This window comes from Staphylococcus sp. SB1-57, from assembly GCF_017086425.1.
Classification (GTDB): domain Bacteria; phylum Bacillota; class Bacilli; order Staphylococcales; family Staphylococcaceae; genus Staphylococcus; species Staphylococcus warneri_A.
In genome coordinates this window covers 1,268,770-2,191,515 of record NZ_CP070964.1, presented here as the reverse complement: position 1 = coordinate 2,191,515, position 922,746 = coordinate 1,268,770, and the positions used below count along the sequence as shown (strand labels likewise).

Genomic DNA, 922,746 nt, shown 5'->3' with positions numbered 1-922,746 from the left:
CCTGATAAGCGTGAGGTCGGTGGTTCGAGTCCACTTAGGCCCACCATTCATTTATTTGTACATTGAAAACTAGATAAGTAAGTAAAATAGATTTTACCAAGCAAAACCGAGTGAATTAGAGTTTTAAAGCTTGAATTCATAAGAAATAATCGCTAGTGTTCGAAAGAACACTCACAAGATTAATAACGCGTTTCCTGTAGGATGGAAACATAGATTAAGTTATTAAGGGCGCACGGTGGATGCCTTGGCACTAGAAGCCGATGAAGGACGTTACTAACGACGATATGCTTTGGGGAGCTGTAAGTAAGCGTTGATCCAGAGATTTCCGAATGGGGAAACCCAGCATGAGTTATGTCATGTTATCGATATGTGAATACATAGCATATCAGAAGGCAGACCCGGAGAACTGAAACATCTTAGTACCCGGAGGAAGAGAAAGAAAAATCGATTCCCTGAGTAGCGGCGAGCGAAACGGGAAGAGCCCAAACCAACAAGCTTGCTTGTTGGGGTTGTAGGACACTCTATACGGAGTTACAAAAGTATATATTAGACGAATCATCTGGAAAGTTGAATCAAAGAAGGTAATAATCCTGTAGTCGAAAATATATACTCTCTTGAGTGGATCCTGAGTACGACGGAGCACGTGAAATTCCGTCGGAATCTGGGAGGACCATCTCCTAAGGCTAAATACTCTCTAGTGACCGATAGTGAACCAGTACCGTGAGGGAAAGGTGAAAAGTACCCCGGAAGGGGAGTGAAAGAGAACTTGAAACCGTGTGCTTACAAGTAGTCAGAGCCCGTTAATGGGTGATGGCGTGCCTTTTGTAGAATGAACCGGCGAGTTACGATTTGATGCAAGGTTAAGCAGCTAATGTGGAGCCGTAGCGAAAGCGAGTCTGAATAGGGCGTTTAGTATTTGGTCGTAGACCCGAAACCAGGTGATCTACCCTTGGTCAGGTTGAAGTTCAGGTAACACTGAATGGAGGACCGAACCGACTTACGTTGAAAAGTGAGCGGATGAACTGAGGGTAGCGGAGAAATTCCAATCGAACTTGGAGATAGCTGGTTCTCTCCGAAATAGCTTTAGGGCTAGCCTCAAGTGATGATTATTGGAGGTAGAGCACTGTTTGGACGAGGGGCCCTTCTCGGGTTACCGAATTCAGACAAACTCCGAATGCCAATCAATTTAACTTGGGAGTCAGAACATGGGTGATAAGGTCCGTGTTCGAAAGGGAAACAGCCCAGACCACCAGCTAAGGTCCCAAAATATATGTTAAGTGGAAAAGGATGTGGCGTTGCCCAGACAACTAGGATGTTGGCTTAGAAGCAGCCATCATTTAAAGAGTGCGTAATAGCTCACTAGTCGAGTGACACTGCGCCGAAAATGTACCGGGGCTAAACATATTACCGAAGCTGTGGATTGTCCGTAGGACAATGGTAGGAGAGCGTTCTAAGGGCGTCGAAGCATGATCGCAAGGACATGTGGAGCGCTTAGAAGTGAGAATGCCGGTGTGAGTAGCGAAAGACGGGTGAGAATCCCGTCCACCGATTGACTAAGGTTTCCAGAGGAAGGCTCGTCCGCTCTGGGTTAGTCGGGTCCTAAGCTGAGGCCGACAGGCGTAGGCGATGGATAACAGGTTGATATTCCTGTACCACCTAGTATCGTTTTAATCGATGGGGGGACGCAGTAGGATAGGCGAAGCGTGCTATTGGATTGCACGTCCAAGCAGTAAGACTGAGTGTTAGGCAAATCCGGCACTCATAAGGTCAAGCTGTGATGGGGAGAGGAAATTGTTTCCTCGAGTCGTTGATTTCACACTGCCAAGAAAAGCCTCTAGATAGATAACAGGTGCCCGTACCGCAAACCGACACAGGTAGTCAAGATGAGAATTCTAAGGTGAGCGAGCGAACTCTCGTTAAGGAACTCGGCAAAATGACCCCGTAACTTCGGGAGAAGGGGTGCTCTTTAGGGTTAACGCCCAGAAGAGCCGCAGTGAATAGGCCCAAGCGACTGTTTATCAAAAACACAGGTCTCTGCTAAACCGTAAGGTGATGTATAGGGGCTGACGCCTGCCCGGTGCTGGAAGGTTAAGAGGAGTAGTTAGCTTCTGCGAAGCTACGAATCGAAGCCCCAGTAAACGGCGGCCGTAACTATAACGGTCCTAAGGTAGCGAAATTCCTTGTCGGGTAAGTTCCGACCCGCACGAAAGGCGTAACGATTTGGGCACTGTCTCAACGAGAGACTCGGTGAAATCATAGTACCTGTGAAGATGCAGGTTACCCGCGACAGGACGGAAAGACCCCGTGGAGCTTTACTGTAGCCTGATATTGAAATTCGGCACAGCTTGTACAGGATAGGTAGGAGCCTTTGAAACGTGAGCGCTAGCTTACGTGGAGGCATTGGTGGGATACTACCCTAGCTGTGTTGGCTTTCTAACCCGCACCACTTATCGTGGTGGGAGACAGTGTCAGGTGGGCAGTTTGACTGGGGCGGTCGCCTCCTAAAAGGTAACGGAGGCGCTCAAAGGTTCCCTCAGAATGGTTGGAAATCATTCATAGAGTGTAAAGGCATAAGGGAGCTTGACTGCGAGACTTACAAGTCGAGCAGGGTCGAAAGACGGACTTAGTGATCCGGTGGTTCCGCATGGAAGGGCCATCGCTCAACGGATAAAAGCTACCCCGGGGATAACAGGCTTATCTCCCCCAAGAGTTCACATCGACGGGGAGGTTTGGCACCTCGATGTCGGCTCATCGCATCCTGGGGCTGTAGTCGGTCCCAAGGGTTGGGCTGTTCGCCCATTAAAGCGGTACGCGAGCTGGGTTCAGAACGTCGTGAGACAGTTCGGTCCCTATCCGTCGTGGGCGTAGGAAATTTGAGAGGAGCTGTCCTTAGTACGAGAGGACCGGGATGGACATACCTCTGGTGTACCAGTTGTCGTGCCAACGGCATAGCTGGGTAGCTATGTATGGACGGGATAAGTGCTGAAAGCATCTAAGCATGAAGCCCCCCTCAAGATGAGATTTCCCAACTTCGGTTATAAGATCCCTCAAAGATGATGAGGTTAATAGGTTCGAGGTGGAAGCGTGGTGACACGTGGAGCTGACGAATACTAATCGATCGAAGACTTAATCAAAATTTATGTTTTGCGACGCAAAATCATTTTACTTACTATCTAGTTTTGAATGTATAATACATTCCATTTGTCTGGTGACAATGGCAAGGAGGTCACACCTGTTCCCATGCCGAACACAGAAGTTAAGCTCCTTAGCGCCGATGGTAGTCGGACTAACGTTCCGCTAGAGTAGGACGTTGCCAGGCAATACCTATATTTGGCCGTGAGGTCATTTTTTTGTGAGGTATATACGATAAAAATTATTTATAAAAAGTTGTTGACTTTCGAGTTAATAAAGCGTATAATTAATTCTTGTCGGTAAAAGAAATGAACATTGAAAACTGAATGACAATATGTCAACGTTAATTCCAATAATGTAACGAAAGTTACAACAATTAATTTAGTTTTATGAGCTAATCAAACATCATAATTTTTATGGAGAGTTTGATCCTGGCTCAGGATGAACGCTGGCGGCGTGCCTAATACATGCAAGTCGAGCGAACAGATAAGGAGCTTGCTCCTTTGACGTTAGCGGCGGACGGGTGAGTAACACGTGGATAACCTACCTATAAGACTGGGATAACTTCGGGAAACCGGAGCTAATACCGGATAACATATTGAACCGCATGGTTCAATAGTGAAAGGCGGCTTTGCTGTCACTTATAGATGGATCCGCGCCGTATTAGCTAGTTGGTAAGGTAACGGCTTACCAAGGCAACGATACGTAGCCGACCTGAGAGGGTGATCGGCCACACTGGAACTGAGACACGGTCCAGACTCCTACGGGAGGCAGCAGTAGGGAATCTTCCGCAATGGGCGAAAGCCTGACGGAGCAACGCCGCGTGAGTGATGAAGGTCTTCGGATCGTAAAACTCTGTTATCAGGGAAGAACAAATGTGTAAGTAACTGTGCACATCTTGACGGTACCTGATCAGAAAGCCACGGCTAACTACGTGCCAGCAGCCGCGGTAATACGTAGGTGGCAAGCGTTATCCGGAATTATTGGGCGTAAAGCGCGCGTAGGCGGTTTTTTAAGTCTGATGTGAAAGCCCACGGCTCAACCGTGGAGGGTCATTGGAAACTGGAAAACTTGAGTGCAGAAGAGGAAAGTGGAATTCCATGTGTAGCGGTGAAATGCGCAGAGATATGGAGGAACACCAGTGGCGAAGGCGACTTTCTGGTCTGTAACTGACGCTGATGTGCGAAAGCGTGGGGATCAAACAGGATTAGATACCCTGGTAGTCCACGCCGTAAACGATGAGTGCTAAGTGTTAGGGGGTTTCCGCCCCTTAGTGCTGCAGCTAACGCATTAAGCACTCCGCCTGGGGAGTACGACCGCAAGGTTGAAACTCAAAGGAATTGACGGGGACCCGCACAAGCGGTGGAGCATGTGGTTTAATTCGAAGCAACGCGAAGAACCTTACCAAATCTTGACATCCTTTGACCGCTCTAGAGATAGAGTTTTCCCCTTCGGGGGACAAAGTGACAGGTGGTGCATGGTTGTCGTCAGCTCGTGTCGTGAGATGTTGGGTTAAGTCCCGCAACGAGCGCAACCCTTAAGCTTAGTTGCCATCATTAAGTTGGGCACTCTAAGTTGACTGCCGGTGACAAACCGGAGGAAGGTGGGGATGACGTCAAATCATCATGCCCCTTATGATTTGGGCTACACACGTGCTACAATGGACAATACAAAGGGCAGCTAAACCGCGAGGTCAAGCAAATCCCATAAAGTTGTTCTCAGTTCGGATTGTAGTCTGCAACTCGACTACATGAAGCTGGAATCGCTAGTAATCGTAGATCAGCATGCTACGGTGAATACGTTCCCGGGTCTTGTACACACCGCCCGTCACACCACGAGAGTTTGTAACACCCGAAGCCGGTGGAGTAACCATTTATGGAGCTAGCCGTCGAAGGTGGGACAAATGATTGGGGTGAAGTCGTAACAAGGTAGCCGTATCGGAAGGTGCGGCTGGATCACCTCCTTTCTAAGGATATATTCGGAACATCTTCGTAGAAGATGAAGGAATAACATTGACATATTGTATTCAGTTTTGAATGTTTATACAACATTCAACATATCTTCTTTTTCAAAGAAAGCGATTCGCAGACAATGCGTTGAGTTACTTTAAAGCGAAGTTTACTAGAGTAAATGGGTATTTAAAGTAATGATAACAAAGCAGTATGCAAACGCTTGACTGGAAATAGAACTTGTACATTGAAAACTAGATAAGTAAGTAAAATAGATTTTACCAAGCAAAACCGAGTGAATTAGAGTTTTAAAGCTTGAATTCATAAGAAATAATCGCTAGTGTTCGAAAGAACACTCACAAGATTAATAACGCGTTTCCTGTAGGATGGAAACATAGATTAAGTTATTAAGGGCGCACGGTGGATGCCTTGGCACTAGAAGCCGATGAAGGACGTTACTAACGACGATATGCTTTGGGGAGCTGTAAGTAAGCGTTGATCCAGAGATTTCCGAATGGGGAAACCCAGCATGAGTTATGTCATGTTATCGATATGTGAATACATAGCATATCAGAAGGCAGACCCGGAGAACTGAAACATCTTAGTACCCGGAGGAAGAGAAAGAAAAATCGATTCCCTGAGTAGCGGCGAGCGAAACGGGAAGAGCCCAAACCAACAAGCTTGCTTGTTGGGGTTGTAGGACACTCTATACGGAGTTACAAAAGTATATATTAGACGAATCATCTGGAAAGTTGAATCAAAGAAGGTAATAATCCTGTAGTCGAAAATATATACTCTCTTGAGTGGATCCTGAGTACGACGGAGCACGTGAAATTCCGTCGGAATCTGGGAGGACCATCTCCTAAGGCTAAATACTCTCTAGTGACCGATAGTGAACCAGTACCGTGAGGGAAAGGTGAAAAGTACCCCGGAAGGGGAGTGAAAGAGAACTTGAAACCGTGTGCTTACAAGTAGTCAGAGCCCGTTAATGGGTGATGGCGTGCCTTTTGTAGAATGAACCGGCGAGTTACGATTTGATGCAAGGTTAAGCAGCTAATGTGGAGCCGTAGCGAAAGCGAGTCTGAATAGGGCGTTTAGTATTTGGTCGTAGACCCGAAACCAGGTGATCTACCCTTGGTCAGGTTGAAGTTCAGGTAACACTGAATGGAGGACCGAACCGACTTACGTTGAAAAGTGAGCGGATGAACTGAGGGTAGCGGAGAAATTCCAATCGAACTTGGAGATAGCTGGTTCTCTCCGAAATAGCTTTAGGGCTAGCCTCAAGTGATGATTATTGGAGGTAGAGCACTGTTTGGACGAGGGGCCCTTCTCGGGTTACCGAATTCAGACAAACTCCGAATGCCAATCAATTTAACTTGGGAGTCAGAACATGGGTGATAAGGTCCGTGTTCGAAAGGGAAACAGCCCAGACCACCAGCTAAGGTCCCAAAATATATGTTAAGTGGAAAAGGATGTGGCGTTGCCCAGACAACTAGGATGTTGGCTTAGAAGCAGCCATCATTTAAAGAGTGCGTAATAGCTCACTAGTCGAGTGACACTGCGCCGAAAATGTACCGGGGCTAAACATATTACCGAAGCTGTGGATTGTCCGTAGGACAATGGTAGGAGAGCGTTCTAAGGGCGTCGAAGCATGATCGCAAGGACATGTGGAGCGCTTAGAAGTGAGAATGCCGGTGTGAGTAGCGAAAGACGGGTGAGAATCCCGTCCACCGATTGACTAAGGTTTCCAGAGGAAGGCTCGTCCGCTCTGGGTTAGTCGGGTCCTAAGCTGAGGCCGACAGGCGTAGGCGATGGATAACAGGTTGATATTCCTGTACCACCTAGTATCGTTTTAATCGATGGGGGGACGCAGTAGGATAGGCGAAGCGTGCTATTGGATTGCACGTCCAAGCAGTAAGACTGAGTGTTAGGCAAATCCGGCACTCATAAGGTCAAGCTGTGATGGGGAGAGGAAATTGTTTCCTCGAGTCGTTGATTTCACACTGCCAAGAAAAGCCTCTAGATAGATAACAGGTGCCCGTACCGCAAACCGACACAGGTAGTCAAGATGAGAATTCTAAGGTGAGCGAGCGAACTCTCGTTAAGGAACTCGGCAAAATGACCCCGTAACTTCGGGAGAAGGGGTGCTCTTTAGGGTTAACGCCCAGAAGAGCCGCAGTGAATAGGCCCAAGCGACTGTTTATCAAAAACACAGGTCTCTGCTAAACCGTAAGGTGATGTATAGGGGCTGACGCCTGCCCGGTGCTGGAAGGTTAAGAGGAGTAGTTAGCTTCTGCGAAGCTACGAATCGAAGCCCCAGTAAACGGCGGCCGTAACTATAACGGTCCTAAGGTAGCGAAATTCCTTGTCGGGTAAGTTCCGACCCGCACGAAAGGCGTAACGATTTGGGCACTGTCTCAACGAGAGACTCGGTGAAATCATAGTACCTGTGAAGATGCAGGTTACCCGCGACAGGACGGAAAGACCCCGTGGAGCTTTACTGTAGCCTGATATTGAAATTCGGCACAGCTTGTACAGGATAGGTAGGAGCCTTTGAAACGTGAGCGCTAGCTTACGTGGAGGCATTGGTGGGATACTACCCTAGCTGTGTTGGCTTTCTAACCCGCACCACTTATCGTGGTGGGAGACAGTGTCAGGTGGGCAGTTTGACTGGGGCGGTCGCCTCCTAAAAGGTAACGGAGGCGCTCAAAGGTTCCCTCAGAATGGTTGGAAATCATTCATAGAGTGTAAAGGCATAAGGGAGCTTGACTGCGAGACTTACAAGTCGAGCAGGGTCGAAAGACGGACTTAGTGATCCGGTGGTTCCGCATGGAAGGGCCATCGCTCAACGGATAAAAGCTACCCCGGGGATAACAGGCTTATCTCCCCCAAGAGTTCACATCGACGGGGAGGTTTGGCACCTCGATGTCGGCTCATCGCATCCTGGGGCTGTAGTCGGTCCCAAGGGTTGGGCTGTTCGCCCATTAAAGCGGTACGCGAGCTGGGTTCAGAACGTCGTGAGACAGTTCGGTCCCTATCCGTCGTGGGCGTAGGAAATTTGAGAGGAGCTGTCCTTAGTACGAGAGGACCGGGATGGACATACCTCTGGTGTACCAGTTGTCGTGCCAACGGCATAGCTGGGTAGCTATGTATGGACGGGATAAGTGCTGAAAGCATCTAAGCATGAAGCCCCCCTCAAGATGAGATTTCCCAACTTCGGTTATAAGATCCCTCAAAGATGATGAGGTTAATAGGTTCGAGGTGGAAGCGTGGTGACACGTGGAGCTGACGAATACTAATCGATCGAAGACTTAATCAAAATTTATGTTTTGCGACGCAAAATCATTTTACTTACTATCTAGTTTTGAATGTATAATACATTCCATTTGTCTGGTGACAATGGCAAGGAGGTCACACCTGTTCCCATGCCGAACACAGAAGTTAAGCTCCTTAGCGCCGATGGTAGTCGGACTAACGTTCCGCTAGAGTAGGACGTTGCCAGGCAAATAATAGGATGCGATGAGCCGCATTGAGACCGTAAGGTCTCTTTTTTTATGCCCAAAAAAGAAAGTCAACGCAGAGCAAATGCGTTTAGACGATGAATTGAAGAATGAGCGCAACGAGCTTAGTCGAGCTAAGTGAGTAAGGGAGAGATGAAAATGAAGAAGTATAAGCGCATTTCTCTCAAGTTGAAAAAGCTCCTTAGCGCCGAAGGTAGCAGACTAACGTTCTAAAGCAAAACAGTGATTGAAAATCACATGTTTTACTTACTTAATAGCATGAGCTATTAAGAACAATAGCCCATGCCAGGCAAATATAATTGAGACCGCAAGGTCTCTTTTTTTATGCCCAAAAATAAAAAGAGTCAGTTTATCCATTTCTCTTTAATTATATCCCTCAAGTTAATTATGAATACAATAGACTAACGTCAATTGCATAAGTAACACTAACTTTTTCAAAAGAAAAAGAAGTGTTACTTTATAATTAACGTATTGATGAGTGTTTCTGTATGGGAAGTTAATTGGTTTTTAGGAATACCACCGAAACCTATAATGAATTTTGGAGTTGAACTTGTATTTTCTTCAAATTCATAGGGGTGTAATTTCAGTGAATGCTTTTTAGCGCGTTGTAAACATTCTTCCATATTTAATCCGTTTAAAACAGTTAGAGTAAAATGCATACCTGTAAGTGCACCGTCAACTTTCAACTGATTTTCGTATGGTGACAAAGCATTTAAAATAAATTGCAACTTTTCTTTATAAATTTTTCTCATTTTATTTAAATGACGTTCAAAACTACCACTACTCATAAATTGTGCAATCATTCTTTGGATATGAACTGGAGCTGTATTGGCTTCTTTATAATGATAATGATGATATTGTTCTAACAATTTCGGTGGTAATACAATATATGCAATTCTGCAACTTGGATAAATAGATTTAGAAAAGGTACTAAGATAAATGACTTTATCCTGTGAATCAAGACTCTGTAATGCAGGGATAGGTTTACCAAAATATCTAAATTCTGAATCATAATCATCTTCGATAATGTATCTATTATCTTGTTGTTGAGCCCAGTTGATGAGTTGGGTTCTTTTCTTTAGATTCATAACATGGCCAGTAGGAAACTGGTGTGAAGGTGTGATATAAATTATGTTATGATCCGATGATAAAATAGGATGAGTTTGTATACCATTTTTCTCGACTGGGACTTGTAAATAGTTGAATTTCTTTTTATCTAATACTTGTTTAATCGGAGGATAACTAGGTTTTTCTATAGCAAATGACGCATCTTCGAGTATATCAGTTAACATATTTAATAATTGTTCTGTTGAAGATCCTATTATGATTTGATCTGGATGAGATGTTACTCCTCTACTGCTGAATAAATAATGCGCAATTTGTTGTCTTAATTCAAATTCACCTTGATTATTTCCTCTTTGTAATAGTTCAAACTGATTATCTTCAAATACATCTTTTGCATATTTTCTAAATAAATGTGAGGGAAAATATTCTGCGTCGATTTCTGATAAGTTAAAAGAATAAGCATAATGTTCTTTATCTTCATCCAAATTTTCATTATTGTTGTATGTAGTTGTGGGCACAACATATTGTTTGGGTAGTACAGGTAATGATTCGATATCGGAGACGTAATAACCTGATCGTGGTTTAGAGTATATAAACCCTTCATCCAATAACAATTGATAGGCGTGTTCAATAGTTGTTTGGCTTAAAGATAAATGCTCACTTAATTGACGTTTTGAAGGGAATCTGTCATTTGACTGATATTGACCTTCTATAATTTGCTTTTTCAACTTTTCGTATAAATCAATATACAGTGATTGTTTCTCTTTCACTCATCTGACCTCCTTTATAATAAATAAATTGAACCTTTTTAAATATCAGTTTATCCTTTACAATTAATTTAATCAAGAAGTAAAGGGGTAGAATTTATGTCTAAAATAGTTGGATCTGAAAGAGTTAAACGAGGAATGGCTGAAATGCAAAAAGGCGGCGTTATTATGGATGTTGTCAATGCGGAACAAGCTAAAATTGCAGAAGAAGCTGGTGCTGTTGCAGTTATGGCATTAGAACGAGTACCTTCTGATATTAGAGCAGCTGGTGGTGTTGCACGTAGTGCTAACCCTAAAATTGTTGAAGAAGTTATGAATGCTGTATCTATTCCAGTTATGGCTAAAGCACGAATTGGTCATATTACAGAAGCTCGTGTATTAGAAGCAATGGGTGTGGATTATATTGATGAATCAGAAGTACTAACACCTGCTGATGAAGAATATCATTTGCGTAAAGATCAATTCACAGTACCTTTTGTATGTGGTTGTCGTAATTTAGGTGAAGCTGCTCGTCGTATCGGCGAAGGGGCTGCTATGTTAAGAACTAAAGGAGAACCGGGTACGGGCAATATTGTCGAAGCAGTAAGACATATGAGAAGAGTTAATGCTGAAGTGAGTCGATTGACTGTTATGAATGATGATGAAATTATGACATTTGCTAAAGATATCGGAGCACCATATGAAGTTTTAAAACAAATCAAAGATAATGGTAGATTACCAGTTGTTAACTTTGCTGCAGGTGGCGTTGCAACACCTCAAGATGCTGCTTTAATGATGGAACTAGGTGCAGATGGTGTATTTGTTGGATCAGGTATTTTCAAATCTGAGGATCCAGAAAAATTCGCTAAAGCGATTGTTCAAGCTACGACACACTATCAAGATTATGAGCTAATTGGTAAATTAGCTGCCGAATTAGGAACTGCTATGAAAGGCTTAGACATTAACCAAATTTCATTAGAAGAACGTATGCAAGAGCGTGGTTGGTAATATATGAAAATAGGTGTATTAGCGCTTCAAGGTGCAGTTCGTGAACATATTCGTCATATAGAATTGAGTGGTCATGAAGGTATCGCAATTAAAAAAGTAGAACAATTAGATGATATCGATGGTTTAATCTTACCTGGTGGTGAATCAACAACATTAAGAAGGTTAATGGATTTATATGGTTTTAAAGAAAAGCTTCAGCAATCAGATTTACCTATGTTTGGTACTTGTGCTGGTTTAATCGTACTAGCTAGTGATGTTGAAGGTGAGGAAGGCTATTTAAATAAATTGGATATTACAGTTCAACGTAATTCATTTGGTAGACAAGTAGATAGCTTTGAATCAGAATTAGACATTAAAGGTATCGCTACGGATATAGAAGGTGTTTTTATTAGAGCACCTCATATTGCGAAAGTAGCTGACCATGTTGAAATATTAAGTGAAATTGGCGATAAAATCGTTGCTGTTAAGCAAGATAAATATTTAGGGGTATCATTCCATCCTGAATTAACAGATGATTATCGTGTAACGGACTATTTTATTAACCATATGATTCAAAAATAAAAATAAGGCAATGTATGATTGAGTTTAAATACCCAATCATACATTGCCTTTGTTCATTAAATGAAGAATCCAGCAATTGCTGCTGAAATAAATGATACTAATGTCGCACCGAATAATAATTTTAATCCGAATCTTGCAACAACGTCACCTTTTTTATCATTTAATGATTTAATAGCACCAGAAATAATACCAATAGAGCTAAAGTTAGCAAATGATACTAAGAATACTGAAGTAACACCTTTAGCATGTTCTGAAATGCCATTTAACTTACCTAATGCCTGCATTGCAACGAATTCATTTGATAGTAATTTAGTTGCCATAACAGAACCTGATTGAACCGCATCGTTCCATGGTACACCTGCTAAGAATGCAAATGGAGCAAAAACAAATCCAATTAAAGTTTGGAAATCCCATTTGATTGCACCACCTGAAAGTAAACTGAAAGCACCGCTTACTAAACCATTAAGTAACGCGATGATTGCGATGTATCCAATTAACATCGCGCCTACGATGACTGCCACTTTAAATCCATCTAAAATATACTCCCCAAGCATTTCAAAGAAAGATTGATTTTTAGTTTCACTTTCGGCAACTAATAATTTATCATCTTCTTCATTAACTTTATAAGGATTAATAATTGAAGCGATAATGAAACCACCAAATAAGTTTAATACAACGGCTGTTACGACGTATTTCGGTTCAATTAATGTGAAATAAGCACCAATAATTGAAGCAGATACAGTAGACATTGCAGATGCAGTTAATGTATACAAACGTTGTTTAGGTATATAAGGAAGTTGTTGTTTTAAAGAAATAAATACTTCAGATTGACCTAAAATTGCTGCTGCTACTGCATTGTATGATTCCAAACGTCCCATACCATTGATTTTTGAAATCAGGAAACCTAACACATTAATTATAAATGGTAAAATTTTAGTGTATTGTAAGATACCGATTAATGCTGAAATAAATACAATTGGTAATAAAACGTTAAAGAAAAATGGTGGATTTTTAGGATCTACATATTTAAAACCACCGAAAACGAAGTTAACGCCTTCTGCTGCTTTAGATAGTAAATAACCAAAACCATTAGCAATACCACCAATGACTGTAATACCAATATTTGTTTTTAATAAAATGAAGGCGAAAATTAATTGAATTACTAATAATAATCCAACATATTGCCAACGAATATTCTTTCTATCTGAACTAAATAAGTACGCGAGTGCTAAAAAGAAAATAATTCCAATAATCCCTATGAGAATGTGCATGTTTTTTCATTCCTTTAATTTATTCTATTGTCTATCATACAATAAAAAATAAGCGCTAACATCATAAAATTTAAAAATTTAAAATCAAATTAATTGAAAATGGTCAAAGTTGGTCATATAATATAGTCAAAGAAGGTCAAAAAGAGGTGATAATCATGCATAATATGTCCGACATCATAGAACAGTACATTAAACATTTATTTGAAGAAACCAATGAAGATGTGGTGGAAATTCAAAGAGCAAATATTGCTCAACGTTTTGACTGCGTCCCTTCTCAATTAAACTATGTGATTAAAACGAGATTTACAAATGAGCATGGTTACGAAATAGAAAGTAAACGTGGTGGTGGTGGTTACATCCGAATCACGAAAATTGAAAACAAAGATGAAACAGGTTATATTAATCATTTACTTCAATTAATAGGTCCTTCAATATCCCAACAACAAGCACTTTATTTAATAGATGGCTTGTTAGATAAGGGACTTGTAAATGAAAGAGAAGCAAAAATGATTATTGCTGCTATTGATCGAGAAACGTTAAAAATGGATATTGTATCTCGAGATATTATTAGAGCAAATATTCTTAAAAGAATTTTACCTGTCATAAATTACTACTAGAAGAATTGAGGTGTTGCTTTTTGCTTTGTGAAAATTGCCATTTAAATGAAGCTGAAGTTAAATTAACAGTTAAAAGTAAAGATGGTGTGCAAGAAAAATGGGTATGTAGTACTTGTGCGCAAGGTGATAACCCATGGACGCACCAAGAGCAATCATCCTATCATCATCAAGATGATATAGAAGAAGCATTTGTTGTAAAGCAAATATTACAACATTTAGCGACTAAACATGGTATTAATTTTCAAGAAATGGCATTTCAGGAAGAAAAAAGATGTCCAACTTGTCATATGACGTTAAAAGACATCGCACATGTAGGCAAATTTGGTTGTTCCAATTGCTATGCAACATTCAAGGATGACATCTTAGACATAGTAAGACGTGTGCAAGGCGGTCAGTATGAACATGTTGGAAAAGTGCCTCAATCTTCTTATCATAAGCTTGCGCTTAAAAAGAAAATCGAAGAGAAGAAACAATTTTTACAACAATTAATAGATGAACAAGATTTTGAACAGGAAGCCATTGTTCGAGACGAAATTAAATCGCTACGTGATGAGAGCGAGGTGCAACAGGATGAGTGACTTAGAACCTAACATTAGTGAGTGGATGAAAACGACTAAAGAAGCACCAGTGGTCATTTCTTCAAGAATTCGCTTAGCAAGAAATCTTGAAAATCATGTTCATCCACTCATGTTTCCGACAGAACAAGATGGATTTAGAGTAATAAATGAAGTGCAAGATGCATTACCCAACATGACTTTGAAAAGACTAGACATGATGGACCAACAAAATAAAATGAAATTAGTAGCTAAACATTTAGTGAGTCCAGAGTTGATTAAACAACCAGCATCGGCCGTTCTATTAAATGATGATGAATCAATCAGTGTCATGATTAATGAAGAAGATCATATTAGAATTCAAGCGCTAGGTACAGATTTATCTCTAGAAAGATTGTATAAAGAAGCGTCGACGTTAGATGATGAAATCGATCAACAACTCGATATCAGTTATGATGAACATCTAGGTTATTTAACAACATGTCCTACTAATATAGGAACTGGTATGAGAGCAAGTGTGATGTTGCATTTGCCAGGTCTTTCTATCATGAAAAGAATGTCAGGTATAGCACAAACAATCAATCGATTTGGTTTTACCATTCGAGGAATATACGGTGAAGGGTCACAAGTTTATGGCCACATTTACCAGGTTTCAAACCAATTAACATTGGGGAAAACAGAAGAAGAAATCATAGAGAATTTAACAGAAGTAATCAATCAAATTATAAATGAAGAACTTCAAATTCGATCAAGATTAGATAAACATAAACATTTAGAAACGTTAGATAGAGTTTATCGTTCATTAGGAATACTGCAAAATAGCAGGCTTATCACTATGGAAGAAGCATCTTATCGATTGAGTGAAGTTAAATTAGGCATAGATTTAAATTATATCAAACTAGATAATTTTAAATTCAATGAACTGATGGTAGGAATTCAAACACCATTTTTATTTGATGAAGAGGATGAAACACCAGTCAATGAAAAGAGAGCGAATGTTTTAAGAGAACATATAAAATAGGAGGTAACAAATCATATGCTATTTGGTAGATTAACTGAACGTGCACAAAGAGTATTGGCTCATGCACAAGAAGAAGCAATTCGATTGAACCATTCAAATATTGGAACAGAACATCTTTTATTAGGTCTAATGAAAGAACCTGAAGGTATCGCAGCAAAAGTATTAGAAAGTTTTAATATTACAGAGGATAAAGTTATTGAAGAAGTTGAGAAACTAATTGGTCATGGTCAAGCACCTATGGCAACATTACACTATACACCTAGAGCTAAAAAAGTGATTGAATTATCAATGGATGAAGCACGTAAGCTACATCATAACTTTGTTGGAACAGAACATATTTTACTTGGCTTAATCCGGGAAAATGAAGGTGTAGCAGCACGTGTATTTGCTAACCTTGATTTAAATATCACAAAGGCACGTGCACAAGTGGTTAAAGCATTAGGAAGTCCAGAAATGAGTAATAAAAACGCTCAAGCAAATAAATCTAATAACACACCAACATTAGATGGTTTAGCACGTGATTTAACAATTATTGCTAAAGATGGCACATTAGATCCAGTTGTGGGTCGAGACAAAGAAATTACTCGAGTTATAGAAGTACTTAGTCGTCGTACTAAAAATAATCCTGTATTAATTGGTGAGCCAGGTGTAGGTAAAACAGCAATTGCGGAAGGATTAGCTCAAGCAATAGTGAACAATGAAGTGCCCGAAACACTAAAAAACAAACGTGTCATGTCACTAGATATGGGTACGGTTGTAGCTGGTACAAAATACCGTGGTGAATTTGAAGAACGATTGAAAAAAGTAATGGAAGAAATTCATCAGGCTGGTAATGTGATTCTATTTATTGACGAATTGCATACATTAGTAGGTGCAGGTGGCGCTGAAGGTGCTATAGATGCTTCAAATATCCTCAAACCGGCATTAGCTCGTGGCGAATTACAATGTATTGGTGCCACAACGTTAGACGAATATCGTAAAAACATTGAAAAAGATGCCGCTTTAGAGCGTCGTTTCCAACCTATTCAAGTTGATGAGCCTACAGTTGAAGACACTGTATCAATCTTAAAAGGACTTCGTGATCGTTATGAAGCACATCACCGTATCAATATTTCAGATGAAGCTTTAGAAGCGGCTGCTAAATTAAGTCATCGTTATGTATCAGATCGTTTCTTACCAGACAAAGCGATTGATCTAATTGACGAAGCAAGTTCAAAAGTAAGATTGAAGAGTCATACAACACCTAATAATTTAAAAGAAATTGAACAACAAATTGAAAAAGTAAAAAATGAAAAAGATGCAGCTGTCCATGCACAAGAATTTGAAAATGCAGCTAACCTAAGAGATAAACAAACAAAATTAGAAAAACAATACGAAGAAGCTAAAAATGAATGGAAAAACTCACAAGATGGGGTGAGTACATCATTATCAGAAGAAGATATTGCTGAAGTTATTGCGGGTTGGACAGGTATCCCATTAACTAGAATTAATGAGACAGAATCAGACCGTTTACTAAATCTAGAAGATACACTACATCATAGAGTTATTGGTCAAAAAGATGCCGTTACATCCATCAGTAAAGCTGTTAGACGAGCAAGAGCAGGCTTGAAAGACCCTAAACGTCCAATTGGTAGCTTTATATTCTTAGGGCCTACAGGTGTAGGTAAAACTGAATTAGCCCGTGCTTTAGCAGAGTCAATGTTTGGTGAAGATGATGCTATGATTAGGGTTGATATGAGTGAGTTTATGGAAAAACATGCTGTCAGTCGTTTAGTCGGAGCCCCTCCAGGCTATATTGGACATGATGATGGCGGTCAATTAACTGAAAAAGTAAGACGTAAACCATATTCAGTTATCCTATTTGATGAAATTGAAAAAGCACATCCAGATGTATTTAATATACTTTTACAAGTTTTAGATGATGGTCATTTAACTGATACTAAAGGACGTCAAGTTGATTTCCGAAATACAGTTATCATTATGACATCCAATGTTGGTGCACAAGAATTACAAGACCAACGTTTTGCTGGTTTTGGTGGTGCAGATGATGGTCAAGACTATGAATCTATACGTAAAACAATGATGAAAGAGCTTAAAAATGCTTTCCGTCCTGAGTTCTTAAACCGTGTGGATGATATTATTGTCTTCCATAAATTATCTAAAGATGAACTTAAAGAAATCGTCACTATGATGGTGAATAAATTAACATTGCGTTTATCAGAACAAAATATTAATATCAAAGTTACTGAAAAAGCCAAAGAAAAAATTGCTGAAGAAGGTTATGACCCAGAATATGGCGCAAGACCATTGATTCGTGCAATTCAAAAAACAGTTGAAGATAATCTAAGTGAATTAATCTTAGATGGAAATCAATTGGAAGGTAAAGAAGTAACAGTGGACCATGATGGTGAAGCATTTAAATATGATATTCAAGATAGAAAAGTAGATAAGGCTTCTACTGAAGCGTAAACAATTATAGACTCTATTATGCTATAAGAGGTGGGAACTGAAGTATTCCCACCTCTTTATTTATATTCCGATAACACTATTATTCTAATATTTCCAATGATTACTAAATTGAGTTGTGACATAATAGAAATCAATGCTAGTGATATATAATTGTCTTTATTGATAATTGTAGAAAAGCATTAATTAATAAAAATTAAAATTTACATATTATTACGAAAAAATGACTTTATCGAATTGAATTATGAATACTTTTAAAAAATTAATTAAAGCATTAACATTTAATTTGTCATTATGAAAGTGTCAGTTTAAAATAGATTTGTTCTTAAATATAACGGAGGTGCGAAATTGGCCAAGAAAAAGATAATATTCGAATGTATGGCATGTGGCTATCAATCTCCAAAATGGATGGGAAAGTGTCCTAATTGTGGTGCATGGAACCAGATGGAAGAAATAGTAGAAAAAGCAGCCAACCCTAAACATGGTGTTAAATCTAAAGAAGCAGCAGGAAAAGTACAAACATTAGATAGTATCAAAAATGAATCAACACCACGTATTCTTACAGAATCTAAAGAATTTAACCGTGTACTTGGTGGAGGGATTGTCAATGGATCATTAGTGTTAATAGGCGGAGATCCAGGAATTGGGAAATCCACGTTACTTCTACAAATTTGTGCCTCACTCTCACAATCTAAAAATGTTTTATATATAACAGGTGAGGAATCAATTAACCAAACCAAATTACGTGCAGATCGTTTAGAAGAAGATTCAAGTCAATTACAAGTATTAGCTGAAACAGATTTAGAAGTCATCTATCAAACAGTTAAAGACATTAATCCGGACTTACTAGTCGTCGACTCTATCCAAACGATATACCATCCAGAAATCAGTTCTGCACCAGGGTCTGTGTCACAAGTTAGAGAAAGTACGCAAAGTTTAATGAATATAGCTAAACAAATGAATATAGCTACATTTATTGTTGGACATGTTACAAAAGAAGGTCAAATTGCTGGACCAAGATTACTTGAACATATGGTGGATACTGTATTGTACTTCGAAGGTGATGAACATCATGCTTATCGAATACTAAGAGCAGTTAAAAACCGTTTTGGTTCGACAAATGAGATGGGAATATTTGAAATGAAACAGAGTGGTCTTAAGGGTGTTCTGAACCCTTCAGAGATGTTTTTAGAAGAACGTTCAACTAACGTGCCAGGTTCAACAATTGTTTCAACTATGGAAGGTACAAGACCACTACTTATTGAAGTACAGGCGCTTGTAACACCGACTACATTTAATAATCCACGTCGTATGGCTACTGGTATCGATCACAATCGTTTAAGCCTATTAATGGCAGTTTTAGAGAAAAAAGAAAATTATCTACTACAACAACAAGATGCTTATATTAAGGTTGCTGGTGGCGTAAAATTAACTGAACCTGCAGTTGATTTAAGTATCATCGTCGCTACAGCTTCAAGCTTTAAAGATAAAGCTGTAGACGGCTTAGACTGCTTTATTGGTGAGGTAGGTCTAACAGGAGAAGTAAGGCGGGTTGCTAGAATAGAACAACGTGTGCAAGAAGCGGCTAAATTAGGGTTTAAGAGAGTTATTATTCCACAAACTAATATTGGTGGTTGGACTTTCCCTGAAGGTATTAAAGTAGTAGGCGTTTCATCAGTACACGAAGCATTAAAATACGCATTTAATTCATAAATGATTTGAAAGAGAGGGGGTAAAAAATGAACCCATTAAGATTAATGGTTGTAGCTATTTATATGATTATTGGTGCGACTTTAGGAATCATTATTATTCCAGAAGTTGTGAACGATTTAGGATTTAACCAATTTCCAATTTTGACGAATCATTATATTGACGGACTCATTGGGATTATTGTATTTTTTATTATTTTTGGTTTCTTTATCAAACAAATTACATTTGCTTTTAAAGAGTTAGAACATACAATCATGAAGCGTAGTGCTGTAGAAATATTATTTGCTACAATTGGCTTAATTATTGGACTACTAATCTCTGTAATGATTTCATTTATTTTAGAATTAATAGGGAATTCAGTTTTAAATCATTTTATTCCAATTATTATTACAATGATTTTATGTTATTTTGGCTTTCAATTTGGCTTAAAAAAGAGAGACGAAATGCTTATGTTTTTGCCAGAAAACATCTCACGTTCAATGTCTCAACATTCATTTAAAGCAATCCCTAAAATCATCGACACAAGTGCCATTATTGACGGGAGAGTTATAGATATTATGAAATGTGGATTTATGGACGGAGAGGTACTTATTCCACAAGGTGTGATTAATGAACTACAAGTCATCGCTGATGCTAATGATAGTGTTAAACGAGAAAAAGGACAAAGAGGTTTAGATAAACTGAATCAAATATATGATTTAGAATATCCCACACGTGTAATACACCCAACAAAATCACATAGTGATATAGATACTTTGTTGATTAAATTAGCAAAACAGTATCATGCACATATTATTACAACAGATTTCAATCTTAATAAAGTTTGTCACGTACATGGAATAAGTGCGTTAAATGTTAATGATTTATCTGAAGCGATTAAACCCAATGTACACCAAGGAGACCATTTAAATATCTTACTTACTAAGATGGGGAAAGAGCCAGGTCAAGGAGTTGGTTATTTAGACGATGGTACTATGGTTGTTGTTGATAATGCTAAGAAATTGATAGGACAACATGTTGATTTAGAAGTTATTAGTTTATTACAAACATCATCAGGACGTATTGTCTTTGCTAAAAACTTAAATGAAATAACGGAAGAATGATTATTGTATATGGAAAATCAGTTTCATGTGAAACGAGTTGAAAACCTAGTAGTATGAATACACGAAAAATGAAGGCTAGTAACTTATCAAAGTAGCGTAGAAGTGCTACAATTGTTTCTGACACAATTTGTATTATCAATGATTCATGTTTGACAGATAGACATTATATTTATCATAAAAACTAAATCATAGATAAACATTCGTTACATATTCAATAAGGAAAGTTGAATGAATATTGTTACAATATATAAATATCGATAATTAAAAACTACAGGAGTGGATAAAATGAGTGAACGCGTAAGAGTAAGATACGCACCAAGTCCAACAGGATACTTGCATATCGGTAATGCACGTACTGCCTTATTTAACTATTTATTTGCTAAGCACTATGGTGGCGATTTTGTAGTGCGTATTGAAGATACTGATAGTAAACGTAATTTAGAGGATGGCGAATCTTCACAATTCGATAACTTAAAATGGTTAGGATTAGAATGGGACGAATCAGTTGATAAAGATAAAGGTTATGGACCATATCGTCAATCTGAACGTGCAGATATCTATAACCCACTTATTAAGCAATTATTAGATGAAGATAAAGCTTATAAATGTTATATGACTGAAGAAGAATTGGAAGCAGAACGTGAAGCGCAAATTGCACGTGGAGAAATGCCAAGATACGGTGGTCAACATGCTCACTTAACAGAAGAGCAACGTCAACAATTCGAAGCGGAAGGTCGTCAACCATCAATTAGATTCCGTGTACCTAAAGATAAAACATATACTTTTAATGATATGGTTAAAGGTGAAATTTCATTTGATTCAAATAATATGGGTGACTGGGTTATCGTGAAAAAAGATGGTGTGCCAACATATAACTTTGCCGTAGCCATAGATGATCATTACATGGAAATCAGTGATGTTATACGTGGTGATGACCATGTTTCAAATACGCCTAAACAATTAATGATTTATGAAGCATTTGGATGGGAAGCACCTAGATTTGCTCATATGTCACTTATTGTTAATGAAGAACGTAAGAAACTAAGTAAACGTGATGGACAAATTTTACAATTCATCGAGCAATATCGTGATTTAGGTTATTTACCAGAAGCGTTATTTAACTTTATTACATTATTAGGTTGGTCACCTGAAGGTGAAGAAGAAATTTATTCTAAAGAAGAATTCATTAAAATCTTTGACGAAAAACGATTATCTAAATCACCTGCATTCTTTGATAAACAAAAATTAGCATGGGTTAATAACCAATATATGAAACAAAAAGATACTGAAACAGTATTTGAATTAGCACTACCACATTTAATTAAAGCTAACTTAATCCCAGAAAACCCTTCTGAAGAAGATTTAGATTGGGGACGTAAACTTGTTGCTTTATATCAAAAAGAAATGAGTTATGCTGGTGAAATCGTTCCACTTTCAGAAATGTTCTTCAATGACATGCCTGAATTTGGTGAAGAGGAAAAAGAAGTAATCAATGGCGAACAAGTGCCAGAACTAATGACACACTTATATGGCAAATTAGAAGCACTTGAACCATTCGAAGCAGCGGAAATTAAAAAAACGATTAAAGAAGTACAAAAAGAAACTGGTATTAAAGGTAAACAATTGTTTATGCCAATTCGTGTTGCGGTTACAGGACAAATGCATGGTCCTGAATTACCGAATACAATTGAAGTGCTTGGTAAAGATAAAATATTATCACGTTTGAAAGAATATATCTAAGCATATTGATAAAATCAAAAAAGTTGAAATTCACACTTGAAAAATTATAATTTAACACATAATATTGAATGTAATAAGTGAATTAAAACAAAGGATTAGTAATTAAATAGTACATGATGCAGAGAGTGTGCGGTGGCTGCGAGCACAACATGGAAATTAATGAATGCACCTTTGCTAGTTAAATTATATATGGATTAAATGAGAGTAAATTTATGTGATATAATACATTGAATTGATGTATATACAAAGATTTACTGAACGAAGAGTGGAACCGTGCTTATGCGCCTCTAACCCAAAAGTTAGAGGTGCATTTTTTATTTTATTCAAATATACAAATTAAAGAACTAATATTAGTTGTAAAGCTAAGGGGGAGAATGTTTTGTTAAGAAGAATGAGAGACGATATAAAAATGGTGTTTGAACAGGATCCAGCGGCACGCTCAACTATTGAAGTTGTTACAACATATGCAGGATTACATGCGGTATGGAGTCATTTGATTGCGCATAAATTATATAATAATCAGCGTTATGTAGCTGCCAGAGCTATTTCACAAATATCAAGATTTTTTACAGGTATTGAAATTCATCCTGGAGCTAAAATTGGTAAACGTTTATTTATCGACCATGGTATGGGCGTAGTGATTGGTGAAACGTGCACGATTGGGGATAATGTAACGATATATCAAGGTGTAACTTTAGGTGGGACTGGTAAAGAAAAAGGTAAAAGACATCCAGATATCGGGGATAATGTCCTTATCGCAGCTGGGTCAAAGGTTTTAGGCAATATTCAAATTAGTTCTAACGTAAATATAGGTGCGAATTCAGTAGTGTTACAATCAGTACCAAGTTATTCTACAGTTGTAGGTATACCTGGCCATATTGTAAAACAAGATGGTAAACGTATTGGTAAAACATTCGATCATCGTAATTTACCTGATCCATTATTTGAACAAATTAAACACTTAGAAAGACAACTTGAAAAAACAAGAAACGGAGAGATTCAAGATGATTACATTATATAATACGTTAACACGTCAAAAAGAAACATTTGAACCAATAGAACCAGGTAAAGTTAAAATGTATGTTTGTGGTCCAACCGTGTATAACTATATTCATATTGGGAATGCTAGACCGGCGATAAATTATGACGTTGTGCGTAGATATTTTGAATATAAAGGTTATGAAGTGGTATATGTATCCAACTTTACAGATGTCGACGACAAATTAATCAAACGTTCAAAAGAATTAAACGAAAGTGTTCCTGAAATTGCAGATAAATATATTAAGGCATTCTATGAGGACGTAGGTGCACTGAATGTTAAAAAAGCAACATCAAATCCAAGAGTTATGAATCATATGGATGAGATTATTGATTTCATCAAAAAATTAGTGGATGAAGGATATGCTTATGAAAGTAATGGCGATGTCTATTTCAGAACTCGTCAATTTAAAGACTATGGTAAATTAAGTCACCAATCAATTGATGATTTAAAAGTAGGTGCACGTATTGAAGCTGGCGATCAGAAGGAAGATGCACTTGATTTCACTTTATGGAAAAAGGCTAAGCCAGGTGAAATTAGTTGGGAAAGTCCATTTGGAGAAGGTCGTCCAGGTTGGCATATAGAATGTTCAGTTATGGCATTTCATGAACTAGGCCCAACTATTGATATTCATGCAGGTGGATCAGATTTACAATTTCCTCACCATGAAAATGAAATTGCACAATCTGAAGCACATAACCATGCACCATTTGCTAACTATTGGATGCATAATGGCTTTATCAATATTGATAATGAAAAAATGAGTAAGTCATTAGGTAACTTTATTTTAGTACATGATATTATCAAAGAAATTGACCCAGATGTATTAAGATTCTTTATGATTAGTGTTCATTATCGTAGCCCAATCAACTATAATTTAGAACTTGTGAGCGCTGCTAAAAGTGGGCTTGAACGTATTAGAAATAGTTACCAACTTATCGAAGAAAGAGAAGCTATCGCGACAGATATAGATAATCAGGAAGAATATATCAATCAAATTGATCAAATTTTAGAAAACTTTGAAACAGTAATGGATGACGACTTTAACACTGCTAATGCAGTAACAGCATGGTATGATTTGGCTAAATCAGCGAATCGATATGTTTTAGAAAACGTAACATCTACAAACGTAATTGCTAAATTTAAAGAAGTATATCAAATATTCAGTGATGTCTTAGGAGTCCCGCTAAAAGGAAACCAACAAGATGATCTATTGGACGAAGAAATTGAAAAATTGATAGAAGAGCGAAATGAAGCTCGCAAAAATAAAGACTTCGCACGTGCTGATGAAATTAGAGATCATTTAAAAGAACAAAATATTATTTTAGAAGATACACCTCAAGGTGTTAGATTTAAACGTGGATAATATGAATATTAAATTACTGAACCCGTTAACATTAGCCTATATGGGAGATGCCGTTTTAGATCAACATGTTCGAGAATATATCGTACTCAAATTACGAAGTAAACCCAATCGATTACATCAAATGTCTAAGTTATATGTGTCAGCGAAAAGCCAAGCACAGACACTTGAAACACTTATTGGTGAGGCATGGTTTACTGAAGAAGAAATGGATATATTAAAAAGAGGGCGCAATGCCAAAAGTTATACTAAAGCTAAAAATACAGACGTTCAAACGTATCGTAAAAGTTCTGCATTAGAAGCGGTAATTGGCTTTTTGTATCTAGAACATAGAGAAGAACGATTGAAAGCATTACTAAATAAAATCATAGAAATAGTTAACGAGAGGTCGTGAGTACGTGGAAGATATAGTCATTGTTGGTAGACATGCAGTAAAGGAAGCCATTATTTCAAGTCATTCTATAAATAAAATTTTGATTCAAGACGGTATAAAAAAACAACAAATTAACGATATTTTAAAAAATGCAAAAGATCAAAAACTAATAGTACAAACAGTACCAAAATCCAAATTAGATTTCTTATCAACTGCACCTCATCAGGGTGTAGCAGCATTAGTAGCACCATATGAATATGCAGATTTTGATCAATTTTTAAAGCAACAAAAAGAAAAAGATGGTTTATCTACGGTTATCATACTAGATGGATTAGAAGATCCTCATAATCTCGGATCAATCTTAAGAACGGCTGACGCATCAGGTGTTGATGGCGTGATTATTCCTAAACGTCGTTCTGTTTCATTAACTCAAACGGTTGCTAAAGCATCTACAGGTGCAATTCAACATGTGCCAGTGATTAGAGTAACAAACTTAGCCAAAACCATTGATGAATTAAAAAGCAACGGTTTTTGGGTCGCTGGTACAGAAGCGAATAACGCAACAGATTATAGAGACTTAGAAGCTGATATGTCATTAGCAATTGTAATTGGTAGTGAAGGGCAAGGTATGAGTAGATTAGTAAGTGATAAATGTGATTTTTATATTAAAATTCCTATGGTCGGTCATGTGAATAGTTTAAATGCATCTGTTGCTGCTAGTTTAATGATGTATGAGGTATTCCGTAAAAGACACTCGAACGGAAATAAATAATGAAAGAACGTTATTTAATAATTGATGGGTATAACATGATTGGCCAATCACCAACGTTAAGTAAAATTGCCAAGGAAAACTTAGAAGAGGCGAGAGAACAACTCATTGATGCGATTGCAAACTATAATGCTGTTATTGCCGATGAAATTGTTTGTGTCTTTGATGCTTACGAACAATCCGGCATAGAAAGAGAATATATGTACCATGGCGTGAAAACACTATTTACTAAAGAAAAGGAAACGGCAGATAGTTTTATTGAACGATATGTGTATGAATTATACGATAAACATACAACGCATATTACAGTTGTGACGAGTGATATGAGCGAACAACATGCTATTTTTGGTTCAGGCGCTTATCGCGTATCTTCAAGAGAAATGTGGAGAGATTTGAGAGAAAATCAAATAACGGTGAGTAAATCCCTCGAAGATATTACAGAAACAAAGCCAAGAACTCGAATTCCGCTATCAGAAGACATACTTGCAGAATTTGAAAAAATACGAAGAGGAAACCACAAAAAAGACTGATTTTGCAACATTGTTATTTAGAAAGTGTTTCATATAAAATAGCCTTAAAATTTTGAAAGGCAACTATGGTATGACACAAAAGAATAACAACATAAAACAGCAATCAGTATTATTATCAAAGTCACAAAAAATAGATTTAGAATTAAAAGCTATCCTTCAACAATTCAATTCTTTTATTGTGGGTAGAATTAATTACATTTCTCAAAATGATTTTGAAAAAGACGACCTCTATCAAGAAGTACTCATCAAACTATATCTAGCACTTAAACGCCAATAGTTTCAATATGATGATTCGTTTATAAAATATATATCGCGCCTCATCAAACCAGTGAAATGTGATTACTATCGACGGTATTATACTCAACAAAAGCGGTTTACGAATGTAGTGAATGATGCTGTGGTTGAATATCAAACGAATTTGCCTGACCATGATCGAGTTGAAAAAGAAATCTTAACATGTGAAGCAATCAAACTATTAAATGATGCGTGTGAGAAATTAACTAAACAAGAACGAGAAGTATTTGAGTTATATAGTAAAGGTTATAAACCAAAAGAAATTGTACGTTTACTAAATATAAAAGACAAAGTAGTTTACAATGCGATACAACGTTGTAAAATGAAAATAAGACATCATTTAGAATATAGATTAAAATAATAGTGTAGTGTGACGACAATCTGTTCCCACTAATACTTACTGTGATAGTCATATATCAGTTTGACATTCGTATTTAGATTTATGTATAGTAGACTGGTATATTAATGAGTAAAGGTGAATGAAAGTGAAAAAAGTACCCTTGAATTGTGAAGAGTGTGGCAATAGAAATTATCATGTACCCAAAAAAGAAGGTTCAGCAGAACGATTGACCCTTAAGAAATACTGTTCAAGATGCAATGCTCATACAGTACATAAAGAATCAAAATAAACAATAATCAAATGTTTAATGGCTATTGTTAAAGATTTGGAGGTTTTATTAGTGGCTAAAAAAGAAAGCTTTTTTCAAGGTGTAAAATCAGAAATGGAAAAGACAAGTTGGCCAACTAAAGAAGAATTGTTTAAATATACTGTTATAGTAGTATCAACAGTAATATTCTTCTTAGTCTTTTTCTATGCCTTAGATTTAGGAATTACAGCATTGAAAAATTTATTAATAGGTTAGGAGTGGCGACATGTCTGAAGAAGTAGGCGCAAAGCGTTGGTATGCAGTGCATACATACTCAGGATATGAAAATAAAGTTAAAAAGAATCTTGAAAAAAGAGTAGAATCAATGAATATGACAGAACAAATCTTTAGAGTTGTCATACCTGAAGAAGAAGAAACACAAGTTAAAGATGGTAAAGCAAAAAAACTTGTGAAGAAAACATTCCCTGGTTATGTGCTAGTTGAACTTGTAATGACAGATGAGTCATGGTACGTAGTAAGAAATACACCAGGTGTGACTGGATTTGTCGGTTCAGCTGGAGCTGGTTCAAAACCTAACCCATTACTACCAGAAGAAGTTCGCTTTATTCTTAAACAAATGGGATTAAAAGAAAAAACAATCGATGTCGAGTTAGATGTTGGAGAACAAGTACGCATTAAATCTGGACCATTCGCAAACCAAGTTGGAGAAGTTCAAGAGATTGAAGCGGAAAAATTCAAATTAACTGTTTTAGTTGACATGTTTGGACGTGAAACACCAGTAGAAGTAGAATTTGATCAAATCGAAAAATTATAGTGAGATGCTTTAACGTTTTTAAATGTAAAAGTTGAAATTTTACTATTGCTTTTTGAAATAAAAAAGTGTTAAAATAATGTGGTCGCGCTTTTAGAGCGTTCATTTCGTCACGAAATGTTAAGAGTGGGAGGGCAAAACTGAGCCCTGTGACCACATCACGATATCAAGGAGGTGCACATCGTGGCTAAAAAAGTAGAAAAAGTAGTTAAATTACAAATTCCTGCAGGTAAAGCAAACCCAGCACCACCAGTTGGTCCAGCATTAGGTCAAGCAGGTGTGAATATTATGGGATTCTGTAAAGAGTTCAATGCACGTACTCAAGAACAAGCAGGTTTAATCATTCCGGTAGAAATTAGTGTATATGAAGACCGTTCATTTACATTCATTACAAAAACTCCACCGGCTCCAGTACTACTTAAAAAAGCAGCTGGCGTTGAAAAAGGTTCAGGCGAACCTAACAAAAACAAAGTTGCTTCAGTAACTAAAGATCAAGTACGTGAAATTGCTAACAGCAAAATGCAAGACTTAAATGCTGCTGACGAAGAAGCAGCTATGCGTATTATCGAAGGTACTGCTCGTAGTATGGGAATCACTGTAGAATAATAAGCAATCAAATTTAATTTGAAATGAACTGATTTAGACGATAAAAGCAGGTAACAGAATAGGTAAACAATCCATATTGTCTATGACATCTTATTACACTTTGGTCTCTGTGGCTAATTTGATTAAGACACTATCTGTTATCTGCTCTTAACTTGTGGCTAACACAAGTAAATGTGGGAGGAAATTCCGCTAAAACCACTAAAGGAGGAACAATAAATGGCTAAAAAAGGTAAAAAGTATCAAGAAGCAGCTAATAAAGTTGACCGTACTCAATACTATAGTGTTGAAGAAGCAATCAAATTAGCTAAAGAAACAAGCATTGCTAACTTTGACGCATCAGTTGAAGTTGCATTCCGTTTAGGAATTGATACACGTAAAAATGACCAACAAATCCGTGGTGCAGTTGTACTACCAAACGGAACTGGTAAATCACAACGTGTATTAGTATTCGCAAAAGGTGACAAAATCACTGAAGCTGAAGAAGCAGGCGCAGATTACGTAGGTGAATCTGATTACGTACAAAAAATCCAACAAGGTTGGTTCGACTTTGACGTAGTAGTTGCTACTCCAGACATGATGGGCGAAGTTGGTAAACTTGGTCGTGTATTAGGACCTAAAGGTTTAATGCCAAACCCTAAAACTGGTACTGTAACTATGGATGTTAAAAAAGCTGTTGAAGAAATCAAAGCTGGTAAAGTTGAATACCGTGCTGAAAAAGCTGGTATCGTACATGCTTCTATCGGTAAAGTTTCATTTAGCGATGAAAAATTAGTTGAAAACTTCAAAGCCTTACAAGATGTATTAGCAAAAGCTAAACCATCTTCATCTAAAGGTACTTACTTCAAATCTGTTGCTGTTACAACAACAATGGGTCCTGGAGTTAAAGTTGATACTGCTTCATTCAAACTATAATTTAAATATATTTAAATTACATCAAGCCTAGGACAATGAATGTTCTAGGCTTGATTTTTGAAAGAGAAAATTGACGATTTTTATAAACGTTGTATTTTAATTGTATTTAAGTAAACAATATGCAGTCAGCATCTGAGTTATTCGATTTCAAAATATAATTGGATCCTGATCATATTGGCTTGACTAAGGGATCAAACATATCAGAATTACTCAGAGAAACGTTAAGTATTAAAATGCAAAGGAATAGGAACGCCTGAGCAAAAGCTCATGCATAAGAAACTCTAAGCATTAAAATGCAAAGAGTTTCTAAAAATATATTGACATATTACAATTAAACGGTTATATTAATTATTGTGATTATTTTACCTAAGACAGTAGGAGTTATTTGATAACTTAAAAACCGATCCTGCCGAGGCTAAAATTGACTTGAACGTGACCATTAAACTTTCAAGCACTTTTTGCCGTGGGTAGAAAGTGCTTTTTTTATTAATCTTAAAAAAAGCACCGAAAAATACTAAATGGAGGTGTCTGAATGTCTGCTATCATTGAAGCTAAAAAACAATTAGTTGATACTATTGCTGATCAACTTAAAAACTCAGTTTCAACAGTGATCGTTGACTACCGTGGATTAACAGTAGCTGAAGTTACTGAATTACGTAAACAATTACGTGAAGCTGGTGTTGAGTATAAAGTATACAAAAACACAATGGTACGTCGCGCAGCTGAAAAAGCTGGAATCGAAGGCTTAGATGAATTCTTAACAGGTCCAACTGCTATTGCAACTTCAACTGAAGATGTTGTAGCTCCAGCAAAAGTTATTGCAGGATTTGCTAAAGAACATGAAGCTTTAGAAGTTAAATCAGGCGTTATGGAAGGAAATGTTATTTCAGCAGAAGAAGTTAAAACTGTTGGTTCATTACCTTCACACGACGGTCTTGTATCTATGCTTTTATCTGTATTACAAGCTCCAGTACGCAACTTCGCTTATGCGGTTAAAGCTGTTGGAGAACAAAAAGAAGAAAGCGCTGAATAATTGCGCATAAAAAATTAAAAATAACGGAGGAATTATAAAATGGCTAATCAAGAACAAATCATTGAAGCAATTAAAGAAATGTCAGTTTTAGAATTAAACGATTTAGTAAAAGCAATTGAAGAAGAATTTGGTGTAACTGCAGCAGCTCCAGTAGCAGCAGCAGGTGCAGCTGGCGGCGGAGAAGCAGCAGCTGAAAAAACTGAATTTGATGTTGAATTAACTTCAGCTGGATCTTCAAAAATCAAAGTTGTTAAAGCTGTTAAAGAAGCAACTGGCTTAGGATTAAAAGATGCTAAAGAATTAGTAGACGGAGCTCCTAAAGTAATCAAAGAAGCTATGCCTAAAGAAGACGCTGAAAAACTTAAAGAACAATTAGAAGAAGTTGGAGCTACTGTAGAATTAAAATAGTTCTAGTTTCCTAACTAAATAATATGGTTATCGATTTTGAATCGTAGCCACATTCTTTGAGAAGTTAAAAACCCCGTTATCGCGATAACGGGGTTTTTAATTCATTTATAGCTAAATTTATAATGATAGGAATGCAAAAGACTAATAGAGGTGAAGACATGAGTCATTACTACGACGAAAATCCGGATGTAAAAAGTGATGAAAAGCATATTACTTATGAATGTTATCAACATTCTATTAATTTAATAACAGATAATGGTGTATTTTCTAGAGATAAAGTAGATTTTGGATCAGATTTACTAATCCAATCATTCTTGAAGGCAAATCCTCCTGGACCAAGTAAAACGATTGCAGATGTAGGTTGTGGATATGGGCCGATTGGGTTGATGATCGCCAAAGTATCACCGCACCACCAGATTACAATGTTAGACGTCAATCGTAGAGCATTAGAATTAGCTAAAAAGAATAAAAAGAAAAATCATATTGAAAATGCGGATATTTTTGAAAGTGATGGTATGACTCAGGTTGATGATAACCAATTTGATTTTGTATTAACAAATCCGCCAATCAGAGCGGGTAAAGCTGTCGTTCATCGTATTTTTGAAGAAGCGTATCAAAAACTGAAAAGCAATGGCGAATTATATGTTGTTATTCAAAAAAAGCAAGGTATGCCTTCGGCTAAAAAGAAAATGGATGAATTATTTAACAATGTGGAAGTTGTGAATAAAAGTAAAGGATACTATATATTGAAAAGCGTAAAAGCTTGATTTAAAAGTATTATTCTGATATAGTTATAAAATGTAAAAATTTATGTTCAATAAGTGTGTACTTTTACGCAAAAACAAATAAGTAAATCAAGATAAATATAGAATAGAAAATGGTGTCATCTGAAGTGTTGCCGTTTTCTTTTTGTCTTTAAATCTTGTGATACTCTTTGTTTTATTAGTAAAAGCAACCCACACAATTTTTGAGGGGTGAATCTGTTTGGCAGGTCAAGTTGTCCAATATGGAAGACATCGTAAACGTAGAAACTACGCGAGAATTTCAGAAGTATTAGAATTACCGAACTTAATAGAAATTCAAACAAAATCTTACGATTGGTTCCTTAAAGAAGGTTTATTAGAAATGTTTAGAGACATTTCTCCGATTGAAGATTTCACAGGAAACCTATCTTTAGAATTTGTAGATTATAGATTAGGTGAACCAAAATACGACTTAGAAGAATCAAAAAACCGTGACGCTACTTATGCTGCACCTCTTCGTGTAAAAGTACGTCTTATTATTAAAGAAACTGGCGAAGTGAAAGAGCAAGAAGTATTTATGGGTGATTTCCCATTAATGACTGATACAGGTACCTTTGTTATTAATGGTGCAGAACGTGTTATCGTATCACAATTAGTACGTTCACCATCCGTATATTTCAATGAAAAAATTGATAAAAACGGACGTGAGAACTACGATGCAACTATTATTCCTAACCGTGGTGCATGGTTAGAATATGAAACTGATGCTAAAGATGTAGTTTATGTACGTATTGATAGAACTCGTAAATTACCATTAACTGTATTATTAAGAGCATTAGGTTTTTCTAGTGACCAAGAAATCGTTGATTTACTTGGCGACAGTGAATACCTACGCAATACACTTGAAAAAGATGGTACTGAAAATACTGAACAAGCATTATTAGAAATTTATGAGCGTTTACGCCCTGGCGAACCACCAACAGTTGAAAATGCTAAAAGTTTATTATATTCACGTTTCTTCGATCCAAAACGTTATGACTTAGCAAGCGTTGGTCGTTATAAAGCAAATAAAAAACTTCACTTAAAACACCGTTTATTCAATCAAAAATTAGCAGAACCAATTGTTAATAGTGAAACAGGTGAAATAGTTGTTGAAGAAGGAACAGTCCTTGATCGTCGTAAGTTAGACGAAATCATGGATGTATTAGAAGCAAATGCTAATAGTGAAGTGTTCGAGTTAGAAGGAACAGTTATTGATGAACCAGTTGAAATTCAATCAATTAAAGTATATGTTCCAAATGATGATGAAGGTCGTACAACTACAGTAATTGGTAATGCTTTACCAGATTCTGAAGTTAAATGTATTACACCAGCTGATATTATTGCTTCAATGAGTTATTTCTTTAACTTATTAAGTGGTATTGGTTATACAGACGATATTGATCATTTAGGTAATCGTCGTTTACGTTCAGTAGGCGAACTATTACAAAACCAATTCCGTATTGGTTTATCAAGAATGGAACGTGTGGTACGTGAAAGAATGTCTATTCAAGACACTGACTCAATCACACCACAACAATTAATCAATATCCGTCCCGTTATTGCATCAATTAAAGAATTCTTTGGTAGTTCTCAATTATCACAATTCATGGACCAAGCTAACCCATTAGCAGAGTTGACACATAAACGTCGTCTATCTGCTTTAGGACCTGGTGGTTTAACACGTGAACGTGCTCAAATGGAAGTGCGTGACGTACACTATTCACACTATGGTCGTATGTGTCCGATTGAAACACCAGAGGGTCCAAACATTGGATTAATCAACTCATTGTCTAGTTATGCACGTGTAAACGAATTTGGTTTCATTGAAACACCATACCGTAAAGTGGATTTAGACACTAATGCGATAACAGACCAAATCGATTATTTAACTGCTGACGAAGAAGATAGTTATGTTGTTGCCCAAGCGAACTCACGTTTAGATGAAAACGGACGTTTCTTAGACGATGAAGTAGTTTGTCGTTTCCGTGGTAATAACACAGTGATGGCTAAAGAAAAAATGGATTACATGGACGTTTCACCTAAGCAGGTTGTTTCAGCCGCTACAGCTTGTATTCCATTCTTAGAAAACGATGACTCTAACCGTGCATTGATGGGTGCGAACATGCAACGTCAAGCAGTACCATTGATGAACCCTGAAGCGCCATTCGTTGGTACAGGTATGGAGCATGTTGCTGCGCGTGACTCAGGTGCAGCTATTACAGCTAACCACAGAGGTCGTGTAGAGCATGTTGAATCTAATGAAATCTTAGTACGTCGTTTAGTAGAACAAGATGGTCAAGAGTATGAAGGTGAATTAGATCGCTATCCATTAGCGAAATTCAAACGTTCAAACTCAGGTACTTGTTACAACCAACGCCCAATTGTTGCTACAGGTGACATTGTTGAATACAACGAAATTTTAGCCGACGGTCCTTCAATGGAATTAGGTGAAATGGCATTAGGCCGTAACGTAGTTGTAGGATTCATGACATGGGATGGTTATAACTACGAGGATGCTGTAATCATGAGTGAACGTCTAGTTAAAGATGACGTATACACTTCTATCCATATTGAAGAATATGAATCAGAAGCACGTGATACTAAACTAGGACCTGAAGAAATCACTCGTGACATTCCTAACGTTTCCGAAAGTGCACTTAAAAACCTAGACGAACGTGGTATTGTGTATGTCGGTGCTGAAGTTAAAGATGGAGACATCTTAGTAGGTAAAGTAACGCCTAAAGGTGTTACAGAGCTTACAGCCGAAGAAAGATTATTACATGCCATCTTTGGTGAAAAAGCACGTGAAGTACGTGATACATCATTACGCGTACCACATGGTGCTGGCGGTATTGTTCTAGATGTTAAAGTCTTCAATCGTGAAGAAGGAGACGACACATTATCACCAGGTGTTAACCAATTAGTACGTGTTTATATCGTTCAAAAACGTAAAATTCACGTCGGAGATAAAATGTGTGGTCGTCATGGTAACAAAGGTGTCATCTCAAAAATCGTTCCAGAAGAAGATATGCCATATTTACCAGATGGACGTCCAATTGACATCATGTTAAACCCACTAGGTGTACCATCACGTATGAACATCGGACAAGTTCTTGAATTACATTTAGGTATGGCTGCTAAAAACTTAGGTATCCATGTTGCATCTCCAGTATTCGATGGTGCTAATGATGATGACGTATGGTCAACTATCGAAGAAGCTGGTATGGCACGTGACGGTAAAACTGTATTATACGATGGTCGTACTGGTGAACCATTCGACAACCGTATTTCAGTTGGTGTTATGTACATGCTTAAACTTGCACACATGGTTGACGATAAATTACATGCGCGTTCAACTGGTCCATACTCATTAGTAACGCAACAACCACTAGGTGGTAAAGCACAATTTGGTGGTCAACGTTTCGGTGAGATGGAGGTATGGGCACTTGAAGCATATGGTGCTGCATACACATTACAAGAAATCTTGACTTATAAATCAGATGATACAGTAGGTCGTGTTAAAACATACGAATCTATTGTTAAAGGCGAAAATATCTCTAGACCAAGTGTTCCTGAATCATTCCGAGTATTGATGAAAGAATTACAAAGTTTAGGATTAGACGTTAAAGTGATGGATGAGCAAGATAACGAAATCGAAATGGCAGACATTGAAGATGAAGATGTAACAGAACGCAAAGTAGATTTACAACAAAAAGATGCGCCAGAATCACAAAAAGAAATTACTGATTAATATGCACTTAAGATAATTAGAATGATAGAGGTAGAGCGATTTTAAATGTCGCTCATACCTTTCTCAAATTCTATATACTATAAATGTAAATCAATCAAATAGCACAGCTAATCTAAATTGAAGGAGGTAGGCTCCTTGATTGATGTAAATAATTTCCATTATATGAAAATAGGATTAGCTTCACCTGAAAAGATTCGTTCATGGTCTTATGGTGAAGTTAAAAAGCCTGAAACAATTAACTATCGTACGTTAAAACCTGAAAAAGATGGTCTTTTCTGTGAAAGAATATTTGGACCAACTAAAGACTGGGAATGTAGTTGCGGTAAATACAAACGTGTACGCTACAAAGGCATGGTTTGTGATAGATGTGGTGTTGAAGTAACGAAGTCTAAAGTACGTCGTGAAAGAATGGGACACATCGAATTAGCAGCACCAGTATCACACATTTGGTATTTCAAAGGTATTCCAAGCCGTATGGGACTTTTATTAGATATGTCTCCAAGAGCATTGGAAGAAGTTATTTACTTTGCTTCTTATGTTGTTGTTGATCCAGGTCCAACAGGTTTAGAAAAGAAAACTTTATTATCAGAAGCAGAATTCAGAGATTATTATGATAAATATCCAGGTCAATTTGTAGCTAAAATGGGTGCTGAAGGTATCAGAGACTTATTATCTGAAATTGACTTAGATGAAGAACTAAAAATCTTACGCGATGAATTAGAATCTGCAACAGGACAAAGACTTACTCGTGCTATTAAACGTTTAGAAGTTGTTGAATCATTCCGTAACTCTGGTAATGATCCAGCATGGATGATTTTAGATGTACTTCCTATCATTCCACCTGAAATCCGTCCAATGGTTCAATTAGACGGTGGACGTTTTGCTACAAGTGACTTAAACGATTTATATAGACGTGTTATTAACCGTAATAACCGTTTGAAACGTTTATTAGATCTTGGTGCACCTGGAATCATTGTTCAAAACGAAAAACGTATGTTACAAGAAGCTGTTGATGCTTTAATCGATAATGGTCGTCGTGGCCGTCCTGTAACTGGACCAGGTAACCGTCCATTAAAATCATTGTCACATATGTTAAAAGGTAAACAAGGTCGTTTCCGTCAAAACTTACTTGGTAAACGTGTTGACTATTCAGGTCGTTCCGTTATCGCAGTAGGACCAAGTCTGAAAATGTACCAATGTGGATTACCGAAAGAAATGGCGCTTGAACTATTTAAACCTTTCGTTATGAAAGAATTAGTTCAACGTGAAATTGCAACAAATATCAAAAATTCTAAAAGTAAAATTGAACGTATGGATGACGAAGTGTGGGATGTTTTAGAAGAAGTTATCGTAGAACACCCAGTACTACTTAACCGTGCGCCTACGCTTCATAGACTAGGTATCCAAGCATTTGAACCAACTTTAGTAGAAGGTCGTGCCATCCGTTTACATCCACTTGTTACTACAGCATATAATGCTGACTTTGATGGTGACCAAATGGCGGTTCACGTTCCATTATCTAAAGAAGCTCAAGCCGAAGCACGTATGTTAATGTTAGCTGCTCAAAATATCTTAAACCCTAAAGATGGTAAACCAGTAGTTACACCATCTCAGGATATGGTATTAGGTAACTACTACTTAACACTTGAACGTACAGACGCAGTTAATACTGGTACTATCTATAATGATACAAACGAAGTATTAAAAGCTTATGCAAATGGATATGTTCACTTACACACTAGAATTGGTGTTCATGCAAGTTCATTCAATAATCCAACATTCACTGAGGAACAAAATAAGAAAATCTTAGCTACTTCAGTAGGTAAGATTATCTTTAATGAAATCATTCCTGATTCATTTGCTTATATTAATGAGCCAACTCAAACTAACCTAGAGGGTACAACACCAGATAAATACTTTGTTGACCCAACAGAATTAGGTGAAGGCGGATTAAAAGAATTCTTTGAAACTAAAGAATTAATTGAACCATTCAATAAAAAATTCTTAGGTAATATCATTGCTGAAGTATTTAATAGATTCAGTATTACTGATACATCTATGATGCTTGACCGTATGAAAGACTTAGGATTCAAATTCTCATCTAAAGCAGGTATAACTGTTGGTGTATCTGATATCGTGGTATTACCAGATAAAAAAGATATTCTAGATGAACATGAAAAATTAGTTGAACGCGTGACTAAACAATTCAATCGTGGTTTAATCACTGAAGAAGAAAGATACAACGCTGTCGTTGAAATTTGGACAGATGCTAAAGATCAAATTCAAGGTGAATTAATGCAATCACTTGAAAAAACAAACCCAATCTTCATGATGAGTGACTCTGGTGCCCGTGGTAACGCATCTAACTTTACTCAGTTAGCTGGTATGCGTGGATTAATGGCTGCTCCATCAGGAAAAATTATTGAATTACCAATCACTTCATCATTCCGTGAAGGTTTAACAGTATTAGAGTACTTCATCTCTACTCACGGTGCGCGTAAAGGTCTTGCCGATACAGCACTTAAAACAGCTGACTCAGGTTACCTTACTCGTCGTCTTGTTGACGTTGCGCAAGATGTTATTGTGCGTGAAGAAGATTGTGGTACTGACCGTGGCTTACTTGTTTCTGACATCAAAGAAGGTACAGAAATGATTGAACCATTCATTGAACGTATTGAAGGACGTTATTCAAAAGAAACAATTCGTCATCCTGAGACAGATGAAGTTATTATTCGTCCAGACGAATTAATCACTGCGGAAATCGCTAAGAAAATTACTGATGCTGGTATCGAACAAATGTATATCCGTTCAGCATTCACTTGTAATACACGTCATGGTGTATGTGAAAAATGTTATGGTAAAAACCTTGCAACAGGTGAAAAAGTTGAAGTTGGTGAAGCAGTTGGTACAATCGCTGCCCAATCAATCGGTGAACCAGGTACACAGCTTACAATGCGTACCTTCCATACAGGTGGGGTAGCCGGAAGCGATATCACTCAAGGTCTTCCACGTATCCAAGAGATCTTTGAAGCCCGTAACCCTAAAGGTCAAGCGGTAATCACTGAAATCGAAGGTGTAGTAGAAGATATTAAATTAGCGAAAGACCGTCAACAAGAAATTGTTGTTAAAGGCGAAAATGAAACTAGATCTTATCTAGCTTCAGGTACTTCTAGACTTAAAGTTGAAGTAGGACAATCAGTTGAACGTGGTGAAGTATTAACAGAAGGTTCAATCGAGCCGAAAAACTACTTATCCGTTGCTGGTTTAAATGCTACAGAAAGCTACTTATTAAAAGAAGTACAAAAAGTTTACCGTATGCAAGGTGTTGAAATTGATGATAAACACGTTGAGGTTATGGTTAGACAAATGTTACGTAAAGTACGTATCATCGAAGCAGGAGATACTAAGTTATTACCTGGTTCATTAGTTGATATTCACAACTTTACTGATGCTAACAGAGATGCATTTAAAGAACGTAAACGCCCTGCAACTGCTAAACCAGTATTGCTTGGTATTACAAAAGCTTCTCTTGAAACAGAAAGCTTCTTATCTGCAGCTTCATTCCAAGAAACAACTCGTGTTCTTACTGATGCAGCAATTAAAGGTAAACGCGATGACTTACTTGGTCTTAAAGAAAATGTTATTATTGGTAAACTTATTCCAGCTGGTACAGGTATGAGACGTTATAGTGACGTTCAATACGATAAAAATGTAGCGCCAGTTGCTAGTTCTGAAGAAGAAGTAGAAGTTACTGAATAATTGATATAATGATCAAGAGGTTAGACTTAATTCTAGCCTCTTGATTCTTATTTATTTCATAAAAACACGAATAATTATTGACTATTGTACTGTAACAATGTTAATATATTATAGGTTGATGCAAGCAGAACTTTGGAGGATATTGAACATGTCTAATGAAAAAGTTGCACGCTTTAACAAACAACAATATGTAGTTGGTCTGAAGGAAACGCTCAAAGCGTTGAATAAAGATCAAGTTACATCATTGATTATTGCTCGAGACGTAGAAGTTCATCTAATGACTCGCGTGTTAAGCCAAATCAATCAAAAAAATATACCATATACACTTTTCTCATCTAAGAAAGAATTAGGAGAATATGTAGGTATCAATGTAAATGCAACAATCGTTGCTATATTGAATGAGAATTAGTAAGTGTCTGCTTACTAAATTTTATTTAACCTTAAAATGAACCACCTGGATGTGTGGGATTAAAAAATGAAGAGAGGAGGACATATTCAATGCCAACTATTAACCAATTAGTACGTAAACCAAGACAAAGCAAATCAAAAAAATCTGATTCACCAGCTTTAAACAGAGGTTTTAACAGTAAGAAGAAACAATTCACTGAATTGAATTCTCCACAAAAACGTGGCGTATGTACTCGTGTGGGTACTATGACACCTAAAAAACCTAACTCAGCGTTACGTAAATATGCACGTGTGCGTTTATCAAACAATATTGAAATCAACGCATACATTCCTGGTATCGGCCATAACTTACAAGAACACAGTGTTGTACTTGTACGTGGTGGACGTGTAAAAGACTTACCTGGTGTGCGTTACCATATTGTACGTGGTGCACTTGATACTTCAGGTGTAGACGGACGTAGACAAGGTCGTTCATTATACGGAACTAAAAAACCTAAAAATTAATTTTTAAGATTACGTAAATTTTAAAAATAATTAATCACAATATACTATAATAGGAAGGGAGGATTTACATTATGCCTCGTAAAGGATCAGTACCTAAAAGAGACGTATTACCAGATCCAATTCATAACTCAAAATTAGTTACAAAATTAATTAACAAAATTATGTTAGATGGTAAACGCGGAACAGCTCAAAGAATTCTTTATTCAGCATTCGACCTAGTTGAAGAACGTAGTGGTCGTCAAGCTATTGAAGTATTCGAAGAAGCAATTGAAAACATTATGCCAGTATTAGAAGTTAAAGCTCGTCGTGTGGGTGGTTCAAACTACCAAGTACCTGTTGAGGTACGCCCAGAACGTCGTTCTACTTTAGGATTACGTTGGTTAGTTAACTATGCGCGTCTTCGTGGTGAAAAAACTATGGAAGAACGTTTAGCTAACGAAATCTTAGATGCAGCAAATAATACAGGTGGTGCAGTTAAGAAACGTGAGGACACTCACAAAATGGCTGAAGCTAACAAAGCATTTGCTCACTACCGTTGGTAAGATTAAAGCTTTTACCCTGAGCGTGTTCCGTATCATTGGTTTACCAATAATGGCTCATGCTTAGGGCATCGCCATATCTAAAGTACTTATTCAGTAATAACTGGAAGGAGAAAAAATACATGGCAAGAGAATTTTCTTTGAAAAATACTCGTAATATCGGTATCATGGCTCACATTGATGCTGGTAAAACTACTACGACAGAACGTATTCTTTATTACACAGGTCGTATCCACAAAATTGGTGAAACACACGAAGGTGCTTCACAAATGGACTGGATGGAACAAGAGCAAGACCGTGGTATTACTATCACATCTGCAGCAACAACTGCAGCTTGGGACGGACACCGTGTAAATATCATCGATACACCAGGACACGTAGACTTCACAGTTGAGGTTGAACGTTCATTACGTGTACTTGACGGTGCGGTTACAGTACTTGATGCTCAATCAGGTGTTGAACCACAAACTGAAACAGTTTGGCGTCAGGCTACAACATACGGCGTACCACGTATCGTTTTCATCAACAAAATGGATAAATTAGGTGCAAACTTTGAATACTCTGTAAGCACATTACATGATCGTTTACAAGCGAATGCTGCACCTATCCAATTACCTATCGGTGCTGAAGATGAATTTGAAGCTATCATTGACTTAGTTGAAATGAAATGCTTCAAATACACTAATGACTTAGGTACAGAAATTGATGAAATTGAAATTCCTGAAGATCACAAAGAAAGAGCTGAAGAAGCTCGTTCAACATTAATTGAAGCAGTAGCTGAAACTAATGATGAATTAATGGAAAAATATCTTGGTGACGAAGAAATTTCAGTAGAAGAATTAAAAAATGCAATCCGTCAAGCTACAACTGACGTAGAATTCTACCCAGTTCTTTGCGGTACTGCATTCAAAAACAAAGGTGTTCAATTAATGCTTAACGCTGTAATTGATTACCTACCATCTCCTTTAGATGTTAAACCAATCGTTGGTCACCATGCTAATGATCCTGAAGAAGAAGTAATTGCTAAACCAGACGATTCAGCTGAATTCGCTGCATTAGCATTCAAAGTTATGACTGACCCTTATGTTGGTAAATTAACTTTCTTCCGTGTTTACTCAGGTACTTTAAGCTCAGGTTCTTACGTGAAGAACTCATCTAAAGACAAACGTGAACGTGTAGGTCGTTTATTACAAATGCACGCTAACTCACGTCAAGAGATTGACACTGTTTACTCAGGCGATATCGCTGCTGCGGTAGGACTTAAAGAAACAGGTACTGGTGATACTTTATGTGGAGAGAAAAATGACATTATCTTGGAATCAATGGAATTCCCAGAGCCAGTTATCCACTTATCAGTTGAACCAAAATCTAAAGCTGACCAAGATAAAATGACTCAAGCTTTAGTTAAATTACAAGAAGAAGATCCAACTTTCCATGCACATACTGACGAAGAAACTGGACAAGTTATCATCGGTGGTATGGGTGAGTTACACTTAGACATCTTAGTTGACCGTATGAAGAAAGAATTTAACGTTGAATGTAATGTTGGTGCGCCAATGGTTTCATATCGTGAAACATTCAAGCAAGCTGCACAAGTTCAAGGTAAATTCTCTCGTCAATCTGGTGGTCGTGGTCAATACGGTGATGTTCACATTGAATTCACACCTAACGAAACAGGTGGCGGTTTCGAATTCGAAAACGCTATCGTCGGTGGTGTAGTTCCTCGTGAATACATTCCATCAGTTGAAGCTGGTCTTAAAGATGCAATGGAAAACGGTGTATTAGCTGGTTATCCATTAATTGATGTTAAAGCTAAATTATTTGATGGTTCATACCATGATGTCGATTCATCTGAAATGGCCTTCAAAATTGCTGCATCATTAGCACTTAAAGAAGCTGCTAAAAAATGTGATCCAGTTATCTTAGAACCAATGATGAAAGTAACAATCGAAATGCCTGAAGAATACATGGGTGATATCATGGGTGACGTAACTGCTCGTCGTGGACGTGTAGATGGTATGGAACCTCGTGGTAATGCACAAGTTGTAAATGCTTATGTACCACTTTCAGAAATGTTCGGTTATGCAACATCATTACGTTCAAACACTCAAGGTCGCGGTACTTACACTATGTACTTTGACCACTATGCAGAAGTTCCAAAATCAATTTCTGAAGAAATCATTAAGAAAAATAAAGGCGAATAATATAACTTGTCTTTACTAGCTATGCTAGGTTAAAATACAGGTTGAGCTTAGTTATAGGCTAATCGCTTTTATGAATTGATTTTTGTGGGTAAATGCATTATAAAGGAAATATGAATTAAGTAGTATTTCTTTTAGACACAACTTAATCAAACATCTTCTCATGATGGTGAGAAACTATCATGAGAGATAAATTTGAAAATAACTTTTATTAAGAATAGGAGAGATTTAATAATGGCAAAAGAAAAATTTGATCGCTCAAAAGAACATGCCAATATTGGTACTATCGGTCACGTTGACCATGGTAAAACAACATTAACAGCTGCTATCGCAACTGTATTAGCTAAGAACGGTGACACTGTTGCACAATCATACGACATGATTGACAACGCACCAGAAGAAAAAGAACGTGGTATTACAATCAATACTGCACACATCGAATATCAAACTGACAAACGTCACTATGCTCACGTTGACTGCCCAGGACACGCTGACTATGTTAAAAACATGATCACTGGTGCTGCGCAAATGGACGGCGGTATCTTAGTTGTATCTGCAGCTGATGGTCCAATGCCACAAACTCGTGAACACATTCTTTTATCACGTAACGTTGGTGTACCAGCTTTAGTTGTATTCTTAAACAAAGTTGATATGGTAGACGACGAAGAATTATTAGAATTAGTAGAAATGGAAGTTCGTGACTTATTATCTGAATACGACTTCCCAGGTGACGACGTACCTGTAATCGCTGGTTCAGCATTAAAAGCTTTAGAAGGCGACGAAAAATACGAAGAAAAAATCTTAGAATTAATGCAAGCAGTTGATGACTACATCCCAACTCCAGAACGTGATTCTGACAAACCATTCATGATGCCAGTTGAGGACGTATTCTCAATCACTGGTCGTGGTACTGTTGCTACAGGCCGTGTTGAACGTGGTCAAATCAAAGTTGGTGAAGAAGTTGAAATCATCGGTTTACATGACACTTCTAAAACAACTGTTACTGGTGTAGAAATGTTCCGTAAGTTATTAGACTACGCTGAAGCTGGTGACAACATCGGTGCTTTATTACGTGGTGTTGCTCGTGAAGACGTACAACGTGGTCAAGTATTAGCTGCTCCTGGTTCAATTACACCACATACAAAATTCAAAGCGGAAGTTTACGTTTTATCTAAAGACGAAGGTGGACGTCACACTCCATTCTTCAGTAACTACCGCCCACAATTCTATTTCCGTACTACTGACGTAACTGGCGTTGTTCAATTACCAGAAGGTACTGAAATGGTTATGCCTGGTGACAACGTTGAAATGACAGTAGAATTAATCGCTCCTATCGCGATTGAAGACGGTACTCGTTTCTCAATCCGTGAAGGTGGACGTACTGTAGGATCAGGCGTTGTAACTGAAATCCACGAATAATTTTATTATTCGATTTATATAAAGACCCCATTATGGGGTCTTTTTTTATTTCTATAAATACATAACTTTACCGGCGATTTATCAACAAAAAATCCACTTATTACCCTAAATAAAAGGTAATAAGTGGATTATTTATTAGTTGGACTTTGAAAATTCACAAGACCATATTTTTACAATACATTTTCAAGTTCTAAAATTTTTAAAAATTCACTGGCAGCATATTTAAATGATGATTCATCGATATCGAAATAAGGATTATGATGAGGTGCAGTAATATTTTTATCTTGATTGCCACATCCTGTTAAGAAAAATGCGCCTGGTCTGACTTTTAAATAGTGAGAGAAGTCTTCTCCAATCATCATCAAATCAGATTCATTAAAACGTAAATGCATATCATTTGCTGCTTGTTTAACAACTTCATATGCTTGTTGGTGATTATGAAGTGGTAAATAACCTTTAATGTAATTAAAGTCATAAGTGATATCATTAGCTACCGCTAAACCTTGTAATAATTTTTCCATCTTAGTTTTGATATGGTTTTGTAAATTAGTGTCAAAGGTACGTACTGTTCCTTTGCAAAACGCACTATCTGGTATCACGCTATCTGAAGAACCTGCTTGAACCATACCAAATGTTAACACCGCTTGTTTTACTGGATCGATGGTACGAGATACAATCTTCTGAGCGCTTAAAATAAATTCAGCCATGATGACGATTGGATCAATAGTTTCTTGTGGTTTAGCACCATGACCACCTTTACCTTGTATCGTGATACTAAATTCGTCAGGTGAGGCCATAATTGGTCCTGGACGAGAATAAATAGTACCTGTTGGATAACCACTCCATAGATGTGTACCGTAGATCTTATCGACGTCTTGTAAACATCCATCATTGATCATTTCTTGTGAACCACCGGGCATAATTTCTTCACCGTATTGGAAGATGAAAACAACATTACCTTTTAATAGATGACGATGTTCATTTATGATTTCTGCAACGCCTAATAATATGGCTGTATGTCCATCATGACCACACGCATGCATACACCCATCATTTTTAGATTTATAAGGTACATCGTTTAATTCTTGAACAGGTAGTGCGTCAAAGTCAGCCCTAAATGCAATGGTTGGGCCGTCAACTTTTCCTTTAAAAGTAGCTTTAATTCCATTACGACCTACTGGCGTTTGAATGTCACATGACAATTGGCTAAGTTGGTTAACGATATAGTCATGTGTTTGCTTTTCTTCAAAAGAAAGTTCAGGATATTGATGTAAATAACGACGTAATTGAATCATTCTTTTTTCTTTTTTACTAGCCAATTGAAACCAATCAAACAAAACTATCACTTCTTCCGTATTATTATGATAATTAGTATATCATTATCTAATAAGACAAAATAGTTCAAAATGAATATTTATTGTTAAAAATACAATAAGTGATAAGGCTTTCATGAAAGGCGAAATTAAGGTATTATAAAGATAAATAGAGATACAAGGGGGATATGGTTGTGGTTCAATCATTACATGATTTTTTAAATGAAAATATAAACTACTTGAAAGAGAATGGATTGTATAATGAAATCGATTCAATTGAAGGTGCAAACGGTCCAGAAATTAAAATTGATGGTAAAACGTACGTTAACTTATCATCAAATAACTATTTGGGATTAGCAACAAATGAAGATTTAAAAGAAGCTGCTAAAGCTGCCATTGATTCACATGGTGTTGGTGCAGGGGCTGTACGTTCGATAAATGGTACATTAGATTTACATGACGAATTAGAAGAAACATTAGCGAAATTTAAAGGCACAGAGGCAGCAATTGCTTATCAATCTGGTTTCAATTGTAATATGGCTGCGATTTCAGCAGTAATGAATAAAAACGATGCTATTCTTTCTGATGAACTAAATCATGCTTCTATTATAGATGGTTGTCGTTTATCTAAAGCTAAAATCATTCGTGTTAATCACTCAGATATGGATGATTTAAGAGCTAAAGCTAAAGAAGCAGTGGAATCTGGTCAATATAACAAAGTGATGTATATTACTGATGGCGTATTTAGTATGGATGGCGATGTTGCTAAACTACCAGAAATTGTTAAAATCGCAGAAGAATTTGGCTTATTAACTTACGTTGATGATGCACATGGGTCTGGTGTAATGGGCAAAGGTGCTGGTACAGTTAAACACTTTGGTTTACAAGATAAAATCGATTTCCAAATTGGTACATTATCTAAAGCAATTGGTGTTGTAGGTGGTTATGTAGCGGGTACTAAAGAACTTATTGATTGGTTAAAGGCACAATCTCGTCCATTCTTGTTCTCAACTTCATTAGCACCTGGAGATACTAAAGCCATCACAGAAGCAGTTAAAAAATTAATGGCTTCTACTGAGTTACATGATCAATTATGGGAAAATGCACAATATCTTAAAGATGGCTTAGCTAAGCTAGGATTTAACACTGGCGAGTCTGAGACACCAATTACACCTGTGATTATTGGTGATGAAAAAGATACTCAAGCATTCAGTAAACGCCTTAAAGAAGAAGGTATTTATGTTAAGTCTATCGTCTTCCCTACAGTGCCAAAAGGTACAGGTAGAGTTAGAAATATGCCTACTGCAGCACATACAAAAGAAATGTTAGATAAAGCTATAGAAGCATATGAAAAAGTTGGTAAAGAACTTAACATTATTTAATAGATTTATTCAACAAATCAAGCACTCGTATATTGCGGGTGCTTTTAAATTTAGTGGAGTGGAAGCAATGGATGAAATTCGACAACTTACATATGATGATGAAACACAATTTCTAAAATATATTAATGAATGGTACGAAAATGAAGAGAAAATTGTTCCTGGTAATACAGATTTAAAAAAATATACATCTTTTAAAGAAATGGTAGATCATATTAATAAGTCAAAGCCTAGAGAAGATTGGGTGGAAACAAGTACATCGTTTTACTTTAAAGATAATGTTATTGTAGGCGCGGTTAATATTCGCTATCAGCTGAATGAATCATTAACGCGAATAGGTGGACATGTAGGGTATGGTGTGGCACAATCACAACGTGGTAAAGGCTATGCAAAAGAAATGCTAGGTTATGCTTTAGATATATTAAAAACAAAACAAATTAAATATGTATTAATGACATGTAATCCTAAGAATTTTAGCTCTCAAAAAGTAATCAAGTATTATGGCGGCTATGAAATAGAACCCTATATCAAAAAGAATGGATCACCTGTTAAACGATACCATATTCCAATTAATTAATCATATGCACAAAAAAACATTCCCCTAAATAGGAGAATGTGTGTCGTCAAAAGTTAAATTAAATAGTTTTGTTTAAATAAACAAAATCGCAGAGATGGTAAAGACACTTGTCTAACTATCTCTTTATTTATGTTTTTAAGAATAGCATGAATATGCGTACAAGACAATATAAACTTTAAATTACCGACATTTTTAATTAAAATATCGGGTAAAGATGACTATAGATGTATGAAAATACGATAATGATGAAATACGGAGGATGTAAATATGTTGTATTTAACTGAAAAAGACCAACAACAATTACTCAATATGCGTGAAGTGATAGATGAAGTAGCAGAATCACTCAAAGCCTTTTCTGAAGGCGAAACTGAAACCCCTTTACGATATTCTATTCCATTCAATGAAGATAATAGATATTTAGTCATGCCTGCGCTATCAGATGCTTTGAAAATTGTCGGTTTAAAGACAGTGACTTTTGCACCTAAAAATCCGGAAAAAGGTAAGTCGACCATTAGTGGCTCAGTTATTTTAAGTGATTATGAAACTGGCGAAACTTTGTCTGTTTTAGACGGTGGGTATTTGACTAAAATTAGAACAGGTGCCATATCTGGTGTTGCCACAAAATATTTATCTAGAGAAAATGCAAATACTTTATGTGTGATTGGTGCCGGCGAACAAGCTGAAGGACTAATTGCGGCTGTTTTAGCAGTCAGAAATATTAATACGATTCACTTTGCTAGTAGAACGATAGAGAAAGCAGAAAGATTAGCAAAACAAACTAAAGATTTATATGATGTTAATGTTGAAGTATTTGAAGATGCAAATCAGGCTATTGAAGGGACAGATATCGTTGTCACTGCTACTAATTCATCAACTCCGGTTTTCGATAGAACATTAGATCCTGGTGTTCATTTGAATGCGGTAGGTTCTTTTAAACCTGATATGCAAGAGTTACCAACAGAATCTATGATGGTTGCGAATAAAATTGTCGTAGAATCAACAGAAGCAGCAATGGAAGAAACAGGAGATTTAAAAATTCCCGAACAAGAAGGCGTATTAACGCAAGATATGTTACACGCAGAGCTCGGGGATATTGTGGCAGGTCGTAAACAAGGTAGAACAGATGAGAAAGAAGTCACGCTATTTAAATCAGTGGGACTAGCAATTGTAGATATTGTCGTAGCTAATTACTTTTATAAAAAAACACAGAAATAAAAGAAATCAGGCTAGGACATAAATATATTTCAAGTTATATTCATATTTAGGCAGTAGTTGACTTACACATGCGTATTGACTCATGTGTTCAAATTAAGCTTTAGAGGTATACATGAACTAAAGTTCATGCATAAAACCGTCTAAGTAATAAATTACAAAGATGGTCTAATGTACTAAGCTTTTTCATTTCAAGTCAACCTTGCCGTGAGGACGGGCCCCAAACATAGAGAGTTTCGAAAAGAAAATCTACAGACAATGCAAGTTGGGGATGGACAACGATAAAGAAATACTTTTTCTTTAGAAATTAGTATTTCTTATGCATGAGTTTCACTCATGTATTCCTATTTTAAAGTACACATTAGCTGTGGCTAATGCGTAAGAGGTTGAGACATAAAGTTATTGTGCTTCTGGGAAACCGATTAACGGCGTCCCAAAAGCAGGATTATCGGCAGAAGGGACCCAACATAGAGAAATTGGTATTCCAATTTCTGAAAATAATGCAAGTTGGGCAAACGTTCACGATTCGACAAAATTTGGAAAACAATTCAAATGAACAAACTCAACTATTGAGTTTGTAAGAACTACTAACCTATGAATAAGGAAGTAGTTCTTTATCATCGCTCGGTTCTGCTCAAATCCTAAACGCTTTTGTCCAGACCTCTTTATTATTTCTATCCCACTCCCATTATCTTTACTTTCGATTTAATAAGGTCTGCGTTTATAATTATGGATGAATGACTTTATATTAATCATTAAAAAGACAATAAATATAATTAAAGATCCACCGGCTAATGCCAGAGGTAGCCATTCGTCTTTACTTAATATCGTACGTATATCTGAAATGATAAATAACATAAATATTATACTAGTAATTATTACGGTTGTTTGTTTTGATTTGTATGTTTGCAACGGCTTTTGATTATTCATAATATCATCCTCATTCAATAAAAATGTGACTAAGTAAGACTATCCGCAGTATCCTCGCAGACAAACAGCAGACTTATCATTTAAAATAGATAAATGTGAAATCGCTTATCTTCTTTATAACATCGATTAATAGTACTTTCAATATAAGGAACGCTTATTTATTGATAATCTTTAGGGTTGACTGCAATCACATTTGGAATGGTCTTCTTATACTCATGTATGTCTTCGTGATGATCTGTGATTAAAGCAGTAATTTTATGAATAGGACATACTTGGTAAAAAGCAATTTTATTCAATTTAGAACTGTCTGTAAGCATATACACTTCTTTAGATTGATTTACCATTTGGCGTTTAGCGTCTACAAATTCTTCACTATAGTGAGTTACACCTTTGATCGCATCTATAGCAGGAGTAGCTAAAAAAGCCTTCATCGAGTTAAATGATTGTAGTGTTTGTGTCGTAATTAAACCATTTAGTACATAGTTGTTATGATATAGTGTGCCGCCAGTCACGATGACTTTATGGTTAGAAGAACGAAGTATCGAAGCGATATGGATATCATTTGTAATGATGGTTAAATGTTGCTTATGCAGTAAAGCTTTAGCAAATAATAATGTGGTTGAACCTGAGTCGATAATAAGTGTGTCTCCATCTTCAACGAACTCAGCAGCTTTGTATCCAATACCTAGCTTTTCGTAATAATATTCTGTCTGTCTTTCATCGAAATTCAGCTCACTATATACATTTTCATTATTTAACACCACACCACCATGTGTACGTCTAATTTGGTTATATTGCTCGAGTTTAACAAGATCGCGACGAATTGTGGCATCATGTACATTAAATTCTTTAGCTAATGTGTGAACTGAGGCAGTTTTGTATTTAGTTAAATAGGATATAATTTTTTGTTCTCTTTCGGCAGGTAACATATTCACCGTCTCCATCTAGTAGTTTTGTTCAAATTATATAAATAATCCATGATTTATGTATGTTTATTATAGTATATCAAATACATAATAAAGGCTGTAGATGAAAGTATGACAATGAAATGACCATCTTATACTTAGCCTACAGCCTTTATATTATTGAGTTTTATTCTGTTTCACCGTATTGTTGGCTTTTCGGCATTTTAATGAAGTAAGTTAAAATTGTACTAATAAAGTATAATATACCTAAAATCCAAATTACGCCTAAGTCACCAAACGGTTCTAAGAAAATTCTTACGATCATTGGGCCTACGAACACTGGTAAACCAGCACCTAAGTTTAAAATTGAAAGGGTAGCACCTTTATCTTTTTTCACTAATGAAGGAATTAAAGCAGTTAAAGGTACATATGCTGCGATAAAGATACCCCAAGCAACACCAACAATTGTAAGTAAAATGATATTTCCGTGTGACCAGATAGGTACATAGCCCATTAATAGACATGAGATACCACTACCGATACCACCGAAAATCATAACAGTATTACGCCAACCAATTTTATCTCCGATAATACCCCAAATAAGGTTAAAGACGATATTTCCGAAGAAAATAGCTGACCAAACAGCTAACCATTTAGAAGTCGGGATGCCGTATGATTCTAAGTAAAGTGGTAAGAAGATTGGGAAAGCAAATTGTGCAGTAGTATTAATGACACGTACAATACCACCTACTAATACTTTTGGTTCTTCAACAACGATTGTGAATCCTTTTAACATTTCAGCTAATTTTGCTTTGGCATTACTTTTATCAGTAGGTAATTTATCTTTATTCAAGACGATTGCTAAGAATCCACCTAAAACTACCCAGAATAATGAGCTCCATAATGTTCCGATATGACCTAAGTATTTAATAGCAAAGATAGAGTAAAATGCACCTAGCACATTTAATCCACCAGTAAATACAAGCCAGAACCAACCTACAGCTGCGCCTAACGTACGTTGTTCAGAACGATATGAAATCCAAACTAAGAATGAATAAGCGAATAAAGGATAACCTAAACCTCTTAATGCATAAGCAGGATACATAATTGCTAAATTCTCAGAAGGTAGTGCAATACCAACAAAGAATATTGTTCCAATAATGTACAATACTAAACCGATAAACATCGTACGTTTACCGCCTAATGCTTCAGCTAAAACACCACTGAACCAACTTGCAATTGCAACCGTAATACCATAGCACCCAAATAACCAACTTACTTCATTTGAGCTAAAGCCATTATGTTGCAAATAGGGGCTTAGCCAACCAATTTCTAGGCCGTCTCCCATCATAAATATTAATATCCCAATGTAACCCCATACGATTTGTTTGGGCATACCTAAAAACGTTGTCTTATTCATCATTATGTTATCTCCCCTTAGATATCATGGTTTATGACCAGTGATATCTTAAATATGTTTTTTTCCAACCTTTATGTGCTGCAGTATCATCCATCGCCTTTTTAAGATCCTCTGTACTATGGATATCATAGTATTCATCAGGGATTAATTTTTTAAGGGCTTGTTGATACTCTTCATTTTCGAATGAAGCAATGAGTTGTTCAAATTCGTGTTTTGTACTTCTTGAACTACCTGAAAGTGTTAAACCTTTTTCTAATACGTCACGTGTATTAATACCAACTAAGTCTTCAGTAACACCCATTAAAACGATTTGTCCTTGTCTATCAATTAAATCGATTGCTTGGTTGATTGCAGATTCAGAGAATTTACCACCACAACATTCAAATACAGTATGAACGCCTTTATGACTGTTGAAATCATAATCAAATACAAGATGTGTTGTCGCAAAGTTTTCGAATGATTGAAGTTTTTCTTCAATAGCGCCGAAAACAATTAAATTTTCTTTTTCAATGCCATATATATAATGAAGTGCAGTTGCTGCTAAATAACCAACCGGGCCGTCGCCGAATACTGCAACTTGTGGAGAAGATTTAGTAGTAATCTCTTTAAGTTGATTGATTGGGAATAATGATACTGAACATAATTCAGCTAATAAAGCGACGTCTTCATCTAATGTGTCTGGAATTTTCACGATGTTATCTCCAGGTACAACCATTCTATCTTGGCAAATACCATCATAGCCGCTACCCATAAATACGGCATTTTCATCATAATTATCTAATAAATCTGTTTCTTCGAAGTCACCAGCTCTTAAGCGAGAAGGGATATTCGGAACGATAACTACTTTATCTCCTTTTTGATAATCAGGATGTTTAGAATCTTCAATAGTACCGATACCTTCATGGAATAATGCCATAGGCAATTTTTTGTCTAATGCTTCTTTACGTCTATTACCTGTGTAATATCTTAAATCAGCATGACAAACACTTGCTTTAGAAGGATTAACAATAACATCACCATCTCTAAACTCATGATTAATTGTTGTATATTCAAATTCGCCAGGTTGAATTAGGCGATAAGCTTTTGACTCGATGCTCATTTTTGTTCATCTCCCTTTAATACTTGTTCACTTTTATTTATGTAAACAATAGTAAACGCTTACAATCGCCTGTGTCAATGATTTTTTATATAAAAATGTTCATTTTAGTTCTTTTTGAACTTTTATGATTGATTTATTGTTCATTTATGCGTATTATTTAGGAAAACGCTTACTTAAAAGAGATGTAGATAAAGTATGGGGGTATAACAATGAGTTATAGCATTGGAGTAGATTACGGAACAGGCTCAGGAAGAGCTTTTTTAGTTGATACAACAAATGGAAAAATAATAGATAAATATATAAAACCATATACACATGGCACAATTGAAAAGAATTTAAATGGTGTTAAGTTACCACATAGCTTCTCACTTCAAAATGGAAATGATTATATGGAAGTTTTAGAAGAGGGCGTTCCATATTTAATTGAATCTTCAGGTGTTAACCCAGAAGAAATTGTAGGTATTGGCATTGATTTTACTTCTTCTACAGTTATGTTTACAGATGAACATTTAGAACCAATTCATAATTTACCAGGATTTGAAAATAATCCTCATGCATATGTAAAATTATGGAAACATCATGGTGCTCAAGCTGAAGCAGATCAACTTTTCCAAACTGCATTAGATAATAAGAGTAGATGGTTAGGCTACTATGGATTTAATGTAAGTAGTGAGTGGATGATTCCTAAAATTATGGAAGTAATGAATAAGGCACCAGAAGTTTTAGAACAAACCGCTAATATCATGGAAGCTGGAGATTGGATTGTTAATAAATTAACAGGACAAAATGTTCGCTCTAATTGTGGTTTAGGCTTTAAATCATTTTGGGAAGAAAATGAAGGATTCCACTATGATTTGTTTGATAAAGTAGATGATCAATTATCAAATGTTGTACGTGAAAAAGTGGATGCACCAATTTTTAAAATAGGCGAAACAGTTGGCCAAATTTCTGCAGAGATGGCTGAGAAATTGGGTCTTTCAACACATACTAAAGTAAGTCCGTTTATTATAGATGCACATTCAAGTTTATTAGGAATTGGTTCACAACAAGATAAGCAAATGACGATGGTAATAGGAACAAGTACATGTCATCTTATGTTAAATGAACAACAACATCAAGTGCCTGGTATTTCAGGTTCTGTTAAGGGTGCTATTATTCCAGAATTATATGCATATGAAGCAGGACAATCAGCAGTAGGTGATCTTTTTGAATATATTGCAAACCAATCACCGAAAGCTTATGTAGATGAAGCGAATGAAAGAGACATTTCAATTTTTGAATTATTAAATGAGAAAGTAAAGGACCAAATGCCAGGTGAGAGTGGTCTAATTGTTTTAGATTGGCACAATGGTAACCGAAGTGTGTTAAGTGATAGTAACCTAAAAGGTTGTGTGTTTGGTATGTCGCTACAAACAACACATGAAGAGCTTTACCGTGCATATTTAGAAGCTACAGCATTCGGTACTAAAATGATTATGCAACAATACCAAAGTTGGAATATGGATGTTGAAGATGTATTTGCATGTGGTGGTATTCCTAAGAAAAATCCACTAATGATGGACATTTATGCAAATGTACTAAATAAAAAAGTAACAATAATAGATAGCGAATATGCACCTACTATTGGGGCAGCAATCCTTGGCTCAGTTTGTGGTGGCGCACATCAAACTTTAAATGAAGCGATTAAGTCTATGAAAGAACCTGTTTTATATGAAGTAACGCCAGATCCTGAAAAAGTGAAACGTTATAAGAAACTATTTAGCGCTTATAAAGAATTACATGATATTCATGGTTATAAAAAAGCGAGAATCATGCGTAATGTTGGTAAGTTAATGGAAACATAAAAATTTATGTTGGCACTTAGTGAATTGACAGAAGTTAGATTCACTAAGTGTTTTTAGTATCAATGAGTTTATTTATGAAGTTAGAAGTATTAGGCTTAAATAAAGGAGCTGAATGAAATGAATATAATGTTAACAGGTGCTACAGGAAATTTAGGTCATCATATTACTAACCAAGCCATTGAGCATGGTATTGACCGATTTTATATAGGGGTAAGAAATTTAGATAAAGTTCCAGAACAATGGAGAGATAATGTTTCTGTAAGGCAATTGGATTATTTTGATGAAAAAAGTATGGTTACAGCATTTGAAGATATTGATACAGTTATTTTTATACCAAGTATCATACATCCATCTATTAAAAGAATTCCAGAAGTAGAAAATCTAATTAGTGCAGCAAAGCAAAGTGGCGTTAGTCATATTATTTATATTGGATATTATGCAGATCAACATAATAATCCTTTCCATATGAGTCCTTATTTTGGATATGCTGAACGTCTTCTTGCTTCAAGTGGTATTGATTATACATATGTCAGAATGGCAATGTATATGGACCCATTGAAACCGTATCTTCCAGAATTAATGGACATGCATAAGTTGATATATCCAGTAGGTGAAGGTCGAATTAATTATATTACTAGACGTGATATAGCTAGAGGTATTATTGCTATCATAGAGAATCCTGATACATGGGGAGAACGTTACTTATTATCAGGATATAGTTATGATATGTATGAGCTTGCAGATATTTTATCAGATGTATCTCAAACAGAAATTAAATATGAACCTGTTTCATTAGAGACGTTTGCAAATATGTATGATGAACCAAAAGGATTTGGAGCACTTCTAGCATCTATGTATGAAGCAGGCGCAAGGGGATTACTGGATCAACATTCTAACGATTTTGAAAACTTAGTTAACGACAAGCCACAAACATTTAAAGACTTTCTAATGGAATAAAGATTGTAATAAGAAGGTCATGAGACATGCAATACTGTCTCATGACCTTCTTTATATTATGCAGATTTTTTACGTGAATATAATAAAGTGATGCCAGTTATCGCTACTAATAGTGCGATTACATCAGAATGATTGCTACCTCCTGTATTAGGAAGAATAGCTAAATTGTCATGAGTCGATTGTTGAGAACGTTCTCCATTATACATGTTTTGTATATGTTTAGTGTTAGATGTTACGATATCTAAATTTGATTGAGAATATGATGTTGCGCTTCTTAGATAAGTAGATTTTGTATTAAATATATTAGTTTTGATTTGGTCATCACTTTGATTTGATGTTTCACTGCGCTTTTTATTTAATGACTTAGCATGATGATGCGTATTGTTTTGAGTCGCTATTGATATTTTATTGCTAGGGCTTGGTTGGTAGGCATCGATATGACTAACCGTTCTGTTTGAAGGTTTGCCTGAGTGGTTTCTTTGATGTGATGAGATTGTCGCTACATTATTTCCAGGGTAATAAGTCGTTTTAATGTCTTTTGTTTTTGGAAGTGGAACGACTTTGTCACTATGTTTATTATTTTGAGGCAGTTGACCATTGATGATTCTTTCAGGTTTGTTGGTATCATATTTAGATAAATCAGCATTTTTAATGTATTGAGCAACTACTTCATCTAAAGAAACACCTTCTTCTCGTTTGCCTCCGAACATGTCATAACCATCACCTTTATTAGCTGTGAAATCATTCGTTGCTACATAATATGTTTTATTGGGGTCTAATTTTTCGAATTTACCAGTATCATGATTAATGATTTGTATATCTGTAACTCTATCGCCTGACTTTTTATCCATATCGAACCCAATGCGAATAGACTTAGATACTTGTAAGAAGCCACCATTTGCCGTCAACTGTGGTTTGCCATTTTTTGATTCTGTAGGTGCACTTAAACTATGTTCAAAAGCTTTTTTTACGTCAGAGCCTTTTACTTTAATTTGAGAGATTAAGTTTCCGAAAGGTAAAACAGTAATAATGTCATTTTGAGTTACTTTACCTTTATCGATAGACGCTCTAATGCCACCACCATTCGTAATAGCAAAATCAGGTCGATGGCTAAACTTCTTAGAAGCATAATCCTCCATTGCATCGGTAATTAAATTACCTAAATTTGTTTCTTGTGTACGGGCAACATTACGTTCACCATTAAGTTTCACTTTGTTATTAGGAATAATGACTGTTGATGTCGCTTTTAAGAAGTCATCATTCGCTTTGTTTACTTGTTTTTCAATTTTAGTGTCAGGCTGAATGTTTTTTGTATCAGCAACGTTAATTAAATCAGCTTTAAGATTTTTCGTTTGATTATCCTCTCTATTAAATCGGATGCGTCCCACATTTTCTAATGCTGTTCCCGTTTGAGCTAATACATTTTTATCGTATGATTTACCATTTTTAATGACAGTATGAGAGTGACCATCTAACACGATGATAGATTGTTTAAATGATTTATCTTTCGATAATTGTTCAGTCAAATAATCGCCACGCCATTCTTTTTTAGTATTAGGATCTACACCTAAATGAGATAAAATGACAAAAACATCTACTTGATCTTTAATGTCATTCATAGCACGTTTCACACTTGTCAGTGGATCTTTAAATTCAACACCTTTTACAGCCGATGGTGAAGTCTTAGTTTTAGTTTCTGGAGTGGTCACTCCGACGATACCATATCGAATTCCATTTTTATTGATTATTGTTGATGGTTCGAAGTCACTTTTGCCATTTTTATAAACATTTGAAGTAATCATCGGAAAGTTTAGCTGCTTTTTTAATTTAAGTAATTGGTCATATCCAAAATCAAATTCATGATTGCCTAGAGTCATGGCATCATAACTGGCACTATTCATAGCCTTTGCCATTTCTTCACCTTTAGAATTATTAGACACAGGTAAGCCTTGGAAAGCATCACCAGAATCTAATAATAAATCGGGATTTTCTTTATCTTTAAGGCCTTTAACTTTAGGCATACCAATGACTTTTCCATCGTCTTCAACAAAACGACCATGGATATCGTTTGTATGTAAAATTTTATGTTCATTTTTGTTAGTACTTTTTGTTTTCGAGCTATCATTATTTTTAGCTTTTTCTTGTGTTTGTGTAGAAGTTACATATAGTTGCTTGTTCTGATCAGCCTGCTGTTGATGATTTTTATCATTGTTACTTTGATTTTTAGTTGAAGATTGCTGTTCTTTTAACTGTTGCTTTGGTGTATTTGAATTCTTGTTAATATTAACTACTGGTTCCTTGGTATTTGAATTTGGTTGTTCGTGTTGTGTATTTAAATGATAAGAAGTTGTGTTTGTAGCATTTTTATTTACTAAATCATTTCTATTGTTGCCATTACTTTGAGTATTTGTATCATCTACTTTGTTTTGATGTTTCGCTCGTTCCTCTTTATGTAAAGAAATATTTTGCGAATTATCATTGTTATTATTTGAAGACGTATGAATAGTTTTATCTTCAGGTAACGACGTCGTAGTATCGTCTTTTGAAAGTTGCTGTTCTATGTGGGCTCTTGGCGTTGAATCTTGACTACTTGTATTTATTTGTTGAGTTGTTGTGGCATTGCTCTTTTGAATTTCACTTTGATTTTCAGCTGCTTGTATAGGATGATTTATAAAACCTAAACAAATCAACATGATTAATATGAATGAAAAAAATAGACGCTTCATATTGGCCTCCTTAATAATCAAAAATATAACAAGTCAATTTTAGCATATAAATTTTAAATAAAAATATTCTATAAACATAATTTACTGTAATTTTAAGGTTTATTAATATTTGATTAACGTGTATGTCATTGTGAGTAATAAATATAGAATTTCCTCTAAATATTGATTTAATAACAAAAAATAGAAAATTTAAATTTGTACTCACTATATATACAAGAAAGCGCTTTTATATTATAATATAGATGTAAATCGAGAATTTGTTCACACGAGAAAGACAACGAATTTTCTATAAACACAAGGGGAGATTTATAATGAAAAAAATTATGATAACAGGTGCTTTAGGACAAATAGGTACAGAATTAGTAGTTAAATGTAGAGAAATTTATGGAACAGATAATGTACTAGCTACGGATATTAGAGAACCAGAAGCGGATTCACCAGTTAATGATGGGCCTTTTGAAATTTTAGATGTAACAGATCGTGATAAAATGTTTGAATTAGTTAAGGATTTTGAAGCTGATACGTTAATGCACATGGCTGCTTTATTATCAGCTACAGCAGAGAAGAACCCTATGTTTGCTTGGGATTTAAATATGGGTGGATTAATGAATGCTTTAAAAACAGCGCGTACATACGACTTACATTTCTTCACACCAAGTTCAATTGGTGCATTTGGAGATTCAACACCTAAAGTCAATACGCCACAAGTCACAATTCAACAACCTACAACAATGTATGGTGTTAACAAGGTTGCCGGAGAATTATTATGTCAATATTACTTTACGAAATTTGGCGTAGACACACGCAGTGTAAGATTCCCAGGATTAATTTCACATATTAAAGAACCAGGCGGTGGTACTACAGATTATGCTGTAGAAATATACTTTAAAGCAGTTAGAGAAAATCATTATACAAGTTATATTGATAAAGGCACATTTATGGATATGATGTACATGGACGATGCAATTGAAGCTATTATTCAATTAATGGAAGCTGATGGTGCGAAATTAGAAACTAGAAATGGTTATAATCTAAGTGCTATGAGTATTGATCCCGAAATGGTTAAAGAAGCTATCCAAGAACATTATCCAGACTTTACATTAGACTATGATGTGGATCCTGTACGAGAAGGTATTGCTAAAAGTTGGCCAGATAGTATTGATACAAGTTGTGCACGTGGCGAATGGGGCTTCAATCCTAAATACGATTTAGAAAGTATGACTAAATTAATGTTAGATGCCATTGAAGATAAAGAAAAAGCAACAAAATAATCTACTTAATCAATTTAACGTTGTAAATATTAGTTTTACTCCTTCTAATTATTTTTACATTAGAAGGAGTAATTTTTATCTTCCAGCAGTTACTTGACTTGTAAGATAAAACCGATAGTGTTTTACTTAATATATAATACATATTAGTATTTAGTTTGAATTTTCGGAAAATTTATTGAATACTAAATATACGATTGCTATAATCTAGTATAACTATTTATATTGGTAGCAATATTAGGAGGCCGTTATCATGACAGAACAAGTTAAATTTGAGAAACGAGATACGCTAAAAGAAAAACCAGATAATTCGAATTTAGGGTTTGGTCAATACTTTACAGATTATATGTTGAGTTATGATTATGATGCTGATAAGGGTTGGCATGATTTAAAAATAGTGCCTTATGCACCATTTGAAATTTCACCAGCCGCTCAAGGTTTACATTATGGTCAAGCTGTATTTGAAGGTTTGAAAGCATATAAATATAATGATGAAGTTGTTTTATTCCGCCCAGATCAAAACTTCAAACGAATTAATAATTCTTTAGCACGTTTGGAAATGCCAGAAGTAGATGAAGAAGTGTTGTTAGAAGGTTTGAAACAATTAGTAGATGTTGAACGTGATTGGATTCCAGAAGGAGAAGGTCAATCATTATATATTCGTCCATTTGTATTTGCGACTGAAGGCATTCTTGGCGTAAGAGCATCTCATTCATATAAATTATTCATTATCTTATCACCATCAGGTGCTTATTATGGTGGTGACACACTAAAATCAACTAAAATTTATGTTGAAGATGAGTATGTACGTGCAGTACGTGGTGGTGTAGGGTTTGCTAAAGTAGCAGGTAACTATGCTGCGAGCTTATTAGCGCAAACGAATGCTAACAAATTAGGTTACGACCAAGTGCTTTGGTTAGATGGTGTTGAACAAAAGTACGTTGAAGAAGTAGGCAGTATGAATATCTTCTTTGTTGAAAACGGAAAAATCGTTACACCTGCATTAAATGGTAGTATTTTACCTGGTATAACACGTAAATCTATTATCGAATTAGCACAAGATTTAGGTTATGAAGTTGAAGAACGTCGAGTTTCTATTGACGAATTATTTGAAGCGTACGACAAAGGTGAGTTAACCGAAGTATTTGGTACTGGTACAGCAGCAGTTATTTCACCGGTAGGAACTTTGCGTTATGAAGATAGAGAAATTGTCATTAATAACAATGAACCAGGTGAAATTACGACAAAACTTTATAATGAATATACAGGTATTCAAAATGGTTCACTAGAAGATCGTCACGGTTGGCGTTTTGTAGTGCCTAGATATTAAAATATTAAATTAATGCTAGGAGCCTTTATTAAAGGTTTCTAGTTTTTTTATGAGCAATCACAATGTGCATATATGTGTTGAAGTTAAAATGTTATTCCTTTAGTTTGGATTTAGATGATTATGTTTGTTTTGAGAATTTACTCTAAAGTAACTTTCCTACATTTTTAAGAATGATTGTACTACAATAGTAAGTATTGAAAGAAAAATAAAATATGGAGTGTAGTGATATCAATGGAATGGATACTGTTTGATAAAGATGGCACGTTAATAGAGTTTGATAAGAGTTGGGAAAAAATTGGTATACGTCTGGTTGATAAATTGTTAGATACATTTCCTGTTCATGATAAAGAAGTAGCGCACAGACAATTAGGAATCATAGATGATAAAATTGTTCCAGATTCTGTGATGGGTTCAGGATCTCTAGGTGAAATGATCAAATCCTTCGATGATGTTACCAGTCAAGACACATCTGAATGGACAAGAAATACGAGTCAAGAGTTAGTGGACTCAAGAGAGCCTGAAAATCATTGGGTAGATGGTGTATACGATACGATTGTAGCTTTACGTCAAGATGGCTATAAAATAGGCATTGTAACAAGTGATACTAAAAAAGGGGTTACCCAATTTTTAGAAGCAACACAATCAAAACATTTATTCGATTTAGTTATTTCAACTGAAACACATGCTGAAGAAAAACCGAGTCCCAAAGTATTAGACCCATTATTCGAAGTCTATGATGTTAAACCAGAACATGTAGTGATTGTAGGGGATACAGCAAATGACATGAAGACTGCAATTAATGCACAATTAGGATTGAGTATTGGTGTCTTAACAGGTATTGCTAAAAAAGAAGAACTTCACGAAGCGGATGTCATCGTTGAAAGTGCGAGTGAAGTTAAACAAGTGCTTGATAAACAATAATAATCGTGATTTTTAAAATAAAAAAGCTCCCGACTTTGTCTCCACTATATATGTGGGTAAATAAAGTTGGGAGCTTAAATATTTGGTTATTGATTATCTTGGGTCAACTTGACGATACGTATCGATAACATGTGCAATTTTATCGATAATAGGATTAAGTGTGTCAGGGTCGTTATGAATATCGTATTCATTTATATTCACGCGAACAACTGGACAAGCATTAAAGTTATTAATCCAATGATCGTAACGTTCGAATAATTTTTGCCAATATTCAGGGTTGGTATCAATTTCAATGTCACGACCACGCTGCTTGATGCGTTCAATGACTTCGTCATAATCACATTCCAAATAAATAAGTACATCTGGCTTTGGAAAATAAGGTGTCATGACCATGGCATTGAATAGTTCTGAATAAGTATTAAAATCGTCTTGACTCATAGTTCCTTCTTCTTCATGCATTTTGGCAAAGATATCTACGTCTTCATATATAGAACGGTCTTGTACAAATCCACCACCATACTCAAACATACGCTTCTGTTCTTTAAAACGTTCTGCTAAAAAGTAGATTTGTAAATGAAAGCTCCAACGCTCAAAATCTTGATAGAATTTATCCAAATATGGATTATGATCTACATTTTCAAATGAGGTTTTAAAATTTAACTTATCTGCTAAAGCTTGAGTAAGGGTAGACTTACCGACACCTACTGTACCTGCAATTGTGATAATGGCATCTTGTGGTATGTTAAATGAATTCATTTTATTTATCTCCAATCATTGATTTTACCTGAGTAAGTATCTCTTGATAATCTTTGTTATTATTGACAAAATCCATATTTGACGTATTGATGTGCAATACTTGAACGTTACTATCTTTTAAAGAACTATAAAATGTATGATAATCATGTTTCAAAGCCAGTAAATAATCATCTTCGATTTGATGTTCGAAACTACGATTTCTTTTAGCAATTCTGTGTTTTAATACATCTAATTCTGCATCTAAAAAGATAATTGTATTTGGCATTGTTAAATCCTCAGTTAAAATGTCATATATACGTGAGAATTTATTGAATTCATGACTGTCTAATGTATTTTTAGCAAAGATTTTATTTTTATAAATGTGATAATCACTTACTATACCTTTATGAAGTGACTCGATATCTTTAAACTGTTTGTATCTATTACATAAAAAGAACATTTCTGTTTGGAAACTCCATTTTGAAATGTCATCATAAAAGTCAGATAAAAATGGATTTTCATCGACAATTTCTTTTTCTTCATAAAAATCTAAGGATTGACTTAATTTGTGGGCAAGAGAAGATTTTCCAACACCGATTGGACCTTCAATTGCGATAAATGGTTTATTCATATTCACTTCTCCAAATGTTAAGATAGACAGTGAGTATTGTAACACAAGTGAGGTGTCTGGACACGAATGGAAACTGATGAATATTATATGAAACTTGCAATCCAAGAAGCTAAAAAAGCCGAACTACTAGGTGAAGTTCCTATTGGTGCAATTATAGTTAAGAACGGTCATGTAATCGCAAGAGCGCATAATCTGAGAGAAACGATGCAACAACCTACGGCCCATGCTGAACATTTAGCTATTGAACGGGCAGCCAAAGTAATAGGTAGTTGGCGACTTGAAGATTGTACTTTATATGTCACGTTAGAACCTTGTGTGATGTGTGCAGGCACTATTGTCATGAGTAGAATACCATATATTAAATATGGCGCAGCAGATCTTAAAGGCGGATGTTCAGGCAGTTTAATGAATTTATTGACGCAACCGGACTTTAATCATAGAGCACAAGTAGAGAGTGGATTTTTAGAAGAACAATGTGGTGATTTACTAAGAAACTTCTTTAGAAAGTTAAGAAAAAAGAAAAAATCCGACAAACGGGCTATACTAAATCATGAATCGGATTTGTTAGAATAGTGTAGTAAGGCAAGTTATTGTCAATCCACGAATCTTTAATATAATGAATACTATATAGTATGAAACGAGGTTAACGAATGATTAAGTTAATAGCAACAGACATGGATGGTACGTTATTAAACGCAGCACACGAAATTTCAGAAGAAAATCAGCAAGCAATTCGATATGCCCAAGAACAAGGTATTACTGTAGTCATAGCGACAGGTAGAGCATTTTATGAAGCTAACACGCCAGTTGCTGAGACAGATTTGAAAGTACCTTATATTTGCTTGAATGGGGCAGAGGTTCGAGATGAAACATTCAATATAATGAGTACCTCTCATTTGAATCATGAATTAGTGCATAAAGTTACTTCAAAATTAAAAGAGGAAGATATTTATTACCAAATCTATACCAATAGAGGTATTTATACTGAAGATCCACAACGTGATTTGGATATTTATATTGATATCGCTGAGAGAGCAGGTCAAAAAGCAGATGTCGAAAAAATTAAAAATGGTATTCAAAAACGTATTAAGAATGGAACTTTAAAAGTTGTTGATAGCTACGATGCGATAGAGGACATCCCTGGTGAATTAATAATGAAAGTGTTAGCCTTCAATCCTGATTTAGGAAAAATGGATCGTGTTGGACAAGAACTTGCAACGTCACCTAACCTAGCTATATCTTCTTCTTCAAGAGGGAATTTAGAAATTACACATTCAGATGCCCAAAAAGGTATTGCGTTGGAAACAATCGCAGAACGTTTAGGTGTGAAAATGGAAAATGTAATGGCGCTTGGTGACAACTTGAATGATATGTCTATGTTAGAACGTGTTGGCTATCCTGTTGCAATGGAAAATGCCGCACCGGAAGTGAAGGCAATTGCAACATACACTACTGACACTAATGAAAATAGTGGTGTTGGTAAAGCTATAATGAAATTGATTGATCAGAAAAAATAATACAATCGACAAAGGAGATATAGATAATGAAAGGACTAGCAATTATCGGTAGTGCACAATTAGGATCTCATACGCACGCGTTATCCCAATATTTACAAGGTCAATTTGAAGAACATGATGTAGAGTTGGAAATTTTTGAATTAGCGAAAAATCCTATACATCAACTTGATTTTGCAGGGACAACACAAGCGACTGAAGAGATTAAAAATAATGTTGATTTATTACAAAGTAAGGCTATGGAAGCGGATTTCTTCATATTAGGGACACCTAATTACCACGGTTCATTTTCAGGTATTTTAAAAAACGCATTAGACCACTTGAATATGGATTACTTTAAAATGAAACCTGTTGGATTGATTGGAAATAGTGGTGGTATTGTAAGTTCTGAACCACTATCACATTTAAGAATTATCGTGAGAAGTTTATTAGGCATTGCTGTACCTACGCAAATTGCTACGCATGATAGTGATTACGCTAAATTAGATGATGGCACATTATATTTAGAAGATGATGAATTCCAGTTACGTGCTAGATTATTTGTAGATCAAATTGTATCTTTCGTAAATAATAGTCCATATGACCATTTAAAATAAAAGCACAACTAAAATAGAAAATGATTAAAATCAACTCAAACAAGTATTGAATAGATATTAAAGAGTAGTTAGAAAATATACTAATTTCTAAATATCTACATTATATAAAACTTGTTTGAGTTTTTTGTTGCTGATAAGTAAATATATGTTTTATTTATATTCATTTGAGAATTAAAGTATTTAATTCTCAAATGATATTATTGTTGTGATTTATTTAAAAAGATTATATAATGATATTCTTAAATCATTGAAGGTCATTTAATGATTTAAGTCATTATCTAACAAATTATACATAATAATTAAATGAAGTTTGATAAACAAGCATGTTTTGATAATAAGTTTAGAATATATAAAACAATAATCCTTTTGATTGTTATATTTGTCATTAAAAATATAGTGCGAATCGATTAATCATTATTTTATAGCGTAACTATATGACATATAGCTTTCAAAAGGATTATTTTTATGTAAATTTATTAATCAACTTATTTTAGTAAATGTAATGTTTCAGACATTTATTCATTAATTTTTTTAATATTTTAAGATTATGAAGTTTGTATACTTTATTAATAAAATATTATATGTTGCAAAACAATATTGCTTGTATTATATTTGTGGTAGCAACTAAAAGAATATACATGGTTGTTACATAGTATTTTGAAAAATTTTTCAAGGAGGAAGTAAATGAAGAAAAGAATGGATTTTTTACCAAACAAACTAAACAAATATTCAATTAGACGTTTTACAGTAGGGACGGCATCAATTTTAGTCGGCGCCACATTAGTATTCGGTATTGGTAATAACGAAGCGCATGCTTCTGAGAAGACAAGTACTGAAGAATCTACTCAATCTAATGAAGATATAGCCTCTCAAGATAGTGTTAAACAAAAAGGTGATGTTCAAACAAATGAACAAGCAACTAACAATAATGTCAACCCTGACCAAGTTGATGTAACAAATGAAGCAACTACTTCAGAAGAGTCAACAACGGAAGAAACACCAAAAGCTGAGACAACAAAAGAAGCGCCAACAACAGCGGAAGAACCAACAAAAGAAGAACCAGCAACAGCAGAAGCAGAAGAACCAAAAGTTGACACAACAAAAGAAGAACCAGCAACAACAGAAGAAGCACCAAAAGCTGATACAACAAAAGAAACTCCAACAACTACAGACCAAACTCCAGAATCAAACCAAACTGATTCTCAAGAAACAACTACAGAACAATCAACTCAACCAACAACTCAAACTCAAAATTCACCAGAAGCAAATACAACACAAGAATTTGATACAGTAGTAAATAATGTTCAAAATGCATCAACAACTGAAGATAAACAAGAAGCTTTAACGAATTATATTACTGATACAAACAATACAAGCAAAGAAGATGCAAAAGCACAAGTTGAAAACTTAGATTTAGATTATAAGAATCTTGATGAAACAACATTATTAAGTGTACTAGCTCAAGATTATTCAAATAAAAAAGATTCAACAACAACGTATGCTACACCACGTTCAACTACATCAACACCAAAACCTGTTAATCGTTTAGGTATTAAAAAATTAGCAGCAGTAAGACAAGGTACAAATGTAAATGATAAAGTTCATTTTTCTAATATCGATATAGCTATTGATAAAGGACATACAAATCCTCAAACAGGACAAAAAGAATTCTGGGCTACATCAAGTGATGTTTTAAAATTAAAATCGGATTATACAATTGATGATGATGTGCATGAAGGAGACCAAATGACGTTCCAATATGGAAAATACTTCCGTCCTGGTTCAGTAAGTTTACCTTCTACACAACAGAACTTATATGATGCAAATGGTGGATTAGTTGCTAAAGGTATTTACGATAGTAATACTAATTCAACTACTTATACATTTACTAACTACGTTGATCAATATAATAATATTAAAGGTAGTTTTGAACAGATTACGTTTGCTAAACGTGAAAATGCAACAACTGATAAAACGGCTTATCCAATGCAAGTCACTTTAGGTAATCAATCATATTCTAAAGATGTTATTGTGGATTATGGTAATAAAGAGAATGCACCTATCATTACAAGTACAAATTATATTGAAAATGGTACATTAGCACGTCATATGACAGCTTACATTAACCAACCCAAATCAACATTTACGAAAGAAATATTTACTACAAACCTAACGGGATTTAAATTCGATCCAACTAAAAATAACTTCAAAATCTATGAAGTAACAGATCAAAACCAATTTGTAGATAGTTTTACACCAGATACATCTAATCTTAAAGATGTAACTAGTAATTTTAAAATTAATTATAGTAATAACAACCAAACTGCAACTGTTGATTTATTAAACGGAGCAAGAAGTAGTAATAAGCAATATATTATTGAACAAGTTGCCTATCCTTTAGATACAGCAAATGATACGAATGGTAAAATTGATTACCGATTAGATACTAATGAAAAAATCTACACATGGTCAAACTCTTATTCAGTAACAGCAGGATCTTCAACAGCTAATGGTGATTTAAAGAAATATGCATTAGGTGATTATGTATGGGAAGATACGAATAAAGATGGTAAACAAGATGCTGATGAAAAAGGTATTCAAGGTGTATATGTCATTCTTAAAGATGCTAATGGCAAAGAGTTGGATCGTACTACTACAGATGCAACAGGTAAATATCAATTTAATAACTTAACAAACGGAACATATACAGTAGAATTTTCAACACCAGAAGGTTATACACCAACAACAGCAAATGCTGGTACAGATGATAGTGTTGATTCAGATGGCTTAACTACTACTGGTGTGATTAAAGACGCAGATAACTGGACGTTAGATAGTGGTTTCTATAAAACACCAAAATATAGTTTAGGTGATTATGTTTGGTTAGATACCAACAAAGACGGTAAACAAGATGATACTGAAAAAGGGATTCCTGGTGTAACTGTTACATTAAAAGACAAAGATGGTAACGTGCTTCAAACAACAACAACAGATGAAAATGGTAAATACCGTTTTGATAATTTAGATAATGGTGATTACATTGTTCATTTTGATAAACCAGCAAACTTAACACAAACTACAGTAGACTCTAGTGATGATGATAAAGATGCTGATGGGGAAGATGTACATGTAACTATTAAAGATCATGATGATTTCACAATAGACAATGGTTACTTCGAAGAAGATAGCGACTCAGACTCAGACAGTGACTCAGATTCCGACAGTGACTCCGATTCAGATAGCGATTCTGACTCAGATAGCGACTCAGATTCAGACAGCGACTCCGATTCAGACAGCGACTCAGATTCAGACAGCGATTCAGATTCAGACAGCGACTCAGACTCAGACAGTGACTCCGATTCCGACAGTGACTCAGATTCCGACAGCGATTCTGACTCAGACAGCGATTCTGACTCAGACAGTGATTCCGACTCAGATTCCGACAGCGATTCAGACTCAGACAGCGATTCCGACTCAGATAGTGACTCAGATTCCGACAGTGATTCCGATTCAGATAGCGATTCCGACTCAGACAGCGACTCCGACTCAGATAGCGACTCAGATTCAGATAGTGACTCAGACTCAGACAGCGATTCCGACTCAGATAGCGATTCTGACTCAGACAGCGACTCAGACTCAGATAGCGACTCAGATTCCGACAGCGATTCCGACTCAGACAGCGACTCTGACTCAGATAGCGACTCAGATTCAGATAGTGACTCAGACTCAGACAGCGATTCCGACTCAGATAGCGATTCTGACTCAGACAGTGATTCTGACTCAGACAGCGACTCAGATTCAGACAGCGATTCCGACTCAGACAGCGATTCTGATTCAGATAGCGACTCAGATTCAGATAGCGATTCCGACAGTGACTCAGATTCAGATAGCGATTCAGATTCAGATTCCGATAGCGACTCAGATTCAGACAGCGACTCAGATTCAGACAGCGATTCCGACTCAGACAGCGACTCAGACTCAGATAGCGATTCTGATTCCGATTCCGACAGCGACTCAGACTCAGACAGCGATTCAGATTCCGACAGTGACTCAGATTCAGACAGCGACTCAGACTCAGACAGTGACTCAGATTCCGACAGTGACTCCGATTCAGATAGCGATTCAGACTCAGATAGCAACTCAGATTCAGACAGCGATTCAGACTCAGACAGCGATTCAGACTCCGATAGCGACTCAGATTCAGACAGCGATTCAGACTCAGACAGCGATTCTGACTCAGACAGTGATTCCGACTCAGATAGTGACTCAGATTACGACAGTGATTCCGATTCCGACAGCGACTCAGACTCAGACAGTGACTCCGATTCCGACAGCGACTCAGACTCAGACAACGATGCAGATAAAGAGCATGGAGATGATGCATTACCTGAAACGGGTGATGACTCTAATCAAAACTATGCTACTTTATTCGGTTCATTATTCGCGGCATTAGGATCTTTATTCTTATTCGGTAGACGCCGTAAAAAAGATGCAAATAACAAGTAATATCCAATAAAAATACAATATTTATTAATGGTAAAAGCCAGGTTTAAAAAACCTGGTTTTTATTATTTTTATAAGTTACATAATTGTAGAAAATGTTATAATAAATATATGTTATGCAAATGGAGGTAATCATGAGAATTGAAGCAAAAATAAACAAATTATTAAGTTTTATAAAAATAGAGGATTATAAAAACGCATACGCATTTGTAAGTTTAGGAAAACCAAATGTTAAAGCGACTATTAAATTATTAAAAAAGACAAACTATATAGAGAGAGAGATTAATAAGCTATGCTTAAAGTTTAAAAAAAATCTGGTGAGTATCCTCAATGGATAAAACTCGATTTTGTTACAGGGGAAGAAAATATATCATTTAAACAAATTAAAGAAGAATTGGAAGAAACGCGTCGTAATTATGTACAATTTGGTATTGCTTTTGATCAATATTGGAACTTAGCATTTTTACCTGAAGAAATTAATATTAATGCTTTTGTAAAACCAAATAAAGAAACAGGAAATTTAGAGTTATCAGAAGATAATATTAATAATTATTTAAGAAAGTATACCAACCATAAAAAAGGTTTTACCCATGAATTTTATAACGATAAAAATGTCATTAAATTTTTCACTCAAAGTTTTATATTAGATGAAGAGGAAGTTTTTGAATTATGGCCTGAAGGTAACAGAAAAGGATTACGTAAAGTTGATAACTTATCAGATGAAATAGATAAACTAATCAACAGCAGTGTGCCTTATTTATTAAATATGCTAGGGGAAAACGGTAAGTATAATTATGGTTATTTCCCACACTTTGATAAAAAAATTAATTTTTATAATATTTTACGACATTCTTCATCTACCTATGCTTTAATAGAAGGATTAACTTATATAGATCAATCAGTCGAACCAGTAGAAAAGGCAATCGATTTCATTATTGAAAACTATATTTTAGAAAAAGATGGTAATTGTTACGTTTTTGATGATACAGAAAATAGTAATGAGATAAAATTAGGCCAAAATGCTTCATTTATTTTTGCCATTTGTGAATATCTTAAGGTGAAAAATAATGAGCGCTATCTAAAAGTGGCCCAAAAAGTAGCTAATGGTATATTAACAATGATTAATAAAGATACCTTTGAAACTACTCATGTATTAAACTATCCTGATTTATCTGTTAAAGAGAAGTTTAGAATTGTTTATTATGATGGTGAGGCAGCGTTAGCATTATTAAGATTATATCAACATGATAAAAATAATTTATGGTTAGAAACAGTTGAAAATTTATTTGAATTCTTCATTAAAAACGAGTATTGGCATTATCACGATCATTGGTTAGGATATTGTACAAATGAGTTAGTACAAATAAAACCAGAGGATAAATATATTATTTTCGGTATTAAAAATGTCAATGAAAATCTTGCTTTTATAAGAAGAAATAAATTAGCTTTTGCTACATTTTTAGAATTACTGATGGCTACTTATCGTTTGATTCAAAAAGCAAAATCTATTGGTAAACAAAATTTAATTAATGAGAATATTGATGAAGACAAATTTATAGACACTATTCATTTGAGAGCAGACTATCAGAGGATTGGCTATTTTTACCCTGAAGTAGCAATGTACTTTAAAAATCCTCAAAGAATCTTGGGATCATTTTTTGTTAAAGACCAAGGATATAGAGTCAGAATAGATGATATTGAGCACTTCCTTTCAGGGTATGTACAATACCAAAAAGCATTTAAGGATTAAAGGGTAATAAAATTCCCAAGGTACAAAATGTATCTTGGGAATTTTTATGATTATTAGAAATTATAACGTTTTAAGGAAGGTATGCCATTGTTTAATTAAATGATCTTCAGAAAATTGATTGGCAACTTGTATGCTATTTAGTGAAAATTCGTGTTGTAGTTCAGGATGATCTAATAGATATTTTACTTTTTCGTATAATGCATCTTCATCATTTTTTTCAATTAAATAGCCATTTTCGCCATTATTAATCATTTCTTTAGGACCATATTTAATATTGTAACTTATAGTAGGAACTCCGTGTGCTATTGATTCAAGCAGTGCTAAAGAAAAGCCCTCTATATTACTTGTTATAATTGACAGATAGGCATCATTAAATTCGTTTTCTAAATCTGGTAAAAAACCACGTAAAAATACATGATTCTCTAAATCTTGCTCTTTTATAAGATTTTGTAATTTAACTTTTTCCATTCCTGAACCATACATATGTAATTCTATATTTGGAAAACTATTTTTTAATTTTTTAATTAATCTGAGTTGGTGATCAAGTTGTTTTTCTGGTGAATATCTAGCTACAGAAATTAATTTGTTATGATTGATATTATTATTTGCTAATTTAATAGGATTTGTAAAACCAACAGGTATATTGTGAACAGGGATTTCTGAATTAACACGATGAGATACATCTAACTTTTGTTCATTTGTCGATGCAATTATAGCTTGGTATCTAGATAAATTGTTAAAAATTTCTTTATATACATTTTTGTAATTAGATGTAGAAACATTATTTGAATCTTTTACGTGTGTACTGTGTAAAACAGCAACTACCGGAATATTTGTTGAAGTTAAATTAAAGGCAGGTGCAGTGTATAGGTTTTTATCACTAAAGAATAAATCATTTTCTTGGAATAAAGTTTCGATAAAATAAGCTACTAACTCTTCTTCTTGATAAAAATAATGATTTTTATTATCAAAATTCAATACAATCAAATCTAACGTATCTTTGTCTGATTGAGCATGATAATATTTTTCAATTACAATTTCACCATTTGCGTTATGATATGATTCATATACCGTATTTTGGTTTCCAGTCAATAACTTAGTACAACTTAAAAAGCCTCTAACATCAAATAATTCTCTTTTAACTTTTCTTCTATTTTTATCAAAATAGTTAATGTAATCAATGTTTTTATGACTAGAATTGAAAAAATGAGCATATATAATAAAAATACCATTATTATAGACCCTTACATCGTTCGTATTTGGAACATATTCTATATCATAATTACATTGATCTTCCCAATAACTAATCCAATCAAATTGATAAGTTTCATTTAAATTCTCTACTTCTTGAAAAAAGTCATACATGTTGATAATATCGTCTTTATTTATAAATTTCTTATAATAATTATTTAAAAATCGATTCCATTTAATAAAAACACATTTAGCTGGCAATCCTGCTTTTTTAAAAAGATTAGTACGATTTATCATGGCTTTTTCAATACCTGTCAATGTACTTCCTAAATTAAAACCTACAAAATAATTCATATAAATACCTCATATTTAGTATATTTTTCATTAATTATAACATGTTTATTGCATATAAATATATTAATGCATACAACATTTCGCTTTTTTTCTAATTATTTTAAAATTCTAACCATTTATGGTAGCGCTTCCAATTACAACTATGCTACACTACTAACGAGTGTAAAAGTTCATGAAGGGGTGGGACATAATGAAGCGTTATCGCTATTTTATTATTACGATGATTGTCATTATGACAATGATTAATTATATTGATAGGGGTGCTATTTCATACGCTCAAGAGGATATTATCAAAGAATTTGGTTTTGATACGATTGCTTGGGGCTCTATTCTAGGATATTTTGGTTATGGTTATATGTTTGGTTCGCTGTTAGGGGGTATTACAGCGGATAAAAAAGGACCGAAATTTGTATGGATTGTAGCAGGAACTGCTTGGTCATTAGTAGAAATTGCTATGGCATTTGCTGGTGAATTAGGTATTGCAGTATTTGGAGGTTCTGCTTTAGCAGGATTCGGCATGTTGCGTGTCATGTTTGGTGTGGCTGAAGGGCCTATTTTTTCTACAATTAGTAAAACCAATGCCAATTGGGCTGCGCCTAAAGAAAGAGGTTTATTATCTGCATTAGGATTAATCGGTGTACCATTAGGTGCACTCATTACAGCACCCATTGTTTCAGGTTTTTTAACAATTTCTAATTGGCGTTTACTATTTATCTTGCTAGGGATATTAGGCCTGATTTGGGTAGTTGTTTGGTCTATGGTATTTACAGATTACCCTGAAGATAATAAAAGAATTTCTGAAGAAGAATTACAATCTATTCGATCTACTGAGGATAGTTTAAATGTCGAAAAGACAGTTGATACAGAACAATCTAAAGAAAAATGGTATCATTTTTTTACAAGTACAACGTTAATTTGTAATATGTTAGGTTATTTTGGTTTCCAATATGTTAACTTTCTTATTTTAACTTGGACGCCTAAATATTTACAGGATGAATATCATTTTGAAATCCATTCATTATGGTATTTAGGTATGATTCCATGGATTGGGGCAGTCTTTACAGCTTACTTCGGTGGTCAATTATCAGATTGGCTTAGAAAAAAGACAGGAAGTCTACGTATTGCGAGATCTGGACTTTCAATAGCAGGTATGATTTGCGCTGCTACATGCTTTTTAATCATTCCATTTACACATAGTATTGTAGCGGTCATGATTTTAATGATGATTGGAAACGCATTTATTTTCTTACCTAATGCCGTATATTGGGCTGTAATTATTGATACAACACCTAACAATACAGGTACATACGGAGGTATTACACATTTCTTTGTTAATACTGCAACGGTCATTGCGCCAACATTAACAGGCTATTTAGTAGCATCTTATGGCTACTCTTCAATGTTTGTATCTGCAGTGGTTGCATCATTAATTAGTATCATTGCAATGTGCTTTGTTAGACCAGGTGAAAAGAAAATGCATATGACAAAATAAAAAATGCAGTACTTCCCAAATTGATATATTTGGAAGTACTGCATTTCTTTTATTATTTTCTATATTTTAAACGCGCAAAAGCATCATGTTGATGTATGGATTCTTCGTTACGACATTCGATATCAAAGCCTTCTATCCAATCAAATTCAACTAAATCAGCTGCTATTAATCGGATTAAGTCTTCAACAAAACGTGGATTTTCATAAGCACGTTCCGTGACACGTTTTTCGTCAGGTCGTTTTAAAATTGGATAAAGTACGGAGCTTGCATTTGCCTCCATCGCATCTAAAATTTTATCTTTATAATCATCAATGACAATGTCATCTTTATTTAAATACGTTTTCACTGTAACGATACCACGTTGATTATGTGCTGAGTATTCACTGATTTCTTTTGAACATGGACATAACGTCGTAACGGCCGCTTGAATTGTTAATTCTTTGCGCGTTACTTTAGTACCTTCAATTGCTAAACCATAAGTGACATCAGCATTTCCAATGGCTTTAATTTGGGTTACCGGACTAAAGCGGTCAAAGAACCATTTGCCACTAACATCCACACCTGCTGCGTTTTGGTTCATCTTTTCTTGTAATGTTCTTAATACTTGATAGAGCGTATTAAATTCTAATTCAATACCATTATTATAATGCTTTTCAACACTTTCTAAGATACGGCTCATATTAATACCTTTTTCATCTTTATTTAAACTTGTTGAAAAGCTAAATGTACCTGCTGTTTGAAATTGATCAATCAATACAGGATAGGTTAAATTTTTAATACCTACTTCTTCTATTTCAAATAAGAAGTTTTTGTGTGTGCTTTGTAGATCAGTCATTTCATTTTTGGTAGTTGGTTTCGTACCTTCGATAGGGTCAACAGAACCAAAATGTTTCCATCGGCCTTCTCGTGTAGATAAATCAAATTCTGTCATTGTTAACCTCCATTAAGATTCGAAATGATATGTCCAAAATGGTTCGATTTCTAAAAAGCTATGAACTTGTCCATCTACTTGTGGACTTGCTAATTCTTTTAAGAAAGGGCCAGTTTGTGATGCATGTGCTTCAAAAGCTTTGATTTTAATGTCTTTATATTTAGAAATATCGTTTTGGATGTCTGGCTCGCCTAAAATATCTGGCGCATCATTACTGAATGCAACTAAAGTCAACCTTGGACGCTCATTTTTAGGCATGCGTCCAACAGTTCTTACTACAGCTTCGCCAGTTGCTTCGTGATCAGGGTGAACAGCGAATTTAGGATAGAATGAAATAATTAATGAAGGATTCGTTTCATCAATTAATTTTTTAATCATGTCATCCATTTGATCATGAGGTTCAAATTCTACTGTTTTATCTCGTAATCCCATTTTGCGTAAATCTGTAATACCAATCGCTTTAGCAGCCTCTTCTAATTCTTTTTCACGATAATCCGGTAATGATTCTCTTGTGGCAAATGGGGGGTTACCTAAATTTCTGCCCATTTGACCGAGTGTTAAACAAGCATAGGTTACAGGAATGCCTGCTTCAATATAGCTTGCAATGGTTCCCGCAGATGAGAAGGTTTCATCATCTGGATGAGGGAATATCACGAGTACATGTCTTTCATCAGTCATGATTTTGACCTCCTCTATATAGTAAATGGCTTTTCGCTAATTTCTAATGTAGCAGCCAATTGCCCTTCATAATTAAATCCTGCTATGAGACATTCGTTATCTTGGTTGACTTCGTAATGTGTTAGTCCCTGAACATAAACCCAACCGCCATCGCGAAGTTTTAAACCGATACGGTATGGATCTTTATCTCCGCCTTTTAGTTGTGCGTGTTCATAAGTCACTTGTATATTTCTTAAAAAAGTACCTGCATTAAATACACGTTCATCAAAATGGTTAGCATATGCACCATTTGTCGTCTCAACATGTAGGTAAACGGGTTTATTTTCATAAGAGGTGAGTAATTTCATCACTTCTTCATATTTGATAGGTTCCAACACGTTCACTCCTTACACCATTCAATGTGTTTATCAGTCTATTTTACTAAAAACAACGCAATAAATGTACATCTCTGCTCAATTTCTTTTATGAAATTTAAAATTATTCATATATATCAGTGTTTTAAAGTTGGCATATCACTTTAGTACTAAAAAAATGTTGTATCGTGTTATAATCCAAATGTAATTAAGGGGTTTGTTTTTATGTTGGTTGATAGCAAATTTTTGAGGTGATTAATTATGAAAATTATTAATTTAGGTTCTAAAGAATTAGCATCATTTTATGTTGCCTGTGAGTTATTTAAACAAATGGACTATAGCCCAGATAGTAAATTAGGATTAGCTACAGGAGGTACTATGACAGATGTTTATCAGAGTCTAGTTACACTATTAAAGAAAAATCAAATAGATGTCTCACAAGTGACTACGTTCAATTTAGATGAATATGTCGGTTTAGAACCTGAGCATGAACAAAGTTATCATTATTATATGGATGACATATTATTTAATCAATATCCATATTTTAATCGCCAACGGATTCATATCCCTAATGGAGACGTAGTTGATTTTGAACAAGAAGCAAGACGCTATAATCAATTAATTGAATCAGAAGGACCGATCGATATTCAATTGTTAGGTATTGGTGAAAATGGACATATCGGATTTAATGAGCCAGGAACATCATTGGAAAGTGAAACGCATGTAGTGGATTTAACTGAAAGTACAATTAAAGCAAATAGTAGATACTTTAACGATGAGTCTGAAGTACCTAAGCAAGCAATATCAATGGGCCTTCAGTCAATTATTAAAGCTAAAAGAATCATTTTATTAGCGTTTGGAGAGAAAAAGAAACAAGCAATAAATGACTTATTGAATCAACCGGTAAGCAAAGATATCCCGTCTACAATTTTAAAGACACATCCAAATGTAGAAATCTATGTAGATGACGCGGCTGCACCAGACTTAAAGAATAGCTAAGCTATTTTGAAAAATATATTTCGTTTAAAATAAAAGTGTACAGGGTAATTCATTCAATGAGATAGATAAATACAGATAAATTTGAAAGGATGAATTATAGTGGAATTACAATTAGCTATTGATTTATTAAATAAAGAAGAAGCAGCAGAATTAGCGAAAAAAGTAGAAGAATATGTTGATATTGTAGAAATTGGTACACCAATTGTGATTAACGAAGGTTTACCTGCAGTTCAACATTTAAATGGAAATATAAGCAATGCTAAAGTATTAGCAGACTTAAAAATCATGGATGCAGCAGACTATGAAGTAAGCCAAGCTGTTAAATTCGGCGCTGATGTTGTAACAATTTTAGGTGTAGCTGAAGATGCATCAATTAAAGCAGCAGTTGAAGAAGCACATAAAAATGACAAACAATTATTAGTAGATATGATTGCTGTTCAAGATTTAGAAAAACGTGCGAAAGAATTAGATGAAATGGGTGCTGACTATATTGCAGTGCACACTGGCTATGATTTACAAGCTGAAGGACAATCTCCATTAGATAGCTTACGTAAAGTTAAATCAGTAATTAAAAATTCTAAAGTCGCAGTTGCTGGTGGTATTAAACCAGATACAATTAAAGAAATTGTTGCAGAAGAACCTGACTTAGTAATTGTTGGTGGCGGTATCGCAAATGCTGATGACCCTGTTGAAGCAGCTAAACAATGTCGTGATGCTATTGAAGGTAAATAATGATGGCAACTTTTAATCATTATCAATTAATTTTAGATGAGCTAAAGGGCACTTTATCTCATGTTAAAGATGAAGAATTTGATGGATTTGCATCAGAAGTAACTGAAGCATCACGTATATTTGTTGCAGGTAAGGGGCGTTCTGGATTCGTTGCAAATAGTTTTGCAATGAGACTCAATCAATTAGGCAAGCAAGCATTTGTTATTGGCGAATCAACAACACCATCAATTCAAAAAGGTGATTTATTTATTGTGATTTCTGGTTCAGGCTCAACAGAACATCTTCGCTTATTAGCAGATAAAGCGAAATCAGTTGAAGCAGAAGTGGTATTACTAACAACTAAACTAGATTCTGCAATTGGTGAAATTGCAGACACAGTAGTTGAATTACCCGCAGGTACAAAACATGATGCCACTGGATCTGATCAACCTTTAGGTAGTTTGTTTGAACAATCATCACAAATCTTTTTAGATAGTGTAGTCATTGGATTAATGACACAATTTGACGTAGATGAAACGACAATGCAAAATAATCATGCCAATTTAGAATAAATCATAAAAAGTAACTCTCATGAAATGGGAGTTGCTTTTTTTATAGAAAAAATTATTGAAATTACTATATAATGAAAATATGTTATATGTACTTTAGAGGTGATCATCATGAATTTTGACAACTATATTTTTGACTTTGATGGAACGTTAGCGAATTCTAAGCAATGCTCTATTGAAGCAACTAAAGAAGCTTTTGCACAATTTGGGTTATCTGAACCAAGTGATGCAGATATTGTACATTATATGGGAATTCCCATTGAAAAGTCATTTATAGAAATGAGTGACCGTTTTTTAACAGAAGATGCATTAAATCAATTGTTACAATTATTTAGAGAACAATACCGTCAATTAGAAACAACATATTTATGTTCGGTAATCGGTATATCTGAAACATTAGAACAATTATTGCGAAAAAAGAAGCAGGTGTTTGTGGTTTCTAGTAAAAAAACAGATGTGTTGTTGAGAAATTTAGACCATTTAGGCCTTGGTAGATTTATTCAAGAAGCTATTGGTTCTGATAAAGTAACACGTTATAAACCAGATCCAGATGGTATCAACTATATTATTCAGAATCATCATCTTAATCCGGCACGCAGTATATACATTGGCGACGCTATACATGATATTCAAATGGCTAAAGCAGCTGGTATTAAGTCTTGTGGTGTAACTTGGGGTGCTTTTGACGCAAAGGCATTATTAAGAGAAAATCCAGATTATATTTTAAATGAAGCGGATGAAATCAATACCATACTATAAATAGATTATCTTAATGCCAGTGAAGTGTTATTACTTTGCTGGCATTTAGAATGTTAAATGTAAGTTTGAAGTTATTAAAGAAATACAAAAGGGGCAATATTTATTTTGCTTCTATATAAACTAAATCATTATTTTAAAATTATAGAATTAATATACCTAAAATAATAAATTTGTTACATAGATTATTTGAAAAGCGATTTTACGGGAAATTTTGAGAAAAAGAGAGGCAAAAAACGTCAAATTTTAGCAATGATTCCAAATTAATAAAAATAACTGAAGATGTATATATATTTAAAATAGTATTTTTGTCCAATTGATTATGAAAATGAAGCTATGGTGAAATCAAGAAACATTATTATGAAATGACACCGATATCAAATTAAAAGAAATTTTAGTTTGATAAAGTGAATGGTGGCGCTATTTAGTGAAGATAGTACAAGTTTGTTGCCTTAAAACCATTGATATCATTAATGATTGACAAATATGTTTATTTTAAACGGTTTGGATCAAAAAAGAGAGGGTAAAACTATCTATATTTAAAAAATAGATAAAAAAATAATCATTTCAAATTATTATTCGTATAACACTTAGTTAATCGTGTCGGGTTCAAATGTTAAATAAAATATTCTGCAAATTGAATAAACTTGTATTTTTGAAAAGAATTAATTTTGAATTAATTTGACATTGATATTTAACTGAGTATAATTATGTAACATATAAAAGGGAGTGTTTAAATTCATGGATTTCGAAAAAGAAAATATTAACATGGTCAACGCTCAAAAAGCGAAAAAAACCGTTGTTGCAACCGGTATTGGTAATGCCATGGAATGGTTTGACTTTGGTGTTTATGCTTATACGACTGCATACATAGGAGCGAATTTCTTTTCTCCAGTGCAAAACCCTCAAATACAACAAATCTTTACATTTGCTGCACTAGCTATAGCGTTTTTACTTAGACCTATTGGTGGAATAGTATTTGGTATTATTGGAGATAAATATGGACGTAAAGTTGTATTAACAACGACTATTATTTTAATGGCCCTTTCAACACTAACAATCGGGTTATTACCGAATTACGATACGATTGGTATATGGGCGCCTATCCTCTTACTATTGGCGCGTATATTGCAAGGTTTCTCAACTGGTGGGGAATATGCAGGTGCCATGACTTATGTGGCTGAATCGTCTCCAGATAAAAAACGTAACAGTTTAGGTAGCGGGCTTGAAATTGGTACATTATCAGGTTACATTGCAGCGTCAATTATGATTGCGTTATTAAGTTTCTTCTTAACACATGATCAAATGCAATCATGGGGTTGGAGAATTCCATTTATTTTAGGATTATTCTTAGGATTATTTGGGTTATACTTACGTCGTAAATTGGAAGAATCACCAGTTTATGAAAATGATGTAGCAACAACACCGAAACGTGATACAATCGGTTTCTTCGGTATTATTCGCTATTATTATAAAGATATCTTAGTTTGCTTTGTTGCGGTAGTATTCTTCAATGTTACAAACTATATGGTGACTGCATATTTACCAACATACTTAGGGCAAGTAGCGAAAGTAGACGAAACAACGACAAGTGTGATTATTACTTGTGTGATGGCTATTATGATTCCTTTAGCATTAGGATTTGGTAAAATGGCTGATAGAATTGGAGAGAAAAAAGTATTCTTAATAGGTACAGGTGGACTTACATTATTAAGTATTGTTGCATTTTCATTGTTAGCAACTAAATCTTTACCGTTTATTATTATTGGTGTACTTATCTTAGGTTTCTTCTTATCAACGTATGAAGCAACAATGCCTGGATCGTTACCAACAATTTTCTATACACATATTAGATATCGTACGTTATCAATCACATTCAACATCTCAGTATCAATTTTTGGTGGTACAACACCATTAGTTGCGTCATGGTTAGTTGAATCTACTGGTAATGTATTAGCGCCAGCGTACTATTTAACAGCAATTAGTGTGATTGGTTTCTTAGTCATTTTATTACTTCATGTCACTACAGCTGGTAAGTCACTTAAAGGGTCTTATCCAAACGTAGATAATGAAGAAGATAGAGCATATTATGAAGCACACCCTAAGGAAGCATTATGGTGGGTTAAAGAAAGACAAGATAAAGAAAACTTTTAATTTAATATGATGATTTTAGTTACTTATTGTTAGATACATTCTAAAGTGAAACAGAGTAAGTAATAGTCATTAAAGAAAGGCTAAAAGGTGAAATGTGTATTTCATCTTTTAGCCTTTTTATATTGCTATGAAAGAGTTACCTTCTATTGCCTATCTTTCAAATATAATCTTAGGTGAAGCGCCAATAGCATTGATATTAATTAAATTGAAAATGATTTTATTTGGATTGATGATGCATATTTCAATCACTATAGATAAAGTGGATTTTTCAGTTAATACAATCGTCCGTTGATTAGTATCTAATTTGGTACAGTAATAACTTGGTTGCATTGTTTCATTAAATACGAATTTAAGAGGTGTTGTGTCAAAATTTTTAGGAAACCAATTACCCTCTAAAACCTTAAGGAATGAACTATTTGGAGAGTAGGGATTTACATCTATAATATTGATTATTTCGAATTGAGTCATATAGTCCCTCTATCTTTCACATTATTAGTAACCATAAATGGAAGCATTCCATCTAAAATGAGTACCATCAGACACAGGTATCACATTACTGTCAGCTGATTGCGTAGTTAAACCATTATCCCATGGATTCCATATTAGAATAACACGTTGGTTATTATTTAATACAGCATTACCAGCAACAGCCATAGCATGACCAGCATGAATACCGTTTCTAGGTTCTACACTAGAACTGATTAAAGCAATACCTTTATTTTGTTTAGTTAATCTATCTACTTCATCAAACTGAGGCATTCTATTTAAGTAATTGACATTTCTACCTTGAGATTGACCATATCTCATCATTTCTTGAGGGGTTAACCCTGTGAATTGGAAGGCTTGGCCACTTAGATTTGGATGTAATGCTCTCATAATCATTTCAGCATTATAATGACCAGTGTTATAAGTAGCATTTAATAAAAATGCCATAGTATAACCTGCACACCATCCATTTTGGCCTTGAGTTTCTCTAATTTGCATATTTTTAAGGGTATTAACATATTGAGGTTGTTGATTAATAGCTGTTTGATATTTAGTAATTGGTTTTGCAATATGGCTTGTTTGGTTAAATTCATTACTATATCTTACGGCTGATTCTTTAGTAAGATTTTTATCTGATTTGGCATCTTGTCGAGGTGTTTTTAAAACTAAGTGAGGTGCTTTATCTTCACCCATTATAAAGTAACCTTTTTTACTAGTGAAGATAGTGACCTTTTGATTTTTATAGTTATTTAATGCTTTTGAAATGAAAGGGGAAACATTAATTGAATATTTTGCTTTATTAGAAGGATTAGGAGAAATTGTAACGATATATTTTACATCGCCACTTTTATTAAGGACGGGATAATAGAAGTTGCCATCACTTTGTTTATTGAGTTTGTAAATTTTGAATGGCTCACCCAATGTATAAGCACTTTTTGAAGTGTGAGATGCTTGATCTAGCAAACTGACATGTGATAGGAAATTTTTCTTTGCTAAACGGTCAACATCTTTAGGAACATCCTTATTTTCTACTTTAACTTGAGTACTATTGGATTGTGTGGTTTCTTGATTTACGTTTGAGTTTGCATGTGCTTGATTGAGAAAACTAAAGATACTCAATCCCATTAAAAACAGTAGTACCAAGGTTATGGCATTGCGACATTTGGTTATCATATAAACACTCCTTTTCTATTAATTTAAAGGTAACTCTTTCATAAATTAATATAACATTATATTTTATACTTAAATCATAAAAATCTAAAGTGATATAAGTTTATGCAAATTCGTTAATAAAATTAATAAAACTATAGAATGCTTTGCTTGACTCTTGTGTTTTTATGCTTATATGTAAATTGGATTCAATAAGAAAAGCACTATTGTTAGAATAGCTCAAAGTTTCTCTCTGAGCGCCAAAGGGGACAACTTTGGCTAACAATAGTGCTTTTGATTAATATTAAGATGAGTATTTTAGGGGTGATGGCATTTAAAGTATGCATTGGTTAGGGGACAAGCAACTTTAAAATCATCATTTTGGCCAGCTATACAATATGGAATGATTAATGTTCAATAGCAAATAATGTATCTCTTCTTTGATGTTGAAAATAACACTCATGTTCGACTGAATTGCATAGTGTCTATGTCATTTTCTAGTAGAGAGAGCAAGCGATAGATATCATTGTCATTTAAAGTTTCATCAAATTTAACTGTAATTGTTTTGAACTTTTTCGTGATGATTTCATACATAGGGACACCATTTTGTATATCTTGTTTATGAATAATCATGTTGTATTGCCTCCTTTGTCTCTCTACACTTTATATAATATCTCTCTTTTTAATAAAAAACATGAGGCTCTAGTATCAACTTTGTATCAGTCAAACATTGGAGGCAAGACTACGACTTTATGCGTAGTCCATTTTCATAATTTATAGAGACATAAAAAGCCCAAAAAGAACGTTAATGTTCTTTTTGAGCTTGAAAGTACCATTATGGTTTACACTTCAGTGACTTGTACGTCGATTTGTTCAACACGACGATTGGCACCGTGATCAACGGGTCCTACAAAATCGTTCATTTTCCAACCGTTTTTAATAGCTGAAGCAACGAAAGCTTTGGCTGCTATGACAGCTTCTTTTGGAGATTTACCGTTTGCAAGATAAGCTGTGGTAGCTGCTGCAAATGTACAACCTGCACCGTGATTGTAACTTTGTTGGAACATATCCGTTGTTAATTGATAGAATGATTGGCCATCGTAGTATAAATCATATGATTTATCTTGGTCTAGTGCTTTACCACCTTTAATAATGACATGCTTAGCCCCTTTATCAAAAATGATTTGAGCTGCTTTTTTCATGTCTTCGATAGAAGTAAGTTTACCTAGGCCAGATAATTGTCCAGCTTCAAATAGGTTAGGTGTCACGACCGTTGCTTTAGGTAATAAATATTGAATCATTGCGTCAGTATTTCCCGGGTTAAGTACTTCATCTTCCCCTTTACATACCATTACAGGATCAACAACGAAGTAGTCTGCACCAGATTGTTCATATACTTCACCAGCACGTTTGATAATTTCTTCAGTACCTAACATGCCTGTTTTTATAGCATCTGGACCAATTGAAATTGCAGTTTCAAGTTGTTTTTCAAATACATCCATAGGTAATGGTGTTACATCGTGAGACCATGTTGCTTTATCCATTGTAACGATAGCTGTTAAAGCGACCATACCATAGACATCTAACTCTTGAAATGTTTTTAAATCTGCTTGCATACCAGCACCTGCACTAGTATCTGAACCAGCTATTGTTAATACTTTTTTTAATGCCATTTGTATTCACTCCCAATGTTTTCTAATACATGTACCATCATATCACGATTCAAGTATGAGAAAAATAAAATTGTGCTATGGTAGGCTTGGTTAATTGTTTTAATTCAATTGTGTGATAGTCAATTGATGATTAACATCTATAAAAGTCATATCTTTTTTAGTAAGTAATTGTTCGTTTAATTGTATTTTAAATATTTGATTCGTGAAATAGGGTTTGATGTAGTACGCACAGTCTTTACTATCCATTACTAGTTGGTATTGTGTATAATGCGATTCTCCTGCATCGACCACTGCACCTTGAGGAATACTCACTGCGTCTAACACTTTAAAGCAATTCATTAAATTTACGCTTTCATCGTGTGATTGAGGCAAATGATGTCTTAAATAAGTTGTTCTAACAAAGCGCTCAGTAGATGTATAGCCGCCTGGTAAACCGTTAGTGCCTGCCTCACAACCCATAGAACGCACAAGAACTTTACCAACTAGTTGATTAGTTGACTTTTCAGGTGATAAAAATGCATAATTCCTTAAATTTTCAACATGCCATTCTAATTTCGGGGCATTGGTTAGTACCTTTACATGATTATCTTTAACGATAAGTAGACCATTATGTGGTTCAACTGAAACGGTATGTCCTTCACGGTCAGTGATAATAAAATGAAGTGGAGGTACAATATTTAGTGTTTCGTTTTTTTCATTCATAATATTAACTTTTTTAACTTTATGTTTTAAGTCTTGAATACTTTTAGTGAAACCTAGAACCCAAATAATAAATTCTTCAGGAGCCATATTGAAATAGCCATATCTCTTATGTTTACTGTAGGAAGCTTCACCGGTGAAATAATGATTCGAAATTGCTACGCCACATTCATTAATACCATCCCCGAATCGATAGCGGCCTACCTTTAAATTTGTTCCTACAAAGCCATAGGTCAGTTTCATTGAAGGCTCTAAATCAAATTGATACTCAAAGTTTCTAGGTACTGCAGTTGGTACTCCGTTAAATTCAAATGCAAAGTCCATCGTTCTAGCTAAATAATGATGTTGTTGTTGTGTGAAAAATGAAAATCCTGTACACATATACGTCGCTCCAAACTTAAGTCATCTTAATATGCACTATATACAAAATGAATACATTTGTAAACTTTTCTATTTATACAGTTTACATTGATGAGACAATATAATTTATAGAGATAGTTGTGTTAAAATACCATTGAGGTGAATAGGATGGAATGGTCTGAAGTATTTCACAATATAACGACAAAACATGATTTTAAAGCTATGCATGACTTTCTTGAAAAGGAATATACAACACAAGTTGTTTATCCGGATCGAGAAAATATTTATCAAGCTTTTGATTTAACACCATTTGAAAATATTAAGGTCGTGATATTAGGACAAGATCCTTATCATGGTCCTAATCAAGCACATGGTTTAGCTTTTTCAGTTCAACCAAATGCGAAATTTCCGCCTTCATTAAGAAATATGTACCAAGAATTAGAAGACGATATAGGATGTCGACGTCAGTCACCTCATTTACAAGATTGGGCAAGAGAAGGTGTCTTACTTTTGAATACGGTTTTAACAGTAAGACAAGGTGAAGCACATTCTCATAAAGACATTGGATGGGAAATATTTACAGATGAAGTGATTCGCACAATTTCAGAAGAGCGAGAAGACGTCGTCTTTATTTTATGGGGAAAACCGGCCCAACAAAAAATAAAGTTAATAGATACGTCTAAACATTTTATTATAAAATCACCACATCCAAGTCCTTTATCGGCCTATAGAGGTTTCTTTGGCTCAAAACCTTATTCTAAAGCAAACGCATATTTAGAATCTAAAGGGCAAACACCTATTCAATGGTGTGAAAGAGAGGATACAACACATGGATAAAGACAAAATTATTCAATTAATTGAGCGTGAATTAGTTCAAGCTGATGAATCATCATCACAACATGAATTTGAGAAACATATGTATGCCATACACACCATTACATCTCTGTACACAACATCATCTACGCAAAGCTTACAACATAATGATTTTACACACACAGATATTGATACACAGAATAAGTTGATGAAGACAACAAATCAGCAAAAGTCGTATGATCATGTGACACCAGAAGAAATTCAAGCAATGGGTGGAAAGGTGACGCATACAAATCATTCAAATAAAGAACAATCATCCTCAACGTTATCTAATTCTAATTTAATGACAACAGATGATGAAATTGGAAACGGTGAATCGATATTTGATTTTTAATAATAAAGGAGAACGTAAATTATGATGAAATTATTTATTATTTTAGGGGCCTTAAATACAATGATGTCAGTAGGTACTGGCGCATTTGGGGCACACGGATTAGAAGGTAAACTGTCAGACAAATACATGTCTGTTTGGGAAAAGGCAACAACGTATCAAATGTATCATGGCTTAGCATTACTTATCATCGGTGTCATTAGTGGTACAACACCTATTAATGTGAATTGGGCAGGTTGGCTCATCTTCTTCGGTATTGTATTCTTTAGTGGATCATTATATGTTTTAGCGTTAACTCAAATTCGTATTTTAGGTGCCGTTACGCCTATTGGAGGCGTTTTATTCATCGTTGGTTGGTTAATGCTTATTATTGCTACATTTAAATTCTCAGCATAATGTATGATGATTTTACAAATTGCATGTAAATTTGATAACAATAATTTAATAATTAAGTTACATGACTCACCTTTTCGGGTATATGAATATCTCGAGGTGAGTTTTTAATTATGGAAAATGACAAAAATAAACAGGTAGATAGAGGCGACCTCAAACAAAACTTATCAGAGAAGTTTGTTTGGGCGATTGCATATGGTTCGTGTATTGGTTGGGGCGCATTTATTCTTCCAGGTGACTGGATAGGACAATCAGGTCCCATTGCAGCATCCATCGGTATAGTGATCGGTGCCTTGCTTATGATTTTAATTGCAGTAAGTTATGGCGCCTTAGTAGAAAAATTCCCTGTATCAGGTGGGGCGTTTGCATTTAGTTTTTTAAGTTTCGGTAGATATGTGAGTTTCTTTTCTTCATGGTTCTTAACCTTTGGGTATGTCTGTGTCGTAGCTTTAAATGCTACCGCATTTAGTTTATTGATTAAATTCTTATTACCTAATGTATTGAATAATGGGAAATTATACACTGTTGCAGGTTGGGACGTCTACATAACAGAAATTATTATTGCGACAATATTGTTGCTTGTATTTATGTTTGTAGCTATTAGAGGTGCAAGCGTATCTGGCTCGTTACAATATTATTTCTGTGTAGCGATGGTTGTTGTAGTATTACTGATGTTCTTTGGTTCGTTCTTTGGTAATAATTTTGCTTTAGATAATTTACAACCTTTGGCTAATCCAGAACAAGGTTGGTTTATCTCAATTATTACGATTGTATCGATTGCGCCATGGGCTTATGTAGGATTTGATAATATTCCGCAGACAGCTGAAGAATTTAACTTTGCGCCTAATAAGACATTTAAATTAATCGTCTATAGTTTACTTGCAGCATCAATGACTTATGTAGTGATGTTGTTATATACAGGATGGTTAAGTACAAATCAGAAAAGTTTAAATGGACAACTATGGTTAACAGGTGCTGAAACGCAATCAGCATTTGGTTATGTTGGATTAGCCGTTTTAGCCATTGCCATTATGATGGGCATCTTTACTGGATTAAATGGTTTCTTAATGAGTGCCAGTAGACTGCTTTTCTCAATGGGACGCTCAGGCATTATGCCAAGCGTATTCAGTCGTATTCACAGTAAATACAAAACACCTTATGTGGCAATTATTTTCCTAGTAGGTGTATCATTAATTGCGCCATGGTTAGGACGTACAGCGTTAACATGGATAGTTGATATGTCATCAACAGGTGTTTCTGTTGCGTACTTTGTAACCTGTTTATCAGCTACTAAATTATTTAGTTATAATAAACAAAGTAATACGTATGCACCTATTTATAAAACATTCGGTATCATCGGTTCAGTCGTATCGTTTATCTTCTTATGTTTATTATTAATACCAGGAACTAAAGCTTCATTATCATTACCATCATACATTGCATTAGGTGTATGGTTAGTATTAGGATTAGTCTTCTTTGCGATTCGCTATCCTAAACTTAAAAAAATGGACAATGATGAATTAAGTAGATTAATTTTAAATAGAAGTGAAGACGAAGTAGAAAGTATGGTCGAAGAACCAGCAAATCATAAATCATAAAAAATAGTCATGGTGAGTGAAGAGAGAATCTCTTTATACTCACCATGACTTTTTTATTTATATTATGACTTATAATTTCTTTCTTGTTCTATCGAAGCCAGAGATAATAATTTTTGAGATTTGATCTGCAAAAAGTAAGCCCAGGGCTATTGCGCCTGCGATTAATGTCACCTCTAACATCGTATTGATGGCTTTATTGAAATGTAAAAGGACTAAGCTTTTAGTAGCATCATAGGCAAGCCCTCCAGGTACTAATGGAATGATTCCAGTAACCATAAAGATAATTGCTGGTTCTTTCTTATATCGTGCCATATAGTGGCTTAATAAGCCTAACGCAAGACTGCCAAAGAAACTAGAATATATGGTGTGTACTTGTAAACCATTATAAAAGAGAATATATATCATCCATCCACACGCACCTACAACACCACAAGAAAGATATAATTTTCTAGGAGCATCAAATATCACGCAGAAGAACAGCGATGCTAAAAAACTAAATATAAAATTTAATATCCAAAACATATAACAGCTCTCCTAGACTAAAATTAAAATTGAACTAACACCAGCACCTATACCAAAGGCAGTGACAAGTGCTTCTAATGATTTAGTGGTAAACATTAGCATATGACCACCAAATAAATCTTGAATGGCATTTGTGATTAATACTCCAGGTACAATAGGCATGACTGAAGCAATAATAATTGTTGCGAGATCGCCATGAGGTATGAGGGTATGACCGGCAACAGCTATAATGGCTATGACGACGGAACCAATAAATTCAGGAATGAATTGTGCATGTAGTTTTCTATCTAGAATTTCAACGACTAGATAACCTAGACTTCCTGCAAGTAAGGCAGTCAAAATGTCTATAAGCGAACCATCTTGCAAATATAAAAAGCTAATAGCGATCATTGCTGCTGCAAATCCCTTGAAGGGGAGACTACTATCTCGTTTAGCAACATATATTTTCTCTAATTTTTCTTTAGCTTCTTCTAATGTGATAGCACCTTTAGTGATCAAACGAGAAATTTCATTTGCTTGAGAAATCTTAATTAAATTCGTATCTCGCGCATTAATTCTGAACATGCGAGGTGTTGATTCGTTGTGCAAATGGAATTGAATTACTGTATTTGTAACAAAGCTATTGCTCTCTTGATAGCCTAATTTTTTGGCGATGCGATTCATTGTATCTTCGACTCTTGTACCTTCAGCACCAGATTCTAGTAAAATGCGCGCTGCCAACATGACAACATCTTTAATAAGACGCTCATGATCGTTTTCATTCACTACTTTTGTCATTTAATCACCAATTTTTTAAAATTTTGAAGTTAGATTTATTATAGAGGATGTATTGAGAAAAAACCATTATATAAAGTTAAGGGTGTCTTAATAAAAGGCGAAATGAAGTAAAGACTGCAAAAGTAAGAAGACGTATTATGGTTGTTTGGATATATAATGTAGAATGGTTTTATATTGAACAGTATTTGATAATTTTTAGAAAATGTAGGTTTTGTAGGTTCAATTGTCAACTTATATAAACTTATTACATCTTTTATATAAATAAACACTAAAGTTATGTTTCAAATATTTCAAAATGGTTAAAATAACATTAGTTAACTATTACAGAATATATTGGGTAGCGACAATATATTTTTTGTAGTTAACTTATACGTAGTAGTGATTAAAGTTCTCCCAAGGATACTACTCGTCAGAAGTACACTTTGCATGCAAAGTGTACTTTTTTATGCCATTAAAAAACGATGAACCCCTATTTAATAAGGATTCATCGACATCGCTTATATTTAAAATTTAAAAAATTGAGTAAAGTCTTCTGATTTTAAGATATGGCCAACATAGAAACTGCCAAATTCTCCGTAACGTGCAGTTGTTTCATCAAAACGCATTTCATAAACAATCTTTTTGAATTGTAGAATGTCATCAGAGAATAATGTGACACCCCATTCAAAATCGTCAAAACCTACAGAACCTGTGATGAATTGTTTGATTTTACCGGCATATTTACGGCCAATCATACCATGGTTATACATCAATGATTTTCTTTCTTCCATAGGTAACATGTACCAGTTATATGTTTCATTTCTACGTTTATCCATTGGATAGAAACAAATATATTCTGCATGAGGTAGTTCAGGGTATAATCTAGCTTTTACATGAGGATTTTCATAAGGGTCCTCATCAGATTTACCTGCTAAATAATTACTTAATTCGACAACAGATACATATGAGTATGTTGGAATAAAGAAATCTGCAATACGTAGCTTATTAAGCTCGTTTTCAATTGAATTGAGTTCTTTCATTTCAGGTCGTAAGAACCATAATAATAAATCTGCTTTTTGACCAGTAATATTATAAACTGCTTGATCGCCAGTACGTGTTGTTCTTGCTTCCGCTTTACTGTTCACGAAATTTTCAAATTCAGTAATCATAGTTTCACGTTCTTCTTCTGGTACTAATCTAAATGTTGCCCAATCAATTGCGTAAAATAAATGTAAACTGTACCAACCGTCTAGTGTTTCGGCTGCTTCACTCATGTTTATCGCTCCTTTAAAACTATATGTTCAATTCATACTAAATTTTATCATAAACAAATAGCTAACTACTAAGTAAATGATTACAAAAGAGTGAAATGGCATTCTATTTTAAAATGACGTATAATTAGTTTTGTAAACGTTATTATGAAATGAAATTCAAGGAGGACATTATGGCTAATCTATTAAACGTATTAGAAGACAAATTAGCAGGGAAAAATGTAAATATTGTATTACCTGAAGGGGAAGACGAACGTGTGTTAACTGCAGCAACGCAATTACAAGTGACTGACTATGTAACACCAATCGTTTTAGGTAATAAAGATAAGATTCAATCATTAGCAAAAGACAAAGGTTTAGACCTTGCCAATATAGAAGTCATCGATCCTTCAACAAGTGAATTGAAATCAGAATTGGTAGACGCATTTGTTGAACGTCGTAACGGTAAAGCGACAAAAGAACAAGCTGAAGAATTATTAGATAATGTTAATTACTTTGGAACTATGCTTGTATACACTGGTAAAGCAGCAGGATTAGTAAGTGGTGCAGCACATTCTACTGGAGATACAGTACGTCCAGCACTACAAGTCATTAAAACTAAACCAGGTGTTTCTAAAACATCAGGGATCTTCTTTATGATGAAAGGTGAAGAACAATATATCTTTGGTGATTGTGCAATTAATCCAGAATTGGATGCACAAGGATTAGCTGAAATTGCAGTAGAAAGTGCCAAATCTGCTCAAAGTTTCGGTATGGAACCAAAAGTTGCTATGTTAAGCTTTTCAACTAAAGGTTCTGCTAAATCAGACGATGTGACTAAAGTTCAAGATGCATTGAAATTAGCACAAGATAAAGTAGCTGAAGAACAATTGGATAATGTTGTCATTGATGGTGAATTCCAATTTGATGCCGCAATTGTACCAAGTGTAGCTGAGAAAAAAGCACCAGGTGCAAAAATTCAAGGAGATGCAAATGTATTCATTTTCCCTAGTTTAGAAGCGGGTAATATTGGCTACAAGATTGCACAAAGATTAGGTGGCTATGACGCTGTTGGTCCGGTTCTTCAAGGACTTAATTCTCCTGTAAATGATTTATCACGTGGATGCTCTATCGAAGATGTCTATAATTTATCAATTATTACTGCTGCACAGTCATTACAATAATGGATTTAGGTAACAAATATTTTAATGGTATTGAATGGCGATATGTAGATCATTCTAGTGGCTTAGAACCTATGCAATCATTTGCTTTTGATGATACGTTTTGCGAAAGTGTAGGCAAAGATATGTCACCTAATGTAGTGAGAACATGGGTTCACCAACACACAGTGATTTTAGGCATTCATGATTCACGATTACCATTTTTAAAGGATGGTATTGCCTTTTTAACAGATAAAAAAGGATATAATGCAATAGTACGTAATTCGGGAGGTCTAGGGGTTGTCTTAGACCAAGGTGTGCTCAATATTTCATTGATGTTCAAAGGACAGACAGAGACAACAATCGATGAGGCATTTACAGTCATGTACTTACTTATTGCTAAAATGTTTGAAGATGAAGATGTAGACATCGATACACATGAAATTGAACGTTCATACTGTCCTGGTAAATTTGATTTGAGTATTGATGGTAAGAAATTTGCCGGTATTTCACAACGACGTGTGCGTGGTGGAATCGCTGTACAGGTATATCTATGTGTCGAAGGATCTGGTTCTGAGCGTGCATTAATGATGAAAGAATTTTATGAGCATGCACTTAAAGGTGAAGCAACTAAATTCACTTATCCTGACATTGAACCCAATTGTATGGCTTCACTTGAGACGCTATTAAACCGAAAAATTTCAGTACAAGATGTCATGTTTTTACTATTGTATGCTATCAAAGATTTAGGTGGACGTTTAAATATGGATCCTATCACTGATGAAGAATGGCAACGCTATGAGGGTTATTTCGATAAGATGATTGATCGTAATGCGAAAATGATTACAAAAATGAACGAAAAGTAGTATAAATTAGATATTAAAGACAACAAAATAGTAATGACCGTCTTATTCAGACATCTTTTGTCATCATAACTATGCACTTGAGACTGGTTGCATAGTCCTAGTTTATGATGCATTTTGAATAAGGCGGTTTTTTTACGCATTCATCTCTCACGAAAGCCAAATTGTATGTATTAAACTTGCCTTATTATATATAAATCTGTGTATTCCAAGAAATATTTGTAGTATTATAGTTGAGGTGGAAAAATTTAAGAATAAATAGCAAACTGTTTATATATTATTCGAAAAATGTTTACAAAATCTTATTTAAAGGTAAATATATGCAAGATTTTGAACAAAATTATAAAATCATGTGTTTGCTATTAATGATAAACTTAATAGTACAAATAAAAGCACGGGCATTAATAATACGAAACAGATTAGTGAAGGTATATTAAAAGGTGATAATAACATGACAAAAAAAGGATACGGGGAGTCTACCGGTAAAATTATTTTGATAGGTGAACACGCAGTAACTTTTGGTCAACCTGCTATAGCTATTCCATTTAATTCCGGTAAGATTAAGGTTTTAATTGAAAGTCTTGAAAAAGGAAATTATTCAGCGATTGAAAGTGATGTTTATGATGGGCTATTGTATGATGCACCAGAGCATTTAAAGTCTATGGTAACGCGCTTTATAGATAATACAGGTGTAGAAGAGCCATTATTAGTTAAAATACAAACGAATTTGCCGCCTTCTAGAGGCTTAGGTTCAAGTGCTGCTATAGCAGTAGCATTTACTAGGGCCAGTTATGATTTCTTAGGCAAGCCGTTAAGTGACGCAGAATTAATTGAAGAGGCCAATTGGGCTGAGAAAATTGCACATGGTAAACCAAGTGGTATTGATACACAAACCATTGTCTCTAGCAAACCTGTTTGGTTCCAAAAAGGACATGCAGAAACGTTGAAAACACTACAATTAAATGGTTATATGGTTGTCATTGATACAGGTGTAAAAGGTTCTACAAAACAAGCAGTTGAAGACGTTCACCAATTATGTGAATCACCAGAATATATGAGTCATATAGAACATATCGGGGATTTAGTGTATCAAGCAAGCCAAGCAATAGAACATCACGATTTTAATCAGATTGCCCGTATTTTTAATGAATGCCAGCAAGATTTAAGAAATTTAACAGTAAGCCATGATAAAATAGAAGAGTTGTTAGAAATCGGTAAAGCACATGGTGCCATTGCAGGTAAATTAACTGGTGGCGGCCGAGGTGGTAGTATGTTATTACTTACTGAAGATTTAAAAACAGCTAAAAACATTGTAGCTGCAGTTGAAAAGGCTGGAGCAGCACATACATGGATTGAGAATTTAGGAGGTTAACCCATTGGCAAAGAGTGGTAAAGCACGCGCACATACAAATATCGCATTGATTAAATATTGGGGTAAAGCTGATGAAAAATTGATCATACCTATGAATAATAGTTTATCAGTATCATTAGATAAGTTTTATACGGAAACGAAAGTCACATTTGATAGTGATTACCCTGCTGATCAATTGATTTTAAATGGTAAAGAAGCCAATGAGAAAGAAACTAAAAAGATTCAATCATATATGGATATAGTTAGAGAGATTGCTAATACAGACTTGCATGCACGAATTGATAGTCAAAACTTTGTACCAACAGCAGCTGGTCTAGCATCATCTGCGAGTGCTTATGCAGCATTAGCAGCGGCATGTAATGAAGCGTTACAACTTGAGTTATCAGATAAAGATTTATCGCGTTTAGCACGCCGTGGTTCTGGCTCAGCTTCACGCAGTATTTTTGGTGGATTTGCAGAATGGGAAAAAGGCCATGATGATGAAACATCATATGCACACCCTATAGATGCAGATCACTGGGAAGATGAACTTTCAATGATATTTGTGGTCATTAATAATCAATCGAAAAAAGTATCAAGTCGATCTGGAATGTCATTGACACGTGATACGTCACGTTTTTATCAATATTGGTTAGATCATGTCGATGAAGACATTAAAGAGGCTAAACAAGCAATTGAAGCTAAAGACTTTAAACAACTAGGTGAAGTCATAGAAGCCAATGGTCTACGTATGCATGCAACGAATTTAGGTTCTCAACCACCGTTTACATATTTGGTTCAAGAAAGTTACGATGCGATGGCTATTGTACATGAATGTCGTAAGATGGGAGTGCCTTGTTATTTCACTATGGATGCAGGGCCTAATGTAAAAGTCCTTGTAGAAAAGAAAAATAAACAATTAGTTATCGACCAATTTTTAAAACATTTTGAAGCATCACAAATTATTGCGAGTGATATTATCGCTACAGGCGTTGAAATAATTAAGTAAGGAAATGATAGAATGATTCAGGTCAAAGCACCCGGTAAACTTTATATAGCTGGTGAATATGCAGTTACAGAACCAGGGTATAAGTCTGTCTTAATTGCACTAAACCGCTTTGTTACAGCTACTATTGAACCTTCTACACAAGTTGAAGGTACGATACACTCAAAGACATTACATCATGAACCGGTCACTTTTTATAGAGATGAGGATAGTATTGTCATTTCTGACCCTCAAGCTGCCAAACAACTAAATTATGTTGTTACAGCAATAGAGGTATTTGAGCAATATGCCAAAAGTTGTGAGATTCCGTTAAAACACTTTCATTTAACGATAGACAGTAACTTAGATGATGCGAATGGTAATAAATATGGACTTGGATCGAGTGCAGCAGTGCTAGTTTCAGTAGTTAAAGTATTGAATGAATTTTATGGACTAGAATTATCCAATCTTTATATTTATAAATTAGCTGTTATTTCAAATATGAAATTACAAAGTTTAAGTTCTTGTGGCGATATTGCAGTAAGTGTTTATAGTGGTTGGCTAGCGTATAGTACGTTTGATCATGATTGGGTGAAACAACAAATCGAAACAACATCGGTCAACACAGTGTTAGAGAAGAACTGGCCTGGTCTACATATCGAGCCATTGCAAGCACCAGAAAATATGGAAGTTCTGATCGGTTGGACTGGATCACCTGCATCCTCACCGCATTTAGTAAGCGAAGTTAAACGACTAAAAGCGGACCCGGCTTTTTATGGTGAGTTCTTAGATCATTCTCATCAATGTGTTGAATATTTAATTCATGCATTTAAGACTAACAATATTAAAGGCGTCCAAAAAATGATTCGTCAAAATCGCGCCATCATTCGTAAGATGGATGACCAAGCATCAGTTGATATTGAAACGGATAAATTAAAATCATTATGTGATATTGCTGAAAAGCATGGTGGCGCTGCTAAAACATCAGGTGCAGGTGGTGGCGATTGCGGTATCACTATTATTCATCAAAATGTAGATAAACAAAAGATTTACGATGAATGGATAGAGAATGATATCAAACCATTACAATTTAAAATCTATCACGGACAATAATGAAACAATCTTTACAATGATAATTAATGATCATCTATCTCATCTTTTAGATGGTCATTGAGTTTTTCATTTAAAAAGGTTGTTTTTTTATGTTCTAAAAGCGTGTTGGAAAAAATGACCTTGAATTTTTAAATAAAAAGAGTAAAATAATTAGAGTTAATAATTAATAGAAACGAGCGGGACAGAAGTAATGAAGAACCACTTTTCGATTATTATGTAGTGGTTCAAACGCATTAACCTTAGCTCATTTATTCTTAATAAGAATTATAGATATTATGAATATGCGTAAGAAATACTAAGGTTTTAAAGAAAAGAATGGCTTTAAAAGCCACTATTGGTAAATATGATTATATACTGGGACATTTATTCATGTTCCAGACAATTAACATGAACGTTAAAAAGTAGATTGGAAATAAAACAAATGAGCAGAAAGGTGGGAAGCAATATGAAGAATAAGTTTTTAATTTGTGATGAATGTCAGGCTGTAAATATTAAAACATTAAAAAAGAAATTAGAAAAACTTGATCCTGATGCAGAGATAGAAATTGGTTGTCAGTCATATTGTGGTCCTGGTAGACGAAAAACCTTTGCATTTGTGAATAATCGTCCGTTTGCTGCTTTGACTGAAGAAGAATTAATGGAAAAGGTTACGAAACAACTTAAAAAACCTAGAGATCCTGAAGAAGAAGAGCGACTAAGAAAGCGAAATGAAGAACGTAAACGTCGTAAAGAAGAACAAGATCGTAAATTAAAAGAAAAGCTAGCTAAGAAAAAAGCAGTTAAATAATATATGATGAATGAAGAGGTCGGGACAAAATCCTGCTTTTGGGACACTGTTAAAGCGTTTCAAATGCACAAAACTTTTGTCAGACCTCTTTTTTTGTTAATAATAAAGTAGCGATTTCCTTATGAATGATTAGATTTAAATTAGGGTAAATATTAAATATATAATCACTGAAGGAGAGATGTCTATTATGGCTAAAGAAGTCACTTTAGGTAAATCAGATGTTAAAGTTTTCCCTATTGCATTAGGTACAAATGCAGTTGGTGGACACAACTTATATCCAAATTTAGATGAGGAACAAGGAAAAGAAGTTGTAAGAAAAGCAATAGATCATGGTATTACTTTACTTGATACAGCCTATATATACGGTCCAGAGCGTTCTGAAGAATTAGTTGGAGAAGTAGTCAAAGAATATCCTAGAGAACAGGTTAAAATTGCTACCAAAGGATCTCATTATTTCGATGAAGATGATAATGTACAACAAAATAATGACCCTGAATTTATTAAACAACAAGTTGAAAACAGTTTGAAACGTCTACAAACTGACTATATAGACTTGTATTATATTCATTTCCCAGATGATAATACGCCAAAAGACAAAGCTGTCGCTGCTTTACAAGAGCTAAAAGAAGAAGGGAAAATCAAAGCAATTGGTGTATCTAACTTTACATTAGACCAATTGAAAGAGGCTAATAAAGATGGCTATGTAGATGTTGTGCAGTTAGAATATAATTTATTGCATAGAGAAAATGAAGAAGTGATGCAATATGCAGCAGAAAATCAAATTACATTTGTACCATATTTCCCATTAGCTTCTGGTATTCTAGCTGGTAAGTATGATGAAGATACAACATTTGATGATCACCGTGCGACAAGAAGAGACTTTAAACCAGAAGTGTTTAAAGATAACGTGCGTCGTGTCAATCAACTTAAAGATATCGCCGAAGCGCATCAAACTTCTATTGCTAATATCGTTTTAGCATTTTACTTAACTCGTCCTGCATTAGACGTTGTTATCCCTGGAGCTAAACGTGCAGAACAAGTGATAGAAAATATTGATGCAGCTAATGTCGAATTATCTCAAGATGAAATTAATCAAATTGATTCATTATTCCCGATTAATAAATAATATTGAAAGTGATGAAATCATTTGAGTCACTAACTTTTTTTAGAATATGCCCGTAAAGGAACTAGTACATAGTTTTTTACGGGTATTTTTTTAATGGAAAAATTATCTTTGGATAATAACAATATTTTGCTCAATACATACATAAAACTTTTATAAACGGGTAAGGAAAGATATTGAATAAATGAAAGCGTTTCAAACTGAAATGATATAGGAGGAATAATGAATGATTACGGTATTATTTGGTGGGAGTCGTCCAGAAGGCAATACTGCACAACTCACAAAATATGCTCTAGAAAATGTTGAACACCAGTGGTTAGATCTTACTAAATATCAATTGAATCCAGTAAGAGATGTGCGTCATGATAATAAAAATATTGAGACATATTCTGATGACTACGAACAACTCATACAAACTGTATTAGATAGTGATGTCGTTATCTTTGCGTCACCGGTTTATTGGTACAGTGTATCAGCTTCAATGAAAGCTTTTATTGATCATTGGTCTGAATCGATGGTAGATCCAAGATATTCAGATTTTAAAGAAGTGATGTCTAAAAAAGAATTTAGATTAATTTTAGTGGGTGGCGATTGTCCGAAAGTTAAAGCCAAGCCATGTATTGCTCAAATGAAATATACATTAGAATTTATTGGTGGCGAATTAGCAGGCTATATTGTTGGCACGGCCGAAAGACCTGGAGACATTATGAAAGACACCTACGCTTTAGAAAGAGCTAAAGAATGGAATAACAAATTTAGTCAAAGCAATTCTTAAGATTGTTTAAATAGGTAATGACTTAATACCCCCTTTACTATAACTTAATGTATCGGGGGTCTTAATATTTTATGAGTTGTTTCAACAGTAGAGGCATCATTAAAAAAACCGATTTATAAAAATGATAGATGTTTTCATAAATACTTTTAAAAAATATATAAGTACAAAACGTTTAATTCACTCTATTAAATGAATAGGATATATATGTGATATAATACATTTATTAATAACTTGGAAGTGTTAGGGGAGACATACATGTATAGAGTTAGAGAAGCAACAAGTGCCGATGCGGTAGCAATTAGAGATGTCGCAACAAAGGCTTGGTACAATACGTATTTAAATATTTATGCTGCAAGTACGATCAATGAATTATTAGCAGCTTCATATAATGAAGAACATTTGAAGAAAAGAATGCAAGAACAACTCTTTTTAGTTGCCGAAGAAGATGAAGAAATTGTTGGCTTTGCCAATTTTATTTATGGAGAAGAATTATATTTATCAGCACATTATGTACATCCTGAATCTCAACATAAAGGATATGGTACACATCTATTAGAAAAGGGATTAGAGGCATTTAAAGGCCAATACGATACAGTTTATTTGGAAGTTGATAATCAAAATGATGAAGGTATTCACTTCTATAAAGAACAAGGATTTGAAACGATTCGCTCATATCAACCTGAAATGTATGGCGAAGTTATGAATTTGGCTTTAATGAAAAAGACGTTCTAAGACGTTTGCCATCAATATATCAAAGCAAAGGTAGAGGCATTGACGAAAGTCTCTTATAAAAAGGAGGTATTACATGACACAATCATTGTATACAACGAGTAAATTAGCAGAGGAAAAAGTATTTAAAGATCCTATACATAGATATATTCACGTTAAAGATCAATTGATTTGGGATTTAGTTAAGACGAAAGAATTTCAACGATTACGTAGAATAAAGCAACTTGGTACATTATATCTTTCCTTTCATACTGCTGAACATAGTCGTTTCGGTCACTCTTTAGGTGTGTATGAAATTGTTCGACGCATGATAGATGAAACGTTTGAAGGGCGTGACGCGTGGGATAACAATGATCGTCCTCTTGCTTTATGTGCTGCATTGTTACATGATTTGGGTCATGGCCCTTTCTCTCATAGTTTTGAAAAGATTTTCAATACGGATCACGAAGCGTTTACTCAGGCGATTATTACAGGTGATACTGAAGTAAATGAAGTGCTAAGTCGTGTGTCAGATACATTTCCTCAAGAAGTGGCAGATGTGATTAATAAAACACATCACAATAAACTAGTTATTTCTATGATATCGTCTCAAATTGATGCTGATAGAATGGACTATTTACAACGCGATGCGTATTTTACTGGCGTGTCTTATGGTGCGTTTGATATGGAACGTATATTACGATTAATGCGTCCATCCAAAGACGAAGTGTTAATTAAAGAAAGCGGTATGCATGCAGTTGAAAATTTTATCATGAGTCGTTATCAAATGTATTGGCAAATTTATTTCCATCCAGTTAGTCGAGGTGGAGAAGTATTGCTTAATAATTGTTTGAAAAGAGCAAAGCAATTATATAATGAAGGTTATCAATTTAAAAAATCACCAGAAGATTTTATTCCATTCTTTGAAGGCACAATGACAATTCAACAATATGTAGATTTAGATGAAGCGGTTGTCTTATATTATCTGAAAAAATGGATTGATGAAGATGACGAGATTTTAAGTGATTTATCACGTCGTTTTATTAATCGTGATTTATTTAAATACATTCCATTTGATGGTTCGATTATTACCATCTCTGAACTTCAAGAATTGTTTGAAGCAGGTGGTATTAATCCGGATTATTATTTCGTGAGCGAATCATTTTCTGACTTGCCTTATGATTATGATAGACCGGGTTCCAATCGTAAACCAATTCATTTATTAAGACGAGATGGTACGATAAGAGAAATTAGTAATCAATCCCTAGTGATAAATAGTATTACAGGAATTAATAGAGAAGATTATAAATTGTACTACCCTAAAGAATTAGTTTTAAATATTGAAGATGACATGATTAAAGGCTCTATTATCAATCTATTAAATGAATTAAATTAATGATTTGATAGAATGTGCTAGCTCATTTAATATAGTAATCAGTTGAAAATTGTATGAGGAGGTACGATGGTGACTGAGAAAAAAGGATTTAATTTTAACATCATAAAAAATGACCCATTAGATGGCCATAAAGGTACAAATATCGGTTCAATTAGTTTAGATAATATTGCGCCTGTCTTTATAGATGTTGAGAATCAAGAAGCTTTTGTTGATATTGGTGGTATGCATGCCCGTGCCAAAGTTGAAAAAGGTGTAAAATGGATTACAGATAAATCAGAAGTAGAAGGCGAAGAAGCTAAAGAATACTGGTTATGTTGGGTTACAACTGAAAGAGGCGAAAACGGTCCTTACTATGCAGGTGTAACGGCATGTTACTTATTAGTAAACAAAAGTATTAGACGTGGATATAAGAGTATGCCAGAACACGTTAATATGATGGATAAATCAATGAAACATCAAATTATTATCGACCATATTGGTGAAGACAATAAAAAAGTATTAAAAACATTTTTACAAAATCATAATGAAGAAATGTGGAACAACTCTACAGAAGAATTGTTTAAGGCATTGGGATAAAGCCAATTGTAAATGTAAATGAATTTTATCTAAACAATTAGAGTTTTAACTTAATATTAATTTGATATTATAGGTTACTTTTCCTTATAAAAAATATAGGAAGAAGTAACCTTATTTTTATAAGGGTATTAATATTTAAAGTATTATTTTTGAAATATATTAATAAAATGTTTGAAAGTATTAACAAATTCATCAAAAAATTGTATATTTAAATTAAATAAAAAATAAGGAGGTATTATATGTCTGAACAACAAAAAGATAACAATGCGTTAGTTTTTATAATCCTTGGATGGGTCTTTTCTGGGTTATCACTAATTATACTGCCAATTATATTTGGTCCAGCAGGTGTTGTTTTTGGGGCTTTAACAATTAGTAAAGGTAAAAAAGTACATGGTATAGTTATTATCATTGCTGCAATTGTTTTTGCATTAATTGGATTTACATTAGGCTATATTATTGCTTCGCAAGCAGGTCTTTAAATTTTATAAATAATTACATAAAACTATAAATAAGCTACTCATTTCTATTTAGAAATGAGTAGCCAGTTTTTTAAAGTAGTCATTATCTATATTCAATCAAAAAGAGAATAGGGGATGGGTTTATGCAATTCAAATTAAAAGAAGAAGAACTGATTGATTTTTTAGAATTGAAATTTCCGGAATACACCTTTGTTAAAGGTAGACTTCTAGTGGGACAACATAAACAAGAAGATTTGCATGTCTATTATTTAGGGGAAGAAACGTTGGCATGTTTAACTATTGCATTTAAAACATTTGAAATTAGAGACGCTGACATTTTAGATTATGAACCGTTAAAAGAAATTCGTCTCAAAGATGGTTTGCTATTTAGGAAAATGCAAATCATTACTGACGGTGGCATACTAAAATACGGTACGTCTAAAGCGTTATTAACGGACTTCCAAAATGACAATTACAATCACTTTATTGATGGTAATAAGGAAAAAGTGATTTATAAAGATGGTACCTTTCAATAATTAATAAACGTGGATAAATCATATTTACTCATAGTTATGATGATGATAATATAAAAAAAGAAATAAATATCATTATAGAATATGAGGTAAAAAAATGAATAAATTAATATTCATGACAGCACTGATTTTCGGCATCGTATATTTCTATAAGTATCAACTTATAAAAAGTAAATATCAAAGACATATTGTTGACATAGAATCATTAGAAGATGTTATTGAGGTTAGATAGTATGAAATGAGTGGATAAGCTATTTTTGGCTTATCCGCTTTTTATATTTATTAATAAATTAAATCACCCAATACTACAAGCAATAGGGCAATTATGCTATAATATCATGTATTATTGTGTAGGATAAGGGAGTAGTAAATTGGAAAATAATGTTAAAATCCAAACGAAACAGATAATTAAACAAAATGGCGAAAAAGAGAAGTTTGATTTTACTACTGAAGGATCATGGCACAAACGTCAATCTCACATCATTAGATATACTGAACATATAGATGATGCCAACGTGAACGTAACCATTAAAATAGAAGCAGATGGCGTGAAATTGATTCGAAAAGGCGATATTAATATGAACTTTCATTTTGTAGAAGGTGCTGAAACAACTACATTTTATGATATACCTGCAGGACGTATTCCGTTAAATGTTAAAACGTTAAGTATTCTACATTTTGTTACCCCAGATGGTGGTAAACTGAAAGTACATTACGAATTATTTCAAAATGAAGAGAAAATGGGTTCATACCAATACGAAATAAATTACAAGGAGTTAGGCTAATGAACATAATAGAACAAGTCAAACAGACGCTAGTTGAAGAAATTGAAGCAAGTATTAAAAAAGCTGAATTAGCAAGTGATATTCCAGAAATTAAAATAGAGATTCCTAAAGATGTAAAAAATGGCGACTATTCAACGAATATTGCAATGGTACTTACTAAAATAGCTAAACGTAATCCACGTGAAATTGCACAAGCTATCGTGGATCATTTAGATGCTAGTAAAGCGCATGTTAAAAAGGTAGATATTGCTGGGCCAGGATTTATCAATTTTTATTTAGATAACCAATATTTAACAGATATTATTCCAGAAGCTATTCAAAAAGGCGATCAGTTCGGTAAAGCAGAAGCATCTAAAAATAAAAATATTTTACTTGAATATGTATCAGCCAATCCAACAGGAGACTTGCATATTGGTCATGCGCGTAATGCGGCAGTTGGTGATACATTAGCTAATATTTTAATAGCAGCAGGTTATCATGTGACACGTGAATATTATATTAATGATGCCGGTAATCAAATTTCAAATCTTGCACGTTCAATTGAAACACGTTTCTTTGAAGCATTAGGTGATAACAGTCATGAAATGCCAGAAGATGGCTATAATGGTAAAGATATCGTTGAAATCGGTAAAGATTTAGCGGATAAACACCCAGAAATCAAAGATTATAGTGATGACGAACGTCTGAAGACATTTAGACAACTTGGTGTTGATTATGAAATGTCTAAATTGAAGAAAGATTTATCAGACTTCAATACACATTTTGATAATTGGTTTAGTGAAACGTCTCTTTATGAAAAAGGCGAGATTAAAGAAGTATTAGCTAAAATGAATGACTTAGGTTACACATATGAAGCGGATGGTGCAACTTGGTTGCGTACATCGGATTTTAAAGATGACAAAGACAGAGTGTTAATCAAAAAAGATGGCAATTACACTTATTTCTTACCTGACATTGCTTATCATTTTGATAAAGTACAACGTGGTAATGATATTTTAATTGATTTGATGGGTGCTGACCATCACGGTTATATCAACCGTTTGAAAGCGTCTCTAGAAACATTTGGTGTAGATAGTGATCGCTTAGAAATTCAAATTATGCAAATGGTACGTCTAATGCAAAATGGCGAAGAAGTTAAAATGAGTAAACGTACAGGTAATGCTATTACATTACGTGAAATTATGGATGAAGTCGGTGTAGATGCCGCTCGTTACTTCTTAACAATGCGTAGCCCTGATACACACTTTGATTTTGATATGGAATTAGCCAAAGAACAATCACAAGATAATCCGGTTTATTATGCACAGTATGGTCATGCACGTATTTGTTCTATATTAAAACAAGCTAAAGAACAAGGCATAGAAATAAGTACGGACGTTGATTTTTCAAAAATCACTAATGACAAAGCCATTGAATTATTGAAAAAAGTAGCAGAGTTTGAACCAACAATTGAAAGTGCAGCAGACTCAAGAGCACCACACCGTATGACAAATTATATTCAAGATTTAGCGTCACATTTCCATAAATTCTATAATGCTGAAAAGGTATTAACAGATGACATTGAAAAAACAAAAGCACACATTGCGCTTGTAGAAGCAGTGAGAATTACTTTAAACAATGCATTAGCATTAGTTGGCGTATCTGCACCGGAGACAATGTAATATTAAATTTGATTAAACCCTTATAGCTCTATGGTTATAAGGGTGTTTTTATGACTATGTAAAAGGGGGATATTTTGTTACAAACAGAAGAATTATATAACATTTTATATCAAAACATGGGTCCTCAACATTGGTGGCCTGCAGACAGTAACATTGAAATGATGTTAGGAGCGATACTTGTTCAAAACACCAATTGGAGAAATGCTGATTTAGCTTTACAATCATTAAAAGAAGCAACGGATTTTAACCCGAAATATATATTAAATATGCCATTAGAAGACTTACAAATGGTGATTAAATCTAGTGGTTTCTATAAAAATAAGGCTAAAGCGATTCATGCATTGTTCTTATGGTTAGATCAACATCATTTTGATTATAATGGTATTGTTACACAATACAGGGATGATCTTAGACAAGAATTATTAAGCATACGTGGCATTGGCAGTGAAACAGCGGATGTATTAATCGTGTATATTTTTGGTGGGGTTGAGTTTATCCCAGATAGTTACACGAGACGATTATATGCCAAACTCGGATATGCGAATACAGATAGTTACGATAAATTTAAAAAAGAAATACAATTACCATCAACATTTACCAACCAAGATGCGAATGAATTCCACGCATTGTTAGATAGCTTCGGTAAAAATTACTTTAATATTAAGAATGGTACACATTATACATTTTTAGATTCTTATTTTGAATCATCTGTCAATGATTAGATGACCAAAATGTATTAGTTCTTTTATAGTAATTATGTTTTTTGATTAATTTAAAAATTGTAGTCATATTGAATGATAATTGATAAATTATATAATAGATATTGAAATAAATTTTTGTGAAAGGGGTACAAAATGTTAAGGTCTTATAAAGCGTTTTGGCAAAAGGCATTGATATTAGAGGGCAGGACACGAAGAAAAGATTTTTGGTGGCCGGTTTTAATTAACATGATTTGTTTATTATTGATTGCGATTATTGCATCGTTAATATTAGTACCACTTCAGCATGGGAAAATCATTTATGATACTGTCTTTTATATCGTGTATCTCATTTTTACAGTACCGATGTTTACAATTTCTGTAAGGCGATTTCACGATATAGGAAAAGGTAAAACGATACCCGTCATCTATTTAGTATTAACCCTTTTAAATCCGATAAATCAAATGGCAAATGACTATGGATGGTTTTCTCAACTAGAGCATTTAAATATTGTTGTCATTTTTGTATTATCTATTATGGCAATTATATTTGCCATTGGAAGTATTGTTATTTCAATTATGGCATTAGTGTATTGTGTTCAAGACAGTGAAAAAGGTACGAACCAATATGGACCAAATCCTAAAGAACACATGCATGAAGCATAAAAGTTATCAAATTAATTTCAATCTACTGCATTACAAGTTGGTTTACTTGTAGTGCAGTTTTTTTATTTTGTATGGCTTAATTTCTCATATGGGTTAAATTGACATGATATATGGGAATAGATATCATAAATGAATTGATATATGAAAAGGTACAAATACAAAGGGGATGTCTGAATGCCGAGTCAACAACGTGATTTTACACATGGCAATATATTTAAAGGATTGGTTTTATTTTCAGGCCCCATCATGTTAACCAATCTACTTCAAACCTCATTTCAAATTATAGATAGCTTATGGGTAGGGAATTTATTAGGGGCTCACGCACTGGGTGCTGTGGCGATTTCCACTACTATTTTAATAACAATACTTTCATTTATTTTAGGTTTAAATAATGCAGTTTTAACGATATTATCTCAATATTACGGTAAAAAAGACTATAAAGGTCTTAAGCAATATTTAAATGCATTTGTTGTTGTGATGACGTCAATGGCTCTATTATTTGGTGTAGTTGGATTCATATTTTCAAAACATTTACTATTATTGATTGGTACGCCCACCACTTTATTAGGACAAGCAACGACATATTTGCAGATTAGTTTTTTAGGTATTTTATTCTTATTTGGTTATAACTTTGTAAATACGGTATCGCGTGCACTCGGAGATAGTAAGACACCCATGCGTATTGTATTTTTAGCAGTAATACTTAATGCTATTTTAGCGCCATTATTTATTGGTGTTTTTCAATTAGGTATGGTTGGTGCCGCATTATCGACAGTCGTATCACAAGGCCTAGCTTTTCTGTATAGTTTATATCATTCACTTAAGCATCAACTTATTCCATTTACAGTCCCTAAACTGCCTCAAAAAGATGAAGTCATCTTAATTTTGAAATTAGGTATACCCGCAGGCTTACAGATGGCAGTGATTCAAGGTGGTAATGCTGCTATACTTAGTGTGGTTACCCAATTTGGTGGTGATACAGTAGCAGGATTTAGTGCTTCTCAAAGGTTAGACAGTTTAATTATGTTACCGGCAATGGCACTTGGAACTGCAGTGAATAGTATGGCAGGTCAGAATATTGGTGTCGGTAACTGGAAGAGAGTACGTCAAATAGCTAAAGTATCAGCATTATATAATTTCGCAATTATGATTACTATTGCCATAGTTGTAATGGTAGTTGCAGAATTTGCAATTAAGTTCTTTATACAGGATAAACAAGCTGTTGATTTTGGTACGCACTATTTACGTATTGTAGCGCTTTGTTTTCCATTTTTAGGATTGAATTTTGTATTAAATGGTATCGTAAGGGCATCTGGTGCAATGTACCAAGTATTAGTGTTAAATATTATTTCATTTTGGATACTACGGTTTCCATTAACAGGACTATTCTCAAAAATGTTTGGCCAAATAGGTATTGGTATGGGCATCGGTACAGGTTTTATCATTAGTAGTTTATTTGCATTTGCCTATTATCAATTTGGCAAATGGGACCAAAAAGTTATACTTGAAGACCATGATTAGAAAAGGTTAAAAACTAACATTAAAATATCAAATAGCATACTTGGAATATCCTATTACTATAAAAATAGTGATAGGATATTTTTATTAAAAATATTTTAAAATGATTTGAAAATCTAATGAAAAATATGTGAAATTTGATATGATAAAATGAAGTGATATACATATTAAATTAAAAATGAATGGAATGAGCAAACATGAAACGTAATTTTTGGATAATTATGATGTCATTATTGATAATTCTTGCAGGTTGCAGCCAAAATGAACAACATCAAACAGATAAAGATTTTAAAGATCAATCTACTACAGGTAAGACACCATATCATCGTATTGTTTCATTGATGCCAAGTAATACTGAAATTTTATATGAACTTGGACTAGAAAATCGTATTGTGGGTGTGTCTACCGTTGATGACTATCCTAAAAATGTTAAAAAAGGGAAAAAGCAATTTGACGCGATGAGTTTGAATAAGGAAGCCTTATTAAAGGCAAAACCTGATTTGATATTAGCGCACGAATCTCAAAAATCGTCTTCTGAAAAAGTTTTAGATGCTCTGAAAAAAGAGGGTGTGAAAGTTGTTTACGTTAAAGATGCACAATCACTTAAAGAAACATATGAGACATTTAAATCAATTGGGAAATTAACCCATCGTGAAAAGCAAGCCAATCAATTAGTAAATGAAACTAAAGATAATGTCGACAAAGTGATTCAATCCATCCCTAAACATCAAAAGCAACCAAAAGTATTTATGGAAGTATCATCTCAACCAGATATATATACTGCCGGTAAACATACATTCTTTAATGATATGTTAAAACAATTAGATGCTAAAAATAGCTTTGATGATATTGATGGTTGGAAATCAGTCAGTAAAGAAAGCATCGTCAAACACAATCCAGATATTTTAATATCTACGGAAGGAAAGTCACAGGCTGAATATGAAAAAATCATTGAAAAACGTGGTGGCTTTGATAAAACGAATGCTGTGAAACATCATCGTATTGAAACAGTTAATGGTGATGAAATATCACGCCCAGGTCCAAGAATAGACGACGGCTTAAAAGAACTAAGGGATGCTATTTATCAAAAATAATGATTTCTAAAAGTACTAGTACACATGAAGTAGATATATAATGAACGATGTCAGTTAGCTATGTCAATGTGAGACTAGTACTTTTTTGATTTAAAGTTTGTTATGATGGGCACAATAATGAAAATGTATTAGAAATGAGCGTATTATGAAAAAGATAAAGGTTATTTTAATTTGGACATTGATATTAACTGTCACTATTCTAATGAGTTTAATGTGGCAAATTGGTGACTTGTCTGATCCATTTAACCAAACAATTTTATTGAAAGTAAGACTACCTAGGGTGTTAGAAGCATTACTTACTGGAGCGACATTAACATTGGCTGGGCAAATGTTTCAGACGGTACTCAATAATCCACTTGCAGATAGTTTTACATTGGGTTTAGCCAGTGGTGCTACGTTTGGTTCAGGCTTAGCCTTATTTTTAGGACTGAGCTTTTTATGGATACCCTTCTTTTCAATAGGATTTAGCCTCATAACGCTAATCATTGTATTAAGTCTAACGATGGCGTTATCTACGGGGTACCCTGTTCGTGTATTGATTCTACTTGGATTGATGATAGGGGCATTATTTAATGCTTTATTATATATATTGATATTGATAAAACCGCAGCAATTAAATACAGTGGCGAATTATTTATTTGGCGGCTTTGCTTCTGCAGAAATTGAAAATGATATCATGATAGCCATTGTATTAGCATTGTCAGTTATAGGACTAGGATTATTATTACGTCCAATTAAATTATTGCAACTAGGAGAGTTGAAAGGGCAATCGTTAGGTTTAAATGTACAACGTATGACCTTTATGGTACTCACCATTGCCTCTATTATCACTGCTATTGTAGTAGCATATGTGGGGATTATTGGCTTCATAGGTATGATTGTGCCTCAATTGATTCGACGTTATTATTGGCGTTTTGAGCTCGGAATGCAAATGGTTTTAAATATCATCATTGGTGCAATAGTGATGGCGTTAGCTGATTTTATAGGTAGTATTGTGATTCATCCAATACAAATTCCTGCTAGTATTATAATGGCGTTATTAGGTATACCGGTATTATGTTATATTTTATTATCACAATCTAAAGTATTACGCTAATGTCATTCATTTGCTAAAATAAGAATTAATAAACGATGAAGAGGTTAAAAAGATGGATTTGAGTCATATAAAAGCAATCGTATTCGATTTAGAAGGCACATTGCTAGATAGAGTAAAATCACGTGAGAAATTTATTGAAGAACAATATGAAAGATTTCATGATTATTTTGTACATGTACAATTAGCTGATTTTAAGAATAAGTTCATTGAGTTAGATGACGATGAAGACAATGACAAGCCAGATTTATATAAAGCTATAATTAAACAATTTCATATCGATCGTTTAACCTGGAAAGATTTATTTAATGATTTTGAAATGCATTTTTATCGTTACGTATTTCCATATTATGACACGTTATATACACTAGAACGATTATCTAAAGCAGATTATCTTATTGGGGTAATTGCTAATGGTAAATCTAAAATTAAACAATTTAGACTACACTCACTAGGTATCATGCATGTCATTAATTACTTATCAACATCTGAAACTGTAGGTTTTCGTAAACCACATCCAAAGATATTTGAGGATATGATTGATCAATTAGATGTCAAAGCAGATGAAATTATGTACGTTGGAGACGATGCTTTAAACGATGTTGCACCAGCACGTGCAATGGGAATGGTAAGTGTTTGGTTCAAACAAGAAGATGCAGAAATAGAACCACTTGAAGAGGAAGTTGATTTTACCATTACCACGATTGAAGAATTATTGGATATTTTACCGAAGAATTTTAATTTAGAAGGAGAACGATCTAATGGATTTATTTACTAGAAATGATGGTACAACACTACATTACAATGCATTAGGTGAAGGATACCCAGTTGTGTTGATTCACACTGCATACGACAACTATACGGTATTTAATGATGTAGCTAAAAAGTTAGCAAAGTCATTCCAAGTGGTACTGATTGATTTAAGAGGGCATGGTTATTCTGACAAACCGAGACATATTGCATTCCAAGAATTTGCGGATGATATCATAGCATTACTAGACTTTATATATATCGACCAAGCCGCATTTATTGGACATGAAATGGCTGCCATGATTATTGCAGATTTATCAGTAAGATATCCTGGCTATGTATCTTCATTAACATTCGTCAATCCTACATCAGTTGAAGGAGAACTACCAGAAGAGCGTTTGTTTAGAAAATATGCCCATACCATTCGTAACTGGGATGATGAAAAACAATCGAAATTCTTGAATGATAAAAAATATTACAAACCACGTAAAATGAATAAGTTTTTAAAACATGTCGAAGATACAAATTCAATTTCAACTAAAGAAGAAATTCAAGCAATTGAAGATGTATTTAAATCAACAGGCATCTCCGATGTTTTTCCAAAAGTAGCGGCACCTACATTAATTATTGCAGGAGAATATGGTGAAAGAACGACAACGCTTGAAGCTAAAGAAGTTGTTGATTTAATCGAACATGGGGACTTTTTAGTATATAACACTTCAAGTTTATATCCATTTGTAGAAGAAGAACAACGATTTATAGATGATGTGACGCAATTTATTACAGAGCATTGCCCAATTAGAAAAAATCATAATTAATGATTGAGGTTTGATAGATAACTACGACTTAAGTATTAAATTTTGTAATAATTTTGTAATTATGTTGTCATATTAGTAATATTTGTAGTATACTGTGATTAAGCACAAGAAAGAGATATTGATATAAAGGAGAGAGTGCTTATGAAAAAGTTAATGGCATCATTACTTGTTTCAGGACTAGTTGTCACAGGAGTAAACGTTAATCACGTCGAAGCAGCAACTGGTAATTCAATTCAAACAGTTCAACAAATCACACAAGGTGATCAATCATTAGAAAATGTAAAATTAGGCGAATCAATGCAAAGCGTCTTAGGTAAATATAGCAGTCCTATTTATTCTTATAATGAAAATGGTTCAGAACATTACTATGAATTTAGAACAAATAAAGGTGTATTATTAGTAACAGCAGATGGTAAAAAAGATAGAGGTCATGTGACACGTGTATCTATGACTTATAATAAAGCTAACGGTCCAACATATAATGCAGTTAAACGCAGTGTAAGTCCAAATGCTTCTAGTCGCGTTCATTATAATCATGTTACTGGTAACTTTGGATATATCAAAGATAAAAATGCTAGCTATCAATTTAGTTCAAATTCACCTAAAGATAAAAATGTTAAACTATATAGAGTAGATTTAGGTAAATAATACGTCATCAATATTTTAAATATGAATAGCCGACAAACCGATGTTGAGTTACTTTTTTAAGTTTCTTACAGTGTTTGTCGGTTATTTTGTGTGTAATGATTGATGTCAAGGTTTTATCGTTATAAAGGATAATGACTCATTTTTGATATAAAATAAAAATAAGGTTGAAGAAATGGGAATTCAATTATGTTACAATGCTATATTGATAGTAAGAAAAAGTAATTAAAATGCATGTCGGAAGTAAATACGGATAGGAAATGACTGCCGTAATTGAAGTTAAGATTAACAAAGCATCTAGAAAGCGTAATTAAAGGAGCTTAACATGAGGACAAATGATAAAGTACTACTCGAAAATATAAATGACTACTTTAGTCATAAGGGAATGTCACCAAACCTTATAGATGATATTAAAGAAAAGTTTCGTATAGATATTCAAAAGTCAGAGGCAAAAGATCAAGATTACATAGAGTATAGACAGAAATCGCCAGCACAAATTATTTTAATTATACAACGTAATCTATTTGCGCTTGAACTTAATCCTATCATCTTTTTTATTATTAATTTTATATTGATTTCATATTTATATGACAAGCAATATGTGCAATTTCAAGCGATTACAGGCATTAGCTTGTTTTACAGCATAGTGATTTTTCCAATATCCATATTGATTTATCATCGAATCAATAAAAAAAATTATCTCTACAGTAATCGATATGAAATGATAGGCGGATTTATAATAGCTGCAATAGCGTTGATACTTATTATTATGCAAGGATTCCATTTCAATTGGTCGATTATACCTATATCTATGTATGGTCATCAATTTGTATTCTTTGTGGGTATTATTTTATGTATTGCAGGAATCTATTTAAAAAAATTAGAATTTACTGGGTTAGGATTGTTAGTTTGTCAAAAAACGATTGATGCGATGGTATCCAATCCAGATATCGCACAAATTTTCTCATTAGTTATATGGATTCTATTAGTGATATTAATTATTTACTGTACAATTAAATTATCAGAGAGAACAAAAAGTTAAAAAAGTTGGGAGAAGGTCTTCATTCGTTTTTCGAATGAAGGCTTTTTTCTTTAGAAAGGAGAATGATCTACACATGAGCTATAAATGATTTGGTCAACGAAATGACCCTAATGGATACCTAGTCATCCTTGCGGGGGTAACACTAAGAAATTAAAAATTTCAGAGTAACGCCCTAAGAAGTTCTAAGCAATTTCTTGCAGAAGGGGAGGAACGCCTGAGCTAAAGCTCATGCCACGCAGTAGATGACTGATATCAATGGACGTTACACTAATTGATATCTAGTCATCCTTGCGGGGGTAACACTAAGAAATTAAAAATTACAGAGTTACTCCCTAAGAAGTTCTAAGCAATTTCTTGCAGAAGGGGAGGAACGCCTGAGCTATAGCTCAGGCATAAGAAGTTCTAAGCAATTTCTTGCTAAGAACTTCTAAATATTGGCGTAAAGGTATTTTCAAATGGGTATAGTACATACTAAAGGGAGGTGCCACTATGGACAAAATTCAATTAGGCAATGGTATTGAAATTGCTTATCGTGATGTAGGGCAAGGCATTCCCATCGTATTAATTCATGGATTAGATGGCAACTTAGCAGCATTTAAACAATTATCAGAACGGTTAAGTGATCGCTATAGAGTCATAACTTATGATGTACGTGGTCATGGGAAATCATCTAGATGTGATTCTTTTGATTTAGAGGATCATATTGAAGATTTGTATATATTAATGGAGCAATTAAATATTAGCTCTGCACATATCTTAGGACATGATATGGGTGGATTAATCGGTAAAAGATTTACCGAAAAATATCCATTTAAGACAATTTCATTAACTGCAGTTGCTTCAAAAAGAGAGGATATTACTCACGGATTTACTAAATTAATGGTGGAACATCAAGATTTAGTTGCAGGTTTTAATAAATCGGAGGCAGTTCTTTTACTTTTTCCAATTTTATTTAAAGAGCAAGACAATACAATGAGATGGTTCCAAGATCAAAGAATGTATTATAGACCATCATCAGAGGAAAGTGCTATCGCTATTAGAGCGCTAATCTCTTATAATGCACAAGAACAAGAAGAACGTCCATTGGTCAACGTACCAACATTAATCATTAATGGATTTTATGATCCTTTGATTAAGGATAAAAATAATTATTGTGTAGACGATCATTTTGAAAATATTACTAAAATGGTATTTAATGACTCAGGTCATGCGCCACATATCGAAGAACCAGAAAAATTTGAGAGTGTATATACAGATTTTATTAGTTCAATTGAACAATGGATTGAAAGATAACGATTGACTCAAAAAGGGATTTTATCACACGTGCACATTGCACGAGGATAAAATCCCTTTTTATTTCAGACACGTTATATACTTTTTCAAATCTATTTATCATTAAAAAATACCTATCTTTTCAAAGATAGGTATGAGATGGTTAGATATTTACATTGAAATCTATTAAGTTGTTAGATTAACTGTTTATATCTATCTATCTCTTATCAAACATCATCACTTGAGTTGAAGCTTAGACTTCGTTTTCGTCATTAGCTTCAGTGATTCGTTTGTTAACACGTTTTAATAATTCATCGATTTTTTTACGTTGTTTAGTATTAACTAAAATTAATACTGTTCTTTCATCATGTTCATTACGTTTTTTGTCGAAATAATCTTCTTGTGATAAGTTTTTAACAGCTTTTACAACTTGTGGTTGTTTGTAGTTTAAGTGGTTAATAATATCTTTAAGATAGTATTCCTCTTCTTTGTGTTCACTAATATAAGTTAAAACTGCGAATTCCTCAAAGCTAATTGAGAATTCTTTTTTGATAATACTTTTTAATTTGTCAGCATAAGTGACCATTGCTAGTAATTCGAAGCAATCATTTATTTTTGAAATAGCCATTACTGAAACCTCCCTATTATATATACTTACATATAACTCTATAAGTGCTTTTACCCGATTTTATATATTTATATCTTTTTTTTGAAAAATACGAAGTGTCTGCCATAATTTAGTATTAAATTAATTTAAAGAATTATATTTAATGCTATATTATTTAGTTAATTATAACTAAATAAAATTAAGAAGTAAACAAATAAGTGTTTATAAAACAAATTATTGATTGTGATATATCTTTTTTTCTTAAAAATAGCATTTTTCTAATTCAAATTTATCATAGCAAATTCAAATTTTCTGTAATTTAATAAAAAAACAACTAAAAAGTAAAGTTTTTGAAATGATTATTACAAATAACTTATTTATAAACCTTTTTTAAAGATGCTGAAGGCGTAGAAACAACGTTTTCATTCAACATTAATCCTTGTGTAACATTTATATACCCATGTTGCTTAGCAGTATTGTATTTAATTTCTCGTTTTACGATTTTATTTTTTAGTTTAACGAGGACATACTTGCTTTCTACTAATGCACTTTTAGGGATACGTATATGATCAGAATAGAGTCTAACTTTGAAGTGGGTGCCGATATCATAATGTGGTTGAGTCGATATTTCAATTTGATACATGGATGTTTGCTTATTAATTTGTTTTGGAATATTTGAAATATATTTAACTTTTCCAATGAATCGATTTTTATCATTAGAATAGATTGAAATATTTTGATTTATTTTTAATAAATCTTTTTCAGATTCTGATATAGTAGCACGAATAATACGTTCTTTGCTATTGATTTGCATTATAGGCTGATTATTTTTAGAAGGAGATTTGTTTAGCATATGTATATAGCCGCTAATAGGGGTATAAGTTTGCGTATAAACTTCTGATTTATCTTTTAAGAATTGTGATTGATGAAGTGTTCTTTCTGTTAGTTGTTGCTGTTGGGAAGATGATAATTTAGGGAAGTTGTGCTGGATTTGTTTGAGAGTTAGTTGTTGCTGATCATCAAGTTGTGTTGCTTTCGATGGGTTGAAATATTCTAAAAGCGGGGAATTCTTTTTTACATAAGTATGGGGTTTAACGAATAGTCTATGGATGTAGCCATATTGTTTGTCGTAATAAAGAGTGAAAGTTTCGACAGCTTCTTGCGTGCCTATAGTAGAAAGTAAGGTTTCATGTTTAGTCTTAATTGTTTTAACTTGGTCAAGCTGATCGGGAGAATGAGAAGAACGATAAAGGTAAAAACCGAATCCTGAGGAAATAATGGTTAATAGAAGTATTAAAGAAAATATTATCGTTTTGTTTAAGTTCAATATGTTCACCTCGGTGGAGTAAGATGTGATTATTATACTACAAAAATAGAATTGTAAAAATATTAAAACAAAATATTATTTGAAATGGTGTCATAACTATTTGATAGAGTTACAGATTATGAAAAAACACGATTTAGATGATAAAAAAAGAGGTCTGGACAAAAGCGTTTAGGATTTGAGCAGAACCGAACGATGATAAAGAACTACTTCCTTATTCATAGGTTAGTAGTTCTTACAAACTCAATAGTTGAGTTTGTTCATTTGAATTGTTTTCCAAATTTTGTCGAATCGTGAGCGTTTGCCCAACTTGCATTATTTTCAGAAATTGGAATACCAATTTCTCTATGTTGGGTCCCTTCTGCCGATAATCCTGCTTTTGGGACGCCGTTAATCGGTTTCCCAAAGCACCAAACCTTTATGTCTCAACCTCAGCAATTAAAACGTTAGAATAAACGTAATAATATAATGCCTATAGCAATGCAACTTAAGCCAATACATTTTCTTAGTGTGATTCTGTTTTTGGGTGTGCCCAGTAAACCAAAGTGATCGATAATTACGCCCATTAACATTTGTCCGAGCATACCAACAATGGTAGTTAAAGCAGCGCCTAGAAATGGCATCAGTATCACATTGGAAGTAACAAAAGCCATACCTAAGATACCACCCACAAAATAAATTGATTTGATATGACCCAAATCCGGATGTGTTTGGTTGATTTTTAAGCTTCTATGGAAAATTAATGTCAAAATGAGTAATGCGATTGTACCTATCGTAAACGATACTAATGAAGCAAAGAATGATGAATGGACTTCTTTTGCTAACGCACTATTGATTGTCGTTTGGATAGGCGGCGCACATCCGAAAATAAAGCCAACGATTAACCATATATATAAATTCGAGTGAGATTGACGTAAGAGTTTGTCTTTAGGAATTTGATTCATAAGTAAAATACCTATAAGTAAAAGAACTATACCCACTGCTTTAAACAAGGTGAATGGTTGTTGGCTTGCACCAAACAAACCTAAAGTATCAATGGCAACGCCCATGATAATTTGACCAGCTACTGTAATGACAACGGTAAGTGCTGCGCCTAATCTAGGTAATAATAATAAGTTACCAGTTAAGAAACATACGCCTAATAAGCCACCTACAAACCAGTGATAATTAAAGGTTTGTTCTGTAAAGAATTGAGGTGTGAGCATATGAGGGTTAATTATTAAATTCAGAATGATTAAACATAAGGTTCCCACACCGAAAGACACTGTTGAAGCATAAAAAGATGAACGTGTGTATTGACTTAGTCTTGAGTTTACGGATGTCTGTATAGGAATTAACATACCGACAAAGATACCTAAAAAATAAAGTAAAGCCATAATTGAAGTCACTCTTTTCTCGACAGAATGAATCAATTATATCGAAAAAGACACTATTATAAAATAGTAGATGATGTATAAATCAAACGATTTATATACATCTATTCAAACAAAAAAGCCCTATACCCAATGTGATGAATATCAGAGGGTATAGGACGTCGATCAATTATTTATTTTCAAAAAAGATTTGTGTATTTTTGGATACAATATAAGCAGCATACACTTTGTGGATTGTGCCGACATTTGATTTTAAAATATCTAATTTTAATAATTGATCCATACTTTCTTTTACAACCTGTTCGGTTAGTGTGCTATCATTTTCGGGTATTTGTAACTTTATTGGTTTGTCTAAGTTACTTTTAAAAACAAGGTCTAATGTAGTTTTCATAAGCATTCTCCTATACTAATGATTGTGTTCTAATGGCTTCAACTTTATCAAATGATTCGCCAGTCAAGCGTTCGATAATCGTTGAAAATGTTTTGATTTGTTCGTCTGTTGTAGTCGGTTTTAAATTTGAAAAACGTCGTTTATGTTGGATTGCTTTACCTTCTGAATCATAAGTAATACGAGTTAAAACAACCACCAGTTGATTCACTTCATTCATTGTTGTAACCTCCTTTCACTATATATATCGAAATAAAAATTAAAAAGGGTCACAATTTAATAAATAAATTTAAGCAGATTACTTTAATGTTACTTAATCATGTTTTATCATTAAATAAGAAACTTAATAAGGAGGACGTATGAATCAAGTAGAGCCGATTAGAAGAACAGAAGATATACAAAAAATGTATAGTGTGTTGCGATCTCGTTCTCAAAGAGACTATTTATTATTTAAATTTGCTATACATACAGGAATTAAATTGTCGGAATTGTTAAATATGAGTGTTCAACGACTGAAATCAATTGAAAGTGGGAATATAAAATCAACTTGGATTGATGATGGAGAACCAACGATTCAAATTTTATTACCACCTGATTTAAGAAATGAGTTACAAGACTATATTGAATATTATCAAATTAAGGATAATGATCTTGTTTTTCAGTCAATACGGACAGGTAAAGGGCTATCACGACAACAAGCTTATCGTATTATTAACAAAGCGGCTGAAGAGTTAGACATACCACATATTGGATTAACTACATTGAGAAAAACCTTTGCATATCACGCATATCAATCGGGAATATCGATTTCAATAATCCAGAAATATTTAGGGCATCAAACAACCAATGAAACAATGAAATTTATCGGTATTAAAGATAAAATGCATAATCGTACTGTCATTGCGTTAAATCTATAATATAAAAAAGGAGGCTTTTGATGGGCTTGATATACCTAATGGTTCTACTGTTAGCCATTATGGGTTTGGTGCTATTAACTATGTCACATAGCAAATTGAATGCTTTGGCCAGTTACGTTGCACTCAGTGCCCCCATAATTACATCAATTTATTTTATCTCGAAGATACCACAAATTGTGCAACAACAATTTATAGCAGTTCAAGTGCCTTGGATGACTTCGTTAGATATTAATATTAACATGAGGCTAGACGGACTTAGTTTAATGTTTGCTTTAATTATTTCATTAATTGGTGTAGCGGTATTTTTCTATGCTACACAATACTTATCACCTCAAACGGATAACCTACCTAGATTCTTCTTTTATTTACTATTATTCATGTTCAGTATGTTAGGCATTGTACTTTCCAATAATACAATTTTAATGTATGTCTTTTGGGAATTAACTAGTGTGTCATCGTTTTTACTTATTTCATATTGGTACGATAACGGTAATAGTCAATTAGGTGCTATTCAATCGTTTATGATAACGGTATTAGGTGGATTAGCATTACTAACAGGATTTATTATGCTGTATTTGATGACAGGTACAAACACGATTACGGATATTTTAGATCAACGTCATCATTTGATTAACCATCCTTTATTTATACCAATGATGTTGATGATTTTATTAGGTGCTTTTACGAAATCAGCACAATTTCCATTTCATGTATGGTTGCCTAAAGCGATGGCAGCACCGACGCCAGTCAGTGCATATTTACATTCAGCTACTATGGTGAAAGCAGGTATTTTCTTATTATTCCGCTTCACACCTGTCTTAGGACTAAGTGATGCTTATATTTATATCGTAACTTTTGTAGGATTGATTACGATGCTATTTGGTTCATTAACCGCATTAAGACAATACGATTTAAAAGGTATTTTAGCGTATTCTACTATCAGCCAATTAGGTATGATGATGTCAATGGTAGGTATTGGTGGCGGTTATGCACAACATCCATCTGATTCATTAACAGAGTTTTATGTTTTAGTTTTATTTGCTGGTTTATTTCATTTAATGAATCACGCCATTTTTAAATGTGCTTTGTTTATGGGTGTAGGTATTATCGACCATGAAGCGGGAACAAGAGATATTCGTTATTTAAATGGCATGCGTAAGCTTTTCCCTAAAATGCATATTGCTATGTTAATCGCTGCTTTATCGATGGCAGGGGTACCATTTTTAAATGGCTTTTTAAGTAAAGAAATGTTCTTCGACGCATTAGTGAAGGCTAGTCATTTAGAGCAATTTGGCATCATGCTCACAGTAATTGTTGTCGCAATAGGTGTCATCGCAAGTATCTTTACCTTTACGTATGCACTTTACATGGTAAAAGAAACATTTTGGGGCAAATTTAATACAACTTATTTTACGAAAAAAGATATACATGAACCTTGGTTGTTTAGCATGCCTTCATTAGTATTAATGATACTTATTCCAATCATATTCTTTATTCCGAATCTTTTCGGTCAAAATATGATTTTACCGGCGCTTAGATCGGTTACAGATGCAGGCTCAAAAGTAGATGCGATAGCGCCGCATATTTCTCAATGGCATGGGGTTAATTTACCACTTATTCTAAGCGTGACTGTCATTGTTTTAGGCGTTGTGTTGGCCTTATCAATAGATTGGAAGTCATTGACACATCGTATCATTAAGCATGCGTCGATAACTAAATCGTATCAACACGTTTATCGACAATTCGAGTTATATTCTGGATACAGTATTAGAATGTTGATGAAAAATAAACTCAATCACTATATCATCATTACATTACTTATCTTTGTTGCCATCATTCTATATGGATACATTAGTGTCGGATTCCCACATGTACATCAATTACATGTGTCTCAATTCGGACCGTTAGAAGTTATTTTATCTATAGTGACATTAGTTATTGGAATTGTACTCATTTTTATTCGCCAACGTCTTACAATGGTTGTGCTTAATGGTGTTATTGGCTTTGCAGTAACATTATTCTTTATTGCAATGAAAGCACCCGATTTAGCTTTAACACAACTTGTGGTTGAGACAATTACAACTATTTTATTTATTGTAAGTTTCTCTAGATTACCAAACGTTCCAAGAAATAAGCCGAATATGAAAAAGGAAATTGTGAAAATCGTTGTGTCACTCATAACTGCAATGACTGTGGTCTCATTGATTTTTATTACACAACAAGCAGACGGTATGCCAACGATTTCTAAATTCTATGAAAATGCAGATAAATTAACAGGTGGTAAAAATATTGTTAATGCTATTTTAGGTGATTTTAGAGCATTAGATACATTGTTTGAAGGCCTTGTACTTATTATTGCAGGTCTAGGGATTTATACATTACTAACTTATAAAGATCGGAGGGGACAAGATGAAAGAGAATGATGTCGTATTACGAACGGTAACTAAAGTCGTCGTATTTATACTATTAACGTTTGGGTTCTATGTTTTCTTTGCAGGACATAATAATCCAGGCGGCGGCTTTATCGGTGGTTTGATTTTTAGTTCTGCTTTTATTCTGATGTTCCTTGCATTTGATGTTAAGCAAGTGCTTATCAGTTTACCGATCGATTTTAAACAGTTAATGATTATAGGTTCTTTAATTTCATTGGCGACAGCTATTGTCCCTACATTTTTTGGTAAACCGTTTTTATATCAAACTGAAGCCAATATCGCTTTACCCTTATTAGGTCATGTACATGTTACAACAGTCACACTCTTTGAATTAGGTGTGTTATTAGCAGTTGTGGGTGTCATAGTTACAGTGATGTTGTCGATAAGTGGGGGTAAATCATGAATCTTATATTATTATTAGTGATTGGCTTTTTAGTATTTATCGGTACGTATATGATTCTATCTATTAATTTAATTCGAATTGTCATAGGTATCTCCATTTATACCCACGCAGGTAATCTCATTATCATGAGTATGGGGCGTTATGGTGGACATATGACAGAACCATTAATAACAGGAGGTAAGGCTTATTTTGTTGATCCATTATTACAAGCCATTGTTTTAACAGCTATTGTCATTGGATTTGGTATGACTGCCTTCTTACTTGTATTAATTTATAGAACATATCGAGTAACTAAAGAAGATGAAATTAACGTATTAAGGGGTGAAGATGATGATGAGTAATTTATTGATTTTACCCATGTTACTTCCATTTCTTTGCGCTTTAATACTTGTCTTTATCAAAGATAAAAGTAAAGTATCTAAATTCTTATGTATTGGCACAATGTTGGTAACAACAGTCATTTCGTTAGCATTATTAATTTATGTGATGAATGAAAAACCAATTACTTTAGATTTCGGTGGATGGAAAGCACCATTCGGTATTCAATTTTTAGGCGATTCATTGAGTTTACTTATGGTCACTGTATCATCGTTTGTCATTACATTGATTATGGCTTATGGATTTGGTCGTGGAGAGCAACGTGTGAATCGTTTCCATCTTCCATCGTTCATACTATTTTTAGCTGTAGGAGTTATTGGCTCATTTCTAACTTCAGATTTGTTTAATCTATACGTTATGTTTGAAATTATGTTGCTTGCTTCTTTTGTGCTTGTCACATTAGGACAATCTGTTGAACAATTACGTGCAGCAATTATTTATGTCGTATTAAACATTATCGGATCTTGGTTTTTACTTTTCGCGATTGGTTTATTGTATAAAACAGTAGGAACACTTAATTTTTCTCATATTGCTTTAAGATTAAATAACATGGAAGATAATCAAACCGTGACGATGATTTCACTTATATTCTTGGTAGCATTCAGTTCGAAAGCGGCACTAGTTATCTTTATGTGGCTACCTAAAGCATATGCAGTATTAAACACAGAATTAGCCGCACTTTTTGCAGCATTAATGACGAAAGTCGGTGCATATGCATTAATCCGCTTCTTCACATTATTATTTGACTCTCATGCAGGTGTCACACATCCATTACTTATCTTCATGTCATGTCTAACAATGATTATTGGTGCTTTTGGCGTTTTAGCATACAAAGATATTAAGAAGATTGCTGCTTATCAAGTCATATTGTCGATTGGTTTTGTCATTCTTGGTTTAGGTACACATACATTTTCAGGTGTTAATGGTGCGATTTTCTATCTAGCTAACGATATTGTTGTTAAGACGTTATTATTCTTTATTGTAGGTAGCTTAGTTTATATTTCGGGTTATCGTCAGTACCATTATTTAAGTGGACTTGCTAAACGCGAACCATTCTTTGGTATAGCATTTGTTATTATGATTTTTGCGATTGGTGGGGTGCCACCATTTAGTGGTTTTCCCGGTAAAGTTTTGATTTTTAAAGGTGCCATCGAAAATGGCAACTATATTGGTCTGGGATTAATGATTGTAACCAGTCTTATTGCAATGTATAGCTTATTTAGAATCCTATTTTTAATGTACTTTGGTGACCAAGATGGCGAAGAGGTTGAATTTAAGAAAATACCTAAACATCGTAAAGGGATTCTAGGTATTCTTGTAGTAGTCATTTTATTAATGGGAATTGGAGCGCCACTAGTATTAAATGTCACTGAAAATGCGACTAAGATGAATATAGACGAGCATCAGTTCCATCAAATAGTGAATACGCATTTGAAGGAGGGAGATAATTAGATGAATCAAGTCGTTCTGAATATTGTTATCGCGTTTTTATGGGTTTTATTTCAAGATGAGGACGAATTTAAATTCACAACCTTCTTCTCTGGGTATTTAATTGGTGTGATCGTCATCTATATTTTACATCGTTTCTTTGGACAAGAGTTTTATTTGAGAAAAATATGGGTTGCCGTTAAGTTTTTAGTCGTTTACTTATATCAATTAATTACATCTAGTATTAGTACAATCAATTATATTTTGTTTAAAACGAAAGATATGAATCCTGGATTGTTAACGTATGAGACCAATTTAACTAACGATTGGGCAATTACCTTTTTAACGATTTTAATTATCATAACGCCAGGTTCAACGGTGATTCGAATATCAAAAGGAACAAATAAATTTTTAATTCATAGTATTGATGTAACGGATAAGGATAAGAAAAATTTACTACGAAATATTAAACAATATGAAGACTTAATCTTGGAGGTGACACGATGATACAAGCTATGACGCAATTTTTTATTATTGCAGCTTTGGTTATTTTTGGTATTGCATTATTGGTTTGTCTTTTGAGATTAATTAAAGGGCCGACTACTGCTGATAGAGTCGTGTCATTCGATGCGACGAGTGCCGTTGTCATGTGTATTGTTGGTGTCATGAGTGTGATTATGGGTACCGTTTCATTCCTAGATTCAATCATGTTAATAGCCATCATCTCATTTGTAAGTTCGGTGTCTATTTCTAGATTTATTGGAGGGGGGCGCGTTTTCAATGGAAACAGTAAAAGAAATCGTTAGTCTCATCTCTTCAATATTCATCTTTCTAGGTAGTGTGATTGCATTAATCAGTGCGATCGGCATCGTGAAATTCCAAGATGTATTTTTGAGAAGTCACGCTTCCACGAAAAGTGCGACGCTATCAGTATTATTAACGATTGTTGGCGTGTTAATCTATTTTGTAGTGAATACAGGATTTTTCAGTGTTAGGTTATTATTATCACTGATCTTTATTAATTTGACATCACCAGTAGGCATGCATTTAGTCGCACGTGCGGCGTATCGAAATGGTGCATACATGTATAGAAAAGATGACGTACCTAGACAGTCTTCCATATTGTTAAGTCAAAATGAATTCAACTCACCTGAAGAATTGAAAACGCGTGCTAAATTGCGTGAACAACGAAGAGAAAAATTATATTATAAAGAGAATCAAAAGCTTAATAAATAAAGGCTATGAGTAAAATAAAGCTATCGTGTATCCGTATAGAAGGATGTGCGGTAGCTTTTAATTTGTATTAGAAAAAGATGAGAGTTTAAGGTGCGATTTATTTAAGTAATACTCAAAATAGTGATAAAATATTGTACAAGGAAAATTATGAATTTAAGTAGTAAATTTATTGAAAAGGGATAAAAAGATATTTTATGTGTTTGGAACTTTAAAGTATAACTTTGGGATAACGAGTACTACGTAGTTAACAATGTATTGCATTACTTTAACATTCCAAAATCATAAAATTTGATGATACTGGTTAACTTTTCAATTCATGTTCAAATGATTGATGTATGGATAACCTAACATTGTGATAACTGAGTTGAGCCCTCCTCATAACATCTATATTAATAAAGTCAATTGTGATATAACAATCTGATAAATCTTATTATTTAAGGATTGCTTCTATATTAATTAACCTCTAGAGTACATCAATTCCTATACGTGTTACTTAATTTTCATTCCAAAACAATTCATTAAAGAGGTGAAAGTTTGGAAATATTTGAAACATTACTTATATTTATCGGCGTCGTTATTATTAGTTCTTTCGTTCATACGTTTATGCCGAAAGTACCACTAGCGTTTATTCAAATCGCTTTAGGTATGTTGTTATTTATTACTCCTATCCCTGTTGAGTTTAATTTTGATTCCGAATTATTTATGGTTGCATTAATCGCACCGCTTCTATTTGTAGAAGGCGTTAATGTCTCACGGGTGCACTTAAGAAAATATATTAAACCTGTGATGATGATGGCGTTAGGTCTAGTCATTACAACTGTCATTGGTGTAGGTTTTTTCATTCATTGGATTTGGCCTGAACTACCTACGGGTGCAGCTTTCGCGATTGCTGCTATTCTATGTCCAACTGATGCAGTAGCGGTACAAGCAATTACGAATGGTAAAGTATTACCAAAAGGAGCAATGACTATTTTAGAGGGCGAGTCATTGTTAAATGATGCGGCAGGTATCATTTCATTTAAAATTGCAGTTGGTGCATTAGTAACAGGTACATTTTCTATTATGGAATCCGTGGAACAGTTTTTAGTTGCTTCGTTAGGTGGGGCCATCGTAGGGTTACTCATTGGAATGGCTTTAGTTCGGTTTAGATTAACATTAATGCGCCGTGGTATTGAAAACATTAATATGTTTACATTTATACAGTTATTGACACCATTTGTTACATACTTAGTTGCAGAGTTATTTCATGCATCAGGTATTATCGCTGCTGTAGTGGCAGGACTCGTTCATGGATTTGAACGAGATAGAATCGCACAGACACGAACGAGATTGCAAATGAGTTATAACCATACATGGAATATTTTAGGATATGTGTTAAATGGTTTTGTTTTTTCTATATTAGGATTTTTAGTACCAGAAGTGGTAATTAACATCATTAAAACTGAACCACACAATTTACTGTTTTTAATTGTTATTACTGTACTAGTAGCATTAGCTGTTTATCTATTTAGATTCTTATGGGTTTACGTATTATATCCTTATTTCTATTTAGCTGTCAGTCCATTCCAGAAAATGATTAGCCAAGATGACGACGGTAATAATACAACGGAGAAACCACCCAAACGCAGTTTGTATGCACTTATTATGACGTTATGTGGTGTCCATGGAACGATTTCGTTAGCTATCGCATTAACGTTACCCTATTATTTAGCTGATCATCATGCATTTGATTATCGTAATGATTTGTTATTTATTGCATCAGGTATGGTGATCATCAGTTTAGTTGCGGCACAATTATTACTACCATTTGTTACTGCTAATGCGCCTGAAGTGAAAGTGGGTAGCATGAACTTCAAAGAAGCAAGAATATACATTTTGGAACATGTCATTGATTATTTAAATCAAAAATCAACTTTTGAAACCAGTTACCGTTATGGCAATGTCATTAAAGAATATCATGACAAATTAACATTCTTGAAAACGGTAGAGAAAGACGATGAAAACTCTAAAGAACTTGAAAGACTTCAAAAGATTGCGTTTAATGTGGAAACAAAAACGCTTGAACAGTTAGTAGATGACGGTAGTATCACAAATAGTATACTTGAGAACTACATGCGATATGCTGAACGTACACAGGTATATAAACAAGCATCATTAATCCGTCGTTTAATTGTATTATTTAGAGGTGCACTATTAAAACGACGCGTGAAGACAACTATTAACTCTGCTTCATCTTTAAGCGTGACAGATAACTTGTTAGAATTAGTTAAAATCAACAAAATCGTTCACTATAATGTAGTAAGACGATTAGGACAAGAAGCCAACAATGATAACAAGTTAGAGGTAGGTATGATTTGTGATGGTTACCTCATGCGTATAGATAACTTAACACCAAACAATTTCTTTAATTCTCCTAGTGAGGATACATTGACTCGTATTAAACTTAATGCATTACGTGAACAACGTCGTATTTTAAGAGAGTTAATTGAAGATGAAGAAATTACAGAAGGTACAGCTTTAAAACTTAGAGAATCAATTAATTATGATGAGATGGTTATTGTGGATAGTATGACATAATCATATTATAAATAGGAAAGCTCGTGAGGTAAGACCTCACGAGCTTTTTCCTGTATATAAAGCAGACACTCGTAAAACTCATCGGGTGAAATATAAGTTCTACGACCGACATTTATGGAGAGAATAGGCCATAAATGTTGAATCATTTGAGATTGAACCATCAGTGCATGGGTTCTATACAACCTGTTCAACAGCGTCCTATAGTGAAACCCAATTCAATCTCAATGTTATAGGGATGATTTTATAACTTTGACAGATATATGGTTTGAAAAGGGAACGTATTTCAAGCCACTTTATGATATCTTGTCAGTTTAAAACGATTTGGTAAAGGGGGATGAAATGATACCTTTACCATTGGGGAGTTAAGATAATGTATAAGCCCACTACATAAATGAGATGAGATAGACTAACACCACCATACCGTGCGTGAGAGAACGATTTTATATTTTAGGAGGATAATATAAAACTTCACGCACGATATGAGACTATTAGTTATAACATAAAGACTTAATAGGGTGGCTGAGTGTGATTCAAGTTATATCTTATTCACTCAGCCATCGGTTCTATTAAGTTGTTGCGGTAGTTACGCAAGTAGCATTATTTCATGCTACCATGTATTGTATCGATATTAGATTTCATCATTTTATAATAAGAATCACCTTTTGAGCCTTTTTTACCAATTGAATCAGTAAATACTTCTCCGTATATATCTTTATGTGTTTCTTCGGATAAGCTTTCCATCGCTTTTTTATCTACACTTGTTTCGATTAATAGATGTTTAATCTGATGCTCTTTTACAAATTGAATAGCGTGTCTCATTTGTGAAGGTGTACCTTGTTTTTCTGTGTTGATTTCCCAAATATATCCAGGCTTCACATTATATTGCTTTGCAAAGTATTTAAATGCACCTTCACTAGTAATCATGGCACGTCGTTCTTTTGGAATATCATTAAATTTGTCTTTACTTTCTTTATTAAGTTTTTCTAATTTAGATAAGTATTGATTTCCTTGATGTTTATAATCTTTTTGATTTGATGAATCATATTTGTTTAAACTATCTTGAATCGTTTTGACATACTTAATACCATTTTCAATACTTAACCATGCGTGAGGATCTAATTTATCTTTGTTACCTTCTTCTCCGTTTAGATATATAGGTTTAACATCTTTAGAAACGGCGATGACTTTTTTATCATCCATCGATTTGCCGGCTTGTTCTAATGCTTTCTTGAACCAGCCATTACCAGTTTCTAAATTTAATCCGTTATAAAATATAACATCTGCATCTGTTAACTTTTTAATATCCTTAGGTTTGACTTCATATTCATGTGGATCTTGTCCAACAGGAACAATACTATGGACGTCAACATGATCGCCACCGACATTTTTTACCATGTCATAAAGGATAGAATTAGTTGTGACAACTTTTAATTTATGACTGTCAGCTTGTTGTTTATCTCCATTAGATTGACTGCAACCAATCAAGACGATAAAAATGGCTAGCAATAAGGGAATGATTTTCTTCATTTAAATTACGCCTCTTCTCTGTTTATTTTTAAATGTTGTGATACCTAATGTGATAACGTAAATCGCAAATGTGCAAAGTACAATAGCTGCACCACTTGGTACGTTATATATGTAACTGAAATAAAGTCCGATAATTGAACTGATTACACCAATGAAGCTTGCGACTGCCATCATGCCATATAAATTCTTGCAAATAAGAAAGGCAGTTGAAGCGGGTGTGACTAGGAGTGCAACGACTAAAATAATGCCTACGGTTTGGATACTTGCAACCGTTACTAATGCAAGGAGTAGCATGACAAAATAATGTATTAGCTTAGTATTTAAACCATTCATTCTACTAAATGTGTTATCAAACGTAGAAATCATTAAAGGTCGATAGAATATAATGATGAGACTTAGTACAAATAGTCCGATGATCACGGTAGTCCAAAACGTTGTATGCGTGATGGCGAGTAAATTACCGAATAGAATATGATATAAGTCAGTCGTACTATTGATGACACTGATTAAAATGACACCTAGTGCAAGGAATGCCGTAAAGCTAATGCCTATAGCTGCATCTGGCTTTGTTTTACTCTTAGAAGTAATAAATCCGATTAACATACTTGCAATCATTCCAGTTATTAACGCGCCAATAAACATTGGTATTCCAAATAAGAATGATAATGCTACTCCTGGTAATACAGCATGACTCATCGCATCGCCCATCAGTGATAATCCTCTTAATACAATTAGGCTACCTACAGTGCCACAGACAACACCAACGATCATTGAAATGATTAGTGCTCTATTTAAAAATTGATAATTTAAAAGATGTGTGAAAAAGTCATGCATATTTAGGCACTTCCTTTCGAAGATGCATCAATGTGACTAGTCTGAGACATAAATGTGTCATTTAATAGTGTGTCATTATTCATTGCATCTTCAGCATCACCAAAATAACGAAGCGTTTGATTGAGCAACATAATACGATCGAAGTATTGAGAAGCCTTAGATAAGTCATGATGAACAATGAGAATCAACTTGCCTTGTGATTTTAATTGCCTAATTTTATTCATTATGAGTTGCTCGCTTTTATAGTCAATGCCGACAAAAGGTTCGTCGAATAAATAAAGTTGACTTTTAGACATGAGTGCGCGTGCAACAAGTACACGCTGAAGTTGACCACCACTTAATGCAGAAATCTGTTTTCGTTTTAAAGATTTTAAGTCTAAATCATCTAATAATTGATTCAATTGAATTTTGGTCTCATGTCTAGGTTGATTAAACCAACCGATGTCGCCATAACATCCTGAGAGAATCACTTTTTCCACATTGATCGGAAAATCCAAATCAATATTTGATTTTTGAGGTATGTATGTCATGTATTTCAATTGAGTATGTATCGGACGTTGATAAAGTAATTGTGTGCCAGTTGCTTGGAAATCTCCTATTAATGACTTCAGTAAAGAAGACTTTCCAGCACCATTAGGCCCCATAATACCTATCATTTCACCAGTAATAGGAATTTTAAAACCAATATCTTTTAAAATATGCTTATTACCTAAAAAAAGATTTAAATTACTAACTTCAAGCAAATATTAATACCTCCTAATTAAAAGTTTAGGTTAACCTAATTTATTTTATAATAAACCGAGAAGTTTTAACATGTCAAGTAGATTCGTGATACAATAAAGTGAATATGTGTGAGGTGAAATGATGTTAACTGAAGAAAAAGAGGATTATCTCAAGGCAATATTAACGAATGACGGTGATGTATCCTTCGTATCAAATAAAAAATTATCTCAATTTTTAAATATAAAACCACCATCAGTTAGTGAAATGGTCGGGAGATTAGAAAAGTCAGGCTATGTAGAAACAAAGCCATATAAAGGTGTTAAATTAACAGAAGAAGGTTTAAATCACACTTTAGATATTATTAAAAGACATCGGTTACTTGAATTATTTTTAATAGAAATTTTGAAATATAATTGGGAAGAAGTGCATCAAGAGGCTGAAATTTTGGAGCATAGAATTTCAGATTTATTTGTTGAACGTTTAGATAATATTTTAAATTATCCAGAAACGTGTCCGCATGGTGGTGTGATTCCTAGAGATCATCATTACAAGGAAAAATATACAAAGACAATACTAGAATTTGAACCTGCTGATGTTGTCACGATTAAACGCGTTAGAGATAAGACAGAGTTGTTAGTTTATCTTTCAAGTAAGGATATTTCTATAGGTAATGATGTTGAAATTGTATCCAAAGATGACACGAATAAAGTTGTCATTATTAAGCGCAATGATGTGATTACAATTTTAAGTTATGAAAATGCTATGAATATTTTTGCGGAAAAATAATACAATACAAACTTGAGCCCTAAACTGTATCATGTGGTGATTGAGATTAAATATCTTAACACCATATTTTTCAGAAGGGCTCAAGTTTTTTACTATTTTATTATCTTTTTTTGAAGGTAGGTTGGTCATTTAAGATTTGAACAATAGTAATTTGATTAATATGTACACGGTATATAAATTGATTGTAATCCAAATTGTGCTATAGATGACTGTAGGCACTTTACTAATATCAGTTAAGGTACTGCCGTCCCAACTTTGTTTAGGTCTTTGGAATGTCAGTCTGAAAATTGTCCAAGACGATTGAAGCACTTCACCAAGTAATACGCCTAAAGTAAAATGATAACTAGAACTAACAATTTGATGAATAACAAGTAAGTCATCGCTTTGGAATAGGAAATACAAGAGTATTGTCATAGCAATAATAATTATTATAGGTGATAATTTACGGGATGTTAAAATCAGAAAATAAATAAAAATTCCTAAGTACAGGAGTATGAAAAAGCTTGGATGATTATAAAATATTGTGATAATACCTATCCATAACATCATTGGAGGCATGATATAGCCACCTAATGTAGTGAACCATTGTCCAAGATAACTCTTAGATTGAGTAATTGCATAGCCCTGTTGTAAGGTAGCTTCTCTTTCAGACGGCCGTGTCACAATAACTAAATCTTTAGCATGACCACCGGATAATTTATTAAAAAGTACATGTCCGAATTCATGAGTTAATACTGGGATATAGTTAAGTATAATTGCAAAGTATCGATAGTAAAATTTATAGCGGTTTTGATGGACGATAATGTAGATGATACTTATGATTAATATGATATACATATTTAAATGAATATGAGTGGTTAAGAATGATTCGAATTGTGTCATATTAAGGCTCCGTAATTAAAATTAATCAATCGACTCAAAGTCACACTGATTTTGTAAGTTATTATCTATTATACGTTAATATCTAAAAATTATCCTTTAGACTTAAGGCGTAAATTGTACGAGTGATGAAGGTTTTTTGGATAATCATATCTTGATGTATGTTGATGTGTTAAAATAAGCGTACATTTTGGTGAAATTTAAAACAATGACTAGATTTGATATAACTTGATATATCAGTTGAGATGACTGATCAAGTAGGATAGGAGATTTATTTTATGACATTAAAAGGTCAGCACAAGAATAAAAAGGTTGATATATTAGGCGTGAATTTTGACCATACTACGATGTTGCAAATGGTTGAAAATATTAAAACATTTTTTATGGCACAGACGACAGATAATTTATTTATAGTTACGGCTAACCCTGAAATTGTTGACTATGCATCAGAAAATCATGACTATCAACAACTCATCAATAGTGCTGATTACGTCATCGCTGATGGTACAGGTGTCGTGAAAGCATCAAAACGATTAAAACAACCGTTACCACAAAGGATTCCAGGTATAGAATTATTAGAAGAATGTCTGAAAATGGCACATGTAAACCAACAAAAGGTTTTTATTTTAGGTTCAAAGAATGAAATTATTGAAAAGGCAGAGCAACAATTAAAAGCTAAATATCCTCGCGTGACATTTGCACATCATCATGGTTACATTAATTTAGAAGATGAAACGGTCATTAAGCGTATAGAGACATTTAATCCGGATTATATATTTGTTGGTATGGGTTATCCTAAACAAGAAAAGTGGATTGCTCACCATAGTAAAGCATTTCAACATACCGTAATGATGGGTGTTGGTGGTTCATTTGAAGTGTTTAGTGGCGCCAAAAAAAGAGCACCCAAATTCTTTAGGAAGTTAAATATAGAATGGATTTATCGTTTATTAATTGATTGGAAACGTTTAGGAAGATTAAAGAGTATCCCTAAATTTATGTTTAAAATTGCTAAACAAAAAAGACAACATTAATAATATAGACATAAGAAAAGGCAATCAATGTGTTAAGCGATTAACACATTGATTGCCTTTTTATTGGTGTTTTAAGTTGATTATTTAACGATAAATCGAGATGCATCTAAGTCTCTTCTAAATGCTTTTTGTTCATTTTTCGATTTTTTCTTGAATTCTTTCAAGAACTTTTCATAATTTGGTAAAACATCATCTAATTCGCCAAACTCTTTAAGTTTACCGCCTTCAATCCATGCGATTTTCGTACAAAATTCTTTAACTTGACGGATATTATGACTGACGAAAAAGATGGTTTTATTCGCTTCTTTAAATTCATAAATTTTATCTAAACATTTTTGAGTGAAAGTTTGGTCACCAACGGACAATGCTTCGTCAATAACTAAAATATCAGGGTTAACTGTAATGTTAATAGAGAAACCAAGTTTTGCACGCATACCACTAGAGTATTTTTTTACAGGTTGATATATGAATTCACCTAATTCACTAAATTCAATGACTTGAGGCATTAATTCTTTGATTTCTTTACGTTTGAATCCCATACATAACATTTTGAATTCAATATTTTCAACACCTGTTAATTGGCCATTTAATCCAGCATTGATTGCAATTACACTAACGTCACCTTTGCGGTCGATTTTACCTGATGTAGGGGACAGTGATCCGCCAATCATATTGCTTAATGTAGATTTCCCTGAACCGTTAATACCAACAAGACCAATCACATCTCCTTCGTGTGCTTGAAGAGAAACATCATCTAATGCGAAGAATGTTTTGTTTTTATTTTTAGGTATTAAGGCATCTTTAATACGGTCTTTATTCGTTCTATATATACGATATTCTTTAGTTACATGTTCTATATTTACCGATACGCTCATAATTAGTCCTTCCTTAATTACATTTATATAGATTATAATATACTACTCATCAGTTGTTAAATTTATTAACCTAGTGTAAAGTGAGTAGAAGATTTTGTTTAAAATTGAGTGAAAGTTAATCTAACACGATAGACTTTGTCTAATTATAGACAATCAATGATATTATTGTCATTTTAAGGTGCTTTATTATGTTTAATAACTTAAATGATTGTATAATAAGATGAGAATTTAATAAACTAATATCTTTTACTTAGTTATATAGTTTGGTATATTTTATTCAATTAAAACAAATTTACATATTAAAAAACAATGAGTTTGAGATATGAATATCATCATTTCAAAAGTATTTGTTTAACTTAATTTCTACTCATAACATGAATAGTGTGGATTGAAAGACAAATAGTTTCAAAATGATAGATTCCATCTCAACATCAATTGTATATACATTAAATGTTTGAAAGTGTGGTTTAATTCAATGTCAGCAGTAGTTACTGTATTTAAAGAACACATCAAAAACTTTTATTTAATCCAACGACTGGCACAATTCCAAATTAAAATTTCAAACCATAGTAACTATTTAGGGATGGCTTGGGAACTATTGAACCCAGCGCTACAAATTATGGTTTATTGGTTAGTGTTTGGTCTGGGAATCAGAAGTAACAATCCGGTACATGGCATTCCATTTGTATTTTGGTTACTCGTTGGTATTAGTATGTGGTTCTTTATTAACCAAGGTGTACTCGAGGGTACAAAATCTATATCCCAAAAATTTAATCAAGTCGCAAAGATGAATTTCCCATTGTCCATTATTCCAACATACATTGTAACAAGCAGATTTTATGGACATATTGGTTTACTTGCCATCATTATCGTAGCATGTATGTTTAGAGGGATTTACCCATCTATTCATATCATTCAATTATTGATTTATGTGCCGTTTGCCTTTTTATTAACGGCGTCTGTTGCTTTATTTACATCAACGTTAGGTATATTAGTGAGAGATACTCAGATGGCGATGCAGGCATTAATGAGAATATTATTCTATATGTCGCCCATTTTATGGATTCCTAAAAACCACGGTGTAAGTGGCATTGTGCACCATATTATGTTATTCAATCCAGTATACTTTATTGCTGAATCATACCGTGCGGCAATATTATTCCATCAGTGGTACTTCATTGATCACTGGAAATTAGCATTATATAATGTCATGATTGTTCTCATATTCTTTGTTTTAGGTTCTATACTTCATAAAAAATATAGAGATCACTTTGCTGATTTCTTATAAGAATATAGTGTGTCAAAAGACGTATAACAGTAGACCGACGATGTATTGTTGGTCTACTTTTTATTTTAAGGACAATGGGTTATGAGAGAATTATTTTCTATCAATCTTGGAATCGTTTATAATTTATGAATAAAGATAAATCGAAATAAAGCCGGTGAATGAAATGAGAGTTTTAATCAAAAAAATATATATGATCGTCATTGCAATATTGAATGTCCTTTTTAGAGGATTAAAAGTTAAAAATAAAGATATTGTTGTTATGATGACTTTTCCTAAAGATGTACTTCCGATTATTGAACAATTAAGTACTAAAGGATACAAATTAACTGTTATCACGACAGACAAACATGCACAGTATATTCAACATTTATCAAATGTAACTTATGTTAAAGCAGGAAATAAAAATGTTATTAAGCACATTAAATTGTTAAGTACGGCAAAAATAATTCTAATAGATACGTATTATTTAATCATGGGGGCATACCATAAAAAAGCGCAACAAACTGTTATTCAAACATGGCATGCTGCTGGTGCTTTAAAAGATTTTGGGTTAACAGATCATCAAGTGGATTTGAATAATCAAGCAATGGTGAATCAATATCAACGAGTATATTCAGCTACAGATCTATATTTAGTAGGTGGAGATGAAATGGGGCATTGTTTTAATGAATCATTTGATGCACAACCTTCACAAATGTTATGTTCTGGACTTCCTAGATTAGTTGAATATTTAAATATTGATATCAAAGAAGAACAACAGCGATTAAAAAATCAATATGGTATCCAAGGTAAATTAGCGGTCTATATGCCAACCTATAGGGAAAATCATCAAGCTAACAGACAAATTAATACGGCACGCTTTGAAAAGGCTTTGCCTGAATACACATTGCTAAGTCACTTACATCCGTCTATCAAAAATGATGAAGAATATGACCTAGATTCGACATCATTAGTTATCATGGCTGATTTAATTATTAGTGATTATAGTTCGATACCAATAGAAGCAAGTTTAATTAATAAACCAACACTCTTTTATGTGTATGACGAAAAGGAATATGAAAAGGTAAGAGGACTTAATCACTATTATTATGATATTCCTAATACGTATAAAGTGACGACGGAAGACGCACTTATTGAAAAAATTAAACAAGACGATAAGCAATTTAAGTCTTTATTTAACCATTGGCATCAATACACTACGCAAGAAACACTGAATCAAGTAACAAACTATATAGATAAGTTGGTGAAATCATGAAATTAGCGATTATAATGCCTGTATATAATGGGCAAGATACAGTACGAAGAGCGGTAACGTCGATTGATACTAAAGCTGAATTTGAAATTATTTGTGTGAATGATGGTTCGACAGATCATACTAAGCATGAATTAACCGAATTACAAAAAGAATTTCCTAATATTAAAGTCATTCATCAAGAGAATCAAGGTGCTGCTAGAAGTCGTAATGTAGGATTAGCAGCTATGGATGACGATACGGATGCATTTATGTTTTTAGATGCGGACGACCAATATTTACCAAGTCGCATAGATGCGATGATACAAACATATGAGAATCACGAGGAAACTGACATAGTAATAGGTCAAATAGGTCGCGATGTTCATGGGGAATGGAAAGTATTTCCAACGCACGAAGAAATTAAGAGAGATGAAGTTGTAACGCTCGAAAGAAGCCCAGAAATACTTCAATCTATAGGTCCTGGTGGTAAATTGTTTAGTGCAAAATTTGCTTCTTTAAGATTTGATGAAGATGTTGTATTTTGTGAAGAGCATACATTCATGGTACGTGCTTTTTCTAAAGCGCGAGATATTAATCTTATGTCAATCATCGCATATGGCTATAATGAGCGAGAAGGATCTGTGACAGATAGACGTGCAGATACGTTCTTACCATATATGGAAGATGCTATGAAAGTGCGACAACGCGTGATGGAATTATTGCTATTAATGAATGAAAAAACTTACTATAGCTATCGTATGGATAACCTTATTGTAAGTTATTTAATTCAAGCACATTTATTAAAAAATAGTGTGATTACACCTTCATTTATAGAAAGTGTGACGCAGTATATTAATTTGATGCAAGAAACACATTATTCTGGTGAGGCAATGTTTAGAATTGTAGAAGCGGTTGAGCAAGGTGGAACGCAATGGACTAAAGACCTCTATCAATCATGGAGACGTGTATTGGCAAATGTTGGTATTGGAAGACCAGGCTATATTCGATTTTTAGCACAGACTTTTTCTAAAAAATCTGCATTTTCTGGAAAGCAAAAATTAAAAAAAGTATTAAAGAAATGATGACGCTTCATCATATAAATTTGAAAGAATAACATGATGTTTTGGTGAATTAATGGTAAGCCTATACAATTTATGCTACATTAAGAATATAAATTTTTATTAAATATTTAGTTAAGGAGAATCACGTATCATGAAACGAGTAATTACTTATGGTACATATGATTTATTACATTATGGACATATTGAATTATTAAGAAGAGCACGTGAAATGGGAGACTATCTCATCGTTGCGTTATCTACTGATGAATTCAACCAAGTGAAAAATAAAAAATCATATTATGACTATAATCAACGTAAAATGATGTTAGAATCGATTCGTTATGTAGACTTAGTAATCCCTGAAGATGGTTGGGGTCAAAAAGAAATTGATGTTGAACGTTTCGATGTCGATGTTTTCGTTATGGGACATGACTGGGAAGGCGAATTTGATTTCTTAAAAGATAAATGTGAAGTGATTTATCTTAACCGAACTGAAGGTATTTCAACAACGAAAATCAAACAAGAATTATACGGAAAAGACGCTAAATAATAGCGTGTTTATAATAAAGGACAAAGCCAAGACGAGATGTCTACGCTTTGTCCTTTTATTGTTATGGTAATATAATATCTATTTTCGACGAAAAGCTTGAATAAATAGATGGATCATAATAGATAATACGATGACTAAACCTATAGCAAAGATGATAGCTATCGTAGGATGAGTTTGCCACATGCTTTTAGCAACGGTTGTCGCATGATGGAATATGGGTTTATGTACTGTAACCGAAGGTGGACCATCTTGTTTAGTGATGAATTGACGATTGTAATCTACATGTACTTTGCCGTTATCAATGACTAATTGATAGTCCTTTTTAGTGAAATCTTTAGGTAGTACGTCGTATAAATCTTGTTCAACATAATAGGTTTTACCATTTATTTGATGTTTACCTTTTGAAAGGATTTTTTCGTATTTATATTGACTAAATGAACGTTCCATTAGCGCATTGCCCATCATGTTACGTTGTTTTTCTCCACCGATATGTTTATAATCCCCAGCGCCTAATATGACTTGGTTGATTCTAAAACCGTTTCGCTTTGTAGTAATCGTATGATTATAATCTGCAGTGTCACTAGAACCAGTTTTTAATCCATCTGTTCCTGGTAAGCTCATGTCGGCACCATCCAATGAATGGTTGAATGTATAATACGTGACACCATGCGTCGTTGGTGCGAGTTGTTTGGTAAAATGTAATATTTTAGGCGTTTCATTAATCACATGTTGGTCTAAAATGGCATAGTCACGTGCTGTAGTTGTTGTGTTTTCAGTTTTTTTATATTTAGAAGGGGCAAAGCTTTTGAGACGAGCATTTTCAGCACCTGTTGGATTCACATAATGTGTATCTTTCATACCGAGTTCTTTGGCTTTTTTATTCATTAAATCTGTGAAGTCATTGACGTTACCCGATACTTGCTCGCCAAGTATCAATGCAGCGGCATTGCTAGAATTAGATACGGTAATTTGAAGCAAATCTGAAATGGTCCACTTCTGGCCCGGGTAAAGCTTAGTATTACTTAATTCGGGAAGCGTAGACATTTGATATTCGCGATCAGTTATTTTGACTTCATCATTTAATGATAGCTTTTTATCTTTAACGGCTTCTAATGTAAGATACATTGTCATAAGTTTAGTCATTGATGCCGGATACCATACCTTATCTTTATTGTATTCATAGAGTATTTGGCCGTCTTGACTCACGTTAATAGCACTTTCAGGTTGATATGCTTCAGTTACTTTACTATAACCATTATCGATTGCAACTTGAACTGGTGTAACATCACCATTCTCTGCATTAGCAAAAGGTGTTATAATATTTAATACGAAGAACATCGTTATGATGAGTATAAAGATTCTTTTCATTATTTCTTTCCTTTAACTATTATTTTCAACTAATATATTTTATCATATACATTATTTGATACATATATGTAAGATGTTGAATTTTTGATATTTTATTATAGTTGGGAAAGACTTAAATATTTGGGATGCACGGACTTTTATAGTAAGATTGAGCAAAATTTAAAATATGAATATTAATAGAAGAGGTATTATTATGAAACAAACTAACCCTTTATTCTTTTTATTTAAAAGGCTCTCTTGGCCAATTGGGTTAATCATTGCTGCGGTTATTATTACTTCTTTAGGAAGCTTGAGTGGATTATTAGTACCTCTATTTACTGGGAGATTAGTAGATAAATTCTCAGTAAGTACTATGAACTGGAATCTTGTAGCCATATTTGGAGGTATATTCTTACTTAATGCTATTTTAAGTGGTATTGGATTATATTTACTAAGTAAAATTGGTGAAAAAATGATTTATGATATCCGTTCATTATTGTGGGAACATATCATTCAATTAAAAATGCCGTTCTTTGATAAAAACGAAAGTGGTCAATTGATGAGTCGTTTAACAGACGATACAAAGGTAATTAACGAATTTATTTCTCAAAAATTACCTAATTTATTACCTTCAGCATTAACGTTAGTTGGTTCACTCGTTATGCTATTTATCATGGATTGGAAAATGACGTTGTTAACGTTTATTACTATTCCTATTTTTGTACTTATCATGATTCCATTAGGTCGTGTGATGCAGAAAATTTCAACAAGTACACAAACTGAAATTGCTAATTTTAGTGGTTTACTTGGACGTGTACTGACAGAAATGAGATTGGTTAAAGTATCCAATACAGAAAGATTAGAACTTGATAATGCGCACACTAATTTAAAAGAAATTTATCGCTTAGGTTTAAAACAAGCTAAAATTTCAGCAGTAGTACAACCTATTTCGGGTGTAGTAATGTTATTAACTATAGCTATCATCCTAGGTTTCGGCGCTTTAGAAATTGCAACAGGTGCTATCACTGCAGGTACATTAATCGCAATGATTTTCTATGTGATTCAAATGTCTATGCCGTTGGTTAATTTGTCAACATTGATAACAGATTATAAAAAAGCTGTTGGGGCAAGTCATCGTATTTATGAAATCATGCAAGAACCTATAGAACCTACAGAATCACTTGAAGATTCAAAAGATGTTGAGGTACAAGATGGTGAACTTGTATTTGATCATGTGAACTTCAAATATGACGTTAAGTCTATATTAAATGATGTGTCATTTAACATTCCTCAAGGTCAGGTTAGTGCATTTGTCGGTCCTTCAGGTTCTGGTAAAAGTACGATATTTAACTTAATTGAACGTATGTATGATATTGAAAGTGGCGACATTACGTATAATGGTACAAGTATTTTTGATATTCCATTATCTAAGTGGCGTACTAAAATCGGTTATGTTATGCAATCAAACTCTATGATGAGTGGTACGATTAGAGATAATATCTTGTACGGTGTCAATCGTTCTGTATCAGATGAAGAACTTATTAAATATGCTAAATTGGCTAATTGTCATGATTTTATTATGCAATTTGATGAGGGTTACGATACATTAGTGGGTGAACGTGGTCTTAAGCTATCCGGTGGTCAAAGACAAAGAATTGATATTGCACGTAGCTTTGTTAAAAATCCAGATATTTTGTTATTAGATGAAGCCACTGCTAACTTAGACAGTGAAAGTGAATTGAAAATTCAAGAAGCTTTAGAAACATTGATGGAAGGTCGAACTACAATTGTCATCGCACATAGACTTTCTACAATTAAAAAAGCAGGTCAAATTATCTTTATAGATAAAGGACAAGTGACTGGTAAAGGCACACATAGTGAGTTAATGACAACACATGATAAATATAAACACTTTGTAACGTCTCAAAAGCTTGCAGACTAAAATTTAATGATAAGCACATACGCTTTAAAGAGTGTGTGTGCTTTTTTTGTATAAATTAAAGATTTAATGAAAAACGTTATTTTAAGTCATTTTTACAAATGGTATAATTAAGCCAATTAGATGGGCTCTGGTTTTGGGGTGGATTTTATCCATGATATAGAGTCATATATCTATACATATGTTCCTTTTGTACAACACGTTGTTGAAAAATTAAATAAATAGGTGGGTGCCAAATGTTTTTATTGATTAATATCATTGGGTTAATTGTTTTCCTAGGTATTGCAGTGTTATTCTCGAGAGCACGAAAAGATATACAATGGAAATCAATTATTATTTTAGTCGTTTTAAACTTATTTTTAGCATGGTTCTTCATTTACTTCCCATGGGGAAAATCAGGAATTAAAGCAGCTGCAAATGGTATTTCCTGGGTAATTGAATCAGCAAATGCAGGTACAGGATTTGCGTTTAATAGTTTTGTTTCGAATAAGCAGATGGATATGGCTGTGAGCGCACTATTTCCAATTCTATTAGTAGTACCGTTATTTGATATTTTAATGTACTTTAATATTCTACCGAAATTAATTGGTGCAATTGGTTGGGTTTTAGCAAAAATTACGCGCCAACCTAAATTCGAGTCGTTCTTTGGCATTGAAATGATGTTCTTAGGTAACACAGAAGCACTCGCTGTTTCTAACGAACAATTGAAGCGCATGAATGAAATGCGAGTGTTAACTGTAGCAATGATGTCTATGAGTTCTGTGTCAGGTGCTATTGTAGGTGCTTATGTTCAAATGATTCCAGGGGAATTAGTGTTGACTGCTATTCCTTTAAATATCGTGAATGCTATTATTGTCGCGTCAATTTTGAATCCAGTAAGAGTAGAAGATAAAGAAGATATTATTTATAGTATTAAGGATCAAGATATAGAGCGTCAGCCATTCTTCTCATTCTTAGGTGATTCTGTATTAGCTGCAGGTAAATTAGTACTCATTATCATAGCATTTGTGATTAGTTTCGTAGCGTTAGCAGATTTAGCGGATCGTTTGATTAACTTGATTACAGGTGGCATTGGTCACTTGATGGGTCTTAAAGGTAGCTTTGGATTAGACCAAATTTTAGGCGTATTTATGTATCCATTTGCATTATTACTTGGTCTTCCTTGGGATGAAGCTTGGTTAGTTGCACAACAAATGGCGAAAAAAATCGTTACTAACGAATTTGTCGTAATGGGTGAAGTATCTAAGTCTATTAATACACTTTCACCTCACCATAAAGCAGTGATTTCAACATTCTTAGTGTCATTTGCTAACTTCTCAACTATTGGTATGATTATCGGTACATTAAAAGGTATCGTAGATAAGAAAACAGCAGACTTTGTTTCTAAATACGTGCCAATGATGCTGTTAGCAGGGATTTTAGTTTCATTATTAACAGCTGCATTTGTAGGATTATTCGCATGGTAAATTAAAAATTAAGGTTACACCTTCTATTGCTAGAACCTTTTCTAGCGATGGGAGGTGTTTTTTAATGAAAAAAATGACACATAATAAAAACCAAGTATAGTAAGTGAGGAGACACTTGTTATACTTGGCTTTTATGGGAAATGAATATTAATGTACTTGTAACGGTAAGGACTAGGTACAGTTACAGTACTTCGAGCAAAATTTGTTTTGTTACTATAAACAACACAAAGGAGATAACTTCTTTTGTTAAGAAGTTAACATTATTATAGCAAAGCGAAAGCTATAAGTAAATTAAAAATTCTGAAAATTTAAAAATATTTTATCCTTTTTTATGTTAAACCGTATTATTTCGTTAGAGATGATTCATTGATAAGTTGTATGAGTGGAAATGAAATTATTTCAAAAATATGAATTATTTACACAAGCAGTGTTGTAGGGGCTACATGCGTGTGCTACCATTTTGTTAATCATATAAAAAATAAATAAAGGGATGTGGTTGCTTGAATAGATTAATAAGAGATTTAATATTAGTCATTGTTGGATCGTTTATTTTTTCAGCTGGTGTTAATGCATTCATTATTTCAGGTAATTTAGGTGAAGGTGGGGTCACAGGTTTAGCCATAGTATTGTACTACGCTTTTCACTTATCGCCAGCTATTACTAACTTTGTAGTCAATGCTGTTTTAATTGCAGTAGGATATAAATTTTTAAGCAAACGTAGTATGTATTTAACCATTGTAGCAACTGTACTTATTTCAGTATTTTTAAGTTTAACAGAATCTTGGCATGTTGAAACAGGCAATGTAATTGTCAATGCAGTGTTTGGCGGAACAAGTGTCGGATTAGGTATTGGTGTTATTGTCTTAGCAGGTGGGACTACTGCTGGAACTACTATATTAGCTAGAATTGCACATAAGTATTTAGACGTGAGTACGCCTTATGCATTACTCTTCTTCGATTTAATTGTTGTAGTCATATCTTTAACTGTGATTTCACTCGATCGTGCATTAGTTACCGTCATTTCATTGTATATTGGTACGAAAGTGATGGAATTTGTAATCGAAGGTTTAAATACGAAGAAAGCGATGACAATTATTTCAAGTAAACCAGATGAAGTGGCTAAAGCCATAGATGAACAAGTAGGTCGTGGATTAACTATATTGAATGGTCACGGCTATTATACTAGAGAAGAAAAAGACGTCCTTTATGTCGTGATTACAAAAACACAAGTGTCACGTGCTAAAAAGATAATTAGAAGTATTGATAATCAAGCATTTCTAGTCATTCATGATGTGAGAGATGTATACGGAAATGGTTTCCTTATAGATGAATAAAAGATATTATTCCAAAGCTGTTTTAAGTAGCAAATTTGTTAGCTTAGAACGGCTTTTTAATGCGATAAAAAAGAGGAAATTAATGAAATTTATTAGTCAATATAAGTGAAAAATGTTATAATGGCTCCTGTGATAATGATTATCAATTACAATCATGAATTTAATAATTAATATATTTAATTACAGTTATGTTTTCGATATAGATATAGTAATTTAGAAAGTAGGGGAATTATGAGTCGTTTAAACGGTGAACAAGTAACAATAGGTTATGGAGATACGACGATTATTAATCATTTAGATGTGGAAATTCCAGATGGTAAAGTAACTTCAATCATTGGACCTAATGGTTGTGGCAAGTCTACCTTACTTAAAGCATTGTCTCGTTTATTATCTGTAAAAGATGGCACGATTAATTTAGACGGAGAGAGTATCCACACGCAATCTACGAAAGAAATTGCTAAGAAAATTGCGATTTTACCACAATCTCCTGAAGTGGCTGATGGTTTAACTGTTGGTGAATTAGTATCTTATGGCCGATTTCCTCATCAAAAAGGATTTGGGCGTTTATCTGATGAAGATAAAAAAGAAATCAATTGGGCGCTAGAAGTGACAGGTACATCTGAATTTAGACACCGTTCAATCAACGATTTAAGTGGTGGTCAAAGACAACGTGTCTGGATTGCTATGGCATTGGCTCAACGTACAGATATTATCTTTTTAGATGAACCAACAACATATTTAGATATATGTCATCAATTAGAAATTTTAGAATTAGTTCAAAAATTGAATCAAGAACAAGGTTGTACGATTATTATGGTATTACATGATATCAATCAAGCCATTCGATTCTCAGATCATCTTATTGCTATGAAAGACGGTGACATTGTAGCAAATGGTGAAACAAATGAAGTGTTGACACAAGATATTTTAGAACGTGTATTTAATATAGATGTTGTATTAAGTGAAGATCCTAGAACTGGTAAACCTTTATTAGTGACATATGATTTATGTCAAAAGGCATATTCTTCATAAACTGTGAGATGATTTAAAATATATAGAAAAGGTAAAGATATCATGTCAAAACCAAGGCAAAGTGGTTATATGAGATTTGTATCTTATTTGATAGGTGGAATGATAGTGCTAGCAATAGCACTATTTTTATCTATTTTATTTGGAGATGCGAAAATAGATATACCCATCATTATGGATGCAATTTTCAATTATAATCCTAAAAATCAACAACATAATGTGATTAGTGAGATCAGAATTCCAAGAGATTTAGGTGCCATTTTAGTAGGCATGGCATTATCGGTTGCCGGTGCGGTTATTCAAGGTGTGACTAAAAATAGTTTGGCGGATCCGAGTTTAATTGGTCTCAATTCAGGTGCGTCATTTGGCTTAGCCATAACGTATGCTTTTTATCCAGAAGCACCGTTTACATTACTAATGATTGCCGGGTTTCTCGGTTCATTGTTAGGTGGTTCGATTGTGTTAATGATTGGCCGTTCAAGAAAAGATGGTTTCAATCCTATGCGTATTATTTTAGCCGGAGCAGCTGTTAGTGCTATGTTAACGGCATTAAGCCAAGGTGTTGCGCTTATCTTTAGATTAAATCAATCTTTAACGTTTTGGAGTGCTGGTGGGGTTTCAGGAACAACATGGTCTCAAATTATTTGGACAGGTCCCATCATTATAGTGGCATTGGTAATTATTCTCACAATGAGTAGACAATTAACTATATTGAATTTAGGGGAATCTTTAGCCAAAGGTCTAGGACAAAATGTGACTATGATTCGTGTTGTCATATTAATTTTAGCAATGGTTCTAGCTGGCGTAGCAGTATCGATGGTAGGGCAAATTGCATTTGTTGGATTAATCGTCCCACATATTGTTCGATTTATAATAGGAACTGATTATTCTAAAGTATTACCTTTAACTGCCATTTTAGGTGGCATATTGATGTTAGTAGCTGATATGCTTGCTAGATATTTAGGAGATGCGCCAGTGGGTGCGATTATTTCATTTATTGGCGTTCCTTACTTTTTATACTTAGTTAAAAAAGGAGGACGCTCAATATGATAGATAGCCAATTACGACGTAAACAAATCATTACATTCGTGATATTTACTGTACTTGTTTTCTTAGCGTGTACATGGAGTATCGCTTCTGGTGAGTACAATATCCCTGTAAGTCGATTTTTCCAAATATTGACCGGGCAAGGTGATTATACAGACACATTAATTCTAGTCGATTTTAGATTACCACGTATGCTCATCACTATTCTTGCTGGGGCGGCATTAAGTATGAGTGGCGCAATTGTACAAAGTGTTACTAAAAATCCAATTGCTGAGCCAGGCATTCTAGGTATTAATGCTGGTGGTGGTTTTGCAATCGCATTATTCATCACAATTGGTCAGATTAAACCAGACAATTTTGTTTATGTTTTACCTATTATTAGCGTCATAGGCGGTGTAGCGACAGCTTTAATTATTTTTATGTTTAGTGTCAATCAAAGACATGGCGTTACACCTTCCAGTATGGTTTTAATAGGTGTAGGTATGCAGACAGCTTTATATGGTGGTTCAATAACACTCATGTCTAAATTCGACAAAGATCAATCAGAATTTATAGCAACATGGTTTGCAGGCAATATCTGGGGAGATGAATGGATATTTGTGATGGCATTTTTACCATGGATCATCATCATACTGCCATATCTATTTTATAAATCTAATGAATTGAATATTATCAATACGCATGAGCATGTAGCTAAAGGTTTAGGTGTTAAGGTCGATAAAGAACGCATGGTATTATTCTTTGTAGCAGTAGTACTATCTTCAGTAGCAGTTGCAGTAGCAGGGTCTATTTCCTTTATAGGATTGATGGGGCCACATATTGCTAAACGTATTGTAGGACCACGCCATCAGTTGTTTTTACCAATAGCAGTGCTTGTTGGTGCCTTTTTATTAGTGTTCTCAGATACATTGGGCAAGGTTATATTAGAACCTACAGGCGTACCAGCAGGTATCATCGTTGCAATTATTGGTGCACCTTACTTCCTATATCTCATGTACAAAACCAAAAATGTATAAAATATGTAAATAAAGTGGCATGTACGATACATGTCACTTTATTTTTATATATAATTGTTAACGCTTTCTTAAGTCGATGCATTATAATGAAAGTGGATAAATAAGGAGGGCTAACTATGAAAAAATTAATTAAAGATAAACAACAATTTTTAAGTGATATGCTCGAAGGTATAAAAATTGCTCATCCAGAATTAGAAGTTATCAATGACAATGTCGTTGTAAAAAAAGATAAAAAAACAACTGGTGTAACTTTAGTGTCAGGTGGTGGGAGTGGTCATGAACCAGCTCATGCAGGCTATGTTGCTCAGGGTATGTTAGATGCTGCAGTTTGTGGTGAAGTATTCACCTCTCCAACACCAGATAAAATTTTAGATGCTATAAAAGCTGTAGACACGGGTGAAGGCGTGCTTCTCATCGTTAAAAATTATGCGGGAGATGTCATGAATTTTGAAATGGCACAAGAAATGGCAGAAATGGAAGGTATTAATGCTGCTATGGTAGTAGTGAAAGATGATATTGCCGTTTCTGATGTTGAACAAAGACGTGGTGTTGCCGGAACAGTTTTCATTCATAAGTTTGCCGGATTTTTAGCCGATAAAGGTCTATCTTTAACAGAAATTCAAGCAAAAGTAGAAGAACTATTACCTACAGTTAAAAGTATTGGTATGGCATTAACACCACCTATGGTACCAACAACAGAAAAGTATGGTTTTGATATTGATGAGAATGATATTGAAATTGGTATCGGTATTCATGGTGAAAAAGGATTACATCGTCAACAAATGGAACCTATAGATCAGATAGTGACACGATTAGGTGACGCATTATTACAAGAAGTTGATAGTAAAGAAATACTTGTAATGGTAAATGGTATGGGCGGTACACCTTTATCTGAGCTTACAATTGCGACGTCTTATATCAAACAATATTTTGATGCGCATGATATCACTGTCAAATATTGGTATGTAGGTGATTACATGACGTCATTAGACATGCAAGGATTTTCAATAACAGTCGTACCCTATTCAGAAACACTTTTAAAAGCATTACTAGCGCCAACAACGAGTAGATATTTTAATATTTAATGAATAAATATACAGGATAAGGAGAATCATAATGGATATCCAAAAGATGAAACAACAGTTATTGGATTTAGAAACAACATTTAAAGAGCAAGAAGATGCATTAACTGAACTTGATAGAGCTATTGGCGATGGCGATCATGGTGTTAATATGTTAAGAGGTTTTGAAAGTTTAAAAGATAAATTAGATGACAGTACAATGCAAAGTGTTTTTAAATCGACAGGTATGTGTCTCATGTCAAATATTGGCGGTGCTTCAGGTCCGTTATATGGTTTTAGCTTTGTGAAAATGGCTGAAGTTGTTAAAGACGACATTGACCATAATAATTTAGTAGAACTTCTAGAAACATTTACAGAGGCAATTGCCAAACGTGGTAAGGTAGAACTTAATGAAAAGACCATGTATGATGTTGTTGCACGTGCAAATGAAGCGGTCAAAAAAGGTGAACAAGTTGATTTGAATCGCCTACAAAGCTTTGCAGAAGCAACTGTGGATATGGTAGCTACGAAAGGGCGTGCATCATACTTTAAAGAAGCGTCAAAGGGTTATATGGACCCAGGTGCACAAAGTATGGTTTATATATTACATGCAATAATAGGAGATGAAGCATAATGGCAACGCTTGTAATTATTAGTCATAGTGAACAAATAGCGAATGGTACAAAAGCATTGTTGCAACAAATGGCACCAGATGTAAAAGTCATTGCTAACGGTGGTATGAATGGTGATATTGGGACGTCGTTTGAGACAGTTCAACAGCTAATCAATGGTTTAGAAGATGATGCCTTGTGCTTTTATGATATAGGCTCATCCGAAATGAATATTGATATGGCTATTGATATGTATGATGGGAATTATAAAATTGTTAAAGTGGATGCACCAATTGTAGAAGGTAGTTTTACAGCTGCAGTTAAATTATCAATCGGTGGAAATTTGGCGGACGCTATAGAAGAAGTAAATCAAACAACTTTTTAAAATAAATGATATATTAAGCTTAAATTGATTTTTTGAAATGAAAGTTAAGGATATCTGTGATATGATTAATATTAAATGTACGATAAAATCTGGCTAATAGGAGGACATTGCCATGCAACATCTTATAAAGAAACATGTATTGAATGGCGAGTTTGATTTAGTAAGACAATTGATGTCCGAAACAGATTTTATGGAATTTGAAGAAGCATATATTTCAAGTGCTCATGAAGTAGAAAGTATGATGTTTTATACTTGTATTTTAGACATGATGAAAGTGGAAGAAACAGCAGAAATGCATGACTTAGCATTCTTATTGCTTGTTTATCCACTCAGTGACTATGAAGGTGCTTTACATTCTGCGTATTACCATGCAGATTCATCCATAAAACTTACTGACGGAAATGAAGTTAAAAGCTTATTACAAATGTTATTACTACATGCAATTCCAGAGCCTGTTATCTCTGATAAGAAGGCCTTCGATATTGCAAAACGTATTCTTAAATTAGATCCTACCAACAATGTGGCTCGTAATGTATTGAAAGATACAGCGAAACGTATGGATAATGTAGTTGTTGATATTAATGAACTAAATCAACATCGTAACGCACGTTAAAATGTGAATATTAATTTTATGAATAAAAGTCATTGAGATGAGTCATACCGTTTCAATGACTTTTTTATTGTGAATTTATAAATGATATTGTATTAAAATAAATGTGTTTTTAATAAATAAATTATTATAGAATTGTTAGAAAAGTATGAATTTTATATTTTGTAGATTAGTGAAAACAGTTGATATATAAGTCTAAATCGTGGATTTAGGCTTTTTTGACATACTTTGAGTTGGGTTGAAATTAAATAATAGTACGTTATAATTCAAAATATGCGAAACGAAGGAGGTAAACTTTTCATGGGGCTCAATAAAGAAGCTATAAAAATTGGTTTCGCCTATGTCGGCATCGTTGTCGGTGCAGGTTTTTCAACCGGACAAGAAGTGATGCAATTCTTTACACCTTATGGCTTATGGTCATACATAGGTGTACTCTTATCAGGTTTGATTTTAGGTTTTATTGGTAGACAAGTAGCAAAAATAGGGACAGCATTTGAAGCAACTAATCACGAATCTACATTGCAATATGTCTTTGGCGATAAATTTAGTAAGGTTTTCGATTATATTCTTGTATTCTTTTTATTTGGTATCGCCGTTACGATGATTGCGGGTGCTGGATCAGCATTCCAAGAAAGTTTTAAAGTACCCATTTGGTTAGGTGCATTAATTATGACTGTAGTTATTTATGGCACCTTACTATTAGACTTCAATAAAATAGTAAGAGCTTTAGGTATTGTGACACCATTTTTAATTGTGATGGTTGTATTAATTGCGGTGTACTATTTGTTTAATGGATCTATACCATTGAATAAAGTTAATGATACTGTCGATAAGTCAAGCGTCATTTTAGGTATTCTCAAAGGTATTCAATATGGCGGCCTTGCATTTGCGGTAGGTTTTAGTACAGTCGTAGCCATTGGTGGGGATGCATCTAAACGAAGAGTTTCAGGTGCAGGTGCGTTATTTGGTGGTATTGTTTATACTATTCTATTAGCATTAATTAACTTTGCTTTACAAGCAGAATACCCACAAATTAAAGATGCTGCTATTCCTACACTTAATTTAGCAAATGAAATCAATCCGTGGATTGGATTAGTATTAACAATTATTATGTTAGCAGTAATGTATAATACTATTTTAGGATTATGCTACTCATTTGCAGCACGTTTTACTGAACCATATAGCAAAAAGTATCATGTCTTCATCATTATTATGATGATTGCTGCCTACATTTTAAGTTTCGTAGGATTCGCTGATTTAATTAACTATTTATATAATATTATGGGTGTAGTCGGTTTAATTATAGTTGTTGCCGTACTTATCAAATATTATAAACGTAAGAGTGATGACAAAAAGCATATTGCATAATGATATGTAATTTGATGTACTTTACAATTAAATGTGATTGATTTAATCTTAAAAGCAATTCATCTTTTTAAATAGAAGATGAATTGCTTTTTTAGCGTAATTAATTAAACGATATAATTGAGCATTGATGAGAGGATTATCCGTCATGAAGGCAAAACATAAATGGTTGTTGATAACAATTGTTGTCATTTTAATAGTAGGTACTAGTATTGGTTTACTATTGAAAACACATTATGATCATGAACATCGACAACAACAAAATAAAGAAAAAGTCCAAATCAATAATAAAAACGTGAAAGTTTTACAGAATATTTCTTATGGTCAAGGTATACCTAATAGTAAACTGGATATTATTATGCCATCTGATATGAATAAAGATAGTAAGTTACCAGTCATCTTTTGGATGCATGGTGGAGGTTTTATTGCTGGCGATAAACAGTATAAAAATCCATTACTATCTAAAATAGCTGAACAAGGTTACATTGTGGTAAACGTCAATTATGCGTTAGCACCTCAATACAAGTATCCTACACCTATTGAACAAATGAACAAAGCGGTCAAATTTATTAAAACGAATGAACATGATTTGCCAATTGATTTTGATCAAGTGATTATAGGTGGCGATTCCGCTGGCGCACAATTAACCAGTCAATATGTTGCTATGCAGACAAATCAGTCATTACGTGATGAAATGAAATTTGAACCGGAATTTAAACCTTCTCAAATTAAAGCGGCGATATTCTTTGGCGGATTCTATGATATGAAGACAGTTAAATCAACAGAATTTCCTAGGATTCAATTATTTATGAGAAGTTATACAGGTACGACAAATTGGGAGAGTAATTTTAAAAACCTATCTCAAATGTCTACAATAAATCAAGTAACCAAAGATTATCCGCCTACATTTTTATCTGTAGGAGATGCGGATCCGTTTTATAGTCAGAATATAGATTTTTATAAAAAATTAAAAGAAAAAGATGTGCCAGCTGAGACATTATTTTATGATGGCTCACATCACTTACACCATCAATATCAATTCCATTTAAATAAACCAGAATCTAAAGAAAATATTAAACGGGTACTCTTATTCTTAAGTAGAAATACATCTTCTTCAGGTGTTGAACGTAATAATCAATCTAATAACAATGAAAACAATAATATGAATCAAGATGTGCAATTAGATCCATTCAGTGAATAAAACAAACCACCGTAAAACGACAATTATAGTCGTTTTACGGTGGTTTTTTATACATGATATATCGTTATCAACTTATTTCATCTAATTATATGATAAAATTCAATATGTAATTACCATAAACAATTAATTTAAAATTTTAGCCATCACGTATTCATTATAATATTTGTTGTTAATATACAGCTTATCTTTTAATTCGCCTTCAATTTGGAATCCAGCGCTCTTAAATAAGTTAACAGCACCATCATTTTCGGGTACCACTGTCGCTTCAATACGACGGATATTATGATTGAGGGACCATGCTTCTATTGCATTAATCAAAGTTTGTCCGACACCATCTTTTTGGTACAGTTTTTTAACACCTAGATATACAATCGCTTCATGGCGTGTACGTTCATATGTTTCAGTACCTACAAAACCGTATCCTACAAGTTGATCGCTACTTTCGACAACAAAAATAGCTTTAGAAGAAGAGGTAATATAATCTTCTAAGCGCTTAATCACTTCGGTAGTACTGGGTGCATACTCACCAGGATTGTAAAATGTGAATTCTGATTCATCATAAATTTTGGTAAGTAAGTCTATAAAATTGTCTACGTCTTTTATACTGATTTCACGAATAGCGTGAGGCATGAAAACACTCCTATATTCATTTAAGTTTCTGCTACTTCTATATTATAATATAAATAAGATAAGTTTGCTTTGAATCGTGTAATTGCACACGATGGAGTGTTCATTATACACAAGGGAGTTTAAAATATGAAACCAAAAGTACTTTTAGCAGGCGGCACAGGCTATATTGGGAAACATTTAAGTTCGGTAATTGAAAATGATGCTGATTTATATGTATTGTCAAAGTATCCAAAACCGGAACATGTTAATGCAACTGATATGACATGGTTACAGAGTGATATTTTTAATTATCAAGATGTCGTTGAAGCGATGAAAGAGATTGATATAGCTATTTTTTATTTAGATCCAACGAAAAATTCAGCGAAATTAACGCAAGCGACAGCGCGAGATCTTAATTTAATTGCTGCTGACAACTTTGGTAGGGCAGCGTCAGTGAATCATGTTAAAAAGTTAGTATATATTCCAGGAAGTCGAAATGATAATCAAACGATGGAACGTTTAGGCGCTTATGGTGTGCCAGTAGAGCGTACGAAATTGGAAATCAAACGTCCTCATATCAATGTAGAATTGCAGGTGTCTAAGTACGATGATGTTAGAACGGCTATGAAAATGGTTTTGCCTAAAAAGTGGACACTTGACCAAGTTGTTGAATACTTTTTTAATTGGTTAAATAAAACCAAAGGAACGATTGTTAAGACGTATCATAGTGATGACCATTATTATATATATTTAAAAAGTAAAAACAAACCATTGGCTATTTTTAAGAAAGTGTTAACAGAGGACAACCTCATCACTTTATATTTAGTTGGTGGTAAGTTAGTCAAATCCAATGCGAAAAAGCAAGGGAAATTAGAGTTTCGATTGCTAAAAAATAACGCAATTGTTTTAGTTCATCTATATGATTACATTCCTAAAATGTTTTGGCCTGTATATTATTTTGTTCAAGCACCTCTACAAGGCATCATGATGCGTGGATTTGAAGTGGATTGTCGCATCAAACATTTTCAAGGACGTGTTCAATCTGGAGAAAAAATTAAGTACACAAAATAATAAGGTGATATGAATGCAAATATTATTAGTAGAAGATGACAATACATTGTTCCAAGAACTCAAAAAAGAATTAGAACAATGGGATTTTAATGTAGTAGGTATAGATGATTTTGGAAATGTTATGGATACATTCGAAGCATTTAATCCAGAAATTGTTATTTTAGACGTGCAATTGCCAAAGTATGATGGCTTTTATTGGTGTAGAAAAATGAGACAAGTGTCTAATGTACCTATTTTATTCTTATCCTCAAGGGATAATCCGATGGATCAAGTCATGAGTATGGAGTTGGGTGCTGATGATTATATTCAAAAACCATTTTATACCAATGTTTTAATAGCTAAACTCCAGGCGGTTTATCGTAGAGTATACGAATTTGGTGTTGAAGAGAAACGTACATTGAACTGGCAAGATGCTGTAGTAGATTTATCAAAGGATAGTATACAAAAAGGTGATCAAGCTATCTTTTTATCTAAAACAGAAATGATCATTTTAGAGATGTTAGTCAATAAAAGAAATCAAATTGTCTCACGTGATACATTGATCACCGCATTGTGGGACGATGAAGCGTTTGTAAGCGATAACACATTGACTGTCAATGTCAATCGATTAAGAAAGAAACTATCTGAAATTGGTATGGATAGTGCGATAGAAACGAAAGTTGGTAAAGGGTATATGGCGCATGAATAATTTAAAGTGGTTTTGGTTATTCGTTAAATCGCGATTAAATTGGATATTATGGATTGTATTTATCAATCTAGTCATGATCGGAATTGCGTATATTGATTATGATATTGCAGCAGATAGCGTATGGTATATCGTTGTTCTGAATTTAGGTATGAGTGTATTATTCATCATTTTTACATTTTTTAAGGAATCTAGGTTATCTAAACATTTTTATAAAAATAAAGAAATAGAAGAAATTAAACATAAAGATTTAGCTGAAACGCCATTTCAACAACAAATCGTAGACTATTTATATCGAAATATAACTTCCCAGAAAGATAAGGTATTAGCGCAACAAGTACAAATTAAAAATCATGAACAAAGCATTACAGAATTTGTTCATGATATTAAAACCCCAGTAACAGCGATGAAGTTATTAATTGATCAAGAGCAAGATTCTAAACGTAAACAAGCATTATTATACGAATGGTCACGGATCAATGAAATGTTAGATAAACAATTGTATTTAACAAGGTTAGAAACTCAAAATAAAGATATGTACTTTGACTATGTCTCTTTAAAACGTATGGTTATTGATGAAATTCAGTTGACGCGTCATATTAGTCAGGCTAAAGGTATTGGATTTGAATTAAATTTTACGGATGATTTTAAAGTGTACACAGATTTAAAATGGTGTCGTATGATGATTAGACAAATATTATCTAATTCATTGAAATATAGTGAAGATAATATGATTGAAATGAATGGTAAATGCATAAATCAACATATCGTATTAGAAATAAAGGACTATGGACGTGGTATAAGTAAGAAAGATATGCCAAGGATTTTTGAAAGAGGTTATACGTCTACAGCTAATAGAAATGAAACGACGTCATCAGGCATGGGTTTGTATTTGGTTGATAGTGTTAAATCACAATTAGGGATTGAAATTAAAGTAGAGTCTAGCGTAGGAAAAGGAACTACTTTTAGCCTCATATTCCCACAACAAAATGAAGTGATTGAACGCATGTCTGAAGTGACAACATTGTCATTTTAAACATGCGTTTTGTTACACAGAATTAGCGCATTTGTTATATTCAATCGTTATAATAATATTGAATAGTTATGCGTTTCATTATATTTACAAATGATGTGGCATCAACGTTAAACAGTTGATAATCATAGGAGTGTTAAAGTGGCAATATTAGAAGTAAAACAATTAACAAAAATATATGGCAATCAATATTCACCACAAGAAGTGCTACATGATATTAATTTATCTGTTGAAAAAGGTGAATTTATCTCAATTATGGGGCCTTCTGGTTCGGGAAAAACAACATTATTGAATGTACTGAGTTCCATAGATTATGCAACGCAAGGATCGATTAAATTAAATGGGCAGCCATTAGACAAATTATCAAACAAAGCGTTATCCAATATTCGTAAAAAAGACATTGGATTTATTTTCCAAGATTATAATGTCTTACATACCTTAACGGTAAAAGAAAATATTATGCTACCGTTATCTGTAAAGAAAATAGATAAACAAGAAATGAAACAGCGCTATGAACGAATTGTTGAGGCATTAAATATTAGTGATATCAGTGATAAGTACCCAACTGAATTGTCAGGAGGACAAATCCAAAGAACGTCAGCCGCTAGAGCGTTTATTACTAACCCATCAATAATATTTGCTGATGAGCCAACAGGAGCATTAGACTCTAAAAGCACGCAAGACTTATTAAAACGACTATGCAAAATGAATGAGAAATTTGATACTACGATTATAATGGTTACTCATGACCCCGTAGCAGCTAGTTATTCAAATCGTGTGGTTATGTTAAAAGATGGAAGAATCTTTACTGAAATTTTCCAAGGTGAAGACGATAAACAAACTTTTTACAATGAAATTATTAGAACACAAAGTGTACTTGGTGGCGTGAATTATGACCTTTAAAGAAATTATTTTTAAAAACTTTCAACAAAAGTTTTCGCATTATGCCATATATTTATTTTCTTTAGTTATTAGCGTAGTACTGTATTTTAGTTTTATTACTTTAAAATATGCACATCATTTACATGGCAATCAGAATTATCCAATCATTAAAGAAGGCTCTCAAATAGGAAGTTATTTTCTATTTATCATTATTATCGTATTTATTTTGTACGCGAATCTGTTGTTTTTAAAACGGCGAGGTCGTGAATTTGCCTTATTGCAAACAATTGGTCTTTCAAGATTCAATATTTTACAAATGATTATGATTAAACAATTACTTATTTTTATTGCCACTTCTATTTTAGGAATTATCATTGGTATTTTTGGCTCTAAAATATTGTTAATGATTGTTCTAAGATTACTCGGTATTAACATTACTGTTTCAATCATTTTCAGTGTGTCTGCTATTTTACAAGCAATTTTATTGATTGTTGTGGCGTACATTTTAACTATAGGTCAAAGCTATTTTTATATTAGAAGACGTTCTATTATAGAATTAGCCTCTAATATGACCAAAAGAGAAATCAATCATAATCGTTTTACAATGGGTGAATTAATTTTAGGTGTATTAGGCGTACTCATGATTCTGACAGGTTATTATTTATCGACAACAGTTGTTCAACATTTTAATAGTATTTTTCAGCCATTTGTTATTTTGATATGTACAGTGATTGGGGCGTATTTCTTTTTTAGAAGCACTGTTTCACTAATCTTTAAAGCAATTAAGAAAGTGAGACAAGATACAGTAAGCGTCAACGATGTGATGTTTACAGCACCGATTATGTATCGTATAAAGAAAAATGCGTTTTCTTTAACTGTTATGACAATTATTTCTGCTATTACTGTATCAGTATTGTGTTTTGCAGCGATTAGTCGTGGGACGTTAACCAATGAAGTTCTATTGAATTCGCCACACGATGTGACGTTAAAAGATAAAGAAAAGGCCAATGAATTAGCATATGAATTAAACAATAAAAATATTGAGCATTTTTATAATTATAAAGAAGTTGTTTATAGTAAGTTGTTTAAAGACAAATTATTTGAAAAGGGCATTGCTAAACCATATGAAGTATCTGTAACGAGTGACAAGTATATACCTAATGTTGAAGTGTCGAAGGGTTACACAGATATTATAGTACCTGAAGGTAGAGTAAGTGATGTCATGAAATATAAGAAGCACGGTGTAACACAATTGGGGACACATCAACACTCGATCAAAGTTAAATTAAATAAAGAAATTAACCAAGTTTATTTTATGAGTGATGTTGATTTAGGAGGACCTACTTTAGTATTAAATGACAAAGATTACCAATATTTAAGAAATCATACTAAAGCTAAAAATATTGTGTCTCAATATGGATTTGATATTAAACACAAAAAGGACAGGCCAGAATTGCAAAGTGCGGTAAAAAATGTGGATAAAAATATTGAAACGAGAAGTGAAGCAGCAAGTGAAATTTCAAGTTTAACGGGTATATTACTATTCGTGACATCATTTTTAGGAATCGCGTTTTTAATTGCGGCAGGTTGTATCATATATATTAAGCAAATCGATGAAACAGAGGATGAAATAGAAAATTATTCTATATTGCGTAAATTAGGTTTCACACATCGAGATATGGCCAAAGGTTTGAAATTAAAGGTTCTATTTAACTTTTCATTACCATTAATCATTGCTTTATTACATGCATATTTTGCTTCACTGGCATTTATGTCATTGTTAGGTGCGACCAATCAATTCCCTATATTTATTGTTATGGCAGTGTACACAGCCATTTATGCTGTATTTGCCTTAACAGCTTATAATCACTCTAAAAGGACAATAAGACATTCAATTTAATATTAAATAAAAAAGGATTTCATTGTAATCACAAGATGTACAATGGAATCCTTTAAATATATGATTCGAATGATTATTGCGGGATTTGTTCACTTACAATAGTTTGTTGGTTTAAATCAATATATGAACAAGTATCAGCATTAATATCAATAGACCATTTATAAATACCAGCTTGAGCCATTTCTTCACAAAATGTAGGAAAATCAGTCTGTCCTGCTTGATGACGTGTGAGAATGTCTTTCACTTCTTCAACATGTGAAGTGTCAGCGATAGGATGGGATACTTTCACACCTTCTGCTGTAATCGTTTGACCATCGGTATTTGTATAAACAGAAGTACCATGTTGAATATTCACTTCATTACTAACCATTCCCATATCTTTAAAAGCTTTGAATAGCATTGGGAAATCGGGACCAGTATATTTTTCATGTGCTTCTTGAATTGATTTTAATGTAAATTCCATAATTATCTCCTTTAGTATAGTAATGCTAGTATAAAGTGGAATAGGAGGGATAGCAAAAATTATGGTTTATATTTGGTATATGGGAAATTGATTGAAAGACATCATTTAAAACGTTAAATTATAAAGTGGATTGGTTATTATACTCCTTTTGTGCACATTAGGAAAGTGTATGTAAAATTTTGTTTGCGTATTTGTTAAGAATTTGTAAATTGAATTGTAGTTATGTAAATTTTGTGATATTTTCAAGTAGGAACAAATCGCAATTTATTTGAATGCAATCATCATTGCTTATAACTATGATTTACATAATATTTACAAAATGAAAAAGTGAATCTCCTTTTTTCTGAAAATTGTAAATGTGTTCCTTATAATAGGTCTTATGGAGTAAAAATTTATGAATGTGATTGGCAACAATCGCTCAAATGGAGGATTTTGAATGTTTAGTAAGAAAAAAGATAAGTTCATGGTTCAGTTAGAAGAAATGGTTTTTAATCTTGATCGTGCAGCAATTGAGTTCGGTAAAATGGATTTCAATACACATTTAGATTTGAAAGCATATTCTGATAATATCAAAACTTATGAATCTCATGGTGATGAATTAATGCATCAAGTGATTACTGATTTAAATCAGACTTTTATCACACCAATTGAACGTGAAGATATCTTATCTTTATGTAATGCAATTGATGATGTGTTAGATGCTATGGAAGAAACGTCAGCAATGTTTGAAATGTATTCAATCGAATATACAGACGAATACATGGCTGAATTTGTTGAAAATATTCAAAAAGCAGTTGCAGAAATGAAACTAGCTGTAGGTTTATTAGTAGATAAAAAATTATCTCACATGCGTATTCACTCAATTAATATTAAAGAGTTTGAAACGAACTGTGACGGTATTTTAAGACAATCTATGAAACATATCTTCAACAGTGAAACAGATCCAATCACATTAATTAAAATAAAAGATATTTATCAAAGCATGGAAGAAATTGCAGATAAATGCCAAACAGTCGCAAATAATTTTGAAACTATAATCATGAAAAATAGCTAAAGGGAGTCCTCACTTATGGAATATATTTTAATCGTCACGATAGCTATAGTTATATTTTCATTAATATTTGACTTTATCAATGGTTTCCATGATACAGCCAATGCTGTAGCTACTGCCGTATCTACGAGAGCATTAACTCCAAGAACAGCCATTTTATTAGCTGCAGTTATGAACTTTATTGGTGCTTTAGCATTTACTGGAGTTGCTGGTACAATAACAAAAGATATTGTAGATCCGTTTAAATTGCAACATGGATTGGTTGTTGTTTTAGCAGCAATTATCGCTGCGATTGCATGGAATTTAATTACTTGGTTATATGGTATCCCAAGTTCGTCATCACATGCATTAATTGGATCAATCGCAGGTGCAGCTATTGCTTCAGAAGGATCATTTGGAGTATTACATTACCAAGGTTTCACTAAAATTATTATCGTGTTAATTGTATCTCCAATTATCGCTTTCTGTGTTGGTTTTATTATGTATTCAATTGTTAAAGTCGTATTTAAAAATGCTAACTTAACACGTGCTAATCGTAACTTTAGATTCCTTCAAATCTTCACAGCAGCGTTACAATCATTCTCACATGGTACAAACGATGCTCAAAAATCAATGGGGATCATTACTTTAGCTTTAATCGTTGCTAATATTCAAAACGGTTCAAACGTAGAACCAGCATTATGGGTTAAAATTGCATGTGCTACTGCTATGGGTCTTGGTACTGCAGTCGGTGGTTGGAAAATCATCAAAACTGTTGGTGGTAACATTATGAAAATCAGACCAGCAAATGGTGCTGCAGCTGACTTGTCATCTGCGTTAACTATTTTCGTAGCATCATCATTACATTTCCCACTTTCAACAACACACGTTGTATCTTCATCAATTTTAGGTGTTGGTGCTTCTAACCGTGCGAAAGGTGTTAGATGGAGTACAGCACAACGTATGTTAATTACTTGGGTAATTACATTACCTATTTCTGCAGTATTAGCAGCACTTGTTTACTTTATAATGCATTTCTTCTTAAAATAATATATATATAACATAGCGATTTAAATATTTAGGTTGAGCGTTTAAGACATACGCTCAACCTTTTTATATGGTCTATTTTTAGCTATGAAATATAGAGGCTAATGTATTTGATGATAAAACAACTTTCCTCAGTCAAGTAGTGTCTATATTATCGCTCCAGAGAATTCAGTAGAAACATAATAGATGATAATATTTATGATGAGAGTGTCATTATTAAGGTTGATAATGTTAGTTATGGAATAAGGGGGCGTTTCGTCAGGTAAATCAATGGACTTATACCAGAATAGTCGTCTTAGTATTAGATTTATGATGATGATTAATGAGGGGGACATGCCATATATAAGATCAATTTAGACAATTAAAAAACACCAACAAAGTGATATGCTTTGTTGGTGTTAAGCTATTTTTATTAAAAGTATAATTAATGATATAGCATCTCACTTTTTAGTGAATGAATGCATAACTTGATACTTCAGAAGCTGGTATTGTTCTGTAGTTTGTGTTGTAAGGTCCGTTAGTATAGTTCATTTCTGAAATTAAGATACTTCCGTCACCATTCACACGTTCAACGTATGCAACATGACCATATGGACCTGGAACGCTTTGCATAATTGCACCTACTTCAGGTGAATGGTCAACTTGGTAACCATCATTAGCTGCGCCTGTAGCCCAATATTTAGCATCTGACCAATATGTGCTAATTGGTTTACCAGCTTGAGCGCGTCGGTCAAATACGTACCATGTACATTGACCTTCAGTATATAAGTTTTGGTGGTTAAACGATGGTGATTGTGTGCTTGTATTACCTTGTGTAGCAGTTGCACCACCAGAACCAGATCCAGCGCCTGCACCAGAACCGCCATTAGGTATTTTTAAAGTTTGGTTAGGTGTGATTAAATAACCATTTAAATTATTGGCTGACATTAATTCGTTAACTGATACACCGTATTTATTTGCAATGATATTTAATGACTCACCTGATTGTACAGTGTGTGTTGAAGGTGATCCTGATTGTGAAGAAGTGTTTGAACTTGAGCTTTGAGAAGCACTTCCACCTACTGTGATGACTTGTCCAGGGAATACCATATTATTATCTAGATTATTGTTTTGTTTAATACTATCTACAGACGTATTATATTTCTGAGCGATAGTCCATAATGATTCTCCTGACTGTACTTTATGTTGAGTAGAAGCTTCGGCATCGTGATGAGAAAGTGCTGCGGCTGCGCCTGAAGCGGCAGTTACTGCAAAGGCTAACTTTTTCAAAGTGACTCCTCCTTATATTTGCTTTAATATTTTTATTTATAGAAATTAAGTTTAACGATGTATCATCGCGTTTCGTTTTTTTACTACGCTATCCATACTAACAAAAATATTAGTCTCTGTGTGGTTTGTTATTATCTTGTAATATTGTTAACAATTGAGAGTTGAAATATTTCATTTGTGGAAATGTTGATATGACAGTTATGAAGCGGCTTTTTAATTAAAAAATCCAATAATAAAGTTTTATGAATTGTAACAAAGTGTATAGTATATATAGAATTACCGACTAAGTATATCTATTTTTCATTATTATTACTTTTTTTAATTAATATATTATTGTAAAATCGTACCATTAGATAAACAAACCATAAATGAAGGAGCAGAATATATGTCACAGACTGCACAACATACAAATGAAACAAAAGATAAACATCGTTCACATGCTTATGCTAAGGTTTGGCTATTCTTCATGTATTATTGGATTATTTTTGGGATTGGTTGTTACTTTGGTCAATTTTTACCTATGGAATGGAGAAGACCCTTATCTCTTGCATTAATGGTCTTAGTATTAATTACCTTAGTGTTTCAGCGTGCACGTAAGTATGGTTTAGTTATTTCGCATATATATGCAATTATATTGGGACTTTTATCATATGCTATGTTTACAAGCTATTTGCAAAATTTAGGACCTGAAGTCTTTTATAAGAATATTATTTTAGCCATTGGTGCTTTTATTGCTTTTGGTATTGTAGGATTCTTTTTAATCAACGATGCATCAAGTATGGGAAGATATTTATTCGTTACTTTATTAGCATTAATTATTGCAAGCATTATTGGGATGTTTATTCATAATCCTATTTTCCATACTATTATTACAGTCGTAAGCTTATTATTGTTCTTGTTATATACCCTGTATGATTTTAATAGGATGAAACGAGGACAATTCTCTCCACGAGAAATGGGCTTTAATTTATTTATCAATCTATTAAATATCATTAAAGATATACTTCGATTGGCTAATCGATTTAGATAATCAAAATAGCGATTGTTCAAAAACAAAGATGTTGGCGTGAAATTAACTATGTGATGTAAAATATTTTCTTAATGTCTTTAGATAAAACATTAAGAAGTTAGCGCCGCATCTTTTTTTATTCGTAATATTTATGTTGTTTTATAACTTAATTTTTTCTAAATATATAAACAAGTATATTTTTTAAATACGTGTTATAATTGCGTTAAATTATTTTGGTTAGGTATTTAGAATGTTAATTAAGTTTGGAAGCTATACTGGGTTTATTAGAAAAGAGAGGGAGAAATATGCCGAATTCTTATTTGCGTATACTTTCTAATGTTGAATATCCGACAACTAGGTGTCAAGACGGGATCATCTTATTTTGGCCATTAGAGAGTGACATGTATGTTCAAAAATTTCGTAAACAAATGACGATTAATAACGACATCTATATCATCAACAATGCTGATGTTTTTAGTGTAAACACAAAAGGTAGAATGATCATGCTATATCTAACAAGTGATTGGTTTACAGAACAAGGTTTTTCATTTTTTGAATTCCAATATACGTCCAATCTGATTAAATCTTCTAATTTACTTAAAGACTTGATTTTACAGTTAGCACTCAAACGAATTAGTCAAGATAATCAAGAGATGCTGGATCAACTTACAAGGGAAATTGTTCAAATCATAGGTACAGAAGCAGTTGTAGATAAGGATATTGCAGTTAATCAATACAACTATACATATTATAATGATTTAAAAGAGGAATTAGAATATATCGATAATCACATTGAAACGAGATTGACGTTAAAAGATATATCAACAGATCTTTTTATATCAAAATCAAATATTTCTTCCCAATTCCATCAATTAATAGGTATGGGGTTTAAGAGATATGTAGATACTTTAAAAATTAGTAAGTCAATAGAGATGTTGCTAACCACTAGTGCCACAATTAGTCATATTAGTGACGCATTAGGTTTTAGTAATATGTCTACATTTTCTAAAATGTTCAAAGGCTATTTAGGTGTGACGCCCAATGATTATCGTAAACTTTCAAAATACGATAAGAATGTGATGTTTAAAGTGAATATTGAAACTGATCAAGATATTGAAGCTTTCAAAACATATGTTGAAGATTTAGTAGAGCAACATAATATTGAAAAATATGAAGATATCCAACTAGATATTGGTACGCCTAATAAAGTTAAACCATTTTATAGCACTATTCAAATTCAAACAATAGAAGAAATTCGATATTTATTTTTATATGACAAGTTTGAAAAATATGACTTTTCACGTACTGATGTCATTTTCTATATTGTACCAACACTCACAGAAATTTGTGATGTGATGACATATGACGACAAACGAAAAATTGCAGAGGTTATCATTGAAAAAGGGTTAAGGGTTGCTTTTAATATTGATAATTATAGAGTTATTGATCATTTAGGAATTTGTTTTAATGATGCAGTGTTAAAATTGAAAAATGCTATGAAAGTCATTCCTTATGAATATGAAGTGATTTCAGTATTCAATTTAGATGAAAAGGCAATACGTGAAATTTATAGAGATATTATTAAGTTTCAAGATTTGCATATTAATCATGTTATCGGCTTAGATATGACATGTTTGTTAGATGATCCTGTACTATTAAAAACGATAGAATCACAAATTAAGCGATTGAAATTCGAATATTTATTTATTGATAATGCCAAATTAAAAACATCCTATTTAATAGATGAAAATGAACATTTGTTATTAAAAAATGAGATTCAATTAAAGAACTTAAAGGCAATTCTGAATGAAATTGACTTTGTGAAAGAAAAGATGATTTTACTAAATGTAGAAAATCATCAATTAATTAACGATAAAGATAATGATTTAAGCAATAGTTCGCCACTTATCATTGAAACAGTATCGACTTTAAGAGAAACATTTGCTGGATTAGGTTTTAATTTATATGACCATACACACCTTTTTAATACATTACACTTATTTGATAAGAACGGTTTTAAAACAACATTTGGCTTAATATTTAATGAGTTAACTTGGCTGTTCAACCAAGAGTATGTTGATGCAAGTTACTACAAAAAAGTCGAACTCGATGACAGATATGTTTTATGTTTATTTGATTGGAGAATCATCGAAAACGAAGCTACAAATGAGAACTATGAAGATAGTCATGTGTATGTAAGTTTTGAGCAAACGCCTTCGAATAAGCGCTACTTTATATTCATAGGAAAAATAAATAGTTATAGTGGTAACCTAAATCATTTAATATCTAAAGATTTAAGGAATAAATATGACTGGACGAGTGAATTTCTAGATACTATAGATTATTACTTTAAGCCTATGGTAGAAGTGATTGAACATGATTTTACAGAAAAGTCGTTAGACATTAACCTTAGTTATAATTCCTTTTATATGATTACTATATTTAAAAATGAATCTAAAATCAAAAGGGCGTGGCACAACTCAATTTAAATTTATCGGTAATTTTGACAATAGATTAAAAACAAACAGGAAAGACAAATTTTCAGATATTTAGGATAATGTTATTATACGTTGTCTGTTTTATATTTGGGGGTGCAAGTCTTTGAACAAAGAGAAGTTAGATAAGTTATTAGAATTTTATAAACAATATAAAGCATTATCTGAATATATAGATCAAAAATATAAATTAACATTAAATGATTTAGCTGTTTTAGACTTGGCCGAAAAGAATTGCCAAGAAGAACAAATGTTAATGCAAACATTTTTGAAAATTGCAATTTCAGAATTAGAATTGAGTAGAACTAAATTATTAGTATCAATTCGTAGATTGATTGAAAAAGATAAATTAAGTAAAGTAAGATCTAAAGAAGATGAAAGAAAGATATATCTATATATGAATCAAGACAACATGAAAGAATTTAATGCTTTATTCAATGATGTTGAAGAATATTTAAACATTTAAATATCTACATATAAGTTAGTTCCTAATTTTAGGGGCTAATTTTTTTATGTTTAATGATATATCTTCTAGGTTGGTACAATAGTGAGTTCAAACGTTATCAAAGAGATAGGTTACTAGTGGTATATAAACGATGCAAAATCATGTATAATATAGAATGTTAATTATAGAGAATGAAAGCGAGATGACCATAATGGGACGTAAGTGGAATAATATTAAAGAGAAAAAGGCTCAAAAAGATAAAAATACAAGTAGAATTTATGCTAAATTTGGTAAAGAAATATATGTAGCAGCAAAATCAGGTGAACCCAATCCTGAATCTAACCAAGCCTTACGATTAGTATTAGAACGTGCCAAAACATATTCTGTGCCAAACCATATTATTGATAAAGCTATCGATAAAGCTAAAGGTGCTGGAGATGAAAACTATGACCATCTAAGATATGAAGGTTTTGGTCCTAGCGGCTCAATGTTAATCGTTGATGCACTTACAAATAATGTGAATAGAACAGCGTCTGATGTGCGTGCGGCTTTCGGTAAAAATGGTGGTAACATGGGCGTTTCAGGTTCAGTTGCTTACATGTTTGATCATACAGCTACTTTTGGTATTGAAGGTAAGTCTGCAGATGATGTACTAGAAGAGTTAATGGAACAAGATGTAGATGTTAGAGATGTGATTGATGCAGACGGCTTAACAATTGTTTATGCAGAACCAGATCAATTTGCACAAGTTCAAGATGCATTACGACAAGCAGGTGTTGAAGATTTCAAAGTAGCAGAGTTTGAAATGTTACCTCAAACAGATATTGAGTTATCACCTGAAGATCAAGAGACTTTTGAAAAATTAGTAGATGCATTAGAAGATTTAGAAGATGTTCAAAATGTATTCCATAATGTGGATTTAAAATAATGACTAACGCACAATATTGGATTGATCAACTGCAAATGACACCTCATCCGGAAGGTGGTTATTTTAAGGAAAGTATACGCCATGGTTCTACGAATTCAACAAGAGCTGCATTCAGTAGTATATATTTTCTATTAACCTCGAATGATATTTCACATTTTCATCGCATCGATGCTGATGAAGTGTGGTATTATCATGCAGGCGAATCCTTAACTATTCATATGATTATGCCTGACGGTAAATACGAAGCGGTACAATTAGGTACTAATATTGAAGCGGGAGAAGTTCTGCAGTATGTTGTGCCTAAAGGTACAATCTTCGCTTCTTCTTTTGAACATGATGAAGGATTTTGTTTAGTAGGTTGTATGTGTCAACCTGCCTTTGAATATAAGCATTTCGAATTATTTGAAGCACATGAATTATTAGCATTATATCCAGAACATCAAACATTGATAGATCAATATGCCCTAAAAGAGAAATAACTGAATTTCAGCATACCTATGAGAGCACCTTAACTCGTAGGTATGCTTTTTTATGTTAATGTTTAAATGAGTTTTAAAATATATCGTAGTGTCTATCAGTGTTTAAAAAATGATTAGAATTAAAATTAAATAAATTCATAGTAATTTAGTCGTTTTAAAGTAAAATGTCTTGATATGTAGTAGAATATAGATAAATCAATTTTACGACAGAATATAACCAGGTTCGGCATATGATGACATTACAGAACCATTTATATATAATGAGAACAAGGAGTTGGTGACTGTGAAAGTAAAATATATAGACAAACGTCACTGGCGTCGCCTGATTGAAAGAGAATACACAGAGGTTAAAGTTAATAATAATAGATTTAAGGGTATTATAGGCTTGGTCACGATGAAGAAAGTACGTGAACCTTTAGAGGTGACGGTAGTTGGTCAGAATATTATAGTCGCAGATGATAATTATAAATGGTTACAAATATTACCTGAAAAAAAGAGATATAGTTTGACCGTTATGTTTGATGATAAGGGGAATCCACTAGAATATTATTTTGATATTAATATTAAAAATATTACTCAAAAAGGAAATGCACGTACTTTAGATTTATGTTTAGACGTTTTGGTATTGCCTGATGGATCATACGAATTAGTTGATGAAGATGATTTGTTATTTGCATTACAAAATGAGCAAATTAGTCAAAAACAATATCACGAGGCATATATTATTGCGCATCAATTAATGATTGAAATTGTAGAAAATTTTGATGACATACAGAGTAAAGTGATGAAATGTTATCATAAAATTAATCAAAAATATAAGAAAAATAAACACAATCATCCATTTAAAAGTAAGAAAGTGCATCGAGTAAAATCGTCTGATAAAAAATAATGCTAATTACGCTTACATAATAAATAGAAATAACAATATTGAAGCGTTTAAAAGAAACGTTACATTCTAGGGGGACACTATGAAAATAGATGATTATCGTTTATTGATTACGTTAGACGAAACAAAAACATTAAGAAAGGCAGCGGAAATATTATATATTTCACAACCAGCTGTCACGCAACGGTTAAAAGCGATTGAAAGTGCTTTTGGAGTAGATGTTTTTATAAGAACGAAAAAACAACTTATCACAACAACCGAAGGCGCAATGATTATCGAACATGCACGTGATATGTTGAAAAGAGAACGTTTATTTTTTGATAAAATGCAGGCACATATAGGGGAAGTCAATGGAACAATCTCTATTGGTTGTTCTTCTTTGATAGGACAGACACTGCTACCTGAAGTATTAAGTTTATATAATACGCAATTTCCTAATGTTGAAATTCAAGTACAAGTAGGTTCTACAGAGCAGATTAAGGCAAATCATAGAGATTATCATGTCATGATTACAAGAGGTAATAAGGTCATGAATTTATCTAACACGCATTTGTTTAATGACGATCACTATTTTATCTATCCTAAAGATAGACGTGATGAAGTTACAAAACTACCATTTATTGAATTCCAAGCTGACCCTATTTACATTAATCAAATTAAGCAATGGTATAATGATAATTTGGAACAAGATTATCATGCGACGATTACTGTTGACCAAGTTGCTACGTGTAAAGAAATGTTGATTAGTGGTGTAGGTGTAACGATTTTACCCGAAATTATGATGAAAAACATTGATAAGAATATGTTTGAATTTGAAAAAGTGACTATCGATAATGATCCACTGATTCGTTCAACTTATATGAGTTACGATCAAAGTATGTTACAACTACCTCAAGTAGACTCGTTTGTTAATTTAATGTTGAATTTTATTCGTTAGATACAGTAGACAGATTCGCTTAATGAATAGAGGTTATTCTTATGTTTAAAGAATTGTTATATATCAAAAACTACAAGTTATTTGTTGTGAATATGTTGCTATTAGGTATGGGTATTGCAGTAACGGTACCCTACCTTGTTTTATTTGCAACGAAAGATTTAGGCATGACGACGAAACAATATGGCCTATTATTAGCTTTAGCAGCTATCAGTCAATTCACAGTTAATTCGATTATTGCTAGATTCTCTGACACACATAATATTAATAGAAAGTTCTTAATTATAACGGCATTGTTTATGGGTGCGATTAGTTTTTCTATTTACTTTTTTGTGAAAGACATTCTATTATTTATTATTCTTTACGCACTTTTTCAAGGTTTGTTTGCACCTGCAATGCCTCAACTTTATGCATCCGCTAGGGAATCAATTAATGTTTCAAGTTCACGTGAAAATGCCAAATTTGCTAATACAGTACTAAGATCAATGTTCTCGCTAGGATTTTTATTTGGGCCATTTATCGGTTCGCAATTGATTGAACTGAATGGTTATTCAGGATTATTTGGTGGTACGGTTTCTATTATTTTATTTACACTGTTATTGCAAGTCTTCTTCTATAAAAATTTAAATGTTAAGCAACCCATTTCCCAACAACAACACGTTGAAAAGGTTGCGCCAAATATGTTTAAAGATAAGACATTACTCATACCGTTTTTAGCGTTTATTTTATTACATATTGGACAATGGATGTACACAATGAATATGCCATTATTTGTTACAGATTACCTTCATGAAAAGGAAGGGCATGTGGGCTATTTGGCAAGTTTATGTGCTGGATTAGAAGTACCATTTATGGTGATTTTAGGTATCTTATCTAGGAAATTACCAACACGAACGTTACTTATATACGGCGGTATATTTGGAGGGGCATTTTACTTTAGTATTAGCTTATTTAAAAATTTCTATATGATGTTACTTGGTCAATTATTTTTAGCGTTTTTCTTAGCCATACTATTAGGTATAGGTATTAGTTATTTTCAAGATATACTACCTGATTTCCCAGGTTATGCCTCAACATTATTTGCTAATGCAATGGTGATTGGTCAACTATGTGGTAATTTATTAGGTGGTATGATGAGTGGATGGGTTGGTTTGGAAAATGTATTCTATGTTTCAGCGGGCTCACTATTCTTAGGAATTATATTAATTTTCTTAACCAAAGATCAAAAAATTACAAAATTAGATGTGGAGTAGTTTAAAATGACAGTGATATTATGGTGCTTAATTATATTAATGTTCATATTAGCATTTATAGGATTAGTTAAACCTGTGATTCCTTCCGTCTTAGTGATGTGGATAGGATTTCTAATTTATCAATTTGGATTTCAAGATGGGAAATTATCTTGGATATTTTATATATCAATGATTGTTTTAACAATATTAATCTTTTTAGCTGATTTTCTTATGAATAAATATTTTGTAGGAAAATATGGTGGCTCTAAATTCGGAGAGTATGGTGCGATTCTAGGTGTGATTATAGGGTGTTTTGTATTACCTCCATTTGGAATTGTCGTTATACCTTTCATAGTTGTTCTAGTAATCGAATTAATACAAGGTTATGATTTTAAACAAGCCATTAAAGTGGGTTGTGCTTCTATTGTTGCATTCTTAGCAAGCACGATTGCACAAGCTATCATTATGATTATTATGGTTAGTTGGTTTATGCTAGACATCTTTTTACTTAATTAGACACGAATATAAAATCGATAAAGCCCTAAATGAATGTTGAATGTCATTTAGGGCCTTATTTATTTTATGCGCTGTTTTATCAAGTTTTTATTGGACTTAAAAAATATTTAATTAAATTTCATGATGAGATAATCAATATTATCACATAATTGTATTTGCATCTTTATTGAAATAATGATGATCAATATAAAATGAAATCGGAGTAATAATGATAGAAATTATTATAAATGACCAATTACTTACATTAATAAAAGGACCGAAGGCTAAAAAAGATTGTGGTATGAAAAAGACATAAAACAACGCAACGATTAACAATGCAATCACTGCATAGGTTAAGAGCCAAACCCAATTTGAGTTGTTAAAGCACTGCAATTGAATCGTCTTAAATATCATCCAAATAAACAAGAAAATGATAAATAAGCCAATAATGACAGTGATTGGGAATGTGTATAGATAAAGATAGTTGCTATCTCCACCAATAAAAAATCCGATAAATCCTTTTAAAAAACAAAAGATACCTATTAATAATACAAAATGCTGATAGATATATTTAAATATATTCTTTACTGTTTCATTTGGGAGCTCTTTTAATTGTTTTTTAGCGTGCATTTTAGGATTGTGGTTAAAGAATTCCATAGCCAACATACCTTTATCTTCAGCGCTAATTAAATGTTTTAATATACGATTCAACATAACTTCTGAATCATGAGGATTCACACTTAAATCAGACCGAATATAGGTCATATAGTTTTCAAATATTTCTCTATCTGTATTATTTAAACGTAATGATTTTACATTATTTTCTTTAGCTAATTGAGCAGTAGACTTCATGAGTGCTTAAGCGCTCCTTTAAAATAGTTTAAGTAGTATGAAAAAAGAGAGGTTTCTCTCAATAATGTGAGCAATATACTACTTTTTTAAATCACAAATATAACTAATGTACACATTCTAACTATTGCGTAAATATATTTTACGGATATTATGCGTCATTATTAGATAGTTAATACCAATATATGTGTTAATTCACAGATATGCAAGGGTATGTCAGTATTATATTACGCTTAATCATACCATAGAAATCGGGTGATTATCATATCAAGTTTAGGAGTTAAATATGAGAAAGTTAACATTAAGTAATCAAGCAATTATTAATGAAGTAGCAATCATACATGAACATTTATTAGAAAATCAAGAAGACAATTACAAAGTTACTAAGACATCTATCGCATTACGATATGAAATGATTAATGCAAGATTGCGTCATACAAATGATACTATCTTACTTCTTGAGAATAATCAGGAGTTAAAAGGCTTTGTATGGGGTCACTATGAGTTACAAACTAAAACTGTAATCATTGAATTATTATATGTATACCCACATTTTCGTCGTCAAGGACTCGCCAAACAGCTTAAAATGGCAATAGAACAATGGGCCAAAGACATAGGCGCAGAGTCGATTCAGAGTACAATCCATATTAAAAATAAAGCGATGCTTAATTTGAATCATCAATTAGGTTATGATGATAGTCATATTAGGATGCGAAAAGATTTAATGTAGAAAAATGAATAATTTAATATTTCATGATAAAATGAATTATATTTATAACTGTTTTTAAAGGAGTTTAACATGAAAAAGTGGATTATATTGTTTTTATCTGCAACATTGACGTTGTCTGCATGTGGTAAAAGTGAGGAAAAAGCTTCTTTAGAAAAGAGTGTAGACAAACTAGAAAAAGAAAATAAATCATTGAAAGCACAAAAGAAAAAATTAAAAAAACAAAAAGAGGATTTAAAAGACCAACAGGATAAATTACAAAAAGAAGTAGATAATAGTGCCTCAAGTGCAGCAAGTAGTGCAGATTCAAGTGATGAAGATAGTGGTAACCAAAGTCAAGAGGATAATGATGCATCTAAGTCAAGCTCACAAAAAAATGATCAACAATCAACTGAAGGAAAAGATGCTAGTAAACAAACTCAAAACCAGTCATCCACACCAACTCAGTCAAAGAATAACCAAAATCAATCGAACCAAACATCTCAACAGAATGGCAGTAATAAGGCTAATACAAATCAAACTAACCAAAAGCAATCATCTTCAACACAATAGAGTATGATATGATGTAGTTACTATCATATTATTGGGCGATATTATCAGGTTTGATTAATAAAAAAATAGGGTATTTTAGTTGATAAATGTATATACTAAAGAATAAACCAATGTTATTAATATAAAATTTATCATTTTGAACAATGATGTAAAGAGGAGAGAAACGCCATGCATGAACAAGACTTTAGCATTTTAGAAGGTAAAGCATTAACATTACCTGAATTAGGTAGAGAATTAGAAAACATTACAGGTAGACAGTTAATTGATTCAACAGGAGAAATTAAACGTGTGATTGCACATTTACCAAACTTTGAATCTGAGACAGATACATTTGTAGCAACATATCGTTTGAATCATCAGAATGATTTTATCGATGCAACGTTCACTGCGCCTAAGAATCAACGTGATCATTTGAAAGAAATTCCTGTCAATATTGAATTAATTAGTTATATTACTAAAAGTTAATAATTAGAATATACAATCTAAACAATAGCGCGATATGAATCATAAACGTTTCATAGCGCGTTAATTTTATACTAAAATATAAGTGAATATGTATTTATGGAGTAATGGAGTGTTAAAAAATGGTTGTTTATATTGAGACGGAGCGTTTAAAGTTACGAGATTGGGAAGACAGTGATTTACTACCATTTCAAAAGATGAATGCCAATCCACAAGTACGAAGATATTTTCCAAGTTTATTAAGTTATCGTCGATCAGAACTTGATATGAAGAAGATGGACCAAATAATAAAAGATTATGCTATCGGCTTATTTTCCGTGGAACTTAAAGAAACGAATGAATGGCTTGGATTTATAGGATTAAATTACATTCCAGAGGATAGTGAGTATCCATTTAAAGAACTACCACTATATGAAATAGGTTGGCGCCTGATACCTGAAGTTTGGGGAAATGGTATTGCGACAGAGGGGGCCGAAGCGGTGCTCCGATTTGCTAAAGAAAAAGGTATAACTAAAGTTTATAGTTTCACCGCTGAAACAAATTTACCCTCAAGAAAAGTAATGGAAAAAATTGGGATGACGTTCCTAGATCATTTTGAATTTCCTAATCTAAGTAAATATCATCCTTTAAAAAGACATGTGAGATACGAGATTGATTTATAAAAATTTAAAACAAAACGCCAAGAAATAACTGATAGATGACCAAATTAAAGAATTAGGATTTAATGTGTCAGATATTGAATATGTCATCTTAAGCCATTTAGATGGAGATCATGCTGGAGGACTTCAATTATTAAAAGAAGCAAAGGCAATGATAGTTAGTAATGAAGAGTATCAAAAAGCCAATCAAAATCATTCACTTAGATATAATACAGCTTTATGGTAAGGGACATCTTTGCGATCATTCCATTTCAAGGCAACACATATTGGTCCCCAAAATAAATCATTTGATTTTTTTAATGACGGTGCTATTACATTAGTGCATACACCTGGGCATTCAGTAGGATTAACGAGTTTCATAATTAAATCATTGCGAAATGATGATTATATTTTATTAGCTTCAGATGTAGGATATTACCCAGGAAATTGGAGGGAACTTAGATTGCCTGGCATTTTAAGTAGTAAAAAACAAGAAAAGCGTTCACTACAATGGGTACAAAATATTGAAAAAGATAGACACTGTCTAGGTGTTTTTGCTAATCATGATCCGTGTGTAACCATCGATGAATTATCAATATAATTAAGTAGAATTATCAAACTAAAAAGTCAGTAAATACAATTTAATTAATGCATTTACTGGCTTTTAATAGTTAAGAGATTAATCATATGTACGAACGCCTAAAGGTTGATAGTTAAGTAAACCTTCTAGCAAAGCTTCTTTAGTATCAAATAGCGGTGCTAATTCACGATATTTTTCATCAATAAAACCTTCTGCAATCATATGATCGATAAGGGATTGTAACGGTTCGAAGAAACCATTAATGTTATAAACGCCAATTGGTTTTTGATGAATACCGATTTGTGCCCAACTATACATTTCAAAGAATTCTTCTAATGAACCGGCACCACCAGGCGCCATAACAAATGCATCTGCAAGTTCTGTCATTTTATTTTTACGTTCATGCATCGAATCTACAAGTATGAGTTCACTGACTTTTTGACTTGTTATTTCTCTTTCATCAAGCATTTTTGGCATAACACCAATAGCTTTACCACCATGGTCTAATACACCATCCTGAATTGCTCCCATAATGCCTACAGAGCCAGCACCAAAGACCAATTCATAGCCTTTTTCAGCCATATATTTTCCTAATTCATAGGCTTCTTTAACGTATATATCATCGTTACCTTTACTCGCACCACAATAAACTGCAATTTTCTTCATTATAATCCTCCTTTAACAAGTTTGTATTAGTAATTTAAATTGATGTTCGAAATGTTGTCTATCTTGCTTAGTAAAAGGGGGAGGACCTTTATGTCTTCCACCTTGCTTTCGTATTTGAGCATTGATATAACGTTGATCCAATAATTGTTGGATATTATCATCATTAAACAAGAATCCTTTATGATGCATCACAAATTTAACTTTATTTAGTAATAAACTTGCTAATCCATAATCTTGAGTAATCACAATATCTTCAGAAGAAGCAAGTTGTACAATTTTATAATCGACAGATTCGGGTCCATCATCGACATACACAGTTCGAACATGTTCAGGATCGATTTGTGTTGAGAAGTGACTAAAGCTACGTATAATTGTAACAAAAATGCCTGTCTCTTGCGTTAATTCTATGACTGAATTAACAACAGGACAAGCATCTCCGTCAATAATAATATGTGTCATTAATGATTAAGCCTCTTGGTCGGCTTCTTTGTTTTGTTTAACAACACTTTTAGCTGTATAATCTTTATATTTTTTGAATTCTTTTTTTCTAGCTTTTTCAGCTTCGTCACGTAGTTTATCTTCTTTTTTATGACGCTTCTCAATATTTTTTTGAAGCTTTTTGTCCATTTTCTTAGCTTCTTTGCGATTTTCTTTTTCTAACTTTTCACCTTTTTTCTCAGTTTTTTCATCGAGTTTACCAGGTGTTAAGCCAACTTTTTCTTCGTATTTTTGAGTTTTTTTCATATCTTTAATACGTTGCTTTTGGTTGTCTTCACGTAATTTGTCTTCTTCTTTATGACGTTTTTCGATATTTTTTTGAAGCTTTTTATCCATTTTTTCAGCTTCTTTACGGTTTTGCTTAGCTAATTTTTCGCCTTTTTTCTCAATGTAAGCAGGATCATTTTCTTTTGCGATTTTTTTCAATTCGCGTTTATTATCAAATTCTTGTTTCTTATCTCCAACATAGGCTTTTACGTCAGATGACTTATTAGAAATAGCAGATGTTGTTTTAGATGCAGCTCTTGATGTTGCATCAGTCGCTTTTTTTACATCAGGATGTTCTTTTATTTTTTTACGTTCTACGACTAAAGGAACGATAATAATTGGTAACACATTAATTGCTGTTTTGATGAGTTTCTTTTTGTCCATACTCGTTGCCTCCATTAATTTTACTATTTTTATCCATACCCTATGATACATGATAATAAACTAGAGATGCTAACATTATCGCATGAAATTATAGGAGAATATTTTTAGATTTTAATGAAATGAAATTATTTATGATCAACATAGGCACAAAAAAGTCATTAAGTGACGGTGTAATCACTTAATGACTAAATGTTTGTTTTAAATTCCTTTACCAATACCGAAACCAAAGTATAGGATTGCAATAATAACTACTAAGATGATTCGATAAATGGCGAATGGTACTAATTTTACTTTATTAATTAAGTGTAAGAAAGTCTTGATAGCAATGAGTCCTACGATAAATGCTGCTAAGAATCCTAATAAATAGAATGGTATGTGTGCTAAGTGAATATATTCATAATGCTTTAACAATGATAAACCACTTGCTGCAAGCATAATTGGAACAGACATAATAAATGTAAAATCAGATGCTGCTTTGTGATTCATTTTCATTAAAACACCTGTGGAAATGGTTGACCCAGAACGACTAAAACCTGGCCACATTGCAATGGCTTGCGAAATACCGATTACAAATGCTTGGAAATAGTTAATTTGATCCACTGTTTGAGGATTGGTAACTTTTTCAGAATATTTATCAGCGATAATCATATAAATAGCACCTAGGAAAAGGCCAATCATAACTGTTGGAACACTGAATAAATATTTTTCTATGACATCGTCAAATAAGAAACCTAAAATACCTGCAGGAATCATACCAACTAATACATGTAATAAGTTTAGACGTTGAGGTTTAGAACGGCGTCCTGCTGTAGCATGTTGTTCAGGTTTATGTTTACCGATATGTAATAATTCAAAGAAACGTTCTCTAAACACCCATGCTGCTGCGAAAACTGAACCTAACTGAATCACGACTTTAAAAGTAAATGCAGATTGTTCACCTAAGAACTTTGTGGATTTCAACCACATATCGTCGACAAGAATCATATGACCTGTAGAAGAAACAGGTGCAAATTCGGTAAGGCCTTCCACAATACCTAAAATAAGACCCTTGATCAATTCAAGTAATAACATATTGTACCTACTTTCATTTATAAATGTTTTTTGATTACTATAAATTCACCATATTATCATAGCACACTCATTTCAACCCATGCTACTGTTAGTAATAACACTAGACCAAAGTATGAGAAAATCAAACGTCATAATATTGTCAAATGCACTATCGTTGTGCATATAACTACTAGACTTTATTATTGAGTCTATAACGAAATTTAGGTGATTAAATTGTGAAAAAATTAATGCAACTAGTATATAAATATAAAAGATATCCAATTTTAATGCTCTTAGTATGTGCTACGTTAGCTGTAGCTGTTGTCGTACAGAATGTAGCAATAGCAGAATTCTTAAATCTTATGTTATTTAAAACGAAGCAATCGCTTAATTTTATTCTTACATTGATTATAATCGTGCTTATGTTACGCGCGACCTTAAACTTTATCAATCAATTATTAGGTAATCATCTCTCAAGTCATGTTAAACATAACTTGCGTCAACGTATGGTTCATATAGAATCAGAACGGCCAGTGGGTGAACAGATGACACTCATTACTGAAACCATCGATGGAATTTCTCCATTTTATCAAAGTTATCTACCACAAGTATTTAAATCCATCACGATTCCTATGGCAATTATCATTGCGATGTTTTGGATTCATTTGAATACAGCGCTAATTATGTTGGTAACAGCACCATTCATTCCATTGTTTTATATCATTTTCGGTTTGAAAACACGCGATGAATCTAAGGATCAAATGACTTACTTAAATCAATTTGGACAACGATTCCTTAATCTGACGCAAGGTTTAATTACGTTGAAGTTATTTAATCGTACAAAGCGTACTGAAAAACACATCTATGACGATAGCACTCAATTTAGAGATTTGACGATGAAAATATTAAAAAGCGCATTTTTATCGGGTTTGATGCTAGAGTTTATTAGTTTGTTAGGTATAGGGCTTGTTGCGTTAGAAGCAGCATTAAGTCTTGTTGTATTTCATACGATAGATTTTAAAACAGCGGCTATCGCCATTATTTTAGCGCCAGAATTTTATAATTCGATTAAAGATTTGGGTCAAGCGTTCCATACTGGGAAACAAAGTGAAGGTGCCAGTGATGTGGTATTTGAATTTTTAGATCATCCGACCAAGAAAAAGCCATCTGATTTTGTCTATCAAGAAGGTCAAATACCGTTTATTCGATTAAACAACGTTTCATTTAAATATAATACTGAAATGGGACATGGATTTGCATTGGAATCTACGCATTTAGATATTTACGAACGCGAACATATCGCTTTAGTTGGACCAAGTGGCGCTGGCAAAACGACATTATCTAAAATCATCACACGTTCATTAATACCAACCGAAGGGGAAGTGACATTTAAATATCAACATATGCGTATGGGGATATTAAGTCAGAATCCATATATTTTTACTGCATCAATTAAAGACAATATTGCGATGTTTAGTGATGTTAAGGATGAAATAATCATTGATGTATTAGAAAAAGTAAAGTTAAAAGATAAAGTAATGTCATTACGAAATGGTATCCATACGATGATAGGTGATGGCGGAGAAACATTCTCTGGTGGACAGATGAGAAGGATAGAATTATGTCGCTTGCTTGTTATGCAGCCAGATTTAGTTGTACTTGATGAACCAGCTTCTGGATTAGATATTGAAACGGAACAAGTCATCCAGAGCGTGCTTGATGATTATTTTAAAGAAACAACTCAATTAATTATAGCCCATCGAGACTCAACAATTAGAAAGGCAACCCGTCGATTATATATTCAAGATGGCTACATTATTAAAGATGATCAATTGATTTCAGTGAATAAAGAAGAAAATGGTGACGAATCATGAAATCACAAATACGATTTACAATAGATAAGGATTTAGTGATTGCAATTATAATAGGTATCATAGGAAGTTTAGTCGCCTTAGCGATGTTCTTTTTAAGTGGCTATATGGTGACACAAAGCGCATTAGGTGCACCATTATATGCGTTGATGGTATTAGTCGTTTCTGTTAAATTATTTGGTTTTTTACGTGCTATTGCTAGATATTATGAAAGACTATATTCTCATCGAACGACATTCACCATGTTGAGAAACGTCAGAGTTCAATTTTTCCGTGGTCTTGTTAAAGTAATACCAGATGTATATCGTAAGTTTAATTCGAGTGACTTAATTTCAAGAATGGTAAGTAGGGTGGAAGCACTACAAAATATTTATTTACGCGTGTATTATCCACCGATAGTGATAGGAATGACAGCCGTGATAACGATGTCTGTATACATCTTTCTATCACCAGCGCATGCAGTCTTAATTGCTATGAGTATGTTAATGACATTATGGCTCGTTCCTTTATTAAGTAGTAAGAGGGCACGAAGATTAAAACAATTGGTTAAAGTTCAACAAAGCCAATTTTTAACTCGATTCTACGATTATCGTCAAGGTTATAAAGAATTACAACGTTTTAATAAAGAAGCGTCATTTAAAAATGATGTATTAGAGCAATTGCAATCATTTGATCATTTGCAAAATAAGGAACAACGATTTTTAACAATGTATGATTATATGCTTAATATCATTGCAATGGTGTCTATATTTGGTACGTTATACTTAGGTGCGTTGCAAATTCACTCACAAACATTAGATGTGGTTTATTTAACAAGTATCGTATTAATGGTACTTACATTATTTGAACAAGCTGTCCCTATGAGTAATGTTGCATATTATAAAGCTGATACAGACCAATCATTGTATGATATTAATGAAGTGATTCAATACGACGATATAATAAAAGAGGAAGATAGCGTTGCAAATGACGAGTCAGCACCTTTATTTGAACTGAATAATGTCACATTTAAGTACGCAAATCAAGAAATACCTGTATTAAATCAAGTTTCATTTAATGTGTATCATGGTGAGAAAATAGCTATTATAGGTCCATCTGGAAGTGGTAAAAGTACGCTACTACAAGTCATGTTAGGATTATATCAAGTTCAAGAAGGTAGCGTCATTTATAGCCAGTCTGATATCTTTCGAATAGAAGATGAAGTCAAATATAATGATATTAATGCATTGTTACAGTCCCAACAATTATTTGATGGCACTATTAAGGACAATTTACTGACAAATTGTAATGAGGACGAGATACAACATGTATTAAATTCGTTAGATTTATCTCATTTATCAACAGAACAGTATATGACGATGAACGGTGAAACATTATCAGGCGGGGAAATTCAACGATTAAGTATGGCTCGCTTATTACTTAAAACAAATGCTAAGGTTTGGATGTTAGATGAGCCAACGACTGGTTTAGATATTGAACATACAACTCAAATGATGCATTTACTACTTAAAGAAGCTGAAACAATCATTGTATCTACACATGACTTACGACTATTACCTGATTTTGACAGGATCATAGTTATGATAGATGGAGAAATCAAAGAACAAGGCACTTATGAAACGTTAATTAAAAATAGAGGATATCTATATCAAATGGAGCAGTTAAATCAGTAATATAGGCATGACAATAATGTAATATAAAAATGCTCTAAAATACTGAGAAGTACTTTAGAGCATTTTTATACTTTAAAAGTGTTAAATTCTAAACTTTAACTTTAAATTACCATGACAAAAGCTTAATTAATTATCTTTAGCTTCATTAAATGCATCAATGACTTTACCTAATAATCGGTTAAGTTCATCCACTTCTTCAAGTGACAATGATGATGCAGTTGCAACTTTTTCAGAAGCGCTGCTAAGTTCGGGTCTAATTTTTTCGCTTTTATCAGTCAAGTGAATAAATACTTCACGTTGATCGACTTCGGAACGTTCACGTTTGATTAAATCAACCTGTTCCATTCTTTTTAATAGTGGGGATACTGTACCAGTATCAAGTGCTAGTTCAGTCACAACCTTCTTAACATTTACAGGCGACTCGTCCCATAAAATAGTTAATACAAGGAATTGTGGGTAAGTTAGATTGTACTTTTTAAAGACTTTGTTTGAGTAGTAGCGATTTACTTGTCTTTGAGCATTGTACAAACTAAAGCATAGTTGCTCTTTTAAATTATGTTGATCAGACATTAAAGTTCTCCTCCAGACATTCTATCCGTTTTTTTCTCTCTATTCGGATTGGAATCCGTCTATGTTGTGCGGAATATAATTCACAACACACTGTGATTCAATGTCATGCTAAAATTAAAGTATGTTTAAAGTTTAGAAGATATCTATCGTTAAATCAAGCAAAAAGATAATTTAATATTTATGTTATCATTTTTAAAAATACTTGTAATAGAAAAGGAATTTTACAATGAAAAATAATAATTTTAGAAAAATATCAATTTCTATCATAAGTGGTTTCCTAGGTAGTGGGAAAACCACGCTACTGACACATTATATTAGCGAATTATTAAAAATTGATGAGAAAATCAAAGTGATTATGAATGAATTTGGTTCATTTGATATTGATAGTCAAAATATAGACGCAAATATCGAAGTGCGATCAATCATCAATGGTTGTGTATGCTGCGACTTAAAGACAGACTTAATCACTCAAATTCAATCACTAATACAACAAGGTGATTGTAATCATATCATTATTGAGGCAACAGGAATTGCTAATCCTATAGAAATGATTACTGCATGTCAAGATCCGACTATTATCGAATATATAAATATGCCTCAAATCATTAGTTTAGTGGATGCTGAACGATTTTTAAATAGGAATGATTACACTATATCTACTCAAACACTAATGGAAGAACAACTTGAGATAAGTGATTTATTAGTCGTTAATAAAATAGATTGTATTGATTCTAAGGAATTACATAAAATCAAAGAAGAATTGGTTCAAATTAATCCCCATGCGCCCAATGTATTAACAACATATGGACAATTTGACATCAATTTATTAAGTAATCAAATCATAGATAAAACTGTCAATCATAAACACCACCATCACCATGGTATTCAAAGTATGAAATATACATTTACGAGCCCGATTGATCGCCAGTTATTTTATCAATTTATAATGCAATTACCGAAAAATGTGATGAGACTTAAAGGATATGTGCAATTTAGAGACCAACCCAATGAAACAATTGAATTTCAATTGGCTTACGGGTTGCCTGATTTTGGTCCCATCAATCAAGAATTGCCTTTAACAATAGTCATTATCGGAGAGCAAATCGACATTAATCAACTCAGAAATAAATTGGATATGTTACAATTTACTTGATTTTAAATTCAACTGCTTCTATTTAATAGAGAGCAATTAAATAATAATAAGGTCGTGATGATTATGGATAAAATAAAGATTAATCAGTACGTTGATTTTTCAAAAATGATTCAAGGGTTTTGGAGAGCAAATGAATGGCAGTATACTGATCAAGAATTGAATCGATTTATCAATCAGCTCGTTGACCGTGGCATCACTACGATGGACCATGCCGATATTTATGGGGATTATCAATGTGAATCTATATTTGGTAAAGCGCTACAGTTATCACCTAACTTACGTGATGACATTCAAGTTGTATCTAAATGTGGTATTGTCTTACCATCTAAAACTCAAACGTTTACTGATGGTCATCGCTATGATCATAGTCGTCAACATATTATTCGATCAGTTAACAATTCATTACAACGTTTGAATGTGGATTATTTAGATAGTTTATTGATTCATAGACCTTCACCATTAATGAATCCTGATGAAATAACGGATGCTTTAAAGGAACTTGTCGATGAAGGTAAAATCAAATCATTTGGGGTATCCAATTTTAACGAAACACAATATGATTTATTAAAACATAGCCTTAATCATGATAAATTGCATATTAGCATTAACCAACTAGAAGTGTCCCCATATCAAACAGACATTTTAAATAATGGTGTGATGGACAAAATGTATGAAAATCAAGTAAAAGTAATGGCTTGGAGTCCACTGGCAGGCGGTAAATTGTTTGATCCATCCGATGATAAAGCGAGACGTGTACGTACCATTATTGAACCTTTAGCACAAAAATATGATGTTGATGAAACGGCTATTATGATAGCTTGGTTGAATAGACATCCCAATGATATCATGCCGGTGCTAGGTACCCATAAAATTGAAAGAATTGATGCTGCTCTACCTGGCTTATCGATTACTTTAACTGACCAAGAGTGGTTTGATATATACACTGCAGCAATGGGGCATGACATTTTATAAATAAAATGTTAGAAAGGATTTTATTAAATGAATAATGAAGATAGACATCAGAAACAACTTAAATTTGAACGTAATTTAATTATGATTCCTTATTTAATCTTTGCGATAATCGTACTATTATGTAATATTTTTTATCCTGAGATAAAAGTAACAATGACGTTATTTGGTTTACTCTTTGCCTATAATTTAGGATTACTATTTATTGCATTCATTCGTCATTTTAAACGTACGCTTATATTAACTTTAGTATTAACAATATTAAGTGGTGCAGCATTCTTTATATTATTATATGTGTTTGGTATAAACCACGAAATTTTTGGACAAATTAAAAAATAAAATACCAATATTTAATGAAAAACTCTGTTATTTCAATGTTATAATTAATTTGAAATAACGGAGTTTTGTTTTTATCAATTTATAAATGGGAGTGTATTTGATGAATAAACGTAAAAAGGTTTCTATTATCGGTGCAGGTCAAACAGGTGCAACATTAGCTTTTATTTTAGCGAAAAATGAAAGCGCTGACATAGTGATTGTAGATCGCCCACAATCTGAAAGTGTAGTAAAAGGGAAAGCGTTAGATATTCAAGAAAGCGGACCTATTTTTAACTTTAATATTGATATTAAAGGTACTGCCGACTATTCAGAAACGAAAGACTCGGATATTGTAGTGATAACAGCAGGAATTGCTAGAAAACCTGGTATGAGTAGAGATGATTTAATACAAACGAATGAAGAAATTGTTCATTACAGTGCACAACAAATCGCAAAATATGCCCCCGACGCCATTATTATTGTATTGACTAATCCTGTTGATGCGATGACTTATTCTGCATTAGTCGCATCTGGATTCCCTAAACATAGAGTATTGGGGCAATCAGGTGTATTAGATAGTGCCAGATATAAAACATTTATCGCCAAAGAGTTAGGAATCTCTGTTGAAGATGTACAAGGTTTAGTATTGGGTGGTCATGGAGATACAATGGTGCCATTAGTCAACTCAACACAAGTCAATGGAATCCCTTTAAGTGAACTACTTGATCAGCAAGTCATTGATCAAATTATTGATAGAACACGAAAAGGTGGTGCCGAAATTGTCCAGTTATTAGGAAATGGTTCAGCATATTACGCACCTGCTGCCGCAATTTATGAGATGATTGATGCCATTTTAAAAGACAAATGTCGAGTATTGGCAGCAATTACATATCTCGAAGACGAGTATGGATACCGAGATATCTGCTTAGGAGTGCCGATTAAACTTGGACAAAATGGCGTAGAAGAAATATTAGAATTAACTTTAAGTCAAGAAGAACAAAATCAACTAGATACATCAGCGTTATCAGTCAAAAATGTTAAAGATGCACTTAAATATAGATTTGAATAATGAATTAAAGTCAAATCGTAAAACCTATCGTTCACAATAAATTGAGTGTGTCTATTTTAAATAATTTAATATTTAAAAAGTGAGAATTATATGATTTTTGTAAGTAAATCGCATAGGTAAAGCGCTTTCTTGATATAATTAGAGTGTAAGGTCAAGATAAAAAGGAGCCGGTGTCTATGTCTAAAGGGAATCAAAATTCACAGGTAGTCGATACTGAAACTACCAAAAAAGAGAAAAAGGAATATAAACCACTATGGATTATCATTAGTTTTATCGTGTTAATAGCCATATTACTTTTACCTACACCTGCAGGTTTGCCAGTGATGGCTAAAATGACTCTAGCGATACTAGCATTTGCTGTCATTATGTGGGTTACTGAAGCAGTTTCATATCCTGTTTCAGCAACGTTGATTTTAGGGTTGATTATATTATTATTAGGTTTCAGTCCTGTTCAAAATTTATCTGAGCAGCTTGGCAATCCTAAAAATGGAGATGCCATTATTAAAGGTAGTGAAATATTAGGAACAAATAATGCCTTAACACTTGCGTTTAGTGGCTTTTCTACTTCAGCGGTAGCGTTAGTTGCAGCTGCATTATTTTTAGCAGCAGCTATGCAGGAAACCAACTTACACAAACGTTTAGCATTATTAGTATTATCTGTTGTGGGGAATAAAACTAAAAATATTGTCATAGGAGCAATACTTGTTTCAATTGTTCTTGCGTCCTTTGTACCTTCTTCAACAGCTAGAGCGGGTGCAGTCGTACCAATATTATTAGGTATGATTGCAGCATTTAAAGTTTCTAAAGAGAGTAAGTTAGCGTCTTTATTAATTATTACGTCAGTTCAAGCAGTTTCTATTTGGAATATTGGTATTAAAACGGCGGCAGCACAAAATATCGTTGCGATTAATTTTATTAATCAGAATTTAGGTCATGATGTATCATGGGGTGAATGGTTCATGTACGCTGCGCCTTGGTCAGTTTTAATGTCTATCGCACTTTATTTTATTATGATCAAAGTGATGCCACCCGAACGTGAATCTATTGAAGGTGGAAAAGCGTTAATTAAAAAAGAGTTAAACCAATTAGGTCCAGTGAAACCAAGTGAATGGCGTTTAATCGTTATCTCTCTATTATTATTGGTATTTTGGTCAACTGAAAAAGTGTTACATCCAATTGATTCTGCATCAATTACATTAATTGCCTTAGGTATCATGCTCTTACCTAAAATTGGCGTTATTACCTGGAAAGGTGTAGAAAATAAGATTCCTTGGGGCACAATCATAGTATTTGGTGTCGGTATTTCATTAGGAAATGTATTATTAAAAACAGGGGCAGCACAATGGTTGAGTGACCAAACCTTTGGGTTAATGGGTCTTAAAGGATTACCGATTATTGCAACTATAGCACTTATTACTTTATTTAATATTTTAATTCACCTAGGTTTTGCAAGTGCTACAAGCTTATCATCTGCACTCATTCCTGTATTTATCTCATTAACATCAACATTACATCTTGGCGATCAATCTATCGGATTTGTTTTAATCCAACAATTTGTAATTAGCTTTGGATTCTTACTACCAGTGAGTGCACCACAAAATATGTTAGCGTATGGTACAGATACATTTACAGTTAAAGATTTCTTGAAATCTGGTATACCATTAACGATAGTCGGCTATATATTAGTCATTATATTTAGTTTAACGTATTGGAAATGGTTAGGTTTAGTATAAATAATGTAAGATAAATAGCTTGGCGGTCTAATAGATCGTCGAGCTTTTTTTATAAATGAACTAGACGTATTTTTATTACAAAGATAATCTATCATTTAAGTTAGATATTTATTTTACTAGGATAAGGGTATAAATCAAAAAAACAAGGAATGATAGGTGATTGAGCAATGAAAGTTGGCGTTATATTAAATAGAGTATTTAGAATTCATCATAATCCGTTACTAGCTTATATTTGTAATCAATTAGATACTACTGATACATGTGTATTGATTATACCTAAAGAAAAATTTGGTGATGAAGCACAATTAAAAGCATCATTTTATCATGGAACACTCAATGCTTTTATCAACACATTAAATCATTATCAAATTCAAACGAATGTAATAGATTACGATTATTTAATAGAGTTTTGTATTAACCAACAATTAGATAAAGTCGTTATGGCAAGTGATATCATGAGTTATCATCATGAATCATATGATTATCCACATCAAAATCAACGATTTCATGACGCAGGTATCCATGTTGATGCGCTTCGTGTACAACATTATTTTAGTCCACGAAAAACATTTAACAATCAAGGCGAACCATACAAAGTATTTACAAGTTTTTATAAAAAATGGCGACCATATGTTATGCAACGACATAGAGCACATTACGAATTAAGTGATATTTCAAAAATAGTCGAGCCGGCATACGCCCCAACGCAAATTAATGATAGCCATAGTGGATTAACTGAAAAAGAAGTACAACAGCAATGGCAAAGTTTCTTAAATAATGATATTCAAAATTATGAGTCAAATAGAGCGTATTTACCTGAAGTATTAACGAGTCAACTTAGTATTGCATTAGCATATGGATTGATTGATATATTGCAAGTATTTAATGATTTATTACAGGGGTATGAAAGTGACGAATCTAATTATGAAGCATTTATCAGAGAATTAATTTTTAGAGAATTCTATTATGTACTGATGACACAGTATCCAGAAACAGCCCATCAATCATTTAAAGAGAAATATCGAAACATTGATTGGGTCAATGACAAGCAACAATTTAATAAATGGAAAAACGGTGAAACAGGATATCCAATTGTAGATGCTGCTATGCAAGAACTGAATCAAACTGGATATATGCATAATCGAATGAGAATGGTGACATCCCAATTCTTAACGAAGGATTTATTGATAGATTGGCGCTGGGGAGAAACTTATTTCAAAGATAAATTAATTGATTATGATAATGCGTCGAATGTTCATGGATGGCATTGGTCCGCTTCGACTGGAACAGATGCGGTACCATATTTTAGGATGTTTAATCCTATTAAACAGAGTGAGCGATTTGATCAAAACGCATTATATATAAAACAATGGCTACCCACATTCAATAATGTAGATAGCCATCTATTACACGATACTAAAAAGTATATGCAGTTATTAAAACAACAAGGTATTGAATTGGGTATTGATTATCCTGAACCAATGGTTAATCACAGTGATAGCCGTCAACGTGTAATGTCATTGTTTAAATCATTGTGATTAAAGTCCTGTTCTTTTGTAGGTTATTTGAATTGAGTTCATTCAAAATGAAATGACACATGTACTATTTAAGCCAGAACAAGCAAACATATACAGTAACATATTCGAAAAAGGTTAAAATGTACATATATTTTAATCGTAATTTAACCCCTAGTGGGACGTCCCAATTTGGATATTTTCTTTCGAAATGAAAAGCCTGTAAAATAAACAAACCTATACCTAATGGTAAAAACATAAGACCGATACTTTTAGCATAGCTAAAACCGATATCATGTATAAAATGACCTACAACGAGTTGTAGAATAATAATGATTGCTAATAAAATGATTAGGTTTAACATCATTTTTGTAATCGAACTCCTTTTACAAATAAAATGATTGCTGATTGCATTATTACCATTAATAACACAAAGATAAATGTTTTTAGGTTAAATACACCTAGGACCTCGTAGAATATTTTTAATGGTTCATTGATTAAATATACCGTATGAAATCTTAAGAAGCGGCCCATATAAATACCCAAACCATTTAAAAACATAAGAATAATAACTAATATGCGATTAAGCCAGATGTGTTTGGTAAAATGTAGAATTTCCATAAAAATCAAGATCATGACATACATGGCTAAAAAGACGCCTAACATTAAATAAGTAAAGAATATCCATTCCTTTAAACTCAACCCTACTAAGAAATTGAATTGAAACTGATTTAAATGAATCAAGTCAGTAATCATATAGAAGGTATTAGGTACGAGTAATAAAAAGATCATGCCAAATACAACAAATAAAGGCCATTCGAATTTCTTGATAGGTTTAAATAATTTTAATAATAAGCAGAGTTCGTATGGAATATACGCTAAAAATAAATTTAACGTCATAAAATTGAAAATCTTGGTTTCAAATAAAGATATGATAAACAGAATAATAAAATATATTCTCGCTATATATCGGGGTTGCATGATTAACACTACTTTCATAACATACTTTGGTTGTCATTTGATTTAATACTTTCATCCGTTAAAATAAAATTGGACAACTGAGTTTTAATAATATCGTTCTAAGCTTTAGTAATCAACCAAAAAAGTAAAAGCAGTAAGAATTATCATTTTAAAGCACCTACATATTATATACTGGAAATAAGAAGACGTCCGGCTGTTAATTTGTTGTGAAATATATTAAAATATACTGACTTTTAACGTGTTAATATGATGAAAAGGTATGTTTGTATAGGGACCCGCATAATTTGAATAAAGATATGTAAAATACGAGAGAGGGGGACACCATTATGAGAAAACAATTATTTACACTCTACTTTAATATTTTCCTAATATTTTTAGGAATAGGACTCGTTATACCGGTGTTACCAGTTTATCTTAAAGATTTAGGATTAAAAGGTAGTGATTTAGGTATACTGGTAGCTTCATTTGCATTAGCGCAAATGATTATTTCACCATTTGGTGGTGGACTAGCTGATAAACTGGGTAAAAAATTAATTATATGTATCGGTCTTGTTTTATTTTCAATATCTGAATTTATGTTTGCAGTTGGTCACTCATTTACAATTTTGGTTATTTCTCGTGTGTTAGGTGGTTTTAGTGCAGGTATGGTTATGCCTGGTGTAACAGGACTTATTGCTGATATTTCTCCATCACAAGATAAAGCAAAGAACTTTGGTTACATGTCAGCAATCATTAATTCTGGTTTTATTCTAGGTCCTGGTTTTGGTGGATTTTTAGCAGAAGTTTCACATAGATTACCTTTCTATTTTGCAGGTGGTTTGGGAATCATTGCTTTTATTATGTCATTAATTGTAATTCACAATCCAAAGAAAATGACAACAGCAGGTTTCCCTCAATATGATCCAGAACTCTTAACTAAAATTAATTGGAAGGTGTTCTTAACACCAGTGATTTTAACATTAGTATTAGCATTCGGATTGTCTGCATTTGAAACACTTTTTTCATTATATACATCCGATAAAGCTGGTTATACGCCTAAAGATATTTCGATTGCTATCACAGGAGGCGGTATTTTTGGCGCCTTATTCCAAGTGTTTTTCTTTGATAAATTCATGAAATTTACAACTGAATTGAATTTTATTGCGTGGTCATTACTATATTCAGCAATTGTTCTAGTAATGCTTATTATTGCTCAAGGGTATTGGACAATTATGCTCATTAGCTTTATCGTCTTTATTGGTTTCGATATGATTAGACCTGCAATTACGAATTATTTTTCTAATATTGCCGGTAATCGACAAGGCTTTGCAGGAGGACTTAACTCAACATTCACAAGTATGGGGAATTTTATTGGTCCTCTCGTTGCAGGTACACTTTTTGATGTGAATATCGAATTTCCATTATATATGGCTATAGCGGTATCATTAAGTGGTATTGTTATTATATTTATTGAAAAGATGATTAGAACTCGATTAAATCGAAACGCACAATGATGATAGATACCATTCAACGTTTTTCGTTGAATGGTTTTTATATGTGTAAAATATGAAGGTTTAAAAAATCACTAATATAACGTGACAAAATCCTTTAAATTTTTAATATTGTTTTCGAACGATTTTGAATGATTGTGGTACTTTTTTACTTAAAAAAACAGTTTAATGTATTAATTTAAGATAATTATTTCGTTTTTTAATGCTTTTATGTAACAAAAATAACAACTTCAGTAATATTACTGTTACAAATATTACAATCTATTTAAATTGTGACCCACATATCTAAAATTAAAAATTATTATGTTAAGATAGACAAAAATCGATTGAGAAATGTGGGTAAGGAGATGAATTTGAAAAACTTATTATTAAGTATCTTTGCAGTGATTTTGACGATATGTTTAATAGGTCTAATATTTTTAGCTACTAACCAAAATGCATTAGCTAAAGTACATCAGACTATTTGTACATTTTCAAAAGCGAATAAAGTATCTGCATTAGAGAAAACAATTAAATTTACTGATTTTAAAACAGCGAAGGCATCAGAAAAAAATGAAGACAATCATAATGACAATCAACAAAAGACTACATATTTAAAAAAAGACAATCATAGATCTGCAGAAAATCATTTTACACCAAGAGAATGTAAAGTGATTGCATTAAATTATGCGAGCAATCATTTAAATGAAAATTATGATTTAAAACAAGTTAATTATCAAAATCAATCATCAAAGTATCAATATGTGAATCAACAAAATCAACAACAATCAAATATAGTAGTGAATGACAACGGGCAAGTAGGGGAAAATCATTCACATATGAGATAGCACGTGCTTACTAATTGGAGGCATGTGCTTTTTTGTGATTACTATATAAAGAACTAGTGTTAAAATATAGAGGATTAAGTTAAGTAATACCAGAGGTGAGAATATGGGTAAAACCAAAAAAACAAATGCAATGCGCATGTTAGATAGAGCAAAGGTAGCTTATCAAACTAACGTATTTGAAGTAACCGAAGAACACCAAACAGGTGAACAAATAGCAGCACTTGTGCATGCTAATGTTGAAGATGTCTATAAAACACTTGTATTAGAAAATGCTAACCATGATCATTTCGTGTTTGTTATACCAGTGAATGCAACGTTAGATATGAAAAAGGCTGCTCACGAAGTAGGCGAGAAAAAATTAAATTTAATGCCCTTAGATCAACTTAAACAGGTGACAGGATATATTAGAGGTGGATGTTCACCTATTGGTATGAAGCATTTATTCCCGACTGTTATTGACCAGTCAGCGCTTAAACGAGAACAGATTTATATCAGTGGTGGCCAAAGAGGTATGCAAATCATTATCGCTATCAAAGATTTGATAGCAATGACAAACGCTAAAGTGGCTTCAGTCATTCATGACTAATGCACATGCAGTTATATAATAATCAATCAAACACGGAAATACATGAACACAACTAGTCTATAAGTTGGTAGATGTATTTTCGTGTTATTTTTGTCACAAAATGAACGTTTTTGATTGTTTTTGACAATTTTTGATTGAATTTTGTAAGCGTGCTCATTATAATGGTAATTGAGATGGGGTGGTTATATTGATATCTGAAAAGCGACACGATTTAATTTTACAAGAACTTATAAAAAAGGATTTTCTGACACTCCAGGAATTAATGGATAGAACCGGTTGTAGTGCCTCTACCATTCGACGTGATTTATCTAAGTTGCAATTAGCTGGTAAATTACAACGTATTCATGGTGGTGCGACACTTAACCATAATCGAATGGTCGAACCAAGATTAACAGAGAAATTGACGCAAAATTCACGAGAAAAGAAAGAAATTGCCAAACGAGCAGCTCGACAAATTAGAGATAATGAGTGTGTTTTTTTAGATGCTGGGTCAACAACATTAGAGATGATACCTTACATAGATGCAAAAGATATTATTGTTGTAACTAATGGTTTGACACATGTTGAACAGCTACTTAAAAAAGGGATTAAAACCTTAATGTTAGGTGGTCAAGTTAAAGAAAATACATTCGCTACAGTAGGTTCGAGTGCCTTAGAAACATTAAGACGATATTGTTTTGATAAATCATTTATTGGAATGAACGGTATAGATGTAAAGTATGGTTTAACTACACCAGATGAACAAGAGGCGTTAATTAAAGATAATGCTATGCGCCTTTCTAATGAAAGCTTTGTTGTTGTAGATGAAACGAAATTTAATCAAGTGTACTTTGCTAGAGTACCTGTGCAAGATAATACTCGAATCATTACATCTAAGCAGGGGTTACAACATGTGAATGAAGCGTTTACGGCACAATATGAATTTTTAGGAGGGACAATATGATATATACAGTTACTTTTAATCCATCCATTGACTATGTCATGTTTGTAGATGACTTTAAGATAGATGGGTTGAATCGTGCTCAAGATACAAACAAATTTGCCGGTGGTAAAGGTATAAATGTTTCAAGAGTACTAAAGACTTTGGGGGTTGATTCAACAGCATTAGGATTTGCTGGTGGATTCCCAGGCGATTTTATAGCTCAAACATTAAAAGATAGTGATATTCATACAAATTTTGTACAAGTAGAAGAAGATACGCGTATCAACGTTAAGTTGAAAACAGGTCAAGAAACAGAAGTGAATGCACAAGGACCTAATGTGACGGAAGCACAATTTCAATCATTATTAAATCAAATTAAGGAAACGTCAGACAAGGATACGGTTATTGTTGCTGGTAGTGTACCAAAGAGTATTCCGAGTGATGCTTATGCGCAGATTGCTAAAATTACGCGACAAACAGGTGCTCAACTAGTTGTAGATGCTGAAAAAGATTTAGTTGAAACAGTGTTAGAATATCAGCCACTATTTATTAAACCTAATAAAGATGAATTAGAAGTGATGTTTAATACATCTGTTAAAAATGATGAAGATGTTATTAAATATGCTAAACAAATCTTAGAAAAAGGTGCACAGTCAGTCATTGTGTCATTAGGTGGAGATGGCGCAATTTATGTGGATCATCAACAAAGTATTAAAGCTGTGAATCCAACAGGTGAAGTGATTAACACGGTTGGATCAGGCGATAGTACGGTAGCAGGTATGGTAGCAGGGTTAGCTACTGGTTTATCTGTGCAAGATGCATTTAAACAAGCAGTAGCATCGGGAACTGCTACTGCGTTCGATGCAGATTTAGCAACAAAAGAGGCAATAGAAAATATCAAATCACAAGTTACGATTTCTGTACTTGATGGGGAGTGAATAATATGAGAATAACAGAATTATTAACAAAAGAAACGATAGCAATGGATTTATCTTCATCAGACAAAAATGGTGTTATCGATGAGTTAGTGCATCAACTTGACAAGGCAGGAAAATTAAGCGATGTACCATCGTTTAAAGAAGCAATTCATAATCGTGAATCTCAAAGTACAACAGGTATCGGTGAAGGTATTGCTATTCCACATGCGAAAGTTAGCGCTGTTAAATCGCCAGCGATTGCATTTGGTAAATCGAAAGCAGGCGTAGATTACCAAAGTTTGGATATGCAACCAGCACATTTATTCTTTATGATTGCTGCACCAGAAGGTGGCGCTCAAACACATTTAGATGCATTAGCAAAATTATCAGGTATTTTAATGGATGAAAATGTGCGTGAAAAATTAATTAATGCATCCTCACCAGAGGAAGTATTACAAATTATTGATGCAGCTGATGATGAAGCAACAAAAGAAGAAGAAGCAGAAGCACAACAAAATGAAGCGGATGCAACAGCTGCTTCAACAGCTGCTTCAACAGGTGTGGATGCAGAAGATAATGAACCATACGTTTTAGCTGTCACAGCATGTCCTACAGGTATCGCACATACGTATATGGCACGCGATGCTTTGAAAAAACAAGCTGAAAAAATGGGTATCAAAATCAAAGTAGAAACAAATGGTTCAAGTGGTATTAAAAACCATTTAACAGAACATGATATTGAAAAAGCATCAGGGATCATTGTAGCAGCAGATGTACATGTTGAAACAGATCGTTTTGATGGTAAAAATGTTGTCGAAGTACCTGTAGCTGACGGTATTAAACGACCAGAGGAATTAATTAATACGGCATTAGATACAAGTCGTAGACCATTTGTTGCTAGAGGTGATCGTTCTGGTAATAAGGAAGAGAATGAAGAAAAATTAAGTCCCGGAAAAGCATTTTATAAACATTTAATGAATGGTGTTTCTAATATGTTACCACTTGTTATTGCTGGTGGTATTTTAATGGCAATTGTCTTCATTATAGGACCAAACTCATTTGATCCTAAGAGTGCTGAACACAATGCATTTGCGGAGCAACTGTGGAATATTGGTAAAAATAGTGCCTTTGCATTAATCATTCCAGTATTAGCAGGTTTCATTGCTCGTAGTATTGCAGATAAACCAGGATTTGCAGCTGGTTTAGTTGGTGGAATGTTAGCCATTTCAGGTGATTCCGGGTTCATTGGTGGTATCATTGCTGGTTTCTTAGCAGGTTATTTAACTCAAGGTATTAAGTACATTACACGTAAGTTACCTCAATCATTAGAAGGTTTAAAACCAACATTGATTTATCCATTATTGTCAGTAGCAATTACAGGTTTATTAATGATTTATGTGTTTAATCCACCTGCTTCATGGTTAAATCACTTATTGTTAAATGGATTAAATGGACTTTCAGGTTCTAATATTATGTTACTTGGTTTAGTTATCGGTGCGATGATGGCAATCGATATGGGTGGACCATTTAACAAAGCTGCTTACGTTTTCGCAACAGCAGCACTTACAGAAGGTAATGCAGCACCAATTACTGCAGCAATGGTTGGAGGAATGATTCCGCCATTAGCAATTGCAACAGCAATGCTTATCTTCAGAAAGAAATTCACAAAAGAACAAAGAGGTTCAATTGTACCTAACTATGTTATGGGTGCATCATTCATTACTGAAGGTGCGATTCCATTTGCTGCAGCTGACCCAATTCGTGTAATTCCATCTATGATGATTGGTTCCGGTGTGGGTGGTGCGATTGCATTAGCATTAGGTTCAAGAATCAACGCGCCACACGGTGGTATCTTTGTAATCGCAACAACTGACTTCAGTCATATTTTACAAACATTATTAGCGTTAGTTATAGGTACTGTAGTTTCTGCCTTAATATATGGTTTCTTAAAACCAAAATTAACAGAAAATGAAATTGAAGCATCTAAAGCAATGGATGAATAATAGACTTCTAGCCCTTGTCGTTTAATCGACAAGGGCATTTATATTTTTACAAAACTAAATTTTAAATTGTATGATATGAATAAAATGAAAGGTTGTAGTAAAATAACAATCGAATCATTAGAATTAGAAAAGAAGGTATGGATATTGAAGGAATATTTACTTATAAACGGTCAGATTTATACAGAAAGTCAAAAAATAGAACAAGGTTTTATACATATTAAAGATGGCAAAATCATTGAAATTGGTTCTGCTAAAGATAGATTGAACACTTTAAGTAAAACGTATCCTACAGTAGATGTACAAGGTCATCATGTTATTCCAGGATTTATAGACATACATATCCACGGTGGTTACGGCGAAGATGCGATGGATGCCTCAATGGATGGTCTTAAACATTTATCTGAACAACTATTATCTGAAGGAACAACGTCATTTTTAGCAACAACGATGACACAATCAGATGATAGCATTCATCGAGCACTCCAAAATATTGCAGATTATTATCAAATTCAAAATAGGCATGATGCTGCAGAAATTGTAGGTATTCATCTCGAAGGGCCATTTATTTCAGAACATAAGGTGGGCGCACAACATCCTAAATATGTTCAAAGACCATCTATTGAAAAGATTAAGACATTTCAACAGACTGCCAATCAATTGATTAAAATTATTACTTTTGCACCTGAAGTTGAAGGTGCAACTGATACATTAAAAGCTTTAAATAACGACATCATATTTTCAATGGGACATACAGTAGCTACATATGATGAAGCAAATGAAGCTGTTGATAATGGTGCTAAACATATTACGCACTTATATAATGCAGCAACAGGTTTTGGACATCGAGAGCCAGGTGTTTTTGGAGCGGCATGGTTAAATCAAAACCTAAATACAGAAATTATTGTTGATGGTGTGCATTCACACCCAGCGGCTGTAGCAATGGCTTACCAAAATAAAGGTAATGAACATATGTATCTCATTACAGATGCCATGCGTGCAAAAGGAATGCCAGAAGGTGAATATGATCTAGGTGGCCAAAATGTTATTGTTAAAAATGCAGAAGCACGATTAGATTCAGGTGCATTAGCAGGTAGTATCTTAAAAATGAATGATGGTTTGCGTAACTTAATCACTTATACAGGTGCTAATATTAAAGACTTGTGGCGAGTGACAAGTTGGAACCAAGCCAAAGCCTTAGGTATCGATCAAACCAAAGGTAGTATTAAGGTTGGGAAAGATGCTGATTTAGTGATTGTTGACGATACGATTTCTGTCCTTAAAACGATTAAGAATGGTTATATTCATACATTTTAGATTTGATGAATAACTTGACTAAATAGGGGTATTAGTTTTAAATGTTATGTTGTAATTCTATAAACATAAATCAACCAAATGAAATATTTTTATGATAGAATAAAATCAATTACATTTTTTTAGGGGGTGTCGCAATGGGAAGGTCTTAGCATGTAAATATCATTTAAACCAATTCGAAAATTTTAATTACGTGTTAACCATGTGTGACACAGATAATATGGAGGTGAATCCCTAGAAATAGGGAATTAATTGGATACTTCGACCATAATTAGTTTAATTGTATTTTTTCTTTTAATTGCATTAACAACAGTATTTGTCGGATCTGAATTTGCACTTGTCAAAGTAAGATCTACGCGTATCGAACAATTAGCAGATGAAGGAAACAGTGGCGCTAAAATCGTTAAGAAAATGATTGCTAACTTGGATTACTACTTATCTGCATGCCAACTAGGTATAACAGTAACTTCATTAGGTTTAGGTTGGTTAGGTGAACCGACATTTGATAAATTACTACATCCTTTATTCGAACTAATGCATTTACCAAGCGCATTAACGACAACAGTTTCATTTGTCATTGCGTTTATTGTAGTCACATATTTACATGTCGTATTAGGTGAACTTGCTCCTAAATCATTCGCTATTCAACATACTGAGAAGATGGCGTTACTATATGCTAGACCGTTATATTACTTTGGTAATGTAATGAAACCCTTAATTTGGTTAATGAACGGTTCAGCACGCGTGATTCTTAGAGTGTTTGGTGTAGATCCGGATGCACAATCGGATGCAATGTCAGAAGAAGAAATCAAAATCATTATTAATAATAGTTATAATGGTGGCGAAATCAACCAAACTGAGCTTGCATATATGCAAAATATCTTTTCTTTTGATGAAAGACAAGCTAAGGATATTATGGTTCCCCGAACTCAAATGATTACGTTGAACGAGCCTTTTAATGTTGATGAACTATTAGAAACGATTAAGGAATACCAATTTACTCGATATCCTATTACTGAAGATGGTGATAAGGACCATGTTAAAGGATTTATAAATGTTAAAGAATTCTTAACTGAGTATGCATCTGGTAAAACAATCAAAATTGGTAACTATATACATGAATTACCGATGATTTCAGAGACAACACGTATTAGTGATGCACTTGTTAGAATGCAACGTGAACATGTTCATATCAGTTTGATTATTGATGAATATGGTGGTACAGCAGGTATTTTAACAATGGAAGATATTCTAGAAGAAATTGTCGGTGAAATCCGAGATGAATTTGACGATGACGAAGTAAACGATATCGTTAAATTAGAAGACAACAAATATCAAATTAATGGTCGTGTGTTATTAGACGACTTAAATGAACAATTTGGTATTGAATTTGAAGACTCAGAAGATATTGATACAATCGGTGGATGGCTACAATCTGAAAATACAAATCTGCAGAAAGATGATTTCGTTGATACAGAATACGATCGTTGGATTATATCAGAAATTGAAAATCACCAAATTATATGGGTTACTTTAAATTATGAATTTAATCAAGAACGCCCATCATATGAAGTGAATTCAGATGAGGAACAAACGGATTAACAATATTATCTTTGATGAAAAGACGCTTAAGCTATAATGTTTAAGCGTCTTTATTTACGTGTATTATAGTATGGTATACCTTTGCTTGCGCATTTCAACAACTAAGACATATGAAAGAGAGTGGTAGAAATGAATATTAATGATACACAATATTTAAATAATGGTTATCCTATGCCATCGATTGGCTTAGGTGTTTATAAAATAGCAGATGATGAAATGAATGAAGTGATTAATACCGCTATTGAAGCAGGTTATCGTGCATTTGATACGGCATATTTCTATGGTAACGAACAGTCCTTAGGGCAAGCGTTAAAGCAAACAAACGTTGATAGAGAAGATTTATTTATTACATCTAAATTATGGAATGATTATCAAGGATATGACAGTACGATTCAATATTTCAACCAATCTTTAGAAAATTTAGGTCTTGAATATTTAGATTTGTTTTTAATTCATTGGCCTTGTGAAGAAAATGGCTTATTTATAGAAAGTTATAAGGCACTAGAAACCCTTTATCATGAAGGTAAAGTCAAAGCCATAGGCGTTTGTAACTTTAAACAACATCATTTAGAGAAACTAATGCAAGAAACAGAAATAGTTCCTCAAATTAATCAAATAGAGTTACATCCATACTTTAATCAACAAGAATTACAAGATTATTGTGATCATCATGATATTAAAGTCACTGCATGGATGCCATTAATGAGAAATAGAGGATTATTGGACGATCCAGTTATTACGGATATAGCGAAACGCTATCAAAAGACACCAGCACAAATTGTTTTACGTTGGCATTTAGCACATAATCGCATTATTATTCCTAAATCTAAAACACCTAGTCGAATTCAAGAAAATTATAATATTTTAGATTTCAATCTTGAACTTACAGATGTAGCACAAATTGATAGTTTGAACCGAAATGATAGACAAGGTAAAGATCCAGATGAAGTCGCGATAGGTGATTTAAAATAAATAAGTTGAAGTAATGCGACACATCATAAATCATTGTATGAGTAAAAAACATTTATGTTATTTTTGAGGTCGTTTAATTTTACAAAAGTAATGATTTTCGATAAATATTGCGATAAACATTAATGGAATATTAAGATTTTGTAAATACAAAGGCTCTAAGTAGAATACACTATTAAGTAATTGATAAAATAATATTAAATCAATTACTAGAAAAGGATGTCATTGAATGAATATAAGAGTCATCATTCCTTGTTATAATGAAGGAGAAGTCGTATTAAAGACATATGAAAAACTGACTGAGATATTAAAGCAAGATAGTAGCGATAAACAATATGAATACGATTTACTATTCATAGATGATGGCAGTAAAGATTCAACTATTGATCATCTACAAAATTTAGCATTAGCCGACCACCACGTAAAATATATTTCATTTAGTAGAAACTTTGGTAAAGAGGCTGCTATGGTGGCAGGCTATCAGCATAGTGAACATTGTGACGCTGTAGTTATGATAGATGCTGATCTACAACATCCGCCAGAATTTATTCCGCAAATGGTTGAAGGATATAATGAAGGTTATGATCAAGTGATAGCAAAACGTGATCGTAAAGGAGAAAATGTCGCTAGAAAATCGATGACACGTGCTTATTATAAGTTGATAAATGCCTTTGTGGAAGATGTACAGTTTGAAGATGGCGTAGGTGACTTTAGATTAATAAGCAAGCGTGCAGTACAAGCACTGACATCTATGGATGAATATAACCGATTTTCAAAGGGATTATTTGAATGGATAGGTTATAATACGAAAGTATTCACCTATGAAAATGTAGAACGTGAAGCAGGAGAATCGAAATGGTCATTTGCCAAATTATTAAATTATGGTATTGATGGCTTAATTTCGTTTAATAATAAACCATTAAGAATGATGATTTATCTAGGTATGTTTACATTTTCACTCAGTGTACTATATCTTCTGTATCTTTTAATTAATATCATGATTTCAGGTGTAAACATTCCTGGTTACTTCACAACAATAGCTGCGATTACACTTTTAGGTGGTATTCAGTTAATGTCCATAGGAGTTATTGGTGAGTATATTGGTCGAATCTATTATGAAGTGAAAAAGCGACCTAAATATATTGTTCAGGCAACAAATATTGAACCTGAACAAACATCTGAAATATCACAGGAGTCAAATGACTCAAACAAGACACAATCTAGTAAAAATCAATCTCAACACTATCATCAAATTAGAAGATTTGATGCACATAGACATCAACCAACATATCAAGCAACACAAAATAGTGAAGAATATAAAGAACGTGTTCATTAAACAAAAAGCTTACAGGCTATGGATCAGTCCATGAGCTGTAAGCTTTTTATAATTTGATTTATCGACAACGAAAAAAAGAGGTTGAGACATAAAGTTTTTGTGCTTCTGGGAAACCGATTAACGGCGTCCCAAAAGCAAGATTATCGGCAGAAGGGACCCAACATAGAGAAATTGGTATTCCAATTTCTGCAAATAATGCAAGTTGGGCAAACGCTCACGATTCGACAAAATTTGGAAAACAATTCAAATGAACAAACTCAACTATTGTGTTTGTAAGAACTACTAACCTATGAATAAGGAAGTAGTTCTTTATCATCGTTCGGTTCTGCTCAAATCCTAAACGCTTTTGTCCGGACCTCTAAATATACGTTGCCATATGATAAATAATATGAATAGTACATAGATGATAGTAAATACATACCAAAAAGGTGTGAGTATCATCATAGCTATAAATGAGATGATAATTAATATCGTACCAATTAGCATAGGATGCTTGATTGTTTTTAAAATAGGTAGATGATTAAGTTCCGATACATTAAATGTACCTACAAATAATAATACTGCACCAATAATGAAAATAGCTGGAGCTAAGTATGGTAACGACATATAGACAGATTGTTCACTGGATATATCAGTTATAAACTGTGCTAAACTGATGACAATTACAAATATCACTGCAATGAACTTTTGGTCTTTTATCATGAAAGGGTTAATTTTTTTATTTAAATAGAGTTGTAATAATGCCCATACAATAAATAAAATCATCGTATAGATTGAAATGAAATTATATTTTGCGACTACAATTAAATCGATAATAGCATTTAATGAAATAGCTATTAGTATTGAACTAAATCGAAGTTGTTTAAATTGGTGCAAATATAAATCTATTCCTACAATGAGCAATACTACGGCAATATTAATTAATATATATAGAATCATGGTGTACTCCTATCCGTAATACTTCATTCAATTATTATATCAATTAACATAAACTTAATCATTATATAACACTCGAAATTGTTAAAGTTATATTAAATGAGTTTAAACGCCCTTCATATTACTCCATAACAAAGTGTGTAATTGAGGCAATACGTATACATTATTCATATCACTACTTGTCATGACACGATCGACTAATTGTTCATAACGTTGTAATAGCTTGGCAGTATGATTGTCGACGTCATCATCTAAATATGGATTACCAACTTGTAAATAAAACGGAATTGTTGGATAACGATGATGTATCATTTTAGCAAATTCGAAGTCATCTTCATCAAAAATAACGACTTTTAAATTAAGAGATTCAGGTACACATTGTTCAATAACGCTATCTAAAATATCCAAATTAGGTTTCATATTTGAGCTTGGTGGTTTAGGACTTATCGTTAAATCATCGATTTGTGTCATCCATGGTTGGAATTTACTGCCTTGAGTTTCTAGGGCAGTTTGAATATGATGTTCTTCAAATAAATCTACTAAATCTTGGATACCTTTGATAAGTGCTGGATTTCCACCAGAAATTGTGACGTGATTAAAATTATCGCCACCTATTTCACGCAATTTGTTATATATTTCTTCTGCAGACATTAATTGAATATCTTCCTTAGCACTACCATCCCATGTAAAGGCAGAATCACACCAACTACAGCGATAATCACAACCTGCAGTTCTAACAAACATTGTTTTTCTACCAATGACGCGTCCTTCTCCTTGAATTGTTGGTCCAAATACTTCTAATACAGGTATTTTAGCCATTATAAATCACCTTTAGGACGATATACGACATAGCTAGTAGGTGTTTCACGTAAATAAACTTGGACGCATTTTGGATGGTTTTTTTGATCTTTAAGGTATGATTGCACCATTTGATAAATAGTCTGAGCGACAATTTCTGTAGAAGGACTTTTACCTTTGAATTGAACTAAATCATTTAATAAATAATGATCGAATTGGTCATGTATCAATTTTTTTAAATCACTAAAATTCACTAAAAAACCGTTATGGTCTAATTCATCTCCAGCTATGGTAATATTTACGAAATATGTGTGCCCGTGAGTACGCATACATTTCCCAGCGTCTTCACTCGGAATGTAATGTGCTGCTGAAAAGTTAAAGTCTTTATTAAGTTCGAATTGATAGGGATGACTGACACTAGGATAAATTTGTTGAATCATCTTATTGTACTCCTTTCTTAGCAAGATATTTTTCGAGTCCACGTGATCTTAATTGGCAGGCAGGGCATTCACCACAGCCATCTCCAATAATACCGTTATAACAAGTTAGCGTATTTTCACGAATATAGTTTAATACCCCAAGATCGTCAGCAAGTTCCCATGTTTGTGCTTTATCTAACCACATTAATGGCGTGTGAATCACGAAGTCTCTGTCCATAGACAAGTTTAATGTTACGTTCATGGATTTAATGAAGCTATCACGACAGTCTGGATATCCTGAGAAGTCAGTTTCGCACACACCAGTAATAATATGTTTAGCTTTAATTTGATAAGCTAATGCACCAGCGAATGATAAGAAGAGTAAATTACGAGCAGGTACGAATGTATTTGGTATGCCATCTTCAGTATCTTCAATTTTTAAATCATGTTGTGTTAATGCATTAGGTGTCAGTTGCGATAACAACGACATATCTAATATGTGGTGTTCTACGTTTTGCTCTTGAGCAATTTTTTTTGCTACTTCAATTTCAGTATCATGTCTTTGTCCATAATTAAAGGTAACGAGAGTAACATCTTTAAAATGCTTTTTAGCATAAAACAAACATGTTGTACTATCTTGACCTCCGCTAAAGACGACAATGGCTTTGTTTTGATCTAGAGTGTGTTGCACCATAATTATTCCTCCTGTATATCATTAGTCACTGAAACCGAACATTAGGGCATAAAAAAAGCCTATCTCTATAAAAAAAGATAGACGACAGATTGTGAATACACATATAATTTTAAAGAAAGTATTAAAATGATATGTCTATTTGCAATCAGAAATTGAATTCAGTGTCTAGTTTTTTATAGAGGGTTTCGGCTAGGAACCTCTGATAAATATATATTTTGTACGCAACATAGAATAAACCAATTCATATGTAAAATCAAGTGAATTTTTGTGATAATAGTGTTAAAGACGTATAGAAGAACTAATATTAATGTAATGGAGCGTAATCATGATAGTAGTGATAGATAATAATGATTCATTTACTTATAATTTAATTAATTATTTTAAAATGGCTACCCAAGAGACGGTTAACGTCGTTGATGTAGAGGATATTAATATAGAAGAATTAAAAGAATTGAAGCCCAAAGCTATCGTTATATCACCGGGTCCTGGGAGACCTAGTGATTATCCTATTTTATTTAAGGTGATGGATGACTTTTATCAGCGCATACCTATTTTGGGGGTCTGTTTAGGATTTCAAATGATTTACCAATATTTTGGAGGAACAATTATACATAGAGATAGACCTATACATGGTCATACGACATTATTAAGACATAACGGCGAAGGTGTATTCAAAGGATTACCAGATAGCTTCAGTGTTATGCTCTATCATTCTTTGAAGGCAGATGAAAGTTGTGTTCCTAATGAATTGAAGGTTACAGCTGAAGGAGAAGATGATGTCATTATGGGATTACAGCACGATAAATATCCTATTTACGGATTGCAGTATCACCCAGAATCCATTTTAAGCGAACAAGGCCAAAACCAGATTCAAAACTTTATCGACATTGTAGGTGAAAATAGTGACTATCAAATTTAACTATCGCTATTACTTAGACGACAATCAATTCGAAACCTATCATCTTGAATTAGATCAATTGATTGAAAAAAAGGTAGCTAAACATATGGATGAAGTGGGGCATGTGATACGTTTTGCAGAATTACAACAACAACAAGGTCGTTATGTCGCGTTATATGTAACATATGAAGCGGCTCGTTATTTCAACCCACAAATGACCGTGTGCCATATAGAAGAAGATGGTGTCTTAGCAATTGCATATAGCTTTAAAGGTGCTAATCATATTAATGAATCTAAGAAATTGAATAATGCATCATATCAACCGAAACATCAATTTAAATTTATAGAATCAAATCAACAAATGAAAGAAAAAATACAAAGCATTCAACATGCAATTGTCGAAGGAGATACTTATCAAGTGAACTATACTACACGTTTGACTGATGACATCTACTTACCGATTCATCAGTTATATCGACAATTAACTACTGAGGCAAATGGTAATTACACAGCCTTATTAGATACAGATGAGATCAAAGTTGCATCTATTTCTCCTGAATTATTTTTTCAGAAAGGAATCTTTAATGGTGAAGAGAACGTGTTAGTTAGTAAACCTATGAAAGGTACCATGCCGAGAGGTGAAACCAATAAAGAAGATCAACAAAACTACCATCAACTACAACAGTCTAAGAAAGATAAAGCTGAAAATGTAATGATTGTAGATTTAATGAGAAATGACATTTCTAGAATAGCAAAGACAGGGAGTATTATTGTTTATAAATTATTCTTTATCGAAACGTATCATACGGTACACCAAATGACGAGTATGGTAACAGGAAAATTATCGTCAGATGTGACCCTTGAAATGATCTTGAATGCTATATTTCCGTGTGGTTCTATTACTGGTGCACCTAAAATAAATACTATGAAGTTAATTCATTCTTTAGAACAAGTTCCAAGACACATATATTGTGGAACAATTGGATTATTACTTCCTAACGATAAAATGATATTTAATATACCTATACGTACGATTGAATATCGACATCAACAAGCAATTTATGGTGTTGGTGCTGGGATTACGATTAACTCTAATCCAGATGATGAAGTCAAAGAATTTTATGATAAGACAAGGATACTGGAGAGATTATAATGTACTTATTTGAAACAATGAAATTAGAGAATGGTCATATTGCACGACTTACTTTTCACAAACAGAGAATGAGTCAATCTAGCAACAAATTGAATATAGCTTTTAATGAGCTAGATTGGAACCGTCTTATTCAATCGATCCAAGCTGAATATTCTGAAGGTAGCTATCGTTTGAAAGTGATGTTACAAGAAGAAGGGAATTTCGATTATTTAGTGGCGTCCCTAACATCTAAATCACATTTCACTGCGTCTTTAGTACGTGAACATGCCAATACGTCGCATCTAATGAAAATTAATAAAACCTCAAATAGAGAACATGTATCTTATGATTTAAACACTGATTTAGCACTCATATTTGATGAAAATGGCAAAATTTTAGAATTTAATATTGGTAATGTCATGTTCAAAGAAAACGATCATTATTTTACACCTCATTATAATGAAGATTTTCTATTAGGATGTATGCGACAATCCTTGATTGATGAAGGTTGTTTGCAAGAAAGAGACTATTATGTCGATGAATTAATAGAGAAATTGAAGACAAAGAAAGTGGAGGTATTTTTACTAAATAGTTTGCGAGAGGTTGCCGATGTTACAATTTACCTATAAAATTAACATGGAAGAAATGCGAAATATTAACAGACGGAGTAGATAATGACACTAATATGGATAGGATTATTAATTGTTGTAGCAGTTGTAAATAAAGTCATCGTTAATCGATTATTACAAAAGAGAGCTCAAATATTCGCACGTATCGTTGCAACAGCTACTACCATATGTGCCATTATATTAGTATATTTATTGATTAAATCACTTATGCCTTTTGTAATAGAGCGTATGGACGTATTTTATCATCATTAAAGACTTTTGAGGTGAAGGTATGAAAATATATAGTCAAGGCGACCAAGCCATCGTAATATCAATAGAGAAAAAGGTATCAAAAGATCTTACTGAAGATTTATTAGCCTTGAGATCATATTTGAATAAAAAAAATTATTCGTTCATTACAGAAATTGTACCTACTGAATCGGATATGATGATTATTTATGATGCACGAGACATGATTAAACATCATCATATACAATCCCCATTCTTATATATGAAAGCGCTCATTGAATCGATTAAGTTGGAAATAAAACATGAAAATAAAGCACAAGCGCCATTTCAAATTCCTATTGTATATGGAGATGAATATGGGCCAGACTTGGCATCATTATTAAAACATTTAAAAATTGATGAATCACAATTTAAAGCACTTCATACAGGAAGTGACTACTTTGTATCAATGATGGGATATTCCCCAGGATTTCCATATTTAACAGGAATGAATAAAAAATTATTTGTGAATCATACAAGTAAAGAAAAGAAATTTATTCCGGCAGGTTCAGTCGTCATTGAAGGCAAGAAATGTGGTATCGTTACTACTGACACTTATAATGACTGGTTGGTAATTGGGTATACACCAACACAACTTTTCTTTCCAAACAAAGATGATTTTTCACTCTTAAAATTGGGCGATAATGTACAATTTATTGCTAAAGATAAAAACGAATTGGATTTAGGAGACTTTAAAACATGTCAATCATAATAGAAAATAGCGGTTTGTTTAGTAGTTTTCATGATTTTGGGAGACACGGATATGAACATAATGGTGTGATACCATGTGGTGCACTCGATAGTTTGTCACATGAAATTGCCAATCGATTAGTAGCTAATGATAAAAATGAAGCAACACTTGAAATGACACATAAAATGCCAACGATTCGTTTTACAGAACCTACACTCATCGCATTAGCAGGTGGTAACTTTAAAGCCGAGACACAAACAATGAAGGTATTTCCATATAAGTTATATTTAATGGAAAAAGATGATGTTTTGAAGTTTAAAGAAACGAGTAGAACATCACGTGTCTATTTAGCTATCGGTGGTGGTTTTAAGTTAGATGAATGGTTAGGTTCTACATCCACAGATTTCAACGTGAAATTGGGTGGCTTTGAGGGTCGACAATTACAAAATGGTGATGAAATTGAAATGAAACGCTTATATAGTGAGCGACATCACAAACTGTTTGAAAATTTAGCTGAGTCCCGACAAACTGATTGGGGTGTAGATGGCTATGCGTTATCATTTAATTATATGTCAGACGTATTTCATGTCATTAAAAATAAAGGTTCAGAAGATTTTAAAGAAAATGCATTACAACGTTTTACATCACGTAACTATAAAGTAACTAGTAAAGCTAATAGAATGGGCATGATTTTAGAAGGTGAGAAAGTAAAAGCATATTATGAAGATATGCCTGCACATCAATCCGTTAAACGCGGTACAATCCAAGTTAAAAGAGATGGCACACCCATTATTCTATTAAATGATCACTATACATTAGGAAGTTATCCTCAGATAGGAACGATTGCAAGTTATCATTTAACTAAACTAGCTCAGAAACCAACGGGATCAAAATTAAAATTCCAATTTATAGATATTGAAACAGCGGAGAAAAATCTCGTTAAATACAGTAATTGGTTAAATCAATTATTCCATGGCATTGAATATCGTATGCAGTTAGAAATGTTGAAATAGGTACGATTAATGTAAAGTGGAAGCTCGTTCTTAAGACGGATGGCTTAATAAAAACAAATCTATATAATATATAGGTACATTATAAAAAGTATAACTTTAAACCATAGTTTATATGTTGAAAAGTGTGTTTTTACTTGATATTTAAGGTTGCTTCCTTTATATTAATATATTGAACTATGTATTTTGTTACAATATGATTACATTCATCATATTTTCTTAATAAAAAATTAACATCAACAATGCATTAGCTAGTTATTGAATCAATCTACTAGCTATTTTTAACGTCAAAATGAAATGTTTAGTGAATTTTAAAAATTATATATTGTGTTAAATCATGTAGACCAACATTGGTATGGGTTAAAATAAAAGTGGAAATAACTCGTTTTAATTCGACGCAATAAAGTAAGCAATGCGTTTATATATTAAACGTAATTATCATGTTAGAGGATAAAAGTTTACTGGCGTTGTTTTAAGATAATTACCATTGCCTAATTACGTTTAATTCGTTATTGATAAGGTTCTTGTGGTTTATTAACAATAAACGGAGGAAACAAACATGAGTTCTCACAAAAAGAAGATAAGTCTTTTTGCGTTTTTCCTGATGACCGTATTTACGATCACGCTGAAGACATATTTTTCCTATTATGTTGATTTTTCTTTAGGTGTTAAAGGATTAGTACAAAACTTAATATTACTGATGAATCCATACAGTTTAATCGCACTCGTACTAAGTGTGTTCTTATTCTTCAAAGGTAAAAAGGCTTTCTGGTTCATTTTTGTCGGAGGATTCCTATTAACATTTTTACTGTATGCTAACGTTGTATACTTTAGATTCTTCTCTGATTTTTTAACGTTTAGTACTTTAAATCAAGCAGGGAATGTAGAATCAATGGGTGGCGCATTAGGTGCTTCATTTAAATGGTACGACTTTGTGTACTTTATCGATACGATTATCTACCTGTTTATTCTAATCTTTAAACGTCAGTGGTTAAGTACAAAAGCATTTAGTAAGAAATTTGTTCCAGTTGTTATGGCTGTATCAGTTGCATTATTCTTCTTAAACTTAGCTTTTGCTGAAACTGACCGTCCAGAGTTATTAACTCGTACATTCGACCACAAATACTTAGTTAAATATTTAGGACCATTTAACTTTACAGTATATGATGGTGTGAAAACGATTGAAAACAATCAACAAAAAGCGCTAGCATCAGAAGATGATTTAACTAAAGTGCTTAATTATACAAAACAAAAACGTACTGAGCCTAACCCAGAATATTATGGGGCGGCTAAGAAAAAAAATATTATTAAAATACATTTAGAGAGTTTCCAAACTTTCTTAATTAACAAGAAGGTTAATGGTAAGGAAGTAACACCGTTCTTGAACAAACTTTCAAGTGGTAAAGAAGATTACACTTACTTCCCAAACTTCTTCCATCAAACAGGTCAAGGTAAGACATCAGATGCCGAATTAACGATGGATAATAGTATTTATGGATTACCTCAAGGTTCTGCATATTCGTTAAAAGGTGATAACACATATCAATCACTACCTGCGATTTTAGATCAAAAGCAAGGTTATACTTCAAACGTTATGCATGGTGACTATAAAACGTTCTGGAACAGAGACCAAATTTATAAACATTTTGGTATAGATAGTTTCTATGATGCAACGTATTATGATATGTCAGATGAGAACGTGGAGAACTTAGGATTAAAAGATAAAATATTCTTTAAAGATTCAGCTAATTATCAAGCTAAAATGAAGAAACCATTTTATTCACATTTAATTACATTAACTAACCATTATCCGTTCACGTTAGATGAGAAAGATGCATCAATTGATAAACCAAATACAGGTGACTCTACAGTTGACGGATATATTCAAACAGCACATTATTTAGACCAAGCTCTTGAAGAATATGTTACAGATCTTAAGAAAAAAGGTTTATATGATGATTCTGTTATCATGATTTATGGTGACCACTATGGTATCTCTGAAAACCATAACAATGCGATGGAAAAATTGTTAGGTGAAAAGATTACACCAGCGAAATTTACTGATTTAAATCGTACTGGTTTCTGGATTAAAGTTCCAGGTAAATCAGGTGGAATAAATAAAGAATACGCTGGACAAATGGATGTTATGCCAACAATATTACATTTAGTTGGTATTGATACTAAAAACTATATTATGTTTGGTACTGATTTATTCTCTAAACAACATAATGATGTCGTACCATTTAGAAATGGTGACTTTATCACTAAAGACTACAAATATGTTAATGGTAAGTTATATTCTAATAAAGATAATGAATTACTAACTAAAAAACCAAAAGACTTCGAGAAGAATCAAAAACAAGTTGAAAAAGATTTAGAAATGAATGATAGTTTATTAAATGGTGACTTATTCAGATTCTATAAAAATCCTGATTTCAAAAAAGTAGATCCATCGAAGTATGAATATAAACCAGGACCAAAAGGTAACGAAAAAAAATAATTCAATAAAACCGAATTGAGCGCTTGCTCAATTCGGTTTTTTATTATTGAAATATAAAGTAATGCATAAAAAAAGGATGGGGTTTCTATTGAACTCCCACGCCTCGTAATCGTTCTATCTGCCTTCGTTTTCAAACTTTAATTTTAGGAATAATATGGAAATTGCATATTTCAAAATGTATGATTAACCTAATGCAACGTCTAATACCATCATAATGGCAAAACCAAGCATTAAGCTTAGTGTAGCTAAATCTGTATTATTACCTGATTGAGAATCTGGAATCAGTTCTTCTACTACTACAAATATCATTGCACCTGCAGCAAAAGCAAGTGCGTAAGGTAACATTGGCGTAATAACGAGTACTGCACCAGCACCAATCATAGCAAATATAGGTTCTACAATGGCTGAAGCTTGTCCATAGTTGAAAGCTTTCCAACTAGAAGCACCTGCTGCTTTAATTGGCATAGATAAAGCTGCACCCTCAGGAATATTTTGAATACCTATACCAATCGCTAAACCAATTGCCCCTAAGAATGTGGCAGTGCCATTGCCTGATACTACGCCACCAAAGGCAACACCAATTGATAAACCTTCTGGTATATTATGCAATGTAATCGCAAGAACAAGTAATGCATTTTTACTTAGAGATGTATCAATACCTTCTTGTTGTTGATTTTCATCTTTCGCATTACGGTGTATATGCGGTATAACAAAATCTAGTCCGCGAATAAAGAATCCGCCAAATAAGAAACCAATTGCAGCTGGTAACCAAGGCATTGCTGAGTCTTTGCTAAATTCTATTGAGGGTTGTAACAGAGACCAGAAACTTGCGGCAATCATAATTCCTGCAGCAAATCCTTGCATCGAGTTCAACACTTTATCATTAACAGATTTAAAAATAAAGACAGAAGCTGCACCAAGTGCTGTTAATAACCATGTAATGATTCCTGCAATTAAAGCTTGGAAATGAGGAGGCAAATTTTCGAAGAATTCTGCCATAACTAGGTCTCCTTGTATCATTTAAGCTTAAAAAGGTGTATAATATATAGAACTGATTTAAGCTTAACAAAATTATATAGAAAATTCGATAGTAAAAGGAAGATAAGCATGGAAGCATATAAAATTGAACATTTAAATAAATCCTATGCAGATAAAGTGATATTCGATGACTTAAATTTATCTATCTCTGAACATGAAAAGATTGGTCTTGTAGGGATTAATGGTACAGGTAAGAGTACATTGCTGAAGGTCATAGGTAATATAGATGAAGACTTCACAGCAGATATCACACATCCAAATAATTATCGAATACGATATTCATCGCAAAAGCATGATCTTGATGGAGATATGACAGTGTTTGAGGCAGTACTAAGTTCTGATACACCCACATTAAAGGTGATTAAAGATTATGAACAAGCTGTGAGTCAATACGCCATCAATCAAAGCGACAAGCAATTTCAAATTATGATGGAAGCCCAAGAAATGATGGATCGTAAAGAGGCATGGGATTATAATGCTGAAATCAAGACCATACTTTCTAAATTAGGCATTAATGATACAAATAAACTAGTGAAGGCATTATCAGGTGGTCAACAAAAGCGTGTTGTTTTAGCGAAGACATTAATAGAACAACCAGATTTATTATTGTTAGACGAGCCGACAAACCATTTAGATTTTGAATCGATAAACTGGTTAATTAATTACGTAAAACAATATCCATACACTGTTTTATTTGTAACACACGACCGTTACTTTTTAAACGAAGTGTCTTCGAGAATTATTGAATTAGATAGAGGTAAGTTGAAAACATATCCTGGTAATTATGAAGACTACATAGCTATGCGTGCTGAAAATGAACAAATTGAACAGAAACAGCAACAAAAGCAAAAAGCACTATATAAGCAAGAGTTAGCTTGGATGAGAGCTGGCGCAAAAGCTAGAACGACTAAACAACAGGCACGTATTAATCGCTTTAGCGATTTAGAATCTGAAGTTAAACAACAAACGAAGCAAGATAAAGTTCAGTTGAATTTAGCTCACTCAAGACTTGGTAAACAAGTTTATGAATTAGATCATTTATCAAAAACAATCAATGACAAAGTACTATTTGAAGATATTACTGAGATCATACAAAGTGGTCAAAAAATTGGTATAGTAGGTCCGAATGGAGCAGGTAAAACAACATTATTAAATATATTGGCATCTGAGGATCAATCATTTGAAGGTCAATTAAAAGTAGGACAGACCGTTAAAGTGGCTTATTTCAAACAAACTGAAGAAACATTAGATAGAGATATTAGAGTGATTGATTATCTTCGCGAAGAAAGCGAAGTTGCTATGGAAAAAGATGGCACTTCCGTATCTGTAACACAACTGCTTGAGCGTTTTCTATTTCCAAGTTCAACTCATGGTAAGAAAGTATACAAATTATCTGGCGGTGAACAAAAACGACTATATCTCTTACGTTTATTAGTACATAAACCGAATGTATTATTATTAGACGAACCCACAAATGATTTAGATTCCGAAACACTAACTATTTTAGAAGATTATATTGATGAATTTGGCGGTTCAGTAATTACTGTTAGCCATGATAGATATTTTCTTAATAAAGTGGCACAAGAGTATTGGTATATTCATGATGGAAAAATGGAAAAAATCATCGGATCATTTGAAGATTATGAAGCCTATAAAAAAGCTCAGGATAAACAATTGGCTCTGAATAAGCAAGAAGCCAATCAAACCAAACATAAGCCACAAACTCGAAAAAAATCGGGACTATCATATAAAGAAAAGCTTGAATATGAAGCACTTCTTGAACGTATTGATCAAACAGAAACAAGGTTAGTTGAAATTGACGAAGAAATGGTAGAAGCTAGTGCAGATTATGCAAAAATCAAAGCACTGAATGAAGAAAAGGAAGAACTTGAAGCAACATATGATACTGACATCACAAGATGGAGTGAACTCGAAGAATTAAAAGAACAATAAGGGGAATTTAATCATGCAAGAAACTTTATCGCATTATTTTGGCTACGATACGTTTCGTCCAGGTCAGGAAGAAATTATTTCAAAAATTATAGACCATCGAAATGTATTAGGTGTGTTACCTACAGGTGGCGGTAAATCGATATGTTATCAAGTACCTGGATTAATGTTAGGTGGAACGACAATAGTTATTAGTCCATTAATATCTTTAATGAAAGACCAAGTAGACCAATTGAAAGCAATGGGGATTAATGCTGCTTATATAAATAGCAGTTTAACTCAGAAACAACAAAAAGAGATTGAGCAAGATTTAATTAGTGGTCATATTCAGTTCTTATATGTAGCACCTGAACGTTTTGAAAATCAATATTTTTTAAGCCAATTAAGAAAAGTAAATATACGATTAGTTGCATTTGATGAAGCACATTGTATTTCAAAATGGGGACATGATTTCAGACCAAGTTATCAAAATGTGATTCAAAAGGTTTTCACACTTCCACAAGATTTTGCAATTGTGGCATTAACAGCAACAGCAACAGCAGAAGTACAACAAGATATTATGGCCAAGTTAAATATTGACGCCAACGATGAAGTGAAGACCAGTACGAAGCGTCGAAATTTAATATTTAAAGTTAATCCAACATATCAACGTCAAAAATTTGTCGTAGACTATGTCACAGAACATAATGAAGAAGCGGGTATCATATATTGCTCGACACGTAAACAAGTTGAAGAGCTACAAGAGGTACTCGAAAGTCATAAGGTTAAATGTACTATTTATCATGCAGGCTTAACCAATAAAGAAAGAGAAGCTGCTCAAAACGATTTTCTATACGACCGTGTGAATGTCGTTATTGCGACGAATGCCTTCGGTATGGGAATAGATAAATCCAATGTCAGATTTGTTATACACTATAATATGCCGGGTGATTTAGAATCATATTATCAAGAAGCTGGACGTGCAGGTCGTGATGGTCTGAAAAGTGAGTGTATCTTATTATTCAGTGAACGTGATAGAGGACTTCACGAATATTTTATATCAGTATCTCAAGCAGATGATGATTATAAAGAGAAGATGGGCGAAAAGCTAACTAAAATGCTCCAATATACCAAAACAAAGAAGTGTCTTGAAGCAACGATTGTGCATTATTTTGAACCAAATGAAAAATTAGAAGAATGTAAACAATGTAGTAATTGTATTCAAGAGAATAAAACTTATGATATGACGAGAGAAGCTAAGATGATTATTAGCTGTGTCGCAAGAATGAGACAACAAGAAAGTTATAGCGTGATTATTCAAGTGTTACGCGGTGAAACAACAGATTACATTAAATATAATGATTACGATCAATTAACTACTCACGGTATTATGAAATCATATACCACATCTGAATTAAGTCATTTAATTGATGAACTAAGGTTCAAAGGCTTTTTAAATGAAAATGATGAAATACTTATATGTGATAAGTCAGTGAAAAAATTGTTAAATGATGATACAAAAGTATTTACTACGCCATTTAAACAAAAATCAAAAGAAAAAGTATTTATTAATACCGTAGAAGGTGTAGATAGGGCTTTATTTAGCGAATTGGTTAAAGTGAGAAAACAATTAAGTGATAAGTTAGGTATCGCACCAGTAAGTATTTTCTCTGATTACACATTAGAAGAATTTGCTAAACGAAAACCAGAATCTAAACAGGATATGATCAATATTGATGGTGTGGGGAGTTATAAATTAAAACATTATTGCCCACAATTCCTAGAAAGAATACAGTCATATAAGACAAGTATTTAAATGATAGCCGCATGCAAATAATTAAGAAATATGAACTCGATGTATGTCACATGATGAATGTGCGTTACATCGGGTTTTTTACTTTGAAAATGGTATCCATTTCATCTTTTGAAAGAAGATTATGTATGAAAATAAAAAATCCAAAGATTTAATTTGTGATTAGAATATAAAACAGGGTATAGTAGATGAAAATGTCTATTTGATTAGAGTGAATGAAGGTGAAATTGTGATTGAATTTAAAAATGTGACGAAACGCTATGGCAATCACGTTGCAGTGGATGATGTTAGTTTTAATATCAAAGAAGGAGAGTTTTTCGTATTAATAGGACCTTCAGGTTGTGGGAAAACGACAACGTTAAAAATGATAAATCGATTAATACCATTAAGTGAGGGATATATTTATTTTAAGGATAAACCAATCAGTGACTATCCTGTTTATGAAATGAGATGGGATATTGGGTATGTACTACAACAAATCGCGCTATTTCCTCATATGACGATTAAAGAAAATATAGCACAAGTGCCACAAATGAAGAAATGGAAAGATAAAGATATTGATTTAAGAGTAAATGAATTATTAGAGATGGTTGGACTGGATCCTGAGATATATAAAAATAGATTGCCAGAAGAACTATCTGGAGGACAACGACAACGAGTTGGTGTAGTACGTGCGTTAGCTGCAGACCCACCTGTCATTATTATGGATGAACCATTTAGTGCATTAGACCCAATAAGTAGAGAAAAGCTGCAAGATGATTTGATTGAGTTACAAACAAAGATTCAAAAGACCATTGTATTTGTGACACATGATATTCAAGAAGCGATGAAGTTGGGAGATCGAATTTGCTTATTGAATGAAGGACATGTCGAACAAATTGATACACCTTTAGGTTTTCAGCAACAGCCACAAAGTGATTTTGTGAAACAGTTTATGGGTAGTCATTTGCAACAATCTGAATCTAAAGTGATGCTGAAAGATTTGAATATTGAACGTCAATTGGATGAGGATGCAGCTAAGGAAAATTATCCAGAAATCAGTAATGAACAATATTTAGATGATATTTATCAAACATTCATCAAGCACGATGCTATCGTTATGATTGATGAACCTTCACAGCATAAAACATTAATTAAAAGAGAAGATATATTTAAATATTTGTCAGGCGTAAAGGGGGATAACACCCATGCATGAATTTTGGCAAACGCTAGTAGAACGTAAGGGACAGTTACACTCAACAATCATAGAACATATACAAATATCATTTATTGCTTTATTAATAGCAACAATCATTGCAGTACCACTCGGTATTTTATTAACTAAAACGAAGAAAACATCTGAAATTGTCATGAATATTGCGGCAATATTGCAAACCATTCCTTCATTAGCATTACTTGGGTTAATGATTCCATTATTTGGTATAGGACGTTTGCCAGCCATCATTGCATTAGTTGTATATGCATTATTGCCAATATTACGTAATACATATACGGGTGTGAAAGAGGTTGATCCATCACTAATAGAAGCGGCAAAGGGTATTGGTATGAAACCAATACGTCGTTTAACAAAAGTAGAATTACCTATAGCTATGCCTGTGATTATGGCAGGTATTAGAACTGCTATGGTGCTCATAATTGGTACTGCAACTTTAGCAGCATTAATTGGTGCAGGAGGCCTTGGAGATTTAATATTATTAGGTATTGATCGTAATGATGCATCATTAATTTTAATTGGTGCGATTCCAGCAGCGTTATTAGCCATATTATTTGATATTATACTAAGATTTATGGAGAAATTATCGTACAAAAAGTTATTAATTGTATTAGGAACAATGATAGTAGTTATTATGATTGCTATTATCGTCCCATTATTTGCCCAAAAAGTTGATAAAATTACACTAGCAGGTAAATTAGGTTCAGAACCATCGGTCATTACAAATATGTATAAAATTTTAATTGAGCAAGATACCGATGATACTGTTGAAGTCAAAGATGGAATGGGTAAGACTGCTTTCTTATTTAATGCACTCAAATCTGACGATATCGATGGTTATTTAGAATTTACAGGTACAGTTTTAGGAGAATTAACAAAAGAAGATTTAAAATCTAAACAAGAACCTAGAGTATATCAACAAGCAAAACAAAGTTTAGAGAAAAAATATAAAATGACAATGTTAAAGCCAATGAAATATAATAATACTTATGCATTAGCAGTTAAACGTGATTTTGCTAAGAAAAACCACATTAAAACCATTGGTGACTTATCTAAAGTAGAAGATAAATTGAAACCAGGTTTTACATTGGAATTTAATGATCGACCAGATGGATTTAAAGCTGTTAAAAAGGCTTATGGTCTAAATATTTCAAATGCCAAAACCATGGAACCTAAACTTCGCTATACTGCAGTTGAAAAAGGAGATATTAATTTAATTGATGCATATTCTACAGATGCAGAATTAAAGCAATATGACATGGTAGTATTAAAGGATGACAAGCATGTATTTCCGCCTTATCAAGGTGCACCAATGTTTAAAGAAAAATTCATCAAAGATCATCCAGAAGTGAAGAAACCACTTAATAAGTTAGCTGGTAAGATTTCAGATGAAGACATGCAAGAAATGAATTATAAAGTGACAGTAAAGAAACAAGACCCTTATCAAGTGGCTAAAGATTATTTAGAAAAAGAAGGTCTATTAAAATAAAATAATTTGATAGACATAGCCTTAATGCGTATGGAATATATTTAATTGTTCCATTCTCATTGAGGCTTTTTTGAATCTTTATATTTTATATATCACATTTGATTGGAAGATGGATTGATTTATGTAATAGTAAGTGTTTATAATTAATATTAAGTTTTTGAAATTTCTGTCAATTTGAGGGGGCAACAATTATTATGAAAAAACAACTCGAACAATTATCTGCATATCAACCTGGTTTATCACCTAGAGCACTTAAAGAAGCATATGGAATTGAGGAAGAGTTATATAAATTAGCATCCAATGAGAACTTATATGGTCCTTCTCCTAAAGCTAAAGAAGCAATATCAAACCATTTAGATGAGTTATATTATTATCCTGAAACAGGGTCACCACTACTTAGAGAGGCGATAAGTCAACATTTAGGTGTGGATGCATCTCGAATTTTATTTGGTGCAGGTTTAGATGAAGTCATTTTAATGATTTCAAGAGCAGTATTAACGCCAGGGGACAAAATCGTAACGAGTGAAGCAACATTCGGACAGTATTATCATAATGCTATTGTTGAGTCTGCTCAGGTTATTCAAGTGCCATTAAAGAATGGTGGATTTGATTTAGAAGGTATTTTAAATGAAGTTGATGACAATACTTCTCTAGTGTGGTTATGTAATCCTAATAACCCTACTGGAACATATTTTAATCATGATGACCTTAAAGGATTTTTAGAACGTGTACCAAGCCATGTGCCCGTACTCATTGATGAAGCATACTTTGAATATGTTACTGCAGACGATTATCCTGATACCTTAAAGTTACAGGAAACATTTGATAATGCATTTTTACTAAGAACTTTTTCAAAAGCATATGGATTAGCAGGATTACGTGTAGGTTATGTGGTTGCCACTAATGAAGCAATTGAAAAATGGAATATCATTAGACCCCCATTCAATGTTACACGATTATCTGAATATGCCGCAGTAGCTGCATTAGAAGATCAAGACTACTTAAAACAGATCACTGCTAAAAATGCAGAGGAACGTGCAAAATTTTATCAAATACCTCAAAGTAAACATTTCTTACCAAGTCAAACTAACTTTGTATTTGTACAAACAGATAAAAGTAAAGCACTTTATGAAGCACTCTTAAAAGTAGGCTGTATTACACGACCATTTCCTACTGGTGTAAGAATTACTGTAGGATTCCCAGAACAAAATGATAAGATGATTGACGTATTACAACAATTTAAATTTTAAAGTAATATATTAGGTGAGTTATATCTTTTGTCTGAATCGTCCTTTTGCTATACTTTAGGAATACATTACATTTGAGGAGTAGATTTAATGTCTCGTAAGAAAATTGCTATAGATATGGATGAAGTACTCGCTGATACACTCGGCGCTATCATTGATGGTGTTAATGAAAGAGCTAATTTAGGAATCACAGTAGAATCACTAAATGGACAAAAATTAAAGCATGTTATTCCAGAACATGACGGATTAGTTACTGAAATACTTAGAGAGCCAGGATTCTTTAGACATTTAAAGGTTATGCCAAACGCACAAGAAGTCGTAGAAAAGTTAAATGAACATTATGATGTTTATATAGCAACAGCTGCAATGGATGTTCCGACATCATTTCATGATAAATATGAATGGTTATTAGAACATTTTCCATTTTTAGATCCACAACATTTTGTTTTTTGTGGTCGTAAAAATATTATTAACGCGGACTATTTAATTGATGATAACCCACGTCAACTTGCTATTTTCGAAGGTGAATCTATTATGTATACTGCAGTTCATAATATGAATCATCATGATTATAAGCGTGTAAATGGTTGGAAAGATGTAGAAGCATTATTTTTAAATGATAAATAAAAATAGGAGCTAGCCCTTATCCAAAGATGATCATATGGATGAGTGGCCAAGCTCCTATTTTTTGCGAGTTAGTGCATTGTTATCATTGGTTATTATTTTGATCAGGGAAGGTGAGTAATTTGATGGCATCAGGTAACACTTCGACATTTATAGGTGTCTCTAAAGCAATTTCACCATCAATATCAATTTTCATATTAGGGTCAGTAGTTAGCTTAATTTGTTTACCTGAGACATGATCAATACCTTGTGTGATTTCATTCCAATTCATGCTATCACGCTTTTTAAAGATATCATTAAGAATGCTGAAACTTTGATCATCAAAGATAAAGGTGTTCAATTGACCATCCTGTGGAGATAAATCTGTTAAAGGAATTCTGCTGCCACCAATATTAGGTCCGTTTGCAATTAATATCATTGAGGTATTACCTGTTTTCTCTTCACCATCAATCGTTAATGTGAAGTCGAACTTGCTAGGATCCATTAATGTTTTAACAGTAGAACCAATATAGCTTAATTTACCAAAGATGTCTTTAGAACCATCTTGTACTTTTTCAGCATTTTGTACAATTAACCCTAATCCAACGAAATTAAGTGCATACATATCATTAATTTTCATTACATCATATGTTTGTATATGTGATGATAATAATTGCTGACTAGCTAATGTATGATTTGGATTTAGGTTTAATGTTTTAGTAAAGTCATTGAATGTGCCGCCGGGAATAATGCCAATAGGTAAATCTAAGTCATTCTCCATTACACCATTAATCAGTTCATTCACTGTACCATCGCCACCTAAAATAAATAACACATCTATGTCGTTGCCATACTGTCCATTTTTAATAGATTCGCAATAGCCTTTGATATCCCCTTCATTCTCACTTAATTGAATGGAAAAGTGTTTACACATAGAACTTAGAGACTTTGTCACTTCACCTAGACCTTGGTAGATATCTTTTAAGCCACTGTGTTCATGATAGAATAACACACCATGATTATATTTTTTTGTCATCGTCTATACCTACTTTCCTTAAGTTCTTGTTTAATATATTTCAATACCCACTTTTATAGGTAATCAATGAAATTTTATAGTGATTTTTATTATAAACTAAAAAAGCAGTAAGCCGAATCATTTCGACTTACTGCTTGTATTCTAATCTATTATCTAATGCCTCTCATTGCTTTCACAATTTTTGGTGAGAAGGCTAGAATGACTAATGTAATGACGATGACTGTAGTACCTAAGAAAATAAAGTAATTCGTTTGACCTAAAGGATCGATTAATTTAACTAATGTACCGTTAAATGCTTGAGCTGATGCATTAGTTAACAACCATAAACTCATCATTTGAGCATTGAATGCTTTTGGTGCTAATTTAACTGCAGCACTGTTACCAGTAGGTGATAAACACAATTCACCTACAACACAAATGATGTATGAAAGTATAACCCAGTTAACTGAGAAATGAGCACTTCCATAAATGGTACCGATTAATCCTATTAAGATATAAGAGATACCAGCCAAACCAGCACCAATCACAAATTTGATAGGTAAACTTGGTTGGCGTTTACCTAATTTTTGCCAAATTAATGAAACAACAGGTGCAAATAATAAGATGAAAAGTGGGTTAATAGATTGGAAAATCGTTTCACCGAAGTTGGTTTTCCATCCTAATAAGTTTAATTTCATATCTGAATGTTCAATACCATAAATGTTAAGTACGTTAGAACCTTGTTCTTGAATTGCCCAGAACACCATTCCCAGAATAAATAATGGAATAAAGGCTTTAACTCTTGAACGTTCTACATCTGTAACATCTTTACTTCTAATCATTATTGTAAAGTATGAAATTGGTAATACGATACCAAGTACTAAAACAGTATTACTTACTAAGTTGAAAGATAATGTATTCGTTAAGTATGTAACGATGAGTACAACAATAATAATTGCTACAATACCACTAATAATTGCTCCATATTTTTTCTTCTCAGCAGGTGATAGTGGGTTTGTTGGTGTCATACCAACACGACCTAAATTTTTACGGTTGAATAATACGTACCAAACTAAGCCTAATGCCATACCAATAGCTGCAATTAAGAATCCGCCATGGAAGTTTTTGACATTTAAGAATTGTTGCAGAATGATAGGTGAAATTAATGCACCAAAGTTAACTGACATGTAGAAGATAACGAAACCTGCATCCATTCGTGTATCATCTTTAGTATATAATCTACCAACTATATTAGATATATTGGGTTTCATCATCCCAGATCCGATAATAATAAAGAACATTGACGCAAATAAACCTACCATTGCGAATGGTAAACTTAGACAAATATGTCCAATAATGATGAGAACGGCACCAATTAATGTGGCACCTCTTGTACCTGTAATTCGGTCAGCAATCCAACCACCTGGAATACATGACATGTATATTAATGCTCCATATACTGACATGATTGACATTGCCGTTGTTTTATCGATGCCTAATCCATGATCTGCAATAGCGTAGTACATATAGAATAGTAACATCGCACGCATGCCGTAATAACTAAATCTCTCCCAAAATTCTACGAAGAATAAAACACCTAAACCTCTTGGATGTCCAAAAAACCCTGTTTGTGGTATTTCTTGAACTGCTTGTTCATGGGAATTATTTGCTTTCATATAATCATCCCAACCTTTCTGTTCCCTTAACACTAACGTTATATTGGTTTTTAAAAATTGTACTATTGAAATTAAAAAGTTGCAATAATATTCTAAAAATTATAAATAAGAAAATTCTGTCAATTCCTTCGAATTAATTATATGAAATGTTCATATAAAATTGAGACTCATTAATTTAATAAACTATAGTACTAATATATATAAAAATACGCTTTAACTTAATAAAGTGCAAGAGTTTTTTGAAAATTAAATAAAAAAACTTTAGTACAATTTGAAATTATCTTTGTAAGATGTTTTCAATGTACTAAAGTTAATTTTTAATATTCGCTAAAAGATTAGCGATTGTCTACATTTTCAGGATACATATCATGATTCATCATTCTATGTTCTGCCATTTTTTCATATTTTGAATTAGGGCGACCATAATTTGTATATGGATCGATGGAAATACCACCACGTGGAGTGAATTTACCCCATACTTCAATGTAATGAGGATCCATTAATTCAATTAAATCATTCATAATGATATTCATACAATCCTCATGGAAGTCACCATGGTTTCTAAAGCTAAATAAGTATAATTTTAAAGATTTAGATTCAACCATTTTAATGTTAGGAATGTATGAAATGTATATTGTTGCGAAATCTGGTTGTCCTGTAATAGGGCATAGTGATGTGAATTCTGGACAATTAAACTTTACAAAGTAATCTCTACCTTGGTGTTTATTATCAAATGTTTCTAAAACATCTGGTCTGTAATCAAAGTTATATGTGTTATTTTGGTTTCCTAGTAATGTTATATCTTGTAATTCATCATTTTGACGTCCTTGTGCCAAATGAATCACTCCTTATCATATGATTAATTTTGTTGTTGTTGATTTGATTCGCGACGTGCTTTTTCGAACATATAGTAACTTGCACTTATAATGACAACATATCCGATTGTTGATAATAAATCAGGTGTTTCACCAAATAATATGAAGCCGAATATTGCTGTAAATATAATTGAAGCATAAGTGAAAATAGATATATCTTTTGCTGCTGCGAAACTATAGGCTAGTGTGATTCCAATTTGGCCCACTGCAGCTGATAAACCTGCGCCGAATAAATATAATAATTGTAATTTACTCATTGGTTCAAATGTAAAGATTGAAAATGGGATAAGTACAATTACTGAGAATAGTGAAAAATAAAATACAATGGTGTAGGGTGCTTCTCTAGTACTTAAAGCACGGACACAAGTATATGCTGATGCAGCAAATATACCTGAAAGTAGTCCAATTAATGCTGGTATAAACGAAGAAGAAAATTCTGGTTTTACAATAAGTAACATACCGAGTATTGCAACGATCATTGCTGAAATTTGATATTTTCGTACTTTTTCATGTAAAAAGATAAAACATAATAATATAGTCCAGAAGGGGTTTAACTTCATTAATGTATCAGCGTCACTCAATACCATATGATCAAGTGCATATATATTAAGCAATACACCTATTAAACCGAGTGTTGACCTTGAGATAAGTAATGGTTGGCTACTTAATTTACCAAACATTGGTTGTTTATATTTAAATATGAAGAATAATGGTATGAACATTGCAACTAAATTTCTTGCTAGAGACTTTTGAAATACAGGTAAATCGCCTGATAATCTGAAGAAGACAGACATAAAACTAAAGCCTATCGCAGATATTAGTATTGCAATTATACCTTTGATTTTAGGATTCAATACTATCGCCTCATTCATAAAAGTTTAACGTTATTATAGTAGCATAAATGATGTCGATATGCATAAAAGACTTGAAAAAACAGTGGGTGAAATATATAATCATAATACGAACGTACGTTCTGTTAAGGAAGAGTCATAATCTAGTTTCAAATCATTTGTGAGAATTAAAATGATTGCATATAACTGAAAACGATTGCAGTTTAATTTTGATTCTTCATTGATTGTATCCTTTATTTTGACAGGGTTGAGCTAGAATCAAGACCTTAAGCTTAATGTATAATTTTTTATAAAAAGCAAGTAATTTTAACTGAAAAATTTTTTTATTTTTATTTGTGTAAGACTAAAGGTGTAGTGGTGCATGTTCAGAAGAAAAGACGAACATTTGACATAAAACTTTAACTTTAAATAAGTTTAGGTATTATGTATAATGAAACACAGAATATAGTATCGATATTGATAAACAGACACAATATATTGTGTCTGTAGCTGATACTAATAAATGGAATAATCTTAATTTAAATGCAAAATGACACTAGTAATTATAGAATAATCTCTCGTTTACAGTGTTTCCGCACAAAATGTTTACTTATACTATATAGATCTACATTTCTAATCAACCACAATATCTTGTGGTTCAAAATAAAATCTAATATCAAGATAAGGTCATATAGTTTTTATAAACTTTTCTTTTAGTGACTCATTTCATTCTACAACACTATATTTTGTAGGAAGCTTTCCTGTCATGATAGGAGAACTTCTTTTTTAATTGTTTAAAGATTGGTGAAAGAAGGCGATCCAATGAAAGTAGTATATTTCTCATTTTCAGGTAATGTACGCAGATTTATTAAACGTGCTGAAATCGAAAATGTAATGGAAATTACATCAGAAAATTGTACGGATCCTATTAATGAACCATATATTTTAGTTACTGGAACAATAGGCTTTGGCGAAGTACCACAACAAGTACAATCATTTCTAGATGTTAATCATTCATATCTCAGAGCGGTAGCTGCCAGTGGTAATAGAAACTGGGGTCAAAATTTTGCTAAAGCAGGGCGCTCTATTTCTGAAGACTATAATGTACCGTTGTTAATGAAGTTTGAAGTGCAAGGCACTAATAAAGACGTTATCGAATTTAAAAACAAGGTGGGTAATTTTAATGAAAACTATGGACGAGAAGAAGTACAATCACATTGAATTAAATAATGAAGTTACAAAACGAAAAGATAATGGTTTTTTTAATTTAGAAAAAGACCAAGAAGCGCTCAAAGTATATTTGGAAGAAATCCACGACAAAACGATTTATTTCGATAGCGAAATTGAACGTTTACACTATCTTGTAGACAATAACTTCTATTTCAATGTTTTTGAAAAATACAGTGATTCAGACTTAGTAGAAATCACAGAATATGCGAAGTCAATTAACTTCCAATTTGCTAGTTACATGTCTGCAAGTAAATTTTACAAAGACTATGCACTTAAAACGAATGATAAACAACAATATTTAGAAGATTATAATCAACACGTTGCCATTGTTTCAATGTACTTAGCTAATGGAGACAAAGATCAAGCTAAACAATTTATTTCAGCTATGGTAGAACAACGTTATCAACCTGCAACACCTACATTTTTAAATGCGGGTAGAGCAAGACGTGGAGAATTAGTTTCTTGCTTCTTATTAGAAGTGGATGATAGCTTGAATTCTATCAACTTTATTGATTCAACCGCGAAACAATTAAGTAAAATTGGCGGTGGCGTTGCAATTAATTTATCTAAATTACGTGCACGTGGTGAAGCAATTAAAGGTATAAAAGGTGTAGCCAAAGGTGTATTACCTGTTGCTAAGTCACTCGAAGGTGGATTTAGTTATGCAGATCAATTAGGTCAAAGACCTGGCGCAGGTGCTGTATATTTAAACATCTTCCACTATGATGTTGAAGAGTTTTTAGATACTAAAAAAGTAAATGCAGATGAAGATTTACGTTTATCAACTATCTCTACAGGCTTAATCGTGCCTTCTAAATTCTTCGACCTAGCAAAAGAAGGTAAAGACTTCTACATGTTTGCGCCACACACTGTAAAACAAGAGTATGGTGTGACTTTAGATGATATTGATTTAGAAAAATATTATGATGACATGGTTGCAAACCCTAACGTAGAGAAAAAGAAAAAAGATGCACGTGAAATGTTAAATACAATTGCTCAAACGCAATTACAATCTGGTTATCCATATTTGATGTTCAAAGATAATGCGAACAAAGTACATGCTAATTCAGATATTGGTCAAATTAAAATGAGTAATTTATGTACTGAAATTTTCCAATTACAAGAAACATCTATTATTAATGATTATGGTACAGAAGATGAAATTAAACGAGATATTTCATGTAACTTAGGTTCATTAAATATTGTGAATGTCATGGAATCCCAAAAATTTAGAGATTCGGTTCATACTGGTATGGACGCATTAACAGTTGTTAGTGATGAAGCGAATATTCAAAACGCACCTGGCGTTAAAAAAGCTAATAGTGAGTTACATTCTGTAGGACTTGGTGTAATGAATTTACATGGTTACCTAGCTAAAAATAAAATTGGTTATGAGTCAGAAGAAGCTAAAGATTTCGCTAACATCTTCTTCATGATGATGAACTATTATTCAATTGAGCGTTCAATGCAAATTGCAAAAGAACGTGGAGAAAAATATCTTGATTTTGATAAATCAGATTATGCAAATGGAAAATATTTCGAGTTCTATACTTCACAAGAATTTGAACCACAATTTGAAAAAGTACGCGAATTATTCAAAGGTTTTGAAATTCCTACAGCAGAAGATTGGAAAGCATTACAAAAAGATGTAGAGCAATACGGTCTATATCATGCTTATCGCTTAGCAATTGCACCAACACAAAGTATTTCATATGTGCAAAATGCAACAAGCTCAGTAATGCCTATCGTTGATCAAATCGAGCGACGTACTTATGGTAATGCTGAAACATTTTATCCAATGCCATTCTTATCACCTGAAACAATGTGGTATTACAAATCAGCATTTAATACAGATCAAATGAAATTAATTGATTTAGTATCAACTATTCAAACACATGTTGATCAAGGTATTTCAACTATTTTATATGTTAATTCAGAAATTTCTACACGTGAACTTTCTCGATTATATGTATATGCACATCATAAAGGTTTAAAATCTTTATATTACACACGTAATAAATTATTAAGTGTAGAAGAATGTACAAGTTGTGCAATTTAATACGATAAATAAACGTGATACATTAAATAGTAAGTATTATTATTGAAGTGGATTATAGAATATTAAGATTTAAAAAGGTTGGGACTACACGTTGACTTTAGAGAGCATATTTAGTATTTCTCAAAGTATGCAACGTAGATGTTCTAACCTTGAAATACATAACCTTAATAAGGATTTTGGTAGTTTAATTGATTATCTATGGCTATCTATCATCTTAATTAAAGGATAGGAGGATTATTATTCATGAAGGCCGTCAATTGGAATACCCAAGAAGATATGACAAATATGTTTTGGCGTCAAAATATCTCTCAAATGTGGGTAGAAACAGAATTTAAAGTATCAAAAGATATTGCAAGTTGGAAAACATTATCTGAAGCCGAAAAAAATACATTTAAAAAGGCATTAGCTGGTTTAACAGGGTTAGACACGCATCAAGCAGATGATGGAATGCCATTAATCATGCTTCACACAACTGATTTAAGAAAAAAAGCCGTTTATTCGTTTATGGCAATGATGGAACAAATTCATGCTAAAAGTTATTCTCATATTTTCACTACATTATTACCATCTAGTGAAACGAACTATTTATTAGATACTTGGGTAATTGAAGAGCCACATTTAAAATACAAATCAGACAAAATCATCGAAAACTACCATAAATTGTGGGGGAAAGAAGCCTCAATTTTTGACCAATATATTGCTAGAGTATCAAGTGTTTTCTTAGAAACATTCTTATTCTACTCTGGATTCTATTATCCGCTTTATCTAGCTGGTCAAGGTAAAATGACAACATCTGGTGAAATTATTCGTAAAATCTTATTAGATGAATCGATACATGGTGTGTTTACAGGTCTAGATGCACAAAGTTTAAGAAATGAGCTTTCTGAAAGTGAAAAACAACGTGCAGATCAAGAAATGTACAAATTGTTAAAAGAACTTTATGATAATGAAGTATCATATACGCATCTTCTATATGATGATATTGGCTTAGCTGAAGATGTGCTTAATTACGTTAAATACAACGGAAATAAAGCATTATCAAATCTTGGATTTGAACCATATTTTGAAGAACGTGAATTCAATCCAATTATTGAAAATGCTTTAGATACAACAACTAAAAACCATGATTTCTTCTCTGTAAAAGGTGATGGTTATACACTAGCTTTAAATGTTGAAGCATTACGAGATGAAGATTTCATATTTGATGATGAAAAATAAAATAGATTTAGCTCTAATTTTACTATACTTGTGTACGCACAATGAAAGTAAAATTAGGGCTTTTTTTATGTGCAATGAACTAAAAACATAAAAATAATCTAATTTATAACAATATTTATAGATAACCTATTGAAAATGACAAGGAAATTCTGTAACATTTTAATTGATAACGATTATCATTATCGTACAATCGTTACCAAGGATAACTATTCAAGGAGAAAGTGTTATGAAGTTTTTATTAAAGGGATATGTTTTACTCATCTTTCTCGTCGTGCTTACGATTCTCTCTCTATTTATCGGTGTTAGCCAAATATCAATCTCCGATATTTTCCACCTTACCGATGATCAATTAAATATCATTTTATCGAGTCGTATTCCTCGAACAGTTAGTATTCTCATATCAGGTAGTACGTTGGCAATAGCAGGTTTAATCATGCAACAAATGATGCAAAATAAATTTGTGAGTCCAACAACAGCTGGCACAATGGAGTGGGCTAAGTTGGGTATTCTTTTATCACTTATTTTATTCCCTAAAGGTCACATACTTATTAAATTAATATTTGCAGTTATTTGTAGCGTCGGTGGTACTTATTTCTTCGTGAAATTAGTACAACTGATTAGAGTGAAAGAAGTCATCTTTATACCGTTATTAGGTATTATGCTTGGAGGTATTGTTTCAAGTTTTACTACATTTATCGCATTGAGAACTAATGCAGTACAAAGTATTGGAAATTGGCTAAATGGAAATTTTGCTATTATTACAAGTGGTCGTTATGAAGTTCTATATCTAAGTATACCGTTCTTATTAATTACATATATATTTGCAAATCATTTTACGATTGCTGGTATGGGCAAAGATTTTAGCCATAACTTAGGTGTGAATTATGAAAAAATCATTAATATCGCATTGTTTATAACTGCAACAATCACTGCACTTGTAGTCGTTACTGTTGGAACATTACCATTTCTCGGACTCATTGTTCCTAATATTATTTCAATATATCGAGGGGACCATTTAAAACATGCCTTACCTCATACGATGATGTTAGGTTCTATATTTGTGCTTATTTCAGATATTGTAGGACGCTTAATTGTTTATCCTTATGAAATTAACATAGGTCTAACTATTGGTGTTTTTGGAACGATTATATTCCTTATCTTAATGATGAAAGGTAGGGAGAATTATGCTAACTAATGTTAATAAAAAGCTTTTTTTATTAGGGGTAATCACAATAATTATAGCGACTTTATACTTAATTTTAGGTATTGATTTCGAAATATTTGATTATCAAATTCAAAGTCGTTTAAGAAAATTTATCTTAATTATATTAGTAGGTGGCGCTATTGGCACGTCAGTTGTCATTTTTCAAGCGATAACAACAAATCGCTTACTAACACCTTCTATTATTGGTTTAGATTCAGTCTATTTATTCGTCAAAATATTACCTGTTTTTTTATTAGGTACTCAATCGACAATCGTTAATAACGTGTATATCAATTTTTTAATTACATTAGTGACAATGGTGTTATTTGCTTTAATTCTGTTTCAAGTTTTATTTAAAGTAGGTCATTTTTCGGTCTATTTCATTTTATTGATTGGTGTAATATTAGGCACATTTTTTAGAAGTATTACTGGTTTTATCCAATTAATTATGGATCCAGAGTCATTTTTAGCGGTTCAAAATACCATGTTTGCTAACTTTGATGCTTCTAATTCTAAACTTGTCGGATTTTCAGCTATTTTATTAATCATTTTAATAGGTATAACTATAGTGCTGATACCCTATTTAGATGTGTTATTACTAGGAAAAGCACAAGCTATCAATTTAGGTGTTAATTATGAAAATGTAACAAGATTAATGCTTATTCTTGTCGCTATTTTAGTATCTATTTCAACGGCATTAGTTGGGCCGATTACATTTTTAGGATTACTTACTGTCAATTTAGCTCATGAATTTATGAAAACTTATGAACATAAATATATTTTACCCGCTACAATATGTTTCAGTTGGATATGTTTATTTATTGCTCAATGGGTTGTTGAACATCTTTTCGAAGCTACTACAGAAGTAAGTATCATCATTGACCTCATAGGTGGAAGTTACTTTATTTACTTATTAGTTAAAGGGAGAAATGCAAATTGATCCAAATTCAAAATTTAAATAAATCAATTCAAAAGAAGTCCATATTAAAAGATATCAATGTCAATATCGAAAAGGGGAAGATTACCTCTTTGATAGGGCCTAATGGTGCAGGAAAAAGTACTTTGCTATCTGCAATTACAAAATTAATGAGTATCGATAGTGGCACAGTCAAAATTGAAGATAAAGAAATGTCTTTTTATAGGACGGATGAACTTGCTCAGAAAATTTCAATACTAAAACAAACTAATCACACAGATATGAATATTACTGTAGAGCAATTAGTGAATTTTGGCAGATTTCCTTATTGTAAGGGTCATCTTAAAAAAGAAGATAAAGAGCAAGTTAAATATGCCTTAGATTTATTACAGTTAAACGACATTAAAGATAGGAATATTAAAACTTTGTCCGGTGGTCAGCGTCAGAGAGCATATATCGCTATGACAATTGCACAAAATACTGAGTACATTTTGTTAGATGAGCCATTAAATAATTTAGATATGAAACATTCCGTTCAAATTATGCAGACATTGCGTACATTAGCACAGCAATTAGATAAAACAATCGTTATTGTATTACATGATATTAATTTTGCGTCATGTTATTCAGATCATATTATTGCATTAAAACATGGTGAATTAGTACGTGCTGGAAAAAATGAAGACGTTTTACAAACTGAGGTATTAAGAGAATTATATGAAATGGATGTCAAAGTAGAATGGGTTAATGGACAACGCATATGTCTGTATTACGATGAACAAATTCTTTCATAAAGTGAACATTTAAACCACTAAGGGAGTGATGCTTATAGTGAGTAAATAATTAATAAAGAAGAACATGTTACTCAGCCAATCGTGAAAAATTACAAAAGGAGTTACTACATAATGAAAAAATCAATTTTAGTCTTAATAATATCTTTAGTATTTATATTAGCAGCATGTGGTAATCAATCTAATAATAGTCAATCAAATTCGAAATCGAAGAAAAGTGATTCGAAAGATACTGTTAAAATAGAAAATAACTATGAAGCACAAGGAAAGGAAAAAGATGGCAGTGATGCTAAGAAGGTTAAAGAGACGGTCGAAGTTCCTAAAAACCCCAAAAATGCTGTCGTTTTAGATTATGGTGTATTAAATGATATGAAAGAAATGGGACTTTCAAGTAAAGTTAAAGCATTACCAAAAGGTGAAGGCGGAAAATCTCTACCAGATTTCTTAGAAGATTTTAAATCAGATAAATATATAAACTCTGGTAACTTAAAACAAGTTAATTTCGATAAAGTAGCTAAAGCCAAACCAGAAGTGATTTTTATTTCAGGTAGAACAGCTAATCAGAAAAATTTAGATGAATTTAAAAAAGCTGCACCAAAAGCAAAAATTGTATATATGGGTGCGGATAATAAAGATGTTATCAACTCTATGAAGGATAACACTGAAAAATTAGGTAAAATCTACGACAAGGAAGATAAAGCGAAAGATTTAACTAAACAATTAGATAAAAAAGTAGATACAATGAAAAACAAAACATCTAAATTTGATAAGAAAGTGATGTACTTATTAGTAAATGAAGGTGAGTTATCTACATTCGGCCCAGGTTCACGATTTGGTGGATTGGTATTTGATACACTAGGCTTTAAACCAGTTGATAAAGATGTAAGTAAAGGTCCGCATGGTCAAAATGTTAATAATGAATATATTAACAAAAATAATCCTGATGTGATTTTAGCTATGGATAGAGGACAGGTTGTAGCAAATAATGCAACAGCTAAGAAGACATTAAACAATAAAGTATTAAAAAATGTTAAAGCTGTAAAAGAACATAAAATTTATGAACTTGACCCTAAACTTTGGTATTTCTCATCTGGTTCAACAACTACAACAATGAAACAAATTGATGAATTAGAAAAAGTAGTAAAATAATATAAGAAAGCGCTAAAGGCATTAAATAATATGCTTTTAGCGCTTTTGCTTTATATATTAAATTTCAAAATATAGATGGTAATGAAATTTACATCTATGATTGAAGTGGGATTGACATCTGGGGCAAGATTCGACCATCATGTAATCGTTAATTGTCATCTGATGTTTACAAACACCACACATAATGGCTTGTTGGTCGAATTCATCTTCACTCCAACGTTGAATAGGGTGTGCTTCGTGTTCATTATGACATTGATAACAAGGATAGTATTTATCACAACATTTGAATTTAATAGCAATAATATCTAAAAAAGAGTGATAATGTATACATCTTGTTTCATTATCAATCATTGAACCATAGACCTTAGTCATTGAAACAAACCTCCGATATTAATCTTTATTCAGTGTCAGGATGTTCGCCAATGATTCGTACTTCAGTGTTTAATTCTACATCAAATTTATCTTTAACTGTTTGCTGCACGTAATGGATTAAATCTTCATAGTCTGTCGCAGTACCATTATCTACATTGACCATAAATCCAGCGTGTTTAGTAGAAACTTCTACACCGCCAATACGATGGCCTTGTAGATCAGAATCTTGGATTAATTTACCAGCAAAGTGACCTGGTGGTCTTTGGAAAACACTACCACATGAAGGGTACTCAAGTGGTTGCTTTGATTCACGACGTTCAGTTAAATCATCCATTTTCGCTTGTATTTCTTTTAAGTTTCCTGGTTCTAGTGTGAAAGCTGCCTCTAACACTACGAGATGTTTTTTCTGTACAATACTATTTCTATAATCTAATTCTAATTCTTGTGTTGTTAATTTAATTAAATCTCCATCTTCATTAACGCATAACGCATAATCAATACAGTCTTTAACTTCGCCACCATAAGCACCTGCATTCATGAAAACGGCGCCACCGATTGAACCAGGAATACCACATGCAAATTCTAATCCCGTAAGTGCATAATCTCTTGCAACACGTGAGACATCAATAATAGCCGCACCACTACCAGCAATAATGGCATCATCTGATACTTCGATATGTTTAAGTGATAACAAGCTTAATACGATACCTCTAATACCGCCTTCACGGATAATAATATTCGAACCGTTTCCTAGATATGTGACAGGAATATTATGTTGGTTTGCATATTTTACAATGGCTTGTACCTCTTCATTTTTAGTAGGTGATAAGTAAAAATCTGCTTTACCACCAGTTTCAGTATAAGTATATTTTTTTAGGGGTTCATCTACTTCAATAATGTCGTTTGGAATAATTTCTTGCAAACCTTTTAAAATGTCGTTTTTATTCACTATCCGTACGTCCTTTCTTTGATCAATACTAATATTTTTATTATATCAATTTTAGTTGTTATTTGCGAAATATGAAGATATTTAACGCTAAGATAATTGATTCTCGTTGTATATAATGCATAGTTCTTTTAATTATAAATATATGTTATATAATTAAAATGCATAATTCATTTAATTTTGCGTTTGGGAAATAGATATTGACTGCTACATCAATTTAATAAGCTTTCTTTTACATATTTATGTGTTATGACCATACTGTTTATAAATGTTTTCAAAAATAGTTTGTTTTTGATTTTCATATTGTCTTATCGTATCAATATGATGCAATAGTTTCTCCTTTTTAGTCGCAAATTGGTTAGCAATCTTCTTATGATGACTTAATAACTCATCAACTTTTTGATATTGCTCAAATAACGGTGTATCTAATTGAATGATATGTAAGCGAACTTCTTGCTTTAAATCTTTAAGATTATTAAACTTAGCCATCATGACTTTCTTTTTATATGAATGGTGTAAACGATAAAATCCAGCGTAATTTAATCGTTTTTCGTCTAAAGCCGTAATATCATGTAAATTATCTACGCCAATAAGTATGTCAAGGATAGGTTCTGTATCATAATTGAAATGTCGAGTTCCACCAATATGTTGCGTAAATTTAACAGGTGAATCTAGCAAATTAAATAATAACGTACGCGTTTCTTGATATAGCGTGTCGAAATAGTCATTATTTTGATATTTAATAAGAGGTTGAACATGACCGTACATGGTTTTTCTCCTTTGTGTTGAATTAATAAGGTATAAAGTCTGAGATACTATAACATAATTCATTTTCTTAATAAATACGTTTTTGTATAATGTTCAATGGTAAGGGGTGCAAATATGAAAAAAATAGTACTTATCCCAATGATATTTTTACTTATCGTTGCCTTAACAGCATGTAGTAATAAAACCGATTCAGATTTAAGTCACTTTGAAAGTAAATTAGATGAAGTTAATCAAAAACAAGACAAGCTTGAAAAAGTGATGGATGAAATCAATCTAAAAGAATTGGATCACTTAAGTAAGACAGATACAACTGATAAAAACAGAAAAGAATTTATCAAACTTCAAGATGACATAAATGAGCAATTAATACCTGCATTTAAAGATTATGAAAAATCAGCGAAACAATTACCAGCAGAAACGCACGATGTAAAAGTATTAAAAGCAAAATACCTTAAAACAGTCAAAACAAAGAAAAAATCGATATATGATGTAAAAGAATTTGTGGATTTGTGTAATGATTCAATCAAAGATAATGAAGATATTTTAGATTACACAAAGTTATTTGAAAAAAATCGTTCGCAAGTTGAAAAGAAAATCAAAAATGCTTCGAACCAAGAAGACGCAGATCAATTAACTTCAAAACTGGAAAGTAATAATAAAGATTTAAAGGAAACGGCTCAAAAACATCTAGATACATCATCAAGCAATGCTAAATCAGCGAAAAAAGCAATCAAAAATTATATTTCTCCATTAATTGAAAAACAAATTAAAGACATCAATCAAACGAATATATCAGATAAAAATGTGAATGATGCACGTAAAAATGCGATTGAGATGTACTATAGTTTACAAAATTATTATGACACTCGTATTGATACCATAGAAGTTGGTGAAAAAATTTCTAAAATTAATGTCGAAAAGTTACCAAAAGAGGGTAAAGACATAGATAGGAAAGATAAGGCATTTAATTCGGAATTAAAAAAGGTTAAACAAAAAAGCGATTAATTTTGATTAGAATTAAATAAATTAAATAACCATGGTTAACATTGCTAAGTAAAATGTGTATAATTGTACCCACTGATATAATTTTTGGGATATGAATATCACGCATATGCTCAGAAAATGTGATAAATACTTTTAGAGGTGAATAGAATGGCTATAAAGCTGAGTTCGATTGACCAGTTTGAACAAGTGTTAGAAGAAAATAAATATGTTTTTGTTTTAAAACATAGCGAAACTTGTCCAATTTCTGCAAATGCGTATGATCAGTTTAATAAATTTTTATATGAACGCGATATGGACGGTTACTATTTAATAGTACAACAGGAGCGCAAATTATCGGACTACATTGCTGAAAAGACAAATGTCAAACATGAATCACCACAGGCATTTTACTTTATAGATGGTGAAATGAAATGGAATGCGTCACACAGTGACATCAATGTTTCGTCATTAGCGCAAGCAGAAGAATAATGAATCACTAACAAATGAATAAAGAACATCAAAGTTATATTACTTCATTGATGTTCGCTCAAATGATGGAAGCCATTTTATTACGGATAGAGTAATAAGATGGCTTTTTAATTGCGATTGTAAAAAGGTAAGTTAATCGTTTATGCTTTAATTGAGAATAGTATATAATAGACCAATATTCATATTACTCATAGTTTAATAAAGATTATGATAGTGTTTATCATGAAATCATGCACATTCACATGTATAATATGTTAGTGTACAACACAAATAGATTAATGAATATGTTATAAATGTAAGATTAATAATATAAGTTAAATTGTATTGAAAGCACAATATTATATAAAAACAAGGTGGTTAAGACAATGAAAGTTTTAGTAGCCATGGACGAATTTAATGGTATTATTTCAAGCTATCAAGCAAACAGATATGTCGAAGAAGCGGTTGCTAGTCAAATTGAAAAGGCTGATATCGTTCAAGTTCCACTATTTAATGGACGACATGAATTAATGGATTCAGTCTTTTTATGGCAATCTGGGAGTAAATATCGAGTTGCGGCTCACGATGCTGACATGAATGATGTAGAAGCGATTTATGGTCAAACAGATAGCGGTATGACAATTATTGAGGGTAATTTATTTTTAAATGGTCAAAAACCAATTCAAGAAAGAACGAGTTTTGGTTTAGGTGAAATTTTAAATGCTGCGTTAGATAATGATGCCAAACACATTATTATCTCGCTTGGTGGCATCGGTAGCTTTGATGGTGGTGCAGGAATGCTTCAAGCATTAGGCGCTAAGTTCTATGATGATGAGGCAAATTTAGTTGATGTGACTAAGGGTGCGCATGTCATTAAATATATTCGACGTCTAGATTTTTCTGGTATCCATCCGAAGCTAGCTGAAGCAAATATTCAAGTGATGTCAGATTTTTCAAGTCGCTTATATGGTAAACAAAGTGAGATTATGCAAATGTATCCAATGCTAGGGATGACACAAAATGAAGCAGCAGAAATTGACAATTTAGTTTGGTACTTTAGTGAATTATTTAAAAGTGAATTACGAGTAACGATTGGTCCTATCGAACGTGGTGGTGCTGGTGGCGGAATTGCTGCAGTTTTAAATGGTTTATATCAAGCGGAAATTTTAACAAGTCATGAACTTGTAGACCAAATTACACACCTGGAAGATTTAGTTCAACAAGCAGATTTAATTATATTTGGTGAAGGTTTAAATGAACGTGACCAATTATTAGAAACGACTACATTACGTATTGCTGATTTAACAGAAAAACATCATAAGACATCTATTGCAATTTGTGCTACAGATGATAAATTTGATTTGTTTGAAGGTAAGGGCGTAACGGCTATGTTCAATACATTTATAGAAATGCCTGAATCATACACAGACTTTAAAATGGGTCTACAAATCAGACATTATACAGTTCAAGCATTAAAATTATTGAAAACACAATTCGATGTGAATAAATAATTATAGAAATGATAAAAACAACACCCCTAAGTGTATTAGACTAGACAATTAGGGGTGTTGATATATTATTGATTTGATTTTGCAACTTCTTCTGCGATACCGACCATAACTTGTACGGCCTTTGCCATAACATCGATGGAAGCATACTCAAACGGACCATGGAAATTGCCACAACCAGTAAAGATATTAGGTGTAGGTAATCCCATAAATGAGAGTTGTGATCCATCAGTACCACCACGAATAGGTTCCGTATTAGGCTCGATACCTAAACGATTAAATACTTTTGTAGGGATATCTATAATATGTTGATGTGGTTTGATCTTTTCAGCCATATTATAGTATTGGTCTTCAACGTCCACTTTGACTGGATAGTCTTCGAAGTGTGAGTTGATATCATCACGTATTTCCATGAAACGCTTTTTACGTAGATCAAATTGTTTTTTATCATGGTCTCGAATAATATATTGTAATGTAGCTTTTTCAACATTACCCTCAAAATTCATTAAATGATAAAATCCTTCATAACCCTCTGTACGTTCTGGAACTTCACTTGGCGGTAATAAACTATTAAATTGTTGGCCAAGTGAAATCGCATTAATCATCGCATTTTTAGCTGATCCAGGATGCACATTAACACCGTGACATGTCACTTTTGCTGCAGCAGCATTAAAGCTTTCAAATTGTAACTCTCCTAATTGGCTACCATCCATAGTATAAGCGAAATCAGCATTGAAACGTTCAACATCAAATTGATGAGGCCCTCTTCCAATTTCTTCGTCTGGCGTAAAGCCTACACGGATTTTACCATGTTTAATTTCTGGGTGTTGAAGTAAATAATTAAGACCTTCCATAATCTCTACTACGCCTGCTTTATCGTCAGCACCTAGCAAAGAAGTACCATCAGTAATCATTAATGTGTCACCAATGACTTGTTTAAGTTCAGGAAAGACTTTAGGATCTAGAATTCTGTCTGTCGTACCTAACTTTAGCGGGTTACCGTCATATTTTTCAATAATTTGTGGATTAACATTAGTAGCATTAAAATCAGGTGATGTATCAACATGAGCTAAGAAACCAACCGTTGGCACGTCGTATTCCACATTACTTTCTAATGTAGCAAAAAGGTAACCATTGCTATCCATATCTGTTTCAAGTCCTAATGCTTTAAGCTCACTTTCCAATAGGTTTAATAAATCCCATTGTTTTGTCGTAGATGGTGTCGTACTTGAATTTGGATCTGATTGTGTATCTATTTTGACGTATCTCGTTAATCTATCGATAATTTGTTCTTTCATGTTAGACATCCCCTTAAACTCGATTATTCATATTATAAGATTTTCTATATGATTTACCTTTAATTTTACCATAATACTGCTTGATACGTGTGTAGAGATAATAGATGATTTCTGCCACGAGGATACCAAAAGAAATCGCACCTGATATCAAGGTTACCTCTAAAAAGGTATTTACAGCACTAGTGTAATTATTTGAAACTAAAAAGCGTGTTGCCTCATACGCAGCACCACCTGGTACAAGTGGAATGATTCCAGGTACGATAAAGATAATAACAGGTCGCTTATAGCGTCTACTCATTGTATGACTGAGTAAGCCTAAAATTAAACTACCTAAAAATGTAGCGCCAACTTTTCCAAATTGCATATCAACAGTAAATTGATAAATTGTCCACGCAACTGCACCGACAAATCCACAAGCTAACAATAATCGACGAGGTGCGTTAAATATGATGGAGAAAAGGACTGTGGAAATGAAACTTATTGTGAAGTGAAATAAATAAAATAACAATATGAACAGCCTCTCTTAAAAAATTAGTAATACAATAGCAACGCCAGCACCAATTGCAAATGCAGTTAACGCTGCTTCAACTCCTCTAGACATACCTGCTAATAACTCTCCAGCTAGTAAATCTCGTATAGCATTGGTAATTAAAATACCAGGAACAAGAGGCATTACGCTCGCAATAGTAATAATGTTCTGATTTGTTGCCAATCCAAGTTTCGAACAGGCAGCAGCAATAGTGATTACTACTGCAGCAGCTACAAATTCTGAGAAAAATTTAATTTGAATATATCGTTGAACAAGGCTAAACGTTAGAAAAGCTGATCCTCCAGCAAGTATGGCGATCCAACAATCTGATGCAACGCCACCAAACATAAATAGGAAAAAACCACATGCGATCGCTGCTGCAAATAAATTCATTAAAAATGAATATTGCAACGATGCACTTCTAAGGTGGATTAATTCAGATTTTGCTTCATCGATAGTAAGTTGATTGCTAGAAATTTTACGAGATAAACTATTGGTTAATGCTATTTTTTCTAAATCAGTCGTACGTTCTCTAATACGAATTAATCTGGTACTCGTACGATCATTAAGTGAAAAGATAATAGCGGTTGAAGTTACGAAACTATATGTATCATGCAAGCCATAGCTATGCGCAATTCTATTCATGGTATCTTCAACACGATAAGTTTCAGCACCAGCTTCTAGTAAAATCCTACCAGCAATCAACACGACATCAATCACTTTATTCTCATCGATGATAGTGATTGAATCTGACATGAATAACCACCTCCTAATTAATTTAATGATATGAATAATTGAAGTTTACATCTTGAGCTAACAACTTTCAATAGAGTACGGCATATTGAAAAGATTATGTAATGAAGGAAGTAGGTGATAACACTAGTTAACATCTATATTAAATCTAATCATATTGTGACTGTGATGAATAAGAAATGTGTTTATAAAATAAAAGAGGAAGAGACATGAAAGATTCATACTTCGATAAATAAATTAACGAAATGACAAATCTTTTTGCCTCTACCTCTGATTCTGTATCCAATATTTGATTATAGTTTAATAATAGGATTGAACATGACTTTATTTCTACCTTCACTTTTAGCCACATGAACCATATCATCAGCATCCTTAAAGACGCGTCTTTGTGATTTGCGATCATCTTGTGTTAAATATCCGACACCTATAGATACTGAAAGTTTAATGACTTCCTTATTAGGTAGGTGGAAGGATGACTTCTCTACACCTTGTCGAATATTTTCGGCAAGTTTGACGCTTTGATCCAACGTATAATCATTAATCACGACAGAGAATTCTTCGCCACCATTTCTAAAAATAAGGAATTGTTTAGGGACGTAATTTTTAAGTAGTTGAGACATTTGTTTTAATACAGCATCTCCTGCTTGGTGCGTATATGTATCATTTACATCTTTAAAACCATCAATGTCAATCAGTAACAAGCCTAAGCTTTCATGATGTGTCTCAGTATATTTAGATATTTGATTCAAATGTCTATCGAATTCTTTTACATTCCCAAGACCAGTTAAATAATCATATTTATCTTCATTTTCATAGCGATTAACGAGTGAGAAGAAATGCCATATATCTACAAATGTAATTGCAGAGGCAATTGTGATAATGAATGACACAGGAATTAAAATTGCAATTTCAATCAAATCATAAATTGGACTCACTAATGCAAGTATAAATAAAATGATAATACTGATTGAATTTAATATAAGCAACGATATAATGTCATTTTGTTTTAAAAATGGGCCTACTGCACTGACAACACCCGCAATAACGACTAAAGTGATACCGTATATGATTGAGTTGTTAAAAATAAGTACGTCAACTAATGATACGACGATAGCAGAAGCCAATGTGTAAACCATGTTAGTATAACGCCCTAAGAATAATAAAGGTACAAACGTTAAATGAACTAAGTATTCTAAACGGAAGGGAATGGGATATGCTGCTAATAAAAGTGCAACAAGTGTCATTAAAACAGTGACATATCCTTTAGAAAAAACCATTCTTTTATTTTCAGAGTATTGCAGTCTGTGAAATAAATATATGCCTGCAACCATGACTGAAATATTATATATAATTGCTTCAAACATAGTTTTACCGACTCCTTTATTGACCATTAGCTATTGTAAGTGAAAACTTACAATTTGTCATTAGTTAGACTAAAAAATTTATCACATAAAATAGTGATTAATGTTAAAATGTTAACTTAAGTGATATGATGAAAAAAATAGTTTCGTCATGTGAGAGTATTAATATCGATGTAGAAATATATGAAGAATGAATGTTGTTATAAATTTGGGATGTCTTTTTTAGATTAACTCTAATTATACAGTTGATTTAATAATAAGGAAAGATGATAGCAACTGATGTTATTACGATAAAATACAAGATTGATAGAAGTCGTTATTAAAGAGGAAGATCATACAAAATAACCGACTCAAATTTAATTATTAACTATAAATATAGGAAGAAAAATGGTTGGATTTCTTAAAACTTACCCTTAATGATAGAAACTAACTTAATTTTGATGAAGGTGAACTGATGTATACATTATTACTCATTGCATTTACTATGATAGTCAGTTTAATAATAACACCCATTATTATTGCGATGTCTAAAAAATTAAATTTAGTAGATAAACCCAACTTTCGTAAGGTACATACAAAGCCGATTTCAGTCATGGGTGGCACAGTTATTTTATTCTCATTTTTAATTGGAATGTGGTTAGGTCATCCTATTGAAAGAGAAGTGAAGCCATTAGTTATCGGAGCAATTTTGATGTATGCCGTTGGTTTAATCGATGATATATTTGATCTTAAACCTTATATCAAATTAGCTGGGCAAATCGTCGCTGCTTTAGTGGTAGCATTTTATGGCATCACGATTGATTTTATTTCATTACCAATGGGTCCAACGATACATTTTGGAATTTTAAGTATTCCAATTACAGTGATTTGGATTGTGGCTATTACTAATGCTATTAATTTAATTGATGGATTAGATGGCTTAGCATCTGGTGTATCTGCGATAGCATTAATGACGATTGCATTTATCGCTATCTTACAGGCGAATATCTTTATTATTATGATTTGTTGTGTGTTAATTGGATCTTTATTAGGATTCTTATTCTATAACTCACACCCAGCTAAAATATTTCTTGGTGATAGCGGTGCTTTAATGATTGGTTTTATTATTGGATTTGTTTCATTGTTAGGTTTTAAAAACATTACATTTATTGCTTTATTTTTCCCAATCGTTATTTTAGCGGTACCATTTATTGATACTATTTTTGCAATGATTCGACGAATGAAAAAAGGGCAACATATTATGCAAGCGGATAAATCTCACTTGCACCATAAGTTGTTAGAACTAGGCTATACACATAGACAAACCGTATTACTCATATATTCCATTGCTATCTTATTCAGTCTATCTAGTATTATTCTGTATCTATCTCAACCTCTAGGTGCCTTAATGATGTTCATTTTAATTATTTTAACGATTGAACTCATTGTTGAATTCACAGGATTAATAGATGATAATTATAGACCTATCTTAAATCTCATTACTAAAAAAGGTGATCCTCCACATCCTCAACATCAATATGAAGAGGAAGATAATCACTAAATATTACAAAAGCTATCTAAGACAGAGTCTCAACTTAATCGGAATTGAGACTCTGTCTTTAGATAGCTTCTTTTTAATCTGTTGTAATATCAAAGGGTAACATTTTAATATCTTCAGTATTTAGCTCATAATTGCCAGCTGTCGTTTTATTTAAAAAGGCGATAAAATCATCATACTCAGTTTCAACGACATCAATTTGGTAGCTAACTTTGTCAGTATAGAATTGATTTCTAAGCATAAAGCTAGTAGAACCTAATTCATATTCAAATTTACCGGTTTGATCATAATTCAAGGTAACAGTGGTTGGAATAGCGGCTCTTAATTCAACACGGCCGATATCATAAATGACATCACGTACTGCACCACTATATGCTCGTATGAGTCCGCCGCCGCCTAATTTGATGCCACCAAAATAGCGTGTTACAACCACACACACATCATGTAGATCTAATTTTTTTAATATCTCCAACATAGGTACACCAGCCGTACCACTTGGTTCGCCATCGTCATTTGCTTTTTGAATATTCATTTCTGGCCCTATAGTATATGCAGAACAGTTGTGTGTTGCATCTTTATGTTGTGCTTTAATCTCATTAATGAATGCCTTTGCTTCATCTTCTGAAGCTACAGGTTTAATATGTGAAATAAAACGAGATTTATTGATCGTATTTTCAATAGTATGTTCTTCTTTAATAGTAATGATTGGTTTTGTCATTTTTTCACCTTCATCTTCGCTCTGTTTTCATACTAGTATTATACACGCTGTAAATACTTAAAATAAATTGTTTAATTAAGATTTTCTTTTTTAATAAAATATTGTATTATTACTATGAGTATAATTGAGGAGGACTACTATGAAGATTGCTGTAATGACTGATTCTACTAGCTATCTATCTCAAGATTTAATTGATAAATATGATATCCCAGTTGCACCGTTAAGTGTAACTTTTGATGATGGTGTAAGCTATACTGAAGATGTAAATGTTGATATTGACCATTTTTACAATAAAATGGCTTCTTCAGCAACGATACCTACGACTAGTCAACCGGCTGTAGGTGAATGGATTCAAAGATATGAAAAATTAAGAGAAGATGGTTACACAGATGTGATAGTTGTATTCTTATCTAGTGGAATTAGTGGGAGTTATCAATCTGGGAAGCAAGCTGGAGAATTAGTTGAAGGCATTAACGTCTATGCATTTGATAGTAAGCTTGCGGCTATGATGGAAGGTTGTTACGTATTACGTGCAATAGAAATGGTAGAACAAGGTTATAAACCAGATGATATCATAGCAGAGTTAACTGATATGAGAGAACATACAGGTGCTTATTTAATTGTAGATGACTTAAAAAATTTACAAAAAAGCGGCCGTATTACAGGCGCACAAGCTTGGGTAGGTACTTTGCTAAAAATGAAACCTGTACTTAAGTTTGATGACGGTAAAATTGTACCGGAAGAAAAAGTACGTACTAAGAAGAGAGCACTCAAAGCATTAGAAGACAAAGTCTTAAATCAAGTCAAAGATTATGATGATGTGACCATTTATGTGATTAATGGTGATAAAACTGATGATGGAAAAGCGTTATTAGAATCTGTCAAAGCGAATGCACCTTCACATTATCAAGTAGCATATTCTGAATTTGGACCAGTTATTGCCGCACACTTAGGATCTGGTGGGTTAGGTTTAGGATATACAGCACGCCAAATTAGACTTAATTAGAAGATTGAGAGGACATATGGAATTGTTAAATGACAATTCGGTATGTCTTTTTTTTATTGGAGGGAACATCAATATTACATTATGGTAAGTTAATACATTCGGAAACGAATATCACTTCGGAACAAGTGGCGCTTGTTACTAAAGGGGTCGTATTTAAAAATAACCGATGGCATTGTGTTCAATGTGAAACAGACGATGCTAAATATTTTCATCGCTATTATTCAGATTTTATAAATAAGGACATAGTATATTGTAGGAAATGTATACAACTTGGTCGTATGGATCATTTGACTGATTATAGAATCATAAAGAGTCATCAAAAGGTTACGCCATGTGAATATCATCTGGAATTTGAGCTTTCAGACCAACAAAGCTATGCCTCTCAACAAATTGTAAAAGCCATTATGGAACGAAGAAAATTATTGTTATACGCTGTTACTGGAGCTGGAAAAACTGAAATGATTTTCGAAGGCATTAAGTTTGCTAGAAATCAGGGAGACAATATTGCGATTGTATCCCCACGTGTTGACGTTGTAGTAGAAATTAGTCAACGGATTAAAAATGCATTTATTCACGAAGATATAGATGTCATACATCAAAGTAGTCAACAACAATTCGATGGACATTTTATCACTTCAACAATTCATCAACTATACCGATATAAAAATCACTTTGATACGATCATCATTGATGAAGTAGACGCATTTCCCTTATCTATGGATGACGACTTATTTAAGGTCATTCAATCATCTTCCAAACAGAACGCATGTCCTATTTATATGACAGCTACACCACCACAGAAATTATTATCAACGATAAGTAAAGATAATGTGATAAAATTGCCAGCACGATTTCACCGACAACCACTCCCCGTACCTATCTTTCAATATTTAAAGTTTAAACCCAAACAGGTTCAATTTAAATTGTTGAATTTCTTATCCAAACAAATACAGCATCAACGTTATACCTTAGTGTTTTTTAATCATATTGATCATATGATTAAAGCTTTTAAGACATATCAATCTCAAATACCTAATTTAATATATATTCACAGTGAAGATGAACAGCGCTTTGAGAAAGTGCAATCTTTAAGGACAGGCAATCATATGGTTGTTTTTACCACTACCATTCTTGAACGAGGTTTTACTATGGAAAAGTTGGATGTCGTAGTTATTGAAGCTGACCAGTTTTCTAAAGCGGCATTAATACAGATCGCAGGTCGAGTGGGTAGAAAGAAGCAAGCCCCAAACGGGAATGTGGTTTATTATCATAATGGTGTGTCGTTATCAATGATGTTAGCTAGAAAAGATATTAAAAAAATGAATCAACTTGCGAAACAAAAAGGATGGTTAGACATATAATGGAACAATGCCTACAATGTTTAAATCCGATCAATGAACAATTAACTATTATTAATTTTTATAGAAAACCTTGTGTTATATGTGAGACTTGCTTTGAAAAATGGAATCAAGTAAAGATTAATGATGCATTAAAGCGTTGTAAAAAGTGTTTGAAATTAATGACTAAAGGTGAACATATTTGTGAAGACTGTCAATTTTTGAATGAACGATTTAACATTCAATATCGATTAAAATGTAATTTTAATTATGATGGTATTATGAAAGAAACGATGCATCAATATAAATTTTTGAAAGATCATTATTTATGTAAGGTTCTTGCCGCGATCATCAATTTACCAGAAGGTAAGTTTGATTATGTAATTCCAATACCATCGCCAGATGAACGTAATATTGAAAGGACATTTAATCCAGTTGAAGAAGTATTAAAGATGAAGGGTATTGCCTATGTAAATGTACTAGGTACACAATTAAGACCGAAACAAGCAGAGTTAAATAAAATTAACCGTCTTAAAGAGACCAATCCCTTCTTTATAAGAAACAATGTTGAGTTGGATGGTAAAGAAATATTACTTGTAGATGATATTTATACAACAGGGTTAACGATTAACCGCGCAATGTGTAAATTATCTGCATTAAATGTCAGAAAATTCAATGTGTTTGCGTTTGCAAGATGAGGGTGACGTGGTAAAATATAATTAAGCATTACCAATATAAGAGGTTAAAGGAGAGATTACTATGATTAGATTTGAAATTCATGGAGATAACCTCACTATCACAGATGCAATTCGCAACTATATTGAGGAAAAAATTGGTAAGTTAGAACGTTACTTTAACAATGTACCGAATGCGGTTGCCCACGTTAAAGTTAAAACTTATTCAAATTCAACTACAAAAGTTGAAGTGACAATTCCGCTTAAAGATGTAACTTTAAGAGCAGAAGAAAGACATGATGATTTATATGCAGGTGTTGATTTAATTACTAATAAACTTGAACGTCAAGTTAGAAAGTATAAAACACGTGTAAATCGTAAGCACCGTGATCGTGGCGATCAAGAAGTATTTGTAGCAGAAGTTCAAGAAGCGCCACCAGAAGAAATTAGCGGTGCTGAAGAAAATAATGATAATGATATCGAAATTATCCGTTCTAAACAATTCAGTTTAAAACCTATGGATTCTGAAGAAGCAGTGCTACAAATGAATCTTTTAGGACATGACTTCTTTATCTTTACAGACCGTGAAACTGACGGTACTAGTATCGTTTATCGTCGTAAAGATGGTAAATATGGTCTAATTGAAACAACTGAACAATAAGGGTCAATGTGAACCTTAAATATAGGTATGAAATTAATTCAGTTTAATAATTAAATAGTGTTACATTGGGAGTGAGATGATTGTTATTCGTATATGAATACTTCATCTTGCTCCCTTTTTTAGATACGATATTGAAAAAAATTAATCATAATGATTTTAGTAAAAAGACTTAATACGAATGATGTGTGGATGTTGAATTCGTAGACGCAAGCATTATACTGTGCTAATCTTAATTGAAAATAACAGAAACGAAGTACTGTATAATAAATTTCGCAATTTATGCGAAGTTTATTTATTTGAGACGAGAAATAATACATTGTATCATGTTAGAATTAACTTGTTGACAATTCATTAGATTTATTTATGTTATCGATTGAAAAGACACAAAGGCATTTTGATTGAATTACCATGTGAAATAGCATAAAGTATGTAAGCTATGTTTGCCAATATGTTTATGTTACGGACAAAGGGAATAAAGTATACTAATGAGTATTTAAGTATGATTCTAAAGGTATAAATGGTAAGATTAATTGTTGAAAGCCAAGCAGTTTTTAGCTAAAGGAGCGAACAGAATGGGATTTTTATCAAAAATTGTTGACGGCAATAAAAAAGAAACGAAAAAATTAGGTAAGTTAGCTGATAAAGTACTCGCATTAGAGGAAGAAACAGCACTTTTAACTGATGAAGAAATTCGAAATAAAACTAAGAAATTTCAAGAAGAACTTGCTGAAATTGAAGATGTTAAAAAACAAAATGATTATTTAGATAAAATTTTACCTGAAGCGTATGCACTCGTACGTGAAGGTTCTAAACGTGTTTTTAATATGATTCCATATAAAGTACAAGTAATGGGTGGTATCGCAATTCATCATGGCGATATTGCTGAAATGAGAACAGGTGAAGGTAAAACGTTAACAGCGACAATGCCTACATATTTAAATGCGTTAGCAGGGCGAGGCGTTCACGTTATTACAGTCAATGAATATTTATCTAGCGTTCAAAGTGAAGAAATGGCAGAGCTATACGAATTTCTAGGTTTATCTGTAGGACTTAATTTAAATAGTAAAACCACAACAGAAAAACGTGAAGCATATGCACAAGATATCACATATAGCACGAATAACGAACTAGGATTCGACTATTTGAGAGATAACATGGTGAACTATGCAGAAGAGCGTGTTATGAGACCACTGCATTTTGCTATTATTGATGAGGTTGACTCTATTTTAATTGATGAAGCAAGAACACCACTTATTATTTCAGGTGAAGCAGAAAAATCTACATCTCTTTATACACAAGCTAATGTTTTCGCTAAAATGCTCAAATTAGATGATGATTATAAATATGATGAAAAGACGAAATCTGTAAACTTAACAGAACAAGGTGCAGATAAAGCTGAGCGTATGTTTAAGATTGATAATCTTTATGACGTTCAAAACGTAGAAATTATTAGTCATATTAATACAGCATTAAGAGCACATGTAACATTACAACGAGATGTTGACTACATGGTTGTTGATGGCGAAGTACTTATAGTTGACCAATTTACTGGTCGTACAATGCTGGGAAGACGTTTCTCTGAAGGTTTACACCAAGCGATTGAAGCTAAAGAAGGCGTACAAATTCAAAATGAATCTAAAACTATGGCGTCAATCACATTCCAAAACTACTTCAGAATGTACAATAAGTTGGCAGGTATGACAGGTACTGCTAAAACAGAAGAAGAAGAGTTCCGTAATATTTATAATATGACAGTAACTCAAATTCCGACTAATAAACCTGTACAACGTGTTGACAAATCTGACTTAATTTACATTAGTCAAAAAGGGAAATTCGATGCCGTTGTTGAAGATGTAGTTGAAAAGCATAAAAAAGGTCAACCTGTATTATTGGGTACAGTTGCTGTAGAAACATCTGAATATATTTCTAATTTATTAAAAAAACGTGGCGTAAGACATGATGTATTAAATGCTAAAAACCATGAACGTGAAGCGGAAATAGTCGCAAATGCTGGTCAAAAAGGATCGGTTACCATTGCGACAAACATGGCTGGTCGTGGTACGGATATCAAATTAGGTGAAGGCGTAGAAGAAATTGGTGGTTTAGCCGTTATTGGTACAGAACGTCATGAATCACGCCGAATTGATGACCAATTACGTGGTCGTTCTGGTCGTCAAGGAGACAATGGTGACAGTCGTTTCTATTTATCATTACAAGATGAATTAATGGTTCGCTTCGGTTCAGAGAGATTACAAAAAATGATGGGCCGATTAGGAATGGATGATTCTACACCAATTGAATCTAAAATGGTTTCAAGAGCAGTAGAATCAGCACAAAAACGCGTTGAAGGTAACAACTTTGATGCCCGTAAACGTATCTTAGAATATGACGAAGTACTACGTAAACAACGTGAGATTATCTATAGTGAACGTAACGAAATCATTGATAACGATGATAGTTCACAAGTTGTAGATGCCATGTTACGTTCAACATTACAACGTGGAATCAACTATCATATCAATGAAGAGGATGATAACTTAGATTACCAACCATTCATCAACTACATTAATGATGTCTTCTTACAAGAAGGCGAATTAAAAGAATCAGAAATCAAAGGCAAAGATTCAGAAGATATCTTTGAAGTAGTATGGTCTAAAATTGAAAAAGCTTATGCTAAACAAAAAGAAACGCTTGGCGATCAAATGAATGAATTCGAGAGAATGATTTTATTACGTTCTATTGACAGTCATTGGACAGATCACATTGATACAATGGATCAGTTACGTCAGGGTATCCATTTACGTTCATATGCACAACAAAACCCATTACGTGATTATCAAAATGAAGGTCACGAGTTATTTGATATGATGATGCAAAATATCGAAGAAGATACTTGTAAGTTCATATTAAAATCAGTGGTACAAGTTGAAGATGATATTGAACGTGAAAAAACAACAGATTTCGGTGAAGCAAAACATGTTTCAGCCGAAGATGGTAAAGAAAAAGTAAAACCACAACCGATTGTTAAAGGTGAAGACATCGGTCGTAATGATCCTTGTCCTTGCGGAAGTGGTAAGAAATATAAAAACTGTCATGGACAAGCATAGTTGTATGTTAATAAATATTATGTAGTTGAAGCCTGAGACAATGTTGTCTTGGGCTTTTTTAGTGTTTATTTCATTGATTGAGAAAATGAGTTAATATCGATGATTAAGTTATGAGTCTTTAACATAATTCGTATTCTTATACTGTAATTCAGGTTATATATGATAGAATATAAGCGTATAATATGATGAATGTGGTGTAGTGATATTTAAGAATTTGATAAAATAAATCATATTGAAATAAAGATCATAGATTACCAAACGAAATAGGAGAGACATTATGGAATTATCAGAAATTAAAAGAAATATAGATGCGTATAAAGACAATTTAAATCAAATTAGGGGGTCTCTTTGACTTAGAAAATAAAGAGACTAACATCCGAGAGTATGAAGAAATGATGACAGAGCCCAATTTTTGGGATGATCAAAATAGAGCCCAAGATATTATTGATAAAAATAATGCTTTAAAATCAATGGTAAATGGTTTTTATGAATTAGAAGAATCTGTGGAAGACATGTCTGCAACAGTTGAATTGTTACAAGAAGAATTTGACGAAGATATGAAGCAAGAGTTAGAAAATAATGTTGTCGAATTTAAAGCAGAGATTGATCACTTTGAATTACAATTATTATTAGATGGACCATATGATGCTAATAATGCAATTTTAGAATTACATCCTGGTGCAGGTGGTACTGAATCACAGGATTGGGTAAGTATGCTATTAAGAATGTATCAACGTTATTGCGAACAAAGCGGCTTTAAAGTTGAAACAGTTGATTACTTACCAGGTGATGAAGCGGGTGTTAAAAGTGTGACACTATTAATCAAAGGGCATAACACATATGGTTATTTAAAAGCAGAAAAAGGTGTGCATCGTTTAGTTCGAATTTCACCATTTGATTCATCTGGCCGTCGTCATACATCATTTGCTTCTTGTGATGTTATTCCTGATTTTGATAATGATGAGATTGAAATAGAAATCAATTCTGATGACATCACAGTTGATACCTTCAGAGCATCTGGTGCTGGCGGACAACATATCAATAAAACGGAATCAGCAATTAGAATTACCCACCATCCTACAGGTATTGTAGTTAATAACCAAAATGAACGTTCACAAATTAAAAACCGTGAAGCTGCAATGAAAATGTTGAAATCTAAATTGTACCAACTTAAATTAGAAGAACAAGAGCGTGAAATGGCAGAAATACGTGGTGAGCAGAAGGAAATAGGTTGGGGAAGTCAAATTAGGTCTTACGTATTCCATCCTTATTCAATGGTCAAAGATCATAGAACAAATGAGGAAACAGGTAAAGTGGATGCAGTAATGGATGGTGACATTGGTCCGTTTATTGAAGCATATTTAAGACACCAAATGGATAAATAAATGAATGAATAAATGAAGCAGAGCTTGAGATATTTAATGATCTTAAGTTCTGTCTGTTATTAGTTGAAAAGTACTGCTATTTAAATAAATAGAAGAATGTATTATTTTTTAAATTTAAAAAAAGACAGAATCTATGTAAAACATCTCTTGTAATATTACTCACGTGATAATTATGACAAAGTCAAACTAACAATGAATCACTCTGAATTAGTTGATATATATGTGTTCATGGTGATATGTATGATGATACTTGAAATGATAGTGTATAAATATTATATTACATCAATTTAACATTAAGCATTTTAAAATAATGTTGTGTTATATTAAATTCAACAAATTAGAATATACAACAAAGGAATGACATATTTAATGAAGAAGACGTTATTATTATCATTATCATCAGTAGCAGCGTGTATCGCATTCGGCAATGTTGCAGATGCTCAAGAAGAAACTGCTGTACCTAATGTGAATACATCTGAAAACATAGCATCAGTTGGAACTGAGAATGCTAGTCAATATATCGTCAAACCTGGTGACACTTTATATCAAATCGCTTTAAATCATAATATTACTTTAGAAGAATTATATAACCTTAATCCTGGGGTTACACCTTTAATTTTCCCAGGTGACATCATTATTGTTTCTCCTTATGAAACACAATATCAAGTTAATAATACAACTTATAATACAAGCAATTACTATGTTGGAGAACCAACATCAACTACAAGTCAACAATATATAGATGTTAGAAGTGAATCAACACCACAAGTATCTGCTACAACGAATCAATCCTATCGTAATGACACTGATGCTAGCTTGTATTCTGTAAGTCATTCAGGTAATTTATATAATTATGGAAACTGCACATATTATGCATTCAATCGTCGTGCAGAGTTAGGGAAACCTATTGGAAGTTTATGGGGAGATGCTGGTAGTTGGGCAGTAAATGCTAGAAATGCTGGTTTCACAGTGAATAATATTCCAGTTGCAGGTGCTGTTTTCCAATCTAACCCTGGTACAAATGGTTCAGGTGGCTATGGTCATGTAGGCGTAGTTGAGAGTGTAAACAGTAATGGTACTGTTACAGTATCTGAGATGAACTGGAACGGTGGATTTAATGTGAAATCTTACAGAACAATTACAAATCCAGGTAGCTACAACTATATTCATTAAATTTGAATACGTATTAAAGTTTGATATTGCAGTAACGTAATTGACATGATTACGTTGCTGCTTATTTTTATATTAATTCATTTGCATATAATCGATTAAGTTGAAATCAACATTAAGATATTGCTTTTAATCATGATGATGATTGGTATAATGAAACTAAGTATCATCTATGATTAAATGAGAAGGAGGTATCACGGAATGGGCATACATCAATATTATAAAAGACTCTCTGATATGGAAAAGCTTATTAGGTTGCCTGGTAAATTCAAATATTTTGAGCATAATGTTGCTGCACACTCGTTCAAAGTAACTAAAATTGCTCAATATCTTGGTACTGTTGAAGAATATAATGGAAATGTTATAGACTGGAAGAGCTTATACGAAAAAGCACTAAACCACGACTTTGCAGAGGTGTTTACAGGTGATATTAAAACGCCAGTAAAGTACGCAAGTAGAGAATTGAAAATGCTTTTTTCACAAGTTGAAGAAGAAATGGTAGAGAATTTTATTAAGGAAGAAATCCCTGAACAATATCGTGACATATACAGACAAAGGTTACAAGAAGGTAAAGATGATTCGTTAGAGGGGCAAATACTTGCTGTAGCAGATAAAATCGATTTACTTTATGAAACATTTGGTGAAATACAAAAACGTAACCCAGAACCTTTGTTTTTTGAAATATATGAAATGAGTTTAGAAACAATTATGCAATTTGATCATTTAGCTTCTGTTCATGATTTTATTGATAATGTAATTCCTGAAATGCTAACAGAAAACTTCATTCCTAGAACAGAATTACGAGAAACTACGATGACAATACTAAATAAAAGAAACAGGTGAAATAAATGATTTGGTATGCATGTGCTGCCTTTTTTCCTTGTATTTTAATTGTGCTTTTTAGTGTAGTGACTAAAAATAAATGGATTGGTACCTCTGTTACATTAATATTAATCGCAACCTCAATATATAAAGGCTTTTTTCATAGTGAATGGATTATATTTATTGATGTTGTATCGCTATTAGCGGGTTATTTAATCATAGATCAACTAGAATTCCATAAGGAGAAGAATAAAACTTGATTAATATACAACTTGATTGATAAAAAGTCTATAAGAACAAGCATAGTTTGCTAAGCTATGTTTGTTTTTTATTTATCTTATAATATAAAAATGTTAGCGAACAAATGTTTGTATTTTTTATTCGAGATTTGTTAAAATAGAAAATAAATTCAGTGCTAATATTTACGTTAACGATATCATCAAAATGATGTATGACAATAGGTTAACTAGGGAAAGTAATTAATAAATAATGTATTAAACGGTGATAATCTTTAGAATAAAATGATTTCAATAATCTTGAGTAATAAAAGTTGAGTTGTAAACAATACAGGAGGCGTATGTAGTAATGGTTGAACATTATCCATTCAAATTAAATTCAGAGTTCGATCCTCAAGGTGATCAACCTGAAGCAATAAAGAAAATTGTTAAAGGTGTTAAAGAAGGAAAGCGACATCAAACACTACTTGGTGCAACTGGAACAGGTAAAACATTTACAATGAGTAATGTTATACAACAAATAGGTAAACCAACATTGATTATTGCACATAACAAAACATTGGCTGGACAATTATATAGTGAATTCAAAGAATTCTTCCCAGAAAATAGGGTGGAATATTTCGTGAGTTACTATGATTACTATCAACCAGAAGCTTATGTACCATCGACAGATACATTTATTGAAAAAGATGCGTCTATTAATGATGAAATTGACCAATTAAGACACTCAGCAACAAGCGCTTTGTTTGAGAGAGATGATGTTATTATCATAGCGAGTGTGAGTTGTATTTATGGTTTGGGTAATCCAGAAGAATATAAAGATTTAGTTGTCAGTGTGCGTGTGGGCATGGAAATGGAACGTAGCGAATTATTAAGAAAACTAGTTGATGTGCAATATACAAGAAATGATATAGACTTTCAACGTGGTACCTTTAGAGTACGAGGCGATGTAGTCGAAATATTCCCTGCTTCTAGAGAAGAAATGTGTATTCGAGTAGAATTTTTTGGTGATGAAGTCGATCGTATTAGAGAAGTGAACTATTTAACTGGCGAAGTTATAAGAGAACGTGAACATTTTGCAATTTTCCCAGCCTCCCACTTCGTTACGCGTGAAGAAAAGATGAAAGTTGCGATTGAACGAATAGAAAAAGAATTAGAAGAACGTTTAAAAGAATTAAGAGATGAAAATAAACTTTTAGAAGCACAGAGGTTAGAACAACGAACTAATTATGATTTGGAAATGATGCGTGAGATGGGATTCTGTTCAGGTATTGAAAACTACTCCGTACATTTAACGTTAAGACCTTTAGGTTCTACGCCGTATACATTGCTTGATTACTTTGGAGATGACTGGTTAATCATGATTGATGAATCACACGTAACACTACCTCAAGTGAGAGGGATGTATAACGGTGATAGAGCACGTAAGCAAGTTTTAGTTGATCATGGATTCAGATTGCCTAGCGCGTTAGACAATAGACCATTAAAATTTGAAGAGTTTGAAGAAAAAACGAATCAATTAGTCTATGTATCTGCAACACCAGGACCTTATGAAATAGAACATACAGACGAAATGGTAGAGCAAATTATTCGACCAACTGGATTGTTAGATCCGAAAATTGATGTACGCCCTACAGAAAATCAAATTGACGACTTGTTAAGTGAAATTCAAGATAGAATTGATAAAAATGAAAGGGTACTTGTTACCACATTAACTAAAAAAATGAGTGAAGATTTAACAACATATATGAAAGAAGCAGGAATAAAAGTCAATTATCTTCATTCCGAAATCAAAACACTCGAGAGAATTGAAATCATAAGAGACTTACGTATGGGTACGTATGATGCAATTGTTGGTATTAACTTATTAAGAGAGGGGATAGATATTCCCGAAGTTTCATTAGTTGTTATCTTAGATGCAGATAAAGAAGGATTTTTACGTTCCAATCGTTCCTTAATTCAAACCATTGGGCGTGCAGCGCGTAATGATCGTGGTGAAGTTATTATGTACGCAGATAAGATTACAGATTCAATGAGATACGCCATTGATGAAACGCAAAGACGACGTGATATTCAAACGGCTCATAATGAGAAATACGGTATTACACCTAAAACCATCAATAAGAAAATTCATGATGTTATCAGTGCTACTGTCGAAAGTGATGATACAAATGAAAATAAACAAACAGAAGTACCTAAGAAAATGACGAAAAAAGAACGTCAAAAAACGATAGAAAATATAGAAAAAGAAATGAAAAAAGCAGCTAAAGATTTAGACTTTGAGAGAGCAACAGAATTAAGAGATATGTTATTCGAATTAAAATCAGAAGGGTGACATTTAAATGAGAGAACCATCCATAGTAGTGAAAGGTGCAAGAGCACATAATTTAAAAGGTGTTGATATAGAATTACCTAAAGACAAGTTGATAGTGATGACAGGACTTTCTGGTTCAGGTAAATCCTCTTTAGCTTTTGATACCATTTATGCCGAAGGTCAAAGAAGATATGTAGAATCATTAAGTGCTTATGCACGTCAATTTTTAGGTCAAATGGATAAACCGGATGTTGACACAATTGAAGGCTTATCACCAGCGATTTCAATTGATCAAAAAACAACAAGTAAGAACCCACGTTCTACAGTAGCTACAGTGACTGAAATATATGACTATATTAGGTTGTTATATGCACGTGTAGGTAAACCATACTGCCCTAATCATCACATAGAGATAGAATCGCAAACTGTTCAACAAATGGTAGATAGAATCTTAGAATTAGAAACTAGAACTAAAATTCAACTATTAGCACCAGTTATCTCGCACCGTAAAGGTAGTCATGAAAAATTGATTGAAGATATAAGTAAAAAAGGATATGTACGTTTGCGAGTTGATGGTGAGATTGTCGATGTGAATGAAGTACCAGAATTAGATAAGAATAAAAATCATACTATTGAAGTCGTTGTTGATCGATTAGTTGTTAAAGAAGGCATTGAAACAAGACTAGCTGATTCAATCGAAACAGCACTTGAACTTGCCGAAGGAAGTTTAACAGTTGATATTATCGATGGAGAAGAATTAAAATTCTCCGAAAATCACGCATGTCCAATTTGTGGATTTTCCATAGGTGAGTTAGAGCCACGTATGTTTAGTTTCAATAGTCCTTTTGGTGCGTGTCCAACTTGTGATGGTTTAGGACAACGATTAACAGTTGATATGGACTTAGTTATTCCGGATCCAAATAAGACACTTAATGAAGGTGCAATTGAACCATGGGAACCTACAAGTTCAGATTTCTATCCAACGTTATTAAAACGTGTTTGTGAAGTTTATAAAATTAATATGGATAAACCATATAAAAAACTAACTGACAGACAAAAGAATATATTAATGCACGGCTCAGGAGATAAGGAAATTGAATTTACATTTAATCAGCGATTTGGCGGTGGACAAAGAAAACGTAAAATGGTATTTGAAGGTGTAGTTAATAATATCAATCGTCGCTATCATGAATCGCCATCAGAGTATACGAGAGAGATGATGAGTCGATATATGACTGAATTACCATGTGAGACATGTCATGGACAACGTTTAAGTAAAGAAGCTCTTTCAGTTTATGTGGCAGGATTAAATATTGGTGAAGTTGTTGAATACTCAATTAAAGAAGCTTTGAATTATTATCAAAATATCGAACTTTCAGAACAAGACCAAGCGATTGCCAATCAAATTCTTAAGGAAATCATTTCTCGTCTAACATTCTTATATAATGTTGGGCTAGAATACCTGACATTAAACCGTGCATCTGGTACGTTATCTGGTGGTGAAGCGCAACGTATTCGTTTAGCGACACAAATTGGTTCTCGTCTCACTGGTGTGCTCTATGTACTTGATGAACCATCTATAGGTTTACATCAACGTGATAATGATCGCTTGATTAATACACTTAAAGAGATGAGAGATTTAGGCAATACACTTATTGTTGTAGAACATGACGATGATACTATGCGCGCAGCTGATTATTTAGTAGACGTCGGACCTGGTGCGGGTAACCATGGCGGTGAAATTGTCGCTCAAGGTACGCCTAAACAAGTAATGAAAAATAAGAATTCCCTGACAGGGCAATATTTAAGTGGTAAAAAGAAAATTGATGTGCCAGAGCACAGACGTGAAGCGACTAATAAAAAAATTAGCATCAAGGGCGCTAAAAGTAATAACTTGAAAAACGTTGATGTAGATATTCCACTCTCACTTATGACTGTAGTGACGGGTGTTTCAGGTTCTGGTAAAAGTTCATTAGTAAATGAAGTATTATATAAATCTCTTGCACAAAAAATCAATAAATCTAAAGTTAAGCCAGGAGACTATGATTCAATTAAAGGTATTGACCAATTAGATAAAATTATAGATATTGACCAATCACCAATTGGTAGAACACCACGTTCAAATCCAGCTACTTATACAGGCGTGTTTGATGATATACGTGATGTGTTTGCACAAACCAATGAAGCTAAGATTCGAGGTTATCAAAAAGGGCGTTTCAGTTTTAACGTTAAAGGCGGTCGTTGTGAAGCTTGTAAAGGTGATGGCATCATCAAAATAGAAATGCATTTCTTACCTGACGTTTACGTTCCTTGTGAAGTTTGTGATGGAAAACGTTATAACAGAGAAACGTTAGAAGTCACATATAAAGGAAAAAATATCGCTGATGTATTAGAAATGACAGCAGAAGATGCGACTCATTTCTTTGAAAATATACCTAAGATTAAACGTAAACTACAAACATTGGTAGATGTCGGATTAGGTTATGTTACTTTAGGACAACAAGCTACTACCTTATCGGGTGGTGAAGCACAACGTGTAAAACTGGCTTCTGAATTACACAAACGATCAACAGGACGTTCTATTTATATTCTTGATGAACCAACAACAGGTTTACATGTTGATGACATTAGTCGATTATTAAAAGTTTTAAACCGACTTGTCGAAAATGGTGACACAGTTGTCATTATCGAACATAATTTAGATGTTATCAAAACAGCTGATCACATTATAGATTTAGGGCCAGAAGGTGGCGATGGTGGCGGTACCATTGTTGCTACAGGAACACCTGAAGATATTGCCAATGTCGAAGGTTCATATACAGGTCAATATTTGAAAACAGTTTTAGAAAGAGATAGAAATGAGGATGAATCATAAAAGAATGATGTTATAATTTATATTAAGATGATTTCAGAGTATACTGGAATCATCTTTTTTAAATTATTTTTTCATTCAATACATATTCAAATGAAATATCAATACGGTATTACTGACGTGTAAGCAAAAAAATGTCAGAGATTTAACGGTTTTTACGTTAATCAATCATGACTATTTTCTAAACATTGAGTTAATATAACTTTTTAATATAGATAGTAGTTTGATTTTTGATATGATTAAAGAAAGTGAATTTGTAGTAACAATTCAATATAGAGGTGAACGCATGTTAACAACTGAAAGATTAGTTGAAGTATTAAATTTAGAATTAATAGCCGGTGAAGAAGGATTAAATAAACCGATTAAGAATACAGATATCTCTCGCCCTGGTTTAGAGATGGCTGGATATTTCTCACATTATGCTTCAGATCGAATTCAATTACTAGGAACGACTGAGTTATCTTTTTACAACTTATTACCGGATGACGAGCGACAAGGAAGAATGAGAAAGTTATGTCGACCAGACACTCCTGCAATTATTGTAACACGAGGCTTAGAACCACCTAATGAACTTGTTGAAGCTGCAAAAGAACTTAACACGCCACTCATTGTTGCTAAAGACGCAACGACAAGCCTTATGAGTCGTTTAACAACATTTTTAGAACATGAATTAGCAAAGACAACATCATTACATGGTGTACTTGTTGATGTTTATGGTGTGGGTGTACTCATCACAGGTGATTCAGGTATTGGTAAAAGTGAAACAGCTTTAGAACTAGTTAAAAGAGGACACAGACTTGTTGCAGATGACAACGTTGAAATTAGAGAAATTACAAAAGATGAATTAATTGGTAAACCTCCAAAACTGATTGAACATTTATTAGAGATTCGAGGTCTAGGTATTATTAATGTAATGACATTATTCGGTGCTGGTTCAATCTTAACTGAGAAGCAAATTCGCTTGAATATTAATTTGGAGAATTGGAATAAAGAAAAATTGTATGACCGTGTGGGTCTCAATGAAGAAACATTACGTATCTTAGATACAGAAATAACTAAAAAGACTATTCCAGTTAGACCTGGACGAAATGTTGCAGTGATCATTGAAGTTGCCGCAATGAACTATCGTTTAAATATCATGGGTATCAATACAGCAGAAGAATTTAGTGAACGCTTGAATGATGAAATTGTTCGTAACAGTCATAAAGGTGAGGAGTAGTTAGATGATGAATTTAACGTTAAGTTATATTGATCCTATTGCATTTCATTTGGGCCCACTACAAATAAGATGGTACGGCATTATTATTGCTTGCGGCATTTTATTAGGTTATTTTGTAGCACAAGAAGCATTAAAGAGAATAGGGTTACATAAGGATACACTTGTAGATGTTATCTTCTACTGTGCAATATTTGGTTTCATAGTGGCACGTATTTATTTCGTTATCTTCCAATGGCCCTACTACATGCAAAATCCAGGTGAAATACCAAAAATTTGGCATGGTGGTATAGCCATTCATGGTGGATTAATAGGTGGTTTTATCACTGGTATTATAGTTTGTAAAATAAAAAATTTAAATCCATTTCAAATTGGAGATATTGTTGCACCAAGTATTATTTTGGCACAAGGCATAGGACGTTGGGGTAACTTTATGAATCATGAGGCGCATGGTGGTATGGTATCTAAATCATTCTTAGAACAGTTGCACTTACCTCAATTCATTATTGATAATATGTATATTGATGGTCATTATTATCACCCAACATTTTTATATGAATCAGTGTGGGACGTTTTAGGATTTATTATTTTAGTTACAATTAGAAAACACATGAAATTAGGCGAAACATTTTTCTTATACTTAATTTGGTATTCGATCGGCCGTTTCTTTGTAGAAGGGCTTAGGACAGATAGCTTAATGTTAACAAGTCATATTAGAGTGGCTCAGTTAGTATCTGTGATTTTAATTATTATCAGTGTGGCATTAATGTTATATAGACGTTTCAAATATCAACCACCCACATACAAAAATGCTGGCCCATTAAGTTGGCCTAAGCAGAAGGTGTAATTCAAATATGAGAAAATTAAAGCCTCACCGTGGATATCAAGCCACTAATATGAATCCGTTATGGCATATTTATCGATTAGTCAAATTTCCTAAAGTATTAAGGCAAACGATTATTATCGAGATTTGTCGGTACATGCCAAACTTAAAATTCAAAAGTCATATGTATCGTCAATTATTAGGTATGGATATTGGAAATCATTCTGTATTCGCATTTAAAGTAGTACCAGATTTGTTTTATCCAGAGCTAATAACAGTTGGCAATAATAGTGTGATTGGTTATAATACTACAATATTAACGCATGAAATTTTAGTAGACGAATTTAACATTGGAAAGGTAACGATTGGCAGTCATACATTAATTGGTGCCAATGTCACTATACTTCCAGGTGTCACTATTGGAGATCATGTAAAAATTGGTGCAGGAACAGTTGTATCTAAAGATGTACCGAGTAATTCGGTCGCATTTGGAAATCCTATACAAATACAATGAATATGGAGGTGACAATCTTTGGCAGATAAAAATAATAAAATTATTTCAATGGCTTTTGATGAACCGTTTTATCGCAAAATGGCAGCTCAAAAGTGGAAGCAACAAGATTTTAAAAAAGCAGCTGATTATTATAGTAAAGTGCTAGAATTGTCACCTGAAGATTTTGATATTCAATTAAACTACGCTCAATGTTTAGTTAAACTAGGTTTTGGTAGTCGTGCAGAACATTTATTCTATGAAAATATTATTAATGATAGACACGTGGCTGATAGTTTTTATGAATTGAGTCAGTTGAACATTGAATTAAATGAACCAAACAAGGCATTCTTGTTTGGTATTAATTATGTATTAATCACAGACGATCAAGATTTTCGTGATGAATTAGAAGAAACGTTTGATGTTTCGTATTCTAATGAGCATCAAATTGAAGTAGAGGCACAACTTTTTGCTGTTCAATTATTGTTCCAATTTTTATTTTCACAAGGTCGTTTAGAACAAGCAAAATCATATATATTAAATCAAGACGAAACTATACAAAATCATCGTGTTATTAAAAATTTATTAGCGATGTGTTATTTATATTTAAGTAAATATGATATAGCTAAAGACATGTTTGAGGAACTATTAAATGAAGATAATACAGATGTGCATGCACTTTGTCATTATACGTTATTACTTTATAATACAAATGAAAAAGACAAGTATAAACGTTACTTGAATATATTAAGTAAAGTTGTACCAATGAATGATGATGAAAGCTTTAAACTAGGCATTGTATTAAGTTATTTGAAACAATATCATGCCTCACAGAAGTTACTGCTTCCACTGTATAAAAAAGGTAAATTTGCTTCGATACAAATGTTCAATGCTTTAAGTTACAATTACTATTACCTAGGAAATAAAGATGAGAGTATCCAATTTTGGAATAAACTGTTGCAAATTTCTAAAGTGGATGTAGGATTTCCACCTTGGGTTATAGAGGAAAGCAAACATGTATTTGATCAACGAATTTTACCATTATTAATGGATGATGATAGTCACTATAGATTGTATGGAATCTTCCTATTAAATCAATTGAATGGTAAAGAAATATTGATAACAGAAGATATATGGGCTGTTTTAGAAACATTAAATGATTATGAAAAATTATATTTAACATATTTAGTTCAAGGTTTAACCTTGAATAAATTGGACTTCATTCATCGTGGTATGCTAAAACTGTATCAATTCGACCAATTTCGAAATGATACATCATTATTTGTTCAATGGATAGATCAAGCTGAATCAATTATTGCTGATCAAGCAGATTTAACTGAAGTAGAAAGATATATAGGTGCGTATTTATATTTGTATTACCAACAAACAAATCAGAAGTTGACTAAGAAGCAAATTAAAGAATGGTTTGATATTAGTCATTACAAACTAGATAAAACGATAACTTATATGTTGAGCATATAAATTTATGAAATACTTATTTTGATATATAATGCGTTTAATGATTATTTAGTAGGAGGGCAAGTAAATGACTGAAGTAGATTTTGATGTAGCAATTATAGGTGCAGGCCCTGCTGGTATGACGGCTGCAGTTTATGCTTCACGTGCCAATTTAAACACAGTTATGATTGAACGTGGTATGCCAGGTGGCCAAATGGCAAATACAGAAGAGGTAGAGAATTTCCCAGGATTCGAAATGATTACTGGACCAGACTTATCTACTAAAATGTTTGAACATGCGAAAAAATTTGGTGCTACGTATCAATATGGTGATATTAAATCAATCGAAGATAAAGGCGACTATAAAGTCGTTAACTTAGGAAACAAAGAAATTACAGCACACGCAGTGATTATTTCAACTGGAGCTGAATATAAAAAAATCGGCGTACCAGGAGAACAAGAATTAGGTGGACGTGGTGTAAGTTATTGTGCTGTATGTGACGGTGCATTCTTTAAAAACAAACGTTTATTTGTTATTGGTGGCGGTGACTCAGCTGTTGAAGAAGGTACATTCTTAACAAAATTTGCTGATAAAGTTACTATTGTTCATAGAAGAGACCAATTACGTGCACAAAGTATTTTACAAGACCGTGCATTTAAAAATGATAAAATTGATTTTATTTGGAGTCATACTTTAAAAACAATCAATGACAAAGACGGCAAAGTAGGATCTGTTACTTTGGAATCAACTAAAGATGGTTCTGAAGTCACTTATGATGCAGATGGTGTATTCATTTATATCGGTATGAAACCACTAACAGCACCATTTACTGATTTAGGTATTACAAATGAAAATGGTTATATTGTAACTGAAGCAGATATGAGTACTAACGTACCAGGTATTTATGCTGCTGGTGACGTAAGAGATAAAGGGTTACGTCAAATTGTTACTGCAACAGGCGACGGTAGTATCGCAGCTCAAAGTGCAGCAGATTATATAGAAGCTATTAAAGATAAATTAGAAGCATAAATTAAATACCATTTATCACAACAGTAATTTAAGCTAGAGCAATGGGAGGATTATAATGCCAATAATCCATTTGTTGTTCTAGCTTTTTCTAAGTCTTAGGAACGTTCCTTTGTGAATTTGAGTGTGGTATGATGAAGCTATTAATGTATAAATTTCAAAATAACTGGCGGTGACCAATGAAATGATGAATTCTGAAAAAGAAATGGGAAAGAGTGAACTATTAGTAGTAACTGGTTTGTCAGGTGCTGGTAAATCTCTAGTCATTCAAAGTTTAGAAGATATAGGCTATTTTTGTGTAGATAATTTACCACCTGTATTATTGCCTAAATTTGTTGAATTAATGGAGCAAGGTAATCCTTCATTACAAAAAGTGGCAATTGCTATAGATTTAAGAGGTAAAGAATTATTTAAATCACTTGTGAAAGAAATAGATTTAATCAAAAGTAGAAATGATGTTATCGTAGATGTCATGTTTTTAGAAGCAACAACAGAAAAGTTAATTTCAAGATATAAAGAATCACGACGTGCGCATCCATTAAATGAAAAGGGACAACGTTCATTAATTGAAGCCATTAATGAAGAACGTGGACAACTTTCACAAATTAGAAGTATCGCCAATTATGTGATTGATACGAGCCAACTTAAACCTAAAGCATTAAAAGAACGCATAGTTAATTATTATGAGAATGACGATTTTGAAACATTTACGATTAATGTGACTAGCTTTGGATTTAAACATGGTATTCAAATGGATGCTGACTTAGTATTTGATGTTCGATTTTTACCCAATCCTTATTATGTAGAAGAGTTACGTCCATTAACTGGATTAAACGAAGAAGTGTATACCTATGTAATGAAATGGAGAGAAACTGAAATATTCTTTGATAAACTAACTGATTTATTAAAATTCATGATTCCAGGTTACAAGAAAGAAGGTAAATCTCAATTAGTCATAGCTATTGGATGTACTGGTGGCCAACATCGTTCAGTAGCTTTAAGTAAACGTTTAGGTGAATATCTAAATGAGGTTTTTGATTATAACGTTTATGTTCATCACAGAGATGCACATATTGAAAGTGGCGAGCACTAATGAGAAGAATGAAAGTAGTATTAATCGGCGGGGGAACTGGTTTATCAGTATTAGCAAGAGGTTTAAGAGAATTTCCAATTGATATTACCGCTATTGTAACGGTCGCAGATGATGGTGGTAGTACAGGTAAAATTCGAAATGAAATGGATATCCCAGCTCCTGGTGATATTAGAAACGTTATTGCAGCGCTTAGTGACTCGGAATCAGTGTTAACTCAATTATTTCAATATCGATTTGAAGAAAATCAAATCAGTGGACATTCATTAGGTAATTTATTAATAGCTGGTATGACCAATATTACGAATGATTTTGGACATGCAATTAAAGAATTAAGTAAAGTATTAAATATTAAAGGTAAAGTGATTCCATCAACCAATTCAAGTGTGCAATTAAATGCCATTATGGAGGATGGAGACATTGTTTACGGTGAATCTAAAATTCCTAAGATGCAAAAAAAGATAGACAAAGTCTTTTTAGAACCGGATGATGTTGAACCTATGGAAGAAGCAGTGGAAGCGTTAGAAGAAGCAGACTTAATTGTTTTAGGTCCAGGTTCGTTGTATACGAGTGTCATCTCTAACTTATGTGTGAAAGGTATATCAGAGGCATTATTAAATTCTTCTGCACCTAAACTATATGTGTCTAACGTAATGACACAGCCAGGTGAAACAGATGGTTATGATGTGAAAGAACATATTAATGCATTACATCGACAAGCAGGAAAATCATTTGTCGATTACGTCATTTGTTGTACGGATCAATTTAATGACAATGTTTTACAAAAATACAGAGAAAAGCATTCAGAACCCGTTGCTGTTAACGTTGATGAATTAAAACAGGACGGTATTAAAGTGATTACGGCATCTAATCTAGTTGAAATATCAGACGAACACTTAGTAAGACACAATACCAAAGTATTATCTACTTTGATATATGAAGTCGCACTTGAATTAATTAGTACAATTCAATTTGATCCTAACAGCAAACGTTAGCAGTAGTCATGATGAGTATATATTAGAACAAAGTTGAGTCAGTTAATTCAGTATGAAAAATAATTTAGATGAGATTTATTTAGAAAAAAGTCATTGCGAATAAATCATGTAGACAATGATAGGAAGGAATGAGTGTTCTATGAGCTTTGCATCAGATATGAAAAATGAATTAACTCGTATAGATGTAGATGAAGCTAATGCGAAAGCAGAGCTCAGTGCATTAATTCGTATGAATGGGGCACTTAGTCTGTCCAATCAACAGTTTGTGATAAACGTTCAAACTGAAAATGCCACAACTGCTAGAAGAATCTATTCGTTGATTAAGCGTATCTTTAATGTTGAAGTAGAAATATTAGTACGTAAAAAAATGAAATTGAAGAAAAATAATATATACATTTGTCGTACAAAGATGAAAGCTAGAGAGATTCTTGACGAATTAGGTATTTTAAAAGAAGGTGTATTTACACATGAAATTGATCCAGAGATGATTCAAGATGATGAAATGAAACGTAGTTACTTGCGTGGCGCATTTTTAGCAGGGGGTTCTGTAAATAACCCTGAAACATCTTCATATCATTTAGAAATTTTTTCTCAATTTGAGAATCATTCTGAAGGATTAACTAAATTGATGAATAGTTACGAATTAAATGCCAAACATCTTGAAAGAAAAAAAGGTAGTATCGTGTATTTGAAAGAAGCGGAAAAAATATCTGACTTTTTAAGTTTAATTGGTGGATATCAAGCACTGCTCAAATTTGAAGACGTCCGAATTGTACGTGATATGAGAAATTCAGTTAATCGATTAGTAAATTGTGAAACAGCAAATTTAAATAAAACTGTGAGTGCAGCTATGAAACAAGTTGAAAGTATTCAATTAATTGACCAAGAAATTGGTTTAGACAATTTGCCAGATCGTTTGCGTGAAGTCGCGAAATTAAGAGTTGAACATCAAGAAATTTCTTTAAAAGAATTAGGGGAAATGATTTCCACAGGGCCTATTTCTAAATCAGGTATGAATCATCGTTTAAGAAAATTAAACGAATTAGCAGATAAAATCCGAAACGGTGAGAAGATTGAACTATAAAAGACTCACTATCCTAGTGGAATGTAATCCGGAAAAATATATCATACTGAAGTGATAAAACTAAAAGCCATGTCTCATTGATAGAACACATTGTGTAATCATGTATTCTAAATTTGGAGATCATGGCTTTCTTCTGTTAATTTGATTCACTGCATAAGCAGTCTTTGTATTTAACATATATGAGCCCCCTCGAAGGGATGATTTTTAATTAAAATAGTGTTTGGCTCATTTTTAAAATGCTATTAAATCAGTAATTTTATCTATTTGTATTTTACATACTTTTGCCAATCATTTTCTCTATAAACTAATTAAATCATTACTCTATTTTAAGGCAGTGTTTTTATAAATCATTCATTAATTTTATTGTTTTCGTGTTTTCTTCTTCATATGATTCTTCTAATAAATTCCCATAAATCTCATAAGTGATTTTCGCAGATTTATGACCTAAACATTTAACTATAAAGTAATTAGTTGAGTAGGTATATTAACAAAGCAATTAGTTAGTAATGAGAATAACTTTAATATTCAAGAGTTACCGACTGCACGTATAGAAGTATTTAAAGAGTTATTAGTTAATACTGAGCTACCTCAAACATTACGTGATGTGATTACTATTACAGATGATGAACATGTTGAATCTATACCATCACTAACATACATTAAAGATAAGTTAGCTACTAATGGTATTGAGCTATCACTTAATGGTAGTAGCAAATACTTTTATAGACGCGAGGGACACATATATACAGAAGTATCAGACAGTGTAGTGCATGGCTCGACCTACTTAAAGAGATCTTTATTAATGAGTGTGTCACATATGAAACAACATTACTCTTAGATAAGAACAATGCGAGTGGATTGATTGATAAAGATAACCAAGACTTATCACTATATAATCAAGGCATTAAAGAAGTAAGTAACACTACAATGTATGATGGTATTTAATAAGCGATAAAAGATATACCACAAACATTTAGACGTAATGTATCTATCATAATGAACACAGAACATCATGATAAACTCATCAAAGAGTTAGCACAGATGGGATTAGGTGGACTTGCAGGTGATTTAACTAAGCTATTTAATGTATCTCACGTAGTAGTTACAGATGATGCGCAAGATATCTTTATAGGAGACTTTGGGCATGCTATATATGCTAAATATGAGCCTATTATGTACAATAAAAAGAAACAAGCATTAAGAGGCGTGTACCAATTTGCATTGAACTATGTGTTTGATATCAAAATTGTGCCAGAGTTATTACGAATCATTAATATTAAATAAATAATTTATACAATAAAATTTATTCCCCCCTACCTTTTGGGTCAAATATTATTTTTGACGGGTACCGGCGGGGGGCCTTCGTTTGCAACGGGGATAAATTTTTCATGAAAAGGGGTAACTCAGTTTATCCCTTTTTTTAATCATTTTAAGCGTCAAATCCATTGAAAAAGGTGTGATTATTTGGTCTCTGACTTCGAAAGTAATGATAAAATCACAGAAATTGAATTTTTAATGGATTATAATCCCAAAGTGATTAATAGAAAGATTAAAGCTATGAAATCACAAATAGATAGCCTATATCATTTAAATATGAGTCATGTGATTACCAATGAGAAAGATATGATGGTATTTGTATCATTGATGAGAAAGCGAAACTTCAATATAATTCAAAAACAGCACACGACAGGTTAAATTTACTCAAAAATATCATCAAGAATTATATTCAGAACGAACAACAAGATGTGATTAAATATATGTTAATCAGTGGTAAAGTAAGAAATCAAAATGTTATCGAACGCTTGAAGAAAGATATCTATCAAGTTGAGAGTCAAAAACGTAAAGAAAGACAAAATGAACGTTCAGAATTATACCAAAAGGCATTTGATGAGCATTTAGAACAAGTTAAAGAAGAATTATCTACCAATAGAAAGGTGTTAGCGATGCCATGAAGAATGATGATTACGTGATTTTATCGAAACACTTTAAAAATTATCATAAAATGATGGATTATTATCAATCGTTGAGAATGATCTATACCATCACAATTTATATCATCTTACTAGAGGTATAACTTCGGTCTTTAACGAATGTTCAATATTATATCAGCAAATTATAGAGTTATCTTGGTGGAAAGGTGAACAACTTGATGAAGTAATAGCACCAGCACTAAATTTAAGTATGAATGACTTCAATAAAGGGCGTAGAATCATTATTAAACAATTAGCAAATGAGATAGGTTGGGTATGAAAAAATATGATAAACAAAGTGTGAAAATATTTCTGAAAACTATCAACATAAAAATGATATCGATAAAGATATTGTAGTGACTAACATTGATGATTTCTTTAATATAAATCAAGATGAAGAAATAGAGAATGATCATATAGACGACACAATATACTTTAATGAACTAGATACTTTGATAGAAACAATCGCATCAGATAAAGAGTATTATGTGTACTGGTTAATTAGCGAGGGGCATTCATACGAAAATATAGGGGAAATATTTGATTTAAGTCGTGAACGCATTAGACAAATATATGATGGACTCTTAGAAAAGCTACCGTAATTGGTAGCTTTTTGTTAATTATCATTTAATATAGTTATAATGGCAAAGCCTATAATTAGTACGAGGATAATTGTTTTTAAGAATGGTATCTCACTAATGAAAAACGTCAGCATTAACAAAGTTATTGATAATGCAATACAAACTAACGAAGTGATATTGAAATCGTATTGGAGTGACCTAAAGCCTAGATAAGCAGTTAAAATTGAAAAAATAGCAGTTATTAAAGCTATTAATAAAATTATTAATGTGCCACTTAAGTAACCATCTTTACCTAAATTTCGAATATTTACATCATTACCAAACTGTTTAATAAATTCATTGGCCATTAATTTTAGAAAGATAAATGAAATAGATGTAATAATCATTGTTACCATACACCACTGAGATTTTTTAATATCTTCTATCAATACATTCATCATATACACCTCCTTAAGAATCATTTTAAATAATGGTATATAAAGATTAATTGTATTTGCCAAAGTGTTATAATTTAATTCATAAGTGTAAAAATAATTTTAAAAGGAGGGAGATAAAACGTATATACTGTTTGAGCATATAGAAGATTATGAAAATTCTAAGACCAATGTAATGTGTGTTAGTGAGAATCAAAATCTTATAACCAATATATTATCAAATTACAAAATTTATAGAATATTAGAACTAGAAAATAGAGTTATATATGAATTGGATGATAAAGATTTAATACTAATCAATACTATAAAAGATAGTTACCTAAAAAAAGAGGTAGTTTTATGAAAAAATTAAAAGAATTAGATTTATATGAGCAAAGTATTCAAAAATTAAATTTTTGTTTATATCACATAGAAAATTTAAAGAAAAAAGAAGAATTAGATTTAAATGATCAGATAATGATTAACTTATTACTGAACGTATATAAATCGGTAATGGAATATTCTATACAACGCATAAAAAAACATAATAATGTGAGTAAAAACAAAAAACCATATATTCCAAATAAAAAAGAAATGAAAAGTATCGAAACGTTTTACAATCTGCTAAATGAAAGATTTGGTGTTAATGACAATAGAGGTAGAGAAATTTTTGATTCTTTATTTTACACTGAAACATATAATGAATTCAATAAAATGCAGAATAATGAAAAACATTCAATGATAAATGTTCAATTCAAAAATATAACAAAGGGAATAGGTTACACTGAACAAAAAGGTGTGATTATTAAAGATGTGAGTATATCTGGGCATGAAGACAATGTTGATACTTTGATTATGCCGAATAGTAGGAAGATTGATTTTAGCAAAGTTAAAGACTATTCATATAAAGAAGAAATTTATTTTGAATACAATAATAGAGAAGTGTTTGAATTTTTAGATGACGTTTATCAAATGGTTAATAATTTCGTTATTGATATTAGAGAATACATAGATAAGCGTGATTTATAATTTGAATGAAAGAGAAATTCTCAGAATAAATAAGTGATAGAGCTATTTAAAGATATAATTCAAATTTATTTTTGTATAATGTTTTTCTAATGATGAGTAAATTTCAACAAAATAAGGATCAACAATTTAATGATATGCACTCCATAAAGTTAGATTTGTAGTCCAACTTTTGGGTTGCACATCACAATGCTAAGCTCTTATTTTTATACTCTTAAATCAAGATATAACTTTTCTGCATATGGTAATAATTCAGGTATATAATTTCTAGCGTAGCCTTCTATAAATCTTAAAGCTTGAGAGTCAGTTATTTCGTCATATTTAGTTACATTTTCAATTAATATTGATTTAAATTCTTCAATGTTCATATCATCAGTGTTTTTGTTATTAGACAACCTTGTAAATGCCATAAATACTTTTTCATATTCATCTAGAGGGATACCTAAGTCTAAACATAAAAGACTTATTGATTTTGTATTGTAAGGATGATGTCCTACGATTTCTGCTAGTTCTGAAACTGCTTGATATAGTAACCTTATATCATCTTTATTTTCAAACATTATTTTCACTCCTAAACTAGTAAATTAATACCTTCTTTTACTGCAACTTTAACTTGACCAACGAGGTCTTTGTCAATACCAGCATCTACTAATCCTCTATACACTGCATCAGCAACTGAGTTAGCTGGGACTTCAGATAATTTTAACAAAGGGCGTAGTTCTGAATCAATTGCGTCGAAATTTTTTGAAACAGCATTTGCTGCTTTTTGATTGCCAGTAACAGTTTTAACTGCACCTACTAATTTACCTTTATTACTTAATATACCCTTAATAGTTTTTTAGTAAGATATGTCCCGCCTACATAGGTTTGTACATTTTTTTGTTTTCATTAGTTTGTTGATTTGACTTGTTATCTTGAGATTGTTGAACATTACTATTTTGCGTTTGAACTTGTTCTTCTGCACTTGCTAAAGGGGAAATAGACGTTAATAAAACCGCACTTAAAACTAATGATCCTATACTCTTACTTAACTTCATAGCTTATCTACTCTTTTAATCAAATTTTTAATCTAGCACTTACAACTTTAGTCTATAGTAATCGTTTTAAAATTGGTGTAATTTCCCCAAGTGTCTGTTTCATATACATAAGTGTATATATAACTTTTACTTTTACTATCTTTGGAATTACTTCTGAGAAACGTCTTGTGTAAATCTGAGAATCGGTATATGTATAAATAGTACTTAATATCTGTATTGGGTAGCTATTTTATTTATATTGATATTGTGATATATGTATTATTGAGTACATTATTAATTAAATATAATAAAGGTGGTTATTGCGTGAGTATAAAAGAAATGTGGGAATATTTACTAAATAAAAAATGGGAATCTGATGAAATTTGGATGCTAATATTATACATATTCATAGCTAGTATCTTTACGACACCATTATTGGGTGTTCCTATAGGTGTTATAGCTTATTTATATTTAAGTGATGATAAATTTAATTAATGGTTTAATGATTACTAAAATGGTCATTGAAATCGTGATCCATGACACTAGTATATAGCTTACTGAACGAAATGTTCACTATGACAAATACATTTAAGATACTTACTAATTTATATATTAAAAACAAGCATAACAAAAAGCCATCATATATAGTATATGGTGGCTTAAACGTTGAATGTGAAATTAAAAATAAACATAGTATGAATAGCGTCATTTTATTATACTATGATTTAAGACTATCTGAGATTCATGAATCCCCAAATGTTGAGTAACTTTCAACATAGTTTAATTATACCATAACTTAGTAGTAGGTACTAAATTTATATGTGGTATTATGGTAAGAAAAACATGAGGTGACAGATAATGCAAAATAAATTTGAGTTGAAACATATTTTGTTTATAACCTTTATTGTTGTTCTTGCAATAATGACGTTTGTGTTCACAGTTGGTTACATTATTAGCTCTGTGGATCCTAATCATAGTATTACGGGTTATTCCATTGCCATTAGTTTTGTTGGTATATTTTCAACGTTTGGTGGTGCATTTTTAGGTGCGGCTATATCTGGGCGTTATACCATGAAAACCATTAGATTAAGTGAAAATAATAAAATTGAAATTAATAAAAAGAGAGCAAAAGCGCTAAAAAATGAGTTGTTAAAACAAACTAAAATAGCTCTTGATAATGCACGACCTTTTGATGCAGGTGGAATGTTTACATTTGAAGAAGTAATATATAGCAGAGTAAGAGATACCTATATAAATAGAATAAATATATCACTGAATAAAATAAGCGAGTTTAAAATGAGCGAAAGTTATTATTATCTAAGTGATGATGATATCACTGAACTAGATGATGTGTATGAGTTAATATCAGAATTAATATTTTGTATTGAAGATTTAAATAGTCGCCAAGATGATGGAGAAAAAGAGAAAAACCCAGATTTTCACAGAATTAAAAGTACTTACTTTGCAAATCTGAAAACTTTTTATTCAAAATATAAATAACGTTTCCCTGTTTTTTCCCCATTAAGCAAAAGAAACGCCATTAAAACAACGTTTTAATGGCTACTGAGCCCCCTCGAAGGGAATCGAACCCCTATTCTAAGAACCGGAATCTTATGTGTTATCCATTACACTACAAGGGGAAAATAGATAAAGCTTATTTCTGTACTAAACGATATAAAATCAGTACAATCAAAAATAGTTATTTCTAGTGTACAAAAGTAATTCACTTAACGTCAATTAGCAATTAAACTAAAAGAACTTTATTTTTGACCATTTTTGACTTTTAGGTTAAAATGTGAAGTAACAGTTATTACAAGGAGGAAATATAGATGAATTTAATTCCTACAGTTATCGAAACAACAAATCGTGGGGAACGTGCGTATGACATTTATTCACGATTATTAAAAGACCGTATTATTATGTTAGGTTCTCAAATTGATGATAACGTTGCTAACTCAATTGTATCTCAATTATTATTCTTACAAGCCCAAGACTCTGAAAAAGATATTTACTTATATATCAATTCACCAGGGGGAAGCGTGACTGCTGGCTTTGCTATCTATGATACAATTCAACATATCAAACCAGATGTTCAAACAATTTGTATTGGTATGGCTGCGTCAATGGGTTCATTCTTATTAGCAGCAGGTGCAAAAGGTAAACGTTATGCTTTACCAAACGCTGAAGTAATGATTCACCAACCTTTAGGTGGTGCACAAGGTCAAGCAACTGAAATCGAGATTGCTGCCAACCATATCTTAAAAACTCGTGAAAAATTAAATCGTATTTTAGCTGAAAGAACAGGTCAATCTATTGAAAAAATTCAACAAGATACTGATCGTGACAATTTCTTAACAGCTGAAGAAGCTAAAGCATACGGCTTAGTTGATGAAGTTATGGAACCAGAAGGTAAACAATAATATTTCTATTTAATTAGATATAATAATCGAAGTTCAATAAAAAGAAGTCAGGACCATCATTTAAGGTCCTGACTTCTTTTTTACTTATATAGATTTGTATGGCGTTAACTATTTTAACTTATGTCTCAATCCATTAATTGAAATAAACGACATTATGAGTCCTACAATAATAAATAGGATGGAGAGTAATATCATAATTACTGTTTGATCAAATACTAAGACACCGTTCAAAATACAGATTAAGCCTGCTATGATCATTAAAATGTATGTGAGTTTGTCATTTTGATTGTTTTCCATTGCTGTTGTACCTCTTAATTTAATTTCTGATTAAATCATCTAGTGCATTTTTAAGATTATTATACATGAAATTAAATCCTAGTGCTTCGAGTTTATTTGGTAATACCTTTTGCGTATCTAAAACAACGGTAGACATTTCACCAAGTACTAGTCTCATCGCAAAGCTTGGAACCCATGTTTCATGTGGCTTATGCATTGCACGAGCTAACGTATAACCGAATAAATTTTGACGTTCAGGTATTGGTGCAGTTAAGTTAAAAGGTCCTTTGGCTTTGTCATTACCGATTGTAAATAATATTGCACGTGTTAAATCATCAATGTGAATCCATGAATACCACTGGAAACCAGATCCTAATTTACCACCAACATAAAATTGATAAGGTAATTTCATAGTTTGTAAAGCGCCACCATCATTAGATAAGATCATTCCAAAGCGACCTAAAACGACTCTTGTTCCTAGTGCTTCGAATTGCTTAGCAAATCTTTCCCATTGATAAACAATATCTGATAAAAAGTCAAACGGTAATGTTTTAAAAAGTTCTGTATAACTATGGTGATAATTAGGAGGGTAATATCCCATAGCACTAGCATTAAATAATACTTCTGGCTTCTTTTCTCTTTTTTTAAATAATTCAAAAAGGGCCTGTGTAGATTGAATTCTGCTTAACATTAATGTTTGTTTATAGTCTTTTGTCCAACGTTGGTTGAGTGTTGCACCAGCTAGATTGATAACGATATCGATATCAGGCACTTTACTTTCCCAGCCATCTTTAGACCAATTCACATATGAAACCCGAGCATCGTTTGATTGTTCATCATGTCGAGTCAAAATAGTAATATGAGCATTTGATTTCTTAATTTCACTCACTAAATGAGAACCTACCATGCCAGTTCCACCAGTTATTAAATATTGTTTCATTATCTCACCTCAATAAAAAATTCTAACTTAGTTAATAGTTAGTAGTGATTATTATTATTCAAAATTTATCCAATTTTTAGCCAACAATATGTCAAATACTTTTTTAGATTCGTATTTAAAAAATTTTTTGTTAAGTTATAATTGATTTGTACCTTCGGAAATTAATTAAACATCTCTTAATTAGTATGAGTATACCCCATAATATACTAGCGAAGGTAAATTTTGACTCCCTTTAGTAGTGGGCCCATGCGAGCAACGTATGGGTCTTTTTTCTCTCTTTATTATTATTCTAAATGATTTTTACATCTTTTTACAGAAATAAACTTAATAAAAAATTGTGTGCATATTTATAATAGAAATAATCATTTAATTAATAAACTTTAATTTTAATGAAAAAACCAAATGAAAGTGAACAGTGCCAATAAAATGAAGGCATAATAGCAGCTATTGCTTAAAATGGGTGATTTATTTTGATGTTGATCATTAGTTATCAACATCTTTTTTATTGTAATTTTGTGGTCATCATTGGTATTAGTCTCTAAATGTTCTTCAAACAATTTTTTCATTATTATCACAAACCGTTCCTATTAAATTTATATTAAAAAAGTTTAAAATAGATGTTTCTTCTTCATTATGATGTTATCATAAATGAGATAAGATTATGTAAATAGTAATTTGCTAATCCTATTGAAATCCTAAATATAAATTTTTGATGAATAAAACATAACGACAACTTAAGATATAAATTTATTATATATGATATTCCATGTTTAAAGTGAGGGAGAATATGTCAAAGCAAGATTTTAATGAGTACGACAATCAAGGTAAAAAAGGTATGAGTGGCATCGCGAAAATAATTAGTATCATTATCGTATTATTGCTACTGGGTGGCTTAACATTTGCTATATTTTCATTTGTAGATCATTCAAAGAAAGCTAATGAACGATTAAATAATGAGACGAAGCAAGAACAAAAAGATAAAAAAGACAAAGACGACAAAGAGAAAAAAGAAAAATCATCTGACAAAAAGTCTGATGAAAAGCAAAATACACAACAACAACCATCACAACAACAGACAAGACAACAACCAACAACACAGCAACCAACAACACAGCAACAACCTTCTACTCAACAACCAAAATCACAACAGCCTAAGACACAACAAAAACCAAAAGTAGATAATAAAACTAAGGAAGCACCAACTAAAGAAAAACCAAGCAAGCAAGAGAAACCAAGCACGCAAGAAAAACCAAGTACCCAAGAAAAGCCAAGTACCCAAGAAAAGCCAAGTACTCAAGAAAAACCAAGCACACAACAAAAGCCAAGTACTCAAGAGAAACCAAGCACACAACAAAAACCAAGTACCCAAGAAAAGCCAAGTGCACAACAATCAACGCAGAATAACTCAAACAATAATACACAACGCAGTGCATCACAACAATCAAATAATAGACAAAGTTCACAAAGTCAAAATAGTTCATCTAACAATAAATCTGATGAATAAGTATTAAAAGGCCGATAAGGTATTTCGTACAATTGCGATTCGCAAGTTAATGTACTGACCTTATCGGCATTTTCTATATTTAAAAAATTATTACAGTAATGTGCATTAAAATAACCAATAAATAAACATTGTGATAATAAGGGAAATGAGCATCAATGTAGAGCAACCAATAGAACATCCACACCCCGTGTGTGTACATCCATATGTATAAATTTGGTTACTGGACTTGTTATCGTCATAGCGATTTTGATGAAAATGTTCATCATCTTTATAACGCGGGTCAGTTGGATCGATAACTTCTATTTTATTTTCGTCGTCTGTACTCAATATAAATTAAACCTTCTTTCAAAAAGAGTTGTCCTTATTTGGATTATAAATGAAAAGCACAATATTATAAAAGAATAATTGCTTTATAGTGATATGGTTAACTCGTAACATAAAGGGTAATATTATCAATGTGTAGCACAATATTTATCAACTGAGTCGTGTGCAACTAAAAGTTGATAAAAAGCTTAAAATACCTTGAATAAGTGATTTAATTCACGTAACTGTACCTAAAGTAAATGAAATCGCTTTACACAATATTTGGAAAATTTTGAGCGGATTTACTTGCATTTTAATTCGCATAATAGTACTATTGCAATTGTAAAGAGGTTAGATTTTGTCCCACGTGGGACTTCAAACGTCAATCCTCTATGATTCAAGCAATATTGACTCATCCTTTAGAAACATACAAGGAGGAAAGAGTAGTGAAAGATTTGATCGAAATTCAACAGCAACTTATTCCAGATTTGGTCGAAAAGATGTATCGTCGTTTTTCAATCTTAGCTACTATTTCTCAAAATGAGCCAGTTGGACGACGTAGTTTAAGTGAACATATGGATTTGACGGAAAGAGTTCTACGTTCTGAAACAGATTTGTTAAAAAAACAAGAACTAATCAAAGTTAAATCAACAGGAATGGAAATCACTGAAAAGGGTAAAGAGGTAATCAATCAATTAAATGATTACTTTAATCATTATTCAGATGATCATAAAATGGCTAATGCCATTAAAGAGAAGTACAACATAAAAGAAGTTCATGTTGTCCCTGGTGATTCAGACGAGAAACAATCAGTTAAAAGAGAAATGGGCAGACAGGCTGGCCAGTTATTAGAAAGTAGTTTATACGAAGACGCAATTGTGTCAGTAACTGGTGGTTCAACAATGGCTTATGTAAGTGAATCTATTCATTTATTACCATTTAATGTGTTCTTCGTACCTGCTCGTGGTGGACTTGGTGAAAATATGGTATATCAAGCCAATACGATTGCATCAAGTATGGCACAACAAGCAGGTGGTTATTACACAACATTATATGTACCTGATAACGTAAGTGAGTCTACATATAATACATTAATGTTAGAACCTTCAGTCAGTCATACATTGGATAAAATTAAACAAGCGAATGTAACGATACATGGTATTGGTGATGCGCTGAAGATGGCGCATCGACGACAGTCACATAAAGATGTGATTGATAAGCTTCAACATCACCAAGCCGTGGGTGAAGCATTTGGTTATTACCTTGATGCTCAAGGTCATATCGTCCACAAAGTAAAGACAATCGGATTACAATTAGAAGATCTTGAGTCCAAAGACTTTATCTATGCAGTAGCAGGCGGTCAATCTAAAGGTGAAGCAATTAAAGCTTACTTATCAATTGCCCCTGACAATACAGTGTTAATCACTGATGAAGCTGCGGCGAAAGTAATATTAAATTAGGAATAAAAAGTTCAAAGCTTTTTAAATATCATTATTAAAGGAGGCCATTATAATGGCAGTAAAAGTAGCAATTAATGGTTTTGGTAGAATTGGTCGTTTAGCATTTAGAAGAATTCAAGACGTAGAAGGTTTAGAAGTAGTTGCAGTAAACGACTTAACTGATGACGATATGTTAGCACACTTATTAAAATATGACACTATGCAAGGTCGCTTCACTGGTGAAGTAGAAGTTATCGACGGTGGATTCCGCGTTAACGGTAAAGAAGTTAAATCATTCGATGAACCAGATGCAAGCAAATTACCTTGGAAAGACTTAGATATCGACGTAGTATTAGAATGTACTGGTTTCTATACTGACAAAGATAAAGCACAAGCTCACGTTGATGCAGGTGCTAAAAAAGTATTAATCTCAGCTCCAGCAACTGGTGACTTAAAAACAATCGTTTACAACACTAACCACGATGAATTAGATGGTTCTGAAACAGTAGTATCAGGTGCATCATGTACTACTAACTCATTAGCTCCAGTAGCTAAAGTGTTAAGTGATGAGTTCGGTTTAGTTGAAGGTTTAATGACAACTATCCACGCATACACTGGTGACCAAAATACTCAAGATGCTCCACACAGAAAAGGCGACAAACGTCGTGCTCGTGCTGCAGCAGAAAACATCATCCCTAACTCAACTGGTGCTGCTAAAGCAATCGGTAAAGTAATTCCTGAAATCGACGGAAAATTAGACGGTGGTGCACAACGTGTTCCAGTTGCAACTGGTTCATTAACTGAATTAACAGTAGTATTAGAAAAAGACGTAACAGTTGAACAAGTTAACGAAGCAATGAAACAAGCTTCTGACGAATCATTCGGTTACACTGAAGACGAAATCGTATCTTCTGACGTAGTTGGTATGACTTACGGTTCATTATTCGATGCAACTCAAACTCGTGTAATGGCTGTTGGTGGTCGTCAATTAGTTAAAGTTGCTGCTTGGTACGACAATGAAATGTCATACACTGCTCAATTAGTACGTACTTTAAACAAATTAGCTGAGTTATCTAAATAATTAAAGCATAGTTAATTTAACTAGTGCTCTTAACTGTTAAATTTTATAATAAAGCTTATGAGTAAGCGGGGAGCACAAACGCTTCTCCGCTTATTTTTTAATATATATTTTCCTAATTAAAGGAGGAAATGAAAATGGCTAAAAAAATTGTTTCTGATTTAGAACTTAAAGACAAAACGGTATTAGTTCGTGCGGACTTCAACGTACCTTTAAAAGACGGTGAAATCACAAATGATAACCGTATTGTACAAGCATTACCAACAATCAAATACATCATCGAACAAGGTGGTAAAGTTGTCTTATTCTCACACTTAGGTAAAGTAAAAGAAGAAAGCGACAAAGAATCATTAACATTAAAACCTGTTGCAGATGACTTATCTAAAAAGTTAGATAAAGACGTAGTATTTGTACCTGAAACTCGTGGTGAAAAATTAGAATCTGCAATCAAAGATCTTAAAGCTGGCGATGTATTATTAGTACAAAATACACGTTTTGAAGATTTAGATGGTAAGAAAGAATCTAAAAATGACCCAGAATTAGGTAAATATTGGGCTTCATTAGGTGACGTATTTGTAAACGATGCATTCGGTACTGCTCACCGTGAACATGCCTCTAACGTAGGGATTTCTACTCATTTAGAAACTGCAGCTGGTTTCTTAATGGAAAAAGAAATTAAATTCATTGGCGGCGTAGTAAATGATCCACACAAACCAGTGGTAGCAATCCTTGGTGGTGCTAAAGTTTCTGATAAAATCGGCGTAATCAAAAACTTATTAAACATTGCTGATAAAATCCTTATCGGTGGTGGAATGGCTTATACATTCCTTAAAGCACAAGGTAAAGAAATTGGATTATCTTTATTAGAAGAAGACAAAATTGACTTTGCTAAAGAATTACTAGAAAGCAATGGAGACCAAATTGTATTACCTGTTGACGCTAAAGTAGCAAAAGAATTCTCAAATGATGCAGAAATCACTGAAGTATCAATTGATGATATTCCTAAAGACCAAGAAGCAATGGATGTTGGTCCTAAAACTGTTGAATTATTTAACAAAGAATTACAAGGTGCGCATACAGTAGTATGGAATGGACCTATGGGTGTATTCGAATTTAGTAACTTTGCTCAAGGTACTATCGGTGTATGTGAGTCAATCGCTAACTTAAAAGATGCCGTGACAATTATCGGTGGTGGTGATTCTGCAGCAGCAGCAATCTCACTAGGATTCGAAGATAACTTCACTCACATTTCTACTGGTGGCGGTGCATCATTAGAATACCTAGAAGGTAAAGAACTACCTGGTATTAAAGCAATCAACAATAAATAATATCTATAAAATGTTGTGTTTTTCTCAGGTATATTCGGGAAAACGAATGTTGAAAGATATATAGTATACCAATAAACATTAAAATATTAAGGAGTGTATTGAATGAGAACACCAATTATCGCAGGTAACTGGAAAATGAACAAAACAGTTCAAGAAGCTAAAGATTTCGTTAATGAATTATCAACATTACCTGATCCTAAAGAAGTTGAATCAGTAATTTGTGCACCAACAATTCAATTAGATGCATTAATCACAGCAGTTAAAGATGGTAAAGCTAAAGGCTTACAAATCGGTGCTCAAAATGCATATTTTGAAGATAATGGTGCTTTCACAGGAGAAACTTCTCCAGTAGCATTAGCTGATTTAGGCGTGAAATATGTTGTCATCGGACACTCTGAACGTCGTGACTTATTCCACGAAACAGACGAAGAAGTTAATAAAAAAGCGCACGCTATCTTCAATCACGGCATGACACCAATCATTTGTGTAGGTGAATCAGATGAAGAACGTGAAAGTGGAAAAGCTAATGAAGTTGTAGGTAACCAAGTTAAGAAAGCTGTTGAAGGTTTATCAAATGAGCAACTTAAACAAGTTGTGATTGCATATGAACCAATTTGGGCTATCGGTACTGGTAAATCATCTACATCTGAAGATGCTAATGAAATGTGTGCACATGTTCGTAAAACAATTGCAGACTTATCAAGCCAAGATGTAGCTGATGCAACTCGTATTCAATATGGTGGTAGTGTTAAACCTAACAACATCAAAGAATATATGGCTCAATCAGATATCGACGGCGCATTAGTAGGCGGCGCTTCATTAAAAGTAGAAGATTTTGAACAATTGTTAGAAGGTGCAAAATAATTATGGCAAAACAACCAACTGCCTTAATCATTTTAGATGGTTTTGCAAATCGTGAAAGTGAACACGGTAACGCTGTAAAATTAGCAAACAAACCTAATTTTGATCGTTACTACAATAAATATCCAACTACTCAAATTGAAGCTAGTGGATTAGATGTTGGTCTTCCTGAAGGCCAAATGGGTAACTCTGAAGTAGGACACATGAATATTGGTGCTGGACGTATTGTTTATCAAAGTTTAACTCGTATTAACAAATCAATCGAAGACGGAGATTTCTTCGAAAATGATGTGTTAAATAACGCAGTAAAACATGTAAAAGACAACAATTCAGCATTACATGTATTCGGTTTACTATCAGATGGCGGTGTTCACAGTCATTATAAACACTTATTTGCGATTTTAGAATTAGCTAAAAAGCAAGGTGTTGAGAAAGTATATGTACATGCATTTTTAGATGGACGTGACGTTGATCAAAAATCTGCAATTAAATATATCGAAGAAACAGAAGCTAAATTCAAAGAATTAGGTGTAGGCCAATTCGCTTCAGTATCTGGACGTTATTATGCAATGGACCGTGATAAACGTTGGGATCGTGAAGAAAAAGCTTACAACGCAATTCGTAATTTTGAAGGTCCTACATTCGCTACTGCTAAAGAAGGTGTAGAAGCGAACTATGATAAAGATTTAACAGATGAGTTTGTTGAACCATTTATCGTTGAAGGACAAAATGATGGCGTTAATGACGGAGATGCAGTTATTTTCTATAACTTCCGTCCAGACAGAGCTGCACAATTATCAGAAGTATTCACTAATAAAGCATTTGAAGGTTTCAAAGTAGAACGAGTTAATGACTTATTCTATGCTACATTTACTAAATACAACGATGACGTTGATGCTGAAGTTGTATTTGAAAAAGTAGATCTTAAAAATACAATTGGTGAAGTTGCTCAAGATAATAATCTTACACAATTACGTATTGCTGAGACTGAAAAATTCCCTCATGTTACTTACTTCATGAGTGGTGGTCGTAATGCTGAATTTGAAGGTGAACGTAGACGTTTAATCGATTCACCTAAAGTTGCAACTTACGACTTAAAACCAGAAATGAGTGCATACGAAGTAAAAGATGCCTTATTAGAAGAATTAGACAAAGGCGACTTAGATTTAATCTTGTTAAACTTTGCTAATCCAGACATGGTAGGTCACAGTGGTATGTTAGAGCCAACAATCAAAGCTATCGAAGCTGTTGATGAATGTTTAGGTGAAGTTGTAGATAAAATTATCGACATGGGTGGACATGCGATTATCACTGCAGACCATGGTAACTCTGACCAAGTCTTAACAGATGATGACCAACCAATGACTACACATACAACTAACCCAGTTCCAGTTATTGTTACAAAAGAAGGCGTAACTTTAAGAGAAACTGGTCGTTTAGGCGACTTAGCTCCAACATTATTAGATTTATTAAATGTTCAACAACCTGAAGATATGACAGGTGAATCTTTAATTAATCATTAATTTATAGAAAATATGTTTCAAATAAGGGATTAAGTTCCCTTGTTTGTTAACTTTTCGTTAACAACATGTATTATCATTTTATTAATTAAATAAATAAAGCTATAATAGCTTTAAATCATATATTTAAAGGAGAAATTAAACATGCCAATTATTACAGATGTTTACGCTCGCGAAGTCTTAGACTCACGTGGTAACCCAACAGTTGAGGTAGAAGTATTAACTGAAAGTGGCGCATTCGGCCGTGCATTAGTACCATCAGGTGCTTCTACAGGTGAACACGAAGCAGTAGAATTACGTGACGGTGACAAATCACGTTACTTAGGTAAAGGTGTTACTAAAGCTGTTGAAAACGTAAATGAAATCATCGCACCAGAAATCGTTGAAGGTGAATTCTCAGTATTAGATCAAGTATCTATCGACAAAATGATGATTCAATTAGACGGTACTTCAAATAAAGGTAAATTAGGTGCTAACGCTATTTTAGGTGTATCAATCGCCGTAGCTAGAGCAGCAGCTGACTTATTAGGTCAACCTTTATACAAATACTTAGGTGGATTTAACGGTAAACAATTACCAGTTCCAATGATGAACATCGTTAACGGTGGTTCTCACTCAGATGCACCAATCGCATTCCAAGAGTTCATGATTTTACCAGTAGGTGCTGAATCATTCAAAGAATCATTACGTTGGGGCGCTGAAATCTTCCATAACTTAAAATCAATTTTAAGTAAACGTGGATTAGAAACTGCAGTAGGTGACGAAGGTGGTTTCGCTCCTAAATTTGAAGGTACAGAAGATGCTGTAGAAACAATTATCCAAGCTATCGAAGCAGCTGGTTACAAACCAGGTGAAGAAGTATTCTTAGGATTTGACTGTGCTTCATCAGAATTCTACGAAAATGGTGTTTATGATTACACTAAATTCGAAGGTGAACATGGTGCTAAACGTAGTGCAGCTGAACAAGTTGACTACTTAGAACAATTAATCAACAAATACCCAATCATCACTATTGAAGATGGTATGGACGAAAACGACTGGGAAGGTTGGAAACAACTTACAGAACGTATCGGTGATAAAGTACAATTAGTTGGCGACGATTTATTCGTAACTAACACTGAAATCTTATCTAAAGGTATCGAACAAGGTATTGGTAACTCAATCTTAATCAAAGTTAACCAAATCGGTACTTTAACTGAAACATTCGATGCGATCGAAATGGCTCAAAAAGCTGGTTACACAGCAGTAGTTTCTCACCGTTCAGGTGAAACAGAAGATACAACAATTTCTGATATCGCTGTTGCTACAAACGCTGGTCAAATCAAAACTGGTTCATTATCAAGAACTGACCGTATCGCTAAATACAATCAATTATTACGTATTGAAGATGAATTATACGAAACTGCTAAATTTGATGGTATTAAATCATTCTACAATTTAGATAAATAAGTGTTGTTTTATATTTAAAATTATTGAGTTCACGCTAAAAGTCTAGGATGTGCATCCTAGAAACATAACCCGTTACAGAGTTGAGGCTGTAACGGGTTTTTAATATGTCATTGTAGTTGATCATTTATAAGTGCATCAATAAGTATGATTTAACTTATATATACAAACTGGTATAATAATGTAAGTATTCAATTGTAAAAGGAGAACGATAATGGCTGAAACAACAAAAAGAGAAGTCGTTACAGGTAATGTAATAGCTATCAGTTCACTTATATTTTTCATATTGTTAATCATTCATAATTTTATCGTGTTAGATGCTACAACAGTTAAAACATTGTTATCACTAGCAGGTCAAAAGACAACGACTAATTCAGTGAATCAAGTATTAAACAGTTTCAGATTTGACGGTGTCATGTATTTATTAGCATATTTATCAGGTGTCATTGCATATTGGAATCGCCATCCTTATTTATGGTGGTTTATGTTTGCAGTATATATTTCGAATGCTTTCTTTACACTCGTCAATTTATACATGGTTGTACAAGCGATACTAGATGTTAAAAGTATGATCGCCATATTACCTATTTTAATTGTAGTGATTGGTTCACTTATTTTAGCAGCATATATGTTAGTCGTATCAATTAAGCGTAAAAGTACGTTCAATCGATAGAAGATTGATAAACAATACGAATATGTGTTATAATTCGATTCGTATATAATGAATGGAGGACAATTTTTATGCATACATTTTTCGTCGTATTATTAATTATAGATTGTATTGCATTAGTGACTGTTGTATTACTCCAAGAAGGAAAAAGTAATGGACTTTCAGGTGCTATCAGTGGCGGCGCAGAACAGTTGTTTGGTAAACAAAAACAACGTGGCGTCGATTTATTCTTGCATAGATTAACAATAATTTTATCTGTAATATTCTTTTTACTTATGATTGGCATAAGTTATCTTGGTTTATAAGGTCCGACGATGTTCATGTCGGGCTTTTTTATTTATAATAAAGAGAAAATGAATGATAGAGATATTGACTAATAAAGGGAAGTCGTTTGATATAAAAATGGTTTATGAATACTTTTGGAAGAGGGATGAACATCATGCAAATTAAACTACCTAAACCTTTCTTTTTCGAAGAGGGCAAGCGTGCAGTATTGTTATTACATGGATTTACAGGTAATTCTTCAGATGTAAGACAATTAGGCCGTTTCTTACAGAAAAAGGGATATACATCTTATGCGCCACAATATGAGGGCCATGCTGCACCACCTGAAGAGATATTAAAATCAAGTCCATACGTATGGTTTAAAGATGTCTTAGATGGCTATCAATATTTAGTTGATCAAGGATATGATGAAATCGCAGTTGCGGGATTATCATTAGGTGGCGTTTTTGCTTTAAAATTAAGCTTAAACAGAGATGTTAAGGGTATTATAACTATGTGCGCTCCTATGGATGATAAGTCATCGAGCACAATTTACGACGGATTTTTAGAATATGCTAGAAATTTCAAGAAATATGAGGGTAAAGATCAAGCGACCATTGATCAAGAAATGGAACATTTCCATCCAACTGAAACACTTGAAGAATTAAGTGCTACAATGAAAGGCGTTAAAGATCAAGTAGATGAAGTGATGGACCCAATATTAGTTGTACAAGCAGAACAAGACAAAATGATTGATCCTCAATCAGCAAATTATATATATGAAACTGTAGAATCTGATGATAAAGATATTAAATGGTATGCGAACTCAGGACATGTAATTACAATCGATAAAGAAAAAGAACAAGTCTTTGAGGATATATACGCATTTTTAGAATCATTAGATTGGTCAGAATAAAAATAAACAAGATAATTAGAAAGGAGGGGCATAATGAATTTAAAACAATCCATCGAAGAAATGATTAAACAACCTGACTACGAACCCATGTCAGTATCAGATTTTCAAGATGCGTTAGGTTTAAATAGTGCCGACTCATTCAGAGATTTAATAAAGGTGCTTGTTGAACTAGAACAAACTGGTTTGATTGAACGTACGAAGACAGATAGATATCAACGAAAGCAATCTAGTAAGTCAAACTCGAAATTAGTAAGAGGAACGTTAAGTCAGAATAAAAAAGGATTTGCGTTCTTAAGACCAGAAGAAGAGGGTGTAGATGACATCTTCATCCCGCCCACAAAAATCAATAGAGCCTTAGATGGAGATACCGTCATCGTAGAAGTTCACAAAGGTAGAGGCGACTTTAAAGGCAAGACAGAAGGGGAAGTCAAATCCATCGAAAAACATTCTGTCACTCAAGTAGTAGGTACTTATAGTGAAGCGAAACATTTCGGCTTTGTCATTCCAGATGATAAACGTATTATGCAGGATATCTTTATTCCTAAGGGTCAAAGCTTAGGTGCAGTAGATGGTCATAAGGTATTAGTGCAAATCACTAAATATGCTGATGGTACAGATAACCCGGAAGGCCACATTTCAGCAATACTAGGCCATAAAAACGATCCTGGTGTAGATATTTTATCTATCATTTATCAACATGGTATTGAAATAGAATTCCCAGATAATGTACTTAAAGAAGCTGAAGATGTTCCTGATGAAATTGAGCCTTCTGAAATCGAAGGACGTCATGATTTAAGAGACGAATTAACCATTACAATTGATGGCGCAGATGCTAAAGACTTAGATGACGCCATTAGCGTTAAAAAATTAAAAAATGGTAATACGGAATTAACGGTAAGTATTGCAGATGTAAGTTATTATGTAACTGAAGATTCAGCTTTAGATAAAGAAGCTTATGACAGAGCTACAAGTGTGTACTTAGTAGACAGAGTTATTCCAATGATTCCACATAGATTAAGTAACGGTATTTGCTCATTAAATCCTGAAGTTGATCGTTTAACGTTAAGCTGTCGTATGGAAATCAATGCACGTGGTGAAGTAGTGAACCATGACATTTTTGATAGTGTCATCCATTCTAACTACAGAATGACTTATGATGCGGTTAACCAAATTATTACTGAACAAAATCCAGATGTGCGTCGTCAATATAGTGAAGTCACACCAATGCTTGACTTGGCACAAGATTTATCTAACCGTTTAGTAAATATGAGAAAACGTCGTGGTGAAATTGATTTCGACATTAACGAAGCGAAAGTGCTTGTTAATGAAGATGGTATCCCAACAGATGTACAAGTGCGTGAACGTGGTGAAGGTGAACGTTTAATTGAGTCATTCATGTTAGCGGCTAATGAAACCGTAGCTGAACACTTTAATAAACTAGAAGTACCATTTATCTATCGTGTCCACGAACAACCTAAATCAGAACGCTTGAGACAGTTCTTTGACTTTATTACGAACTTTGGCATTATGATTAAAGGGACAGGTGAAGATATTCATCCGACAACGCTTCAAAATATTCAAGAAGAAGTTGAAGGACGACCAGAACAAATGGTTATCTCAACCATGATGTTACGTTCAATGCAACAAGCGCATTATGATGATGTGAACTTAGGACACTTTGGTCTATCTGCAGAATATTACACACATTTCACATCACCTATACGTCGTTACCCAGATTTAACGGTGCACCGTTTAATTCGTAAATACCTTATTGAACATTCAATGGATAAAAAGGAACAACATAAATGGGAAGATAAACTACCAGAACTTGCTGAACACACATCTCAACGGGAACGTCGTGCGATTGAAGCAGAACGTGATACAGATGAGTTGAAGAAAGCTGAATATATGATTCAACACATTGGTGACGAATTCGAAGGTATCATTAGTTCTGTAGCTAATTTTGGTATGTTCATTGAATTACCAAATACCATTGAAGGTATGGTTCATATTTCAAATATGACTGATGATTATTATCAATTTGATGAACGCCAAATGGCATTAATTGGTGAACGCCAAGCCAAAGTTTTCCGTATCGGTGATGCTGTCAAAGTCAAAGTGACACATGTCGATGTGGACGAACGCATGATTGACTTCCAAATCGTCGGAATGCCATTACCTAAGAATGATAGAAGCCAACGACCAGCACGTGGTAAGACCATTCAAGCAAAAACACGTGGTAAATCATTAGATAAATCAAAATCTGATGATAAAGGAAATGGCAAAAATAAGCGTAAACAACGTAAAGGTAAAAATGCACGCCAACAAGATAAAAAAGGCAACACGAAGCATAAACCATTCTATAAAGATAAAAGCGTTAAGAAAAAATCACGTAAAAAGAAAAAATAAGCAGCAAAGAGGTGAGACAGAATGGCTAAGAAAAAATCACCAGGCACATTAGCTGAAAACCGTAAAGCAAGACATGATTATAATATAGAAGATACGATTGAAGCGGGGATTGTGTTACAAGGTACAGAAATTAAATCTATACGTAGAGGTAGTGCCAATCTTAAAGATAGCTATGCCCAAGTAAAACGCGGTGAAATCTATTTAAATAATATGCATATAGCACCATATGAAGAAGGTAACCGATTTAACCATGATCCATTACGATCACGTAAATTGCTCCTTCATAAAAGAGAAATTATTAAATTAGGTGACCGCACACGAGAAATTGGATATTCTATTATTCCGCTAAAATTGTACTTAAAGCATGGTCAATGCAAAGTATTATTAGGTATTGCTCGCGGTAAGAAAAAATATGACAAACGACAAGCTTTAAAAGAAAAAGCAGTCAAACGTGATATGGATCGCGCAGTAAAAGCCCGTTATTAAGCAATACTATTGCTTACACGGGCTACATTTGATATATTAATAAGTGCTTTGTTAGAAAAGTGGTCAAGTAAGAATATTATATGTTAGGTGACTTAGACATTGTTTATCAAGTTTGAGTGACAATGATAATATTATTGTTAACGGCCTGTTTGATTTCTACAAAGTACATTTTATTACGGGGACGTTTATGGATTCGACAGGGGTCCCCAGAGCTTATTAAGCGTGTCGGAGGGTTGTCTCCGTCACTAACACACTCAGTTTATAATAACTGGCAAATCAAACAATAATTTCGCAGTAGCTGCGTAATAGCACTCTGCATCGCCTAACAGCATCTCCTATGTGCTGTTAACGCGATTCAACCTAAGTAGGATATGCTAAACACTGCCGTTTGAAGTCTGTTTAGATGAAAACCAATCAAACTAGCATAATGTTGGTTGTTTATCACCTCTCATTATGCGAAACTCAATGATAAACTACACACGTAGAAAGATATGTATCAGGACCTCTGGACGCGGGTTCAAATCCCGCCGTCTCCATTATATAGCCTGCAACCCATGTGGTTGTGGGCTTTTATTGTATGTAATGTGGTTAGTAGTAAATATTCGATGAAGCTAAAATAAGGGACTTAAATATATGTATTGAGAGACGAAGTGATTATTAGGACGAATAAACAAGTAGACAAGAGAGTTTTAAGAATGAGTAGAAATGCACTCAAAGCGCTATAAATGCCGGTTATAGCTCAAATAGTATACACGTAACAGATAGTAAAGTACTGCGCAATGAGAAAGTAAAAGACTATATTCAAAGCAAGAAAGATGAGATTATAGACGATACCATTTTAACTGCGAAAGAAACACTATACTTGCTATCACGTTCAGCAGTGAGTGAGGAAACTGAAGTGAAAGAAGTTGTAGTTAAGAAAAGTTCATTTGAAAAGAACCCCGACACAGGACACATGAACCTCGTATATAACGAACATGTGGAATTAGTTGAGGTACCTATAAAAGCGAGTAGTCGTTTGAAAGCCCGTGACCTACTTGGGCGTTATCTTAGTATCTTTACTGATAAAATAGATATGAATATGGCGACACCAGTTTTTATTGATAGCATTGGTCAAGACGATGAAAAGAATGATAGTGATTTAAAAGAGTTGTAAAAATATTTAAATTAAGTAGTGAAAGAGTAAAACAGATATATGAGGAAATATTAGAAAAGCTACCGTGATTGGTAGCTTTTCTAATTTAGTATGTATTCTAATTAATTTATGTATAAATGATTCTTCATCACCATATTTGAATAGAGATTAATCTTTTTAGTATATTTCTCTTTAAAATAATATTACCTGTCATATTATTTGTATTTATTCCTTAAATTATTTTCATTTTTGTAAAAGCTCTAGTTTGATCTATTATTAATGTAATTTAAAAGAAAGATCTACAGAATAAAGAGAAATAATAAATAAGAAAATAATTACAATTTTAACAATGTTATTCCTCCTTTAATTTATATTACTTGAATATAAAATTCGGGTTAATAAGAATGTGAAAGTGTATCTTTATAATGTTTAAGTGTTGATTTTGCATTAAACTCCGACAGTAAATTTCAATTTACAAAAACTTTAATTATCCAAACTTGAATTTATTGTTTAGAATGCTATGTTGATTATGGGAATATAATTTTGTGATTGGGAGTAAATATAAAGCAAATGAATTTTAATATTGTAAATGAGTAAAATACTTGGAACATTGATAATGAGCGCTTTATTCCTTTCAACTGCGACACCTATAGCAAGTGTGCAAGATACTACCCAAAATAACGATAATACAAATATTAAGCAAATTACTGAAAAATCAAATACAGATGATAAAATATTAGATGAATTTTTTAAAAATCCAGAAAGAACTAGCCAAAAAACTATTGATAACTTACCATCTAATTTAAAAGAAGGCACATCTGAAAGAGTTGGTGGATCTTACGCTGTTAAAAAAGTCATAAAAGCTATGATTAAAAATAAAAAAGCTGTGTTTAATGGTGTAAAAGAAATCAGTCCTCGTGCCGGAAAATCATTGGAAAAAAGATGGGATAAATATGTAAATCCTGTATTGAATAATGTATTAAAACAAGAAGAAGCTACATGGGGAAATGTACAAGGACAAGTTTCGCAAGCTTTGATGGGAACCGGTATTAAAGATTCTACTGTAAGAAGCATAGGATTTTGGGTTTCTCAAGTTGGTCAAGCATTAATATAAAAAGAGTGTGATAAAATGAATAATGAAGAATTAGAAACAAGATTGTTATTAATGAAACAATCAATAGAACAATTACAAGAAGAACTAGCGCCAAACTTAAAAACTAGAGATTTAATGTTATTAAGATATATGTATTCATATAAAGAAATTAATATGTTAGATTCTTACTTGTTCCAATTGGCTACTAATAAAGAGCAAGTAACAAAAAAACAATTCAAAACAAAATTGGAAAACATTAGAGAAGTACCAGAAATTCCAATGAGACAAGTAAATGATATATTAGAGGGTTATAAAAATAGTGAGTTATATGTTGAATTAATAAATAGTATCATAAAATAAATAAAAATAGAGCAGTCTGATGACTGCTCTTCTTTTCTTACTGAATATAAAATGTATTAACGACCTTAATAAATATATAAGTAACGTATACTTTAGGAACGAACAGTCATTAATTGATTATATTAATAAATTATATTCAGAACTGTAAATTTGATATAAAGATAATGCTATTCTTTGCCCCAAATTTCTTGTGTTTTTTCAATTTTGACATTTTACACACAACTAAGCAGACAACTTAAACTTTGCTATGACAATACCTATAGCGATTTCTATAAGAATAGATAAATGTATTAATGAACTCTCGCCGTCTCCATTATATAGCCTGCAACCCATGTGGTTGTGGGCTTTTTTGATTTGATTCACAAATAGTGTATTGCACCAATCAACTTCATTTAGTTATACGCGTATTTCATGATAAAGTTTCTCAGCGTATGGCAGTAGTTCGGGAATATAGTTACGTGCATAGCCTTCAATAAATCGTAATGTTTGAGAATCTGTAAGGTCATCATATTTTTCAATATACTGAATTAATATCTTTTTAAAATCATTTATTTCCATTTCTTCTGTATTTTTACTATGTGCTAATTTTAAGAATGCTATCAGTACTTTTTGATATTCTTCGAGTGTTATACCTAAATCCAAACATAAAAGACTAATTGATTTTGTGTTGTAGGGATGATGACCTATGATTTCAGCTAGTTCTGAAATAGCTTGATAAAGTAATGTAATATCATCTTTATTTTCGAACACGATTATTCACTCCTAAATATATAGTTTTATCTAATAATTGGACTATATTTTCAGTTTAGAGTATTTCATATAGAGTTGTTGTGGATTTCTTAAGTGTCCAATTCTAATACATAAGTGTTATAAAGGGACCATTTATATTAATGGTTATGAAATATTAAAAATATCATTGAATAATTTAACTTCATCACTTTGATGACGGAACAACTAAAGTTTGTTAATGTTTTAATAAAAGAGGGTGCTAATATGGCAAAGTATTTTACTTCAATTAAATTAGGTTTGTACCTATTATTATTAATCATATTGCAACCAATTATTTTCCATTTATTAAATCTGAACCAATCTAAAATTTTTAGTGTAATAGGACATTTGATGTTTATATTGATTGGTATTTTATTAATTTATATTCATGCTCAATTTAATAAAAATAATTGAATTCGTATAGCATTGAGCTAAATAATTCATTATTATGACTTTGTTATAACGCTTATTAAAGGATGATTAGATGCTACCTCATATATTAATGTGGACTGTTACCATATTAGGAATGATATATATTGTTTATAATTTTATATTAGCTAAATCCATAATTAATATTTTCTTTGCTATTTTATTTCAATCAATTTTGTTATTCTTAATTCGTTTCTTTTGGTTAGATCATTCATTTGGCGATGCATTTATACATTCGTTTGACTTGCTTACGATTATTGTGGTTGTGGTATATGTTATATATCAATTAATGGGTGATTCATCTGAAAATTAATACTATGTATAAGAGGGGGATTTTATGAAAGATTCATTATTTTGGAAAAAATCTTTTATTCCTGTTTATTTCATAGTCGCGTTATTATCATTTATTCTGTTTAAATTTTATATCGAGACGGATAATATGGCTATTTATTTGATGGTTTTCTATTTATTTTGTTTAGGAATAGCGTCTATTATTATTAACGCCAAGCAAAATAGGTGAGCTCTTATATTGTTTATTGAATGTAATATCACATCATAATATGAAGGATGATTATTATTAGTATATATGTGGCAATAATTTTAGGATTATTATTTATATTAATATATGCAACGTTTTGGACATTTTTATATCAATTAAATTATAAGCGTATGAATAGGGGACAGAGTTTGAATAAAACGCAAATTAAAATTAATATGTTTGGACATGGTGCAATTGCATTAGTATTAGTGGTAATAGCAATATATTTATCATATTTAAAATAGAACTTATATTATTATTGAAAAGTTACCTTCAATGGTAGCTTTTTTATTGTTTTGTAGAAAATTTTTATGAAAACACATAGATAGACATATTTTAAAATCTGCAAAAGGATAGACGAATTCAACAATATGGTGCTTGTATTACTATATGGTAGACGGTATCATACAAATAGATATCAGACGATTATAAAAAGGGAAGTACTTGAATAAATGAAATACGATACAAATAAAAAGATGACTAAGTTTGCAGAACGAACATTAAAAGAATTTGCTAAAATACTCTTTTGGACATTGAAAACTAAACCATTGGAGAAAATTACTATTAATGAGTTGTGTGAGAAAGCCAACTATCCAAGAGCAACCTTTTATAATTATATTGATGATATTAATGATCTTTTAAATTATTGTTGGCAAAGAATAGCTAGTGATATGGTCGTTGACAATTATGATTCACTTACGCCAGAAAAAAGACCTTATATACTATTTGAGCGTTGTTACGACTATTTAAATGGATACAGAGATAATATTGAAAAAATTATGACACATAATACTAATGATGGCCGATTTGCTGAATCGTTAAGAAAATATATTAGGCAACAGATTTATACTATTCTAGTAAATTGTCCACCTTCTAAAAAGTATCAATTATCATATGATCAGATGTCAGAACATTATGCCAACACCATTCATATGATTTTGGACTGGAGTTTTATTCGCAAAAATCAGATGGATAAAGAAGAGGCAATGGAGGCACTACGTTATTTAATAGGTGGGATACAGTAGTTATAAATCAGTTGTTTGGTGAAATGAAGAATACCATTTAGTTGAAAAATTAGTGACAGATTCTTTCTCTCTATCAATGCGACATTGAAATATAGCATTAATACAAAGAAAATACAGAAATGAAACGAGACAAATCAAGGAGGAAGATATTTATGGTATTACAAGAAAAATATACACTAAATAACCAATTAGAAGTGCCAAAAATTGCTTTTGGAACATGGCAAATTTCTAATGAAAATGTGATATTAGCAGTGAAAGAGGCACTTGAAATAGGCTATCGTCATATTGATACTGCTATTCATTATGAAAATGAAGAAGGTGTAGGTAAGGCAATTCGTGAATCTAGTATTCCAAGAGAAGATATTTTTGTCACTACAAAGATTCCGCCAGAGGTAAAAACCTATGAAGGCGCTAAAGCTTGTATTGAGAATTCTATTGAAAGATTGGATATTGGAGTAATTGATCAAGTATTAATTCATTCGCCGAAACCTTGGAGAGAACTTCTTGTAGGTAGTCCTAAGCCATATTTTGATGAAAATCTTGCAGTATGGAAAGCAATGGAAGAAGCGGTAGAAGAAGGTAAGATTCGTTCTATTGGTGTTTCTAACTTTGAAATAGCAGACTTAGAAAATATTCTGAAGAACGGGAAGATTAAACCTGCAGTTAATCAAGTTGAAGTACATATTGGACTTACACCTAGGGATATTATGGAATACTGTGAAAAGCATGATATTTTGATTATGGCTTATTCACCTAATGCCACAGGCAAACTGATAAACGATCCGGTTGTTAAACGCGTTGCTGATAAATATGGCGTATCTGTACCACAATTATCTATTCGATATGACTTGCAAATTGGTGTTTTACCACTTCCAAGAAGTACCAATCCTGTTCATATGAAAGAAAATGCAAATCTTGATTTTGTTATCTTAGAGGAAGATATGATTACTTTAAGTAAGGTGAAAGAAAGACATAATTTGTGGTGGCGTCGGGTAAGTAAAGTAATAAGAAATATTCGAAGCTTTGGTAAAAAGTAAAAAATAAGGTGTCCTTTGAAAATGAAAGGACACCTTATTTAATATTGCATAATGTTATGTAATTTCGTTTTAAATTAGAATAGGATTGTTTTATGTTACATTACTATTATTTCGTGGTAAATATTATTAAAAGCCTATGGAGGTCATATGTATGGATTTGATAGGTAAAATAATAGCTTTTATCATGACAACGATTTCTAATTTGTTAGGATCTAGCGATTTATTCAGAGATATAAAAAGCGGTTTAAAATCATTAAAGGATTAAAGATTTATTGATAAAAAAATAGAATTAGAGTGTACGACTCAACCTGCAATGCTTAGAATTGTGGGTTATTTTTATACTATTATTTATATTTTAGAAAAATTAAAAATCCCGCTCCTAACATGTTAGGAAAGCGGGACTTGAATCATAGTTTCAATATTATATAGTTAGTTCGGATTACTATGTTTTAACCAAAGTTAATTTGAAGCGGGCATTGTGTTCTGACCACTAGATTGTGATTGTTGTGTATTCTGTCCAGTGGATTGTTGCGGTTGTTGAGATTGCGATTGTTGTTGATTTTGGCCATTAGATTGTTGTGGTTGCTGATATTGTGATTGTTGTGGTTGCTGATATTGTGATTGTTGTGGTTGCTGATATTGTGATTGTTGTTGATTTTGACCATTAGACTGTTGGGATTGACTTCCTTGTTGTGCATTTTGCCCGTTATTTTGAGTAGGTGTCTGTTTATTTTGCTTAGGCTTGCTTTGAGATGAAGATTGCTTTTTAGTTTTATCTTTCTTTTTATCCTTATCTTTTTTTGAATCTTTCTTTTCTTCGTCGTAATCTTTGATATTATCTTTCTTAGGGTCATTAGATCGCTTATTTTTAGAGTTCTCTTTGTCTTTTTTTGAGTCATTTGATTTTTTATGTTCAGTTTTTTTATGTTCATCTTTTTGTTCAGAATCTTGGTTGCCACAAGCGCCTAAAATTAAACAACTTGATAATAAAATAAAAAAGGGTTTCTTCATGTCTCAATCTCCTTCATTTATATTATTTGGCTACAATGTGTTAATAACATTGTGGTGTCATTCTAACGTATAGCGATATCAAATTTAAAGAGATATCATATCAGGGCAATATTTCAAAATATAAAAATGCCACCCCGAAAATGAGTGGCATTGATTTGGTACATATTTATCTTTTAATGTGATCACGATGTTAATATTTTATTCTGACTCTGAACTACTGTCACTAGGTGCACTTGAAGGCGCGCTATTTGATGTAACGTCATTAGATGATTTTGGTGTGTTTTCACTATTTGGTACAGCTGATTTTGACTCTTGAGGTTCACTTTCTTTCGGTGCTGAAGATGATGAATCTTCTTTAGATGGTGTTGCTTTTGACGAACTACTACTAGCGTCTTGATGACTGCCAGTGTTTGATGAAGGTGATGCAGATGATGAAGTTGAATTACCGGTATTACTTGATGAAGTGTCATCCGCTGAACCTGATGTGGCAGATGAATCACTTTCGTTGTTATTAGTATCATCATCTTTGTTATCTTTTGTAGATGTTTTAGCATCAGACAGATCTACAGTTATACTTTTAGCACTGAATAAGCTAGATGTGATTTCTAGTTTTTTATCTTTAGTATTAGCAACTTTTTCAGAAACATCGAAGACAACTTTTCCTTCAGCAGTACTGTCAGGATTAATTTGTTCTAAGAAAAATGAATTAGTGATACTTCCGTCATCACTTTGGTTAGCAGATACTGAACCAGTGGCATCTGCTTCAAATGATTTATCTCCAGATTTTAATTTAAACATTTGACTATCGATTGTTAATGCTTTGTCTCCCTTATTCTTAATTGAAACATCTGCGACAACAAATGTATCTTTCGCATTAGTAGGTGCAATTGAAGGACCAACGGCTTTAGTATTTTCAATTGATTTAACTTTAACTTCTAAATCACCGTTTTTAATGGTATCACCGATTTTATAATTTTTTGTACCGGTAGCATGATGTTTGAATCCACCATTCATACCAAAGGTTAATGCAACAATGCCAATAATAATTAAAATAAAGAAAACGAGACAACCTACACCAACCCAAATCCATGGTTTCTTAGATTTAGACTTTGCATACTTTTGCTTTTCCTGTTGTCTTTGAAACTCTTGGAATTGTTCCCATTGTTTTCTTTGCTGTTCTTCATTATAGTTTTCTTCCATTCAACATAGCTCCTTTATTTGTAATTTACATATATATTAATAATACTGTTATGACAGGGTTTTTAGTAATCACTTTTAGTTATAAAGGTTGATAACTTAAATTACTTTTTATCAATTTTAAAATGACAATAGATTGTATAGACACTAATTTGTTATATAAGACAATTTTATCTGATATATAAATAGAAACTATAAAGTTATTCGTGTAATTTTGAATTGATATAGAACAATTGGTACTATAAAGTTGAAAGAATGAAATAAATAATTTTAATGAGTTGCATTCTAACAAAAGGAGAATTGATATGACCTTTTTCATTATCTTCTTCCCAGTATTTGTGTTTATCATACTCAACCTCTTTAGCCAAAATAAGAAGGAAAAAAATAATGATTAAAATATTACTTAAGAAACTGGATAAGATTGTTGTGTTTCTATCGAAGGAGACTATCTATGAATAATCAAACAAAATATTTTCATCATGTTGAACATCGTAAATTTCAAAATAGTTCTAAGACAACATTATGGTTATCTTTAATTATCACGCTCTTTTTTACAATAGTAGAATTTGTAGGAGGGATCGTATCTAATTCGCTTGCATTGTTATCAGATTCATTTCATATGTTGAGTGATGTGCTTGCTTTAGCACTTTCCATGGTAGCAATATATTTTGCAAGTAAAGCACCTACTAAGAATTATACTTACGGTTTTATGAGATTAGAAATTATAGTGGCCTTTTTAAATGGTTTGGCTCTTATAGTAATTTCACTAGGTATTATGTATGAGGGGATTATGAGAATTATTCATCCAAGACCTGTAGAAAGTGGTCTTATGGTTGTCATAGCTATTTTAGGGTTAGTCGTTAATGTTGTTTTGACATTGATTTTAGTAGCGTCTTTAAGAAAAGAAGATAATATTAATATACAAAGCGCATTATGGCACTTTTTTGGTGATTTATTAAACTCTGTAGGTGTCATTGTAGCAGTAGTACTCATTTATTTAACGGGATGGAATATGATTGACCCGATTATTAGTCTTATTATTTCATTAATTATATTTAATGGTGGATTTAAAATTATTAAAAATGCATGGAAAGTATTAATGGAACGTGTGCCTGACGGTTTCAACACAGATATCATTATTGAAGATATGAGATCAGTAGAAGGTGTCATTGATGTTCATGAATTCCATTTATGGAGCATTACAACCAATCATAGTTCTTTAAGTGCGCATGTTGTACTTAGTGATGAATATATTAAGTCTCCATATGAAACAATAAATAAAGTTTCTAAATTACTGAAAGATAAATATGGATTAAGACATGTCACATTGCAAATAGAGAATATCCATCTCAATCATTTAGATGAAGCATATTTTAAACAATACGAAGAAGCATAGATATTAAAAATCTTTGCTCAGAATTATAAAAACATGACAATAAATGAGTAGGTGGAAATCTAATGGATAAAAATAAAGAGTTCCGCTTTTTAAAGGGAAATATGACAAATCTTTATTTGAAACTTACGAATTTATATGAAATCTTACTTAAAAATTCGTCGTGCAATGTCAATGATGAAAAAATGATTTTATTGAATGAGGTGGATCATTTATTAGTCAATCTCAGTTTTTATTGTCATATTCATGATGATTATATTAATTTAAATATTGAATTTATTGCTCCTATGAGAACGTTTTATTTATTAGCTAGGGAATGCTTAATTAGTGAAAATGTAAATATGGATGATATTCACCCATATGTATATGAAATGGAATCAGTATATGACCAAGGTATTAATATATTAAACGAAATGTTCAATGCAAAGTAATCAAATCCTCTCTTTGTATTAGAAGAAATCTTACTTAGAAACTATTTTGCATATAAAATAAATCACATTTATAAATTCTATGTATTAGATTAATTTAAAGCTGATTTTAATACAAATAGCAGTTCACAATTTTTGAAAATAAAATAAATTTAAAAGAATTTACTAAAAAGGCTTTACTTTTCTCAAAATAAGCGTATAGTTGTAATTAAGTAATCAAGTACGTGAAGTTAATTGAGAGTTATTTATAAGAATACACTCCTTTTGATTCAATGAAATTTGTTACAAATATTTAGTGCAAAAGCACGCGGAGGTATTCTATATGAATAACGGTACAGTTAAATGGTTTAATTCAGAAAAAGGTTTTGGTTTCATCGAAAGAGAAGATGGAAGCGACGTATTCGTACATTTCTCAGCAATCGCTGAAGAAGGATACAAATCATTAGAAGAAGGACAAAAAGTTGAATTCGACATCGTTGAAGGCGATCGTGGAGAACAAGCAGCTAATGTCGTAAAAATGTAATAACATTTTCAAAGCAACCGTTATGGTTGCTTTTTTAATGCCATTATTTAATTAGAATTATTTAAATATGAAAAACACTCCCAGTTCATTAATGAAATTAGGAGTGTTTAGTATAAATATAATATATAAAACAAAAAACTATCAATCAATGTTAATACTTAATAGATTTTAATTTAAAATTTTGCGTTATGCATAACATTAAGATTAAAAATTTTAGTTTGTCCACAGTTTTCGCAATACGTAGCGAAAGCTTCGATGCCGTTAGATTGATTTGCTGCTGTAGGAATAAAGAACACATCTTCTGAAAATGTAAGTTTAGGATTTGAACAGCAAACTGTACGTCTTCTTGAATTATAGAAACGTTGAATTGTTTCTAGTTCTTCCTGGCTAAATTTTGTGTCTCTCATGTTAATCACATCCTTTCCTCAGTTATGTATATGAATAAGGATTACTATCATAAAGATGTTACAACATGGTTTGCGCAAAAATAACAATTGGCTATCTATTAAAGTACAAAATTGATATTAAATAGAGTTTAATACAATTAAGTACAATTTTGTTGGATTTTGCTTAAGTGTTTGAAAAAACAGCTTAAATGTAGTTAACATCTAAGCTGAGATTTTTAAGTACGATGATTAATTTGCTTTATCACCATCTACGCGTTCTTTATTTCCTTTGTCATCTTGAGATTTAGGATTGTCTTTCTTTTTAGCACTATCCTTCACTTTTTTGACTGTATCATCATTACTACTCTTAGAGTCTTTTTTATCTTTTTGTGTTGATTTCTTTTCATCTTGTTTTGAATCATGATCACTTTGACTACATGCACCTAAAACTAAAAAACTACATAGAACCAACCAAAATAATTTTTTCATATAATCCTCCTAAGATTCTTAATTATCTTAAGTTTACTACATATTATTGTTATTTTACATCTTTTTCTTTTTTTTAAAATTGTGAATATTTTTATTAATTTGTATAAAGAAATGTAATGATAATTCAAAGTATTTTATTATAATTAAAAAAAACGCCAACGATAACTTTAATAATGACGAAAATTAAAGTTAAGTTGACGCTAACAAGAAGTAATGTTAAACACTCACAAAGTTTAACAAATTTAGATTACCATAAATATAAGCCTTTTACCACTTTATTATATTGATAATTAGAAAAGGAAAATTAAACTTCAAGTTATATATTTTATATAGTTGAATGGAACTTAAAATTACAAAAGATTTAAATTTGAAAATGATATGAGTATTAGAAAAGATGTGAAATCAAAAATATTGTGTATTGTTCAATGTGTGCTATTAAATTTTTGTTTTCTATATTTAGACAACACTTATGAATGATCAAAGATATTTAATTCTGCATTATGAGTATCAGCTGACACATATAGTAGGGGATCATGTACATGGGTAATTTGATTATGTGTGTCGATTTCAGCTAGTATTTTAAAACTTCCGTTATTTTGTGGTTCAACAATAGAAATTTCATTGTCATTTCGTTGGATTGCAAATTGTCTTTTTGAATGATTGTTAATTTTCCATTCTGCCACGTTCTTTATACCTCCTATAGAGAAATTCATTTCCAAACAAATCGAACATATATTGACTTAATGATAGATGAATTGTATTAGCCAAAACTTTTTTCAATATCAGTAAATGCTTTTGTTGTCATTTTGATATCGTTGATTTGGTTATCTTCAATTTGACCATCAATATAACCGTGTTCAATTAGAACTTTTAAATTTTCAACAAAGTCATCGTAATTTCGATCACAAAAATAATCATCTTGAGTCGTTATAGAATCCTTAAAATGATTGGCTTCTTGTTCAGTTTGTCCATCATTAGAACGTTCCATGTATAATTTATAAAATTTTGCGATGGTATATTTTTGTTCTTTAGTTAGTTCGTCCATATTATTTTCCTCCCCAATATTACACTAAATATCTTTTACCCTATATTTTCAACTTACAAAACGAATTACGCATTCAATTACTGACAAAATTATGACTCTTTTGCTTTTTTGACACCATCTTGAACGGCATTCGCAAATTTATAGAACGTTTTTGTATAATTATCAGGATTAGAACGAACTTTTCTACTTAGCTTATGATTTTTGAAAAACTGTTCTCTTTGTTTTGTGGTTAATTCTAATTGCACACCTGAGTCATTTTCATTCTCATTGACAAAGTTTTTAGACGATTTGGCATCAATCTCATTTGGGCTTTCTTTAACAGTAAATCCTTTATGTCGAAGTGATTTGGCTATAGATTTGGCCATTTTTTTATCTTTACCACCAACAAAAACGATAGGGTCATCCCCTGAAAAACCATGTATTGAAACAGTTTGCTCAGCAGTTTTTAACATTTGATGTAATTTAGGTTCATCATAATTCGTAGATGTAATGTGAAGTTGATCATTATTTTTCTTACGTAACCCTTCAAATGAATAGAAATCATAGTGACCTACATTAGAAATACGGCGCGCAAGTTCTGTTGTCCCTGGTTCAATACCGCCACCATGTATGGCAGTGACTAAAATATCGTGATGTTTACGCTCTTTTGTGACAATTCTCCAGTCCTTATGCTCTTTGGTATTTGTTTTAAGTTCTTGAAAATTATTGTATCGATCTAAATTCGATTGATTCATGTTTTTTCGTGTATTATAAAATATTAAAGCCACAATCAAGATTGCGATGACTATTAATATGATTGATAAATAGTACAATTTATTATAAAGACTCGTGTTCCTTTTCATACTCTCTCCTTAATAATCAATTTTTGATTTATAAATCATATCAATTTTTTAATACGTTTAACAAGTAATTTGACTACAACTACATATTAATTATATTAATTAAAATATTTCTCAAAACCTAAAAATACGAAATAATAATAACTTCAATTATATCAAGGCGTCCACTATAAGATTCTTTTTATTTAGTTAATGTAAAATAACGCTAAATATTAACAATTTCTTAATGTTAACGTGGTAATATGTAGTTAAAGGGATGTGATGATATGGATAAAGAATTAATAAGACGATATTTAAATGACGATGGTTTCAAAGCAGTTGCGGTAGTATTTGGGAATAAACGTGTCATTTTAGAAAACGATATCCACGTTGATTATGAACATGAGGTCATTATTTATCCTATGAAGAATTGCACAAGAATTATTCCATTTGGGGCGATATCTTATCTTGATTTATTAGAAAAAAATGACCAGTTTGTTAATTATTTTAAAGAAGTCTAATCGCATGAAAAAAACGCCTTACTCATCATTTGTAAAATGACTTAAATAGAGTAGGGCGTTTTAATATGTTTTCACTAATTTTAAATGGTATTCGTCTGTAAAGTTATCTTTAAGTGCATAAGGTGAAATGATATACATACCGTGGTCGGTTACTGCATTTTGTCTTACACCTTCTTTATAGGCTTGGTAGATAATTTTTGTGCAGTAAGTGAAATGTTTACTTTTAAGATTTAATGTTACTAAATATCTATGATCAGTATTTTCGTAGTTATCTTTAGTCCATTGAGCAGCTTTTATACCGGCACCAGGCTTAGCGCAACGATATATTTTAATCCAGTCATCTTTACCTTCACCAAATCTTGATTTAAATGATTCAAATGATTCAGTGATAGGTTTGTCACCAGGGCCTTCAATTTGCAATACGGTATCATGATCAATGGCAATGCTTGAATGACCAAAAAAGCCGAATAAGACAGGACCTTTAGTTATAATGATATCTCCAGGTTGCAGTTGGAAGTCTTGTTTTGATTTGGACATAGAAGTATCTTCGGCATTAGCAATATTGCTATGCAAAGGTGATAAGGTCAAGCATATATTGAGGATTATAGTAAAAATTAATATGTATACGAACTTTTTATACAATGATTAAAGGCTCCTTTATAAATGTAAAATACATAAAAATTAATATAGTATTAAAATAAAACGTTCAGCTACAAGGCAACTGAACGTATTTTTTCAGGACTAGAGTCCGAATAACAATGTATAAATCAACATTGCTAATCCAAAAATGAAGAATACAATGGTGAAACCAAGATAAGATTCCTTCTTAGATTCTTTTTTAGTTTTAAGCATGATAGCTAGAATGATTGCGCCAGCTATGATAAATATAACTGAAAGCCAAAAGAGAATTGTAAAATGCAAGCTCATTTTTTAACCTCCTATCTCTTTAAAGAAAATCATAAAAAATTGGATAAATGTAATACAGTGTAAGAATAATATTAATAAAGAAAAGAACTTCACTTAATAAGTCCTTAATGGTAATAGCAATAGTAAAGCTAATCATCATAATCAAACCGCATACAATTAATCCAGGCACTAACCATAAGGTTTCGTCTAGGTTTGTATTATAAGTAATAATCACATTAAAAATAATAAGTAATATCGTTAAAATGATATTGATTGCATGTAAAATGTATCGTTTCATAGGTGCTTCACCTCTGGAAAATGCATCTTTGATTTTAAAACTCTTATTCTTATCATATCATTAATTGAGATTTGGTAAATATAGAAATGATATAACTATCGATTAAATGTGAATAAAAAATGAGAAATTAATTGAAGAAATATTAAAAATTAATAAAAAATGTGCAAAATTGAATTTTGCACATTTACAATCTCGAGTTTTCTGATAAGATTAAATACAAATCAGCTATAGATTAAGATAAGGGGGTATGTGATATGACATTTTATGATTTTATTATAGGTTTTATTAATGATGATACACCATTTGGAAGTTTAGCTAACTATATTAATAAAGATCACAAATTCCCAAAAGATGAGAAAAATAAGTATGTTATTCGATCGTATGTGTTATCTAATTATAAGGACCCTCAACTTATTGAAAGCACCAATAGAGCGATTAGTTTATATCAACTAACTTAAGTAATACCAATTTTGTTGGTTTAAAGCATGCCAAACGTCTTTCGTTTTAAAATTAATATCATTATTTTTGATACTAAACGGCTTTATGATGTCGTTATCTAACCAGGTGTTAATGAGCTCATTTGGTACGCCGTCTAATAACATATCACTCTTACTAACAATAAAACATTCCCAATCAAGTGATACATTTTGCGGGTTCACATAATTGTAATCATGAGACTCCATTTTATTTAACACTCCTTTAACAAATGTAAATCTAGTGTTAAGTTATACCCTTTTTATGGTTAGCCAAACCCTATTAAACAGTTAATTTATCAATAAATTGTTGATTTACTAACGGCTTTAGTAGTGATTTAATGGTATTAGATAAACAACTCGTTGTAATCGAATGAATTGTGAATAGTAGTTTAGTAGAGGTGTGAAAATTGACAAAGATTTTATATTTAATGAGACATGGTCAAACAGTTTTTAATTTAAAAGGTAAAATTCAAGGGGCAAGTGATTCCCCCTTAACAGACCGTGGAATTGAACAAGCTCAAGCCGCTGCTCGTTATTTTAAGAATAATAAGATTGAATTTGATGACTTATTTACATCTTCTCAGGAAAGAGCGTGTGATACACTTGAGAATGCTGTACCTAACCATCAACAAAAATATGTTCGGTTAAAAGGTTTAAAAGAATGGCATTTTGGTGTATTTGAGGGAGAGAGTATTGAATTACTTAAGAAAATCAAACAGCCTAAAACGCTTTATGGAGATTATGTAGTTCCTTTCGGTGGAGAGTCACGTTTACAAGTAGAACAACGTATGACAGATACGCTAACTGATATTATGGAACATCATAGTGGTAAAACAACGTTAGCTGTAAGTCACGGTAGCACTATAGGACTTTTCATTAGAAAGTGCTTGGGTTATGAAGAGGGCAGTTCGTATGACATAGGAAATTGTCATATTTTAAAATTTGAATATCAAGATGGACAATTTAATTTTATTGAATTGATCGATCCTACTATATAAAAATAAGCTCGACGTTGCAATTTTGGCAATGTTGAGCTTTAAATGTATCTTATAGCGTGAATCTGTTTTAAATATTTAAATGAATAGTGTGTGCATTGTTCATTTATACTTTTTAATCAAACGCAAATATTAGCTATTTCTCAAATCATAAGATAACCAATGTTCATCAAAGTATTCGTCACCAATTTTACTAGCATTTTTCTCAAAACCAAGATTTTCAAATCCTAGAGAACTAAAAAATACTTTAGCACTGATGTTACTAGAAGTAACGGATGTAAGTATCGTTTCTAAGTTCTTTTGATCCGCATAATGAATAATATAATTGATTAATTCTCTGTTAATTACTTCGTCATTATCTTTTACAAAGTTATTTAAGATGATTGCTTTGTGTTGTTTGCCTACATATTTACTTTGTCTCAATGTTGCAGTTGCAACTAGAACATCATCTTCAAAAGCACCAAAAACATTGATATGACTAGTTTCTGAAGATAAAATTTTTGTCAAAGCATCGTCGGATACGTGATCCAAATAATAGCGATCCCATGAATATGTGTGGTGTTCCCCTGATAAAAGTGTTTTATATGATGCTAAATCATCTAGGGTTAATGTACGTATGTTGTTCATAGTGACCTCCTGATTCAAAGGGTTGATTAATTTGAAGTGGCTAATTAATTACATAATAAAATATTTAATAAAAACTTTCAATAATAATTTAAAAACAGCCAAAAACACTTTTAATAACTTTGATAAAATAATTATTTAATTACTTGTTTGCATATATTATATATTCAGTATACCAAAATTATTGGTAGGATGGGGGAAATTACTTAAAGAGTTAATATAAAAATAGGCACGTTCAACTAAGAACGTGCCTTTCGTATTCAATCTTTTAAACGCTATTTTTATTTAGTCTTCTACTTTAACATTTAAATTAACATCGATATTACCGCGTGTTGCTTTAGAATATGGGCAAAAGTCATGTGCGTCTTGAAGATATTTTTCTGCATCTTCTTGAGATAATACATTCTTCACTTTTGCATCAATATCTACGCTTAATTTTGGACTTTCAGCGTCTGGATCATCTTCTAATCTTACTGTAAGAGTTACTTCTGGTTCTGCATCACGTACTTTGTTTTGTTTTAAGATTAAATCAAAAGCACCATTAAAGCATGATGCATAACCTGCAGCAAATAGTTGCTCAGGATTTGTTGCTTTACCATCTGCTTGTTGAGGTGGTAATACATCTACATTTATCGCATTATCATCAGTTTGAACGTGTCCTTTACGTCCACCAACGTTTGTTGCTTTAGTTTCATATTGAACTGCCATATATGATTACCTCCTATATTTTGTATATATTATTTTTATACCCGCAAATATTTATCTCAATCATATATAAATCTTTTTCTAAGATGTACTAAGCAATCGCGCTTTATGGCGGTTTGATATGATTTGGTTTAAAATAATAAAAAATAAATGATGTATTGAATGAAATGAGGGATTGATATGAGCAAGGTAGATATAGCCGTAACGATTGCGCCTGAAGATGCAACAATAAGTGATTTGTTTAAAGATTTAGAGTTCTATCAAGATAGTATTGATATTATTGAATTAAGGATAGATCAATGGACTGATGTTACAGGAGTTAAACAAGTTATCAATGAGTTAAAGGAATTGCCATTTGAATTTAAAGTATTAATCACATATAGATCTAATTCCCAAGGAGGTAAGGGTCATGTGAATGAAATGGAATATCAAAATGTGATTCAAAAGCTTATTAATGAATCAGGATATGAGATGTTAGACATTGAATGGGATGACAAAAAAGATAAAAATACTTATTTATCATTCATAAATAAGGCACATCAAAAAGGCATTCAAGTGGTACTATCACATCATAATTTTAATGAAACACCGTCATTAGAAGAATTAAAATTCACTTATTATAAAATGCATCAATTTGAAGCAGACTATTTAAAAGTGGCTGTCATGCCAAATGACGAAAAAGATGTATTACATCTATTAGAAGCGGTCAAAGACTCTGCTGATGCTTTAAATCAACATATTATTGGCATAGCAATGTCTGATATTGGCATAGTTAGTCGCACGGCACAGGGCGTATTTGGTGGTACTGTATCCTATGGTTGCTTAAATGAACCGCAAGCTCCAGGACAAATTCACATAGAAGAATTGAAAAAACAAATAGATTTCTATAATAAGTAAGTAGACAATTTGAACAAAGCCTAAATATATTTTATAATTGATAAAGATTATCAATGAACGAAGAAGGAGCGATATGATTGGAACTACAAGATGCAATATCAAATAGAAGAAGCGTCAAGAAGTTTAAACACGATATGACTATCGATGATAATGCTTTATATGAAGCTATAGAAAAAGCTACCGATGCTCCTAACCATGGTATGAGAGAACCTTGGCGAGTTGTACATGTTGCTAAAGATAGATTAGGAAATATGAGTGAAGATATTACACGCTTTGCTTTCCCAGATAGTCCTGAAAAGCGAGCAGATCATTATGATAAAGTGACGAAATTAGGCGGTATGTTGTTGTTGATTATGAAAGCTGATCCAAGACAACGTCAAAATAGAGAAAATTACTTTGCATTCGGTGCATTTGCCCAAAATTTAATGTTATTACTTTATGAAGCGGGTATCGGTACATGTTGGAAATCGCCTGCATATATTTTTGAACCTAAAATACGTAAAGCATTAAATATTGAAGATGATGAAATTTTAGCAGGATTCTTATATCTTACCGATTTAGAAGAACCAATGACAAAAGCTAAACGTAAGAATAGAGATTTAATCTCAGAGTATTAAAGTGATTATATAGAGCTATAATCAAATAAGGTCGAGACCATAACTAAGTCATAAACCATAAAGTGGTTACTTATGATACTTAATTAGTGTCTCGACCATTTTTGTATATTATTTATTGAATGTTTCGTCTAAGAATGATTCTACTTGTTCAGGTGATTTAGCGTTTGCTGAGTGTAAATGAGCTAACTTTTCACCATTTTTAAATACTAAAATACTTGGAATACCCATAACATCATTTTCAGCAGTTACATCTTCTAATTCATCACGATTAACAGTATACCATTCATAATCTTTATATTTTTCAACGATAGGGTCTATCCACATATCCATTGCTTTACAATCAGGGCACCAGCCTGCTTCGAATTTGACGATGACAGGTTGATCGTTTTGGACAGTGTTGTTAAATTGTTCAGTTGTTTTAATACTTTCCATTTATAAAAGCTCCTTTGAAAAAGTTTAGTAAATTTATTATAACGGATGGAAATACTTAAATAAAAAAATAAGCTTAAAAAGTAGAGCGTTTTCTAAAATAACATGATATATTGGATTTAAGAGATAAAGGAGGCAAATCGATGATTAAATTTTACCAATATGCTAATTGTACAACTTGCAAAAAAGCAGCTAAATTTTTAGATGAATACGGTGTAAGTTATGAACCTATTGATATCGTTCAACATACACCTACGAAAAATGAATTTAAAGAAATAGTAGATAAAACTGGTGTAGATACTAAAAAATTATTTAATACGCACGGTGCCAAATATCGTGAATTAGATTTAAAAAATAAATTAAATGACTTATCAGACGAAGAACGTTTTGAATTACTTGCTTCAGATGGCATGTTAGTGAAACGTCCGTTAGCTATATTAGGTGATAAGATTACATTAGGCTTTAAAGAAGAAGAATATAAAAATACTTGGTTATAAAAGTAGATTGTTTCAAATTATAAAAAGTGAACTTTCATTTTAATAAAGTTATAAAAATAGCAATTTACATTTTTAAACCCGAATATTTTAAGGTTTAAAATTTTTAGATAATAGTTGATTGATAATTGCGGGTATGGCATCATTAAAATGTACTTAAAATTAGGAGGGGATTTATCGTGGCAGTACCAAACGAATTTAAATACTCTAAAGAACACGAATGGGTTAAAGTTGAAGGAAATGTAGCGACAATTGGTATTACTGAATATGCTCAAAATGAGTTAGGTGATATCGTATTCGTTGAATTACCTGAAACTGATGATGAATTAAACGAAGGCGACACTTTCGGTAGTGTTGAATCTGTAAAAACTGTATCTGAATTATATGCACCAATTACTGGTAAAGTAGTTGAAGTTAATGAAGAATTAGAAGATAGTCCTGAATTTGTAAACGAATCACCATATGAAAAAGCATGGATGGTTAAAGTAGAAATTAGCGACGAAAGCCAAATTGACGAATTATTATCAGCAGATCAATATTCAGAAATGATTGGCGAATAATATTAGTAAACTCCTCGATCTCGTATCAAGGAGTTTTTTTAGTGTTTTTTAAATCTTTAGATTTTGAAAACACTTATGCCATTGCGAAAGCAAAGGCGACCCGAATGCAAGGAATATATATAAGCAAGAGTACATACAATTTGATGAACTTAGATTAAAAAACATTTATGACATTTGTAAAAATGATATTAACAGTGTAATAAAATGGTTAATTCATTTTAAGTTTTTGCAGTATATGTTTTATAAGCAGAATCCTCGTGGAAATGAATAGTGATAGTTAATTTTCGATTTTTAAAGGGTGAATACTTATGACTATTGTGAACAAAGTAATCATTGTTGAAGGTAAATCTGATAAAAAAAGAGTGCAGCAAGTCATCGCAGAACCGGTAAGTATTATCTGTACGCATGGTACTATGAGTATAGATAAGATCGATGATATGATAGAATCACTTTATGGTAAACAAGTTTTCGTCTTAGCTGATTCAGATGACGAAGGGGATCGAATTAGAAAATGGTTCAAACGATATTTAAGTGAGTCTGAACATATTTTTGTAGATAAAACATTTTGCGAAGTGGCAAACTGTCCTAAAAATTATTTAGCACATGTACTTACCAAACATGGATTTAATTGCAAGAAAGAGAAATCCCTTATACCTAATTTAAAAACTGAAAGGTTAGTTTTAGTGAATGAGTAAATCTATAGAAATAGACGATGTGACAGAAAATTTTGGAGAAGAAAAACATCTTATTTTCGGGTATACGCCAACATGTGGGACGTGTAAAGTGTCTGAAAGAATGTTGGATATAGCAAATGAAATCTTGAAACTCCCCGTTAAGAAAATCGATATGAACTTTCATCCGAAATTTAGTGAAACACATCAAATTATGTCAGTACCAGTATTAATGTTAATGAATAAGGATAAAGAAGTGAAAAGGTTGTATGCATTTAGGTCTGTTCCTTATTTGTTAGAAAATTTAAAATAATTATTGACGAATCTCTACCGTGATGGTAGGATTAAATAAAATTAAATCATGCAAACACTCTTATCGAGAGAGGTGGAGGGATGTGCCCTACGAAGCCCGGCAACCGTCTTATATAGAAATGGTGCCAATTCACATAAAGGTAAACTTTAGAAGATGAGAGAAAGATATTTTAAAATGCTTTCTCAAACAGTCTAAAGTTTTGAGGAAGCATTTTTTAATTTGTATTAGTTATAAACAAGGAGGCATTAACGTGATTGAGTTAAAACAAATCGTGAAACGATATCATACGAAAAATAAAGACGTACTCGCTGTAGATCACGTTGATTTAAACATTCAATCCGGTTCCATTTTTGGGGTGATTGGTTTTTCTGGAGCAGGTAAGAGTACTTTAATTAGAATGTTTAATAATTTAGAAGCACCCACTTCTGGAGAAGTTATTATTGATGGAGATAATATAAGTCAATTATCGAAGTCAGATTTACGTAAGAAACGCCAAAAAGTAAGTATGATTTTCCAACATTTTAATTTACTATGGTCGAGAACAGTTCTTAAAAATATTACATTCCCACTAGAAATTGCAGGCTTATGTAGAGGAGAAGCTAAACGTAAGGCCAATGAATTAATAGAACTTGTAGGGTTGAAAGGTCGAGAAAATGCATATCCATCTGAGTTGTCTGGTGGACAAAAACAAAGAGTGGGTATTGCTAGAGCATTAGCCAATGATCCGACAGTATTGCTTTGTGATGAAGCAACGAGTGCACTTGATCCTCAAACTACAGATGAAATATTAGACTTATTATTAAAAATACGTGAGCAACAAAATTTAACAATCGTGTTAATCACGCATGAAATGCAAGTCATTCGCCGAATATGTGATGAAGTTGCAGTTATGGAAAACGGACGAGTGATAGAACGAGGTCAAGTAAGCCAGGTATTTGAAAATCCACAACACGAGGTAACACGACGATTTGTAAAAGATGATTTAAATGAGGATTTTGAAGAGTCATTAGATGCATTAGAACCATTAGATAACAATGCATACATAGTTCGATTAAACTTTAACGGTGAAAATACAACTCAACCGATTATATCGTACATTACGAAAACACATCAGATTGAAGTCAACATTTTGGAAGCTGACATTAAGAATACAAGAAATGGTACGTTAGGATTTTTAGTCGTCCATATGCCTTTTATAAGTTCTGAAAATTTTGAAGATTTCAAAAATAATCTTCATGAGAAACATGTGAATGTGGAGGTGTTAAGACATGGGTAAGTCAGTTGGAGAAATACTCCAAGAAATGATTACAATGCCAAACGTCCAATGGCCAGAAGTTTGGCAAGCCATTGTTGAAACACTTTATATGACTGTTGTATCAACAATATTTGCTTTTATATTTGGATTGATTTTAGGTGTTTTATTATTTTTATCAGCTAAGAGTCATTCGAAAGTTGCAAGAATTTTTTATTCAATTGTTTCATTTATAGTGAACTTATTTAGAGCGATACCGTTCATCATTTTAATCCTTTTATTAATACCATTTACAAGTGTTGTATTAGGTACAATAAGTGGTCCAACAGGTGCATTGCCTGCCTTAATCATAGGTGCAGCGCCATTCTATGCTAGATTAGTAGAAATTGCTTTCAAAGAAATAGATAAAGGGGTAATTGAAGCAGCATGGTCTATGGGTGCTAATACTTGGACTGTAGTAAGAAAAGTATTACTACCTGAAGCAATGCCGGCGTTAGTATCAGGCTTGACAGTAACAGCAATTGCATTAGTAGGATCTACAGCAATTGCCGGCGTTATTGGTGCGGGTGGTTTAGGTAACTTAGCATACTTAACTGGTTTCACTCGAAATCAAAATGACGTTATTTTAGTTTCAACAGTTTTCATCTTAATTATTGTATTCATCATCCAATTTATTGGTGATTGGGTTACAAATAAAATTGATAAACGCTAAAGAAAAGGGGATAAATCAATGAAGAAAATTTTAGGTATTTTATTATTACTATCTTTAACCGTAGCATTAGCAGCATGTGGAGGTAAGGATGATGACAAGACGATTAAAGTCGGAGCTTCACCTGCACCACACGCAGAAATTCTAGAAAAAGCCAAACCATTATTAGAGAAAAAAGGTTATAAATTAGATATTCAAACAATCAATGACTATACAACGCCTAACAAATTATTAGATAAAGGTGAATTAGATGCCAACTTCTTCCAACACACACCTTACTTAAAAACTGAAAGTAAAGAAAAAGGATACAAAATTGAGTCAGCTGGTGACGTAGAATTAGAACCAATGGCAGTTTACTCTAAAAAATACAAAAGTTTAAAAGATTTACCTAAAGGCGCAACAGTATACGTATCTAACAACCCTGCAGAACAAGGTCGTTTCCTTAAATTCTTCGTGGATGAAGGATTAATTAAAATTAAAAAAGGTGTTAAAATTGAAGATGCAAAATTCAGTGACATCACTGAAAATAAAAAAGATATCAAATTTAATAACAAACAATCAGCAGAATTCTTGCCTAAAATCTATCAAAAACAAGATGCAGATGCAGTGATTATTAACTCAAACTATGCTATTGATCAAAAATTAAATCCTAAAAAAGATTCAATCGCATATGAAAAAGCTAAAGATAATCCATATGCTAACTTAATCGCAGTTAAAGATGGACATAAAGATGATAAGAAAATTAAAGAATTAATGAAAGTTTTACGTTCAAAAGAAATTAAAGACTACATTAATAAAAAATATGATGGTGCCGTTGTGCCAGCAGAATAATGATTGAAACAGTAAAATCCTCAAGACGAAAATGCTTGAGGATTTTTGTATATTTAAATGTTGATTCAATCCATAGTTATCCAATAGCTCATTTTAATATGTTATAAAATAACAATATTAATGAAGCAATGAGTAGAAGTACAGAAGGTAACATGGAATTATGATTAGGCTTAGTGAATTGATTTTTAATAATTAAAATTAAAGATATTAATATTAATAAAGTTGCTAATAAATGAATGATCAATACTAACATTAAACCACTCCTTTCTTGCAAGCATAACATAATGAAAAAGGCATTATTTTCATAATAAACACTCAATTAATATAAATTTTTTGATAATAAATGTTTATATAGTACGAATAGTGGTATAAATTAATCATAATAACTTACAAAATAAATTCTAGGAGGAATTCATCATGGCTGAAGATAAATTCGAACAAGCAAAAGGTAATGTAAAAGAAACTGTAGGTAACGTAACTGATAATGAAAACCTTGAAAAAGAAGGTAAAGAAGATAAAGCTTCTGGTAAAGTTAAAGAAGCAGTAAATAACGTTATCGACAAAGTAAAAGGTAACAAAGAATAATTATTAAATAATCAAAAGGCTCTCATACACCAAAGTGTTTGAGAGCCTTTCTTTTTATATTTGTTCTTCATTTTTAGCAGTTATTTGTCCTAAGACATAGCTAACGATAAAGCCAATAATTAAAGTGACAATTGAAATGATCCATGTCAAAGCGGAATGAGGTAAACCTGGATAAACGGCAAATATAGATCCAATAACGAAGCCTATAATTAATGCAAATGTCATGGTTGTATGATGATGTAACAAGTATTGGATTAATTTACTTGAAACTAAGAATCCAGTTAGGATACCTAAACCTACAATTAAAAGTATGGGTAAAGCGTTGAAATTAAATTTAACTAATTCAGATATAGCAAACATTACAGTACCATAAGCACCAAATATAAGTAACATAAATGAACCAGAGATTCCTGGTAAGAGCATTGCACTAGAAGCGCATATACCTGCAATATAATATTTAATAATAAGACTAGTAGATAAAGATAATGTTTCTCCTGTGTGCTTGTCTCCACCATTAAGTAAAGTCATAATCACTAATATTGCGATGCCAACCAAAACTACAATGTAATGCTTTGCTTTGAAAGTAGATTTAAAACGTGACACTTTAAGAAGGTAAGGAATGATACCGATGATTAAACCAGTAAAAAAGAACATCGTTGGAATTTCATGTGTACTAAGTAAATAGTTAAATAGATTACTTAATATACCGATTGCTAAAAGCATTCCTATTATAATAGGTAATAAAAATTTCAAACTAGGCCAAAATCTTCTAGAAAATAAGCCACTGATGGAACTAATAAAACCATCATAAATGCCAAGTAAAAGTGCTATAGTACCACCACTAACACCAGGTACTAAATCACTCGTACCCATACCAAAACCTTTTAATACATTAATCCATTTAAAGTTTTTCATTAATGTCTCCTTTCTTAACCCTAAAAGGTTAAAGTGTATAATAACATAATTCATTGGTTTGGGTTAAATAAAACAACTATTTGTCTAAAAATGTCTATTGAGAAAGATGCATATTTCGTTATCATTTGAAATAACTAAAAACAATAGATGAAAATCGTTTTTTGAAAAGAATAACTCTAATTTACGGTTTTAAAAAGTTTATATTCTCCTGTAAGTACGTTATAATGAACAGGATTGAAAATTCCAAAGGCTTTTTGACTACAGATTAAAATTATTATAAACTAGTTAAGAAAACTTTATATTTTATGGAGGGAATATAAATGTCATCAACATTAGAAATTAAAGACCTACACGTGTCTATTGACGATAAAGAAATTTTAAAAGGTGTTAATTTAACAATTAATACTGGGGAAATTCATGCCATTATGGGACCAAATGGTACTGGTAAATCAACGTTATCATCTGCAATTATGGGTCATCCAAGCTATGAGGTAACACAAGGTGAAGTGTTACTTGATGGTGTTAACATTTTAGAATTAGAAGTTGATGAAAGAGCTAAAGCAGGATTATTCTTAGCAATGCAATATCCTTCTGAAATTACAGGTGTTACTAACGCTGATTTCATGCGTTCAGCAATCAATGCTAAACGTGAAGAAGGACAAGGAATCAACTTAATGCAATTTATTAAAAAATTGGATAAAGAAATGGATTTCTTAGATATTGACCAAGATATGGCACAACGTTATCTAAATGAAGGTTTCTCAGGCGGAGAGAAAAAACGTAATGAAATCCTACAATTGATGATGTTAGAACCTAAATTTGCAATTTTAGATGAAATTGACTCAGGTTTAGATATCGATGCGTTAAAAGTAGTATCTAAAGGTATTAATCAAATGCGTGGAGAAGATTTCGGTGCATTAATGATTACTCACTATCAACGTTTATTAAATTATATTACACCAGACAAAGTACATGTTATGTATGGAGGTAAAGTAGTTAAATCTGGTGGACCAGAGTTAGCGAAACGCCTTGAAGAAGAAGGTTACGAATGGGTTAAAGAAGAATTTGGTGCAGCTGAATAATCGATATTGATACATCGATTGTAAGCTCGTTGAGATGTTCGTATAAATGATGAAACTGAACATTGACTTATTAATACTATTTCATCAAGTGGGAGGATAAGAGTTATGACAACTGAAACTTTGAACATTTCTGAAGAACAACTTGTTGATTATTCAAAAGCGCACAATGAACCTTCTTGGATGACAGAATTACGTAAAAAAGCGTTGAAATTAACAGAAACTTTAGAAATGCCAAAACCTGATAAAACAAAATTAAGAAAATGGGACTTTGATAGTTTTAAACAACATCACACTGAAGGTAGTGTATATCAAAGTTTAGAAGAATTACCTGAATCAGTTAAGAAGATTATCGATGTTGAAAATACTGAAAACTTAGTTATTCAACATAATAATGATTTAGCGTATACACAAGTTTCTGAACAAGCTAAAAATGATGGTGTCATTATTGAAGGTTTATCAGAAGCACTTGTTAATCATAGTGATTTAGTTCAAAAATATTATATGACAGATGCTGTAAATGTTGATGAACATCGTTTAACGGCTTTACACACTGCTTTAGTGAATGGTGGCGTATTCGTATACGTACCTAAGAATGTAGTCGTTGAGCATCCGGTACAATATGTTGTGTTACATGATGATGAAAGTACAAGTTTTTATAATCATGTCATCATAGTTACTGAGCAAAGTGCAGAAGTAACTTATGTCGAAAACTATTTATCAAATGCAAGCGGTGAAGGAAATCAAATTAATATCGTTTCTGAAGTTATCGCAGGTGCAAATTCTAATATCACATATGGTTCAGTAGACTATTTAGATAAAGGATTTACTGGACATATTATTAGAAGAGGTACTACTGAAGCGGATGCATCAATTAATTGGGCTTTAGGATTAATGAATGAAGGAAGCCAAATTATTGATAATACAACTAACTTAATGGGTGATCGTTCAACAAGTGAACTTAAATCAGTTGTAGTCGGTACTGGCGATCAAAAAATCAATTTAACTTCTAAAATTGTCCAATATGGTAAAGAGACAGATGGCTATATCTTAAAACATGGTGTAATGAAAGAAAATGCATCTTCTGTATTTAACGGTATTGGCTACATCAAACATGGTGGTACTAAATCAATTGCTAACCAAGAATCACGTGTATTAATGCTTTCTGAAAATGCACGAGGAGATGCTAACCCAATTTTATTAATTGATGAAGATGATGTAGAAGCAGGACACGCAGCATCTGTAGGTCGTGTAGATCCAGAACAACTATACTACTTAATGAGCCGTGGTATTTCTAGAAGAGAAGCTGAACGCTTAGTTATCCATGGATTCTTAGACCCAGTTGTTAGAGAATTGCCAATTGAAGACGTAAAACGTCAATTAAGAGAAGTTATTGAGCTTAAAGTATCTAAGTAAACATACAAATAAGAGATTTTTAATTAAAGAAAGGTCGTGAATAAAGTGGCCGAACAATCATTTGACGTTAATGAAGTTATTAAAGATTTTCCAATTTTAGAGCAACAAGTTAATGGCAAACGTTTAGCTTATCTTGATTCAACTGCGACAAGCCAAACACCAGTTCAAGTATTAAATGTATTAGATGATTATTATAAGCGCTATAACTCTAATGTACACAGAGGTGTTCATACATTAGGTTCGTTAGCTACAGATGGATATGAAAGTGCTCGTGAAACAGTAAGACGTTTCATTAATGCAAAATATTTTGAGGAAATCATCTTTACACGAGGTACAACAGCGTCTATTAACATTGTTGCGCATAGCTATGGTGATGCTCATGTTGAAGAAGGTGATGAAATTGTAGTTACTGAAATGGAGCATCACGCTAATATCGTGCCATGGCAACAACTTGCCAAACGTAAAAAGGCATCATTAAAGTTCATCCCAATGACTGATCAAGGTGAACTCAATATCGATGACATTAAAGCAACAATTAATGATAAAACTAAGATTGTTGCTATCGCGCATGTTTCTAATGTATTAGGGACAATTAATGATGTAAAAACGATAGCAGAAATTGCACACCAATATGGTGCTATCATTAGTGTTGATGGTGCACAAGCAGCGCCACATATGGCATTAGATATGCAAGATATTGATGCAGACTTTTATAGTTTTAGTGGTCATAAAATGTTAGGACCTACAGGTATCGGTGTGTTATATGGTAAGCGCGATCTACTTAAAGACATGGAACCTGTTGAATTTGGTGGCGATATGATTGATTTTGTAAGTAAGTATGATGCTACGTGGGCAGACTTACCAACTAAATTCGAAGCAGGAACACCTTTAATTGCACAAGCAATTGGTTTAGCCGAAGCCATACGTTACATTGAAAAATTAGGATTCGAAGCTATCCATCAACATGAAAAAGAATTAACAGAGTATGCATACGAACAACTATCAGAAATTGAAGGTTTAGACATTTATGGCCCGCCTAAAGATAGACGTGCAGGTGTCATTACATTTAATTTAGCTGATATTCATCCGCATGATGTTGCAACTGCTGTTGATACAGAAGGTGTTGCGGTAAGAGCAGGACACCATTGTGCGCAACCATTAATGAAATGGTTAGGCGTTTCTTCAACTGCCAGAGCAAGCTTTTATGTATACAATAATAAGCAAGACATCGACCAATTTGTATATGCATTGAAACAAACGAAGGAGTTTTTCTCTTATGAATTTTAATAATTTAGATCAACTTTATCGATCTGTAATTATGGATCATTATAAAAATCCTAGAAACAAGGACGTATTAGACAATGGCTCGATGACTGTTGATATGAATAATCCAACATGTGGTGACCGTATTCGACTTACCTTTGATATAGAAGATGGCGTTATTAATGATGCTAAATTTGAAGGTGAAGGTTGTTCAATCTCTATGTCTAGTGCTTCAATGATGACTGAAGCGGTAAAAGGTCATACATTAGCTGAAGCAATGCAAATGAGTCAAGAATTCACGAAAATGATGCTAGGTGAAGACTACGAAATTACTGAAGAAATGGGAGACATTGAAGCATTACAAGGTGTTTCTCAATTCCCTGCACGTATTAAGTGTGCCACTTTAGCTTGGAAAGCGCTCGAAAAAGGGACAGTTGAAAAAGAAGGTAAATCAGAAGGAACTACAGAAGAATAAAACTGGAGATGTTTCTATCTGACATAACGGGTAAACATAAACTAGATAATGAATATTATCATTCATGTTGGCTTTTTACTTTCCTTAATCGTTGTTATAATATGATAACAATTTAATACTTGTAATTAAAAATCTCGCACATGACGTTTAAATATATATAAGGAGTGATTGAAATGGCTAAAAAAGCACCTGATGTTGGGGATTACAAATATGGTTTCCACGACGAAGATGTTTCCATTTTCAGATCAGAACGAGGTCTAACTGAAAATATAGTTAGAGAAATTTCAAAAATGAAAGATGAACCTGAATGGATGCTTGATTTCCGTTTGAAAGCTTTAAAATTATTCTATAAAATGCCAATGCCTCAATGGGGTGGCGACTTATCAGAATTAGACTTTGATGACATTACTTACTACGTAAAACCATCAGAACATACTGAACGTTCATGGGATGAAGTACCTGAAGAAATCAAACGTACATTTGATAAATTAGGTATTCCTGAAGCTGAACAAAAATATTTAGCAGGTGTATCTGCTCAATATGAATCCGAAGTTGTTTATCACAACATGGAAAAAGAATTAGAAGAAAAAGGTATCATCTTCAAAGACACTGATAGTGCATTACGTGAAAACGAAGATTTATTCCGTGAGTATTTTGCAACAGTTATTCCAGCAGCTGACAACAAATTCGCGGCATTAAATTCAGCTGTTTGGTCAGGTGGATCATTTATTTACGTACCTAAAAACGTTAAATTAGATACACCATTGCAAGCTTATTTCCGTATTAACTCTGAAAACATGGGACAATTTGAACGTACATTAATCATTGCTGATGAAGGTGCTTCAGTAAACTATGTAGAAGGTTGTACTGCACCTGTTTATACAACAAGCTCTCTACACTCAGCAGTAGTTGAAATTATTGTTCATAAAGATGCACACGTACGTTATACTACAATTCAAAACTGGGCAAATAATGTTTATAACTTAGTTACTAAACGTACATTTGTTCATGAGAATGGTAATATGGAATGGGTTGACGGTAACTTAGGTTCTAAATTGACGATGAAATACCCTAACTGTGTATTACTTGGTGAAGGTGCAAAAGGTAGCACATTATCAATTGCATTTGCAGGTAAAGGACAAGTTCAAGACGCAGGTGCAAAAATGATTCATAAAGCACCAAATACGTCTTCTACTATTGTTTCTAAATCAATTTCTAAAAATGGTGGTAAAGTTATCTATCGTGGTATTGTTCATTTTGGACGAAAAGCGAAAGGTGCGCGTTCAAATATCGAATGTGACACATTAATTTTAGATAATGAATCAACTTCAGATACAATTCCATATAATGAGGTATTTAACGATAATATTTCATTAGAACACGAAGCTAAAGTTTCTAAAGTATCAGAAGAACAATTATTCTATTTAATGAGTCGTGGTATCTCTGAAGAAGAAGCGACTGAAATGATTGTTATGGGCTTCATTGAACCATTTACAAAAGAATTACCAATGGAATATGCGGTAGAAATGAATAGATTAATCAAATTCGAAATGGAAGGATCTATTGGTTAATTGTAACTTATAGATGAACATCGTTTGATATAATTTGAGATATCAATCTCAGTCATTGCTAGCCAATGGATTTTATGATCCGTTGGCTAGTTTTTTTATTTGGGTATTTCAAGTAAAATACTTTATAAGTTCACGCTATGGACTGAATAGTTTAAAAAACTTATTCAAGGGAATGTTTTAATTATTATTAAAGAAAATTTGTATGAATAAGGAGTATGCCTCATGATTATAGCTATCATATTCTTATTAATCGTATCATTCTATTTATCACTTAGTGAAACAGCGTTAACGGCAGCAAATAAAAGTAAATTTCAGACTGAAGCGAAAAATGGTGATAAAAGGTCACAAAAACTTTCCCAATTATTAGATAAACCAAGTGAGTTTATAACAACTATATTAATCATAAAAAATATAAGTAATATTATATTGCCAGTGTTTGGTACCATTCTTGCTATAAAAATGCAATTTAATGTATTAGCTGTGCTAGTCATCATGATTATATTCATTGTATTAGTATCTGAAGTGATACCCAAAGCAATCGCAGCAGCAAATCCTGATAAAACATCACGTATTGTTTATCCAATCATTCGCACATTAGTTATTATTCTTAAGCCAATTACAAAATTGTTGAATACTATAACAAGTAAAATTAGTAAATCATTATCAAAAGATAGAGCTGATGATAATCAGTATACTAAAGAAGAAATACGTACAATGTTGATTGTGGCAGGACGTGAAGGTGCATTTAATGAGACAGAACAAAATCGATTAAAAGGTGTATTAGATTTCGAAAACCTTAAAATAAAAGATGTAGATACAACTCCGCGTATTAATGTTGTAGCATTTCCAAAAGATATTTCATTTGATGAAGCATATGACACCGTTATGAAAGAACCATATACCCGTTATCCAATTTATGATGAAGATATAGATCATGTCATAGGTGTATTCCATTCTAAATATCTGTTAGCATGGAGTAAGAAAAAATACGAATCAATAACTAATTTCTCATCAGAACCATTATTCGTAAATGAACATAATAGGGCTGAATGGGTACTTAGAAAAATGACGATATCTAGAAAACATTTAGCAATCGTACTAGACGAATTTGGTGGAACAGATGCAATCGTGTCACATGAAGATTTAATTGAAGAGCTGCTAGGAATGGAAATTGAAGATGAATTAGATAAAGAAGAAGAAGAAAAATTAGAAAATCAAACCTATCTCAATAAAACGAAGCGTAACAAATAGAAAAGGTGAGTAATATGTGGAATGACAATAAGTTAACACGTCTATTAGGCATTCAATATCCAATTATTCAAGCAGGTATGGCCGGCAGTACTACTGCATCTTTAGTTGCTACTGTCAGCGAAAAAGGTGGACTTGGTACAATAGGAGCTGGATATTTTAGTATCGATCAGTTGGAAAGTGAAATTAAAGCAGTTAAAGAAAAGACCACTCAACCTTTTGGGGTCAATTTATTTGTACCTCATCAAAATGCTACAGCAAATCCACAACAGGTCGAACATATGAATGCATGGTTAAAACCGTATAGGAGAGCTTTTCATTTAGAGGAACCAGTGATTAACATAGATGAAACTCAAAAATTTAAAGAAGCTATAAATATGATTATTAAGTATAATGTACCAATCTGTAGTTTTACATTCGGTATTCCTGATGCATTAACTATTGAAAAGTTAAAAGAACATCAAGTGATATTAATTGGTACAGCAACAACAGTAGAAGAAGCTATAGAAAATGAAAAAGCAGGAATAGATATTGTTGTAGCTCAAGGAAGTGAAGCAGGTGGACATAGAGGGTCATTTTTACAAATTAGTCATAATGTAGAACCAATGGTTGGCACAATGTCTTTAGTACCTCAAGTGGTCGATCATGTATCTATACCTGTTGTCGCAGCTGGTGGTATTATGGATGAAAGAGGTTTACTTGCCAGTCTAATGTTAGGAGCACTAGGTGTGCAAATGGGAACTGCATTCTTAACTTCTCATGAAAGTGGAGCAAACGAGTTACTTAAAGACACTATATTAAAAAGTAAAGAGACTGATACAGTGGTCACTAATGTTTTTAGTGGTAAAAATGCTCGTGGCATTAATAATCAATTCGTTAAAGAAATGAGCGAATATCAAGGAGTTATACCAGATTACCCGATTCAAAACCAGTTAACTACTCAAATTAGAAAGGCTGCAGTACAACAAGGTGATAGTGAACTAACTCATATATGGAGTGGTCAATCACCAAGATTAGCTGAAAAGCAAAATGCAGCAAACTTAATAGAACGTATGGTCAGTCGTATCAGTGATATGTCCAATTTATAATTGTTAAATCAAACGCTCTCTTAAATAATTAAGGGAGCGTTTTTATTATTTGATGCATTATCTGTAGGTGCCTATAGATTAATAAGAATCTGTGAATTTGAAATAGATAAAGTGAATCGTCGTTTTATTATGTGGTATCATTAATTTGGTGATATAAATGATAAATATAGGTCTAACTGGTTGGGGAGATCATGATACATTATATGAAGATCTAGCTAGAAAATCAGATAAATTAAAAACATATGCAAGTCATTTTCCTATTGTAGAACTTGATGCATCATACTATGCGATTCAACCAGAACGAAATATCAAGAAGTGGATAAGTGAGACACCAGAAAGGTTTCAATTTGTAGTTAAAATACATCAAGCTTTGACACTACATGCAGATTTTAGAGATTTTTCAGATACACGCCAAGAACTATTTGATGCATTTAAAGAAATGTTGGCACCATTACAAGAAAGTCATAAACTAGCTATGGTACTGGTACAATTTCCACCATGGTTTGATTGTTCTAGTCAAAATATCAAGTATATTTTATATGTTAAACAACAACTGCAAGACTATCCAATGTGTGTTGAATTCAGACATCAGTCTTGGTTTAATGATCAATTTAAAGAGGAAACATTGTCCTTTTTAACTGAACATCAAATTATTCATGCAGTTGTAGATGAACCACAAGTCAAAGATGCAAGTATCCCACTTGTAAATAGAATAACCAGTGATATCGCTTTTGTTAGATATCATGGACGAAACGTACATGGTTGGACAAAAAAAGATATGACAGATCAAGAATGGCGAGATGTAAGATATTTATACAATTATAATGAAACAGAATTACTGGATTTAGCACAAAAAGTTAAAATTTTAGAACAAAAAGCTAAACAAGTATACGTTGTTTTTAATAATAATTCTGGTGGTCATGCAGCTCAAAATGCTAAAACATATCAAAATATTCTCGGTATTGACTATGAAGGACTAGCACCACAACAACTAAAATTATTCTAAGAGGCGAAAGTAAATGTTATTAACGATTTTATTATTAATTATCATTGGTGGATTGTCAGCGATTATAGGTTCAATAGTAGGTATTGGCGGAGGCATCATTATTGTACCTACATTAGTCTATCTTGGAGTCGATCATAGTATATTACATGGTATTACGACTCAAATCGCAATAGGGACATCGTCTGTCATTCTCATTGTGACTGGGTTGTCATCCTCATTAGGCTATTTAAAGACGAAACAAGTTGATATAAAAAATGGCTCTATTTTCTTATTTGGATTATTACCAGGGTCATTAATTGGGTCTTTTTTAAGTCAATATTTAACATTAAAGTCATTTAATCTCTATTTTGGGATATTTATGATTTTTGTAGCCATATTGTTAATGGTAAGACATAAAATTAAACCATTTAAAATATTTAATAAACCTCAATACGAAAAAACATATATAGATGCAGAAGGTAAGACATATCATTATAGCGTACCACCATTCGTTGCTTTTGTTGCTACTTTATTGATCGGTATTCTTACAGGATTGTTTGGTATTGGTGGAGGTGCATTAATGACGCCGTTAATGTTAATTGTATTTAGATTTCCACCGCATGTAGCAGTTGGAACAAGTATGATGATGATTTTCTTTTCAAGTGTGATGAGTTCAATTGGACATATCATACAAGGTCATGTAGCTTGGGATTATTCAATTGTTCTTATTATTTCTAGTTATATAGGCGCTAAAATTGGTGTTAAAGTCAATCATTCGATTAAGTCTGACACAGTCGTCATGTTGTTACGTACTGTAATGTTGCTAATAGGTGCATATTTAATTATTAAATCTATTATTTAAAAGTTAAAAGTACATATAATCTATTCGTTTTAACGATACATGTTACATTATATATGACCTTATAAAATCATTTTAAAAAGGGGGAAGTATTTTGAAGTTAACTATATACCATACTAATGATATTCATAGTCATCTCAACGAATATGCACGTATTCAATCATATATGACAGAACATCGCTCAAAACTTCAACATCCCTCACTATATTTGGATATAGGTGATCATGTTGATTTATCAGCACCGATTACACAAGCAACCCTAGGAAAGAAAAATATAGAATTATTAAATGAAGCTAAATGTGATATTGCAACAATAGGTAATAACGAAGGTATGACAATTTCGCATGAGGCATTACAAAATTTATATACAAATGCACAATTTGAAGTGATTTGTGCTAACGTATTTGATGAAGAGGGACGTCTGCCTAACCGTATAGCATCATCATATATAAAAGAAATAGATGGTGTACGTATATTATTTGTAGCGGCAACAGCACCATTTACACCATTTTATAGAGCTTTGGATTGGATTGTTACAAATCCACTCGAATCCATCAAAGATGAAATTAAAGCAAACGATGGACAATATGATGTACTAATTGTAATGAGTCATGTAGGTGTATTTTTTGATGAAAAATTATGCCAAGAAATTCCGGAAATTGATTTAATTCTTGGTAGTCATACACATCACCATTTTGATCATGGCCAAATGAATAATGGAGTCTTAATGGCAGCAGCTGGGAAGTATGGACATTACTTAGGAGAAGTGAACTTAACAATTGAAAATAAAAGCATAACTCGGAAGACTGCGTGCTTACATCCGTTAGAAACGTTACCAGAAGTTCAAACCAACTTTGATGAGGAAGGAAAGGCGATGATGCGTACGCCAGTTGTGAATCACCCGCTTAAGTTAGATAATAAAACAGATGTAATCACAAAAACGTCGTATTTATTAGCAGAAAGTGTCTATGAATTCACAAATGCAGATTGTACAATTATAAATGCAGGTTTAATTGTAAAAGGCATTGAAGCGGATGAAATAACGGAATTTGATATTCATCGCATGTTACCTCATCCCATCAATGTTGTAAGAGTAAAATTGACAGGCGAAGAACTTAAAGAAGTCATTGTTAAAAGTCAAAAGCAAGAGTATATGCACGAACATGCTCAAGGCCTTGGATTCCGTGGAGATATTTTTGGGGGATATATTTTATATCGATTAGGTTTTATTGAATCAGAGGGACGTTATTTTATAGATGGAAAAGAAATACAAAATGATGAACATTATATTTTAGGAACAGTAGATATGTATACATTTGGTAGATATTTCCCATCGTTGAAAGGACTTCCAACAGAATATATAATGCCCGAATTTTTACGAGATATATTTAAACAAAAGTTACTGGAATTTTAAAATAACAATAGATTAGATTTTAATTTACTGTTAATTTCGTTATAATAATAAAGAGAGAGATTAAACAGGAGGGTATGCGTTGTTATGGCTACAAAAAATGAGGAAATACTACGAAAACCAGATTGGTTGAAAATAAAGCTAAACACGAACGAAAACTATACTGGCCTTAAGAAAATGATGCGCGAAAAGAATTTACACACTGTTTGCGAAGAAGCAAAGTGTCCAAATATACATGAGTGTTGGGGAGAAAGACGTACAGCTACATTTATGATTTTAGGAGCTGTATGTACACGTGCTTGTCGTTTCTGTGCCGTTAAAACTGGTTTGCCTAATGAATTAGATTTAAATGAACCAGAACGTGTTGCAGAATCAGTAGAATTAATGAACTTAAAACATGTTGTTATTACTGCTGTAGCTCGTGATGATTTACGTGATGCGGGTTCAAATGTTTATGCTGAAACAGTAAGAAAAGTTAGAGCAAGAAACCCATTCACTACAATCGAGATTTTACCGTCAGACATGGGTGGTGACTACGACGCGTTAGAAACTTTAATGGCATCTAAACCAGATATCTTAAACCACAATATCGAAACAGTTCGTCGTCTAACACCTAGAGTTCGTGCTCGTGCAACATATGATCGTACGTTAGAATTCTTACGTCGTTCTAAAGAATTACAACCAGATATTCCTACAAAATCAAGTTTAATGGTTGGCTTAGGGGAAACAATGGAAGAAATTTATGAAACAATGGATGATTTACGTGCTAATGATGTAGATATTTTAACTATAGGCCAATATTTACAACCATCACGTAAACATTTAAAAGTTGAGAAATATTACACACCATTAGAATTTGGTAAAATGAGAAAAGTAGCAATGGAAAAAGGATTTAAGCATTGTCAAGCAGGACCATTAGTACGTAGTTCTTATCATGCAGACGAACAAGTTAATGAAGCTGCAAAAGAAAGACAACGTCAAGGTGAAGAACAATTAAATAGCTAATCATAGTAATGACATTCATTAAATGAAGTTGAATGTTTTGATAGAACCACTTTCTTTATGAGAATAAATGAAGTGGTTCTTGTTTTTTAGATTATTTATGTAGTATACGAAAGTGAGTAAAATTGTATATTAAAGGCTAAAATTGTTAAAATAGAGACATAATCATTCGAAAAGTGGATTAGGTGAAAAAATGATAAAAGTAGAACAACAATATTTTGAATTAATAGAAGATTATAGAGCATGTTTCGATGAAGAAATATTTGCCAACAGATATTCAGATATATTAGATAAATATGATTATGTCGTAGGAGACTTTGGATACGATCAATTACGTTTAAAAGGATTCTATAAAGATACAAACAAAAAAGCTGAAATCAGTAAACGCTTCTCAAGTATTCAGGACTACTTATTAGAATATTGTAATTTTGGGTGTCCTTATTTTGTAGTAAAGCATTTATCTAAAAATGAAGTGAAACAACAAATAGATGATCCAGCAATTATAGATCAAGAAGATAAATTGCATGATGTTAAAATACAACCTACAATCCAAGATACTGAAAAATAAAACAATAAATTAACAATATTCAATAAAAGTAAATCTCCCTCTGTAAACGCTAGCGTAAACAGAGGGAGATTTACTTTTATTGAATAACCTCATTTAGATATTCAATGATTTCATCGCCTTCTTCAGCTGATACCCCAAGAATATGAGCGATATAACCTTCCTCTTCAATATCATCTGAACCTATGATACCAAATTTATTAGTTTGCATATTTAAGACAAGTGTTTTTCCATAATGACGATCTGTTTGTACTAACATTAAGTCGTATCGACTATGTTCTCCAACAAAGCCAACGAATTGAACTTGGCTTTGTTCTTCATCATCATATAAATACATATCAATCATTTTTATGACCCCTTTAATACGAAATTTACTAAAGTTAGTATAACGACAAATGAAGTGTACTGCAAAGTTGTGATATGATTAAGATAATAAGAGGTGACTAAGGAATGTATTTTGTAGATAAAGATAAACTATCAGAAAAACTAAATTACTTACAACAATTAACAAATGATTATGAAACAAATAAAACAAATCAATATGCATTTGAAAGAATTGCACAAATGTTAATCGAATCTTCAGTCGATATTGGCAATATGATTATTGATGGATTCATTTTAAGAGATCCAGGTAATTATAAAGATGTTATCGATATTTTAGAATTGGAAAACGTCATTTCAAAAGAGACACAAGAGCATATTAATCAAACTGTTGATGTTAGAAAGCAATTTGCACACAACTACATTCAACTAGATACTAAGGAAATTGAACCGTTATTTGACCATGCATTACCATATTATAAACAATTTATTAATGAGGTTGTGCAATTTCTAAATAATGAAAATGTTCCAATTACTGCATTTGGTAAAGGAGAGAATTAAGCGTGAAGCATTACAAGGCATATTTAATTGATTTAGATGGAACGATGTATAAAGGTACGGATGAAATTGATGGTGCAAGTCAATTTATTGATTATTTAAATCAACATCAAATTCCTCATTTATATGTAACAAACAACTCAACAAAAACACCTGAACAGGTCGCAGCAAAACTACATGAAATGAACATTGATGCATCAGCTAATGAAGTGGTTACATCTGCATTAGCAACTGCAGATTATATCTCAGAAAAATCACCAGGTGCTTCTGTTTATATGTTAGGTGGAGAAGGTCTACATACTGCGCTTACTGAAGCTGGACTTGAAGTTAAAGATGATGAAAATGTAGATTATGTGGTCATAGGTTTAGATGAAAATGTAACGTATGAAAAACTTGCGATTGCAACACTAGCAGTCAGAAACGGTGCAACATTTATTTCAACAAATCCAGATGTCTCAATACCAAAAGAGCGTGGTTTTTTACCTGGTAATGGAGCGATAACAAGTGTTGTGACAGTATCTACTGGGGTTCAACCACAATTTATCGGTAAACCGGAAACAATCATTATGGAAAAATCATTAGATATACTACAACTTGATAAACAAGATGTGGCAATGGTTGGAGATTTATATGATACTGATATTATGTCAGGCATTAATGTTGGTATTGATACGATACATGTACAAACAGGTGTAACAACATTTGAAGAAATTCAAACAAAAGATGTACCACCAACGCATTCATTCAAAGATTTAAATGAAGCCATTACCGAATTAGAAAAATAAATTTATGAAGGTGAGAGGAGATTGTAAATTGAATAAAATTATTGTAACACGTCAAATCCCTCAAAAATTCATATCACAATTAGAAGACATCGCAGAGGTAGTCGTTTGGAATGAGTCTTTGATACCCATGCCTAGAGATAAATTTTTAGCGGAAGTACAAGATGCTATAGCATGTTTTATCACATTAAGTGAAACAATAGACGAAACATGTCTTGCAAATGCATCACATCTAAAAGTAATCGCAAACATGGCAGTAGGATATGATAATATTGACGTTAATATAGCTAAACAAAAAGGTATCATAGTTACTAACACACCGGAAGTACTTACCGAGACAACTGCTGAATTAGGTTTTACTTTAATGTTGGCAACTGCACGTCGAATTGTTGAAGCAGAAAAATATGTTCAAGATGGTCAGTGGAAGAGTTGGGGACCATATTTATTGTCAGGAAAAGATGTCTATGGATCAACAATTGGTATATTCGGAATGGGTGACATTGGAAAAGCATTTGCCAAACGATTAAAAGGGTTCGACACTAACATTCTTTATCATAATCGTTCCAGACATGAAGATGCAGAACGTGATTACAACGCGTCATTTGTATCATTTGAAGAACTATTAGAGAACAGTGATTTTGTTGTTTGTACTGCGCCCTTGACGGACGAAACTAAATACAAATTCAATGCCGAAGCTTTTGCAAAGATGAAAACAGATGCCATTTTTATCAATATCGGTAGAGGTGCAATTGTGAACGAAAATGATTTAGTACATGCATTGAATACTGGACAAATTTTGGCATGTGGACTAGATGTGTTGGAGCAAGAGCCGATTGATGTAGAGCACCCACTACTTAAAATGCCTAATGTAGTGATTGTTCCTCATATAGGAAGTGCCTCAGAATATACGCGAGATCGTATGGTGCAATTGTGTGTTGATAATATTAAAGCAGTTCTTAATAATGAACCAGCCATAACACCTGTATCAAGTTAAATAATATATAAAAGCTTGTTTACTTAGATAGAAAAGTAAACAAGCTTTTTGATTGAATAATGGCTAATCTAACAATTTTGTTATATGATCTGTAATTGTTTAATTCACGCTTAAGATTTAGAATAATAATATTCACTAAATAAATACTCATGCATAAGATAGATATCAAGACATTGGATTAAGCAGATAGTGGTTTTAATGTTTAAAATTTGTTTTGAATTTCACTCGAAGAATGAGTATAATGAATTATAAAAATAAAATATAAATTATTAATTATATATCGGATTTGTTTAAAGAGACTATGAATCATTTATAGCTTTAAATAAAGATATTTAAATTTTAGGAGAGGTGCCAAATGAAGTCCAAAGGTAAGGAACCTACGAATAAGTATTACCTAGCAATGAAACCGTACCTTTTAACATTGTTATATTTAGCAATATTTATAGCACTATATTTAATTTATGGAAGCGGAGATACACAGAATAACTTCATTTATAATGAATTTTAATGAGGGAGAAAACTATGACAGATATTATTAATATTCTCAGTCAATTGAGTAAAGAACAACCAGACGCAATTGCAGTAAGACATACGACTGAAGAAATCACTTATAAAGAACTAGATGAATTTTCTAGTAAGCTTGCACATCAACTTCAAGGTAGTCAACAACCTATGATTTTATTTGGACATATGTCGCCATTTATGATTGTAGGAATGATTGGTGCAATTAAAGCAGGATGTGGATATGTACCTATCGATACGTCAGTGCCAGAAGAACGTGTGAAGATGATTATCGATAAAGTACAACCTGAATATATCTTTAATACTACTGATTACACTTTGGAACAACAAAGCGCTCAAGTTATCACAATTGAAAACGTTGAGAATTCACAAGACCCTGTAATATTTGATAGCCAAATGAAGGCTAATGATGTTGTATATACAATCTTCACATCAGGTTCTACAGGAGAACCTAAAGGTGTACAAATTGAATATGCAAGTTTAGTTGAATTTGCGGAATGGATGGATTCATTGAATCAATCTGGGAATGGTCAAGAGTGGTTAAATCAAGCACCGTTTTCATTTGATTTATCTGTAATGGCTATTTATCCATGTTTAGTTTCAGGAGGTACATTAAACTTAGTTGATAAAGATATGATTAATAAACCTAAATTATTAAATGATATGTTACAAGCGACACCAATTAATATTTGGGTTTCTACACCATCATTTATTGAAATGTGTTTATTATTACCGACTTTAAATGAAGAACAATATGGTAGCTTGAATCACTTCTTCTTCTGCGGAGAAATTTTAGGACATAGAACTGCTAAAGCGTTAGTAGATCGATTCCCTAATGGTACGATTTATAATACGTATGGACCTACAGAAGCGACAGTTGCAGTGACTAGTATACAAATTACACCAGAGGTACTAGAACAATATAATCCACTTCCAGTAGGTGTTTCTAGACCAGGTACTAAATTGACGACAACTGAAGATGGTGAATTAGTTATTCAAGGTCAAAGCGTCAGTGTTGGATATTTGAAAAACGAAGAAAAAACAGCTGCTGTGTTTAATTTTGAAGATAGAGTAAGAACTTATCATACAGGTGATAAAGCTAAAGAAGAAAACGGCTTATGGTTTATACAAGGTCGAATCGACTTCCAAATTAAATTAAATGGTTATCGTATGGAATTAGAAGAAATAGAGTCGCAATTACGTGATTCTGACTTAATACGCGAAGCCATAGTAGTACCAGTATATAAAAATGATAAAGTCATTCATTTGATTGGTGCGGTCGTATCAACACAAGAAGTTGAAGATGACAGACAAATGACTAAAGCTATTAAAGACGAACTGAAATCACGCTTACCAGAGTACATGATTCCGAGAAAGTTTGTTTGGATGGAGCAATTACCATTAACATCTAATGGTAAACTTGATCGTAAAAAGATTGCTGAGGTAGTTAACGGATGATACCTTATGGCACATTTACATTCTTCTTAATATCATTTATTGTACTTATTCCTGTTATAATTCTTGGCTTTTTAGGTAAGCGAAGCTATATATATAACGGTATTAGTACGGCATTTATGATTGTATTTATCTTTTCTTCAGATAAGCACAATTTATTTGGACAAAAGTACTTAAGCGTACAGTTAATAAGTTTTATCATATATATCATTTGGCAAGTTGCCTTAATCATGTTTTATTATAAATCTAGACAGAAAAATAACACATTTGCCAAATTTGTAACTATCATGATTCTGTCTATATTACCTTTAGCATTAGTTAAAGTGTTACAAAGTACTTGGCTAGGTGGTCACCAAATTCATTTCCATGAAAGCAAATTAATTGAATTTGTAGGATTCCTTGGAATATCTTATGTGACATTCAAAAGTGTTCAATTGATTATGGAAATACGTGATGGGTCTATTAAAGAAATTAAAGTAGGGAAATTAATCCAATTTATATCATTCTTCCCAACTATTTCTTCTGGACCAATTGACAGATATAAACGATTTGTTAAAGATGATAAAAAGGTTCCATCTGGTGGAGAATACAGAGAATTAGTGTTAAAAGCGATCCACATGATTATGATAGGCTTTTTATATAAATATATTATTGCCTATTTCATTCAAGTATATGCGATAAATCCATTACAAATGAATTTACATGGATTCACACATATGTGGTTATATATGTATGCATATAGTTTTTATCTATTCTTTGACTTTGCAGGTTATAGTTTATTTGCTATAGCGCTTAGTTATTTATACGGAATTAAAACACCACCTAACTTTAATAAACCATTCCAATCTAAAAATATTAAAGATTTCTGGAATAGATGGCATATGACATTATCATTCTGGTTTAGAGATTGTATATATATGAGATCTTTATTCTATATGTCTCGTAAAAAGATGTTTAAGAGCCAATTAGCAATGTCAAATATTGCATTCTTCCTTAACTTCTTTATTATGGGGATTTGGCACGGTTTAGAAGTTTACTATATTGTATACGGTTTATACCATGCAGCATTATTTATAGGTTATGGTTATTATGAAAAATGGAGAAAAAAACATCCACCACGTTGGCAAAATAAATGGACTACAGCATTAAGTGTAGTGATTACTTTCCATTTTGTTGCGTTTGGCTTTTTAATTTTCTCAGGTAAATTTATTTAATAAAGGAGTAATTAATTATGGAATTTAGAGATCAAGTATTAGATTTATTAGCAGAGGTCGCAGAAAATGATATCGTCAAAGAGAATCCTGATGTAGAAATTTTCGAAGAAGGTATCATTGATTCTTTCCAAACTGTAGGTTTATTATTAGAAATTCAAAATAAATTAGATATCGAAGTATCAATTATGGACTTTGACCGTGATGAGTGGGCTACACCAAATAAAATTGTGGAAGCATTAGAAGAACTACGATGAAATTAAAACCTTTTTTACCAATTCTAATTAGCGGCGTTATTTTCATCATATTTGTCCTGTTACCAGCGCAATTGTTTACAGGATTGATAACTGATAAAACGCTTGCTAATAATAGAATTTCATTAACAGATCAAGTATTAAAAGGCACGCTCATTCAAAATCAACTTTATAAATCAGATAAATACTATCCAATTTATGGTTCTAGTGAATTAGGTAAAGATGATCCATTCAATCCAGCAATTGCCTTGAATAAGCATCACTCAGACAAAAATGTATTTTTATTAGGTACTGGTGGATCAACGGATTTGATTAATGCGGTGGAACTTGCGTCTCAATATGATAATTTAAAAGGTAAAAAATTAACTTTTATTATCTCTCCCCAATGGTTTACGAATCATGGATTAACTAACCAAAACTTTGACGCACGTATGTCACAAACCCAAATTAACCAAATGTTTAATCAAAAGGATATGCCAGAAGATTTGAAACAACGTTTCGCTAAACGTTTGTTACAATTCCCTCATGTCCATAATAAGGATTATTTAAAACAAGTTGCGAAAGATCCGAATAATGTATCTGGAAATTACATTTCAGCATTTAAAGAGAATCAATTAATTAAGATTGAAGCAATTAAATCATTATTCTCTTTCACTAAACCACCATTGTCTCATGTTGATCCTGCCACAGATGAAAAAGCATCATGGAGTCAAATGAGAAATAAAGCAGAAGAAATTGGTAAAGATAATACAAAATCTAATCAATATCATATTAGAGATCCATATTGGAAATTAATTAAAGGAAATAAACGTAAAGTTAAGCGTGATTATGAATTTAACGTTAATTCTCCTGAGTTCCAAGACTTAAAATTACTCGTTCAAACAATGAATAAAGCTGGTGCAGATGTACAGTATGTAAGCATTCCTTCGAATGGTAAATGGTATGATCATATTGGTATTGATAGTGATAGACGTCAAGCAGTCTATAAAAAAATTCATTCTACTGTCGTTGGTAATGGCGGTAAAATATATGATATGACAGATAAAGACTATGAAAAATATGTGATTAGTGATGCCGTTCATATAGGATGGAAAGGTTGGGTCTACGTTGACCAACAAATTGCTAAACATATGAATGATGACAAACAACCTAAAGTAGATCATAAAGATAAACAAAAGCATCAAGAAGATAACAAATAATAATAAACGCCTTTCAAGTATCAATGATGATAAACATCATCATATAAAGCTTGAAAGGCGTTTTTTTTAGAATATGGTTTGAGTGATAAAGTAACTTAGGATCGATAAACAAATAGATACAATAATAATAACGAGTAAGGGTTTTAAAGCTCTAGATTTTAAATCTTTAAAAGAAACATTTAATCCAAGTGCTACCATCGCCATTAGTAAAAAGATATTGGTCATGATTTCTAGTACTTTTAATAAAGCAGGTGGAAGTGAAATATATGTATTAATTAAAGCCATTGCAATAAAGCCAATTAAAAAATAAGGGAAATCGATACGATGTGATTGTTCACTGTCTTTATTTTTATATTTAACACATAATATAAAAATGATAATCACAGGTATTAATAAAAATACACGTCCTAATTTAGCTAATAATGCAATTTTTAATGAATCAATGCCTGCATAATTACCTGCTAATACAACCTGTGCAATTTCGTGCAAACTGGTTCCTGACCATATACCAAAATGAATAGGTGACATTTGAAGAATTGAATAGATTAATGTATAAAATAATGAAAAGACAGTGCCGACTAATGCGATAATACCAACACTGATTGCTATATCTTTATCTCTAGACTTTATGACAGGTGCAATAGCCGCAATAGCTGCCGCCCCACAAATACCAGTCCCCACACCTAATAGAGTTGTTATTGACGTATCTGTTTTAAACAAACGACTTAAGGCATATGTCATAACAATGCTAAAAATGATAATACAGGCATCCATCAATAATAGTGGACCGCTACGTCCTAAAATTTCATCGATATTCAACTTGAGACCGTAAAAGACGATAGCGATTTTCAATAGTCGCTTAGAAGAAAATGTAATACCAACTTTGTATTGTTCAGGATATCCTTTGAAGTGACGATATAAAATTGCAATAAGTATCGCAATAGATAGTCCACCGACATGGTTAAGTATAGGTAATTTAGATAATGCCAGACTAAACATTGCAATACCAAATGTAAATAACATACCTATGAAAAAATATTTATGCTTGAGTTGAATCATGTGACGTTCCTCCTATAAGAGAAAGTTTAGCATTGTACTGTTATAACGTTAAATAAATATTTGATATAGTATACATAACAAAAGTGATATGATGAATATATATATTTTATTAAGGGGAATATCCATGGATCCATATAAAGTATTAATAGAAGTAGTAAAAACAGCAAATTTTACAAAAGCAGCTGCGCATCTGTACACATCACAGCCATCAATAAGTCGTGATATCAAACGACTTGAAACTAAGTATAATGTTAAAATTTTTGAATTTACTAGGCCATCGATTCGTTTAACATCAGATGGTGAGAAGATTTTAAAATATGCACTGCAACGAGAAAATATAGAGCGGGAACTTTGGCAAAATTTAAAAAATGATAAGAAAGATGTAGCGGGTGTACTATCTATAGGTAGTAGTTATACGTATGGTGAGCAATATTTATCACAAAAATTAATAGAAATTGCCAACCAATATCCAGAATTACATGTAAATGCATATTTAACTAATTCAGATACGGTCTTAGATAACGTTAAACATAATGTTGTAGACATTGGAATTGTAGAGAGAGAAATCCAAGATAATACCATTGATTTAGCATGTATATCGCAAGATGAAATGGTCTTAATTTACAATCAAAAAGTAGGCTTTGATGCGAAACAAATATGTTTTGTTCGAGAACAAGGGTCAGGTACAAGAATTTACCAAGAAATCGGTTTAACTAACTTATCATTACATCCATATTTAGTGGAAATTAATAGTAATCAAGTAATCGTTGATATGGTGAAGGCTGGTAAAGGATTTACAGTTATATCTAAATCTGTATTAGATGAAGAACATAATAATATATTAGCTGCTATCAAGTTAGACGTCTTTCGAAATTTTTATCTCATAAAGCATAAAGATAAATATCTAGATGTTAATTTGAAAGCTATTATTGAATTATTTCAATGCTGTTATGAAGATTAAACGTTACATTGAAATTAACGGAAATTGTAAACAAACAAAAAACACCCATCAATGGATTAATCGTCCAGAGATGGGATAAAACGAAATCAATTATTTTAAATTATATCTTTATATTACACTAACGAAAAACATTAGAATACTTGTTCAACTTCGATAACGCCAGGTACTTCTTCGTGTAACGCACGTTCAATACCAGCTTTTAATGTTATTGTTGAGCTTGGGCAAGTACCACAAGCACCATGTAATTGTAATTTTACGATGCCGTCTTCAACATCAACTAACGTACAGTCGCCACCATCACGTAATAAAAATGGACGTAAACGTTCAATTACTTCAGCTACTTGATCAAACATTGTCGCATTCTCAGTAGGCATGAGATATGTCTCCTTTCAAGTAAATTATTTCATTATCATTATTAGTACATTATAATAGATTAAGTAAGAAAAATCTATAAATCAAAACGAGGGATTTCAATGACTAAAGTGAGTGTTGTTGTTTATGGGGCAGATGTAGTATGTGCAAGTTGTGTGAATGCACCGACATCAAAAGATACATTTGATTGGTTACAACCATTGTTAAAACGAAAATTTCCACACCATCATTTTGAGTTTACTTATATTGATATTGAAAAGGATACCGAAAATCTAACAGATCACGATCAACAATTTATTGAACGTATTCAAGAAGATGAGTTGTTTTATCCTTTGATTACAATGAATGATGAATATGTAGCAGATGGTTATATTCAAACTAAGCAGATTACGCAGTTTGTAGATCAAAAATTTTAAAAACAGAAAGTTAATATAGAGTATTAAAAATAGGGGCAGTGAAACCAATTAAAATGATTTCATTGCCCCTTTTATTTATTTTAACCGTTATGATATTTATATAACCAAAGGACACCTGATTTTAAGATAGAAGCGAGACGTCCGGTAACAGTTCGATCCATAATATAAGCAAATCCTTGTTTATCACCTAGAGAGCCTAAGAAACCTTGAACTTTAAGTTCTGGCATTTTTTCAGGTAATGGTTCGTTATTCCATTGCTTTTTCATTACGTCAGCGATTTGTTCGCCTTGTAATTCAGCTAATTGAGCACTAGGCGCATGTGGTAAGTCTGCACAGTCACCTACAACGTAAACATTTGGATAAGTAGGAATTTGGTGATACTGGTTTAAAATGACACGGCCGTTGTTATTAATATCTATAGGTAAATTTCTAACTACTTCAACTGGTTGTATACCAGCCGTCCAAACGACTAAATCGACATCTTCAGGAACACCATTATTATATATCTTTCCTGGTTCGACTTTATCGATGACTGAGTTGGGTACTACAGTAACATCGTGTTTAGAGAACCATTTTGAAATATAATTACTAAGTTTTTCTGGGAAATTGCGTAAAATTCGTGGACCACGATCATATAATAATATTTCTAAATCTGCACGACTTTCACGTAATTCACTAGCTAATTCAATGCCACTCAGTCCAGCACCAACGATAGCAACTTTAGCGCCTTTAGGTAGTTCACTAATACTATGAAAAGTATCGCGTGCCTTCGAAAGGGTTTGAATACTATGTGTATGTGTATCTGCACCAGGTACATTATGATACTTATCTTCGCAACCTAAACCAATGACTAGCTCATCATAATCTATTTTTGAATTACCTACAGAGATGATTTGCTCATCTAAATTAATATCATTGATTTCCCCATAAACTGTATTGATATTTGCATCATTTGGAAAAGACATACGTACATCTTTATCTGATTTTGTACCAGCAGCTAATGCATAAAATTCTGGTTTTAAACCATGGAATGGCATACGGTCAATTAAAGTCAACCTATATCCTTCTGGTAACGCATTAGGCAATATACGAGCCATGATGCGCATATTACCGTAACCCCCGCCTAATAAAACAATGTTTTTCATTTTAGTATACCCCTTTATCCTAAAAAATCATGTTATAAATAAGAGCATTAATATTGATATTGCCCTTTAGACTAATGTCATATTGAGCATTTTTGCCCAAAAAAATGATGGAAATGAACAAAAATTTAACCATCTTATCTTATATGACTATGTATTTATATGATTATTATATCGGTTTTTCAAATTGACTACAAATATATATCGAATTAAATTAAATATATTGTTTTATTAGTAATTTTTTCTATTTCCGACATTTTAAGCTCAATAATAGTCATAATAACGTGTGGTTTGTTATAATATTATAACTATTATAATAGAGAGGGTGTCGTATGTTTCCGTTAGTTGAATTCTGCATTTCCAATATGGCTAAGGGTGGAGATGTGGTTTATGAAAAGTTAGAAAATGATCCTGATGTAGATGTTTTAGAATATGGATGCTTACAAAATTGTGGTATATGCTCCAACGGCTTGTATGCACTGGTTGATGGTGATATTGTTGAAGGAGATACACCGGACGATTTGTTAAATAATATATATAAACATATAGAAGAAAATGATTTTACGAATTTATTATAGGAGGTTATGACAATGCAAACAGTTATTTTAACTGAAGCGGCAGCTTATGAAGTAAAAGACATGTTAGAAAGTAATGATATGCCTGATGGTTATCTTAAAATCAAAGTCAATGGTGGTGGATGCACAGGATTGACTTATGGTATGTCAGCAGAAGCTGAACCAGGTGAAAACGATGAAGTATTAGAATTCTTCGGTTTGAAAGTATTGGTAGATAAACATGATGCCCCAGTATTAAACGGGACAACAATTGATTTCAAACAATCACTAATGGGTGGTGGCTTCCAAATCGATAATCCAAATGCCATTGCTTCATGTGGCTGCGGTAGTTCATTTAGAACTGCTAAGGTTGCAGGTAATCCAGAAGATTGCTAGGCGAGATGACGGTTTTAATTTAATAAATTAAATTTTTCACAATGTGGACTATTGTCACTTGAAAATATTGTGTAAAAGCTATAGAATTAAACTTGGATTAAATATTGTCTTTTCTGTGAACTTCACGAGATATAGCTTAAAGAAAAAAGACGTAATAATTACTGTGTTGACGTGGTTATAATGCAAGGCTTAATTAAAAAGGTCGTGTATTTTTAAGTATGTTACACTGGAGTTAAAATATTATGAAAGCTTAGGTGAAAACAATGGCTCAAGAACGTAAAAAAGTATTAGTTTTAGGTGCGGGTTATGCAGGTTTACAAACTGTTACTAAATTACAAAAAGAACTTTCTGCAGAAGAAGCGGAAATCACTCTAATTAACAAAAATGATTATCATTACGAAGCAACTTGGTTACATGAAGCTTCAGCAGGTACAATCAATTATGAAGATTTATTATACCCAGTTGAAAGTGTATTGAAAAAAGACAAAGTTAACTTCGTAACTGCAGAAGTTACTAAAATCGACCGCAATGCTAAAAAAGTAGAAACTGACAAAGGCATCTATGATTTTGATATCTTAGTTGTAGCATTAGGATTTGTGAGTGAAACATTTGGTATTGACGGAATGAAAGATCACGCTTTCCAAATTGAAAATGTTTTAACTACGCGTCAATTATCTCGTCATATCGAAGATAAATTCGCTAATTATGCAGCTTCTAAAGAGAAAGACGACAAAGATTTATCTATCTTAGTTGGTGGTGCTGGATTCACTGGTATCGAATTCTTAGGTGAATTAACTGATCGAATTCCTGAATTATGTAGCAAATATGGTATTGACCAAAACAAAGTGAAAATCACTTGTGTTGAAGCAGCACCTAAAATGTTACCAATGTTCTCAGATGACTTAGTTAACCATGCTGTAAACTACTTAGAAAACCGTGGCGTAGAATTTAAAATTGCTACACCAATCGTTGCTTGTAACGAAAAAGGTTTCGTAGTAGAAGTAAATGGTGAAAAACAACAATTAGAAGCAGGTACATCAGTATGGACTGCAGGTGTACGTGGTAGCCACTTAATGGAAGAATCATTTGAAGGTGTTAAACGTGGCCGTATTGTGACTAATCAAGACCTTACAATTGCAGGTCATGATGATATCTTTGTTATCGGTGATGTTTCTGCATTCATCCCAGCAGGTGAAGAACGTCCATTACCAACAACAGCTCAAATCGCAATGCAACAAGGTGAACATGTTGCTAAAAACATCAAACATATCTTAAATGGCGAAGCTAAAGAAGAATTTGAATATGTTGATCGTGGTACAGTATGTTCATTAGGATCTCATGACGGTGTAGGTATTGTTTACGGTAAAGATATTACTGGTAAAAAAGCTGCATTCATGAAGAAAGTTATCGACACTCGTGCTGTATTCAAAATCGGTGGCGTAGGTCTTGCATTCAAAAAAGGTAAATTCTAACTTTTTATGATATATGAAGCCTCCTTACTTAAAAGTTTGGAGGCTTTTTTGTATGCTTAAATATAAATAAGATCATTTACAACTATTGAAAGAGTAACTTTAAAAATAACTACTTATCATAATAGTTGATTTAAATTAAATATCAAAAGGAGGCTGTATGATGAATATCCAAATTAATTCTACTAATCTAGATGACATACATACATTAATTATTGGTATTCCTGAACATATGAATCAATTAAATGATATCGTGTATCACGAACAATCATTAATGAATGATTTAAAAGTTTTAAAGAAAAATCATATTATACAAGGTGCAACTGGAAAGATAACGACATCAATGATTTATATTCAACAACAACCTAAACGTCTTATAACTGTTGGATTAGGAAATATTAAAGAATTAACTTATGCGGATTATTTAATCATTTGGGGAAATGTGTTTCAGTTTTTAAAACAAGAACATATCACAGAAGCAGAATTGTTACTAAACTCATTTTTAAGTCCACATATTGAAGACGATGTAGTGACTAAAACGCTAGGTTTGCAAAGTGAACAAGCTATTTATCAGTTTGACAATTATAAATCTGATAAGCGTGCACCTTATCAACCTGATTTACACGTAAATGTTGACTGTGACCTTGAGAAAATTGAAACTAAAATACAAGAAGGTAAAACGGTAGGTGAATCAATTAATTTAGCGCGTGAATTAAGTCAAATTCCCCCTAATCTATTAACACCTCAATATTTTGCTGAGCTTGTCGTACAACACTTTAAAGATTCATCTGTAGAAGTAGATATTAAAGATGGTCAGAAAATACAATCAGAAGGATTTGGATTGATACATGCGGTAGGAAAAGGCTCTATCCATGAACCTAGAGTGATTACGATGCAATATGATGGTAGTCGTACTGATGAGAAGCCAATTGTCCTAGTTGGAAAAGGTATTACCTATGACTCAGGTGGCTACAGTATTAAAAGTAAAATAGGAATGCAAACGATGAAATTTGATATGTGTGGCGCTGCAAATGTTGTTGCCATGATTGAGGTTGCTCATCAATTAGCGTTACCAATTAATATTATAGGTATCATAGCTTCTGCTGAAAATATGATTAATGACAAGGCAATGAAACCAGATGACGTTTATACCGCATTAAGTGGTGAAACAGTTGAAGTACTCAATACAGATGCTGAAGGTCGTTTAGTATTAGGTGATGCTGTTGCATATGCAACTCAATTTCAACCTCAAGTTATTTTAGATTTTGCTACATTAACAGGTGCTGCAATTGTGGCTCTAGGTGAAGATAAGGCTGCCGCGTTTGAAACTAATGCCAGTGAGCAATTAAAAGCGATTTTAAGTATCTCTAAAACCGTTGATGAACAAGTGTTTGAATTACCTATTACAAAAACAGAAAGACAGTTAATTAAAAATAGTGATGTCGCAGACTTAGTCAATCACACAAATGGACAAGGGAAAGCTTTATTTGCCGCTTCATTTATCAGTCATTTTAGTGGCTCAGTACCTCATCTGCACTTTGATATAGCTGGTCCAGCAACGATAAATAAACCATCACATAAAGGTCCGAAAGGTCCAACAGGATATATGATTCCAACGATTGTTGAATGGTTAAAATCATTATAGTTATTTAAGGAAGCGCCTTAGCGCTTCCTTTTATATTTTTTGAAAGGGTTATTTAAACTAGATTTCAATTTCGTATTGACTTTATAAAATTGAGTTGCTATGATATTATCCATAAATACTTTAGTTCGATAGAGTAGTAAAGGATGGTTTTGCGTATGATTAATGCAGTAGTGATTGCTGTTATTTTAATGATTATTTTATGTTTATGTAGGTTGAACGTTGTGATTAGTTTATTCATTAGTGCTTTAGTAGGTGGTATGCTATCTGGCATGAGCCTTGAAAAAGTCATTAACATATTTGGTAAGAATATTGTTGATGGGGCCGAAGTAGCACTGAGTTATGCGTTATTAGGTGGCTTTGCCGCTTTAATTTCCTATAGTGGTATTACTGATTACTTAGTTGGTAAAATTATTAAAGCCATTCACTCTGAAAACAGTCGACTTTCAAGAATCAGAGTGAAAGTGATTATAATTGTTGCACTTTTAGCAATGAGTATTATGAGTCAGAACTTAATACCTGTACATATTGCGTTTATTCCAATAGTAATTCCGCCATTATTAAGTTTATTCAATGATTTAAATATGGATAGACGCTTGATTGGTTTAGTTATTGGATTTGGATTATGTTGGCCGTATGTGTTATTACCGTATGGTTTTGGTCAAATATTCCAACAAATTATTCAAAGTGGGTTCCAAAAAGCGCACCATCCTATCGAATTTAATATGATTTGGAAAGCGATGCTTATTCCTTCAATGGGCTATATTGTAGGCTTAATTTTAGGACTTATCGTCTATCGTAAGCCTAGAAAATATGAAGAGAGAAATATTAATGATAGAGCAACAGTTACAGAACTAAAACCATATATTTTAGTTGTGACTGTGATTGCCATTTTAGCAACATTTATTGTTCAAACATTAACAGAATCAATGATTTTTGGTGCTTTAGCAGGTGTACTTGTCTTCTTTGTATCACGTGCATATAGTTGGTATGAATTAGATGAGCAATTTGTAGATGGTATTAAAATCATGGCATATATTGGTGTGGTTATTTTAACTGCCAATGGCTTTGCTGGTGTTATGAACGCAACTGGTGATATTGATAATTTGGTTAAAAGTTTAACTAGTATTACTGGAGACCACAAATTAATTAGTATAGTAGTGATGTATATTATCGGATTGATCGTGACGTTAGGTATAGGTTCTTCATTTGCAACAATACCAATTATCGCTTCATTGTTTATTCCATTTGGTGCATCTATTGGTTTAGATACAATGGCATTAATAGCGTTAATCGGTACAGCAAGTGCGTTAGGTGATTCTGGATCACCTGCAAGTGATTCTACATTAGGGCCTACAGCAGGATTAAATATGGACGGTCAACATGATCATATTAGAGATACTTGTATTCCAAACTTTTTATTCTATAATATCCCATTAATTATTTTTGGTACGATTGGGGCCATGGTATTATAGTATAAAAAGAGGAGTGTTAGGTTGACCAATTTATTAGAAACATTTGAAATGAATGTTGAAATTGAAGAAGAAGGTAAAGTTGTCATTTCAATGCCTGTAACAGATAAAGTGAAACAACCGTTTGGTTATCTACATGGTGGCGCAAGTTTAGCATTAGGTGAAACTGCATGCTCATTAGGTGCAGCAAACTTAATTGATACGTCTAAATATATTCCATTAGGTTTAGAGATGAATGCTAATCATATTCATTCAGTTAAAGAAGGTAAAGTGATTGCGATTGCTACTATTATTCATCAAGGCAAATCAACACAGGTATGGCATATTGAAATTAAAGATGACAATAATCAATTAATTAGTATAATGCGAGGAACAATGGCTATTAAGCCATTGAAATAAATAAAAGCTACCGTTTCGTTGTGAAGCGGTAGCTTTTATTATGTTATGATGCGAGTTGTTTTTGTAGGCGAATAAACGCTTGGTATATTCTTTCGGATGCTTCTCTGCCTCCCATAATGTTTCTACCAAAAGGTCCTAGTTCTAAATCAGCTAAACCTCCAGCTACAAATAAATGTGGTAGCCATTCTAGTTCATGCGTAATGTCTGGGAAACCACATTGTGCGATAGGGGCATTGAAATGTAAAACTAAATCTTGAATCATAGGTTGTGACATGACAGTATTTTCAAATCCTGTAGCCAATAAGATATGATCATAATACATCTTGCCATTTGAAGTAATGATATGATGATTTTTAATATCTTCAATCTCATTTTTATGAATGATTAAACGACCTTGGCTCATTTTTTTCTTTAAGCGCAGATATAACTCATGAGGCATCGATCCTTTATGACGTTCTGTTTGAATAATACGCATTCTTTCTTCAGAAGATTCGATATTTAGGAATGCATTCATATTTTTGGGACCTAACCATCCTGGATCCGCGTCAAAGTCATGAATTTCAATATCTTTATTAAGCCATAAATGTACTGTTTTACTGTCATCATTATTGACTAATTTTAGGGCTAAATGTGCAGCAGATATACCACTACCTACAACATGAGATGTTTGTTTTTCTTTAATTTGTGATTCTTCTTCATCAAAAATATGTTGAATATCTGGTTGATCATGATACATAGCTGGGATATAGGCACGATGATTGCAACCGTGTGCAATGATTAAATACTGTGTTGACAATATTCGACCATCATTTAATTCTAATTGCCATTGTTGATGATTATCTCGATGTATATGCCTTACGGCTCCTTGTATATGACTTTCATTCAAACGATATTGATGGATGAGTTCATGTGTATGATGCATGAACATATCGCGTTGAGGACGCTTATATGGCCCATAAGTAGCCCCTGTATACTGATTTAATTTAGCGTATTGTTTTAAATGAAATGGTTTTGGATGTATATGGTGTACAAAAGGTGATCTTAAAAAAGGCATACTAATACGATGTGTATAACTATTAAATTGTTCACATAATGTACGATAGGGATCAATGATTGTTAAATCCTTAGCGTCTAAACCAGCTTGTCTTAATTTTAAAGCTATGGTTGTTCCTTGAATGCCACCACCAATAATTGTCCATTGCATACTATCAACTCTTTCTTATTTTTTATAAAACGTAATTGTTTCGATTTGTAAAATTGTAGCATATTTGTGACATGAATACAATTTTTATATTGAAAGGATGAATCACGCTTATAATGTAAACTTTTATTTTAATTAAGTTTACATTATACTAAGTTAAGTCAATGACTTTATATGGTGAGTGATTACTTTTTAAGAAGAGGAGGATTTCTGATGACATTATCAGAACGAATTTTAAACAATGAGCATTTTTCTAAAGAAGCGTGGATGCATATATTTGAAGATGAACATATCGATACATTGGATTTATTACATGAAGCGTATAACATTAGAAAGCATTATTATGGTAAACGTGTAAAATTAAATATGATATTAAATGCTAAAAGTGGTATTTGTCCTGAAGATTGTGGCTATTGTGGTCAATCTAGAGAAATGAAGCAAAAACAGAGATATAGTTTAGTTGATAAAGAACAGATTAAAGATGGTGCCAATGTAGCACGAGAACATCAAATTGGAACGTATTGTATTGTGATGAGTGGCCGTGGTCCAAGTGATAAAGAGGTTGCACATATTTGCGATACAGTTGAGGAAATTAAAAGTATTCATCCTCAATTAAGAATTTGTGCGTGCCTAGGATTAACAAATGAAAAACAAGCTGCAAGGTTAAAAAAAGCAGGTGTCGATCGTTATAATCATAATATTAATACCAGTGCACGATACCATGATAATGTAGTGACTACACATACGTATAAAGATCGTGTTAATACAGTTGAGATTATGAAACAACATCATATATCACCTTGTTCAGGTGTAATATGTGGTATGGGAGAATCAAATGAGGATATCATTGATATGGCATTAGCATTAAAAAAGATTGATGCTGATAGTATACCTATTAATTTTTTACACCCGATTAAAGGTACTAAATTTGGAGATATGGATGAGTTAAATCCAATAAAGTGTTTACGAATTATTGCGATGTTTAGATTAATTAATCCTACTAAAGAAATAAGAATAGCAGGTGGACGAGAAGTGAATTTAAGATCATTACAACCTTTAGCATTACAAGCTGCTAATTCAATATTTGTTGGAGATTATTTAATTACTGGTGGACAGCCTAATCAAATGGATTACGAGATGTTAGAGGATTTAGGATTTGAAATTGATGTTGTTAATAACGACACCCATTAAAATTATTTGCAATTCAAATATGTCATATTAATATAAAACAGCCAAACGGTTGATGTATAACATCCCGATTGGCTGTTTATTTCTATAATTTTTTATCTTTTAAATCGTCTTTGATTTCATCTTGTTTAGTATTTTTACTGTAGGGTGTTTTAATATTATAGGCTGCTTTCATAATCATATGGCTTGAAAGTGGACCAGTGATTAGTACAAATATGATGCCTATAATTAACTGCATATTTGTATAACCATCTTTAACAATAAAGTATAAAAAGGCCCCAAATAATAAACTCATAGCACCTAAAGTAGACGCTTTTCCTGCAGCATGTGCACGTGAATAAACGTCTTCAAGCCTCAATAAACCAATAGCTGCTACCGCACTAATAAGTGCACCAATCATAATTAAGATAATTGAAATACTAATGATGATGGTTTCGATCATGTTCAATCACCTTACCTTTATCCATGAATTTTGAAAATACAGCTGTGCCTAAAAAGGCTAAAATACCTACTAGTAGGATAACAACAATCATATATTTGATATCCATTAAAATACTAAAAAGGGCAATAACTGCCATCAATTGTAATCCCATTGCATCTAATGCAACAACTCTGTCGGCTAGAGATGGGCCTAAAATAACTCTAACTAACATTGCTAACATAGATAATACGACAATGACTAAAGCAATAATTATTAATGTTTTGGTAATCATTATTGTTCGCCCACCTCTCTAACTACTTTTTCAAGTGAAGATTTAATACCTTCAGTTTCTTCTTCAGTAGTACTAAAGTTAATGGCATGGATATAAATTTTTGTACGATCATCACTAATTCCAAGGACGACAGTACCTGGCGTTAGTGTGATCAGGTTAGACAGTAACACGATTTGCCAATCCGTCTTCAAGTCTGTGTGATAGACAAAGAACCCAGGTTTATTTGAAATATGTGGTTTTAAAATAATTTTCAACACATCTAAATTCGCTTTAATTAATTCTAGTAAGAAAATGAAAACTAATTTAATCATTCTATAAATACGTATGAGATAAAATTTACCTGGCATCACACGGTGGAGTAGGTAAACTAAAATGAGACCAAATAGATAGCCTAATACAAAGTTATTAAGTGTATAACTATCAGAGATAAGTAACCATATGATTGAGACTAATAAATTAATAACAATTTGGACTGCCATTATGATTTACCCCCCAATACGCTATTGATGTAAACAGTTGGATCGTAGAATGTTGTTGCGCCTTCTTTAATAATAGGGTATAGCACATCTGCTGATAAACCGAATATCACAGTAATAACCACAGCTACGATAGATACGGTAGTCATACCTAATGTATTAGCTTTATTTGTGACGTCATATCCTTTAGGTTCTCCGAAGAATCCTTTTAAGAAAATTCTTATGACTGAGTATAAAACAACTAAACTTGATAATAAGACAACGATACCAGTGATATAGAAGCCTTTTTCAAATGTAGCTTTCACAATATATAGCTTTCCGTAAAAACCACTTAAAGGTGGGATTCCGGCTAAACTTAATGCAGCAATGAAGAATGTCCAACCTAGCACTGGGTATTGTTTAATTAAACCACCAAATAAACGTAAATCGGTAGTTTTAGTGATTTTATACATGACCCCGATGAGTAAGAATAGAGATGCTTTTACTAACATATCATGGATAGTGTAATAAATAGCACCTATCATACCTGCTTCATTCATCATAGCTACGCCAACCAATATAACGCCAACAGCAATCATAATATTGTATAGAATGATTTTCTTTGTATCATAGTATGCTATTGCACCAACGCAACCGAATATAATCGTCATGATAGCTAGGAATAAAATGACATAGTGAGAAAAACTTACTGTATTGTTAAAGAACAAGCTTAAAGTTCTAGCAATTGCATAGACGCCGACCTTTGTTAATAACGCACCGAAGAATGCAATAATAGCGAAAGGTGGCGCATAATAAGCGCCTGGTAGCCAAACATACATAGGGAAGACACCAGCTTTTGTAGCAAAGACAAATATAAATAATATAAATACAATGTTTACTAAGCCACTTTCATGTGCTGATAAATCATTCAAACGTTGACTAATATGCGCTAAGTTTAAAGTGCCCACGACAGAGTATAGAATCGCTACACCCATGACAAAGAATGATGATGATACAACATTGACTAATATATACTTAATCGTTTCTTGTAATTGAATCTTTGTCGTACCAATAACTAATAAACAGTAGGATGACATTAAGAATACTTCGAAGAATACGAATAAGTTGAAAATATCACCTGTTGTAAATGCACCGATGATACCAATAAGCATAAACATAATAGAGAAATAATAATAAAACGTTTCTCTTTCAACACCAATAGATTGATAAGAATATAATATGATGAGTGCAGTAATGATAATACTCGTAATAATCAATAATGCACTAAAAATATCTAATACAAAAACGATACTATAGGGTGCTTTCCATGAACCTAATTCTAATTTAATAGGTCCATCTTGTAAGACATTTTTTAAATTAAGTATTGCAATTATTAATGTAATGATTGTACCTACTAATGCGACATAACGTTTGATATGCGGTCTTTTTCCAATGAAGACGAGTAATATTGCCGTCAGAATTGGTACAACTAAAGTAAGAGCTAACATATTACTCTCTGACATCTTCTGGAACTCCTTTCATACTTTCAACGTTATCTGTACCAAGTTCTTTATAAGTTCTAAATGCTAAAACTAAAAAGAAAGCAGTAGTAGCAAAAGCGATAACGATGGCTGTTAATATAAGTGCTTGTGGGATTGGATCAACATAACTTTGCGTGCCTTTTTCATAAATAGGTGCTTTGCCATGTTTTAATCCGCCCATTGTTATTAAAAATAAATTTGCTGCGTGTGTTAGTAGCGTAGTCCCCATAATGATCCGTATCAAACTCTTAGACAAAACGAGATAGACGCTAATTGCTGTGAGGATACCACTAACAAATATCATAATAATTTCCACTATTCGTTCTCTCCAATCGATAAAATAATAGTCATTACAGTTCCAACTACGGCACATAAGACACCGAAATCAAAGAATACAGCGGTAGTCATATGCATGGGCGCTAGCAATGGAATAGGTATGTCAAATGTGACATGTGTAAAAAAGTTGTTGGACATGAACCAACTTGCCATTGGAGTACCAACGCAAAATAATAATCCGATACCAATTAATATTTTAAAATCAATTGGAAAAATACGTCTCATTGTCTTTATATCAAATGCAATGGCAATAACAACCAAAGCGCTTGAGAATAATAAACCTCCAACGAAACCGCCACCTGGTGTATAGTGACCTGCTAGAAATAGTGAAAAGCCGAACATCATAACCATGAAGAAAATGATGACTGCTGTATATTGGAACATTAAATCATTTTTCTGTCTGTTCATGACGTTTCACCTCACTTGTTTCTGAACGATGTTGATGTTTCATACGTAATTTAATCATTGTATAAATACCTAAACCTGCGATACCTAATACGGATGATTCGAATAAAGTATCCATGCCACGGAAATCTACTAAAATAACATTAACCATATTTTTACCTGAAGCAAGATCGTAAACATGATCTTGATAATAATGAGTGATTGATTCGAAGTGTCTATTGCCATACGCAATTAATCCTAAAATCGTCACAACAAGACCGACACCAACCGAAATTAAAGCATTTATGACTTTAAATGATCGTGTTTCGTTGTAACGGTTAAGATTAGGTAAGAAATAGAAACATAGTAAAAATAATGCGGTAGAAATGGATTCTACAACAAATTGTGTTAATGCTAAGTCAGGTGCTTTAAAGAATATAAACAACACTGAAACAGAATAACCGACAGCGCTTAACATAATAATGCTAAATAAACGAGATTTAGCAAAGACAATTAAGAACGAAGCAATGACAAGTAAAACAATGATGCCTACTTCAAATATTCTAATGCGACTGACATCTTTGAAATTAATTGTGAATGGAACGCTTAATAAAATTACTGTAGTTAATAAAATTAATAAACCGAAGATAATCACGAGATTATTTCGAGAAGATTCAGTGACATAGCTATTTGTCATATTTTTAGAATACGTTGGCATTATTTTACCAGTTCGATCGTACCAGTAATTAAGTGTAAGTTGGTTAGGTTGTGACTGTAATAATTTAATCCAATAAGCAAACGTTATGATGAGTAAAATACCAATGATGTAGATACCAATAGTTGTAATAAATGCCGGTGTTATACCGTGGAATAAGTGAAACTCGGCACTTACTTGAGTTGTTTGACTCATTGATGTTGTCGCTGGTTCAATAATCGATTGTGTCAATACTCCAGGGAATAGACCAAATATAATAACTAATATAGCTAATATTGATGGTGAAATAAGCATTAATATAGATGCTTCATGAGCTCGTTGTGGTAATTGATTAGGTTTATATTCTCCAAAGAATATATGCATAATAAATTTAATTGAATAGACAAAAGTAAAAATACTTCCGACAATGGCAAGTATTGGGAAGATGAGGCCTAATGTATTTAGACTCATCACATGCGCGTGTGTTAATTCAATGACGGATTCTAAGAATTTCTCTTTAGATAAAAAGCCATTAAAAGGTGGGACGCCTGCCATACTTAATGAAGTAATAACAGTAATCGTGAACGATATAGGCATAATAGTTAATAAACCACCTAATTTCTTAATATCACGCGTTCCGGTACTATGGTCGACTGCACCAGTTATCATGAATAACGCACCTTTAAACGTAGCATGATTAATTAAATGAAATGCAGCTGCAGTAAAGGCAGCTATATAAAGTTGACTATCTTGACCTTCAAAATGATAGTTAACTGCACCCATACCTAACATAGACATGATCATTCCGAGTTGTGACACAGTTGAAAAGGCTAGTATACCTTTTAAATCTTGTTGTTTTGTTGCATTTAAAGATGCCCAAAATAAAGTGATTAATCCAACTAGTGTAACTGTCCAAATCCAGCCTTGTGATACAGCAAAAATGGGCGTCATTCTTGCAATTAAATATAAACCAGCTTTAACCATTGTTGCCGAATGTAAATAGGCACTAACAGGTGTTGGTGCTTCCATTGCATCTGGTAACCATATGTAAAAAGGTACTTGAGCTGATTTAGTAAATGCACCAATTAAAATAAATATCATAGCCAGGATAAAGAAAGGACTGTTTTGTATTTCTGCAACGTGTTGAATAATATAATGTAAACTAAATGAATCTGACGCTACAGAAAGTAAAATGATGCCACCTAAAAGGCTAAGTCCTCCAAAAACTGTGATGATTAAAGATTTTTGAGCCCCATAAATGGAAGCCTGTTTCTCTCTCCAAAATGATATAAGTAAAAAACTTGAGAACGAAGTTAACTCCCAGAATAAGTATAAAATAATAAGGTTATCTGAAAGAACAACGCCTAACATTGCACCCATGAAAAGTAATAAATAACAGTAAAAATTCCCTAATTGTTCTGATTGGCTTAAATAACCAATGGAGTATAAGACAACTAAACTGCCGACACCAGTAATCAGTAAGCTGAATAACAACCCTAATCCATCAACATAAAGGTTGAAATTCATACCGATATGTGGCATCCACTTAAAAGTTTTCATTACGGTATTACCTGACGAAGTAGTCGTAATAAAGGATAAGAAATATATAAATAAGACGACGGGGACAGGTAATACAAACCAACCTATGTGAATTCTTTTGAAGAAGCGATATAGGATTGGAATAATGAGTGCAAATATTAACGGTAATAGAACCGCAATATGTAACAAACTCATTAAATTGTCCTCCTTTAAAAATGTTTATGATATTCATTATACATGAATCATATCATTCTGAAAAACGTCTGAACGCTTGAAATTACTGAATTTCTATCCACTGTTAAATAAGAAGAAACACGTCAATTTTTAATGAAAATTTTGTTTGTATTGAATAGTATAATCAGCTTTAAGTTGTTCTAAATTTTGTAATGAACGCTTTGCATGTGCGTCATTTTTTTCTTTTAATTGTGACTCTAAATTTGAAATAGCTTGTTGAAGAGAATCTTCATATGACATTTTTTCGACATTAAAGTCACGTAATTGTGAACGCTTAGCATATCTTTTTTCATAATGGCTTAATGCTTTACGTTCATGGAAAAATACACCTGTCGATTCATTAGGATTGTGTAAATCACCTTGTTTAGGATGTTTGATCACTTGTTCAACTTGAACTAAAACGTCGTCACCAGTATCTTCTTTAATTGAAACACCGTAGCTTCCTGTCTTATGAGAAAATCGATATAACATGCTATATTACTTCCTTTCAAATGTGTTAATATATACGTATATCATAACATGAATGGAGAATTTTAATGACGAACTATCCTCAGTTAAATAAAGAGATACAAGAAGATGAAATTAAAGTTGTAATGCATACTAATAAAGGAGACATGACATTTAAGTTATTCCCTAATATTGCACCTAAAACAGTTGAAAACTTTGTTACACATGCTAAAAATGGTTACTATGATGGGGTAACTTTCCACCGCGTAATCAATGATTTTATGGTACAAGGCGGCGACCCGACTGCAACTGGAATGGGTGGCGAAAGCATTTATGGTGGTGCATTCGAAGATGAGTTTTCGTTAGAAGCGTTTAATTTATATGGTGCATTATCTATGGCTAATGCTGGTCCGAATACAAACGGTTCACAATTTTTTATCGTTCAAATGAAAGAAGTACCACAAAATATGCTAAGTCAATTAGCTGATGGTGGTTGGCCAGAACCAATCGTTAAAGCGTATGGTGAAAATGGAGGTACGCCTTGGTTAGATCAAAAACATACTGTATTTGGTCAAATGGTTGAAGGTGAAACAACATTAGAAGACATTGCGAATACGAAAGTAGGACCTCAAGATAAACCTGTACATGATGTAGTTATCGAATCTATCGATGTTACTGAATAAGGTGACTGTTTGTATTTAACGATTCGTAAACATGATTTTAGGATAATTTCAATTTAAAAAAGATTAGAAACTTCACGCTCAAGTAAAGTCATACTTTGAACGTGAAGTTTTTTAATGTTATATAACATAGAGGGGCACAACATTTTTATCAGACATTTTATTATTATCATTATGGGAATGAATAAAGTTCCATAGGATCTATTTCAAAATAATTCAAAAAATTCAACGTTATAGTTAGTCCCTTAATTTGTTTTATGCTATGATAATAGTGTTAAGAAAAACGAAATAAGGGGTTATCAAGTTGAATAATCACTACAAAGAAGGTCAACATATTAAGGTACGTGTGACTGGTATTCAACCGTATGGCGCATTTGTTGAGGCCCCTGACCATACTGAAGGACTTATCCATATTTCTGAAATCATGGATGATTATGTCCATAACTTGAAGAAATTTCTATCTGAAGGACAAGTCGTCAAAGCTAAGATTTTATCAATTGATGAAGAAGGTAAACTCAACTTGTCTTTAAAAGATAATGATTACTTTAAAAATTATGAACGTAAAAAAGAAAAACAGTCGGTGCTAGATGAAATAAAAGAAACAGAAAAGTATGGGTTTCAAACACTTGAAGAACGCTTACCGGTCTGGATCAAACGGTCTAAACGTACTATACGTCAAGATTAAAGTGACGTAATTATATTCGTTATATTTATACTAAGAATATAGGGATGATATAAACGATAGTATCTATTTTGTGATGGATATTATCGTTTTTATTTTGAGAAAGTTGAACAAGTATAGCTTCAGTCTCTAAAGAGCCCTTTGATTGTTTGATGATGATTCATATAAAAAATCTATAAGCAAATAAATAGAGCATAAAATCTTTTCATGTTATAGTCTCCATTATTATTAATCTGGAGGTAGAGTTATGAATAGTAAATATAATTCATTATTTGAAAGTGTGACATTGCCAAATGGCGTTGAATTAAAAAATAAGTTCGTTTTAGCGCCTTTAACACACATTTCATCTAATGACGATGGCACAATTTCAGATGTTGAATTAACATATATTGAAAAGCGTGCGAAAGATGTCGGATTAGCGATTAATGCAGCGAGTAATGTGAACGATCTTGGTAAGGCATTTCCTGGACAGCCTTCAGTAGCTCACGATGCAGACATAGAAGGTCTTAAAAAACTTGCACAAGCGATGAAGAAAAATGGTGCTAAAGCATTAGTTCAAATTCATCATGGTGGGGCTCAAGCATTACCTGAATTGACGCCCGATGGTGATGTAGCTGCTCCAAGCCCAATTTCATTAAAAAGTTTCGGCCAAAAACAAGAACACGATGCAAGAGAAATGACATCAGAAGAAATTGAACAAACGATTAAAGATTTCGGTGAAGCAACACGACGTGTTATACAGGCTGGATTTGATGGTGTTGAAATTCATGGAGCTAACCATTATTTAATCCACCAATTTGTTTCACCTTACTACAATAGAAGAAACGATATATGGGCTGAGAATTTGAAATTCCCAATGGCTGTCATTGATGAAGTGCTTAAAGCGAAAAAAGATTATGCATCTGATGATTTCATTGTCGGATATCGTTTGTCACCAGAAGAAGCGGAATCACCAGGTATTACAATGGATATTACTGAAGAATTAGTTAATGCAATTACTAAAAAAGACATAGATTATATTCATGTATCAATTATGGATATTTATTCTAAAACACGTGATGGACAGTATGAAGGACAAAATAGATTAGAACTTATTCATAAATGGATTAATGGACGTATGCCATTAATCGGTATTGGATCAGTATTTACTGCTGATGATGCTTTAAATGCAGTTGAAGATGTTGGCGTAGAATTAGTAGCTTTAGGACGTGAGATTCTACTTGATTATGATTTTGTAGGGAAAATTAAAGAAGGTAGAGAATCTGAAATTATAAGCTATTTTGATCCAGAACGTGAAGATAATCATGAATTACCACCTAAATTATGGCAACAATTTAATAATGGTTTTTATCCTTTACCTAGAAAAGATCAATAATATATTTAAAGCAATATATTTAAAGCTAGAAAAGATCATTTACCAATGATTATTTCTAGCTTTTTTTATACACTTTTATAGAATTTTTGGTATATTGTAAAATCAATAAAAGGTGTCACTATAAGGTTTTAGAAACAATAAAAGATATATTATGACGAATTTTTAAACTTTTACTTGTACAACATAGCGGGCATGTGTCATTATATTTGTAAGGGCTTTCAAAATATAAAAATTTAAGTAATACATGTTGTAATAAGAGATAGAAAAATTACAACTTTAATAAAATGAGACTATTTAGAAATATATTAATGTAATCTGTTTGAGAGCCACTGGAAATCAGTTATGATATTTGTAACTAGCTTTAGTATTTATTAAACAAAGGGGAGATATTATGACTAAGTCAGAACAAATTATTGAATTAACAAATCACTATGGAGCACATAACTATGTACCGCTTCCAATCGTCATTGCCGAAGCAGAAGGTGTATGGGTAACTGATCCGGAAGGTAATAAATATATGGATATGCTATCTGCATATTCAGCAGTAAACCAAGGGCATAGACATCCTAAAATTATTCAGGCACTTAAAGATCAAGCAGAGAAAGTAACATTAGTATCACGTGCTTTCCACAGTGATAATTTAGGTGAATGGTACAAGAAAATTTGTGAATTATCAGGTAAAGATAAAGCATTACCAATGAATACTGGTGCAGAAGCTGTTGAAACAGCATTAAAAGCAGCACGACGTTGGGCTTATGATGTGAAAGGTATTGAACCAAATAAAGCAGAAATCATTGCATTCAATGGTAACTTCCATGGTCGTACAATGGCACCCGTGTCATTATCGTCTGAAGCAGAATATCAAAGAGGATATGGTCCATTATTAGATGGTTTCCGTAAAATTGATTTTGGTGACGTAGAAAAATTAAAAGCAGCAATCACTGATAATACTGCAGCAATTTTAGTAGAGCCTATTCAAGGCGAAGCTGGTATCAATGTGCCACCAGAAGGTTATTTAAAAGCAATCAGAGAATTATGTGATGAGCATAATATCTTATTTATAGCAGACGAAATCCAAGCTGGGTTAGGCCGTTCAGGTAAGCTATTTGCCACAGACTGGGATAATGTTAAACCAGATGTATACATTTTAGGTAAAGCGCTTGGCGGTGGCGTACTGCCAATTTCCGTTGTCTTAGCTGATAAAGAAGTTTTAGATGTATTTACACCAGGTTCACATGGTTCTACATTTGGCGGTAATCCATTAGCTTGTGCCGTGTCACTAGCTGCTTTAGATGTCATTGTAGATGAAGACTTACCTGGCCGTTCATTAGAATTAGGTGAATACTTCAAATCTGAATTACAAAAAATCGAACATCCTTCAATTAAAGAAGTACGTGGCCGTGGCTTATTCATCGGAATTGAATTAACTGAGAATGCAAGACCATACTGTGAATCATTAAAAGAATTAGGTTTATTATGTAAAGAGACACATGATACAGTTATTCGATTTGCACCACCACTTGTTATTACTAAAGAAGAATTAGACCTTGCAATTGAAAAAATTAAACAAGTTTTTAAATAAGTTCAAAAAGTTGTAACAATCATTTTGCAACCCCTTTAAAAAGGATAAAGTTGTGTTACAATAATAAATGAAAGCGAAATCATTAGTTAAAAAGAGGCGAAAAGGATCATGACTGAGAATAATAATTTAGTGACTTCTACTCAAGGAATTATTAAAGAAGCTTTGCATAAATTGGGCTTTGATGATGGTATGTACGATCTAATCAAAGAACCACTAAGATTTTTACAAGTACGTATTCCAGTGCGTATGGATGATGGTACAGTTCAAACATTCACTGGTTATCGTGCACAGCATAATGATGCAGTAGGTCCAACTAAAGGGGGAGTGCGTTTCCACCCAGATGTTGACGAAGAAGAAGTTAAAGCATTATCAATGTGGATGACATTAAAATGCGGCATTGTTAATTTACCATACGGCGGTGGTAAAGGTGGTATCGTGTGTGACCCTCGTCAAATGAGTATTCATGAAGTTGAACGTTTATCTCGTGGGTATGTTAGAGCGATTTCACAATTCGTAGGACCAAACAAAGATATTCCAGCACCAGACGTATTCACTAACTCACAAATCATGGCTTGGATGATGGATGAATACAGTGCACTAGATAAATTCAATTCTCCAGGATTTATCACTGGTAAACCTATTGTACTTGGTGGATCACAAGGACGTGACCGTTCAACTGCACTAGGCGTTGTTATTGCAATTGAACAAGCAGCTAAACGTAAAGGCATGGATCTTAAAGATGCTAAAGTGGTTATCCAAGGTTTTGGTAACGCAGGTAGTTTCTTAGCTAAATTCTTATATGATTTAGGTGCGAAAGTAGTTGGTATTTCAGATGCTTACGGTGCTTTACATGACCCTAACGGTTTAGATATTGACTATTTATTAGACAGAAGAGATAGCTTCGGAACTGTAACAAACTTATTTGAAGAGACAATCTCAAATAAAGAATTATTCGAATTAGACTGTGATATCTTAGTTCCAGCAGCGATTTCAAACCAAATTACTGAAGAAAATGCTAATGATATTAAAGCAAGTATCGTGGTTGAAGCTGCAAACGGACCAACTACACCTGAAGCGACACGTATTTTAACTGAACGTGGCATCTTATTAGTACCAGATGTTTTAGCTAGTGCAGGTGGTGTAACAGTTTCATACTTCGAATGGGTTCAAAACAATCAAGGTTACTATTGGACTGAAGAAGAAGTTAATGAAAAATTACGCGAAAAATTAATTACTGCTTTCGATACAATTTATGAATTATCACAAAACAGAAAGATCGATATGCGTTTAGCAGCCTATATTGTTGGTATCAAACGTACAGCAGAAGCAGCTAGATATCGTGGATGGGCATAACAGCCTTTATTAATATCGGTTAAACCTACTTTCATATAAAATAAAAACATTCACTCAGAAATTGTTGAGTGAATGTTTTTTGTTTAATTTAAATCATTTTTAACTTGTTGCAAGACTTTTAAAATAGTTTCACTGTCTTCAATATTTAGATAATGAATCATTGGTTTGGCATTTGGATAGGGCACAACCAATTCACAATCATTCAATATTTCTGACGAAGAAGGTGTCGTTTTAATCAATAATCGGTTATCGTATAATCCACCAACTACACATTTATCATAGTATATGATATATTCTCCCATCATTTTACGAGTCGTAATATGATCTTCATTCATGTATTGCATAAATCGATTGAGTATATTTTCAGATGTTGCCATGTTTTCACAACCCTTAAGTTAAAAGTATGAATCTAACGTTAGTATACACAATGATTTATAAGTATTGCTATTTTTGGTTTAAATTTTTGTATTTATCTGCATAGTTGGTAAATACACCATCAATGCCATAGTCATTCAAACGTTGCATATCTGCTTCTTCATTAACAGTAAATGGATGTATTAGGAATCCTAAATCTTTTAAATGCTTAGTATTTTTTTCATTTAAATCTGTATATTCAGGCCCTACACCAACTGCATAAGACTTAATACGTTTTAAATCTGCTTCACTTTGGAAAGGTAACTCGCCTTTATCTAATAAACGAATTAAAGGAATATTAGGATTTAATTGTTTCATTTTTTGTAGACTAGGTTCAGAAAAAGATTGAACAATGACATGACCATTTTTAAGTGATTGATCAGTCAACATACCATGTTTGTTTAAACTTTGAATTAATTGATTTTCCATACCTGGATAAACATCAGGAGATTTTGTTTCGATATAATAATTAGCGTTTTTACCGTAACGACTTAAAATTTCATCCAAAGTAGGGACCTTTGCATTGTTATATTCTGATTTAGCAAGGTCAGGATGTTGTTTGTTAAACCAACTACCAGCATCGAGTTTCTTTAACTCTGCTAATGTATAATCTTCAACTCGTCCATGTCCATTAGTAGTACGATCAACGGTTTCATCATGCATGGCAACGAGATGACCATCTTTCGTTCTTTGTAAATCAATTTCTATGTATGACGCTCCTAATTCTTTATGACTTTTATCATAGGCATTAAATGTATGCTCAGGAGCATAACCACTTGCACCTCTATGAGCAATTGTCGTGTGAGCTTCACCAGTTAAATTTTTCTGCCATTGCGAATGACTTTGATTAGTATGATTAGATGTTTGAGTTTGTGTTTGATTTTCAGTTGAATCTGATGTTTGTGTTGATTGACCATCTCCGCTTGCAAGTGCTGGTGTACTGACACTTAGCATAGATAAAGTGATTATTGCAACTCCAACAGATACCCATTTATTTAATTTCAAAGTAATAACATCCTTTCAATTTGAGTGTTACTACTATCATGGCAATATTTTTAAATATGAGAAATAGAATTTACTGAATAATTAAACAACTATAAAGAACTTAATATTCATTTCAAAATATATTAATAATTAACAAACCATTTACATTGTTGAAGTTTTAAAAATATTGAGTAGTTATGCTTTATGATATGCATTTATCTTAATGTGAAATACGTTTATATTTATCTGCATAGTTGGTGAAGACACCGTCGACACCATAACGATTTAATCGTTTCATATCAGCACTTTTATCTACAGTAAAAGGATGTACGATAAAACCTAAATCTTTTAAATGAACAGTGTTAGATTCATTTAAGTCAGTATATTCTGGACTAATGCCTGTTGCGTATTTGCGAATATATTTTAAGTCTTTATCTGTCATTTGTTGTAATTGGTGTTTTTTTAATAATCTAACTAACGGAATAGACTTATTTTGATGATGGATTTTTAACAGACTATCTTCAGAAAAGGATTGAATCATAACATGACCATTTTTTAAAGAGGTTTTATTTAATAAATCATGTTTTTGAAGTGTTTGTAAAAGTTGATCTTCCATACCTGGATAAACATTAGGTGATTTTGTTTCGATGTAATAATTTGCATGTTTACCATATCTTGACAGTATTTCATCTAAGGTTGGTACTTTGGCATTTTGATATTCTGGTTTAGCCTTTTCAGGATGTAATTGATTAAACCATTCACCAGCGTTTAGTTCTTTAATTTGTGCTAGCGTTAAATCTTTGATTTTGCCATGACCATTAGTAGTTCGATCAACTGAATCATCATGCATCGCTATGAGTTGGCCGTCTTTTGTTCTTTGTAAATCAATCTCTATGTATGAGGCGCCAATATCATGATGACTTTTATCATAGGCATTAAGTGTATGTTCAGGCGCATAACCACTCGCGCCTCTATGTGCAATTGTTACAAATGTTTCTTGTGTGGGATTGGTATGCCATTTTGAATGTTGACTGGCTTTGTTATTGAACTGTTCAGATTTAACACGAGTGTTTTGGAAGTAAGTATAAATAAACAGACCAATGAAAGACAAAAATATAAAAAATAATAAAAATAAAGTAGTTTTGGGATGTTTAAACATAGATTGCCCTTTCTAATAATTTTTGAATACTTGATTATTATACTATAAGTTGACAGGCAATATAATTATAATTTAAAACAGTTGTTTTAGGTTTTATGTTGGAAGAGGAGAGGATTGGAGAGAAAAACAAGGAGAGACAATTTGTCTCTCCTTGCTAAATATATTATGAATTTATTAATTGTTGTGCAACTGATAATTGGTGTTTAACAGCATCTTGACCTGTTGAACCATAACTTTTACGACGTTTTAAACAATTTTCAGGCTTTAAAAAGTCATAAATATCAGCTTCGATACTTTCATGATGTGATTGATAATCTTCTAAAGGTACATCAAGTAAATAAATACCTTTATTAATACAATCTAAGACGATTTTTCCAACAATTTCATGTGCTGTTCTAAATGGAACGTTCTTACTTACTAGATAATCTGCTAATTCAGTAGCATTTGAAAAATCTTTAGTAACTGTTTCATTTAAACGGTTGGTATTTACCGTCATAGTATCTAGCATACCTTCAAATATTTTTAATGAACCTTTAATGGTATGAATCGCATCAAATAAGCCTTCTTTATCTTCTTGCATATCCTTGTTATAAGCTAATGGTAATCCTTTGAGTGTTACTAACATACTCATTAAATGTCCTGTGGTACGTCCAACTTTACCTCTAATCAATTCAGCCATATCAGGATTTTTCTTTTGAGGCATGATGGATGACCCTGTAGAAAAGGCATCAGATAAAGTAATGAATTTAGCTTCATCTGTAGACCAAAAGATAATTTCTTCAGAAAATCTTGATAAATGAACCATAGTTAATGAGATATTATGCAAAGTTTCAACAATATAGTCACGGTCACTTACTGCGTCCAAACTATTTTCATAAACTGCACTAAAATTGAGTAATTCTTGTGTTTCATGACGATCAATAGGATGTGTTGTCCCACTTAATGCTGCTGCACCAAGAGGGGAGATATCGATTCTTTTCATACTATCTTGGAAACGTGATTTATCACGTTCTAACATCCAAAAGTAAGTCATAATGTGATGTGCAAATGAAATAGGCTGTGCACGTTGCAAGTGCGTATAACCTGGCATAATCGTATCGACATGTTGGTTAGCAATTGTCAGTATTGTTTGTTGTAATGATTTAATTAATTCAATAATGCCACTTACTTCTTCTTTAGTATATAAATGCATATCTGTAGCTACTTGGTCATTTCTACTTCTTCCTGTGTGAAGTTTACCCCCAGCTTCACCAACACGTTGAATCAGTTCATGTTCAATATTTAAATGAATATCTTCTAATGACGCTTTGAATTCGATTTTATTTTGATGTACGTCTTTTTGTATTGCTTTTAGCCCTTCGATAATTGTATGGGCTTCATCTTGACTAATAATATTTTGATTAGCGAGCATTGTAGCATGTGCAATACTGCCTTGTACATCTTGATCGATTAGATTTTGATCGAAATCAATTGAAGCATTAAATTCATCAACCCATTCTTCTGGTTGTGCTTCAAATCTGCCTCCCCAAGCTTTATTACTCATTACTATAGCCTCCATGTAACATAGCATTGACTTGTGTTGGTAAACCATAAATATCGATAAATCCTACTGCAGCTTCTTGATTAAAGGCATCTTCTTTAGTATAAGTCGCAAGTTTTTCATCATATAGTGTATATGGTGATTTTCTGCCGTTTACAATCGCATTGCCTTTGAATAATTTAACTCTTACGTCACCTTCAACATATTGTTGTGTACTGTCTATAAATTGTTTAAGGCTATCAGTCAATGGTGAGAACCATAAACCATTGTACACTTGTTCAGAAAATTGCTTTTCAATGACTGGTTTGAAGTGTGCCACGTCTTTAGTAAGCGTAATTGTTTCTAATGCTTTATGTGCTTTTAAGATGACTTCCGCACCTGGTGTTTCATAGATTTCTCTTGATTTAATACCTACTAATCTATTTTCAACATGGTCAATTCTACCAATACCATGTTTACCAGCTAATTCATTTAAATAAAGGATTAAGTCATCTAAATTGTAATCTTTACCATCAACTTGAACAGGTACACCATTTTTAAATGAAAGGATAATTTCATCAGCTTCATCAGGTGTATCTTCTAATGCATTCGTTAAATCGAAGGCATCTTCAGGGGGAGCAGCATATGGATCTTCTAAAATACCGCATTCGTTAGCTCTACCCCATAAATTTTGATCGATGGAATAAGGTGAATCATAGTTAATAGAAACTGGAATATTATGTTTGATAGCATAATCAATTTCTTCTTCACGACTCCATGCCCATTCTCTTACTGGTGCAAATGCTTTTAAGTTAGGATTAAGGGCTTTAATAGCAACTTCGAAACGTACTTGGTCATTACCTTTACCTGTACATCCGTGAGCAATACCTACTGAATTTGTTTTTTCAGCAATTTCAACTAACTTTTTAGAGATTAGGGGACGAGATAATGCTGATACTAATGGATATGCATTTTCATACATTAAATTCCCTTTAATAGCATAGCTAACATAATCATCACTAAATTCTTTTGTTGCATCAATGATGTGACATTCTACAGCACCCATTTTTAATGCTTTGTCATGAACAAGGTCTAAATCTTTACCTTCTCCTACATCTAAACAACAAGCGACTACATCGTATCCTTTGTCAATTAACCATTGTACTGCAACGCTTGTATCTAATCCTCCGGAATATGCTAAAACGATTTTCTCTTTCATATTTACACCTCAAATTATTTTCAGAATTTTAATATAAATTCATCATAGCAAATTCTTGATGAAAAATAAACCATAAAACTACATAAATATACATTTTAGGTATAACTTTTTAGAACCGAAATACATGTAATGGTTGATTTGTAGGTATTTTGATTAATTAATAATTTTTAGAAAATTGTATAAAGGGAGGGTGGTGTTTTGATGATTTAAGAAGATGACACTGAAAATTCACTTTTTGAATATAAAATAGAGACTTGTGAATTGAATAGCATATACAAACTTAGTAGAATTAAAGTAGTAAAACTTAGGAGGCTTTTTAGATGACTCATATTCAATTAGATTATGGTAAGACTTTAGAATTTTTTGGAGAACATGAATTAGAACAACAAAAAGATATCGTGAAGACATTACACAAAACGATACATGAAGGAACTGGTGCAGGAAATGATTTCTTGGGTTGGGTAGACCTTCCTGTTGATTATGATAAAGAAGAGTTTTCAAGAATTGTAGAAGCTTCTAAACGTATTAAAGCAAATTCTGACGTGTTAGTTGTTATTGGTATTGGTGGTTCATACCTTGGTGCACGTGCTGCTATTGAAATGCTAACATCTTCATTCAGAACAAATAATGACTATCCTGAAATTGTGTTTGTAGGTAATCATTTATCTTCAAGCTATACAAAAGAGTTAGTAGATTATTTAGCTGACAAAGATTTTTCTGTAAATGTTATTTCTAAATCTGGTACAACTACAGAACCAGCAGTTGCATTCCGTTTATTCAAACAATTAGTTGAGAATAAATATGGTAAAGAAGAAGCTAAAAAACGTATCTTTGCTACAACTGATAAGCAAAAAGGTGCATTGAAACAATTAGCTACGAATGAAGGCTATGAAACATTTGTAGTACCTGATGATGTTGGTGGTCGCTATTCAGTTTTAACTGCTGTAGGTTTATTACCAATCGCAGCTGCAGGTATTAATATTGAAGCAATGATGATTGGTGCAGCAAAAGCACGTAAAGAATTATCTTCTGACAAATTAGAAGAAAATATTGCTTATCAATATGCAACAATCCGTAACCTTCTGTATAGCAAAGGTTATACAACTGAAATGCTTATTAACTATGAACCTTCAATGCAATATTTCAATGAATGGTGGAAACAATTATTCGGTGAATCAGAAGGTAAAGACTTTAAAGGTATTTATCCTTCAAGTGCTAACTACACAACTGATTTACATTCATTAGGACAATACGTACAAGAAGGTCGTCGTTTCTTATTTGAAACAGTTGTAAAAGTGAATCATCCAAAACATGATCTTACTATTGAAGAAGATAGTGACGATTTAGATGGATTAAATTATCTTGCTGGTAAAACAATTGATGAAGTTAATACAAAAGCGTTTGAAGGTACATTATTAGCACATACTGATGGTGGCGTTCCAAATATCGTTGTTAACATTCCACAATTAGATGAAGAAACATTTGGTTATGTCGTTTACTTCTTCGAACTTTCTTGTGCTATGAGCGGCTATCAATTAGGTGTCAATCCATTCAATCAACCTGGTGTAGAAGCATATAAACAAAATATGTTTGCTTTACTTGGTAAACCAGGATTTGAAGATATGAAGAAAGACCTTGAAGCAAGATTATAAGGTATCAATTGCAAAGCAAACATGATTAATTTTAAATATTAAAATATAATTGAAATCATACCGATGGAACATATTAAGTTTCATCGGTATTTATATTGATATTGAGAATAATCTAGGTCTTAAGATGTATTTATTAAATTCAAAAAAGATAGTTGTTTCAAAAAGCTATAATTACAACTATAATAAATATAGTAATGTTTACCGAAGAAAGGATTTGGGATTTTGTCGTTTGAACAGTTAGAAGAGTGGTTTGATTTATTTCGGCAATTTGGATATATTCCAGGTTTTGTGCTCATTTATTTTCGTGCGATTATTCCAATATTACCACTAACGTTATATGTCATATTAATAATGCATACATATGGTGCAATCGTAGGTATTATCATTTGTTGGCTAGGTATTGTTTCCGGTACTTTTACTATGTTTTTAATATTCAAGCGATTAGTCAACACAAATAAGATGAAGCAATTTAAAACTAAGCGATCTGTACAACGATTAATTAGTTTTATTGATAGACAAGGTTTAATACCATTATTTATATTATTATGCTTTCCATTTACACCAAATACCTTGATTAATGTCGTAGCAAGCCTTTCACATATTAAGACAAAGTATTATTTTATTGTACTAACTTTATCTAAATTGATTTCTATCACTGTATTAGGGATAATGGGACGAGAAGTAACGACTATTTTCACTAATCCGATAAGAGCAATTGTGACTATACTTTTTTTCATCATACTTTGGTTTATCAGTAAAAGAGTAGAAAAGCATTTTATGGGCTCTACTAAGGAGTGAAAAAGTGAAAACTGTTATTAAATATTTGATTTCCTTAATATTTGCGATTATTATTGTACTGTTCATCCAAACATTCCTAATTAGAGGAGCTATTGTCACAGATGACAATATGTCACCTACTTTAGTTAAAGGTGATAGATTAATTGTTAATAAAATAAAAGTGACATTCAATTTATTGGATACTGGTGATATTATTATGTACAACATTGACGGACATACGCATTTTGGTAGGATTATAGGCGAACCAGGTCAATCTATTGAAATAAGAAATAATAAAATTTATCGTGATGATAGAGAAGTTAAAGATAAATTTGCGAAAAATAGACAATTAAAAAACTTTTCATTAAGAGATATGAAATATTCTGATGGCGATATCATTTCCCCTAAACATTATTTTGTGTTAAATGATAATGATCATAATCAATCAGACTCTAGACGCTATGGTTTAATTGATAAAAAGAATATTATTGGAGATATAAGTATTAAATATTATCCGTTTGAAGCATTTACGACAGATTTTAAATGAATATAAGAGGTGTCTAATTTGAAAAAAGAAATTATGGAGTGGGTTATTGCCATAGTAGTGGCAGTAGCACTGGTTTGGTTTATTAAAGATTTTGTTGGTCAACCGTATACAATTAAAGGTGATTCAATGGACCCAACATTAAAAGACGGTGAACGTGTAGTTGTAAATATTATGGGATATAAAATAGGTGATGTGAAAAAAGGGAATGTCATCGTTTTCCATGCTAACAAGAAAGATGACTACGTAAAACGTGTGATTGGGGTACCTGGTGATAAAGTACAATATAAAAAAGACCAATTATACATTAATGGTAAGAAACAAGACGAACCATATTTAAATTATAATGAGAAGCGTAAGCAAGTTGAATATATTACAGGTACTTTCCAAGTGAAAGATTTAGCTAATGCAAATTCTAAATCTAATGTTATACCTAAAGATAAATACTTAGTTCTAGGTGATAATCGTGAAGTAAGTAAAGATAGTCGTTCTTTCGGCTTAATCGATAAAGATCAAATTGTTGGTAAAGTATCATTCAGATTCTGGCCATTAAATGAATTTAAATTTAACTTTAATCCAGATAATACTAAAAATTAATATGATTTGAAGCGGTAGATGTTGTGATGACGTCTACCGCTTTTTTGTTTTACATATCTTGCCGGGGAGCAGGGACCCAAACATAGAGAATTTCAAAAAGAAATTCTACAAACAATGAAAGCTATGGTTACGACGAAATCTCAATATTAATTTAAATTAAAGGATCACCCTAGCTAAAGCTAGTGCGCATAAAGTCATACTTTTGCAAAGCAAATTAGTATGACTTACCTAATAGTGAAAGCTATTAGGAACAATAATTTATAAAAATGTAGTGTTAAGAAATATACATATAATATTGAGTGACTTGGCAGTAGTTGACTGAACTAAAATCAATATTCTATTAATCTTAGTTCTAGTCAACCTTGTAGAGGAGTGGGGCCCCAGATATAGAGAATTTCAAAAAGAAATTCTACAAGCAATGCAAGTTGGGGTTACGACGAAATCTCAATATTAATTTTAGAGATTTCTTTACCACTCCCGTGTTAAAATGTTGTCAAAGGAGTGAAGGCTGTAATGGAATTAAATGCATATATAGGTAGAGCTGGGACTGGTAAATCCACAGCGATGGTTAACGAAATTAAAGATAAAATGAAACGTGACCCACTTGGAGATCCAATTATTTTAATCGCTCCAACACAAAGTACATTTCAATTTGAACAAGCATTTGTCAATGACGAAGCATTGAATGGTAGCTTAAGAACCGAAGTACTTCACTTTGAAAGATTAAGTCATAGAGTATTCCAAGAAGTTGGAGGCTTTACGGAACAGCGACTTTCTAAGGCTGCGACAGAAATGATGATTTATCATCTAGTACAACAATATCAAGATGATATGAAATTATATCGTTCGCAAGCTAAATATTTTGGATTTAGTGAAAAGTTAGCAGAGCAGATTCAAGATTTTAAAAAGTACTCTGTTTTACCAGAACATATAGATGAATTTTTAAATACACATCATGTTCAAACAAGAACAAAACATAAATTAGAAGATATTTCTTTAATATTTAAGCAATTTGAATCGAGAATGCACGGACAATTTATTACAGTAGAGGACTCATTACGTCAATTTATCAAACAAATGGATCAATCTGAGTGGTTGAAACGGTCAGAAATATACATAGATGGCTTCCACAACTTTTCAACATTAGAATATGAAATGATACAAGCATTGGTAAAGCATGCTAAGAAGGTAACAGTATTACTCACTACTGATGGCAATCAAGATGCTTTCAGTTTATTTAGAAAACCCTCAGAAGTACTTACTCATCTCGAAGATATAGCACAAAATTTGCATATTCAATTAAATAAAAATATCTTTACAGATATTTATCGCTTTGAAAATAATGACTTAAAATCATTGGAGTCACAATTTGATGCATTACAAATCACGCCACAGAAATCAGAGGGATTTATCGATATCTTCGAATCATCAAGTATGAGAGAAGAAATAAATGAAATCGCACGTCAAATACTTAAAGACACACGTGATAATCAATTACGTTTTCAAGACATTGCGATCCTCTATAGAGATGCGTCTTATGCGGATTTATTTGAATCTATATTACCTTTATATCAAATTCCATTTAATATCGATACAAAGCGTTCAATGACACATCATCCTATTATGGAAATGATTCGTTCATTAATCGAAGTCATACAATCTAATTGGCATATCAATGCAATGATGCGTTTGTTAAAAACAAATGTACTCACAGACCAATTTAAAAATAGCACCCATCTTATAGATTTATTGGAAAACTTTGCGATAGAACGAGGAATATATGGCAAAAAATGGTTAGATGATGAGATATTTAATATTGAAAACTTTAGAAAAATGGGACGTAAAGAACATCAACTGACTCAAGAAGAAAGAGACACATTCGAACAGGTAGTTAAATTAAAAACAGATGTCATCGATAAAATTTTATACTTTGAACAAGCCATGAATGAAGGCGAAACAGTACGTGATTTTGCGACGGCATTTTATGAGAGTATGGAGTATTTTGAATTGCCGAATCATTTGATGACTGAGAGAGATATGCTAGATAATGATGGCTATCATGAACAAGCTGAAGAAATTGATCAAATTTGGAACGGATTAATACAAATTTTAGATGACCTAGTGACCGTCTTTGAGACCGAAAATATGTCATTATCCCGTTTCTTGGAAGTGTTTGATATAGGATTAGAACAATTAGAATTTGTTATGATTCCACAAACACTAGATCAAGTAAGTATTGGTACCATGGATTTAGCAAAAGTAGATAATAAAAAGCATATCTTCCTAGTAGGTATGAATGATGGTTCAATGCCACAACCCATTTCTTCCTCTAGTTTAATTAGTGACGATGAAAAGAAATTATTTGAAGAAAATGCCCAAATTGAATTAAGCCCTACGTCAGATATTCTACAAATGGATGAAGCATTTGTGTGTTATATCGCGATGAGCCGTGCAACATCTAAAGTGACATTTTCATATAGTTTAATGGGGGCATCTGGTGATGAAAAAGAAATGAGTCCATTTTTAGCTCAAATTAAAGATATTTATCAAGACTTGAATGCGATAAATATCCATCAGATGCATCAAGCGCAACCTATGTCGTTAATTGAACATGTACATCAGACTAAAATTAATTTGTTTGAATCACTTAGAGCGTGGTTAGACGAAGAAATTGTAGCAGATACATGGATAGATGCATTCCAAGTTATGAGAGATGACGAGCATTTAAATAAGGACCTAGATTACTTAATTACGTCTTTAACTTATGATAATGAGACAACACAACTTAGTGAAACACTGGCGCAAGACTTATATGGTAAAACAATCAATGCAAGTGTATCGAGATTCGAAGGATATCAACAATGTCCATTTAAACACTACGCTTCACATGGCTTACGACTCAATGAACGTACAAAATATGAATTACAGAACTTTGATTTAGGTGATATCTTCCATTCTGTATTGAAATACATTTCAGATCGGATCAATGGCGATTTTAAACATTTAGATCAAAAGAAAATCAAGTCATTAACTACTGAAGCATTAGAAACTATTCTACCTAAAGTGCAATTTAATTTACTGAATTCATCTGCATATTACCGCTACTTATCACGAAGAATAGGTGCCATTGTTGAGACGACACTCAATGCATTAAAATATCAAGGCGATTATACAAAATTCAAACCACAACAATTTGAAACAGGTTTCCGTAAAAAGCCTAAATCTGATGATGAGTTAATTGCACAATCATTAACAACTAAACAAGGTGTACCCATTAATATCAGAGGTCAAATTGACCGTATTGATACGTATACTAAAGACAATCAAAGCTATGTTAATATTATCGATTATAAATCGTCAGAAAGTAGTGCTACGCTTGATTTAACGAAAGTGTATTATGGCTTACAAATGCAAATGATGACATATATGGATATTGTGCTTCAAAATCAAGATAGATTAGGATTAACAGATATAGTTAAACCAGGCGGATTACTATATTTCCATGTTCACGAGCCAAGATTAAAATTGAAAAACTGGTCGGAAATTGATCAAGACAAAATAGAAAAAGACTATATTAAATCATTTAAAATGAGTGGATTAGTTAATAGTGATGAAGATGTTTTAGATGCATTAGATATTCGATTAGAACCTAAGTTTAAATCCGATATAGTACCAGTTGGTTTAACGGCTAAAGGTGCTATTAGTAAAGCTGGTAGTCAAGTTGCGGATGAAAAAACCATTTATAAATTTATAGAACATAATAAAAATAACTTTATTGATACAGCAACACATATTATGGATGGTCACACAGAAGTATCACCACTTAAATATAAACAAACATTGCCGTGCCAATTTTGTAGTTATCAATCAGTATGTCATGTGGATGGTATGATTGATAGTAAACGATATCGCACAGTTGATGAATCGATTAATCCAAAAGAAGTAATACAACAAATGGAAGAAAATGGAGGTGAAGATGAATGATACCTACAAAACCTAAAGATGTTATTTGGACAGATGCACAATGGCGTAGTATTTATGCAAAAGGTCAAGATACGTTAGTAGCGGCTGCTGCAGGATCAGGAAAGACAGCTGTTCTTGTAGAGAGAATTATTCAACGAATTTTAAGAGATGAAATTGATGTTGACCGTTTATTAGTTGTAACATTTACGAATTTAAGTGCTAGAGAGATGAAGCATCGTGTGGATCAACGTATTCAACAGGCATCCATAGAAGATCCCAATAACGAACATTTAAAAAATCAACGTATCAAAATACATCAAGCACAAATATCCACATTGCATAGCTTTTGTTTAAAACTAATTCAACAACATTATGATGTATTAGATATCGATCCGAATTTTAGAACGAGTAGTGAAGCGGAAAATATTTTACTTTTAGAACAAACGATCGATGAGGTTTTAGAACAACACTATGATAAGTTAAATCCTGATTTCATTGATTTAACAGAGCAATTATCCAATGATCGTAGCGATACACAATTTAGAAACATAATTAAACAGTTATATTTCTTTAGTATTGCTAATCCTGATCCATTCCAATGGTTAAATCAACTCTCTGCACCATACGATGATGAAAGACAGCAAGATGATTTATTAAAATTATTAAACGATTTAGCAATGATTTTTATTAATGCTGGTCATGAGTCACTTGAAAAAAGTTATGAATTATTTTCAATGATGGAAGGTGTTGAGAAACAATTAGAAGTTATTGAACAAGAACGTCGATTTATACGTGATTTATATCATAACGATCAATTACAGGTTGATGTACTTGTTCATCATCAATTTGTAAGTCGATTCCCAAGTATTAGCGCTAAAATAAAAGAAGAAAATGCGATGATGCTCGACGCTCTAGAAGATGCAAAAGCCTCATATGATAAATATAAAGACCTGATTAATAAAGTAAAAAACGATTATTTTTCAAGAACTCCAGAAGATTTAAAACGCGATATGCAATTACTTGCACCGCGTGTGCGCTATCTTTCAGAAATTGTGAAAGATGTCATCCATGATTTTAGTAAGCTTAAGCGAAGTCGAAATGTATTAGATTTTGCAGATTACGAACATTTTGCACTTCAAATTTTAACCAATGAAGATGGTACACCTTCAGCCATCGCTGACATGTATCGTCAACATTTTTCTGAAATTTTAGTGGATGAGTATCAAGACACGAACCGTGTACAAGAGAAAATCTTATCTTGTATTAAAACGGGAGATGAGTCGAATGGTAATTTATTCATGGTTGGTGACGTAAAGCAATCCATTTATAAATTTAGACAAGCAGATCCTAGCTTATTTATTGAAAAATATAATCGATTTAATGTGGATGGACAGAATGCAGGAATGCGTATTGATTTATCGCAAAATTTCCGTTCACGTAAAGAAGTATTATCTACTACTAATTATTTATTTAGGCATATGATGGATGAAGCAGTAGGTGAAATCACTTACGATGATGCTGCACAATTGTATTATGGCGCACCATTTGATGAAGTAGATCATAATGTAGAATTACGTACATTAGTAGAAGCTAGCTCCGAAAATAGTAAATTAACGGGTACTGAGCAAGAAGCCAATTATATCGTTGAACAAGTAAAAGATATTTTAGAACATCGAAAAGTCTATGATATGAAAACAAATACGTATCGACCAGCGACGTATAAAGATATCGTTATTCTAGAACGAAGTTATGGCCAAGCACGTAATTTACAACAAGCATTTAAAGATAATGATATCCCTTTCCATGTCAATAGTAGGGAAGGATATTTTGAACAAACAGAAGTACGTTTAATATTATCGTTTCTTCGCACAGTTGATAATCCATTACAAGATATTTATTTAGTCGGGTTAATGCGTTCAGTGATTTATCAATTTACAGAAGATGAATTAGCTAATATTCGCGTATTTAGTCCGAATGATGATTATTTTTATCAATCGATTCAACAATATATAAAAAATGATATGGCTAATAAAAAATTAGTAACTAAGTTAAAACGATTTTTAGCTGATATTCAACATTATCAAGATTATAGTCAACGTTACCCTGTCTATCAATTAATTGATAAATTCTATAACGACCATTATGTGATTCAATATTTTAGTGGACTCATAGGTGGCAGAGGACGTCGTGCAAATCTTTATGGCTTGTTTAATAAAGCAATTGAATTTGAGAATTCAAGTTTCCGAGGATTATACCAATTCATTAGATTTATCGATGAGTTGATTGATAGAGGTAAGGATTTCGGTGAAGAAAATATCGTAGGTCCGAATGATAATGTGGTTAGAATGATGACCATTCATAGTAGTAAAGGATTGGAATTCCCATTTGTCATTTATTCAGGACTATCTAAACGATTTAATAAAAATGATCTGAGTAGACAAGTTGTATTGAATCAGAAATATGGTTTGGGTATGGATTATTTCGATGTTAATGAAGATATTGCGTATCCTTCATTATCTTCAGTTGCTTACAAGGCAATTAACGAGAAGGAAATGATTTCTGAGGAAATGCGTTTAATTTACGTTGCATTAACACGTGCCAAAGAGCAGTTAATTCTAATAGGAAGAGTAAAAGATGAAAAAGAGTTGGGCAAATTAGAAAGGTTACCAATTTCAGGAAATCATCTTGCTGTTAATGAACGTTTAACTGCATCAACACCATTTACTATGATTTATAGTATTTTAGCTAAATATCAATCTTCAAGTATTACGAATGATCAAAAGTTTGAATCAGACATTGAACAATTAGATAGCAATGTTAAACCGAGAGTGAATTTATATGTAGATAACTTCGAAGATATTTCTACAGAGACCGTAGTTTCAGAAAGTGAAATAAGAACTGTGGAAGATATTGAACGTTATCAAAGCGGTAATGATGACATCAAAGCTAAAATTAAAGAAAAACTTACATTTGAATATCCATATCAAAAGGATATTGAAAAACCATCAAAGCAGTCTGTATCTGAATTGAAGCGTCAATTAGAAACAGAGGAAAGTGGTACAAATTATGATCGAGTGCGTCAATACCGTATTGGTGTATCAACATACGAAAGACCTAAGTTTTTAAGTCAACAAGGTAAACGTAAGGCGAATGAAGTAGGAACATTGATGCACACAGTCATGCAGCACTTGCCATTTAAAAAAGATAGATTAACTGAAACCGAGTTAGACGAATATATAGATCTTTTAGTTGAAAGAAATATTATCGAATCAGACGCTAAAGAGGATATAAGATTTAATGAGATTATGACATTTATACAAAGTGATTTATACATGAATATTGCATGTGCTGATCGCGTTTTCCGAGAACTGCCATTTGTAGTCAATCAAGCTAGAGTGGATCAGTTAGAGTTAGTTGATGAAGGTGTATCGATTATTCAAGGTATGATTGACTTGATTTATGTGAGTGAAGGTCAATATTACTTTGTAGATTATAAGACAGATGCCTTTAATCGTCGAAGAGGATTAACAGATGAAGAAATTGGACAACAATTGAAAGATAAATATCAAATTCAGATGAAATATTATCGCAACACATTAGAAACGATTCTTCAAACCAAAGTTAAAGGTTATCTATATTTCTTTAAATTTGGCATGTTAGAAATTGATAACCATGAATGATTTAAGACTATCCAAATGCAATATCATCATTAATCTGTAGAAACTTTCTTAATTTTCTTACTTATATATTTGTTATTTCGTGGTCATTATAGTTATAATATGTATTAAGATATAGATGAGGAGTTGATTATGAATGAAATTTTTATCATTCAAGCATAATGACAGAACTTCATACGGTGTTAAAGTTAAACGTGAAGATGCTGTTTGGGATTTAACATTAGTATTTGCTGATTTTGCGGAAAGTGATTTTCATCCAAAAACATTATTAGCAGGGTTACAACAAAACCAAACGTTAGATTTCCAAGAACAAGTACGTAAAGCAGTTGTTGCTGCAGAAGATAGCGGTAAAGCTGAAGATTATAAAATTTCATTTAATGATATTGAGTTTTTACCTCCAGTTACACCACCGAATAACGTTATTGCTTTCGGTCGTAACTATGAAGACCATGCGAGTGAATTGAACCATGAAGTACAACGTTTATACGTATTTACTAAAGCTGCGTCATCATTAACAGGTGATAGTGCCACAATTCCTAATCATAAAGATATTACAGATCAATTAGACTATGAAGGTGAATTAGGTATTGTCATTGGTAAGTCTGGAGAAAAAATCCCTAAAGCGCTAGCATTAGACTATGTTTATGGTTATACAATTATTAATGATATTACAGACCGTAATGCACAAAATAATCATGACCAAGCATTTTTATCTAAAAGTTTAACTGGCGGTTGCCCAATGGGACCATATATCGTTACGAAGGATGAACTTCCTACTCCTGAAAATGTTAACATTGTAACTAAAGTTAATAATGAAATCCGTCAAGATGGTAATTCTGGTGAAATGATTTTAAAAATTGACGAGTTAATTGAAGAAATTTCTAAATACGTTGCTTTACATCCAGGAGACATTATTGCTACTGGTACACCAGCTGGAGTGGGGGCAGGTATGCAACCACCTCAATTTTTACAACCAGGCGACGAAGTAAAAGTAACAATTGATAATATCGGTACTTTAACAACATATATTTCAAAATAATTGATGGAATTGTATAATGTTAAATAACAAAGTAGCTATCTTGAAGGTATTAAACTTCAATGATAGCTACTACTTTTATGTTATGATAATTAAAGTAAATAAATTAGTGGGGGGACATTGTCTTGTTACATGTTCATATTTTAAGTTGGGTATTAGCAATCATTTTATTTTTTGCAACATACTTAAATATTTCAAAAGTACAAGGAGCATCACCATATTTTAAACCTTTACAAATATTGCTAAGATTATTTATGGTATTGGCGCTTATTTCTGGATTCTGGGAATTAATTAAAGAATTCGCAGCAGCAAGCCAAGGTGAAGGTGGCAATCATATGTTACTTACATTGAAAATGCTTTGTGGCTTAGGCGTATTAGCATTGATGGAAGTTTCAATTGCTAAGAGAAAGAAACATGAAAATAGTGATAAATTATTCTGGATGACGATTGCATTAATTATCGTAACTATCGCAATCGGTATTATTCTTCCATGGGGACCAATCAGTAAGATGTTCGGTTTAGGATAATAAGTCATAAACCATGTTTATGTAAAATATAGGAGGTTGAGACATAAAGTTTTTGGGCTTTTGTCTCGACCTCTTTTACTTTTTTATTGTGCTTTGTAACCAATTATATTGATTAAATCTTTAGGATGACTATATGGTGGTGCATAGGCAACTTCAAATTCTGTTAATTGGTCAACTGTCATATTATTTTGCATCGCCATTGATAAAACATCAATTCGTTTATCCACGCCTTCTTGACCTACTGCAGCTGCCCGTATGATTACTCTTGTTTCTTTATCATAATAAACTCTTAAATGTAAGGGAGTATTTCCTGGGTAATAACCTGCATGTGCACCTTGCTTCGTTTCAACCATTTTATAATTAAATTGAGATAACTCATCAGGTTTGACGCCAACACTAGCAAATGTATAATTAAAGAATTTTACAATATTTGCACCAAGATAGCCTTTAAATTTAATATTGCTTTTCCCTGTAAGGTGTTCAGCAATTATACTGGCAGCACGATGGGCGCCCCAAGCGAGAGGTACATTAGCTTTTAAGTCTACATGTCTATAATGGGATGTGATGACATCGCCTAATGCATAGATATTATGGATATTAGTTTGGAAATAATCATTAACTGGTATAAAGCCCTTGTCATCAATTTGGATATTAGATGACTTAATAAATTCAGAATTAGGTTTTGTACCAATACCTTCAATGATGATATCAAATTGTTCTTTTTTACCAGATTTGAATGAGACTTCATGACCATTGATATCAGTAATTTCTTCATTTAAACGATACTCAATTTGTTTTTCTTCTAGTTCATCAAAGATAGGTTGATTCATATCTTGATCCATTAATTTATTGACTTGTTCGGAGCGATGAATGAGCGTGATATCTAACCCACGTTGATATAAATTTTCAAGTACTTCAAGCGAAATATAGCCGGCACCTACAACAAGTGCTTTATGAACGTTATGAGTATCAATATAGTCATTAATCGCATCAGTATCTTCTAAATTCCTTAAAGTAAAGGCCATATCAGTATTAAAGTTAAGTCGATTGGCACTGCAACCAGGACTAAGGATTAAGTAATCATAGGATTCTTCAAATGTTTCGTCAGTTGTTCTATTTTTTACAGTAACAGTTTGACGCGTATCATTAATAGCTATGACTTCATGATATGTTTTTACATTAATATGCTTTTTGTCATAAAAGGCTTCAGGTGTATACGCTAAAACTTTTTCTCTTTCAGTGATTGTATCGCTTAAATAATATGGTAAAGCACAATTTGCAAAGCTCATATCTCTATCTTTTTCAAATACAGTAATCTCACTACTTTGATCTAAACGTCTAATTTGGCTTGCACAAGTTGCACCACCTGCAACAGCACCTACTACAACAATTTTACTCATTTGACAACCTCCCTATATCATAAAAATTCTGAGATAGGACTATGTGACCTTCTCAGATTGATTTAACATCCTGATCTATGAATAATATCGGATATTTAAATTAAAGAAGTCATTTAAATATCTACCAATACCATCATCGTTGTTACTAAATGTAGTTTCATCAGCTATATCCTTTAGTTCTTGTAAACCATTATCCATAGCAATACCATGTTGTGCATATTTAATCATTTCAATATCATTATCTTCGTCACCGAAAGCAATAATATGTTGTGGATCAATATTTAAAAACTGTCTGACTTGTTCAATACCACGCGCTTTATTAATACCACGTTTAACGATTTCTATCACTGGGAAAGGTGCGCCCCAACGACGATGTTCTATATTTTCAGCATAAAAATGAGTCAATTTATCTTTTATTTCTGGGATTTTACTTTCTTCAGCTTCTACTAACAGTGATGTAGGTGCTTCATTAAGTTGTTCAAGTAAGTTACCAGTTTGGATTCTAGGATTACCCATAGAGAAACCTTCAAACAAACGAGGATCATGATTATTGATAAAAACATAATCTTTAACTTCTGCAATGATATTAGTCACTTGAAATTGTTGTAGCTTTTCGATGATATTTTTTGACATATCAATGTCTAATACTTCATGTATTGTTTTGAATTCATCAGATTTAGGGTGATGTACATAGGCACCATTAAAGTTCACAACTGGTGTATCCATATTTAACTCATGATAATAAATTTGGCTCGCTCGGTATGGGCGTCCAGTTGCTATCATAATGGAGTGACCGCGTTGTTGTAATTCAGTTAACACTTGTTTCGTATAATTAGAAATTTCTTTATTATCATTTAGTAAAGTTCCATCTAAGTCTAAGCAAATTAAATAAGGTTGCATAACTATCTCCTTATGTCGTTGTAATATATTGTAGTAGTATCATAGCATTTTATTGGCGTTTTGTCGGATATTTGATATATTAGTATAAAGATAAATATAGAGAGGTGATACTAATGGAAGAGGCGTTAAAAGATAGTATCCTAGGGGCTCTAGAAATGGTAATCGACCCTGAATTAGGCATTGATATTGTTAATTTAGGTTTAGTATATAAAGTTGATGTGGATGATGAAGGACTTTGTACTGTTGAGATGACATTAACTTCTATGGGTTGTCCTTTAGGACCGCAAATTATCGAACAAATTAAAACTGTTTTAGCAGAGATTCCAGAAATTCAAGATACTGAAGTAAACATTGTATGGAGTCCACCATGGAATAAAGACATGATGTCTAGATACGCAAAAATTGCACTAGGCGTTGGATAATCTTTATGACAAAGAATAAGAATGGTCATGTAGTTTAATGCACGAATTGTGTATAGGATACTATGTGCCATTCTTTTTTATTTTTGAAGCGTATGACCATGCATATATAAGTCATACTCTGACGGATTATTCCTAAATATAAAAAAATTCTTTGGAAAATTATCAGAAAAACAAATCGTCAATAAAAATATAGTATTCATTTAGTATTTAAATTGAATTTATATTACGGTTGTATTACAATATTTAAGACTGATAGTAACTAGAACACAATAAATTTAAGTTGTGAATAAATTGTCAGTAGAGTAACCTTAGTCCAACTCTACAGACTATTAAAGTTAATCTGTTTTGAAAATGATGATTTAGACATTTTATAAGACATACATATCTCTTTTAACTTAAGACTCGAATGACATTGATGTATTGATTAATCATATTAATTAGTAAGATGTCTTAAACGAAATTCGAAATGATTCTATGGGGAAGAAAGTGAAATATGGAAAAAGAATATAAAAGAACTAAAACTAGGGGTAAGCGATTAAGATATATGCCTGGTTTGGATGGATTAAGAGCGATAGCCGTTATCGGTATTATCATTTACCATCTAAACAAGCAATGGTTGACAGGCGGCTTTTTGGGCGTTGACACATTTTTTGTTATTTCAGGTTATCTAATAACAAGTTTATTATTAAAAGAGTATGAAGAAACTGGCATTATTAATTTAAAGAATTTCTGGTTACGTCGTTTAAAACGACTGGTACCAGCAGTATTAGCGTTACTTTTAGTAGTAGGAATAGCAACTTTACTATTCAAATCTGAAGATATAGTTAGAGTGAAACATGATATTATAGCAGCTATATTCTATGTTTCAAATTGGTGGTATATAGCTAAAGATGTCAACTACTTTGAACAGTTCTCGTTTATGCCATTAAAACATCTATGGTCGTTAGCGATAGAGGAACAATTTTATTTATTTTTCCCTGTTGTTTTAATTACACTATTGCTAACTATAAAGAAATATCGAAATATTACATTGATTTTTTGGATTATTTCATTATTATCACTCATGTTAATGATTGTGATTTCACAACCTCATCTTAATCATTCAAGAGTGTATTTTGGAACTGATACGAGACTCCAAACATTATTATTAGGTGTGATTTTAGCTTTCTTATGGCCGCCATTTAAACTTAAAGCCGAACCACCTAAAGTTTTACAACGAGCAATTGATGGCGTGGGATTCATTGGACTGGCCTTTTTGATCTTGCTGTTCTTTACAGTTCAAGATGAAAGCGACTGGATATATGATGGCGGTTTTTATATTATTTCTACTATGACTTTGTTGATTATAGCAAGTGTTGTTCATCCATCTACACTAGTATCAAAGTTATTAGGCAATCCATTGTTTGTTTATATCGGTAAACGTTCATATAGTTTATATTTATGGCATTTCCCTATTATAAGTTTTGTACATAGTCATTTTATTGCTGGTCAAATTCCGTTTTATGTTTACATTGTGGATATTATTTTAACAGTGTTATGCGCTGAAGCTTCATATAGATATATCGAAACACCATTTAGAAAAGAAGGTTTAAAGGCATTCACATTGAAACGTAAATACAAACCTGCGCTTATAAGAACAATTGCAATTATAATATGCATCATTCCGTTTGCATTTATTATGGGTGGTGCCTTTGATGGTTTAGGTAAAGATAAAATCGATCAAAAATCCAATTCATTCAATACTGATTTAGAAGATAAATATTTAATAAGAATGATTCCAATAGATAAAATTGGCCAAAAAAGTAATAGAGATACAGATGTTTATACTGATATTAGTCCATTGCTAATCGGAGATTCGGTAATGGTAGATATAGGTGAAAACTTTAAAGATAGAGTACCTAAAGCTAAAATTGATGGTAAGGTTGGTCGTAACTTATACCAAGCAATTCCACTAGTTGAAGCCAATTATAAACAATACAATAAAAAATCAGACCAAGTTATTTTAGAATTAGGTACTAATGGAGATTTTAATAAAAAGCAACTTGATGATTTAATTAATAAATTTGGAGATGCGCAAGTATATTTAGTCAATACCAGAGTGCCAAGAGGTTATGAGGATCATGTCAATAAACTTATGGCAGATGCAGCTAATGAAAAAAGTAATGTAACATTAATCGATTGGTACAAAAGGTCAGAAGGACATACAGAGTACTTTGCGCCAGATGGCATACATTTAGAACATAGTGGTGTAGAAGCCTTAACAGATGAAATTTTAAGTAAGATTAAAAAGAAATAATCATCCAACAAATTAATAAATCAAACTAATCATACGTGTATGATTTTACTAAAATATATTGAATGGTGAATAAATTCATAATAAAAACCCGAGATACTAGATATCTCGGGTTATTTTGTATCATTTAACAAAACCGTTTGATGCGGTTAAATGAAGTTATTAATACTTTGTTTGTTGTTTGAATTATTGGGAAATAGAATAATAAAAGGTTTGATTCATCACATTTGATATTAAAAATAAACCTAAAAAATATTACAAAAAACAAGCTTAAGTTGTTGATAATTTATTAGAAGGGGACTATAATGTAGTTAAGGTCAAAGAAAGTCAAAGTCAAATCGAAAATTTTTACCTTTGACCGACTCTAAAATGATAGAGGTGAATACAATTGGATATCAATAAAATGACATATGCTATACAAGGTTCATTACAAAGAGCCATTGAGTATAGTAAAGAATTTGAATTACAAAATATCGAAATTGAAGCAATTTTAAAAGCGACATTAAATGAAAATGAAAGTTTAATTAAGAGTGTTCTAGAACGTGCAAATATTGATGTAGAAGAACTAGAAAAAGCTTATGATAATAAATTAAAAGCTTATCCAACTGTACAAGGAGATAATGTACAGTATGGTCAATATATAAGTGCAAAAGCGAATGAATTGATGAATAAATCTGAAACATATATGAACGAATATGATGATGGATTTATTTCAATGGAGCATGTGCTTCGTGCAGCGATGGATATTGATCAAACTACACAAAACTTTATAGGTAATAAAACTGAAGTGGTTAAAGAAATAATAAATAAAATAAGAGGGGGAAATCATGTGACTAGTCAGAACCCAGAAGTAAATTATGAAGCATTAGAAAAATATGGACGTGACTTAGTAGAAGAAGTACGTCAAGGTAAAATGGATCCGGTCATTGGCCGTGATGAAGAAATTCGTAATACAATACGTATATTAAGTCGTAAAACAAAAAATAATCCTGTATTGATTGGTGAACCAGGTGTTGGTAAAACGGCGATTGTTGAAGGATTAGCACAACGTATTGTTAAAAAGGACGTACCTGAATCATTATTAGATAAAACCATTTTCGAACTTGATTTAAGTGCATTAGTTGCAGGTGCTAAATTTAGAGGTGAATTCGAAGAGCGCTTAAAAGCAGTACTTAAAGAAGTTAAGGAATCTGATGGTAGAATTATATTATTTATAGATGAAATTCATATGTTAGTAGGCGCTGGTAAAACGGATGGTGCAATGGATGCAGGAAATATGTTAAAACCAATGTTAGCACGTGGTGAATTACATTGTATTGGTGCTACAACATTAAATGAATATAGAGAATATATTGAAAAAGATTCAGCTTTAGAACGTCGTTTCCAAAAAGTGGGTGTCAGTGAACCAGATGTAGAAGACACAATATCCATTCTACGTGGTTTAAAAGAACGCTATGAAGTGTATCATGGTGTACGTATTCAAGACCGTGCATTAGTTGCAGCAGCAGAACTTTCCGACAGATATATTACTGATAGATTCTTACCAGATAAGGCTATTGACTTGGTTGACCAAGCATGTGCAACGATTCGTACGGAAATGGGATCAAATCCGACTGAATTAGACCAAGTGAACCGACGTGTAATGCAATTAGAAATTGAAGAAAGTGCATTGAAAAATGAATCTGACAATGCTAGTAAACAACGTTTAGAAGAACTTCAAGAAGAACTTTCAAATGAAAAAGAAAAACAAGCGTCATTACAATCACGTGTAGAACAAGAAAAAGAAAAAATTGCGAAACTACAAGAAAAACGAGCAGAATTAGATGAAAGTAGAAAAGCATTAGAAGATGCACAAACTAATAATAATCTTGAAAAAGCAGCAGAATTACAATATGGTAAAATACCTCAATTAGAAAAAGAATTAAAAGAATTAGAAGATGTTTTCCAAGATGAACAAGGCGAAGATAATGATAGAATGATTCGTGAAATTGTATCTGATGAAGAAATTGGTGATATCGTTAGTCAATGGACTGGTATACCAGTTTCTAAATTAGTTGAAACAGAAAGAGAAAAATTACTTCACTTAGGTGACATTCTTCATAAACGTGTGGTTGGACAAGATAAAGCTGTAGACTTAGTATCAGACGCAGTTGTACGTGCAAGAGCAGGTATTAAAGATCCGAATAGACCTATCGGTAGTTTCCTATTCTTAGGACCTACAGGTGTAGGTAAAACAGAATTAGCTAAATCATTAGCAGCATCACTATTCGACTCTGAAAAACATATGATACGCATTGACATGAGTGAGTACATGGAGAAACATGCAGTGTCTAGATTAATTGGTGCCCCTCCAGGCTATGTAGGCCATGATGAAGGTGGTCAATTAACTGAAGCAGTAAGACGTAATCCTTATTCAGTTATCTTACTTGATGAAGTAGAGAAAGCACATAGCGATGTGTTCAACGTATTACTTCAAATATTAGATGAAGGTCGATTGACTGATTCTAAAGGTAGAAGCGTGGACTTTAAAAATACAATTATTATCATGACTAGTAATATCGGTTCACAAGTACTATTAGAACAAGTTTCAGAAACAGGAGATATTAGTGAATCAACTGAAAAAGCAGTCATGGATAGTTTACATGCTTACTTCAAACCTGAAATTTTAAACCGTATGGATGATATTGTGTTATTCAAACCATTATCAGTAAACGATATGAGTATGATTGTCGATAAAATATTAGGTCAATTGAATATGAGATTAGTTGATCAAAGAATTTCCATTGAAGTAACTGACGAAGCGAAAAAATGGTTAGGTGAAGAAGCTTATGAACCTCAATTTGGTGCACGTCCATTAAAACGATTTGTACAAAGACAAATTGAGACACCATTAGCTCGTATGATGATTAAAGAAAACTTACCAGAAGGTACTAAAATAAATGTAGATCTTAATAATGATAACGAATTAACATTTGACGTGACTAAACCAGAATAATCGTGTTAATTCATAAAGAACAACAGGCTAGAAGAGCAATTCTAGCCTGTTGTTTGTATTAAAGTATAAACAAATGAAAGCTGGTAGCGACTATATTAAAGTTCGCTACCAGCTTTTTGTAATTAATAACAAATGTCCTATCTGTTACTAGAGATGACCATTTGTTTAATTTTTATTATTCGTATTGTTCTGACGTACTTTTTGGACTTATTGTAGCAGCTAAGATAGCAACTGCTACAGTAAAGATAACAGCCATGATGATTGGAGATACGACGTTTAACGCACCGCCACCATTTAAACTATTCAATACGAAATTGACCATTTGTAATAAGACTAATGCCCAAATAAATGTCATGAGGTATTTCATTGTATGTGACCTCCAATATAATATATACCTTTATTTTAATAGAAAAATACATGTTTGTATAGAGCGAATCAGAATGTAGTAAGATATATAATCACATTAACGATATATGATATCATTATTAAAATAATCATTAATTTCAGAGATATGATTTGATTTGTATTAAACAAATGCAAATATAGGTTATCATAATAGAATCAGTACTTTATTTTATTTATCATTTAAATGATAAATAAAAGTGATATGCTTGAGTTTAAAAACAGTAATATGTTAAATTAATACCTGGTATTAAAAATTTATTAAGAAGGTGTACAACCATGGATGTGGGTATTAAAGGTTTCGGAGCTTATGCTCCAGAAAATATAGTAGACAATGCCTATTTTGAACAATTTTTAGAAACGTCAGATGAATGGATTTCTAAAATGACAGGAATCAAAGAAAGACATTGGGCAAATGAAGATCAAGATACTTCAGATTTAGCTTATGAAGCAAGTGTTAAAGCAATTAAAGATGCTGGTATTCAACCAGAAGATATAGATATGATTATTGTGGCGACAGCTACTGGAGATATGCCTTTTCCAAGTGTAGCGAATATATTACAAGAACGTTTAGGTACTGGTAAAGTGCCTACAATGGATCAACTTGCAGCATGTTCTGGATTTATGTATTCAATGATTACAGCTAAACAATATATTCAATCTGGAGATTATCATAATATTTTAGTTGTCGGTGCTGATAAATTATCTAAGATCACTGACTTAACAGATCGATCTACGGCCGTTTTATTCGGTGACGGTGCTGGCGCAGTTGTCATTGGCGAAGTATCAGAAGGTCGTGGTATTATTAGTTACGAAATGGGATCGGATGGAAGCGGTGGCAAATACTTATATTTAGATAAAGAAACTGGTAAATTAAAAATGAATGGACGAGAAGTATTTAAATTTGCAGTTAGAATTATGGGCGATGCGTCAACACGCGTTGTTGAAAAAGCAGGTTTAACTTCTGATGATATCGATTTATTTGTTCCTCATCAAGCTAATATAAGAATTATGGAATCAGCTCGTTTACGCTTAGGTATTGAACCAGAAAAAATGAGCGTATCTGTAAATAAATACGGCAATACATCTGCTGCATCAATACCATTAAGTATCAATCAAGAGCTAGAAAACGGTAAAATTAAAGATGACGATACTCTTGTCTTAGTAGGTTTCGGCGGAGGCCTGACTTGGGGCGCAATCGTTATCAAATGGGGAAAATAGGAGGATAACTAATGAGTGAAAATAATAGAGTTGTTATTACAGGTATCGGAGCCTTATCTCCAATCGGTAACGATGCTGAAACAACATGGCAGAATGCATTAAAAGGAGTTAATGGTATCGATACTATCACACGAATTGATACTGAAAATTATAATGTGCATCTTGCTGGTGAATTAAAAGATTTTAATATCGAAGACCACATCGATAAAAAAGAAGCACGCCGTATGGATAGATTTACTCAATATGCTGTTGTAGCGGCTAGAGAAGCGGTCAAAGATTCTCAATTAGATATCAAAGCTAATGCTAACCGTATTGGTGTGTGGATTGGTTCTGGTATTGGTGGTATGGAAACATTTGAAACGGCGCATACACAATTGGTAGAACGTGGACCAAGACGTGTCAGCCCATTCTTTGTACCAATGTTAATTCCTGATATGGCTACAGGCCAAGTATCTATTGATTTAGGTGCTAAAGGACCAAGTGGTTCAACTGTTACAGCATGTGCAACAGGTACTAACTCAATTGGTGAAGCATTTAAGATTATCCAACGTGGTGATGCAGATGCAATGATTACTGGTGGTACTGAAGCACCAATTTCTCATATGGCTATTGCAGGATTTAGTGCAAGTCGTGCATTATCTACAAATAATGACAAAGAAACGGCATGTCGTCCATTCCAAGAAGGTAGAGATGGATTTGTTATGGGTGAAGGTGCAGGTATTGTGGTAGTAGAATCACTAGAATCTGCAAAAGCACGTGGTGCCAAAATTTATGCTGAAATTGTTGGTTACGGTACAACAGGCGATGCTTATCATATTACTGCACCAGCACCAGAAGGTGAAGGTGGTTCTAGAGCAATGCAAGCTGCATTAGATGATGCAGGTATTGAAGCAAAAGATATTCAATATTTAAATGCGCACGGTACAAGTACACCAGTAGGTGATTTATATGAAGTACAAGCCATTAAGAATACATTTGGCGATGCAGTCAATAATTTAAAAGTAAGTTCTACTAAATCAATGACTGGTCATTTATTAGGTGCTACTGGTGGTATTGAGGCAATCTTCTCTGCACTTTCAATTAGAGATTCTAAAATTGCACCAACGATTCACGCTGAAACACCAGACCCAGAATGTGATATAGATTATGTTCCGAATGAAGCGCAAGACTTAGACATTACACATGCAATGAGTAATAGTTTAGGATTCGGCGGACATAATGCAGTATTGATATTCAAAAAATTTGAAGATTAATAAATATAAAGCGCAAGTGTGAATTACATCGCACTTGCGCTTTTTTACATATTGAATGAAATAATTATTGTGATTAAAACTAAAACGAAATGTATAAGCAGGTTAGGGAACACCCATGAGGAAATCATGTAGTGTTCTTTTTTGACGTGTTGAGGATTTAAAAAGCTATCATCTTCCATGCTACGTTTTCTTGAAGTAGAGGAAAGTTGATATTTTAAACGTCTAAATCCATAGCTTGTTACATCGAAGATACCTTCTTGAACTAATAAAATAATAAACAATATGATGAAAAACACTAATGAAACATAAAATAAGACATTGATGTACTCGACCCATGTATGTTTGGTCCATAGCCAAAAAATAAAAGAAATGAATAGAGTTATTAGTAATGGATAGAGATAAGATTTAATTAATTTCAATAACATCACTCCGTATCGTATTGGTTTTAGTTTACATTAATCAACTTATTCTGAAAACAAAAAAATTCTATTTTATAAATTGCTTTCTTTATTGCATTAACGCAAAACTATATTGATTTTACATGTAAGTTACAGATATAATACTAATAAAGTATTCTGAATATTTTGAAGGGATTGTCAATTGTGAAAAATAAATGGGGGGATTAGATGAGAAAATACATCCTTAAAAGATTAGGTTATATGTTTTTATCATTATTCATCATTATTACAATCACATTTTTCTTGATGAAAATGATGCCAGGATCACCATTTAATGATGCAAAATTAAATGCTGATCAAAAAGCGATATTAAATGAGAAATATGGGTTGAATGACCCCGTCGCAGTGCAGTACGTACACTATCTAAAAAATGTTGTGACAGGCGATTTTGGTTATTCATTCCAATATCATAATCAACCGGTTTGGGAATTGATTAAGCCAAGATTAATACCATCATTTGAAATGGGATTAACGGCAATGATTATTGGTATTATCGTTGGACTCATTTTAGGAATTGCTGCAGCTACAAAACAAAATACATGGGTGGATTACACGACGACTGTGATTTCAGTTGTTGCAGTGTCAGTACCATCTTTCGTATTAGCTGTATTATTACAATATGTGTTTGCAGTACGTTTAAGATGGTTCCCAGTTGCAGGTTGGGAAGGATTTTCTACAGCAGTGTTACCTTCACTCGCTTTATCTGCAGTAGTATTAGCAACAGTTGCCCGATACATACGAGCTGAGATGATTGAAGTATTAAGTTCAGATTATATTTTATTAGCACGAGCAAAAGGTAATTCAACGATGAGAGTGTTGTTCGGTCATGCGTTAAGAAACGCTTTGATACCCATCATTACGATATTAGTTCCAATGTTAGCAGGTATTTTAACTGGGACACTTACCATTGAGAATATCTTCGGAGTACCTGGATTAGGGGATCAATTCGTACGTTCGATTACTACAAATGATTTCTCTGTCATCATGGCGACAACGATTTTATTTAGTACATTATTTATCGTATCTATTTTTATCGTAGATATCTTATACGGCATTATCGATCCTAGAATTCGTGTTCAAGGAGGTAAAAAGTAATGACAGATAAAAGAATGGATAAAGATTACTCAAATGCAGCAATGTCACATACCTCTGAAGGGGCAGTTTCTACGGATTTTGTATTAAGAGAATTAGATTTAAATCAAGAGCCAGAGTTACAACGTGAAAGTAAAAACTTCTGGCAAGATGCGTGGGCGCAATTAAAAAGTAATAAACTAGCTGTTGTTGGTATGATTGGACTGATTTTAATTGTGTTATTCGCCTTTATTGGACCTCTAATGAATAACAGAGATTATGCAGAACAAAATGTTGAACATCGAAATTTACCAGCGAAAATACCAGTATTAGATAAAGTGTCATTTTTACCATTTGATGGTAAGGGAACAGATGGCAAAGATGCCTATAAAGAAGCACATGCTAATGAAAATTATTGGTTTGGGACAGATCAATTAGGTCGTGATTTGTGGACAAGAACATGGAAAGGAACACAGATTTCATTATTCATTGGTATTGTTGCAGCAATATTAGATATCTTTATTGGTGTGACTTATGGTGCTATATCAGGCTTCTTTGGTGGTCGAATTGATAATGTCATGCAAAGAATCCTAGAAGTTATTGCGTCGATTCCTAATCTAATCGTCGTTATTCTCTTTGTATTGATCTTTGAACCTTCGATTTGGACTATTATTTTAGCGATGTCCATCACAGGTTGGTTAGGTATGAGTCGTGTTGTTAGAGGTGAATTCTTAAAATTAAAGAACCAAGAGTTTGTACTTGCTTCTCAAACTTTAGGTGCATCTAAATTCAAACTTATATTCAAACATATTTTGCCTAATACATTAGGTGCAATTGTTGTTACATCTATGTTTACTGTACCAAGTGCTATTTTCTTCGAAGCGTTTTTAAGCTTTATTGGTATTGGTGTACCAGCACCACAAACATCATTAGGATCACTCGTCAATGATGGACGTGCAATGTTATTAATTCACCCGCACGAATTATTTATACCAGCAATCATTTTAAGTTTATTAATTTTATTCTTCTATCTATTTAGTGATGGATTACGTGATGCATTCGATCCGAAGATGCGTAAATAAAGGAGGGGCATGTATATGGCAGAGAGAATTTTAGAGGTCAATGACTTGCATGTTTCGTTTGATATTTCTGCAGGTGAAGTTCAAGCTGTCCGAGGTGTAGACTTTTACCTGAATAAAGGGGAAACATTGGCAATTGTTGGAGAATCAGGTTCTGGCAAATCCGTTACGACTAAAGCAATCACGAAGCTATTCCAAGGGGATGCTGCTCGAATTAAACAGGGAGAAATTAACTTTTTAGGGGAAAATTTGGCAAATAAAAGTGAAAAAGAATTAATCAAATTGCGCGGTAGAGATATCTCAATGATATTCCAAGATCCAATGACCTCTTTAAACCCAACGATGCAAATTGGCAAACAAGTTATGGAACCATTAATTAAACATAAAAATATGAGTAAATCTGAAGCTAAACAACGCGCATTAGAAATTTTAAATCTAGTTGGATTGCCAAATGCTGAAAAGCGTTTTAAAGCATACCCACATCAATTTTCAGGTGGTCAAAGACAAAGAATTGTTATCGCAACAGCACTGGCATGTGAACCCAAAGTATTAATCGCTGACGAACCGACGACAGCACTTGATGTAACAATGCAAGCGCAAATATTAGATTTGATGAAGGAACTTCAACAGAAAATTAATACTTCAATTATTTTTATTACACATGATCTAGGTGTTGTAGCAAATATTGCTGATAGAGTAGCTGTTATGTATGGCGGACAAATGATTGAAACAGGTAATGTTGATGAAATCTTCTATGGTCCTAAACACCCTTATACTTGGGGATTATTATCATCAATGCCGGATTTAACAACAAGTAATGATACAGATTTAATTGCGATTCCAGGGACACCACCAGATTTATTACATCCACCAGTTGGAGATGCATTTGCTAGACGAAGTCAGTATGCATTAGATATTGATTTTAAAGAAGAAGCACCATGGTTTAAAGTATCACCTACACATTTTGTTAAGTCGTGGTTGTTAGATGAAAGAGCGCCTAAAGTTGAACCACCATTAGCGGTTCAAAAACGCTCAAAAACTTTACCTAACCGTTATGCACAACCCATCAAAGTAGAGAGGGTGGCGTTTAATGATTAAACAAAAAACGAAATTATTAGAAGTAAAACATTTAAAGCAATATTTTAACCAAGGTAAAAAGAACGAAGTTAGAGCAATTGAAGATATTTCGTTTGATATTTATAAAGGTGAAACTTTAGGTTTAGTTGGAGAATCAGGTTGTGGTAAATCAACTACAGGTAAAGCTATCATTAAATTAAATGATATTACTAGTGGAGAAATTATTTATGATGGTACGGATATACATAATATTCGTAAACGCCAAGATATGTTGAAATTCAACAAGAAGATTCAAATGATCTTTCAAGATCCCTATGCGTCTTTAAACCCACGTCTAAAAGTCATGGACATTGTTGGAGAAGGTATAGATATTCATCATTTAGCTACTGATAAACGAAATCGTAAAAAGCGTGTATATGATGCATTAGAAACAGTAGGCTTAAGTAAAGAACATGCGAACCGTTATCCTCATGAATTTTCAGGTGGACAACGTCAACGTATTGGTATAGCAAGAGCATTAGCGGTAGAACCAGAATTTATCATTGCTGATGAGCCGATTTCAGCATTAGACGTTTCCATACAAGCACAAGTCGTCAATATAATGTTACGACTACAAAGAGAAAAAGGGATTACGTTCTTATTTATTGCCCATGATTTATCAATGGTTAAATATATTTCTGACAGAATAGCTGTGATGCATTTTGGAAAAATTGTTGAACTCGGACCTGCAGATGATATATATAATCATCCTTTACATGACTATACGAAGTCATTATTATCAGCGATTCCTCAACCTGATCCAGACGTTGAAAGACAAAGAAAACGGATTACATATGAAGCAAGCAATGCAGATGATCAAAATAGACAATTGCACGAGATTCGACCAGAACACTTTGTCTTTGCAACTGAAGCGGAAGCAGAAAAATTAAAACAGCATGTTAATACAGAAGGATAATTAAAGGGAGGGGGATACGTATGAGAAAATGGATAACACTGATTGCGATTTTTATCATTTCATTAAGCACCTTATCAGGGTGCAGTAACAGTAAAAGTTTATATTCAGATGAGGGTCAAGTATTTAGAAAAGTTATACCACAAGATATGACTACATTAGATACAACCTTGATGACTGAGTCAGTGTCAAGTGATGTTGCGGGACAAGTATTTGAAGGGCTATATACAATGGATAAACGTGATCAAGCAGAGCCAGCTGTTGCAACAAAATTTCCTAAGAAAAGTAAGGATGGTAAAACACTGACTATTAATTTAAGAAAAGACGCGAAATGGAGTAATGGGGACCCAGTTACTGCAAACGACTTTGTTTTCGCCTGGAGAAAAGTAGTTGATCCTAAAACTGGTTCAGAATTTGCGTATATTATGAGTGATATAAAAAATGCGGATCAAGTTAATGCCGGTAAAAAGCCAGTTAAGGATTTAGGTATCAAAGCGCTAAATAAATATAAACTACAAGTTAAATTGGAAAGACCGGTGCCATACATCAATGAGTTGTTAGCCTTAAATACTTTTAATCCTCAAAATGAAAAAGTGGCTAAAAAATATGGCAAAGCATATGGTACTACTGCTGATAAAGCAGTTTACAATGGACCATTCAAAGTAGTGAATTGGCAAGTTGAAGATAAAATCCAATTAGTAAAGAATAAAGACTATTGGGATAAAAATAATGTTAAACTTAGTCGTGTAAATTATAAAGTACTTAAGGATAACCAAGCTGGAGCTGCCTTGTATGATACCAATTCTGTTGATGATGCAATAATAGCTGCTGAACAAGTGGATAAATATAAAAACTCAGTTGCACTAAATAAAAGATTGACAGCTGGTACGTTCTTCATTAAATTGAATGAAAAGCAGGTTCCTGAATTTAAAAATAAACATTTAAGATTAGCGATTTCAAAAGCAATTAATAAAAAGCAATATGTTAAATCTGTATTTAATGATGGGTCTTTAGCATCAAATAATTTTACAGCTTTTGGAACTTCTAAAACACCCGAAGGTAAGGATTTCGCCAGCACTATAAATTCTCCATTGAAATATAACGAAAAAGAGGCTAAAGAAAATTGGAAAAAAGCAAAAAAAGAACTAGGTAAGAAGAAGGTGACGTTTACATTAAATGTACAAGATACACCTGTTCAAAAAATTTCTGCGGAATATATTAAGTCTCAGATAGAAAAAAATTTACCAGGAGTACAAATGAAGGTAAAACAGTTGCCATTTAAACAAAAGACCAATTTAGAACTTGCAAATAACTATGAAGCTTCTTATGCAGGCTGGGTACCAGATTATCCAGATCCAACCGCATTTTTACAAACAATGACAACAGGTAATCCACAAAACAACACTGACTGGAGTAACAAAGAATACGATAAGCTAATAAAAGATGCCAATGGTAAATTGCTTCAGAATGAAGATGAAAGAAATGCAACACTTCAAAAAGCAGAAGGAATTTTGCTAAATGATGCACCTGTTGCACCAATTTACCAAAAAGGTGAGGCTCATTTAACCAATCCTCAAGTAAAAGGATTGGTGTACCATAAGGTAGGTCCTGATACTACATTAAAAGATGTGTATATCGATAAATCGATTGATAGAGAAACTGGTAAAAAGAAAAAATAATATAATTAAAAAGCACTGAGGAATGACAACCTCAGTGCTTTTTCGCGCAGTGAATTAATTATCTTTTACGACCAAGACCCATTGCTTTTTCCATTTTTTTCAATGTTTTAAATGAGGCTTGATGTGCCTTATCTCTACCTTTATCTAGGATATCATCAAGTTCATCAGAGTTATAAAATGCGTCGTATTTTTCTTGGAAATCAACTAGGAATGATTTAACTATTTCTGCTAAATCACCCTTGAATTTTCCGTAACCTTCACCATCATATTTCGCTTCAATTTCTTTAATAGGTTCGTTAGTTAAACCAGAATAGATTGAAAGTAAATTAGAAACCCCTGGTTTATTATCACGGTCAAACTTAATAATACCATCTGAATCAGTAACAGCACTTTTAATTTTTTTAGCTGCTACATTTGGTTCGTCTAATAATGAAATGAAGTTCTTTTGATTATCATCACTTTTACTCATTTTTTTAGTAGGGTCTTGTAAACTCATCACACGACCACCCACTTTTGGCATACGGATTTCTGGTTTAATTAATACGTCATTATAACGACTATTAAATCTATCTACCAAATTACGTGTTAATTCCATATGTTGTTTTTGATCTTCACCAACAGGAACAATATTAGTATTATAAATCACTATATCAGCTGCCATTAAAGGTGGATAAGTAAGTAATCCAGCTGGGACGCCATCAGTTCGTTTTTGAGCTTTATCTTTAAATTGTGTCATACGTTCTAATTCACCAATTGAAGCTATTGTAGTGAGCATCCATCCTGCTTGAACATGTGCAGGTACTTCAGATTGAATGAATAGGGTAGATTTGTCAGGATCAATACCTGAAGCTAGATATATTGCTGCGAGTTGTCTAATTTGTTTGCGTAATTTCAAACGGTCTTGAGGTACAGTGATTGCATGTTGATCAACAATACAGAAGAAACAATCATAATCATTTTGTATTTCTTCAAATTGTTTTAATGCACCTATATAGTTACCAATTGTTGGTATACCGCTTGGTTGAATGCCTGAAAATAATGTTTCCATATTAGATGCCTACTTTCTCAAATATTATTTATCTCTCATTATAACAGTATTTCTTTAAATTGTAAGTTGTGTTAAAATGAATGTATATCTAAGTATTAAATAGTTTGTGAGATAATTTTGAATAATTTCAAGATTTCTCAGAAAAATTAGGATTTTCTCATTTAATTTTAATGTTAGATGGTTATAATATATATTGTAAGGTTAAGAAAGCAAATAATAATCATTTCTTTAATCTATAACTAATTTAAAATTAATGAATGAATCCATTTATAGGAGAGTGAGATGTATGGTAACATTATTTACTTCACCAAGTTGCACATCTTGCCGTAAAGCGAAAGCATGGTTACAAGAACATGACATTCCATATACGGAGCGTAACATTTTTTCTGAACATTTAACAATCGATGAAATTAAATTAATATTAAAAATGACTGAAGACGGAACTGATGAAATTATTTCAACTCGTTCTAAAACATACCAAAAATTGAATGTTGATATTGATTCTTTACCATTACAAGATTTATATTCAATTATTCAAGATAACCCAGGTTTATTACGTCGCCCAATCATTTTAGATGATAAACGTTTACAAGTAGGTTATAACGAGGATGAAATCAGACGTTTCTTACCAAGAAAAGTCCGTACGTTCCAATTACAAGAAGCTCAACGTTTGGTTGACTAATAACTTTAATAACTATGTGATTTTATCACTTTACTAAAAGATATTAAGACAACACTATTGTTAAATGGTGTTGTCTTTTGTGTATGCTTTAAAAAGTAAATCGAGAATAAATGCGCTGTTTTTTAGCATTAAAATAGGGAATATGTTAATATAAGAAGCCATCTTAAGAATAGTTAAATTTAATCAAACAAATAGATTGTAATTTGAGTCACGTTCTAATACAATATGGTTACTATTCATCGACTGTAAGGAGTGAGATGATATGAGAATAGAACGCGTTGATGATACAACAGTTAAATTGTTTATAACATATAGCGACATAGAAGCACGTGGTTTTAGTCGTGAAGATTTATGGACTAACCGCAAACGCGGTGAAGAATTCTTCTGGTCAATGATGGATGAAATTAATGAAGAAGAAGATTTTGTCGTTGAAGGACCATTATGGATTCAAGTACATGCCTTTGAAAAAGGTGTGGAAGTGACTATTTCTAAGTCTAAAAATGAAGACGCCATGAATATGGCCGAAGATGGTAATTTTGATCAATTTGATGACCAAGTAAATGAACTTTTAGCTCAAACACTTGAAAGCGAAGATAATATCGAAAATATATTTGAACAACGTAATCAACAAAAGAAAGCGCAACAAGAGCAATCTCAAAGACAACGTAAACAAGCCAATATTCGTACAGTGATTGTAAAATTTGAAGACTTAGAACAAGTCATTAATTATGCATATCACAATAATCAAAGTGCTGATGAGTTTGAAGATTTACTTTATATGGTTGACTCACAATATTACTATGCTATTCATTTTGATGACACGGTCGATCAAGAGACAATTAACGATAGCTATAGTCAATTATTAGAATTTGCATACCCAACTGATAAAACAGAAGTATATTTAAATGATTATGGTAAGATTATTATGAGCCATAACGTTACTTCACAAGTGCGTCGTTACTTTACTGATGCAGTTGAATAATGATAATAGAGTGATTTTAACGAGACATATTGATGTCTCGTTTTTTTATATTTAAGGAAACGATAATTGACACAAGTAAATTGAGGGTTTGCTTCGTTGAAATATATGAGGTGAACTGATGTTAGTAGCTATAAATGAAAATCATGAATATGTGTTAGCAAAACAAGCAATAAAGAATAGGAACTATTACTGTCCACATTGTAGAACGAAAGTAATTTTAAAAAATGGGGCGAAAGTAAAAGCGCATTTTGCGCATATGGATCCATGTAAGCTATGGCGTTCAAAAGGGGAAAGTGCATTACATTATCAAACTAAATACAAAATTGCCGCAATGTTTAAAAGGGTGAACTATAATGTTGAAATTGAACCATATTATGAAAATATACAACAGTTCCCTGACATCGTAGTTAATTCATCATTTGCGATTGAAGTACAATTTTCTTCCATTCCTTTGTCTGAAATTCAAAAGCGTACCGTAGGGCTAATGAGTGTCGGACTTAGACCAGTTTGGATTATCGAAGATATCAAATACAGAAACGGTAAATTAACATTAAATAACCAGCAAGCCAGTTTTATAAATGCGATTCATAGGTCTTTGTACACATGGCAAGAAAAGTGTTGCCAATTAATTAGATATTCAAATATCCAAAATATTGGAGGGAGACAATTTCGTGCAACAAGGACCATTGTTGAAGATGTGGCAACAATACTGACGGAAAAAAGACATAACAATATGGCATATTATAAGTTAGATGAAAGCTTGATAACTCGATATATACAATACTGTCGTCGTAAGAATTCGGTATTAGAACCCACTTTAAGTGCTATGTATCAATTGCGACTTAATGACAAACATGTCATTCAACAGTTTGGTATCATTATCCCATTACAAATCTTTATCAAAACACATCCAATTGAATGGCAACTACAATTTCGACTTTTAGAACTACGTGACGAATTGACGTGTCAGAACATAGATACTGTGATTAAGTTACGACATTTTGCATATCATCATTACAGCAAATCAATTCTGTTAAATAAAATAATAGAACAGTATCAAAATGCACGAAAATCGAATTGTAATGACGTGCAAATTATCTATTAAAATGAGAAAATTAAGTTATTGATTATTTCGAGGAGGTTTACATGATGAGTCAACAATTATCTAGAGAAGAACAGGAACGTAAATATCCTGAATATACATGGGATTTAACAACGATATTCCCAAGTGATGATGCATTTGAAGCGGCATTTAAAGATGTCGAAAATGACATCGGTAAAGAAGAACAGTTTAAAGGTCACCTAGGAGATAGTGCAGATACTTTATATCAAGCATTAGCATTAGAAGATGAAATAGGCACCAAATTAGAAAAGGTATATGTCTATGCCCACTTAAAACAAGACCAAGATACTGCCAATGATCAATACACAGGAATGGAAGCACGTGCACATCAATTAATTATTAAATTTAGTTCAGCATGGAGCTTTTTAGTACCAGAAATTTTACAACTTGATGAAAAGACAATTCAAACGTTTATTCAATCAAACGATAAATTAAAACAATATGAATTTGATCTACAACTCATCAATGAAAAGCGCCCACATATACTAGATGCTGATACTGAAAAATTATTGACTGAAGCACAAGATGCATTATCTACGCCTTCAAATGTATACGGTATGTTCAGTAATGCAGATTTAGAATTTGAAGATGCTATAGATAAAGATGGTAAAGCACATCCATTAACACAAGGTACGTTTATCAAATATCTAGAATCAGATGATCGTGTTTTAAGAGAATCTGCATTTAGAAATGTATATAAAGCTTATGGTTCTCATAACAATACGTTAGGCGCGACATTAGCAGGTGAAGTGAAGAAAAATGTATTTAACGCGCGTACACATCACTATAAATCTGCTCGTGAAAAAGCTTTGAGTAATAATCATATTCCAGAAGAAGTCTATGATAACCTAGTGAAAACTGTTCACAAATATTTACCTTTACTTCATAGATATACGCGTTTAAGACAAGAGTTGTTAGGCATCGATGACTTAAAAATGTATGATTTATATACACCATTAGTGAAAGACGTTAAATTTGAAATGCCTTATGAAGAAGCTAAATCATGGATGTTAAAAGCACTTGAACCAATGGGTGAAGAGTATTTAAATGTGGTTAAAGAAGGATTGGATAATCGCTGGGTTGATGTTTATGAAAACAAAGGTAAACGATCTGGTGGATATTCATCTGGTGCACATTTAACAAATCCATTCATCTTATTAAATTGGTCAGATACAGTTTCAGATTTATATACTTTAGTTCATGAATTTGGTCACTCAGCACATAGTTATTTCAGTCGTCAAAATCAACCATCCAATCTAAGTGACTATACAATATTTGTAGCTGAAGTAGCATCTACATGTAATGAAGCTTTATTAAGCGATTATATGGATAAACATTTAGATGACGACAAACGTTTATTATTATTGAATCAAGAACTCGAACGCTTTAGAGCGACATTATTCCGTCAAACCATGTTTGCAGAATTCGAACATAAAATTCATCAAATAGAAGAAGCAGGGGAACCATTAACTCCAACTCGTATGAATGAAGAGTATGCCAAACTGAATAAACAATATTTTGGAGATGCAGTTGAAACAGATGAAGACATTAGTAAAGAATGGTCACGAATTCCTCACTTCTATATGAATTATTATGTATATCAATACGCAACAGGTTATAGTGCTGCACAAAGTTTAAGTCACCAAATCTTAACAGAGGGACAACCAGCTGTTGAAAGATATATTAATGAATTCTTGAAAAAAGGTAGCTCAAATTATCCAATTGAAATCTTAAAAAATGCAGGTGTAGATATGACATCACCTGAACCAATTGAGCAAGCTTGTGAAGTATTTGAACAAAAATTAGATGCTTTTGAAAAACTTATGAAAGCTTAATATGATTGAATTCGCTTACATTATGAACAGATTGTGACAATTTAAATTTAATCAAACTCAAAGGTTGAAATGGGCTATACGTCGTGTTATATTATGAACATGAAATTAATCACATAACAAACATACCCCTTTGTTTGAAGTGAAAAATTTCTCCCATCCCCTTTGTTTAGCGTCGTGTAATCAGACACGGCGTTTTTTTATTTGTCTTAAAATAGGTAGTAGGCAATATACATAAATTATTCAAATTATGAATAAACAAAAAATCAGCACAACAGATATCAAATAATCTGTTGCGCTGATTTTTAAATATTGATAGAGCCAAGATAGAATTTCAACATTTAGGCATTTTAGATTTCCAAAACTTGCCGTCAGGATAATTTAATTTTTCCACTTTCTGTTGAAGCATGAGTTTTTTCAATTCTTTATTTAATAATTTTTCAGGCCACTCATATATTGTGAGTAACTCTTCCATTGTCACAAGTTGCTTCTGTTGTATATATGTTTCTAACTTCGGTGGCAAACTCTTTTCGATTGGCGTTCCCATAAGTTCATTGATGATGTATGTGTATATGTGATATGGATAAAGCCCTTCAACTTTTAACCCTTCTTCATGCACGTCTTCACTGAAGAATACGAGGGATGGAGACTGTTCTATTTCCATTTCACGTGCTATATGCAAGTCAACTTTTAAACTTTCTGTTAGTTTACTTTTCTGTAAGTCTTCTTTAAACACATCATAATCAATTCCAGCATTTTTTACACAATCACATATCATTTCTTCGGTGATAATATCGCGCTTAGGTATAATTTCATTTTGCATTAAATGTATAAATCGTTCTGCTCTTAAACGGCCTTGTAATTCGGCCGCTTTGTATGCGAGTGCAATATTATCGAAATCAGAGGTGCTTTGTGCTTGGCATTTTGTTAAAACTTTTAATGAAGGATTAAGAATATGTCTAACACGTATATATTGATTATATTCAATTCTTAGTTTTGATAAGATTGCCGATATTTTGAAACAATCTTTACTAAAAGGATCGAAAAAAGAGTAAATTTCTATTTTGCATACAGGTGATAGATCAGTATTTGCATCTTCACGACTCTTATTCTCCATTACTCTTAACTCTTCAGCCATGTCTTTTCACCTACAATTATTTTTCGGAATTCACCATATGATTAGCTGTTAGTCGCAATCTTTCAAATAAATAGTCACCAACCCCAGCAGGGAAGTTAGCATGATTAATTGCTATAGACATATTTTCTAACCAAGCATCGCGCTCATATTCAGTAATCGTAAATTCCATATGTCGTCTTTTCAACATGGGATGTCCATGTTCCTGTGTATATAAATCAGGGCCTCCTAAAAACTGAGTTAAAAATTGTTTTTGTTTTCTACTCGTTTCTATAAAATCACCAGGGAATAAATGATTAATTCTATCGTCTTTTTCTACTAATTGATAAAAATGATCAATCATTAGATATAGTGCATCTTGCCCAATGATGTCATATGGTGTTTTAGGCATAATATCACCGTATTTCATTAATATATATCTAATATAACATGAATTTTTACATTTGAAAGTAATTTGCATTATAGCTTCCGTTGTTGTTGTTACGCTAAATTAGCTTTTCTATTAAAGAAACGTTGGACTTTGTTTAAAGGCTTCTCGTGGGTCATTTGAAATGATTTCAGTAAGTCATAAAACTTTTGTAAACCCTCTTCATAATCATGTACTTCGAATTCTAGCTCGTAATCTTCAGTGCCGAGATATTCACTTTTGTCTAACACAAGAAGTTCATTTTGATAAGATGTCTCCATTCTATATGTAGTTAAAGCGCCTAATATCACTAATGTACCATCTTGAACATCAAAGTCATCCACTAAAATTTGTCTAATCTCGACAGGCAATTGATTGTGATAAACCATTTTGTCAATTTCAGGTTCAAGAGGGACATTAAAATTGTATTCCGTTAAACCTACCTCTGCAGGTACTTTGAGCGTCATCTCATAAGTATTGTCTTTGACTCGAATTCTTAAAGCAGAATAGTGATCTTTGAGTTTGAAATCGGCAGTATCTATATAGTAATTGATCTGTTTGAAAGGTGATTTATCCTTGAAATATTGATCTTTAATATTATTATATGTTGATTCACTAAGTATTTGTTTAAATTCAATTTCATTATTAGTTGCCATTCATTGTAACTCCTCTGCATCATTGTTTGATTTACTATTAGTATGACTGAATTGGCTCTTGTTTTAAAGTAAGACAATGTTTTGAAAAGACAAACATTATTTAAAATTGAAATTAGAATAATAATATATCTAAAAAAATTCAAATACATATAATAATGTGACAATATTCGGCTACATACGTGTGATGTAAGCATAAATTATGTTAAACTAATATGGAATAAGGAGGGGCAAGCATGCGTATATATATAAATGAAATCAAAGTGAAAGACGATACAATTTACTGTTATTCAGAAGATTCGATTGAAGGATTAGAAGAAGTAGGACAAATGCTTGTTGATAGTGATAATTATGGATTTGCATACATCTTAGATGATGGTCAATCCTATTCGTATTTAATCTTTGTAGAAGAAACATGGTCGATGTTACATGAAAACAAAGGGAAGAAACTCATTGTAAACGATGAGTTAGAACTTAAACATTTCCAAGAGGAATTAGATTACATATTAGACAATATTGAAGGCAATAATAACTATGGTAAGGAGTTTGTTTCTGCTGTTGAAAAAACTTTTGAACTAGAATGAAGCGGAGTGAAGTAATATGAACCAGTGGGATCAATTTTTAACACCCTACAAACAGGCTGTTAATGAATTAAAAGTAAAATTAAAAGGATTACGTAAACAATATGAGATTAGTGAACACAGTTCTCCCATTGAATTCGTAACAGGCCGCGTTAAACCTATTTCAAGTATTATAGATAAAGCAAACAAAAGGGAAATTCCATTTGATAGATTAAGAGAAGAAATGTATGACATAGCTGGACTCAGAATTATGTGCCAATTTGTTGATGATATAGATGTCGTAGTTAATATATTACGTCAACGTAAGGATTTTAGTGTTGTTGAAGAAAGAGACTATATTCGCAATACCAAACCAAGTGGCTATCGTTCATATCATGTGATTATTGAATATCCTATTGAAACATTAAATGGACAGAAATCTATTCTAGCTGAAATTCAGATTAGAACATTGGCTATGAATTTCTGGTCAACCATAGAACATACATTGCGTTATAAATATGATGGAGATTATCCAGATGAGATACAGCATCGTTTAGAAAGAGCGGCAGAAGCGGCTTACTTATTAGACGAAGAAATGTCCGAGATAAAAGATGAAATTCAAGAAGCACAGAAGTATTATACTCAAAAACGTGCGAAAAAACATGAAAATGACTAATGAGGTGTAAACATGCGTTATACAATCCTAACTAAAGGTGATTCTAAGTCCAATGCGTTAAAGCATAAAATGATTAACTATATGAAAGATTTTCAGATGGTTGAAGATAATGAAAACCCAGAAATAGTCATTTCAGTCGGTGGGGATGGCACTTTACTACAAGCATTTCATCAATATAGTCATATGTTGTCGAAAGTGGCATTTGTTGGTGTTCACACCGGACATTTAGGGTTTTATGCTGACTGGTTACCTCATGAAGTCGAAAAATTAATAATTGAAATCAATAATTCAGAATTTCAAGTTATTGAATATCCATTATTAGAAATCATTGTTCGATATAATAATAATGGTTATGAAACAAGGTATTTAGCATTGAATGAAGCTACTATGAAAACTGAAAATGGATCAACATTAGTTGTGGATGTTAATATTCGCGGTAAACATTTTGAGCGTTTTAGAGGAGATGGACTTTGTATATCTACGCCATCTGGGTCAACAGCTTATAATAAGGCTTTAGGTGGTGCATTAATCCATCCATCTTTAGAAGCAATGCAAATTGCAGAGATTGCTTCAATCAACAATCGTGTGTTTAGAACAGTGGGTTCACCATTAGTACTTCCTAAACATCATACTTGTTTGATAACACCTGTCAATCACGATACAATACGAACTACGATTGATCATGTGAGTATTAAGCATAAGAATGTAAATGCAATCCAGTATAGAGTAGCAAATGAAAAGGTAAGATTTGCACGCTTTAGACCATTCCCATTCTGGAAGAGGGTACACGATTCATTTATTTCAAGTGATGATGAAGTATGATTTTTAGATATACGATTGCACAGCAAGAAACGCTTAAATCATTTTTACAACGACATGACTTTTCTAAGAAAACAATTAGCGCCATTAAAACTAATGGCGCTTTACTTGTCAATCAGAGGCCTGTCACAGTGAGGTATCAATTGAACTTAGGCGATCAGCTTGTTGTTCAACTACCGTTAGAAATACCTAGTGCCAATTTAATACCATACTTGAAACCACTAGATATATTATTCGAAGACGACTATATCATTATTGTATCTAAACCCAATAGACAAAACTGTGCACCTTCACGTGAACATCCACATGAAAGCTTAGTTGAACAAGTATTGGGTTATTTACAACATAAAGGTGAACATACCAATCCTCACATCGTAACCCGTTTAGATCGAAATACTACTGGGATTGTACTTTTCGCGAAATATGGTTATATCCACCATTTATTTTCAAAAACTAATATGGATAAGGTTTATACGTGTTTGGCACACGGTATTACTGAACCAAGTGGCGTGATTGAAGCACCCATTGCTAGAAATGAAGCAAGTATTATAGAAAGGCAAGTATCAGAAAACGGTAAATATGCCAAAACATTGTATCGTACTATAAAACAAAAAGAGAATGTAAGTTGTTGCGAAGTGCAACTGTGTACGGGTCGAACACATCAGATTAGAGTGCATTTTCAATATATAGGTCATCCTTTAATAGGCGATACATTGTACGGCGGAAAACATGGTAAAATAGAAGGGCAATGCTTACATTGTTCAAAACTTTGTTTTGAACATCCAGTTAATAAAAAAATGATACATATCGAAATTGATCATAAACAACTCAATCAATGGTATGACTTAATATAAAAAATTGTTTTGGAGGTGTTTAATTTGTCTAACGACACAGAATTAAAAGAGAAAGAACATGTGAACGAAGACGTGTATGATAAAGATTTATTAGATCGATTATTACAAGATGGTGACATTGATGCATTTAGAGAAGAATTTTTATCAATGCATAATTACGAACAAAGTGAGTACTTTGAAGATACCGATGAAGAAAAGCGACAAAAGATATTTGAATTCTTATCTCCTAGTGAAGTTGCTGATTTCTTCGACCATTTAGATATAGATGATGAAGAATATGAGGAGCTATTCGATAATATCAATGCGAACTATGCTAGTCATATTTTAGAAGAGATGTCTTACGATAATGCGGTAGATATTTTAAATGAATTATCCAAACCGAAAGTTGCTAGTTTACTCACATTAATGAATAACGAAGATGCAAATGAAATCAAAGCATTGTTACATTATGAAGAAGATACTGCCGGCGGTATTATGACGACGGAATATCTTTCTTTAAAATCAACAACACCCGTGAAAGAAGCATTGATGCATGTTAAAGAACAAGCGCCTAATGCAGAAACCATATATGTCATTTTTGCGGTAAATGAAGATGATCAATTAGTTGGTGTTCTATCATTAAGGGACCTAATCACTGCTGAAAACGATGCTTATATTGAAGATGTCATGAGCGAACGTGTTATTAGCGTTGATGTTGCAACAGACCAAGAAGACGTTGCACAAACAATGAGAGACTATGATTTTATTGCGGTACCAGTAGTAGATTATCAAAATCACTTACTAGGAATCATTACAATCGATGACATTTTAGATGTAATGGACGAAGAAGCTAGTGAAGACTACTCTCGTTTAGCCGGGGTTTCTGATATTGACTCTACGAATGACTCAGTCATCAAAACAGCGACGAAACGCTTACCGTGGTTAATCATTTTAACATTCTTAGGTATGATAACAGCGACTATTCTAGGTAGTTTTGAGGATACATTATCTAAGGTTGCCTTATTAGCAGCATTCATTCCTATTATTAGCGGGATGTCAGGTAATTCTGGTACACAATCATTAGCCGTTTCTGTGCGTAATATCTCAACTGGAGATATTGATGAACAAAGTAAGTTTAAAGTAGCTTTAAGAGAAGCAGGAAGCGGATTGTTGTCTGGAATTGTGTGCTCAATTATTTTAATTATTATTATTATTTCAATCTATCGACAACCATTATTAGCAGTCATCGTAGGTGGTAGTTTGACTTGTGCTATGACAGTTGGAACATTGGTAGGATCAATGATTCCATTACTTATGAATAAATTAAAAATTGACCCAGCAGTAGCAAGTGGTCCATTTATTACAACAATTAATGATATTGTCAGTATGTTAATTTATTTCGGCTTAGCAACATCATTTATGTCTTATTTAACTTAAGGAGGAACGAATGGAGTTCTTATCACTTGTGATTGTAGTCGTTGCTGCATTTTTAACACCTATTATTGTTAATAGGTTGAATATCAACTTTTTGCCAGTAGTCGTCGCTGAAATCTTAATGGGAATTATCATTGGTAATTCATTTTTAAATCTAGTAACCAAAGATTCTATGCTTAATATTCTATCAACATTAGGCTTTATCTTTTTAATGTTTTTAAGTGGTTTGGAAATTGATTTTAATGCATTTAAAAAGGATGCACGACCACGACAAGGTGAAAGTAAAGAAGAAAAGAAAGTGCCTGGTCATTTAAATCTAGCTATGTTAGTTTTTGGGTTAATTATGATTGTATCAATCATTTTAGCCTTTGCATTTAAATGGTTCGGTTTAATCGATGATGTATTATTAATGGTTATCATCATTTCAACGATTTCTTTAGGTGTTGTAGTACCGACATTAAAAGAAATGAACATTATGAGAACTACGATTGGACAATTTATCCTTCTAGTAGCGGTATTAGCCGATTTAGTTACAATGATATTATTAACTATATATGGTGCAGTGAACGGCCATGGTGGTAGTACTATATGGCTTACTGGCATATTAGTTGTATTCACTATTGTATTTTATGTTATCGGTGTATTATTCAAGCGCATGTCATTTTTACAAAAGTTAATGGGTGGTACAACCCAAATTGGTATTCGTGCTGTCTTTGCCCTTATTATATTGCTTGTAGCTTTGGCTGAAGGCGTAGGTGCAGAATACATACTCGGAGCATTCTTAGCAGGTGTTGTTGTATCATTATTAAATCCTGATGAAGAAATGGTTGAAAAGTTAGATTCATTTGGTTATGGATTCTTTATTCCAATTTTCTTCATTATGGTTGGTGTCGATTTAAATATTCCGTCACTTGTTAAAGAACCATCGCTACTGATTATTATTCCTATATTAATCTTAGCATTTATCGTATCTAAGTTAATTCCAGTATTCATTATCAAACGTTGGTTCGATTTAAAAACAACGATTGCCTCTGGATTTTTATTAACTTCAACATTATCGCTTGTGATTGCAGCTGCCAAAATAGCGGAGCAGCTTAAGACAATTTCGCCGGAGACATCAGGATTACTGATATTAAGTGCAGTCATTACATGTGTATTTGTACCAGTCATCTTTAAAAAATTATTCCCTGTACCAAATGAAATGAATCGTCGTATCGAAGTGAGTTTAATTGGTAAAAATCAACTCACTATTCCAATTGCTCAGAATTTAACATCGCAACTGTATGATATTTCACTTTATTATCGTAAAGATTTAAGTGATAGTCGCAAGTTATCCGATGAAATTACAATGATTGAAATTGCGGATTATGAGCAAGAGATACTAGAAAGATTAGGTCTATTCGATCGTGATATTGTTGTTTGTGCGACAAATGATGATGAAATAAATAGAAAAGTGGCCCTAATGGCGAAAGAACATGGTGTTGAACGTGTTATTTGTAGATTAGAAAGTACCAATGAAGATATGGAAATGAAATCATTAGGTATTGAAATTTTCAGTAACTACTTAAGTAATAAGATTTTACTTAAAGGTTTAATAGAAACACCTAATATGCTTAACCTATTAAGTAATGTAGAAACATCATTGTATGAGATTCAAATGTTGAATCATCAATATGAAAATATGCAATTACGAAACTTCCCATTCGGTGGAGATATAATCTTCGTGAGAATTGTCCGTAATAATGACTCTATCGTTCCACACGGTGACACACAATTACGCTACAAAGATAGATTGATTGTTACAGGATCAAAAGAATATGTTGACGAATTAAAACAAGAATTAGAATTTTATTATTAAGCTATTATACAAATCGTCTGTAAGTATAAGTGATACTTGCAGGCGTTTTGCTATTGAAGAAGAAAGTCTAAATGGGTGATAGGAGTTAGACAAATCTAAAATGCTTTATTATCTGGTACTAAAAGTGTTAGAATATGATGAGTGAATAAAGAAGGAAACGTTTGAAATCAACTATTATATATCTAAATTAAAGGAGTTATTTGCATGTTAAATCTAGAAAATAAAACTTACGTCATTATGGGAATTGCTAATAAACGTAGTATTGGTTTTGGTGTTGCAAAAGTATTGGACCAATTAGGTGCAAAATTAGTATTTACATATCGTAAAGAACGTAGCCGTAAAGAATTAGAAAAATTATTAGATCAATTAAATCAACCTGAAGCACGTTTATATCAAATTGATGTTCAAAGTGATGAAGGTGTTATCAATGGATTTGCAAAAATTGGTGAAGAAGTAGGTAATATCGACGGTGTTTACCACTCAATCGCATTTGCAAATATGGAAGATTTAAGAGGACGTTTCTCTGAAACTTCTAGAGACGGTTTCTTATTAGCACAAGATATTAGTTCATATTCTTTAACCATTGTTGCACATGAAGCTAAAAAATTAATGCCTGAAGGTGGTAGTATAGTTGCAACTACTTATTTAGGTGGCGAATTTGCAGTACAAAACTATAATGTTATGGGTGTTGCAAAAGCAAGTTTAGAAGCTAATGTTAAATATTTAGCGCTTGACTTAGGTGAAGACAATATCCGTGTGAATGCTATTTCAGCAGGACCTATTCGTACACTAAGTGCAAAAGGTGTGGGTGGATTCAATACTATACTTAAAGAAATTGAAGAACGTTCACCATTAAGACGTAATGTCGATCAAGAAGAAGTAGGTAAAACTGCTGCATACTTATTAAGTGACTTATCAAGTGGTGTGACAGGTGAAAATATTCATGTAGATGGTGGATTCCACGCAATTAAATAGTTGAGTTATTAACTACAAAAGTATATTACTTATAACATAATAAAAGACCAAGTGATTGATGAAAGAATCACTTGGTCTTTTTGCTTTGTAAATATTGATAAGACAAATTTTATTAATCTTTGACATTGCTATTTGCTTTATCAATAATACGTTGACGATATTTAAAGATATTGCTAATAACTGTTTTTAACACTGCATATAAAGGTACAGCAATTAAAATAAGTGTGAAACCACCTAAATCACCTGCAGCTAATATAACCACAATAATTGTTAATGGATGCATGCTAAGTGATTTACCCATTACATTTGGCGTGATGACATTACCTTCCAATTGTTGAGCAATCAATGTAATGACACATACCCAAATGAACGTTGAAGGTCCATCGATAATACCTAAAATAGCTGCTGGCGTGAAAGAAAGCCATGGACCTAAGAATGGTATTAAGTTAGCAACACCAGCGAATAAAACAAGTAACGGTGTATAAGGTAAGCCGATTATTGTATAACCAATATACAAGATGATACCTAAGATAACACTAACTGTTACTTGACCTTGAATATAAGATTTTAACGTATAGTTTAAGTCTTTTAATAAATCTACGACAAATACTTTACGTTCACCTTTGAAAAATTTAGCTACAGCAGGAATAAATTTTTCATGATCTTTCAACATGTAAATAAGGAAGAACGGTACCATTATTAATAAGAAAATGGTAGAAATTAATGATGTAATATATGAAATTGAGTTAGATAATACATCTGTGACGCCATCTCCCATTGATTTAACCATGTTATTTATTCGATGTGTGACATCACTTGGTAATTTATCAATTTGTGTTAGTGAGAAATTGATTAAACGCTCAGTTTCTTTTTGTAGGGCAGGTGTTTGTTTAATTAAGTTATTAATATTTGAAATAATGATAGGTGCAATAAAGGCTACAACAATAGCGATAATTGCAATTAATACTACAAATATAGTTAAAATACTTGCCCATCTTGGGAATCCCCATTTTTCTAATAATGTTTGAAATGGTAAACATATGTAGAATAAGAACCCACTAATTAAAAAAGGAAGAAAAACAGAACCGATGATAGTTACAACTGGTGTAAATACTTCATGCACTTGCATAAATAGTTTGATGAGTATGAACAACATAATTAAAGCTATGCCGGTTCTAAACCAAACTTTATTTAACATATATAGATCCTCCTGAAAATTTTCATTTTTTATAGTCTTATATAGTATATCTCAAATTGAAAAGCTACAAAAGAGTCATGATTCGATAAAGTGACATATTGAGTAAGTTAAAAATACATATTATTTAATGAAAATTCTGAAAATATATTGTAAAGTGTAAATGTACATTGTATAATTTTTTTAATCGATAATAATTAAGGGGGTATACGATGATTGAAAAAATCGTTACATTTTTAAATGATCTCGTCTGGAGTAAACCATTAGTATACGGATTATTGTTAACAGGGATTTTATTTAGTTTGAGAATGCGTTTTTTCCAAGTGAGACATTTTAAAGAGATGATACGTTTAATGTTCCAAGGGGAAAAGTCACCAAGTGGTATCACAAGCTTTCAAGCTATAGCTATGTCGTTAGCAGGACGTGTTGGGACAGGTAACATTGTAGGTGTCTCGACTGCTATATTTATTGGAGGGCCAGGCGCTGTATTTTGGATGTGGATTAGTGCCTTTCTAGGTGCTAGTAGTGCATTTATCGAATCTACTTTAGGGCAAATTTTCAAACGTGAAGATAAGGGAGAATATCGCGGAGGACCAGCATACTATATTGAATATGGGATAGGTGGAAAATTTGGAAAGATATATGGTTTAATATTTGCGATTGTAACAGTAATTTCAGTAGGATTACTCTTACCTGGTGTTCAATCGAATGCAATTGCTAGCTCTATGCACAATGCTTTTAATGTTCCAAATTGGATAGTGGCTATTATCGTTGTCGTTATTTTAGCGTTAATTATTTTTGGTGGACTACGTTCAATTGCTAATGTTGCTACAGCAGTTGTACCGTTTATGGCGGTAATATATATATTAATGGCCATTATAATCATTATTATAAATATTCAACATGTTCCAGCTTTATTTGCACTAATTTTCAAATCTGCGTTTGGGTTACAGTCAGCATTTGGTGGGATTGTCGGAGCCATGATTGAGATAGGTGTAAAAAGAGGTTTGTATTCTAATGAAGCAGGACAAGGTACAGGACCGCACGCCGCATCAGCTGCAGAAGTTTCTCATCCAACTAAACAAGGACTTGTTCAATCATTCTCAGTTTATGTAGATACCTTATTTGTATGTACAGCGACAGCGCTCATCATTTTACTTTCAGGTACATATAACGTAACTGATGGCGAGACTAATGCAAATGGCACTCCACATTTAATCAAAGATGGAGGAATATTTGTAGAAAATGCAGATGGCAGTAAAGATTATTCAGGTACTGCAATGTATGCTCAAGCAGGTATAGATAAAGCTTTCCATGGTAGCGGCTACCATTTTGATCCACATTTTTCTGGTATTGGTTCATACTTTATTGCCATTGCTTTATTCTTCTTTGCTTTTACGACGATATTGGCATATTACTATATTGCAGAAACCAATGTAGCTTATTTAACAAGACATCAAAGTAAGAGGACTACACATATCTTCTTTATCATAGCAAGGTTAGCTTTATTATTTGCAACTTTTTATGGTTCAATTAAAACAGCTGATGTCGCATGGGCATTAGGGGATTTAGGTGTTGGATTAATGGCATGGTTGAATATTATAGCAATATGGATATTGCATAAGCCTGCGTTAGAAGCACTTAAAGACTATGAACAACAAAAGGCACAATTGGGTTCTGGCTACTATGCTGTTTATAAGCCTGATGCGAAGAAAATACCTAATGCAATATTCTGGTTGAAAACATATCCAGAAAGATTGAAAAATAAATAATGAGTTTATCATTTTCAAGATGAAAGAATATACTTATTAATTATTAATCAGTATTGGAATAAATAGAACAAATAAACATAGCAGTAGATTTCATTTTGCAGTTTTAATCAAAGTTCATAACGCACATAATTTAAAAATATAACGTCTCTTGGTACAATATAAATAATACTACTAGGGGGCGTTTTAGCATGTCTGAATTTAAACCAGGTAAAATTAACAAACATATATTGTATAGTGACATATTAGAAAGAGATGTTACTATTTCTATTTACTTACCTGAAGAATATACTGATTTATTTAAATACCAAGTGATTATATGCTTCGATGGTTTAGACTTTTTAAGGTTTGGAAGAATTCAACGAGAATATGAAAAACTACGTAAAGATAATGAAATTCAAAGAGCGATTATTGTAGGTTTTCATTATGAAGATGTAGAAAAACGTCGTGAGGAGTTTCATCCAAAAGGTAGTCGATCACATTTAACAGTTCAAGCAGTTGGTAAAGAACTATTACCGTTTATAGATGCAACTTTCCCAACATACAAAGTGGGTAACGCTCGACTTTTAATGGGTGATAGTTTAGCTGGAAGTATAGCATTACTTACAGCATTAACGTATCCAACAATATTTAGCCAAGTTGCAATGCTAAGTCCACAATACGATGAAGTGGTTAAAGAAAAAGTTGAGAGATGTGACACGAAATCACAACTTTCTATTTGGCATGGAATTGGTTTAGAAGAGGAAGACTTTAAATTACCAACGAATGGCAAACGTGCTAATTTTTTAACTCCTAATCGTGAGTTGAATGCACTCATTAATCAATTTGATATTCGTTATCACTATCAAGAATTTGATGGGGGACATAATTGGAAATCATGGAAACCGTTGTTAGGGGATATTTTAAAATACTTTTTAGATGAAGAGTTACCAGAGTAAATCATACTCATAATTCATCATGTTCAATCGTTATTCAAATTAATAACGTACAAATATTATTATGTATATTGTTTAAAATAGAAAAAATAATTTTAAGTTTAAAGTAACGGTTTTCATAGAATTTTGATATAATGGAAATAGGTTAAACAAAGGAGGAATTCAAATGATTTTAGGATTAGCTTTAATCCCATCAAAGTCATTTCAAGAAGAGGTAAATGCATATCGTAAGCGTTATGATACACATTATGCACAAATTATGCCACATATTACAGTGAAATCTCAATTTGAAGTTAATGATGCGGATTTAGATTCAGTTAAAAAAGAAATTGAAACTCGAATTAAAGGTATTTCATCAATTGATATTCATGCAACTAAAGCATCTAGCTTTAAACCAGTAAATAATGTCATTTACTTTAAAGTTGCTAAGAATGACGAACTTGAAGAAATTTTCGATCGTTTTAATACAGATGATTTCTATGGTAAGGCCGAACATCAATTTGTACCTCATTTTACAATTGCTCAAGGTCTTTCAAGCCAAGAATTTGAAGATATTTATGGTCAAGTAGAGTTAGCAGGGGTAGATCATAAAGAGACAATCGAAGAATTATCATTACTACAATTTAGCACTGAAGAAGACAAATGGAAAGTTATCGATACATTTAAATTAAATTAGAAATAAAAAATAGTTATAAAAAAATGGAGTGAGATAGTGGAATCTATGGTACATAGATCTTTATCTCACTCCATTTTAATTACTTAGCTCGTTTTCTATTTATAAAGTAATAGCCATAGAATAATGCTAAAACTAAGAAAATAAGTGCAGAAAAATAGAATGTATTATTTAAATTATTAGTAAACTGTGTAATTAAGCCCCCTAATAAAGGACCAATCATAGAACCAAAGCCTTGAACACTATTAAATACACCCCAAGTTTCTTCTTGTTCTTTTGGATTAATATGTCCAGCCATAAATGTGTTCCATGCCGGTAATAAGATGCCGTACATGAGACCAATGAATAGCGCGATACCCCACACAATATATATATTGGTGATTAGAGATAATCCAAATATCATAAGTGTGTATAAGATGAACCCACCGAATATAATACTATACATAAATCCTTTACTATTTTTATCAATTATTTTTGAAAGAAATAGCATTGAAACAGCACAACCAATTCCACCAATCATGATTGCGATTGTATATTCAATCGTTGATACATGTACAATTTTTGTAGCGTATGTAGGTAGAATAGGTATCAATGCTGAAATCGCAGCACCTTGGAGTAATATACCAGGGAATAAAACAATGTGTCGTTTAGTTACATTTACAATCTGTAATAATTGTTCTTTAACAGGTTTAGTATTGTAATTAGTCAATTGAATATTAACGAAGTAGTATAATACCCATGCGATTAATACTACTAAAGACATCATAAATACAAAATGTAATGGATGTATTTTAATTAAGAAGTTCATTACGACCCAACCAACTAATAAACCTAACAACCATGCAAAATATACATAGCCCATTTGTTTACCACGTTTATCTTCTTGAACGCTTGATAACATAATAACCCAAATAGGGCTAACGGCTATACCTAGCATGATAGCACTAATAATGATGACAATTGGTGATGATGGAAACCAAATGACTAAGAATAAACTTAGAAATGCTAATAAAAACCCAGAAGTTAATACTAGCTTAGCACCAAACTTCTTTAATAAAAAACCTATCACAAAATTTGTTGCTGCATCTGCAATAAAATGAATAGAAAATGCTAATGATGTCACTGCAACTGCAATTGAAGTGACAGTAGGTAGGTAGTTTATATAACTTAATATGTACATACCTCTCGCAAATTCCATAAGAAATAAAATGACTAGCATTATAATGAAATTTTTATTATTAGAATAGTTATTTAACGAAGAATCTTGCATATAAAGGCACCTTTCCATAAATCTCTTCTGGTTGCGAAGAATGGCCTAATAGTTCTAATAGATCTTTGCATAACTTTTGAGTGGCATACTCAATTTTAGATTCTTTCATGTTTGAAGTCATTTTATTTAATATTGATTCATTATTTGTAAGATGTGTAACGATATCTATAGCTTCATCTGGTGTATTGGCAATTTTACCAAATTCCATATCCTCAAAATAATTAGCATTTTCTAATTCTTGTCCAGGAGCTGGATTTAAGAAAATCATTGGAATACAACGAGTAAGTCCCTCTGAAATTGTAATACCACCAGGTTTTGTAACCATTAATTGACTTGATGCCATCCATTCATTCATATGTTTTGTGAAACCTAGAATGAGAACATCAGGATGATCTTTGAATTGAGCTTGTAAAGAATGTTTTAATTCTTTGCTACGGCCACAAATCATAACAACTTGTGAATGTTTACTTTTCTCTAAGATTTCATTAATCATTTGGTCGAACCCTTTTGAAACACCAAAAGCACCTGCAGACATTAATATTGTAGGTCTATCAGGATCTAAGTGATGTTTACTTAACCAAGCTCTTTGATCAATATGTTCTTCGAATTTATCTGAAATCGGGATTCCCGTGACTTTAATTTGTGAGGCTGGTACGCCTACTTCTATAAAATCATTTTTGGTATCTTTAGTTGCTACATAATAGCGATCTGATTCAGGTGTAATCCAGTTTTTATGCATTCTATAATCAGTCATCACTGTAGCTACTGGAATATTGATATTAAATTGTTCTGTTAAAACAGACATGACTGGTGTAGGGAATGTTAATAAAATTAAATCCGGTTTCTCATTAATGAGTATATTAATCAATTTATTTAGACCGTAATATTTATAAAAACATTTATCTAGTTGATCAGGGCGGCTATAATAAAAGTTTTTATACATATTTCTGAAATATCTAAAGCTATTGATATACCATTTTTTACATATAGAAGTTAAAATAGGATGCGCTTCCATAAATAAGTCGTGTTGAATCACACTTAAATGGTCCAAATTCATTTCATTTAATTGGTTTACGATGCTTTGAGTAACTTGCATATGACCGTTACCGAAAGAACCAGTAATAATCAATATCTTTTTATTTTGAGTAACCATTAAAAGCCACCCTCCGTTAATTTTTAAAATTTATAATAAGTGTAACGTATTTTAATACATTATAAAAGGAATATCGTGATTACATGTACATGAAATACCATTGATTTGTAGCAATTTAGTCTTAATTACAATTTAAAAGGGTAATTAGACACTGCCCGAAAATTTGTATTTATGCATTATACCACAACTAACTTAAAAATAAATTTGAAAGAACTTAATACAAGTGATGTATTATCTTTATAATTACTTTAAATAAGGTTGATAATCTATTTATAATGTTAGCATGGTTTAACAAGTATGTATTATTAAAACCTATCAAATAACAAGAATTTTAGTTTTATTTAATAGTAGATTAATAAATGAGGTATAAATTTACATTTTCATAGCTTTGAATGAGCTAAATGTTTATCTTTCATGGGCTTACAAGAGGTATAACCTCATTTAATATATGTTAGAAAAATCAAAATGACGATATAAGAAATTGGCTTGAAATAAGTTAGTTTTTGTTGTTTTAGAATAACCAATATTTAATACAGTTAAATAGAAAGAATAAATTTATCATAGTCATCAAAACGTGTATAATAGACTTAATGTAAAAAAAGGAGCGATTCATTTTGAATGCGAGTGTATTGTTCGAAAAAATTCGAGTAAAACAAGTTATAGGAACATTAGATAAAGAAGTAGTAGATATCACTACTGACTCAAGAACAGCTAAAGAAGGCAGTATTTTTGTCGCATCAAAAGGTTATACAGTTGATAGCCATAAGTTTTGTCAAAATGTAGTAGATCAAGGATGTAGTATCATTGTAGTCAATAGAGAGCAAGACTTAAAAGGTGAAGTTACTCAAATTATTGTACCTGACACTTTAAGAGTAGCGAGCTTATTAGCACATGAATTATTTGACTTTCCGAGTCATCATTTAGTTACATATGGTGTAACAGGAACAAATGGTAAAACATCTATAGCAACAATGATTCATTTAATTTATAGAAAATTAAATAAAAGTAGTGCTTATTTAGGAACGAATGGTTTTCAAATTAATGAAACAAAAACAAAAGGTGCGAATACAACACCAGAAACAGTATCTCTAACTAAAAAAATCAAAGAAGCTGTTGATGAAGGTGCTGAAGCAATGACAATGGAAGTATCTAGTCATGGTTTATCATTAGGTCGATTAAGAGGCGTGGAATTTGATGTTGCGATTTTTTCTAATTTAACGCAAGATCATTTAGATTTTCATGGAACAATGGAAGCATATGGACATGCTAAATCACTATTATTTAGTCAATTAGGAGAGGACCTCGCTAAAGAAAAATATGTAGTATTAAATAATGATGACGATTTTTCAGAGTATCTAGCTTCTGTTACGCCGTATGAGGTATTTACATATGGTATAGATCATGATGCACAGTTTAAAGCAATTAATGTAGAAGAATCTTTACAAGGTGTTAAATTTGAATTTGACACACCATTTGGTAGTTATCAAGTTGAAAGTCCATATGTAGGTAAATTCAATATTTCAAACATTATGGCAGCTATGATAGCGGTTTGGAGTAAAGGTGCGACATTTGAAGACATCATTGAAGCGGTCAAATCGCTTGAACCAGTAGAGGGACGTTTAGAAGTATTAGACCCTAATTTGCCAATAGATTTAATTATAGATTATGCACATACTGCAGATGGAATGAATAAACTCATTGATGCAGTTAAACCATTTGTGAAACAAAAACTTATCTTCTTAGTAGGTATGGCTGGTGAAAGAGACATGACTAAAACGCCTGAAATGGGTAGCGTAGCTTGTCGTGCTGATTACGTTATTTTCACGCCTGATAATCCTGCCAATGATGATCCTAAAATGCTTACAGCTGAATTAGCTAAGGGTGCCACTCACTCAAATTATGTTGAATTTGAAGATAGAGCAGAAGGTATTAAACATGCCATTGATGTTGCAGAACCTGGTGATACTGTAGTATTAGCTTCAAAAGGTAGAGAACCTTATCAAATTATGCCTGGGCATGTAAAGGTACCACACCGTGATGACTTAATTGGTTTAGAAGCGGCTTATAAAAAATTTGGCGGTGGGCCTGTTGAAGATTAGAGAATATACAGAAGGAACATACGCATTTCAAGTATATTTTCAAAGATTGAATGATACAATGCTTATTGCTATACCTGATCAATTTTGGTCAGTTGAAGTCGCCATTGATTTAACTAGGTCAGAAATAAACGATACGTTATTGATGCAATTTTTCACATTTAATGATGAAGAAGAAGCTCAAAAATTAGCAAATGTTGTAACCAATTGGTTTGAAACAATATTAAAGGAGAATGATTAATGAATATAAAGGAAGAAGTAGAGTCAAGAAAGACTTTTGCTATTATATCCCATCCGGATGCTGGGAAAACAACCTTAACTGAAAAACTACTATTCTTCAGTGGTGCTATTCGTGAAGCAGGTACTGTTAAAGGTAAGAAAACAGGTAAGTTCGCTACAAGTGACTGGATGAAAGTAGAACAAGAACGTGGTATTTCAGTAACGAGTTCTGTAATGCAATTTGATTATGATGATTATAAGATTAATATTTTAGATACACCAGGTCACGAAGACTTTTCAGAAGATACGTATCGTACTTTAATGGCAGTAGATAGTGCCGTGATGGTAATTGACTGTGCGAAAGGTATAGAGCCCCAAACACTCAAATTATTTAAAGTTTGTAAGATGCGAGGTATTCCTATCTTTACCTTTATTAACAAGTTAGACCGTGTTGGTAAGGAACCATTTGAATTATTGGATGAAATTGAAGAAACATTAAATATTGATACTTATCCAATGAATTGGCCAGTAGGTATGGGTCAAAACTTCTTTGGTATTATTGATAGAAAATCTAAATCTATTGAACCGTTTAGAGATGAAGAAAATATCTTACACCTAAATGACGATTATGAATTAGAAGAAGATCATGCGATTAAAAATGATAGTGCATTCGAACAAGCGATTGAAGAATTAATGTTAGTAGAAGAAGCAGGAGAAAATTTTGATAATGAAGCATTATTAAATGGTGAATTGACACCAGTATTCTTCGGATCAGCATTAGCTAATTTCGGAGTTCAAAACTTTTTAAATGCTTATGTCGATCATGCACCAATGCCAAATGCTCGTCAAACTAAAGAAGATGTTGAAGTAAGTCCTTTTGATACTGACTTTTCAGGATTTATATTTAAAATTCAAGCAAACATGGACCCGAAACATAGAGATAGAATTGCATTTATGAGAGTAGTCAGCGGTGCATTTGAACGTGGTATGGATGTAACCTTACAACGTACGAGCAAAAAACAAAAGATTACACGATCAACATCATTTATGGCGGATGATAAAGAAACAGTTAATCATGCAGTCGCAGGAGATATTATAGGTTTATATGATACAGGAAATTATCAAATTGGAGACACATTAGTTGGTGGGAAACAAAACTTTAGTTTCCAAGATTTACCACAATTTACACCTGAAATATTTATGAAAGTGTCTGCGAAAAATGTTATGAAACAAAAGCATTTTCATAAAGGCATTGAGCAATTAGTACAAGAGGGTGCGATTCAATACTATAAAACATTGCACACGAATCAAATTATTTTAGGTGCAGTTGGACAGCTACAATTTGAAGTTTTTGAACATCGAATGAACAATGAATACAACGTAGATGTAGTGATGGAACCAGTAGGCCGTAAAATTGCAAGATGGATTGAAAACGAGGAAGATATTAAAGATAATATGAATACATCTCGTTCGATACTTGTACACGATCGTTATGATAATTATGTATTTTTATTTGAAAATGAATTTGCGACACGTTGGTTTGAAGAAAAATTCCCAGACATTAAATTATATAGTTTATTGTAAAATGTTTGGCTATATATATATGTGGGTATCGCTTTTAATGTAATGATGATGTTATTAAATAATAAATTGTCATTATAGCAATTAACCTGTATAATATTTATATTCACAAATAAATACCTATGACACTCATGTCAGAGGGGAGTAACTTGATGGTCACTTAAATGATTTAAGTGATTTTACGCTTTATCGTCATTACGAAGTATTCACTTCCGGTAAAGTGGGCAATAATATTTGCTAAGTGAGACCTTTGCTATTATTTAGCATAGGTCTCTTTATTTGTATAAAATTTAAAGGAGTTGTCCACTATGGATCCGAGTTTGTTGTTATCCTATGCATGGGTATTACTAGTCTTAGTATTTTTAGAGGGTCTTTTAGCTGCCGATAATGCAATAGTAATGGCAGTTATGGTAAAGCATTTACCACCTGAGCAAAGAAAGAAAGCACTATTTTATGGTTTATTAGGCGCATTTATATTTAGATTTTTAGCATTATTCTTAATTAGTATTATTGCTAATTTCTGGTTTATTCAAGCAGCAGGAGCTGTATATTTAATCTATATGTCAATTAAAAATTTATGGGAATTCTTCCATAAGAAAGATGACAAGAATCAGGAAAATGTTGGAGATGACCATCACTTTGACGAAGAAGGTCAAGAAAAGAAAGTTGGTCCCAAAGCATTCTGGGGTACTGTATTTAAAGTAGAATTCGCAGACATTGCATTTGCTATTGATTCCATGTTAGCAGCATTAGCAATCGCTGTGACTTTACCAAAAGTAGGTATACATTTTGGTGGCATGGATTTAGGTCAATTCTCAGTGATGTTTTTAGGCGGAATGATAGGCGTTATTTTAATGCGTTTCGCAGCAACATGGTTTGTTGAATTATTAAATAAATATCCTGGTTTAGAAGGCGCAGCTTTCGCGATTGTAGGTTGGGTCGGAATTAAATTAGTCGTATTAGTATTAGCACATAAAGACGTAGGTATCTTACCAGAAGAATTCCCACATACAGTTTTATGGCAATCTATTTTCTGGGCAGTCCTAATATTACTAGTTGTTATCGGTTGGTTAACATCAGCTGTAAGTAATAAAAAGAAAAAGAAATAATAATCTAAGGCTTCGTATATTAATACGAAGTCTTATTTAATATTTGTTAAACATTGCAGTTTTAATAATAAAATATTAAAATTTATATATACATAATACTATTTATTGAGGTTATACATATCACAGTGAAAAATGTTACCTTAAACCCATTGAGTATGTCATAATAAAAGTAATTGATTGAAATGATAGGAGTGGCTATCTAGTGGAAAAAAATAAAAAACAAGTAATTCCTCGTAAAAGCTATCGACGTCAACGTCGTGAATTTTTTCATAATGAAGAAAGAGAAGAAAGAGTAGAAAAACAAAGACAAAAAGAAAGAATTCAAGCTAAAAAAGAAGAATACCAAGCTAAAGTTAATGAAGAAAGGGTTAAAGATAACTTAAGAAAAGCAAGAATAGAAAAGCTAACTAAAGAAGAAATTCAACAACAACAAAATCAAGTATCAAATCAAAATGATAAAACGAATAAAACGCAACAAGATCAAGAAAATGATAAGTCGAAATTAACATTACCTGAGGAACAACAACTTAAACGAACGCAAAATCGTAAAAATCAATCATCAAATGATAGCAAACAAGAAGAACATGAAAAATCTACTTATGGGGAGCATCAAAGTGATAGATTAGCATCAAAAGCATCTCAAGAAAATCACCTAAATAACGGTAGTGAAATTGAAAGTGAAAAGAAAAACAATAAAACAGAATCTAGTAAGAAGTTAAATAAACAATCAACTTCTGTTGAAAATCGTGATTTTGATACTGAAAAGAAACATCAGCATCATAGCAAGCAAAGTGCTAAACAAAATCAATTTGAAACAAAGAAAGATAATGCATCTTCAACTCAAAATAAAGTAGAAAATAAAACGGATTATCTAGATATTATCAAGTCATTCTTTAAGGAACATTGGCCTAAAATAGCGATTATTATAGGCGTGATATTATTAATTATTATACTTAACGCTATTTTTACTAATGTTAATAAAAATGACCATACAAATGACAGTGCTTTAACACCTACGAATAAACATTATACTGACACAATGAAAAGTGCGAATAGTACAGTAAAATCTGTAGTAACAGTAGAGAACGAAGGGACAAAAAATACTTCAGTTCCAAATAATACATCTAAAGCAGATAATGAAATTGGTTCAGGTGTCGTCTACAAAAAAGTGGGCGACTCTCTTTTTATTATGACAAATGCTCACGTAGTTGGTAATAAGGATAAACAAAAGATAACATTTGGTAATAATAAGTCGGTTCAAGGAAAAGTGATTGGTACCGATAAATGGTCTGATATAGCAGTCATTAAAGCTAAAAGTGCAGATGATTCTGTAAAAGCCATCACCATTGGTAATTCTAATCATCTTGTTTTAGGAGAACCTATTATTGTAGTGGGTAATCCATTAGGTGTTGACTTCAAAGAAAGTGTATCTGATGGTATAGTCTCTGGTTTAGATAGGCATGTACCAGTAGATATTGATAAAGACGATAGCTATGATGTACTAATGAAAGCCTTCCAAATTAATGCTCCTGTGAATCCTGGTAATTCAGGTGGTGCAGTTGTAGATAGAGATGGTAAACTGATAGGTATTGTTTCTCTGAAGATTGATATGGATAATGTGGAAGGTATGGGATTTGCAATACCAATTAATGATGCTCAAAAAATAGCTGCTCATTTAGAGAAAGAAGGTAAAATTGAATATCCTAATACTGGAATCAAAATTAAAAATGTAGCAGATATTGATGATGACGAACGCCAATCAATCAAATTACCCGATAGTGTTAAAAATGGTATTATAGTTGGTGAAGTAAAGCCTAATGCCCCTGGCGATAAATCAGGGTTGAAAAAAGATGATGTCATAGTAGAATTAGATGGGAAAAGAATTGAAGATAATTTAAGATATAGACAAATTATATTTAATCATAGAGAAGACAAAAGTACATTAAAAGCTAAAGTGTATAGAGATGGAAAAGTCATTAATATAGATATAAAACTAAAATAATGTTGAGGTGAAATGAATGTCGATATTTGGCCAACTATTAAAAAGATCCAGTCCTCAACAAGGGATAGTTCTATACTATTTAGCAGCAATTGTTGTCGCGTTCTTGTTGTTAAATCTACCATATGTACACAAATCTGGAGTCGACGTTAATCCAATAGATACATTATTTGTAGCAGTATCTGGAATAAGCGTTACGGGATTAACACCAATTAGTATTGTTGATACGTATTCTACGTTTGGTCAAATTATTATACTAGTCATTTTAAATATTGGCGGTATCGGTGTGATGGCCATTGGAACATTATTGTGGGTCGTATTAGGTAAACATATAGGTATTCGTGAACGCCAGCTAATTATGCTTGATAACAATAAAGATACAATGAGTGGGACTGTAAAATTAATCTTAGAAATAGTTAGAACCATATTTGTAATTGAATTTATAGGTGCACTTTTACTTGCATTTTATTTTTATAGAGATAATCCCGATTTAAAATATGCTATTATGCAGGGGATATTTGTTTCTATATCAGCCACAACTAATGGCGGTCTCGATATCACAGGTGATTCACTTGTCCCATATGCAAAAGATTATTTTGTGCAAACGATTGTAATGTTCCTAATCGTTTTAGGTTCTATTGGCTTTCCAGTGTTGCTTGAAGTCAAAGCCTACATTAAAAATAGAGTAACAAATTTTAGATTTTCATTATTTACGAAAATTACAACATCAACATATTTATTCTTATTTGTTTTTGGTGTTATCATTATTTTCTTACTTGAACATAACCATGCATTCAAAGGGATGAGTTGGCATCAGTCGTTGTTTTATTCGCTGTTTCAATCAGCTACAACTAGGAGTGCAGGATTACAAACCATTGATGTATCCCACTTTAGTGATGCAACAAATATCATTATGAGCATTTTGATGTTTATAGGTTCATCTCCTAGTTCAGTAGGTGGTGGTATCCGTACTACTACTTTCGCTATTTTAATTTTATTTGTCATTAATTTTAGTAATTCTGCAGATAAAATTTCAATTAAAGTATTCAATAGAGAAATTCATATTATGGATATACAACGATCATTTATGGTATTTACCATGGCTTCCATTTTGACCTTCACAAGCATGATTATTATATCTGTAGCAGAGCAAGGAAAACTATCATTTTTACAAGTTTTCTTTGAAGTTATGTCGGCGTTTGGTACATGTGGTTTAACACTAGGTGTAACAGATGATGTAAGCAATATTACAAAAATTGTATTAATGATATTAATGTTTATAGGACGTGTAGGTTTAATTTCCTTTATTATAATGATAGCTGGAAGAAAAGAGCCTAAAAAATTTAGCTACCCTAAAGAACGTATACAAATTGGATAAATTTAATTAAAGACATTTTAAGTATCAAAGACAGTTTATACTTAAAATGTCTTTTGTATTATTGTTGATAAAATAAGTTATCTATCCAAAGAGATATCACTTAAACAAAAATACATGTTAAACTAACCATAATGAGAGGTGTGTTGAGATGGAGAGAAATGAGAATATCGATGTAGATGTCATAGCAACTTCTGATATGCATAGTCATTTTTTAAACGGAGATTATGGCTCAAATATATATCGTGCCGGAACTTTTGTTAAACAAGTAAGAGACAATAATCAAAATGTAATCTTATTAGATAGTGGCGGTAGTTTGGCAGGGTCATTAGCAGCATTTTATTATGCTATTGTTGCACCATATAAGCGCCATCCAATGATAAAGTTAATGAATGCCATGCAATATGATGCTAGTGGTATTAGCCCTAACGAATTTAAATTTGGATTGTCATTTTTAACGCGTTCTGTTGCATTATCTAGATTTCCATGGTTATCGGCTAATATAGAATATATCAAAACGAAAGAACCATACTTTTCAACACCATATTCTATTCAACATTTTGATAATTTAAAAATTGCAATAGTAGGATTAACAGCTGATGGCCTTATGAAAAATGAATATGCAGAGATGGAAGAAGATGTGAGTATTGAAAAAACATTATTATCAGCTAAAAGATGGATTAGATATATACATGAAATCGAAGAACCAGATTTTTTAATAGTGATATATCATGGTGGATTAGACAAAATTAGCAAATCTAATAAGAAACACGAGGTAAATGTCAATGAAGCTGAAATATTGATGGAGGAATTAGGGGTTATAGATCTCATCATTACAGCACATCAGCATCAAACTTTAGTTGGTCAAGATCATGGAACAGTTTATGTACAAGCTGGACAAAATGCAGAAGAACTCGTGCATGTGAAAATTAGATTTAAAAAAAGAACTAATACCTATGAGGTTGAGGAAATTTTACCTGAAGTCATTGATTTGAATAATTATGATGAAGATGAAGATTTACTTAATGTCACGTATTATGATCGAAAAGCAGTTGAACATTGGGCAGGCGAAGAGATAAACGAAACTGAAATAAACGCACCAGTTAAAGATTTAGCAGAGTTAGTTGGACAACCACATCCTTTTGCTCAATTATTACATGATAGCATTAGATTAGCCTATAATTATCAAATTAGTTGTGTACATATACCACGAAATGGTGAAGAAGGACTAGACGGCGTCATAACGAATAGAGTTTTATATGATGCGTACCCATATCCAGATAAACCTGTTGATTTAACAATTAAAGGGCAATGTATTAAAGATATATTAGAATTTTCATATTCATATCTTGAATTTGAATCAGACACTTTAAAATCTACACTGATTGATGAAACGTTATGTACATTTTGGCAAGGATTTAACTATACCATTGACATGAATCAAGCACCATTTAACCGGGTAACTTTAGATGGTATTGATTTAAATGGATTATATAGAATAAATATGACTGATTATTGTTATAGAAACTATCAAGCATATTTAAAAGATGCTATTATTCATCAAACTAGTGAAAGTACAATGAGTACACTAATTGCCAAAAATTTATCAGATAAGCACTATTCAATTGAATTAATAAATAATTTTAAAGTGATTAAGTAATTCGATATCATTTCACCTTCATATTAATTAACGTATGTGTCGAAATAATTACTTTAAAAAATAAATAGAGCTCTAAATCATGTAAGGACACATGGTTTGGAGCTCTAAACTTATACTTTAAATATTTATTTTCTAATCATTTAATATTCTAAAAATTATCCGTGAAAAATTAATAAAAGAATAATAGCAACAATTTGTGCAATAGATGTTGTAGCAATACGTCTTGTATATTCATAACTAATTGACAGTAGTAATTGAGTTATAAAAATAAACAGTACTATCCACCAATTATCTAAATATATAAATAGAGAGCTTGAACAAATTGCAGTGATTAAGATAGATAACCAATTCGGCAAATTGTACTTATTTAACTCATTTTGTAAAACAGTGCGCATATATAATTCATGACACGGTATAACGAATGCTAATGTTACTAACATTTGCCATTTCCAGTGTACACCAGTTTTGGCTAATTCTTTTATTAATGAAGCATAAGTTAGTTCAGACGTCATGAGTGATAAGATCAATTGAATAATGATTAAAATAATACTGGCAATAATCCCAATACCTATGGATGTTAATAACCGTTTAGAATGTATATCACGTTGATAAAATACATAACTAATACCAGCTATTAGCATAATTCCAGTATACAAATACCAATATTCTTGATGTTCACCCCACATAACAAATAAAATGGCATGAAAAACTATGAAACTAATTATAAACCATAATAAAGCTTTCGAAACTTTTTTCATTACAACTAACCTTCTTGTTCAACAATTTTATAACGTTTATGATTAATAACCGTTTTTTCAGGTAAGTCTAGTGAGTTAAAGTTTTCCATTATTGTTAAGTCTACAATAACTGAGTTATCATTTATTTTTTCAACTCGGCCTCTTAAACCATCATAAAATTCTACGATATTACCTACTTCTGCAACAGTCATTTCGAGTCCTCCCTTAATTCATAGCTAGACTATATTGTACTAAAAAAAACACTACAAATAAACTAATAACACTAAAAACGCTTAGAATTAATGCATAAATTATGAAAATTTTGTCATTATTGAGTAAATAATTGGAATTTTAAATGTAAATTGTGCATAAATAAAGTAAGGGCATATATAGAGAATCTATAAGGAGCGTTTGTTATGAAATTTGTTAGTAATAATGATATAACTGATCCAACACTTAACTTAGCTATGGAAGAATATGTATTAAAAAATCTGCCGTCAGAAGAAAGTTATTTTTTATTTTATGTAAATAGACCTTCCATTATTGTTGGTAAAAATCAGAACACGATTGAAGAGGTCAATAAATCATATGTTGATGAAAAAGGTATAGATGTTGTACGTAGAATCTCTGGCGGTGGTGCAGTTTATCATGATACAGGTAATTTAAACTTTAGTTTTATTACAGATGATGATGGTAATAGCTTCCATAACTTTAAGAAGTTTACAGAACCTATCGTTCAAGCTTTACAATCATTGGGCGTAGAAGCAGAAATGACAGGACGAAACGATATTCAAGTTGGTGCTGCTAAAATTTCAGGAAATGCAATGGTTAAAGTTAAAGATAGAATGTTTAGTCACGGAACATTAATGCTAAACAGTGAACTTGATGAAGTTCAAAATGCATTGAAAGTTAATCCAGCTAAAATTAAATCAAAAGGTGTTAAATCTGTTAGAAAACGTGTGGCTAATATTGAAGAATTTTTAACAGAGTCTATAGATATTGACCAATTTAAACAAATCATTTTAAAATCAATATTTGGTGAACAACAAGTTGAAGAGTATGTATTAACTGATGAAGATTGGAAAAATATCGAGAAATTAAGTAATGAAAAATACCGTACTTGGGACTGGAATTATGGTAAAAATCCAAAATATAATTTTGAACGAGAAGAAAAATTCGAGAAAGGATTTATTCAAGTCAAATTTGATGTGAAAAAAGGTATAATTGAACATGCAAAAATCTTCGGTGATTTCTTTGGTGAAGGGGATATTAGTGATTTAGAACATGCCTTAGAAGGGTGCCTTCATGACTTTAACCATTTAGAAGAAGCATTGGCAAATTATAACTTATATTATTATTTTGGTGATATAGATAAAAATGAAATATTAAGATTAATGTCTTAATGTCTAATAAATTAAAAGGTCTATTCTCTAACTTTTTAGTAGGGAATAGACCTTATTTTGAATGACTCGAATCTAAATTATTCACTGAGAAATGCCTCCAAATTTTTATATTCTGTCGTGTACTCATTGAATGCTTTCTCATCTTTATTTACTAAAGCTTCATCAATTAGTAATTTCAATTCTTTTTTTCTAACTTCTCTAAGTGCTTCATCAATGACTAGTTCAACGTCTAAATCATTAACCGTAGTTACAAATTCTTCAAGTGTCGTATGTTTCACATTTGTATTATGATTCATAGGGATCTCGACCTTTCGTTTGAATTTAATATATAAATATTATACATTTTTTAAATTTTGAAATCAATGAATATTCTGACATTTTATGCGAAAAAATGTACCATATTACACTTTAAGAATAACTTGACTTTTGACATTTTTCTTATAAAATAAAAAACATATTATTGGTTCTATAAAATAGAATTGATAATAAAACTTAATAAAGCGAGGTTTTCCCAATGACAACTCAGAATATATACGTAATTAGAAAGGGAGACATGGTGATTAGGCCTAATTATGATGATCAAAATCAACCAAATGGTTCAGAAATTATTCGGTTTGATAAGACAGTCCTACAAAGTCCATTTAAAGTTCAGAAGATTATTGAGAGGTCATGTAAATTTTATGGCAACAATTATTTAAGTAAAAAGGCTGAAACCAATCGAATTACAGGTATCTCTAGTAAACCCCCAATTTTATTAACTCCTTTATTCCCAACTTACTTTTTTCCTACTCATTCAGATCGACAAGAAGAAAATTTATGGATTAACATGCATTATGTTGAGTCTATTAAAGAATTAAAACATCGTAAATGTAAAATCATATTTGCAAACAATGAAACCATTACCCTAAATGTATCATTCCACAGTTTATGGCATCAGTATACGAACGCAATCTTCTTTTATTATATGGTAGATAAACAATCCCGTATGAAATCTAATGACCCCGATAAACCTATCGATTATGAAAAATCCTCACTAAACATTTTTGAAGCATTATCACGTTATTCGCTATTTGTAGATAAATAAATTATGATGAAATTTAAAATATGTGGAACGTTATATTAATATAGTGTAAATGTTCCGTATATTTTTTTAAGTTATCTCTTGATAAATTACGTAAAATTGATATAATAATATTTGTGCTTGATAGAGAAAGCACTGCAATTTAATTATTCCACAGTAGCTCAGTGGTAGAGCTATCGGCTGTTAACCGATCGGTCGTAGGTTCGAGTCCTACCTGTGGAGCCATGGAAACGTACTCAAGTTGGCTGAAGAGGCGCCCCTGCTAAGGGTGTAGGTCGCGAGAGCGGCGCGAGGGTTCGAATCCCTCCGTTTCCGTTTTATAGTAAAAATCAGTTTAATTCTGATTTACTTAAACTACCTAGAACGTTGTTAAATCAACGTTCTTTTTTATTTTGTTAAAAATCCGTTTAAGTTTGTTTAATATATTTTGGTCAATATATGGTCAACACACTTTATTTAATGCGAATGGATAGTCCCTTCGTTACTATAAATAAGCCTAGAATGGTTTTAATCCATTCTAGGCTTATTTTTTCTACTAATTTTTGACTTATCAAGAGTTGACTTCCTTTTTATAACATGTACTACGAAGAGTTAAGATTCTTTAGTGCGTGAGACCTTTAAAACGAAATACATTGAACATAGTAGCAAGCCAACTATGAGGCTAGGCGATAATTGAATATCATAGTATAAAAACACCATGAAATTAGAATCTAACCATAGGGCTGATTTAAAATCATGGTGTTTATTATTATAATATCAATGCAATACTCAAGCTGTATTCCTAAAGTGATAAGATACTTACAAAAGTCTGTTAATATTAAATAAAATGATTAGTAAAATTGTATACACTTTTTCCAACTATAACTGCTCATCACTGCTACATTCATTACGATATGAATTACTTCGAACTCATAACCACTAACGTATCCTCGGGTTAACTTTAAGGTGAATATGGAACCTAACATCACACAAATATAGAAAACATTAACATACGGTGTTAAAATCCCAAATATCAAGAAGATACCTCCAACAACTTCACCAATTGACATTAAAATAGCAAGTAGTGGGGGTAAACCTAATGAACCTAGAAAATGTATCGTACCTTCTAGGTCTACAAATTTTAAAGTACCATGTACTAAAAAAGATGTCGCTAACATCCATCTAATTAATAAAATTCCAAATCTCATTGATAGACTGACCTCCAGATTGTTATAAAATAAAAAAGTAAATTTCATAAGTAATTAAGAATAAAAGACTTTAAATTTCTAATAAAAATTATAATACTTATAAAATTTATCTTATTATATAACGAATGGAAGGTTTTGTCTTTATTAAATGACCATTTATATAAAAAAGCCCATCAATAGTAATAAATACATTGACGAGCGATAATTTTGATAAAGCGTTCTTTATTTTTTACCGTTTGATTTACCTGAAATCAAATCACGGATAATTTTAACAATGTAACCTGTTATAAGCGATCTTACTACACGTTTAATAATGTTCATCATGGTTATGTCTCCCTTTTGCTTTTACTTGATAGATATAATATACCCAGTTTTTTATGTTTTAAAAGTGAATGGAAGATAAATCGTTAGAATAGGGTAAATATTATTATTCAAAAACAATGTAGCCATCTTTGTCAGCCTTTTTAGTAAAAGCGACAATAACAGCATGAATAATAGCCACAATACTTGGAATACCAGTCCAAAAGAAGGCAAGATGTAAAATACCTTGTCCAACTTTGTCAGCATAAAACTTATGAACACCAATACCGCCTAAAAAGATAGCTACTAATATATAAATGACTTTATTAACTCTCATTATGATTGCCTCCTAAAGATAAAATGTATCGTTTAAAGATTTAAGTACATGACAAACTTATAAATCTATTTTAGATAGTCCTTCTAATAATTCAATTCTACCACCGAAATTTTTAAAATCTATATGAGGTAGGTCCTTTGATTTATATTATATCGTAGATTCTATATAATGAAATTAAGACATATTTTAAGGAAGGATATATGATGATTAGACAAGCGCATCCTAGTGATAATAAGCGTATCGCTGAATTATGTTATATGATTTGGGAAGATATGGAATTAGATATAGTTAATGAAATTAGTAAAGAACGATTGATGAACATACTAGAGCTAAGTGTTGTGAATGTTGAATATCGAAGTTATTATAAAAATGTTTGGGTTTATGAAGTGGATGGCAAAGTTGCAGGATGTGTCATTGCTTATGATGGTAAACATGAACTTGATTATGAGGAAAATTGGTTAAAGTTACCGCTTGATGAAGATATCCGTAAATATGGGACGCCTTTACCAGTGAAAGAAGCAGCGGACGATGAGATGTATATTGAAACTGTCGCTACGTTTCCCGAGTATCGAGGACAAGGTATAGCTACACAACTAATGACTTATCTCCTTGAGATGTACTCTGAGAAAAAATGGAGCTTAAATTGTGATTATGATAATGAAAAAGCGTTAGGATTATATGAAAAATTAGGGTTTAAAACTGTGAGTGATATAGATCTTTATGGTCATTTATATAGACATATGATTATGCAATAAAAAGCTCGACAATGACTGATTATCATTGCCGAGTAATTAAATGTCATTAAATTGCACCTAACAACGCACTAATATAAATGCCTAATGCATATAATAAACCGAAAATAGTATTTGTTTTACCTGTAGCAGCCATGGCAGGCATCATTGTTGCAGGTGTATCATTTTTGTTAAATCTTCTTACAGCTTTAATTGGCATTGGGAATGACAATAAAACTAATAAATAGAATAATGATCCACCAGATTTAAATAAGGCTGTAAATACTACAAGCGCATATGCAACGATATACATTATTGCCATAAAGATAACTGAGGCGCGTTTACCAAGTAAAATAGGTAGTGTTTTACGTCCACTAGCTTTATCTTTGACGCGGTCTCTAATGTTGTTAGCCATATTTATAAGGCCAATCGTTATGACGATAGGGATACTTAACCAAATGATTAGTCCTTGAACATTACCTGTTTGAATGAAAAAGGCTAATAAGATGATAATCATACCCATAAATACGCCTGAGAATAATTCGCCAAATGGCGTCCATGAAATTGGCATTGGTCCACCAGTATATAAATAACCAATTGCCATACAAACAACGCCTATTGGAATAATCCAAAATGAACTATGGAAAGCTAGGAATATACCCAGTAAAGCTGCGATAATATAAAAAGCAATTGCGATATTCATCACAAGTTTAGGACTCATACCGTTTCGTACAATTGCACCACCGATACCTACAGAAGTATGATCATCTAAGCCTTTTTTAAAATCATAGTATTCATTAAACATGTTTGTAGCTGCTTGGATTAATAAGCAAGCAATTAACATGGCTAAGAATAAACTAAATTTAAGATGATCTTCACTACCAAGTAGGAATAATTTAGCTGACGCTGTACCAACTAGTACTGGCACAACTGCGGCAGTTAAGGTATGAGGTCTCATCAATTGCCAATACTTTTTAACCGTTGAATATTGTTGATATTGATCTGACATTTTTTATAACCTCTTAATTTTTTTAGTTTTAACATTAATATTTTAAAGTAATTATGAATAAAGGTCAATTCACGTGAAAAATTGCATGTGATTATTAAGCAATTCACACCAAAATTGGTATTGAAAAATGATACAATATACTAATGAGTAAATATAGAAGAAAGAAGTGAGATGAATGACTGTTAACGTAAGAGAAGATGAGATTGTCGACAAGCTATATGGAAGTTCTAAGGATTGGGTCTCCGTTGAAGTAGAGATAGAAAAACAGTTAGATCCAAGTAAGTTATTTCATATAACTGAATCGCAAGCAGGTGATCGTTTTTATTTGCGATTAAATGACAATCAGTCTTCATATTTCGGTTATCATGCGATTCGAAAATTTGAAAATGATTTCGAAAATAAACAGTCTATCTTTAAAGAATGGGAAACGTTAAAAAAAGATATAGAATTAATTCATCCAGATTATGAGAAACATCATTTACGTTTGTGTGGTGGGTTCCAATTTTCAAAACATAAGTCTGATGATGAATGGCGAGCATATGGTTTAAATCATTTTGTGTTACCTGAGGTATTGATTTCTACAGAAAACGAACGAACATTTGTAACTTATACAACTGAAAAAAGTACATTTGATATGGAGACATTCAAGTCATTAGTAAATGATTTGGAACAAGCCAATGTTGATACAGAAGATGATCACCTGGGAAATGTTACACGTATGGAGGATATCTATTTAGATGAATGGCGAGATTTAGTACAAGAAGCGATTGATCATATTGACTATTCTAAGAAAATTGTACTTGCACGTAGAAGATTAATAAAATTTGATAAAAAGATTAGCATTCCATATATTTTAACTAGAGCATTAAAGAATGAAAAAAACAGTTATATCTTCTTACTTGAATCTAATGAATCTGTGTTCTTCTCACAAACACCTGAACAATTATTAAAGGTTGAAAATCAAGTGCTTTCAACCAAAGCAGTAGCAGGTACGATTAAACGTTCTCAAAATGAACAAGAAGATGAAGCAAACATACAAGCTTTTCTAAACGATAAAAAGAATTTAAATGAACATCAAATTGTAGTTGAGAGTATATTGAATGACATTCAACCCTATGTTGAAGATGTATACTACAATGAAACACCAAACATTTTAAAAAATGACCATTTGTATCATCTATTTACAAAAATAGAAGGTAATTTAAAAGAACAGTCTTATATTGGGTTAATTGATCGAATGCATCCTACACCAGCGTTAGGTGGTTATCCTAAAGATGAAGCACTAGAATTTATAGAACAAAAAGAATTTGGCACACGTGGTTTATACGGTTCACCGGTAGGATATATAGATGTCTATGATGATTGTGAGTTTATCGTAGCAATTCGATCTATGTTGATAAAAGGTGATCAAGCAACACTATTTGCTGGATGTGGCATAGTTAAAGATTCTGATCCAGATAGTGAGATTGCTGAAACAGCAGTGAAATTTTCACCAATGATGAATGCTTTAGGAGTAGATAAACATGAGTAATAAAAATGAAGCTTTAACGACACAAGTCTTTACATTTGCATCAGAACTATATGCTTATGGTGTGAGAGAAGTTGTTATTAGCCCGGGGTCACGTTCGACGCCATTAGCTATTGCGTTAGAAGCACACCCAAATATTAAAACGTGGATTCATCCGGATGAACGTAGTGCAGCATTTTTTGCATTAGGTTTAATCAAAGGTAGTCAAAGACCCGTCGCTATTTTATGTACATCTGGTACAGCAGCGGCTAATTACACTCCAGCAATTGCAGAAAGTCAAATTAGTCGAATACCACTCATTGTATTAACGAGTGATCGACCGCACGAACTAAGAAGTGTAGGTGCACCACAAGCAATTAATCAAGTAAATATGTTCAGTAATTATGTCAATTTCCAATTTGATATGCCAATTGCTGATGGCACAACCAATATGCTAGATACGATACATTATCAAATGCAAATCGCAAGTCAGTATCTTTATGGACCACATAAAGGGCCGATACATTTTAATATGCCATTTAGAGAACCATTAACACCTAATTTAGATAGAAAAGATCTATTGAAATCAGAAACAAAAACATTACCTCATTATCAAAAAATGGTACATGTTGATCCTATTAAGGATAAAATTGAAAAGCCTAAAGGTCTAATCATTGTTGGAGATATGCAACATCAAGAAGTAGATCAAATTCTAACTTATTCAACGGTTTTCGATATACCTGTGTTGGCAGACCCATTAAGCCAGTTAAGACGACATAATCATCCTAATGTCATCACAACCTATGATTTATTATATCGAGCAGGTATGGATTGGGATGTTGATTTCGTAATCAGAGTTGGTAAACCGGTTATTTCTAAAAAGTTAAATCAATGGCTAAAAACGACTACAGCATTTCAAATTTTAGTACAAAATAATGATAAAATTGATGTTTTCCCTGTACCGCCAGATGTGTCATACGAAATATCGGCTAATGACTTTTTCAGATCACTAATGGAAGAAAGAACAATAGACAGAAAAGCATGGTTACAACAATGGCAATCATTAGAAAAACAAGCTCGAATTGAAATCAATGATTTTCTACAACATGCCACTGATGAAGCGGCCTATGTCGGCACATTGCTTTCTAAATTAACTAATGAAGATGCTTTGTTTGTAAGTAATAGTATGCCTATTAGAGATATCGATAATTTACTATTTGATAATGAAGCGGAAATTTATGCTAATCGTGGCGCGAATGGTATTGATGGTGTTGTTTCTACGGCATTAGGTATGGCAGTACATAAAAATGTTACGTTACTCATTGGTGATTTAGCCTTTTATCATGATATGAACGGCTTACTTATGTCTAAAATTAATGACATACATTTAAACATAGTTTTATTAAATAACGATGGTGGTGGTATCTTTTCATATTTACCGCAAAAAGCATCAGCAGCAGAATATTTCGAGAGATTATTCGGAACACCAACTGGCTTAGATTTTGAACATGCGGCATTGTTATATGATTTTAATTTTAAGCGATTTGATCATTTAACTGATTTTAAATTTGAATCGTTATCTAAATTAGGTTCGAATGTTTATGAAGTCATCACCGATAGAGAAGATAATTTACAACAACATCAAATTTTATATAAGAAATTGAGTGAAATGATTAATGTTATATCATAATTTTTATCAATCAAAATCATCTTCCAAGCAATTGTTAGTTATGTTACACGGATTTATTAGCGATGGCAGAACCTTCGATAATCATATTGATAAGCTAACAGAACAAACTAACGTATTAGTCATTGATTTACCAGGTCACGGAAAAGATGAAACTTCTATGGATATAGAATGGAGCTTTGATTATATCAATCAAGCATTAAATCAAGTTTTATCTGAATATCAACAATATCAGTTATGTTTATTTGGTTATTCAATGGGAGGTAGAGTAGCTTTATATTATGCGTTGCATGGTTCGATAGAACTTGCAGGCTTAATATTAGAAAGCACATCACCGGGTATTCAAAGTGAAGAAGATCGAATTGAGAGACAACAAGTAGATGCTGCAAGAGCGAAAGTATTAGAAATAGCTGGTTTAGAAATATTTGTCAATGATTGGGAAAGATTACCATTGTTCCAATCACAATATAACTTAGAAAAATCAGTTAAAAAGCAAATTCGGAATAATAGAATGAGTCAAGATCCTCATCGTTTAGCAAAAGCATTACGAGATTATGGTACAGGACAGATGCCTAATCTATGGTCATTACTATCACAAATCGATATTTCAACATATATTATGGCAGGAGAGCTAGACGCGAAGTTTGTAAAAATTGCACAAAAATTGAAAGACTCAATTGTTAATAGCAGAAAAACAATAGTTTCTAATGTTGGGCATACAATTCATGTGGAAGATAGCACGGAATTTGATACAATGATATTAGGTTTTTTAAAGGAGGAGCAAAATGACTAGACAGTGGGAAACACTTAGAGAATATGATGAAATTAAATATGAATTTTTCGAAGGTATTGCAAAGGTAACTATTAATCGTCCTGAAGTACGTAATGCATTCACACCTAAGACAGTGGCTGAAATGATTGATGCATTTTCACGTGCACGTGATGATCAAAATGTTTCAGTGATTATCTTAACTGGAGAAGGAGATAAAGCATTCTGTTCAGGTGGAGATCAGAAGAAACGTGGACATGGTGGTTACGTTGGCGAAGACGAAATCCCTCGTTTAAATGTTTTAGATTTACAACGTTTAATTCGTGTTATTCCTAAACCAGTTATAGCAATGGTTCGTGGTTATGCTATCGGTGGCGGTAACGTATTAAATGTTGTATGTGATTTAACTATTGCAGCAGACAATGCGATTTTTGGTCAAACAGGTCCAAAAGTAGGTTCATTTGATGCTGGTTATGGTTCAGGCTATTTAGCTAGAATCGTTGGACACAAAAAAGCAAGAGAAATATGGTACTTATGTCGCCAATATAATGCACAAGAAGCATTAGACATGGGCTTAGTTAATACAGTGGTACCATTAGACAAAGTAGAAGATGAAACAGTTGCTTGGTGTCAAGATATTATGAAACATTCACCAACTGCTTTACGTTTCTTAAAAGCTGCAATGAATGCAGATACAGATGGTTTAGCTGGTTTACAACAAATGGCAGGCGATGCGACTTTACTTTATTATACAACTGATGAAGCTAAAGAAGGTCGTGACGCATTTAAAGAAAAACGTGACCCAGACTTTGACCAATTCCCTAAATTCCCATAGAATCTCATAATAAAACCACTTGTTTGTTATAAATCGATGATGGATGCATCGCTATATAACTACAAGTGGTTTTTTATTTATTAAGCAAATTGATTAGGGTAATACGTTTTTAAATACGTTTCTAAACGTTGCATGCCCTCTTTAAGTAAAGCCATATCGTAAGCGTAAGAAATACGAACATGGCCTTTACCGATATCTGTGAAAGATGAACCAGGTACCATAGCGACGTGCGCTTTTTCTAAAACATCGACACAAAAGTTAAAATCATCTTCTGTGTAATTTTTAATACTTGGGAAAATGTAAAAGGCACCTTCGGGTTTAGCATTCAATTCAAATCCTAATGATTTTAATGTAGTGATTAAGTAATCTCGACGTTCTATATATGCTTTGTTCATATGTTGTGGTGCTTCTAAGCCTTCAGTTAATGCAGCGATACACGCGTGTTGGGCAGGAACATTAGCACAAATACAGTTATAAGCATGCATGAATGTTAACTTTTCAATTAAATATTCTGGTCCCATTAGGAAACCTATACGAATGCCCGTAGCAGAGTGTGATTTACTTAAGCCACCTATAAGTAGTAATTGATCTCTAATAATGTCAAATTCAGCAAATGAAGTATGTTGACCATTAAAGGTATTTTCAGCATAAATTTCATCACTAATAATAAATATCTCATAATCAGATAAAGTTTTTGCAATAACTTCAACTTCAGACTTGGATAGGGTGACACCTGTAGGATTAGTTGGATAATTAAGCAAAATCGCTTTAGTTTGATCAGAAATATGTTGCTTGATTAACTCGGGTGTGATTTTAAACGCAGAAGCAGATGTATCAATAAATACAGGTTTACCCCCTAAAGTTTGTATTAAAGGAATGTAACCAGCATAAGTTGGTCCAGGAATTAATATTTCATCACCTGGATTGATGATACTTCTTAATGCGGTATCTAATGCTTCACTAGCCCCGTTGGTAACGATGATTTCATCTACGTTATAGTTAAAGCCATATTTATTGTTAAAGTACTGTCTGATTGCCTCTCTGGTTTCAGGTAAACCTTTATTATGAGAATATGTAGTTTTATTGTCTTCGATAGCTTTGATATAAGCTTTTTTAACAACATCAGGCATAGAAAAATCAGGTTGCCCAATGGTTAGATTAATACAATCATCAATGTGTTGCATACGATTAGAAAATTGACGAATACTAGGCGCTCTTAAAAATTTAGATTGCTCGTTCAATTGTAATTTCATTTATCTTAACTCCTCTAAAAAATACCAAAATATAGTACTGTAATTGTTTGAATAGTCATATAATTCTTTCAAATTATTACTATCATAACATATTTTTTAGTAATACATTTTGGTATGAAAACAAAAATTTTATAGTGATTTTTACCTTTTGAATTTAGAAGGGGGCTTCAAGTTAATAATTGGATTAGTCCATTTACATATTAAGCGATTGGATAATAGATATACAATAACACCTGATGTTATTATTAAAAACAAATACGTCATTATGGAAACGGGAGACTTGAATGGGTATAGTCCGAATCCACGAATAATACCGATAATTAAACCATGTAATAAATACACATACATTGTTCGACTACCTATATAAGTGTAAAAGCGTAACTTTTGTGATGTTAAATTTAAAAATGCAAACATCGAAGTTAGTATTACAGCATAGAGTAATAAACGTTTAAGAGGACTATATACATCTTCAGCATTATGTTCAAGTGACGTATAGGGTGAACTGCCTAACAACCAATCTGCATTTATAGGATGTATAAGATACCCAATAAAATAAAGGACAAATACAACAATAGAAATAGGTACCCATTTTTTACTTCTAATTATCATACTTTGTTGTTTAGTAAATAAATGACCTAAATAAAAAATAGGGAAAAATACAATCGTACGAGAAATACTCATATATTCATCAATATTAGCAGAGAATCCAGCAAAGATTGAAACAAGTAAAGATGTTCCTAACACAATCATAGGATTATATCTTCTAACGATCACTAGTACAACGTGAAAGAAAAATAATGTTAGTAAGAACCACAATGCAAAGACTGGATTGAAAGGGTCCAATTGTAGACTATCACTTTTACCAGTTAAGAAATAATAAACTGAGTAAAATGCGAAAAATATAAAGTAAGGTAATAATAATTTTTTAGCAATATGTTCTAGATAATAGGGTTTATCCAAATTTTTCGCAAAATATCCTGAAATAAATAAAAATGTCGGCATATGGAAACTATAAATAACAAGATATAATGCAGATAAGTATTTATCTTCAGAAGTGTAAGGTTGCAATAGGTGTCCTAGCACCACTAAAAATATGAGTATTGCTCGGGCATTATCAAAGAAATAATCCCTTTCCTTGATGGAAGGCATATAAATGTCTCCTTTTTTCATGTTTGACTGTACTTAATTTATTATATTTTATGGCAATTATGCAACGATTTTGTCCGTAGTATAAAATTCTATTGTATATCTTATAAAAAAAGCATATAATATTATCAACTAAATAAAGTGGAGTAGAACAGCATGTATAAACAACTTGAAAAACTTATCACACTTACTAACAACGATTTAAATATAGTTAACCGACGCTTTGGACAAAGAACAGACATTACATCAGAACAATTAGAATTACTACGTATATTGTACAATTATGATCGTTTATCTCAATATGATTTAACGATGAAAGTGAGTAGAGAACAATCTATTGTTTCAAGATGGATTAAGAAACTTGTATTGAAAGGTTATATTACAAGTCATCAATCACATGAAGATTTAAGATGTAAAGAACTTGTACTCACTGATGAAGCACGTGCACTTATTAAACAGATCAATACAGCGCGTTGTGAGTTAATAGAAGCCCGTTGCCAATGTTTATCAGAAAGTGAGATTGAGAATTTAAACCAGCTATTAAATAAGTTGAATAGTCGTCATAGTTATATTTAATCATAACCGTGGAGTCAATGTTGTTGTAATAGAGATCATCTTACAATGGTTAGGGTGATCTCTTTTAATATTTAAATATATATAAGCCAGTAGATGAATTCATCTACTGGCTTTTTATCAGGGATTTAACCCGTTATTTTGTATTAAATTAAGCTTTGAATTTTGGAATATCGAAGAATTTACCAACTTCACCAATTTGATCATATAAACCTTTTAATACTTGTGCATTTGAATCTGCCCAATTAATATCTGTTGCATATTGGTGTGTACCAGGATTTTCTGGATTCCAACGCATTTTATATAACGTATTTTGTCCTGCTTTCACATAAGAATTGCCAATAAATTTAGCGCCACCAATAATAGCTTTTGAAACAGAATCCCAACCAGATGCTTTAGCAAATTTCACACCTTCACCTAAAGCATTATAGTCGTAGGCAGCGATACCGAATACATTGTGATATTTAGTTGCAGAACGTGTATTAACTGCACCATTTGTTATATTAGCACCTTTAGCTAATTGAGATTGGCCATTTCCTGTTTCTAATAAGGCATGTGAAATTAAATAAATTTCATTTAGTCCATATTGCTTAGCAGCTTGACTAAATGCAGCACCTTGATTTTCAAGAACGCCCTTACCTTTAAGTAATTTATTTAAAGTAGCTTCAGATAAATATTGTGGTTGATCTAAACGTAAAAATTGATATTTAGAAACTGGATCTTTAGCAAGTTTATTTGAATCCATGGCATTTTTAGTTTCACTAAATGTCGCATTTGACCATACACCAGGTGTTCTTTGTACCTGTGGGCCATAACTTAAGTTATTTTGAATCGACGCCATTTGATTTAATGTACGACCTGTATTTGAATATTTAACTAATTCTTTTGTTAGATCACTTTCTTTAATCCATACGTATTTACCATTAGTAAGTTTACCATAATACCAAGTCACACCATTTTGTTGTTTTTGTTTAATGACTACAAATGGTTTCTCAAAATATGTTTTTAAAGAATAGCCATTTTTAGCACTTGGTTCGTCGTAATAGTGACCATTGTTATTTTTGATAACGAAAGTATAGTTATAAGGTGTAGCTGGATTATTTGAGTTTGCTTGTTCTAAATCTTTAGCAGCAATCCAACCAGTACGATTATTTACAGTACCATATAAATATTTTTCTTTACCAACATATACAGCTTTTGAAGCATTAAATGTTTGATTTGCTAATTGGCTAGCAGGTAATAATTGTTGATTTTTAGTACCCCAAGCTATTGAATAAAGGCCATTGTTATTATTATTAACTTTATATTGACCTGTTAATTTTGCTTCATTACCTAAGTTCTGAACGTCAACATCATTGATATTAACCCAGCCTAAAGGTGTATTTGAAGCTGTATTTTGCAATAATACATAAGTTTGATCGCCTTCGGTTCTTTGTTTAGAAATAGTGAAGGTACGGTCAGCATATTTAGTACCACTCTTAGCAGTTTTATCGTATACAGAACTACGGATACCAGTATTATTTGCTTTCACTTGACCAATTTGTTTAGTAGCTTGTGTTGTATTCACATTAGTTGGTGATTGAGCTTTAGCTGCTTCATTATTAGTTGTATCATTTGACTTTATAGCCATTTTAGGTTGTGCAAGTGCTGTTCTTGTAGCAGTAGGCTCAGTTAAATAATATTTGCTAATCCAACCAGAGATACCATTGACAGTGCCATATAAGTAAGTAGCTTTGTCAATTTGTTGTTGCTTAGTAGCTTTAAAAGTTTGGTTACCTTTACCAGATACTGTACCAGCTTCTTGTTTAAATGTACCCCAAGGCACTGTATAAGCTTTTGTACCAGGTTTAACATTATAAGATTTATTTACAGAAATAGGGGACTTAGCTGTATTGTAAGTAACATCACTTTGTTTAACCCATCCGTATTTTTTACCAGTATTATAATCTTGTACAAGGTAGAATTTATCATTACCTAAAGTAGCTGTTTTTGAAACTGCTAATGTTTTTTGAACTTGGTCAGTTGATTTACCTGTTTTATCATAAACAGTTGTATAAACACCACTGTTTGATGTCTTAATCTGTGCTACACCATTATTAGCAGCAACCGTTAATTGACTGTTAGTTGCAGGTTTAGAAGGTGTAGTTGGTTTAGTTGTATTAGATGTTGATGGTGTTGTTAAGAAACTTTTACTAATCCATCCATTTACACCATTAACAGAACCATATAAGTAAATAGCTTTATCAATTTGTTGTTGTTTTGTAGCTTTAAAAGTTTGGTTACCTTTACCAGATACAGTACCTGCAACTTGTTTATCAGTACCCCAAGGAACTGTATAAGCTTTAGTACCAGGTTTGACATTGTAAGATTGATTTACTTTAACAGGTGATTTAGCAGTGTTATAAACAACATCACCTTGTTTAACCCAACCAAATTTTTCACCAGTATTATAATCTTGTACAAGGTAGAATTTATTATTACCTAATGTTGCTGTTTTTGTTACAGATAATGCCTTTTGAGCTTGGTTAGTTGAATGACCTTTTTTATCATAAACAGTTGTATATAAACCATTATTAGTTGGTTTAATTTGAGCCATACCGCTATTAGCAGCAACTGTTAATTTATCATTTGTTGATGGTTTTGTTGTTGAACCACCTGTAGAAGGCTTCGTAGTTGTACCACCAGTAGATGGTTTTGTAGTAGTTGTTGTACCCCAAGGTGCAACTTGGCCCATTTTAATTTTATATTTTTCATTAATTAAATCATATAATTCGTTATAACTATAATTATGTTGTTGTAAGTAACCGTGTGGATCAGCATGGTCTGTTCCACCTAACCATCTACTAATTGCTGCGTGAGTCCATACAGTACCACTACCGTCGTTTTCTGCACTATTTGGTTTTAAGCCATAGTACTGTAATTGAGTGGCTGCATAATCAGCGTAATTGTTCATTGAACGTGCAAATGAATCATAGTCGTGTGTATGTACGATTTCAACGTTGATAAAACGGTTATTCGCATTTGGACCAGCACCCCATGATAAATAGTCAGTAGGTGCAGTTTCAATAATTCGGTTACCATCTACAAATGCATGTACGAAAGCTGAGTTGTAATTATTTTTCATGTAGTTGATTTCGCCAGTAATTGTAGAATTCTCATTTGCTGTATCGTGAACCACAATACCTTCTGGACGGCCTACACCATTTCTATAGCCATATTTAGGGAAGTATGATGAATAATCTTCTTCGATTTGTGGTGCTTTAAAGTTCTTTTTACGAATATAATCATTAATAGAAGATTTCACTTGTGGTTGATACTTTGGTAATGATGAAGTTGCTCTATTAGCAGTTGCATACATCATTCTTGGTTTAGCTACTGAATTGAATGTAGTGACTTGTTTAGCATTTTCTTTAGTAGCATTGTCATTAGACTGAGTAGATGAAACCTTAGCAGATTCATTTACCACGTTATTAGCTTTTAACTCGTTAGCTTTAGGTGTTGCTGACTGCGTTTTAGTATTAGAAGATGTAGCAACATTTTCTTTAGATTGTTGAGTTGCTTGTGTCTTTTGTGAAGGTTCAACTGAATGAGCTTCATCGTCTACGTCATCTTCATCATCATCTAATCTGTAGCCACCATTATCCTTAACGGTTTGTTTAGCATTTTGATTAGTTGTATTAGTTTGTTGTTGAGCTTGGTTCTGAGTTGTAGTCTCAGATGTTTCTTCTTGTGCTGTTTGAGTCTCTTGTTTAGCATTTTGTTGAGCAACCTCTTGTTTGCTTTCTTCAGTTGAATTTTGTTGTGAAGATTGTTGTTTTTCATTGTTATCAAGGGCTTGATTTGATTCTTCTTGTTTCTGAGTTTCCTCAACAGTTGAATTTTCTTTGATTTGATTATTATTTTGATTAGACGCATCAGTAGTTTGAGCTTTTACATTTGTATTTTCATTAGTAGAAGCATTTTCAGTCTTCTGTTGATTAATTGATGCATCATTATTTTCTGTAGAAGTAGTTTTTACTGGTTTGACTTTAGTTGGATCTTGATAAGTTTGAGTACCAGAAATATTTTGTGTAGGATTACTCACTTCTTGTTTGGCATTGTTAGCTTGTTTTAGTGTTGCTTGGTCATCCAGTACATTTTTATTTTTTGTTTGATCTTGTGCTGTTTCTGCTGCATCTGCATGGTGAGCCGTAAATGCTGTTCCCAATAAAGTTACTGCAACCATTGACGGTAATTTGTAATTGAATTTTTTCGTCATTATATAATTACTCCTTGTATCTTTTGAATTTGTATTAATTATAGTATGAGAAAAGGAGTGTGTACGTCTTTTAACAGATTTGTAATAGAATTTTAACCTATAAAAATTTGCCATAGTAGGGATGTAAGGGCTTTAAACATTGATGGTACGCAAGTAATTTCATAGAAATTATTAATTTGAGTTTAATGAAATATTACAAAAGATATAGTGAAGATAAGTTATCAAGTAATCATATTTTTATTCATAACGATATGCTTAATATTTTCTTCATAAAAAGGTCGTCCAGAAGTGATATAACCTAACTTTTCATAAAAAGGGGTAGCATAATATTGTGCATGCATTGTCAAACGGGTAAGATGATGTTCACGAGCTATCGTTTCAACAAAAGTTAATAGTTTTAAACCTAACCCTAAGCCTCTATATTCTTTTAGAATTGCTACGCGTTCAACTTTACCTATATATTCATCTAAGAGTCGTATGCGTGCAGTTGCAATTGGTTGAGAATCATCCACATAACCAATAATATGTATTGCCACTTCTTCAAATTCATCTATCTCATGATCTTCGGCAACATGCTGTTCTTTTACAAAAACTTCTTTTCTAATTTTAAAACAATCTTCTAACATTTGTTCATTCGTCACTTTATTAAACATATTCAAACTCCTTTGGATATAAAATAGGGAAGGAGACAATTAATTCGATGTCTTCTTCCCTAAAGTAATCTATGATTTTATAAAGCTTCTTTTCTAATAATTGCGGTATATTGCCAAAATATTCTCATTTGAGCTATATTCCAATTGTTCATTCCCATTGTAAACCCAGACGGTTTAAATAGTGTTACATCCGTTACTTCAAGTGCCGCGGCAATTAAATATTGTAAAGGAACGCTAATACTTTTCATTTCTTCGGTAATACCATTTTCATCATATACCCAAGAAAATGGCAGTTCTGAGTCGAAAATATCTACCTTATTAAAAATCTCTGGAAGAGCTACGATGTAACAAGCCCCATCTACAACAGGATTATGATTACTTTCTTTATAATAAATAAGTAGCGCTTCATAATTTTCTCTATGTTCATGATTCACATAGAAAAATTCATTTCTAAATAAAGCCATGTCTTTACTATGGATAATTTGTTGTTCTAAAACATTAAACATACCATTGATGTTGGCAATCTTTTCATATGTTTTTCGTGACATCTTAGCAACTCCTTTCCTATCATTATATAATTGGATTAATAAGCAGTTGTATCAATTTCTTGACCCTGTTGGGACTGTTGTTGATTGTTTTGATTATTAACTGTGTCATTTGGTTGTTGTGCATTCATATCTGATTGCTGTGCATCCATATCGTTGCTTTGGGATTGATCATTACTACTATCTGATTGTTGATTCGCATCATTACTGTTATCTTTTTTATGCTTTTTATTTGTTGTATCATTTTGAGCTTTTCTTAATAACGAATCATCTAATTTAGTTAATGGAACTAATGAACCATAATGATCAATGACTCTTTCATTTAAGAAGTCATCTTTATCTGTAATTTTAGATAACCCTAAATCAGAGCGCAAGATATTTGAATATTTTTGAATACTTTTAATGCTAGGATTGTAATAATAAATATTTTCTAACATATCGTCTTTACCTTCTAGTTGTGATTTCTTCATCTCTACACTATCAGATAAATACATTTTAGCTAATGATTTAATTTCAGATTTAGTTAAATTATGTTTCGCATTTTTTCCGACAATACTAATGACTTCGTCTAACTTATCAAATGAATCTAACGTTTGGGCTTTTTGGAATAAGATTTTAATTAAGTCCATTTGACGTTGACCACGTTTTAAATCCGAATCATGGTGGCGTGTTCTAGCAACAGCTAAAGCTTCATCACCATTTAATTTTTGGTAGCCTTTTTTTATTTTAATTCTTCCCGTATCATCACTATTTGGTTCATTCAAATTATAAGGTACATCATAATATATACCACCGAGCTCATCAACAGCTTGCACGAACGCCTTCATATTAACACGTGCATAATAATCGACTGGTACATTCATTGTAGCCTCTACTGAATCCATAGCAGCAATAGGACCACCATATGCGTGTGCATGAGTTATTTTGTCATAATAGCCTACTTTAGGGATATAACTAATCGTATCACGAGGTATGCTTAACATTCTGATTTGATGTTTATCTTGATTAAAAGTTGACAGAATCATTGCATCTGATCTTGAATGTTCTAAACTCTGACCATTTTTTTCACGGCCTTCATTATCATCGATACCTAAGAATAAGATAGAGATTGGATCTTTTTCAGGGTCGATTTTTGAACTTCTTAAGTTAGATTGTCGATCAGCATTACTTTTATCTTGAGAAGATTCAAATGCTTTCTCCGATGATTTGAAAAGATTATTAGCAAAAACAACAGGGATTGCAATAAGAGCGAAGGTTAGTAGAATTAAAAAGAATTTAAAAAATTTATTCATATTTGTTGCTCCTAAATAGTATAAACTTATTTTTTTGTTTCATTAAAAGTTATGTTGTTTCTTGGTATCGGTGTTAATTATTTTCCACACTATAGCCTTAAATTGTATTACTTTATTGTTAAAATTACAACACATACATATGCAAAAATATTTACATTCTTAAAATTTAATTTACATATCATATTATAAATGATTCCACGTATTAAATGTGAATAGAGAATCATATTTATTGTGAAATTATAGAAAAGTACTGAAATTGATTAACTTATAACCAATGTTTGAATCATTATGTTATATATAGGTGATGCTTTTAAGAGTTTCAAGAAAAATTATGTTGCATATGCATAAATTGTTGCATATTTATACCTTATAAATTTGCTATGATTTTATTTTCAATCAATAGTTATTAGTTGTTTACAGATAAATAAAATAGAACAGACAAATCATGTATATTAAATAAATACTATGAAAACTGATTTGTGGCTTTAATTAATTTTTGATGTTTATTTTACCTTTATGGTACTAAAGTACAATGGAAATATTTTTTTAAAGAGGTATTATTTAATTTAAAGTGATTTAAAAAGGGATATACGTTATAATTATGCATAGTGTATAAAAGGTTTACCATGTGAATCGACCATATTTTCATTTACTAGATAAGTGTGTATTTATATTAAAGTAGATTTACTTGTTTAAAGGAGGATGGTGTAAGTAAATTGAACATTAAATAAGGTAGTGTTGTGTTACTTCTGTATTCGAGAAAGAAAAAATAATAAAAGATTAATTAAAATATTTTTCTAGGCGTATTATGGATATAAAAAATGATTGTCATAATATCAAGATTTTATACTGACGAAAAGTATTGATATTAACATGTGAGGCAAATAATAACATGAAACTAAATAAGACTAAAATTATATTTTTTATAATAGTATTAGTAATACTTAGTATATTAATGATTATATTTGGAAGAAAGTGGAGCGAATACTTACAAACGGATAGCCGCATATTTCAGAAAAATGATAACGAAACATACATATTGAAAAAAGATAAACATGAAAAGGCACCTAAAAAACTTAAAAATGTGATGGATAAGAAAAATCCTGTCTATAAAGATATTGATAATTATTTGAAAGCAACTAATTTTAATGGTACTGCAACAGTATTCGAAAATGGGAAAGTTAAATTAGATAAAGGGTATGGATTTAAAAATTTTGAAAATGGTGAAAAAAATTCAGCTAATACGATGTATTTAATCGGATCTTCTCAAAAATTTACAACTGGATTGATATTAAAACAACTTGAAGTTGAAAATAAGGTTAATATCAATGATCCTGTGACAAAATACTTACCTTGGTTTAAAACTAGTAAGGAGATAACATTAAAAGATTTGATGCTACATGAGAGTGGTTTACATAAATATGAAGCATCTACAAATATTAAAAACTTAGACCAGGCTGTTAAATCAATTCAACAAAAAGGTATTGATGATAAGTTTTATCATAAGCATCAATATAATGATGGGAATTATTTAGTGCTTGCAAAAGTGATTGAAAAAGTAACGCATAAGCCTTATGTTGAAAATTATTATAATAGGTTGGCTAATCCATATAAATTAAAACATAGTGCTTTCTTTGATGAGAAAGTATATCAAAAGTATATGGCTAGGGGTTATAAAATCATTCATAATAAATTCTCTTTAATGCATCCTAAAATTCTTGATCAGTATTATGGTGCTGGTAACTTATATATGGCACCTCATGATATGGGACAATTAATACTTGCTTTACAACACTATAAAATATTTGATGCGGATGTGACGGATCCACTACTTCACGAATTTGATACAAAACAATATCCTAAGGAATACCGATACGGTTTTTATGTTATGCCGACAATAAACCGAGTGAATGGTGTATTCTTCGGACAGAAATTTACAGTTTATTACAATGACAAATATATCGTGATATTAGCAAGTAACTTAACTGTAGAAGGTGAAACAGCTGATGAAACTAATGAGAATAAAATGAAACATGTATTCTATGATATGCTTCATCAGAAAAAGCAATATAATGTTCCTGGAATTCAAGTGAAATAAGTTGAATGATAAAAATATAAACGCACATGTTGTCTATGAGACAGACAACATGTGCGTTTTTGTATTAATTTATTTACAGTGAGCAAGTGCTTGTAAAAAAGCTTGTTGGTAATGCTTTGAAATAGGGGAATGAACGACCTGACAGTTGGGTTCTATTGGATCAAAGTCTACAACAGTTGCCCCTTTAGTAAGTATACCTTGTAATTCTATTTGAACGTTAGCATCAAATACATTAAATAGGTCAGCATCGATTAAATATAAAATAGTGAATACATCATATAATTTGATACCTTCATGAACATTTTCAGTTCGATAATGTTGGAATAGTTGAAATAACATATCACCGGTCTGATTCATTGTTTTTATTTTTTTTATAAATTCATGAGAAAACATGGCTTGACGTGCTAAATCTAATCCAACCATAACCAATGGAAGTTGAGAATTAAAAACAATATTAGCTGCTTCAGGATCACAATATATATTAAATTCTGCAAGAGGTGTAACGTTACCTCTGCCGCTACTACCACCCATAATTACAATTTGCTTAATCTTTGATTTGATTTCTGGATAGGTAGCAAGTAGAAGCGCAATATTTGTTAATGGTCCAATAGCAACAATAGTAATGGGGGAAGTGCTTTCCTTTAATACATTTTTCATGGCTTCGATAGCGTTCATAGGTGAAATTGTTTCATCTGTAGGAGATTTAAAATCATAGCCATCCATACCGGATTCCCCATGAACTTCAGCTGCATCAACAGGATTTGAAATTAATGGACGTGATGCGCCTTTAAAAACAGGAACACTGCTATTGAAAAATTGTTTTAATTTTAAAGCGTTACCAGTAGTTTTATCAATATTTACATTACCATTTACAGTTGTAATCATTTTTACATCTAATTGAGGATGATTGAGTGCTAAGCTAATCGCTGCGGCATCATCAATGCCCGGATCGGTATCTATAATTAATGGGATCGTCATGTCTATCTGCTCCTTAATAATATTAGATAACTATATTTTGACGTAAAAAAGACCTGCTAGCAAATGCTAACAGGTCTAAAAGTATGATTTTTATACTTTTTATAAGTGGTGTGAGTGACCACCTTGCATAACCCAATATGTTCCGATAACAGTAATTAGAGTTATGATAATTGCAAAGATAACTTTGAATAATTGAACTCGTCCATCTTTACCTTCAGTTAAATGCATGAACATTAATAATTGAAGTGCAGCTTGGATAAATGCAAATCCAAAAATAATAGTTACTTTTGCTTGGAAAGTCATTGATGTGTATAGAGTTACGAAAACTGCTAAAAGCGTTAATACGATAGAAGCAATAAATCCTACTGTATGTTTTACGATTGTATTCATCCGCTATACACCATCCCTATCATATATACGGCAGTGAAGATGAAGATCCAAACAACATCTAAGAAGTGCCAGTATAAACTTACTATAAATAATTTTGGAGCATTATATGAATCCAAACCACGAGTAGCAATTTGAATTAATAAGCAAATAATCCAAACAATACCAACTGATACGTGACAACCGTGTGTTCCTAATAGAATAAAGAAACTAGACCAGAAGGAACCGATAGTAGGGTTAACACCTTCAGTTGCGTAGTGTGCGAATTCGTAGATTTCGAAACCTACGAAAACAAGCCCTAGTAGTACAGTAAGAATCATCCAAAACATCATTAAGTTTTGTTTTTCTTTACGCATATAGTAAATTGCAATACCACAAGTGTATGAACTTAATAATAACGCAAATGTCATTATTAAAACTAATGGTAATTCAAATAATTCTGTAGTCATCTTGCCAGCGTAATCGCCACCGTGTTGCAAAGTTAATAACGTTGCGAATAGGGTACCGAATAACGCGAATTCGGCTGTAAGGAAAATCCAAAAGCCAAGTTTATTTAATTCGCCTTCATGCGTACGTGAATCGATTGTATTAGTATCATGACTCATGACTTACAGCCTCCCTTTCTTTAATTCGTGCTTCTCTTAAACGTGCCTCAGTTTCAGCTACTTCAGAAGCAGGGATATGGTAACCGTGGTCGATTTGGAAACTTCTCCAAATCATTGTACCAAAGATACCTGCTAGGCAGATGATCGCTGGAATGATTGTTTCAAAGATTAAGAAGAAACCACCAATTGTGAAGAAGATACCCATCCAGAAACCAACTGGAGTGTCATTTGGCATATGAATATCTTTGTAATTATGGTTGTCTAAGTAATGACGACCATGTTCCTTCATATCTACGAATGTATCATAGTCATTCCAATCTGGAGTGACAGCAAAGTTGTATTTAGGTGGAATTGCTGAAGCAGTAGTCCACTCTAATGTACGACCAAGGCCATCCCAGTTATCACCAGTAGCTTCACGTGGTGCTTTGATGTGACTGTATACAATACTTACCACTAAGAATAAGAAACCGACTGCCATTAATAAAGCACCGATAGTTGAAATGAAGTTCAATAAGAACCAACCATCAGAAGGCATATAAGTGTATAAACGACGTGGCATACCATCTAATCCAAGGATGAATTGTGGTAAGAAACAAACGTTAAATCCGATCATGAAGAACCAGAAGCACCATTTGTTTAACGTTTCGTTTAATTTGTAGCCCATCATTTTTGGATACCAGAAGATTAAACCAGCTAAGCAGGCAAATACTACACCAGTAACCAATGTATAGTGGAAGTGAGCTACTAAGAAATAAGTGTTGTGATATTGATAGTCAGCTGATGCCATCGCTAACATTACACCAGTAACCCCACCTAATAGGAAGTTAGGGATGAATGCTAATGAGAATAACATCGGTGACTCGAAAGTAATTCGACCTTTATACAATGTTAATAGCCAGTTGAATAGCTTAACGCCGGTAGGTACACCGATTAACATTGTTGAAATTGAGAAGAATGAGTTGATTAAAGCACCATTACCCATTGTGAAGAAATGGTGAACCCAAACTAAGAAACTTAAGAACGCGATACCAGCAGTTGCCCAGACCATGCTTTGATGACCGAACAAGCGTTTACGCGCAAATGTTGGAATAATTTCAGAGTAAATACCAAATGCAGGTAAGATAACGATATATACTTCAGGGTGCCCCCATACCCAGAAGAAGTTCGCCCATAGCATAGGCATACCGCCATCTGCAACTGTAAAGAATGCTGTTCCAAACACTCTATCTGCTGTCATTAAAGCTAAAGCCACTGTTAATACAGGGAAAGCTAAGATAACGATTAAAGTAGTAATGAATGTTGTTACAGTAAACATTGGCATTTGCATAAACTTCATTGTAGGTGTTTTACATCTTAAGATTGTTACAAAGAAGTTGATACCGGTCATTAAAGTACCTAAACCGGAGATTTGAATTGCAACTAGATAGTAGTTAACACCTGGACCTGGACTAAATTCACCAGCAAGTGGTGCATAGTTTGTCCAACCAGCAGCTGGTGATCCACCTATGATAAATGATAGGTTGAATAAAATCATACCAGCAAAGAATAGCCAGAAACTTACGTTGTTCATTACAGGGAAGGCAACATCACGTGCACCAATTTGTAAAGGAACAACAATATTCCATAAACCAAAGATAAATGGCATAGCCATGAATATAATCATGATAACGCCGTGCGTACTGAAAATTTCATTGTAGTGATTTGATTCCAAGAATTTGTTATCTGGAATAGTTAATTGCGTACGAATAAGTAACGCGTCAATACCACCACGGACGAACATTAATACGGCACAGATTAAATACATAACACCGATTTTTTTATGGTCTACGGATGTGAACCATTCTTTATAAAGATATTTCCATAATTTGAAATACGTAATTACCGCTATAAGGCCGATAACTAAGAATGGCGCACCAATTTGTGCCATTGTAATCATCCAGTTACCTTTAACGATTAATTGATCCCATGGAAAATTCATTAATGTCCACCTCCATGATCATCTTTTTTAGACGGACTATCGTCTTTTGCTTCTTTGGAAATTTTTTCCATTTCCTTAGCATTGTGTTTTTCTTTCTTCTTGAATTCATTGTCGTATTTTTCATTGTTGCCAAGAATCATTGGTGTCATACCATGACGTTTGTAGTTAGCGTTTGAAATAGTAACCTTACGTGCTGGTTTCACTGGTTTATCTTTAACATCTTTATAAAGATCTTTTTCGTCGATGAAGTTAGGATCTTTTTGAACGTAATTATAACGTTTGTATGCGTGGAAGATATACTCAGGATCAGCTGCAGGGTCAACGAACGCCATATGAGTACCATTAAACGTTAATTCTTTGTTAGGTGTGCTTGGTAAGATTTGTTTATCAAATGTATCTTGATCTAACGTTTTCTTACTTTTAGCTTTTTTCACCCATTTGTTGAAATCACTTTGGCTTACAGAGTGAACATCAAATGTTTGACGTGAGAAACCTTCACCGTTGAAGTTTGAGTTTCTACCTCTGAAAGTACCTGTTTGATCTGCTGTTAATGTCCAATTCATAGTCATACCAGTCATGGCATATTTCTGACCACCTAATTGTGGGATCCAGAAACTTGTCATTGTATCCATAGATTGTAACTTGAATACAACTGGTCGATCTTTAGGAATTGTTAAAGTATTAACAGTTTCGATGTGTTGATCTGGGTAGGCAAAGAACCATTTGTAACCAGCGCTGACTGCGTAAACCACAAGTGGGTCTTTGTCTTTTTCTGGTGGTTTTTCATAATCGTATAATGTTTTAACAGTTGGAATTGCTAAAGCAATAACGATAATGATAGGTACCACAAACCAAATTGTTTCAATTAAAGAATTGTGGTGCATCTTACCTGATTCATCATTCTTATTGTAGCTATACTTAAAAATAAAGAATGCGAACATGGCAAGAACAACGACAACAATAACAAGCATGAAGATAATTGAATAGATGATCAAGAACTTCTGACTACTTGCTACTGGCCCTTTTGCATTGAAAACTTCAATGTTCGAACAACCACTAAGTAAAATTAGTGTTCCGACCATTAGAAGCAAAGACTTAAATTTTGACACTTTTTTGACCTCCTAATACTACAAATGTAGGGCTTACCATTAATTTTAGTTTATTACGCAATATTTACAAGTACCTAAAAGAAAAAAATTATTGATATAAGCAAAAAATTTTAAAAAATTTGAGATATGACGGGGATTGTAAGATTTGTTAAAATTGTGTGTACATTTTGTGAAAAAGGATAAATTTGTGAAATTGCAATAAATTATGATTTTCAAGATAGATATTTTGAAGAAATTCAGAAAATAAAAAAAGTTGAGAATTTAATCTCAACTAAATATAAAATATTATTTGACTTTAATATTTCTAATTGAAGTTTTTTGAGCACCGTCTGAATCTGTGACTTTGTACTTAACCTCATATGTACCTGATTTAGTAGTATCAACATCGCCATCAATTTTGATTTTATGTGTTAAATCACCATCTTCTTTATCATAAGCGCTAATGCCTTGAAGTAGGTTATAGTCTTCACCTTTTTCGATGATGATGTCATTCACGCCTCTTAATTGAGGTTCCGAATTAGTTGTCGCTTCGGCATTTAGATTAGGTGTGACTAAAGTAGCAGATACTCCGATTGCTGATAGTGACTGAATTAGTTTATTCATAAAGTAACCTCCGAATGTTAGTCAACTACGATTTATGTATATCATACGTTAATTTTCAGAATAGTACATCATACTATAGTCTTAATATACCTGATTAATTAGATTTTTAAAACATATAATAAGAAATAAATAATTAAAATTATGTAAATTGAACGTTATGTGAACAATTTAACATTTCTTTGATTCAATATATATATACGGTATAGAATGACAATGTAAAAAGTTTTGGTTTTAAATACGAGTTATCTGGGAGTGGAAATAATGTTAAGTGAAAGAGAAAAAGACGTAGTTAAAGAAACAGTACCTGTATTACAAGATAAAGGGGTAGAAATCACTTCGAATTTTTATGCACGCATGTTCAAACAACATCCTGAACTAAAAAACATGTTTAATCAAACAAATCAACAGCGAGGATTACAATCTACTGCGTTAGCACAATCTGTGTTAGCTGCGGCGGTTAATATTGATCATCTTGAAGCTATCCTACCTGTAGTTAAAGAAATCGCGTATAAACATTGCGCTTTACAAGTACCACCAGCAGGGTATGATATCGTTGGTGAAAACTTAATTGCAGCAATCAAAGATGTTGTTGGATTAGATGATGACCATGAAATTATCAAAACATGGAAGAAAGCATACCAAGAAATTGCAGATATTTTCATCTCTGTTGAAAAGGATATATACACAGAAATGTTATGGGATGGTTTCCAACCATTTAAAGTTGAAACAATAGAACAAGTATCTTCTGATATTAAGGCTTTCACAGTATCTTCAAATGAATATGATTTAAGTCAGTTTGTACCTGGTCAATATATTACCGTTGATGTGGGTAGTGAAAAAATGCCATACAGAGCTAAAAGACATTATTCAATTGTAAAAGGTGATCAAAACCATCTTACATTCGCAGTGAAAAGAGATGTCACTACAGAACATGAAGGTGAAGTATCTACAATTTTACACGATGAATATCAAGAAGGAGATAACATTAATTTAACAGCACCTGTAGGACCATTCCATGTTGTTGAAAAGAGTAATAAACAATTGTTCTTAGGATCTGGTATAGGTGTAACGCCACTCGTATCTATGTTTAATGAAGTAGTAAATGACAATGGTGAAGCTCGATTTATACAAGTGACAAATGACACGAATGATGCACCATTCTCATCATTATTAACTTCTATTGCTAATAAGAATACACAAGCAACATATGACTTACATGATAAAAATAAAAACGGTTATATTGGTAGTGAGCAATTAAAACAGTGGATTGATGATGATACGGAAATCTATGTTTGTGGTGGAAAATCATTTATTCAATCAATGATTAAATCTTTAAAAGAATTAAATGTTGATGAATCTAAAATTCATTACGAAACATTTATACCTAAATTAAGTGTAGCGGTATAATTAGAATTGAATATAATATAAAAATAGCAGGAGGTCATGGCCTCCTGCTATTTTTATTTATACGGTTATTCAATACCTCGACGCATTTTCTCTGCTAGTAAAGTATTATTCAGTACCATTGTAATTGTTAAAGGACCAACGCCACCTGGTACAGGTGTAATAGCACTTGCGACTTCTTTTACTTCGTCAAATACGACATCTCCTTTTAATTTACCATTTTCATCAGGTGTATTACCTACATCAATAATAACCGCGCCTTCTTTAACCATTTCTTTAGTAACTAATTCAGGTTTGCCGACTGCGCTGACAACGATATCAGCTTCTTTAACGAAACTCGCCATGTCTTTCGATCTTGAATGTAGTATTGTGACAGTTGCATTTTGTTGCAGTAAAAGTTTGGATACAGGTTGACCTACGATATGACTTCTACCAATAACCACAGCGTTTTTACCTTCGATATCAATATCAGCATGCTTTAAAATTTCCATGATACCTAGTGGTGTACAAGGTACAAAAGTTTGTTCATCAATATATAATTTACCAATATTACTTGGATGGAAGCCGTCTACATCTTTTTCTGGATTAATAGCTTCTAATACTTTTTGTTCACTAACTTGTTTTGGAAGAGGTACTTGAACTAGGATACCACTGACAGAATCATCATTATTTAAACGTTCTAATTCTGATAAAACATCTTCTTCAGAAGTATCTTCGCTTAAATGAACGATTTCAGAAATCATACCAATTTTTTCTGCAGCTTTCTTTTTAGACCTAACATAGCTTTGGCTAGCACCATCGTTACCGACTAATATGACTGATAATTTTGGTGTATATCCTTTAGATTTAAGTACTTCAACTTGATCTTTTAAACCTTGACGATAATCTTTAGCGATTTGTTTACCATCTAATAATTTTGCTACCACAATATCTCCTCCTAATTTTTCAATAACTTAACTTTAACATTAAATTTACACAATTTAATAGCTAAAAGACGTAAATTTAATTAGAATTTCAAATTAAAGTTCGATTTTTGATTGAAAAAGCATTTGATGATTGTTATGCTATATCTGTAATATACAACTTACTGACAAATAAATCCAAAGTTTTGAAAGGGTGTACATCTTGAAAGTAGCAGTCATTATGGGTAGTTCTTCCGATTGGGAAATTATGAGTGAAAGTTGCACAATGCTTGAACAATTTGAAATTCCGTATGAAAAGAAAGTCGTTTCAGCGCATCGTACGCCTCATTTAATGGTAGATTTTGCGAGTCATGCATGTAACAACGGTTATGATTTAATCATAGCTGGAGCCGGTGGTGCAGCACATTTACCGGGGATGGTGGCATCGATGACTACATTACCTGTTATTGGTGTACCTATTGAATCTAAAAGTTTAAAAGGGATGGATTCACTGTTGTCAATTGTTCAGATGCCAGGCGGAATTCCAGTCGCGACGACAGCTATTGGTAAAGCAGGTGCCAAAAATGCCGGTATACTAGCTGCAAGAATATTAGGTATTAGTCATTCATCAGTTCGTAAAAATTTGGAAAATTATGAAAAAACATTGGTACAAAAAGTGGAGGAAATGCAAAATGAACTTCAATAAACTATCATTTGGCGCAACCATAGGAATTATTGGTGGTGGTCAATTAGGTAAGATGATGGCACAATCAGCACAAAAAATGGGATATAAAGTGATTGTTTTAGATCCAAGTTCTGATTGTCCATGTCGATATGTGGCACATGAATTTATAGAAGCGAATTATGATGACGAACGTGCACTTCAACAATTAGGTGAAAGTTCGGATGTCATCACTTATGAATTTGAAAATATATCAGCAGAGCAACTTAAGGTGTTAACCGAAAAATATAATATTCCTCAAGGCTATCAAGCCATACAATTACTTCAAGATCGTTTAACTGAAAAACAAACATTAGAACAAGCAGGGACACAAATTGTTCCTTATACCTCAATCAAACAAAAAGATGATTTATCAAAGGCAATTAACACACTTGGTTATCCATTCATTGTTAAAACACGTTTCGGTGGTTATGACGGCAAAGGTCAAATATTAGTTCAATCTGATGAAGATATCGAAGAAGCAGTTAGACTAGTATCAAATCAAGAATGTGTCGCAGAACAATTTTTAAATATAAATAAAGAAGTGTCACTAACTGTGACCATTGGTAATCATCAACAAATCACATACTTCCCACTACAAGAAAACGAACATAGAAATCAAATTTTATTTAAAACAGTAGTCCCAGCAAGATGTAATCAAACAGAGAATGCAAAACGAGAAGTTGAAAAAATTATAAAATCTGTCCATTTTGTAGGAACTTTTACAGTTGAATTTTTCATAGATGATAAAGACCAATTGTATGTAAATGAAATTGCACCACGACCTCATAATTCTGGACATTATTCCATTGAGTCATGTGATTATTCACAATTTGATACTCATATTTTAGCTGTCACTGGTCAAACGTTGCCTGACAAGATAGAGATACTAAAACCTGCTGTCATGATGAATTTATTAGGTAAGGATTTAGATTTATTAGAAGATGAATTTGGAGAACATCCTGAATGGCATGTCCATATTTACGGTAAATCTGAGCGTAAACCAAATAGAAAGATGGGGCACATGACTATATTAACGAACCAAATCGATGACACTGAAAAGGACATGTTGAAGCGTTTTGAAGGGAGAGACCAATAAATGTCATTACTTTATGAAGGTAAAGCTAAAAGAATATATACAACGGATAAACCCAATGAGTTACGTGTTGAATACAAAGATGAAGTGACTGCTGGCAATGGTGCTAAAAAGGATGCCATGTCTGGCAAAGGAAAACTAAATAATCGTATTACTTCCATTATCTTTGAATACCTAGAAAATAATGGTTTGAAAAGCCATTTTATCAAACAATTATCGGATACTGAACAATTAGTAGAATCAGTGAAAATTATTCCATTAGAAGTGGTAGTTAGAAATATTGCAGCAGGTTCTATTACACAAAGACTTGGATTTGAAAAAGGATATCAATTTGATGCGCCATTGGTTGAATTTTTCTATAAAAATGATGAGTTAAACGATCCATTGATTACAGAAGACCATATTAAGTTATTACACATCGCTTATGATGATCAAATTTCAACATTAAAATCAATGGCACTCGATATTAACAAAGTTCTTATTCAACTTATGGACGAAATGGAATTAAGACTTGTAGATTTTAAAATTGAATTTGGTATTACAGATGAAGGAAATATTTTATTAGCTGATGAAATTTCACCAGATACATGCAGAATATGGGATAAACACTCAGATACGAATTTCGATAAAGATGTCTATCGAAATGATACAGGCTCATTAATTGAAACATATCAATCATTTTTAAATAAATTGGAGGATTTAAAATAATGAAAACAATTGAATTACATGTCACTTTACAACCCCAAGTATTAGATACACAAGGTCAAGCATTAAATCGTGCAGTTCATGATTTAGGATATAAACAAGTTAATGATATTCGTGTAGGAAAGGTATTATACATGACTGTTGATGAAGCTACGGATGAAGCGGTTGATAATATTATTACAACATTAAGTGAAAAGCTATTTGCTAACACAGTGATTGAAGAATATAGCTATAAAGTGATTGATGAAAAGGAGAATGCATAACATGAAATTTGCTGTTCTTGTATTTCCTGGTTCAAATTGTGATAGAGATATGTATAATGCAGCAATCAAATCAGGTGTTGAAGCAGAATATGTTGATTATAGAACGACAACATTAGCAGGGTTTGATGGTGTACTTATTCCTGGAGGGTTCTCATTTGGAGATTATTTAAGATCAGGTGCTATGGCAAGTGTCGCACCAGTTATCAATGAAGTGAAAAGATTAGCGAATGAAGGTAAACCAGTGCTAGGTGTATGTAATGGATTTCAAATTTTAACAGAAATCGGTTTACTACCAGGTGCATTATTTCATAATGATTCACATTTATTTGTCAGTCGTAATGAATCTTTACGTATTGTAAATAATCAAACGCCATTCACTAATTTATATGAAGAAAATGAATTAGTTGTTTATCCAGTAGCACACGGAGAAGGACATTACTACTGTAATGAAGACATTTATAACGATTTGATTACTAACAATCAAATTATTTTGAAATACACTGACAATCCTAATGGGTCATACGCTGATATAGCAGGTATTGTTAATAAAGCAGGCAATGTTTGCGGTATGATGCCACATCCTGAAAGAGCAATGGAATCATTATTAGGTACTGATAGCGGTATTAAATTATTTGAGGCTATGGTGAATAGTTGGAGGGAACAAAATGTCTAAATTTATCGAACCAAGTGTTGAAGAAATTAAGTTAGAAAAACTATATCAAGATATGGGATTGAGCGATAAAGAATACGCTAAAGTATGTGAGATCTTAGGCAGAGAACCCAATTTTACTGAAACAGGTATCTTTTCAGTAATGTGGAGTGAACACTGTTCTTACAAACATTCAAAGCCATTTTTAAAACAGTTTCCTACTACTGGTGAACATGTATTAATGGGACCTGGAGAAGGTGCAGGTGTTGTAGATATTGGTGACAACCAAGCAGTCGTTTTTAAAGTGGAATCACATAACCATCCTTCAGCTATTGAACCTTATCAAGGTGCTGCTACAGGTGTAGGAGGAATCATTAGGGATATTGTTTCTATTGGAGCACGTCCTATTAATTTATTAAATAGCTTACGCTTTGGTGAGTTATCAAACAAGCAAAATCAGAGACTGCTTAAAGGCGTAGTTAGTGGTATCGGTGGCTATGGTAACTGTATTGGTATTCCAACAACTGCTGGTGAAATCGAGTTTGATGACCGCTATGATGGTAATCCTCTTGTTAATGCTATGTGTGTCGGCATTATTGATCATGACATGGTACAAAAAGGGACAGCTAAAGGTGTAGGTAATTCTGTTATTTATGTAGGTTTAAAAACAGGTAGAGATGGTATTCACGGAGCAACGTTTGCATCTGAAGAATTAACTGAAGAAAGTGAAAGCAAACGACCATCTGTCCAAATTGGTGACCCGTTTGTTGGTAAGAAATTAATGGAAGCAACATTAGAAGCTATAACATTTGATGAATTAGTCGGAATTCAAGATATGGGAGCGGCAGGATTAACTTCTTCTTCTTCAGAAATGGCGGCTAAAGGTGGCAGTGGTCTCCACTTAAGATTAGACCAAGTTCCAACAAGAGAACCAGGTATCTCACCATATGAAATGATGCTATCTGAAACTCAAGAAAGAATGTTACTTGTTGTCGAAAAGGGAACAGAACAAAAGTTTTTAGATTTATTTGAAAAACATGAATTAGATAGTGCAGTCATTGGAGAAGTGACTGATACAAATCGCTTTGTATTAACATACGAAGATGAAGTGTTTGCAGATATTCCAGTACAACCCTTATCAGACGAAGCACCAGTATATGTTCTTGAAGGTGAAGAGAAAGCGTACAATACATCTAAAAATGACTATAGTCATATAGATACTGAGAATGTATTTGACCAGTTATTACAACACCCAACGATTGCATCAAAACATTATTTATATGAGCAATATGATCAACAAGTTGGTGCAAATACGATTATTAAACCAGGATTACAGGCATCAGTGGTAAGAGTTGAAGGCACGAATAAAGCGATTGCTTCAACGATTGATGGTGAAGCACGATATGTATTTAATCAACCTTATGAAGGCGGAAAAATGGTAGTAGCAGAAGCGTATCGCAATTTGATTGCTGTGGGTGCGACGCCACTAGCAATGACAGATTGTTTGAATTATGGATCTCCAGAGAAAAAAGAAATTTACAAACAATTAATTGATTCTACAAAAGGAATAGCAGAAGCTTGTGATGTATTAAAAACGCCTGTTGTATCAGGTAATGTATCGTTATACAACGAAACAAGAGGTACATCTATCTTCCCGACGCCGGTAGTTGGTATGGTTGGGTTAATTGATGATGTTAATTATTTAGCTAATTTTAAACCACAGTCTGGAGAAACATTATATCTCGTTGGTGATACAAGAGATGACTTCGGCGGTAGCCAATTAGAAAAATTATTATATGGCACAGTGAATCATGAATTTGAATCAATTGATTTAAGTGATGAAGTTGCAAAAGGCGAAGCGGTGAAATCAGCTATTAGAAGCGGTGCTGCATCACATGTTCAAACAGTCGGAAAAGGTGGTTTATTAATTACACTAGCAAAAATGAGTGCTCATTATAATTTAGGATTAGAGGCTAATATAGATGTTTCTAATGCTCAGTTATTTAGCGAATCTCAAGGTAGATATATCATTTCTGTTAAAGAAAATGAATCACTAAACATTGAAAATGCTATTGAAATTGGTCAATTTAATAGTGGTAGTCAGTTCAAAGTGTCAAATAACCAAACAACGATTATCAAAAATGTAGCAGATATCAAAGATGTTTGGGAAGGAGCTATTAGCCAATGTTTAACTACTCAGGACTAAATGAGGAATGTGGTGTTTTTGGCATTTGGAATCATCCAGATGCTGCTCAATTAACGTATATGGGATTGCATAGTTTACAACATAGAGGTCAAGAAGGTGCAGGAATAGTAGCTGCCAATCATGAAAAATTAGTAGGTGAAAGAGGACTTGGTTTACTTACTGAGGCTATTAAAGATGATCAATTATCGAGATTAAAGGATTATCATAATGCAATTGGACATGTGAGATACGCTACTTCTGGTAATAAAGGTATAGAAAATATTCAACCTTTCTTATATCACTTTTATGATATGAGTGTTGCGATTTGCCATAATGGAAATCTGATTAATGCGCAATCTTTAAGACAAAATCTTGAAAAACATGGTGCGATTTTCCATTCGTCATCTGATACTGAAGTGATTATGCATTTAATTCGTAGAAGTAAAGCACCTACATTTGAAGAAGCTTTAAAAGAAAGTTTACGTCAAATTAAAGGTGGATTCACATTCGCAGTGTTAACTAAAGATGCATTATATGGTGCAGTTGATCCTAATGCTATTAGACCTTTAGTAGTCGGTAAAATGCAAGATAACACTTATATTCTAGCCAGTGAAACGTGCGCTATTGATGTTTTGGGAGCAGAGTTTGTACAAGATATTCATGCTGGTGAATATGTCATTATTAACGATGATGGTGTCCAAGTTAAATCATATACAAGACATACGAATACTGCAATTTCAGCAATGGAATATATCTATTTTGCCAGACCAGATTCTACGATTGCCGGAAAAAATGTTCATGCAGTTCGTAAAGCCTCTGGTAAACGTTTAGCACAAGAAAGTCCAGTAGAAGCTGACATGGTTATTGGTGTGCCTAATTCGTCGTTATCAGCAGCAAGCGGTTATGCCGAAGAGATAGGATTACCTTATGAAATGGGTCTTGTTAAAAATCAATACGTAGCGAGAACATTTATTCAACCGACACAACAACTTCGTGAACAGGGTGTACGTGTTAAATTGTCAGCGGTCAAAGATATTGTTGAAGGTCAGAATATTATCCTAGTCGATGATTCTATAGTTAGAGGAACAACATCTAAACGAATTGTGAAAATGTTGAAAGATTCAGGGGCCAATGAAGTCCACGTTAGAATTGCATCACCAGAATTTATGTTCCCAAGTTTCTATGGTATTGATGTATCAACAACTGCTGAATTAATATCAGCGAGTAAATCACCTGAAGAAATTTGTGAATATATAGGTGCTGATTCGCTTGCGTATCTTAGCGTAGATGGATTAATTGAATCGATTGGTTTAGATTATGATGCACCATATAGTGGTTTGTGTGTTGAGAGCTTCACTGGAGATTATCCAGCTGGATTGTTTGATTACGAAGAGAATTATAAAAAGCATTTAAGTGATCGTCAAAAAGCATATATTAATGAAAATAAACATTATTTTGATAGTGAGGGAAATATAAATGTCTAAAGCATACGAACAATCAGGTGTAGATATCCATGCAGGTTATGAAGCGGTAGAAAGAATGTCTAGTCATGTTAAACGTACGATGCGTAAGGAAGTTATCGGTGGTTTAGGTGGCTTTGGTGCCACATTTGATTTATCTCAACTCAATATGAAAGCCCCAGTATTAGTTTCAGGTACTGATGGTGTAGGTACCAAATTGAAATTAGCAATTGACCACGCTAAGCATGATTCAATAGGTATAGATGCGGTGGCCATGTGTGTGAATGATATTTTAACTACAGGTGCAGAGCCACTTTACTTTTTAGATTATATTGCAACGCATAAAGTAATTCCTGAAATCATTGAACAAATCGTTAAAGGTATCAGTGATGCTTGTGAAGAAACTAATACAGCTTTAATCGGTGGCGAAACTGCCGAAATGGGTGAAATGTATCATGAAGGTGAATATGATTTGGCCGGCTTTGCAGTTGGCGCTGTTGAGAAAGATGAATATATTGATGGTTCAGACGTGAAACCTGGTCAAATCATTATAGGTTTAGCATCTAACGGCATTCATTCCAATGGATACAGTCTAGTTAGACAACTCATTAAAAAGTCAGGTATAAACCTTAACGATACATTTGAGCAACATACTTATTTAGAGACATTTTTAGCACCAACCCAATTATATGTAAAACCAATATTAGAATTAAAAAAACATGTGTCAATAAAAGCTATGAACCATATTACTGGTGGTGGATTTTATGAAAATATTCCTCGTTCTTTACCAGACGGATTATCTGCAGACATAGATGCAAATGCGTTTCCGACACCAGCAATATTCGATTGGTTGCAGGAACAGGGTAATATTAGTACAGATGAAATGTATAACATATTTAACATGGGCATTGGTTTTACTGTTATTGTCGATGAACATGATAAAACTCAGACATTAGAAATATTAAAACAACAGAATGTGAATGCCTATGAAATCGGTCGAATTGTAGAAGATAGCCATAAACCGATTCGTATTCAGGGGGTATAAACGTGGTCAAAGTAGCAATCTTTGCATCAGGTTCTGGAAGTAACTTTGAAAACATCGCACGACATGTTCAACAAGGACATTTAGAGGACATTGATATTACTGCACTTTATACAGATCATCATGATGCTTATTGTGTTAATAGAGCAGAACAACTTGGTATACCAGTACATATCAATGAACCAAAACATTTTGATTCAAAATCTCATTATGAACAACATTTATTATCTTTACTTTCTGCAGAAGGGGTTCAGTGGATTGTATTGGCCGGTTATATGAGATTAATTGGGGAGGATATTTTAACAGCTTATCCTCATAAAATATTAAACATTCATCCATCATTATTGCCGAAATATAAGGGGATAGACGCAATTGGACAAGCATTTCGTAGCGGGGATTCAATAACAGGATCAACGGTACATTATGTTGATAGTGGTATGGATACGGGAGAAATTATTGAACAAAGACAATGTGATATCAAAACGGACGATACTATTGAAATGTTAGAAGAGAGAGTCAAACAATTAGAGTACCAATTATATCCAAGCGTTATTGCGAAAATCATTCGATAGAGGAGTATAGCGAACAATGAAAAGAGCAATTTTAAGTGTTTCAAATAAAAACGGTATTGTAGAATTTGCGACATCTTTAAAGGAATTAGGTTATGAGCTTTATTCAACAGGTGGAACGAAACGTATTTTAGAAGAGGCACAAGTTGAAGTGAAATCTGTATCTGAATTAACACAATTTCCTGAAATTATGGATGGACGTGTTAAAACTTTACATCCAGCAGTACATGGTGGGATTTTAGCAGATAGAGATAAATCAGAACATTTGGATGAATTAAAAGAACAACACATTGATTTAATAGATTTAGTAGTCGTTAATTTATATCCATTCCAAAAAACAGTAGAAAATCCAGATGTTACAGAAATGGATGCGATTGAAAATATTGATATTGGTGGTCCGACAATGTTAAGAGCAGCTGCCAAGAATTTTAAACATGTGACAACCGTTGTACACCCTGCTGATTATAATGAAGTGATTAGTAGAATAAAAAATGACCAATTAGACGAAGAATACCGCAAATCACTTATGATTAAAGTATTTGAACATACAACTCAATATGATGAAGCTATTGTGAATTTCTTTAAAGGGAATAAAGAAACCTTACGCTATGGTGAGAACCCACAACAATCTGCTTACTTTGTAAGAACAACTGATGCTAAACATACAATTGCTGGAGCTAAACAATTACATGGTAAGCAACTTAGCTTCAATAATATTAAAGATGCTGATGCAGCACTTTCATTAGTTAAAAAATTTGAAGAGCCAACTACGATTGCCGTAAAACATATGAATCCATGTGGTGTAGGAATTGGAAATACAATTGAAGAGGCTTTCCAAAATGCTTTTGATGCAGATAATCAATCCATTTTTGGTGGAATTATTGCATTAAATCGACCAGTGACAGCGACGTTAGCTGAAACACTACATTCTATCTTTTTAGAAGTCGTTATCGCACCTCTATTTACGAAAGAGGCTTTAGATATTTTAACGAAAAAGAAAAATATTCGACTATTAGAAATAGATACAACAATTGATAATAGAGAACAAGAATTTGTGTCAGTATCTGGTGGCTATTTAGTACAGGATAAAGATAACTTTGAAGTAAGTCGTGATGAAATGACTGTTGCTACTGAAGTACAACCAACTGAAGCGCAATGGGAAGCAATGTTGTTAGGTTGGAAAGTGGTAGGTGCCGTTAAGAGTAATGCAGTAATATTAAGTAACGCTAAACAAACAGTAGGTATTGGTGCTGGTCAAATGAATCGCGTAGGTTCAGCCAAAATTGCATTGGAAAGAGCAATTGAAATTAATGATAATGTTGCATTAGTATCAGATGGCTTTTTCCCAATGGATGACACTGTAGAATTAGCTGCTCAAAATGGTATTAAAGCAATTATTCAACCTGGTGGATCAATTAAGGATCAAGATTCTATCGATATGGCAAATAAATATGGCATTACAATGGTAATGACAGGAATGCGACATTTTAAACACTAATCATAAGATGTTGAAGGGAGAAAAGTCATGAAAGTACTCGTTATTGGTGCAGGTGGACGTGAACATGTATTAGCCTATAAATTAAGTCAATCATCAATAGTAGACCAAGTTCATGTGATACCAGGCAATGAAGCAATGGTTAATGTGGCACAAATCCATACTAATATTAAAGAAAATGATCACGAAGCTATCTTAGACTTTGTCACTAATCATCAAATAGAATGGGTTGTAATTGGACCTGAACAACCATTGATAGATGGTTTACCTGATTTATTAAGAAACCATCAAATTAAAGTATTTGGCCCTAATCGCGATGCAGCACAAATTGAAGGCTCAAAGGCATTTGCTAAAAGAATAATGGCTAAATATGATATTCCTACTGCACAATATAAGGAAATTAATAATAAGGAAGAGGCATTAGTTTTCGTTGAAACATGTGACTTGCCAATCGTTATTAAAAAAGATGGTTTAGCTGCAGGTAAAGGTGTAGTGATTGCTACAAAAAGAGATGAAGCTAAAGAAGCAGTTCAACAAATGTTTGAAGAAAAATCAGGAACAATTGTATTTGAAGAATTTTTAGAAGGTGAAGAATTCTCTTTAATGACATTTGTTAATGGTAAGAGAGCTGTTCCATTTGATTGTATTGCTCAAGATCATAAACGTGCTTATGATTACGATAAAGGGCCAAATACAGGTGGTATGGGTGCATATTGTCCAGTACCTCATATTAGTAATGATATAATTGCTAGAACAAATGAGGAGATTGCTCAACCGATTGCAGATGCAATGACTAAAGAAGGCCACCATTTCTTTGGACTATTATACATCGGTGCTATTTTGACTCAAGAAGGGCCGAAAGTCATAGAGTTTAATGCAAGATTTGGTGATCCAGAAGCACAAGTGTTATTGACAAGAATGAATAGCGATTTAATGCATCATATTGTTGCACTTGATAATGATGAGCCGATTCATTTTGAATGGAAGGATGAATCAGTGGTTGGTGTTATGTTGGCTTCTAAAGGTTATCCAGGTAATTACGAAAAAGGGCATCAAGTTAGTGGATTTGAACTAGACTCAAATTACTTTGTAAGTGGTTTGAAGAAGGATAATGACCAGTTTGTTAACAGTGGTGGACGCGTCATATTAGCTATAGGTGAAGGGCAAAATATAAAAGAAGCGCAAGCCGCTGCCTATAAACGTGTTAAAAAGATAAAGAGCAATCACTTGTTTTATAGAACAGACATAGGAAATAAAGCATTGAAATAAAAGAATAATTAAAGAGAACAGGACAGAAATAACATGTTACTAAAATTTATTTCCTTGTCCTGTTTCAACAAGGTTGACTATAATTGTAAAAACTTTATATTAGAGCATCTTTATAATTCATTACTTAGACGGTTGTAATTATGGACTTTAGCTCATGTATATTCCTATAGTTTATCTGAATATATAAGTTGATATACATGTGTAAGCCGTTCTAATTTCTATGAGAAAAAGAATGTGCCTACAGTGAACTACTATAATTATATGATTAAATCCTGAGACATTATTTTTGTCCCAGGATTTTTTATTTATATATGGAATGAATGGATAAAATACTTTATTCTAATCTACCTATTCGAACATCATGGATACCAGTTATTGGCAAGGTAGATGATAAATAATAAGAAAGTCCTATAATAATTAATAAACATATAATCAATATAATATCTTTGTATGAGAAAGGTGCATGATAATAATACGTTCTAGGGCCATCTTTAAAACCTTTAGACTCCATTGCAACAGATAGTTGATGTGCACGTCGTATGTTTTGACTTAATAACGGAATAATTAAATGTTTAAGTCTTTTGAACCCTCTATAATTAGATTTGTTTATCATTTGATATCTCATTTTTAAAGAACGACGTAATTGAATTAAAGAACTGATGATTAACGGTATCATTCTAATTGCGGCCATAAAGGCATAGGCAACTTTAGGCTTTACTTTTAAATGTTGCATTAGACTATAAAAAATCATGACTACTTGTGACGTTAATGCTATAAGAATACCAAACATCGACACTGTAATTGTACGAAGAGAAAGGTGAATACCTCTGACGATACTTTCCGTACTAATTTGAATGATGCCAAATTTAAATAAAATGTGGTCACCATCACCGTATAAAATCATGAATAGTGATGACAATAGAGCAAAGAACGTGGTTGCTAGTATAAAAGCACCAGTAATTTTAAATTGCGTTCCGTTAAACATAAGTAAAAAGATAAACATGAGACAAACGATGTAAATCATAAAGTCAAAATTATGAATAAAAATAATAAAGAAAAATAGTAAAACGCCTAAAACGAGTTTAGTGATAATATTGACGTCATCCATAAAGGTGGGTCTAATTTTCCAATGTTCAAACATGTTGATCACCTTTGATTTCTGTTAAATATTGGTTTTCAATTATCCATTGACGTGTTGGATAGCGTTTAATAATCTCTGGATCATGTGTAACCATAATGATACTTTGCCCCTTAGATACTCTCTCTTGAAATAGTTTTATTAATTGAAATGTATTGTGGCTATCCAAACCAAATGTTGGTTCATCTAAAAGGATGATATCTGCATTTGAATTTAATGCCGTTGCTACACTTAACCTACGTTTTTGACCCATTGATAATTCGTAAGGATGTTGATTTTTAACATTGGTTAAGTCTAGTAAATCTAATAAGTCGAGGGTTTTAGATTCTGCAATAGATGAATCTAAATGGTTAAAATGAATCAATATTTCATCATAGACAGAGTTAGTGATAAATTGAAGTTCTGGATTCTGATACACAAGATACATGTGCTTTGCAGCATCTTTAATTTTACGCAATTCCTGACCTTGAAATGTCATTACGCCTTTATATTTGATTAATTGTAATATGGATTCTAATAATGAGGTTTTACCAGTACCATTTTGACCAGTTATCGTGATCCACTCACCTGAATGAATAGCTAATTGATCCACTTTGAATAAATCTTTCTTATTACGAATAACAGCACCATTTTCAAATTTAAATAATGGCGCTTCAGATGAGGGAGCCATATATTTTGGCTTAGGAGCGTAATGCCATGCATTTGGATGCCACACGCCGTATTCACTAAGTAAATGTTCATAATGCTTTAAAATATGATTTGGCGTATCATCAGCAATAATTTGTCCTTCATAGTTCATTAATAAAACTCTATCCACATGTTGCCAAATATGTTCGACCTTATGTTCGACTATAAGTACTGTTTGGTCTTTCCAGAGCTTGATTAAACGTTGCCATAAATCTGATGTCGCATTAACATCTAACATTGCAGTGGGTTCATCTAAAAATAGCGTATCTGCTTGTTGTAATATGGTTTCAACTATAGCTAATTTTTGCTTCATACCGCCACTTAATTGATTGATTTGTGTATTTTCGTTTACATTTAAATTTACTGATGCTAATGCTTGGCTGATGGCTTCATCCATATCTTGTCTTGGCACTTGTCTGTTCTCTAAAACAAAGGCAAGTTCTTCATAAACTTTAGGCATACAAAATTGTGAATCCGGATCTTGGAAGATAACTCCATTATGCTGATTGATTTGCAATTCGTCATATTTCATAGGTAATTCTATTAAATTGGGTACAATACCACTTAATACATTTAAAAGTGTACTTTTACCAGAACCGGACGGTCCTAGTAAAAGTACTTTTTCTTTATCTTTAATTTCTATATTTAGATTATCAAAAATTTTTCGATATCCATTAGGATATTTCAAACGTAAATTTGTAACTTTCAACACTTTTAAGTCCCCTTATAATGTATCGTAATCATCTTTAGAAGCGGGTCTGAATACTTTAGTTACACCAGTTTGATCCAATGCTTTAACCAATAAATAAGATAATAAACCAGCAATGATAATGCCACTAATCGCACGGAAAACAATGAATAAAATTAAGTTCCATCCAGCAACTTCATTTAAATAACCATAAAAATAGTCGACTGGGAATGAAATAAGTGCAGTCACTAATCCCGCAAGCATAGCTACCATGACTGAACGAGACTGGTATTTGAATATAGCAAAGACAATCTCACAAGCTAAACCTTGTAGTAGGGCATAGATGATTGTAGGTATATCAAATTTACCCATCACAATTGTTTCACCGGCACCTGCAGCAAACTCAGCAAGTAAGGCGATACCTGGCTTAGGAATAATTAAATAACAAACAATCGCAGCCATAAACCATACACCATATGTTAATTGTTCAAGGTGTAAACCAGCGACTTGTGCAACATTATAAAATAGCCACCATAAGTTATAAATAATGGCAAAAATGACAGAGATAAGTACTGTTACTAATATCTCAGAAAGCTTTAAACCTTTTGACATAAAAACATCCTCCTAAAAAAACGCACAACCATCTCTAGGAAAGTTGTGCGTAAAACATAAGAATATGATTCAACATACGATTATCATCTTTGTTAATTACACTTTCCTACGCTAGTATCTAGCTAGATCAGGTTCAAAGGGTTTGAGGGTTAACCTCATCTCAGTTCAAAACACCCCTAGTGCGTTTATTATTTTAATTTGTCTTTAATGTATGATTTTTCATGTGGATTGTCAAGTTAATAAAATATATAATAAATTAATATTTTTATATGATGTGTGCTTATGAAAGCTCTAAGTCAGTCAATACGTAGTATTAAATATAAAATAGCACAAAGATAATTTAAAATTTCAAATCATCTTTGTGCTATTATTTTTTGTATTTATGTCCCAAATTCATCGTTATTATAGAATATTGGATGATCTAATCGTTAAATAGTCAATTAGTAATTAATTTAATGCGTCATCAATATCTTTTTTAGTTTGTTCTGTATCATTTGTTTTTTCTTCTTTTTGTTCTTTTAATTTCTCTTCTGCTTCTTTGGCTTTTTCAGCTGATTTTTTTGCAAATTCTTCGTTACTCATAATAAATCCACCCCTAATTGTGTTTTATTGTTTACATACACCTTTTACCCAGTTATGCTAATAATAAACTTTTCTAGGTCTATAGACGTATTTAATGATTTATTAAAGACAAGAATAAGTTCTTCATATATAATAACTTTTGAGGTGAATAGTATGTCTTTTCTTAAGAAACACACCGAGATTATATTTAGTTATATCATCGGTATCGTTTCACTTTTCACAGGACTCATTATATTAATTAACTTACCGCTTATTAAACAATTAAATGGAGATAAGAAGGTAAATACACATGTGTATAATATATGGGAATTCCTGAACGCATTTTTCGCTGAAATAATTAAAGTGATGAGTAGATTTATCGGGGGTTTCCCAATTGTAAGTGCCATAATTATTATATTATTTGGTATCTTTGTAATGTTACTAGGTCATACGTTATTTAGAACAATTAAGTATGATTATGATATTTCAATTTTCTTCTTAGTCATAGGGATAATGTATTTCTTAATTACTCTAGTTCTTATGATGCAAGTATATGGGTTCTTTGGTATCGTATTTATTATTCCGTTCATCATACATATCGGTTATATTGTATATAAAGATGAATTGAATAGTGATAATCGAAAGAGTCATTATATGTGGATTATCGTATCATATGGTATCAGTTACCTTATTACGCAAATTGCATTACATGGTCGTATAGATGCTAATGAAATTGAATCTATTGACATCTTAAGTGTTAATACATTCTTTATTATTATGTGGTTATTAGGACAAATGTCAATTTGGAACTTCTTGTTCTTAAGACGTGCGCTACCGCTTACGAAACAAGAATTAGGTGAAGAAGAACCTGAATTATCAAGAACAAGTAAAGGTAATGTCTCGAATCAAACTAAAGTTCACTTAAAACAACTACAAGATAAGACAACAGAATATGCACGTAAAACAAGAAGAAGTGTTGATTTAGAAAAAATTAGAGTTAAAAGGGATAAATTTAAAGAAAAAGTAAAAAATATTGTTGATATCCAAGAAGATGATATTCCACATTGGATGAGAAAGCCAAAATGGATAAAACCAATGTATGTTGAAATTTTCTGTGGTGTAGTTATTTTCTTCTTTACATTTTTAGAATTTAACAACAGAAACGCATTGTTCTTATCTGGAGAATGGGAATTATCACAAACGCAATATGTGATAGAATGGGTAACATTATTGTTACTTTTATTTATTATCATAGTTTATATTGCTACAACACTTACTTATTTCTTAAGAGGTAAATTTTACTTCTTACAATTATTTATGGGAAGTATCTTATTCTTTAAATTATTAACTGAATTCATTAATATTATGGTTCACGGATTATTATTATCTGTATTTATTACGCCAACTTTATTGCTTATGTTACTAGCAATGATTGTTGCTTATTCATTACAGTTAAGAGATAAACCAAAAGAGTAATTAAAAAACATTTAACAAATTAATTTAAACAAATCACACGTGTTATGGGGTGGGTTACAATTCCTTCTTTAATCGATCGAATTGTAAGACCACTCTTTTTTGTTAGAAAATAGGACATCCTAGCATTCTTTGTTAAAATAATAAATGAATCATTCAATTAGTAATTATATATAATGTAAAATGCATTTACGAATCAGCATAGCAATATGACGGTTGAAGAAATTAAATGTATAAAAGAGAGGTTAGTGTAATAAATGAAGATTGCAACTTTAAATAGAGGTAAAGAATCAAAATATCAAAATCAATATCCATTAATTGATGAAGAAGATATTTATGCCCAAGATCATCTAAAAGAAGGTGATTTATTCAAATTAGTCGATGGAAAAGAACAATATATAGCAACGGCTTATGTAGGTAGACAGCATAAAGGTTTAGGTTGGGTGTTAAGTTATGATCCATCCGAAGATATTAACACATCGTTTTTTAAACGATTATTTGAAAAAGCTTTAGCAGAACGAGAATATTACTATCACATAGATGGTACGAATGCTTTTAGATTGTTCAATGCTGAAGGTGATGGTGTTGGCGGATTAACTATCGACAACTATGATGGCCATTTATTAATTCAATGGTATTCGAAAGGTATTTATAAATTTAGGTATCATATTTTAGAAGCTATCAAAATTGTTTTTGAATATCAGTCTATATACGAAAAAATGCGTTTTAAAGATACTGAATACACAGGTGGGTTTGTTGAGGGAGAACAACAAACATTTCCAATTGTAATTGAAGAGAACTTTACGTTTTATAATGTGGATTTAGATGACGGCTTAATGACAGGTATCTTCTTAGACCAAAAAGAAGTAAGAAAGAAATTACGTGATCAATTTTCAGAGGGGCGTCATCTTTTAAATGTGTTCAGCTATACAGGCGCTTTTTCTGTCGTATCAGCAACTAAGGCTAAAACAACGACAAGTGTAGATTTAGCTAATCGTTCAAGAGGACTAACCGAAGAGAATTTTGGGCTTAATGCCATTGATCCTAAATCACAATATATTTATGTCATGGATACATTTGATTTTTATAATTATGCAAATCGACACGGGCATCAATATGACACAATTGTCATTGATCCACCAAGCTTTGCACGAAATAAAAAGAAAACATTTTCAGTGCAAAAAGATTACGACAAATTAATTAATGGCGCCTTAGAAGTATTAGCGCCAAAAGGGACATTATTATTATGTACCAATTCGAGTGTCTTTTCTTTAAAAGCGTTTAAAAATGTTATTAAAACAACACTAGAAGAAGCTGAAGTTGATTATGAAATCAAAGAAGTGATGGGATTACCTAAAGATTTTAAAACACATCCACATTACAAACCTTCAAAATATTTGAAAGTAATTTTTGTTAATATTGAGCATTAAATAGTTGTATTCTGGGTATAGAGTCTTATTGAAATAAGATTCATGGGAGTGTGAATTAGATGAGCATTAGAAATAAAATGACGAATAGAGTTACAAATACAGTTGGTAATAAAGTATTAAATATTGAAGAAATCAAAGAAAAAAGTAATTTACCTGTGACTCAAAATGAGTTACAACAAAGACGTGCACAAGCAGAAAATCTCGTTAAAAAGAAATCTTTATTATCATCAGGAATGAGTGTAGTACCAATTCCTGGATTGGACTTTGGTGTCGATATAAAATTAATGAGAGATATCATTAGTGATGTCAATAAAATTTATGGACTAGATCATAAACAAGTCAATTCATTGAGTGATGATGTTAGAGAACGAATCATGTCTGCAGCAGCCATTCAAGGTAGTCAATTTATTGGTAAAAAATTAACCAATGCACTTATGAAAGTAGTGATTAAAGATGTAGCGAAACGAACTGCAGCTAAACAAACTAAATGGTTCCCATTTGTAGGACAAGCAGTTTCAGCATCAATTAGTTATTACTTTATGAAAAAATTAGGTCAAGATCATATTGAAAAATGTGAAAAAGTCATCAAAGAGTTACTTTAAGGGATATAATTTGTTAAAAAATTGTAGAAATATACTGAAACCGGTTTTAAACAAATTGAATTTAACTATTGGTTTTGGTAAAGTTAAGGTATAAAAATTTATGTTAGATTGTAAGTATATTGAAGATTCTAACTTATAGAAGGAGAAATAAATTATGGAACAAAAATCATATGTAATTATCGACGAAACAGGAATCCACGCTCGCCCAGCTACAATGTTGGTACAAACAGCTTCAAAATTTGATTCAGATATTCAATTAGAATATAACGGTAAAAAAGTAAACTTAAAATCAATCATGGGTGTTATGAGTTTAGGTGTAGGTAAAGATGCTGAAATTACAATTTATGCTGACGGTAGCGATGAGGCAGATGCAATCGAATCTATCAGTGATGTCTTATCAAAAGAAGGTTTAACTAAGTAATATGTCTAAATTAATTAATGGTATTGCTGCATCTGATGGTGTAGCAATCGCTAAAGCTTACTTAATAGTTGAGCCAGATTTATCTTTCGACAGCAGTGAGACAATCACTGATGTTGAAGGTGAAACTAGCAAATTCAATAACGCTATCGAAGCATCTAAAATTGAATTAACTAAAATAAGAAATAATGCAGAAGTTCAATTAGGCGCTGATAAAGCTGCCATTTTTGATGCGCATTTACTTGTTTTAGATGATCCAGAATTAATTCAACCAATTCAAGATAAAATTAAAAACGACCATGTTAATGCTGCTACAGCATTAAATGAGGTTACAACTCAATTCATTACTATATTTGAATCAATGGATAATGAATACATGAAAGAACGTGCAGCAGACATTAGAGATGTATCTAAACGTGTGTTAGCACATATTCTTGGTGTTGAATTACCAAACCCAAGTATGATTGATGAAAGTGTTGTTATTATTGGTAATGACTTAACACCTTCTGATACTGCACAGTTAAATAAAGAATTCGTTCAAGGGTTTGTAACGAATATTGGTGGTAGAACAAGTCACTCTGCGATTATGAGTCGTTCATTAGAAATCGCAGCTGTAGTTGGTACTAAATCAATCACTAAAGAAGTTAAACAAGGCGATATGATTATCGTTGATGGTTTAACTGGTGATGTTATTATCGATCCTACAGAAGATGAAGTTATCGCTTATCAAAATAAACGTGAACGTTTCTTTGAAGATAAACAAGAATTACAAAAATTACGTGATGCTGATACAGTAACTGTTGATGGTGTTCACGCAGAGTTAGCAGCTAATATTGGTACACCAAATGATTTACCTGGTGTAATTGAAAATGGTGCGCAAGGTATTGGCTTATATCGTACTGAGTTCTTATACATGGGTAGAGATCAATTGCCTACTGAAGAAGAACAATTCGAAGCATACAAAAAAGTATTAGAGACTATGGATGGTAAACGTGTTGTTGTTCGTACATTGGATATCGGTGGCGACAAAGAATTACCATACTTAGATTTACCAGAAGAAATGAATCCATTCTTAGGTTATAGAGCGATTCGCCTTTGCTTAGCGCAACCTGATATTTTCAGACCACAATTACGTGCGTTATTACGTGCTTCTGTTTACGGTAAATTAAATATCATGTTCCCAATGGTAGCTACTATCAAGGAATTCCGTGATGCTAAAGCAATGTTATTAGAAGAAAAAGAGAATCTTCAAAACGAAGGTTATGACGTTTCGGAAGATATTGAGTTAGGTATCATGGTTGAAATTCCAGCTACTGCAGCATTAGCTGATGTCTTTGCTAAAGAAGTAGATTTCTTTAGTATTGGTACAAATGACTTAATCCAATATACATTAGCAGCTGACCGTATGTCAGAACGCGTATCTTATCTATATCAACCATACAATCCTTCAATTTTACGCTTAGTAAAACAAGTCATTGAAGCTTCTCACAAAGAAGGTAAATGGACTGGTATGTGTGGTGAAATGGCAGGAGATGCTACTGCAGTACCATTATTATTAGGTTTAGGTCTAGATGAATTCTCAATGAGTCCAACATCTATTCTTAAAGCTAGAAGACAAATTAATGGTTTAAGTAAAAATGAAATGTCAGAATTAGCGAACCGTGCTATTCATTGTGCAACACAAGAGGAAGTTATGGAATTAGTTAATAACATTTCAAAATAATAATTAAAAGAACCAACTTGAGCAATTTAAATTGCTTTAGTTGGTTCTTTTATATCATTAGTATCTTTTAATTGCTAAGTACTTATTGAATGTCAAAAGCTTGATTAATTTTATCCATATCAACTTGATACATAGGTTCATCGTTCAATAAGATAAATGGCGTCGCAAATGCATCATAATCCATCATTTCTACTCGATATTGATTATTCTTTATATTTTTTTCTGTATAATCTACATGATTTGCTTGAAGATGATTTTTTACAAACGTACAAGGTGGACAATCATCTTGTGTATATATCGTAATATGTGACACTTTGGTCTTCCTTTCTATATATTAATTTATATTATTCTATCTTATATTTAATTTTATAAAATATCAATGGTGTGAACATTATGTGTCTCTATAAAAAATTTATGTCAAAAATTCAAGCAAAAACATTTAGTTCATCATGATAAGGATTTATAATTTTAAGCATTGTGAAATTACTAAAAAATATAAATATAAGGTGATTATATATGGATTCAGTTGAAATGAGTCGATTACTTACAGGTATGACCTTAGCCGTTCATATCATATTTGCAACGATTGGTGTAGGTATGCCATTAATGTTTGTTATCGCTGAATTTCTTGGTATACGAAACAACGATGCACATTATATTGCATTAGCGAAACGATGGTCGAAAGGATATACCATTACAGTTGCTGTCGGTGTAGTGACGGGAACAATTATTGGTTTGCAATTATCGCTTGTTTGGCCAACATTTATGAAAATGGGCGGTCATGTAATTGCATTACCTCTATTTATGGAAACATTCGCATTCTTTTTTGAAGCTATTTTTCTTAGTATTTATCTTTATACTTGGGAAAGATTTAAAAATAAATGGATTCATTTTGTTATAGGCTTACCTGTAATTATAGGTGGATCATTCTCAGCATTTTTCATAACGTCAGTTAACTCGTTTATGAATACACCAGCTGGTTTTGAAATGAAAAACGGACGTATGGTTAATGTTCAACCATTAGAAGCAATGTTTAACTCATCATTTATCGTAAGGTCCTTCCATGTTGTTGCAACAGCTGGCATGACAATGGCGTTTATTCTTGCGGCAATTGCTGCATTTAAATTGCTAAAACAGACGCATCCAGAAGATAAAAGATATCATTTAAAAGCATTAAAAATGACGATGATTGTTGGGTTTATTTCAACATTGTTATCGATGTTAGCGGGAGATATGTCAGCTAAGTTTTTACATAAAGTACAACCAGAAAAATTGGCTGCATATGAATGGCATTTTGACACACAATCTCAAGCTAATTTAGTATTTTTTGGTGTTTTAAACGAAAAGACGAATGAAGTATCAGGCGCAATAGAAATCCCAGGAATGTTAAGTTTCTTAGCTGATAATAGTTTGAAGACGACAGTAAAAGGACTTAACGATTTTCCTAAAAATGAATTGCCACCATTAATTGTTCATTATTTCTTTGACTTAATGGTTTCAATGGGCGTATTCTGTTTTGTGATTTCAGGAATTTTTATGTTGATTTTATTAATTAAGAAGTTACGACACTTAACTACACATAAGGTAGTTTTATATAGCATATTACTTACTGGTCCAGCGTCTATGTTAGCAATTGAATTTGGTTGGTTCTTAACGGAAATGGGACGCCAACCATGGATTGTAAGAGGATACTTAAGAGTATCTCAAGCAGCGACTCAAGCTGGTGGTATTACATTAGTGACGATTTTATTCGGTTTATTATATCTTGTACTCATCGTTACATCTGCATATGTGTTACTCAGAATGTTTAGAAACAAACCTGCAATCAATGATGTCAATCAAGTGCTCAAAGAAAGAGGTGATAACAAATGATATATTCATATATAGGTATTACAGTCTTATGGATATTTTTATTTTGTTATATCATCGTAGCCTCAATTGATTTTGGTGCTGGATTCTTCGCATTACATTCTAAACTTACTGGTGAAGAAAAGAAAATCAATCATCTTATTGAAAGATATCTTAGTCCAGTATGGGAAGTTACGAATGTCTTCTTTGTCTTTTTCTTTGTTGGATTTATTGGATTCTTCCCTGATTCCGTTAAATATTTAGGAACGGTTTTACTTGTACCAGGTTCAATTGGTACGATTCTTATTTCAATAAGAAACAGTTTCTATGCCTTTGAGAATTATGGACAAGATACAAAATTACCATGGATTTTTCTATATGGGTTAACTGGTTTACTTATTCCAGCTGCATTAGCAACCGCATTAACAATTTCAGAAGGTGGCTATATTAAAGAGGTAGGGAATCATGTTGATTTAGACTGGGTTCAACTATTACTAAGTCCTTTTGCATGGGCTGTTGTTTTCTTGGCAATTATCTCAGTGTTATATATCTCTTCTGGATTCCTTACATTTTATGCTAATAAAGCAAAGGACCAACCGGCATATCATTTAATGAGACAATGGCATATATTTTGGGGACCACCAATGATTATTATTTCCTTGTTTGTCTTTTTATCACTAAGAGTACAAAACTCAGAGCATTTTAATAATGCTGTCTTTAACTATTGGTGGATGTTCGTGATAAGTTTTATCTTTTTCCTAGTTGCAGGCGCACTAACTATTTTTAAAAGAAATCATGGTTTAGCATTTATAATGGTGATATTGCAAATGTTATTTGCTTTCTTTGGATATGGTATCAGTAAATTACCATATTTATTACATCCATTCGTAAAAATTTCTAGTTCTCATGTAAATGATGAAATGGGTCTAGCATTGGTTATTGCATTTATTTTAGGTTTACTTTTATTAGTTCCATCGTTACTATTATTATTGAGACTATTTGTTTTCGATAAAGATTATGTAGAAGGAAAAAAATAATCAACTATAGTAGAACAAATCATCATTTCGATTTTGCATCAGCTTTTACTATATATTTATTTGAAAAAAGTTGATTTGATCGTTGTTATTTAAATGTGTAATAAGCGGAGGACTATATGGAAAAGGAATACGTAGTAATTGGTTTAGGACGCTTTGGTGGCAGTATTGTTAGAGAGCTTAACGCCTTAGATATGGATGTTATGGCCATTGATAGTGATGAGAACAGAGTTAATGAATATAGTGATATTGCGACGCATGCTGTAGTAGCGGATACTACTGATGAAGCAGTCATGAAAAGTTTGGGAATAAGAAACTTTGACCATGTTATTGTTGCTATCGGTGAAAATATTCAATCTAGTACATTAACAACACTTATTTTAAAAGAATTAGGTGTTAAAAAGGTAACTGCCAAAGCACAAAATGATTATCATGCTAAAATATTAAATAAAATAGGTGCGGATACGGTTGTCCATCCAGAACGTGATATGGGCCGTCGTATTGCACACAATGTGGCTAGTGCGAGTGTGCTCGATTATCTAGAATTAGCAGATGAACACTCTATTGTTGAATTAAAAGCTACTGAAAAAATGACTGGCCAAACAATTATTGATTTAGATATTCGTGCGCAATATGGTATTAATATTATTGCGATTAAAAGAGGTAAGCAGTTTATTGTGTCACCAGATCCAAATTTAAATATTGAAATTGGTGATATCCTAATCATGATTGGTCATGATAATGACTTAGGTCGATTTGAAAAGAATATAGCTAAATAAAAAATGGTTTAGTCAATGATCTTGGCTAAACCATTTTTTATAAAGAAATCCCATAAGCCATATCATTAGAATGATAGTTGCTTATGGGATATTTTAATATTATTTCTTTTTATCTTCATTAACTTTCATAATGACAGGTAAGATCATTGGTCTACGAGCTGTTTTTTCAAATAAGTATGGTTGTAAAGTTTCAATAATTGATGATTTAATTTGATGCCATTGAATGTCTTTATTTTGGTTTAATTTAGAAATAACATCAGTTTTAATACGACGTTGAGCATCATAAATTAGTTGACCAGATTCACGCATGTACACAAAGCCACGTGAAATGATATCAGGACCAGAAAGTAATGTGTTTGTGTTGAAGTCAATGCTTACAACAACAATAACTAGGCCTTCTTCAGATAATAATTTACGGTCTCTAATAACAACATTACCGATATCACCAATACCACTACCATCAACAAGTACATTACCTGATGGAATTCTACCTGCTTTACGTGCTGAATCATGAGTTAAAGCAAGTACATCTCCGATATCGAAGATAAAGACGTTATCTTCGTCAACGCCACAATCAACACCAGTTTCACCATGTGCTTTGAGCATACGATACTCACCATGAATAGGTAAGAAGTATTTAGGTTGGATTAAACGTAACATCAATTGTTGATCGCCTTGTGATCCATGTCCAGAAGTATGGATGTTAGAAATTTTACTATGAATAACATCTGCACCAGCTTTATATAAAGCGTTAATTGTACGATTTATACTCTTAGTATTACCTGGAATAGGTGATGAACTAAATACGACAGTATCTTCTGGGATAATCTTGATTTGTTTATGTGTACCATTAGCGATACGAGATAATGCTGCCATTGGTTCACCTTGAGAACCAGTACATAAAATAAGTAATTCATGTTTAGGGATATTATTGATTTTTCCAGGTTCTACAAATGTTTCTGGTGGGGCTTTAATGTATCCGAGCTCCATACCTATTTTAATATTATTTTCCATTGAACGACCAAATGTAACAATTTTCCTATTATGCTTAACTGCTGCTTCAACAGCTTGTTGAACACGATAGATATTCGAAGCAAATGTCGCGAAAATGATACGACCTTTACAATTACGGAAAATTTTATCAACATTTTGTCCTACTTCTCGTTCACTAAGCGTAAAGTCCGGAACTAATGCATTTGTAGAATCAGAAAGCAGACAAAGTACGCCTTCTTCACCTAATTTAGCCATTTTTGCAATATTTGCTGGTTCACCTACAGGTGTGAAATCAAATTTAAAGTCACCAGTATGAACAATTTTACCTTCAGGTGTATCGACAATAACACCATAGGCTTCAGGGATACTGTGTGTTGTTAGATAGAATGATATTTCAAAGTGTTTGGATTTAATCACACTATCCTCATTAATTTCGTTTAATTGAGCGGTACGTAATAAATTATGTTCTTCTAATTTGTTTCTAATCAAACCTAAAGCTAATGGACCACCGTAAATAGGTACATTAATTTGCTTTAATAGGAAGGGCACACCACCTATATGATCTTCGTGTCCATGAGTGATAAACAGACCAACGATTTTATCTTGGTTCTGTTCTAAGTAAGTGTAATCAGGAATTACATAATCAATTCCTAGTAGATTATCATCTGGGAATTTAATCCCTGCATCAATAATCACGATTTCATTTTTGTACTCGATAGCATATGTGTTTTTACCTACTTCACCTAAACCACCAAGTGCATATACACCTACTTCATTTTGATGTAATTGCTTCATTATTCAGCATTCTCCACATTAAAATGATCTGAATGTTCTTTTTCGTAATCTAAATGTGCGCCCTCTAATTTAGTGATAAATTCGATATTAAAATTACGGTCTTTTAAATAACGTCTTACTTGTTCTTCAGTTTGTGCTTCAACATAAATCGTTTGCGTATTTTCACGCACGATTACTTCATCTTTATTATGTTGATAGAATACTTTAAATACTGCCATTGATATAATTCCTCCTAAGGATTGTTTTTAATATTTATTCAAGTCCCGTGGTTGATAGCTCGGGTTATTAAAGATAGAAATCAGATTTTGTCTTTGATATTGTTCTTCAATAAAAGTATGTGTATTTAAATTTAATAATAGACATACTAGCTAATCTAAATAAATATATAACTATAATTATTTAATTTCACTGCCGAGTATGTTTTCCAGGGAAATCATGTCGTTCAAATTTTGAAAAATAGGATTAATTCACTAAGATTTCAGTTAATGTATATTTTACATGATGTACTAAAAGAAATAAAGCAGTTTTATCATTAAGTGAGCGAACAGACACATATAATAGTAAGAACTTTTAATCTGTATTTAGAATAGAGAAAAACAATATTTAACTTTAGACACAGCTTCAAACTTATTTATTTAAAGGCTATTGTTTTATTTGATTGAAATCTATTAAATAAAAAACCTCGAAAGTCATGTTACTTTCGAGGTTAAATCAAATTATGCTTCTACTGCATCTGGATGCGGTGCTAATGGATTAGCATCATCAATATGATCATAGAACATAATACCATTTAAATGATCAATTTCGTGTTGGAAAATGATAGCAGGATAGCCTTTTAAACGTAATTTAACGTCATTACCATCGATATCTTGAGCTTTAATTGTAACTCTATTATGACGATGAACTAAACCTGGGATATTTTCGTCTACACTTAGACAACCTTCACCAGTTGGTAAATAGGCTTCTTGAACACTGTAACTCATCACTTTTGGATTAACTAGCATGTAATCATAAGATTTTCCATTTCCGTCGTCTGGTAAATACACGGCAATCATTCTTTTTGATACATTAATTTGTGGTGCGGCTAAACCTACACCTGAGCGTAAACCATATTTTTTAGCGATGTCGTCATCTTGACTATTGATTAAAAACTCTCGCATAGCTTTTAATGTTTCTTTATCTTCATTTGATAAAGGAAAACTTAATTCTTGAGCTTTTTCACGAAGTGTAGGATGACCATCTCTTATTATATCTTTCATTGTTATCATGTCTGACACCTTCCTTAACTACAAATATACCAAATATAATAGGTAGAAGTACATTGAAGTAAATTAGATTGTTAGTAGAAAATGAAAATAAAAGTTAAAATAAGAATACACATGACATATTATGTGTTTAGAAAGTGACATTAAAAATTGAATAGAAAGATACGTCAACGTGATATATGTGTGAATTATAATAGGTCGGGACAAAAGCGTTTAGGATTTGAGCAGAACCGAACGATGATAAAGAACTACTTCCTTATTCATAGGTTAGTAGTTCTTACAAACTCAATAGTTGAGTTTGTTCATTTGAATTGTTTTCCGAATTTTGTCGAATCGTGAGCGTTTGCCCAACTTGCATTATTTGCAGAAATTGGAATACCAATTTCTCTATGTTGGGTCCCTTCTGCCGATAATCCTGCTTTTGGGACGCCGTTAATCGGTTTCCCAGAAGCACAAAAACTTTATGTCTCAACCTCTAATGATTAGTAATTAAACAGAGATCAGACGCTTATCCAATTTCATTGATTTATGAGAGAGATTTATTTATGATAACAAGCGTACAACTTTGAGGAGGATACAGAAATGAAATTAAACAAAACAATAGCGGTTGTTGCAACATCGGCAGTGTTATTAGCTGGATGTACAACAGATAAAAAAGAAATTAAAGCATATGATGAACAAGTCCAAAATGCTTTTGATAAAGAGAAACCAGTTGCAAATGTGAGTAAAAAAATTAATAAATTAGAAGAAGAAAAACAAAAGTTATTTAAAAAGGCTAACGAGAAAGACCAACAAACAAGAGAAAAAGCAGCTGATGACATTGTTGAAAATGTAGAAAAACGTGAAAAGGAATTTAAGAAAGAAGAAAAGGCGTTAGACGATTCTGAAAAAGAATTTAAAAAGGCAGAATCACATATCGATAATATCGATAATAAAGATAAGAAAAAAGAAGTTGAAGAATTAGATAAAGCAATTAAAGATAAATATAAATCACATAGCGATTATGCAAAGGCTTACAAAAAAGCGCTTGGAAAAGAAAAATCACTGTTTAGTTTCATCAATAAAGATGGTGCAACACAAGACCAAGTAGATGAAAAATCAAAAGAATTAGGCAAAGCATATAAAGACATGAACAAGAAGTTTAAAGCGTATTCAAAAGCGATGAATAAGGTAAATAAGGAAAAGCAAGATGTAGATCAATTAAAATAATTCCTTGACTGATACAGATATGAAGAATGTAGTAGTACAGTTCTTGTGTCTGTATCTTTTTTCTATGAAACAGAACTTTATGAAATCGTTTAACAGGCTTATTTATTTGTGATACAATTGTTATGGATAAAATGAATTTCTATTTATATATGGGAAAGGTATGGTGAATTGAATGGCTCCTAAGTTACAAGCCCAATTCGATGCAGTAAAAGTACTAAATGACACACAGTCGAAATTTGAAATGGTTCAAATTTTAGACGTAGATGGCAACGTTGTAAATGAAGACTTAGTACCTGATTTAACAGATGAAGAATTAGTAGAATTAATGGAAAGAATGGTATGGACACGTATTCTTGATCAACGCTCTATTTCTTTAAATAGACAAGGTCGTTTAGGTTTCTATGCACCAACAGCTGGACAAGAAGCATCACAATTAGCATCTCAATATGCGTTAGAAAAAGAAGATTTTATTCTTCCTGGTTATCGTGATGTGCCACAAATTATTTGGCATGGTTTACCTTTAACTGAAGCATTCTTATTCTCAAGAGGCCACTTTAAAGGTAACCAATTCCCTGAGGGTGTGAATGCACTGAGTCCACAAATCATTATCGGTGCACAGTATGTTCAAACAGCAGGTGTTGCGTTTGGTCTTAAAAAACGAGGCAAAAATGCAGTTGCAATTACTTATACTGGTGATGGTGGTTCATCTCAAGGTGACTTCTATGAAGGTATTAACTTTGCTTCAGCATATAAAGCACCAGCAATTTTTGTTATTCAAAATAACAACTACGCGATTTCAACACCACGTAGTAAACAAACTGCAGCAACTTCATTAGCTCAAAAAGCAATTGCTGTTGGTATCCCTGGTATCCAAGTTGATGGTATGGATGCATTAGCAGTATATCAAGCTACTAAAGAAGCTCGTGAACGTGCAGTTGCAGGTGAAGGCCCAACATTAATCGAAACAATGACATATCGTTACGGACCACATACTATGGCTGGTGACGACCCTACACGTTACAGAACTTCAGATGAAGACGCAGAATGGGAGAAAAAAGATCCATTAGTTCGTTTCAGAAAATTCTTAGAAAATAAAGGTCTTTGGAACGAAGACAAAGAAAATGAAGTTATTGAACGTGCTAAATCAGACATCAAAGCAGCTATTAAAGAGGCCGACAAAACAGAAAAACAAACTGTTACTTCTCTAATGGAAATTATGTATGAAGAAATGCCTCAAAATTTAGCAGAACAATATGAAATTTACAAAGAGAAGGAGTCGAAGTAAGCCATGGCACAAATGACAATGGTTCAAGCGATTAATGATGCGCTTAAAACTGAACTTAAAAATGACGAAGACGTTTTAGTTTTCGGTGAAGACGTTGGTGTTAACGGCGGTGTATTCCGTGTTACTGAAGGTTTACAAAAAGAATTTGGTGAAGATCGTGTATTCGATACACCACTTGCAGAATCAGGAATTGGTGGCTTAGCTTTAGGTTTAGCTGTTGAAGGTTTCCGTCCTGTAATGGAAATCCAATTCTTAGGATTCGTATTTGAAGTATTTGACTCAGTAGCTGGACAAATTGCACGTACTCGTTTCCGTTCAGGTGGTTCTAAAACTGCACCTGTAACTATTCGTAGCCCATTTGGTGGCGGTGTGCATACACCAGAATTGCACGCAGATAATTTAGAAGGTATTTTAGCTCAATCTCCTGGTTTGAAAGTGGTTATCCCATCAGGCCCATATGATGCTAAAGGATTATTAATTTCTTCAATTAGAAGTAATGATCCAGTTGTATATTTAGAGCATATGAAATTATATCGTTCATTCAGAGAAGAAGTTCCTGAAGAAGAATACACAATTGATATTGGAAAAGCTAATGTGAAAAAAGAGGGTAATGACATTACTTTAATCGCATACGGTGCAATGGTACAAGAATCATTAAAAGCAGCTGAAGAATTAGAAAAAGAAGGTTATTCAGTTGAAGTGATTGATTTACGTACAGTTCAACCAATTGATATCGATACATTAGTTGCTTCAGTTGAAAAAACGAACAGAGCTGTAGTCGTTCAAGAAGCTCAACGTCAAGCAGGTGTTGGTGCACAAGTTGCAGCTGAATTAGCTGAACGTACAATTCTTTCATTAGAAGCACCTATTGCACGTGTAGCAGCAGCAGATACAGTATATCCATTTACTCAAGCTGAAAATGTTTGGTTACCAAACAAAAATGATATTGTAGAAAAAGCAAAAGCAACTTTAGAGTTTTAATCTTTAAATAAAGTTTAAATTAAAAAGTGATTTCTTTATTAAGAAAATCTTAGGAGGAAAAAGACCGTGGCATTTGAATTTAGATTACCCGACATCGGGGAAGGTATCCACGAAGGTGAAATTGTAAAATGGTTTGTAAAAGCTGGAGATACAATTGAAGAAGACGATGTCTTAGCAGAAGTCCAAAATGACAAATCTGTTGTAGAAATCCCTTCACCAGTAAGTGGTACAGTTGAAGAAGTATTAGTAGATGAGGGTACAGTAGCAGTTGTTGGTGACATTATTGTTAAAATTGATGCACCAGATGCTGAAGAAATGCAATTCAAAGGTAATCACAGTGATGATTCATCAAGTGAAGAACCAAAAAAAGAAGCAGCAAAAGAAGAAAGTGCTTCATCACAAGAAAGTCAACCTGCAGCAAATACTCAAGATGCTGAAGTTGATGAAAATAGAACAATTAAAGCAATGCCTTCAGTACGTAAATATGCACGTGACAATGGCGTGAATATTAAAGCAGTTGCTGGTTCTGGTAAAAATGGTCGAATCACAAAAGAAGATATTGACGCACACTTAAACGGTGGCGCTACTCAAGCAACATCTAATGAAAGTGCAGCAAGTACTTCTGAAGAGACTACAACTACAGCAGCAACTCAATCAGTACCAGAAGGCGACTTCCCAGAAACAACTGAAAAAATCCCAGCTATGCGTAAAGCAATTGCCAAAGCAATGGTTAATTCTAAACACACAGCACCACATGTTACATTAATGGATGAAATTGATGTTCAACAATTATGGGATCACCGTAAGAAATTCAAAGAAATCGCAGCTGAACAAGGTACAAAACTTACTTTCTTACCATATGTAGTGAAAGCACTTGTTTCTGCACTTAAAAAATATCCAGCACTTAATACATCATTTAATGAAGAAGCTGGAGAGATTGTACACAAACACTATTGGAACATTGGTATCGCTGCAGATACAGACAGAGGTTTATTAGTGCCTGTTGTTAAACATGCAGATCGTAAATCAATCTTCCAAATCTCAGATGAAATTAACGAACTTGCTGTAAAAGCACGTGACGGTAAATTAACATCTGATGAAATGAAAGGTGCAACATGTACAATCAGTAATATCGGTTCAGCTGGTGGACAATGGTTCACTCCAGTTATTAATCACCCAGAAGTAGCTATCTTAGGAATTGGGCGTATCGCTCAAAAACCGATTGTTAAAGATGGAGAAATTGTAGCTGCTCCAGTTCTTGCATTATCATTAAGCTTTGACCACAGACAAATTGATGGTGCAACTGGACAAAATGCTATGAATCACATCAAGCGTTTATTAAATAATCCAGAATTATTATTAATGGAGGGGTAAAAAGATGGTAGTTGGAGATTTCCCAATTGAAACAGATACTATTGTAATCGGAGCAGGTCCTGGAGGTTATGTTGCAGCAATTCGTGCAGCGCAACTTGGACAAAAAGTAACAATCGTTGAGAAAGGTAATTTAGGTGGCGTTTGCTTAAACGTTGGTTGTATTCCTTCAAAAGCTTTATTACACGCATCTCATCGTTTTGTTGAAGCACAACATTCAGAAAACTTAGGGGTAATTGCTGAAAGTGTTTCTTTAAACTATGAAAAAGTTCAAGAGTTCAAATCATCAGTTGTTAATAAATTAACTGGTGGGGTTGAAGGATTATTAAAAGGTAATAAAGTTGAAATCGTTAAAGGCGAAGCTTACTTTGTTGATAACAATAGCTTACGTGTAATGGACGAAAAGAGTGCTCAAACTTACAATTTCAAAAATGCAATTATTGCAACTGGTTCTAGACCAATTGAAATTCCTAATTTTGAATTTGGTAACCGTGTTATCGATTCAACAGGTGCATTAAACTTACAAGAAGTACCTGGTAAATTAGTAGTAGTTGGTGGCGGTTATATCGGTTCAGAACTTGGTACTGCATTTGCTAACTTTGGTTCTGAAGTGACTATTCTTGAAGGTGCTAAAGATATCTTAGGTGGCTTTGAGAAACAAATGACTCAACCAGTTAAAAAAGGCATGAAAGAAAAAGGTATCGAAATCGTTACTGAAGCAATGGCTAAATCAGCTGAAGAAACTGAAAATGGCGTAAAAGTTACTTATGAAGCTAAAGGTGAAGAGCAAACTATCGAAGCGGATTATGTATTAGTAACTGTAGGTCGTCGTCCAAATACTGATGAATTAGGCTTAGAAGAATTAGGTCTTAAATTTGGTGAACGCGGATTAATCGAAGTTGATAAACAAAGCCGTACTTCAATCAATAATATCTATGCAATTGGTGATATCGTTCCAGGATTACCTCTTGCTCATAAAGCAAGCTATGAAGCAAAAGTAGCTGCAGAAGCTATTGATGGACAAGCAGCAGAAGTTGATTACATTGGTATGCCTGCAGTATGCTTCACTGAACCAGAATTAGCTCAAGTAGGTTATACTGAAGCTCAAGCGAAAGAAGAAGGTTTATCAATTAAAGCTTCTAAATTCCCTTATGCAGCTAACGGCCGTGCATTATCATTAGATGATACAAACGGTTTCGTTAAATTAATTACACTTAAAGAAGATGACACATTAATTGGTGCTCAAGTAGTAGGTACTGGCGCTTCAGATATTATTTCTGAATTAGGTTTAGCAATCGAATCAGGTATGAATGCTGAAGATATTGCATTAACTGTACATGCTCACCCAACTTTAGGTGAAATGTCTATGGAAGCAGCTGAAAAAGCAATTGGCTACCCAATCCATACTATGTAATTTAACATGACGTTAAATTAAACTGGCAACAGTACTTGTTGCCAGTTTTTTTGTTGTTTTATTACAATAAAGTTAATGATACTCACTTGTGAATATTAGTCTATATGGGCTTATCATTGATAAACGATTTGTCAGTTTAAATCATCTCAGATACACTAATTCTGTAATCTAATTAAACTATAGGAGTGAATCAACTTGGAATATCAATACCCATTAGATTTAGATTGGACAAATGACGAAATGATGGATGTCATTCATTTCTTTAATAAAATTGAGAACTATTATGAATCATCAGTTAAAGGTGAAGCAGTTAAAAAAGCTTATCAAAATTTCAAACAAATTGTGCCTGGTAAAGCTGAAGAGAAGCAACTTTTTAAAGAATTTGAAAAAAGTAGTGGTTATAATAGCTATAAGGTAGTCCAAGAGGTAAATAAGAACCCTGATCAACAAGTTTTTTCTGCAAAATCTTAAGTAAAACTGACTAAACAAAAAGCAAAATGTTGTGAATGTAAAATGTTTGTCTTAAAACAATAAAAAGTATTGATTGTAGAGCTATATTTTGGTATTTTTATTAAGCGTTAAACAAAATGTTTGATAAAAGTAAACTTAATATAGCTCTTTTTAGGTGGTTTCATTATGGAAATAGGATATAAATTGAAAAATCTGAGAAAAATTAAAAATTTAACACAAGAGGAATTGGCAGAAAGAACAGATCTATCTAAAGGATACATATCCCAGATTGAAAGTCAAAATGCATCGCCTAGTATGGAAACATTTCTAAATATCTTAGAGGTTCTAGGAACATCGGCTAGTGACTTCTTTAAAGAAACAGAACAACAAAAAGTCATTTATAAAAAAGAAGAGCAAGTCATCTATGATGAATACGATAGAGGCTATATTCTAAATTGGCTAGTTACTAAATCTAATGAATTTGAGATGGAACCACTACTTTTAACATTGAAACCTGGTGCATCGTATAAAACATTTAACCCTTCAGAATCGGATACATTCGTTTATTGTTTACAAGGACAAGTGACGTTGCAATTGGGTAATGTTTGTTACCATGCCAGTAAAGAAGATGTGTTTTACTTTAAAGCAAATGATGATCATCGTCTTTTTAATGAAGGAAAGCAGGAAGTGAAAATATTAATTGTTGCAACAGCATCATATTTATAAGGAGTTGTGAATATTGGCACCATTATTATCGTTTAAAGGCGTAAGCAAAGGATATGATGACGTTCAAATATTAAATGAAATTGATATAGACATAGAATCAGGTCATTTTTATACATTATTAGGACCTTCAGGTTGTGGTAAAACAACCATTTTAAAATTAATTGCCGGCTTTGAGTATCCTGACCAAGGAGAAGTGATTTATCAAAATAAGCCAATTGGAAAATTACCCCCAAACAAACGTAAAGTAAATACCGTTTTCCAAGATTATGCCTTGTTTCCTCATCTTAATGTGTTCGAGAACATCGCCTACGGTTTGAAATTAAAGAAAATGAGTAAAAACGCTATTAAAGCAAAGGTAGAAGAAGCACTTCGACTTGTTAAGCTATCAGGTTATGAAGACCGTAATATTAATGGCATGAGTGGTGGTCAAAAACAGCGTGTAGCTATCGCTAGAGCCATTGTTAATGAACCAGAAATTCTATTACTAGATGAGTCTCTCTCAGCTTTAGATTTAAAATTAAGAACTGAAATGCAATATGAACTAAGAGAATTACAATCACGTTTAGGAATTACATTTATTTTTGTTACACATGATCAAGAAGAAGCACTAGCTTTAAGTGATTATATTTTTGTTATGAAAGATGGTAAAATTCAACAATTTGGAACACCAAACGATATTTATGACGAGCCAGTCAACCGTTTCGTAGCTGATTTTATTGGAGAATCTAATATTGTAGAAGGTCGAATGGTAGAAGATTATGTTGTAAATATTTATGGTCAAGATTTTGATTGTGTAGATATGGGGATACCTGCAAATAAAAAAGTAGAAGTTGTGATTCGTCCTGAAGATATTTCATTGATTGAAGCAGATAAAGGTTTGTTCCAAGTAAAAGTAGATTCTATGCTCTTTAGAGGTGTACATTACGAAATTTGTGTGGTTGATCGAAAGGGATATGAATGGGTTATCCAATCAACACGTAAAGCTGAAGTAGGTAGTGAAGTTGGCTTATACTTTGAGCCAGAAGCAATTCACATCATGGTACCAGGTGAAACAGAAGAAGAGTTTGATAAACGAATTGAAAGTTATGAGGATGTTGAAAATGCGTAATACTAATCGTTTATTGCTCATTCCATACTTGATTTGGATGGTACTATTCATAATTATTCCAGTAGTATTGCTTGTTTATTATTCTTTTTTAGATAATCAAGGTCATTTTAGCTTAACTAACTATGAAAATATTTTTACATTGAGTTATTTAAAAATGTTTGCTGATTCTATCTTATTTGCTGTGATTATTACGCTTGTCACGTTATTGATAAGTTATCCAGCAGCTTATTATATCGCTCAATCTAAATATCAGAATTTACTATTGATGATTATGATTATTCCTACATGGATTAACTTATTATTAAAAACATATGCATTTATTGGTTTGTTAAGTCATGATGGATTAATCAATCAATTATTTAACATCTTTAATCTATCTCCAATTAATATGTTATTTACAGCAGGCGCATTCATAGTAGTATCAAGTTATATCTATATACCATTTATGATATTACCAATCTTTAATAGTATGAAAGCAATCCCTAATAATTTACTACAAGCATCAAGTGATTTAGGCGCTAATCCTCTGACAACATTTGGTAAAGTGATTGTGCCACTAACGAGGGAAGGCGTTATGACTGGTGTTCAAGTGACCTTTATACCTGCATTATCACTATTCATGATTACGCGTTTAATCGCTGGTAATAAAGTAATCAATATTGGTACAGCTATCGAAGAACAATTCTTAACTATTCAAAATTATGGTATGGGTTCAACAATAGCGTTATTCCTAATCATTTTTATGGCATTTATTTTAATTATGACAAAATCAAAATCTAATCATAGGAAAGGGTGAGTCGTGTGAAATGGTATGGCAAGCTATATATAGGTATATTAATAGCTGTATTATATATACCTATATTATTTTTAATGGTATATTCGTTTAATTCAGCAGGTAATATGGTTAATTTTGAACATTTCACACTAGAACATTATCAAACCTTATTCCAAAATGATAAATTAATGTCAGTCATATTTAATACTGTTGCCGTCGCATTAATAGCAGCAGCAATTTCTACATTGATTGGAACATTTGGTGCGATTGCAATATATCATTTGAGACATAAACAGTTTAAAGTCACGTTATTAACGCTCAATAATGTGCTTATGGTATCTTCAGATGTTGTTATTGGTGCATCATTTTTAATTATGTTTACTGCAATTGGTCATTTTACAGGATTAGGCCTTGGATTTTGGACAGTGTTAGCATCTCATATCGCATTTTGTATTCCAATTGTTGTTATTGTTGTATTGCCACAATTATATGAAATGAATGATAGCATGTTGAATGCTGCTAGAGACTTAGGTGCTACAGAATCGCAATTATTAAGTAGTGTGGTTATACCGAATATTATGCCAGCGATCATCGGTGGTTTCTTTATGGCATTAACTTATTCACTAGATGATTTTACAGTGAGTTTCTTCGTAACAGGTAATGGATTCAGTGTATTATCCGTAGAAGTTTATGCAATGGCTAGAAAAGGTATAAGCATGGAAATTAATGCAATTTCAACAATTTTATTCGGTGTAATCGTGATAGGTGTTATTGGTTACTATGCAATTCAACACCTCGTTCAACGTAAAAAGCATCCGAAACGAGGTGTCAATACATGAAACGATTTTTACAATTGATTTTGATGTCAATTATTGTCGGTGTTTTATGTTTAGGTATAAGTCAATGGTTTAAATCGAAAGAAAATACAGACACTAATCAAAAAATTTATGTCTATAATTGGGGAGAATATATTGACCCAAGCCTCATTAAAAAGTTTGAAAAAGAAACAGGTATCCAAGTGGTTTATGAAACATTTGATTCGAATGAAGCTATGGAAGCTAAAATTCGTAATGGAGGCACACATTATGATGTCGCTTTTCCAAGCGAATATACAGTGCAAAAATTAAAACGTGCACATTTATTAGAACCATTAGATCATAAGAAAATACCTAATATTAAAAATTTAGATTCAGATTATATGAATATGCCATATGACCGACATAATCAATATTCATTGCCATATTTCTTTGGAACAGTTGGAATATTATATAATAAAGATAAGTACCCTAATGAGTCTTTTAATAGTTGGCAAGATTTGTATAAATCTAAATATAAAAATGAAGTATTATTAGTTGATGGTGCTCGAGAAATAATAGGTTTGGGACTTAATAAATTAGGATATAGTTTGAATGATAAAAATCCACAACATATCAAAAAAGCGGAATCTGATTTACATCATTTAGCGCCACAAGTCAGAGGTGTTGTAGGTGATGAAATCACAATGATGCTTGAACAAAACGAAGGAAGTATTGCAGTTGTATGGAGTGGAGTCGCTGCACCATTAGTTCAAGAAGGGGACAAATACAATTATGTTATTCCAAAAGAAGGATCAAATTTATGGTTTGATAATATGGTAATACCTAAAACGGCACAAAATAAAGAAGGCGCATATCGCTTTATGAATTTTCTTCTAGATGAAAAAAATAATAAGCAGAATACTGAATGGGTAGGTTATGCTACACCAAATAAAGAAGCAAGAAAGATGTTACCAAAAGATATTAGAAACGATCATCGATTTTATCCAACTAAAAAAGAACAACAAAGATTGGAAGTATATCAAGATTTAGGTCAAGATACATTAAGTGATTATAACGAAAGTTTTTTAAATTTTAAAATGTCGTTAAAGTAAAATGAAAATGGTAGTTATTTTTTGTTATATTCGATATAATAACTTGATAAGTAAAGTAAGGAGTTGTAACGAATGACAGGAGAGCAATATACTCAAATTAAACGTCCAGTCAGTCGACTAACAGAAAAGGTTTTAGGGTGGCTTAGTTGGGTATTCTTATTAATTTTGACAATAGTCACGATGTTTATAGCTTTAGTGTCATTTAGTAATGATACATCTATTGCTAACTTAGAGAATACATTAAATAATAATGATCTTATTCAACAAGTATTAGCAAATAATAGCTTAAGTACTACACAATTTGTGATATGGTTACAAAATGGTGTTTGGGCTATTATAGTGTATTTCATCGTTTGTTTATTGATTTCATTTTTAGCTTTAATTTCTATGAACATTAGAATTCTATCTGGTTTCTTATTCTTGTTATCTGCAATCATCACGATACCTTTAGTATTACTTGTAGTAACATTAATTATTCCAATTTTATTCTTCATCATTGCTATTATGATGTTTGTTAGAAAGAATAAGGTTGAAACAGTACCGAGCTATTATAATGGTGGATATGGTTATCAACCATATGAGGAAATGCCAGAACAAGAAGCTCATGCGCATCATAATGAAACTGAAAGTGAACCAGTTGAAGAGCCACAACAGCGTAGACGTCCATCACGTCGTAGCATGGAGCGTAAAGAACAAGCATTTGACACAACAACAGGTTCAACAGATCAAATACAAAACGAACAAGAATCATATGATGATAAATATGAACAGTTCCCTAAACGTGCTGTAGAAAGTGAATATCGTTCAGACGATAATGAGCACGATGAAGAACCGACAATATTATCACGTCAAGCAAAATATAATAAAAAGTCATCTTCAGATAAGGCTTCTACAAATAATCAAGATGTATATCATGAGCAAGATGATGTAGAGTCATCTAATCAATATAATGAAGAACCTCAAGTTGATCCTAAAGAGCTTAAAGCGCAACGCAAACGAGAAAAAGCTGAAATTCGTGCTAAGAAGAAAGAAAAGCGTAAAGCATATAATCAACGTATGAAAGAAAAACGCAAGAATCAACCGAGTGCGGTTAGTCAAAGAAGAATGAACTATGAAGAACGTCGTCAAATGTTTGGTGATACGGAAAAAGATATGAGAGATCAAGTGAAACAAGATCATCAAAAAATTGACGAAAATGACAATCAAAAATAATTAATTACAATACCAAAAGTGATAATTAACATTCACTTTTGGTATTTTTTGTTATAAATAGATTTTTATGATATTGAATAGCATGTAAAGATAGTTTTTAGTATGATTAATGTAAGAGTTAAAGGAGGTACTGTAATGAAAAGAAAAACTGAATTGATATTAGCATGGATAGCGAATGGTTTAAGTAGTTTATATTTACTATTTGTAATCATAGGTTATTTTGCGATGAAATCAGGAAGTGGTGCATCTCAAAATAAGGAAATGGTTAATCAAATGATGGGCGGAAATCAAGAAATGTCGATGGAGATGCTTACTGCTTCGATCGCCTTATCTATGGGTGTGCTTGCATTTTCTACTATTTTAGGTATTGTTGGTGCATTAACAGTAAAAGGCAGACATAAATTGGGAGCCAGTTTATTAATTGCTGCAGCAGTGGTTGGTATTATGGCAACGAATATCATAGCTATGATTTTATGGTTCATTGCAGGTATTATGCTATTAACAAAATCTAATCAACAGAGACCTAAAACTGACCATGCTGTAAATAATCATCAAGAGGATATTTCTAAGAAAGATGAGTGGGATCCTGAAAAAGAATTAAAAGAACATCAACAAAAGGACAAACCATATACCTATTAATAAATTTATACAAGTATCATGATATATCAAAAACCGGTTGAAATGCTAAGGCATTCAACCGGTTTTTATTAAAATTTTGATTTTACAATTCTTGGAACGTCTGGATAATGAGGTAGACATTCAAGATACTTAAAATAATGATAAGTGACCATGAAATAATATTAACCCATGTTTTATTAATAAATGGTCCCATTAACTTTTTATTACTAGTTGCTAATTGCAGTGGTATTAAACTAAAAGGTAACGCTATACTTAAAAATACTTGTGAGAATACTAATAATTGTTCAATTTTGGCGGCATTACCATTAAAGATGATTAAGCATATAATAACGGGAATAACAGCTAAAGAACGTGTGATGAGACGACGGAGCCAATTAGGTATACGTAATCTCAAGAAACCTTCCATTACAATCTGACCTGCTAATGTCCCTGTAATTGTTGAGTTTTGTCCTGAAGCAAGTAAAGCAACTGCAAATAAGGTACTCATGACACCACCTAATGTTGCACCTAATAATGGTTGTGTTTTTAAAGCGTGGTATAAATCGTAAAATCCACCTAATTCATCAGTGTTAGTACCGAAGAAAAGTGCTGCCCCCAGTGTTAATAGCAAGCAATTAACTACAAATGCAACGGATAATTGGATGTTGGAGTCAATCGTTGCATATTTAATGGCTTGTGCTTTATCTTCATTGTTATTTCTATCATATTTCCGAGATTGAACAATAGAAGAATGTAAATATAGATTGTGTGGCATAATAGTTGCCCCTACGATACCTAAAGCAATATATAAGATACCTTGATTCGTAATGATTTCAGTATGTGGTACAAAGCCATTTAATAAATTCAATATATTAGGTGAAGAAATATAAACTTCAAAGGTGAAAATGGCTAAAACTGTAAATATAAGTGTACCTACTATGGCTTCTATTTTTCTAAATCCAAATTTCATAATAAATAATAATAAAAATACATCACATACTGTAATTAAAGCGCCAACTATCAATGGAATATTAAATAGTAAATTAAGTGAAATTGCACTACCAATAACTTCGGCAATATCTGTAGCAATGATAGCTAATTCTGCGATTATCCAGAAAATAATCGCGATGGGTTTAGATAAAAAATGTCGCGTCATTTGAGCTAAATCTTTACCCGTAGCAATTCCCAATCTTACTGTCATACTTTGTAATAACATTGCAGCTAAACTAGAAATTAGTATTACAAATAGGAGGGTATATCCAAATTGTGCGCCACCTTGCATAGAAGTTATCCAGTTACCTGGATCCATATATCCCACAGCGACTAATAATCCAGGTCCTAAGAAAGCCAAAAGTTTTTGACTTGAATTACTTTTATAGTCAAAATCAATCGTATTATTAATTTCGTCTAAGCTTTTTTGATGTTCTTGGTCGACTGATTGCTTATTCATAAACAAAACTCACCTCTAACTTAAAATATATTGATATATTAACCTAATGTTTTTTTAGGTCAACCTAAAAATATTTTGCGAAACAAAAAAACCTGGACATGAGTGAATGTCGCAGGTTCAAATATCGTGAAACTCTTTTGACTTAAGCAGAATAGAATTTTAAGAATTGATCAAATGTTTCTTCAACAAATTGAATAAAAGCTTTATCAGTTTTTAACCTTTGGTCATCTGGTGTAATAGATCTAGCTACGAAGAATTCACCTTTTTTAACATTTTTGACACGATCAATGGCTTCGTGTAATTGCACATCAGTACAGTCTTTGATAAGCGTCTTTTCAGGCTTCATATGATCAAGACAAATGCTATAATCTGACGGTAGGTTTCTTAACGTATCAAAATGTTTATCAAATATTTTAACTCGTTCAGCCTTATCTTTTGCTTCGTGCATGACACCAAACATTATAAATAATTGGTCTCTAAATAAGCCGATTTGGAAATGAGGTAACATTTTGTAGCCGCGTTTATTTGGAGCAAATGCAACCCACGTATCTTTAGGTGGATTGACACTTCTTCTAGCATGTTTTGCCACGTGAGGATAAAATGTTTCACCTGTTTGAGTTGTAAAGTATTCAGTGAAATACTCTCCTAATTGATGCAATTGCGGTCTAACATGCTCATTGAGTGCTTCCATTCTAGCATCTAAGCCATCCACATCAAAGGCTTTAAAATTTTGAGGTGAAAATGTGTATTTAGTCATGATTTGCCTCCTAGGATAATGATTAAAATTATTGTAGCATAACAAAGCATTAAAATTCTAAATTGCAGTTTCAAAAGAATGCATAAATTGTTAAAAATAGGGGAGCCTATAAATATAAAATCAAGACCATAATCATGTATAATAGAGATAAATAGGAGATGATACCATGGCACTTTACGATTTTGCAAAAGGGTTAGTATTAGAAGCGGGTAATAAAGTACGCTTGATGATGAAAGATGAATTAAATATTGAAACTAAATCTAATCCTAATGACTTAGTAACAAATGTAGATAAAGCAACTGAAGATTATATTTATGATATGATACATCAAAATTATCCAGAGCATAAAGTGATTGGCGAAGAGGGTCATGGTCATGACTTGATTGATACGTCTGGAATCGTTTGGGTAGTTGATCCGATAGATGGCACGTTAAACTTTGTTCATCAACAAGAAAACTTCGCTATTTCAATTGGTATTTATCACGATGGTCAACCATATGCTGGCTTTGTATACGATGTGATGAGAGATATTTTATATCATACCAAAGTAGGGGAAGGTGCATTTGAAAATAATCATGCTTTAGAACCTTTAAATGACACGCATTTAAAAACAAGTATTATTGGCATTAACCCCAATTGGCTAACTAAACCTATTATGGGGCCCATTTTTGCACCAATAGTGAATGATGCACGTAGTGCAAGAGCTTATGGCAGTGCAGCATTGGAAATTGTGAGTGTAGCTAAAGGACAATTAGATGCCTATCTGACGCCAAGACTACAACCATGGGATTATGCTGGTGGTTTAATGATACTCAATGAAGTCGGTGGAAAAGGAACGAATTTACTTGGAGAAACGTTATCTATTACTCACCCCAATTCTATTGTCATGGCCAATCATTCATTACACGATGAAATAATGAAGAAATACTTAAAAGATCATGAAGGTACTTTAAGAACACATCATAAAAAACGTTTTGGTAATTAATATAATAAAAGACAAAGCATGGGACTTCGTATTACGTTCCAGGCTTTGTCTTTTTATTTAAAATTTAAATAAACATATTTGTAAGAATACTTCCCACAAAAGGAGAAAGTAGTTATGGTTCGATGATGCCAAGATTTTAAATGGATATTTCTCAAATGTTTAATCATGTTGATTAATATTCGTTTGACTAACCATGAGACAGCCATTTTAATCAATGAATCTTATAATAAATTGCAACTAACACTTGATTTTAAATAAAGTTTTATTTTATTGATATTGGGTTATATCATCTATAACCAGTCATTTTCGCGATATTTCTTTTTCACTGTGAAACCGACGCCAAATGTTGCAACGAGTAATATAAATGTTAAAATCATCATTGGAACATTTGCTGCACCAATACTAAAGCTAAATAGCAATAAAAAGATTAAAGCTAAAATTGAGAATATCCAGAAAATGCCTTTAGATTTTTTTTGTTGCATCCCATACCCCACCTTTTACTTATTTTTTCTCTAATCTATGATATAATAAAAAAGTTGTAATTAAAAGTGGGAGTTTACTTAAGAAAGGAAATTTATAATATGACGAATATAAGAGAAGATGTACGTAATATAGCAATTATTGCGCACGTTGACCATGGTAAAACGACGTTAGTAGATGAATTATTAAAGCAATCAGGAATTTTTAGAGAGAACGAACATGTTGACGATCGTGCTATGGACTCTAATGACTTAGAAAGAGAACGTGGTATTACAATTCTTGCGAAAAATACTGCGGTTGACTATAAAGGTACACGAATTAATATCTTAGATACACCAGGACACGCTGACTTCGGTGGCGAAGTTGAACGTATCATGAAAATGGTTGATGGTGTTGTATTAGTAGTCGATGCGTATGAAGGTACAATGCCTCAAACACGTTTCGTACTTAAAAAAGCATTAGAACAAAATTTAAAACCAGTGGTAGTAGTAAATAAAATTGATAAACCATCTGCAAGACCAGAAGGTGTAGTTGATGAAGTATTAGATTTATTTATCGAATTAGAAGCTAACGATGAACAACTTGATTTCCCTGTTGTATATGCTTCAGCTGTTAATGGAACTGCAAGTTTAAATTCAGAACAACAAGATGAAAACATGCAATCATTATATGAAACTATTATCGATTACGTACCAGCACCAGTTGATAATAGTGATGAACCATTACAATTCCAAGTAGCGTTATTAGATTATAATGACTATGTTGGACGTATCGGTGTAGGACGTGTTTTCAGAGGTAAAATGCGTGTAGGAGATAATGTATCACTGATCAAATTAGATGGTAGCGTTAAAAATTTCCGTGTAACAAAAATATTTGGTTACTTCGGATTAAAACGTGAAGAAATTGAAGAAGCACAAGCAGGGGACTTAATTGCGGTTTCTGGTATGGAAGATATCAACGTAGGTGAAACAGTTACACCACATGATCATCAAGATGCGTTACCAGTATTACGTATTGATGAACCAACACTTGAGATGACATTTAGAGTTAATAATTCACCGTTTGCAGGACGTGAAGGTGATTTTGTAACAGCACGTCAAATTCAAGAACGTTTAGATCAACAACTTGAAACAGACGTATCATTAAAAGTTACACCAACAGATTCACCAGATGCTTGGGTAGTTGCTGGACGTGGTGAATTACATTTATCTATTTTAATTGAAAATATGCGTCGTGAAGGTTATGAGCTTCAAGTATCTAAACCACAAGTTATCATTAGAGAAATTGATGGCGTTATGTGTGAACCATTTGAAAGAGTTCAATGTGAAGTACCTCAAGAAAATTCTGGTGCTGTTATTGAATCTTTAGGTGCACGTAAAGGTGAAATGTTAGATATGATGACGACTGATAATGGTCTTACTCGTCTTATCTTTATGGTACCAGCACGTGGAATGATTGGTTATACTACAGAATTTATGTCAATGACACGTGGTTATGGTATTATCAACCATACATTTGAAGAATTCAGACCTCGTATTAAAGCTAAAATCGGTGGCAGAAGAAATGGTGCATTAATTTCAATGGATCAAGGTTCTGCTAGTACGTATGCGATTTTAGGTTTAGAAGACAGAGGCGTTAACTTCATGGAGCCAGGTACTGAAGTTTATGAAGGTATGATTGTTGGTGAACATAACCGTGAAAATGACTTAACAGTTAATATCACTAAAACAAAACACCAAACTAACGTACGTTCTGCTACGAAAGACCAAACACAAACTATGAACCGTCCTCGAGTACTAACACTTGAAGAAGCGTTACAATTTATCAATGATGATGAATTAGTAGAGGTAACACCTGAAAGTATTCGTTTAAGAAAGAAATTATTAAACAAATCAGTACGTGAAAAAGAAGCTAAACGTGTTAAACAAATGATGTCTGACGAAGAATAATTATCGTCTATTTCACTATTTACAAACCACTTGATTATTGATTGTATTCAATTCTCAAGTGGTTTTCTTTTTTTAATATTAAACAAGTACATCATAAATTAATTAGAATAAACTATGTGCTCATATAAAAAACGTATGATTACAACTTCTTATATAAAGACGCTACAATCATACGCTAGTTAATTAGTCATTTTCTTTTTTATGATTATTTGTTACAAATGGTTGAGGCTGTTTAGGTGTATCTAGACGACTTTTACAATCATCACACATAAATGTGCGAATAGGATTATTTCTAAGTCGTTTTGCTTCTACAGTGTTTTCATCAATATGTACTGTAGTATCACAAATGATACATTTGACTGGAACCAATTAAATCACCTCAATATATTTTACATACTTAAATTCATAACTATAACCTTTTTCAGTATCATATACAAAACTATCCACAGAGTTATCGTCATATAGACGTTTACCATCTTTAGCAAATTGGAAGAATAAATATGGTAATAAATCTAATGGCACTTCAATAGAATCTTCATCATTAAATAATTTAATAGCAGTTGCATTTGATTGTGGTTCTGCAGTTTTAAAGAAGGGTGTCATATTAATTACAAATGAACCTTCTAGTACAGAACGCTTTTTGTATTTAATTTCAGAATTTAATGTTGGTGGATTCGTTTGACCTTCTAAGATAGCACGATTCCACTCGCGATTATCCTCGAATTGAATTGGTTTAGTGCCATCGAACACGCCTTGTTCTAAGTCTTCGATGCTAACCTTTCTATCATCGAAAATCCATGTTGTACTATCTAATGTGATGGGGAAATTTACCGCACCTTTTATTTGAATCATCTTGCCCACTCCCTAAATTTTTATCTTATATTATTTTATCATAAAATACGTTATACTTAATTTAAAGATACTTGCTTTTTAACATTCAGTAAGATAGAATTTTATATATTGAAGATATTTAATGAAATGATAGGGGGAGTGCGTGTCATGGCTAATCAGTCGAAACTAAATAATGCGGCTTATGACCAACTGAACAAAGATGCAGATAGAATATTACATCTTATTAAAGTTCAAATGGACAATTTAACAGTACCTTCTTGTCCACTATATGAAGAAGTTTTAGATACACAAATGTTCGGTCTTCAAAAAGAAGTAGATTTTGCTGTACAACTCGGGCTAGTTGAGAAAGAAGACGGCAAAAATCTAATGTTAAGACTTGAAAAAGAACTTTCAAAACTACACGAAGCATTTACAAACGTTTAATTTTTATATAAATTTGATGTGTTGATATAGTGATATTAATGTTACTAGTATTCACTTAATACATTTATGACAACACTTTCATGTTGAAATAAAATGTGAAATCGCAACTTGCACATTGTATAAATGGTGGCTGAGATAGTATCATAATTGATATTTTCTCAGTCATTTTATCTTTTTTGAATAATCGTTAAGTTTATATTTGTTTTGTGATACATAGGAAGTTTATAATAAAAAAGATAGGTTTTAGAGTTAGTGATTATTTATTTCGGGACTCTTAAAATCAACTCTCAAAAAATTCGAATTGGATGTACAAGTATATGAAAAATTTTAAAAATATAATGCGATATATTGGAAAAACATCTAAATTTATCGATTATCCATTGTTGGTCACATACGTCATCCTATGTTTAATTGGTCTAGTTATGGTTTATAGTGCCAGTATGGTTGCTGCTACAAAAGGTACTTTAACAGGTGGCGCTGAAGTATCGGGAACATATTTCTACACAAGACAGTTGCTATACGTCATTATGAGCTTTGCTATTGTCTTTTTTATGGCATTTATCATGAATGTAAAGATCTTGAAACAACCCAATGTCCAAAAATGGATGATGATAGGTATATTTGTTTTACTATTAATTACGCTAGTCATTGGTAAAAATATTAACGGTTCAAAAAGTTGGATCAACTTAGGATTTATGAACTTACAAGCATCAGAATTACTTAAAATTGCTATTATATTATATTTGCCATTTATGATAGAAAAGAAAATGCCGGCAGTGCGTAATAAAATTAAATTAATTTCAGCACCTATTATTTTAGTTGCTAGTTGTGTCGCATTAGTCTTTTTACAAAAGGACGTAGGACAAACACTATTAATATTAATTATATTCTTTTCAATCATGTTTTATGCTGGAATCGGTGTACACAATGTTTTGAAATACGGTGTTATGGTAGCAATTGCAGGGATTTTGATTTCTGTATTAGTTCTTATTGCAGGCTTATTACCAAGCTACCTAGAAGCAAGATTTAGTACATTAACTAATCCGTTTAGTGCTGAATCCGGAACAGGTTATCACATATCGAATTCACTGATGGCAATAGGTAATGGCGGTCTATTTGGCCGAGGTTTAGGTAATAGTATTATGAAATTAGGCTATTTACCCGAACCACATACTGACTTTATTTTTGCGGTAATCTGTGAAGAGTTAGGTTTAGTAGGCGGCTTGTTTGTCATTTTGCTTGAATTTTTCATTGTTTATAGAGCTTTCCAACTTGCGAATAAAACAAACTCATATTTTTACAAATTAGTTTGTGTTGGTATCGCCAGTTATATTGGAAGTCAAACATTTGTTAACTTAGGTGGTATTTCAGCAACGATCCCATTAACAGGGGTACCATTACCATTTATAAGTTTTGGTGGGTCTGCTATGATTAGTTTAAGTATAGCAATGGGCTTATTGCTCATTACCGCTAAACAAATCAAAATGGATGAAAAAAGGGCCAAACAACATAAAGTCGATATTAAACGACGATATCAATAAGTATTTAGCTAATCTCGCTTTAGAAAATTCATTATATTGAATTTTCTAAAGTTATAGAGATTAGCTTTTTTTATTATAAATATTTATTAAACATACAAGATTTAACTGGAAATATGATTGATGCAATGATAATATAAAGTTATTGTTTATGATAAGTTTGTATGAATTTTATAACTAGAGTTAGCTGCACAATAAGAATATTTATCTTATGTGACATATAAATTAAAGAATTATGACTAATATGCAATAACTATAGAAAAAGCAATCTATATAAGATAAAATCTTAGTATCAGATTAGTAAGAAAATTCCGAAAATTTAACAGGGGTGTGATCACTTTTGAAACATATTAAAAAGTTATTAGTAGCCAATCGTGGGGAAATCGCTATCAGAATTTTTAGAGCTGCTGCAGAATTAAATATTAATACAGTAGCCATATACTCTAAAGAAGATAAATCATCGTTACATAGATATAAAGCTGATGAGTCCTACTTAGTTGGTAGTGATTTAGGACCAGCTGAAAGTTACTTGAATATTGAACGCATTATTGATGTAGCTAAAAGAGCAAATGTAGATGCGATCCACCCAGGTTATGGATTTTTAAGTGAAAATGAACATTTTGCGCGCAGATGTGCAGAAGAGGACATCAAATTTATTGGACCACATCTAGAACATTTGGATATGTTTGGAGATAAAGTTAAAGCTAGAGCTACTGCACTTAAAGCTAACTTACCAGTTATACCAGGCACAGATGGACCTATAGAAAGCTATGAGGCTGCACAAACTTTCGCTAACGAAGCAGGTTATCCATTGATGATTAAAGCTACCAGTGGTGGTGGCGGTAAAGGTATGCGTATCGTTCACGAAGAAAGTGAGCTTGAAGATGCATTCCATCGTGCTAAATCTGAAGCAGAAAAATCATTTGGTAATAGTGAAATATATATAGAACGTTACATTGATAACCCTAAACATATTGAAGTACAAGTTATAGGCGATGACTATGGTAATCTAGTACATCTTTATGAGAGAGATTGTTCTGTTCAACGTCGTCATCAAAAGGTAGTCGAAGTAGCACCGTCTGTCGGATTACCTGAAACTTTAAGAAAGAAAATATGTGACGCTGCGCTTCAATTAATGTCTCATATCAAATATGTAAACGCAGGAACAGTCGAATTTTTAGTATCAGGTAATGAATTCTTCTTTATAGAAGTCAATCCACGTGTACAAGTGGAACACACAATCACAGAGATGATTACAGGTATTGATATCGTTAAAACGCAAATATTAGTTGCTGATGGTGCAAAATTATTTAGTGAAGAAATAGGTATGCCAAAGCAAAAAGATATTCAAACATTAGGTTATGCGATCCAGTGTCGTATTACTACTGAAGATCCACTCAATGATTTTATGCCTGACTCTGGCACAATTATTGCATATCGTTCTAGTGGTGGATTTGGAGTCCGTTTAGATTCTGGCGATGGTTTCCAAGGTGCAGAGATTTCGCCATATTATGATTCATTATTAGTAAAACTATCGACGCATGCTATGTCATTCAAACAAGCTGAAGAAAAGATGGAACGTTCATTAAGAGAAATGCGTATTCGAGGTGTGAAAACGAATATACCATTTTTAATCAATGTGATGAGAAATGAACAATTTAGAAGTGGCGATTATACAACTAAATTTATAGAAGAGACACCTGAATTATTTAATATAGAACCAACTTTAGATAGAGGTACGAAAACATTAGAATACATAGGTAATGTAACTATTAATGGGTTCCCTAATGTTGAACAACGACCTAAACCACTTTATGAAGCTGCATCTATTCCTAAAGTATCGCAAAAGAAAATAGCTACGTTTTCAGGTACGAAACAGTTATTAGATCAACAAGGCCCTAAAGGTGTGGCAAATTGGGTACGCGAACAAGAAGATGTTTTAATGACAGATACAACATTTAGAGATGCTCATCAATCTTTATTAGCCACACGTGTACGTACTAAAGATATGTTGAATATTGCTTCTAAAACAGCAGAAGTATTTAAAGATAATTTTTCACTTGAAATGTGGGGCGGTGCAACGTTTGATGTAGCATATAACTTCTTAAAAGAAAATCCGTGGGAACGACTTGAAAGATTGCGTCAAGCAATACCTAATGTGCTATTTCAGATGTTATTACGTGCTTCAAATGCCGTGGGTTATAAAAATTATCCAGATAATGTTATACAAAAATTTGTGAAAGAAAGTGCAGAAGCAGGTGTTGATGTATTCAGAATTTTTGACTCATTAAACTGGGTAGATCAAATGAAAGTGGCGAACGAAGCAGTTCAAGAAGCAGGAAAGATTTCAGAAGGTACTATTTGTTATACAGGAGATATCTTAAATCCTGAAAGATCTAATATATATACATTGGACTACTATGTGAAATTAGCAAAAGAATTAGAAAAAGAAGGATTCCATATTTTAGCCATTAAAGATATGGCCGGCTTATTAAAACCGAAAGCAGCCTATGAACTTATTGGACATTTACGTGCAGCAGTTGATATGCCGATACATCTTCATACTCATGATACAAGTGGCAATGGTTTATTAACGTATATGCAAGCGATTGATGCAGGTGTAGATATCATCGATACGGCTGTAGCATCAATGAGTGGTTTAACAAGTCAACCTAGTGCCAATTCATTATACTATGCTTTAAACGGCTTCCCACGTCAATTGAGAGCAGATATAAATGGGTTAGAAGAAATAAGTCATTACTGGTCAACAGTGCGCCCTTATTATGTTGATTTTGAAAGTGATATCAAATCTCCAAATACAGAAATTTACCAACATGAAATGCCTGGCGGACAATATTCGAATTTAAGTCAACAAGCTAAAAGCCTTGGTTTAGGAGAACGCTTCGATGAAGTTAAAGATATGTATCGTCGTGTGAATTTCTTATTTGGTGATATTGTCAAAGTAACACCATCTTCGAAAGTAGTCGGAGATATGGCACTATTTATGGTTCAAAATGATTTGAACGAAGAGGATGTCATTAATCAAGGACATAAATTAGATTTCCCAGAATCTGTCGTTTCATTCTTTAAAGGTGAAATTGGTCAACCTGTAAATGGATTTAATGCACAACTTCAAAAAGTGATTTTAAAAGGACAAACAGCGTTAGAAAATAGACCTGGAGAATATTTAGAACCTGTTGATTTTGAGGAAGTAAAACAGAAATTAGTTTCATTACAAAACACTGAAGTGACAGAACAAGACATTATTAGTTACGTATTATATCCAAAAGTATACAAACAATTTATTACAACGAAAGAGCAATTTGGTGACTTATCATTATTAGATACACCTACATTCTTGTTTGGAATGAGAAATGGAGAAACTGTTGAAATAGAAATTGATACAGGTAAACGATTAATCATTAAGTTAGAAACGATTAGTGAACCAGATGAAAATGGTCAAAGAACCATTTATTTCTCAATGAATGGTCAAGCAAGACGTATATATATCAAAGATGAAAATGTTAAAGCGAATGTAAATGTAAAACCAAAAGCAGATAAAACTAATCCTAGTCATATAGGGGCGCAAATGCCTGGCTCTGTGACTGAAGTGAAAGTAGCAGTTGGGGATAAAGTAAAGGCAAATCAAGCGCTACTTATCACTGAAGCAATGAAAATGGAAACAACTGTTCAAGCGCCATTTGATGGTGTAATTAAACGTGTCACTGTATCTAGTGGTGATGCGATTGCAACAGGTGATTTATTAATAGAAATTGAAAAAGAAGCGAACTAATTAAAAAGCCCAAACATTCAATCATTAAGATGAATGTTTGGGCTTTGAATTATGATTTGTTTTTTAAACTTCTTGTTGTTCTTAACATTAATAAAATGAAGTAGGCAATCATACCAAATAAATAAGTAATAAATAAAGCATGAAGTAAAGCAATAAACAAATTAACATTTGTAATGACTGATAATGCACCAGTGACAACTTGTAAAATAACTAAAATAAATGCAGCTGTGTAACCATATTTGATGGTACGATTATCAGCATAATTTTTCACGGCATGAATAAATGTGAACATAATCCACATGAAAGTAACCAATGCCATACCTCTATGTGCGAACTGTACCCAATCATGTACGTTGTGTGGGACAATATCCTCAAAAGGTACTGGCCATGCACCATAAGCTAAACTAGAATCAGTATGTCTTACTAATGCACCAGTGTAGATTGTAAGATAAACAATAATCGCCATTAACCAAGTCAATGTACGTAATGGCTTTTTAATGATTACCTCATCAGCTTCATACTTTTGATCAATTGAGAAAACAATAAGTGTTATTAAGAATACAGAAGAGAAACTTACAAGAGATATACCAAAATGTAGCGCTAAAACATAATCGTTTTGTTGCCAAATAACCGCTGCAGCCCCTACTAAAGCTTGCAGTAATAAAAAGCCAACACTTATGATAGATAATGGTTTGATCTCTTTGATATATCCGATATGTTTCCATGCAGTAATCACTAGCCACAATACCACGATAAGTGACAATGCTGATACAGCTCTGTGACTCAATTCGATAATGGTTTGTATAGGTAAATTCTGTGGTAGAAATGCACCATTACATAATGGCCAAGAGGAACCACAACCATCTTCGGAACCAGTTTTAGTGACGAGTGCACCACCTAATTGTACAAATGTCATGATAATTGTTGCTAAGACACTTAACCATTTAAGGTTTTCTTTTCTAAACAATGATAAACACCCCATCATTAAATTAAAGTACTCCGTCTAATCACGTATTTCATGTTAGATCATTCCTTTAAATTAACGTATATATTTTTCTTCTACATTATATTAATGATACCATTTTTAAATGCTATACAAAATCAACTATTTAGAATGTCGTTAAAGTGTCACAATTTAATTTTTTAAAACCTAGTCTTTTATAACTATTTGCTATATCATTATATTATATGAAAAAGTTCAAGGAGGGGAATTATGAACAGAGAACAAACGTTGTCACAAGATACGGGCCGTGTGACATTTAAAGAATTACAACAGATTATTAAGATGGGCCTTGTTCAAGGGAATTTGATTCCTGCATTTGCCGGGGCTTGGTTGGCTGTTGTAATGACAAACCATTCCTTCCTATCGTCTATACCTCAAATTTTATTAATGATTATAGGTTCTACATTGATTATGGGCGGTGCATGTGCACTAAATAACTATTATGATCAAGATATTGATCAAATCATGCCTAGTAAACAAAATAGACCCACTGTAAATGATAGAATTTCAAATAAACACTTATTAATTTTAAGCTTTGGTATGATGTTAGTAGGTGAGGCATGTTTATTTTTACTCAATATTCCATCAGGCGTATTAGGATTAATTGGTATCGTAGGATACGTTTCTTATTATTCGATTTGGTCTAAACGACACACAACTTGGAATACTGTTGTAGGTAGTTTCCCAGGTGCTGTACCACCATTAATTGGTTGGGTAGCTATTGATGGTTCTATCAGTGTTGCAGCAATAGCATTATTTTTGGTAGTATTTTGTTGGCAACCTATTCATTTCTATGCTTTAGCTATTAAACGTAGTGATGAATATTCATTAGCAAATATTCCAATGTTGCCATCTGTCAAAGGATTCAATAGAACACGTATAAGCATGTTCATTTGGTTAGTATTATTATTACCAATTCCATTCATGTTATCTAATTTAGGTACTACATTTATAGTATTAGCTACATTATTAAATTTAGGTTGGATGGCACTCGGTTTTACATCATTCAAACGTAATACTAATCAAACTAAATGGGCAACCACTATGTTTATCTATTCGTTAAACTATTTAGTCGTTTTCTTTGTACTAGTTGTAGTCGTATCACTTATTAAAATGATATAAATATAAAATTAAGTAAGGATGAAACATATGAACGTACCTATATTACCAACGTTAAGTACCTCATGCATTGTTATTAGTGCGATATTAGTGGCAATTGGTTGGAGACTTATTTGGAAAAAACAAATTGATAAGCATAAAAAAGTAATGCTATGGGCAGCTATTTTCGCAGCTACATTCTTTATTATTTATGCTAGTCGTACAATCTTTATAGGAAATACTGCATTTGGTGGTCCAGATAGTATTAAAATTTACTATACGATTTTCTTAGTATTCCATATTAACCTAGCAACAATTGGTGGGGGATTAGGCTTAATACAAATTTTTACGGCCTTCAAAGATAAATTTAATATTCATAGAAAAATTGGACCTATTGCTTCAATTATTTGGTTCTTTACAGCTATTACTGGTGTGGCAGTATATTTACTTTTATACATCTTATATCCAGGCGGCGAAACAACATCGTTAATTAAAGCGACTTTAGGTTTATAATTTAAGTGAACTGATAAAACTTGATTGAAAGTTTTATCAGTTTTTTAATATTCTTATGTCTTTAATTCATATTACAAACATATTTAGGTGAAAGTATTTATAATGAAATTCATGATGAAAATAGACTTATCTTGATTATGAAATATATATTTATGTACAATGATAATAATTCTATTAAGGTGGGTGAAAGATGAAAAAATTAGTAATACGCATATTAGGTGTTGTCTTTTTAGTTTCTTTTCTAATCTATTTATTTTACTCACCACGTTTAAAGTTTGATGTTTTAGAAAATCCTAATAAAAATCATAAAACTGAGCGAACTGAACAGTTTAAAAATACAAATAAAGATATTGAAAATCCAAAGCCTAAAAAAGGTGTAGGTACCTGGATTGGAAAAGATATCAATCAACTTACTAAAAAGTATGGACAAGCTAGTCGTACGTATCCTTTTAGAGATGGTTATAAAAATTATGTTTTTAAAAAGAAAGATCAATATTACATTGTAAGTGTTAAAGACAATCATATTAAATCTGTATATGCAACTGGCAAGGATGTAAATGTAAGCCCACTGCATATTGGTGAACAAAATTCTAAAATCTACGAAAATACAAGTATTAACCCAGAACCAACCATTAAATCTAAAGGTAAGGTTTATGAGTTTGAGTTGTCTGATGAGGATTTAAAAACACAAACATTAATTAAATATGGTAATGTGTATGCTCAAGTGTATTCTGATCAACAAACTAATAAAATTATGGCGATTCGCTTTTTAGATAAAGATACATTAGCATCTCTACAACCGTATAAAACAAATGAATCTCAATCTTCATCTAATAGTAAACATAAAGATTTACCATATGAACAAAATACGAATCAATTAATGACACTGTATGAAGTGACAAATGAGATGAGAAAATTAAAAGGGTTAAAACCATTAAAAGTAAATAACGATATTGCACATATTGCCTCTTTTAATTTATTTGATGCGACAAAGAGCGGCTATGATTCAGTTGAATTCACTGAAAATGCATTGAAACAACAATTAGATGAACGAGATATTAGTTATACTTCTACAAGTCAGAATGTGGGTTATAACTTTGATGACGTTCCAACATTAATTCATAGTTGGATGAATTCGGATATTCATCGCTCAAGAATGTTAAATACCAAGTATGATGAGATGGGTGGAGAAGTGATGAAAGATTATTATTCATTAATTTTCTTAGAAAAATAAGTGAGGGGAAAATGACAAATGATAAATGAGGAAACATTGTCTATTTTAGACGATATCGAAGCATTGTCTGATATGATAGTAGATTCTGAAATATATCATGACTATATCGAAGCAAAGGAATTATTAAATCAGGATGATGAAGCACACTTATTATACTCTGCGTTCTTAAAGTCTAAAGATAAGTATGATGATGTCATGCGCTTTGGTAGATATCACCCGGATTATAAAACCATTATGATGGAAACACGTCAACGAAAACGCGCGTATGAAATGTTGCCTGTGGTCATGGACTATAAATCTAAAGAAGTGGAATTACAAAATTTAATTGATGAAGTAATTAGCAAAATTGCATTAGCAGTATCAGATAATGTGAAAATTGAGACGGGTAATCCATTTTTTCAAACAACTGCACATGGATGTGCCTCCGGAGGATCATGTAATTGCTCACTATAGAAAGATAAATGGCAAGGTCTAAGGTAAACTTTAGACCTTGCCATTTATTATTTTAATGTTTCTTTAAATTGTTGAGCTAAATCAGGACGATCAGTTACAAGGGTATGCGCACCTTTTTGATATAGGTCTGTCATTAAGTCAATGCTATTGATCCCATAATATCCTGGTACGATGTTTAATAGTGTTAACCATTTAATAAATCTTGCAGATGTAAGTCGGATACCTTTAAATTCGGTAGGCATTTGGAATGTATTCGCTTTAGGATGATAAGTGTTACCTCTAAAGGTATTGAACTTAATGAAAGCTTCAGTAACTTCACTTTGACTTGCACCAATTGCAACTGTACCTTTACTTAATTGGTCAAAGCGTTCTATTTGTTCTTTGTGAAAACTTGTGACTAATACACGATGTTCTGCTTGATGTTTAGAAATTTGATCATAAAGTACTCCAGGAGCTATGGCACCTTCATAGCTATCAGGATGATCTTTCAAATCTACATTGATGTACATTTCTGGGTAAAGTTCTAATAACTCTTCAAACGTAAGAATTTTTGCGTCTGAATGTCCACGATATGGGTATTGACGATTAATATCTGTAAAATAATAACCGGCATCTAGTTTTCTTAATTCAGCAAGTGTGTGTTCGCATACTTTACCTGATCCATTCGTAGTACGATCTACCGTTGCATCATGGAAAACAATGAGTGCTTTATCTTTGGTTAATCGTACATCCGTTTCAAAACCATCCACACCATATTGAACCGCATTATCGAATGCTAATTTAGTTTGTTCAGGTCTTACGGCCATACCACCTCTATGAGCAAACAGATATGGTGCTACACCTGAAAAGAATGGAGGGATTGCATTAATTTCACGTGGCTTTTTATTTTGATTAACATAAAGCACACTTCCTATTATACTTGCCGCTGCTAATGAGCCATTAACTAACCACTTATTTAGTTTAACCATTTAATATCCTCCTTAAGTTATTAAAGTAATATTAACAGATATCAGTTACATATGGAAAATGAAGTGCGTATTGAAATAGAATGTGTTAACAATCAAATAAATGACAAGATATTTAGCGAATTAAATGTGTTTCCAAATGCCATTCTCTAGTTTATATTAGAAAGTGATTGTTATTTCATAAAATTTAAACTCATGATATGATAAAAACTGTATATCAAATGGAGTGAAGAGAGATGAACTTAGTTCCTAGAGTAAGCCTCGTCGTTTACTTAAAACACATTAAACACGAGAGACAAATTAGAAAATATGGGCACATCGTTCATTCTAATAGACAACGTAAATACGTCATTATGTATGTTAATGAGAATGAAGCGGATGATGTTGTAAATAAATTAATGAAATTAAAGTATGTAAGACATATCGATGGATCACCTTATCGATTTTTAAAGAAAACCTATGAAAAAGAAAAACACGAAGTTCTATAACTCGTGTTTTAGATGACGTATTTTATTGTAACGGTGGAATCCATCGTTGAAGTCTTAGCACACTAATTAAATAATTAAAATATAAGTCATTGTCATGAAATGCTTCAGGTGGTTGAACGTCTATGCCTAAAACTGGAATATCATAGGCTTCGGCCTTGTTGTTAATCATTTCAAACTTTTTATTGCTATCAGGATAAGGATATTTTACTGCATTCATCATCATGTACATTGCTTGAAAATAATTACCTTCGGTTGGTTGCATGACAATAGCGACAGATGATAATTGTTTCTCAGTTTGTGGTGAATGAAAATAAATAATTTTATCAATGCGTGAATGGTTATAGTCGATCAGTGTAGTAAATTCAAACAAATCTGTTAAACCTTCGCCCAAGACAATAAATGATTGTTTCATATGTTAAATCAGTCTCCTTTTAAGTCAAATTATATTAAATTACATAGTGAAATGGAAGTGTGAATGGAATGCGTGTGATAGCAGGAATACATAAAAGTAAAGCGTTAGAAAGTTTAGAAGGTCGTAATACTAGACCAACTATGGATAAGGTCAAAGAAGGCATCTTCAATAGTTTACATGAAGTATCAGGTCTTGGTTTAGATTTGTTTGCCGGTAGTGGTGCCCTTGGTATTGAAGCCTTATCTCGGGGTATGGAGAAGGTCATTTTCGTAGATCAAAACTTTAAAGCAGTTAAAGTAATCAAATCAAATCTTAAACAACTCGATTTGATGTCACAATCAGAAGTCTATAAAAATAATGCAGACCGAGCTTTGAAAGCATTAGCTAAAAGAGACATACAATTCGATTACATTTTTCTAGATCCACCATATAAAAAAGGTTTGATTGATGAAGCATTAAAAAGCATTACAGAGTTTAATTTACTAAAAGAAAATGGTATTATCATTTGTGAGTTTAGTAATGATGAACATATTCAAAGCGCACCGTTTAAAGAAATAAAAAGATATCATTATGGTTTGACAGATACTTTGTTATTAGAAAAAGGAGAATAATATGAATAAGACGAAAGCAGTCATTCCCGGGAGTTTCGATCCAATTACATATGGTCATTTAGATATTATAGAAAGAAGTGCAGATCGTTTTGACGAAATACATGTTTGTGTTTTAAAAAATAGTAGCAAGGGTGGCACTTTCAATTTAGAAGAACGTATGGATTTAATTAGGGGTTCAGTAGCACATTTATCTAATGTGGAAGTCCACCATTATAATGGTTTGTTAGTAGATTTTTGTAAGCAAGTAGGTGCAAAAACAATTATCCGAGGTTTGAGAGCGGTAAGTGATTTTGAATATGAACTACGATTAACATCTATGAATAAAAAGTTAAACAGTGATATCGAAACCATGTATATGATGACTAGTACGAATTATTCATTTATTAGTTCGAGTATAGTTAAAGAAGTAGCAGCATATAAAGCTGATATTTCAGAATTTGTGCCACCCAATGTAGCAAAAGCCTTAAAAGAAAAATATCATATATAATAAAAATTGTACTGTTATATAATGCGAATCACATTATGTAACAGTACATTTTTTAAGATTTGATAACTGGTGTATTGAAATCATCATCAGATTGTTCGGTCATAAGATTATAAATATGAGTTGCTTTAATTTCAATTGGAAAGTAAGCGGAAGATGATTGATTGATATTTGTAATAAAATGACGTTCTGGGAACTGATGTTTCAGGTATTTTAAATATGCTCGACCATTTTCATTCATACCTAATATTCTAGCGGCATAGATATTATGGTTAATATCAGTTTGTTGAATGTTAAGTAAAATGTTCATTAATATACGCTGGATATGCGTATAAGTGTATCGTTTCGTTTTGACTTTAGTTAACAAATCTTTAAATGAGTGTGCATCCTTAATCATAGAGATTAATCGATTTTCCAATCCTTCACTCATAGTGTATATAGTTTTAAGTGTTGACGTACGTTGTGTTAACAATTGATATTTTATATAGGGAAAGGCGTGCTCCACAGTTGTGAATTGTGAATGATATAATGATTTAATTGCCCCTGGTACAACATTTTCCCAGTCAGAGTGATGGTGAATGATAGATTGGCGTATGGATGATCCACTGGCAAATTGTTGATGTTGAATTGTTTGCTCGCGATGCTGTGCTGTATCACGACGAATCGTAATGGCTTCAATTTGAGGTGCGAACTGCTGAATCCCTTTTAAATATCCAATACTTAGAATATTATTAGGTGATTGTAAAATATCATTCGTAGATTGATGTTGGATTAATTCGTTAATGATTCTAGGATAACTTTTACCTTCTTTTAATTTTGATTTAAAGGCATCACTATTTTCCAAATCAAGAACCTGTTGCGCTGCTTCTTTTAAGGCATTAATATTTCCATGTTCACTTCCAAATGATATGGTATTGACATCTAAATAATCAGCCAATTTAATTGCCATTTCACCAAAATAATCACCCGATGAAAGGCTAGCAATGGTAGGAAGTTCAACTACTAAATCAACAGCTGATAGGGCCATTTGAGTACGAATGAATTTATTAAATAAAGCGGGTTCGCCTCGCATGACAAAGTTGCCACTCATGAAGGCAATGGATACATCTGTTTGGGATAGTAATTTGGATTGTTGTGCATGGTATAAATGCCCGTTATGGAATGGATTATATTCAGATATAATGCCAACACTTTTCATTTGCAATTCGTCCTTTCAGAATTCATTATTAGTATTGTAACAGAAGTACGTATGTTAAGAAAAAATCTTGACATATTATACTGAGAAAGTTAAAATAAATTTTGTGCTTGTTAGAGGTGAAGCCATATGAAATGGTCAATAACACAATTAAGAAAATATCAAGGTAAACCATTTGAGTTTAATCAAACGGTGAATTTTGAACATTTAAAAGAATCATTAGATCTTATCGATCTTTCTGAAATCAATGTTGAAGGTCAATTAACTGTTAAATCAAACGAAGTTATTGCAGATATGCATATCACTGGTACTTATACGATGCCGTGTGCACGTACATTAGTACCTGTTGAAGTACCGCTAGATGTCGAAACTTCCGAAGTGTTTGATTTAGAAGGCAGTGATTATTATACCGACGAAGAAGAGCAGGATGAGCATTATCATTCAGCGACTGACGGTATGATTAACATTAAAGATATTGTTGAAGATTTTGTCATTATCGAGAAACCGATGAGAGCATATTCAGACAATAGCAATCAAATGTTAACTGAAGGCAATGGTTGGGAAGTGATTGATGAAGATGAATTCGAGGAACTTGTTCAAGACCAAGAAGATGATGATTCAGACAGAAAGCAAGTTGATCCAAGGCTTCAGAAATTACAACAATTATACGATAAAGACCAATAGCAGTTTAATTAATGATATAATATTGTTAAATAAACTGATATCATTTAATGATGTGTTTAATTTTAAGGAGGATAAATCATGGCAGTACCTAAAAGAAGAACGTCTAAAACAAGAAAAAACAAACGTCGTACTCATTTCAAAATTTCAGTACCTGGTATGACTGAATGCCCAAGTTGTGGCGAATACAAATTATCTCACCGTGTTTGTAAAAACTGTGGTTCTTACAATGGTGAAGAAATCGTATCTAAATAATTTTAGATATCAATAAATATCCTAATTGGAATAGTCATTTCAATTAGGATATTTTTTATTTATTATCATATATTTAACAGGATAAAATACTTTAGTTGCTTTTACAGTAAATAACATAATCAAATCATGGACTCACTTTCTTTATTTAAAAAAGTAGCTCAATCATATACAATTAAATTGAATAAGAAATCATCATATTGGAGATTAGATATATGGAACAAATTACATCGGCACAGAATAATAAAATTAAAAATGCGAATAAATTAAAGAAAAAGAAAGATCGAGATAAAACAGGATTAGCGCTTATAGAAGGTGTACATTTAATTGAAGAAGCTTATCAAAGCGGGTTAGTAATTGTACAATTATTCGTTGTTGATCCAAGTAGAACTGATAGTGACTTAATTGAATATGCCAATGAAACATTTGAAATCAATTTAAAGGTAGCTGAATCATTATCTGGAACTGTAACGCCTCAAGGCTTTTTTGCTGTCATCAAGAAACCGGATTATGATGTAACAACAGCCAAACAAGTATTATTAATTGATAGAATACAAGATCCAGGGAATCTAGGGACTTTGATTCGTACGGCAGATGCTGCAGGAATAGATCTGATTGTAATGGAAAAGGGAACAGCAGATCCTTATCAAGATAAAGTGTTACGCGCCAGTCAAGGAAGTGTATTTCATATTCCAGTTATATCAGAGTCTTTACAGTCGTACATTAATACCTTTAATGGTCCTGTTTATGGTACTGCATTAGATAACGCAGTAAGTTTTAAAGAGATAGAAGCACAAGAGACATTTGCATTGATTCTTGGTAATGAAGGTGAAGGTGTAGATCCTGCACTATTAGAACATACTACGCAAAATATAACGATTCCAATATATGGACAAGCTGAAAGCTTAAATGTAGCCATTGCGGGGAGTATCTTGTTATATCAACTCAAAGGGTAATTTATAGACATTAAATGATAAATCTGATTTTCATAATGTGCTATGGCGCGATTGTAGGTTGACCCTATATATCTAAATCGTCTATAATGAATGATGAATTCATAACAATAAATATTAACTGATATAAAAGTGAATCATTAGCCTATAAAAAGACTTAAATTAATGTATAAAGTTGTATAAGGGAGAATAATCGTGACTGAAAGTTATTCCAACTTTGATTAGTTTTTTTCATCTTTTTGGCTACTTAAAGAGATTTAAGTCGGAGTACGTCTTCGTTAGCAACGTATACAAGTGTATGCATAAGCATAAATTTGGGTGGTACCACGGAAGGCTTTCGTCCCAGTTATCGGGCGAGAGTCTTTTTTATTTAATGAAATAAAATAAGAGAAAGCAGACTGGGATATTAATAAATGTCTTAGTTTAAAATATCTATTGGCACTAAGGAGGAAGTTAAAATGACTCAAAATGATCATATGAGTGAATTAAAACAACAAGCGTTAGTTGATATTAATGCAGCAAATGATGAAAAAGCATTACAAGATGTCAAAGTAAAATATTTAGGTAAAAAAGGTTCAGTAAGTGGTTTAATGAAAAATATGAAAGACTTACCAAATGAAGAAAAACCAGCATACGGACAAAAGGTAAATGAATTAAGACAAACGATTCAACAAGAATTAGATGAAAGACAAACGATTTTAGCCAATGAAAAGTTAAATCAACAACTTGCTGAAGAAACAATCGATGTGACATTACCTAGCCGCCAAATAGAAATCGGCTCTAAACATCCATTAACACGTACGATTGAAGAGATAGAAGATTTATTCCTAGGTCTAGGTTACGAAATTGTTGATGGTTATGAAGTTGAACAAGATCATTATAATTTTGAGGCATTAAACTTACCTAAATCACATCCCGCACGTGATATGCAAGATAGTTTTTATATTACGGAAGAGACTTTAATGAGAACGCATACGTCTCCAGTACAAGCACGTACTATGGAACAACGTAATGGACAAGGTCCAGTGAAAATCATTTGTCCAGGTAAAGTATACCGTCGTGACTCAGATGATGCGACGCATAGTCATCAATTTACACAAATTGAAGGTTTAGTTGTAGATAAAAATATTAAGATGAGTGATTTAAAAGGTACATTAGAATTATTAGCTAAAGAATTGTTCGGTGCAGATAGAGAAATTCGTTTACGTCCAAGTTACTTCCCATTCACTGAACCATCTGTAGAAGTTGATGTATCATGTTTTAAATGTAAAGGGCAAGGTTGTAATGTATGTAAACATACAGGCTGGATTGAAATTTTAGGTGCAGGAATGGTGCACCCTAATGTATTAACAATGGCAGGGTTTGATGCTAATGAATACTCTGGATTCGCGTTTGGTATGGGACCTGACCGTATCGCTATGTTGAAGTACGGTATTGAAGATATTCGACACTTCTATACAAACGATGTGCGATTCTTAGATCAATTTAAGGCTGTAGAAGATAGAGGTGAAGCGTAATGTTAATTTCAAATGAATGGTTAAAAGATTATGTTGACGTTGAACAAAATGTTCAAGATTTAGCTGAACGTATTACACGTACTGGTATCGAGGTAGATGATTTAGTTGATTTAACAAAAGATATTAAAAACTTAGTAGTAGGCCATATTATATCTAAAGCATCTCACCCTGATGCTGACAAATTAAATATTTGCCAAGTTGATATTGGTGAGGAAGCACCTGTACAAATTGTTTGTGGGGCACCAAATGTTGATGAAGGACAATATGTCATTGTTGCTAAAGTGGGGGGCAGATTACCAGGTGGCATTAAAATTAAACGTGCTAAATTACGTGGGGAACGCTCTGAAGGTATGATTTGTTCATTACAGGAAATTGGTATTTCAAGTAATGTTGTGCCTAAAGCGTTTGAAAATGGTATTTTCGTATTCCCAGAAGCAATGACACCGGGTACAAATGCATTGGACGCATTGTATTTAAATGATCAAATTATGGAATTTGATTTAACACCAAACCGTGCAGACGCTCTAAGCATGGTCGGTACAGCTTATGAAGTTGCAGCACTATACGACACAAAAATGACTAAACCAGAAACAAATAGTAATGAAGAGACTAACTCTGCAATGGACGAATTGCAAGTGACAGTAAAAAATAGTGATAAAGTTCCATACTATAGTGCTAGAATCGTTAAAAATGTCACTATTGCACCATCGCCAATATGGATGCAAGCACGTTTAATGAAAGCAGGTATCCGACCAATCAATAATGTCGTTGATATTTCTAACTACGTACTATTAGAATATGGACAACCGTTACACATGTTTGACCAAGATCAAATTGGTTCAAATCATATTGAAGTTCGCCAAGCACATCAAAATGAAACGATGACAACTTTAGATGATCAAGAAAGAACATTACTTGAGTCAGATATAGTTATAACAAACGGACAATCTCCAATTGCACTTGGTGGTGTGATGGGCGGTGACTTTTCAGAGGTTAGCGACAAAACGACAAATGTAGTTATAGAAGGTGCTATATTTGATTCAGCATCAATTCGTCATACATCAAGACGTTTGAATTTACGTAGTGAAGCATCAAGTCGATTTGAAAAAGGTATTGCTACAGAATTTGTCAACGAAGCAGTGGATCGCGCATGTTATTTATTAGAAACTTATGCGTCAGGTCGTGTACTTAAAGATCGTGTAGCTGAAGGAGATTTAGGAGCTTTCATTACACCGATTCAAATTACAACAGATAAAATTAATCGTACAATAGGATTTAACTTATCTACTGAAGAAATTAAAAATATCTTTGAACAATTAGGGTTTGAAACTGAAACTCAACAAGATGAGCTTACTGTTTATGTACCATCAAGACGTAAAGATATTTCTATCAAAGAAGATTTGATTGAAGAAGTTGCCCGTATATATGGTTACGATGAAATTCCATCAACGTTACCAGTATTTGAAGATGTTACGAATGGTGCACTAACTGATCGTCAACATAAAACAAGAACAGTTAAAGAAACCATTGAAGGTGCAGGTTTAAACCAAGCGATCACGTATTCACTCGTGTCAAAATCACATGCGAAAGACTTTGCATTACAAGATAGACCGACTATAGAATTATTAATGCCAATGAGCGAAGCACATTCAACTTTACGACAAAGTTTATTACCACATTTAATCGAAGCGGCTGCGTATAATGTTGCACGTAAAAATCAAGATGTTAAATTATACGAAATTGGTCGTGTATTCTTCGGTAATGGTGAAGGTCAATTGCCTGATGAAGTAGAATATTTAAGTGGTATTATGACAGGTGAATATGTTGTAAATCAGTGGCAAGGTAAAAAAGAAGCTGTTGACTTTTACTTAGCTAAAGGTGTCATTGACCGTGTAGCACAAAAACTCAACTTAAATTTTGAATATCGTGCTACTGAAATCGATGGTTTACATCCTGGAAGAACTGCGATGGTATCTTTAAATGGTAAAGATATTGGTTTCATTGGAGAATTGCATCCTACAGTAGCTAATGATAATGATTTAAAACGCACATATGTCTTTGAATTGAACTATGGAGAAATGATGAATGTATCAGTAGGCTATATCAATTATCAACCAATACCTAAATATCCTGGTGTATCTCGTGATATTGCATTAGAAGTTGAACATGATGTACCTGCTTCTGAATTAACAAATACGATTCATCAACGCGGTGCTGATATTCTTCAAGATACACTTGTATTTGATGTTTATGAAGGTGAGCATTTAGATGAAGGTAAAAAATCAGTTGCTATTAGATTGTATTATTTAGATACTGAGAATACTTTAACAGATGAACGTGTAACGAAAGTACATGATCAAATCATCGAAGCATTAAAAGCAAAAGGTGCTACAATTAGATAATTAAATATAAAAAGAAACGGCAAGTTCTAATGTTTGTACAAATAGAACTTGCCGTTTTAATATACATAAATTTATTGATATTTTTTATTCACTAAAGTTTGTGCTTTTTCTCTATTTTTAAAATGTTGTTTTGAAATAGCGTCGAGTTGTTCGATACCTAATTTTTCAATGAGTTTTGCAGCGAATAAATCGACTTTATTGCTAGCACCTTTAGGTACATCCATTTTAATTGATTTAGACATTTGATCCATATGTTTAACAAATGCATATCTAGAGATAATACTCGCAGCTGCGATAGCTAATGACTTAGATTCACCCTTCGTTTCAAACTTTGTTTTATTTGGGAAAGGTAAATCGGACAAGGCATAACGTTGATAAACACCACGTTCAGCAAATTGATCAATCACAATATAATCTAAAGCATGCGTATCAATTTTTTGAACAACATTAGCGATTGCTTGATTATGTAAGACTGCTTTCATTTTCACCTGTGACCAACCTGCACGTTGGCGCTCATTATATTTAACGTTATCAAGTGTGAGCAGCGAATGTGGAATGAATGTCACAAGTTGTTCGGCAAGTTCGACGATTTTAGCGTCGGTTAACTTTTTAGAATCATCTACACCCAATTCTTTCAATATTTTGACGTGATCCTTTGTGACATATGCAGCACATACTGTGAGAGGACCAAAATAGTCACCGCTACCAGCTTCATCACTACCAATACAGTTATATTGATTATATTTAATCGAAGAAGTTGCGTTTTTAGATATTGAAGAAGTTGAAGTTGAACTACTTTTGTCAGGTAGCAATTGTTGTGCAACTATTTCAGCATTTTTTCCTTGAAACATCACTTTTCCAGAATTGTAAATATTGATCACAGCATTATTATGTTTTGCTCGTGCTTTCATACCCTGGGGTAATTGGGATGTATCAAATTTAATCTTAGACATTAATGATTGAATCTCAGTTGTTGTTAGTTTATGGACAACATTTGCCATATATCGTTAGACCTCTCTTTGTTAAATTCTTTTCATAATAATTAAATGATATCATAACATTTATTACCTTAGAATGATGACAAAATGAAAATATTTTTTAGTTTATAAGACTCAAGCTCTAAATGAATATAAAGTTATTCTTTATCATCTCACTACTTACAAAATAAAGATGACTCATGTATAATGTTTAATGATAAGTAAATGTATAAAACCAAACATTAATATTATGTTATGTTCAAAATAATATAGAAACATGATTTTGGTTAAATTAAACACAGAAACGGAATAATTTAATTAAAAGTCAGGAGATATCGATATGGGTGAGTTTAAGAATAGGATAAATGTTACAATCAACGATCAACATTTCACAATAATCGGCGATGATAGCCCGGAACATATAAGACATGTTGCACATTTAGTGGATGAAAAAATGAAAGAATTAGGACGAAAATCTGCAGGTTTAGATACCACTAGAAAAGCGATTTTAACAGCAGTGAACGTGATGCATGACAAAGTGAGTTTAGAAGAAGAAAATCGTCGATTACAACACGAATTAGATCAAATTAAGCAACGAGAAGACTAGATGCTATTAGATATCGTTGTACTTATTATATTATGCTATGTTTCAATTGTTGGATTTCGACGGGGATTATGGCTTTCGAGCATTCATGTGATATGTACGCTTGCATCGTTATGGATTGCGCAACAATTTTATCGAGAGATTGCGCAACGATTAATTGTTTTTTTACCATTTCCAAAGACAGTCGCATTTGATACGCAATATGCAATTCATTTTAATCATTTACAGTATCGTTTTGAATCAATAATTGCTTTTATTGTGATTGCTATTAGCTGTAAGTTGATTTTATATCTAATCATCGTCACATTTGATAATATAGTGGCATATCAACCTTTAAATATCATAAGCCGCACTTTAGGTATTGTATTAAGCCTATTCATCGGTGTGATTATCATACAAATATTGACGTATATCATAGCGTTATATCCTAATACAATGCTACAAAGTCAATTAGGGCATTCATTACTTGCCAAGCAAATTTTATTGCATACACCTTGTGTTTCACAAATGATTTTAAATTTATAAAGAAAATGATATTGAGGTCAGGACAGACAATTTGAAAAATGAGAAATGTCCTGGTCTTCTTTTTATGGAGAGATGTATATGACTAAAAAAGATGTGATTCAATTACTAGAAAAGATTGCTACCTATATGGAATTAAAAGGAGAGAATGCCTTTAAAGTATCAGCATATCGTAAGGCAGCACAAAGTTTAGAAGTAGACGAAAGACCGTTAGATGAAATAGAAGATGTAACAGAACTTAAAGGTATCGGTAAAGGTGTAGGCGATGTGATTAATGAATATAGACAAAATGGTCAGTCTACAGCTTTAGAAGACTTACAAAAAGAAGTCCCAGAAGGATTGGTACCATTATTGAAAATACAAGGTTTAGGTAGTAAGAAAATTGCTAAATTATATAAAGAATTAAATATCACTGACAAAACGTCATTACAAGAGGCTTGTGAAGCAGGAAAAGTCAGTGAATTAAGCGGTTTTGCGAAAAAAACTGAACAAAATATCTTAGAAGCAGTCAAAGCGTTAGGAGCTAAGAAAGAAAATTATCCTATTGATCAAATGAGAGGACTTAATCATCAAATTATTGATTATATTAGTCAGCTAGATGACATAGATCAATATGCTTCGGCAGGTAGCTTTAGAAGATATAAAGAACAAAGTAAAGATTTGGATTTTATTATAAGTACAAATAACCCTGAAAAAGTTCAACAACAATTATTGGAAATCCCTAATAAGGTAAAGGATGTTGCAGTTGGGTCAACCAAAGTATCTGTAGAATTAGAGTACGACGATGAAACGATTGGTGTTGATTTTAGATTAATTGAACCTGCAGCTTTTTATCACACATTACAACATTTCACAGGTTCAAAAGATCATAACATTCGAATTAGACAATTAGCAAAAGCACAAGAAGAAAAAGTGAGTGAGTATGGCATTGAAAAAGCCAATGGAGAATTACTTCAATTCAATAGCGAGGCGGAGATTTATGAACATTTCGGTGTATCGTGGATTGAACCTTCAATGCGTGAAGATGGCAGTGAATTTGATAAAGATTTAAGTCAGATTATACAACTCGACGATATTAAAGGTGATCTTCACATGCATACTACTTATAGTGATGGTGCATTTTCTATTAGAGATATGGTTGAGGCTAATATTGCTAAAGGTTATGAATTCATGGTTATTACAGATCATTCACAAAGTTTAAGAGTAGCCAATGGTCTACAAGTTGAACGCTTACTTCGCCAAAATGAAGAAATTAAGCAATTAAATAAAGAATATGATGAGATTGATATATACTCTGGCATTGAAATGGATATATTACCGGATGGTTCTTTAGATTATGATGATGAGATATTGGCACAACTAGATTATGTTATTGCAGCCATTCATCAAAGTTTTAATCAATCAGAAGCGGAAATTATGCAACGTTTAGAAAATGCTTGTCGTAATCCATATGTGCGTCATATTGCTCACCCAACAGGTCGCATTATTGGACGTCGTCCCGGTTATGAACCTAATATAGAAAAGTTAGCGCAATTAGCTGAAGAAACAAATACCATATTAGAAATCAATGCAAATCCTAAACGTTTAGACCTAAATGCACAAACCGTACGCCAATATCCAAATGTAAAGTTAACTATTAATACGGATGCGCATCATGTTGATCATTTAGAATTTATGAAATATGGTGTTGCTACTGCTCAAAAAGGATTTGTAACTAAAGATCGTGTGATTAATACGATGTCTAGAGAAGCATTTAAATCATTTATTAAAGACAATAAAAAATTGAAGAAATAGAGGGATTGCATGAGACAAAAAACATTAGACGTCTTAGAATTTGATAAAATAAAATCATTTGTAGCTAACGAAGCTATTAGTGATTTAGGACGTGAAAAAGTCGCAGAAATGTCTCCAGCAACAGATTTTGAAACTGTAGAATTTCAAATTAATGAAACAGATGAAATATCACAAATTTATAATAAACATCGATTGCCAAGTTTAAGTGGCCTATCTAAAGTAGCACAGTACATTCACCGTTCAACTATTGGTGGTGTGTTAAATGTGACCGAATTAAATGCGATTAAACGCTTAATTCAAGTTCAAAATCAGTTTAAGACATTTTATAATCAATTATTAGAAGAAGATGAAGAAGTTAAATACCCTATCTTAGATAGTCAAATGGCACAGTTACCAATTTTAACGGATTTATTTAAGGACATTAATGATAAATGTGACGCCCATGATTTATACGACCATGCTAGTTACGAGTTACAAAGTATTCGAAGTAAAATATCAAGTACAAATCAACGAATTAGACAGAATTTAGATCGAGTGGTTAAAAGTCAGGCTAACCAAAAGAAATTATCAGATGCGATTGTAACTGTTCGAAATGATAGAAACGTCATTCCAGTAAAAGCGGAATATAGACAAGATTTTAATGGTATTGTTCATGACCAATCTGCCTCAGGTCAAACATTGTATATAGAACCATCATCTGTAGTTGAAATGAATAATCAAATTAGTCGCTTGCGTAATGATGAGGCAGTTGAACGTGAACGTATATTAGCTGAGTTGACTTCGCAAGTCGCTGTAGAATCAGATGCATTATTATTAGCTGAATCGATAATGGGACATCTTGACTTTTTAATTGCAAAAGCAAGATATGCCCGTGCGATCAAAGGTACGAAGCCTACATTTCATAAAGAAAGAACAGTTTATTTACCTAATGCATATCATCCTTTATTAGATCATAATACGGTTGTAGCAAATACAATTGAGTTTGTAGATGATATAGAAACAGTGATTATCACAGGACCTAACACAGGTGGTAAAACTGTCACATTAAAAACATTAGGCCTTATTATTGTTATGGCTCAATCAGGCATGCTTATTCCAACATTAGATGGTAGCCAGCTCAGTGTCTTTGAGAATGTATATTGTGATATTGGTGATGAACAATCTATTGAGCAATCACTATCAACATTTTCATCTCATATGAAAAATATTGTAGAAATCTTAAAAGAAGCAGATAAAAATAGCTTGATACTATTTGATGAATTAGGTGCTGGAACAGATCCGAGTGAAGGTGCTGCGCTTGCTATGAGTATATTAGATCATGTAAGGAATCTAGGTGCACTCGTGATGGCAACTACCCATTATCCCGAACTAAAAGCATATAGTTATAACCGTGAAGGTGTGATGAATGCAAGTGTTGAATTCGATGTGGAAACGTTAAGTCCAACATATAAGTTATTAATGGGTGTTCCAGGGCGATCTAATGCATTTGATATTTCAAAAAAATTGGGCTTGAGCCTTAATATTATTAATAAAGCTAAAACAATGATTGGTACAGATGAACAAGAAATTAATAATATGATTGAATCATTAGAGAAAAATTCAAAACGTGTGGATGAACAACGTATTGAATTAGATAGATTAGTTAAAGAAGCACAGGCGACACATGATGAGTTAGCAAAACAATATCAACAATATCAAAATTATGAGAAATCATTGATGGATGAAGCGAAAGAAAAAGCAAATCAACGTGTCAAATCTGCTACAAAAGAGGCAGATGCTATTCTTAAAGAATTAAGAGAACTTAGAGATCAAAAAGGCGCGGATGTTAAAGAACATGAACTTATTGATAAGAAAAAGCAACTTGATGATCAATATGAAGCGAAATCAATCAAACAAAATGTTCAAAAACAAAAATACGATAAAATCCAAGCTGGTGATGAAGTTAAAGTATTATCATATGGTCAAAAAGGTGAAGTGCTAGAATTAGTTGGAGAAGAAGAAGCAGTTGTTCAAATGGGAATATTGAAAATGAAATTACCAATTGAAGATTTAGAAAAAATGAAAAAGAAAAAAGAAAAACCAACTAAAATGGTTACAAGATCTAACAGACAGACAGTTAAAACTGAACTTGATTTAAGAGGATATCGCTATGAAGATGCTTTAATTGAATTAGATCAATATTTAGATCAAGCTGTTTTAAGTAATTTTGAACAAGTTTATATTATTCATGGTAAGGGTACAGGAGCATTACAAAAAGGTGTGCAACAACATCTAAAAAGACATAAAAGCGTGAAGACATTTAGAGGTGGTATGCCAAGTGAAGGTGGATTTGGCGTTACCGTTGCATCCCTAAAATAGATAATCGTCTTAGAAATATGCTTAAATGATGATGTTTCTATTTGAGGACACTTCTACAAATGGCTTTAAAAATTTGATTTTTTAAACGAGCATAAGCAGATTGCAATGCATTACCTTATAAATTCTGTTATAATTTGCTCATCATTTAAAAATTAAGGAGGATTGGCAATTATGGCAATCGTAAAAGTAACTGATTCTGATTTTGATAGTAAAATTGAATCTGGTGTTAAATTAGTAGATTTCTGGGCTACTTGGTGTGGACCATGTAAAATGATCGCTCCAGTTTTAGAAGAATTAGCAGGGGACTATGAAGGTAAAGCAGATATCTTAAAATTAGATGTAGATGAAAACCCATCAACTGCTGCTAAATATGAAGTAATGAGTATTCCAACATTAATCGTATTTAAAGACGGACAACCAGTTGATAAAGTAGTAGGTTTCCAACCTAAAGAAAACTTAGCAGAAGTATTAGACAAACATCTATAAGAATATAGAACCTGAGACTGGGGCATTTTCATAAATGCTCCAGCTTTGTTTTGTCTATGTATATATTAACGTGCCCATTAAGAATGGATAAGAGCATGTTTGGCTAATAAAAATTTTCGAAGAGAGGAGGACGTAGATGGAGACGTATCAAGAAAAAATTAAAACAAAACTAAATGTAGTGCCATTAGAGCCAGGGTGCTATTTGATGAAAGATCGTAATGATCAAGTGATTTATGTTGGTAAAGCTAAAAAACTACGTAATCGATTACGTTCTTATTTTACGGGTGCGCATGATGCTAAAACAACTCGCTTAGTAAGTGAAATTCGTAATTTCGAGTTTATAGTGACATCAAGTGAAACAGAATCCTTACTTTTAGAATTAAACTTAATTAAACAATACCAGCCACGTTATAATATTTTATTAAAAGATGATAAAAGTTATCCTTTTATCAAGATTACTAAAGAAAAACATCCAAGATTAATTGTAACTAGAACCGTTAAAAAAGGGACTGGCAAATATTTTGGTCCATATCCTAATGCTTATTCCGCACAAGAAACAAAAAAATTATTAGATCGTATATATCCATTTAGAAAATGTGATAAAATGCCAGATAAATTATGTCTTTATTATCATATTGGTCAATGTATGGGCCCGTGTGTGTATGATATCGATTTAGATAAATATGCACAAATGACAAAAGAAATTAGTGATTTCTTACATGGTGAGGACAAAACAATATTAAACCATTTACAAGAACGTATGGAAAAAGCGAGTGAGTCTCTCGATTTCGAACGTGCAAAAGAGTACCGTGATTTAATCCAACATATTCATAATCTCACTAAAAAGCAAAAAATTATGTCAACAGATAATACGATTCGTGATGTCTTTGGTTATAGCGTGTCGAAAGGTTGGATGTGCATTCAAGTCTTTTTCATTAGACAAGGGAATATGATTAAAAGAGATACTACGATGATTCCAATTCAACAAACTGAAGAAGAAGAGTTTTATACCTTTATCGGTCAATTTTATAGTTTAAACCAACATATATTACCGAAAGAAGTACATGTGCCGAAACACTTAGATAAAGACATTATTCAATCGGTTGTTGATACGAAAATTGTACAACCTTCTCGTGGTGCGAAAAAAGAAATGATTGATTTGGCAAATCATAATGCAGAAGTTTCGCTCAATAATAAGTTTGAATTGATTGCTAGAGATGAATCTAGAACGATCAAAGCAATTGAAGAACTTGGTGAAAGAATGGGGATCCAAACACCTATTAGAATCGAAGCATTCGATAATTCCAATATACAAGGTGTGGATCCTGTATCTGCGATGGTAACTTTTGTTGATGGTAAACCAGATAAAAAGGGCTATCGTAAATATAAAATTAAAACAGTTGAAGGTCCTGATGACTATAAATCAATGAGAGAAGTTGTTCGACGCCGATATACTCGTGTACTAAATGAAGGTACACCTTTACCTGATCTCATCATTGTCGATGGAGGTAAAGGACATATGAACGGCGTTATGGATGTACTTGAAAATGAACTAGGCTTAGATATACCAGTGGCTGGATTACAAAAAAACGATAAGCACCAAACGTCCGAGTTGTTATATGGTGCAAGTGCAGAAATCGTACCTTTAAAGAAAAATAGTCAAGCCTTCTATTTACTTCACCGCATTCAAGATGAAGTGCATCGATTTGCCATTACATTCCATAGGCAGACGAGACAGAAGACAGGACTTAAATCCGTGCTTGATGATATCGATGGTATCGGAGCGAAACGGAAAACGAAATTATTAAGAACATTTGGCTCGATTAAGAAAATGAAAGAGGCATCATTAGAAGATTTAAAAAAATCTGGACTTCCGGAAAATGTTGCAAAAAACTTACAACACGCACTTCAAAACAAATAAAATTTCAATTTTTGGACATGAGAATTATTCTCATGTCCAAAAATGCTTTAAATAATGTTACAATATAGTTAACAAAAGGCTATTTTTTTAAAGTTGTTTGGAAGCGTTTTCTAATTGAGAATTGTTATCAATCATGTAGGGTTACATGAATTGCTATAGTACAGACATTCTACGACATCATTATATGAAATCTATAACATGACTAGCCCTTTTCTTTTTTATGCCATACTTGTTTTCTTTTTAACTTTGATTAGGATGCTTCCAAAGTATCTAAAGTTAATCAATGGAGACGAGTACCAAATAAAGAAGTAAAAGAAGCTAGTATTTTATATGGTTTTTTACGGCAGTTTACATACAACTTTTTAATTTTAGTCAATTAATTAAATGTTTACAGGGGGGACTCCTTTTGGCTCAATCAAAAAATGAATTCTATCTAAGACGAATTCACTCGTTATTAGGTATTATCCCAATCGGTGCATTCTTAATTGTTCACTTATTGGTCAATCATCAAGCAACACAAGGGGCGGAAGCTTTTAACAAAGCATCAGGTTTTATGGAATCATTACCATTCTTATTGGTAGTTGAATTTGTATTAATCTATATTCCGCTGTTATATCATGGTTTATTTGGATTACACATTGCATTCACAGCAAAAGAGAATGTTGGACATTACTCTTTATTCAGAAACTGGATGTTCTTCTTCCAAAGAATAAGTGGTATTTTAGCCTTTATCTTTATCGCAATGCACTTATGGCAAACACGTCTACAAAAGGCATTCTTCGGTAAAGCAGTTGATTATAATATGATGCACGAAACGTTACATAATCCATTGTGGGCTATTTTCTACATTGTTTGTGTTATTGCAGTTGTATTCCACTTTTCTAACGGATTATGGTCATTCTTAGTAACATGGGGTATTTTACAATCTAAAAAATCACAACGTGTCTTCACATGGGTATCGTTAATTGTATTTTTAATCATTTCTTATATCGGCGTTTCAGCTGTCATTGCATTTATGTAAAGAATACACATTAACTAGTCTTAGTTTTAATATTTCAGGGGAGTGACATTTCTATGGCAGAGAAAAAAATTATTGTTGTCGGTGGAGGGCTTGCCGGTCTGATGTCAACAATTAAAGCAGCAGAAAAAGGTGCACATGTAGATTTATTCTCATTAGTACCTGTAAAACGTTCGCATTCAGTTTGTGCCCAAGGTGGTATTAATGGTGCGGTAAATACTAAAGGTGAAGGTGACTCACCTTGGATTCACTTTGATGATACTGTTTATGGTGGGGACTTCTTAGCTAACCAACCACCTGTAAAAGCAATGGCTGAAGCTGCGCCTAATATTATTCATTTATTAGATCGTATGGGTGTAATGTTTAGTAGAACGAATGAAGGCTTACTTGACTTCAGACGTTTTGGTGGTACGTTATATCACAGAACAGCATTTGCCGGAGCAACAACAGGTCAACAATTACTATATGCATTGGATGAACAAGTTCGTGCTTATGAAGTAGATGGATTAGTAACGAAATACGAAGGTTGGGAATTCTTAGGTATAGTCAAAGATGACGACAATACTGCTAGAGGTATTGTTGCACAAAATATGACGACTTCTGAAATTCAATCATTTGGATCAGATGCTGTAATTATGGCTACTGGTGGTCCTGGTATTATCTTTGGTAAAACAACTAACTCAATGATTAACACAGGTTCAGCAGCATCAATCGTTTATCAACAAGGTGCTATTTATGCTAATGGTGAATTCATTCAAATTCATCCTACTGCTATTCCTGGTGATGATAAACTACGTCTAATGAGTGAATCAGCACGTGGTGAAGGTGGACGAATTTGGACATATAAAGATGGTAAACCTTGGTACTTCTTAGAAGAGAAATATCCTGACTATGGTAACTTAGTACCTCGTGACATCGCGACACGTGAAATCTTCGATGTATGTATTAACCAAAAATTAGGTATCAACGGTGAAAACATGGTTTACCTTGATTTATCACATAAAGATCCACATGAGTTAGATGTTAAACTTGGTGGAATTATCGAGATTTATGAAAAATTCACTGGTGACGATCCACGTAAAGTACCAATGAAAATCTTCCCAGCAGTACACTACTCAATGGGTGGATTATATGTAGATTATGATCAAATGACAAATATTAAAGGTTTATTTGCAGCAGGGGAATGTGACTTCTCACAACATGGTGGTAATAGACTTGGTGCTAACTCATTATTATCTGCTATTTATGGTGGTACAGTTGCAGGTCCAAATGCAATTAAATATCTTGATGAAATCGAAACTTCATACACTGATCTAGATGATAGTATCTATGAAGCACGTGTTAAAGAAGAACAAGAACGTTTCGATAAATTATTAAACATGCGCGGTAGCGAAAATGCTTATAAACTTCACCGTGAATTAGGTGAAATCATGACAGCAAACGTAACTGTTGTGCGTGAAAATGATAAATTGTTAGAAACAGATAAGAAAATTCAAGAATTGATGAAGCGTTACGAAGATATTGATATGGAAGATACACAAACTTGGAGTAACCAAGCCGTATTCTTCACACGTCAATTATGGAATATGCTTGTACTAGCACGTGTAATCACTATCGGAGCTTATAACCGTAACGAATCGCGTGGTGCACACTACAAACCAGAATTCCCAGAACGTAATGACGAAGAATGGTTAAAAACAACTATGGCTCACTACCAAGGTAGAACTGAAGCGCCTAAATTCACTTATGAACCAGTTGATATTAGCTTAATTCCACCACGTAAACGTGATTACACTAGTAAGTCTAAAGGAGGTAAAAAATAATGGCTGAACAATCAGTAAAAGACACTCCAGAAACTCAAGGTAATCAACCAACAGAAGAACAAAATAATCAACCTAAACAAAAAACGGTTAAATTGATTATTAAACGTCAAGATGATAGCGAATCTAAACCATATGAAGAAACATTTGAAGTTCCTTACAAAGAAAATTTAAATGTTATCGCATGTTTAATGGAAATTAGACGTAACCCAGTTAATAGTAAAGGTGAAAAGACAACGCCTGTAACTTGGGATATGAACTGTTTAGAAGAAGTATGTGGTGCTTGTTCAATGGTGATTAATGGCCGTGCAAGACAATCATGTTCTGCTATCGTTGATCAATTAGAACAACCTATACGTTTAGAACCAATGAGTACGTTCCCAGTTATTCGTGACTTACAAGTTGATCGTTCAAGAATGTTTGACAACTTGAAACGTATGAAAGCTTGGATTCCAATTGATGGTACGTATGATTTAGGTCCAGGTCCTCGTATGCCTGAGAAAAAACGTCAAACAGCTTATGAATTATCTAAATGTATGACTTGTGGTGTTTGTTTAGAAGTTTGTCCTAACGTCACTCAAAAAAATGATTTCGTTGGTGCGCAAGCCATCTCTCAAGTACGTTTATTCGACTTACATCCAACAGGTGCTATGACTAAAGATGAACGTTTAGATGCTTTAATGGGTGCAGGTGGATTACAACAATGTGGTAATTCACAAAACTGTGTGAATGCTTGTCCAAAAGGTATTCCATTGACTACATCTATTGCAGCAATGAACAGAGAAACATCATTCCATATGTTTAAATCATTCTTCGGCTCTGATCACAAAGTTGACTAATATTGAATTGTTAGCGGTACTCCACATAGGAGTGCCGCTTTTTTGTGTATTGATTGATAAAATAGCATTAGTGATTTCGTTCGAATTAATCAACACTTAAGTATGCATATGATAAAATAAAGTTTAACTATAAAATAAGGATGTAAGACTATGAATAGACCAATTGGAGTAATAGATTCAGGTGTGGGTGGTTTAACAGTAGCTAAAGAGATAATGAGACAACTTCCTAATGAAACCATTTATTATTTAGGTGATATTGGAAGATGTCCATATGGACCTAGATCAGGTGAAGAAGTTAAACAATTCACAACTGAAATAGCACAGAAACTTGTCGAATTCGATATTAAAATGCTCGTGATAGCTTGTAATACAGCTACTGCAGTAGCATTAGAACATTTACAGAACATATTACCTATACCAGTAATCGGTGTCATTGAACCCGGTGCTCGAACAGCTATTATGACGACTAAGAATCAAAATGTTTTAATTTTAGGCACAGAAGGAACGATAAAATCAGAAGCTTATAGAAAGCATATTAAGCGAATTAATCCTAACGTAGAGGTATATGGTATTGCTTGTCCAGGCTTTGTACCTTTAGTTGAGCAAATGAGATATAATGATCCGACAATTACAAGTATTGTCATACATCAAACCTTGAAACAATGGCGTAATAGCGAAGCTGATACAGTTATTTTAGGTTGTACGCACTATCCATTGTTATATCAACCTATCAATGATTATTTTGGTGGTAAAAAAACAGTTATTTCTTCAGGATTGGAAACAGCTAGAGAAGTCAGTGCATTATTAACATTTAGTAACGAACATGCAAGTTATACACAACATCCGCCACATCGTTTCTTTGCAACTGGAGATACAACACATATTGAAAATATTATTAAAGAATGGCTAGGTATGGATACTAAAGTAGAGCGTATCTCAGTAGGTTAAATGGAGGAATTGTTAATGGAAGATATTGTAATAGCATCTAATAATAAAGGTAAGATCAATGATTTTAAAGCTATATTTCCTAACCATAATGTCATAGGTATTAGTGAATTGATTAAAGATTTTGATGTAGAAGAGACAGGAACGACATTTGAAGAAAATGCTAAATTAAAATCTGTTGCAGCGGCTAAAGCTTTAAATAAACAAGTCATTGCTGATGATAGTGGTTTAGAAGTCCAAGCATTAAATGGTGAACCAGGTGTCTATTCTGCAAGATATGCAGGATTAGATAAAAATGACCAAGACAATATTAATAAATTATTAAAAAATATGGAAAATATCTCTGATAGAAATGCACAATTTGTGTGTGTGATTAGTATGAGTGCACCTAATGGTGAGACGACCCAATTTAAAGGGACAGTAACAGGCGAAATAACTACAGAACCAATCGGAGATAATGGATTTGGATATGATCCCATTTTTTATGTACCTTCTTTAAATAAAACGATGGCACAATTATCAGATTCTGAAAAAGCTAAAATTAGCCATCGAGGTCATGCTATAAAACAGTTACAACAATTTTTAGCAGGTGAGAATAATGAGTAAATGGATTATAGTGAGTGATAATCATAATGAAACAGGTATCCTGTACCAAGTGTATGATCAACATCAAGATGCAGATGTATTCCTTCATCTTGGTGATTCTGAATTTCAATATGATGATACAGAATTGAGCTTATATCATCGAGTTAAAGGAAATTGTGATTTTTATCCAGAATTTCCAGAGGAGCAATTTATTACACATCATGATGTTCATGCATTTTATACACATGGCCATTTGTACGGGGTCAACCAAACAAGAATGAAATTAGCTGAAAAAGCTAAGACAGTTGGTGCGCAATTAGCATTTTATGGACATACACATGTCGCTAAATATGAAAATATTGCAAACGTGCATGTTATTAATCCGGGAAGTATTTCACAATCAAGAAGTAATGTCGAAGAAACCTATGCGGAACTTCTCATTGATGATACGACATTAAAATGTACTTTGAATTTTAGAAATCGTGAAGATAAAGTGATAGATACAATTGAATTTAAATTAGAAAACAGTTAGGCATTCAATATTGCCTAACTGTTAATTTGTTTGCATATAAAAAAAGAGTTGTAATCGTAATAGATTACAACTCTTATTAGCGTCCTGGGAGGGATACTATAAACCTTATAACGACGGGTTTCATGGGCTTTCGGGTCCCTAATGGGTCCCTAAAAATCACATTGCACTTATTATTTGTGTTGCTTTTGCATCTTCTTCTTTGTATGTTTCTTCAAGTAAATGTGAATAAAATTCAGTAGTAACTGATATATTTTTGTGTCCTAGTCTTTTCGAAATGTAATATATAGAAATGCCTTTGGCTAATAAATATGAACAGTGAGTATGACGTAAAGCATGTGAAGTGATTTCTTTGATACCTAGATTGTTACAATATTTTTTTAAACGTTTGTTAACTGCATTGTTTGTTAGTTCACCAAAGATAGTACCGTCAATTGTTCTAGGTAATTGATCAATAGATTTAATGATATAATTCATATCCTTTTGACTAATAGACACATAACGTGGAGATGAATCAGTTTTATGTTCATCAATATATATTTCGCTTTTAATTTGATTGATATATTCACGCTTTAGATTTAAAGCGCCACTTATACGACAACCAGTACAAATCATGATGAATAGTACGAGTGATGATGCGTTGTCTTTAGTCATCAAATGCTGTTTTAACACTTCATAATCTTTTAGATTGATATACTTACTATCTTCACTTTTATTAGGGTTATTAGCCCTATAATTAACCTTGAAGGTAGGGTTCTTTGCAATAAGCCCTTCGTATACTGCATCGTCTAATGATGTTCTTATATAGCCATTTAATTTTCTTATAGACTCTTTAGAATGATTTTTTGAAAATTCATTAATAAAATCTTGATAGTGATACCTGGATAAATCTTTCAGCTTTTTCTTGCCAATAGGGTGGTTGTTGATATGCTCTATAGCAGCAGCGTAAGACTTATATGTTTTAGGTGTTACAGTCGATTTCTTAAACGTTTCACACCACGTTTTAAAATAGTCATGCAGGGTTAAATTAGGTTCGTAATCAATGCCTTGCTTTAACTCATTTAACTTATCTAATCCGGCAGAATTAGCTTCTCTTTTTGTTCGAAAACCTTTTTGTCTATACCGTTTACCTTCATACTTAAATTCGTATTGCCATTTTTTACCGTCATAACATCGTGTTTGCATGTTATCCCTCCTCAAAAAAGGTAAAAAATAATAAGGGTAGTTGGACTACCCGAGAATTGCATAAAAAAAAAAACAGGAAGTACAAGTGCACTTCCTGCGAGCCCTCTCTTCCAAGGGTTAATATAATATAAAGTCCTCTTTTTCAAGGATTAATCTATAATTATATTACCAGGAAATCAGCAACTATTCAAGTTTAATGTTTAAGAATAAGTGCCACTAAAAATACAATTATCAAACTTCATGTGTTTCTTTCATAAATAACAATTCCTTTGGAGTTACTTTCTTTTTTTATCAATTTCACGGGCGTATTTTTGTAATTTTCTGCGTGTTTTCATGATACTTTCTTTTTTAGGACGTGACTTTCTAAAAACATTACCTCTGTTAGTTCTAACGGTATAAAAAATTTTTCTCAGTTTAACTTGATAATTAATTATTTTCATTATATTTCTCCTTTATAAATTTATATTAAAGTGCCAGTAAGACGGTTAATAATACAAAAGAAACTAAAATTATTGTTCATTAACTTCGTAACTTTGAGCTTTAGAAGGATCTTCGACTTTAATTCCTTGTTGTCCTAACCTTCTTATCACTTCTTCACCTTCTTCAGTATTTGCTTTTTGATTAATTTCATTTTGAATCTCTCGTTCACTTAACGATTCATTAGAAGTTGGGACACCACCCATATCTCCATTAGCTTCACCAGTATAACCGTTTTGTTTAGCAACTTTGGCATTAGCTTCCATCTGTTCTTGATTTAGATCACCACTGTTTTGTTGTGCATTTGCTTGTTGGTTTTGAGCAGGTTGTTGTTGAGACTGTTGAGCTTGTTGGTTATTCTGATTTGAATTGTTCTGAGAATTATTTTGAGCATTAGACTGTTCATTTTGTTGATTATCTTCACTTGATTGGTCTTTTTCTTTGTTGTTATTTTTATCTTTATTCTTCTTTGGATCATTAGACTTCTTATCTGATTTGTTTTCAGATTTCTTGTCATCGTCTTTTTTAGAATGGTCCTCACTTTGACCACATGCTGTTAATACTAATGCTGATGATAATATTGCCGTTCCTAATAATTTAAATTTCATATTAAAACTCCTTTAATTAATTTTATTGTATTTATACACTTTCAATGGCTCAAACGTGATTGCATAATCGCCGTAGTGAATTCCAATACCATGCTTTTGTTTGTAATGTTCCAATACTTCTAATACGTGTTCTTCACTTAACTGAACATATTGCGCTAGTTCGTATAAGTTACTTACACCGTAGTTGTGCGCCTCAACAATGATACGCAAGGGCAGTGCAGCCTCGTATCCGTGACGTTTAGCGTAGTTTTCGAATTTGCGGTTAATCCATTTAGATTGGTCTAAGATGTTACCGTATGTAAGTTTGTGATGTGCAAGTTCTTCGTATAAGACTTCGGCTTTACGTGTTTCGGATAGGTTTTTATCAATAAGAATTATTCCATCCTTATAAAAACCACTGTAACCGTCAGGTAGCGAATGTGTATCTTTTATTTTAATGTGTTCATTCTCAGCAAGTAATTGTTCGTAACGTGACAATAAAACCAATCCCTTTATTTATCTTCGTTTTTAAATCTATCAATTAGACTCATTATATAATCCACATCTTCTTGTTTTAATTCGCCCTCTAAATGAGCTGCTAATGTTTGTGGTTGTTCAATTTTTATTTCTTTTCTTCCACTTAACTCATCTAAAGATACATTAAAGTAATCTGACAAGGCACTAGCATGTTCCATCGAAGGGCTAGTAATACCTTTTTCCCATCTGTCTATTGATGCTTTCGAAAATTTAACTTCATATTTTGTATTAAGTCTATCGCTCAATTCTTTTAATGATAAGTTGTGGGATTTTCTTAATTTACTTAGGTTGTCTGAGAAATTAGTCATATTTTTTACTCCTTGTTTGTGTTTTACAAACTTATTATATAAGTTTTTTCTCATATTTGCAACACATTTTACAAATTAATTTCTCAAAAATGAAATTTATTTGTTGACATCGAAATAACTGACCTGTATAGTAATTAGTGTAATCTCATAAATGAGACGAAAGAGGTGATTACAACATGAACAAAAAGAGATATCAAGGTTTAAGGAATTTCATTGATGAGAGTGAATATTCTCATAAAGACGTAGCTAATATGATTGGTATGAACCCTGCACGCTTCAGTCAAAAGATAAATAAAAACAAAAGTAATTTTACTATTGATGAAGCTAGTGCTATATGTGATGTTTTGGATATTAGCATGGATGATTATTTTTTTAATCACAACGTCTCAAAAATGAAACGGGAACCACAAACAACTTAAAGGAGGTTAGTTATGAACATACAAGAGGCAACAAAGTTAGCTATGGAAAATGGAAAATCAATTTATCGTTCTTCTCAGTTCGATAGTGATATAGAACCTGGAAGTTCAGTTGAACTTATACCAACTAATACATTTGGTTATATTGTGACTATTCCGCGTAAAAAAGTCTTCACACCAATGTGGCAACCAATGGCGGAAGACTTGTTAGCAGATGATTGGAAGGTGGTAGGCATTCGCGATTAAAAACCTAATAACTGTCTTAAATTATTCAAATCTTTAATTAATGATTTAGCCTTTTTTGAGTATTCTTTTTCGAAATAAGCAATAGAACTATTCTCTAGAATTATAGCGCACGGAACGTTACTACCATATGTAACGTTCAAGTAATTATTAAAACTTAACTCATTAATACAATCATGTAATTGATTGTAAGTGTGACCAATAAAATACTTTTGTTGTAGTTCTTCGCAACTACCAAAATATTTTGATTGACTCGAAGATTCGCCTTCTTCAAGTCTATCTAAGTAAATTTTATACATGTGCTTTAAAACAAATTCAGACCCATTTCTGATGTTATCCATATTTATCACCTCCAACGGTGATTATACCGAACAATCGAACAAACAATTTAAAGGAGTGAATGGAATGCAAGATTTAAAACCAATTAAAAAAGCACTCTTAATAGCAATTACTGTAATAGTTACTAAAAAGGTGCTTGATAGAAAAAGACCTAAACTTATTCATCAATTAAACATTAACGGAAAAGATTTAGAAATTAAAAAATTAAAAATAAACAAAGCTATTAGAGAATTAGAAAAATCTAAAAATACGATTGATGAATTAATTGATGAAGGTATACCATTCGAGACTACTTTCTAACAAAATCGAGTTTACATCTTGGACATTTATTGTGTTTCTTCTTGGTCATAATTTTCATGCGTTTACCACAATTAGGACAAGATGTCTCGATGGTCATATGATCCTTAGACATATGCAACACCTCCCTTCATAAAGGGATAACAACATTATACACGAAAGGAGCACCTAAGATGACGCAAACTTTAACCGTGTCTGTACCAATACCAGACACACACGTGCTTGTCGCTAAAGATGAATACGATGAGTTAATAAATTACTCACTAGATCCAGTTTGGGACTTAAAAGAATTAAAACGCAAATTGAAAATGTCATCTGACGACACTATTAAAGACAGATTATTATTCAATCCGAAGTTTGAGAAATTACTTAAAAAACAAGGTATCGCACATTATCCGGATGAGAGTTTAAACCGTTGGAGATTCAACGCTAGAAAGATGAATAAATTCATCGAAGAACATTTTGAAGAAATACACGGAAAGGGGAGATAAAAAATGAGCAAACTACAACTCATTAAAATAGCACTCCTAACAGCACTTTTGGTTGAGGAAGTTAGGAATGCTAGTAAAGGTTTTTATAATTACAAACACGTAACGTATAAACCTAAAAAAAGAAAAATTACTAGTCTTGATAAAGTTTTTTAACTTTTAATGCGGCTTCATCTTCGATAGCACCAGATAGATTTGATTCTATTTTGCAAATTAAAAATGAATCATCGCTATCAAAAATTTTACTTAAAACATTACTAATATCTTTACTTGATTTTGGAGATTTTATCAACCAAACAGAATCTTGAATGTGAATAGCATCTCTAAACGAATTAAGTAAATGCCATAAATTTTCATAGTCTTTGCGTGGTGCATGAAGATCATAGCTAATTAAATACTTGTCCATATTTTCTCACCATCCTTTCACATTAGATAAAAGGATTATAACAAATAAATAATTTATAAAGGAGGTCTACCAATGAACAAATCATTCTTAATCGCATTACTATCATGGATTGTACTATCACTAGCACTCACATTTGCAGGTGTCTATTTCACAACTGCATTAGGTCTCGCAATGTTAATTAGTATCGCAGCATTTGTATTTTTCGAATATGAATTTTTTCAAATAAAAAAGACTGAATGCTAACGGCAATTAGCAAACAGTCAAAAAAATAAACGTATTTTCCGAAAGAACTACGTTTATTAAATCAAAATAAACGGAGGTAGTCAACTATGAGTAACTCAGAAAAACATTTACTAAACTTACTCAAAATTGCATGGCAAAACGAATTTCAACTCAAATTACAACTAGCTGAACGTGACGAAGAATTAGAACATCAGAAACGAATTATGCAATCAGAAATCAATATGTATAAAGAACAAAAAGAAATGTACAAAAGAGCATATGAAATCTTAAAAGGAGAGTGTTTGATAGATGAAAGAGACAGTGACTTATCTCATTAAACGTAACGATGTTGAAGATGACATATATATCACTAATCGACCTAGCGAAAATTTTCCAGATATTAAATATTCAACTAACAGACGAGATGCCAAGCCATTTGATGGTTTAGATAATTCAGTAATAGACATGACAAAACATACTGCAATAAAGAAAACTGTAACTGAAACAACTGAATATGAGGAGGTTGAGTATGACATTTAATATTTCAAACGCTACTGAAATTAACACAGACAAATCGACATATTTAATTTATGCAAAACCAGGCACAGGTAAAACACACACTTTGAATTTTCTTCCTGGTAAAACACTATATATCAATGTGGACAAATCAGAACGACCATTAAAAGGTAATGAGAACATCGACATCTTAGAATTTAATACCCACGAAGCATGGAAAGAGTGGAGCGAATTAATGAAGTGGTTGGCAGATAATAAAGAAATCGTTAATCAATACGACACTATAGCTATCGACAATATTTCAGAGTTGTTTAGATCCATGTTAGCAAACTTAGGGCGTAATGGTAAAAATGAACGTGTACCAGAAATGAGTCATTACCAACGTGTGGATTTCTTTACAATTGACAGTTTGCGTTTCCTACAAAGTTTAAAAAAACGTTTAGTATTTCTTGCTTGGGAAACCAACTTTGAAAACTACACGCCTGCAGGTCAACAAATTACGCAAGCTGTACCAGATATACGTAAAACTATTCGCGATAACGTAGCAGGTCTTTGCCAAGTTGTAGCACGACTAGTATTTAATGAGAAATCCGGTAAACGAGGTTTCATACTAGCCCCAAGTAATAACGTATTCGCAAAAAATCAATTAGACAACAGAGAACATTGCTTGCAGGAAGATTTATTTAAAGTCGGTGATGTGGATGACAACGTTTAAACTTTACGACTATCAAGAAAAGCTAGTAGATCAGGCTAGACACATCCTGTTAAATAAATCAGGTGTACTCATACAAAGCCCACCCGGAAGTGGCAAATCAGTCATGATTGCTGAAGTTGTTAAAAATGCAGTTAATAAAGGAAATCACATTCTTTTTATCGTACACCGAAAAGAATTAAGTCATCAGATAAAAAACACACTAACTAAACACGACGTTGATTTATCGCAAGTTGATATTCTTTCCGAAAAACGTGCTAAAAATATTATGCACAAACTTACACCGCCTAAAATTATTGTAACTGATGAAACACATCATAGTAGAGCGAAAACGTATAAAGACATTTATGATTATTTTCCTAACGCTTTACGGGTTGGTTTCACTGCAACTCCATGGCGTGCTAATAGTAAAGGATTTACAGATATATACGATGAAATGGTGAAAGGTCCATCAGTTGAATGGTTAATCAAAAATAAGCGTTTAGCAGACTACGATTATAAAAGTGTGGTATTGGCAGATGAAAGTAAATTAAAAAAGTCTAGCACAGGTGACTTCACTAAAAAATCAATCGACAATGCGATACCAAAAGGCATATATGGAGATATCGTAGAAAACTATCTAAAGCACGCTAACGGACAAAAGACCATACTTTACGCCCACAGTGTTGAGGCTAGTAAAGATATCGCAGAGCAATTTAAATTAAACGGTATAAATGCTGCACATGCAGACGCAAAAACAAACATCTCAGAACGAACTCAAATTATGGAAGATTTTAAAAAAGGCGCTATTAAAGTTCTATGTAATGTTGATCTCATTTCAGAGGGGTTTGATGTACCTGATTGTACATGTGTCATCTTAGCTAGGCCAACTGATTCATTAGTGCTTTTCATGCAACAAGCTATGCGTTCAATGCGTTATCAACCTAATAAGAAAGCACTTATTATTGACCATGTAGGTAACTATGCAAGGCACGGCTTACCTGACACGCCGCATGATTGGAAGAAATATTTTAAAGGATTTAAGAAGCGTAAACGTAAAGAAAACGATGATATAGGACTAAAAACATGTAAAAAATGTTTTACAGTCTATTCTTCTGAACTGTATGAGTGCCCTAATTGTGGTCATATTAATGAAACAGAAGAAAAGAAAGGTCTGGAAAATTACGACGCAGAGCTCACAGATATCAAACCTTTCAAAGTTGATTATACATTAATGCAATACGACAAACGTAAAAAAAATAAGGAAGATTTAGAAACACTTGAAGACTACTACTTGTTTGCTAAAGCGAACAATTACAAAGAATCATGGATTAAATTTAATAATCCTTATTATAAAAACGCACCGTTTCCGGTGTTATATGCAGATTTAAAAACAATCAAACAAAAATACAATTATTAAAGGAGATTTTTACTATGACATTATTTACTACAGATTATTCAAATTTAGAAAGCAATGACTTTTCACCCCTACCAGAAGGAGAATACGAAGTTGTTATCAAGAGTGCAACAGAAAGAGCAACGAAGAATGGAAAAGAAGAAACACAATTACAATTAGTTGTTAGAAACGATTTAAAGAAAACATCAGAACATCAAGCTAAATTCGCTAACAGAGTAATTTTCGTCGATGAATGGAAACGCACAATTGACGGACAATATAAATATAAAATGGATAACTTCATGCACTACTTAAATGGTGTAGGTGTTCCAGAAGGTACAGCAATTGAAAGTATTGAACAGTTACTTGAAATGTTCAGAGGTAAGCCAGTTAGAGTATTTGTGAAACAAGAAGAAAATGAATATAAAGGCGAAAAACAAATCGTCAATCGTGTTGCACCATGGAATTTTAAACGTACTAAATTCCCACAAATGAATCATGAATGGAAATCAGATGACGATAAACCAAGTAGCAATAATGCATTTGCGGGTGGTGAAGACATCAATGATGACGACTTACCTTTCTAATATTCCAGATGAATTAAAACAACTAAATAACTGGTGCGTGTGGAAGTTTGAAAAACGAAATGGCAAACGTACAAAAATTCCTTTTAATGCTGAAACAGGTGAGTTTGCTAAATCAAACGACAAACGTACTTGGTCTAGTTATGAAACTGCAGTTAATGCAGAAGGTGTCGATGGTATAGGGTTCTTCTTTGAACCCCCATACCTTGGCATTGATATTGATGATATTGATGATGATCTCCACAGATTTAAAGAAGGGGATAAGTTAGACAATATTGTTAGTGAATTTAACGAAGCATTTAAAAGTTATACAGAAGTAAGCCCAAGTGGTAATGGATTACACATTATTGTAAAAGGTAAAATCCCCGGCAGTCGTAGACGTAAAGGTAATATAGAAATGTACGATAGTGGTCGTTTCTTCACAATGACTGGTAAAACGATTGGTAAATATAAAGATGTTACAGAAGTGTCTGAACAAGTCTTTAAAACAATTTATGAAAAATATTTACCAGATAACACTGTGAAATATCCTACAACAAATAATTATCAACAGAATATCCATAATCTTTCTGAAATCGATGTTATCAATGAAATATATAAATCAAAACAAGCTAAACTATTTGATGACTTAATGAAGGGTAACTACGAACCTTACTACACATCTCATTCTGAGGCTGATATGGCATTAGCGAATATACTAGCCTTTTGGTGTGCAAGAGATTATTCGCAAATGGATAGTATTTTTAGACAATCTAATTTGTATCGTGATAAGTGGGATGAAAAACGTAAGAATTCCACATATGGTGAACAAACTTTATTCAAAGCAATTAATGAAGCTAACAATATTTATACCCCCAAACAACAAACAGAAGATAACCCACTTAGATATGCATTAAGCAAACTATTCGATAATCAAGAAGAAACAAAAGATTTCCCAATTAGAAGTTACGACGACACAGGCAACGCAGACCGATTTATAGATAGATACGGCAATCTTTACAAATATAGTTACATTGCCAATAAATTTTATATTTATGATGGTATGAAATGGAAAATTGATGATAAAGGTTCAATTCGTAAATTAATCGATGAAATGATTGAAAGTATCAAAGATGAAAAAATAATTCATGGTGATGATGTTACAGAAGAAGAAGCGAGAGAGTTCTTCCAAAAATACTACAAAAAGACACGCGGTACTCAAGCGAAGAAAAATATTATGAATGAACTCATGCATCGACGACCAGCTACCCCTGATGACTTTGATAGAGATGACATGCTTATAAATGTTGCGAATGGTTATATTGATTTAACTTCAAGAGAACTTTATAAACACGATATCAATAAAATGTTTTCTCAGATAACCAATACTGATTACACAGAAAAAATGCAACCTGCAGTATGGTTAGACTTCTTAAACGATATTTTTGCAGGTGATCAAAAAGTAATTCGCTACATTCAAAAAGCATTAGGTTATTCGCTTACTGGTAGTACAAGAGAACAAATTATGTTCATTCTATTTGGTAAAGGTCGTAATGGTAAAAGTATTTTTGTTGAAGTGATTTCGGAAATACTTGGGGATTATTCCAATAACATGCAAGCTAAATCATTGATGGTTAAGAAAAACGACAATGTTAATACCGACATTGCACGTTTAAGTAAAGCGAGATTTGTGACCAGTTCTGAACCAAATGAGGGTTTTCGTTTTGATGAAGGATTAATAAAACAGTTGACTGGTGGAGATAAAGTCACTGCACGTTTCTTGTATGCTGAAGAATTTGAATATACACCGAAATTTAAAATATGGGTGTCTACAAACCATAAACCTATCATTCGTGGTACTGATGATGGTATTTGGAGACGCTTAGTATTAATCCCGTTCGATGTTCAAATACCTGAAGAAAAAGTCGATAAAGATCTTAAATATAAATTATTAAGAGAAGCACCGGCAATATTGAACTGGATGGCTGAAGGTGCCTACATGTGGATGCAAGAAGGATTGGCTATGCCAGAGAAACTTAAAGAGGCAGTACAGAAATATCGTAATGAGATGGATACGTTAGGACAATTTATAGAAGATTGTTGCAAAGTTGATAAAAACAGTTCTGAAAAAGTTAGTAATTTACATCAAGCATATAAAACATGGTCTAACGATAACCTTACTTCAACTAAAGTTTTAGGGATGAAAAGTTTTAGTCAGAAAATGGAAGAGCGTTTTGTTAAAGAATCTAGACGAGACGCAAACTATTTTATTGGAATTGAAATAGATAACAAAAAAAGTTTTGAAGAAAAAAAATACCCAGGTATAAGAGCAGTTTTTGATTAGTGTGGAAGGTCGTGGAACTTGTGTGGAACATTAAATGTACCAAGTTCCACCATTCGAAGTATTGATATAACAACGTTTTTATCTATTTGTGGAACTTGTGGAACTTAAAATAAAGAAAGTTAATATACGTAAAAATAAATTGATGTATATAAAGATAAACCAGTTTATAAGAAATACCCTCCACACGTTCCACAAAATTATCTAATTCATTGGCACACAAGGTTTTCTAGTGTGGAACTTCAAAAAAATAAAATTCCACAAAGTTCCACAAACCTTCCACAAATTTTTAGGAGGTAATGGAATGAATAATAAAATAATACAAATATTGAATACTAATAAAAATATGGCAGCGCAATACGATAGCGGTGATGGAAATATATTCGAATGCCCAGTCGTATGTTTAGCATTGGTTGAAAATAATGAGGGTCACCGATATGTAGAACTAATGGATATGACGAGTGATGGTGAAATAGACTTTTCCGGCTATGATGATAGTCACTTTCTAGGTGTAAAAGTTTATGACTGAACAACAAATACAAAATGAAATTATATTAGCCATCAACAAACGTGGCCACAGGTTATGGCGTGCAAATGCAGGCAAAGTCGTAACCAAAGACAATCGTATTATTAAATTATTACCTAAAGGGTTTCCCGATACATTTGGCTATCGTAAATCAGACGGTAAGTTTATCGCAATTGAAGTGAAAACTGAAAAAGGTAAATTAAGACCTGAACAAATTAAGTTTAAAGAATTCATTGAATCACAGAATGTTTTATACGGAGTAGCACGAAGTGTGGATGATGCAATACGAATTGTAGAAGGTGATTAATTGGAACACAGAGAAGAAACCATCGAAGTTGAGGCGAAACTAAAAATACGTGTGAAGTACCCTGTTTGGATTAATAACAGAATCACTACTGAAGAAGAACGCGAACGCATTTTAGATTTAATTGCAAAGAACCCAGAAAAAGAATTGATGCATGAAGATTTAGAACTGATTGAATTAATAGAGGTGGAGTAAATGGTTAGAACGGTTGGAAGATATAGAGATGAATTCGGCGATATATACGTCCCGTTATCAATCAATTCGACAAAGGTTGATGTACCTATAGAGATTTATGAAACAGCCATCAATAATGGTTTAAGTGATTATGACATTAGACGACGTATTATTGAGAACGGTTATAAACCAACATATTTCATAGCTAGACCTATAAATGCTGATAAAGGTGCTATGAAGTTAGAAATTGAAGATAGGGAACGCGAGCAAAGAATAGCTACAAGAGAAGAACAAGAATTACGTAGAAAGAAACCACATTTGTTTAATGTTAAGCAGAAACACACACGTAGTAAGTATTTGCAAGGTCTAATGGACAATAACGCAATAGCTAAATTAAAAACCGACTCATACGGCAGAGTGCAAAGGGGATAAGCGAATGGAATTACATGAGTTAAATACAGGTGATGACATTTGGTTCAAATATCCAAACGCGACCAACTCATTCCCTGCAGTTGTGGAAGAACTCCATTACAATTTTAAAGGCAAACCATACCTAAAAGTACGAGTAGGTAGTGAATTAGTAGTGATAGACGATAAATACGACATAGTAAAGGTGTGATGACAATTATTAGTAATCAGAAAATAGATACACCCTTTTAATTAGGGAGTATCTCTGAAATGTGTTTTAACAAACCATTATTGGGATTGACATGATTAGTGATAATAGCTCTTGATGTTCTTATTTCTATTTCTAAGTCATTTTCAAAGATATAAGGACTGTCTCTTAAAAAATATAAATAAAACTCATTAGCACCGAATGATTCTATGTATATAGGTAATTGAGTTGTTTTTATTGGTTGATTCAACTTAGTTCCACCAGTAATAAACAATTCTTTATTATCGCAATATATTCCGTTAATAGAAAATCCTGAAATTGCTATTGGTTCAGAAGAATTATTGGTTATGAGGATTTGTATATAATATCCGGCATTTGGAACGTAATAAATATTTAAAAACTCATAGTCAATGTTGAACTTCTGTCTTTCCCATGTCCTTAAATAATTAAAAGCCGTTAAAAACATCATTGCTATAGAAATAAATAAAGAAAGTAAACTAATAAAAATTGTCATAGTAGTCCTCCTTACTAATAAAAATATAACGGAGTTGATATATAAATGGAAGGTTATTCAGTGAATTATATATGTAGAAAATTACCTTTTATACAGCATAATGATAACAAGCTTTTTAAAACGCATTTTCAATGTCCTAATTGTCACAGTTATGAGACGGATAAACAGCATGTATATGCTAATTCATCAATAATTTATATTAAAAGGATTTGTTATGACTGTGGATATACATTTTTATATAAATCTTTCACTAGAGGTGTAGATAACAATGACAATAATCAATAATCAGAAAGTGGATATGATCAATAAACCGCCACATTACACATATGGCGACATTGAAATTATAGATTTCATAGAACAAGTTACAGCACAGTACCCACCAGAATTAGCATTCGCTATTGGGTCGGCAATTAAATATATCGCTAGAGCGAATCATAAGAATGGTAAGGAAGATATCGACAAAGCGAGATGGTACTTACAACGTGTATTTGATAAGTGGGACACAAGCAATGACAACTAGCACATACGATCTATCTTCAACAATCAACCAGAAATATAGATACAACATTAAAGGTAAGACGCCTACACAGATTAATCGTGAATTACGTGAAAAAGGTGTGCAGGGATTTGTAGTTAAAGTAGGTGGCAATAAAGTCGTAATGAAAGTATTAGAAGAACATAAACAAAGTAATAGGGAGTGTATGATATGACAGTAACACTATCACAAGACACTTATGACGCAATACTTGATGACCTTAAGAAGTTGCGTGAGCGTAATGTAGAGTTGGAAAGAAAAGCACAGGCGTTTGATGAGATAAAAGAATATACATTAGACAAAATAGAAACGTTAACTACAAGACAAGAGTTTGCATCAAATTCTAATGAGTTTGAACGCTTCGGAAACTTACTGACTGCATTTAAAGCTGTTAAATATAAAATAATTGATTTGGAGCGTGAAGAGTGATGAAAAGATATTATGTTCAAATTTACTATACGGGTGTGATTGAAGATACTGTGTTAGCTGAAAATGTAAAAGAAGCTGAATTTGAAGCTCAAGATATTGCGACGATGGAATTGCCTGGCAATATCGATGATTACACTATTTCAATACAGGAGGACAACGAAAATGACTAATCAATTAACAGTAGACCAATTAGTAAAAGCAGTAGAACAATGGAGTATCGATAAAGGGTTGCATAATGGCAATAGCTTTACGCAATTTGCTAAATCGAGCGAGGAAATGGGGGAAATCGCAGCGGCATTATGTAGAGACAACACAGACGCTCTCAGAGACGGTATAGGAGACGTTGTTGTTACTTTAGTGATATTGGCCCAACAAAATAATATGACGTTACAGGAGTGTTTAGAACAAGCTTATGGAGAGATTAAAGACAGAACAGGAGTCATGTCAAAAGACGGGAGCTTCATCAAATCAGAAGACATCGAATAATTTAGACATTGTAGAGAGAATTAAACAAATATTATATGAGGAGGCATACAATGATTAAACACATTTCAAAACTAATATTCACGTTAGCAATGTATGAGTTAGGTAGGTACGTGACGGAACAACTATTAATTAAATATACATCTAACGATGATATAGAAGCGCCACAGGATTTTACGCAAGATGATCATATCCATTTAAACGCGGAGGTATCTGACTAATGTGGATAATCATATCAATACTATTAGGTGTTGTTTGTCTCACCTCTCTAGGTGTACAACACGAACAACGGAGAGAATTAGAAGAATATAAATATGCTAATGCTTACATGAAAGATTACATTGTTAGATATATAGATGAGAAACGTAAGTAATGGAGGTAGTAGATGTATACACGTGACGAAGTAAGAAACATGATAGACAATTATAAGTGGATGCGTAATATTATTGAAGCACAGGTATATGATGCAGACAGTACATCTACTGCACAATATGGTATAGAAGCAGTAATGCCTAAAGCTAAAGGTGGAACAGGTGATAAAGTATTAGTTAAAGTGTTAGATAGGAACAAAGAGTATCGACGTAATGTTAAGCTACTCAATAAGATACAGTTCATAGATAAGTACGAGGAATATATTACAGATGAAAAGAACTACCATATACTACAAATGCTTAAACTTCGTATGCAACACAAGACTATCAAAGACTTAATGGAGATTCATAGTGACTCTACGTTCTATGGTTGTATTAATGAGATAGTCAATGTATACATGGATGCACAACAAGGTCACTACGATAATAAGAAGACATCGAAGAGATAGAAGACATCGAAGAGTATGTGCATTAGTGATATCAATAACATTATACTAGAGTCATACGATACGAATACATGAGGCACATCACATAGTGGTGTGTCTTTCTTTGTTATATAAGAGGTTTAACTATGGAAGATTACAATGAATACAAAGAACGTAAACGATTCTACAATAGTAAATCTTGGGAAAATGTTAGACAACAGGTTCTAAAGCGTGATAATTATGAATGCACTTGGTGTCGTGAAGAAGGTAAGGTCACAACAACTGGATTAGAAATAGATCACATTCAAGAGTTACAAGATAGACCAGATTTAAAACTTGAACCAGATAATCTTAGAACACTTTGTAAAGCTTGTCATAATAAAAGACACACTCGATTTCAATATGGTGGAAATCAATTCAAACCAAAAGAAATTAAATGGAAAGATGAACGTTGGTAAAATCATACGCCCCCGGTAAAATCATTTCCCGATTATTTCCCGATAGGGAGAACGGCGTGAGGGCTCGATTTCGCAAGTTTTCATAATTATTTCATATGTAACCCTAACCCCCGCCCAATAATGTAGAAAGGAGTGAAGTCAATGCAATTAACTGCAAAACAACGCAAAGAGCGTGAAAAGTTAGTCGATAAAGAAGAAAAAAGGCTCCATGCCATCTTCAAAGATATCCCACAAGAAAAACAGAATGTAGTTCAAGGACTTATCATTCAAGCAGCACGTATGCGAGTGATGTTGAACTATATGTGGGAAGATATTCAAGAGAATGGCGAATACGACATGTTCCAACAATCTCAAAATGTACCTGCCTATGAGCGTGAACGACCAATTGCTCGTTTGTACAATACACGTGACCAATCTTATCAACGTGTGATGAAACAATTAACCGATTTATTACCGAAAGACGCCAAACCGATTGAAACCGACGAACCAGTAGATGATTATGTATGATTCGTAACAAATATGTAGATGAATACATTCAACAATGGCGTGACGGTAAAATTATTTTAAATCAAGAACGTATTGATCTGATTAACTATTTAGAAAATCATGTTTTAGTGAAAGATAATATCTACTTTGATGATGAAAAGATAGATAAGTGTATCAGATTCATTGATAAATGGTACTTTCCAGTACAACCCTTTCAAAAATTCATCATTGCTTTTTTGTTCTTGATGGATGAAGAGTTAGATACCCCATACTTCACAGAATTCGCTTTATTTATGGGCAGAGGTGCAGGTAAGAATGGTTTTATAAGTGCAATAGGTGATTTCTTCACTACACCAATACACGGTATTAAGAAATATGACATTTCCATTGTTGCAAACAGTGAGGACCAAGCGAAAACATCATTTAATGAAATATATGATACTTTACTTGAACATAAACGAAATAAAGTAGCAGAAAGACCTAAAGCACCTTATGAAGTCAGTAAAACTGAAATTAAAAATAGGTCTACGCAATCGATAATCAAATACAATACTTCAAATACGAAAACTAAAGATGGTGGACGTGAAGGTTGTGTCATCTTTGATGAGATAGCTATATATGAAACGGCTGATATGGTTAACGTAAAGCGTGGTGGATTAGGTAAAGTACCTCATGATAGAACATTCTATATTTCAACTGATGGTTTTGTCCGTGAAGGTTTTATGGATGGTATGAAAGATAGAATTTTAGAAGTTTTAGCAGGTAATAATTCAGAAGATAGAATATTCCCGTTTTATTGTAAACTCGACGACCCTAAAGAAGTTGATGATGAAACAATGTGGGAGAAAGCTAATCCTATGTTGCATCCACCATTAACCGGCTATGCAAAAAACTTAAAGCGTAAAATTAAAGAAGAATTTAATGTATTACATATCAATCGTTCAAACAAACCGGAATTTATGACAAAACGAATGAACTTACCAGAAGTTGATGAAGAAAAAGTTGTTGCCCCGTGGGAAGAAATCAAAGCAACGAATAAGCCGTTACCTAATCTCGAAAATAAAGCCTGCATTGGAGGTCTTGACTACGCGTTAGTTCGAGATTTTGCCAGTGTAGGCTTATTATTTAGAGATAACGATGAGTATTATTGGTTAACACATTCGTTTATCAGACGTGAATTTTTAGAAACAACTCATCTTGAGCCTCCAATTGAGCAATGGGCAGATGATGGTTTATTAACAATCGTTGATGATGACGTCATTGATATTTCATACATTGTTAATTGGTTTTTACAACAACAAAGTAAATACAATTTAACGAAAGTAATATCAGATAATTTCAGAACCGATATTGTTAGACGACCATTTGAAGAGGCAGGTATACCATTAGAAGTGATCAAGAACCCAACTGCTATACATGGTTTGCTTGCACCTAGAATTGACACCATGTTTGCTAAGAAACAAATTACCTTTGGGGACAATCCATTGATGAGATGGTTCACCAACAATGTGGCAGTCAAAATGCAGCCAGATGGTAGTAAGAAATACATCAAAAAAGATGAAGTTAGACGTAAAACTGATGGTTTCCATGCCATGTTACACGCGCTTTATCGTGCAGATGAGATATTAGAGTATGATCAACCGTTTATCATGGCAGATATTAGCTTTTAGGAGGTGAGATTTTGAGTATATTCGACAGAATTATGGGAAGGAACGAAGCAATCGAGTTTAGTTACGATTTTGAATTGTTACATGAGACATCACACAAAGCTTACATAAAAAAGTGGGCATTAGATACGTGTATAAATCATATAGCTAGAACAATTAGTCAAACTAAATTTGAAATTATTGATAGTGAAAGTAAAGATACATCTTCGACAACGCACTATAAATTGAATGTTAGGCCAAATACTGATGAAAGTGCTGCAACATTTTGGCAAAAGGTAATACGAAAGTTGATTTATGACAATGAAGTATTAATTGTTGTGACTGATTCAAAAGATTTAGTTATTGCGGATGACTTTGTAAGAGAGGAATACGCACTCTATGACGACATATTTGACCACATCATTGTAGGAGAGTTCGAGTTTGAACGTTCATTCCGAATGGGCGAAGTGATATATCTCGAATATAACAACGAAGCAATTACAAATATGTTATATGGCTTGTTTAATGATTATGGTGATATCTTTGGTCGCATGATTAAATCTAATTTAATGAGCAACCAGATAAGAGCTACCTTAGGTATGGAGGCTAATACACCATTAACCAACGCAAGTAACGATGATATGCAGAGATTTATTAATAATGCATATAAAGCCTTTGAAAGTAATGACATAGCTATTGTTCCAGTTCAAAAAGGTTATAAATATGAAGAACATTCAAACGGTAATGGTACGAAAACATCATCACAAATTGATGATATGGCTAAAGTACCTAATCAGTTATTAAATTATGTAGCTAGAAACCTTGGAATTCCAGTTGGATTGATTAATGGGGATACGGCAGACATAGAAGCTATGACTGATAACTATATGAAGTTCTGTATTAAACCTATTATTGAAAAAATTACTGATGAATTGAACGCTAAATTGTTTAGTGAGCGTGGATATAAAGAAGGAAAACGAATCAAAGCGATAAGTATAGATCAAAAAGGACCACTTGAAGTGAGTGAAGCAGTAGACAAACTCATTGCAAGTGGTTCTTTCAATAGAGATGAAATTAGAGTGCTTACAGGCTTTGAACCTATCGGAAGTGAAGAAATGCAGAAATTTATTATCACTAAAAATTATCAAACTGTGGATGAGGAATCTTCAGGTAATGAAGGAGGTGATATAAATGGCGAATAATGAAATTGACATCTATGGATTGATTGATAGCGCAACAATTAAAGGTATGACAATAAGCCCTCAAACGGTGCGTGATCAATTAAAAGCTATGGGAGATGTTGATGAAGTCGTTGTAAACATAAATAGCAACGGCGGAGATGTGTTTTCAGGTGTAACGATTTATAACATGCTTAGACGCTTTGATGCACATATCACTGTTAATGTTGATGGACTTGCTGCAAGTATTGCCTCTGTGATTGCAATGGCAGGCGACACGATTAATATGCCAGGAAATGCAATGCTTATGGTTCATAACGCATGGACTGTTAATGAAGGTGATGCTAGAAGTTTTAAAAAGCGAGCCGAAGATTTAGAACGTATTAATAGTGTTGTGTTTAACAGTTATGTCGATAAGAACCCTGACATCGACCATGCGCTTCTTCAAGACTATATGGACGAAGAAACATGGCTAACGGCTAAAGAAGCTAAAAAATTAGGACTTATTGACAATATTACTGAAAACTCAAGAGTTGCAGCTGCAACCACATCAACAATCTTGGGAGGTGAGACATTCATGGCTAGATACCGTAACGAAGATTCACAACAACCTGGGCAACCAAAAGAATCAAGTGACATCACAGCTGAAGATGTGATGGATAAACTTGAAGAGATTTTAGCAGAAGTTAAAAAAGGTAATAACAAAGGTTCAGAAGAAACTGAAAAACAAACGGAAAGTAAACCTGCAGAAAACTCATTTGCACGTTTATTCAATATGAATATTAAATAATAAAGGAGAATTTAATTATGGCAATCGATTTAGAAAATCGAGAAGAGTTTCAAAACTCTCAACAATTATTAAAAGAATTTTCAAATATGAGTACAAAAGCGACAGACGAAGAAGTGAAAGAAAAATATACAGAATATATGAACGCTTATTCTGAAGAATTAGCAAACGCTATTCGTAAAGACATGAAACAAGAACAAGGTGACAACGCAGTATTAAATGCGCGTAATGTTAACCGTTTAACTAACGAAGAAAAGAAATTCTACAACGCATTAGTTTCAGAAGACCATGTAAACACTGATACTAACTGGAAAGATGGAGAATTATTACCTGAAACAGTTGTTGATCGTATCTTTGAAGATATCGAAACTGAACACCCATTATTAAAACACATCACTATTCAACGTACAGGCTTAAGAGCACGTGTGATTCGTTCAGTACCAGAAGGTCAAGTTGTTTGGGGTCCAGTGTTCTCAGAAATCAAAGGTCAATTAGAGACTTCATTCTTTGAACAAGACGTTACGTTAGGTAAAGCAACTGCATTTGTTGTAGTACCGAAAGATTTAAAAGATGCAGGTGTGCAATGGGTTGACCGTTATGTACGTGCACAAATCAAAGAAGCTTTCGCAGTAGCAATTGAAAAAACTGCTATTCAAGGTTTAGGGGCTGCTAAAAACCAACCAGTAGGATTAATGAATGAAATTAATCGTACAAACGGTGCGGTATCAGAAAAAACTTCTGCAGGCACATTAACATTAGCTGATGCAGAAACATCAATTAAAGAAATTGGTAACATTATCAAAAACTTATCAATTAAAGAATACTATGATAAAGACGGTAATGTTAAACGTTCTAAAGGTGCTAGCGTATTAAATAACGTTGTTATTGCGTTAAACCCTGCAGACTATATCTACACTGGTATTGCATTCATGCAATTACACAATGGCCAATTTGTAAGTCCGGTTCCATTTAACGTGACGTTCGAGCAATCTGAATTTGTACCTCAAGGTAAAGCAGTAGCATTCGATAAAACACGTTATAACTTCTATGCTGGTAGTGAAGTCATTGTTCGTGAGTTCGACCAAACACTAGCATTAGAAGATATGGATTTATATACGGCTAAGCAGTTCTTATATGCAGAACCGGATGATAACAAAACTTCATTCGTATACGATGTTGATTTCAGTTCATTCGGTGCTCCTACATCAACTGACACTGCAGCAACTGAGCCGACAGCATAGGAGGTGTATATAATGGCCAATTATAAAGTGTTAAAAAACTACAACGATAAGCAATTAGAAAAGTCTCTTAAAGCAGGAGACAAGGTAGAAATGACAGTAAAACGTGCAGATGAAGTTGAAAAAACTTTGTCTGCAAATGGTTTTAAAGGACCTTTCTTAGAACGAGTTAGAGAATCGAAGTGATTTAAATGATTACTGATACGCATGTGGAAGAATTCAAAAATCGTAATAGAATTTTTTATGATATCGAAGATGATCGTATTAAAAATGATTTAGGGATGTCTTATGAAGATATCAAAGCAAAATGTGGGGACTTCGATATGGAACAATCCTCATTAGGTCGTGAATTAGTTTATGAACGTACAAGATATGTATTCAACGATAAACTAGAGGAATTCCATAATAATTTTTTATCTAGTATTGTTCAATTCCAAATCATGAACATGGAGGTGTCAGATGATGGCACTACAACGTAATGAATTTGTGACTGGTGGCGACATGAGAACGCCAGTTGCATTTTATAAAGCAACACCGACAGACGACTTCTTTCCTGGTGAAACCGTGGAAGAGGTCGTTTTTAAGTGTTTTGCTAATGTTTATCAACCATCACAGAAAGATTTGGATATGACGAACAATCAAGCTAGTTTAACTATGGTTACGTATCACCCTATTAATATAGAAATTACTGATGACATGTATTTAGAAATTCAACTACCTCAATATAGGAATAAAAAATACAATATTCAACAAGTCTTTGATGATACAGATAACCATAGGAACATTAAGATTATTGGGAAGATTTCAGAATGAGCGTAGACGTTAAAGGTGTTCACCAAATGCTTAGGCAAATTGGCGAAAAGTACGGAGAAGACCAAATGCTTAAAGCTCAAGATAAAGCATTGAACAAAGGCGCTAAATACTTTGTAAGTGTGTTGAAAGCGAATTTTGAAGTGTTCCGTGATACAGGTGAAAGTATTCATGAAGTTTCAGTTACTGACCCTTATTATGTTCACGGGAAAACAAGAATGGTTAAAGTTCACTGGCACGGTTCAATGAATCGGTATGCGATTATACATTTAAACGAATGGGGAACAATTAAAAACCCAAACCCAAGAGGTAAAGGTGCAATTGCCAGAACAATGTTTATGACTGAACGACCATTCAGAGAAATTATAAAGCAATCATTGGAAGGAGACTTGTAAATGTTTGATATGTTGAAAACTTTAAAAAAATATCTATTGAACAACGCAACAATTGCTCAACATTGTACAGGTCGAATTCGAGCTTACACATATGATGAGACGGCAGATAGGTCAAATCATTATATATTGATTGACCCTCTTGTCTCCCCACAACCTGAAACCTACGCAAGTGATATTAATTTAACAACCGAATATCTATACCAAATTGATGTTCGTGGTCCTAATTATGATGTGGTTAAACTTCTACAAGAAGAGATCCGTCAAACCTTATGGTCAATAGGATTTAAACAAGTGGATGGAACTGATGAATATGACACAGATTTAAAACTGTATATGGATGCACGACGCTACCGTGGAAATCCTTATACGATAGATGGTTTAAGACATATAGATAAAAATATTTAATTGATTAGCCTTTCGTGAGAAACGAAGGGCTATTTTAATGCAAAAATTTAAGGAGGATATTTAAATGGGTAGATATAATGCCGCTACAGGTTTAGGAAAAATGTACTATGCAGTATTACAAGAAGAAAGTGATGGGACAGTTAAAACATCAGGTATTAAAGAAGTAGATTATGTTCAAGAACTTTCTATTGAATTTGGTGAAGAATTAGAAAAAGCTTATGGTTCTAACAAGGTTGCTGAGATTGCAAAATCAGCAGGTGAAACACAATTATCTTTAACTTTCCATAAACTGCCAATTGATGTTCAAAAAGACTTATTAGGATTAATTGAACATGAAACAAATAAAACAGTTTATGGCTTTGGTAAATCAACTGGTATTACTTATACAGCCGTAGCTATCCCACGTACAATGGAAGATGGGTCTCAAGAGTGGTTTGGATTATCAAAAGGTGTATTCACACGACCAAACAAAGAAGGACAAACTAAAGAAGATGGTGTTGAATTCGGTTCAGATGAAATCGAAGGTCAATTCATGGAACGTAAAGTTGATGGATTCGATGAAGAGTTAGCAGTGGTTATGGCTTACGATGACCAAGGCAAAACTGAAGGTCGTGACACGATTTTCAATTCAATCTTCGGTAAAACGTTTGATACAGTTCAAACAACAGCTGAACCTTTAAGTACATCAACATCTTCTGATGACACTACTGCAACTGAACCAACTTCAGATGCAGGCGCGACTGAACCAACAGCATAATTGATTTATAGACGACTTCGGTCGTCTATTTTTGTATACAAAAATAAAAACTAATTATTCGGTCTAACAGAAAACCCGATGAAAAGGAGAATATAAATTATGGCAGTTAAGAAATTTATTGAATTATACGATGAAAATGGAGAAGTAAAAAAATATCATGCACCTGCTTTTATTAAAGGTAGTGTTGCACGTAAAGGTTTCAATTTAGGTAAAGAATTCCAAAAACTAGAACAAGACGGTGGCGAATTTGACGATAACTTACTAGATAAATTATATAGCTTTATTGCAAATGACTTATATGATGGTCAATTCACCGCAGAAGAGTTTGAAGATGGTATTGATGCACGTGAAGTTATCACGGTTGCAATGGAACAATTAGGCGGTATCTTAGGTGACGAGGGAAAGACAACGAAATAGATGACTCTCGTTTAAAGCCCGAAGATTTCACTTATGAAAAACAATCAGAATATCTTGATACGCTTTATAAAGAGTTGATGGAAAATGGTTGGAAAATGCCTGAGATTGACAACACAGATATTTATCAGTTACTTCGCATTATGAATAATAAGAAGAAATCTAAAACGAAGAAAGTTGGTAAGAACGAGAGCCTAATTGGAGCTATAACAGGTAAAGACCCTAGAGCTTCAAGCTAGGCTCTCTTTTTTTATTTCTAAAGAAAGGAGAGTGAGTTGAATGGCAGATGAAATTAAAGGTTTTACGATTGATTTAGGCCTAGATACATCAGATATTGATCGCGGTATGGCCAATTTAAAGCGTAAGTTACAAACTACTGATGCAGAAATGAAAAAGAATCTTTCAAGTTTCGATAAAGCTGAAAAATCAGTAGAAAAATACGAAACTGAAATTGAAGGACTTAACAAAACACTTACTCAACAAGGTAGAGCGAGTGAACAAGCACAGAAGAAGTTAGATCAGTTAAGACGTGCACAAGAAACCATGTCAGATAAGCTTGAAGAATCGGCACGTAACGCTCAAAAAGCTAAAAAGAATTATGAATCACTAACCAATTCTTATGACAAATTAAATAATGAATTGAAAGAATATACTAACACAGTAAATAAAGCTCAAAACACTGAAAAACAGCACAGTAACACTCTTAGAGCATTAAAAGCTCAATTGGCTAATGCTAAAAGCTCTGTCGACAGTTTGCAATCTGAATTCAATGAATTAAGTAAATCTGGTAAAGCAAGTAAACAAGAGCTAACGGCATTAGGTAATCAGTTAACTAAAGCTAAAACACAATATGCGAGCCTTTCAAAATCAGTAGATAGTGCTAAACGTGATTTAAATGAGTCTAAAATAGCAACGGCTAACGCCAAGAATGAATTACAAAATTTTAGTAAAGCGAATCAACAAGCGATGGCAAGTGCAAAAACTGCAATGGATACGGCTAAGAAAGAAGCAAACGCAGCAGAACAATCTTACGCCAGTTTAAATCGTGAAGTTGGTCAACTACCCGCGAAATTAGACAGAGCTGAAAAAGAAGTTTATCAACAAGCAATGGCTTACAATGTTCTACAAAATAGAATAGATGAAACAACATCTGAACTGAAAGAATTCCAAAGAGAACAAACGAAGTTCTTTGGCATGGGACCTGCATTAACAGCTATGGCTCAACGTTGGGAAGAAGTCAACGCTAAAATAAATAAGATAGGTAATAGCTTTAGAAACGTTGGTTTTGTTGTTAGAGGTATATCGTTCGGGGGTTTAGTATCTAACATATCTACCATCATACCAGTTGCTGGAAGTGCCGTAAGTGCTTTATCTGGTATTGGTGGCGCTGCAACTGCTGCTGCAGGTGGTGCAATTGGACTTGGTGGTGCTTATGGTGTAGCGCTAGGTGCAGTAACTGCATTTAGTGGCCAAGCTACAACTGCGTTGAAAATGCTTGAAAATGGTGAATTGAGAGCAACTGCAGAAGTAAGAAATTATCAATCAGTTTTAAGTAGTTTGCAAAATCAATGGAAAGGTTTAGTGCAAGCTAATCAAGCAAATATCTTTAATATAATGGCTAATGGTATTAATATCGCTAAGATTGCGTTGACAAGACTTACACCTTTCATTTCAAAAACCACAAGTCAAATAGCGCAAGCATCTGCTAGAATGCGTGATTGGGTTAACTCATCTAATAATGCAAACAATGCATTCAAACTCATTAATAATATAGGTCCGCCGATATTCCAAAACTTATTAAATGCAGCAATGAAAGTGGGAGACGGTATTACCCACATGTTTACACAGTTTGGACCATTATTTACATGGACAGGTAAAGGTATTGAAAGTCTAGCTAATAAATTTAATGCTTGGGCAAATAGCACAAGTACAGATAAAGGTATAGCTCAATTCATTCAATACACTAAAACGAACTTGCCAATTGTTGGTCAAATATTTGGTAATGTGTTTAGTGGTATTATCAGTCTGTTTAGTGCATTTAGTGGTCATTCACATAACGTACTAGTAGGCATGCAAGGTGTGACACAATCGTTTAAAGATTGGGCGGCGAACTTAAAGAACACAGAAGGCTTTAAAAACTTCTTGAAATACTTAGAGACGAACGGACCTATTGTATGGCAATTACTTAAGAATATTGGATCCATTATTGTAGGGTTAATTAAGGGAATGGCACCAGTTGGCGCAGTAATGTTAAGAATAACTACTGCATTGACAGGGTTTATCGCTAAAGGTGCTACGGCTAACAATACAATGGGACTAATGACAGGTGTCTTAACAGCCGTCGGTGGTGCATTAGCTGCAATTCTACCAATGTGGGGAGTATATAAAACAGTAGTTGGTGGTGCCTCATTAGTAACAGGTGCATATAATGCTATAGTAAATGTAACTAAAACTTCGATGGCTATTTGGACAGGTGTTACACGAGCTCTTGCATTAGCACAAATATTAAATGCTAGGAACACTTCATTAGCAACCATAATGACAGGTAAATATTCTATTGCTACAAAAATGGCAGCTATAGCAACACGCGGATTAGGTTTAGCCATTAGGTTTATGACTGGCCCAATTGGTATAGTTATTACTGCTATTAGTGCTTTAGTTGCAGGTATTATATATCTATGGAAAAATAATGAAACTTTCCGTAATTTTGTTATCTCTGCTTGGAATGCCATAAAAAATACTGCGATATCTGTGTTTGGATTCCTTAAACCTTACATCATCGGTATTTGGAACGGAATTAAAACGGCATCAATGATTATATGGGGATTAATGAAAACATCAGCCACATTAGCATGGAATGCTATTAAAATGGCCGTACTACATCCAATTCAATCATTAAAACTAGTTATCACTGCAGTATGGAATGCGATTAAAATAGGTGCAGTGCTTGCATGGACAGGCATCAAGACTGCGGTTATGTTAATAATTCAAGGTTGGCTTACTGCCGTTAAAATTTATTTCGGTATGTGGAAGACAGTCATCACTGCAGTGTGGAATGGTATTAAGTATGTATCAATTGTGATTTGGAATGCCATTAAAAATGGTGTAATGGCGATTATTAGAGTTTGGTTCACTATGATGAAAGCGTCCTTTGCCATGTGGAAAGCCGTAATTACTGCGGTATGGAATACAATTAAAACTGTTTCAATAGCAATATGGAACTCTATTAAGAACAGTGTATTAGCTATTATTCGAGCTTTCATTGCAGGAGCAAAAGCCATAATTGGCGGTTTAAAGGCATTTGTTACAAGCGCTTGGAATGTCATTAAAAGTGTCTCAATTCGAATATGGAATACTATAAAAAACAGTGTGATTGGAGCAATTCGAGCACTTTCAAATGGTGTTCGTAAAATCATTGGCACTTTAAGAAGTTGGATTATAGCAGCGTGGAATTACATTAAGAATAAAGTCGTTGCATTGGCAAAAGCTTTAGGTGCAGGAGTAAAAAGAGCTTTCATAAGTTTATCAGGTATAGTTAAAAAGATATTTACTGGTATTCGAAACTTTACAGTCAAAGTATGGACTTATATTAAGAATAAGGTTATTGCTTTAGCTAAAGGCCTTTATAATGGTGTGAAACGTGCGTTTACAGGTACATGGAACTTTGTAAAACGTGTATTTAATAATATTAAAAACTTTTCAGTTAAAGTTTGGAATTATATTAAAAACAAAGTGATTAGTTTTGCTAAAAGTTTATATAACGGTGTCAAACGTAACTTTACATCAACTTGGAATATCACTAAATCAATCTTTGGTAAACTACGTGGTTGGCTTACTAAGACTTGGAAAAATATCAAAAATTCTGTGGTGAATTACGCTAAAAATCTTTGGAGTGGCGTAAAAAATACATGGAACCGCTTAAAAAGTGGTACAAGTAGCACATTCAGTAGAGTAAAAAGTGATACGATTTCTAAATGGAAAGGTATAAAAAACTCTGTTACTGGTCTTGCAAAAAGTTTATGGAGCAGTGTTAGAAATACATTTAGAAATATGGCTAGTGGATTAAAAACATTGATTGGTAGAATCAAAGGTCATATCGGTGGTATGGTCAGTGGAGTTAAAAGCGGATTAAACAAATTAATCAAAGGTGTTAACTGGGTAGCCGGTAAATTGAGTATGGATAAATTACCTTATATCAAGTTACACACTGGTACGACTTCAACCCATACACAAAATGTTGTAACTAACGGGAAAATAAACAGAGATACTCTTGCTACTGTTGGAGACAAAGGACGTGGAAATGGTCCAGGTGGTTTCCGTCATGAAATGATTCGTTATCCTAATGGAAAAACTGCAATCACACCTAATCGAGATACTACAGCTTATTTACCTAAAGGTAGTTCAGTATTAAATGGTAAACAGACACACTCTATATTAAAAAATAATCCTCAATTCTCAACTGGAACATTACCACGTTTTGCAAATGGCACAGGTTTCAACTTGCTTGGTGGAGGCAAGAAGCCTAAAAAGCACAAGCACGGAGAAAATGTAGTTGGTGATGTTATAGGGAATGCTAAAAAAACTGCAGGTAACGTTGGTAAACAAGCCAGTGCTATCACAGGTAAGGTTGTTAAAAGTGGAAAAGCTATTGTAGATAAAACACTAGAAACTGCAGGTAAAGGTAAAGACTGGCTTAAAAAATCTGTTGGTGATGTGTTGGACTACATAGAACATCCAGGGAAATTACTTAATAAAGTCCTTCAAGGTTTTGGTATTAGTAAGGATAGTTTCGGTATAAGTAAGGCCGCCGAACTACCATATAATATGATGACTGGTATGTTTAAAAAACTTAAAGAAGCCGCTACTAAAAAAATTGGAGAATGGTTAGAAGATAGTGGTGGGGGCGACGGTGGTTACATTGACTTATCCAAAGGTATCAACTTTGGATTTGCAAGAACTGCTGCTGAAGCCGCAAAAGCTGGATATCCATTCCCTCGACCGCATCACGGTTTAGATATTAACTATAAACATGACAAAGTCTACTCAACGATGTCAGGTACAGCTAAAACCTTTAGAGGTTGGAGTGGTGGTTTTGGAAACCACGTAGAAATAACGAACGGTAGTTTAAAATCTATTTATGGACATCTACATAAACTAGCGTTTAATGGAACTAAAAAAGTGCGACCAGGTACCTATTTGGGTATTTCTGGTGGTAATCCTGGCGAAGATGGAGCAGGTGCAGGTAGTTCCACTGGACTTCATTTACACTATGAAATGCAACGAAACGGTGTAGCATTTGACCCTACAAGTTGGTTGAAAAAACATAATGGTGGAGGCGGTGGAGGTCAAAATAAGGCTGCTTCCAAATGGAGAGGTGATATTCGACGTGCCGCTAAACGCATGAAAGTAAACCTTTCAGGAAGAGAATTGAATGGTATCATCGCTCAAATTCAACGTGAGTCAAATGGTAATGCAGGGGTTACACAAGGTAACATCGGAGATATAAACAACTTGCGTGGTACGCCTGCACAAGGGTTACTTCAGTATGTGCCTAGTACATTCAGAAGTTATGCAGTAAGAGGTCATAAAAATATCAAAAATGGTTATGATCAATTATTAGCATTCTTCAATAACTCAAATTGGCGTCGAGATTTACCTTACGGACGTTCTGGTTGGGGACCATCAGGTCATCGAAGATTTGCAACAGGCGGATTAATCAAATCTGCAGGTTGGTATAACATTGCAGAAGGTGGATACCCTGAATGGGTAATACCAACAGACCCTAATCGACGTACAGACGCTATGAAATTACTAGCACTTGCTGCTAAAGACATTCAAGGTTCTAAGTCAAAAGGTAATAAACGTCCTAGTGCATTCAGTAGTAAGAATGTACCAACTAATAACAACGATACTGAATTGTTGCTTAAAATGATAGAGGGACAACAACAACAAATTTCACTATTGATGCAACTTGCACGTAGCAATCAAGACATTGCAGACAAAGATTTTGAACCTGTCATTGATCAGTTTGCGAACGAACAACAAATTTTTAAAGGTATTGATAAATACGAAAGACAGAAATCAAGAAAAGCAAAATTTAAACCAGTGGGAGGTTAGATAATGCTTGATACAATAAAAGTAAATGATAAAACACTTCCATGGTTGATTGTTGAAAGAGGGTTTGAAATACCCTCTTTTAATTTTGCTATTGAAAGTGAAGAAATAGCTGGGAGACCAGGAAGCATTGTAAAAAGTAGAAATTTAAAAGAATATCGTTTTGAATTACCTCTTATCATACGTAACGATTATTTATCACATGGCGGTATGAAAAAGTTAGACGATGTATTAAATGAAGTCGTACGATTTTTCAATTATGATGAACCAGTTAAGTTACAGTTCATATCTCAAGATTGGTATTGGAATGCATATATAGAAGGACCCATCGAATTAGACAAAGACCGTATCGGTTTTTGGTCATTCAAGGTTAACGTTGTATTAGCAGACCCTTACAAATACGCCGTTGAAGGCACCAAAAACACTGCCATTTCAGACCAAGTCAGTGCAGTTAGTACAGGAACCGCAGATAGTCCAGTAATTATTCAAGCAACAGCATTACAAAATGCAAGTTATTATATGATTACTAAGAACGATGAAGATTACTTCATGATTGGCGACGATGACTTGGATAAACCAGTTGAAGATTACACTCCAATTCTTTGGAATAATGAAATGCGTGCTTTTACAGGTTGGGGAAAACAATCAGGAACCACTATCAATGATAATTACACAGGCGGTACCAATGGTGGTAGTTTTGAAATGAGTTCATCAAACGATGCATTTAAATTAAAACAAGATAGTATCACATCGACAACAGGTTGGAATGGCGCAGAATATAAGCATAGCTTTGGTAAGTCTGCACAAGATTTTGTTTCCACTTGTAAAATTCATGTGAATCAAAAGAATAAAGGTTCTACACATTTTGCTCAATACTTATACGATACAGATAATCGCTTAATTGCAAGTATCGGCTACCGAAATGCTAGAGCAAGCCAAGCGATTGGTAGTATTGTAATTACATTATTTGACCAGTTAGGTCAACAGAAAAAGATATACGAATATACGAACTCTCCTATGTTTTATAAATGGGATGACATCGTCATATACATGCGATTAGAACGTGTAGGTACAACCTTTAAAATCAAAACATGGAAATATAAAGAACTCGATTATCCTAAACGTGTGATTCCAGTCGATGTAAACGAAAAACAATGGGAAGATAGTGGGAAGTTTTACCAACGACCTATCGCAGCAGTAAGTATTTATATCGCAAAGAATGGTAATTATAATCACATGCCTACGTACGTTTTAGGTAGTTACACTCATGAGAAGTTACCTAAACCACCTAAAGCACGTGACATGATAATTAAAAAAGGTGATGTGATTAACATTAATACACAAGATAAAACTGTGACGATTAATGAAGATCCGTCACTTGATTTAAAAACGTTTGGTAGTGATTTCTTTAATATCAATAGTGGTTATAACGAATGTATCATCTATCCAGAAAAAACTTTTGATACTACCGTTTATTGGCAAGATAGATATTTATAAGGAGGTGACGAATTGAAACATACAGGCATTCATATTTTAGATTTCAATGACAAAATCATTGATTATATTAGTCGTGATGACGGCGCATTATTAAATGCAGTGATGAGTAACAACGCCGAAGAAAAATCAGAAACATTCGATTTCACAATGTTAAATGATCGTGCTGAACATTTGCGTGAACGTAATCGTATTATTGCACAAGATAATAATGGTGTTTATCGTGAGTTCATTATTTCTCATGTGGTAGATAACTTTGATGGTACAACTGATGTAGAAAGTAATGCATCATATTTAGAAGATATCGATAAATCACGTCCAATTAAACCTGGGAAATATAGTTCGTATAGTACGTCTCAAGCCTTGAATGAGACACTACGTAATACTGGTTGGGAAATGTCAGATGACACAGAACATGGTGGTATGAGAACAACATCATGGACATCTTATTCAACGCCGTATGAAGTGATTAACATGTTATGCACAACATACGGTATGGTGGCAGAATACTATATAGAACTTGGTTCTCATACAGTAGAGCATAGATATGTATCACTTAAGAAACCAGTTAGTCTATTTAAAGGTAAAGAAATTACTAAAGGTAAAGATTTAACAGGAATGACACGTACCGTTGATATGTCAGAAGTACGGACTGCATTATATGCGATTGGTCCTGAAAACGACACTGGACAACGATTAGAAAAAATAGTTACAGATGATGACGCTCAGGCACAGTTTGGATTGCCTGGGCGTTACTTATGGAGTGTGTATGAACCAGAATCAGACGATAGCAATATGACTGATGAGCGTTTAACCACACTTGCTAAAACCGAACTTAACAAACGTAATAAATCGGCAATCAGTTATGAAATAACTTCTACAGATATACACAAACACTATCCAGAAATGGTTGTATCTCTGCACGACACAGTACGTATTAAAGATAGAGATTTCAGACCACCGCTTTATATAGAAGCAGAAGTCATTGGCGTTGATTACAACTTACTCACTGATGAAAGTAACTATAAATTCGGCAACGTAGTTGAATATGAAGAAAACAACTTAAGAGATATATTCAATAAAAAACTTGCCGATATAAGCAAAAAGTTGAATGATAACGTAACGAATATCAATACTATTGTGAATGATGTTGTATCTGGTCAATTAGAATATTATGAACGTAAAATCTTTAAACAAGACACGCCACCAGATAATCCAGTTAACGATATGCTTTGGTATGATACAAGCAATCCTAATGTGGCGGTACTACGTCGCTACTGGAATGGTGAATGGTTAAATGAAACGGTAGATGATGTTGAGAAAATCGGAGGTGTCACGAGAGAGAAAGCGCTACTAAGCGAATTACAAAACACATTTGCTAACCTTTCAATTCAACATAGTAAGATATTGAATGATACAAACGAAGTATTAAACAGTGAATACTTGGTTGATACAGATCTTAAAAACAAACTTCAAACTGAAATTAATAATATTGATGAAATCTATCTAAGTATTCAAAGTGATTTAAACGCTATGACTCCAGATACTGCTACTATTGGTGCTTTAATAGATATTCAAAGTCAATTTAGTTCCTATAGACAAAAGTTACAAGATTTATATAAAGCTATGCGTGACGCTCAAGTTTCGGCAGATAAACGATTACAGTTACTCCAATCCCAATATACTGATGAGAAATTTAATGACGCATTGAATAAAGTGGCTACTAAGTTTGGGTTAACTATTGATGAAAACAACAATATGGTCGGCACACCAGACGTTATAGAGAAAGCCGTTCAAGCTTCACGTGAGGATACAGAAGAACAGTTGAAAAGTTATGTAAAAAGCATAGATTATCAAACTGATAAAAACGGTATTGTTCAACGGCTGGATAGTGCCGATAGTGAAAGATTACAATTAAGCAATCAAATTAGCGATAAAGTGAGTTTAAGTGAGTATCGTAATTTAAAAGTAGGCGGAAGAAACTATTTAGCAAATGACAATGTAGAATTTGGTACTTTCTTTTCATCAACAGGTGATCCGGCAGGTACACCAACAACTAGAGTAAGAAATATAAATTTCATACCTATCACTGCACTTGATAATTACATTATGAAAATCAACAAACCTATAGCTAATAAAACATTACAGGTGTCTATTTATCAGTATGATGCGAATAATGCATTAATTAAAAGTAGTGGTTTTTCAACACTATCAGATACACTGAATTACAACTTTGATACCGGTGTGGAAAAAATTAAAATGTTATTCAGATATTCTGATAACACGGATATGACATTAGATGATATCAGAAATGCAAAAATTAAGTTTGAAAAAGGTACTATTCCGACTGATTATGATATAGCACCGGAAGAAACAGATACCAAACTTACCAATATGAATACTTCTATCAGTCAAAACGGTAAAGATATACAACAACGTGCTACAAAAGAAGAACTCAACTCTAGTAAGAAAACATTATCTAAAGTAATATCGGACTTCACAAACAATGTTGCTACAGGTATGACATTCACATACGACGAAAATGGCGCAATTCAATTAATGAATATTGGTAGTGACGGTATTAAGTTGAAAGGTGATAAAGTTGATATCACAGTTAACAAAGATTTTAATGTAGTCACACAATCCCTTAACAATAAAGTTGGTAAAGATGAAGTTGTCAATAGGCTTAACCTTTCAAATGAGGGATTAGATATTAACGTCAATAAACTAGGTATTGTCGGCGGGGATTCAACAAATAATTTAACGATTAGAAATAACCAAGTTTTATCCCGTGGTAAGTATTCTCGTACTTGGTCAGGTGTTACCGATACACCAAATGCAACCGTTGGGATTCGTAACGGTTATATTATGAGTTCTAATGAAGATACGGGCTATAACTTGTATATGACGGAAAAAGGTTTATCCACAATGATGAGTGGAGGTCTTGGTTCTGAACAAGCCGGTGCATTAGAATTTCATTATGATTTAATGAATGATAAATCACGAGGTGTAAGATTAAGTTCAACCTACGGTGTTGTATTCTTACAATCTGAACAAAGTCGTATTTATACTAGATCACGTTTTACAACAAACATTGAAACATGGGAAGGCTCTATCTATTTAAGACCATGGGCAGGCGGTCGTGTTGGAGCTAACGAATTTTCATTCTATATAAAACAAAACGACACGCCGCAATTTACTGACGGTGTTTTACTATTCGGAGAAATAAGTAACGAAACAAACATACCTGGATACGGTAATGCAGGTTCGGGTATTAGATTTAGAAAAGCGGGTATGCCAACAGAAACATATGGTGATTATGAACCTATTGTATACGCCACTAATAATGCAGGTGATATTGGAAGTGGTAGTTTTTACGGAAATAGACTTTACGGAGATTGGACAACGAAAACAGATAACTTATACGCATGTGTTAACGACAAATTAAGAATCACAGACATCAAAGGGTACAATAGCGGTAATACTAATTATAAGGACTTACAATGCAAAGATATTCAAGCCAATACTATACGTGTAAACACAGGTAATAACTTTTATCTAGGTGTTTCTACTGGTGAATTACGAGTAACTAATAACTTAATGTATAACGGTGGAGATATAGGATATAAACCAGTTGTAGCAAGTGACTTTATAAAGGCTTCAAGAGTTGAGTATAAAAAAGACATTTCACTTTGGAAAACAGATGCTTTAAGAACTATAGCAGAAGATTTAGATTTATATAGTTATAAATATAAAGAGGATGAACAAGAAATAATTCATCATGGTCCAGTAATTGGAGATGATTATAAAACGCCAAATGTTTTTGTAACAGGTGATGGTATAAATACCAACGAGTTATTAACTTATGCTTTAAAAGCAATACAACAATTAAATGAAAAAGTTGAGAAACTGGAGGAACAAATCAATGGAAAATAATAATCAAGGATTACAAGCTAATCCGCAATTTACAATTAATTACCTTACACAGGAAGTGGCAAGACTAACGCAAGAAAATGCAATGTTAAAAGCAATTATACAAGAACAAAATTCAGAAAGTGCCGAAGAAGAGTAATCTTTGGCACTATTTTTATACAAAAAATTAGGAGGAATTTATTATGGCAAACGAAGTAGTAAATAGAAAAGAAAATTATATTTTGGTACAGGTATCACCAGAAGGGAACGAAGCTGTTTTAAATCTAGACTATAGAGGGCAATTTTCTTCTACGCCAATTTCATCACAAGCTTATAAGATTGATGATTTAAATAAAGCACAACAATTAGCAACACGATTAAATAGTTTAAATCAACTTAACTTTGAATTCGGTATCGTTCAAACTTTATTAACAATTAAAGTAGCTAAACAAATTGTAGATGTAACGTTTGTGGATGATACAGAAAGTGTTTAATGACGTTTGTGCCACAATCTTTTATAGGTTGTGGCTTTTAATTATGTATAAGGTGGGAGCAATGTGATAGACCAATTCGACAACGAAAGTTTAAAAGAACCTCAAAATATGAGGATTGTTTTTAAAGATTTAAGTAATAACGTTAAGAAACTTAGAAATGAATGTGACGCGTTAGAGAATAGTTTGAATGATCCCGATGTCGGGATAAGAATGTCTTTGAAAGAAATTAGAAGAGATATCGAAACATTAGATAAAAAAATAAATATCATGACAGAACAACAAAGCGATACACGAAAAACGGTAAAAAATGCATCAATTGGTGGTGTGTTAACAGCTAGTATTGGTGGGATAGTTGCGTTTGTTCTGAAACAGATAGGGTTATATTGAGGTGTTGAAATGAGAAAAACAAGTACGATTGAAAATATAAGTATTATGTATCTTTTATATTTCTATGTAACATTATTCTTTACACCCCGTTTATTTGAGGCAGAACATTCAGACTTGTACAAGGCTCTACAAAGGGTCATGCGATCACAAGACGCTTGGGAATTTACAAGTTTAACCTTAATCATTTTATATGTCATAACACTGTTCATAAAACACTATGTAGCAGAAATGTTTATAAATGGAATTGTAGGTTTGTTTTTCGCTTTAATAGCTATTACTTATGTTTTTACTTACCCTAACATTGGAGCAGGGTTATTTATGTTTGTAAGTTTCTATTGTTTTAGACAAGTTTATAGAGCTAGTAATAGACATGAATACATGCAAGTAAGAAAAGTAAAGCAAAAATTGAGTGATAGTGAAGATTGCGAATATAAACAATATAAAGGTGAAAAGTAAAGTCGACATAATGTCGGCTTTTTATTTTAGGAGTTGAAGTAATGGAAAATGTACTAAATTTAAATGATTCAAACGATGGCAACCGTATTAAACAGGGCGACCTATCACACATGAGGTACATCTTAACTGACGCAAATGAGGACGATTTAAACCTTAACGGTAAACCTGCAAAAGTTTATTTAACTGACTCAACAGGTGTCAAATACATCTACGATACGACAGTTAAGCAATCAGATAATGCCTATGTGTGCGATGTAGTGATCAATCAAATCATACCTGCAGGCACGTATACATTAGAAATATGGGTCGATAATCGCTATGTATTCCCGTCTGATACTAAAACAAAAATACAAGTGACTGAGAGTGTCATTGGTCGTCAGATAGTTAATGTAGAAACACATAACTTATGGGACGAGATTTTAGAATACGGAGTTAAGAATGGCATGATTAAGCAAGACAGTGGTTCCGACTTCGTTATAGGCAATCAACCACCTACTGATAAGAATAAAATTTGGATAGATACGGGAGTGAGTAAGTAATGGCAGATGTAACAAATGGTGTATTAAAGTTTTATGATGAACAAACAGGCACATGGATTGAGGTTCAAGCGAGCCCAATCGCTAAAGAAGTAGTAAGAATCATGAAAGAAGATAATTTAAAGAATAAAGGTAATATCAAATTAATGGCATTAAAGTATGGCCCTAACGAAGAATTTACGCATTATATTGCTTATCAAGACAATATTAACCGAAGTGTTTTATTTAATGCTGAGGGAACGCTCCCATATATTTTAACCGACTTATATACTAAGAAAGGCACTGGAGAACCATTATCCAACAACGAAGTATTAAACAACTTTGACGCCACTTCTTTCTTAGACGCAGTTAAAACGTTTGATGTGATTTACAAAGATACGTCTGGCGTTGATGTACAAGTAAAAAGTAACGCATTGCCTCAAGACTATATGCGTATATTTTACAGAAATCAAAACAGTGATAAGAATTTCACTATTTCATATGTATTCAACGACAACCCAGTTTCAGAAAAACAATATGATTACAAAAGTAACCAATAATGGTTATTTTTTTATTACTTTCAAGGAGGTGTGAAAAAGGAGTGAATAAAAATGGCAGAGAATTGGAAAGGTGTTACTGAATACGGTAAAACTTATGAACCGATAACAATTAAAGTTAAATATAAATAATTCAAAGCTAACCTTTAAGGTTGGCTTTTTATTTTACTCAAAAGGAGATAATTAAATGAAAATAAATTGGACAAACCGACTCAAAAACGGAGCGACACTATCAGCTTTGGTTGGTACATTACTATTATTAGCTAAACAAATAACTGAAATATTTGGCATAGATATTTCACAACAATTAGAAACTGTCAGTGGCATTATAGGCACCATTTTAACGCTTTTAGCCGGTCTAGGCATTATCACTAATCCAAACACAAAAGGCGTCTCAGACGCTGGCATAGACATGGAATTAATCAAGCCAAGAAACGAAGAAACACATCCGGTTCAATTTAAAGATGATACAGAAATGCATGGCATATTAACACCAGAAAATCACGATACTTCCCAACCTTTTTCTGATGATAGTGATGAAATAGAATGGGATGTGGCAGAACATGAAAAAGATGAAACTTTAATGCGTGGTCAATCAAGACTGCATGAGGAGGTAAAATAATGGTTGCGAATCTAACAGAAAAAGAAGCAGTTGAATACATCCATAGTTTAGAAGGAAAAGGTTGGGACTTCGACGGAAGTTGGGGGTGGCAATGTTTCGATGAAGTTAATATGTATTGGTATAAATTATTCGGACATGGTTTAAAAGGCGAAGGTGCTGCAGACATTCCTAACGTTAACAATTTTAAAGGCGAAGCAACCGTTTACCAAAACACGCCTGAATTTAAAGCTAAACCAGGTGACGTAGTCATATTTAACCGAAATTATGGTGGCGGGTATGGTCATGTTGCTATTGTGTTAGATGGTAATCATGACGGTAGCTACAACTCATTTGTCTCATTAGACCAGAATTGGTATGGTGGTGGAAAAGATAAAACAGAAGTAGCACAACGTATAGTTCATAATTATGAGTTCCCAATGTGGTTTATACGTCCTAACTATAAAACAACAACACAAGTACGATCATTGCAATCTGGAACAGTTGAAAAGAAAAAAGCGACGGTTAAGTCACCAACTAGAAAAATGCAGAAGTTAACTTATATCAAAGATGTAGTTCGAGGTTATCAACTGCCTAAGCGTGGTTATCAACCTAAAGCAATTGTTTTACACAATGACGCTGGCAGTGTAGGTGCTACTGCTAAAGCTTATCAAAATGGATTAGTTAACGCGCCACTTTCAAGACTTGAGGCAGGTATTGCGCATAGTTATATAAGTGGTAATACTGTATGGCAAGCATTAGATGAATCACAAATCGGTTGGCATGTAGCTAATCAATACGGTAACAAAAACGCTTATGGTATTGAAATCTGTCAATCTATAGGTGCAGGTGACAAAACATTCTTACAAAACGAACAAGCAGCATTTCAAGAAGTAGCACGTTTACTTAAAAAGTGGGGGCTACCTGCTAACAGAAATACTATAATGCTACATTGTGAATATTTCGCTACAAGTTGTCCTCACCGTTCTGCTAAACTTCATACTGGTTTTGATCCAGTTACTCAAGGTTTATTACCTAAAGACAAACAACTGAAATTAAAAGATTACTTCATCAAACAGATTCGTAGCTATATGAACGGGGATATTCCTGTAGCAACTGTAGTTAAAGGTACAAGTGCATCTAGTAATACTAAATCAACTGTAGCAGGTGCGTGGAAACGTAACAGTTATGGTTCATGGTATATGAGTGAGAAAGCAAGGTTTACAAACGGTAGTCAACCTATCATGGCTAGAACAGTAGGGCCATTCAGAAGTTGCCCACATGCTTATGATTTTCAACCTGGTGGTTATTGTGATTATGATGAAGTGATATTACAAGACGAGCATGTATGGGTTGGTTACGATTGGAAAGGACAACGTTATTATTTACCTATTAGAGAATGGAATGGTGTAGTGCCTCCTAATCAAGGATTAGGTGACTTATGGGGAACGATTAGTTAAAAAAGGTTCCATTAAGTGGAAATAATATGTTATGCTATCTATGGATTTCAATCCAGTTTAGTTACAAGATATTTTATATTCATATTTTTTCTCTATTTAGAGGTAGTCCTAGCGACTACCTCTTTTTTTGTATAAAAAATAGTATTAGGGTTTCATTAATTGGAAATAATATGTTATATTACTCATGGATGAGAATCCAACTTGTTTAGTTATAAGAATTATTTTTCGTAAGAACCTTACTTTTCTTTTTCCTTTCAGGGTAGTCCTAGAGGCTGCCCTATTTTTTATGTAAAAATAGTAATGGGGTTTCATTAAGTGAAAATAATATGTTAAATTATTGTTGTGGGATATTTTCCCACAAAATATAGGCAGTTTCGCCTCATTCTTTGTTATAAACTTTGTAGAAGGCAGTCCTCGTGACTGTCTTTTTTTTAATATGATATATTAATAAACATAAAACCAAAACTTTTTTACATTTAGGGTGTCCATTTTGTGGACACTCTTTTTTTATGTGAGAGTTTTACAATACAAAAAAGAGCGCTATCTTGTACCGAGAAAAGACAAGATAGCGCATTGCAGTTTAAATATCACAGAAAGGAATGATTTTTTAAGTTCACCTTAAAATATAAAGATGAACTACACAAGCATACCAAAATATTTACAAAAAATAAACCGAAAAAAAGAAAAAAATAGTTGAATACTTACTTAATGTGTAGTATAATTGTATTTGTAAGTTAGTTAATGACTTACGAACTTCAAGTGAAGGGAGCTTAAAACCTTGGTTTACTTGATAGAAAAAGCGCTAGAACAACCGATATCATTACTGATACTAGTTCTTCCAGCGCTTATAAAACAACTAAGAATATGGCATCTAAATTATCTAAACATCACTAAAGATAATTAAGACAAGTAATCAACTGGAGCCTTAGGGCTCCTCCCTACACTTGAAGTATATAATAAATTTTGGAGGTTTTCAATTATGACAGGACAAATGTATTTATCATTGTTTATATTAAGCCTACCATTGTTACTATTCATAGGAAGAAAAACGCATTTTTATTATTTATATAAAAAGAATGGACGTAGATAATATGAGTGACTACAAATTAAAAATAATTGAATTGATCGAGAGTGATATAACAGGGTATCAAGTTTTCAAAGATACAGGGTTAAGCCAAACGGTTATGTCGTCCTTAAGAACTGGTAAGCGTGATGTTGATAATTTAAGGTTGGGAACAACCGAAAAGCTATACGAGTACGCATGTAAAGTGTTGTAATATAAATACAAACGTAATATTAAGAGGTAATAATTATGAATGGAAAATCAGAATACGAAATTGTAAAAGAAGTCACATTGAAAATAGGTTTAGAAAATAAAACAGATGGCTCATTAGTCAGATATTCTGTTGACGATGTTCCAGATATAAAAGCTAGAAAACCGGATGGGGTATATGAACATGAAAATGTCATTATAATACTTGATGCTAAAGCAGAAGGTAAAAGTTTCAGTGGACAATTAGAAGACTATTTATTAGCTGAGAGAAAAATAAACCCTATGAAAGATATTATAGGAATAAAATACAATGGCATAGTTACAGAAATATTTGTTAATGATATTAATAATAAAATAGATGATAATTTTATTGGTGATTATAAATATTATAAAAGTTTCTTTCAGAACAAAACAATCGACCAAACAAAAATATACCATTTAACTAGAACAATTAACAACAAACTTAACAATTTAGGTTTAGAATCATTATTGGATAGAATGATATGGACAGCTTCGTTTTTAGTTGTTTTATCAAAAAACGACATAAAACCAACAATATTTGGTTATAAAGGTGAAATCGAACATTATCTAAATAACTTTTTAAAAGAAGATTTAACACAAAATACGAAAATTGGAATATTAGGCGAAGAATTTAGAAATATAAATATAAATGAAGAAACAAAAATATTTAATTCAGTTGTAGAAGATATAAGAAAACTATCCCTTGAACTAAACTCCTCTAAATGGAAAGGTGAAGATGTGATGGGAATATTTTTTAATGAATTCACTAGATACCAAAAAAAGTCTAATAATGGTCAAGTATTTACTCCTGAAATATGGACAAGTTTTATGTATAAATTAATAAATTGTAATTTTCAAGATAAAATTTTAGACGCCGCTTGTGGTTCCGGTGGATTCTTAACAAAATCTATGTCGTTAATGATCAATGAGATGCCTAGTGAAGCAACTCTTATAAAAAGAGAACGATTGTATGGTGTAGAGTGGTCAAGAAAAATCTTCTCAGTTGCATGTGCAAACATGCTTTTACATAAAGATGGTAAATCAAATATTATTCAAGGTGATAGTACAACTGAAGAAGTTTCAGAATTTATTCAAAAGGCAAATGTAGATAAGGTATTAATGAATCCTCCGTTTGAGAAACAAAAAGGTATAGACATTATCTATAATGTAATGAATAGTATGAAACCTAATAAAACATGTGCATTCATTTTACCCGATAGAACTATGTATACTAAAAGGCAAACTACTATAAAGAAGATTTTGAAAAATAACCAGCTAACTCATATAATAAAAATGCCAGATAATGTATGGGCAGGTATGGCGGGCACTAAAACATCAATTTTTATTTTTAAAACAGGAATACCGCATAACGATAACAACATATTGAAATTTTGGATTAAAGATGATGGTTTAGAAACAGTTAAAAATTCCGGCAGGCACGATGTATACGGGACGTGGGAGAAGGTTTTAGAGCCTGCTTGGATAAATATTATTAACTCATTGCCATATAATAACGAGTTGGAAATAAGCGAAAATCTATATAATCAATTAGCTTCTACAATGCAATTTGATAAAATAATGGAATATATTGTCCCTCAACCTGAATTTAAATTAACAGTAGAAGACTTTGATAAGAATATAATAAAAAGGTTAGCTTTTGAAAATAAATCTTTAGAAAACGCAATATCAAATATAAGTAAGGAAGAATTGATAGCATGGATATTAACCAAACAATAGATAAAATAAATAATATTAAAAATCAAAATGTTATAGATATAGATAAATGGAAAAATTTTAAAATTACAGATTTATTTGAGGTATCCGGTACAGAAACAACTCCAAAGGCAGAAATAGTAGATAATAATGGCCCTTATCCATATGTTACTACGAAGGCGACTAATAATGCCATAGATGGATATTCAAGTGTTAAAACAGAAAATGGAAATGTGTTAGTTGTAGACAGTGCTGTTTTAGGATATATGACGTATCAAGAGGATGATTTTTCAGCAAGTGATCATGTTGAAAAATTAGTACCGAAATTTAAATTGAATAAATATATAGGTATTTTTATATGTACAGTTTGGAATAAAGCGTATGCGGATAGCAAATATAACTATCAAAGAAAAGCAAGTCAAAAAGAAATAATTAAGGATACTATAAGATTGCCAGTTAATGAAAATGGAGAACCAGATTTTGAATACATTGAATCCTTTATAATCGATTCGAAATTTGGTGGAATGTTACAAGCTCCATTGCACTAATGCTTACCAACCGATGTGTTTTTCATTATAATAAATAAGTTATCTTGATTGAAGAGGTTAAACCGTATCTTAACTGGTACGGTTATTTTTATGCTATAATACACTTAACGATAACGTCTTATCGATACTATATTCTACTAGCCACGTTCATTTGAGCGTGGCTTTTTATATGTATAATATGTTACAATTTTATACGGAGTTCCCCAACTCCATAATTGCTTACATTCAACAGTTATCTTCTACCACACTCTTAATTGAGTGTGGTTTTTTTATTTAGGGACTCGGGTCCCTAAAAAGTCCCTAAAAATTGGTTTTATATGGTGTGTTATTAATAGACAAAATAAAAAGAACCCCGTCGTTATGGGATTCTTAATTTTAAAAAGTGTTTAATTTTTGGTTATTAGCGTCCTGGGAGGGATTCGAACCCCCGACCGATGGCTTAGAAGGCCATTGCTCTATCCAGCTGAGCTACCAGGACATTTTTTAACACAAGAATTATTATAGCTAAATAATCATTAATTAGCAATAGTTATGTCATAAAAAATGTTTATATTTTTCACTATAGTAGTGTTATTAAACAGAAAATCAACTCAAACTTCATTAGGGTTAAGGTTCAAGGCCAATTAAATTGAATACAATTCAGTTTAGTGTGCCTAACTGTTTGATTTTGTAAGCGATTTAACAGTTTTGAGCTCTAATTGTCTAATTAAGAATAAATCTTCAAATAATTGCGTACAAGTTATATAGTATAGATAACAAAACGATAGATAAACAACACGACATCAATAACAACAGTTTTTGAAAGTAACTTTTGAACTATAAATATTAAGGAGTGTTTATTGTGGAAGGTTTAATCAAAGCAATTAAAGATACTGTTGAAGCTGGCGTTAATAACGACGGCGCGAAATTAGGAACGAGCATCGTAGGCATCGTAGAAAACGGTGTAGGTGTGTTAAGTAAATTATTCGGATTTTAATTATAAAAATATCTAAATAAAGGGAGTTTTGAATTATGACAAAATTAGCAGAAGCAATCGCAAACACAGTACAAGCAGCACAAGGACATGACGGCGCGAAATTAGGAACAAGCATTGTAAGCATCGTAGAAAACGGTGTAAGTGTATTAGGTAAATTATTCGGATTCTAAGTCGAAACTAAAAAACTAAAAAAATCATAAACAATAAAGGAGATTATATACTATGACAAAATTAGCAGAAGCAATCGCAAACACAGTGAAAGCAGCACAAGGAAATGACGGTGCAAAATTAGGAACAAGCATCGTAGGCATCGTAGAAAACGGTGTAAGTGTATTAGGTAAATTATTCGGATTCTAAGTCGAAACTAAAAAACTAAAAAAATCATAAACAATAAAGGAGATTATATACTATGACAAAATTAGCAGAAGCAATCGCAAACACAGTGAAAGCAGCACAAGGACATGACGGTGCAAAATTAGGAACAAGCATCGTAGGCATCGTAGAAAACGGTGTAAGTGTATTAGGTAAATTATTCGGATTCTAAGTCGAAAATCTAAAACTACAAAATCATAAACAATAAAGGAGATTATATATTATGACAAAATTAGCGGAAGCAATCGCAAACACAGTACAAGCGGCACAAGAACATGACGGCGCGAAATTAGGAACAAGCATCGTAAGCATCGTAGAAAACGGTGTAGGTGTATTAAGTAAATTATTTGGATTTTAATTCATTTAACTATCATTGACCAGGGCAAGCGCTCTGGTCTTTTTTACGTTAAATAAGCAATGTGATGTAAAGTTTGTTATTGTAAATAGAGACTATATGGAACAAGGGAGATTTCAATGACTTACAAAACAATATTATTAGACTTTGACGATACGATAGTTGATTTTTATGATGCAGAAGAGAAAGCATTTTACAATATGGCAAAGCATTTTAATCACAATCCAACAAAAGATGATTTTTATCACTTTAGAGAGGTAAACCAATCTCACTGGGAGGCATTTCAAGAAAATAAGTTAACTAAAGAAGAAGTATTAACACAAAGGTTTGTAAATTATTTTAAAGATTATCAAATAGAGGTAGATGGTAAACAAGCTGATCATATATTTAGAGATGAATTAGCTAAAGCGAAACCAAGTTTCTTTGATGATACTTTAGAAACAATAGATTATTTAAGGGAAAATCACAATATATATATCGTTACGAATGGTGTGACAGAAACTCAACAACGTCGTATAGCACAAACAACATTTAACGAAACATTAAATGGTATATACATTTCAGAACAAACTGGTTTTCAAAAGCCAATGCCAGAATTCTTTGATTACATATTTAAAGAAATAGGTGAACAACAGAGAGAAAGCGCAATAATAGTAGGAGATTCATTAACATCAGATATTTTAGGCGGCTATAATGCACGAATTGCAACATGTTGGTTTAACTTGAGAGGTAAAGAAAATCAAACATCAATTCAACCTGATTATGAAATTAAATCACTTAAGGAATTAATTCATATTGTTGAATAGGTTAAAATAACAGGAAATAAGTGTAATAATAAAAGCACGAAGATGAATTTACTCAATTTAAAATCAACTTCGTGCTTTTCGCTTAGGATCAATATATTTATTTATATTTATTTGTATCTTTACGGCTGCCAAATTAAAACATCATGGCCTTCTGGGTTCTTTGCCTTAACGTCTGTGAAGCCTTGGTTTTCAAAATATGATTTTGAGTTATTTCTTGCAATGGCTTTAATAGGAAGATTAAATGATTTCGCAAAATCGATTAATTGTTTAGAATAACCTCTGTTTTGATATTTTTCTAATACTTCTAATTTCCATAATAATAGATAATCATCACAATCAGGGAAGTATGATTCTTCTACTTCACCTTTATTTAATAAGGCCATTCTTGCAGCTAATTTATCACCTACAAATATGCCATAAAATGGCGAGTCAGAACTTGCATCAATCATTTGCCCATTAAATTCTTCAACCATATAAAGATCTTTATTACCAAATTCTCTGAAGTCTTCAAATAACTCATCTGTTTTGTAATTAATTTCTAATCTTTTTACGTCACTCATCATTTTGTCCCCCTTTATATCTTTCTTATATTATACCTTAAACTATATGTTTTTTTCATCGATTTATACTTTATATCAATAATGAAATGTTAAATATCATACATTGGTATTGAATGGAATTTAAGTTATTCAAATATTTTATAAGCCGTAAAATTGTCAGAAGTGAGTATAGTCTTTATACTATATTAGGAATAGTGATACTTAAGGAGAAAAACAATGGACTGTAAAATAGTAAAATTAAACAATGATGATCAGTTTATTTCCAAGATAATAAATAGTGATGACAAGCTCATGCCATTTTACCAATATGATGCGATGTCAAAAGATAGTTACAAAATAAAAATGGGTGCATCTCCAAATGGCAGGGAAAAAAAGCTTGCTGAAGTGATTCAATCATATATGAAAGATTTAACAATGACAGATCAACAAGAAGCGCATATGACATCATTAGCTAATGGAGCTAAAGTTGTTATTGGGGGACAACAAGCTGGTTTATTTGGTGGTCCTTTATATACGATTCATAAAATATTTTCACTCATTACATTGAGTCAACAATTAACGAAAGAATATCAACAAACGGTGGTCCCTATTTTCTGGATTGCTGGAGAAGATCATGATTTTGATGAAGTAAATCACACTTATGCATTTAACTCACAAGATGCACAATTGCACAAAGTTAAATACCACACAATGACACCACCGGAAAGTAACGTTTCACGGTTTGATCCAGACCAATCGCAAATGATAGAAGTATTAAACGATTATTTTAAACAGTTAAAAGAGACAGAACATAGTAAAGATATATATCAAATGTGCATGAATATCATTGAAAATCATCATAATTGGACAAACATGTTTAAAGTACTTTTACATGAAATCTTTAAGGACTATGGTGTGCTATTCATCGATGCACAAAATCACGCATTAAGACAATTAGAAAAACCACTATTAAAAGAAATGATTTTGAAGCATCAAGAAATTGATGAAGCATTTAGAAATAATCAACAACAGACTTTAGACAATGGTTTCTCACAAATGATACAAACTGATACAAATGTTCATTTGTTTTTGCATGAAGATGGTATGCGCCAATTATTAACATATCAAGATGGTGTATTTCATCTAAGTAAATCGACACGCACATATAGTCAGCAACAATTGTTGGATATTTTAGAACAGGAGCCTGAAAGGTTTTCAAATAATGTAGTAACGCGACCAATAATGGAAGAGTGGTTATTCAATACAGTGGCGTTTATTGGTGGTCCTAGTGAAATTAAATATTGGGCAGAATTACATGATGTATTCCAGCTCTTAAATATAGAAATGCCCATTGTATTACCTAGAATGAGAATAACGTATTTATATCATCGAACACAGAAATTATTGAGTCAATATCATCTTCAGTTGGAGCATGTTATTGCAAATGGAATTGAAGAAGATAAACAGAAGTTTATTCGTGAACAAGCCTCCGAGACATTCTTAAATGAAATTGAACATATGAAACAACAACAGGAGCAACTATATCAATCCTTATTTAATGAAGTGAAAGGGAACACGGATAACGAAAATCTAGTAACTAAAAATAATGAGATTCATCAAAGACAATATGATTACTTGAAAAAACGTTACTTGTTAAATATTGAACGTGAAAATGATATTAGCATGAGACATTTTAGAGAAATTAACAATCATCTCCATGTAATGGGAGGATTACAAGAAAGAATATGGAATCCACTTCAAATTATGAATGATTTTGGGAAAGATGTGTTCAACCCCTCCACCTATCCACCACTTTCTTACACTTTTGATCATATAATTATAAAAGACTGATATAACAGGGATTAAGCCCGCTTTATCTAAAAGATAAGGCGGGCATTTTTTTATAAAATCAAATATTTTGAACTATTTTTACATAATTAGTGGAGGATAGTGGGGAGATGTGGTAAATTATAGATAAGGTGAGGTGAGAAAAAATGTTCATGGGAGAATACGATCATCAATTAGATACAAAAGGACGTATGATTATACCGTCCAAGTTTCGTTATGACTTAAATGAACGTTTTATTATCACCCGAGGCCTTGATAAGTGTTTATTCGGCTATACTTTAGAAGAATGGCAACAGATTGAAGAGAAGATGAAAACCTTACCTATGACAAAAAAAGACGCACGTAAATTTATGCGTATGTTCTTCTCTGGTGCTGTTGAAGTAGAGTTGGATAAGCAAGGGCGTATTAATATTCCTCAGAATTTAAGGAAGTACGCTAACTTAAATAAGGAATGTACAGTAATAGGTGTTTCAAATCGTATAGAGATTTGGGATAGAGAAACTTGGAATGATTTCTATGAAGAATCAGAAGATAGTTTCGAAGATATTGCTGAAGATTTAATAGATTTTGATTTTTAAATTGGAGGTATGACAGTGTTTCATCATATAAGCGTAATGTTAAACGAAACCATTGATTATCTAAATATAAAGGAAGATGGTGTGTATGTTGACTGTACGTTAGGTGGAGCAGGACATGCCTTATATTTATTAAATCAATTAAGTGATGAAGGTAGACTTATTGCAATTGATCAAGACTTAACTGCAATAGAAAATGCTAAAGATGTTCTAAAAGAACACTTACATAAAGTCACTTTTATACACAGTAATTTTAGAGAATTGACACAAATATTAAATGAATTAAACATTGAAAAAGTTGATGGTATTTACTATGACTTGGGTGTTTCAAGCCCTCAATTAGATGTACCAGAAAGAGGCTTTAGTTATCATCACGATGCTAAATTAGACATGCGTATGGATCAAACACAATCATTGTCCGCTTATGAAGTAGTAAATGAATGGCCATATGAAGCATTGGTAAAAATTTTCTATCGTTATGGTGAAGAAAAGTTCTCAAAACAAATCGCAAGAAGAATCGAAGCGAATAGGGAAAAACAACCTATAGAAACAACATTAGAATTAGTAGAAGTTATTAAAGAAGGTATCCCTGCTAAAGCGAGAAGAAAGGGTGGACACCCTGCTAAAAGAGTGTTCCAAGCAATTCGAATTGCAGTTAATGACGAATTGTCTGCATTTGAAGATTCAATTGAACAAGCAATTGAGTTAGTGAAAGTTAACGGACGTATATCTGTCATTACATTCCATTCATTAGAGGATAGATTATGTAAGCAGATGTTTCAAGAGTATGAAAAGGGACCCGATGTACCAAGAGGGTTACCAGTGATTCCAGAAGCGTATACGCCAAAATTAAAACGCGTTAACCGAAAACCGATCACAGCAACAGACGAAGATTTAGACGACAATAACCGAGCGCGAAGTGCGAAACTACGTATTGCAGAAATATTAAAATAAGGAGTAATTCAACATGGCTGTAGAAAAAGTTTATCAACCATATGATAATGCAACACAAACCAGTGTTCCAAAAAGACAACCGCAAACCTCTCCACAAAAGCAAACCGTTAAACGTAAAGTTGTCGTTCAACTTACGAAATTTGAGAAGATTTTATACATAACACTAGTCTCTGTTATTGCTATGATTAGTATATATATGCTATCTTTAAAAATGGATGCGTATGATACGCGAGGAAAAATTGCAGATTTAGATCATAAAATCGAACAACAATCTAGCGAAAACAGCGCCTTAAAATCTGAAATTAAGAAAAATTCTTCATACGAACGCATTTACGACAAGGCTAAGAAGCAAGGTATGAGCCTCGAGAACGATAATGTAAAGGTAGTGCGTAATAATGGCGAAACGAAAAATTAAAATTAAAAAAAATAAAATAGGGGCAGTCCTGCTAGTTGGTTTATTCGGACTGCTCTTTTTTATATTGGTTTTAAGGTTTTCATACATAATGATTACTGGACACTCGAATGGACAAGATTTAATTATGAAAGCTAACCAAAAGTATTTAGTCAATAACCAAGAACAACCAGAACGCGGTAAAATCTATGATAGAAACGGTAAAGTCTTAGCCGAAGATGTTGAGAGGTATAAAGTTGTTGCTGTTGTCGATAAAAAGGCAAGTGAAAACAGTAAGAAACCACGACATGTAGTAGATAAAAAGAAAACAGCCAAAGAATTATCAAAAATAATAGATATGAAGCCCGAAGAAATTGAAAAAAGATTAAATCAAAAAAAGGCCTTCCAAGTTGAATTTGGACAAAAAGGTACTGATTTAACATATCAGGATAAAGAAAAATTAGAAAAGAAAAATTTACCAGGTATCACCTTATATCCTGAGACAGAAAGATTCTATCCTAATGGTAACTTTGCGTCTCATTTAATAGGTATGGCACAAAAGGACCCAGATACTGGTGAATTAAATGGAGCTATGGGTGTTGAAAAAATATTCAATAGTTACCTAAATGGTACTAAAGGTTCACTTAAATATATACACGATATTTGGGGATATATTTCTCCGAATACAAAATCGGAGAAACAACCTAAACGTGGTGATGATGTTCATTTAACTATAGATTCAAATATTCAAGTCTTTGTAGAAGAAGCATTAGACGGAATGGTTGAACATTACAATCCTAAAGATGTCTTTGCAGTTGTTATGGATGCGAAAACAGGTGAAATATTAGCATTTAGTCAGAGACCTACATTTAACCCAGAAACTGGTAAAGATTTTGGGAAAAAATGGGCTAATGACTTGTATCAAAACACATACGAACCAGGTTCGACATTCAAATCTTATGGATTAGCAGCAGCTATACAAGAAGGTAAGTTTAAAACAAACGAAAAATATGAATCTGGACATAGAGATATTATGGGTTCACGTATCTCAGACTGGAATAAAACAGGATGGGGCAAAATCTCTGAAACACTAGGATTCACATATTCTTCTAATACATTAATGATGCACCTACAAGATGAAGTAGGTACAGATAAAATGAAATCTTGGTATGAACGTTTCGGTTTTGGTAAATCTACCAATGGTATGTTTGATGGAGAAGCTACCGGACACATCGCTTGGGAAAATGCATTACAACAAAAAACATCTGCATTTGGTCAATCAACGACAGTGACACCAGTGCAAATGATTCAAGCACAATCAGCCTTTTTCAATAATGGAAACATGTTGAAACCGTGGTTCGTAAGTAGTATTGATAACCCGATTTCGAAAAAGAACTTCTATAAAGGCGAAAAAACTTATGCTGGTAAACCAATCACTAAAGACACTGCTAGCAAAGTTGAAACCGAACTAGACAAGGTAGTGAATAGTGAAGATAGTCACGCTAAAAACTATCGTGTAGATGGTTATGATATCGAAGGTAAAACAGGTACTGCCCAAGTAGCAGATTCAGAAGGTGGCGGTTACGTTAAAGGTGAGAACCCATACTTTGTTAGCTTTATCGGGGATGCACCTAAGAAAAACCCTAAAGTCATTGTTTATGCAGGGATGAGTTTAGCTCAGAAAAATGACCAAGAAGCCTATGAAATGGGTGTAAGTAAAGCATTTAAACCTATTATGGAAAACACATTGAAATACTTAAATGTCGGTAAATCTAAAGACGATGCTTCTAAAAATGAATTTAGTAAAGTACCGAATGTAGAAGGGCAATCCATCGACAAAGCCAAGGATAGTTTGAATGCTAAGTCTCTTAAACCAGTTGTCATTGGCAGTGGTAAAAAAGTTAAATCTCAATCAGTAGATGCAGATACAAAAACTTTACCAAATAGTAAAGTATTGTTAGTAACAGATGGAGATTTGACTATGCCAGACATGAAAGGTTGGACTAAAGAAGATATCTTAGCTTTCCAAGAGTTAACAAACATCAAAGTTAAAACAACTGGAAGCGGATTTGTTTCAAAACAATCAGTGACGCAAGGTCAAAAGCTTAAAAAATCTGACAACATAGAAGTGACGCTTTCTGCTGAGTCGACTGACGGTACAACAGATGAAAGTAGTAAACAATCATTAGATAAGTCTAGTGATAAGAAAGATAAATCTAAGAAGAAAGATTCAAGCTCTAGTTAAGACAACATAGATATTAAGCATGTGAGGAAGAGATTGGGATTGATTTTATCCCGCTCTCTTTCTTAATATGTTGTGATTTAACATATAAAAATTGAACCAAAACTGATAAAATATTAAAGGTTATAGATTAAAGATACATATAATAAAATATGTAAATTGACGGATAAAAGAAAAGGAGATCATTATGATTTTTGTATATGCGATGTTATCGCTTCTAATAACTTTTGTACTTGTACCCATACTTATTCCAACGTTAAAAAGAATGAAATTTGGACAAAGTATTCGAGAAGAAGGACCACAAAGCCACATGAAGAAAACGGGCACACCGACTATGGGTGGCTTAACATTCTTAATTAGTATTATTATTACTTCAGTAGTTGCCATTATTTTTGTGGATCACTCGAATCCAATTATTTTATTATTATTTGTGACATTAGGATTTGGATTGATTGGTTTTATCGATGATTACATCATTGTTGTTAAAAAGAACAATCAAGGTTTAACAAGTAAACAAAAATTCCTAGCTCAAATACTTATTGCAGTTATATTTTTCGTGCTAAGTAACGTGTTTAATTTAGTTAACTTCTCAACAACATTACATATTCCATTTACTGACGTTGGCATCCCACTTTCATTTGCCTATGTCATCTTTATCATCTTTTGGCAAGTTGGATTTTCAAACGCAGTAAATTTAACAGATGGACTTGATGGTTTGGCAACCGGTCTATCAATTATTGGCTTTGCGATGTACGCTATCATGAGTTTTGTATTAGATGCACCTGCTATTGGTATCTTCTGTATTATCATGGTATTTGCTTTATTAGGATTTTTACCATATAACTTAAATCCAGCTAAAGTATTTATGGGAGATACTGGTAGTTTAGCACTTGGTGGTATTTTTGCTACCATTTCAATCATGTTAAATCAAGAATTATCACTTGTATTTATTGGTTTCGTATTTGTAGTAGAAACACTATCAGTTATGCTACAAGTTGCATCTTATAAATTAACTAAAAAACGTATTTTCAAAATGAGTCCTATTCATCACCATTTCGAATTATGTGGTTGGAATGAATGGAAAGTTGTAACTGTATTTTGGTCAGTCGGTTTAATTACAGGTCTAATTGGCTTATGGATTGGAGTGCACTAAGATGCTAAATTACACAGGATTAGAAAATAAAGAAGTATTAGTCGTAGGCTTAGCAAAAAGCGGTTATGAAGCAGCAAAATTATTGAGTAAATTGGGTGCGAAGGTAACAGTTAATGATGGTAAAGACTTATCTCAAGATGCACATGCTAAAGATCTAGAAGCGATGGGTATAAAAGTTGTAAGTGGTTCACATCCTACGTCATTACTAGATAATAATCCCATTATTATTAAAAACCCAGGTATTCCATATACTGTATCTATCATTGATGAAGCAGTGAAAAGAGGATTAAAAGTACTAACTGAAGTGGAATTGAGTTATCTTATTTCAGAAGCACCTATTATTGCAGTTACAGGAACTAACGGTAAAACAACAGTAACTTCACTTATAGGAGACATGTTTAAAAACAGTAGACTTACTGGTAGATTGTCAGGCAATATTGGCTATGTTGCTTCGAAAGTAGCACAAGAAGTAAGTTCTAAAGAGTATTTAATTACTGAATTATCTTCATTCCAATTACTCGGTATAGAACAATATAATCCTCATATCGCAATTATCACTAACATTTATTCTGCGCATCTAGATTATCATGAGTCACTTGAAAATTATCAAAATGCTAAAAAGCAAATATACAAAAATCAAACAGAAGATGATTATTTAATTTGTAATTATCATCAGCGTCATCTTATCGAATCAGAAAATTTAAAAGCTAAAACATTGTATTTCTCAACACAACAAGAAGTTGATGGCATTTATATTAAAGATGGCTTTATAGAATATAAAGGCGTACGCATTATAAGTGTAGAAGATTTAGTTTTACCAGGAGAACACAATTTAGAAAATATTTTAGCTGCAGTGTTAGCTGCAATCCTAGCTGGTGTACCGATCAAAGCGATTGCAGATAGTTTAACTACCTTCTCAGGTATTGAACATAGACTACAGTATATTGGTACTAATAGAACAAATAAATACTACAATGACTCTAAAGCTACAAATACGTTAGCTACTCAATTCGCACTTAATTCATTTAATCAACCTATTATTTGGTTATGTGGTGGATTAGATAGAGGTAATGAATTTGATGAATTAATCCCATATATGAAAAATGTCAGAGTGATGGTTGTATTTGGTGAGACACAAGAAAAATTTGCCAAGTTAGGTAATAGCCAAGGTAAATATGTCATTAAGGCTACAGATGTACAAGATGCTGTAGATAAAATCCAAGATGTCATTGAGCCTAACGATGTTGTATTATTATCTCCTGCATGTGCAAGTTGGGATCAATACAACACATTCGAAGAACGTGGTGAGAAATTCATAGAAAGTTTCCGTGCACACTTGCCATCATACTAAAAGGGCGTGAAATCATATGGACGGTAAAACAAATAAAAACAACCATAACAAGCAAACGAATCACGAAAATAATCAAAATGATGATTTAAGTATGTTCCGTAGAAGTAACGACTTTAGAACTAGAAAAAGGAAGAAGTTTAAAGATAAAGTTGACGATGAGCAATCATTTTCATCGAGTTTTGATGACAATGACAAAGAGAGAAAAAATAGGAACAACAATGAAATGGATTCTAGGCAATATGAAGATCATAATACTCATCAGTATGAACATTATGGCCAAAATCAACCTGATGCGGAATCTATGCACACCACTCAAGAGTTGGAACAGTCATATTCAGATGATTATCATGAAACTGAACGTGACATAGAGAAGAATGAATCGTCAAATGATATAAACAGTACTGCAACTAAGACCAAAACAGCTACTAAAAAACATAAAAATAAAGATAAAAAATCTAAAGAGAATTGGTTTCAAAAGTTAACAGGAAAGCCAAAGTCATCTGATAAGGAAGCTAAAACCGATCGCAAACAACAGGATTACGATAGTAAGGTGACACAATTTAATTCACCTACATTAGAAGAAAAAAGAGCACAACGTCGACAACGACAAAAAAGAATTCAATATACAGTCATAACAGTATTGGTGTTATTAATCGTGATATTTTTACTTTATATGTTTACACCATTAAGTAAAATTTCTAATGTGAAAATTGAAGGTAATCATAATGTGAGTAAAAGTCAGATAAATAAGGCATTAGATGTAAAGCCAAGCTCACGTATGTATACATTTAGTAAAAGTAAAGCTCGGAACAATTTGAAGGAAAAAGAATTAATTAAAGATGTTAAAATAACAAAAGTAATACCTAATACATTAAATGTAAACGTAACTGAATATCAGGTTGTTGGCTTGGAAAAATCTAAAGATAACTATGTACCTGTGTTAGAAGATGGCAAAGAATTAAAAGATTATAAAGGCGATATTTCACATGATGTACCAATTATCGATGGATTTAAAGAAGGCAAAAAAGAAAAAATGATACAAGCACTATCTGAAATGTCACCTAAGGCAAGAAATTTAATTGCAGAAATAAGCTATGCACCAGATAAGAATAAACAAAACAGAATTAAAATTTTCACTAAAGATAACATTCAAGTGATTGGTGACATTACGACTATTGCGGATAAAATGAAGTATTATCCTCAAATGTCAGAATCATTATCTCGAAGTGATTCTGGCGACTTAAAAACAGATGGATACATTGATCTCTCAGTAGGTGCATCATTTATTCCATATAAAAATAGTACAGGTGCACAATCAGAATCTGAACAAAGTGTATCGCAAACATCACAGAAAGAAACAGATGCTAAAGAAGAACTTCAGAGTGTGTTAAATAAAATTAATAAAGATTCAAAAGAAAATAATTAAAAAATTTTGATATTAGTATGTGTTTATAGTTCACAAGCTTATCAACGTATTGTAAACTAAACATAGTGTATTTTAATAGTAACTTGTCAGGAGGTGCCTATCTATGGAGGAACATTACTATGTAAGCATAGATATTGGTTCATCAAGTGTTAAAACAATAGTAGGCGAAAAATTTCACAATGGAATAAATGTGATAGGTACAGGACAAACCTATACAAGCGGTATAAAAAATGGTTTAATTGATGACTTTGATATTGCTAGACAAGCTGTCAAGGATACAATTAAAAAGGCTTCTATCGCTTCAGGTGTAGACATCAAAGAAGTATTCTTAAAATTACCTATCATAGGAACTGAAGTGTATGATGAATCAAATGAAATAGAATTTTATGAAGATACTGAAATTAACGGAACTCACATTGAATCTGTACTTGAGGGTATTAGAGATAAAAATGATGTTCCTGAAACAGAAGTGATTAACGTTTTCCCAATTCGATTTGTTGTAGATAAGGAAAATGAAGTATCAGATCCAAAAGAATTAATCGCAAGACACTCACTTAAAGTGGATGCTGGCGTAATTGCTATTCAAAAATCAATTTTAATTAATATGATTAAATGTGTTGAATCATGTGGTGTAGATGTATTAGATGTATATTCTGATGCATATAACTACGGATCAATCTTATCAGCAACTGAGAAAGAACTTGGCGCATGTGTGATTGATATCGGTGAAGATTTAACACAAATTGCCTTCTATGAACGTGGCGAATTAGTAGATGCTGATTCAATAGAAATGGCTGGTCGTGATATTACTGATGATGTGGCACAAGGTTTAAATACGTCATATGACACGGCTGAAAAGATAAAACATCAATATGGACATGCATTTTATGATTCAGCTTCAAGCCAAGATGTATTCACAGTAGATCAAATTGATAGTGAAGAACATGTTCAGTATACTCAAAAAGATTTAAGCGACTTTATTGAAGCAAGAGTTGAAGATATATTCTTCGAAGTATTTGATGTATTACAAGAGTTAGGTTTAACTAAAGTTAACGGTGGTTTCGTTGTAACAGGTGGTTCAGCTAATCTATTAGGCGTAAGAGAATTATTACAAGATATGGTTAGTGAAAAAGTGAGAATTCACACACCTTCACAAATGGGAATTAGAAAACCAGAATTTTCATCTGCGATTTCTACTATTTCTAGTAGTATCACTTTTGATGAGTTATTAGATTATGTTACAATTAATTATCATGATAATGAGGAATTTGAAGAGGAAGTTATCGAATCTGATGAAAGAGATACTGACTCTAAATCAAGCGGTTTCGATTGGTTCAAACGCAAATCGAACAAAAAAGATGTTTATGAGGATGAGCCTGAAGCACCTCATGAAGAATATGACGACCGCGAAGCTCATCTAGAAGAAGATCATCATAATGCTCAAGGTAAAGACAAAGAAGAAGGTAAATTTAAAAAACTCATGAAATCTTTATTTGAATGATTATTGGCCATTAAAACTAGGAGGAAATTTAAATGTTAGAATTTGAACAAGGATTTAATCATTTAGCGACTTTAAAAGTCATCGGTGTAGGCGGCGGCGGTAACAATGCTGTAAACCGTATGATTGACCACGGAATGAATAATGTAGAATTTATCGCTATTAATACGGATGGACAAGCTTTAAACTTATCTAAAGCTGAATCAAAAATCCAAATTGGTGAAAAATTAACTCGTGGATTAGGTGCTGGTGCTAACCCAGAAATTGGTAAAAAAGCTGCTGAAGAATCACGCGAACAAATTGAAGATGCTATCCAAGGTGCAGATATGGTATTCGTAACTGCAGGTATGGGTGGCGGTACTGGTACTGGTGCTGCTCCTGTAGTAGCTAAGATTGCTAAAGAAATGGGAGCATTAACAGTTGGTGTTGTTACTCGTCCATTTGGTTTCGAAGGACGTAAACGTCAAACACAAGCTGCTGCCGGCGTTGAATCAATGAAAGCTGCTGTAGATACATTAATCGTTATTCCTAACGACCGTTTATTAGATATCGTAGACAAATCAACACCTATGATGGAAGCATTTAAAGAAGCTGACAACGTATTACGTCAAGGTGTACAAGGTATCTCTGATTTAATTGCTGTATCTGGTGAAGTTAACTTAGACTTTGCTGACGTTAAGACAATCATGTCTAACCAAGGTTCAGCATTAATGGGTATTGGTGTTTCATCTGGTGAAAATAGAGCAGTTGAAGCAGCTAAAAAAGCAATTTCTTCCCCATTACTTGAAACATCAATTGTTGGTGCTCAAGGTGTGCTTATGAATATTACTGGTGGCGAATCACTATCATTATTCGAAGCACAAGAAGCTGCGGATATCGTACAAGATGCTGCAGATGAAGATGTAAATATGATCTTCGGTACAGTAATCAATCCAGAATTACAAGATGAAATTGTAGTAACAGTTATTGCTACTGGATTTGAAGATAAACCATCATCTCAAGGTCGTAAAGCGTCTAGTACTGGATTTGGTTCAAGTGTAAATAGCACTTCATCAACTTCTTCAGTTGGTAAAGAAGAATCAATGAGCAGTTCTGCATCAAGTTCATCATCTGATAGTGCGACTGAAAGAAGTCATACGACTAAAGACGATGATATTCCAAGCTTTATCAGAAATAGAGAAGAAAGACGTTCAAGAAGAACAAGACGTTAATCGTATCTTAACCATAATATTTAAAGTCATCAGAATTATTTCTGATGACTTTTTAATTTATTTGAATAGTGATTTTTAAATAGTCGTTGAAGCATAATTTAATTGTTTTTAAAATAATTAGTTTTAAGAATAGAAATAATAGTTTTAATTTAAATACGAATAAGAATGCTATATAATAGTTCTATAAAACATATTTAGACACTTTAATCGTTATTAATGAAAATTCATACTTAAGGTTGTGAAATAGTTGACTGAAAAATTTATAAAACAAAATCATTTTTTAGCATATAAAGACGATAAAATGACACATACTACTCTTGGTTTTACGACACGTGAGGGTGGCTTAAGTATGTATCCTGAAAAAGCCTTTAATATGGCTAGATATGTTGATGATCGACAAGAAAACATTACACATCATCAAACCATATTAGCTAATATGATTGGCTTCCCCCGTAATGAATGGGTTTTTCCGATACAAACACATGAGAATAAAATTGCTAAGATAACATCGAATGATAAAGGTGTAAATATTGATGCTATTACGAATGATTTACATGGTATAGATGGATTGTATACATATGAGCCCAATATATTATTAACGATGTGTTACGCAGATTGTGTGCCTGTTTATTTCTATAGCGAGAAGCATCATTATATTGGACTCGCTCATGCAGGTTGGCGTGGTACATACGGAGAAATCGTTAAAGAAATGGTTCGACATATTGATTTTGATTTAACTGACTTAAATGTAGTTATCGGTCCAGCTACATCTAATTCATATGAGATTAATGATGATATTAAAATGAAATTTGAAAGTCTAGATATTGATACAACTCAATTTATTGATACACGTGATAGTGATAGACACGGTATAGATTTAAAAAAGGCCAACTCATTATTATTACAAAGTGTAGGTGTACCGGAAAGTAATATTTATATTACAGACTATGCTACATCTGAAAACTTAGATTATTTCTTTTCTTATAGAGTTGAAAAAGGACAAACTGGACGAATGTTAGCATTTATAGGAAGAAAGCAAGGTGATTCATAATGCATGAAGTGAAAGAGAATCTCGCACAAATCAATTCAGAAATCAATGAGCATAGAGAAAAAAGTAACATTTCAACACAGCCTAACGTGATTGCAGTAACAAAGTATGTTACAATAGAGCGAGCTAAAGAAGCATATCAAGCTGGAGTTCGACATTTTGGAGAAAATAGACTTGAAGGGTTTAAAGAGAAAAAAGAAGCATTACCAAAAGATGCTGTACTTCATTTTATTGGCTCTTTACAATCTAGAAAGGTTAAAGATGTCATCAATGATGTTGATTATTTTCATGCTTTAGATAGAATGAGTTTAGCTAAAGAAATTAATAAGCGTGCCGAGCATACAATATCTTGTTTCTTACAAGTGAATGTTTCAGGTGAATCATCCAAACATGGGATTAGTTTAGATGAAGTAAATGCTTTTATTGATGAAATTAAACAATTCGAAAATATAAAAATAGTCGGTTTAATGACGATGGCACCATATACAGATGACGATGGGTACATACAGTCATTATTTAGAAAATTACGAACAAAAAGAGATGAAATTAAACAACTCAATTTAGAATATGCACCATGTGAAGAATTGTCGATGGGTATGAGTAATGACTATCCAATTGCAATTAAAGAAGGTGCAACATTTGTGAGAATTGGGACTAAACTTGTAGGAGAATAGGAGTGAGCCCCTTGGCTTTAAAAGATTTATTTAATGGATTTTTTGTTGTTGAAGATGAAGAAGAAGTGGAAGTACCTGAGGAACGTGAACCTGAGCGTGATCGTAAACCAGAACGTGAAGTAGAATCGCCAAAAGAACCTGTGCAACAACCAGCAGCATCTAAAACAAGTGCGATTAAATCTGTACCTCAAAAAAGTACATCAAGATATAATACAACTTCCGAAGAAAGGAATTATCGTATGAGTAATAATTCTAAATCGAATACAAGAAATGTTGTAACAATGAATAATAACGTTCAATCAAATTACGCTGCACAAGAAAGTTCAAAAATGTGTTTATTTGAACCACGTGTTTTCTCAGATACTCAAGATATCGCAGATGAATTAAAAAATCGTCGTGCGACATTAGTTAACTTACAACGAATCGACAAAGTATCTGCAAAACGTATCATTGATTTCTTAAGTGGTACTGTTTATGCCATTGGTGGCGATATCCAACGTGTTGGTACAGATATTTTCTTATGTACGCCTGATAACGTCGAAGTTGCTGGTAGTATTACAGATCATATTGAAAACATGGAGCAACATTACGAATAAGGAGCTAACGTATGGACATTGGATTACTTAATACAATTTTCCAATTTATCATTTGGATTGTCCAAATTTATTATTTTGGTATGATTGTATATTTCTTTACATCTTGGGTACCAAGTATACGTGAATCTAAATTTGGTGAAATACTGGGAAAAATTTATGAACCATTTTTAGAACCATTTAGAAAAATCATTCCTCCGATTGGAATGATTGATATTTCATCAATTGCTGCAATTATAGTATTAGTTTTATTCCAAAGAGGACTAGTAACTATTTTTAACATGATTTTAGCTTATTTAGCGAGATAGTTAGAATAAACAGCAATATAGATATGATGATCATAAACGAGGTGATTGGAAGCATTCCATGTTGCCTCGTTTTATTATTGTTTAGTTATAAAAATGATATTTTAAATAAATCACATTAAAGTTAAGTGAGGGATGAGCAATCGATATTTATCAACATTTTAGAAAAGAAGAACAAAGCATGATTGATATTTTAATTGATAAATGTGAACAAGCTGAACGTCACTATTCGCCTGTACTAACCACATTCCTAGACCCAAGAGGGCAATATATTTTAGAAGTGATAGTCGGCAGTTACGAAGATTTGAAAGTATATTTTAATGGTGGACCGAGAGCAGAACGACAACGTGCCGTGATTGCACCATCATATTATGAACCAGATGAAAGTGACTTTGAACTCACATTAATTGAAATAGATTATCCTGAAAAGTTTGTAACTATTCAACATCAACACGTTTTAGGTACGTTGATGTCTTTAGGAATCGATAGAAGTCAACTTGGCGATATCATTGTTGGAGAACGTATTCAATTTGTTTTGACAAAAGCATTAGAATCATTTATTATGTTAGAATTCACTAGAATCAAAGGTGCTACAATTAAACTTAATTCTATTCCGTTGAAAGATATGATACAATCAGAAGAGAATTGGAAGATTCACAGTTCAACAGTGAGTGCACTTAGACTTGATGTTGTATTAAAAGACATGATTCATAAATCAAGATCTATTGCGAAACAACTTATAGAGAAGAAGAGAGTCAAAGTGAATCATACCATTATTGATTCACCAGATTTTCAATTAGAAATGAATGACTTACTTTCCATACAAAGATTCGGAAGAGCTCAAGTAACCGATATTGGTGGAAGAACGAAAAAAGATAAAATACACATAACCTATCATACATTATTTAAATAGTGTAAAATTAAGGAGGATACACAATGCCTTTTACACCAAGTGAAATTAAAAGCAAAGAGTTTACTCGTGTGAAAAATGGTTTAGAACCTACTGAAGTTGCAAACTATTTAGACCAGTTAAGTACTGAAATAGAACGTTTAAAAGAAGATAAAAAACAACTTGAAAAAGTCATCGAAGAAAGAGATACTAATATTAAGTCTTATCAAGATGTTCACCAATCAGTTAGCGATGCTTTAGTACAAGCTCAAAAAGCTGGTGAAGAAACAAAATTAGCAGCGAATAAGGATGCAGAGGCAACAATTGCTAAAGCACAAGCGCAAGCAGACCAAATTGTTAACGATGCAATCGAGAAAGCACGTCGCTTAGCTTTCCAAACTGAAGATATGAAACGTCAATCTAAAGTATTTAGATCACGTTTCCGTATGCTAGTTGAAGCGCAATTAGACTTATTAAAGAATGAAGATTGGGATTACTTATTAAATTATGATTTAGATGCTGAACAGGTCACTTTAGAAGATATTCATCATTTGAATGATAACGATTTAACAGAAGAAGAAAAAGCTATGAAAAATAATGCGCAAAGTCAATCACAATCAACACAAACTTCAGAGACTACATCAACGTCTCAAAGCGATTCAACAAGTACAAGTCAATCCGAATCAACGAGTTTAAAATAATAATTAAATTTGAAGTCAGACACGTAAGAAACACTACACTTATTACAGCGAATTAGGAAATGGTGGGAGCCTAATATAAGACTGTTTCTTATATCACTGACTGATAATGATGAATAAAGAACCAAGAGAGAACTCTAAGTTGAGTTAATCAGGGTGGTACCGCGGTATAACCGTCCCTGTTAATTGAACTTAGAGTTCTTTTTTATAATTAGGAGGAATGAAAGTATATGAATTATAAAGATACGTTATTAATGCCCAAAACAGAATTTCCAATGCGAGGCGGTTTACCAAATAAAGAACCAAAAATCCAAGAGCAATGGGATGCAGACAATCAATATCAAAAAGCTTTAGAGAAAAACAAAGGTAATGCCTCATATATTTTACACGATGGACCACCATACGCGAATGGTAGTTTACATATGGGTCATGCATTAAACAAAATTATTAAAGACTTTATTGTACGTTATAAAACAATGCAAGGTTTTTATGCACCATATGTACCAGGTTGGGATACACATGGTCTTCCAATTGAACAAGCATTGACTAAAAAAGGTGTAGATCGTAAAAAAATGTCTACAGCCGAATTTAGAGAAAAATGTAAAGAATTCGCTCTAGAGCAAATTGAAATTCAAAAGAAAGATTTCAAACGTCTAGGTGTACGTGGTGACTTTAACGATCCATATATCACATTGAAACCTGAATATGAAGCTGCTCAAATTCGATTATTCGGTGAAATGGCAGAAAAAGGACTTATTTATAAAGGTAAAAAGCCAGTCTATTGGTCACCATCTAGTGAATCATCTCTAGCAGAAGCGGAAATCGAATATCATGATAAACGTTCAGCATCAATTTACGTTGCATTTGATGTTAAAGATGATAAAGGTGTAGTAGATAAAGATGCTCAATTCATTATCTGGACAACTACACCTTGGACAATTCCTTCTAATGTTGCGATTACTGTTCATCCGGAATTAAAATACGGACAATACAATGTAAATGGCAAAAAATATATTATTGCTCAAGCATTAGCTGAAACAGTAGCAGAAGCTTTAGAATGGGATCAAGATACGATTCAACTTGAAAAAGAATTTACAGGTAAAGAATTAGAATATGTTGAAGCACAACATCCATTCTTAGATCGTACTTCATTAGTTATTAACGGTGAACATGTTACAACTGATGCTGGTACAGGTTGTGTTCATACAGCACCTGGACACGGGGAAGACGACTACATTGTTGGACAAAAATATGATTTACCAGTGATTAGTCCATTAAATGATAAAGGTGTCTTCACTGAAGAAGGTGGACCTTTTGAAGGTATGTTCTATGATAAAGCGAATAAAGCAGTAACAGACTTATTAACTGAGAAAGATTCATTGTTAAAATTAAACTTTATTACGCATAGTTATCCTCACGATTGGAGAACGAAAAAACCAGTTATCTTCCGTGCAACACCACAATGGTTTGCATCTATTAATAAAGTGAGACAAGACATTTTAGATGCAATTGAAGATACTCAATTTAAAGTAGATTGGGGTAAAACACGTATTTATAATATGATTCGTGACCGTGGTGAATGGGTAATTTCACGTCAACGTGTTTGGGGCGTACCACTTCCTGTGTTTTATGCAGAAAATGGTGACATCATCATGACCAAAGAAACTGTAAATCACGTTGCAGATTTATTTGAACAACATGGTTCTAATATTTGGTTTGAAAAAGAAGCCAAAGATTTATTACCTGAAGGCTTCACACATCCAGGTAGTCCAAATGGTGAATTTACGAAAGAAAATGACATCATGGATGTTTGGTTTGATTCTGGTTCATCTCATAGAGGTGTGCTTGAAACACGTCCAGAATTAAGTTTCCCAGCTGACTTATACTTTGAAGGTAGTGACCAATACCGTGGTTGGTTTAACTCATCTATTACAACTTCTGTTGCTACAAGAGGACAAGCACCATATAAATTCTTATTATCTCATGGTTTCGTTATGGACGGAGAAGGTAAGAAAATGAGTAAATCATTAGGTAATGTCATCGTTCCTGATCAAGTCGTTAAACAAAAAGGTGCTGATATTGCACGTCTTTGGGTAAGTAGTACAGACTATTTAGCAGATGTACGTATTTCAGATGAAATCTTAAAACAAACATCTGATGTATATCGTAAAATCAGAAATACATTAAGATTTATGTTAGGTAATGTGAGTGATTTCAATCCTGAAACTGATAGCATTGCTGAAGCGGAGTTATTAGAAGTAGATCGTTATTTATTACATCGTTTACGTGAATTTACTGCAAGTACAATTAACAATTATGAAAACTTTGATTATCTTAATATCTATCAAGAAGTTCAAAACTTTATTAATGTTGAATTAAGTAACTTCTACTTAGATTATGGTAAAGATATTCTATATATCGAAGAACGTTCTTCACATAAACGTCGTAGTATGCAAACAGTACTTTATCAAATCTTAGTTGATATGACTAAGTTGCTTGCACCAATTTTAGTGCATACAGCAGAGGAAGTTTGGTCACATACACCTCACGTTAAAGAGGAAAGTGTTCACTTAGCTGATATGCCTAAAGTTGAAGAGGTAGATCAACAATTATTAGATAAATGGAATACATTTATGAATTTACGTGATGATGTGAACCGTGCTTTAGAAGCAGCACGTAATGAAAAAGTAATTGGTAAATCATTAGAAGCTAAAGTTGTGATTGGTAGTAATCAAGACTTTAATGCTACAGAGTTCTTACAACAATTTGATGATTTACAACAATTATTCATTACGTCACAAGCGGAGGTTGTTGATCAAGTTGATAACGGCGTATCATATCAACATGGTGACATCCGTATTGAACATGCAGAAGGTGAAAAATGTGAAAGATGTTGGAACTATAGTGATCAATTAGGTTCTGTTGGTGAACTAGATCATTTATGTCCACGTTGCCAAGAAGTCGTTAAAACACTAATTTAATCATTAATGTAATATTCAAACTGTTAGCAAAGTCGAATGATTTTGCTAACAGTTTTTATTTTGCAATGACTTGAGACAGTATGGGTATAAATAAATCGTATTGATAAGCATTGCAATTAAGTTGCTTTTGTTTTGATTTTTTTGCATAATATTTAAAATATGAGTCATAATTCATAAGTAAAGATAGTTATATAGATAAGTTATTTTGAAAGAGGTACATGGAATGTTTCATAATAAAGATGCAAATTTTGTCAACGGAATAACGATTAATGTGAGAGATAAAGATGCGCTCAAACCATTTTACGAACAGATTTTAGGATTTAATATTGTCAATGAAACGATGACAAGTATTCAATATGAAGTGGGCATGTCAAACCATTTTATTACTTTAAATGAAATTGCTAATGGTAGAGAACCTCTAATGTCAGAAGCTGGGTTATTCAATATAGGCATTATGCTGCCTTCATTATCGGATTTAGCTGATTTGTTAGTACAATTAAGCGACTATGAAATCCCGGTAAATGGTGGGGAACAAAGTGTAGCCACATCTCTATTTATCGAAGATCCAGAAGGAAATGGTTTGAAGTTCTATGTCGATCAAGATTTTGAAGAATGGCATTATGAAGATGACAAAGTGTTACTTAATATCGTACCAATTAATGTACCACGTTTATTAAATGAAGTATCAGATGAAAAATGGCATGGTATACCAGATGACACAAAAATAGGTACCTTGCATTTGAAGTCGATTCGTATTTCTGAAGTTAAACCATACTATTTCAATTATTTTGGTTTGGAAGAATCTGCATATATGGATGATTACTCGCTCTTTTTATCCTCACAACATTATCATCATCATTTAGCACTAAATCAATGGATTTCTGGAACCAAACGGGTGGATAATGCACATTCTTATGGCTTAGCGCTTGTAGACTTTCATTATCCTGAAACGACACATTTAAATATCAAAGGACCAGATGGGATATACTTTAGATTTAATTTTATAAAAGAAGCGTGATGAAGTGAAGAAAAGTATTGTTTGGATGTTATTTATTACGATTAGCCTAACGCTAGCAGCAATTTTTGATGGTTTGAATAATCAAGATATGACTGAACCTAAAAATCATTTATTCGATTTTAATCCGATGAAATATAATACGTATCAAAAAGGACAATGTACATATTATGTTTTCGATAAGGTGAGAGAAGACCATCATCAAATTGCAAACTCTTGGCATGACGCTAAAGATTGGGCGAAAAATGCTAAAAAAGATCAATATAAAGTCAATCAACATCCTAAAGAAGGTTCGATTTTACAGACGACTGAAGGGAAATATGGTCATGTAGCCTATATTGAAAAAGTGAACGAGGATCAATCATTATACATTTCAGAAATGAATTTTAAAAAGCCATATGAAATATCAAATAGAACTATACCAGCGAATGACGTTGATCAATATCAATATATTCATCCTAAAGAAAATCAACATATATCCTAATGATGAAATGAGTGCAGGCTAGGATATTAATATATTTCAAGTTACATTCATATATAGGCTGTAGGTGACTTACACATGAGTATTGACTCATGTGTTCAAATTAAGCTTTAGAGGTATACATGAACTAAAGTTCATGCATAAAACCGTCTAAGTAATAAATTACAAAGACGGTCTAATGTACCAAGCTTTTTCGTTTCTAGTCAACCTTGCCGTGGGGACGGGCCCCAAACATAGAGAATTTCGAAAAGAAAATCTACAGACAATGCAAGTTGGGGATGGACAACAATAAAGAAATACTTTTACTTTAGAAATTAGTATTTCTTATGCATGAGTTTCACTCATGTATTTCTATTTTAAAGTACATATTAGCTGCGGCTAATGCGTAAGAACCACTACATCATAAATGATTAGTGTTTCTTTATTATTTCTGCCTTACTCCTATATGTTTTAGCAAATATTTATTATGAAGCTAACCTGTTTTTATACTCTTGTTTAAGATATAATGAAAGTTGTTGTAAAAAGTGATGAATGGTTCTGAATGGAGGAACATGAATGAAAAAGAAATATTATGTCGGTATTTCATTACTCGTAGCCTTTTTAATCATAGTCATTGACCAAGTGACAAAATGGATTATTGCTAGTTCAATGAAAATAGGCGATTCTTACGAAGTGATACCCAATTTTTTAAATATAACGTCACATAGAAATAATGGTGCTGCTTGGGGAATATTAAGCGGTAAAATGTTCTTCTTTTATATTATTACAGTGATTATTTTAATTGTGCTCGTATTGTTCTTTATAAAAGAAGCGCAATATAATTTATTTATGCAGTTAGCGATAAGTTTATTATTTGCAGGTGCTTTAGGAAATTTCATTGATCGTTTATTAAATGGAGAAGTTGTTGATTTTATTGATACAAATATTTTTGGATATGATTTTCCTATCTTCAATGTAGCCGATTCAAGTTTAACAATTGGTGTGATATTAGTCATTATTGCACTACTTAAAGATACAACAAATAAAGGTTAGGAGGTCTGATTATGGAAACGTATGAATATACGATTACAGATAGTAATCATGTTGGACAGAGATTAGATAAAGTATTACCAGAATTAAATAGTGATTGGTCACGTAGCCAAATTCAAGATTGGATTAAAGAAGATCTTGTGAAAGTTAATGACAAAGTGGTCAAACCCAATTATAAAGTGAAGCAAAATGACAATATCGTTGTGACTGAACAAGAAGTCGTTGAAGCAGATATCACACCGGAAAATTTAAATCTTGATATATATTATGAAGATGATGATGTAGCTATTGTTTATAAACCAAAAGGGATGGTAGTTCATCCATCACCAGGCCATTACACTGGTACGTTAGTTAATGGGTTGATGTATCAAATTAAAAATTTATCTGGTATTAACGGTGAAATTCGTCCAGGTATCGTGCATCGTATTGATATGGATACATCTGGTTTATTGATGGTTGCTAAAAATGACATTGCACACCGTGGTTTAGTTGAACAATTAATGGCTAAATCAGTTAAGCGTAAATATGTTGCATTAGTTCATGGTAATATTCCACATGACTATGGAACAGTGGATGCACCTATTGGACGTAATAAAAAAGACCGTCAAGCGATGGCAGTAGTAGATGATGGAAAAGAAGCAGTAACACATTTTAACGTTTTAGAACATTTTAAAGATTATACTTTAATAGAATGTGAACTCGAAACAGGCCGTACGCACCAAATTCGTGTGCATATGAAATATATCGGTTTCCCATTAGTTGGAGACCCTAAATATGGTCCTAAAAAAACATTAGATATTGGCGGACAAGCCTTACATGCAGGTGTAATAGGATTTGAGCATCCAGTTACTCATGAATATATTGAAAGAACAGCAGAGTTACCTCAAGAATTTGAAGATTTATTAGCCGATATTAGAAAAAGAGATGCCTAGAAAATGGCATAAAAATAATAAATACTATCACAGCTCTTAAATGATGTCCCATTGTCATTTAGGGGCTTTTTTATAATCAAAAGAAATATGTTAAATAATGTAGGAAGTTCATTTATAGAGTAATTATAAAATGAGTTATAGGTTCTATAGAATAAAATATATGAACATAACATGTAATATGCTATGATATGTTGAAAACAAAGTGAAAGTAGGAACAAACTAAATGGAAACATCGTATCAACCTCGACATTTACAAGAGAAAAGTGCGGGATTTCATGAATTATTTTTTGATTTAATATTTGTTTATGCAATGCAGAAGATGGCACATGTCATTTTAAATGTACATGGGGGGACCATATCATCTGAATTATTTTTAAAGTATATCATTATGAGTGTGTTTTTATGGATATTATGGTCGCATCAAACATTTTATACAAATAGATTTGGAGAAACGACAACTAAAGATGTCATATTTATGATGTTTAACTTGTTTGTATTAGTATTTTTATCAAATAGTTTATATCCTGATTTCGAAAAGACATTCTTTCCATTCTTTCTATGTATTGGAATTCTATATTTGAGTATAAGTATTCAATATAGTTTACATTTAAATAAAACAAAGCATAAATCTGATTATAAAACGTGTCAGGCATTTGCAATTGTTGCATTAATCGTTGCAATCCTTTCATTAGTATCTCTTGTATTACCAAAAAGTATTCATTATATTCCAGGGTTTTTAGGATTATTTATTGCTTCAACAGGCTTGATTCCATACCGAAAATATTTATATCAATCACCTGTGAATTTATCACATTTAGTTGAAAGATTCTCGTTGTTGACGATTATTATATTTGGTGAGGTTTTAGTTGGTTTAACATCTATATTTAGTATTGAGCATTTCAATTATATTTATATATTTCAATTTTTAATCGTTGTAAGTTTATTCGGAACATATTGGTTAGTGACTGAAAGTGATATTAATTTACATCAAACGACCATTGGTTTCCAACTCGTTTATACACACTTATTAATTAATATCGCATTAGGTATTTTAAATGCTGCTGTTATTTTTAGTGATTCTCATCAGTTAAGTTCAAAGTTTGAAATCTGTATGATGCATGGTAGTATTTTATTATTTTATATTGGTGTTTGGATTAATACGACATATTTTCATAAAGAACTTAAAAACATCAATTATATTATAATCGGCGCAATACTGTTGGTTTTATCATTTATCATTAGTATGTTTTTTAATGGTTATCAAGATGTAATGATTATCAGTATCGCAATTGCAAATATTTTAGTTATGCTTTTGTATTATAAAAATATAAAAAAACGTACCAAGTCTGTGATTAAATAAAATACCGCTAGCGATGCAAATGACATAATATAGTAAACATTTAAAAAATGTTAATCAATCAAGTATTTTCTTAGAAAAGACGTTGACTATTTGCAACTTTAGGATTAAACTAATAACAGTTTAAATATAAAAGTAGTCTTTAAAGATAAGTCCAGAGAGGCTTCAAAGACATGAAAATGATACTGATATACATGATTGTTATTAATTTAATGAGATGATAACTAACGATCAATCATTGAATGATTGCATAACAAACAGTTAAGAATATGTGTGGAATATTGTTTAGTTACACTAGGGCTAAATTGATATCACGCATTATCTATATATCAACCTCATGTCTTTGTTAAAGACGTGAGGTTTTTTTGATATGAATAAGAGATAGAGGTGAGACAATGTCTGAACGTATCATAATGGATGAAGCAGCAATTCAACGTACAGTTACTCGAATTGCACATGAAATATTAGAGTATAACAAAGGTACTGAGAATTTGGTATTACTAGGCATTAAAACACGTGGTGCATATTTAGCTTATCGTATTCAAGAAAAAATAAATATGATAGAGCAACAACTTGTACCAACAGGCACAATTGATATTACACAATTCCGTGATGATATCGATCATGTTTCGAAGCAATCATTCGACAAAGCTTTTGAAATAGATGTAGATATTACAGGAAAAGTTGTTATTATCATTGATGACGTCTTATACACTGGAAGAACGGTTAGAGCGTCATTAGATGCCATCTTATTACATGAGAGACCAATTAAAATTGGATTAGCTACGCTAGTTGATCGAGGCCACAGAGAGCTTCCAATTCGCGCAGATTTTGTAGGAAAAAATATACCAACTGCACGCGATGAATCCGTTAAAGTATACTTAACTGAAAAGGATTCAACTAATGCAGTTATAATAGAATAATATCCCTTTTAAAGCAGTACGAGAGACTGAAAAAGGTGAAATGAATATATGAGCAAAGTAGTTACAATAGAATTATTATGTTAACTACTGTATTTAAATAGCTTAAATACTTCATATCATTCGCTTTAGTCTCTTTGCATAACTGTATGTAAAGAGATTTTTTTATGAAAGGAAATGAATCACCATGGAAAATGAACAAATGTTTGAAAGAACGGTACAACCAGTATTAGATGTACAAGACAAACCAAAGCCAGCACAGTGGGCGTTTTTAAGCTTGCAACACTTATTTGCAATGTTTGGATCGACAGTACTTGTACCATTTTTAACCGGACTGCCTATTTCAGCAGCATTATTAGCATCAGGAATTGGAACTTTGTTATACATACTTATTACCAAAGCTAAAATTCCAGCATATTTGGGATCTAGCTTTGCATTTATCACACCAATCATTACGGGATTAAGTACACATAGTTTAGGAGACATGTTAGTCGCACTCTTCATGAGTGGTTTAATGTACGTCATTATTGGTTTCTTAATCCGTTTTAGTGGGACAGGTTGGTTGATGCACTTATTACCACCAGTTGTAGTTGGACCTGTCATTATGGTCATTGGATTAAGCCTTGCACCAACTGCAGTTAACATGGCAATGTATGAAAATTCTGCAGACATGAAAGGTTATAACTTAAGCTATTTAGTCGTTGCATTAATTACGCTGATTGTAACAATCGTTGTACAAGGATTCTTCAAAGGATTCTTATCATTAATTCCTGTATTAATAGGGATCATAGTGGGTTATATCGTCTCTATCTTTATGGGATTGGTTAAATTTGCACCGATTGCAAAAGCAAAATGGTTAGCATTCCCGGATATTTACTTACCATTTAAAGATTATGTACCTTCCTTCCATTTAGGATTAGTGCTTGTCATGATTCCAGTTGTATTTGTAACTGTCAGTGAGCACATCGGACATCAAATGGTAATCAACAAAATTGTAGGTAAAAACTTCTTTAAAGATCCAGGTTTAGATAAATCAATCATAGGTGACGGTGTATCCACAATGGTTGCAAGTATTATAGGTGGACCACCAAGTACAACTTATGGTGAAAACATTGGTGTATTAGCGATCACGAAAATTTACAGTATCTATGTCATTGGTGGTGCTGCAGTCATCGCAATCGTACTTGCATTCATTGGTAAATTTACAGCACTTATTTCTTCCATACCAACACCGGTTATGGGTGGCGTGTCAATATTATTATTTGGCATTATCGCAGCAAGTGGTTTAAGAATGATTGTAGAAAGCAACGTTGATTTTGCTAACAATAGAAACTTAGTGATTGCATCAGTCATCTTAGTTATTGGAATAGGAAATTTATTAATCAATTTAAAAGGTATCGGCGTTAACTTACAACTTGAAGGAATGGCATTATCAGCTTTATCAGGCATTATCTTAAATTTAATCTTACCTAAAAAATAGTTAGATATTCTGAGGAGGCAAACAATGGAACATTTATTATCAATGGAAGATTTATCAAACGATGAAATTTATAGCTTAGTCAAAAAAGCAAGTCAGTTTAAATCTGGAGAAGTTAATGTACCACAATACAAAAATCATTTTGTAGCTAATTTGTTCTTTGAAAATTCAACAAGAACAAAATGTAGTTTTGAAGTTGCCGAACAAAAACTAGGATTGAATTTAGTTAATTTTGAAACGAGTACGTCGTCTGTACAAAAAGGAGAATCACTATATGATACTTGTAAGACATTAGAAAGTATTGGTGTAAACTTGTTAGTAATCAGACACTCTCAAAATGCATATTATGACGATTTGGAAGGACTAAATATACCTATTGCCAATGGTGGTGATGGTAGTGGACAACACCCGACTCAAAGCCTACTTGATTTAATGACTATTTATGAAGAATATGGAAAATTCGAAGGTTTAAACGTATTAATTTGTGGTGATATTAAAAATTCACGTGTTGCTAGAAGTAATTTCCATAGTTTAAAAGCTTTAGGTGCAAATGTCATGTTCGCGAGTCCTGATGAATGGGTAGATGATACAATAGAAGCATCATACGTTAACATTGATGATGTGATTGAAAAAGTTGATATTGTGATGTTACTTAGAGTTCAGCACGAAAGACACGGCATTACAGGAAAAGCTAACTTTGAAGCTGAAAATTATCATCAACAATATGGGTTAACTAAGGAAAGATATGATAAATTAAAGAAAGAAGCTATTGTCATGCATCCAGCTCCAGTCAATAGAGGTGTTGAAATTGAAAGTGACCTAGTAGAGGCACCTCAATCACGCATCTTTAAACAAATGGAAAATGGCATGTATTTAAGAATGGCAGTCATTGATGAGCTTTTAAAATAAGGAAGGGGTATTTAAATCATGAAACTAATTAAGAACGGTAAAATTATAAAAAATGGAAAATTAAAAAATACGGATATTCTTATTGACGGTAAAAGAATTAAAACGATTAGCAGTAAAATTGATTCTTCATCTGAAAATATTGAAGTTATAGATGCTAAAGGAAATTTAATCGCGCCTGGATTTGTAGATGTTCATGTACATTTACGTGAACCAGGTGGAGAACATAAAGAAACAATTGAAACTGGTACGAAAGCAGCTGCAAGAGGTGGTTTTACAACTATTTGTCCAATGCCAAATACAAGACCAGTACCAGATTCAGTGGAAAATATAAGAGCGTTAAGAGAAAAAATCAAAGATTCAGCACAAATTCGTGTCTTACCATACGCTTCTATTACAACTAGACAAGCAGGTAAAGAGTTAGTAGATTTCCAAGCTTTAGCAGATGAAGGTGTGTTTGCCTTTACTGATGATGGCGTTGGTGTACAACAAGCAAGTATGATGTATGCTGCTATGAAACAAGCTGCAAAAGTGAAAAAACCTATCGTAGCACATTGTGAAGATAATAGTTTAATATACGGTGGTGCTATGCACAAAGGTAAACGTAGTGAGGAATTAGGTATTCCAGGTATCCCAAATGTATGTGAATCAGTTCAAATTGCCCGAGACGTTCTATTAGCAGAAGCGACAGGTTGTCATTACCATGTATGTCACGTTTCTACTAAAGAAAGTGTTCGTGTCATTCGTGACGCTAAAAAAGCAGGCATTCATGTAACTGCAGAAGTAACACCTCATCACTTATTATTAACTGAAAATGATGTGCCAGGTGATGATGCAAATTACAAAATGAATCCACCATTAAGAAGTACAGAAGATCGTGATGCATTATTAGAAGGTTTATTAGATGGAACAATTGATTGTATCGCAACTGATCATGCACCTCATGCGAAAGAAGAAAAAGAACAACCAATGACAAAAGCACCATTCGGTATTGTAGGTAGTGAAACTGCATTCCCATTATTATATACGCACTTTGTTAGAAATGGTAATTGGTCATTAAAACAATTAATCGATTACTTAACAATTAAACCAGCAACTATCTTTAATCTTAATTATGGTAAGTTGCATAAAGATAGTTACGCAGACATCACAATTATTGATTTAGAAAATGAAAAAGAAATTAAAAGTGAAGATTTCTTATCTAAAGCTGACAACACACCATTTATTGGTGAAAAAGTATTCGGACATCCGGTATTAACAATGGTTAAAGGTGAAGTAGTATTTAAGGAGGAAAAATAGATGCTTTCAAAACGTTATCTAGTATTTGAAGACGGCTCTTATTATGAAGGGTATCAATTAGGTTCAGATGAACTTTCAATTGGCGAAATTGTATTTAATACAGCTATGACAGGTTATCAAGAAACGATTTCGGATCCATCATATACGGGTCAAATTATTACATTTACGTACCCATTAATTGGAAATTACGGTATCAATAGAGATGATTTTGAATCTTTAACTCCAACATTGAATGGTGTTGTTGTGAAAGAAGCAAGTACACATCCTAGTAATTTTCGTAATCAAAAGACTTTACACGAAGTATTAGTACAATACCAAATACCAGGTATCTCAGGGGTAGATACAAGAAGTATTACCCGTAAGATTCGTCAACACGGTGTATTAAGAGCCGGATTCACAGATAACAAAGCTGACATTGAAAGCTTAGTCCAACATTTAAAAACGACTGAATTACCTAGAGGTGAAGTATCGACAGTTTCTACAAAAACACCTTATGTTTCTACAGGTTCAGATTTAAGTGTTGTCTTACTCGACTTTGGTAAAAAACAAAATATCGTTCGAGAGTTAAACATGCGTGGTTGTAATGTGACTGTTGTACCTTATAACACATCTGCAGAAGAAATCATCAAAATGTCTCCAGACGGTGTAATGCTATCTAATGGTCCTGGAGATCCAGAAGAAATTGATGTTGCTGTGAAAATGATTAACGGTATTCTTGGCAAAATTCCATTCTTTGGTATTTGCCTAGGCCACCAATTATTTGCTTTATCTCAAGGTGCTACATCATTCAAAATGAAGTTTGGACATAGAGGTGCCAACCACCCTGTTAAAAACTTAAGAACAGGTAAAGTCGACATTACAAGTCAAAACCACGGTTATTCAATTGACCGAGATTCATTAGAAAATACAGACTTAGAAGTCACTCATATTGCATTAAATGATGGTACTGTTGAAGGCTTAAGACATAAAACGTTACCTGCCTTTTCAGTTCAGTATCATCCAGAAGCAAGACCAGGTCCAAGTGATTCTAATTATTTATTTGACGAGTTTATTACTATGATGAATGAGTTCATCGAAAAGGAGCGTAATGTAAATGCCTAAGCGTAACGATATTCAAACAATTTTAGTAGTAGGATCGGGCCCAATTATTATTGGCCAAGCTGCGGAATTTGATTATGCAGGAACTCAAGCCTGTCTTGCACTTAAAGAAGAAGGGTATAGAGTGATCTTGGTTAACTCTAACCCAGCTACAATTATGACTGATAAAGAAATTGCAGATAAAGTATATATTGAACCTTTAACACATGATTTTATCGCACGTATCATTCGTAAAGAACAACCTGATGCTTTGTTACCAACTTTAGGTGGTCAAACAGGTTTAAATATGGCAATTCAGTTACATGACAGTGGTGTATTAGCTGCTAATAATGTGAAACTACTGGGAACTGAATTAGAATCAATTCAACAAGCTGAAGACCGTGAACTATTTAGAACATTGATGAATGATTTAGATGTTCCTGTACCAGAAAGTGATATTGTAAATACAGTTGAACAAGCTTTTAAATTTAAAGAAGAAGTGGGTTATCCATTAATCGTTCGACCAGCCTTTACAATGGGTGGTACAGGTGGCGGTATTTGCTATAACGATGATGATTTAAAAGAAGTTGTAACAAATGGTTTACATTATAGTCCAGCTACACAATGTTTAATTGAAAAATCAATTGCAGGTTTTAAAGAAATTGAATATGAAGTTATGCGTGATAAAAATGATAATGCCATTGTAGTATGTAATATGGAAAACATTGACCCAGTGGGTATCCATACAGGTGATTCCATTGTGGTTGCACCAAGTCAAACATTATCAGACGTGGAATACCAAATGCTAAGAGACGTTTCATTAAAAGTTATTCGAGCTTTAGGCATCGAAGGTGGATGTAATGTTCAGTTAGCGTTAGATCCAGATTCATTTAATTACTATATTATTGAAGTCAATCCACGTGTATCTCGTTCATCAGCATTAGCATCTAAAGCAACAGGTTATCCAATTGCCAAACTAGCTGCAAAGATTGCTGTTGGATTAACATTAGATGAAATGTTAAATCCAATTACAGGTACTTCATATGCAGCATTTGAACCGACATTGGATTATGTAATCTCTAAAATTCCACGTTTCCCATTTGATAAATTTGAAAAAGGTGAACGCGAATTAGGCACACAAATGAAAGCAACAGGTGAAGTAATGGCAATCGGCCGTACCTACGAAGAATCATTACTCAAAGCAATTCGTTCATTAGAATATGGTGTGCATCACTTAGGATTACCAAATGGAGAAAGTTTTGATTTAGATTACATTAAAGAAAGAATTAGTCATCAGGATGACGAAAGATTATTCTTCATCGGTGAAGCCATTCGTCGTGGTACAACACTAGAAGAAATTCATAATATGACTAAAATTGACTATTTCTTCTTAAATAAATTCCAGAATATTATTAATATTGAACATGAATTAAAAGCACATCAAGGCGATTTAGAATATCTTAAATATGCTAAAGATTATGGTTTCAGTGACAAAGTCATTGCTCATCGATTTGATATGACAGAAGAAGACGTCTATCAATTGAGAATTAACAACAATATTACGCCAGTATACAAAATGGTAGATACATGTGCGGCTGAATTCGAATCAACAACACCATATTATTATGGTACCTATGAAACTGAAAATGAATCCATTGTTACAGACAAAGAGAAAATTTTAGTTTTAGGTTCAGGTCCTATTCGTATAGGGCAAGGGGTTGAATTTGACTATGCAACAGTACATGCTGTGTGGGCAATTCAAAATGCTGGATATGAAGCAATTATTGTCAATAATAACCCAGAAACAGTATCAACTGACTTCTCTATTTCAGATAAATTATACTTTGAACCTCTTACTGAAGAAGATGTGATGAGTATCATTAATCTAGAACAACCAAAAGGTGTCGTTGTACAATTTGGAGGACAAACAGCTATTAATTTAGCAGATAAATTAGCTAAACATGGCGTGCAAATTCTAGGAACATCTTTAGAAGATTTAAACAGAGCTGAAGATAGAAAAGAATTTGAAGCGTTATTGCATACGATTGACGTACCACAACCTCAAGGTAAAACTGCGACTTCACCAAAAGAAGCATTAGAAAATGCACGTAATATTGGTTACCCAGTTGTTGTAAGACCTTCATATGTACTTGGTGGTCGTGCAATGGAAATTGTTGATAATGATAAAGAATTAGAAAACTATATGACACAAGCAGTTAAAGCTAGCCCAGAACATCCAGTGTTAGTTGATAGATACTTAACTGGTAAAGAAATCGAAGTCGATGCTATCTCAGATGGTGAAACAGTAATTATTCCAGGTATTATGGAACATATTGAACGTGCAGGTGTCCATAGTGGTGATTCTATCGCAGTATATCCACCTCAAACATTATCTCAAGAAGAAATTGAGACATTAGAAGATTATACGATTCGACTAGCGAAAGGCTTGAATATCGTTGGATTAATTAACATTCAGTTTGTGATTGCACATGACGGTGTTTATGTTTTAGAAGTAAACCCTCGTTCAAGTCGTACTGTACCATTCTTAAGTAAAATCACTGATATTCAAATGGCTCAACTCGCAATGCAAGCCATTATGGGTACAAAATTATCTTCACTTGGTTATAAAGAAGGTATTCAACCGTATTCAGAAGGGGTATTTGTTAAAGCACCAGTATTCAGCTTTAATAAATTGAAAAATGTTGATATCACTTTAGGACCTGAGATGAAATCAACTGGTGAAGTAATGGGTAAAGATCAAACATTAGAAAAAGCGCTATACAAAGGGTTAACAGGTAGTGGATTTGAAGTTAAAGATCATGGAACTGTATTGATGACTGTAAGTGATAAAGATAAAGAAGAAATTGTTAAAATTGCGCATCGTCTTAATGAAGTCGGTTATAAGATTTTAGCCACTAAAGGGACTGCTGAAAAATTAAATCAAAATGATATTCCAGTAGAAGTTGTAGGCAAAATCGGTGGCGAAAATGATTTACTCACTCGTATTCAAAATGGTGATGTACAAATCGTGATCAACACAATGACAAAAGGTAAAGAAGTGGAAAGAGATGGCTTCCAAATTCGTCGTACTACGGTAGAAAATGGTATCCCATGTCTTACATCACTTGATACTGCAAGTGCATTAACAAATGTTATAGAAAGTATGACATTTACAATGAGAAATATGTAAAACAAGTTCAATTAAATAAGCTAAAGTCTACATTTATTTTAAGATAAGTTCTTCAATTCATAGTTTTTAGCTATGGTTGAAGAACTTTCAATATAAGGAGTTACACGATGAAACAATTACCAATTATTGCATTAGATTTTGAATCAGCTGATAATGTAAATGCATTTTTAGATCAATTCGATGAACCATTATTTGTTAAAGTTGGTATGGAATTATTCTATCAAACCGGACCTGAACTGATTAAATCTATTAAAGATAGAGGACATAGTATTTTCTTGGATTTAAAATTACATGATATTCCAAACACTGTGAGTAAAGCCATGGAAGGTTTAGCGAAGCTAGATGTGGATTTAGTCAATGTGCATGCAGCTGGTGGGAAGGCAATGATGGAAGCGGCTATTAAAGGATTACGTCAACATAATAAACATACCAGAATCATTGCGGTGACTCAGTTAACATCAACTACAGAGACACAGTTACACGAAGAACAAAACATTCAAACGACAATTGAAGAGGCTGTATTAAACTATGCTAAGTTAAGTCAACAAGCTGGTTTAGATGGTGTGGTATGTTCACCACTTGAAGCGGAGTTAATAACTGCTCAACTAGGTAAAGATTTTATGAAGGTTACACCAGGTATTAGACCAGAAGGTGCCGCTCAAAACGACCAAAAGCGTATTACAACTCCCGAGCAAGCAAAACAATTAGGTTCAACACATATTGTCGTTGGACGACCTATAACACAGAGTGATGATCCAGTTAAAAGTTATCAAATTATTAAAGAAAGTTGGTTAGGTTAAATGGCTAAAGAAATTGCAAAGGCATTATTAGATATTAAGGCAGTATCACTTTCACCCAATGATTTATTTACATGGAGTTCAGGAATTAAATCACCTATCTATTGTGATAATCGTGTTACATTAGGTTATCCACTCGTACGTAATGCGATTAGAGATGGTTTAATCAAATTAATTAACGAAAAATTCGAAGATGTAGAAGTGATATCAGGAACTGCGACAGCAGGGATTCCACACGCTGCATATATTTCAGAAAAAATGGAATTACCTATGAACTATGTACGTTCAAAAAGTAAAAGTCATGGTAAGCAAAATCAAATCGAAGGTGCGAAAAGTGAAGGTAAGAAAGTCGTAGTTATAGAAGACTTAATTTCAACTGGCGGTTCTTCAATAACTGCAGTAGATGCATTAAAAGAAAGTGGTGCAGAAGTATTAGGTGTTGTAGCTATCTTTACTTATGGATTAGCCAAAGCTGATGAAACATTTAATGAAGCGAAGATACCTTTCTATACATTAAGTAATTATAATGAGTTAATTGACGTTGCTAAAGAGCAAGGAGAAATTTCTGAAGATGATATTAAGACATTAGTTGAATGGAGAGATAACTTATCATAAGATAAGAGCATAGGTGGGATGACCATGAAAAAACAAAACAATAATAATAATTTGTATACATCCTTAAAACATTGTAATGCATTTTTAAGTAGAGAAGAGGACTATCGTGAAAATGTATACACCGATGCTCAGACTAATGAATCAACGATGGTTCAATTTCAGAAAGAGATGAGCCGAGATGCGTTTGTGCATTCAAGTGATATTTTTAAAAAAGCAAAGCAAGACTTACGCGTAAAAGGCGAGTTGTAAAAAGGCTTTAGTGAAATTACATCTTAATAAGTAGTATGAAATAATAGAGCGGTGTACAGTCAAAGTGTTTAAACAATGATTGTACACCGCTCTATATTGTATATTGTATTAACGAATAAATATTTTAGTTAATAGCCATCCAATGAGTAGAACAATTACTAATATTAATAAAGGTATAAGTACATGTGTCATGTTATGGCCTCCTTTTCACTTAGTTTAATTTTAACTGTTCATAATGATAAGTCAAAATTTATCAACTCTTGTTCGAAAAAAGTTTTGTGAAAACGACCGATTTATAAATAGGTCTTGGACAGAAAATAATCGTTACACATGTTAAACTATATTAAAGAAAAATAAACATACCTTTAGGGGGATTAAAATGGAAATACCAAAAATAACAACATTTTTAATGTTTAATGATCAAGCCGAAGAAGCTATCAATTTATATACAAGTTTATTTGAAGATAGTGAAATTTTAACTATGGTTAAATATGATGAAAATGGACCAGGCACACCAGGTACAGTTCAACACTCTATATTTACACTTAATGGTCAAGTATTTATGGCTATTGATGCGAACAATGGAGAGGAATTACCTATGAATCCTGCAATGTCACTTTATGTCACTGTTAAAGATCCTATGGAAATGGAAAGATTATTTAGTGGTCTGAAAAAAGAGGGAGCCATTTTGATGCCTAAAACAGAAATGCCTCCGTATAGAGAGTTTGCATGGGTACAAGATAAGTTTGGTGTTAGTTTCCAATTGGCTTTACCAGAAAAACATTAATCGATAACATAAAAAAGCACTGGTTTTGCATTTAATGATGCAGAATCAGTGCTTTAATTTGACTTAATTTAAACTGTCAGATTTCATTTTTTGTATATGATCATAATCAGGTGTAGCATATAATGTTTTTTGATTATCATAGGTAACAAATCCAGGTTTAGCGCCAGATGGTTTATGCACATGGCGAATCTCTGTATAATCAACAGGGATTTGTCCAGAGTTACCTGCTTTAGAGAAATAACCTGCTAACATAGCCGCTTCTTTAATTGTTTCCTCTGATGGTGTGTCGTTTAGTATGACTACGTGTGAACCTGGTATATCTTTGGTATGGAACCATATATGATTTTTTTGTGCTTTTTTATTTGTAAGGTAATCATTCTGTTTGTTGTTTTTACCAACTAAAATAGTGTCGCCATCAGATGATATATAAGATTGTAATTGGATTTTAGCATTTTTCTTCTTCTTAACATTTTTACGTTGCTTCATAAATCCTTGGTCTGCTAATTCATCACGAATATCATCAATTTCATTGACAGTAATATGTTCAAGTTGTTGTTCTATACTTGTAAAGTAATCAATATTTTCTTTAGTTAATTGTAATTGATGCTGGAGCTCATGTTCACGAGTCTTCATGCGATTATACTGTCTGTAATAATATTGAGCGTTCACTGATGGAGATTTAGTTGGATTTAAAGGAATAGTGATTTCCTCATTATTGTAATAATTAAGTACAGTTACAGATTCATCACCTTGTTTTATACGATAAATATTAGCGGTTATTAATTCGCCATAAAGTTGATAGTTATCTTTATCTTTAGTACCTTCGTATTCTTGTAACAATTTACTTAATTTATTTTGATATTTATGAAGTTGTTGTTGAACGAACCGAACTAAATCGTTAGCACGTTGTTTGACACGTTCACGTTCACCTCTCGCATCATAATAACGATCAAGTAATTCATTGAGTGATTCATAGGTAACCTTATCATCATAAAATTGGTTTAATGTCATGAAGTAGAAATCCTCTTTACCTGATTGATGATTCTTATGAAACACAGGTGTTGGAGCTTCAAGTGTTTCAGCCATCACTTCATCATATGCCTCTGGTAAAGTGTCAGGCGTCATGAACTGACGTCGACTTACGATTTCATTTGTAATTAAAGGACTAAAACCTTCAAATGTGTTAAGTAATTGTTTAGCAATTCTACCTGCATTAAAATCGATATATTTTAAAATATCTTTACCTGATACATCATAAGGGTTAAGTTTATGTTGTGTAGGTGGTGCTTCGTATTTAAAACCGGGCATAACTGTGCGATATTGATTTGTATTAGGTGTAAGATGTTTAAAACCTTCGAGAATTTTTCGTTCGTCATCTACTAATATCAAATTACTGTGTTTGCCCATAATCTCTAAAATAATTGTGCGGTGTATCGTATCACCGATTTCATCTTTACCTTGTACATCGATTTCAACTCTTCTGTCATTACCAATTTGACGAATAGCTTTAATAATACCACCTTCCAAATGCTTACGAAAGACACGTGCGAACATTGGGGGATCAAATGGATTATCATATTTTTTATTCGTTAATTGTAATCTAGAGAAGCTAGGATGTATAGATAAAAGTAATTGATGATTTTGACGATTTTGGCGAACAACGATGATGATTGTATCATTTTCTGGTTGATTGATTTTATGAATTCTTCCAGTAACTAAATCTTGTAAAGAAGTCACCATCTTTTTTGTAAATAGGCCATCATATGCCATAATTATCTTCCACCTTCATTTTATTCATTCCCATTATTGTAACATGCATCGTGTTAATGGTCATGATTCGTGTTCAAAACATTGAATAATTGAAAAATGAGGATAACTGCTTAAAGTATCTCTATACAATTTCAAGTGCAATATGATATCATATTTAAATAATAGAAGAATAGCTTAGAGAGGTCGTAAGGCATGGATAATGAAAAAGGATTGTTAATTGTTCTTTCAGGTCCTTCTGGTGTTGGTAAGGGAACTGTTAGAAAAAAAATATTTGAAGATCCAAACACTTCGTATAAGTACTCTATATCAATGACAACTCGTAGCATGCGCGAGGGCGAAGTTGATGGTGTAGATTACTTTTTCAAGACGAAAGAAGAGTTTGAAGCATTAATAAAAGATGATCAATTTATTGAATATGCCGAGTATGTAGGTAATTACTATGGGACGCCTGTTCAATATGTTAGAGATACTATGGACCAAGGACATGATGTATTTTTAGAAATTGAAGTCGAAGGTGCAAAACAAGTAAGAAAGAAATTCCCTGAAGCATTATTTATTTTCCTTGCTCCACCAAGTCTTGATGATTTAAGGGATCGTTTAGTTGGTAGAGGCACTGAATCAGATGAGAAAATTCAAAGCCGTGTTGCCGAAGCACGTAAAGAAGTAGAAATGATGAACTTATACGATTATGTAGTGGTAAACGACGAAGTAGAATTAGCTAAACATAAAATTCAGTCTATTGTCGAAGCTGAGCACCTTAAACGTGAGCGTATAGAAGCTAAATATAGAAAAATGATACTGGAGGCTAAAAAATAATGTTAAATCCACCGTTAAACCAATTAACAGGTAAGATTACATCTAAATATCTTATCGCAACGACTGCCGCAAAAAGAGCTCGTGAATTAGACGAAAGACCAGAAACAGCTTTAGAAACTGAATATCATTCAGCTAAGCCTGTTGGTAAAGCATTAGAAGAAATTGCAGATGGCAAAGTATCACCAGTTATCCCGCAAGAATTTTTAGGATAATCATATACTAATTTTATGACACACCTTTTTGAAGATATTTCATTACAATCTTGTGATGGAAATATCATGTAGATGAGGTGTGTTTTTTTAATATTAGCGACAATTTGTGTATAATTAATATAAATTTGAACATAGATGCGAATATAAATTGTGTGAATATCCTCATTTAAAGAAATGAATTCAGTGAAATGAGAATGTTTTAAGGAGAAGTAGATAATGAAACATATTTTATTAGCAGTAACAGGCGGTATTGCAGCATATAAAGCAATTGATTTAACAAGTAAACTTACTCAAGCTGGTTACGAAGTACGTGTCATGCTTTCAAACCATGCACAAGAATTTGTAACACCATTGGCTTTTCAGTCTATAAGTAAAAATCCAGTATATACAAATACTTTTAAAGAAGAAAACCCGCAAGAAATTCAACATGTGGCATTGGGGGATTGGGCAGATGTCATTATTGTCGCACCAGCAACTGCCAATACAATTGCGAAGTTAAGTGTTGGTATTGCAGACGATGTGATTACGTCAACGTTATTAGCAACAGAAACACAAACGTTTATTGCACCTGCAATGAATGTACATATGTATGAAAATAAGCGCACACAACATAATATTGAAACACTCAAAGCTGATGGTTATCAATTTATAGAGCCAGGTGATGGATACTTAGCGTGTGGTTATGTGGCTAAAGGACGAATGGAAGAACCTTTACAAATTGTTTCAGTCATCAATCAATATTTCCATCAACAAGAGACAACAGTGGAAAGTTCATTTAATGGCAAACATGCATTAGTTACTGCAGGGCCAACGATTGAAGTCATTGATCCTGTTAGATTTGTATCTAATCGATCTTCTGGAAAAATGGGGTTTGCTATTGCTAATGCGTTAAAAAAACGTGGTGCACATGTCACGTTGATAACTGGTCCGACACAATTGGCAGATCCAGAAGGTATTGAAGTTATTCATGTTGAAAGCGCAGAAGAGATGTTTCAGGAAACCGCTAAACGATATGATATGCAAGATATTGTTGTGAAAGCGGCTGCCGTCTCAGATTATACGCCATCAGAAGTTCTAGACCATAAAATGAAAAAACAAGATGGTGATGTAATTGTTAATTTCAAACGAACACAAGACATACTAAAATATCTTGGTGAGCATAAAACACATCAATATTTAGTAGGGTTTGCAGCAGAAACACAAAATATTGAAAAGTATGCACAAGATAAATTAAAACGTAAAAATGCAGATGTGATTATTTCAAATAATGTAGGCGACCACTCAATTGGATTTAGTTCAGATGAAAATGAATTAACGATGCATTTTAAAAATCAAGATATGATCAATATTAAGAAAGGCAAAAAAGTTGAAATTGCCAACGATATTTTAGACGAATTAGAAACTAGGTGGCAATAATGATAGCTAAGGTTATTGTGGACATACCTTCGAAAAGCGTCGACTTTAAGTTTGATTATATCATTCCCGAACGACTGCAATCATTTGTTCAAATAGGTGTGCGAGTGATTGTACCTTTTGGACCAAGAACAATACAAGGCTATGTGATGAGTATTCAAAGTCAACCTGATGAAGGTATTGATATCAGTAAGCTAAAGGAAATTAAAGAAATACAAGATATTAAACCAGAGCTAACACCTGAGTTAATTGAACTCAGTGAATGGCTTAGTCATTATCATTTAACAAAACGTATATCTGTTTTAGAAGTGATGTTACCGAATGCAATAAAAGCTAAATATCAAAAGGCATTTGAGGTTCTTAAAGGTGATGATATACCTGAATTACTTTTAAAGCGATTTAATAAAGAAGGTTATTATTTCTATAAAGATGCTCAAAAAAATGATGATTTAGAAGCGTTGAATGATTTGCTAAAGCAAGACATCATAAAAGAAACAACAATTTTATCGCAAAATATTAAGAAGAAAACGCAACGTGCCGTTAAAGTGACAGAAATAGGAAATCCGGATGAGATACTTAATCATTTGGAAAAAGCGATTAAACAATATGATTTATATGCGTACTTATTAGATGAACGTCATAGAGATGTCTTTTTAAAAGAAATTGAAGAAATGGGATTCTCTAAATCAAGTTTAGATACCCTCATTAAAAAGGGGTACTTGGAAAAATATGATGCTGAAATAGAAAGAGATCCATTTGCGAATCGAATTTTTGAGAAAGAAGATAAGCGTCAATTAACACATGACCAACAAAGCGCTTTTGATGTAATCAAAGAGAAAATAGATGCCAACGAAGAAAGAACCTTTTTATTACATGGTGTGACAGGTTCTGGTAAAACGGAGGTCTATTTACAAGCAATTGAATCCGCTCTAAATCAAGGTAAACAAGCTATGATGCTTGTACCTGAAATTGCTTTAACACCTCAAATGGTATTAAGAGTCAAACGTCGTTTTGGTGATGATGTTGCTGTATTACATTCAGGTTTATCAAATGGAGAACGTTACGATGAATGGCAAAAAATTCGTGATGGACGTGCACAAGTTAGTGTCGGTGCACGCTCTAGTATATTCGCACCATTTAAAAACTTAGGATTAATCATCATCGATGAAGAGCACGAGTCTACATATAAGCAAGAAGATTATCCTAGATATCATGCCAGAGATATTGCTCAATGGAGAAGTCGTTATCACCATTGTCCAGTCATATTAGGCAGTGCGACACCAAGTTTAGAATCGTATGCACGTGCTGAAAAAAATGTCTATCAATTACTTGCATTACCACATAGAGTGAATAATCAAGCATTACCAGAAATTGATATCGTGGACATGCGCGAAGAGCTCGCTGAAGGCAACCGTTCAATGTTCTCATCAACGTTAAGAGATGCGATTCAACATTGTTTAAATAACAATGAACAAATTGTATTATTCTTAAATCGAAGAGGCTACGCTTCATTTATGTTATGTCGTGATTGTGGTCATGTACCACAATGTCCAAACTGTGATATTTCTTTAACCTACCATAAGACGACAGATCTACTGAAATGTCACTATTGTGGATATCAAGAAACACCACCTAATCGATGCCCTAATTGTGAGAGTGAACATATTAGACAAGTTGGTACGGGAACACAAAGAGTTGAAGAGTTATTACAACAAGAATTTGAACAGGCAAAAATTATTCGAATGGATGTTGATACGACTTCACGTAAAGGTGCGCATGAAAAGTTACTCAATGATTTTGAAAATGGTAAAGGAGATATACTTTTAGGAACACAGATGATTGCCAAAGGGCTAGACTATCCAAACATCACTCTCGTTGGGGTGCTCAACGCAGATACCATGCTCAATTTACCTGATTTCAGAGCGAGTGAACGAACATATCAACTATTAACACAAGTAGCAGGTCGTGCTGGTCGACATGAAAAAGAAGGTAAAGTGATTATTCAAACGTATAATCCAGAACATTATGCTATTGAAGATGTTAGGAAAAATGATTATTTAACGTTTTATGAACAAGAGATGACTTATCGTAAACTAGGAAAATATCCGCCGTATTACTTTTTAATTAACTTCACGATTTCACATAAAGAAATGAAAAAAGTAATGGAAGCTTCCAAACATATTCATAAAATCTTATTACAACATCTTACAGATCAAGCGCTTGTTTTAGGACCATCACCTGCAGCACTATCTAGAATTAATAACGAATATCGTTTCCAAATTTTAGTTAAATACAAACGAGAGCCAGAACTTCATAAAGCACTTCAATATTTAGACGATTACTATCATGATCAATATGTTAAAGACAAATTAGCATTAAAAATCGACATTAATCCACAAATGATGATGTAAATAGAAAAGCCATTGTGTGACATAAAGATGACACACAATGGCTTTATTTGTTAGGTTGTAATGCAATGCTAGATTACATTGTCACATTACCATTTTCATCTGCAGGCTTGAATAATGTTAGAATAGCACTAATAATTGCTAATACATGAGGAATCGCTGTCCAACAGAATAAGATGTGTAAGATGCCTTGCATCGTTTTACCAGCATAGAATTTATGAATTCCAAAGCTTCCTAAGAATACGGCTAATAAAATGTAAATGACTTTATTGACTTCCATAATGGTTACACCTCACTTTATAAAAAATAAATTAATGATTTTGAAAGACTTTTCTATTTTCAAAACATACTACTCATTTATATTTTATAAAATATAATATTAAAGTCAAAGACATTGACCTCATCCTTTAGTCTGATTAGGAGAGGTCGCAATTTTGTGCTAATTAAGTTATAATGGTTTGATGAATTTTAATGAGGAGCGTTAAATGTGTCAGTAAAAAAATTAGTAAAATCAGAGCATCCAATTTTTAATCAACCTGCAAATCCAGTTAAACATTTTGATGATCAATTAAAGCAAACGTTAATAGATGTAGAAGATAGTCTATATGCTTTGGAAGGGTCTGCACTCAGTGCTAATCAAATTGGCATTAACCAACAAGTAGCGATTGTAGATATGGAAATGGAAGGATTGCTACAACTGATTAACCCGAAAATAAAAAAACAATCTGAAGAAACCATTACTGATTTAGAAGGGTCAGTCAGTTTGCCAAATGTGTTTGGTGAAGTTGAACGTAGCAAAATGATTGTTGTAGAAAGTAATGATGTCAATGGGAATACTGTTGAACTTACAGCATATGATGATGTAGCTAGAATGATTTTACATACGATAGATCAACTCAATGGCATATTTTTCACAGAAAAGGCTAAACGTATACTAAGTGAAGAAGAAATGGAGGCGTATTTCGAATATGAGTAAAATAATTTTTATGGGGACACCTGATTTTTCGACAAAAGTATTAGAAATGCTAATCGCAGAACAAGAAGTAGTTGCAGTTGTAACGCAACCAGATAGACCAGTAGGTAGAAAACGTGTCATGACACCACCACCAGTTAAAAAAGTAGCATTAGAGCATGATATACCAGTATATCAACCTGAAAAAATAAAAGATTCTGATGAATTACAAACTTTATTAGACATGGATGCTGATTTAATTGTTACAGCTGCATTTGGGCAAATTTTACCTGAGTCTTTATTAGATTCACCTAAATTAGGTGCTATTAATGTACATGCATCTTTATTACCTAAATATCGTGGCGGTGCTCCGATTCATCAAGCGATTATTGATGGTGAAAAAGAAACAGGAATCACGATCATGTATATGGTGAAAAAATTAGATGCAGGAAATATTATTTCACAACGTGCAATTGCAATTGAACAAGATGATAATGTTGGTTCTATGCATGATAAGCTAAGTTTTTTAGGTGCTGATTTACTTAAAGAAACTTTACCGTCTATCTTAGATGGTACAAACGATAGTATTGTTCAAGATGAAGCTCAAGCTTCATTTGCTTCTAATATTAGTCGTGAAGATGAAAAAATTAATTGGAACCAAGATGCACAGGTAATTCATAATCATATTCGTGGCTTATCTCCTTGGCCAGTAGCTTATACCATCATGGATGATAAAAATTTAAAAATATATAGTGCGCACATCGTTTCTGGTAAAAAAGGAGAACCTGGAACGATTGTTGAAACGACTAAAAAAGCAATTGTTGTTGCAACAGCTTCAGATGAATGTATTGCACTAACTGATATACAATTAGCCGGTAAAAAACGTATGCAAGTAGCAAATTATTTAAGTGGTGTTCAAGAATCACTAGTTGGGAAGAAATTAGTATGACAAATTCGATAAGAGGTCTCGCATTTGAGACAATACAAGCAATATTAGATGAAGGCGCATATAGTAATCTAGAAATCAATGAAGTACTCTCTACTTATGAGATTAGTGATTTAGATAAAGGTCTTTTCACTGAACTTGTATATGGGACTGTTAAACGCAAATACACGTTAGATTTTTATTTGAAGCCTTTCTTAAAAACTAAGATAAAAGGTTGGGTACGTGAGTTGTTATGGATGAGTATCTATCAATATGTATATTTAGATAAGGTACCGAATCATGCCATTATTAATGAAGCGGTTGAGATTGCAAAAGAAGAAGGCGGCTATTATACCGGCAATGTGGTTAATGGTATTCTACGTACAATCATGAGAAGTGAATTGCCTGATGTTAAAGATATACAAGATGATAAAAAACGTATCGCCATTCAATATAGTTTACCAAAATGGCTTGTTGATCATTGGGTAACACATTACGGTTTAGAGCAAACAGAAGCAATTGCACAGTCATTTTTAGAGCCAGTAGCAACCACTGTTAGAGCAAATATTACGAGAGGTTCTATTGATAACATTATTAGTGCATTAGAGAAAGAGAATTATACTGTTGAACGAGATGATGTGTTACCATTTTGTCTCCATATTTCAGGCAAACCGATTGTTAATTCAAGAGCATTTAAGGATGGTTTAGTTTCAATTCAAGATAAAAGTTCTATGTTTGTTGCACATATTATGGGCTTAAACAGAGATGATTCAGTCCTTGATGCATGTAGTGCACCAGGAGGAAAAGCGTGTCACATCGCCGAAATTTTATCTCCGGAGGGACATGTTGATGCAACTGATATCCATGACCATAAAATTAAATTAATAGATTTCAATATAAGAAAGCTTAGATTGAAAAATATTAAAGCTTATCAACATGATGCAACTAAACCTTATAATAACCAATATGACAAGATTCTAGTAGATGCACCTTGTAGTGGCTTTGGTGTATTAAGACATAAACCTGAAATAAAATACACGCAGTCGAAAAATTCTATACAATCATTAGTTGAATTGCAATTACAAATATTGGAGAATGTTAAGCATAACGTGAAGCCAGGTGGCTCAATTATTTATTCAACATGTACGATTGAACAAATGGAAAACGAAAATGTTGTCTATACATTTTTAAAACAAAATAAAGATTTCGAATTCGAACCATTCCAACACCCAATGACAGGGGAAATGGTGAAGACATTACAAGTATTCCCTCAAGACTACCACTCAGATGGATTCTTTATCGCTAGAATTAAAAGAAAGGAAAGTTAAAATGATTACTGATAAAAAGAAAAAGAAAAATAAATTCCTTCCTGATTTTGAGAAGCAGTCTATTTATTCTTTAAGATATGATGAAATGCAAAATTGGCTTATCGAACATGGCCAACAAAAGTTCAGAGCAAAACAAATATTTGAATGGTTATACCAAAAACGTGTTGATAGTATTGATGAAATGACGAATTTATCTAAAGATTTAAGACAACTTTTAAAAGATAACTTTGCTATGACAACATTAACTACTGTAGTTAAACAAGAAAGTAGAGACGGTACAATTAAATTCTTATTTGAATTGCAAGATGGATATACAATTGAGACAGTATTAATGCGTCATGAATATGGGAATTCTGTATGTGTAACAACGCAAGTAGGTTGTCGTATCGGTTGTACATTCTGTGCCTCAACATTAGGAGGATTAAAACGTAATTTAGAAGCAGGTGAAATTGTTTCACAAGTGCTTACTGTACAAAAGGCGTTAGATGAAACTGAAGAGCGTGTCTCTCAAATCGTTATTATGGGAATCGGAGAGCCATTTGAAAATTATGACGAAATGATGGATTTCTTGCGAATTGTCAATGATGATAATAGTTTAAATATAGGTGCACGTCATATTACTGTATCAACATCAGGTATTATTCCTAGAATCTATGATTTCGCAGAGGAAGATATTCAAATTAACTTTGCCGTTAGTTTACATGGCGCAAAAGATGAAGTGCGTTCAAGATTAATGCCGATTAACAGAGCATATAATGTTGAAAAGTTAATGGAAGCCATTGAATATTATCAAGAGAAGACGAATCGACGAATTACATTTGAATATGGCTTATTCGGCGGTGTGAATGATCAATTGGAACATGCAAGAGATTTAGCGCATCTCATTAAAGGGTTAAATTGTCACGTGAATTTAATACCTGTGAACCATGTTCCAGAAAGAAATTATGTTAAAACACCTAAAGATGACATTTTTAAATTTGAAAAAGAGTTAAAACGATTAGGTATCAATGCTACAATAAGACGTGAACAAGGGTCAGATATTGATGCAGCATGTGGTCAATTAAGAGCGAAGGAACGACAAGTAGAAACGAGGTAAGAGCAATGCTAAATGCACAATTTTTCACTGATACTGGACAACATAGAGATAAGAATGAAGATGCAGGTGGTATTTTTTATAACCAAACCAACCAACAAATGCTAGTTTTGTGTGATGGTATGGGTGGTCATAGAGCTGGTGAAATTGCAAGTCAGTTTGTTACTTATGAGCTACAAAAACGTTTTGAATCAGAAAACTTAATAGAAGAACATCAAGCTGAAGAATGGTTGCGTACAAATATTAAAGATATTAATTTTGATTTGTACAATTATGCTCAAGAAAATCCAAATTATTATGGTATGGGAACGACTTGTGTTTGTGCATTAGTATTTGATAAAACAGTTGTCGTTGCCAATGTGGGTGATTCTCGTGCATATGTTATAAACAGTAGGCAAATCGATCAAATTACAAGTGATCACTCCTTTGTCAATCATTTAGTGATGACAGGTCAAATCACAGAAGAAGAAGCATACCGTCACCCACAAAGAAATATTATTACAAAAGTTATGGGCACTGATAAACGCGTGTCACCAGACTTATTTATTAAGCGCTTAAATTTTTATGACTTCTTACTATTATGCTCTGATGGATTAACAGATTATGTTAGAAATGAGGAAATTCAAGAGGAATTAAAACAAGACGCCTCTTTAGAAGATCATGGTGAGCGTATCATGCGTATAGCATTCGCACATGATTCAAAAGATAATATCAGTTTTATCTTATCTGCTATCGAAGGTGATAGAGTATGATCGATAAACTGATTGACGAACGCTACAAAGTCATCGATAAACTTGGCGGAGGTGGCATGAGCATTGTGTATCTTGCTGAAGATCTTATTCTTAAACGCAAGGTAGCTATCAAAGCGATTTCCATACCTCCAAGAGAAAAGGAAGAAACACTACGTCGATTTGAAAGAGAAGTGCATAATTCATCACAATTGGCACATAAAAATATTGTGAGCATGTATGATGTAGCTGAAGAGGACGACTGTTACTTTTTAGTGATGGAATATATAGAAGGGCCAACATTGTCTGAATATATTCAAAATCATGGGCCTTTAAGTATAGAGACAGCAATTCAATTTGCCCAACAAATTCTTGAAGGTATCAAACATGCACATGATAATAGAATTGTACATAGGGATATTAAACCGCAAAATATACTCATAGATAAAAATAAAACACTTAAAATCTTTGATTTTGGAATTGCTAAAGCGATTAGTGAAACATCATTGACACAAACTAACCATGTGCTCGGGACGGTACAATACTTATCACCTGAACAAGCTAAAGGTGAATCGACTAATGAAGGAACTGACATTTATTCAATAGGTATTGTACTCTATGAAATGCTTGTTGGTGAACCGCCATTTAATGGTGAAACAGCAGTAAGTATCGCCATTAAGCATATTCAGGACACGATTCCCAATATCACTACTGAAAAACGTGAAGAGGTACCACAAGCTTTGAGTAACGTTGTACTTAAAGCAACGGAAAAAGATAGAGCAGATAGATATCGTACCATTCAACAAATGCGTGATGATTTAAGTAGTGCGCTACACGAAAATCGTTCAAATGAAGAAAAATATGAGTTAGATCAAACGAAAACAAAGACAATGTCGTTTTCGAAGGATGAAATTTCTAAAAAAATAGATGATACACCAAAAGAAAAAAGCATTGAAGAGACGATGCAAATTCCAATTATGGATCAAAAAGTCAACCATCAACAATTTCAAAGTATGGAAAGTCCAATTTATGAGCCACCTCGTAAAAAAAGTTCTAAGAAAAAGAAATTTTTATTTGCGTTTATTTTCGCATTATTGTTGATTGGTTTGATTGCCTTTATCAGCATGGCTGTATTCGGTAGTAAATATGAGGAAATGCCAAATGTATCAGGAAAAACTGAAAAACAAGCTGAGAAAATATTAAAAAATCACCAATTAAATCTTGGAGATATTTCGAGAGATTATAGTAATAAATATCCTGAAAACCAAGTTATTAAGTCACGTCCAGGTAAAGGGGAACGTGTAGAACGTGGTGACAAAATTGATATTGTTTTATCAAAAGGACCTGAAACAGTCAAAATGCCAAGTGTCGTTGGATTATCAAAAAATGAAGCCTTGAATAAACTTGAAAAAGTAGGGCTTAAAGATGTTGCTGTTGAACAAACCTATAATGCGAATACGCCAAAAGGTTATATTGCTAACCAAAATGTTGCTGCTAACAAACAAGTGAAATTAAATGATCATAATATAAAGATTTATGAATCACTTGGTGTCAGACAAGTTTATGTTAGTAATTATGAAAACAAATCATATTCTACAGCTAAAAAAGAACTTGAATCAAAAGGGTTTAAAGTAAAGGTTTCTGAAACGTATAGTGATAGTGTGAAAAAGAACAATGTTATTTCACAATCACCTAAGAGTAAATCTATTGATGAAGGTTCTACTATCTCATTAGTCGTTTCAAAGGGGAAAGAATCAGATTCTGATGACGATAAATCTAAGGAAGATGATTCAGAGGATTCATCAGCAAAAGACATAAAAAATTACAATGAATCTGTTGAAGTACCTTATTCTGGTAAAAAAGGAAAAAGCCAAAAAGTAGAAGTTTATATTCGAGATAAAGATAATGATGGTTCTGAGGCTATACAATCCTTTGAAATCAAAGATAATAAATCTATCAATATTCCAATGAAAATCGAAAAAGGCAAAACAGCTGGTTATACTATCAGAGTAGATAATAAAGTTGTTGCAGATAAAGATGTAGGATATGATGATTAAATCTATACAATATAGTACTACAGGTCAGACGGTGAGTTGAAAATAATACTCACCGTCTTTTTATATATAGAAAGATATATAAATAGTTATGATTTTGATATACTAATAACAGTAAAATAAAATTGAGAGGTGTCCTTTTGAAGACTGGTCGAATTGTAAAATTGATAAGTGGTGTTTATCAAGTTGATGTGAATGGCACTAGGTATAATACCAAGCCTCGTGGCTTATTTAGAAAAAAGAAATTTTCACCAATCGTTGGCGATATTGTTGACTTTAATGTTCAAAATGAAACGGAAGGTTACATCCAACATGTTCATGAAAGAGAGAATGCTTTAAAACGACCACCTGTCAGTAATATAGATACATTAGTTATAGTCATGAGTGCAGTTGAACCACAGTTTTCTACTCAATTATTAGATAGATTCTTAGTCATAGCACATTCTTATGGCTTAGATACTAGAATATTAGTTACTAAAAAAGATATGGCTGACGATAATCAAATTGAAAAAATCAATAGTTATTTAGCTATATATGAAGAAATAGGTTATTCAACTCAATTTGTTGGTATTAATGACGATCAACATGCTTTGGTACAAGAATGGGGAGAGGGTTTGATTGTATTAAGTGGTCAATCTGGTGTGGGTAAATCAACCTTTTTAAATCGTTTTAAACCAGAACTAAATCTTGATACTAACGATATTTCAAAATCTTTGAATCGTGGTAAACATACAACAAGACATGTTGAACTTCACGAAACAGTTAATGGGTTTATTGCAGATACACCTGGATTTAGCGCATTAGATTTTGATCATATTGATAAAGATGAACTTAAAGATTACTTCATCGAAATCGCACAATATGGCACACAATGTAAGTTCCGTAATTGTAATCATTTAAAGGAACCGAAATGTAAAGTCAAAGAAGAATTAGATGTTGGGAATATTGCTCAATTTAGATATGAACATTATTTACAGTTATTCAATGAAATTTCAGAAAGAAAGGTACGATATTAAATGACAAAAGTATTACCTTCATTATTATCAGTAGATTTTTTAAATTTAAAGGATGAATTAGTTAAATTGGAAGAAGCAGGTGTAGATGGCTTACATTTCGATGTAATGGATGGACAATTTGTGCCAAATATTTCAATTGGCATACCTATTTTAGACGCTGTGCGACAACAATCAAAGTTACCAATTGATGTTCATTTGATGATTGAAAATCCAGAACAGTATATTGAACTTTTTGCAGATCATGGTGCAGACTTAATTTCTGTGCATTTAGAAGCGACTGCACATATCCATAGAGCTATCGAACAAATTAAGAATAAAGGGAAAAAAGCAGGCGTAGTGATTAATCCGGGAACACCCGTGAGCCAAATTTTACCTATTATCAATGCAGTGGACTATGTTTTAATTATGACAGTAAATCCTGGATTTGGTGGCCAATCATTTATTGAGGATTGTGTGGATAAAGTGTTGGAATTAAATACTTTAAAAAATGAAAAGCAACTCACTTTTGATATTGAAGTTGATGGTGGAATTAATGCAGAAACAGCCGAAATTTGCGTTAAAAATGGCGCTAAGATGTTAGTGACAGGTTCATACTTCTTCAAACAAGATGATTATCAAGCTGTTACACAAAATTTAAAGGGCTGATTGAATATGAAAATCAATTTATTATGTTCAGATAGACATATCCCTAAAGATCTATTTCAACATCATGCTCAAGAAACATGGGCTGGTATTGATAGGGGAGCATTGATTTTAATTCAGAATCAAATTGACCCTGTTTTCTCAGTGGGGGATTTTGATTCTGTTAATAATCAAGAATGTCAACTTTTAGCAACACAATTGAATATTCATCCTGTTAAAGCTGAAAAAGATGATACAGATTTAGGTTTAGGAGTTGCTCAAGCTGTTGAAGAGGGGTATCAAGATATTCATATATATGGTGCTACTGGTGGTCGATTAGATCATTTTATGGGTGTCATTCAAATTTTGTTGAAATCAGAATATATTAATAAAGGTATCAAATTTAAAATAATAGATGAGCAAAATGAAATCATACTATTGACTTCTGGTATGCACAATATATCACCACATGCGCAATATCAATATGTTTCCTTTATACCCGTGAGTGGAGAACCTATATTAACGTTGGCAGGATTTAAATATAATTTGGAAAAGGAAAAGTTAGTAAGGGGATCGACATTAACGATTTCTAATGAGGTTGAAAAACCTAATGCCAAAATAGAAATTCATAATGGTCTTGTGTTACAAATTAGAAGTAAAGACTTGTAGAAAAAAAGAACTTAAAGGATATCCTTTAAGTTCTTTTAAAATATGTCCTCCACATAAGGACTATTTATATGTGCATTATATTTATTAAACTCTAGTAACTTTACCAGATTTTAAAGCACGTGCAGAAACCCAAACTTTTTTAGGTTTTCCGTCAACAAGAATTCTAACTTTTTGAAGGTTAGCGTTCCATCTGCGTTTGTTCGCATTTAAAGCGTGTGAACGATTATTACCAGTCGAAGCTTTACGACCTGTTACGTAACATTGTTTACCCATGAAAGTACCTCCTTTAATAAATATAAATACACGTCACTACTTATATACTTTATTAAGATACCACAATTGTTTAAGATTAGCAATAAATAGTTATATAAATCATGAATTATATACAGAAACGTTTGATAAATTATGATATAATTGTAAGCTGTGGAGTAATATAGTATGATACTTTAAAGAAATAGGAAATTTAAACATTAAAAATTCGAATGAATTAGTAATAATAATTAATGCAGACTAGCAAAGAGATTGCTTATCTATATAAGACAAGAAACACATAACTTTTATTTTCAGGAGGAATATTAATATGACATTAGAAATTTCAAATGATTACGGTAAAATTGATATTTCGAATGAAGTCATCGCCTCAGTTGTAGGTGGAAAAGCTGTTGAATGTTACGGCATTGTTGGTATGGCATCTAGACAGCAAGTAAGAGATGGCATCGCAGAAATTTTAGGCCATGAAAATTATGCAAGAGGCATCAAAGTTCGTGAAGAGGACGGAAATGTTGATATAGACATGTATATTATAGTAAGTTATGGTGTGAAAATTTCAGAAGTGGCGAACAATGTTCAGTCAACTGTTAAATATACATTAGAGTCTACGCTTAATGTAAAAGTGAATTCAGTTAATATCTTTGTACAAGGTGTTAGATTAAACCAAACGGGCAAAAAGATTTAGGAGGACAACGTGAAATGATTAGCAAAATCAATGGTAAATTATTTGCCGATATGATTATACAAGGGGCACAAAATTTATCTAATAATGCAGATTTAGTGGATTCGCTTAATGTATATCCAGTTCCAGATGGAGATACAGGGACAAATATGAATCTAACAATCACTTCTGGTCGTGAGGAAGTTGAAAATAATTTATCTCAAAATATTGGAGAACTTGGTAAAACATTCTCTAAAGGTTTATTAATGGGTGCAAGAGGGAACTCTGGCGTTATTTTATCTCAATTATTTAGAGGATTCTGTAAAAATATCGAGACAGAATCTGAAATTGATGCACAACAGTTAGCTGAAAGTCTTCAAGCAGGTGTCGAAACAGCTTATAAGGCTGTAATGAAACCAGTTGAAGGGACGATCTTAACTGTTGCTAAAGATGCAGCTCAAGCAGCTATTGATAAAGCTGAGTCATCTAAAGATTGTGTTGAAATCATGGAAGCAACGATTGAAGCTGCTGAAAAGTCATTAGACAATACACCTAATTTACTAGCTGTATTAAAAGAAGTTGGCGTTGTAGATAGTGGTGGTAAAGGATTATTATCTGTATATGAAGGATTCTTAAAAGGTTTAAATGGCGAAACGATTGAAGCAAGTAAACCTAAATTAGATACAGATACGTTAGTTAATGACGAGCATGATTTCCATGGCGTGATTAATACAGAAGATATTGTTTATGGATATTGTACTGAAATGATGGTTCGTTTTGGTAAAGATAAGAAAGAATTTAAAGAAGATGAATTCCGTCAAGATATGAGCGAATTTGGCGATTCATTATTAGTAATCAATGATGATGAAATTGTTAAAGTGCATGTTCATACAGAATATCCTGGACAAGTATTTAATTACGGACAACAATATGGAGAATTAATTAAACTTAAAGTTGAAAATATGAGAGAGCAACACCGTGAAGTAATTAAAAAAGAAGCGAATAATCATAAAGATGACACACCACAAACTGTCGAAACAGCTATTATTACTATTTCTATGGGTGATGGTATCTCAGATTTATTTAAATCAATGGGAGCTACACATATTATCAGTGGTGGACAAACAATGAATCCATCTACTGAAGATATAGTTAAAGTCATTGAGCAATCAGAATGTAAGCGTGCGATTATTTTACCAAATAATAAAAATATTTTAATGGCCAGTGAACAAGCAGCAGAAATTGTTGATGCAGAGGCAGTAGTGATTCCTACAAAATCTGTTCCTCAAGGTATTGCAGCTTTATTCCAATATGACGAAGGTTCTTCATTAGAAGATAATAAGAGTCATATGGTTACTGCATTAGATGTCGTTAAATCTGGTTCGGTTACATTTGCAGTGAGAGACACTAAAATTGATGGTGTTGAAATTAAAAAAGATGAATTTATGGGTCTTGCTGAAGATAAAATCATAACAAGCGATGTTGATCAATATACTGCTACTAAACAATTGTTAGAAGCCATGCTTTCTGAAGATAGTGAAATTTTAACAATTATTGTTGGTGAAGATGCAAATCAACAAACAACAGATCAACTTGTTGAATGGATAGAATCTACGTATCCAGATGTTGAAATTGAAAATCATAATGGTCAACAACCTATTTATCAGTATTTATTTGCTGTTGAATAAACATATTTAATGAATAAAACGAGATTGAAAGTATATTCAGAATAATACTCTGACTACTTTTATCTCGTTTTATTTTTGTTAATCATCATATAACAATAGCATTAAGATACTATAGTATATAGTCCGTAAAAATATTATGTAAACTAAAATACATCAATGCGTTTTAATCCACCATTGAAGGAACTAAATGGTAGAATGAATGTATTATTTAAGTGACAATATAGATTAAAGATTAATACATAATAAGGTGATCGAATATGGCGAAAGTCAATTTAATAGAAAGTCCCTATCCATTAAATCAAATTAAGGGTATAGGACCGAAGCGTTTAGCTGTATTACAAGAATTAAATATTAACACTGTCGAAGATCTCATACTATATTTACCTACGCGTTATGAGGATAATACTGTTATAGATTTAAACGAGGCAGAAGACCAAAGTACTGTAACTGTTCAAGGTGAAGTATACTCCTCTCCAACAGTAGCATTTTTTGGGAGAAATAAATCTAAGCTAACTGTACATATTATGGTGAATCAAATTGCAGTCAAATGCGTCTTTTTTAATCAACCTTATTTAAAAAAGAAAATTGAATTACATGGTACTGTAACGGTTAAAGGGAAATGGAATCGCTCAAAACAAGAAATAAATGGTAATAGAATGTTCTTTAATCAACAGGAAAATCTTAATGATACACAATTAGAGCCCGTTTATCGTATTAAAGAAGGTATTAAACAAAAGCAATTGCGTGATCATATACGTCAGTCATTAAATGATGTAGTCATACATGAGTGGTTATCAGATGAGCTCAGAAATAAGTATAAATTAGAAACTTTAGAATTTACCCTTAATCATTTACATCATCCCCAAGGTAAACAAGACTTACTTAGAGCAAGACGTACTTATGCATTTACAGAATTATTTATGTTTGAATTACGCATGCAATGGTTGAATCGATTAGAAAAGGCGTCAGACGATGCCATAGAAATTGATTATGATATTCAAAAAGTAAAATCATTTATTGATAGTTTACCGTTCGAATTAACAGATGCCCAAAAGACGAGTGTTAATGAAATATTTAGAGATTTAAAAGCACCTATTCGTATGCATAGATTATTACAAGGAGATGTTGGATCAGGTAAAACGGTCGTAGCTGCTATATGTATGTATGCCTTAAAAACAGCTGGATACCAATCAGCACTTATGGTACCTACAGAAATACTTGCTGAACAACATGCCGAAAGTTTAATTCAATTATTCGGTGACACAATGAATGTCGCTTTATTAACAGGATCAGTCAAAGGGAAAAAACGTCGTATTTTGTTAGAACAACTTGAAAATGGAACGATAGATTGCTTAATAGGTACACATGCTTTAATTCAAGATGATGTTGCCTTTGACAATGTTGGTTTAGTCATTACGGATGAACAACATCGTTTTGGAGTGAATCAACGTCAAAAATTAAGAGAAAAAGGTGCGATGACCAATGTCTTGTTTATGACAGCCACACCGATTCCTAGAACATTAGCAATATCAGTGTTTGGAGAAATGGACGTTTCATCTATTAAACAGTTACCTAAAGGTAGAAAACCGATTATGACGAGTTGGGCAAAGCATGAGCAATATGAACAAGTATTAACTCAAATGACAAGTGAATTAAAAAAAGGAAGACAAGCCTATGTCATTTGTCCACTTATTGAAAGCTCTGAACATTTAGAAGATGTACAGAATGTGGTAGAACTATTTGAATCATTACAACAATACTATGGTGAAAACAAAGTAGGTTTATTACACGGTAAACTAAGCAATGAAGAAAAAGATGAAGTCATGCACCGTTTTAGTGAACATGAAATTGATATATTAGTTTCAACGACAGTGGTTGAAGTAGGTGTTAATGTACCTAATGCGACTTTTATGATGATATATGATGCTGACCGCTTCGGTTTATCAACTTTACATCAATTACGTGGAAGAGTAGGTAGAAGTGAACATCAAAGTTATTGTGTGCTCATTGCTTCGCCTAAAACTGAAACTGGAATCGAAAGAATGGCGATTATGACACAAACAACAGATGGGTTTGAATTGAGTGAACGAGATCTAGAAATGCGTGGTCCAGGTGATTTCTTCGGTGTGAAGCAAAGTGGTTTGCCTGATTTCTTAGTTGCCAATATTGTAGAAGATTATCGTATGTTAGAAGTAGCAAGAGACGAAGCAGGTGAATTAATTCAATCTGGTGAATTTTTCAATGAAAATTATGATCATCTTAGACATTTTATCGAAGATAATTTACTTGATATGAGCTTTGATTGATAAAATGCTATCATTTAAAACGAGGAATTTAATAACCAATAAATAAATTTATGTATGTATTATAGTTAATTGTTGAGGGATTGAAATAGAAAGTGTTATGATATGTGAGGAATGTTTAAGACTTGGTACTAAAATGAGGGGTGAGAATGTGAAATTAAAGAAAAATGAACGTAGACAGGCGATTCAGCAAGCCATTGAAAACAACCCCTTTATCACAGACAATGAACTATGTGAAATGTTCCAAGTGAGTATTCAAACCATTCGACTTGATCGAACACATTTGAATATTCCAGAATTAAGAAAACGAGTAAAATTAGTAGCTGAACACAATTACGATCAAATTAAATCAATTGAGGCTAATGAAATTATAGGTGATTTAGTTCAATTGAAACCCAATGATACAGCTACATCGATGATTGAAATTACAAGCGATTCCGTTTTCTCTAAATCACAAATTGCACGTGGTCATGTTTTATTTGCACAGGCCAACTCTTTGTGTGTTGCACTTATACATAATCCAACGGTATTAACGCAAGAAAGTGATGTTAAATTTCTGGATAAAGTAAAATTAAATGATACAGTGAAAGCAGTAGCCAACGTAATCAATCAAACGAACAAACATTATTTAATAGAAGTAAACTCTTATGTGAAAGATAAATTAGTTTTTATTGGTAAATTTAAAATGTTCTATATAAGTGAGGATGAATTAAATGGTTAAAATTGCAGTAGATATGATGGGCGGAGATGACGCACCTGGAATCGTACTTGAAGCTGTTAAAAAAGCAGTCGACGATTTTAAAGATTTAGAAATCATCTTATTCGGTGATCAAGAGCAATATACATTAAATCATGGACGTATCGATTTTAGACACTGCTCTGAAAAAATCGAAATGGAAGATGAACCAGTACGTGCCATTAAACGTAAAAAAGATAGTTCAATGGTTAAAATGGCTGAAGCGGTTAAGTCTGGCGAAGCGGATGGATGTGTTTCAGCTGGTAATACAGGGGCATTAATGTCAGCAGGTTTATTCATTGTTGGTCGTATCAAAGGTGTATCAAGACCAGCATTAGTTGTTACTTTACCTACGATAGACGGTAAAGGATTTGTATTCCTAGACGTAGGTGCGAATGCAGATGCTAAACCAGAACATTTATTACAATATGCTCAGTTGGGTAATATCTATGCACAAAAAATTAGAGGCATCAAACAACCATCAGTTTCATTATTGAATATTGGTACAGAAGCAGCTAAAGGTAATACGTTAACTAAGAAAACTTATGAGTTAATGGAAGCACAAGATGACTTCAAATTTACTGGTAATGTTGAGGCGAAAACATTAATGGATGGTAACGTAGACGTCGTCGTTACAGATGGTTTTACAGGAAATATGGTACTTAAGAACTTAGAGGGCACTGCTAAATCAATTGGCAAAATGTTAAAAGAAACATTATTAAGTAGCTTTAAAAATAAAATAGCAGCCTTAGTACTTAAAAAAGACTTAAATCAATTCTCTCAAAAAATGGATTACTCAGAGTATGGTGGTTCAGTATTATTAGGTTTAGATGGTACAGTTGTTAAAGCGCATGGAAGTTCAAATGCTAAAGCGTTTTATTCAGCTATCCGTCAGGCTAAAATTGCGGGAGAACAACAAATTGTACAAACAATGAGAGAAACGGTAGGTGGAACAAATGGGTAAAACAGCGATCATTTTCCCAGGTCAAGGTGCACAAAAAGTGGGAATGGCACAAGATTTATATAATGTAGATGAAAAAGCTACTGCAGTATTAAACACAGCACAAGAATCAGTAGATTTTGATTTATTAGAAACAATGTTTACAGATGAAGAAGGTAAAATAGGTGAAACTGAAAATACACAACCAGCTTTATTAACGCACAGTGTTGCATTATTAGAAGCGTTAAATCATATCGATGCAGATTATACTATGGGTCATAGTTTAGGCGAGTATTCAAGTTTAGTGGCAAGCGGTGTTTTATCATTTGAAGATGCCGTGAAGATTGTTCGTAAACGTGGTGAACTTATGGCTCAAGCATTCCCTAATGGTGTAGGTAGTATGGCTGCTGTTTTAGGTTTAGATTTTGACGAAGTAGATAAAATTTGTAAAGAACTATCAACAGAAGATCAATTAATTGAACCGGCAAATATTAATTCACCTGGTCAAATCGTAGTTTCAGGTCATAAAACATTAATTGATGAATTAGTTGAAAAAGGTAAATCATTAGGAGCGAAACGTGTATTACCATTAGCTGTGTCAGGTCCTTTCCATTCTTCAATGATGAATGTTATAGAAGAAGATTTTGCGGCATATATTAATCAATTTGAATGGCATGATGCAAAGTTCCCAGTCGTTCAAAATTACAATGCTGAAGGTGAAACTGATGCAGAGGTTATCAAATACCATATGGTAAAACAACTATACTCTCCAGTTCAATTTATCAAATCAACTGAATGGTTAATTGAACAAGGTGTCGATCACTTTATTGAAATTGGTCCAGGAAAAGTATTATCTGGTTTAATTAAAAAAATTAACAGAGACGTAAAATTAACATCAATTCAAACACTAGAAGATGTGAAAGGATGGAATGAATAATGGCTAAAAATGCTTTAGTAACAGGTGCTTCACGAGGTATTGGTCGTAGTATAGCAATTCAATTAGCTGAGGAAGGTTATAATGTTGCAGTCAATTATGCAGGTAACCAAGATAAAGCTGAGGCAGTTGTATCAGAAATTAAAGAAAAAGGTGTCGAAAGCTTTGCGATTCAAGCGAATGTTGCTAACGGTGACGAAGTAAAAGCAATGATTAAAGAAGTTGTAAGTCAATTTGGTTCTATTGATGTATTAGTTAACAATGCTGGCATAACACGTGATAATTTATTAATGCGTATGAAAGAGCAAGAATGGGATGATGTGATTGATACTAACTTAAAAGGTGTATTCAATTGTATCCAAAAGGTTACGCCACAAATGTTAAGACAACGTAGTGGCTCTATCATTAATTTATCAAGCGTAGTAGGCGCTGTTGGTAATCCAGGTCAAGCAAACTACGTAGCTACTAAAGCTGGTGTAGTAGGGTTAACTAAATCTGCTGCACGTGAGTTAGCTTCACGTGGAATTACTGTAAATGCTGTTGCACCTGGTTTTATTGTTTCCGATATGACTGATGCTTTAAGTGATGACTTGAAAGAACAAATGTTAGGTCAAATTCCTTTAGCACGTTTTGGTGAAGATACTGATATTGCGAATACAGTTGCATTCTTAGCTTCTGAAAAAGCAAAATACATTACTGGTCAAACGATTCATGTAAATGGCGGTATGTACATGTAATGAACTACATACAGTTCTATAATGATACAAACTCCTAAAAAATGGAAATTGAAAAAAAGAAATTCAACAAGCAATGCAAGTTGGGGTTGGGGCCCCAACAAAGAGAATTTCAAAAAAAGAAATTCAACAAGCAATGCAAGTTGGGGTTAATAAAGAACGGATTACCTGAGCTAAAGCTCATTACGTAGTAGTTGACTGGTTATCCACTCTATGACTAACCTAGTCACCTTTACGGGGGTAATTCTAAAAAAATCAAATAGATTTAAGAATTACTCCCTAAGAAACACTAATCATTTTAATGATAGAGAAGATGAACACACAAGCTAAAGCTTATGTAACGCAGTAGTTGACTGTCCACTCATGTCAAAAGCCATGATTGAACTAGTCAACCTTGCGGGTGCAAGACAACGAAATCTATAGAATTTCTGTCTTGCAACCAAATTCTACTTGTTTTTTATATTCTAAAATGGGAAAATATAATAGTCTATGGATAGACGCTTTTAAAGGAGGTGAATCGACGTGGAAAACTTCGATAAAGTAAAGGATATCATCGTTGACCGTTTAGGTGTTGATGCTGATAAAGTAACTGAAGATGCATCTTTCAAAGATGATTTAGGCGCTGACTCACTTGATATCGCTGAATTAGTAATGGAATTAGAAGATGAATTTGGTACTGAAATTCCAGATGAAGAAGCTGAAAAAATCAACACTGTTGGTGATGCTGTTAAGTATATCAATAGTCTTGAAAAATAATAAACCTATATCTGAGTCGTCATTGCGTCGGCTCAGATTTTTTCTTTTGTTTTGGTGTGATTTCACGTAAAATTAGAGTTAACATATCATTAATTGAGGAGGTATATTTAATGACCAATCATAAAAAGACAGAAATGATTAATCACTTTCGAGAGCAATTTGCACAGAAAATGCATGAACTAGGCTTTGAATATAATAATATAGAATTATATCAACAGGCATTTTCACATTCTAGTTTTATTAACGATTTTAATATGGATCGTTTAGACCATAATGAAAGATTAGAATTTTTAGGTGATGCGGTATTAGAATTGACGGTTTCACGTTATCTATTTGATAAACACCCAGATTTACCAGAGGGTAATTTAACAAAGATGAGAGCAACTATCGTATGTGAACCTTCACTTGTAATATTTGCAAATAAAATAAAATTAAATGAACTGATTTTATTAGGAAAAGGCGAAGAGAAGACAGGTGGTAGAACACGTCCTTCACTTATTTCTGATGCATTTGAAGCATTCGTTGGTGCTTTATATTTAGATCAAGGATTAGATACAGTATGGGACTTTGCTGACAAAATTATATTCCCATACGTAGAAGATGATGAACTAGATGGTGTAGTCGATTTTAAAACACAATTCCAAGAATTTGTACACAGACAAAATAAAGGTGATGTCACTTATCGCTTAATCAAAGAAGAAGGTCCAGCACACCATCGTTTATTTACATCAGAAGTTATTTTAGAAAAGCAAGCTATCGCAGAAGGTCAAGGTAAAACTAAAAAAGAGTCTGAACAAAAGGCAGCTGAACGTGCTTACAAACAGATGAAGACTAAAAAGTAATTAAAAAATCTAATAAATCATCTTAATTGAAATCATTACGATCAATTAAGGTTAAACTTTAAAGGAAGATGTAACGTTAATAACTTTGCATCATATATTAAGTTGATTGTAAAGATATGGATCAACTAGGATTTGGATAAGGAGAATAACATGGTTTATTTAAAATCAATAGACGCCGTAGGATTTAAATCATTTGCAGACCATACTGATGTGCAGTTTGATAAAGGCGTAACAGCTATTGTTGGTCCAAATGGTAGCGGTAAAAGTAATATTACGGATGCAATCAAATGGGTATTAGGTGAGCAATCAGCGAAGTCACTTCGTGGTTCTAAAATGGAAGATATTATCTTTTCAGGTGCTGAACATCGTAAGCCTCAAAATTTTGCAGAAGTAAAATTAAAATTAGATAATCATTCAAAAAAATTACAAATAGATGCAGAAGTGGTAGAGGTTACACGACGTCTTTATAGAAGTGGCGAAAGTGAATACTATTTAAATAATGATCGCGCTCGATTAAAAGATATCATTGATTTATTTTTAGATTCTGGTTTAGGTAAAGAAGCATTCTCAATCATATCTCAAGGTAGAGTGGACGAGATTTTAAATGCAAAACCAATTGATCGTAGACAAATTATTGAAGAATCAGCAGGCGTTTTAAAATATAAAAAGCGTAAAGCAGAATCTGTGCAAAAATTAGATCAAACTGAAGATAATTTATCACGTGTAGAAGATATTCTTTATGATTTAGAAGGAAGAGTTGAACCTTTAAAAGAAGAAGCAGCCATTGCTAAAGAATATAAACAACTGTCATCTGAAATGAAAAAAAGTGACGTAATTGTGACTGTTCATGATATTGATCAATATACACAGGATAATAGTCAGTTAGATGAACAACTCAATGATTTAAAAGGGAAACAAGCGAATAAAGAAGCTGAACAAAGTCAAATCAATCAATTATTACAAAAGTATAAAGGCCAAAGGCAAGAGCTAGATCAAAGTATAGAACGATTAAATTATGAACTAGTAAAAGCTACAGAAGAATTCGAAAAGTACTCTGGTCAACTTAATGTGCTTGAAGAAAGAAAAAAGAATCAATCAGAAACCAATGCTAGGTTTGAAGAAGAACAAGATAATTTAATGTCACAATTAGACAACCTTAAATCTGAAAAAGAACAAGCAGTACAAACATTAAACCAATTAAAACAAAAGCAAAAAGAACTTAATCAGACGATACAAACGTTAGAATCAAAGTTATATGTTTCAGACGAACAACACGATGAGAAATTAGAAGAAATCAAAAATAAATATTACACGTTGATGTCCGAACAATCGGATGTCAATAATGATATACGCTTTTTAGAACATACAATCAATGAAAACGAAGCGAAAAAATCACGTTTAGATTCCAGATTAGTTGAAGCATTTAATCAATTAAAAGATATTCAAAATAGTATTTCGAATACCGAACAAGAATATCAACAAGTACAGAAAGATATGCATCAAACTGAACAACAAATCAAAAATGTCGAAAAACAATTAACTGAATCGAAGCAACTACAAACTGAATTCGAAAATAAATTGTATCAAGCGTATAGATATAACGAAAAGTTAAAATCACGTATTGATAGTCTTGCTACTCAAGAAGAAGATTACACTTACTTCTTTAATGGTGTTAAACATATTCTTAAAGCTAAAGATAAAGAATTAAATGGTATTCACGGTGCTGTTGCGGAAATTATAGATGTTCCTTCACAATTAACGCAAGCGATAGAAACAGCTTTAGGAGCATCGTTACAACATGTCATTGTAGAAGATGAAAAAGATGGCCGTCAGGCAATACAATTTTTAAAACAACGTAGTTTAGGACGTGCCACATTCCTGCCTTTAAATGTTATTCAACCGAGGTATTTAGCTGCAGATATTAAATCGACAGCACAAGCTTTTGACGGCTTTGTGAACATTGCTTCAGATGCAGTGAAAGTATCTTCTAAATATAAAAATATCGTGGAAAATTTACTAGGTAATACTATTATTGTAGATGATTTAAAACATGCAAATGAATTAGCAAGATCGATACGTTATCGTACAAGAATTGTGACGCTTGAAGGCGATGTTGTTAATCCAGGTGGTTCCATGACTGGTGGGGGCGCCCGTAAAACTAAAAGCATCTTAACACAAAAAGATGAGCTAACAACGATGCGTCATCAATTAGAAAATTATCAAAAGCAGACACAAGAGTTTGAGAAACAGTTCCAATCACATCAAGCACAATCTGAAAAGTTAAGTGAAAAATATTTTGAGTTAAGTCAAAGTTATAATAACTTAAAAGAAAAAGCACATGGCTATGAGTTAGAGCTTGATCGCTTGAAGAAACAAGAAACACATTTAAAAGATGAACATGAAGAGTTTGAATTTGAAAAAAATGATGGTTATCAAAGTGATAAAAGTAAAGCAACACTGGAGCAAAAACAACAACAACTATCTGAAATTCAATCTCAACTTAAACAATTAGAAGCAGATATTGAAAAATATACGAAGCTATCTAAAGAAGGTAAAGAAACGACTACCCAAACTCAACAACACTTACATCAAAAACAATCTGATCTTGCAGTTGTTAAAGAACGAATTAAAGGGCAACAACAAGAAATCGAGCGCTTAGAAAAACAATTACAAAGTACCGAACAACAACTTGATACAGTTAAAGAAAAAATACAATTATTTAATTCTGATGAAATGATGGGTGAACAGGCTTTTGATAAAATTAAGGCACAAATTGCTGATAAAGAGCGAACTCGAACGGAATTAAATGAACAACTTGATGAAATGAAGCAACGACGAGTTGACTTAAATCAGATGATTGAAGACAATGATAGTAAGCTACAAGAATGTCATCAAGACTTATTATCTATCGAAAACCATTATCAAGATATTAAAGCCAATCAATCTAAATTAGATGTCCTTATTAATCATGCGATTGATCATTTGAATGATGAATATCAACTGACTGTCGAACGTGCACGTATGCTTTATGACAACGATGAGGATATTGATCAGCTACGTAAAAAGGTCAAACTAACTAAAATGTCAATTGACGAATTAGGTCCAGTTAATTTAAATGCGATTGAGCAATTTGAAGAATTAAATGAACGATATACATTTTTAAATGAACAAAGAACAGATTTAAGAGAAGCTAAATCAACATTAGAACAGATCATCAACGAAATGGATAAAGAAGTAGAAGACAGATTTAAAGAAACGTTCCATGCTGTACAAAGTCACTTTAGTGATGTCTTTAAACAACTATTCGGTGGTGGACAAGCTGAATTACAATTAACAGAAGATGATTATTTAGCAGCTGGTGTCGATATTATTGTTCAACCCCCAGGTAAAAAACTACAACATTTATCTTTATTAAGTGGTGGAGAGCGCGCATTAAGTGCAATTGCTTTATTATTTGCTATATTAAAAGTAAGATCAGCACCATTTGTTATATTAGATGAGGTAGAAGCGGCATTAGATGAAGCCAATGTGATTCGTTACGCACAATACCTCAATGAATTATCTGATCAAACACAATTTATAGTTATTACACACCGAAAAGGTACGATGGAATTTTCAGACCGACTATACGGTGTAACTATGCAAGAATCAGGAGTATCAAAATTAGTAAGTGTTAACCTAAATACAATAGATGAGGTTATGAAGGAGGAAGAAGCATGAGCTTTTTTAAACGCTTAAAAGATAAATTTTCAGGACCAAGTGAAGAAGACATAGAAAAGGAATTATCCAGTGAAGAGGTTTCAGATGATTCTTCTAAACAGATGGATGATGAACCACAAGCATCTCAACATGAACAAGAAGAAGATAAACCCAAAAAGAAACCTAGAAAATTAAGTGAAGCAGATTTTGATGAAGATGGCTTAATTTCCATTGAAGATTTTGAAGAGATAGAAGCACAAAAAATCGGTGCAAAATTTAAAGCTGGTTTAGAAAAATCTAGAGAAAACTTCCAAGAACAGTTAAACAATTTAATTGCGCGCTATAGAAAAGTCGATGAAGAATTCTTTGAAGCTTTAGAAGAAATGTTAATAACAGCCGATGTAGGTTTTAATACGGTAATGCAATTAACTGAAGAACTTCGTGCTGAAGCACAACGTCGTAACATTCAAGAAACAGAAGATTTACGTGAAGTTATTGTTGAAAAAATCGTAGAAATTTATCACCAAGAAGATGATAAATCAGAAGCGATGAATCTTGAAGATGGACGCTTAAATGTTATTTTAATGGTCGGCGTCAATGGTGTAGGTAAAACGACAACAATTGGTAAATTAGCATACCGTTATAAAATGGAAGGTAAAAAAGTCATGCTTGCTGCAGGTGATACATTTAGAGCAGGAGCTATTGAACAATTAAAAGTTTGGGGAGAACGAGTTGGCGTTGAAGTTATTAGTCAAAGCGAAGGTTCAGACCCAGCCGCAGTGATGTATGACGCAATTAATGCCGCTAAAAATAAACAAGTAGATATTTTAATTTGTGATACTGCAGGACGTTTACAAAATAAATCTAATTTAATGCAAGAATTAGAAAAAGTAAAACGTGTTATTGGTAGAGCTGTTCCTGACGCACCTCATGAAGCTTTACTGTGCTTAGATGCTACAACTGGTCAAAATGCATTATCACAAGCCCGTACATTCAAAGAAGTAACGAATGTTTCAGGTATCGTATTAACTAAATTAGATGGTACTGCCAAAGGTGGTATTGTTTTAGCAATCAGAAACGAACTTAAAATACCTGTTAAATATGTAGGTTTAGGTGAAAAATTAGATGACCTACAACCATTCAATCCTGAAAGCTATGTTTATGGACTATTTGCTGATATGATTGAACAAAATGAAGAGATTCCAGATGAATTAGCAGAATCTCCATCTGATAATGGAGATGCATCTCATGAGCCAAAATGATTTAATAAAAACACTACGAATGAATTATCTTTTTGATTTTTATCAAACTTTGCTGACTGATAAACAAAGAAACTACTTAGAATTATTTTACTTACAAGATTATGCATTAAGTGAAATTGCTGATACTTTTAATGTGAGTAGACAAGCAGTTTATGATAATATAAGAAGAACTGGCGATTTAGTAGAAGATTATGAAACTAAATTAGGATTATACAAAAGGTTTGAACAACGACGAGATATTTATGATCAAATGAAACAATCTCTTGATAAACCAGAATTATTGAAGCAATATATAGATCAATTAGAAGAATTAGAATAGCGAAAAAAGAGGAGGGAATAATTATGGCATTTGAAGGATTGTCGGATCGCTTACAGGCATCTATGCAAAGAATGCGTGGCAAGGGTAAAGTAACAGAAGCAGATATCAAAGCAATGATGCGTGAAGTTCGTCTTGCGTTATTAGAAGCCGACGTTAACTTTAAAGTCGTAAAGGATTTCGTCAAAACTGTCTCAGATCGAGCATTAGGCTCAGATGTGATGCAGTCATTAACACCTGGACAACAAGTTATTAAAATTGTTCAAGATGAATTAACTAATTTAATGGGTGGCGAGAATTCAACGATTAAAATGGCTAATAAGCCCCCAACTGTTGTCATGATGGTTGGTTTGCAAGGTGCAGGTAAAACTACAACTGCAGGTAAATTAGCACTTTTAATGCGTAAAAAATATAATAAAAAACCAATGTTAGTTGCTGGAGATATTTATCGTCCAGCTGCCATTGATCAGTTACAAACAGTAGGTAAACAACTAGATGTCCCAGTTTATAGTGAAGGAGATCAAGTTAAACCACAACAAATCGTTCAAAATGCATTAGCACATGCTAAAGAAGAGCATTTAGACTTTGTCATTATTGATACAGCAGGTCGTTTGCATATTGACGAAGCATTGATGAATGAATTGCAAGAAGTTAAAGAAATTGCTAAACCAGATGAAATTATGTTGGTTGTCGATGCAATGACTGGTCAAGATGCGGTTAATGTTGCACAATCATTTGATGAACAATTAGATGTAACGGGTGTGACATTAACTAAATTAGATGGTGACACTCGTGGTGGTGCTGCATTATCAATACGTTCAGTAACTCAAAAACCAATTAAATTTGTAGGTATGAGTGAAAAGCTTGATGGTTTAGAATTATTCCACCCAGAACGTATGGCGTCCCGTATTTTAGGTATGGGTGATGTTTTAAGTTTAATTGAAAAAGCGCAACAAGATGTCGATCAAGATAAAGCTAAAGATTTAGAAAAGAAAATGAGAGACTCGTCATTCACATTAGATGATTTCCTAGAACAACTGGATCAAGTTAAAAATCTTGGACCACTAGACGACATCATGAAAATGATTCCAGGTATGAATAAGATGAAAGGCTTAGATCAACTTAATATGAGTGACAAACAAATCGATCATATTAAAGCGATTATTCAATCCATGACACCAAGTGAAAGAGCGAATCCAGCGATGTTAAACGTTTCTCGTAAAAAACGTATCGCAAAAGGGTCTGGACGTTCTTTACAAGAAGTCAATCGTTTGATGAAGCAATTTAATGACATGAAGAAAATGATGAAACAATTCACTGGTGGCGGTAAAGGTAAGAAAGCGAAGCGAAGCCAGATGGAAAATATGCTAAAAGGTATGAACTTACCTTTCTAATATGAAGTTTTGATTCCAACAGATGTATGTCTGTTGGAATTTTTATATTTAATTAAAATCGAATGTTTGATTAGGGTCATAAAAATCAATTTATTACGTGAATTTAATGAAGATGAAACGCTTGAGATAGATGAATATCATGGTCTAAATTTATATGTGGAGTAGCTGACTGGCAGAAAATACGCTTATTCTAAGCTACTTTCTAGCCTAGTCAACATTGCCGGGGTGAGACATAGAAATAATAACAATTATTTCTGTCTCACTCCCATAACCAACACTAATTTTTCTGAAAGAAAGGAACGCCTTAGCTAAAGCTAATGCATAACCAAATCTACAATTCATTCCATGAATTTAGATTTGGTAAAGCAAAATGTCTTTACAAAGTTTAATATACCTGTTATTATTTATTCTTGTAGAAAATAAAAATTGAAATGTTTAAAGGAGAGTTTTATAATGGCAGTTAAAATTCGTTTAACTCGTTTAGGTTCAAAAAGAAATCCATTCTATCGTATCGTAGTTGCAGATGCTCGTTCACCACGTGATGGTCGTATCATCGAACAAATCGGTACTTACAATCCAGCACACGTTAATGCTCCAGAAGTTAAAATTGACGAAGAATTAGCATTAAAATGGTTAAAAGACGGTGCAAAACCAACTGATACAGTTCATAATATCTTATCAAGAGAAGGTATTTTGAAAAAATTCGATGACCAAAAAAACGCTAAATAATCATAGTCACTTGTGACGTGTTTATATATTTAGTTGAAAGGGCGCCATATATTGGTGTCCTTTTTTATTTTTGATTGATTAAGAAAAAATGCATGTATAACGTATTAATCAATGATATAGTAAAATCATTAATTAACAATATTTAAATTTACAAGGAGGTTAGTCATTATGGAAGTGGAGGTAGGACAAATCGTCAATACCCATGGAATTAAAGGAGAAGTCAAAGTGAAATCTAATTCAGATTTTACAGATACACGTTTTCAACCGGGTGAAGTGTTAACAGCAAAATTAAATCAAATTGAAAAAGAGTTGACTGTGACGTCATATCGTACACACAAAGGATTTCATATGTTGAAATTTGAAGGTATTGACAACATCAATGATATCGAGTATTTAAAAGGCGCTGTACTATATCAAGAACGAGATCATGAAGATATCGAACTTGAAGAAAATGAATTTTATTATTCAGATATTATAGGATGTACTGTATTTGATGATGAACAACAGCCAATTGGTCGCATAACTAGTATTTTTGAAACAGGCGCTAATGATGTGTGGGTTGTAAAAGGAGACAAAGAATATTTAATTCCTTACATAGCAGATGTTGTTAAAGACGTTGATGTAGAAAATAAAACAGTCATTATCACACCAATGGAAGGACTGTTAGATTAATGAAAATCGATTATTTAACTTTATTTCCGGAAATGTTTGATGGCGTACTCAATCATTCTATTTTAAAAAGAGCGCAAGACAAAGAAATTATAAATGTGAATACTATCAATTTTAGAGATTATTCGGTAAATAAACATAATCAAGTAGATGACTATCCATTTGGTGGAGGACAAGGTATGGTATTAAAGCCTGAGCCAGTGTTTAATGCGATGGAAGACATCAATAGGACCGATGATACTCGCGTTATATTAATGTGTCCTCAAGGGCGTCCATTTACGCAAGACATTGCCCAAGAATTAAGTGAAGCCAAACATATTGTGTTTATATGCGGTCATTATGAAGGTTATGATGAACGTATAAGAGAACATTTAGTAACTGACGAAATTTCCATGGGAGATTATGTGTTAACAGGTGGCGAATTACCTGCAATGACTATGACTGATGCTATCGTTAGATTAATTCCCGGAGTACTTGGTAATGAACAGTCACACCAGGATGATTCATTCTCTGATGGATTACTAGAATTCCCACAATATACAAGACCACGTGAGTATAATGGAATGAAGGTACCAGATGTATTATTATCTGGCAATCATGCTCATATTGATCGATGGCGTCATGAACAGAAACTGATTCGCACTTTGAATAAGAGACCTGATTTATTAGAGCAATATGATTTAACAGATAAAGATAAAAAAATAATCCAAACATACAAAAACCAATTGAAAAATGACTAACGTTATGCTAACATAATTTAAGTGTGAAAAAACACTAAAAATCACTATGATCCGCTGCTATACATTTGTCTAGGCAAGAACATAGGTTGAAGAGGAGAATTTATAATGAGTAATCATAAGTTAATCGAAGCAGTAACTAAATCACAATTACGTACAGATTTACCTTCATTCCGTCCAGGTGACACTTTACGTGTACACGTTCGTATCATTGAAGGTTCACGTGAACGTATCCAAGTATTCGAAGGTGTTGTAATTAAACGCCGTGGTGGAGGAATTTCAGAAACTTTCACAGTTCGTAAAATTTCTTCAGGTGTAGGTGTGGAACGTACATTCCCATTACACACTCCAAAAATCGAAAAAATCGAAGTTAAACGTCGCGGTAAAGTACGTCGTGCTAAATTATACTACTTACGTAATTTACGTGGTAAAGCTGCTAGAATTCAAGAAATTCGTTAATCAGCCAATTCGATCAATAAAATGGAATCATAACAGATTCAAACATCAAGCATTAAACTGTTGTCACTTTAGACAAAGTTTAATGCTTTTTTATTTATATTCATATAAAAAAGATGGTCGAGGAACTCACTATTGTGTCCTACGACCATCTTTTTCATCAATTAATTATTCTTTTTCATCTTTCTAGCAAATATCATACTAAGGACAACACCAATAATTGAGATAACAATAAGTAAATAAAAGTGTGGCGGAGTGTATGTTAATCGAATTATTTCTTGGCCTTTATTTACAGGTATAGCTGTCATAATACCATTTGCTTTTTTAACATCCACTGCGTGACCGTCAATCGTTGCCTTCATCCCTTTGGCATACGGGATAGGCATGATTAAATAGCCATTTTGTTGTTTATCTTTTTTAATTGTATAGCCATTTCTTTGTTTATGAATTTCCACTTTTTTCAATTGTTTTGCTGATTTGCGTAAAGTTTGATAGTTTTCCCCATAAATGCCGTTAATCTTAAGTCGATATTTACCTGGTGAAAGCTTAATATTTAATAGGTCAGACGATGTTACTCTCATAGTGACTGGACTTACAAATCTACGATATTTATATGTGAGAGGATTCCTTTCTTGACTATATTCATTAACACCAACGCGATGTTTCTTGTCAGGTGCTAACAATTCGACATCCATTTCTACATATAAATCTTTATAACGTTGTGCATAAGATTTTGGTAATTGAAGCTCTATACCACCGTTATTTTTGGTAACTTCAATCTGATGGTTTTTTATTTGCTTAGCATGATTTAATTTAATATTAGCTTGGGATATAAGGTTAGGGTTTGGCTTAAATGATTTATTTGGTTTTGAACTTTTATCATTCAATACGACGCCTTGAATCATTGCTTGTTCACGGTCTAAAGGTGATTTTAAATCACTTGAATCATAAATTTTATTTGTGATATGTGCTGCAGGATAATCAATCATATTATGTGAATGAATCCATTGATCATCTTTATCTTTTATTAACTTTTCCTTTTCGAATCCATAAGGCATATTTATATCGTTAGGATGTCTAAGACGATCTTCAACACCCCAAAGTGCCATTAAGTTAGCACGATTTCCTAAATAGCGATAGGTACTGTTTTTATCTACTGGCATATTGATTTGCATCATTTTATCGTAATATTTCAAAATGTCTCCATCAAATATACTTGAATAGAGAGAAATACCGTTATAGTGGTAAATAAATGGTGAATTTAAACCATAGAATGACATATAATCTATTCTTGATAATGGATTAGATTGAGATCTTTTAATATGTTGAATAGTTTTATTTAATGCTTTACCTCTGTAGCTTGGGTCATCAATTGTTTTCATCGTTGTTTGGTATGGCTCAATTGTATTTTGCGTAGTGATATGTTCAATACCAAGTTGTTGCATGAATATCAACAACACGAGTGCGATTTGAATCCATCTTTTTGATTGAAGTTGTGGTTGCTTAATCAGTAAAGCTAATAAACATATCAATACGATTGACACTGGAATCCAGAATAAGTTTTTTTCTGCTAATGCAAAATAAACAATCCCGTAAATGGTGATAGGGATAGCAATCAGACTATATCTTTTAAGAGATAATTCACTGATATGTTGTATGAATAATGCGACTAAAGCACTTGAAGAAAGTGTTAAAGCGTATACCCAACGTCTTTGTGGCATCGAAAAACCATTAAAAGCACTATCAAAGTATTGAGATAGAGAACCAATAAGTAATATCCAAGTAATCATCGCAAATAATTTAAAATAATAATGACGATATAATTTAAATGAAAATAAAGCAATAATAGTAATAAACGTAATGGTTATATAAAAGCCATCTGAAAAAATATTAAAATTAGGATTAACAAGATCTGTAAATAATGGTGTTTTAAGTTTAGGATTTTGTGCTCGGTCATTATTAAAAAATGACGATAATCCTGTATATAAGCCTAAAATACTACTCATTACGCTTAATAAAACACCGATAATGAGTAAATAGCATTTTTGCCATCTATTAACGATATCATTAGGGTGAACGACGATGACTCTATACATAAAGTAAAAGCCTAAGACAATTGCTTGATAATAGCTAAAATAGAAATTCATAAATAAAGTTAAAGCAATGACAAAGATAAATAACCCTATTTTCTTCTCTTTGAAGAAGCGTTCCATCGCAAATAATGATAGTGGTAATAGAATTAACAAATTACCGTAAAATGACCATGTAAAGTTATAGTAGATAACTACGGTTGACATACCATACATTATCGTTGCCACTATAATTGCTAGAGGTTTTAACTTTATGTATTTAAAGAAATAAAACGTACAGATAAATGTAATAACTGTTCTAACATATGCCATAATGAGTTGATTAATTGGCCAATAACTAATATCGTGAGGATTTGCTAACCCCATGTTTTCTAATATCCATATCGTTAAAAAGTTTAACCACATTAAAGGCGACATGGAATAATAATATGCCAAGCCCTTTACATAATCTCCACCTAATCCAAAGGATTCATCATAAAATCCTTTGAATTGCGTGAAGTGTTCATATAGATACATTTGAAAGGGCATCATTTGCCTAAAGCCATCACCTTCACCACTAAAGACAATACCTTGAGTGATAAAACGGTAAATGAATGGAATATATATGCATAATGATAAAATGCAACTTAAAATAATAATTGAAGATAATAATAAGAATGGCTTAGAAACAATTTTTTTAAACACTATGTGTCCTCTTCTTTCTCTTTTTAGGATAAATGTATTTAATGAATAACCAACTTATAATAATGCTTAAAATCGAAACGAATATCATTGTATTCCATAAAGGTGGTTGATATTTAATGACTATTGTTTTGGCATTTTTTTCTACTGGTACAGCTGTCATCATGCCATTGGCTTTATAAACATTTTCTTGTTCTCCATCAACAAAAGCTTTCATACCATTTCGATATGGAATGTTAATAGTTGCTATACCTTTTGAATGTTTATCTAAATTAACTTTGACGCCATTTTTAATGTCATGATATTTCAAATTAAAGTTTGCGTTTTCATGTGCTTTTTTGAGCTTATCATAATTTTCACCATTTAGGTTCAATAATTGAAAATCAAAAGTGCCTTTTGGTGATAGTTGAATCGTTATATCACCATTCTTATCGGGTTGTGTTCGGAAAAGTTGTGTATCTACACCGATTCTATAAACAGAATCATTGTATAAACGATTGTTACTATATTGATTAATACCCACTGTATAATTACTATCTGGTAAACCTCTTTTAATTTTCATAGTTAAATAAAAATCAGTATAACGTTTTTGTAAGGACTTAGGTAAATGAAGTTTAACTTTACCTGAAGATTGAGTGACTTTAATATGATGTTTATTTGATTTAACAATGTTTTGACTAGAGATATCAACTTGATTTAATAAATTTTTAGCTTTTTGTTTATAGTTTGTTCCTTTATTATTTAATACCACACCGTCTAACATTGCATGTTCTCTATCTATAGGGGTCTTTAAAGATTTACTATCATAAATATGATTTGTCACTTTAACTGAAGGAAGATTAAGTGCATTTTCGTAAATAGAATATTGACCGGCAGATTTAACTTTTTTAAAGAAACTTGGGATATTATGTTGATACTCTTTCAACATGACGTATCGAATAGAAAACAGACTGGCAATATTTTGTCTACCATTCGTCGATTGATAACGACTCAGTGATTCTTCAGCCATGTTAATCTTTAAATCGTCATAATAATCATCGAGTATATTATGATGGAAAATACTTGAATACAAACTTAATCCTTTGAAATGTTGATACATAGGTGTGTTGTCCTGTTCGTTGACACGCCAATCAATACGCTCATCATTACGTTTAGAATCATTCATTTGCTTAACTAACGCGCGTTGTAATTCGGAACTATACATATTGGAATTAAGGTAGTACGTATTTGCTCTATCTTTATGATCTTCAAAGTATATTTGATTCTTTATAAAAACAAATGACACCATAATGTTAAGTATGGCAATGGCAATAATAAATAGATAGGTCAATTTGGTACGACTCGTTCTATCGTTGATAATTAAAATACATAAACCAATGACAGATACGATAGGCACCAATATAATCCATGCAACATACGTATGATATATAATTGCACTAATAAATATGACGCTTTGAGCCAATATACTTGTGATGAGATATGATTTAATCGATATAGTTTTAAAATATTTTACATAAAGGCCTATAAGCATTGCTGAATTAAATGCAATGATAAAATGCCATCTTTTTTGAGGTGCAGAAAACCCATTAAATAATTGGTCTATAAATGGAATAAAATTAAAACATATAAATATAATAGTTAAAATGGCAAATATTCGATAATAAAAGTGTTTATATAATTTGAAACTTAAAATAGCTTGGATAGTTATAAATAAAATGACGATTAAATAATTATCAAAAAATAAATTTGTATTTGCATCCAAATGTTCAAAGTGTGGCACCTTACCTGAGAAAGGTACTCTACGGTTATTTAAATAACTTTGAACACTATGGTAAAAAATAAAAAGACTATTACCGAACGATAAAAAACCACTGATACCAAAGATACAGAGCGCTTGCTTACGATTGGCTAAATCATTAGGATGTCTAAAGAGAATTCTAAGAATGATATAACCAGCACCAATGATAAGTAAGTAATAAGCAAAATAAAAATTATTAATCAATATGAGCGACGTTGTAACAATAAATAAACCTATTTTTTTACATGTCAAATATCGTTCTATAGATAAAAGTAACAAAGGCATGAAAATGAAAACATCACTAAAAAATGGCCAGTATACGGTGAATCTAAAATATAACGGTGATATTACAAATAAAAAGGCCATAAGTAGACTGATAAGATGATGTTTTGTCAGATGCTTTGCAAATAAATATGTACAATAAAGTGCAATACTTGCTTTAATAATAGAAACGATAAGTGCGTTATTCATCCAAAATAATAATTGAGATGTGTCTAAATGAATAAACAGCTTGAACAGCATAATGACGAATGCGTTGATTATAAAGAGTATATTTGTAGAAAAGTAATAGCTTAAATCGGTGAAGAAGTCACCACCTAATCCAAAATCTGATGAATAAAACCAGTTACCGTGACTCCATTGATTAAATAGAAACATTTGGATAGGAACCATTTGTTCCATACCATCATTAGGTCCGGTAAAAAGTATGCCATCATGATAAAATTTATATATAACGTAGCTATGACCAACAAGTGATAAAAGTACGAATATGAATATGTATTTAAGTAATTTTTTCATGTCTTTCTCCTACTTGCATATATTTATCATGAGCATGTTTTACACTACCAAAAGTTAAGTGGTTTATATGTTAATTTTAAATTCATGCTTATTATCAAATTGTAGGTGATAGTATGATTGATGAAAAGTATTTATGCTTTTGTTTTAGACATTTTACAAAATCTTAAAATATAAAAATTGAAGTAAAATGGTCAAACAAGCTTATCGTGTTAAACTAAACCTAGTCTAGATGAAGATGTTAGCGTATAATTTGAACAATATGTATTTTAGAAAAATTGATAGTAACGAAAGGTGATAACTATGGCAATTCAATGGTATCCAGGACATATGGCTAAAGCCAAAAGGGAAGTAAGTGAGCAATTAAAAAAAGTTGATGTTGTGTTTGAACTTGTCGATGCTCGTATTCCTTATAGCTCAAGAAACCCAATGATTGATGAAGTAATTAAACAAAAACCTAGAGTGGTTATTTTAAATAAAAAAGATATGACAAACTTAAAAGAACTAGAAAAATGGGAACAATTTTTTGAAGAGAAAGGGTATTATCCAGTTGCTGTAGATGCGAAGCATGGTAAAAATTTAAAAGATGTTGAGAAAGCAGCAATACAAGCTACTAAAGAGAAATTTGAGCGTGAAAAAGCGAAAGGTTTAAGACCAAGAGCGATAAGAGCAATGATTGTTGGTATACCTAATGTTGGTAAATCAACACTCATTAATAAACTTGCCAATCGTAATATTGCACAAACTGGTAATAAACCAGGTGTTACGAAACAACAACAATGGATTAAAGTAGGTAATTCTTTACAATTATTAGATACACCAGGAATTTTATGGCCAAAATTCGAAGACGAAGAAGTAGGTAAAAAATTGAGTCTAACAGGTGCAATTAAAGATAGCATTGTTCATTTAGACGAAGTAGCCATTTACGGTCTTCAATTTATGATTGAAAGAGATTTAGATGGATTAAAAAATCACTATAATATTGACGTTGATGAACAAGCTGAAATATTAGAATGGTTTGATGCAATTGGTCGTCGTAGAGGCCTTCTGCAAAAGGGTAACGAAGTAGATTATGAAGCAGTTATTGAACTTATTATTTATGAAATTCGTAATGCTAAAATTGGTACATATTGCTTTGATATTTTTAAAGAAATGAAGCGTGACATAGAACATGAGTAAAACAATTAAAGAGATGAAATCAATTATTGATCAAATTGATTCTCTAGAGGTGCTTGAACAACATGAATGTAATAACGATGCGCGTAAAGGTGTTCAAAAAGCCATTGCTTCACGTAGAAAACAATTAGAAAAAGAATTAGCATTAATTCGTAATTATGAAGATATGAATTGGTATGAAAATGATATATTAGCTCAAAATAACAAAGCAATTATTTGCGGTATTGATGAAGTTGGAAGAGGACCGCTTGCTGGACCGGTCGTGGCATGTGCAGTGATTTTAAATCCAGGACATCGATATCTAGGTCTAAACGATTCAAAAAAAGTATCTGCCAAAAATAGAGCAATCTTGAATCAACAATTAAAAGAGGGTGTGACAGATTATGCATATGGCATTGCGACATCAGCAGAAATTGATGAAATGAATATCTATCAAGCAACGCGGTTGGCTATGCAACGTGCTATTGATCAATTAAACGTTCGACCAACTCAATTATTAATTGATGCGATGATTTTAGATAATGAGATTAGCCAAACTTCGATTATTAAAGGTGATGCTAAAAGTGTATCTATTGCAGCTGCAAGTATCATGGCCAAAGAGTACCGAGATCATTATATGAAGGAATTAGCGAAACAATATCCTGGTTATGATTTCGAAAAAAATGTTGGTTATGGTACTAAAGCTCATCTTGAAGGTATAGCTCAAAATGGTGTCATATCAGAGCATCGTAAAACTTTTGAACCGATTAAATCAATCTTACAATAGTTTGAATTTTAAATTAATTGCAAAAAAGATGGTGTATCAGTTTACAATAACGCTTACATTTTTTATAATTAAAAGGGAACTTAACCTAAGAAACAGGAGGATGGAAGATGAATATCCACGAGTATCAAGGTAAAGAAATATTTCGTTCAATGGGCGTAGCCGTTCCAGAAGGACGAGTAGCATTTACTGCTGAAGAAGCGGTGGAAAAAGCGAAAGAATTAGATTCAGATGTATATGTGGTTAAAGCACAAATACACGCTGGGGGTAGAGGTAAAGCAGGCGGTGTTAAAATTGCTAAATCACTATCTGAAGTTGAAACTTACGCTAATGAATTATTAGGTAAACAATTAGTTACACATCAAACGGGACCTGAAGGTAAAGAAGTTAAACGCTTATATATCGAACAAGGTTGCGATATTCAAAAAGAATATTATGTAGGTTTTGTAATTGATCGTGCTACTGACAAAGTGACTTTAATGGCTTCAGAAGAAGGCGGTACTGAAATTGAAGAAGTAGCTGCTAAAACACCTGAAAAAATCTTTAAAGAAACAATTGATCCAGTTGTAGGATTATCACCTTACCAAGCACGTAGAATTGCTTTCAATATTAATATTCCTAAAGAATCAATTAATAAAGCAGCGAAATTCTTAATTTCACTTTACAATGTATTTATTGAAAAAGATTGTTCAATCGTTGAAATTAACCCACTAGTAACTACTGGTGATGGTGATGTTTTAGCATTAGATGCTAAACTTAATTTCGATGATAATGCTTTATTCAGACATAAAGATATTATGGAATTAAGAGACTTAGAAGAAGAAGATCCAAAAGAAATCGAAGCGTCTAAATATGATTTATCATATATCGCTTTAGATGGAGATATTGGTTGTATGGTTAATGGTGCAGGTTTAGCCATGGCTACAATGGATACAATCAATCATTTTGGTGGAAATCCGGCTAACTTCTTAGACGTTGGTGGCGGTGCTACTAAAGAAAAAGTTACTGAAGCATTCAAAATCATCTTAGGTGATGAACATGTTAAAGGTATCTTTGTAAATATCTTTGGTGGAATCATGAAATGTGACGTCATTGCTGAAGGTATCGTTGCAGCAGTTAAAGAAGTAGAGTTAACTTTACCACTTGTAGTACGTTTAGAAGGTACAAACGTAGAACGCGGTAAAGAAATCTTAAATGATTCAGGTTTAGCGATTGAACCAGCATCTACTATGGCTGAAGGTGCTCAAAAAATTGTTAAACTTGTGAAAGAATCATAAGGAAAGGATGGGAACACTAAGATGAGTGTATTTATAGATAAAAATACTAAAGTAATTGTACAAGGTATTACAGGGTCTACTGCCCTTTTCCATACAAAACAAATGTTAGATTATGGAACACAAATTGTCGCAGGGGTAACACCTGGTAAAGGTGGACAAGTAGTAGAAGGTGTTCCAGTATACAATACTGTAGAAGAAGCAAAACAAGAAACTGGTGCTAATGTATCAGTAGTTTATGTGCCTGCGCCATTTGCTGCAGACTCAATTTTAGAAGCAGCTGATGCAGAATTAGACATGGTTATTTGTATTACTGAGCATATTCCTGTTGTAGATATGGTTAAAGTTAAACGTTATTTACAAGGTAGAAAAACACGTTTAGTAGGACCAAACTGCCCAGGTGTTATTACAGCAGATGAATGTAAAATTGGTATTATGCCAGGTTATATCCATAAAAAAGGTCACGTAGGTGTTGTATCTCGTTCAGGTACATTAACATATGAAGCAGTTCACCAATTAACTGAAGAAGGTATTGGTCAAACAACTGCTGTAGGTATCGGTGGTGACCCAGTTAACGGTACTAACTTCATCGATGTATTAAAAGCATTCAATGAAGACCCTGAAACTAAAGCGGTTGTTATGATTGGTGAAATCGGTGGTACAGCTGAAGAAGAAGCAGCTGAATGGATTAAAGCCAACATGACTAAACCAGTTGTAGGATTCATTGGTGGTCAAACAGCACCTCCAGGAAAACGTATGGGCCATGCTGGTGCCATTATTTCTGGTGGTAAAGGTACTGCATCAGAAAAAATTAAAACTTTAAATAGTTGTGGTGTAGAAACAGCTAACACACCTTCTGAAATTGGTACAACATTAATCGAAGCAGCTAAAAAAGCTGGTATTTACGAAGAATTATTAACTGTAAAATAATCAGTATGAATAATGTTTGTTATGAGCTTAGACACTTCTAAAAGTGTCTAAGCTTTTTTGTGAGCATTATATTATTACGATTATTTTTTCATATGTCATTTCAGTTGTATAAAGAGTTGATAGTTTTACTTCTTAAAAGTACGTTACAATTAGTGCTAAGATGTTTTTCAACTGTAATATTTTAATGAGTTATTTCTTTGTATAATTAAGTTAAAGGAGTAATGAACTTGAACGAATACTTTTTACTTAAATTATACTGGTCGCAATTTACAACCTCTCAAATCCATCAATTCTATCGGTACTACCCACATATTTTCCAAATGACTCCTAAAGAACAAGAAACGTCATTATTACGCTGGATAACACATCATCATCCTATGTTTCTTTCTAAATTTCATAAATATAAACAAATAAATATACAAGAAATTATGAAAATTCTTCGACAATTACATGTAAAATATATCACTTGTTTCGACCAAGGTTATCCACATTTATTAAAAGAAATCTATGATTATCCATTATTTCTATTTTATAAAGGAGATGAAAAGCTATTTTTAAGTAGTCAAACTCTAGCCATAGTTGGGTCTAGGAAATGTACACATTATACTCAAGAAGCGCTTCATTTTCTTTTTCCTTCATTTAAAGATAAAAATATTACAATCATTTCTGGACTAGCAGAAGGCGCTGATAGTGAAGCACACATACAAGCATTGAAAAATCATTTACCAACCATTGCAGTACTAGGTTTTGGACACCATTATTATTATCCTAGATCCTCGGTTTCATTAAGAAATCGGATTGAAAAAGAGGGGTTAGTCATTTCAGAATATCCACCTTTTTCGCCAATTGCTAAATATAAGTTTCCAGAAAGAAATAGGATTATTAGTGGTTTGTCAAAAGGTGTATTACTAACTGAGGCAAACGAAAGAAGTGGTAGCAGAATTACAATTGATTGTGCAATAGAACAAAATAGAAACGTGTATGTTTTACCAGGTAAATTATTTGATTCCAAAACAAAAGGCAATTTATTATTACACCAAGAAGGGGCTACTATAGTCGTTAGTGAAGAAGATATTTTACAAGACTATTTAAATTGATAAAATAGTTTGTATGAGACAATTAGACATTATGAAAATGGATTAAAATCATTAAAGAAATGATTGGGAAATTAAATAAAAGATAAAACAAAATGCTTGATAAAATATTAAAACATTGACAAAAACAAAATTAAACGTTTATCATTTATCTTTAGTAATTAGATTAGCAAGGGGGAAATCACTTTGGCAGATAATTTAGTCATAGTTGAGTCGCCTGCAAAAGCTAAAACCATTGAAAAGTATTTAGGAAAAAGATATAAAGTTATTGCTTCAATGGGACACGTTCGTGATTTACCTAGAAGTCAAATGGGCGTGGACACTGAAGATAACTATGAACCCAAATATATAACAATACGTGGTAAAGGTCCTGTCGTTAAAGAATTGAAAAAGCATGCTAAGAAAGCAAAAAAAGTTTTTCTAGCTAGTGACCCTGACCGCGAAGGTGAAGCGATTGCTTGGCATTTATCAAAAATTTTAGAATTAGAAGATTCAAAAGAAAACAGAGTAGTATTTAATGAAATAACTAAAGATGCAGTAAAGGATAGTTTCAAACACCCTAGAGGTATTGAAATGGATTTAGTAGATGCGCAACAAGCACGTCGTATACTTGATAGATTAGTGGGTTATAATATTTCTCCAGTCTTATGGAAGAAGGTTAAAAAAGGTTTATCAGCTGGACGTGTACAATCTGTAGCATTGAAACTCGTAATTGATAGAGAAAATGAAATAAGAAACTTTAAACCAGAAGAATATTGGACAATTGAAGGTGAGTTTAGATATAAAAAGTCTAAATTTACAGCCAAATTCCTTCATTATAAAAACAAACCATATAAATTAAATAAAAAAGAAGACGTTGAAAAAATTACTGCAGCGTTAGATGGAGACGAGTTTGAAATAACAAATGTTAATAAAAAAGAAAAAACACGTAATCCAGCTAATCCATTTACAACGTCTACACTTCAACAAGAGGCAGCACGTAAACTGAATTTTAAAGCACGTAAAACAATGATGATTGCACAACAACTATATGAAGGTATTGATTTGAAACGACAAGGAACAGTTGGTTTAATTACCTATATGCGTACTGATTCAACTCGTATCTCAGATCAAGCTAAATCAGAAGCTAAAAATTATATCATTGACAAGTATGGCAATGAATATGTATCTAATAGGAAAGCATCTGGTAAACAAGGGGATCAAGATGCCCATGAAGCTATAAGACCTACAAGCACACTAAGAACACCAGAAGAAATGAAACCGTTCTTAACACGTGACCAACATCGATTATATAAATTGATATGGGAACGTTTCGTAGCTAGTCAAATGGCTCCAGCAATTTTAGATACTATTGCTTTAGATGTCACTCAGAATGATATTAAATTCAGAGCGAATGGTCAGACAATAAAATTTAAAGGTTTCATGACATTATATGTTGAAACTAAAGATGATAAAGACAGTGATAAAGAAAATAAATTACCTAAATTAGAACAAGGTGATAAAGTCACTGCTACACAAATTGAACCTGCACAACATTTTACACAACCACCACCAAGATATACCGAAGCACGGTTAGTTAAAACATTAGAAGAATTGAAGATTGGACGACCTTCTACGTATGCACCAACGATAGATACAATTCAAAAACGTAACTACGTTAAACTTGAAAGTAAACGTTTCATGCCAACAGAATTAGGTGAAATCGTTTATGAACAAGTGAAAGAATACTTCCCAGAAATTATCGATGTCGAATTTACAGTTAATATGGAAACATTACTTGATAAAATTGCAGAAGGTGACATGAATTGGAGAAAAGTTGTTGGTGACTTCTACAATAGTTTCAAACAAGATGTTGAACGTGCTGAAGAGGAAATGGAAAAAATTGAGATAAAAGATGAACCTGCTGGAGAAGACTGTGAAGTTTGTGGCTCTCCAATGGTTATTAAAATGGGAAGATACGGAAAATTCATGGCATGTTCCAATTTCCCAGATTGTCGAAATACAAAAGCAATTGTTAAGACTATCGGTGTTAAGTGCCCTACGTGTAAAGATGGAGAAGTAGTTGAACGTAAATCTAAGAAAAATAGAATTTTTTATGGTTGTTCTAATTATCCAGAATGTGATTTCATCTCATGGGATAAACCGGTAGGCAGAGATTGTCCAAAATGTAATCATTACCTAGTTGATAAGAAAAAAGGTCGAAGTAGCCAAGTGACTTGTTCAAATTGTGATTACAAAGAAGAAGTACAAAAATAGATATGACTTATATAAAAATAGCTACACAATCAAGTTGTGCGAGCTATTTTTATAGTTTGAATAAAGATCATAAATCGTTAAAATATAACCAAACGAATTCTACAGGAGGCATAAGCATGACACAAACAGTCAATGTAGTTGGTGCAGGTTTAGCTGGTTCCGAAGCTGCATATCAATTAGCAGAAAGAGGAATTAAAGTTAATTTAATAGAAATGCGCCCAGTTAAACAAACACCTGCGCATCATACAGATAAATTTGCAGAGTTAGTATGTTCAAACTCATTAAGAGGTAATGCACTTACAAATGCTGTAGGTGTATTAAAAGAAGAAATGCGACGCTTAGATTCTTTAATTATAAAAGCTGCAGATAAAGCCAGAGTACCGGCAGGAGGGGCCCTTGCAGTTGATAGACATGATTTTGCTGGCTATATCACAGACACACTTAGAAATCATCCCAATGTGACAGTTTTAAATCAAGAAGTACACAGTATTCCTGAAGGATATACAATCATAGCGACAGGACCACTTACTACAGAAAACTTAGCACAAGAAATCGTGGATATTACAGGAAAAGATCAATTGTACTTCTATGATGCTGCAGCACCTATTATCGAAAAAGATTCAATTGATATGGATAAAGTTTATTTAAAATCTAGATATGATAAAGGAGAAGCAGCATATTTAAATTGTCCGATGACCGAAGAAGAGTTTGACCGTTTTTATAATGCCGTATTAGAAGCAGAAGTCGCTCCCGTTAATGAATTTGAAAAAGAAAAATACTTTGAAGGTTGTATGCCGTTTGAAGTAATGGCAGAACGTGGTAGAAAAACATTACTATTTGGGCCAATGAAACCGGTTGGATTAGAAGATCCTAAAACTGGTAAACGACCATTTGCAGTTGTTCAATTAAGACAAGATGATGCAGCAGGCACGTTATATAATATTGTTGGTTTCCAAACACATTTAAAATGGGGTGCTCAAAAAGAAGTTATCAAATTAATACCAGGATTAGAAAATGTAGATATCGTACGATATGGTGTGATGCACAGAAATACATTTATTAATTCACCAGATGTCTTAAACGAAAAGTATGAATTAATTGGTCATGAAAATATTTACTTTGCAGGACAAATGACAGGTGTGGAAGGTTACGTTGAAAGTGCAGCAAGCGGATTAGTTTCAGGGATTAACTTAGCACATAAATTACTAGATAAAGGTGAGGTTATTTTCCCTAGGGAAACAATGATTGGTAGCATGGCTTACTATATTTCACACGCTAAAAATGAAAAGAACTTCCAACCAATGAATGCCAACTTTGGTTTATTACCATCATTAGAAAAGAGAATTAAAGATAAAAAAGAAAGATATGAAACACAAGCAAATCGTGCATTAGAATATCTTGAAAATTATAAAAAAACTTTATAATTTTTAAGAACATAAACTAGGTGGCGTATGCTATCTAGTTTTTTGTTGGTTATGATTGCTGACGGTATATGTTACAATTCTCGAAAGATTTTGAATTGAATATCAAATCACTGTAAGCCCTACCACGGATATGCTACAATTCTATATGATGGAGGCGAAATTTATTGAATGATATTCAAAAAGCGTTTCTCTATATGTTAAAAGTAGAACGACATTTTTCTGATCACACACTCAAGTCTTATCATGATGACATTGTGCAATTTAATGATTTTTTATATCAGGAATCTTTAGATTTAAATGACTTTGAATATAAAGATGCAAGAAATTATTTAAGTTTTTTATATTCGAAAAATTTGAAAAGAACTACAGTTTCACGTAAAATTTCTACGTTACGAACTTTTTATGAATATTGGATGACACAGGATGAGTCCGTTGTTAATCCATTTGTTCAACTTGTACACCCAAAGAAAGAACAGTACTTACCACAATTTTTTTATGAAGAAGAAATGGAAGCTTTATTTAAAACGGTAGATACTGATAGTAAAAAGGGTATGCGAGATAAAGTAATACTTGAACTATTATATGCAACAGGTATTCGTGTTTCTGAATTGGTGCATATCAAAACACAAGATTTAGATATGAAGTTACCTGGAGTTAAAGTATTAGGTAAAGGTAATAAAGAAAGATTTATTCCTTTTGGAGAATTTTGTAAGCAAAGTATAGAACGGTATTTAAAGGAATTTAAACCTTTAAAACATGTTGATCATGACTATTTAATCGTTAATATGCAAGGTCAACCAATAACAGAAAGAGGAGTTAGATACGTACTTAATGATGTAGTAAAACGTACGTCTGGTGTAACGAATATTCACCCCCATAAATTACGACATACCTTCGCAACACACTTGTTAAACCAAGGAGCTGATTTGAGAACAGTGCAATCTCTACTAGGTCATGTTAATTTATCAACCACTGGGAAATATACACACGTATCTAATCAACAATTAAGAAAAGTTTATCTTAATGCACATCCTCGAGCAAAAAAGGAGAATGAATGATGGATAACTCATTACATGCAACTACGATATATGCTGTAAGACATAATGGTGGCGCAGCAATGGCCGGAGACGGACAAGTCACATTAGGACAACAAGTAATAATGAAACAAACAGCAAGAAAAGTGAGACGCTTATACGATGGAAAGGTACTAGCAGGTTTTGCAGGTAGTGTTGCTGATGCGTTTACACTTTTTGAAAAGTTCGAAACAAAACTTCAACAATTTAGTGGTAATCTTGAAAGAGCAGCCGTTGAACTTGCACAAGAGTGGCGAGGAGATAAACAACTGCGTCAGTTAGAAGCAATGTTAATAGTAATGGACAAAGATGCCATATTAGTTGTTAGCGGTACAGGAGAAGTGATTGCCCCCGATGATGATTTAATAGCGATAGGTTCAGGCGGAAATTATGCATTAAGTGCAGGTCGAGCACTAAAACGACACGCAGGACAAATGTCAGCAGAAGAAATGGCTTATGAAAGTTTGAAGGTGGCATCTGACATTTGTGTGTTCACAAATGATAATATTATAGTTGAAACATTATAAAAATCTATAATCAATCGAGCAAATTGATTTGTAGTAAGTATAAATAGCATTAATTTCAGAAAGTAAGAAATTGGAGGTCATCCATATATGGATACAAATGGTATAAAATTAACACCGAAAGATATTGTATCTAAATTAAACGAATATATCGTAGGACAAGATGATGCGAAAAGGAAAGTAGCCATTGCCTTACGTAATAGATACAGAAGAAGCTTATTAGATGAAGAATCTAAACAAGAAATAGCACCCAAGAATATTTTAATGATTGGACCAACAGGTGTAGGTAAAACAGAAATAGCACGTAGAATGGCCAAAATTGTAGGTGCACCGTTTATTAAAGTTGAAGCAACTAAATTTACAGAGGTTGGTTATGTAGGTCGTGACGTAGAGAGTATGGTCAGAGATTTAGTTGATGTGTCAGTGCGATTAGTTAAAGATGAAAAGAAAGAAATGGTCAAAGATGAAGCAACGCAAAAAGCTAACGATAAATTAGTGAAATTACTCGTTCCTAGCATGAAGAAAAAAGCATCTCAAGGTAATAATCCATTAGAATCTTTATTCGGTGGAGCAATTCCGAATTTTAATCAAAATAATGAAGAAGAGGAAGAGCCACCAACAGAGGAAATTAAAACTAAACGTTCAGAAATCAAAAAACAACTTGAAGAAGGCAAACTTGAAGAAGAAAAAGTGCGTATCAAAGTTGAACAAGATCCAGGTGCTTTAGGAATGTTAGGTACAAATCAAAACCAACAAATGCAAGATATGATGAATCAACTTATGCCTAAAAAGAAAGTTGAACGTGAAGTTCCAGTTAAGACGGCACGTAAAATACTTGCAGATGACTTTGCAGATGAACTCATCGATCAAGAAACAGCAAATCAAGAAGCATTAGAGTTAGCTGAACAAATGGGAATTATCTTTATCGATGAAATCGATAAAGTGGCTACAAATAATCAAAATAGTGGTCAAGATGTTTCAAGACAAGGTGTTCAACGTGATATCTTACCAATTCTTGAAGGTAGCATGATTCAAACTAAATATGGTACTGTAAATACTGAACATATGCTATTTATTGGCGCTGGTGCATTCCACGTGTCTAAACCTAGTGATTTAATTCCAGAGCTTCAAGGACGATTCCCAATTAGAGTCGAACTTGATAGTTTATCAGTAGAAGATTTCGTTAGAATTCTTAAGGAACCTAAATTATCACTAGTAAAACAATATGAAGCGTTACTTCAAACAGAAGAAGTAACAGTTAACTTCTCAGATGAAGCAATTACACGATTAGCTGAAATTGCATATCAAGTCAATCAAGATACTGATAATATTGGTGCGCGTCGATTACACACAATTTTAGAAAAAATGTTAGAAGATTTATCATTCGAAGCACCGAATATGCCACATGCTGTTGTTGATATTACGCCACAATATGTTGATGATAAATTAAAATCAATCTCAACAAATAAAGATTTAAGTGCATTTATTCTATAAAAATAAAAAGAAGGAGAAAAATTATGAGCTTATTATCTAAAACAAGAGAGTTAAACACGTTATTACAGAAACACAAAGGCATCGCAGTAGATTTTAAGGACGTTGCCCAAACGATTAGTAGCGTTACAGTAACTAATGTATTTATTGTGTCGAGAAGAGGTAAAATTTTAGGGTCGAGCTTAAATGAATTACTGAAGAGTGATCGAATCATTCACATGCTTGAAGATAGACATATCCCTGCAGAATATACTGATCAATTAATGGATGTTAAAGAAACACAATCTAATATTGATATTGATAATGTTTTAACGGTATTCCCACCAGAAAATAGAGAAGTGTTTGTAAATAGTAGAACAACAATATTCCCTATTTTAGGTGGAGGAGAAAGATTAGGTACGTTAGTTTTAGGAAGAGTTCAAGATGATTTCAATGAAAATGATTTAGTTTTAGGCGAATATGCTGCAACTGTCATTGGTATGGAAATTTTACGTGAAAAGCACAATGAAGTTGAAAAAGAAGCACGAGATAAAGCTTCAATCACAATGGCCATTAATTCATTATCTTATTCAGAAAAAGAAGCCATCGAACATATCTTTGATGAATTAGGTGGTAATGAAGGGTTATTAATTGCTTCTAAAGTTGCTGATAGAGTCGGTATTACACGTTCAGTAATTGTAAATGCACTACGTAAACTAGAAAGCGCTGGTGTGATTGAGTCACGTTCACTAGGTATGAAAGGTACATTTATCAAAGTTAAAAAAGAAAAATTCTTAGATGAATTAGAACGTAATAAATAAATTTATTAAGGTTTAGGTGCTACCATTGGAATGCCTAAACCTTAATTTTTTGTAAATAAGGGATAATGATTTTTAGTAACACTTCATCGATGAAAAATAAATAATAAATGACACTAGATGATGTTTGATTTAATCAATCATTTATTAGACGAAAGGCATTGCAATCAATGTCGAATTATGATATATTTATTTTCGGCTATAAAGCCAATACACACATAATAAATGTAAATATAGAGGGTGCAGTATTTAATTACTGTCTTTATATGAGTTTGTTATGGAGGTAATTAACCAATAGGAGGAATTTATAATGGCAGTTATATCAATGAAACAATTGTTAGAAGCTGGTGTTCACTTCGGCCATCAAACACGTCGTTGGAACCCAAAAATGAAAAAATATATCTTCACTGAGAGAAATGGTATTTATATCATTGACTTACAAAAAACAGTGAAAAAAGTTGAAGAAGCATATAACTTCATCAAACAAGTATCAGAAGATGGCGGTAAAGTCTTATTCGTAGGTACTAAAAAACAAGCACAAGATTCAGTTAAAGCTGAAGCAGAACGTGCTGGTCAATTCTACGTTAACCAAAGATGGTTAGGTGGAATCTTAACTAACTATAAAACAATCTCAAAACGAATCAAACGTATTTCTGAAATTGAAAAAATGGAAGAAGACGGCTTATTCGAAGTATTACCTAAAAAAGAAGTTGTTGAACTTAAAAAAGAATACGACCGTTTAATTAAATTCTTAGGCGGTATTCGTGATATGAAAACTATGCCTCAAGCATTATTCGTAGTTGATCCTCGTAAAGAGCGCAACGCAATTGCTGAAGCACGTAAATTAAATATTCCAATCGTGGGTATTGTTGACACTAACTGTGACCCAGATGAAATTGATTATGTAATCCCAGCAAACGACGATGCTATCCGTGCCGTTAAATTATTAACTGGTAAAATGGCAGACGCTGTTTTAGAAGGTCAACAAGGTGTATCAAACGAAGAAGTAGCTGCAGAACAAAACATCAATTTAGATGAAAAAGAAGAATCTGACAAAGCAGAAACAACTGAAGAAAACACTTCTGTTGAATCAAACTAAGTTATAGTTTAAATGGGTGATAAGATACTAATGCTTATCACCTTTTTTTAAAAAATAAATTAATAGTATAGAGTATTGGAAATTTTACTAGGAATAATGGTAAAATTTAAATATATCTGTAACAGAATTATATATACTGGAGGAATAATTAATGGCAATTTCAGCTAAACTTGTAAAAGAATTACGTGAAAAAACTGGCGCTGGCATGATGGACTGTAAAAAAGCGCTAACTGAAACTGATGGTGATATGGACAAAGCTATCGATTACTTACGTGAAAAAGGTATTGCTAAAGCAGCTAAAAAAGCTGATCGTATCGCAGCAGAAGGTCTTGTACATGTTGAAATCAATGGTAACGAAGCAGCTATCGTTGAAATCAACTCAGAAACAGACTTCGTTGCTCGTAACGAAGGTTTCCAAAACTTAGTAAAAGAAATTGCTAACCAAGTACTTGCTACTAAAGCAGAATCTGTTGAAGCATTAATGGAAACTAAATTCGAAGACGGTAAAACTGTTGACGAAAAAATGAAAGAAGCTATTTCAACAATCGGTGAAAAATTAAGCATCCGTCGTTTTGCAGTTAGAACTAAATCAGATAACGATGCATTCGGTGCATACTTACACATGGGTGGACGTATCGGTGTGTTAACTGTAATTGAAGGTACTACTGATGAAGCAGCTGCTAAAGATGTAGCTATGCACATTGCTGCTATCAATCCTAAATATGTTTCATCTGACCAAGTAAGCGAAGATGAAATTAATCATGAAAGAGAAGTACTTAAACAACAAGCATTAAATGAAGGTAAACCAGAAAACATCGTTGAAAAAATGGTTGAAGGTCGTTTACGTAAATACTTACAAGAAATTTGTGCTGTTGACCAAAACTTCGTTAAAAACCCAGATGAAACAGTTGAAGCTTTCTTAAAATCTAAAGGTGGTAAACTTGTTGACTTCGTAAGATATGAAGTAGGCGAAGGTATGGAAAAACGCGAAGAAAACTTTGCTGATGAAGTTAAAGGACAAATGAAATAATAAGTCATATTGTTAACAAGAAAGAAGACACCTGAAAGGTTTTCTCAGATTAAAAGCAGTAGTTTTTAATTTAGAGAGGACGTCCGTGTCTTCTTTACTTATATACTTTTACATATTTCTACTATAGAGAGGATAAGAAAATGGCTCAAATTTCTAAATATAAACGTGTAGTCTTAAAACTTAGTGGTGAAGCACTTGCAGGTGACAAAGGATTTGGCATTAACCCAATGATTATTAAAAGTGTTGCTAAGCAAGTAGCCGAAGTAGCAAAAATGGATTGCGAAATTGCTGTAATAGTTGGTGGCGGTAACATTTGGAGAGGTAAAACAGGAAGCGATTTAGGAATGGATCGCGGTACTGCTGACTATATGGGAATGTTAGCCACTGTTATGAATGCACTTGCCCTACAAGATAGCCTTGAACAATTAGAATGTGATACGCGTGTTTTAACTTCTATTGAAATGAAGCAAGTTGCTGAACCTTACATTCGTCGTCGTGCCATTCGTCATTTAGAGAAAAAACGTGTTGTTATCTTTGCAGCAGGTATTGGTAACCCTTATTTCTCTACTGATACAACAGCGGCACTAAGAGCGGCTGAAGTAGAAGCAGACGTTATATTAATGGGTAAAAATAATGTTGATGGTGTTTACTCTGCAGATCCTAAAGTAGATAAAGATGCAGTTAAATATGAACATTTAACACATATTCAAATGCTTCAAGAAGGTCTACAAGTTATGGACTCAACAGCTTCTTCATTCTGTATGGATAACAATATTCCATTAAATGTGTTCTCTATTATGGAAGAGGGTAATATTAAACGAGCTGTAATGGGCGAGAAAATTGGTACATTAATTACAAAATAATATGAGGTGTAAAAAATGAGTGACATTATTAAAGATACTAGAGCAAGAATGCAAAAATCTATCGATAATTTATCTAAAGAATTAGCTAATATCAGTGCAGGTAGAGCGAATTCTAATTTATTAAATGGTGTAAATGTTGATTATTATGGTGCACCAACACCAGTACAACAATTAGCAAGTATTAATGTTCCAGAAGCAAGATTACTTGTTATTTCTCCTTACGATAAATCTTCTGTGGCTGATATCGAGAAAGCAATTAATGCGGCTAATCTTGGTGTTAACCCAACTAGTGACGGAGAAGTTATTCGTATTTCTGTTCCTGCTTTAACAGAAGAGCGTCGTAAAGAATTAGTTAAAGATGTTAAAAAAATTGGTGAAGATGCCAAAGTTTCAATTAGAAACATTCGTCGTGATGTTAACGATCAACTTAAAAAAGATGAAAAGAACGGCGACATTACTGAAGATGACTTAAGAAGTCAAACAGACGACGTTCAAAAAGCAACGGATAATTCAATTAAAGAAATTGATCAATTAGTTGATGACAAAGAAAAAGACATTATGTCAGTATAATCTTCTGACAAACTTAAAAGTCATATTAACTTATTGTAGATGGCACTTATACAGTGTTAATGTAAGACAAAATGATGCAATATTCATTCTAGTCTAAACTGTACCAAGTAAGACTTTGGTACAGTTTTTTTATTTGCTTATTCAATGCTATAAATGAGTATGATAAAATGGTAGATGATTGTTTAAACAACCTATACAATAATACAGAGATGATCAGGCTCGGAGGAAAGACCATGTTTAAAAAGCTTAGAAATAATAATAAGAGTGAAAGTAATCAATTTAATGATTTAGATTTACATAATATACCTGAACATGTTGCAATTATCATGGATGGTAATGGCCGTTGGGCTAAACAACGCAAAATGCCTCGTATTAAAGGACATTATGAAGGTATGCAAACAATCAAGAAGGTCACACGAGAAGCTAGTGATATCGGTATTAAATATCTTACCTTATACGCTTTCTCCACTGAAAATTGGTCTAGACCTGAAAGTGAAGTAAACTATATTATGAATTTACCAGTTAACTTTTTAAAAACATTTCTACCAGAATTGATAGAGAAGAATGTTAAAGTTGAAACAATTGGTTTTCAAAAAGGGTTACCGACATCAACAATCGAAGCTATTGATCATGCCAAAGAAAAAACGAAAAATAATACAGGATTAAGATTAATTTTTGCCATCAATTATGGTGGGCGTGCTGAAATCGTTCAAAGTTTTAAAACGATTGTAGATGAAATCCAACATAAAGGATTGAGTAGTGATGATATTAACGAAGATTTAATTAATCAACACTTGATGACTAAGAATTATCCTGATCCAGAATTATTAATTAGAACTTCTGGTGAGCAACGAATAAGCAACTTTTTAATTTGGCAAGTTTCATATAGTGAATTCATATTTAATGAAAAATTATGGCCAGACTTTGATGGTGACGAATTGAAAAATTGTTTAAAAATTTACCAATCACGCCAAAGACGTTTTGGAGGATTGAGTGAGGAGTAAAGTATGAAAGTAAGAACATTGACAGCGATTATTGCTTTATTAATTTTCTTGCCTATCCTTTTAAAGGGTGGATTAGTACTAATGCTTTTTGCTTATTTATTAGCATTAATTGCATTAAAAGAACTTTTAAATATGAATATGATTAAATTTATTTCAATTCCCGGGATAATAAGTGCAATCGGTTTAATTATTATTATGCTTCCTCAAGATGCCGGAGATTGGGTACAAGTCATACAGTTGAAAAGTTTAGTCGCAATGAGTTTTATAGTACTCAGTTATACTGTTTTATCAAAAAATAGATTTAGTTTTATGGATGCAGCATTTTGTTTAATGAGCGTTGCCTATGTCGGAATTGGTTTTATGTACTTTTATGAAACGCGTTCAGAAGGATTACACTACATTTTATATGCATTCTTAATAGTTTGGTTAACAGATACTGGTGCTTACATTTTTGGCCGTTTAATGGGCAAACATAAGTTATGGCCAGTTATAAGTCCAAACAAAACAATTGAAGGATTTATTGGTGGTCTTTTCTGTAGTTTACTTGTACCGCTAGTAATGCAGTTTTTTGTAGATTTTAATTTAAACGTGTGGTTATTGTTAATTGTGACCATCATCTTAAGCATGTTTGGACAAATAGGTGATCTAGTAGAATCTGGATTTAAACGTCATTTCGGTGTGAAAGATTCTGGAAGAATTTTACCAGGACATGGTGGTATATTAGATAGATTTGATAGTTTCATGTTTGTTTTACCATTGTTAAACATTCTTTTAATTCAAATTTAATATCTTGAAGCATTTTTTAATAAATAAAATGTTATAATGGGGGAGTTATTGAGATGTTCATAGCATTTCTTAACTCCTTTTCATAACTTATACATAATTTTCATTGGTACAAAAGTATAATGAACATGATTAGCCAAATTAATATGCTAATTAAGTCAAACGTAATATAATGTCTTATATTATCTTTTAATAATTAATCGAGAGAAATTTGAAATATTACTTAAAATAGAGGTGTAGCGAGTGAGCTCATTAATAACAATATTAGCGTTCATCATCGTTTTTGGTGTTCTTGTAACTGTCCACGAATATGGACATATGTTCTTTGCTAAGAGAGCGGGCATTATGTGCCCAGAATTTGCCATCGGTATGGGACCGAAAATCTTTAGTTTTAGAAAAGATGAAACGTTATATACAATTCGTATTTTGCCTGTAGGCGGATATGTGCGTATGGCAGGTGATGGTCTTGAGGAGCCGCCTGTTGAACCAGGTATGAACGTAAAAATTAAATTAAATGATCATGATCAAATTACACATATCATTTTAGATGATCAACATAAATTCCAACAAATTGAAGCTATTGAAGTGAAAAAATGTGATTTTAAAGATGATCTTTTTATTGAAGGTATCACATCATATGATGAAGAGCGTCATCATTTCAATATCGCTAAGAAAGCATATTTCGTTGAAAATGGTAGCTTAATTCAAATAGCACCTAGAGAACGTCAATTCACACATAAGAAGCCGTTACCCAAATTTTTAACATTATTTGCCGGCCCGTTATTTAACTTTATTTTGGCTATCGTACTATTTATTGGATTAGCATATTATCATGGTACACCTACAACAACAGTAGGCGATTTAGCCAAAGGTTATCCCGCTGAAAAAGCAGGATTAAAAGCAGGCGACAAAATTGAACAAATTGGTAACCACAAAGTTAAAGATTATAATGATATTTCAAACATTTTAGATAAAAATAAATCTGCTAAAACTACTGTTAAAGTTGAACGAAACGGTAAGATGAAATCAATCGATATCGAACCTAAGAAAACTGAAATCAAACAAACAAAGAATAAATCTGAGACAGTTTATCAAATTGGATTCAAACCGAAAACAGAACATACGGTATTTAAGCCTCTTGTCGCAGGAGTTGAACAGTTCTTTAAAGCAGGTACGTTAATATTTACAGCAGTCGTTGGCATGCTTGCGAGTATCTTTACTGGTGGTTTTTCATTTGACATGTTGAATGGGCCAGTAGGTATTTATCATAATGTGGATTCAGTTGTGAAATCGGGAATTATTAACTTGATCACATATACAGCATTATTAAGTGTAAACTTAGGTATTATGAATTTATTACCAATTCCAGCATTAGACGGTGGAAGAATTTTATTTGTGATTTACGAAGCAATATTTAGAAAACCTATTAATAAAAAGGCAGAAACAGGTATTATTGCAGTCGGTGCAATCTTTGTAGTTATCATTATGATTCTAGTAACATGGAACGATATTCAAAGATATTTCTTATAAATAGGGAGGCAAAGTAACTATGAAACAATCTAAAGTTTTTATACCAACTATGAGAGAAGTGCCAGCAGAAGCTGAAGCTTTAAGTCATCGTTTATTATTAAAAGCAGGTTTAATTAAACAAAGTACAAGTGGAATATATAGCTATTTACCATTAGCTACACGTGTTCTGAATAATATTTCTAAGATTATACGTGAAGAAATGGAAAAAGTAGATGCAGTAGAAATTTTAATGCCAGCGCTCCAACAAGCTGAATTATGGGAAGAATCAGGCCGTTGGGGTGCATATGGTCCTGAATTAATGCGATTAAAAGACCGTAATGGACGCGAATTTGCATTAGGACCAACGCATGAAGAAGTAGTGACATCACTTGTTAGAGATGAGTTAAAGTCATACAAACGTTTACCTTTAACGTTGTTCCAAATCCAATCTAAATTTAGAGACGAACAACGTCCACGTTTTGGGTTACTTCGTGGTAGAGAATTTATCATGAAAGATGCTTATTCTTTCCATGCTGATGAAGCATCATTAGATGAAACTTATCAAGATATGTATAACGCGTATGATCGTATATTTAAACGAGTAGGCATCAATGCACGACCTGTTGTAGCAGATTCAGGGGCAATTGGTGGTAATCATACACATGAGTTTATGGCTTTAAGTGAAATTGGTGAAGACACTATCGTTTATAGTAATGAAAGTGATTATGCTGCCAACATTGAAAAAGCAGAAGTGGTTTATACAGCTAACCCTAAAAATACTGAAGTTGCTGAATTGAAAAAGGTAGAGACACCTAATATAAAAACAGCTGAAGAAGTAGCTGAATATTTAAATCGTCCGCTAGATGAAATTGTGAAAACAATGACATTTAAAGTGGATGGCGAGTTTATCATGGTACTTGTAAGAGGACATCATGAGTTGAATGACGTGAAATTAAAAGCATACTTTGGTACAGACCAAATTGAAATGGCTAGCCAAGATGAAATTGTTAATATTGTGGGTGCACATCCAGGTTCATTAGGTCCTATTCATGATAAAGATATTAAAATCTATGCTGACCATTTTGTTCAAGACTTAAATAACTTTGTGATTGGTGCAAATGAAGATGGATATCATTTCGAAAATGCACAATTAGATCGTGATTTTAAAGTTGACGAATTTGGAGACTTTAGATTTATCTTAGAAGGTGAACCTTTAAGTGATGGTTCTGGAAATGCACAATTTGCAGAAGGAATAGAAGTTGGACAAGTCTTTAAACTCGGAACAAAATATTCTGAATCAATGAATGCGACTTTCTTAGATAACCAAGGTAAAGCACAACCGCTCATTATGGGTTGTTATGGTATTGGCGTGTCTAGAACATTGAGTGCTATAGTAGAACAACACCATGACGATAACGGTATTATTTGGCCTAAATCAGTTACACCATTTGATTTACATTTAATTACAATTAACCCTAAAAAAGAGGAACAACGTGAGCTAGGTGATCAATTATATGATCAATTAATGAATAACTATGATGTACTATATGATGATCGCCAAGAACGTGCGGGTGTTAAATTTAACGATGCTGATTTAATAGGTTTACCATTGAGAGTTGTAGTTGGTAAACGTGCAGAAGAAGGTATTGTAGAAGTTAAACAACGTTCAACAGGTGAAAGTGAAGAAATTCATATTGATGATTTAGAAAATTATATTAAAGATTTATATTTAACATTAAACTAAATATGAACATTTGACCTTTTAGGTTTTATGTATTGGGAGTGTGATGATGGATTCAATTAGAATTCTTATCCACTCCTTATTTTTCGTAAATGTATTTAATTCATATCGATGAAATCTATACCAATTAAGCGTATAATAAGATATAAATTTGCTTTGAACTTCGAACGATTCATCAGTATAATTTGTATGATTGATTTCATAATTCCAAATTACTAATTCAAGCAATGTTAAAGAGTATAAATTTAAGGTGGTTTTCATATTGGCAATGACAAATCAGGAAAAATTTAAAGTACTTGCTGATCAAATTAAAATTTCTAATCAATTAGATTCAGAAATCCTACAGCAAGGAGAACTAACTAGAATTGATGTCTCAAGTAAAAATAGAACATGGGAATTTCATATTACATTGCCATATTTCTTATCTCATGAAGATTATTTACTTTTTAATCATGCGATTGTAGAAGAATTTAAAGAAATAGCGGATGTAAGCTGTCATTTCACGATAGATAACACTGATAATCAAGATGAACAGGCAATTAAATATTTTGCACATTGTATCGATCAAACTGCCTTATCTCCTAAAGTAAAAGGGCAGTTAAAACAAAAACGCTTGATTATGTCAGGTAATGTTCTAAAAGTAATGGTTTCCAATGATATTGAACGTAACCATTTTGATAAGGCATGTAATGGTAGTTTAGTCGCTGCTTTTAAAAAATGCGGATTTAAAATAGATAAAGTCGTATTTGAAACAGATAATACTAACCATGATGAAGATCTAGCATCATTAGAAGCGCATATTCAAGAAGAAGATGAACAAAGTGCACGTGAGGCTACTGAAAAACTTGAAAAAATGAAAGCGGAAAAAGCAAAACAACAAGATAACAACGAAAGCGATGTAGATAAATGTCAAATTGGTAAACCAATTCAAGTTGAAAATTTAAGATCAATAGAATCGATTATAGAAGAAGAATTTAAAGTGGCAATTGAGGGCGTTATATTTGATATTAATTTAAAAGAATTGAAAAGTGGACGTCATATCGTAGAATTGAAAGTAACGGATTATACAGATTCATTAGTATTGAAAATGTTTACTCGTAAAAATAAAAATGATTTAGATCATTTTAAAGCCTTAAGTGTAGGAAAGTGGGTTCGTGCACAAGGTCGTATTGAAGAAGATACTTTTGTTAGAGATTTAGTTATGATGATGTCTGATATTGAAGAAATTAAAAAATCGCCTAAAAAAGATAAGGCAGAAAATAAAAGAGTTGAATTCCATTTACATACATCAATGAGTCAAATGGATGGCATACCTAATATTGGCGGCTATGTAGCGCAAGCAGCTGATTGGGGTCATCAAGCGATTGCTGTGACAGATCATAATGTTGTTCAAGCATTTCCAGATGCCCATGCTGCTGCTGAAAAACATGGTATCAAAATGATATATGGTATGGAAGGCATGTTAGTGGATGATGGTGTACCTATTGCTTACAAACCTACAGATCGAGATTTAAAAGATGCTACATATGTTGTTTTTGACGTAGAAACGACTGGTTTATCTAATCAATATGATAAAATTATCGAATTAGCAGCTGTTAAAGTACATAACGGAGAAATCATAGATAAGTTTGAAAGATTTAGTAATCCTCATGAGAAATTATCAGAAACAATTATTAATTTAACGCATATTACAGATGATATGCTAACTGATGCTCCTGAAATAGAAGATGTACTTACAGAATTCAAAGAATGGGTAGGAGATGCCATATTCGTGGCCCATAACGCCTCATTCGATATGGGATTCATTGATACAGGTTATGAACGCCTTGGATTCGGCCCTTCAACTAATGGTGTAATTGATACACTAGAATTATCTCGTACTATAAATACTGATTATGGTAAGCATGGTTTGAACTTCCTTGCTAAAAAATATGGTGTGGACTTAACACAACATCATAGAGCGATATATGATACTGAAGCTACTGCATATATTTTTATTAAAATGGTTCAACAGATGAAAGAACTTGGCGTGACAAATCATATAGATATTAATCAAAAACTATCTAATGAAGATGCATATAAACGTGCTAGACCATCACATGTCACATTAATAGTTCAAAATCAACAAGGTTTAAAAAATCTTTTCAAAATTGTGAGTGAATCATTAGTAACCTATTATTATAGAACACCAAGAATACCGAGATCTTTATTAAATGAGTATAGAGAAGGTTTGCTTGTTGGAACGGCATGTGATGAAGGTGAATTATTTACAGCTGTCATGCAAAGAGATCAATCAGAAGTAGAAAAAATAGCAAAGTATTATGACTTTATTGAAGTACAACCACCAGCACTTTATCAAGATCTTATTGATCGTGAACTCATTAGAGATACTGAAACACTTCATGAGATTTATCATCGTTTAATTGAAGCTGGAAAGAGTGCTAATATTCCTGTTATAGCAACAGGTAATGCACACTATTTATATGAACACGATGCCATCGCTCGTAAAATTTTAATTGCTTCCCAACCGGGGAATCCTTTAAATCGTTCAACTTTACCAGAAGCACATTTTAGAACAACCGACGAAATGTTGGATGAATTACATTTCTTAGGTGAAGAAAAGGCTTATGAGTTAGTTGTAACAAATACTAATGCCTTAGCAGATCAAATTGAACGTGTTGTACCAATTAAAGATAAATTATATACACCACGAATGGATGGTGCGAATGAAGAAATTAGAGAATTAAGTTATAGCAATGCCAAAAAGTTATATGGTGAAGATTTACCTCAAATTGTTATTGATCGTTTAGAGAAAGAACTAGATAGTATTATAGGGAACGGTTTCTCAGTTATTTATTTAATTTCACAACGTTTGGTTAAAAAATCTTTAGATGATGGTTACTTAGTAGGTTCACGTGGTTCTGTAGGATCAAGCTTTGTAGCGACTATGACAGAAATCACTGAAGTTAACCCATTGCCGCCACATTACATTTGTACGCATTGTAAAACGAGTGAGTTTTTCGACGATGGTTCTGTTGGTTCAGGATTCGATTTACCCGATAAAAAATGTCCTGAATGTGGCAATGAGCTAATTAAAGAGGGGCAAGATATACCTTTCGAAACGTTCTTAGGATTTAAAGGTGATAAGGTACCAGATATCGACTTAAACTTCAGTGGTGAATATCAACCTAATGCACATAACTATACAAAAGTATTATTCGGTGAAGACAAAGTATTCCGTGCAGGAACAATTGGTACAGTTGCCGAAAAAACTGCATTTGGATTTGTTAAAGGTTATCTTAATGACCAAGGTATTCATAAACGTGGAGCAGAGGTGGATCGTTTAGTTAAAGGTTGTACAGGTGTTAAACGTACAACTGGACAACACCCTGGTGGTATTATCGTAGTTCCAGACTACATGGATATTTATGATTTTACACCTATACAATATCCAGCAGATGACCAAAGTTCTGCTTGGATGACAACACATTTTGATTTCCATTCTATCCATGATAACGTCTTAAAACTCGATATACTTGGACACGATGATCCAACTATGATACGTATGCTACAAGATTTATCTGGCATTGATCCTAAAACGATTCCTGTGGATGATAAAGAAACTATGAAAATATTTAGTAGTCCAGAAAGTTTAGGTGTGACTGAAGAAGATATTTTATGTAAAACAGGGACATTTGGTGTACCGGAATTTGGTACGGGATTTGTAAGACAAATGCTTGAAGATACTAAACCAACAACATTTTCTGAATTAGTACAAATTTCTGGACTATCACATGGTACAGATGTTTGGTTAGGTAACGCACAAGAACTAATCCGTGCAGGTATTTGTGATTTATCATCAGTTATTGGTTGTCGTGACGACATCATGGTATATCTGATGTATGCAGGATTAGAACCATCTATGGCCTTCAAAACAATGGAATTTGTACGTAAAGGACGTGGCTTAACTGATGAAATGGTTGAAGCTATGAAAGAAAATGACGTTCCTGATTGGTATCTAGATTCTTGTCGTAAAATCAAATACATGTTCCCTAAAGCCCATGCGGCAGCCTATGTATTAATGGCAGTCCGTATCGCATACTTTAAGGTACATCATCCTTTATATTATTATGCGTCTTACTTTACAGTTAGAGCATCTGATTTTGATTTAATTACTATGATTAAAGATAAAACAGGTATTAAAAACACTGTAAAAGATATGTACTCTCGCTATATGGATTTAGGTAAAAAAGAAAAAGATGTATTAACAGTATTAGAAATAATGAATGAAATGGCTCATCGAGGTTATCGTATGCAACCGATTAGTTTAGAAAAAAGCCAAGCGTTTGATTTCATTATTGAAGGTGATACATTGATTCCACCATTTATAGCCGTACCAGGACTAGGTGAAAATGTTGCCAAACGAATTGTTGAAGCAAGAGAAGAAGGACCATTTTTATCTAAAGAAGATTTAAATAAAAAAGCAGGTTTATCACAAAAGGTTATTGAATATCTAGACGATTTAGGCTCATTACCAGGATTACCTGATAAAGCACAATTATCTATTTTTGACATGTAATGTAAAACAATAAAGAAGTTATTAAATTATTAAGTGTATACAGGGATGTTCCCATTAATTAGGGTGTGATTTGTTTACTAGTATAACTTATGGTATACTTAGATTGCTTAAAAAATTAGTAACTCAGGCAAAAGAGTGGGCATAAACCCGCTCTTTTCTATTTGCCTAAAAGGGAGGCCTGTATGAGTAAAATAGCTGAACAAGTTGAACCTATTATTCAACCCGTATTAGATGACCTTAACTTTGAACTAGTTGAAATTGAGTATGTTAAAGAAGGTAAAGATCATTTTTTAAGAATTTCAATAGACAAAGAAGGTGGCGTCGATCTTAATGATTGTACGTTAGCCTCAGAAAAGATTAGCGAAGCGATGGATGAAAATGATCCAATACCTGAAATGTACTACTTAGATGTAGCATCTCCAGGTGCTGAAAGACCTATTAAGAATGAGAAAGCGCTTAAAGATGCAATATCACATCCCATTTTTATTTCACTTTATGTACCAATCGAAAATGAAAAAGAATGGTTAGGTATTTTAAAAGAAGTCAAAGAGGATATTATATTAATAGAAGTCAAAGAAAAATCTAAAACAAAAACGATAGAGATACCACGCAATAAAATTGCAAAAGCACGTCACGCAGTAATGCTATAACGTGGTGAGGAGGAAGAGCCGTGTCAAGTAATGAATTATTATTAGCTACTGAATATTTAGAAAAGGAAAAGAAAATTCCAAGAGAAGTATTAATTGATGCTATTGAAGCAGCTTTAATTACTGCTTACAAAAAAAACTATGATAGTGCCAGAAATGTTAGGGTAGAACTTAATATGGACGAAGGTACTTTCAAAGTTATTGCTAGAAAAGAAGTTGTTGAAGAAGTATTCGATGATAGAGAAGAAGTTGATATTAGTACTGCATTAGTTAAAAATCCAGCATACGAGATTGGTGACATATATGAAGAAGATGTGACGCCACAAGATTTCGGACGTGTTGGTGCTCAAGCAGCTAAACAAGCAGTCATGCAACGTTTGAGAGATGCTGAAAGAGAAATTCTTTATGATGAATTTATCGATAAAGAAGAAGACATCTTAACGGGTGTGATCGATCGTGTAGACCATAGATATGTTTACGTTAATTTAGGTCGTATTGAAGCAGTATTGTCTGAGGCAGAAAGAAGTCCGAATGAAAGCTATATCCCTAACGAAAGAATTAAAGTCTTTGTTAACAAAGTTGAACAAACAACTAAAGGACCTCAAATTTATGTTTCAAGAAGCCATCCAGGCTTATTAAAACGACTATTTGAACAAGAAGTACCTGAAATCTTTGATGGTACCGTTATTGTTAAATCAGTAGCACGTGAAGCAGGAGATCGTTCTAAAATTAGTGTGTACTCTGATAATCCTGAAATCGATGCAGTAGGTGCTTGTGTCGGATCAAAAGGTGCTCGTGTTGAAGCTGTAGTAGAAGAACTTGGTGGAGAAAAAATTGATATTGTTCAATGGAATGAAGATCCTAAAGTATTTGTAAGAAATGCTTTAAGTCCATCACAAGTGTTAGAAGTTATCGTAGACGAAGAAAATCAATCTACAGTAGTAGTTGTACCAGACTATCAATTATCATTAGCAATTGGTAAACGTGGTCAAAACGCACGTTTAGCTGCTAAACTAACTGGTTGGAAAATTGATATTAAATCTGAAAGTGATGCTCGTGAAGCAGGCGTTTATCCTGTTATTGAATCAGAAGAAATTGCTGATGAAGTTGTAAATACTGGTGATGAAGACATTGAATTTGAAGATGTGAATTTAGAAGAATCAAATTTAACTACTGCCGAATTAGCAGCTGAAACAGATGAAACGTTAGAAGATACGGATGAAGTTACTACTGAAGATAAAGATACAGAAAAATAGGTTGGAGTGATGATTGAACATGAAAAAGAAAAAAATTCCAATGCGTAAATGTATCATATCTAATGAAATGCATCCAAAGAAAGATATGATTAGAGTTGTAATTAACAAAGAAGGCGAAATATTCGCTGATGCTACTGGTAAAAAACAAGGCCGTGGTGCCTATGTTTCAAAAGATGTTCAATTAGTAGAAAAAGCACAACAAAAGGAAGTTTTAGAAAAATATTTTAAAGCTTCTAAAGAACAATTAGAGCCTGTATATAAAGAGGTTATTCGTTTAATTTATAGAGAAGAGATTCCAACAAAATGATTAATGAGAAGATATTTAATTTTTTAGGTCTTGCGATGAGAGCAGGTAAAGTGAAAACGGGTGAATCAGTTATTGTCAATGATATGCAAAAAGGCAATATAAAGTTAGTTATATTAGCTAATGATGCTTCTCCAAACACTATGAAATTAATTAAAAATAAAACTTCGAGTTATAAAGTGCCTTTAAGGGTATTTGGAACTAGAGAAGAATTAGGGATAGCACTTGGTAAAGGCGAGAGAGTCAACGTTGGCATTACTGATCAAGGTTTTGCCAAAAAGTTGCTGTCTATGATAGATGAATATCGTGAGGAGTGATTATATGAGTAAACAAAGAATTTACGAATATGCGAAAGAATTAAATCTAAAGAGTAAAGAGATTATAGATGAATTAAAGAGTATGAACGTTGAAGTGTCGAACCATATGCAAGCTTTAGAAGATGACCAAATTAAAGCTTTAGACAAAAAGTTCAAACCAGGACAAAGTAACGAAACACAAAAGAATACTCAAAATAATCACAATAAATCTGAAAATAAGCAACAAAGTAACCAAAAACAAAATAATAATAAATCAAATAATCAAAACAAGCAGAATAATAACAACAAAGGTAAACAACAAAGTAATCAAAACAACAATAACAATAAGAAGAATAATAAAAATAACAAAAACAACAAAAATAATAAAAAGAATAACCAAAAGCAAAGTGCTCCACAACAAGCAGAACCTAAAGAAATGCCATCTAAAATTACGTATCAAGAAGGCATTACAGTAGGAGAATTAGCAGATAAACTGAATGTTGAATCTTCAGGTATTGTAAAAAAATTATTTTTATTAGGTATTGTTGCTAACATTAACCAATCATTGGACCAAGAGACACTTGAGTTAATTGCAGATGACTATGGTGTTGAAATTGAAGAGGAAGTCATCATCGAAGAAGAAGATTTATCTATTTATTTCGACGATGAAACTGAAGATCCAGATGCAATTGAACGTCCTGCAGTTGTTACTATTATGGGACACGTTGACCATGGTAAAACAACATTATTAGATTCAATTCGTCATACTAAAGTAACTGCAGGTGAAGCGGGTGGTATCACACAACATATTGGTGCTTACCAAATCGAAAATGAAGGTAAAAAGATTACTTTCCTTGATACACCTGGACACGCGGCATTCACTACAATGCGTGCACGTGGCGCTCAAGTTACAGATATTACAATCCTAGTAGTAGCTGCAGATGACGGTGTTATGCCTCAAACAATTGAAGCGATTAATCACGCTAAAGAAGCGAATGTTCCTACAATTGTTGCAGTTAATAAAATAGATAAACCAACCGCAAATCCTGACCGTGTAATGCAAGAGTTAACAGAGTACGGTTTAATTCCAGAAGACTGGGGTGGCGATACGATCTTCGTACCACTATCAGCATTAAGTGGAGACGGTATCGATAGCCTATTAGAAATGATTGGTTTAGTTGCAGAAGTTCAAGAGTTGAAAGCAAACCCTGATAAACAAACAGTAGGTACTGTGATTGAAGCTGAATTAGATAAATCAAGAGGACCTGCAGCATCATTACTAGTACAAAATGGTACATTACATCAAGGAGATTCAATTGTTGTAGGTAATACGTATGGCCGTATTCGTGCGATGGTTAATGACTTAGGTCAACGAATCAAAACTGCTGGTCCATCTACACCAGTTGAAATTACAGGTATTAATGATGTACCACAAGCTGGCGATCGCTTTGTAGTATTTAAAGATGAAAAACAAGCGCGTCGTATTGGTGAAGCACGTCATGAAGAAAGCGTTATTCAACAACGTCAAGAAAGTAAAAACGTTACGTTAGATAACTTGTTCGAACAAATGAAACAAGGTGAAATGAAAGACTTAAACGTTATTATTAAAGGTGACGTACAAGGTTCAGTTGAAGCATTAGCAGCATCATTAATGAAAATAGATGTTGAAGGTGTGAATGTACGTATTATTCATACTGCTGTAGGTGCAATTAATGAATCTGACGTTACTTTAGCCAATGCATCAAATGGTATTATCATCGGATTCAATGTACGTCCTGATGCTGGTGCTAAGCGTGCAGCTGAAGCAGAAAACGTAGATATGCGTTTACACCGTGTCATTTATAACGTTATTGAAGAAATTGAATCAGCTATGAAAGGTCTACTTGACCCTGAATATGAAGAGCAAGTCATTGGTCAAGCAGAAGTACGTCAAACATTCAAAGTTTCTAAAGTTGGTACAATTGCAGGTAGTTATGTTACTGAAGGAAAAATTACTCGTAATGCAGGCGTACGCGTTATTCGTGATGGCATTGTTCAATTTGAAGGTGAATTAGACACATTAAAACGTTTCAAAGACGATGCTAAAGAAGTAGCCCAAGGTTATGAATGTGGTATTACGATTGAAAAATATAACGACCTAAAAGAAGGCGACATTATTGAAGCGTTCGAAATGGTTGAAATCAAAAGATAATCGCTAATTTTGCGATGAAGTTTGGAGGTTGAGACAGGCGAGATATATTAGAGCATTAAACCATGTTCTAATAAATAATTGTCTTATGTCTCACCTCTTATTTAAACTCAAAAATAAAGAATAAAAGAGGTGACAATAAATGAGTAATATGAGAGCAGAACGTGTTGGCGAACAAATGAAAAAAGAAATCATGGATATCGTTAATAATAAAGTGAAAGATCCTCGAGTAGGTTTTATTACAATTACAGATGTTGAATTAACAAATGATTTATCTCAAGGTAAAGTATATTTAACAGTTCTAGGTAATCAAAAAGAAGTAGATAATACTTTTAAAGCACTAGATAAAGCTAAAGGATTTATTAAATCTGAACTTGGCTCACGTATGAGATTACGAATTATTCCAGAATTATCATTCGAATATGATGAATCAATAGAATATGGTAATAAAATTGAACGTATGATCCAAGATTTACACAAACAAGATAAATAATTATCATATTATTTTAGCCTGGGAAAATGTTTCTCAGGCTATATACATATCAAAATCAATCATATTAATCGATGTACTCAATCATCAAATACTTTGCTAAATGTTATAATATAAAGCGTAATAATTTTGGAAAATAAAAGGTGTGAAACCATGTATAACGGTATATTACCAGTATATAAAGATCGAGGATTAACAAGTCACGATGTGGTATTTAAATTAAGAAAGATACTTAAAACTAAAAAAATCGGTCATACGGGCACGTTGGATCCCGAAGTATCAGGTGTCCTACCTATATGTATCGGTTCGGCAACACGTGTAAGTGATTATGTTATGGAAATGGGGAAATCCTATAATGCAACCGTAACAATTGGAAGAAGTACAACAACAGAAGATCAAACGGGAGAAACTGTTGAATATCAAAATATTGAAGAAAATACATTAACTGAAACTCAGGTGGATGACATTATCAATCAATTTAAAGGTACAATTGAACAAATTCCACCCATGTACTCATCCGTTAAAGTTAATGGGAAAAGATTATATGAGTATGCACGTAATAATGAAACTGTGGAGCGCCCAGTGAGAAAAGTAACCATTAAACACATAGTACGTACATCACCTTTAAGATTCAAAGATGGAGAATGTTATTTCGATATTTCAGTAAATTGTGGTAAAGGAACATATATTAGAACATTAGCGACTGATATAGGTGCCAAGTTAGGCTTGCCAGCACATATGTCATTATTAACACGTGTTCAATCAGGAGGATTTGGTCTTGAACAAAGTCTCACTCTTGATGATATACGTTCTTTACATGAGCATGATGCATTACAAGATAAATTGTTTCCTATAGAATATGGTTTGAAAGGTTTACCACAAATTAGTATAGATGATGAACAAATCAAACAACGCATTTTAAATGGTCAAAAGTTTTATAAAAAGCAATTTCAAAATATAACGAATGACCAATTTGTATTTGTTAATGATTCAACTCAAAAAGCGATGGCAATATACATTGTACATCCAGATAAACCAGATGAATTAAAACCAAAAAAAGTATTTAATTAAAGGAGATTTATTATGAAAGTGATAGAAATTACCCATCCAATTCAAGAAGACCAACGAATAAATGAAAATGTTGCGATGGCGTTTGGTTTCTTTGATGGTATGCATAAAGGGCATGATAAAGTTTTTCAAACATTAGATCAACAGGCACAATCTCGTGGATTGAAGAAAGCTGTTATGACGTTTGATCCACATCCATCAGTTGTGTTAAATCCTGAACGTAAAAGAACGACTTATTTAACACCACTTTCAGACAAAATTGATATGATAGCTTCACATGATGTGGACTACTGTATTGTTATCAATTTCTCATCTAGGTTTGCGAATGTAACTTCTGAAGAATTTATTGAAGAATATATTATAAAAAATAATGTTAAAGAAGTTATTGCTGGATTTGACTTTACATTTGGTAAATTTGGTAAAGGTAATATGACAGTGTTAAACGAAGTTGATTCATTTAATACGACAATAGTAGGCAAACAAGAATTAGACGATGAAAAAATTTCTACTACAGCGATTAGAGATGCGTTACAAAATGGTGAATTGCAAAAAGCGAATGAGGAATTAGGTTACTTATATAAAATTAAAGGTACAGTCGTTCAAGGTGAAAAGCGTGGGCGAACAATAGGATTTCCAACTGCAAATGTTCATCCTAATGATGATTATTTGTTACCTAAAAAAGGTGTATATGCAGTAAGTATGGAAATCGGCACTGAACAAAAATTATATAGAGGCGTTGCAAACGTAGGTGTTAAACCCACTTTCCATGATCCAGCTAAAGCCGAAGTGGTAATAGAAGTAAATATTTTCGATTTCGATGAAAATATTTATGGCGAACGAGTAGTGGTATATTGGCATCATTTCTTACGTCCTGAAATAAAATTTGATGGCATTGATCCATTGGTAGAGCAGATGAATGATGACAAAGCACGTGCTAAATATTTATTATCTGTTGATTTTGGTGATGATGTATCATATAATATATAAAGTTGATTAAAACAAGTTAACCTTGTTTAAGAGACAACCTTTTTCTTAGTAGGTCGAGACTCCGACGCCTAACTCGGATAAAGGAGTATACAAATTAAAGGAGGAAATTGACAATGGCAATTTCACAAGAACGTAAAAATGAATTAATTAAAGAATACCGCACTCACGAAACAGATACTGGTTCTCCAGAAGTACAAATCGCTGTTTTAACTGCAGAAATCTCTGCATTAAACGAGCATTTACGTGAGCACAAAAAAGATCACCATTCACGTCGTGGATTATTAAAAATGGTTGGTCGTCGTAGACACTTATTAAACTACTTACGTGGTAAAGATATTCAACGTTACCGTGAATTAATCAAATCTTTAGGTATCCGTCGTTAATCTTAATAATAAATTAGGAAAGCACCATTCGATTGGTACTTTCCTTTTTTTATTATCTGACAAATAAGAACTAATATAAATTAAATGTAATAAATGATATGATATAGATAATAGAATTTAGAGAGGAGATTCATAATGTCTCAAGAGAAGAAAGTGTTTAAAACTGAGTGGGCTGGCAGATCATTAACGATTGAGACAGGACAATTAGCCAAACAAGCTAATGGTGCTGTTTTAGTTCGTTATGGTGATACAGTTGTCTTATCAACTGCTACAGCTTCTAAGGAACCACGTGATGGTGACTTTTTCCCATTAACAGTTAATTATGAAGAAAAAATGTACGCTGCAGGTAAGATTCCTGGAGGATTTAAAAAAAGAGAAGGACGTCCAGGAGATGACGCAACATTAACTGCACGATTAATAGATAGACCAATACGACCGTTGTTCCCTAAAGGCTATAAGCACGATGTTCAAATTATGAATATTGTACTCAGTGCTGACCCTGATTGTTCGCCTGAAATGGCTGCTATGATTGGTTCTTCAATGGCATTAAGTGTGTCTGACATACCATTCTTAGGACCTATCGCAGGTGTCAATGTAGGATATGTAGATGGCAAGTATGTGATTAATCCAACCGTTGCTGAAAAAGAAGTTTCACGTTTAGATTTAGAGGTAGCAGGCCATAAAGATGCAGTTAACATGGTTGAAGCTGGAGCAAGTGAAATCACAGAAAGTGAAATGCTTGAGGCAATCTTCTTTGGTCATGACGAAATTAAACGACTAGTTGCTTTCCAACAAGAAATCATAGATTATATTCAACCGGAAAAACAGGCGTTTATTCCAGTTGAAAGAGACGAGGCACTTGTTGAAAAGGTTAAATCATTAACAGAAGCTAAAGGTTTAAAAGACACAGTACTAACTTTTGACAAACAACAACGTGATATTAATTTAGACGCATTAAAAGAAGATATTGTTGCTGAATTTATTGATGAAGAAGATCCTGATAATGAGGCGTTAATTAAAGAAGTATATGCCATTTTAAACGATTTAGTTAAAGAAGAAGTGAGACGTCTGATTGCAGACGAAAAAATCCGTCCAGATGGTCGTAAACCAGATGAAATCCGTCCGTTAGAATCAGAAGTAGGACTTCTTCCAAGAGCACACGGTTCAGGATTATTCACTCGTGGTCAAACACAAGCCTTATCCGTTTTAACATTAGGTGCCCTTGGAGATTATCAACTAATTGATGGTCTTGGACCTGAAGAAGAAAAGCGCTTCATGCATCACTATAATTTCCCTAACTTCTCTGTTGGTGAAACTGGTCCTGTAAGAGCGCCAGGTCGTCGTGAAATTGGTCACGGTGCACTAGGTGAAAGAGCGCTTAAATATATTATTCCAGATACATCGGCTTTCCCATATACTGTACGAATCGTAAGTGAAGTATTAGAATCAAATGGTTCATCATCACAAGCTTCTATTTGTGGTTCAACATTAGCATTAATGGATGCCGGCGTACCAATCAAAGCACCAGTTGCCGGAATCGCAATGGGATTAGTTACACGTGAAGATAGTTACACTATTTTAACTGATATCCAAGGTATGGAAGATGCACTTGGCGATATGGACTTTAAAGTCGCTGGTACTAAAGATGGTATTACAGCAATTCAAATGGATATTAAAATTGATGGTCTTACACGTGAAGTAATTGAAGAAGCTTTAGAACAAGCCCGTCAAGGTCGTTTAGCGATTATGGATCATATGTTACAAACAATTGATCAACCTAGAAATGAATTAAGTGCGTATGCACCAAAAGTGGTTACTATGAATATTAAACCTGAAAAAATTAGAGACGTAATTGGACCTGGTGGTAAAAAAATCAATGAAATTATTGATGAAACAGGTGTAAAATTAGATATCGAACAAGATGGACAAATATTCATTGGTGCTGTAGATCAAGAAATGATTAATCGTGCACGTGAAATCATTGAAGAAATCACTCGTGAAGCTGAAGTTGGTCAAGTATACAATGCTAAAGTAAAACGCATTGAAAAATATGGTGCCTTTGTAGAATTGTTCCCTGGAAAAGATGCGTTATTACACATCTCACAAATTTCTACTGAGCGTATTAATAAAGTTGAAGATGTATTAAAATTAGGTGATTCAATCGAAGTTAAAGTAACTGAAATTGATAAACAAGGCCGCGTTAATGCATCTCACAAAGCTATTAATGAAAAATAATAATACCTTACAAGATTGGAAACCAAACAAAGGTTTCCAATCTTTTTTAGTCATTTAAAGAATTCAAATATCCTACTATAATATAGAGTCATGACTTGCATTAATAGTGTACATCAAGCCAATTTTAACTTATAATAAATGGTGAGTTTATATATGGACGGGGATTAATTATAGGAGGTAACATTTTGAGTTTAATAAAGAAAAAAAACAAAGACATTCGCATCATACCACTTGGTGGTGTTGGAGAAATTGCGAAAAATATGTATATCGTTGAAGTAGACGATGAAATGTTTATGCTTGATGCAGGCTTAATGTTTCCAGAAGATGAAATGTTAGGTGTAGATATTGTAATACCAGACATTCAATATGTCATTGAAAATAAAGAAAAGTTAAAAGGAATATTCCTTACACATGGACATGAACATGCAATGGGTGCTGTAAGTTATATTTTAGAACAAGTTGATGCACCTGTTTATGGTTCAAAATTAACAATTGCACTTGTTAAAGAGAATATGAAATCTCGAAATATTAATAAAAAAGTGCGTTATTATTCAGTTAATCATGAATCTGTGATGCGTTTTAAAAATGTGAATATTAGTTTCTTTAATACTACACACAGTATTCCTGATAGTTTAGGCATTTGTATCCACACTTCTTATGGATCAATTGTTTATACTGGTGAATTTAAATTTGATCAAAGTTTAAGTGGACAATATTCTCCAGATTTCAAACGTATGGCTGAAATTGGTGAAGAAGGCGTATTTGCATTAATTAGTGACTCTACAGAAGCAGAAAAACCGGGATATAATACACCTGAAAATGTCATCGAACATCATATGTATGATGCATTTGCAAAAGTCAAAGGTCGTTTGATTGTTTCATGTTATGCATCGAATTTTATCAGAATTCAACAAGTGTTGAATATTGCTAGCCAATTAAATCGAAAAGTGTCATTTTTAGGTCGTTCATTAGAAAGTTCATTTAATATCGCACGCAAAATGGGATATTTCGATATTCCTAAAGATTTACTTATTCCAATTAGTGAAGTTGAAAATTATCCGAAAAATGAAGTCATCATCATTGCAACAGGAATGCAAGGTGAACCTGTAGAAGCGTTAAGTCAAATGGCTCAACAAAAACATAAAATTATGAACATCGAAAAAGGTGATTCAGTTTTCTTAGCAATTACTGCATCTGCAAATATGGAAGTGATTATTGCTGATACATTAAATGAATTAGTACGTGCTGGTGCACACATTATTCCAAATAACAAAAAAATACATGCATCAAGCCATGGTTGCATGGAAGAGTTAAAAATGATGATTAACATCATGAAACCAGAATACTTTGTACCAGTTCAAGGTGAATTCAAAATGCAAATTGCTCATGCTAAGTTAGCAGCCGAAGCAGGTGTTGCGCCTGAAAAGATTTTCCTTGTTGAAAAAGGGGACGTCATTAATTATGATGGCAAGAATATGGTATTAAATGAAAAAGTTCATTCTGGTAATGTATTAATTGACGGTATTGGCGTAGGAGATGTCGGTAATATTGTATTAAGAGACCGTCATTTATTAGCTGAAGATGGTATTTTTATTGCTATCGTAACGCTCGATCCTAAAAATCGTAGAATTGCTGCTGGACCTGAAATTCAGTCGAGAGGCTTTGTATATGTAAGAGAAAGCGAAGACTTATTAAAAGAAGCTGAAGAAAAAGTACGTGAAATTGTTGAAGCTGGCTTACAAGAAAAACGAATTGAATGGTCAGAAATCAAACAAAATATGAGAGATAAAATTAGTAAATTACTTTTCGAAAGCACAAAACGTCGTCCAATGATTATTCCAGTTATTTCTGAAATATAATCATTATAAAATAAACTAAAGAGGTTGGGACAAACTCACGTTGTTTGTAGTTCAAGTATGTAAATCACTACAGACTTCAATAGGCAAATGTTGAAATGCGAATCTGCATCAAGGTAGATTCGTTATATCATACAGATGTTCTATTATGTGTGTGACGTCCTTACCTCTTTCATCTTATTTAATAAAACTTTAAATCAATACGATACATACGAAAGATTAAAAAAAGAAGGTGTACGAATTTGCCACAAGCAAAGAAAAAATCGCCGACAAAGAGAAAATCGAATACAACTAGGAAAAAATCAACCACAAAGAAAAAGCAAACAGAGAGTCCATTAAGATACATCATTGCTATCATTGTGGTTATTTTAGTCATTTTAGGTGCTTTTCAATTAGGCATCGTTGGACGAATGATTGATAGTTTCTTTAATTATTTTGTCGGAATGAGTCGTTATTTAACATATATATTAATATTATTAGCAACTGGATTTATCACATACTCTAAAAAAATTCCTAAAACAAGACGTACGGTTGGAACGATTACGTTACAAGTAGCGTTATTATTTATTTCTCAATTATATTATCACTTTAGTAAAGGTGTCATATCTGAAAGAGAACCAGTTTTATCATACGTTTATCAATCATACAAACATAGTCATTTTCCTAATTTTGGTGGCGGCTTAATTGGATATTATCTATTAGAGTTATTTATTCCACTCATTTCTATTATTGGCGTATTTATCATTACTGTTTTACTTGTTGCTTCAAGTATTATTTTATTATTTAATTTACGACATAGAGATGTAACTAAAAAAGTATTTGAAAGTGTTAGATCATCGAGCATTTCAGCCACTCAAACTTTAAAAGAAAAACGTGAAGCTAATAAATCGAATAAAGAACAAAGAGCTAAAGATAAGGCTGAAAGAAAAGATAAACGACATCGTACTAATGATAAAGACGAAGTTAAAGATGTCTCAGATTTACCTGAAGTACCTCAAGATAGCGATATTCCTATTTATGGACACAGTGATTCTGAGCAAGAACCTACGCCTTCTAGACGAAAAAAGCGTTCATTTAGTAATGATTCAGAACAAATGTCATCAATGGTAAATGGCACTCCAAACACTTCACAACCATCAACAGTAGATGAGCCAGAAAATCATCAACAGTCTAGTGATGAAGATAATGAAAATTCAATTTCAGAAGCTGGAGAAGAAATGAATGCGGCTTATGTTGTGCCACCATTATCATTATTAAACCAACCAACACAAAAACAATCGACATCAAAAGCAGAAGTGAAAAGAAAAGGTCAAGTTCTAGAATCTACGATGAAAAACTTTGGTGTAGATGCTAAAGTGACACAAATTAAAATAGGTCCAGCAGTTACACAATATGAAGTGCAGCCAGCGCAAGGTGTGAAAGTCAATAAAATAGTAAACTTGCATAATGATATTGCTTTAGCGTTAGCAGCTAAGGATGTACGAATAGAAGCGCCAATCCCAGGCCGTTCAGCTGTTGGGATAGAAGTTCCAAATGATAAAATTTCTCTTGTAGCACTCAAAGAAGTTTTAGAGGAAAAATTCCCATCTAATGATAAATTAGAAGTAGGTTTGGGTAGAGACATCTCAGGCGATCCTATAACGATTCAATTGAATGAAATGCCACACTTGTTGGTAGCAGGTTCTACCGGTAGTGGTAAATCAGTTTGTATCAATGGAATCATTACAAGCTTGTTATTAAACGCGAAACCGCATGAAGTAAAACTTATGCTGATTGATCCAAAAATGGTAGAATTAAATGTATACAATGGTATTCCACATTTATTAATACCAGTTGTAACTAATCCACATAAAGCAGCTCAAGCATTGGAAAAAATAGTAGCTGAAATGGAGAGACGTTATGATTTATTCCAACATTCATCAACTAGAAACATTGAAGGTTACAATCAGTTTATAAGAAAACAAAATAGAGAATTAGATGAAAAACAAGCTGAGTTACCTTATATCGTTGTCATTGTCGATGAATTAGCGGACTTGATGATGGTAGCAGGTAAAGAAGTGGAAAATGCAATTCAACGTATTACACAAATGGCCCGTGCAGCAGGTATACATTTAATCGTTGCAACACAAAGACCATCAGTGGATGTTATCACAGGTATTATTAAAAATAATATTCCATCAAGAATTGCCTTTGCTGTAAGTTCTCAAACAGACTCAAGAACAATCATTGGATCTGGTGGAGCTGAAAAATTATTAGGTAAAGGTGATATGTTGTACGTTGGAAATGGAGATTCAACTAAAACTAGAATACAAGGTGCATTCTTAAGTGACCAAGAAGTTCAAGATGTAGTTAACTATGTTGTTGAGCAACAACAAGCAAATTATGTTAAAGAAATGGAACCTGATGCGCCAGTAGATAAGTCAGAAATGAAAAGTGAAGATGCCTTATATGATGAAGCCTATTTATTTGTAATTGAAAAACAAAAAGCAAGTACATCTTTATTACAGAGACAGTTTAGAATTGGGTATAACCGAGCATCACGCCTGATGGATGATCTTGAAAGAAACCAAGTGATTGGTCCACAAAAAGGTAGTAAACCAAGACAAATTTTAGTTGATATTGATAAAGATGAGGTGTAATTATGGCGGAAATGAATGCTATTTATAGAGTGAAACAATATATCTTAAACAAAATTAAGTCTGGAGAATTAGAGTTTGGTAGTAAATTACCAAGCAATTTAGCTATTGCACGAGAACTCAATATTAAAACAGATGATGTTTATGAAGGTATAGGGGAATTAATTACTGAACAAGTAGTTGTAGATAATTTTGAAGAGGGTACCAGTGTCAAATCACTGCCCCCTTTCTTTTATCCATTAAATGAATTAATTAGTATTACAGAGATGATAAAAAGTGCTGGTTATCAATCTGGTACAGAATATTTAAACTTTGATGAACAACCTGCAACATTATTAGATGCTAAGCGTTTGGGTATTAACGAGAAACAACCAGTAACTATTATAGAAAGATTAAAAACTGCTAACCATCAACCTGTAGTTTATTGTTTAGACAAGATTGCAAAGGACTATTTAACATGTACGGGATATCAAGAAAGTAATGGATCAATGTTAAATGCAATTAAACATGCAACAGGACATACAGTAACTTATGCTGAAACTGACTTAGAAGCGGTTAATTATGAACCACATATTTCTGAAATGTTAAATGCCTCACCACATGAAGGATTGATGTTACTTAAGGTAACTCATTTTGATGAACAAAATAATCCAATTTTATACTCTTTAAATTATATGAAGAGTAGTTTAGTTAAGTTTAGAATTACGAGAGAAAAATAATGAAAAATGTCAATGGAGGTATTGCAGTTGCATAACGAAAAGCAAGAAAATCAAAAAAGCCATATACATGTCTTGCCAACCGAGAAATTTAAAACAACAATGATTACGTTTAAATTTATGGCACCACTTGAATACGAAACAATAACTGCACGTTCAGTATTAAGCAAAGTACTTGTACGCGCATCTCAAAAATGGCAGGACGACAAAGCCTTAAACCGTCGTTTATCTGAACTTTACGGCGCATATGTAAATAGTTTTGTTTCGAAATTTAAAGATAAACATGTAATTACTATTTCTTTAGAAATAGTTAATGAACGATATTTAAAAGATCAAACCCCATTATTTGAGCATGGATTAGATTTATTAAATGAATTAATTTGGAATCCATTAATACATAATAAACAATTTGACGACAAATTTGTGAAACAAGAAAAATCATTGTTAGGTAAAAAGATTGAGGCGATGATTGATAACAAAGCACAATATTCATTTTTAAAATTATTAGAAAACATGTTTGAAAATGAAGCATATCAATATTTAGCAACTGGTCAAATTGAACAAGTACCACAGGTAACACCTGCATCACTGTATGATACATATCAATCTATGATTGAAAACGACTACTGTGCTATTTATGTTGTTGGTAATGTTGATAAACAACAAGTCTACAATCAAATCCAATCTAAATTCGAAATTAAACCGTTTACTTTTGAAGTTTCTGATAATAAAGCACAAAAATTAGACAATAAAATTGAACAACTGCCAAAGACAATTGTTGCAACAGATGATGTTGACCAAGCTAAACTTAATTTAGGTTATCGATTCCCAACTCATTATGGTAAAAGTAATTATTACGCTTTTATTGTGTTTAATATCATGTTCGGAGGAGATCCATCATCAGTGTTATTTAATGAAGTACGTGAACGTCAAAGTTTAGCATACTCTATACACTCTCAGATCGATGGTAAAAATGGTTACTTATTTGTGTTGAGTGGTGTATCAGCAGATAAATACGAAATTGCGAAGCAAACTATTTTAGAAGAATTTGATAAATTTAAAAAAGGTGAATTTGACGATAATAAACTTGCATTAGCTAAAAAAATCATTACATCCCAGAGACATGAATCTGCAGATAGACCAAAAAGTATTATAGAAATATCACACAATCAAATTTTATTAGATGAGCCTCAAAGTGATGAAGCTTTCTTAAATGAAATAGATAAAGTGACTAAAGAAGATATTATAAAATTAGTAAATGAAGCAGTATTAGATACAATTTATGTACTTACTAAAGGAGGGAATGAGTAGTGAAACAACATTATTATGATGTCATAGATGAGACAGTTTATGAACATGAACTACAAAATGGATTACGTTTATTTGTCATACCTAAACCAGGATTTCAAAAAACGTTTGTTACCTATACTACTCAATTTGGCTCTCTAGATAGTCGTTTTAAACCGCTAGGTAAAGAAGATTTTGTAACTGTACCGGATGGTGTGGCACACTTCTTAGAGCATAAATTATTTGAAAAAGAAGAAGAAGATTTATTCATTGCATTTGCTGAGGAAAATGCACAAGCCAATGCTTTTACTAGCTTTGACCGCACAAGTTATTTATTTAGTGCGACAGATCATCTTGAGAATAATATCAAACGGTTATTGACTATGGTTGAAACACCTTATTTTACAAAAGAAACTGTAGACAAAGAAAAAGGTATAATCGCTGAAGAAATCAAAATGTATCAAGAACAACCTGGATATAAACTCATGTTTAATACATTAAGAGCTATGTATGAAAAACATCCTATTAGAGTTGATATCGCAGGTAGTGTTGAAAGTATTTATGATATTACTAAAGATGATTTATATCTTTGCTATGAAACATTTTATCACCCATCTAATATGGTACTCTTCGTAGTAGGCGATGTAGAACCGCAGTATATTGTTGATATTGTAGAAGAACATGAAAACCTTAGAGATAAAACGAATCAACCTAAAATTGAACGTGCATTGATTGATGAACCAAAATCAGTGAATCAACATGTTGTATCTGAAGAAATGAAACTACAATCTCCTAAGTTAATGCTAGGATTTAAAAATCAACCTTTAGATGAATCACCAGAAAAATATGTTCAACGTGATTTAGAAATGACATTTTTCTATGAACTTATTTTTGGAGAAGAAACAGAGTTTTATCAAGAATTATTGAATGATGATTTAATTGATGAAACATTTGGTTATCAATTTGTTTTAGAGCCAACTTATAGCTTTTCAATTATTACTAGTGCAACCAATCATCCAGATCAATTAAAACAGTTGCTTATCAAACAATTAAAGGATAACAAAGGTAATCTTACTGACGTTGAAGCATTTGATTTATTGAAAAAACAATTTATAGGAGAATTTATTTCAAGTCTTAATTCTCCTGAATACATTGCTAATCAATACGCAAAGTTATATTTCGAAGGTGTTAGTGTATTTGATATGTTAAACATTGTTGAAAATATTACGCTTGAAAGTGTTAATGAAACGTCTCAGTTATGCTTAGATTTAGATGAGATGGTGGATAGTCGTTTGGAGCTTAAAAACTAATGAGAGCATTAGTATTGGGTGGTTCAGGGTCAATTGGATCTGCAATTGTTGATCGATTATTAGAAGATGGTTATGAAGTAGATTTACAATTTTATTCAGCTGATAAAACGCAGTTGATTAACCGATATCAAAATAGACCTGTTAATTTAATACAATGTGATTTATTTGAGGATATCAACTTAGAAAATGTATTTGGTCATATTACACGTCTCGATTGTATGATTTATGCAACAGGAACAGCATTGTATGGCATGCTTCAAGATATGTCAGATGAACAAGTTGATAAGTCTTACCATATCCATGTAAGACAACTCATAAGACTGAGTCGTTATTTTGTTGATACTTTAAGACAAAGTGAAAATGGTAGAATAATAGTCATTTCATCCATTTGGGGTGAAACGGGTGCAAGTATGGAAACGATTTATTCTGCTATGAAAAGTGCTCAAATTGGCTTTGTAAAAGCTTTAAGTCAGGAACTGGCTCAAACAACAGTGACAGTAAATGCTATTACACCAGGATTTGTCTCAGGTAACATGAGTAAAAAGTGGTCAGAAGAAGAGTTGGAGGAGATTCTAGATGAACTCCCGCAACATCGCATGATAGAACCTTGCGAAGTAGCACACACTTGTGCATATTTATATAATCCGATGGCTAAAGGTGTTACAGGGACTATTCAAAAAGTGAATGGCGGATGGTATTTATAATCGCTTCAACTAATAGTATCAACTATAAAAACATGATTTCTCTAGTACATGATATTCAATTCGATGTTATAATGTGATTATTATTATATTTAATCAGTGAAATTGAACTTTGAGTCGTGTTTAAACAAGGGGTGGGTATTGGTGTCAGTGGCAGAGAGAAGAAAAGAATGGTATCTCGAATATGAGATTACTATGAACCGTGCCGGTTTGTTAGGTGATGTTTCAAGTTTATTAGGTATGTTAGGAATTAGTATTGTAACGATTAATGGTGTTGACCAAGGTAAGCGTGGCTTATTAATTAAAACCGATAAACTAGAAAAAGTAGAACGATTTGAACAAATAGTTAAAGAAATTAATGAAATTGATATTACTAAATTACGTATACCAGAATTACGAGATAGATTAGCTGTCCGACATGGTCGTTACATAGAGCAAGATGCAGATGATAAAAAAACATTTCGTTTTGAACGTGAAGACCTAGGATTATTAGTGGATTTCTTAGCAGAATTATTTAAAGAAGAAGGTCATAAATTAATAGGAATTCGTGGTATGCCTAGAGTCGGAAAGACTGAATCAATTGTTGCTGGTAGCGTCTGTGCACACAAACGTTGGTTATTTATTAGTTCAACCTTAATTAAACAAACAGTTAGAAGTTCGTTAATTAAAGGTGAATATGATTCGAATCATGTGTATATTATTGATGGTGCTGTTACAGCACGTGAATCTAATATGAAACATCAAGATTTAGTAAGAGAAATCATGACACTTCCTTCAGTCAAAGTAGTAGAACATCCTGATTTATTTGTAGAGGCATGTGATTATAGTATGGATGATTTTGATTACATCATAGAATTACGCGAAAATAAAAATCAAGAAATTCAATATGAAGAGATGAAAAGACAAACGGTTCAAACTAAAAGTAAAAATAATTTAGACTTTGGTGACCCGTTTGGTGGAGGATTCGGGTTCTTTGAATAGTATTTAAGGAGGCATCGTTTTGAATACAATAGGTGAAGTTTTAAAGAGTAGACGTGAAAGATTAGGTATGACTCTTAATGAATTAGAGCAACGTACACAACTTAAACGTCATACTTTAGAACAAATTGAAAATAATGAATTTAATCAATTACCTAACAGTAATTATACTGAAGGTTTTATTAGAAAATATGCCAGTGTTGTGAATATCGAGCCTAATCATTTAATTGAAGTTCATCAAGATGAAATACCGGACAATCGTATTCAATTAGATGATGCGATTCATTCATTCGCTAATAAAGAAGCACCTCCTTATAGAAGAAAGTCGAAAGAATCTTTACAAGTAGTAGTCATTATTGGATTAGTTATCTTGGTTACACTTATGTTGTGGATTATTGCAGTACTATTATTTTAGATAAAAAAGTATTAGAAATGAGGATTTTAAATGAATATACCAAATCAGATAACGGTATTTAGAGTTGTACTTATACCAGTATTTATCTTATTTGCATTAGTCAATTTTGGTTTTGGAAAAGTATCATTCCTAGGTGGATATGATATTAAAATAGAGCTTTTAATAAGTGGTTTGATCTTTATCATTGCATCATTAAGTGATTTCGCAGATGGCTATTTGGCTCGTAAATGGCAATTAGTTACAAACATGGGGAAATTTTTAGATCCATTAGCTGATAAGTTATTGGTTGCTAGTGCATTAATTGTGATGGTACAACTTGATTTAACCAATTCTATTGTTGCTATTATCATTATTGCTAGAGAATTTGCAGTAACTGGACTTAGATTATTACAAATTGAACAAGGTTTTGTAAGTGCAGCCGGTCAATTAGGTAAAATCAAAACAGCAGTTACTATGGTTGCCATTATTTGGATTTTATTAGGTGATCCTTTAGCAACTTGGATTGGATTCCCGATTGGACAGGTATTATTATATATCGGTGTTTTCTTTACTATTTTATCTGGTATTGAATACTTTTATAAAGGCAGAGATGTATTTAAACATTAATATTTTAGCGAGTTGAAATGACATTTTATTTCAACTCGTTTTTTATTTTGGACTTGAAGAATGATTTGAAGTGTCTAATAACTGAGTAATTCTCATTCTTAGATTTTAATTTTTTAAACGTTTATAATAGTGATATTACTTACATTCAAGTATTAAAAGGGGAGAAATATGTTATGAATATTTCAATAATTGCAGTAGGGTCAGAGTTACTATTAGGTCAAATAGCTAATACAAACGGTCAGTATTTATCCAAATTACTAAACGGAGTAGGTAAAAACGTTGTCGAACATACTGTTATTGGAGATAATCCTGAACGCTTAGAGTACATCATACGACAAGGACTAAAGCGATTTGACATGATTGTACTAACAGGTGGATTAGGTCCAACTAAAGACGATCTTACAAAGCATACAGTTGCCAAAGTATTAAATAAAGAATTAGTTATAGATCAACCATCTTTACAATATATATATAGTTATTTTGCAGACCAGGGACAAGTTATGACGCCAAACAATAAACAACAAGGGCTTGTTATTGAGGGAGCTACTGTACTACCAAATAAGAATGGTATGGCTCCTGGTATGTTAGTGGAAATTGAAGATAAACAGGTAGTATTATTACCAGGACCGCCTAAAGAAATGCAACCAATGGCGAAAAATGAGTTGTTACCCTATATTTTAGATGATGATAACGTCATCTTCTCAGAACAACTTAAATTTGCGGGAATAGGTGAGTCCAAAGTTGAAACTATCTTAATGGATTTAATCGACCAACAAACTAATCCTACTATTGCGCCACTTGCAGGAACACATGAAGTATATATCAGATTAACTGCAAACGCTGAAACTGAAGAAGAATGTCAGAAACTAATCCAACCGATGAAAAACGAAATTTTGAGTCGAATTGGTAATTACTACTTTGGATCTGATGATATCAGTATAGAAGAATCAGTGATGGAATGTATGGACACTTCATTTGCAATATATGACGGCGTCACTAATGGTGCATTATATACACGATTGAAAAATGTAGATGATAGACAACTATTAAAAGGTGCATTACCACATTCTTCGCAATTTGTTGATAGCGAATTAAATATAAATGAACAATTATATGAGAGTGCTAAATACGTCCGAGATTTATTTAATGTAGAAATGGGTATGGCATTATTGCACGATGAAAATGAAGTTTATTTAGGAAAACTTGTCGGAGAAGAATTGGAAATTGAGTCATTTAAAATGTCTCAGAACAGAAATTTACTTAGAAGCAGAAGTCAAAATTATGCACTAATTAGATTATTAAAATGGTTAGAACAATCGAAATAAATCAATTACCGTTTAAATTAATAGCACGTTTGTTCGTTTTTGTATAATTAAATCTTGGAATAACGCGAACAAATATTCGCAAAATGCTTGTAATTTTATTTAAAAGCTTGTATAGTATGAATTAAGATATTAAACAGAAAACATTCTCAATTTAGGAGGTCTCGCTTTGGATAACGAACGTCAAAAAGCTCTCGATACAGTAATAAAAAATATGGAAAAATCATTTGGTAAAGGTGCAGTAATGAAATTAGGCGATAATAAAGGTCGCAGAGTTTCAAGTACATCAAGTGGTTCAGTTACATTAGATAACGCATTAGGTGTAGGTGGCTATCCTAAAGGAAGAATTATTGAAATATATGGACCAGAAAGTTCTGGTAAAACTACAGTTGCATTACATGCCATTGCAGAAACACAAAAAAATGGTGGCGTTGCTGCATTTATTGATGCTGAGCATGCTTTAGATCCTGTTTATGCTCAAGCATTAGGCGTAGATATTGATAACTTATACTTATCACAACCTGACCATGGGGAACAAGGTTTAGAGATTGCTGAAGCTTTTGTTCGTAGTGGTGCAGTGGATATCGTAGTAGTCGATTCAGTAGCTGCATTAACACCTAAAGCTGAAATTGAAGGTGAAATGGGAGATACACATGTTGGTTTACAAGCGAGATTAATGTCTCAAGCATTACGTAAACTCTCTGGTGCTATTTCTAAATCAAATACGACTGCTATCTTCATTAACCAAATTCGTGAAAAAGTAGGTGTAATGTTCGGTAATCCAGAAACAACACCAGGTGGAAGAGCATTGAAATTCTATAGTTCTGTTCGATTAGAAGTTCGTCGTGCCGAACAATTGAAGCAAGGACAAGAGATTGTTGGTAATAGAACTAAGATTAAAGTAGTTAAAAACAAAGTTGCACCACCATTTAGAGTTGCCGAAGTTGATATTATGTATGGTCAAGGTATCTCTAAAGAAGGCGAACTGATTGATCTTGGTGTTGAAAATGAAATCGTTGATAAATCTGGTGCTTGGTATTCTTATAATGGGGAAAGAATGGGACAAGGTAAAGAAAACGTTAAAACTTACCTTAAAGAAAATCCTCAAATTAAAGATGAAATTGATCAAAAACTACGTGAAAAGCTCGGTATTTTTGATGGTGACGTAGAAGAAAAAGAAGAAGACGCTCCGAAGTCATTATTTGATGAAGAGTAAAATAATTTAATGTATTGAAAGAGGTCAAGACAAAAGTATTTAGGATATGAGCAGAACTGATTGATGAACAAAATTGCTATTAAAATTTTGTTGAATCGTGTGAGTTTCTTGTTCAACAAGCAGTAATCATTAGTTTTCAATTAGAAAACTAACGAATACTGCAGATAAATCCTGCTATGGGGATGCTGTTTATCGGTTATCCAGAGTATAAAAACTTTATGTCTTCACCTCTTTTTTTATTTATATAGAAAACTAAAAGTTAAAAATTAAATCTTGTAATATAAGTATTTAATACATTTATGATACTGATAAGTTCAAATTGATATCTTGACACTTATAAGTGTAAAACCGTACAATTAGTATGTATGATTCTTATATAATTTCATATAATCATATTGATTTTGATATACAGAGCAAACCCTAGATAAAGGAGGTGTTTATGTGAATTTATTAGGCCTCCTACTCATTTTGCTGGGTATAATTCTAGGCGTTGTTGTAGGGTATGTTGTTGCCCGAAATTTATTGCATCAAAAACAAGTTCAGGCTAGACAAACTGCCGATGACATTGTTAATCAAGCACACAAAGAAGCAGACAACACTAAGAAAGAAAAATTGCTTGAAGCAAAAGAAGAAAACCAAATTTTAAGAGAACAAACTGAAAATGAACTACGTGAAAGACGTGGTGAATTACAAAAACAAGAAACCCGACTTCTTCAAAAAGAAGAGAACTTAGAGCGAAAATCTGATCTATTGGATAAAAAAGATGAGATTTTAGAGCAAAAAGAATCAAAAATTGAAGAAAGACAACAACAAGTAGATGCAAAAGAGAGTAGTGTTCAAACATTAATAATGAAGCATGAACAAGAATTAGAACGCATCTCCGGTCTCACTCAAGAAGAAGCTGTAAATGAGCAACTTCAACGAGTTGAAGAAGAACTGTCACAAGATATTGCAATACTTGTTAAGGAAAAAGAAAGAGAAGCTAAAGAAAAAGTAGATAAAACCGCAAAAGAATTGTTAGCTACTACAGTACAAAGATTAGCAGCAGATCATACAACTGAGTCAACCGTATCAGTTGTAAACTTGCCAAATGATGAAATGAAAGGTCGAATAATCGGACGTGAAGGAAGAAATATTCGAACACTTGAAACACTTACGGGAATCGATTTAATTATCGATGATACTCCAGAAGCTGTCATTTTATCTGGTTTTGATCCTATCAGAAGAGAAATCGCTAGAACAGCTTTAGTTAATCTAGTTTCAGATGGAAGAATCCATCCTGGACGCATTGAAGATATGGTCGAAAAAGCTAGAAAAGAAGTAGACGATATCATTAGAGATGCTGGTGAACAAGCAACATTCGAAATCAATGTTCATAACATGCATCCTGACTTAGTTAAAATACTTGGCCGTTTAAATTACCGTACAAGTTATGGACAAAATGTGCTTAAACATTCAATTGAGGTAGCACATTTATCAGGAATGTTAGCAGCCGAACTAGGTGAAGATGTTACTTTAGCGAAACGTGCTGGCTTACTTCATGATGTTGGTAAAGCAATAGATCATGAAGTCGAAGGTAGTCACGTAGAAATAGGTGTTGAATTAGCGAAAAAATATGGTGAAAATGAAACAATCATTAATGCTATTCATTCTCATCATGGTGATGTTGAACCAACATCTATTATCTCAATTTTAGTTGCAGCAGCTGATGCATTATCAGCAGCTCGTCCTGGCGCTCGTAAAGAAACATTAGAAAATTATATTCGTCGTTTAGAGCGTTTAGAAACACTTTCTGAAAGTTATGATGGTGTTGAAAAAGCATTCGCAATTCAAGCAGGAAGAGAAATCCGTGTGGTAGTATCTCCTGAAGAAATAGATGATTTAAAATCATATCGATTGGCTAGAGATATTAAAACTCAAATTGAGGATGAATTACAATATCCAGGTCATATCAAAGTGACAGTTGTTCGAGAGACTAGAGCAGTAGAATATGCTAAATAATTTCTTACCCCTGATCATCGTAAAGGTGATTGGGGGTTTTTATGTTAAAAAAAGTGATTATTGATTTTCATCAAATCAATAATCACTTTTTCATATTATGTTAGTATTAAAATTGTTTATTTTAATTGTAAATCTGTTTTTTTCAATTCTTGGATAATTTCAGCTGTGTCATAACAGTTAGTAGCGATGTTAGCGTATCTTTCAGCTAAGCGATATGCATTGATATATAATTTTAAGCTATCTTTTGCGATATCTTCCACATCTTCTGATTTAGATGGGTTAGCACTTACTACTAATTCTGCAAATTTTTCAGGATCGATATTAATAGACATTTATTATTTACAACTCCTAAACTTTTGATAAACATATACTAACATAATATATGTTGATAAAAAAGCAAAGACAGTTATTACTCAAATAAATAATTTTCAAAGAGTACTTTAAATAAAGTTATCTATCTATTAAACTTATTTGTATGAGAGGATGAACATGCCATGAGAATATTATTTATAGGAGATATCGTTGGTAAGATTGGAAGAAATGCGATTTCAACATATTTACCTAAGTTAAAACAAGAATATCGTCCTACCGTTTCCATTGTAAATGCAGAAAATGCAGCACACGGTAAAGGACTGACAGAAAAAATATATAAGCAATTACTTCGTGAAGGCGTTGATTTTATGACAATGGGTAATCATACATATGGTCAACGTGAAATTTATGAATTTATCGATGAAGCTAAAAGAATGGTCAGACCAGCTAACTTCCCGAGCGAAGCACCTGGCGTGGGTATGCGCATTATTCAAATTAATGATATTAAGTTAGCGATTATTAATCTACAAGGTAGAGCTTTTATGCAAGATATAGATGATCCATTTAAAAAGGCTGATGAACTTGTTAAAGAAGCACAAAATGTGACACCTTATATTTTTTTAGACTTTCATGCTGAAACGACATCAGAAAAAAATGCTATGGGGTGGTATTTAGATGGTCGAGTTAGTGCGGTAGTTGGTACACATACTCATATCCAAACTTCAGATAATCGTATCTTACCTAGTGGAACTGGATATATTACTGATGTTGGTATGACAGGATTTTACGATGGCATATTAGGTATTAATAGAGATGAAGTGATAGAACGATTTATTACAAGTTTACCTCAACGTCATGTAGTTCCTGACAATGGTCGAAGCGTGTTATCTGGTGTTATCATTGATATAGATAAGAATGGTAAAACGACTAACATTGAAAGAATACTGATTAATGACGATAATCCTATGAAATTATAGTGCAATGACATGTGACATAACAGTTACAATTAGTTATCGTCCATTAGTATGAATTTAAAAACACGCCACTGTTTACATAGTAATACAGTGGTTCTTTTTGTTATCATTTAATATGAATTAAAACCACAGGAGGCTTATGATATGAAATCACAAATATCATGGAAAGTGGGCGGACAACAAGGTGAAGGTATTGAATCAACTGGTGAAATCTTTGCGACTGCAATGAATAGAAAAGGTTATTTCCTATATGGTTATAGGCACTTTTCAAGCCGTATCAAAGGTGGGCACACAAACAATAAAATTCGAGTGTCTACATCTCCAGTACATGCAATAAGTGATGATTTAGATATTTTAATTGCATTTGATCAAGAGACTATTGAAGTTAATCATCATGAAATGCGCGAAGATAGCATCATTATTGCTGATTCAAAGGCGAAACCAGTTAAACCTGAAAATTGTCAGGCACAACTTATAGACTTACCGTTTACAAGTACTGCAAAAGAATTAGGCACTGCATTAATGAAAAATATGGTGGCAATCGGTGCTACATCAGCATTAATGCATTTAGATACATCTACATTTGAAGATTTAATTACTAATATGTTCACTAAAAAAGGTGACAAAGTTGTTGAAATGAATATTCAAGCATTAAATCAAGGCTATCAACTAATGAAAGAACAATTAGCCGATATCAATGGTGACTTTGAATTACAAGAAAGTAATGAAGCACCACATCTTTATATGATTGGGAATGATGCTATCGGATTAGGTGCTATTTCAGCAGGCTCTAGATTTATGGCTGCATATCCAATTACACCTGCGTCAGAAATTATGGAGTATATGATTGCTAATTTACCTAAAGTAGGCGGAACAGTAGTTCAAACTGAAGATGAAATCGCAGCTGCAACGATGTCTATTGGTGCAAATTATGCAGGGGTTAGAGGTTTTACAGCTAGTGCAGGTCCAGGATTGTCATTAATGATGGAATCGATAGGCTTATCAGGTATGACTGAAACGCCATTTGTTGTGATTAATACACAACGTGGTGGTCCATCAACTGGTTTACCAACAAAGCAAGAACAAGCTGACTTAATGCAAATGATTTATGGCACACATGGCGATATTCCTAAAATTGTTGTTGCACCTACTGATGCAGAAGATGCATTTTATTTAACGATGGAAGCATTTAACTTAGCAGAAGAATACCAATGTCCTGTAATTATCTTAAGTGATTTACAATTATCATTAGGTAAACAAACCGTTAAAAACCTAGATTATAATAAAATTCAAATTAAACGTGGTGAACTAATCCAATCTGATATAGAACGAGAAGAAGATGATAAATCATACTTCCGCAGATATGCATTAACAGGTAGTGGTATTTCACCTAGACCTATTCCAGGTACAAAAGGTGGTATTCATCATATAACTGGTGTTGAACATAACGAAGAAGGTAAGACAAGTGAAGCTGCTACAAATCGTCAACAACAAATGGATAAACGTATGAGAAAAACGAAAAATCTTCTAATAGAAAAACCTGTAGAACTTACTGAAAATCATGAACAAGCAGATATTTTATATATTGGATTCATTTCTAGTAAAGGGGCAATTCAAGAAGGGGCAGAACGTTTAAACAATCAAAATGTTGCTGTTAATACATTACAAATTAGACAATTGCATCCTTTCCCTACAGAAACGATTCAAAATGCAATTGATAAAGCTCAAAAAGTAGTTATTGCAGAACATAACTATCAAGGACAATTAGCAAGTATAATTAAAATGAATGTTAATATTCAAGATAAATTGGTGAATCAAACGAAATATGATGGCACACCATTCTTACCACATGAAATTGAAGATAAAGGTTTAGAAGTTGCCAAAGAATTAAAGGAGTTGGTCTAATTGGCTACATTTAAAGATTTTAGAAATAATGTTAAGCCAAACTGGTGTCCTGGGTGTGGCGATTTCTCTGTTCAAGCGGCTATACAAAAAGCAGCAGCAAATGTAGGACTAGAACCTGAGGAAGTTGCACTCATTACAGGAATTGGTTGTTCAGGTAGATTATCTGGTTATATAAATGCATATGGGGTTCATGCGATACATGGTCGTGCATTACCACTTGCACAAGGCGTAAAAATGGCTAATAAAGATTTAACTGTTATCGCTTCTGGTGGAGATGGTGATGGATATGCTATTGGTATGGGTCATACAATTCACGCTTTACGTAGAAATATGAATATGACATATATTGTCATGGATAATCAAATTTACGGATTGACAAAAGGGCAAACATCACCTTCATCTGCTGTAGGCTTTGTGACTAAATCAACACCAAAAGGTAATATCGAGAAAAATGTAGCACCTCTAGAATTGGCATTATCATCAGGCGCAACATTTGTAGCACAAGGTTTTTCAAGTGATATCAAAGCACTAACGAAATTAATTGAAGACGCTATCAACCATGATGGCTTTTCATTTGTAAATGTGTTTTCACCATGTGTGACTTATAATAAAATTAATACTTATGACTGGTTTAAAGAAAACTTAATTAGTATTGACGATATTGAAAATTATGATCCAACTAATAAACAACTAGCCATTCAAACTGTGTTGGAACATGAATCACTAGTTAAAGGTATTGTTTACCAAGATACAGAAACACCTTCATATGAATCACAAATTGAAGAAATGGAAGGCGAAGCATTAGCTAAAAAAGATATTCACATTTCTGAAGAAACATTTAATGATTTAACAAAACAATTTGTATAACTTTAATGAATTAACCTGAGGCACAATAAAGATGGCTCAGGTTAATTTTATATGTGACTTAAATATTCAAATCATAAGAAATATTTATTTAACTACATATCCTTGATTTTATAAAAATATTTTTATTATTGAAACACTCCAATTTTTTAATTTGAAAAGTGAATAAAAAAATTATAAAATTGTAAGTATTATAATGATTTTGTAAATTAGAATTAAAAATATAAAGATGGTGGAATAGAATAACAAGGATTAACTGAGGAGGTATAGGGATGGATAAATATAGTACGATGAATGAATTACAAAAATATACTAATGAAGATAAAGATTGGCATATCGAATCCATAGATAATCATCATGATGTTACTATTCTAGCTATTCATGGCGGTGGTATTGAACCTGCAACTAGTGAATTAGCATTAGTCACTGCACAAACTAATGATTATAACTTTTTTACGTTTAAAGGGGATAGAAGCAAAGGTAATAATGAATTACATGTGACTTCAATTCACTATGATAATGATACAGCATGTCAATTGACTCAAAAAAGTAAAAGAGCTATTTCAATACATGGATGTACTGGACATGAATCAGTCGCTTACATCGGTGGGAAAGATGAAGCGTTAATTGAACTTATCACATCAGAACTTGATAAAATTGGTGTGAATGTGGAGCATGCACCTTCTACAATGTCTGGTAAGCAAAAAGAGAATATTGTGAATCAAACTCGTATTAAGGGTGGCGTTCAACTTGAATTGACGAAATCTTTAAGAAAGCAATTTTTTAAAGATGGAAAAATTGGTCGTAAAAGTAGAGAAGATAAAAATAATTGGGATGATTTTTTATATGATTTTGCTAATGCACTTGCAACAGCACTTGATAAAGTAGAAAATGAGAGTTGAATATAAGTAATCATATAGAACGATATATTATATAAATTGAGGTGCATAAAATGATCGATACACTAATGAGTATTCAAATTATACCGAAAACACCAAAAAATGAGGATGTTATTCCATATGTTGATGAAGCAATTAAAATCATTGATCAATCTGGTTTACATTATCGCGTAGGGCCTCTCGAGACAACAGTCCAAGGAGACATGAATGAATGTTTAATTTTAATACAAAAATTAAATCAACGAATGGTTGAATTAGAGTGTCCAAGTATAATAAGTCAAGTTAAGTTTTATCATGTGCCAGAAGGTATAGAAATAGAAACATTAACTGGAAAATATGATGCAGGGTAAAATAATAATATCTAAAGCATATTCTAACAAATGATAAATTTTAAAATCATAGTGCATAAATGAGGCAGGACCAAAAGCTAGTCATTTTGATATAGATAGAAAAGAGATTTTCTTCGTCAATTTTTCGTATTGATAATCATGCTAGTGGCTTTGGTCTTAGCCTTTTTTGTATGATTGAATGATGACGCTTTTTGCACTTTTGTATTAAATTTAATATAATGTAGAAATGATATATGGGCATATAGAAAGGATTTTTAATAGTGAATGAAGAGCAGAGAAAAGCTGGTACGATAGATATTTTAGCAGAACGTAATCGTAAAGAAGAAAAAGATTATAGCAAATATTTTGAACATGTGTATCAACCACCTAATTTAAAAGAAGCTAAAAAGCGTGGGAAACAAGAAGTTGAATACAATAGAGACTTTCAAATAGATGAAAAATATCGTGGCATGGGTAAAGAACGTACATTTTTAATAAAAACATACGGGTGTCAAATGAATGCACATGATACTGAAGTTATGGCGGGGATTTTAGAAGCTTTAGGTTATAGTGCAACGACTGATATTAACACTGCTGATGTCATTTTAATCAATACATGTGCAATTCGTGAGAATGCAGAAAATAAAGTGTTTAGTGAAATCGGTAACTTGAAACATTTAAAAAAGGAAAGACCTGATTGTTTAATTGGGGTATGCGGGTGTATGTCTCAAGAAGAATCAGTTGTAAACAAAATATTAAAATCATACCAAAACGTTGATATGATTTTCGGTACACACAATATCCATCGTCTACCAGAAATATTAGAAGAAGCCTACTTATCAAAAGCAATGGTTGTTGAAGTATGGTCTAAAGAAGGAGATGTTATTGAAAATCTTCCTAAAGTACGTGATGGTCATATAAAAGCATGGGTAAATATTATGTATGGTTGCGATAAGTTCTGTACATATTGCATCGTGCCATTTACTAGAGGTAAAGAACGTAGTCGTAGACCAGAAGACATTATTGATGAAGTAAGAGAGTTGGCTAGAGAAGGTTATCAAGAAATTACATTATTAGGTCAAAATGTTAATTCTTATGGTAAAGATATTGAAGGACTAGACTATGGATTAGGCGATTTACTAGAAGATATTTCTAAAATTGATATTCCGAGAGTAAGATTTACAACTAGCCATCCATGGGACTTTACAGATCGTATGATTGAAGTAATTGCTAATGGAGGTAATATTGTTCCGCATATCCATTTACCAGTACAATCAGGTAATAACGCAGTATTAAAAATTATGGGAAGAAAATATACGAGAGAAAGTTATTTAGATTTAGTATCTCGCATAAAAGAAGCCATTCCTAATATTGCCTTAACGACGGATATTATTGTTGGTTATCCTAATGAAACTGAAGAACAATTTGAGGATACTTTAACTTTATATGATGAAGTAGGATTTGAGCATGCCTACACGTATTTATATTCTCAAAGAGATGGTACACCAGCTGCGAAAATGAAAGACAACGTACCTACAGAAGTTAAAAAAGAACGTCTACAACGCTTAAATAAAAAAGTCGGAGAGTACTCTCAAAAAGCTATGAGCCAATATGAAAATGAAATTGTCACAGTGTTATGTGAAGGCTCAAGTAAAAAAGATGATTCTGTTTTAGCGGGTTATACTTCAAAAAATAAATTAGTCAATTTTAAAGCACCAAAAGAAATGGTTGGCAAGCTAGTAGATGTTAAGATTGATGAAGCTAAACAATATTCTTTAAATGGTACCTTTATAGGAGAACATCAAAGAGAATTGGTGATGCAATAATAATGTATAACAAAACACAAATACTTTCTAATGCAGATCAATTAGCGCAGAAGATTAAAAACTTAGAAATGATCAAAGAATATCAATCAATTGAATCACAAATTCATAATAATAAAGCGATTGAAAATAAAATGAATCAATTAAAAAAGCAACAGAAGCAATCAGTTAACTTACAAAATTATGGTAAGGAAACGGCATTTCACCAGTCAGAGAATCAAATACATCAGTTAGAAAATGAAATCAATGAATTGCCGATTGTTGAAGAGTTCCGTGCATCACAGTACGAAGCTAATGATTTATTACAAATGATGATTAATACAATGGAAAATCGCTTAAATGAGCATAATGAGAACTACCACGATAAATAAATTGGATAAGGAGACAATGCATTGAATATTAGAAAATTAACCATAACAGCGCTATTAATAGCGATTAATGTCATCTTAAGCAGTATCATTGTCATCCCACTTGGTCCAATCAAAGCAGCACCTATGCAACACTTAGTTAATGTACTTTGTGCAGTTTTTGTAGGGCCTTGGTATGGATTAGCTCAGGCTTTAATATCATCCATTTTACGCGTAACATTTGGTACAGGAAGTGTATTTGCATTTCCAGGCAGTATGATCGGTGTGTTATTAGCTAGTTTATTTTACATGTATCGTAAACATATTTTTATGGCTGCAGTAGGTGAGGTTTTAGGCACGGGTATTATAGGCAGTTTGATCTGTATTCCATTAGCATGGATACTTAACTTACAAAACTTCTTTGTAAAACCGCTTATGACTGCTTTCATTGTATCTAGTATTATCGGTGCAGCTATTAGTTATGTGTTATTAATAATATTAAAAAGACGAGGCCTCTTAGATCGTTTTCAAAAATAATGATTGAGTACGTATAGTCCAATGTGTAACTGTAATGATTTAGTACATGGGATTATGCGTATTTTTTATGCTTCATTTTGGATAATGGGCTAGATGTGATTGTATATGTTAAAATAGATGAGTTAAATAATACGTAAAAAATTACATAAATTTATTGAACCATATTAATAAAAAGACTATAAAATAAGGGTTGTGAAGAACTTTATGTCAAATGTGACACCAATGATGCAACAATATTTAAAAATCAAATCAGAATATGATGACTGCTTGTTATTCTTTAGACTTGGAGACTTTTATGAAATGTTCTTCGATGATGCTAAAGAAGCATCAAGAGTATTAGAGATTACGCTAACAAAAAGAGATGCCAAAAAAGATAATCCTATACCTATGTGTGGCGTTCCATATCACTCAGCAGATAGTTATATAGAGACGCTAATTAATAACGGGTATAAAGTAGCGATTTGCGAACAGATGGAAGACCCAAAACAAACTAAAGGTATGGTTAAAAGAGAAGTTGTTCGAATCGTAACGCCAGGGACAGTTATGGATCAAGGTGGCGTGGATGAAAAGCAAAATAACTATATCTTGAGTTTTATACAATCTCCTCATGAATATGCATTAAGTTATTGTGATATTTCAACAGGTGAATTGAAAACTACACATTTTGAAGATGAAGCTACATTATTAAATGAAATCACAACTATCAATCCCAATGAAATAGTTATTTGTGAGCCTTTATCTGAGAATATGCAACGACAAATTAATATGATTACCGAAACCATAACAGTTCGAGATGAGATTGCAAATCAATATTTTGAAGTGAATAACATTGAACATCAGCACATGCAACAATCAACGCAATTATTGTTAGATTATATACAACATACACAAAAAAGAGATTTATCACACTTAGAAGATGTCCAACAATATGCTGCTATTGATTTTATGAAGATGGATTTCTATGCTAAAAGAAATTTAGAATTAACAGAAAGCATTAGATTGAAATCTAAAAAAGGGACACTTCTATGGTTGATGGATGAAACCAAGACGCCAATGGGTGCAAGACGACTGAAACAATGGATAGACCGTCCGTTAATATATAAACAACAAATCGAAGAACGATTAAATATCGTTGATGAGTTTATCAATCATTTTATTGAACGAGATACATTGAGAAACTATTTGAATCAAGTATATGACATAGAAAGATTAGTAGGTCGTGTAAGTTACGGAAATGTAAATGCACGCGATTTAATTCAACTTAAACATTCAATTAGTGAAATACCTAATATAAAGCAATTATTAAGTCAATTAGATAGCGATACGATTACGCAATTTGATGCACTCGAACCGCTTGATGACTTACTCGAAGTATTAGAGAATAGTTTGGTTGAAGAACCACCTATTTCAGTCAAAGATGGTGGCCTATTTAAATCAGGATTTAATCACCAATTAGATGAATATTTAGAAGCTTCACGTAATGGTAAATCTTGGCTTGCTGAATTACAAGCCAAAGAAAGAGAACGTACAGGCATTAAATCATTAAAAATAAGTTTTAATAAAGTATTTGGCTACTTTATCGAAATTACTCGTGCCAACCTACAAGGCTTTGATCCATCACAGTTTGGATATAATCGTAAACAAACATTATCTAATGCTGAGCGCTTTATAACAGATGAGTTAAAAGAAAAAGAAGATATTATTTTAGGTGCCGAAGACAAAGCAATAGAGTTAGAATATCAATTATTTGTCAAATTAAGAGAACATATTAAAGAATATACCGAGAGACTTCAAAAACAAGCTAAAATCATATCGGAACTGGATTGTTTACAAAGTTTCGCAGAAATAGCTCAAAAATATAATTATGTTCGACCACATTTTAGTGATGATAAAACATTAAAATTAAAAAATTCTAGACATCCAGTTGTTGAACGTGTCATGGATTATAATGATTACGTACCTAATGATTGTGCTTTAGATAATGACACATTTATTTATCTGATAACGGGCCCTAATATGTCTGGTAAATCGACTTATATGAGACAAATTGCAATTATTAGTATAATGGCTCAAATGGGTGCGTATGTACCTTGCGAATCTGCGACATTACCAATATTTGATCAGATTTTCACTCGTATTGGCGCTGCAGATGATTTAGTTTCAGGTAAAAGTACATTTATGGTAGAAATGTTAGAAGCTCAAAAAGCATTAACCTATGCTACTGAGGATAGTTTGATTATTTTCGATGAGATAGGAAGAGGAACGTCAACGTATGATGGTTTAGCGTTAGCACAAGCGATGATAGAGTATGTCGCACAAACCTCACATGCTAAAACGCTATTCTCAACACACTATCATGAACTGACGACATTAGATCAGCTATTACCATGTTTAAAAAATGTGCACGTAGCCGCCAATGAATATAAAGGAGAGCTCATCTTCTTACACAAAGTTAAAGATGGTGCGGTTGATGATAGTTATGGTATTCAAGTAGCGAAACTTGCTGATTTACCTGATGAAGTCATTCAAAGAGCACAAGTTATTTTGAATGATTTTGAACAAAAATCTGATAGTCCTGAACCTCAGATCGTTCAAACTGAATCATATCAAGCTGATGAAACTAAGGCACCTAATAAAAAGGCAAATCATGACAAGTGTGATGAGAAAGAAGCATCATTTGAACAAGCCGCATTTAACTTATTTGAATCGGAAACACAACAAAGCGAAATTGAAGCGCACATCAAATCATTAAACTTATCAAACATGACTCCAATCGAAGCATTGATAAAATTAAACGAATTACAAAATCAATTAAAATAGAGGTGTTGTAAATGGGAAAAATTAAAGAACTACAAACCTCCTTAGCTAATAAAATTGCAGCTGGCGAAGTAGTCGAAAGACCTAGTTCGGTTGTTAAAGAATTACTGGAAAATGCCATCGATGCCCAATCTACGGAAATAAATATTGAAGTAGAACAATCTGGTGTTGCATCAATACGTGTAGTAGACAACGGTACTGGAATAGAAGCTGATGATTTAAGTTTGGTATTTCATCGACATGCGACAAGTAAATTAGATGCAGATGATGATCTATTTCATATTAGAACATTAGGATTTCGCGGCGAAGCCTTAGCCAGTATCTCTTCAGTATCGAAAGTAACGTTACGTACATGTACAGATAATGAAAGTGGACATGAAATATATGCTGAGAATGGTGAAATTATTAACCAAAAACCAGCTAAAGCGAAAAAAGGCACGGATATCCTAGTAGAATCATTATTTTACAATACGCCGGCTAGATTAAAATATATTAAAAGTCTCTATACAGAGCTAGGAAAAATCACTGATATAGTTAACCGTATGGCAATGAGTCATCCTGATATAAGAATATCTCTTGTTTCTGATGGCAAGACACTACTCAAAACGAATGGTTCTGGGAAAACAAATGAAGTAATGGCAGAAATATATGGCATGAAAGTGGCAAAAGATCTCGTACATATCACAGGTGATACAAGTGATTACCATCTAGAAGGATATGTAGCTAGACCTGAACATTCAAGAAGTAACAAACATTATATTTCTATATTTATTAATGGTAGATATATTAAAAATTTCGTTTTGAATAAAGCCATTGTAGAAGGTTACCATACGTTACTAACTATTGGTCGATATCCTATTTGTTATATCAATATACAAATGGATCCTATATTAGTAGATGTCAATGTACATCCTACTAAACTTGAAGTGAGATTATCTAAAGAAGAACAACTATATGATTTGATAGTAGAAAAAATACGAGAAGCATTTAAAGATAAAATCCTTATTCCTAAAAATGATTTAGATACTCATCCAAAGAAAAATAAAGTGCTCAATAGCTTTGAACAACAAAAGTTAGACTTTGAACGTAAACAAAATGAAGTCCAAAATCGTCCACAATCATCTGAAGATGAGAGACAAGAAGATTTAAGTGCAACCACATTAGATAAAGTTGAGAATCAAAATATTTCACAAGTGAATGAAGACAATGAAAGTACATTGTTTAATGACTCTCAATATATTAACCGTAATCATGATGATTATTACTTCAATAATCAAAAAGATATTTTAAATGAATTAGATAATCAAAATGAGACACTAAAACAAGAAGAAAATCAAAATGAAAATGACATTAAAGGTACAGTAAGTGCTTCAACACGTCGACGTGTACCATATATGGAAGTTGTCGGACAAGTTCATGGCACATATATCATTGCTCAAAACGAAAATGGCATGTTTATGATTGATCAGCATGCTGCTCAAGAACGTATTAAATACGAGTATTTTAGAGAAAAGATTGGGGAAGTAACAAATGAAGTTCAAAACTTGTTAATTCCAATGACATTTCATTTCTCAAAAGATGAACAGTTCATTATAGATCAGTATCAAGAAGAATTAGACAGAGTAGGCGTACACCTTGAACATTTCGGTGGACATGATTATATTGTTAATAGTTATCCAGTTTGGTTTCCAAAAGCAGAAGCGGAAGAGATCATCAAAGATATGATAGAACTCGTATTAGAAAATAAAAAAATTGATGTGAAAAAAATGCGTGAAGATGCAGCAATAATGATGTCTTGTAAAAAGTCGATTAAAGCTAATCATTATCTTAAAAATAATGAGATGGCAGATTTAATTGATCAATTGCGTGAAATGGAAGATCCATTTACATGCCCGCACGGAAGACCCATTATCATTAACTTTTCGAATTACGAATTAGAAAAATTATTTAAACGTGTAATGTAGAGAGGAGCAATCATTTGAAAGAAAATATACTCCCGGCAATTAGAAATATGAAAGATTTAGATAAGCTCATTAAAACCGAATATAAATCATGTGTACTGTTGGATATGCATATCGGTCATCTTAAAAGTATATTAGATCTTTTGAAAAATAAAGGTATTGAATGTTATATCCATATTGATTTAATTAAAGGGTTAAGTCATGACGAATATTCTTGTGAATATATTATTCAACAATATAAACCTAAAGGCATCGTTTCAACAAAGACTAAAGTGATTAAAAAAGCAAAGTCGCTAAATACGCTAACTATCTTTAGAGTGTTTATTATAGATAGTCAGGCTTTAAGTCGGAGTATTGAATTAATCCAAAAGGTACAACCAGATTTCGTTGAAGTGCTACCGGGTATTGCACACAAAGCAGTAAGATGTATTCAAGAAGAGACTGATACATCTGTGATTGCAGGTGGATTGATTAGTGAAGTATCTGAAGTAGAAGAGGCCATTAATAATGGTGCAGAATATATTACAACAAGCAATCAAAAATTATGGTAACAATAGAATAATATCTCTATGAATAAGTGTAGGAATCAGTCGAACTGTTGAGTCGCTGATTCCTTTTTATATATCAAAAATGAGTTGAGTAATGAGGATTGAAATGAAATAAATTTGACAAATTTATAACAAAAATATTGACAACGCTTACAACATAACTGTAATATATAACCAAGTTATTAAAAGTTAATATTAGAATAGAGAAGGGGAGATTTCTGCAGCTTTATAACGTTGTAGGGGTCTCCCTATCTATTTTGGGAGGAATAGTTATATGAATGCTTATTTAGCAGAGTTTTTAGGTACGGCCATCCTTATACTTTTCGGTGGCGGCGTTTGTGCTAACGTTAATTTAAAACGTAGTGCTGGTAATAACGCTGACTGGATTGTTATCGCTACAGGATGGGGTCTAGCCGTTGCAATGGGTGCATTTGCAGTTGGTAAATTTTCAGGTGCACATTTAAATCCAGCAGTTTCAATTGCATTAGCCATGGATGGTGGATTTAGTTGGGCGCAAGTTCCAGGATATATCGTTTGCCAAATGCTTGGAGGTATCGTTGGTGGTGCCTTAGTATGGTTAATGTATTTACCACATTGGAAAGCAACAGAAGATCAAGCTACAAAATTAGGCGTGTTCTCAACAGCCCCTGCAATTAAAAATTATTTCGCAAACTTTTTAAGTGAGATTATTGGTACAACAGCTTTAACTTTAGGTATTTTATTCATCGGTGTAAATAAAATTGCTGATGGTTTAAATCCATTAATTGTCGGTGCTTTAATTATTGCAATCGGGTTAAGTTTAGGTGGTACAACAGGTTATGCAATTAACCCTGCCCGTGACTTAGGTCCTCGTATCGCGCATGCCATTTTACCAATTGCTGGTAAAGGCGGTTCAAACTGGTCATATGCGATTGTACCTGTACTAGGTCCTATTGCTGGAGGTATGCTAGGCGCAGTCATTTATGAAGTATTTTATAAACAAACATTTAATGTAAGTTGTGTAGTTGGTATTATTTTAGTTATCATTACATTAGTATTAGGTGTGATTTTAAATAGAACTTCTAAAAGTAATGATATTGAGTCAATCTATTAATCAACATAAGAAAATATCACAATTTTAGTGTTTGTTATTAAAAAATTGCATATAAATTAACATGATGTGTTGATATATGATATAAGTAATTATCATTAAAATACTTTAAATAATATTGAAGACATCAAAAGGAGTCAAATACCTATGGAAAAATACATTTTATCAATAGACCAAGGAACAACAAGTTCAAGAGCTATTCTATTCAATAAAGATGGCGAAATTAAAGGTGTAGCACAAAGAGAATTTAAACAACATTTCCCACAATCAGGATGGGTAGAGCATGATGCGAATGAAATTTGGACGTCAGTACTATCTGTGATGGCAGAGGTCATGAACGAACATAACATTAGAGCAGAACAAATCGAAGGTATTGGTATTACAAACCAACGTGAGACAACAGTTGTTTGGGATAAAAATACTGGTCGACCAATTTACCATGCAATTGTATGGCAATCTCGTCAAACGCAAAGTATTTGCCAAGAATTGAAAGACCAAGGTCATGAAGCATTGTTCCGTGACAAAACTGGTTTATTATTAGACCCATATTTTGCAGGAACAAAAGTCAAATGGATTTTAGATAATGTTGAAGGTGCACGTGAAAAAGCAGATAATGGCGATTTACTATTTGGTACAATTGATTCTTGGTTAGTATGGAAATTATCTGGTAAAGAAGCACATATCACAGACTATACAAACGCAAGTCGTACATTAATGTTCAATATCCATGACTTAAAATGGGATAAAGAATTATTAGATATTTTAGAAGTACCTGAAAGTATGCTACCTGAAGTGAAGCCATCAAGTGAAGTTTATGCACATACAGTTGATTATCATTTCTTTGGTCAAAATGTACCAATCGCAGGTATCGCTGGTGACCAACAAGCTGCCTTATTTGGTCAAGCATGTTTCGACAAAGGTGACGTGAAAAATACTTACGGTACTGGTGGATTCATGTTAATGAACACTGGTGAAGAAGCAGTTAAATCTGACAGCGGATTATTAACAACTATCGCATATGGTATTGATGGTAAAGTAAACTATGCTTTAGAAGGTTCTATCTTTGTTTCAGGTTCAGCTATTCAGTGGTTACGTGATGGATTAAGAATGATTAATTCAGCACCACAAACTGAAAACTATGCGACTAGAGTAGACTCAACTGAAGGTGTATACGTTGTACCAGCATTTGTTGGATTAGGAACACCTTACTGGGATTCTGAAGCTAGAGGCGCAATCTTTGGATTAACTCGTGGTACTGAAAAAGAACACTTCATTCGTGCAACATTAGAGTCACTATGCTATCAAACTCGCGATGTAATGGAAGCAATGTCAAAAGATTCAGGTATCGAAGTTCAAAACTTACGAGTTGATGGTGGCGCAGTTAAAAATAACTTTATCATGCAATTCCAAGCAGATATTGTTAATACACCTGTAGAAAGACCTGAAATTCAAGAAACAACTGCACTTGGTGCTGCATACTTAGCAGGTTTAGCAGTTGGATTCTGGGAAAGTAAAGATGACATTGCTAACAGATGGAAACTTGAAGAAGAATTCGAACCAAAAATGGAAGAAGAACAACGCACTAAGCTTTATAAAGGTTGGAAAAAAGCTGTAGAAGCTACACAAGTATTTAAATTAGAAGATTAGTCTTTAGCAAATCAATAAATTGTAAGCTCGAGATAGACTAGATTTTCTTATTTATGTTATACTTGAAACAAGTTAATAAGGAAATCGAGAAATGAGAGATTTATTCGTACAATTAAATGGTAATTGTGGGATAAGTCTCTCTTTTTTTATACTAAATAGGAGGCGTTGAATTATGGGTTTATCAACACTAAAAAGGGATCACATTAAGAGAAATTTAAAGAATGAAGAGTATGACGTTGTTATTATTGGTGGCGGAATTACAGGTGCAGGTATTGCATTAGATGCTAGTAACCGTGGCATGAAAGTTGCTTTAGTAGAAATGCAAGACTTCGCACAAGGAACAAGTTCACGTTCTACAAAATTAGTACATGGTGGTTTACGTTATTTAAAACAACTACAAGTAGGCGTTGTAGCTGAAACTGGTAAAGAACGTGCGATTGTATATGAAAATGGTCCACATGTAACAACACCAGAATGGATGTTATTACCTATGCATAAAGGTGGTACATTTGGTAAATTTACAACGGCCATTGGTTTAACAATGTATGATCGTTTAGCAGGTGTTAAAAAATCTGAACGTAAAAAAATGCTTTCTAAACAAGATACAATTAATAAAGAACCTTTAGTGAAACAAGATGGACTAAAAGGTGGCGGTTATTATGTTGAATACCGTACAGATGATGCAAGATTAACTATTGAAGTGATGAAAAAAGCAGCTGAAAAAGGTGCTGAAATCATTAACTATACAAAATCAGAACACTTTACTTATGATTCAAATAAAAAAGTAAACGGTATTGAAGTTGTAGATATGATTGATAATGAAACATATCCTATCAAAGCTAAGAAAGTAATCAATGCATCAGGACCTTGGGTAGATGAAGTAAGAAGCGGTGACTATGCACGTAATAACAAACAATTACGTTTAACAAAAGGTGTTCACGTTGTAATCGATCAATCTAAATTCCCATTACAACAAGCAGTTTACTTTGATACAGAAAAAGATGGTCGAATGATTTTTGCGATTCCTAGAGAAGGTAAAGCATATGTAGGTACAACTGATACATTCTATGATAATGAAAAAGCAACACCATTAACAACGCAAGAAGATAGAGATTATTTAATTGATGCGATTAATTACATGTTCCCAACAGTTGATGTAAAAGATGAAGACATCGAATCTACATGGGCTGGTGTACGTCCGTTAATTTTAGAAGAAGGAAAAGACCCTTCAGAAATCTCTCGTAAAGACGAAGTATGGGAAGGCGAATCAGGCTTATTAACAATCGCGGGTGGTAAATTAACAGGATACCGTCATATGGCATTAGAAATTGTTGATTTATTAGCTAAACGTCTTAAAAAAGAATATGGTTTAACATTCAAACCATGTGCGACTAAAGAATTGAAAATTTCTGGTGGTGACGTTGGTGGTAGTAAAAACTTTGACCACTTTGTTAAACAAAAAGTAGACGCTGCTAAAGGTTTTGGTATTGATGAAGATGTAGCATACCGTTTAGCAAGTAAATACGGTTCAAATGTTGATGATTTATTCAACATTGCTCAAACTGCGCAATATCATACTAGTCAATTACCATTAGAAATTTATGTAGAATTAATCTATGGTATCCAACAAGAAATGGTATTTAAACCAACTGACTTCCTTGTACGTAGATCAGGTAAATTATACTTTAATATTGATGATGTACTACAATATAAAGATGCAGTTATCGATGTATTAGCAGATATGCTTCAATATAGTGAAGGTCAAAAACAAGCCTATACTGATGAAGTAAATAAAGCGATTGATGAAGCACAATCTGGTAATAACCAACCAGCAGTTAAAGAATAATTTAAATCAATTTCAAACTACTAGCATTGAGTTTTATCTCAATGTTAGTAGTTTTTTTATATGAAATGTTATATTTGTCATACATGCTTATAAGACAAAAAATACATCTGAATGTGAATTGTTAACTAAATATGCATACAATTTGATTCCGATGTTATCAAAAGGTATATTGAATATAATATGTATGTTTATATTAATAAACATGATGAATGAAGATAAGAAGTTTTGGGGGTATATGCGTGAGTCAAAGTCAATTCAACATTACAGTCAAAGATGGAACAATGATTGAAGTGAAAATAGATAAAGCTAATAATGAAACGATTGGTATTGTCCATCTTTTTCATGGTATGGCTGAACATATGGATCGATATGATGAGTTAGTTAAAGCATTAAATTTACAAGGGTATGATGTACTTAGACATAATCATAGAGGTCACGGTAAAAATATAGATGAAAATGAAAGAGGCCACTTCAATGATATGACACAGGTTGTTGACGATGCATACGAAATAGTAGAAACCATTTATGATAGCCATTTTGAACTACCTTATATTGTGTTAGGTCATTCAATGGGGTCAATCATTGCAAGACTATTTGTAAAACAATACCCTCAATTTGCAAATGGTCTTATATTAACTGGTACAGGTATGTTTCCTAAATGGAAAGGTATCCCAACCATGGTTCTATTGAAATTAATCACAATGATTTTAGGTAAAAGACGTCGAGTTAAATGGGTTAACCGATTAATGAATAAATCCTTTACTAAAAAGATTGATCAACCTCAAACAGAAAGTGACTGGCTATCTACCAAAAGAGAAGAAGTGAACAAATTTATCGATGATGAATATTGTGGATTCAGAGTATCTAACCAACTGATTTATCAAACAGTTAAATATATGATGGACACTGCCAATGTTAAATCATTAAAGCAGATGAATCACAATCTACCTATACTATTAATTTCAGGCAAAGATGATCCCTTTGGAGAATATGGTAAAGGTGTTAAAAAACTAGGTAAGATTTATAAAAAAGCAGGAATCAAACACATAACTGTGCAATTATATAAAAATAAACGCCATGAAATATTATTTGAAGATGATTATTTAACAACTTGGCAACATATGTTTGAATGGATTAAAAAGCAAATATTAAAGAAAAATAAAGTGAGTGAATAAGATGAGTAATACAGATAAGCCATTTCTAATTGTAATTGTAGGACCAACGGCGTCTGGAAAAACAGAATTAAGCATAGAATTAGCAAAACGATGTAATGGAGAAATTATTAGTGGCGACTCTATGCAAGTATATAAACAAATGAATATTGGTACTGCTAAAGTTACAAAAGAAGGAATGGACGGTATTACCCATCATATGATTGATATATTGAATCCTGATGACACATTTTCTGCTTATGATTTCAAACAACGAGCAGAAAAGTGTATCAATGATATTAGAGATAGAGGTAAGACACCTATTGTTGCTGGTGGAACTGGATTATATATTCAATCTTTACTTTATAATTATCAATTTGAAGATGAAACCGTTTCAGAAGAAAAAATGAAAGAGGTTAAATCTAAATTAAATGAATTAGCAAAATTAAATAATAATGAATTACATGAATATCTTAATTCATTTGATCCTGAATCAGCCGACAATATACACCCTAATAACAGAAAAAGAGTATTGAGAGCGATAGAATATTATTTAAAAACAAAAAAACTTTTAAGTTATCGCAAGAAAGTTCAACAATTCACTGAAAATTATGATACATTATTAGTAGGGATTGAAATGTCGCGTGAAACATTATATGAAAAAATAAATAAACGTGTTGATATTATGTTGAGCCACGGATTATTTAATGAAGTGCAACACTTAGTTGAACAAGGCTATGAGTCAAGTCAAAGTATGCAAGCAATTGGGTATAAGGAATTAATACCTGTTGTGAAAGGGAATATGGATTTACAGTCAGCTATTGATAAGTTAAAACAGAATTCGCGAAAGTATGCGAAACGTCAATTGACTTGGTTTAAGAATAAAATGAACGTTCACTGGTTAGATAGAGAAAATATGTCACTTCAAATGATGTTAGATGAGATTACACCCCAAATAAATAAAAGGAGTACTGAACATGATTGCAAATGAAAACATCCAAGATCAAGCACTAGAGAACTTTAAATCAGAAAAAACAGAAGTCACTGTGTTCTTTCTAAATGGTTTCCAAATGAAAGGAACAATTGAAGATTTCGACAGCCAAGTGATTCGTTTAGTTTCACAAGGAAAACAACATCTGATTTACAAACATGCGATCAGCACTTTCATGATTGATGATGAAAACGAATCAGCATCAGAAACATCTGAAGAATAAGACATAATTGAAGTGCAGTAAAGCACAAATCATAAATGAACGTAGTAATAGTTACATAGAAGAGAAATAATGGATTTATTGCTTCTAATTAGTGCTTTATCGTATTAAAGATTGTAATTCAAAAAAGCTTCATTTAAAGTAAGCATTCGCGTATATCAATTCGCTATTGCAGATCACTTTAAATGAAGCTTTTTAATATTAAAAAATGAGAAGTTTATGTTTGATATTTTAAAGAAGTTTTTCAATTTCATTTTCTAATTGTGCCGGTTTCTTCTGAGGAGAAAAACGTTTAACTACATTACCGTCACGATCAATTAAAAACTTAGTGAAGTTCCACTTAATTTTTTCATTAAACATCCCTTGTTGTGCATCAGTAAGGAAGCGGAATAACGGATGTTGATGTTCTCCTTTAACATCAATTTTTTGATGGATAGGGAATGTTACACCGTAATTTAATTTACAGTTTTGAGCAGCTTCTTCACCCGATCCAGGTTCTTGACCACCAAATTGATTACAAGGGAAGCCTAAAATAATAAATTTTTGATCTTTATATTTTTCATAAAGCTTTTGTAACCCTTCAAATTGTGGTGTGAAACCACATTCACTTGCAGTATTTACGATTAACATCACATAATCTTTATAATCTTCTAACTTATATGTTTCTCCTGTATTCTTTTCTACAACGAAGTCATATATATTTTCCATAAGATCACCCTTTCGAATTAATTACAATTTAACATAATATTGACGAATAGTCTTTATATTGGCACTATGATAAAATATTTAAGAACTAAATTAAAAGGGAGATGTATATCATGGCACAGCTATCAACACATGATACAAAGAAAAAATTAGAAACGGCTGTACTAATCGGTGTACATGCTCAAAACGATAATGAATTTAATTTTGAATCGACAATGGAAGAATTAGAAGCGCTATCAGAAACATGCCAATTAAATGTTAAAGGTCAAATCACTCAAAACCGTGAACAAGTTGATCACAAATACTATGTTGGTAAAGGTAAAATTGAAGAAATTCAAGCTTTTATAGAATGCCATGATATAGATGTCGTTGTGACTAATGATGAATTAACGACAGCTCAATCTAAAACATTAAATGGCAATTTGGGCATAAAAATTATCGATAGAACACAGTTAATCCTTGAAATTTTTGCTTTAAGAGCAAAAAGTAGAGAAGGTAAGCTACAAGTAGAATTAGCACAATTAGACTATTTATTACCACGATTACAAGGACATGGTCGTAGTTTATCAAGACTTGGTGGTGGCATTGGTACACGTGGTCCAGGTGAGACGAAGCTTGAAATGGATCGTCGACATATCCGTACAAGAATGAATGAAATCAAGCATCAATTACAAACAGTTGTTGAGCATAGAGATAGATACCGAAGTAAACGAGAACAGAATCAAGTCTTTCAAATAGCATTAGTAGGATACACTAATGCTGGTAAATCATCATGGTTTAATGTGTTAGCTAATGAAACAACATATGAACAGAATCAATTGTTTGCAACATTAGATCCTAAAACACGCCAAATACAAATCAATGAGGGATTTAATTTAATCATTTCAGATACAGTTGGATTTATTCAAAAATTACCTACAACGCTAGTAGCTGCATTTAAATCAACTTTAGAAGAAGCTAAAGGAGCAGATTTACTCTTACATGTGGTTGACGCAAGTCACCCAGAGTATCGCTCTCAATATGATACTGTCAATCAACTTATTAAGCAGCTAGATATGGATCAAATTCCTCAATCAGTGATTTTTAATAAAAAGGATCAATGTCCAAGTAATATGGACCTACCAGTTTCTGAACAACCTTATGTATTTGTTTCAAGTAGAGATGAATCAGATAAGGATAAAGTGAAAAATTTATTAATCAATCAAATTAAGCGTAGTTTAACGTATTACGAAGAGACAGTACCGAGTTCGGATGCAGACCGACTCTATTTCTTAAAACAACATACACTCGTCAGTGAACTCAATTTCAATGAAAAAGACGAGTCTTATGAAATTAAAGGATATAAAAAAATATAAAAAGGAAGTTAGCAAGATGACAGATATGAGAAGTCTTATTGAAGATGTAGAATCTACATTGACACCGTACTTTAAAGATATTGAACGCATTGCTTTGATTAATCAAGAAAAGGTATTAGATGCGTTTCATGCAGTTAAAGCTACAGAAAGTGATTTATTAGGAACAACTGGCTATGGATATGATGATTTTGGACGTGATCATTTAGAAGAAATTTATGCAAGAACATTTAAAGCAGAAGATGCCATTGTAAGACCTCAAATTATTTCTGGAACACATGCCATTACCTTGGCTTTACAAAGTAATTTGAAATACGGTGATGAATTATTGTATATCACGGGTAGTCCATACGATACATTATTAGAAGTTATCGGAGTAAACGGCAATGGTATTGAGAGTTTAAAGGAACATGGTGTTACATATAATGAAGTAGCATTAGCAGAGGGTAAAATTGATATACCTAACGTTCTAAATGCAATTAATGATCGAACTAAAGTCGTTGCTATCCAACGTTCCAAAGGTTATGATCAACGACCTTCAATACCTGTTGATGAAATTAAAGAAGCGATTTCGGCAATTAAAGCACAATATCCGAATGTCATTATCTTTGTCGATAATTGTTATGGAGAATTTGTTGAAGAACAAGAACCTACAGAAGTTGGCGCTGATATAATTGCAGGTTCACTCATTAAAAATCCTGGTGGTGGATTAGCTAAAATAGGTGGCTATATCGCTGGTAATAAGGATTTAATTGAGCGTTGTGGTTATAGATTAACCGCACCAGGTATAGGTAAAGAAGCAGGCGCATCTTTAAATTCATTACAAGAAATGTATCAAGGATTTTTCCTAGCACCTCACGTCGTCAGTCAAAGTTTAAAGGGCGCTTTATTCACGAGTCTGTTACTTGAAAAATTAAATATGACTACAACACCTAAGTATAACGTTAAACGTACAGACCTAATCCAAACTGTGACATTTGAAACAAAAGAACAAATGATATCATTTTGTCAAAGTATCCAACATGCATCGCCAATCAATGCACATTTTAGCCCAGAGCCGAGTTATATGCCAGGTTATGAAGATGATGTTATTATGGCTGCGGGTACTTTCATTCAAGGTTCCTCAATTGAATTGTCTGCTGATGGCCCTATACGTGAACCGTATGAAGCATATGTTCAGGGTGGTTTAACATATGAACATGTTAAATTAGCTGTTACACGTGCAGTCACTCAATTAAAAGAACAAGGACTTGTTTAATTTGATATTGGGAGTGGGACAGAAATCATAAAGAACCACTAATCATTGATGATGTAGTGGTTCTTACGCATTAGCCACAGCTAATGTGTACTTTAAAATAGGAATACATGAGTGAAACTCATTCATAAGAAATACTAATTTTTAAAGAAAAAGTATTTCTTTAGCGTTGTCCCACCCTGTTTCAGCTTGTTTTATCAGAAAATTTTAAAATTTATTCAGGAATTTTGTGAATGTTGTTACGTGGTGGTATTTCAATGCTTCTAAAATGCAGTCATATCAATGGGTTTACTTATCATGTCAGAAAACCTAACATATTTTTGTAATCTGAGCTAAACTATGCTAAATTAAGTACAAGTTCAAAAGTGGAGGAGATGTTAGCGATGTCTAATGATTCTATTAGAAGAAACATGGCTGTATTCTCCATGAGTGTAGTCAGTAAATTAACAGAATTAAGTCCAAGACAAATTCGTTATTACGAGACACATGAACTTGTTAAACCGGAAAGAACTGAGGGAAATAAGAGATTATTTTCGCTGAATGATTTGGAAAGATTATTAGAAATTAAATCTTTAATTGAAAAAGGCTTTAACATTAAAGGTATTAAACAAATTATTCATAAACAAGAGAATCACTTATCATCAGACGAACATGAAACTAGAAAGAAAATGATTGTAGATGCAACTCAAAAACCATATGGTGAAACATTGCCGATAAATCGAGGAGACTTATCCCGATTTATAAAATAAAATTTGGAGGATTTCAAGTATGCCAAAACGTAGTTTTACAAAAGACGATATTCGTAAGTTTGCTGAAGAAGAAAATGTGAGATATTTAAGATTACAATTCACTGATATTTTAGGAACAATTAAAAACGTTGAAGTACCAGTAAGTCAATTAGAAAAAGTATTAGATAACGAAATGATGTTTGACGGATCATCCATCGAAGGTTTCGTACGTATTGAAGAATCAGATATGTACTTACACCCTGACTTAGATACTTGGGTTATCTTCCCATGGACAGCTGGTCAAGGAAAAGTTGCACGTTTAATCTGTGATGTATTCAAAACAGATGGTACACCATTCGAAGGTGACCCTCGTGCCAACTTAAAACGCATCTTAAAAGAAATGGAAGATTTAGGTTTCACAGACTTCAACTTAGGGCCTGAACCAGAATTCTTCTTATTCAAGTTAGATGACAAAGGTGAACCTACATTAGAATTAAATGATGATGGTGGTTACTTCGACTTAGCACCTACGGATTTAGGTGAAAACTGCCGTCGTGACATCGTTCTTGAATTAGAGGACATGGGCTTTGATATTGAAGCAAGTCACCATGAAGTTGCGCCAGGTCAACACGAAATTGACTTTAAATATGCAGATGCAGTAACAGCATGTGATAACATCCAAACATTCAAATTGGTAGTTAAAACAATCGCTCGTAAACATAACTTGCATGCAACATTTATGCCAAAACCATTATTTGGTGTGAACGGAAGCGGAATGCACTTCAACGTATCATTATTTAAAGGTAAAGAAAATGCATTCTATGATCCAAATGGCGACATGGAATTAACTGAAACAGCGTACCAATTCACTGCAGGTATTCTTAAAAATGCACGTGGATTCACTGCAGTATGTAACCCATTAGTAAACTCTTATAAACGTTTAGTACCAGGTTACGAAGCGCCATGTTATATTGCATGGAGTGGTAAAAACCGTTCACCATTAGTACGTGTACCTTCATCAAGAGGTTTATCTACTCGTATTGAAGTACGTTCAGTTGACCCAGCAGCTAACCCTTACATGGCATTAGCAGCAATCTTAGAAGCAGGATTAGACGGTATCAAAAACAAATTAGAAGTTCCTAAACCAGTAAACCAAAACATCTATGAAATGAATCGTGAAGAACGTGAAGCTGTTGGTATCCAAGATTTACCATCAACTTTATACACTGCGTTAAAAGCAATGCGTGAAAATCCAACAATCAAAAAAGCGTTAGGTAATCATATCTATAACCAATTCATCAATTCAAAATCAATTGAATGGGATTATTACAGAACTCAAGTTTCTGAATGGGAACGCGAGCAATATATGAAACAATACTAAAACGCTAAACAACATTGGGGAATGTCGTTATATCAAGGGCTAGAGCAATTTTGCTTTAGCTCTTTTTTGTTTGAAAATGGGCAACTTTGAACATTGAGATGAGTACTTTTTTATCGACTGGGCAACTTTTGGGCAACTGAATTCAAAAAATGTTGCGTATATATGTCTCAAAGTTTTCTTTTGCGTTATCATTCATTTCTTTAGTGACATGACTATAGACTTCACTATTGATTGTATCTTTTATTGATATTTATTTTTTTACTGTTTCTGTCATATTAGAGATTGCTTTATTTCAAAAGAATTGTCACTTACTTTATTTTTTACTACGTTTCTAGATAATAATCTAATCATTTCTTTTGCGTAAATTTTACTCTTCTTAAAACATTTATTTTCTGTCTCAATTGCAGCTTTTTTAGCTTCTTTTATTGTTCTGAATCGAGATTTACAAATGATTTTTTTACCAAGATTATCTACATAATAAATTCTAAAGTGATAATATTTGTCTCTTTTTTGGAAAGATGCCATATTATGCACTCCTCCTTAATGTATATAAAAGGGCAGGAGACCTGCCCAATAGAATCTATTTATATAGATGACCAATTGCGTATTGTGCTTCGGAAGGAGTGAATTGTTCTCCATATTCTGATATTAGTTGGTCATAAATTTCATTCGTAGACAGATTCATATGTTTAACGTATGACTTTGCAGTTTCTAATGCATTAGAATTATAATCTGCTTTTAAATGATCAATAGCATATTGTGCAGCTTCTGGATTGAATTTGTCACCATATTCAGAAGTTAATTGTTTATAGATACCTTTTTTAGATAGGTGCATATGGGTTGAATATACTTCAGCAGAGTTAAGCGCAGCTTTTTCTTCACGTGTATTACTAATATTATCTTGATTATTTGCTGTTTCTGAATTGGTTAAGTCATTTTTGCTTTCATTTTTTGTTTTTGTATTAGATTGGTTAACTGAAATGTCAGTAGATTCATCGTTAGTTTTTACTGTTTCTTTGTTTTTTGAATGATTCTTATCATCATTTTCTTTAAAATTTTCATTGCTTTTTTTCTGCTCATTATGTGTTTTATTTTGCTTAACTGTTTGCTTGTTTTCTTGTGAATTTTCTTCTGAAAACATTCCAAAACTACCAATAAATACTAAAGTTACGATAATTGTTATTAAAATCTTAGCTCATGTTTTCCAATATGTATATTTCTACGTTAAAAATAGAACAACTGGTCAAATAAATATTAAAGATAAAATAATAAACCATGCGTTTTTATACCATTTTGTTGATTCTTGATGCATTTATATACCTCCATAAATTTATAGTTATTTCAAAAGTATTTCTTTCTTTTGATTAAATTCTTCTTCTGTGATGGCGTTCATATCTAGTAATTCTTTCAACAATTTTATTTGCAAAAGTTTTTCTGTTTCAGGATTTTTACTTTCAATTTCAGATGTTTTATTATTCATCATTTTATTAACGTATTTAATAAAATCTTTCACATTATTGTCATTGATAAAACTCATTTTCACTTTATTACCACTAGAATAAAATGTGATAACATGACCAGTGAATTTTTTACTTAGTTCAAAAGTGGAAATTTTATCATAATCAAAGTTTTCATAGTCATATCCACTTAATCTTTTAGCATAAAATATAACTCTATATTCAGTAGCAACTAACACTCCATTTTTGACTGTATCACTACCTAGCATACTTGTTTCATATAATCCTGAAATAGCCTGTACAATTGTTTCATCTTCATGCAAAATTGTATTTTCAACTAAATTTAAATTTTTAACTTTACTTGCCAATTAGCTCACTCCTTGTTTTATTGTTTTAAAATTGGAATTAGAAAATGTATATTTTTAAAAATGGAATCGTGGGGGAATAAATACTTATAGTAGGTTAAATTTAGTAGTATAAAATTAAAATCAAATTTTAAATATGGGTTAGATCATCTGAAATACATGATCAATATTAGAAAGAAATGCTTTCAGTTTGTCATAAGGAATTAGGAAAGCGATATCATTTTTTATTTGAATACATTTTAATATTATATGTATTATTGGAAAAAAACGAAAATTTGTACTAATTTTATTGCTAAGTGAATTCAAATTCTTAATTTAGAACCGACTACACTTAATTTAACCAAAGTTCTACTTATTAAAGTTGTCCAATTAAGTGTAGAAAGTCTAAATTGAATTATTAATATAGTTATGACACTTTATTGCATAATAATTAGTTTAATGAAACCTTCTCTTTTTCTGTTCCAAATAAACCTGATTGTACTTGTAGCATTAGATTATTTTGTGTAATAACATTTTGATTTACATCAAAAACTATTTTAGCTTGCTTTTTACTTTCTGGGTTGATTTTTTCTCCAAAGAATCCTAAATTATCAGGGGAAATAGCTTGATTGGCAGATAAACTCGCACTACCATCAGCTTGGAATTGCTTACTACCATTAATTAATTTAAAAAATGAATCAGAAATGTTAACAGGTTTATTACTATTGTTTTTCACAGTTACATCTAAGATTAAGTATTCCCCGTTTGCATTTTTTTCAAGTCCTGGTGTTCCAACACTTTTTGCAGTACTTTTATCTAGAATAGTAACTTCAATTTTATCAAATTTTAAGGTGTCTCCAATTTTATAATTTGATTTTTCCAATTTATCAACTGGTTTACTTTTAGTTTCATTGCTAGAGTCTTTATTGTCATTTGATTTACTTTTATTTTTATTATTAGAGTCTTTATTATCATTTTGATCACTTTTCGAAACTTGATTATCACCATTTTTCATATCAGTTTTTTCCTGTGTAAAATTAACGATGATCATGCAAGTAATAATAATAGTTATTAATAATTTTACCCAAAGTTTCCAATTAGCATATTTATACATTAAAAATAAGCCTATTGGAAAAAATATTATTAAAAATAATATTATTATACCTGTTTTTTGGTACCAAGGTGTTTTTTCTTGTTGCATATTATTCAGCTCCTACCTATAAATATAAAAATAATTTATTTAATTAATAAACAAACTATTTGTATAGGAATATAACATATTTGATAATTAATTTCTATATCAATTCTAATAATCGATTTACAATTTCTTCAGTTGTGGCCCAACTTGTCGCAAATCTTACAACTCGATGTTGATCATCATATTTTCCCAAACGGCAAATTTTACTTTTTGTTTTAATTCATTAATTTTATCGTTACTTAAAATGAAGAATTGTTGGTTAGTGGGTGAATCAAAATATAGTCGATATCCTTTTTTAAGGAAACCTTCTTTCATTTTATTGGCCATTTCTATCGCATGGCGGCTAATTTTGAAATATAAATCATCTGTAAATAATTCAAGAAATTGTATGCCGGTTAATCGTCCTTTAGCTAAAAGGTCACCATGATGTTTAATACGTGTCGTAAAATGTTTGGGTTCGTTCTGCTTCGTAAATATAACTGCTTCTCCACATAATGCACCGATTTTAGTTCCACCGATATAAAAAATATCACAGAAATTCGCAACATCTTCAATAGTCATATCTGATTGATCACTCATCAAACCATAACCTAAGCGCGCACCGTCCATAAAAAGGGGGAGATTATGTTTTTGGCAAACGTTAGATAGTGCTTCTAATTCATTTTTTGAATATAATGTACCGTATTCAGTAGGATGGGAAATGTATACCATACCAGGAAAGACCATATGATCACGTTTAAAATCACTATTAAATGTTTCAATATAATCTTCAACACCGTTGGCAGTGATTTTTCCTTCTGATGAAGGGATTGTCAGTACTTTATGTCCACTATATTCGATTGCGCCACCTTCATGTACTGCAACATGACCTGTATCTGCTGAGATAACACCTTCATAGCTTTCTAACATGGAGTTTATCACGACTTGATTTGTTTGCGTACCTCCTACTAAAAAACGAATCGTTGCATCAGGACATTTAATTTTATGTTTAATTTGTTGGATAGCTAGATCCGTAAATTGGTCAAAACCATATCCTGGAGCTTGAATTCGATTTGTTTCAATTAAACGTTGTAAAACTTTTTCATGTGCACCTTCTAAATAGTCATTTTCAAAAGATAACATTTACTTTCCCTCCAATATTACAATGAATTACTTTCCTTAATTAGTTAGATTATTCTGACAACTAAGATGGATGAATATATTATATCTTATTTTAAATATATTTCAAATATATTCCGAGCAATATAATGTCGAAATATATTTAATTCCTTTTGTCGCTTTCGCTATTTATTGAATTATTTTTGGAAAAGCCGTATCATTTAATCAATAAAAAGAAAAGGGGATTAGAATATGGAACAAATTAAATTTAAGACTTTTACAGAAAGTAGTTTAGAAAAATTAGAAAGTACTTTAAATGAATTTTTAAAATCAGAAGAAGGGGCAAATTATCGTTTGTTAAATGTTACAATTAAACAGACTGAAGAACAAAAGTTTCCAAATATTGAGGAAGATTTCACTGCTTTTGTGACTTTAGTCAAAAATGAGTCAAATTAAAAGATAATATGTCGTTAGGAGTATATGTTTATGGAATTAAAGTTTTCTCATGATTTGGGTATGCTTTTTACGATATTACTTGCAATAGGTTTTGTAATTAATGTTGTTTTAGCATTTATTATTATATTTTTGGAGAGAAACCGACGTAGTGCAAGTTCTACATGGGCGTGGTTATTTGTACTATTTGTATTACCTTTAATTGGTTTTATCCTTTATTTATTCTTTGGACGTACAGTGTCTAAACGTAAGTTGGATAAAAATAATGGTAAAGAATTAGATGCCTTTAATGAACTTATTGATAAACAGATTAAGGATTTTGATGAACACAATTATGGTACTGATAACGAATTAGTAGCGAAACACCATGACCTAGTACGAATGTTACTTATGAATCAAGATGGATTTATTACTGAAAATAACCAACTTGATGTTTTTACAGATGGTCATGAATTATATGATCAAATGTTAGAAGATATTCGAAATGCTAAAGATTATATTCATTTAGAATACTTTGGCTTCGAATTGGATGGCTTAGGTAAACGTATCATCAAAGCATTAGAGGAAAAACTGAAAGAAGGTTTAGAAGTCAAATTATTATATGACGATGTCGGTTCTAAAAAAGTTGGAAGAGCTAATTTTAAACACTTTAATGAATTAGGCGGAGAAGTTGAGGCGTTTTTTGCTTCTAAATTACCTATTATCAAATTTAGAATGAACAACCGTAATCACCGTAAAATTGTAGTCATTGATGGACAAGTTGGCTATATAGGTGGCTTCAACGTTGGTGATGATTATCTTGGTTTAGGTAAATTAGGTTATTGGAGAGATACGCATTTTAGAATTGCTGGAGATGCAGTTGATGGTTTACAAACTCGATTTATGATGGACTGGAATTCACAAGCACATAGACCACAATTCGAATATAACGATAGATATTTCCCGAAAAAGCATGTGCAAGATGGACATGTACCTATGCAAATTGTGGCGAGTAGTCCAGCAGAAGATTGGCATCAAATTGAATTTGGTTATACTAAAATGATTATGAAAGCGAAAAAGTCGATTTATATACAAACGCCTTATTTTATTCCAGATAATTCATATATCAATGCTTTGAAAATGGCAGCAGCGACTGGTATTGAGGTACATTTAATGATTCCTTGTAAGCCAGACCACCCATTTGTTTATTGGGCAACATTTGCGAATGCGGCACAATTATTAGAAAGTGGTGTCCATATTTATACATATGAAAATGGATTCCTACATTCTAAAGTATGTTTAATTGATGATGAGGTCGTGTCAGTCGGTTCAGCAAACATGGACTATAGAAGTTTTGAATTAAACTTTGAGGTTAATGCATTTGTATATGATAAAGAGATAGCTAAAAAAATCAAACAAGCTTATAAAGAAGATATTAAAAAGTCAAAAGAATTAACAATAGAAGGCTATAGAAATCGTTCATTAAAAATTAAAATTAAAGAAGATTTAGCTAAACTTATTTCACCAATTTTATAATAAACAAAAAATCTGTCACTAATGGTGGCAGTTTTATTATTTATTATAAGTATATTATGTAAACTATGTGACAAATGTCATATCTAAATTATGACAAACGCTACTATTTTGAGTTATACAAACTTGATATTCTGTATTCAACTCAAAAAAGAGGTGGTATAAATGATAAAAATAAATCATTTAAGTAAACAATTTAACGATGTCAATGTACTTGAAAATATTAACTTAAATATAGAAGATGGTATTTGCACGGCACTCATTGGCAAAAATGGGGCAGGAAAATCAACATTAATCGATATTATTATTGGTAATAAAACAATTGAATTTGGTGAAATTATTGATAAACATAGTTTAATTAATAGAAAACAAATGGCTGTTTTATACCAAAAGACACATTTTCCTAAATTAGTAAAAGTAAAAGAGTTATTTAATTTATATTGTAGTTTATATCAAGAGCATATTTCTAAAGAAGAATTTATGAGTATCACTAACTTTGACGAACAATTGTTAAATCAATGGGCTTCAAAGCTTTCTGGTGGTCAACAAAGAATTTTAGATTTTGCCTTAACAGTTACAGGTAGACCAAAGTTACTTATATTAGATGAGCCAACCACTGCAATGGATATTGAAACGAGAGAACATTTTTGGAAAATAATCAATCGATTTAAAAGTGAAGGTATGACCATCTTATATACCACACATTATATAGAGGAAGTAGAAAGAATGGCTGATCAAATTGCTTTATTAGAAAATGGTCATATTAAAATTAAGGGGGATATAAATAAAATAAAGTCTTTAGAAAAAGCATCTTACATATATATTCCACTTAAATATAAAGATGAAGTTCAAAAACTGGCTGTTAATTTTATATTCAAAAAATTAGAACAAAAGTTCGAAATTAAAACAAAACAAGTCAAGGACATATTAATTGAAATGATGAATCAGAATATTGATTTAAATGAAATTGAAATATATAAATCATCTCTATTAGAAGTGCTATTTAATAAGTCGAATATCAGTGAGGAGGAAATATAATGCTAATGTCTTATTTTACAATCGAATTTAAAGTTCTACTTAGGAAAAGATTATATTTAATTATGTCCATATGTTTACCACTATTTTTTTATCTTTTATTCACTTCTATATTAGATTTGCCTAAATCTGAAAGAATAATATTTTATAAGGAATATATGTATAGTATGGTAGTATTTAGTTGTATGAACTTTTGTTTGATTTCATTTCCTGTTGATATGATTGAAGAAAGAACAAATGGGTGGTTTAAGCATCTTATGACCACACCTCTCAATATAACGTCATATTATTTGGTTAAAGTTAGTAAGACTACTTTTCAGTTTTTATTAGCTATTGTATTAATATTTGTAGTAGCACATTTTTATAATAACGTAAATATGGAAATGATAAAGTGGATAAAATCTGCAGTTATATTATGGATAGGTGCTAGTTTGTTGTTAACATTAGGTTTAATTATTGCTCAATTTAACGATACTCAAAAAGCAAGCAGTATTGCTAACTTAATAGGTATAGGATTAGCGATTTTAGGAGGTTTATGGTTCCCAACTAACACATTTCCTAATTGGTTACAAACTATTTCTAAATTAACACCTACTTATCATCTTAAACATTTGGCTTATCGTTTAAGTAAAGGTGATAGTCTCGATTTTACTTCTTTTGGAATAATATTTTTTATAGCGTGATATTTTTAATTATCGCAATACTGATTAATAAACAGAAAGCAGTGGATTAATATGGCAAATGTATCCGTTTGGACAAAAATTGGAACTAGAATAACTCCTTTAATTTATTTGATTTTTCCGATATTAAACCTTATCGATTACAGTATTGACAGACCCAAATTGGAATATTTACTGATTCTAATCATTTTTGCAATTGATTATATCACAATTGTCTTTTACTATAATCACATGAGTGATAAAACACTATATACACTGTTTCTGATTCACTATATATTATTAGATTATTTTGTTATATGTAAACAACCAATGAATGCATTATTTTTCTTCTTTAGTGCATTTGCTATTCCTTTCATGTTGAAAAAAGGATTTAAGTCTAAATATTTTATTACATTTGTTATTGCGATGATAGTAACACTAGGAATCACTTTTATTTTTATAAATGAAGCAACATTACCTCTATCAATTTATTTTGTGGTCATTTTTTTAATGTGTGTAGGGAATATTTATGCTTTAGAAGAGCGTAAAATGAAAGAAAAACTTACAGAACAGAATAAATACATTAATATTCTAATAGCGGAACAAGAAAGATCACGTATAGGACAAGATTTACATGATACGTTGGGTCACGTTTTTGCAAGTTTAACATTAAAATCAGAGCTAGCTATGAAACTGATTAATCAACAACCAACTAAAGCTAGAGATGAAATAGAATCAATCAATGAACTATCAAAAGACACGTTAAAAAAAGTGAGAAATATAATAGAAAATCTTCAAACGCCTTCATTTCTAGAAGAAGTCAAAGCTGTCTCGACAATTTTAAAAGATGCTCAAATTGATTTTGCTTTTTCTAACACACAAATAGTAGCATCTTTAAATCCAGCTAAACAGGCTTTAGTATCCATGATTTTAAAAGAGGCGATAAATAATATAATTAAACATGCTAATGCAACTGAAGTTAAAATTAATTTAAGTGATTATCAAAATTGCATTATTTTAACTATCCAAGATAACGGTATAGGAATGAATAATAAAGATAAAGAAAAGCTTGGTAGTATTCGGAGTAGAGTAAATTATTTAACCGGAGAACTAAATATTGAAAACCACAATGGAACTAAGCTAACAATCTGTGTACCTAGAGGTGAAATGATGTGATTACAATGATTATAGCTGAAGATCAACATATGCTTAGAAAAGCAATGGTACAACTTATAGAATTAAATGATGATTTGAAGGTATTAGCAGATGTAGGAAATGGTAATGGGGCATTAGAGTTAATAAAAACATATAAACCTGATATTGCAATACTAGATATAGAAATGCCAGGTAAGACAGGTATTGAAGTCTTAGCAGAATCTAAAACTTTAAAATTACAGACCAAAATTATTATTGTTACAACTTTTAAAAGACCAGGATATTTTGAAAAAGCTGTAGCAAATGATGTAGATGCATATGTTTTAAAAGAGCGATCCATAGATGAATTAGTAAATACTATTCAGAAGGTAGTTAAAGGGAAGAAAGAATATAGTGATAGCTTGATGACATCATTAATTACGTACACCAATCCATTAACGCACAAAGAACAAGTTGTCTTACGAGAAATCGGTAATGGATTAAGTAGTAAGGATATTGCAGATAAATTATATTTATCAAATGGAACAATACGTAATTATACCTCATCTATTATTGATAAACTTGAAGCAGAAAATCGTTTTGATGCTTGGAAAATTGCCACAAATAATGGGTGGATATAATTAGCTTGGTTGTTTATCAACATGTTCTGAAAGTAATTTTAAAATTTCAATTGCTTTATAAGTTGGTGTTTCAATGCTTAAAGTATGATCGAATGTATGATTTTGGGGTGTTTTAACTTTATAAGTAATTTCATAGCTATCAATGATGCAATCTATAATTTCCATAATTTCCCCCTCCTAAAAATTTTATTAAATTAATTGTTTTATTAATTTTTATATACCACAAATTTTACAAATTATTCCTCTAATATTCACATAAATGTTACAAAATAAATATTTTTTTGAAATGAAAAAAGGCCATTGAATTTGATTTCAATGGCACGCTTTGTTTATTATTGATATTTCATAAAATTAATTGCTATCGTTTTCTTTTTCCATGAAATTAGTAATTAAATAAACGATAAATCCTACAAAAATCCCTAAAAATAATGCAACTACGGCAGAAACTATAGTTGGGAATTTAAATACAACTTGCATTACAATACCTATTATAACTGCCACAATGACTGCTATAAGTGTGACTCTATTCTCACTAGACATATTGTTAATTCACTCCTATCATTGATTATTATATCATGGTCATGCTTGTTTAAAAATTTTTATTTAGTATTGACGCTATGATTATTATTCATTATGATTAGTCAGGATAAATAAGTAAGAATGGGTGACATCAATGAAATCGAAAAAGTCTTTATCAACACTCGTGTTGGTAATCATAGTTGTTTGTGTATTATTGTTTCAATTTATTAATCATACTGGACCATTTAGTGGATCTAAATCAGAAAATACTAGCACAGAATTAAAAGGAAAGGAAAAAGTCCATATTGATAGGGTAGTTGACGGTGATACATTTGTAGCAAAACAGGGCAACAAAAATATTAAAGTGCGTTTAATTGGTGTTGATACGCCTGAAACAGTTAAACCGAACACACCTGTTCAACCATATGGTAAAGAAGCTTTAAACTATAGTAAGAAAACTTTAACCAATAAAGATGTATATCTTGAATATGATAAAGAAAAAAATGACAGATATGGTAGAACATTAGCATATGTATGGCTAGATAAAGATCATATGTATAATAAAGAACTAATTGAAAAAGGTTTAGCAAGAGAGAAGTACTTTGCGCCAAATGGCAAGTATAGAGATGTATTTAAAAAAGCTCAAAATGAAGCTAAGAAAAACAAAGTTAATATTTGGAGTTAATATGTAATAAAAAGGCCGATACAATTTATGAATATCATTTCATAAATGTATTGGCCTTTTATCATATCAATTTTAATTAAATTGTTGTGTAACTTGTTCAACTTGATCTTTAGTTAGTGGATGTTTAGATAAACTTACTGCATCGCTAATCACTTTTTCAAGTGATGATTTAGTTGAAACTGTGTCTACATATTTGTCGCTTTCTTCAGAACCTTCGATAATATTGACAGTTCCATCATTAAAATAAACCACACCGATACTTTGAATTTTGAAATTAAACTGTGACTCGATTTGGTCTTTTAATGCTTTAGCGTTATTAGCAGCTTGTTGGTATGGATCATAATCATAAAATTCATAAATCACTCGATTATCTTGAAGCATTTCAATGAATGTATAGACACCTTCACGAGTAGTATTGAATTGTTTATGATACTGTTCACTAATATAATGTCCAACTATTTTATCTCTATTTAGAGGTTGTTGGTCTAAATTAATATGCTTATCAGGCACATCAAAATGATAGAAAGTTTTTTGGTTCCAATGTTTAACATCAACATTGATTAAACCGACATCAGTAACAATAATGAAATCAAATGATCTTACATAATCAAATAATGGATGTTTAGTGGCAAGGTTACTCGTTGCTATAATGTTATATACATTTAATTGACCACTTTCCACAAATTGATCTAAGATACCTCGTAAATCACGCTTCGCATTTTTGAATGCATGTGGGCTAATGCCTTTGTTGGTACTTAGCATTTGATTTTTTAAAGAAAGATTTTCCTCACTTAAAGCTGAATTTTTGGCTACGATTTGATTTTTTGCATATTCTTCAGTTTCAACTCTACTTTTTAAATACTGTTGATTCAAGAAAAATGCGATAATCAAAACAATGATGATAATTATTAGAATTATCGATAAAGTTGACATAATTTTCACCCGAATCTATTTAGATTTAAACAGTAATGCATATGTATGATAGTGATATGAAATATTAATTTTTATGAAAAAGAAAATAATATATATAATCAAAATCACACAATTGATAACTCAATATTGATTATAAACTTACATTTAATGATGTTCAATCTATTGTAAGTGAAATTAAGAATAATATTTGAAATTTTAACGTTATAGACACTTTTAATAAATAACCATTGGAGTAACCACCAATTAAGATAAAATAATAAAAATTTATCAAGATATTAAATATAATTTTTACTAATTGTTCACAAATAATCAATTGAAAAAGATGTAGCTAGAAGGTATAATATAGGTTATGAAAGCGTTTACTAAGAAGGTGGTGTACATGTATATGGAAGAACATTCAAATACTCAAACTTTAGTTGAAGCATTAATTCAATCATCATCACAATCTTTCAAATTTCATGGTGTTGTAGCAATGCAGTTATTTTTAAGTGATGACCTTGAACTACCTTCAAAAGTAGATATTTGTGTAGAACGAAAAAAGTTAATAGATGTTGTCAAAGCTATACCTAATTATTTTAATGTTCGCCTTTTTAATAAAGCTGGTGAATGTTCCGATAGTCATAACATGTCATTAAAAGAAATTACACATGCAAATGTTTATGATGAAGAGCGTCAAATTATGGAGATTTTTGTATATGATGTTGTGAATGATGAGTGGATATTTAGGTTGAATTCCCAAATTCGTTTGCCTAAGAATAATATTTATTTCCATTCATTAAATTATGATGTGGATTATATTAAACCGGAAATCGTACTGATGTATGATTTATTAGATAACCAAAACTATCATCAATTCTCGAATTATAAAAAAGTAATTGATTCATTGAGTTACTATCAATTTTTCATTCTTAAACTTGTTGTGGGTGAAAAAAGAATTAAAGAAGCTATTTTAAATAATAAAAAGATATTAGAAGCTTAAAAGCAACTTTCTAAAGGACTAGATTTTGTCCTATTTAGAAAGTTGCTTTTTTAATTAATCTTTTATGCAAACACCATGATAACAGAATTCATATGTTGCTCTTACAGCTTTTTCTGCGTCTTCTAATTTGATACCAAACATCATTGAAATTTCAGATGCCCCTTGGTTAATCATTTTTAAATTAATATTAGATTCTGCAAGTGCATGGGTAATTTTACTGGCAGTACCAATAACTCTATTCATTCCTTCACCAACAATCATTAAAATTGCAAGGTCGTGATCGATACTCAATTCATCAACATCACAATGTCTTTGTATATCGTTTAGTACACGACTTTCTACATCTCTTATTTGGTCAGAGCGCATGACAAGACTGATATTATCTATACCTGAAGGCATATGATCAAATGAAATATTATAATCTTCAAGAACACCTAAAATCTTTCTTGTGAAACCAACTTGTCTGTTCATCAAGTATTTTTTGATATTAATAACAGTAAAATCTTTATCACAACTAATACCACTTATAACATTTTTAGAATTGATTTCCCTATCATGTAAGATAAATGTGCCTTTATCTTCAGGACGGTTTGTATTCTTAATAACAACAGGGATGCGGTCTTTATGTAAAGGTTGTAGCGCCTCATCATGGAATACACTAAAACCAGCGTATGAAAGTTCACGCATTTCTCTATAAGTTATTTCTTCGATAATTTCAGGATTTTTAATAATGTTAGGATTTGCCTTGAATATACCAGATACATCTGTAAAGTTCTCATATAGGGATGCTTTAACACCTCGAGCAATAATAGCACCCGTAATATCTGAGCCACCTCTAGGAAAAGTAACTATAAAATTATGTTTGGAAACGCCAAAGAATCCAGGAATGATTAATTTCTCTTTGTAATCATTTAATTTGAATATTTGTTCATAGGCAGAATCTAAAATTTGAGCTTGTTTAGGTAAATCAGTGACTAAAATACCTGCATCTTTCGGTGAAATATATTTAGTAGGAACACCTTGGCTATTGTTGTAAGTTGCGATAAGTTGTACATTAAAGTCTTCGCCGCATGACACAATAGCATCATAAAGACGTGCAGGTTTATCTTTAAGTTCACGGATATGTTTTTCCAAAGTTTCATCAATTGTAGTAAGAATATCACGGTCCATATCTAATTCTTCAACAATATCTGCATAACGTTGAATAATCTCATGCTTTTTATGTTGATAGTCAATGTTGTTGATGACTTTTTCATATAAACGAATGAGTAAGTCAGTCGTTTTAATATCATCACTTGAACGTTTTCCTGGAGCAGAAACGATAATAATCTTACGTTCTGGATCATCATTAACAATTTTTAATACTTTTTTAATTTGCTTGGCGTTAGAGACTGAACTGCCTCCAAATTTAGCTACTTTTATAATAAAACAACCTTTCTAAAAAATCAGAAAATTTTATTTAGTTTTTCGGTGGAGCGTGGTACTATAAAGTTATATTTTCATTATTGTGAACTTTACAAAAATTAAGAATAATTCTATACTATACCATCATATAGTATTTTTCAACGATACATTTGTTTTTCTCAAGTGAACAAGGAGGTACAGCAACATGAAGGAATTAAATATTGCATTACTTGGCTTAGGTACTGTAGGATCAGGCGTTGTTAAAATTATTGAAGAGAATAGGCAACAAATTAAAGATACGCTCAATAAAGATATTGTTATCAAACATATACTTGTTCGTGACAAATCTAAGAAACGTCCATTAAATATTAGTCAATATCACTTAACTGAAGATGTAAATGAAATTTTAAATGATGACACTATTGATATTGTTGTGGAAGTTATGGGAGGCATTGAACCTACAGTTGATTGGTTACGTAGTGCTTTAAAGAATAAAAAACATGTCATTACTGCGAATAAAGATTTATTAGCAGTACATTTAAAATTACTTGAAGATTTGGCAGAAGCTAACGGTGTTGCTTTAAAATTTGAAGCTAGTGTTGCAGGTGGTATTCCTATTGTGAATGCAATTAATAATGGTTTGAATGCCAATAATATATCTAAATTTATGGGGATTTTAAATGGAACATCAAACTTTATTCTTTCAAAGATGACTCAAGATCAAACAACATTTGAAGATGCACTTGAGGAAGCTAAGCGTCTAGGTTTTGCTGAAGCTGATCCAACAGACGATGTAGATGGTGTAGACGCCGCTAGAAAAGTAGTAATTACGTCTTATCTATCATTTAACCAAGTGATTAAACTTAATGATGTTCAATTGACAGGTATTAGAAATACGACATTAAGTGATATCAATGCGGCAAAGGCACTAGGATATAAAATTAAATTGATTGGTAAGGGAACTTATAATAATGGAAAGGTTAATGCATCCGTAGAACCTACTTTGATCGATGAAAAGCATCAACTTGCGGCAGTTGAAAATGAGTATAATGCCATTTATGTCATTGGTGATGCTGTAGGCGATACAATGTTTTATGGTAAAGGTGCAGGTAGTTTAGCTACAGGCAGTGCTGTAGTGAGTGATTTACTGAATGTTGCTTTATTCTTTGAATCAAATTTACATACGCTACCACCTCATTTTGAATTGAAAACTGAAGAGACAAGAGAAATGATGGATAATGAAGAAGCTGTTCTTGTTCAAGAAAAGTTAAACTTTTATGTAGTGCTTAAATCTCAAGCACAGTCTGAAGAAAAGTTAGAAAAAGAGCTTAAATCACATTTACCATTCCATAAATCATTAAAGGTAACTAAGCGTGACGCAGATACGTATGCAATAGTAATTTTAGGATTAGATCAATCACCTGAACAATTATTAAATGATGCAGGATTTGATGTTAATAAAGTTTATCCAGTAGAAGGGGTTTAATACTTATGAAAAGATGGCAAGGTTTAGTTAGAGAATTTGAAACATATTTACCTGTAAATGATCAAACACCTCAATTAACGTTGAATGAAGGTAATACACCGTTAATTTATTGTGCAAATATGTCGGAAATGCTTGGAATTGAATTATACGTGAAATATGAAGGGGCGAACCCAACAGGTTCTTTTAAAGATAGAGGCATGGTTATGGCTGTAACTAAAGCAAAAGAACAAGGTAAAAAAATTGTTATTTGTGCGTCAACAGGGAATACGTCAGCATCTGCAGCGGCATATGCAGCGAGAGCAGGATTAAAAGCAATAGTAGTTATTCCTGAAGGTAAAATTGCTTTAGGTAAATTATCACAAGCAGTAATGTATGGTGCGGAAATCGTATCTATCGAAGGAAATTTTGATGAAGCTTTAGAAATAGTAAAAGAAATTGCTAAAAATGGCGATATTGAATTGGTGAACTCTGTTAATCCATTTAGAATAGAAGGGCAGAAAACGGGTGCCTTTGAGTTAGTAGAACAACTTGACGGAGAAGCGCCAGATATTTTGGCGATTCCAGTTGGGAATGCAGGTAACATAACTGCATATTGGAAAGGTTTCAAGGAATATCATGAGAAAAAAGGTAGTCAACTACCACAATTATTTGGTTTCCAAGCAGAAGGCGCGTCACCAATCGTTCAAAATAAGGTCATTAAAAATCCAGAAACAGTCGCTACTGCTATTCGTATTGGAAATCCTGCGAGTTGGGAGAAAGCGACTAATGCACTAAACGAATCAAATGGCTTAATTGATAGTGTGACAGATGAAGAAATCTTAGAAGCTTATCAAATGATGACATCTAAGGAAGGGGTATTCAGTGAACCTGCTAGTAATGCCTCAATTGCAGGTTTAATTAAATTAAAACGTGCTGGTCGCTTACCACAAGGCAAAAAAGTTGTAGCTGTTTTAACAGGAAACGGTTTGAAAGATCCAGACACAGCTATTTCTTTACTAGACAACCCAATTCAACCACTTCCTAATGATAAAGAAAGCATCATTCAGTATATTAAAGGAGCTTTATAATATGGAAGCTATGTTAAAGTTGAAAATTCCCGCTTCAACTGCAAATTTAGGTGTTGGATTTGATTCAATTGGTATGGCATTAAATAAATATCTTCATATGAACGTCAAAGCAATTCAAGGTGATAATTGGGAATTTAACTACTTTAATGAAGAATTAGAGTGTTTACCAAAGGATAAGTCCAATTATATTTATCAGGTCGCTCAAAAAGTTGCTAATAAATATGATGTAGAGTTACCAGCGTTAAGTATCGATATGAGAAGTGATATACCTTTAGCAAGAGGTTTAGGTTCTTCAGCTTCAGCGTTAGTAGGTGCACTCTATATTGCTAACTATTTCGGAAATATTCAATTATCTCAGTATGAATTACTTCAACTTGCAACTGAGTTTGAAGGTCATCCTGATAATGTAGCGCCTACTATATATGGTGGATTAATTTCTGGTTATTATAATCCAGATACTAAAGTGACAGATGTTGCACGTATTGATGTACCTAAAGTAGATATCATACTAACAATACCACCTTATGAACTTAAAACTGAAGATTCTCGTCAAGCATTACCAAATACTTTTTCACATTCTAATGCAGTAAGAAATAGTGCAATCAGTAATACAATGATCTGTGCATTAATACAACACAAATATGAATTAGCTGGAAAAATGATGGAACAAGATGGTTTTCATGAACCCTATCGTCAACATTTAATTCCAGAATTTGCAACAATTAGACAAATTTCTAAAGCACACAATGCATATGCAACTGTCATTAGTGGTGCGGGACCAACAGTATTAACGATGAGTCCACGTGAACATAGTGGTGAAATAGTAAGAACTTTAAAGAAAGACATGTCACATTGTATCTCAGAATTAGTGACTATCAATGAAGTTGGTGTCATTGAAGAAGTAGTGTACCAGTGAGCTTGTTTTGATGTAAAATATAGATAAGTCATTGAAAGGAGATTCGAAATAACATGAGTAAATATAAAGTAATCGTAATGGATATGGATGACACACTAATGAATAGTGAGAATCAAGTATCTCCAGAAACACAATCTTATCTTATTGATATTCAAGACAAAGGATATAAAGTTGTTTTAGCTTCAGGAAGACCAACTGAAGGGATGTTACCTTTAGCAAGAACATTGAAATTAAATGAACATGAAAGTTATATTATTAGTTATAACGGTGGTAAAACAATTAATATGACTACAGAACAAGTAGAAGTAAGTCAAAGCGTATCTAAAGAAAATTTTGACGCGATTGTAGATTATTGCCGTGAAAAAGGCTTTTTAGTATTAACTTATGACGAAGGTTATATTATTTATGATGGCGATCATGAATACATGAATATTGAATCAGAATTAACTGGTCTACCGATGAAACGTGTGGAAGATATTAAATCTTATATTACACATAGTGTGCCAAAAGTTATGGGCGTCGATTATGTAGGTAATATTACTGAAGCGCGTATCGACTTGAATGGTTTCTTTAATGAGGACATTGATGTTACTACAAGTAAGCCCTTCTTTTTAGAGTTTATGGCAAGAGATGTTTCAAAAGGTAATGCTATTACAGCATTATGTAAAAAACTAGATATTTCACTTGAAGAAGTGGTTGCATTTGGTGATAGTTTAAATGATCAATCCATGTTAGAGGTTGTTGGTCATGCCGTAGCTATGGGTAATGCAAGTGACGAATTAAAAAATATTGCGGATGAAGTAACTTTAGATAATAATTCTAATGGCATTCCACATGCTTTAAAACGTCTTTTATAATTAAATAGACCTAGGTATCTTGATGGTAACGCGATAACATATTTACTAACATGTTATCGATGTATACCAAGGACAAGTTACCTAAGTCTTTTTTTAGATTATTTTGCTGTGTGTGTCCAATCATTTTTGCCTTTATAGCGCTTAACATGTGCATAAACTTGATCCGCAGCATAATCAAGGTTTGTATAAACAGTTATAGTAAATGCTGATTGGTTTTCTTGAAACTTTTCTTCTAAAAATACTTCTTTAAGATGTGTAAATAAGTTGTTCATTTGGTCGTGATTCAAACTTGGATATTCTCGCAATGTATTCTTAACGAGTTGACCATTTTTTTCTTCTAAAGATTGCACGACAATAACAAAACGTTCGTCACTTTTAATCACATCATCGAACAAATTTGTTTGACCAATCATTGAAACCACCTCATAAGCCATTTTTCTTAACTTTATTATACATGATATTTTGTTTGCAGAAAATAAACTTTAATTATAAAACAATAGTAATTTATTAATTGTTGCGCGTTCATTTTGACAAAATAAAATACACCTTTCAATTAAAATTAGTTAAACAAATCAATTGAAAGGTGTAATGAATATTAATCATTTTAATGACTTTTAATTATTTTTGAAAATATGAGAACTTAAATCCATTTCTTCAAGTTTGACAAACTTCGTTTTCTTAATCATTTTATGAACAAAGAAGATAATTGCTAGGATTAGAATAGGTGCAAAGTTTCTAATCACACTAATCCAATCACCAGAAGCAATGCTTCCGAAAGAACTACCAAATAATAAGAATAATAATGTAGCAATTACAACTATAGGACCGAATGGATAAAACGGTGCTTTATATGGTAATAATTCATTAGCATCTTTACCTTGTTTTTTAATAGCACGACGCACTCTTATTTGTGCCCAAATACTAGAGCCCCAAACAATGATGACCATCGAACCAATAATGTTTAATAAATTAAATACAGCATTAGAATTAAAATTAGCATATATTACTACAGCTACTACTAATAAATAAGTTATTAGAATAGATCTAATCGGTAATTTAGTAGCTTTATTTAATTTGTTGAAAAATTGTGGTGCTTGTTTATCAACACTTAGTGAATAAAGCATTCTGCTTGTTGTATAAATACCTGAGTTTGCAGCTGATAATAATGAAGTTAAAATAACTGCATTAATGACTGAAGCAGCAAAAGCAATACCTATACGGTCAAATACGATTGTAAATGGACTTTGAGTAACAGATTGACTTTCATTTAATAGTAATGGATCAGTATATGGGATTATTGCAGCGATAACTGCTATAGATAATACATAGAATAATAAAATTCTCCAAAATACTTGTTTAATCGCTCTAGGCATTGATTTACTTGGATCACTTGATTCTCCAGCTGTGACTGCAACAACTTCTGTACCACCTACAGAAAAGCCAGCAACTAATAAAACACTTAAGATACCTGAGATACCACCTACAAAAGGTGCTTCTCCTTTAGTATAATTTTCAAATCCATAAGAATGTCCACCTAAAATACCAAAAATCATCAAAATACCAAAAACTATAAATACAATAATTGTGACTACTTTAATTAGTGATAACCAAAACTCTGTTTCACCAAATGCTTTTACTGAGAAGATATTTAGTAGTAAAAGTAACGTAATAAATATCAAGCTCCAAGCTAAGGGACTAAAGAAATTAAAAGCATCCCAAAACTTTAACACATTTGCTGCAACAATAACGTCTACACTTGTTACAAGGGTCCACATTCCCCAATATAACCAGCCCATGGTAAAACCTAATGACGGATCAACAAATCGTGTAGAGTAAGAACTAAATGAACCAGATACTGGATAGAAAGTAGCTAATTCACCAATAGACGCCATTAAAAAATAAAGCATGATACCAATTAACAGGTAAGCAAGAATAGCGCCGCCAGGTCCAGCTTCGGAAATGACACTACCTGTGGCCACAAACAAACCAGTTCCGATTGCACCACCTATAGCAATCATGGTTATGTGTCTGGAGGTTAAACCTCTCTTCATATTATTATCTTCCATATACTGTCTCCCATCTATTTTAAATATATCCATCATTTTAATTCTTTTATACTTACTATTCAATAGTAATTTAGCACTTTAAAGCAAAATATTCAAATTTTCTGATAATTATCTAAGAAAAGGCGTTTAAGTATCATTCATTTAGGGGATACTTTATAATGGATACTATATTATAATAATTCTAATTTAAGTGGAGGGGAATTTAATGTCTAAACAAGACGGCAAGTTAACAGGTTTATTCGGCGCACCCGTGTCTGATAGAGAAAATAGTATGACAGCAGGTCCAAGAGGTCCACTTTTAATGCAGGATATTTACTTCTTAGAGCAAATGTCACATTTTGATCGTGAAGTGATTCCTGAAAGACGTATGCATGCTAAAGGTTCTGGTGCATTTGGAACATTTACAGTCACTAACGATATTACACAATATACAAGTGCTAAAATGTTTTCCGAAGTAGGTAAACAAACTGAAATGTTCGCAAGATTTTCTACTGTATCTGGTGAAAGAGGTGCAGCAGATGCTGAGAGAGACATTCGTGGATTTGCTTTGAAATTCTATACTGAAGACGGAAACTGGGATTTAGTTGGTAATAATACGCCTGTATTCTTCTTTAGAGACCCTAAATTATTCGTAAGTTTAAATAGAGCAGTTAAAAGAGACCCAAGAACAAATATGAGAAGTGCACAAAATAACTGGGATTTCTGGACAGGATTGCCAGAAGCATTACATCAAGTGACAATTTTAATGTCTGATAGAGGTATTCCAAAAGATTTACGACATATGCATGGATTCGGTTCACACACATATTCTATGTACAATGATAAAGGTGAACGCGTATGGGTTAAATATCATTTTAGAACACAACAAGGCATTGAAAATTTAACAGATGAAGAAGCGGCTAACGTGATTGCTACGGATCGTGATTCATCACAACGTGATTTATATAATGCGATTGAAAATGGCGATTATCCTAAATGGAAAATGTATATTCAAGTAATGACAGAAGAACAAGCAAGAAATCATAAAGATAACCCATTTGATTTAACAAAAGTTTGGTACCATGGTGATTATCCATTAATTGAAGTTGGAGAATTTGAATTAAACCGCAATCCTAATAACTACTTCCAAGATGTTGAACAAGCTGCTTTTGCACCTACAAACATCGTTCCAGGTCTAGACTATTCACCAGACAAAATGTTACAAGGTCGTTTATTCTCTTATGGTGATGCTCAACGTTATAGATTAGGAGTTAACCATTGGCAAATACCAGTTAACCAACCTAAAGGTGTAGGTATTGAAAATTTATGTCCATTTAGTCGTGATGGACAAATGCGTATATTAGATGATAACCAAGGTGGCGGACCTCATTATTATCCAAATAATCAAGGTGTGTATGATTCTCAACCAGAATTTAAAAAGCCACCATTCCCAGCTGATGGTGATGGTTATGAATATAACCAACGTCAAGATGATGATAACTACTTTGAACAACCAGGTAAGTTATTTAGATTACAATCAGATGAAGCCAAAGAGAGACTCTTTACTAATACAGCAAATGCGATGGATGGTGTGACTGAGGATGTTAAACGACGTCATATTCGTCATTGTTATAAAGCAGATCCAGATTATGGTAAAGGTGTTGCTAAAGCATTAGGTATTGATATTAATTCAATCGATTTAGAAGGTGAGCAAGACGAAACTTATGAGAATTTTAAAAATTAAAAGTTAAGATTGCGCACTGAAGATTTATATGATAGAATTTTAAATCGTAAGTATTCCTAACTAGAAAGGGTGTTGAACGTGCGCGTAAATATCACATTAGCATGCACAGAATGTGGCGATCGTAACTATATCACTACTAAAAATAAAAGAAATAATCCTGAGCGTATTGAAATGAAAAAATATTGCCCAAGATTAAACAAATATACGTTACATCGTGAAACTAAATAATCACTTATCTTTCAAATACGACAATTTGAAATGCGAAAAGATCTTTTTCTTAATCGAAAAAGGTCTTTTTTTAATAAAGAAAGTCAACAATTTACTTAGCTAAGGAAATTTCAAGGTTGCAAAAATCAAAATACGTGTTATTATATAAAACGTAATAATTACGATTAGTAAAAAGAGAGGTAATAAGAATGGCTAAGAAATCAAAAATCGCAAAAGAACAAAAAAGACAAGAATTAGTAGATAAATATTTTGAATTACGAAAAGAACTTAAAGCTAAAGGTGATTATGAAGCTTTAAGAAAATTACCACGTGATTCATCACCTACACGTTTAACGCGTATATGTAAAGTGACTGGACGTCCAAGAGGTGTATTGAGAAAATTTGAAATGTCACGTATCGCATTTAGAGAACATGCTCATAAAGGACAAATACCAGGTGTGAAAAAATCAAGTTGGTAAAACTCGTACTAAAGTCCATTTACAAGAACAATAAAACAATGTAAAGTAAGTAAGGATAATATTTTTCTGAATAAAGCAACTGATTTTGTTTTGATTATTCGGATTTTAGCTATTTATCCCAAAATATATTGTTTTTATAAAGGGGCTTTTAGATTAATATGAAAATATTTGATTATGAAGACATACAACTAATACCAAACAAATGTATTGTTGAAAGTAGATCTGAATGTGATACATCAATTCAATTTGGTCCACGTTCATTTAAACTTCCAGTTGTACCAGCTAACATGCAAACGGTTATGAATGAAGATTTAGCACAATGGTTTGCAGAAAATGACTATTTTTATATCATGCATCGATTTAATGAAGCAGCTAGAATTCCGTTTATCAAAAAAATGCAAAGTAATCATTTATTTGCATCTATTTCAGTTGGTGTAAAAAAAACCGAGTTTGAATTTATTGAACAACTCGCAAATGAAGAAATAACACCTGAATATATTACAATCGATATTGCACATGGACATTCTGATTCTGTCATTAATATGATTAAGCATATTAAATCATATTTACCTAATTCATTTGTTATTGCAGGTAATGTAGGAACACCAGAAGGCGTTAGAGAATTGGAAAATGCCGGTGCTGATGCAACGAAGGTAGGTATCGGACCTGGTCGAGTTTGTATAACTAAAATTAAGACAGGATTTGGTACAGGTGGTTGGCAATTAGCTGCACTTAATTTATGTAGTAAAGCAGCTCGAAAGCCATTGATTGCTGATGGTGGTATACGAACTCACGGTGATATTGCTAAATCAATCCGTTTCGGGGCTTCAATGGTTATGATTGGTTCATTGTTTGCAGCACACGAAGAATCACCGGGAGAAACAGTTGAACTCGAAGGTAAACGCTATAAAGAATATTTTGGTAGTGCTTCCGAATTCCAAAAGGGCGAACATAAAAACGTTGAAGGCAAAAAGATGTTTGTAGAACATAAGGGATCATTGAAAGATACTTTAAAAGAAATGCAACAAGATTTACAAAGCTCTATTTCTTATGCGGGTGGAAAAGATTTAAAATCACTTCGCACAGTAGATTATGTGATTGTTAGAAATTCAATCTTTAACGGAGATAGAGACTAAGTATCTTATGGTAGGTGACTACAATTAAAAAGTTTCTCGTATTTTTTGTCGCATGTTTATGTTTAGTGATTTTTCTGCCACTGAATGAGTTAAAGCCACTTGAAAAACTTCAAATAGAAGTTAGGCAACAGATAGATCATTGGGCATTTGGAGATTCTAATGAAGAAGATATAAGTTTGGATGTTCCAAATAAACAAGAGTTTGCTATTAATAATGTTCAAATGAATATGTCAAAAAAAGAAGTAGAAGATAAATTAGGTAAAGAAAAGCGCATCACTTCTAATGAATATGGTACCAACTGGTATACGTATTACGATGATGATTATAACCAATTTGTCATGATTAGTTATATTAAAGATAGAGTAAACGGTATGTATACTAATCAAAACTTAATTTCTTCTCAGTCTAAAATAAAATATGCGACACCTAAAAACAAGGTGAAAGATCGTTTAGGTAAACCTCTTGATGAGATAAAAAAAGGGAATAAGCGATTCGAAATTAAAAATGATGAATATGATGTATTTCACAAAAAGCATATTTATACTACAGTTTTCTATGATAAACATGAAAAGAATGGTGTCACTGCGTTATATCAAGTAAGTGACGAAATGGAAAATAGGCTTCAAGAGCAATATGGTGCACCTTCTAAATCTTTAGAAAAAAGTTTTGAATTACAGGATTTTGATATCGTTAATGCAGAAAGAAAGCAAAGACAATTATCAACATTAAGTTATTCTAAATCCATTTCTGACACTGCTAGAAAGCATAGCCAAGATATGGTAGAAAATAGTTATTTTGATCATACTGATTTAAATGGAAAATCGCCATTTGACCGATTGAAAGCAGATCATCATGATTTTAATGCAGCTGGAGAAAATCTAGCCTATGGACAACAAAATAGTATATATGCTCACGAAGGATTAATGAATTCATTAGGGCACAGAAAAAACATACTAAATGATAGCTTTTCAACTTTAGGTGTAGGCGTCGATTTTAATGATCAACGACAACCATATTGGACAGAAAATTATACTGGTTAATCGTTTAAAACAATATATGTTGGGGTACTAATTAGTTGTAAGGAAGTAGATAGAATGTCAACTAAATCAAAACAACAACCTGATATCTTAGAAAAAGTAAAAGAAGTTTTGAATAAGAATCAAAATAAAAAGGATTAGGCTAATGGCCTAATCCTTTTTTTTATAGGGGGTTATGAGGATAAGTTATGATTACATTTCTCTATATAAACCGATTACTTTTCCAACTACTATAACATTATCTAAGTAAATTGGATCCATTGTACTATTTTCTGGTTGTAATCTGTATCGGTTCTTTTCTTTATAAAATCTTTTAACTGTTGCTTCATCATCTTCAGTCATCGCAACAATGATATCGCCATTTTCTGCGATTGTTTGACTACGAACGATGACTTTATCGCCATCAAGAATACCTGCTTCAATCATACTGTCTCCAACAACATTTAAAATAAAGATATCGCTATTATGTGTGGAAGTTAAGTGTTCAGGTAATGGAAAGTATTCTTCAATATTCTCGACTGCAGTAATTGGAATACCGGCTGTTACTTTACCTATTACAGGAACATGAATCGTTTCTTCCATACTAATATTATCGTTTAATTGTTCGCTAACAATTTCAATTGCTCTAGGTTTAGTAGGATCGCGTTTAATATAGCCTTTTTCTTCTAATCTTGATAAATGACCATGAACGGTTGAACTTGAGGCCAATCCTACTGCTTCACCAATTTCGCGAACACTTGGCGGATACCCTTTTGATTGAACAATCTGCTTAATGTAATCATATATTTCGCTTTGTCTTTTCGTTAATTCTCTCATATATAGGCACTCCCTAGTTTTATTTAAGTTTATTATAGCATCTCTATAATCAAATAACAAACGTTTGTTCGTTAAAGTGTTGACATGGAACATCTGTTCTGTTAAATTATAAATACAAACAAACGTTCTAGGAGTGAAATTCATGTTAACAAAACAAACAAAGACATTTTTAACATATATAGCAGTATTTTTAGTATCTTGCCTTATCTTTTTAGTATTCTTCTTAAGTGTTAATCAAAGTGCACATTCAGAACAAACGTACGAAATGACAGATCATGAAATTCATCAGAATGCTAACCAAAATGAACATCAAGTACCTAATAATGATGGGAACAGCGAACATAAATCTGGGTCTATGTTCGCATTAGCCCACTAAGATAGATTAAATAAAGAGAAAGTGAGCGTAACGATTTGGTTATGCTCATTTTTTTTGTTATATTTTATGGAAGGTTTATCAACGCTATATTATTATAAGAATATAAAAATATATGATATAAGGTTAGAAAAATATGATATATATAATTGAACAATAATTGAGATGAAAGTAGGAAGTTGAATGTCTAAAAATGATTTGAATATTGATAGAATTAATGAATTAGCTAAAAAGAAGAAAGAGCAAGGTTTAACTAACGAGGAAGCAAAAGAGCAATCTAAGTTAAGAAAAAAATATCTTGATTCATTTAGAGAGGGATTCAAAAAGCAATTAGAAAATACTAAAGTGATAGATCCAGAAGGTAATGACGTTACTCCTGAAAAATTAAAGAAAATTCAACAGAATAAGAAAGAAAAATAAGCGTGAAATTTTATCATTTTAGATTTATTTTAATAGAAAAACTGAGGGATTTTTCAGATTTTTCTTTATGAATTTATATTAAAATAAGTTATAATTAATTTGAGGTATTATTTGAAGAAGGGAAGAAAATATAATGTTTAATAAAGAAGATCAATTAGCAATCGATACGATTCGTGCTTTAAGTATCGATACAATAGAGAAAGCCAATTCAGGACACCCTGGTTTACCAATGGGTGCAGCACCAATGGCATACACACTATGGACAAGACACCTAAATTTTAATCCCCAATCTAAAGATTATTTTAACAGAGATAGATTTGTATTATCAGCAGGACATGGTTCGGCATTATTATATAGCTTATTACATGTATCTGGTAGCTTAGAAATGGATGAACTTAAACAATTTAGACAATGGGATTCTAAAACTCCAGGACATCCAGAATTTAAACATACTGATGGCGTAGAAGTAACAACAGGTCCACTAGGCCAAGGTTTTGCAATGTCAGTAGGTATGGCTTTAGCGGAAAGTCATTTAGCAGGTAAATTTAACAAAGAAAATTATAATGTAGTAGATCATTATACTTATGTACTTGCTTCAGATGGCGACTTAATGGAAGGTATTTCACATGAGGCAGCTTCTTTTGCCGGCCATAACCAATTAGATAAGTTAATCGTTTTATATGATTCAAATGATATTTCATTAGATGGTGATTTAGATAAAGCCTTTTCTGAAAAAACGCAATCACGTTTTGAATCATATGGATGGAATTACATCTTAGTTAAAGATGGAAATGACTTAGAAGAAATTGATAATGCAATTAATAAAGCTAAATCTCAACAAGGACCAACTATTATTGAAGTAAAAACAGTAATAGGTTTTGGTTCTCCAAATAAATCAGGTACTAACGGCGTACATGGTGCTCCATTAGGTGAAGATGAACGTAAATTAACATTAGAAGCATATGGTTTAGATCCTGAAAAACGATTTAATGTACCACAAGAAGTTTACGATATCTTCAATTCTACAATGTTAAAACGTGCTAATGAGCATGAAGAAAATTGGAAAAATAAAGTTGAAGAATATAGTAAAGCTTATCCAGAACTAGCTGAAGAGTTCAAATTAGCGATTAGTGGTAAATTACCACAAAATTATGAAAAAGAATTACCTAAATTTGATGCAGATCATAATGCAGCATCTCGTGCTGACTCAGGTGAAGTTATTCAAGCATTAAGTAAACATGTGCCATCATTCTTTGGTGGATCTGCAGACTTAGCTGGTTCAAATAAGTCAAATGTTAAAGATGCTAAAGATTATGATAAAGATAATCGTGATGGCAAAAACATTTGGTTTGGTGTTCGTGAATTTGGTATGGGTGCAGCTGTTAACGGTATGGCAGCTCACGGTGGATTACATCCATACGGGGCAACATTCTTCGTTTTCAGTGACTACTTAAAACCTGCATTACGTTTATCAGCAATAATGGGATTAAATTCAACATTTGTATTTACTCATGATTCTATTGCAGTAGGTGAAGATGGTCCTACTCATGAACCAATTGAACAATTAGCTGGATTACGTGCAATTCCTAACATGAATGTTATTCGTCCAGCAGATGGTAATGAAACAAGAGTTGCTTGGGAAGTTGCTTTAGAATCTGAAAGCACGCCTACATCATTAGTACTTACACGTCAAAATTTACCAACTTTAGATGTTTCAGAAGAAACAGTAGAAGAAGGTGTGCGTAAAGGTGCATATGTCGTTTATGAATCTAAAGAAACACCTGAATATTTATTATTAGCAACTGGTTCTGAAGTAAGCTTAGCGGTTGAAGCAGCTAAAGATTTAGACGCACAAGGTAAAGGTGTTCGAGTTGTTTCTATGCCAAACTGGTTCGCATTCGAACAACAATCAGAAGACTACAAAGAATCTGTGATTCCTTCAAATATTACTAAACGTGTAGCTATTGAAATGGCATCAACATTAGGTTGGCATAAATATGTCGGTACTCAAGGTAAAGTCATTGGTATCGATGGATTTGGTGCAAGTGCTCCTGGCGACTTAGTTGTTGAAAAATATGGATTTACAAAAGAAAATGTTTTAAATCAAATTCGTGAATTTTAATTCAATGACGATTTAAATATATATTTGTAGCCTGAGACATTTATTATGTCCCAGGCTTCGTTTTTTAATATTAAAATAATTTATAAAGTACGTTTAATAAAATTAGAAAATTTGTTATGATTTTTGATGTGCATTATTTTAAGTCTTAAATTTGTCTTGAAATAAATATTTGAATCTAGTAAAATTCATTAGGATAAAGAAAGTGGGTGAAACAATGGCAACGTGGTTAGCAATTATCTTAATTGTAATAGCATTAATCGCAGGTTTAGTTGGTGGTTTCTTCTTAGCTAGAAAATATATGATGGATTATTTGAAAAAAAACCCACCTATTAATGAAGAAATGCTACGTATGATGATGATGCAAATGGGTCAAAAACCTTCTCAAAAGAAAATCAATCAAATGATGACTATGATGAACAAAAATATGGACCAAGGTATGAAAGGTCAAAAGAAATAAAAAAGATAAAAAGGATTAAGACAGTTATAAAATGCTGTCTTAATCCTTTTTTTGATATGATCATTCTTTTAAATATAATTCTTAAATGTTAAGTTAAAATTAAAATGTTTTTATATTAAGGTGAGGATTATTGGAATTATTAAGTCTATCGTTAAGAATCTATAATTAATTATTAATTTTTGAGGTGAGTGTTAATTTGAATTTAGAACCAGATAGTATCATTATAGGTATTGCATCATTCTTATCGGTATTAATAGGGTCATTCATTGGCAATCAACTTAAAGTGCATGTGGTTTTACGATTATTGTTAACATTTATTATCACGGTTATATTATTATTCTTTTTCTGGTGGTTAGGATATGTCATTTATGATAAATGACATATGCATACTGTTTTATTCTTATACTACAATAAAAGTTAAGTGCTTTATGAGAATTCAAAAGTTAAATAAAGTTTAAATTGTTTAATTTTGTGGGAAGCATTTCTTAAATTAAAAGCTATGAAAATATACATGATTAATGATATACTAACACGTGATTAAAAAAGAGTATTGCAGTTTAGAATATATGAGAAGGTGTAACAGTGGCATATTTAATATTTTCAATTGTAGTTGCATTCTTGATGGGTGCAGTTGTTATTGTGATTCGTATGAAAGCACAAAAATTTCCAGTCAATGAAAAGAAAATTATTTTACCACCATTTTTCATGGCAACGGGTGCTTTAATGTATGTAATACCGTATTTTAGATTAACAGGGATTGAGATACTAGAATCTTTTGTCTTAGGTGTTTTATTTTCAACAGTCTTAATATGGACATCACGTTTCGAAGTAAAAGGTAGCGAGATTTATATGAAACGTTCAAAAGCATTTCCAATTATCTTGATATCACTATTAGTTATACGTACTGTTATAAAAATATTCATTAGCAATGAGATTGATCCAGGAGAGATTGCTGGTATGTTTTTCTTATTAGCTTTTTGTATGATAGTACCATGGAGATTAGCGATGTATTACAAGTACAAAAAAGTAAAAAAATCTATTGTTCATTAAATATATAAGAGCCACTTATCTACTGAGATGAGTGGTTTTTTGCTTGAAATATGTGAGGAAAAGTATTATGATTAATACGAACAAACGTTCTATTTGGAGGTAAAAAATGAAGGTAATCCATACAGCAGATTGGCATCTAGGTCGCATTTTAAATGGTAAACAATTACTTGAAGATCAAAGGTATGTATTAGATCAATTTATAAATCAAATGAAAGAAGAAAAACCAGACATAATCGTTATTGCTGGAGACTTATACGATACTACATATCCAGGTAAAGATACGATTAAATTATTCGAAGAGACGATTTCCAAGTTAAATATTGATTTAAAAATTCCAATTATTTTAATTAGTGGAAATCATGATGGAAAAGAGCGTTTGAATTATGGTGCGAGTTGGTTCGAACATAGTAATTTATATATTAGAACTAAATTAGAAAATATGACACAGCCCATTCGTATTAATGGTATCAATTTTTATACATTACCTTTTGCAACTGTTGCTGAAGTACAACACTATTTTAAAGATGACTCAATTCAAACACATCAACAAGCATTGGATAAATGTATAACTAGTATGTCAGAAACACTTCAACCTCAAGACATTAATGTATTGATTGGCCATTTAACTGTACAAGGTGGTAAGACATCCGATTCAGAAAGACCATTAACTATAGGTACTGTCGAAACAGTAGAAAGAAAATCATTTAATATTTTTGATTTTGTCATGTTAGGACACTTACATCATCCATTTAGCATTAATGAAGACACTATTAAATACAGTGGATCATTACTTCAATATTCTTTTTCAGAAGTAAGGCAACCTAAAGGTTATCGAGTAGTCAAGTTTAATCAAAAAAATGATATTCAAGATTATTTTGTTCCAATAGAACCATTGAGAAAATTAGAAATAGTCACAGGTGATTATCAAGACGTTATACAAGAAAAGGTAAACGTATCAAATAAGAATAATTATATCCATTTCAAATTAAGAAATATGGCTCATATTTCAGATCCTATTATTAACTTGAAACAAATCTATCCCAATACATTAGCATTAACAAACGAAACGTTTGAGCACCATGAAGCAATTCAACACATTGAAATAAAAAAAGAAGATGATCTATCAATTATTAATAATTTTTATAAAACAATCACCAAAGAGCAATTGTCTGATGTTCAAGAAAAGAAAATGAATCAAATTATTAATGATTTGATAAGAAAGGAAGATTAATTACTTTGAAACCAATGATGTTAAAGCTGAACAATTTTGGTCCTTTCTTAAATGAAACAATAGATTTTAGAAATATAGATCAAAATCAATTGTTCTTAATTAGTGGTAAGACTGGTTCCGGTAAAACAATGATATTTGATGCTATCGTATATGCTTTATATGGCGAAGCTTCAACTAAAAATAGAAAGGAGAATGATTTAAGAAGTCATTTTGCAGATGGTAATTCAGCAATGCAAGTGACGTTCGAATTTGAACTTAATGATAAACTATTTAAGATAGTTCGTACGGGGCCTTTTGTCAAAGAAGGAAATACCACCAAAACTCCCGCGAAATTAAATGTTTTCGAGTATATAGAAAATGAATTTGATTTAAGGGAAAGTATGGTGAATGCGGGTAACCAATTTATCATCGACTTAATTGGTGTTAATGCTGAACAGTTTAGACAATTATTTATTTTGCCACAAGGCGAATTTAAAAAATTCTTATTATCTAATAGTAAAGAAAAGCAAGGGATATTAAGAACACTCTTTAATAGTGAACGATTTGAAGAAATAGAAAAACGATTAAATGAAAATGTTAAAAATGAAAAAATCCAAATTGAAGAAAGATATAAAAATATTGAACGATTATGGAATGACATCCATACTTTTGAAAATAATGATCTAGAAGAATTAAAAAGTATCAATGTACATCAAACAGATAAAATCAATGAAGTATTACATAGATTTAATGAATTTGGTGAAAAAATAGGGCGAAAAAAATATGAACAAAAGAAAAGTCATGAAAATGAAATAGAAAAAGTAGAACAAAAACTCAATGATAATAAAGAGTTAGAATTCAATTTAAATGAGTTAAAGAAAAATGAAAATGAATTAAAGCAACTTAAGCAAAATGAAAGTTTTATTAATCAACATCGAGCGAAACTGAATAAGATTAATGAAATTAAACCATTATCGCAACTACTCGATAGAAATGAAGCGGCCAATAAAAAGTTAAAGCAAGCAGAAAAATCTATAGAAATTGCTGTGCATTCAATTAATAATTTATTAAAAGAAAAAGAAGAAAATCAATTTGGATTAAATCAACTATCTGAACAAGAGGAGTCTATAAACAAAGAAAAAGACTATTTAGAAAAGACTAATACTTTCTATAACAATTTGTCTCAGTATTTAAATAGTTATAAAGAAAAAGAACGTTTATCCTCTCAACTAGTAAATTTAAATGAAAAAAGCGAATTAGTAGAACGTGAATTATTAGATTTAAATGAAGCTATTAAATCAAAAGAAATCAACTACAGTCATGTTGAACAATTGAGTCAAGATATTTTCAATATTGAAAAGGAAATAGAACAAGCTGAAAAGTTAAAAAATGATATGCAAATGAAAGAAGAATTAAATTCTAAGTTGAATGACACTAAAGCGTCTTATAATCAAAAGTGTATTGAAATAGATGACTTATCTAATAAGCTATATGAAATAGATAAGACAGAAATTAATTTAAATAACAAAGAAACTTTAGTAGAACAACTTCAACAAGTCGTGTCACTTGGCGACACATGTCCAATTTGCGGGAATGAAATTACTTCATTAGGACAACATATTGATTTTGATAGTATTAATAAAAAGCAAAATTTAATTCAATCATTACAAGAAGATCTTAATAAAATGAATATTGATAAAGCAAAATTGGAAAGTTCTTTAAATCATTTAACGGAGCAAATAAATAATATTTATATTGATCAAAATTCCATACCGGATATTGAAAATCTGTATTCTAAAATCAGTAGAAAGAAAGAAGAAAAAGAAAAACAACAAAAAGAAAATGAATTTATCTTAAAAACGAATAAGAAAGTAGAACGAAAACGTCAAGAAACGTTTGAAATTAGAAATGAAGTTAAGAATGCTGAATCAAAAATTGAACAATGTGAGATACGAATCAATGATTTTGAATCAACAACTAAACATACTGAAATAGATGAATTTGAATCATATTTTAAAAAGCTAAAAAGTAATGTTGATCATTATTTAAAATCACTTGAAAAGCATCAACAAAATAGAAATGAAATTGCTCAAAAATTAAGTATTGAAGAAAATAACTTGCAGCATCATAAGCAAACTAAGAATGAAATCCAAGAAGATATTAAACAAACACAACAAGCGATAGAAGCTGAAATGAATCGTTTAAATATAGATTCTATTGAGCAGGTTCAGGATATAGTTAAAATTGTTAATGAAAAAGAAGAAATTGAGAATGAAATTAAAGAATATGATAAACAAATCCATAAGTATGAATTGGAAATGAACAGACTTAAAGAGTTAGTTGCAGGGAAAAAATTAGATAATATAGAAGAAATTCAAAAAGCACTTTCACAACTTAAAGTTGAACTTGAACATTTGAATCATGAAATAGCCACATTAGAATATCAACTGAAATTAAATCAACAAAAAGTGGATGAAATCGTATCTAATATCGAGTATTTAAATAAAGAGTTGAAAGAGCAACAAGATATATTTAATCTTGCAGAAATTCTGTCTGGTAGAAACAGTCAAAAATTAACATTGGAAAATTATGTTCTGATCTATTATTTAGAAAAAATTATAGCACAAGCTAATTTACGTCTTGCTACTATGAGTGGTCAAAGATATCAATTGCAAAGAAGGGAAGCTTTATCTCAAGGGTTTAGTGGTCTGGAAATTGATGTTTTCGATTTTTATTCTAATAAAGCAAGACATATCAGTTCTTTATCAGGTGGAGAGACATTCCAAGCATCTCTAGCGCTAGCATTAGGTTTAAGTGAAATTGTTCAACAAGAATCAGGCGGTATCTCTCTTCAATCAATGTTTATTGATGAAGGTTTTGGTACATTAGATCAAGAAACACTTGAAACCGCACTAGATACATTAGTGAACCTCAAATCAACGGGAAGAATGGTAGGTATCATTTCCCATGTTAGTGAACTAAAACAAAGAATACCACTCATTTTAGAGGTTACATCAAATCAATATCAAAGTATGACAAAATTTAAATGGAACTAAAGTAAAATTTCTCTATAAAAAAATCGATTTATCAACTTACAATTAAAAAGTTGATAAATCGATTTAAAATTATTACTAATGTTTTTCTCTTAATAAATCTCTAATTTCAGTTAAAAGAACAGTATTTTGTTCTAATTCCTCTTCTGGTTCTTCATTCTTCATTAAAGTATTTGCAATTTTTACAAAGATAAATAATGCAAAAGCAATGATTATGAAATCAATTATTGATTGAATGAATAAACCATATTTAATTCCCCAAAAAGCCCAATCTTCTGCAAAATTAACTGAACCGAAAATTTTCCCAATTAATGGCATAATGATGTATTCGACTAATGCAGAGATAATTTTATTGAAAGCTGCTCCCATAACAACGGCTACAGCTAAATCTAACACGTTGCCTTTTAACGCAAAGTCTTTAAATTCTTTTAGCATTTAAATAGTCCTTTCTAAACAATATTTAAGAGCCATTATACAACATATAATTAATTTAGCAAATAGGAAATTTAATCAAATTTGATTCTAAATAGGACGTTTGTTATCCTATAGTAGTGCTTTAGTAAAATTAAATGTTTTAAGATAAAAAAAGAATATTTTAATTTTACTAGTTTGAAATTTTATAATAGATATGAAGGGAGTAATTAATTATGAATTCTTCTTCTTCTAAAGAAAAGAACGGTAAGAAGATTTCTCCGGTGTTTATCTATAGTGCAATTATCGCAGCAATTGTTGTATTAATTGGTGCTATTTTCCCAACACAATTTGACACAGTAACGAATGAAGTCAAAATGTGGATAACAGATAAACTAGGTTGGTATTACTTAATTCTAACTACGATTATAGTATTCTTCTGTATTTTCCTTATCTTCAGTCCAATTGGGAAACTTAAATTAGGTAAACCAAATGACAAACCGGAATTTAATACTATTTCTTGGTTTGCGATGTTATTCAGTGCCGGTATGGGTATCGGTTTAGTCTTTTATGGTGCAGCTGAGCCAATGTCTCATTTTGCTTCACCACCTGATGCTGATCCGAAAACGACAGAAGCTTACACAGAAGCATTACGTTCAACGTTCTTCCATTGGGGCTTCCATGCATGGGCTGTTTATGGTGTTGTAGCATTGGCACTTGCTTATGCACAATTCCGTAAAGGAGAGCCTGGATTATTATCTAGAACTTTACGTCCAATTTTAGGTGATAAAGTTGAAGGACCTATTGGAACATTCATCGACGTACTTTCAGTATTTGCTACATTAGTTGGTGTAGCCGTATCACTTGGTATGGGTGCATTACAAATCAACGGTGGTTTAAATTACTTATTTGGCGTACCGAATACAACTTGGGTTCAAGCTATTATTATTGTAATAGTTACAATCTTATTTATTGCAAGTGCTTGGTCAGGTTTAAGTAAAGGTATCCAATATTTAAGTAATCTTAACATCGGATTAGGTGCTTTATTAATGATCATTACATTAATTATTGGACCGACTGTTTTAATCTTAAACATGATGACTAGTTCAACAGGTAGCTTATTAAATACATTCTTATTTAATAGTTTTGATACTGCAGCGTTAAATGGACAAAAACGTGAATGGATGTCTACGTGGACACTTTACTACTGGGGCTGGTGGTTAAGTTGGAGTCCATTCGTTGGTGTGTTTATTGCCAGAGTTTCAAAAGGACGCTCAATCAGAGAATTTATTTCTAGTGTACTATTAGTACCAGCGATTGTTAGTTTCATCTGGTTCAGTGTATTCGGTGTTCTTGGTATCGAAACTGGTAAGAAACATCCAGATTTATTCAAAATGACTCCAGAAACACAATTATTTGGTGTATTCAACCACGTACCATTAGGTATTGTATTATCATTTATTGCACTTATTTTAATTGCTTCATTCTTTATTACTTCAGCTGACTCAGCAACATTCGTATTAGGTATGCAAACAACATTTGGTTCATTAAATCCAAGTAGTATGGTTAAAGTAACTTGGGGTATTGCTCAAGCACTTATTGCCTTTGTATTATTATTAGCTGGTGGCGGAGATGGAACAAAAGCACTCAACGCAATTCAGAGTGCCGCCATTATTAGTGCGTTCCCATTCTCCTTTGTCGTCATATTAATGATGATCAGTTTCTACAAAGATGCTAATAAGGAACGTAAATTCTTAGGATTAACATTAACTCCTAATAAACACAGATTAGAAGAATATGTTAAATATCAACAAGAGGATTACGAATCTGATATTTTAGAAAAACGTGAATCTAGACGTAATCGTGAAAAAGAAGAATAATGGAATGAATTATCTACTTAAAGGTGGATTTATAGCTATCAACAATTTTGTTGATAGCTATTTTTATGTTTCAAACATATAAAATAATAATTACTTGCGATTGATAACCATTCTCAATTAATAATAATAACTTATAGTACAAATGCGTCATAATAAGTTTTACTTATATAACCTGATTAAAAATGCGAAATGAAAAATGACTCCTTTATATACCTATACAGTTGTGTTCGAAAACATATAATAATACAATTTAACTAAGGCATATAAATATATAGAAATTCAAGGGGGATATCAAATGGCTTCTAACTTTAAAGAAACAGCAAAGAAACAATTTGATTTAAATGGCCAATCATACACGTACTATGATTTAAAATCATTAGAAGAACAAGGTTTAACTAAAATTTCAAAGTTACCTTATTCAATCCGTGTATTACTAGAATCTGTGTTACGTCAGGAAGATGATTTTGTAATTACTGATGATCACATTAAACAATTAGCAGAATTTGGCAAAAAAGGTAACGAAGGTGAAGTACCTTTCAAACCATCTCGTGTAATTTTACAAGACTTCACTGGTGTACCAGCTGTAGTTGACTTAGCGTCTTTACGTAAAGCAATGAATGATGTTGGTGGGGATATTAATAAAATCAACCCTGAAGTACCAGTAGACTTAGTTATTGACCACTCAGTACAAGTTGATAGCTATGCTAATCCAGATGCATTACAACGTAATATGAAATTAGAATTTGAACGTAACTATGAACGTTACCAATTCTTAAACTGGGCAACTAAAGCATTCGATAATTATAATGCTGTACCACCAGCAACTGGTATTGTTCACCAAGTAAATTTAGAGTACTTAGCGAATGTTGTACATGTTCGTGATGTTGATGGCGAACAAACTGCGTTCCCGGATACATTAGTTGGTACTGACTCTCATACAACAATGATTAACGGTATTGGTGTATTAGGTTGGGGTGTCGGCGGTATTGAAGCCGAAGCAGGTATGTTAGGACAACCTTCATACTTCCCAATTCCAGAAGTTATTGGAGTAAGATTAAGCAATGAATTACCACAAGGTTCAACAGCAACTGACTTAGCGTTACGTGTAACTGAAGAGTTACGTAAACGTGGCGTAGTTGGTAAATTCGTTGAATTCTTCGGTCCAGGTGTAACAAACTTACCATTAGCTGACCGTGCTACAATTGCAAACATGGCGCCTGAATATGGTGCAACTTGTGGTTTCTTCCCAGTTGATGAAGAATCACTTAAATACATGAAATTAACTGGTCGTAAAGATGATCACATTGCACTTGTAAAAGAATATTTACAACAAAATAATATGTTCTTCCAAGTTGAAAATGAAGATCCTGAATATACTGAAGTGATTGATTTAGATTTATCTACAGTTCAAGCTTCTTTATCAGGACCAAAACGTCCACAAGATTTAATCTTCTTAAGTGACATGAAAACTGAATTCGAAAAATCAGTTACAGCTCCAGCTGGTAACCAAGGTCACGGTTTAGATGAAAGTGAATTTGATAAGAAAGCTGAAATCAAATTCAATGACGGTAGAACTTCAACTATGAAAACTGGTGATGTTGCAATAGCAGCGATTACATCATGTACAAATACATCTAACCCTTACGTTATGTTAGGTGCAGGTCTAGTTGCTAAAAAAGCAATTGAAAAAGGCTTGAAAGTACCTGATTATGTAAAAACTTCATTAGCACCAGGTTCAAAAGTTGTTACTGGATATTTAAGAGATTCAGGTTTACAAGAATATCTTGATGACTTAGGTTTCAACTTAGTTGGTTATGGTTGTACAACTTGTATCGGTAACTCAGGTCCATTATTACCTGAAATTGAAAAAGCAGTAGCTGACGAAGATTTATTAGTAACTTCTGTACTTTCTGGTAACCGTAACTTTGAAGGTCGTATTCATCCATTAGTTAAAGCTAACTACTTAGCTTCACCACAATTAGTTGTAGCTTATGCATTAGCTGGAACAGTTGATATCGATTTACACAATGAACCTATTGGTAAAGGTAAAGATGGTGAAGATGTATACCTTAAAGATATCTGGCCAAGTATCAAAGAAGTTGCAGATACAGTTGATAGTGTCGTAACACCAGAATTATTCTTAGAAGAATATGCAAATGTATACGAAAATAATGAAATGTGGAATGAAATCGACGTTACTGACGCACCATTATATGATTTCGATCCAAATTCAACTTATATTCAAAATCCATCATTCTTCCAAGGTTTATCTAAAGAACCAGGAACTATTGAACCATTAAAAGATTTACGTATTATGGGTAAATTTGGGGACTCAGTTACAACTGACCACATTTCTCCAGCAGGTGCTATCGGTAAAGATACACCAGCAGGTAAATATTTATTAGACCATGATGTTCCAATTAGAGAATTTAACTCTTATGGTTCAAGACGTGGTAACCATGAAGTAATGGTACGTGGTACTTTCGCTAATATCCGTATTAAAAACCAATTAGCGCCAGGTACTGAAGGTGGATTTACAACATACTGGCCTACAGGAGAAATCATGCCTATCTATGATGCAGCTATGAAATATAAAGAAAATGGTACTGGTTTAGCTGTTTTAGCAGGTAATGATTACGGTATGGGTTCATCTCGTGACTGGGCTGCTAAAGGTACAAACTTATTAGGTGTTAAAACTGTTATTGCACAAAGTTATGAACGTATCCACCGTTCAAACTTAGTAATGATGGGTGTATTACCATTACAATTTAAACAAGGTGAATCAGCTGATTCTCTAGGTTTAGAAGGTAAAGAAGAAATTTCTGTAGATATCGATGAAACAGTTAAACCTCATGACTTAGTAACTGTTCATGTTAAGAAAGAAAACGGAGAAGTTGTTGATTTTGAAGCAATGGTTCGTTTCGATTCATTAGTAGAATTAGATTATTATCGTCATGGCGGTATACTACAAATGGTATTAAGAAATAAATTAGCTCAATAATCACAAAAAATGTGACTTTTGACAGTGCTAACGTTTAGGTTAGCACTGTTTTTTTATGCTAAACTATATATGTAATGTTAATAGTTAAGGAAGGATTGGACTTAAATGATTTATAGTTTGACTGAAATTGAACCAAGATATCAAGAGACAGATAAAATGGGCGTGATTTATCATGGTAATTATGCAACATGGTTTGAAGTAGCTCGTACAGATTACATTAGAAAACTAGGATTTAGCTATGCTGATATGGAAAAGCAAGGGATCATTTCTCCAGTTACAGACTTAAATATCAAATATAAAAAATCAATTTTTTATCCTGAAAAAGTTACCATTAAAACTTGGGTTGAAAAATACTCTAGATTGCGTTCTGTATATAGATATGAAATTTTTAATGAACAGGGCGAACTTGCAACTACAGGTTATACTGAGTTAATTTGTATGAAAGCTGATACATTTAGACCGATTAGATTAGATCGTTATTTTGCAGATTGGCATGAAACATATAGTAAAGTTGAAGGTTTAAATAAAGAAGGCATCAACGAGGAAGTCACTAATGGTATTGATCATTTATAATTTAAACTAATAAGACATATTAAACATAGCCCTAGAGTGCTTTATAAATGCATTCTAGGGCTATATAATATTTCTATTTCTTTGTATATGAAATTTCATCTTCATGATCAACTGTATCTACAACAATATGATCATCTTCAAAGTACCATAAATCTTTTTCAGATATAACAATCGTTAAACCGTTATAATCCTCTTCGTAAACAACCTCAACATCAGATTTATTTTCAACATTAAATGCTGGGCTGAATCCTTGTTTTAATTGAAATTCGCCACCATAACGTACGAAGAATTGTAATACTTGATTATCTTCAGGTAAGTCAAATTCATCTTTAAACCATTGAACTGCTTGATCTGTAAGTTCAATTTTCATTTAATCTCCTCCATATTAAATCTCTATATTTTACTAGATGGATTGTCAATTTTAGTGATATTAGAATTATAGCATAGCCTATCATTCTAATATATTTTTAAACACTATATTTAAAACGTAATACTTACAAAAATATAAAATCATCTGTGTACAATTGATTACAATATAGAAAAGCGCTTAGTAAGATATCTATTTAACAAATACCTAACTAAGCGCTCATAACTTTGTTTATTTAATTTACATCCATGTTATCTTAGGTTCTTCACCTTTAAAGATACGGACAATATTTGTTTTGTGGCGTATAATTAAAATTATAGAAACAATTCCACTGACTGCAAGTAAAATGTAGTCCTGTATAATGAGTGAACCTATCACACAACAAATGGCTGCTACGATACTTGATAAGGACACGTATTTAAATGTTTTTAGCACTAAAAAGAAAATTGCAGCTAAAATTAATAATAAAATGGGATTGACTCCTAAAACTACCCCAGCACTCGTAGCAACTGCTTTACCACCTTTAAATTTTAAATATATAGGATATACATGGCCAAGTATTGCGAATAAACCTACAATTAGTCCGTTGGTAAAGAATGTACTTATAGGTCCATCAGCATGTACTGGTAACCAAATAGGGAAGAATACAGTGATAAACCCTTTAAATATATCTAAGAAGGTTACCACAAATCCTGCTGGTCTACCTAATACCCTAAAACTATTTGTTGCTCCAGTATTGCCACTACCAAATTGTCTTATATCTTTCTTAAAGAATAGCTTTCCAATAACCAAACCACTTGGAAAAGCACCAATAAGATAACTTAGTATTAACATGACGACGATCATCATAAAATACACATCCTTTAGTAACTTAGCACTATTTTACCATATACCCCTTATTTTAGAACAATAAAAATTGATAATTTAAAAATGAATAATCATTAAAATAAACTGAATTATCAAGATGATACTTGCAATTTATACAGATTTATATAAGAATAACTATTGTATAGTTTTAAAAACGAACGTACGTTTGTAGGAGGGCGAAATCATTGGCAATGAATAAACAAAATCATTATTCAGATGATTCTATACAGGTTTTAGAAGGTCTTGAAGCTGTTAGAAAAAGACCGGGGATGTATATAGGATCAACTGATAAACGTGGATTGCATCATCTAGTATATGAAGTTGTCGATAACTCCGTCGATGAAGTATTAAATGGTTACGGGGATGAAATAACAGTTATCCTAAACCAAGATGATAGTATTTCAATAGAAGATAATGGTCGTGGGATGCCAACAGGTATTCACGCTTCAGGTAAACCAACTGTTCAGGTTATCTTTACCATATTACATGCTGGAGGCAAATTTGGCCAAGGTGGATATAAAACATCTGGTGGACTACACGGTGTTGGTGCGTCGGTAGTTAATGCACTAAGTGAATGGTTAGAAGTTGAAATTCATAGAGACGGTAATATTTATAAACAGAGTTTTAAAGATGGTGGTGTGCCTGCGACAGGGTTACTCAAAGAAGGAAAAACAAAGAAAACGGGTACAAAAGTAACGTTTAAACCAGATCCTGAAATTTTCAAAGCCACAACATCATTTAATTTTGATGTTCTAAGTGAGCGTTTACAAGAATCTGCATTCTTATTAAAAAACTTAAAAATTAAATTAATTGATTTACGTCGTGGTAAAGAAAGAGAAGAATATTACCATTACGAAGAAGGTATTAAAGAATTTGTAAGTTATGTCAATGAAGGTAAAGAAGTTCTTCATGATGTCACAACTTTTACAGGTACATCTAATGGCATCGAAGTTGATGTGGCTTTCCAATATAACGATCAATATTCTGAAAGTATTTTAAGTTTCGTAAATAATGTGCGTACTAAAGATGGCGGTACACATGAAGTCGGATTTAAAACGGCTATGACTCGTGTATTTAACGATTATGCGAGACGTATCAATGAATTAAAAGAAAAAGATAAAAATTTAGATGGAAATGATATACGTGAAGGATTAACAGCTATCGTTTCTGTAAGAATTCCTGAAGAGTTATTACAATTCGAAGGACAAACTAAATCTAAATTAGGTACATCAGAAGCTAGAAGTGCCGTAGATTCAGTTGTTTCTGAAAAATTACCATTTTATCTTGAAGAAAAAGGACAATTGTCTAAATCGCTTGTGAAGAAAGCGATTAAAGCACAACAAGCTAGAGAAGCTGCACGTAAAGCACGTGAAGATGCACGTTCTGGTAAAAAGAACAAACGAAAAGATACTTTATTATCAGGTAAATTAACACCTGCTCAAAGTAAAAATACAGAGAAAAATGAACTTTATTTAGTAGAGGGTGACTCTGCTGGTGGTTCGGCTAAACTTGGTCGTGATCGTAAATTTCAAGCGATACTCCCATTAAGAGGTAAAGTCATTAATACTGAAAAAGCTAGATTAGAAGATATCTTCAAAAATGAAGAGATCAACACGATTATTCATACCATTGGTGCAGGTGTTGGTAATGAATTTAAAATTGAAGATAGTAATTATAGTCGAATTATCATTATGACCGATGCTGATACAGATGGTGCTCATATTCAAGTGTTATTATTAACGTTCTTCTTCAAATATATGAAACCTTTAGTACAAGCAGGTCGAGTCTTTATAGCATTACCTCCACTTTATAAATTAGAAAAAGGTAAAGGTAAATCTAAGAAAGTAGAATATGCTTGGACAGATGATGAATTAGATAAATTACAAAAGCAACTTGGTAAAGGATTCTCATTACAACGTTACAAAGGTTTAGGTGAAATGAACCCTGAACAATTATGGGAAACAACAATGAATCCAGATACACGTACGTTGATTCGAGTTCAAGTTGAAGATGAAGTACGCTCTTCAAAACGTGTAACAACGTTAATGGGAGATAAAGTAGCTCCACGTAGAGAATGGATTGAAAATCATGTTGAATTTGGTATGCAAGAAGATTTAAGTATTTTAGATAATACTGAAGTTCAAATTTTGGAAAATGAAACCTATGAGGAGGATGAAACGAATTGAGTGAGATAATTCAAGATTTATCACTTGAAGATGTAATAGGTGACCGTTTTGGACGATATAGTAAATATATTATCCAAGAGAGAGCATTACCAGATGTTCGTGACGGGCTTAAACCAGTACAGCGTCGTATTCTATACGCGATGTATTCAAGTGGTAATACATTCGACAAAAATTTCCGTAAAAGTGCTAAAACTGTCGGGGATGTCATTGGTCAGTATCATCCTCATGGTGACTCTTCAGTATATGATGCCATGGTGCGCTTAAGTCAAGATTGGAAGTTACGACATGTCTTAATCGAAATGCATGGTAACAATGGTAGTATTGATAATGACCCACCAGCAGCGATGCGTTATACAGAAGCTAAGCTAAGTCAATTATCTGAGGAACTGTTAAGAGATATCAATAAAGAAACCGTGTCATTTATTCCAAACTATGATGATACAACATTAGAGCCTATGGTATTACCTGCTAGATTCCCTAATTTATTAATTAATGGCTCTACTGGTATTTCAGCAGGTTATGCAACTGATATTCCACCACATAATCTTGGTGAGGTTATTCAAGCGACTTTAAAATATATTGATAATCCTGATATTACTGTGAGCCAATTAATGAAATACATGAAAGGCCCTGATTTTCCAACTGGAGGCATTATTCAAGGTCTAGATGGTATCAAAAAGGCATATGAATCAGGTAAAGGTAAGATTGTGGTACGTTCAAAAGTAGACGAAGAAGAACTACGCAATGGACGTAAAGAATTGATTGTGACTGAAATTCCGTACGAAGTGAATAAAAGTAGTCTAGTTAAACGTATTGATGAATTACGTGCGGATAAGAAAGTTGACGGTATTGTTGAAGTTCGAGATGAAACGGATAGAACTGGCTTACGTATTGCTATAGAACTTAAAAAAGATGTTAATAGCGAAGCAATCAAAAATTTCTTATATAAAAATTCTGACTTACAAATATCTTACAACTTTAATATGGTAGCAATTAGTGACGGCCGACCAAAATTAATGGGTATTAAACAAATTATTGATAGTTATATCAATCACCAAATTGAAGTGGTGGCCAATAGAACTAAATTTGATTTAGAACATGCTGAAAAACGCATGCATATTGTTGAAGGTTTAATGAAAGCATTGTCAATATTGGATGAAGTCATCGCACTTATTCGTAATTCTAAAAATAAAAAAGATGCTAAAGATAACTTAGTTGCTGAATTTGACTTTACTGAAGCTCAAGCAGAAGCGATTGTGATGTTACAACTTTATCGTTTAACAAATACCGATATTGTTGCTTTAGAACAAGAGCATGATGAATTATCGAATTTAATCAAAGATTTACGTCATATCTTAGATGATCACGATGCATTATTAAATGTGATTAAAAATGAATTGACTGAAATTAGAAAGAAATTTAAAACAGATCGTCTTTCTACAATTGAAGCGGAAATTTCTGAAATTAAAATTGATAAAGAAGTTATGGTACCAAGTGAAGAAGTAGTATTGAGCTTGACAAGACATGGTTATATTAAACGTACGTCCACACGAAGTTTTAACGCAAGTGGCGTTTCTGAAGTAGGCTTAAAAGACGGGGACAGCTTATTAAAGTATCTTGATGTAAATACCCAGGATACTGCACTCGTGTTTACAAATAAGGGTAGATATTTATTCATTCCTGTTCATAAATTAGCTGAAATTAGATGGAAAGAGTTAGGACAACATGTGTCACAAATTGTTTCTATTGATGAAGATGAACAAGTGATTGATGTGTTTAATGAGAAAGACTTTAACCAACGCGAAGCCTTTTATATTATGGCTACGCGCAACGGCATGATTAAGAAAAGTAGCGTTCCGCAGTTTAAAACGACACGCTATAACAAGCCATTAATTGCTATGAAAGTAAAAGAACAAGATGAAGTGATTAACATCATGCGAGTAGAATCAGATCAATTGATTACAGTGGTTACGCACAAAGGTATGTCACTAACTTATTCTACAAATGAACTATCTGATACAGGTCTTCGTGCTGCTGGTGTTAAATCTATTAATTTAAAAGATGAAGATTTCGTAGTAATGACTCAAATGATTAACCACTCAGAATCAGTGATGATGGCTACTCAACGTGGTGCAATTAAGCATATTGGATTCAAAGTATTACAAGAAGCTAAACGTGCACAAAGAGGTATAACTTTACTTAAAGAATTGAAAAAGGCGCCGCATCGAATTGTAGCAGCTGATGTTGTCCGCGCTAATCATACGACATATACATTATACTCAGATAACAATCAAGAGAGTGGCGAAATTGCGTCAATTCACAAATCTGAACAATATACGAACGGTTCGTTTATTGTAGATATTGATGATTTTGGTGAAGTTAAAGGTATGTACTTACAATAAAAGTATATGCAATACATGAATAAGATGATAGAATAAAATATAATAATAACAATTAAAGCGTTCAAGAGGTTTATATTAAATTGAACAATCTAGTGTTAAGTATTGATACTTTGAATCATTATTTAATTAGATTGCTATATGATAATATGAATCTCTTGAATTTTTAAGATATGAATTTTATTTATAGATGAGAGGGATTTATTTGAAAGATTTTGATAGTTTAATTCCTGGTTGGTTTAAAGATTTTGTCCAAGTAGGGAATGATTTAATTTGGTCTCAATATCTAATTGGATTGTTACTTACAGCTGGTTTCTTCTTTACTATCAGTTCTAAATTTGTGCAACTTCGCATGTTACCTGAAATGTTTAGAGCATTAGTTGAGAAACCTGAAACATTAGAAAGTGGCGAAAAAGGTATTTCGCCTTTCCAAGCATTTGCAATTAGTGCAGGTTCAAGGGTTGGTACAGGAAACATTGCTGGTGTAGCAACAGCAATTGTATTAGGTGGCCCTGGTGCAGTATTTTGGATGTGGATTATTGCATTTATAGGTGCAGCAAGTGCATTTATGGAAGCAACATTAGCACAGATTTATAAAGTACATGATAAAGATGGTGGGTTCCGAGGCGGACCAGCATATTACATAACTAAAGGATTAAACCAAAAATGGCTAGGTATTGTATTTGCGATTCTAATCACAGTTACCTTCGCATTTGTGTTTAATACAGTTCAATCAAATACGATTGCTGAATCATTAAATACTCAGTATCATATTAGCCCAGTTATTACAGGAATTGTACTAGCTGTCATTACAGCTATCATTATTTTTGGTGGTGTTCGAAGTATTGCGACATTATCATCATTAATCGTTCCTATTATGGCGATCATATACATTGGTATGGTTTTAATCATTTTACTATTAAACTTAGATCAAATCGTTCCAATGATTGGTACTATTATCAAAAGTGCTTTTGGTTTTGAACAAGTAACTGGTGGTGCTGTAGGTGCTGCTATATTACAGGGTATTAAACGTGGTTTATTCTCAAATGAAGCAGGTATGGGTTCTGCACCAAACGCAGCAGCAACAGCTGCCGTACCTCATCCAGTTAAACAAGGTTTAATTCAATCATTAGGTGTATTCTTTGATACTATGCTTGTATGTACAGCTACAGCAATCATGATTTTATTATATTCTGGATTAAAATTTGGAGAAAATGCACCTCAAGGTGTGGCAGTTACACAATCTGCTTTAAATGAACATTTAGGTTCAGCAGGTGGTATTTTCTTAACCGTTGCAATTACACTATTTGCCTTTTCTTCAGTAGTAGGTAACTACTATTATGGACAATCTAATATAGAATACCTTTCAAATAATAAGACAATTATTTTCATTTTTAGATGTCTTGTAGTCGTACTTGTATTCATTGGTGCAGTTGCTAAAACTGAAACAGTATGGAGTACAGCAGACTTATTTATGGGACTAATGGCAATTGTTAATATTGTTTCTATTATTGGACTTTCTAATATTGCTTTTGCAGTAATGAAAGATTATCAAATGCAACGTAAAGCAGGTAAAAATCCTGTGTTCAAACCAGAAAACCTTGAGATCAACTTATTTGGAATTGAATCTTGGGGTATCAATGCAACAAATAAAGCAAATAAAAATAATAAGTAATGATAAATCCTGAGACGTATATCAATGTCTCAGGATTTTTTTATTAAAACGTAAGTTATTGATTATGAACTCTTTAGTATTGTGCAGGATAATTTTTGTAACTAGAAATTAAAGTACTTTGATAATAGTAAAATTGAGTTTTATAAATAAAAAGATTTAAAAATGTATTTTCTTTTCATTTATATCATTTAGCTTTATAATTTTAATAATGGAGCAGGAAAGGTGATAATGATGGGGAAATACAAAATAAGTAAAATTCTCAATAATAACGTTATCATATGCACGAATAAAGATCAGGAAGTTGTACTCATTGGAAAAGGTATTGGCTTTAATAAAAAGCAAGGTTTGATTTTAGATGAATCAGCTTCCATTGAAAAAGTGTATAAGCTTGATCAAGATAAACATAAAGAGCATTATAAGACATTGGTTGAAATGGCGGATGACCATGTACTGCAAGCAGTCATAGAATCAGTCAATTTAATCACAAACGCGACTTTAGATATTGATGATAAAAATCTAGTCGTTGCCTTAACTGATCATATTATTTTTGCGTATAAACGTTTAAAACAAAATCAACTCATTAGTAATCCGTTTGCTATGGAGACTAAGTATTTATATAGTGATGCATATCAATTAGCAGCCAAAGTAATAGAAAGACTCAATCAACAATTAGATGTTCAATTTCCAGAAGATGAAATTGGATTTATCGCTTTACATATTGCTTCTAATTCAGAAGAATTATCCATGCGAGAAATGTCGTTAATCAATCAATTAATTAATAAGAGTATTACAATCATTGAATCTGATTTAAATCATCAAGTTGATCAATCCTCAGTACAATATCAACGTTTTATTAGACATGTTCAGTTCCTTATTCGTCGTTTGAAACAGAATGAAGCGATTCATGCACAAAATGATTTCATTGAAATGATTAAAAAGCATTACCCACAGTGCTATTCCACAGCTTTTAAAATTTTAAAAATGATTCAAATGGAATTCGATATTACAATTAATGAAGCTGAAGTGATTTATTTAACATTACACATTCACCATTTTGAAGCGCAAATCAATCGTGATTAATCATACTTAGTTATATTTTAATAGTTCTATTCATTAAATTGATGCAGTATTAACTATGCAATGATTGAAACCAGTTATATTTATTTTATTAAATTTTTTATACGCCTTAGTTGTATGAATTATGTTATGATAAGTGTTAGTTATTTTAATCATCTTAATTGTTTTATGAATTGAATAAAGAGAGGTAACTTGAAGGTATGGTGATGTCAAATGTCGAATGAAAATAAGACTACAGAAAATAAGGCATCTGGAAAGTTTAAAACTAATTTCAGTATGTCTGAAACAAGATTTATGCGATTTTTAGGCGGCAATGATTTAATTTATGGCTTATTAGCACTTGTACTTTTAGGTATTGTAATATTTATATTTGATAAAGTTTCATATGTGTTTGAGCCGTTTATTATTATATTTAATACGATTGCTGCACCTATTATTGTTTCATTGATTATATTTTATTTGTTTAATCCACTTGTGAATTTGATGGAACGTTATCGTATACCACGATTAGTGGGTATTATGATTATTTATATTGCGATTGTGGGAATTATAGCATTAATTGTTAATTTATTAATTCCGGTTATTGGCTCACAATTAGGAAGTTTTATTAATAATTCGCCTCAATATTTCAAAAAATTTGCGAATACAATCAATAAATTAACTAGTAATTCAATTTTTGCTGGCTATTATAGTCAAATCAACGACCAACTTAATTCATTAACGAAGAAAATACCTACAATGTTATCAGATTATTTTGATGGTTTTGGTTCAAAACTAGCAACTTTTGCAGAAGCTGTTGCTAATGTTGGTGTAGTTATTGTAACAACGCCATTTGTATTATTCTTTATGTTAAAAGATGGTCATAAGTTCAAAGATTTTACGACTAATATTATGCCACCAAAATTCAGAAAAGATTTTCATGACTTGCTTGAAAAAATGAGTGTTCAAGTAGGTTCATATATTCAAGGACAAATTATTGTCTCATTCTGTATAGGTGTATTATTATTTATCGGTTATTCAATTATTGGATTAAAATATAGTTTAATTCTTGCATGTATCGCAGCTGTAACGAGTGTAGTACCATATTTAGGTCCTACAATTGCGATATCACCAGCGATTATTATTGCTATTATTACATCTCCATTAATGGTACTTAAATTGGCAATTGTTTGGACATTAGTTCAGTTCTTTGAAGGACACTTCATTTCGCCAAATATTATGGGTAAAACTTTAAAAATACATCCTCTAACAATTATCTTTATTTTATTATGTGCAGGTAACCTGTTAGGTATTGTAGGTGTTATTTTAGGTATACCTGGATATGCAGTATTAAAAGTTTTAGTTTCTCATGTCTTCCTATTATTCAAACGTAGATATAATCGTTACTATGGAGAAGATGCTGGGGAATATCAATTGAATAAAAATCAAGACTACTCTGAGTAGTTATGATACAAGGATATCTTTAGAAATGAATGTGAGAACAAGTAGGGCATTTAATATTGTTCTTAGCTTACTAATTTCTAAGATATCCTTTTTTATTAAAGTAAAATGTTTTATTGTAGTGACTTTAGCTAACATAAGATATGACAATAATGTTATGTATAATTAGAGTTATTTATATTCTAATTATCATATGCTTATGATATATTTTTGCTATATAGAAGAATTAATTAGAATCGAAGTGAAAAAATGACCCAAGAAAATAAAAGTAAATTATTATCTATTTTAAAATTTGTGTTTGCTGCAGCTCTATTTATATTTGTAGTATTCACATTATATCGAGAATTATCAACCATTAATTTTAAAGATACATTGATGCAATTTGGCAAAATCAATCGTTTGTGGTTAGTATTATTATTTGCCGGTGGGGGAGCATCGTTATTAATTTTATCTTTATACGATATTATTCTTGTCAAATCTTTAAAATTAGATATGTCTTTAACGAAAGTTTTTAGAGTGAGTTATATTATTAATGCTTTAAATGCTATTGTCGGATTCGGTGGATTTATCGGTGCCGGGTTAAGAGCATTTGTTTATAAAAATTATACTGAAGATAATAAGAAACTCGTACATTATATATCTATTATTCTCATTTCAATGTTAACAGGCCTTAGCTTATTATCGATTTTAGTCGTTTTTCATGTTTTTAATGCATCTGACATGTTAGATCGAATTTCATGGGTTCGTTGGATTTTATATATTGTTGCTTTATTTTTACCAATATTTATTATTTACACTATTATGAAACCCGCAGATAAAAATAATCGATTTATGGGTGTTTATTGTACTTTAGTGTCATGTATAGAGTGGATGGCGGCGGCTGTAGTTCTCTATTTCTCAGCACTAATCGTGGGTATTGATATTTCATTTATGAATTTTATCGGAGTCTTTATTATTGCAGCTTTGTCAGGACTAGTAAGTTTCATTCCTGGGGGCTTTGGTGCATTTGATTTAGTCGTGTTACTCGGATTTAAATCACTTGGTATAAATGAGGAGAATATTTTATTAGCGTTATTACTTTATCGTTTCGCATATTACTTTGTACCAGTAGCTATTGCATTAGTATTATCTTCATTTGAATTTGGTAACACTGCTAAGAAATACATCGAAGGCTCTAAATATTTTGTACCTGCAAAAGATGTCACATCATTCTTAATGTCATATCAAAAGGATATTTTATCTAAAATTCCATCATTTTCATTAGCAATTTTAGTGTTTTTAACGAGTGTGATATTCTTCATTAATAATTTAACTATTATTTATGATGGATTATATGATGATAACCACTTCGTGTATTATATAACATTGTCTGTTCATACTAGTGCCTGTCTATTATTAATGTTAAATGTTAAAGGCATATTTAAACAAAGCCGACGTGCTATTATTTTTGCTATTATATCAGTTGTATTAATTTTTGCTGCAACGATATATACTTATGCTTCTTTCTTACTTTTGACATGGTTAATAGTTATTTTTGTGTTACTAATTATTGCTTATCGACGTGCCAAAGTTTTAAAACGACCATTGAGACTAAAAAACGTATTTGTAATAGTAATCATCAGTTTGATTGTACTTTATATCAATCATATTATAATCTCTAGCACGTTATATGCATTAGATGTGTATAATCTTGAAGTTGATACCACAGTTTTAAGATATTATTTCTGGATAACAATAGCTTTAATTACATTAATTGTGGCGTCAATTGCATGGTTATTTGATTATCATTATGCCAAATCAAATCAAAATAAAGATTTAACTATTTGTGAACAAATTATTCATGAACATGGTGGTAATTATTTAACACATCTTATCTATAGTGGAGATAAAGATTATTTTGTTCATGATAATGAGTCTGCCTTTTTAATGTATCGATATAAATCTAATGCATTAGTTGTTTTAGGGGATCCAGTTGGAGATGTTTCATCCTTTGAATCTCTATTAGAAGCATTTTATGAATATGCAGAATACTATGGTTATGATATTATCTTTTATCAAGTAAGCGATCGATTCATGCCACTTTATCATAATTTTGGAAATCAATTCTTTAAATTAGGAGAAGAAGCAATTATTGATTTAACAACGTTTACGACTTCAGGTAAAAAACGTCGTGGATTTAGAGCTACTTTAAATAAGTTTGATGATTTAAATATTAAATTTGAAGTTATTGAACCTCCATTTTCTAAAGAAATGATTGAAACATTACAACATGTGAGTGATCAATGGTTAGATGGCAGAAATGAAATGCATTTTTCAGTAGGTCAATTTAGTGAAGCATATTTGTCTAAAGCACCAATTGGTATTATGCGTAATGAAGAAGGGAAAATCATTGCGTTTTGTACACTCATGCCAACATACTTTAATGATGCAATTTCAGTTGATTTAATTCGTTGGTTACCTGAATTAGACTTACCGTTAATGGATGGTCTATATTTACACATGCTTTCATGGGGAAAAGAAAAGGGTTATCGTTCATTTAATATGGGGATGGCAACACTTTCTAATGTTGGTCAATTGCATTACTCATATCTTAGAGAACGACTAGCTGGTAGAGTCTTTGAACATTTTAACGGTTTATATCGTTTCCAAGGTTTAAGACGTTATAAAGAAAAATATGGTCCAAATTGGGAGCCGAGATTCTTAGTTTATAGAAAAAATGCATCTTTATGGCAATCAATGATTAAAGTGATGAGAGTTATTCGTCATAAATAAATATACAATGAAAAGCGATTGATGAAACTGAGTGGTTTCGTCAATCGCTTTTGTGTTAATCTTCAATATCAATCTATACTAGATTGAGTTTTTCTTATAATTTTCACGGTCTTGTTGTTCTTTGGCATATCTTTCTGGTTGCTTTTTATAAAAATCTTGATGATATGCTTCAGCTTTATAAAATGTTGTTGCAGGCAAAATTTTAGTAGCAATCGCTTTATCTGCATTGTTTGTATCTTGCATTGCTGCGATATACGCTTCAGCTAATTTTTTCTGATGTTCGTTGGAATAAAAAATAGCTGTTTGATACTGAGACCCTCTATCTTGAAATTGACCTTCGTCATCTAGTGGATCAATGACAGAGAAAAAGATTTCTAATAATTTATTGTATGAGAATAACGCAACATCATATTCAACTTTGACAGTTTCATAGTGTCCAGTAGTGCCACTTTTAACCTGCTCATATGTAGGGTTGGCTATGTCTCCACCCATATATCCTGATGTTACTTGTTCTATACCATCAAATGTATCAAAAGGTTTTGTCATACACCAAAAGCACCCACCCGCAAAATATGCAGTATTTATATTCATTTATGACACCCTTTCATTGGACCTTAGTACCATTTATTAAAAAAATCCTTGCTTTTTGTATACTTTTTCTATAACGTTAATACATATTAATTATAGATGATAGAATTGTAATTTTAAAGGTATAAGGTAGGTAAATATGAGAGAACAGAAGGATAACAGAGAAGAAACTGAGTATAAACGACAAGCAGGTACATCAACTCCACCTTCTAGGCGACGAAAGAAAAAGAGAGTGCGCAAATTACCTTTTATTATTTTATTTATTTTAATTATTCTCATCGTTATAATTGCATACATTGCTCATGGTTATAATAGTGGTGTAAAGTATGCGGAAAAGCATGCGAAAGATATTAAAGTACATGAATTTAACGGACCAGTAAAAAATGACGGTAAAATTTCTGTATTAGTTTTAGGTGCAGATAAAGCACAGGGCGGTAAATCACGTACAGACTCAATTATGGTTGTTCAATATGACTATATTCATAAAAAAATGAAAATGATGTCAGTAATGCGTGATATTTATGCTGATATTCCTGGCTACGATAAATATAAAATTAATGCTGCATATTCATTAGGTGGACCAGAATTATTAAGAAAAACCTTAAATAAAAACTTAGGTATTAATCCTGAATATTATGCAGTTGTTGATTTTACTGGTTTCGAAAAAATGATAGATGAGTTAGAACCTAATGGTGTTCCAATGGATGTTGAAAAAGATATGTCTGAAAATATTGGTGTATCATTGAAAAAAGGACATCATCGTTTAAATGGTAAAGAATTATTAGGTTATGCTAGATTTCGTCATGATGCAGAAGGCGATTTCGGGCGTGTACGTCGTCAACAACAGGTGATGCAAACACTTAAATCTGAATTAGTGAATTTTGGTACAGTTGCTAAGTTGCCTAAAGTAGCGGGGATTCTTAGAGGATATGTTAATACAGATATGCCTGATTCTGCGATGTTCCAAACTGGAATAAGTTTCGGTGTTCGAGGCGATAAAAATGTAGATTCATTAACAGTCCCTATTAAGAACTCATATCAAGATATTACTACTAATAATGATGGTAGTGCCTTGCAAATTGATAAAGAGAAAAACAAAAAAGCAATTCAAGATTTTTTCGATGATAAAAATAATAAAAAGTAATACTCAAAGAGCCTCACATTGACGATGTCAATGTGAGGCTCTTTACATATTTATTGATCTGATTTTCTAACACCAGCAACACCATAATGACTTTTCTTCATTTCTTCAATAACGACATGGATTGCTTCTTTATTGGCACCTGTTGTTTTTTCTACAGCTGCTGTCACTTCTGTAACTAAATCTTTAAGTTGTTCATCTGAACGACCTTCTAATAATTTAACGTTGACGATTGGCATATGTCATTCCTCCAATATTCTTATTACAACTTTAGTATAGCATGAATTATCAATAAAAATACATATTTATAAACAAGAACAAATGTTCTTTTTGTACTTGAACTAGAACACCTGTTCGTATATAATAAAATTGTATTAGGGAGGGGTAATCATGTATGACTATCATTTATTAGAAGATAGAGATGTACTTTGTATTGATCAGAAGAGTTTTTTTGCGAGTGTATCTTGTATAGAGAAAGGGTTAGATCCACTAACGACAAAATTAGCAGTAGTCGCAGATACTAAAAGACAGGGTTCGGTGGTGTTAGCAGCGACACCTAAACTTAAAGAATTAGGCGTCAAGACAGGATCAAGATTATTTGAAATACCGCATCGTAATGATATATATATCATTAATCCAAGTATGAGAAAATATCTTAACGTATCAGTTGCTATATCTAAGATTGCTTTGCGATATGTGCCGCCTGAAGATTTACATCAATATAGCATCGATGAATTTTTTATGGATGTGACAGATAGTTATCATAGATTTAATTCAACCGTGCAAGCATTTTGCGAAAGATTACAGAAAGAAATTCATGAAGAAACAGGTATTAGATGTACGATTGGTATAGGTTCAAACATGTTATTAAGTAAAGTGGCTATGGATATTGAAGCAAAGCATACAGCAAATGGTGTAGCTGAATGGCGTTATCAACATGTCCCTGAAAAGCTGTGGCCTATTCAACCGTTAAGAGATTTTTGGGGAATTAATAGAAAAACAGAAGCTAAATTAAATAAAAGAGGTATTTTTACAGTAGGTGATTTAGCTCAATATCCATATCAATATTTGAAAAGAGATTTTGGAATATTGGGCGTAGATATGCATCTTCATGCTAATGGCATTGATCAAAGTAAGATGAGAGAAAAATATAAAGTGAATAATCCGTCCATATGTAAAAGTCAAATTTTGATGAGAGACTACGAATTTGAAGAAGCGAAAGTGGTGATGCAAGAGTTAATTGAGGATGTAGCGAGTAGAGTTCGAGCACGAAAAAAATTAGCACGCACCATACATTTTTCATTTGGATATAGTGATGAAGGTGGTGTAAATAAGCAGTATACATTAGAAGAAGGAACTAACTTAGAAAAAGATATTTTTAAAGTAGTGAATTATTTTGCCAATCAATTATGTGACAAACAGGCTTTATATCGTACATTAAGTGTGTCACTCACACAATTTATAGATGAAAACGAAAGACAAATGAACTTATTCATCGATGAATACGAGCGTAAGAGAGATGAAAAATTAGCCAAAACAATTGATCATTTACATGTGAAATACGGAAAGGGCATTGTTTCTAAAGCGATATCTTATACTGAAGCTGGTACAAAACATGGACGTTTAGGACTCATGGCAGGACATAAAATGTAGTAATGTATTCCACGATAGCGATGAGGATTTCTCAAATACTAAAATAAAAAACAACCTAAGACATTACATTGAGGTGTCTCAGGTTGATAAATGAAGTTGCTATTCTATATAAGTATCAAATTGATCTAATGCTTGAATACCACGTTCTCGATCTTCAGGGTTTTTAAAACTAATTTGTAGCGCACCATAAATATCTTCACGCACTTCTAATATTTTTAAGTTGCTTATAGAAATATTATGTAAACTTAGTATGTGAGTAACTTTGTTAATCATACCCGGTTTATCCGGAATATCGACATACAGATCATACGCAGTAGTAAGTGCACCTTGTTGTTTAGTGGGTAATTGATCGCGATAATCTTTTGCATGAGCAAAAAAGTTATAAATATCTTCTGAATTAGAAGAAGATATCATAGATGAAATTGAGGAAATTTGATCTTGTAAATCTTGTAATATATCTAGGATGAAAGTTTTATTATTTAATGTAATATCTTTCCACATTTCAGCGTTACTACTAGCAATTCGTGTGATGTCACGGAATCCACCTGCAGCTAATTGTTGTACTAAACGATGTTTTTCTACTTGATTAGCACTGAGATGAACTAAACTTGATGCGACAATATGAGGAACATGACTAACGATACCTGTAACGAAATCATGTTCATTAGCATCAGTGAAAATAAATTTCGCTAATGTAGGTTTTAGTAAATCTTTAATCTTTTCTGCTGCCTGCTTATTAGCATCTTGATTAAATACAAGAATATAGTAAGCATTTTCAAATAGATGTTTTTTAGCATTGAGTACACCAGACTTATGGCTACCAGCCATCGGGTGTCCACCAATGAGATGAATATCGTGTTTTAACAACATATTTTCAAATGCTTGAATAGTTGATTTAGTGCTTCCTGTATCTGTAACGATTAAATTGGTTTTAGTATTGAGTTGTGGTAAATGTTCTAAGTAATGAACAGTTTGTTCGACAGGTGTAGCATATATAACCATGTCAGCTTTTTTAATTGCTTGCTCATAATGAGTTGTTTTATCATCGATGATACCAATAGATAAAGCCTTATCTAATTGAGATTCATCAGCATCAAAAGCTGTAATATGAATGTCTTGATGGTAGTATTTTAAATTACTTGCTAAACTCCCACCAATCAAACCAAGTCCTACAAATAAAATATTTTGCATAAGTAATCACCTGTTTCGGAATTTTCAGAATACTAATATTGTAAATGAGTAAGTTTATGGAATCAATAAGAATATGATTAGTATATAACAAATAAATAGTCTAAACTAAAGTTAAATAACATAGAAATGTGAAAGGGGATAACAATGAGCGATATTCTACAAACAATCAAAACTTTAACAGAGATTAATAGTCCATCTGGGAATGCTGAAAAAGCAATACAATATGTGAAGCAGACAGTAGAAGACATAGGATATTCTACAGAGTTGACGAATAAAGGTGCTTTGATTATTAATGTTGCGGGAGATAATCAAGAGCAGCAACGATGTATTACAGCACATGTTGATACGTTAGGTGCAATGGTAAAAGAAATTAAAGAAGATGGACGTTTGGCAATTGATTTAATAGGAGGATTTCACTTTAATGCGATTGAAGGTGAATACTGTGAAATTCAAACAGAGGCAGGCGACATATATACGGGAACGATATGTTTACATGAAACAAGTGTGCATGTATATAAAAATAATCATAAAGTACCTAGAGATATAGAGCATATGGAAATTCGAATTGATGAAAAAACAAACTCAATTCAAGATACGAAAGACTTAGGCATAGATGTAGGGGACTTTGTCAGCTTTGATCCAAGAACTGAAATTACTCAATCTGGATTTATTAAGTCACGTCACTTAGATGATAAAGCAAGCGTAGCAATGATTATAGAATTATTGAAAAAAATTAAAGAAGAAAATATTAAGCTACCACACACAACTCAATTTTATATTTCAAATAATGAAGAGATTGGCTATGGCGCAAATGCTTCATTATCAGAAAATATTGTAGATTTTATCGCATTGGACATGGGTGCATTAGGTGATGGTCAATCTTCAGATGAATATACCGTATCTATCTGTGCAAAAGATAGTTCTGGACCTTACCATAAAGGGCTTCGTTCACAACTTGTGCAACTATGTAAAATGAATGATATTCCATATAAAGTGGATATATACCCATATTATACCTCTGATGCTACTACAGCACTAAGAGCAGGAGCTGATATAAGACATGGTTTATTTGGAGCAGGCATAGAGTCCTCGCATGCTTTAGAAAGAACGCATATTGAATCAATTGAAGCAACTCAAAATTTATTATATGCGTATTGTATGTCTCCGATTAACAAATAAAATAAGATTTAGCGTTGACAAAAATATTTAAGGGATGTATTATACTAAATAATTAGAATTGTTAAACAATTCGAAAGATAAAGTAGCGAATATGAACTGTAGCAAATAGAAAGCTAATGGGTAATGAAAATTAGCACATCATATTTAGTGAATTGGGCTTTCGAATATAAAATTAAATAGCATTAAAGTGAACAAGAAATATTTGTTAACTAAGGTGGCACCACGGTAACGCGTCCTTATTGATTTTACGCGTATCGTGGTGCTTTTATTTCTTACAAAATGTAGTAGTTTATAGTAAGGTAGTGTCAGAAAGTTAGTGGGTGATGAGAACTAACACCACTATAAATGAAATTGGGTTTTGTACCATAACAACTAAATATTAACAAAGAGTGAACGTATAATATTCCGAATATTAAGAATATTGCGTTAATTAAGGTGGTACCACGCGTCAGCGTCCTTTTATAGGAGGCTGATTTTTTATATTTAACAATCGAAGCATTACTTTAAACTTTAAAAATTAAGTATACCTAACAAACCAAAATCACTTTCAATAAAGTTTAAGCAAACTGAAATAATAAAGGAGTGAATTGAATTGGAACTATATTATGAAAAGTTACAGGCCAATATTACACCAGAAACATTAGCTCAACTTAAGCACAACAAAATCATATTAGAAAGCACGAGCCAAGAAAAACTAAAAGGGCGATATTCTATTGTCGTTTTTGATAGTTATGGCAAAGTCACATTAGACAATAAACAACTTCAAATTATTACTCAACAAAAGAAAGAAACTAAAACAGAAAAGCCTTATCAATACTTAAAGGAATTTGTGAATAGTTATTATGCTGACATTGAAGATCAAACACTACAAGAATTACCTTTTATTTCAGGTTTTATTGGCACTTGTAGCTTTGATTTAGTAAGACATGAATTTCCAATATTAAAGCAAATTGAGTTAGAAGATCATCCTCAACATGACGTCAAATTCTATATGATTGAAGATGTTTATGTATTTGATCACTACAAGGATGAACTTTACATCATTAGTACAAATTTATTTTCTCAAGTTAAACAAGACGTATTAATACAACGAGTCAAAGAACGTATTGAGGATCTTAAAGCAATCCAAGTATATCAACCCAAAGTTTCATTTCAAGTTCAAGATAAACAAATCGAAGCAAACGTGAGTGAACAACATTTTATGAATATAGTGAGTGATTTAAAAAAGAAAATAACAGAAGGGGATATGTTCCAAGTTGTTCCATCACGTATTTATCGATACAAACATCACTTTAATAATCAATTACAAGCATTATCGTTCCAGTTATATCAAAATCTCAAAAGGCAAAATCCGAGTCCATATATGTATTACATCAATATGGAGAAACCAATAATCATTGGCAGTTCACCTGAAAGCTTTGTCAAAGTTCAAAATGGAACAGTTGTCACAAACCCTATTGCTGGAACAATACGAAGAGGACGAACACCAGAGGAAGATCAAAACAATGCGCATCAACTCATTAACGATGAAAAAGAAAAAAGTGAGCATAGTATGCTCGTTGACTTAGGTAGAAATGATATTCATCGAATCTGTAAAACGGGCACATCACATATCAAGAAATTAATGGAAATCGAAAAATATGAACATGTCATGCACATTGTAAGTGAAGTAACAGGCGAAATTAAGAATAATATTTCACCTATGTCTGTAATCGCAAGTCTATTACCTACAGGAACTGTATCTGGTGCACCTAAATCAAGAGCTATTCAAAGAATAATGAAGTTATGCCACATAAGCGAGGCGTTTATAGCGGTGGTATTGGTTATATTAACTGTAATCATAACTTAGATTTAGCATTAGCTATAAGAACGATGATGGTAGATGAGACATATATCAATGTAGAAGCTGGCTGTGGTGTTGTGTATGATTCAGAGCCATATAAGGAATTAGAAGAAACTAAACTAAAAGCTAAAAGTTTATTGGAGGTGTCGCCATGATATTAATCGTAGATAACTATGATTCATTCACCTATAACTTAGTAGATATAGTAGCCCAATGTATATCGAATCAAAATAAAGTCAAAGTATTATATCCAGATGATGAGCAAGTTATACATCAAGATGTAGAAGGTGTCATTATTTCACCAGGGCCAGGACATCCTTTAGACAATGATTTATTACTTAAAATTATTCATCAATATAAAGATAAGCCGATTTTAGGCGTATGTTTGGGTGCTCAAGCACTCACATGTTATTACGGAGGTCGAGTGATACAAGGTAAATCCGTCATGCACGGTAAGGTAGATCAAGTCATTCTTCAAAAGCCCTCCATACTATATACCAATTTACCAAGTATATTTAATATCATGAGATATCATTCGCTCGTCAGTGATAGGAAGCAATTTCCAGACACTTTAGTCGTGACAGGAGAGACATCTGATTGCATACAATCATTTGAACATATCAATCATTTACATTTTGGTATTCAATATCATCCAGAGTCATTCGCGACGGAGTATGGAGAAGATGTAATTAAGAATTTTATTAACTTAGTAGTAAAGGATGATTAGATGGGAATTTTACAACAATTAGAACAGCAACAACATTTAAACCAACAAGATATGAAGGCGTTTATCGATTTAATGATTAATCCTCAAATTGAAAATCAAATCAAATATAAGGCTTTGAAATCATATACAGAAAAAGAAATGCAACAAACTGAATTAACATTTTTAGCTCAAAGTTTAATCAAAACGATGTATAAAGAACAACCTGTTTATGAAGGCTCGATGTGTATTTGTGGAACTGGTGGTGATCGTTCGGGAAGTTTTAATATATCAACGACCGCTTCATTTGTCGTAGCTAGTGCGGGTTCATCAATCATTAAACACGGAAATAAAAGTATCACTTCAAATTCCGGTAGTACAGATTTGCTAGACCAATTAAATATTAAAACCACACCAGTTAAAGATGTGACCCAACAATTAAATCGATACCATTTAGCATTTGTAAGTGCGACAGAATCTTATCCAATTATGAAATATATTCAACCTATTAGAAAAATGATAACTAAACCAACCATATTTAATCTTGTGGGACCTTTAATTAACCCGTTCAAACTAACATATCAAACTATGGGTATCTATGATCGATCTCAATTGGCAAATGTGGCACAAACTGTAAAAGATTTAGGACGTAAAAAAGCAGTCGTAATACATGGTGCTGGTGGTATGGATGAAGCAAGTTTATCTGGTGACAATTTAATATATGAAGTCAATGCTGGCCAATATATTCAACATTATACGATTAATGCTAAAGACTTTGGCTTAAAAAACGCAGCTAACGACACATTAAAAGGTGGCACACCAGAAGAAAACAAAGCCATTGCGGTAAATATTTTAAACGGCCAAGATCATTCGAGTAAGAGAGATGTAGTGGTGCTCAATGCTGGCATAGCTTTATACGTATCAGAAAAGGTGAATGATATTGCAACAGGTGTTCAACTTGCACAACAACTCATAGATGATGGAACAGCTATGAAACAATATTTAAGAATGGTGGAGAATTAAATGACAATATTAGACGAAATTGTATTATATAAAAAAGAATTATTATCTAGTCATTATTATCATGAAAAACTTAAAACTATAAATAAAGATACTCAATGTAATCAACCATCTAAAAAGAACACCTTGAAATCGAGTTTAGTAAATGACAAAGAATTATCTATTATTGCAGAAATTAAATCGAAAAGTCCAACTGTAAAGCAATTACCTGAACGTAATTTGACACAACAAATTAAAGATTATGAAACTTATGGAGCCAATGCCATTTCTATCTTAACGGATGAACGTTATTTTGGTGGCAGTTTCGAACGATTACAACAACTATCTAAACAAACGTCATTACCCGTATTATGTAAAGATTTTGTGATAGATGAAATTCAAATTGATGTAGCTAAAGCAGCAGTTGCATCAATCATTCTACTCATTGTTAATATTTTAACGGATGAACAACTCCATCGTTTATATCACTATGCCTGTCAATTAGATTTAGAAGTATTAGTAGAAGTTCATGATAGTCAAGAACTGCAAAGAGCTTACGAGCTTAAACCAGAAATCATAGGTGTTAATAATAGAGACTTAAAGCGATTTGTGACAGATGTAGCCCACACAAATCAGATATTAGCACATAAAAAAGATGACTTTTACTATATTTCTGAAAGTGGTATTCACAATCAATCAGATGTAGAGAAAATTGTTCACTCCGGTATCGATGGGTTACTTATTGGTGAAGCATTAATGAAATGCGACGATTTAAGTCAATTTTTACCACAATTAAAGTTGAAAAAGGTGAAATCATGTATTTAAAATTTTGTGGTTTTAAAAGTAAAGAAGATGTACTTAAAGCGATTGAATTGCCTATAGATGCGATTGGGTTTATTCATTTTCCAAATAGCCGTCGCCATTGCGACATGAATCAAATTCAGCAATTAACCACACTCGTACCTAGTTATATTGACCGTGTAGTAGTATTAGTCAATCCAGATCAAACACAAATTCAAAATCTTGTGACACATACAAATATCAACATAATTCAATTTCATGGCAATGAACCGATAGAAATCATGAAATGGACAAAATCACAATATCCCCATATTAAAGTTATTAAAGCATTGCCTGCACATCAAAAGTTGCAAGATCAAATAGTTTATTACAAAGAAGCTGTAGACTTTTTTATTATTGATACTCCTTCAGACCAATTTGGAGGTACGGGGCAAACCTATGATTGGCATCTATTAGATAATATCAAAGGTATATCATTTTTAATTGCAGGAGGATTAACTGATCAACATATCAAACATATTCAACATTTATCATTGCAACACAGTGGCTATGATGTAGCCTTTGGCATTGAAATCAAGCATCATAAAGATGTCAAAAAAATGAAAACAATCGTTAACATTGTGAAAGGAGAATAAACAATGAATACACATATTCAAACAGACGCAGATGACTTAGGATTTTTTGGGTCTTATGGAGGCCAATATGTCCCTGAAACATTAATGCCAGCAATCATAGAATTAAAACAAGCGTATAAAAAGGCAAAAAATGATCCGACTTTTCAAGATGAATTACAGTATTATTTAAAAGAATACGTAGGTAGAGAAACACCTTTAACTTATGCTAAAGCATATTCAGAATCTTTAGGTGGCGCGAAAATATATTTAAAAAGAGAAGACTTAAACCATACAGGAGCTCATAAAATTAATAATGCATTAGGACAAGCGTTATTGGCTAAACGTATGGGGAAACGTAAATTAGTAGCAGAAACTGGGGCAGGACAACATGGTGTAGCAAGTGCAACAGTTGCAGCATTATTTGATATGGACTTAATTGTTTTTATGGGTAAAGAGGATATCCAAAGACAACAATTAAATGTTTTTAGAATGGAACTACTCGGCGCTAAAGTAGTTTCTGTCGAGGAAGGTCAAGGTACTTTGTCAGATGCTGTAAATAAAGCACTACAATATTGGGTTAGTCATGTTGAAGATACCCACTATCTTTTAGGTTCCGCTCTTGGACCTGACCCTTTCCCAACTATTGTTAGAGATTTTCAAAGTGTGATAGGTAAAGAGATTAAAACACAAATATTGAATAAAGAACAACGTTTACCTGATGCGGTTGTTGCTTGTATTGGTGGGGGTTCAAATGCAATTGGAACGTTTTATCCTTTTATCCAAGATGATGTGAAATTATATGGTGTTGAAGCAGCTGGTAAAGGTAAACTTACTGATAAACATGCATTAGCTATAGGTAAAGGAAGTCCAGGTGTGTTACATGGTGCCAAAATGTATTTAATACAAGATGAACATGGTCAAGTTCAATTGGCACACTCCATTTCAGCTGGTTTAGATTATCCTGGAATAGGACCAGAACATTCTTATTATCATGATATTGGACGCGTCACTTATACAGATGCAAGTGATGAACAGGCGATGGAAGTATTAATTCGATTTACTAAAGCTGAAGGCATTATTCCTGCTATTGAAAGTGCACATGCATTAAGCTACGTAGAGCGATTAGCACCTACTATGAATAAGGATGAAATTATAGTCGTTACCGTTTCTGGTCGTGGTGATAAAGATATGGAAACGATACGTCAATATACACAACAAAGAGGTGAGATCAATGAATAAATTATTTATACCTTATATTATGGCAAACCATCAATTGATAGAGAATATGACATTACTTTGTCAAAATGGTGCAGATATGATTGAAGTAGGTGTGCCATTTTCAGATCCAGTTGCAGATGGTCCTACAATCATGGATGCAGGGGGAAAAGCGATTGAAGAAGGTATTAACATTGATTATATCTTTAAGGAACTTGAATTGCATCAAAATGACATCGACTGTCCGTATGTATTAATGACATATTACAATATTGTATGCCATTATGGAGAAACATTATTTTTTAAAGCATGTGAACGTGCAGGTGTGTATGGTCTTATTATTCCTGATTTACCTTTTGAACTTGGACAACAATTAAAAGAACAAGCTCATAAATATAATGTGAAATTAATATCACTCATTGCAATGACAACATCTGAAGAGCGAATGAAATTGATTGCCAAAAATGCAGAAGGTTTTATTTATACCGTAACGATGAATGCGACTACAGGTAAGGATGGCACATTCCACCCAGAATTAAAGTCTAAATTAGACACAATTAAGACATTTGCAAAAGTACCAGTCGTAGCTGGGTTTGGTATTAGAAATGTGCAACATGTGAAAGATATTTCACAAATAGCAGATGGCGTGGTCATTGGTAGTGAAATCGTTAAACGATTTGCTAATGATACTACAGAAGAAAATATCAACTATCTTAAATCTATAAGGCACGCATTAAATTAGAAAAATTAATTAAAATTTAAATAGAATGTAAATGGGAAGGATATATGTAAATTATTACACGATTTGACATTGATTTTACTTGATTAGTATAAAATTGTGTTGTTATAAGGGAAGTCATTGGCATTAGATTTGCAAATGCATTAAAATAATAGGTGATAATACGATAATAGTATGAGTTGATAAAAGTTCGGCTCATACTATTATTACGTATATTCAATTTAAGTTGTATGACTAAGTATTTGATGAGTCATTGCATTTAACTAATTAAAGTCATGAAAAATAAAAAACAACTTAGATTGTTACAATTAGTTTGATAATATCAATGTTGTTACGTACAGTTTCAGTGTAAATAATAATGATAAATAGTAACAACGCTTGAATTAAGCATGGTATGAACTCAATTCGAATTCTTAAATAGAGAGAAAAAATAGAGATAAATACAATAGGAGTTATGATTATGAAGTTTACAAACTTAACCGCTAAAGAATTTGGCGATTTTACAGACCAAATACCATATACTCATTTTACGCAAATGGTAGGTAACTATGAATTAAAACTAGCTGAAGGGACAGAGTCACATCTTGTTGGAATTAAAAATAACGACAATGAAGTGATTGCAGCTTGCTTATTAACTGCAGTACCAGTGATGAAATTTTTTAAATATTTCTATACTAATAGAGGACCAGTCATTGATTATGATAACAAAGAATTAGTTCATTTCTTCTTTAATGAATTAAGTAAATATGTAAAAAAACATCATTGTTTATATTTAAGAGTCGATCCATATCTTCCATATCAATATCGCAATCATGATGGAGAGATTACTGAAAATGCTGGAAATGATTGGATATTTGATAAATTGTCAACATTAGGTTTTAAACATGAAGGTTTCCACAATGGTTTCGATCCAATACTACAAGTAAGATACCATTCAGTATTGAATCTAAAAGATAAAACGGCCAAAGATGTTTTAAACGATATGGATAATTTACGTAAACGTAATACTAAAAAAGTACAAAAAAATGGTGTGAAAGTTAAATTCTTATCAGAAGATGAGTTACCTATTTTTAGATCATTCATGGAAGATACTTCAGAGTCAAAAGAATTCTTAGATAGAGATGATAGTTATTATTATGATCGATATAAGCACTTTAAGGATCGTGTCTTAGTGCCTTTAGCATATATTAATTTTGATGAATATCTTGAAGAACTAAACAATGAAAAAGCAACGTTAACTAAAGATTTAAACAAAGCGCTGAAAGATATTGAAAAGCGTCCTGAAAATAAGAAATCACATAATAAGAAAGCGAATCTAGAACAACAATTAGCAGCTAATCAACAAAAAATAGATGAAGCACAACAACTCCAAGCCGAACATGGCAATGAATTACCCATTTCTGCTGGTTATTTCTTCATCAATCCATTTGAAGTTGTTTATTATGCAGGTGGTACTTCAAATAAATATCGCCACTTTGCAGGTAGTTATGCAGTGCAGTGGACGATGATTAATTATGCATTAGACCATGGTATTGATCGCTATAATTTCTATGGCATTAGTGGAGATTTCTCAGAAGATGCAGAAGACGCAGGCGTAATTAAATTCAAAAAAGGGTATAATGCTGATGTTATAGAATATGTAGGAGATTTCATTAAACCAATTAATAAACCTATGTACACTGTTTATACGACATTAAAAAAATTACTTAAAAAATAAGCATAAATAATAAATTTTTATTAGGAAGGGAATTATCTAATTATGAAATTTACAGAGTTGACAGTTAAAGAATTTGAGAACTTTGTACAAAATCCATCATTAGAAAGTCATTATTTTCAGGTAAAAGAAAATATAGCTACTCGTGAAACGGATGGTTTTCAGGTTGTATTATTAGGTATTAAAGATGAAAACAATAAGGTCATTGCAGCAAGTCTATTTTCAAAAATTCCAACTATGGGTAGTTATGTGTATTACTCAAATCGTGGTCCAGTCATGGATTACTCTGACTTAGGGTTAGTTGATTTTTATTTGAGAGAATTAGATAAATATTTACATCAACATCAATGTTTATATGTCAAAATGGATCCATATTGGATTTATCAAATTTATGATAAAGATATTAAACCACTTGATAATCATGAGAAAAACGATGCACTTGTTAATTTATTTAAATCTCACGGTTATGAACATCATGGTTTCACAACATCTTATGATAGCTTCAGTCAAGTAAGATGGATGGGTGTTTTAAACTTAGAGGGCAAAACACCTGCTTCATTGAAGAAAGAATTCGATAGTCAACGTAAAAGAAATATTAATAAAGCGATAAACTACGGAGTGAAAGTGAGATTTCTAAGTAGGGATGAATTTGATCTTTTCTTAGAACTATATCGTGAAACTGAAGAAAGAACAGGATTTGCTTCAAAAACCGATCAATATTTCTATAATTTCATTGATCATTTCGGTGATAAGGTCTTAGTACCTTTAGCATATATTGATTTAGATGAATACATTGAGTCATTACAGCATTCATTAAATGATAAAGAAAACCGTCGTGATCAAATGATGGCTAAAGAAAACAAAAGTGATAAGCAATTGAAGAAAATAAGTGAATTAGACAAGCAAATTGAGCATGATAAAAAAGAAATGCTACAAGCTAGTGAAATCCGTCAAACTGATGGCTCAGTATTGAATCTTGCTTCTGGTGTTTACTTTGCAAATGCTTATGAAGTCAACTACTTCTCAGGTGGTTCATCAGAAAAATTCAATCAATACATGGGACCATACATGATGCATTGGTTCATGATTAATTATTGCTTCGATAATGGTTATGATCGTTACAATTTCTATGGATTATCTGGTGATTTTACTGAAAATAGTGAGGACTATGGTGTTTATCGCTTTAAACGTGGATTTAATGTTCAAATTGAAGAGTTAATAGGAGATTTTTATAAGCCAATTAACAAAGTTAAATATTGGTTATTCACTACATTAGACCGTATTCGTAGAAAAGTCAAAAAGTAATAAACATAGCAATTATATTGATATGACTAGGTTGAGATAAATGTCTCAGCCTTTTTTATGTCTTTTTTTATAAAGTGAAATTCTACAAATAATTTATATAAAAATCTAATTTAAAATCATATTGCACCCTACTAAAATTATCATAGCATAACCAAAAGCCTTAACAATGATAGTCATAGAGAATTTTCTAATAAATAACTTATAAAATGCTTATTGTATTTATTTTGAGTACTTAAAATAAGTCATAAAGTAAAAATGATTTACTGGTTATCAAATAGCAACTATATTCTAATCAAATGGTTGATGATTGGATAATTTGAAAAAACTCATAAATAATACAAATAAACGTTTACACATTATAGATATACTATGTATAACATGTTAAACAATATATTGATGCTGTGAGAGTGTCTCAGTTGCATCGAGAGTTACTTTGATGGATAACTGGTCATTAGATGTAATTACATTGCTAATATAACATTAAGTATTTCAAAGACTAAGTTAAGAATTATATTGGATTTAAGGTTAAATACACTGATCATTTAACGTATCGTTAGATTGACATATGAGTTTAAGGAAATGAACATTTAAGAATACAAGTCTTAGTAACGAATGATTATATCAATCAAAATGTGAACGGATTCGTTATAATTAGTTATAACTGTTTATAAGACATGAATAATAGCCCTATATTGATTTTCAGATTTTAGTTTACATAATATATATTATAGGAAGTTATAGATATTCGATATAGGGGACCCTATTCTTCATTATATATTTGCTATGTTATAATTTATCCATATTTTTAATATTAACATTTAGGAGTTTTGTTTATGAATTTTGTTTTTGATATTGACGGTACCATTTCATTTGATGGTTACCACGTTGATCAACGTATTGAAGAACGCATTTTTAAATTACAGCAACTCGGACATCAAGTCATATTTGCATCTGCACGTCCAATTAGAGATTTACTACCAGTTATACCAGAATTTAAAGATTTTACACTTATTGGTGGTAATGGCTCAATCATTTCTCAAAATGGACAGATTGAAGTGATTAAATCAATTGCACATGAGGATTTGCAACTGATTAAAGATATTATTCATGCATATCAATTAAAGTACATATTTGATGATAAATATAATTATTCTACTAACTTAGATGCAACGTATGAATTATTTCAACGCATTGATCCTAACCATACAGCAAAGGCTTTAGATATGAATGACATTGTTCAACCTATTAAAGCAATCATATTAGATATTCGACAAGATGATTTTGAAGAAATAGCTACTATATTAGCTGAAAAATCTCATTCCTTAGAGCTAATACAACATTTAAATGAAAGTTATATTGATATTACAGCTCAAGGTATTGATAAACATACTACAATTCAAAAAATCCTTGGAGCTACAACCGATTATATCGCATTTGGAAATGATCATAACGATATTCAAATGCTAGAACATGCATCTCACGGCTATTTTGTAACGAATTTACATATGGATCATACGACGTTTATTAATAATCCGCAAATTACTTTAGTCGACGACACTAATGAAGCAATATGTAATGAATTGGATAAATGGTTAAATAAAAAGTAATAACATTAATTGATAATGATTCTCAATTTCATTTAAAATAATGATAAGGAGGATCATTATGAAAAATACATATATACTACTTATCATTTTACTCATTAGTATTGCGCTAACTGCTTGTAGTCAAACGTCAGATCAATCTAGTAAAAATTCAAAGGACACTGTAAGTATCAAAAATACTTATGAGTTTAAAGATAAAAATAATACCCACTCACGTGGTGTAAAGAAATCAGAAACTGTTAAGGTCCCAAAAAATCCTGAACGAGTGGCTGTCTTAGATTATGGTGCATTAGACATCATGCAACAAATGGGATTACAAAGTCATGTAAAAGCAGTTGCTAAAGGTCAAGGGAATGCATTTCTCCCCCACGCTTTAAATGAATTTAAAAGTGATCAATATATTAATTTAGGCAATCCAGGACGTCCTAAATACGATAATTTAGCAAAATCTAAACCAGACTTAATCTTAGCCTCTTTTAGGCAAGCTCATACAAAAACACTCGATGAAATGAAAAAAGCTGCGCCCGATGCTCAAATTTTATTTGTCAGTCCTAATAATGATAGTTACATTTCTTCTATAGAGACAACAACCCAACATTTAGGTAAAATCTTCGATAAAAAAGATAAAGCCAACACACTTAATCGAGAATTAAAAGAAAAAGTAAATGAGACAAAACGTATGATTAATAAGGACAAAGTATTGCTACTAGTTGTAGATGATAAAGGTATGAAAGCCTTTGGACAAACTGGTCGATTTGGTGGTTTCTTGAATAAAGATATAGGTATACAACATGCGGACAATAACATGAAAGCCAATTCTTGAGGAAATCAAATCAGTTATGAGTATTTAAATAAAATCAATCCAGACAAACTATTTGTGATTAATCGAACAAAAGATGGCAATGATCAGCATTTACCTAAAGAACTAAATAATAAGGTCATTAAAAATATAAAAGCAATCAAAAATCATAACGTATATCAATTTGAATCTAATGCTTGGTATTTTGGTGAAGGTGGTCATCAACTTACAATAGATCAACTTGAACATATTCAAGACGCCTTTGAAAATAAAAAATAATTGATTCATAAATTCAATATAAAGAAGCCCAAAGTTACTTTGAATAAAAGTTTTCTTTGGGCTTCTTTGGTATAGTTTTATCACATAATTTAATTTGATTCATATAAAGCTACAAGTTGTTTGGTATAGGGATGCCTTTGATGACTGAACAGATGATCGGTATTAAAATCATCAACGATCGCCCCATCTTTTAATACAATTATACGGTGACAAATACGTTGTATTACAGATAGATCATGTGAAATTATGATTAAGGTATATGGGTGTTTACGATAGTTTTCAGTTAGGATATCTAACATATGTTGTTCTGCGATAACGTCTAGGTTTGAAGTAATTTCATCACATATTAATACTTTTGGTTTAACTAATAATGTTCGTAGCAAATTAAATCTTTGCAATTGCCCCCCACTTAATTCATATGGATACTTGCTAAGTAATGATAATGGCAAGTTAAATGATGACGTCGTATCTTGAATGATTTGGTCAATATGTTGATATTGAGTAGATTGTTTTTTGTAATACAAGAGCGGCTCTGCTAATGATTGTTGAATGGTTAACTTAGGATTGAAACTTTCAGACGCATGTTGGAATACGGGTAAAATATCATGTGTATCGACACGAATGGAACCAGTTGTTGGTTTTAATTCATGTAATAAAAGTGAACTAAGTGTACTTTTACCTGATCCACTTTCACCTAAAATACCAACTATTTCATTATCATCGATTGTTAAATTGATATGGTTTAATACGGATTGTTGTTTATGATAATGGAATGAGATATTGTCTAATTTAATCATGATATCCCCTCTTTATATGACTTCTAAAATGAAATAACCGTTGAGCGTATGGTGTCGATTGTTTACTTTCAAAATAAGAACGATTACCTCTATCAACAATTTGTCCATTTTGAATAACATCAATTTGATCTGCATATTTAAGAACATGACTCATATTATGTGTAACGATTAATAAAGTTTGATGATGGTCTCTAACAATATGTTCTAGTAAATCCATTATTTGTAAGCCATTTACCATATCTAATGATGCTACTGGTTCATCTGCAATGATAAGCTTAGGATCAAGCATAAGTACACTCGCAATATAAACGCGTTCTAGTTGGCCACCTGATAATTGAAAACTATAGCGTGTTAATATCTCATCACTTGGTAAATTGACCCATGTGAGTGCTTCTTTTACTTTAGTATTAGCAATCTGTTTAGATACATCATAATGTGTACGATAAATTGATATGAGTTGTTTACCTAATTTGGTATGGTCATTAAAACTTTGTGTATAGTTTTGAGAAATATAGCCAATGTCTTTTCCTAACTTATCATTTAAATGTGTCACAGCATGCCCATTAAACAAGAAATATTCATATTCGATTTGAAAATCTTTAGGTAATTGATTCAATATAAAACGCATAGTTACGGTTTTACCCGCCCCACTTTCACCAATAATTGCATTGATTTGTTGTTTCTTAATGGATAAATCAACACGATTTAAAAGTGGTTGACCGTTTGAATCGTTGATGGTGAGTCCTTTAATTTCTATGATATTCAATTTAGTCACCTCTTCCTTTTAATAGTCGATCACGTAGTGCATCACCTGTTAAGTTAATGATTAATATTGTCATAGCGATAACAGTCGCTGGTGAAATGATCATAATCGGATGAGAGGTTATAAAATCACGACCTGCTTGCAACATTGCCCCCCATTCTGGTGATGGCGGCTGTGCCCCCAATCCTAAAAATGATAAAGAGCTAATGTATAATACGATCTTGCCGAAATCCACAATGATTAATACAAGAATGGATGGTAATACTTTTGGTAATAAATGCTTAAATAAAATCGTTAATGTAGGTACTTTGAAAAGTTGTGCCATACGAATATACGATTGATGCATTTCTGTATTCACAATTCCTCTTGTCACCCGTGTGTAATTCATCCACTTAATTATGGTGATAGCAATAACTAGATTCCAAATACTTGGACGGAAGAAACTTGCGAGTGCAATCATGATGACAAATTCTGGAATACTTAAACCGATATCAATCATACGCATGATGATCATATCTATCCAGCCTTTTTTATAGCCGGACAGTAGTCCTAGAGGTACACCAATAATGACTGTAAATACTAAAGTAAGCACCGTGATAAATAACGTAGAACGTGCACCTACTACGAGACGAGTGAATAAATCCCTACCGTAATCATCTGTACCTAATAAATGTTGTGTACTCATAGGTTCAAATGTTTGAGATAAATGCACTTTTAAAGCAGCATCGTCATGAACAAAAAATTGCATCATAACAATGATGAAAACATATATGAAAAATACATAAAATATCCAATTCGAACGATTGATTTTAAATTTCATGATGTGTCGCCTCCTTATCATTATATGATTGAGACGATTTTAACCATGAGTGTTGTGTTAATCGTTGTTTAGGGTCTAAACATATACTTAGTACATCAGCACATGTATTAATCAAAATAACTAATGTACCTATAAATAAGACGATACCTTGTATGACTGGGTAATCTCTTGAGCGAATACTATCAACTAAAAACGCGCCTAAACCAGGTATTTCAAATAAATTTTCAATAACGACTGTGCCACCTATTAAACTACCTACAGAAAGACCAATGAGTGGTATAGTTGGCAGTAAAGCTGGCTTGAGAAGGTCATGTAATAAAATATACTTTTCTGGCATTCCTCTTAGTCGTGAAGTTTGGACGATAGGACTTTGATATAAATCCAACAAATTAGATCTAATTAATCTAATGAGATAGGCGCACATACCGACACTCATAGTTAGGATAGGTAGAATGTATGATATCCATTGGCCATCACTTGCTGGAGGAAGTAAGTTTAATTTTAAATCAAATATATATAATAGTAGTATACCTATGAAAAATGCAGGCAAACTAACAGATAAAAAGGTGAAAATTCTAATCATGCGATCAATAGAACGATGATAATTGATTGCTGCAAGTATACCCAATGGCACTGAAATGATGATTGACATCATTAATGTCCCCAAGGTAATGATTAATGTAGGAGGCGCATATGTTGCAATCTCTTGACTAACAGGCTCGTTGGTTTGGTAACTTACCCCTAAATCTAAATGTAATATTTGAATTATCCAATGCCACCATTGTGCCAATAATGATTCATTTAGGCCTAATTTATCTTCGGTCGCTTTGATTTGAGCATTGGAAACTTGTGCAGTGTCTAAATGTAAAATTTTGTCTACTGGATTACCGGGAGATAATTTCATTAGAATAAAAGTAATTGTAGATAAGATAAACAATACTACAATCATTTGAAGACACTTTGAAGTGATTATTTTAATTATATTCATATGTATCTCTCCATTAGTTGTCTATGATATTTAAGGTATAAGTGAAAACTTAAATTGTAAAACCCAACTCTGTCAAATTATTTCAGAATTGGGCCTATAATCGTTATATATTAACGGCGACGAAATTGGTTAACATCTTGTTCGTGTTCAAATTGTTCATATCGACGCATATCTTTTTCGAGTTGCTTTTTCTTTCTTTCACGTCTCCAATTACGTGTAAAATACCATAATAGGAAACTGATAATTAGGCTCACAATCGCCATAAAAGCAGCATAACCTAGTAATGGTTGATATGTAATATCTTGGAAATTAGGAATTAAGAACGCTAATACACCTAATACTACAAAAGAAATAACTGCTGCAATAAACCATCTATGTAAGACTAAAGTGCAGAAAACAGTTAAAATGATAACTGCTAATATAGAAATCCATAGAAAATTCGGCATATCAAAAATAGTCATAAATGGATTCTCCTTATTTTAAATAATACTAACATTATTATACTATTTAATTTACTTTAACTAAACCTACTATAGTAGTATTTCTAAATGATTAATAACCGACTTAATTGCGGATGTATGATTGATATGTATCAACTGCGTTTCGAATTTAACTCATGTATAATAAAATTATTGATTACAAACAGGGAGTGAATCATATTGACACAAGGTTTACCAAATAGACAAGATATACCTAGTACTGAAACATGGGATTTAAAGGATTTATTCCAAAATGATGAAGATTTTTACCAAATATTAGATGAGACGCTAGCCTCTTCATTATCTTTTAATGAGCGTTATAATGGTCAATTAAAAGAAATTGATACGATTGAACATGCGCTTAAAGATTATGAAGCACTTTTAATACAAATTGATCGATTAGGCAATTATGCTGAATTACGTTTAAGTGTAGACACAACTAATGAAGATGCACAGACATTAAATGCTAAATTAAATACGTCTTATGGTAAAATCGCAAGTCGATTATCCTTTGTCGAATCAGAAATATTAAATTTGAGTAATGACACGTTACAGCAACTGAAATCTCAAACACAATATCCACATTACATTCAACAATTAATTGAACGCAAACCGTATCAATTAGATCCTAAAGTTGAACAAACATTAGCTAGTCTATCCCCTACTTTAAATCAACCTTATGATTTATACGGTACTACTAAAATGTTAGATATTGCATTTGAATCATTTAAACATAACAACATAGAGTATCCAATGGATTATGCAACATTTGAAAATGAATACGAGGATCATGCTGATCCTGAATTTAGACAGAAAAGTTTTAAGGCATTTAGCGATGCGATTAGACGTTATCAACATACAACAGCTGCCACTTATAATATGCAAGTACAACAAGAAAAAATTGAAGCGGATTTAAGAGGATATGACTCAGTGATTGATTATTTATTACAAGAACAAGAAGTGACACGTGATATGTTTGATAGACAAATTGATGTCATTATGAGTGATTTAGCACCTGTCATGCAAAAATATGCTAAATTACTGCAACGTGTACATGGATTGGAAAAAATGCGTTTTGAAGATTTAAAGGTTTCAATCGATCCTAGTTATGAACCTGAAATTTCCATTGATGAATCTAAATCTTATATCTATGGTGCACTTGATGTACTTGGCGACGATTACCATTCTATGATTGAATCGGCATACCAAAATCGCTGGATAGATTTCGCTCAAAATAAAGGTAAAGATACTGGTGCGTTCTGTGCTAGTCCTTATTTCACACACTCTTATGTCTTTATTTCATGGACTGGAAAGATGGCTGAAACATTTGTCTTGGCACATGAATTAGGCCATGCAGGTCATTTCACTTTAGCACAACAAAATCAGAATTTCTTAGAATCTGAAGCTTCAATGTATTTTGTGGAAGCACCATCAACAATGAACGAGATGTTAATGGCAAATTATTTATTCAACCATAGCGAAGATCCACGATTCAAACGTTGGGTCATCGGTTCTATACTATCTCGTACGTATTATCATAATATGGTGACGCATTTGCTAGAAGCGGCTTATCAACGTGAAGTATATCAGAAAGTAGATCATGGAGAATCATTAACAGCGCCAGTGTTAAATGATATTATGCTTAATGTTTATCAACAATTCTTTGGTAATGCGGTTGAAATGACAGACGGTACGGAGTTAACTTGGATGAGACAACCCCATTATTATATGGGACTCTATTCGTATACTTATTCAGCGGGCTTAACAATTGGTACTGTCATGTCACAAAGAATAAAAACTGAAGGACAACCAGCTGTTAATGATTGGTTAAATACGTTGAAGTCAGGCGGTAGTTTATCACCAGTTGCATTAGCAAAACAAGCAGGTGTTGATATCACAACAGAAGCACCATTGAAAGACACAATACGATATATATCTGAATTGGTAGATGAAGCAATTGCGCTTACTGATGAAATTGAGGCTAATTCATAAGTAAAACAAATCCCCTAAATGTAGCTAAGTGCTATCATTTAGGGGATTTTTATATATTTAGGTTCTAACAATTACGAAGATAAGTCAGTTATATTTAAATTTGGGTTAAATAGGAATTTTAGCGACCTGCTTCGTAGTGTTCACCTGTGAGAAAATAGTACACGCTTTCAGCAATATTACTAATATGATCTCCGACACGTTCTAGATTTCTAGCAGCTAAGTGAGCTTGACCTGCTACAAACGGATCGTTATCAATTAAATATGTCGTATTGACAATGTTGATATATAAATCATCGATATCTTGATCTCGTTCAATAATTTCTTTAATTAATGTAATGTCTTCATTTTTGACAGCTGTATTTAAATCTTCAAGCATTAGCATAGCTAATTTGCCCATAGTCTTTAATCTTGTTAAGACATAATGGTCAGTTATTTTAACTCTGAGTCGAATATGAGCGATATTTGCGGCGTTATCACCCATACGTTCAAAGTCAGTAGAAATCTTTAAAGCTGCCATCATCATGCGTAAGTCTGTCGCTATAGGTTGTTGCTTTGTAATAAGCATGATGACTTTTTCATTAATTTCATAGTCTAAACGATTAATTTCTTTATCTTTTTCAATTGTCTCTCTTGCGAAAGTTCTCTTATCATCACTTAACGACACTAATGCATTTTCAATATTAAAATAAACACGAAGACCTAGACGACGTAAATCTTTGATTAAGTCTTCTAGTTGGCCTTCGTATTTTTGTCTAATCACTGCCATATATTAACCAAATCGTCCTGAAATGTAATCTTCAGTTTGCTTATCAGCTGGATTTGAGAAAATTTTATCAGTGTCGTCATATTCATTTATATAGCCGTTCAAGAAGAAAGCTGTTTTATCAGAAACACGAGCAGCTTGTTGCATGTTATGTGTAACCATGATGATAGAATAGTTTTCTTTTAATTCTTGAACAAGTTCTTCAATTTTCAATGTAGAAATAGGGTCTAAAGCTGATGTTGGTTCGTCCATTAAAATAACATCAGGTTCAATTGCTAAACATCTAGCGATACAAACACGTTGTTGTTGTCCACCAGATAATCCATACGCATTCATATGCAATCTATCTTTTAATTCGTCCCAAATAGCTGCGCCACGTAGTGATTTTTCTACAATTTCATCTAAAATCTTTTTATTTTTAATGCCGTGTGTTTTTGGTCCATACGTAATATTATCATATATAGATTTAGGGAATGGGTTTGGTTGTTGGAATACCATTCCTACATTCGTTCTTAATTTTTCTTTAGAATATTTTGCATCATAAATATTTTGATCACGATATAAAATCTTACCTGCAGTTTTAACTGATGGAACTAGTTCAACCATACGATTTAAAGCTTTAATGTAAGTTGATTTACCGCAACCTGATGGTCCGATAATGGCAGTTACATTGTTTTCAAGAATATCTAAATTGATATTTTGAAGCGCATGATTATCACCATACCATAAGTCTAAATTTTGTGTAGAATAAACGATTTTACGTTCACTATCAGAAATCGGATCGTGTTTATCTTGTGTAGTTACTATAGTAGATACGTCTTGATTTGAGTTGTCTTTCAATTGATCTAATGTTTTGTTTTCTTCGACTTTTGTATTAGCCATAATTTAAAACTCCTTCTAATTAACTAAGTTGATTTAATGTCTACTTAATCGTAAATAACGTTTCCCTGTTTTTATAACGACGTTAGCTTAAAATTTCTTACTGAATTTGTTACGGAAGAAAATAGCCAGTCCATTCATTAATAATAAGATTACTAATAATACGATAATGCCTGCTGATGCGACATTTTGGAATTCTTCTTGAGGCATTTTTGCCCAGTTATATATTTGAATTGGTAATGCTTGGAACTGATCCATAATACCGCTTGGTAAACGTAATAGAATTGTAGGAATACCAATTAAGATTAAAGGTGCTGTTTCACCTAATGCACGAGATAGCGCTAAGATAAAGCCTGTTAAAATACCTGGTAAAGCTGCAGGTAATACCACTTTATAAATCGTTTGCCATTTGTTAGCACCTAAACCATAAGAAGCTTCTCTTACTGAGTTAGGTACAGCACGAATCGCTTCCTGTGCCGCCACGATAATGACTGGTAAAATTAATAAAGACATTGTTAATGCGCCGGCAATGATTGATTTACCAAGTGATAATGATTCAACGCCCATACCACGAACGAATAATGTAAGTCCTAATAGACCGAATACAACTGAAGGTACACCTGCTAAGTTTGATATACAAACCTTAACAAAGTTCGTGAATGGATTTTTACGTGCATATTCTTCAAGATAAATTGCTGTACCTACACCTAATACGATTGATATTGGAATAATAGTAATCATTAACCATAATGTACCAACTAATGCACCTTTAATCCCTGCCATTGATGGTGTGGAAGATGAAAAGTTAGTAAAGAATGATGGTGTTAAATGCCCAGCACCTTTAATTAATGTATCAACTAATAAAGCTGCTAATACGATTAAACCAATTAATGTACAGGCTAAAAATATACCTTTGAAAATTTTATTTTTGGTCATACGACTCGAAATATTTTTATCGACTTGCTTTTGATCGATTAATGTTTTGCTATTGCTATTTGATGTATTAGTAGTTGTCGCCATATTAATACTCCTCTCTGAAACGTTTAGAAATCCATTGTGATAGTAAGTTCATTGCTAATGTGAAAATGAATAGCGTGAAACCTACTGCATAGATACTGTAATAAACGTCTGATCCGAAAGTAGCATCGCCTGTCGCAACTTGAACGATATAACCAGTCATTGTTTGAATAGAACCAGTTAAGTTAAGTGAAGCTGTAGGTGTACTACCTGCTGCAAGAGATACAATCATTGTTTCACCGATAGCTCTTGAGACAGCTAATACGATTGAAGCTAAAATACCTGAAGCTGCTGCTGGTAACACAACTTTAATTGCAACTTCTAATTTAGTAGCACCTAATCCCAATGCACCTTCACGAATCTTATTCGGTACTGATGCCATTGCATCTTCACTCATACTTGTGATAAGTGGGATAATCATAACCCCAACGACTAATCCGGGACTGATTGAGTTGAAACTACCTAACTGTGGAAATACTGATCTTAAAATTGGTGTGACAAAAGTTAATGCAAAGAAACCAAATACGATAGTAGGAATACCAGCTAAAATTTCTAAAATTGGTTTGATAATTCGTCTAACTTTGTCAGTCGCATATTCACTTAAGTAAATAGCAGCACCTAATCCGATTGGAACGGCGAATAATGCAGCAATGATTGTGATTTTTAACGTCCCTATGATTAATGCCCAAATACCATATGATGGTTTAGCAGAGAATGGGTTCCAATCTGTAGAGAATAAAAATTCTGTAATTGGTACACGTGTGAAGAACGTAATTGTTTCTGTAAGTAAAGTAAATAAAATCCCTAATGTAACTAAAATTGAAATCGCTGCAATGATAGCCAAAATAATCGGTACGATTTTATCGCTTGTACCACCCTTTTTGGCATTGTTCTTAGCAATCATTTCTCTAATATTTGTTTTTGAAGCCATTTAAAAACCTCTCTCTTATTAAATCTCCCAATTATAAAAAAAAGAGTGGGAATATTTCAGGCTATAGATGAGCTAGACTCATGATTTGTAATATGACTTATAACCTGAAAAGAAAATCAGACAAAGTGGTTATTGATTTTAACCACTTTGCAATGATTTTCGTTAGTATTCCCAAACTCTATTATTAATTATTTATCTTCTTTTTTATCAGATTTTTTATCAGAGTCTTTGCTGTTTTTCTTAATGTATTTTTTCAAATCTTTAAGCTCTTCTTTGTAGTCTTTCTTAGGAAGGGCTACATAACCAGCATCCTCAGCTGCTTTACCTTTATCTTCAAGTGTGAATTTCATGAATTCTTGGAAAGCTTTGTTATCTTTTAATGATTTCTCTTTAGCGTAGATGAATAATGGTCTACTTAATGCATAAGAGTTATCTTGGATTGTTTTCTTAGTTGGTTCTGTGTCTTTACCTTTATCGTCTTTGATTTTAACTTCTTTTAATTTATCTTTATTTTGTTGATAGAAGTTATAACCGAAGTAACCGATACCTTCTTTATTCTTTTCAACTGATTGAACGATAACGTTTGTATCAGCATTTTTCTCAGCTTTGATATCGCCTTTGTCCATTACTTCTTCAGTAAAGAAGTCGAATGTACCATGTGATTGGTCAGGTGAGAAAGCTTTAATTTTCTTATCTGGCCATTTAGAGTTAACATCTTTCCATGTTTTAGCTTTGCCAGAGTAGATTTCTTTAAGTTGATCTTTAGATAATGATTTAACGAAGTCATTATCTTTATTTACTGTAACTGTTACACCATCTTGTGCAATTTTGTATTCTTTGTATTTAATGCCTTTATCTTCTAACTTTTTCTTTTCTTCATCTTTAATTGGTCTTGAAGCATTTGAGAAATCTGTTTCACCTGAAATGAATTTCTCAAATCCGCCACCAGTTCCTGAAGTACCAGATGATACTGTAGCGTTAGGATAATCTTTAGCGAATTTTTCGTTTAATTTTTCAATGATTGGACCGACTGTTGATGACCCGTCACCTTTTACTTTTCCACTTACATCTTTACCTTCGCCTGAACCGCCATTGTTACCGCCGCCACAAGCGCCTAAAAGTACTGAAGCTCCTAATACAGTCGTACCGACTAATTGCCACTTTTTCATTGAAACATCCTCCTAATATAAATAACCCAAATGTTATATGTATTTCTTACAGTCCTAATACTAAAGGTTTATTGTTAATTAATAATAGAGCTAATGTAAATGTTTTGTTAAGAATGAGAATTGAATTGTAAATATGCTTTGAACACTGATATTACAGTGTTTTTAAAGTTAGAGATCTTGAAAAATAATATAATTATTGTGTTGTTAAAATTGCAAAATATAAAAATGATGGTTTTGGATACATAAAATATTACAAAAAAAGCGCTTATTGAAATATTTCATTCAATAAGCGCTATGGTGATATGATTCGACTATATTAATAGAAGAAATGCGTTTTTGTATTAAGAATTCTGTTCGTCTTCCGTACGAGACCAACCTTTTTTTGTTAAGCTGATTTTGCCAGTTTCAATATTAATCATCTTTTGTTTATATAAATGACCAATGGCACGTTTAAATGAACCTTTGCTCATATTAAATACCTCTTTGATAGCTTCGGGACTTGATTTATCCCAAAAAGGTAATTCGCCATCATATTCCACAAGTAAATCAAAAATGACTTGCCCATCATCATCTAATCTTTCATGAGCTAAAGGTAAAAATGAACCATTAAGTTCACCACGTTCATTATGACCAATAATACGAACGGTAACTAATTCACCTAATCTTGGCTCTGCTTTACGTTCTGATTCATGAACAAAAATTTTATAACCTTCGGTACTTAATAAGAAACTGCCCACTCTTAAAACACGATATGGTCTAGCTTCTAACATTTCATTTTGTTTACTATCGTCGTTAACGGGTGTGTACATGTTATCAACGATACCTTCACTTGCTAAACGTGCGAACATTTGGTTCTGACTATCAATTCTTAATGTCACGAGTAATTGATCTCCAGCTTCTGGCCATAATGTTTTAACCTTTGGTAAATCTTCCCATGGTATTAATACTTCTCTCGGTAGACCAACATCAACACGTGCGCCATCGCGATCGACTTTAAGCACCTTTGCAAAGTCATATTTGTCTTTCGTAATATCAGGCATATTTTGTGTTGCGAATAATTCACCTGATCTATTTGGATAAATAAAGAAACTGTATTCTTCACCTATTTGTAATTCGTCTTCTTCATTTACTTCGGATTGATTGAGTTTAACTTGTTCTCCATTGGGTCCTTTTAACATATATGTTGATCCTTGTAAGCCAGTCACTTCAAGAAATTCTATAGAACCTACGATATCTTTTTCTAGTGCCATTATATTCTCCTTCGAGTCTTTTATTCTTTTATAGTATAACACGAGTCATGTAATCTATCATTACAAGTTATCGGTGGTCGAAACTATCGTTATAATATGATATAATTCTTCCGTTAGAATAACCATATAAAAAAGGAGCAAATGCATGTTACAAGTAACTGATGTAAGTTTACGTTTTGGCGATCGTAAGCTATTTGAAGATGTAAATATTAAATTTACTGAAGGTAATTGCTATGGTTTAATTGGTGCAAATGGTGCAGGTAAATCTACTTTCTTAAAAATTTTATCTGGTGAGTTAGATTCACAAACAGGTCATGTGTCATTAGGTAAAGATGAAAGATTAGCGATTTTAAAACAGGACCACTTCGCATATGAAGATGAACGTGTACTTGATGTTGTGATCAAAGGTCATGAACGTTTATATGAAGTAATGAAAGAAAAAGATGAAATCTACATGAAACCAGACTTTAGTGATGAAGATGGTATTCGTGCTGCTGAACTTGAAGGCGAATTTGCTGAAATGAATGGTTGGAATGCTGAAGCAGATGCAGCTAACCTACTTTCAGGATTAGGTATCGATGCTTCATTACAAGACAAGAAAATGTCTGAACTTGAAAATAACCAAAAAGTAAAAGTATTGCTAGCCCAAAGTTTATTTGGCGATCCAGACGTATTATTACTAGATGAGCCTACCAATGGTTTAGATATTCCAGCTATTAGTTGGTTAGAAGACTTTTTAATCAACTTTGAAAATACTGTTATCGTAGTATCCCATGACCGTCACTTCTTAAATAATGTGTGTACACATATTGCAGATTTAGACTTTGGTAAGATCAAAGTATATGTTGGTAACTATGATTTCTGGTATCAATCAAGCCAATTAGCTCAAAAAATGGCTCAAGAACAAAATAAGAAAAAAGAAGAAAAAATTAAAGAATTACAAGATTTCGTTGCGCGTTTCTCAGCGAATGCTTCTAAATCAAAACAAGCAACGAGTCGTAAGAAACAATTAGAAAAAATTGAATTAGATGATATCCAACCTTCATCTAGACGTTATCCATATGTTAAATTCACACCTGAAAGAGAAATTGGTAATGATTTATTAACTGTTCAAAACCTATCAAAAACAATTGATGGTGAAAAAGTATTAGATAACATTTCATTTACAATGAATCCTAATGATAAAGCTATTTTAATTGGTGATAGTGAAATTGCTAAAACAACATTACTTAAAATCTTAGCTGGTGAAATGGAGCCTGATGAAGGATCTTATAAATGGGGTGTAACAACTTCATTAAGTTACTTCCCTAAAGATAACTCTGAATTCTTTGATGGTGTGGATATGAATCTTGTTGACTGGTTACGTCAATATGCACCAGAAGATGAACAAACTGAAACATTCTTACGTGGCTTCTTAGGACGTATGTTATTTAGTGGTGAAGAAGTTAAGAAAAAAGCAAGCGTGTTATCAGGTGGCGAAAAAGTTCGTTGTATGTTAAGTAAAATGATGCTATCAAGTGCTAACGTATTGTTACTTGATGAGCCTACCAACCACTTAGACTTAGAAAGTATCACAGCAGTCAATGATGGTTTGAAATCATTTAAAGGTTCATTGATCTTTACATCATATGACTTTGAATTTATCAATACAATTGCTAACCGTGTGATTGATTTAAATCAATCTGGTGCCGTTTCTAAAGAAATTCCTTATGAAGAATACTTAAAAGAAACAGGAGTATTGCAATAGATGACTTCGATTGAGCGTATGAATACATTTTGATGATGTATTTATACGCTTTTTATATACAGATATAATGAACATTCCCCTACTACTCTAGTTATTTATATTTTAAGGAATACACTCGTTTTGTTATCCGAGTGCACAAGAGATACTAACCATTAAAATGCACTAAAAGGTTTACAATCGTTTAGCAACGATTGCATAAAAGCCACTATATTTTTAAAAGATTCAAAAGGAATACACTCGTCTTGTTATCCGAGTGCACAAGAGATACTAACCATTAAAATGCTAAGTATCTCTTTGAAATTTTCTGTTTATTTTAAAAAATCGCAATTATCGGTTTACAGTCACATGTGGTATATGTATAATAAAAACATATCAATTGAATAAGATTTTGATGAGGCGCATTAAACATGAGTAAATATTAGGCAACTGTCTGCTAACAGCTAATATTGAAAGGGGGCAATGCCGAAACGAATGATAATAGCAGGTATCATTTGTTGGACTTTTTGGTTAAGAGCTAAGAGTTTGTCATTATTTCATAATAATGGAGTGCATCACTTGTACATAAATGTAGAACAAGTCGCATTCCAGACTTGTTCTTTTTTTATTGAATGGATGTGTCTCCCTACTAACTGAGGAGGACAAATATTGAATAGAAGTGTTTTGAAATTTGGCGGTTCTTCCGTCAGTGATTTTACAAAAATTAAAAATATAGCAGGTATGCTAAAAAATCGTGTTGAACAAGGTGAACAACTGATTGTGGTGGTTAGTGCAATGGGCAAAACCACGGACCAATTAATGGAAAATGTGTCCACATTAACATCAACACCAAAAGAGCAAGAACTCGCCCTACTGTTAACTACAGGAGAGCAACAAACTGTTTCATATTTATCAATGGTTCTCAATGATATTGGTATTAGTGCAAAGGCAATGACAGGATATCAAGCAGGTATCAAGACCATTGGTCATCATTTAAAAAGTAAAATTGCTGAAATTGACCCATCAACCTTTGAAACAGCTTTTAATAAGTACGATGTACTTGTCATAGCTGGATTCCAAGGTATCAACGAGGATCATGAATTAACTACACTCGGCCGTGGCGGTTCTGATACGACAGCAGTAGCTTTAGCAGCAAGTAATCAGATTCCTTGTGAAATCTACACAGATGTTGATGGTGTGTATGCTACAGATCCAAGAATATTGAGTCATGCCAAACGTTTGGAGTATGTATCATACGAGGAAATGATGGAAATGAGCGCATTAGGTGCTGGTGTACTTGAGACACGTAGCGTAGAGTTGGCAAAAAATTATGATATACCATTATATTTAGGAAGAACATTATCAAATGTGAAAGGAACATGGATTATGTCTAGAAGTGATTTATTAGAGAAAAAAGCAGTTACTGGGGTTGCATTAGATCAACACATGATGCATGTAACGATCACTTATCCCCTACCAGATAATCAATTATTAACACAACTATTCACAGAGCTAGAAATAGGTTCTGTCAATGTAGATATGATTTCACAAATCGTTAACCACGAAGGACTACAATTATCCTTCAGTATAAAAGATACAGATGCACATCAAATCACAGCTATTTTAGAGCAATTAGCCGTCGATTTTGAAGCATTGGATTTCAAAATTAATGAAGCATATGTCAAAATTTCATTAATTGGATCCGGTATGAGAGATATGTCAGGCGTAGCATCTAAAGCATTTATTACATTAATCAATGCGAAGATACCTTTTTACCAAACAACCACTTCTGAAATCAGTATTTCTTATGTCATTGATGCTGAAAATGGTGAAAAAGCCGTCGAAGAATTGTACGGTGCATTTGATATATAATTGATTTTAACTTAATTTTTCACAATATTAATAATATTTAAAACGGAGTGACTTAGACATGACAAAATTAGCAGTAGTTGGTGCAACAGGATTAGTTGGAACAAAAATGTTAGAAACTTTAGATCGAAAAGAGATCCCTTTTGATGAATTGGTTCTATTTTCTTCAGCACGTTCAGCTGGTCAAACAATCGAATTTCAAGGGCAAACGTATACAGTACAAGAACTTACAGATGAAGCAGCAAGTGAACACTTTGATTATGTATTGATGAGTGCTGGTGGTGGTACAAGTGAACACTTCGCCCCACTATTTGAAAAAGCTGGCGCTATTGTCATTGATAATTCTAGTCAATGGCGTATAACAGAAGATGTTGATTTAGTTGTACCTGAGGTTAACGAACCCCACTTTACAAGAGGCATCATTGCTAATCCAAACTGTTCTACGATTCAATCAGTCGTACCATTAAAAGTATTGCAAGATGCATTTGGATTATCAAGAGTAGCTTATACGACATATCAAGCGGTTTCAGGATCAGGAGTTAAGGGTAAGAGAGATTTATCTGAAGGTGCAAATGGTAAAGCACCAGAAGCTTATCCTCATCCAATTTATAATAACGTATTACCACATATTGACGTATTCCTTGAAAATGGTTATACAAAAGAAGAACAAAAAATGATAGATGAAACACGTAAAATTTTAAATGACAAAGATTTAAAAGTGACTGCAACTTGTGTACGTGTGCCAGTTCAAGATAGCCATAGTGTTGAAATGGATGTTACTTTAAAACAAGATACTACCGTTGAAGCAATTCAAGAACTATTCGATAAAGATGATCGTGTTGTTCTTGTAGATAATCCTGCTAAAAATGAATACCCTTTAGCAATTCACTCAACAGGTAAAGACGACGTGTTTGTTGGTCGTATTCGTCGAGATGACACATTAGACAATACTTTCCACGTATGGTGTACATCAGACAACCTACTTAAAGGTGCAGCATTGAATGCCGTTCAAGTTTTAGAACAAGTTTTAAAATTGAAAGGAGTTCTTTAATATGACACACATGTTTGAAGGTGTAGGCGTCGCATTAACAACGCCATTTGTAAATAATGAAGTAGATTATGATGCATTAAGACGACACGTTACATTCTTATTAGAAAATAATGCACAAGCGATTATTGTAAATGGAACTACAGCTGAAAGCTCTACACTAAACGATGAAGAGAAAGAACATGTTTTAGAAACAGTTGTGAATTTAGTTAACAAACAAGTTCCTGTGATTGCAGGTACAGGTACAAATAATACTGAAAAATCTATTCAAGCGTCTGTACGTGCACGTCAACTTGGTGCAGATGCAGTGATGCTAATTACACCTTATTACAATAAAACAAATCAACGTGGTTTAGTTCAACACTTTGAAACAATTGCGAATGCAGTTGAATTACCTGTTGTCTTATATAATGTACCTTCACGTACGAATATGACGATTGAACCAGAAACAGTTGAAACGTTAAGTCAAAATAAATATATTGTAGCGCTTAAAGATGCGACAAATGATTTGGATTATTTTGAAGAAGTTAAAAAACGTGTGAATCAAGATGAATTTGCCATTTATAGTGGTAATGACGACAATGTGGTTGATTTTTATCAACGTGGTGGTAATGGCGTGATTTCAGTTATTGCTAACGTCATTCCAAAAGCATTTCAACACTTATATGATGCTAAACAAGATGGGGACACATTGGCAAAGGCATTTGAACCGATTGGCCAATTATTAGACGCGTTATCAGTTGATGTTAATCCTATTCCAATTAAAGCATTAACGGCTTATGAAGGATTTGGAAGCTATGAATTACGTTTGCCTCTTGTACCACTTGAGGATAATGATCGTCAAACATTAGAGCAAGCTTACGAAACATTTAAAGCAGGTGAAAAATAATGAAGATCTTATTAATTGGCTATGGTGCTATGAACCAGCGTGTTGCTAGATTAGCTGAAGAAAAAGGCCACGAAATTGTCGGTGTTATTGAACCGATGAATAGTGATTCATCACCATACCAACAATTTGAACATATTGCAGATGCTAAAGAAGCAGATGTAGCAATTGATTTTTCTAATCCTAATTTATTATTACCCCTATTAGATGAATCATTTGAATTGCCATTAGTCGTTGCGACTACTGGTGAAAAAGAGAAAATCACACAAAAATTAGAAGCATTAGGTAAAAAGATGCCAGTATTTTTCAGTGCAAATATGAGTTATGGTGTTCATGCACTTACTAAAATTTTAGAAGCTGCAGTTCCCCTATTACAAGATTTTGATATTGAACTGACAGAAGCACATCATAATAAGAAAGTGGATGCGCCTAGTGGTACATTAGTGAAGTTATATGATGTTATAGAAGGATTACGTGATAAAACAACTCCAGTATATGATCGCCATGATAAAACTGAGAAACGTACACCAGACGAAATTGGCATCCATACAGTTCGTGGCGGTACGATTGTTGGAGAACATGATGTGTTATTTGCTGGAACAGATGAAACAATTACGATTTCACATAAAGCACAATCTAAAGACATTTTCGCGAATGGTGCAATTGGTGCAGCTGAAAAATTAATCAATAAAGAAAACGATTTTTATACATTTGATAATTTATAAAATATAACTAAAGGAGCAAAATTATGGTACAACATTTATCAGCACAAGAAATTATTCAATATATTAGTGATGCAAAAAAATCAACGCCTTTAAAAGTTTATGTCAATGGTACATTTGATGGCGTCAACTTCCCCGAATCATTTAAAGTATTTGGTTCAGATCATTCTAAAGTGATCTTTTGTGAAGCGGATGATTGGAAACCATTTTATGAGTCGTATCAAAACAAATTTGAGGATATTGAAATTGAAATGGATCGTCGTAATTCAGCCATCCCATTAAAAGATTTAACAAATACGAATGCACGTATTGAACCAGGTGCTTTCATTCGTGAACAAGCTGTAATCGAAGATGGTGCTGTAGTCATGATGGGTGCAACAATTAACATTGGTGCTGTTGTTGGCGAAGGTACAATGGTAGATATGAATGCTACTCTAGGCGGTCGTGCGACAACTGGTAAAAATGTACATGTTGGTGCAGGATCAGTATTAGCTGGTGTAATCGAACCACCTAGTGCGTCACCTGTTGTCATTGAAGATAATGTGTTAATTGGTGCAAATGCAGTTATTTTAGAAGGTGTTCGAGTTGGTGAAGGTGCGATTGTAGCAGCTGGCGCTATTGTGACGCAAGATGTACCTGCAGGAGCAGTTGTTGCCGGGACACCTGCTAAAGTGATCAAGCAAACGTCTGAAGTCGAAGATTCTAAACGTGAAATTGTATCAGCATTACGCAAATTAAATGATTAAATTATTATAATAATACGGCAGTTGAAACAAAGGAGTGGCCTATGGTTTGAACTTGAACGTGAGTGTGTTTAACGCCCTACCGTTCAAATGATCACATTGCCTCTCCTCATTGTTTCGACTTTTTATTATCATGATATTTAATAGTATATATTTTGGGATTTTTATGGTGAAAGGAATGATAATGATGAATGAATTAGAATTTGTAACAACACACCGTCGACATTTACATCAGCATCCTGAATTAAGTTTACATGAATATGAAACTACTCAGTACATTACTAATTTCTTAACAGAATTAGGCGTACCATTTGAACGTCCATTGGAAACAGGTGCGATTGCATATCTTGAAGGTAATAGTCAGCATACTATCGCTTATAGAGCAGATATAGATGCATTACCCATTTTTGAAGAAAATGATGTAGAGTTTCGTAGCCAAAATGATAACGTGATGCATGCATGTGGCCATGATGGTCATACGACGGCACTGATGTTATTTGTTAAGCGTTGTAAAGCAATGGCAGATAAAGGTACTCTCCCTCACAATATTGTATTTATATTCCAACCTGCAGAAGAAACAGGTGGTGGTGCACATCGTCTTATAAAAGCCAAGGCTTTTGATAATTACCCTATTGAAGCTGTATTTGGTATTCACGTTAATCCTTTTTCTGATGAAGGCACAGTTGTCATTCGAGACGAAGAAATTACGGCAAGTGCGACAGAGTACCGATTCTATTTAACAGGACTATCTAATCACGTTGCTGATAAAGAACAAGGTCATTCATGTGGCGAAGCCTTACAACACGTCTTAACACAAGTGGGTCAAATACAACAATTTCATTTGAATGGATTAAAACGAAATATAGTACATATGGGTCATTTTGAAGCTGGTGAAGCTATCAATACAGTACCAAGTAATGGCTATTTAGAAGGAACAATTCGTACATATGATGTCGATGATTTAACTATTGTAAAAAATCAAATGCAAAAAATTGCTGAAAGTGTATCATTATTATTTAATGTGACGTGTGAAGTAAAATTTGAGGAAGGCTATCCACCTACAATGAATAGTCCGAAATTACGCGAACCTGTTGAACAGGCACTTAAAAATGCAAATCTAGAAGTCATCGACAAACCAACACCATTCTTATTTGGTGAAGACTTTAGTTTCTATGGTCAATTATTAGCACCTGCTTACTTCGTCTTCGTTGGAACTCGCAATAAAGATAAAGGTTATGTGACAGGATTACATACGTCTCATTTAAATTTTGATGAAAAGGTATTAATAGACGTAGCCAATTATTATGAACAACTACTATTAAATTATAAAGAGGTGTAAGCATTGACAGCAATTTGGTCAGTCGATACAGAAGCATTTTATAACAATGCTAAGAAAGTGAAAAATCAACAACCCATTATGGCCGTTGTTAAAAATAACGCTTACCACTATGGCTTAGAATTTGCGGTAAAGCAATTTTTACGTGCAGGTATCAATACATTTAGTACGACGTCACTTAAAGAAGCGGTTCGTGTACGTGAATTAGCACCAGATGCAACGGTGTTTCTTATGAATGCGGTATATGATTTTGATACTGTACGTGATTATCATATTCATATGACCTTACCTTCTTTAAAGTATTATTACGAGCATAAAGAAGATTTACGAGATATTCATGTGCACTTAGAGTTTGAAAATTTACTGCATCGTTCTGGATTTAAAACACTAGAAGAGATTCAAGAGGTATTACAAGATCATCAACATAATAAGAACCCTAAACGCATGATTATTTCTGGTTTATGGACACATTTTGGTTATGCTGATGAATTTGGTGTAACTGAATATGATGTAGAACGTTCAGCATGGTTGAATGTTTTACATACATTATTAAATGAAGGGTATCAATTCGACTATATACATTCTCAAAATAGTGCAAGCTATTATCGAGAAGGACAAGTCGTTCTCCCCCACCATACACATGCTAGAGTGGGTATTGCTTTATATGGTTCACGTCCATATAGTGGATTGAATGAATCATCCATTCAACAAGCATTGACTGTAAAAGCGAATGTCATACAAATTAGAGAAGTTCAAAATGGTGACTATTGTGGCTATAGTTGGGCATTTGAAACACAACATGACAATACTAAGCTTGCTGTGGTAGATGTTGGTTATGGTGACGGTATATTAAGAGCAAGAGCACAACATGAAGCATTGATAAACGGTAAGCGCTACCCTATTCTTGCCCTAATGATGAGCCATATGTTTGTAGAAGTTGATGAACACGTACATGCACAAGATCAAGTTGTATTATATAATGAAAGTATGCGCATTGATGAATATACCTTTAAGGGTGTGGGAGCAAATTCAGAACAACTGAGCGCTATGAATCACGATTCTCTTATAAAGGAGTACAGATAAAGATGACAGTAGAATATAACGAATACGGCGAATTAACAATGGGAGGTACAAGTCTTAAAACAGTTGCACAAAGTTTTGGTACCCCAACGATTGTTTATGATGAAGAACAAATACGAAATCAAATGCGTCGTTATCATAAAGCATTTCAACAAAGTGGATTAAAATATAATATTTCATATGCTTCTAAAGCATTTACTTGTATACAGATGGTTAAATTAGTCCAAGAGGAAGATTTACAACTCGATGTTGTATCTGAAGGAGAATTGTATACTGCATTAGAAGCTGGCTTTGATCCAAGTCGTATACACTTCCATGGTAATAATAAAACGAAGCATGAAATTAAATACGCTTTAGAAAATCATATTGGATATTTTGTCATAGATTCTTTAGAAGAAATCGATTTAATTGATCGATATGCAAGTGAAACAGTACAAGTAGTTTTAAGAGTTAACCCAGGTGTTGAAGCACATACACATGAATTTATCCAAACAGGACAAGAGGATAGTAAATTTGGCTTATCGATACGCTATGGCTTAGCTAATGAAGCAATTGATAAAATCAAACAAACTAACCATCTTCATTTAAAAGGTGTACATATTCATATTGGCTCACAAATTGAAGGAACAGAAGCATTTATTGAAACTGCAAAAATAGTTATGAATTGGTTAAATGATCAACAAATTCATGTTGATTTACTTAATCTTGGTGGTGGTTTTGGTATTAAATATGTTGAGGGAGATGTAAGCTTCCCTATTGAAAGCGGCATTGCTGAAATCACTGATGCAATCAAAAATGAAGCACAACAGTTAAATATGGAAACACCTGAAATAGGTATTGAACCCGGTCGTTCTATCGTTGGCGAAGCTGGAATAACATTGTATGAAGTGGGAACGATTAAAGAGATACCAGAAATTAATAAATACGTATCTATAGATGGTGGTATGAGTGATCATATTAGAACAGCACTTTATGATGCTAAGTATCAAGCTTTATTAGTAAATCGCCAAGAAGAAGCGGATGATACAGTTACTATTGCGGGTAAATTATGTGAGTCTGGTGATATTATCATTAAGAATGCAAAATTACCAAGTTCTGTACAACGTGGTGATTATTTAGCAATATTATCAACAGGTGCATATCATTATTCAATGGCATCTAATTATAATCAAATGCAAAAACCTTCAGTGTTCTTTATCAAAGATGGAAAAGCTCGTGAAGTGATTAAACGTCAATCATTAAGACAACTAATTATTAACGATACTAAATAATAAAAGTTAATCTCGTATGGCATTTTATAAGGCTATAACAATTAGTTTAATGGAACTCGTTGTTATAGCCATTTTTTTAATCTTCAGAGTTCATCTCTCTAAATGATGCTTTAGTATTTAAACATAAATAAAACGTGACTTAACACTGAGAGTTAAAAGTCACGTTTTTAATGATAGTCTAAAAAGTATCCTATATCATCACATAGCACATTGAATGAATCGCATAAAAAAACACCTTACATCTTGGTAAGGTGTTAGTTAATAAAGTCAATTAATTACAATCTATTTATTATAGTTTTACAACGTTCGCAGCTTGTGGTCCGCGGTCGCCTTCAACTACTTCAAATTCAACTGATTGACCTTCTTCTAATGATTTGTAACCATCTTGGTTAATTGCTGAGAAATGTACGAATACGTCGTTTTCTCCTTCAACTTCGATGAAGCCGAATCCTTTTTCAGCGTTAAACCATTTAACTGTACCTTGTTTCATAATCTGAAACCTCCAAGACTAAAATTCATTCAATATGCGTTATTCGCATATTACAAAAAATACATGACCTAATTACTCATAACGATAATAGCAAATATTTTTTGCAATATGGAATAAAACTATTGCTTACTTGATATTATAATTTAAATAATGCAAAATTGCAATACAATTATAGGAAATTATCATTTAAACTATTTTTGGAAGATTATAATAAACTTCATTATTTTTTAAAACAATAAAACTATAAAATATTTGTAAATCCTCATCACAATCTTCACAGAAATTTAAATCACAATTATTGTAAAATGCGTACATATTATATTTCCCCATTACGCAATTGTCGTAATATGCGTTACAATCTTTGATTAATTTACAGTATGCATCTAACATGTCTTCATATGTAGAAAACTCGGATTGTTTAACAATCTTCTCTGGCCAATCTTCAAACAACCACCAACCTTCATAGTCAGCTCTAATTTTTGCAACCGTCCACATATGTATCCCCTTCTTTTTAAAATTCTATATTGATAATTTTAACTGGTTGTATATCAAAATCAAGTTAGAAGACTCATACTTTTGACTGATAGACGATATAGCAAATATTAGTTTTTTTACGTCTTTATCCTTATAATAGTGATATGAGGTGATAATAATGGAACGTAAACATATACAAGTATTTGGCACAGTACAAGGTGTCGGCTTTAGATATTATACGCAGAGACTAGGCAATCAACATCACGTCGTAGGTACAGTGCAAAATGTTGAAGATTATGTTGATATATATGCTCAAGGAGAAAAAGACAATTTAGAATCATTTATAAATAGTGTTATTGAAGGTGCTTCTCCTGCCTCACATGTAACTAACTATCAGATAGAAGACTTAGATTTAGACGAATCATTAACTGATTTTAAAACAATTTAAATCAATACTAAAAAGGAAGATGGCAGTTGAGATATAATATTTCAAGAGTTTTGGGGACCATGGTAGGCATACCGGTAGCGATGATTGCTTGGATGGTAAGTATCTTTGGATTTGATTTGTCTTTTATCATAGACGGATTCATCGGTTTGGGAGGATTTGTCGTGTCTTACTTCCCTACTCAGCGCTTGACTTCACGTAAATATCTAAATGAAATAGGTTTAACTCGAAGAGAATATCGATATGTTAGAAGTCAATTAAACCAAGCCCAATCTAAAATACGTTTGATTTTCAAATCATTTATCAATATTCGTTCTATTAAAGATTTTAGACAGGTTAACGACATTTATAGAATCTCTCGCTCGATTTATATGAGTGTAAGACAACGTCCAGGAATGTTTTTTAAAGTAGAAGGATTCTTTTATTCGCATATTGATAATGCCTTGAATTTAGTAGATTCATATACGAGATTAACTAAAATGCCTAGAAAGTCTCCCGAAGAAAAGCAGAAATTAGAACAAACAAGAATTACATTAGACGAAGTCAAACGTACGTTAGTAGCAGATTTAAAACAACTCAATGAAGACGATTATGAACGATTAGATGTAGAAATGGAATTAAATAAATTAGAACAACAACGTCGAAAAAAATAATATAGATAAGGAGAGTAAATGGATATGGCAAATGAACATGAACGTACCCCATCACACCCTCTTGATCAATATATCAATCAACAATCTGAGCAACCGAATACGGTTGTTGAAGATTTTGAACATCAATTTACTGAAGCTGATCAAAAAAGGATTAATGAAATTAGTGAACAAATAAAACCACTTGATCACGATGGCTTATTATCTTTTGGTACCAACTTGCAACAAAATATGTCACAGTTTTCACATCAAATGTTGGATGATGTTCAATCGAAAGATATTGGACCTATTGGAAACTCATTAAACCAATTGATGAGTAAATTAAAATCTGTGAACCCTAATGATTTAGATCCTAATAAACAATCTAGGATAAAACGTATCTTTAGAAGAACCAAAGCTTCTATTAATGAGGTATTCTCTAGAATGCAATCAGTGAGTTCGCAGATTGATCGAATTACCATTCAATTGGAAAAACATAAAGGTAACTTAACGAAAGATATTGATTTATTAGATGGGTTATATGATCAAAATAAGCGATATTTTGATGATGTGACACTTTATATTGCAGCAGCACAACGTAAAAAGCAAGATATACAACAACATATCATTCCTGATTTACAGAAGAAAGCTGAAACAACAGGTAATCAAATGGATATTCAAGCAGTCGCAGACATGGAGCAATTTGTGGATCGATTAGAAAAGAGAATCTATGATTTACAACTTTCAAGACAAATTGCTATTCAAACTGCACCACAAATACGAATGATTCAAAATGTAAATCAGGCATTAGCTGAAAAAATTCAAAGTTCAATTCTAACAAGTATTCCATTATGGAAGAACCAAATGGCTATTGCGTTGACATTGATGCGACAACGTAATGCAGTATCAGCACAACGTGCAGTCACAGATACAACGAATGATTTATTAACTCAAAACGCATCAATGTTGAAACAAAATGCAATTGAAACGGCAACAGAAAATGAACGTGGTGTCGTCGATATTGAAACATTGAAACAAACACAAAGTGATATTATTGATACGATAGAACAAACATTACAAATTCAACATGAAGGTCGTCAAAAACGACAAGCTGCAGAAAAAGAATTATCTGGTCTTGAAAATGACTTGAAGCAACATTTATTATCAATGCGAAAAGAATCTTAAAAAAGCTTCCCTACTTACTTTAGGGAAGCTTTTTTATCTATTCTTTTTGATAAACGATAGGTTGTTGTTTGATAAATATACCAATAATGTATGCGATGATGGTAGTAATGACCGCAATTGGGAACCATTCTAATGAATAATCTTTTAGCCATAGATGATCCATGAAGCTCAGTTGTAACCATCCTTGTGTATGAATCACACTCAAGATAGATACAATAGCAACAACTATAACAGTGATTTGTTGTGTAATAGGTTTTGTCGGAATAAATCTTGCTATCAATATGAGTAACACAACTGTGATTGCCACAGGATAGATGACGCTAAGTACGGGTTGTGACATTGTAATCACAGCATTTAGACCTTGATTCGCAATAATAAAACTAATAATAGTAAAGATAATGACAAATGTTTTATACGAAATTTTAGGAATAATTCTGTGGAAATACTCACTTACAGCAACTATTAAACCACATGCAGTTGTTAGACAAGCTAATGCTACAATGATACCTAATAAATACTTACCGAAAGTTCCGAAGCCTGTAGATGCCATTGTCGTTAATAAAAATGTACCTACATTTTGATCTTTAGCAGCAAGTGATTTTAACTTGGCATCTGAAATATCAATGTGATTGCCGATAAATCCTAAAGAAATATAGATAAAGATTAACGCGACAGCAGCGGTTAAACCTGCCATTAAGGTTTGCTTAAATATCTTATCAGCATGATTGACACCTGTTGCCTTAATCGCATTCACTACAATCATTGAAAATGCAATAGCAGCAATAGCATCCATTGTTAAGTAACCTTGTGTAAACCCTTGAGAAAAACTACCAATATTACTGTTAAAAAGTTCTGTATTACCATGACTTGATGTATGGCCACTAAAATCGATAAACCCTTTAACAATCATTGCTAAAATAGTAATCAGTAATAGTGGCGTAAGTAATGAACCGATACGATCGACCATTTTATTTGGATTAATACATAAATATAATACGATAATAAAATAAATAAGTGTAAATATAAATAGAGCTAAATTGCCATTCGTATGTGCTATCGGTGTGACAGTCATTTCAAATGATGTTGAAGCTGTACGAGGTATAGCAAATAATGGTCCTATAGTTAAATAAATCACTATTAAAAATATTATCGAAAAAACTGGTGATATTTTATTAAATGCACCAATATAACCTTGTTTATCAAGTGCACCAACGACAACGCCAAGTAAAGGCAATCCTATACCAGTTAGTGCAAATGCGAGAATCGCAGGCCAGAAAAAGTGTCCACTATCTAAACCTAAGTTCGTTGGAAAGATTAAATTACCTGCACCAAAGAACATGGCAAAAAGTGTGAACCCTACAATCCATGTATTCTTGTTCATAATGCTGCTCCTTTGTCCTTAAATATGCAACATTAAACATTCTAGCATAGATATAATTCATAAGTCTATATAATTTCAGAAAATTTAAAAACTTAGTTGATTTAAATTTAGCAAATAGACATATTTTTAAAAAGATTTAAGTAATAGTTTTTTCAATAATGGTGATAACAAGCTTGGTAAATGTTCAACACCTTCAACAAATATAGAATACTGACCATAAATATTATGAATCGTCTGTTCAATATCTTCGGTAATTGGATCTTGACTCAAGAATACATTAAAGACTTCTATACCGAACTTACGGGCATTTTCAACAGCTTCATACGTATCTATGATGCCATCTTGACTATAATTATATGCAGAAGGTTCCCCATCAGAAAACACAATGAGAAATCGCTGATGATGACTGCGACGAATTAATCTATCACTCGCAATTCGAATGGCAACCCCATCGCGATTATCATCTTGTGGTTCTAAAGCCATGATACGCGGTCCATCTTTTTTCAATGTTGAATAGTCGTAATGGATAATCTCATCTATAATATTAGGTTGCCTCGTTTCATCTGAATCAAAGGCATCTTCGTTAAAGGCCAATATTTCATGTTTGACGTTCAATTCTTTTAACGTCTCGTGGAAGAGTACGACACCTTTAATCGTTTCATCCATTTTGTCATGCATGCTTGCTGAAGCATCGATTAATAATGTAAATGTAGCATCAAATGATTGGCTTAAATCTTGTTTTTTATAGAACAATTTATATTGATCATCTATAAACCAATTGATTAAATTCTTCTGTAGTCGACCTTTAGTGAGATTATGTCTCTCATCTTGATGTTCGCGTTCGATCGTCTTTTTAATAATTTGGATTAAATCCTTAATTTCAAATTGCACATCATTTTTAACATCTTCATAAGCTTGGATGTATTCAGGTAAAATATCAGGGACTTTCCATTTAATATCAACATTTTGGTTAATGCCTTCTAATGCAAAGGCGCTATTTTGTCCAATAAAGCCGCCTTCTTCACGATCTAGCGTGTTTTGTGACCCCTTACCTTTTTTAGTCATCATATCGGTCATATCATCGGATGAATCCCCTTCTCTAGCTGTATCATTGTCAGCCATCACTTCACTATTTTCACCCTCATGTAGTTCCATTTCGAGATAAGCGCCACCTTCAGAAGAACTATCAGCAGCTTTGGTTTCTGCTTCAGCTGTCACTGCATCATTTTCCTCTTGCGACTGATCTTTACCATCTGTATTAGCAGCATCTGTTCGTTTTAGATCTTCAAACAAGTCTTGTTGAATATTTTCATATAGATTTTTAGGAATATAGTAATATTCATTTAACATATCTTCTTTTAATAAATCATCTACTTGATATAATATGCGTTCAGCTAAATACATATTGTCTTCAGAACTTTGATTCTGAAAGAAGTTAGGCAAATATTGATACATATTAACTAAAACGTCATCAAATTTTGGATGGATGGATGGTATGTCATAGAAGTTTTGTTCAATAAAAGCATGCTCTAAATATAAAAATAATAAATCAGTATATAGTGTTTTAGTTTTATAAACATTAATTTGTGATTCAGTAAATGTAAGTCTTGTATTTAAACGTAAATCTATATATTTTATTGTGCTTGGACGTTGTAATTTAATCTCATTGAATATACGTATATCTTCTAATAGTTTGAAAAGTTGATGGAAAAATTTAGGGTGTTTAAATTCATTATTATGCAACACCTCATTAACGATATCTACATCCATCATTTGATAGCCATAGGCCGCTAACATAACATCTGTTTTGAGACCAGCAGCTTCAACTGCTTTTGGACGGTGAGACCAGAACCAACTTGTAATTAGTGTATTACTGAATGGATTATAATAAGGGAATTTTTGAATTTTAACTTGTGTTTGTTCGTTTTTTAATAGTAAACGAGCTAAGTCTTGTAACATCATTACTTGTTTAGCATCTAACTGTTCGTCGTTAAATTTAATGAAACGGTCGCTCATGATTATCCCTCTCTAAAAGTTAAGTTCTATTGCATTAATAATGGCTTGCTGTTCTCGTTCATCCTCAAGTTTATCTATAATTGTACGTTTAATGGCACGTTCGATTGGCATAACTGTTGCTAAGTCACTTAAATCAATGAGTGCACGTATACTTGCAGCTTCCTCTGAAATTTGACCTTGTTTGGTCATTGTACGTAAATCTTCGTTGAATTTAATGATTTTTTGGATAGTTGTATCATCTTGTAAACGACTTTGTTCTTTAATAACATGACTTAAAATATCGCCGTCGATATAATCCACTTGAATCACAACAAATCGGTTTTTAAGTGCTTCGTTCATTGGTAGCGTACCTACATAGCCTTCATTGATTGCGGCAATCACGTTAAAGCCAGGTTTTGCTTGAATGACTTCTCCAGTAAATGGATTAGTTATACGTCTGCGGTAATCTAACACACCATTTAAGATAGGCAATGTTTCCGGTTTAGCCATATTGATTTCATCAATATATAAAATATGTCCTTCTTTCATAGCTTTAATAACGGGCCCATCAATAAATACTATTTCTTGATGCCCTTGTTCATTTGTCTTAATCGTTTTAAATCCTAGTAGACTCTCTGCGTCTAAATCTACTGAACAGTTAACTTGATACATAGGCGTATTTACCACTTCACTTAATGTTTCTGCCAGTTTCGTTTTACCGGAACCTGTTGGCCCTTTTAATAAAATATTTTTATTTAAATCAAATAATGCTTTTGCATCATTAAAAACTGAAACGTCCGCATTTTTATATTGTGCTTGTACCATGATTAATATGCTCCTTTTTTATCAATATGAAAAAAGACTAAGACATGTGGGTTTGGGTTTCCAATTGTCTTAGTCTTGTTGACTGTTATCTTTATATACTTGTTTGATAGTCTAAACTGATTGCAACGATTTTAAACTTCTTTAAAGTATGTTTTGTAATAGCCACCAACTAAACCTGAATTATCGATGATTTGATAATATTCTTCAGTTTCATTAATGACATCATATTGTTTACCAACAGTTAGCATATCAGATACAGTGAACTTCTTCGCATCTGTATTTGTAACTTCTACTTTTTTAATTGGTGTACGCTCTTTCCATGTTTCGTGTAACATCTTTAATTCCCTACCTCTATAGTTATTTTAATAAGTTTATTTTTCCAGTGTATAAATGAATGAAATACCACTTTTTTCAGTAATACGTAATGAATCAGAATCATCTTGTTCTAACGTTTGATAAGGTATACCTATGTCATCTAACGTTTGTTTAGCGTTTTCAAATTCCGACTTATTTTGAGTGGAAAATTCTATTTGTTCAACCATACCTACATCTTCATTATTGATTTCTGTCTCTGCTTCATATAGATGCAATTCACCACCAAGACCACCTTCTCCAATTTTAAATACTTGGATGGCTTGTGTTGAATCTTCATATGGATGATATTCTGCAAATATATTTAATCCAAATACATTTGTAAGGATAGATGCTGTGATAGGCAATTCATTCACCTTAAGAATCACAGGGCCTAAGCCTTGAATTTGATGTAGCGGATTGACAGTACTTTCAAATGATGGCATACCTAATGGAACGCCTGTGTTATGTTCATTTGAATAGATATCAAATAATTGTTGATTATGATCATTGAAGTTAAAGTGCTTATTACCATTGAGTTCAGTAATTGAGCTATAAGACATTTGATGATTGGTAAAAATAGATTGATATTCATCTAGACCTGAGTCTGATGGAGTTCTTAATCCAACGCTATCGATATGTAAGTTTTGATAATTGCTTTTAGGTACTTCAACAAAATGTATACGAGTACCAGGACTTAAATTGGCATCGCCAAATCTTAAAGCATTTTCACCCTTTTTAGATGAATTAAAACCTAATATATTTTCAAATAAATCTTTAGTTTTAGATAGGTCACTAGTACCTAACGTGACACTTCTAAGTCCGCTCATTTACTGACACCCCTAATCATTTATCGTTACATTATTATTATAACGTATTTTTACGATGATTTATATGATGAACTATTACGATGATGGATCATATGAATGGATAAAAGTTTAAATTGTATTGTGAAAAGTTTGGTTGTAATTAATTTTTCAAAATTAAGTTAAAATTCATTTTGGTATTGTTGTCAAAGTGTATTAAAATATAATTATAGAGATAAAGTAAGGAGGCATACACATGTCTACGATGTGGATAGTATTTGCAATTACTGTTTTAATCGCTGCTTATTCAGGTATACAAGTTTTTACGAATTTACAGAATAAGCAAAAGCCTAATTTTAAATATTTCTTAATTGCATTTATTGTATTTATTATTTTAGCAATTATAGAGATTATCGTCTTATACTAAAAGTTACCCTATAGTTTTAAATGTTAAAACATAGAAATAGCCAGTAAATGATGTTTATATTGACCCATTTACTGGCTTTTTTAGACTATTTAAGCAAGTGTTTATAAATATTCTGATTTAGAAAATAAATAATACAACCCGATTATAAAAATAATGATATAACTCAAAATCCATACAGTAATAAGTAAGAATTGAATTGAAATCAATTGATTTAATGGATATTGATATATTTGAATGAGCTCACCTACTGGTGGTATGAGCCATAATATATATTTGGTCACTGGTAGGCTTATTACTAAAGTGTGTCGCATTATAGATATTAAAAGAATTAAAATCAATAATAACCAACTATACTTTCTCGACATGACGTTTTGAATACAAATAAAGGTACCGATTAATACTCCGAAGATGACAACAATCACATGTATATGTATTGCAAGAGTCATATGTACGATAGACACTTTTTCTGAAAAGCGATTGAAAATGATTGGATAAAGTATTGAAAAAATGATTAAAGGTATTAATGTTAAAAAACTAAAATATAACTTATGTGTCAGATAATTGAGTTTAGAATTAAATTGTATAAATAACAACTGTCGTTCTTTATTATTTTCTAATTGATATATATTAATCGTTAACCATGCCGACACAGATAATAACACAATAGTTGAAGATGCGTAGCTCGATAAAATGGACTGCCCACTATAAACATAAAGCATAGCTATCCAAATCATATAAACGATATAAGGAGGTATAAATGTGTAAGATCTTATTAATTTTTTAAATTGATAGTTTGTAAAACGCATCAGTCGTCCTCCTCGTTAATAACAGCATCGATAGTTACGTTAGCAATAATTAACTTTTTCAAAACAACGTTGGTCTCTTCTACAGGGACTTTTAATTTGATGTACGATTGCGTAGTCGTATTTTTTGAAATAGTAATGTCATATTTCATTTTAAAATAATAGATTAAATCTTCCATATCTTCTATATTTTCTATGATGAAACTCACTATTTTATATTCTGACAATGTAGATGTCATTTCTTTAAAGTCTTGGTTTTCAAGATCAAAGGTATGAGTGATAATGTCATGATAAATACGTGAATCATGAGAAGTTAATATGATAGTTGCTTTATTTTTTAATAACTTAAGTTGGGAAAGTAAATAAGCTAATGATGATTGATCCAGTCCATTAAACGGTTCATCAAATAAGTATACATCTGCCTTTGTAGTTAGGCATTGAATCAGATTTACCTTTTGTTGTGTTCCTTTAGAGCAATTTTTTATCCTGTGTGATAGAAATGGTTCAAGTTGCATTTTTGAAATCATATCGTTTAACGCTTGATCATTGATTGGTATATGATTGAGTTGTCGAATAAAGGATAGGTACTCTCCTACAGTTAAATTTAAATCATTGGGCAGATAATCAGGTGCATAACTGATACGGCCGTTAACTTTAATATTACCTGTTGTGGGACGAATAAGTTTTGCTAACAATTGTAATGTGATTGTCTTGCCGGTACCATTGTGTCCTTGTATGTGTGTGATACTATATTTTGGAATGGTTATCGATAGGTCATTTATAATTTCTTTATGATTGATTGATTTTGATATGTGATTTGCAACAATTGCCTCGGTTGTCATCAAAATCCCCCCAATTAAAATACATTTACGTTCATCTTTGAAGTAAGCGTATCATGCATTTTATTAAAATTATATACTACTAAAGTATTATTTAATACATAAAGAACCAACGGTGATTCATATCACCGTTGGTTCTTAAATTATATTCAACGTTAGTCGTTTGAATTAAGATTCTAATAATAAATCTTCAGGATTTTCAATTAGGTCTTTGATTGTTTTTAAGAATCCTACTGCTTCTTTACCATCAATAATTCTGTGGTCATAGCTTAATGCGATGTACATCATTGGACGGTTTTCGATAGTATCTTTGTCAATTGCAATTGGACGAGTAATGATTGAGTGCATACCTAAGATAGCAGCTTGACTACCATTGATAATTGGTGTACTCATCATTGAACCGAAGATACCACCATTTGTAATTGTGAATGAACCGTTAACCATGTCATCTAAGCCTAATTTTTTGTCGCGAGCTTTGACAGCTAGATTAGCGATTTCTTGTTCGATTTCAGCAAAGTTTTTCTTATCGCAATCTCTTACGAATGGTACTAATAAACCATCGTCAGTAGATACAGCAATACCGATATCATAGTATTGTTTAGTAATCATGTCTTCGCCATCAATTTCAGCATTGACTTCTGGATATTTTTTAAGTGCAGCAACTGCAGCTTTAGTGAAGAATGACATGAAACCTAATTTAGTACCATCATGATCTTTGATGAATTGTTCTTTTTTACGTTTACGTAAATCCATAACGTTTGTCATATCAACTTCATTGAAAGTTGTTAACATAGCTGTATTATTAGATACTTCTAATAATTTTTTAGCAGCAGTTTTCTTTCTACGTGACATTTTTTCACGAATAACTGGTTTAGATGGTTTGTCACTAGATTTTTTAGCTTCATTACCAGAAGGTTTGTTGTCATTTTGTGATGATTGTTTAGCTTGATTCTGACTGTTGTTTACATCTTCTTTTCTAACAACATCATTTGATTTTCCAGCAACTTCACTTAAGTCAACGCCGTTAGCGCGAGCATGGCGACGAGCTGAAGGTGTTGCTTTCACACGTTGGTTATTAGCTGAATCATCTTGAGATTGATCTGATGATTGAGTATCGTTTGATGGTTGAGAAGTTTCTTTAGATTGTTGATCATCTTTATTAGTTTCATCATTACTTTGTGGAGTTTGATTATCTGATGAACCACTTGATGCATTACCACTGCCTTCACCAACAACTGCGATAGCTTGACCTACTTCAACTGTATCGCCTTCATTAGCAAGTTGTTCTGATAAAACACCTGCTTCTTCTGATACAACTTCTACGTTAACTTTATCTGTTTCTAATTCAAGAATAGCTTCGCCTTTATCTACGCTATCTCCAACATTTTTTAACCACTCTGCAATGGTACCTTCTGTAATTGATTCTGCTAATTCTGGAACTTTAACCTCTGGCATTTTGAATTTCCCCCTATTTATTTAGTAATGCTACTTTCAATGATATTATTTTGAACAAGTTTATGAATTTCTCCATCACCTTCAGCTGGTGCTGCCCTTTGGATTCTTCCATGGTAACTTAAATCGTATTTATCACCAACTAGTGCTCTTAGGTAAGGATAAACGAATAACCATGCACCTTGGTTTTTAGGTTCTTCTTGAACCCATGATACTGATTCAAGATTTGGTAGTTGATCGAAAATTTCTTGGATTTCCTCTTCAGGGAATGGATATAATCTTTCAATTGCTACAAGTAATACAGATTCGTCAGGATTTTTAGCTAAATATTCTTTTAAGTCAATGAATACTTTACCTGAAGCTAATATTACTTTTTTAACTTTATCAGCTTCATAATCTTCAGCAATGATTGGTTTGAAACCACCAGAAGTAAACTCATCAATTGGCTTAGCAACTGTTTTGTTACGTAATAAACTTTTTGGTGACATAACAATTAATGGTCTCATTTCTTGAGTATCTAAGCTTGCTGCTTGAGCACGTAGTAAGTGGAAGTAGTTACTTGCACTTGATAAGTTCACTACAGTGCTATTGTTTTCTGCTGCAAGTTGTAAGAATCTTTCAAGACGTGCTGATGAATGTTCTGGACCTTGCCCTTCAAATGAATGAGGTAAGAATAATGTTAAACCTGAACGTTCGCCCCATTTTGCACGTGCACTTGATAAGAAGTTATCAAACATCATCTGTGCCATATTTGAGAAGTCCCCATATTGTGCTTCCCAAATATTGAAACTTCCTTTATTTTCAACATTGTAACCATATTCAAAACCAACAACAGCTGCTTCTGATAATGGTGAGTTATGAATATCGAATGATGCTTTTTGGTCTGGTACATGATGTAATGGTGTGAATGTGTCGCCATTTTCTTCATCATGTAATACTGCGTGACGATGACTGAATGTACCACGTTCACTGTCTTGACCAGTTAAACGAATAGACGTACCATCTTGTAAAATTGTTGCGAAAGCAAGTTGTTCCGCTTGTGCCCAATCTACTAAGCCATCTTCTTTTTCAAATGGTTCTTTACGTTTTTCAAGTACTTTATTTAATTTTTTCAGTACATTGAACCCTTCAGGATAAGTTAACATCGCGTCATTGATTTCTTTTAAGTGATCAAATGAGAATTCCTTATCATCACTTTTAAGTGGTTGTTGTAAGGATTCTGGTTTTTCCATATCTGGATTGTCCATTTTATCTGATTTGTCAATTTTATCATGTGCTGCACGCATTTCTTTTTGAACACTATCAATGACTTGATTCATTTCATCTTCACTGATAATGCCTTCATCTACTAACTTTTTACCATAAACCAATTCTACTGAATCATGCTTACGGATATTTTGATATGGTAATGGATTTGTAATTGACGGTTCATCCATTTCGTTATGACCGTAACGTCTATAACCTACTAAGTCGATGACTACATCTTTATGGAATTCTTTACGGAATTCCATAGCGATATCAATGGCTTCGATCGTTGCTTCTACGTCGTCAGCATTAACATGTAAAATCGGAACATCATAACCTTTAGCAACATCTGTTGAGTATGTTGTTGAACGGCCATCTGTTGGTTCAGTTGTGAAACCGATTCGGTTATTTGTAATGATGTGTAAAGATCCACCAGTTGAGTAGCCTTTTAAATCACCTAAGTTCATTGTTTCAAAGTTAATACCTTGACCAGGATATGCAGCATCACCATGTATAATGATTGGCATAGCTTTATGGAAGTCAGTTTGTGGCGCGGCAGCTTGTTGTGTATTATCTTGCGCAGCACGTGTACGACCTTCAACAACGGGCGCTACAATTTCCAAGTGACTTGGGTTGTTTGCTAAAGCGATTCGTTGTTCAATACCGTATGAATTTGTAGTTTTTACGCCACCTAAGTGATACTTCACATCGCCAGTCCAACCAGCAGTTAATTCTAAGCTACCATCTTCTGGCAAGAACTTCATTGGGTCAGTGTGCATGAATTCTGAAATCATCATTTCGTATGGTTTCTCTAATACGTGAGTCAGTACATTTAAACGACCACGGTGCGCCATACCGATTTGAATATTTTTGATTCCAGCTTCGCCAGCTAGTGTAATTGTGTGTTGTAGCATTGGTACTAGAGCATCGACACCTTCAATAGAGAATCGTTTTGCACCAACGAAGTTTTTGTGTAAATATTTCTCGAAACCTTCGACATGAGCCAATTTATTAAATAATTCAGTTTTTTGTTTATTATTTAATGTTGCTTTATATGGTGTTTCGATACGACGTTTTAACCATACACGTTCTTTATTGTTATTAATATGCGTATATTCGAACGCAATAGGACCTTTGTATCTTTTTTCCATACGAACAATAGCTTCATATGCATTATCATAAATATCAGTAAAGTGTTCTGATACGATTCCAGCTGAGATATTTTCCAAAGTAGCTTGATCTAAATCGAAATCTTCTATTTCTAATTTAGGAATATTTTTACGCTCTGGAGGATTGACTGGATATATATTTGCTTTTAAATGTCCGTATTGTCTAATGTTATCGATTAATCTCATGACACGTTTAATTGTACTGTCACCAGATTGTGAACCACCCTCATTAGCGGCTGGTTTAGCCTCGATATGAGCTTCCCCTGTTTGAATTGTACTAAATAGGACTTGTAAATCTTCGGGTACTGATGATGGATCTTGTAGGTAATCATCATATAAATCTAGCATTAACCCTAGATTTGCGCCGAAGTTTACAGGTGCCTCTGTAACCTCTCTCTTGTCCTTTGTCATATTACACCCTCCACAAAAATGTTGAAACGCTTACAAGACAATAATAGCATTATTTCAAATTTTGTTAAAGTAGATTTACCTATTATTGTAAAAAAACAGAACCAAGATAAATTTGGTTCTGCATTAATTTCATAATATTAAAATGTTGGTCATAAAGATGTAAACTAAAAGCTTAATTAGGTACACAAAATGTATGATTTACAAAGGATTTTCGTTCTAATTGATGTCTTTAAAATATGATTTTAAAGGTTGTGTAATGATCAACTTCACTTTCTACTTGAATAAATCCACCATTTAATTGAACGATTTTATCAGCAATAGATAGACCTAAACCATTACCACCTTGGCTGCGAGCTCGAGATTTATCTACACGGTAAAAACGGTCAAATATAAATTCTAGGTCTTGCTTTGGAATACCTAAACCGTGGTCAGTAATCTCTATACTAATTTGTTTGTTTTTAAGTTGAGTCTTAATCTGAATTAATTTATTTTCAACATCATATTTCATCGCATTGTCTATAAAGATTAAAATGAGTTGTTCGAATTGATGACGGTTCATATTAAGTTTTAAAGGTTTTTCATCTAGTTCAATATCAAACGTATAGTCTGGGTGTAGTTGTTTAAGAGAATTAACTCTAGATAATATTTCAGAATTGATATCTACGAGTTCTTTTTCAACTTGGCCATTTTTAACATTGTCTTTAGTTAATAATAATAATTCTTCAACTAATTTGGTGATTCTGTTCATTTCTTCTAAAGAAATATTTAGTGATTCTTCTAGCACGGCTGGATCTTTTTTACCCCATCTTTGAATTAAATTCAAATGACCTTGAATAATTTGTAATGGCGTTCTTAATTCATGGGATGCATCTTCTACAAATTGTCGTTGTTGATTAAACGTTTCTTCGATATGGAACATCATCTCATTAAATGTAGCGATGAGATTATCAGTTTCCTCATAGTTTGTCGTCAACTCTAATTTATTTTGGAAACCGTCACGCCGAATTTGATTCATTTTATTAGACATGGTCACAATGGGTTTGGTGATTTGTGATGAGACGATATAACTTACAATGGCAGTGATAAATGTTGCTATTAAGCCAAATGCAATGGCTACAATATATAAAGATTGTACAAGATGTTCATAATTTTCTAATGAATGAATTAATACGCTATATCCATTAAAGTTTTGAGTATGGATACGTTCTGTGATTGCTAAGTAATCAACGCCTTTATATTTAATGATTTTGACTCTTTCTGGGTGAGAAAGGCCTATATTAGAAGGTACAGATGGCAAATTTTCATTTGTTGTTTGAAGTAATTTTTTTCCTTTAGTATTAAAAATAGTCACTTCTTGAAAGTTTTCTAACGAAGCATTTAAATCTAAGGCCGATATTTCATCTAAGGGTTTGGCATGAAATAAATTGATAATATCGTCAGAACTACGTTCAGCTTCGTCTAATTCACTATCATGTAAGGCATTCTTTAAAAAGAAGATGATTACCAGACAGAATAAAACGATAGTGATAAAAGTGATAAATGTGGTGATTAACATCCATTTATATTTGAGTTTCCGTTGTTTCATCATCGAATCACGTACCCTACACCACGTACTGTTTCAATGACTTTATCTTTACCAAAGGGTTTTAGTTTGTTTCTTAAATAGCGGATATAGACATCTACGACATTCGTTTCAACTTCAGTATTATATCCCCATACATGATTTAAAATTTGTTCACGTTGTAATACGTGATTTTTATTTTCTGCTAACACGTAGAATAAGTCATATTCAGTTTTAGTTAAATCTAATTGAGTGCCATCTACTGTAACCTCAAAAGCTTCTTTATCTATAATGATACCGTTAATATTAATAGTATCTTTTTTAGGTTGACGACGAAGAATGGCTCTAATACGAGCAAGTAATTCTTCGATATCAAATGGTTTAACAATGTAATCATCAGCACCATAATCTAAACCAGCAACTTTATCATAAGTATCACTTTTAGCAGTAATGATGATAATAGGCGTTGTTTGCTGTTGACGAATTTGACGACAAATCTCTAAACCATTTATATTCGGTAACATTAGATCTAAAATAATGAGATCGTAAGTTTTATTCAGTGCTTTGTCTAGACCAGTAGCACCATCATTTTCAATATCGACTTGATAATTTTCATGTGTTAGTTCAAGTTCAATAAATCGAGCTAAGTTTTTTTCATCTTCTACAATTAAAATGTTTGTCATCTTTGCACCTCTTAATATGGTTATGCACAATGTTAAATAAAACTCATTTAACATATGATTGATGTATTTATCTTTAATATATTCATTGATGTTGAATGTAGACATCTGATTTCGAAACTTAGTCATTGATTTCGTGAATGTTGTGAATCTACATGTCAATGATTAATTAGATGACTTAATTCATATGCCTTTGCCTCTTTGTGTATAACCCATTAATTGTATTCTTAACTAAATTTTATCATATTTTCAATCGTTACATAGTCGGTATTGAGAAGTATTTTATTATTATTTCCAGTATTAGAAATAGCTAAAATCGTTGGTAGTTAGTGATCGCAAAATAAGTTTATCATTTTTTATTGTTTCTAATTGACAATGATTCTCATTAGTGTATAATAATAGTTGAAAATGATTATCAATACCAAAAAGAACTTTCCCCCCCACATATATTTCGTTCTTAAGGATTGGTCATTTTCATATAATCCCCTTTTATATGCCCGTAAAAGACTAACGTTGAAAAACGTTTTAATAAAGCAGTAGACCTTTAGACACTTGAGGTTTACTGCTTTTTTAGTTCCGCTAATGATGACAATTAATGATAAAAGAAAGCACCACATTTCCTTAAGTTGAAATGTGGTGCTTCACTGTCTTATTTTATTTTGCTAATTGCTCATTTAAGATTAGTGTTGATAATACAATGCTAAATGCGCCACCAATGATTCCTGCAATAATATCAGTTGGATAATGTACACCTAAATACACACGTGATGTTGAAACCATCAAAATGAGTGAAGCTGCTAACCCTATTAAAATGCCTTTTGATAGTCCAGAATCCGTTCTGTTCAAGATATAAATGATACTACCGAAATAAGATGTTGATCCCATTGCATGTCCACTCGGGAAACTAAAACCAGTAATATCAATTAAGCGCAATAATGTTGGTCGTTCTCTATCAAAGATATTTTTTAAAACGGGGTTTAATATGCTTGATAAACTCATCACGATAATAAAGAATAAAGTTTCAATTCTTAGTCGTTTTAACATTAAATATGCGATAAGCATTAATGATAAACAAACCATAGCCCATACTTCACCTAGTTTGGTAGCACCAAGCATGATTGAAGTTGTAATAAAGCTTTCTGATGCATAAATGAATTCGTAAACTTCATTATCTATCCATTTACCTAAGCGTGATTCATGGAAGAATGCTATGATTCCAAATATCAAAGTAAAAATGATAAGTAATGAAATTCGTTTTAATCGACTCATTACATTGTCCCCCTAATTGTCTAAAGCATCATTGATTATTTTATCGAATAAATCTTCTTTAGTGTAACTTTCTTTATAAGTCTGCATTTGTTTAATGATATCCTCACGATTTGTTTCAATGTGATTCAACTCTTCTAACAATCTTACTTGCGTCAATTCATCTTCAGGAATGGCTTTACCATAACCTTTAGACTCGAAGTTTTTCGCGTTATCAATTTGGTCGCCACGTGATTGATCAAGACCAAGTGGTATTAATAGCATTGGAATTCGTAACGTAAGGAATTCATAAATAGCATTTGATCCTGCACGACTTACTACTGTATCAGTAATCGCAAGTAAATCTGTTAAATCATCTTTAACAAATTCAAATTGTACATAGCCTTCTTTTTTAATTGAATCGTCAACTAAACCTTTACCGGTTAAATGTATAACTTGATATTGGTGTAATAAAGCTTCTAGGTTTTCACGAATAGCATCATTTAATTTTTTACTGCCTAAGCTACCACCCATAACAAGTAAAACCTTTTTATCTTGCTTAAATTCAGTTAATTGATAACCACGTTGTTGATCTCCTTGTTTTAAATCTTCACGTACTGTCGCACCCACAAAATCTGCTTTATCTTTTGGTAAATAGTTTAATGTATCTTCAAACGTTGTATAGATTTTCTTAGCGAATTTTAATGCAATTTTATTTGCTAAGCCAGGTGTTAAATCTGATTCGTGAATGATAGTAGGAATCTTTAACGAACGTGCCGCAATGACAACGGGTACAGACACAAAACCACCTTTTGAGAATAGTAAATCTGGCTTTTGTTTTTTTAAAATTTTACGTGCGTCAAGTACCCCTTTTAGAACTTTAAATACGTCTTTCGCATTTTCTAATGATAGGTAGCGGCGTAATTTACCACTCGAAATAGGATAGTATGCAATATTAGGTAATTGTGATTCTATCATTTCTCTTTCTATACCATTTTTAGAACCAATATAAAACGCCTCATGCCCTTTGTCTAATGCAGTAGGAATCAGACTTAGATTGACTGAAACGTGTCCAACCGTTCCGCCTCCAGTAAATGCGATTTTAGTCATAAATATAACCTCTATTCTTATATGTTTTTATAATATGCGTAAAATGGTGCACCACGATCGAATGGATGGTAATCAATTTCGGCTTCGCCCACTTTAGTAAATCCAAACTTTTCAAATAATCCTTGTGCTGGTTTATTAAGCGCAAACGTATCTGTCAAAATGACATGGACACCATGGTCTTCTGTCAAATCAACTGCAAATTGGAATAATTCAGTTGCTGCACCTTTATATGATTGTGAACCAGCTAATCGATGGATTACGTATGCACCTTTACGATCAATTGGCCATTCTAATTCATCATACCATTCTGACTGATTTTGGTCGATGACAATAAAGCCATAAATTTCATTATCAACATCTAATACATAAAGTGTTTCAGATTCGATATCTTCTTCAAAATGTTCAGTTACAGGGTATTTATCATCCCATTGATTGTTGTTGAATTTCTCCATTATTTCTTTTGCTTCTTCTACTAATATTTCAATTCTAGAAAGATCTTTTTTCGTTGCTAATCTTATCATAATCTAAAACACCTCTTTGTATTTATGTTTATTAGTTAAATACTCTCATCTTTAAATTCACGCTTTTTAATCATTTTAAACTTATTTTAACTTCTTAAGTAGTTGGTCTAAAACAGTATCATTTTTATTTGATTTTTCGACTAATTTTTGAGTGAACTTATCATTTGTTTCTTTATCAAATTCACCGTTAACAGTTAAATCATTGTCTTTTTGGAAGGCTTTAATTGCTGACTCTAAACTTGTATCAAATGATTTAGTTTCATTATCTACTTTGAAACCAAGCGCTGTTAAACCAATTTTCATTGTTTTGACATGTTTATTGTTATCTCCTAACTTATACGTTTTATCATTAGGAATCACGCTTAATGATTGATACTTAGGTGTAGCAATTTCGATATCGGGTTTAATCCCTTTACCGTGAATATAATGACCATCAGGTGTTAACCATTTCATTTCAGTATATTTTAATAATGAGCCATCGTTGAATTCACGTGTCGTTTGTACAATCCCTTTACCAAATGACTTAGAACCATATACTTTAGCTTTATGATAATCTTTGAGGGCGCCAGTAAATACTTCTGAGGCACTTGCTGAACCTTCATTGATTAATATAGATACTTTCATATCTTTGGCTTCTTTTAAAGGATCGTTTTCGGTTTTAAGCTGTTGTTTGTCATCACCTTTTTGAAGTTGAACAACTGTTTTGTCTTTATCGATGAATATATTTGCCATTTTAACTGCTTCGTCTAATAATCCTCCAGGGTTATTTCGTAAATCTAATACGATGTTACGAACGCCTTGTTTATGCGCTTTCTTAATCGCATTTTTCAATTCGCCTGATGTGTTGTTTTGGAATTTATTAATTGTAATAACACCAACATTGTCTTTTTTCTCATATTCAACACTTTTAACATGGATTGTATCACGTTTAATGGCAATATCTTTTTCTACTGAGCCACGTTTAATCGTTAATGTGACTTTGGTACCTTTTTTACCACGTACCATTTTTACAACTTCATCTAATGGTTTATTTTTAATTGATTTGTGATTAACTTCAGTAACCACATCTTTTGGTTTGATGCCAGCTTTTTCTGCTGGAGAACCTTTCATTGGACTCGTAATACTGATTTGATCATTTTTCTTTTGCATTTCTGCTCCGATACCTACGAAATCACCAGACACACCTTCATTGAATGATTTGGTTTGCTCTTTGGTCATATACTCTGAATAAGGATCTTTTAATTCCTTGACCATCCCATCTATTGCCGCTTGAGAAAGTTTATCGGATTTTTCATTTTTATAGTAATCTTTATTTAATGTTTTATAGACATATTCAATTTTATGTAAATTAGCACGTTGTTCCTTATTCAGACCACTCATTTGATGACTGATTAACAATGTAGCTGCAACGGTAATTGCTACAGTAATCAAAATAATGCCAATAATGAGTATAATCAAATGCCATAATTTAAGATGAATTTTCTTTTGAACTTTATCTTTTGTTTTCTGCTGTTTTAAATCTTGTTGATCTTGTTCGATTTGTTCGTCTTTATCATTCGTCACATAATCACTTCCTTAATCTATGGTGACCATTCAAATAGATGTCTTACATTGAAACATCTTTATTACATTATTATTCTAGTATGTTGCATTTTATTTAACTAGCAATTTGATTTCCAAAAAAGGTACTTATAGTATGTATGGATTAATTTAGAAAATCAACTGAAATATCAATGATTAAAGCACATGATAAATTGATTTTAAGATGCAATTTAAAAGTATAAAAGAAAAGAGGTTGAGACAATAAGGTTTAATGCTCTAGAAACCGATTCAATGGTGTCTATAAAGCAGGTTTGAAAGATTTGCTATCACGATTCAACAAATATGGTATTATCATATTTGTTTATCATTTTAAGCAATTCAAATCTTAAACGCTTACGTCCCGACCTCTTTAAATGTGTATGCTAAAATTTTAACCATTCAGTGTATTCTTCGTATAAATCATCAAACACAGACATAGATAATGTAAAATCTCCATGCGTTTCTATATAGTCAGAAAGAGTATTGAAATCATTCTCGTGACGCGGAAATGCTAAATCTTCAAAAATTTGTTCAGCTAAGCGTCCTTTATCATCTTTTCTACCTCTAACTGTCATAGCAAATTGATAAAATGAATAGTTCTTCATTAGTTCATAGTCACATCAATAACTTTTGTTTCGCCTTTAACAACTGCGTTGACATCTTCAAAATGAATTGATGCTGTTTGATCAGAGTTAGTAATAATGACTGGAGAAATGACTGATTTTGCGTTGTTTCTAATGTATTCAACATCAAATTTAATAATTGGATCTCCAACCTTAACTGTATCTCCACTGTCTACAAGCACTTCAAAGCCTTCTCCATCAAGTTGAACTGTATCTAACCCGATATGCACTAATAATTCAAGGCCATTCTCTGCTTTTAATCCAATTGCATGTTTTGTAGGGAATACATTATCTACATTACCTTCAATTGGAGATACTACAGTACCTTCAGTTGGATTAATACCAAAGCCTTCACCCATCATTTTTTGAGCAAATACAGGATCTGGAATATCCTCGATTTTTACATATTCTCCTGATAATGGTGCATAAATTTGAATATTCTTATCTACTTCTTTACCTTTGCCAAATAATTTTTTAAACATAGTATTTCACTCCTATTTCTCAAAGTGTTGTATTAAGTCACCGTAACCTAATTCTTCTAATTTATCATAAGGAATAAATTGAATTGCTGCTGAGTTAATGCAATATCTCAATCCACCCATTTCTTTTGGTCCATCATTAAACACATGGCCTAAGTGACTGTTGGCATCTTCAGAACGTACTTCTGTTCTAATCATACCAAACGTTTTATCTACTAATTCAATGATTTCGTCATCATCAATGGCTTTTGAAAAACTTGGCCATCCACAATCAGATTCGAATTTTTCTTCTGATGTAAATAGTGGTTTGCCTGATAGTTTGTCTACATAAATACCTTTTTCAAAATGATTCCAATATTCATTTTGAAATGGTGGCTCGGTACCATTTTCTTGGGTAACAAGATATTCCATATCATTAAGTTCGTCTTTGTTCTTTTTAATCATGTTGAGACCCCCAATGTGTTTCTATAAATGCTTTTCTGCCTGAACCACGTTGGTATTGTTCATAGTGTGTAGGATTCTTCTTATAGTAATCCTGATGATAATCTTCTGCAGGATAGAAATTTTTATATGGTTTGATTGGTGTGATAACCGGTTTCTTAAATATACCTTGTTCATCAATTTGTTGTTTCTTTAAGATAGCAGCTTTACGCTGTTCATCGTCATGATAAAAAATGACAGGTTGATAACTTTCGCCACGATCGAAAAATTGACCGCCATCATCTGTTGGATCAAATGTCTTGAAATAAACATCTAATATATTTTCGAATGAAGTTATTTCTGGATTATAAGTAATTTGGACAGCTTCTACATGTCCTGTTTGATTTGTACATACTTGTTCGTAAGTAGGGTTTTCTACATGACCACCACTATATCCAGAGACTACTGATTCAATGCCAGGATATGATGTGAATGGTTTAACCATACACCAAAAACAACCACCAGCTAATGTCGCATAAGCCATTTGATTGCCTCCTTCCTATTCTTGTTAATAATTTACGATATTATTAGTTAGAAATAAAGATAAACGCTCAAAGGCTTTAAGACATTGAAAGCGATTATTATTTTTCTCGAACGACAACTAAACCAATAGCACCTTTTCCTGTATGCGTCGTGACAACAGGTGTTGTGATATTAACATCGTATTCTTGACAATTAAATGCCTCTGTAAAAGTGCTTTTAATTTTATCTACAAAATCTAATGCACTTGCATGTGTGATGCCTACTGATTTAATTTTATGATTTTCTATGAATTCTGAAATTTCTTTTTTTAGATAATTAATACTAGTATTTTGAGTTCTCGCGTTATGTACTAATTCTAATTTGCCATCATTTAAAGTACCTATTGGTTTGATTTTCATGATATTACCAATAAGTCCTTTAGTCTTACTTACACGGCCACCTTTAATCAGTTGATTTAATTGTCCAATGACTACAAATAACTTAGTGTTTTCTTGTAATTCTTTAACGCTTTTTACAATGTCAGTTGTAGATGTACCTTGTTCGATCAATTCAACAATATGTTTAATTTGATATGCTAAACCATTTGAAATTGATTTAGAATCAATGACTGTTACATTTGCATCTACCATTTCACTCGCTTGATATGCAGTGTTATATGTACCACTTAAGCCAGATGACATGTGAATACTAATAATCTCTACATCGTCTCCTGCAAGTTCTTCATATAGGTTGATAAATTCACCGATAGCAGGTTGACTTGTCTTAACATCAGCATCTTGTTCCATATATTCAATATATTCTTCAGAAGTAATTTCAATTTGATCAATATATGATTTACCATCAATCGTAACATTCAAAGGTATAACATTAATTGAATTCTCCTTTAAATAGCTTTGGGGTAAATCTGATGTAGAATCCGTAACGATAACTTGCTTAACCATAAATAACTCCTCCTATGACTTTTTCCTTATTAAATGTAAAAATGTGTGTGGAATTGTATTTTTTTCATCTAGTTTCCCTTCAACTGATGACTCAACTTCCCATTCTTCAAAAGTGTAAGGAGGAAAGAATGTATCACCTTGAAATTTTCCATCTACCACAGTAATAAACATATCGTCTACTTTATCGATCATTTCTTCAAATAGTGTTTGACCACCAAAAATAAATACGTGGCCTTCTAAATGTTGAATCTCTTCAAAAGAATGAATGACATCCACACCCTCGGGATGAAATGACTTATTTTTAGTCAAAACCACATTTCGTCTGTTGGATAAAGGTTTTCCAATTGATTCATACGTTTTTCGGCCCATTACTAACGTATGGCCTGTCGTTAATTGTTTAACGTGTTTAAGGTCGTTAGGTAAGTGCCATGGTAATTGATTTTGGTACCCTATGACTCTTTGTTGATCGTGTGCGACTAAAATAGATAATGTCATTTCGTTGTCCTCCTTGGTATGTGGGCATTAATACATCAGTTTCATAAATTTAATGTAACATAAATTGAATGCAATTCGTTACAATAACGTCGTTGATACTGATAATTTTATGATAAAAATTGAAAAATTTCTCATAATTATACTAAGATACAAAAAATATTTTAAATACTATACAGCTATTGGTGCTTTGATAGCTGGATGTGATTCATAATTGATTAATTCTATGTCTTCGTAATTAATATCAAATATTGATTTATCAGTATTAATCTTAATTTGTGGTGGATTGAAACTATCTCGAGATAATTGTGTTTCGACTGCATCCATGTGATTAGAATAAATATGTGCATCACCAAAAGTATGAATAAATTCACCAACTTCGAGACCACATTCTTTAGCAATGAGATGAGTAAGTAATGCATAACTTGCAATATTAAATGGTACGCCTAAGAAGATATCGGCACTACGTTGATATAATTGACAACTTAATTTCCCATCTTGTACATAAAACTGGAACATCGTATGGCATGGTGGTAACGCCATAGTATCAATCTCAGTAGGATTCCAAGCAGACACGATATGTCGTCTTGAATTAGGGTGATGTTTGATTTGTTCAATCACAGTTTTAAGTTGGTCAACATGATTACCATCTTTGTCTTCCCAATCTCTCCATTGTTTACCATATACATTGCCCAAATTACCGTATTTTTGCGCAAATGTATCATCGTTTAAAATATTTTCTTTGAATTTTTTCATTTCAGCTTTATATAATTCATTAAATTCACTATCTTGTAGAGAACGATGTCCGAAGTTTGTCATATCTGGTCCATGATAGTCTTCTGAGTTGATGTAATTTTCAAAAGCCCATTCGTTCCAAATATTATTATTATATTGAAGAAGATATTTTATATTTGTATCTCCTTTAATAAACCATAGTAATTCTGTTGCCACGAGTTTAAAAGATACTTTTTTAGTGGTTAATAATGGAAATCCCTTAGACAAATCAAATCTTAGTTGATGTCCAAATTTAGAAATGGTTCCTGTATGTGTACGATCATCTCTTTGATTTCCTATTTTTAGAATTTCTTCACAGAGACCGTGGTAAGCTGCATCAAATGAATTGAGCATAATGATGACATCCTTTCTTAATAGTGTGTATTGATGTATCTTTGGCATGACTACCAACATTTAACATTAATTTTATTATACTGAGATTTAATCGTTGAAAAAAGTAGTAAGCCAGATATGTGTAAAATTTAATTTATTTAGTCAAAAAAGCATACAAAAAGAGTAGCACAGCCTCGCACCTCAAAGTGTTCTAAGAAAACTGTACTACTCTTACTACCCTATAATTATCATTAATATGTGATGAAATTTGATTATTTTACGTCACAATGATCATCAAAAGCATCTTTTAAGTCCATTGCAATGTCATTGATATCTCTACCTTCGATATGCTCTCTTGGCATAAAATGGACTAGATTTTGACCTTTAAATAATGCAAATGATGGACTGGATGGTACTTGTTGAATATATTCACGCATTGTTGCGGTTGCTTCTTTATCTTGTCCGGCAAATACAGTGACTTTATTTGTTGGTTTCGCTTCGTTTTGTTCTGCAACTGCAACGGCTGCTGGTCGTGCTAATCCGGCAGCACAACCACAAGTAGAGTTGATAACGACGAAAGTTGTGTCATTATCATTGACTTGTTTCATGTATGATTCAACAGCTTCACTCGTTTCTAAACTTTCAAATTGGTGATCTGTTAGTTCAGAACGCATTTGTTGAGCGAGTTCTTTCATATATTGTTCATATGCATTCATTTTGATATGCTCCTTTATTAATTAGTTAGGATTTATTTCTATTCGCAATTTGTTTCCAAACAGAGCCGAGGGCTTCATCGCCCTTTTCTATTCTAGAAATGGCCATTTCGATTTGTAATTTTACTTCATACGCTGGATCATCGGCATGTGCTTTTAGACTATCTAATTGTTGTTCGTTTCCTTCATCAAATATAAACATAGCTGCTCTCCAACGAACGATTTTTTGAGGATCGTCAAGTGCTTGTTCCATTTCTGGTAGTGCCTCTTTAAATCCTAAATCGCTTAGGCAGTCTCCTGCTGTACGTCGTACTGCTGGACTTTTATCATGTAATCCTTTGTATATATATGGTAGGATTTGACGATCTTCAATCATTCCTAATAACACAATCGCTTCACGACGGAGTGGCACCTTCTCTTCATTTAATGCAGCGTCTAATAAAGGAATATCATCAAAAGTCGGTGTTGGGAATGATTTCAACATTCTTAATTTTTCTTTCCAGTCTGAAGCTTGTTGATACGTTTCAAGCGATACACGATGATATTGGCTTTCTGGAATGACAATATCTGTTTCTAATGCTTCTGTAATGAGTTGTTGAATTCGTTCTTCTGGATATAGTGCTAATGTTTCTTCATATACGTCATTCATAACATCGTCGATATCACCATATCGAATACCAAAGTCTTCCCATTTTCTTAAAAATACTACGTTATCGCTATCTTTTTGAGCTTTAAGCATACTATCTACATAAAATTCAGGTAATTGTTTACGCTTTTCATCATGTCCAGTGGATAGTTTGATTTGATATGGTATCCCCTTAAACATTAACACCTCAGCTTTAACTTCTCCAAAGTGTTCATCTGGTTGTGTTTCTTGTTGTGAATGTTCTTCCTTATTTAAGGTAGAAGTAATTAAAGGTAGGACGTCTTCCCAATCGGCTTTAGGCTGTTTATCGATTGCTAAGAAATCCATAACATAGAAAATGGACTTCACACCATCAAGTTCTAATAAGTCATTGATAAATTGTGGTTGTTGATCATTAATGGTTGTATAAGTATTAGATTGATTATCTTGCCTTTTCTCTGTCAAGACGACTTTCATCGTATTAGGACTCGGTGTAGGTTCTACACGTAAAATTTCCATAGTCTCTGTCCCTCCATGCAATCAGATTTACTTATTGATTGAATTTATCTTCTATTTGAGGGATTAGCGTTTGCCAATCTGCTTCATCCTCTTTATCAACTGAAATGAAATCCATGACATAAAAAATAGATTTCACACCTTCGATATCAAATAAGGCATTTATGAATTCGGGTTGACCTTCTTCTGCTGATGTATACGTATTCGATTTCATGTCTTCTCGTGTTTCGTTTAAAGTGATTTTCATTGTATTGTGATTCGGTGTTTCTGAGATTGAAACAATTTCCATAACAATAACCTCCTATTGAAGTCCATTTCCTATTTGTTTAATTTGTTTACCAATTGAACATTCATTGATACAAAAATGATGTGCCTGTGTCTTGTTTTCAGTCTTTCTTATATGCGACTTTAATGGACATTGATGACAATACGTATTCAATAATTGATCAATTTGATTTATAGCTTGTTGTTCGGAATAAGTAAGGATACTCTCCACTCCCTTTAGCTATAGAATTTTTTTATGTCGCAAATAAAGAGTTCGTGACATTAGTGTAGCGCATATGACATTTCTTTTGTGCCAAGCTCATCTAATCTACTGTCTTAGACTCATTAATTCACATGTCGATATTATAGCATTTATTAACCATGATTGAACAACAATCAATTTGTCTTTCTTATATTTCAATATTCATAGAATTTAACATTTCGTCGATTTGGAAAACGGATTGCATAAAATACTGTTTTAGAGTAAAATGGTTAAGTTATTTTAGCGGTTTCTAAACACCCGCATTAACAAAATTTAGGAGGAAATGATATGTATAATGAATTGTTTGGAGTTGCAACGTTTTTAGTGACGTTTATTTTAATGGTAGCGATGTATCGTATGTTTGGAAAACAAGGATTACTAGCATGGGTTGCGATTGGTACGATTATAGCAAATATACAAGTTATCAAAACTGTAGAAATTTTTGGCATTTCAGCTACTTTAGGTAATGTAATGTTTGCTTCTATTTATTTAGCGACGGACATTTTAAATGATATATACGGAAGAAAGGTCGCAAAACGTGCAGTTTGGTTAGGTTTTTCCTCAACACTGGTTATGATTATCGTCATGCAAATGTCTTTACATTTTATTCCATCCCCAGAAGATACTGCACAAAATGCTTTTCATGCCATCTTTGATGTTGTACCTAGAATTGCTTTAGGTTCAATTGTTGCTTATATCATTGGTCAACACGTGGATGTATTTATATTTTCATTAATTAAAAAGCTATTTAGTTCAGATAAAACATTCATTATTAGAGCATATGGAAGTACAATAATTAGCTCTATCATTGATACAGCATTATTTGTATCCATTGCATTTATAGGTAGTTTACCTGGTATGGCAGTTTTTGAAATTTTTATAACGACATATGTTTTAAAACTTGTATCTACTATTTTTAATGTACCATTCGGATACATTGCCAAATCATTCTACCGTAAAGGTAAAATTACTAAGTTAGATGAAGGTTTTTAAGTTACCTATTAAATATCAATCGCTTTGCTTAATTTTCTAATTGAGTAAAGCGATTTTATTTATAATAATTGAAATTGGATGAATTTGTACTTATTATTGTGATTTAATTAAAGTACAGATGATGAGACTAGTTTAGAACATATAAATGAAGTAGGTGTAGATATGGCTAAAATTAATTTTGATGCTGCGACTAAAGGGAATCCTGGAAGAAGTGCATGTGCTATTGTTATTAAAGAGGAAGATCAACATCACGTGTTTACTCATGATTTAGGAGAAATGGATAATCATAGTGCTGAATGGGCAGCTTGTATCCATGCATTAGAACATGCTAGAGAACTAAAAGTGAATAATGCCCTACTTTACACTGATTCAAAGTTAATTGCAGATAGTGTAGAAGCAGGATATGTTAAAAATGCTAAATTCAAACCTTATTTTGAACAATTAGAGATTTTAGAGCAAGACTTTGATTTATTGTTTGTAAAATGGGTACCTAGAGATCAAAATAAAGAAGCTAATCAACATGCACAACAAGCATTATATAAAATATTAAAAGCTAAATAATAAAAAGGAGCACCGATTGAAGTGATATCAATCGGTGCTCCTTTATTTTGAGGAACGATTACTTTTTACGTTTAGAAGATTTTTTAGATTTCTTTTTCTTCTTTTTGGAAGCGACGACTTTTTTATTTTTAGTTGGTGCTTTTCCTTTTGTATTCGTTGATGTCTCTTTGCTTTCTCTTTTCTTTTTAGCAATCAGTGGTGCAACGTGTGAATCATCTCCCTTTAGTATGTGTTTCTTTTTAGATGATTCAGTTACTTTCTTATTGCTTTCTTCTTCATTGTTCTTTTTCTTTTTAGCTACTAACAATGGTGTGTGGTCGACGTCATCGATTAGGTGTTTGTTCTTCTTAGTTTCTTGTGAATGAAGATCTACGGTTTCATCTTCCTCTTCTTTTTTACGACGTTTCGCTAATATGAACCAGAATCCCGCTAATAAACTTGAAATACCTACAAATCCAAGTGTATTTTTAATAAATCTACGAATCCATTTGAATTTTTATGGTGTTTGAAGTCGTCATTTGGTTCGTCAGTGTCTTTCTTCGCGTGTTCATTTGTTACAAGATCTTTTAGACTGTCTGTCGCATTGCCGTTAGTACCCATAAATGTTTCTAATTGGTTAATGTTAAGTGCGCTTGTTAAATCTGACAAGTTTGGACGAGTATGTGTTGACTGAGTCGGATTATTTGAATTCCATCCTACTATTTCAACAGATAGAATACGTGCGATACCTTCATTTAACGCTTGATCAACAGCTTGATGTGATTGGGCATTATCTATATTTCTAATTGTATTGTTTAAGATATCATAGATTTTATTTAATGCATCTTGTTTTTGGCTACGTGTTCCAAAAGGACTATTTTGGATACTTCTAGATTTTTGATGAGCAACTTGATGAATAGATGAAATGGCATTGTTCTTATGTTTCGCTAAGTCGTTAGCAACAGGTTTGAATTGGTTAATTGTTACTTGATATTGATCTTTTTGCTTATTGATTTCAGATAAAGATGTTGCTTTGTTAATTGCTTGGATAGCATTGTCTTTCAACTTATTAAGTTGTTTGATTGCATCTTGTTTTTCTTTATCAGATAGATCTTTTCTAGCGTTAATTTCATCTATTTTTTGTTTGATTGCGTCTTCAATCGATTTTTGTGCTTTAACTTTCGCTTGATCAATTGTAAATGTATTAGGGTTAAAGTGGTAAATTTGGTCTAGACCACTTTGTTTAGCATGATCAACGTCCTCTTGATTCGTTGCTTTATTGATATTGTCAATGGCTTGTTGTTTTAATTTATTCACTTCAGCAATCGCAGCATCTTTTTGTGCTTTTGTTAAAGTAGTGTTGTTATTAATATCGTTAATTTTATTTTGGGCTAGACCTTCTATATCTTTAATGGCTTGATTTTTAGCTACTATTAACGCTTGTTCAATTACTTTAACTGGCACATGAACAATCACTTTTGATCCATTAGCTAGAGTGATTTCAACGCGTGCCTCTAAATCATCAGAGATGTTTGTCGTATTAGGTGTGTCTAATACTTTAGCTGTAATTTGATCACTTAAGTTGATATGTTTAAGCACATCTTCGTCAGTTATCACTTCGTCACGTTGGGCAATAATTTCACCATTAACTAATACCTGTTGAGCTGATGCTTTTGGTAATTCATGTGTGACTGGTTGTTGATCTACTTCCCAAATAGGTGCATTTTGAATTTGATCAATGGCTTTAGTTAATGCATTTGAAATGTCATCTTTTGTTCTTGCATTTTCGATATTAATCAATGCTTTATTTTCAAAATCATCGATTTCTTTTAATGCTTTTGCTTTCTGATCATCTGTAAGATTTGGATTGCTATTAATTAATTTCATCGCGTTTTGCGTTAGCGATATCTTTTATCGCTTGTTTAGCATCTACTTTAGACTGAATTAAATCTTTAAGTTGATTTAATGCATTATTGAATTGATCTTTGGCATTTTGAATTTGTTCTTTAGTTGTAGCACCTGTAATATTAACATTCGCTTGTTGTTGTAATTGACGAATTTGATCTTTTAATGCTTCTTTTTCTGCATTAGATAGATCTGGATTATGGTCGATTGCATCCAATAATTCTTGACTTTGTCGATTAATATCTTGCTTAGCATCATTTTGAGCTTTCGGTATTTCATTAGCATGAATTTGATCAATAGCTTGACTACCAATATTTTCAACATTATCAACTGCTTGATTCGTTGTTGCTTTATTAATATTATTGATTGTTTGATTAGCCATTGCTTCGGCTTTATTTTTAGCATCTATCTTATCTTGCTCAGTCGCATTTGCATTATCAATATCATTTAATTTATCTGCTAATGCTTTATTGATAGATTGAATTGCTTTGTTTTTAGCATCTTGTAATCTAGCATCGCCATTCAGTTGATTCATAGCATCTTTAAGTGCTTGAATTGCACCTTGGATATCGTTTGTATCTCCAACTTCATCATCAGTACCTTTTAATAATTTTATGGCTTGATCTTTAGCTTGAGTGAAGTTCGCTTTAGTATCATCATCTGCATTTTGGTAATTAATACTATTTTCACTATTTGGAACATCATTATTTACAATATCTTTCAATGCTTTCATCACATCATCTAAATCAATTTGATTATTAATGATGTTATTAAGGGTATCTAAATCATCAGCTTGAGCAACTAATTGATGTGCTTTGTTTCTTTGATTTGGATTTAAATTTTCTAAATTATCGATAAATTGATCTGCTTTACCTTTAGCTTTAGTAACATTTTGATCACCATTAAGGGCATTTTCAGCATTAATGATCGCTTGTTTTAAAGCCTCTACTTCAGCATTCGTTAATGCAATACCTTTAGCTTTGTTCAATACATCATTTGCACGATCTAAAGCAGTGTTATAATTCGCTTTTAACGCCTCATCAGCATCGATGTAATTTGAACTTGCTTTCACTGGCGCTTCTGTTCGTTGAACATATTGATTTAAACTATTCATTGATTGATCTAAAGTTGCCGCTTTTTGAATTGCTTGAGTCACATCATTTAACGTGCTAGCAGTATTAATTTGTTGTTGTGCCATTTGTTTTTGAGCATTATTCAAATGTGTTAATTGATCTAATTTATTTAATGCATCAGATTTGGAATCATTTAATCTTTGATTACCATTTAATGCATCTATCGTATGATTGATCGCATCTTTAAGTTGATTGATTTGATCAGTTGTTAAATTAGATCCAGTTGGATGATCTAATGCTTGTTGAGCATTTGTGATAGCTTCATCAAAATCATGTTTGAGTTGTGTATCGGCATTAATATAATTACCACTTTGTTTCGTTGGTTCATTATTATCGTTAACCGCCTGTTGAAGTTCATTCATAGCATGATTTAACGTAGTAGCCTCGTTAACAATATTTTGAATGTCATTCACATCGTTAGAATTGTTGATACTGTCAATTATCGCTTGATGTTGTGCTTGATTTAAAGCAGTTAATTGATCAAGCTGTTGAGCTGCATTTGCTTTTGCTTCTGCAACCTTTTCATCACCATTTAAATCGTGTTTAGCATTTTCAATCGCTGTTATCGCTTGTTCAACTTCTTGTTGTGTCGCATTTTGAGATACAAGTTGTTGTGCTTGTGCTACTGCTTGATTATATGCAGCTTGTTTGTCAGGATCAGCTTGTGTAAAGTCAACAGTATTTGTTACATGATTGTGTTCATCAATCGCTTGTTGTAATTGATCAGTAGCATGATCTAATTGATGTGACTTATCTTCTATTTGTTCGATTGATTTTAACGTAGTTGCTTGATTAACTTGGTCTTTCATCGCTGATTTTTGTTCATCATTGAGATGTGGTTGTCGATCAATATCTTGGATAGCTTGTGCTTTTGCATTAGTTACACGTGCGTTTCCATCTAAATCGTTCATCGCCTGTTGTAACGATGTTATTGCATTTTCAACTTCTGTTTGAGTTGCGTTTGGACCTGATTGTGTATCTGTAATATGTGATGCATTTGTTAACGCTAAGTTGAATGCATGCTGCTTATCAGTTGATGCTTCTGTGTAATTAGGCTCAACACTTTCTCTATTTGCTTGATTCATTACATCTTTAAGTCTTCCCATTGCTTGGTCAAGTTGATTTGCAGTTTGGACGATTTGAGCAACATCATTTCTTGTTGGCGCTTGGTTAACCGCATCTTTCGCAGATTCAAGTTGATCATGATTTAAATTGTTAAGTCCATCTAAACCAATGATTGCTTGTTGTTGTGCTTGAGCAAGTTTTTGATCACCGTGTAGATTGGCGATAGCGTCGTTTACTTCTTGTAATGTTTGATCTACTTGAGCTTTATCCATGATAGGATTTGTTGTTTCATTGATGATTGCTTTGGCATTTGAAACGGCTTGTTTATACGCTTCTTGCTCAGGTGTATCTTCATTAATAAATTGACTACTAGATTCAACTTGTGGTTCATTTTGAATTGCATTTCTTAATGAAACCATTGCTTGATTTAATGCATTTGCTTGAGCTATGGATTCTGCGACCATATTACGCGTTGGTGCTTGATTGATTTGACTTTCAAATGCGTCACGTTGCGCGTCATTTAAACCACTAAGTTGATTTAAATTATTAACTGCAAGTTGTTTATCATTTTGGAGTTTTTCATCGCCATGTAAGTGATCTTTCGCATTTGTAACAGCCTGTGTCAATTGTTGAACTTGTGTTCTATCCAATGTTGGATGATCTGTTTGATTAATCAATGCTTCCGTTTGTTGTATTGCATTTGTATAAGCATTTTGTTCAAGTGAATCTTCATTAATAAATGGACTACTAGATTCAACTTGTTGATGATCTTGAATTATGTCTCTCAGTGCTTTCATTGACTCATCTAAAGCTTCTGCTTGCGCTACTTTTTGAGCTACTTCGTCGCGAGTTGGTAATTGGTTAATTTGCGCTTGAAGTGCTTGGCGTTGTGCAGCATTAAGGTGTTGTAGATGATCAATCGTTTCGTTTGCCAGTTGTTTATCTTGAGCTAATTTTTGTTCTCCGTGTAATTGATCTTTTGCATTGATAACCGCTTGAGTTGCTTGTTCAATTTGTGATTGATCTAACGTTGGATTTGTAGCTTGATTGATAATATCTAGTGCATGTTGAACCGCTTGATTATAATCATCTTTTTGTTTTGGATCTTCATTTGTGAATTGACTGCTCGTTTCAACTTGTTGATGGTCCTTAACGCTCTCTTTTAATGCTTGCATTGCATTGTTAAGTGCTTCTGCTTGCGCTACTTTTTGAGCAACTTCATCTCTAGTTTGAGCATTAGTAATTGCATCATTAAGCGCTTGTTGTTGTGCTAGTGTTAATTGATTAAATTGATTCATTGTTTCACCGGCATGTTGTTTATCTTCAGCTAGTTTTTCAACACCATTTAACGCTTGTTTAGTAGCATTCACTGATTCAATCGCTTGATTTACATTATCTTTATTGATTGTTGGGTTAGTCGTACCAGAGATAATACTTTCAGCATGTTGAACCGCATTGTCATAATCTTGCTTTTTATTAGGATCTGCGTTGATGTATGGACTACTATCTAATGTTGTTTGTTTATCGGCAATACTTTGTTGTAACGCATCCATATATTGATCAAGTTGTTGTGCTTCGGTTACATCATTTTTAACAGCGGTACGTGTTGTTTCATTATCAATTAAAGCATCTTCCATATGTTTTTGAGCATCATTAAGATGAGGTAATTGGTTAATGAGTGCCTTAGCATGATCTTTTTCACTTTGCAACTTAGCTACACCTTGAAGTGCTTGTTTACTATTATTAACATCTTCAGTTTTTTGATTAATTACATTTGTATCTAATGTGGCTTGTTGTTCATTAATCAAATCTTGAGCATGTTGGACTGCTTGATCATAATTGTGTTGTTCTGTAGGGTCCTCATTAATGTACGCACTACTTGCTTTAACTTCTGCATTATCATCAATACTTTGACGTAAGTCATGCATAGCTTGATTCAGCGTACCTGCTTGTTGTTCAATTTGTTGAACATCCGTGATGAGTGGTGCGTGATTCACTTGTTCTTTTAAAGCTGATTTTTGTGGATTATTTAAATCTGTTAGTCCATCTATGGCTTGTTGAGCATGTAACTTAGAATCTTGTAATCTTTGTTCGCCATTTAAGTTTTGTAATGCTTGTTGAACTTGAGTTAATGCTTGTTCAACTTCTGGTTGAGTTGTATTTGGACCATGTTGATGATCAATAATAGATTGAGCATGAGCAACAGCATCTGAATATGCAGATTGTTTATCCGGATCAGCATTAACAAATTGACTTTGTTGTTTAACGTCATTTTGGTTAGCAATTGCATTTTGTAATTGATTCATTGTAGTATCTAGCGCTTGAGCGTCTCGAACATGTTGATTTACGGCATCAATGTCAGTCGCTTGAGCAATACCATCTTGTAAATGTTGTATTTGTGCTTGATTTAGATGATCTAAGTGATCAATAGTTTGTGTCGCTTGTTGTTTAGCGTGAGTTAGGTTTTCATCACCATCTAAAGCTACTTTATTCGTATTAACAAGGTTAGCAGCTGCATTAATATCAGTTGGATTCATAACTGGTGTTGTTGCATTAATGATTTGATTAGCATCATTCACGGCATTGTTATAGTCATTTTGACGATCAGCAGTTGCATCATGATAATCTTCAGAATTAAGTGTTTGTTGATGATCTTTAATACTATCTCTTAAGTGTTCCATTGCTTGATCTAATGTTTGAGCATTTTGTTTAATTGCATCGACATCAGTAACTAATGGTGCATTTGTAATTTGTGTTTCCAAATCATGTCGTTGCGCGTCATTTAAGTGAGGTAATTGCATTAATGCTTGATTAGCTTCTTGCTTAGCTTGAGCTAAGTTTGAATTACCATTTAAGTTTTGAATCGCTTGCATTACTTTATTAGTCATTGCTTCGATTGTACTTTGATCTTCGTTCGTACCTTGTTGTGGATTTAATACATTTTCTGCATTACGTACTGCTTGATTGAACGCATCTTGGTTAGCTTGATCAGCATTTAAATAATTACCATCAGCTAATATTTGAATTTTATTATGAATCGCTTGCTCTAATTGATCCATTACATTATTCAGATTTTCAGCAGTTTGTTTAGCTGTGTTAACAGCATCTATATTTGGCGCATGTTCAATCTGAGTTGTGAGTGCTTGTTTTTGTGCGTCATTAAGATGTGTCATGCCATTGATATCGTTAGTAGCATTTTGCTTTTTAGTTGTCAGTTTCGTATCACCATTGAGGTTATCTTTGGCCTGATTGACTTGAGTTAATGCTTGTGTAATGTCATCTGGATTTAAAGTTGGATCAACAGTTTGATTTATGATGGATTCAGCTTGTCTGATTGCATCTTGATATGCAGTTTGTTTATCCGGATCAGCGTCATGATAATTTTCACTACCTAGAATATCGTTTTTATTTGCAATGCCTTGTTTTAAGTTGTGCATTGCATCATTCACATTTTGTGCAAGTTGTTTAACTTGATTTACTTCTTCAATTGTCTGTGCTTGCTCTATTTGATTTGTAAGTGCATCATGTTGTGGTTGATTTAAATCAGGTAATGTATTGAGATTTGCTGTTGCATCTTGTTTAGCTTGAGCTAAGTTTTCATCACCATTTAAATCATCTTTTGCATGATTAATAGCATTCGTCATTTGGTTCACAGCATCTGGTGATAATTGTACCACTTGATTACCATTAACAACTTGTTGTGCTTGCTCTACAACATTATCATATGCCGTTTGTTTATCTGTGCTAGCTTGAGTGTAATCAGTTGTTTGAGGTACTTGAGTATTTGCTTGTAATGTTTGATTCAAGTTACCCATTGCAGTGTTTAATTCATTTGCAGTTTGTTTGATTTGATCGACACTTGGAACAAGACCTGCTTGATTCACTTGTTCTTTTAGAGCTGCTTTTTGTGCAGGATTTAAGTTTGGTAAACCATCAATCATTGTAGATGCTTGTTGTTGTGCATCGTGCAGATTATCATTACCATTCAAATCGCCCTTCGTTTGATCCACTTGTTGTAAAGCATTAGTTACAGTTTGTGGGTCTACGATTGCATTCGGAGTACCGTTGATAATTTGTTCAGCGTGATGGATTGCATCGCTATATGCTTGTTGTTTATCTGGGTTAGCATTTGTGTAATTACCATCTGCAATTGTTTGATCTTTGTCTGCAATACCTTGTTTTAATGCTGACATTGCTTGATCTAGAGCGCTTGTTGTAGCCTTAACCTGATTTACATCATTAACGGTATTTGCTAAATTCACTTGTTGTTTTAATGCTTCTTGTTGAGCAGGGTTCAAATCTTGTGCGTTATTAATTTGCTCAATAGCTTCTTGTTTTGCATGTTCAACGTTTGAATTACCATTTAACGCATCCTTAGCATCGTTAAGTTGTTTTAATGCTTGTGCGATGTCATCTTGTGATGCATTGTTTTGGCTATTATGGTCTACGATACTTTCTGCATGTGTTACTGCATCGTTATAAGCATCTTTCTTAGGTTGATCTGCATCTGAATAATTGATACTACCTAACGTATCTGCTTTAGTTTGTAATGCTTGATTTAATTGATTCATAGCATTATCTAAACTTTCAGCATTTTGCTTAATTTTGTTCGTTGTGGCAATATCAGGTGCTTGATCAATTTGACGAGTTAATGCATCAATTTGTGCTTGATTTAAATGATCTAGTGTACCTAACGTTGTTTTAGCGTTTTGTTGCGCTGTAGCAAGTTTTTGGTCACCATTTAAATTATGGTTAGCTTCATTAACATGTGCTAATGCTTGTTTGATAGTATCTGGATCCATGGTTGGATTGCTTTGTTCATTTAATAATGTATCCGCATGATTGATAGCATCATCAAATGCTGTTTGTCTATCTGTATCTGCATCATGATAATTTTCGCTGTCTTTGATATCGTCTTTATTTGCGATGCCTTGTTTCAAGGCTGTCATTGCTTCGTTAAGTTGATTTGCAGCTTGTTGAATCGCATTAACATCAGGGACTTGGGTTGCTTGATTGATTTGTTTATTAAATTCGTCACGTTGTGCTTGATTTAAATTTGGTAATTGATCAAGTGCTTGTGTCACCTGTTGTTTAGCATTAGCAAGATTCGTATTACCATTCAAGTCGTTGTTAGCTTGGTTCACTCGATTTAATGCATCTTGTATTTCACTTGGAGAAACAACAACATTTGGCACACCATCTATTAATTGTTGTGCATGCTTAACGGCATCGTTATATGCTTGTTGTTTATCTGGACTTGCATTGGTGTAGTTACCGTCTGCTAATATTTGATCTTTATTAGCGATACCTTTGAAGGTATATTGATTGGACTTGAACTATCTAAATATTGGGTAATATTTGAATTAACGGCAGTTAAAGCTCTAATGACCTCTTTTTCCTCTGCACGAGTTAAATCTCCAGGATTGACTACATTCACCTTTTGAACGTTAGGTAATACAATTGGAGAGAAATCATTACTCATTTGACCAATATTAATTAAGATTTGCTTAGATTGGCGATTATTTGTTGTGTTATTGGCGTTATCAGTAGCACTAATTTTAAATCTGATTTGACTGTTGAATGGTTGATTATCAGATACAGTTCCTGTAATTCTAAGTGTACCGCCCTCACCATTTGAATTTCGTACAAACTCAGACGTCCATCCCTGTGGTAATCTACTAATATTTGTCGATTTAATTCCAGTACCATTTGCGCCGTCTGTAATATCAAGCGTAAAGTTGACTTGTTCACCTTTATAATACTTGTTTTTTAAACCTACAGGATTACCAATCGTTGGTGGTGTGTTGTCTGCCTGTACTTCAACCGCATTACTAAAATTAGACATAAGATTATCATTGTAATAAACGATTGCTCTAATGATACCGGTATTTGGTAAGTTCTGCACGAAGTCCTCTTGATTGAATGTCACACTATTACTAGTACTTGTCGGCGTTGCACTGCCTATAATGTCATAATTTCTCGGCACTGAAGCGGGGTCATTAGTTCCATCTTGTGCTAGATTTCCAGTGACAACTAAATAAACAAGGGCATTAGGATCTGCAGGTACATTAGAGACTGTGATAGTAGGTTTAGTGCCTCCTTTACCTCTTAACTGTTCAACACTTGTATCAATATGAGGCGGTAATGGCTTGACTCTTATCTCGAAAGGTTGTTCTTTCTTACGTAAACGCACTGTACCTAGGTAATCACCAGGTGCTATATTACCGACTAATTCAAGGTTTCGTTCACTATTATTATTTGTTCTACCTGCTGCGTTTTCTATTCGTAGTGAACTTGGTAAACCACTAATCTCCCAATCATTGTCATTAAAATCTTCATTACTTGTTAATTTAATGCGTAAGGGTTGAGCATAATCAGATGTGTTGCCATTGTTTGTATAACTATTGCCCATATTTCCTTCTAATACATTAAAGATCGGGTGTCCTGCTGATTTAGATTCAGGCAAATCAGCACGGTTCTTAGGATCATTATTAGTGTAAAATCCAATATTATTTTGCAGTTCAGGTTTCACATATAAATATACTGACTTCAAGGTTTCATCATTACCATAATCATCTTGAATATCGAATCCAATATTTAATTTAATAGGGTTACCAGTTCGACTAGCATTTGTTAGTGTATCGTTGTTGATAAGTTTATAAATTTCAAATTCATTTAATGGTGCCTTCCCTACTCCACGATAACGATTAGTAGGTAATGAAGGATCGTAGAAGCCACCTACATAGCGACTAGGTGTTTTGGCATAGCTCATCGGATCTGAAGCAAAGTCTTCTGAATTCTCATTATTCGAATCTAAAATATATTTTGTGACTTCTCCTCTTGCATTTAAATCGTAAATATCTTTTGTGTTGCCAAGATGATAAGTTCGGTTTATGCCTTCAGTAAATGTTTTTACTCGCTCTGTAAAAACATTTAGTGGTTCTACATATAATTCGTTAAAGCTAAATAATTGTCTGTATTCTAGTGCTCTACCACCTGCTGCATAATAAAATCGTTCGGCAGTATTACCTTGTGTTTTAAATTGTATTGTATAACTTGCATTACCTTTTCCTATAAAAGCATACAATCTATCTATACCATATATTTGATTTTTAAATTCACCATTTAGTAAAGCGAAATTTTGTTCGCCGTTTGTTTTAGCTTCATCTGATGCATCTTGTTCATGTTGAAACTCAGGTGCTCTAGCAAACTCTTTAAAGCTCTTAATGTGAATCGTAGGTTCATCATAAAAGGTATAACCTGTAGGTGGGCCTTGCACAAAATTAGAGGCACGAGAACTATCGATACCACCTGCAGTTCGCCACATGGCAGGTAATGATTGTCCTTCTCCAGCACCAACACCTAAACTACTAATCTTATTTGAGTGGTCAGGGTTTTCGATAGTAAATCTAACTGGCCCTACTGGAACTTGTGGATCCGGCAAACCGAACCAAAAGACCATATGTTCATGCATTCTATGACTTTGATTAAATTTAATTGTCCATTCATAACCATCTTTTAATCTTTTCGTAGTGACATAGGCAATCCCTTTAGAGTCTGAAGCACGTAAAGGCTTCCATGGTGTATTTGGTAAGGCAAACGGTGTTCCTTTGTTTGCAGCATAAATATACGTACCAACTGGATAGCCTGAACCATCGTTTGGACTTTTTACGTAATAAGATGTGATGGCTGTTTGATAACTCTCTGATGCTTTTGGATCAGTAGAGCGTTCTTTTATTTCATGTTTACGTCGTTCTTGTAACTGACGCTTAGGCAAAGTACGCATGGTTGCTACTGCTTGTTCTAAGTCTTGATATGCAAGTTGTAAAGATTTTTCGCTAATTGGATGACTGCTTCCAAGTAATGTATTAACTTTATCGAAAGCTTCCTTAACTTGGTCGAGCGTTGGTTGATCTACTTTATCTCTATCTATAAAGCGATAATCATGATAGTTTGCATCAAAGAAAGCTTGTAACGAATCTTTATTAATTTGAGTCGGCTGTTTTAAATCACTTTCTTGTTGCATGCTATTATGTGTTTCACTATCTATATGCGCGGTTAACTTATTCTCTGTGTTATTTACTTCTGCGCTATGAGTTTGATTAATTTGATCTAAATCATTTGAATGATTAGAATTTGCTGTTTGATCTGTCGTTTGAATCGATTTATCATTATCTATTGAAACATTTTCTGTAGATTGCGTCTCTGTGTGTTCTGTATCAGCTTGAGACATCACCGTTTCTTTAGATGGTTGTTCAGAAGTTACGGTTTCATTGTTAGTTAGTTGGTTGGATGTTTGCAAACTGGAATCAGACTGCGAAATGTTTGTCCCCCCATCATGCTGCTGCAGCGTTTGTAGTGCATTCTTTTCTGTTGCACTTAATTCATCAGCTTGTACATGAGAAGCGTTAAAACCTAAAAAGACTAACGTCGCAATGACTGTTGAAAACGTACCAACTGTATATTTACGAATACTAAACTTCTGTAATTTCTCACGATTATTCACAGCTATTGTTCACTCCTTATCTTGTTGTTGTGTCTCTGATGTTGTAGTTGTGATAGGTATGTAGGTCTGTTAATTAAGGTTATGATTTGATATATATTGATTCATTATCATTGTTATGATTTCTCAAATAAATGATAAAAAACAGACAAATCGACATACATCACAACATAATGTTGAACAATTTATTAACGTTCTATTTAATAATATCATAAATTTTATATAAGTGTAATTGGATATAGGATAAATTAAAATTATTTTAATTTAATTCGATTATAAAAATAAAAAGCGACTCATAGATTACCTTGTTTAAGATAATTGTATGAGTCGCTTTGTTTATGATTTTATAAATGGCTTGATATATATTTACCGGAAACATATAGTTCATGTTCATTACAGATTGATAATATATGGTTAAGCGTAGTTGCAAATGCCATATCTTGGAACAATTGTGCACTATCGATAGGTACATTTGTATGAATTTCAGCTAAACGCTTTGATAAGTGTAGTTCATTGATATTGTCGTTAATTTTCTTTCTTTGGCCCGGTGTTAAGGCATCAATTTGATTAATTACCTCTTCAACACTACCATATTGTTGAATCAATTTGAGTGCAGTTTTCTCGCCAATACCTTTAACGCCTGCATAACCATCAGCTGTGTCACCCATAAACGCTTTGATATCGATCAATTGTTTCGGCGCTAATTCATATTCTTCATTAAATCGATGTAAGGTATATCGATTATAAATATTAAAGCCTTTCTTAATGAGCCATACTTCAACATTTTCGTTGATACATTGTAACAAATCTCTATCGCCGGTAATAATATAAACATCGTTATCAGTGGAATAGGTTTGTGCTAATGTACCAATCACATCATCGGCTTCATAATTTGTCACACCGATATTAACGAAACCAAATTGTTCAGAAATCTCTTTGACATAGTCAAATTGTGGAATGAGCTCCTCTGGTGGTGCTGAGCGATTTTGTTTATAACCTTCAAACATGTCATTTCTGAAGGTTGATTGCCCCATATCCCAACAAACAGCTACATGTGTAGGTTGGATCTCGTGGATAGCTGAAAAGATATGACGTACAAACCCTTGAATTCCGTTAGTCGGAACTCCTTTTGAATTGTACATAAATTGATTGTGTAGACTCGTTGCGAAAAAATGTCTAAATAATAAAGCCATGCCATCGACGAGTAATACTTTATTAGGCATTTCGATTGTCCTTCTTTCTTAATATATAATTGCTTCAAGTTGTTGGTGCTTATCTTTAAGTTGTGAAATTAATGATTCGTCTAATTCAAATGATAATAATTCATTGATCTGACTTTGAATATTATCTTCAATGCTATTGAATTGTTGTTCTGCTTCGTCAGACATTTGATCAACATATGTTTCAAGTTGTTGTCTTAAGCGACTAAAGTTAGGTTGAAGTAGTTCTAATGTACTTTGACAAATTGCTTCGTGAATATCTTTTTGAGCATTCGCATTTAAAATTTTAAGTTTCGTTAATTGTTTAGGCAATTCAGCCATCATATCGTTTAAATCAATATGAAGCAATGGTTGATCGACAACATATGGTTGTAAATTGAAGCGTGGATGTACAATAATATGCAATTGACTTAACTGTTGCAAGACAGGTGCAACTTGTTCGTCTAATTGTTGGTTAAAATATTTCTTAATTCTTTCAGTAATTAATGATTGCTCTAAAAACATTCTTTGATGAATTTGATCTAGATATATTTTAGTTGAATTTTTCTTTTCAGCATTGAAATCACTATTTTGCGTCATTTGACTGTTATAAACAGACTTAATATCATCCATTAACTGGAGCTTTAATCTTTGATTTAAATGATAGACTTGTTCTTCGACTTCATTATTCGTATGTTGGGTTGTAGTAGCAATTAATTGGTTTTCAAGTCTCTCTTTGTCTTTGTATGATTCTAATTTACGTTGACGTTTCGCGATATCATCTTTATTGGTTTCAAACTCTGAAATCATGTCTTGATAGGACTGATCAATTTGTTGGAGTTGATGAATCATTTGTTGTTCTAAGATAGTTTTAGATTCTACATCGACGAAATGTTGAATGCTTTCTTTTAATTGATCCATACCTTCATCACTTGATTTTAATGCTTCTCGACTAGACACACCAAATACTTCAGATTGTAATTGAACTTGGTTAAGTGCATCGGCAACATAATCTTTAACATCATTAAGGTCTTCATCACTTTCGGCTAAATCAACAGCATTAATAATCATTTTGAATGCTTGGTTTTCATTTAACTGATTCATATCTTTCATATGTTCAATGAATGCTTTGTCATTATCAGTAAATGAATGATTGAAATAACTGACGTATAAAATTAAGTCTGATGACGTAAGGATTTGTTCAGTTTCGTTTGTATGACGTTGGTTATTGGAATGTAAACCAAGTGAATCGACAACAATCTTACCTTTAAGCCATTCAACAGGTACTTGTAAATGTACTGTTTTAACGAAAGTTGCATATTCATCTTCGGCAGACCATTTTTTGACATCTTCTTGTGAAATGTGATGTACTTCCCCTTCTTCTAGCATATTGATATACATGTCGTAATGCTTTTCAACTGCTGAAATAAAGGCAAGTTGATTTTTTTCTAGTTTTGATTTTAATTGAGTAATATCGCTATTGATAAACTCATCTAAAGACGAGAATGACTGATTAAAGAACTCAAGTAATTGGTTAATCTCATCTAGTAATTGCTTTGATGATTTTAATGTAATGCTACTACTGTCCCCGTAAGTTAGTTCTGTGGTAGCTGCCGTTGTCGGATTTGGTGAGCTAACTAAGTAATTATCACCTAATAAAGCATTTATTAAACTACTCTTACCTGCACTAAATGTACCGAATACACCAATCTTAGTGATTTTTTGGTCTAAACGCGTGAGTGTTTGTTTAATATCCGTTTGTGTACGCTCGAATAATGGAATATCTTCGATGATATTTAAAGCTTTTTCTATATCTACTTGTGAACGACTTACTGTGTCATCACTGGCTTGAATATGGTCACGATGTTGATGGTGTGTTGTATCATGTTCTTCTTTAATAGTGAAATTCGCTTCAGTGCGACCAGTTAACTTATCTAAAGAGTCTTCCAAATGTATATAGTAATGTTGATAATTGCGTGTAGTGATGGAGTCTTTTAAGTTATTTAATTCTAAGTATCGTTGATATTCATCTGATGTATCATTATCTTCAGTTTCAATCTCATTAGCTTGTACATGTTGAATAGCTTTTTCAAATAACGGATTCGATTGACGTTCAACAAATTGATTGATTGCTTTAACCACTTCATCTGAAAAAGTTAATACATACGTATTACTAATCGTAATTTGCGGCTGATATAGTGATGAAACTAAATCATTTGGAATATCATATGATTGGTTAAGTATATGTTCGTTTATATTTTTTTGATTGATAAAACGCGTTAAGAATGACATGTCTTCACGCATAGGTTGACGTATTTGAGTATTAATCTTTTCTTGAAGCATGCTGATGGCTTTATCTAAACGTTCAGTTTGTGCTTCCTCTTTTTTTTTAGCCTTATTAAAGAGTCCACCTACTTTAAAGTCAGTAGCCTTACTTTCTAAATAAGAACGTAGTTGTTCTCGCATATCATGTGTCATAATATAGGCGTTTTCTAATATATCTTTACGTTTTTGTTTAAGGTACGCTTTTAATTTGTCTTTATCATTGAGTAGTTGTGCTTCTTCTGAAACGGCTTGTGTTTGTTGGAAATTTAAATAAGCTTGTTCAAACTCATCCTCTTCAATATTCAGGTATTCAAGTATACTTTGCATTTCATTTTGAATATATGAAAGTTGAGCATCTGTGATGAATGAAACAGTACGTTCCACATATGTTTCCATTGCCTCTCTATGCTTGTCTAAATACAATAGGTACTCTGATAATTCATCGATTTGATTTTTAGGATGATCGAATTTTGAGACGTAATATATATGTTGTAAATCGATGTCCCATTCATTGATTGATTTCTCAACTCTAGATTTGAATGTATCAAATGAAAGCTCATCATCATTATGTTTATCTATTTGATTAATGATAAATACTACTGGAATACCCACTTCATTAATTCTTTTCATAAATTGAAAATTAAGTGCAGATTGCACATGATTATAGTCAACAGTATAAAATAAAACATTACTCGTATACATAAATTGCTCAGTAGTTGTTTGATGTGTTGCGACATTAGAATCGACACCAGGTGTATCTTGGAATGTAAACCCTTTGTCGAATTTATCGGATTGGAAGTTAATCTCTACAGATTCTACATCTATATTTTGACGATTCATTTGTTTAACTTCATCATATGTTTTTAGCTTTGTGTATTGTTGGTTTGGCAAGTTTGCGATGATATCTTCTGAATCAGATACCGATACAATGGCTGTATTACTAGTAGTAGGTACTGGAGAGCTTGGTAGAATATCTTGCTCTAATAACAAGTTGATAAGTGTTGATTTACCAGCTGAAAAGTGACCAACAAATGATATTGTAAATTGATTTTTATATACTTTTTTAATCACTTGATTAATAGTATTTAGTAAAGCAGTGTTATTTGATTTTTCTACTTCTTTTTTTAATTTATATAAAATGTCTAACTGTTCTGTATGTGTCATGCGTATTAATCCCCTTTAGTTCAGTCAATAAAAAAGAAGAGATTAAGACAAAGTGATTTAAAATTCTATACCAAATTTTAATGTAAGTGACGTTGTCATAACCTCTTCTTAATAAGTCAGTTATCATAGATTATGATATTACTTAAAATATTATCATATATATCGTTTAAAACCTATGAATTTTAGGCAGGATTATTCAAACCATGAGGGTTTGTTGCCTTCAGTTCCTGGCTTAAATACACCGATATTCTCTTTTGAATGTAATTCAGGGTGCTTTGCAATTTGTACTGCTAAATTAGCGACACTTTTTCTTGATACTTCAGTACCTTCAAAAGCCCCTTCTTTACTGCTGATTTCATATATATTTTCATTTTTATCTGTTAACCAACCTGGTCTAATAATTGTATAGTCTAAGTCGGATTGCTCGATTGTATCAGCTGCTTGACGGTATAAGTTTAACTTGTCTCCAAACTGTTGCTTATTCCATTCATTGAAAGCTTCTGGTAACTCATCGTAAATACCAGGTGCAGCAATTAAAATTAATCGTTTAATACCTTTAGCATCCATCGCTTTAACAATCGTTTCAGCGTGACGATTTAATGAGCCAGAGGTACCAGTAAAAACAATATCTATATTGTCTAAGGCTTGTTCTAAATCTTGTTGGTTCTTAGCATCGCCTTCAAAGACTGTAACTCTGTTTGAAGCGTAGTCAGGGATACGATGTGCATTTCTTAAGAACAGGTTCACATTAAAGTTTGAATTCTCTAAGAAAATTTTTGTCGCTTCGATAGCCACACGTCCATTTGCCCCAATAATTAAAACATTCTTCATATTAATTACTCCTCTCAATAATAATGATTATTATATTTATTAATTATAAAAGTAATTTAAATTAAAACACTCTTAATCCAACCTTACTACAGTTGAATTGAGAGTGCTAATGAATTGATTTGATTTTAATCATTATGATTCTTTATTGATTTGTGGTTTCTTACCCCAATATTGATAATACGTACATTCGATATAGCCATTAAACAACTTACGGCGTTTTGTTGCTTTTTTATTAACTAAATGTTCGTATTCTTTATTACTTGTTAAGATATAAGTTGATAAATAATCGTGTTGTTTCATTAACTTACCAATATATCGATACATTTCTTCAACTTCGTCTCTATCACCGATACGTTCACCATAAGGTGGATTACCGATTAGTGCAATGGGTTCTTCAGTATCGATTGTTAATGTATTTACATCTTTTACACTGAATTGAATGATATCAGCTAATCCAACTTCTTCTGCATTGCGTTTTGCGATTTCAACCATCTCTGGGTCAATATCTGAGGCATATACTTGGATTTCTCTATCATAATTTGCGTGTTTGTCAGCTTCATCCCGCATATCGTCATAAATGTTTGGTGGCATAATATTCCATTCTTCAGATACAAAGTCTCTGTTAAATCCAGGTGCGATATTTTGTGCGATAAGACATGCTTCAATGGCAATAGTTCCTGAACCACAGAATGGATCGATAAGTGGTGTATCGCCAGTCCAATTAGCTAACTTAATCAAACTAGCAGCTAATGTTTCTTTAATAGGCGCTTCCCCTTGCGCTAAACGATAGCCACGTCGATTTAACCCTGAACCAGACGTATCAATGGTAAGAAGTGCTTTATCTTTTAATATGGATACTTCTACAGGATATTTTGCACCTGATTCGTTGAGCCATCCTTTTTCATTATATGCATGTTTAAGACGTTCTACGATTGCTTTTTTAGTAATAGCTTGGCAATCTGGCACGCTATATAAGGTAGATTTGACACTACGACCTTGGACTGGAAAGTTCCCTTGTTGGTCTATAATTGACTCCCATGGTAATGCTTTTGTTTTTTCAAATAATTCATCGAAGGTTGTTGCTTTAAATTGGCCCATGACAATTTTGACACGGTCTGCGGTACGTAGCCATAAGTTACATTTGACGATGGCGTTTTCGTCACCTTCAAAAAAGATACGCCCATTTTCTACTTGTGTTTCGTAACCTAGTTCTTGAATTTCTTTGGCTACGATTGATTCAAGCCCCATTGGACATACTGCTAATAATTGAAACATGCGTTGTTCTCCTTTTGGATTAATTTCGTTATGTTTATTCTAACAGAGTTAGATTTAAAATTTAATCATATAGTGTGATTCATTTCGGCTTATAGTTGATCATTTATAAATGTGAATACCGTTTATTGACATTAAAAAAGCTCTCCGTTGTATGGGAGAGCTAAACTAGTGGTGATATTTCTGTAAGCCATGTTCTGTTCCATTGTACTCATAACGTGCACTAGTCACACTGGTACGTTGGTGGTAACCATCTGTCTACACATAACAAATATATGCATGTGTCTCGTTTATACGTTGAATTCCGCTAAACAAGTGCTCCTACCTAATTTGGATTGCTCACTCGAGGGGTTTACCGCGTTCCACCTTTTATATTTCTATAAAAGCTACGTCACTGTGGCACTTTCAAACTATTCTAACCATATCAATTGACTTAGGTTATTTCGTTGCCGTCAAATTAATGCCTTGATTTATTGTTTCATCAAGCACGAACACTACAGCCATCTCAGACTGTGTGAGCATGGACTTTCCTCTATATCACTATAGCGATCACCCAAAATATCACCTTTGAGAGTATAACATAAAAAAAGGTTGAGACAAAGCTTTTTCAAGTATGATAGCAACATCTTCATTATTAAAAAGGAACATGTGTCACAATACTTATCAGTTATATGATATAACGCATTGGCTTATATCACACGGATTGTCTCAACCGATTCATTTATTATTTCCCAAATACAGCTTTTTCTAAATTAGAAATACGTTTTAAAATATCAACATTATTTGATGATGCATTGTTAGAACCATTTGAAGAAAAGTTTTTATTCTCTTGTGGTCTAGTTGTCGCTACGCGTAATCTTAATTCTTCAAGTTCTTTTTTCAGTTTGTGGTTTTCTTCGGAAAGTTTTACAACTTCGTTATTCATGTCTGCCATTTTTTGATAATCTGTAATAATATCATCTAAAAAAGCATCTACTTCTTCTCTTCTATAGCCACGAGCCATAGTTTTTTCAAAATCTTTTTCATAAATATCTTTCGCTGATAATTTTAATGAAACATCTGACATTTTTTCCACCTCATTCGAAACTTTGATCTTGAGACCACTGCAAGTCGTTGATGAATTCAGTGAGTTCATCAAACGTCACAATATCACAAGTATAGTTTGTTTTTTCCATAAAATCAACTAACATCGATTTGAAGAATTTAGGACTCGCTTCTTGTTCTTCATCGTATATTAATAATGTTTGGTCAGTATGGTCTAACATAAATTGGTCCGCTTGTTTAAATTGGAATGGCCCTTGATATTCTGAATGAAATACGCTTTCTAAGAAATCTGCTTGATTAATCATATTTATGTATTTCGTTTGAATTTGTTCATTCCATTTAGATGTATGACCTTCAAAAGGTGTAATAACACCTAATTTAAGTTCAGGATATGTTTCTTTTATTTCAATCACGACTTCTGCTGACCATAATTCTATTCCCATCTGCCCTTGAATTAATACCCATTCTAATCCTTCATCTAATAATTGTTTGATTTTATGTTTTATAAATTCCTTTAAATAGTAAACTTCAGGTGCATCATCTTTGAATATATTTAATTCATAAGATTTATACCCTGTGATATAAACAGTTTTAACCATAATCTCCCTCTTTAAACATGTTTATTTAAAATATTGTTCAAATCATATTGTACTGCTTTTATTTTTTCAGTGAAAAGTTTTCTACTTGTACGCTTAAAATGGCATTCAACGGATAATTCTTCTATATTCTTAATTAATAAGTCTAATTTTGGTTTATTCATATAAGTAGTATCAATGAGTGATTGCTCATATGGTTTTAGTTGATCTAGTAGTGAATCGATATGTCGAACATAAGGTTCAACCACTTTGTGAAAGTCTTTGTCTTCGTCATATTCTCTAACTTGTTCGTAAATGTCATTCATATGATTGACTTCCTCTATTAACTGTCGAATAGTATCTAGCATCTAGTTGCCTCCTACATGACTAATTTATCATAATGTTCTTAAAGCGTCATATCAAAGTGTTTAATAATGGACAAAAGCCAGAAAATATTATCAAAGTTGATATTAATTTATGATTTTTACATTAGTGCATTAATGACATGCTATTAAAGTGATAGAAAGATTGTCGATATACATGGAGATAAATGTGATTGTTTTTATTGTTTATTTGATGAAAGCACGTTAAAATAAGGTTTGATGTATTTTTGGTTAGTTAAATATACATTAATTTTATAAAAGTTTGGTAAATCGTAAATTGTTGTGTATAATAATTGCAGTTTACTACCAAGCTTGTGTGGTGAAATATATGAATTATCCTAATGGTCAACCATACAAAGAAAATAAGTCTTTGGACGGACGCAAATCGACGTCAAACTCAAGTAATATTGAGTATGGCGGACGAGGTATGTCACTTGAAAAAGATATAGAGCATTCTAATGCTTTTTATTTAAAGCGTGGCATCGCAGTCATTCACAAGAAACCTACGCCTGTACAGATAGTGAATGTTCATTATCCAAAAAGGAGTAAAGCTGTGATAAATGAAGCTTATTTTCGTACGCCTTCAACAACTGATTATAATGGTGTTTATAATGGCTATTATATTGATTTTGAAGCAAAGGAAACGAAGAACAAAACATCATTTCCTTTGAATAATATTCATGATCATCAAGTGGATCATATGAGAAACACATACCAACAACACGGTATTGTTTTTTTAATGATAAGATTTAAATCACTTGATGAAGTATATCTATTACCTTATTCTAAATTTGAATTCTTTTGGGATAGATATCAAAAGGATATTAAAAAATCAATAACAGTTGATGAAATACGAAAAAATGGTTACCATATTCCTTATCAGTATCAACCTAGATTGAATTACCTCAAAGCAGTTGATAAGTTGATATTAGATGAAAGTGAGGACCGCGTATGACGGAAAACAAAGGGTCTTCTCAGCCTAAGAAAAATGGCAGTAATGAGAAGTCCGACGAAAAAAAGAATAGAAATGTGAAGAGAACGATTATTAAGATTATTGGCTTTATGTTTATTGCCTTTATTGTTCTATTGTTGCTCGGTATCTTACTATTTGCATATTATGCATGGAAAGCACCTGCTTTTACAGAATCTAAGTTAGAGGATCCAATCCCTGCTAAGATTTATGATAAAAATGGTGACTTAGTCAAGACGTTAGATTATGGTCAACGTCATGAACATGTCAATCTCAAAGATGTACCACAAGGTATGAAAGATGCCGTATTAGCTACTGAAGATAATCGCTTCTATGATCACGGTGCTTTAGACTATAAACGTCTATTCGGTGCAGTTGGTAAAAACTTAACTGGTGGATTTGGTGCACAGGGTGCTTCTACTTTAACGCAACAAGTTGTTAAAGACGCATTCTTGTCTCAACAAAAATCTATCGGTCGTAAAGCACAAGAAGCTTACCTTTCTTACCGTTTAGAACAAGAGTATAGTAAAGATGAAATCTTCCAAGTTTACTTGAATAAGATTTACTACTCTGATGGTGTAACTGGTGTTAAAGCTGCTGCTAAGTACTACTTTAATAAAGATCTTAAAGATTTAAACTTAGCTGAAGAAGCATACTTAGCTGGTTTACCACAAGTACCTAATAATTATAATATTTATGATCATCCTAAAGAAGCTGAGAGTCGTAAAGATACAGTGCTATATTTAATGCATATGCATAAGAGAATTAGCGACAAAGAATATGAAAAAGCTAAGAAAATCGATCTTAAAGCTAATTTAGTTCAAAGAACTGATAAAGAACGTCAAAATACGACTGAAGAAAAAGATCCTGAATTAGCATCTTATGTGAACTTTGTTAAATCAGAATTAATGAATAACAAACATTTCAAAGATGAAAACTTAGGTAACGTTCTTCAAAGTGGTATTAAGATCTATACTAATATGGACAAAGACGTTCAACAAACGCTTCAAGATAAGATTAATAATGGTAGCTTCTACAAAAATGATGACCAACAAGTTGGTGCAACTATCTTAGATAGTAAAACTGGTGGTTTAGTAGCTATTTCTGGTGGACGTAATTATAAAGACGTTGTTGACAGAAACCAAGCTACAGATGCTCACCCTACTGGTTCATCACTGAAACCATTCTTAGCTTATGGTCCAGCAATAGAAAATATGCATTGGGCAACAAACCATGCGCTTCAAGATGAATCATCATATCAAGTTGATGGATCAACATTCCGAAACTATGATACTAAGAGTCATGGTACAGTAAACATCTATGATGCTTTACGTCAAAGTTTCAATATTCCAGCCTTAAAAGCATGGCAACAAACAAAAGAACATGCTGGTAATGATGCACCTAAGAAATTCGCATCTAAAGTTGGTTTAGATTACGAAGGTAAAATCGGACCTTCTGAGGTATTAGGTGGTTCTTCATCTGAATTCTCACCTACTCAATTAGCATCAGCATTTGCTGCAATTGCTAATGGTGGTACGTATAACAATGCACATTCAATTCAAAAAGTTATCACTCATGATGGCGATACGATTGAATATGATCATACAAGCCATAAAGCAATGAAAGATTCTACAGCATACATGTTAGCTGAAATGCTTAAAGGTACTTTCAAAGCTTACGGTTCTGCTTATGGACACGGTGTATCTGGCATTAATATGGGTGCTAAAACAGGTACAGGTACTTATGGTGCTGAAATTTATAGTCAATATAACTTACCTGATAATGCAGCCAAAGACGTTTGGATTAACGGATTCTCACCTCAATACACTATGTCAGTGTGGATGGGCTTCAACAAAGTTAAAGAATACGGTACAAACTCATTCGTTGGACATTCAGAACAAGAATATCCACAATACCTATTCGAAGACGTTATGTCAGACATTTCATCTAGAGATGGTAAAGACTTTGAAAAACCAAGCTCAGTTGAAGGTAGCGATCCAGACTCATTATCTGTTAGTGGTCACCCTGACAACGATACTACTAATAAGAGTACGCATGGTGACAGCGATTCTTCATCATCTAACAGTAGTAACACAAACGGATCAAATGGTTCATCAAATAGTTCAAATGGCAGTTCACAACAACAAGGTACTAGCTCACAACAACAAAGTGGCAATGCCTTAACTCGTCTATTCAGTTTTAATGCGATATTTAACAATAAAGCATCATAACTCATAGACGAAAAGCACAAACCTTACAACAAGGTTTGTGCTTTTTTTTTATGTCCGAATATACAAATAAACTCGCTAATGACAAATATGTCTAGTTAGCGAGTTTATGATAAAGTACTTCTAATCTTTTATTTTCTCTTTTTTCGAATTTGATATGAGGCATTCATTTTAATCAGCTCTGTTTTTAAAGTTTTCATTTGTCTATATCCCATAAAATGATATTTTCGAGCTTGTATATATTGATAACGCTCTGAAAAGTTCATTGGAACAACTGGATAATCATCTAATAAAGCTAAGTCAAAATCACTGATTTCATTAATTTGCTTAAAATAATCTATAATCATATCAAAATAGTCATCGAGTAAAGGTTTAGCTTCTGATGAATTTAACTTTTTTTGACTTGCTAATGTATCAAGTTGTTGTTCCAATTCCTCAAAGTCCTGTTTTTCAATCATTTATTTCACACTTCTTTCAAACTTGCTTTATATCGTTTCTGGCCTTCTCTACAATCATTGAATAAAGGACAAATATCACATTTAGGCTTACGAGCTAAGCAATGATATCTCCCAAAGAAAATGAGTTGATGGTGACTTTTGTTCCATCGTTCTTTAGGTATGACAGAGCAAAGTCTATCTTCAACTTGTCTCACATTATCTTTCCAACGGTTAATACCTAATCGTTTAGATACTCGTTCTACATGGGTATCGACAGCAAGTGAAGGTTCGTTAAATGCAACACTCATGACTACGTTTGCAGTTTTACGTCCTACACCTGCTAAACTTTCTAACTCTTGATGTGTTTGTGGAATTTCACCATCAAACTTGTTTAATAATGACTGACATAATTTTTTGATATTTTTGGCTTTATTTCTATATAATCCAATTGATTTAATATCGTTTTGTAATTCCTCATCACTGACATTCAAATAGTCTTCGGGTGTTTTATATTTAGCAAATAATGATTTAGTTACTTTATTGACTAAGATATCCGTACATTGTGCTGATAAGAGCACGGCAATTGTGAGTTCGAATGCATTATCATGTCTTAATTCGCATTCTGCATCTGGGAACATATCTGCTATGACATCAATCATTTCTAATGCTTTTTTCTTACTTATCATCTGATTTCTCTCCATTTAGCCAATCAAATTTAGGCACCTTTTTAACTGTATGTTTCATTTTAGGTTGATTAAATTGTTTACGAATTTCTTTTGAATCATCGATTGTTTTAACATTATTCTTCTTCCAATTTAATAATATACGATCCATATATTTAAAGCTTAACTTGTTCTGACTATTGGCTTCATCTAGTGCTGCTTGAATAATATCAATATCGTGTTGATCAACATCGATCCATTGATTTAATGTTTCTATTTCATAAGGTGATAAAGGTCTCGCAAAGGTTTGCTCAATCATTTGGAATAAAGTTTTAAACTTTTCTTTATCGCTTTGTACATTGGTAGTCATTGTTTCTTTTTTGAGTAATTGACTTAATTTCTCATAAAAAGGATCTAAATTCATGTATTCAGTGAAGCGACCTTCTTCATCTTTATTAACATTTAATTCTAAGAGTTCACGTTGAATTAAATTTTGAATAACTGCCGTTACTTCACGTGGTTGCATATTAGACCCTTTTTGTAATAATTCTATAGATGGTTGCTTGTTTGATGTTTCAGATGCATAGATGAGTTTAATTAATATAATTAAGTCTTGTTCATCTAATCCTAATTCACTATAATGATCAAGCAATTCTCGCCGAATAACGACAGGTCTCGTTTTTAATTGAAATTTATCCATCTTACCCCTCCCATCATTATTTGTACTTAAGAAATTATACAAGATATAGCTAATATAAAAATCTAGCCTGTGACATGATTTTATGTCCCAGGCTTAATAAGTGTAGTATCTATCTAAATTGAATTCATTCAATATTATGGGTATAAACGATTTAATAAACGTGGGAATGGTGACGTTTCTCGCACGTGTTCTACACCAGAGATCCAAGCAACAGTACGTTCTAAACCAAGTCCAAAACCACTGTGAGGTACGCTACCATAGCGGCGTAAATCTAGGTAATAACTATAGGCTTCTGGATCTAATTCGTGTTCATTAATACGTTGTTCTAGTAATTCTAAATCATTAATACGTTCAGAACCACCAATAATTTCACCGTAACCTTCTGGTGCAATTAAATCAGCACATAATACAGTATCTTCATTATCTGGATTTGGTTGCATATAGAATGGCTTAATTTTAGTTGGGTAATTTGTGATAAATACTGGTAAGTCATAATGATTTGCAATAGCTGTTTCATGTGGTGCACCGAAATCTTCGCCCCACTCGATATCATCGAAGCCTTCTTCTTTCAAGAACTTAACAGCATCATCATACGTTATTCTTGGGAATGGCGCTGCTACTTTTTCTAATTTAGAAGTGTCACGATCTAATGCTTTAAGCTCTAACTGACAATTTTTAAGTACTGATTGAACGACATGTGCAACATATTGTTCTTGTACTTCTAAGCTTTCTGCGTGTTCAGTAAATGCCATTTCTGGTTCAATCATCCAGAATTCAATTAAATGACGTCTTGTTTTTGATTTTTCAGCTCTGAAAGTTGGACCAAATGAAAATACGCGACCATGTGCCATTGCTGCTGCTTCCATATATAATTGTCCACTTTGTGATAAGAAGGCATCTTCATCAAAATATTTTGTATGGAATAATTCACTTGTACCTTCTGGTGCACTCGCTGTTAAAATAGGTGGATCAATTTTAGTGAAACCATTTTCATTAAAGAACTCATATGTTGCTCTAATGATTTCATTTCTAATTTTCATCACGGCATGTTGTTTTTTAGAACGTAACCATAAGTGACGATGATCCATTAAGAACTCTGTACCATGGTTCTTTGGTGTGATTGGATAATCATGTGCTTCGTGAATGACTTCGATAGATTTTACTTGCATTTCATAACCTAAGTCTGAACGATTATCCTCTGTAATTGTACCTGTTACATATAAAGAAGACTCTTGTGTAATTTCTTTAGATAAGTTAAAAACGTCTTCGTCTACTTCAGATTTAACTACGACACCTTGCATAAATCCAGTTCCATCACGTAATTGTAAAAACGCAATTTTACCACTTGAACGTTTGTTAGTTAACCAAGCACCGATTGTCACTTCTTGGTTAAGATGTTGCTTTGCTTGTTTAATCGTTGTTTTCATAACCAGTCTCCTATTTTTATCTTTTTTCAATACCTGTTTATTTTAACAAAATATGTAGGTAACTTCTACAACTTGAATTAAAAGTATGTGCATATACTCACGATTTAAATATGATATGAATTTAAAATGGTAATCACAGTGAAGCGTGATTACCATTTTGATTATTGATTGATGTCTTTATCAACTGTCTTTTGAATTTGCTTCAATAATTTACTAAATTGATTCAAATCACCCTTTTTCTGGCGATAATTTTCTAATGTTTGTTCAAAGAAACTTTTATAATTACTATTTACTAAGCGATCATCGAATGACACAATTAATCCTTTATCATTTTCATGTCGTATTAAACGACCTAACCCTTGTCTAAATCGGGTAACGGCATCAGGTAATACATAATCTTTGAAGGTAGATTCAAATTCTGAATCCATTAGCCAATATTTGGCATTGTTTTTATTCATAAATGGCAATTTAGCAATCATGACACATTTGATGCCATTTGCTTGAAAGTCAAATCCTTCAAAGAACGTAGAGGTGCCTAGTAATATAGATTTATCGAAGTGATTAAATTGTTGAACGATTTTGTAATTTTGATTTTGTTGCTGTGTTAAGATGACATAATCCTCAAATTCTGGTAATTCATTTAACATATCTTGAACCATATGCATCATTTTATAGCTTGTAAATAATATGAGACATTTAGATTCGGTAGTGTTGGTATATTCTATAACATAATTGACAATGGATGCGACATAATCATCAATATTTTTATAGTTATAAGGTGCCACATCTGATGGTATAAAAACATTCGTATTTTTAGTATTTTGAACTGATGTCGTGACTTCATACGTATTAAATTGAATATCCTTATTGAACCAATTTTTGAAGGAATCGAATGAATGATTGAATGTTAATGTACCTGAAATAAATGTTAAAGCATTAAATTTATCTAATACTTGTTGCGTCAAAATGTCTTTAACAGCGTAATCTTTAACGAATAAGCGTATAGTGGATTTCTGACTTAAGTTTTTAATAGAGATAAAGCTTGTATGATGATTTTTTAAACTTTGTTCTATTTGTCTAAAGCGTTCTTTTAGATATAGTAGCTGTTTACGCATTGTTTTAATCGTTTTATGACTCATACCATTAAAGACTTCTAATGTTTTATTAAGTTTGTTTATTAAAAGATGCAAGTCCTTCAGAATTTGGTCATTTTCAAATTCATAGACATAGTGATATTTATGAATATCGTCGTCATAAACGTCTGAGCTTTGTACGATATCATAAATATCGTCAAATAAACGTTCATTAAGATCATGTATGTCATTAATATTAGATTTCAAACCAAACACATCGATGGGTGCAATATCTAGCTTTTCTAAAATACGTTGTTGTTCTAAATGATCAATGGCTTTTAGAAGTTTTTCATTTTCGTTTTTACCAATTAAGCCCAACTGATATTTAATATCTGCATAGTTTAACTCATTAGTTACTTGATTAAGAGCATAATCTGGTAATCGATGTGCTTCATCAATGATACAATCATCAAACAATTGATATATAGAATTTTCAGCATCCGAATGGATTAGATGTGCATGGTTAGTAATACCAATTTGGATGTTCTGCGCATTACGTTTGAGATAATTATAGTAATGTATATCATGACGGACTGGCACATAGGTTTCAATCTTCTGATCGAAATACATTTTCTGTCCGCCTTTTAAATTCAATTCTTGAATATCACCTGTTTGTGTTTCAGTAATCCATATTAATAATTGCATTTTAAGAATACTAACTTCGTAATTATTCGTTTCTTCTTTTAGGATTTGGCTAATTAAGCCTAAAGAGATATAGTCATTTTTGCTCTTAATTAATGTAGCATTGACTTTAAAATCAAGTGCTTGATTGAGCGCTGGAATATCCTTTTCTAATAACTGACTTTGTAATAATTTGGTATTTGTTGAAATCATCACATGTCTACCAGTTTCAATATTATACATTAACGCTGCTAATAGATAAGCTAATGATTTACCGCTTCCAAGAGGCGCTTCTATCATTGCTTTTTCACTATGCATAAGTTGTTCTAATATGATTTCAGACAAATAGAGTTGTTGTGGTCGATAGGTTAAGCCTAATTGTTTTGTTGCTTTTTTATATAATGTTTTCAATGATCCGTTAAATTCTGTAACTGGCCCTTTTAAATCGACTTGCTTTTTATAGATGATTTGTTCGAATTGACCATATTGACTGTCTAATGCCACGTTATTATGTTGGCGTACCATTTCAAATAAAATGTGATATAAATCATATTTTAAGTCCTTACTTAAGTAATATAATTGTTTTAATGTATCTAATGGTAATTGTTCGAACTTTTCGAAGGCTTTAATCATGAGTTGAGCTGTAGTTGTCGCATCTTCATCAGCTCTATGTGCATTGTTTAAAGGAATATCATGCGCCTCAGCTAATTCGCTAAGTTGATAGCTTTTATCAGTTGGAAATGCAATTTTAAATAGCTCTAATGTATCCAACACACGTTTTGGACGGTATTTGATATTGCAATTTTTAAATGCCTTTTTAATGAAATTTAAATCAAAGGCGACATTATGTGCAACAAATACACAATCTTGTAATTGTTGATAAATATCATGGGCAATTTCTTTGAAATACGGTGCCTTTTCAAGCATTGTTTCTTCTATAGAAGTGAGTGCTTGAATAAACGGTGGTATATCCAAATCAGTTCTGATCATTGAATGATATGTACCTATTATTTTGTTTTGTCGAACGAATGTAATGCCAATTTGAATAATATCATCATAATCAAGTTGATTACCTGTTGTTTCCAAATCAACAACTGCATATGTTGCTATGCCCATAGCTATCTCTCCTAGTTAACTTTGTTATAATTCTATATCTGCACTGATTAACCTTCTAAGTTGCCCCTCATCATCTTTCACCATTAAGAATCCATCATGGTCGATATCTATTGCTTCGCCAATAAATTGTTTATCATTTTCAGTAAAGCGCAATTGTTTATTCCACATATTTGTTGCAGCGATATATTCTTCTCTGATCTCTTCAAATGGAACAGTCAAAAATTGTTGATAGCGGCATTCAATATTTTGAGTTAATACATCTAGAAATTCATATCTATTAAAGTTATTTTCAGAATGAATTCGTATACTGGTTGCGCTATGCTGAATCTCTTCATCAAAATCAGAAACGTCATGATTCATATTAATGCCTATACCACATATAATTGCTTCAATAGCATCATAATTAGCAACCATATCAGTTAAAAAACCACATACTTTTTTGCCATCTATGTATATATCGTTTGGCCATTTTATTGTTACATCATGCTTTGAAAATTGTTGTATCGCATCTCTTATACCTAATGCTATAAATAAATTGAATTTAGGAATCATTGCATATGGTACATCGGGACGTAGGACAATCGACATCCAAAGTCCTTTCCCTTTACTAGAACGCCAATATCTATTGAAACGTCCACGCCCTTTCGTTTGTTCGTCGCTTAAAATAATAAATGAATCCTGGTTCCCTACTAGTGCTTGCTTTGCTTTGAGTTGAGTTGAATCAACTGTACTCATAACGTCAACATAGTCAAATATGTGACGTTGCTCAATAAATGGATTAACAATGCCACTGTACCATTGATCAGGTAATTGTTTCAGTAAATGCCCTTTATGATTAATAGATTCTATTTGACACCCGTTCATTTTTAATTGATCAATGACTTTTTTAACAGCTGCTCTTGAAATATTTAATTGATCTGCAATATATTGACCTGAAATATATTCAGGTTGATGTTCATATAACATTCTAACGACATCTTGACTATATTTCGACATGTTTATCCACCCATTTCATTATTTCATCGTGTGTGTTAATAACTTGTTTCGTTATTACTGCACATTCTATTTGTCGTAAAACATCTTTTACCCAAGGTCCACCTCGTTGATTTAAATGTTGCATTAAATCACTACCATTCACTGCAAGTTGTTGTCGTTCATGTATTGGTAATTGATGATAACTTTCCATGATTGACTGTGGATTAATCATCAGTGGATTGGGTGTCTCAAATTGATTCTTAGATAGTAGCGTACTAAGCTCAATTACAGTTAATATATCATTGATATCATAGTCGTATACCATCATTATTAAATCTTTTTTAGTGCTAATGGTTGGTAATTGACTAATAATGTTTGTTAGTTGTTTAATATGAGACTTCTCTTTATTACTTATTTTAAGTGGTGACAAAGATTGTTGTTCATCAAATTTTGAGTTAATCAATGCTATCCATGTATCAAAATGCATCGGTTCGTCGATGTTTAATAGATGCATTTCAAAATTTTGAAAATAAGGTATATAGTTAAACGCCTTTAATTGATTGAGATGATGATAACTCGTAGCAACATTTCGCCCAGAAATTAATTTTTTTAGCTCAACAATGATACGTTCAATTGATAAATATTTAATATCTTCAATTTGATTTGCCATAGCTTTAAATGTATGATTTTCAATTTTGAAATTAAGTTGTGATTGAAAACGCAATCCTCGTAATATGCGCAGTGCATCTTCTTCAAATCGTTCAGTAGGTTGTCCCACCGTTCTGATAATGCCATTTTTAATATCATCTTCGCCATTAAAATAATCAAATGTTTGATAATCTGTATCCATTGCAATGGCGTTGATGGTAAAATCACGACGTTGTACATCTTCATATAAATCTCGCACAAAATGTACATCGCTAGGTCTTCGGTGATCAATATATTCTTCTTCTGCACGGAATGTAGTTACTTCATAATTTTCATGATTGTATACCACATTAATCGTTCCATGCTCTTTGCCTATAGGTATCGTATGATCGAATATGGACTCAATTTCATCTGGTGTGGCACTTGTAGTGATATCTATATCATGGATGGGACGTTGCATTAAGTAATCTCTAACAGAACCACCAACAAAATATGCTTGATACCCGTGCTGTTGTATTTGGTTTAAAATGGGTTTAGCACTCTCAAATAGTTCATTAGTCATGCAAGTCCTCACCTTTATTTAGCATTTTACGATAATAATATTCATATTGGTCAGTAATTAATTCTGAACCAAAACGCTGCTCAATGTCTAATAGCATTTGTGACTGAAATTGTTCATAAAGTTTGCGATCTTGTAACAGTTTAATAGCATATTGTGCTGCTTGTTCGCTATCCCCTACATCGACAATATAGCCTGTTTCACCATGTTTGATAACTTCTTTAATTCCACCTGCGTTTGACCCTATAGGTACGACGCCTGTTTTCATTGCTTCTAACAGTGTTAAACCAAAACTTTCTTTTTCACTTAATAAGAGTACTAAATCGGACAATTGATAAAATGCGCTCACATTGTCTTGTTTCCCTAAAAATAAGACATGTTCTTCTACACCTAAATCTCGTGTCTTTTGACGCATATCAATAAGTTCAGGCCCATCACCTAAAAGTACTAATTTACTTGGTATTTTTTCATGAACTTTAGCAAACGTTTCAATTATGGTGTCGATACGTTTGACGGATCTAAAGTTAGAAACATGTATGAGTACCTTTTCATTGGGTGAAATACCATAATCTGTTTTAAATGTTTCATCATGTCGTGTAGGGAATTCATTTTCTCTTACAAAATTATAAATTGGAACAATTTCTTTGTCAGTATGAATAATTTCTTTTGTTTGTTCTGCTAATGAATGACTCACACTTGTAACGATATCACTTTCTTCAATACCAAATTTAATAGCACCTTTTAATGAATGATCATAGCCTAGTACAGTAATATCTGTGCCATGTAAGGTAGTCATCATTTTAATATCTTTGCCTGACATATGCTTCGCTAAAATACCACAGATGGCATGAGGTACAGCATAGTGCATATGTAGAATATCTAAATCATATTCTTTAATAACTTCTGAAATTTTTGTGCTTAATGTAATATCGTATGGTGGATATTGGAAAACGGCATATTGATTTACTTCGACTTGATGGAAAATCATATTTGGTAATGGTTTACGGATTCTAAATGGTATATTTGAAGTTATAAAATGGACTTCGTGTCCTCTTTCTGCCATTTTAATGCCTAACTCTGTAGCAATAATGCCTGAACCACCCATGGACGGGTAACAAGTAATACCTATTTTCATCAATAACCCATCCTTTCTTTATTATTTTTAACTATTTATCTTCTTTCGAATCGATCATGATCTCGAGTATTAAATTTGTCCATTGTTTCATTAAAACTTTCTGTCATATCGATATCTAGAGAATTGGCAATACATAATAATACAAATAGATTATCGCCTAATTCTGCTTTAATGGTATTTTCTTCTTCTGTATCCTTCTTTTTCTTTTCACCATATTGATGGTTGATTTCTCTAGATAATTCTCCGACTTCCTCTGTTAGTCTAGCAAGATTAGCTAATGGAGAAAAATAACCTGCTTTAAATTGACTAATGTAGTCATCTACTTCTTTTTGCATTTGAGTCATTGATTTCAATTAACGTCTCTCCTTTGAATGCATTTCTAATATAGTATATATCAAAATAAAGTGATATGCATTCTTAGTGCAATCAAAGTGAGCGCTTGCTTTAAATAAAAAATGGTTGATATCATCACTTGGATGATATCAACCATTATGTGTATCTAAATTTAAGTCTGACGAGATTAATCACTTGATCTAGCGATTAAAATAATACGAGCTAATTCAGCTAATGCTACTGCAGTAGATGCAACATATGTCATTGCTGCAGCTGATAATACTTTCTTAGCGTGTTTGTACTCTTTCTCATTTACGATATTCAATGCTGTGATTTGTTTCATTGCACGTGAACTGGCGTCGAATTCGACTGGTAACGTCACAATTGAGAATAAAACAGCAAGTGACATTAAACCTGCACCAATCCATAATGCAGTAGATCCGAATGCACTGCCTAATGCAGTTAACACGATACCTAACATAATAACCATATAACTTAAGGAACTACCTAAGTTGGCAACAGGTACCAATGCTGATCTGAATCTTAAGAAAACATAACCTTGTTGGTGTTGAATTGCGTGTCCACATTCATGGGCTGCAATAGCTGTACCAGCAACAGAAGGTCTATCGTAGTTTGCAGGAGATAAACAAACAACTTTTTTGTTTGGGTCATAGTGGTCTGTTAAGAAGCCATCACCTTTAACTACATCGACATCGTAAATGCCATTAGCATGTAAAATCTCTTCAGCTACTTCACGACCAGTTTTACCACTAGTGGATCTAACCTGTGAGTATTTTTCATAATTAGATTTAACTTTATGTTGTGCCCACATAGGGATGACCATTAATATTACAAAATAAATAATCATTGATATTAAAGACAATAAACTCACTCTCCTTTAATCATATTCTACTGTCAAATTGCACTTTAATCAAATGATTTAACTTTAATGATACGTTCTAAATACAAATATAAAATTAGTGAAATGACACTTAGACAAATAGATAATACTCCAATTTCTACAACATGGGAAGCAATAAACTTATAATAAGGAAATTGCATTTTTACGTAATCAATATAATCGTTCACTAACACCCAAATGAAAGAGACGATAAAGCCTATTGTCGTAATATTAAAACGAGGATAAAAGTAAAAGGCTTGAAGTGCCATGATACCGTGAGATAACAATAGCATAAGTCCATTTATAGTTATATCACCGTCAATGATAAACATAATGATATTCATAATAACCGCCCACACGCCATATTTAACTAATGTGACAAAAGCGAGTGCTTGGATGATAGATGAAGATCGATTAAGTAAAAGCAAACCAATCACAATTGATAAAAATAATGAAGCGGTTGGACTATCAGGCACAAACGGTAAAAAATATGTTGGAGTGATATAGAGTTGTCCACTATACCAATCGTAACCATAAATTGTCCCTAATATATTGCAAATCAATAAAAAAATTAAAAATGGACGATTGTACAACGAAATTTCCCAATATTGTTTAATTGTCATCATCAGAGTCTCCGTTATCACTATTCATTTGTTTCGTCTTTAGAACGTTCAGAATTTGAGTAAGCTGATAAAATCGTTCTTGTTCTTTCATTTGAAGACTTAAATCGATATTATCTTGTAGTCGCTCAATTAATGTTGCCTGTTTACGTTCATTTATCGAAATGGCATATAAATCTTGTACATATGATGAATAATTAGGTGAATGAATTAATTGTGCTAATATCAGATCATCTAAGCGACTTTCACGTTGTTGCTTATTTGAAAATTGCAATTGAATATCAAATGAAATTTCATTATTAGCTATCAATTCAAATATTTCATTCGTATTTACAAGTTGTAGTTGTTCACCATTAAATTGAATTGCAGAAGCATGTGATTCTACTTCTGCAATTTGTAAAGTTTGATGATGCGTGATACCTTCATCAACAAAGTGAATATATTGTAGTTTTTTAGGACTAGCTTTTAAATAATTTAATACCCAAACTGAGATACGAGATTTAAATTCATAATGAAATAAAAGATACTCGATAAAGCTTTGTTTCATTTTAGTTAGGGAGTTATTCATTCATTAATCACCCTTTTAAGACTGTAAGCGCATTGCTTCATCGTGCCATGTTTCATTGCTTGGATCCATTTCTAATAATTGATCTAGTATTGATTTAGCTGTATCTTTTTGACCGATTTCTAATAAATAGAAATAGTAGTCGCTTAAAAATTCAGATTGTGATTTAAGTGTAGGATAAGCCAATTCGAAGAAATGCTGTGCTTCTTTATCTCGTTCTTCTTGTCCATATGCATAGGCTAAATGCCACATAAATACAGGATCTAGGTCTTCTTCATCTACATAAGTTAATAATTCAATGATTGCTTCGTAATCCTCTTCACTTCTATACAAATCACTTAAAATAAGTAATGGTTCATGGTAAGCATTATCTATTTCTAATGCTTGTTTTAATAAAGTAACACCTTCATTAGCATCGCCATGTTCAATTTCAAGACTGCCTGTTGATACCATTAATTCCTTATAAAATTGACTCAGTCGCAATCCTTCTTTACCAATTTCAATCGCATCTGGATAATTTTTTTCATTTTCGTATAAAGATTGTAAGTAGAAGTAGCCTTGTAAGAAATCAGGGTCTTTAGATAATAATGATTTCATAATCTTAATAGCTTCTTGTGTTATATCATTTTTTTCATATGCTATTGCCTTTTTGAAATAGTCTTCTGAATTCATTTCAGTTTCATTAATTTCATCATATAATCGAATCGCATCGCTGTAATTACCACTCTGTAAACTACAATCTGCTTGTCTTGAGAACAGATTGATACCATTGACTTCGTATTCACCAGTTTCGAGAACTGTTTCATATTCAGTAGTTGCACGAAGGTATTGTCCATCAAAATAAAGTAATTCTGCTAAAGCAAAATGTAAAATAGGATCGTTTGGTTCTAGCTGGATGGCTGACTGTATCTTGTCGATTGCGACTTCGAGCATGTTTATTTGTTGATATAAGTCTGCTTCAAGCATTAATTTTTCAGTAGATACTTCAACTTGACTTAAATATTCTAACGCTTCATCAGTTTGATTCTCTGACATTAATCCTTCAATAAAGTAGATGAGTAGTTCGCTTTCGTCAGGATATCTATGATATAACGTTCTGAAAACTTCTAAACCTTGAGGTGTTAAGCCGAAATTATATAGCGTTTCACCTAATATGAATAGTGCGTCATCGTTATTAGAACTAAGCGCTTCATTCACACGTGTATCTAAATTTGTTAATTTTTGTAAATTGATATCGTCTATTAATTTGTAGATATCTTCCATTACTATTATCCCTCATTTTCTAAAAGCTTTAATTTTGGTAAGAAGCCTGGAAATGAAACATTGACTGCATCAAATTGTTCAATCGTTAAAGGTTCTGAGCTTAGTAACGATGCGATAGCTAACATCATACCGATACGGTGATCGGTTTGACTATCTACAGTTACACTTGTTTTAAATTCTGACGGATGAATAATAAGGCCATCATTTGTAGGTTGTAATTCGAAACCTAATTGATTTAACATGTCTGCTGTTGTATCGATACGATTGGTTTCTTTAACCTTCAACTCTTCAGCATCTTTAATAACGCTTGTACCAGATGCTTGTGTACATAATAATGCAATCACTGGCAACTCATCTATGGCTCTTGGTACGAGTTCTCCATGAATTTGTATTGGCTTTAAATTAGGTGTGTATTGAACTCTAATAGACGCAGTTGGCTCAGCTTCTTTAGTCACATTAGATAATTCAATACGACCACCCATTTGTTGAACGATATCTATGATACCGGAACGTGTTGGGTTAATGCCAACATTATGAATTGTAACATCACTTCCAGGTGTTATTAAGGCTGCAACGATGAAAAAGGCTGCTGAAGAAATATCACCAGGTACATAGAAGTCATGTGGTTTGATATGTTTTACTGCTAAAGGCTCTGTGACAATCGTTTTACCATTTACAATAATAGGAATATTAAAATGATTAAACATTGTCTCTGTGTGGTTACGACTCACATCAATTTCAGTAATACTCGATGATTCATTTGAAAAAATGCTTGCGAATAAAATAGCACTTTTCACTTGAGCACTCGCTACTTCCATTGTATAAGTCATTCCTTTAATGTCAGAAGGCTTAATAATGAGTGGTGTATAGTTACCCTCTACACCACAAATATTGGCATTCATTTTCAATAAAGGATTGAGCACTCTATCCATGGGTCTTTTACCAATAGATACATCTCCAGATAGAACACTTTCGATACCAATACCGCTCAGTAGACCGGCTAATAAGCGTGTGGTAGTTCCTGAATTACCTGTATAGAGTACTTGGTGCGGTGTTTTAAAATGTTGGTAGCCAGGTGAATCGACGATTAATCTATCTTCTTCTTCAGTAATTGAAACACCTAAAAGTCTAAAAATATTCATTGTTCTTTTACAATCTTCACCGAGTAAAGGTTTGTGAATTTGTGTTTGACCAGTAGCTAATGATGCGAGCATAATTGCTCGATGTGTCATTGATTTATCACCAGGTACTTCTATTTCGCCTTTTAAAGGCCCATTAATTTGAATTGTTTCTGCAGTCGACATCATTTATTCACCTACTTAATTTTAGATTGGAGTTCTTTAAATGCAGCTAAATGTGTAGATTGATCAACGTGTTGAACGACTGCATTACCTAAAGATTTTAATAATACCATCTGAATACCATCATGATTATTCTTTTTATCTAATAGCATAAATTGATAAATATCATCGAAATGAAGTTCTTTAATGATTTGGATTGGATATGCTAAAGCATCTAAATAATTTAAGTAATGATCAATATCGTAGTTTGTTTTTAATAAATGATTTGCCACTATAAACTGATACACAATTCCAATCATAACTGCATGTCCATGTGGAATTTTATATTTATACTCTATTGCATGTCCAAAGGTATGTCCTAAATTTAAAAATTTACGAACACCTTGCTCTTTTTCATCATTAATTACAATATTAAGCTTTGTTTCAATCCCTTTATAAATAAAAGTTTCCATATCATTTAATGAGGCTAAAGCATCTTTATTTGAAAAATGTTGTTCTATCTTCCTAGTATCTGCTTCACCATTGAGTAAAGCATGTTTATAAACTTCCGCATAACCACTAAGTACTTCACTATAAGGTAAGGTTGTTAAAAAGTCTAAATCATATAAAACGGCACTAGGACGATAAAAGGCACCTATCAGATTTTTACCATGTTGAGAATTAATACCTACCTTACCTCCGATACTTGAATCGTGTGCTAATATAGTTGTAGGTACTTGTATAAATGCAACGCCTCTTAATAAGCTTGATGCAACGAATCCTGCAAAATCTCCTGTTGCTCCACCACCAATAGCTACAATTGATGTATTACGCGTAATTTGATGACTGAGTATGGATTCAATGATGTCATGGAAATGTGCAAATGTTTTTGTTTGTTCACCTGATGGTATGATTATTTTAGTAGCATGATTGGCTTGAATCAATTGGTCTAACTTGTTTTTAAATAATTGATATACAGTATCATCGATGATAAAAAATGATTGATCATATGATTGGTTGATTTCATTTAATAGATTGATTGCGCCATGTTCTACAATTATAGGATAGTTGTTGTTTGCGTATGTTGTGTTTAACTTCATATTTAATCACCTGAATTATACGAATTAGAATTCGATATTTAATTGTCTACGTTCTGCTATTTGTGCTTTAAGTTGGTCGATATGATTAGCTTGAAATTCTTCTAATAATGCTTTAGCAAGTTCGAATGCAACGACATGTTCACAAACAACACTTGCTGCAGGTACAGCACAACTATCAGATCTTTCAATAGTCGCTTTGAAATCTTCTTTGGTATTGATATCTACAGAGTTTAAAGGTTTATATAAAGTTGGTATTGGCTTCATCACACCATTGACAATAATTGGCATTCCATTAGACATACCACCTTCAAAACCACCTAAATGATTGGATGCTCTATAGTATCCTTTGGTTTCGTTATACATAATTTCATCTTGAATTTCACTGCCTGGTTTCTCAGCAGCTTTAAATCCTTCACCGAAACTTACACCTTTAAATGCATTGATACTTACAACGCCTTGAGCAATACGGCCATCTAATTTTCTATCATAGTGGACATAACTACCGATACCTACAGGCATATTTTCAGCCATAACTTGAACGACACCACCGATTGAGTCGCCTTCTTTTTTGGCTTGATCTATTTTATCTCTCATTTGTTGTGCGATATCTTCATTAATGACACGAACATCATTTTTATCAACATTAGATTTAAATGTTTCAACGTCATATAGCCCTTCGTCTTTAATACCACCAATTTCTACCACACGACTATAGATATGGATATCTAATTGTTCTAATAATATTTTAGAGACGGCGCCGACAGCTACACGAGCAGCTGTTTCTCTAGCTGATGAACGTTCTAAAACATTACGCAGATCACGATGGTTGTACTTCATACCACCAATCAAGTCTGCATGACCTGGTCTAGGTTTAGTAATTGTACGTTTCATATTTTCTCTTTCTTCATCACTAATTGGCGCAGCACCCATAATTTTTCTCCAATGTGTAAAGTCATCGTTTGTAACAACAAGTGTGATGGGACTACCTAGGGTATAACCATTTCTTACACCTGAAACAATTTCAATTGCATCTTTTTCAATCTGCATGCGACGTCCTCTGCCGTATCCACCTTGTCTCTTAAACATCTCTTTATTAATATCTTCAGCTTTAATTTCTAAATTAGCTGGGACACCTTCAATAATTACTGTTAGTTGTGGGCCATGTGATTCACCGGAAGTTAAATATCTCATCAAAGCACACTCCTTTCCATTGAGTTCGTTTATAAATTATTATATTGGTTTAATCATATCATAATCAATAAATCAATATAAGTTTAGCAAACGATCGCTATATTTATTGATTTTAAAATATTTAAATTTCCATAAATATGATTGATTAATAGATTTAATCATTATAGAGTTTTAGCGTAAAAAAGTCGAAGAAATAAAAAAAGTGATGTGTCATAGACACATCACTTTGGATAAAATGAATAACGTTTTATGTTTGATATTATTCGTACAACCAAGCGTCTCTAGGAGATTCGTAACTACTGATTTCTTCTTCTTTGAACCATAAGTTAATTTCTCTTTCTGCTGATTCAACAGAGTCAGAACCGTGGATGATATTTCTACCAACTGTTAAACCTAAATCTCCTCTAATTGAACCAGGAGCAGCCTCAGATGGATTTGTGCTTCCGATAATGTGACGAGATACTGCAACAGCATCTTCACCTTCAACAACCATTGCAAATACTGGTGCTGAAGTAATGAAAGAGATTAAATTATTGTAGAAAGGTTTTCCTTCATGCTCACCATAATGTTTTTCTGCCAATTCTTGTGGTACTTGCATTAACTTACCACCTACAAGTTTTAATCCTTTGTTTTCAATTCGAGAAATAATTTCTCCAATTAAATTTCTTTGTACTGCATCTGGTTTAATCATTAAAAATGTACGTTCCACCTGCGTAGTCCCCCTGTAATTTAATGTAACAAGTTTCTAGTGTATGTATAAGTTGACTTGTCCGGCTATTAATAACCTAGCTAACTATTATCATACCAATAATTTAAAGCGCTTTCAAGTTGATTTACATGCTTTACACGTTTCGAGAGCCCATTTTTTTAATTAACTTTTTAAATAATTGACGTGCTTGATTGTCTTCTAATTCATCAATTAAATTTAATGCTTTTTCTAAGTATTTTTCACTTATATCTTTAGATACTTGAATATTATTAGATTGACGAATGATATTGATACACGCTTCGAACTGTTCTTTATTACTATTTGGATGTAGTTCTTCAATCATTTGTCTAAATGCTGAATTATCTCTCATTTCAAGTAATACTGGTAAAGTGATATGTCCATTCATTAAATCACTACCAACAGGTTTACCTAGTTTCTTTTCAGTGCTCGTAAAATCGAGTATATCATCAACAATTTGGAAACTCATTCCAATGTAATGACCAATCATTTTTAACTTGTGAATCGTTTTAATATCAGAGCCAGCTGTGATTGCACCCACCTCGGTAGCAAGTTGAATTAAAAGTGCAGTTTTACGGTTGATTCGTCGTAAATAGTTGGTCATTGTTTGTTGGCTATTGAATTGATCTTGGAATTGAAATAGCTCTCCTCGACAGACATCTACAATAGATTCTGATAAAATTTCATGAACACGTTTGTCTTTAATCTCTGATAAATGTTGTAGACCTAATGCTAGTAAAAAATTGCCTGTAATAATAGCTGTAGTTTGATCCCATTTTTTAGATATAGTTAAACGGCCTCTACGTTTATCACTTTTATCTATGACATCATCATGAACTAATGTTGCCATATGAATAAGTTCTAATGCGACGGCTACTTTGTATGTATCTTCAGAAACGCCTTCTTCTTTACCGAATTGGCTACTAAGTATAACAAAAGCGGGTCTTACACGTTTCCCCCCTGAAGATAGTAAATGAAAAGCAGCCTCTTCAAGTACTTTATCTTGACTATGGATAGCTTGTTCAAGACGCTTTTCAACTTTTTTTATTTCATTGTTCATGTTTAACTTTGCCACGTTAATCACCTTTGGTCTGATCATTTTTGTTTATAGCCAAGGTGCATTGCAGCAACGCCACCTGTGAAGCTACGTACTTTAATATTACTAAATCCTGCTTGTTCAAATAGTCGTTTTAATTTTTCTTTACCTGGGAAGTCAAAGGTTGATTGTTGTAACCATTCGTATTCTTCTTTAGATTTTGCGAATAACTTACCAAATATAGGCATTACAAATTTGAAATATAAACGATAAACTTGTTTGAATACTGGTAAAGTTGGTTGGCTAGTCTCTAAACAGACAATCATGCCACCTGGTTTTAGCACACGTTCCATCTCTTTGAGTGCACCTAAGTAGTCAGGTACATTTCTCAAACCGAACCCTATTGTCACATAATCAAATGATGCATCATCAAAAGGTAAATTCATTGCATCACCATGGACTAAATGAATGTTGTCCATATGAGCGGTCTTTTCTTTCCCAACTTCTAACATGTTTTCACTAAAATCTAATCCAGTCACCTCTCCTTGAGGTCCTACTGCTTTACTTAATGCGATTGTCCAATCGGCAGTACCACAACATACATCTAAAGCTGTACTACCTTTCTTTACTGCCATTTCTTTCATAACACGATTTCTCCAAACTTTGTGTTGTTCGAAGCTAATGATATTATTCAATCTATCGTATTTTTTTGATATGTTTTGGAAAACTGTATGAACTTGTTCTTTTTTAGCATTATTTTCAGCCATCTTAATTACCTCTTCTTTTTTCTAGCGTTTGTTTGATGTCTTTCATTATTTGGTTAATACGTTCTTTATTATAGTTTTTTAAATATGATGGATAGTAATCATGTACATCATCATATAAAAATTCATATATACGATTAGCATTTTCTTCATCGCAAAAATGTGACAGCGTAATATATGGGAATAAAGTTTCAACTTTAAATATGGCGTTACTAGCTTCATCATCAGTTAAAACATGTTGATGAAGTGATGATTTCAACTCACTTACTTCAACAATAGCTTTACTCATTGCAAGCTGATATGTTGGATCATTGATTTCAGCTAGAATAGTATAGAAATGTGCACTAAGTAGATCACCAACTAAAATTGAATGTTTTGATAACCCACTGTTAGATATATCATCTAAATGTTTCATTGAAGTGTCGATTGTGAGGCAAGCTAACTTAGCTTTTTCTGGTAAATCATATGAATCTAATAAATCCCCCAACTTCTCGTTGATTTGGATCGATTCATAATCAACAATACCCTTAAGTCTTTGATTGATATCTATATTTAATTTATTGACAGTAGTTTCCATGTTCACACCTCACGATATTATCACTATTTATATTAACATTATATATCAAAAAATTAAATGTTAGAGTACCTTCTTCTTACAAAGAAAGAAGTTAGGTACTCTTATGCAAAAGCAAAGGCTTTGTAATATTAATGATAGTTATAGCATTAAGATGCCATTATATGTATAAAATTTAATCGTATGTATTGTGCTATCTATCTTCCATCCAAAAATTTAATAGTTTTAATTAACTGGCTTATATATTCGAAATTCATTATAAAAACAAAAAAGCCCCAGAAGGGCTTTTTTAAGTAAAATTATTTTACTGCATCTTTTAATGCTTTACCAGCTTTGAATGCTGGGACTTTACTTGCAGGAATATCAATTTCTTTACCTGTTTGAGGGTTACGGCCTTTACGAGCAGCACGCTCACGTACTTCAAAATTACCGAAACCGATTAATTGTACCTTTTCACCTTTAGCAAGTGAGTTTTGGATAGATTCGAATACAGCGTCAACTGCTGAACCAGCTTCTTTTTTAGTTAAATCAGCTTGCTCTGCTACTGCATTGATTAAATCAGTTTTATTCATTATGAATTCACCTCCTGAGGTTTGATAATGATATCTTTATATCATTATGGTATGACTTTAACACACTGATTACTGTCATCGCAACGATTTATATATTAAAAATGTTGAAATAAAGCGAATAGAATTAATTTTTTTGAAAATCTCATAAAATAAGTGTTATATTACACTAATTATTCAGATTTTTTGTCACGACCCATTAATTCTTTAATACTTTCTTTAACGGGTACATCTTCAAATAACACCTTATATAACGCAGTTGTTATTGGCATTTCTACGTTAACTTCTTGTGCTAAGTAATATACTGATTTTGTTGTGTAAATACCTTCAACTACCATTTTCATTTCTTCAAGTGCTTCATCAGTCGTTTTACCTTGGCCTAATTTATATCCTAAAGTAAAGTTACGTGAATGTGTTGATGTACATGTGACGATTAAATCGCCAATGCCACCTAAGCCAAGGAATGTCATTGGATCTGCACCTAATTTTTCACCTAAGCGACTAATTTCGGCTAAGCCTCTTGTCATAAGTGCTGCTTTTGCATTATCACCAAAGCCCATTCCTGCTACTATACCACTGGCTACGGCAATGATATTTTTTAAAGCGCCACCGAGTTCAACGCCTAAAAGATCATTGTTAGTATATACGCGTAAATAGTCATTCATAAATAAATCTTGTATTAATTGACTTACTTTTTCATCTTTTGAAGAGGCAGCAACAGTTGTAGGTTGTTTGATGACCACTTCTTCTGCATGGCTTGGACCTGATAATACACCAATACCTGCATTGTGTTCTGGAGAAATAGAATCTTCTAACATCTCAGAAACGCGCTTAAAAGTACCATTTTCAATACCTTTTGCTACATGTATAAATGTCTTTTTAGAAGTTAATAAATCATCAATTTGTGTTGCTACTTCTCTCATTGCTTTTGTAGGTAAAGCCATTAAATAGATATCAGCAAAGGCAACTCCTTCACTTAAATCAGTTGTAGCTTTGATAGATGGCTCAAGCTTTGCTTCTTTTAAATAGTTTTTATTCATATGATGTGTATTTAATTCTTCAACGTTTTCACTATTTTTACCCCACATTAATACGTCATGTCCGTTTTGTGCTAATACATTTGCTAAAGCAGTACCAAAACTTCCCATACCAAAAACTGATATTTTAGTCATATTAATATTCCCCTCCGTTTATTAGTTTCTTTTTCTTGGAATGATATGAACAGGTGTACCTTCAAATCCAAATGCATGTCTGATTTGATTTTCTAAGTAACGTTTATAAGAGAAATGCATTAATTCAACATCATTTACAAATACTACGAATGTAGGTGGTTCGATAGCCACTTGTGTTGAATAAAAGACATTTAATCTTCTACCTTTATCTGTAGGAGTTGGATTCATAGAAATAGCATCAGTAATGACTTCATTTAAAGTTGAACTTTGAACACGTTTTTTGTGATTTTCACTTGCTTCTTTAATATATGGGAATAATGTTTTAAGTCTTAATTGTTCTTTAGCAGAAACAAAAGCAATTTGTGCGTAATCTAAGAATTGAAATTCTTTTCTAACATCTTCAGTGAATTTCTTCATTGTTTTGCTATCTTTTTCAACGGTATCCCATTTATTTACTACGATAACAATCGCTTTACCTTCTTCGTGTGCATATCCTGCAACACGTTTGTCTTGCTCGATAATACCTTGTTCTGCATCGATAACAACTAAAACGACATTTGAACGTTCAATCGCTTTTAATGCTCTAAGTACTGAATATTTTTCAGTTGATTCATAGACTTTACCTTTTTTACGCATACCAGCTGTATCGATTAATACGTAATCTTGACCATCAAATGAATATTCTGTATCTACTGCATCTCTAGTAGTGCCTGCTACATTTGATACGATTACACGTTCTTCTCCTAAAATAGCATTAACCAAACTAGATTTACCAACGTTTGGTCGTCCTATTATAGATAATCGAATTGTGTCATCATCATATGGATCTTCTTCCTCTTCGCCGAAGTTTTCGACAACAGCATCTAATAAATCACCTAAACCTAGACCATGTGATCCAGAAATAGGATAAGGTTCTCCAAAGCCTAATGAATAAAAATCATAAATATCATTTCGCATTTCAACGTTATCAACTTTGTTTACTGCAAGGACTACAGGTTTTTTACTTTTATAAAGCATTTGAGCAACCATTTCATCACTTTGCGTCAATCCTTCTCTAACATTGACCACAAATACAATGACATCTGCTTCTTCAATCGCAATTTCAGCTTGTGCTCTTATTTGTGTTTGGAATGGTGCATCTCCGATTTCAATACCACCTGTGTCAATAATATTGAATTCATGCGTTAACCATTCACCTGATGAATAGATTCGGTCTCTGGTTACACCAGGTGTGTCTTCCACGATGGATACACGTTCGCCGACTACTCTATTAAAAATTGTAGATTTACCTACGTTAGGCTTTCCTACAATTGCTACTATAGGTTTAGTCATTTGTTAACTTCCTCTCTTTCTTAATCTCTATAATTTTATCACATGCAAGCACCGATTCAAAATACGATTATAATAAACAATGTAATATATGGAGTTGAATGAGTTATTCGTAAAAAAACACTCCAATTAAAGTTTAACCTCTAATTGGAGTGTTCATTCTTAGCATAATTAATTATTAAAATTTAAGATCTTTAAATTTATCACCGAAGACATCACCTAAAGTAGGATTATCTTCATCAGCGTCATTGTTTAAGTAAGATTGTGTTGTAGAAGCATCACTTTCAACAACATCTTCATTAGGTAATGTTGCTTTAATTGATAAAGAAACACGTTCGTTTTCTTCATCAATACCTAAGATTTTAACACTTACTTGTTGACCAGGCTCTAGTACCTCACCAGGTGTACCGATGTGTTTGTGGTCAATTTCAGAGATGTGAACTAATCCTTGAACGCCAGGAGCAATTTCAACAAATGCACCGAAGTTTGCTAATCTTACAACTGTACCTTCGATAACATCATTTTCATGGAATTGACCTTTAATTTGAGCGAATGGTGTTGGTAACGTATCTTTGATTGATAATGAAATACGTTCAGTATCTTTTTCTACTGATTTAACTTTAACATTGACTTTATCTCCAACAGAAACGACTTCTTCAGGAGATTGTACGTGTTGATGTGATAATTCAGAAACGTGAACTAAACCGTCTACACCACCAATATCAACAAATGCACCAAAGTTTGTTAAACGTGCTACTTTACCTTCAATCACATCGCCAGCGTTAAGTGAATCTAATAGTGAAGCTTTTTTAACTTCGTTTTCAGCTTGTTCAACTGCTTTACGGCTTAAAATAACACGATTATTTTCAGGGTCTAACTCTTCTACTTTAATTTTAATAGTTTGACCTTCGAAATCAGAGAAGTCTTCGATAAAGTCTGTAGAAATGAGAGATGCTGGAACGAAACCACGTTGTCCAACGTCTACTACTAATCCACCTTTAACAACTTCTGTTACTTTTGCCTCAATCACTTCATTGTTATCAAGTTTTTCTTGTAAATAATCATAAGATTGTTCAGTTTCAAGTTGTCTTTTTGATAAAATATAAGCGCCTGAATCATTTTCTTCATCAAATTCTATTTTCGTTACGTAGGCTTCGATTTCGTCGCCTTCTTTAACTACTTCATTAGGTTTTTCAATATGATGTGTGGATAATTGGCTAATAGGGATTATACCATTGTATTTTCCACCATTAATATGCACAACAACTTGTTTATCTTCAACTTGTTGCACCTCTCCAGTGACTTTGTCACCTTCTTTAATATCATTAATCATTGATTCATTGAATTCTTCAGTCATCTTGTCTGCCTCCTTATACACTACATAATTATAACATCTTACAAACTGACAGAATTGTCAAGAAATTCCCCTTTTACACTTTAAGAAAAAGATTGTTATTTATAAAAGTTGAGCTTTAAAGTGCTTTAGGTTTCAATTTTTATTCAACATTAAGAGGTAAAGATGCATATTTATAGTATATATGATTATTATTTCAGTTTGAAATAACTCAAGTTCATTATAAATCACAATAAAAGCTATATAAACGTTTATGCTTAAGTCGTTTATATAGCTTCTTAATTGATTATTTAATTTGGTTAACCATGTCTAAGATTTCATTCGTAACTGTTTCAATTGATTTGCCTGTCGTATCCAATGTGATAGCGTCGTCTGCTTTTCTTAGAGGTGAAATTTCTCTGTTCATGTCATATTGATCACGTTGCTCAATCTCCACTTTAAGTTGTTCTAAATTAGATTCAATACCGCGAAGTTCATTTTCTTTTTGACGTCGTTCTGCACGTTCTTCAACAGACGCAATCATATAAACTTTAAGTTCAGCATTTGGGAGTACAACGGTACCAATATCTCTACCATCCATAACAATACCTTTTTGAGCTGCTAAATCTTTTTGTTTTTTTACTGCAAATGATCTTACAGGTTCTTTAGAGGCAACATATGAAACATTATTCGTAACATCATTTTCTCTTAAGTAATCAGTGACATCTTCGTTATCTAGTATTACACATTGTCCCTTAGTTTCGTCATAAGTTAATTCTAATGTTGTATCTTTGATTAATGCTTCGAAGTCTTCAGTTTGATTAGTACGTAAATATTTATATGTGATTGCTCTATACATCGCACCAGTATCTACATAAATCATTGATAGTTGGCTAGCAACCTGTTTAGCAATTGTACTTTTACCTGCAGCTGCAGGGCCATCTAAAGCAATATTAATTAAACTCATTATCGAAATACCTACCTTGTTGTTTGATGAATAATATTTTATCATAAATATGTATTTTATTAATAGGAGGAAAACTATGAAACGTCTACTTGTTATACATACCGGTGGCACTATTAGTATGTCACAGGATAGTTCAAATCGAGTTATTACTAATAAAGAAAATCCAATTTCTCAACATCAGGATATCATCAAACAATATGCACAAGTAGATGAAATACATCCTATGAATGTCCCTTCTCCTCATATGTCCATTCAACATGTTAAAGAACTAAGGGATATTATCATTAATGCAAATCTTAATAATGAAAGTGTTTATGATGGTTTTGTAATTACACATGGTACAGATACCCTAGAAGAAACAGCTTATTTGTTAGATTTGTTATTAGATATAGACGAACCAGTAGTGATTACTGGTGCTATGCGTTCATCAAATGAAATTGGTTCAGATGGATTATACAATTTTATTTCAGCTATAAGAGTGGCTTCATCTAATAATTCATATCATATGGGTGTCATGGTTGTCTTTAATGACGAAATTCATACAGCGCGAAATGTAACCAAAACACATACCTCTAATACAAATACCTTTCAAAGTCCGAATCATGGTCCATTAGGTGTATTAACTAAAGATAATGTGCAATATCACCATCATCCATTACATCATACTAGTTATAAAATGATTAATCCAAAGTTAAATGTACCATTAGTAAAATCATATATGGATATGCAGAGTGACTTGTTGCATTTCTATGCCGAGAGCGATATTGATGGTTTAATTATAGAAGCTATGGGACAAGGTAATTTACCACCTACTTGTTTAGAAGGTTTATATGCTTGTGTTGATAAACAAATTCCGATTGTCATCGTATCTCGGTCATTTAACGGTATTGTCAGTCCTGTTTATGCATATGAAGGTGGCGGATATCAACTTGCTGAAAAAGGATTAATCTTTTCAAATGGATTAAATGGTCCTAAAGCAAGATTAAAATTACTTGTAAGTTTAAGTAATGAATTAAATCGTGAACAAATCAAACAATATTTTGAAGAATAAACTATAAATTAAATAGGCGTAGAAGGTATCAACAATTTACCTTCTACGCCATAATTATTATGATTCAAGTGGTGTTTGCTTTTTAGTAAGAATGCTTTGAGTAATTAAACCACCATGATATTTACCATTTTCAATAAAGATGGTATTCGCATCATTACCTGCAGCAATAACACCAGCGATGTAACAATTTTCTACATTGGTTTCGTATGTTTCACGATTATAAACTGGTGCAGTACCATATTCATTTGTATTAATTTCAATACCGATTGATTCTAAAAATTCATAATTAGGATGATAACCAATCATAGCAAAAACATAATTATTTGGAATTGTAATCGTCTTTCCATCTTTTTCATATGTAACGTTTTCTTCAGTGATTTGCGTTACATTGGCATTAAATTCCATCGTGATTTTTTCGTGATTAACTAATGATTCAAAATTTGGTAGAATCCATGGTTTAATGGCTTTTGGATAGTGATCTCCACGATAGATCACTGTCACATTTGCTCCAGCTTTTTCTAATTCTAAAGCGGCATCTACAGCTGAGTTTTTACCACCTATCACGACAACATTTTGGTCAAAGTATGGATGTGCTTCTTTGAAGTAATGGAATACTTTTGACAATTCAGCACCTTCAACTTCTAATGTATTATGCTGTCCGTAATAACCTGTCGCAACTGTTAAAAACTTACATTCATATACATCTTTAGTTGTTGTGATTGTAAAACGATTATTCATCTTTTTGACAGTTAAAACTTCTTCAAATGCATGGATATTTAATTGATGATGTTTAACGACTTCTCGATAATATACAAGAGCTTGATTTCGACGTGGTTTACTTTCTTCCACGATAAATGGAATATCTCCAATTGATAATTTATCGCTAGATGAGAAGAAAGTTTGATGTGTAGGATAATTATAGATAGATTCCACAACATTACCTTTTTCAATCACTAATGTTTCAATACCTTTTTTCTTTTGTTCGATGGCTGCACTTAAGCCACAAGGTCCTCCACCAATGATGATACTCTCTATTTTTTGCATGTAAAACGGCCTCCTTTAATCACCAAATTATTATATCAGTTATATCCTATTTTCGCGAAGTCCTTGTTTTAGAAAAGTTTAAATTATTTATGACTTTTTTTGGGGATTTGCTTTGATTTGAATAAAATCTAATAAAAAAACTGTAAGTAATGCGTTAACATTACTTACAGTTAATTTGATTGTCGAATATTACCTATGGAATCACTAATGTTTGTCCATTATGGATATTATTACCATTTAATCCATTAGCTTTTCTGATTTTTTCAACATTAGCAGGTGAACCACTGCCGTAATATTGAATGGCAATTCTGTATAGGTTTTCTTTACCGTTTACGGTATGTGTTTGCTTACCTTGTTGGTTACTATTGCTGTTTTGGCTATTACTGCCTTGTTGGCCATTTTGTTGTGAGTTTTGACCTTGACCATTTTGGCTATTTGAGCCATTTTGACTTTGGCTATTAGATGCTTGTGAGTTAGCACCATTAGTATTATCACTAGCACTATTTTTATCTGAATTTGATGCGTCAGATGAATCAGATTCATCACTAGTTGTTGCTTTATCTTTATCAGAGTCTTTTGATTTATCTTTATCTTTTGAACTGTCTTTATCTTTTGAGCTGTCTTTATCTTTTGAACTGTTTTTATCTTTGCTAGTATCGTTGTTTTTCTTGTCATCTTTACTATCTTCATTAGCTATTTTGTTATCATCATTACCACTATTACTATGATTATTTAAGGCCATACCTGCGAAAATAGCGATTGCACCTAAAATTAATACTGCAGCTATAATTGGTAAGATGATTTTCATAAAGCCGCCTTTTTTCTTACCATCATGATTGTCTCGATGATTATTATTATCATCATGTTGGTTAGCTTCTTTTTTATCATGATGGTGTTTAGCACCCGCAGCACCAGCAACACCTGCACCAGCTGCGGCAGCTTTTTTACCTTTACCAGATTTCTCATCATCTGATTGATGTTTATCTTTCACATCTTTGTCGTTATGTTTATCATCACGATGATTTTGATTACGGTCATTCTTCAATTCATTGTCGTCAGTATGATCGTCTTTCTTATCATGATGATGTTTTGCTAAACCAGCAGCACCTGCAGCACCAGCAACACCTGCACCAGTTGCAGCAGCTTTTTTACCTTTTCCTGAATCGTGGTGTTCTTCATCATGATGCCCTTTTTTAAGTTCGTCTTGGCGATCTTTAGATGAATCTTGACGATGTTCATCTTTAGTATAGTCATCATGACGGTCGCGATCTTTTTGATGGTCACTTACACGATTCTCTTGACGATGATTGTCATCCTGCTTATGATCACTTGTCATTTTTTTACCGACTGCAGCTCCACCTACAGCAGCGCCACCTGCTAGAGCAGCATCTTTACCGTGTCCGTCTTTCTTGTCATGACGATCATCATGTTGCAAATCGTCACTTTTACGACTACGATTTAATGGTTCATCTTGTTTAAAATCTTGTTCAGACTCACGAGTCGAATAATCTTCAGGACGATGATCTTGTTTGTGATCTTTATTTACATCATTGTGATTGGATGCATCATAATTTTTGTTATCTCCATTATGTAATGATGTATCATCATGTCTATCATCTAATGAACCATCTTGGCTAGCTTTTGTACGCGAATCTGCCTGACGGTTATTATTTGTCGCTATATCTCGTCGACGTTTTCTTCTCTGTGCATTTCTTGGTGGGAATTGTTGATTTGCTTTGTCTTCAGTTCTGTCTACTGCATTATCTTCTTGTTCTTCATGTGAAGATGTCTGCTCATTATGATCTTCTGGGTCTATCGCTTGACGATTTTTTTCAAAATCATCTTTGAAGTTATTATTAGACAC

The 922,746-nt window shown here is 32.7% G+C and carries 881 protein-coding genes, 5 tRNA genes, 5 rRNA genes, 2 other RNA genes, 11 pseudogenes, 3 riboswitches and 1 other annotated feature (1 of these 908 only partly in view); of the genes and pseudogenes, 638 read left to right on the top strand and 266 right to left on the bottom strand.

The window, feature by feature from the left end:
- The 6 genes from JX000_RS10835 to rrf (JX000_RS10810) all read left to right on the top strand — a co-directional run.
- A tRNA-Ile gene (locus JX000_RS10835) sits at positions 1-46 on the top strand (it extends 31 nt beyond the left edge of the window).
- Positions 47-212: 166 nt separating this feature from the next.
- Positions 213-3,134: ribosomal RNA gene (locus JX000_RS10830) — 23S ribosomal RNA — on the top strand.
- 70 nt (positions 3,135-3,204) lie between these two features.
- Positions 3,205-3,319 (top strand): 5S ribosomal RNA (gene rrf, locus JX000_RS10825).
- A gap of 226 nt (positions 3,320-3,545) precedes the next feature.
- A 16S ribosomal RNA gene (locus tag JX000_RS10820) occupies positions 3,546-5,098 on the top strand.
- Positions 5,099-5,478: 380 nt separating this feature from the next.
- A 23S ribosomal RNA gene (locus JX000_RS10815) occupies positions 5,479-8,400 on the top strand.
- A gap of 70 nt (positions 8,401-8,470) precedes the next feature.
- Positions 8,471-8,585 (top strand): 5S ribosomal RNA (gene rrf / locus JX000_RS10810).
- The 16S, 23S and 5S rRNA genes sit together here with 1 tRNA gene alongside, the layout of an rRNA operon.
- A 469-nt stretch (positions 8,586-9,054) precedes the next feature.
- Here the strand turns inward: rrf (JX000_RS10810) and pdxR are convergent.
- Positions 9,055-10,437 carry a MocR-like pyridoxine biosynthesis transcription factor PdxR gene (pdxR, locus tag JX000_RS10805; protein ID WP_206140699.1) on the bottom strand — a complete coding sequence of 461 codons (1,383 nt, stop codon included), beginning with the start codon at positions 10,435-10,437 and terminating at the stop codon, positions 9,055-9,057.
- A gap of 96 nt (positions 10,438-10,533) precedes the next feature.
- On the opposite strand from pdxR, the gene pdxS reads away from it, so the two are divergent.
- Both pdxS and pdxT read left to right on the top strand, forming a co-directional pair.
- Positions 10,534-11,421 carry a pyridoxal 5'-phosphate synthase lyase subunit PdxS gene (pdxS, locus tag JX000_RS10800; protein WP_002451194.1) on the top strand — a complete coding sequence of 296 codons (888 nt, stop codon included), beginning with the start codon at positions 10,534-10,536 and terminating at the stop codon, positions 11,419-11,421.
- 3 nt (positions 11,422-11,424) lie between these two features.
- Positions 11,425-11,982: a pyridoxal 5'-phosphate synthase glutaminase subunit PdxT gene (gene pdxT, locus JX000_RS10795; protein ID WP_002451195.1), complete on the top strand. Its 558-nt coding sequence runs from the start codon at positions 11,425-11,427 to the stop codon at positions 11,980-11,982.
- A 56-nt stretch (positions 11,983-12,038) separates the two neighbouring features.
- Here the strand turns inward: pdxT and JX000_RS10790 are convergent, their stop codons facing one another.
- Positions 12,039-13,253, bottom strand: coding sequence for a NupC/NupG family nucleoside CNT transporter (locus tag JX000_RS10790; RefSeq protein ID WP_002451196.1), 1,215 nt, complete (start codon positions 13,251-13,253; stop codon positions 12,039-12,041).
- 155 nt (positions 13,254-13,408) lie between these two features.
- Here JX000_RS10790 and JX000_RS10785 point away from each other — a divergent pair, with 155 nt between their 5' ends.
- The 29 genes and pseudogenes from JX000_RS10785 (at position 13,409) to tuf (ending at position 44,576) form a co-directional block, all read left to right on the top strand.
- Positions 13,409-13,870 (top strand): CtsR family transcriptional regulator, encoded by a 462-nt coding sequence (locus tag JX000_RS10785; RefSeq protein ID WP_002451197.1) that lies wholly within the window; start codon positions 13,409-13,411, stop codon positions 13,868-13,870.
- A 20-nt stretch (positions 13,871-13,890) separates the two neighbouring features.
- The gene (locus JX000_RS10780) at positions 13,891-14,448 is read left to right on the top strand and encodes a hypothetical protein (RefSeq protein WP_002451198.1); all 558 of its coding nucleotides are present in this window, start codon (positions 13,891-13,893) and stop codon (positions 14,446-14,448) included.
- The gene (locus tag JX000_RS10775) at positions 14,441-15,445 is read left to right on the top strand and encodes a protein arginine kinase (RefSeq protein ID WP_002451199.1); all 1,005 of its coding nucleotides are present in this window, start codon (positions 14,441-14,443) and stop codon (positions 15,443-15,445) included. Before JX000_RS10780 ends, JX000_RS10775 begins: the two co-directional genes overlap by 8 nt.
- Positions 15,446-15,460: 15 nt before the next feature.
- The gene (locus JX000_RS10770; protein WP_002451200.1) at positions 15,461-17,914 is read left to right on the top strand and encodes an ATP-dependent Clp protease ATP-binding subunit; all 2,454 of its coding nucleotides are present in this window, start codon (positions 15,461-15,463) and stop codon (positions 17,912-17,914) included.
- A 345-nt stretch (positions 17,915-18,259) separates the two neighbouring features.
- Entirely contained in the window at positions 18,260-19,624 is a 1,365-nt protein-coding gene (radA, locus tag JX000_RS10765) for a DNA repair protein RadA (protein WP_002451201.1), read from the top strand.
- Positions 19,625-19,650: 26 nt separating this feature from the next.
- On the top strand, positions 19,651-20,724 hold the full coding sequence (locus JX000_RS10760; RefSeq protein WP_002451202.1) for a PIN/TRAM domain-containing protein: 1,074 nt from the start codon (positions 19,651-19,653) through the stop codon (positions 20,722-20,724).
- A 285-nt stretch (positions 20,725-21,009) separates the two neighbouring features.
- Positions 21,010-22,464, top strand: a complete 1,455-nt coding sequence (gene gltX, locus JX000_RS10755) for a glutamate--tRNA ligase (protein ID WP_206140698.1) — start codon at positions 21,010-21,012, stop codon at positions 22,462-22,464.
- A gap of 391 nt (positions 22,465-22,855) precedes the next feature.
- Positions 22,856-23,485 (top strand): serine O-acetyltransferase, encoded by a 630-nt coding sequence (gene cysE, locus JX000_RS10750; RefSeq protein ID WP_171970107.1) that lies wholly within the window; start codon positions 22,856-22,858, stop codon positions 23,483-23,485.
- Complete coding sequence (cysS, locus tag JX000_RS10745; protein ID WP_206140697.1) at positions 23,469-24,869, top strand: cysteine--tRNA ligase; 1,401 nt, start codon at positions 23,469-23,471, stop codon at positions 24,867-24,869. The genes cysE and cysS overlap by 17 nt, the downstream gene beginning before the upstream one ends.
- A 1-nt stretch (position 24,870) precedes the next feature.
- Positions 24,871-25,260, top strand: a complete 390-nt coding sequence (locus JX000_RS10740) for a Mini-ribonuclease 3 (RefSeq protein ID WP_037552091.1) — start codon at positions 24,871-24,873, stop codon at positions 25,258-25,260.
- A 4-nt stretch (positions 25,261-25,264) separates the two neighbouring features.
- A complete protein-coding gene (gene rlmB, locus JX000_RS10735; protein WP_206140696.1) occupies positions 25,265-26,011 on the top strand; it encodes a 23S rRNA (guanosine(2251)-2'-O)-methyltransferase RlmB in 747 nt (248 codons plus the stop codon).
- Entirely contained in the window at positions 26,011-26,538 is a 528-nt protein-coding gene (locus JX000_RS10730) for an NYN domain-containing protein (protein WP_002451208.1), read from the top strand. The genes rlmB and JX000_RS10730 overlap by 1 nt, the downstream gene beginning before the upstream one ends.
- A gap of 70 nt (positions 26,539-26,608) precedes the next feature.
- Positions 26,609-26,815 carry a hypothetical protein gene (locus JX000_RS12190; protein ID WP_002451209.1) on the top strand — a complete coding sequence of 69 codons (207 nt, stop codon included), beginning with the start codon at positions 26,609-26,611 and terminating at the stop codon, positions 26,813-26,815.
- Between the two features lie 12 nt (positions 26,816-26,827).
- Positions 26,828-27,193, top strand: a pseudogene (locus JX000_RS12185) (sigma-70 family RNA polymerase sigma factor); the annotation flags it as partial.
- Between the two features lie 124 nt (positions 27,194-27,317).
- Positions 27,318-27,461, top strand: a complete 144-nt coding sequence (gene rpmG, locus JX000_RS10720) for a 50S ribosomal protein L33 (protein WP_002451211.1) — start codon at positions 27,318-27,320, stop codon at positions 27,459-27,461.
- Between the two features lie 51 nt (positions 27,462-27,512).
- Positions 27,513-27,695 (top strand): preprotein translocase subunit SecE, encoded by a 183-nt coding sequence (gene secE, locus JX000_RS10715; RefSeq protein WP_002451212.1) that lies wholly within the window; start codon positions 27,513-27,515, stop codon positions 27,693-27,695.
- A 10-nt stretch (positions 27,696-27,705) separates the two neighbouring features.
- The gene (gene nusG / locus JX000_RS10710; protein ID WP_002451213.1) at positions 27,706-28,254 is read left to right on the top strand and encodes a transcription termination/antitermination protein NusG; all 549 of its coding nucleotides are present in this window, start codon (positions 27,706-27,708) and stop codon (positions 28,252-28,254) included.
- Between the two features lie 180 nt (positions 28,255-28,434).
- Complete coding sequence (gene rplK, locus JX000_RS10705) at positions 28,435-28,857, top strand: 50S ribosomal protein L11 (protein WP_002451214.1); 423 nt, start codon at positions 28,435-28,437, stop codon at positions 28,855-28,857.
- A 216-nt stretch (positions 28,858-29,073) separates the two neighbouring features.
- Positions 29,074-29,769, top strand: a complete 696-nt coding sequence (gene rplA / locus JX000_RS10700; RefSeq protein ID WP_002451215.1) for a 50S ribosomal protein L1 — start codon at positions 29,074-29,076, stop codon at positions 29,767-29,769.
- Positions 29,770-30,116: 347 nt separating this feature from the next.
- Positions 30,117-30,262, top strand: a sequence feature (ribosomal protein L10 leader region).
- A gap of 39 nt (positions 30,263-30,301) precedes the next feature.
- The gene (gene rplJ / locus JX000_RS10695) at positions 30,302-30,802 is read left to right on the top strand and encodes a 50S ribosomal protein L10 (RefSeq protein WP_002451216.1); all 501 of its coding nucleotides are present in this window, start codon (positions 30,302-30,304) and stop codon (positions 30,800-30,802) included.
- Between the two features lie 39 nt (positions 30,803-30,841).
- Complete coding sequence (gene rplL, locus JX000_RS10690; RefSeq protein WP_002451217.1) at positions 30,842-31,210, top strand: 50S ribosomal protein L7/L12; 369 nt, start codon at positions 30,842-30,844, stop codon at positions 31,208-31,210.
- A gap of 158 nt (positions 31,211-31,368) precedes the next feature.
- On the top strand, positions 31,369-31,977 hold the full coding sequence (locus tag JX000_RS10685; RefSeq protein ID WP_002451218.1) for a class I SAM-dependent methyltransferase: 609 nt from the start codon (positions 31,369-31,371) through the stop codon (positions 31,975-31,977).
- A 217-nt stretch (positions 31,978-32,194) separates the two neighbouring features.
- Positions 32,195-35,746, top strand: a complete 3,552-nt coding sequence (gene rpoB, locus JX000_RS10680) for a DNA-directed RNA polymerase subunit beta (RefSeq protein WP_002451219.1) — start codon at positions 32,195-32,197, stop codon at positions 35,744-35,746.
- A 162-nt stretch (positions 35,747-35,908) separates the two neighbouring features.
- Entirely contained in the window at positions 35,909-39,505 is a 3,597-nt protein-coding gene (gene rpoC / locus JX000_RS10675; RefSeq protein ID WP_206141009.1) for a DNA-directed RNA polymerase subunit beta', read from the top strand.
- 148 nt (positions 39,506-39,653) lie between these two features.
- Positions 39,654-39,914 (top strand): ribosomal L7Ae/L30e/S12e/Gadd45 family protein, encoded by a 261-nt coding sequence (locus JX000_RS10670; protein WP_002451221.1) that lies wholly within the window; start codon positions 39,654-39,656, stop codon positions 39,912-39,914.
- A gap of 89 nt (positions 39,915-40,003) precedes the next feature.
- Positions 40,004-40,417, top strand: a complete 414-nt coding sequence (gene rpsL, locus JX000_RS10665) for a 30S ribosomal protein S12 (RefSeq protein ID WP_002451222.1) — start codon at positions 40,004-40,006, stop codon at positions 40,415-40,417.
- A 71-nt stretch (positions 40,418-40,488) separates the two neighbouring features.
- Positions 40,489-40,959: a 30S ribosomal protein S7 gene (gene rpsG / locus JX000_RS10660; protein WP_002451223.1), complete on the top strand. Its 471-nt coding sequence runs from the start codon at positions 40,489-40,491 to the stop codon at positions 40,957-40,959.
- A 119-nt stretch (positions 40,960-41,078) separates the two neighbouring features.
- On the top strand, positions 41,079-43,160 hold the full coding sequence (gene fusA, locus JX000_RS10655; RefSeq protein WP_002451224.1) for an elongation factor G: 2,082 nt from the start codon (positions 41,079-41,081) through the stop codon (positions 43,158-43,160).
- 231 nt (positions 43,161-43,391) lie between these two features.
- A complete protein-coding gene (tuf, locus tag JX000_RS10650; protein WP_002451225.1) occupies positions 43,392-44,576 on the top strand; it encodes an elongation factor Tu in 1,185 nt (394 codons plus the stop codon).
- A gap of 170 nt (positions 44,577-44,746) precedes the next feature.
- Here the strand turns inward: tuf and JX000_RS10645 are convergent, their stop codons facing one another.
- Positions 44,747-45,913 (bottom strand): M20 family metallopeptidase, encoded by a 1,167-nt coding sequence (locus JX000_RS10645; RefSeq protein WP_002451226.1) that lies wholly within the window; start codon positions 45,911-45,913, stop codon positions 44,747-44,749.
- Positions 45,914-46,083: 170 nt separating this feature from the next.
- On the opposite strand from JX000_RS10645, the gene JX000_RS10640 reads away from it, so the two are divergent.
- The 3 genes from JX000_RS10640 to JX000_RS10630 all read left to right on the top strand — a co-directional run bounded on the left by JX000_RS10640 (position 46,084) and on the right by JX000_RS10630 (position 49,060).
- On the top strand, positions 46,084-47,271 hold the full coding sequence (locus JX000_RS10640; protein WP_002451227.1) for a glycine C-acetyltransferase: 1,188 nt from the start codon (positions 46,084-46,086) through the stop codon (positions 47,269-47,271).
- Between the two features lie 67 nt (positions 47,272-47,338).
- Positions 47,339-47,845, top strand: a complete 507-nt coding sequence (locus JX000_RS10635; RefSeq protein WP_002451228.1) for a GNAT family N-acetyltransferase — start codon at positions 47,339-47,341, stop codon at positions 47,843-47,845.
- Between the two features lie 267 nt (positions 47,846-48,112).
- On the top strand, positions 48,113-49,060 hold the full coding sequence (locus JX000_RS10630) for an ornithine cyclodeaminase family protein (protein WP_002451229.1): 948 nt from the start codon (positions 48,113-48,115) through the stop codon (positions 49,058-49,060).
- Between the two features lie 1,085 nt (positions 49,061-50,145).
- On the opposite strand, the gene JX000_RS10625 is transcribed toward JX000_RS10630, so the two are convergent.
- The 3 genes from JX000_RS10625 to JX000_RS10615 form a co-directional block, all read right to left on the bottom strand.
- Positions 50,146-50,916, bottom strand: a complete 771-nt coding sequence (locus JX000_RS10625) for a DeoR/GlpR family DNA-binding transcription regulator (RefSeq protein ID WP_002452001.1) — start codon at positions 50,914-50,916, stop codon at positions 50,146-50,148.
- A 163-nt stretch (positions 50,917-51,079) separates the two neighbouring features.
- Positions 51,080-52,315, bottom strand: coding sequence for an MFS transporter (locus JX000_RS10620; protein ID WP_075778354.1), 1,236 nt, complete (start codon positions 52,313-52,315; stop codon positions 51,080-51,082).
- Between the two features lie 28 nt (positions 52,316-52,343).
- The gene (locus tag JX000_RS10615; RefSeq protein ID WP_002451999.1) at positions 52,344-53,411 is read right to left on the bottom strand and encodes an alcohol dehydrogenase catalytic domain-containing protein; all 1,068 of its coding nucleotides are present in this window, start codon (positions 53,409-53,411) and stop codon (positions 52,344-52,346) included.
- A 209-nt stretch (positions 53,412-53,620) separates the two neighbouring features.
- On the opposite strand from JX000_RS10615, the gene JX000_RS10610 reads away from it, so the two are divergent.
- Positions 53,621-55,255 carry a ribulokinase gene (locus JX000_RS10610; protein WP_206140695.1) on the top strand — a complete coding sequence of 545 codons (1,635 nt, stop codon included), beginning with the start codon at positions 53,621-53,623 and terminating at the stop codon, positions 55,253-55,255.
- A gap of 117 nt (positions 55,256-55,372) precedes the next feature.
- Positions 55,373-56,212 (top strand): SDR family oxidoreductase, encoded by an 840-nt coding sequence (locus JX000_RS10605; protein WP_002451997.1) that lies wholly within the window; start codon positions 55,373-55,375, stop codon positions 56,210-56,212.
- Positions 56,213-56,268: 56 nt separating this feature from the next.
- On the opposite strand, the gene JX000_RS10600 is transcribed toward JX000_RS10605, so the two are convergent.
- Complete coding sequence (locus tag JX000_RS10600; RefSeq protein ID WP_002451996.1) at positions 56,269-58,938, bottom strand: 5'-nucleotidase C-terminal domain-containing protein; 2,670 nt, start codon at positions 58,936-58,938, stop codon at positions 56,269-56,271.
- A 311-nt stretch (positions 58,939-59,249) separates the two neighbouring features.
- Between JX000_RS10600 and JX000_RS10595 the strand changes: the two genes are divergently transcribed.
- The 3 genes from JX000_RS10595 (at position 59,250) to JX000_RS10585 (ending at position 62,457) form a co-directional block, all read left to right on the top strand.
- Positions 59,250-60,209, top strand: coding sequence for an NAD-dependent epimerase/dehydratase family protein (locus tag JX000_RS10595; protein ID WP_002451995.1), 960 nt, complete (start codon positions 59,250-59,252; stop codon positions 60,207-60,209).
- Positions 60,210-60,459: 250 nt separating this feature from the next.
- Positions 60,460-61,536, top strand: coding sequence for a branched-chain amino acid aminotransferase (locus tag JX000_RS10590; RefSeq protein ID WP_002451994.1), 1,077 nt, complete (start codon positions 60,460-60,462; stop codon positions 61,534-61,536).
- 231 nt (positions 61,537-61,767) lie between these two features.
- The gene (locus JX000_RS10585; RefSeq protein ID WP_002451993.1) at positions 61,768-62,457 is read left to right on the top strand and encodes an HAD family hydrolase; all 690 of its coding nucleotides are present in this window, start codon (positions 61,768-61,770) and stop codon (positions 62,455-62,457) included.
- 93 nt (positions 62,458-62,550) lie between these two features.
- Here the strand turns inward: JX000_RS10585 and JX000_RS10580 are convergent, their stop codons facing one another.
- Together JX000_RS10580 and JX000_RS10575 are read right to left on the bottom strand one after the other, a co-directional pair.
- Positions 62,551-63,213, bottom strand: a complete 663-nt coding sequence (locus JX000_RS10580; RefSeq protein ID WP_002451992.1) for a deoxynucleoside kinase — start codon at positions 63,211-63,213, stop codon at positions 62,551-62,553.
- A gap of 1 nt (position 63,214) precedes the next feature.
- Positions 63,215-63,823 (bottom strand): deoxynucleoside kinase, encoded by a 609-nt coding sequence (locus JX000_RS10575; RefSeq protein WP_206140694.1) that lies wholly within the window; start codon positions 63,821-63,823, stop codon positions 63,215-63,217.
- 66 nt (positions 63,824-63,889) lie between these two features.
- Between JX000_RS10575 and tadA the strand changes: the two genes are divergently transcribed.
- From tadA to JX000_RS10550, 5 genes and pseudogenes are all read left to right on the top strand, one after another.
- Positions 63,890-64,396, top strand: a complete 507-nt coding sequence (gene tadA, locus JX000_RS10570; RefSeq protein WP_206140693.1) for a tRNA adenosine(34) deaminase TadA — start codon at positions 63,890-63,892, stop codon at positions 64,394-64,396.
- A 77-nt stretch (positions 64,397-64,473) separates the two neighbouring features.
- Positions 64,474-65,340 (top strand): Cof-type HAD-IIB family hydrolase, encoded by an 867-nt coding sequence (locus tag JX000_RS10565; RefSeq protein ID WP_124228560.1) that lies wholly within the window; start codon positions 64,474-64,476, stop codon positions 65,338-65,340.
- A gap of 26 nt (positions 65,341-65,366) precedes the next feature.
- Positions 65,367-65,933 carry an NADPH-dependent FMN reductase gene (locus tag JX000_RS10560; RefSeq protein WP_015365345.1) on the top strand — a complete coding sequence of 189 codons (567 nt, stop codon included), beginning with the start codon at positions 65,367-65,369 and terminating at the stop codon, positions 65,931-65,933.
- Positions 65,934-66,617: 684 nt separating this feature from the next.
- Complete coding sequence (locus JX000_RS10555; protein ID WP_206140692.1) at positions 66,618-70,439, top strand: MSCRAMM family adhesin; 3,822 nt, start codon at positions 66,618-66,620, stop codon at positions 70,437-70,439.
- A gap of 131 nt (positions 70,440-70,570) precedes the next feature.
- Positions 70,571-72,186: pseudogene (locus JX000_RS10550) on the top strand (poly(glycerol-phosphate) alpha-glucosyltransferase).
- 60 nt (positions 72,187-72,246) lie between these two features.
- On the opposite strand, the gene JX000_RS10545 reads toward JX000_RS10550, so the two are convergent.
- A complete protein-coding gene (locus tag JX000_RS10545) occupies positions 72,247-73,731 on the bottom strand; it encodes a glycosyltransferase family 4 protein (protein WP_206140691.1) in 1,485 nt (494 codons plus the stop codon).
- 190 nt (positions 73,732-73,921) lie between these two features.
- Between JX000_RS10545 and JX000_RS10540 the strand changes: the two genes are divergently transcribed.
- A complete protein-coding gene (locus JX000_RS10540; RefSeq protein ID WP_107536230.1) occupies positions 73,922-75,223 on the top strand; it encodes an MFS transporter in 1,302 nt (433 codons plus the stop codon).
- A gap of 52 nt (positions 75,224-75,275) precedes the next feature.
- Here JX000_RS10540 and folE2 read toward each other — a convergent pair whose 3' ends face one another.
- Genes folE2 through JX000_RS10525 form a run of 3 tightly spaced genes read right to left on the bottom strand, consistent with a single transcriptional unit; the run spans position 75,276 to position 77,209 of the window.
- Positions 75,276-76,154 carry a GTP cyclohydrolase FolE2 gene (gene folE2 / locus JX000_RS10535; protein ID WP_002451099.1) on the bottom strand — a complete coding sequence of 293 codons (879 nt, stop codon included), beginning with the start codon at positions 76,152-76,154 and terminating at the stop codon, positions 75,276-75,278.
- Between the two features lie 12 nt (positions 76,155-76,166).
- The gene (bshB2, locus tag JX000_RS10530; RefSeq protein ID WP_002451098.1) at positions 76,167-76,832 is read right to left on the bottom strand and encodes a bacillithiol biosynthesis deacetylase BshB2; all 666 of its coding nucleotides are present in this window, start codon (positions 76,830-76,832) and stop codon (positions 76,167-76,169) included.
- 14 nt (positions 76,833-76,846) lie between these two features.
- Positions 76,847-77,209 carry a YojF family protein gene (locus JX000_RS10525; protein WP_172852425.1) on the bottom strand — a complete coding sequence of 121 codons (363 nt, stop codon included), beginning with the start codon at positions 77,207-77,209 and terminating at the stop codon, positions 76,847-76,849.
- Between the two features lie 237 nt (positions 77,210-77,446).
- Between JX000_RS10525 and nagB the strand changes: the two genes are divergently transcribed.
- The 5 genes from nagB to JX000_RS10500 all read left to right on the top strand — a co-directional run bounded on the left by nagB (position 77,447) and on the right by JX000_RS10500 (position 82,374).
- Entirely contained in the window at positions 77,447-78,184 is a 738-nt protein-coding gene (nagB, locus tag JX000_RS10520; protein WP_002451096.1) for a glucosamine-6-phosphate deaminase, read from the top strand.
- Positions 78,185-78,283: 99 nt separating this feature from the next.
- The gene (gene hxlA, locus JX000_RS10515) at positions 78,284-78,916 is read left to right on the top strand and encodes a 3-hexulose-6-phosphate synthase (RefSeq protein ID WP_206140690.1); all 633 of its coding nucleotides are present in this window, start codon (positions 78,284-78,286) and stop codon (positions 78,914-78,916) included.
- A 2-nt stretch (positions 78,917-78,918) separates the two neighbouring features.
- Positions 78,919-79,467: a 6-phospho-3-hexuloisomerase gene (hxlB, locus tag JX000_RS10510; protein ID WP_172852427.1), complete on the top strand. Its 549-nt coding sequence runs from the start codon at positions 78,919-78,921 to the stop codon at positions 79,465-79,467.
- A gap of 108 nt (positions 79,468-79,575) precedes the next feature.
- Positions 79,576-80,223, top strand: coding sequence for an HAD family hydrolase (locus JX000_RS10505; protein ID WP_058709767.1), 648 nt, complete (start codon positions 79,576-79,578; stop codon positions 80,221-80,223).
- A 738-nt stretch (positions 80,224-80,961) separates the two neighbouring features.
- Positions 80,962-82,374: an MFS transporter gene (locus tag JX000_RS10500; protein WP_002451093.1), complete on the top strand. Its 1,413-nt coding sequence runs from the start codon at positions 80,962-80,964 to the stop codon at positions 82,372-82,374.
- A 150-nt stretch (positions 82,375-82,524) separates the two neighbouring features.
- Here JX000_RS10500 and JX000_RS10495 read toward each other — a convergent pair whose 3' ends face one another.
- The 5 genes from JX000_RS10495 to JX000_RS10475 form a co-directional block, all read right to left on the bottom strand.
- Positions 82,525-82,842, bottom strand: coding sequence for a staphostatin A (locus JX000_RS10495; RefSeq protein ID WP_037552014.1), 318 nt, complete (start codon positions 82,840-82,842; stop codon positions 82,525-82,527).
- A 24-nt stretch (positions 82,843-82,866) separates the two neighbouring features.
- The gene (locus JX000_RS10490) at positions 82,867-84,033 is read right to left on the bottom strand and encodes a C47 family peptidase (protein ID WP_075778599.1); all 1,167 of its coding nucleotides are present in this window, start codon (positions 84,031-84,033) and stop codon (positions 82,867-82,869) included.
- A gap of 435 nt (positions 84,034-84,468) precedes the next feature.
- Positions 84,469-84,642 (bottom strand): C1q-binding complement inhibitor VraX, encoded by a 174-nt coding sequence (gene vraX, locus JX000_RS10485; RefSeq protein ID WP_049424395.1) that lies wholly within the window; start codon positions 84,640-84,642, stop codon positions 84,469-84,471.
- Between the two features lie 209 nt (positions 84,643-84,851).
- Positions 84,852-85,682 carry a bifunctional hydroxymethylpyrimidine kinase/phosphomethylpyrimidine kinase gene (gene thiD, locus JX000_RS10480; protein ID WP_002451089.1) on the bottom strand — a complete coding sequence of 277 codons (831 nt, stop codon included), beginning with the start codon at positions 85,680-85,682 and terminating at the stop codon, positions 84,852-84,854.
- Positions 85,683-85,781: 99 nt separating this feature from the next.
- Complete coding sequence (locus JX000_RS10475; RefSeq protein WP_049424400.1) at positions 85,782-86,762, bottom strand: choloylglycine hydrolase family protein; 981 nt, start codon at positions 86,760-86,762, stop codon at positions 85,782-85,784.
- Between the two features lie 147 nt (positions 86,763-86,909).
- Here JX000_RS10475 and JX000_RS10470 point away from each other — a divergent pair, with 147 nt between their 5' ends.
- The 4 genes from JX000_RS10470 to JX000_RS10455 all read left to right on the top strand — a co-directional run bounded on the left by JX000_RS10470 (position 86,910) and on the right by JX000_RS10455 (position 89,936).
- The gene (locus JX000_RS10470; RefSeq protein ID WP_002451087.1) at positions 86,910-87,578 is read left to right on the top strand and encodes a uracil-DNA glycosylase; all 669 of its coding nucleotides are present in this window, start codon (positions 86,910-86,912) and stop codon (positions 87,576-87,578) included.
- The gene (locus JX000_RS10465; RefSeq protein WP_002451086.1) at positions 87,571-87,948 is read left to right on the top strand and encodes a DUF5327 family protein; all 378 of its coding nucleotides are present in this window, start codon (positions 87,571-87,573) and stop codon (positions 87,946-87,948) included. The genes JX000_RS10470 and JX000_RS10465 overlap by 8 nt, the downstream gene beginning before the upstream one ends.
- A 24-nt stretch (positions 87,949-87,972) precedes the next feature.
- Complete coding sequence (locus JX000_RS10460; RefSeq protein ID WP_124228575.1) at positions 87,973-88,341, top strand: DUF423 domain-containing protein; 369 nt, start codon at positions 87,973-87,975, stop codon at positions 88,339-88,341.
- A gap of 110 nt (positions 88,342-88,451) precedes the next feature.
- Positions 88,452-89,936 carry an APC family permease gene (locus tag JX000_RS10455; RefSeq protein ID WP_075778601.1) on the top strand — a complete coding sequence of 495 codons (1,485 nt, stop codon included), beginning with the start codon at positions 88,452-88,454 and terminating at the stop codon, positions 89,934-89,936.
- A 69-nt stretch (positions 89,937-90,005) separates the two neighbouring features.
- On the opposite strand, the gene JX000_RS10450 is transcribed toward JX000_RS10455, so the two are convergent.
- The 3 genes from JX000_RS10450 to hemQ form a co-directional block, all read right to left on the bottom strand.
- Positions 90,006-90,458, bottom strand: a complete 453-nt coding sequence (locus tag JX000_RS10450) for a threonine/serine exporter family protein (RefSeq protein ID WP_023374681.1) — start codon at positions 90,456-90,458, stop codon at positions 90,006-90,008.
- Between the two features lie 12 nt (positions 90,459-90,470).
- On the bottom strand, positions 90,471-91,235 hold the full coding sequence (locus JX000_RS10445; protein ID WP_079449068.1) for a threonine/serine exporter family protein: 765 nt from the start codon (positions 91,233-91,235) through the stop codon (positions 90,471-90,473).
- Between the two features lie 503 nt (positions 91,236-91,738).
- The gene (gene hemQ / locus JX000_RS10440) at positions 91,739-92,488 is read right to left on the bottom strand and encodes a hydrogen peroxide-dependent heme synthase (protein WP_002451081.1); all 750 of its coding nucleotides are present in this window, start codon (positions 92,486-92,488) and stop codon (positions 91,739-91,741) included.
- 170 nt (positions 92,489-92,658) lie between these two features.
- Here hemQ and pta point away from each other — a divergent pair, with 170 nt between their 5' ends.
- From pta to JX000_RS10315, 26 genes are all read left to right on the top strand, one after another.
- Positions 92,659-93,648 carry a phosphate acetyltransferase gene (gene pta, locus JX000_RS10435; protein WP_049424413.1) on the top strand — a complete coding sequence of 330 codons (990 nt, stop codon included), beginning with the start codon at positions 92,659-92,661 and terminating at the stop codon, positions 93,646-93,648.
- Positions 93,648-94,490: a lipoate--protein ligase family protein gene (locus tag JX000_RS10430; RefSeq protein WP_107533022.1), complete on the top strand. Its 843-nt coding sequence runs from the start codon at positions 93,648-93,650 to the stop codon at positions 94,488-94,490. The genes pta and JX000_RS10430 overlap by 1 nt, the downstream gene beginning before the upstream one ends.
- 448 nt (positions 94,491-94,938) lie before the next feature.
- Complete coding sequence (gene mvk, locus JX000_RS10425) at positions 94,939-95,859, top strand: mevalonate kinase (protein WP_002451078.1); 921 nt, start codon at positions 94,939-94,941, stop codon at positions 95,857-95,859.
- A 4-nt stretch (positions 95,860-95,863) separates the two neighbouring features.
- The gene (gene mvaD, locus JX000_RS10420; RefSeq protein ID WP_124228553.1) at positions 95,864-96,847 is read left to right on the top strand and encodes a diphosphomevalonate decarboxylase; all 984 of its coding nucleotides are present in this window, start codon (positions 95,864-95,866) and stop codon (positions 96,845-96,847) included.
- 12 nt (positions 96,848-96,859) lie between these two features.
- Positions 96,860-97,936 carry a phosphomevalonate kinase gene (locus JX000_RS10415; protein ID WP_049424419.1) on the top strand — a complete coding sequence of 359 codons (1,077 nt, stop codon included), beginning with the start codon at positions 96,860-96,862 and terminating at the stop codon, positions 97,934-97,936.
- A gap of 445 nt (positions 97,937-98,381) precedes the next feature.
- Positions 98,382-98,723, top strand: coding sequence for a YuzB family protein (locus JX000_RS10410; protein WP_124228552.1), 342 nt, complete (start codon positions 98,382-98,384; stop codon positions 98,721-98,723).
- A 187-nt stretch (positions 98,724-98,910) separates the two neighbouring features.
- Complete coding sequence (locus JX000_RS10405; protein ID WP_002451074.1) at positions 98,911-99,849, top strand: aldo/keto reductase; 939 nt, start codon at positions 98,911-98,913, stop codon at positions 99,847-99,849.
- Positions 99,850-100,072: 223 nt separating this feature from the next.
- Positions 100,073-100,621 carry a flavodoxin family protein gene (locus tag JX000_RS10400; RefSeq protein WP_002451073.1) on the top strand — a complete coding sequence of 183 codons (549 nt, stop codon included), beginning with the start codon at positions 100,073-100,075 and terminating at the stop codon, positions 100,619-100,621.
- A gap of 255 nt (positions 100,622-100,876) precedes the next feature.
- Complete coding sequence (locus JX000_RS10395) at positions 100,877-101,353, top strand: GNAT family N-acetyltransferase (RefSeq protein ID WP_075778608.1); 477 nt, start codon at positions 100,877-100,879, stop codon at positions 101,351-101,353.
- 73 nt (positions 101,354-101,426) lie between these two features.
- The gene (locus JX000_RS10390) at positions 101,427-102,725 is read left to right on the top strand and encodes an HD domain-containing protein (RefSeq protein WP_049424426.1); all 1,299 of its coding nucleotides are present in this window, start codon (positions 101,427-101,429) and stop codon (positions 102,723-102,725) included.
- A 66-nt stretch (positions 102,726-102,791) separates the two neighbouring features.
- Entirely contained in the window at positions 102,792-103,301 is a 510-nt protein-coding gene (locus JX000_RS10385; RefSeq protein WP_002451070.1) for a YwhD family protein, read from the top strand.
- A 239-nt stretch (positions 103,302-103,540) separates the two neighbouring features.
- Positions 103,541-103,780: a hypothetical protein gene (locus JX000_RS10380; protein ID WP_002465897.1), complete on the top strand. Its 240-nt coding sequence runs from the start codon at positions 103,541-103,543 to the stop codon at positions 103,778-103,780.
- A gap of 122 nt (positions 103,781-103,902) precedes the next feature.
- On the top strand, positions 103,903-104,295 hold the full coding sequence (locus JX000_RS10375) for a hypothetical protein (RefSeq protein ID WP_124228551.1): 393 nt from the start codon (positions 103,903-103,905) through the stop codon (positions 104,293-104,295).
- Between the two features lie 94 nt (positions 104,296-104,389).
- Positions 104,390-104,524, top strand: coding sequence for a hypothetical protein (locus JX000_RS12250; RefSeq protein ID WP_260390715.1), 135 nt, complete (start codon positions 104,390-104,392; stop codon positions 104,522-104,524).
- A gap of 139 nt (positions 104,525-104,663) precedes the next feature.
- On the top strand, positions 104,664-105,077 hold the full coding sequence (locus JX000_RS10370) for a YwiB family protein (RefSeq protein WP_206140689.1): 414 nt from the start codon (positions 104,664-104,666) through the stop codon (positions 105,075-105,077).
- A complete protein-coding gene (argS, locus tag JX000_RS10365) occupies positions 105,077-106,738 on the top strand; it encodes an arginine--tRNA ligase (RefSeq protein WP_075778611.1) in 1,662 nt (553 codons plus the stop codon). The genes JX000_RS10370 and argS overlap by 1 nt, the downstream gene beginning before the upstream one ends.
- A 74-nt stretch (positions 106,739-106,812) precedes the next feature.
- Positions 106,813-107,460, top strand: coding sequence for an endonuclease III domain-containing protein (locus JX000_RS10360; protein ID WP_124228549.1), 648 nt, complete (start codon positions 106,813-106,815; stop codon positions 107,458-107,460).
- Positions 107,461-107,592: 132 nt separating this feature from the next.
- Positions 107,593-108,102 (top strand): DUF805 domain-containing protein, encoded by a 510-nt coding sequence (locus JX000_RS10355; protein WP_124228548.1) that lies wholly within the window; start codon positions 107,593-107,595, stop codon positions 108,100-108,102.
- Positions 108,103-108,276: 174 nt separating this feature from the next.
- A complete protein-coding gene (locus JX000_RS10350) occupies positions 108,277-109,623 on the top strand; it encodes an MATE family efflux transporter (protein WP_206140688.1) in 1,347 nt (448 codons plus the stop codon).
- A 194-nt stretch (positions 109,624-109,817) separates the two neighbouring features.
- Positions 109,818-110,714 (top strand): ABC transporter substrate-binding protein, encoded by an 897-nt coding sequence (locus tag JX000_RS10345; protein WP_206140687.1) that lies wholly within the window; start codon positions 109,818-109,820, stop codon positions 110,712-110,714.
- A gap of 145 nt (positions 110,715-110,859) precedes the next feature.
- Positions 110,860-111,810, top strand: coding sequence for a FecCD family ABC transporter permease (locus JX000_RS10340; RefSeq protein ID WP_124228545.1), 951 nt, complete (start codon positions 110,860-110,862; stop codon positions 111,808-111,810).
- 52 nt (positions 111,811-111,862) lie between these two features.
- A complete protein-coding gene (locus tag JX000_RS10335; protein ID WP_002451060.1) occupies positions 111,863-112,585 on the top strand; it encodes an HAD family hydrolase in 723 nt (240 codons plus the stop codon).
- Positions 112,569-113,375: an alpha/beta fold hydrolase gene (locus JX000_RS10330; RefSeq protein WP_206140686.1), complete on the top strand. Its 807-nt coding sequence runs from the start codon at positions 112,569-112,571 to the stop codon at positions 113,373-113,375. The genes JX000_RS10335 and JX000_RS10330 overlap by 17 nt, the downstream gene beginning before the upstream one ends.
- A 141-nt stretch (positions 113,376-113,516) precedes the next feature.
- Complete coding sequence (locus JX000_RS10325) at positions 113,517-114,023, top strand: SA0570 family protein (RefSeq protein ID WP_002451058.1); 507 nt, start codon at positions 113,517-113,519, stop codon at positions 114,021-114,023.
- 322 nt (positions 114,024-114,345) lie between these two features.
- A complete protein-coding gene (locus tag JX000_RS10320) occupies positions 114,346-115,062 on the top strand; it encodes a hypothetical protein (RefSeq protein ID WP_075778618.1) in 717 nt (238 codons plus the stop codon).
- Between the two features lie 489 nt (positions 115,063-115,551).
- Positions 115,552-116,355 (top strand): alpha/beta fold hydrolase, encoded by an 804-nt coding sequence (locus JX000_RS10315; RefSeq protein ID WP_002451056.1) that lies wholly within the window; start codon positions 115,552-115,554, stop codon positions 116,353-116,355.
- A 232-nt stretch (positions 116,356-116,587) separates the two neighbouring features.
- On the opposite strand, the gene sarA is transcribed toward JX000_RS10315, so the two are convergent.
- The 5 genes from sarA to sroA all read right to left on the bottom strand — a co-directional run bounded on the left by sarA (position 116,588) and on the right by sroA (position 120,246).
- On the bottom strand, positions 116,588-116,962 hold the full coding sequence (gene sarA, locus JX000_RS10310) for a global transcriptional regulator SarA (RefSeq protein ID WP_002451055.1): 375 nt from the start codon (positions 116,960-116,962) through the stop codon (positions 116,588-116,590).
- Between the two features lie 352 nt (positions 116,963-117,314).
- Positions 117,315-118,277 (bottom strand): efflux RND transporter periplasmic adaptor subunit, encoded by a 963-nt coding sequence (locus tag JX000_RS10305; protein WP_232501525.1) that lies wholly within the window; start codon positions 118,275-118,277, stop codon positions 117,315-117,317.
- A gap of 434 nt (positions 118,278-118,711) precedes the next feature.
- A complete protein-coding gene (locus JX000_RS10300) occupies positions 118,712-119,641 on the bottom strand; it encodes a DMT family transporter (RefSeq protein WP_037552008.1) in 930 nt (309 codons plus the stop codon).
- A gap of 166 nt (positions 119,642-119,807) precedes the next feature.
- Complete coding sequence (locus JX000_RS10295) at positions 119,808-120,029, bottom strand: DUF2922 domain-containing protein (RefSeq protein ID WP_124228543.1); 222 nt, start codon at positions 120,027-120,029, stop codon at positions 119,808-119,810.
- A 10-nt stretch (positions 120,030-120,039) separates the two neighbouring features.
- Positions 120,040-120,246: a sigS mRNA-stabilizing protein SroA gene (gene sroA / locus JX000_RS10290; RefSeq protein ID WP_002451050.1), complete on the bottom strand. Its 207-nt coding sequence runs from the start codon at positions 120,244-120,246 to the stop codon at positions 120,040-120,042.
- Positions 120,247-120,385: 139 nt separating this feature from the next.
- Here sroA and JX000_RS10285 point away from each other — a divergent pair, with 139 nt between their 5' ends.
- From JX000_RS10285 to JX000_RS10245, 9 genes are all read left to right on the top strand, one after another.
- Positions 120,386-120,943: a tyrosine-type recombinase/integrase gene (locus JX000_RS10285; protein ID WP_002451049.1), complete on the top strand. Its 558-nt coding sequence runs from the start codon at positions 120,386-120,388 to the stop codon at positions 120,941-120,943.
- A gap of 20 nt (positions 120,944-120,963) precedes the next feature.
- Positions 120,964-123,366, top strand: a complete 2,403-nt coding sequence (gene mnhA2 / locus JX000_RS10280) for a Na+/H+ antiporter Mnh2 subunit A (protein WP_206140685.1) — start codon at positions 120,964-120,966, stop codon at positions 123,364-123,366.
- Positions 123,353-123,778, top strand: a complete 426-nt coding sequence (gene mnhB2, locus JX000_RS10275; protein WP_002451047.1) for a Na+/H+ antiporter Mnh2 subunit B — start codon at positions 123,353-123,355, stop codon at positions 123,776-123,778. The genes mnhA2 and mnhB2 overlap by 14 nt, the downstream gene beginning before the upstream one ends.
- Positions 123,775-124,119 carry a Na+/H+ antiporter Mnh2 subunit C gene (gene mnhC2, locus JX000_RS10270; protein WP_002451046.1) on the top strand — a complete coding sequence of 115 codons (345 nt, stop codon included), beginning with the start codon at positions 123,775-123,777 and terminating at the stop codon, positions 124,117-124,119. The genes mnhB2 and mnhC2 overlap by 4 nt, the downstream gene beginning before the upstream one ends.
- Complete coding sequence (gene mnhD2 / locus JX000_RS10265) at positions 124,109-125,608, top strand: Na+/H+ antiporter Mnh2 subunit D (RefSeq protein ID WP_100066972.1); 1,500 nt, start codon at positions 124,109-124,111, stop codon at positions 125,606-125,608. The genes mnhC2 and mnhD2 overlap by 11 nt, the downstream gene beginning before the upstream one ends.
- Positions 125,609-126,091, top strand: coding sequence for a Na+/H+ antiporter Mnh2 subunit E (gene mnhE2, locus JX000_RS10260; RefSeq protein WP_002451044.1), 483 nt, complete (start codon positions 125,609-125,611; stop codon positions 126,089-126,091).
- Entirely contained in the window at positions 126,088-126,390 is a 303-nt protein-coding gene (gene mnhF2 / locus JX000_RS10255) for a Na+/H+ antiporter Mnh2 subunit F (protein ID WP_002451043.1), read from the top strand. Before mnhE2 ends, mnhF2 begins: the two co-directional genes overlap by 4 nt.
- On the top strand, positions 126,365-126,820 hold the full coding sequence (gene mnhG2, locus JX000_RS10250) for a Na+/H+ antiporter Mnh2 subunit G (RefSeq protein ID WP_002451042.1): 456 nt from the start codon (positions 126,365-126,367) through the stop codon (positions 126,818-126,820). The genes mnhF2 and mnhG2 overlap by 26 nt, the downstream gene beginning before the upstream one ends.
- 534 nt (positions 126,821-127,354) lie before the next feature.
- A complete protein-coding gene (locus JX000_RS10245) occupies positions 127,355-129,397 on the top strand; it encodes a cation:proton antiporter (protein WP_002451041.1) in 2,043 nt (680 codons plus the stop codon).
- 597 nt (positions 129,398-129,994) lie between these two features.
- Here the strand turns inward: JX000_RS10245 and mntC are convergent.
- The 3 genes from mntC to JX000_RS10230 are packed head-to-tail and all read right to left on the bottom strand — an operon-like array spanning position 129,995 to position 132,501.
- The gene (gene mntC / locus JX000_RS10240) at positions 129,995-130,924 is read right to left on the bottom strand and encodes a manganese ABC transporter substrate-binding lipoprotein MntC (RefSeq protein ID WP_206140684.1); all 930 of its coding nucleotides are present in this window, start codon (positions 130,922-130,924) and stop codon (positions 129,995-129,997) included.
- Complete coding sequence (locus tag JX000_RS10235) at positions 130,925-131,758, bottom strand: metal ABC transporter permease (RefSeq protein ID WP_002451039.1); 834 nt, start codon at positions 131,756-131,758, stop codon at positions 130,925-130,927.
- Between the two features lie 2 nt (positions 131,759-131,760).
- The gene (locus JX000_RS10230; RefSeq protein ID WP_124228538.1) at positions 131,761-132,501 is read right to left on the bottom strand and encodes a metal ABC transporter ATP-binding protein; all 741 of its coding nucleotides are present in this window, start codon (positions 132,499-132,501) and stop codon (positions 131,761-131,763) included.
- A 121-nt stretch (positions 132,502-132,622) separates the two neighbouring features.
- On the opposite strand from JX000_RS10230, the gene JX000_RS10225 reads away from it, so the two are divergent.
- Positions 132,623-133,267 carry a metal-dependent transcriptional regulator gene (locus tag JX000_RS10225; protein ID WP_002451037.1) on the top strand — a complete coding sequence of 215 codons (645 nt, stop codon included), beginning with the start codon at positions 132,623-132,625 and terminating at the stop codon, positions 133,265-133,267.
- Positions 133,268-133,396: 129 nt separating this feature from the next.
- Here the strand turns inward: JX000_RS10225 and JX000_RS10220 are convergent, their stop codons facing one another.
- On the bottom strand, positions 133,397-134,149 hold the full coding sequence (locus JX000_RS10220) for a M50 family metallopeptidase (RefSeq protein ID WP_206140683.1): 753 nt from the start codon (positions 134,147-134,149) through the stop codon (positions 133,397-133,399).
- A 275-nt stretch (positions 134,150-134,424) separates the two neighbouring features.
- On the opposite strand from JX000_RS10220, the gene tarA reads away from it, so the two are divergent.
- Positions 134,425-135,177, top strand: a complete 753-nt coding sequence (gene tarA, locus JX000_RS10215; protein ID WP_124228536.1) for an N-acetylglucosaminyldiphosphoundecaprenol N-acetyl-beta-D-mannosaminyltransferase TarA — start codon at positions 134,425-134,427, stop codon at positions 135,175-135,177.
- A gap of 80 nt (positions 135,178-135,257) precedes the next feature.
- On the opposite strand, the gene tagH is transcribed toward tarA, so the two are convergent.
- Positions 135,258-136,052, bottom strand: coding sequence for a teichoic acids export ABC transporter ATP-binding subunit TagH (gene tagH / locus JX000_RS10210; protein WP_107532170.1), 795 nt, complete (start codon positions 136,050-136,052; stop codon positions 135,258-135,260).
- A 475-nt stretch (positions 136,053-136,527) separates the two neighbouring features.
- Here tagH and tagG point away from each other — a divergent pair, with 475 nt between their 5' ends.
- From tagG to tagD, 4 genes are all read left to right on the top strand, one after another.
- Positions 136,528-137,340, top strand: a complete 813-nt coding sequence (gene tagG / locus JX000_RS10205) for a teichoic acids export ABC transporter permease subunit TagG (RefSeq protein WP_002451033.1) — start codon at positions 136,528-136,530, stop codon at positions 137,338-137,340.
- 163 nt (positions 137,341-137,503) lie between these two features.
- Complete coding sequence (gene tarB, locus JX000_RS10200; protein WP_124228535.1) at positions 137,504-138,595, top strand: teichoic acid glycerol-phosphate primase TarB; 1,092 nt, start codon at positions 137,504-137,506, stop codon at positions 138,593-138,595.
- Complete coding sequence (locus JX000_RS10195; protein WP_124228534.1) at positions 138,592-139,656, top strand: glycosyltransferase family 2 protein; 1,065 nt, start codon at positions 138,592-138,594, stop codon at positions 139,654-139,656. The genes tarB and JX000_RS10195 overlap by 4 nt, the downstream gene beginning before the upstream one ends.
- Before the next feature lie 130 nt (positions 139,657-139,786).
- On the top strand, positions 139,787-140,185 hold the full coding sequence (tagD, locus tag JX000_RS10190) for a glycerol-3-phosphate cytidylyltransferase (RefSeq protein ID WP_002451030.1): 399 nt from the start codon (positions 139,787-139,789) through the stop codon (positions 140,183-140,185).
- Positions 140,186-140,263: 78 nt separating this feature from the next.
- Here the strand turns inward: tagD and pbp4 are convergent, their stop codons facing one another.
- The gene (gene pbp4 / locus JX000_RS10185; protein WP_124228533.1) at positions 140,264-141,553 is read right to left on the bottom strand and encodes a penicillin-binding protein PBP4; all 1,290 of its coding nucleotides are present in this window, start codon (positions 141,551-141,553) and stop codon (positions 140,264-140,266) included.
- A gap of 193 nt (positions 141,554-141,746) precedes the next feature.
- On the opposite strand from pbp4, the gene JX000_RS10180 reads away from it, so the two are divergent.
- From JX000_RS10180 to JX000_RS10125, 12 genes are all read left to right on the top strand, one after another.
- Positions 141,747-143,474: an ABC transporter ATP-binding protein gene (locus JX000_RS10180; protein ID WP_206140682.1), complete on the top strand. Its 1,728-nt coding sequence runs from the start codon at positions 141,747-141,749 to the stop codon at positions 143,472-143,474.
- 233 nt (positions 143,475-143,707) lie between these two features.
- The gene (locus tag JX000_RS10175; RefSeq protein ID WP_049423095.1) at positions 143,708-144,937 is read left to right on the top strand and encodes a NupC/NupG family nucleoside CNT transporter; all 1,230 of its coding nucleotides are present in this window, start codon (positions 143,708-143,710) and stop codon (positions 144,935-144,937) included.
- Between the two features lie 500 nt (positions 144,938-145,437).
- Positions 145,438-146,271, top strand: a complete 834-nt coding sequence (locus JX000_RS10170; protein WP_002451026.1) for a YitT family protein — start codon at positions 145,438-145,440, stop codon at positions 146,269-146,271.
- 231 nt (positions 146,272-146,502) lie between these two features.
- Positions 146,503-147,303, top strand: coding sequence for an ABC transporter ATP-binding protein (locus tag JX000_RS10165; protein WP_023374733.1), 801 nt, complete (start codon positions 146,503-146,505; stop codon positions 147,301-147,303).
- Between the two features lie 69 nt (positions 147,304-147,372).
- Positions 147,373-148,350 carry a FecCD family ABC transporter permease gene (locus JX000_RS10160; RefSeq protein ID WP_454368163.1) on the top strand — a complete coding sequence of 326 codons (978 nt, stop codon included), beginning with the start codon at positions 147,373-147,375 and terminating at the stop codon, positions 148,348-148,350.
- Entirely contained in the window at positions 148,347-149,363 is a 1,017-nt protein-coding gene (locus JX000_RS10155) for a FecCD family ABC transporter permease (RefSeq protein WP_124228529.1), read from the top strand. The genes JX000_RS10160 and JX000_RS10155 overlap by 4 nt, the downstream gene beginning before the upstream one ends.
- Before the next feature lie 116 nt (positions 149,364-149,479).
- On the top strand, positions 149,480-150,448 hold the full coding sequence (dhaK, locus tag JX000_RS10150) for a dihydroxyacetone kinase subunit DhaK (protein ID WP_206140680.1): 969 nt from the start codon (positions 149,480-149,482) through the stop codon (positions 150,446-150,448).
- 31 nt (positions 150,449-150,479) lie between these two features.
- Positions 150,480-151,058 (top strand): dihydroxyacetone kinase subunit DhaL, encoded by a 579-nt coding sequence (gene dhaL, locus JX000_RS10145; RefSeq protein WP_002451021.1) that lies wholly within the window; start codon positions 150,480-150,482, stop codon positions 151,056-151,058.
- A complete protein-coding gene (dhaM, locus tag JX000_RS10140) occupies positions 151,058-151,420 on the top strand; it encodes a dihydroxyacetone kinase phosphoryl donor subunit DhaM (RefSeq protein ID WP_124228527.1) in 363 nt (120 codons plus the stop codon). The genes dhaL and dhaM overlap by 1 nt, the downstream gene beginning before the upstream one ends.
- 112 nt (positions 151,421-151,532) lie before the next feature.
- Positions 151,533-152,033 carry a hypothetical protein gene (locus JX000_RS10135; protein WP_002451019.1) on the top strand — a complete coding sequence of 167 codons (501 nt, stop codon included), beginning with the start codon at positions 151,533-151,535 and terminating at the stop codon, positions 152,031-152,033.
- Positions 152,034-152,330: 297 nt separating this feature from the next.
- The gene (locus tag JX000_RS10130) at positions 152,331-153,398 is read left to right on the top strand and encodes a YkvI family membrane protein (protein ID WP_206140679.1); all 1,068 of its coding nucleotides are present in this window, start codon (positions 152,331-152,333) and stop codon (positions 153,396-153,398) included.
- Between the two features lie 145 nt (positions 153,399-153,543).
- On the top strand, positions 153,544-154,596 hold the full coding sequence (locus tag JX000_RS10125; protein WP_002451017.1) for an alpha/beta hydrolase: 1,053 nt from the start codon (positions 153,544-153,546) through the stop codon (positions 154,594-154,596).
- A gap of 123 nt (positions 154,597-154,719) precedes the next feature.
- Here the strand turns inward: JX000_RS10125 and JX000_RS10120 are convergent, their stop codons facing one another.
- Positions 154,720-155,226 (bottom strand): GNAT family N-acetyltransferase, encoded by a 507-nt coding sequence (locus JX000_RS10120; protein ID WP_075778865.1) that lies wholly within the window; start codon positions 155,224-155,226, stop codon positions 154,720-154,722.
- A gap of 126 nt (positions 155,227-155,352) precedes the next feature.
- Between JX000_RS10120 and JX000_RS10115 the strand changes: the two genes are divergently transcribed.
- The 5 genes from JX000_RS10115 (at position 155,353) to JX000_RS10095 (ending at position 160,776) form a co-directional block, all read left to right on the top strand.
- Positions 155,353-156,276, top strand: a complete 924-nt coding sequence (locus JX000_RS10115) for an NAD-dependent epimerase/dehydratase family protein (protein WP_107536137.1) — start codon at positions 155,353-155,355, stop codon at positions 156,274-156,276.
- A gap of 13 nt (positions 156,277-156,289) precedes the next feature.
- Positions 156,290-156,964 (top strand): response regulator transcription factor GraR/ApsR, encoded by a 675-nt coding sequence (gene graR, locus JX000_RS10110; protein ID WP_002451014.1) that lies wholly within the window; start codon positions 156,290-156,292, stop codon positions 156,962-156,964.
- Entirely contained in the window at positions 156,957-157,997 is a 1,041-nt protein-coding gene (locus tag JX000_RS10105; protein WP_037552000.1) for a sensor histidine kinase, read from the top strand. The genes graR and JX000_RS10105 overlap by 8 nt, the downstream gene beginning before the upstream one ends.
- Positions 157,998-158,135: 138 nt before the next feature.
- The gene (locus JX000_RS10100; RefSeq protein WP_002451012.1) at positions 158,136-158,897 is read left to right on the top strand and encodes an ABC transporter ATP-binding protein; all 762 of its coding nucleotides are present in this window, start codon (positions 158,136-158,138) and stop codon (positions 158,895-158,897) included.
- Positions 158,887-160,776, top strand: coding sequence for an FtsX-like permease family protein (locus JX000_RS10095; protein WP_206140678.1), 1,890 nt, complete (start codon positions 158,887-158,889; stop codon positions 160,774-160,776). The genes JX000_RS10100 and JX000_RS10095 overlap by 11 nt, the downstream gene beginning before the upstream one ends.
- A 73-nt stretch (positions 160,777-160,849) precedes the next feature.
- Here the strand turns inward: JX000_RS10095 and JX000_RS10090 are convergent, their stop codons facing one another.
- Positions 160,850-161,239, bottom strand: coding sequence for a DUF1398 domain-containing protein (locus JX000_RS10090; protein ID WP_206140677.1), 390 nt, complete (start codon positions 161,237-161,239; stop codon positions 160,850-160,852).
- A 436-nt stretch (positions 161,240-161,675) separates the two neighbouring features.
- On the opposite strand from JX000_RS10090, the gene JX000_RS10085 reads away from it, so the two are divergent.
- Positions 161,676-162,293, top strand: coding sequence for a DUF47 domain-containing protein (locus JX000_RS10085; protein WP_002433514.1), 618 nt, complete (start codon positions 161,676-161,678; stop codon positions 162,291-162,293).
- A 15-nt stretch (positions 162,294-162,308) separates the two neighbouring features.
- A complete protein-coding gene (locus JX000_RS10080) occupies positions 162,309-163,319 on the top strand; it encodes an inorganic phosphate transporter (protein WP_002451009.1) in 1,011 nt (336 codons plus the stop codon).
- 444 nt (positions 163,320-163,763) lie between these two features.
- Here the strand turns inward: JX000_RS10080 and JX000_RS10075 are convergent, their stop codons facing one another.
- Positions 163,764-164,585, bottom strand: a complete 822-nt coding sequence (locus JX000_RS10075; protein WP_075778869.1) for a LysM peptidoglycan-binding domain-containing protein — start codon at positions 164,583-164,585, stop codon at positions 163,764-163,766.
- A 385-nt stretch (positions 164,586-164,970) separates the two neighbouring features.
- Here JX000_RS10075 and JX000_RS10070 point away from each other — a divergent pair, with 385 nt between their 5' ends.
- The 9 genes from JX000_RS10070 to JX000_RS10030 all read left to right on the top strand — a co-directional run bounded on the left by JX000_RS10070 (position 164,971) and on the right by JX000_RS10030 (position 173,509).
- A complete protein-coding gene (locus tag JX000_RS10070) occupies positions 164,971-165,615 on the top strand; it encodes a Bax inhibitor-1/YccA family protein (protein WP_002451007.1) in 645 nt (214 codons plus the stop codon).
- 284 nt (positions 165,616-165,899) lie between these two features.
- Positions 165,900-168,083, top strand: a complete 2,184-nt coding sequence (locus tag JX000_RS10065) for a helix-turn-helix domain-containing protein (RefSeq protein ID WP_206140676.1) — start codon at positions 165,900-165,902, stop codon at positions 168,081-168,083.
- Between the two features lie 112 nt (positions 168,084-168,195).
- Complete coding sequence (locus JX000_RS10060) at positions 168,196-168,555, top strand: transcriptional regulator, SarA/Rot family (RefSeq protein WP_002451005.1); 360 nt, start codon at positions 168,196-168,198, stop codon at positions 168,553-168,555.
- 190 nt (positions 168,556-168,745) lie between these two features.
- Positions 168,746-169,462: a YebC/PmpR family DNA-binding transcriptional regulator gene (locus tag JX000_RS10055; protein ID WP_002451004.1), complete on the top strand. Its 717-nt coding sequence runs from the start codon at positions 168,746-168,748 to the stop codon at positions 169,460-169,462.
- Positions 169,462-169,941 (top strand): cupin domain-containing protein, encoded by a 480-nt coding sequence (locus JX000_RS10050; RefSeq protein ID WP_002451003.1) that lies wholly within the window; start codon positions 169,462-169,464, stop codon positions 169,939-169,941. The genes JX000_RS10055 and JX000_RS10050 overlap by 1 nt, the downstream gene beginning before the upstream one ends.
- Before the next feature lie 283 nt (positions 169,942-170,224).
- Positions 170,225-170,830: a ribonuclease FAU-1 family protein gene (locus JX000_RS10045; RefSeq protein WP_002451002.1), complete on the top strand. Its 606-nt coding sequence runs from the start codon at positions 170,225-170,227 to the stop codon at positions 170,828-170,830.
- A gap of 79 nt (positions 170,831-170,909) precedes the next feature.
- A complete protein-coding gene (locus JX000_RS10040) occupies positions 170,910-171,764 on the top strand; it encodes a LysR family transcriptional regulator (RefSeq protein ID WP_002451001.1) in 855 nt (284 codons plus the stop codon).
- Positions 171,765-171,799: 35 nt separating this feature from the next.
- Positions 171,800-173,014, top strand: a complete 1,215-nt coding sequence (locus tag JX000_RS10035) for a sugar efflux transporter (RefSeq protein WP_164967150.1) — start codon at positions 171,800-171,802, stop codon at positions 173,012-173,014.
- 6 nt (positions 173,015-173,020) lie between these two features.
- Complete coding sequence (locus JX000_RS10030; protein ID WP_206140675.1) at positions 173,021-173,509, top strand: DUF456 domain-containing protein; 489 nt, start codon at positions 173,021-173,023, stop codon at positions 173,507-173,509.
- 141 nt (positions 173,510-173,650) lie between these two features.
- On the opposite strand, the gene JX000_RS10025 is transcribed toward JX000_RS10030, so the two are convergent.
- Positions 173,651-174,340: a DUF1129 family protein gene (locus JX000_RS10025; protein ID WP_049425603.1), complete on the bottom strand. Its 690-nt coding sequence runs from the start codon at positions 174,338-174,340 to the stop codon at positions 173,651-173,653.
- Positions 174,341-174,623: 283 nt separating this feature from the next.
- Here JX000_RS10025 and JX000_RS10020 point away from each other — a divergent pair, with 283 nt between their 5' ends.
- The 6 genes from JX000_RS10020 to JX000_RS09995 all read left to right on the top strand — a co-directional run bounded on the left by JX000_RS10020 (position 174,624) and on the right by JX000_RS09995 (position 177,317).
- Positions 174,624-175,067, top strand: coding sequence for a GNAT family N-acetyltransferase (locus JX000_RS10020; protein ID WP_049425602.1), 444 nt, complete (start codon positions 174,624-174,626; stop codon positions 175,065-175,067).
- Between the two features lie 69 nt (positions 175,068-175,136).
- Positions 175,137-175,616, top strand: coding sequence for an SA0632 family lipoprotein (locus JX000_RS10015; protein ID WP_002450995.1), 480 nt, complete (start codon positions 175,137-175,139; stop codon positions 175,614-175,616).
- 168 nt (positions 175,617-175,784) lie between these two features.
- Positions 175,785-176,081, top strand: a complete 297-nt coding sequence (locus JX000_RS10010; RefSeq protein ID WP_002450994.1) for a hypothetical protein — start codon at positions 175,785-175,787, stop codon at positions 176,079-176,081.
- A gap of 119 nt (positions 176,082-176,200) precedes the next feature.
- On the top strand, positions 176,201-176,740 hold the full coding sequence (locus JX000_RS10005) for a GNAT family N-acetyltransferase (RefSeq protein WP_206140674.1): 540 nt from the start codon (positions 176,201-176,203) through the stop codon (positions 176,738-176,740).
- Positions 176,741-176,804: 64 nt separating this feature from the next.
- Positions 176,805-176,963, top strand: a complete 159-nt coding sequence (locus JX000_RS10000; protein ID WP_241004981.1) for an MBL fold metallo-hydrolase — start codon at positions 176,805-176,807, stop codon at positions 176,961-176,963.
- A gap of 9 nt (positions 176,964-176,972) precedes the next feature.
- Positions 176,973-177,317, top strand: coding sequence for an MBL fold metallo-hydrolase (locus JX000_RS09995; RefSeq protein ID WP_206141014.1), 345 nt, complete (start codon positions 176,973-176,975; stop codon positions 177,315-177,317).
- 78 nt (positions 177,318-177,395) lie between these two features.
- Here the strand turns inward: JX000_RS09995 and JX000_RS09990 are convergent, their stop codons facing one another.
- The 4 genes from JX000_RS09990 to JX000_RS09975 form a co-directional block, all read right to left on the bottom strand.
- Positions 177,396-177,962, bottom strand: a complete 567-nt coding sequence (locus JX000_RS09990; protein WP_002450988.1) for an LOG family protein — start codon at positions 177,960-177,962, stop codon at positions 177,396-177,398.
- 12 nt (positions 177,963-177,974) lie between these two features.
- Complete coding sequence (locus tag JX000_RS09985; RefSeq protein WP_107532186.1) at positions 177,975-178,421, bottom strand: YaiI/YqxD family protein; 447 nt, start codon at positions 178,419-178,421, stop codon at positions 177,975-177,977.
- A 6-nt stretch (positions 178,422-178,427) separates the two neighbouring features.
- Positions 178,428-179,111 (bottom strand): hypothetical protein, encoded by a 684-nt coding sequence (locus tag JX000_RS09980; protein WP_002450986.1) that lies wholly within the window; start codon positions 179,109-179,111, stop codon positions 178,428-178,430.
- A 198-nt stretch (positions 179,112-179,309) separates the two neighbouring features.
- Positions 179,310-180,182, bottom strand: coding sequence for an undecaprenyl-diphosphate phosphatase (locus JX000_RS09975; RefSeq protein ID WP_002450985.1), 873 nt, complete (start codon positions 180,180-180,182; stop codon positions 179,310-179,312).
- 215 nt (positions 180,183-180,397) lie between these two features.
- Between JX000_RS09975 and JX000_RS09970 the strand changes: the two genes are divergently transcribed.
- Together JX000_RS09970 and cydC are read left to right on the top strand one after the other, a co-directional pair.
- Positions 180,398-182,035: an ABC transporter ATP-binding protein/permease gene (locus tag JX000_RS09970; RefSeq protein ID WP_124228518.1), complete on the top strand. Its 1,638-nt coding sequence runs from the start codon at positions 180,398-180,400 to the stop codon at positions 182,033-182,035.
- Entirely contained in the window at positions 182,032-183,705 is a 1,674-nt protein-coding gene (gene cydC / locus JX000_RS09965; protein ID WP_206140673.1) for a thiol reductant ABC exporter subunit CydC, read from the top strand. Before JX000_RS09970 ends, cydC begins: the two co-directional genes overlap by 4 nt.
- Before the next feature lie 126 nt (positions 183,706-183,831).
- Here cydC and mgrA read toward each other — a convergent pair whose 3' ends face one another.
- Positions 183,832-184,275: a global transcriptional regulator MgrA gene (gene mgrA / locus JX000_RS09960; protein ID WP_002450982.1), complete on the bottom strand. Its 444-nt coding sequence runs from the start codon at positions 184,273-184,275 to the stop codon at positions 183,832-183,834.
- 226 nt (positions 184,276-184,501) lie between these two features.
- On the opposite strand from mgrA, the gene JX000_RS09955 reads away from it, so the two are divergent.
- The 6 genes from JX000_RS09955 to JX000_RS09930 all read left to right on the top strand — a co-directional run bounded on the left by JX000_RS09955 (position 184,502) and on the right by JX000_RS09930 (position 191,055).
- Positions 184,502-185,428: a CobW family GTP-binding protein gene (locus JX000_RS09955; protein ID WP_206140672.1), complete on the top strand. Its 927-nt coding sequence runs from the start codon at positions 184,502-184,504 to the stop codon at positions 185,426-185,428.
- A gap of 63 nt (positions 185,429-185,491) precedes the next feature.
- Positions 185,492-186,400 (top strand): aldo/keto reductase, encoded by a 909-nt coding sequence (locus JX000_RS09950; protein ID WP_107532189.1) that lies wholly within the window; start codon positions 185,492-185,494, stop codon positions 186,398-186,400.
- Positions 186,401-186,427: 27 nt separating this feature from the next.
- Complete coding sequence (locus JX000_RS09945; RefSeq protein ID WP_002450979.1) at positions 186,428-186,736, top strand: hypothetical protein; 309 nt, start codon at positions 186,428-186,430, stop codon at positions 186,734-186,736.
- A gap of 100 nt (positions 186,737-186,836) precedes the next feature.
- On the top strand, positions 186,837-187,784 hold the full coding sequence (mdh, locus tag JX000_RS09940) for a malate dehydrogenase (RefSeq protein ID WP_206140671.1): 948 nt from the start codon (positions 186,837-186,839) through the stop codon (positions 187,782-187,784).
- A gap of 176 nt (positions 187,785-187,960) precedes the next feature.
- Positions 187,961-189,517 (top strand): SLC13 family permease, encoded by a 1,557-nt coding sequence (locus tag JX000_RS09935; RefSeq protein ID WP_206140670.1) that lies wholly within the window; start codon positions 187,961-187,963, stop codon positions 189,515-189,517.
- Between the two features lie 167 nt (positions 189,518-189,684).
- Positions 189,685-191,055 carry a cryptochrome/photolyase family protein gene (locus JX000_RS09930; RefSeq protein ID WP_206140669.1) on the top strand — a complete coding sequence of 457 codons (1,371 nt, stop codon included), beginning with the start codon at positions 189,685-189,687 and terminating at the stop codon, positions 191,053-191,055.
- A 64-nt stretch (positions 191,056-191,119) separates the two neighbouring features.
- Here JX000_RS09930 and JX000_RS09925 read toward each other — a convergent pair whose 3' ends face one another.
- Together JX000_RS09925 and JX000_RS09920 are read right to left on the bottom strand one after the other, a co-directional pair.
- The gene (locus tag JX000_RS09925; protein WP_124228511.1) at positions 191,120-191,398 is read right to left on the bottom strand and encodes a hypothetical protein; all 279 of its coding nucleotides are present in this window, start codon (positions 191,396-191,398) and stop codon (positions 191,120-191,122) included.
- Complete coding sequence (locus tag JX000_RS09920; RefSeq protein WP_124228510.1) at positions 191,395-192,012, bottom strand: DUF1361 domain-containing protein; 618 nt, start codon at positions 192,010-192,012, stop codon at positions 191,395-191,397. Before JX000_RS09920 ends, JX000_RS09925 begins: the two co-directional genes overlap by 4 nt.
- 326 nt (positions 192,013-192,338) lie before the next feature.
- Here JX000_RS09920 and norA point away from each other — a divergent pair, with 326 nt between their 5' ends.
- The 10 genes from norA (at position 192,339) to JX000_RS09870 (ending at position 203,975) form a co-directional block, all read left to right on the top strand.
- Positions 192,339-193,505: a multidrug efflux MFS transporter NorA gene (gene norA, locus JX000_RS09915; protein WP_124228509.1), complete on the top strand. Its 1,167-nt coding sequence runs from the start codon at positions 192,339-192,341 to the stop codon at positions 193,503-193,505.
- A gap of 344 nt (positions 193,506-193,849) precedes the next feature.
- A complete protein-coding gene (locus JX000_RS09910) occupies positions 193,850-194,329 on the top strand; it encodes a hypothetical protein (protein WP_037551992.1) in 480 nt (159 codons plus the stop codon).
- Between the two features lie 103 nt (positions 194,330-194,432).
- Positions 194,433-194,915 carry a Cys-tRNA(Pro) deacylase gene (gene ybaK, locus JX000_RS09905; protein ID WP_145505777.1) on the top strand — a complete coding sequence of 161 codons (483 nt, stop codon included), beginning with the start codon at positions 194,433-194,435 and terminating at the stop codon, positions 194,913-194,915.
- A gap of 187 nt (positions 194,916-195,102) precedes the next feature.
- Positions 195,103-195,858, top strand: a complete 756-nt coding sequence (locus JX000_RS09900; RefSeq protein WP_037551989.1) for a DeoR/GlpR family DNA-binding transcription regulator — start codon at positions 195,103-195,105, stop codon at positions 195,856-195,858.
- A complete protein-coding gene (gene pfkB / locus JX000_RS09895; RefSeq protein WP_124228506.1) occupies positions 195,855-196,775 on the top strand; it encodes a 1-phosphofructokinase in 921 nt (306 codons plus the stop codon). Before JX000_RS09900 ends, pfkB begins: the two co-directional genes overlap by 4 nt.
- Before the next feature lie 5 nt (positions 196,776-196,780).
- A complete protein-coding gene (locus tag JX000_RS09890; RefSeq protein WP_206140668.1) occupies positions 196,781-198,757 on the top strand; it encodes a PTS fructose transporter subunit IIABC in 1,977 nt (658 codons plus the stop codon).
- Between the two features lie 144 nt (positions 198,758-198,901).
- Entirely contained in the window at positions 198,902-200,071 is a 1,170-nt protein-coding gene (nagA, locus tag JX000_RS09885; protein WP_107532244.1) for an N-acetylglucosamine-6-phosphate deacetylase, read from the top strand.
- A 249-nt stretch (positions 200,072-200,320) separates the two neighbouring features.
- On the top strand, positions 200,321-201,670 hold the full coding sequence (locus JX000_RS09880; RefSeq protein ID WP_107532194.1) for a hemolysin family protein: 1,350 nt from the start codon (positions 200,321-200,323) through the stop codon (positions 201,668-201,670).
- 129 nt (positions 201,671-201,799) lie between these two features.
- Positions 201,800-202,642 carry an aldo/keto reductase gene (locus JX000_RS09875; RefSeq protein ID WP_075778891.1) on the top strand — a complete coding sequence of 281 codons (843 nt, stop codon included), beginning with the start codon at positions 201,800-201,802 and terminating at the stop codon, positions 202,640-202,642.
- Positions 202,643-202,868: 226 nt separating this feature from the next.
- Positions 202,869-203,975: a glycosyltransferase family 2 protein gene (locus JX000_RS09870; protein ID WP_002450964.1), complete on the top strand. Its 1,107-nt coding sequence runs from the start codon at positions 202,869-202,871 to the stop codon at positions 203,973-203,975.
- A 336-nt stretch (positions 203,976-204,311) separates the two neighbouring features.
- Here JX000_RS09870 and JX000_RS09865 read toward each other — a convergent pair whose 3' ends face one another.
- From JX000_RS09865 to queC, 4 genes are all read right to left on the bottom strand, one after another.
- Positions 204,312-204,914: a hypothetical protein gene (locus JX000_RS09865; protein WP_049423587.1), complete on the bottom strand. Its 603-nt coding sequence runs from the start codon at positions 204,912-204,914 to the stop codon at positions 204,312-204,314.
- 102 nt (positions 204,915-205,016) lie between these two features.
- Positions 205,017-205,730 (bottom strand): 7-carboxy-7-deazaguanine synthase QueE, encoded by a 714-nt coding sequence (gene queE, locus JX000_RS09860; RefSeq protein ID WP_002450962.1) that lies wholly within the window; start codon positions 205,728-205,730, stop codon positions 205,017-205,019.
- The gene (gene queD, locus JX000_RS09855) at positions 205,730-206,149 is read right to left on the bottom strand and encodes a 6-carboxytetrahydropterin synthase QueD (RefSeq protein ID WP_002450961.1); all 420 of its coding nucleotides are present in this window, start codon (positions 206,147-206,149) and stop codon (positions 205,730-205,732) included. The genes queE and queD overlap by 1 nt, the downstream gene beginning before the upstream one ends.
- Before the next feature lies 1 nt (position 206,150).
- Entirely contained in the window at positions 206,151-206,822 is a 672-nt protein-coding gene (queC, locus tag JX000_RS09850; RefSeq protein ID WP_002450960.1) for a 7-cyano-7-deazaguanine synthase QueC, read from the bottom strand.
- 325 nt (positions 206,823-207,147) lie between these two features.
- On the opposite strand from queC, the gene JX000_RS09845 reads away from it, so the two are divergent.
- From JX000_RS09845 to ltaS, 7 genes are all read left to right on the top strand, one after another.
- Positions 207,148-207,741, top strand: a complete 594-nt coding sequence (locus JX000_RS09845; RefSeq protein WP_206140667.1) for an anthranilate synthase component II — start codon at positions 207,148-207,150, stop codon at positions 207,739-207,741.
- Complete coding sequence (gene pabB / locus JX000_RS09840; protein WP_206140666.1) at positions 207,725-208,873, top strand: aminodeoxychorismate synthase component I; 1,149 nt, start codon at positions 207,725-207,727, stop codon at positions 208,871-208,873. Before JX000_RS09845 ends, pabB begins: the two co-directional genes overlap by 17 nt.
- The gene (locus tag JX000_RS09835) at positions 208,873-209,481 is read left to right on the top strand and encodes an aminotransferase class IV (protein WP_206140665.1); all 609 of its coding nucleotides are present in this window, start codon (positions 208,873-208,875) and stop codon (positions 209,479-209,481) included. Before pabB ends, JX000_RS09835 begins: the two co-directional genes overlap by 1 nt.
- A gap of 45 nt (positions 209,482-209,526) precedes the next feature.
- A complete protein-coding gene (locus JX000_RS09830; RefSeq protein WP_002450956.1) occupies positions 209,527-209,733 on the top strand; it encodes a hypothetical protein in 207 nt (68 codons plus the stop codon).
- Positions 209,734-209,752: 19 nt separating this feature from the next.
- Positions 209,753-210,460: a 5-oxoprolinase subunit B family protein gene (locus tag JX000_RS09825; protein ID WP_002450955.1), complete on the top strand. Its 708-nt coding sequence runs from the start codon at positions 209,753-209,755 to the stop codon at positions 210,458-210,460.
- Positions 210,448-211,452 (top strand): 5-oxoprolinase subunit C family protein, encoded by a 1,005-nt coding sequence (locus JX000_RS09820; protein ID WP_002450954.1) that lies wholly within the window; start codon positions 210,448-210,450, stop codon positions 211,450-211,452. Before JX000_RS09825 ends, JX000_RS09820 begins: the two co-directional genes overlap by 13 nt.
- Before the next feature lie 556 nt (positions 211,453-212,008).
- Complete coding sequence (ltaS, locus tag JX000_RS09815) at positions 212,009-213,949, top strand: polyglycerol-phosphate lipoteichoic acid synthase LtaS (protein ID WP_002450953.1); 1,941 nt, start codon at positions 212,009-212,011, stop codon at positions 213,947-213,949.
- 183 nt (positions 213,950-214,132) lie between these two features.
- Here ltaS and JX000_RS09810 read toward each other — a convergent pair whose 3' ends face one another.
- The gene (locus JX000_RS09810) at positions 214,133-214,948 is read right to left on the bottom strand and encodes a ZIP family metal transporter (RefSeq protein ID WP_107532204.1); all 816 of its coding nucleotides are present in this window, start codon (positions 214,946-214,948) and stop codon (positions 214,133-214,135) included.
- Positions 214,949-215,050: 102 nt separating this feature from the next.
- Between JX000_RS09810 and JX000_RS09805 the strand changes: the two genes are divergently transcribed.
- The 6 genes from JX000_RS09805 (at position 215,051) to JX000_RS09780 (ending at position 223,305) form a co-directional block, all read left to right on the top strand.
- On the top strand, positions 215,051-216,940 hold the full coding sequence (locus JX000_RS09805) for an ABC-F family ATP-binding cassette domain-containing protein (RefSeq protein ID WP_206141008.1): 1,890 nt from the start codon (positions 215,051-215,053) through the stop codon (positions 216,938-216,940).
- Positions 216,941-216,950: 10 nt separating this feature from the next.
- Complete coding sequence (recQ, locus tag JX000_RS09800; protein ID WP_107532206.1) at positions 216,951-218,732, top strand: DNA helicase RecQ; 1,782 nt, start codon at positions 216,951-216,953, stop codon at positions 218,730-218,732.
- Positions 218,733-218,958: 226 nt separating this feature from the next.
- A complete protein-coding gene (locus JX000_RS09795; RefSeq protein WP_075778944.1) occupies positions 218,959-219,924 on the top strand; it encodes an ABC transporter ATP-binding protein in 966 nt (321 codons plus the stop codon).
- A complete protein-coding gene (locus JX000_RS09790; protein ID WP_206140664.1) occupies positions 219,917-221,431 on the top strand; it encodes an ABC transporter permease/substrate-binding protein in 1,515 nt (504 codons plus the stop codon). Before JX000_RS09795 ends, JX000_RS09790 begins: the two co-directional genes overlap by 8 nt.
- A gap of 194 nt (positions 221,432-221,625) precedes the next feature.
- A complete protein-coding gene (gene hisC, locus JX000_RS09785; protein ID WP_206140663.1) occupies positions 221,626-222,681 on the top strand; it encodes a histidinol-phosphate transaminase in 1,056 nt (351 codons plus the stop codon).
- A gap of 87 nt (positions 222,682-222,768) precedes the next feature.
- Positions 222,769-223,305, top strand: coding sequence for a 5' nucleotidase, NT5C type (locus JX000_RS09780; RefSeq protein WP_075778904.1), 537 nt, complete (start codon positions 222,769-222,771; stop codon positions 223,303-223,305).
- Positions 223,306-223,387: 82 nt separating this feature from the next.
- Here the strand turns inward: JX000_RS09780 and JX000_RS09775 are convergent, their stop codons facing one another.
- From JX000_RS09775 to JX000_RS09760, 4 genes are all read right to left on the bottom strand, one after another.
- Complete coding sequence (locus tag JX000_RS09775) at positions 223,388-224,317, bottom strand: diacylglycerol/lipid kinase family protein (protein WP_206140662.1); 930 nt, start codon at positions 224,315-224,317, stop codon at positions 223,388-223,390.
- A 149-nt stretch (positions 224,318-224,466) separates the two neighbouring features.
- Positions 224,467-225,972 carry a peptide MFS transporter gene (locus tag JX000_RS09770; RefSeq protein WP_002450944.1) on the bottom strand — a complete coding sequence of 502 codons (1,506 nt, stop codon included), beginning with the start codon at positions 225,970-225,972 and terminating at the stop codon, positions 224,467-224,469.
- Positions 225,973-226,307: 335 nt separating this feature from the next.
- Positions 226,308-226,808 carry a preQ(1) synthase gene (gene queF, locus JX000_RS09765; protein ID WP_002450943.1) on the bottom strand — a complete coding sequence of 167 codons (501 nt, stop codon included), beginning with the start codon at positions 226,806-226,808 and terminating at the stop codon, positions 226,308-226,310.
- A gap of 23 nt (positions 226,809-226,831) precedes the next feature.
- Complete coding sequence (locus JX000_RS09760; RefSeq protein ID WP_049423612.1) at positions 226,832-227,701, bottom strand: DMT family transporter; 870 nt, start codon at positions 227,699-227,701, stop codon at positions 226,832-226,834.
- A 798-nt stretch (positions 227,702-228,499) separates the two neighbouring features.
- On the opposite strand from JX000_RS09760, the gene nrdI reads away from it, so the two are divergent.
- The 7 genes from nrdI (at position 228,500) to JX000_RS09725 (ending at position 236,244) form a co-directional block, all read left to right on the top strand.
- Positions 228,500-228,898, top strand: a complete 399-nt coding sequence (gene nrdI / locus JX000_RS09755) for a class Ib ribonucleoside-diphosphate reductase assembly flavoprotein NrdI (RefSeq protein ID WP_002450941.1) — start codon at positions 228,500-228,502, stop codon at positions 228,896-228,898.
- A complete protein-coding gene (nrdE, locus tag JX000_RS09750) occupies positions 228,861-230,966 on the top strand; it encodes a class 1b ribonucleoside-diphosphate reductase subunit alpha (RefSeq protein ID WP_049423615.1) in 2,106 nt (701 codons plus the stop codon). Before nrdI ends, nrdE begins: the two co-directional genes overlap by 38 nt.
- Before the next feature lie 243 nt (positions 230,967-231,209).
- Positions 231,210-232,184, top strand: a complete 975-nt coding sequence (nrdF, locus tag JX000_RS09745) for a class 1b ribonucleoside-diphosphate reductase subunit beta (RefSeq protein ID WP_002450939.1) — start codon at positions 231,210-231,212, stop codon at positions 232,182-232,184.
- 226 nt (positions 232,185-232,410) lie between these two features.
- Positions 232,411-233,379, top strand: a complete 969-nt coding sequence (locus JX000_RS09740; protein ID WP_206140661.1) for an ABC transporter permease — start codon at positions 232,411-232,413, stop codon at positions 233,377-233,379.
- Positions 233,369-234,328, top strand: coding sequence for an iron chelate uptake ABC transporter family permease subunit (locus JX000_RS09735; protein ID WP_107546376.1), 960 nt, complete (start codon positions 233,369-233,371; stop codon positions 234,326-234,328). The genes JX000_RS09740 and JX000_RS09735 overlap by 11 nt, the downstream gene beginning before the upstream one ends.
- On the top strand, positions 234,325-235,098 hold the full coding sequence (locus tag JX000_RS09730; RefSeq protein ID WP_107532210.1) for an iron ABC transporter ATP-binding protein: 774 nt from the start codon (positions 234,325-234,327) through the stop codon (positions 235,096-235,098). The genes JX000_RS09735 and JX000_RS09730 overlap by 4 nt, the downstream gene beginning before the upstream one ends.
- Before the next feature lie 111 nt (positions 235,099-235,209).
- On the top strand, positions 235,210-236,244 hold the full coding sequence (locus JX000_RS09725; RefSeq protein WP_124224553.1) for a ferrated catecholamine ABC transporter substrate-binding lipoprotein SstD: 1,035 nt from the start codon (positions 235,210-235,212) through the stop codon (positions 236,242-236,244).
- A gap of 57 nt (positions 236,245-236,301) precedes the next feature.
- Here the strand turns inward: JX000_RS09725 and JX000_RS09720 are convergent, their stop codons facing one another.
- From JX000_RS09720 to JX000_RS09710, 3 genes are all read right to left on the bottom strand, one after another.
- Complete coding sequence (locus JX000_RS09720) at positions 236,302-236,616, bottom strand: CHY zinc finger protein (protein WP_049423626.1); 315 nt, start codon at positions 236,614-236,616, stop codon at positions 236,302-236,304.
- A gap of 25 nt (positions 236,617-236,641) precedes the next feature.
- Positions 236,642-237,568, bottom strand: a complete 927-nt coding sequence (murB, locus tag JX000_RS09715; protein ID WP_080548089.1) for a UDP-N-acetylmuramate dehydrogenase — start codon at positions 237,566-237,568, stop codon at positions 236,642-236,644.
- A 234-nt stretch (positions 237,569-237,802) separates the two neighbouring features.
- Complete coding sequence (locus tag JX000_RS09710; RefSeq protein ID WP_124228497.1) at positions 237,803-238,330, bottom strand: GrpB family protein; 528 nt, start codon at positions 238,328-238,330, stop codon at positions 237,803-237,805.
- Positions 238,331-238,444: 114 nt separating this feature from the next.
- On the opposite strand from JX000_RS09710, the gene JX000_RS09705 reads away from it, so the two are divergent.
- The 3 genes from JX000_RS09705 (at position 238,445) to JX000_RS09695 (ending at position 241,293) form a co-directional block, all read left to right on the top strand.
- The gene (locus JX000_RS09705; protein WP_002450932.1) at positions 238,445-239,335 is read left to right on the top strand and encodes an EMYY motif lipoprotein; all 891 of its coding nucleotides are present in this window, start codon (positions 238,445-238,447) and stop codon (positions 239,333-239,335) included.
- Between the two features lie 147 nt (positions 239,336-239,482).
- Positions 239,483-239,803, top strand: a complete 321-nt coding sequence (gene ytxJ, locus JX000_RS09700) for a bacillithiol system redox-active protein YtxJ (RefSeq protein WP_002450931.1) — start codon at positions 239,483-239,485, stop codon at positions 239,801-239,803.
- 365 nt (positions 239,804-240,168) lie between these two features.
- Positions 240,169-241,293: a glycerate kinase gene (locus JX000_RS09695; RefSeq protein WP_002450930.1), complete on the top strand. Its 1,125-nt coding sequence runs from the start codon at positions 240,169-240,171 to the stop codon at positions 241,291-241,293.
- 65 nt (positions 241,294-241,358) lie between these two features.
- On the opposite strand, the gene pepT is transcribed toward JX000_RS09695, so the two are convergent.
- The 4 genes from pepT to gdpS all read right to left on the bottom strand — a co-directional run bounded on the left by pepT (position 241,359) and on the right by gdpS (position 245,234).
- Positions 241,359-242,588, bottom strand: a complete 1,230-nt coding sequence (gene pepT, locus JX000_RS09690) for a peptidase T (protein ID WP_002450929.1) — start codon at positions 242,586-242,588, stop codon at positions 241,359-241,361.
- A 13-nt stretch (positions 242,589-242,601) separates the two neighbouring features.
- Entirely contained in the window at positions 242,602-243,096 is a 495-nt protein-coding gene (locus JX000_RS09685; protein ID WP_002450928.1) for a threonine/serine exporter family protein, read from the bottom strand.
- Between the two features lie 15 nt (positions 243,097-243,111).
- Complete coding sequence (locus JX000_RS09680) at positions 243,112-243,873, bottom strand: threonine/serine exporter family protein (RefSeq protein ID WP_002450927.1); 762 nt, start codon at positions 243,871-243,873, stop codon at positions 243,112-243,114.
- Positions 243,874-244,163: 290 nt separating this feature from the next.
- The gene (gene gdpS, locus JX000_RS09675; protein ID WP_049423637.1) at positions 244,164-245,234 is read right to left on the bottom strand and encodes a GGDEF domain-containing protein GdpS; all 1,071 of its coding nucleotides are present in this window, start codon (positions 245,232-245,234) and stop codon (positions 244,164-244,166) included.
- Positions 245,235-245,685: 451 nt separating this feature from the next.
- Here gdpS and JX000_RS09670 point away from each other — a divergent pair, with 451 nt between their 5' ends.
- Complete coding sequence (locus JX000_RS09670; protein ID WP_002450925.1) at positions 245,686-246,771, top strand: glycosyltransferase family 4 protein; 1,086 nt, start codon at positions 245,686-245,688, stop codon at positions 246,769-246,771.
- A 73-nt stretch (positions 246,772-246,844) separates the two neighbouring features.
- On the opposite strand, the gene JX000_RS09665 is transcribed toward JX000_RS09670, so the two are convergent.
- Positions 246,845-247,486 carry a YigZ family protein gene (locus JX000_RS09665; RefSeq protein ID WP_002450924.1) on the bottom strand — a complete coding sequence of 214 codons (642 nt, stop codon included), beginning with the start codon at positions 247,484-247,486 and terminating at the stop codon, positions 246,845-246,847.
- A gap of 139 nt (positions 247,487-247,625) precedes the next feature.
- Here JX000_RS09665 and fakB1 point away from each other — a divergent pair, with 139 nt between their 5' ends.
- The 23 genes from fakB1 to JX000_RS09555 all read left to right on the top strand — a co-directional run bounded on the left by fakB1 (position 247,626) and on the right by JX000_RS09555 (position 273,825).
- Positions 247,626-248,492 carry a fatty acid kinase binding subunit FakB1 gene (gene fakB1 / locus JX000_RS09660; protein WP_049423638.1) on the top strand — a complete coding sequence of 289 codons (867 nt, stop codon included), beginning with the start codon at positions 247,626-247,628 and terminating at the stop codon, positions 248,490-248,492.
- A gap of 29 nt (positions 248,493-248,521) precedes the next feature.
- The gene (locus JX000_RS09655) at positions 248,522-249,853 is read left to right on the top strand and encodes a DEAD/DEAH box helicase family protein (RefSeq protein ID WP_206140660.1); all 1,332 of its coding nucleotides are present in this window, start codon (positions 248,522-248,524) and stop codon (positions 249,851-249,853) included.
- Positions 249,853-250,527, top strand: coding sequence for a ComF family protein (locus JX000_RS09650; RefSeq protein WP_206140659.1), 675 nt, complete (start codon positions 249,853-249,855; stop codon positions 250,525-250,527). The genes JX000_RS09655 and JX000_RS09650 overlap by 1 nt, the downstream gene beginning before the upstream one ends.
- Before the next feature lie 61 nt (positions 250,528-250,588).
- Positions 250,589-251,164, top strand: coding sequence for a ribosome hibernation-promoting factor, HPF/YfiA family (hpf, locus tag JX000_RS09645; RefSeq protein ID WP_002450920.1), 576 nt, complete (start codon positions 250,589-250,591; stop codon positions 251,162-251,164).
- A 572-nt stretch (positions 251,165-251,736) separates the two neighbouring features.
- Positions 251,737-254,271 (top strand): preprotein translocase subunit SecA, encoded by a 2,535-nt coding sequence (gene secA / locus JX000_RS09640; protein WP_206140658.1) that lies wholly within the window; start codon positions 251,737-251,739, stop codon positions 254,269-254,271.
- A 277-nt stretch (positions 254,272-254,548) separates the two neighbouring features.
- A protein-coding gene (prfB, locus tag JX000_RS09635; RefSeq protein WP_206140657.1) for a peptide chain release factor 2 occupies positions 254,549-255,656 on the top strand; the annotation gives its coding sequence in 2 pieces (ribosomal slippage) (positions 254,549-254,620 and positions 254,622-255,656; 1,107 coding nt in all).
- 369 nt (positions 255,657-256,025) lie between these two features.
- A complete protein-coding gene (locus JX000_RS09630) occupies positions 256,026-256,829 on the top strand; it encodes a COG3942 and LysM peptidoglycan-binding domain-containing protein (RefSeq protein ID WP_145505750.1) in 804 nt (267 codons plus the stop codon).
- Positions 256,830-257,027: 198 nt separating this feature from the next.
- Positions 257,028-257,669 (top strand): YfbR-like 5'-deoxynucleotidase, encoded by a 642-nt coding sequence (locus JX000_RS09625; RefSeq protein WP_002450916.1) that lies wholly within the window; start codon positions 257,028-257,030, stop codon positions 257,667-257,669.
- A gap of 5 nt (positions 257,670-257,674) precedes the next feature.
- Complete coding sequence (locus JX000_RS09620; RefSeq protein ID WP_124228494.1) at positions 257,675-257,908, top strand: CsbA family protein; 234 nt, start codon at positions 257,675-257,677, stop codon at positions 257,906-257,908.
- A gap of 325 nt (positions 257,909-258,233) precedes the next feature.
- Positions 258,234-260,219 (top strand): excinuclease ABC subunit UvrB, encoded by a 1,986-nt coding sequence (gene uvrB, locus JX000_RS09615; protein WP_124228493.1) that lies wholly within the window; start codon positions 258,234-258,236, stop codon positions 260,217-260,219.
- Positions 260,220-260,226: 7 nt separating this feature from the next.
- Positions 260,227-263,073, top strand: coding sequence for an excinuclease ABC subunit UvrA (gene uvrA, locus JX000_RS09610; protein ID WP_124228492.1), 2,847 nt, complete (start codon positions 260,227-260,229; stop codon positions 263,071-263,073).
- Positions 263,074-263,356: 283 nt separating this feature from the next.
- Positions 263,357-264,289 (top strand): HPr(Ser) kinase/phosphatase, encoded by a 933-nt coding sequence (gene hprK, locus JX000_RS09605; RefSeq protein WP_015365270.1) that lies wholly within the window; start codon positions 263,357-263,359, stop codon positions 264,287-264,289.
- Positions 264,290-264,296: 7 nt separating this feature from the next.
- Positions 264,297-265,133 carry a prolipoprotein diacylglyceryl transferase gene (gene lgt / locus JX000_RS09600; protein ID WP_037552023.1) on the top strand — a complete coding sequence of 279 codons (837 nt, stop codon included), beginning with the start codon at positions 264,297-264,299 and terminating at the stop codon, positions 265,131-265,133.
- A 7-nt stretch (positions 265,134-265,140) separates the two neighbouring features.
- Positions 265,141-265,623: an acyltransferase gene (locus JX000_RS09595; RefSeq protein ID WP_107532222.1), complete on the top strand. Its 483-nt coding sequence runs from the start codon at positions 265,141-265,143 to the stop codon at positions 265,621-265,623.
- Positions 265,624-265,641: 18 nt separating this feature from the next.
- Complete coding sequence (locus JX000_RS09590; protein ID WP_124228491.1) at positions 265,642-267,081, top strand: tetratricopeptide repeat protein; 1,440 nt, start codon at positions 265,642-265,644, stop codon at positions 267,079-267,081.
- Between the two features lie 64 nt (positions 267,082-267,145).
- The gene (gene trxB, locus JX000_RS09585; protein WP_002450908.1) at positions 267,146-268,087 is read left to right on the top strand and encodes a thioredoxin-disulfide reductase; all 942 of its coding nucleotides are present in this window, start codon (positions 267,146-267,148) and stop codon (positions 268,085-268,087) included.
- A 181-nt stretch (positions 268,088-268,268) separates the two neighbouring features.
- A complete protein-coding gene (rapZ, locus tag JX000_RS09580) occupies positions 268,269-269,177 on the top strand; it encodes an RNase adapter RapZ (RefSeq protein WP_002450907.1) in 909 nt (302 codons plus the stop codon).
- Positions 269,177-270,169, top strand: coding sequence for a gluconeogenesis factor YvcK family protein (locus JX000_RS09575; protein WP_124228490.1), 993 nt, complete (start codon positions 269,177-269,179; stop codon positions 270,167-270,169). Before rapZ ends, JX000_RS09575 begins: the two co-directional genes overlap by 1 nt.
- Positions 270,170-270,308: 139 nt before the next feature.
- Positions 270,309-271,253, top strand: coding sequence for a DNA-binding protein WhiA (whiA, locus tag JX000_RS09570; protein ID WP_002450905.1), 945 nt, complete (start codon positions 270,309-270,311; stop codon positions 271,251-271,253).
- 996 nt (positions 271,254-272,249) lie between these two features.
- Complete coding sequence (locus JX000_RS12180) at positions 272,250-272,537, top strand: hypothetical protein (protein WP_228077252.1); 288 nt, start codon at positions 272,250-272,252, stop codon at positions 272,535-272,537.
- A gap of 180 nt (positions 272,538-272,717) precedes the next feature.
- The gene (locus JX000_RS12175; RefSeq protein ID WP_228077251.1) at positions 272,718-272,948 is read left to right on the top strand and encodes a hypothetical protein; all 231 of its coding nucleotides are present in this window, start codon (positions 272,718-272,720) and stop codon (positions 272,946-272,948) included.
- 62 nt (positions 272,949-273,010) lie between these two features.
- The gene (locus JX000_RS12170) at positions 273,011-273,205 is read left to right on the top strand and encodes a hypothetical protein (protein ID WP_228077250.1); all 195 of its coding nucleotides are present in this window, start codon (positions 273,011-273,013) and stop codon (positions 273,203-273,205) included.
- A gap of 374 nt (positions 273,206-273,579) precedes the next feature.
- Positions 273,580-273,825 carry a sigma factor-like helix-turn-helix DNA-binding protein gene (locus tag JX000_RS09555; protein WP_185291348.1) on the top strand — a complete coding sequence of 82 codons (246 nt, stop codon included), beginning with the start codon at positions 273,580-273,582 and terminating at the stop codon, positions 273,823-273,825.
- Between the two features lie 14 nt (positions 273,826-273,839).
- On the opposite strand, the gene JX000_RS09550 is transcribed toward JX000_RS09555, so the two are convergent.
- Complete coding sequence (locus JX000_RS09550; protein WP_075778927.1) at positions 273,840-274,241, bottom strand: hypothetical protein; 402 nt, start codon at positions 274,239-274,241, stop codon at positions 273,840-273,842.
- 336 nt (positions 274,242-274,577) lie between these two features.
- Here JX000_RS09550 and JX000_RS09545 point away from each other — a divergent pair, with 336 nt between their 5' ends.
- Positions 274,578-275,246: a hypothetical protein gene (locus JX000_RS09545; protein ID WP_075778928.1), complete on the top strand. Its 669-nt coding sequence runs from the start codon at positions 274,578-274,580 to the stop codon at positions 275,244-275,246.
- Positions 275,247-275,449: 203 nt separating this feature from the next.
- Here JX000_RS09545 and JX000_RS09540 read toward each other — a convergent pair whose 3' ends face one another.
- From JX000_RS09540 to JX000_RS12160, 3 genes are all read right to left on the bottom strand, one after another.
- Positions 275,450-275,803: a hypothetical protein gene (locus JX000_RS09540; RefSeq protein ID WP_075778929.1), complete on the bottom strand. Its 354-nt coding sequence runs from the start codon at positions 275,801-275,803 to the stop codon at positions 275,450-275,452.
- 11 nt (positions 275,804-275,814) lie between these two features.
- Complete coding sequence (locus JX000_RS12165) at positions 275,815-275,952, bottom strand: hypothetical protein (protein WP_232133409.1); 138 nt, start codon at positions 275,950-275,952, stop codon at positions 275,815-275,817.
- A 148-nt stretch (positions 275,953-276,100) separates the two neighbouring features.
- Positions 276,101-276,280, bottom strand: a complete 180-nt coding sequence (locus JX000_RS12160; protein WP_228077248.1) for a hypothetical protein — start codon at positions 276,278-276,280, stop codon at positions 276,101-276,103.
- A 303-nt stretch (positions 276,281-276,583) separates the two neighbouring features.
- Between JX000_RS12160 and JX000_RS09530 the strand changes: the two genes are divergently transcribed.
- Together JX000_RS09530 and JX000_RS09525 are read left to right on the top strand one after the other, a co-directional pair.
- The gene (locus JX000_RS09530) at positions 276,584-276,754 is read left to right on the top strand and encodes a VraH family peptide resistance protein (protein ID WP_142237379.1); all 171 of its coding nucleotides are present in this window, start codon (positions 276,584-276,586) and stop codon (positions 276,752-276,754) included.
- Positions 276,755-277,117: 363 nt separating this feature from the next.
- A complete protein-coding gene (locus JX000_RS09525; protein ID WP_206140656.1) occupies positions 277,118-277,759 on the top strand; it encodes a hypothetical protein in 642 nt (213 codons plus the stop codon).
- 68 nt (positions 277,760-277,827) lie between these two features.
- Here the strand turns inward: JX000_RS09525 and JX000_RS09520 are convergent.
- Positions 277,828-277,899: transfer RNA gene (locus JX000_RS09520), tRNA-Arg, on the bottom strand.
- Positions 277,900-278,088: 189 nt separating this feature from the next.
- On the opposite strand from JX000_RS09520, the gene clpP reads away from it, so the two are divergent.
- On the top strand, positions 278,089-278,679 hold the full coding sequence (clpP, locus tag JX000_RS09515; RefSeq protein WP_002450904.1) for an ATP-dependent Clp endopeptidase proteolytic subunit ClpP: 591 nt from the start codon (positions 278,089-278,091) through the stop codon (positions 278,677-278,679).
- A 108-nt stretch (positions 278,680-278,787) separates the two neighbouring features.
- Here the strand turns inward: clpP and JX000_RS09510 are convergent, their stop codons facing one another.
- Both JX000_RS09510 and JX000_RS09505 read right to left on the bottom strand, forming a co-directional pair.
- Complete coding sequence (locus JX000_RS09510; protein WP_002450903.1) at positions 278,788-278,976, bottom strand: hypothetical protein; 189 nt, start codon at positions 278,974-278,976, stop codon at positions 278,788-278,790.
- A gap of 19 nt (positions 278,977-278,995) precedes the next feature.
- Positions 278,996-279,895, bottom strand: coding sequence for a TIGR01777 family oxidoreductase (locus JX000_RS09505; protein WP_075778931.1), 900 nt, complete (start codon positions 279,893-279,895; stop codon positions 278,996-278,998).
- Positions 279,896-280,682: 787 nt separating this feature from the next.
- Here JX000_RS09505 and JX000_RS09500 point away from each other — a divergent pair.
- The gene (locus JX000_RS09500; RefSeq protein WP_124228486.1) at positions 280,683-281,399 is read left to right on the top strand and encodes a DUF4887 domain-containing protein; all 717 of its coding nucleotides are present in this window, start codon (positions 280,683-280,685) and stop codon (positions 281,397-281,399) included.
- Positions 281,400-281,504: 105 nt separating this feature from the next.
- Here the strand turns inward: JX000_RS09500 and JX000_RS09495 are convergent, their stop codons facing one another.
- Positions 281,505-281,726, bottom strand: a complete 222-nt coding sequence (locus JX000_RS09495; protein WP_002450900.1) for a hypothetical protein — start codon at positions 281,724-281,726, stop codon at positions 281,505-281,507.
- A gap of 422 nt (positions 281,727-282,148) precedes the next feature.
- On the opposite strand from JX000_RS09495, the gene JX000_RS09490 reads away from it, so the two are divergent.
- From JX000_RS09490 to JX000_RS09420, 15 genes and pseudogenes are all read left to right on the top strand, one after another.
- Positions 282,149-283,162 carry a sugar-binding transcriptional regulator gene (locus tag JX000_RS09490; protein WP_206140655.1) on the top strand — a complete coding sequence of 338 codons (1,014 nt, stop codon included), beginning with the start codon at positions 282,149-282,151 and terminating at the stop codon, positions 283,160-283,162.
- A gap of 52 nt (positions 283,163-283,214) precedes the next feature.
- Complete coding sequence (gene gap, locus JX000_RS09485; RefSeq protein ID WP_002450898.1) at positions 283,215-284,222, top strand: type I glyceraldehyde-3-phosphate dehydrogenase; 1,008 nt, start codon at positions 283,215-283,217, stop codon at positions 284,220-284,222.
- 134 nt (positions 284,223-284,356) lie between these two features.
- The gene (locus tag JX000_RS09480) at positions 284,357-285,547 is read left to right on the top strand and encodes a phosphoglycerate kinase (RefSeq protein WP_002450897.1); all 1,191 of its coding nucleotides are present in this window, start codon (positions 284,357-284,359) and stop codon (positions 285,545-285,547) included.
- Between the two features lie 102 nt (positions 285,548-285,649).
- Entirely contained in the window at positions 285,650-286,411 is a 762-nt protein-coding gene (gene tpiA / locus JX000_RS09475) for a triose-phosphate isomerase (RefSeq protein ID WP_002450896.1), read from the top strand.
- 2 nt (positions 286,412-286,413) lie between these two features.
- Complete coding sequence (gene gpmI / locus JX000_RS09470) at positions 286,414-287,931, top strand: 2,3-bisphosphoglycerate-independent phosphoglycerate mutase (protein ID WP_002465365.1); 1,518 nt, start codon at positions 286,414-286,416, stop codon at positions 287,929-287,931.
- A gap of 141 nt (positions 287,932-288,072) precedes the next feature.
- Positions 288,073-289,377 (top strand): surface-displayed alpha-enolase, encoded by a 1,305-nt coding sequence (gene eno / locus JX000_RS09465; RefSeq protein ID WP_002450894.1) that lies wholly within the window; start codon positions 288,073-288,075, stop codon positions 289,375-289,377.
- A 211-nt stretch (positions 289,378-289,588) separates the two neighbouring features.
- Positions 289,589-290,047 carry a hypothetical protein gene (locus JX000_RS09460; RefSeq protein WP_124228483.1) on the top strand — a complete coding sequence of 153 codons (459 nt, stop codon included), beginning with the start codon at positions 289,589-289,591 and terminating at the stop codon, positions 290,045-290,047.
- A 68-nt stretch (positions 290,048-290,115) separates the two neighbouring features.
- A complete protein-coding gene (secG, locus tag JX000_RS09455) occupies positions 290,116-290,349 on the top strand; it encodes a preprotein translocase subunit SecG (protein ID WP_002450892.1) in 234 nt (77 codons plus the stop codon).
- 134 nt (positions 290,350-290,483) lie between these two features.
- Positions 290,484-291,224 (top strand): alpha/beta hydrolase, encoded by a 741-nt coding sequence (locus JX000_RS09450; protein WP_049423751.1) that lies wholly within the window; start codon positions 290,484-290,486, stop codon positions 291,222-291,224.
- A gap of 33 nt (positions 291,225-291,257) precedes the next feature.
- A complete protein-coding gene (gene rnr, locus JX000_RS09445; RefSeq protein WP_107532229.1) occupies positions 291,258-293,633 on the top strand; it encodes a ribonuclease R in 2,376 nt (791 codons plus the stop codon).
- A 21-nt stretch (positions 293,634-293,654) separates the two neighbouring features.
- A complete protein-coding gene (smpB, locus tag JX000_RS09440; protein WP_002466079.1) occupies positions 293,655-294,119 on the top strand; it encodes an SsrA-binding protein SmpB in 465 nt (154 codons plus the stop codon).
- A 177-nt stretch (positions 294,120-294,296) separates the two neighbouring features.
- Positions 294,297-294,658: a transfer-messenger RNA gene (ssrA, locus tag JX000_RS09435) on the top strand.
- A gap of 170 nt (positions 294,659-294,828) precedes the next feature.
- Positions 294,829-295,275: pseudogene (locus JX000_RS09430) on the top strand (terminase small subunit); the annotation flags it as partial.
- Positions 295,276-295,870: 595 nt separating this feature from the next.
- Positions 295,871-296,368, top strand: coding sequence for a hypothetical protein (locus JX000_RS09425; protein ID WP_185291347.1), 498 nt, complete (start codon positions 295,871-295,873; stop codon positions 296,366-296,368).
- Between the two features lie 15 nt (positions 296,369-296,383).
- Entirely contained in the window at positions 296,384-296,707 is a 324-nt protein-coding gene (locus JX000_RS09420; RefSeq protein WP_075778579.1) for a hypothetical protein, read from the top strand.
- A 396-nt stretch (positions 296,708-297,103) separates the two neighbouring features.
- Here the strand turns inward: JX000_RS09420 and JX000_RS09415 are convergent, their stop codons facing one another.
- Positions 297,104-297,457, bottom strand: a complete 354-nt coding sequence (locus JX000_RS09415) for a hypothetical protein (RefSeq protein WP_002450888.1) — start codon at positions 297,455-297,457, stop codon at positions 297,104-297,106.
- Between the two features lie 243 nt (positions 297,458-297,700).
- On the opposite strand from JX000_RS09415, the gene JX000_RS09410 reads away from it, so the two are divergent.
- The 5 genes from JX000_RS09410 to JX000_RS09390 all read left to right on the top strand — a co-directional run bounded on the left by JX000_RS09410 (position 297,701) and on the right by JX000_RS09390 (position 300,504).
- Complete coding sequence (locus JX000_RS09410; protein WP_124228480.1) at positions 297,701-297,889, top strand: hypothetical protein; 189 nt, start codon at positions 297,701-297,703, stop codon at positions 297,887-297,889.
- Between the two features lie 70 nt (positions 297,890-297,959).
- Positions 297,960-298,217, top strand: coding sequence for a hypothetical protein (locus JX000_RS09405; RefSeq protein WP_124228479.1), 258 nt, complete (start codon positions 297,960-297,962; stop codon positions 298,215-298,217).
- A gap of 24 nt (positions 298,218-298,241) precedes the next feature.
- Entirely contained in the window at positions 298,242-298,424 is a 183-nt protein-coding gene (locus tag JX000_RS12155; RefSeq protein ID WP_049423741.1) for a hypothetical protein, read from the top strand.
- Between the two features lie 470 nt (positions 298,425-298,894).
- The gene (locus tag JX000_RS09395; protein ID WP_206140654.1) at positions 298,895-299,467 is read left to right on the top strand and encodes a TetR/AcrR family transcriptional regulator; all 573 of its coding nucleotides are present in this window, start codon (positions 298,895-298,897) and stop codon (positions 299,465-299,467) included.
- A 152-nt stretch (positions 299,468-299,619) separates the two neighbouring features.
- Positions 299,620-300,504 (top strand): aldo/keto reductase family protein, encoded by an 885-nt coding sequence (locus tag JX000_RS09390; protein WP_002450883.1) that lies wholly within the window; start codon positions 299,620-299,622, stop codon positions 300,502-300,504.
- A 459-nt stretch (positions 300,505-300,963) separates the two neighbouring features.
- Here JX000_RS09390 and JX000_RS09385 read toward each other — a convergent pair whose 3' ends face one another.
- On the bottom strand, positions 300,964-301,515 hold the full coding sequence (locus tag JX000_RS09385; RefSeq protein WP_206140653.1) for a hypothetical protein: 552 nt from the start codon (positions 301,513-301,515) through the stop codon (positions 300,964-300,966).
- A gap of 198 nt (positions 301,516-301,713) precedes the next feature.
- Positions 301,714-302,715: a DUF4352 domain-containing protein gene (locus tag JX000_RS09380; protein ID WP_124228476.1), complete on the bottom strand. Its 1,002-nt coding sequence runs from the start codon at positions 302,713-302,715 to the stop codon at positions 301,714-301,716.
- Between the two features lie 448 nt (positions 302,716-303,163).
- Here JX000_RS09380 and JX000_RS09375 point away from each other — a divergent pair, with 448 nt between their 5' ends.
- The 3 genes from JX000_RS09375 to JX000_RS09365 all read left to right on the top strand — a co-directional run bounded on the left by JX000_RS09375 (position 303,164) and on the right by JX000_RS09365 (position 305,056).
- Positions 303,164-304,108 carry a cation diffusion facilitator family transporter gene (locus tag JX000_RS09375; protein ID WP_124228475.1) on the top strand — a complete coding sequence of 315 codons (945 nt, stop codon included), beginning with the start codon at positions 303,164-303,166 and terminating at the stop codon, positions 304,106-304,108.
- 62 nt (positions 304,109-304,170) lie between these two features.
- Positions 304,171-304,536 (top strand): hypothetical protein, encoded by a 366-nt coding sequence (locus JX000_RS09370; RefSeq protein WP_124228474.1) that lies wholly within the window; start codon positions 304,171-304,173, stop codon positions 304,534-304,536.
- A 319-nt stretch (positions 304,537-304,855) separates the two neighbouring features.
- The gene (locus tag JX000_RS09365) at positions 304,856-305,056 is read left to right on the top strand and encodes a cold-shock protein (protein WP_002450876.1); all 201 of its coding nucleotides are present in this window, start codon (positions 304,856-304,858) and stop codon (positions 305,054-305,056) included.
- Positions 305,057-305,229: 173 nt separating this feature from the next.
- Here JX000_RS09365 and JX000_RS09360 read toward each other — a convergent pair whose 3' ends face one another.
- The 5 genes from JX000_RS09360 to JX000_RS09340 all read right to left on the bottom strand — a co-directional run bounded on the left by JX000_RS09360 (position 305,230) and on the right by JX000_RS09340 (position 307,818).
- On the bottom strand, positions 305,230-305,463 hold the full coding sequence (locus JX000_RS09360; protein ID WP_002450875.1) for a hypothetical protein: 234 nt from the start codon (positions 305,461-305,463) through the stop codon (positions 305,230-305,232).
- Positions 305,464-305,691: 228 nt separating this feature from the next.
- Entirely contained in the window at positions 305,692-305,931 is a 240-nt protein-coding gene (locus JX000_RS09355; RefSeq protein ID WP_002450874.1) for a hypothetical protein, read from the bottom strand.
- Between the two features lie 467 nt (positions 305,932-306,398).
- A complete protein-coding gene (locus JX000_RS09350; RefSeq protein ID WP_107532346.1) occupies positions 306,399-306,614 on the bottom strand; it encodes a hypothetical protein in 216 nt (71 codons plus the stop codon).
- A 77-nt stretch (positions 306,615-306,691) separates the two neighbouring features.
- A complete protein-coding gene (locus JX000_RS09345; protein WP_002450872.1) occupies positions 306,692-306,976 on the bottom strand; it encodes a hypothetical protein in 285 nt (94 codons plus the stop codon).
- A gap of 89 nt (positions 306,977-307,065) precedes the next feature.
- The gene (locus tag JX000_RS09340) at positions 307,066-307,818 is read right to left on the bottom strand and encodes a poly-gamma-glutamate hydrolase family protein (protein WP_206140652.1); all 753 of its coding nucleotides are present in this window, start codon (positions 307,816-307,818) and stop codon (positions 307,066-307,068) included.
- Positions 307,819-308,081: 263 nt separating this feature from the next.
- On the opposite strand from JX000_RS09340, the gene JX000_RS09335 reads away from it, so the two are divergent.
- Positions 308,082-308,315 carry a hypothetical protein gene (locus JX000_RS09335; RefSeq protein ID WP_206140651.1) on the top strand — a complete coding sequence of 78 codons (234 nt, stop codon included), beginning with the start codon at positions 308,082-308,084 and terminating at the stop codon, positions 308,313-308,315.
- 60 nt (positions 308,316-308,375) lie between these two features.
- Here the strand turns inward: JX000_RS09335 and lnsA are convergent, their stop codons facing one another.
- From lnsA to tsaA, 3 genes are all read right to left on the bottom strand, one after another.
- The gene (gene lnsA / locus JX000_RS09330) at positions 308,376-308,957 is read right to left on the bottom strand and encodes a lipoprotein N-acylation protein LnsA (protein WP_124228473.1); all 582 of its coding nucleotides are present in this window, start codon (positions 308,955-308,957) and stop codon (positions 308,376-308,378) included.
- Between the two features lie 99 nt (positions 308,958-309,056).
- Positions 309,057-309,242 carry a type II toxin-antitoxin system toxin TsaT gene (tsaT, locus tag JX000_RS09325; protein WP_124228472.1) on the bottom strand — a complete coding sequence of 62 codons (186 nt, stop codon included), beginning with the start codon at positions 309,240-309,242 and terminating at the stop codon, positions 309,057-309,059.
- Positions 309,243-309,261: 19 nt separating this feature from the next.
- A complete protein-coding gene (tsaA, locus tag JX000_RS09320) occupies positions 309,262-309,519 on the bottom strand; it encodes a type II toxin-antitoxin system antitoxin TsaA (protein WP_002450867.1) in 258 nt (85 codons plus the stop codon).
- 254 nt (positions 309,520-309,773) lie between these two features.
- Here tsaA and JX000_RS09315 point away from each other — a divergent pair, with 254 nt between their 5' ends.
- The gene (locus JX000_RS09315; RefSeq protein WP_002450866.1) at positions 309,774-309,977 is read left to right on the top strand and encodes a sterile alpha motif-like domain-containing protein; all 204 of its coding nucleotides are present in this window, start codon (positions 309,774-309,776) and stop codon (positions 309,975-309,977) included.
- Here the strand turns inward: JX000_RS09315 and JX000_RS09310 are convergent.
- Positions 309,969-310,202 (bottom strand): hypothetical protein, encoded by a 234-nt coding sequence (locus JX000_RS09310; RefSeq protein ID WP_002450865.1) that lies wholly within the window; start codon positions 310,200-310,202, stop codon positions 309,969-309,971. The genes JX000_RS09315 and JX000_RS09310 overlap by 9 nt on opposite strands.
- Before the next feature lie 200 nt (positions 310,203-310,402).
- On the opposite strand from JX000_RS09310, the gene JX000_RS09305 reads away from it, so the two are divergent.
- On the top strand, positions 310,403-310,993 hold the full coding sequence (locus tag JX000_RS09305; RefSeq protein WP_206140650.1) for a histidine phosphatase family protein: 591 nt from the start codon (positions 310,403-310,405) through the stop codon (positions 310,991-310,993).
- Positions 310,994-311,122: 129 nt separating this feature from the next.
- On the opposite strand, the gene JX000_RS09300 is transcribed toward JX000_RS09305, so the two are convergent.
- Both JX000_RS09300 and JX000_RS09295 read right to left on the bottom strand, forming a co-directional pair.
- Entirely contained in the window at positions 311,123-311,617 is a 495-nt protein-coding gene (locus JX000_RS09300; RefSeq protein WP_002450863.1) for a GNAT family N-acetyltransferase, read from the bottom strand.
- Between the two features lie 282 nt (positions 311,618-311,899).
- Positions 311,900-312,322, bottom strand: a complete 423-nt coding sequence (locus JX000_RS09295) for an organic hydroperoxide resistance protein (RefSeq protein WP_002450862.1) — start codon at positions 312,320-312,322, stop codon at positions 311,900-311,902.
- 177 nt (positions 312,323-312,499) lie between these two features.
- Between JX000_RS09295 and aroD the strand changes: the two genes are divergently transcribed.
- Entirely contained in the window at positions 312,500-313,216 is a 717-nt protein-coding gene (gene aroD / locus JX000_RS09290; RefSeq protein ID WP_002450861.1) for a type I 3-dehydroquinate dehydratase, read from the top strand.
- 77 nt (positions 313,217-313,293) lie between these two features.
- Positions 313,294-313,833: a nitroreductase family protein gene (locus JX000_RS09285; protein ID WP_002465937.1), complete on the top strand. Its 540-nt coding sequence runs from the start codon at positions 313,294-313,296 to the stop codon at positions 313,831-313,833.
- Positions 313,834-313,941: 108 nt separating this feature from the next.
- Here JX000_RS09285 and JX000_RS09280 read toward each other — a convergent pair whose 3' ends face one another.
- On the bottom strand, positions 313,942-314,265 hold the full coding sequence (locus JX000_RS09280) for a thioredoxin family protein (protein ID WP_002450859.1): 324 nt from the start codon (positions 314,263-314,265) through the stop codon (positions 313,942-313,944).
- A gap of 140 nt (positions 314,266-314,405) precedes the next feature.
- Between JX000_RS09280 and JX000_RS09275 the strand changes: the two genes are divergently transcribed.
- The 8 genes from JX000_RS09275 (at position 314,406) to JX000_RS09240 (ending at position 319,677) form a co-directional block, all read left to right on the top strand.
- Positions 314,406-314,759 carry an arsenate reductase family protein gene (locus tag JX000_RS09275; protein WP_002450858.1) on the top strand — a complete coding sequence of 118 codons (354 nt, stop codon included), beginning with the start codon at positions 314,406-314,408 and terminating at the stop codon, positions 314,757-314,759.
- Between the two features lie 176 nt (positions 314,760-314,935).
- Positions 314,936-315,316 carry a glycine cleavage system protein GcvH gene (gcvH, locus tag JX000_RS09270; RefSeq protein ID WP_002450857.1) on the top strand — a complete coding sequence of 127 codons (381 nt, stop codon included), beginning with the start codon at positions 314,936-314,938 and terminating at the stop codon, positions 315,314-315,316.
- A gap of 308 nt (positions 315,317-315,624) precedes the next feature.
- A complete protein-coding gene (locus JX000_RS09265; protein WP_002450856.1) occupies positions 315,625-316,011 on the top strand; it encodes a toprim domain-containing protein in 387 nt (128 codons plus the stop codon).
- Positions 316,004-316,300, top strand: a complete 297-nt coding sequence (locus JX000_RS09260) for a thioredoxin family protein (protein ID WP_002450855.1) — start codon at positions 316,004-316,006, stop codon at positions 316,298-316,300. Before JX000_RS09265 ends, JX000_RS09260 begins: the two co-directional genes overlap by 8 nt.
- A 57-nt stretch (positions 316,301-316,357) precedes the next feature.
- Positions 316,358-316,460: riboswitch (SAM riboswitch) on the top strand.
- Positions 316,461-316,550: 90 nt separating this feature from the next.
- A complete protein-coding gene (locus tag JX000_RS09255) occupies positions 316,551-317,576 on the top strand; it encodes a methionine ABC transporter ATP-binding protein (protein ID WP_206140649.1) in 1,026 nt (341 codons plus the stop codon).
- A complete protein-coding gene (locus JX000_RS09250; RefSeq protein WP_002450853.1) occupies positions 317,569-318,264 on the top strand; it encodes a methionine ABC transporter permease in 696 nt (231 codons plus the stop codon). The genes JX000_RS09255 and JX000_RS09250 overlap by 8 nt, the downstream gene beginning before the upstream one ends.
- Before the next feature lie 18 nt (positions 318,265-318,282).
- Positions 318,283-319,092, top strand: coding sequence for a MetQ/NlpA family ABC transporter substrate-binding protein (locus JX000_RS09245; protein WP_002467439.1), 810 nt, complete (start codon positions 318,283-318,285; stop codon positions 319,090-319,092).
- Positions 319,093-319,506: 414 nt separating this feature from the next.
- Positions 319,507-319,677: a CsbD family protein gene (locus JX000_RS09240; RefSeq protein WP_171001918.1), complete on the top strand. Its 171-nt coding sequence runs from the start codon at positions 319,507-319,509 to the stop codon at positions 319,675-319,677.
- 54 nt (positions 319,678-319,731) lie between these two features.
- Here JX000_RS09240 and popT read toward each other — a convergent pair whose 3' ends face one another.
- A complete protein-coding gene (gene popT, locus JX000_RS09235) occupies positions 319,732-320,592 on the bottom strand; it encodes a polyprenyl-phosphate transporter PopT (protein WP_075778054.1) in 861 nt (286 codons plus the stop codon).
- A 320-nt stretch (positions 320,593-320,912) separates the two neighbouring features.
- Here popT and sufC point away from each other — a divergent pair, with 320 nt between their 5' ends.
- The 12 genes from sufC to JX000_RS09175 all read left to right on the top strand — a co-directional run bounded on the left by sufC (position 320,913) and on the right by JX000_RS09175 (position 333,557).
- Positions 320,913-321,674, top strand: coding sequence for a Fe-S cluster assembly ATPase SufC (sufC, locus tag JX000_RS09230; RefSeq protein ID WP_206140648.1), 762 nt, complete (start codon positions 320,913-320,915; stop codon positions 321,672-321,674).
- A 105-nt stretch (positions 321,675-321,779) separates the two neighbouring features.
- Positions 321,780-323,087, top strand: a complete 1,308-nt coding sequence (gene sufD / locus JX000_RS09225; RefSeq protein WP_124228468.1) for a Fe-S cluster assembly protein SufD — start codon at positions 321,780-321,782, stop codon at positions 323,085-323,087.
- Between the two features lie 36 nt (positions 323,088-323,123).
- A complete protein-coding gene (locus JX000_RS09220) occupies positions 323,124-324,374 on the top strand; it encodes a cysteine desulfurase (RefSeq protein ID WP_206140647.1) in 1,251 nt (416 codons plus the stop codon).
- Positions 324,364-324,825 (top strand): Fe-S cluster assembly sulfur transfer protein SufU, encoded by a 462-nt coding sequence (sufU, locus tag JX000_RS09215; protein WP_206140646.1) that lies wholly within the window; start codon positions 324,364-324,366, stop codon positions 324,823-324,825. The genes JX000_RS09220 and sufU overlap by 11 nt, the downstream gene beginning before the upstream one ends.
- Positions 324,826-324,998: 173 nt before the next feature.
- Positions 324,999-326,396, top strand: a complete 1,398-nt coding sequence (gene sufB / locus JX000_RS09210; RefSeq protein WP_002450844.1) for a Fe-S cluster assembly protein SufB — start codon at positions 324,999-325,001, stop codon at positions 326,394-326,396.
- 222 nt (positions 326,397-326,618) lie between these two features.
- A complete protein-coding gene (locus JX000_RS09205) occupies positions 326,619-327,647 on the top strand; it encodes a hemolysin family protein (protein WP_124228467.1) in 1,029 nt (342 codons plus the stop codon).
- Between the two features lie 14 nt (positions 327,648-327,661).
- Positions 327,662-328,732: an NAD(P)H-dependent flavin oxidoreductase gene (locus JX000_RS09200; protein WP_206140645.1), complete on the top strand. Its 1,071-nt coding sequence runs from the start codon at positions 327,662-327,664 to the stop codon at positions 328,730-328,732.
- 157 nt (positions 328,733-328,889) lie between these two features.
- The gene (locus tag JX000_RS09195) at positions 328,890-329,738 is read left to right on the top strand and encodes a DUF72 domain-containing protein (protein ID WP_124228465.1); all 849 of its coding nucleotides are present in this window, start codon (positions 328,890-328,892) and stop codon (positions 329,736-329,738) included.
- A gap of 13 nt (positions 329,739-329,751) precedes the next feature.
- Positions 329,752-330,579, top strand: coding sequence for a sulfite exporter TauE/SafE family protein (locus JX000_RS09190; protein ID WP_002450840.1), 828 nt, complete (start codon positions 329,752-329,754; stop codon positions 330,577-330,579).
- 91 nt (positions 330,580-330,670) lie between these two features.
- Positions 330,671-331,990: a bifunctional metallophosphatase/5'-nucleotidase gene (locus tag JX000_RS09185; RefSeq protein ID WP_124228464.1), complete on the top strand. Its 1,320-nt coding sequence runs from the start codon at positions 330,671-330,673 to the stop codon at positions 331,988-331,990.
- An 84-nt stretch (positions 331,991-332,074) separates the two neighbouring features.
- Entirely contained in the window at positions 332,075-332,992 is a 918-nt protein-coding gene (gene lipA, locus JX000_RS09180; RefSeq protein ID WP_002450838.1) for a lipoyl synthase, read from the top strand.
- Positions 332,993-333,182: 190 nt separating this feature from the next.
- Entirely contained in the window at positions 333,183-333,557 is a 375-nt protein-coding gene (locus JX000_RS09175) for a YutD family protein (RefSeq protein WP_002450837.1), read from the top strand.
- 76 nt (positions 333,558-333,633) lie between these two features.
- On the opposite strand, the gene JX000_RS09170 is transcribed toward JX000_RS09175, so the two are convergent.
- On the bottom strand, positions 333,634-333,900 hold the full coding sequence (locus tag JX000_RS09170) for a DUF3055 domain-containing protein (RefSeq protein ID WP_002450836.1): 267 nt from the start codon (positions 333,898-333,900) through the stop codon (positions 333,634-333,636).
- A 104-nt stretch (positions 333,901-334,004) separates the two neighbouring features.
- Here JX000_RS09170 and hepT point away from each other — a divergent pair, with 104 nt between their 5' ends.
- From hepT to dltD, 8 genes are all read left to right on the top strand, one after another.
- Positions 334,005-334,436 (top strand): type VII toxin-antitoxin system HepT family RNase toxin, encoded by a 432-nt coding sequence (gene hepT, locus JX000_RS09165; protein ID WP_002450835.1) that lies wholly within the window; start codon positions 334,005-334,007, stop codon positions 334,434-334,436.
- A 2-nt stretch (positions 334,437-334,438) separates the two neighbouring features.
- Entirely contained in the window at positions 334,439-335,218 is a 780-nt protein-coding gene (locus JX000_RS09160) for a TIGR01457 family HAD-type hydrolase (protein WP_002450834.1), read from the top strand.
- A 28-nt stretch (positions 335,219-335,246) separates the two neighbouring features.
- Complete coding sequence (locus tag JX000_RS09155) at positions 335,247-336,209, top strand: 2-hydroxyacid dehydrogenase (RefSeq protein ID WP_124228462.1); 963 nt, start codon at positions 335,247-335,249, stop codon at positions 336,207-336,209.
- 355 nt (positions 336,210-336,564) lie between these two features.
- Positions 336,565-336,717 (top strand): teichoic acid D-Ala incorporation-associated protein DltX, encoded by a 153-nt coding sequence (locus tag JX000_RS09150; protein ID WP_002466673.1) that lies wholly within the window; start codon positions 336,565-336,567, stop codon positions 336,715-336,717.
- A 14-nt stretch (positions 336,718-336,731) separates the two neighbouring features.
- Positions 336,732-338,189, top strand: coding sequence for a D-alanine--poly(phosphoribitol) ligase subunit DltA (gene dltA, locus JX000_RS09145; protein ID WP_124228461.1), 1,458 nt, complete (start codon positions 336,732-336,734; stop codon positions 338,187-338,189).
- On the top strand, positions 338,186-339,400 hold the full coding sequence (gene dltB, locus JX000_RS09140; protein WP_145505864.1) for a D-alanyl-lipoteichoic acid biosynthesis protein DltB: 1,215 nt from the start codon (positions 338,186-338,188) through the stop codon (positions 339,398-339,400). Before dltA ends, dltB begins: the two co-directional genes overlap by 4 nt.
- Before the next feature lie 17 nt (positions 339,401-339,417).
- A complete protein-coding gene (gene dltC / locus JX000_RS09135) occupies positions 339,418-339,654 on the top strand; it encodes a D-alanine--poly(phosphoribitol) ligase subunit 2 (protein WP_002433359.1) in 237 nt (78 codons plus the stop codon).
- Positions 339,651-340,850: a D-alanyl-lipoteichoic acid biosynthesis protein DltD gene (dltD, locus tag JX000_RS09130; protein WP_124228459.1), complete on the top strand. Its 1,200-nt coding sequence runs from the start codon at positions 339,651-339,653 to the stop codon at positions 340,848-340,850. The genes dltC and dltD overlap by 4 nt, the downstream gene beginning before the upstream one ends.
- A gap of 66 nt (positions 340,851-340,916) precedes the next feature.
- Here the strand turns inward: dltD and JX000_RS09125 are convergent, their stop codons facing one another.
- Positions 340,917-341,909, bottom strand: a complete 993-nt coding sequence (locus JX000_RS09125) for a YeiH family protein (RefSeq protein WP_206140644.1) — start codon at positions 341,907-341,909, stop codon at positions 340,917-340,919.
- A gap of 124 nt (positions 341,910-342,033) precedes the next feature.
- Here JX000_RS09125 and JX000_RS09120 point away from each other — a divergent pair, with 124 nt between their 5' ends.
- Complete coding sequence (locus JX000_RS09120; RefSeq protein WP_124228457.1) at positions 342,034-342,870, top strand: LysR family transcriptional regulator; 837 nt, start codon at positions 342,034-342,036, stop codon at positions 342,868-342,870.
- A gap of 131 nt (positions 342,871-343,001) precedes the next feature.
- Here the strand turns inward: JX000_RS09120 and JX000_RS09115 are convergent, their stop codons facing one another.
- The gene (locus tag JX000_RS09115; protein WP_002433501.1) at positions 343,002-343,244 is read right to left on the bottom strand and encodes a NifU family protein; all 243 of its coding nucleotides are present in this window, start codon (positions 343,242-343,244) and stop codon (positions 343,002-343,004) included.
- Between the two features lie 99 nt (positions 343,245-343,343).
- On the opposite strand from JX000_RS09115, the gene JX000_RS09110 reads away from it, so the two are divergent.
- Positions 343,344-343,658 carry a YuzD family protein gene (locus JX000_RS09110; protein WP_002450827.1) on the top strand — a complete coding sequence of 105 codons (315 nt, stop codon included), beginning with the start codon at positions 343,344-343,346 and terminating at the stop codon, positions 343,656-343,658.
- Positions 343,659-343,738: 80 nt separating this feature from the next.
- On the opposite strand, the gene JX000_RS09105 is transcribed toward JX000_RS09110, so the two are convergent.
- Positions 343,739-344,803, bottom strand: a complete 1,065-nt coding sequence (locus tag JX000_RS09105) for an NAD(P)/FAD-dependent oxidoreductase (RefSeq protein ID WP_002450826.1) — start codon at positions 344,801-344,803, stop codon at positions 343,739-343,741.
- Positions 344,804-345,132: 329 nt separating this feature from the next.
- On the opposite strand from JX000_RS09105, the gene JX000_RS09100 reads away from it, so the two are divergent.
- The 6 genes from JX000_RS09100 to JX000_RS09075 all read left to right on the top strand — a co-directional run bounded on the left by JX000_RS09100 (position 345,133) and on the right by JX000_RS09075 (position 350,732).
- Positions 345,133-345,378 (top strand): YuzB family protein, encoded by a 246-nt coding sequence (locus JX000_RS09100; protein ID WP_037551961.1) that lies wholly within the window; start codon positions 345,133-345,135, stop codon positions 345,376-345,378.
- 12 nt (positions 345,379-345,390) lie between these two features.
- Entirely contained in the window at positions 345,391-345,750 is a 360-nt protein-coding gene (locus tag JX000_RS09095; RefSeq protein ID WP_002466675.1) for a HesB/IscA family protein, read from the top strand.
- Positions 345,751-346,013: 263 nt separating this feature from the next.
- Positions 346,014-347,222 (top strand): NAD(P)/FAD-dependent oxidoreductase, encoded by a 1,209-nt coding sequence (locus JX000_RS09090; RefSeq protein WP_002450823.1) that lies wholly within the window; start codon positions 346,014-346,016, stop codon positions 347,220-347,222.
- A gap of 160 nt (positions 347,223-347,382) precedes the next feature.
- Positions 347,383-348,864: a leucyl aminopeptidase family protein gene (locus tag JX000_RS09085; RefSeq protein WP_107546474.1), complete on the top strand. Its 1,482-nt coding sequence runs from the start codon at positions 347,383-347,385 to the stop codon at positions 348,862-348,864.
- A 155-nt stretch (positions 348,865-349,019) separates the two neighbouring features.
- Positions 349,020-350,336, top strand: a complete 1,317-nt coding sequence (locus JX000_RS09080) for a Na+/H+ antiporter family protein (protein WP_124228455.1) — start codon at positions 349,020-349,022, stop codon at positions 350,334-350,336.
- A gap of 21 nt (positions 350,337-350,357) precedes the next feature.
- Entirely contained in the window at positions 350,358-350,732 is a 375-nt protein-coding gene (locus JX000_RS09075) for a PaaI family thioesterase (protein WP_002450820.1), read from the top strand.
- 43 nt (positions 350,733-350,775) lie between these two features.
- Here the strand turns inward: JX000_RS09075 and JX000_RS09070 are convergent, their stop codons facing one another.
- Positions 350,776-351,936 carry an NAD(P)-binding domain-containing protein gene (locus JX000_RS09070; protein ID WP_075778070.1) on the bottom strand — a complete coding sequence of 387 codons (1,161 nt, stop codon included), beginning with the start codon at positions 351,934-351,936 and terminating at the stop codon, positions 350,776-350,778.
- A gap of 210 nt (positions 351,937-352,146) precedes the next feature.
- Here JX000_RS09070 and bioB point away from each other — a divergent pair, with 210 nt between their 5' ends.
- Positions 352,147-353,124, top strand: coding sequence for a biotin synthase BioB (gene bioB, locus JX000_RS09065; RefSeq protein WP_002450817.1), 978 nt, complete (start codon positions 352,147-352,149; stop codon positions 353,122-353,124).
- 82 nt (positions 353,125-353,206) lie between these two features.
- Here bioB and mnhG1 read toward each other — a convergent pair whose 3' ends face one another.
- From mnhG1 to kapB, 8 genes are all read right to left on the bottom strand, one after another.
- On the bottom strand, positions 353,207-353,563 hold the full coding sequence (gene mnhG1, locus JX000_RS09060) for a Na+/H+ antiporter Mnh1 subunit G (RefSeq protein WP_002450816.1): 357 nt from the start codon (positions 353,561-353,563) through the stop codon (positions 353,207-353,209).
- Complete coding sequence (gene mnhF1, locus JX000_RS09055) at positions 353,541-353,834, bottom strand: Na+/H+ antiporter Mnh1 subunit F (RefSeq protein WP_002450815.1); 294 nt, start codon at positions 353,832-353,834, stop codon at positions 353,541-353,543. Before mnhF1 ends, mnhG1 begins: the two co-directional genes overlap by 23 nt.
- Positions 353,834-354,313 carry a Na+/H+ antiporter Mnh1 subunit E gene (mnhE1, locus tag JX000_RS09050; protein WP_075778071.1) on the bottom strand — a complete coding sequence of 160 codons (480 nt, stop codon included), beginning with the start codon at positions 354,311-354,313 and terminating at the stop codon, positions 353,834-353,836. The genes mnhF1 and mnhE1 overlap by 1 nt, the downstream gene beginning before the upstream one ends.
- A complete protein-coding gene (gene mnhD1 / locus JX000_RS09045) occupies positions 354,313-355,812 on the bottom strand; it encodes a Na+/H+ antiporter Mnh1 subunit D (RefSeq protein ID WP_206140643.1) in 1,500 nt (499 codons plus the stop codon). Before mnhD1 ends, mnhE1 begins: the two co-directional genes overlap by 1 nt.
- The gene (gene mnhC1 / locus JX000_RS09040; RefSeq protein WP_002450812.1) at positions 355,799-356,146 is read right to left on the bottom strand and encodes a Na+/H+ antiporter Mnh1 subunit C; all 348 of its coding nucleotides are present in this window, start codon (positions 356,144-356,146) and stop codon (positions 355,799-355,801) included. The genes mnhD1 and mnhC1 overlap by 14 nt, the downstream gene beginning before the upstream one ends.
- Positions 356,146-356,574, bottom strand: coding sequence for a Na+/H+ antiporter Mnh1 subunit B (gene mnhB1, locus JX000_RS09035; protein WP_002450811.1), 429 nt, complete (start codon positions 356,572-356,574; stop codon positions 356,146-356,148). The genes mnhC1 and mnhB1 overlap by 1 nt, the downstream gene beginning before the upstream one ends.
- A complete protein-coding gene (locus JX000_RS09030) occupies positions 356,555-358,978 on the bottom strand; it encodes a Na+/H+ antiporter subunit A (protein ID WP_107546800.1) in 2,424 nt (807 codons plus the stop codon). Before JX000_RS09030 ends, mnhB1 begins: the two co-directional genes overlap by 20 nt.
- A 129-nt stretch (positions 358,979-359,107) precedes the next feature.
- A complete protein-coding gene (gene kapB / locus JX000_RS09025) occupies positions 359,108-359,488 on the bottom strand; it encodes a sporulation phosphorelay system protein KapB (protein ID WP_002450809.1) in 381 nt (126 codons plus the stop codon).
- A 65-nt stretch (positions 359,489-359,553) separates the two neighbouring features.
- On the opposite strand from kapB, the gene JX000_RS09020 reads away from it, so the two are divergent.
- The 5 genes from JX000_RS09020 (at position 359,554) to JX000_RS09000 (ending at position 365,136) form a co-directional block, all read left to right on the top strand.
- Positions 359,554-360,147, top strand: a complete 594-nt coding sequence (locus tag JX000_RS09020) for a peptidylprolyl isomerase (protein ID WP_002450808.1) — start codon at positions 359,554-359,556, stop codon at positions 360,145-360,147.
- 301 nt (positions 360,148-360,448) lie between these two features.
- Positions 360,449-360,829, top strand: coding sequence for a S1 domain-containing post-transcriptional regulator Ygs (gene ygs, locus JX000_RS09015; protein WP_002450807.1), 381 nt, complete (start codon positions 360,449-360,451; stop codon positions 360,827-360,829).
- 244 nt (positions 360,830-361,073) lie between these two features.
- Complete coding sequence (locus JX000_RS09010) at positions 361,074-362,201, top strand: NADH-dependent flavin oxidoreductase (RefSeq protein WP_075778074.1); 1,128 nt, start codon at positions 361,074-361,076, stop codon at positions 362,199-362,201.
- A 391-nt stretch (positions 362,202-362,592) separates the two neighbouring features.
- Positions 362,593-363,783, top strand: coding sequence for an ornithine--oxo-acid transaminase (locus JX000_RS09005; protein ID WP_023374987.1), 1,191 nt, complete (start codon positions 362,593-362,595; stop codon positions 363,781-363,783).
- Positions 363,784-363,891: 108 nt separating this feature from the next.
- Complete coding sequence (locus JX000_RS09000; protein ID WP_002450804.1) at positions 363,892-365,136, top strand: Glu/Leu/Phe/Val family dehydrogenase; 1,245 nt, start codon at positions 363,892-363,894, stop codon at positions 365,134-365,136.
- An 83-nt stretch (positions 365,137-365,219) separates the two neighbouring features.
- Here JX000_RS09000 and JX000_RS08995 read toward each other — a convergent pair whose 3' ends face one another.
- The 5 genes from JX000_RS08995 to JX000_RS08975 form a co-directional block, all read right to left on the bottom strand.
- A complete protein-coding gene (locus tag JX000_RS08995; RefSeq protein ID WP_075778076.1) occupies positions 365,220-365,513 on the bottom strand; it encodes a TfoX/Sxy family protein in 294 nt (97 codons plus the stop codon).
- A gap of 67 nt (positions 365,514-365,580) precedes the next feature.
- Entirely contained in the window at positions 365,581-366,504 is a 924-nt protein-coding gene (locus JX000_RS08990; protein WP_182463871.1) for a glycerophosphodiester phosphodiesterase, read from the bottom strand.
- 250 nt (positions 366,505-366,754) lie between these two features.
- The gene (locus tag JX000_RS08985) at positions 366,755-367,693 is read right to left on the bottom strand and encodes a glycerophosphodiester phosphodiesterase (protein WP_075778077.1); all 939 of its coding nucleotides are present in this window, start codon (positions 367,691-367,693) and stop codon (positions 366,755-366,757) included.
- A gap of 163 nt (positions 367,694-367,856) precedes the next feature.
- Complete coding sequence (gene argH, locus JX000_RS08980; RefSeq protein ID WP_002450800.1) at positions 367,857-369,236, bottom strand: argininosuccinate lyase; 1,380 nt, start codon at positions 369,234-369,236, stop codon at positions 367,857-367,859.
- Entirely contained in the window at positions 369,229-370,431 is a 1,203-nt protein-coding gene (locus JX000_RS08975) for an argininosuccinate synthase (protein WP_002450799.1), read from the bottom strand. The genes argH and JX000_RS08975 overlap by 8 nt, the downstream gene beginning before the upstream one ends.
- A gap of 320 nt (positions 370,432-370,751) precedes the next feature.
- Between JX000_RS08975 and JX000_RS08970 the strand changes: the two genes are divergently transcribed.
- The 8 genes from JX000_RS08970 (at position 370,752) to JX000_RS08935 (ending at position 383,204) form a co-directional block, all read left to right on the top strand.
- Positions 370,752-372,083, top strand: a complete 1,332-nt coding sequence (locus JX000_RS08970) for a glucose-6-phosphate isomerase (RefSeq protein ID WP_206140642.1) — start codon at positions 370,752-370,754, stop codon at positions 372,081-372,083.
- Positions 372,084-372,305: 222 nt separating this feature from the next.
- Entirely contained in the window at positions 372,306-372,881 is a 576-nt protein-coding gene (locus JX000_RS08965; RefSeq protein ID WP_002450797.1) for a TVP38/TMEM64 family protein, read from the top strand.
- Between the two features lie 4 nt (positions 372,882-372,885).
- Positions 372,886-373,407, top strand: coding sequence for a signal peptidase I (gene lepB / locus JX000_RS08960; RefSeq protein WP_002450796.1), 522 nt, complete (start codon positions 372,886-372,888; stop codon positions 373,405-373,407).
- An 18-nt stretch (positions 373,408-373,425) separates the two neighbouring features.
- Positions 373,426-374,001, top strand: a complete 576-nt coding sequence (gene lepB / locus JX000_RS08955) for a signal peptidase I (protein WP_124228440.1) — start codon at positions 373,426-373,428, stop codon at positions 373,999-374,001.
- Positions 374,002-374,514: 513 nt separating this feature from the next.
- Entirely contained in the window at positions 374,515-377,985 is a 3,471-nt protein-coding gene (gene addB / locus JX000_RS08950; protein ID WP_206140641.1) for a helicase-exonuclease AddAB subunit AddB, read from the top strand.
- Positions 377,982-381,644 (top strand): helicase-exonuclease AddAB subunit AddA, encoded by a 3,663-nt coding sequence (gene addA, locus JX000_RS08945; protein ID WP_206140640.1) that lies wholly within the window; start codon positions 377,982-377,984, stop codon positions 381,642-381,644. The genes addB and addA overlap by 4 nt, the downstream gene beginning before the upstream one ends.
- Positions 381,645-381,777: 133 nt before the next feature.
- Complete coding sequence (locus JX000_RS08940; RefSeq protein ID WP_002450792.1) at positions 381,778-382,680, top strand: fumarylacetoacetate hydrolase family protein; 903 nt, start codon at positions 381,778-381,780, stop codon at positions 382,678-382,680.
- Positions 382,681-382,802: 122 nt separating this feature from the next.
- Positions 382,803-383,204 (top strand): YisL family protein, encoded by a 402-nt coding sequence (locus JX000_RS08935; protein WP_206140639.1) that lies wholly within the window; start codon positions 382,803-382,805, stop codon positions 383,202-383,204.
- A gap of 83 nt (positions 383,205-383,287) precedes the next feature.
- Here the strand turns inward: JX000_RS08935 and JX000_RS08930 are convergent, their stop codons facing one another.
- A complete protein-coding gene (locus tag JX000_RS08930) occupies positions 383,288-384,604 on the bottom strand; it encodes a CoA-disulfide reductase (protein ID WP_206140638.1) in 1,317 nt (438 codons plus the stop codon).
- Between the two features lie 75 nt (positions 384,605-384,679).
- On the bottom strand, positions 384,680-385,504 hold the full coding sequence (locus JX000_RS08925) for a Cof-type HAD-IIB family hydrolase (protein WP_002450789.1): 825 nt from the start codon (positions 385,502-385,504) through the stop codon (positions 384,680-384,682).
- A gap of 113 nt (positions 385,505-385,617) precedes the next feature.
- Here JX000_RS08925 and JX000_RS08920 point away from each other — a divergent pair, with 113 nt between their 5' ends.
- The 3 genes from JX000_RS08920 to clpB all read left to right on the top strand — a co-directional run bounded on the left by JX000_RS08920 (position 385,618) and on the right by clpB (position 391,214).
- Complete coding sequence (locus JX000_RS08920) at positions 385,618-385,926, top strand: metal-sulfur cluster assembly factor (protein ID WP_002450788.1); 309 nt, start codon at positions 385,618-385,620, stop codon at positions 385,924-385,926.
- Positions 385,927-386,419: 493 nt separating this feature from the next.
- Positions 386,420-388,222, top strand: coding sequence for an acyltransferase family protein (locus JX000_RS08915; protein WP_075778082.1), 1,803 nt, complete (start codon positions 386,420-386,422; stop codon positions 388,220-388,222).
- A gap of 385 nt (positions 388,223-388,607) precedes the next feature.
- Positions 388,608-391,214 carry an ATP-dependent chaperone ClpB gene (gene clpB, locus JX000_RS08910; RefSeq protein WP_206140637.1) on the top strand — a complete coding sequence of 869 codons (2,607 nt, stop codon included), beginning with the start codon at positions 388,608-388,610 and terminating at the stop codon, positions 391,212-391,214.
- 175 nt (positions 391,215-391,389) lie between these two features.
- Here clpB and JX000_RS08905 read toward each other — a convergent pair whose 3' ends face one another.
- A complete protein-coding gene (locus JX000_RS08905; RefSeq protein WP_002450785.1) occupies positions 391,390-391,581 on the bottom strand; it encodes a YjzD family protein in 192 nt (63 codons plus the stop codon).
- Between the two features lie 314 nt (positions 391,582-391,895).
- Here JX000_RS08905 and JX000_RS08900 point away from each other — a divergent pair, with 314 nt between their 5' ends.
- Positions 391,896-392,837: a beta-ketoacyl-ACP synthase III gene (locus JX000_RS08900; RefSeq protein WP_002450784.1), complete on the top strand. Its 942-nt coding sequence runs from the start codon at positions 391,896-391,898 to the stop codon at positions 392,835-392,837.
- A gap of 11 nt (positions 392,838-392,848) precedes the next feature.
- Positions 392,849-394,090, top strand: a complete 1,242-nt coding sequence (fabF, locus tag JX000_RS08895; RefSeq protein WP_002450783.1) for a beta-ketoacyl-ACP synthase II — start codon at positions 392,849-392,851, stop codon at positions 394,088-394,090.
- Positions 394,091-394,134: 44 nt separating this feature from the next.
- Here the strand turns inward: fabF and JX000_RS08890 are convergent, their stop codons facing one another.
- A complete protein-coding gene (locus JX000_RS08890; RefSeq protein ID WP_075778084.1) occupies positions 394,135-394,515 on the bottom strand; it encodes a DUF3899 domain-containing protein in 381 nt (126 codons plus the stop codon).
- 201 nt (positions 394,516-394,716) lie between these two features.
- Here JX000_RS08890 and opp3b point away from each other — a divergent pair, with 201 nt between their 5' ends.
- The 5 genes from opp3b to JX000_RS08865 are packed head-to-tail and all read left to right on the top strand — an operon-like array spanning position 394,717 to position 400,406.
- Entirely contained in the window at positions 394,717-395,643 is a 927-nt protein-coding gene (gene opp3b, locus JX000_RS08885) for an oligopeptide ABC transporter permease (protein ID WP_075778085.1), read from the top strand.
- Complete coding sequence (gene opp3C, locus JX000_RS08880) at positions 395,643-396,701, top strand: oligopeptide ABC transporter permease (RefSeq protein WP_075778086.1); 1,059 nt, start codon at positions 395,643-395,645, stop codon at positions 396,699-396,701. Before opp3b ends, opp3C begins: the two co-directional genes overlap by 1 nt.
- A gap of 15 nt (positions 396,702-396,716) precedes the next feature.
- Entirely contained in the window at positions 396,717-397,796 is a 1,080-nt protein-coding gene (locus JX000_RS08875; protein ID WP_075778087.1) for an ABC transporter ATP-binding protein, read from the top strand.
- A complete protein-coding gene (locus tag JX000_RS08870) occupies positions 397,789-398,730 on the top strand; it encodes an ABC transporter ATP-binding protein (protein WP_075778088.1) in 942 nt (313 codons plus the stop codon). Before JX000_RS08875 ends, JX000_RS08870 begins: the two co-directional genes overlap by 8 nt.
- Positions 398,731-398,750: 20 nt before the next feature.
- Entirely contained in the window at positions 398,751-400,406 is a 1,656-nt protein-coding gene (locus tag JX000_RS08865; RefSeq protein WP_075778089.1) for a peptide ABC transporter substrate-binding protein, read from the top strand.
- 58 nt (positions 400,407-400,464) lie between these two features.
- Here JX000_RS08865 and trpS read toward each other — a convergent pair whose 3' ends face one another.
- On the bottom strand, positions 400,465-401,454 hold the full coding sequence (gene trpS, locus JX000_RS08860) for a tryptophan--tRNA ligase (RefSeq protein ID WP_075778090.1): 990 nt from the start codon (positions 401,452-401,454) through the stop codon (positions 400,465-400,467).
- A gap of 286 nt (positions 401,455-401,740) precedes the next feature.
- Between trpS and spxA the strand changes: the two genes are divergently transcribed.
- The 4 genes from spxA (at position 401,741) to pepF (JX000_RS08840) (ending at position 406,076) form a co-directional block, all read left to right on the top strand.
- A complete protein-coding gene (spxA, locus tag JX000_RS08855; RefSeq protein ID WP_002450775.1) occupies positions 401,741-402,136 on the top strand; it encodes a transcriptional regulator SpxA in 396 nt (131 codons plus the stop codon).
- Between the two features lie 262 nt (positions 402,137-402,398).
- Positions 402,399-403,118, top strand: a complete 720-nt coding sequence (gene mecA / locus JX000_RS08850) for an adaptor protein MecA (protein ID WP_002450774.1) — start codon at positions 402,399-402,401, stop codon at positions 403,116-403,118.
- Positions 403,119-403,236: 118 nt separating this feature from the next.
- Entirely contained in the window at positions 403,237-404,223 is a 987-nt protein-coding gene (locus JX000_RS08845; RefSeq protein WP_075778091.1) for a competence protein CoiA, read from the top strand.
- Positions 404,224-404,267: 44 nt separating this feature from the next.
- Entirely contained in the window at positions 404,268-406,076 is a 1,809-nt protein-coding gene (pepF, locus tag JX000_RS08840) for an oligoendopeptidase F (RefSeq protein WP_075778092.1), read from the top strand.
- Between the two features lie 331 nt (positions 406,077-406,407).
- Here the strand turns inward: pepF (JX000_RS08840) and yjbH are convergent, their stop codons facing one another.
- The 3 genes from yjbH to JX000_RS08825 all read right to left on the bottom strand — a co-directional run bounded on the left by yjbH (position 406,408) and on the right by JX000_RS08825 (position 408,270).
- Positions 406,408-407,211, bottom strand: a complete 804-nt coding sequence (yjbH, locus tag JX000_RS08835; RefSeq protein ID WP_002450771.1) for a protease adaptor protein YjbH — start codon at positions 407,209-407,211, stop codon at positions 406,408-406,410.
- 16 nt (positions 407,212-407,227) lie between these two features.
- Positions 407,228-407,599, bottom strand: coding sequence for a truncated hemoglobin YjbI (locus tag JX000_RS08830; protein ID WP_107536170.1), 372 nt, complete (start codon positions 407,597-407,599; stop codon positions 407,228-407,230).
- 89 nt (positions 407,600-407,688) lie between these two features.
- Positions 407,689-408,270: a CYTH domain-containing protein gene (locus JX000_RS08825; RefSeq protein ID WP_002450769.1), complete on the bottom strand. Its 582-nt coding sequence runs from the start codon at positions 408,268-408,270 to the stop codon at positions 407,689-407,691.
- A gap of 233 nt (positions 408,271-408,503) precedes the next feature.
- Between JX000_RS08825 and JX000_RS08820 the strand changes: the two genes are divergently transcribed.
- The 7 genes from JX000_RS08820 to fabI all read left to right on the top strand — a co-directional run bounded on the left by JX000_RS08820 (position 408,504) and on the right by fabI (position 415,422).
- A complete protein-coding gene (locus JX000_RS08820) occupies positions 408,504-408,851 on the top strand; it encodes a UPF0738 family protein (protein ID WP_002450768.1) in 348 nt (115 codons plus the stop codon).
- Between the two features lie 16 nt (positions 408,852-408,867).
- Positions 408,868-409,503, top strand: a complete 636-nt coding sequence (gene yjbM / locus JX000_RS08815; RefSeq protein WP_002450767.1) for a GTP diphosphokinase — start codon at positions 408,868-408,870, stop codon at positions 409,501-409,503.
- 12 nt (positions 409,504-409,515) lie between these two features.
- A complete protein-coding gene (locus JX000_RS08810; RefSeq protein WP_002450766.1) occupies positions 409,516-410,325 on the top strand; it encodes an NAD kinase in 810 nt (269 codons plus the stop codon).
- A complete protein-coding gene (locus JX000_RS08805) occupies positions 410,322-411,176 on the top strand; it encodes an RluA family pseudouridine synthase (RefSeq protein ID WP_049425027.1) in 855 nt (284 codons plus the stop codon). Before JX000_RS08810 ends, JX000_RS08805 begins: the two co-directional genes overlap by 4 nt.
- A 24-nt stretch (positions 411,177-411,200) precedes the next feature.
- Positions 411,201-412,592, top strand: coding sequence for a magnesium transporter (gene mgtE, locus JX000_RS08800; RefSeq protein ID WP_049425025.1), 1,392 nt, complete (start codon positions 411,201-411,203; stop codon positions 412,590-412,592).
- Between the two features lie 10 nt (positions 412,593-412,602).
- Positions 412,603-414,447 (top strand): monovalent cation:proton antiporter family protein, encoded by a 1,845-nt coding sequence (locus JX000_RS08795; protein WP_002450763.1) that lies wholly within the window; start codon positions 412,603-412,605, stop codon positions 414,445-414,447.
- 204 nt (positions 414,448-414,651) lie between these two features.
- The gene (gene fabI / locus JX000_RS08790) at positions 414,652-415,422 is read left to right on the top strand and encodes an enoyl-ACP reductase FabI (protein ID WP_075778094.1); all 771 of its coding nucleotides are present in this window, start codon (positions 414,652-414,654) and stop codon (positions 415,420-415,422) included.
- 112 nt (positions 415,423-415,534) lie between these two features.
- On the opposite strand, the gene cozEa is transcribed toward fabI, so the two are convergent.
- The gene (cozEa, locus tag JX000_RS08785) at positions 415,535-416,620 is read right to left on the bottom strand and encodes a lipoteichoic acid biosynthesis protein CozEa (protein ID WP_002450761.1); all 1,086 of its coding nucleotides are present in this window, start codon (positions 416,618-416,620) and stop codon (positions 415,535-415,537) included.
- Between the two features lie 209 nt (positions 416,621-416,829).
- Here cozEa and JX000_RS08780 point away from each other — a divergent pair, with 209 nt between their 5' ends.
- The 3 genes from JX000_RS08780 to JX000_RS08770 all read left to right on the top strand — a co-directional run bounded on the left by JX000_RS08780 (position 416,830) and on the right by JX000_RS08770 (position 419,997).
- Entirely contained in the window at positions 416,830-418,389 is a 1,560-nt protein-coding gene (locus tag JX000_RS08780) for an alanine/glycine:cation symporter family protein (protein ID WP_075778095.1), read from the top strand.
- A 188-nt stretch (positions 418,390-418,577) separates the two neighbouring features.
- Positions 418,578-419,324 carry an esterase family protein gene (locus JX000_RS08775; RefSeq protein WP_002450759.1) on the top strand — a complete coding sequence of 249 codons (747 nt, stop codon included), beginning with the start codon at positions 418,578-418,580 and terminating at the stop codon, positions 419,322-419,324.
- A 163-nt stretch (positions 419,325-419,487) separates the two neighbouring features.
- A complete protein-coding gene (locus JX000_RS08770; protein ID WP_002450758.1) occupies positions 419,488-419,997 on the top strand; it encodes a YjcG family protein in 510 nt (169 codons plus the stop codon).
- Positions 419,998-420,076: 79 nt separating this feature from the next.
- Here the strand turns inward: JX000_RS08770 and ltaA are convergent, their stop codons facing one another.
- Together ltaA and JX000_RS08760 are read right to left on the bottom strand one after the other, a co-directional pair.
- Positions 420,077-421,264 carry a lipoteichoic acid biosynthesis MFS flippase LtaA gene (gene ltaA, locus JX000_RS08765; protein WP_049425010.1) on the bottom strand — a complete coding sequence of 396 codons (1,188 nt, stop codon included), beginning with the start codon at positions 421,262-421,264 and terminating at the stop codon, positions 420,077-420,079.
- The gene (locus JX000_RS08760; protein ID WP_206140636.1) at positions 421,242-422,417 is read right to left on the bottom strand and encodes a diglucosyl diacylglycerol synthase; all 1,176 of its coding nucleotides are present in this window, start codon (positions 422,415-422,417) and stop codon (positions 421,242-421,244) included. Before JX000_RS08760 ends, ltaA begins: the two co-directional genes overlap by 23 nt.
- A 614-nt stretch (positions 422,418-423,031) precedes the next feature.
- On the opposite strand from JX000_RS08760, the gene JX000_RS08755 reads away from it, so the two are divergent.
- The 7 genes from JX000_RS08755 to JX000_RS08725 all read left to right on the top strand — a co-directional run bounded on the left by JX000_RS08755 (position 423,032) and on the right by JX000_RS08725 (position 432,456).
- Positions 423,032-424,516, top strand: coding sequence for a UDP-N-acetylmuramoyl-L-alanyl-D-glutamate--L-lysine ligase (locus tag JX000_RS08755; protein WP_075778098.1), 1,485 nt, complete (start codon positions 423,032-423,034; stop codon positions 424,514-424,516).
- The gene (locus tag JX000_RS08750; protein WP_049425452.1) at positions 424,506-424,754 is read left to right on the top strand and encodes a YueH family protein; all 249 of its coding nucleotides are present in this window, start codon (positions 424,506-424,508) and stop codon (positions 424,752-424,754) included. Before JX000_RS08755 ends, JX000_RS08750 begins: the two co-directional genes overlap by 11 nt.
- Positions 424,754-426,316, top strand: coding sequence for a peptide chain release factor 3 (locus JX000_RS08745; RefSeq protein ID WP_002450753.1), 1,563 nt, complete (start codon positions 424,754-424,756; stop codon positions 426,314-426,316). The genes JX000_RS08750 and JX000_RS08745 overlap by 1 nt, the downstream gene beginning before the upstream one ends.
- 305 nt (positions 426,317-426,621) lie before the next feature.
- Positions 426,622-427,422 carry a TerC family protein gene (locus tag JX000_RS08740; protein ID WP_002450752.1) on the top strand — a complete coding sequence of 267 codons (801 nt, stop codon included), beginning with the start codon at positions 426,622-426,624 and terminating at the stop codon, positions 427,420-427,422.
- A 202-nt stretch (positions 427,423-427,624) separates the two neighbouring features.
- Entirely contained in the window at positions 427,625-429,424 is a 1,800-nt protein-coding gene (locus JX000_RS08735; RefSeq protein ID WP_075778099.1) for a trypsin-like peptidase domain-containing protein, read from the top strand.
- A gap of 16 nt (positions 429,425-429,440) precedes the next feature.
- Positions 429,441-430,799, top strand: coding sequence for a TrkH family potassium uptake protein (locus JX000_RS08730; RefSeq protein ID WP_002450750.1), 1,359 nt, complete (start codon positions 429,441-429,443; stop codon positions 430,797-430,799).
- Between the two features lie 148 nt (positions 430,800-430,947).
- On the top strand, positions 430,948-432,456 hold the full coding sequence (locus tag JX000_RS08725; protein WP_206140635.1) for a bifunctional metallophosphatase/5'-nucleotidase: 1,509 nt from the start codon (positions 430,948-430,950) through the stop codon (positions 432,454-432,456).
- A 155-nt stretch (positions 432,457-432,611) separates the two neighbouring features.
- Here the strand turns inward: JX000_RS08725 and JX000_RS08720 are convergent, their stop codons facing one another.
- Positions 432,612-433,214, bottom strand: a complete 603-nt coding sequence (locus tag JX000_RS08720) for a CPBP family glutamic-type intramembrane protease (protein ID WP_002450748.1) — start codon at positions 433,212-433,214, stop codon at positions 432,612-432,614.
- Between the two features lie 5 nt (positions 433,215-433,219).
- The gene (locus JX000_RS08715; RefSeq protein WP_002450747.1) at positions 433,220-433,405 is read right to left on the bottom strand and encodes a YkvS family protein; all 186 of its coding nucleotides are present in this window, start codon (positions 433,403-433,405) and stop codon (positions 433,220-433,222) included.
- Between the two features lie 204 nt (positions 433,406-433,609).
- Here JX000_RS08715 and lplA point away from each other — a divergent pair, with 204 nt between their 5' ends.
- Entirely contained in the window at positions 433,610-434,596 is a 987-nt protein-coding gene (lplA, locus tag JX000_RS08710; RefSeq protein WP_075778101.1) for a lipoate--protein ligase, read from the top strand.
- 77 nt (positions 434,597-434,673) lie between these two features.
- Here the strand turns inward: lplA and JX000_RS08705 are convergent, their stop codons facing one another.
- Positions 434,674-434,892: an IDEAL domain-containing protein gene (locus tag JX000_RS08705; protein ID WP_206140634.1), complete on the bottom strand. Its 219-nt coding sequence runs from the start codon at positions 434,890-434,892 to the stop codon at positions 434,674-434,676.
- Between the two features lie 218 nt (positions 434,893-435,110).
- Between JX000_RS08705 and JX000_RS08700 the strand changes: the two genes are divergently transcribed.
- From JX000_RS08700 to JX000_RS08690, 3 genes are all read left to right on the top strand, one after another.
- The gene (locus JX000_RS08700) at positions 435,111-435,680 is read left to right on the top strand and encodes a competence protein ComK (protein WP_049425458.1); all 570 of its coding nucleotides are present in this window, start codon (positions 435,111-435,113) and stop codon (positions 435,678-435,680) included.
- Positions 435,681-435,827: 147 nt separating this feature from the next.
- Positions 435,828-435,902: transfer RNA gene (locus tag JX000_RS08695), tRNA-Asn, on the top strand.
- A 1-nt stretch (position 435,903) separates the two neighbouring features.
- Positions 435,904-435,992, top strand: a tRNA-Ser gene (locus JX000_RS08690).
- 515 nt (positions 435,993-436,507) lie between these two features.
- On the opposite strand, the gene JX000_RS08685 is transcribed toward JX000_RS08690, so the two are convergent.
- The 3 genes from JX000_RS08685 to JX000_RS08680 form a co-directional block, all read right to left on the bottom strand.
- Entirely contained in the window at positions 436,508-436,864 is a 357-nt protein-coding gene (locus tag JX000_RS08685) for a DoxX family protein (protein WP_075778621.1), read from the bottom strand.
- Positions 436,865-437,086: 222 nt separating this feature from the next.
- Entirely contained in the window at positions 437,087-437,188 is a 102-nt protein-coding gene (locus JX000_RS12245; RefSeq protein WP_253187594.1) for an SAR1012 family small protein, read from the bottom strand.
- A 103-nt stretch (positions 437,189-437,291) separates the two neighbouring features.
- Positions 437,292-437,501: a TM2 domain-containing protein gene (locus JX000_RS08680; RefSeq protein ID WP_002450742.1), complete on the bottom strand. Its 210-nt coding sequence runs from the start codon at positions 437,499-437,501 to the stop codon at positions 437,292-437,294.
- 203 nt (positions 437,502-437,704) lie between these two features.
- Between JX000_RS08680 and JX000_RS08675 the strand changes: the two genes are divergently transcribed.
- Complete coding sequence (locus JX000_RS08675; protein WP_075778622.1) at positions 437,705-438,256, top strand: GNAT family N-acetyltransferase; 552 nt, start codon at positions 437,705-437,707, stop codon at positions 438,254-438,256.
- A 46-nt stretch (positions 438,257-438,302) separates the two neighbouring features.
- Here JX000_RS08675 and JX000_RS08670 read toward each other — a convergent pair whose 3' ends face one another.
- Entirely contained in the window at positions 438,303-439,241 is a 939-nt protein-coding gene (locus JX000_RS08670; RefSeq protein WP_075778623.1) for a 1,4-dihydroxy-2-naphthoate polyprenyltransferase, read from the bottom strand.
- Between the two features lie 175 nt (positions 439,242-439,416).
- Between JX000_RS08670 and JX000_RS08665 the strand changes: the two genes are divergently transcribed.
- The 4 genes from JX000_RS08665 to menB are packed head-to-tail and all read left to right on the top strand — an operon-like array spanning position 439,417 to position 444,039.
- On the top strand, positions 439,417-440,772 hold the full coding sequence (locus JX000_RS08665; protein WP_075778624.1) for an isochorismate synthase: 1,356 nt from the start codon (positions 439,417-439,419) through the stop codon (positions 440,770-440,772).
- The gene (menD, locus tag JX000_RS08660) at positions 440,765-442,438 is read left to right on the top strand and encodes a 2-succinyl-5-enolpyruvyl-6-hydroxy-3-cyclohexene-1-carboxylic-acid synthase (RefSeq protein ID WP_049423518.1); all 1,674 of its coding nucleotides are present in this window, start codon (positions 440,765-440,767) and stop codon (positions 442,436-442,438) included. The genes JX000_RS08665 and menD overlap by 8 nt, the downstream gene beginning before the upstream one ends.
- Positions 442,425-443,228, top strand: coding sequence for a 2-succinyl-6-hydroxy-2,4-cyclohexadiene-1-carboxylate synthase (gene menH, locus JX000_RS08655; RefSeq protein WP_075778625.1), 804 nt, complete (start codon positions 442,425-442,427; stop codon positions 443,226-443,228). Before menD ends, menH begins: the two co-directional genes overlap by 14 nt.
- On the top strand, positions 443,221-444,039 hold the full coding sequence (gene menB, locus JX000_RS08650; protein WP_002450736.1) for a 1,4-dihydroxy-2-naphthoyl-CoA synthase: 819 nt from the start codon (positions 443,221-443,223) through the stop codon (positions 444,037-444,039). Before menH ends, menB begins: the two co-directional genes overlap by 8 nt.
- A gap of 80 nt (positions 444,040-444,119) precedes the next feature.
- Here the strand turns inward: menB and JX000_RS08645 are convergent, their stop codons facing one another.
- Together JX000_RS08645 and JX000_RS08640 are read right to left on the bottom strand one after the other, a co-directional pair.
- Positions 444,120-445,292: an aminotransferase class I/II-fold pyridoxal phosphate-dependent enzyme gene (locus JX000_RS08645; protein WP_075778626.1), complete on the bottom strand. Its 1,173-nt coding sequence runs from the start codon at positions 445,290-445,292 to the stop codon at positions 444,120-444,122.
- 141 nt (positions 445,293-445,433) lie between these two features.
- Entirely contained in the window at positions 445,434-446,441 is a 1,008-nt protein-coding gene (locus JX000_RS08640) for an acyltransferase family protein (RefSeq protein WP_194086347.1), read from the bottom strand.
- A gap of 153 nt (positions 446,442-446,594) precedes the next feature.
- Between JX000_RS08640 and JX000_RS08635 the strand changes: the two genes are divergently transcribed.
- The gene (locus tag JX000_RS08635) at positions 446,595-447,014 is read left to right on the top strand and encodes a MarR family transcriptional regulator (RefSeq protein ID WP_002450733.1); all 420 of its coding nucleotides are present in this window, start codon (positions 446,595-446,597) and stop codon (positions 447,012-447,014) included.
- Between the two features lie 148 nt (positions 447,015-447,162).
- Here the strand turns inward: JX000_RS08635 and JX000_RS08630 are convergent, their stop codons facing one another.
- The 4 genes from JX000_RS08630 to JX000_RS08615 all read right to left on the bottom strand — a co-directional run bounded on the left by JX000_RS08630 (position 447,163) and on the right by JX000_RS08615 (position 453,759).
- Positions 447,163-451,269, bottom strand: coding sequence for a GW dipeptide domain-containing protein (locus tag JX000_RS08630; RefSeq protein ID WP_075778628.1), 4,107 nt, complete (start codon positions 451,267-451,269; stop codon positions 447,163-447,165).
- Positions 451,270-451,490: 221 nt separating this feature from the next.
- Positions 451,491-451,922: a GNAT family N-acetyltransferase gene (locus JX000_RS08625; protein ID WP_075778629.1), complete on the bottom strand. Its 432-nt coding sequence runs from the start codon at positions 451,920-451,922 to the stop codon at positions 451,491-451,493.
- A gap of 77 nt (positions 451,923-451,999) precedes the next feature.
- Positions 452,000-452,470, bottom strand: coding sequence for a DUF2538 family protein (locus JX000_RS08620; RefSeq protein ID WP_206140633.1), 471 nt, complete (start codon positions 452,468-452,470; stop codon positions 452,000-452,002).
- 35 nt (positions 452,471-452,505) lie between these two features.
- Entirely contained in the window at positions 452,506-453,759 is a 1,254-nt protein-coding gene (locus JX000_RS08615; RefSeq protein ID WP_049423529.1) for an LCP family protein, read from the bottom strand.
- Between the two features lie 892 nt (positions 453,760-454,651).
- Between JX000_RS08615 and JX000_RS08610 the strand changes: the two genes are divergently transcribed.
- Positions 454,652-455,857 carry a serine hydrolase domain-containing protein gene (locus JX000_RS08610; RefSeq protein WP_206140632.1) on the top strand — a complete coding sequence of 402 codons (1,206 nt, stop codon included), beginning with the start codon at positions 454,652-454,654 and terminating at the stop codon, positions 455,855-455,857.
- A 69-nt stretch (positions 455,858-455,926) separates the two neighbouring features.
- On the opposite strand, the gene rihC is transcribed toward JX000_RS08610, so the two are convergent.
- The 6 genes from rihC to JX000_RS08580 all read right to left on the bottom strand — a co-directional run bounded on the left by rihC (position 455,927) and on the right by JX000_RS08580 (position 461,517).
- The gene (rihC, locus tag JX000_RS08605; protein WP_075778631.1) at positions 455,927-456,835 is read right to left on the bottom strand and encodes a ribonucleoside hydrolase RihC; all 909 of its coding nucleotides are present in this window, start codon (positions 456,833-456,835) and stop codon (positions 455,927-455,929) included.
- Between the two features lie 99 nt (positions 456,836-456,934).
- Positions 456,935-457,225 (bottom strand): cytochrome aa3 quinol oxidase subunit IV, encoded by a 291-nt coding sequence (gene qoxD, locus JX000_RS08600; RefSeq protein WP_075778632.1) that lies wholly within the window; start codon positions 457,223-457,225, stop codon positions 456,935-456,937.
- The gene (qoxC, locus tag JX000_RS08595) at positions 457,222-457,827 is read right to left on the bottom strand and encodes a cytochrome aa3 quinol oxidase subunit III (RefSeq protein WP_002450725.1); all 606 of its coding nucleotides are present in this window, start codon (positions 457,825-457,827) and stop codon (positions 457,222-457,224) included. The genes qoxD and qoxC overlap by 4 nt, the downstream gene beginning before the upstream one ends.
- Positions 457,817-459,805, bottom strand: coding sequence for a cytochrome aa3 quinol oxidase subunit I (gene qoxB / locus JX000_RS08590; RefSeq protein WP_075778633.1), 1,989 nt, complete (start codon positions 459,803-459,805; stop codon positions 457,817-457,819). Before qoxB ends, qoxC begins: the two co-directional genes overlap by 11 nt.
- Positions 459,805-460,914, bottom strand: coding sequence for a cytochrome aa3 quinol oxidase subunit II (gene qoxA / locus JX000_RS08585; protein WP_002450723.1), 1,110 nt, complete (start codon positions 460,912-460,914; stop codon positions 459,805-459,807). Before qoxA ends, qoxB begins: the two co-directional genes overlap by 1 nt.
- Positions 460,915-461,199: 285 nt before the next feature.
- Entirely contained in the window at positions 461,200-461,517 is a 318-nt protein-coding gene (locus JX000_RS08580) for a DUF5011 domain-containing protein (RefSeq protein ID WP_002450722.1), read from the bottom strand.
- A gap of 261 nt (positions 461,518-461,778) precedes the next feature.
- Here JX000_RS08580 and JX000_RS08575 point away from each other — a divergent pair, with 261 nt between their 5' ends.
- Positions 461,779-462,924 carry a globin domain-containing protein gene (locus JX000_RS08575; protein WP_107546760.1) on the top strand — a complete coding sequence of 382 codons (1,146 nt, stop codon included), beginning with the start codon at positions 461,779-461,781 and terminating at the stop codon, positions 462,922-462,924.
- Between the two features lie 65 nt (positions 462,925-462,989).
- Here the strand turns inward: JX000_RS08575 and folD are convergent, their stop codons facing one another.
- Positions 462,990-463,847, bottom strand: a complete 858-nt coding sequence (folD, locus tag JX000_RS08570; protein ID WP_107536134.1) for a bifunctional methylenetetrahydrofolate dehydrogenase/methenyltetrahydrofolate cyclohydrolase FolD — start codon at positions 463,845-463,847, stop codon at positions 462,990-462,992.
- A gap of 199 nt (positions 463,848-464,046) precedes the next feature.
- On the opposite strand from folD, the gene purE reads away from it, so the two are divergent.
- From purE to purD, 11 genes are read left to right on the top strand one after another with little or no spacing between them, the layout of a single operon-like run.
- A complete protein-coding gene (purE, locus tag JX000_RS08565) occupies positions 464,047-464,529 on the top strand; it encodes a 5-(carboxyamino)imidazole ribonucleotide mutase (RefSeq protein ID WP_049423542.1) in 483 nt (160 codons plus the stop codon).
- Complete coding sequence (purK, locus tag JX000_RS08560) at positions 464,516-465,643, top strand: 5-(carboxyamino)imidazole ribonucleotide synthase (protein ID WP_002450718.1); 1,128 nt, start codon at positions 464,516-464,518, stop codon at positions 465,641-465,643. The genes purE and purK overlap by 14 nt, the downstream gene beginning before the upstream one ends.
- Positions 465,644-466,348, top strand: a complete 705-nt coding sequence (purC, locus tag JX000_RS08555; RefSeq protein WP_002450717.1) for a phosphoribosylaminoimidazolesuccinocarboxamide synthase — start codon at positions 465,644-465,646, stop codon at positions 466,346-466,348.
- Positions 466,348-466,608, top strand: coding sequence for a phosphoribosylformylglycinamidine synthase subunit PurS (gene purS / locus JX000_RS08550; RefSeq protein WP_002450716.1), 261 nt, complete (start codon positions 466,348-466,350; stop codon positions 466,606-466,608). Before purC ends, purS begins: the two co-directional genes overlap by 1 nt.
- 1 nt (position 466,609) lies before the next feature.
- Entirely contained in the window at positions 466,610-467,281 is a 672-nt protein-coding gene (purQ, locus tag JX000_RS08545; RefSeq protein ID WP_206140631.1) for a phosphoribosylformylglycinamidine synthase I, read from the top strand.
- A complete protein-coding gene (gene purL, locus JX000_RS08540; protein ID WP_206140630.1) occupies positions 467,274-469,463 on the top strand; it encodes a phosphoribosylformylglycinamidine synthase subunit PurL in 2,190 nt (729 codons plus the stop codon). Before purQ ends, purL begins: the two co-directional genes overlap by 8 nt.
- Positions 469,442-470,926 (top strand): amidophosphoribosyltransferase, encoded by a 1,485-nt coding sequence (gene purF / locus JX000_RS08535; RefSeq protein WP_002450713.1) that lies wholly within the window; start codon positions 469,442-469,444, stop codon positions 470,924-470,926. Before purL ends, purF begins: the two co-directional genes overlap by 22 nt.
- On the top strand, positions 470,919-471,947 hold the full coding sequence (purM, locus tag JX000_RS08530; protein WP_075778639.1) for a phosphoribosylformylglycinamidine cyclo-ligase: 1,029 nt from the start codon (positions 470,919-470,921) through the stop codon (positions 471,945-471,947). The genes purF and purM overlap by 8 nt, the downstream gene beginning before the upstream one ends.
- A gap of 2 nt (positions 471,948-471,949) precedes the next feature.
- Positions 471,950-472,516, top strand: coding sequence for a phosphoribosylglycinamide formyltransferase (gene purN / locus JX000_RS08525; RefSeq protein ID WP_107546759.1), 567 nt, complete (start codon positions 471,950-471,952; stop codon positions 472,514-472,516).
- A gap of 16 nt (positions 472,517-472,532) precedes the next feature.
- Entirely contained in the window at positions 472,533-474,011 is a 1,479-nt protein-coding gene (gene purH / locus JX000_RS08520) for a bifunctional phosphoribosylaminoimidazolecarboxamide formyltransferase/IMP cyclohydrolase (protein WP_075778641.1), read from the top strand.
- A gap of 27 nt (positions 474,012-474,038) precedes the next feature.
- Positions 474,039-475,277, top strand: a complete 1,239-nt coding sequence (gene purD, locus JX000_RS08515) for a phosphoribosylamine--glycine ligase (protein ID WP_206140629.1) — start codon at positions 474,039-474,041, stop codon at positions 475,275-475,277.
- Positions 475,278-475,611: 334 nt separating this feature from the next.
- Here the strand turns inward: purD and JX000_RS08510 are convergent, their stop codons facing one another.
- From JX000_RS08510 to graF, 4 genes are all read right to left on the bottom strand, one after another.
- Positions 475,612-476,418: an energy-coupling factor transporter transmembrane component T family protein gene (locus JX000_RS08510; protein ID WP_075778643.1), complete on the bottom strand. Its 807-nt coding sequence runs from the start codon at positions 476,416-476,418 to the stop codon at positions 475,612-475,614.
- Complete coding sequence (locus JX000_RS08505; protein WP_075778644.1) at positions 476,411-477,814, bottom strand: ABC transporter ATP-binding protein; 1,404 nt, start codon at positions 477,812-477,814, stop codon at positions 476,411-476,413. Before JX000_RS08505 ends, JX000_RS08510 begins: the two co-directional genes overlap by 8 nt.
- Before the next feature lie 12 nt (positions 477,815-477,826).
- Positions 477,827-478,402: an ECF transporter S component gene (locus JX000_RS08500; protein ID WP_002450706.1), complete on the bottom strand. Its 576-nt coding sequence runs from the start codon at positions 478,400-478,402 to the stop codon at positions 477,827-477,829.
- 86 nt (positions 478,403-478,488) lie between these two features.
- Positions 478,489-478,590, bottom strand: a riboswitch (TPP riboswitch).
- 259 nt (positions 478,591-478,849) lie between these two features.
- A complete protein-coding gene (gene graF, locus JX000_RS08495) occupies positions 478,850-478,984 on the bottom strand; it encodes a glycopeptide resistance-associated protein GraF (protein WP_002450705.1) in 135 nt (44 codons plus the stop codon).
- Between the two features lie 153 nt (positions 478,985-479,137).
- Here graF and auxA point away from each other — a divergent pair, with 153 nt between their 5' ends.
- The 5 genes from auxA to ptsP all read left to right on the top strand — a co-directional run bounded on the left by auxA (position 479,138) and on the right by ptsP (position 484,609).
- Positions 479,138-480,439, top strand: a complete 1,302-nt coding sequence (auxA, locus tag JX000_RS08490; protein ID WP_049423558.1) for a lipoteichoic acid stability factor AuxA — start codon at positions 479,138-479,140, stop codon at positions 480,437-480,439.
- A gap of 254 nt (positions 480,440-480,693) precedes the next feature.
- Positions 480,694-481,866: a class I SAM-dependent rRNA methyltransferase gene (locus JX000_RS08485; RefSeq protein WP_075778645.1), complete on the top strand. Its 1,173-nt coding sequence runs from the start codon at positions 480,694-480,696 to the stop codon at positions 481,864-481,866.
- A gap of 59 nt (positions 481,867-481,925) precedes the next feature.
- The gene (locus JX000_RS08480; RefSeq protein ID WP_002450702.1) at positions 481,926-482,468 is read left to right on the top strand and encodes a DUF697 domain-containing protein; all 543 of its coding nucleotides are present in this window, start codon (positions 481,926-481,928) and stop codon (positions 482,466-482,468) included.
- Between the two features lie 154 nt (positions 482,469-482,622).
- The gene (locus JX000_RS08475; protein ID WP_002450701.1) at positions 482,623-482,889 is read left to right on the top strand and encodes a phosphocarrier protein HPr; all 267 of its coding nucleotides are present in this window, start codon (positions 482,623-482,625) and stop codon (positions 482,887-482,889) included.
- Between the two features lies 1 nt (position 482,890).
- Entirely contained in the window at positions 482,891-484,609 is a 1,719-nt protein-coding gene (gene ptsP, locus JX000_RS08470; protein WP_049423563.1) for a phosphoenolpyruvate--protein phosphotransferase, read from the top strand.
- An 82-nt stretch (positions 484,610-484,691) separates the two neighbouring features.
- On the opposite strand, the gene JX000_RS08465 is transcribed toward ptsP, so the two are convergent.
- Positions 484,692-484,922 carry a glutaredoxin family protein gene (locus tag JX000_RS08465; RefSeq protein ID WP_002450699.1) on the bottom strand — a complete coding sequence of 77 codons (231 nt, stop codon included), beginning with the start codon at positions 484,920-484,922 and terminating at the stop codon, positions 484,692-484,694.
- Positions 484,923-485,125: 203 nt separating this feature from the next.
- Here JX000_RS08465 and JX000_RS08460 point away from each other — a divergent pair, with 203 nt between their 5' ends.
- From JX000_RS08460 to JX000_RS08450, 3 genes are all read left to right on the top strand, one after another.
- Positions 485,126-486,481, top strand: a complete 1,356-nt coding sequence (locus JX000_RS08460) for a cytochrome ubiquinol oxidase subunit I (protein WP_075778646.1) — start codon at positions 485,126-485,128, stop codon at positions 486,479-486,481.
- Positions 486,478-487,494 carry a cytochrome d ubiquinol oxidase subunit II gene (locus JX000_RS08455; protein ID WP_075778647.1) on the top strand — a complete coding sequence of 339 codons (1,017 nt, stop codon included), beginning with the start codon at positions 486,478-486,480 and terminating at the stop codon, positions 487,492-487,494. The genes JX000_RS08460 and JX000_RS08455 overlap by 4 nt, the downstream gene beginning before the upstream one ends.
- 116 nt (positions 487,495-487,610) lie before the next feature.
- Positions 487,611-488,270, top strand: a complete 660-nt coding sequence (locus tag JX000_RS08450; protein ID WP_002450696.1) for a potassium channel family protein — start codon at positions 487,611-487,613, stop codon at positions 488,268-488,270.
- A gap of 99 nt (positions 488,271-488,369) precedes the next feature.
- On the opposite strand, the gene rnjA is transcribed toward JX000_RS08450, so the two are convergent.
- The 3 genes from rnjA to def form a co-directional block, all read right to left on the bottom strand.
- On the bottom strand, positions 488,370-490,058 hold the full coding sequence (gene rnjA, locus JX000_RS08445; protein WP_049423571.1) for a ribonuclease J1: 1,689 nt from the start codon (positions 490,056-490,058) through the stop codon (positions 488,370-488,372).
- Positions 490,058-490,276 carry a DNA-dependent RNA polymerase subunit epsilon gene (locus JX000_RS08440; RefSeq protein WP_002450694.1) on the bottom strand — a complete coding sequence of 73 codons (219 nt, stop codon included), beginning with the start codon at positions 490,274-490,276 and terminating at the stop codon, positions 490,058-490,060. Before JX000_RS08440 ends, rnjA begins: the two co-directional genes overlap by 1 nt.
- A gap of 498 nt (positions 490,277-490,774) precedes the next feature.
- The gene (gene def / locus JX000_RS08435; RefSeq protein ID WP_002450692.1) at positions 490,775-491,326 is read right to left on the bottom strand and encodes a peptide deformylase; all 552 of its coding nucleotides are present in this window, start codon (positions 491,324-491,326) and stop codon (positions 490,775-490,777) included.
- 579 nt (positions 491,327-491,905) lie between these two features.
- Between def and JX000_RS08430 the strand changes: the two genes are divergently transcribed.
- From JX000_RS08430 to JX000_RS08370, 13 genes are all read left to right on the top strand, one after another.
- Positions 491,906-492,532, top strand: coding sequence for a YkyA family protein (locus tag JX000_RS08430; RefSeq protein WP_002450691.1), 627 nt, complete (start codon positions 491,906-491,908; stop codon positions 492,530-492,532).
- Positions 492,533-492,704: 172 nt separating this feature from the next.
- A complete protein-coding gene (pdhA, locus tag JX000_RS08425) occupies positions 492,705-493,817 on the top strand; it encodes a pyruvate dehydrogenase (acetyl-transferring) E1 component subunit alpha (protein WP_015365191.1) in 1,113 nt (370 codons plus the stop codon).
- A 3-nt stretch (positions 493,818-493,820) separates the two neighbouring features.
- A complete protein-coding gene (locus JX000_RS08420; RefSeq protein WP_002450689.1) occupies positions 493,821-494,798 on the top strand; it encodes an alpha-ketoacid dehydrogenase subunit beta in 978 nt (325 codons plus the stop codon).
- A 66-nt stretch (positions 494,799-494,864) separates the two neighbouring features.
- Positions 494,865-496,172: a dihydrolipoamide acetyltransferase family protein gene (locus JX000_RS08415; RefSeq protein WP_206140628.1), complete on the top strand. Its 1,308-nt coding sequence runs from the start codon at positions 494,865-494,867 to the stop codon at positions 496,170-496,172.
- A 4-nt stretch (positions 496,173-496,176) separates the two neighbouring features.
- Positions 496,177-497,583 (top strand): dihydrolipoyl dehydrogenase, encoded by a 1,407-nt coding sequence (gene lpdA, locus JX000_RS08410; protein WP_002450687.1) that lies wholly within the window; start codon positions 496,177-496,179, stop codon positions 497,581-497,583.
- Positions 497,584-497,778: 195 nt separating this feature from the next.
- Positions 497,779-498,054: a UPF0223 family protein gene (locus JX000_RS08405; RefSeq protein ID WP_002450686.1), complete on the top strand. Its 276-nt coding sequence runs from the start codon at positions 497,779-497,781 to the stop codon at positions 498,052-498,054.
- A 165-nt stretch (positions 498,055-498,219) separates the two neighbouring features.
- Positions 498,220-498,759, top strand: a complete 540-nt coding sequence (locus JX000_RS08400; RefSeq protein WP_002450685.1) for a helix-turn-helix domain-containing protein — start codon at positions 498,220-498,222, stop codon at positions 498,757-498,759.
- A 13-nt stretch (positions 498,760-498,772) separates the two neighbouring features.
- Positions 498,773-499,867, top strand: a complete 1,095-nt coding sequence (locus JX000_RS08395) for an ABC transporter ATP-binding protein (RefSeq protein ID WP_002450684.1) — start codon at positions 498,773-498,775, stop codon at positions 499,865-499,867.
- Positions 499,860-500,663 (top strand): ABC transporter permease, encoded by an 804-nt coding sequence (locus JX000_RS08390; RefSeq protein ID WP_002450683.1) that lies wholly within the window; start codon positions 499,860-499,862, stop codon positions 500,661-500,663. Before JX000_RS08395 ends, JX000_RS08390 begins: the two co-directional genes overlap by 8 nt.
- A gap of 5 nt (positions 500,664-500,668) precedes the next feature.
- A complete protein-coding gene (locus JX000_RS08385) occupies positions 500,669-501,481 on the top strand; it encodes an ABC transporter permease (protein WP_002450682.1) in 813 nt (270 codons plus the stop codon).
- On the top strand, positions 501,478-502,551 hold the full coding sequence (locus JX000_RS08380; protein WP_002450681.1) for an ABC transporter substrate-binding protein: 1,074 nt from the start codon (positions 501,478-501,480) through the stop codon (positions 502,549-502,551). Before JX000_RS08385 ends, JX000_RS08380 begins: the two co-directional genes overlap by 4 nt.
- A gap of 72 nt (positions 502,552-502,623) precedes the next feature.
- On the top strand, positions 502,624-503,763 hold the full coding sequence (auxB, locus tag JX000_RS08375; RefSeq protein ID WP_002450680.1) for a lipoteichoic acid stability factor AuxB: 1,140 nt from the start codon (positions 502,624-502,626) through the stop codon (positions 503,761-503,763).
- A gap of 135 nt (positions 503,764-503,898) precedes the next feature.
- Positions 503,899-504,402 carry a DUF4064 domain-containing protein gene (locus JX000_RS08370; RefSeq protein ID WP_002450679.1) on the top strand — a complete coding sequence of 168 codons (504 nt, stop codon included), beginning with the start codon at positions 503,899-503,901 and terminating at the stop codon, positions 504,400-504,402.
- A gap of 82 nt (positions 504,403-504,484) precedes the next feature.
- On the opposite strand, the gene JX000_RS08365 is transcribed toward JX000_RS08370, so the two are convergent.
- Both JX000_RS08365 and JX000_RS08360 read right to left on the bottom strand, forming a co-directional pair.
- Positions 504,485-505,831, bottom strand: coding sequence for an Nramp family divalent metal transporter (locus JX000_RS08365; protein WP_049424256.1), 1,347 nt, complete (start codon positions 505,829-505,831; stop codon positions 504,485-504,487).
- A gap of 142 nt (positions 505,832-505,973) precedes the next feature.
- Complete coding sequence (locus JX000_RS08360) at positions 505,974-506,588, bottom strand: YktB family protein (RefSeq protein WP_049424258.1); 615 nt, start codon at positions 506,586-506,588, stop codon at positions 505,974-505,976.
- 166 nt (positions 506,589-506,754) lie between these two features.
- Here JX000_RS08360 and JX000_RS08355 point away from each other — a divergent pair, with 166 nt between their 5' ends.
- Complete coding sequence (locus tag JX000_RS08355; protein ID WP_075778516.1) at positions 506,755-507,573, top strand: inositol monophosphatase family protein; 819 nt, start codon at positions 506,755-506,757, stop codon at positions 507,571-507,573.
- A 290-nt stretch (positions 507,574-507,863) separates the two neighbouring features.
- Here JX000_RS08355 and JX000_RS08350 read toward each other — a convergent pair whose 3' ends face one another.
- Positions 507,864-508,055: a DUF5325 family protein gene (locus JX000_RS08350; RefSeq protein ID WP_023375088.1), complete on the bottom strand. Its 192-nt coding sequence runs from the start codon at positions 508,053-508,055 to the stop codon at positions 507,864-507,866.
- A gap of 99 nt (positions 508,056-508,154) precedes the next feature.
- On the opposite strand from JX000_RS08350, the gene typA reads away from it, so the two are divergent.
- Entirely contained in the window at positions 508,155-510,002 is a 1,848-nt protein-coding gene (gene typA, locus JX000_RS08345) for a translational GTPase TypA (protein WP_002450674.1), read from the top strand.
- 183 nt (positions 510,003-510,185) lie between these two features.
- Here the strand turns inward: typA and JX000_RS08340 are convergent, their stop codons facing one another.
- Complete coding sequence (locus JX000_RS08340) at positions 510,186-510,371, bottom strand: DUF2197 domain-containing protein (protein WP_075778517.1); 186 nt, start codon at positions 510,369-510,371, stop codon at positions 510,186-510,188.
- Positions 510,372-510,854 carry a hypothetical protein gene (locus JX000_RS08335; protein WP_075778518.1) on the bottom strand — a complete coding sequence of 161 codons (483 nt, stop codon included), beginning with the start codon at positions 510,852-510,854 and terminating at the stop codon, positions 510,372-510,374.
- 147 nt (positions 510,855-511,001) lie between these two features.
- Here JX000_RS08335 and JX000_RS08330 point away from each other — a divergent pair, with 147 nt between their 5' ends.
- The 3 genes from JX000_RS08330 to JX000_RS08320 all read left to right on the top strand — a co-directional run bounded on the left by JX000_RS08330 (position 511,002) and on the right by JX000_RS08320 (position 516,608).
- Positions 511,002-511,277 carry an Fpa/YlaN family protein gene (locus JX000_RS08330; RefSeq protein ID WP_002450671.1) on the top strand — a complete coding sequence of 92 codons (276 nt, stop codon included), beginning with the start codon at positions 511,002-511,004 and terminating at the stop codon, positions 511,275-511,277.
- A 317-nt stretch (positions 511,278-511,594) separates the two neighbouring features.
- Positions 511,595-512,818 carry a cell division peptidoglycan polymerase FtsW gene (ftsW, locus tag JX000_RS08325; protein ID WP_002450670.1) on the top strand — a complete coding sequence of 408 codons (1,224 nt, stop codon included), beginning with the start codon at positions 511,595-511,597 and terminating at the stop codon, positions 512,816-512,818.
- A gap of 337 nt (positions 512,819-513,155) precedes the next feature.
- Positions 513,156-516,608: a pyruvate carboxylase gene (locus JX000_RS08320; RefSeq protein ID WP_206140627.1), complete on the top strand. Its 3,453-nt coding sequence runs from the start codon at positions 513,156-513,158 to the stop codon at positions 516,606-516,608.
- Positions 516,609-516,657: 49 nt separating this feature from the next.
- On the opposite strand, the gene JX000_RS08315 is transcribed toward JX000_RS08320, so the two are convergent.
- A complete protein-coding gene (locus JX000_RS08315; protein WP_075778520.1) occupies positions 516,658-517,575 on the bottom strand; it encodes a COX15/CtaA family protein in 918 nt (305 codons plus the stop codon).
- Between the two features lie 246 nt (positions 517,576-517,821).
- On the opposite strand from JX000_RS08315, the gene cyoE reads away from it, so the two are divergent.
- The 4 genes from cyoE to JX000_RS08295 all read left to right on the top strand — a co-directional run bounded on the left by cyoE (position 517,822) and on the right by JX000_RS08295 (position 520,909).
- Positions 517,822-518,733, top strand: coding sequence for a heme o synthase (cyoE, locus tag JX000_RS08310; protein WP_075778521.1), 912 nt, complete (start codon positions 517,822-517,824; stop codon positions 518,731-518,733).
- A 27-nt stretch (positions 518,734-518,760) separates the two neighbouring features.
- Positions 518,761-519,222 carry a DUF420 domain-containing protein gene (locus JX000_RS08305; RefSeq protein ID WP_206140626.1) on the top strand — a complete coding sequence of 154 codons (462 nt, stop codon included), beginning with the start codon at positions 518,761-518,763 and terminating at the stop codon, positions 519,220-519,222.
- Between the two features lie 190 nt (positions 519,223-519,412).
- Positions 519,413-520,456, top strand: coding sequence for a CAP-associated domain-containing protein (locus JX000_RS08300; RefSeq protein WP_075778522.1), 1,044 nt, complete (start codon positions 519,413-519,415; stop codon positions 520,454-520,456).
- Positions 520,457-520,474: 18 nt separating this feature from the next.
- Entirely contained in the window at positions 520,475-520,909 is a 435-nt protein-coding gene (locus JX000_RS08295; protein WP_002450663.1) for a YlbF/YmcA family competence regulator, read from the top strand.
- A 47-nt stretch (positions 520,910-520,956) separates the two neighbouring features.
- On the opposite strand, the gene JX000_RS08290 is transcribed toward JX000_RS08295, so the two are convergent.
- Positions 520,957-521,877, bottom strand: a complete 921-nt coding sequence (locus JX000_RS08290) for a lysophosphatidylglycerol phospholipase D (protein ID WP_002450662.1) — start codon at positions 521,875-521,877, stop codon at positions 520,957-520,959.
- Positions 521,878-522,110: 233 nt separating this feature from the next.
- Between JX000_RS08290 and JX000_RS08285 the strand changes: the two genes are divergently transcribed.
- On the top strand, positions 522,111-522,362 hold the full coding sequence (locus JX000_RS08285) for a DUF2129 domain-containing protein (protein WP_002450661.1): 252 nt from the start codon (positions 522,111-522,113) through the stop codon (positions 522,360-522,362).
- A gap of 22 nt (positions 522,363-522,384) precedes the next feature.
- Here JX000_RS08285 and JX000_RS08280 read toward each other — a convergent pair whose 3' ends face one another.
- Complete coding sequence (locus tag JX000_RS08280; RefSeq protein ID WP_002450660.1) at positions 522,385-522,774, bottom strand: DUF7147 family protein; 390 nt, start codon at positions 522,772-522,774, stop codon at positions 522,385-522,387.
- Between the two features lie 68 nt (positions 522,775-522,842).
- Between JX000_RS08280 and rsmD the strand changes: the two genes are divergently transcribed.
- A complete protein-coding gene (gene rsmD / locus JX000_RS08275) occupies positions 522,843-523,385 on the top strand; it encodes a 16S rRNA (guanine(966)-N(2))-methyltransferase RsmD (protein ID WP_075778524.1) in 543 nt (180 codons plus the stop codon).
- A 1-nt stretch (position 523,386) separates the two neighbouring features.
- On the top strand, positions 523,387-523,872 hold the full coding sequence (coaD, locus tag JX000_RS08270) for a pantetheine-phosphate adenylyltransferase (RefSeq protein WP_002450658.1): 486 nt from the start codon (positions 523,387-523,389) through the stop codon (positions 523,870-523,872).
- A 52-nt stretch (positions 523,873-523,924) separates the two neighbouring features.
- Here the strand turns inward: coaD and JX000_RS08265 are convergent, their stop codons facing one another.
- Positions 523,925-525,067, bottom strand: coding sequence for a nucleotidyltransferase (locus JX000_RS08265; RefSeq protein ID WP_075778526.1), 1,143 nt, complete (start codon positions 525,065-525,067; stop codon positions 523,925-523,927).
- Positions 525,068-525,193: 126 nt separating this feature from the next.
- Between JX000_RS08265 and JX000_RS08260 the strand changes: the two genes are divergently transcribed.
- From JX000_RS08260 to pheT, 5 genes are all read left to right on the top strand, one after another.
- The gene (locus JX000_RS08260; RefSeq protein ID WP_002450656.1) at positions 525,194-525,748 is read left to right on the top strand and encodes a YceD family protein; all 555 of its coding nucleotides are present in this window, start codon (positions 525,194-525,196) and stop codon (positions 525,746-525,748) included.
- 78 nt (positions 525,749-525,826) lie between these two features.
- Positions 525,827-526,000: a 50S ribosomal protein L32 gene (gene rpmF / locus JX000_RS08255; protein ID WP_002442221.1), complete on the top strand. Its 174-nt coding sequence runs from the start codon at positions 525,827-525,829 to the stop codon at positions 525,998-526,000.
- Between the two features lie 212 nt (positions 526,001-526,212).
- Complete coding sequence (locus JX000_RS08250) at positions 526,213-526,953, top strand: TrmH family RNA methyltransferase (RefSeq protein ID WP_075778527.1); 741 nt, start codon at positions 526,213-526,215, stop codon at positions 526,951-526,953.
- Positions 526,954-527,408: 455 nt separating this feature from the next.
- A complete protein-coding gene (pheS, locus tag JX000_RS08245; RefSeq protein ID WP_049423882.1) occupies positions 527,409-528,467 on the top strand; it encodes a phenylalanine--tRNA ligase subunit alpha in 1,059 nt (352 codons plus the stop codon).
- Positions 528,467-530,869, top strand: coding sequence for a phenylalanine--tRNA ligase subunit beta (pheT, locus tag JX000_RS08240; protein WP_124228390.1), 2,403 nt, complete (start codon positions 528,467-528,469; stop codon positions 530,867-530,869). Before pheS ends, pheT begins: the two co-directional genes overlap by 1 nt.
- A gap of 71 nt (positions 530,870-530,940) precedes the next feature.
- Here the strand turns inward: pheT and rnhC are convergent, their stop codons facing one another.
- Positions 530,941-531,870, bottom strand: coding sequence for a ribonuclease HIII (rnhC, locus tag JX000_RS08235; protein WP_107535867.1), 930 nt, complete (start codon positions 531,868-531,870; stop codon positions 530,941-530,943).
- Between the two features lie 316 nt (positions 531,871-532,186).
- Here rnhC and zapA point away from each other — a divergent pair, with 316 nt between their 5' ends.
- The 12 genes from zapA (at position 532,187) to JX000_RS08175 (ending at position 545,270) form a co-directional block, all read left to right on the top strand.
- Positions 532,187-532,453, top strand: a complete 267-nt coding sequence (gene zapA / locus JX000_RS08230) for a cell division protein ZapA (protein ID WP_002450651.1) — start codon at positions 532,187-532,189, stop codon at positions 532,451-532,453.
- Positions 532,454-532,975 carry a CvpA family protein gene (locus JX000_RS08225; RefSeq protein ID WP_107535866.1) on the top strand — a complete coding sequence of 174 codons (522 nt, stop codon included), beginning with the start codon at positions 532,454-532,456 and terminating at the stop codon, positions 532,973-532,975.
- A 78-nt stretch (positions 532,976-533,053) separates the two neighbouring features.
- Positions 533,054-534,766, top strand: coding sequence for a DNA polymerase/3'-5' exonuclease PolX (polX, locus tag JX000_RS08220; protein ID WP_075778531.1), 1,713 nt, complete (start codon positions 533,054-533,056; stop codon positions 534,764-534,766).
- A 9-nt stretch (positions 534,767-534,775) separates the two neighbouring features.
- On the top strand, positions 534,776-537,124 hold the full coding sequence (locus tag JX000_RS08215; RefSeq protein ID WP_002450648.1) for an endonuclease MutS2: 2,349 nt from the start codon (positions 534,776-534,778) through the stop codon (positions 537,122-537,124).
- Positions 537,125-537,295: 171 nt separating this feature from the next.
- The gene (gene trxA / locus JX000_RS08210) at positions 537,296-537,610 is read left to right on the top strand and encodes a thioredoxin (RefSeq protein ID WP_002450647.1); all 315 of its coding nucleotides are present in this window, start codon (positions 537,296-537,298) and stop codon (positions 537,608-537,610) included.
- Between the two features lie 136 nt (positions 537,611-537,746).
- A complete protein-coding gene (gene uvrC, locus JX000_RS08205; protein WP_107535863.1) occupies positions 537,747-539,531 on the top strand; it encodes an excinuclease ABC subunit UvrC in 1,785 nt (594 codons plus the stop codon).
- Between the two features lie 406 nt (positions 539,532-539,937).
- Positions 539,938-540,552 carry a succinate dehydrogenase cytochrome b558 subunit gene (locus tag JX000_RS08200; RefSeq protein WP_002450645.1) on the top strand — a complete coding sequence of 205 codons (615 nt, stop codon included), beginning with the start codon at positions 539,938-539,940 and terminating at the stop codon, positions 540,550-540,552.
- A gap of 53 nt (positions 540,553-540,605) precedes the next feature.
- A complete protein-coding gene (gene sdhA / locus JX000_RS08195) occupies positions 540,606-542,372 on the top strand; it encodes a succinate dehydrogenase flavoprotein subunit (RefSeq protein WP_002450644.1) in 1,767 nt (588 codons plus the stop codon).
- Complete coding sequence (gene sdhB, locus JX000_RS08190; RefSeq protein WP_002450643.1) at positions 542,372-543,208, top strand: succinate dehydrogenase iron-sulfur subunit; 837 nt, start codon at positions 542,372-542,374, stop codon at positions 543,206-543,208. The genes sdhA and sdhB overlap by 1 nt, the downstream gene beginning before the upstream one ends.
- Before the next feature lie 150 nt (positions 543,209-543,358).
- On the top strand, positions 543,359-544,156 hold the full coding sequence (gene racE / locus JX000_RS08185) for a glutamate racemase (protein WP_002450642.1): 798 nt from the start codon (positions 543,359-543,361) through the stop codon (positions 544,154-544,156).
- Positions 544,157-544,171: 15 nt separating this feature from the next.
- Positions 544,172-544,759 carry an XTP/dITP diphosphatase gene (locus JX000_RS08180; RefSeq protein WP_002450641.1) on the top strand — a complete coding sequence of 196 codons (588 nt, stop codon included), beginning with the start codon at positions 544,172-544,174 and terminating at the stop codon, positions 544,757-544,759.
- On the top strand, positions 544,752-545,270 hold the full coding sequence (locus JX000_RS08175; RefSeq protein ID WP_049423865.1) for a YfcE family phosphodiesterase: 519 nt from the start codon (positions 544,752-544,754) through the stop codon (positions 545,268-545,270). Before JX000_RS08180 ends, JX000_RS08175 begins: the two co-directional genes overlap by 8 nt.
- Before the next feature lie 156 nt (positions 545,271-545,426).
- Here JX000_RS08175 and JX000_RS08170 read toward each other — a convergent pair whose 3' ends face one another.
- The 5 genes from JX000_RS08170 to JX000_RS08150 all read right to left on the bottom strand — a co-directional run bounded on the left by JX000_RS08170 (position 545,427) and on the right by JX000_RS08150 (position 548,361).
- Complete coding sequence (locus JX000_RS08170) at positions 545,427-546,452, bottom strand: tyrosine-type recombinase/integrase (protein WP_206140625.1); 1,026 nt, start codon at positions 546,450-546,452, stop codon at positions 545,427-545,429.
- Between the two features lie 275 nt (positions 546,453-546,727).
- On the bottom strand, positions 546,728-546,892 hold the full coding sequence (locus JX000_RS08165; protein ID WP_193390820.1) for a hypothetical protein: 165 nt from the start codon (positions 546,890-546,892) through the stop codon (positions 546,728-546,730).
- 69 nt (positions 546,893-546,961) lie between these two features.
- On the bottom strand, positions 546,962-547,537 hold the full coding sequence (locus JX000_RS08160) for a hypothetical protein (RefSeq protein ID WP_241004979.1): 576 nt from the start codon (positions 547,535-547,537) through the stop codon (positions 546,962-546,964).
- Between the two features lie 12 nt (positions 547,538-547,549).
- On the bottom strand, positions 547,550-548,014 hold the full coding sequence (locus JX000_RS08155) for an ImmA/IrrE family metallo-endopeptidase (protein WP_206140624.1): 465 nt from the start codon (positions 548,012-548,014) through the stop codon (positions 547,550-547,552).
- Positions 548,015-548,028: 14 nt separating this feature from the next.
- A complete protein-coding gene (locus JX000_RS08150) occupies positions 548,029-548,361 on the bottom strand; it encodes a helix-turn-helix domain-containing protein (protein ID WP_206140623.1) in 333 nt (110 codons plus the stop codon).
- A gap of 176 nt (positions 548,362-548,537) precedes the next feature.
- Here JX000_RS08150 and JX000_RS08145 point away from each other — a divergent pair, with 176 nt between their 5' ends.
- Together JX000_RS08145 and JX000_RS08140 are read left to right on the top strand one after the other, a co-directional pair.
- On the top strand, positions 548,538-548,780 hold the full coding sequence (locus tag JX000_RS08145) for a helix-turn-helix domain-containing protein (protein ID WP_050969674.1): 243 nt from the start codon (positions 548,538-548,540) through the stop codon (positions 548,778-548,780).
- 12 nt (positions 548,781-548,792) lie between these two features.
- A complete protein-coding gene (locus tag JX000_RS08140; protein ID WP_206140622.1) occupies positions 548,793-549,023 on the top strand; it encodes a Thoeris anti-defense Tad2 family protein in 231 nt (76 codons plus the stop codon).
- Here the strand turns inward: JX000_RS08140 and JX000_RS08135 are convergent.
- Positions 549,020-549,361, bottom strand: a complete 342-nt coding sequence (locus JX000_RS08135) for a hypothetical protein (protein ID WP_206140621.1) — start codon at positions 549,359-549,361, stop codon at positions 549,020-549,022. The two genes, JX000_RS08140 and JX000_RS08135, sit on opposite strands and share 4 nt — an antisense overlap.
- 64 nt (positions 549,362-549,425) lie before the next feature.
- Here JX000_RS08135 and JX000_RS08130 point away from each other — a divergent pair, with 64 nt between their 5' ends.
- Positions 549,426-549,659, top strand: coding sequence for a hypothetical protein (locus JX000_RS08130; protein ID WP_206140620.1), 234 nt, complete (start codon positions 549,426-549,428; stop codon positions 549,657-549,659).
- A gap of 170 nt (positions 549,660-549,829) precedes the next feature.
- A complete protein-coding gene (locus tag JX000_RS08125) occupies positions 549,830-550,147 on the top strand; it encodes a DUF771 domain-containing protein (RefSeq protein ID WP_015365164.1) in 318 nt (105 codons plus the stop codon).
- 130 nt (positions 550,148-550,277) lie between these two features.
- Here the strand turns inward: JX000_RS08125 and JX000_RS08120 are convergent, their stop codons facing one another.
- On the bottom strand, positions 550,278-550,550 hold the full coding sequence (locus JX000_RS08120; RefSeq protein ID WP_145506069.1) for a hypothetical protein: 273 nt from the start codon (positions 550,548-550,550) through the stop codon (positions 550,278-550,280).
- A gap of 72 nt (positions 550,551-550,622) precedes the next feature.
- Here JX000_RS08120 and JX000_RS08115 point away from each other — a divergent pair, with 72 nt between their 5' ends.
- The 12 genes from JX000_RS08115 to JX000_RS08060 all read left to right on the top strand — a co-directional run bounded on the left by JX000_RS08115 (position 550,623) and on the right by JX000_RS08060 (position 557,902).
- Positions 550,623-550,793, top strand: coding sequence for a DUF1270 family protein (locus tag JX000_RS08115; RefSeq protein WP_206140619.1), 171 nt, complete (start codon positions 550,623-550,625; stop codon positions 550,791-550,793).
- A gap of 86 nt (positions 550,794-550,879) precedes the next feature.
- Positions 550,880-551,110: a hypothetical protein gene (locus JX000_RS08110; protein WP_206140618.1), complete on the top strand. Its 231-nt coding sequence runs from the start codon at positions 550,880-550,882 to the stop codon at positions 551,108-551,110.
- Positions 551,082-551,312, top strand: coding sequence for a DUF2483 family protein (locus JX000_RS08105; RefSeq protein WP_206140617.1), 231 nt, complete (start codon positions 551,082-551,084; stop codon positions 551,310-551,312). Before JX000_RS08110 ends, JX000_RS08105 begins: the two co-directional genes overlap by 29 nt.
- Positions 551,302-552,003, top strand: a complete 702-nt coding sequence (locus JX000_RS08100; protein WP_206140616.1) for an AAA family ATPase — start codon at positions 551,302-551,304, stop codon at positions 552,001-552,003. Before JX000_RS08105 ends, JX000_RS08100 begins: the two co-directional genes overlap by 11 nt.
- Positions 551,990-553,399: a DEAD/DEAH box helicase gene (locus JX000_RS08095; protein WP_206140615.1), complete on the top strand. Its 1,410-nt coding sequence runs from the start codon at positions 551,990-551,992 to the stop codon at positions 553,397-553,399. The genes JX000_RS08100 and JX000_RS08095 overlap by 14 nt, the downstream gene beginning before the upstream one ends.
- 14 nt (positions 553,400-553,413) lie before the next feature.
- On the top strand, positions 553,414-553,962 hold the full coding sequence (locus JX000_RS08090) for a DUF669 domain-containing protein (RefSeq protein WP_126403241.1): 549 nt from the start codon (positions 553,414-553,416) through the stop codon (positions 553,960-553,962).
- Complete coding sequence (locus tag JX000_RS08085; RefSeq protein ID WP_206140614.1) at positions 553,940-556,282, top strand: phage/plasmid primase, P4 family; 2,343 nt, start codon at positions 553,940-553,942, stop codon at positions 556,280-556,282. The genes JX000_RS08090 and JX000_RS08085 overlap by 23 nt, the downstream gene beginning before the upstream one ends.
- Before the next feature lie 301 nt (positions 556,283-556,583).
- Positions 556,584-556,808, top strand: a complete 225-nt coding sequence (locus tag JX000_RS08080) for a hypothetical protein (RefSeq protein ID WP_053031982.1) — start codon at positions 556,584-556,586, stop codon at positions 556,806-556,808.
- Positions 556,801-557,112, top strand: coding sequence for a VRR-NUC domain-containing protein (locus tag JX000_RS08075; protein ID WP_206140613.1), 312 nt, complete (start codon positions 556,801-556,803; stop codon positions 557,110-557,112). The genes JX000_RS08080 and JX000_RS08075 overlap by 8 nt, the downstream gene beginning before the upstream one ends.
- Positions 557,113-557,304, top strand: a complete 192-nt coding sequence (locus JX000_RS08070; RefSeq protein WP_206140612.1) for a hypothetical protein — start codon at positions 557,113-557,115, stop codon at positions 557,302-557,304.
- Entirely contained in the window at positions 557,305-557,715 is a 411-nt protein-coding gene (locus JX000_RS12150) for an SA1788 family PVL leukocidin-associated protein (RefSeq protein WP_241004978.1), read from the top strand.
- Between the two features lie 4 nt (positions 557,716-557,719).
- Positions 557,720-557,902, top strand: a complete 183-nt coding sequence (locus tag JX000_RS08060) for a hypothetical protein (protein WP_107529262.1) — start codon at positions 557,720-557,722, stop codon at positions 557,900-557,902.
- Positions 557,903-557,939: 37 nt separating this feature from the next.
- Here JX000_RS08060 and JX000_RS08055 read toward each other — a convergent pair whose 3' ends face one another.
- Complete coding sequence (locus JX000_RS08055) at positions 557,940-558,413, bottom strand: hypothetical protein (RefSeq protein WP_206140611.1); 474 nt, start codon at positions 558,411-558,413, stop codon at positions 557,940-557,942.
- A 295-nt stretch (positions 558,414-558,708) separates the two neighbouring features.
- Here JX000_RS08055 and JX000_RS08050 point away from each other — a divergent pair.
- The 37 genes and pseudogenes from JX000_RS08050 to JX000_RS07875 form a co-directional block, all read left to right on the top strand.
- A pseudogene (locus JX000_RS08050) lies at positions 558,709-558,933 on the top strand (DUF3310 domain-containing protein); the annotation flags it as partial.
- Positions 558,923-559,123: a hypothetical protein gene (locus tag JX000_RS08045; RefSeq protein ID WP_206140609.1), complete on the top strand. Its 201-nt coding sequence runs from the start codon at positions 558,923-558,925 to the stop codon at positions 559,121-559,123. The pseudogene JX000_RS08050 and the gene JX000_RS08045, both read left to right, overlap by 11 nt.
- Positions 559,120-559,377: a hypothetical protein gene (locus tag JX000_RS08040; protein ID WP_206140608.1), complete on the top strand. Its 258-nt coding sequence runs from the start codon at positions 559,120-559,122 to the stop codon at positions 559,375-559,377. The genes JX000_RS08045 and JX000_RS08040 overlap by 4 nt, the downstream gene beginning before the upstream one ends.
- Positions 559,377-559,547, top strand: a complete 171-nt coding sequence (locus JX000_RS08035) for a hypothetical protein (RefSeq protein ID WP_206140607.1) — start codon at positions 559,377-559,379, stop codon at positions 559,545-559,547. Before JX000_RS08040 ends, JX000_RS08035 begins: the two co-directional genes overlap by 1 nt.
- Positions 559,540-559,863, top strand: a complete 324-nt coding sequence (locus tag JX000_RS08030; protein ID WP_206140606.1) for a MazG-like family protein — start codon at positions 559,540-559,542, stop codon at positions 559,861-559,863. The genes JX000_RS08035 and JX000_RS08030 overlap by 8 nt, the downstream gene beginning before the upstream one ends.
- Positions 559,864-559,913: 50 nt before the next feature.
- On the top strand, positions 559,914-560,081 hold the full coding sequence (gene rinB, locus JX000_RS08025; RefSeq protein ID WP_206140605.1) for a transcriptional activator RinB: 168 nt from the start codon (positions 559,914-559,916) through the stop codon (positions 560,079-560,081).
- The gene (locus JX000_RS08020; protein WP_206140604.1) at positions 560,081-560,233 is read left to right on the top strand and encodes a DUF1514 family protein; all 153 of its coding nucleotides are present in this window, start codon (positions 560,081-560,083) and stop codon (positions 560,231-560,233) included. Before rinB ends, JX000_RS08020 begins: the two co-directional genes overlap by 1 nt.
- A gap of 12 nt (positions 560,234-560,245) precedes the next feature.
- Positions 560,246-560,680, top strand: coding sequence for a hypothetical protein (locus JX000_RS08015; protein WP_124227893.1), 435 nt, complete (start codon positions 560,246-560,248; stop codon positions 560,678-560,680).
- A gap of 122 nt (positions 560,681-560,802) precedes the next feature.
- Positions 560,803-561,114 carry an HNH endonuclease gene (locus tag JX000_RS08010; protein WP_206140603.1) on the top strand — a complete coding sequence of 104 codons (312 nt, stop codon included), beginning with the start codon at positions 560,803-560,805 and terminating at the stop codon, positions 561,112-561,114.
- Between the two features lie 141 nt (positions 561,115-561,255).
- Entirely contained in the window at positions 561,256-561,621 is a 366-nt protein-coding gene (locus JX000_RS08005; RefSeq protein WP_049416300.1) for a hypothetical protein, read from the top strand.
- The gene (locus JX000_RS08000) at positions 561,618-563,270 is read left to right on the top strand and encodes a terminase TerL endonuclease subunit (protein WP_206140602.1); all 1,653 of its coding nucleotides are present in this window, start codon (positions 561,618-561,620) and stop codon (positions 563,268-563,270) included. Before JX000_RS08005 ends, JX000_RS08000 begins: the two co-directional genes overlap by 4 nt.
- Before the next feature lie 11 nt (positions 563,271-563,281).
- Complete coding sequence (locus JX000_RS07995) at positions 563,282-564,448, top strand: phage portal protein (RefSeq protein ID WP_206140601.1); 1,167 nt, start codon at positions 563,282-563,284, stop codon at positions 564,446-564,448.
- Positions 564,438-565,214, top strand: a complete 777-nt coding sequence (locus JX000_RS07990) for a head maturation protease, ClpP-related (RefSeq protein ID WP_206140600.1) — start codon at positions 564,438-564,440, stop codon at positions 565,212-565,214. Before JX000_RS07995 ends, JX000_RS07990 begins: the two co-directional genes overlap by 11 nt.
- 17 nt (positions 565,215-565,231) lie before the next feature.
- Positions 565,232-566,452 carry a phage major capsid protein gene (locus JX000_RS07985; protein ID WP_206140599.1) on the top strand — a complete coding sequence of 407 codons (1,221 nt, stop codon included), beginning with the start codon at positions 565,232-565,234 and terminating at the stop codon, positions 566,450-566,452.
- A gap of 12 nt (positions 566,453-566,464) precedes the next feature.
- On the top strand, positions 566,465-566,635 hold the full coding sequence (locus JX000_RS07980) for a hypothetical protein (RefSeq protein ID WP_002452335.1): 171 nt from the start codon (positions 566,465-566,467) through the stop codon (positions 566,633-566,635).
- Between the two features lie 5 nt (positions 566,636-566,640).
- Complete coding sequence (locus JX000_RS07975) at positions 566,641-566,928, top strand: hypothetical protein (RefSeq protein ID WP_002452336.1); 288 nt, start codon at positions 566,641-566,643, stop codon at positions 566,926-566,928.
- On the top strand, positions 566,912-567,262 hold the full coding sequence (locus tag JX000_RS07970; protein ID WP_206140598.1) for a phage head-tail adapter protein: 351 nt from the start codon (positions 566,912-566,914) through the stop codon (positions 567,260-567,262). The genes JX000_RS07975 and JX000_RS07970 overlap by 17 nt, the downstream gene beginning before the upstream one ends.
- Positions 567,259-567,654 (top strand): hypothetical protein, encoded by a 396-nt coding sequence (locus JX000_RS07965; protein ID WP_206140597.1) that lies wholly within the window; start codon positions 567,259-567,261, stop codon positions 567,652-567,654. Before JX000_RS07970 ends, JX000_RS07965 begins: the two co-directional genes overlap by 4 nt.
- Positions 567,655-568,059: a hypothetical protein gene (locus JX000_RS07960; protein ID WP_002452339.1), complete on the top strand. Its 405-nt coding sequence runs from the start codon at positions 567,655-567,657 to the stop codon at positions 568,057-568,059.
- A gap of 64 nt (positions 568,060-568,123) precedes the next feature.
- Positions 568,124-568,816, top strand: coding sequence for a major tail protein (locus tag JX000_RS07955; RefSeq protein WP_002452340.1), 693 nt, complete (start codon positions 568,124-568,126; stop codon positions 568,814-568,816).
- Between the two features lie 99 nt (positions 568,817-568,915).
- Positions 568,916-569,233 (top strand): phage tail assembly chaperone G, encoded by a 318-nt coding sequence (gene gpG / locus JX000_RS07950; RefSeq protein WP_029056527.1) that lies wholly within the window; start codon positions 568,916-568,918, stop codon positions 569,231-569,233.
- Positions 569,230-569,469, top strand: a complete 240-nt coding sequence (locus JX000_RS07945; protein ID WP_201454198.1) for a UPF0158 family protein — start codon at positions 569,230-569,232, stop codon at positions 569,467-569,469. Before gpG ends, JX000_RS07945 begins: the two co-directional genes overlap by 4 nt.
- Positions 569,470-569,509: 40 nt before the next feature.
- A complete protein-coding gene (locus tag JX000_RS07940; RefSeq protein WP_206140596.1) occupies positions 569,510-575,347 on the top strand; it encodes a peptidoglycan DD-metalloendopeptidase family protein in 5,838 nt (1,945 codons plus the stop codon).
- Positions 575,348-575,350: 3 nt separating this feature from the next.
- A complete protein-coding gene (locus JX000_RS07935) occupies positions 575,351-576,841 on the top strand; it encodes a phage distal tail protein (protein ID WP_206140595.1) in 1,491 nt (496 codons plus the stop codon).
- Positions 576,842-576,853: 12 nt separating this feature from the next.
- Positions 576,854-580,774 (top strand): phage tail spike protein, encoded by a 3,921-nt coding sequence (locus JX000_RS07930; protein ID WP_206140594.1) that lies wholly within the window; start codon positions 576,854-576,856, stop codon positions 580,772-580,774.
- Positions 580,764-580,910 (top strand): hypothetical protein, encoded by a 147-nt coding sequence (locus tag JX000_RS07925; RefSeq protein ID WP_049423787.1) that lies wholly within the window; start codon positions 580,764-580,766, stop codon positions 580,908-580,910. Before JX000_RS07930 ends, JX000_RS07925 begins: the two co-directional genes overlap by 11 nt.
- A gap of 43 nt (positions 580,911-580,953) precedes the next feature.
- Positions 580,954-581,244: a hypothetical protein gene (locus tag JX000_RS07920; protein ID WP_206140593.1), complete on the top strand. Its 291-nt coding sequence runs from the start codon at positions 580,954-580,956 to the stop codon at positions 581,242-581,244.
- A 63-nt stretch (positions 581,245-581,307) separates the two neighbouring features.
- A complete protein-coding gene (locus JX000_RS07915) occupies positions 581,308-581,631 on the top strand; it encodes a hypothetical protein (RefSeq protein ID WP_124227884.1) in 324 nt (107 codons plus the stop codon).
- 9 nt (positions 581,632-581,640) lie between these two features.
- Entirely contained in the window at positions 581,641-582,087 is a 447-nt protein-coding gene (locus JX000_RS07910; protein ID WP_206140592.1) for a hypothetical protein, read from the top strand.
- A 41-nt stretch (positions 582,088-582,128) separates the two neighbouring features.
- A complete protein-coding gene (locus JX000_RS07905; protein ID WP_206140591.1) occupies positions 582,129-582,626 on the top strand; it encodes a hypothetical protein in 498 nt (165 codons plus the stop codon).
- Positions 582,626-583,162, top strand: coding sequence for a hypothetical protein (locus JX000_RS07900; RefSeq protein ID WP_206140590.1), 537 nt, complete (start codon positions 582,626-582,628; stop codon positions 583,160-583,162). The genes JX000_RS07905 and JX000_RS07900 overlap by 1 nt, the downstream gene beginning before the upstream one ends.
- A 184-nt stretch (positions 583,163-583,346) precedes the next feature.
- The gene (locus JX000_RS07895; protein WP_206140589.1) at positions 583,347-583,781 is read left to right on the top strand and encodes a phage holin; all 435 of its coding nucleotides are present in this window, start codon (positions 583,347-583,349) and stop codon (positions 583,779-583,781) included.
- Positions 583,781-585,217: an SH3 domain-containing protein gene (locus JX000_RS07890; RefSeq protein ID WP_206140588.1), complete on the top strand. Its 1,437-nt coding sequence runs from the start codon at positions 583,781-583,783 to the stop codon at positions 585,215-585,217. The genes JX000_RS07895 and JX000_RS07890 overlap by 1 nt, the downstream gene beginning before the upstream one ends.
- Before the next feature lie 979 nt (positions 585,218-586,196).
- On the top strand, positions 586,197-586,307 hold the full coding sequence (locus JX000_RS07885; protein ID WP_100066988.1) for a hypothetical protein: 111 nt from the start codon (positions 586,197-586,199) through the stop codon (positions 586,305-586,307).
- Position 586,308: 1 nt separating this feature from the next.
- Positions 586,309-586,494: a helix-turn-helix transcriptional regulator gene (locus JX000_RS12145; RefSeq protein WP_223266643.1), complete on the top strand. Its 186-nt coding sequence runs from the start codon at positions 586,309-586,311 to the stop codon at positions 586,492-586,494.
- A gap of 35 nt (positions 586,495-586,529) precedes the next feature.
- Positions 586,530-588,248 carry an HsdM family class I SAM-dependent methyltransferase gene (locus JX000_RS07880; protein WP_206140587.1) on the top strand — a complete coding sequence of 573 codons (1,719 nt, stop codon included), beginning with the start codon at positions 586,530-586,532 and terminating at the stop codon, positions 588,246-588,248.
- Positions 588,227-588,772 carry a restriction endonuclease subunit S gene (locus JX000_RS07875; RefSeq protein WP_206140586.1) on the top strand — a complete coding sequence of 182 codons (546 nt, stop codon included), beginning with the start codon at positions 588,227-588,229 and terminating at the stop codon, positions 588,770-588,772. The genes JX000_RS07880 and JX000_RS07875 overlap by 22 nt, the downstream gene beginning before the upstream one ends.
- A gap of 404 nt (positions 588,773-589,176) precedes the next feature.
- Here JX000_RS07875 and JX000_RS07870 read toward each other — a convergent pair.
- Positions 589,177-589,250, bottom strand: a tRNA-Arg gene (locus tag JX000_RS07870).
- 363 nt (positions 589,251-589,613) lie between these two features.
- Between JX000_RS07870 and JX000_RS07865 the strand changes: the two genes are divergently transcribed.
- The 6 genes from JX000_RS07865 (at position 589,614) to JX000_RS07840 (ending at position 591,281) form a co-directional block, all read left to right on the top strand.
- Positions 589,614-589,748: a beta-class phenol-soluble modulin gene (locus JX000_RS07865; RefSeq protein ID WP_002450639.1), complete on the top strand. Its 135-nt coding sequence runs from the start codon at positions 589,614-589,616 to the stop codon at positions 589,746-589,748.
- A 35-nt stretch (positions 589,749-589,783) separates the two neighbouring features.
- Entirely contained in the window at positions 589,784-589,918 is a 135-nt protein-coding gene (locus tag JX000_RS07860; protein ID WP_002450638.1) for a beta-class phenol-soluble modulin, read from the top strand.
- Positions 589,919-589,970: 52 nt separating this feature from the next.
- Positions 589,971-590,105 carry a beta-class phenol-soluble modulin gene (locus tag JX000_RS07855; RefSeq protein ID WP_206140585.1) on the top strand — a complete coding sequence of 45 codons (135 nt, stop codon included), beginning with the start codon at positions 589,971-589,973 and terminating at the stop codon, positions 590,103-590,105.
- Positions 590,106-590,157: 52 nt separating this feature from the next.
- On the top strand, positions 590,158-590,292 hold the full coding sequence (locus JX000_RS07850) for a beta-class phenol-soluble modulin (RefSeq protein WP_107546394.1): 135 nt from the start codon (positions 590,158-590,160) through the stop codon (positions 590,290-590,292).
- A gap of 51 nt (positions 590,293-590,343) precedes the next feature.
- Positions 590,344-590,478 carry a beta-class phenol-soluble modulin gene (locus JX000_RS07845; protein ID WP_206140584.1) on the top strand — a complete coding sequence of 45 codons (135 nt, stop codon included), beginning with the start codon at positions 590,344-590,346 and terminating at the stop codon, positions 590,476-590,478.
- Positions 590,479-590,594: 116 nt separating this feature from the next.
- Positions 590,595-591,281, top strand: a complete 687-nt coding sequence (locus tag JX000_RS07840) for a YjjG family noncanonical pyrimidine nucleotidase (RefSeq protein WP_107546395.1) — start codon at positions 590,595-590,597, stop codon at positions 591,279-591,281.
- Positions 591,282-591,400: 119 nt separating this feature from the next.
- Here JX000_RS07840 and JX000_RS07835 read toward each other — a convergent pair whose 3' ends face one another.
- Positions 591,401-591,841: an N-acetyltransferase gene (locus JX000_RS07835; RefSeq protein WP_049425610.1), complete on the bottom strand. Its 441-nt coding sequence runs from the start codon at positions 591,839-591,841 to the stop codon at positions 591,401-591,403.
- 216 nt (positions 591,842-592,057) lie between these two features.
- Here JX000_RS07835 and bshC point away from each other — a divergent pair, with 216 nt between their 5' ends.
- From bshC to JX000_RS07675, 32 genes are all read left to right on the top strand, one after another.
- Complete coding sequence (gene bshC, locus JX000_RS07830) at positions 592,058-593,671, top strand: bacillithiol biosynthesis cysteine-adding enzyme BshC (protein ID WP_194086391.1); 1,614 nt, start codon at positions 592,058-592,060, stop codon at positions 593,669-593,671.
- A 143-nt stretch (positions 593,672-593,814) separates the two neighbouring features.
- On the top strand, positions 593,815-594,246 hold the full coding sequence (gene mraZ / locus JX000_RS07825) for a division/cell wall cluster transcriptional repressor MraZ (protein ID WP_002450633.1): 432 nt from the start codon (positions 593,815-593,817) through the stop codon (positions 594,244-594,246).
- Between the two features lie 15 nt (positions 594,247-594,261).
- Complete coding sequence (gene rsmH, locus JX000_RS07820; protein ID WP_002450632.1) at positions 594,262-595,197, top strand: 16S rRNA (cytosine(1402)-N(4))-methyltransferase RsmH; 936 nt, start codon at positions 594,262-594,264, stop codon at positions 595,195-595,197.
- A gap of 13 nt (positions 595,198-595,210) precedes the next feature.
- A complete protein-coding gene (gene ftsL, locus JX000_RS07815; protein ID WP_002450631.1) occupies positions 595,211-595,612 on the top strand; it encodes a cell division protein FtsL in 402 nt (133 codons plus the stop codon).
- The gene (locus JX000_RS07810) at positions 595,593-597,833 is read left to right on the top strand and encodes a penicillin-binding protein (RefSeq protein WP_206140583.1); all 2,241 of its coding nucleotides are present in this window, start codon (positions 595,593-595,595) and stop codon (positions 597,831-597,833) included. The genes ftsL and JX000_RS07810 overlap by 20 nt, the downstream gene beginning before the upstream one ends.
- 184 nt (positions 597,834-598,017) lie before the next feature.
- On the top strand, positions 598,018-598,983 hold the full coding sequence (gene mraY, locus JX000_RS07805) for a phospho-N-acetylmuramoyl-pentapeptide-transferase (RefSeq protein WP_206140582.1): 966 nt from the start codon (positions 598,018-598,020) through the stop codon (positions 598,981-598,983).
- Between the two features lies 1 nt (position 598,984).
- Positions 598,985-600,334, top strand: a complete 1,350-nt coding sequence (murD, locus tag JX000_RS07800) for a UDP-N-acetylmuramoyl-L-alanine--D-glutamate ligase (RefSeq protein ID WP_206140581.1) — start codon at positions 598,985-598,987, stop codon at positions 600,332-600,334.
- A gap of 16 nt (positions 600,335-600,350) precedes the next feature.
- Positions 600,351-601,760 (top strand): cell division protein FtsQ/DivIB, encoded by a 1,410-nt coding sequence (locus tag JX000_RS07795; protein ID WP_075777729.1) that lies wholly within the window; start codon positions 600,351-600,353, stop codon positions 601,758-601,760.
- 103 nt (positions 601,761-601,863) lie between these two features.
- Positions 601,864-603,261 carry a cell division protein FtsA gene (gene ftsA / locus JX000_RS07790; protein ID WP_002450626.1) on the top strand — a complete coding sequence of 466 codons (1,398 nt, stop codon included), beginning with the start codon at positions 601,864-601,866 and terminating at the stop codon, positions 603,259-603,261.
- Between the two features lie 32 nt (positions 603,262-603,293).
- Positions 603,294-604,469: a cell division protein FtsZ gene (ftsZ, locus tag JX000_RS07785; RefSeq protein ID WP_049425616.1), complete on the top strand. Its 1,176-nt coding sequence runs from the start codon at positions 603,294-603,296 to the stop codon at positions 604,467-604,469.
- 247 nt (positions 604,470-604,716) lie between these two features.
- A complete protein-coding gene (pgeF, locus tag JX000_RS07780) occupies positions 604,717-605,520 on the top strand; it encodes a peptidoglycan editing factor PgeF (RefSeq protein WP_002450624.1) in 804 nt (267 codons plus the stop codon).
- A gap of 8 nt (positions 605,521-605,528) precedes the next feature.
- Positions 605,529-606,191, top strand: a complete 663-nt coding sequence (locus JX000_RS07775) for a YggS family pyridoxal phosphate-dependent enzyme (protein ID WP_171970099.1) — start codon at positions 605,529-605,531, stop codon at positions 606,189-606,191.
- A 2-nt stretch (positions 606,192-606,193) separates the two neighbouring features.
- The gene (locus JX000_RS07770) at positions 606,194-606,787 is read left to right on the top strand and encodes a cell division protein SepF (protein ID WP_107536088.1); all 594 of its coding nucleotides are present in this window, start codon (positions 606,194-606,196) and stop codon (positions 606,785-606,787) included.
- 11 nt (positions 606,788-606,798) lie between these two features.
- Positions 606,799-607,092 (top strand): YggT family protein, encoded by a 294-nt coding sequence (locus tag JX000_RS07765; protein ID WP_002450621.1) that lies wholly within the window; start codon positions 606,799-606,801, stop codon positions 607,090-607,092.
- 178 nt (positions 607,093-607,270) lie between these two features.
- A complete protein-coding gene (locus tag JX000_RS07760) occupies positions 607,271-608,002 on the top strand; it encodes a YlmH family RNA-binding protein (RefSeq protein WP_206140580.1) in 732 nt (243 codons plus the stop codon).
- A 23-nt stretch (positions 608,003-608,025) separates the two neighbouring features.
- Entirely contained in the window at positions 608,026-608,679 is a 654-nt protein-coding gene (locus JX000_RS07755) for a DivIVA domain-containing protein (RefSeq protein ID WP_002450619.1), read from the top strand.
- 227 nt (positions 608,680-608,906) lie between these two features.
- Positions 608,907-611,657, top strand: coding sequence for an isoleucine--tRNA ligase (ileS, locus tag JX000_RS07750; protein WP_206140579.1), 2,751 nt, complete (start codon positions 608,907-608,909; stop codon positions 611,655-611,657).
- A 223-nt stretch (positions 611,658-611,880) separates the two neighbouring features.
- Positions 611,881-612,675 carry a VOC family protein gene (locus tag JX000_RS07745; protein ID WP_075777734.1) on the top strand — a complete coding sequence of 265 codons (795 nt, stop codon included), beginning with the start codon at positions 611,881-611,883 and terminating at the stop codon, positions 612,673-612,675.
- A 4-nt stretch (positions 612,676-612,679) separates the two neighbouring features.
- Complete coding sequence (locus tag JX000_RS07740; protein ID WP_002450615.1) at positions 612,680-613,156, top strand: CHAP domain-containing protein; 477 nt, start codon at positions 612,680-612,682, stop codon at positions 613,154-613,156.
- 552 nt (positions 613,157-613,708) lie between these two features.
- Positions 613,709-614,185, top strand: coding sequence for a signal peptidase II (lspA, locus tag JX000_RS07735; protein WP_075779019.1), 477 nt, complete (start codon positions 613,709-613,711; stop codon positions 614,183-614,185).
- Between the two features lie 11 nt (positions 614,186-614,196).
- Positions 614,197-615,114, top strand: a complete 918-nt coding sequence (locus JX000_RS07730) for an RluA family pseudouridine synthase (RefSeq protein WP_075779020.1) — start codon at positions 614,197-614,199, stop codon at positions 615,112-615,114.
- Between the two features lie 223 nt (positions 615,115-615,337).
- The gene (locus JX000_RS07725; RefSeq protein ID WP_206140578.1) at positions 615,338-616,474 is read left to right on the top strand and encodes a low temperature requirement protein A; all 1,137 of its coding nucleotides are present in this window, start codon (positions 615,338-615,340) and stop codon (positions 616,472-616,474) included.
- Between the two features lie 392 nt (positions 616,475-616,866).
- On the top strand, positions 616,867-617,394 hold the full coding sequence (gene pyrR, locus JX000_RS07720) for a bifunctional pyr operon transcriptional regulator/uracil phosphoribosyltransferase PyrR (protein WP_075779022.1): 528 nt from the start codon (positions 616,867-616,869) through the stop codon (positions 617,392-617,394).
- 184 nt (positions 617,395-617,578) lie between these two features.
- Entirely contained in the window at positions 617,579-618,871 is a 1,293-nt protein-coding gene (locus JX000_RS07715) for a uracil-xanthine permease family protein (protein WP_002450609.1), read from the top strand.
- A gap of 24 nt (positions 618,872-618,895) precedes the next feature.
- Positions 618,896-619,777 carry an aspartate carbamoyltransferase catalytic subunit gene (locus JX000_RS07710; protein WP_075779024.1) on the top strand — a complete coding sequence of 294 codons (882 nt, stop codon included), beginning with the start codon at positions 618,896-618,898 and terminating at the stop codon, positions 619,775-619,777.
- Positions 619,778-619,795: 18 nt separating this feature from the next.
- Entirely contained in the window at positions 619,796-621,073 is a 1,278-nt protein-coding gene (locus JX000_RS07705) for a dihydroorotase (protein ID WP_049425267.1), read from the top strand.
- The gene (locus tag JX000_RS07700) at positions 621,074-622,174 is read left to right on the top strand and encodes a carbamoyl phosphate synthase small subunit (RefSeq protein WP_206140577.1); all 1,101 of its coding nucleotides are present in this window, start codon (positions 621,074-621,076) and stop codon (positions 622,172-622,174) included.
- Positions 622,167-625,340, top strand: a complete 3,174-nt coding sequence (gene carB / locus JX000_RS07695) for a carbamoyl-phosphate synthase large subunit (RefSeq protein ID WP_002450605.1) — start codon at positions 622,167-622,169, stop codon at positions 625,338-625,340. The genes JX000_RS07700 and carB overlap by 8 nt, the downstream gene beginning before the upstream one ends.
- A 107-nt stretch (positions 625,341-625,447) precedes the next feature.
- Entirely contained in the window at positions 625,448-626,140 is a 693-nt protein-coding gene (gene pyrF, locus JX000_RS07690; protein ID WP_206140576.1) for an orotidine-5'-phosphate decarboxylase, read from the top strand.
- Entirely contained in the window at positions 626,141-626,752 is a 612-nt protein-coding gene (pyrE, locus tag JX000_RS07685; protein WP_002450603.1) for an orotate phosphoribosyltransferase, read from the top strand.
- A gap of 24 nt (positions 626,753-626,776) precedes the next feature.
- Positions 626,777-627,001 carry a hypothetical protein gene (locus tag JX000_RS07680; protein WP_107532444.1) on the top strand — a complete coding sequence of 75 codons (225 nt, stop codon included), beginning with the start codon at positions 626,777-626,779 and terminating at the stop codon, positions 626,999-627,001.
- 379 nt (positions 627,002-627,380) lie between these two features.
- Positions 627,381-627,788 carry a VOC family protein gene (locus JX000_RS07675; RefSeq protein WP_049425263.1) on the top strand — a complete coding sequence of 136 codons (408 nt, stop codon included), beginning with the start codon at positions 627,381-627,383 and terminating at the stop codon, positions 627,786-627,788.
- A gap of 63 nt (positions 627,789-627,851) precedes the next feature.
- Here JX000_RS07675 and JX000_RS07670 read toward each other — a convergent pair whose 3' ends face one another.
- Positions 627,852-629,558, bottom strand: a complete 1,707-nt coding sequence (locus JX000_RS07670; RefSeq protein ID WP_206140575.1) for an Rqc2 family fibronectin-binding protein — start codon at positions 629,556-629,558, stop codon at positions 627,852-627,854.
- 192 nt (positions 629,559-629,750) lie between these two features.
- Here JX000_RS07670 and gmk point away from each other — a divergent pair, with 192 nt between their 5' ends.
- The 4 genes from gmk to priA all read left to right on the top strand — a co-directional run bounded on the left by gmk (position 629,751) and on the right by priA (position 634,410).
- Entirely contained in the window at positions 629,751-630,374 is a 624-nt protein-coding gene (gmk, locus tag JX000_RS07665) for a guanylate kinase (RefSeq protein ID WP_002450599.1), read from the top strand.
- Positions 630,374-630,586, top strand: coding sequence for a DNA-directed RNA polymerase subunit omega (gene rpoZ, locus JX000_RS07660; RefSeq protein WP_002450598.1), 213 nt, complete (start codon positions 630,374-630,376; stop codon positions 630,584-630,586). The genes gmk and rpoZ overlap by 1 nt, the downstream gene beginning before the upstream one ends.
- A 216-nt stretch (positions 630,587-630,802) precedes the next feature.
- On the top strand, positions 630,803-632,002 hold the full coding sequence (gene coaBC, locus JX000_RS07655; protein WP_206140574.1) for a bifunctional phosphopantothenoylcysteine decarboxylase/phosphopantothenate--cysteine ligase CoaBC: 1,200 nt from the start codon (positions 630,803-630,805) through the stop codon (positions 632,000-632,002).
- Positions 632,002-634,410 carry a primosomal protein N' gene (gene priA / locus JX000_RS07650; RefSeq protein WP_206140573.1) on the top strand — a complete coding sequence of 803 codons (2,409 nt, stop codon included), beginning with the start codon at positions 632,002-632,004 and terminating at the stop codon, positions 634,408-634,410. The genes coaBC and priA overlap by 1 nt, the downstream gene beginning before the upstream one ends.
- 73 nt (positions 634,411-634,483) lie before the next feature.
- On the opposite strand, the gene JX000_RS07645 is transcribed toward priA, so the two are convergent.
- A complete protein-coding gene (locus tag JX000_RS07645; protein WP_002450595.1) occupies positions 634,484-634,687 on the bottom strand; it encodes a TM2 domain-containing protein in 204 nt (67 codons plus the stop codon).
- Positions 634,688-634,894: 207 nt separating this feature from the next.
- Between JX000_RS07645 and JX000_RS07640 the strand changes: the two genes are divergently transcribed.
- From JX000_RS07640 to JX000_RS07600, 9 genes are all read left to right on the top strand, one after another.
- A complete protein-coding gene (locus tag JX000_RS07640) occupies positions 634,895-635,383 on the top strand; it encodes a peptide deformylase (RefSeq protein ID WP_049425259.1) in 489 nt (162 codons plus the stop codon).
- Positions 635,376-636,308: a methionyl-tRNA formyltransferase gene (gene fmt / locus JX000_RS07635; protein ID WP_002450593.1), complete on the top strand. Its 933-nt coding sequence runs from the start codon at positions 635,376-635,378 to the stop codon at positions 636,306-636,308. Before JX000_RS07640 ends, fmt begins: the two co-directional genes overlap by 8 nt.
- Positions 636,305-637,612 (top strand): 16S rRNA (cytosine(967)-C(5))-methyltransferase RsmB, encoded by a 1,308-nt coding sequence (gene rsmB / locus JX000_RS07630; protein WP_124228364.1) that lies wholly within the window; start codon positions 636,305-636,307, stop codon positions 637,610-637,612. Before fmt ends, rsmB begins: the two co-directional genes overlap by 4 nt.
- Position 637,613: 1 nt before the next feature.
- Positions 637,614-638,708 carry a dual-specificity RNA methyltransferase RlmN gene (rlmN, locus tag JX000_RS07625; RefSeq protein WP_002450591.1) on the top strand — a complete coding sequence of 365 codons (1,095 nt, stop codon included), beginning with the start codon at positions 637,614-637,616 and terminating at the stop codon, positions 638,706-638,708.
- A 5-nt stretch (positions 638,709-638,713) separates the two neighbouring features.
- Positions 638,714-639,457, top strand: a complete 744-nt coding sequence (locus tag JX000_RS07620) for a Stp1/IreP family PP2C-type Ser/Thr phosphatase (RefSeq protein ID WP_002450590.1) — start codon at positions 638,714-638,716, stop codon at positions 639,455-639,457.
- Positions 639,454-641,490, top strand: a complete 2,037-nt coding sequence (pknB, locus tag JX000_RS07615) for a Stk1 family PASTA domain-containing Ser/Thr kinase (protein WP_124228363.1) — start codon at positions 639,454-639,456, stop codon at positions 641,488-641,490. The genes JX000_RS07620 and pknB overlap by 4 nt, the downstream gene beginning before the upstream one ends.
- 137 nt (positions 641,491-641,627) lie before the next feature.
- Positions 641,628-642,503 (top strand): ribosome small subunit-dependent GTPase A, encoded by an 876-nt coding sequence (gene rsgA, locus JX000_RS07610; RefSeq protein ID WP_206140572.1) that lies wholly within the window; start codon positions 641,628-641,630, stop codon positions 642,501-642,503.
- The gene (gene rpe, locus JX000_RS07605) at positions 642,504-643,148 is read left to right on the top strand and encodes a ribulose-phosphate 3-epimerase (protein ID WP_124228362.1); all 645 of its coding nucleotides are present in this window, start codon (positions 642,504-642,506) and stop codon (positions 643,146-643,148) included.
- 6 nt (positions 643,149-643,154) lie between these two features.
- Positions 643,155-643,793 carry a thiamine diphosphokinase gene (locus tag JX000_RS07600; protein WP_206140571.1) on the top strand — a complete coding sequence of 213 codons (639 nt, stop codon included), beginning with the start codon at positions 643,155-643,157 and terminating at the stop codon, positions 643,791-643,793.
- Positions 643,794-643,877: 84 nt separating this feature from the next.
- Here the strand turns inward: JX000_RS07600 and rpmB are convergent, their stop codons facing one another.
- Positions 643,878-644,066: a 50S ribosomal protein L28 gene (gene rpmB / locus JX000_RS07595; RefSeq protein ID WP_002435210.1), complete on the bottom strand. Its 189-nt coding sequence runs from the start codon at positions 644,064-644,066 to the stop codon at positions 643,878-643,880.
- A 307-nt stretch (positions 644,067-644,373) separates the two neighbouring features.
- On the opposite strand from rpmB, the gene JX000_RS07590 reads away from it, so the two are divergent.
- The 17 genes from JX000_RS07590 to rplS all read left to right on the top strand — a co-directional run bounded on the left by JX000_RS07590 (position 644,374) and on the right by rplS (position 662,922).
- Complete coding sequence (locus tag JX000_RS07590) at positions 644,374-644,748, top strand: Asp23/Gls24 family envelope stress response protein (protein ID WP_002466916.1); 375 nt, start codon at positions 644,374-644,376, stop codon at positions 644,746-644,748.
- Between the two features lie 14 nt (positions 644,749-644,762).
- Entirely contained in the window at positions 644,763-646,412 is a 1,650-nt protein-coding gene (fakA, locus tag JX000_RS07585; protein WP_124228360.1) for a fatty acid kinase catalytic subunit FakA, read from the top strand.
- Between the two features lie 257 nt (positions 646,413-646,669).
- Positions 646,670-648,718: an ATP-dependent DNA helicase RecG gene (gene recG, locus JX000_RS07580; RefSeq protein ID WP_107532452.1), complete on the top strand. Its 2,049-nt coding sequence runs from the start codon at positions 646,670-646,672 to the stop codon at positions 648,716-648,718.
- A gap of 148 nt (positions 648,719-648,866) precedes the next feature.
- Positions 648,867-649,436: a transcription factor FapR gene (gene fapR / locus JX000_RS07575; RefSeq protein WP_002450582.1), complete on the top strand. Its 570-nt coding sequence runs from the start codon at positions 648,867-648,869 to the stop codon at positions 649,434-649,436.
- Positions 649,429-650,415, top strand: a complete 987-nt coding sequence (gene plsX, locus JX000_RS07570) for a phosphate acyltransferase PlsX (RefSeq protein WP_002450581.1) — start codon at positions 649,429-649,431, stop codon at positions 650,413-650,415. Before fapR ends, plsX begins: the two co-directional genes overlap by 8 nt.
- Positions 650,408-651,328: an ACP S-malonyltransferase gene (fabD, locus tag JX000_RS07565; RefSeq protein WP_124228358.1), complete on the top strand. Its 921-nt coding sequence runs from the start codon at positions 650,408-650,410 to the stop codon at positions 651,326-651,328. Before plsX ends, fabD begins: the two co-directional genes overlap by 8 nt.
- Complete coding sequence (fabG, locus tag JX000_RS07560) at positions 651,328-652,062, top strand: 3-oxoacyl-[acyl-carrier-protein] reductase (protein ID WP_002450579.1); 735 nt, start codon at positions 651,328-651,330, stop codon at positions 652,060-652,062. Before fabD ends, fabG begins: the two co-directional genes overlap by 1 nt.
- Before the next feature lie 519 nt (positions 652,063-652,581).
- Complete coding sequence (locus JX000_RS07555; protein ID WP_001830184.1) at positions 652,582-652,815, top strand: acyl carrier protein; 234 nt, start codon at positions 652,582-652,584, stop codon at positions 652,813-652,815.
- A gap of 110 nt (positions 652,816-652,925) precedes the next feature.
- Positions 652,926-653,657, top strand: coding sequence for a ribonuclease III (gene rnc, locus JX000_RS07550; RefSeq protein ID WP_002450578.1), 732 nt, complete (start codon positions 652,926-652,928; stop codon positions 653,655-653,657).
- A gap of 150 nt (positions 653,658-653,807) precedes the next feature.
- Positions 653,808-657,377: a chromosome segregation protein SMC gene (smc, locus tag JX000_RS07545; protein ID WP_124228357.1), complete on the top strand. Its 3,570-nt coding sequence runs from the start codon at positions 653,808-653,810 to the stop codon at positions 657,375-657,377.
- Positions 657,374-658,618 (top strand): signal recognition particle-docking protein FtsY, encoded by a 1,245-nt coding sequence (ftsY, locus tag JX000_RS07540; RefSeq protein ID WP_107535785.1) that lies wholly within the window; start codon positions 657,374-657,376, stop codon positions 658,616-658,618. Before smc ends, ftsY begins: the two co-directional genes overlap by 4 nt.
- Positions 658,605-658,937, top strand: a complete 333-nt coding sequence (locus JX000_RS07535; protein WP_206140570.1) for a putative DNA-binding protein — start codon at positions 658,605-658,607, stop codon at positions 658,935-658,937. Before ftsY ends, JX000_RS07535 begins: the two co-directional genes overlap by 14 nt.
- A 23-nt stretch (positions 658,938-658,960) precedes the next feature.
- Positions 658,961-660,328, top strand: a complete 1,368-nt coding sequence (gene ffh, locus JX000_RS07530) for a signal recognition particle protein (protein ID WP_049425000.1) — start codon at positions 658,961-658,963, stop codon at positions 660,326-660,328.
- A gap of 453 nt (positions 660,329-660,781) precedes the next feature.
- Positions 660,782-661,057 (top strand): 30S ribosomal protein S16, encoded by a 276-nt coding sequence (gene rpsP / locus JX000_RS07525; protein ID WP_023375169.1) that lies wholly within the window; start codon positions 660,782-660,784, stop codon positions 661,055-661,057.
- A gap of 168 nt (positions 661,058-661,225) precedes the next feature.
- Positions 661,226-661,729: a ribosome maturation factor RimM gene (gene rimM, locus JX000_RS07520; protein ID WP_002450572.1), complete on the top strand. Its 504-nt coding sequence runs from the start codon at positions 661,226-661,228 to the stop codon at positions 661,727-661,729.
- On the top strand, positions 661,729-662,466 hold the full coding sequence (gene trmD / locus JX000_RS07515; protein WP_145505193.1) for a tRNA (guanosine(37)-N1)-methyltransferase TrmD: 738 nt from the start codon (positions 661,729-661,731) through the stop codon (positions 662,464-662,466). Before rimM ends, trmD begins: the two co-directional genes overlap by 1 nt.
- A 105-nt stretch (positions 662,467-662,571) precedes the next feature.
- The gene (gene rplS, locus JX000_RS07510; protein WP_002450570.1) at positions 662,572-662,922 is read left to right on the top strand and encodes a 50S ribosomal protein L19; all 351 of its coding nucleotides are present in this window, start codon (positions 662,572-662,574) and stop codon (positions 662,920-662,922) included.
- A 161-nt stretch (positions 662,923-663,083) separates the two neighbouring features.
- Here rplS and JX000_RS07505 read toward each other — a convergent pair whose 3' ends face one another.
- Together JX000_RS07505 and JX000_RS07500 are read right to left on the bottom strand one after the other, a co-directional pair.
- Positions 663,084-665,693 carry a YfhO family protein gene (locus JX000_RS07505; RefSeq protein WP_145505196.1) on the bottom strand — a complete coding sequence of 870 codons (2,610 nt, stop codon included), beginning with the start codon at positions 665,691-665,693 and terminating at the stop codon, positions 663,084-663,086.
- Entirely contained in the window at positions 665,686-668,286 is a 2,601-nt protein-coding gene (locus JX000_RS07500) for a YfhO family protein (protein WP_206140569.1), read from the bottom strand. Before JX000_RS07500 ends, JX000_RS07505 begins: the two co-directional genes overlap by 8 nt.
- Before the next feature lie 300 nt (positions 668,287-668,586).
- Here JX000_RS07500 and ylqF point away from each other — a divergent pair, with 300 nt between their 5' ends.
- From ylqF to rny, 42 genes are all read left to right on the top strand, one after another.
- Positions 668,587-669,462, top strand: coding sequence for a ribosome biogenesis GTPase YlqF (gene ylqF / locus JX000_RS07495; protein ID WP_124228353.1), 876 nt, complete (start codon positions 668,587-668,589; stop codon positions 669,460-669,462).
- Positions 669,455-670,225, top strand: coding sequence for a ribonuclease HII (locus tag JX000_RS07490; protein WP_124228352.1), 771 nt, complete (start codon positions 669,455-669,457; stop codon positions 670,223-670,225). Before ylqF ends, JX000_RS07490 begins: the two co-directional genes overlap by 8 nt.
- 107 nt (positions 670,226-670,332) lie before the next feature.
- Entirely contained in the window at positions 670,333-671,499 is a 1,167-nt protein-coding gene (sucC, locus tag JX000_RS07485) for an ADP-forming succinate--CoA ligase subunit beta (protein WP_002450565.1), read from the top strand.
- A 21-nt stretch (positions 671,500-671,520) separates the two neighbouring features.
- Positions 671,521-672,426 carry a succinate--CoA ligase subunit alpha gene (gene sucD / locus JX000_RS07480; protein ID WP_002450564.1) on the top strand — a complete coding sequence of 302 codons (906 nt, stop codon included), beginning with the start codon at positions 671,521-671,523 and terminating at the stop codon, positions 672,424-672,426.
- Positions 672,427-672,647: 221 nt separating this feature from the next.
- Entirely contained in the window at positions 672,648-673,523 is an 876-nt protein-coding gene (gene dprA, locus JX000_RS07475; protein WP_454368023.1) for a DNA-processing protein DprA, read from the top strand.
- Positions 673,524-673,700: 177 nt separating this feature from the next.
- Complete coding sequence (gene topA, locus JX000_RS07470) at positions 673,701-675,776, top strand: type I DNA topoisomerase (RefSeq protein WP_171970108.1); 2,076 nt, start codon at positions 673,701-673,703, stop codon at positions 675,774-675,776.
- A 116-nt stretch (positions 675,777-675,892) separates the two neighbouring features.
- A complete protein-coding gene (gene trmFO, locus JX000_RS07465) occupies positions 675,893-677,200 on the top strand; it encodes an FADH(2)-oxidizing methylenetetrahydrofolate--tRNA-(uracil(54)-C(5))-methyltransferase TrmFO (protein ID WP_049425631.1) in 1,308 nt (435 codons plus the stop codon).
- Between the two features lie 164 nt (positions 677,201-677,364).
- Entirely contained in the window at positions 677,365-678,258 is an 894-nt protein-coding gene (gene xerC / locus JX000_RS07460; protein WP_002450560.1) for a tyrosine recombinase XerC, read from the top strand.
- Positions 678,255-678,800, top strand: coding sequence for an ATP-dependent protease subunit HslV (gene hslV / locus JX000_RS07455; RefSeq protein ID WP_002450559.1), 546 nt, complete (start codon positions 678,255-678,257; stop codon positions 678,798-678,800). Before xerC ends, hslV begins: the two co-directional genes overlap by 4 nt.
- Before the next feature lie 87 nt (positions 678,801-678,887).
- Positions 678,888-680,291, top strand: a complete 1,404-nt coding sequence (hslU, locus tag JX000_RS07450; RefSeq protein ID WP_015365077.1) for an ATP-dependent protease ATPase subunit HslU — start codon at positions 678,888-678,890, stop codon at positions 680,289-680,291.
- A gap of 23 nt (positions 680,292-680,314) precedes the next feature.
- The gene (gene codY / locus JX000_RS07445) at positions 680,315-681,088 is read left to right on the top strand and encodes a GTP-sensing pleiotropic transcriptional regulator CodY (protein WP_002450557.1); all 774 of its coding nucleotides are present in this window, start codon (positions 680,315-680,317) and stop codon (positions 681,086-681,088) included.
- Positions 681,089-681,395: 307 nt separating this feature from the next.
- Complete coding sequence (rpsB, locus tag JX000_RS07440; RefSeq protein ID WP_002466032.1) at positions 681,396-682,184, top strand: 30S ribosomal protein S2; 789 nt, start codon at positions 681,396-681,398, stop codon at positions 682,182-682,184.
- Between the two features lie 151 nt (positions 682,185-682,335).
- Positions 682,336-683,214 carry a translation elongation factor Ts gene (tsf, locus tag JX000_RS07435; RefSeq protein ID WP_002450555.1) on the top strand — a complete coding sequence of 293 codons (879 nt, stop codon included), beginning with the start codon at positions 682,336-682,338 and terminating at the stop codon, positions 683,212-683,214.
- A 140-nt stretch (positions 683,215-683,354) separates the two neighbouring features.
- Positions 683,355-684,077: a UMP kinase gene (pyrH, locus tag JX000_RS07430; RefSeq protein ID WP_206140567.1), complete on the top strand. Its 723-nt coding sequence runs from the start codon at positions 683,355-683,357 to the stop codon at positions 684,075-684,077.
- A gap of 15 nt (positions 684,078-684,092) precedes the next feature.
- Positions 684,093-684,647 (top strand): ribosome recycling factor, encoded by a 555-nt coding sequence (gene frr, locus JX000_RS07425; protein ID WP_002450553.1) that lies wholly within the window; start codon positions 684,093-684,095, stop codon positions 684,645-684,647.
- Between the two features lie 233 nt (positions 684,648-684,880).
- Positions 684,881-685,651 (top strand): undecaprenyl pyrophosphate synthase, encoded by a 771-nt coding sequence (locus tag JX000_RS07420; protein WP_206140566.1) that lies wholly within the window; start codon positions 684,881-684,883, stop codon positions 685,649-685,651.
- A 3-nt stretch (positions 685,652-685,654) separates the two neighbouring features.
- On the top strand, positions 685,655-686,437 hold the full coding sequence (locus JX000_RS07415) for a phosphatidate cytidylyltransferase (RefSeq protein WP_206140565.1): 783 nt from the start codon (positions 685,655-685,657) through the stop codon (positions 686,435-686,437).
- Positions 686,438-686,677: 240 nt separating this feature from the next.
- Entirely contained in the window at positions 686,678-687,964 is a 1,287-nt protein-coding gene (gene rseP / locus JX000_RS07410) for an RIP metalloprotease RseP (RefSeq protein ID WP_107541011.1), read from the top strand.
- A gap of 19 nt (positions 687,965-687,983) precedes the next feature.
- Positions 687,984-689,687 carry a proline--tRNA ligase gene (locus JX000_RS07405; protein ID WP_124228347.1) on the top strand — a complete coding sequence of 568 codons (1,704 nt, stop codon included), beginning with the start codon at positions 687,984-687,986 and terminating at the stop codon, positions 689,685-689,687.
- Positions 689,688-689,952: 265 nt separating this feature from the next.
- Complete coding sequence (locus JX000_RS07400) at positions 689,953-694,263, top strand: PolC-type DNA polymerase III (protein WP_206141006.1); 4,311 nt, start codon at positions 689,953-689,955, stop codon at positions 694,261-694,263.
- Between the two features lie 182 nt (positions 694,264-694,445).
- On the top strand, positions 694,446-694,913 hold the full coding sequence (rimP, locus tag JX000_RS07395) for a ribosome maturation factor RimP (RefSeq protein WP_049425144.1): 468 nt from the start codon (positions 694,446-694,448) through the stop codon (positions 694,911-694,913).
- A 20-nt stretch (positions 694,914-694,933) separates the two neighbouring features.
- Positions 694,934-696,166 (top strand): transcription termination factor NusA, encoded by a 1,233-nt coding sequence (gene nusA, locus JX000_RS07390; protein ID WP_002450546.1) that lies wholly within the window; start codon positions 694,934-694,936, stop codon positions 696,164-696,166.
- A gap of 19 nt (positions 696,167-696,185) precedes the next feature.
- Positions 696,186-696,473 carry an RNase P modulator RnpM gene (gene rnpM / locus JX000_RS07385; RefSeq protein ID WP_002450545.1) on the top strand — a complete coding sequence of 96 codons (288 nt, stop codon included), beginning with the start codon at positions 696,186-696,188 and terminating at the stop codon, positions 696,471-696,473.
- Entirely contained in the window at positions 696,470-696,787 is a 318-nt protein-coding gene (locus tag JX000_RS07380; RefSeq protein WP_002450544.1) for a L7Ae/L30e/S12e/Gadd45 family ribosomal protein, read from the top strand. The genes rnpM and JX000_RS07380 overlap by 4 nt, the downstream gene beginning before the upstream one ends.
- A gap of 4 nt (positions 696,788-696,791) precedes the next feature.
- Positions 696,792-698,957, top strand: a complete 2,166-nt coding sequence (gene infB / locus JX000_RS07375; RefSeq protein WP_206140564.1) for a translation initiation factor IF-2 — start codon at positions 696,792-696,794, stop codon at positions 698,955-698,957.
- Between the two features lie 139 nt (positions 698,958-699,096).
- Complete coding sequence (gene rbfA / locus JX000_RS07370; protein ID WP_002450542.1) at positions 699,097-699,447, top strand: 30S ribosome-binding factor RbfA; 351 nt, start codon at positions 699,097-699,099, stop codon at positions 699,445-699,447.
- 150 nt (positions 699,448-699,597) lie between these two features.
- The gene (truB, locus tag JX000_RS07365) at positions 699,598-700,515 is read left to right on the top strand and encodes a tRNA pseudouridine(55) synthase TruB (protein ID WP_049425149.1); all 918 of its coding nucleotides are present in this window, start codon (positions 699,598-699,600) and stop codon (positions 700,513-700,515) included.
- Positions 700,516-700,527: 12 nt separating this feature from the next.
- Positions 700,528-701,499, top strand: coding sequence for a riboflavin biosynthesis protein RibF (ribF, locus tag JX000_RS07360; protein ID WP_049425151.1), 972 nt, complete (start codon positions 700,528-700,530; stop codon positions 701,497-701,499).
- 113 nt (positions 701,500-701,612) lie between these two features.
- Positions 701,613-701,882 (top strand): 30S ribosomal protein S15, encoded by a 270-nt coding sequence (gene rpsO, locus JX000_RS07355; RefSeq protein WP_002450539.1) that lies wholly within the window; start codon positions 701,613-701,615, stop codon positions 701,880-701,882.
- 135 nt (positions 701,883-702,017) lie between these two features.
- Positions 702,018-704,117, top strand: a complete 2,100-nt coding sequence (pnp, locus tag JX000_RS07350) for a polyribonucleotide nucleotidyltransferase (protein WP_124224750.1) — start codon at positions 702,018-702,020, stop codon at positions 704,115-704,117.
- Positions 704,118-704,302: 185 nt separating this feature from the next.
- Positions 704,303-705,976 carry a ribonuclease J2 gene (gene rnjB, locus JX000_RS07345; RefSeq protein ID WP_124224749.1) on the top strand — a complete coding sequence of 558 codons (1,674 nt, stop codon included), beginning with the start codon at positions 704,303-704,305 and terminating at the stop codon, positions 705,974-705,976.
- A 239-nt stretch (positions 705,977-706,215) separates the two neighbouring features.
- Entirely contained in the window at positions 706,216-708,612 is a 2,397-nt protein-coding gene (locus tag JX000_RS07340; protein WP_124224748.1) for a DNA translocase FtsK, read from the top strand.
- A 2-nt stretch (positions 708,613-708,614) separates the two neighbouring features.
- The gene (locus JX000_RS07335) at positions 708,615-709,328 is read left to right on the top strand and encodes a GntR family transcriptional regulator (RefSeq protein WP_002450534.1); all 714 of its coding nucleotides are present in this window, start codon (positions 708,615-708,617) and stop codon (positions 709,326-709,328) included.
- Positions 709,329-709,427: 99 nt separating this feature from the next.
- A complete protein-coding gene (gene yfmF / locus JX000_RS07330) occupies positions 709,428-710,636 on the top strand; it encodes an EF-P 5-aminopentanol modification-associated protein YfmF (RefSeq protein ID WP_398575051.1) in 1,209 nt (402 codons plus the stop codon).
- Entirely contained in the window at positions 710,636-711,922 is a 1,287-nt protein-coding gene (yfmH, locus tag JX000_RS07325) for an EF-P 5-aminopentanol modification-associated protein YfmH (protein WP_206140563.1), read from the top strand. The genes yfmF and yfmH overlap by 1 nt, the downstream gene beginning before the upstream one ends.
- The gene (gene ymfI / locus JX000_RS07320; protein ID WP_049425161.1) at positions 711,922-712,626 is read left to right on the top strand and encodes an elongation factor P 5-aminopentanone reductase; all 705 of its coding nucleotides are present in this window, start codon (positions 711,922-711,924) and stop codon (positions 712,624-712,626) included. Before yfmH ends, ymfI begins: the two co-directional genes overlap by 1 nt.
- 141 nt (positions 712,627-712,767) lie before the next feature.
- Complete coding sequence (locus tag JX000_RS07315) at positions 712,768-713,604, top strand: YmfK family protein (RefSeq protein WP_002450530.1); 837 nt, start codon at positions 712,768-712,770, stop codon at positions 713,602-713,604.
- A gap of 19 nt (positions 713,605-713,623) precedes the next feature.
- Entirely contained in the window at positions 713,624-714,016 is a 393-nt protein-coding gene (locus tag JX000_RS07310) for a helix-turn-helix domain-containing protein (RefSeq protein ID WP_002450529.1), read from the top strand.
- A 30-nt stretch (positions 714,017-714,046) separates the two neighbouring features.
- On the top strand, positions 714,047-714,622 hold the full coding sequence (gene pgsA, locus JX000_RS07305; protein ID WP_002450528.1) for a CDP-diacylglycerol--glycerol-3-phosphate 3-phosphatidyltransferase: 576 nt from the start codon (positions 714,047-714,049) through the stop codon (positions 714,620-714,622).
- 173 nt (positions 714,623-714,795) lie between these two features.
- The gene (locus JX000_RS07300) at positions 714,796-715,947 is read left to right on the top strand and encodes a CinA family nicotinamide mononucleotide deamidase-related protein (RefSeq protein ID WP_206140562.1); all 1,152 of its coding nucleotides are present in this window, start codon (positions 714,796-714,798) and stop codon (positions 715,945-715,947) included.
- 166 nt (positions 715,948-716,113) lie between these two features.
- On the top strand, positions 716,114-717,160 hold the full coding sequence (gene recA, locus JX000_RS07295; protein WP_002451246.1) for a recombinase RecA: 1,047 nt from the start codon (positions 716,114-716,116) through the stop codon (positions 717,158-717,160).
- Between the two features lie 441 nt (positions 717,161-717,601).
- Complete coding sequence (rny, locus tag JX000_RS07290) at positions 717,602-719,161, top strand: ribonuclease Y (RefSeq protein WP_002451247.1); 1,560 nt, start codon at positions 717,602-717,604, stop codon at positions 719,159-719,161.
- Between the two features lie 116 nt (positions 719,162-719,277).
- Here rny and JX000_RS07285 read toward each other — a convergent pair whose 3' ends face one another.
- Positions 719,278-719,493 carry a hypothetical protein gene (locus JX000_RS07285; RefSeq protein WP_002451248.1) on the bottom strand — a complete coding sequence of 72 codons (216 nt, stop codon included), beginning with the start codon at positions 719,491-719,493 and terminating at the stop codon, positions 719,278-719,280.
- A 162-nt stretch (positions 719,494-719,655) separates the two neighbouring features.
- On the opposite strand from JX000_RS07285, the gene JX000_RS07280 reads away from it, so the two are divergent.
- From JX000_RS07280 to hfq, 17 genes are all read left to right on the top strand, one after another.
- Positions 719,656-720,450, top strand: a complete 795-nt coding sequence (locus JX000_RS07280) for a TIGR00282 family metallophosphoesterase (RefSeq protein WP_049425163.1) — start codon at positions 719,656-719,658, stop codon at positions 720,448-720,450.
- A gap of 141 nt (positions 720,451-720,591) precedes the next feature.
- Positions 720,592-722,352: a 2-oxoacid:acceptor oxidoreductase subunit alpha gene (locus tag JX000_RS07275; RefSeq protein ID WP_075777956.1), complete on the top strand. Its 1,761-nt coding sequence runs from the start codon at positions 720,592-720,594 to the stop codon at positions 722,350-722,352.
- On the top strand, positions 722,353-723,219 hold the full coding sequence (locus JX000_RS07270) for a 2-oxoacid:ferredoxin oxidoreductase subunit beta (protein WP_002451251.1): 867 nt from the start codon (positions 722,353-722,355) through the stop codon (positions 723,217-723,219).
- A 269-nt stretch (positions 723,220-723,488) separates the two neighbouring features.
- A complete protein-coding gene (locus tag JX000_RS07265) occupies positions 723,489-724,118 on the top strand; it encodes a poly-gamma-glutamate hydrolase family protein (protein ID WP_049425167.1) in 630 nt (209 codons plus the stop codon).
- Between the two features lie 50 nt (positions 724,119-724,168).
- Positions 724,169-724,465: a thiamine-binding protein gene (locus JX000_RS07260; RefSeq protein ID WP_002451253.1), complete on the top strand. Its 297-nt coding sequence runs from the start codon at positions 724,169-724,171 to the stop codon at positions 724,463-724,465.
- Positions 724,466-724,725: 260 nt separating this feature from the next.
- Entirely contained in the window at positions 724,726-726,270 is a 1,545-nt protein-coding gene (gene miaB / locus JX000_RS07255) for a tRNA (N6-isopentenyl adenosine(37)-C2)-methylthiotransferase MiaB (protein WP_002451254.1), read from the top strand.
- 2 nt (positions 726,271-726,272) lie between these two features.
- On the top strand, positions 726,273-726,638 hold the full coding sequence (locus JX000_RS07250; protein ID WP_002451255.1) for a YlbF/YmcA family competence regulator: 366 nt from the start codon (positions 726,273-726,275) through the stop codon (positions 726,636-726,638).
- A gap of 21 nt (positions 726,639-726,659) precedes the next feature.
- Complete coding sequence (gene thiW / locus JX000_RS07245) at positions 726,660-727,151, top strand: energy coupling factor transporter S component ThiW (RefSeq protein ID WP_002451256.1); 492 nt, start codon at positions 726,660-726,662, stop codon at positions 727,149-727,151.
- A gap of 204 nt (positions 727,152-727,355) precedes the next feature.
- Positions 727,356-729,971: a DNA mismatch repair protein MutS gene (mutS, locus tag JX000_RS07240; protein ID WP_049423385.1), complete on the top strand. Its 2,616-nt coding sequence runs from the start codon at positions 727,356-727,358 to the stop codon at positions 729,969-729,971.
- Positions 729,972-729,982: 11 nt separating this feature from the next.
- Entirely contained in the window at positions 729,983-731,932 is a 1,950-nt protein-coding gene (gene mutL / locus JX000_RS07235; protein WP_049423384.1) for a DNA mismatch repair endonuclease MutL, read from the top strand.
- 14 nt (positions 731,933-731,946) lie between these two features.
- Complete coding sequence (locus JX000_RS07230; protein ID WP_002451259.1) at positions 731,947-732,480, top strand: glycerol-3-phosphate responsive antiterminator; 534 nt, start codon at positions 731,947-731,949, stop codon at positions 732,478-732,480.
- Between the two features lie 271 nt (positions 732,481-732,751).
- Positions 732,752-733,570, top strand: a complete 819-nt coding sequence (locus JX000_RS07225) for an MIP/aquaporin family protein (RefSeq protein ID WP_002451260.1) — start codon at positions 732,752-732,754, stop codon at positions 733,568-733,570.
- Between the two features lie 144 nt (positions 733,571-733,714).
- Positions 733,715-735,214, top strand: coding sequence for a glycerol kinase GlpK (gene glpK, locus JX000_RS07220; protein ID WP_049425252.1), 1,500 nt, complete (start codon positions 733,715-733,717; stop codon positions 735,212-735,214).
- A gap of 172 nt (positions 735,215-735,386) precedes the next feature.
- Positions 735,387-737,060 (top strand): glycerol-3-phosphate dehydrogenase/oxidase, encoded by a 1,674-nt coding sequence (locus JX000_RS07215; protein ID WP_002451262.1) that lies wholly within the window; start codon positions 735,387-735,389, stop codon positions 737,058-737,060.
- A 239-nt stretch (positions 737,061-737,299) separates the two neighbouring features.
- A complete protein-coding gene (locus JX000_RS07210) occupies positions 737,300-738,235 on the top strand; it encodes an alpha/beta hydrolase (protein ID WP_049425253.1) in 936 nt (311 codons plus the stop codon).
- Position 738,236: 1 nt separating this feature from the next.
- Entirely contained in the window at positions 738,237-739,202 is a 966-nt protein-coding gene (gene miaA, locus JX000_RS07205; protein WP_206140561.1) for a tRNA (adenosine(37)-N6)-dimethylallyltransferase MiaA, read from the top strand.
- Entirely contained in the window at positions 739,189-739,425 is a 237-nt protein-coding gene (gene hfq, locus JX000_RS07200; RefSeq protein WP_002451265.1) for an RNA chaperone Hfq, read from the top strand. The genes miaA and hfq overlap by 14 nt, the downstream gene beginning before the upstream one ends.
- A gap of 228 nt (positions 739,426-739,653) precedes the next feature.
- On the opposite strand, the gene JX000_RS07195 is transcribed toward hfq, so the two are convergent.
- On the bottom strand, positions 739,654-740,130 hold the full coding sequence (locus JX000_RS07195) for a glutathione peroxidase (protein WP_002451266.1): 477 nt from the start codon (positions 740,128-740,130) through the stop codon (positions 739,654-739,656).
- Positions 740,131-740,240: 110 nt separating this feature from the next.
- Between JX000_RS07195 and hflX the strand changes: the two genes are divergently transcribed.
- The 4 genes from hflX to glnA all read left to right on the top strand — a co-directional run bounded on the left by hflX (position 740,241) and on the right by glnA (position 744,843).
- On the top strand, positions 740,241-741,482 hold the full coding sequence (hflX, locus tag JX000_RS07190; RefSeq protein WP_049425255.1) for a GTPase HflX: 1,242 nt from the start codon (positions 740,241-740,243) through the stop codon (positions 741,480-741,482).
- A gap of 16 nt (positions 741,483-741,498) precedes the next feature.
- Positions 741,499-742,737, top strand: coding sequence for a methionine gamma-lyase family protein (locus JX000_RS07185; RefSeq protein WP_206140560.1), 1,239 nt, complete (start codon positions 741,499-741,501; stop codon positions 742,735-742,737).
- Between the two features lie 380 nt (positions 742,738-743,117).
- A complete protein-coding gene (locus JX000_RS07180; protein WP_002451269.1) occupies positions 743,118-743,483 on the top strand; it encodes a MerR family transcriptional regulator in 366 nt (121 codons plus the stop codon).
- Between the two features lie 19 nt (positions 743,484-743,502).
- A complete protein-coding gene (gene glnA / locus JX000_RS07175) occupies positions 743,503-744,843 on the top strand; it encodes a type I glutamate--ammonia ligase (RefSeq protein ID WP_002451270.1) in 1,341 nt (446 codons plus the stop codon).
- Between the two features lie 270 nt (positions 744,844-745,113).
- Here the strand turns inward: glnA and JX000_RS07170 are convergent, their stop codons facing one another.
- The 5 genes and pseudogenes from JX000_RS07170 to JX000_RS07150 form a co-directional block, all read right to left on the bottom strand.
- A complete protein-coding gene (locus JX000_RS07170) occupies positions 745,114-745,368 on the bottom strand; it encodes an Arm DNA-binding domain-containing protein (RefSeq protein ID WP_206140559.1) in 255 nt (84 codons plus the stop codon).
- Positions 745,369-745,423: 55 nt separating this feature from the next.
- Positions 745,424-745,984: an Ltp family lipoprotein gene (locus tag JX000_RS07165; protein WP_239682508.1), complete on the bottom strand. Its 561-nt coding sequence runs from the start codon at positions 745,982-745,984 to the stop codon at positions 745,424-745,426.
- 195 nt (positions 745,985-746,179) lie between these two features.
- Positions 746,180-746,668 (bottom strand): PH domain-containing protein, encoded by a 489-nt coding sequence (locus JX000_RS07160; protein WP_124228339.1) that lies wholly within the window; start codon positions 746,666-746,668, stop codon positions 746,180-746,182.
- A gap of 427 nt (positions 746,669-747,095) precedes the next feature.
- Positions 747,096-747,845, bottom strand: a complete 750-nt coding sequence (locus tag JX000_RS07155; RefSeq protein ID WP_206140558.1) for a DUF4352 domain-containing protein — start codon at positions 747,843-747,845, stop codon at positions 747,096-747,098.
- 94 nt (positions 747,846-747,939) lie between these two features.
- Positions 747,940-748,964: pseudogene (locus JX000_RS07150) on the bottom strand (threonine aldolase family protein).
- A gap of 228 nt (positions 748,965-749,192) precedes the next feature.
- Between JX000_RS07150 and JX000_RS07145 the strand changes: the two are divergent.
- The 6 genes and pseudogenes from JX000_RS07145 (at position 749,193) to JX000_RS07120 (ending at position 754,374) form a co-directional block, all read left to right on the top strand.
- Positions 749,193-749,396, top strand: a complete 204-nt coding sequence (locus JX000_RS07145; RefSeq protein WP_002451279.1) for a hypothetical protein — start codon at positions 749,193-749,195, stop codon at positions 749,394-749,396.
- 30 nt (positions 749,397-749,426) lie between these two features.
- Positions 749,427-750,908 carry a cardiolipin synthase gene (gene cls, locus JX000_RS07140; protein ID WP_206140557.1) on the top strand — a complete coding sequence of 494 codons (1,482 nt, stop codon included), beginning with the start codon at positions 749,427-749,429 and terminating at the stop codon, positions 750,906-750,908.
- A 162-nt stretch (positions 750,909-751,070) separates the two neighbouring features.
- Positions 751,071-751,943 (top strand): ABC transporter ATP-binding protein, encoded by an 873-nt coding sequence (locus tag JX000_RS07135; protein ID WP_206140556.1) that lies wholly within the window; start codon positions 751,071-751,073, stop codon positions 751,941-751,943.
- Positions 751,943-752,673: pseudogene (locus JX000_RS07130) on the top strand (ABC transporter permease). Before JX000_RS07135 ends, JX000_RS07130 begins: the two are co-directional and overlap by 1 nt.
- A 1-nt stretch (position 752,674) precedes the next feature.
- Positions 752,675-753,775, top strand: a complete 1,101-nt coding sequence (locus JX000_RS07125) for a sensor histidine kinase (protein WP_206140555.1) — start codon at positions 752,675-752,677, stop codon at positions 753,773-753,775.
- Entirely contained in the window at positions 753,772-754,374 is a 603-nt protein-coding gene (locus JX000_RS07120; protein ID WP_206140554.1) for a response regulator transcription factor, read from the top strand. The genes JX000_RS07125 and JX000_RS07120 overlap by 4 nt, the downstream gene beginning before the upstream one ends.
- Here the strand turns inward: JX000_RS07120 and JX000_RS07115 are convergent, their stop codons facing one another.
- Positions 754,375-754,539 (bottom strand): hypothetical protein, encoded by a 165-nt coding sequence (locus JX000_RS07115; protein WP_002451285.1) that lies wholly within the window; start codon positions 754,537-754,539, stop codon positions 754,375-754,377.
- 186 nt (positions 754,540-754,725) lie between these two features.
- The gene (locus JX000_RS07110; protein ID WP_206140553.1) at positions 754,726-754,914 is read right to left on the bottom strand and encodes a LapA family protein; all 189 of its coding nucleotides are present in this window, start codon (positions 754,912-754,914) and stop codon (positions 754,726-754,728) included.
- A 133-nt stretch (positions 754,915-755,047) separates the two neighbouring features.
- Between JX000_RS07110 and nucI the strand changes: the two genes are divergently transcribed.
- Positions 755,048-755,578: a thermonuclease NucI gene (gene nucI / locus JX000_RS07105; RefSeq protein ID WP_049424818.1), complete on the top strand. Its 531-nt coding sequence runs from the start codon at positions 755,048-755,050 to the stop codon at positions 755,576-755,578.
- A gap of 72 nt (positions 755,579-755,650) precedes the next feature.
- On the opposite strand, the gene JX000_RS07100 is transcribed toward nucI, so the two are convergent.
- Positions 755,651-756,511: a hypothetical protein gene (locus tag JX000_RS07100; RefSeq protein ID WP_002451288.1), complete on the bottom strand. Its 861-nt coding sequence runs from the start codon at positions 756,509-756,511 to the stop codon at positions 755,651-755,653.
- Between the two features lie 379 nt (positions 756,512-756,890).
- On the opposite strand from JX000_RS07100, the gene JX000_RS07095 reads away from it, so the two are divergent.
- The gene (locus JX000_RS07095; RefSeq protein ID WP_049424816.1) at positions 756,891-757,490 is read left to right on the top strand and encodes a hypothetical protein; all 600 of its coding nucleotides are present in this window, start codon (positions 756,891-756,893) and stop codon (positions 757,488-757,490) included.
- Between the two features lie 54 nt (positions 757,491-757,544).
- Here JX000_RS07095 and JX000_RS07090 read toward each other — a convergent pair whose 3' ends face one another.
- Positions 757,545-758,912, bottom strand: a complete 1,368-nt coding sequence (locus tag JX000_RS07090) for an aspartate kinase (protein ID WP_206141005.1) — start codon at positions 758,910-758,912, stop codon at positions 757,545-757,547.
- 187 nt (positions 758,913-759,099) lie between these two features.
- Between JX000_RS07090 and JX000_RS07085 the strand changes: the two genes are divergently transcribed.
- Genes JX000_RS07085 through JX000_RS07070 form a run of 4 tightly spaced genes read left to right on the top strand, consistent with a single transcriptional unit; the run spans position 759,100 to position 763,220 of the window.
- Positions 759,100-760,380 (top strand): homoserine dehydrogenase, encoded by a 1,281-nt coding sequence (locus JX000_RS07085; protein WP_107536129.1) that lies wholly within the window; start codon positions 759,100-759,102, stop codon positions 760,378-760,380.
- Between the two features lie 5 nt (positions 760,381-760,385).
- Complete coding sequence (thrC, locus tag JX000_RS07080; protein ID WP_049424810.1) at positions 760,386-761,447, top strand: threonine synthase; 1,062 nt, start codon at positions 760,386-760,388, stop codon at positions 761,445-761,447.
- Between the two features lies 1 nt (position 761,448).
- On the top strand, positions 761,449-762,363 hold the full coding sequence (thrB, locus tag JX000_RS07075; RefSeq protein WP_075778836.1) for a homoserine kinase: 915 nt from the start codon (positions 761,449-761,451) through the stop codon (positions 762,361-762,363).
- A gap of 53 nt (positions 762,364-762,416) precedes the next feature.
- Positions 762,417-763,220 (top strand): Cof-type HAD-IIB family hydrolase, encoded by an 804-nt coding sequence (locus JX000_RS07070; RefSeq protein WP_206140552.1) that lies wholly within the window; start codon positions 762,417-762,419, stop codon positions 763,218-763,220.
- A 98-nt stretch (positions 763,221-763,318) separates the two neighbouring features.
- Here the strand turns inward: JX000_RS07070 and JX000_RS07065 are convergent, their stop codons facing one another.
- Together JX000_RS07065 and JX000_RS07060 are read right to left on the bottom strand one after the other, a co-directional pair.
- Positions 763,319-763,633, bottom strand: coding sequence for a hypothetical protein (locus JX000_RS07065; protein WP_002451295.1), 315 nt, complete (start codon positions 763,631-763,633; stop codon positions 763,319-763,321).
- A gap of 201 nt (positions 763,634-763,834) precedes the next feature.
- On the bottom strand, positions 763,835-765,286 hold the full coding sequence (locus JX000_RS07060) for an amino acid permease (protein ID WP_124224744.1): 1,452 nt from the start codon (positions 765,284-765,286) through the stop codon (positions 763,835-763,837).
- 205 nt (positions 765,287-765,491) lie between these two features.
- Here JX000_RS07060 and JX000_RS07055 point away from each other — a divergent pair, with 205 nt between their 5' ends.
- The 5 genes from JX000_RS07055 to JX000_RS07035 all read left to right on the top strand — a co-directional run bounded on the left by JX000_RS07055 (position 765,492) and on the right by JX000_RS07035 (position 769,871).
- The gene (locus JX000_RS07055; protein ID WP_049423774.1) at positions 765,492-767,009 is read left to right on the top strand and encodes a catalase; all 1,518 of its coding nucleotides are present in this window, start codon (positions 765,492-765,494) and stop codon (positions 767,007-767,009) included.
- A gap of 78 nt (positions 767,010-767,087) precedes the next feature.
- Positions 767,088-767,237, top strand: a complete 150-nt coding sequence (gene rpmG / locus JX000_RS07050) for a 50S ribosomal protein L33 (protein ID WP_001831295.1) — start codon at positions 767,088-767,090, stop codon at positions 767,235-767,237.
- A gap of 188 nt (positions 767,238-767,425) precedes the next feature.
- Complete coding sequence (rpsN, locus tag JX000_RS07045) at positions 767,426-767,695, top strand: 30S ribosomal protein S14 (RefSeq protein ID WP_206140551.1); 270 nt, start codon at positions 767,426-767,428, stop codon at positions 767,693-767,695.
- 158 nt (positions 767,696-767,853) lie between these two features.
- Complete coding sequence (gene guaC, locus JX000_RS07040) at positions 767,854-768,831, top strand: GMP reductase (RefSeq protein WP_002451299.1); 978 nt, start codon at positions 767,854-767,856, stop codon at positions 768,829-768,831.
- A 14-nt stretch (positions 768,832-768,845) separates the two neighbouring features.
- Positions 768,846-769,871, top strand: a complete 1,026-nt coding sequence (locus JX000_RS07035; protein WP_206140550.1) for a CAP domain-containing protein — start codon at positions 768,846-768,848, stop codon at positions 769,869-769,871.
- Between the two features lie 189 nt (positions 769,872-770,060).
- On the opposite strand, the gene lexA is transcribed toward JX000_RS07035, so the two are convergent.
- Entirely contained in the window at positions 770,061-770,684 is a 624-nt protein-coding gene (lexA, locus tag JX000_RS07030) for a transcriptional repressor LexA (RefSeq protein ID WP_002451301.1), read from the bottom strand.
- Between the two features lie 142 nt (positions 770,685-770,826).
- On the opposite strand from lexA, the gene sosA reads away from it, so the two are divergent.
- The 8 genes from sosA (at position 770,827) to sbcC (ending at position 779,372) form a co-directional block, all read left to right on the top strand.
- Positions 770,827-771,060, top strand: a complete 234-nt coding sequence (sosA, locus tag JX000_RS07025; protein WP_002451302.1) for a DNA damage-induced cell division inhibitor SosA — start codon at positions 770,827-770,829, stop codon at positions 771,058-771,060.
- 180 nt (positions 771,061-771,240) lie between these two features.
- Positions 771,241-771,477 carry a DUF896 domain-containing protein gene (locus JX000_RS07020; RefSeq protein WP_002451303.1) on the top strand — a complete coding sequence of 79 codons (237 nt, stop codon included), beginning with the start codon at positions 771,241-771,243 and terminating at the stop codon, positions 771,475-771,477.
- Positions 771,478-771,610: 133 nt separating this feature from the next.
- On the top strand, positions 771,611-773,599 hold the full coding sequence (gene tkt, locus JX000_RS07015; protein ID WP_049423772.1) for a transketolase: 1,989 nt from the start codon (positions 771,611-771,613) through the stop codon (positions 773,597-773,599).
- 214 nt (positions 773,600-773,813) lie between these two features.
- A complete protein-coding gene (locus JX000_RS07010; protein ID WP_015365032.1) occupies positions 773,814-774,056 on the top strand; it encodes a YneF family protein in 243 nt (80 codons plus the stop codon).
- A 196-nt stretch (positions 774,057-774,252) separates the two neighbouring features.
- Positions 774,253-774,435: a hypothetical protein gene (locus tag JX000_RS07005; RefSeq protein WP_002451306.1), complete on the top strand. Its 183-nt coding sequence runs from the start codon at positions 774,253-774,255 to the stop codon at positions 774,433-774,435.
- Between the two features lie 203 nt (positions 774,436-774,638).
- On the top strand, positions 774,639-775,106 hold the full coding sequence (locus tag JX000_RS07000; protein ID WP_049425459.1) for a CcdC family protein: 468 nt from the start codon (positions 774,639-774,641) through the stop codon (positions 775,104-775,106).
- A gap of 106 nt (positions 775,107-775,212) precedes the next feature.
- Entirely contained in the window at positions 775,213-776,337 is a 1,125-nt protein-coding gene (gene sbcD / locus JX000_RS06995; protein ID WP_124228329.1) for an exonuclease subunit SbcD, read from the top strand.
- A gap of 5 nt (positions 776,338-776,342) precedes the next feature.
- Positions 776,343-779,372 carry an exonuclease subunit SbcC gene (sbcC, locus tag JX000_RS06990; protein WP_206140549.1) on the top strand — a complete coding sequence of 1,010 codons (3,030 nt, stop codon included), beginning with the start codon at positions 776,343-776,345 and terminating at the stop codon, positions 779,370-779,372.
- Between the two features lie 75 nt (positions 779,373-779,447).
- On the opposite strand, the gene mscL is transcribed toward sbcC, so the two are convergent.
- On the bottom strand, positions 779,448-779,804 hold the full coding sequence (mscL, locus tag JX000_RS06985; RefSeq protein WP_002451310.1) for a large conductance mechanosensitive channel protein MscL: 357 nt from the start codon (positions 779,802-779,804) through the stop codon (positions 779,448-779,450).
- A 212-nt stretch (positions 779,805-780,016) separates the two neighbouring features.
- Between mscL and JX000_RS06980 the strand changes: the two genes are divergently transcribed.
- The 3 genes from JX000_RS06980 to menI all read left to right on the top strand — a co-directional run bounded on the left by JX000_RS06980 (position 780,017) and on the right by menI (position 785,234).
- The gene (locus JX000_RS06980) at positions 780,017-781,660 is read left to right on the top strand and encodes a BCCT family transporter (protein WP_124228328.1); all 1,644 of its coding nucleotides are present in this window, start codon (positions 780,017-780,019) and stop codon (positions 781,658-781,660) included.
- 295 nt (positions 781,661-781,955) lie between these two features.
- Complete coding sequence (gene acnA / locus JX000_RS06975) at positions 781,956-784,661, top strand: aconitate hydratase AcnA (protein WP_206140548.1); 2,706 nt, start codon at positions 781,956-781,958, stop codon at positions 784,659-784,661.
- 105 nt (positions 784,662-784,766) lie between these two features.
- Positions 784,767-785,234 (top strand): 1,4-dihydroxy-2-naphthoyl-CoA hydrolase MenI, encoded by a 468-nt coding sequence (gene menI, locus JX000_RS06970; protein WP_002451313.1) that lies wholly within the window; start codon positions 784,767-784,769, stop codon positions 785,232-785,234.
- 73 nt (positions 785,235-785,307) lie between these two features.
- Here the strand turns inward: menI and JX000_RS06965 are convergent, their stop codons facing one another.
- Together JX000_RS06965 and plsY are read right to left on the bottom strand one after the other, a co-directional pair.
- Positions 785,308-785,604 carry a HesB/YadR/YfhF family protein gene (locus JX000_RS06965; RefSeq protein WP_206140547.1) on the bottom strand — a complete coding sequence of 99 codons (297 nt, stop codon included), beginning with the start codon at positions 785,602-785,604 and terminating at the stop codon, positions 785,308-785,310.
- Positions 785,605-785,841: 237 nt separating this feature from the next.
- Positions 785,842-786,450, bottom strand: a complete 609-nt coding sequence (gene plsY, locus JX000_RS06960) for a glycerol-3-phosphate 1-O-acyltransferase PlsY (RefSeq protein WP_023375260.1) — start codon at positions 786,448-786,450, stop codon at positions 785,842-785,844.
- A gap of 209 nt (positions 786,451-786,659) precedes the next feature.
- Here plsY and parE point away from each other — a divergent pair, with 209 nt between their 5' ends.
- From parE to mprF, 6 genes are all read left to right on the top strand, one after another.
- Complete coding sequence (gene parE, locus JX000_RS06955) at positions 786,660-788,654, top strand: DNA topoisomerase IV subunit B (RefSeq protein WP_185285775.1); 1,995 nt, start codon at positions 786,660-786,662, stop codon at positions 788,652-788,654.
- On the top strand, positions 788,651-791,056 hold the full coding sequence (gene parC / locus JX000_RS06950) for a DNA topoisomerase IV subunit A (RefSeq protein ID WP_002451317.1): 2,406 nt from the start codon (positions 788,651-788,653) through the stop codon (positions 791,054-791,056). The genes parE and parC overlap by 4 nt, the downstream gene beginning before the upstream one ends.
- Positions 791,057-791,258: 202 nt before the next feature.
- Entirely contained in the window at positions 791,259-792,728 is a 1,470-nt protein-coding gene (alsT, locus tag JX000_RS06945) for a glutamine transporter AlsT (protein ID WP_002451318.1), read from the top strand.
- Between the two features lie 231 nt (positions 792,729-792,959).
- On the top strand, positions 792,960-793,808 hold the full coding sequence (gene glcT / locus JX000_RS06940) for a glucose PTS transporter transcription antiterminator GlcT (RefSeq protein ID WP_206140546.1): 849 nt from the start codon (positions 792,960-792,962) through the stop codon (positions 793,806-793,808).
- A gap of 273 nt (positions 793,809-794,081) precedes the next feature.
- Positions 794,082-795,248: an AI-2E family transporter gene (locus tag JX000_RS06935; protein ID WP_206141004.1), complete on the top strand. Its 1,167-nt coding sequence runs from the start codon at positions 794,082-794,084 to the stop codon at positions 795,246-795,248.
- Positions 795,249-795,494: 246 nt separating this feature from the next.
- Positions 795,495-798,017 carry a bifunctional lysylphosphatidylglycerol flippase/synthetase MprF gene (gene mprF, locus JX000_RS06930; protein ID WP_002451322.1) on the top strand — a complete coding sequence of 841 codons (2,523 nt, stop codon included), beginning with the start codon at positions 795,495-795,497 and terminating at the stop codon, positions 798,015-798,017.
- Between the two features lie 78 nt (positions 798,018-798,095).
- Here mprF and msrA (JX000_RS06925) read toward each other — a convergent pair whose 3' ends face one another.
- Positions 798,096-798,608 (bottom strand): peptide-methionine (S)-S-oxide reductase MsrA, encoded by a 513-nt coding sequence (msrA, locus tag JX000_RS06925; RefSeq protein ID WP_206140545.1) that lies wholly within the window; start codon positions 798,606-798,608, stop codon positions 798,096-798,098.
- Between the two features lie 136 nt (positions 798,609-798,744).
- Between msrA (JX000_RS06925) and JX000_RS06920 the strand changes: the two genes are divergently transcribed.
- On the top strand, positions 798,745-799,749 hold the full coding sequence (locus JX000_RS06920) for an LCP family protein (protein ID WP_023375268.1): 1,005 nt from the start codon (positions 798,745-798,747) through the stop codon (positions 799,747-799,749).
- A 50-nt stretch (positions 799,750-799,799) separates the two neighbouring features.
- Here JX000_RS06920 and JX000_RS06915 read toward each other — a convergent pair whose 3' ends face one another.
- Complete coding sequence (locus JX000_RS06915) at positions 799,800-799,985, bottom strand: 2-hydroxymuconate tautomerase (protein WP_002451325.1); 186 nt, start codon at positions 799,983-799,985, stop codon at positions 799,800-799,802.
- A gap of 151 nt (positions 799,986-800,136) precedes the next feature.
- Here JX000_RS06915 and JX000_RS06910 point away from each other — a divergent pair, with 151 nt between their 5' ends.
- Positions 800,137-801,399 carry a Y-family DNA polymerase gene (locus tag JX000_RS06910; RefSeq protein WP_049423503.1) on the top strand — a complete coding sequence of 421 codons (1,263 nt, stop codon included), beginning with the start codon at positions 800,137-800,139 and terminating at the stop codon, positions 801,397-801,399.
- Between the two features lie 99 nt (positions 801,400-801,498).
- Here JX000_RS06910 and JX000_RS06905 read toward each other — a convergent pair whose 3' ends face one another.
- Positions 801,499-802,590 (bottom strand): prephenate dehydrogenase, encoded by a 1,092-nt coding sequence (locus JX000_RS06905; protein ID WP_206140544.1) that lies wholly within the window; start codon positions 802,588-802,590, stop codon positions 801,499-801,501.
- A gap of 144 nt (positions 802,591-802,734) precedes the next feature.
- Here JX000_RS06905 and JX000_RS06900 point away from each other — a divergent pair, with 144 nt between their 5' ends.
- From JX000_RS06900 to JX000_RS06845, 12 genes and pseudogenes are all read left to right on the top strand, one after another.
- The gene (locus tag JX000_RS06900) at positions 802,735-803,769 is read left to right on the top strand and encodes a M42 family metallopeptidase (RefSeq protein WP_002451328.1); all 1,035 of its coding nucleotides are present in this window, start codon (positions 802,735-802,737) and stop codon (positions 803,767-803,769) included.
- A gap of 592 nt (positions 803,770-804,361) precedes the next feature.
- Positions 804,362-805,767: pseudogene (locus tag JX000_RS06895) on the top strand (anthranilate synthase component I).
- Positions 805,764-806,339 (top strand): anthranilate synthase component II, encoded by a 576-nt coding sequence (locus tag JX000_RS06890; RefSeq protein WP_206140543.1) that lies wholly within the window; start codon positions 805,764-805,766, stop codon positions 806,337-806,339. Before JX000_RS06895 ends, JX000_RS06890 begins: the two are co-directional and overlap by 4 nt.
- Positions 806,340-807,338 carry an anthranilate phosphoribosyltransferase gene (gene trpD, locus JX000_RS06885; protein WP_206140542.1) on the top strand — a complete coding sequence of 333 codons (999 nt, stop codon included), beginning with the start codon at positions 806,340-806,342 and terminating at the stop codon, positions 807,336-807,338.
- On the top strand, positions 807,339-808,139 hold the full coding sequence (gene trpC / locus JX000_RS06880; RefSeq protein WP_145505243.1) for an indole-3-glycerol phosphate synthase TrpC: 801 nt from the start codon (positions 807,339-807,341) through the stop codon (positions 808,137-808,139). It abuts the gene before it with no gap.
- Complete coding sequence (locus JX000_RS06875; RefSeq protein ID WP_124228324.1) at positions 808,130-808,750, top strand: phosphoribosylanthranilate isomerase; 621 nt, start codon at positions 808,130-808,132, stop codon at positions 808,748-808,750. Before trpC ends, JX000_RS06875 begins: the two co-directional genes overlap by 10 nt.
- A gap of 3 nt (positions 808,751-808,753) precedes the next feature.
- On the top strand, positions 808,754-809,968 hold the full coding sequence (gene trpB, locus JX000_RS06870) for a tryptophan synthase subunit beta (RefSeq protein ID WP_206140541.1): 1,215 nt from the start codon (positions 808,754-808,756) through the stop codon (positions 809,966-809,968).
- Positions 809,961-810,686: a tryptophan synthase subunit alpha gene (gene trpA / locus JX000_RS06865; protein WP_206140540.1), complete on the top strand. Its 726-nt coding sequence runs from the start codon at positions 809,961-809,963 to the stop codon at positions 810,684-810,686. The genes trpB and trpA overlap by 8 nt, the downstream gene beginning before the upstream one ends.
- 457 nt (positions 810,687-811,143) lie before the next feature.
- Positions 811,144-812,400, top strand: coding sequence for an aminoacyltransferase (locus JX000_RS06860; RefSeq protein WP_206140539.1), 1,257 nt, complete (start codon positions 811,144-811,146; stop codon positions 812,398-812,400).
- A 42-nt stretch (positions 812,401-812,442) separates the two neighbouring features.
- Positions 812,443-813,702, top strand: a complete 1,260-nt coding sequence (locus JX000_RS06855) for an aminoacyltransferase (RefSeq protein WP_002451338.1) — start codon at positions 812,443-812,445, stop codon at positions 813,700-813,702.
- Positions 813,703-814,535: 833 nt separating this feature from the next.
- The gene (locus tag JX000_RS06850; protein ID WP_206140538.1) at positions 814,536-815,309 is read left to right on the top strand and encodes an HAD-IIB family hydrolase; all 774 of its coding nucleotides are present in this window, start codon (positions 814,536-814,538) and stop codon (positions 815,307-815,309) included.
- A gap of 58 nt (positions 815,310-815,367) precedes the next feature.
- Positions 815,368-816,384, top strand: a pseudogene (locus tag JX000_RS06845) (ABC transporter substrate-binding protein).
- Positions 816,385-816,473: 89 nt separating this feature from the next.
- On the opposite strand, the gene JX000_RS06840 reads toward JX000_RS06845, so the two are convergent.
- From JX000_RS06840 to JX000_RS06820, 5 genes are all read right to left on the bottom strand, one after another.
- A complete protein-coding gene (locus JX000_RS06840) occupies positions 816,474-817,181 on the bottom strand; it encodes an ABC transporter ATP-binding protein (RefSeq protein ID WP_124228319.1) in 708 nt (235 codons plus the stop codon).
- A complete protein-coding gene (locus JX000_RS06835; protein ID WP_124228318.1) occupies positions 817,174-817,947 on the bottom strand; it encodes an ATP-binding cassette domain-containing protein in 774 nt (257 codons plus the stop codon). Before JX000_RS06835 ends, JX000_RS06840 begins: the two co-directional genes overlap by 8 nt.
- A gap of 1 nt (position 817,948) precedes the next feature.
- On the bottom strand, positions 817,949-818,764 hold the full coding sequence (nikC, locus tag JX000_RS06830) for a nickel transporter permease (RefSeq protein ID WP_145505252.1): 816 nt from the start codon (positions 818,762-818,764) through the stop codon (positions 817,949-817,951).
- A complete protein-coding gene (nikB, locus tag JX000_RS06825; protein WP_206140537.1) occupies positions 818,754-819,752 on the bottom strand; it encodes a nickel ABC transporter permease in 999 nt (332 codons plus the stop codon). The genes nikC and nikB overlap by 11 nt, the downstream gene beginning before the upstream one ends.
- 110 nt (positions 819,753-819,862) lie before the next feature.
- Positions 819,863-820,213, bottom strand: a complete 351-nt coding sequence (locus JX000_RS06820) for a hypothetical protein (RefSeq protein WP_075778807.1) — start codon at positions 820,211-820,213, stop codon at positions 819,863-819,865.
- Between the two features lie 198 nt (positions 820,214-820,411).
- Between JX000_RS06820 and pepF (JX000_RS06815) the strand changes: the two genes are divergently transcribed.
- Positions 820,412-822,223, top strand: a complete 1,812-nt coding sequence (gene pepF / locus JX000_RS06815; protein WP_145505260.1) for an oligoendopeptidase F — start codon at positions 820,412-820,414, stop codon at positions 822,221-822,223.
- Positions 822,224-822,341: 118 nt separating this feature from the next.
- Here the strand turns inward: pepF (JX000_RS06815) and phoU are convergent, their stop codons facing one another.
- From phoU to cvfB, 6 genes are all read right to left on the bottom strand, one after another.
- Positions 822,342-822,989 carry a phosphate signaling complex protein PhoU gene (phoU, locus tag JX000_RS06810; RefSeq protein WP_002451347.1) on the bottom strand — a complete coding sequence of 216 codons (648 nt, stop codon included), beginning with the start codon at positions 822,987-822,989 and terminating at the stop codon, positions 822,342-822,344.
- Positions 822,990-822,992: 3 nt separating this feature from the next.
- Positions 822,993-823,868 carry a phosphate ABC transporter ATP-binding protein PstB gene (gene pstB / locus JX000_RS06805; protein ID WP_124228314.1) on the bottom strand — a complete coding sequence of 292 codons (876 nt, stop codon included), beginning with the start codon at positions 823,866-823,868 and terminating at the stop codon, positions 822,993-822,995.
- A gap of 87 nt (positions 823,869-823,955) precedes the next feature.
- The gene (gene pstA / locus JX000_RS06800) at positions 823,956-824,885 is read right to left on the bottom strand and encodes a phosphate ABC transporter permease PstA (protein WP_002451349.1); all 930 of its coding nucleotides are present in this window, start codon (positions 824,883-824,885) and stop codon (positions 823,956-823,958) included.
- Position 824,886: 1 nt separating this feature from the next.
- Complete coding sequence (gene pstC, locus JX000_RS06795) at positions 824,887-825,813, bottom strand: phosphate ABC transporter permease subunit PstC (protein WP_002451350.1); 927 nt, start codon at positions 825,811-825,813, stop codon at positions 824,887-824,889.
- A 188-nt stretch (positions 825,814-826,001) separates the two neighbouring features.
- Positions 826,002-826,982 carry a PstS family phosphate ABC transporter substrate-binding protein gene (locus tag JX000_RS06790; protein WP_002451351.1) on the bottom strand — a complete coding sequence of 327 codons (981 nt, stop codon included), beginning with the start codon at positions 826,980-826,982 and terminating at the stop codon, positions 826,002-826,004.
- A 341-nt stretch (positions 826,983-827,323) separates the two neighbouring features.
- Positions 827,324-828,232 (bottom strand): RNA-binding virulence regulatory protein CvfB, encoded by a 909-nt coding sequence (cvfB, locus tag JX000_RS06785; RefSeq protein ID WP_002451352.1) that lies wholly within the window; start codon positions 828,230-828,232, stop codon positions 827,324-827,326.
- Between the two features lie 145 nt (positions 828,233-828,377).
- On the opposite strand from cvfB, the gene JX000_RS06780 reads away from it, so the two are divergent.
- From JX000_RS06780 to lysA, 9 genes are all read left to right on the top strand, one after another.
- Complete coding sequence (locus JX000_RS06780; RefSeq protein WP_002451353.1) at positions 828,378-829,979, top strand: ABC-F family ATP-binding cassette domain-containing protein; 1,602 nt, start codon at positions 828,378-828,380, stop codon at positions 829,977-829,979.
- Between the two features lie 383 nt (positions 829,980-830,362).
- A riboswitch (Lysine riboswitch) is annotated at positions 830,363-830,539 on the top strand.
- A gap of 82 nt (positions 830,540-830,621) precedes the next feature.
- Positions 830,622-831,827 carry an aspartate kinase gene (locus JX000_RS06775; protein ID WP_171970146.1) on the top strand — a complete coding sequence of 402 codons (1,206 nt, stop codon included), beginning with the start codon at positions 830,622-830,624 and terminating at the stop codon, positions 831,825-831,827.
- A 58-nt stretch (positions 831,828-831,885) separates the two neighbouring features.
- Complete coding sequence (locus tag JX000_RS06770) at positions 831,886-832,875, top strand: aspartate-semialdehyde dehydrogenase (protein WP_124228312.1); 990 nt, start codon at positions 831,886-831,888, stop codon at positions 832,873-832,875.
- A gap of 1 nt (position 832,876) precedes the next feature.
- Entirely contained in the window at positions 832,877-833,761 is an 885-nt protein-coding gene (gene dapA, locus JX000_RS06765) for a 4-hydroxy-tetrahydrodipicolinate synthase (protein WP_124228311.1), read from the top strand.
- Positions 833,761-834,483 carry a 4-hydroxy-tetrahydrodipicolinate reductase gene (gene dapB / locus JX000_RS06760; RefSeq protein ID WP_206140536.1) on the top strand — a complete coding sequence of 241 codons (723 nt, stop codon included), beginning with the start codon at positions 833,761-833,763 and terminating at the stop codon, positions 834,481-834,483. The genes dapA and dapB overlap by 1 nt, the downstream gene beginning before the upstream one ends.
- Positions 834,484-834,506: 23 nt before the next feature.
- Positions 834,507-835,226, top strand: a complete 720-nt coding sequence (gene dapD / locus JX000_RS06755) for a 2,3,4,5-tetrahydropyridine-2,6-dicarboxylate N-acetyltransferase (RefSeq protein WP_002451358.1) — start codon at positions 834,507-834,509, stop codon at positions 835,224-835,226.
- A gap of 184 nt (positions 835,227-835,410) precedes the next feature.
- The gene (locus tag JX000_RS06750) at positions 835,411-836,562 is read left to right on the top strand and encodes an amidohydrolase (RefSeq protein ID WP_206140535.1); all 1,152 of its coding nucleotides are present in this window, start codon (positions 835,411-835,413) and stop codon (positions 836,560-836,562) included.
- Between the two features lie 3 nt (positions 836,563-836,565).
- Positions 836,566-837,642, top strand: coding sequence for an alanine racemase (locus JX000_RS06745; protein WP_206140534.1), 1,077 nt, complete (start codon positions 836,566-836,568; stop codon positions 837,640-837,642).
- 2 nt (positions 837,643-837,644) lie between these two features.
- Positions 837,645-838,910: a diaminopimelate decarboxylase gene (gene lysA, locus JX000_RS06740; protein ID WP_075778799.1), complete on the top strand. Its 1,266-nt coding sequence runs from the start codon at positions 837,645-837,647 to the stop codon at positions 838,908-838,910.
- 289 nt (positions 838,911-839,199) lie between these two features.
- On the opposite strand, the gene cspA is transcribed toward lysA, so the two are convergent.
- Positions 839,200-839,400: a cold shock protein CspA gene (gene cspA, locus JX000_RS06735; RefSeq protein WP_002433901.1), complete on the bottom strand. Its 201-nt coding sequence runs from the start codon at positions 839,398-839,400 to the stop codon at positions 839,200-839,202.
- Between the two features lie 186 nt (positions 839,401-839,586).
- Entirely contained in the window at positions 839,587-839,895 is a 309-nt protein-coding gene (gene msaA, locus JX000_RS06730; RefSeq protein ID WP_049423451.1) for a regulatory protein MsaA, read from the bottom strand.
- Between the two features lie 157 nt (positions 839,896-840,052).
- Here msaA and JX000_RS06725 point away from each other — a divergent pair, with 157 nt between their 5' ends.
- The 3 genes from JX000_RS06725 to JX000_RS06715 are packed head-to-tail and all read left to right on the top strand — an operon-like array spanning position 840,053 to position 842,133.
- On the top strand, positions 840,053-840,322 hold the full coding sequence (locus JX000_RS06725; RefSeq protein WP_002451363.1) for an acylphosphatase: 270 nt from the start codon (positions 840,053-840,055) through the stop codon (positions 840,320-840,322).
- 26 nt (positions 840,323-840,348) lie between these two features.
- Complete coding sequence (locus JX000_RS06720; RefSeq protein WP_049423448.1) at positions 840,349-840,972, top strand: 5-bromo-4-chloroindolyl phosphate hydrolysis family protein; 624 nt, start codon at positions 840,349-840,351, stop codon at positions 840,970-840,972.
- Between the two features lie 24 nt (positions 840,973-840,996).
- Positions 840,997-842,133, top strand: coding sequence for a toxic anion resistance protein (locus JX000_RS06715; RefSeq protein WP_481906493.1), 1,137 nt, complete (start codon positions 840,997-840,999; stop codon positions 842,131-842,133).
- Between the two features lie 37 nt (positions 842,134-842,170).
- Here JX000_RS06715 and brnQ3 read toward each other — a convergent pair whose 3' ends face one another.
- The 5 genes from brnQ3 to JX000_RS06690 form a co-directional block, all read right to left on the bottom strand.
- A complete protein-coding gene (gene brnQ3 / locus JX000_RS06710) occupies positions 842,171-843,514 on the bottom strand; it encodes a branched-chain amino acid-like transporter carrier protein BrnQ3 (RefSeq protein ID WP_124228309.1) in 1,344 nt (447 codons plus the stop codon).
- 126 nt (positions 843,515-843,640) lie between these two features.
- Positions 843,641-845,530, bottom strand: a complete 1,890-nt coding sequence (locus JX000_RS06705) for a vWA domain-containing protein (RefSeq protein ID WP_206140532.1) — start codon at positions 845,528-845,530, stop codon at positions 843,641-843,643.
- A 12-nt stretch (positions 845,531-845,542) separates the two neighbouring features.
- Complete coding sequence (locus JX000_RS06700; RefSeq protein ID WP_002451190.1) at positions 845,543-846,334, bottom strand: ATP-binding protein; 792 nt, start codon at positions 846,332-846,334, stop codon at positions 845,543-845,545.
- Positions 846,335-846,465: 131 nt separating this feature from the next.
- The gene (locus JX000_RS06695; protein ID WP_002451189.1) at positions 846,466-846,669 is read right to left on the bottom strand and encodes a DUF6501 family protein; all 204 of its coding nucleotides are present in this window, start codon (positions 846,667-846,669) and stop codon (positions 846,466-846,468) included.
- A gap of 36 nt (positions 846,670-846,705) precedes the next feature.
- Positions 846,706-847,515 (bottom strand): VOC family protein, encoded by an 810-nt coding sequence (locus tag JX000_RS06690; RefSeq protein WP_049423440.1) that lies wholly within the window; start codon positions 847,513-847,515, stop codon positions 846,706-846,708.
- A gap of 232 nt (positions 847,516-847,747) precedes the next feature.
- On the opposite strand from JX000_RS06690, the gene JX000_RS06685 reads away from it, so the two are divergent.
- Positions 847,748-847,918 carry a hypothetical protein gene (locus JX000_RS06685; RefSeq protein WP_002451187.1) on the top strand — a complete coding sequence of 57 codons (171 nt, stop codon included), beginning with the start codon at positions 847,748-847,750 and terminating at the stop codon, positions 847,916-847,918.
- Positions 847,919-848,019: 101 nt separating this feature from the next.
- Here JX000_RS06685 and JX000_RS06680 read toward each other — a convergent pair whose 3' ends face one another.
- From JX000_RS06680 to JX000_RS06580, 22 genes and pseudogenes are all read right to left on the bottom strand, one after another.
- The gene (locus JX000_RS06680) at positions 848,020-848,724 is read right to left on the bottom strand and encodes a hypothetical protein (protein WP_049423436.1); all 705 of its coding nucleotides are present in this window, start codon (positions 848,722-848,724) and stop codon (positions 848,020-848,022) included.
- Positions 848,724-849,563: an ATP-binding cassette domain-containing protein gene (locus tag JX000_RS06675; protein ID WP_206140531.1), complete on the bottom strand. Its 840-nt coding sequence runs from the start codon at positions 849,561-849,563 to the stop codon at positions 848,724-848,726. Before JX000_RS06675 ends, JX000_RS06680 begins: the two co-directional genes overlap by 1 nt.
- Positions 849,564-849,728: 165 nt before the next feature.
- Positions 849,729-851,015 (bottom strand): dihydrolipoyllysine-residue succinyltransferase, encoded by a 1,287-nt coding sequence (gene sucB / locus JX000_RS06670; RefSeq protein WP_002451186.1) that lies wholly within the window; start codon positions 851,013-851,015, stop codon positions 849,729-849,731.
- A 17-nt stretch (positions 851,016-851,032) separates the two neighbouring features.
- Positions 851,033-853,837, bottom strand: coding sequence for a 2-oxoglutarate dehydrogenase E1 component (locus JX000_RS06665; protein ID WP_124228305.1), 2,805 nt, complete (start codon positions 853,835-853,837; stop codon positions 851,033-851,035).
- Positions 853,838-854,066: 229 nt separating this feature from the next.
- Entirely contained in the window at positions 854,067-855,425 is a 1,359-nt protein-coding gene (locus JX000_RS06660) for a HAMP domain-containing sensor histidine kinase (protein WP_206140530.1), read from the bottom strand.
- Positions 855,422-856,081: a response regulator transcription factor gene (locus JX000_RS06655; RefSeq protein ID WP_002451182.1), complete on the bottom strand. Its 660-nt coding sequence runs from the start codon at positions 856,079-856,081 to the stop codon at positions 855,422-855,424. The genes JX000_RS06660 and JX000_RS06655 overlap by 4 nt, the downstream gene beginning before the upstream one ends.
- Positions 856,082-856,434: 353 nt before the next feature.
- A pseudogene (locus JX000_RS12325) lies at positions 856,435-856,543 on the bottom strand (hypothetical protein); the annotation flags it as partial.
- 189 nt (positions 856,544-856,732) lie between these two features.
- On the bottom strand, positions 856,733-857,347 hold the full coding sequence (locus tag JX000_RS06650) for a phosphatase PAP2 family protein (RefSeq protein ID WP_049424726.1): 615 nt from the start codon (positions 857,345-857,347) through the stop codon (positions 856,733-856,735).
- A 12-nt stretch (positions 857,348-857,359) separates the two neighbouring features.
- Positions 857,360-858,433: an undecaprenyldiphospho-muramoylpentapeptide beta-N-acetylglucosaminyltransferase gene (locus tag JX000_RS06645; RefSeq protein WP_049424728.1), complete on the bottom strand. Its 1,074-nt coding sequence runs from the start codon at positions 858,431-858,433 to the stop codon at positions 857,360-857,362.
- Positions 858,434-858,450: 17 nt separating this feature from the next.
- Positions 858,451-858,954: a GNAT family N-acetyltransferase gene (locus JX000_RS06640; RefSeq protein ID WP_002451179.1), complete on the bottom strand. Its 504-nt coding sequence runs from the start codon at positions 858,952-858,954 to the stop codon at positions 858,451-858,453.
- Between the two features lie 81 nt (positions 858,955-859,035).
- On the bottom strand, positions 859,036-860,493 hold the full coding sequence (locus JX000_RS06635) for a S41 family peptidase (RefSeq protein ID WP_049424745.1): 1,458 nt from the start codon (positions 860,491-860,493) through the stop codon (positions 859,036-859,038).
- Between the two features lie 425 nt (positions 860,494-860,918).
- Positions 860,919-861,140 (bottom strand): YozE family protein, encoded by a 222-nt coding sequence (locus tag JX000_RS06630; RefSeq protein ID WP_002451177.1) that lies wholly within the window; start codon positions 861,138-861,140, stop codon positions 860,919-860,921.
- The gene (locus JX000_RS06625) at positions 861,140-861,640 is read right to left on the bottom strand and encodes a PTS sugar transporter subunit IIA (RefSeq protein WP_002451176.1); all 501 of its coding nucleotides are present in this window, start codon (positions 861,638-861,640) and stop codon (positions 861,140-861,142) included. Before JX000_RS06625 ends, JX000_RS06630 begins: the two co-directional genes overlap by 1 nt.
- A 12-nt stretch (positions 861,641-861,652) precedes the next feature.
- Positions 861,653-862,081 (bottom strand): peptide-methionine (R)-S-oxide reductase MsrB, encoded by a 429-nt coding sequence (gene msrB / locus JX000_RS06620; RefSeq protein ID WP_002451175.1) that lies wholly within the window; start codon positions 862,079-862,081, stop codon positions 861,653-861,655.
- On the bottom strand, positions 862,074-862,601 hold the full coding sequence (gene msrA, locus JX000_RS06615; protein ID WP_002451174.1) for a peptide-methionine (S)-S-oxide reductase MsrA: 528 nt from the start codon (positions 862,599-862,601) through the stop codon (positions 862,074-862,076). The genes msrB and msrA (JX000_RS06615) overlap by 8 nt, the downstream gene beginning before the upstream one ends.
- Before the next feature lie 97 nt (positions 862,602-862,698).
- Positions 862,699-863,541, bottom strand: a complete 843-nt coding sequence (locus JX000_RS06610; RefSeq protein WP_049424732.1) for a DegV family protein — start codon at positions 863,539-863,541, stop codon at positions 862,699-862,701.
- A 12-nt stretch (positions 863,542-863,553) separates the two neighbouring features.
- Positions 863,554-864,036 (bottom strand): dihydrofolate reductase, encoded by a 483-nt coding sequence (locus JX000_RS06605; RefSeq protein WP_206140529.1) that lies wholly within the window; start codon positions 864,034-864,036, stop codon positions 863,554-863,556.
- Between the two features lie 168 nt (positions 864,037-864,204).
- The gene (locus tag JX000_RS06600) at positions 864,205-865,161 is read right to left on the bottom strand and encodes a thymidylate synthase (RefSeq protein WP_049424736.1); all 957 of its coding nucleotides are present in this window, start codon (positions 865,159-865,161) and stop codon (positions 864,205-864,207) included.
- Positions 865,162-865,412: 251 nt separating this feature from the next.
- Positions 865,413-865,856, bottom strand: a complete 444-nt coding sequence (gene brxA / locus JX000_RS06595; RefSeq protein WP_002451170.1) for a bacilliredoxin BrxA — start codon at positions 865,854-865,856, stop codon at positions 865,413-865,415.
- Positions 865,857-865,881: 25 nt separating this feature from the next.
- A complete protein-coding gene (locus tag JX000_RS06590) occupies positions 865,882-866,997 on the bottom strand; it encodes a conserved virulence factor C family protein (protein WP_049424739.1) in 1,116 nt (371 codons plus the stop codon).
- A 31-nt stretch (positions 866,998-867,028) separates the two neighbouring features.
- Entirely contained in the window at positions 867,029-867,283 is a 255-nt protein-coding gene (locus tag JX000_RS06585; RefSeq protein WP_002451168.1) for a NifU N-terminal domain-containing protein, read from the bottom strand.
- 12 nt (positions 867,284-867,295) lie between these two features.
- A complete protein-coding gene (locus JX000_RS06580) occupies positions 867,296-867,490 on the bottom strand; it encodes a zinc-finger domain-containing protein (RefSeq protein ID WP_080980134.1) in 195 nt (64 codons plus the stop codon).
- A gap of 318 nt (positions 867,491-867,808) precedes the next feature.
- Here JX000_RS06580 and JX000_RS06575 point away from each other — a divergent pair, with 318 nt between their 5' ends.
- Together JX000_RS06575 and JX000_RS06570 are read left to right on the top strand one after the other, a co-directional pair.
- Entirely contained in the window at positions 867,809-868,513 is a 705-nt protein-coding gene (locus JX000_RS06575) for a queuosine precursor transporter (protein WP_002451167.1), read from the top strand.
- 162 nt (positions 868,514-868,675) lie between these two features.
- Complete coding sequence (locus JX000_RS06570) at positions 868,676-869,074, top strand: ribonuclease HI family protein (protein ID WP_049424743.1); 399 nt, start codon at positions 868,676-868,678, stop codon at positions 869,072-869,074.
- 58 nt (positions 869,075-869,132) lie between these two features.
- Here JX000_RS06570 and JX000_RS12135 read toward each other — a convergent pair whose 3' ends face one another.
- The 13 genes and pseudogenes from JX000_RS12135 to JX000_RS06475 all read right to left on the bottom strand — a co-directional run bounded on the left by JX000_RS12135 (position 869,133) and on the right by JX000_RS06475 (position 890,437).
- Positions 869,133-869,381: a hypothetical protein gene (locus tag JX000_RS12135; RefSeq protein WP_080980136.1), complete on the bottom strand. Its 249-nt coding sequence runs from the start codon at positions 869,379-869,381 to the stop codon at positions 869,133-869,135.
- 140 nt (positions 869,382-869,521) lie between these two features.
- Positions 869,522-870,940, bottom strand: a complete 1,419-nt coding sequence (locus JX000_RS12130; protein WP_241004977.1) for a DUF1542 domain-containing protein — start codon at positions 870,938-870,940, stop codon at positions 869,522-869,524.
- Positions 870,927-872,606, bottom strand: a pseudogene (locus tag JX000_RS12320) (DUF1542 domain-containing protein); the annotation flags it as partial. The pseudogene JX000_RS12320 and the gene JX000_RS12130, both read right to left, overlap by 14 nt.
- 27 nt (positions 872,607-872,633) lie before the next feature.
- Positions 872,634-878,432: pseudogene (locus tag JX000_RS12125) on the bottom strand (hyperosmolarity resistance protein Ebh); the annotation flags it as partial.
- Positions 878,433-878,437: 5 nt separating this feature from the next.
- Entirely contained in the window at positions 878,438-881,662 is a 3,225-nt protein-coding gene (gene ebh / locus JX000_RS06515; protein ID WP_206140528.1) for a hyperosmolarity resistance protein Ebh, read from the bottom strand.
- 341 nt (positions 881,663-882,003) lie between these two features.
- Complete coding sequence (locus JX000_RS06510; RefSeq protein ID WP_002451163.1) at positions 882,004-882,882, bottom strand: 5'-3' exonuclease; 879 nt, start codon at positions 882,880-882,882, stop codon at positions 882,004-882,006.
- A gap of 18 nt (positions 882,883-882,900) precedes the next feature.
- On the bottom strand, positions 882,901-886,347 hold the full coding sequence (locus JX000_RS06505; protein ID WP_206140527.1) for a dynamin family protein: 3,447 nt from the start codon (positions 886,345-886,347) through the stop codon (positions 882,901-882,903).
- 192 nt (positions 886,348-886,539) lie between these two features.
- Positions 886,540-887,178, bottom strand: coding sequence for an SDR family oxidoreductase (locus JX000_RS06500; protein WP_049424105.1), 639 nt, complete (start codon positions 887,176-887,178; stop codon positions 886,540-886,542).
- Between the two features lie 132 nt (positions 887,179-887,310).
- Positions 887,311-888,453: a THUMP domain-containing class I SAM-dependent RNA methyltransferase gene (locus tag JX000_RS06495; RefSeq protein WP_049424107.1), complete on the bottom strand. Its 1,143-nt coding sequence runs from the start codon at positions 888,451-888,453 to the stop codon at positions 887,311-887,313.
- A gap of 178 nt (positions 888,454-888,631) precedes the next feature.
- Positions 888,632-889,011, bottom strand: an RNA gene (gene rnpB / locus JX000_RS06490) — RNase P RNA component class B.
- Between the two features lie 163 nt (positions 889,012-889,174).
- Positions 889,175-889,516, bottom strand: coding sequence for a cell division regulator GpsB (gene gpsB / locus JX000_RS06485; RefSeq protein ID WP_002451159.1), 342 nt, complete (start codon positions 889,514-889,516; stop codon positions 889,175-889,177).
- A gap of 10 nt (positions 889,517-889,526) precedes the next feature.
- On the bottom strand, positions 889,527-890,093 hold the full coding sequence (locus tag JX000_RS06480) for an SLOG family protein (RefSeq protein WP_049424108.1): 567 nt from the start codon (positions 890,091-890,093) through the stop codon (positions 889,527-889,529).
- An 11-nt stretch (positions 890,094-890,104) separates the two neighbouring features.
- Complete coding sequence (locus JX000_RS06475) at positions 890,105-890,437, bottom strand: DUF1798 family protein (protein ID WP_002451157.1); 333 nt, start codon at positions 890,435-890,437, stop codon at positions 890,105-890,107.
- Positions 890,438-890,780: 343 nt separating this feature from the next.
- Between JX000_RS06475 and recU the strand changes: the two genes are divergently transcribed.
- Together recU and JX000_RS06465 are read left to right on the top strand one after the other, a co-directional pair.
- Positions 890,781-891,407 (top strand): Holliday junction resolvase RecU, encoded by a 627-nt coding sequence (recU, locus tag JX000_RS06470; RefSeq protein WP_002451156.1) that lies wholly within the window; start codon positions 890,781-890,783, stop codon positions 891,405-891,407.
- Complete coding sequence (locus tag JX000_RS06465; RefSeq protein ID WP_206140526.1) at positions 891,404-893,653, top strand: transglycosylase domain-containing protein; 2,250 nt, start codon at positions 891,404-891,406, stop codon at positions 893,651-893,653. Before recU ends, JX000_RS06465 begins: the two co-directional genes overlap by 4 nt.
- A 128-nt stretch (positions 893,654-893,781) precedes the next feature.
- Here JX000_RS06465 and JX000_RS06460 read toward each other — a convergent pair whose 3' ends face one another.
- The 25 genes from JX000_RS06460 to cmk all read right to left on the bottom strand — a co-directional run bounded on the left by JX000_RS06460 (position 893,782) and on the right by cmk (position 918,787).
- A complete protein-coding gene (locus tag JX000_RS06460; RefSeq protein ID WP_049424112.1) occupies positions 893,782-894,108 on the bottom strand; it encodes a YpoC family protein in 327 nt (108 codons plus the stop codon).
- A gap of 5 nt (positions 894,109-894,113) precedes the next feature.
- A complete protein-coding gene (gene nth / locus JX000_RS06455) occupies positions 894,114-894,773 on the bottom strand; it encodes an endonuclease III (protein WP_049424113.1) in 660 nt (219 codons plus the stop codon).
- Positions 894,763-895,449: a DnaD domain-containing protein gene (locus tag JX000_RS06450; protein WP_002451152.1), complete on the bottom strand. Its 687-nt coding sequence runs from the start codon at positions 895,447-895,449 to the stop codon at positions 894,763-894,765. The genes nth and JX000_RS06450 overlap by 11 nt, the downstream gene beginning before the upstream one ends.
- Positions 895,450-895,583: 134 nt before the next feature.
- Positions 895,584-896,876 (bottom strand): asparagine--tRNA ligase, encoded by a 1,293-nt coding sequence (gene asnS, locus JX000_RS06445; RefSeq protein ID WP_002451151.1) that lies wholly within the window; start codon positions 896,874-896,876, stop codon positions 895,584-895,586.
- A 161-nt stretch (positions 896,877-897,037) separates the two neighbouring features.
- Positions 897,038-899,746 (bottom strand): helicase C-terminal domain-containing protein, encoded by a 2,709-nt coding sequence (locus JX000_RS06440; protein WP_049424116.1) that lies wholly within the window; start codon positions 899,744-899,746, stop codon positions 897,038-897,040.
- A gap of 24 nt (positions 899,747-899,770) precedes the next feature.
- Positions 899,771-900,742, bottom strand: coding sequence for a biotin--[acetyl-CoA-carboxylase] ligase (locus JX000_RS06435; RefSeq protein ID WP_206140525.1), 972 nt, complete (start codon positions 900,740-900,742; stop codon positions 899,771-899,773).
- Positions 900,729-901,931 carry a CCA tRNA nucleotidyltransferase gene (locus JX000_RS06430; RefSeq protein WP_002451148.1) on the bottom strand — a complete coding sequence of 401 codons (1,203 nt, stop codon included), beginning with the start codon at positions 901,929-901,931 and terminating at the stop codon, positions 900,729-900,731. Before JX000_RS06430 ends, JX000_RS06435 begins: the two co-directional genes overlap by 14 nt.
- On the bottom strand, positions 901,924-903,063 hold the full coding sequence (bshA, locus tag JX000_RS06425) for an N-acetyl-alpha-D-glucosaminyl L-malate synthase BshA (protein ID WP_002451147.1): 1,140 nt from the start codon (positions 903,061-903,063) through the stop codon (positions 901,924-901,926). The genes JX000_RS06430 and bshA overlap by 8 nt, the downstream gene beginning before the upstream one ends.
- A gap of 35 nt (positions 903,064-903,098) precedes the next feature.
- A complete protein-coding gene (locus JX000_RS06420; protein WP_049424119.1) occupies positions 903,099-903,416 on the bottom strand; it encodes a nucleotide pyrophosphohydrolase in 318 nt (105 codons plus the stop codon).
- 167 nt (positions 903,417-903,583) lie between these two features.
- A complete protein-coding gene (locus JX000_RS06415; RefSeq protein ID WP_002451145.1) occupies positions 903,584-904,279 on the bottom strand; it encodes a zinc metallopeptidase in 696 nt (231 codons plus the stop codon).
- Between the two features lie 44 nt (positions 904,280-904,323).
- Entirely contained in the window at positions 904,324-904,920 is a 597-nt protein-coding gene (locus tag JX000_RS06410; RefSeq protein WP_124224725.1) for a DUF1405 domain-containing protein, read from the bottom strand.
- The gene (locus JX000_RS06405; RefSeq protein WP_124224724.1) at positions 904,910-905,485 is read right to left on the bottom strand and encodes a YpiB family protein; all 576 of its coding nucleotides are present in this window, start codon (positions 905,483-905,485) and stop codon (positions 904,910-904,912) included. Before JX000_RS06405 ends, JX000_RS06410 begins: the two co-directional genes overlap by 11 nt.
- Before the next feature lie 15 nt (positions 905,486-905,500).
- Entirely contained in the window at positions 905,501-906,745 is a 1,245-nt protein-coding gene (locus JX000_RS06400; protein WP_124224723.1) for a tetratricopeptide repeat protein, read from the bottom strand.
- A 5-nt stretch (positions 906,746-906,750) separates the two neighbouring features.
- The gene (gene aroA, locus JX000_RS06395) at positions 906,751-908,049 is read right to left on the bottom strand and encodes a 3-phosphoshikimate 1-carboxyvinyltransferase (RefSeq protein WP_124224722.1); all 1,299 of its coding nucleotides are present in this window, start codon (positions 908,047-908,049) and stop codon (positions 906,751-906,753) included.
- 11 nt (positions 908,050-908,060) lie between these two features.
- A complete protein-coding gene (aroB, locus tag JX000_RS06390; protein ID WP_002451139.1) occupies positions 908,061-909,125 on the bottom strand; it encodes a 3-dehydroquinate synthase in 1,065 nt (354 codons plus the stop codon).
- A 24-nt stretch (positions 909,126-909,149) separates the two neighbouring features.
- Entirely contained in the window at positions 909,150-910,316 is a 1,167-nt protein-coding gene (gene aroC / locus JX000_RS06385) for a chorismate synthase (RefSeq protein WP_037552078.1), read from the bottom strand.
- A 259-nt stretch (positions 910,317-910,575) separates the two neighbouring features.
- Complete coding sequence (gene ndk, locus JX000_RS06380; protein WP_002451137.1) at positions 910,576-911,025, bottom strand: nucleoside-diphosphate kinase; 450 nt, start codon at positions 911,023-911,025, stop codon at positions 910,576-910,578.
- Between the two features lie 133 nt (positions 911,026-911,158).
- The gene (locus JX000_RS06375; RefSeq protein ID WP_049425243.1) at positions 911,159-912,118 is read right to left on the bottom strand and encodes a polyprenyl synthetase family protein; all 960 of its coding nucleotides are present in this window, start codon (positions 912,116-912,118) and stop codon (positions 911,159-911,161) included.
- Positions 912,119-912,138: 20 nt separating this feature from the next.
- Positions 912,139-912,846: a demethylmenaquinone methyltransferase gene (locus tag JX000_RS06370; RefSeq protein WP_206140524.1), complete on the bottom strand. Its 708-nt coding sequence runs from the start codon at positions 912,844-912,846 to the stop codon at positions 912,139-912,141.
- Between the two features lies 1 nt (position 912,847).
- Positions 912,848-913,420 carry a heptaprenyl pyrophosphate synthase subunit A gene (locus JX000_RS06365; RefSeq protein WP_206140523.1) on the bottom strand — a complete coding sequence of 191 codons (573 nt, stop codon included), beginning with the start codon at positions 913,418-913,420 and terminating at the stop codon, positions 912,848-912,850.
- Between the two features lie 296 nt (positions 913,421-913,716).
- Positions 913,717-913,989 (bottom strand): HU family DNA-binding protein, encoded by a 273-nt coding sequence (locus tag JX000_RS06360; protein WP_001043863.1) that lies wholly within the window; start codon positions 913,987-913,989, stop codon positions 913,717-913,719.
- Between the two features lie 170 nt (positions 913,990-914,159).
- Positions 914,160-915,158, bottom strand: coding sequence for an NAD(P)H-dependent glycerol-3-phosphate dehydrogenase (locus tag JX000_RS06355; RefSeq protein ID WP_206140522.1), 999 nt, complete (start codon positions 915,156-915,158; stop codon positions 914,160-914,162).
- Positions 915,159-915,179: 21 nt separating this feature from the next.
- Positions 915,180-916,490: a ribosome biogenesis GTPase Der gene (gene der, locus JX000_RS06350; RefSeq protein ID WP_206140521.1), complete on the bottom strand. Its 1,311-nt coding sequence runs from the start codon at positions 916,488-916,490 to the stop codon at positions 915,180-915,182.
- Positions 916,491-916,665: 175 nt separating this feature from the next.
- Positions 916,666-917,844 carry a 30S ribosomal protein S1 gene (gene rpsA / locus JX000_RS06345; protein ID WP_107532420.1) on the bottom strand — a complete coding sequence of 393 codons (1,179 nt, stop codon included), beginning with the start codon at positions 917,842-917,844 and terminating at the stop codon, positions 916,666-916,668.
- A gap of 283 nt (positions 917,845-918,127) precedes the next feature.
- Positions 918,128-918,787: a (d)CMP kinase gene (gene cmk / locus JX000_RS06340; protein WP_049424540.1), complete on the bottom strand. Its 660-nt coding sequence runs from the start codon at positions 918,785-918,787 to the stop codon at positions 918,128-918,130.
- A gap of 76 nt (positions 918,788-918,863) precedes the next feature.
- Here cmk and JX000_RS06335 point away from each other — a divergent pair, with 76 nt between their 5' ends.
- Positions 918,864-919,838: an asparaginase gene (locus tag JX000_RS06335; RefSeq protein ID WP_049424542.1), complete on the top strand. Its 975-nt coding sequence runs from the start codon at positions 918,864-918,866 to the stop codon at positions 919,836-919,838.
- Positions 919,839-919,895: 57 nt separating this feature from the next.
- Here the strand turns inward: JX000_RS06335 and ypdA are convergent, their stop codons facing one another.
- The gene (gene ypdA / locus JX000_RS06330; protein ID WP_049424544.1) at positions 919,896-920,882 is read right to left on the bottom strand and encodes a bacillithiol disulfide reductase YpdA; all 987 of its coding nucleotides are present in this window, start codon (positions 920,880-920,882) and stop codon (positions 919,896-919,898) included.
- Positions 920,883-921,075: 193 nt separating this feature from the next.
- Complete coding sequence (gene ebpS / locus JX000_RS06325) at positions 921,076-922,746, bottom strand: elastin-binding protein EbpS (RefSeq protein ID WP_206140520.1); 1,671 nt, start codon at positions 922,744-922,746, stop codon at positions 921,076-921,078.

Excerpts from the sequence above, each read along its gene's own strand:
- guaC (WP_002451299.1), top strand. The coding sequence starts at position 767,854 with ATGAAAATATTTGATTATGAAGACATACAACTAATACCAAACAAATGT.
- menI (WP_002451313.1), top strand. The coding sequence starts at position 784,767 with ATGATTTATAGTTTGACTGAAATTGAACCAAGATATCAAGAGACAGAT.
- pbp4 (WP_124228533.1), bottom strand. The coding sequence starts at position 141,553 with ATGAAAAGAATCTTTATACTCATCATAACGATGTTCTTCGTATTAAAT.
- JX000_RS07990 (WP_206140600.1), top strand. The coding sequence starts at position 564,438 with ATGGCGAATAATGAAATTGACATCTATGGATTGATTGATAGCGCAACA.
- JX000_RS07070 (WP_206140552.1), top strand. The coding sequence starts at position 762,417 with ATGAGTAAATATAAAGTAATCGTAATGGATATGGATGACACACTAATG.
- ybaK (WP_145505777.1), top strand. The coding sequence starts at position 194,433 with ATGGGTAAAACCAAAAAAACAAATGCAATGCGCATGTTAGATAGAGCA.
- JX000_RS12150 (WP_241004978.1), top strand. The coding sequence starts at position 557,305 with ATGGTTAGAACGGTTGGAAGATATAGAGATGAATTCGGCGATATATAC.
- JX000_RS06890 (WP_206140543.1), top strand. The coding sequence starts at position 805,764 with ATGATATTAATCGTAGATAACTATGATTCATTCACCTATAACTTAGTA.
- JX000_RS07795 (WP_075777729.1), top strand. The coding sequence starts at position 600,351 with ATGGACGGTAAAACAAATAAAAACAACCATAACAAGCAAACGAATCAC.
- JX000_RS07185 (WP_206140560.1), top strand. The coding sequence starts at position 741,499 with ATGACAGATATGAGAAGTCTTATTGAAGATGTAGAATCTACATTGACA.
- JX000_RS08390 (WP_002450683.1), top strand. The coding sequence starts at position 499,860 with ATGCGTAATACTAATCGTTTATTGCTCATTCCATACTTGATTTGGATG.
- JX000_RS07215 (WP_002451262.1), top strand. The coding sequence starts at position 735,387 with ATGGGTTTATCAACACTAAAAAGGGATCACATTAAGAGAAATTTAAAG.
- JX000_RS08265 (WP_075778526.1), bottom strand. The coding sequence starts at position 525,067 with ATGAAAAGTGTTGGCATTATATCTGAATATAATCCATTCCATAACGGG.
- JX000_RS07980 (WP_002452335.1), top strand. The coding sequence starts at position 566,465 with ATGGCCAATTATAAAGTGTTAAAAAACTACAACGATAAGCAATTAGAA.
- JX000_RS06475 (WP_002451157.1), bottom strand. The coding sequence starts at position 890,437 with ATGCTAGATACTATTCGACAGTTAATAGAGGAAGTCAATCATATGAAT.
- JX000_RS08665 (WP_075778624.1), top strand. The coding sequence starts at position 439,417 with ATGACTGTTAACGTAAGAGAAGATGAGATTGTCGACAAGCTATATGGA.
- JX000_RS09525 (WP_206140656.1), top strand. The coding sequence starts at position 277,118 with ATGCAAAATAAATTTGAGTTGAAACATATTTTGTTTATAACCTTTATT.
- whiA (WP_002450905.1), top strand. The coding sequence starts at position 270,309 with ATGAGCTTTGCATCAGATATGAAAAATGAATTAACTCGTATAGATGTA.
- rpsB (WP_002466032.1), top strand. The coding sequence starts at position 681,396 with ATGGCAGTTATATCAATGAAACAATTGTTAGAAGCTGGTGTTCACTTC.
- JX000_RS09735 (WP_107546376.1), top strand. The coding sequence starts at position 233,369 with ATGCTAACTAATGTTAATAAAAAGCTTTTTTTATTAGGGGTAATCACA.
- addB (WP_206140641.1), top strand. The coding sequence starts at position 374,515 with ATGGAATTAAATGCATATATAGGTAGAGCTGGGACTGGTAAATCCACA.
- JX000_RS08825 (WP_002450769.1), bottom strand. The coding sequence starts at position 408,270 with ATGGCAACTAATAATGAAATTGAATTTAAACAAATACTTAGTGAATCA.
- JX000_RS08805 (WP_049425027.1), top strand. The coding sequence starts at position 410,322 with ATGATTTTTAGATATACGATTGCACAGCAAGAAACGCTTAAATCATTT.
- JX000_RS08845 (WP_075778091.1), top strand. The coding sequence starts at position 403,237 with ATGTTAGTAGCTATAAATGAAAATCATGAATATGTGTTAGCAAAACAA.
- JX000_RS09620 (WP_124228494.1), top strand. The coding sequence starts at position 257,675 with ATGATTTGGTATGCATGTGCTGCCTTTTTTCCTTGTATTTTAATTGTG.
- JX000_RS07165 (WP_239682508.1), bottom strand. The coding sequence starts at position 745,984 with ATGTTTTCAGAAGAAAATTCACAAGAAAACAAGCAAACAGTTAAGCAA.
- JX000_RS07060 (WP_124224744.1), bottom strand. The coding sequence starts at position 765,286 with ATGGAAGATAATAATATGAAGAGAGGTTTAACCTCCAGACACATAACC.
- JX000_RS08745 (WP_002450753.1), top strand. The coding sequence starts at position 424,754 with ATGAATATAAAGGAAGAAGTAGAGTCAAGAAAGACTTTTGCTATTATA.
- JX000_RS08355 (WP_075778516.1), top strand. The coding sequence starts at position 506,755 with ATGGCACTTTACGATTTTGCAAAAGGGTTAGTATTAGAAGCGGGTAAT.
- JX000_RS07850 (WP_107546394.1), top strand. The coding sequence starts at position 590,158 with ATGACAAAATTAGCAGAAGCAATCGCAAACACAGTGAAAGCAGCACAA.
- JX000_RS08795 (WP_002450763.1), top strand. The coding sequence starts at position 412,603 with ATGGAGTTCTTATCACTTGTGATTGTAGTCGTTGCTGCATTTTTAACA.
- ptsP (WP_049423563.1), top strand. The coding sequence starts at position 482,891 with ATGTCTAAATTAATTAATGGTATTGCTGCATCTGATGGTGTAGCAATC.
- JX000_RS09360 (WP_002450875.1), bottom strand. The coding sequence starts at position 305,463 with ATGAGAGACACAAAATTTAGCCAGGAAGAACTAGAAACAATTCAACGT.
- JX000_RS07065 (WP_002451295.1), bottom strand. The coding sequence starts at position 763,633 with ATGATTGGTCAAACAAATTTGTTCGATGATGTGATTAAAAGTGACGAA.
- glpK (WP_049425252.1), top strand. The coding sequence starts at position 733,715 with ATGGAAAAATACATTTTATCAATAGACCAAGGAACAACAAGTTCAAGA.
- JX000_RS07680 (WP_107532444.1), top strand. The coding sequence starts at position 626,777 with ATGAAAAAACAAAACAATAATAATAATTTGTATACATCCTTAAAACAT.
- secG (WP_002450892.1), top strand. The coding sequence starts at position 290,116 with ATGCATACATTTTTCGTCGTATTATTAATTATAGATTGTATTGCATTA.
- JX000_RS08645 (WP_075778626.1), bottom strand. The coding sequence starts at position 445,292 with ATGAAATTACAATTGAACGAGCAATCTAAATTTTTAAGAGCGCCTAGT.
- JX000_RS06680 (WP_049423436.1), bottom strand. The coding sequence starts at position 848,724 with ATGCGTTTTACAAACTATCAATTTAAAAAATTAATAAGATCTTACACA.
- JX000_RS09170 (WP_002450836.1), bottom strand. The coding sequence starts at position 333,900 with ATGATTGATATGTATTTATATGATGATGAAGAACAAAGCCAAGTTCAA.
- gap (WP_002450898.1), top strand. The coding sequence starts at position 283,215 with ATGGCAGTAAAAGTAGCAATTAATGGTTTTGGTAGAATTGGTCGTTTA.
- aroD (WP_002450861.1), top strand. The coding sequence starts at position 312,500 with ATGAGCAAGGTAGATATAGCCGTAACGATTGCGCCTGAAGATGCAACA.
- JX000_RS06645 (WP_049424728.1), bottom strand. The coding sequence starts at position 858,433 with ATGACTAAAATCGCATTTACTGGAGGCGGAACGGTTGGACACGTTTCA.
- nrdE (WP_049423615.1), top strand. The coding sequence starts at position 228,861 with ATGAAAACTATGGACGAGAAGAAGTACAATCACATTGAATTAAATAAT.
- tarA (WP_124228536.1), top strand. The coding sequence starts at position 134,425 with ATGACATTAAAAGGTCAGCACAAGAATAAAAAGGTTGATATATTAGGC.
- JX000_RS06675 (WP_206140531.1), bottom strand. The coding sequence starts at position 849,563 with ATGACAACCGAGGCAATTGTTGCAAATCACATATCAAAATCAATCAAT.
- JX000_RS08290 (WP_002450662.1), bottom strand. The coding sequence starts at position 521,877 with ATGGTTAAACTAAATAAGTGGTTAGTTAATGGCTCATTAGCAGCGGCA.
- hisC (WP_206140663.1), top strand. The coding sequence starts at position 221,626 with ATGAAAAAACAACTCGAACAATTATCTGCATATCAACCTGGTTTATCA.
- JX000_RS10415 (WP_049424419.1), top strand. The coding sequence starts at position 96,860 with ATGATTCAGGTCAAAGCACCCGGTAAACTTTATATAGCTGGTGAATAT.
- JX000_RS07880 (WP_206140587.1), top strand. The coding sequence starts at position 586,530 with ATGAATGGAAAATCAGAATACGAAATTGTAAAAGAAGTCACATTGAAA.
- JX000_RS07810 (WP_206140583.1), top strand. The coding sequence starts at position 595,593 with ATGGCGAAACGAAAAATTAAAATTAAAAAAAATAAAATAGGGGCAGTC.
- pstC (WP_002451350.1), bottom strand. The coding sequence starts at position 825,813 with ATGGCTTCAAAAACAAATATTAGAGAAATGATTGCTAAGAACAATGCC.
- tkt (WP_049423772.1), top strand. The coding sequence starts at position 771,611 with ATGTTTAATAAAGAAGATCAATTAGCAATCGATACGATTCGTGCTTTA.
- JX000_RS10635 (WP_002451228.1), top strand. The coding sequence starts at position 47,339 with ATGGATGAAATTCGACAACTTACATATGATGATGAAACACAATTTCTA.
- pyrR (WP_075779022.1), top strand. The coding sequence starts at position 616,867 with ATGTCTGAACGTATCATAATGGATGAAGCAGCAATTCAACGTACAGTT.
- JX000_RS09410 (WP_124228480.1), top strand. The coding sequence starts at position 297,701 with ATGGCAAAGTATTTTACTTCAATTAAATTAGGTTTGTACCTATTATTA.
- argH (WP_002450800.1), bottom strand. The coding sequence starts at position 369,236 with ATGAGTAATAAAGCTTGGGGAGGCAGATTTGAAGCACAACCAGAAGAA.
- JX000_RS07885 (WP_100066988.1), top strand. The coding sequence starts at position 586,197 with ATGACAGGACAAATGTATTTATCATTGTTTATATTAAGCCTACCATTG.
- miaA (WP_206140561.1), top strand. The coding sequence starts at position 738,237 with ATGAGTAATACAGATAAGCCATTTCTAATTGTAATTGTAGGACCAACG.
- JX000_RS09420 (WP_075778579.1), top strand. The coding sequence starts at position 296,384 with ATGAATAATGAAGAATTAGAAACAAGATTGTTATTAATGAAACAATCA.
- fabI (WP_075778094.1), top strand. The coding sequence starts at position 414,652 with ATGTTAAATCTAGAAAATAAAACTTACGTCATTATGGGAATTGCTAAT.
- graF (WP_002450705.1), bottom strand. The coding sequence starts at position 478,984 with ATGAGTAACGAAGAATTTGCAAAAAAATCAGCTGAAAAAGCCAAAGAA.
- JX000_RS07730 (WP_075779020.1), top strand. The coding sequence starts at position 614,197 with ATGGAAACGTATGAATATACGATTACAGATAGTAATCATGTTGGACAG.
- ytxJ (WP_002450931.1), top strand. The coding sequence starts at position 239,483 with ATGGCTATAAAGCTGAGTTCGATTGACCAGTTTGAACAAGTGTTAGAA.
- ymfI (WP_049425161.1), top strand. The coding sequence starts at position 711,922 with ATGAGAGCATTAGTATTGGGTGGTTCAGGGTCAATTGGATCTGCAATT.
- JX000_RS08170 (WP_206140625.1), bottom strand. The coding sequence starts at position 546,452 with ATGCAAACACGATGTTATGACGGTAAAAAATGGCAATACGAATTTAAG.
- JX000_RS10155 (WP_124228529.1), top strand. The coding sequence starts at position 148,347 with ATGATAGATAGCCAATTACGACGTAAACAAATCATTACATTCGTGATA.
- ypdA (WP_049424544.1), bottom strand. The coding sequence starts at position 920,882 with ATGCAAAAAATAGAGAGTATCATCATTGGTGGAGGACCTTGTGGCTTA.
- brxA (WP_002451170.1), bottom strand. The coding sequence starts at position 865,856 with ATGAATGCATATGAACAATATATGAAAGAACTCGCTCAACAAATGCGT.
- JX000_RS08630 (WP_075778628.1), bottom strand. The coding sequence starts at position 451,269 with ATGACGAAAAAATTCAATTACAAATTACCGTCAATGGTTGCAGTAACT.
- sbcD (WP_124228329.1), top strand. The coding sequence starts at position 775,213 with ATGAAGGTAATCCATACAGCAGATTGGCATCTAGGTCGCATTTTAAAT.
- JX000_RS09115 (WP_002433501.1), bottom strand. The coding sequence starts at position 343,244 with ATGCCTACTGAGAATGCGACAATGTTTGATCAAGTAGCTGAAGTAATT.
- addA (WP_206140640.1), top strand. The coding sequence starts at position 377,982 with ATGATACCTACAAAACCTAAAGATGTTATTTGGACAGATGCACAATGG.
- dapB (WP_206140536.1), top strand. The coding sequence starts at position 833,761 with ATGAAGATCTTATTAATTGGCTATGGTGCTATGAACCAGCGTGTTGCT.
- priA (WP_206140573.1), top strand. The coding sequence starts at position 632,002 with ATGATAGCTAAGGTTATTGTGGACATACCTTCGAAAAGCGTCGACTTT.
- pyrH (WP_206140567.1), top strand. The coding sequence starts at position 683,355 with ATGGCTCAAATTTCTAAATATAAACGTGTAGTCTTAAAACTTAGTGGT.
- JX000_RS10320 (WP_075778618.1), top strand. The coding sequence starts at position 114,346 with ATGAGGACAAATGATAAAGTACTACTCGAAAATATAAATGACTACTTT.
- fabF (WP_002450783.1), top strand. The coding sequence starts at position 392,849 with ATGAGTGAAAATAATAGAGTTGTTATTACAGGTATCGGAGCCTTATCT.
- mnhF2 (WP_002451043.1), top strand. The coding sequence starts at position 126,088 with ATGATACAAGCTATGACGCAATTTTTTATTATTGCAGCTTTGGTTATT.
- JX000_RS07710 (WP_075779024.1), top strand. The coding sequence starts at position 618,896 with ATGGAACATTTATTATCAATGGAAGATTTATCAAACGATGAAATTTAT.
- mutS (WP_049423385.1), top strand. The coding sequence starts at position 727,356 with ATGTCAAATGTGACACCAATGATGCAACAATATTTAAAAATCAAATCA.
- cls (WP_206140557.1), top strand. The coding sequence starts at position 749,427 with ATGGAATTAAAGTTTTCTCATGATTTGGGTATGCTTTTTACGATATTA.
- JX000_RS08090 (WP_126403241.1), top strand. The coding sequence starts at position 553,414 with ATGACATTATTTACTACAGATTATTCAAATTTAGAAAGCAATGACTTT.
- JX000_RS10380 (WP_002465897.1), top strand. The coding sequence starts at position 103,541 with ATGTCTGAACAACAAAAAGATAACAATGCGTTAGTTTTTATAATCCTT.
- gmk (WP_002450599.1), top strand. The coding sequence starts at position 629,751 with ATGGATAATGAAAAAGGATTGTTAATTGTTCTTTCAGGTCCTTCTGGT.
- JX000_RS07905 (WP_206140591.1), top strand. The coding sequence starts at position 582,129 with ATGGAAAATGTACTAAATTTAAATGATTCAAACGATGGCAACCGTATT.
- trpD (WP_206140542.1), top strand. The coding sequence starts at position 806,340 with ATGGGAATTTTACAACAATTAGAACAGCAACAACATTTAAACCAACAA.
- JX000_RS09830 (WP_002450956.1), top strand. The coding sequence starts at position 209,527 with ATGACACTAATATGGATAGGATTATTAATTGTTGTAGCAGTTGTAAAT.
- JX000_RS06875 (WP_124228324.1), top strand. The coding sequence starts at position 808,130 with ATGTATTTAAAATTTTGTGGTTTTAAAAGTAAAGAAGATGTACTTAAA.
- ftsA (WP_002450626.1), top strand. The coding sequence starts at position 601,864 with ATGGAGGAACATTACTATGTAAGCATAGATATTGGTTCATCAAGTGTT.
- mnhF1 (WP_002450815.1), bottom strand. The coding sequence starts at position 353,834 with ATGATTACCAAAACATTAATAATTATTGCTTTAGTCATTGTCGTATTA.
- trpA (WP_206140540.1), top strand. The coding sequence starts at position 809,961 with ATGAATAAATTATTTATACCTTATATTATGGCAAACCATCAATTGATA.
- JX000_RS06780 (WP_002451353.1), top strand. The coding sequence starts at position 828,378 with ATGTTACAAGTAACTGATGTAAGTTTACGTTTTGGCGATCGTAAGCTA.
- JX000_RS10125 (WP_002451017.1), top strand. The coding sequence starts at position 153,544 with ATGAAGGCAAAACATAAATGGTTGTTGATAACAATTGTTGTCATTTTA.
- JX000_RS09945 (WP_002450979.1), top strand. The coding sequence starts at position 186,428 with ATGAATAATGAAGATAGACATCAGAAACAACTTAAATTTGAACGTAAT.
- JX000_RS10115 (WP_107536137.1), top strand. The coding sequence starts at position 155,353 with ATGAAACCAAAAGTACTTTTAGCAGGCGGCACAGGCTATATTGGGAAA.
- tagG (WP_002451033.1), top strand. The coding sequence starts at position 136,528 with ATGTCAGCAGTAGTTACTGTATTTAAAGAACACATCAAAAACTTTTAT.
- sucD (WP_002450564.1), top strand. The coding sequence starts at position 671,521 with ATGAGTGTATTTATAGATAAAAATACTAAAGTAATTGTACAAGGTATT.
- JX000_RS06625 (WP_002451176.1), bottom strand. The coding sequence starts at position 861,640 with ATGTTTAAAAAATTATTTGGCAAAGGTAAAGAAGTAGATAAGAATATT.
- JX000_RS06370 (WP_206140524.1), bottom strand. The coding sequence starts at position 912,846 with ATGGCTGAAAATAATGCTAAAAAAGAACAAGTTCATACAGTTTTCCAA.
- hflX (WP_049425255.1), top strand. The coding sequence starts at position 740,241 with ATGGCACAGCTATCAACACATGATACAAAGAAAAAATTAGAAACGGCT.
- JX000_RS08300 (WP_075778522.1), top strand. The coding sequence starts at position 519,413 with ATGAAAAAATTAGTAATACGCATATTAGGTGTTGTCTTTTTAGTTTCT.
- JX000_RS06505 (WP_206140527.1), bottom strand. The coding sequence starts at position 886,347 with ATGACACATACAGAACAGTTAGACATTTTATATAAATTAAAAAAAGAA.
- JX000_RS08045 (WP_206140609.1), top strand. The coding sequence starts at position 558,923 with ATGACAACTAGCACATACGATCTATCTTCAACAATCAACCAGAAATAT.
- bshB2 (WP_002451098.1), bottom strand. The coding sequence starts at position 76,832 with ATGACTGATGAAAGACATGTACTCGTGATATTCCCTCATCCAGATGAT.
- ffh (WP_049425000.1), top strand. The coding sequence starts at position 658,961 with ATGGCATTTGAAGGATTGTCGGATCGCTTACAGGCATCTATGCAAAGA.
- rpsO (WP_002450539.1), top strand. The coding sequence starts at position 701,613 with ATGGCAATTTCACAAGAACGTAAAAATGAATTAATTAAAGAATACCGC.
- auxA (WP_049423558.1), top strand. The coding sequence starts at position 479,138 with ATGTCTTTTCTTAAGAAACACACCGAGATTATATTTAGTTATATCATC.
- ribF (WP_049425151.1), top strand. The coding sequence starts at position 700,528 with ATGAAAGTGATAGAAATTACCCATCCAATTCAAGAAGACCAACGAATA.
- JX000_RS10775 (WP_002451199.1), top strand. The coding sequence starts at position 14,441 with ATGAGTGACTTAGAACCTAACATTAGTGAGTGGATGAAAACGACTAAA.
- JX000_RS08180 (WP_002450641.1), top strand. The coding sequence starts at position 544,172 with ATGGAAGATATTGTAATAGCATCTAATAATAAAGGTAAGATCAATGAT.
- rihC (WP_075778631.1), bottom strand. The coding sequence starts at position 456,835 with ATGACGATCCCATTAATTATAGATACCGATCCGGGCATTGATGATGCC.
- JX000_RS10345 (WP_206140687.1), top strand. The coding sequence starts at position 109,818 with ATGAAACGTAATTTTTGGATAATTATGATGTCATTATTGATAATTCTT.
- JX000_RS06655 (WP_002451182.1), bottom strand. The coding sequence starts at position 856,081 with ATGACAAACATTTTAATTGTAGAAGATGAAAAAAACTTAGCTCGATTT.
- JX000_RS07250 (WP_002451255.1), top strand. The coding sequence starts at position 726,273 with ATGTATAACAAAACACAAATACTTTCTAATGCAGATCAATTAGCGCAG.
- tadA (WP_206140693.1), top strand. The coding sequence starts at position 63,890 with ATGGAAACTGATGAATATTATATGAAACTTGCAATCCAAGAAGCTAAA.
- JX000_RS09725 (WP_124224553.1), top strand. The coding sequence starts at position 235,210 with ATGAAAAAATCAATTTTAGTCTTAATAATATCTTTAGTATTTATATTA.
- JX000_RS08105 (WP_206140617.1), top strand. The coding sequence starts at position 551,082 with ATGAAAGAGACAGTGACTTATCTCATTAAACGTAACGATGTTGAAGAT.
- JX000_RS06365 (WP_206140523.1), bottom strand. The coding sequence starts at position 913,420 with ATGGAAACTACTGTCAATAAATTAAATATAGATATCAATCAAAGACTT.
- JX000_RS09450 (WP_049423751.1), top strand. The coding sequence starts at position 290,484 with ATGCAAATTAAACTACCTAAACCTTTCTTTTTCGAAGAGGGCAAGCGT.
- JX000_RS10560 (WP_015365345.1), top strand. The coding sequence starts at position 65,367 with ATGAAAGGACTAGCAATTATCGGTAGTGCACAATTAGGATCTCATACG.
- JX000_RS09775 (WP_206140662.1), bottom strand. The coding sequence starts at position 224,317 with ATGACAAAAAAATATAATCATGGTGTGTTATTCTATCATGAACACAGT.
- JX000_RS06570 (WP_049424743.1), top strand. The coding sequence starts at position 868,676 with ATGGCTAAAATTAATTTTGATGCTGCGACTAAAGGGAATCCTGGAAGA.
- JX000_RS10070 (WP_002451007.1), top strand. The coding sequence starts at position 164,971 with ATGTCACAGACTGCACAACATACAAATGAAACAAAAGATAAACATCGT.
- cmk (WP_049424540.1), bottom strand. The coding sequence starts at position 918,787 with ATGAGTTTAATTAATATTGCTTTAGATGGCCCTGCAGCTGCAGGTAAA.
- JX000_RS07890 (WP_206140588.1), top strand. The coding sequence starts at position 583,781 with ATGGTTGCGAATCTAACAGAAAAAGAAGCAGTTGAATACATCCATAGT.
- coaD (WP_002450658.1), top strand. The coding sequence starts at position 523,387 with ATGAATAAGACGAAAGCAGTCATTCCCGGGAGTTTCGATCCAATTACA.
- vraX (WP_049424395.1), bottom strand. The coding sequence starts at position 84,642 with ATGATTATTCATAAACAAGATATACAAAATGGTGTCCCTATGTATGAA.
- JX000_RS08285 (WP_002450661.1), top strand. The coding sequence starts at position 522,111 with ATGAACTTAGTTCCTAGAGTAAGCCTCGTCGTTTACTTAAAACACATT.
- JX000_RS06500 (WP_049424105.1), bottom strand. The coding sequence starts at position 887,178 with ATGAAGAATGTTTTAATTATTGGGGCAAATGGACGTGTGGCTATCGAA.
- JX000_RS09355 (WP_002450874.1), bottom strand. The coding sequence starts at position 305,931 with ATGAAAAAATTATTTTGGTTGGTTCTATGTAGTTTTTTAGTTTTAGGT.
- JX000_RS09260 (WP_002450855.1), top strand. The coding sequence starts at position 316,004 with ATGAGTAAATCTATAGAAATAGACGATGTGACAGAAAATTTTGGAGAA.
- JX000_RS07705 (WP_049425267.1), top strand. The coding sequence starts at position 619,796 with ATGAAACTAATTAAGAACGGTAAAATTATAAAAAATGGAAAATTAAAA.
- pheT (WP_124228390.1), top strand. The coding sequence starts at position 528,467 with ATGTTAATTTCAAATGAATGGTTAAAAGATTATGTTGACGTTGAACAA.
- JX000_RS07675 (WP_049425263.1), top strand. The coding sequence starts at position 627,381 with ATGGAAATACCAAAAATAACAACATTTTTAATGTTTAATGATCAAGCC.
- mscL (WP_002451310.1), bottom strand. The coding sequence starts at position 779,804 with ATGCTAAAAGAATTTAAAGACTTTGCGTTAAAAGGCAACGTGTTAGAT.
- JX000_RS07760 (WP_206140580.1), top strand. The coding sequence starts at position 607,271 with ATGATTGATATTTTAATTGATAAATGTGAACAAGCTGAACGTCACTAT.
- purH (WP_075778641.1), top strand. The coding sequence starts at position 472,533 with ATGAAAAGAGCAATTTTAAGTGTTTCAAATAAAAACGGTATTGTAGAA.
- JX000_RS08820 (WP_002450768.1), top strand. The coding sequence starts at position 408,504 with ATGCGTATATATATAAATGAAATCAAAGTGAAAGACGATACAATTTAC.
- cvfB (WP_002451352.1), bottom strand. The coding sequence starts at position 828,232 with ATGGCACTAGAAAAAGATATCGTAGGTTCTATAGAATTTCTTGAAGTG.
- JX000_RS08175 (WP_049423865.1), top strand. The coding sequence starts at position 544,752 with ATGAGTAAATGGATTATAGTGAGTGATAATCATAATGAAACAGGTATC.
- hprK (WP_015365270.1), top strand. The coding sequence starts at position 263,357 with ATGTTAACAACTGAAAGATTAGTTGAAGTATTAAATTTAGAATTAATA.
- fmt (WP_002450593.1), top strand. The coding sequence starts at position 635,376 with ATGAGTAAAATAATTTTTATGGGGACACCTGATTTTTCGACAAAAGTA.
- tagD (WP_002451030.1), top strand. The coding sequence starts at position 139,787 with ATGAAACGAGTAATTACTTATGGTACATATGATTTATTACATTATGGA.
- JX000_RS10785 (WP_002451197.1), top strand. The coding sequence starts at position 13,409 with ATGCATAATATGTCCGACATCATAGAACAGTACATTAAACATTTATTT.
- lipA (WP_002450838.1), top strand. The coding sequence starts at position 332,075 with ATGGCTACAAAAAATGAGGAAATACTACGAAAACCAGATTGGTTGAAA.
- JX000_RS10050 (WP_002451003.1), top strand. The coding sequence starts at position 169,462 with ATGACTAACGCACAATATTGGATTGATCAACTGCAAATGACACCTCAT.
- pgsA (WP_002450528.1), top strand. The coding sequence starts at position 714,047 with ATGAATATACCAAATCAGATAACGGTATTTAGAGTTGTACTTATACCA.
- ileS (WP_206140579.1), top strand. The coding sequence starts at position 608,907 with ATGAATTATAAAGATACGTTATTAATGCCCAAAACAGAATTTCCAATG.
- JX000_RS07920 (WP_206140593.1), top strand. The coding sequence starts at position 580,954 with ATGGCAAACGAAGTAGTAAATAGAAAAGAAAATTATATTTTGGTACAG.
- ftsY (WP_107535785.1), top strand. The coding sequence starts at position 657,374 with ATGAGCTTTTTTAAACGCTTAAAAGATAAATTTTCAGGACCAAGTGAA.
- JX000_RS06410 (WP_124224725.1), bottom strand. The coding sequence starts at position 904,920 with ATGACAATTAAACAATATTGGGAAATTTCGTTGTACAATCGTCCATTT.
- JX000_RS10340 (WP_124228545.1), top strand. The coding sequence starts at position 110,860 with ATGAAAAAGATAAAGGTTATTTTAATTTGGACATTGATATTAACTGTC.
- ltaA (WP_049425010.1), bottom strand. The coding sequence starts at position 421,264 with ATGCAAGATTCTTCGTTAAATAACTATTCTAATAATAAAAATTTCATT.
- JX000_RS06725 (WP_002451363.1), top strand. The coding sequence starts at position 840,053 with ATGGAACGTAAACATATACAAGTATTTGGCACAGTACAAGGTGTCGGC.
- JX000_RS10005 (WP_206140674.1), top strand. The coding sequence starts at position 176,201 with ATGGTTGTTTATATTGAGACGGAGCGTTTAAAGTTACGAGATTGGGAA.
- JX000_RS06850 (WP_206140538.1), top strand. The coding sequence starts at position 814,536 with ATGAATTTTGTTTTTGATATTGACGGTACCATTTCATTTGATGGTTAC.
- JX000_RS07715 (WP_002450609.1), top strand. The coding sequence starts at position 617,579 with ATGGAAAATGAACAAATGTTTGAAAGAACGGTACAACCAGTATTAGAT.
- JX000_RS08110 (WP_206140618.1), top strand. The coding sequence starts at position 550,880 with ATGAGTAACTCAGAAAAACATTTACTAAACTTACTCAAAATTGCATGG.
- JX000_RS08830 (WP_107536170.1), bottom strand. The coding sequence starts at position 407,599 with ATGCCTAAAACACCATATGACATCATTGGGCAAGATGCACTATATCTA.
- rinB (WP_206140605.1), top strand. The coding sequence starts at position 559,914 with ATGATTAAACACATTTCAAAACTAATATTCACGTTAGCAATGTATGAG.
- dapA (WP_124228311.1), top strand. The coding sequence starts at position 832,877 with ATGACACACATGTTTGAAGGTGTAGGCGTCGCATTAACAACGCCATTT.
- ylqF (WP_124228353.1), top strand. The coding sequence starts at position 668,587 with ATGGCAATTCAATGGTATCCAGGACATATGGCTAAAGCCAAAAGGGAA.
- JX000_RS08810 (WP_002450766.1), top strand. The coding sequence starts at position 409,516 with ATGCGTTATACAATCCTAACTAAAGGTGATTCTAAGTCCAATGCGTTA.
- JX000_RS08875 (WP_075778087.1), top strand. The coding sequence starts at position 396,717 with ATGGCAGAGAGAATTTTAGAGGTCAATGACTTGCATGTTTCGTTTGAT.
- JX000_RS07535 (WP_206140570.1), top strand. The coding sequence starts at position 658,605 with ATGAGCCAAAATGATTTAATAAAAACACTACGAATGAATTATCTTTTT.
- JX000_RS07875 (WP_206140586.1), top strand. The coding sequence starts at position 588,227 with ATGGATATTAACCAAACAATAGATAAAATAAATAATATTAAAAATCAA.
- JX000_RS07020 (WP_002451303.1), top strand. The coding sequence starts at position 771,241 with ATGTCTAAAAATGATTTGAATATTGATAGAATTAATGAATTAGCTAAA.
- JX000_RS10565 (WP_124228560.1), top strand. The coding sequence starts at position 64,474 with ATGATTAAGTTAATAGCAACAGACATGGATGGTACGTTATTAAACGCA.
- lgt (WP_037552023.1), top strand. The coding sequence starts at position 264,297 with ATGAATTTAACGTTAAGTTATATTGATCCTATTGCATTTCATTTGGGC.
- def (WP_002450692.1), bottom strand. The coding sequence starts at position 491,326 with ATGATAACAATGAAAGATATAATAAGAGATGGTCATCCTACACTTCGT.
- JX000_RS08775 (WP_002450759.1), top strand. The coding sequence starts at position 418,578 with ATGTCTGAATTTAAACCAGGTAAAATTAACAAACATATATTGTATAGT.
- menB (WP_002450736.1), top strand. The coding sequence starts at position 443,221 with ATGACTAGACAGTGGGAAACACTTAGAGAATATGATGAAATTAAATAT.
- JX000_RS10330 (WP_206140686.1), top strand. The coding sequence starts at position 112,569 with ATGGATTTATTTACTAGAAATGATGGTACAACACTACATTACAATGCA.
- JX000_RS09375 (WP_124228475.1), top strand. The coding sequence starts at position 303,164 with ATGAATAATCAAACAAAATATTTTCATCATGTTGAACATCGTAAATTT.
- JX000_RS08740 (WP_002450752.1), top strand. The coding sequence starts at position 426,622 with ATGGATCCGAGTTTGTTGTTATCCTATGCATGGGTATTACTAGTCTTA.
- JX000_RS09920 (WP_124228510.1), bottom strand. The coding sequence starts at position 192,012 with ATGCAACCCCGATATATAGCGAGAATATATTTTATTATTCTGTTTATC.
- JX000_RS08040 (WP_206140608.1), top strand. The coding sequence starts at position 559,120 with ATGACAGTAACACTATCACAAGACACTTATGACGCAATACTTGATGAC.
- mnhD2 (WP_100066972.1), top strand. The coding sequence starts at position 124,109 with ATGATGAGTAATTTATTGATTTTACCCATGTTACTTCCATTTCTTTGC.
- JX000_RS06640 (WP_002451179.1), bottom strand. The coding sequence starts at position 858,954 with ATGATAAGATTAGCAACGAAAAAAGATCTTTCTAGAATTGAAATATTA.
- JX000_RS06590 (WP_049424739.1), bottom strand. The coding sequence starts at position 866,997 with ATGGAAATTTTACGTGTAGAACCTACACCGAGTCCTAATACGATGAAA.
- hslU (WP_015365077.1), top strand. The coding sequence starts at position 678,888 with ATGGATACAAATGGTATAAAATTAACACCGAAAGATATTGTATCTAAA.
- JX000_RS09190 (WP_002450840.1), top strand. The coding sequence starts at position 329,752 with ATGTTATTAACGATTTTATTATTAATTATCATTGGTGGATTGTCAGCG.
- JX000_RS08035 (WP_206140607.1), top strand. The coding sequence starts at position 559,377 with ATGAAAAGATATTATGTTCAAATTTACTATACGGGTGTGATTGAAGAT.
- JX000_RS09365 (WP_002450876.1), top strand. The coding sequence starts at position 304,856 with ATGAATAACGGTACAGTTAAATGGTTTAATTCAGAAAAAGGTTTTGGT.
- JX000_RS10180 (WP_206140682.1), top strand. The coding sequence starts at position 141,747 with ATGAAACAAACTAACCCTTTATTCTTTTTATTTAAAAGGCTCTCTTGG.
- JX000_RS06360 (WP_001043863.1), bottom strand. The coding sequence starts at position 913,989 with ATGAATAAAACTGATTTAATCAATGCAGTAGCAGAGCAAGCTGATTTA.
- JX000_RS08450 (WP_002450696.1), top strand. The coding sequence starts at position 487,611 with ATGGAAAAGGAATACGTAGTAATTGGTTTAGGACGCTTTGGTGGCAGT.
- JX000_RS09705 (WP_002450932.1), top strand. The coding sequence starts at position 238,445 with ATGAAAAAAATAGTACTTATCCCAATGATATTTTTACTTATCGTTGCC.
- JX000_RS08770 (WP_002450758.1), top strand. The coding sequence starts at position 419,488 with ATGATTTTAGGATTAGCTTTAATCCCATCAAAGTCATTTCAAGAAGAG.
- smpB (WP_002466079.1), top strand. The coding sequence starts at position 293,655 with ATGGCTAAGAAAAAATCACCAGGCACATTAGCTGAAAACCGTAAAGCA.
- spxA (WP_002450775.1), top strand. The coding sequence starts at position 401,741 with ATGGTAACATTATTTACTTCACCAAGTTGCACATCTTGCCGTAAAGCG.
- JX000_RS09250 (WP_002450853.1), top strand. The coding sequence starts at position 317,569 with ATGGGTAAGTCAGTTGGAGAAATACTCCAAGAAATGATTACAATGCCA.
- trpC (WP_145505243.1), top strand. The coding sequence starts at position 807,339 with ATGACAATATTAGACGAAATTGTATTATATAAAAAAGAATTATTATCT.
- JX000_RS10470 (WP_002451087.1), top strand. The coding sequence starts at position 86,910 with ATGGAATGGTCTGAAGTATTTCACAATATAACGACAAAACATGATTTT.
- JX000_RS07285 (WP_002451248.1), bottom strand. The coding sequence starts at position 719,493 with ATGTCTATTAATATCGATCCTGAAAAATTTGCAGAATTAGTAGTAAGT.
- JX000_RS07280 (WP_049425163.1), top strand. The coding sequence starts at position 719,656 with ATGAGAATATTATTTATAGGAGATATCGTTGGTAAGATTGGAAGAAAT.
- cyoE (WP_075778521.1), top strand. The coding sequence starts at position 517,822 with ATGAACAGAGAACAAACGTTGTCACAAGATACGGGCCGTGTGACATTT.
- JX000_RS06820 (WP_075778807.1), bottom strand. The coding sequence starts at position 820,213 with ATGACTATTTTTGATATGCCGAATTTTCTATGGATTTCTATATTAGCA.
- sucC (WP_002450565.1), top strand. The coding sequence starts at position 670,333 with ATGAATATCCACGAGTATCAAGGTAAAGAAATATTTCGTTCAATGGGC.
- parE (WP_185285775.1), top strand. The coding sequence starts at position 786,660 with ATGAATAAACAAAATCATTATTCAGATGATTCTATACAGGTTTTAGAA.
- JX000_RS06920 (WP_023375268.1), top strand. The coding sequence starts at position 798,745 with ATGAGAGAACAGAAGGATAACAGAGAAGAAACTGAGTATAAACGACAA.
- lspA (WP_075779019.1), top strand. The coding sequence starts at position 613,709 with ATGAAAAAGAAATATTATGTCGGTATTTCATTACTCGTAGCCTTTTTA.
- bioB (WP_002450817.1), top strand. The coding sequence starts at position 352,147 with ATGACATTATCAGAACGAATTTTAAACAATGAGCATTTTTCTAAAGAA.
- menD (WP_049423518.1), top strand. The coding sequence starts at position 440,765 with ATGAGTAATAAAAATGAAGCTTTAACGACACAAGTCTTTACATTTGCA.
- JX000_RS10445 (WP_079449068.1), bottom strand. The coding sequence starts at position 91,235 with ATGACAAAAGTAGTGAATGAAAACGATCATGAGCGTCTTATTAAAGAT.
- JX000_RS07500 (WP_206140569.1), bottom strand. The coding sequence starts at position 668,286 with ATGAAAAAATTACTTAAATACATATTCATATTCGTACTTTTATCACTT.
- dltC (WP_002433359.1), top strand. The coding sequence starts at position 339,418 with ATGGAATTTAGAGATCAAGTATTAGATTTATTAGCAGAGGTCGCAGAA.
- JX000_RS06440 (WP_049424116.1), bottom strand. The coding sequence starts at position 899,746 with ATGGGCATAGCAACATATGCAGTTGTTGATTTGGAAACAACAGGTAAT.
- JX000_RS09770 (WP_002450944.1), bottom strand. The coding sequence starts at position 225,972 with ATGAAAGCAAATAATTCCCATGAACAAGCAGTTCAAGAAATACCACAA.
- mprF (WP_002451322.1), top strand. The coding sequence starts at position 795,495 with ATGACCCAAGAAAATAAAAGTAAATTATTATCTATTTTAAAATTTGTG.
- queD (WP_002450961.1), bottom strand. The coding sequence starts at position 206,149 with ATGATTCAACAAATTTATCCTAGTGTCAGTCATCCCTATCAATTCGAA.
- JX000_RS09460 (WP_124228483.1), top strand. The coding sequence starts at position 289,589 with ATGGCTGAAACAACAAAAAGAGAAGTCGTTACAGGTAATGTAATAGCT.
- JX000_RS06665 (WP_124228305.1), bottom strand. The coding sequence starts at position 853,837 with ATGACAAAGGACAAGAGAGAGGTTACAGAGGCACCTGTAAACTTCGGC.
- JX000_RS08620 (WP_206140633.1), bottom strand. The coding sequence starts at position 452,470 with ATGTCACGAAAAACATATGAAAAGATTGCCAACATCAATGGTATGTTT.
- JX000_RS09340 (WP_206140652.1), bottom strand. The coding sequence starts at position 307,818 with ATGAAAAGGAACACGAGTCTTTATAATAAATTGTACTATTTATCAATC.
- racE (WP_002450642.1), top strand. The coding sequence starts at position 543,359 with ATGAATAGACCAATTGGAGTAATAGATTCAGGTGTGGGTGGTTTAACA.
- secA (WP_206140658.1), top strand. The coding sequence starts at position 251,737 with ATGGGATTTTTATCAAAAATTGTTGACGGCAATAAAAAAGAAACGAAA.
- JX000_RS09275 (WP_002450858.1), top strand. The coding sequence starts at position 314,406 with ATGATTAAATTTTACCAATATGCTAATTGTACAACTTGCAAAAAAGCA.
- JX000_RS08970 (WP_206140642.1), top strand. The coding sequence starts at position 370,752 with ATGACTCATATTCAATTAGATTATGGTAAGACTTTAGAATTTTTTGGA.
- qoxC (WP_002450725.1), bottom strand. The coding sequence starts at position 457,827 with ATGAGTCATGATACTAATACAATCGATTCACGTACGCATGAAGGCGAA.
- msrB (WP_002451175.1), bottom strand. The coding sequence starts at position 862,081 with ATGATTAAAAAGAACAAAGACGAACTTAATGATATGGAATATCTTGTT.
- murD (WP_206140581.1), top strand. The coding sequence starts at position 598,985 with ATGCTAAATTACACAGGATTAGAAAATAAAGAAGTATTAGTCGTAGGC.
- JX000_RS08125 (WP_015365164.1), top strand. The coding sequence starts at position 549,830 with ATGACGCAAACTTTAACCGTGTCTGTACCAATACCAGACACACACGTG.
- JX000_RS10540 (WP_107536230.1), top strand. The coding sequence starts at position 73,922 with ATGAAGCGTTATCGCTATTTTATTATTACGATGATTGTCATTATGACA.
- ltaS (WP_002450953.1), top strand. The coding sequence starts at position 212,009 with ATGAGTTCTCACAAAAAGAAGATAAGTCTTTTTGCGTTTTTCCTGATG.
- JX000_RS06860 (WP_206140539.1), top strand. The coding sequence starts at position 811,144 with ATGAAGTTTACAAACTTAACCGCTAAAGAATTTGGCGATTTTACAGAC.
- recU (WP_002451156.1), top strand. The coding sequence starts at position 890,781 with ATGAATTATCCTAATGGTCAACCATACAAAGAAAATAAGTCTTTGGAC.
- JX000_RS10195 (WP_124228534.1), top strand. The coding sequence starts at position 138,592 with ATGAAATTAGCGATTATAATGCCTGTATATAATGGGCAAGATACAGTA.
- JX000_RS06910 (WP_049423503.1), top strand. The coding sequence starts at position 800,137 with ATGTATGACTATCATTTATTAGAAGATAGAGATGTACTTTGTATTGAT.
- JX000_RS10335 (WP_002451060.1), top strand. The coding sequence starts at position 111,863 with ATGGATTTGAGTCATATAAAAGCAATCGTATTCGATTTAGAAGGCACA.
- msrA (WP_206140545.1), bottom strand. The coding sequence starts at position 798,608 with ATGAATATAAATACTGCATATTTTGCGGGTGGGTGCTTTTGGTGTATG.
- JX000_RS09500 (WP_124228486.1), top strand. The coding sequence starts at position 280,683 with ATGTCAAAGCAAGATTTTAATGAGTACGACAATCAAGGTAAAAAAGGT.
- smc (WP_124228357.1), top strand. The coding sequence starts at position 653,808 with ATGGTTTATTTAAAATCAATAGACGCCGTAGGATTTAAATCATTTGCA.
- mvk (WP_002451078.1), top strand. The coding sequence starts at position 94,939 with ATGACAAAAAAAGGATACGGGGAGTCTACCGGTAAAATTATTTTGATA.
- JX000_RS06355 (WP_206140522.1), bottom strand. The coding sequence starts at position 915,158 with ATGACTAAAATATCAGTTTTTGGTATGGGAAGTTTTGGTACTGCTTTA.
- JX000_RS10740 (WP_037552091.1), top strand. The coding sequence starts at position 24,871 with ATGAATATTAAATTACTGAACCCGTTAACATTAGCCTATATGGGAGAT.
- JX000_RS07125 (WP_206140555.1), top strand. The coding sequence starts at position 752,675 with ATGGCAAATGTATCCGTTTGGACAAAAATTGGAACTAGAATAACTCCT.
- dltB (WP_145505864.1), top strand. The coding sequence starts at position 338,186 with ATGATACCTTATGGCACATTTACATTCTTCTTAATATCATTTATTGTA.
- JX000_RS10055 (WP_002451004.1), top strand. The coding sequence starts at position 168,746 with ATGGGACGTAAGTGGAATAATATTAAAGAGAAAAAGGCTCAAAAAGAT.
- JX000_RS10610 (WP_206140695.1), top strand. The coding sequence starts at position 53,621 with ATGAGTTATAGCATTGGAGTAGATTACGGAACAGGCTCAGGAAGAGCT.
- opp3C (WP_075778086.1), top strand. The coding sequence starts at position 395,643 with ATGACAGATAAAAGAATGGATAAAGATTACTCAAATGCAGCAATGTCA.
- asnS (WP_002451151.1), bottom strand. The coding sequence starts at position 896,876 with ATGAAAACAACGATTAAACAAGCAAAGCAACATCTTAACCAAGAAGTG.
- JX000_RS06605 (WP_206140529.1), bottom strand. The coding sequence starts at position 864,036 with ATGACATTATCTATTTTAGTCGCACACGATCAACAAAGAGTCATAGGG.
- JX000_RS07265 (WP_049425167.1), top strand. The coding sequence starts at position 723,489 with ATGGATAAATATAGTACGATGAATGAATTACAAAAATATACTAATGAA.
- JX000_RS10325 (WP_002451058.1), top strand. The coding sequence starts at position 113,517 with ATGAAAAAGTTAATGGCATCATTACTTGTTTCAGGACTAGTTGTCACA.
- purQ (WP_206140631.1), top strand. The coding sequence starts at position 466,610 with ATGAAATTTGCTGTTCTTGTATTTCCTGGTTCAAATTGTGATAGAGAT.
- JX000_RS07745 (WP_075777734.1), top strand. The coding sequence starts at position 611,881 with ATGTTTCATAATAAAGATGCAAATTTTGTCAACGGAATAACGATTAAT.
- JX000_RS07010 (WP_015365032.1), top strand. The coding sequence starts at position 773,814 with ATGGCAACGTGGTTAGCAATTATCTTAATTGTAATAGCATTAATCGCA.
- lexA (WP_002451301.1), bottom strand. The coding sequence starts at position 770,684 with ATGAGAGAATTAACGAAAAGACAAAGCGAAATATATGATTACATTAAG.
- JX000_RS06430 (WP_002451148.1), bottom strand. The coding sequence starts at position 901,931 with ATGACTAATGAACTATTTGAGAGTGCTAAACCCATTTTAAACCAAATA.
- sufD (WP_124228468.1), top strand. The coding sequence starts at position 321,780 with ATGACAACTGAAACTTTGAACATTTCTGAAGAACAACTTGTTGATTAT.
- JX000_RS10130 (WP_206140679.1), top strand. The coding sequence starts at position 152,331 with ATGGGGCTCAATAAAGAAGCTATAAAAATTGGTTTCGCCTATGTCGGC.
- JX000_RS07840 (WP_107546395.1), top strand. The coding sequence starts at position 590,595 with ATGACTTACAAAACAATATTATTAGACTTTGACGATACGATAGTTGAT.
- rpsP (WP_023375169.1), top strand. The coding sequence starts at position 660,782 with ATGGCAGTTAAAATTCGTTTAACTCGTTTAGGTTCAAAAAGAAATCCA.
- JX000_RS09425 (WP_185291347.1), top strand. The coding sequence starts at position 295,871 with ATGAGCGCTTTATTCCTTTCAACTGCGACACCTATAGCAAGTGTGCAA.
- rlmN (WP_002450591.1), top strand. The coding sequence starts at position 637,614 with ATGATTACTGATAAAAAGAAAAAGAAAAATAAATTCCTTCCTGATTTT.
- der (WP_206140521.1), bottom strand. The coding sequence starts at position 916,490 with ATGACTAAACCTATAGTAGCAATTGTAGGAAAGCCTAACGTAGGTAAA.
- JX000_RS08130 (WP_206140620.1), top strand. The coding sequence starts at position 549,426 with ATGCAAGATTTAAAACCAATTAAAAAAGCACTCTTAATAGCAATTACT.
- JX000_RS07670 (WP_206140575.1), bottom strand. The coding sequence starts at position 629,558 with ATGGCATATGATGGCCTATTTACAAAAAAGATGGTGACTTCTTTACAA.
- mnhE1 (WP_075778071.1), bottom strand. The coding sequence starts at position 354,313 with ATGGCAGTCCAAATTGTTATTAATTTATTAGTCTCAATCATATGGTTA.
- JX000_RS09105 (WP_002450826.1), bottom strand. The coding sequence starts at position 344,803 with ATGAAAAACATTGTTTTATTAGGCGGGGGTTACGGTAATATGCGCATC.
- fakA (WP_124228360.1), top strand. The coding sequence starts at position 644,763 with ATGATTAGCAAAATCAATGGTAAATTATTTGCCGATATGATTATACAA.
- JX000_RS10430 (WP_107533022.1), top strand. The coding sequence starts at position 93,648 with ATGGATTTAGGTAACAAATATTTTAATGGTATTGAATGGCGATATGTA.
- JX000_RS06630 (WP_002451177.1), bottom strand. The coding sequence starts at position 861,140 with ATGAAGAACTATTCATTTTATCAATTTGCTATGACAGTTAGAGGTAGA.
- JX000_RS07845 (WP_206140584.1), top strand. The coding sequence starts at position 590,344 with ATGACAAAATTAGCGGAAGCAATCGCAAACACAGTACAAGCGGCACAA.
- JX000_RS09930 (WP_206140669.1), top strand. The coding sequence starts at position 189,685 with ATGAAAGTTGGCGTTATATTAAATAGAGTATTTAGAATTCATCATAAT.
- JX000_RS10175 (WP_049423095.1), top strand. The coding sequence starts at position 143,708 with ATGTTTTTATTGATTAATATCATTGGGTTAATTGTTTTCCTAGGTATT.
- tagH (WP_107532170.1), bottom strand. The coding sequence starts at position 136,052 with ATGAGCGTATCGGTAAATATAGAACATGTAACTAAAGAATATCGTATA.
- JX000_RS07155 (WP_206140558.1), bottom strand. The coding sequence starts at position 747,845 with ATGCAACAAGAAAAAACACCTTGGTACCAAAAAACAGGTATAATAATA.
- JX000_RS09335 (WP_206140651.1), top strand. The coding sequence starts at position 308,082 with ATGGATAAAGAATTAATAAGACGATATTTAAATGACGATGGTTTCAAA.
- JX000_RS09720 (WP_049423626.1), bottom strand. The coding sequence starts at position 236,616 with ATGACTAAGGTCTATGGTTCAATGATTGATAATGAAACAAGATGTATA.
- JX000_RS10105 (WP_037552000.1), top strand. The coding sequence starts at position 156,957 with ATGAATAATTTAAAGTGGTTTTGGTTATTCGTTAAATCGCGATTAAAT.
- JX000_RS07620 (WP_002450590.1), top strand. The coding sequence starts at position 638,714 with ATGCTAAATGCACAATTTTTCACTGATACTGGACAACATAGAGATAAG.
- JX000_RS09090 (WP_002450823.1), top strand. The coding sequence starts at position 346,014 with ATGGCTCAAGAACGTAAAAAAGTATTAGTTTTAGGTGCGGGTTATGCA.
- JX000_RS07300 (WP_206140562.1), top strand. The coding sequence starts at position 714,796 with ATGAATATTTCAATAATTGCAGTAGGGTCAGAGTTACTATTAGGTCAA.
- JX000_RS10630 (WP_002451229.1), top strand. The coding sequence starts at position 48,113 with ATGTTGTATTTAACTGAAAAAGACCAACAACAATTACTCAATATGCGT.
- rplA (WP_002451215.1), top strand. The coding sequence starts at position 29,074 with ATGGCTAAAAAAGGTAAAAAGTATCAAGAAGCAGCTAATAAAGTTGAC.
- sufB (WP_002450844.1), top strand. The coding sequence starts at position 324,999 with ATGGCTAAAAAAGCACCTGATGTTGGGGATTACAAATATGGTTTCCAC.
- JX000_RS10225 (WP_002451037.1), top strand. The coding sequence starts at position 132,623 with ATGTTAACTGAAGAAAAAGAGGATTATCTCAAGGCAATATTAACGAAT.
- JX000_RS08705 (WP_206140634.1), bottom strand. The coding sequence starts at position 434,892 with ATGAATCATAATACAAATGTGAAACATACGACACTTGAAGAATTTGTA.
- JX000_RS08440 (WP_002450694.1), bottom strand. The coding sequence starts at position 490,276 with ATGGCAGTATTTAAAGTATTCTATCAACATAATAAAGATGAAGTAATC.
- msrA (WP_002451174.1), bottom strand. The coding sequence starts at position 862,601 with ATGGCTTATGCGACATTAGCTGGTGGTTGTTTTTGGTGTATGGTTAAA.
- JX000_RS10505 (WP_058709767.1), top strand. The coding sequence starts at position 79,576 with ATGAATTTTGACAACTATATTTTTGACTTTGATGGAACGTTAGCGAAT.
- codY (WP_002450557.1), top strand. The coding sequence starts at position 680,315 with ATGAGCTTATTATCTAAAACAAGAGAGTTAAACACGTTATTACAGAAA.
- mnhG2 (WP_002451042.1), top strand. The coding sequence starts at position 126,365 with ATGGAAACAGTAAAAGAAATCGTTAGTCTCATCTCTTCAATATTCATC.
- kapB (WP_002450809.1), bottom strand. The coding sequence starts at position 359,488 with ATGTTATATCGATTTTCTCATAAGACAGGAAGCTACGGTGTTTCAATT.
- JX000_RS09390 (WP_002450883.1), top strand. The coding sequence starts at position 299,620 with ATGGTATTACAAGAAAAATATACACTAAATAACCAATTAGAAGTGCCA.
- JX000_RS07380 (WP_002450544.1), top strand. The coding sequence starts at position 696,470 with ATGATTAATGAGAAGATATTTAATTTTTTAGGTCTTGCGATGAGAGCA.
- JX000_RS08420 (WP_002450689.1), top strand. The coding sequence starts at position 493,821 with ATGGCACAAATGACAATGGTTCAAGCGATTAATGATGCGCTTAAAACT.
- JX000_RS10590 (WP_002451994.1), top strand. The coding sequence starts at position 60,460 with ATGACAGAACAAGTTAAATTTGAGAAACGAGATACGCTAAAAGAAAAA.
- dprA (WP_454368023.1), top strand. The coding sequence starts at position 672,648 with ATGAACTTGAACGAATACTTTTTACTTAAATTATACTGGTCGCAATTT.
- pheS (WP_049423882.1), top strand. The coding sequence starts at position 527,409 with ATGACTCAAAATGATCATATGAGTGAATTAAAACAACAAGCGTTAGTT.
- purS (WP_002450716.1), top strand. The coding sequence starts at position 466,348 with ATGAAAACAATTGAATTACATGTCACTTTACAACCCCAAGTATTAGAT.
- JX000_RS08615 (WP_049423529.1), bottom strand. The coding sequence starts at position 453,759 with ATGAATAAATTTTTTAAATTCTTTTTAATTCTACTAACCTTCGCTCTT.
- JX000_RS08485 (WP_075778645.1), top strand. The coding sequence starts at position 480,694 with ATGAAGATTGCAACTTTAAATAGAGGTAAAGAATCAAAATATCAAAAT.
- JX000_RS08030 (WP_206140606.1), top strand. The coding sequence starts at position 559,540 with ATGACTAATCAATTAACAGTAGACCAATTAGTAAAAGCAGTAGAACAA.
- nusG (WP_002451213.1), top strand. The coding sequence starts at position 27,706 with ATGTCTGAAGAAGTAGGCGCAAAGCGTTGGTATGCAGTGCATACATAC.
- JX000_RS10015 (WP_002450995.1), top strand. The coding sequence starts at position 175,137 with ATGAAAAAGTGGATTATATTGTTTTTATCTGCAACATTGACGTTGTCT.
- dhaM (WP_124228527.1), top strand. The coding sequence starts at position 151,058 with ATGGCAACGCTTGTAATTATTAGTCATAGTGAACAAATAGCGAATGGT.
- JX000_RS07755 (WP_002450619.1), top strand. The coding sequence starts at position 608,026 with ATGCCTTTTACACCAAGTGAAATTAAAAGCAAAGAGTTTACTCGTGTG.
- rplJ (WP_002451216.1), top strand. The coding sequence starts at position 30,302 with ATGTCTGCTATCATTGAAGCTAAAAAACAATTAGTTGATACTATTGCT.
- fabD (WP_124228358.1), top strand. The coding sequence starts at position 650,408 with ATGGGTAAAACAGCGATCATTTTCCCAGGTCAAGGTGCACAAAAAGTG.
- JX000_RS07170 (WP_206140559.1), bottom strand. The coding sequence starts at position 745,368 with ATGGCATCTTTCCAAAAAAGAGACAAATATTATCACTTTAGAATTTAT.
- JX000_RS12180 (WP_228077252.1), top strand. The coding sequence starts at position 272,250 with ATGAACACAGAACATCATGATAAACTCATCAAAGAGTTAGCACAGATG.
- tuf (WP_002451225.1), top strand. The coding sequence starts at position 43,392 with ATGGCAAAAGAAAAATTTGATCGCTCAAAAGAACATGCCAATATTGGT.
- JX000_RS09005 (WP_023374987.1), top strand. The coding sequence starts at position 362,593 with ATGACTAAGTCAGAACAAATTATTGAATTAACAAATCACTATGGAGCA.
- yjbM (WP_002450767.1), top strand. The coding sequence starts at position 408,868 with ATGAACCAGTGGGATCAATTTTTAACACCCTACAAACAGGCTGTTAAT.
- JX000_RS08225 (WP_107535866.1), top strand. The coding sequence starts at position 532,454 with ATGCTATTAGATATCGTTGTACTTATTATATTATGCTATGTTTCAATT.
- rsmD (WP_075778524.1), top strand. The coding sequence starts at position 522,843 with ATGCGTGTGATAGCAGGAATACATAAAAGTAAAGCGTTAGAAAGTTTA.
- JX000_RS08000 (WP_206140602.1), top strand. The coding sequence starts at position 561,618 with ATGATTCGTAACAAATATGTAGATGAATACATTCAACAATGGCGTGAC.
- JX000_RS06715 (WP_481906493.1), top strand. The coding sequence starts at position 840,997 with ATGGCAAATGAACATGAACGTACCCCATCACACCCTCTTGATCAATAT.
- JX000_RS08305 (WP_206140626.1), top strand. The coding sequence starts at position 518,761 with ATGAACGTACCTATATTACCAACGTTAAGTACCTCATGCATTGTTATT.
- JX000_RS09820 (WP_002450954.1), top strand. The coding sequence starts at position 210,448 with ATGTCAATCATAATAGAAAATAGCGGTTTGTTTAGTAGTTTTCATGAT.
- JX000_RS09510 (WP_002450903.1), bottom strand. The coding sequence starts at position 278,976 with ATGGAAAACAATCAAAATGACAAACTCACATACATTTTAATGATCATA.
- JX000_RS06690 (WP_049423440.1), bottom strand. The coding sequence starts at position 847,515 with ATGAGCGGACTTAGAAGTGTCACGTTAGGTACTAGTGACCTATCTAAA.
- JX000_RS09910 (WP_037551992.1), top strand. The coding sequence starts at position 193,850 with ATGAATTTGAAAAACTTATTATTAAGTATCTTTGCAGTGATTTTGACG.
- brnQ3 (WP_124228309.1), bottom strand. The coding sequence starts at position 843,514 with ATGAACAAGAATACATGGATTGTAGGGTTCACACTTTTTGCCATGTTC.
- rimM (WP_002450572.1), top strand. The coding sequence starts at position 661,226 with ATGGAAGTGGAGGTAGGACAAATCGTCAATACCCATGGAATTAAAGGA.
- JX000_RS10410 (WP_124228552.1), top strand. The coding sequence starts at position 98,382 with ATGAAGAATAAGTTTTTAATTTGTGATGAATGTCAGGCTGTAAATATT.
- JX000_RS10450 (WP_023374681.1), bottom strand. The coding sequence starts at position 90,458 with ATGTTTTGGATATTAAATTTTATATTTAGTTTTTTAGCATCGCTGTTC.
- purK (WP_002450718.1), top strand. The coding sequence starts at position 464,516 with ATGAACTTCAATAAACTATCATTTGGCGCAACCATAGGAATTATTGGT.
- sroA (WP_002451050.1), bottom strand. The coding sequence starts at position 120,246 with ATGAATGAAGTGAATCAACTGGTGGTTGTTTTAACTCGTATTACTTAT.
- JX000_RS09505 (WP_075778931.1), bottom strand. The coding sequence starts at position 279,895 with ATGAAACAATATTTAATAACTGGTGGAACTGGCATGGTAGGTTCTCAT.
- JX000_RS09070 (WP_075778070.1), bottom strand. The coding sequence starts at position 351,936 with ATGCAATGGACAATTATTGGTGGTGGCATTCAAGGAACAACCATAGCT.
- hepT (WP_002450835.1), top strand. The coding sequence starts at position 334,005 with ATGTATTTTGTAGATAAAGATAAACTATCAGAAAAACTAAATTACTTA.
- JX000_RS07970 (WP_206140598.1), top strand. The coding sequence starts at position 566,912 with ATGGCACTACAACGTAATGAATTTGTGACTGGTGGCGACATGAGAACG.
- JX000_RS07055 (WP_049423774.1), top strand. The coding sequence starts at position 765,492 with ATGTCTAAACAAGACGGCAAGTTAACAGGTTTATTCGGCGCACCCGTG.
- thrB (WP_075778836.1), top strand. The coding sequence starts at position 761,449 with ATGGAAGCTATGTTAAAGTTGAAAATTCCCGCTTCAACTGCAAATTTA.
- JX000_RS09120 (WP_124228457.1), top strand. The coding sequence starts at position 342,034 with ATGGATCCATATAAAGTATTAATAGAAGTAGTAAAAACAGCAAATTTT.
- fusA (WP_002451224.1), top strand. The coding sequence starts at position 41,079 with ATGGCAAGAGAATTTTCTTTGAAAAATACTCGTAATATCGGTATCATG.
- JX000_RS10670 (WP_002451221.1), top strand. The coding sequence starts at position 39,654 with ATGTCTAATGAAAAAGTTGCACGCTTTAACAAACAACAATATGTAGTT.
- mnhA2 (WP_206140685.1), top strand. The coding sequence starts at position 120,964 with ATGGGCTTGATATACCTAATGGTTCTACTGTTAGCCATTATGGGTTTG.
- uvrC (WP_107535863.1), top strand. The coding sequence starts at position 537,747 with ATGGAGACGTATCAAGAAAAAATTAAAACAAAACTAAATGTAGTGCCA.
- JX000_RS08730 (WP_002450750.1), top strand. The coding sequence starts at position 429,441 with ATGTCGATATTTGGCCAACTATTAAAAAGATCCAGTCCTCAACAAGGG.
- rpmB (WP_002435210.1), bottom strand. The coding sequence starts at position 644,066 with ATGGGTAAACAATGTTACGTAACAGGTCGTAAAGCTTCGACTGGTAAT.
- JX000_RS06705 (WP_206140532.1), bottom strand. The coding sequence starts at position 845,530 with ATGAGCGACCGTTTCATTAAATTTAACGACGAACAGTTAGATGCTAAA.
- pyrE (WP_002450603.1), top strand. The coding sequence starts at position 626,141 with ATGGCTAAAGAAATTGCAAAGGCATTATTAGATATTAAGGCAGTATCA.
- pta (WP_049424413.1), top strand. The coding sequence starts at position 92,659 with ATGGCTAATCTATTAAACGTATTAGAAGACAAATTAGCAGGGAAAAAT.
- JX000_RS06450 (WP_002451152.1), bottom strand. The coding sequence starts at position 895,449 with ATGGATAAATTTCAATTAAAAACGAGACCTGTCGTTATTCGGCGAGAA.
- frr (WP_002450553.1), top strand. The coding sequence starts at position 684,093 with ATGAGTGACATTATTAAAGATACTAGAGCAAGAATGCAAAAATCTATC.
- JX000_RS08995 (WP_075778076.1), bottom strand. The coding sequence starts at position 365,513 with ATGGCAACATCTGAAAATATACTCAATCGATTTATGCAATACATGAAT.
- purC (WP_002450717.1), top strand. The coding sequence starts at position 465,644 with ATGTCATTACTTTATGAAGGTAAAGCTAAAAGAATATATACAACGGAT.
- trxA (WP_002450647.1), top strand. The coding sequence starts at position 537,296 with ATGGCAATCGTAAAAGTAACTGATTCTGATTTTGATAGTAAAATTGAA.
- popT (WP_075778054.1), bottom strand. The coding sequence starts at position 320,592 with ATGAAAAACTTTAAATGGATTAATGTATTAAAAGGTTTTGGTATGGGT.
- mutL (WP_049423384.1), top strand. The coding sequence starts at position 729,983 with ATGGGAAAAATTAAAGAACTACAAACCTCCTTAGCTAATAAAATTGCA.
- JX000_RS09205 (WP_124228467.1), top strand. The coding sequence starts at position 326,619 with ATGATTATAGCTATCATATTCTTATTAATCGTATCATTCTATTTATCA.
- coaBC (WP_206140574.1), top strand. The coding sequence starts at position 630,803 with ATGAAACATATTTTATTAGCAGTAACAGGCGGTATTGCAGCATATAAA.
- purD (WP_206140629.1), top strand. The coding sequence starts at position 474,039 with ATGAAAGTACTCGTTATTGGTGCAGGTGGACGTGAACATGTATTAGCC.
- JX000_RS09370 (WP_124228474.1), top strand. The coding sequence starts at position 304,171 with ATGGATAAAAATAAAGAGTTCCGCTTTTTAAAGGGAAATATGACAAAT.
- argS (WP_075778611.1), top strand. The coding sequence starts at position 105,077 with ATGAACATAATAGAACAAGTCAAACAGACGCTAGTTGAAGAAATTGAA.
- JX000_RS08005 (WP_049416300.1), top strand. The coding sequence starts at position 561,256 with ATGCAATTAACTGCAAAACAACGCAAAGAGCGTGAAAAGTTAGTCGAT.
- JX000_RS07935 (WP_206140595.1), top strand. The coding sequence starts at position 575,351 with ATGCTTGATACAATAAAAGTAAATGATAAAACACTTCCATGGTTGATT.
- JX000_RS10500 (WP_002451093.1), top strand. The coding sequence starts at position 80,962 with ATGGATTTCGAAAAAGAAAATATTAACATGGTCAACGCTCAAAAAGCG.
- JX000_RS08930 (WP_206140638.1), bottom strand. The coding sequence starts at position 384,604 with ATGAGTAAAATTGTTGTAGTAGGTGCTGTTGCAGGTGGTGCAACTTGT.
- JX000_RS08865 (WP_075778089.1), top strand. The coding sequence starts at position 398,751 with ATGAGAAAATGGATAACACTGATTGCGATTTTTATCATTTCATTAAGC.
- JX000_RS08760 (WP_206140636.1), bottom strand. The coding sequence starts at position 422,417 with ATGGTTACTCAAAATAAAAAGATATTGATTATTACTGGTTCTTTCGGT.
- JX000_RS08010 (WP_206140603.1), top strand. The coding sequence starts at position 560,803 with ATGGAAGATTACAATGAATACAAAGAACGTAAACGATTCTACAATAGT.
- JX000_RS09835 (WP_206140665.1), top strand. The coding sequence starts at position 208,873 with ATGTACTTATTTGAAACAATGAAATTAGAGAATGGTCATATTGCACGA.
- JX000_RS08360 (WP_049424258.1), bottom strand. The coding sequence starts at position 506,588 with ATGACTAAATACACATTTTCACCTCAAAATTTTAAAGCCTTTGATGTG.
- JX000_RS09110 (WP_002450827.1), top strand. The coding sequence starts at position 343,344 with ATGACTAAAGTGAGTGTTGTTGTTTATGGGGCAGATGTAGTATGTGCA.
- JX000_RS09345 (WP_002450872.1), bottom strand. The coding sequence starts at position 306,976 with ATGGACGAACTAACTAAAGAACAAAAATATACCATCGCAAAATTTTAT.
- JX000_RS08095 (WP_206140615.1), top strand. The coding sequence starts at position 551,990 with ATGACAACGTTTAAACTTTACGACTATCAAGAAAAGCTAGTAGATCAG.
- JX000_RS09545 (WP_075778928.1), top strand. The coding sequence starts at position 274,578 with ATGAAAAAATTAAAAGAATTAGATTTATATGAGCAAAGTATTCAAAAA.
- JX000_RS09150 (WP_002466673.1), top strand. The coding sequence starts at position 336,565 with ATGAAGTCCAAAGGTAAGGAACCTACGAATAAGTATTACCTAGCAATG.
- JX000_RS10455 (WP_075778601.1), top strand. The coding sequence starts at position 88,452 with ATGGAAAATGACAAAAATAAACAGGTAGATAGAGGCGACCTCAAACAA.
- JX000_RS08160 (WP_241004979.1), bottom strand. The coding sequence starts at position 547,537 with ATGAAATTTAAATTATTAGGAACGGCAATATTATCATCAGCATTAGTA.
- JX000_RS09200 (WP_206140645.1), top strand. The coding sequence starts at position 327,662 with ATGTGGAATGACAATAAGTTAACACGTCTATTAGGCATTCAATATCCA.
- JX000_RS09870 (WP_002450964.1), top strand. The coding sequence starts at position 202,869 with ATGAATATAAGAGTCATCATTCCTTGTTATAATGAAGGAGAAGTCGTA.
- JX000_RS06650 (WP_049424726.1), bottom strand. The coding sequence starts at position 857,347 with ATGAGTCGATTAAAACGAATTTCATTACTTATCATTTTTACTTTGATA.
- JX000_RS06460 (WP_049424112.1), bottom strand. The coding sequence starts at position 894,108 with ATGATTGAAAAACAGGACTTTGAGGAATTGGAACAACAACTTGATACA.
- JX000_RS06790 (WP_002451351.1), bottom strand. The coding sequence starts at position 826,982 with ATGAAAAAGTGGCAATTAGTCGGTACGACTGTATTAGGAGCTTCAGTA.
- rsmB (WP_124228364.1), top strand. The coding sequence starts at position 636,305 with ATGACAAATTCGATAAGAGGTCTCGCATTTGAGACAATACAAGCAATA.
- dhaL (WP_002451021.1), top strand. The coding sequence starts at position 150,480 with ATGGATATCCAAAAGATGAAACAACAGTTATTGGATTTAGAAACAACA.
- JX000_RS07765 (WP_002450621.1), top strand. The coding sequence starts at position 606,799 with ATGGACATTGGATTACTTAATACAATTTTCCAATTTATCATTTGGATT.
- uvrB (WP_124228493.1), top strand. The coding sequence starts at position 258,234 with ATGGTTGAACATTATCCATTCAAATTAAATTCAGAGTTCGATCCTCAA.
- JX000_RS06840 (WP_124228319.1), bottom strand. The coding sequence starts at position 817,181 with ATGATTAAATTAGACAATATCTCATTCCATTATCATAAACAACAATCC.
- mnhC2 (WP_002451046.1), top strand. The coding sequence starts at position 123,775 with ATGAATCTTATATTATTATTAGTGATTGGCTTTTTAGTATTTATCGGT.
- JX000_RS12245 (WP_253187594.1), bottom strand. The coding sequence starts at position 437,188 with ATGATGAACATTATTAAACGTGTAGTAAGATCGCTTATAACAGGTTAC.
- JX000_RS08510 (WP_075778643.1), bottom strand. The coding sequence starts at position 476,418 with ATGTTTGAACATTGGAAAATTAGACCCACCTTTATGGATGACGTCAAT.
- JX000_RS10160 (WP_454368163.1), top strand. The coding sequence starts at position 147,373 with ATGAGATTTGTATCTTATTTGATAGGTGGAATGATAGTGCTAGCAATA.
- mnhB1 (WP_002450811.1), bottom strand. The coding sequence starts at position 356,574 with ATGAACAGACAGAAAAATGATTTAATGTTCCAATATACAGCAGTCATC.
- JX000_RS09990 (WP_002450988.1), bottom strand. The coding sequence starts at position 177,962 with ATGAAGAAAATTGCAGTTTATTGTGGTGCGAGTAAAGGTAACGATGAT.
- JX000_RS07975 (WP_002452336.1), top strand. The coding sequence starts at position 566,641 with ATGATTACTGATACGCATGTGGAAGAATTCAAAAATCGTAATAGAATT.
- JX000_RS08165 (WP_193390820.1), bottom strand. The coding sequence starts at position 546,892 with ATGAAAATAATTAATTATCAAGTTAAACTGAGAAAAATTTTTTATACC.
- JX000_RS09095 (WP_002466675.1), top strand. The coding sequence starts at position 345,391 with ATGCAAACAGTTATTTTAACTGAAGCGGCAGCTTATGAAGTAAAAGAC.
- JX000_RS06685 (WP_002451187.1), top strand. The coding sequence starts at position 847,748 with ATGTCTACGATGTGGATAGTATTTGCAATTACTGTTTTAATCGCTGCT.
- JX000_RS10095 (WP_206140678.1), top strand. The coding sequence starts at position 158,887 with ATGACCTTTAAAGAAATTATTTTTAAAAACTTTCAACAAAAGTTTTCG.
- JX000_RS08100 (WP_206140616.1), top strand. The coding sequence starts at position 551,302 with ATGACATTTAATATTTCAAACGCTACTGAAATTAACACAGACAAATCG.
- tpiA (WP_002450896.1), top strand. The coding sequence starts at position 285,650 with ATGAGAACACCAATTATCGCAGGTAACTGGAAAATGAACAAAACAGTT.
- JX000_RS09865 (WP_049423587.1), bottom strand. The coding sequence starts at position 204,914 with ATGATTCTATATATATTAATTAATATTGCCGTAGTATTGCTCATTGTA.
- JX000_RS09020 (WP_002450808.1), top strand. The coding sequence starts at position 359,554 with ATGACGAACTATCCTCAGTTAAATAAAGAGATACAAGAAGATGAAATT.
- mdh (WP_206140671.1), top strand. The coding sequence starts at position 186,837 with ATGAATAAACGTAAAAAGGTTTCTATTATCGGTGCAGGTCAAACAGGT.
- folE2 (WP_002451099.1), bottom strand. The coding sequence starts at position 76,154 with ATGACAGAATTTGATTTATCTACACGAGAAGGCCGATGGAAACATTTT.
- pdxS (WP_002451194.1), top strand. The coding sequence starts at position 10,534 with ATGTCTAAAATAGTTGGATCTGAAAGAGTTAAACGAGGAATGGCTGAA.
- JX000_RS07835 (WP_049425610.1), bottom strand. The coding sequence starts at position 591,841 with ATGAGTGACGTAAAAAGATTAGAAATTAATTACAAAACAGATGAGTTA.
- rplS (WP_002450570.1), top strand. The coding sequence starts at position 662,572 with ATGAGTAATCATAAGTTAATCGAAGCAGTAACTAAATCACAATTACGT.
- pdxT (WP_002451195.1), top strand. The coding sequence starts at position 11,425 with ATGAAAATAGGTGTATTAGCGCTTCAAGGTGCAGTTCGTGAACATATT.
- JX000_RS10040 (WP_002451001.1), top strand. The coding sequence starts at position 170,910 with ATGAAAATAGATGATTATCGTTTATTGATTACGTTAGACGAAACAAAA.
- sufC (WP_206140648.1), top strand. The coding sequence starts at position 320,913 with ATGTCATCAACATTAGAAATTAAAGACCTACACGTGTCTATTGACGAT.
- JX000_RS08640 (WP_194086347.1), bottom strand. The coding sequence starts at position 446,441 with ATGCCTTCCATCAAGGAAAGGGATTATTTCTTTGATAATGCCCGAGCA.
- JX000_RS08430 (WP_002450691.1), top strand. The coding sequence starts at position 491,906 with ATGAAATTAAACAAAACAATAGCGGTTGTTGCAACATCGGCAGTGTTA.
- mnhE2 (WP_002451044.1), top strand. The coding sequence starts at position 125,609 with ATGAATCAAGTCGTTCTGAATATTGTTATCGCGTTTTTATGGGTTTTA.
- JX000_RS06965 (WP_206140547.1), bottom strand. The coding sequence starts at position 785,604 with ATGAAAATTGAACTTACAGATCAAGCAGTTCAATGGTTTAAAGATGAA.
- JX000_RS07420 (WP_206140566.1), top strand. The coding sequence starts at position 684,881 with ATGTTTAAAAAGCTTAGAAATAATAATAAGAGTGAAAGTAATCAATTT.
- nrdI (WP_002450941.1), top strand. The coding sequence starts at position 228,500 with ATGAAAGTAGTATATTTCTCATTTTCAGGTAATGTACGCAGATTTATT.
- yjbH (WP_002450771.1), bottom strand. The coding sequence starts at position 407,211 with ATGGCTGAAGAGTTAAGAGTAATGGAGAATAAGAGTCGTGAAGATGCA.
- JX000_RS06770 (WP_124228312.1), top strand. The coding sequence starts at position 831,886 with ATGACAAAATTAGCAGTAGTTGGTGCAACAGGATTAGTTGGAACAAAA.
- JX000_RS06435 (WP_206140525.1), bottom strand. The coding sequence starts at position 900,742 with ATGTCGAAATATAGTCAAGATGTCGTTAGAATGTTATATGAACATCAA.
- JX000_RS06935 (WP_206141004.1), top strand. The coding sequence starts at position 794,082 with ATGTCTGAAACAAGATTTATGCGATTTTTAGGCGGCAATGATTTAATT.
- JX000_RS07335 (WP_002450534.1), top strand. The coding sequence starts at position 708,615 with ATGGCGGAAATGAATGCTATTTATAGAGTGAAACAATATATCTTAAAC.
- JX000_RS08400 (WP_002450685.1), top strand. The coding sequence starts at position 498,220 with ATGGAAATAGGATATAAATTGAAAAATCTGAGAAAAATTAAAAATTTA.
- JX000_RS10685 (WP_002451218.1), top strand. The coding sequence starts at position 31,369 with ATGAGTCATTACTACGACGAAAATCCGGATGTAAAAAGTGATGAAAAG.
- JX000_RS07135 (WP_206140556.1), top strand. The coding sequence starts at position 751,071 with ATGATAAAAATAAATCATTTAAGTAAACAATTTAACGATGTCAATGTA.
- aroB (WP_002451139.1), bottom strand. The coding sequence starts at position 909,125 with ATGAAGTTAAACACAACATACGCAAACAACAACTATCCTATAATTGTA.
- JX000_RS07145 (WP_002451279.1), top strand. The coding sequence starts at position 749,193 with ATGGAACAAATTAAATTTAAGACTTTTACAGAAAGTAGTTTAGAAAAA.
- JX000_RS06400 (WP_124224723.1), bottom strand. The coding sequence starts at position 906,745 with ATGGAAGATATCTACAAATTAATAGACGATATCAATTTACAAAAATTA.
- JX000_RS07900 (WP_206140590.1), top strand. The coding sequence starts at position 582,626 with ATGGCAGATGTAACAAATGGTGTATTAAAGTTTTATGATGAACAAACA.
- JX000_RS07940 (WP_206140596.1), top strand. The coding sequence starts at position 569,510 with ATGGCAGATGAAATTAAAGGTTTTACGATTGATTTAGGCCTAGATACA.
- clpP (WP_002450904.1), top strand. The coding sequence starts at position 278,089 with ATGAATTTAATTCCTACAGTTATCGAAACAACAAATCGTGGGGAACGT.
- JX000_RS08455 (WP_075778647.1), top strand. The coding sequence starts at position 486,478 with ATGATATATTCATATATAGGTATTACAGTCTTATGGATATTTTTATTT.
- JX000_RS07095 (WP_049424816.1), top strand. The coding sequence starts at position 756,891 with ATGTATATGGAAGAACATTCAAATACTCAAACTTTAGTTGAAGCATTA.
- JX000_RS08870 (WP_075778088.1), top strand. The coding sequence starts at position 397,789 with ATGATTAAACAAAAAACGAAATTATTAGAAGTAAAACATTTAAAGCAA.
- truB (WP_049425149.1), top strand. The coding sequence starts at position 699,598 with ATGTATAACGGTATATTACCAGTATATAAAGATCGAGGATTAACAAGT.
- rnhC (WP_107535867.1), bottom strand. The coding sequence starts at position 531,870 with ATGGCAAATGTTGTCCATAAACTAACAACAACTGAGATTCAATCATTA.
- JX000_RS10605 (WP_002451997.1), top strand. The coding sequence starts at position 55,373 with ATGAATATAATGTTAACAGGTGCTACAGGAAATTTAGGTCATCATATT.
- pnp (WP_124224750.1), top strand. The coding sequence starts at position 702,018 with ATGTCTCAAGAGAAGAAAGTGTTTAAAACTGAGTGGGCTGGCAGATCA.
- JX000_RS09195 (WP_124228465.1), top strand. The coding sequence starts at position 328,890 with ATGATAAATATAGGTCTAACTGGTTGGGGAGATCATGATACATTATAT.
- JX000_RS08990 (WP_182463871.1), bottom strand. The coding sequence starts at position 366,504 with ATGCTAAGTGTCAGTACACCAGCACTTGCAAGCGGAGATGGTCAATCA.
- JX000_RS08915 (WP_075778082.1), top strand. The coding sequence starts at position 386,420 with ATGGAAAAAGAATATAAAAGAACTAAAACTAGGGGTAAGCGATTAAGA.
- JX000_RS10300 (WP_037552008.1), bottom strand. The coding sequence starts at position 119,641 with ATGGCTTTACTTTATTTTTTAGGTATCTTTGTCGGTATGTTAATTCCT.
- JX000_RS07490 (WP_124228352.1), top strand. The coding sequence starts at position 669,455 with ATGAGTAAAACAATTAAAGAGATGAAATCAATTATTGATCAAATTGAT.
- purL (WP_206140630.1), top strand. The coding sequence starts at position 467,274 with ATGTCTAAATTTATCGAACCAAGTGTTGAAGAAATTAAGTTAGAAAAA.
- JX000_RS07110 (WP_206140553.1), bottom strand. The coding sequence starts at position 754,914 with ATGTCTAGTGAGAATAGAGTCACACTTATAGCAGTCATTGTGGCAGTT.
- JX000_RS09790 (WP_206140664.1), top strand. The coding sequence starts at position 219,917 with ATGCATGAATTTTGGCAAACGCTAGTAGAACGTAAGGGACAGTTACAC.
- rnpM (WP_002450545.1), top strand. The coding sequence starts at position 696,186 with ATGAAAAAGAAAAAAATTCCAATGCGTAAATGTATCATATCTAATGAA.
- JX000_RS08900 (WP_002450784.1), top strand. The coding sequence starts at position 391,896 with ATGGATGTGGGTATTAAAGGTTTCGGAGCTTATGCTCCAGAAAATATA.
- JX000_RS09625 (WP_002450916.1), top strand. The coding sequence starts at position 257,028 with ATGGGCATACATCAATATTATAAAAGACTCTCTGATATGGAAAAGCTT.
- JX000_RS08015 (WP_124227893.1), top strand. The coding sequence starts at position 560,246 with ATGTATACACGTGACGAAGTAAGAAACATGATAGACAATTATAAGTGG.
- eno (WP_002450894.1), top strand. The coding sequence starts at position 288,073 with ATGCCAATTATTACAGATGTTTACGCTCGCGAAGTCTTAGACTCACGT.
- JX000_RS08680 (WP_002450742.1), bottom strand. The coding sequence starts at position 437,501 with ATGAGAGTTAATAAAGTCATTTATATATTAGTAGCTATCTTTTTAGGC.
- pepT (WP_002450929.1), bottom strand. The coding sequence starts at position 242,588 with ATGAAAGAACAAATTATCGATAGATTAACGAGATACGTCAAAATAGAT.
- JX000_RS09890 (WP_206140668.1), top strand. The coding sequence starts at position 196,781 with ATGAGAATAACAGAATTATTAACAAAAGAAACGATAGCAATGGATTTA.
- JX000_RS07590 (WP_002466916.1), top strand. The coding sequence starts at position 644,374 with ATGACATTAGAAATTTCAAATGATTACGGTAAAATTGATATTTCGAAT.
- qoxD (WP_075778632.1), bottom strand. The coding sequence starts at position 457,225 with ATGAATACAATCGTAAAACATACAGTAGGATTTATTGCTTCTATCGTA.
- JX000_RS10555 (WP_206140692.1), top strand. The coding sequence starts at position 66,618 with ATGAAGAAAAGAATGGATTTTTTACCAAACAAACTAAACAAATATTCA.
- JX000_RS07855 (WP_206140585.1), top strand. The coding sequence starts at position 589,971 with ATGACAAAATTAGCAGAAGCAATCGCAAACACAGTGAAAGCAGCACAA.
- JX000_RS08635 (WP_002450733.1), top strand. The coding sequence starts at position 446,595 with ATGTATAAACAACTTGAAAAACTTATCACACTTACTAACAACGATTTA.
- JX000_RS12155 (WP_049423741.1), top strand. The coding sequence starts at position 298,242 with ATGAAAGATTCATTATTTTGGAAAAAATCTTTTATTCCTGTTTATTTC.
- JX000_RS09680 (WP_002450927.1), bottom strand. The coding sequence starts at position 243,873 with ATGTCAGATTCAATCACTATCATCGATGAGAATAAAGTGATTGATGTC.
- rpsL (WP_002451222.1), top strand. The coding sequence starts at position 40,004 with ATGCCAACTATTAACCAATTAGTACGTAAACCAAGACAAAGCAAATCA.
- hemQ (WP_002451081.1), bottom strand. The coding sequence starts at position 92,488 with ATGAGTGAAGCAGCCGAAACACTAGACGGTTGGTACAGTTTACATTTA.
- lpdA (WP_002450687.1), top strand. The coding sequence starts at position 496,177 with ATGGTAGTTGGAGATTTCCCAATTGAAACAGATACTATTGTAATCGGA.
- JX000_RS08975 (WP_002450799.1), bottom strand. The coding sequence starts at position 370,431 with ATGAAAGAGAAAATCGTTTTAGCATATTCCGGAGGATTAGATACAAGC.
- JX000_RS09540 (WP_075778929.1), bottom strand. The coding sequence starts at position 275,803 with ATGTTTGAAAATAAAGATGATATAAGGTTACTATATCAAGCAGTTTCA.
- JX000_RS10080 (WP_002451009.1), top strand. The coding sequence starts at position 162,309 with ATGGAATATATTTTAATCGTCACGATAGCTATAGTTATATTTTCATTA.
- JX000_RS07085 (WP_107536129.1), top strand. The coding sequence starts at position 759,100 with ATGAAGGAATTAAATATTGCATTACTTGGCTTAGGTACTGTAGGATCA.
- sucB (WP_002451186.1), bottom strand. The coding sequence starts at position 851,015 with ATGCCAGAGGTTAAAGTTCCAGAATTAGCAGAATCAATTACAGAAGGT.
- mraZ (WP_002450633.1), top strand. The coding sequence starts at position 593,815 with ATGTTCATGGGAGAATACGATCATCAATTAGATACAAAAGGACGTATG.
- msaA (WP_049423451.1), bottom strand. The coding sequence starts at position 839,895 with ATGTGGACGGTTGCAAAAATTAGAGCTGACTATGAAGGTTGGTGGTTG.
- JX000_RS07700 (WP_206140577.1), top strand. The coding sequence starts at position 621,074 with ATGCTTTCAAAACGTTATCTAGTATTTGAAGACGGCTCTTATTATGAA.
- gltX (WP_206140698.1), top strand. The coding sequence starts at position 21,010 with ATGAGTGAACGCGTAAGAGTAAGATACGCACCAAGTCCAACAGGATAC.
- rnjA (WP_049423571.1), bottom strand. The coding sequence starts at position 490,058 with ATGAAGCAATTACATCAAAATGAAGTAGGTGTATATGCACTTGGTGGT.
- JX000_RS08145 (WP_050969674.1), top strand. The coding sequence starts at position 548,538 with ATGAACAAAAAGAGATATCAAGGTTTAAGGAATTTCATTGATGAGAGT.
- JX000_RS08085 (WP_206140614.1), top strand. The coding sequence starts at position 553,940 with ATGATGACGACTTACCTTTCTAATATTCCAGATGAATTAAAACAACTA.
- carB (WP_002450605.1), top strand. The coding sequence starts at position 622,167 with ATGCCTAAGCGTAACGATATTCAAACAATTTTAGTAGTAGGATCGGGC.
- JX000_RS08940 (WP_002450792.1), top strand. The coding sequence starts at position 381,778 with ATGAAATTTTTATCATTCAAGCATAATGACAGAACTTCATACGGTGTT.
- JX000_RS10575 (WP_206140694.1), bottom strand. The coding sequence starts at position 63,823 with ATGAATAAACCATTTATCGCAATTGAAGGTCCAATCGGTGTTGGAAAA.
- JX000_RS10580 (WP_002451992.1), bottom strand. The coding sequence starts at position 63,213 with ATGAATTCATTTAACATACCACAAGATGCCATTATCACAATTGCAGGT.
- norA (WP_124228509.1), top strand. The coding sequence starts at position 192,339 with ATGAGAAAACAATTATTTACACTCTACTTTAATATTTTCCTAATATTT.
- lysA (WP_075778799.1), top strand. The coding sequence starts at position 837,645 with ATGACAGTAGAATATAACGAATACGGCGAATTAACAATGGGAGGTACA.
- JX000_RS08250 (WP_075778527.1), top strand. The coding sequence starts at position 526,213 with ATGGAACAAATTACATCGGCACAGAATAATAAAATTAAAAATGCGAAT.
- JX000_RS08020 (WP_206140604.1), top strand. The coding sequence starts at position 560,081 with ATGTGGATAATCATATCAATACTATTAGGTGTTGTTTGTCTCACCTCT.
- tsaA (WP_002450867.1), bottom strand. The coding sequence starts at position 309,519 with ATGAAACGATACATTTTACATGCAATCAATATCATTTTAACGATATTA.
- JX000_RS06900 (WP_002451328.1), top strand. The coding sequence starts at position 802,735 with ATGAGCGATATTCTACAAACAATCAAAACTTTAACAGAGATTAATAGT.
- sdhB (WP_002450643.1), top strand. The coding sequence starts at position 542,372 with ATGGCTGAACAATCAGTAAAAGACACTCCAGAAACTCAAGGTAATCAA.
- rbfA (WP_002450542.1), top strand. The coding sequence starts at position 699,097 with ATGAGTAATATGAGAGCAGAACGTGTTGGCGAACAAATGAAAAAAGAA.
- plsX (WP_002450581.1), top strand. The coding sequence starts at position 649,429 with ATGGTTAAAATTGCAGTAGATATGATGGGCGGAGATGACGCACCTGGA.
- JX000_RS10165 (WP_023374733.1), top strand. The coding sequence starts at position 146,503 with ATGAGTCGTTTAAACGGTGAACAAGTAACAATAGGTTATGGAGATACG.
- JX000_RS09955 (WP_206140672.1), top strand. The coding sequence starts at position 184,502 with ATGAAAAATAATAATTTTAGAAAAATATCAATTTCTATCATAAGTGGT.
- JX000_RS07955 (WP_002452340.1), top strand. The coding sequence starts at position 568,124 with ATGGGTAGATATAATGCCGCTACAGGTTTAGGAAAAATGTACTATGCA.
- JX000_RS10295 (WP_124228543.1), bottom strand. The coding sequence starts at position 120,029 with ATGAAAACTACATTAGACCTTGTTTTTAAAAGTAACTTAGACAAACCA.
- tsaT (WP_124228472.1), bottom strand. The coding sequence starts at position 309,242 with ATGAGCTTGCATTTTACAATTCTCTTTTGGCTTTCAGTTATATTTATC.
- nagB (WP_002451096.1), top strand. The coding sequence starts at position 77,447 with ATGAAAATTATTAATTTAGGTTCTAAAGAATTAGCATCATTTTATGTT.
- JX000_RS07985 (WP_206140599.1), top strand. The coding sequence starts at position 565,232 with ATGGCAATCGATTTAGAAAATCGAGAAGAGTTTCAAAACTCTCAACAA.
- JX000_RS09295 (WP_002450862.1), bottom strand. The coding sequence starts at position 312,322 with ATGGCAGTTCAATATGAAACTAAAGCAACAAACGTTGGTGGACGTAAA.
- hfq (WP_002451265.1), top strand. The coding sequence starts at position 739,189 with ATGATTGCAAATGAAAACATCCAAGATCAAGCACTAGAGAACTTTAAA.
- JX000_RS08140 (WP_206140622.1), top strand. The coding sequence starts at position 548,793 with ATGAACATACAAGAGGCAACAAAGTTAGCTATGGAAAATGGAAAATCA.
- JX000_RS08780 (WP_075778095.1), top strand. The coding sequence starts at position 416,830 with ATGATTGAAAAAATCGTTACATTTTTAAATGATCTCGTCTGGAGTAAA.
- JX000_RS09650 (WP_206140659.1), top strand. The coding sequence starts at position 249,853 with ATGGAACAATGCCTACAATGTTTAAATCCGATCAATGAACAATTAACT.
- JX000_RS07910 (WP_206140592.1), top strand. The coding sequence starts at position 581,641 with ATGAGAAAAACAAGTACGATTGAAAATATAAGTATTATGTATCTTTTA.
- JX000_RS10090 (WP_206140677.1), bottom strand. The coding sequence starts at position 161,239 with ATGGAATTTACATTAAAATCAATTCAAGAAGCACATGAAAAATATACT.
- JX000_RS09395 (WP_206140654.1), top strand. The coding sequence starts at position 298,895 with ATGAAATACGATACAAATAAAAAGATGACTAAGTTTGCAGAACGAACA.
- ftsW (WP_002450670.1), top strand. The coding sequence starts at position 511,595 with ATGAAAAATTTTAAAAATATAATGCGATATATTGGAAAAACATCTAAA.
- JX000_RS10760 (WP_002451202.1), top strand. The coding sequence starts at position 19,651 with ATGAACCCATTAAGATTAATGGTTGTAGCTATTTATATGATTATTGGT.
- trmD (WP_145505193.1), top strand. The coding sequence starts at position 661,729 with ATGAAAATCGATTATTTAACTTTATTTCCGGAAATGTTTGATGGCGTA.
- pstB (WP_124228314.1), bottom strand. The coding sequence starts at position 823,868 with ATGGCTAATACAAAAGTCGAAGAAAACAAAACATTAGATCAATTGAAA.
- JX000_RS10475 (WP_049424400.1), bottom strand. The coding sequence starts at position 86,762 with ATGTGTACAGGATTTTCATTTTTCACACAACAACAACATCATTATTTA.
- pstA (WP_002451349.1), bottom strand. The coding sequence starts at position 824,885 with ATGGCGACAACTACTAATACATCAAATAGCAATAGCAAAACATTAATC.
- JX000_RS09125 (WP_206140644.1), bottom strand. The coding sequence starts at position 341,909 with ATGATTCAACTCAAGCATAAATATTTTTTCATAGGTATGTTATTTACA.
- JX000_RS10495 (WP_037552014.1), bottom strand. The coding sequence starts at position 82,842 with ATGACTCAATTCGAAATAATCAATATTATAGATGTAAATCCCTACTCT.
- JX000_RS06600 (WP_049424736.1), bottom strand. The coding sequence starts at position 865,161 with ATGCTCAATTCATTTGATGCAGCTTACCACGGTCTCTGTGAAGAAATT.
- cysS (WP_206140697.1), top strand. The coding sequence starts at position 23,469 with ATGATTACATTATATAATACGTTAACACGTCAAAAAGAAACATTTGAA.
- pfkB (WP_124228506.1), top strand. The coding sequence starts at position 195,855 with ATGATATATACAGTTACTTTTAATCCATCCATTGACTATGTCATGTTT.
- JX000_RS10625 (WP_002452001.1), bottom strand. The coding sequence starts at position 50,916 with ATGTTACCTGCCGAAAGAGAACAAAAAATTATATCCTATTTAACTAAA.
- JX000_RS08480 (WP_002450702.1), top strand. The coding sequence starts at position 481,926 with ATGAGCATTAGAAATAAAATGACGAATAGAGTTACAAATACAGTTGGT.
- aroC (WP_037552078.1), bottom strand. The coding sequence starts at position 910,316 with ATGAGATATTTAACTTCCGGTGAATCACATGGCCCACAACTAACAGTA.
- JX000_RS10615 (WP_002451999.1), bottom strand. The coding sequence starts at position 53,411 with ATGAGCATCGAGTCAAAAGCTTATCGCCTAATTCAACCTGGCGAATTT.
- JX000_RS07960 (WP_002452339.1), top strand. The coding sequence starts at position 567,655 with ATGTTTGATATGTTGAAAACTTTAAAAAAATATCTATTGAACAACGCA.
- hslV (WP_002450559.1), top strand. The coding sequence starts at position 678,255 with ATGATGGATAACTCATTACATGCAACTACGATATATGCTGTAAGACAT.
- JX000_RS06335 (WP_049424542.1), top strand. The coding sequence starts at position 918,864 with ATGAAACGTCTACTTGTTATACATACCGGTGGCACTATTAGTATGTCA.
- thiD (WP_002451089.1), bottom strand. The coding sequence starts at position 85,682 with ATGGCATTAAAAAAAGTATTAACAATAGCTGGTTCAGATACTAGTGCA.
- JX000_RS09300 (WP_002450863.1), bottom strand. The coding sequence starts at position 311,617 with ATGAACAACATACGTACATTAACCCTAGATGATTTAGCATCATATAAA.
- JX000_RS08715 (WP_002450747.1), bottom strand. The coding sequence starts at position 433,405 with ATGACTGTTGCAGAAGTAGGTAATATCGTAGAATTTTATGATGGTTTA.
- yfmF (WP_398575051.1), top strand. The coding sequence starts at position 709,428 with ATGATTACGTTTAAATTTATGGCACCACTTGAATACGAAACAATAACT.
- JX000_RS07180 (WP_002451269.1), top strand. The coding sequence starts at position 743,118 with ATGTCTAATGATTCTATTAGAAGAAACATGGCTGTATTCTCCATGAGT.
- queC (WP_002450960.1), bottom strand. The coding sequence starts at position 206,822 with ATGGTGCAACACACTCTAGATCAAAACAAAGCCATTGTCGTCTTTAGC.
- JX000_RS10065 (WP_206140676.1), top strand. The coding sequence starts at position 165,900 with ATGCCGAATTCTTATTTGCGTATACTTTCTAATGTTGAATATCCGACA.
- JX000_RS10490 (WP_075778599.1), bottom strand. The coding sequence starts at position 84,033 with ATGATAACCAAATGTCGCAATGCCATAACCTTGGTACTACTGTTTTTA.
- gpmI (WP_002465365.1), top strand. The coding sequence starts at position 286,414 with ATGGCAAAACAACCAACTGCCTTAATCATTTTAGATGGTTTTGCAAAT.
- fabG (WP_002450579.1), top strand. The coding sequence starts at position 651,328 with ATGGCTAAAAATGCTTTAGTAACAGGTGCTTCACGAGGTATTGGTCGT.
- JX000_RS09985 (WP_107532186.1), bottom strand. The coding sequence starts at position 178,421 with ATGACACATATTATTATTGACGGAGATGCTTGTCCTGTTGTTAATTCA.
- JX000_RS09695 (WP_002450930.1), top strand. The coding sequence starts at position 240,169 with ATGAAAGTTTTAGTAGCCATGGACGAATTTAATGGTATTATTTCAAGC.
- fakB1 (WP_049423638.1), top strand. The coding sequence starts at position 247,626 with ATGAAGATTGCTGTAATGACTGATTCTACTAGCTATCTATCTCAAGAT.
- JX000_RS12170 (WP_228077250.1), top strand. The coding sequence starts at position 273,011 with ATGTTAATCAGTGGTAAAGTAAGAAATCAAAATGTTATCGAACGCTTG.
- dltD (WP_124228459.1), top strand. The coding sequence starts at position 339,651 with ATGAAATTAAAACCTTTTTTACCAATTCTAATTAGCGGCGTTATTTTC.
- JX000_RS08580 (WP_002450722.1), bottom strand. The coding sequence starts at position 461,517 with ATGAATAAACTAATTCAGTCACTATCAGCAATCGGAGTATCTGCTACT.
- JX000_RS09935 (WP_206140670.1), top strand. The coding sequence starts at position 187,961 with ATGTCTAAAGGGAATCAAAATTCACAGGTAGTCGATACTGAAACTACC.
- JX000_RS08985 (WP_075778077.1), bottom strand. The coding sequence starts at position 367,693 with ATGTTTAAACATCCCAAAACTACTTTATTTTTATTATTTTTTATATTT.
- JX000_RS09780 (WP_075778904.1), top strand. The coding sequence starts at position 222,769 with ATGTCTCGTAAGAAAATTGCTATAGATATGGATGAAGTACTCGCTGAT.
- bshA (WP_002451147.1), bottom strand. The coding sequence starts at position 903,063 with ATGAAAATAGGTATTACTTGTTACCCGTCCATGGGTGGTTCAGGCATT.
- JX000_RS09080 (WP_124228455.1), top strand. The coding sequence starts at position 349,020 with ATGATTAATGCAGTAGTGATTGCTGTTATTTTAATGATTATTTTATGT.
- JX000_RS07225 (WP_002451260.1), top strand. The coding sequence starts at position 732,752 with ATGAATGCTTATTTAGCAGAGTTTTTAGGTACGGCCATCCTTATACTT.
- JX000_RS09975 (WP_002450985.1), bottom strand. The coding sequence starts at position 180,182 with ATGTTATTACTTGAATTGATCAAGGGTCTTATTTTAGGTATTGTGGAA.
- JX000_RS08905 (WP_002450785.1), bottom strand. The coding sequence starts at position 391,581 with ATGAAATACCTCATGACATTTATTTGGGCATTAGTCTTATTACAAATG.
- JX000_RS06980 (WP_124228328.1), top strand. The coding sequence starts at position 780,017 with ATGAATTCTTCTTCTTCTAAAGAAAAGAACGGTAAGAAGATTTCTCCG.
- cysE (WP_171970107.1), top strand. The coding sequence starts at position 22,856 with ATGAGAGACGATATAAAAATGGTGTTTGAACAGGATCCAGCGGCACGC.
- gpG (WP_029056527.1), top strand. The coding sequence starts at position 568,916 with ATGGCAGTTAAGAAATTTATTGAATTATACGATGAAAATGGAGAAGTA.
- JX000_RS10020 (WP_049425602.1), top strand. The coding sequence starts at position 174,624 with ATGAGAAAGTTAACATTAAGTAATCAAGCAATTATTAATGAAGTAGCA.
- JX000_RS10790 (WP_002451196.1), bottom strand. The coding sequence starts at position 13,253 with ATGCACATTCTCATAGGGATTATTGGAATTATTTTCTTTTTAGCACTC.
- opp3b (WP_075778085.1), top strand. The coding sequence starts at position 394,717 with ATGAGAAAATACATCCTTAAAAGATTAGGTTATATGTTTTTATCATTA.
- rpoC (WP_206141009.1), top strand. The coding sequence starts at position 35,909 with ATGAAAATAGGATTAGCTTCACCTGAAAAGATTCGTTCATGGTCTTAT.
- JX000_RS09265 (WP_002450856.1), top strand. The coding sequence starts at position 315,625 with ATGACTATTGTGAACAAAGTAATCATTGTTGAAGGTAAATCTGATAAA.
- JX000_RS09630 (WP_145505750.1), top strand. The coding sequence starts at position 256,026 with ATGAAGAAGACGTTATTATTATCATTATCATCAGTAGCAGCGTGTATC.
- JX000_RS09000 (WP_002450804.1), top strand. The coding sequence starts at position 363,892 with ATGACTGAGAATAATAATTTAGTGACTTCTACTCAAGGAATTATTAAA.
- JX000_RS08060 (WP_107529262.1), top strand. The coding sequence starts at position 557,720 with ATGGAATTACATGAGTTAAATACAGGTGATGACATTTGGTTCAAATAT.
- mnhD1 (WP_206140643.1), bottom strand. The coding sequence starts at position 355,812 with ATGTCAGAGAGTAATATGTTAGCTCTTACTTTAGTTGTACCAATTCTG.
- rpoZ (WP_002450598.1), top strand. The coding sequence starts at position 630,374 with ATGTTAAATCCACCGTTAAACCAATTAACAGGTAAGATTACATCTAAA.
- dltA (WP_124228461.1), top strand. The coding sequence starts at position 336,732 with ATGACAGATATTATTAATATTCTCAGTCAATTGAGTAAAGAACAACCA.
- JX000_RS06405 (WP_124224724.1), bottom strand. The coding sequence starts at position 905,485 with ATGAATAACTCCCTAACTAAAATGAAACAAAGCTTTATCGAGTATCTT.
- JX000_RS10375 (WP_124228551.1), top strand. The coding sequence starts at position 103,903 with ATGCAATTCAAATTAAAAGAAGAAGAACTGATTGATTTTTTAGAATTG.
- JX000_RS08720 (WP_002450748.1), bottom strand. The coding sequence starts at position 433,214 with ATGAAAAAAGTTTCGAAAGCTTTATTATGGTTTATAATTAGTTTCATA.
- JX000_RS07195 (WP_002451266.1), bottom strand. The coding sequence starts at position 740,130 with ATGGAAAATATATATGACTTCGTTGTAGAAAAGAATACAGGAGAAACA.
- mntC (WP_206140684.1), bottom strand. The coding sequence starts at position 130,924 with ATGAAGAAAATCATTCCCTTATTGCTAGCCATTTTTATCGTCTTGATT.
- sufU (WP_206140646.1), top strand. The coding sequence starts at position 324,364 with ATGAATTTTAATAATTTAGATCAACTTTATCGATCTGTAATTATGGAT.
- tsf (WP_002450555.1), top strand. The coding sequence starts at position 682,336 with ATGGCAATTTCAGCTAAACTTGTAAAAGAATTACGTGAAAAAACTGGC.
- phoU (WP_002451347.1), bottom strand. The coding sequence starts at position 822,989 with ATGGCAGTGATTAGACAAAAATACGAAGGCCAACTAGAAGACTTAATC.
- JX000_RS08625 (WP_075778629.1), bottom strand. The coding sequence starts at position 451,922 with ATGTTTAATAAAGTGACGAATGAACAAATGTTAGAAGATTGTTTTAAA.
- JX000_RS07275 (WP_075777956.1), top strand. The coding sequence starts at position 720,592 with ATGAAATCACAAATATCATGGAAAGTGGGCGGACAACAAGGTGAAGGT.
- nikC (WP_145505252.1), bottom strand. The coding sequence starts at position 818,764 with ATGAAATTTAAAATCAATCGTTCGAATTGGATATTTTATGTATTTTTC.
- JX000_RS06510 (WP_002451163.1), bottom strand. The coding sequence starts at position 882,882 with ATGCCTAATAAAGTATTACTCGTCGATGGCATGGCTTTATTATTTAGA.
- JX000_RS08120 (WP_145506069.1), bottom strand. The coding sequence starts at position 550,550 with ATGGACAAGTATTTAATTAGCTATGATCTTCATGCACCACGCAAAGAC.
- JX000_RS12190 (WP_002451209.1), top strand. The coding sequence starts at position 26,609 with ATGACACAAAAGAATAACAACATAAAACAGCAATCAGTATTATTATCA.
- JX000_RS08460 (WP_075778646.1), top strand. The coding sequence starts at position 485,126 with ATGGATTCAGTTGAAATGAGTCGATTACTTACAGGTATGACCTTAGCC.
- JX000_RS10385 (WP_002451070.1), top strand. The coding sequence starts at position 102,792 with ATGGTGACTGAGAAAAAAGGATTTAATTTTAACATCATAAAAAATGAC.
- typA (WP_002450674.1), top strand. The coding sequence starts at position 508,155 with ATGACGAATATAAGAGAAGATGTACGTAATATAGCAATTATTGCGCAC.
- JX000_RS09010 (WP_075778074.1), top strand. The coding sequence starts at position 361,074 with ATGAATAGTAAATATAATTCATTATTTGAAAGTGTGACATTGCCAAAT.
- rpe (WP_124228362.1), top strand. The coding sequence starts at position 642,504 with ATGACAAAAGTATTACCTTCATTATTATCAGTAGATTTTTTAAATTTA.
- ftsZ (WP_049425616.1), top strand. The coding sequence starts at position 603,294 with ATGTTAGAATTTGAACAAGGATTTAATCATTTAGCGACTTTAAAAGTC.
- dhaK (WP_206140680.1), top strand. The coding sequence starts at position 149,480 with ATGAAAAAATTAATTAAAGATAAACAACAATTTTTAAGTGATATGCTC.
- JX000_RS09245 (WP_002467439.1), top strand. The coding sequence starts at position 318,283 with ATGAAGAAAATTTTAGGTATTTTATTATTACTATCTTTAACCGTAGCA.
- JX000_RS07260 (WP_002451253.1), top strand. The coding sequence starts at position 724,169 with ATGATCGATACACTAATGAGTATTCAAATTATACCGAAAACACCAAAA.
- plsY (WP_023375260.1), bottom strand. The coding sequence starts at position 786,450 with ATGATGATCGTCGTCATGTTAATACTAAGTTATCTTATTGGTGCTTTT.
- polX (WP_075778531.1), top strand. The coding sequence starts at position 533,054 with ATGACTAAAAAAGATGTGATTCAATTACTAGAAAAGATTGCTACCTAT.
- acnA (WP_206140548.1), top strand. The coding sequence starts at position 781,956 with ATGGCTTCTAACTTTAAAGAAACAGCAAAGAAACAATTTGATTTAAAT.
- JX000_RS09380 (WP_124228476.1), bottom strand. The coding sequence starts at position 302,715 with ATGGAAGAAAACTATAATGAAGAACAGCAAAGAAAACAATGGGAACAA.
- hxlB (WP_172852427.1), top strand. The coding sequence starts at position 78,919 with ATGGCAACTTTTAATCATTATCAATTAATTTTAGATGAGCTAAAGGGC.
- aroA (WP_124224722.1), bottom strand. The coding sequence starts at position 908,049 with ATGTCGACTGCAGAAACAATTCAAATTAATGGGCCTTTAAAAGGCGAA.
- sarA (WP_002451055.1), bottom strand. The coding sequence starts at position 116,962 with ATGGCTATTTCAAAAATAAATGATTGCTTCGAATTACTAGCAATGGTC.
- nikB (WP_206140537.1), bottom strand. The coding sequence starts at position 819,752 with ATGAATATAATTAAAATAATCACTTCAAAGTGTCTTCAAATGATTGTA.
- JX000_RS09670 (WP_002450925.1), top strand. The coding sequence starts at position 245,686 with ATGTATACATTATTACTCATTGCATTTACTATGATAGTCAGTTTAATA.
- nth (WP_049424113.1), bottom strand. The coding sequence starts at position 894,773 with ATGATAAGTAAGAAAAAAGCATTAGAAATGATTGATGTCATAGCAGAT.
- JX000_RS08890 (WP_075778084.1), bottom strand. The coding sequence starts at position 394,515 with ATGTTATTGAAATTAATTAAATCTTATCTCTATCCATTACTAATAACT.
- JX000_RS06905 (WP_206140544.1), bottom strand. The coding sequence starts at position 802,590 with ATGCAAAATATTTTATTTGTAGGACTTGGTTTGATTGGTGGGAGTTTA.
- JX000_RS10350 (WP_206140688.1), top strand. The coding sequence starts at position 108,277 with ATGCCGAGTCAACAACGTGATTTTACACATGGCAATATATTTAAAGGA.
- rapZ (WP_002450907.1), top strand. The coding sequence starts at position 268,269 with ATGATGAATTCTGAAAAAGAAATGGGAAAGAGTGAACTATTAGTAGTA.
- JX000_RS09575 (WP_124228490.1), top strand. The coding sequence starts at position 269,177 with ATGAGAAGAATGAAAGTAGTATTAATCGGCGGGGGAACTGGTTTATCA.
- nrdF (WP_002450939.1), top strand. The coding sequence starts at position 231,210 with ATGAAGGCCGTCAATTGGAATACCCAAGAAGATATGACAAATATGTTT.
- JX000_RS09845 (WP_206140667.1), top strand. The coding sequence starts at position 207,148 with ATGATAGTAGTGATAGATAATAATGATTCATTTACTTATAATTTAATT.
- cspA (WP_002433901.1), bottom strand. The coding sequence starts at position 839,400 with ATGAAACAAGGTACAGTTAAATGGTTTAACGCTGAAAAAGGATTCGGC.
- JX000_RS10030 (WP_206140675.1), top strand. The coding sequence starts at position 173,021 with ATGACAGTGATATTATGGTGCTTAATTATATTAATGTTCATATTAGCA.
- JX000_RS06465 (WP_206140526.1), top strand. The coding sequence starts at position 891,404 with ATGACGGAAAACAAAGGGTCTTCTCAGCCTAAGAAAAATGGCAGTAAT.
- JX000_RS07645 (WP_002450595.1), bottom strand. The coding sequence starts at position 634,687 with ATGGAAGTCAATAAAGTCATTTACATTTTATTAGCCGTATTCTTAGGA.
- sdhA (WP_002450644.1), top strand. The coding sequence starts at position 540,606 with ATGGCAGAGAAAAAAATTATTGTTGTCGGTGGAGGGCTTGCCGGTCTG.
- JX000_RS08295 (WP_002450663.1), top strand. The coding sequence starts at position 520,475 with ATGATAAATGAGGAAACATTGTCTATTTTAGACGATATCGAAGCATTG.
- JX000_RS09825 (WP_002450955.1), top strand. The coding sequence starts at position 209,753 with ATGAAAATATATAGTCAAGGCGACCAAGCCATCGTAATATCAATAGAG.
- JX000_RS10770 (WP_002451200.1), top strand. The coding sequence starts at position 15,461 with ATGCTATTTGGTAGATTAACTGAACGTGCACAAAGAGTATTGGCTCAT.
- JX000_RS10220 (WP_206140683.1), bottom strand. The coding sequence starts at position 134,149 with ATGACACAATTCGAATCATTCTTAACCACTCATATTCATTTAAATATG.
- trpB (WP_206140541.1), top strand. The coding sequence starts at position 808,754 with ATGAATACACATATTCAAACAGACGCAGATGACTTAGGATTTTTTGGG.
- JX000_RS10355 (WP_124228548.1), top strand. The coding sequence starts at position 107,593 with ATGTTAAGGTCTTATAAAGCGTTTTGGCAAAAGGCATTGATATTAGAG.
- zapA (WP_002450651.1), top strand. The coding sequence starts at position 532,187 with ATGGGTGAGTTTAAGAATAGGATAAATGTTACAATCAACGATCAACAT.
- JX000_RS09175 (WP_002450837.1), top strand. The coding sequence starts at position 333,183 with ATGATAAAAGTAGAACAACAATATTTTGAATTAATAGAAGATTATAGA.
- JX000_RS12130 (WP_241004977.1), bottom strand. The coding sequence starts at position 870,940 with ATGAAATTAATTAATAGCAATCCAAATCTTACAGATGATCAGAAAGCA.
- rpsN (WP_206140551.1), top strand. The coding sequence starts at position 767,426 with ATGGCTAAGAAATCAAAAATCGCAAAAGAACAAAAAAGACAAGAATTA.
- JX000_RS10315 (WP_002451056.1), top strand. The coding sequence starts at position 115,552 with ATGGACAAAATTCAATTAGGCAATGGTATTGAAATTGCTTATCGTGAT.
- JX000_RS09950 (WP_107532189.1), top strand. The coding sequence starts at position 185,492 with ATGGATAAAATAAAGATTAATCAGTACGTTGATTTTTCAAAAATGATT.
- JX000_RS09550 (WP_075778927.1), bottom strand. The coding sequence starts at position 274,241 with ATGAATGTATTGATAGAAGATATTAAAAAATCTCAGTGGTGTATGGTA.
- thrC (WP_049424810.1), top strand. The coding sequence starts at position 760,386 with ATGAAAAGATGGCAAGGTTTAGTTAGAGAATTTGAAACATATTTACCT.
- JX000_RS09480 (WP_002450897.1), top strand. The coding sequence starts at position 284,357 with ATGGCTAAAAAAATTGTTTCTGATTTAGAACTTAAAGACAAAACGGTA.
- JX000_RS10600 (WP_002451996.1), bottom strand. The coding sequence starts at position 58,938 with ATGAAGCGTCTATTTTTTTCATTCATATTAATCATGTTGATTTGTTTA.
- JX000_RS09665 (WP_002450924.1), bottom strand. The coding sequence starts at position 247,486 with ATGACAAAACCAATCATTACTATTAAAGAAGAACATACTATTGAAAAT.
- pyrF (WP_206140576.1), top strand. The coding sequence starts at position 625,448 with ATGAAACAATTACCAATTATTGCATTAGATTTTGAATCAGCTGATAAT.
- JX000_RS12250 (WP_260390715.1), top strand. The coding sequence starts at position 104,390 with ATGAATAAATTAATATTCATGACAGCACTGATTTTCGGCATCGTATAT.
- JX000_RS10620 (WP_075778354.1), bottom strand. The coding sequence starts at position 52,315 with ATGATGAATAAGACAACGTTTTTAGGTATGCCCAAACAAATCGTATGG.
- JX000_RS10395 (WP_075778608.1), top strand. The coding sequence starts at position 100,877 with ATGTATAGAGTTAGAGAAGCAACAAGTGCCGATGCGGTAGCAATTAGA.
- JX000_RS09810 (WP_107532204.1), bottom strand. The coding sequence starts at position 214,948 with ATGGCAGAATTCTTCGAAAATTTGCCTCCTCATTTCCAAGCTTTAATT.
- JX000_RS07895 (WP_206140589.1), top strand. The coding sequence starts at position 583,347 with ATGAAAATAAATTGGACAAACCGACTCAAAAACGGAGCGACACTATCA.
- uvrA (WP_124228492.1), top strand. The coding sequence starts at position 260,227 with ATGAGAGAACCATCCATAGTAGTGAAAGGTGCAAGAGCACATAATTTA.
- mraY (WP_206140582.1), top strand. The coding sequence starts at position 598,018 with ATGATTTTTGTATATGCGATGTTATCGCTTCTAATAACTTTTGTACTT.
- JX000_RS09980 (WP_002450986.1), bottom strand. The coding sequence starts at position 179,111 with ATGGACAAAAAGAAACTCATCAAAACAGCAATTAATGTGTTACCAATT.
- pknB (WP_124228363.1), top strand. The coding sequence starts at position 639,454 with ATGATCGATAAACTGATTGACGAACGCTACAAAGTCATCGATAAACTT.
- JX000_RS08700 (WP_049425458.1), top strand. The coding sequence starts at position 435,111 with ATGACAACTCAGAATATATACGTAATTAGAAAGGGAGACATGGTGATT.
- JX000_RS10235 (WP_002451039.1), bottom strand. The coding sequence starts at position 131,758 with ATGCATGACTTTTTCACACATCTTTTAAATTATCAATTTTTAAATAGA.
- JX000_RS09030 (WP_107546800.1), bottom strand. The coding sequence starts at position 358,978 with ATGAGTTTGTTACATATTGCGGTTCTATTACCGTTAATATTTGCACTC.
- JX000_RS08675 (WP_075778622.1), top strand. The coding sequence starts at position 437,705 with ATGATTAGACAAGCGCATCCTAGTGATAATAAGCGTATCGCTGAATTA.
- tarB (WP_124228535.1), top strand. The coding sequence starts at position 137,504 with ATGAGAGTTTTAATCAAAAAAATATATATGATCGTCATTGCAATATTG.
- bshC (WP_194086391.1), top strand. The coding sequence starts at position 592,058 with ATGGACTGTAAAATAGTAAAATTAAACAATGATGATCAGTTTATTTCC.
- rpsG (WP_002451223.1), top strand. The coding sequence starts at position 40,489 with ATGCCTCGTAAAGGATCAGTACCTAAAAGAGACGTATTACCAGATCCA.
- JX000_RS10025 (WP_049425603.1), bottom strand. The coding sequence starts at position 174,340 with ATGAAGTCTACTGCTCAATTAGCTAAAGAAAATAATGTAAAATCATTA.
- JX000_RS08365 (WP_049424256.1), bottom strand. The coding sequence starts at position 505,831 with ATGAATAAGCAATCAGTCGACCAAGAACATCAAAAAAGCTTAGACGAA.
- trxB (WP_002450908.1), top strand. The coding sequence starts at position 267,146 with ATGACTGAAGTAGATTTTGATGTAGCAATTATAGGTGCAGGCCCTGCT.
- JX000_RS06610 (WP_049424732.1), bottom strand. The coding sequence starts at position 863,541 with ATGGTTAAGCAAGTTATCGTTACGGATTCTACATCAGATTTACCCCAA.
- JX000_RS06495 (WP_049424107.1), bottom strand. The coding sequence starts at position 888,453 with ATGTTTCAATTATTAGCAGTATGTCCAATGGGGCTTGAATCAATCGTA.
- JX000_RS09925 (WP_124228511.1), bottom strand. The coding sequence starts at position 191,398 with ATGATGTTAAACCTAATCATTTTATTAGCAATCATTATTATTCTACAA.
- cydC (WP_206140673.1), top strand. The coding sequence starts at position 182,032 with ATGAAATCACAAATACGATTTACAATAGATAAGGATTTAGTGATTGCA.
- rnr (WP_107532229.1), top strand. The coding sequence starts at position 291,258 with ATGAATTTAAAACAATCCATCGAAGAAATGATTAAACAACCTGACTAC.
- qoxB (WP_075778633.1), bottom strand. The coding sequence starts at position 459,805 with ATGAATTTTCCATGGGATCAATTAATCGTTAAAGGTAACTGGATGATT.
- purM (WP_075778639.1), top strand. The coding sequence starts at position 470,919 with ATGTCTAAAGCATACGAACAATCAGGTGTAGATATCCATGCAGGTTAT.
- nucI (WP_049424818.1), top strand. The coding sequence starts at position 755,048 with ATGAAATCGAAAAAGTCTTTATCAACACTCGTGTTGGTAATCATAGTT.
- JX000_RS08330 (WP_002450671.1), top strand. The coding sequence starts at position 511,002 with ATGGCTAATCAGTCGAAACTAAATAATGCGGCTTATGACCAACTGAAC.
- JX000_RS12145 (WP_223266643.1), top strand. The coding sequence starts at position 586,309 with ATGAGTGACTACAAATTAAAAATAATTGAATTGATCGAGAGTGATATA.
- dapD (WP_002451358.1), top strand. The coding sequence starts at position 834,507 with ATGGTACAACATTTATCAGCACAAGAAATTATTCAATATATTAGTGAT.
- JX000_RS10460 (WP_124228575.1), top strand. The coding sequence starts at position 87,973 with ATGAAATTATTTATTATTTTAGGGGCCTTAAATACAATGATGTCAGTA.
- JX000_RS12160 (WP_228077248.1), bottom strand. The coding sequence starts at position 276,280 with ATGAAGTTAAGTAAGAGTATAGGATCATTAGTTTTAAGTGCGGTTTTA.
- JX000_RS06480 (WP_049424108.1), bottom strand. The coding sequence starts at position 890,093 with ATGGTTAAAACTGTTTATATCACAGGGTATAAATCTTATGAATTAAAT.
- hpf (WP_002450920.1), top strand. The coding sequence starts at position 250,589 with ATGATTAGATTTGAAATTCATGGAGATAACCTCACTATCACAGATGCA.
- JX000_RS08260 (WP_002450656.1), top strand. The coding sequence starts at position 525,194 with ATGAAATGGTCAATAACACAATTAAGAAAATATCAAGGTAAACCATTT.
- JX000_RS06915 (WP_002451325.1), bottom strand. The coding sequence starts at position 799,985 with ATGCCAATCGTCAACGTTAAATTATTAGAAGGTCGTTCAGATGAACAA.
- rpsA (WP_107532420.1), bottom strand. The coding sequence starts at position 917,844 with ATGACTGAAGAATTCAATGAATCAATGATTAATGATATTAAAGAAGGT.
- glcT (WP_206140546.1), top strand. The coding sequence starts at position 792,960 with ATGGGGAAATACAAAATAAGTAAAATTCTCAATAATAACGTTATCATA.
- ftsL (WP_002450631.1), top strand. The coding sequence starts at position 595,211 with ATGGCTGTAGAAAAAGTTTATCAACCATATGATAATGCAACACAAACC.
- JX000_RS09280 (WP_002450859.1), bottom strand. The coding sequence starts at position 314,265 with ATGGAAAGTATTAAAACAACTGAACAATTTAACAACACTGTCCAAAAC.
- JX000_RS09100 (WP_037551961.1), top strand. The coding sequence starts at position 345,133 with ATGTTTCCGTTAGTTGAATTCTGCATTTCCAATATGGCTAAGGGTGGA.
- JX000_RS10085 (WP_002433514.1), top strand. The coding sequence starts at position 161,676 with ATGTTTAGTAAGAAAAAAGATAAGTTCATGGTTCAGTTAGAAGAAATG.
- JX000_RS07925 (WP_049423787.1), top strand. The coding sequence starts at position 580,764 with ATGGAAAATAATAATCAAGGATTACAAGCTAATCCGCAATTTACAATT.
- JX000_RS09655 (WP_206140660.1), top strand. The coding sequence starts at position 248,522 with ATGACAATTCGGTATGTCTTTTTTTTATTGGAGGGAACATCAATATTA.
- auxB (WP_002450680.1), top strand. The coding sequence starts at position 502,624 with ATGACAGGAGAGCAATATACTCAAATTAAACGTCCAGTCAGTCGACTA.
- JX000_RS08685 (WP_075778621.1), bottom strand. The coding sequence starts at position 436,864 with ATGAGATTTGGAATTTTATTAATTAGATGGATGTTAGCGACATCTTTT.
- JX000_RS09085 (WP_107546474.1), top strand. The coding sequence starts at position 347,383 with ATGAATATCCAAATTAATTCTACTAATCTAGATGACATACATACATTA.
- JX000_RS06575 (WP_002451167.1), top strand. The coding sequence starts at position 867,809 with ATGTATAATGAATTGTTTGGAGTTGCAACGTTTTTAGTGACGTTTATT.
- JX000_RS08575 (WP_107546760.1), top strand. The coding sequence starts at position 461,779 with ATGTTAAGTGAAAGAGAAAAAGACGTAGTTAAAGAAACAGTACCTGTA.
- JX000_RS10465 (WP_002451086.1), top strand. The coding sequence starts at position 87,571 with ATGGATAAAGACAAAATTATTCAATTAATTGAGCGTGAATTAGTTCAA.
- recG (WP_107532452.1), top strand. The coding sequence starts at position 646,670 with ATGGCGAAAGTCAATTTAATAGAAAGTCCCTATCCATTAAATCAAATT.
- trmFO (WP_049425631.1), top strand. The coding sequence starts at position 675,893 with ATGACACAAACAGTCAATGTAGTTGGTGCAGGTTTAGCTGGTTCCGAA.
- JX000_RS10285 (WP_002451049.1), top strand. The coding sequence starts at position 120,386 with ATGAATCAAGTAGAGCCGATTAGAAGAACAGAAGATATACAAAAAATG.
- JX000_RS08670 (WP_075778623.1), bottom strand. The coding sequence starts at position 439,241 with ATGTCAGATCAATATCAACAATATTCAACGGTTAAAAAGTATTGGCAA.
- JX000_RS08370 (WP_002450679.1), top strand. The coding sequence starts at position 503,899 with ATGAAAAGAAAAACTGAATTGATATTAGCATGGATAGCGAATGGTTTA.
- pdhA (WP_015365191.1), top strand. The coding sequence starts at position 492,705 with ATGGCTCCTAAGTTACAAGCCCAATTCGATGCAGTAAAAGTACTAAAT.
- rimP (WP_049425144.1), top strand. The coding sequence starts at position 694,446 with ATGAGTAAAATAGCTGAACAAGTTGAACCTATTATTCAACCCGTATTA.
- JX000_RS06695 (WP_002451189.1), bottom strand. The coding sequence starts at position 846,669 with ATGTTACACGAAACATGGAAAGAGCGTACACCAATTAAAAAAGTAGAA.
- JX000_RS06855 (WP_002451338.1), top strand. The coding sequence starts at position 812,443 with ATGAAATTTACAGAGTTGACAGTTAAAGAATTTGAGAACTTTGTACAA.
- JX000_RS08075 (WP_206140613.1), top strand. The coding sequence starts at position 556,801 with ATGACTGAACAACAAATACAAAATGAAATTATATTAGCCATCAACAAA.
- JX000_RS07725 (WP_206140578.1), top strand. The coding sequence starts at position 615,338 with ATGGAAACATCGTATCAACCTCGACATTTACAAGAGAAAAGTGCGGGA.
- JX000_RS08135 (WP_206140621.1), bottom strand. The coding sequence starts at position 549,361 with ATGGATAACATCAGAAATGGGTCTGAATTTGTTTTAAAGCACATGTAT.
- menH (WP_075778625.1), top strand. The coding sequence starts at position 442,425 with ATGTTATATCATAATTTTTATCAATCAAAATCATCTTCCAAGCAATTG.
- JX000_RS09710 (WP_124228497.1), bottom strand. The coding sequence starts at position 238,330 with ATGTACGGTCATGTTCAACCTCTTATTAAATATCAAAATAATGACTAT.
- rplL (WP_002451217.1), top strand. The coding sequence starts at position 30,842 with ATGGCTAATCAAGAACAAATCATTGAAGCAATTAAAGAAATGTCAGTT.
- JX000_RS08380 (WP_002450681.1), top strand. The coding sequence starts at position 501,478 with ATGAAACGATTTTTACAATTGATTTTGATGTCAATTATTGTCGGTGTT.
- JX000_RS09310 (WP_002450865.1), bottom strand. The coding sequence starts at position 310,202 with ATGGAGTCTCATGATTACAATTATGTGAACCCGCAAAATGTATCACTT.
- JX000_RS06585 (WP_002451168.1), bottom strand. The coding sequence starts at position 867,283 with ATGGAAATTGTTTCAATCTCAGAAACACCGAATCACAATACAATGAAA.
- JX000_RS07400 (WP_206141006.1), top strand. The coding sequence starts at position 689,953 with ATGACAAATCAGGAAAAATTTAAAGTACTTGCTGATCAAATTAAAATT.
- JX000_RS07405 (WP_124228347.1), top strand. The coding sequence starts at position 687,984 with ATGAAACAATCTAAAGTTTTTATACCAACTATGAGAGAAGTGCCAGCA.
- JX000_RS08115 (WP_206140619.1), top strand. The coding sequence starts at position 550,623 with ATGAACAAATCATTCTTAATCGCATTACTATCATGGATTGTACTATCA.
- JX000_RS08280 (WP_002450660.1), bottom strand. The coding sequence starts at position 522,774 with ATGAAACAATCATTTATTGTCTTGGGCGAAGGTTTAACAGATTTGTTT.
- JX000_RS09385 (WP_206140653.1), bottom strand. The coding sequence starts at position 301,515 with ATGAAGAAACCCTTTTTTATTTTATTATCAAGTTGTTTAATTTTAGGC.
- mgrA (WP_002450982.1), bottom strand. The coding sequence starts at position 184,275 with ATGTCTGATCAACATAATTTAAAAGAGCAACTATGCTTTAGTTTGTAC.
- JX000_RS08350 (WP_023375088.1), bottom strand. The coding sequence starts at position 508,055 with ATGCAACAAAAAAAATCTAAAGGCATTTTCTGGATATTCTCAATTTTA.
- JX000_RS10730 (WP_002451208.1), top strand. The coding sequence starts at position 26,011 with ATGAAAGAACGTTATTTAATAATTGATGGGTATAACATGATTGGCCAA.
- JX000_RS08335 (WP_075778518.1), bottom strand. The coding sequence starts at position 510,854 with ATGATTCAAATAAAAGGTGCGGTAAATTTCCCCATCACATTAGATAGT.
- mnhG1 (WP_002450816.1), bottom strand. The coding sequence starts at position 353,563 with ATGATCGAAACCATCATCATTAGTATTTCAATTATCTTAATTATGATT.
- cozEa (WP_002450761.1), bottom strand. The coding sequence starts at position 416,620 with ATGTTAAATAAAGTTTGGTTTAGAACCGGCATAGCTTTAATTATGTTG.
- JX000_RS08215 (WP_002450648.1), top strand. The coding sequence starts at position 534,776 with ATGAGACAAAAAACATTAGACGTCTTAGAATTTGATAAAATAAAATCA.
- JX000_RS10390 (WP_049424426.1), top strand. The coding sequence starts at position 101,427 with ATGACACAATCATTGTATACAACGAGTAAATTAGCAGAGGAAAAAGTA.
- pepF (WP_075778092.1), top strand. The coding sequence starts at position 404,268 with ATGAGTCAACAATTATCTAGAGAAGAACAGGAACGTAAATATCCTGAA.
- JX000_RS09595 (WP_107532222.1), top strand. The coding sequence starts at position 265,141 with ATGAGAAAATTAAAGCCTCACCGTGGATATCAAGCCACTAATATGAAT.
- JX000_RS10595 (WP_002451995.1), top strand. The coding sequence starts at position 59,250 with ATGAAAAAAATTATGATAACAGGTGCTTTAGGACAAATAGGTACAGAA.
- JX000_RS06660 (WP_206140530.1), bottom strand. The coding sequence starts at position 855,425 with ATGATGAAACAACGGAAACTCAAATATAAATGGATGTTAATCACCACA.
- gpsB (WP_002451159.1), bottom strand. The coding sequence starts at position 889,516 with ATGTCAGATGTTTCATTAAAATTATCAGCGAAAGATATTTATGAAAAA.
- purF (WP_002450713.1), top strand. The coding sequence starts at position 469,442 with ATGTTTAACTACTCAGGACTAAATGAGGAATGTGGTGTTTTTGGCATT.
- JX000_RS10545 (WP_206140691.1), bottom strand. The coding sequence starts at position 73,731 with ATGAATTATTTTGTAGGTTTTAATTTAGGAAGTACATTGACAGGTATT.
- JX000_RS08725 (WP_206140635.1), top strand. The coding sequence starts at position 430,948 with ATGGAGAGAAATGAGAATATCGATGTAGATGTCATAGCAACTTCTGAT.
- JX000_RS10405 (WP_002451074.1), top strand. The coding sequence starts at position 98,911 with ATGGCTAAAGAAGTCACTTTAGGTAAATCAGATGTTAAAGTTTTCCCT.
- JX000_RS08925 (WP_002450789.1), bottom strand. The coding sequence starts at position 385,504 with ATGCAACCTTATTTAATTTGCTTAGACTTAGATGGAACTTTACTAAAT.
- JX000_RS10585 (WP_002451993.1), top strand. The coding sequence starts at position 61,768 with ATGGAATGGATACTGTTTGATAAAGATGGCACGTTAATAGAGTTTGAT.
- mecA (WP_002450774.1), top strand. The coding sequence starts at position 402,399 with ATGAGAATAGAACGCGTTGATGATACAACAGTTAAATTGTTTATAACA.
- JX000_RS07965 (WP_206140597.1), top strand. The coding sequence starts at position 567,259 with ATGAGCGTAGACGTTAAAGGTGTTCACCAAATGCTTAGGCAAATTGGC.
- JX000_RS07100 (WP_002451288.1), bottom strand. The coding sequence starts at position 756,511 with ATGTCAACTTTATCGATAATTCTAATAATTATCATCATTGTTTTGATT.
- infB (WP_206140564.1), top strand. The coding sequence starts at position 696,792 with ATGAGTAAACAAAGAATTTACGAATATGCGAAAGAATTAAATCTAAAG.
- JX000_RS07860 (WP_002450638.1), top strand. The coding sequence starts at position 589,784 with ATGACAAAATTAGCAGAAGCAATCGCAAACACAGTACAAGCAGCACAA.
- mnhB2 (WP_002451047.1), top strand. The coding sequence starts at position 123,353 with ATGAAAGAGAATGATGTCGTATTACGAACGGTAACTAAAGTCGTCGTA.
- JX000_RS10400 (WP_002451073.1), top strand. The coding sequence starts at position 100,073 with ATGATTACGGTATTATTTGGTGGGAGTCGTCCAGAAGGCAATACTGCA.
- JX000_RS08150 (WP_206140623.1), bottom strand. The coding sequence starts at position 548,361 with ATGACTAATTTCTCAGACAACCTAAGTAAATTAAGAAAATCCCACAAC.
- JX000_RS10120 (WP_075778865.1), bottom strand. The coding sequence starts at position 155,226 with ATGCCTCACGCTATTCGTGAAATCAGTATAAAAGACGTAGACAATTTT.
- JX000_RS07115 (WP_002451285.1), bottom strand. The coding sequence starts at position 754,539 with ATGGAAATTATAGATTGCATCATTGATAGCTATGAAATTACTTATAAA.
- trpS (WP_075778090.1), bottom strand. The coding sequence starts at position 401,454 with ATGGAAACATTATTTTCAGGCATTCAACCAAGCGGTATACCAACAATT.
- JX000_RS07415 (WP_206140565.1), top strand. The coding sequence starts at position 685,655 with ATGAAAGTAAGAACATTGACAGCGATTATTGCTTTATTAATTTTCTTG.
- JX000_RS09315 (WP_002450866.1), top strand. The coding sequence starts at position 309,774 with ATGACATTTTATGATTTTATTATAGGTTTTATTAATGATGATACACCA.
- JX000_RS09740 (WP_206140661.1), top strand. The coding sequence starts at position 232,411 with ATGAAGTTTTTATTAAAGGGATATGTTTTACTCATCTTTCTCGTCGTG.
- JX000_RS08920 (WP_002450788.1), top strand. The coding sequence starts at position 385,618 with ATGGAAGAGGCGTTAAAAGATAGTATCCTAGGGGCTCTAGAAATGGTA.
- gdpS (WP_049423637.1), bottom strand. The coding sequence starts at position 245,234 with ATGTTTGAAGCAATTATATATAATATTTCAGTCATGGTTGCAGGCATA.
- glnA (WP_002451270.1), top strand. The coding sequence starts at position 743,503 with ATGCCAAAACGTAGTTTTACAAAAGACGATATTCGTAAGTTTGCTGAA.
- JX000_RS06750 (WP_206140535.1), top strand. The coding sequence starts at position 835,411 with ATGAATGAATTAGAATTTGTAACAACACACCGTCGACATTTACATCAG.
- JX000_RS07600 (WP_206140571.1), top strand. The coding sequence starts at position 643,155 with ATGAAAATCAATTTATTATGTTCAGATAGACATATCCCTAAAGATCTA.
- JX000_RS08055 (WP_206140611.1), bottom strand. The coding sequence starts at position 558,413 with ATGACAATTTTTATTAGTTTACTTTCTTTATTTATTTCTATAGCAATG.
- lplA (WP_075778101.1), top strand. The coding sequence starts at position 433,610 with ATGAAATTTGTTAGTAATAATGATATAACTGATCCAACACTTAACTTA.
- graR (WP_002451014.1), top strand. The coding sequence starts at position 156,290 with ATGCAAATATTATTAGTAGAAGATGACAATACATTGTTCCAAGAACTC.
- JX000_RS09405 (WP_124228479.1), top strand. The coding sequence starts at position 297,960 with ATGCTACCTCATATATTAATGTGGACTGTTACCATATTAGGAATGATA.
- JX000_RS08610 (WP_206140632.1), top strand. The coding sequence starts at position 454,652 with ATGAAACTAAATAAGACTAAAATTATATTTTTTATAATAGTATTAGTA.
- JX000_RS10135 (WP_002451019.1), top strand. The coding sequence starts at position 151,533 with ATGCAACATCTTATAAAGAAACATGTATTGAATGGCGAGTTTGATTTA.
- JX000_RS09875 (WP_075778891.1), top strand. The coding sequence starts at position 201,800 with ATGAATATTAATGATACACAATATTTAAATAATGGTTATCCTATGCCA.
- JX000_RS08475 (WP_002450701.1), top strand. The coding sequence starts at position 482,623 with ATGGAACAAAAATCATATGTAATTATCGACGAAACAGGAATCCACGCT.
- sosA (WP_002451302.1), top strand. The coding sequence starts at position 770,827 with ATGTTAACAAAACAAACAAAGACATTTTTAACATATATAGCAGTATTT.
- JX000_RS08080 (WP_053031982.1), top strand. The coding sequence starts at position 556,584 with ATGAATAATAAAATAATACAAATATTGAATACTAATAAAAATATGGCA.
- rnc (WP_002450578.1), top strand. The coding sequence starts at position 652,926 with ATGACCAATCATAAAAAGACAGAAATGATTAATCACTTTCGAGAGCAA.
- rpmF (WP_002442221.1), top strand. The coding sequence starts at position 525,827 with ATGGCAGTACCTAAAAGAAGAACGTCTAAAACAAGAAAAAACAAACGT.
- JX000_RS10010 (WP_002450994.1), top strand. The coding sequence starts at position 175,785 with ATGCATGAACAAGACTTTAGCATTTTAGAAGGTAAAGCATTAACATTA.
- JX000_RS06700 (WP_002451190.1), bottom strand. The coding sequence starts at position 846,334 with ATGGTACAAGCACAATATAAAAATGCGGACGTTTCAGTTTTTAATGAT.
- JX000_RS08500 (WP_002450706.1), bottom strand. The coding sequence starts at position 478,402 with ATGTCAAAAGGTTTAAAGCTTTCTGAGATATTAGTAACAGTACTTATC.
- queE (WP_002450962.1), bottom strand. The coding sequence starts at position 205,730 with ATGGCTAAAATACCTGTATTAGAAGTATTTGGACCAACAATTCAAGGA.